The sequence below is a fragment of the Lelliottia sp. EB106-05-01-XG201 genome (assembly GCF_058791735.1).
In genome coordinates, this window is sequence record NZ_JBYTDV010000001.1 from 1 (window position 1) to 922,746 (window position 922,746).

Genomic DNA, 922,746 nt, shown 5'->3' on the forward strand with positions numbered 1-922,746 from the left:
GTGTCACTTTCGCTTTGGCAGCAATGTCTTGCCCGATTGCAGGATGAGTTACCAGCCACAGAATTCAGTATGTGGATCCGCCCGTTGCAGGCGGAACTGAGCGATAACACGCTGGCTTTGTATGCGCCAAACCGTTTCGTGCTCGATTGGGTAAGGGATAAATACCTAAATAATATCAATGGATTGCTCAATGATTTCTGCGGCACTGATGCCCCGCAGCTGCGTTTTGAAGTCGGTACCAAACCGGTTACGCAAACCGTCAGAGAGACGGTAAACGTCGCGGCTCCGGCCCAGATCCACGTCCCGACACCGCGTATTATTCAGCCCGCTCGTTCTGGCTGGGACAACGTTCCCGCTCCGGCTGAACCGACCTACCGCTCCAACGTTAACGTGAAGCACACCTTCGATAACTTCGTTGAGGGTAAATCGAACCAGCTGGCCCGTGCGGCGGCCCGTCAGGTTGCGGACAACCCGGGCGGCGCCTATAACCCGCTGTTCCTGTATGGCGGCACTGGTCTGGGTAAAACTCACCTGCTGCACGCGGTGGGTAACGGCATTGTGGCGCGCAAGCCCAATGCGAAAGTGGTGTATATGCACTCCGAGCGCTTCGTTCAGGACATGGTAAAAGCCCTGCAAAACAACGCGATCGAAGAGTTTAAACGCTACTACCGATCCGTTGATGCGCTGCTGATCGATGACATCCAGTTCTTTGCCAATAAAGAACGATCCCAGGAAGAGTTTTTCCACACCTTCAACGCCCTGCTCGAAGGTAATCAACAGATCATTTTGACCTCGGATCGTTACCCGAAAGAGATCAACGGTGTTGAGGATCGTCTGAAATCCCGCTTCGGCTGGGGCCTGACCGTGGCGATCGAGCCACCTGAGCTGGAAACCCGCGTCGCGATCCTGATGAAGAAAGCCGATGAGAACGACATTCGCCTGCCAGGTGAAGTGGCGTTCTTTATTGCCAAGCGTCTACGCTCAAACGTGCGTGAGCTCGAAGGCGCACTGAACCGCGTGATCGCCAACGCCAACTTTACTGGCCGGGCGATTACCATCGATTTTGTGCGTGAAGCGCTGCGCGATCTGCTGGCGTTGCAGGAAAAACTGGTCACGATCGACAATATTCAGAAGACCGTGGCCGAGTACTACAAAATCAAAGTGGCAGATTTGTTGTCTAAACGTCGTTCCCGCTCGGTGGCGAGACCGCGTCAGATGGCGATGGCGCTGGCGAAGGAATTAACCAACCACAGTCTGCCGGAAATCGGTGATGCGTTTGGTGGCCGTGACCATACGACCGTGCTGCACGCTTGTCGCAAGATTGAGCAGTTACGCGAAGAAAGCCACGACATAAAAGAAGATTTCTCCAATTTAATCAGAACATTATCATCGTGATGCTATGAAATTTACCGTTGAACGTGAACATTTATTAAAACCGCTGCAACAGGTGAGTGGCCCGTTAGGTGGCCGCCCGACACTGCCTATTCTTGGAAACCTGCTGCTTCAGGTCGCTGACGGTACGCTGTCGCTGACCGGGACAGACCTCGAAATGGAAATGGTCGCGCGCGTGTCGCTTTCTCAACCGCATGATGCGGGTGCCACCACCGTTCCGGCGCGTAAGTTCTTTGATATCTGCCGTGGACTGCCGGAAGGCGCGGAAATTGCTGTCCAGCTGGAAGGCGACCGTATTCTGGTGCGCTCTGGCCGCAGCCGTTTCTCGCTCTCAACGCTGCCTGCTGCCGACTTCCCGAACCTGGACGACTGGCAGAGTGAAGTTGAATTCACCCTGCCTCAGGCGACGATGAAACGCCTGATTGAAGCGACCCAGTTCTCGATGGCGCATCAGGACGTTCGCTACTACTTAAACGGCATGCTGTTCGAAACCGAAGGTGAAGAGCTGCGTACCGTGGCGACAGACGGCCACCGTCTGGCAGTCTGTTCCATGCCAATTGGCGTGACGCTGCCAAACCATTCGGTGATCGTCCCGCGTAAAGGCGTGATTGAGCTGATGCGTATGCTCGACGGCGGTGATACTCCGCTGCGCGTGCAGATCGGCAGCAACAACATCCGCGCTCACGTCGGCGATTTTATCTTCACCTCGAAGCTGGTTGACGGTCGTTTCCCGGATTATCGCCGCGTATTGCCAAAGAACCCGGACAAAACGCTGGAAGCGGGCTGCGATATCCTTAAGCAGGCCTTTGCCCGTGCGGCGATCCTCTCTAACGAGAAGTTCCGCGGCGTGCGCCTGTACGTGAGTGAAAACCAGATCAAAATCACCGCCAACAACCCGGAGCAGGAAGAGGCAGAAGAAATTCTGGACGTCACCTACGCCGGGACCGAAATGGAAATCGGCTTCAACGTCAGCTACGTGCTGGATGTGCTTAACGCACTGAAATGCGAAAACGTACGCATTCTGCTGACCGATTCTGTTTCCAGCGTACAGATTGAAGATGCCGCGTCACAGTCGGCTGCTTATGTTGTCATGCCAATGAGACTGTAATGTCGCTCACCCGCTTGCTGATCCGCGACTTTCGCAACATCGAAAGCGCGGATCTCGCTCTATCCCCCGGCTTTAATTTCCTGGTTGGCGCTAATGGAAGCGGCAAAACCAGCGTGCTGGAAGCCATCTACACGCTCGGCCACGGCCGCGCGTTTCGCAGCCTGCAGATTGGTCGCGTTATTCGTCACGAGCAGGATGCATTTGTGCTGCACGGGCGACTGCAGGGCAGCGAGCGTGAAACCTCGATTGGCCTGACGAAAGACAAGCTGGGCGACAGCAAAGTGCGGATCGACGGCACCGACGGCCACAAAGTGGCCGAACTGGCGCTGCTGATGCCCATGCAGCTGATCACGCCGGAAGGGTTTACGCTCCTCAACGGCGGCCCTAAATACCGCAGAGCTTTCCTCGACTGGGGATGCTTTCACAACGAAGCGGGTTTCTTTACCGCCTGGAGCAACCTGAAACGGCTGCTCAAACAGCGCAACGCCGCGCTGCGTCAGGTGACTCGCTATGCCCAGCTGCGCCCGTGGGATATGGAATTGATTCCGCTTGCGGAACAAATCAGCCGCTGGCGTGCCGAATACAGCGCTGGTATCGCCGCAGACATGGCTGATACCTGCAAACAGTTTTTGCCTGAGTTCTCTCTGACTTTCTCCTTCCAGCGCGGCTGGGAGAAAGAGACGGAGTATGCCGAAGTGCTGGAGAGAAACTTCGAGCGCGACCGCATGCTGACCTACACCGCACACGGCCCGCACAAAGCGGATTTCCGCATTCGTGCCGACGGCGCGCCGGTGGAAGACACCCTGTCGCGCGGGCAGCTCAAGCTTTTGATGTGCGCACTGCGCCTGGCGCAGGGCGAGTTTTTAACTCGCGAGAGTGGGCGACGTTGCCTGTATCTATTAGATGATTTTGCCTCGGAACTCGACGACGCGCGGCGCGCGCTGCTTGCCAGCCGCTTAAAAGCCACGCAGTCGCAGGTTTTCGTCAGCGCCATTAGCGCTGAACACGTTATGGACATGTCGGACAAAAATTCGAAGATGTTCACCGTGGAAAAGGGTAAAATAACGGATTAACCCAAGATTAAATGAGCGAGAAACGTTGATGTCGAATTCTTATGACTCCTCCAGTATCAAAGTCCTGAAAGGGCTGGATGCGGTGCGTAAGCGCCCAGGTATGTATATCGGCGATACCGATGACGGCACCGGTCTGCACCACATGGTATTCGAGGTTGTGGATAACGCTATCGACGAAGCGCTCGCGGGTCACTGTAAAGATATTATCGTCACCATCCACGGCGATAACTCCGTTTCCGTACAGGATGATGGCCGTGGTATCCCGACCGGCATTCACCCGGAAGAGGGCGTATCCGCCGCGGAAGTGATCATGACCGTCCTGCACGCAGGCGGCAAATTCGATGACAACTCCTATAAAGTCTCCGGCGGCCTGCACGGCGTGGGCGTTTCCGTTGTGAACGCCCTGTCGCAGAAGCTGGAACTGGTCATCTACCGCGAAGGCAAAATTCATCACCAGGTTTACACCCACGGCGTGCCGCAGGCCCCGCTGGCTGTGACTGGCGAAACGGAAAAAACCGGGACCACCGTGCGTTTCTGGCCGAGCCACGAAACCTTCTCCAACGTGACCGATTTCGAATATGAGATCCTGGCAAAACGTCTGCGCGAGCTGTCGTTCCTGAACTCCGGTGTCTCTATCCGTCTGCGCGACAAGCGCGACGGTAAAGAAGATCATTTCCACTACGAAGGCGGCATCAAGGCGTTTGTTGAGTACCTCAACAAAAACAAAACCCCGATCCACCCGAACATCTTCTACTTCTCCACCGAAAAAGACGGTATCGGCGTGGAAGTGGCGCTGCAGTGGAACGATGGTTTCCAGGAAAACATCTACTGCTTCACCAACAACATTCCACAGCGCGACGGCGGTACCCACCTGGTCGGCTTCCGTACGGCGATGACCCGTACCCTGAACGCCTACATGGATAAAGAAGGCTACAGCAAAAAAGCAAAAGTCAGCGCCACCGGTGACGATGCCCGTGAAGGCCTGATTGCTGTAGTTTCCGTGAAAGTGCCGGACCCGAAATTCTCCTCTCAGACCAAAGACAAACTGGTCTCTTCCGAGGTGAAATCCGCGGTTGAGCAGCAGATGAACGAACTGCTGAGCGAATACCTGCTGGAAAACCCGTCAGACGCGAAAATTGTCGTCGGCAAAATTATCGATGCGGCGCGTGCCCGTGAAGCGGCGCGTAAAGCCCGTGAAATGACCCGCCGTAAAGGTGCGCTGGATCTGGCCGGTCTGCCGGGCAAACTGGCGGACTGCCAGGAACGCGACCCGGCTCGCTCCGAACTGTACCTGGTGGAAGGGGACTCCGCGGGCGGTTCTGCGAAGCAGGGCCGTAACCGTAAGAACCAGGCGATTCTGCCGCTGAAAGGTAAAATCCTCAACGTTGAGAAGGCGCGCTTCGACAAGATGCTCTCCTCTCAGGAAGTGGCGACGCTGATCACCGCGCTCGGCTGCGGCATCGGTCGCGACGAGTACAACCCGGACAAACTGCGCTATCACAGCATCATCATCATGACCGATGCGGACGTCGATGGTTCTCACATCCGTACCCTGCTGCTGACCTTCTTCTACCGTCAGATGCCAGAGATCGTTGAGCGCGGCCACATCTACATTGCGCAGCCACCGCTGTACAAAGTGAAGAAAGGCAAGCAAGAACAGTACATTAAAGACGACGAAGCGATGGATCAGTATCAGATCTCCATCGCACTGGATGGCGCGACCCTGCATGCGAATGCCCACGCTCCGGCGCTGGCGGGTGAGCCACTGGAAAAACTGGTCTCTGAGTACAACGCGACGCAGAAAATGATCGGTCGTATGGAGCGTCGCTTCCCGCGCACGCTGCTGAAAGAGCTGGTCTATCAGCCGACGCTGGCTGAAGCCGATCTCAGCGACGAACAGGCCGTGACCCGCTGGGTGAACGCCCTGGTGACCGAGCTGAACGAAAGCGAGCAGCACGGCAGCATGTGGCAGTTTGACGTTCGCGAGAACGCCGAGCAGCATCTGTTTGAGCCAATCATTCGCGTACGTACTCACGGCGTAGACACCGACTATCCGCTGGATCATGAGTTTGTGACCGGTGGTGAATACCGTCGTCTGTGCACCCTGGGTGAGAAACTGCGCGGCTTGATCGAAGAAGACGCGTTTATCGAACGTGGCGAACGTCGTCAGCCGGTGGCCAGCTTCGAGCAGGCGCTGGACTGGCTGGTGAAAGAGTCCCGTCGTGGCCTCTCCATTCAGCGTTATAAAGGTCTGGGTGAAATGAACCCGGATCAGCTGTGGGAAACCACCATGGATCCGGAAAGCCGTCGCATGCTGCGCGTGACCGTGAAAGATGCGATTGCCGCTGACCAGCTGTTCACGACCCTGATGGGCGACGCCGTTGAACCGCGCCGCGCCTTCATCGAAGAGAACGCCCTGAAAGCAGCGAATATCGACATTTAATTCAGGCCGTCGGTTTTGCAGGCCCGGTGAGCGTCGCGCCACCGGGCTTTTCTTTGCCCGCAAAAGAGGAATCTCCTCTTTAAATTCCATCCCCCTTTATCCACGACTCTTTTACTGTTTTCTGAGCGGAATCGCGTTAGCATGAGGACAGACTCATTTAAATCGGGGATCTCATGGCCATCAAACTCATTGCAATCGATATGGACGGCACGCTGCTGCTGCCAGACCACACCATCTCTCCTGCCGTTAAAAACGCGATTGCCGCCGCCCGCGCGAAAGGCGTGAACGTGGTGCTGACCACGGGTCGTCCGTATGCCGGTGTGCACAGCTATCTGAAAGAGCTGCACATGGAACAGCCGGGCGATTATTGCATCACCTACAACGGTGCGCTGGTGCAGAACGCCAGCGACGGTAGCACCGTCGCGCAAACGGCGCTGAGCTATGACGATTACCTGTATCTGGAAAAACTGTCCCGCGAAGTGGGCTCTCACTTCCACGCTCTCGATCGCAACACGCTCTACACGGCGAACCGTGACATCAGCTACTACACGGTGCATGAATCCTTCGTGGCGACCATTCCGCTGGTGTTCTGCGAGCCGGAAAACATGGACCCTGCCACACAGTTCCTGAAAGTGATGATGATCGACGAGCCCGCGATTCTGGACCAGGCCATCGCCCGCATCCCGGCGGACGTGAAAGAGAAATACACCGTGCTGAAAAGTGCGCCGTACTTCCTCGAAATCCTCGACAAACGCGTCAATAAAGGCACCGGCGTGAAATCCCTGGCCGATACGCTGGGTATTAAGCCGGAAGAGATCATGACCTTAGGCGATCAGGAAAACGACATCGCGATGATCGAATACGCTGGCATGGGCGTGGCGATGGAAAACGCGATCCCGTCCGTGAAAGAGGTGGCTAACTTCGTCACCAAATCGAACCTTGAAGATGGCGTGGCCTACGCCATCGAGAAGTTTGTGCTGAATTAGTCACGACTCATCCATCAGCCCCGGTTATCTACCGGGGCTTTTTTTTGCCTGTCGATCGCTGCATTGTTCTTTTTGTGATCTGGATTGTAGTACAACACAATATGATTGTACTACGATGCACTCATGGAATTGATGAAAGGTCTCACGTTTGTACTGCAAAAGTGAGGCGAAACTCAGCGGTCGCGGTAAAGTAGTGATGGATAAAACGAAATCAGGACTCTCCATGACTCTCAATAAAACCGACCGCATCGTCATTACGCTGGGCAATCAGATTGTCAGCGGAAAATACGTACCGGGTTCGCCGCTGCCCGCCGAGGCAGAGCTGTGCGAGGAGTTTGAAACCTCGCGGAACATCATCCGCGAAGTGTTTCGCTCGCTGATGGCGAAACGGCTGATCGAAATGAAGCGTTATCGCGGGGCCTTCGTCGCGCCGCGTAACCAGTGGAACTACCTCGATACCGACGTTCTGCAGTGGGTGCTGGAGAACGACTACGACCCACGTCTTATCGGGGCGATGAGCGAGGTGCGTAACCTGGTGGAACCGGCCATTGCCCGCTGGGCAGCGGAACGGGCGACATCGGGTGACCTGGCGCAGATTGAAGCGGCGCTCAACGACATGATCGCCAACAACCAGGACCGGGATGCCTTTAACGAAGCGGATATCCGCTATCACGAGGCGGTGCTGGAGTCGGTACATAACCCGGTTTTACAGCAGCTTAGCGTGGCCATCAGCTCGCTACAGCGCGCAGTATTTGAACGGACCTGGATGGGTGATGAGGCCAACATGCCCCAGACACTCCAGGAACATAAAGCGCTGTTCGATGCGATACGGCATCAGGACAGCAATGCGGCAGAGCAGGCGGCACTTCACATGATCGCCAGCTCGACACGAAGGTTAAAGGAAATCACATGACATCTCGCTACATCGCCATCGACTGGGGATCGACCAATCTGCGCGCCTGGCTGTATGAAGGCGACAGATGCCTGGAGAGCAGGCAGTCCGAAGCAGGCGTCACGCGCCTGAACGGCAAATCCCCGCAGGCGGTGTTAGCAGAAGTCACAGAAAACTGGCGCGAAGGCACCACCCCGGTGGTGATGGCAGGAATGGTCGGCAGTAACGTTGGCTGGAAGGTTGCCCCTTATTTGCCGGTTCCTGCTCATTTCGACGCCATTGGTCAGCAGTTAACGTCCGTTGGCGACAATATCTGGATCATTCCAGGGCTGTGCGTCTCCCGTGACGATAACCACAACGTGATGCGCGGCGAAGAGACACAGCTGCTCGGCGCGCGCACCCTTTCTCCTTCTTCTGTCTATGTCATGCCCGGAACGCACTGCAAATGGGTGCAGGCCGACGCGCAGCAAATCCACGATTTTCGTACCGTGATGACGGGTGAGTTGCATCACCTGCTGCTGCGTCATTCGCTGGTGGGCGCGGGTCTGCCAGAACAGGAATCGTCTCCTGAGGCCTTTGCTGCCGGGCTGACGCGCGGTCTCGCCTCGCCTGCCGTTCTGCCACAACTTTTTGAAGTTCGCGCTTCACACGTGCTGGGAAATCTCCCGCGTGAACAGGTCAGCGAATTTCTCTCCGGTCTGTTGATTGGCGCTGAAGTCGCCACCCTGGGCGAACAGTTCGCCGGACAGCAGGCCATCACCCTTGTCGCGGGTTCAGCATTAGCCGCTCGCTACCAGCAGGCGTTCCGCGCCTTTGGTCGTGAAGCGGCAGTGGTTGAAGGCGACGTGGCATTTCAGGCAGGAATAAGGAGCATCGCTCATGCAGTGGCAAACTAATCTCCCTCTCATCGCGATTTTGCGCGGCATCACGCCGGACGAAGCGCTGGCGCACGTCGGCGCCGTCATCGACGCCGGATTTGACGCGGTGGAAATCCCGCTCAATTCGCCGGAGTGGGAAAAAAGCATCCCGGCGGTCGTCGATGCGTATGGCGATAAAGCGCTGATTGGCGCAGGTACTGTGTTGAAACCCGAGCAGGTCGATCAGCTCGCCAAAATGGGCTGTAAGCTTATCGTCACGCCCAACATTCAGCCCGACGTGATCCGCCGCGCGGTGAGCTACGGCATGACCGTCTGCCCTGGCTGCGCGACAGCGACAGAAGCCTTTACCGCGCTGGACGCAGGCGCTCAGGCGCTGAAAATTTTCCCGTCGTCGGCCTTCGGTCCGGATTACATCAAAGCGCTGAAAGCGGTGCTTCCGGCTGACGTCCCGGTCTTTGCCGTCGGCGGTGTGACGCCAGAAAACATGGCGCAGTGGATTAACGCCGGCTGCGCAGGAGCAGGTCTGGGCAGCGATCTGTATCGTGCCGGGCAGTCCGTTGAACGTACCGCAGCGCAGGCCGCCGCGTTCGTTAAAGCGTACCGGGAGGCGACGAAATGAAAATTACGAAGGTCACCACCTACCGTTTACCCCCGCGCTGGATGTTTTTGAAAATTGAAACCGACGAAGGCATCGTTGGCTGGGGCGAGCCGGTGATTGAAGGCCGCGCGCGCACCGTGGAAGCGGCGGTACATGAACTGAGCGAACTCCTGATTGGTCAGGACCCGGCACGTATCAACGATCTGTGGCAGGTAATGTACCGCGGCAGTTTCTACCGCGGTGGCCCGATTCTGATGAGCGCTATCGCCGGTATCGACCAGGCGCTGTGGGATATCAAAGGCAAAGTGCTGAACGCGCCGGTGTGGCAGTTGATGGGCGGCCTGGTGCGCGACAAAATCAAAGCCTACAGCTGGGTCGGCGGTGACCGTCCGTCTGAGGTTATCGAGGGGATTAAAACCCTGCGCAAAATCGGCTTTGATACCTTCAAGCTCAACGGCTGCGAAGAGATGGGCGTGATTGATAACTCCCGCGCGGTGGATAACGCCGTCAATACCGTGGCGCAAATCCGCGAAGCCTTCGGCAATGAGATTGAGTTTGGCCTCGATTTCCACGGTCGCGTCAGCGCGCCGATGGCGAAAGTGCTGATCAAAGAGCTGGAGCCGTACCGCCCGCTGTTCATCGAAGAGCCGGTGCTGGCGGAGCAGGCGGAGTACTATCCGAAGCTGGCAGCACAAACCCATATTCCGATCGCGGCGGGTGAACGTATGTTCTCGCGCTTCGAGTTCAAACGGGTGCTGGAAGCGGGCGGTCTGGCGATTCTGCAGCCGGATCTGTCCCACGCCGGGGGCATCACCGAGTGCTACAAAATTGCGGGGATGGCCGAAGCCTACGACGTGGCGCTGGCCCCGCACTGTCCGCTCGGGCCGATCGCGCTCGCCGCCTGTCTGCATATCGACTTTGTTTCCCGCAACGCGGTGTTGCAGGAGCAGAGCATGGGCATCCACTACAACAAAGGCGCAGAGCTGCTCGACTTCGTTAAAAACAAAGAAGACTTCAACATGGAAGGCGGGTTCTTCAAACCGTTAACCAAACCGGGCCTGGGCGTGGAGATTGACGAAGCCAAAGTCATCGAAATGAGCAAGCAGGCGCCGGACTGGCGCAACCCGCTGTGGCGATACGAGGACGGTTCCGTCGCCGAGTGGTAAATGCTCGTCATATTTCGCGCTGCGCGTGCGTTGGCTGCGATTGCGCACCCCAGTCACTTACTTATGTAAGCTCCTGGGGATTTGCAATCTTGCCGCCTTCTCGCAACACGAACTATTTAGAGCATTAAAAAGCTAAAACAATATTTTTCACACACCCTCTGTAACTTACAGGGCATGGTGACGTGTATCGCTATGCCCAAAATCTGGAGACAGATTAATGGATATTTCTGTGACTACCGCAAAAACAGGCCGTCGTCGTTACCTGACGCTGCTGATGATTTTTATTACCGTAGTGATTTGCTACGTCGACCGCGCCAACCTGGCCGTGGCCTCCGCGCATATTCAGAAAGAGTTTGGCATTTCGAAAACGGAGATGGGCTACATCTTCTCGGCGTTTGCCTGGATGTACACTATTTGCCAGATCCCCGGCGGACGCGTGCTGGACCGCCTGGGCTCCCGCACCACCTATTTCATTGCCATTTTCGGCTGGTCCGTCGCGACGCTGTTACAGGGTTTTGCCACCGGTCTGCTGTCGTTGATTGGTCTGCGCGCCATTACCGGCGTCTTCGAAGCGCCCGCTTTCCCGACCAATAACCGCATGGTCACGAGCTGGTTCCCGGAGCAAGAACGCGCCTCGGCTGTGGGTTTCTACACCTCCGGGCAATTCGTCGGCCTGGCGTTCCTGACGCCGCTGCTGATCTGGATCCAGGAGATGTTGAGCTGGCACTGGGTGTTTATCATCACCGGTGGGATCGGCATTATCTGGGCGCTGATCTGGCATAAAGTTTACCAGGCTCCGCGCAAAACCAAGGGCATTACTCAGGCCGAGCTGGATTACATTGAACAGGGCGGCGGTCTGGTGGACGGCGATGCGCAGATCGAAAACAAGGTCCGCGCGCCGCTGACCAAAGCCGACTGGAAACTGGTGTTCCATCGCAAGCTGGTGGGCGTTTACCTGGGTCAGTTCGCGATTGCCTCCACCCTGTGGTTCTTCCTGACCTGGTTCCCGAACTACCTGACTCAGGAAAAAGGCATCACCGCGCTGAAAGCCGGTTTCATGACCACGGTGCCGTTCCTGGCGGCGTTCGTCGGCGTGCTGTTGTCGGGCTGGATTGCCGACAGGTTAGTGCGCAAAGGCTACTCGATTGGTTTCTCACGCAAACTGCCGATCATCTTTGGCCTGCTGATCTCCACCTGCATCATGGGCGCGAACTACACCAATGACCCGGTGTGGATCACGGTGCTGATGGCGGTCGCCTTCTTCGGCAACGGTTTTGCGTCGATCACCTGGTCGCTGGTCTCTTCGCTGGCACCGATGCGCCTGATTGGCCTCACCGGCGGCGTGTTTAACTTTGCCGGTGGTCTGGGCGGGATCACGGTGCCGCTGGTGATTGGCTATCTGGCGCAGGCGCACGGCTTTGCGCCCGCCCTGACCTACATCTCCGTCATCACCCTGATTGGTGCGCTCTCCTACATCCTGCTGGTGGGCGATGTTAAACGAGTAGGCTAAATCTTCGCGATGCTTTACCCTGATGCGATAACCGCGCATCAGGGTCTCTTCATGAAACAAATCACCTTCGCTCCCCGCAATCATCAGCTTACGAACATCAACACCTGGACGCCTGACAGCGAATGGCTGGCGTTTGACGTGCGCCCCTCCGGTGCCTCCTTTACGGGCGAAACTATCGAGCGGGTTAACGTGAATACGGGCGAGACCGAGGTGATCTATCGCGCTGAAAAGGGCGCGCATGTCGGCGTGGTGACCGTTCATCCTCACGAGAATCAATACGTTTTTATCCACGGCCCGGAAAACCCGGATGCGAGCTGGCAGTATGATTTTCACCACCGTCGCGGCGTGATAGCGCAAAACGGCCAGGTGAAAAATCTCGATGCGATGGATATCACCGCGCCCTTTACCCCCGGCGCGCTGCGCGGCGGAAGCCACGTTCACGTTTTTAGCCCCAACGGGCAATTCGTCAGCTTTACCTATAACGACCATGTCCTGCACGAGCGCGACGTGGCGCTGGATCTGCGTAACGTCGGCGTCGCCGCGCCGTTTGGCTCGGTCGCCCCGCAGGGCAATCATCCGCGCGAATATGCGGGAACATTCTGGAGCGTGCTGATCAGCCGCACGACCCCGACCCCACACCCAGGCAGCGATGAGATCAATCGCGCCTACGAAGAGGGCTGGGTGGGAAACAACCGGATAGCTTTCATCGGCGACACGCTGTCTGAGCGCGGCGAAAAAGTGCCGGAGCTGTTTATCGTTGATCTGCCTGAAGATGAGGCAGGCTGGAAGCGAGCAGGCGACGCGCCGCTGGAAGGCACAGCGGAAAACATGCCCGCACCGCCCGCAGGCGTGATGCAGCGTCGTTTAACCTTCACCCATGCAAATCGTTATCCGGGGCTGGTCAACGTGCCCCGCCACTGGGTGCGCAGCAACCCTCAGGGGAGCGAGATCGCGTTTCTGATGCGCGATGATAACGGGATTGTGCAGCTGTGGCTGATTGCCCCAGAGGGCGGCGAACCGCGCCAGCTGACACATAACCAGAGCGATATTCAGTCGGCGTTTAACTGGCATCCGTCGGGCGACGCGCTCGGTTTTGTGCTGGATAATCGCATTGCCTGCTGCGATGCGCGCAGCGGAGAAGTGAGGTTTCTGACGTCCGATCACGGCAATCCGCCGTCGGGCGATGCCGTGGTGTTCTCGCCGGATGGCCGTTATGTGGCGTGGATGGAGGAGACAGTCGGTTTCCGTCAGCTTTGGATGACTGAAACCGGAGAGTAATCAGGGGGCAGACATCTCGGCGGGCGGGATAACGGCGTTGGTCATCTTCGTCTGCTGCTCGCTTTTTTCGACGCGTGACCGCACTGAGCTATCGGTGCGGAACAGATCCCACGGCACCAGCAGCGTGTCCATCACCGCCGTAAACGGCAGATCCAGAATCACCAGGGATTTGGTGCCCCAGTTCGTCTCGTCATCCGAGATCATGTTCGCGCTGGCGCGCGTGCCCGGATATGTTCCTTCTTTACCGCCGGTGTGAGACATCACGCTCGAACACCCGCAAAGTAAAACCACTACGCTGCATGTTGTCAGCTTTATCAGAACATTTTTCATCATCAGTCAATCAATGTTAATGGCACGACATAACGGCAATATCGAGTTATAGCGAGCCATGTACGAAAAGAATAGCTGGAAAGCGCTGCTCTGTGGCAGGCATCGCAATTTCACTCTTTGTGCTGTAGTCCCAGTCTATGCGAGTCCTCGCAAAGTGCAAAAAAATCTCGCATTTAACCTCTTGAAAAGACCGAAACCAAACCCATTTTAGAGAGGTAGCCAAAGAACGAACACGCCTGATGGGTGTTTGGTGGCACAACGGCCTGTCCATGGTGGAAGGCAAATATTACTCGCTGATTTCAGGAGCTTTGATCTATGCGTAATTTCGATTTTTCCCCGCTGTACCGTTCTGCAATTGGTTTCGATCGCCTGTTCAACCATTTAGAAAATAACTCAAGCCAGAGTAACGGCTACCCTCCATACAACGTTGAGCTGGTTGACGAAAACCACTACCGCATCGCGATTGCCGTCGCCGGTTTTGCCGAGAGCGAACTGGAAATCACCGCGCAGGACAACCTGCTGGTGGTGAAAGGGGCGCATACCGCCGAGCAGAAAGAGCGTACCTATCTCTACCAGGGCATTGCTGAGCGCAACTTTGAGCGCAAATTCCAGCTCGCCGAGAACATCCACGTTCACGGTGCGAACCTGGTCAACGGCCTGCTGTTTATCGATCTGGAACGTGTGATTCCGGAAGAGAAAAAACCGCGCCGTATCGAGATCAACTAATTAAGCGGGTCGCCTGTGCGGCCCACCCAAAGTGGCTTGCCGAAACGGGAGCCGGTGCGAATCCGTCAGGATTTGCAGGAACAACTGCGCACTAAAAACAGTGCTTAACTCGCTTCTCAGAAGGAGATTAACGATGCGTAACTACGATTTATCCCCCCTGCTGCGTCAGTGGATTGGTTTTGACAAACTGGCTAACGCCCTGCAAAGCACGGCTGAACAACAGAGTTTTCCGCCGTACAACATCGAAAAGAGCGATGACAACCACTACCGCATCACGCTGGCGCTGGCCGGGTTCCGTCAGGACGATCTCGACATCCAGCTCGAAGGCACGCGTCTGACCGTAAAAGGGACGCCGGAAAAACCGCAAACCGAGACCCAGTGGCTGCATCAGGGCCTGGTGACTCAGCCGTTTAGCCTGAGCTTTACCCTGGCCGACCATATGGAAGTTTCCGGTGCGACCTTTACCAACGGGCTGTTGCACATCGACCTGACGCGCAACGTACCGGAAGCGCTGGCCCCGCAGAAAATCGCGATCAGCGAGCGTCCGGCGTTGAATAGCTAATACGCTTACGCTGTGTTGCTCTTCTCCCTCTCCCTGTGGGTGAGGGCACCAGACCGCACAAAGCCCGACCTCTCCAAAGCCCCGCTTCGGCGGGGCTTTTTTGTGCGCCATCACCCATACATTCCCCGCAACCTCTGCGAGAATCCCCTTAATCACTAAGGATATGCGCAGGGAAAAGGTCATGAGTGATATCGCGTTAACGGTTAGCGTGTTGGCCCTGGTTGCGGTGGTTGGGCTGTGGATTGGCAACATTAAAATCCGCGGTGTCGGATTTGGCATTGGCGGGGTGCTGTTCGGCGGGATTTTTGTCGGCCATTTCGCCGATCAGCTTGGGCTGACCCTCAGTGCGGAAATGCTGCACTTCATCCAGGAATTCGGCCTGATCCTCTTCGTCTACACCATCGGTATTCAGGTCGGCCCTGGGTTTTTCGCCTCGCTTCGCGTCTCCGGCCTGCGCCTGAATCTCTTTGCCCTCGGCATTGTGGTGATGGGCGGTCTCGTCACTGCCATTCTGCACAAACTGTTTGAAATTCCGCTTCCGGTGGTGCTGGGGATCTTCTCCGGCGCGGTCACCAACACCCCTGCATTGGGGGCCGGGCAGCAAATCCTGCGCGATCTGGGCATTGCGCCCGACGTCGTCGATCAAATGGGGATGAGCTATGCGATGGCCTACCCGTTCGGGATTTGCGGCATTCTGCTGACCATGTGGCTGGTGCGCGTGCTGTTTCGTATCAACGTCGATGACGAGGCGAAAAAGCATGAATCGACGATGACCAATGGCCACATGCTGATCAAAACCATCAACATCCGCGTCGAAAACCCCAATCTTAACCAGATGGCGATTCAGGACGTGCCGATCCTGAACAGCGTCAACATCATCTGCTCGCGCCTGAAACGCGACGAAATGCTGATGGTGCCCTCGCCGGGCACCGTGATTCAGCTCGGCGACCTACTGCATCTGGTCGGTCAGCCCGGCGATCTGCACAGCGCCCAGCTGGTGATCGGTCAGGAGGTGGATACATCGCTCTCCACGCGCGGCACCGACATGCGCGTCGAACGCGTGGTGGTCACCAACGAGCAGGTATTGGGCAAGAAAATCCGCGATCTACAGGTGAAAGAGCGCTACGACGTGGTGATCTCGCGCCTTAATCGCGCGGGCGTTGAGCTGGTCGCCAGCCCGGATGCCAGCCTGCAGTTCGGCGATATCCTCAATCTGGTGGGCCGCCCGTCGTCCATCGATGCCGTCGCCGATATGGTCGGCAACGCGCAGCAAAAATTGCAGCAGGTGCAGATGCTGCCAGTGTTTATCGGCATTGGGCTCGGCGTGCTGCTCGGCTCTATTCCCCTGTACGTGCCCGGTTTCCCGGTGGCGCTGAAGCTCGGTCTGGCGGGCGGGCCGCTGATCATGGCGCTGATTCTGGGGCGGATCGGCTGTATCGGTAAGCTGTACTGGTTCATGCCGCCGAGCGCGAACCTGGCCCTGCGCGAGCTGGGGATCGTGCTGTTCCTGTCGGTGGTGGGGCTGAAATCCGGCGGGGACTTTATCCACACCCTGACCCAGGGCGAGGGGATAAGCTGGATTGGCTACGGAATAGTCATCACGGCGGTGCCGCTGCTGACGGTCGGGATACTGGCGCGGATGTTCGCGAAGATGAACTACCTGACCCTGTGCGGGATGCTGGCCGGGTCGATGACCGATCCACCCGCGCTGGCCTTCGCCAATAACCTGCACGCCACCAGCGGCGCGGCGGCGCTTTCGTACGCCACCGTTTATCCGCTGGTGATGTTCCTGCGCATCATCACCCCGCAGCTACTGGCCGTGCTGTTCTGGGGGATAGGCTAACAGCTCGTCCGGGTGGATGCGCCGCAGATGGTAGTCCACCTGATAATCGCTGGTATTACGGAACATCACCGAATAATTGAGGAACTCGCCGCTGTCGCTGTAGGAAAGGGAGGTAATGCGCAGCAGCGGCGTCTGTTCCGGTAAGTTCATCAGGTTTGCCATCTGGCGGTCCGCCAGCACCGGCGTCAGGCTCTCGTAATTTCCGCTGATGGTGATCCCGCACTCCTTCTCGATGTAATCAAACTTCGACCCCTCAAGATGGGCCAGCGACAGGTTGCGAAACAGCTTCACGGGCATAAAGCTGTCCTCCAGCATCAGCGGTTTTCCCTCGACGTAACGCACCCGGCGCGAAAAGTAGATCCGCTCATCTATCTGGATGCGCAGCTGGCTGGCGATAGCGGGCGGAGCGGGCATCACTTCAAACTGCAATACCTTGCTCTGCACCTCTTTGCCCTGCTGGCGCAGCACTTCAACCAGCCCGGTCAGATTGGTGGTTTCGTGGTGAACGTCCTTGCGCGCGACAAAGGTGCCGCTTCCGTGACGGCGCACCACCAGCCCCCAGCCGACCAGCAGATCAATAGCCTTGCGGATCGTCATGCGCGCCACGCCGAACTCCTGCGCCAGCGCCTTTTCGCCGGGCAGCGGGCTGCCGACGTTGTAATCGGACGAATTGAGCCGCAACCGGAGTCTGTCGGCTATGGATTTGTAGATCACCTGTAGACCTCTCTGCGCTGATTCATGCGGGCATCGCGTCTTAACATGTCCATATTTTGAACTGAAAGTAGACCTGAGTGAGCAAATTAAAACCATGAATGCGATCACGGAACGCAGCGGGACGCGGTGTTAGCCGCTGAGTAAATTCTTATCCTCAGTTCAGGCCAGCACAAAACCAATAAGGCCAAACCCCCTACAGGTTGTTACATGAGGATTTAAAGATGCTCAGTCAAATACAACGTTTTGGCGGCGCCATGTTTACCCCGGTGCTGTTGTTCCCTTTCGCAGGCATGGTGGTCGGAATTGCAATCATGCTGCGCAATCCGCTTTTTGTGGGCGAGGCTTTAACGGCACCCGATCATCTGTTTGCGCAAATCGTCCACATCATTGAAGAGGGCGGCTGGGCGGTCTTTCGTAATATGCCGCTGATTTTCGCCGTCGGTTTACCGATTGGCCTCGCCAAACAGGCGCAGGGCCGGGCCTGTCTGGCGGTACTGATTAGCTTCCTGACCTGGAACTACTTTATTAACGCGATGGGCATGACCTGGGGTCAGTTCTTTGGCGTGAACTTCATGGCTGAACCGACGGCGGGCAGCGGGCTGGCGATGATTGCCGGGATCAAAACCCTCGACACCAGCATCATCGGCGCGATTGTGATCTCCGGGCTGGTGACCGCTATCCACAACCGCTATTTCGACAAACAGCTGCCGGTCTTCCTCGGGATCTTCCAGGGCACTTCGTTCGTAGTGATCATCGCCTTCTTCGTGATGATTCCCTGCGCCTGGCTGACTTTGCTCGGCTGGCCAAAAGTGCAGATGGGCATCGAGTCGTTGCAGGCGTTTTTACGCTCCGCCGGGGCGCTGGGCGTGTGGGTTTACACCTTCCTCGAACGCATTCTGATCCCAACCGGGCTGCACCACTTCGTCTACGGTCCGTTTATTTTCGGCCCGGCGGCGGTCGAGGGCGGTATCCAGGTTTACTGGGCGCAGCATCTGCAGGAGTTCAGCCAGAGCACGCTGCCGCTGAAAACCCTGTTCCCGGAAGGCGGTTTTGCCCTGCACGGTAACTCGAAAGTGTTCGGCTCCGTCGGGATTGCGCTGGCGCTGTGGTACACCGCGTCGCCGGAAAACCGCGTCAAAGTGGCGGGCCTGCTGATCCCAGCCACCCTCACCGCGATGCTGGTGGGGATCACCGAGCCGCTGGAATTCACCTTCCTGTTTATCTCCCCGCTGCTGTTTGCCGTTCACGCGGTGCTGGCGGCGACCATGGCGACCGTGATGTACATGTTTGGCGTGGTCGGCAATATGGGTGGCGGTCTGCTCGACCAGTTCCTGCCGCAAAACTGGATCCCGATGTTCCACAACCATGCCTCGATGATGTTCACCCAGATTGGCATCGGCGTGTGCTTCACCGGGCTCTACTTCCTGGTCTTTAAGACCCTCATCGAACGCTTCAACCTGAAAACACCGGGCCGCGAAGAGAGCGAAATCAAACTCTACAGCAAAGCGGATTACCAGGCCGCGCGCGGGCAAACCACCGTCGCCGCCAACACCAGCTCGGGCCAGGCGGCAGGTTATCTGCAGGCGCTCGGCGGGGCAGGCAATATCGAAAGCATCAACAACTGCGCCACCCGACTGCGTATCGCCCTGATCGACATGAGCAAAACGCAAAGTGACGACGTTTTCAAAGCCCTTGGCGCCCACGGTGTGGTGCGTCGCGGCAACGGGATTCAGGTGATTGTCGGGCTGCACGTGCCACAGGTGCGCGACCAGCTTGAATCCCTGATGAACACTCCTTCTTCGACCCCATCATCTACCCTGACAGAGGCTGTATCATGAAAAAATTCTCAGTTGTTATCGCAGGCGGCGGCAGTACTTTCACTCCGGGTATCGTCCTGATGTTACTGGCGAATCGCGATCGCTTCCCGCTGCGCGCCCTCAAGTTCTATGACAACGACGGCGCACGTCAGGAGACCATCGCCGAGGCGTGCAAAATTATCCTTCAGGAGCAGGCTCCGGACATCGAATTCAGCTACACCACCGACCCTAAAGCGGCCTTTACCGACGTGGACTTTGTGATGGCCCACATTCGCGTCGGCAAATACCCGATGCGCGAAAAAGATGAAAAAATCCCACTGCGTCACGGCGTGCTGGGCCAGGAAACCTGCGGGCCGGGCGGGATCTCCTACGGCATGCGCTCCATTGGCGGCGTGCTGGAGCTGGTGGATTACATGGAGAAATACTCCCCGAACGCGTGGATGCTCAACTACTCCAACCCGGCGGCAATCGTCGCTGAAGCGACGCGTCGTCTGCGTCCACAAGCCAAAATCCTCAACATCTGCGATATGCCCATCGGCATCGAAGGGCGAATGGCGCAGATTGTCGGCCTGAAAGACCGCAAAGAGATGCGCGTGCGCTACTACGGCCTGAACCACTTCGGCTGGTGGACGTCGATTGAAGACCTGAACGGGAACGATCTGATGCCGAAACTGCGCGAATACGTCGCGAAACACGGCTATGTTCCGCCCTCTGACGATGCGCAGACGGAAGCGAGCTGGAACGACACTTTCGCGAAAGCAAAAGATGTGCAGGCGCTCGACCCGGACACCATGCCGAACACCTACCTGAAATATTACTTCTTCCCGGATTACGTGGTGGCGCACTCCAACCCGGAACGCACCCGCGCCAACGAAGTGATGGATCACCGCGAGAAGCACGTCTTTAGCTCCTGCCGCGCGATCATCGAAGCGGGGAAATCCTCCGCCGGTGAGCTGGAAATCGACGAACATGCGTCGTATATCGTCGATCTGGCCACCGCCATCGCCTTCAACACCCAGGAGCGGATGCTGCTGATTGTGCCGAACAACGGCGCCATCCATAACTTCGATTCCGATGCGATGGTCGAAATTCCGTGCCTGGTCGGCAAAAACGGCCCTGAGCCGCTGACCGTGGGCGACATCCCGCACTTCCAGAAAGGGCTGATGGGCCAGCAGGTGGCGGTCGAAAAACTGGTGGTCGACGCCTGGGAAGAGCGCTCCTACACCAAACTCTGGCAGGCGATTACGCTCTCTAAAACCGTGCCGAGCGCTTCGGTTGCCAAAGCCATCCTCGACGATCTGATTGAGGCCAACAAAGCGTACTGGCCTGAATTGCACTAATCCCGCCGACCGGCATCCCAGATGCCGGTCAATTTACGCTATGCTGAAGCCTGCTTGCGCGACGACAAGGAGCCTTCATGAAAATTTCCCAGCTGGGCGAAGCACCGGACTATCGGTTTTCTCTCGCCAATGAACGCACATTCCTGGCATGGATCCGCACCGCGCTGGGGTTTCTTGCCGCGGGCGTCGGGCTGGACCAGCTCGCCCCGGATTTTGCCACTCCCCTGATTCGCGAAGTGCTGGCGCTGCTGCTCTGTCTGTTCGCCGGTGTGCTGGCGATCTACGGCTACCTTCGCTGGCTGCGCAATGAAAAGGCGATGCGCCTCAAGCAGGATCTGCCCTACACGCGCGGGCTACTGGCAATCAGTGTGATTTTACTGACGGTGGCGGGCGTGGTGATGGCGCTGGTGTTCTATGGCGGATAGCCGCAAAGCGCGGCGGGAAGTCGATCCCGGCCTGCAGCCTGAACGCACGTCGCTCGCCTGGCTGCGCACGCTGCTCGGTTACGGCGCGTTGATTGCGCTGGCGATTAAACACAACTGGCACCGCACCGGTCTGCCGTTCTGGATATCGCTGGTGGTGCTGGCGCTGGTGGCGACAATTCTCTGGCGCTACACCCGCAGCCGCAATCTGATGGACGTGAATCGCGATGATTTTGTGCAGCCGAAAGCGGTGCGTGACAAATTCTTGATCTCTCTCGCAGTACTCTCCCTCGCATTGCTGTTTGCTGTTACGCACTTACAGCAAATTCTGAATTTTTAGGGTCGTCAATGACAGGATGCCACGAGAGTACCCGCGTGGTTGTGGTGGATAACTGCAACGTACGTGAACCAGGGAAGGTGTATCAATCGTTACGTCAGAGCGGAAGCAAAAACCTCCATTTTTTACCCCAGACGCTGGGCGAAAAGCCCGTCACGCCAGAGGTCTGGGGCCAGTTCTTAACGCAGATCTTTGCCATGTGGGTTCGGGAGGATATCGGGGAGATTTCGGTGCGCCTGTTCGACGAAACGCTCAACGGCTGGTGCGGCACCGCGCTGTGCGAGAAGAAGGACCTGATGAAATGCCAGACCTGCCCTGGCCGCCGCTTATGCACGGCGGCCAATGACGACGAACTCTGTCAGGGCTATCTGGCGTTCTATGATTACAGCGCACCCTTTATGAAAGTGATGCGCGATTTGAAAAAGCACAACCGCTCGACGCAGGAGCTGATGGCGCTGTTACGACAGAAGTGACGGGCGGCCCTTCGCCAGGTATTTCGCCATCTCCGCTTCCGGGACCATACCGCCGCCGGTCGCCCAGACAAGGTGCGTCGCGTTCGGCTGAACAGGCACCCGCACCGGCCCGGCCATGCCCGCCAGCGCCGATGGCTCGAGGCGAATCCCCTCCTCCTGCGCCAGCCAGCCTAGCATGTCGTACATGCTCTGATCGGACAGGGTGTAGAAGCCATCCAGCAGGCGCTCCATCGCACGCCCTACAAACCCGGATGCGCGCCCGACCGCCAGACCGTCTGCGGCCGTCACGTTATCAATCCCCAGATCCTGCACCGCAATCTCATCGTGCAAACCGGTATACACCCCCAGCAGCATGCACGGTGAATGGGTCGGCTCGGCGAAGAAGCAGTGAACATGGTCGCCAAAGGCCAGCTTGAGACCAAACGCCACGCCGCCAGGGCCACCGCCCACGCCGCACGGGAGATAGACATACAGCGGATGATCCGCATCCACCACGCGCCCCTGCCCGGCAAACTGCGCTTTCAGGCGCTCACCTGCGACGGCATAACCTAAAAAGAGCGTGCGGGAGTTTTCGTCGTCGATAAAGAAACAGTTCGGATCGCTCTCAGCGGCCTTGCGCCCTTGCTCCACCGCCACGCCGTAATCCTGCTCGTACTCCACCACTTCCACGCCGTGGCTGCGCAGTTTGGCCTTTTTCCACTCGCGGGCGTCGGCCGACATATGTACTGTCACCTTAAAGCCGACGCGGGCGCTCATAATGCCAATCGACATCCCGAGGTTACCCGTCGAGCCGACGGCGATGCTGTACTGACTGAAAAAGTCTTTGAAGCGAGGCTCCAGCAGGATGCTGTAATCGTCCGTGAGCGACAGCAGCCCCGCTTCCAGCGCCAGCTTTTCGGCGTGGGTCAGCACTTCATAAATCCCGCCGCGCGCTTTAATGGAGCCGGAGATCGGCAGATGACTGTCTTTTTTCAGCAGCAATGTGCCGTTAATCGGCGTCGCAAATTCCTTCGCCAGTCGGCTCTGCATGGCAGGAATAGCCACCACGTCGGATTCGATAATGCCGTTTTTGGCGGCAGTTTCCGGGAAGGCTTTTGCCAGGTAAGGCGCAAAACGCGCCAGGCGTGCGTGGGCATCCTTCACATCCGCCTGGGACAGCCCGACGTACGGCAACCCTTCGGCAAGCGAGGTGGTGCGCGGGTTAAACCAGGTGGTCTCTTTCAGCGCCATCAGATCCTCTACCAGAGGAAATTGGGCGGTTAAGGTGGTGATGTTTGCGTTTTCCATAGTACGTCTCTTCGCGCTTAGATAATGAAAGAAAGCAGGAACGTGCAGCCAAGTGCAAGTACCGAGGCGATAAATGTCGCCGTTGTATAGTATTTGAAGGTCTCATTCAGGGTCGCGCCGCAGTATTGCTTCACCAGCCAGAAGAGAGAATCCGTCACGATCGTGCAGCCAATGGCGCCAGAACCGATGGCAATGGCGATGATCTCCGGGCTAACGTTGGGATAGAGCGGCAGCATCGGGGCGACAATCGCCGTCGCGCCCATCATCGCCACGGTGGCAGAGCCGACCGCCGCATGCAGAATCAACGCCACCAGCCAGGCCAGCAGAATCGGGTGCATGTGCATGTTGGATAAAATCAGCGCCAGCGTGTCGGCCAGGCCGCTGGTTTTGAGGATCGCGTTAAACGCCCCGCCTGCGCCGATGATCAGCAGGATGTTCGCGATCGAGCCAAAGCCGGTTTCCGTGTGCTTGAGCAGGGCGCTCATGCCGATGTGCTGGCGAATACCGAGCAGGTAGTAGGCCACAAAGACGGCGATAAACATGGCGGTGATCGGGTTGCCGATAAATTCCAGCAGGGTGTAGAGCGAACCGGTTTTTTCCATGTTCAGCTCGGCGATGGTTTTCACCAGCATCAGGCCAATCGGCAGCAGCACCGTGAACAGCGTGGCACCGAGCGTCGGCAGGGTGTGTTCTTCGCGCACTTTCAGGTCAGAAAACTCCGCCGGAACCGGCTTGAACGGCAGGCGATCGCCGAGCAGTTTCAGGAACAGCGGGCCACCCACCAGGGACGCCATCAGCCCGACCATCAGACCGTAAACAATCACCGTCCCCACGTCCGCGCCCAGTTTGTTGGTCACAAACAGCGCCGCCGGGTGCGGTGGCACCACGCAGTGAACCGCCATCAGCGCGGTACAGAGTGGGATCGCCAGTTTCAGCAGCGAGGTCTGGGTCTTTTTGGCAATCGAGAACGCGAGCGGGATCAGCAACACCACGCCCACTTCGACAAACAGCGTGATACCGCAGATCAGCCCAACCAGCACCATAATCACGTCGGCAGAGAGCCAGCGGCAGCGCTGGAGCGTCAGGCCGATGCGCTCCGCCGCGCCGGACACTTCCATCATTTTGCCGAGAATGGTGCCCAGGCCAATCACCGCTGCGAGGAATCCCAGCGTGCCGCCGATGCCGCTCTCAATGGCATTCACCATATCCAGCGGGCTCATGCCCATCATCGTGCCGACGAAAAAGCTCGCCAGCAGCAGCGCCAGAAACGGGTGAAACTTCAGTTTTACGATGGTTAATACAATCAACACGATGCTTGCCAGCAGCGTCGCCACAACCCACATCTGAGATCCCATATCTCACCTCACCCTTAAGTTATCTGCGGCTATTGGACGAAAAAACGGCACTGGCTGACAAACGATATAAATTGCCGTTCAGGTGAGACAGATTGGATCAAGTGAGTGACGCCGTTCTAAAAAGCGCACTTATTACGGGGTTGGTTCACATAAATTCATCCAGAACCGGTATTCTGGGCGCAGTAAAATGAGTCTGAAGAGAGAAAAAAGTCGCCATGAACGATGAGAACGAGGTCGGAAATCGCCTGCTGAACGGCTGGCAGCTGTCGAAAATGTACACCTTTGAGGTGGCGGCCCGGCACGAGTCCTTCGCGCTGGCGGCGGAAGAGTTGTCCCTCAGCCCGAGCGCGGTCAGCCATCGCATTAACCTGCTGGAAGAGGAGCTGGGCATTCAGCTGTTCGTCCGTTCGCACCGCAGGGTGGAGCTGACGCCGGAGGGAAAACGGGTCTTCTGGACGCTGAAATCGTCGCTCGATACCCTGAATCAGGAGATCCTCGACATCAAAAATCAGGCGCTCTCCGGCACGCTGACCGTCTATTCTCGCCCGTCTATCGCCCAGTGCTGGCTGGTGCCGATGCTCGGGGATTTCACCCGCCGCTATCCGTCGATCTCCCTGACCATTCTGACGGGCAACGATTACCCGAACATGCAGCGAACGGGTATCGATCTGGCGCTCTATTTCGACGATACGCCGCCCACGCAGCTTTCTCACCATTTCCTGATGGACGAGGCCATCCTGCCGGTCTGCACCCCGGAATACGCGCGCGAGCACGAGCTGATGAAAAACCCCGACAATCTGCGCCACTGCACTCTTTTGCACGACCGCCAGGCGTGGAGCAATGATTCCGGAACTGACGAGTGGTTTAGCTGGGCGCAACACTTTGGCGTGAATTTGCCGCCATCATCGGGGATTGGCTTCGATCGTTCCGATTTAGCGGTTATCGCGGCAATGAACCACGTCGGCGTCGCCATGGGGCGGCAGCGGCTGGTGCAAAAACGGCTGGATCGCGGGGAACTGATTGCGCCGTTCGGCGAGAAAGCGCTGAAATGCCATCAGCACTACTACATCTCGACCCTCTCCGGCAGGCAGTGGCCGAAAATTGATGCCTTTATCGACTGGCTGAAAAGTCAGGTGGGATGAAGAATTATTACGCTTAGCCTCTACACCAAACGGCAAAAAGCGTGCTAAATACAGCCTATTGCTTTCGATTCTTCGCAAGGTTAACCGTGTTAAAGCCTCTGATCGCCGCTGCGCTGATTTTCTCCTCTGGCTGGGTGTCTGCCGCTGAGCCTCCGCTGACGGCTGCGCGCTATGCGCAGCAGCTCGGCGTGGGTATCGACGTGGACTGGGCGCGCACCGAGCGCGGCATTCGTGAGTTCGACCCGCTGGAAGTGCGTGATTTTAAGGCCAAGGGCTTTACCCACGTGCGCATTCGCGTGGCGGGAGAACCAACGGAAGCGCGGCTGATCCACCTGCGCAAGCTGGTGGAGGCCTGCGATCAGTACGGCGTCATTCCGGTGATTGCCTACCAGGCGGATGAGTACAAAAACGACCCGAAAGCGGACAACGAAAAAGAGGTGGTGAACTGGTGGATTGCCGTCGCGCATTACTTCGAGAAAAGTTCGCCGCTGCTCGGGTTTGACCTGATCTACGAACCGGCGGACAAGCTGAATCACAATATCGCGTCCCTCAACCGCGTCTACGATAAAACGATCAAAGCGATTCACGCCATCGATGCCGATCGCATGATTTTCGTCGCTCCGCGCCTGCGCGCGGCACCGGAAGATCTCGCCAGCCTCCGGCTGCCCGCTCATAGCCAAAACTATGTGCTGGCCGAGTGGCATATCTTCCCGTGGGGACCGCTCAAGAACAACGGTAAATACCCCTGGACGTCAGGCACCGCCGCCGAGAAATCGGCGATTCGCAGCCGGATTAACACCGCCCTGCGCTGGCAGCAAAAAACCGGGCATGTGAGCTGGGTGGGCGGCTGGGGCGTGGGCGAATCCAGCCGCGTGACGCCGACGGCGCCGCAGATGGCGTTCGCGAACTTCATGGCCTGTGAACTGCAAAAAGCCAAAATCCCGTACGCGATTAACGCGGATTTCCAGTTTTACGACGGGGAGGAGGGGGCGTGGCGACCGGGGCCGGAACCGTTATTGCAGGCAATGCTCGCCCCGGTGTGCGAAAAGCCCGACGAGAAGCCGGGCCATCATGTGATTAAATCGTAAGTCTTTATATATTCCTAAAGTTTCATTTGTCGCTTTTCAGACCATTTTTTTGGCCGTCGTTCCCTGTAGTCTCCGCTCATCGCTAATTTCAAAAGGAATTGACCATGAGCGGAAAACCTGCCGCCCGCCAGGGTGATATGACCGCCATCGGCGGCCCGATTGTGCAGGGCAGCCTTGGGGTGATGATTGGAGCACCGACCGGCGTTGCCTGTTCGGTGTGTCCCGGCGGAGTGGTGTCCGGCAGCCCGGTAAACCCGCTGCTCGGGGCCAAAGTCCTGCCCGGTGAAACGGACCTCGCCCTGTACGGTCCGCTGCCCTTTGTTCTGTCCCGCACCTACAGCAGCTACCGTACGAAAACGCCCGCGCCGGAGGGCCTTTTCGGTCCCGGCTGGAAAGCGCCTTCCGATATCCGCCTGCAAATCCGCAATGACGAACTGATACTCAACGACAACGGCGGGCGCAGCATTCACTTTGACCTGCTTCTGCCGGGTGAGGTGGCGTTCAGCTGCACCGAGTCCTTCTGGCTGGCACGCGGCGGCGTGCTGAACCTGAATGCCGTCCATCCCCTGCATCGTCTCTGGCAGGCCCTGCCGGAGGATGTCCGCCTCAGCCCCAACATTTACCTGGCCACCAACAGCCTGCAGGGCCCGTGGTGGCTGCTCGGGTGGGCGGAGCGCGTGCCGTCTGTGGATGAACTCCTTCCCGCGCCGCTGCCGCCGTACCGGGTGCTGACCGGGCTGGTGGATAATTTTGGTCGCACGCTGACGTTTCACCGCGCCCCTTCAGGTGAGTTTGCCGGGAGCATCACCGGAGTGACCGACGGCGCAGGCCGCCGCTTCCGGCTGGGGCTGACCAGCACAGCCAGCGGTGTCCGTCTTTCTGAAGTCTGGCTGGCACACGACCCTGAGTACCCGGACAACCTGCCCGCTGCACCTCTGGCGCGTTACGACTATTCGCCCCGCGGCGAGCTTTCCGCGGTGTATGACCGCAGCGGCACGCAGGTTCGTCAGTTTACATATGACGACAGGCATCCGGGCCGGATGGTGGCCCATCAGTATGCGGGCAGGCCGCAGACGACCTATCGCTACGACGCCACCGGGCGCGTCACGGAGCAGCACAACCCGGACGGTCTGAGCTTCCGCTACCAGTATGAAAAACACCACACGGTGATTACCGACAGCCTGAACCGTCGCGAGGTGCTGCACACCGAAGGCGAAGGCGGCCTGAAGCGGGTGGTGAAAAAGGAATTCACCGACGGCAGCATCACACAGAGTGAATTCGACAACGCGGGCCGCCTGGTGGCGCAGACCGACGCGGCAGGCCGCAGGACTGAATACCGGCTCAGTCCCGGCTCGGGCCTGCTGGCAGCAACGGTCACGCCGGACGGCAGGCTCACGGAATTTTACTACAACAGCCAGCGTCAGCTGACCGCCACGGTGTATCCGGACGGGCTGGAAAGCCGGCAGGAGTACGACGACCTGGGCAGGCTGACCGCCGACACCTCACGCCAGGGCGACGTGACGCGTTATACCTATGATGACCCGCACAGCGAGTACCCGACCGCGTCCGAAGACCCCACCGGCAGCAAGAAGCAGATGACCTGGAGCCGCTACGGCCAGCTGCTTTCTTATACTGACTGTTCGGGATATGAAACCCGCTATGAATATGACCGCTTCGGCCAGTTGACCGTTGTTCACCGTGAGGAAGGCTTAAGCCAGTACCGGGCATACGATGCGCGCGGCAGGCTGGCGGTGATAACCGATGCTGCCGGACAGCAGACCCGCTATGAATACAACGTCGCAGGCGACCTGACGGCGGTGATATCCCCTGATGGTCAGCGCAGCGAAACCGGCTTCGACAACCGGGGAAATATCGTCCTCGCAGCGCAGGGCACCCTCACCCGGCGGATGGCGTACGACGCCGCCGGTCGCGTGACCACCCTGACCAATGAGAACGGCAGCCACACTGAATTCGCTTACGATGCGCTGGACCGCCTGACGCAGGAGACCGGTTTTGACGGACGCATCAGACGCTACCGGTACAACGCCAGCGGACAGTTGATTCAAAGCGAAGACGAAAGCCTGACTATCGTCTGGCAGTACGACGACGCCGGACGCCTGCTCAGCCGAACGGTGAACGGCGAACCCGCAGAAAAGTGGCAGTATGACGCGCGCGGCTGGCTGACGGATATCAGCCATCTGAGCGAAGGACACCGCGTCACGGTTTCATATGACTACAGCCCCGAAGGTCATCTCACGGCTGAGCGCCAGACGGTCCACTGCCCCGAAACAGATACCCTGCTGTGGCAGCATGTCACCCGGCATGACTATCGTTCGGGCATGGTGAACCGGATGACCCCGGACCAGTTGCCGCCGGTGGAGTGGCTGACGTATGGCTCCGGTTATCTGGCGGGCATGAAACTCGGCGCCACACCGCTCATCGAGTACACCCGCGACCGCCTGCACCGGGAAACGCAGCGCCGGTTCGGCGGCTATGAGCTGGCGACGATGTACACGCCCGGCGGTCAGCTACAGAGCCACCATCTGAACATTCCGCAGCTCAGCCGGGACTACACCTGGAATGCGGACGGACAGCTCACCCACATCCACGGCCCGCACGACCAGCGCGACTACGGGTATGAGAACGGACGCCTGATCAGCACACACATACAGTCCGCACACCACGACCTGACACAACAGACCCCGACCGACCCGGCGGGGAACCGCACAGCGGCACAGGAAGCCCTGCCGGACGTGTGGCGGGATAACCGCATCACTCAGGACGCAGAGCATTTTTATCATTACGACGTCCACGGGAGCCTGACAGAAAAAGACGAGCGCCGTATCCATCAGGACGGGAGCATCACTCATCACTACGGGTACGATAACCAGCACCGGCTGACACACTACCAAAAGAGGCAGAACGGTCACCTGCTGACCGAGAGCCGCTACGCGTATGACCCGCTCGGGCGCCGTATCTGCAAACAGGTCTGGCACGGCCAGATATACGACGGTATCTGGTATCTCCCGACCGACCCCGCTGAATCCGTGTGGTACGGCTGGGACGGCGACCGGCTGACCACCACCCAGAACGACACCACTCGCATCCAGACGGTGTATCATCCGGGGACCTTCACGCCGTTAATCCGCATCGAAACGGCCACCGGTGAGCTGACAAAAGCCATTCGTCGCACTCTGGCAGAGAAACTCCAACAGGACGCGGGAGTGGATTTTGTACCGGAGCTGGTCGCAATGCTGGATAATCTGGAATGCGAACTGCAGACCGGCCAACTCAGCGACCACAGCCGCCAGTGGCTGACCCGGTGCGGCCTGACGCCGGAGCAGATGAAAAATCAGATGGAGCCGGAATACACCCCGGCCCGGAAAACCCATCTGTACCACTGCGACCACCGGGGGTTGCCGCTGGCCTTAATTAACGAAGACGGCAGCCTCGCATGGAGCGGGGAATTTGATGAATGGGGGAATCTGCTGCACGAAGAGAACCCGGACAATCTGCAGCAGCTCATTCGTCTGCCGGGCCAGCAATACGATACGGAAACGGAGCTGTATTATAACCGCCATCGTTATTATGACCCGCAGCAGGGAAGATATATTACTCAGGATCCAACTGGGTTACGGGGTGGATGGAATGGGTACATCTATCCATCAGACCCACTTTATGGGATTGATCCACTAGGGCTAATTGAATTTGGTGGTGAATTTGGCAAATGGGCTGGTTCTACAGTTAATAGTGCATCAGAAGGTAATATGTCATATGAATCTGCAACGGCTGCCATAGAGGTTGCAAACGGACCTTACTATAAGCCATTTTCCGGCTCACTCTCAGTCGATGTAGGTATTTCCTTAGATGCATTTAGTGGGGGAAGTGTGGCAGCGGGAATTGCAATTGGAACAAATGATAAGGCATCGGGGAACAAAGATGTTTGTGCTTATTATACACTTTGTGATCATAGTGGAACGGGATATGCCGCAGGATTAGCTCTATCAGGAACGATTTCAGGTGCGGGAGCATCTCCTGGTGAAACTAAGTCAGAAGGTCTTTTATATTCAGGCGGTATATTAGGTAAATTATCTGGAACAGGAACGAAAGATACGTCTGGAAATTATTCCGGAACTGTCAGTTTTGGTCCTGGGGTTGGAGTCTTTGGTGGAGAGCTTACCTGCTCTCAATCATCCAGGTGCTTATCGGAGTTATTAGGGTGATCTTATGATGAGTAAAAAATACATCGCAATTGCAGTGCTGTTCATTTTAACTATTTTCTTTAGTGTATTTATATTTCAATCATTCATTCAAAAGGATGAAGTAATAAGACGTGAAGCTATGGCGGAAAATTTAATTTTTCAGACGATGTATAATCACGGAGATTATGCCGACATGTATGGAAAAGGAACTCCAGATTTTCAAAAAATAACAGATGAAAATGACTTTATCAATTTAATGAAAAAGAAAAAATATATTTTAGGTAACTTTGTGAGGTTTGATTTAATATCCAGCAATGTTATCAACTCTAATGTTGTGATAACGACTTATCGCTCAACATATGAACATTATTCTTTGATAGAAGAATTCAAGTTAATAAGAAAGAATGATAAAGAGAAATTACGATTGGGAACGTATTTTATGGACGATGGCGGAAAACGTGGAGAAGTTATTAAGCTATAAAGTCCATCAGTCAACTGGATTCTGGGGTAGATTAGTAAAATGTTGGTATCAGGTGTTTTTACGTGGCGCTTTAATAATATTTTTATTGGTATTGTTGTCGGTATGGATTCTCGTTTCACGCCATTGTGCGAAAAGCCCGACGAGAAGCCGGGCCATCATGTGATTAAATCGTCTGCTCGTGATGCGGCTCACGCGACGCCAGCGGCAGCCAGCATAGCAAAATCAGCAGCCCCATCAGGGTCATCAGCAGGCCAAGGCTAGACTGACCGGTTTGCGGCATCATGGCGGAGAGCCAGGCCAGCGCGCCGGAACCGATGTTCTGCAAACCCCCGACCAAAGCGCCCGCGGTACCGGCGAGGAACGGGAACGGCTCCATCGCGCCGCTGGTCGCCAGCGGGAAGAGCATACCCGCGCCGAAGAAGAACAGGGCGGCCGGGATCAGCAGCGTCCAGACGGTCATCACGCCCAGTAAGCCCGGGACCCACATCATCACGCCAGCCAGCAGGCAGCTCATCACCGACTGCCACATCAGGGTGGAAAAACGTTTATTCGGGCGACCGGCAAACCACGCCCCGAAGAACGCCGCCGGGATCGGCAGGATAAACAGAATACTCACCACCATACTGCTCAGCCCCAGGCCCGCGCCGAGTAACACGCCAGAACAGGCTTCAAACACCGCGATCCCCGCCAGACCGCCAATCAACATCAGCAGATAACAGGTGAAGGCCCCGTTGCCGAACAGCGTTTTGTAGTTGGCGATAAGCTTCGTGCGCGGCGCACCCGTCGGGCGCGTTTCCGGCATCCAGCGCGCCATGCTGAAGGTGACGATAATGCACAGGATCAGCAGGAAGGCGTAACAGGCGCGCCAGGACCAGATGCTGTCCAGCACGCCGCCAATCAGCGGGGCCAGCAGCGGGCTGACCAGAATGCCCATATTCAGCAGGCTGTTGGCGTGACGCAGCTGTGTCCCCTGGTACATATCGCGCGGCAGCGTTCGCGCCATCACCCCGCCGACGCCGGTCCCCATGCCCTGTAAGGCGCTGGCGGCAATCAGGATCGTCAGGCTGTGAGTGGTCATCGCAATCACCGTGGCGATCATGAAAATCGTCATGCCGACGAGGATCACCGGGCGGCGTCCAACGCGGTCAGAGAGCGGACCGTAGAACAGCTGCGAGACGCCGTAGGTCAGCAGATAGGCGGCCATCACGCTTTGCACCGCGCCTTCGCGCACGCTGAGCTCCTTCGCCATGTCTGCAATCGCCGGAATATAAATGGTCTGCGCCATCTGACCGACGGCCACCAGTAACACCAGCATCAACAGTAAATTAACGTTCCTTTGCTTTTTCATGTCGCTGAATACTTTTGCAAAAAGAGAGAAATAAAGAATAAGTGACTGCGCATTCCCATAAATGCGCGAGGAATCTACCACAATGAGATGACAAATTAAGCATCTCTGAGGTGAATGGTTGAGCGAAAGCAGGCAGGATTTGTAAACGATCTCGGCAACTTATGTTGCCACTGTGCAGGTGTTAAAGAGGGGCGGTTGCCCGCCCCTCTCTGGTGCGACTTGAACCTGAATTACCGCAGGTATTTCAGGACGGCATCAAGCAGTTGCAGTACCGCAACAATGAGTTTCAGGATAAGAATGACCATATCCACGACGCCCATACGCGCCTCCTTCTGGCAGAAGGAGCACGATGCTGGCGTACCTCTCCGCCGCCTGTTGCCAGCACCTTTGTTGACGTAACACAGTGTGCTCATTGGGGGGTTAAGGCACTGACGGCACCACCCGTTTCAGCCAGGACTTCGTTGCGCCGGTGTACTGCTTGCGGCCCCCGTAACTCACTGCGAACAAAATCAGTATAGATAAATACTGGATGTATGAACAGTATTTTATCGACAAAATCGGTGGGCTGATCCATACTCAGATTCATCAAAAAAGAAGCCTAAAATTGCGCGTTCGTGGCCGATCGCGTATACTTCTTGCGTTGACGTAACACAGTGTGTTCGCGGAAACCAACCGCAAACCCTGAAAAAAAACCTCGCTCCGGCGGGGTTTTTTGTTTTCATCATTCGACAAACGAAACGTGATCCCTGACGCAAATTCAGGTGGATGAAAATATTTCCATTGTCAGGCTCTGAATCCTGTGTTTGTATAAATTCTATCAATGATTCTAAACACAGGTCCTCAATGACAACTTCCATGATGGCGTCGACCCTACTAAAAACTGCGCAACCTGCCGCAGTGGTCGTCGTACGTGTGGTGGTGGTCGTCGGCAATGCGCCGTAGGGACTGGATCAACACACGAATCCAAAACCCCGCCGGCGCAAACCGGCGGGGTTTTTAGTTTAAACCTCCCGGAAAGTCGGCTCAGAACAAAAGGACTGGAGCATGGCAAGTTCGGGCACAACATCTGGCAAGACGCGTTTTACCGGCGCGCAGTTAATCGTTCACTTACTGGAACGTCAGGGCATCAGCATCGTTTCGGGCATTCCGGGCGGTACGGTTCTGCCGCTCTATGACGCCTTAAGTCAAAGCACGCAGATCCGCCACGTGCTGGCACGTCACGAGCAGGGGGCCGGATTTATCGCCCAGGGCATGGCGCGAACTCAGGGCAAACCTGCGGTCTGTATGGCCTGTAGCGGACCGGGTGCCACTAACCTGGTGACCGCCATCGCCGACGCGCGCCTCGACTCCATCCCGCTGATCTGCATTACCGGCCAGGTTCCCTCGTCGATGATCGGCACCGATGCGTTTCAGGAAGTCGACACCTACGGCATCTCTATCCCCATCACCAAGCACAACTATTTAGTTCGCGATATCGCCGAGTTACCTCAGGTGATCGCCGATGCGTTCCGCATTGCGCAATCCGGTCGCCCGGGCCCGGTGTGGATAGACATTCCTAAGGACGTGCAAACCGCTGAAATCGACATCGAGACCTTCCCGGAGCCGGGTGACCGCGCACCCGCGCCGGAATTCAGCGCCCAGAGCGTGCAAGATGCCGCCGCGATGATCAACGCAGCGATTCGCCCGGTGCTCTATCTGGGCGGCGGGGCGATTAACGCCTCTGAACAGGTGCGTGAATTCGCCGAAAAAGCCAATTTGCCGACCACCATGACCCTGATGGCGCTGGGTTTGCTGCCGAAAGCGCACCCGCTCTCATTAGGTATGCTGGGGATGCACGGCGCGCGCAGCACCAACTTTATCCTGCAAGAGTCTGATTTACTGATCGTTCTCGGCGCACGTTTTGATGACCGGGCGATTGGCAAAACCGAGCAGTTCTGCCCGAACGCGAAGATCATCCACGTCGATATCGACCGCGCCGAGCTGGGCAAAATCAAACAGCCGCACGTGGCGATTCAGGGCGACGTGGGCGAAGTGCTCGCCCAGTTGATCCCGCAAACCCACGCCACCGACAACGCCGAATGGCGCGATCTGGTCGCCCAGCTGCAGCAGGAGTTCCCAAGTGCGATTCCAACCGAAGGCGATCCGCTCAGCCACTACGGCCTGATTAACGCCGTCGCCTCCTGCGTGCACGACAGCGCGATTATTACCACCGACGTCGGCCAGCATCAGATGTGGACTGCCCAGGCCTACCCGCTGAACCGTCCGCGCCAGTGGCTGACCTCCGGCGGCCTGGGGACGATGGGCTTCGGCCTGCCTGCTGCCGTGGGTGCAGCGCTGGCGAATCCGGACCGCAAGGTCATTTGCTTCTCCGGTGACGGCAGCCTGATGATGAATATTCAGGAGATGGCGACGGCGGCGGAAAACCAGCTCGACGTGAAAATCATCCTGATGAACAACGAAGCGCTGGGCCTGGTGCATCAGCAGCAGAGCTTGTTTTACAAGCAGGGCGTGTTTGCGGCGACCTATCCGGGGACGATCAATTTCATGCAGATTGCCGCCGGTTTTGGCCTGCACACCTGCGATTTGAATGCCGCTGAGGACGCGCAGGCCGCCCTGCAGGAGGCGATTTCCCGTCCGGGCCCGGCGCTGATCCACGTGCGCATCGACCCCGAACAAAAAGTGTATCCGATGGTCCCGCCGGGTGCGGCCAATACTGAGATGGTGGGAGAATAAGCCATGCAGAAACAATACGATAACGTCATTCTCGAACTCACCGTCCGCAACCACCCAGGCGTCATGACCCACGTCTGCGGCCTGTTCGCCCGCCGCGCGTTTAACGTCGAAGGCATTCTGTGTCTGCCGATTCAGGGCAGCGATCAGAGCCGCATCTGGCTACTGGTGAACGACGACCAGCGCCTGAAGCAGATGATGGCGCAAATCGACAAGCTGGAAGACGTCACTAAAGTGGTGCGCAACCAGTCCGATCCGACCATGTTTAATAAAATTGCGGTGTTTTTTGAGTAAATCGCTCAAGGCTTGAACGGCAGCGCGCTTATCGTTAAGGTAGGCGGCTTTGCCGTAAAGCACTGCGCTGGACATTGCCGTTGTAGGCCTGATAAGCGCAGCGCCATCAGGCGCTTTCAGGCACCAGGACACCCACATGACCACCATCGCCCTTATCGACGACCATCTTATCGTTCGCTCCGGTTTTGCCCAGTTGCTGAGCCTGGAGTCCGATTTTCAGGTGGTAGCTGAATTCGGTTCAGGCCGCGAGGCGCTGGCCGGACTGCCGGGGCGTGGGGTGCAGGTGTGCATTTGCGATATCTCGATGCCGGACCTTTCCGGGCTTGAGCTGCTCAGCCAACTGCCGAAAGGGATGGCGACGATCATGCTCTCGGTGCACGACAGCCCGGCGCTGGTCGAACAGGCGCTCAACGCCGGAGCGCGCGGGTTTCTCTCCAAACGCTGTAGCCCCGACGAACTCATTTCCGCCGTGCGCACCGTCGCCACGGGCGGGTGCTATCTCACGCCCGACATCGCTATCAAGCTCGCCGCCGGACGCCAGGACCCGCTGACCAAACGCGAGCGGCAGGTGGCGGAAAAACTGGCGCAGGGGATGGCGGTGAAAGAGATCGCCGTCGAGCTGGGCCTGTCGCCGAAAACCGTTCACGTTCATCGCGCCAATCTGATGGAAAAACTCGGCGTCAGCAATGACGTCGAGCTGGCCCGCCGCATGTTTGACGGCTGGCAATGAGCCCGTATTTCTCGCGGCTGGTCTCCGTCGTCGCCAGCTTTTTTATCTTCTCCGCCGCCTGGTTTTGCCTGTGGAGCATCAGCCTGCATCTGGTCGAGCGCCCGGAGCTGGCGGTGCTGCTGTTCCCGTTTGGCCTGCGTCTGGGGCTGATGCTGCAATGTCCGCGCGGCTACTGGCCAGTTTTGCTCGGCGCCGAGTGGATCATGCTGGTGTGGCTGGCGCAGGAAGTGGCGCTGGCGCATCTCCCTTTATTGATGATCGGAGGCGTGCTGACGCTGCTCCCGGTGGCGCTGATCTCCCGCTATCGCCATCAGCGCGACTGGCGCACGCTGCTGCGTCAGGGCGCAGCGCTGATCGCCGCCGCGCTGCTGCAATCCCTGCCGTGGATCGGTAAACCCGACACTCTCACGGCCCTGCTGCTGACCCTCACCGGCGGGCTGACGCTGGCCCCGACCTGCCTCGTGATCTGGCACTATCTCACCAGCACCGTCTGGCAGCCGCTCGGCCCGGCGCTGGTCTCCCAGCCGGTGAACTGGCGCGCGCGGCATCTCATCTGGTATCTGCTGCTGTTTGTGGTCAGCCTGTGGTTACAGCTGGGGCTGCCTGCGGAACTCTCCCGTTTTACACCGTTCTGCCTGGCGCTGCCGATTATCGCCCTGGCCTGGCACTACGGCTGGCAAGGGGCGCTGATCGCCACCCTGATGAACGCCATCGCGTTGATTGCCAGCCAGACGTGGCACGATCATCCCGTCGACCTACTCCTCTCGCTGCTGGCGCAGAGCCTGACCGGGCTGCTGCTGGGGGCGGGGATCCAGCGTCTGCGCGAGCTGAACCAGTCCCTGCAAAACGAGCTGGCGCGCAACCGACGGCTGGCGGAGCGTTTACTGGAAACCGAAGAGAGCGTGCGCCAGGAAGTGGCGCGCGAGCTGCACGACGATATCGGCCAGACCATCACCGCCATTCGCACTCAGGCGGGGATTGTCCAGCGCCTGGCCCCGGAAAATATCGGCGTCCGCCAGGGCGGGGCGCATATTGAGCAGCTCTCCCTCGGCGTTTACGATTCCGTGCGTCGTTTGCTGGGCCGACTGCGCCCGCGCCAGCTGGACGATCTCTCCCTTGAGCAGGCGGTGCGTTCCCTGATGCGCGAGATGGAGCTGGAAGATCGCGGCATCGTCAGCCACATCGACTGGGCGATCGACGAATCGGGGCTGAGCGAAAGCCAGCGCGTGACGCTGTTCCGCGTCTGCCAGGAGGGGCTGAACAATATCGTCAAACACGCCAGCGCCAGCGCGGTCACGCTCCAGGGCTGGCAGCAGGACGACCGCCTGATGCTGGTTCTCGAAGATGACGGCTGCGGCCTGCCGCCCGGCTCCGGCCAGCAGGGTTTTGGCCTGGCGGGCATGCGCGAGCGCGTCACGGCGCTCGGTGGAACGCTGACGATCTCCTGCACTCACGGCACCCGCGTCAGCGTGAATTTGCCGCTGCGTTACTCGTAAGGACCGATGATGTTTACCTTTCTGAAAACGCCCGCCAGCGCCACGCCGATCGGCGACAAACGCGAGATCGACGCGCGCTACCGCTACTGGCGACGCCACATCCTGACCACCATCTGGCTGGGCTATGCCCTGTTCTACTTCACCCGTAAAAGTTTCAACGCCGCCGCGCCGGAAATCCTCGCCAGCGGCGTAATGACGCGTACCGACATCGGCCTGCTGGCGACGCTGTTTTACATCACCTACGGCCTGTCGAAATTCTTCTCCGGGATCGTCAGCGACCGCTCCAACGCCCGGTATTTCATGGGGCTGGGGCTGATCGCCACCGGGGTGGTGAATATCCTGTTCGGTTTTTCCACCTCGCTTTGGGCCTTCGCCCTGCTGTGGGCGCTGAACGCCTTTTTCCAGGGCTGGGGCGCGCCCGTTTGCGCGCGTCTGCTCACCGCCTGGTACTCCCGCAACGAGCGCGGCGGCTGGTGGGCGATCTGGAACACCGCCCATAACGTCGGCGGAGCGCTGATCCCCATCATGGTGGGCGCGGCTGCGCTGCACTACGGCTGGCGCGCAGGGATGATGATTGCCGGAACGCTGGCGATTTTCGCCGGGCTGTTTCTGTGCTGGCGTCTGCGCGACCGGCCTGAAACCGTCGGTCTGCCGCCGGTTGGCGACTGGCGACACGATGAGATGGAGATCGCCCAGCAGCAGGAAGGCGCAGGCCTGACGCGCAAGGAGATCCTCACCAAATACGTGCTCCTGAACCCGTACATCTGGCTACTTTCTCTGTGTTACGTGCTGGTCTACGTGGTGCGCGCGGCGATCAACGACTGGGGCAATCTGTATATGTCCGAGACGCTGGGCGTCGACCTGGTGACCGCCAACTCGGCGGTGACGATGTTTGAGCTGGGCGGATTTATCGGCGCGCTGGTGGCGGGCTGGGGATCGGACAAACTGTTTAACGGCAACCGCGGCCCGATGAACCTGATTTTTGCCGCCGGGATTTTGCTCTCCGTCGGCTCCCTGTGGCTGATGCCGTTCGCCAGCTACGTGATGCAGGCGGCGTGCTTCTTCACCACCGGATTCTTCGTCTTCGGTCCGCAGATGCTGATTGGCATGGCGGCGGCGGAGTGTTCGCACAAAGAGGCGGCGGGCGCGGCGACCGGGTTTGTCGGCCTGTTTGCCTATCTCGGTGCGTCCCTTTCCGGCTGGCCGCTGGCGCGGGTGATCGACACCTGGCACTGGAGCGGCTTTTTCGCGGTGATCGCCATCGCGGCGGGGATTTCCGCTCTGCTGTTGCTGCCGTTTCTGAACGCCCAGGCCCCGCGCGAGGCTAGCGAAGCGTGATACGCCTCACCTTTTTGCCCCGAGTGGGGCAAAACTAGGAAATTTTCCCGGTTTCGCCTGGACGCTGTCTCAGGCCAACGCGACTGCTGATTTTTACAATGCCTGCCATTCGTAGGTATTCCTATCAGGAGTTTTTGATGCTGGCCTTTCTCAACCAGGTGCGCAAGCCGACCCTGGATCTGCCGCTCGAGATGCGGCGCAAAATGTGGTTCAAGCCGTTCATGCAGTCCTACCTGGTGGTCTTCATCGGCTACCTGACCATGTACCTGATCCGCAAAAACTTTAACATCGCCCAGAACGACATGATCTCCACCTACGGGCTGAGCATGACGCAGCTGGGGATGATTGGCCTCGGTTTCTCCATCACCTACGGTGTCGGCAAAACCCTGGTCTCCTATTACGCCGACGGTAAAAACACCAAGCAGTTCCTGCCGTTTATGCTGATCCTCTCCGCCATCTGTATGCTCGGCTTTAGCGCCAGCATGGGCGCGGGCTCCGTCAGCCTGTTTATGATGATCGCTTTCTACGCCCTGAGCGGTTTCTTCCAGAGTACCGGCGGGTCGTGCAGCTACTCGACGATCACCAAATGGACACCGCGTCGCAAGCGCGGAACCTACCTCGGCATGTGGAACATCTCCCACAACCTCGGCGGGGCGGGTGCGGCAGGCGTGGCGCTGTTCGGCGCCAACTTCCTGTTCGACGGTCACGTGATCGGCATGTTTATCTTCCCGTCGATTATCGCCCTGATTGTTGGCTTCATCGGCCTGCGCTACGGCAGCGACTCCCCGGAATCCTACGGTCTGGGCAAAGCGGAAGAGCTGTTTGGCGAAGAGCTGAGCGAAGAGGATAAAGAGGCCGAAGACGAGTCGATGACCAAATGGCAGATCTTTGTTGAGTACGTGCTGAAAAACAAAGTCATCTGGCTGCTGTGCTTCTCCAACATCTTCCTGTACGTGGTGCGTATCGGTATCGACCAGTGGTCCACCGTGTATGCCTTCCAGGAGCTGAAACTCTCCAAAGAGGTGGCGATTCAGGGCTTTACCCTGTTTGAAGTCGGTGCGCTGGTGGGCACGCTGCTGTGGGGCTGGCTCTCGGATCTGGCGAACGGGCGTCGTGCGCTGGTGGCCTGCGTGGCGCTGGCGCTGATCATCGCGACGTTAGGGGTGTATCAGCACGCCAGCAACCAGTACGTCTACCTCGCGTCCCTGTTCGCGCTCGGTTTCCTGGTGTTTGGCCCGCAGCTGCTGATCGGTGTTGCGGCGGTTGGATTTGTGCCGAAAAAAGCGATCGGCGCTGCCGATGGGATTAAGGGCACCTTCGCGTATCTGATCGGTGACAGCTTCGCCAAACTGGGTCTCGGGATGATCGCCGACGGCACGCCAGTCTTCGGCCTGACCGGCTGGGCGGGCACCTTCGCCGCGCTCGACGCTGCCGCTATTGCCTGCATCTGCCTGATGGCGATGGTCGCAGTGATGGAAGAGCGCAAAATTCGCCGCGAAAAACGGATTCAACGACTTAAAGTTGCTTGATGTTTTCCCCGAAAGACCGCCGGTGTAAATCGGTCGGTCTTTCATTCTTATTTTCAGATTTTTGCCTGCCTATCAGTTGTTTACATATCTCATCCTTCATGAAAGCATTCCCGCTTTATCCCTATGTTAATAAGGGTTAGTTATGGATAACTGGCTGGCACTGTTTGACGGACAGACCCGCTACCGGCTTGAGATCAACGACAGCCGGGTCAGTGCGGATGTCCTGAAATTTCGCGGTCGCGAGGCGCTGAACGAGCCATTCAGGTGGCGGATTGAGTTCACCTCGTCGCAGGATGATGTGGCGGCAGAAGATGTCCTGATGAAATACGCCACGCTGCGCATGCTGAGCGGGCGGGTGGTGCAGGGTATTATCACCGGATTTGAGTGGCTGGGCTCGACCGCCGACCAGACCCACTACAGCGTGACGATATCATCCCGCCTGGCGCTGCTCGCCCACACCCGCCGCTGTGCGGTGTATCAGAATCTGTCAGTTCCGGAGCTGGTGGAGCAGGTGCTGCGGGCGCACGGTCTGGAAGGTTCGGATTTCGAGTTCCGCCTGGAGCGCAGCTATCCGCCGCGGGAACTCATCACTCAGTGGCGGGAAAGCGACCTGCAGTTTATCCAGCGCCTGCTGTCTGAAGTCGGTATCTGGTTCCGCTCCGGCGTCAACGAGGTTACTGGCCTGGACACACTGACCTTTGCCGACAGCCAGCTGAACTACCAGTTTGACGTGCATCTGCCGTATCAGGAGCCGTCTGGCCTGTATGACGGTGCGGCCGAATCGGTCTGGGGCCTGCGCACCTGGCACAACACGGTGACCGGGCTGGTGCGGACACGGGATTACAACTACCGCACGGCGACCACCCCGAAAGATTCAACCGTCACCGTCCGAAACAACGCGAGCACCACCGGGGAGCATTACCGCTACGCCGCACCATTCCTCGACGCAGGTGATGACGGCACCTCCGAGCCTGACACCGAAAGCGGGGCGTTTTACGCCCGTATCCACCATGAGCGCGAGCTGAATAAATCAGCCCGGCTGCACCTGTTCAGCAACGCCTCACACCTGACGCCGGGGATGGTGCTGGAAGCCGACGGCAGCAGCCTGAACGACCTGAAAGAGGGCGTGGTGATAACCCTCACCACCTTCAGTGCCACCCGCGACAGCCGCCTGCATGTGTCGGTGTGGGGGATGCCGTACAGCGAACAGTTCTGCTTCCGCTCGCAGGAAGTGCCGCGCCCAAAAATGCCGGGCACCCAGCCTGCGCGGATTGAAAGCCGCGAGAAGGGCGACATCTACGCTCATCTGGATAACCATGGCCGCTACCGCGTGAAGCTGGATTTCAGCCGCGAGGATGCCGAGCCGGGTTATCACTACCTGTGGGTTCGCCAGGCGAAACCGTACGCCGGTGACAAATACGGCTGGCATACGCCGCTTATCGACGGCACGGAAGGGGGCATCGCCTATGACGACGGCGACATCGACCGGCCCTACATCGCCCACGCGTTTCACGACTCAGAACATGCTGACATCGTCACCCGTGACAACCGCAGCCAGAACATCCTGCGCACCGCAGCACAAAACGAACTGCGGATGGAAGACCAGCGCGGCGAGGAGCATATCGCGCTGACCACACCGTTCGGCGGCACGCAGCTGAATGAGGGCCATATCGTCGATGCGCAGAACAAACCGCGAGGCAGTGGCTTCGAACTGCGCACGGACGAGTACGGCGTCATCCGCGTGGCAAAGGGGCTGTTCATCACCGCCGATGGCCAGCAGAAGGCCGCAGGTGAAGTGCTGGATATGGCTACGGCGCTGAAAGAAATCGAGGTCTGCCAGCAGCAGCTGAAAGCCCTGGCCGCCGCGGCAGAACAGGCGCAGGCGCTGGAGGCGGATATCGTGAGCCAGCTGGCGATGTTCAGCCAGCGCCTGAAACCGCTGAACGAGATGATCCACTTCCACGGCCCGCAGGGTGTGGCGTTCACCAGCGGAGAACATCTGCAGATGACTGCCAGCCAGAACGTGGCGATGAACGCCGGGGGGGATTTCAGCAGCGGGGCGCTGGGTAATACGGCCATTCTGGCAGGGGAAAGCGTTGGCCTGTTTGCCCGCAGTGGCTCACTGACCCTGAACGCCAGCGAAGGTCCGGTGCAGATTCAGGCGCAGAACGGCGAAATGCACATCAGCGCGGAGCAGAAACTGAGCCTGATATCGGCGAGCGACATGCTGTTTGCGGGCAAGAAGAAGGTCACGCTGATAGGCGGCGGGAGTTATCTCATCATTCAGGAAGGGAAAATCGAGTACGGGACGGATACGACTTATACGCGGAAGATTAAGCGGTCGGTGACGACGAGTAGCAATGTGCAAGAAGCTAATTTGCCTGAGATGTCGCCAGTTCTGCCAGCACTTTCTTGTGGACCTAATTTGGCCTGTTTCAGAGTCATAGATGCATTAACTGGCACGGAAGATATGGAATTTGCTTATCAGATCCAGACTCCGACAGGTGCTATACAGGGGAGGACTGGTTCGGCCCGGACGCACGCAGTGAATTCCGATACTGAAGAAAATGTGACTCTGGATTATGTTTTCCAGATTAAAGCGGGGACAAGATAATGGCCGTATCATCAACAACAACTACCGCAGAAAAAGAGCAGCAGGAGAAGAAGGTTGAAGCTGATTTTTTTCATATTGATATGATTCCAAAGGCGATGGAAAACATGGGGTGGGAAATGGCACCCAGATTGATGAGTCACTGGTTTAGCATTACACCTGCGTATTCATTCGATGAGGATACTAAGAATTTAGCTCTTGATTGTGATGCTTCAACATTAGAGCTGTCCAGGGTAAATACTAATATAATTACCATGTCATGGGCTATGAAGTTTCAGCAGGTCGCGAGTGGGGTTGAGAGATTAAAGGCTAGTTGGAATACTTTAAGATCAAAGAATGTATTAAAAAAACGACTTTTAAAGATGGGGTTCAAAACTGGTCAGTTTGGGACAATCGGCATGTCAGATGATGTGAAAGTATTAGATTCAACTGCTCAAGTTAATTTTATGAGGATCGGAGATAAAACTGATGTTATCAATGACTGGTATGGATCAGTGGGTAATGGCAATCTAAAAGTATGCATAAGAGGCAGCGTGATTACCTTAGAGGAGAAGTTTACTGTAACTATCGATGCATTAGGTTTTTACTTAAAAGACACATATGATTTTCTTGATGATAATAAATTAGGAATAGACATACCTGAATTATTAGGGGTGTGGGGAAAGTCAAAGATACTTAATAAACCAGAAACTATTGCTTATATGTCAAGTTACACTGCAGGTTTTTTTGGTAAATTAGCAAGAGAGTATATGGGATATGTTCCTGTCTTTAATGGAGATTTTAAAGAGTGGCAGAGGAAACATGATTCTGGCGGGGATTTCATTGTTTTCTCTGATGTGATGTGGCTTGAGCCATTAGCTAAAGATAGAGTTATTGAATTATGATTAATAAAATCTGGCGCAGAGTAGTGATTTGTTTCTTGGCTATATTCTTTTGGCTTGTGCTTTCACCGGTTTCATTTCTCGGTGATTTTAATTATGTTAATCAAAAAATCAGTCCGGACGGTAAATATAAAGTCGTCGCTTATTATGTTTTACCAACGACTCCTTATGCTGCCTACCAGGCATTTGTGCGTGGCGATGTTTTTGTAGTTCTCTATGATATTAATGGGAAATATTTAGGACAAAGTTCTCCCTTCCACTTTTCGGAAATTGAGGGAGTTTTTGGTGACGCTGTTTTTTTTCCTGGAGAGATCTCTGGTGACCATTCTTTCTCGATTAATGGTGTGAATGATTATGTGGATGGTTATACGATTCCTGTAGATCAGAAAAAGTGGTGGAGTCGTTTTCTTTCAGTTTTCTACTAGTTATTGAAATTTAATCAGCGGCGAGTACATGCCGCTGTCAGCCCCACGCGTTTCCCGATATCATGAGCGGCTTACATTAAGGAGAGCGCATGGTCTGGATAATTCTGGCCACCCTGGTTGTGGTGTTTGTTGTCGGGTTTCGCATTCTGACGTCCGATTCGCGCCGCGCGATCAAGCGACTGAGCGAACGCTTAGGGATTACGCCGGTGCCGCTGGAGTCGATGATTGACCAGTTTGGCAAAACCGCAGGCAATGAGTTTATCCGCTATCTGGAGCGACCGGACGAGGCTCATCTGCAAAACGCCGCGCAGGTGCTGCTGATCTGGCAGGTCTGCATCGTCGATGGCAGCGAAGAGAACCTGCACGCCTGGCACCGGATTTTGCGCAAAGCGCGCCTGGCAGCACCTATCACCGACGCGCAGATCCGCCTGACGCTGGGCTTTATGCGTGAGATGGAGCCGGACCCGCAGGAGTTCAACGCCTTCCAGCTGCGCTATAACCAGCTGTTCCTGCCGGAAGGTGGCGTGTTCTTCCTGCACTAATTCACCACATTGCGATTTTCTGCCGGTAAGCGCAGCGCCACCGGGCACAAAAACCCACAAAAGTTGTCAAAACGTTAAATCCGTCACAGTTATGATGATAAACTGCGCGACTTTCCCGCACGTTTTTATCCTCAGGTGACGCCATGACAGAACAGATCCACTCCACGCCCACGACTCGCACCAGTGAGGTGCTGCGACCAAACTGGTCGGCGGTTTTCGCCGTGGCGTTTTGCGTCGCCTGCCTGATTACCGTGGAATTTTTGCCGGTGAGCCTGCTGACGCCGATGGCCCAGGACCTCGGGATTTCCGAAGGCGTGGCGGGCCAGTCCGTCACCGTCACGGCGTTTGTTGCCATGTTCTCCAGCCTGTTTATCACCCAGGTCATCGGGACCATCGACCGCCGCAAGGTGGTGATCCTGTTCGCGGTGCTGCTTACCCTCTCCTGCGTGCTGGTCTCCTTTGCCGATAACTTTACTCTGTTGCTGCTGGGCCGTGCCTGTCTGGGGTTGGGGCTGGGCGGGTTCTGGGCGATGTCGGCCTCGCTCACCATGCGCCTGGTGCCTGCGCGCAAAGTGCCAAAAGCGCTCTCAGTGATTTTCGGTGCGGTGTCGATTGCGCTGGTGATCGCCGCCCCGCTGGGCAGTTTTTTGGGCGGGATTATCGGCTGGCGTAACGTCTTCAACGGCGCAGCGATCATGGGCATTCTGTGCATTTTCTGGGTGTGGAAAGCGCTGCCGTCCCTGCCGGGCGAAGCGGCGCATCACAAACAGAATATGTTCAGCCTGCTGAAACGCCCCGGTGTGATGGCGGGGATGACCGCCATCTTTATGGCGTTTGCGGGTCAGTTTGCCTTCTTCACCTACATCCGCCCGGTATTTATGACCATGGCCGGGTTTGACGTCGATGGCCTGACGCTGGTGCTGCTGAGCTTCGGTATTGCGAGTTTTGTCGGCACGTCGCTCTCGGCACAGTTCCTTAAACGCTCGCTCAAGATTGCTCTGGCGGGTGCCCCGCTGGTGCTGGCGGTCAGCGCCGTAGTGCTGATTTTGTGGGGCAGCGATAAGTGGGTGGCGTCGACGATTGCGATTATCTGGGGCTTTGCGTTTGCGTTGGTCCCGGTAGGTTGGTCAACGTGGATCACCCGCTCTCTGGCCGATCAGGCGGAAAAAGCGGGTTCCATTCAGGTGGCGGTGATTCAGCTGGCGAACACCTGCGGGGCGGCGATCGGCGGCTACGCGCTGGACAATCTGGGGCTGCTGTCGCCGCTGGTCTTATCCGGCACGCTGATGCTGCTGACCGCGCTGCTGGTGGCAGGGAAAGTAAAGGCTCAGTGAGCCTGAACGCGTCTGCGTGAATCCATCGAAATCAGCACCACCGATGACACAATCAGCAGCGTCCCCAGCCAGTCCGGCAGGGTAAAGGCCACGCCCAGCAGCAGCACAGACAGCAGGGCGCTGCTCAGCGGTTCGGCGCAGCTCAGGATGCTCGCCTTCGGCCCACCAATCATCTGCGCGCCCTTCAGATACAAACTGAAGGTCAGCGCCGTGCCGATCACCACCAGATAGAAGAAGGCCAGCAGCAGGCTGCCGTCAATCACGAAGGTGGTGCCGCGCCCGGCGTAGAACGGCGTCAGCATCAGTCCTGCAATCAACATACTCCAGCCGACAATCGGCAGCGTGCCGTAGCGGGCGATCAGCGTCGACGGATAGGTGGTGTAAAACGCGGCGGCGAAGGCCGAGGCGATACCGAAGAATAAAGCCTCCGGAGAGATGGACAGCGACGTCGGATCGCCGTGGGTCACCAGTAAAAACGTGCCGATAAGCGACGTCAAAATCGCCGCGAGGACAAAAATCCCAGGCCGTTTTTTTCGCGCCAGCGCGAACCAGGCCACGATAATGGTCGGGGAGAGAAACTGCAGGACCGTCGCGGTGGCGGCGTTGGATTTTTCAATCGTCAGCAGGAAGGTGAGCTGCACCGTGAGTGCGCCAACCAGTGAGAAAATCAGCAGGCTGATGGCGTCTTTGCGATGCCTGATGACCGAGAAAATCTTGTCGCCGTGGACGAAAGAGAGCGTCAGTAAAATCACGCCGGTAAACAGCAGACGAATCATGGTCAGATAAGGTGAGGAAATCTGACTCTTCTCCATGATGTACTGCGCGCAAACCCCTGAACTGCCCCATAACACGGCGGCGATCAGGACATTCAGCATCCCTCTTTTTGTGGAACCCATGTTCTCCCCTGCATGCTCGTTTTTTTTCTAGCATATCATGGGAGTATTGCCCGGCGGCGCTGCGCTTGCACGGACCTACGAAAATAGTAGGCCGGGTAAGCGCAGCGCCACCCGGCAAATGACAGCTCGGTTTTAGAACCACGCCTCCCACATCGCCCCAACGTTAAAGTCGTCGAACGTCTGGTCGTCTGTGCCGTTCACGCGCGCAGTGCGTTCGTTATCCACCTTGCCGCCGGTCACGTAGAAGCGCAGCATCGGACGGAATTCCGGGCCCATGGCGATAGACATGTTCTGCGACAGGGTCAGCTTCCAGCCTTTGTTATCGCCGCCGTTGTCGTAATCAACATGCTGCCAGCCCGCTTCCAGCCAGGTCGAGTGAACGTCGTTCCACCAGTGCATCGGGCGCACAATCGCGTTGTAGTTTTTGCGGTTGTCGGTGCCGTCGCGACTGTTGTCATAGTCGTGGAAGGCGAGGATGTACTCCACCTGCGTCTGCTGGGTGAATTTATGCAGCCCTTCGAAGCTGGCGTAAACCGTGGTCAGGTCTTCGGTTTTGTTGAACACGCTGTTGTCTGAGTTATCCGAGTAGCGGGCGATCACTTTGTTGACGCCGCTGTCGTTGGTGTGGCTCAGGACCACGCCGCCTTGCCAGGCTTTCAGGCGATCGTCGCTCTCGATGGCTTTCGAATCGAAGCCGTAGTTGGCGTAGATTTCCAGATCCAGCGGGCCGACTTTCATGCCGTGGATTTTGGAGGTGGCCGCGTAGTTGCCCTTATCGCCGGTGCCAGAGCCGCCGGTACAGGAGATACGCGACGGGTTAGAGCCGTCGTTTTCCACTTCAGGGTTACAGGACTCCACCGCCGCGACGGTCGCCACATCAAACTCCACGCCGCCGATGTCGAAGTTCTTCACCCCGGCACCCTGGCCGTCGTGGTTCATCCAGAAGTAGTCGTTGATGCCCTGCTGCGGACGCTGGTGGAAGTCACGCCCGGCCCAGAAATAGGCGTTCGGGTTGGAGGCCACAATGTTGGTCACCCCGGCGTAGGCCTTTTTCAGGTTAACTTCGTCGCCCCAGTGGTCGATCATCACGTTGATGTCCCAGATCGCGCCGTTGTCGCCCTTGAAGGCTTTGGAGAGCTGGAATTCGCCGCCGTTGCCTTCGTTACCCAGACGACCAATCGCCGAGCCGCCGTTATAGGAGCCATCGACCGCGACATATTTCTGATCGCCCGCCTGGAAGTGCGCGCCGTAGCGGGCATAGCCGGTAAATTTCACGCCAAACGGAATCGCCAGGTCCGGGGACTGCGCGGCGCTTTGCGGTTCGGTCACCACGTCCACTTTTTTCGCCACCGCGGCGTCCATTTTTGCCTGACGATCGGCCAGGGCTTTATCCACCGCTTTAGCCACAATGGCGTCAATTTGCTCCTGCGTAAAATCTTGTGCGAGGACAGAAATTGGGCAAAGCGCGGCGATAACCGCCATTGTTAATGGAAGTTTTTTAATAATATTCATTGTCATCTCTATTAATTTAAATTTTATTCAGACAATAACCAGCCCGTTCCGATTTGACAGAATATGTCGCTATCATCAGAAGAAGTTGATTTATATTTTAGTAATACAGAGGATTTAATTTAACGTAACGGTATCTCCCTTTATTATCTCTGGTAGAGATGAATAATCTCTTCGGACAATTCACGGGCTAACAGTGAATTCATTAAATGATCCTGGGCGTGCACCATAATTAAGGTCATCGGCTGGCGGGCTTCGCCCGCGTCCTGTTCGATGAGTTTGGTCTGCATATGGTGCGCCTGGCGCGCGTAGCCATCGGCTTCGCGCAGCAGGCTTTTGGCTTCGTCGAGGTTGCCCTGCCGGGCCGCGTGCAGGGCTTCAAAGCACAGGCTACGCGACTGACCGGCGTTGACGATAATTTCCATTACGGCATCTTCTAATGCGATCATCATTCATTACTCTTTATCAAAGCTGTTATTTAACGAGGTGGCGGCGAACCACTCCCCGCTTTTCTTAATGGTGCGTTGCTGCGTGGTTAAATCCAGCTGGATAAATCCGTAGCGGTTTTTATACGCATTACACCATGACCAGTTATCAATAAATGTCCACATATGGTAGCCAAGGCAATTTGCGCCTTCGCTAATGCCTTTGTGGACCCATTTGAGGTGCTCGGAAATAAAGTCGATACGGTATTGATCGTTTATTTGTCCGTTTTCAATAAAACGCTGCTCGTTTTCGACGCCCATGCCGTTTTCAGAAATAAAACAGCGCGGGTTGCCGTAATTTTCGCGCAGATTAACCAGAATATCGTAAATACCCGGCTCGTAAATTTCCCACCCGCGGTACGGGTTCATTTTGCGCCCTGGCATCTCGTAATTATCGAAGAACCACTCCGGCATAAACGGCGCCTGAGGATTCACCGCGCTGTCGCGACACTTCACGCGGCGCGGCTGATAGTAGTTGATGCCGAGCAGGTCGATAGTCCCTTCGGCAATCAGCGCGCTGTCTTCGGGCTGACAGGCAGGCAGCTGATCGTAGGCTTTCAGGAGTGCCACCAGATCCGCCGGATACTCCCCGCGCAGAACCGGGTCGAGGAAGCTGCGGTTGAACATCAGATCCGCATAATGCGCGGCTTTCCGATCCTGTGGACTTTGCGAGCGCGGATAGGACGGCGTCAGATTCAGCACGATGCCGATCTCCCCCGCGTGATGCCCGGCGCGGAAGGCGCGAACCGCCTGGGCATGGGCCAGCACCGTGTGATACGCCACGGTCGCCGCACGGCGGAAATCCACCACGTTCGGATAGTGGAAGTCGTACAGATACCCGCCTTCCACCGGGACAATCGGCTCGTTAAAGGTAAACCAGTGCAGGACGCGATCGCCGAACAGCTCAAAGCAGATCTGCGCATAGCGGGCGTAGGCCGCCACTACGTCACGGTTTTCCCAGCCGCCCATCTCCTGCATCGCCATCGGCATATCGAAGTGGAACAGGGTGATAAACGGCGTGATGCCCTGCTCGAGGAGTTCGTCGAAGACCTGATTGTAGAACTCCACCGCCTGCGGATTCACTTCACCGATACCGTCAGGGATCAGGCGCGCCCAGCTAATCGAGGTGCGAAAGCTGTTGTGGTTCAGTTGCTTAAGCAGCTGAATGTCCGCTTTCCAGTTCTGGTAAAAGGTCGAGGTGTCCTGCGGCCCCACACCCTGATGGAAACGGTTTGGCTGATGGGCGAACCAGTGATCCCAGGTGGTCACTCCTTTGCCGCCGCCCAGGCTTTCCCCTTCGGTTTGCAGCGCCGAGCTGGCACTACCCCACCAAAAGTGTTCGGGAAATGAATACTTCATCATGCGTCCTCTTTGACTTTAATTAACGTGCTGTTTCAGCGTTACCGACGGTCGCCTGGGCTTTTTGCTCTTCGGTTTTCATCAAAGAGCGCTCGTAGGCGCGCAGGAACGGGAGATACATCAGGGCAGACATCACCATACAAATCACGCACATCACCACCGGGCTGAACGCCCAGTTGGCCGCCCACGACGCGCCAATCGGGGCCGGTGTGGTCCACGGCGTCAGGGAAACCACCTGCGCCAGCCAGCCGAGTTTGGTCGCGGCGTACGCCAGGCAGGCGTTCACCAGCGGCACGAACACAAACGGGATAAACAGCATCGGGTTCATGATGATCGGCGCGCCGAACAGAATCGGTTCGTTGATGTTAAAGAAGCTCGGCACCACGCCCATTTTGCCGATGGTGCGCAGATGCGCCACGCGGCTACGCAGCAGCAGGAAGGCCAGGGGTAAGGTTGAGCCAACGCCGCCGATCAGCAGGTAGTGATCCCAGAAACCCTGCAGATAGACGTGCGGAAGCGCTGCGCCCGCCGCGAGAGCCGCCTGGTTTGCCGACAGGTTCGCCATCCAGAACGGGTTCATAATGCCGGTGACAATCAGCGAGCCGTGGATGCCCGCGAACCAGAAGATCTGGCACAGCAGCACGGAGAGCAGAATCGCAGGCAGGGAATCCGAGGCCGAGACCAGCGGTTCCAGCAGATGCATAATCGCCTGCGGAATGATCATTCCGGTTTGCGCTTCGATAAACAGGTTCAGCGGATGCAGCGTACCGATCACCACCATCACCGGAATCAGGATCTCAAAGGAGCGCGCCACGCCGGTTGGGACCTCTTTCGGCAGGCGAATGGTGACTTTGTTCTCTTTCAGCCACGCGTAAACGCGGGTGGAGTAGATGGCGGTGATCAGCGCGGTGAAAATCCCCTGGCCGGAGAGATACTGGGTGGAGATTTTGCCATCGGCGTAAGGTGCCGCCACCAGCAGAAACGCCATAAACGCCAGCAGGCCGGACATCACCGGATCAAGATTGAACTGGCGGCCCAGGCTCGCGCCGATACCCACCGAGATAAAGAAGGTCATCACGCCCATGCTGAGGTTAAACGGCAGCATCAGCTGTTCGCGGTAGGTCTGGGAGAAATCGAGCCAGCCGCGGGCAAAACTGTTGGTGGTATCCGCCGAGAACGGCGGGAAGATGAACACCAGCATAAACGAGCCGATGATCATAAACGGCAGCGCCGCGGTAAACCCGTCACGGATCGCAATCACGTACTTTTGCTGTCCGAGCTTCGCCGCCAGCGGGGTAATGGACTGCTCAATAACGGCAACCATTGATTGATATAACGAACTCATGAGAACACCTTCTTAGTGTGCCGCGTCGATGAGCGACAGAGCATAGTCCAGTACCTTATCACCACGCTGCATTCCGTAATCCATCATGTCGATGGCCTGAACCGGAATGCCCTGCGTGGCAGCCTTGTCTGCCAGTGTCTTTAACATGTATTTCACCTGCGGTCCGAGAAGCACGACCTGGTACTGCGGAAACTGCGTATCAAATTCGGAAACACCGTACGCATCAATCGTCACCGGCACACCGCGTTCTTCTGCCACTTCAACCATTTTCCTCACCAGCAGGCTGGTGGACATCCCGGCAGAGCAGCACAGCATAATCTTGAACATCGACAACCATCCTCAAAGTGTAAAAAGTTATTGCGGAGGTGATTGGATATCATATGGAAACCGGTTTCCATTTATAAAAGACAGAAGTGTGACACCCATCAAGATCCAGTAGTTACGCGGCTTATTATCACGATGTGGGTCACGAAATTTGGCGATTTGGACATCAAATGGAGCGGAAATGGAAAATCGGTTTCCATGGAAAAGGGAAAACGGATATACTGCGGATTGGCTATAATGTGAGCCGAAGCGGTAATGGGAATTACAGGGCTGCGTGGGTCCTGTCAGGGGAATATGATGTCTACAATCAACGATGTATCACGTCTGGCCGGGGTGTCCAAAGCCACTGTATCACGGGTGTTGAGCGGGTCGCGCGGCGTGAAGGAAGCCAGCCGTGAGGCCGTACTGAAGGCGGTGGATGAGCTGAACTACCGGCCCAACGTTATTGCGCAGTCGCTGCTGAGCCAGTCCACCGGCTGTATCGGCGTCATTTGCGCGCAGGATAATATCAACCAGACCACCGGGTATTTGTACGCGCTGGAAAAACAGCTCAGCCAGCATCAAAAGCATCTGCTGCTGCGTTTCGCCAACACCAAAAGCGAAGTGCTTAACGCGCTCGATGAACTCTCCTGCGGCCTGTGCGACGACATCCTGATTATCGGGGCGCGCTTCCCGCTGCATATCGATCAGGAGAACGTCATCCTGGTGGACTGCATGGAGTCCGACAACGCCAACAGCATCCAGTTTGACCACGCCTTTGCCGCCGAAACCGCCTGTAACTATCTCACCAGTCAGGGCCGTCGGCAGATTGCCTTGATCCAGCCGCAGGGCAGCGGATTCGCCGATCAGGTGCTGCTCGGCTACAAACACGCGCTGGAGAAAAACTTCCTGCCGTTTAACCGCAATCTGGTGTTTATGGACGCCACCTCGTCCTCCGTGGCATTGCAGGAGCTGCTGAATAACGCGACCACGTTGAATTTCAATGCGTTGCTGGTGGCGGATGAGCAGGAAGCGCAGCGCGTGATCCCGCAGCTGCAGGCGTTCAACAAATCGGTGCCGGAAGACATCATGGTCTTTAGTCTCGCCGGTTCGCTGCATCTTCCGGGGATCCCGACCATTCCGGCCATCGAATATTCCATGGATGCGATGGCGGCGCGGATTGTGGCGTGGCTGAATGAAAAAACGCAGATGCTCGGGTCTTACGTCCTGCGCGGGGATTTGATTATCCCGGATATGCGCAAACGCTAATCAAACAAGCGTGAAGCCCGCTTCACGCTTAGTAATCCTCCATGCAGTCCACTTTGCCGACCGCTTCCCAGTAGTTGTCCAGGTTGTCGCGCTCCATCGCCAGCACGGCGTTCTTCACCAGCAGTTTGTTGGCTTCCGATGACATGATCATCGCCTGCCACTCCTTGTCCGTCTGTTTGCCCTGAGGCGAGCACACTTTCTTGATATCTTTCATCACGGCCTGCCTGATTTTCTCCGTTTTAACCGGATCTTCCGTCTCCTTTGCGTGGACGAAGGCGGCGAAAAGCAAACAGATAATCAGACAAAACAGGTGAGCAGCTTTCATAGAAACCCCCGGAAAAAAACGCGCATGGTCTTCTGAAATATATCGTTACATTCATCAAAGCGATTCAAGCCGAAAGTATGATTCTGGACAGACGCAGGTATGAGACGTTTTAAGCGTAGCTGGAGTTTTTGCCGGGCATCAGCGCCCGGCAAAAAGATTTATGGCATGCCGCCGCCGAGGGATTGCCACAGCGTGACGCGGTTGGTGAAGTCGGTCTGTTGCAGGGCGATCAGCGATTCCTGCGCCGACCACAGCGACCGCTGCGCGGTCAGCACCGTCAGATAATCTCCCGCGCCGGCCTGATAGCTGCGCGTCGCTACCTCCAGCGTTTTCTGCTCGGCGGCGACATACTCCCGCTGGGCATCGAGCTGTTCGCTCAGGGTTTCCCGCCGCGCCAGCGCATCGGCCACGTCCTTGAACGCGCTCTGAATGGTTTTCTCGTAGGTGGCGATCAGCCCCTTTTTCTCCGCTTCGGCGTAGCGCAGCTGCGCCAGATTGTTGCCCCCGCTGAACAGCGGCAGGGTGATCGACGGCGCAAACGACCACACTTTCAGCCCATGGCTGAACAGGGACGACAGGGAGTCGCTTCCGACTCCGGCGCTGGCGGTCAGGGAAATGCTCGGGAAGAAATTGGCGCGCGCCGCGCCGATACTGGCATTCGCGCTCAGCAGATTGTGCTCGGCTTCCTGGATATCCGGACGACGCAGCAGCGCGCTGGAACTCACCCCCGCCGGGATCAGGGTGATGGCGTTATCGTTCAGGCTCTCCAGCGTGCCGGGCAGGAGGTTGTCCGGCACCGTACCGCCCGCCAGCAGATTCAGGGCGTTTTTGTCCTGCATGACTAACGTCTGATAGCTCGCCACGCTGGCGCGGGCCTGCTGATACACTGCCATCGCGGCGCTGACATCCGTCGCCGCGGCCACGCCCACTTCCTGCTGACGCTTGACGATTTTCAGCGAGTTCGCGGCGCTCTCCATGGTCGATTTCGCCAGCGCCAGATTGCTGTTATCCGCCGCCAGCGTCAGCCATGCGCTGGTCAGCTCGCCGATCATCGTCAGGCGCGTATTCTGGGCGGTGAATTCGCTGGCAAGCCAGGTTTCCCGCGCGGCGCGGGACAGGCTCTGGTTGCGGCCAAACAGATCCAGCTCAAAGCTCGACACCGCGCCGTTGGCCTCGTCGCTGGTGGTCACCCCGCTCGCCAGCGTGCGGCTGCGGGTGTGGCTCAGTTCAGCATCCACCGTCGGGAACAGGGACGAGCGCGTTTCGCCATACAGGGCGCGGGCGGCGTCGATGTCCGCAATTGCTTTTTGCACGTCGCGGTTGCTGGTGAGCGCCATCGTCACCACCCCTTTCAGCCGGGCGTCGTTCATCACATTCTGCCACTGGCTCACGACCGCGCTGGCCTCGCCGTGGCTGCCCGGCAGCGTCGCCGGGACGGGTGAATCGGGGCGCTGGTAGCTGGGGTCCAGCGACACACAGCCTGCGCTCATCAGGGCTAACACCAAAACAGATACACGAAACATGATTACCTCCGGTTTGCGTGCTGACCGGAGAACAGACGCTTCACCAGTACAAAGAATAAGGGGACAAAGAAAATCGCCAGCAGCGTGGCCGCCAGGGTGCCGCCGATGATGCCGGTGCCGATCGCCACGCGGCTGTTGGCGCCTGCCCCGGTGGCGACCGCCAGCGGCGTCACACCGGCGATAAAGGCCAGCGAGGTCATGATGATCGGGCGCAGACGGGTCTGGGCGGCGCGCAGGGCAGCCCGCGTCAGGGAGTAGCCTTCAGCCACTTTGGCCTCGGCAAATTCAACGATCAGAATGGCGTTTTTCGACGACAGGCCGATGGTGGTCAGGAGTGCCACCTGGAAATAGACGTCGTTGTTCAGACCGCGCATCGTCGCGGCCAGCGCCGCGCCGAGCACCCCGAGCGGGATCACCATGATCACCGAAATTGGCACCGACCAGCTCTCGTACAGCGCTGCCAGACACAGGAACACCACCAGAATCGACAGGGCGTACAGGCTCATCGCCTGGCCGCTGGCCAGTTTTTCCTGCAGGGACAGGCCGCTCCACGCCCAGGTGGTGCCAGCCGGAAGTTTGTTCGCCAGCTGTTCCATGGTGGTCATCGCGCTGCCCGAGCTGGAGCCGCTGGCGTTCTCGCCCTGAATCTCATACGCCGCCGAACCGTTGTAGCGCACCAGGCTCTCCGGGCCGTATTCCCAGCGGGTGGTGGCGAAGGCGGAGAACGGCGTCATGCTGTCGTCGCTCCCGCGCACAAACCATTTGTTGAGATCCGACGGCGCGGCGCGGTAATCGCTATCGCCCTGGATGTAGACCTTTTTGACGCGGCCGCGATCGATAAAGTCGTTCACGTAGGTCCCGCCCCAGGCGCTGGAGAGGGTGCTGGTGACGTCGCTCAGGGCGAGGCCCAGAGAGACAGCTTTGTTGTTGTCGATATCGACCTGCAGCTGCGGCATCTGCGGTAGATCGTTGGCGCGTACCGCCTGCAGGGAAGCATCTTTATTCGCTTCGCCAATCAGCTGGTTACGCATCGCCAGCAGGGTATCGCGGTCCGTACTGCCGGTCGCCATCAGCTCGAAGGTAAAGCCGTTGCTCTGGCCGAGACCGTCGACGGACGGCGGGGTCATGGCGAACACGGTGGCATCACGAATGCCGCCCAGCTCCTGGCTGGCGCGCAGGGCGATCGCCTGAGCGGTATTTTCGCTCCCCTTACGCTCGGACCAGTTTTTCAGCGACACAAACGCCATTCCGGCGTTCTGGCCGCTGCCGCTGAAGCTGAATCCTTCGACGGTGAAGATGACGTTGGTGTTGTCTTTCTCTTTGCTGAGGAACCAGTCGGTGACCTGACGGCTCACCTCGGCGGTGCGCACGGCGGTGGCACCCGCGGGCAGGGTGTACTGCACCATGATTTCGCCCTGATCTTCCGTCGGCAGGAAGCTGCCCGGTAGTTTCCACATGGTCAGGGCCATCGCGCCGCACAGGACCGCGAAAATCGCCATCATGCTGCCGGAGCGGCGTAACACCTGCAGGACTTTGTGCTGATAGCCCTTTTCCGTTTTGCTGTAAAAGCGGTTAAAGGCACCGAAAAAGCCTTTCTTGTGCGGCGGCGTGTGGGTAAGAACCGTCCCGCACAGGGCCGGAGTGAGGGTCAGGGCGACGACCACCGAGAGGATCATCGCCGAGATGATGGTCACGGAGAACTGGCGGTAAATCACCCCCGTCGAGCCGCCGAAAAACGCCATCGGCAGGAACACCGCCGAGAGCACCAGAGCAATCGCCACCAGCGCGCCGGAGATTTCACCCATCGATTTCTCGGTCGCTTCGCGGGCGGGCAAGCCCTCGTCGCGCATGATGCGCTCAACGTTTTCCACCACCACGATGGCGTCATCGACCAGCAGGCCGATGGCCAGTACCATCGCGAACAGCGTCAGGGTGTTGATGGAATAGCCGAACAGGGCCAGCACGCCAAAGGTGCCGAGCAGCACCACCGGCACCGCCAGGGCGGGGATCAGCGTGGCGCGGACATTTTGCAGGAACAAATACATCACCACCACCACCAGGATGATGGCTTCGAACAAGGTCTGAATCACATCCTCGACGGAGATTTTGATGAATTCGGTGCTGTCTTTCGGGTAGGCGACGTCATAGCCTTCCGGCATCGCGCGTTTGAACTCGGCGATTTTCTCTTTCACCGCGGTGGCGGTGCTCAGGGCGTTAGCCCCAGGCGAAAGCATCACCGCCACACCTGCCGCCGGATGGCCGTTCAGCTTGGCTGTCGCCGTGTAATCTTCGCTGCCCATCTCGACGCGGGCGACGTCGCCGATGCGCACCACCGAGCCGTTGGACTGGCTTTTGATGATGATGTTTTTGAACTGGTCGACAGTTTGCAGGCGCGACTGGGCGCGGACGGTGGCCGTCAGCTGCTGTGCATTTGAGGATGGCAGCGCACCGATTTTCCCGGCAGAGACCTGCACGTTCTGCGCTTCAATCGCGCTCTGCACGTCGGAAGGCATCAGCGCGTACGAAGCCAGCTTCGCCGGATCGAGCCAGATGCGCATCGCGTACTCCGCGCCGAACACCTGCAAACTGCCCACGCCTTCCACGCGCGCCAGCGGGTCCTGGACGTTACTCACCAGCCAGTCGGCAATATCCGAGCTGCTGGCTTTGTCGGTTTTGTCGTACACGCCCATGATCAGCAGGAAGTTGCTCTGGGATTTCACCACCGTGATGCCCGACTGCTGCACTTCACTCGGCAGGCGCGATTCGGCCTGCTGCACTTTGTTCTGCACCTGTACCTGAGCGGTATCCGGGTCGGTGCCCTGTTCAAAGGTGACGTTGATGCTCACGGAGCCGTCGGAGCTGCTGGTGGAGGTGAAATAGAGCAGGTTATCCAGGCCGGTCAGCTGCTGTTCGATCACCTGAGTGACGCTGTTTTCCAGCGTCTGGGCGGAAGCGCCCGTATAGGTGGCGGAGATTTTGACCGACGGCGGTGCCACGTCCGGGTACTGCGCCACCGGCAGGGTGCGGATCGCCAGCATCCCGGCGAGCATAATCAGAATGGCGATCACCCACGCAAACACCGGGCGACGCACGAAGAAACGGGAAAACATCAGGCGTCTCCTCCGTCGGTTTTGACCGCTTCGGCTTTCACTTCCTGGCCGGTGGTCACTTTTCCGGAGCCCTCGACGATCAGCTTATCGCCCGCGTTCAGCCCGCTCAGCACCAGCCATTTGTCGCCGTAGGTGTCGCCGGTTTGCAGCGTACGTTGCTCGACTTTGTTGCTGGCGTTCACCACCAGCGCGGTGGCGTTACCTTTGGCGTCGCGGGTAATGCCCTGCTGCGGCGCCAGAATCGCGTCGTCCATGATGCCCTCATCCACTTTGGCGCGAACGAACATGCCGGGCAGAAGTTGTTGTTTCGGATTGGGGAACACCGCGCGCAGGGTGACGGAGCCGGTAGATTCATCCACGGCGACTTCCGTCAGCGCCAGTCGGCCCTTTTCGCTGTAGGTGCTCCCGTCTTCGAGGATTAGCGACACGCTCAGGGTATCGCTGTTGGTGGACAGGGTTTGCTTGCGTAATCGCAGCAGATCGGCGCTGGAACGGGTGAGATCGACATACATGGTGTCCAGACCGCGTATGGTCGCCAGCGCCGTATCCTGCTGAGCGGTGACCAGCGCACCCGGCGTGACGGACGATATCCCGATGCGGCCGCTAATCGGCGCAGTGACGGTGGTCCAGTTCAGGCTGATACGCGCGCTCTCCAGGGCGGCTTTTTTGGATTCGACGCTGGCTTTGTCCTGCGCACAGGTGGCCTGCGCATCTTCCGCATCCTGACGCGACACGCCGTCGTCCTTCACAAGTTGGGCATAGCGCCGGGCCTTCTGGCAGTCGGCCTGCACCAGCGACTGAGCCTGTTTCAGCGCGGCGGCGGCTTCGTCGTAACTGGCCTTAAAGCTGGACGGTTCGATCTGATACAGCGCCTGTCCGGCTTTGACCGTATCGCCTTCATTGAACAGCCGTTTTTGAATGATGCCGCCGACCTGCGGACGCACTTCCGCACTCAGCGCAGCGCTGGTGCGCCCGGTTAACTCACTGACCACCGGAACGGGTTGGCTCATGAGCGTGACGATCCCCACTTCCGGGAGTGGGCCTTCTGGCGCGGATATTTGTGCATTATCGCAACCGGTCAGGAGAAATAATGCCGCGATGGAGGTTGTTCTGATTTTCATACTTTTTCCAGGGTGAACGATGCCTGTCCCGCTAATCGCTTAACGAGATGAAATTTATTTAAGGCAAAGGCATGCCGCATCTCCGCGACTCGCGGAAATGAAAAAACGGGAAAGCGTTATTTCCCGATGTTTAATTCAGATTTAATTAATTCACTATGAGAAGCATATTGAGTATTTCCCGATAAATTTTCTCTAATTCAGATGCTGACACTTTTTGTGGGGTCAACCGACGGTAGATGGAGCCTTCCATCATCACGGCGGTAATTTCTACGCAGCAGCGGATGCGCTCTTCGCTCAGGTGCGGGCACTGTTTTTTCAGGTGCTCGCAGGCGTTGGCGAACATGCGTGCGTCGGCTTCGACCAGCATCGCCGCCACCAGCGGATTGCGGGTCGCTTCGGCGGACATCTCCAGCATCAGGGCATCGTCGTCTTCGCTCAGGGTCTGGCGCCAGGCGAGGATCTGCGGCATGCGGTCGGTCTGGGTTTTGTCTTCCATCTCCGCGATGCGGTAGTCGATGATGCGGCGGATCATCTCTTCGATGATGGCATCTTTGTTGCTGAAATAACGGTAGATCTGCCCGACGCTGAGCTTCGCCTCGCTGGCGATCTGCGACATGCTGGCCCCGTGAAATCCGCTGGCGCGAAAGCAGCGCCGCGCCGCAGTGATGATCTCGTCCTGCCGCTGTTTCTGCCGTTCTTCTAGCTTTGTGCTCATCGTTTTCCCGCCGCGCTGAGAGTGAGAATGATCGTTCTCATTTTTGGTTATTATACGTTTCAGGAAGGTATTGGAAAGCGCTTTTTTTATTTACATATTGAAAGGATATTTCCACAACGAAATAAAGGAGAGAATAAGGAGTTTTTATGAAGATAAAGCTGTGAGAGAGTCAAATTGCGCTGAAAATAAGGAGAGCACGGCTCTTTTCCAATAGGGAAGGCGCTGTGTTTAGCGGGCCTACTATAAGTTGCGAGGCGCTTTCCGAATTTGCATCGCGATGCTTGTCACTCTGCCCCCCGATGGCTCATTCTTTGGCCTGGTCAATAAACCCGCAGAGGTGGCAATGGAACGCACAGTAAAAATCTTCAAAAAGGGCCGTCGTCAGGCCGTCAGACTGCCGGCTGATTTTGAATTTGATACGGATAGTGTCTATATCCGCAGAGATGAACATGGGAATGTCGTATTGTCGGCGAAAACTACCCAGCCAAAAACCTGGGATAACTTTTTACGTCTTCTGCAGAAGACAACAGTACCTGATTCATTTTTGAGTAAAGAAGAGCGGAATCAGGGAATCGCGGACAGAGATCCGTTCGCGGGAGTGTAGAGATGAGACATATGCTGGATACCAATATGGTGAGCTATATGTTCAGGCAACATCCCGGTGTGTTAAACAAAATGTCCTGCATTGCCCCTGACGATACGTGCATTTCAAGCATTACGGAGGCAGAGCTGTTGTATGGCATCGCCAGGAAACAAAGTATTGAATTGAAGGAATCGATATTGTCTTTCCTTGAGACCGTCACCGTATGTGACTGGGATCGTGAAGCCGCGGAAAGCTATGGCACGCTGCGCGCATCAATGGAAAAAGAGGGAAAAGTCATGGGGGCGCTCGATCAACTTCTCGCTGCCCACGCGGTGAGTCGCGGTGCCACTTTTGTCACCAACGATCGCGCCTTCGGCATGGTTCAGGGATTGAACGTAGAAGACTGGACCACGTCTCTGTAACGCCTGACGCCCGGTGGCGCTGCGCTTACCGGGCCTACAAAGTCGTCCGTACACATATAACTTTTCCTTCTGGTTGATTCTTTTTCGGTTTTTAGCGTACCGCTTCGTTGTCGATATAGTCGTTTAAACGTTTATCAAAAGGATCTGTCTCGTGAAACTCTCTTTACCTCGATTTGGTGCATTAGTTCTAACGGGCCTGCTGCTGGCGGGCTGTGACCAGGGTGGCAGCGATGCCAAACACATTAAAGTCGGCGTGATTAACGGCGCCGAGCAGGACGTGGCGGAAGTCGCCAAAAAAGTGGCGAAAGAGAAGTACGGGCTTGATGTTGAACTGGTTGGTTTTAGCGGCTCGCTGCTGCCCAACGATGCGACCAACCATGGTGAACTGGATGCGAACGTGTTCCAGCATCGCCCGTTCCTCGCCGAAGACAACAAAGCGCACGGCTATAAATTAGTGGCCGTCGCCAATACCTTTGTCTTCCCGATGGCCGGTTATTCCCGCAAGGTCAAAGCCGTTTCCGAGCTGAAGGATGGCGCGACCATTGCCATACCTAACGATCCGACTAACCTCGGGCGCGCGCTGTTGCTGCTGCAAAAAGAGAAGCTGATTACGCTGAAACCGGACGTCGGCCTGCTGCCAACGGCGCTCGACATCACCGCCAACCCGAAAAAACTGAACATCATGGAGCTGGAAGGCGCGCAGCTGCCGCGCGTGCTGGATGACCCAAAAGTGGACGTAGCGATCATCAGCACCACCTACCTGCAACAAACCGGGCTGTCGCCGGTGCATGACGGGGTGTTTATCGAAGACAAAAACTCGCCTTACGTGAATATCGTGGTAACGCGCGAAGACAACAAAGACGCTGAAAACGTGAAGGAATTTATTCAGTCGTACCAGTCGCCGGAAGTGGCGAAAGCGGCGGAAAAAATCTTTAACGGCGGGGCGGTGCCGGGCTGGTGATACGTGTGGCGGGGCAACCCGCCTTTCACGTTTGATCCGGTGTCCTTGATGTCGCCTGGGCTGTTTGGTGTAAGCCCGGCATAATGGCGAAAAATATTTCGTGCTGAAAATCATTAACAAAATAATATATTTGTTTGATGAATTAACGATTCTATTATTAATAGCCATTAATTGTACGGCAGTCACATATTCAGTAAAAACTGAGTGCTTATCTAAAATTCTATTTACTCGAAATAACGCTCGCCTTATAGTTCTGAAATAATTTGTAATACATCAATCCAGGAACAAAATGAACAGGGTGTTCAGGTTATTTAACGCCATTTCTCTCGTCAATTATCGCATGGCTGTTCTTATTGCAGGCGTGAGCACCTTTACTCTTCAGGCAGCCCCGCTTTCTCCTGCGGACCGCGACACAATCCAACAGCAGCAACAGCAGCTGTTATTACAGAACCAACAGCAACGTGAAGAATTAGAGCGCTCGATCCCTCTGCCAAAACCCACGGCACCAGCGCCTGTCGCAACAGGAACCGGGCCCTGTTTTCGCATCCAGAATATCACCCTGACGGGGGCGACGCTGATCTCCCCTAAAGCTCAGCAGAAGCTGCTGACACCCTGGGAAAATCAGTGTCTGGATATGGCGAAAATCACTGAATTAACAGCACAAATTTCTGACTGGTATATCAGCCGAGGATATATCACCAGCCGCGCTTTTCTCACCGAACAGGATCTCTCTGGTGGTCAGCTCAATATTGCGGTGCTGGAAGGAAAGCTTGCAGATATTCGCCTTGAAGGCGAAACACCCTTAATGCTCAAAATGGCGTTTCCAGGTCTTAAGGGGCGCGTACTTAATTTACGGGATATCGAACAAGGGATGGAGCAAATTAACCGTTTGCGTACCACGCCCGTGCAAATTGAAATTATTCCGGCGTCAGAGCCGGGATATTCAGTGGTTAATCTTACTGCGCAACCCGAATTTCCGTTAAGTGCGACCATCAGTCTGGATAATAGCGGGCAAAAGAGTACCGGTGAGGATCAGCTCAATGGCGGTCTGACCGGGAATAATCTCCTCGGGCTGGCCGATAAGTGGTTTGTGAGCGGCGGGCGCAGCAGCGATTTTGCCACCGCGTATGACGCGCAAAGTTTCCAGGCGGGCGTCAGCGTGCCATTCGGCTATGGCCTGCTGGACTACAGCTATGCGTGGAGCAACTACCGGACCACACTCGATAACATGGGCTACCAGTGGGTCTCGACGGGCGACACCAAAACGCACCGCCTCAATGGCTCCTGGGTGGTATATCGCAACGGCGACGTCAAAACCGGCCTGACGCTGGGCGCGGTACAGCGCTCGAGCCGTAACTGGCTCAACGATGCGCCGCTGCAAAGCAGCACCCGCAACCTCTCCAGCCTGATTGTCGGTATCACCCATACGCAAAAAATGGCGGGTGGCGTGGCGACCTTCAACCCCACCTACAGCCACGGGATGCCGTGGTTCAACGCCGAGACGGATGAAGACAAATCCGGCGATATGCCGCGCGCAGAATTCCGTAAATGGAGCCTCAACGCCAGTTTTCAGCGTCCGCTAACCAGCAATCTCTGGTGGCTGACCAGCGCCTACGGCCAGTGGTCACCCGATCGGTTATACGGCTCTGAGCGCCTGACCCTGGGCGGCGAAAGCTCGGTGCGCGGCTTCAAAGAGCAGTATTTGTCCGGCGATAACGGCGGGTATCTGCGCAACGAACTCGGCTACACGCTGTTTACCCTCCCGGTAATTGGCCAGGTCAGCGCCACGGCGGCGTTCGACGGCGGCTGGCTGGAAAAAGACCGTGAAGATCGCTACGCGTCCGGCACCCTGTGGGGCGCCTCCATTGGCCTCAGCAGCGCCGGGCGCTGGTACAGCAGCCAGGTTTCCGTGGGGACGCCGGTGCACTATCCCGACTGGCTCGGCCCGGACCACATCAGCGTCAACTGGCGCATTGCTTTCGTGCTTTAAGAGAATTGATGACTATGGATACTCGTCACCCCCCTGTTCGTCTCTCACAGCGTCTGATTAGCTGGATGGTTTGCAGCCTGATGGTCTGGCAGCCCGTCGCCCCCGCGTTTGCGGCGGTGATGACGCCTGGCGGAAAGACCACGATGGATCAGGCCGGGAACGGGGTGCCGGTGGTGAATATCGCCCCGCCGAATGGGGCGGGGATTTCACATAACCAGTTCAACAGCTACAACGTTGGCAAAGAAGGGGTGATCCTCAATAACGCCACCGACCGTCTGACCCAGACGCAGCTCGGCGGCCTGATCCAGAACAACCCGAACCTGGTGGCGGGCAAAGAAGCGAAAGGCATTATCAACGAAGTGACGGGCGGCAGTCGTTCTCAGCTCCAGGGCTATACGGAAGTCGGCGGAAAAGCGGCGAGCGTGATGGTCGCCAACCCCTACGGCATCACCTGTAACGGCTGCGGATTTATCAACACCCCGAATGTGACCTTAACCACCGGCAAACCGCAGTTCGACGCGAACGGGAACCTGCTGGCGCTGGATGTCAGCAAAGGGGCGATCACCATTGAAGGCCAGGGGCTGGATGCCAGTCAAAGCGATGCCCTGTCGATCATCGCCCGCGCTACCGAGGTCAATGCGGCGATCCACGCCCGGGATCTGACGGTGACGGCGGGGGCAAACCGCGTCGGCGCAGATGGCAGCGTAAAAGTCATCGCCGGTGAAGGGGTCGCGCCTGTCATCGCGGTGGATACCAGCGCCCTGGGCGGTATGTACGCCAACCGCATTCGCCTGGTGTCGAGCGATAAAGGCGTGGGGGTGAACCTCGGTAATCTGAATGCCCGTCAGGGCGATATTCAGCTGGATGCCAACGGTAAACTGACGGTCACGAACAGCCTCGCCAGCGGAGCGATTACCGCCAAAGGCGCAGGCGTGACGCTCAACGGTAGCCATCAGTCGGGCGGGGCGCTCAACGTCGCCAGCTCGCAGGATATCGCGCTGAATAACAGCACCCTGGTGAGCGGCGGCGAAATGCGCCTGACCAATGATGGCAAACTGCAGATGAGCGGCGGGAGCGCCACCAGTAAAGCGGCGCTGACGGTGAACAGCGGTCAGGATTTGACGCTCAACAACGCGACGCTCGGCAGCGACACGCAGACCACGCTCACCAGCGGCGGCACGCTGGCCGCAACGGGCAGCGCGGTGTCGGCAGGTAAAAATCTTGCGCTTAAGGGACAACAGCTCACGCTGGATAATCGCAGCCGCGCCGATGCGGCGAGCAATATCGATCTCAGCGGTGAGCGCATCACCAGCCAGGGGCAACTTAACGCGGGTGGCGATCTGACGAGCGCCAGCCAGCAGCTGGACAACAGCGGCCTGATGGCGGCGAAGGGGCGCGCCAGCGTACAGGCCGAGGGCCTGACGAACAGCGGCACCTTGCAGGGCAACGGCGTCACCCTTGCCGGGAAAAACATCACCAACAGCGGCACGGTGCAAAGCGGCGGCCAGCTGCAGGTCAGCGCCGGGACGCTCAACCAGCAGGGCACCCTCACTGCCAAAGGCGATGCGGAACTGAACGCCAGCGAGTCTCTTCGCAATAGCGGAAGCGTGGTGGCGGACGGTGCGCTGCGTGCCAAAGCGGGCGCGCTGGTGCAAAACGGCGTGTTCTCCGGGGCAAAAGCGCTGACGGCGGATGCCGACACCCTCACCAGCGGCAAAGATTCACGAACCACCAGCCAGGGCAACATCCAGCTCACCGCCGCCCAGCTCGCCGATCTCAACGGCCAGACGGACGCCGCGGGCGCACTGTCCGTCAGCGGCAAAAATCTCACCACCCGCGCTGACGCGCATCTTCAGAGCGGTCAGGATCTGACCCTGCAAGCAAATAGCGCGGATCTTGGCGGCGTGCAGGCGGCAAAAGGCGCGTTGCGCGCTTCGGCACAGAACCTCGATCACAGCGGCACATCCACGGCGAAAACCCTCTCTTTTGGCGCCACCGACGGCATCACCCAGCGCGGTGAACTCACGGCGAATGCTATCGCCCTCAACGGGCAGCGCATCAACCAGAGCGGCAAAGCGAAAGCGGACAGCATCACCCTCACAGCACCGGACGCGATAGCGAACAGCGGCACGCTGGTGGCCGACGTCCTGACTCTCGATGGCAAACAGATAAGTAACAGCGGTCTGTTGCAGGGAAACACCCTGCTAACCCTGCGGGCGACCACGCTGGATAACCTGACAGGCGGCGCGATTTATAGCGCCCGTAACCTGACGCTCAATCTGCCGGAACTGAACAACAGCGGTCTCATCACCACGGACGCCGATCTGGGGTGGCAGGGCAATGCGCTGACCAATAGCGGCGAAATCAACGGCGTAAATCTGCGTCTTGATGGCAACTCGCTGACTAACCAGACGGCCGGTCGTCTGCTGGCCGACGATGCGTTGAACGTTAAAGGTTCGACGCTACTAAACGACGGTCAGATAGCGGCAAAAAACCTGCAACTGACGGGCAATACCCTGCAAAACCAGGGCGTGATGCAGGGGTATGACATTCTTACTCTCAACGCCGACGAGGTCACGAACGGCGGCGCCATACGCAGCGACGGCACGCTGACCCTTCGCGGCGCGACGCTGACTAACAGCGGGGAGCTGAGCGCGACGAACCTGCTGCTCAACCTGTCTCGCCAGATGCAAAACAACAGCAGCGGACAAATTATCGCCCGCAACGGACTAACGCTCGCGACGCCGGAGCTGCTGAACAGCGGGCTGCTGGCCGGAGCGAATGTGCAACTCAACGCGGGGACCATCGCCAACAGCGGTACGTTGCAGGGGACAACTGCGCTAACGGCGACGGGAACACAGCTCAACAACCAGCAGAACGGCAAAGTGCTCTCCGGCGGGGACGTGCGGCTGCAAAACGACAAACTCACCAACGCCGGTTTGCTGCAGGGCAAAACCCTCAACCTGGCGACCGGCGAGTGGATCAACAGCGGCAACGCGCTGGGCGAAGCGGGCATCACCGCGACGATCGCCAAATCCTTGACCAACGACGGCAACGTGCTGAGCCAGCAAAAGCTGGATCTGAACGCGGCGAACATCAACAACCGCGGGCAGCTGCTGGCGAAAGTGCTGACCCTGCGCGGCGACCTGCAAAACAGCGGTCTGTTGCAGGGGAGCAGCGCGCTGACCTGGACCGGTGGCGGACTCAACAACCAGGCGCAGGGGCAAATCACCGGCGGCGAAACGCTGACGCTCAGCGGCAAATCCTTAAGCAACCAGGGGCAGATTCAGGCGCGCGACGCCTCTGTCACCGCAGACGCCATCAGCAACAGCGGGTCGGTGCAGGCGCTGGATCGTCTTACCCTCAACGCTGGCGGACGCCTGGATAATCAGGGCACGCTCCTCAGCCAAAATCTGTTTGAACTGACGGCGGCGCAGCTCTTTAACGACGGGCAGCTGGCGGCGAAAACGCTGACGCTCACTACGCCGCAGCTGACGAACAACGGCATTCTGCAAGGCAACGACGGCCTGACGCTGACCACCCGCTCGCTGACCAACGGCCAGAACGGACAGCTGGTGAGCGGCGGCGCGCTCTCGCTGGATCTTGATAAGCTCGAAAACCACGGCCTGATGCAGGTCAATCAGCGCCTGACGGTGAAGGGCAACGATCTGCTCAACAGCGGTGATATTCATGCGGATGCGCTGGAGATGACCCTTCACAACACCCTGAATAATCAGGGCGGACTGGTCGCCAAAAATGACGCCGCACTGAACGCCGTCACCCTGACCAATACCGGGACGCTGGCAGGCAAAACCCTAACGCTGGGGGCCACCGAGATCCGCAACAGCGGCCTGATACAGGGCAACGATCGGGCGGATGCGACGGCCGGTCGGATCAGCAACGACGCGGCGGGTAAATGGCTCTCTGGCGGCGCGCTTACCCTGAACGGTGGAACGCTTAGCAACGCGGGGGCCCTTCAGGGGGAAAACCTGGGCCTGACGGGCTCGTCGCTGGATAACAGCGGGACGGTCAACGGCCTGAAAGGGCTCACCGGAAACCTCAGCGGCAAAATAACCAATACCGGCCTGCTACAGAGCGGCGGCGCGGTGAAGTTCACCGCCGATAGTCTGCTAAACCCAGGCCGCGTGATGGGCAAAACCCTGACGCTAAACGCCCGCGAACTCAATAACAGCGGGCTGTGGCAGGGCACCGATGCTCTCGCGCTGACGGGTGATTCGCTCGTCACCGGCGCGGCGTCAAAAACGCTAACCGGCGGGGCGCTGACGCTGGATGCCGGGCAGCTAACCACCCAGGGCACGCTTCAGGGCAACGGCGTAACGGTAACGGCGGACGGCTGGACGCACGGCGGATCGCTCCTCAGCCAGGGGGCGTTAACCGCCAGTGTTGGCGGCACGCTCACCTCAACCGGCGCGCTGATGAGCCAGGGCGACACGGCAATCACCGCGCAGACGCTGGATAACCGGGGTCAACTGCTGGGCGAAGGGGATATGCGGCTCGGCGGGAGTACGCTTAAAAACAGCGGGGCGGTGCAGGGGAAAACCCTCGCTCTGCGCCAGACCAGTATCAACAACCAGGGAACGCTGACGGGGCTGCAAAGCCTGACGCTGAAGGCCCAACAGCAGCTGATGGCGCGCGTGGCGATGGCTGCGCCGCAGCTGGAGCTGATCAACGGCGCGTCGGGGGCGCTGCTCACGCAGGGCACGCTGAACATTACCTCCGGGACGGTCACCAATAACGGGTCCTGGCAGGGGCAAAACATCCTGCTGGATGCCCAGTCGCTGACCAACAACGGCGCGGTGCAGAGCGCCGACGCGCTGCAAATGACGCTGGCAAATAATCTGACCAACGGCGCAGGCAGCAAAATCACTGCGCTGGGCAGCGCGACGCTGCAGGCAATGTCGCTCAACAATCAGGGCCAGTGGGCGGCGAAAAACCTGACGCTCAAAGGGACAACTCTCAGCAACAGCGGGGCGATCAGCGGCGTGAACGGACTGACGCTGGCCCAGACCGGGGCCATCACCCAGCAGCAGAACGGGACGATGCTGACCGGCGGGGCGCTAAATCTCAACGCCGCCTCCCTCGCTAACGACGGAAAAATCCAGGGCGCAACGCTCGGCGTGACCAGCGGCGCATTGACCAATAGCGGGCGATTGCAGGGGGATAACGGCGCGACGTTTAGCCTCAGCGGAGCGCTGACCAACAACGCAGGCGGGGAGATCGTCAGCCGTCAGGGGCTGACCGTAACGACGCCATCCCTGTTTAACTACGGCCTGATGCAGGGCGGCGGTGAGACGAACGTCACCGCCAACACTCAGGCACGCAACGACGGCAAACTCCTTTCTGGCGCGCGTCTGACGCTGACGACGCCGCAGTTCACCGGCGCGGGCTGGCTTCAGGCGACGAACCTGATCCTCAACGCGGCGACGGCAACTAACGGCGGCACCTGGCTTGCGGATCAGGCCACGCTGACGGGCAATACGTTGGTAAACCAGGGCACCACCCAGGCGGGAACGCTGGCGGTGAATTATGGCCAGTTGGCCAACAGCGGGACGCTGCTCGGCAACAGCCAACTGACGATTGACGCCGATCAGGTTACCCAGAGCGCGGCGGGTAAGTTGCTCAGCGGAGGCGATCTGTGGCTGGAGAGTAAAGGGCTGGATGCAGTCGGCCAGCTGGTTTCGCTGGGCAATCTGACCTTAAAACTCACGAATGCGTTTACCGGGAAAACGGCAATCGCGGCGGGGAAAACCCTCAGTATCAGCAGCAACGGTGCAATCGAAAACCGCAGCGTGATGCAGGGCCAGGCGGTCAATCTGACCGCGGGCGGCGCGCTGACCAATAACGGGCAACTGACAACCGGCAGCGGTGCGAGTGCGCTCTCCGGCAGCACCGTGGCGCTCAACGGTGCCGGGACGATCCAGGGTGGCGGCGATATCGCCATCGCCAGCCGGGGCAATATCACCGTGGACGGTTTCACCGGCACCCGCGGCTCCCTGACGCTCAGCGCGCCAGGATCGATCGTCAACACCGCCCTGCTGTACGCCGCGAACAATCTGGCGCTGTACGCCAACAGCATCACCAACCAGCGCGGCGACATTCTTGCCGGAAATAATCTGTGGATGCAGAAAGACGCGGCGGGGAATGCGAACAGTGAAGTGGTGAATACGTCGGGGACGATTGAGACGCAGAATGGTGATATCGGGATTAAGACGGTTCATCTGCTTAATACGCGGGAGGGGCTGACGGTCAACAGCTGGACTGAAACGTCTCAACTGGCTGAAAATGTTGGCGATGCGACCATGGAATTTTTGGTCAGAAGCCTTCCTTCCACGTCTTACAAAATCACGAATAGTATTAGCACTGGCTATCGTAACTGCACTTGTGCAATCGAATACGACATCTACAACTCTTACTATTCCCCAACTGAAGAGGCGCTAGAGCTAAAATTTGCTGGTTCCGTGGCCCATATGGATGCCAGCGCAACGGGCGGTGCGGGACGCATTGCGTCAGGGCGCGACTTGGCGATCAGTGCAGGCAACCTGGACAACAAATCCAGCTTGATACTGGCTGACCGTAACGTTTCTCTCTCGGGTAGTCAGTTAAACAACGAGAGCTATCAGTCAGGTACCACGGGCAGCTATTACGTATATAAATTTACTAACTCTACCGGTGGGACATCCTCAGAATGGGGTTATCAGAGCCCACGCGGTGACTCGACCTTTATCTATACTTTAACCGGCACGACGACGGAGACGGCTCAGGGAGGAACCTTGCGCTCCGTCATCCAGGCCGGTGGCAACGTCAACGCCAACTTCACTGACAACATCAGCAATACCAACACCACCGCGAACGCGGGTGGCGTCAGCAACACAATCTCTGCGCCGACGCTGAACACCCTCAGTAACCAATCCATCGGCAGCGGTACACAAAAGCAGAACCTGGCGAACACCGGCGTGGTCGCGGTCAACTCCCCGCAGTGGAACGATCAACTCCAGGGCGCGTTGCAGCAAATCAACGGCGGCGGCGCGCTGGACAGCAGCGGCGCAAGCAGCACCTCGCTCAGCAACATCTCCACCAGCCAAAAAGGCAACGCCAGCCTCGGTCAGCTCAGCGAGCTGGCAAAAGCGGGCATCACCACGGCGGACCTCAACACCGCCAAAGGCGGTGCAACCGGGCAGTATCAGGGCAAAACCGTCGATACCAGCGCCTACCCGCTGCCATCAGGCAACAACGGCTATTTTGTGGTTTCCGATAATCCAAAAAGCCCGTACCTGATTAACGTCAACCCGAAACTCAACGGCCTCGGGCAGCTCGATCCCGCCCTTTTTGCCGATCTCAACAAAATGCTCGGCACGCAGCCGTCGACCAGCGCTCCACAGGAGACGCGCGCCGCCTTCACCGATGAAAAACAGGTGCTCGGGTCGTCGTACATGCTGGGCCGTCTCAACCTCAACCCGGATTACGACTACCGCTTCCTCGGCGATGCGGCGTTTGATACGCGCTACGTCAGCAATACGGTGCTCAACCAGACGGGCAGCCGCTACCTGAACGGCGTCGGCTCCGATCTCGATCAGATGCGCTACCTGATGGACAGCGCCGCCGCCGCGCAGCAGTCGCTGGGCCTGCAGTTCGGCGTCTCTCTGACCGCCGATCAGATCGCCTCCCTCGACCACAGCATCCTGTGGTGGGAAAAAGCGACCATCAACGGCGAAACGGTGATGGTGCCGAAAGTCTATCTCTCGCCGAAGGACGTCACCGTCAACAACGGCAGCGTGATCGCGGGCAACAACGTCAGCCTGACCGGCGGCAACATTACCAACAGCGGCAGCACGCTGGTGGCGAGCAACAACCTGACGCTCGACAGCCAGAACAGCATCAGCAACCTCAACAACGGCCTGATCAAAGCGGGCGGCGATCTCAACCTGAGCGCCATCGGCGATATCAACAATATCAGCTCCACCATCAGCGGCAAAACGGTGCAGCTGGCGAGCCTCGACGGCAGCATCAACAACCTGACGCTGGCGGATCAGATTGATATCAATGCCAAAGGCAAATACAGCAACGTCAGTATTAAAGACACCGTCCTCGGCACCACGGCCTCGATCACGGCGCAGGATTCCCTGTCGCTCGAAGCGGGTAAAAACATCACCGTGACGGGTGCGAACCTCGCGTCGGGCGGCGATATGCTGCTGAATGCCTGGGGCGATATCGCGGTCAACGCCAATCAGATCAACGACGCCTACAGCTCCAGCCAGGCTAAAACCAGCCGTTCGTCCGTGACGTACCAGGGCAGCACGGTGAATGCGGGCGGCAACCTCAGCATCAACGCCGGGAACAACATCGACCTGAGCGCCAGCGACCTGAAAGCCGGCGGCAGCGCCGGGCTGAGCGCGGGTAACGATCTGAATCTTAACGCGGAGCAGACCAGCACCAGCAGCGGGAAGGGTAAGAGCGAGTCCCACAGCACCGGCGTCGATCGCACGACGATTTCCACGGGTGAAAACCTGGTGCTGAAAGCCGGGCAGGATATTAATTCGCAGGCGGCAGCGCTGGCGGCGGAGAAAGATGTCGGCATACAGGCCGGGCGCGACGTGAACCTGCTGGCGGAAGAAACCACCGACGGCGACAGCTACCATTCGAAAAAGAAAACCGTCATCAATGAATCGGTGCGCCAGGACAGCACCGAGATCGCCAGCGGCGGCAACACCGTGGTCATCGCTGGTCGTGATGTCAATTCGGAAGCCACCAGCGTGCTGGCCACACAGGATGTCGGCATTGCCGCCGGGCGGGACATCAATCTTTCTACGGCAACGGAAAGTGATTATGCCTATCAGGAATCCCTGAAAACGAGCAGCGGATTCCTCAGCAAAACAACCACTCACAAAGTCCACGAAGAGAGTAGCACCACCGAAAAAGGCACACTGCTGAGTGGCGATAACGTCACCCTGCAGGCAGGGAATGACCTGACTATTCGTGGCTCGGCGGTGGCGGCTGATGGCGATATCGCCCTGAATGCGGGCAACAATGTCACCGTTGAAGCGGCAGAAAACACGGCCAGCTACTACGACAAGAAAAGCACGAAAAAAAGCGGCGTCTTCGGCGGTGGCGGCCTCGGGATCACCATCGGTTCTCAGTCCAGCAAATCCGAGCGCAAAGGGGCGGAAGTCACGGAAAGCGACTCCCGCAGCGTGATTGGCACGACGGGTGGCAATGTCGTTATCAACGCCGGGAAACAGGTTACCCTCAGCGCAACCGACGTGGTGGCAGGTCGCGAAGCGGGCGATACCGACCGTAAAACCGGGCACATCGACATTACCGGAAGCGACATCGCCATTCTGCCGGGGCGTGACCGTATTACTCAGGACACGAAGCAATCAAGTCACAGCAGCGGCCTGACCGTCTCGGTTGCTGACCCGATCATCAATGGTATTCGCAATATCCGTGACATCGCTAATTCAGACAGCGACAGCATCACCAAAGCCAAACAGCTGAGTAACGAGATAGGGGCTACGGGTGCGGATATGGGGATGGGCACCTCGCTGCCGATGACCTATGGCAAATCATCATCAAACAGTGAAAGCCATTACGAAGGTGTCTTTAACTCCGGCAGTTCACTTAACGCGGCGGGGAACGTTCAGCTCAACGCCACCGGGAAAAACGGTCATGGCGATATCCTGATTAGCGGCAGCCAGGTCAGCGCCGGTGAAGCGGTGATTATGGATGCGAAACGTGATGTGGCGATTGTCACGTCAACCGACTCTGAACACCTGAGCAGTAAAGCCAGCAGCAAGGGCTGGAGCGTGACTGATGGCATCGCTGGACCGGGTGCTGCGTCCCGTGCTGTCAATGGCTCACCGGACAATGGCAACAGCATTTTGCCTTATGCCATGGACAACTCGAACAGTAAAACTGAGCGCAACAGTACCCGGGAAAACGCCTCCCTGATCACGGGGTCGGATATTTACATCAACAGCCATGAAGGCAATGTCAATATCGCCGGAAGCTCGCTGAATGCCATCAACGATCTGCTGATTGCTGCCGACAAGGGCAACATCAACATCACCACCGGTAATAACGCCACTCAGCAGAGCCAGTCGGGTAGCCACTCGATGGTGGGTAATCTGGGCGGGGATGGTTACAGCGGCATGGTCGGGTGGCGTAAGGATGAATACAGTTCAAATACCGAGAGTAATCAGCAAAGCACCCTGCGCAGCGACATCACCAGCCAGAAAGGCAATGTCTCCCTGCAGGCCGGGAATGATGTCTCCGTTCACGGAGCCGACATCAGCGCCGGGAAATCACTGGTCGTCAGCGGCAACAACGTGCTGTTCGACGTCAGTGAAGACAGCCTGAAAAGCCACAGTGAATCCTCATCAACGCAGTATGGCCTGCTGGGTCAGGTCTCCGGCTGGGCAGCCAGTGCGGCGCAGAACATTGAGCGGACTGCGCGCTCCGCGCAGGATGATCGTGATCCGCGTCTGACCGGGATCTATGCCACCCAGGCCGGGCTGGATGCGGCCACTCAGACCATGCAGGGCAACATGGACCCGTCCGCCTTTAAGGTGAGTGTGACCGCCACGGCGGGCACAACCTCTCAGGAGCAGGACCAGTCCAGCCGCCAGCAACAGGGCAGCACCCTGCACGCCGGGGACTCCGTCATCATCAAAGCGCGCAATGATATAGCCGGGAATGGCGTTGATATATCAGGTAAAAACGTCACGCTGAATGCCGGACGCGACATTGTGCTGAATGCGTCAACGGACACCGACACCCTGAAAAACCGCGCCAGCGGGAATTCGATAAGCGCAGGCGTTGGCTTCTCGATGGGCGGGAGTCAGAACGGCTTTACCGGTGAGTTTGGCTCCAGCCAGAACCAGAGCCGCGCCGACGGCGACAGTAAGACGACTCAAAACAGCAACGTTCATGCTGACAATATTCTGAACATTATCAGTGGCCGTGATACCACCCTGACCGGGGCGGAACTCAGCGGCGATAAAGTCATCGCCGATATTGGACGGGATCTGACTATTGCCAGCGTGCAGGACAGCGCGAACTACGACAGCAAATCCAGCTCGTCAGGCGTGAATCTGAGCGTCTGCATACCACCGGTGTGTGTCGGCAACGTGGTCCAGGGCAGCGCGAGCATGGACTCGCAAAAACTGAACAATAATTATGATTCAGTGAAGGACCAGAGCGGAATTTACGCCGGGAAAGGCGGGTTTGATATCACCGTTGGTAACCACACCCAGCTTGACGGGGCGGTTATCGCCTCGACGGCCACGGCGGATAAAAACCATCTTGATACGGGCACGCTGGGCTGGAACGACATTCACAATCAGTCTGAGTGGAGCGGGAAGCAGACCGGATTTACGGTCTCAGGCGGCACGGCGTTCAACAGTGAAACCGGGAAGTATGAGCCGGTCTCACAGGGAATGCCGTCCACGGGGCTGGCGTATGCGTCCGGCAGCGACAGCGGGACCACGCACAGCGCCATCGCCGACGGCACCATCACCATCCGCGACAGGGATAATCAGAAGCAGGATGTGGCTGACCTGAGCCGGGATACGGCGAATGCGAACCACAGTGTGAAAGACGGCTTTGATGCGGATAAGGTCAAGGACAAGCTGGAAATCCAGTCCGCAGCAACCGCGCTGGGGATCCAGGCCGCCGACGCTTACAAAACGGCCATGGAGCAGCAGGCCGCGGGTAAAAATGCGGAGCTGAAAGCCGAGCTGAGCAGGGAAAATCCTCAGGCCACCCCGGCAGAACTGGATGCTGCGCTGAAAAGCGACAGCCGTTACATCGATGCCGCGAAAGAGTACGGCCCGGGGAGTGATTTCTGGCGGGCGACATCGGGTGCGACGGGGCTGATAGCGGGTATACTGGGCGGCAATGTTGAGGCCGGCGTCGCAGCGGGAGCCGCGCCGTATGTGGCGAAGCTGGTGAAGGATGCGACAGCGAAAACGGGAGCCGGAGAGGCGGCGAGAATAGCGCTGCATGGTATAGTTTCGGCAGCGCTGGCGGAAGTTCAGGGTGGCAACACTCTGGGTGCCGCGGCAGGCGGGATGGCGTCAGCAGCCCTGGTGGGTGAAAGCCTGTCGAAGGCGTTTTATGGAAAAGACGTCAAAGACCTGGATGCCGACCAGCGCACGTTTATCAGCAACCTTGCGACGGCAGTGGGAGCCGCGGCAGGCGGTAGCGTGGGCGGAGATACGTTCTCGGCGTCGAGCGGTGCGAATGCGGCGCGGGTGGAGGTGGAGAATAATGCGCTGAGTGGATGTACACCGATGACCTGTACCATCGGGGTCGATGTCATGCATGGAGGTGGCAGCGCTATTGGTAACTCTGGTGGTGGTGCTGCAGGCGGCGCTGCTGGTGCGGGTATTGGTGCCATCATTGCTGGAATGTTTGGTGGTGATGAGAAACAGGACCAACCAAATGCAGGCAAGGATCTGTCTGATGCCGACAAAGCTGAGCTGGGTGGTACGGGGTCAGGGACTCCGGGAGGTTGGGGGCCGGAGGATGAGGAAAATGCGCGGAATAATGATCATCAAAGCATAACGGTTGAAGATTTAACGTCGTCATCCTCAAAAGGGCAAGAAACTACAGGACGTTCAAAATTGTTCGAGCGTACTGGTGGAAGTGATGCTGCTAATAAAGAATTTGATGCTCTAGCACCAAGCGACATAAAAGATATCCCTAGCGGAAGAGTTGGGAAATTACCTGATGGCAGGACTGTAATTGTGCGTGAGCGCAGCACAGATGGCAGACCAACATTAGAAATCCAATCAGGTAAGAACAGGATCAAATTTAGATATGATGAGTAACATATGACTGAAAAATTAATGAAATTTGACTGTGAGTATTCATTGCAAAAAAGCCAGCTAGAGCGCGTTGGATATGTATCAGGCTCGCTTGAGCTAGTTTTTGTTTCGGTAGGGGCGAGTAAATTTAAAGTTGTGTTTGATTGGATTCACTCATTCAGGCTGACTGATGAAGGTGATCTATTAAAAATGCAGGAAGAACAGAATGGAGAAATGTTGGTAGGTATTTATACCGTTGATGATTCTGCATTTTTAAAATGGTTTACAGAACAAAGTGTTGGTATACATGACAGCGAGTCGATAGCTCATTACATAATTGTTACTTCAGACGATGTTATTGATGTGTTGTCTTCAGTCAGCCCTTTGATGTCAGAGTGTTAGTTATGATCCCGGCCAAGTCGCCGGGATCTTTTTATCTGTAACGATCCGCCTTTACATACAGCGCCATCCCCGCATTTGTACACCGGCATATCGGTGGTGTCGTTCAGCGCTCCCGGAAACGTCTCCAGCCACTGCACCATCTTCTTGCGGTTGACCGGGCAACGCTTAACTCCTCGGTACAGCCCCACAGTTCGCGAATGGAGGTTGAGAATAATGCGCTGGCAATACCAGTGCCACCGCCGCCAGTCGCGGGAACGAATACAGGCGATGCAGTCCAGGATGCGCACCAGACAATGGCTTCGGCCCTGGACAAGAAACTGAATGAAATAGGCGAATCTTTAAACGCAGCTGCGCATTGTTCCTTCGGCCGTGCATGTACGTCAGGGGACGACGAGAAATAAAACCAGCCGAATATTGGTAAGGATATGTCCGATGCCGATAAAGCCGAATACGGTGGAGCGGGTTCAGGAACGCCTGGAGGTTGGGGGCCAGAATATGAGGAAAACGGTCGCAATAGCGAGACCCAACTCAGTGGAAAAGACAAAGATACTCAAATATGGACGAAAACTAAAAAGGACGACCCTGTCTTAAATACTTATGGTCATTGGGATAAGCACAAGACAGAATTTCCAGAGTTTCAAAACTCCAGGCAATATGTTGATGCTACTCATGACTTCGTGACAAACCCACCGGAAGGTATTTTGACCAAAATGCGCTCGAATGGTGATACGTTGTATTACAATCCTCAAAAAAACACTTTTGCGCCCAAAAACATTAATGGTGTTCAGGCCTGGAAAGGGAATTGAGTATTGGAACAAGCAATGACAGAAAGCAAATTTTATCCTTGCCCATGCTGCGGCAATAAGACGATAGGTGAGCTTGGGAATTATGAGATTTGCCCTATCTGCGATTGGGAAGACGATCCAGTTCAGTCGTCAGATCCGGACTTTCCAGGCGGAGCAAACACGTTGAGTCTTCTGGAAGCTCGAAAGGAATTTTTAATCAAATCCAAATAAAGTGTAAATCCCGCCGTCTTACCCGGTTGGTTTTGTTTACCCCATTCACATAGACTCAAACGCTACGTCAGTCGTAACGCCTGCAAGAACATCACTTACCTGGCAGTACTTCTGTGACGATAAACACTGATGGAGGAACAATGGGCTTTTATGTGAAAAAATTAGTATCCATTTGTGGTGATGAGTTATCAACTAAACATGCGAACCATAATTGTTCTGTGTTAACTAGCTCATCCGTATGTGAACAACTGAAGGAATTATTAGCTGTAAAAAATGGATTTTATGGTTTTGAGTCTGCTTTGCATGTTTTCCCCTATGAATCAACAGATGAAGAAATAGGTTTGCTGGACTGGAATGAAAAATCGCTTTGGATAGCTTATTACAATGATATGGCTCTTGACGCATTTTATTTTGCGGAGGATGTGTTTGGAAGTCAGTTTTGCGTACGAAACGATGGGATTTATAGCTTTGATCCAGAAACCGCAGATTTTAGTAAAATAGCGGAAACTATCAATGACTGGTGTCATTTGATATTGAACGATTATAATATATTAACTGGTTATTCTTTGGCGCATTCATGGCAAAAATTACATGGGGCTATTCCGCCAGGTCATCGATTGGTTCCTAAAATTCCATTTGTCACTGGAGGTGAATATGATATTGAGAACCTGTATTTGGAATGTACTTATAAATCTCTGATAGCAAGAGCAAATCTTGCATTGCAAATAAGAGATATTCCGGATGGGAATAGTATTAAGATGATTACTCAAGAGTAGTTATTATTGTTCAGGGGTATGTGAATATCTGTAGGCCGGTACGTGGGTGTCAACATTTTTTCGGCAGTGATAGCGGTGCTTAAAAAAATAGCTGAAAGATTAATTAATATATCAAAACTACAACAGGATAAACCCGCCCTTATCCAGAGGGTTTTCTTCCCCATTCACACCGCCTCAAGCACCACCTTCGCTGCCACCCCCGTCAAAAACCGCCTCACCTGCTCCTGCTCTTTCTCCGGCAAACGGCTGATCTTGTTCAGGTCTTTCATAAAAGATGTCTCTTCCGGGCGGGTGGTGATCACCAGACACCCCGGCATCACCCGCACATCCAGCGGTGTGCCGGTGGTAAACCCGGCTTCTTCCATCCAGTGGCCGTTCAGGCGCAGGCTGGCGCTGCGGGTGTAGCGCCGGGTTCTCTCGGTCTTGCGATCGTAGTGGCGGGTGCTGACATAACTCACCGTCATACGTCGTACGCTTTTAGAAATCCCTTTTGCTTTCTTTTCAACAGCACGAACGCCATTTTTGCGTACCGCTTCGCGGTTTCTGGAAATATTGGCCAAAGTTTCAGAATCTGTTTTGGCAATAATCACTTCTGGCTTAATATCGCTGTCAGCCATATTCAACTCCTTGATAGTTGTTTGTGGTTAGCGGTATACAGGTGGTGACACACCTTTATACCGCGATCTCTTTTTTAGCTGCCCCCATTATACCGAACTGAATAAAAATACAGTGCCTTGTTTACGGGAAAAATTAAAAAATGCGAGGCGGATTCAGGAAAACAAATAACCATAAACAAAAAAAGACGACAGTGAGGTTTGTCGTCTAAAAGTGTGGCATATAAGGACCTTCGGGCCAGGGTCTCTCGTTTTGAACTATGTTTTAAAGTCTCAGGTAATCGCCAGCCGCAGCCCCAGATCCTGCGGATACGGATCGAAATAGTTTTGCGTCAGAAGATAGTTGTCAGGATGCTCGGCCAGATAATGCTTGAGCAGCGTGAGCGGGGCGAGGATCGGCAGCTGCCCGGCGCGGTAGTTGAGGATCACTTCGCGCAGCTCCAGGCGCTGGCGGGCGTTGAGCTGTTCGCGGAAATAGCCCTGAATGTGCATCAGCACGTTGGTGTGGTTTTTACGTGAAGCGGGCTGCTTCATGATCGCCATCAGCTTGTCGCGGTAGGCCACAAAAAACGCCTCCAGACCCTGCCACTCGTGCATCGACGCCACGAACGGGCCGATCTCGCGGTACGCCGCCTGGTTATGGGCCAGCAGCTGCAGTTTGTAGCGGCTGTGATACGCCAGCAGCGCGCGGCGCGTCAGGCCTTTGGCGCGGATCGCGTTCAGCTCGTGCAGGGCGAAAATCCGCGCGATGAAGTTCTCGCGCAGGACCGGGTCGTGCAGCCGACCGTCTTCCTCCACCGGCAGCCACGGGTATTTTGCCTGCATCGCGGCGGTGAACGCCCCGCTGCCCTCTTTCTGGCCGGGGTTGCCCGCTTCATCGTAGATCCGCACGCGCTCCATGCCGCAGCTCGGGGATTTGGCGCAGACGATAAAGCCGTCGTAACCGGCGATACCCGGCAAATAGTCCGCGGCGAAATCGGTCATTTTGTCGGTCACGTCTTCGTGCGGCGCGAAGGTAAAGCGCACGCGCATGTCGCCGTCGGGCGCTTTCACCAGACGCAGCGCCGGGCGCGGAACGGGCAGGCCAATCGCCATCTCCGGGCAGACGGGTTTGAACGTCACCCACTGCGCCAGGGCATCCATCAGGAAATTCATGCGTTTATGCCCGCCGTCAAACCGCACGGCTGAGCCCGTCAGACATCCGCTAATACCGAGCGTGGGTTTGGTGTTCATGGTGTTGCCCCCTTACTGTCTTTCCGGGTGAAGAAAAGCGTGACGGTGCCGACGTTGAAACCAAACTTCGTCATCGCGGTTTTATTGAAAAGATGCGTGTCGTCCTGCAAATACATCCAGTCGTCGAAGTGCAACAGCCAGGTTTTGCCGTCGGCTTTGACGTTCATGCTGTAGCGCCAGTTGAAGGCGTTTCCCGCCGCCTGGCCTGTCGCCACCCCCTCGATATCCCCCGCACGACCTTCATAGCGATCGGCGCTGACGCGCCGGATGTGCCACACGCGCTGCTGTTTCTCGCCGTCGTCATACACAAACTGCTCGCTCAGGGTCAGGGTATCGGCCTGCACTTCGCCGTTCAGCGCCACGTGGAAGCGACGGATCTGCTTCCCGCTGCGGTCCTGCACCATGCCGAATGCTTCGGTCTGGCCCTGAAAATAACGGAAGATATCGAGTTTGGGCGTTTTGCCCTGATACTCGCTGATATCCGTGCTGCAGCCCGCCAGCAGCATCAGCGCCGCCAGACTGACCGCCAGAAAACGTTTCATGGTTGCCTCCCGACCAGCAGGTGGAAAAAGAGGATCAGCACCAGCCATCCCATCGCCATCCAGCTCAGGACGATGAAGGCCGGGGCCTGAAAGACGATCGCATCCAGACGCTCGCCAAGAAAATAGGCCACCGGGCCGCCTGCGGTACCCATCAGCACCAGCAGCCAGCGCGGCAGGGCGGTGGTGGTGCTGAGCTGGGTCCAGACGCAGGCGAACATCAGCCACAGGGCCATCATCCACAGCGGCAAAATCCCTTCGCCGTTAAAACGCAGCAGGCCGGTCAGCGACCAGAGCGTATCCAGAGAACTCCCCGCGACCGCCAGCAGAATGGCGTACAGTCGCTGGATTGGTTTGAGCATCAGGCAGGCAAGCAGCGCCAGCGCGAGCCACACCATCACCCCGCGCTCGCGGAAGATCACCACCATCGTCCAGTAAAAATCGAACGCGATGGCGAGGACGAAGACCTGCACGTGACGGTTCATACGCGCTCTGCCGTCAGCTGCACCACGCTGATGGTGCGGGCGTTGAACCCCGCTTCGCAGTAGCCCAGGTAGTAGAGCCACATGCGGCGGAAGCGTTCGTCGAAGCCGAGTTTTTCAATATCCTGCCAGGCGTGGAGGAAGCGGGTGCGCCAGTGCGTCAGGGTGCGCGCGTAGTCCGGGCCCATGTCGAACAGGTTGCGCACCACGAAATCCGTGTGGCGCGTCATGAGATCGCTCATCGCCGTGATGCTCGGCAAAAAGCCGCCGGGGAAGATGTAGCGCTGAATAAAATCGACGCTTTTGCTGTAGCTGCGGTAGCGCTGGTCCTGAATGGTGATCGCCTGAATCGCCATTTTGCCGCCGGGGCGCAGGCGCGCCTGGCAGGTGCGGAAGAACTCCGGCAAGAAGGTTTTGCCGACGGCTTCGATCATCTCCACCGACACCAGCTTGTCGAACTCCCCGGTTAAGTCGCGGTAGTCACAGAGCAAAACCTGCACCTTGTCCTGTAAACCTGCGCGGGCAATCCTCGCCTGCGCCCAGCAAAACTGCTCGTACGATAAGGTGGTGGTGGTCACCCGACAGCCGTACTGGCGGGCGGCGAACTCGGCCATCGCGCCCCAGCCGGTGCCGATCTCCAGCAGGTGATCGTCCGGCGTCAGGGCCAGCTGATCGCAGAGCCGCGCCATTTTGGCCTGCTGCGCGGCGGTCAGATCCTGATCCGGCGAGGTAAACAGGGCGCTGGAGTAGAGGAGTTCTTCGTCGAGAAACTGGGCGTAAAACGTGTTGCCCAGATCGTAATGGGCGGCGATATTTTCCCGCGCCTGCTGCCGATGGTTGCGGCGCGCCCAGTGGCGGAGCCGTTCGACGGGCTTGCCCAGCAGGCGGAATCCGCTCTCCAGCCGCCCCAGGATTTTGCCGTTGAGGGCCAGGATCTGCAGCAGCGTGGTGAGCTGATGCGTCTCCCACTCGCCGTCCATCCAGGCTTCGGCGGCGGCAAGACTTCCGCCGGTCAGCAATCGCCGGTAAAGCGTCGGAGAAAGCACCTCCACCTCGGCGTGCAGGGCCGCGCTGGCGTCACCAAAATGGAACGTCTGGTTGCCCTCGCGCACGGTCAGCGAACCCTGCTGCAAGTCTCCCAGCAGGCGGAACAGCAGCCAGCGCGCCATGCGCGCGTTGCGCGGATAATCTGGCTCAAGCGCATAAACGGGATCGGTCATGAGCGTTCACTCCTGCTGGCGGGATGGGGATGGACGGGCACGCGTTTGAGCCACAAAAGCAGCGCCTGCCAGTAAATCGCGAGGACGGTTTTGAGCGTCATCAGCGGGATGCGCCACAGCAGCGAACGCAGCGCCGGGCGGGTCAGGGGCTGACGGGTCAGCATCAGCGTGGCATCAAACACTTTGGTTTCCTGATGCGTTTCAATGTGCATGTGCAGGGTTTTTGCCGGGCAGTTGAAACGCCAGTGGTAGACCATATCCATCGGATTAAACGGCGAAACGTGGAAGGCTTTCGCCATCGGGCGCGCTTCCTGGCCGTTCACCGCGTAGTAATGCCGCTCGTTCCACGGCGTGTTGCGCACTTCGGCGAGCACCCAGCGCAGCACGTCCTGGCGGTCAAAACAGTAGTAAAAATTGACCGGATTGAAATGGATGCCGAAATAGCGCAGCTGGGTCAGGAGCATCACCCGCCCGTCGGGGCGTTCGCCGGTCAGCGTCTCCAGCCTGGCGAGAGCCTGCGCTTTGAGCGGCTCGCCCAGCGGATAGTCGCGGTCGTAAAACGACGCGGCGGCAAAGCGGTTGCGGCGGATACCCAGCGACGGCAGGATCGCCAGCTCGTCGAGATCGAGCCACGCCATAAACAGGCTGTAGCGGAAATGGTGTGGCCGGGGCAGCAGGCGGCGATGACGCAGCACGCCCTGATAGAGGCAACTGTTCATGTTCCGGCCCTCGCGATCCCCGTTACCACGTCGAGCGCGCTGCGCACGCCATCTTCGTGAAAACCGTTGTACCAGTAAGCGCCGCAGAACCAGCTTCGCTGCTGGCCGTTGATCTCGGCGCGACGCGACTGGGCGCGCCAGCTTTTGGGGTTGAACTGCGGATGTTCATACACAAAGCGCTGCCAGACATCGCGCTCGTCGATGGGCGCATCCGGATTGAGGGTGACGCAGAACAGCGGCGCGCCCGCGGGCAGGCCCTGCAAAATATTCATGCTGTAGGTGACGCAGGCGCTGTTGTGCTCCTGGTCGCTCAGGCGATAGTTCCAGCTCGCCCAGGCGCGCTCGCGCACCGGCAACCAGCGCCGGTCGCTGTGTAGCACCACTTCGTTACGCTGCCAGCCGATGTCGCCGAGGATCTGCTTTTCCGCAAGGCTTGGGTTATTCAGCAGCGCCAGCGCCTGCCCGGAGTGACAGGCGAAAATGACCTGATCGAAGCTGTGCGTTCCGTCGGCAAGCTCAATATCCACGCGGTGGGGATGGCGGATCACCTTCTGCACCGGCGCATTCGTGCGCAGCGTCAGGCGATCGCCCAGCTGCGTGACGAGGGCGCGGACATATTCGCGCGATCCGCCGGGCACCACGTACCACTGGGGACGATGGGTGATGTCCAGCAGCCCGTGATTCTCAAAAAAGCGTAAAAACAGCGCCAGCGGAAAACGGCGCATCTCCTGCAACGACGAGGACCAGATCGCTGCGCCCATCGGCAGGATGTAATGCCGGGCAAAGAACGGGCTAAAACGGTGCTGATCGAGGAAGGTTTGCAGGGTGTGGTTGTTGCTGGAGCCCTCGCGCAGCGCCTGTTTCGCCAGTTTGTTAAAACGCACGATCGATCTGAGCAGCCGCCAGAACGTCGGGTTCAGCAGATTGCGGCGCTGGGCAAACAGGGTCGAGAGCGTGTGGCCGTTGTATTCCAGGCCGCTTACCGGGTTATGCACGGAAAAGCTCATCTGCGTTTTCTGTCCGCTGAGACCTAACTCGCTCAGCAGGCCCATAAAGCGCGGATAGGTGCGGTCGTTGTAGACGATGAACCCGGTGTCGATGGAATACTCCCCCGACGGCGTGGTGACATCGACCGTGGCGGTATGGCCGCCGACGGTAGGGGCCGCCTCGAACAGCGTCACCTGATGGTGCCCGGCCAGCCGCCAGGCGCAGGTCAGCCCGGCGATGCCGCTGCCGATGATGGCGATGTTCATGAGCGCACCATCCGGCGCAGCAGCGCGTTCTGCATAAACTGCGGAAGAGACGCCAGCAGACGCAAAACCAGACTGAATCCGGTGGGGAAGGCGATGTGCGCCCGGCCTTTCGCCACGCCGCGGCGGATGGCGGCCACGGCTTGCCCGACGCTCACTTTCGCGGGCATCGGGAAATCATTTTTGCGCGTCAGGGGCGTGTCGACAAAGCCTGGGGAGACAACCGTCACGGCCACGCCTTTCGGCTCCCAGTCCAGACGCAGGCAGTTGGCGAACCACGTCAGCGCCGCTTTGGACGCGCCGTACGCCTCGGCGCGCGGGAAGTGCAGCCAGTGCGCCATCGAACTGACCAGTACCACGCGGCTGCCGGGGGCGAGCGTGTTCTGCAGCGCAGCCAGACAATTTATCGGCCCGGTAAAATTGGCGCTCATTACCCGCGCGATCAGATCGACGTCGATCACCCCTCGATCGAGATATTCGCAGGTTCCGGCGCACAGCACGGCGAGATCCACGCGGCAATCGGCCAGCGCCTCGCGACAGGCCTGCGCGTCGGTCATGTCAAACTGGCGCAGAGAGATCAGCGGGCTGTACTGGCGCAGGGCCTCAAGGCGGGCAGCATCCCTGCCGCAGGCGATGACGCGGCAGCCGTCATCCGCCCAGGACTTCGCCAGTCCCTCGCCAATCCCTGAGCTGGCGCCGGTGATGAGGACAGTCATCATGGGCGCACCCTCCTTTTCACACCGCGCACCGCCCAACCAAGGACGGGCAGGTTTTCGTAAATCATCTCTCCGGCATCGTAATAATCCCGCTGGCGTTTCACCGTGCCGTCCTGGATTTCCACCACGGAACAGCCCGGCAGCGCCAGCGTCTCGCCGTCCGTCAAACGCGGATGCGACCAGTGCATGGTCCAGGTGAGGGCGAAACGGTCGCCGTCGATGAACGGCTTATCGATGGAGAAATGACACTGGTCCACATTGGCCAGCAGATGGGTGAAGTAGCGCTGAATAGCGAACAGCCCCTGATGCTCACCGAAGGGATCAATCAGCACCGCTTCAGGGTGATAGAGCGCAGGCAGCGCCGTTGGCGGCTGGTTTTCCAGCCCGGCGTAGTAACTCATAAACCGATCGATGACGGCGCTCATTGATTCACCCTTGCAGTGGACGATCCTGATATAAAACCCATAACTAAAACTTGCACAAACGCGTGTGTTTGTCCAAGTTTGATTCGAGTTATTTTTTATTTGTGAATAATTTCAGATGGATAGTGTGGGTGTTTTTGTGCGGAAAAATGCGCTCCCGATAGCGGGGCGGGAGCGCAAGAAGGGTCAGCTACCCTTGTAGGTGGAGTAGCCGTACTGGCTCAGCAGGAGCGGGATATGCAGTTTTTCGTTGGTTTTGGTGACGGTGAACAGCACCGGGACCTCAGGGAAAAACGAGGAGAGTTTCTGGCTCTGGAAGTAATCGCCGGTTTTAAAGGTCACTTTATACACGCCGGGCTGCATATCCTGATCCTCTGGATAGAGCGATTTAATGCGCCCGTCGTGGTCAGTTTTGCCGCTCGCCAGCATCGCCCAGTTGCCCTGCTGCTGTTTTTCCAGTGTGACCGTCACACCAGGAGGCGGCGTGCCCGTCTGCTGGTTGAGAATATGTACGCTCAGGGTGCCCATCGGCGCGCTAAAAGCGACGGGGGCGAAGGCGATGGAGGATAAAAGCAGCAGGCCGGAGAATTTATTCATGTTGTTTTCCTGTTTTTGATGAATACAGGAAAACGTTAGCATTCTGGCGGCAGGAAAATATTCAATCTTTTGTGATAACTGGCGCGGGAAATATCGTCTACAGGGTAATGACGTCCAGAGAAATAACCTGTTCCTGCCACTGCTCAATCTGTTTTTTGCGCGCGGCGGTTAATTTGCCGGTGGTGACCAGCAGCCATTTGCGATCCGGGAAAATCTCCGGGGCCAGGGTGGCAGGCGGGATCGGCAGGACGTCGATGCGATGCCCTTGCCCCGTGCGTTTCAGCGCTTCGAGCCAGATTTCACACGGGTCGTTGAGGTGCCAGCCGGTGATCAGGCAGTTATCGCCCGGCGCGCGTTTATCCCCTTCGAGGCAGAACGAGGTGTAGGCGATGATGATGCCGTCGAGAATTTCCCGCAGGGTCATGATCGCCGGGATATTCGCCGAGACCTGGCTGCGCAGCGGGCGCAGGACTTCCGTCACCAGTTCCGGGCGGGGAGATTCGCGGCCTGAGTCGTAAATCAGCTGGCGCAGGGACTCGATTTTCCCCTCTTTCAGGCGCTGCAGCATGCTCTCCTGCAGGGTGACCCAGTTATTGGTGCGCCGCGCGCCGGGCCGCGCCAGCAGCGGCTTCACCTGGCTGACCGGTACGCCCTTTTTCACCCAGTCGAGGATCTTCAGCGCTTCCTGCACGTCGTCGTCGCTGTAAAGACGGTGCCCGCCATCGGTGCGAAGGGGTTTCAGCAGACCATAGCGACGCTGCCACGCGCGCAGCGTGGTGGCGGTGATGCCGCAAAGTCGGGCGAATTCGCCGATGGAGTAAGACATGGAGTGCGCCTGCTGAACAAGATGACTCTCAATATACTACGAATTCCGGTTGTTACGAGCACATGTGATTGAACGGCCCCGGCGGGCAGGGGCGCAGGATGGCGTGGACACGCTCCTCTTTGAGCGTATACATGCCGCCGGAGAACGGGTCGACGATGAACCAGCCCGGCACGCCGAAGAAGATAATATTGCCAAAGGTGTACCAGCGGCTGAGGCGGTATTCGAGCGGCATCATGGTCGAGTAGTAGCCTTCCTGTTTCAGCGTCAGTGTGTATTCCCGCTTGCCGAAATAACTCCCGTCGGATTTTTTCAGCACCACGGATTGCGGCGTCTGTCCGGTGGCGATCATCTCACCATCGCGCCCGATAACCGCGAAATACGCCTCTGTCGGGGTGCTGTCGATATACAGCGTCTCTTCGTTACTCCCGACAATGCTGGCGCAGCCCGTCAGCATCAGCGGCAGCACTAACCATAGTAATTTTTTCATTGTGGGCGCTCCTCCGTGTATAGCGATTCAGAGCGACACAGGTGAGCCGATCATTAAGGCATATCGTGCATTTTTCGTAGGGCAATGCCGCACCGTTTGCATAGACTTCCGTTTAGGGTCGAACGGGGGGATAACGAGATGAACTGGCACTCTTTTCGCGGTGATGCACCGGCAACGATGACAATTTACAGCGCCTCGTTCCCCGATATTAGCGACCAATGGCCGATGAAAGACGACGTTACGCGGGAGATCAACGCCCTCAATCAGGCCATGAAAGCCAACCCTGAACTGCTGCCCCCGCTGCTGGAAGAGGGCGAAAACGGCCTGCCGAGGCTGATCCCGCAGCATCTTCACTCCGACCAGGCGTACCGCACGCGGCCGGCAATGGCGGCCTGGCGCGCACGGCTGGTGCCCTCCGCGCTGGCGCTGTTTGTGGTGCAAAACCCGCTGGAAGAGCGCCTGCCCGAAGGCACGCGGATGGACAGCGCAAGCCGCCAGTGGTTTATCCACGCCAACGACGCCATCGGCGTGCGCTCCCGCGCGCAGGTGCTGGGTGCGCTGGTGGACAAGTACATTCACAATGAGATCGAAAGCGACTGGATAAGCCTCGCGAGCGGCGCGGCGATCCCGGTTCTCGAGGCGCTGCGCACGGCCAAACTGGACGGGCAAAAGGTGCATCTTTCGCTGGTGGACGACGACCCCGTCGCCCTGCGTTGGGCCGAAACCATGGCGGCGCAGGAGGGGCTGAACGTCGGGGAACAGCTGACGCTGCTCAAGCGCCATCTGGTGCATACCCTGATCCGCAGCGACGATTTAGTGCTGGAGCTGGGCGAACATCAGGCCGAACTGGTCGATGCGCTGGGGATTTTCGAATATTTCAACGACACCGACGCGGTGATTTTCCTCCAGCGCGCCGTACGGCTGGTGAAGCCCGGCGGGGCGGTGATTGTGTCGAATATGCTCACCACCAGCCCGCAGATCGACTTCATTTTGCGCTGCATCGGCTGGGCGCACATCTTCCCGCGCTCGCTGCAGCAGTTGCAGGATATTCATATTGCGGCGGGGATCCCGGCGGAGAAGGTGACGGTGATAGTGCCGAAGGATGGGGTGTATGCGGTGATGGAGATTAGGGTTTGATTGGTTTAGTTTCGCTAGATCGGTTCCCTCTCCCTGTGGGAGAGGGTTAGGGTTAGGGTGAGGGGGGGGGACTTGGCTCTGTTGGTGAGGGGAACATGTAAGTGCTGTGGTTATTCCGTTCACTTTGCGAACCGCGATTCTCTGTCACCACGATACCCGTGAACGTGCCAGGGTGGCTCAATCGCCACCACCCTGGCAACCCGGGCTCCCGGCGGTAAATCGCCGCTTCGCGGTGCCCTCGTCTTATTCCTTCCGGCTGACGGGGACGGGCGCAGGTAACGTCCCTGTAAAGCAGCGCCCTCGACGCACATCCCTGTGCGTCGCCCCTACCTCCAGTCAACGACTCAGCGATTTACAGCCGGACCAGGGCATCGCTGTGGGTTTTGAGTTTTTTGCGGCGGTGAAATTGCTGTGCTCGATCGGTCCCCTCTCCCTGAGGGAGAGGGGGAACATGCGGCGTTGATGCACGAAAAAATCTAAATATGAAACGCCACACGTTTTCCAGTCGGAAGCTCAACATCCAGACTCAGCTTTCCACCCATCGCTTCGATGTAGCGTTTGAGCGTAGCAATTTTCAGTTCATTACCGCGTTGTTCAAGCTGTGTGACAGCGGGTTGGCTGATTCCCATTATTTCTGCGACAGCCTTCTGAGATAATTTCAATTCTTCGCGCATCATTTGCAGACCAGTTTCCAGAATCATCTCGTCGGCCATTTCTTTGATTCGTTTTTGGCTTTCCGGTGCACGAGAAGCAATCACTTCATTTAAGGTTTTCAATTTGTTGCCTCCAGGGTTGCCAGGTGAGTCGAGAATTCCTCATCTGCGATGCGGATCAATCGTGCATAAAACATTTTGTCGCCGCGCATATCGCCAGCACAAAGCACAATCGCCTGGCGGACGGGATCGAACGCAAAGAAGGCTCGAATCGGACGGCCTGCATATTGGATACGTAACTCCTTCATATTCTTATGTCGAGACCCCTTTACTGTATCGACTCAAGGGCGGGTAAGATGTGGTCCGTAATTTTGCAGATTGAGCAGATCCGCAAATACCTTTTCCTGTAACCCTTCATCTTGCTCATGTCGCCATTGCTCAAATACGTGTCCCAGAAGTACCGTCCACATACGATCGTCCATGATAAGCTGTAGCTTATAATTAAAAGGATATAAGCTGTGGTTTATATTTGCAATGGCTTCCTTTGACGGCCATTGCATCTCCAATGAAAAGTATGACAAATATTGGCAACCAGCTTGATAAGGCAATGGGGATACTGCGAGCAGCCTTCAGAGATATTTCATTCGGTGAGCCCTTTCAGTCTGTTCAGGCGGTGAGATCGCTGAAGAAATTGCTCGATCGGTCCCCTCTCCCTTGAGGGAGAGGGCTAGGGTGAGGGGGAACATGCGGCGATTAAGCTGCATATTTGCCCTGATTCTTTAAGTCGATTTCACGTTAAAGCGTGCTGTGATTGCCGGGTGGCGCTTCGCTTACCCAGCCTACAAAACCGACGGTGCCTCGCTGTAACAAATTTGCATGTTCAGTCCCCTCTCCCTTTTGGGGAGAGGGTTAGGGTGAGGGGAAAACCCCGCACCAAACCTAATGCACCCCAACCAACGCCCCCTCAATCCCTTTCAACTTCGCCTGCGCCTGTTTTAATTCGTCCAGCAATCGCTGCTCCTGCTCGCTGTAAGCCACCAGAACAATGCACCCGTCCATGACTTTGACCGTCACCTGTTGCCCAGTTTCAAACCCTGCGGCGCGTAGCCATTTGCCGGAAAGCATGATGTTCGGCGTGGTTTTGTCTTGAACATTTGGACGATATCCCACAATTATCGTGCGCTCAGTTCCGGTGGTGGTGGTGTCTGGGGTAGAATGCGAATCAGCCATAATCAACTCCTTGATAGTTGGTGAGGTTAGACGCTTCGTTTGTGTTCCCGCACATCGAAGCGTTGTTTAAAAGGAGGTTTAGGTGGCCTCCTAATTTGATTTAGAGTAAATGGATAGGTGGCCCCATGTCAATCATAGCGCGCGAAAAAAAACCAAAAGGCGGCGGACAATCTCCGCAGTTTAAAATGCGTATTGATCCGGCATTGAAAGAACAGTTGGATGCTGTGGCTGCTGAAGAAGGGGTGAGCCTCGCCAGCTGGTTGAAGGAGCTGGCGAGGGAGGAGTTGAGGAAACGAGGTCTGGAACCTAAAGCTTGAATAATTAGAGACCGCTATTATTGAAATCAGAAGACTCTTCTTGCGAGGAGACTCCACTATCATATGATTTTTTTTCAGGAATATTAGTTATATGCATTGGTAAAGAGTTTTCGCCAGAAAATATCTTTTCAAGTCCTTTAAGAATGTTAGCTTGCGTGGTTTCCAAATTGCCATGTGCTATGGGTCTGTAACAATCTCGTTGTAACTGGACTTTATCGAAATCATAATTCATTGCTTGAGAAAGTGCATATAATAAATCAGTGAATAAATCATCAGACTTTGATGCCCATATATTAATGTCAGGGAAGTCGTGTATTTTATTTAGATGACTGTTATAGATTTTCCAGGCGTGTGTAATTGCTTGCTCTTTTTTTGTTTGATATCGAATTTTTAAACAAGGGATTTTTCTACCATAAAATTCAATATCTATCATATTCAGAGCTTGAACATGTTCACGATGTAATTTTTGGGCTCTGGTTGCCATTAAGGTTCTGAATATATTTAAACGACTCTGTTTTCTTTCCCTAAATTGTTCAATAATTTTTTGCGCTTGAACAGCAAGAACTGGACCTATTATTACGGCTGCAGTCATAACGAAATCTTTGTATTCCATGCCAAAAATTGTATTCATAGTTTTTACCTAATAATTGGATTATCGCAACGTTATAGGCCATGAAAGAATTAATGAATTTTGAAAAGAAAACATGGAAATTTATAATTATTTTGGCGGAAGATCACAGGAGTCGAACCTGCCCGGGAACGCTGGCGTCCCCAACTGGATTTGAAATCCAGCCACCTCACCGGAGATGACGATCTTCCGCGCCTCGATTGCTACATGGAGGCGGTGCGCATTATAGCTACTTTCAGGCATTTACCCCATCCTTTCGCATCTTTTTTTCACCCCTGCTTTGACCTGCATCCCCCTCCCGACTTAAAACCTAAGAAAATCCTGAGGTTAGATTTTTTCTGCAACTTCTACGGCGATCACAAAAGAGAAGAATCGTAAGCAGCTAACCAGAAAACAGAATATCCGCTCCACCAGGGATGGTTTACAACATCTGCAACCGGTCTCAGCGCCCCTACAGCGTCCAAGGATAAAAATAATGAGCGAAATATTGTCTGTGAAGGAAAAGATAGGCTACGGCATGGGAGATGCCGCCAGCCATATCATCTTTGATAACGTCATGTTGTATATGATGTTTTTCTATACCGATATTTTCGGTATCCCCGCCGGATTTGTCGGCACCATGTTCCTGCTGGCGCGTGCGCTGGATGCGATTTCCGACCCGTGCATGGGCCTGCTTGCGGACCGTACCCGCAGCCGCTGGGGGAAATTCCGTCCGTGGATTCTGTTCGGCGCCATCCCATTTGGCATCGTCTGCGTGCTGGCGTACACCACGCCGGACCTCAGCCTGAACGGCAAAATGATTTATGCCGCCATCACTTACACGTTGCTGACCCTGCTCTATACCGTGGTCAACATCCCTTACTGCGCTCTCGGTGGCGTGATTACCAACGATCCGACGCAGCGCATCTCCCTCCAGTCCTGGCGCTTTGTGCTGGCGACGGCGGGCGGCATGCTCTCCACGGTGCTAATGATGCCGCTGGTGAAACTGATTGGCGGCGAAGACAAAGCCTTTGGTTTCCAGGGTGGGATTGCCGTGCTGTCGGTGGTTGCGTTCCTGATGCTGGCGTTCTGCTTCTTCACCACCAAAGAGCGCATCCAGGTGCCGCCGAGCACCACCTCCATGCGTGAAGATCTGCGCGACATCTGGCACAACGACCAGTGGCGCATCGTCGGCGTGCTCACCATTCTCAACATCCTCGCCGTCTGCGTGCGCGGCGGCGCGATGATGTACTACTGCACCTGGATCATGGGCTCGCCGGAAGTGTTCGTCGCGTTCCTCACCACCTACTGCGTCGGCAACCTGATCGGCTCTGCGCTGGCTAAACCGCTCACCGACTGGAAATGCAAAGTCAGCATCTTCTGGTGGACCAACGCCCTGCTGGCGGTGGCGAGCGTGGCGATGTTCTTCGTGCCGATGCATGCCACGATGATGATGTTCAGCTTTATCTTCGTGATCGGCGTGCTGCACCAACTGGTGACGCCAATCCAGTGGGTGATGATGTCCGATACCGTCGATTACGGCGAATGGACAAACGGCAAACGCCTGACCGGTATCAGCTTTGCGGGCACGCTGTTCGTGCTGAAACTCGGCCTGGCGCTGGGCGGCGCGCTGATCGGCTGGATGCTGGCAGGCGGGGGCTACGATGCCGCAGCCAAAACCCAGAACAGCACCACCATCAGCATCATTATCGGCCTGTTCACCCTGGCCCCGGCGGCTTGCTACGTGCTGAGCGCCATCGTCGCCAAACGCTACTACACGCTGAAAACCCCATTCCTGACCAAAATCATGGGCGAGCTGGCGCAGGGCGCGCGCCGCAACCAGCAGGAGTTTGAAACCCTGCCGGTCAGCAAAGAATTGCAGAACTAAGAGGATCAAAGCATGAAAATCAGTGACGGAAACTGGCTCATTCAGCCGGGTCTGAACGTGACCTACCCGGTGCAGGTGTTCGACGTGGAGCAGCAGGGTAACGACCTGGTGGTGTACGTCGCCCCTCGTGACGTGCGCGAACGCACCTGGCAGCTCGACACATTGATGTTTACGGTCCGACTGTTCTCGCCGCAGGAAGGCATCGTCGGTGTGCGCATCGAGCACTTCCAGGGCGCGCTGGACAAGGGGCCGCACTATCCGCTGAACGTTCTGAAAGACGTCAACGTCCAGATTGAAAACACGGCGGAATTTGCCGAGCTGAAAAGCGGCAATATCAGCGTGCGCGTCACCAAAGGGGAGTTCTGGGCGCTGGATTTCCTGCGCGACGGGCAGCGCATTACCGGCAGCCAGCTGAAAAACAACGGCTACGTGCAGGACGGGAATACGGACAGCAACTACATGTTCGAGCGCCTGGATCTGGGCGTCGGCGAAGCGGTGTATGGCCTCGGCGAGCGCTTTACCGCCCTGGTCCGCAACGGCCAGACGGTCGAAACCTGGAACCGCGACGGCGGCACCAGCACCGAACAGTCCTATAAAAATATTCCGTTCTACCTGACCAACCGCGGGTACGGCGTGCTGGTGAACCATCCGGAAAACGTGTCGTTTGAAGTGGGCTCGGAGAAAGTCTCCAAAGTGCAGTTCAGCGTGGCGGGTGAGTATCTGGAGTATTTCGTGATCGACGGCCCGACGCCGAAAGAGGTTCTGAATCGCTATACGCAGTTTACCGGCCGCCCGGCGCTGCCGCCTGCGTGGTCGTTCGGCCTGTGGCTCACCACCTCTTTCACGACTAACTATGACGAAGCGACGGTTAACAGCTTTATCGACGGCATGGCCGAGCGCGATCTGCCGTTGCACGTCTTCCACTTCGACTGCTTCTGGATGAAAGCCTTCCAGTGGTGCGATTTCGAGTGGGATCCGGTGACCTTCCCGGACCCGGAAGGGATGATTCGTCGCCTGAAGGACAAAGGGCTGAAAGTCTGCGTGTGGATTAACCCGTACATCGGCCAGAAATCGCCGGTGTTTAATGAGCTGAAAGAGAAGGGTTATCTCCTGAAACGCGCGGACGGTTCCGTGTGGCAGTGGGACAAATGGCAGCCGGGGCTGGCGATCTATGACTTCACTAACCCGGAAGCCTGCCAGTGGTACGCCGACAAGCTGAAAGGCCTGGTGGATATTGGCGTCGACTGCTTCAAGACCGATTTCGGCGAGCGCATTCCGACGGATGTGGTGTGGCACGACGGGTCCGATCCGCAGAAGATGCACAACCACTACGCCTATATCTATAACGAGCTGGTGTGGGACGTGCTGAAAGAGACGGTTGGCGAAGAGGAGGCGGTGCTGTTTGCGCGCTCGGCGTCCGTGGGTGCGCAGAAGTTCCCGGTGCACTGGGGCGGCGATTGTTACGCGAACTACGAATCAATGGCCGAAAGCCTGCGCGGCGGGCTGTCGATTGGGCTGTCGGGCTTTGGCTTCTGGAGCCACGATATCGGCGGGTTCGAGAACACCGCGCCTGCCCATGTGTATAAACGCTGGTGCGCGTTCGGGCTGTTCTCCAGCCATAGCCGCCTGCACGGCAGCAAATCCTACCGTGTGCCGTGGGCGTACGATGACGAGTCCTGCGATGTGGTGCGCCACTTCACCCAGCTGAAATGCCGGATGATGCCGTATCTGTATCGCCAGGCGGCGCTGGCCCGCGAGGTGGGTACGCCGATGCTGCGTGCGATGATGCTTGAGTTCCCGGACGATCCGGCGTGCGATTATCTGGACCGGCAGTACATGCTCGGCGACGCGATGATGGTGGCTCCGGTGTTTAGCGAGGCGGGCGACGTGCAGTTCTATCTACCAGAAGGGCGCTGGACGCACCTGTGGCATAACGACGAAGTGCAGGGCAGCCGCTGGCATAAGCAGCAGCACGACTTCCAGAGTCTGCCGGTGTATGTGCGTGAAAACACTCTGCTGGCGCTCGGCAACAACAGCCAGAAACCGGATTACGCGTGGCATGAGGGGACGGCATTCCAGCTGTTTAACCTGGCCGACGGGTGTACGGCGGTGAGCGAAGTGCCAGCGGCGGACGGTTCGGTGGTGTTTACGCTGACGGTGTCACGCCTGGGCGATACGGTGACGGTCAAAGGCGAAGGTGTTGCGCAGGACTGGTCGATCTGTTTGCGTAACGTGCAGCAGATCGCGGGCGTCAAAGGCGGGTCACATTCGGGCAGCGAATGGGGCGTGGTGGTGAAAGCGCAGGGGAGTGAGGTGGTGATTCGGCTGTAAGATTTTCCCCTCACCCTAACCCTCTCCCCAAAGGGGCGAGGGGATTGTACGGTGCACGAGGGGATTTTTCTGCGGTTTGTTGCCCGGTGGCGCTGCGCTTACCGGGCCTACGGTTCGGAGTTTGATTTTGTAGGCCGGGTAAGGCAAAGCCGCCACCCGGCTTTTTGTTGGCACCCGAGGCTGAATTCGCTCGGTGGCGCTGTGCTTACCGGGCCTACGGTGCCGTTGAAACCACGCCACCCACCATCGTCTGCTCGACCTGCTGCTTATCCATATTCACCGCCTTCAATTTCCCGTTCACCGTCGGTTTTAGCGGGGCTTTATCCTGCACGCTCCCGCTGGCGGTCAGCTGGATGTTGCCATCGCCACTCACCGGCAGCGCAGGCCAGCCCCACTGTTGCAGCACGTTCAGCGGCACGCCGCGACCGTTCAGGCTGATCGTGGTCTGACGCTGCGGCAGCTGGGAAACCGTCCCCGTCGCTTCCAGAATGCCTTTCTCGGTAAAGGCGCTCAGCTCCGTGATATTTACCGTCGAGGCATTCGCGGCGAGCGCCATCGACGGACGGCGCACGTCCACGCGGTTAAAGGTGGCGGCGGCGCCGTTCAGCGTCGCATTGCCGCCCCACACGCCCCACTGGCGATCTTTCGCCAGCTGGAGGTTGGCGCCATAACCATCGAGGGAAGTAACCTGCCACGGGAATGCCGGATCGATATCAATCACCAGGTTGCGGCTCAAGCCGAACTTTTTCAGGGTGACGCCGTTGAGCCACTCCGGTAGCGGATCCATCCACAGGGTTTTCCAGTTCTGCGGCAGCGTATATTCGAGTCCGGCGACGGCGACATCGTCCAGCACCAGGGCTTTGCCGTTGCGCAGCCAGTTGCCGGAGGTGCGTACCATGCCGCCTTCCCAGCGGGATGTGAACTGGCGCAGCGCCACGCCCTGCGGGGAGAATTCAGCGTTCAGAATCGGGTCAAAAAGATGCAGCGAACCGTAGATAAACTCGCTGGCGTTCATCGACAGACGCCCGTCCTGGCTCTGCCAGTCGCCTTTGCTCAGAGTCAGGTTGCGCAGGCTCAGGTCGAGATCGGTCACCGCCCAGTCCGGGCCTTGCAGACGCGCGTCGGTCACTTCCAGGCGACCAATCTGTAACGACGGCAGCGTGGTAATCGGAGCGAAGAAATCCGCTAATGATTTATCACTTTGCAGACGAATGTCGTTCAGGCGCATGGTGTCGATCACCCATCCGCCGTCGGCATTGCGCCGCGCGGTGCCGGTCAGTGAGCCGCGCGCCATGTCCGCGCCGATGGTACTCAGCACCACTTCATTACCGTTCAGCTCGCCCTGAATCAGCACGTTGCTGGTGGGCACGCCGTTAAGGGTCAGCGATCCGGCGCTCATCTGGATCTGCGCCTTATTGCCCAGCACCTTGCCCGCCTTCGGTTCCCAAGGGCTGACGCCGCCCGTCACTTTTTGCGCGCTCAGGTCCCATTCGGTATTCGGGCTGTTAAACGCCATATTGTTCAGCTGCAGTCGGTCGGCCTGGAAGGGGAGCGGAGCCGTCTGCGGGGAGAGATTTAACGTACCGTCGTGCAGGGTGATGGTGTCCATGTGCAGCGGATCGGTGATTTGTCGGCTGCTCAGGCCAATATCGACCTTCTTCGCGACCAGCGTGGCGGGTTTGCCATCCCGGCCAAAAGTGACGTTCTCAAGGATGATGTGCGACGGGGAGGAAAAGCGGTGATCCATCAGGTCGAAGTTGAGTTCGTAATCGGTATTCACCGTGATCCAGCTGCTAACCTGCGACGCGCCCCAGCGGGTCTGCACGAGGATATACAGTGCCAGGATTGCGATCAGCACCGCAATCAAAATCCAGATCAGCAGCTTTCCAATAAATTTCATGGTCTTCCATCCCGTCAAACGCACATAGAGGAGTTATGCACGATTTATGCGCAATCCTCAAGGCAGGAATGGTGTAATTCGGTTTCACGGCAGGCGCGAGGCCTGCCGTGACGGGGATCAGTTCTTTTCAGGCGGGAAGACGAGGTTCAGTACAATCGCAGTGATACCGCCCGCGGCGATGCCGGAGGAGAGCAGGTTTTTCACCCAGTCAGGGGCGAACTGCAGGATCAGCGGCTGCTGAGACACGCCCAGGCCGACGGCCAGCGACAGCGCGATAATCATGATGGCGCGACGGTTCAGCGGCTCGCGCGACACGATGCGCACGCCAGATGCCGCAATCGTCCCGAACATCACCAGCGTTGCGCCGCCCAGAACCGGTTCCGGAATGTGCTGCACAAAGCCACTCACCGCCGGGAACAGGCCGAGCACGATCAGCATCAGTGCGACGACGAAGCCTACGTAGCGGCTGGCGACGCCGGTCAGCTGGATCACGCCGTTGTTCTGGCCGAAGCAGGAGTTCGGGAAGGTATTGAACACGGCGGAGACAAAGGAGTTCAGACCGTTCGCCAGCACGCCGCCTTTCAGACGCTTCATGTACAGCGGGCCAGAGACCGGCTGCTCGGAGACGTCAGACGTCGCGGTGATGTCGCCGATGGTCTCCAGGGAGGTGATCATAAACACCAGCATCAGCGGCAGGAGCAGGTTCCAGTCGATGCCTAAGCCGTAGTACAACGGCGTCGGGACCATGATCAGCGGGCTGTTGGTCGGCGCGGTGTTTTCCGGCAGCATGCCGAGCGCCCACGCCATCAGATACCCGGCGGCCATGGCAATCACCAGCGAGGCGACGCGCAGATACGGGTTACGCTGGCGGTTGAGCAGGATAATAATCGCCAGCACCACGCCCGCCAGCAGCAGGTTTTTCGGTGCGCCGAAGGTGTGGTCGCTCATCGCCGCATACCCGCCGCCGATGGACGTCAGGCCGACCTGAATCAGCGACAGGCCGATAATCATCACCACCACGCCGGAGACCAGCGGAGTAATGACGCGGCGCGCCAGGTGTAGTACGCGGGAGATGACCATTTCCGTACAGCTGGCCAGCATCAATGTGCCGAACAGGGCGGCCATCATCGTTGGTACATCTGCGCCGCCGGTTTTCAGCGCGGTGCCGCCCATGATCAGCGGTGCAACAAAGTTAAAGCTGGTGCCCTGAATCGACAGCAAACCTGAACCCACCGGGCCCCAGGCTTTAATCTGGATAATGGAGGCCACGCCGGAGGCGAACAGGGACATGCTGATGATGTGCTGTGTATCCTGAGCCGGTAAACCGAGCGCCTGGCAGATCAGCAGGGCAGGTGTAATAACCGCCACGAACATCGCGAGTAAGTGCTGACACGCGGCGAACAGCGTTTGCGCCAGCGGTGGGCGATCTTCAAGACGGTAGATTAATTCACTATTATGCTGAGTCGGCGCAATCGGTTGCGCATCAGGAGACTCTACGGCGTTAACGGACATCGGCGGCAATCCCACGGTGGAAAAGCGGGCATTTTAGCTGACCGGATGGTAAAAGCAAACGATTGCATTTATAAATTATACAAACTGTTTCTGGCAGTGTTTATCAGGCGTTGGAATAACGCTCGGTTTCCGGCATCCAGCGCTCAATCAATGCGGCTGCCTGCGCGGAATGGCGCTCATGAATGTAACGCGCAAGGCGCTGAACTTCGGGGATCATCGCCTGGTCACGCAGCAGATCCGCGACTTTGAATTCGGCGTTGCCGGTCTGGCGCGTGCCTAACAGTTCGCCGGGACCGCGGATCTCGAGATCTTTTTGCGCAATCACAAAGCCATCGTTGCTGTCGCGCAAGACTTGCAGCCGCATTTGCGCCGTTTTGGAGAGCGGGGATTTGAAGAGCAATACGCAGTGGGACGCCACCGCACCACGTCCGACGCGGCCACGCAGCTGGTGGAGTTGCGCAAGACCCAGGCGCTCCGGGTTTTCGATAATCATCAGGCTGGCATTAGGCACATCTACGCCCACTTCGATCACCGTGGTGGCGATCAGCAAATGCAGCTCGCCCTGCTTGAATGCCTGCATCACGGCCTGTTTCTCAGCAGGCTTCATGCGGCCATGCACCAGCCCGACGTTCAGCTCGGGTAGCGCCAGCTTGAGTTCTTCCCACGTGGCCTCTGCCGCCTGGGCTTCCAGCAGGTCGGACTCTTCAATCAAGGTACACACCCAGTACGCCTGACGGCCTTCGTGCGTACAGGCGTTGCGCACGCGCTCGATAATCTCACTGCGACGGGTATCCGGAATCGCCACGGTGGTGACCGGCGTACGGCCTGGCGGCAGTTCGTCGATGGTCGAGGTATCCAGATCGGCATAGGCGGTCATCGCCAGGGTGCGCGGAATCGGAGTCGCGGTCATGATCAGCTGATGCGGATGGAAGCCCTGCTGCAGCCCTTTCTCCCACAGCGCCAGGCGCTGATGCACGCCAAAGCGATGCTGTTCGTCGATGATCACCAGCGCAAGGCCGTTAAACTGCACCTGTTCCTGGAAAATGGCGTGGGTGCCGACAATCATCTGCACCTGACCGCTGGCAATCGCTTCCTGCTGCGCAAGACGCGCTTTTCCTTTTTGCTTCCCGACCAGCCAGCCGACCTCGACACCCAGTGGCGCAAACCAGCTGCGGAAGTTGTTGGCGTGCTGCTCGGCGAGCAGTTCCGTCGGCGCCATCAGCGCCACCTGCTTGCCGTTTGCGATGGCGCGCAGTGCCGCGAGGGCAGCAACCAGGGTTTTACCGGAACCGACATCACCCTGCACCAGGCGCATCATCGGCACGTCGAGCGCCATATCGCGTTCGATCTCGGCGGTGACTCGCGCCTGGGCGTTAGTCGGCTTAAACGGTAGCGAGGCCAGCAGCTTATCTTTTAAATCATCACGGGCGGGAAGAGGCTGGGCATGAAAACGCTGGGCACCCGCGCGAAGCGCCAGCATGCTCAGGTTATGGGCCAGTAATTCTTCAAGGATAAGCCGCCGCTGGGCTGGATGTTGGCCGCTCTCTAAATCGCTCAGCTGTAAAGATGGCGGTGGGCGGTGCAATGTGCGGATCGCTTCCGGCAGGCTCATCATGCCCTGCGCCAGCTCAGGCGGCAGCAGTTCGGCGATGGCACAGGTATCGAGCAGCTCAAGCGCCTGATCGGTCAGCTTGCGCAGCGTAGCCTGCTTGATGCCTTCCGTCGTGGGGTAAACCGGCGTCAGCGTCTCCTGGAGTTCAGGCGTACTCAGATCGCCCTGCACGCGGTATTCCGGGTGGATCATCTCCGCGCCGTACTTACCGCGCTTCGCTTCGCCGTAGGCCAGCACGCGTCGACCGGCGGCGAGGCTGTTTTTCATCGCTGCGTTGAAGTTGAAAAAACGCATGGTGAGAATGCCGGAGCCGTCGCTGATCTGACAGGTCATCATCCGGCGACCGCCGAATGTGATGCTGCTGTTCAGCACCTCGCCTTCCACGGTGGCGTAGATGCCGGGCAGCAAATCGCCGATGGCGTAAAGCTGTGTGCGGTCTTCATAGCGCAGAGGGAGGTGCAGAAGTAAATCTTGCACGGTGTGCAGGCCGATCTTCGCCAGCTTGCTGCTTTGCGCTGCGCCCACGCCCGTTAAGGAGCTGAGCGGAACGGCATCAAGCAGATGGCCTTTCATGGATTAGCCTGCAAACTGCATGGTGGACCACCACGCGGCATCGGCTTCGATTTCGCCCTGCGCGTTGACGTGGGGATAAGGGAGTTGCTTCTGTTTTGCCACGCGAGCCAGTACCGGATAACCGCCTTCAAACAGCAGGCGCTGCTGCTCGTCTTCCGGGAGCATGCTGTTTTCACGCTCGTACATCCCTGCGTTTTGGCGCTGGCGCTGGGCTTCATACAGAATCAGCGCCGAGGCGACGGAGACGTTCAACGACTGCACCATGCCGATCATCGGGATGATGATGTCCTGATCCGCCAGCTCTAACGCTTCTTGAGTGATCCCGGTTTTCTCCTGACCCATCAGAATGCAGGTGGGGCGGGTGTAATCAATCTCGCGGAAATCGACGGCTTTATCGGAAAGGTGGGTGGCAAGGATTTGCATGCCGCTGCCTTTCAGCTCTGCAACGGCATCGGCAATCGTAGGATGGGTTTTGACCGTCACCCAGCTGTTGCTCCCGGCCGCGCTGGAGGCCATGGTGCGCATGTTTTTACTCGGCCAGACGGCGTGAACTTCATGCACGCCAACGGCATCCGCGGTGCGGACGATGGCGGAGACGTTATGAGGTTTATGGACCTGCTCCATACACACCGTCAGATCGGGCTGACGTCTGGCGAGCATCTCACAGATACGTTCATAACGTTCAGATCTCATGTCACTAATTTCGGTTACGGGTGACTTTAATGACGTCCGGCATCACGCGAATTTTGCGCATAATATTCGCCAGATGCACACGATCGCGCGCGGTCAGGCGAATGAACGCGCTATAGACGCGGCCATCTTTTTCTTCCGTATTCAGGCTCTGAATGTTGGAAGTGGCCGTGTTAATCGCCGCCGTCAGGTTCGCCAGTGCGCCCTGGTGGTTGAACATATCAACCTTAATTTCGGTGATAAATTCCTGCTCGGTCTCTTTATCCCACTCAACGGCCATGAACTTCTCGGGCTCTTTCTGATAGCCACGGATGTTACGGCAGGACTCGTGGTGGATAACCAGACCTTTACCTGGGCTGACGTGGGCGATGATCGGATCGCCTGGAATCGGTCGGCAGCATTTGGCGAAGGTGATCAGCACGCCATCTGCACCTTTAATTGGCAGATGACCGTGGCCCTGCGTCGTCGGCTGCGCAACGGAGGCTTCGCCTTGCTGCAGGTTCTTCGCGACCACGACGCTCATGGCGTTGCCGAGGCCGATTTCTGCCAGCAGATCGTCAAGCGAGGCGAGCTTCATGCGCTCCAGCTCTCGCTGAATGTTCTCTGGCGGAATTTCGGCCAGCTTGCGGCTGCCACCCAACGCGTGGTTGAGCAGGCGACGGCCAAGGCTGACGGAATCGTCACGTTTCAGGTTTTTCAGCAGCTGGCGGATCTTCGCGCGCGCTTTGGAGCTGACGACGAAGTTAAGCCATGCGGCATTCGGGCGAGCGCCCGGCGCGGTAATGATTTCGACCGTCTGACCGCTGGTGAGCGGCTGCGACAGTGGATAAGGCTGCCTGTCGACGCGTGCGCCTACGCAGGCATGACCGATGTCGGTGTGCACCGCATAAGCGAAGTCGACCGGCGTGGCGCCAGCAGGCAGCTCGACAATGCGCCCTTCTGGCGTGAAAACGTAAATCTCATCCGGGAAGAGATCGGATTTAACGCTCTCGATAAATTCAAACGAACTCCCGGCGCTCTGCTGGAGTTCAAGCAGGCTTTGCATCCAGCGCTGGGCGCGGATTTGCGCGGTCGTGCTGGTTTCACCGTGCTCTTTATAAGCCCAGTGCGCTGCAACACCCATCTCTGCCATCTGGTCCATGTCTTCGGTGCGGATTTGCACCTCAACAGGCACGCCGTGTGGCCCGATCATCGAGGTGTGCAAAGATTGATAGCCGTTCGCTTTTGGAATGGCGATGTAGTCTTTGACGCGCCCCGGACGCGGTTTGTACAGGCTGTGCATTTGGCCGAGCACGCGGTAGCAGGTGTCAGAATCATGAACGATGACGCGGAACGCGTAGATATCCATGATCGAGTGGAAACGCTGCTCTTTGAGCACCATTTTGCAGTAGATAGAGTAGAGATGTTTTTCGCGGCCGCTTACGCGACACGGAATTCCCGCTTCCTGCAAACGCCCGTCGATTTCAGAGAGGATTTTTTGAATCATCTCTTTACGGTTGCCGCGCGCGGCTTTGACCACCTCTTTAATCACACGATAGCGGTTCGGGTACAACGCTTCAAAACCCAGCTCTTCCAGCTCGGTTTTAATGTGATGGATACCTAAACGGTGTGCCAGCGGGCTATAAATTTCGAGGGTTTCACGCGCGATGCGGCGACGTTTATCCGGGCGTAATGAGCCCAGCGTGCGCATATTATGAGTACGGTCAGCGAGTTTGATGAGAATGACGCGGATATCCTGCACCATCGCCATAATCATCTTGCGGAAGTTTTCGGCTTGCGCCTCTTTCTTATCGCGGAATTTCAGCTTATCAAGCTTAGAGACCCCTTCCACCAGTTCGGCAACGCTTTTGCCAAACAGCTGTTCCATATCCTGGTAGGTGGCGGGGGTATCTTCGATCACGTCATGCAGCAGCGCGGCCATCAGCGTTTCATAGTCGAGTTTCATCTCGGCCAGAATACAGGCCACCGCTACCGGGTGCGTGATATAGGGTTCACCGCTTGAACGTGTCTGGCCCTCGTGAGCGTCACGTGCAACGAGATACGCCTGCTGAAGACGCTTAATCTGGTCTTCAGGCAGGTAGGTTTGAATCAGTTGATTCAGGCTTTCAAACAGATACAAGGGCGACCCGCAGGTTTAATTAACGACGGCCTTCAGCAATGGCGGTTACGGCCTGCAGTTCTGCGGCTTCCTGCTCTTGCTGCTCCTGGCGCTCACGTACGTCGAGGATCTGGTTGTTGATCAGACCTTCTTCGATTTCGCGCAATGCGATAACGGTGGTTTTATCGTTTTCTTCTGGTACCAGTGGATCTTTGCCACCGGACTGCATCTGACGAGCGCGACGCGCGGCGACCAGTACCAGGTCAAAACGGTTACCAATTTTCTCTACAGCGTCCTGAACAGTTACGCGTGCCATACTTAAAATGCTCCACAGATGAAGAAAGGACTGGGCATGATACTGAATGTGCGTTCAGTCTGCCAACAGTTTGGTGATTAATGCGTCATGTCGCTGCTTCTGGCGGCTCATGCGCAGACGTTCTGCACGAATGATGGTTTTCAGATCGCCCAGGGCAGTATCAAAATCATCATTCACAATAAGGTAATCATATTCGGCGTAATGGCTCATTTCTGCAACTGCCTGCGCCATACGTTTTGCGATCACTTCTTCGCTGTCCTGGCCGCGGCCACGCAGGCGGCGGTCCAGTTCGTCCTTCGACGGCGGCAGAATAAAGATGCTGCGCGCTTGTGGCATTTTCGCGCGAATCTGCTGCGCGCCCTGCCAGTCGATATCCAGGAACACATTGACGCCGGTTGCCAGAACCTGCTCGATGGTTTCACGGGATGTTCCGTAGTAGTTACCGAAAACTTCAGCGTGTTCAAGGAACGCGTCTCGGCCAATCATCGTTCTGAATTCATCGTGATCAACAAAGAAATAGTGTTCACCGTGTACTTCACCCGGACGCGGAGCGCGCGTGGTGTGAGAAACCGACACTTGCGTATCGTACAACGGTTGGGTTTTTAATAACGCCTGAATCAGGCTGGATTTACCCGCGCCACTAGGGGCAGAAACAATATAAAGCGTGCCTTGAGCCATGAGAGTCTTTTGTATGTGTTAGCGAAGAAGTCTTACATACGGGCTTATTATACACGTCGCCGCTCTGTGACGTAGTCTTTGTCACACTTTTTCCACTGCATTGTTGATTTTTGCGTACCGTTTTCCGGTTTTCCCCGCCCTTTGCTGCAATCAAAACAAAACGCTGAAGCCGCCTCGTAAATCGTGACTTTGCAGATAGTCAGGTCAAAACGGGAGGGGTATACCTTGCGCAAAACAGGGAGGCGTGACGATGTGGAAATGGGCTGGAGTGGTGTTAATGCTGTGGAACGGCTACGGAATGGCGGTTTGCCCCGCCTGGTCGCATGCCAGAGCGGAAAAGGAAATTGCGGAACTCAGCGCGCAGGTCGCCCGCTGGAATCAAGCCTACTGGCAGGAAGGAAAAAGCGAGGTCAGCGACGAGGTTTACGATCAGCTCAATGGCAGGCTCACGCAATGGCGGCGCTGCTTTAGCGATGAGCCGCTATCGGATGATGTTCCCTCGGTCAGCGGGACGGTCAAACACCCTGTTGCGCATACGGGCGTGCACAAGGTGGAGGGGAAGGAGGAGCTACGTCAGTGGATGCATGCCCATCATGACCTGTGGGTGCAACCCAAAGTGGATGGTGTCGCAGTCACGCTGGTCTATCGGAAGGGAAACTTAGTGCAGGCCATCAGCCGTGGCGATGGGATAAAAGGTGAAGACTGGACGGCGCGAGTACAAAAAATCCCGTCGATACCTTTAACCCTACAAGGGCCATTGTCGGAGAGCGTTCTACAAGGCGAGCTGTTTTTGCGAAGCGAAGGGCATATCCAGCAGCAGATGGGGGGCATGAACGCCAGGGCCAAAGTGGCGGGAATGATGATGCGCCAGAATGATAGCTCGGTGCTCGATAATCTTGGCGTGTTTATCTGGGCCTGGCCGGATGGCCCAGCCGATATGTCGCAACGTCTTGCGGAACTGTCCAGGGCGGGTTTTCCGCTGACTGGGCGTTATACGCGCGCTGTTCAAACCGCAGATGAGGTAGAGCAAAACAGAACCGACTGGCTGACATCACCTCTGCCGTTTGCCACTGACGGCATTGTGATTCGCTCCGCGATTGAATCTGCGGGCGAGCGCTGGTTGCCCGGGGAGGGAGACTGGGTGGTTGCGTGGAAATACTCGCCCGTCTCTCAGCTTGCTGAAGTTAAAGCCATCCAGTTTGCCATTGGGCGTACGGGAAAAATAGCCGTGGTTGCCACTCTTGAGCCTGTGCAGTTGGGCGACAAACGTGTGCAGCGAGTGAGCCTGGGTTCCGTTGGGCGCTGGCGAACGCTGGACATTGCGCCAGGCGATCAAATTCTGGTGAGTCTTGCCGGGCAAGGCATACCGCGTTTCGATAAAGTCGTATGGCGTGACGCCGAGCGAATTAAACCTGTGCCGCCCGAGCCGCATTTCAGCCCGCTGACCTGTTTCTATGCTTCGCCCGATTGCCTGGAGCAGTTTTTTGCCCGTCTGGTCTGGTTGAGTTCGAAACGCATTCTCAATATTGAAGGGACAGGGGATTCAGGCTGGCGATTGCTGCATCAGGCTCATCATTTTGAGCATATCTTCTCATGGCTGGCGTTGAGCAAAGAGCAGCTTCAAAATACGCCGGGTTTGAATGTGGGTCGGGGTTTGCAGCTGTGGCATCGCTTTGAGTTCGCGCGGCAGCAGCCTTTTATTCGGTGGATTGGCGCGCTGGGTGTGCCATTACCGCAGGCGGCAGCGAAAGCGCTGAATGCCTCTTCGTGGCAGCAATTACGCGATACTGATGCGGGAAGCTGGGGCCAGCTTCCCGGCGTCGGCCCGGAAAAAGCGCGAAAGCTGGTCGAGTTTTTCCATGATCCTACGATCGAGACCCTGGCGTCCTGGCTGGGTAAGCAGGGCGTCCAGGGGTTTTAGAGTACTTGTTTTAGAACTCAATGCGAGTCGTGCGTGTAATGAAACACGGGCAGCCCCAGCTTCAGGCGCAGCGCCAGCATACGTGCGGTAAAACCGAACAGCAGCGTGGCGATGACGACGACATCGTGGCTCGACACATAATGCTGCAGGGCGATATACAGCACCGCAGAGGCGAACGAAATACCGGCGTAGAGCTCTTTCTGGAATACCAGCGGAATGCGTTTACAAAACATATCGCGCAACACGCCGCCAAATACGCCGGTCACGACCGCGGCGATGGTGGCGATGATCGGGCCTTCACCCATATCCAGCGCGATTTGCGCACCGATAATGGAAAACACGATCAGCCCCAATGCGTCCAGGACCAGAAACAGGCGGCGCAGGTGCGGCATGACAGGGGCGGCAATTGTCGTCAGCACCGCGGCAACGGCCACGATGACGACATATTCTGGATGTTTGACCCAGCCAAGTGGGTAGTGTCCCAGCAGGATATCGCGAACCGATCCCCCGCCCAGTGCCGTGGCGGTGGCGATAATGATGACACCGAAGGTGTCCATACGACGACGCCCGGCAGCCAGCGCGCCCGTCATCGCTTCGGCGGTGATACCGACCAGATAGAGAATATGTAAAAGCATTATCGCCTCCAGAGAAACTGGCGGCAGAGTAGCCTTTTGTGGTGTGGATCACGATTGAGATTTTCTAAGGCGAAGCGATTTGGCTTAGTTAAACTAATAAGGAAATAGGTTTTTTAGCAGAGTGGTGAAAGGTTTTCTTGTGTGGTAATCGATTTTAAGCGTGAGAAAAAGTAATGGGTAGCTCGCGTTGAGCTACCCTGATGATTACTCGATATTCTGAATCTGAATATCGATTTCATTGTTATTTTCTTTAATAATCAGCGTGTTGATAACAACTAAAGATCTTTAAATCGATATTTACTCCCCGAATCACCCCCCGTATAGTTTACTTAAATATTGAGTTATAGACGGAGAGGATGAGTGAAAAACTGGACAACTGAACATACCAAAGAAATCAAGAAATGGTTAGATATCGACACATATCGTAAGTTCGAAGATCTCACCCTTCTACAGTTATACCACGAGCTGTGGGCCAGAACACTGTTCTTCAAAAGCTACAGGGAGGATTTTGAGGCAAAAGCCCTAATGGGATACTTCGAAAAAATTTTCAGCGGAAATCCATTCTTGATTGAGGAAAAGCAACTTGGCTATATGGCACCGGACAACCGATTGTTTCAACCGCCTCATTTCTTTCTAACTACACTTGAACGACTTGCTGAACTGAGCATCATCTCAATGCAACGGGGCACTTTTGTGTGGCATGGCGATGATAAGTATTCAATCAACGGTGAGCTACAGGAAGAAACTCTCTACGAAAGTTTACCCGACCAATTCCAAAGAACAGTCATGTTAGAAGTTGATCTCTCAAGTGGTACAGACGACGAAATTGCGGAATCACTCAAAGCGGCTTTACCTCAGTGGCGTAAATATATGGAAATAAAGGAAAATCCGCTGGATTCCGTTCGCTTTGGATATGGAACCATTAAGAAGCTTATCAACTATCGAATCATACCTATGCTCGACATTTTAGTGTGGACAAAGATTAAACAGATTCGTATATCGGATGATCGCCTGTCCAGGCTGCTTTATACCGATGATGATGATGAAAGTCAGATCAGACTTCACTATCATGTCAAAGATACCGACAGACCACTTGCCCTCAAAGCAACCTCACTAGACTTCATCAGGCAGTTTTATTACTTCATAAACAAGAATAGTCATTTAAAAAACATGAGAGTTTCAGACACCATGAAACTCTCTGATTCTGAAAAGAGTTAATTTCTATCATTTAGGTGTTATGAAGTTCGCTACTTTTGTTGCTGATTCATTTATATAGTAATTCCCATCGCAACTGAAATGAGGAATAAAATATGAATCAGCAGAATACTCGCCTTATTCGTTTACCAGAAGTTATCGACAGAACTGGATATGGTAAGGCTTGGATTTATCATCTTATCAATCAAAACCTATTTCCAGCCCCGATTAAAATTGGTGCTCGTGCAGTTGCTTTTATTGAAAGTGAAATTGAAAACTGGATCTTAGAAAAAATTGGGAATTCACGAAATTAAAACTGTGAGATTTAGTTATAGTGGTAATGTAAACTTTGAAGCCTAATTTAGGGTAAAATTTACAATATACTTTACAATAGTTGTAATAGATAATATTTATAAGTGTTTGCGAGAAATGACTCTGGATAATTGATATTTTATTCAGACTAATATTTATTTCTGTAAACATTAGTGCTTTTTCTCTATGCAAATCATAGCATTAATAATAAAGCCATCATAAAAATATTTGTAAAATTATAATTAATAAAATATATATCCAGAGCAATCTATTAAATGTAAAATTTAAAAGGAGGGGGTATGTGCATTTATAGTGTAAGGAAAACAATTTTCGAAAACGGGGAAAGATATTGTGTCTTAATTAATAAAAAAACATTAAAGCCATTATTTCACCCTAATATGTATCTAACAGCCAATTTTCGAAATAAAGGGCTTTCTATTAATACAATTGAATCTAATGCTAAGGTGTTAGGTTTGTTGCAGTCTTTTTTCGATGAAAAGAACATGAATATAATGGAAAGGATTTCAGGAAGAAAATTTCTTACTTCTTATGAAATTGATGACTTAACTCAATACTTGACAAAACGCCATAAGGTAAGAAAGGTTGTTAATATCAATAGTAATATTTTAAAGGATTATACTAAATATAGCAGACTAAGCACTGTTGCTAATTATTTAGAGTGGCTCTGTGAGTATTTGATAAGGTGCGATTACGAACGCCGTGAGGATATATCGAGGTTTATAAATAGTATTAGGGAAAGAAGACCAAGGAAACAAATAGATTTTGATTTCTATACTAAAGTTCAAAAGTCATTAAGCGATTCACAGATAGTCCAGATTTTTAAGTGCTTACAACCGGAATCCGAATTAAATCCTTTTAGAAAATCTGTTCAATCACGAAATGAATTAATTATTACTATGTTGTATTGCCTCGGCATTCGTGCTGGAGAATTACTCAATTTAAGAATCAGTGATATAGATTTTGAGAAGAAGATTATAAAAATAGTCCGAAGGCATGACGATATATTCGATGATCGATTAAATCAACCATTAGTTAAAACTCTCAATAGGGACTTGTATTTTTCCGATTGGTTAGAAAGTAAAATATATAACTATATGACTGGTGAAAGACAGAAATATTCTAAAAAAAACAAACACGATTTTTTGTTCATATGTCAAGGTAGTTTATCGAAGAGTGGTTTCCCTTTAACCATATCTGCATACGAGAAAATGATTATGAAAATAAAACGAATAGACCCAGCATTGAATGATTTTTCAGGGCATCGTCTTAGACATACTTGGAATTATGTATTTTCTAAAGAGTCATCAAATCTTCGAAAAGAAGGAGTAAGTTTTGAACCTGAAGAGATTAGATCTTATTTAATGGGTTGGTCTCCAAACTCAGGGACAGTAAAGTTCTATAACCGTAAATTTAATATAGAGCAGTCTAATTTATTGATGAGGAAGGTGCAAATGAAAATAGAGTGTTTTTTAGGTGGAGGTCAAAATGAATAAAGCGAGATTAACACAGTATAATAATGATTATATATTGAGTAGTTCTGGATATGAAGTCAATACTTTTGATGATAACTGGAAAATAAGCAAAAACTGTAATCTGAATATTGCTGAAACTCTAAAATATTTAAATGAAGGGTTATATGATGGTTTTATAAAAACAATGACTTATTTTGTAAGTGAGTTAAGTGATGGTTATGCGGAGCATGTTTTCCATACTTTTAACAAAATGATTAATAAACAGGTAGTAGATTATATCGATGAATCATTAATATTAAACTTTATGGCTAGGTTGGGTAAAAATCGTTTATATCAATTCAGTAAATTAAAAGTAATGCTAAACAAATGGCACTCATTAAATTTTCCTGGAATAGATTCAAAAGTCATTAAACTATTTAATGAGATAAAAATAAAAAAATATGGCTATGGTGATGTTGTAAAAATGAGGGACCCAAATAAAGGACCTTTTAATATTGACGAGTTGAAGTGTATTTCAAATGCTACGGAAGAGGCTTATAAGACAGGGAAAATAAGTATCCATACTTACGCCATGCTAAAACTTTTATTGCATAGTGGGAGAAGGATTTCGCAATTAACAGCCTTGAAAAGGAAAGATCTATTTAATGAAAATAGTATTTATTATTTGAATGTACCAAGAAAAAAACAGAGAGGTATAAATAAAGGAAGCTATAGAAAAGTTGAAATAAATGAATCGTTATGGGACACATTGCATAGAATATTAGATATTAATACCGAGATTATTTCTGATTTTCTTGGATGTGAGTTAAATTATAAAAACATTGATAAAACCCCTATTTTCTTATCAACATATAGCTTACGAAATTTAGACAGGGATATTGGTATTGAACACTATTTAGAAAATGAAGATCTTCATATAACTACAGGATCAATGAATCGTGCAATAGCATCATTGTCTAAGAAAATGAAATTAATCTCTCCAAGAACGGGGAAGATTATACGAATTAGCTCAGTCAGATTTCGATACACATTTGCCACAATGTTGGCTAAGTCCGGTGAAAGTTTAGCATCAATTGCTATGTCTTTGGACCATTCAGGAACAGGAAGTGTAGGCTGCTATGTTCAGAACCTTCCTGATAATGTAATAGACATAGATAAAGCGATATCTAAATATCTTGAGCCTATATCTGACATTTTTTTGGGTAAACAAGTTTATGAAGGCGACATTTTACTTAATATCTTTGTTAGCGACATTCAAGGATGTAGAACAGAAAAAAATGTATTAATTAAAGGTTGTAATGAATGCAAACATTTTAACAGATGGTGATATTATGGAAAATTTAATTTTTGAATGTTCGAAGTCAAAAGCAGAGGATAACGTCAGTGATTTCATAAGTTTTTGTAAAAGTAAGCTTAACGTCTATGGCTCTGACTTCGATTGGAATAGTAATGTATGGAAGGGGTTTTATACATTTAGAAAACTCGATGCCAAGAAAGGGATTTTAAATCCGCAAGATGTTTTGGATTGTGAGTTTTTAGATTTTGCGAAATCATTTATTATTTACCATCAGGCTCTTGGTAATAAAGTAAAACTTAAGGAAGAAATGAGAGCTTTAAAGCTTATCGAGAAATCGCTTCTACAGTTGACAGGAAAAGCTAAAATAATTAACTGCACGATTATGGTATTTGATAATGCAATTAGGATCTCAAAATCTAAGTATAGTCTTTCAGTTGTGAATACAATTGGGAAAACATTAGAACGTATATCCAAATTTCTTATAAAGAATAATTTTGTTAAATCTTACTCCATGAAATGGGTTAGTCCTATTAGGGCTAAGAAATCAGCAGATAGAAAATCTATAGAGGAAATTATTGGAAAAGATGGAAAACTTTCTGATTTAAAGGCAATGGAGGCTTTAGCAAGCATCTTTGCTAAAGAGGATCATTTGCTTAGTTCAAAAGACATTTTTACTACATCCATATTTGCTTTATTGATGTGTGCCCCATGCAGAATAAACGAAATTTTATCTCTTTCAGAAGATTGTGAAATATTTGAGAGTGATAGTGAAGGAGTCGCTCGTTATGGATTAAGGATTTATACATCTAAAGGAGCTGGGGCAGATATAAAATGGATATCTACTGCTATGGTTCCAGTTGCGAAGAAAGCTATAGCAAGATTAAGACGCATTTCCGAGCAGGCAAGAGGATTAGCTCAATGGCATGAAAATTTAAAAGAAGAAGTATTTATGACAGCGACATGTCCTAATATCAATCCAAATAAGCCTCTAACTGTCATAGAGGTGTGCCAAGCATTAGGATATGATATAACCGAAAGAGAAAAATGCAAAGATAAGTTAAGACGATTAGTTTTAAATTATGGGATAAATAACTTAATACGATATGATTTTAATTTTACATTAAAGTCATTATGGAATGAAATTCGTAGTTTCAAGCCGAAAGAATTTCCATATTTGGATCAATATTCAAAAACCAAATATAGCAATGCGTTGTGCTTGATAAATGAACATCAATTACATTCAATGAAAGACACTAATGAATGGAAATTGTATCGACCTACATATAGCTTTTTTATGACTGACATTAATAAAAACTCTGCTGTAAACAAACTTTATAAGAATATTTTTGAACGTCATGGGTTTTATGATGAACATGGAATACCCTTTTCCATGCATTCACATCAACCAAGGCATTTGTTGAATACATTTGCTAAGTTTGGCGGTATGAGTGAACTAAACATTGCAAGATGGTCCGGTAGGAGAAACATCTATCAAAACAAGTATTATGACCACACATCAAAAGAGCACATGCAATCTTTCGTTAAAGCATTGGGTATTGATGATACAAAACCTCACTCATGTCCAAATTTAGATAGGGATATTAACAAGGAATCTAAAGTCATTAATCTTGAGAACCTAATTCATGGTGCGTATCTATTCTCTACTATTGGTTATTGTCAGCATAATTATGCTATTACTCCATGTTCAAGATACCCTGGTTTAAATTTGGAAGATATAAATTCTTCTTTGAAAGAAAAAATTGAAAAACTTATCTCAATAAATTATAAAGATAAAGAAGATGGCGTTTATGGTGCTGAAAGATGGCTTGATCATAATTTGATTCACTTAAAAGGAATAAATAATAATTAGAGAGGTTTTTATGGCGAAACATTTAACGAGAAGAGAGATTAATTATATTGTAGGTTGTATAACAAATTGGGACGATAGTAAAAATAAATTGACTTGGGAAAATCTCTGTACCCTTATATCTAAAAAGTTAGGAAGGAGGCCTACTCGTCAAGCTCTAAACGCACACAAAGAAATAGTTGACTCGTTAAGATTTAAGAAAAAAGTATTAAAAAGAGAAGCTACAGGCTTACAAAAGCCAGATAATCTAATCTCCGCACAGAAAAGAATAGCCACTCTCGAAATAAAAGTTAAAGAATTAGAGATGGCTAATAAAGTTTTGCATGAAGAAAATGTTAAACTAAATTATTGTTGTTATCTAAAAGGAATAACAGAAAACGAGCTAAATTCATACTTTCCTGAAATCGATAGATGCAATTGATAGGTTTTAACTATTGACATGATTAATAATTATGATATTTATTTAATTGTCAGGATGAGAAAAATAAATTGCAAGGATGCATATTATGGAAAAATTAAATACTATGGAGCGTTTTCTAATTCTTTTTGAACGTTTCGTGAAGAAACTCGAAGAGTCTGGACTATCAGAATCAGATATAATTGATAAATCTTACCTTTTTTGTGTTGGATTTTATATAAAGTATAAAAATGACATAGATAATATAGAGTTAGCTAATAGAGATGTCGTTTTATCTTTTATGCTTACCTCTTATTACTGCTTCATAAATAATATAGAAAATAGAGTAGTCGATTCTGATAAAATAAGAAGAATGTGCAGTCTTCTTATTCACTTTATTTTGAATAACAAAACAAATAGTGAAAATGTTTTCATTAACGAAAAAAGAAAGTATGATAGATCTCTGTTGGCTATGAGTTTGAGGAAAAGGGACATCGAGTATAATAAAAGTCATGGGCATAAATAGTATCTTTAGCTTTTGAATTTTCAACCTGAAAGCTATGTCGTATCTTCCCCACCGAAAAAAGTGGCTTGACTATCATCGATAGATGAACAAGAAGTTCTCTCCAAAGCGGAATTCCTTCACATTTCTCAATTACATACCCTTAGATGAACAAAAAAGCACCCATGAGGGTGCTTTTGCTGCTACTATACACTTGGACCACAGGTCCTTAAAATAACAATTATAAAGAAGGAGGTGGATTATGAATAATAATCTCACAAACCTGCTAAGGATAGCGATTTTTATCAGCATCCTTTTGTATAGCCAACCGGTTTACTAAGGGGTTGCTGATATATGGCTACCAGTGCTAGCTGGTAGCCATATTATTCAACTTATGACGTACCATTTTCCTGTTGTCAAAATTAATTACTATAAAATGAGAAAAGCCTGTATTCAGCTTACAGGCTTAGTCATTTATTAAAAGTGTTCTATGCAGCATTCAAATTCTGGTCGAAGATCTCCATCCATTGATTAAGTTGAGATTTAAGATCATTAATGCCCTTACGAGAGTTAAAAGAATCATTGCGAGGATAAAACCGGATATGCCACTCTGGTTTACGAACGTCTTTCACACGGATAAAGAAACCTGTATCAGCGATGTTTTGACCTAATGTTTTACCGTTCTCTCTGATACTACTCAAACCAGCACCTGCAACCTCACCTCCATATTTAATGTTGTAGCGCCATTCTTTGATATCATTAAAAGAATAGGTTTTTGCTCCTGCGCTATTTTTAAGAAATACTTCTTGTTTATTTTTGTCTAACCGAATCTCGCAGTCATTGAATTTATGAATATAGATACCATCATTATTTTCATTCAGATAATTGAATGTAGCATCATTGTTTTTCCTAACGACATATTTGCCATAAGCTGTTGCACATAGCATCGCACTGATAAAAAACAGGGGCACCCAATAAACTGACATGACCTTACTTCCTCCGAAATAAGCGACAAGTACAGGGAGTGCAATCGCCAGCATTACACGCTTCATCATGAAGAATTTCATACGGTTTTTCCTGTATGATAGAACGATATTAAAAATAGGCTAGTAAAATCAGTCTATTAGCCGATAATTCCTTCAAAGTACATTTTGTACAAAGCTGTAAAGTTATCAAATCATTTGTACCGATCGATATTTTGCAGTTTGATAGTTTATAGCTATCATGAGTGATTAATCGATCGATTATAACGATCAATTATTTTGTCATAAAATCAGCAGCATAGGAGTTTTTAGGATGGCTTGTGCTAAATTTTCAGTCTAAAAGTGTTTGTTTTCACAGATTTTTCAACAGAAGGAACAGATGGTAGGTCTATAGAAAGTGGTGAAGCAGAAAAAATCTTGGGAGGCTGTTTAAACGCCCTTAACAACGGATTACGTAGTTTTTTGACGGTGTTAACTATTTTGTCTACCCAGGGAATGGTTTCTATCCATCGCATCGCTACGTCAACATAGCTTTTACCACGAGTTTTATCATCAACCACAAATGAGACAGCCTCAGGTGAGGCAAGCTGTATGTCTTCCATATCTATTCCAACGAAAAAACTAGATGTCTCGGTTTTTCTGTTAACTATGGTCGGGGAATCAATGATGATGAACGGCTCTAAGTTTTTCCATGAATACTTTTTACCAAGCTGCGAAGCTTTGAATGAAACGTTGTTATACTCAAACGAAAAACCATTCATCCTTCCTGTTGACGCTCTGTTAGGAACAGCTTTTATCTTCTGAGCTGCAAGCTGCTGCACAAACTCTTCTTCGGAAATCTTGCTGGTTATGAGTGTGTCTATAGCTTCCTGTATGACTGTTTTAGAGCATAGCTCACCAGTTCTTTTTTCCTGCATCGTTTCATTACGAGTTTTTTTGCGCTTCGGTTTAGGAGAGGGCGAGGTTGATGATGCTTTAGCCTCTGGCCCTTTGGTTCTTGTCAGATTGTAATCTCTTTCAAGTTGCTGAATTACTCTCGTACTTGCCAGGTTCTCGTTCCTGCCGAGGTATAGCTTGCCTGCATCAAGAGAAACTCTGCTTGCTATTATGTGGATGTGTTGACCGTCTTTGTCATCGTGCAACACATAGCATCTGAGATGCGTTTCAGAGAACCCCATGCGTTTCATATAGTCATCTGCTATTCCAGACCATTGAGCATCAGTCAATGTCTCGTTCTTTGGCAAACGAAGTGAATTGTGCCACACTGGTTTTGCAACATCTGAGCGAAGCGTTTTTGTAGCATCAAACTCAGCTATTAGCTCTTTAGCGAAGCTCCCTATCATATTGCCACCTATAACAACTGGAGCAACTTTATGATGAGAAGCGGATCGTAATGCATACAGCACTACGCCAGCAAAGCTCTTACCTCGCTTTATCTTCTGCATCCCCTTCATTCATTTTTCTCTCTCCATAGATCTGCACTGACAAGATTCATACGAAGCTCATATATCTGGCGCTTCACTGCGAATAGTTCTGTTTGCGTCAGAGAGCTACCCTGGCTTTTGTTATCCAGATGAGCGACAAGCTTGTTCAGCTTCTGTGAAATTTCGCTCAGAGATTTCCAGGCTTCTATATTTATTGGTGGAACCATTACGGGAAGCTTATCAAGAGAAGCTAATCTGAGCCATTCACCCTTGCTTTTATCACCACGTTTCGTGTTGAGAAGCTGTAGTTCTTCATGGTTGAATCGGGCGCTGACACAATGGATTCGCAATGATTTTGCTGGGACTTTGTTGTTCTTCTTACAGAATGGTAATGCTATAGTTTCTTTCATAGAAGCTCCTTTTCGTATATTAGGTTTTGTATTACTTTTATTGTGAGCAATTCCGTTGCGGCACTCTGTACATTTATATTTCAAAAATGTGATATGTCAATATTTTGAATTTGACCCGGCTCTTCTTTTTCAACCGAAGGGCGAAAAACAAGGGAACTCAAAGAAGCGTAGCTTCGATGAGTTAGCCCTTGCTTATGGATTAAACTGTGGGAGACTTGACATAAATAGATATTACAAGTATTAAATGATTAAATTTAATATGAGATGATCCTTATGATAGAAAAAGAGCAATTAAAGTGGCAAGTTATATCAGCTATATATGATATGAAATTTAATATTGATAACTTAGATGATTATTTTGAAAAGAATGTTGATAAAATATCTGAGTTTATAGTTACGTATGGAGAGGAAAGCTTCCATCAGTATATATTGGGTCTTGAATATGATGCATCAATGAAAGTCATTTCATTAATATGGGAAAAATACAATAACCGTGGTGCTTTTCAATTGTATATATCAAATTCTCTACTACTTATTTGAACGTATTGAAATATCCTGAACAATAGTCCATACTCTTTTAACTTACAAAGGAGGGACTATGACAAATAAAGCATACAAATCAGGAGATAGTCAAAAAAATCTGATTCCTATAGAGGTTTGGCTGCTTGATCACAATCTTAGTATACCATGTTGTATTATTTGCGATCAGCGTTTAACTACGAAATCTAAAGCTGCTCAGAAAAGGGCGCATTTTGCCCATAAGCCTGGTTCTAGTTGTCCATCGATAAACAAAAATAATATTCCATTCTCAAATTTGATAAATATTCCAAAAGATCCATCCTTGAGGGTTGCCGCAAAGAACTGGACTAAAGAAAACTTATGGAATATTTATTTTAAGATTAGAAAAGAATTTCCCCAACTCAATTTTAATTGGTATGATATGCAAAATTGTTTAAAGAATGCTAACCAATTAGATATTTGGTCGTATAAGGGAATGCAATTTGACTACATATCTTATGTGCTACTTGTATGTTGTTCACTATTTCAATCTTACAAAACTACTAAAAATGGTCCTAGCCGAAAATCCGACATGTTTTTTGTATTTGAGCCAATACCTTCTTTAAATAATAGCCCTAATGCTCCTTGGAACTCTTTTGGATTGCAAAAGAGATATATTTACGTTGTAGATATTACTTTACAACAAGTAGACAAAATAGAGATGGTTTTATCGACTCCTGAGCCAGTTCAATACGCATTAGCAAAGAAACTGCTATAAAATAACAAGTTCCAATTCGGTTGTTTTTGTGGTATTATAAAGGGTGCATCTTTAGAAGATATAATTTAGGAATATCATGAAGAAAAACTTAGAACTGGATCTTGCCACAAGTTTCCAAGCTGTCAATAAGCAGACTGAAGATAAAATGTGCTTTAAGTCTGGCGCTATGCACATGGCGGGCTTGCTAAAGGGCGACTCCGCTTCTTGCCTGAAAAAACTTCCAGACAACGTATTCAACGTTGCCGTTACTTCTCCACCTTATTTCTGGGTAAGAGATTATGGTTATGAAGGACAATTAGGGCACGAAGCATCCGTTGAAGCTTACATTGAACAATTGATGACGGTATTCGATGAAGTAAAGCGAACTTTACATCCAGAAGGCGTATTTTTCCTTAATATTGGTGATACATATTATTCTGGCAATGGGCAGCCGCATGGTCGCGATCCTAAGTGTGCCTCCAGAGATTTTTTACGGCAGAAGGTTAGACCTGTAGACCAAAGTGGTTGGGATATACCTAAAAAAAGTTTAATCGGTATCCCGTGGAAAGTTGCGTTTGCTATGCAGAACCGTGGATGGACTTTGCGAAGTTCTATCATTTGGAACCGTTGTAATGCATTTGTCGAGCCTACGGCAAGAGATCGTCCTTACAGACAATATGAGTTCGTTTTCATGTTTTCCAAAAGCCGTTTTTATAGCTTCGATCGTTCTATGCTTGTTGAAGAAGATGTATGGAATATCCCTATCGAAAGAAGTCGTCGAGCTAATCACAACGCCTCATTTCCCTCTGAATTAGTAAGAAGATGTATTGAGATCGGTAGTCCTGTGGGTGGGCATGTGCTAGATCCATTCGTAGGTAGTGGTACTACCATTTTTACTTCTTTAGCTAATGATCGCAATGTTGTTGGTATCGATATGAGTCCCGACTACATTGATTTTATTGACACATCCCTTGAGGCAGATGGTCATCAAAGGATTGAGTTTAATAAAATTATTCAAAGAGTCTCACAGCCATCACCTTTATGGAATTCTTGGACTGGTAATAAAGCCAATTTTAGAAAGCCTGGAAATAAAAAATAAGGGATTACCATGAAATACTTCAAAATTTCATCAATTATCGAGGCGATAGAGCATCTCCAACAGTTCAATGGAAATTGGCTTTTGCCTGCTTTCGTATTTGCTTCTAATGAAGTGAATACAACAGAAGTTGTTGATATGTCTAAGAAGTTAGGTACGGATCACTTTTTGGACAGGTATTTTAATGGTAATTTATTGGATATTCCCCCAACTAAAAGAGGTAATAATCTCCTTCGCCCCCGTTTTAAAGACGTTGTTGGTTGGAAAACTGGCCCCTATAGTGGGGATTTTGTTATTCGGCAAGATACTAAGATGTGGGGTAATCTTTTTTCATCTCGTGGATATAGAGAGATGAGATTGCAGGGGTTAATTGAAGGAGAAAAATCTCTTGTTAAACTAACGGATCAGTTCCAACCAAGGTTTGAGAATGAAGTCCCAGATAGTTTCAGGTTTGAATATTTCCTCATATGGTTATTTGCATTTAAAGGATTCCCAGACAATATAGATTCGTGGGAGTTGTTATTCAATCTTCTTTTAAATCAAGAGCTTGGTATAGATAATTTTCCTCCGGCTTTCCATGAAAGATTTAGAGTTTTTGGTGATATACCTTGGCCTGAATTAGATAATGAAAAACAATCATCGAATATATTATTAGAAAATTTAGCTCCGAAATTCAAAGAGACTTTAGTAAGTGATTCTATCGCTGAAGATGAAATAGTAGAACCTGAGATAGGTGATGATGACAGTATATACTCTGAAATTATGGCATCCATCCGTAATCAGGAGAGTTTGAATTTTTTATTTGTAGGGCCCCCTGGTACTGGCAAAACTCACTATGCTCGAAAAATAGCCAATAAAATCGCCAGTGAGGAAAATATAATATATCTTCAATTTCACCCAGCTATAAGTTATGACGACTTCGTTGAAGGGTTTAGACCAAAATATTCTGAAGTGAATCAGAATATTACCTATGAACTGGCACCAAGACTTTTTTTAGAGTTTTGTGAGAAGGCTAAGTTGAGTGATGATAAACCTCATGTCATCGTTATAGATGAATTAAATCGAGGTGATGTCCAAAGAATATTTGGTGAGGCTTTAACGTATATAGAAAGAGATTATAGGAATAAAATTTTCACCTTGCCATTCTCTGGCAAAGAAGTTTTTATACCTGAAAATATAATTATATTAGCTACAGCTAATCCCTATGACCGTTCCATTACTGAGCTTGATGATGCTCTTTTGAGACGGTTTTGGGTTATAAATTTTGAACCGGATCAACTCACTCTTGAAAAAAAATTACAAGATGAAGGGATAGAAGATTCGTTAATAAGAAAAATTATTTTTGTATTTAATTTGATAAATAATGCTTTCCCAAATGGTTTTGGTCATGCTGGATTTATGAAAGTTAAGTCTCAAGAAGATTTAATGTCTATATGGAAAGCTAAAATATCTCTTCCCTTAAAAAGAGCATTATTGCATGATCGAAGCAAGTATGAAGAGACTAAACAGAAAATAATTGAACTATTAACTGATGACAATTTCGAGTGAAAATAATTAGAGATATAATATGAATTACTCTAAAACATTGGTAATAGATTTGTTTGAAAGGGAGACTAGACGTTTCCCTAAAGAAATGCTTTACGATCAATTCGGTAATTCACTTATTTTTGAAAGTGCCAGGAAGTTATCCGTAATAGATTTAAGAGATACAATTAATGGCATTGAATTAAGGGTTCTTGGCATTGTAGGGCTATTGCCTTTAACAAGCGAAATAATCATAAATATCAAACCAAAGTTCCCTATTGTCAATCTTTGGGAAATGGTCAGAATTTCAGATGTATCTTGCGATTCATTATTACCATTTCTGCGAAGCTATGAAGTTAATGATAGTGATGTTCCTTTAAAAGTGCTTTTAAAGAGTTTTTGTTTTTTCTTAAGACCTATCTTAGATAGCTCTTTTACAAGAAAATATAAATTAGAAGAAGAAGATGGTGTTTATAGGCCTAGTTTAAACTTCGGGCGAACTTTTAAAAAACATATTTTAAAAGGCAATCATTATACTGTAGCCTCAGATGTATTCATTTTCTCAAGAGATATTGTTTTAAACCAAACAATTAAGAAAAGTTGTTTGGCGTTTCTTCAAAAATCACGATTGCTTAATAACGTTGAAGAGGAGAAAAATATTCTTCTAGAAGCGCTGAGTATATTGGAAGTGCTTGAGCCGCGTCAAATGAATCCAGACTATCATACGTTGCTGAATCAGGCTGACTCTGTTAATAAAAAACATTATGATGGTCTTCTTACTACTTATGCAATTCTTTTAGGTTATAAAAAAATAGGTTTCTCTTTCAATCCAGACGGAACTAGTATGCCTTCTTTTCTCTTTAATATGGATGTTGTTTTTGAAAACTTTATAAGGAATTGCATTTCGAGTTATTTTATGAAGTTTGGAGTTCGTGTTTTTGATGGAAACCAAAAAAAACATCAAGGCATTCTCTTTTCTGATAATAAAAGGTTTCCAGTTAAACCTGATTTGATTTTTAAAAAAGAGAAGGTTCCTATCATGCTTGGTGAGGTAAAATATAAGCCTAAAATTGATGAGTCTGACCGTTATCAATTAATTAGTCATGCGACAGCACTCAAAACATCCGTGGCATTATGGATATCTCCTTCAATGGATGAAAATACTGACCTCGAATTTATTGGTACAATAAATAGTGGTATTAAATTTTACCATTGTAAGTTTAGTCTCAAAGGTGATATTAAAAAATCGATAGAACAAATGAATCAGAGTATTAAAAAATCACTTCTAAAGTTGGAATAATGAAGTGTTCAAATGGTTTTTTGATAAACTTTCTGAAAGCCTTTGCAAGGCTTCTTTTCTTTCATCAAAATAATCATATCTGTCATAAATACCTTCTACACCCTTCAACTTGTGGTTCAGGCATCTTTCTGCGACATGTGGGGGGACAGACAGTGATGCAAGTAAACTTCTGCAAGTCCTTCGTAAGTCATGGACAGTGAAGTATTCAATATTTCCCATTACATTAGGTGGTTGTTTCTTCTTACCTGTTTCTACCCCGAATAGCTTCGCTATGGCTCTGTTGAGCGTGTCTTTTCCCATATGTAGATTCTTACTGGATCTGCGGTTAGGAAAGACATAATCAGAACCAAAAGCTCTGACCTTTAGCTCTTTTAACATTTCAATTGCCAGTGGTGGTAGCGGAATCACAATGCCCACTCCTGACTTACTCCTTTCTTTTGGTAAAGACCACTTTTTCTCATCAAGATCAAATTCTGACCAAGGCGCTTCCGTAAGTTCACTTTTTCGAACTGCCAGCAGTAGAAGTAGGGCACATGCAAGGTAGTTATCACGAGAGAAGCTGTCAGATTGTTCTCTGAAAACTTTAAACACCTGACCAATTTCTTCCAGACTCAATGCTCTTTCTCTGCTTTTTTCGATTCCACCTGCATCATTGACCTTAAACGCAGAAGCTGGATTGTTTAACAATAATCCAAGCTTGATTGCATGGTCGAAGAGTTGCTTCATGTAGAGTAGGGCATCATTTGAAATAGTTGGTCTTCCGCTATCTGTAATTTTTTGCAGAATTGACCTGACATCAATGGGGGTTATCTTCGTCAAAGAAAGTTGACCAATAGTAGGGGCGATATCTTTCCTGTATACCCTTTCTGGGATTTGTGGATGCTTCAACCGCTTAACCAGGTCTTTGTGCCAGTCTTCAAACAATCCATCTACAGTCGTGAGTTGCTTAGGGCGATTGAGTTTCCGTTCAGCAATAGGATCATCTCCGGTGGCAACTTTTCTTCGAGTATCCTCAGCGAGGCTACGTACCTCAGACAGAGATAGATGGGATACCTTGCCAAGTGTGAGTTCTCGTCTCTTAGAGCCGATTGTGTATCGAAGCATCCAATACGCCTCACCTTTTTGTGGGACTTTCAGGTACAAGCCTCGCCCATCTCCAAACTTCCCCGGTTCTCCTGCTTTGATGAGAGCCTGAACCGTCCTGACCGTGAGTGAGGTCATATACCTATCCTGATGAAAATCGTTGTGGGGGGTATATGGTTATAAACTGCCAGAAGAGACTAGTAAAGCAAAAACACTCCCCCATTTACTCCCCACTAGGTGGTGGTTTTTAATGGATTTTAGTGGTCTTTAATAGACTATCATTTAAATAAAAAAGCCCATTTAACATGGGCTTATGGATGTGAGTAGACTTTGAAAGAATTTACTCGATATTTTGGATCTGCTCGCGCATCTGCTCAATCAGCACTTTCAGCTCAATTGCAGAAGTGGTGACTTCGGCATTGATTGACTTGGAGGCTAGCGTGTTCGATTCGCGGTTGAACTCCTGCATCATAAAATCGAGGCGACGACCAACGGCTTCTTTTTTCTTCAGAATGTTGTAGGTCTCTTTGACGTGCGCTTCCAGACGATCCAGCTCTTCGGCCACGTCGACGCGCTGCGCCATCAGGACCAGCTCCTGCTCCAGACGGGTATTTTCCAGTTGAACTTCGGCGTCTTCGAGTCTGGCAAGCAGGCGTTCGCGCTGCCACTGCAGGACTTCTGGCATGTGGGCGCGTACTTTCAGGACTTCTGCGCTGACGCCTTCGAGACGCTGCTCGATCATCGCTTTCAGCGCCTGGCCTTCGGTTTCACGGGCGATGATAAAATCGTCCAGCGCGCCATCGAGCGCACCCAGAATCTCGGTGGTGATCGCATCCAGATCTTGTTCACCGGCCGCCATTACGCCAGGCCAGCGAAGAATATCAACCGGGTTGATTTCACCCTCGTCGCTCTGCATCTTGACCCAGTTCGCGGCGTTCACCAGCTGTTTAGCCAGTTTTTCGTTGAGGATCAGCTCCCCCTGGGCGCTCGCATCGGGTTCAAAACGCAGGTTACATTCCACTTTACCGCGCGTCAGGCGAGCACGGATACGTTCGCGAACGACCGGCTCAAGGCTGCGAAACTGCTCCGGCATACGGAAATACGTTTCCAGATAGCGCTGGTTTACCGAGCGCATTTCCCAGGTAGCGCTACCCCAGCTACCCTTGATTTCACGCCGGGCGTAGGCGGTCATACTGCGAATCATAGACATGTCCGTTTTTAGAGGAGAGATGGGGGGATTATAGCTTTCGGGGCTTTGTCAGGATAGGAATAAGCGCGTTTAATCCGTATAATGCGCAGCCACATTCGTTTCAAGCCGGAGATATCATCATGCGTCCAGCAGGCCGTAGCGCCAATCAGGTGCGCCCTGTCATCCTGACCCGTAACTATACAATACACGCTGAAGGCTCCGTGCTTGTTGAATTCGGTAACACCAAAGTGCTGTGCACCGCCTCTATCGACGAAGGCGTACCGCGTTTTCTGAAAGGCCAGGGCCAGGGTTGGATCACCGCCGAATACGGCATGCTCCCTCGCGCCACCCACACCCGTAACGCTCGCGAAGCAGCGAAAGGCAAGCAGGGCGGCCGCACGATGGAAATCCAGCGCCTGATTGCTCGCGCACTGCGCGCGGCGGTCGATCTGAAAGCCCTGGGCGAATTCACTGTTACCCTCGACTGCGACGTGATTCAGGCAGATGGCGGCACGCGTACGGCGTCCATCACCGGCGCTTGCGTTGCTCTTGCCGATGCGTTGAACAAGCTGGTTGCCGCGGGTAAGCTCAAAACCAACCCGATGAAAGGGATGGTTGCCGCGGTCTCCGTTGGGATTGTCAAAGGCGAAGCCCTTTGCGATCTGGAATACGTTGAAGACTCCGCAGCAGAAACCGACATGAACGTGGTGATGACCGAAGACGGTCGCATCATTGAGGTGCAGGGCACGGCAGAAGGCGAGCCGTTCACCCATGAAGAGCTTCTTACCTTGCTGGCGTTAGCCCGAGGGGGAATCGAATCCATTGTCGCGACGCAGAAAGCGGCGTTAGAAAATTGATTTTAAGGGCGACGTTGTCGCCCTTTTTTTTGTCCGTAGAAAAGTAAGATGAGGAGCAAATCCATGAAACCCTATCAGCGCCAGTTTATTGAGTTTGCGCTTAACAAGCAGGTTCTTAAGTTCGGCGAATTTACGCTGAAATCCGGGCGTAAGAGTCCCTATTTCTTCAATGCCGGCCTGTTTAATACCGGGCGCGATCTGGCTCTTTTAGGCCGCTTCTACGCCGAAGCGTTGGTGGATTCCGGGATTGATTTCGACCTGCTGTTTGGCCCGGCCTACAAAGGCATTCCGATTGCCACCACCACCGCGGTGGCGTTGGCGGAACACCATGATCGCGACGTGCCGTACTGCTTTAACCGTAAAGAAGCCAAAACCCACGGCGAAGGCGGTAATCTGGTCGGTAGCGCGCTGCAGGGCCGGATCATGCTGGTGGACGATGTGATCACCGCCGGAACCGCGATCCGCGAATCCATGGAGATCATTCAGGCTAATGGCGCGACGCTCGCAGGCGTGCTGATCTCTCTCGATCGTCAGGAGCGTGGCCGCGGTGAGATTTCGGCGATTCAGGAAGTGGAGCGCGATTACAGCTGCAAAGTGACGTCGATTATCACCCTGAAAGACCTGATTGCGTATCTGGAAGAGAAGCCTGAGATGGCGGATCACCTGGCGTCAGTGCAGGCGTATCGGGAAGAGTTTGGCGTCTGAGTGAATTGCCCGGTGGCGTGGCGCTGTGACCGGGCCTGCGTGTCACCCATGCCGGATAAGGCGTAGCCGCCATCCGGCAAGAGGTTTACTGCAGCTGTGCGGCCACTAACGGCCAGCGGGTATCGAAATCGTCCGTCGGGCGATATTTAAACTCGCTGCGCACAAAACGGGAGAGCATCCCTTCGCAGAAAGCCAAAAGCTGCCCGGCCAGCAAGGTTTCGTCAGTGACATAGCCTTCGCCTTCACGCATTTTCTTCTCACGCAAAACCTGACGCAGCTGCGCTTCAATACGCTCGAAAAGCTGATTGATGCGCCCCTGAAGTTTGTCCTGCTCAAACATCAGCGCGTGGCCGGTCAAAATGCGGGTCAGACCCGGATTGCGTTCACCAAACCCCAGAATTAGCAGCACGATCAGACGTAAGCGCGACGTGGTGTCTTTTTCGTCTTTTAAAATCAGGTTGATACGGGTGATCAGGCTGTCTTCGATAAATTCGATCAGGCTGTCAAACATCCGCGTTTTGCTGGGGAAATGACGGTACAGCGCCGCTTCTGACACGCCCACGGAGGCCGCCAGTTTTGCGGTGGTGATGCGTTGACTGCCATCGCTGGATTCAAGCATCAGAGCCAGAGATTGAAGTATTTCCTCGCGACGATTCCTTTTCGCGGTTTGTTTTTCTGCCATGTTACAAAATACCCCTGAAAATAAGCGCTTTTACGGCGAGCATCCACACAGCGACCGCAAACTGTCGTTTGCGGTGTGTTATCGCGTTATGACGCTGTGAGATGCATATCGTTGGGCTTATTTGCGCCCTGAGTGGCCGAAGCCGCCTTCGCCGCGATCGGTGGCGTCAAAATCTTCCACCAGATTAAATTCAGCCTGAACCACCGGCACAAAGACCATCTGCGCGATACGTTCGCCCGGCTCAATGGTGAAGCTGTCCTGGCCACGGTTCCAGACGGAGACCATCAGCTGACCCTGGTAGTCAGAATCGATAAGCCCAACCAGATTGCCCAGCACGATACCATGCTTGTGGCCCAGGCCAGAGCGAGGCAGGATCACTGCCGCAAGCGATGAGTCGGCAATGTGAATCGCCAGACCTGTCGGGATAAGCGTGGTCGCGCCCGGCGCCAGCTCTACGGCGTCGTCGAGACAGGCACGCAGGTCAAGACCGGCAGAACCGGAGGTGGCATAGGTCGGCAGCGGGAATTGCTGACCAACACGCGGGTCCAGAATCTTAACGTCGATTTTTTTCATCATAACGGGTAACGATCTCGTCCAGTAATTGTTGGCCCAGGAGTTCCTTGCGCTCAAGCGGTAAGACTTTATCTCCATCCTGCCAGAAAAGGTGCAGTGCATTGCTGTCGCTGTTAAATCCTTGCGTCGCCAGCGATACATCGTTCGCGCAAATCAAATCGAGATTTTTGCGGGTACGTTTTTGCCGGGCGTATTCTTCCACATTATTCGTTTCTGCGGCAAATCCAACGACGTAAGGTCGATGGGTTTTTAATGCGGCAACGCCGGCGACGATGTCGGGGTTTTTCACCATTTTTATCGTTAATTCATCGCCTTGCTTTTTGATTTTCGCCTCAGCAATCGTTTCTGCACGGTAATCCGCGACGGCCGCGCAGCCGATAAATATTTGCTGTTTCTGAGCGTGAGCCTGAACTGCGGCTTCCATTTCCAGCGCCGTCGTCACGTCGATGCGCTGCACAGAGGCGGGCGTTGGTAGCGAAACCGGCCCGCTCACCAGCGTAACCGTGGCACCGCGTTTTGCCGCGGCGGCGGCAATGGCGAAGCCCATCTTGCCGGAGCTGTGGTTGGTGATGTAACGCACCGGGTCGAGTGGTTCGCGCGTCGGGCCTGCCGTAATCATGATGTTGAGATGTTGCAGGTCGTTGACAGGGGCGAAATGGGTGGCGGCCATATCGACGATGGCAAGGGGATCCAGCATGCGTCCTGGGCCGATATCACCGCAGGCCTGGCTGCCGCTGTCAGGGCCCCAAATCAGCAGGCCGCGAGAGGCAAGAACCTCCAGGTTATGCTGGGTGGCGGCGTTGCGGTACATCTGCTGATTCATGGCCGGCACCACGGCGACCGGGGCGGGCGTGGCGAGACAAATGGTCGATACCAGGTCGTTTGCCATACCGGCGGCAACGCGTGCGATTAAATCAGCCGTTGCGGGGGCGAGGATCACCAGATCGGCCCATTTGCCGAGCTCAATGTGGCCCATCGCCGCTTCGGCTGCCGGGTCCAGCAGACTGTCAGAGACCGGATATCCCGACACTGCCTGCAAACTCAGGGGCGTGATAAAGGCCTTACCGCCTTCGGTTATTGCGACCCGCACATCGGCCCCGCGCTCGCGCAAACGGCGCACCAGATCTGGCGTTTTATAGGCAGCAATGCCGCCGCTCACGCCAAGAACGATTTTTTTACCGGCCAGGCTCATCATGATTCTTTCCTGTTGGGTTTCACCAGAGAGCGGGCATTTTATCACAATCCCAAAAGTGACGTGATTTTGTCCGTGCTGCACTTTGCGAGGCGCTACGCAAGAACGAAAAGTGCCTGTCGAGCGGCGGCAATTCCTGTGTCAGCATGAGAGAAAAACAGGGAGAAGAGATATGGATGTCACCTTACCGCTCTTACCGCGCGAGAAAATGCTCCATTTTGGGATCACTTCGTTGACCGACAGCGAGCTGCTGGCACTTTTTTTACGCACCGGTACGCCTGGGAAAAGTGTGTTCACGCTGGCGGAGGAGCTACTGGCGCATTTCGGCTCACTTTATGGTCTGCTCAACGCGGAGCTGGTGGAATTTAAGCATGTCGAAGGGATTGGCGTGGCGAAATATGCCCAGCTCAAGGGGATTGCGGAGCTGTCGAGGCGCTATCATAGTGTACGTATGCTGGAGGATAACCCTCTGATAAGCCCTGAAATGACGCGGGATTTCTTACAGAGTCAGCTCTCCGATGCCGAGCGCGAGATCTTTATGGTGATCTTTCTGGATAACCAGAACCGGGTGTTAAAACACTGCCCGCTGTTCTCGGGTACATTGGGCCACGTGGAGGTTCATCCGCGAGAAATTGTCCGCGAAGCGATAAAAGTGAATGCAGCCGCCGTGATCCTCGCGCATAATCACCCCTCGGGTTGCGCTAAACCAAGTCAAGCTGACAAAGAGATCACTGAACGTATCATCAAATGCTGTCAATTCATGGACATTCGTGTGCTTGACCATTTAGTTATCGGTCGTGGAGAGTATGTTTCTTTTGCCGAACATGGTTGGATTTAGACCATTTCGCGCGATCCATCGGGATCTTTGTCTGTTCGGGACTTGAGCACATCGTCGAGTCAGCGTATACTACGCCACCTTTGAGAATCTCGGGTTTGGCATTTGGGCCTGGCAATCGAGAGTTCGCTTAGAACCGCGATGACCGGGCTGTAAAGCCTGACGAGGCGCCGATACCCCATACGAAGCTCGAGCTAATTTGATTTTTGGAGAATAGACATGTCCCGAGTCTGCCAAGTTACTGGCAAGCGTCCGGTGACCGGTAACAACCGTTCCCACGCACTGAACGCGACTAAACGCCGTTTCCTGCCGAACCTGCACTCTCACCGTTTCTGGGTTGAGAGCGAGAAGCGTTTTGTCACCCTGCGTGTATCTGCTAAAGGTATGCGTGTTATTGATAAGAAAGGCATCGATACAGTTCTGTCCGAACTGCGTGCCCGTGGCGAAAAGTACTAAGTACTTAACGAGGAAATAAATCATGGCTAAAGGTATTCGTGAGAAAATCAAGCTGGTTTCTTCTGCTGGTACAGGTCACTTCTACACCACCACGAAGAACAAGCGTACTAAGCCGGAAAAACTGGAACTGAAAAAGTTCGATCCAGTTGTCCGTCAGCACGTGCTGTACAAAGAAGCTAAAATCAAATAATTTTAGTTTTCTTTGAAGAAAAACCCCGCAATCGCGGGGTTTTTTGCATTCTGTGTATCTCAAAGGAGGAAACATGCCTGAATTACCTGAGGTAGAGACCAGCCGTCGTGGAATTGAACCCCATCTGGTGGGGGCGACCATTCTGCATGCCGTCGTTCGTAATGGCCGTCTGCGCTGGCCTGTTTCCGATGAGATCCACGCCCTCAGCGACAAGCCTGTGCTCAGCGTGCAGCGTCGCGCCAAGTATCTGCTGCTGGAGCTGCCCGATGGCTGGATCATTATCCACCTGGGAATGTCCGGGAGCCTGCGCATCCTCACTGAAGAGCTGCCTGCCGAAAAACACGACCACGTCGATCTGGTGATGAGTAACGGCAAGGTGCTGCGCTACACCGATCCTCGCCGCTTCGGTGCCTGGCTGTGGACCAAAGAGCTGGAAGGGCATAACGTGCTGGCCCATCTCGGTCCTGAACCGCTCAGCGCGGACTTTAACGCCGAATACCTAAAGGCGAAGTGTGCGAAGAAGAAAACGCCGATCAAACCCTGGCTGATGGATAACAAGCTGGTGGTGGGCGTCGGGAACATTTATGCCAGTGAATCCCTGTTCGCTGCCGGGATCCATCCCGATCGGCTGGCCTCTTCGCTTTCAGACAAAGAGTGTGAGCTGCTGGTGAAAGTGATTAAAGCTGTTCTCCTGCGCTCGATTGAGCAGGGTGGAACTACGCTGAAGGATTTCCTGCAAAGCGACGGGAAACCGGGCTATTTTGCCCAGGAGCTGCAGGTGTATGGCCGAAAAGGGGAGCCGTGCAGAGTGTGCGGGACGCCGATTGTGGCGTCCAAACATGCGCAGCGAGCGACGTTTTACTGCCGCCAGTGCCAGAAGTAAGTTACTTGAGCTTGTCCATCAGCGCCTGATGGACGTTCGCCGGCAGGAAGTGCGTCACATCGCCCCCGTGGCGCGCCACCTCTTTCACCAGCGATGATGAGATAAACGACCACTCTTTCGACGGCATCAGAAACACGCTTTCCAGCTCCGGCATCAGATGGCGGTTCATGTGCGCCAGCTGCATCTCATATTCAAAATCAGCCACGGCGCGCAGCCCACGAATCAGAATGTTGGCTTTTTGCGCGCGGGCAAAATTCGCCATCAGATCGCTAAACCCCACCACTTCCACATTCGGCAGATGTGCGATCGCAGCGGTCGCCAGTGCGACGCGTTCATCCAGATCGAACATCGGCTTTTTACTCGGACTGGCGGCAATCGCCAGAACCACCCGGTCAAACATACTGGCCGCGCGGGTGATGATATCAAGATGACCGTTAGTGATCGGATCGAAGGTACCCGGATAAATCGCTTTTGTGCTCATGGCTCACGCTTTCTCTGAGTAGCCGCGGTTCAGTGCCCACAGCTCGGTATATTTGTTGAAAGTATACTGGGCATTCACCACCGCCAGTAACCAGCCCTGTTTGCCATCCAGAATGCCTGCGCGTAGTACCAGCGTTTTCATAAACGCGCCAAGCGTGTGAGCGAAGATACCGGCAATCGAGGCTTTCTTGCCGCGCTGGTGGCGCTCCTGCGCCCATGCCGTCGCATAGCTGAGCTGTTTGCGCTGGAAGCTGGCAAAGTCCCGGCAGGTAAGATGACGCAAATCGCCTTGCAGGTTTATCACCTCGGCGTTCGCGCAATCCAGGGATTCGTGCACCAGATTGCTGTTGTACTGATAGCGCTCGCGTTCATACAGGCGCATGACGCGGTCGGGATACCAGCCGCTATGGCGCATAAAGCGTCCGAGGAAATAGTTGCGGCGGGCGATGCTATAAACTGCGCCAGGTTTTGGCGAGGCCAGCATTGACTGAAGGGATTGCTGCAATTCCGGCGTCACCCGCTCGTCGGTGTCGATCATCAGCACGTAGTCGCCGGTGGCAAAAGATTGTGCGCGCTGGCGCTGGATGCCGTAGCCCTGCCAGTCCGTGTCGATGAAGACCTTTGCACCCGCGGCGCGGGCGACCTCAAGGGTGTTGTCGCTGCTGCCTGAATCGAGGAGGACAATTTCGTCGGCCCAGGCGACAGAGGCCAGGCAGTCCGGAAGCAGGTCAGCGGCGTTTTTGGCGATCATCACGACCGACAGACGCTTGGACATTAATGGCTCCGCTGAGGCAGATAAGGTTGCAGAAGTTGCAGCAGACGGGTCAGCGCGCCCTGGTTCTGATGCAGCACTTCGACGGCATGACGACCGTACCACAGGCGGTAATCTTCGTCGGTGAGCAGGGTCGAGACCTCTTTCACCACCGAGTCCGCGTCGGTTACGGTAATTAAGCCATCGGCTTGCTGCAATTTAGCGCAGATATCTTTGAAGTTAAATGTGTGCGGGCCCATCAGCACCGGTATGGCGTGTGCGGCCGGCTCCAGCGGGTTGTGACCGCCGCGCTCGACAAGGCTTCCGCCGACGAAGGCCAGATCGGCAATTCCGTACAGCAGCATCAGTTCGCCCATCGTATCGCCAATCACCACCTGGGTGCTGCCGGATGGGATCTCACCGCTGCTGCGCAGGGTGAAGCTAAATCCGCCTTTCTGCACCATTTCACGCGCGTCTTTAAAGCGCTCCGGATGGCGAGGAACGAGGATCAGCAGTAAATCGGGGAATTTCTCCAGCAGCTTGCGATGCGCCTGCAGGATAATCTCTTCCTCGCCGTCGTGGGTGCTGGTAGCAATCCATACCTGGCGGCGCGGAGCCCACTGGCGGCGTAACGTGACGGCGCGGGCGGCGAGTTCTGGCGTGACGGAAATATCAAATTTGAGGCTGCCGGTGACGGCGAGCTGATTGCGTTTCAATCCCAGGGAGATAAAGCGCGCGCCGTCTTCTTCGTTTTGGGCAGCGATCAGCGTGATTTTTGCCAGCAGGCGGCGCATAAAGCTGCCCAGCTTGCCGTAGCCTTTGGCCGAGCGTTCCGACAGGCGGGCGTTGGCGACGACCAGCGGAATTTTACGGGCATGCAGGGCGGAAATCATATTCGGCCACAGTTCGGTTTCCATCACGATCACCAGCTTCGGACGCACGGTGTTGAGGAAACGGTTCATGGCGCAGGGTAAATCGTACGGCAGATAGACGTGATGGACATCTTTACCGAAGGCCGACATGGCGCGTTCGGAGCCGGTCGGCGTCATTGTGGTGACGGTAATCGGCAGCGAAGGATAGCGGTGGCGCAGGGCGCGGACCAACGGGATCGCGGCCAGCGTCTCGCCGACAGAAACGGAATGCAGCAAAATACCGTCCGGGGCGACCTTATTGCGGCAATAGCCATAACGTTCAGCCCAGCGTTTTCGGTACGCAGGCGCTTTACGGCTACGAAGCAGCAGTCGCAGCCACACCAGTGGCTGAATAATATAGAGCAGGGCGGTATACAACAATTCCAAGCGATTATCCGTTTTTGAGTTTCGGCGGGCAAATTCTAAGCATTTAGGCCACGTAAAGCTATCTCTTATGCCAGATACCTTTTGAGGCGGAAGTAGCGACGGCCCAGTCTCCAGCGCAGTCGGAAGGTTTTAGCGTTTTTCCAGATAAGATTCCAGATGCCGGTCTTGAAAAACTCGCTGATTATCATCGATTTTTTCTGCTCATCTTTCATATTATCGAAGGTATGGATAATGCCGAGCCCTTCTTTCGCAATTTGCCAGTAACAGGCCGGGATGTTTTTAACTTTATCCGGATAGCGCTGGTTAATGGCATCCAGCATTTGCAATATCTTCATGTAATGACGAGCGGAACGGATCAGCGTGTCGTCATTGTCGGGCATGTGAGATACCGACGCAGAGTGGATGTAGTAATCGTAAAAACGCTCACTGGTGTACTGGACGCGATCGGCTGCGAGCAGAACTTCCGTGGTCCATGGAATATCCTGATGGCGCAGGCCCGGTTCGAAGCGAAAGCCGTTCTGACGAATAAAATCGTGACGATAGATGTTCAGCCAGGTGACGTGCAGAAACTTGCGCGAATCGAGCGCTTTTTTAAGCCACGCAGGACCGGTCATGACCTCTGTTGACGGCAGTGCATCTTCCGGGAAGATAGGGCGCGACGGCTTTTTATCGTTTTCCCAGACGTAATTCCCGTTACAGGTGGCGACATCCAGATTTTGCGTCACGGCCATATCAAGCAGACGCTGATACATGCCAGGTTTGAAGACATCATCAATGTCCGGGAAAGAGAGGTATTGCCCCGTGGCAACGGCCAGCCCGGAATTACGTGCGATAGAGACGCCCTGATTTTCCTGCTCAATGATCTGCATTTGCGGCAATTGTTCGCGCCACTTTTCAACGATGTGCATTGAGCCATCGGTGGAGCCATCGTTAACAATGATGACTTCCATGCTGTCGATGTTTTGGCTTACGAGGCAGGTGAAGAACTGGTCCAGAAAGGCTTCGCCGTTATAAACGGCCACGACCACGCTTAACAATGGCGCTGAATTTTGCATAAAAAAACCTGATAATTACTGTTTGTCTACCAGCGCAATGTATTGCTGGCATATCGCGTTGATACCAAACGAAGAGATCGTCGCAGTGTTAACGATCGGCGGATTGGCATAAATATCCGCCAGCGTTTTCGCCAGCGATTCGTCATTTAACTCTGAAAGACCGCGAGATAAAGGCCCCGTCAGGATTTCAGCGGGTCCACCTGGGCAGTTGGTACTGACGGGTGGCGTCTGGCAAATAATGGATTCGACAAGCACATTTCCAAAACCTTCGCAGTCTGAGCTTAACACGAGAAGGCGCGCGCCTTTGATCCATGGATAGGGGTTCGCCTCGAAGGGACGGATAATAATCTTGTGTTCGATCCCAAGCTCTGCTGCCAGTTGTTTCAGCTGTTGGATCCGGGTATCCGAGCCATTGCCCATCATCACCAGTGACGCATCGATGTGGCTCAGCGCGTATGCACGCAGCAGGCGATCATGCCTTTTGTGCTCATGAAAACGCCCGACGTGGATGATGTAATCCTTGCCCTGCATATTGAAAGGCGCATCGGCCAGACGCTGTATTTCAGCAATATCAAAGGGATTATGGATGACCGTTTTGCGACGAAGCTGGATGTTCAGTGTGTCAGAAAGATCCCGCAGCACGGCGGCAGAGACAGCGACCACGTTACGGTTTTCGTAGGTATGGCGAATTTTGAGATGTTTAAACCAGCGTGACAGTCCGCTGCGATGACGGAGATACGAAAACGAGAACATACCATGTACGCAGAACCAGACTTTATCGCGGCTAAGCGCGCGACTATGCGACACAATGCGGTCGGTTTTGTGTAAATGGGAGAACACGACGTCAAATTTCCCACGTTGCTCGGCCTGCCTGACTGCGGTGTCTAAAAGCTGAGCCCGACGCGGGATCTCAGTCAGCTTCCGCCACGGTTTAGTGCAGGTATCCTGTATGACCTGAAAATCGATGCCCTCTGGAATAGCGTAATCGCACACTTTTCGCAGGGAGAAAAGTGAGACCTGATGTCCCATTTCTATCAATCCGCTGGAGAGTGTGAGTACCGTTTTTTCGGCCCCTCCACCGGGTAAACCATCAATAATCATAAGGATGCGCATTATTAATCCAGTAATTTTTGATAAAGCGAAACAAGCTGATTTGACAGTTTTTCCGGGGTGGCATCTTTGACGCGTTCACGCGCAGCCATCCCCATATTATTATTCTTTTCCAGAGAAGGGATGGCCACAATCGCCTCCTTCAACCTGCTGATATCAAGAGCATCACAGTAAAAACCATTCTGGCCTTGCGTAATAAATTCCGCTCCGCCACAGCTGTCTGATGTAATGACAGGCAGACCGCAGGCCATCGCTTCAAGAATCACGTTTGGAAAGGGATCATACAGCGTCGGCAGCAGCAAACCATCGGATAGCTGGTAAAAAGGCAGCGTCTCCTTTTGCATTCCTAAAAAACGGATTTGCCCTTCGCAGCCTAACGAGCGTGCGAGGTCGCGGTAACGATGCTCTGCTTTATCCTGCCCTACGACAATCAGCCACGCATCAGTTCCTGCAATGGCGCGAATGGCGCTGGCTAACCCTTTTCGTTCAAACCCGGAACCCACAAAACAGAAAACAACGGCATCCAATGGCAGCCCTAACTTCTGGCGAAGTGCAGCGCGTTGCTGCTCTTCTGCCGGAACGAAGCGGCTGGCATCAATCGAATTATAAATCACATGTATCTTTTTTGCGTCAATATCAAAGTCTTCGACGATCTCACGTTTGATCATTTCCGCATTGCAGATGACGGCTTTAAGCTCCGGAGCCTGGTACATTTCACGTTCGGCGTTCATGACATAGCGGTGATAGCGGTCGTGCATCAGCATCTTCGCACGCCAGCCGGAGAGGATACGTGTGCGCTGAAGCAGCCAGCGGCGATGGACGCCATCCCCCGCGCGGTAGATATCGCAGCCAGGAATTCGCTCGTGGCTCTGCACAATATCAAACTGTTCCTGCTGCCACAGCGCGCGCGCAGCGTTGGCAAAACCGCGTTCACGGCTGATGCGGCCCCATTTGCGCGGATCGCAAATATGAATATGCCAGTCGTCCTGCTTCTCACCCTGCCATTCACGCGTAATGACGTTGAGCTCAAGATTTTGGTTGCTCAGTGCGGTCAGCGCTCTGGAAACAAAGCGTTCTGCCCCGCCGTCGGGGCGATATTTCTGACGCACAATGGCCAGACGATGGTGAGCCATTACAGGTATCTCCTTGCGGCAGCGACCACATCCTCAACGGGTATTGCGTCGAGATAGCGTTCCTGGGTTCGGGTATCAATGGCATCAGGATCGGGAAGCGGACCATAATCGCCCGCCCAAATCACTTCCCCTTTGACCTGCCAGGGGGACCAGAACATTAATTTCGAGGGACCGAAGAGGGCAATACAAGGGGTCTGAAGCGCTGCAGCCATGTGCATTGGCACGGAATCTACGCCGATGAACAGGCGCGCATGATCAATCACTGATGCCAGCTGGCGCAAGGTCAGCTGGCCTGCCAGCGAGACAACGCCCGTTTGCGGTGAGTCGGCGAGAATGCGATCGATCATTGCCAGTTCTTTTTTGTCCGGGCCGGCCGTGAGCACCACCGTGTGCCCATCCTGCTGAAGCGCCGCGATAGTTTGCGCCATTTTTGCTTCGTCCCAGCATTTATAGAACCAGCGCGAAGTGGGTTGAATGACGATGTAGTTATCCCCGACGCCGTTTTGCACCAGTTTTTGCTGAGCCAGATGCCAGTCGTCCACGCTGTAGCTCATGGTGACGGCAGACTGGGGAGTCACGGGCAGGGGTGAAAGGATAGAGAGATTCTGTTCGACGGTGTGCTGCGTTATGTGATTTTCCACAGAGACCAGTTCGCTATGGCATATACGCCAGAAGGCATTGTTACGTTTGTTAAACGCGAACCCGAGGCGAACCGGCGCACCGGTAAAGAGCGTGACGATGGCGCTGCGCCACTGGTCGGCAAGATTAATCACCAGGTGATAGTGCTGCCCCCTCAATGCGCGGAGCAGTTGCCACTCTTTTTGCAGATGTTTGAGTGTTCCTAATTGCTTCCATTTGCGATCGATGCCGTAGATTGTGCCGATAGCAGGATGCGCGCCGAGCATCTCGCGAGTCTCCTCATAGAGAAGAACGTCAATCTGGGCATCAGGCCATTTTTGACGTAAAGAACCAATGACCGGCGTGGTCAACAGCATGTCGCCATGATGACGAAGTTTAATGAGTAAAATGCGTAATTTCGGCGTATTGAGAATGTTATTCATCATCATCTTATCGGAGGCAATCTGTTCACAATTCTAATAGACTTACTATTGACTTGCACTCTTTCTACATAATGTCCGTAATTTACTGTCAAGTGTTTACTCCTCCTTGCGGGAGTGCGTAACATAGCGACAACTTCACGTCTTACGGGCTCATTATGAAAAAACCAGCGTTTATCATTACGATCGATACAGAAGGCGATAATCTCTGGCAAAACCATCGTGAAATCAAAACCGAAAACGCCCACTATCTGGCACGTTTTCAGGCCCTTTGCGAGCGTTTTGGTTTTAAACCCGTCTGGTTAACCAACTATGAGATGGCGGTTGATCCCGTGTTTATTGCGTTCGCGAAAGAGGTGATCGCGCGGGGGCAGGGCGAAGTGGGCATGCATCTCCACGCCTGGAACAGCCCACCTGAACACGATCTGACCGGCGATGACTGGCGCTGGCAGCCCTATTTGATTGAGTATTCTGAAGAGGTAATGCGGGAAAAAGTGCTATTCATGACCCGCCTACTGGAAGAGACGTTCCAGACCAAAATGCTGAGCCATCGTGCAGGGCGTTGGGCGTTTGACAGCCGTTACGCGAAATTGCTTATTGAACTGGGTTATCAGGTGGATTGCTCAGTGACTCCACGTGTCAACTGGCGCAATGCCAAAGGTGCGCCGCAAGGTAATGGCGGAACGGACTATCAGCATTTCCCCGATCGCGCCTATTTCATCGACACAGATGATATTTCCCGGCCTGGCGATAGCCCACTCCTCGAAGTCCCGATGAGCATTCAGTACAAACATCCTGGCTGGCTCAATGCGGTAAAACAGAGCTATGACCGACTGCGCGGCAAGTACCGGTCCCCATCGGTCAACTGGCTGCGACCGTCCGGCGGCAATGCATCGGAGATGATTCAGGTGGCGCAGCAGACGCTATCTCAGGGCAATGACTATGTGGAATTTATGCTTCATTCGTCAGAATTTATGCCAGGCGGGAGCCCGACGTTCAAAGACGAAGCTGCAATTGAAGGACTGTATCAGGATCTGGAGCAGCTATTTGTCTGGCTGTCGGATAAAACGGTGGGGATGACGCTGGCGGAATTTTACCAGCATAAAAAAAGCGCCGAGTGATCGGCGCGTTAAGATTATTTTTGAATCGCGGTTTTCACCGGAGTACTGAATACGATGGCCAGTGGGATCCAGAATAGCACCCAATATTCTCGAGGATTGCTGATCACAAACATTCCCTGAGTGGCGTAGAACATCACTGCGAAAATAAGGATGGCAATTTCAACCTTATGGTTCGCCGCCAGATGACGAAGACACTGCCTGAAGGCATATCCGATCATCGCCAGTAAAAACACCAGGCCCACGACACCCCCCTTCAGGAAGGCAGCAAAATAAAGGCTATGCGTTGTGGTAATCGGTTGGCCATATCCGTTGACGAACGAAAGTTGTTTATTAAAGCCCCAACCGAAAATGACTTTTTCTTTCGCCACTTCAAACGCGTTTTGCCAGATGCCTAAACGCACCGAACCGGCTTGAGATCCCGCTTCAATGCGTCTTATCAGGACATCCAGGAACCCGCTGTAATAGAGACCGACGCCGATAATCGCGATAAGAACGATCGACCATAAAACATACTTCGCGTTCCATTTTGGCTTGCATAATAGAACGACAACTGACGCAACGATCAGTGATAACAGCGGGCCGCGGCTTTGAGTGAGCAGTAACCCAATAATCAGCACTGGAACCGGGAGGTAATAAAGTACGTTATGTGTTTCACGTACCATGATAGCACTGAGTAATATTCCCAGCGCCATATAACCCCCAAGGTCAATTACATTATCCGGGGCATAGGGGAATGCATCCCCTAAACGGTTCCAGAGCATCCTGGATTTGTCGACATACAACAGCGTCAGGATGGTCAGTGTCACGATACCGAAATAGGCCGCGCCAATTATATATTTTTTCTTATTTTCAATTTCACACTGGCGATATAAACACAGGAAGATGAAAATGTAAAATGAATGACTTAACGCTGAACTCAGATGTGATGTTTCATTCCATAAGTTCGAGAAAGAGAAATAGAGCATGAACGCCACAGCTATTCCCAGTGCAGGCAAAAACTCTTTATCTCTCAAAAAACGCTCTCGCACATCTTTAGCGATAGTCATGGTGATGATGAAAAGCGCCAGCGAAATATGGAAGAGTACGTTAACGCGAGAAACGCCGCAAAAGACCAGGCTCAGGAACATAAATAACGCAAAAGGATAAAGCGTAATCCGTTGTAACTTACTTGAAAACATCAGTAAAATCCTTTCTGGGGAAAACAGAAGAAGGTATAGCGCTTTGAGTCGATAAATTAACGACATCAATATGTTCTTTTGAAAATAGTTCACTGGCTAAGGCCATTGCCGGGATGACGATATCCTGCACTTTTTTATCCAGGAATGAAGGTGCCATGGTTTCCGTATTTTCGTAAAATCGCGGCTGAGAGAAGTTTTTCATATCCAGGCCGGCGATATAGATTTTTGAGAAACCCATAAAATAGATAACCTGCAGCGCCCAGTACACCACTGTTCCGGCATCCACGACACCCTGGCGGATATCACGACTAAAGGCCGTATTAGGGTTCACAGGAGAGAAAATGAGCGGCTTCTTATTATCAGCACCTGCACGAAGTTCATTAATTTTTATCGACGGCTTATAGGTTTCGTAGCAAATGTCCTCGATAATCGCAATCTTACATTGAATATTCTCATATGAAAATTGCTTAATGAGCTTCACGATACCCATCACGGTAGTGAAAAGCGTGATATTTTTACATTCAACCACGCTTTTCATCAACGCTGTTTGTTGGTCAATAAACGTCATATCGACGACAAAATAAAAGCGAAAGTTGAGCTCTTCATTCAAATGCCAGGCACCATTGACACCCGCGGTGATGACCGATGAGGGTAGTGTGCTGAAATCAATCTCTTTAATGGATGGCCCTGTGGCTGAAATCAAGATTTCACCCGAGTACTTTTTATTCAGGGAACTTAATGATACCAGCTCAATCTTCCGATCCCGCCATGTAAGGTCGGTAATTTCATTGTGCTCATTACGTTTGATCTTCACAAATGGCCAAAGGTTTTCATTATGCCGCATATTTCTTTTATGCGTGTAACGATAGATTTGCTTGGTCAACGTGCCCATGTTAAGCCTTAAGGGATTTGTTATTATTTTTAACCGAGATAAGGAAGGTTGAGATGTTATTTAAATTATCATCTGAAACATGAAATAATTCTTCCTTTGGCTGACTGAAGTAATAACGTGTCTCGAAAACGTAGGAACTGATGTTTTCATCTTGCCCAACCAGCAGCACGTTCCCAAGCGGACGCTGCTCATAGTGACAGCATGGGCCAAACAGCATGACAACAGGAACGTCTACCGCGTCCGCGATATAAATATTGCCCGAATCAGAGGCGATGTAACAATCCATCTTTGAAATTGCCCAGGGTAATTCTTCAAGTGAAATCTTGCCGATCAAATTCACAAAGTTTGGAATCTCCCCGTAGATACGGGTGATATCGTCCATCCATGGCTGTTCGTTTGGCGCGCCGAAAACATAAAAAACGCAGGGCAATGGAGCCAGATGGTCGACAATGCGCTTCCAGATCGCAGGGGGGACCGTCTTGGCTTTGTTGCCCGCTGAAATACTGATGCCGATACGAATGACGTCAGGCTTATCGAGAATCTCGGGCCAGGAGGTCGGCCTGAACAGAGGACGAGTCGCGTGCTTTGGCGAGTCTTGCCAGGAGAGAGAACGATCGGCAAGCTGAAGATAGTTGGTCACCGACAGCGTTTTTTTGCCGTGATCAACAATGCCATCGGCCGTGTCGTAGAAAATCCCGTGATACCATCTGCGCGTATAGGTGCTTAAAAATTGTTTATTTTTGGCATTACACGCGGCTGCGAAAAACAGATTTACGCTGTTAGGTTGCAGCAGATAAACATTGTCGTAGCGATTCATGATCAAGCAAGCAAAACGCAGCTTACGCCATAAGCTGCGTTTATGTTGTTCGATGAAAAAGATCTCTTCGATAGTGTCGTCATGCTTCGCCAGCGCGTTAACGCTGCGACTGATCAGCACATCGCTTTTTTGCAGATACGCCAGCAAAGGCGTCGCATTGATAAAGTCACCGATTTTGGCTGTCTGGATAACCAGGTTTTTACCTGAATCCTTGCGAAACAGCTTCCGGATGATCTTCACCGGAAAAAGTAAAATCAGCAGAAATACATAACTCATGGGTTAGATATCCCTGTCGGAAAGCTCTTGGCTGCCCTGTAAGAATGAAAAAATCTCATCTGCGGTAATGTCTCCCATCCGCTTCGTCGGGCTAACCCTCTGATGCTGGTTTCTACCATAACCCCCAATCAAACCCGGATCGGTAGGCCCGAAAAGTGTGATGTTAGGGCGATCCAGCGCCGCCGTTAAATGGCTCAGTCCTGTATCGACAGACACGACAGCGGTCGCACCTGCCAGCTCTGCAGCGACTTGCGCCAGCGTAAGTTTTGGCAGTACTTCAACGTGTGAAAAACCAGCCGCTAAACGCTCCGCACGTTGGCGTTCATGTTCTGCGCCCCAGGGGAGTTTAATATGGATACCTGAAGGTTGCATTAGTTCAATGAGTCTTCGCCAGTTTGATTCCGGCCAGTGCTTTTCATCCCGCGTTGTTGCATGCAGGAAGATGAAATAAGGCTGTTCAGGCGGCGTCGAGTTCTCAAGGAAATGCTGCGCAATGGCATAGTCTCCTTGTGCCTCAGGTTTCGCATAGCCAAGACTTTTCGCAAACAGCTCACGAGTGCGTTCCACTGCGTGCTGCTGTTTAGCAATGGCATGACGACGGTTGTAGAACAGGCTCGCCAGGGGTTCGCGGGCGCTGTGCCAGTCCATACCGTGCTTGACGCCGTGCGCCAGGCGCGTGACCAGCGCGGCGCTTTTGACCAGTCCCTGGGCGTCGATTATCGCATCGTAGTGCTGTGCCTGAACCGCCTCGCGAAAGGCTTTGCGCTCGGCTTTGATCGGCGCGGAAAACCAGGCTTTGCGCCAGCGGCGAATCGCAACCGGTATCACGCGGTCTACCGCTTCATGCCAGGTGGGGATTTGCGCGAAGCCCTCTTCCACCACCCAGTCAAAACGAATGCCGGGGATGGCGCGCATTGCATCCGTCAGGGACGGCAGCGTGTGCAGGACATCGCCCATCGAAGAGGTTTTTACGATCAAGACCCGCATTCGTTATCCTTCATCGTTCAACAGTAGATCGTTGAGTTCATCGAGGACACGCTGCGGCGTAATGTCGATCAGACTCTGATGATAGCCTTCCGCCGCATCGCCTTTGCGGACTTTGTGATACCCGGTAATCAAACGAATCACGCGCGCTTTATGGGACAGCGGCGGCGTGAAGTCCGGGCTGCTTGGGCCATAGAGCGCGACCAGCGGACGGTTCAGCGCAGCGGCGACGTGCATCAGGCCGGAATCGTTAGTGACGACCGCTTTACAGGCTGCCAGCAGAATCACCGCCTGCTCCAGCTGGGTTTCACCGGCCAGATTGCGGCACCATGCCTGCTGTTCGTTGCTCAGCGCGGCGAGGATTTCATTGCCCGCTTCATGATCTTTCGCCGAACCGAAGAGTACAACCTGATAGCCTTCGTCGATCAGCTGCTTTGCTAGCTCGGCGTAGTGATAGTGCGGCCAGCGCTTTGCCGGACCGAACTCTGCGCCAGGGCAGAAGCCGATCATCGGGCGCTCAGCCGAAAGACCAAACGCGTTACAGGTCTGCGATTTTTCGCCGTCATGCACCTGCAGCTGCGGCCACAGCAGCGGCTGCGGCAGATCTTTCGCCGAAAGCATCACGCCTTTGTCGTACGCCAGGGCCACGTAACGCTCGACCATTAACGGCCAGGCGGCTTTATCCAGCACGCGCGCATCGTTGAGCAGACCGTAGCGCATCTCGCCACGCCAGCCGGTGCGGTGCGGCACGCCAGCAAAGAACGGCACTAAGGCAGATTTAAAGGAGTTCGGCAGGACATACGCGCGATCGTAGCGTTTCTCGCGCAGACTATGCCCGAGCTTGCGGCGTTCGCCAATTTCCAGCGCCCCGTGGCCAAGCGGCATTGGGATCGCTTCGTTGACTTCCGGCATGCGCGACAACAGCGGACGGCACCACGCGGGTGCCATCACGTCGATTATCGCCTGGGGATAGCGCGCCCTGAGCGTGCGATAGAGACTTTGCGACATCATCATGTCGCCCACCCATGACGGGCCAATCACCAGTATTTTCATCTTAATGTCTTACGCGTCGCGGTTCAGCCAGGCCATATATTCCGTCACGCCTTCGGCAACGGTCTTAAACGGCTTGTCGTAGCCCGCAGCACGCAGGTTAGTCAGATCTGCCTGGGTGAATGCCTGGTAGCGACCTTTCAGTTTTTCCGGGAACGGAATGTACTCAAGGCTGCCTTTTTGATGGTAAGCCAGCGCTGCATCGGCCACGGCCTGGAAGGATTCCGCGCGACCGGTGCCGAGGTTGAAGATGCCGGAGACACCGTTTTCCCAGAACCACAGGTTCACAGCCGCCACATCGCCCACGTAGACGAAATCGCGTTTGAAGCCATCGCTGCCTTCGAACAGTTTCGGGCTTTCGCCGTTGTTCAGTTGGGTGTTCAGGTGGAATGCTACGCTCGCCATACTGCCTTTGTGGCCTTCGCGCGGTCCGTAGACGTTGAAGTAGCGGAAGCCGACGATCTGGGAATTCGCTTCTGGCAGAATCTGACGCACGTATTCGTCGAACAGGAATTTGGAGTAACCGTATACGTTCAGCGGCTGCTCGTATTCGCGCGATTCAATAAAGTCAGAGGTACGGCCGCCGTAGGTCGCCGCAGAAGAGGCGTACAGGAACGGAATGTCACGCTCCAGGCAGTAGTGCAGAACCTCTTTAGAGTACTGATAGTTGTTATCCATCATGTACTTGCCGTCCCACTCGGTGGTGGAAGAGCAGGCGCCTTCGTGGAAGATGGCTTCGATCTCGCCGAACTCTTCACCTGCCATAATCTGGATAAGGAAATCTTCTTTATCCATGTAGTCAGCAATGTTCAGATCGACCAGGTTCACAAACTTGGTGCCGTCTTTCAGGTTGTCGACAACCAGAATGTCGGTGATGCCTTTGTCATTCAGGGCCTTGATAATATTGCTGCCGATAAAGCCCGCGCCGCCGGTAACGATGATCATAACAGTAACCTTTGTAGTGTGGCGTCCGGGGACGATCCCGAACACGAATACTCATATCATATCATTAGTATGGCGACCCTTCAGCCATTCACCGATATGCAGCAGGGGTACACGTGATTTATGCTGCAAAAACGATAACTGATGATGCGTCATCTCGTATCGACGTATAGGTTTGGGTAATATGTGCCAAAATTTGCCGAGTCTGGAGAATTGCAATGCGTGGTGATTTTTACAAACAGTTAAACAACGACCTGGAGACCGCACGCGCGGAAGGGTTGTTCAAAGAAGAACGTATTATCACATCTGCGCAGCAGGCGGACATCACCGTCGCTGATGGCAACAAAGTGATCAACTTTTGCGCGAACAACTACTTAGGTCTTGCGAATCACCCTGAGCTGATTGCCGCTGCCAAAAACGGCATGGACACCCACGGTTTTGGTATGGCCTCCGTGCGTTTCATCTGCGGCACCCAGGATAGCCACAAACAGCTTGAGAGCAAGCTGGCGGCGTTTCTCGGAATGGAAGATGCGATTCTCTACTCTTCCTGCTTCGACGCCAACGGCGGTCTGTTCGAGACCCTGCTGGGCGCGGAAGACGCAATTATCTCTGATGCCCTGAACCATGCCTCGATCATCGACGGCGTGCGTCTGTGTAAAGCGAAGCGTTTCCGCTACGCCAACAACGATATGCAGGAGCTGGAAGCGCGTCTGAAAGAGGCGCGCGAAGCGGGTGCTCGTCACGTGCTGATCGCCACCGACGGCGTGTTCTCTATGGACGGCGTGATCGCCAACCTGAAAGGCGTGTGCGACCTGGCTGACAAATACGATGCGCTGGTGATGGTCGATGACTCACACGCCGTCGGTTTTGTCGGTGAGAACGGTCGCGGTTCCCACGAATATTGCGACGTGATGGGCCGCGTGGACATCATCACCGGTACGCTTGGCAAAGCGCTCGGCGGCGCATCCGGTGGCTATACCGCGGCGCGCAAGGAAGTGGTCGAATGGCTGCGTCAGCGCTCCCGTCCGTATCTGTTCTCTAACTCTCTGGCCCCGGCGATTGTCTCTGCCTCCATCAAAGTGCTGGAGATGGTGGAGTCGGGTGCTGAGCTGCGCGATCGCCTGTGGTCCAACGCCCGTCTGTTCCGTGAAAAAATGACCGCAGCAGGCTTTACGCTGGCCGGGGCCGATCACGCGATTATCCCGGTGATGCTGGGCGACGCGGTGGTGGCGCAAAACTTTGCCCGCGAGCTGCAAAAAGAGGGGATTTACGTCACCGGGTTCTTCTTCCCGGTGGTGCCAAAAGGTCAGGCGCGTATTCGCACCCAGATGTCTGCGGCGCATTCGCCTGAACAAATTGAGCGTGCGGTGGCAGCCTTTACCCGCATCGGCAAACAACTGGGCGTGATTGCCTGAGGACGTGTGATGAAAGCGTTATCCAAACTGAAAGCGGAAGAAGGGATTTGGATGACCGACGTGCCGGAGCCGGAAGTCGGTCATAACGATCTGCTGATCAAAATTCGTAAAACCGCGATTTGCGGCACGGACGTTCACATCTACAACTGGGATCAGTGGTCGCAAAAAACCATTCCGGTTCCGATGGTTGTCGGCCATGAATACGTCGGCGAAGTGGTCGGTATCGGCCAGGAAGTGAAGGGCTTTAAGATCGGCGATCGTGTCTCTGGTGAAGGGCATATCACCTGCGGTCACTGCCGCAACTGTCGCGGCGGTCGCACGCACCTGTGTCGCAACACCGTGGGCGTGGGCGTGAACCGTCCGGGCTGTTTCGCCGAGTATCTGGTGATCCCGGCGTTCAACGCCTTTAAAATCCCGGACAATATCTCTGACGATCTGGCGTCTATCTTCGACCCGTTCGGTAACGCGGTGCACACGGCGCTGTCGTTCGACCTGGTCGGCGAAGACGTGCTGGTCTCCGGCGCGGGCCCAATCGGCATCATGGCTGCGGCGGTGGCAAAACACGTGGGGGCGCGCAACGTCGTGATCACCGACGTGAACGAATACCGTCTGTCTCTGGCGCGTAAAATGGGCGTGACCCGTGCGGTGGATGTCTCGAAAGAGAACCTGAGCGACGTGATGAACGAACTCGGTATGACCGAAGGTTTTGACGTGGGCCTGGAAATGTCCGGCGCGCCGCCTGCGTTCCGTACCATGCTCGACACCATGAACCACGGTGGCCGCATCGCCATGCTGGGTATTCCGCCGTCGGATATGTCCATCGACTGGAACAAAGTCATCTTTAAGGGCTTGTTCATCAAAGGCATTTATGGCCGTGAGATGTTTGAAACCTGGTACAAAATGGCAGCGCTGATCCAGTCCGGTCTGGACCTGACGCCGATCATCACCCACCATTTCGGCATTGATGATTTCCAGAAAGGCTTCGACGCGATGCGCTCGGGCCAGTCAGGGAAAGTGATCCTGAGCTGGGATTAACAGTCAAAGCGCCTGCGGGCGCTTTTTTTCGTTTCTTTCACACTTCTGGCATCCGCAATCGGATTATTTCGATTTTTACTTCGCTTTTTTACCCACACGCTTATAAAGTCTGTTTAAGTTTCGTTTACTTTTACAGCGCCTATGTTCAAGCTTACCGTTTGTTTATTGACCTGTAACTCCGCACGTCTGCTGCGTGAAGTGCTTCCGCCGCTTCTCGCGGTGGCGGATGAATTCGTCGTGGTGGATTCCGGAAGCACGGATGCCACACTCAATATCTGCCGGGAATACGGCCTCTCTCCTCACTATCACCCGTATGCGATGCATGGCGCGCAGATGAATCATGCGATTGATCTGGCGAGCAACGACTGGGTGCTGTGTATGGACAGCGATGAGATCCTCGACGCTGAAACGGTCGATTTTATTCTGGCGCTCAAAGCGAGCGAAGAGCCTGCGGCAAACCAGGCCTGGCGTATTGCGCGCTACTGGCATGTGCTGGGTGAAGAAGTCCGGACCCTCTATCCCATTTCATCCCCGGATTTCCCGGTGCGTCTGTTTAATCGCACTCACGCCCGGTTTAATCACCGCCCGGTGGATGACAAAGTGGAGGGCGCGCTTCAGGCGATCAAAATGCCAGGGCGTGTTCGCCACGACACCTTCTACAATCTTCATGAAGTCTTTAATAAGCTGAACAGCTACACGTCACGGCTGGTGAAATACCAGAACGTGCGGCCTTCGATTGGGCGCGGAATCATCAGCGGTATCGGCGCGTTCTTCAAATGGTATCTTTTCAGCGGTGCCTGGCGACAGGGGAAAGTGGGGGTGGTGACGGGACTGTATGCCACGTCCTATAGCTTCCTGAAGTATTTCAAAGCCTGGTATCAGCATCAGGATAAAAAAGAGTCCGCGGCAAAAAAATCAGCGGACTCTCATCTCACTGAATAAACCCTGATTTCCTGAGAGACTTCGACGCGATGCGCTCGAGCTAGTCTGGGAAAGTAATCCTGAGCAGGGATTCATTTTATACTGGCAATAGCCAACACAGTGCTAATACTATTTAGGCTATTTAACCTGATAGGTTATATTTTATTCAGCGAATTTTCTTTCAAACTAATTTACCGACATACCTTCTCTCTGAATTATATCTCCTTATTTATATGTTTAGTCGATGCTGGCGCATTGAACATTTGATCATTAATGATAACCTCATGAAAAATCATAATATAAACTCAGGTGATTATGTCGATTCTGTTTTCTAATAAGGCTGTTGAAAGTAGTTCAAGATTAACAACCAGCAATTTATTGATTGCCTCAGTGCTTATAATATTTTGTGTTAATGTTTTAAATGCAAAGAGTCACACCGCGGTTAACAGAACCTTGATATTTTTATTGATTATGCTGACATTAAAGTGCATTGATAATAAAACTATCAGAAATATATTGGCAGTTGTTGCATTAATTCCTGTCGCCGTAGATGTCAGCCTTCAATTATACGCGTGGAAAAATTTCAATTCAGCATTTAGCTATGGTTTTGCAATGAGCGTGCTTCATACCACGCCTGAAGAGGCAAGCTCGATGCTAGGTCTTTACTGGCGCGACTGCCTCGTTTTTATGGCGCTTAGCACCCTGTTTATTTACACTGCTAATTCAGGTTTGTATCCTATTAAATGGAGTCTTCGCCGCTGGCCAGTTGTTATATTAAGTCTTACGTTGTTTGGGTTTTTTGCACAAGCCTACTTACATCAAATCAGAAGAAGCAATGTAGAAAGTCTGGCGCAACGCTTTATTCAAGTTACCCCTGTTAGTACTGCGAAAGTATTTATGCAAGGTATAGATGATATTTCGGTTGTCGCAAACATTGGTAACAACATCCCTAATTATAAACTCAATCTATCCCTAACGGGTATCGACAACTATATGCTTATTATTGGTGAATCAGAACGCACGGCTAATATGAGTATCTATGGTTATCAGAGAAACACGACTCCTGAGCTCATTGAGCAGCAGCAACAAAAAAAGCTTCTTATATTTACCCATGCCATATCCCCTGCGCCTGTCACAATCATGGCTGTGCCATTAGCCATAACTGCCGATTCAGTCAATGCTCGGGACTCACGGAACTATGGGGATAATATAATCAATATTGCGAATAAAGCCGGGTACGAAACTTATTGGTTTAGCCGTCAGGGTAAAGGTGGTGCACATAACAATATTATTACCGGGATTGCAATGAATGCAACAAAGTCAAAATGGGTAGATCAGGGTAATGACGAAGAGTTGTTACCGCTCCTGGACGAAGCGCTGAGTAAACCAGGGAAAAAATTTATTGTATTACATCTATACGGTAGTCATGAACCGGCATGCCAACGTTTTCCTGTGAGTAATACAGTATTTTCAGGTGGAAGCGAAGCAGATGATTGCTATGATAATTCTGTGCGTTATACCGATACCTTAATGGGTAAAGTATTTCGTACTCTGGAAAATACGCGATCTTCTGTTATGTATTTTTCCGATCACGGCCTGATACGAGATCCCCATCGAGCGGTGGTATATTCGCATGGTAATGTAAACCCGCCGAAAGAGGCTTTGCATGTCCCTGTATTCATTTGGTATAGCCATCCTGATAATACAGAAGATAAAATGATCGGTACTTATAATACAGTCTGGTCAACGGATGATATTAATACGCTTACCGAGCTATGGCTAGGAATACATCGGCAAGGAATGCCGGTAAAAACAGTGTATTCCTGGTTATCCGGATATGATAAAACAGTCTCGATTATGGACACTACGGGCAAGCTCTATGAGTGGAGTAATATTCATTAATGTAGATAAGCTGTATTTAGTGTGTTTTTAATTATCAGAACAGAGGAGTGGTCATCAGATTAAAAAATTAATGTTATGTCGACAATCTACGTTAGGATCCCTGGTGGCACATCTAAGTTAAACTGAAATAATAAGCCACTCACTCATTGAAAGTGGCTTATTACCTTTACGCTTTCTTACCCCAGCCCTGCCACTGGTGCTGGAAGTAAGTCACCAGCGAGCTTTGGCTGACGCTCTCACCAATCACCGTGAAGAATCGGGTTGCGTAGACCGGCTCAGGCGGTTGTTTCGGTCTGCAAATCTGCACGCCGCGGAACGGATTTTTCGGCTCCGTGCGCGGGTTGCTGCCTGGCGGCGTGGAGTTGTCTGGTCGTGAGGTGTCCACCTGCGGCTCGTTCAGGAGATCGCTCGGGCGCACCAGCGTGATGTCCGGAGGCAGTGTCGGCAGCATCTGCTGCAATACGCGGACCGTTGACGGATGCGGGTGCCCAATGGCGATCGCCGAACCGGTACGCTGAGCAAGTTTCACAGCGCGGTTAAACTGGAAACGGATATCGGCTTCATTCTGCGTGTCATCGAGGAACACTTTGCGCTTAATCACCTTCACGCCAGTGCCCTGTGCGGCGCGCATCGACTGGCTGTTGCCGATGGTCATACTGTCGAGGAAGTAGAGATTGTAGCGCTCCAGCGCCTGCATCACTTTCTGCATCCCGAACAGGCTGGAGGTCATCGCGCTGCCCATATGGTTGTTCAGCCCGACCGCAAACGGCACTTTGCCATAGGCGTCGCGGATGATGCGCTCGATCTCGTCGCTGCTCATGTCCGGGCGCAGGGTGTCTTTTTCCAGAGGCTGTTTGCTCAGGGGAGCCATCGGCAGGTGGATGAGGACTTCATGCCCGCTGTTGTGGGCTTTGGTCGCCATTTCACGCGCGTGTGGAGCGTTAGGTAAGACGGCGACGGAGATGGCCGACGGCATCGCCAGCACCTGATTTTCGTTGTGCGGACGATAGCCAAAGTCATCAATGACGATCGCTAATTTGCCTGCGTAAACCGGTGAAGCCAGCGCCAGTGCACTGACGACGGAGAGAACAAGACGACGAAATTGAAGCAAAACTTATCTTCCCAACCACGGCTGTGGATTGACCGCCTGACCCTGGCGACGAATTTCGAAATAGAGTGACGGGCGGCCCTGACCGCCACTACTGCCCACAAGGGCGATAGGTTGTCCTGCGCGGACCTGTGTACCGACGCTGACCAGCGCGCTTTGGTTGTAGCCGTAAAGACTCATGTCGCCTTTCCCGTGCTCAACCACCACCACCAAGCCATAACCCTGCAGCCAGTCGGCGAGGATCACGCGGCCATCGGCGATCGCTTTGACTTCGCTGCCTTCCGACGCGCCAATCACGATACCCTTCCAACGTAGCTCACCCTGCAACTGTTCGCCATAGCGATGCAAGATTGAGCCGCGAACCGGCCAGAAGGCTTGTCCGCGTGGCGCACCCAAACCGCCGGTACGTGAGATGAGCGAACGCTCGCTTTCTGTCGGTTTATAGGTTGAGCCTTTACGGGAGGCTTCCTGCTGACGGTCTTTCACGGCCTGCGCGTCGCGCGCCTCTTTTTCGGCACGCGCTTTGGCGGCCGCTTCGGCGCGGGCAATAGAGTTGCGTAGTTTGGATTCGTTGGCGCGCATTTCGCCCAGCTGTGTCTGGCCTTCCTGAATGGAAGACTCCAGCCCGGAGAGGGTTTTCTTACGTTCGTTCCGCGCCTGTTCCAGCTTCGCCTGCTGGGCCTGCTGATCGTAAAGCAGAGTTTGCTGCTGGCTCTGTTTCTCTTCCAGCTCGGCTTTCTGCGAAGTGACCTCTTCCCGCGTCTGTTTGAGCTGCGCGATGGTCTCCTGGCGAGCCTGGTTCAGATAGCCAAAATAGGCCTGCAGGCGCTGTCCGCGCTGGCTCTGTTCACCGCTGAGGATCAGCTGAATGCCCGTATGCTCACCCTGACGAAACGCAGCGTCGAGCTGTGCCGCAAGATTGCGTTCCTGGCTGGCTCGCTGGAGCTCCAGTTTGGCAATCGACGCGTTCATTTCATCGATTTGCTTATTCAGCACGGCGAGGGTGTTCTGGGTTTCGCGCAGTTTGCGCGCGGCGGCGGAGATCGCCTCTTCCTGCTGCTTTAACTGTGCGAGCAGAGAGGAGCGTTGTTGTTGCTGTTGGCGTACCGCGCGCTCTTTGGCGGCGATATCGGCCTGAATCGATTTGAGCTGATCGCGATCGTCAGCGTGGGCGGATGCGGCGCACAGCAATACGCCAGCGCTGAGTGCGCTGGCGTAAAGCAGAGGCCTGACTGATAACCGTAACGGTTTCACGACCCATGTGATTGAAAAAATCGCCTTTCCCCTCATGGGGAGGGATTATTCCACGATGAACAGCGGCTTGCCAGTCATCTCTTGCGGGATTTCCATGCCCATCAGCGTCAACATGGTCGGCGCGATGTCGGAAAGCTTGCCGCCTTCCACTGCTTTCAGAGATTTCTCACCCACGTAGATCAGCGGAACCGGCAGGTTGGTGTGCGCTGTGTGCGCCTGGCCGGTAGACGGATCGCGCATCTGTTCTGCGTTGCCGTGGTCAGCCGTAATCAGCAGCTGGCCGCCGACTTCTTCTACCGCTTTGGTCACTTCATCAACGCAGTGATCCAGGGCTTCAACCGCCTTCACCGCCGCTTCCATCACGCCCGTATGACCGACCATGTCGCCGTTCGGGTAGTTACAGATGATGGTGTCGTACTTGCCGCTCTTGATCGCCGCGACCAGTTTTTCAGTCAGCTCAGCGGAGCTCATTTCCGGCTGCAGATCGTAGGTCGCCACTTTCGGGGAGTTGATCAGAATGCGATCTTCGCCTTTGAACGGCTCTTCTACGCCACCGTTGAAGAAGAAGGTCACGTGCGCATATTTCTCGGTTTCGGAGATACGCAGCTGAGTTTTATCGTTCTTCGCCATCCATTCGCCGAAGGTGTTGGCGAGCGATGCTGGTGGATACGCGCAAGGCACTTTGATGTCTGCGGCGTATTCGGTCAGCATGATGAAGTCGAGGTTCACAACTTTCTTACGGGCGAAACCGTCGAAATCGCTGTTCACAAAAGCGCGGGTAATTTCACGAGCACGGTCAGCGCGGAAGTTCATGAAGATCAGCGCATCGCCATCTTCCATCGCGGCGTCGGCCTGGCCTTCAGCGCGGATCACGGTCGCTTTCACGAATTCGTCGTTTTCGTCGCGCGCGTAAGCGGCTTCCAGGCCTTCAACAGCGGTATCAAACTGGAATTCGCCTTTCGCCTGAGTCATCAGGTCGTAAGCTTGTTCAACGCGATCCCAACGGTTGTCGCGGTCCATGGCGAAGTAGCGGCCAATGATGGACGCCACGCGGCCTTTGCCCAGTTCAGCAAATTTATCTTCGAAAGTTTGCAGGGAAGATTTCGCGCTGCGCGGCGGAGTGTCGCGACCGTCGAGGAAAGCGTGCAGATAGATTTTTTCTGCGCCGCGCTCGGCTGCCATCTCAACCATCGCCAGGATGTGATCTTCGTGGCTGTGAACGCCACCGGCAGAGAGCAGACCCATGATGTGAACGGCTTTACCGGCTTTCACCGCTTTATCCACCGCGCCAGTCAGCGTTGGGTTGGTGAAGAAAGTCCGTTCTTTAATTTCAACGTCCAGACGGGTCAGGTCCTGATAAACGATACGACCCGCGCCCAGGTTGACGTGTCCAACTTCGGAGTTGCCCATCTGACGGTCTGGCAGGCCCACTTCCAGGCCTGAAGCGTCAATCAGGGTATGCGGACGTTTTGCCCACAGCGCATCCATGACCGGGGTTTTAGCGTTGAAAATGGCGTTATCCTGGCTGTCTTCGCGATAGCCATAACCATCCAGAATCACCAGTACCATAGGTTTTTTAGAGACCGACATTGCGACATCCTCATGCTCAAGAGACAAAAAATTTGCCTGATTTTACTACAGCTGAATCGATAAAGTAGCCACAGAAGATCAAAGAAAGCGCTGGCACAGGCAGCGGCTATCCTCATTTTGACGCTTTTTTTTCGTGGCATGCCGCAGAAAATGGATTAGCTTATTCTCGCTGGCTGTATTTGCCACAACGCACAGGTATACTCCTGTCCTGGTTTTTTTAATCACTACGTCGGGAGTTGTTACCCCCCATGCAAGAAATTATGCAATTTGTTAGCCGCCACCCAGTACTGAGTATCGCGTGGATTGGTTTACTGGCCGCTGTGCTGTTCACTACGTTTAAAGGTCTTACGTCTAAAGTTAAGGTCATTACGCGTGGCGAAGCAACGCGCCTCATCAACAAAGAAGACGCGGTCGTTGTGGATCTGCGCCAACGTGATGATTTCCGTAAAGGTCACATTGCCGGTTCTATTAACCTGCTGCCGACAGAAATCAAAGCCAACAATCTTGGCGAGCTGGAAAAGCATAAAGACAAACCGATTATCGTCGTCGACGGTACCGGGATGCAGGCTCAGGACCCAGCAAGCGCACTCACCAAAGCCGGCTTCGATAAAGTCTTCGTGCTGAAAGACGGCGTCTCTGGCTGGAGCGGTGAAAACCTGCCTTTAGTTCGCGGTAAATAAGAGGAACGACGTGATGGCCAATATTGAAATCTACACCAAAGCGACCTGCCCGTTTTGCCATCGTGCAAAAGCGCTGCTGAACAGCAAAGGGGTAACTTTCCAGGAACTGCCCATTGATGGTGATGCGGCAAAACGTGAAGAGATGATCAAACGTAGTGGCCGCACGACGGTTCCGCAGATTTTTATTGATGCGCAGCACATTGGCGGCTGTGATGACTTGTATGCGCTGGATGCAAGCGGCGGGCTCGATCCCCTGCTGTGATAGCGTTTTAGGACAATTAAAAAGGGTATTTCCATGTCAGAACAAAACAACAACGAAATGAGTTTCCAGATCCAGCGCATCTACACCAAAGATGTCTCTTTTGAAGCTCCAAATGCGCCGCACGTTTTCCAGAAAGATTGGCAGCCAGAGGTTAAACTTGATCTGGATACCGCATCTACTCAACTGGCAGATGACGTGTATGAAGTTGTGCTGCGTGTGACCGTTACCGCTGCGCTGGGCGAAGAGACTGCATTCCTGTGCGAAGTACAGCAGGGCGGTATCTTCTCCGTGGGCGGTATCGAAGGTAATCAGCTGGCGCATTGCCTGGGTGCATACTGCCCGAACATCCTGTTCCCGTATGCTCGCGAATGCATCACCAGCCTGGTCTCCCGCGGTACATTCCCGCAGCTGAACCTTGCGCCAGTGAACTTCGATGCGCTGTTCATGAACTATCTGCAGCAGCAAGCTGGCGAAGGTACTGACCAACATCAGGATGCCTGATGAGTACAGTTAATGCGTCAATGACTGTGATCGGTGCCGGCTCGTACGGCACCGCTCTTGCCATCACTCTGGCGAGAAATGGTCACGAAGTGGTTCTCTGGGGCCACGATCCCAAACATATCGCGACGTTGCAACACGACCGCTGCAACGTGGCGTTTCTCCCTGACGTGCCTTTCCCTGATTCGCTGCATCTCGAAAGCGATCTCGCGACCGCACTGGCCGCCAGCCGCAACATTCTGGTGGTGGTGCCGAGCCATGTCTTTGGCCAGGTGCTGCATCAGATTAAAGCGCTGATGCGCCCCGATGCGCGCATTGTGTGGGCCACGAAAGGTCTCGAAGCGGAAACCGGGCGTCTCTTGCAGGATGTCGCGCGAGAAATCCTTGGGGATGACATTCCGCTTGCGGTGATTTCCGGGCCGACGTTCGCCAAAGAGCTGGCCGCAGGCCTGCCGACGGCGATCTCCCTGGCCTCCATCGATCAAACCTTCTCTGACGATCTTCAGCACTTGCTGCACTGCGGTAAGAGCTTCCGTGTCTACAGCAACCCTGATTTCATCGGCGTGCAGCTGGGCGGCGCGGTGAAAAACGTCATCGCGATTGGTGCCGGGATGTCCGACGGTATCGGTTTTGGCGCGAACGCGCGTACGGCGCTGATCACTCGCGGATTGACCGAAATGTCTCGTCTCGGGACCGCGCTGGGTGCCGATCCTGCCACCTTTATGGGCATGGCCGGTTTAGGCGATCTGGTGCTGACCTGTACCGACAACCAGTCTCGTAACCGCCGTTTCGGCATGATGCTCGGACAGGGCATGGATGTGATCGGTGCGCAGGAGAAGATTGGCCAGGTGGTTGAAGGCTACCGCAATACCAAAGAAGTTCGGGAATTGGCGCACCGATTTGGTGTCGAAATGCCAATAACCGAGGAAATTTATCAGGTATTGTATTGCGGAAAAAATGCGCGCGAGGCAGCATTAACCCTGTTAGGTCGCTCACGCAAGGACGAGCGCAGCAGTAACTAATCGCAGGGAATCTTAGTCACCTGAATGACCCGGCTGGCGCAGAACTGGCCGGTCATTATGATACCGCCTGGAGTAAGCAATGCCGTGTGAAGAACTGGATATCGTCTGGAACAATATTAAAGCCGAAGCCCGGGCTTTGGCCGACTGCGAGCCGATGCTTGCCAGTTTCTACCACGCGACGCTACTCAAGCATGAAAACCTCGGCAGCGCCCTGAGCTATATGCTCGCCAACAAACTGGCTTCCTCCATCATGCCCGCCATTGCCATTCGCGAAGTGGTGGAAGAGGCGTATGCCGCCGATCCTGAAATGATTGCCTCCGCTGCCTGTGATATTCAGGCGGTGCGTACGCGTGACCCGGCAGTCGATAAATATTCCACGCCGCTGCTGTATCTGAAAGGCTTCCACGCTTTGCAGGCCTACCGCATCGGCCACTGGCTGTGGAACGAGGGCCGCCGCGCGCTGGCCATCTTCCTGCAAAACCAGGTTTCCGTGACCTTCCAGGTCGATATCCACCCGGCGGCGAAAATTGGCCGTGGGATCATGCTCGACCACGCCACGGGCATTGTGGTTGGGGAGACGGCGGTCATTGAAGATGACGTCTCTATCCTGCAATCCGTGACCCTTGGCGGTACAGGTAAAACCAGCGGCGATCGTCACCCGAAAATCCGTGAAGGGGTGATGATTGGCGCGGGGGCGAAGATTCTCGGTAATATCGAAGTGGGGCGTGGCGCGAAGATTGGCGCGGGTTCCGTCGTGTTGCAGCCCGTTCCGCCGCATACCACCGCTGCTGGCGTACCGGCGCGTATCGTTGGCAAGCCAGAGAGCGATAAACCAGCGATGGATATGGATCAGCATTTCAACGGTATTCACCATACCTTTGAGTATGGTGACGGGATTTAACACCCCGCCCGGTGGCGCAAGCCCGTAGGTCGGGTAAGCGAAGCGCCACCCGACACTATCAGCTCCGCAATACCGCGCCGGCATACCCCAGCTGGCGCCAGGCCTCATACACCACCACCGACACCGCGTTCGACAGGTTCATGCTCCGGCTGTCTGGCATCATCGGAATACGGATTTTTTGCTCGGCGGGCAGGGCGTCAAGAATGGTGGCAGGCAGGCCGCGCGTCTCAGGGCCAAACATCAGATAATCCCCTTCCTGATAGCTCACCGCGCTGTGCGCTGGCGTACCTTTGGTCGTCAGGGCAAACATGCGCTGCGGCTTTTCTGCTTCCATAAACGCGGCATAATCATGATGACGCATCACGGCGGTGAATTCGTGATAATCCAGCCCGGCGCGGCGCAGACGTTTGTCATCCCACGCGAAACCCATTGGCTCGATGATGTGCAGACGAAAACCGGTGTTAGCGCACAGGCGGATGATATTCCCGGTATTCGGCGGGATTTCTGGTTCGAATAATACGATGTTAAGCATGCAGCCCCCTTAAAATGCGGGGGCAGGATAGCAGATATTTCCCTAACCCTCACCCGGTGCACCGTTTAGTCCCCTCGCCCCTTTGGGGAGAGGGTTAGGGTGAGGGGATCAGACCGCACCCAACCTAAGCCGCGTCCCCTCGCGCCAGCGGAGCCAGCGCCGCAGGTAATTGACTCAGCTCCTGCACCAGCGAATCCTTGCTGATCTCCCCGATAGTTTTCGCCCCGGTCAGGGTCATCGCCACTTTCATCTCTTTCTCAATCAGGTTCAGGAGATTCGCCACGCCCGCCTGGCCGTGGGTTGCGAGGGCATACAGATAAGCACGCCCCAGCAGCACGCTGTCAGCGCCGAGGGCAATCATACGCACCACGTCCAGCCCGTTGCGGATGCCGCTGTCGGCCAGAATCGCGATATCGCCCTTCACCGCGTCGGCAATGGCTGGCAGCGCGCGCGCGGAAGAGAGCACGCCGTCCAGCTGGCGGCCGCCGTGGTTCGACACCACAATCCCGTCTGCGCCAAAACGCACCGCGTCGCGCGCATCTTCCGGATCGAGAATCCCTTTGATCACCATCGGGCCGTCCCAGAACTCGCGGATCCACTCCAGATCTTTCCACGAAATCGACGGATCGAAGTTATTCGCCAGCCAGCCGATGTAATCTTCCAGCCCCGTCGGTTTGCCGAGATAGGCCGAAATATTACCCAGATCGTGCGGGCGACCGTTCACGCCGACATCCCACGCCCACTGCGGGTGCGTCACCGCCTGCCAGTAGCGGCGCATGGCCGCGTTCGCGCCGCTCATGCCCGAGTGCGCATCGCGATAGCGCGCGCCTGGCGTGGGCATATCCACCGTAAACACCAGCGTTGAACAGCCCGCCGCTTTGGCGCGCTCCAGCGCGTTACGCATAAAGCCGCGATCGCGCAGGACGTACAGCTGGAACCACATCGGGCGCTTGATGGTCGGGGCCACCTCTTCGATTGGGCAGACGGACACCGTCGAGAGCGTAAACGGGATGCCTTTGGCATCAGCTGCCGCAGCGGCTTGTACTTCACCACGACGCGCGTACATGCCGCACAAGCCAACGGGCGCAAGGGCCACGGGCATTGAGAGCGTCTCGTTGAACAGCTTCGTCTCCAGACTCAGGTCGGACATATTCCTCAGCACGCGCTGGCGCAACGCCACCTCGGACAGGTCTTCCACGTTGCGGCGCAGGGTGTATTCGGAGTACGCCCCGCCGTCGATGTAGTGGAACAGGAATGGGGGCAGGATGCGCTGCGCCGCGGCGCGATAGTCACTGGCTGCGGAAATAATCATGCTTTGTTCTCCCTGGAAATATCATGATCGCCGGGCAGGCGGGTAATGCGCGCCTGTCGGGCCTGATCTTCATCGAATCGTTTGATGGTGGTGTGGACGAAGCCGAGGTGCGCCATCATCGCTTTGCGCGCGGCGTCGGCATCGCCTTTAAGAATGGCGTCGAGCACAGCCTGGTGCTGCTCCGTGAGCTGCGCAAAGACCGGCGGGACGAGATACATGCGCTGGCGGCTCTGTTTGACGGAGGATTGCAGCAGATCGAAAAATCCGCGCATGGTTTGCAGGAGCACTACGTTATGCGAGGCCTCGGCAATGGCGAGGTGAAAACGCACATCCGCCTGCGAGGCGATATCCGGATTATCGCTCTGCGTCGCTTCAAAACAGGCTTTGAGCTTCTCTTTGTCGGCATCCGTGGCGCGCATCGCCGCGTGCCAGGCGGTGCTGGCTTCGATGGCGTGGCGGGCTTCGAGGATATCGAAACTGTAGTCCGGATCGTTCTCCATCAGCGTTTTGAGGGGCTGAACGATGTTTTGCTCGGACCAGTCGTCGTGCTGCCAGCGGACAAAGGTCCCGCCGCCGCGACGGCTCAGCAGCACGCCCTCGCTGACCAGCGTCGCCAGCGCCTCGCGCAGTGAGTTGCGCGACACACCAAGCTGCGCCGCCAGCTGGCGCTCTGCGGGCAATTTCATGCCCGCTTCCAGCTGTTGTTCTTCAATCAGCGCCCGCACGCGAGAGGCGATCTCGTCGGACAGGCGTCTGGGCATCACTATCATGGAATCATCCAGGTTAAGACATAGGCCTGAAGCGTGGTGATCACGCCCACCATGCAGGTGAAAATCAGGCTGTGTTTGACGGTAAAGCGGAACAGGTCCGACTCTTTCCCCACCAGTCCCACCGCCGCACAGGCAATGGCGATGGACTGCGGGGAGATCATCTTGCCCGTCACGCCGCCGGTGGTGTTTGCCGCGACTAACAACACATCCGAGACGCCAATCTGCTGCGCGGCGGTCGCCTGTAGCGCGGCAAAGAGGGCGTTAGACGAGGTATCGGAACCTGTCAGGAACACCCCCAGCCAGCCGAGGAACGGCGAGAAGAAGGTGAACGCGTGGCCGGTGTGGGCCAGGGCTAACGCCAGCGTCGAGGAGAGGCCGGAGTAGTTCGAGATGAACGCGAAGGCCAGCACCATCCCGATGGAGTAAATCGGCAGGGCCAGTTCTTTCAGCGTGCTGGCAAAAGTCTGGATAGCGGCGGCAGGTTTCATGCGCAGCCACACCACAGAAAGAATAGCCGCAAACAGGATCGCCGTGCCGGTTGCCGAGAACCAGTCGAACTTATAGACCGCGGCATACGGCGTCGCTTCGTGAACGACCGGCGGCATGCGGGCCACCATTTTGTCGAGGAACGGCACGGAGATATTAATCACCATGTCGTACAGCGCGCCGCCCGGAGCGAACAGCGCTTTAAACGGCGGGACGCTCCAGAGCGTCACGGTGGCGGTCAGGAACAGGAACGGCGACCACGCGCGAACAATCTGGCCGACGCTGTAATGGGTGCGCGCCAGCGTCTGGTCGACCTGCGCCGCGCCCATATCGCCGAAGCGGAAGACCCGCACCGGCTGCCAGCGCTTGAGGAACAGCGTCAGGCAGACCAGCGACACCAGAGAAGAGATGATGTCCGGCAGTTCCGGGCCAATGAAGTTGGAGCTGAGATACTGGGCGATAGCAAAAGAGCCACCCGCGACAACCACCGCAGGCCAGGTCTCTTTCACGCCGCGCCAGCCGTCCATAATCGCCATGATCCAGAACAGCACGATGATGGTCAGGAACGGCAGCTGACGGCCCACCATCTGGCCGATCTCAAAGCTGTCCAGACCGGTCACCTGTCCGGCCACCAGAATCGGAATCCCCATCGCACCGAATGCCACCGGCGCGGTGTTAACGATCAGGCACAGGCCCGCGGCATACAGCGGATTAAAGCCGAGCCCGACCAGCAGCGCAGCGGTGATCGCCACCGGCGCACCAAACCCCGCCGCCCCTTCGAGGAACGCTCCGAAGCAGAAACCGACAATCAGCATCTGCAGACGCTGATCGGGGGTAATGGAAAGTATCGATGAACGAATGATGTCGAACTGCCCGGTTTTCACCGAGATTTTATAGACGAAGACCGCCGCAATGATGATCCAGGCGATTGGCCAAAGGCCGTAGAAGAAACCGTAAACCACCGACGCCAGCGCGTGGTCGACCGGCATTTTGTAGAAGAACAGCGCCACCAGCAGCGCAATCGCCACGGTGTACGTCGCGGCGAGATAACCCTTCAGCTTGAGTTTAATCAGCGCGAAGAAGAACAGGATCGGCAGCGATGCGATCAAGCTCGACAGCCAGATGTTTCCGGCCGGATCGTAGTTTTGTTGCCAGAGGCTCATTGCAGGTCTCCTGAGGACCGCACAGTCCGCTTCGCGGTGAGTCTGCGCTCATCTCGGCGTCACAGTCTGTGTAAAAGTGGTCCTGCCAATATTGTGATGTAGGGGTAATGACAACAAATGGTTAATCAAATGTTATGGGTGGGCAATGATTTTGTGAGTGGAATTGATGGAAGTGTGAACCAGGGGAAGGTTGGTCAGGGGATTGGTTGGGCCAATTTTAAGCGGGGGATAAAAGTAGGCCGGGTAAGCGCAGCGCTACCCGGCAGCAGATCAGAACGCCGTCTTCGAAAACCCGGTCATTTCTTTCAGGCCCATTTCACGGCCCAGCTCGGTCATCGGGTGGACCACCACCAGACCGCGGACGCTTTTTTTCAGCTTGCCCATGTCGGCCTGTTCTTTTTTGGTGATCGCACGGCGGTGCGGCATGTCCATCAGCTTCTGCGCTTCTTTGCTCAGCTTGTGGCCTTTGACCGCGCGCAGACGGTCGATTTCCGCTTCCAGCGTCGCTTTCTCTTTTTCCAGCTCGGCGTATTTGTCAGCGGACTCAACCAGCGACATATCAGCCTGCTGGTGGCGGATCAGATCCAGGCGGTCGCTCAGGCGTTTAATTTCATTCTTTTCGACTTCTTTCATCACATATAGCTCTAAAAACGGGGGAATTAAGGGAAGGATACACCAATGTGCGCAGGCTTACTTCTGAAACGCTTTTTTTAAGCTGATTCGTGAAATCAGCTCAGTCAGGGAAAGGACCATCGTGGAGCGGACAACCTGTTGATAACGAAGCTTTTGCATCGCGTATAATTCAGGATCGCTGTTGTCAAAATGCGGGGCCGGGGGAAGGGCGCTCACGCAGTGCAGCTCGCCAAACGGGCCGAGAATTTCATCGTCGGTAAAGGTGTACTCATTCCCGTCGTGATTCAGCTCTTCGCGCAGGGCCATCAGCAGTTCAGCGTCTTCATACTCGTGCCTGCTCAGCACGCCGAGACCATAAATCAACTTCAGGCGCACCGACAGATCGCCCAGCGGTCCGTCGCCGTCCAGTAACGGTTCTACAGCATATTTTACCGCGTAGTCGTCTTTGCGGAACACCTGAAGTACCAGAATGTTCACCGCCTCGGTGAGTAACTCGACGGCGGCAATCAGGAAACTTCGTACGGTTTTGCCAGCATTCAGACGCTCAAGCACACGGTTTTCAAAGGCCTGGGTTTGTTCCATTATTGCCTGCATATCTGACAATCTGTCGTTCGGGCGCAGGATAACCTGCGCCTGATCCTGAATCATTTGGTTGCGTTATATGCGTTAACCGCCTCCACAACCACGTCACTATTGGCCTCAAGGCCCGAAATCTCGGCCAGCGCGGCCTGTGGGCCTTTGGCGTCAATCAGCTGAGCCAGCTCCAGCGCCTGCGGGTCCTGCTCGCTGCGATAGTGCATCGCGCCCGCAATCCCTTTCACCAGATTGGCGTGCGGCAGACCGTATTCCAGCGTGCCGAGCAGCGGTTTGATCAGGCGATCGCCCGCGCTCAGTTTACGCAGCGGCTGACGACCCACGCGCTCAACGTCATCTTTCAGATACGGGTTTTCAAAACGACCGAGGATTTTTTGAATATATGCCGCATGTTTCTCAGCATCAAAACCGTAGCGTTTGATCAGGACCGCGCCGCTCTCATCCATGGCACCTTTTACCACCGCGCGGATTTTCTCATCGAGAATCGCATCACGAATGGTCTGATGACCGGCCAATTTTCCGAGGTACGCGGTTATAGCATGCCCGGTGTTCAGCGTGAAGAGTTTGCGTTCGACAAATGCCATCAGGTTATCGGTTAATTCCATACCTGGGATGTTCGGCAGCTGGCCCTTGAACTGGGTTTTGTCGACAATCCACTCGCTGAAGGTTTCAACGGTCACTTCCAGCGGATCGTGGGTCGCGGACTCTGACGGCGGAACGATGCGGTCCACGGCGGAATCGACGAAGCCTACGTGCTCTTCGACCCAGGCTTTATCTTCGTCCGCCACAGCGGCCATCACGTGGCCTTTCAGCTGCGTGGTACCGCGCACCATGTTTTCACAGGCGATGATGTTCAGCGGGGTGGTAACGCCCTGGGCTTTACGTTTTGCCAGGCCTTTCGCCACGGCTGGCGCGATGCGCTCAAGTACAACCGGGCCGACGGCGGTGGTCACCAGGTCAACGCTTGCGATCAGATCAACGACGTCGTCGCCAATGCTGCTCACCGCATTTACGCCGGAGACCGTTTCAACCAGCTCGTTTTCTCCCACGACGTGAACCTGATAGCTATGACGGGCATTCAGGGCGTCGAGCACCACTTGATTCACATCGGCGAATGTCAGCGTAATGCCCGCGTCTGCCAGCAGTTTGCCGATAAAACCACGACCAATATTACCTGCGCCAAAATGTAATGCTTTCATAGTATTAACCTTCATCAATGTTTTGACCCGAGAGGGCTGGGGTGAGGCATTTCCCTCACCCTAACCCTCTCCCAAAGGGAGAGGGGATAGACCGCACCCCATTTTACTCCCTCTCCCGGGGGAGAGGGCAGGGGTGAGGGCGAACGTTACTTGTTCAGCAGCGCCAGGACTTCTTCCACGCTGGTGGTCTGCGCCAGGCGCTCGATGACGGATTCGTCATCCAGGGCGTTGGTCAGGCTGGTAATCACCTGGATGTGCTCGTTGTTGCGAGCGGCGATACCAATCACCAGACGGGCGATGTCGTCTTCTTCTTCACCGAAGCGTACGCCTGCCGGGTACTGACAGAACACCACGCCGGTTTTCAGCACGCGGTCTTTCGCTTCAACCGTACCATGCGGAACCGCGATGGATTCGCCAAGGTAGGTTGGAGTCAGTTTCTCACGTTCCAGCATTGCATCCACATATTCTGGCTCGACGTAACCGCCTTTCACCAGCTGCTCACCGGCAAAGCGAATCGCTTCTTCTTTGTGGCTCGCAGTACGACCGAGGAAGATGTTCTCAGCGCCCAGACGGAACAGGTGGCTGTCGTTTGGATCAAAGCTGTCTTTCAGGCTATCACGGACTTTCACTTCGTTGTCGGTGTGACGCTGTGCCGCCACCAGACGCTCAGTCAGGCTGGTGTACAGGCCGCTGTCGAGGAAGTTAGTCAGAGAAATATGCTGCGCCTGTGGCACCTGACGCATCGCACGCTCTGTCAGATCGCGGTGCGTGATAACCAGGTCGACATCTGGCGGCAGGCTGTTGATGGCGCTGTTGGTCACGGAGATGTGGGTCAGGCCCGCATCCTGGACTTTCTTACGCAGCACGCCAGCACCCATGGCGCTTGAACCCATACCGGCATCACAGGCGACGATGATTTTGCGCACGTGGCTCAGGTCGTTAGACACTTCGCCAGCAGACAGCGGAGTCGCTGCACCTTTGGATTCAGATTTCATATCCTGCATGCGACGGGTCGCTGCTTCGATATCGTCGTCTTCTTTCACTTTGCTGGTTTTCAGCAGGATGGCTGAGACCGCGAAGGAGACCGCCATGGCCGCACAAATTGCCGCGATGTTTGCGAAGTACGCGCCTTTCGGCGTCATCGCCAGAACCGCCAGGATGGAACCTGGAGACGCCGGAGATACCAGGCCGCCGTTCAGCATAGTCAGTGTGAACACACCGGTCATACCGCCGAGGATAACGGCCAGGATCAGACGTGGGTTCATCAGAACGTATGGGAAGTAAATTTCGTGGATACCACCCAGGAAGTGGATGATAGCCGCGCCGCCCGCAGACTGTTTAGCGCTGCCGCGACCGAAGAACATGTACGCCAGCAGAACACCCATACCCGGACCTGGGTTCGCTTCAATCAGGAAGAAGATGGATTTGCCCAGCTCATGGGACTGCTGAATACCCAGCGGTGAGAAGATACCGTGGTTGATGGCGTTGTTGAGGAACAGGATTTTCGCTGGTTCAACAAAGATAGACGCCAGCGGCAGCATGTCGTGCACGACCATGAAGTTAACGCCAGCGGCCAGCACTTTCGACAGCACTTCAACCGCAGGGCCAATGCCGAGGAACGCCAGAATCGCCAGAATCATACCAATGATGCCAGCGGAGAAGTTGTTCACCAGCATTTCGAAGCCGGATTTGATCTTGCCATCAACCCAGACGTCAAATTTCTTAATTGCCCAGCCGCCTAAAGGACCGGCAATCATCGCGCCGAGGAACATCGGCATATCCGCACCGACGATCACGCCCATGGTGGTAATCGCACCGACCACGCCGCCGCGATCGCCGCCAACCAGACGACCACCGGTATAACCGATGAGCAGTGGCAGCAGATAGGTAATCATTGGGCCAACGAGTTTCGCCAGCGTTTCGTTCGGCAACCACCCTGTCGGAATAAATAACGCAGTGATGATACCCCACGCGATAAACGCGCCGATATTTGGCATCACCATGTTGCTCAGGAAGCGACCAAAGCTTTGCACTTTGATCTTGATATCGGATGACATAAAACACCCCTTCTTCTGTTTACGCTTAGGCTTGCGGCCCGAGGTTTATCGTTAATGTGCGGCGGCAGAGGTAGCCGAGCCCTGTTCTGATGCTGTGAAATCTGGCACTGAATCGTTCAACTGTCCAGACAGCGGAATTTTGTGTGATCTCAATCACGTAAATGTAGGGGGTGGGGCTAAAAATGAAGTGATCCGTGTCACAAAAGTGGTGTGTAAAAAAAATACAGAGGGGCTAAATCAGCCTTGATTGACGCTTTTCTGTGAGTGAAATCACATTTTGTGTTGGCGTGTTTGTTGGATGTTTGTGATCATCTTCACAATAAATTTGAAGGCAGAATTCTCCAGGTGTGATCGTCGCCTACATCTGTTTTGTCAATTCAGCCAGGCTGTAACTAAGCAACTCACCCTTTCACGTCATCGTCATCCCTTAGTGTTATGGAGAAAAGGCGTAATGCGGATTAATCTGCTAATGTAAACTTAAGTCGATTCTTAGTCAGGATATATTTTGTCACGCTATTAAACTTGCGCGGAGTTATTTTAAAAATAATACTCCACGGCTCTAAATTATATGTGCAAAAGATTTGCGCAGTATGAAAGTTAATTTGGTTGCTTACCATTTAATATTTTTAAAGAGTTGAAGCTATTTTAGTGAGGCAAATATGTTCCTTAACTATTTCGCGCTGGGCGTATTAGTTTTCGTGTTCCTTGTCATTTTCTACGGGATCATCGCAATTCATGACATCCCCTATTTGATGGCTAAAAAACGTAATCACCCCCATGCCGATGCCATTCATACGGCAGGCTGGGTCAGTCTGTTCACCCTCCATGTCATCTGGCCGTTCCTGTGGATTTGGGCCACGTTGTATCAGCCCGAGCGCGGATGGGGTATGCAGAACCATGGTGCGCAGTCCCCGCAACAACCCGATATCGATGCCCTCTCCAGACGCGTTGCCGAGCTGGAAAACCGGCTGGCCGCGGAGCACGTTCCCGCAGATAAAAATACGCCGGAGAGCTAATCATGGATCTGTTGATCATTCTGACTTACGTCGCCTTTGCGTGGGCGATCTTTAAAATATTCCGTATTCCGGTGAATCAGTGGACGCTCGCCACAGCTGCATTAGGTGGTGTATTTATCGTCGCCGGACTCATTTTATTAATGAACTATAACCACCCTTATACTTTTACGGCGCAAAAGGCGGTTATTTCTATTCCGATCACGCCGCAGGTGACAGGTGTGGTGAGTGAAGTCACCGATAAAAATAACCAGCTGATTAAAAAAGGCGATGTGTTATTTAAACTCGATCCGGTGCGTTATCAGGCCCGAGTCGACCGATTACAGGCCGACCTGGTGACGGCAACGCACAATATCGACGTGCTGAAAGCCCAGCTTTCGGAAGCCCAGGCCAATACGACCCGCGTCTCGGCGGAGCGCGACCGTCTGTATAAGGATTATCAGCGTTACCTGAAAGGCAGCCAGGCTCGGGTGAATCCGTTCTCTGAAAGCGACATCGACAACGCGCGGCAGAATTATCTGGCGCAGGATGCGATGGTCAAAGCGTCTATTGCCGATCAGAGCCAAATTCAAAGCCAGTTAGACAGCATGGTCAACGGCGAGCAGTCGCAGATTGTCAGCCTGCGGGCCCAGCTCACCGAGGCGAAATATAACCTCGATCAGACGATTGTGCGTGCGCCGAGCGACGGGTACGTCACCCAGGTGCTGATTCGCCCCGGAACCTACGCGGCCGCGCTGCCGCTGCGTCCGGTGATGGTCTTTATTCCTGAGCAGAAACGCCAGATTGTGGCGCAGTTCCGCCAGAACTCGCTCCTGCGCCTGAAACCGGGTGACGATGCGGAAGTGGTGTTTAATGCGCTGCCGGGACAGGTGTTCCACGGCAAGCTGAGCAGTATTTTGCCGGTGGTGCCGGGTGGTTCCTACCAGGCGCAAGGCTCGCTGCAATCTCTGACGGTCGTGCCGGGGACAGACGGGGTGCTCGCCACCATCGATCTGGACCCGAACGCCGACGTGGATGCGCTGCCGGACGGGATCTACGCGCAGGTGGCGGTCTATTCCGACCACTTCTCTCATGTGTCGGTGATGAGAAAGGTGCTGCTGCGCATGACCAGCTGGATGCATTACCTTTATCTCGACCATTAAAGCCTGCCCGTCGAGTAGGTCGGGTAAGCGAAGCGCCGCCCGGCGCTAACAGATCTGCACATTTTTCATTGCCTGATCCATACTTACCCTTTTGTTGGCGTAAAGGATCAGGCAATGAAACTCATCGGCAGCTACACCAGCCCCTTCGTGCGTAAAATTTCGATTCTCCTGCTGGAAAAAGGGATCACCTTCGAGTTCGTGAACGAACAGCCCTATCAGGCAGAAACCGGCGTCGCGCAGTACAACCCGCTGGGCAAAGTCCCGGCACTGGTGACCGATGATGGCGAAACCTGGTTTGATTCTCCCATTATTGCGGAATACATCGAGCTGCTCGGCATTGCCCCGGCGATGGTGCCCCGCGAGCCGAAAGCGGCGCTGGTGGTGAAACAGATCGAAGCGCTGGCCGACGGAATCATGGATGCCGGGCTGGTGTCTGTCCGCGAACAGGCGCGTCCTGCGGCGCAACAGTCTGAGGCGGAACTGGTGCGCCAGCGGGAGAAAATCAGCCGCAGCCTCGACATGTGCGAGCAGCTGCTTCAGGACGGAAAAATCAGCACCAATACGGTGAATCTGGCGACCATCGCCATCGCCTGCGCGATCGGCTATCTCAACTTCCGCCGCGTCTCACCCGGCTGGTGCGTCGACCGTCCGCTGCTGGTCAAACTGGCCGATACCCTCTTCCAGCGGGAAAGTTTTGCCCGCACTGAACCGCCAAAGGCTTGATACGGGTTATAACACTTCACTGTGGTACGCGGTACAATCCCCCCGCACGTTGACTCCCTCTCCCGTCGGGAGGGGGGAAGGCCTTCCAACCGCCAGGCATGTTAATGACTACTCATCGTTCCCTCTACAGCCAAATCCCCGCGACCGATCGCCTGCTGCGCGATCCCAAATTCACTGCTTTGCTTGCACAGTCCGGACACACCCGCATGGTGGCGTTCCTGAATCAGATGCAGGACGAAGCTCGTCTGCATATCCAGACGCAAAACGCGCTGCCGCAGTGGTGTGAAGACTGGGCGCAAGAAGCGCAGAAACGGCTGACCGCGCAAACGCAGAGCGCGTTGCGCCCGGTGATTAACCTGACGGGAACGGTGCTGCACACCAATTTAGGCCGCGCGCAGCAGGCGGAAGAGGCGATTACGGCGGTCACCCAGGCGATGCGTTCCCCGGTGACGCTGGAGTACGATCTGGACGGTGCCGGGCGCGGACACCGCGATCGCGCTCTGGCCGATCTGCTCTGTCAGATCACCGGCGCGGAAGATGCCTGCATCGTGAATAACAACGCGGCGGCGGTCCTGCTGATGCTGGCGGCGACGGCGAGCGGCAAAGAGGTGGTGGTCTCACGCGGTGAACTGGTGGAGATCGGCGGCGCATTCCGCATTCCGGACGTGATGCGTCAGGCGGGATGCGAACTGCACGAAGTCGGAACCACCAACCGCACTCACGCCAAAGATTATCGCGCGGCGGTCAACGAAAACACCGCCCTGCTGATGAAGGTCCATACCAGCAACTACCAGATCGAAGGCTTCACTAAAACGGTGGAAGAGGCGGAGCTGGCAGAGATTGGCCGCGAGCTGAACGTGCCGGTGATTGCCGATCTGGGCAGCGGCTCGCTGGTGGACCTCAGCCAGTACGGTCTGCCGAAAGAGCCGATGCCGCAGGAGATGATCGCCGCGGGCGTGAGCCTGGTGAGTTTCTCCGGCGACAAACTGCTCGGCGGTCCGCAGGCCGGGATTGTGGTGGGCAAACGCGAGCTGATTGCGAAGCTCCAGCAGCACCCGCTGAAACGCGCCCTGCGCGCGGATAAAATGACCCTCGCCGCGCTGGAAGCGACGCTGCGTCTCTACCTCCATCCGGAAAAACTGGCCGAACGCCTGCCGACGCTGCGTCTGCTGGCGCGCGATGCGGCCTCCATTCGTGCGCAGGCTGAATTATTGCTCCCGAGAGTCGCCGCGCACTACGTCGATTTCGACGTGCGGGTCGAATCCTGTCAGTCGCAGATCGGCAGCGGGTCGCTGCCCGTTGATCGCCTGCCCAGCGCTGCGCTGACTCTGACGCCGCGCGACGGGCGCGGAAGCCAGCTCGAAAGTTTATCTGCGCGCTGGCGTGCGCTGCCTACGCCTGCCATCGGGCGCATTTATGATGGTCGTCTGTGGCTGGATCTGCGCTGCCTTGAAGATGAAGAACGGTTTCTGGAGATGTTGTTGAAATGATTATTGCCACTGCCGGTCACGTAGACCACGGAAAAACCACCCTTTTACAGGCCATTACCGGCGTGAATGCCGATCGTCTGCCGGAAGAGAAAAAGCGCGGCATGACCATCGATCTGGGCTATGCCTACTGGCCGCAGCCGGACGGTCGCGTGCTCGGGTTTATCGATGTGCCGGGGCATGAAAAGTTTCTCGCCAATATGCTGGCCGGGGTGGGCGGGATCGATCACGCCCTGCTGGTGGTGGCCTGTGATGACGGTGTAATGGCGCAAACGCGTGAGCACCTGGCGATTTTACAGCTGACGGGCAAACCGCAGCTGACTGTCGCGCTGACCAAAGCCGATCGCGTCGAAGAGCATCGCATTGACGAGGTGCGCGAAGAGAGCCGCACCACGCTGCTGGAGTTTGGTTTTGCCGAGGCGCCGGTGTTTGTCACCGTCGCGACAGAAGGCCGTGGAATCGATGCTTTACGCGACCACTTGCTGCAACTTCCTGCCCGCCAGCACGCGAGCGATCACCGCTTCCGCCTGGCCATTGACCGTGCTTTCACCGTGAAAGGGGCCGGGCTGGTGGTGACCGGAACGGCGCTGAGCGGGGAAGTGAAGGTGGGTGATAGCCTGTGGCTCACGGGCGCGAACAAGCCGATGCGCGTGCGCGGCCTGCACGCCCAGAATCAGCCTTCAGAACAGGCGTACGCCGGGCAGCGTATTGCCCTGAACATCGCGGGCGATGCGGAAAAAGATCATCTCAATCGCGGCGACTGGCTGCTGGCCGACGCGCCGCCGGAGCCGTCCGAGCGCGTGATTGTCTCTCTGCACACCCACACGCCGCTGACCCAGTGGCAGCCGCTGCATATTCATCACGCCGCGAGCCACGTGACCGGGCGCGTCTCGCTGCTGGAAAACGACCTGGCGGAACTGGTGCTGGATACCCCTCTGTGGCTGGCGGATAACGACCGGCTGGTGCTGCGCGATATCTCGGCGCGCGCCACGCTGGCGGGGGCTCGGGTAGTGACGCTCAATCCGCCGCGTCGCGGGAAACGTAAACCGGAATATCTGCAATGGCTGGCGGCACTGGCGCAGGCGGAAGAGGATCAGGCCGCGCTGGCGGTGCACCTCGATCGCGGCGCGGTGAACCTGGTGGATTTCGCCTGGGCGCGCCAACTGAGCGGTGATGGTTTGCGTCAGCTCACGCAGCAGCCGGGCTTTATCCAGGCCGGGTACAGCCTGCTGAATGCCCCGGTGGCCGCCCGCTGGCAGCGCAAAGTGCTCACCACGCTCGCCACCTATCACGAACAGCATCAGGACGAGCCAGGCCCAGGCCGCGAACGCCTGCGCCGCATGGCGCTGCCGATGGAAGACGATGCGCTGGTCCTGCTGCTGATTGAAAAGATGCGCGAAAGCGGGGTGATCCACAGTCATCACGGCTGGCTGCATCTTCCCGATCACAAAGCCGGGTTTACCTCCGAGCAGGAAACGATCTGGCAAAAAGTGGCCCCGCTGTTTGGCGACGAGCCCTGGTGGGTTCGCGATCTGGCTCGTGAAACGGCGACGGATGAAGTGGTGATGCGTCAGGTATTACGCCACGCCGCGCAGCAGGGGCTGATAACCGCGATCGTTAAAGATCGTTATTACCGTAACGATCGCATCGTGACTTTCGCGAGTTTGATCCGCGAACTGGATCAGGAGAAGGGATCGACCTGCGCCGCCGATTTCCGCGATCGCCTGAACGTCGGTCGCAAACTGGCGATTCAAATTCTGGAGTATTTCAATCGCATCGGCTTCACGCGCCGCCGCGGCAATGACCATCTGCTGCGCGATTCCCTCCTGTTCCCGAAGACCGAACAATAAGCGCGATCGAATCCGTGATACGCGTCGTAAAGCCGTAAGCAGCTGGCGAGAAAATCGCCAGCTGTGACTACCCTTGTTAGACACCAACAGCAAGGAGACGGTCATGACGAACAATCCTCCCTCAACGCGTATGCAGCCTGGCGAGTATGGTTATCCCCTCAAGCTAAAACCCCGGTACGACAACTTCATCGGCGGCGGCTGGGTCGCGCCGGTCGATGGCGAATATTACTCAAACCTGACGCCGGTCACCGGGCAGCCGCTGTGTGAAATCGCCAGCTCTGGCAAAAAAGATATCGATCTGGCGCTGGATGCGGCGCACAAAGCGAAAGAGAAGTGGGCGCACACCTCCGTGCAGGACCGCGCGGCGATCCTGTTCAAAATCGCCGACCGCATGGAGCAAAATCTGGAGCTGCTGGCGGCGGCCGAGACCTGGGACAACGGCAAACCGATCCGTGAAACCACGGCGGCGGATGTCCCGCTGGCAATCGACCATTTCCGCTATTTTGCCTCCTGTATTCGCGCCCAGGAGGGCGGGATCAGTGAAGTCGACAGCGACACCGTCGCGTATCACTTCCAGGAGCCGCTGGGCGTGGTCGGGCAAATTATTCCGTGGAACTTCCCGCTGCTGATGGCGAGCTGGAAAATGGCGCCTGCGCTGGCGGCAGGCAACTGTGTGGTGCTCAAACCGGCGCGTTTAACGCCGCTGTCGGTGCTTCTGCTGATGGAAATCATCGGCGATCTGGTTCCGCCGGGCGTGATCAACGTGGTGAACGGCGCGGGCGGTGAGATCGGCGAATACCTGGCGACCTCAAAACGTATCGCCAAAGTGGCCTTTACCGGCTCGACGGAAGTCGGGCAGCAGATCATGCAGTACGCCACGCAGAACATCATTCCGGTGACCCTTGAGCTGGGCGGCAAATCACCGAACATCTTCTTTGCCGACGTGATGGACGAAGAGGACGCCTTCTTTGATAAAGCGATGGAGGGCTTTGCCCTGTTTGCCTTTAACCAGGGCGAAGTCTGCACCTGCCCAAGCCGCGCGCTGGTGCAGGAATCGATTTATGAACGCTTTATGGAACGCGCGATTCGTCGCGTAGAGTCGATCCGCAGCGGTAACCCGCTGGATAGCGTGACGCAGATGGGGGCGCAGGTTTCGCATGGGCAGCTGGACACCATCCTGAACTATATCGATATCGGTAAAAAAGAGGGCGCGGATGTCCTGACCGGAGGTCGGCGTAAAGTGCTGGAGGGCGATCTGAAAGACGGGTATTACCTTGAGCCGACGATTCTGTTTGGCAAAAACAGTATGCGCGTCTTCCAGGAGGAGATATTTGGCCCGGTACTGGCGGTGACGACCTTTAAAACGCCGGAAGAGGCGCTGGAGCTGGCCAACGATACGCAATACGGGCTGGGAGCCGGCGTCTGGAGTCGTAACGGGAATCTGGCGTACAAAATGGGGCGCGGCATTCAGGCCGGGCGCGTCTGGACCAACTGTTATCACGCCTATCCGGCCCACGCGGCGTTCGGCGGATATAAACAGTCGGGCATCGGGCGTGAAACCCATAAGATGATGCTGGATCACTATCAACAGACGAAATGTCTGCTGGTGAGTTATTCAGATAAACCGCTGGGACTGTTTTAATTATTCCGAGCAGGTCGCCCCCGGGACGGCCTGCTTAATACGCTCGCGAAGACTGTTCAGCACTCCGTCCAGAATGTATTGCACGCGCCATGGCTGATATTCCCGCTTGCGGAAAATAGCCGTCAGATCCAGCCACCACTCCTCCTGATGCGAGAAGCAGGGCATTAAAATCCCCTGTTCAATCTCGCTTTTCAGGCTCTCTTTTGGCGCAAAAACAATACCAAGATGATTACGCGCCAGCTCCAGCGCCGTTTGCGTATTATCACAAATATAGTTTCCGGTGACTTTATAATCCCGAACTTCTTCGCTGCCGTGAACGCGAAAACGCCAGATGTTGGCATCGTCAACCAGAATGGAATCCAATAAAATACAGGAGTGTTTAATTAAATCGTCCGGGCTGTTAATTGGACGTTTTTGTATATATTCAGGGGTGGCAAAGGCGGTGACGGAATATTTTGTCAGCTGATAAGCCACCAGGCTTTCATCTTTCGGCTGAGCATAGGTAATTAAAATATCGCAGTCGTCGGGGAAAGAGACCCCTTCAGACAATTCGTTGCGATTCGGATTATAGGTTTTCAGGCAAATGCGGATATCGCCGATCTCTTCGAGCTGGTGGATCACATGGCGGGCGAGGTAGGTGATAATGCCGGTGGGGGCGTAAATCGTCACCCGTCCACTTTTTTCATGCTTGTAGTCGGCAATAAAATTAATGAGTTGGATATTTTTATCCAGTGAAGCATTTATATAAGGCAGCAATACCTCACCAAACTGCGTCAGCGCCAGCTGGCGCGTCGTGCGTTCAAAGACTTTCAATCCGACGCGGGTTTCGAAATCCGAAAGATATTTACTGACGTTCGCCTGTGCCATCCCTAACAAAGCGGCGGCGTCCCCAATGCTGCCCGTTGCAGCAATGACGGAGATAATTTTTAACTCACGCGGCTTAATCTGTAAATTATTCATCACGAACGCCCATCTATATGATTTTATATATAATATTATATAAACTACTTCGTTGCATCGGCAAATTTGTAACCATTATTATTCGCCTCGTTTGTTAGGCATTTAATGGATACAGGGAATGATTATCAAAAAGAATTTGCTCATCACCGCAACGTTATTTTTCGCCTCATCCGCTATGGCGGGTGAATTTTCATTGGGTGCGGGCGCTGTTTTCAATGAATCGCCTTACAAAGGCTATAACGAAAATACGACGGCGGTTCCGCTGATTAGTTACGAAGGCGATAACTTCTACGTGCGTCAGACCACGGCCGGTTGGGCCTTCTGGAAAGACAGTAAGAATGAACTGAGCCTGACGGCGTCCTGGATGCCGCTGCACTTCGATCCCGACGACAACGATGATCACGCGATGAAGCAGCTCGACGAGCGCAAAGCGTCGGTGTTTGTGGGCGGCGCGTACTATCGCCACGAAAGCTGGGGTAGCCTGAAGTTCGGCGTCGCGGGCGATGCGATGGACGAAAGCGGCGGCGTGGTCGGTGAAATTACCTACTTCCATCCGATCCGCATGGAGCGTTTGACGCTGATTCCAGCCGTGGGCGTGTTCTACTACGATGAAAGCTTCAATGACTACTACTACGGTGTTTCCGGAAAAGAGTCTCGTCACAGCGGCCTGAACGAATACAACGCGGGTGACAGCTGGAACCCGTACGTTGCGCTGACCGCAAAGTATCAACTGACGCAGAACCTGTTCCTGAACGCCAGCGCGGCTTACACCGTCTTGCCGGATGACGTCAAAAACAGTCCGATGATTGATCGCGATGACAGCTTCGTGCTGATGACCGGCGTGAGCTGGCGCTTCTAAGTCTCAACAAGCGGTCCTCAGGGATGAGGGCTGCTTCACTCCCTTCCCCGGTGGTGCTGTGCCTGCCCGACCTGCGATTGTCAGGCCGGGTAGGTCTAGCGTCGTCGGGCTTTACGATCCTGCCTGCAAATTCAGATGTAACCCTCTCTCTTGCACATTCTCTTTGCGTAGCGCCTTCCTTTCAGAGGCTGCTTGGGTGATCTTACTCAGGTATACGGATTCGCTGTCTCTTTTAAGTTAAATTTACCTATTCACCTTTGTCTTTTTGTCTCTTTTAAGTGACAATAAAAACATGTGCGGTGAGTAAGGGAAACGAGATGTACAAGTCTCAGTTCTACACGGACGCAAACGGCGAAAAGCCCTTCAATGATTGGCTGACAAAGCTAAAAAACAAAGACCGGATAGCAGCAGCAAAGATTGATACAAGGATAGACCGGGCCGAAGCGGGTAACTTCGGGGACCACAAGTTTGAAAGAGATGGAGTTTGGGAGTTACGAATTAATTACGGCCCAGGCTACCGTGTTTACTACTCGTTAGAAGACGGTGAAATCATTCTCTTACACATCGGCGGAACGAAGAAAACACAGGACGCCGATATAGACAAAGCAGTTGAATACCTCAAAGATTTTAAAGCGAGGGCGACAAAATGACAGTAGCTCACAAAAAGGAGGCTGCCCGCGAGGCGGCCGCAATCGCACCGGCTGTAGACCGTGACAAGCTCATGATTGAAGAATTACGAGCCGATCCTGATTACGCTGATCTCTACCTAAAAACCGCACTCGAAGATATAAACGAGGAAGGCGGATTAGGTGGCTTCCTCATAGCTTTACGACGTGTATTAGAAGCTCGCGGTGGAATTACAAAAGCGGCTAAAGAGACAGGGCTGGCTCGGCAAAGTATCTATAGGGCGTTATCAGAAAACGGAAACCCAACGGTCACGACACTAGCACAGCTCGCCGCCGTAGCGGGTCTACAGTTAACATTAAGCAAAGCACCACACTGAGATTTAGCCCGCTTTATGCCCTTAGGAATCCCCAGCATCATGTAGCGGGGAAAACAGAACGGGCATGGATATAGCGATCTACTGATTATGCCAACAATCCAATGAGATCACTTCCATGCCCTATCCTGCGACATTCTCCGCGGGCTTTACACCTCATCCACCCATATCCGCATTTCGCCTTCTCCACGGTTGGCCCAGCTAAACCACGGAATAAATGTCAGCGTCTGATTGTGTGATGCAGTCGGTGCGCGGTCATATTGCCAGAGCGGTTGCGATTCGGACTCAGTGGCGCGGTGTGCAATGCCTTCAGCCTGAATCAGCATCTTGTGGGCGAATAACCCTTTCCCTTCGAAAACACGGAAGGCGCTATCGGCGGGCAGCGACAGATTGTGTAATCCCGTACCGTTATCCGCTTCTTCCAGGCAATAGACCAGCGGGCCGCGCTGCACCGCCACTTTGCCCGCCTGCTGGCGCACCTGAGGGTTGCCGTACAGACGGCGGACCGGCATCGGGAGCGTCAGGGTGATGGAATCTCCCTCCTGCCAGCGGCGGGTGAGGTAACAGTATCCCTGACGCACATCGCCGGTCACGATTTCACCATTCAGTGCCACCCGTGGCGTGTCGCACCAGTCCGGCAGTCGCAGCGCGAGAGTGTGCTCGACCGGAACCGGCGAGGTGATGTCGATGTTCACCTGATCCTGCCACGGATAGTGACCGCTAATACGCAGCTGCAGCTCGTTATCGCCCACCGGAATCACCGCGCTGTTGCCGACGTAGAGGTTGATAAAGAGCGCATCCGGGCGCGCGGTGTAGATGTAGTGACCCAGCGAGGTCAGCACGCGGGCGATATTCGGCGGGCAGCAGGCGCAGCCGAACCAGCGCTGCCGAATGGGTTTCACGTGATCGTAGATATGATTGAAGGCCAGCGTTTTGGGATGCACCTCCAGCGGATTCACGTAGAAAAAGTGTTTGCCGTCCAGCGCCATCCCGCCCAGCACGGTGTTGTATAACGCCCGCTCCATGACGTCGGCGTACTGGCTATCCGCCTCCATCTCCAGCATCCGGCGGGCGAACATCATCAGACCAATCGACGCGCAGCTTTCGGCATAGACCGTATCGTTCGGCAGATCGTAGTCGCTGCTGAAAGCTTCACCGCTGCTCTGGGAGCCGATCCCGCCCGTAATATAGAGCTGACGCTGCACCATGTTATTCCACAGGCGCAGGCAGTCCTGACGTTTGCTTTCATCCCCGCTCAGTCGCGCGAAGTGCGCCACGCCGGTCATCAAATAGACGAAGCGCACGGCGTGCCCGATAGCCGTTTGCTGCTCGGCGAGAGGCTGATGCGCCTGGCTGTAGGCTTTGTCTTTGACCATCCACGCCGGGCCGTACGTATTCCAGTGCGACGTTCTGCCGCGTTTTTCATATTCGATATCGTAAAAGTGCGGCTGCGCGCCGCGCTCCTCAACGAAATATTTCACCAGGGCCAGATAGCGTGGCTCCTGGGTGACGTCGTACAGGCGCATTAACGCCAGCTCGATTTCGGGATGACCAGGGTAGCCGTGCAGCTGGTTTTCACCGGGACCAAACACGCTGTCGATGTGGTCCGCCAGTTTGCACACCACCTCTAACAGCGTGCGTTTGCCGGTGCCCTGGAAGTACGCCACGCCCGCTTCAATCATATGCCCGGCGCAGTAGAGTTCGTGGCACTCCGCGAGGTTGGTCCAGCGTTCGCCCGTTGCCTTCACGGTGAAATAGGTGTTGAGATAGCCATCGTCGCATTGGGCTGCGGCCACCAGGTCAATCACCTCGTCTGCGGTTTTCTCAAGCGCCGGATCGGGTTTCTGGCACAGGGACCATGCCACGGCCTCAAGCCACTTGGCGACATCGCTGTCCTGGAAAACCATGCCGTAAAACTCCCCTTGCTCCAGCCCGGCAGCAATACGGAAATTGGTTATAGCGTGGCTCGGCTCTGCTTCCGGGATGCGGTCGTTTAGCGCATCCCATTGATAGGGAATGACCACATCACGTACCAGCTGTTGATACTGGCCGAGGAAGGGATCGTTGATTTTGAGCTTATGCAGGTCGGGTTCCATGATGGACATGTTGTTCTCCTCAGGACTGAACGTGACGCTGGCGCAGGTCGGTGGAAATGCGCGACATCATCGGGTTATTGAGTCTGCACCAGCGAATCGAGATCGCCAGCAGCAGGTGGAAAAGGGCTGGCAGCAGCGTTTCCATGGTGGTAATACCGGAGAGCGACGCCGGGGTCTGATTGCCCACGCCGGGCTGATAGGCGACGAAGATAAACACCAGGCTGATGATCCCCGCGCTGGAGGCCCATGCCAGCTTGATGAAAAAGAGGTTAAAGGCGAAGTTCATCCCTGATGAACGCACGCCGGTTTTCCACTCGCCGTAGTCGTCGGCAAAAGCCATCAGAGAAAAGTGCAGGGGAAGCGTAAAACCGAGGATCACCCCGTTGCCCAGAATTACAGCCAGCCACAGGGTTTGGTACGCCGGGCCGGTTGGCAGGAACCACATCCCTAACGCCAGTGCGGCAAGCACCAGGTTGGTGGTGGAGTACAGTTTCACCGTATCAATACGACGGGTGAGCGGGCTGACAATCACCGCACCGAGAATGGCGGCAAAGGTCACCATGGTGAAGAACAGCGAAGTGTAGGCGGTGCTGCCCTGCAGTACGTAGGTGATGAAATACATGTACCCGCCGCCGCGGATGTTAAAGACGTTAATCAGCAGGAAAGACATCACCAGCATCAATAAGAGCTGATCGTTATTACGCAGCCCAGCCAGATGCTCGCGCAGGGTAAAGCGGCCCATCAGTGCCAGCGGGACGCGCTCGCGCACCCAGAAGAAACAGCACAGGAACATCACCACAGCGATAGCGCACAGCACGCCGACACCCAGCTGATACCCCTGCGCCACATTGCCCTGACCCAGCGCCTCAACCAGCCACGGCAGGCCGACGGAGACCAGAAATCCCGCCACGCCGCACAGCACAAAGCGCCAGGACTGACAGGAAATCACCTCGCTGTGGCGGGTGGTCATGGTGTTGATCAGCGCGCAGTAGGGCACGTTGATCGCGGTGTAGCCGACGGACAACAGCAGATAGGTGCCGAACGCCCAGGCGATTTTGACCCCCATACTCGCTTCCGGCACAGTGAAGGTCAGGACGCCGATAATCCCGATGGGGAAAGCGATCCACAGCTGCCAGGGACGAAAGCGCCCCCAGCGGCTCTGGGTCCGGTCGGCAATCACCCCCATTATCGGGTCGGAGATAGCATCAAATACCCGCAAGGCAATAAACAGCGTGCCGACCAGCGCGGGCGTTAAACCAAAGACATCGGTATAGAAAAAGGTGAGAAAGTTCATGATCAGGCAGGTCATTACCGTCCCGCCAGCATCACCCAGGCCGTAGCCAATTTTCTCGCGCACGGACAGGCGATCGTCGGCGGCCTGTTGTACGACATCGGTTTGCGTAATCGGAGTGGAGGTCATTCGATAACTCCTCGTGAATAGGATTTTATTATGTTCTGCAAGGTACCCGATTAATTCTGCACTGAAAGTCGATGCCAACAAGGGAAGGGAAAAGTATAAAAAGGTGACGATTCCGACCTGATGATGAAAATGTGATTTCGATCGAGCGAATAAGAAATTATTCATTAATAATCAATATGAAAGAGGCTTAATCAGACGTTTTAAAGCGGGAAAATGAATACTCATGCTCGAATTATCCATAGCGCTTCCGGTTAAGGTACAAAACGGCGGACTGTTCATTTCACGCGGCGTCGGGCGTCACCCTGCGCGCAAGCTGACCTCATGGGAAATTATCTTTGTTGAAAAAGGGACACTAACGATCCAGGAGGAAAACAGAGTTTTTACCGTGAACGCGGGAGAGAGTTTGTTGCTATGGCCGAATCGTCGCCACGTGGGAACGGAGGATTTCCCGGCCGATCTGCGGTTTTACTGGCTGCATTTTGATATCGAAGGCCAGCCGTCGGAATTAGAGGGTTTTACCAGGCTCGCCATCGAGCAATATTGCCGCGTCCATGACGCATCCTGTGTGGTCTCTCTTTTCCGCCAGTTTCTGACGGAGCAGGAGAAATTCCAGCGCAGCGCCGCACTGGAATTCTTGCTCTTGCTGATACTCCAGCAAATTTCCCTGTCGCCTGGAAGTGAGGAGAATAAGGACGAGTCGGGCACGACGATTGCGTGGAAGGCGAAACAAATTATTCGCACGCAATTTCACCTCAGCCTCTCGACGTCGCAGCTGGCAAAAGATCTGCACTGTAATGCGGATTATCTCGGGCGCGTTTTTCGGCGCACCTTTCATTTAACCCTGACCGAGGCGATCCATCGCCAGCGCGTCCGATCTGCGGAGAAGCTGTTGCTTGATGATTCGGCTTCTCTCACGGAAGTTGCCGCCCGCTGCGGCTTCAACGATGTCGGCTATTTCCGTCAGATATTTCGTAAGCATACCGGGCTCACCCCCGCCGTCTGGAAACGGCGGTACTGTAAGGAACATATTAATTCCGGCTGATCACTGGCCGTAATAGGCGTTCGCCCCGTGCTTGCGCAGATAATGTTTGTCCAGCAGCTCCTGCTGCATGGTCGGCAATTGCGGTGCAAGCTGGTGGGAGAACAGGCCCATATAGGCGCACTCTTCCAACACCACGGCGTTGTGGACGGCGTCGGCGGCATCTTTTCCCCAGGCAAAAGGACCGTGGGAATGGACCAGCACGGCGGGGATCTGCATCGGATTTAAGTCGCGCTCCTCGAAGGTTTTGATGATCACCTCCCCGGTTTGATACTCATACTCTCCGGCGATTTCGGCGTGGGTCATCAGCCGCGTGCAGGGAATGTCGCCATAGAAGTAGTCCGCATGGGTGGTGCCCCAAGCCGGGAGATCCAGCCCGGCCTGCGACCAGATGGTCGCGTGGCGTGAGTGGGTGTGGACGATGCCGCCCATCTCTGGATAGCGGCGATACAGGGCCAGGTGCGTTGGCGTATCTGAGGAGGGTTTTTTGCTGCCTTCCACCACCTTACCGGTGGCGATCTCCACGACCACCATGTCCTCAGCGGTCATCACCTCATACTCAACGCCAGAGGGTTTGATGACCATCAGGCCACTATCGCGATCCACGGCGCTGACGTTGCCCCAGGTAAAGGTCACCAGCCCGTGGGCGGGCAGCGCCAGGTTGGCCGCCAGGACTTCCGCTTTCAGTTGCTCTAGCATGTCATGCCTCCTTCCTGCATACGGGCTTCGATCCAGCGCCGTGCTTCGATAATTTCCAGTACCGGCTCTTTGGCTTTTTCGGTCCACATTTCAATGAGAAATGCGCCACGATAGTTGAGCTGATTCAGGGTGTTAAACACGCCGACGAAATCGACACAGCCTTCGCCGAACGGCACATCGCGAAACTGTCCTGGGCTTTGCTCGGTAACGGGCTGCGTGTCTTTCAGGTGGATGGCGGCGATCCGGTCGATACCGAGCGTCAGTTCGGCGGTGACATCGTTGCCCCACGCGCTGAGGTTGCCGACGTCGGGATAGACGCTAAACCACGGCGACTTGAGCATGTCATCCCACTTTTTCCATTTGCTGATGGAGTTCATGAACGCGGTATCCATGATCTCCACGGCCAGCATCACCTGCGCGGCAGCGGCTTGTTCTACCGCCCACGCCAGCCCTTCCGCGAAGCGCTGTTGGGTGCCTGCATCGTGCTCCTCGTAATAGACGTCGTAACCCGCCAGCTGGATGGTGCGAATCCCCAGATCGCGCGCCAGTTTGATAGCCCTGGTCATGATCTCGCGGGCGCGTTCACGCACGGACTCGTCGCGGCTGCCGAACGGGAAACGACGGTGCGCCGACAGGCACATGGACGGAATCGCGACGCCGGTTTCCAGCATCGCTTCGACCAGCGAGGCGCGCTGGGTGGTGCTCCACTCCAGCCTGGATAAGCGCTCGTCGGTTTCATCCACCGACATTTCGACGAAATCAAAGCCGCAGCTTTTGGCTAGCACCAGGCGCTCCGGCCAGGAGAGATCTTTTGCCAGCGCTTTTTCATAAATCCCTAACGGATGCTGACGCATGGTTATTCTCCCCAGATGTCGCGGATTTGCGTGTGGAACTCATTTGCCACCTGCGATGGGTTGGCGGCCCCAGCCAGCGCCCGTCCGGCGATGAAGGCTTTAACGTTAATCTCGCGGAACAGCGGTAAATCCGCCGGGGTGATGCCGCCGGTGATGGAGAGTTGCAGACCGATATCTGACAGAGCTTTCATCCTGGCGAGATCGTCTTCGCCCCACTGTTGGCCGCTGGCCTGGGCGTCACGCCCGCGATGGTAAATCGCCTGTTTCACCCCGACGCGATGCCACGCGCGCGCGTCGTCCAGGGTCCAGTTACCGAATAGCTCCATCTGGATTTCGCACCCGCGCGCGGCAGCCACCGCGTGGCCTTTTTCTACCGTCGCCAATGGTGCGGCGCAGATTATCGTCATCCAGTTCGCGCCCGCGTCAAAGGCCTGTTGCGCCAGCGTTTCGCCTGCGTCGGCCACTTTCCAGTCGGCGACGATGATTTTGTCCGGGCACTGCTGGCGCAACGCGCGGACCGCCGAAAGACCCTCGGTGAGGCACAGAATGGTGCCCGCTTCGACGATATCGACATGATCGTGCAGCAGCGCGACATCGCGCTGGGCGGCCTGAAGGCTGGTGTGGTCGAGCGCCAGCTGTAGTAATGGTCGGCTCATAGGTCGTACTCCTTAATTCGGGCGTGAAAGCCCTGCAATGCTGAAATCAGTAGCTGGTAGTGGTGATATTTGTGCTGGTAGGCGGCGTGGGCCTGCATGTCCGGCTCGATGACGCGGATGTCGTGCTTGAGGCTTTGCTGCGCGGCGTAGAAATCGGGATAGACCCCGGTGCCGACGAGGGCGGCGAGCGCCGCGCCGGAGCAGCCGGTTTCCTCGACTTGAGGCAGTTCGATTGCCAGACCGCTGACGTCCGCCAGCATCTGCATCCACACCTCGGAATGGGTCGGGCCGCCGGTGACGCGCAGGGCCTGAACATCGGTAAAGCGCTCGAGCATGCGGTTAAGATGGGTCATATGACAGAACACCACCCCTTCATAAACCGCCTGCAGCAGGTGGGCGCGGGTGTGTAGCGCCTGCATGCCGTAGAAACCGCTGGTCATCTCCAGCCCGGCGTTGCTGCCGTAGAGAAACGGCAGGAAGAAGACATCGCTGGCCGCTTTCGGCAGGCTGGAAACCGCCTGATTGATCTCGTCAAAAGAGATCTCGCCCCACTGCGCCGTGAGCCACTCGAGGTTGCCGGATGAGGTCGGGCTGGCTTCGTGAACGATGTACTGCTGCGGGTGAACGTATCGGCCATAGACGTACGGGAAAGATTCGTTATCGCGGATGCCGTGCGCAATCCCGCTGGTGACGGCCCAGGTGCCCATCACGGCGTTGAGCGTGTGCTCGTCGTGCAGTCCGGCGCAGATCGCGGTGGAAACCACATCAAACAGACCACCCACGACGGGCGTACCCGCCGCAAGACCGGTCAGGGTGGCTGCCTGAGCGGTGATTTCCCCGCAAATTTCTGCTGAGCCGACGATGGGCGGCAAGGCGCTGTCGATTTCGCTGATGCCCAGCCAGCGCGTCAGCTGCGGGTCATAGTCGCCCGTGTTCATGTTGTAGAGATTGGACTCGGAAATGTTGCTCTCTTCGCAGCCCTTATTGCCCGTCAGGCACCAGCGCAGATAGTCATGGGCCATCATCACGCAGCCGATCTGCTGGTAGCGCTGGTGGTCATGCTCTTTGACCCAGCGCAGCAGCGAAGCGGGATGCCCGGTCCACAGGGTTTGCCGGGTGTGCGGGTAGAGTTTCTCGGGGATCGCGTCCTGCTGCCAGCGCTGGACGATCTCTAAAGCGCGGCGGTCGGAAGAGAGGATGGCGTTGCCCAGGGGGCGATCCTGTTTATCGAGCAGGAACAGGCCTTTGCCCTGGGCGGAAATGCCGATGCCTTTGATTTGGGAGCCACTAATGCCCGTGCGATTGAGCAGGGCCGCAACCGTTTCGTGGCAGCGCTGCCAGAGCAGGTGCATGTCGCGCTCGGCATAGCCCGGACGCGGGCTGAGCGTCGCGACCGGGCAACGTTCGATGCTGTGTTCTTTTCCCTGGCTGTTGTACAGACCGGCTTTCAGATAAGTACCGCCACAATCGATACCCAGCCAGAAGGGCTCTTTTTCACTCATCTTTGCGATTCTCGGTTCGGTGGTTGCTGTTGCCGGGTGGCGCTTCGCTTACCCGGCCTACGTTCTTGGTTGCTGTTGCCGGGTGGCGCTGCGCTTACCCGGCCTACGTTTTTTCACCCTCTCCCTGTGGGAGAGGGCCGGGGTGAGGGCATCAGGCCGCACGCTTGTGCGGATTCACCGTCGGATTGGGCTGTGCTCCGGCGTCACATTTCGCAGGCAGCAGCAGCGCCAGCAGCGAGGCCAGGGCCAGAGAGATCGCCAGGCAATACACGCCCGCATCTTTGCTGTACAAGGTGATCAACACGCCCACCGCGTAAGGACCACAGAACCCGCCGAGATTACCGAGCGCGTTAATCACACCGCGCGCGCCGCCTGCCATCTCTGCGCTGAACAGACGCGCAGGGATGGTCCAGAACACACCCGCTGCCGACTGCAGGAAGAAGCCGCAGCCGACCAGCGCGGTGTACGCCAGCCAGATGTTTTCTTTCAGCGCCACGGAGAGGAACATGCACAGGGCAAAACCGATTAGCGGCAGGGAGACGAACAGCTTGCGCTTGCCGGTGCGGTCAGAGAGGGCCGAGAACAGGAACATCCCGGCAATCGCGCCGACGTACGGCAGAATGGCGAGCATCCCGACCTGGCCCATCGTTGAATGGGTCAGCTCCTTCAGAATGGTCGGCAGCCACAAGGTGTAGCCGTAAATGCCGGTCTGGTAGAAGAAGTTCAGGGCGATCAGCTGCCACATGGTTTTGTCCGACAGCACCGCGCCCAGGGACGCATTTTTCACCTCTTTGCCCGCAATGGCGCGCTGCTCGGCGGCCAGCGTCTCGACCAGATAGTTTTTCTCGGCCTCGGAAATCCACTTCGCCTCCTGCGGTCGGTCATAGATGGTCTGCATCCAGAGCACCAGCACCACCAGGGAGAGAAGCCCTTCAATGATGAACAGCCAGCGCCAGTCGAGGGCGGTGATGATCCAGCCGGAAAGGGGCGCGGTGATAATCCCGGCAATCGGCACGAACATGATCACAATCGCGTTGGCGCGACCGCGCTCGGCGTCCGGGAACCAGTTGCTGATCATGGTTAGCACCACCGGCAGCATCCCGCCTTCCGCCACGCCGAGTAAAAAGCGCAGGACCAGCAGTTGATACTGATTAGTGACAATGCCCGTCAGAACGGAAATCACCGCCCAGGCGACCAGCGACCAGCCAATGAATTTTTTACCGCTGCCGTGCACGGCGATTTTGCCGCCGGGAACTTGCAGGAACAGATAACCAATAAAGAATATCCCACCTGCTAAACCCGCCATGGTGGCGGTGATCCCCAGTTCCTCATCCATACCGCCCGGCATCGCGAAGGCGATATTGACGCGGTCCATATAAGAGATAATGCAGGCGATAAGAATAGGGGGAATTATTCTCAACCAGCGTTGGCGCGGAATATCCGCCTGTAGAGCATGAGAAGAATTAGTCATAATTAATGTCTCATTAAGGTAATCGGCTCGGGAATAAGATTATTATTTTTATTGTGCTGCTTTTTTCATAACGCTAATACCGTCGCGCAAAATGGCGATGCGATGGCTGACGTCAGCATTAGCATTTATTTCCAGTAGTTTGATACCGGAGAATTTCAATGTTGCGGCGCTCGGCGCAGTAAATAATTCATTTACGCTTTCAGGTGTCATTAAGCTTTCAGGGCAGAACGGTGAAAACGGTGCGTGAAGATCCTGCCATTCACCGTATTCGCCGGTCGCCGTGGTGCCGGAGAACATCAGCGCACCGAGATTACCCGCCTGCAGTGCCGCCTGAACATGTTTCACCGGAAGCGTCGTATCGCGCCCTTCAATGGCCGAGCGGGCCCAGTTAATGCACACGCTGATATCGGTGCCCTGCAGCACGTCCAGAACGTTTTCCAGCGGCAAAAAGCCTTTGCGCGGCTGGCTGCCGGTCATGGCGTCACAGTGTTCGAGCACCAGATCGCACGGCCAGTCCCAGGCGGCAATTTCGCAGATTGAGCGTGAAAAAGCGTCGGTGGCTTGCGCGACGCAAGCGTTGCCCGCCTGCGGTGCGGCCTGCATTTCCAGGGCGGTGACTTTGCCTGGGAAGCGCGTGTTGACCGCGACGATTTTCGCTAACAGATGGCGATAAAACGCCACGCTCTCGCGGCGCTGATCTTCGTCAGCAGACGCCAGGCCAAACCCGCCGTGGGTGCCACGCCGACGCATGGTTTCCATCACCGCCGTGACCACAATTTGCCAGTCGTCCGGCGTGTGGCGGAACAGCCACTCATCCCCGAGCGGATGCAGATTTTCCAGACAGGGTTGTTCAATGCCGCGAACGTCGGGCGTATCGGCTAATTGACGCCAGAATTCACGCTCGTCCTGTTCCCCTTGCTGATGAAACGAAGGTGCGCAGGGATACGCACCAATAATAAAACCGGTGTGAGTCATTTCGCTTTCCTGTTTAATTTTAAAAAATTAAATCAATTCGCTGACAGCCACTTTGACGACAATTTTACGAATGGCCGACTCCTTGTGTTTATGGCATTGCGGTCGATGAACATCCTGCGGGAAAAATATGGCGTAATTACCTGGGACCATTTCAATCAGCGATTCGTTTTCCATCTGGTGATAAAAAATAATGTCGCGCTGTTCCAGCAATGATTCGCTTATTTCGTTATTTCCGGTGTCAATCGCAAAACCTATTTTCTCTTCGCCCCACGCCAGAAATTGAATATCCAGATAGCGGCGATGTACTTCCGGGCGGTTTTGGTGATGCTCCCGGGTGGTGAGATCGAGGATCTGCGCGTAGATATTGCGTCCGTCTATTTCCACGACACCCGGTTCCAGCGTCGTGAAATCGGTGGTGCGTAAAAATTCGAGCGCCCGTTCAATCGCCTGCGGAAGTCGGCAGGGGTTGGGCTGTGAAATATGTCCGAATATCATGCGTCACTCCTTACAGCGACTGGATCTTCGCCCACACGCTGTCATCAATGGTGATGCCATTGCGACGGTTCTCTTCCAGCAGACGGGTGAATTCATGCCCCGGCAGGCGCACGGCGACGTCGTCGTCTGAACGTTCGGCGGTAGTGATGAAATCCATGATGCGCTGCAGTTTGGCATCGCGGGTGGGGCCGTCGATCAGCTTGTCCACTTCGATGGCGATGAAGATCTGCGACACGCCGTATTCATCGCTGTTGTCCTGCGTCACTTCCGCCACGGACGATCCGTTGGAGAGCAGGGTGGCGATCATGTCGAGCACGATAGAGAGGCCGGAACCTTTCCAGTAACCCATCGGCAAAATACGGCGGTTTTTCTCGATAACACCTGGCTCTTTGGTCAGATTGCCTTCGTCGTCAAAGCCGCCATCCACCGGCAGTTCGCGCCCGGCAAGGCGGTTCACTTCGAGCATGCCGTAGGAGAACATCGACATCGACATATCGACCATGGTGATCGGCGTGGAAGGAATGGCGACGATCAGCGGGTTGGTGCCGATGCGGCACTCTTTTGCGCCCCACGGTGGCATTACGGCGATGGAGTTGGTCCAGCAAATTCCGATATAGCCTTTCTCGGCGGCCTGCCAGCCGTAGCTCCCGCCGCGCATCCAGTGGTTGGCGTTGCGCAGCGCCACTAACCCAATCCCGTGATCCGAGGCCAGCTCGGTGGCGCGATCCATCATCTTTTTAGCGGTCAGGTTGCCGATGGAGCGCTGGGCGTCCCACTGCTCGATGGCACCCAGGGTGGTGACGCGCTTCGGCTGGGCGTCAGGAATGATGTCCCCGTTATCCAGTTGCTGAATGAAACGTGGGAAGCGGTTCACGCCGTGCGAATAGACGCCGGATTCGGTGGTGCGCGCAAACATCTCTGCGCAGGCGTCGGCGGTATCGGCCTGAACGCCGCGGTTAAGCAGTACCCGATTGAAGGCGGCTTTCAACTCGTCAAAGGTCACTTTCATCCCTGTTCTCCTGTTCGTATGAGGGGCGCATGTGAGTGCTTTTTTATCTCTAAATTCCACAATGCGAAATCTGATTTCAAATATAGCGATCAAATTTTGTTAGATCAACGACATTCATGCTTTTCAAAAACTAGTAAAATCAATGCATTGTGTTTTTTGTGCTGAGATCGTGAACTGAACCACACTTTGCGCTACCATCAGGACGCGATTAACGGAGAGCTATTTGATGAGCATGAAAGAGAGCGAAATGACGCCAGAAAAAGAGAGGCCAGCAGGTAGCCAGAGCTTGTTTCGCGGCCTGATGCTGATTGAGATCCTCAGTAACTACCCGAACGGGTGTCCGCTGGCGCATTTATCGGAACTTGCCGGGCTAAACAAAAGCACCGTGCATCGGTTGTTGCAGGGTTTGCAGTCGTGCGGGTACGTCACCCCTGCGCCAGCGGCGGGCAGCTATCGCCTGACCACCAAATTTATCGCCGTTGGGCAAAAAGCGCTGTCGTCGCTCAACATCATCCACGTGGCGGCTCCGCATCTCGAAAATCTGAATATCGTGACCGGCGAAACGGTGAACTTCTCCAGCCGGGAAGATGACCATGCGATTCTGATTTACAAGCTGGAGCCGACGACGGGAATGCTGCGCACGCGCGCCTATATCGGCCAGCACATGCCGCTCTTCTGTTCTGCGATGGGTAAGATTTACATGGCGTTTGGCCATCAGGATTACGTGGCGAGCTACTGGCAGAGTCATCAGGAGCAGATTCAGCCCCTGACCCGCAATACCATCACTGAACTGAGCGCCATGTACGATGAACTGGCGGAGATTCGCACCCACAGCATGGCGATGGACAGAGAAGAGAACGAGCTGGGCGTGTCTTGCATCGCGGTGCCGGTGTTTGATATTCACGGGCGCGTGCCTTATGCCATCTCCATTTCCCTGTCGACCTCGCGCATGAAGCAGGTGGGGGAGAAGAATCTGCTCAAACCGCTGCGTGAAACGGCGGAAGCGATCTCACAAGAACTTGGTTTTACCGTTCGCGGCTAAGTTGTGAAAAAAAGGCCAGATGTCGACATCTGGCCTTTTTTGTTGTCCTGCGTGTGAGCCGTTAGCGGCTGCCTTCGCTCCACGCCAGCTCAATCTCTTCGGCCAGGATTTTCACCCCGGCTTCGATTTTCTCTGGGTCCGGCACGTAGTTCATGCGCATGCACTGATGCGTATGCGGCCACGGCTTGTCGAGGCCCGGGAAGAAGTAATCCCCTGGCACCATCAACACACCGCGTTTTTTCAGGCGCTGATAGAGCAGCTCGGTAGTGATCGGCAGGTCTTTAAACCATAGCCACAGGAAAATCGCCCCTTCCGGTTTATGAATCAGACAGCGATCTTCGGGCAAGTAGCGGCGAATGGTCGCGATCGTCTCCTGGACGCGCTGATAGTAAAACGGCTTAATCACGTCATTAGACAGGCGCAGCAGATCGTTGCGTTTAATCATTTCGCACATCATCGCCGGGCCCATTCCACCTGGCGCCAGGCTGATAATGCCGTTCATGTTGGTGATAGCGCTGATGATTTTTTCATTGGCAATGATGATGCCGCAGCGGCTGCCCGGCAGGCCGAGCTTCGAGAGGCTCATGCACAGGACGATATTGGGGTTCCACAGCGGGCGGGCTTCGCTAAAGATAATGCCTGGGAACGGCACGCCGTAGGCGTTATCGATCACCAGCGGTATGCCGTGCTGGTTGGCGAGCACGTCTAACTTCATCAGCTCTTCGTCGGTGATGACGTTGCCCGTCGGGTTGGTCGGGCGCGACACGCAAATCATGCCCGTCTCTTCGCCGATATGCAGGTGCTCAAAATCGACGTGATACTTGAACTGGCCCTCTGGCAGCAGCTCGATGTTCGGCCGCGCCGAGACAAACAGATCCTCTTCCAGCCCGGAGTCGGCGTAACCGATGTATTCCGGCGTCAGCGGGAACAGCACTTTTTTGGTGGTGCCGTCGGCGCGACGTCCTGCAAAGAGATTAAACAAGTAGAAAAATGCGCTCTGGCTGCCGTTTGTCAGTGCAATATTCTGTGGTTCGATATCCCAACCCAGCTCGTCGCGCAGCATATCAGCCAGCAAGGTCAGCAGTTCGGTTTTGCCCTGCGGACCGTCGTAATTGCACAGCGCATCAGTGGCTTTGCCGTTTTGCAGCATCTCTGCCAGCAGGTTGTGGAAGTAGTCGTTCATGGCCGGGATTTGCGCCGGATTCCCGCCGCCGAGCATGATAGCGCCCGGTGTGCGCAGCCCGTCGTTGAGATCCTCCATCAGGCGGGTAATGCCTGAATGGCGGGTGAATTTGTCGCCGAAAAGTGAAAACGTCATAGCAGGTGTTCTGGCATTCTTATAATGAAAGTGGGTAACCATAACGCTAGCATCGTGCGGGTGCAAATCGAGGGAAGAGGTCGGGATCGTGGTTTTGTTTCGCTGATTTGTGTTTGCGTGGTGAATTGTTCTGATAAAAAACGTCCCCCTCCGTTGGAAGGGGACGGCGATGGCGCTACTGATTCCCGGCCCAGATCACCATCACGCTATCGTCCTGGTGCTGGCGCACGAAACCGTAGCCCTGCTTGAGGGAGAGCGTGGTTTGCGTGCCTTCGCCGATGGCCGGATGGCGCGCCCGGAACTGCCCGAGAATTTGCCAGTGCTTAACGGTCGCCGACTGATTGCCCGCGACATCCTGCCAGTTCATGTCCGAGCGCGTTCCCTGCAGCGGATCGGAGCCGGTCGGGCCGAATGGACGTTCGGACTCGTCACCATAGTAAATCTGCACTGAGCCAGGTGAGAGCAACAGCAGTTCTGCCGCGCGCTGGCCGCCCTCGCGGAACAGGCGCGTGTCGTGGGAGGAGAGATAGCTCAGGACGTTGAATCCCTGCAGTTTTTCCGCCATCTGCTGCCAGGTCATGTCCATTTCGGCCAGGCAATCGGCGGCTTTGGCGGCCTGCTCCTGATAGTCAAAGTTGATCATCGCGTCGAAACCATGGCGGTAATACTCGCTTTGCATCACGCCGTGCCCCCAGGATTCACCCGTCATCCAGAACGGAGTGTCATCGAGTTTTTTATCCGGGTTGGCCTCTTTCCACGTTTTCAGCGCCTGGGTGGATTGTTCCTTCAGCGCCTGCCAGGCGGGGAGTTCAACATGTTTGGCGGTATCGACGCGGAAACCGTCAATGCCGTAATCGCGCACCCATTGGCTGAGCCAGTGGGTGAGATAATCGCGCGGTGTGTATCCGGCGATCTCTTTAGCTTGGGTGTCCGGCTTATGGCGGTAGAAATTCGGCAAACCGGACGGGGTGGTGGACTCGGTTTTGAGATCCGGTAAAAAGGCCAGCGACATGGTCAGATCGTCGAAGCCGGGGTTGTCGTAGTCGCCGATATCGGTGCGGATCCAGTTTTTGCCCCACCACTTTTCCCACCCGGCTTTATCGCTGAAATTGATGTAGTCGTTAAAGCTGTGCCAGCTCTGCCCGGCGGCGGGTTTCCAGTCGGTCCAGCGTTCGCCCAGCGTCTTTTTCAGTTCGTCACCCTGCAAGTACAGCGCGCCGAACTGGAACGCCTGCATATCAGCAAGCGTAGCGTAGCCGGTGTGGTTCATCACCACGTCAAAGAGAATGCGGATGCCGCGCTGGTGCGCCTCGTCGACCAGATGGCGCAGATCGTCTTCGCTGCCCATATTGGCGTCGAGTTTTGTCCAGTCCTGCGTGTAGTAGCCGTGATAGGCGTAGTGCGGGAAATCGCCTTTGGTACCGCCCCCGACCCAGCCGTGGATTTGCTCCAGCGGGGAGCTTATCCACAGCGCGTTGACGCCAAGCTGCTGCAGATAATCGAGCTTGCTGGCGAGCCCTTTGAGATCGCCTCCGTGGAAGGTGCCAATCTCCTGCATGCCGTCTTTGTGGCGGCCATAGCTGTTGTCGTTAGAAGGGTCGCCATTGACGAAGCGGTCCGTCAGTACAAAGTAGACGGTGGCGTTTTGCCAGCTGAATGGCGCGGCTTTGTCGGTTTCTGCCCGCTCAAGCAGGAGCAGACCGTTGCTGTTCGCGGCGGGCTGCAGGGTGATTTTTCCTTGCTGCACCGTGGCCGTCTGCTGGCTGTAGAAATCTCGGACGACGGAGCCTTCCGGGAAGGTGTTTTTAACATCGAGGGTGAGCGGTTTGCCGTCCCATTTCGGGCACTGGCGAGTGACATCCGCGACGGGTTTTTCCGCAGCGCTTTGCACCGTCAGCATGAGCGTCGGCGTGCCTGAGCGCGTATCAATGCGCATCTGATAATCGCCCTCGCGGAACAAACGCCACTGGGGCGGCGTTCCTTCGCAAGGTTTTAGCGACATCATCTCATTGAGTTTAATCGGGTTTGTCGGCTGCCAGCACGCGTTGTCAAAACTCAACGTCAGCGGGCGAGTACCCTTCGCAAACTTCGCGTGGCTGGTGAACACCCCAGCAGCTTCGGCATTGAACGTGGAGAATCCAGGAGATGACCAGTCTGCATTTGCCATCGCGGGTAAAAGCAAAAGGACTAAAGCTGAGCGTTTCATTCCATTTTCCTGTCGCGGCCATTTTAACCAGTGTGCCATCAGGTTTATGGCGAGGACTCCTCCCCCTGCGTTTTCTGGCAGGATGAGCCGAAAGGGTGAGTGATCTCGCGCAAAATTAGGCGGTTATCTGCGATATCGCACACAAATTTGTAGAAATGATGGTTAAGTGAGCAAGTTTCAGGTGACATAGTTTCGGAATTGGACTATTTCTTTGGATGCTCTGGAAGACTATTTTTGATATGATTTGAGATTCCGCTCTCAATTTTGTGAAAAAAATAAGGTGTTGGAATGTATATATCCGACCAGGAGACCTAATGATATCGACTCCCATACGACGATTTGGGGCTACGATACTCATGTTGCTCACCGTGATGTTTTCAGGTGAGGTGCTTGCGAAGACGCACACGGATACAACGAGTAAAAAAGCCCACGTCATAAAGACGACGACCAGCAGTAAGAGTAAGGTTAGCAGTAAACAAGAGTATTCTCGCAATAGTGTAAAGAGCAGTTCACTTCCTGATTTGCGAAAATACCCTTCCGGGACACCAAGGAAAAAAGCGTTTCTCCGGACGGTAATGCCTTATATTACAAGCCAAAATTCTGCGATTACTGCAGACCGTAACTGGCTGGTTTCGAAACAGTACGAAAGCCGCTGGTCACCAAGCGAACGCGCACGTCTGAAAGACATCGCGACACGCTACAAGGTGAGCTGGAACGGTAATACCCGCCGCGTGCCGTGGAACTCACTGCTTGAGCGTGTGGATATTATTCCAGGCAGCATGGTGGCAACCATGGCAGCAGCCGAGAGTGGTTGGGGCACGTCAAAACTGGCGCGTAACAACAATAATCTCTTCGGCATGAAGTGCGCCAAAGGCCGCTGTAACAACGTGCCTGGCAAAGTGAAAGGCTATTCGCAGTTCGAATCAGTGAAAGATTCCGTGAATGCCTACGTGGTGAACCTGAACACGCACCCGGCCTACTCTTCGTTCCGTAAGTCACGCGCTCAGTTGCGTAAAGCGGACCAGGAAGTGACCGCGAGCACCATGATTCACAAGCTGAAAGGTTATTCAACGCAGGGTCAGAGCTACAACAACTACCTGTTTGCGATGTACCAGGACAACCAGCGCTTAATCGCCGCTCATATGTAAGTCATCCAAAAAAACGCCTTCCATCGGAAGGCGTTTTTCTTTGTCTCATACCAGCACTATACCAGCACTTCGCTGTACCGCTCGCGGTACTCCTTCGGCGTGGTGTCATACTCCTTCTTAAACACCGAATAGAAATATTGCAGAGACGGGTAGCCGCACATCTGCGAGATTTCATTGATCGACAGCGACGTTGAGATCAGCAGGCTGCGGGCTTTCTCCAGCTTCTCGGCGTGAATCACCGCGTGGATTGTCTCCCCAACCTCTTCTTTAAAGCGCTTCTCCAGATTCGAGCGAGAAATACCGACGGCATCCAGCACCTGATCCACCTTGATGCCTTTGCAGGCGTGATTGCGGATGTAGTGCATCGCCTGAATCACCGCCGGATCGTTCAGGGAGCGATAGTCTGTTGAGCGGCGTTCCACCACGCGAACGGGCGGAACCAGCAGGCGCTGAAGAGGCAGGGTTTCGTTATCCAGCAGGCGATGAAGTAACTTCGCCGCCTGATAGCCCATCTGACGCGTCCCCTGTGCCACCGACGACAGGGCCACGCGCGACAGATAGCGCGTGAGCTCTTCGTTATCGATACCAATCACACACAGCTTTTCGGGAACCGGAATGTGCAAATGGTCGCAGACCTGGAGAACGTGACGCGCGCGCGCATCCGTGACGGCGATAATGCCCGTCTGCGGCGGCAGGGTTTGCAGCCAGTCGGCGAGCCGATTTTGCGCGTGCTGCCAGTTCTCAGGCGCAGTCTCCAGCCCCTGATACACCACGCCGCGATACTTTTCCTGCGCCACAATCTGGCAAAACGCATACTCGCGCTCCATCGCCCAGCCTTTGCCGCTGGAAGAGGGCAGGCCGTAAAAGGCGAAGCGGTGTACGCCTTTCTCTTTTAAATGCAGAAAGGCGCTCTCGACCAGCGCGTGGTTGTCGGTTGCGATGTAATGGACCGGTGGATACTTCTCGGGTGAGTGATACGAGCCGCCGACGCCCACAATCGGGACGTCGACGTCGGTCAGCAACTGCTCAATCACGGGATCGTCGTAATCGGCGATCACGCCATCGCCCAGCCAGTCTTTGATGTTTTCAATGCGGGTACGGAAGTCTTCTTCGATGAAAATATCCCACTCCGATTGCGACGCCTGCAAATATTCACCCACGCCCTCGACGACCTGACGGTCATAGGCTTTGTTGGCGTTGAATAACAACGTAATGCGGTGACGCTTCTCAAACATGGCTTATCTTTCCCAAATCAGTGACAACGCGGCGTTATGCCCGTCGTTTGGTCGCAGAGTCCATCCAGACTGCCAGCAACAAAATGGCGCCTTTAACGATATACTGCCAGAAGGTCGGAACGTCCATCATACTCATTCCGTTATCCAGCGACGCCATAATAAACGCACCCATCACCGCGCCCGCAACACTCCCGATGCCGCCTGCGAGGCTGGTTCCACCAATGACACAGGCGGCGATAGCATCCAGCTCGGCGATGTTCCCGGCGGAGGGCGAACCTGCACCGAGGCGCGAGCTTAAAATCAGCCCGGCGATGGCCACCATCAGACCATTAATGGCGAAAACCGCAAGCTTGGTGCGCTCCACATTGATACCCGACAGACGCGCGGCCTCGATATTGCCGCCGATGGCGTAGATACGCCGACCAAAGGCGGTGCGGGTCGCCATAAACATCCCCGCCAGCAACAGCAGCGTCAGGATGAGCACCGGCGTGGGTACGCCGCGATAATCATTCAGCAGCCAGATGGCCCCCAGCACGATAACGGCAGTCAGGGCCTGACGCCCGACGGCCGAGGTTGAAGCCGTAGCGGTGAGCCCCAGCGCCTGACGGCGCATTCTGGCGCGCCACTGCCAGGCGATAAAGGCCATCAGACCGATAGCACCAAACGTGAAGCCCACGCCGTCGGAGAGATAACTCTGACCAATTTGCGACATCGACGCGCTGGTCGGCGACACGGTGGTGCCGTTGGTAATGCCAATCAGGATGCCGCGAAAGGCGAGCATCCCCGCGAGGGTGACGATGAACGAAGGGACTTTGCGATAGGCGACCCACCAGCCGTTCCAGGTCCCGAGCAGCAGGCCGAGCGCCAGCGTGACCGCTACGGTGAGGGGCAATGGCCAGCCGAGCCAGACGTCAAAAATCGCCGCGACGCCACCCAGTAGCCCCATCATCGAGCCGACCGACAGATCGATTTCTGCCGAGATAATCACGAACACCATCCCGACCGCCAGAATGCCGGTAATGGCGGTCTGGCGCAGCAGGTTGGAGATGTTTCGTGCGCTTAAATAGGAGCCGTCGGTCATCCAGGTGAAAAACAGCATGATGACGATAATGGCCGCGATCATGACGAAAACCTGCAGGTTTAGCGCTTTAAATCCCGGGAACAGACCTGGCGCAGACGCAGGGGCTTTGATTTCAGACGGGTTGCTTTTCGACATGACGTTCGCTCCTCAGGGCGGCTTCCATCACCTGTTCCTGGGTCAGGTTTTGGTTTTTCAGATTGGCTTTCAGTTTGCCTTCGTGCATCACCAGGACGCGATCGCTCAGGCCGAGCACTTCGGGGAGTTCGGACGAGATCACAATCATCGCGATGCCCTGCTGCACAAGCTGGTTAATGAGTTTGTAGATTTCATATTTTGCGCCGATGTCGATCCCGCGCGTCGGTTCATCCAGAATCAGGATGCGCGGATTAAGCAGCAGACAGCGGGCCAGAATCGCTTTCTGCTGATTACCGCCGCTCAGCCGCCCGATGGCTAACTCGGGCGACGAGGTTTTGACTTTCAGGCGCGCTAAAGACTGGAGAATGCACTGCTGTTCAGCGGCATCGTCCAGGCTGCTCAGCGCACCCGAAAACTGGTTGAGTGCCGCCAGGGTAATGTTTTTCCCCACCGCCATGACCGGCACAATGCCGTCTCTTTTACGGTCTTCCGGGACCATCGCGATACCCTGAGCGATCGCCTGCTGGCAGCTGTTGATCTGCACGGGCTGACCGTCGAGGTAAATCTTGCCCTCCCAGCGGCCCGGCCAGACGCCAAACAGGCACTGGACGGCTTCGGTTCGTCCGGCACCGACTAAACCTGCAATACCGAGGATCTCCCCGCGCCGCAGGGAGAAGGAGACATTGTTGACGCGTTTGATATGGCGGTTAACCGGATGCCACGCAGTCAGATTCTCGACTCTTAAGATTTCATCCCCGGTGGTGTGCGGTTCGTTGGGGTAGAGCGCTGTGAGTTCGCGGCCCACCATCATGGTGATGATGTCGTCTTCGCTCATCCCGTCGGCTTCCCGCGTGCCGATGTGTTGCCCGTCGCGGATGACGCAGATGGTGTCCGAAATGGCTTTCACCTCGTTGAGTTTGTGAGAGATATAAATACAGGCGATGCCGTGGTGCTGCAGGTCGCGGATGATATCCAGCAGCACCGCGGTTTCTTGCTCCGTCAGGGAGGCGGTCGGTTCGTCGAGGATCAGCAAGCGCACCTGTTTGTTCAGCGCTTTGGCGATTTCAACCAGCTGCTGCTGCCCCAGCCCCAGGTCGCCGACGCGGGTGTCTGGTGAGATATGCAGGCTGACCTGAGCCAGAAGTTTTTCACAGCGCAGGGTCATGCTGTCGTAGTCCAGCACGCCGAAATTTGAGATCTCCGCGCCGAGGAAAATATTCTCCAGCACGGTGAGATGCTTCACCAGCGCCAGCTCCTGGTGAATGATGGCGATACCTTTGCGCTCCGTGTCGCGAATGTGCGTGGCCTGCAGGGTTTCACCGGCAAAGACGATTTCCCCGTCGTAACTGCCGTGAGGATAGATGCCGCACAGCACTTTCATCAGCGTGGATTTGCCGGAGCCATTTTCGCCGCACAGAGAGACAATCTCGCCGGGGTTTAAGCGCAGGCTCACGTTGTCGACAGCTTTCACTGCGCCAAAGGCTTTGGTGATACTTTTCATTTCAAGTAAGTAAGGCATAACTGCTCCACATGATCTGAGGGGGCCCCCGCACAGCAGGGGCGATGCGGGGTTACAGTTCGCTCTTCTTGTGGAAACCGTCTTTTACAACCGTGGCGTCAATGTTCTCTTTGTTGACTTCGATTGGCGTCAGCAGCCGGGCAGGGACATCTTTCAGGCCGTTATTCAGTTTGGAATCGGCCTTAGGCTGCTGATCGTTGCCCAGCTCGACGGCAATTTCAGCGGCGGTAGTGGCGAGCTCGGTGATGGGTTTGTAGACCGTCATGGTTTGCGTACCGGCAATAATGCGTTTCACGCCTGCCAGGTCCGCATCTTGTCCGGAAATTGCCACTTTACCGGCCAGGCCCTGGGCACTCAGCGCCTGAATCGCACCGCCCGCGGTGGCATCGTTTGAGGCGACGACGGCGTCGATTTTGTTATTATTCGCGGTTAACGCGTTTTCCATAATTTTCAGCGCGTTTTCTGGCAGCCAGCCGTCAGCCCACTGATCGCCCACCACTTTAATTTTTCCGTCGTCGATATAAGGCTTAAGGACTTTCATCTGCCCTTCGCGGAATAATTTGGCGTTGTTATCCACAGGTGAGCCGCCCATCAGGAAATAATTCCCCTGCGGCACTTTGTTGACCAGGCTTTGCGCCTGTAATTCACCGACTTTTTCGTTGTCGAAGGAAATATAAAAATCGATATCGGCGTTATTTATCATTCGGTCATAGGCTAAAACTTTAATTCCCTCTTGTTTCGCTTCTTTGACGACATTACTTAACACCTGACCGTTGTAAGGAATAATGACCAGAACATCAACGCCGCGGTTAATCATATTTTCGATTTGCGACATTTGCGTCTCTTCATTGCCATTAGCGGACTGAACAAACACTTTTGCGCCGAGAGATTCCGCTTTATTCACAAAAATATCGCGGTCTTTTTGCCAGCGCTCCAGGCGCAGGTCGTCGATGGCCATTCCGATTTTGACTTCTTTTGCATGCCCCGCAAAGCTTGTGAGCAGTAGCGAAGCACAGAGAGTAAGGCACAGGTTTCTTATCGTCATCATTATTTTACCTTTTTTGAAGGGTGGTAAGGCTTGGACAAAAGAATCATTCACTGCCAGATACGCAGCAAATTCTTAACGGGGAAAGGGAAACTCGCAATTACAGATTTTTATCTTCTCATTACGATATTTGGTTTATTTGCGAATTTATGACCGCGATCTGATTTTAAAATGCGCAACTTATTAATTACACATGATTCTGGAATAAGCGCCGAAAAATCCTTTGCCTGCGTATTATTTTTGCGAGCCAGCGCACGTTTGTGCATTCTCTCAATAGCAGTGTGAAATAACGTAATTGAGCAACCCGCAATGTGTATTCACTATTACTCCATTATCGATGACTCGCCGCACCTCTTGATTATGGAGTTCAATATGCAAGCTTATTTCGACCAACTCGATCGCGTTCGCTATGAAGGCCCGAAATCCACCAATCCTCTAGCATTTCGTCACTACAATCCGGACGAGCTGGTGCTGGGTAAGCGCATGGAAGATCACCTGCGTTTCGCCGCCTGCTACTGGCATACCTTCTGCTGGAACGGCGCGGATATGTTCGGCGTGGGGTCGTTTGACCGTCCGTGGCAGCAGCCAGGCGAAGCGCTGGAACTGGCGAAGCGCAAAGCAGATGTGGCCTTCGAGTTCTTCCACAAACTGAACGTTCCGTATTACTGCTTCCACGATGTGGACGTCTCTCCGGAAGGCGCGACGCTCAAAGAGTACCTGAACAACTTTGCCCAGATGGTGGATTACCTGGGTGAAAAACAGCAGCAAAGCGGCGTGAAGCTGCTGTGGGGCACGGCAAACTGCTTCACCAACCCTCGCTACGGCGCGGGTGCGGCGACCAACCCGGACCCAGAAGTATTCAGCTGGGCCGCCACTCAGGTCGTGACCGCAATGAACGCCACTCATAAGCTGGGCGGCGAAAACTACGTCCTGTGGGGCGGTCGTGAAGGTTACGAGACGCTGCTCAATACCGATTTGCGCCAGGAGCGCGAACAGATTGGCCGCTTTATGCAGATGGTGGTGGATCACAAACACAAAATCGGTTTCCGCGGCACCCTGCTGATTGAACCTAAACCGCAGGAGCCCACCAAACACCAGTACGATTATGACGTCGCGACGGTGTACGGTTTCCTCAAGCAATTTGGTCTGGAAAAAGAGATCAAAGTGAATATCGAAGCCAACCACGCGACCCTGGCGGGGCACTCTTTCCACCATGAAATCGCGTCGGCTATCGCGCTGGGTATCTTCGGCTCCGTCGATGCCAACCGGGGTGACCCGCAGCTTGGCTGGGACACCGACCAGTTCCCGATCAGCGTGGAAGAAAATGCGCTGGTGATGTATGAAATCATCAAAGCGGGCGGTTTCACGACGGGCGGCCTGAACTTTGACGCCAAAGTGCGTCGTCAGAGCACCGATAAATACGATCTGTTCTACGGCCATATTGGCGCGATGGATACCATGGCGCTGGCGCTGAAAGTGGCGGCCCGCATGATAGAAGACGGCGAGCTGGATAAACGTGTGGCGAAGCGCTATTCCGGCTGGAACAGTGAACTCGGCCAGCAAATTTTGAAAGGGCAGTTATCCCTTGCCGAGATCGCGAAGTACGCTGAACAGCACAGCCTGGCGCCGAGCCATCAGAGCGGTCATCAGGAACTGCTGGAAAACCTGGTGAATCATTACCTGTTTGATAAGTGATCGATAATGCCGGGCGGCGCTGCGCTTGCCCGGCCTACAATCATCGTAGGCCCGGTAAGCCTCGCGCCACCGGGCATTTTCAGTTAAGGAATCCACACTATGTATATCGGGATTGATCTTGGCACATCGGGTGTGAAAGCCATCCTGTTAAACGAGCAGGGCGACGTGCTGGCCTCACAGACTGAAAAGCTGCACGTCTCGCGCCCACATCCCCTATGGTCAGAGCAAGATCCCGAAACGTGGTGGCAGGCGACGGATCGCGCGATCAAAGCCCTGGGCCAGCAGCACAGTTTGCGTGAGGTCAAAGCGCTGGGGATTGCCGGTCAAATGCACGGCGCAACCCTGCTGGACGGCGAGCACCGCGTGCTGCGCCCGGCGATTTTGTGGAACGATGGTCGCTGTGCAGAAGAGTGCGCGCTCCTCGAAGCGCGGGTGCCGACCTCACGGCAAATCACCGGTAACCTGATGATGCCGGGCTTTACCGCGCCTAAGCTGCTGTGGGTGCAGCGCCACGAGCCGGACATTTTTAAGCAGGTGGCAAAGGTCTTGCTGCCAAAAGATTATCTGCGTTTTCGCATGACCGGCGATTTCGCCAGCGACATGTCGGACGCGGCGGGGACGATGTGGCTCGATGTTGCTCAACGCGACTGGAGCGAGGCGATGCTGGATGCCTGCCAGTTGACCCGAGATCACATGCCTGCGCTCTTCGAGGGCAGTGAGATCACCGGCGTGCTCAATCCGTCGATTGCCGACAGCTGGAATATGCCTGCCGTGCCGGTGGTGGCGGGCGGGGGCGATAACGCAGCGGGTGCCGTGGGTGTCGGGATGATCGATGCCGGACAGGCGATGCTGTCGCTTGGCACTTCAGGCGTCTATTTCGCGGTCAGCGACGGGTATCGCAGCAATCCAGAGAGCGCGGTACACAGTTTCTGCCATGCGCTGCCGGGGAAATGGCACTTGATGTCGGTGATGTTAAGCGCCGCGTCGTGCCTCGACTGGGCGGCAAACCTGACCGGACTCAAGGATGTTCCGGCGCTCATTTCGGCGGCGCAGCAGGCCAACGAAGAGGCGGGGGCCGTGTGGTTCTTGCCCTATCTTTCCGGCGAACGCACACCGCACAATAACCCGGAAGCGAAAGGCGTGTTCTTCGGCTTAACCCATCAGCATGGCCCGGCCGAACTGGCGCGCGCGGTGCTGGAAGGCGTCGGCTATGCGCTGGCGGACGGGATGGACGTGGTTCACGACTGCGGACTCAAACCGACCAGTATTACCCTGATTGGCGGAGGCGCAAGAAGCAGCTACTGGCGGCAGATGCTGGCGGATATCAGCGGATTGCAGCTCGACTACCGCACCGGCGGCGATGTGGGGCCTGCTCTGGGGGCGGCGCGTCTGGCGCAGATTGCCGTCAACCCTGACAAACCCCTGACGCAGCTTCTGCCGCAGCTCACGCTGGAGCAGGAGCACAAGCCGGACGCGGCGCGCCATGCGCGCTACGCCGAACGACGCGAAGTGTTCCGCAAAATCTACCAACAGCTCCTGCCGCTAATGTCGTAAAGGTAGGTTGTCCCGAAGCGGCGTGAGGATGTCCTTTTTTGGTCTTCTCGTGATGCTCGCTCCTCGTCAGTATAGAGATACACCCACTGGCGAGGAGCATTACCATGTCGCGCACCGCACTTATTAACATCGATACTCAGCAGTCTTTTCATCATCGCGATTTCTGGCAGGAAGAGGGGTTTGAGGCTTTTCAGCAGGCTATTCTTGGGCTGATTGAGGGCTGTGAATCCCGCGAAATCCCGGTTGTGGATATCTTCCATGTCGACGATAAGGGGCCCTTCTCGCTGGAAAGCGGTTTTGTTACGCCGATGTCCTTTTTACGTCATCAGCCTGCGGTGGTTTTCCACAAGCATGTGCATAACGCCTTTACGGATACGGGCCTTGACCACTGGCTGCGCGAGCGTGATATTAACCATCTGGTCATCTGCGGCCTGCGTACGGAACAGTGCTGCGAAACCACCGCGCGGGTGGCGTCAGATCTCGGCTATGCAGTGACTTTTGTCAGCGAAGCCACCCTGACTTTCCCGATGACCTGGAAGGGCGTCACGCTCAATACCGACGACCTGCGCCACCGCACGGAAACGGTGTTGGCCGGGCGTTTTGCTGAAATCAAAACTGTGGCGGAGACGCTGGAGTCGCTCTGATGAGTATCGACGTCTGGTTTGTGATGTTGCCGGGAGTGCTTGCGCTGGATATGTCCGGCCCGGCAGAAACCTTTGTGCTGGCGGGCGATGCGTTTCGCCTGCACTACATCGGCCCGCAGCCGGACGTTCCCACCTCGATTGGTCTGACGATGGGGGGCATTTCGCCTTTACCCGACGCGCTTCCCGACGGCAGTTTGCTGGTTTTACCGGGCGTGAGCGACTCACGTCATCAGTTTTCGACCCCTCAGGCATTAAGCGTTCAGCACTGGCTGATGCGCCTGCAGCCTGCGATTCACCGCCAGGCTATCACCGTGATGTGCGTCTGTTCCGGTGCGCTGCTGGCGGCCAAATCGGGTTTACTCACTGGCAAACAGTGCACGACCCATCATGATGTGATCGCCCGTCTTCGCGACGCCGCGCCAGGGGCGGTGATCAAAGAGAATCGTATTTTTGTACAAGACGGGAATATCTGGACCAGCGCGGGAATAACTTCTGGAATCGATCTCGCGCTGCACCTGATGAACCGTCTGTGCGGGCCGGAAAAGGCGCTGACGGTCGCGCGGGAAATGGTGGTGTGGTTTCGGCGCTCGGGTGACGATCCGCAGCTTTCACCCTGGCTGCGCTATCGCAACCATCTGCATCCGGCGATCCACCGCGCGCAGGATGCGCTCACCGCCGAGCCGCAAAAAGGCTGGCAACTGGCGGACATTGCTGCCATGGCGCATGTCAGTCCCCGGCATTTAACGCGCTTGTTTCAGGAGCATCTGGGGATCAGCGTGCGCGACTATCTGGAACAGCTGCGGCTGGCGATTGCCCAGCAGTGGCTGCTGCAGGGGCGCGGCGTGGAGCAGGCGTCCATCGCCGCCGGGTTTTCATGCCCACGCCAGTTTCACCGGGCCAAACAGCGCGCAATTAGCTGACAAACCGGCGGGTATCCACGCGCTGTAGCAGCATCGACAGCAACAGGCTAATCAGCAGCGTCGCCGTGAAAATCCAGACAATATCCAGCAGCGGCCAGCTTTTTAGCTCGACACCGCGGGTGCGCAGGGCGTGGATCACCAGCGCGTGAAAACCGTAAATGCCCAGCGAGTGGCGCGAGATGAGCCCCAGGACGGGAAGCGGGCGCGCGTTCAGGGTGTTTTTCACCAGCGTCAGCAGAGAGACGGCGCAGATAAAGACCATAGGACCGCAGTAGACATACCAGGTATCAGCAAAATTCCCGCGCCAGCGCAGCTCGTGTAAGGTCCCGCGAGAGATAACCACCACCGCCGCGATAAACAGAGCGGCGCACAGCCACGTCAGCCAGGTTTTGCGCGTATCCAGCATCCCAATTGCCCGGCCCAGCATCCCGTAAATCACATAGTAAAAGGTATCGCCGCTGATATAGAGGTTGATCGGCAGCCATTCGAAACCGCCAATTTTCTGAGAAACGGTATTCGGGTTGGCGAGCAGGCCAATCACCACCATCAGCGCCAGCAGCATCTTTCCGCCGACGTTTTTGACCTGAATGAGTGGCGAAACGAGATAAATCACGATGATGGCGAAGAAAAACCACAGGTGATAAAACACCGGTTTTTGCAGCAAATACCGTAACGACAGCTCGCCGTTAATCGAGGTAAACAGCGTGATGTAGAGCAGCGCCACGGCGCTATAAAACAGCAGGCACAGGCCGATACGCAGGAAATGGCGCGGCTGGGCGCTGCGCTCGCCGAAAAACAGATAACCGGAAATCATGAAAAACAGCGGGACGCTGACGCGCGACGCCGAGTTGAGGATATTGGCAATATCCCAGTTCATCGGGCTGATGCTGTGAGCATTGGTCACATACCAGGTCGTGGTGTGGATCATCACAACCATCAAACAGGCTATCCCTCGCAAATTATCAATCCAGCTAATTTTTGACTGCATCAGTTCCTCTGTTCTGGCGGTAAATACGGTCTGACTGTCATTGTGTGCTAGCCTCTCACTGGATAATTCTGAGTTTATCTGGGTGGGCTTGAACGAAAGTCGCGAGATTCGCAGAATGCCGGGCCATAATCTATAAAGTTTTAATATTAAAAATAACAGCCAGAAAACACGGCGGTAATAAAAATGATGATCACGCGCGCTGCGTCACTGATTCTGCTCGTTTTGCTTGCAGGGTGCAGCTCACAGGAAGACGCTCCGGTACAACGGGCGCAAAAAAGCAAAGTCAGCCCGGAACGTTCGTTAAATATGGAGCAGCTGTGTAAGGATCAGGCCGCCCATCGCTATAACACCGGTTCGCAGAAAATCGATGTGACCGGCTTTGAGCAATTTCAGGGCAGCTATGAGATGCGCGGGTATACGGCGCGTAAAGAGGGCTTTGTCTGCTCTTTTGACGCGGACGGGCAGTTTTTGCATCTCTCCATGCGCTAAGAGCCTTATTTCCCCAATTTTGCCTAAACAAACCCGTTTCGTACTGTATATCTTGCAGTCAGCGGGTATACTGATTCCTTCCATTTAAAACCACACGTATCCAGCACGAAATACTATGCAAAAGTTTGATACCAAGACCTTCCAGGGCCTGATCCTGACATTACAGGATTACTGGGCTCGTCAGGGCTGCACCATTGTTCAACCTTTGGACATGGAAGTTGGCGCCGGCACTTCACACCCGATGACTAGCCTGCGTGCGCTGGGGCCTGAACCTATGGCTACCGCGTATGTGCAACCGTCCCGTCGTCCGACGGATGGCCGCTATGGCGAAAACCCGAACCGCTTACAGCACTATTATCAGTTCCAGGTGGTGATTAAGCCTTCCCCGGACAATATCCAGGAGCTGTACCTTGGTTCCCTGAAAGAGCTGGGCGTGGACCCGACCATTCATGACATCCGCTTCGTGGAAGATAACTGGGAAAACCCAACGCTGGGTGCCTGGGGTCTGGGCTGGGAAGTGTGGCTGAACGGCATGGAAGTGACGCAGTTTACTTACTTCCAGCAGGTTGGCGGTCTTGAGTGTAAGCCGATCACCGGCGAAATCACCTACGGTCTGGAACGTCTGGCTATGTACATTCAGGGCGTAGACAGCGTTTACGACCTGGTCTGGAGCGACGGCCCGCTGGGTAAAACCACCTACGGCGACGTGTTCCATCAGAACGAAGTGGAGCAATCCACCTATAACTTCGAATACGCGGACGTGGACTTCCTGTTCACCTGCTTCGAGCAGTATGAGAAAGAAGCGCAGCAGCTGCTGGCGCTGGAATCTCCGCTACCGCTGCCAGCCTACGAGCGTATTCTGAAGGCCGCCCATAGCTTCAACCTGCTCGACGCCCGTAAAGCGATCTCCGTGACTGAACGTCAGCGCTATATTTTGCGCATTCGCACGCTGACCAAAGCCGTTGCAGAAGCTTACTACGCGTCCCGTGAAGCCCTTGGCTTCCCGATGTGCAACCGAAATAAATAAGAGGCGGCCATGTCTGAGAATACTTTCCTGGTGGAAATCGGCACCGAAGAGCTGCCACCAAAAGCCCTGCGCAGCCTGGCGGAATCCTTTGCTGCGAACTTTACGGCTGAGCTGGATAACGCTGGCCTGGCACACGGCAACGTCGAGTGGTTTGCCGCTCCGCGCCGTCTGGCGCTGAAAGTTGCGAACCTCGCGGCCTCTCAGCCCGATCGTGAAGTGGAAAAACGCGGCCCGGCGATTGCCCAGGCGTTTGACGCCGAAGGTAAACCGAGCAAAGCCGCTGAAGGCTGGGCACGTGGCTGCGGGATCACCGTTGACCAGGCCGAGCGTCTGGCGACCGACAAAGGTGAGTGGCTGCTGTATCGCGCCCATGTGAAAGGCGAAAGCGCAGAAGCGCTGCTGCCAAACATGATCGCCACGTCACTGGCAAAACTGCCGATTCCAAAACTGATGCGCTGGGGCGCAAGCGACGTGCACTTCGTGCGTCCGGTTCACACCGTGACCCTGCTGCTGGGCGATAAGCTGATCCCTGCGACTATCCTGGGTATTCAGTCCGATCGCGTGATTCGCGGCCATCGCTTCATGGGCGAGCCAGAATTCACCATCGACAATGCCGATCAGTACCCGCAGATCCTGCTGGAGCGCGGCAAAGTCATTGCCGATTACGAGCAGCGTAAAGCCAAAATCAAAGCGGACGCGGAAGAAGCGGCGCGCAAAATCGGTGGCAACGCCGATCTGAGCGAAAGTCTGCTGGAAGAAGTGACCTCGCTGGTGGAATGGCCGGTGGTGCTGACCGCCAAATTCGAAGAGAAATTCCTCGCCGTTCCGGCGGAAGCTCTGGTGTACACCATGAAGGGTGACCAGAAGTACTTCCCGGTATACGCAGCGGACGGCAAACTCCTGCCGAACTTTATCTTCGTGGCGAACATTGAATCGAAAGATCCGATCCAGATTATCTCCGGTAACGAGAAAGTGGTTCGTCCACGTCTGGCGGATGCGGAATTCTTCTTTAATAGCGACCGTAAAAAACGTCTGGAAGATCACCTCCCGCGCCTGCAAACCGTTCTGTTCCAGCAACAGCTCGGCACGCTGCGTGACAAAACCGATCGTATCGCAGAGCTGTCCGGCTGGATTGCTCGTGAGATTGGTGCGGATGTGAATCACGCGACCCGCGCAGGCCTGCTCTCTAAGTGCGACCTGATGACCAACATGGTGTTCGAGTTTACCGACACCCAGGGCGTGATGGGCATGCACTATGCGCGCCACGATGGCGAAGCGGAAGATGTTGCCGTTGCGCTGAACGAGCAGTATCAGCCGCGCTTCGCGGGTGACGATCTGCCGTCCAACCCGGTGGCTTGTGCTGTGGCGATTGCCGATAAAATGGATACCCTCGCGGGGATCTTCGGTATTGGCCAGCATCCAAAAGGCGACAAAGACCCGTTTGCACTGCGTCGTGCGGCGCTGGGCGTGCTGCGTATCATCGTTGAGAAGAACCTGAATCTGGATCTGCAGACGCTGACCGAAGAAGCGGTGCGTCTGTACGGCGACAAGCTGACCAACGCCAACGTGGTGGATGACGTTATCGACTTTATGCTGGGCCGTTTCCGCGCCTGGTATCAGGACGAAGGCTACACCGTCGACACTATTCAGGCGGTGCTGGCGCGTCGTCCGACTCGTCCGGCCGATTTCGATGCGCGTATGAAGGCGGTTTCCCACTTCCGTACTCTGGAAGCGGCGTCCGCGCTGGCTGCGGCCAATAAGCGTGTTTCCAATATTCTGGCGAAGTCCGACGAGCAGCTGACCGAGCGTGTAAACGCCGCGACGCTGAAAGAGCCAGAAGAGATCGCTCTGGCGATGCAGGTCGTGGTGCTGCGCGACAAGCTGGAGCCGTACTTCGCGGAAGGTCGCTATCAGGAAGCGCTGGTGGAACTGGCTGAGCTGCGTGAAGTGATCGACGCCTTCTTCGAGAAAGTGATGGTGAACGTAGAAGATAAAGAGCTGCGTATTAACCGTCTCTCTATGCTCGAAAAACTGCGTGAGCTGTTCCTGCGCGTGGCGGACATTTCGCTCCTGCAGTAATCTGCTTTACCCGGTTGGGCCTACAGGTTCTGAAACCCGCTTCGGCGGGTTTTTTATGGCGAAAAAATAACCTTGAAATCCTGGCCTGAGTGCCGTTATCCTTTATCCCGTTAACTTTTCCTTCCTGGAGCGCATCCCGAAAATGAACAAACACGACTGATGAATTTCGATCCTTGCTAAACGCGAACGCGTCGGCAGGGGATGTTTTGATTTCATTCAGGAGTGCTTATGGCTCATTTTGCGCAATCCCCTTCTTTTATTTTGCATCAGGTCACCTGTCAGTTTGCGACGGGCGATACCCTTTTTGGTCCACTGAATTTCTCTCTTGAGCCGTCGCGCTGTGCGCTGGTTGGGCGTAACGGCAGCGGTAAAACGCGCCTTTTACGTCTGCTGGCCGGGCTGGACTCTCCGGCGAGCGGGCATATTGAGCGTCTGGGGACACACGCGTATGTCGCTCAGCAGCATGATATTTCGGCGCACACGACGCTGGTGGAACTACTGGGCTACGATCAGATTTTCGCGGCCCGTCGACGCATCGACAGCGGCGATTACCAGCCGGAGGATCTGGAACGTCTCGACGGCTACTGGGACTTAGCGGAACGACTCACCGCGGCGTTTCTCTCGGCCCATCTTCCACCTTTTGATCCCGATAAACCCGCCTCCGAGCTCAGCGGCGGCGAACGCGTGCGTGCTTTGCTGTGCGGAGCCTTTACCTCCGGGGCTGACTATCTGCTGCTGGATGAACCGACAAACCACCTCGATCGACCGGGGCGGGAGTGGTTTTACGCCCAGCTGGCGCGCTGGTCTGGCGGGGTGATGGTCGCGTCGCACGATCGTGAGTTACTGGCGCAGGTGCCTCGCATTCTGGAACTCAGCGGTGCCGGGCTGCGCGTGTATGGCGGTAATTATGCGGACTACCAGCGCCAGCGGGATACCGAACAGCAGGCGGCGCGCGCGGCGCTGGAACATGCCGCCACCGAGCGCAAACGCACCCGCGCGCGTATGAATAAAGAGCATGACGCCAGCCAGCGGCGATCCGCGCAAACCCTGCGCACCGTCGATACCCTGAATATCGCCTCGTTTGAGCGGATCAAATACAAGATGGCGGCGAAAGAGCGGCCCGGTACTTGGCGTAAGCAGCATCACGAGCAGAATGATGCTCTGAACGCCGCCGTCAGCCTGGCGCGGGATCGCGTGGAGGAAGACTGTCCGGTGATGTTTACCCTGCCGGGGAGCCGCATCGCCGAGGGCAAGCAGGCGGTGGTGCTGGAGGATCTGGTTCTGCCGTATGTGAATACGCCGCCTGTTCACTGGCGAATGGACGGGCCGATGCGCGTGGCGCTGCGCGGGCCGAACGGCTGCGGAAAATCGACGCTGTTAAAGATAATCCTCGGTGAGCAGGAACCTGTTTCCGGCTCGTGTAGCGTATCGGTGACAACCGCGTATCTCGATCAGCATTTGTCGCAGCTCGATCTTACGCAGTCGGTAATGACGCATCTCAATCTGCACGATACGCCGCTGGAAGAGGGCGTGCTGCGCAGCCGTCTGGCGCAGCTTCAGCTGGGTGCGGATAAAGTTTCCCTGCCGTTAGGGGAGCTGAGCGGCGGTGAACGCCTGAAAGCGGCGCTGGCCTGTGTGTTGTGGCGGGAAGAGGCTGCGCAATTGCTGCTGCTGGATGAGCCGACCAACCATCTGGATTTGGCGTCTGTGCAGGCGATTGAAGCGGCGCTGGCCGATTTCCCCGGCGCGCTGCTGGTGGTGTCGCACGATCAGGTTTTCCTCGATGGACTCAGGCTGACCCATGAACTGGTGTGGACGGAGAAAGGGTGGCGCAGTGAACGGCTCTAAAATACAAACCCCCGCAGTAGCGGGGGCGGTAACATGAACGTACTCACTTATGGCGTACTGACTGTTGAAGCAACCTGAATCATGCGCATCAGTTTAAGCTCGGTCGTGGAGGGTTTTACACGTTTTGATTCCCACTCATGCACCATGGCCACACTGACGCCCATCTCTCGGGCGAAATCATCAATTTTTAACCCTGTCCCTTTGCGTAATCGCTCAAATTCAGTAAAGGGATTCGTCTTTTGGGACGGGGTGACTGTCTGCGATAAATCTTTAAAAACAATTTGTTCCAGGCTGGTTAACAGCTCAAACATAGGATCTTTAGATTCCATTAAGAACTCCTCTTAAATCACACAGCGGGATCGTGAACATCAGAGAGCCAATTAAGAATAGCCTCAAAAGAGTGCATAAGATCGTCACGTCTGTGACTAATCGTGCGGTAACGATCGACTTATTCGTTTCAGCAGAAGAGTGACTGACCCTAATTGCCTGATTAATCGAAACAGGAGTTGGTTGATATTTTTTTGTAAATCGTAAGAAAAAAAACGGCAATAGCCGTTTTGCATGAAAATAGTATCTTGCCAGCCTGACCTGGACTATCCTTGTCAGCGTCGGGCACGCGTGTGCCGGTGTGCGTTTTTTGGGTGAAAGGAGTATTAAAATGGCGACAGGAAAGTCCTGCTCTCGCTGGTTTGCGCCTATTGCGGCGTTATTGATGGTAGTTAGCCTGAGTGGGTGTTTCGATAAAGAAGGCGATCAGCGTAAAGCGTTTATCGATTTTCTACAAAATACCGTGATGCGCAGTGGCGAGCATCTGCCGACGCTGACTGCGGATCAGAAAAAACAGTTTGGTCCCTTCGTTTCCGATTACGCCATCCTTTATGGTTATTCACAGCAGGTGAATCAGGCGATGGATTCTGGTCTTCGTCCGGTTGTGGACAGCGTAAATGCGATTCGCGTTCCGCAGGACTATATGACTCAGCGCGAGCCGCTGCGCCAGTCTAACGGTGCGCTCGGCGTGCTGAGCCAACAGCTGCAGAATGCCAAAATGCAGGCCGATGCGGCGCGTTCTGCGCTGAAGCAGGGTGAAGATCTCAAGCCCGTGTTTGATCAGGTGTACGAGAAAGTCGTCACTAAACCATCAGATGCGATGCAGCCGCTGATCCCAGCCGCGCAGATCTTTAGCCAGCAGCTGGTGCAGGTGGGCGATTTTATTTCCCAGCAGGGGACACAGGTGAGCTTTGTGTCGAACGGCATTCAGTTCCCGACCTCACAGCAAGCCAGCCAGTACAACACGCTGATTGGGCCGCTCGCCTCTCAGCACCAGGCCTTTACGCAGGCCTGGAGCGCGGCAGTCACCGCGACGGAATAAAAGAAAAACCCCGCCTGGTGCGGGGTTTTTTACAGGCTGATAAAAATAATGCTTGTCATTCGTCTACCACATCGGTATAACTATTCCTGTCGGTTTGTTACACAGACCTAAAGCAGTTTAGTTAAGTAGTCCAGATGAGTTATCCAAAGATACCTTCGTAGTGACCCTTCCTTCATCGCTTAAAAATCTGTAACACATTCCATCATCGCGCCGGAAGGCAAAACGTATTTTAAAAAGGTAATTTCTATGTCTGGTAAAATGACTGGTCTGGTAAAATGGTTCAACGCTGATAAAGGCTTCGGCTTCATCACTCCTGACGATGGCTCTAAAGATGTATTCGTACACTTCTCTGCTATCCAGAACGAAGGCTACAAATCTTTGGACGAAGGTCAGAAAGTTTCCTTCACCATCGAAAGCGGCGCTAAAGGCCCAGCAGCTGGTAACGTTGTAAGCCTGTAAGCTTCCAACTCAGCAGCACAAGAATTTAAAAACCCGCCTCTGGCGGGTTTTTTTCGTTTCAGGGTTTGTGATTATTTGACCTGCGGGTTCACGCAGTTCTTCTCGACCTTCCCGTTCAGCGCATCGATCAGATTATCCACCGCCGTGGACGCCATATTGTAGCGCGTCTCATGCGTCGCCGAACCGATGTGCGGCAGGGCAACCACGTTGGGCAGCGTCAGCAGCGGCGATTCGACCGGCAGCGGCTCTTGCTCGAACACGTCCAGACCGGCCGCATGGATCTCCCCGTTTTGTAATGCTTCAATCAATGCCTTCTCATCCACCACCGGCCCACGGCCTGCGTTGATGAAAATCGCTGATTTTTTCATTTTCGCGAACTCGGCTTTGCCGATCAGATGATGAGTCTCATCCGTCAGCGGCAGGATCAGGCAGACATAATCCGCTTCCTGTAGCAGCGTATCCAGATCGCAGTAACGGCCATTGAAACGCTCTTCGGCTTCTTTGTGCTGACGACGCGCGTTGTACAGAATCGGCATGTTAAAACCGAAATGCGCGCGCTGGGCCAGCGCCAGGCCGATACGTCCCATGCCGACAATCCCCAGCGTTTTGCCATGAACGTCCACACCAAACCAGTCGGGTCCGATGCTTTTGGTCCATTCGCCCGCTTTCACGCGTTCGGCGACCTCCACCACCCGGCGCGCGGTGCTGAGCACCAGCGCCATCAGCGTATCTGCCACCGTCTCCGTGAGCGCGGTCGGCGTGTGCATCAGCAGAACCTTGCGGGCGTTGAGTGCGTCGACGTCGAAGTTGTCGTACCCGACCGAAATGGTCGAAGTGGCACGAAGCTTCGGCATTTTTTCCAGCAATGCGCTGTCCACTTTTTCGCTCGAGCCGAGCAGCCCTTCCGCGCTGGCAAAGGCGTCTGCGTGCTGCGCCACGGTCGCCGGGCTCAGGTTCTTCACCTGGGTGACGGTGAAGTGTTCCTCAAGGCGTTTCTGTAGATCGTCGGGCAATGCTTTGTACAAAATGACGGACGGCTTCATGCTAATCTCCGTTGATTTTAAAGGGTTCAGGCGTGACGTGCGCCGGCAGGGATCTGTTGATTATTAGCAGGCTTAACAATCAAAGTAAGCCACACCGAAGCGAAAAGTGCCACCCCCATAAATATGTACGAGGCCGCCGGGCTGCCGGTTGCACCGTTCAGGTAGCCGACAAACCAGGAGCCAAAGAAGGAGCCTAGCGCGCCCATACTGTTGATCAGCGCCATCGCGCCACCGGCCACATTACGCGGCAGCATTTCCGGGATGATGGCAAAGAACGGGCCGTACGGCGCGTACATCGCAGCCCCGGCAATCACCAGCAGCGTGTAAGAGACCCAGAAATGGTTGGCGCCAACGGCCCAGGAGCCGATAAAAGCGAAACCGGCAATCAGCAGCAGCGGCCAGACGAACAGCTTACGGTTTTGCAGCTTATCCGACGCCCACGACACCACAATCATCGCGATGGTCGCCGCCAGATACGGCACCGACGACAGCCAGCCCACTTCCACCATACCCAGGTTTTCACCGCCGCTGCGGATAATCGACGGCAGCCACAGCACGAAACCGTACACCCCGATGCTCCACGCGAAATATTGCATGCAAAGCAGGACGACGTTGCGCGAGCGGAACGCCTCGCCGTAGTTACGCACCGCTTTCAGCCCCTGCTGTTCTTTATCCAGCTCGGCCTGCAGCGCGGCTTTTTCACTCTCAGACAGCCAGGTCGCCTGCGTCGGTTTGTCTTTTACCAGCACCCACCAGCAGAATGCCCAGATGATCGCCGGGAAGCCTTCGATGATGAACATATGACGCCAGCCGAACGACTGAATCAGATAGCCCGATACTACCGACATCCACAGCACCGTCACCGGGTTACCGAGGATCAGGAATGTATTGGCGCGCGAACGTTCGGATTTGGTAAACCAGTTGCTGATGTAGATCAGCATCGCGGGCATCACGGCGGCTTCAACGACGCCGAGAATAAAGCGAATGGCCGCCAGGGCCGGAATGTTATTGACCATCCCGGTGAGTGACGCGCAGGCTCCCCACAAAATCAGGCAGACAAAAATCAGTTTGCGCACGCTGCGGCGTTCGGCGTAAATCGCGCCGGGGATCTGGAAGAAGAAATACCCGAGGAAGAAGAGGGCGCCTAACAGGGAAGAGACGCCTTTGGTGATCCCCAGATCTTCGGTGATCCCCGCGGCGGAAGCGAAACTGAAGTTCGCGCGATCAAGGTACGCCAGGCTGTACGTGATAAACACGATAGGCATGATGTACCACCAGCGTTTGACTGCATTGGTCGATGTGTTCATGGGCTTGCCTCTGTGGTTGAGGTTTATACCGCCGTTGTCTGTAGGGTACACGGTGGCTAATTGTTGTTACTCGGATAATTGTGTTCTTGTGGGCAATCCTTCGCTGTCGCCTTGCACCTGAATGGCCAGCGAGCCGATTTTGTTCCCGCGTGCGACGGCCTGTTGCAGCGTTTTCCCTTCCAGCAGGGCGCTAATTACTCCTACTGCGAAACCATCTCCTGCGCCGACGGTATCGACGACGTTGTCGACCCTCACCGCCGTGACGGCACCTTTCTCGCCGTCGGCTGTTTTAAACCAGGCGCCGTCGGCCCCGGTTTTCAGCACTACGGTGTCCACGCCGCGCTCGAGATAAAAATCAGCGATCCCTTCCGGGGTTTGCTGCCCGGTGAGGATCATGCCCTCTTTCAGGCCAGGCAGAACCCAGTTGGCCTGGAACGCCAGATGGTTAAGTTTTTCAACCATTTCGGCTTCGCTTTTCCACAGCACCGGGCGCAGGTTTGGATCGAACGAGATCGTTTTGCCCTGAGCTTTCATGGCACTGGCCGCGTGATCGAGCAGGGCATAGGAACTGGCCGATAGCGCCGCTGCGACGCCGCTCAGGTGCAGGTGTCGCGCGGAGGCAAAGTAAGCGGGATGATAATCCTGCGTTGAGAGATGGCTGGCAGCGGACCCTTTGCGGAAGTATTCCACAATGGGATCGGTTCCATTTTCGACTTTAGATTTGAGCTGAAAACCGGTGGCGAAGCGGGCATCGAGCGTCACGCCCGCGCCGTCGATACCCTCTTTTTTCAGGGAATCCAGCACAAAGTGGCCGAAACTGTCGTCGCCCACGCGGCTGACCCAGCCGACTTTGAGCCCAAGGCGTGCCAGACCGGTTGCCACGTTCAGCTCGGCGCCTGCCACGCGTTTGATAAATTGTTCGACCGAGCGCAGTTCGCCCGTTTCCGTAGCCACAAACATGGCCATCGCTTCGCCGATGGTGATGACGTCCAGAGAATCAGACATGACGTGTCTCCTCACGCAGCAGATTGACGTAATGGCGGGTGACCGCCGCTAAATCGGGCCCTTCCAGCGGAAACTCAATCCCGCGCGGGGCGTCTGCCGGAAGCTGGTCCAGCAGATCCATCCAGCGCGCATCGGCGCGATCCGGTGCGATAGCGCGGTAGTGCTGATGATGCGGCACCGCGGCTTTAACGTGGATATAGCTCACCGCCGGGGCCAGGTGGCGCGCGGCTTCTTCCGGTGATTCACCGACCCAGAGCCAGTTTCCGGTATCAAACGTGAGCGTGACCGGCAGTTCCATCACCCGGCAGGCTGCCTTGAAACGCTGCATCGGCGCGAGCTGGCCGCAGTCGGTCTGATCGTTTTCCACTACCAGCGCCATGCCGCTCTCATCGAGCAACTCTCGCAGTGCTTCAAGGGGCTGCTTATCGCGGAAATGGCCCAGCGAGACTTTCAGCCACAGGGCATTGAGGGTACTGGCTTCTTGCAGATAGCGCGGCAGATCCGGGTTGAGCGTGCCGTCTGGCATCAAAAGAGGCGCGGGGGCGGAGTAACAGGCGAACAAACCGAGCAGTTCGATGGATTGCGCGAGTGTGGGGAGAGACTGTAACTCTTCTTCGCTGAACAGTTCCCGGCGGATCTCGACGCCATCGGCACCGCCCGAGGCTATAACCGGCAGCATGGCCCGCTGGCCGCCTGCCTGACGGACCTGATCCGCGCCATACGCGGCGGTGACGACGATGATTTTCCTGCCCATTAGCTGACTCCCATTCATAGCTGATAGGTATTACGCTAGATGGAACCGGTTCCAAAGAAAAGGTCAGGATGTTGAATTTATGATCGTCATCACGAAGGGGTTAACGCGAGGTGGAGCCGCGTACGATCAACTCGCCGGAGAAAACTTGCTCGCGTACGGTGTCGGTCATGCCTTCAATGCGGCGTACCACCTGCTCGACGGCGGCATAGCCGATCTGCCAGGTAGGCTGTTTGAGGGTGGTTATACCGACGCCCGCCAGTTCGGCCCATTCGAGTTCATCGAAGCCGAGCAGGCCGATATCGCTGCCCCAGTTCAGGCCAATGCGTTTGAGGGCGCGGGCCACCTGCAGCGTGAGCGCGCCGTTGGCGGAGATCACTGCTTTGCGCATCCCGCGATGGCGGGTGTGGAACTGACGCAAGGTGTTATCCATCTGGTCGGCTTCGTGCAGGGGGATTTCGGCATTTTCGGCAATCACGCCGGGATAACGCGCCAGCGTAGCGCGAAATGCGCTCAGACGGTCGCGACGAGTGTTGACCATCCCCAGCGGTTCGCTCATGAACAGAATGGCTTCGAAACCTTGTTCAATAAGATGTTCTGTGGCGGTGGTGGCGGCCTGCGTGTTGTCCAGCCCAACCACATCACAGGCGAATTCCGGGATTTTGCGATCGATGAGCACCATTGGCAGGGACGACTGTTGCAGGCGGTTAAGCCCCTCTTCGCGCATCCCGACGGCGTTGACCACAATGCCTTCCACCTGGTAGCTGCGCAGCAGATCGAGATAGTGCAGCTCCTGGTCGACTTCGTTGTTGGTGTTACACACCAGCGGGGTGAAGCCTTTTTCGCGGCACGCGGCTTCGATGCCGCTCAGGACGTTGACGGAGTAGGGGTTGGTGATATCGGCGATGATCAGGCCGATCAGGCGGGTGCGACCATGCTTCAGGCCGCGGGCCATCAGGCTGGGACGATAGTCGAGTTCGGCGATGGCCTGCTCAATACGAGCCAGCAGCGCGTCGGAAAGCAGGTGTTTCTCGCCGTTGAGATAGCGCGAAATACTGGTTTTACCGGTTTTGGCGGCTTTCGCCACGTCGCTGATGGTGGGCCGTGCTGATTTGCTCATCGCTGATTCCCTTAGGATTAGTGAGAACACCTTAGCGGGAAAATCAGCGATGGCAAGCGCTTCATGCCGGATGGCGCTGCGCTTATCCGGCCTACGCTCGGGGATTTTGTAGGCCGGATAAGCGTAGCGCCATCCGGCAATGTACTTATTGAATAGGGCTTAACGTTATTTCAACTCGGCGGTTTTGCGCTTTGCCTTCTGCCGTGCTGTTGCTGGCGATTGGGTTCGCTGGGCCCATGCCGTTGGTGCGGATACGGGTAGCCGCAACGCCCTGGGTGATCAGCGAGCTGGCGACGGAATCCGCGCGCTGTTGCGACAGACGCATGTTCAGATCCTGGCTGCCGGTGCTGTCGGTGTAGCCCGTCACGTTCACTGCGGTTTTATTGTACTCTTTGAGGACCATCGCCACGCCGGTCAGGGTGTTGGCACCCGCCGGTTTCAGCGTCGCGCTGCTGCTGTCGAAAGTCACGTTGTTCGGCATGTTCAGGATGATATTGTCGCCACTGCGCGTCACGCTCACGCCCGTTCCCTGCATTTTGTCGCGCAGTTTCGCTTCCTGCACGTCCATGTAATATCCCACGCCGCCGCCCAGGGCTGCGCCCGCTGCGGCACCAATCAGTGCGCCTTTACCGCGATCTTTCTTCGAGGAAGAGAGTGCGCCAACGCCTGCGCCGACTAATGAGCCAATACCCGCGCCGATGCCGGATTTGCCTGCTTCACGTTCGCCGGTGTAAGGGTTGGTTGTGCAGCCAGAAACCGCCAGCGCGCCGCTGACCAGAGCCGCAATGACAAGTACGCGTTTATTCATCTTATTTCCTTAATCCTTTTTATTCTTTGCCACGAAGCGCGTGGCGGTTGATTATGACGCCCAGAGACGCAGAAAATTCCAGGGCTAACTCTGAAATTTGTGTCCAAATCTTAAATAGCCTCAAAGAAGGCCGTCATACCTGCAACAGACAAACCCAGGAGCGCACGCTTGACCACTTCAATAAAAACGATTCTGACCGCCGCCCACTGGGGCCCGATGCTGGTTGAAACCGACGGCGAGAATGTCCTCTCCTCGCGCGGGGCGCTGCCGACGCAGCATCCGAATTCGTTACAAACCGTGGTGCGCGATCAGGTGCACAGCAAAACGCGCGTACGCTGGCCAATGGTGCGTAAGGGCTTTCTGGCGTCGCCCGATAATCCACAGGGGACGCGCGGGCAGGATGAATTCGTTCGGGTGAGCTGGGACGATGCGCTGCAGCTTATCCACACCCAGCACAAACGTATCCGTGAGACCCACGGCCCTGCGTCGATTTTCGCGGGCTCTTACGGCTGGCGTTCGAACGGCGTGCTGCACAAAGCGGCGACGCTCCTGCAGCGCTACATGAGTCTGGCGGGCGGCTATACCGGGCATCTCGGTGACTATTCGACGGGCGCGGCACAGGCGATCATGCCCTACGTTGTCGGCGGAAATGAAGTGTATCAGCAGCAAACCAGCTGGCCGCTGGTGCTGGAGCATACGGACGTGGTGGTGCTGTGGAGTGCTAATCCGCTCAACACCCTCAAGATTGCGTGGAACGCCTCGGATGAGCAGGGTATCGGCTATTTTGATGCGCTGCGCAAGAGTGGCAAACGCCTGATTTGTATTGACCCGATGCGCTCCGAAACCGTCGATTTCTTCGGCGACAGCGTCGAATGGCTGGCCCCGCATATGGGAACCGACGTGGCGATGATGCTGGGTATCGCCCATACGCTGGTGGAAAACGGCTGGCATGACGAAGAGTTCCTCAGTCGTTGCACCACGGGCTATGACTCATTCGCCGACTACCTGACGGGCAAAATCGACGGGATCGCCAAAACCGCCGAGTGGGCGGCCGAAATTTGCGGCATAGAGGCGGGGAAACTCCGCGAACTGGCGGCACTGTTCCACGCAAACACCACCATGCTGATGTCCGGCTGGGGGATGCAGCGCCAGCAGTTCGGCGAGCAGAAACACTGGATGCTGGTGACGCTGGCGGCGATGCTGGGCCAGATCGGTACGCCGGGCGGCGGTTTTGGTTTGTCGTATCACTTTGCCAACGGCGGGAATCCGACGCGCCGCGCCGCGGTGCTGGCCTCGATGCAGGGCTCCGTCAAAGACGGCACAGATGCCGTGGATAAAATCCCGGTAGCGCGTATCGTCGAAGCGCTGGAAAACCCCGGCGGCTTTTATCAGCACAACGGCCAGGATCGCCATTTCCCGGATATCCGTTTTGTCTGGTGGGCGGGCGGTGCGAACTTTACCCATCATCAGGATACTAACCGCCTGATCCGCGCCTGGCAGAAGCCGGAGCTGGTGGTGATCTCCGAATGCTTCTGGACGGCGGCGGCCAAACATGCCGATATCGTCCTGCCAGCGACCACCTCGTTTGAGCGTAACGATCTCACCATGACCGGCGACTACAGCAATCAGCACATGGTGCCGATGAAACGTGTGGTTGCGCCGCGCGATGAAGCGCGGGATGATTTCGAAGTGTTTGCGGAACTGAGCGAGCGCTGGGAAGCGGGCGGACTAGAGCGTTTCACCGAAGGAAAATCCGATCTCGACTGGCTGGAGACGTTTTACCAGATCGCCGGAGAGCGCGGCGCGCCTCAGGGCGTGACCTTGCCGCCGTTCGCCCGGTTCTGGGAAGCGAACGAGATTATCGAAATGCCGGAGAGCGAGCAGAACGCGCAGTTTGTCCGTTTCGCCGATTTCCGCCGCGACCCACAAAACCATCCGCTGAAAACGGAAAGCGGCAAAATTGTGATCACCTCGCAGCGCATTGCCAGCTTTAACTATGCCGACTGTCCACCACATCCGATGTGGCTGGAGCCGGACGAGTGGCACGGCAACGCGCAGCCGAAACAGCTACAGGTGCTCTCGGCCCATCCGGCGCATCGTCTGCACAGCCAGCTCAACTATTCATCGCTGCGGGAATCTTATGCCGTGGCGGGACGTGAGCCGATCACTTTACATGCGGAAGATGCGAAGGCGCGCGGTATTGTTGACGGTGACGTGGTGCGCGTCTGGAACGCACGCGGACAGGTGCTGGCGGGCGCGGTGGTGAGCGAAGGGATTAAGCCCGGCGTGATCTGCATCCACCAGGGCGCCTGGCCGGATTTGGATCTGACGGAAGGCGGGATCTGCAAAAACGGCGCGGTGAACGTGCTCACCAAAGATCTCCCCAGCTCGAAGCTGGGGAACGGCTGCGCGGGAAACACGGCGCTGGCCTGGGTCGAGAAATATCAGGGGCCCGAGCTGACGCTTACGGCGTTTGATCCGCCTGCCAGCTCATGATCCACGTCGGGTGTTGAGTCTCTTCCTGCCAGGCGCTGTCTTCAATGCGAAAACCCTGAGCATGGTAGAAATTCACCGCCCGACTGTTCTTCTGGTAAACCTCAAGGCTGAGATACGGGTAGTGCTGCTGCACATGGTGGATCAGTGCGTGGCCGATCCCCTTGCCCATATGCGCGGTGGCGACAAACAGCGCGCCGATAAACTGCGACTGCATCACGCTGATAAACCCGCGCACTTCGTCTTCCTCTTCCCACACCCAGGTTTCGGCGGAAGGAAGATAGGCGTCGCGCACCAGCGTCTCGCTCTCTATCCAGTATTGCGGGTCGATAAACGGGTGCGCGTCGGTGGTGCTTTCAAGCCATAAACTGAGCAGCGGCGCGGTGTTTTCACTTTGCCATTTGCGGATCATGTTGGCCTCCAGGGTGGCAGAAACAGCCCGTGATGTGATCGTTCACCAGGCCGCAGGCTTGCATGAAAGAGTAGCAAATCGTGGTGCCAACAAATTTGAAGCCGCGCTTTTTCAGTGCTTTAGACAGGGCATCGGAGGCGGGTGTCGACGTCGGGATTTCACCCATTGTCGCGGCCTGTGTCACCTGCGGCGTGTTGTCGACAAACGACCAGACAAATTCACAGAACGGCTCGCCGTTTTCGGCCATCGCCAGATACGCTTTGGCGTTGCCAATGATGGCCTGAATTTTACTGCGATGACGAATGATTCCCGCATCGAGTACCAGCCGTTCGACATCTTCTTCGGTCATGGCCGCCACCGCAACGGGATCAAAATGGTGGAAGGCTTTGCGGTAGTTTTCCCGCTTCTTCAGTACCGTGATCCACGATAAACCCGCCTGCTGCCCCTCCAGACAGATCATCTCAAAGAGCTTTTGACCGTCGGTCTCCGGCACGCCCCATTCTTTATCGTGATAGTCGATATAGAGCTGATCCTGGCTAACCCATCCGCAACGTTGCATTGGTTTTCATCCTTAATGATTTTAACCCGTAAAAAAATCAACCTGGCTGGCTTGACGTGTGTCTTAAAAAGACAATATTTAATTAAGGGCTTTGCCCTCATACCTCTCTCTAACAATGACAAATATCGCCGAATTCGGCTCTTTCTGGAGTCGCTTTGATGATGATAAAAATAATCAGTGGTCGCCATGCCTTTACTGGCCTGGCGGGAATACCTGTCTGTTTGTTTTTTTGTAGCACAGCATACGCCTGGCAACAGGAATATATCGTTTCGGACGCGCAAAATAATACGACCGAACGCTATACATGGGACGCCGATCACCAACCGCGTTATGAGGATATTCTCGCGGAGCGGATCCGTTCTTCCCAGAATGGTCCGGGTGTGGCGTTGAATTCGCCGGAAAATTATCCTGCCGAATCCGCCAGTACCATGAGTTTGAGCGTCAATATTCCGGTGACGAACAATGTGACCACCGGGCCCGTCGCCGAGTGGCATTACGACGCTTCGTCGCCAATGGTTTACAACGAGTTTGGGGATAACGGCAGTAAGGCGCTAACCGATCCGCTCTGGCATGCCAGCGTGAGCACCCTTGGCTGGCGGGTGGATACGCGCGTGGGCGGTCTCCGGCCCTGGGCGCAGATCAGCTATAACCAGCAATTTGGCGATAATCAGTGGAAGTCCCAGTCCGGGATGAGTCGTCTGCCTGCCTCGATGCAGTACGATAACTGGATGGATGTCACCGTAGGGGCCGACGTGCTGCTTTACCCGCATATGGCGGCCTATGCTTCGTTATCCCAGGCCGATAGCACCATGACCGGGGCTGATTATCTTTATACGCTGGGCGTGAGCGCGAGATTTTAATTTTGTTACTGAAATCAACCTGACGATAACATCTTAAATACAATAACGGCCGGGCTTGTAGCGATAGCAGGCACTAACAAAAGGCGTTTCGCGCTTCCCGGCAAGGTCATTCATTCCAGATTCCAGGCATTTCATTCCGTCTCTCCTGCATTTCATGCCGTTTTCCCCCTGCTAATTTGAGGTTTTGTTTATCGTTGTCTGCAGCGAATTCCCTTAATTTCTCTTGCAGGACAACTGCCATGAACACATCAACTTACAACCGCACTCGTTGGCTGACCCTTTTTGGCACCATCGTGACGCAATTTGCGTTGGGATCGGTGTATACCTGGAGCCTGTTTAACAGCGCGCTCTCCGACAAACTCGGCGCACCGGTGAGTCAGGTCGCGTTCTCCTTCGGCCTGCTGAGCCTCGGGCTGGCGTTGTCCTCCTCCGTCGCCGGGAAATTGCAGGAGCGTTTTGGCGTGAAACGCGTCACCATGGCCTCTGGCATTCTGTTAGGTGTCGGTTTCTTCCTGACAGCGCACTCCAGCAACCTGATGATGCTCTGGCTGAGTGCCGGTGTGCTGGTCGGTCTGGCGGACGGCGCGGGTTACCTGTTGACTCTGTCGAACTGCGTGAAGTGGTTCCCGGAGCGTAAAGGCTTGATCTCTGCCTTCTCTATTGGCTCTTATGGCCTGGGCAGCCTCGGGTTTAAATTTATCGACTCCCATCTGCTGACCTCCGTGGGCCTGGAAAAGACCTTCATGATCTGGGGCGCTATCGTGCTGGTGATGATTCTGTTCGGCGCGACGCTGATGAAAGATGCCCCGCAGCAGGAAGTCAAAACCGTTAACGGCGTGGTGGAAAATGACTTCACCCTGGCCCAGTCCATGCGTCAGCCGCAGTACTGGATGCTGGCGGTGATGTTCCTGACGGCGTGCATGAGCGGTCTGTATGTGATTGGCGTGGCGAAAGATATTGCGCAAGGGATGGTGAAACTGGATGCGCTGACAGCGGCGAATGCGGTGACGGTGATTTCCATCGCTAACCTCTCCGGTCGTCTGGTGCTGGGGATTCTCTCCGACAAAATCGCCCGTATCCGTGTGATTACGCTTGGGCAAGTGGTTTCTCTGGTTGGTATGGCGGCACTGCTGTTTGCCCCGCTGAACGAGATGACCTTCTTCGCGGCGATTGCCTGTGTAGCCTTTAACTTTGGCGGCACCATCACCGTCTTCCCGTCGCTGGTGAGCGAATTCTTTGGCCTGAATAATCTGGCGAAGAATTATGGGGTGATTTATTTAGGTTTTGGTATCGGCAGCATCTGCGGGTCGCTGATTGCCTCGCTGTTCGGCGGCTTCTATGTCACCTTCTGCGTGATCTTCGCGCTGCTGATTATCTCACTGGCGCTCTCCACCACTATTCGCCAGCCGCAGCGGGAAGTCTTTAACGAAGCACATGCCTGATGAATGATTGAAAAGGCTGGAGTTTCCGGCCTTTTTTTCACTGCCTTAACGTCCGTTTTTTGACCCACTCTGTTATCGAACTTGATTTTTTGTAAATATCTACTGCAATCACACTCTCTGTTGCCACTTTTCCCCTTCTCTGTGGTCTACTTACCACGCTTTAGACGTTTCTGATAACGATCCCCTGAGCGAATATCTACTCTGTTCACTTTTGCAGTCAAAAGTGAATGTCGTGACTGTCCCTTTTTCCGGGTAGCTTGCATGAAATATATTAAATCGATGACTCAACAAAAGCTGAGCTTTTTGCTGGCGTTGTACATCGGCCTGTTTATGAATGGCGCTGTTTTTTTCCGTCGGTTTGACGGATACGCGCAGGATTTTACCGTCTGGAAAGGAATCGCCGCGGTTGTTGAATTGGCCGGTACTGTTCTGGCTACTTTTTTCTTATTACGTCTGCTCTCTCTGTTTGGCCGCCGTCTCTGGCGCGTCCTGGCTTCGCTGGTGGTGCTCTGTTCGGCGGGTGCCAGTTATTACATGACATTTATGAACGTGGTTATTGGCTACGGCATTATTGCCTCAGTCATGACGACGGATATCGACCTTTCAAAAGAGGTGGTAGGACTGCACTTTGTCCTGTGGCTGGTGGGCGTGAGCGCGCTGCCGCTGCTGCTGATCTGGAGTAACCGCTGCCGCTATACCCTGCTGCGTCAGATGCGCACGCCGGGGCAGCGTATCAGAAGCGTGGCGATTGTGCTGCTGGCCGGGCTGATGGTCTGGGGCCCGATTCGTCTACTTGAAGTGAAGCAGAGGAACGACGAACGCACCTCTGGCGTGGATATGCCAAGCTACGGTGGCGTAGTCGCCAACTCCTATCTGCCTTCTAACTGGATTTCCGCGCTGGGCTTATATGCCTGGGCGCAGGTGGATGAGTCCTCGGATAATAAATCCCTGCGGAATCCGGCGAAGGAGTTCACCTACGAAGCCCCGAAAGATATCGACGACACTTATGTGGTCTTTATCATCGGTGAAACGACGCGCTGGGATCACATGGGGATTCTGGGCTACGACCGTGACACCACACCGAAACTGGCGCAGGAGAAAAACCTGGTCGCCTATAGAGGTTATTCCTGTGATACAGCGACCAAGCTGTCGCTGCGGTGTATGTTTGTGCGCGAGGGTGGGGCGGATGATAACCCGCAGCGTACCCTGAAAGAGCAGAACGTCTTCTCGGTGCTACATCAGCTTGGGTTTAGTGCCGACTTGTATGCGATGCAGAGCGAGATGTGGTTCTACAGCAACACCATGGCGAAGAACATCGCCTATCGTGAGCAGATCGGTGCCGAGCCGCGCAACCGCGGGAAGAGCGTCGACGATATGTTGCTGATCGACGAGATGAAGGGTTCTCTGAGCAACAATCAGGATGGTAAGCACATGATCATCCTGCATACCAAAGGCTCGCACTTCAACTACACCCAGCGTTATCCGCGCAGCTTTGCCAAATGGACGCCGGAGTGCGTGGGCGTTGACAAAGATTGCACTAAAGAGCAGCTGATTAACTCGTACGATAACTCGGTGATGTATGTGGATCACTTTATCGAGAGCGTGATTGACCAGGTGCGCGACAAGAAGGCGATTGTTTTCTATGCCGCCGACCACGGTGAATCGATCAACGATTTCGAGCACCTGCACGGTACGCCGCGCAAAATGGCGCCACCGGAGCAGTTCCGCGTGCCGATGATGGTCTGGATGTCGGATAAGTATCTGGAGAACCCGGATAAAGAGAAGATGTTCCAGCAGCTGAAAAAAGAAGCCGCGATGAAGGTGCCTCGCCGCCACGTTGAGCTGTACGACACCATTATGGGTTGTCTCGGCTATACCTCACCCAACGGTGGGATTAACGAGAATAACAACTGGTGTCACATCCCTGAGGGTGCGTCAAAAGCCGCTAAGTAACCGAGCTGGCGAGTTTCTCGCCAGTCGAATGGCTTTTTGCAGATAAGGGATTGACGGGGGCGCACCCCAGCAGTAAGATGCGCTCCGCATTCGGCGAGTAGCGCAGCTTGGTAGCGCAACTGGTTTGGGACCAGTGGGTCGGAGGTTCGAATCCTCTCTCGCCGACCACATTCGAAAAACCTGCTTTTAAAGCAGGTTTTTTTTCGTCTGGAGTTTGTGAGGATGAGAATCTCCGGGGTAGGAGGTTCGACCCGAGCGAAGCGAGGGAACGTTGCTTTAGCAACGGCCCGCAGGGCGAGCCACGTAGTGGCGAGTCATCCTCTCTCGCCGACCACATTCGAAAAACCTGCTTTTAAAGCAGGTTTTTTTTCGTCTGGAGTTTGTGAGGATGAGAATCTCCGGGGTAGGAGGTTCGACCCGAGCGAAGCGAGGGAACGTTGCTTTAGCAACGGCCCGCAGGGCGAGCCACGTAGTGGCGAGTCATCCTCTCTCGCCGACCACATTTAAAAAAGGGCTAACCGCAAGGTTAGCCCTTTTTGCATTATGGGCTTATCCACGCCGACCGGCCAAAACGCTCCTTATCCCCGCATTCCCCTGCCTGTTAACGATTTTGTGACATAATCCATTGTATTTTTTTATATATGGATTGATCTTTTTTCGCGTTGCTTATGGATAAGCTCAGCATTTTCCGCTGTGCGTTTTAACGTTCGTGGCATTTACTGCGCAGATAATCGCCATTCTGTAAGAAAATTTACGCGATCTGAATAAATGTTAATCACTGATTGTTGCGAAATATGAAGAGAGTTGTGCTGCAAGATGAGGAGTAGCATAAATTTCCCTGCTGAAAATAGACGCCTAAAGTTTTTTTAATCTTTGTTTGCCGTTTCTCACCCTCAACGTAAATCCCCGTCACCTGTATTGACGTTTTCACATTCTGTTGACAGATTGTAGGGCACGAGGGGCATTTCAGGGAGGATCTGCGCTGCAACTCCGACGCTCTTCTGAAAGGAATCTCCAACCCTTATCACGCCTTCGGGCATCACCGACCGGACCGGGTAAAAAATAAATAAAGGTCAGGCGGCGTAACACAACAAAGCAAAACATCACATTGGAGCAGAATAATGAGTATTTCCTTGAAGAAGTCAGGGATGCTGAAGCTTGGTCTGAGCCTGGTCGCTCTCACCGTCGCGGCAAGCGTACAGGCAAAAACCCTGGTTTACTGTTCTGAAGGCTCGCCGGAAGGTTTTAACCCACAGCTGTTCACCTCTGGTACCACATACGACGCAAGCTCCGTACCTATCTATAACCGTCTGGTTGAATTCAAAACCGGTACCACGGAAGTCATTCCGGGTCTGGCTGAGAAGTGGGAAGTCAGCGAAGACGGCAAAACCTATACCTTCCATCTTCGCCAGGGCGTGAAGTGGCAGGACAACAAAGATTTCAAACCGACGCGTGAGCTGACTGCGGATGACGTTGTCTTCTCCTTCGACCGTCAGAAGAACGCACAGAACCCGTACCACAAAGTCTCTGGCGGCAGCTATGAGTACTTCGAAGGGATGGGTCTGCCGGATCTGATCACCGAAGTGAAAAAAGTGGACGACAAAACCGTTCAGTTCGTACTGAGCCGTCCAGAAGCGCCATTCCTGGCTGACCTGGCTATGGACTTCGCCTCTATTCTGTCGAAAGAGTACGCGGACAACATGCTGAAAGCGGGCACCCCGGAAAAAGTGGATCTGAACCCAATCGGTACCGGTCCATTCCAGCTGCAGCAGTACCAGAAAGACTCCCGTATTCTGTACAAAGCGTTCGAAGGTTACTGGGGCACCAAGCCGCAGATCGACCGTCTGGTCTTCTCCATCACGCCTGACGCATCCGTGCGTTACGCCAAACTGCAGAAAAACGAGTGCCAGGTCATGCCGTACCCGAACCCGGCTGACATCGCTCGCATGAAGCAGGACAAAAACATCAACCTGCTGGAGCAGGCGGGCCTGAACGTGGGTTACCTCTCCTTCAACACCGAGAAGAAACCGTTTGATGACGTGAAAGTGCGTCAGGCGCTGACTTACGCGGTGAACAAAGAAGCGATCATCAAAGCCGTTTACCAGGGCGCGGGTGTGGCTGCTAAGAACCTGATCCCACCAACCATGTGGGGCTACAACGACGACGTTAAAGACTACTCCTACGATCCTGAGAAAGCGAAAGCGCTGCTGAAAGAAGCAGGCCAGGATAAAGGCTTTACCGTTGAGCTGTGGGCGATGCCGGTACAGCGTCCATACAACCCGAACGCGCGCCGTATGGCGGAAATGGTTCAGGCTGACTGGGCTAAAGTCGGCGTTCAGGCCAAGATCGTCACTTACGAGTGGGGCGAGTACCTGAAGCGTGCTAAAGCAGGTGAGCACCAGGCTGTGATGATGGGCTGGACCGGGGACAATGGGGATCCGGACAACTTCTTCGCCACCCTGTTCAGCTGCGCAGCGGCGAAAGACGGTTCTAACTACTCTCGCTGGTGCTATAAGCCGTTTGAAGACCTGATCCAACCGGCACGTGCGACCGACGATCACAACAAGCGTATTGAACTGTACAAACAGGCTCAGGTAGTGATGCATGACCAGGCTCCGGCGCTGATCGTGGCTCACTCCACCGTTTACGAGCCAGTGCGTAAAGAAGTCAAAGGCTATGTGGTTGATCCGTTGGGCAAACACCACTTCGAAAACGTCTCAATCGAATAATTAAAAATGTAAGGGGTACGTGAGTACCCTAGTGCCCGGCGGCGCTGCGCTTGCGCGGGCCTACGAGAGTAGGCCGGGTAAGCGCAGCGTCACCCGGCAGTTGTGAGCAATACAGACGCACGGTTCCAGGCTGTGAGTCTCTAGAGAGAGTACGGGATATGTTGCAGTTCATCCTCCGACGTCTGGGACTTGTCATCCCCACGTTTATCGGTATCACCCTTCTCACTTTTGCCTTCGTCCATATGATCCCCGGCGACCCGGTAATGATTATGGCGGGTGAGCGTGGTATCTCCCCTGAACGCCACGCGCAGCTGCTGGCCGAACTCGGCCTCGATAAGCCGATGTGGCAGCAGTACCTCCACTATATCTGGGGCGTATTGCACGGTGATTTAGGGATTTCGCTGAAAAGCCGTCTTCCGGTGTGGGACGAGTTTGTGCCGCGTTTTAAAGCGACGCTGGAACTCGGTATCTGCGCCATGATTTTCGCCGTTGCAGTCGGTATTCCCGTCGGTGTACTGGCTGCGGTTAAGCGCGGCTCTATCTTCGATCACACCGCCGTTGGCCTGGCGCTGACCGGTTACTCCATGCCTATCTTCTGGTGGGGCATGATGCTGATCATGCTGGTCTCGGTGCAGCTCAACCTGACGCCGGTCTCCGGCCGCGTGAGCGACATGGTATTCCTCGATGACTCCAACCCGCTCACCGGCTTTATGCTGATTGATACGGCGATCTGGGGCGAAGAGGGCAACTTCATTGATGCGCTGGCGCACATGATCCTGCCTGCGATGGTGCTTGGGACGATTCCACTAGCGGTGATCGTGCGTATGACCCGTTCGTCGATGCTGGAAGTGCTGGGCGAGGATTATATCCGTACCGCTCGCGCCAAAGGGCTGACCCGTATGCGCGTCATTATCGTCCATGCCTTGCGTAACGCGATGCTGCCGGTGGTGACCGTTATCGGTCTGCAGGTGGGAACCTTGCTGGCCGGGGCGATCCTGACCGAAACCATCTTCTCCTGGCCGGGCCTGGGACGTTGGCTGATCGACGCGCTGCAGCGCCGTGATTATCCGGTTGTGCAGGGCGGTGTGTTGCTGGTGGCGACGATGATTATCCTCGTCAACCTGCTGGTCGATCTGCTGTACGGCGTGGTGAACCCGCGTATTCGTCATAAGAAGTAAGGGGCCATCATGTCACAAGTTACTCAAAATAAAGCTGTTGCTGCCCCGGTGCCAATGACGCCGCTGCAGGAGTTCTGGCACTACTTCAAACGCAACAAAGGTGCGGTGGTCGGGCTGGTGTATGTCACCATCATGATCATTATTGCCGTGTTTGCGAACTTCCTCGCACCTTTCAACCCGGCGGATCAGTTCCGTGACGTGCTGCTGGCTCCGCCAGCCTGGCAGGATGGCGGCACCATCACCCATCTGCTCGGCACGGACGACGTGGGCCGCGATGTGCTGTCGCGCCTGATGTACGGTGCGCGTCTGTCGCTGCTGGTGGGCTGTCTGGTGGTGGTGCTGTCGCTGATTCTGGGGGTTATCCTCGGACTGGTGGCGGGCTACTTCGGCGGTCTGGTCGATAACATCATTATGCGTATCGTCGACATCATGCTGGCGCTGCCGAGCCTGCTGCTGGCGCTGGTGCTGGTGGCGGTGTTTGGGCCGTCGATCGGTAACGCCGCGCTGGCCCTGACGTTCGTTGCACTCCCGCACTACGTGCGATTGACGCGCGCGGCGGTGCTGGTGGAAGTGAACCGCGATTACGTCACCGCTTCACGCGTGGCGGGCGCGGGCGCGCTGCGCCAGATGTTCGTCAATATTCTCCCGAACTGCCTTGCGCCGCTGATTGTTCAGGCGTCGCTCGGTTTCTCTAACGCCATTCTCGATATGGCTGCTCTTGGCTTCCTGGGCATGGGTGCGCAGCCGCCAACACCGGAGTGGGGCACGATGCTCGCCGATGTGTTGCAGTTCGCGCAAAGCGCGTGGTGGGTCGTGACCTTCCCGGGTCTGGCGATCCTCCTGACGGTGCTGGCATTTAACCTGATGGGTGATGGTCTGCGTGATGCACTTGATCCCAAACTGAAGCAGTAAGAGGCACGAGATGGCGTTATTAAATGTAGATAAATTATCGGTGCACTTCGGTGACGTGGGCTCCGAGTTTCGTGCCGTAGACCGTATCAGCTACAGCGTGAATCAGGGTGAAGTGGTCGGTATCGTGGGCGAGTCTGGCTCCGGTAAATCCGTCAGTTCACTGGCGATTATGGGTTTGATTGATTATCCGGGCCGCGTGATGGCGGAAAGCCTGGAGTTTAACGGCCAGGACCTGAAGCGTATCTCCGAGAAGCAGCGCCGCCAGCTGGTGGGCGCTGAAGTGGCGATGATCTTCCAGGACCCGATGACCAGTCTTAACCCGTGCTACACCGTCGGTTTCCAGATTATGGAAGCGATCAAGGTGCATCAGGGCGGCAACAAGAAAACCCGTCGTCAGCGCGCGATCGACCTGCTCACGCAGGTGGGGATCCCTGACCCGGCGTCGCGTCTGGACGTGTATCCGCACCAGCTGTCCGGTGGGATGAGCCAGCGAGTGATGATCGCCATGGCGATTGCCTGTCGGCCAAAACTGCTGATTGCAGATGAACCGACGACGGCGCTGGACGTGACCATTCAGGCGCAGATCATCGAACTGCTGCTCGAGTTGCAGCAGAAAGAGAATATGGCGCTGGTATTGATTACTCACGATCTGGCGCTGGTGGCCGAAGCCGCGCACAAAATCATCGTGATGTATGCCGGACAAGTGGTGGAGGCCGGGAGTTCGCACGATATCTTCCGTGCGCCGCGTCATCCCTATACTCAGGCGCTGCTGCGTGCGCTGCCGGAGTTTGCTCAGGATAAAGCGCGTCTGGCATCGCTGCCTGGCGTGGTCCCGGGTAAATATGACCGCCCGGCGGGCTGTCTGCTGAATCCGCGCTGCCCGTATGCTACCGATAAGTGCCGTGCTGAAGAGCCAGAGCTGAATACCCTCCATGATGGCCGTCAGTCGAAATGTCACTACCCACTTGATGATGCCGGGAGGCCAACACTATGAGTACGCAAGAGGCCACCAAACACCAACATCTGTTGCAGGCCATCGATCTGAAAAAACACTACCCGGTGAAGAAGGGGATTTTTGCCCCGGAACGCCTGGTAAAAGCGCTGGACGGGGTGTCGTTTACCCTTGAGCGCGGCAAAACGCTGGCCGTGGTGGGGGAATCTGGCTGTGGGAAATCCACGCTGGGTCGTCTGCTGACGATGATTGAAACCCCAACCGGCGGCGAGCTGTACTATCAGGGCCAGGATCTGCTCAAGCACGATCCGCAGGCGCAAAAGCTGCGTCGGCAGAAAATCCAGATTGTGTTCCAGAACCCGTACGGTTCTCTGAACCCGCGCAAAAAAGTGGGGCAGATTCTGGAAGAGCCGCTGCACATTAACAGCGATCTCAACAAAGAGCAGCGTCGTGAAAAAGCGCTGGCGATGATGGCGAAAGTGGGGCTCAAAACCGAGCACTACGACCGTTATCCGCACATGTTCTCTGGCGGCCAGCGTCAGCGTATCGCCATTGCCCGTGGCCTGATGCTCGACCCGGACGTGGTGATTGCCGATGAACCGGTCTCAGCGCTCGACGTCTCCGTGCGTGCGCAGGTTCTCAACCTGATGATGGATTTGCAGCAGGAGCTGGGGCTGTCGTATGTGTTTATCTCCCACGACCTGTCGGTGGTGGAGCACATCGCCGATGAAGTGATGGTGATGTACCTGGGCCGCTGCGTGGAGAAGGGGACCAAAGACCAGATCTTTAATAATCCTCGTCATCCGTATACCCAGGCGCTGCTCTCTGCCACACCGCGCCTGAACCCGGACGATCGCCGCGAACGCATTAAGCTGACGGGCGAGTTGCCGAGTCCGCTGAACCCGCCTCCGGGCTGTGCGTTCAACGCGCGTTGTCGTCGCCGCTTCGGTCCTTGTACTCAGCTGCAGCCGCAGTTGAAAGACTATGGCGGTCAACTGGTAGCCTGCTTTGCTGTCGACCAGGATGAGAACGGTGAGAAACCGCACGCATAACGCGTAAACAAAAAAACCGGCGATTATCGCCGGTTTTTTTATGTCTGCTGATTCGCTATTTGCGCAGGCGAATCTGGTCGACGGCGTGATTTTCACTTTTGGTGAGGATCAGGCTCGCACGTTCGCGCGTCGGCAGGATGTTCTCTTTCAGGTTCACGTAGTTGATCTCATTCCATAGCGACGTCGCCACGTTAACCGCTTCCTCTTCTGAAAGCTGGGCGTAGTTATGGAAGTAAGAGTCCGGGTCGGTAAAGGCCCCTTCGCGGAACTTCAGGAAGCGATTGATATACCAGTTTTGCAGCAGGTCTTCCGGCGCGTCGACGTATATAGAGAAGTCGACGAAGTCAGAGACAAACACATGATGCGGGTCATGCGGATAATCCATGCCGCTTTGCAGCACGTTTAACCCTTCGAGGATCAGGATATCCGGCTGGGCCACCGTTTTGTCACCATCCGGGATGCGATCGTAGATCAGATGGGAGTATACCGGAGCCGTGACGTTCGGCGCGCCAGATTTCAGGTCCGACACGAATTTCACCAGACGGTGCATATCATAAGAAAGCGGGAAGCCTTTCTTCTTCATCAGGCCGCGCTCTTTTAACACCTCATTCGGATGCAGGAAGCCGTCTGTCGTAATCAACTCAACGCTACGATGCTCCGGCCAGCGGCTCAGCAGCGCCTGCAGAACACGCGCGGTGGTGCTTTTCCCGACCGCCACGCTGCCCGCGATGCTGATGATATAAGGAATACGTTGGCCGTTGGTGCCGAGGAACTGCTCCAGCACTGCCTGACGACGCAGGTTGGAGCTGATATAGAAGTTAAGCAAGCGGGAGAGCGGCAGATAGATCTCGGCAACCTCTTCCAGCGACAGGTCTTCGTTGATCCCTTTTAACCGCGCGATTTCCCCTTCCGTTAAGGTCATGGGGACGGAGTCACGTAAAGCGGCCCACTGGCTGCGGTTAAAGTGTAGATAGGGTGTCATTAACGATTGCTCTTTTTTGCTCATAAGCGTGTTCTGTGAACCCTTTATCTGCGCAGCAACGCCTTCTTGTCGGCAGCGGTTCATCACTTAGTAGTTAAATTTGGACAATGGGCAGGAGGTTAACACCAGATGGCGGGAATAATAAGAAAAAATATAGACAAGTGATGCATTACGCGCAGGGCATCACGCTACGCTATAGGTGGGTTATTTGCGGGGCTTATGCTGAATATTTGAACGCCAATGGGCGAAATATCAGCGTTTTTCCCTTCTGGCGCACAAAATATGAGCGAAAGAACATTTTATGCAATTTTTTAGTTGCATGACTGCGCATGCCCCCATAGAATGCGCGCTACTTGATGCCGACTTAGCTCAGTAGGTAGAGCAACTGACTTGTAATCAGTAGGTCACCAGTTCGATTCCGGTAGTCGGCACCATCAAGTCCGGTGGGGTTCCCGAGCGGCCAAAGGGAGCAGACTGTAAATCTGCCGTCACAGACTTCGAAGGTTCGAATCCTTCCCCCACCACCACTTTCTGGCAGCGTTATCGCCGCCTGAGCTGGCTAAAACATCAATCAGCTCAAAACATAAAAAGAGAGAAATCTCTTTTTTGTTACAGAAAGAACTGGGTAGCCGAGTTTCAGGATGCGGGCATCGTATAATGGCTATTACCTCAGCCTTCCAAGCTGATGATGCGGGTTCGATTCCCGCTGCCCGCTCCAAGACGTGCTGATATGGCTCAGTTGGTAGAGCGCACCCTTGGTAAGGGTGAGGTCCCCAGTTCGACTCTGGGTATCAGCACCACTTCACTTCTCCTCCCTGTTTCTCTCTGTTTACCTTAAAAAGCATTCAACTGTTCAGGCATATTGCCTGGTTGATGTGGTGATATCACCGATTTATCCGTGTCTTAGAGGGACAATCGATGTCTAAAGAAAAGTTTGAACGTACAAAACCGCACGTTAACGTCGGTACTATCGGCCACGTTGACCATGGTAAAACAACGCTGACCGCTGCAATCACTACCGTTCTGGCTAAAACCTACGGTGGTTCTGCTCGTGCATTCGACCAGATCGATAACGCACCAGAAGAAAAAGCTCGTGGTATCACCATCAACACTTCCCACGTTGAATATGACACCCCGACTCGCCACTACGCACACGTAGACTGCCCGGGCCACGCCGACTATGTTAAAAACATGATCACCGGTGCTGCTCAGATGGATGGCGCAATCCTGGTTGTTGCTGCGACTGACGGCCCTATGCCTCAGACTCGTGAGCACATCCTTCTGGGTCGTCAGGTTGGCGTTCCTTACATCATCGTGTTCCTGAACAAATGCGACATGGTTGATGACGAAGAGCTGCTGGAACTGGTAGAAATGGAAGTTCGTGAACTTCTGTCCCAGTACGACTTCCCAGGTGATGATACTCCAATCATCCGTGGTTCTGCTCTGAAAGCGCTGGAAGGCGAAGCAGAGTGGGAAGCTAAAATCGTTGAGCTGGCTGGCTTCCTGGATTCTTACATCCCAGAACCAGAGCGTGCGATTGACAAGCCGTTCCTGCTGCCTATCGAAGACGTATTCTCCATCTCCGGCCGTGGTACTGTAGTTACCGGTCGTGTAGAGCGCGGTATCGTTAAAGTTGGCGAAGAAGTTGAAATCGTTGGTATCAAAGAGACTGCTAAGTCTACCTGTACTGGCGTTGAAATGTTCCGCAAACTGCTGGACGAAGGCCGTGCTGGTGAGAACGTTGGTGTTCTGCTGCGTGGTATCAAACGTGAAGAAATCGAACGTGGTCAGGTACTGGCTAAGCCAGGCTCTATCAAGCCGCACACCAAATTCGAATCTGAAGTTTACATCCTGTCCAAAGATGAAGGCGGCCGTCATACTCCGTTCTTCAAAGGCTACCGTCCACAGTTCTACTTCCGTACAACTGACGTGACCGGTACCATCGAACTGCCAGAAGGCGTTGAGATGGTAATGCCAGGCGACAACATCAAAATGGTTGTTACCCTGATCCACCCAATCGCGATGGATGACGGTCTGCGTTTCGCAATCCGTGAAGGCGGCCGTACTGTTGGTGCAGGCGTTGTTGCTAAAGTTCTCAGCTAATCGCTGATAACATTTGACGCAATGCGCAATAAAAGGGCATCATTTGATGCCCTTTTTGCACGCTTTCGAACCAGAACCTGGCTCATCAGTGATTTTATTTGTCATAATCATTGCTGAGACAGGCTCTGTAGAGGGCGTTTAGTCCGAGAAGCGTTTGTTTTTTCGGGTTGGATCGCCTCGCTAATGCGGGGTGAAATTGTTTGTAGAATACTTCTGACAGGTTGGTTTATGAGTGCGAATACCGAAGCTCAAGGGAGCGGTCGCGGCCTGGAAGCGATGAAGTGGGTAGTTGTTGCCGTGCTGCTGATTGTGGCTATTGTAGGTAACTACCTTTATCGTGACATGATGCTGCCGTTGCGTGCGCTGGCCGTAGTAATTCTTATTGCTGCAGCGGGTGGTGTCGCGCTGTTGACGACAAAAGGTAAAGCGACCGTTGCTTTTGCCCGCGAAGCGCGAACCGAAGTTCGCAAGGTCATTTGGCCGACTCGCCAGGAAACATTGCACACCACGCTGATTGTGGCAGCGGTGACAGCTGTCATGTCACTGATCCTGTGGGGACTGGATGGTATTCTGGTTCGCCTGGTTTCCTTTATCACTGGCCTGAGGTTCTAAGATGTCTGAAGCCCCTAAAAAGCGCTGGTACGTCGTTCAGGCGTTCTCCGGTTTTGAAGGCCGCGTAGCCACTTCGCTGCGTGAGCATATCAAATTACACAATATGGAAGAGTTGTTTGGTGAAGTCATGGTTCCGACCGAAGAAGTGGTCGAAATTCGTGGCGGCCAGCGTCGCAAAAGCGAGCGCAAATTCTTCCCGGGTTACGTGCTGGTTCAGATGGTGATGAACGATGCAAGCTGGCACCTGGTGCGCAGCGTCCCGCGCGTAATGGGCTTTATCGGCGGCACGTCCGATCGTCCGGCGCCAATCAGCGACAAAGAAGTTGATGCGATTATGAACCGCCTGCAGCAGGTAGGTGATAAGCCGCGTCCTAAAACGCTGTTTGAACCGGGTGAAATGGTTCGTGTTAGCGACGGTCCGTTTGCTGACTTTAACGGTGTGGTGGAAGAAGTGGACTACGAGAAGTCCCGCCTGAAAGTTTCTGTTTCTATCTTTGGTCGTGCGACCCCGGTAGAACTGGACTTTGCCCAGGTAGAAAAAGCCTAAGCAGCCGATCAAAAAAGCGGCGATTTAATCGTTGCACAGGGCGCGAGATTGGAATACAATTTCGCGCCTTTTGTTTTTATGGGTCTCGGCCCGTAAGACGATATTTATCACGGGGAGCCTCCTTGAGGCGCTATAACCCATTTAGAGGATTTTAGAATGGCTAAGAAAGTACAAGCCTACGTTAAGCTGCAGGTTGCAGCTGGTATGGCAAACCCAAGTCCACCGGTTGGTCCAGCTCTGGGTCAGCAGGGTGTTAACATCATGGAATTCTGTAAAGCGTTCAACGCAAAAACTGAATCCCTGGAAAAAGGTTTGCCAATTCCGGTTGTTATTACCGTATACGCTGACCGTTCATTCACTTTCGTTACCAAGACCCCGCCGGCAGCAGTTCTGCTGAAAAAAGCGGCTGGTATCAAGTCTGGTTCCGGTAAGCCGAACAAAGACAAAGTGGGTAAAATTTCCCGCGCTCAGCTGCAGGAAATCGCGCAGACCAAAGCTGCCGACATGACTGGTTCCGACATTGAAGCGATGACTCGCTCCATTGAAGGTACTGCACGTTCCATGGGCCTGGTAGTGGAGGACTAAGAAATGGCTAAACTGACCAAGCGCATGTCCGTAATCCGTGACAAAGTTGATGCGACCAAACAATACGAGATCACCGAAGCTATCGCTCTGCTGAAAGAACTGGCTACCGCTAAGTTCGTTGAAAGCGTTGACGTTGCTGTAAACCTCGGTATCGACGCTCGTAAATCCGATCAGAACGTTCGTGGTGCAACTGTACTGCCACACGGTACTGGCCGTTCCGTACGCGTAGCTGTATTTGCTCAGGGTGCAAACGCTGAAGCCGCTAAAGCTGCCGGCGCTGAACTGGTAGGTATGGAAGATCTGGCTGATCAGATCAAAAAAGGCGAAATGAACTTTGACGTTGTTATTGCTTCCCCGGATGCAATGCGCGTTGTTGGCCAGCTGGGCCAGGTTCTGGGTCCACGCGGCCTGATGCCAAACCCTAAAGTCGGTACTGTAACGCCTAACGTTGCTGAAGCGGTTAAGAACGCTAAAGCAGGTCAGGTTCGTTATCGTAACGACAAAAACGGCATCATCCACACTACCATCGGTAAAGTGGACTTCGACGCTGACAAATTGAAAGAAAACCTGGAATCTCTGCTGGTTGCGCTGAAAAAAGCGAAACCAACTCAGGCGAAAGGCGTGTACATCAAGAAAATTAGCATCTCCACCACTATGGGTGCAGGTGTTGCAGTTGACCAGGCTGGCCTGAGCGCTGCTGCAAACTAATACCTTTACGTGGGCGGTGGATTTGTCTACAATCTTACCCCCACGTTTGCTAACGAAAGTTAGCAGGTAAAAAGATTTGTTCGTTGGAGCCTGGCCTAATCCAGGCCTCCGTCGAAGACCGCAGGTGTCTCGAAAGAGGCTTAATGCCCTGCGTAGACGGTGACAGAACGCTAAGATTATTTCTGATACTCTGGCTTGTTTCTGCTCACCGTATTAAGACGCTCTTTCCGTTGGGAAGAGTGAAGTGAGTTCCGGAACATGAGTTCCGGCAAACATCCAGGAGCAAAGCTAATGGCTTTAAATCTTCAAGACAAACAAGCGATTGTTGCTGAAGTCAGCGAAGTAGCCAAAGGCGCGCTGTCTGCAGTAGTTGCGGATTCCCGCGGCGTAACTGTAGACAAAATGACTGAACTGCGTAAAGCAGGTCGCGAAGCCGGCGTATACATGCGTGTTGTTCGTAACACCCTGCTGCGCCGTGTTGTTGAAGGTACTCAGTTCGAGTGCCTGAAAGACGCGTTCGTTGGTCCGACCCTGATTGCATATTCTATGGAACACCCGGGCGCAGCTGCTCGTCTGTTCAAAGATTTCGCGAAAGCGAATGCAAAATTTGAGGTCAAAGCCGCAGCCTTTGAAGGTGAGTTGATCCCGGCATCGCAAATCGATCGCCTGGCAACCCTGCCGACCTACGAAGAAGCAATTGCACGCCTGATGGCAACCATGAAAGAAGCTTCGGCTGGCAAACTGGTTCGCACTCTGGCTGCTGTTCGCGATGCAAAAGAAGCTGCTTAATAGCCGTTTTCTTTATCAAGCATTCGCTTACGTATAAACTTATTCTGATTTTCAGGAACAATTTAAATGTCTATCACTAAAGATCAAATCATTGAAGCAGTTGCAGCTATGTCCGTAATGGACGTTGTAGAACTGATTTCTGCAATGGAAGAAAAATTCGGTGTTTCCGCTGCTGCTGCTGTAGCTGTAGCTGCTGGCCCGGCTGAAGCTGCTGAAGAAAAAACTGAATTCGACGTAATTCTGAAAGCTGCTGGCGCTAACAAAGTTGCTGTAATCAAAGCAGTACGTAGCGCAACTGGCCTGGGTCTGAAAGAAGCTAAAGACCTGGTAGAATCTGCTCCAGCCGCTCTGAAAGAAGGCGTGAGCAAAGATGACGCAGAAGCACTGAAAAAATCTCTGGAAGAAGCTGGCGCAGAAGTTGAAGTTAAATAAGCCAACCTTTCCGGTTGCAGCCTGAGAAATTAGGCTGATGGCTGGTGACTTTTTAGTCACCAGCCTTTTTGCGCTGTAAGGCGCCAGTAGCATTTCACACTGTTTGACTGCTGGTTGTCCTGACAATGCTTGTTTCTATCGACGCCTTAATATACTGCGACAGGGTGCTCGCTCTGTGTAAATCGCAACGAAATGGTTTAAGCGTGATAGCAACAGGTATTGCGGAAAGTATTCAATTTTCCGATCAACAAAACGGTGTTGCACAAACTGTCCCTTCGTCGGACAGATGGGTCGACTTGTCAGCGAGCTGAGGAACCCTAATGGTTTACTCCTATACCGAGAAAAAACGTATTCGTAAGGATTTTGGTAAACGTCCACAAGTTCTGGATATACCTTATCTCCTTTCTATCCAGCTTGACTCGTTCCAGAAGTTTATCGAGCAAGATCCTGAAGGGCAGTATGGTCTGGAAGCAGCCTTCCGTTCCGTATTCCCAATCAAAAGCTATAGCGGTAATTCTGAGCTGCAGTACGTCAGCTACCGCCTTGGCGAACCGGTATTTGACGTTCAGGAATGTCAGATCCGTGGTGTGACCTATTCCGCACCGCTGCGCGTCAAACTGCGTCTGGTTGTCTATGAGCGCGAAGCGCCAGAAGGCACCGTTAAAGACATTAAAGAACAAGAAGTCTACATGGGTGAAATTCCACTCATGACGGACAACGGTACTTTTGTCATCAACGGTACAGAGCGTGTTATCGTTTCCCAGCTGCATCGTAGCCCGGGCGTCTTCTTCGACAGCGATAAAGGTAAAACACACTCTTCCGGTAAAGTACTGTATAACGCGCGTATCATTCCTTACCGTGGTTCATGGCTGGACTTCGAGTTCGATCCGAAAGACAACCTGTTTGTCCGTATCGACCGTCGTCGTAAACTGCCAGCGACCATCATTCTGCGTGCGCTGCAATACACCACTGAGCAGATCCTTGACCTGTTCTTCGAGAAAGTGATCTTTGAGATCCGCGACAACAAGCTGCAAATGGAGCTGCTGCCGGAACGTCTGCGTGGTGAGACCGCGTCGTTCGACATCGAATCCGACGGCAAAGTGTACGTGGAAAAAGGTCGCCGTATCACTGCGCGCCATATCCGCCAGCTGGAAAAAGATGAAATCAAACACATCGAAGTTCCGGTTGAATACATCGCGGGCAAAGTGGCAGCAAAAGATTACGTTGATGCATCTACTGGCGAACTGATCTGCCCGGCTAACATGGAGCTGAGCCTGGATCTGTTGGCTAAGCTGAGCCAGTCTGGCCACAAACGCATCGAAACGCTGTTCACCAACGATCTGGACCACGGTCCGTACATCTCTGAGACTGTACGTGTCGACCCAACGACCGATCGTCTGAGCGCACTGGTAGAAATCTACCGCATGATGCGTCCTGGTGAGCCACCAACTCGTGAAGCGGCTGAAAGCCTGTTCGAGAACCTGTTCTTCTCCGAAGACCGCTACGATCTGTCCGCGGTTGGTCGTATGAAGTTCAACCGTTCTCTGCTGCGTGACGCGATCGAAGGTTCCGGTATCCTGAGCAAAGAAGACATCATCGAAGTGATGAAAAAGCTCATTGATATCCGTAACGGCAAAGGCGAAGTGGATGATATCGACCACCTCGGCAACCGTCGTATCCGTTCCGTAGGCGAAATGGCGGAAAACCAGTTCCGCGTTGGCCTGGTACGTGTTGAGCGTGCGGTGAAAGAGCGTCTGTCTCTGGGCGATCTGGATACCCTGATGCCTCAGGATATGATCAACGCCAAGCCAATTTCTGCCGCAGTGAAAGAGTTCTTTGGTTCCAGCCAGCTGTCTCAGTTCATGGACCAGAACAACCCACTGTCCGAGATTACGCACAAACGTCGTATCTCTGCACTCGGCCCAGGCGGTCTGACCCGTGAACGTGCAGGCTTTGAAGTTCGAGACGTACACCCGACTCACTACGGTCGCGTATGTCCAATCGAAACGCCTGAAGGTCCAAACATCGGTCTGATCAACTCCCTGTCCGTGTACGCACAGACTAACGAATACGGTTTCCTTGAGACTCCGTACCGTAAAGTGACTGACGGTGTTGTCACCGACGAAATTCATTACCTGTCTGCTATCGAAGAAGGTAACTACGTCATCGCTCAGGCGAACACCAACCTGGACGAAGAAGGTCGTTTCGTTGACGATCTCGTGACCTGCCGTAGCAAAGGCGAATCCAGCCTGTTCAGCAATGATCAGGTGGACTACATGGACGTTTCCACTCAGCAGATCGTCTCTGTTGGTGCGTCCCTGATTCCATTCCTGGAACACGATGACGCCAACCGTGCATTGATGGGTGCGAACATGCAACGTCAGGCGGTTCCGACTCTGCGCGCTGATAAGCCGCTGGTTGGTACCGGTATGGAACGTGCTGTTGCCGTTGACTCCGGTGTAACCGCGGTTGCTAAACGTGGCGGTACTGTTCAGTACGTTGATGCTTCCCGTATCGTTATCAAAGTTAACGAAGACGAGATGTATCCGGGCGAAGCAGGCATCGACATCTATAACCTGACGAAGTACACCCGTTCTAACCAGAACACCTGCATCAACCAGATGCCGTGTGTCTCCCTGGGTGAGCCGGTTGAGCGCGGCGACGTGCTGGCAGATGGTCCGTCTACCGATCTCGGTGAACTGGCTCTCGGTCAGAACATGCGCGTAGCGTTCATGCCGTGGAACGGTTACAACTTCGAAGACTCCATCCTCGTTTCCGAGCGTGTGGTTCAGGAAGATCGTTTCACCACGATTCACATTCAGGAACTGGCATGTGTGTCCCGTGACACTAAGCTGGGGCCAGAAGAGATCACCGCTGACATCCCGAACGTGGGTGAAGCTGCGCTCTCTAAACTTGATGAATCCGGTATCGTTTACATCGGTGCAGAAGTGACCGGCGGCGATATTCTGGTTGGTAAGGTTACGCCGAAAGGTGAAACCCAGCTGACGCCAGAAGAGAAACTGCTGCGTGCGATCTTCGGTGAGAAAGCGTCTGACGTTAAAGACTCTTCTCTGCGTGTACCAAACGGTGTTTCCGGTACGGTTATCGACGTTCAGGTCTTTACTCGCGATGGCGTAGAAAAAGACAAACGTGCGCTCGAAATCGAAGAGATGCAGCTGAAGCAGGCGAAGAAAGACCTGTCTGAAGAATTGCAGATCCTCGAAGCTGGCCTGTTTAGTCGTATCTACGCAGCGCTGGTGTCTGGTGGCATTGAAGCTGAGAAGCTCGACAAGCTGCCGCGCGACCGCTGGCTGGAACTGGGCCTGGCCGACGAAGAGAAACAAAGTCAGCTGGAACAGCTGGCCGAGCAGTACGACGAACTGAAACACGAGTTCGAGAAAAAACTCGAAGCGAAACGCCGCAAAATCACTCAGGGCGACGATCTGGCACCAGGCGTGCTGAAGATTGTTAAGGTTTATCTGGCCGTTAAACGTCAGATTCAACCTGGTGATAAAATGGCAGGTCGTCACGGTAACAAAGGTGTTATCTCCAAGATCAACCCGATCGAAGATATGCCTCACGATGCTAACGGTACGCCGGTAGATATCGTGCTGAACCCACTGGGTGTACCGTCTCGTATGAACATTGGTCAGATCCTCGAAACTCACCTGGGTATGGCTGCGAAAGGTATCGGCGAGAAAATCAACGCCATGCTGAAGCAGCAGGAAGAAGTCGCGAAACTGCGCGAATTCATCCAGCGTGCGTACGATCTGGGCACTGATGTTCGTCAGAAAGTTGACCTGAACACCTTCAGCGATGACGAAGTTCTGCGTCTGGCTGAGAACCTGAAAAAAGGTATGCCGATCGCAACACCGGTCTTCGATGGTGCGAAAGAGTCTGAAATCAAGGAACTGTTACAGCTGGGTGGCCTGCCGACTTCCGGTCAGATCACACTGTTCGACGGTCGTACCGGTGAGCAATTCGAGCGCCAGGTTACCGTTGGCTACATGTACATGCTGAAACTGAACCACCTGGTTGATGACAAGATGCATGCGCGTTCTACCGGTTCTTACAGCCTGGTTACCCAGCAGCCGCTGGGTGGTAAGGCACAGTTCGGTGGTCAGCGCTTCGGTGAGATGGAAGTGTGGGCGCTTGAAGCATATGGCGCGGCATACACCCTGCAGGAAATGCTTACCGTTAAGTCTGATGACGTGAACGGCCGTACGAAGATGTATAAAAACATCGTCGACGGTAACCATCAGATGGAACCGGGCATGCCGGAATCCTTCAACGTACTGTTGAAAGAGATCCGTTCCCTGGGTATCAACATCGAGCTGGAAGACGAGTAACTCTCGCTCAAACAGGTCACTGGTGCCGGATTAATAACCCGGCACCAGATTGTGCTAACTCCGACGGGAGCAAATCCGTGAAAGACTTATTAAAGTTTCTGAAAGCGCAAACTAAAACCGAAGAGTTTGATGCGATCAAAATTGCTCTGGCCTCGCCAGACATGATCCGTTCATGGTCTTTCGGTGAAGTTAAGAAGCCGGAAACCATCAACTACCGTACGTTCAAACCTGAGCGTGACGGCCTTTTCTGTGCGCGTATTTTCGGGCCAGTAAAAGATTACGAGTGCCTGTGCGGTAAGTACAAGCGCCTGAAACACCGTGGTGTGATCTGTGAGAAGTGCGGCGTTGAAGTGACCCAGACCAAAGTGCGCCGTGAGCGCATGGGCCACATCGAGCTGGCGTCTCCGACTGCTCACATCTGGTTCCTGAAATCTCTGCCGTCCCGTATCGGCCTGCTGCTGGATATGCCGCTGCGCGATATCGAACGTGTTCTGTACTTCGAATCTTATGTGGTTATCGAAGGCGGGATGACGAATCTGGAACGTAACCAGATTCTGACCGAAGAACAGTATCTGGACGCGCTGGAAGAGTTCGGTGACGAATTCGACGCAAAAATGGGTGCGGAAGCTATCCAGGCCCTGCTGAAAAGCATGGATCTGGAGCAAGAGTGCGAGCAGCTGCGTGAAGAGCTGAACGAAACCAACTCCGAAACCAAACGTAAGAAGCTGACCAAGCGTATCAAACTGCTGGAAGCGTTCGTTCAGTCTGGTAACAAACCAGAGTGGATGATCCTGACCGTTCTGCCGGTTCTGCCGCCAGATCTGCGTCCGCTGGTTCCGCTGGATGGTGGTCGTTTCGCAACGTCCGACCTGAACGATCTGTATCGTCGCGTGATCAACCGTAACAACCGTCTGAAACGACTGTTGGATCTGGCTGCGCCTGACATCATCGTACGTAACGAAAAACGTATGCTGCAGGAAGCGGTCGACGCCCTGCTGGATAACGGTCGTCGCGGTCGTGCGATCACCGGTTCTAACAAACGTCCTCTGAAATCTTTGGCCGATATGATCAAAGGTAAACAGGGTCGTTTCCGTCAGAACCTGCTCGGTAAGCGTGTTGACTACTCCGGTCGTTCTGTAATCACCGTAGGTCCATACCTGCGTCTGCATCAGTGCGGTCTGCCGAAGAAAATGGCACTGGAACTGTTCAAACCGTTCATCTACGGCAAGCTGGAACTGCGTGGCCTCGCCACGACCATCAAAGCCGCTAAGAAAATGGTTGAGCGCGAAGAAGCTGTCGTTTGGGATATCCTGGACGAAGTGATCCGCGAACACCCGGTACTGCTGAACCGTGCACCAACTCTGCACCGTTTGGGTATCCAGGCGTTTGAACCTGTTCTGATCGAAGGTAAAGCAATTCAGCTGCACCCGCTGGTTTGTGCGGCATATAACGCCGACTTCGATGGTGACCAGATGGCTGTTCACGTACCGCTGACGCTGGAAGCCCAGCTCGAAGCGCGTGCGCTGATGATGTCTACCAACAACATCCTGTCACCTGCGAACGGCGAGCCAATCATCGTTCCTTCTCAGGACGTTGTACTGGGTCTGTACTACATGACCCGTGACTGTGTTAACGCCAAAGGCGAAGGCATGGTGCTGACTGGCCCTAAAGAAGCTGAGCGTATTTACCGCGCTGGCCTGGCCTCTCTGCATGCGCGCGTTAAAGTGCGTATCACTGAATACGAAAAAGATGCTAACGGCGAATTCGTTGCGAAAACCAGCATTATCGACACCACCGTAGGTCGTGCGATTCTGTGGATGATCGTGCCGAAAGGTCTGCCTTTCTCCATCGTCAACCAGGCGCTGGGCAAGAAAGCGATCTCCAAAATGCTGAACACCTGTTACCGCATTTTAGGTCTGAAACCGACCGTTATCTTCGCTGACCAGACGATGTACACCGGCTTTGCATATGCAGCGCGTTCAGGTGCATCTGTTGGTATCGATGACATGGTGATCCCACAGAAGAAATACGAGATCATCAGCGAAGCAGAAGCCGAAGTGGCCGAAATCCAGGAGCAGTTCCAGTCTGGTCTGGTTACCGCGGGCGAACGCTACAACAAGGTTATCGATATTTGGGCTGCGGCGAACGATCGCGTTTCCAAAGCGATGATGGACAACCTGCAAACTGAAACCGTCATTAACCGTGAAGGTAAAGAAGAGCAGCAGGTTTCCTTCAACAGCATCTACATGATGGCCGACTCCGGTGCGCGTGGTTCCGCAGCACAGATTCGTCAGCTGGCAGGTATGCGTGGTCTGATGGCGAAACCAGATGGTTCCATCATCGAGACGCCAATCACCGCGAACTTCCGTGAAGGTCTGAACGTACTCCAGTACTTCATCTCCACGCACGGTGCTCGTAAAGGTCTGGCGGATACCGCATTGAAAACAGCTAACTCCGGTTATCTGACGCGTCGTCTGGTTGACGTTGCGCAGGATCTGGTGGTGACCGAAGACGATTGTGGCACCCTCGAAGGTATCACCATGACCCCGGTTATCGAGGGTGGTGATGTTAAAGAGCCACTGCGCGATCGCGTTCTGGGTCGTGTGACTGCTGAAGACATTCTGAAGCCAGGTACCGCAGACATTCTTGTTCCACGCAACACTCTGCTGCACGAACAGTGGTGTGACCTGCTGGAAGAGAACTCTGTTGACTCCGTGAAAGTGCGCTCCGTCGTATCTTGTGACACCGACTTTGGTGTGTGTGCCCACTGCTATGGTCGTGACCTGGCGCGTGGCCACATCATCAACAAAGGTGAAGCAATCGGCGTTATCGCGGCACAGTCCATCGGTGAGCCGGGTACACAGCTGACGATGCGTACGTTCCACATCGGTGGTGCGGCATCTCGTGCGGCTGCTGAATCCAGCATTCAGGTGAAAAACAAGGGTAGCATCAAGCTGTCTAACGCCAAGTCGGTTATTAACTCCGCTGGCAAGCTGGTTGTGACCTCTCGTAACACCGAGCTGAAGCTGATCGACGAATTCGGTCGTACCAAAGAAAGCTACAAAGTCCCTTACGGTGCTGTGATGGCGAAAGGCGATGGCGAGCAGGTTGCTGGCGGCGAGACCGTAGCAAACTGGGACCCACACACCATGCCGGTTATCACCGAAGTGGCAGGTTTCATTCGCTTCACCGATATGATCGATGGCCAGACGATTACTCGTCAGACCGACGAACTGACCGGTCTCTCCTCTCTGGTGGTTCTGGATTCTGCAGAACGTACCGCGGGTGGTAAAGATCTGCGTCCGGCACTGAAAATCGTTGATGCCAACGGTAACGACGTTCTGATCCCAGGTACCGATATGCCTGCTCAGTACTTCCTGCCAGGTAAAGCGATTGTACAGCTGGAAGATGGTATTCAGATCAGTGCGGGTGACGCCCTGGCGCGTATTCCTCAGGAATCCAGCGGTACCAAAGACATTACCGGTGGTCTGCCACGCGTTGCTGACCTGTTCGAAGCACGTCGTCCGAAAGAGCCAGCTATCCTTGCGGAAATCAGCGGCATCATTTCCTTCGGTAAAGAAACCAAAGGGAAACGTCGTCTGGTTATCACTCCGTTAGACGGTAGCGAGCCATACGAAGAGATGATTCCTAAGTGGCGTCAGCTCAACGTGTTCGAAGGCGAACGTGTAGAACGTGGTGACGTGGTTTCCGATGGTCCAGAAGCGCCGCACGACATTCTGCGTCTTCGTGGTGTTCACGCGGTTACGCGTTACATCACCAACGAAGTACAGGACGTTTACCGTCTGCAAGGCGTTAAGATTAACGATAAACACATCGAAGTTATCGTTCGTCAGATGCTGCGTAAAGCAACCATCGATAGCGCTGGCAGCTCGGACTTCCTGGAAGGCGAGCAGGTGGAATACTCCCGCGTCAAGATTGCGAACCGCGATCTGGAAGCGAACGGCAAAGTGGCGGCGCTGTACTCCCGCGACCTGCTGGGTATCACCAAAGCGTCTCTGGCAACCGAGTCATTCATCTCTGCAGCATCCTTCCAGGAGACCACGCGTGTCCTGACCGAAGCGGCTGTTGCAGGTAAACGTGATGAACTGCGCGGTCTGAAAGAGAACGTCATCGTGGGTCGTCTGATCCCGGCTGGTACCGGTTATGCTTATCACCAGGATCGTATGCGTCGTCGTGCTGCGGGCGAACTGCCAGCTGCACCTCAGGTCACTGCGGAAGATGCTTCTGCAAGCCTGGCAGAACTGCTGAACGCAGGTCTGGGCGGCTCTGACAACGATTAATCGTTGATGCCCGGCGGTGAAAATTGCCGGGTAACGGAGCGTAGGTCGGGTAAGCGTAGCGCCACCCGACAACAAAAAACCCGCCTCGGCGGGTTTTTTTACGTCTGTATTTATTTAGTTCAGCAGCGGTAAGCGACGATAAAGTTCGATCATATCGCCCGCCAGATCCTGAATCACCATCGCGTTCATCAGGTGGTCCTGGGAGTGGACGGTAATCAGATTCACAGGGAGTTTGCCTGTGCCTTCATCAAGGCCAATCAGCTGCGTCTGAATGGTGTGTGCATGCTTCACGTATTCACGCGACTCTTCCATCGCCTGCTCGGCACCCGCGAAATCACCTTTACGTGCCAGTTGCAGCGCGGTTAAAGCAGCGCTGCGCGCCGCGCCCGCGTTTACCAGCAACTCCATGATGGTCGTTTCTAAATCTTCCATGTCTTACTCCAGCAGTTTGAGGGCTTTTTCAAGAACGACATCGCCTTTCATCATGCCGTAATCCATCATATCGATCACCGCGACTTTTTTGCCCAGCGGTTCGGCCTGAGCCTGAAGTTTTGCCAGTTCGTATTTAACCTGTGGCCCCAGTAATACGATGTCGGCGGTAGCAATATTGTCTTTAAATTCAGCAACCGGCACGGCTTTGATGGTTACTTCAACGCCTTTTTTATCTGCGGCGTCTTTCATGCGTTGAACCAGCATGCTGGTAGACATACCCGCCGCACAGCATAAAACGATGTTCTTCATAGTCAGCCTCGATGTACATGTGTTTCTTGATAATTATCCCGTGCAGGCCGCTTCAACAACCGCTTTACCACGATTGTGTGTGAGGCATCACAAAGAAATCTGCTTTTTCTGAAACCGGTTACAATTTTTACCGACGAAGGGATGCGCCCGCCAAAAGCGGGCTTCTGGAAAGCGGCGTTATGCGTGAGTGGATGTCAGAAGAATACGGTTTTTGCCCTGCTGTTTGGCTTTGTAGAGCGCCTCATCCACGCTGCCAATTAATTGCTCCAGCGGCTCGAAGTGCCACTCGCCCAGCCCGGCGCTGAAGGTGACATGCAACGCCTCTTCCCGCCAGGTACGTTCCGCTACCTGAAGTCGCCACTCTTCCAGCAGGCCAAAGGCGGTTTCGAGATGCTCTGCCGGGAAGACAACGGCAAACTCCTCACCGCCGTAGCGATAGACGGAAATATGCTGAGGCTGCATCACCTGGATGCCTTCCCGGGCGACGTTGCGCAGCACAATGTCGCCGCTCAGATGACCCCAGGTGTCGTTGATGGATTTGAAATTATCGATATCCACCAGTGCCAGCGCAAAGGGCTGATGCTCTTTCATCAGCGCTGCGATATCGCTGTCGAAGGCGCGGCGATTCTTACAGCCGGTGAGGGCATCCACGGTCGCCTGGCGCACATAATCTCGCTCGCGCTCTTTGTTCTTCAGAATGGCTTTACTGAGCATCGCCTCCAGCCGCGGCGCCTGATTTACCTCGCCGGTTTTAATGGCGTTGATGATGTTCATCAGCACCGTACGCGATGCGTGGCGCAGATAGAGGCCAAACAGGATAATTACGATGGCGGCCAGCGCAAATCCCCAACTGACAATGTTGGTCTCGTGGCGTGTGATGTCGGTTAACGTGGTATTCGACACGCGATAAATGACCAGCCAGTCCGGGTTCGTAAAGGCGTAATAGTAATACCAGTAACCTGTTTTACGATCGTAGGTATGTCCTTCCCCGCTGGTCATCTTAGCCATCAGCTCTTCACTGACATAGGGTTTAAACAGGGCGCTGGTATCGGGATGAAGCACCACTTTTCCATCACGCTCCACGACGAAGAATTCACCCTGTACCGGAGAGACCATCTGGCGCAGGGTATAGCCCATGGCGGTCAGATCCAGATGAAATGCGAGAGTGCCTTTCAGTCTGCCTTCCGGCGTTATCACGGGCCGGTAAATTGTGATGGTGGGATGATGAGTAAAGTAATCCGTATAGGGGCTGGTATAGCGACTTAAGGTGCTGGCCTGAGCCTGCCCGACGAACCACGGGCGGATGCGGGGATCAAACAGTTTGCTGCTGTCACTGGCTAAGACTTCGGGGGCGCGCAGGTAATTTCCCTGCGAGTCAGCCAGGGAAATCGCCGACACGTTCGGCATCAGGTTCTGTAACTGCATCAGGACCTGCAATCCTTTCTCGCGATCGACATTCACCATGTTGCCGAGCTGGTCGTTGCGGGAGAAGAAGGTGACCGCCCGCCCGAGAATATGGTCGTTTTCACGCAGGATAGATTCTGTGTAGTTCACCGCCAGATTGTGGGTGAAATTACCGTTAATCTTATGATAATCCTCTACAAAATCCTTTCTCTGCGTCAGGGTGATAAACACGGCGATCAGAACGAAACCGATCAGGATCCCTGCAAAACTCACCAGGATTGGCGTTGTGAAAGAGAGCTTTCTGCTATGAACAGGCATGAGTCGTCAGGAGTCCAGAAGAGGTAATAGTCCAAATGGGTGCTGGTTTATTATACGTCTCAGCGTAGCAGGCCGAATGATTTATCTTAATAACTGACCCGAAACTTCCTGGTTTGTGAAGGCAGGGCGAATCGAGGAAGAAGCTTTTCGCCCTGGTCAGCATCCGCTGCTGACCCTGGCAGATTAAAAAAACGGGCGAAAGTCAGCAATCGCCCGATGATAACGCTCCGAGCCGCCTCGAGAGCTTTTCGCGCCGTTGTAGGCCGTTTCAGCGTAACTGCGAGGCGCGTCCCAGCCAGCTGTCCCAGTCTTTCCACACCGGTTGTAATCCCTGCATGCTGAGCGCCTGGGCCACCTCTTCAGGTCGACGGCCATCGTGCGGAGCAAACTGCTCCAGCTCGGGATGATTGTCCGCATACCCGCCAGGCTGAGTTTTGGAAAAGGCGCTGACGTTGTTGATGGCCAACGGAATCACCCGATCGCGAAACTCCGGGGACTCCCGGGTCGACAATGACAGCTCAACTTCCGGTGCCAGCAGGCGAAACGCGCAGATGACCTGTACCAACTGGCGTTCGTCCATGATCGACGCCGGTTCGATACCGCCCGCGCAGGGCCTAAGTCGCGGGAAAGAGATCGAGTAGCGGCTCTGCCAGTAGTGCTGCTGGAGCCACAGCAGATGCTCCGCCACCATAAAGCAATCCACGCGCCAGCTGTCGGACAGCCCAATCAGCGCGCCGAGACCGATTTTATCGATCCCCGCGCGCCCCAGCCGGTCCGGGGTTTCCAGGCGGAAGAGGAAATCCTGCTTTTTCCCCTTCAGGTGATGCTGGGCGTACATGGCTTCGTGATAAGTCTCCTGATAGACCATCACGCCGTCCAGCCCGAGGGTTTTCAGCTCCGCGTACTCGTCTTCCGACAAGGGCTGCACTTCCATCTGCAACGATGAAAACCGACGACGAATGGCGGGAAGATGCTCACGGAAATAATCCATCCCCACTTTTCCCTGATGCTCCCCGGTGACCAGCAGGAGGTGCTCAAAACCCATCTCGCGGATGGCGACGCATTCGCGGGCGATCTCCTCCGCGTCGAGGGTTTTGCGTTTGATGCGATTGCTCATGGAAAAACCGCAGTAGGTGCAATCATTGGCGCACAGGTTGGAGAGATAGAGCGGCACGTAAAAGCTCACCGTGTTGCCAAAACGCTGGCGCGTGAGCCGCTGTGCGCGCTGCGCCATCGGCTCCAGACAGGCGCTGGCGGCAGGGGAGAGCAGAGCCATCATGTCCTCGCGGGTCAGATGCCGCGCGTTCAGGGCGCGCTCGACGTCAGCCGCCGTTTTGCTGTTGATCCGCAGACGGATGTCGTCCCAGTTCAGCTCCCGCCAGCGGTCAGCGAAGGTGCTCATGAGTACGCCTCCAGAAAGCCGGTCAGCGGGCTGGTGGCCTGCGCCTGAAAATGGCGCGAGCCTGGCCCGGAGTGACGCGCCAGCACGCCCGCCTCGACGGCCAGACGGAACGCGCGCGCCATCATCACCGGATCGTCAGCCACCGCAATGGCTGTATTGACCAGTACGGCGTCGGCACCCATCTCCAGCGCCTGTGCCGCGTGGCTCGGCACGCCGATGCCCGCATCGACGACCACGGGAACGGTGGCCTGTTCGATGATGATCTCCAGCATCGCGCGAGTCTCCAGCCCCTGATTGGAGCCAATGGGCGCGCCGAGGGGCATGACCGCCGCGCAGCCGACGTCCTCAAGGCGCTTGCAGAGCACGGGGTCCGCGCCGCAGTAGGGCAGAACGGTGAACCCCTGTTTAACCAGAATTTCGGCGGCCTTCAGGGTTTCGATAGGATCGGGCAGCAGCCAGCGCGCGTCCGGGTGAATTTCCAGTTTCAGCCAGCGGGTGCCCAGCGCTTCGCGTGCCAGCTGGGCGGCAAACACCGCCTCTTCTGCCGTTTTCGCCCCGGAGGTGTTGGGCAGCAGCGTCACGCCTGCCGCCAGCAGCGGGGCCAGAATCGCATCGCTGTGGTTGCGCAGGTCCACGCGCTTCATCGCCAGCGTCACCAGCTGGCTGCCGCTTTCGCGAATGGCATCCACCATCAGCTGTGGCGACGCGAATTTTCCGGTGCCGGTGAAGAGATGTGAATCAAAGGTTTTATCGGCAATACGTAACATGTCAGCCTCCCGCGATGACCTGAAAAAGCAGGATCTGATCGCCATCGCGCACCTGCTGACGTTCCCACCGCTCGCGCGGCAGGATCTGTTGGTTAAGGGCCAGCGCCACGCCGGGTTTCAACTGGCGTAGCTGGTCGAGAAGCGTGGCGATGGTCAGCCCCTCGGCGCACTGCATCGGTTCATCGTTAAACAGAATCCGCATGATGCCCTCCGCAGACGCTGCACCCGCTGGCACGCTGGAGCGCCAGATGTCGCCAGTTACCCGAGCGGCCATCGAACATGCGCAGCGTATTGCGCGGCGTCTCCATTCCGCTGAGCAGCTTGATGGCTTCCAGCGCCTGCAGAGTCCCCATCACCCCGACCACCGGCCCGAGGATGCCGGCCGTGCGGCAGTTGCGCTGCGGCTCTGCGTCATCGGGCCACAGGCAGCGGTAGCAGCCCTGCGTCCACGGCGGCGTCAGGACCATCATTTGCCCGCCGAATCCAACGGCGCTGGCGGTGATGAGCGGGGTATTGAGCGCCACGCAGGCGGCGTTGATCGCCTGGCGTGTCGCCATATTGTCGGTGCAATCCAGCACCACGTCCGCGCGGGCAACTTCCTGACGCAGGGTTTCCCCGTCCAGTCGCTGTTGCACGGCGATGAGCGCAATTTCAGGGTTGAGGGCGTTCAGCCGTTGAGTGGTGATCTGCGCTTTTGACGCGTTCACATCCTCGGTGGTGAACAGGATCTGCCGCTGCAGATTGCTGATGTGGATGTCGTCATCGTCGGCTAATACCAGCGTTCCGATGCCCGCTCCGGCCAGATACAGCGCAGCAGGCGCGCCGAGCCCGCCCAGCCCGACAATCAATACCCGGCTGTCGAGCAGCTTTTGTTGACCGTCGACGGCGATATCCTCCAGCAGGATCTGGCGGCTGTAGCGCATGAAGTCGCTGTCATTCATCGCCCGCTCCCGCCAGTTGCAAGAGCTGTGCAGTCGCCGCCTGCCAGTCCACCGCCTGAGTAATGGCGCTGACTACCGCGATACTCCCGACGCCGGTCTCCAGCACCGCCGGGGCGCGATCAAGGCTGATGCCGCCGATGGCCACGGTCGGATAATCGGCCAGACGTTCGATGTGACGTGCCAGCTGCGCCAGCCCCTGCGGGGCCGAGGGCATCTGTTTGGTTTGCGTCGGGAAGACGTGGCCGAGGGCGATATAGGACGGCCGTGCGGCGAGCGCCACATCGATCTCCATATCGTCGTGAGTCGACACGCCGAGGCGCAAACCGGCCTTCCGGATCGCGTTCAGATCGGCGGTTTCGAGATCCTCCTGTCCCAGATGCACGCCGTAGGCCTGATGCTTAATCGCCAGCTGCCAGTAGTCGTTGATGAACACCCGGGCGTCATACCGACGCCCCAGTGCGATGGCGGCAGACACATCACTTTCGACCTCGTCATCACGCTGGTCTTTAATGCGTAGTTGAATCGTTTTCACGCCAGTCTCAAGCAGGCGCTCAATCCACTCCACGCTGTCGACCACCGGATAAAGCCCTAAACGCCGGGGCACGGTTGGAAAATTGGGCTGAACCATTACGCCTCCTCTTTTTTGAGGTAGATTTCGCCGCCTTTGGCGCGGAAGTTTTCCGACATATCGGCCATGCCGACTTCAATCACCTGCTTCGCGGCATAGTCACGCACTTCCTGGCTGATTTTCATCGAGCAGAATTTCGGTCCGCACATGGAGCAGAAGTGCGCCACTTTGCCGGACTCCTGCGGCAGGGTTTCATCGTGATAGGCGCGGGCGGTGAACGGGTCGAGGGCCAGGTTGAACTGGTCTTCCCAGCGGAACTCGAAGCGCGCTTTGGACATGGCGTTGTCGCGGATCTGCGCCCCAGGGTGGCCTTTGGCTAAATCGGCGGCGTGGGCGGCGATTTTGTAGGTGATCAGCCCCTGCTTCACGTCCTCTTTGTTCGGCAGGCCGAGGTGCTCTTTCGGGGTGACGTAGCAGAGCATGGCGCAGCCAAACCAGCCGATCATCGCCGCGCCGATGCCGGAGGTGAAATGGTCATAGCCCGGTGCAATATCGGTGGTCAGCGGCCCCAGGGTGTAGAACGGCGCCTCGTGGCAGTGCTCCAGTTCTTCGGTCATGTTGCGGCGGATCATCTGCATCGGCACGTGGCCCGGGCCTTCGATCATCACCTGCACGTCATATTCCCAGGCGATTTTGGTCAATTCGCCGAGGGTGTGCAGCTCGGCAAACTGTGCTTCGTCGTTGGCGTCGCGAATGGAGCCCGGGCGCAGACCGTCGCCCAGAGACAAGGAAACATCGTACGCGGCGCAGATTTCACAAATCTCGCGGAAGTGTTCGTAGAGAAAGTTCTCCTGATGATGCGACAGGCACCATTTCGCCATAATCGAGCCGCCGCGCGACACAATCCCGGTCAGACGTTTGGCGGTCATCGGCACGTAGCGCAGCAACACCCCGGCGTGAATGGTGAAGTAGTCCACCCCCTGTTCCGCCTGCTCCAGCAGGGTATCGCGGAAGGCTTCCCAGGTGAGATCTTCGGCGATCCCGTTCACCTTCTCCAGCGCCTGGTAGATCGGAACGGTGCCGATCGGCACCGGGCTGTTACGCAGGATCCACTCGCGGGTTTCGTGGATGTAGCGCCCGGTGGAGAGGTCCATCACCGTGTCCGCACCCCAGCGGGTCGACCACACCAGTTTTTCGACCTCTTCTTCGATGGAAGAGGTGACCGCGGAGTTGCCGATATTGGCGTTCACTTTCACCAGGAAGTTGCGGCCGATAATCATCGGCTCCGATTCCGGGTGGTTAATGTTGGCGGGGATGATCGCTCTTCCGGCGGCGACTTCGTCACGCACGAATTCCGGGGTGATGTTCTCGGGCAGGCGAGCGCCAAACCCTTCGCCCGGATGCTGGTGGCGCAACACTTCACTGCGGATGCGCTCGCGGCCCATGTTTTCGCGAATGGCGATGAACTCCATCTCAGGCGTGACGACACCTGAGCGTGCGTAATGGAGCTGGGTCACGCATTTGCCCGCTTTGGCGCGTTTCGGTGTGAGCAGGCCGGTAAAGCGCAGTTCGTCCAGACCATCGTCGGCCAGGCGTTCTTTGGTGTACGCGGAGCTACGGTCGGTCAGAGATTCGCTGTCCTGGCGTGCTTCAATCCACGGTTGGCGCAGTTTTGCCAGACCCTGCTGCACGTTGATGGCTACATCCGTATCGCCGTAAGGACCAGAGGTGTCATAAACCGGTACCGCTTCGTTGTCTTCGAACTGGGGATTATCTTTGCTGCCGCCGATGAGCGTCGGGCTGAGCTGGATTTCACGCATCGGCACGCGGATATCGTCCTGCGAACCGGTGATGTAGATGCGCCGAGAATTCGGGAAAGCGGTGCCTTCCAGGGTGTCGATGAAGTGTTGGGCTTGTGCGCGCTGCTCGCGGCGGGTCAGTTTAGTGGCAGACATAGCTCATTCCAAAAAAGTAAGGAGTGGCTTGTCAGACGACGGATGAACTAAGAGAAGTGATCACCCAGGGAAGGGCGATACAACAGCTTTTTGACTCTTGTTCCCTTCGCAGGTATTAACCTGATCAGGTTCCGCGGATCCCGAATTAACGGTCTCAGCCCGTACATTTCTGTACTGGGCACTCCGACAAGAAAACACGCCTGCAGTGCAGACGCGATATTTGTAAATTACTCGTTAACGCTTAAGAACTCAAGCCGGTCGCGCGATGTTGTCTTCGTTGCTGGCCTTCAGATCGCTGTCCAGCACCAGGGCGATGAGCTTGTCTTCCAGCGTGAAGCGGACTTCCATCGCCTCGCCGAGATCGGAAAGGGCCTGCTGGAACTCCAGATAATTGTCCTGGTCGATGGCGTTTTCGAGCGTTGAGTCGTAATAGTCCATGATCTGCTGGGTATTGGCCTCCAGCAGCGGATAGAGTTTGGTCGCCGCTAAATACGGCGTCGTCCCTTCCATTTCGCGAATAATACGTTCATATAGATTAAAATGACCGTCAGACAGGTAGTCGACCAGGCTTTGACAAAAATCATCCAGCGCTTTTTCATTCAACCGCATATACGATTCTTTGCCAGGCTTAATGCCAACCAGATTGTAGTAGGCAACAAGCAAATGTTTGCGCACGTGCAGCCAGCGATCGACCAGGTGATGACTTCCTCCAACGCGCTCTGTCAGGCTTTGTAGCTGGTTTAGCATGTTTGACTCCACAAGGTTAAGATGAAAAAGCTGGCCACCCGAAAATGTAAGAATATTGTTATCAACATGCCTGTGAAGCAAAGGTAGTGCAATAGATATGGATCGTATAATTGAAAAATTAGATCGCGGCTGGTGGATCGTCAGCCACGAACAAAAATTATGGTTGCCCGGCGGAGAATTGCCCTACGGCGAGGCTGAAAATTTCGATCTTGCGGGGCAGCAGGCGCTGAAGATCGGCGAGTGGCAGGGCGATCCCGTGTGGTTAATCCAGCAGCATCGCCATCACGAGATGGGATCGGTTCGCCAGGTGCTGGATCTCGATGTCGGCCTGTTCCAGCTGGCCGGGCGCGGCGTACAGCTGGCCGAGTTTTTCCGATCGCACAAATATTGCGGCTACTGCGGGCACACCATGCACCGGAGTAAAACCGAGTGGGCTATGCTCTGCAACCACTGTCGCGAGCGCTACTATCCGCAAATCGCCCCGTGCATTATCGTCGCCATTCGTCGTGATGACTCCATTCTGCTGGCGCAACATACTCGCCATCGCAACGGCGTGCATACGGTGCTGGCCGGGTTTGTCGAAGTGGGCGAGACGCTTGAGCAGGCCGTGGCCCGCGAAGTGATGGAAGAGAGCAGCATCAAGGTGAAAAACCTGCGTTACGTCACCTCCCAGCCGTGGCCGTTCCCTATGTCCTTGATGACCGCGTTTATGGCGGATTATGACAGCGGCGAGATTGTGATCGACCAAAAAGAGCTGCTGGAAGCCAACTGGTATCGCTACGACGATTTACCGCTCCTCCCGCCGCCGGGCACCGTGGCGCGCCGACTGATAGAAGATACGGTGGCAATGTGTCGGGCCGACTATGAATGAATCACATGTTACACTGGCGGCATGACGCTTAAGGAACTGCAAAAATGACCGAACTGAAGAACGATCGTTATCTGCGTGCGCTGCTGCGCCAACCCGTTGATATCACCCCGGTGTGGATGATGCGCCAGGCGGGCCGCTATTTGCCGGAATACAAAGCCACGCGCGCCGAAGCGGGCGATTTTATGTCTCTGTGCAAAAACGCCGAGCTGGCCTGCGAAGTCACGCTGCAGCCGCTGCGCCGTTTCCCGCTCGACGCGGCGATCCTTTTTTCAGACATCCTGACCATCCCGGACGCGATGGGGCTGGGTCTCTATTTCGAAACCGGCGAAGGCCCGCGCTTTACCTCGCCGATTAAGAGCAAAGCTGACGTCGATAAGCTGCCGATCCCCGATCCTGAGCAGGAGCTGGGCTACGTGATGAACGCGGTGCGCACCATCCGCCGCGAACTGAAAGGCGACGTGCCGCTGATTGGCTTCTCCGGCAGCCCGTGGACGCTGGCGACCTACATGGTGGAAGGCGGCAGCAGCAAAGCCTTCACGGTGATCAAAAAGATGATGTATGCCGAGCCGCTGGCGCTGCATGCCCTGCTCGACAAACTGGCGAAGAGCGTCACCCTGTACCTGAACGCTCAGATCAAAGCGGGCGCGCAGTCGGTGATGATTTTCGATACCTGGGGCGGCGTGCTGACCGGGCGCGATTATCAGCAGTTCTCCCTGTACTACATGCATAAAATTGTCGATGGCCTGCTGCGTGAAAACGAAGGCCGTCGCGTGCCGGTGACGCTGTTTACCAAAGGCGGCGGGCAGTGGCTCGAAGCGCTGGCCGCGACCGGCTGCGATGCGCTGGGTCTCGACTGGACGACCGACATTGGCGATGCGCGTCGTCGCGTGGGTGACAAAGTGGCGCTGCAGGGCAATATGGACCCGTCCATGCTCTACGCACAGCCTGCACGTATCGAAGAAGAAGTGGCGACGATCCTGGCCGGTTTCGGCAAGGGCGAAGGGCACGTCTTTAACCTCGGTCACGGCATCCACCAGGACGTTCCGCCAGAACACGCGGGTGCGTTTGTGGAGGCAGTACACCGGCTTTCTGCGCCGTATCACCAGTAGGAGTGAGTATGGATCTCGCGTCATTACGCGCTCAGCAAATCGAACTGGCCTCGTCGGTTTCCCGCGAGGACCGTTTTGACAAAAATCCTCCGGCGTTGATCGCCGGAGCCGATGTCGGGTTTGAGCAGGGCGGGGAAGTGACGCGAGCCGCAATGGTGCTCTTAACCTGGCCCGGGCTGGAGCTGGTGGAGTACAAAGTGGCGCGTATCGCCACCACCATGCCTTACATTCCGGGCTTTCTCTCCTTTCGTGAATATCCCGCGCTGCTGGCAGCGTGGGAGCAACTCTCGCAAAAACCCGATCTGCTGTTCGTCGACGGTCATGGGATTTCCCACCCGCGCCGCCTCGGTGTCGCCAGCCATTTTGGCCTGCTGGTGGATGTGCCGACGATCGGCGTGGCGAAGAAACGCCTGTGTGGCAAGTTTGAGCCGCTCTCCGCCGAGCCCGGCGCACTGGCACCGCTGATGGATAAGGGCGAGCAGCTGGCGTGGGTCTGGCGCAGCAAGGCACGGTGTAATCCGCTGTTTATCGCGACGGGGCATCGCGTGAGCACCGACAGCGCGCTGGCATGGGTGCAGCGCTGTATGAAAGGCTACCGTTTACCGGAGCCGACGCGCTGGGCTGATGCAGTCGCATCGGCGCGTCCGGCATTTGTTCGTTGGCAGGAAATTCAGCGTTGATTCAGGTAAACTGCGGCTAATTTCCGATTCGAGACATCATCATGTTACAAAACCCGATTCATCTGCGCCTTGAGAAGCTGGAAAGCTGGCAGCACGTCACCTTTATGGCCTGTCTGTGCGAGCGCATGTATCCCAACTATGCCACCTTCTGCAAGCAGACTGGATTTGGTGAAGGCCAGATTTATCGCCGTATTCTCGACCTGATTTGGGAAACGCTGACGGTCAAAGACGCCAAAGTGAATTTCGATTCTCAGCTCGAAAAGCTGGAAGAGGCGATCCCTTCTGCGGACGACTACGATCTATACGGTGTTTACCCGGCCATTGACGCCTGCGTGGCGCTGAGCGAATTGCTTCACTCCCGTCTGAGCGGTGAAACCCTGGAGCATGCCATCGAAGTCAGCAAGGCTTCGATCACTACCGTGGCGATGTTGGAAATGACCCAGAAAGGTCGCGAAATGACCGATGAAGAGCTGCGTGCTAACCCTGCCGTTGAGCAGGAGTGGGATATTCAGTGGGAAATATTCCGACTTTTAGCCGACTGCGAAGAACGCGATATTGAGCTGATAAAAGGGCTGCGCGCGGACTTACGCGAGGCGGGTGAGAGTAATATTGGTATAATTTTTAACCAATGAGACAATAAAACGTGATTTAACGCCTGTTTTGTCGCACCTCGACTCTTCCCTTCTGCCCCCCGTCTGGTCTACATTTGGGGGGCGAAAAAAAGTGGCTATCGGTGCGTGTATGCAGGAGAGTGCTTTTTTGGCATTTTCGTCGCACTCGATGCTTAGCAAGCGATAAACACATTGAAAGGATAACTTATGAACAAGACTCAACTGATTGATGTAATTGCGGACAAGGCTGATCTGTCTAAAGTGCAGGCTAAAGCTGCTCTGGAATCCACCCTGGCTGCTATTACTGAGTCTCTGAAAGAAGGCGATGCTGTACAACTGGTTGGTTTCGGTACCTTCAAAGTGAACCACCGCGCTGAGCGTACTGGCCGCAACCCGCAGACCGGTAAAGAAATCAAAATCGCCGCTGCAAACGTACCGGCATTTGTTTCTGGTAAAGCACTGAAAGACGCTGTTAAGTAAGACGGCGTGGCAGTGAACAGTTTTGACAAGGGGGCGGTTTCGCCCCTTTTGTTTTCCTGGCGCCGTCCGCTAGCGCTGGCTGGCCTGCTGTTGCTCTCTGCCTGTAGCCATGACTCCTCTCTGCCGCCATTTACCGCCAGCGGATACGCTGACGACCAGGGCGCGGTGCGGGTCTGGCGTAAAGATTCCGGTGACGACGTTCACCTGCTCTCCGCATTCAGCCCGTGGCACAACGGCAACACCTCTACCGCCGAGTACCGCTGGCAAGGCGACACCCTGTCGCTGATTGAACTCAATATCTACAGTAAAACCCCCGAACACGTCCGCGTGCGCTTTGATGACCACGGCGAGCTGAGTTTTATGCAGCGCGAAATCAGCGGCCAAAAACAGCAGCTCTCCAGCGATCAAATCGCCCTGTACCGATACCGCGCCACTCAGGTACGCCAGACCAGCGATGCGCTGCGTCAGGGACGTGTGGTGCTGCGCCAGGGACGCTGGCATTCCGATGGCACCGTGACCACCTGCGAAGGGCAAACCGTGAAGCCGGATCTTGAAGCCTGGGCGACAGAACATATCGAACGCCGTCAGCGTCACTCGTCAATGGAAGTGAGTATTGCCTGGCTTGAAGCGCCGGAAGGATCGCAGCTGCTGCTGGTGGCGAACGAAGATTTCTGCACGTGGCAGCCGACGGAAAAGAATTTCTGATTTTGTGGGGAGGTGCCGGATGGCGCTGACGCTTATCCGGCCTACGAATGATCCCCTCTCCCTGTCAAAGAGGGGAAATAAACGATCTTCTTACTCGCCTTGCTCACGGGCAATCGCACGATAGCCGATATCACTGCGGCTAAAGCTGCCGTCCCAGTGAATATCCTTCATCAGTGCGTAAGCGCGTTTCTGCGCTTCGGCAACGGTGTGACCCAGTGCGGTGGCGCACAGGACGCGGCCCCCGTTAGTTAATACGCGATCGTCGTCAGCCAGTTTCGTTCCCGCATGGAACACCTTCCCGCCGTCGACTTCTTCCAGCGGTAAACCGTGGATCTCATCGCCATTGTTATAGTTGCCCGGATAACCACCGGCGGCGATCACCACGCCCAGAGACGCGCGCTCATCCCACTCGGAGGTTTTCTCGTCCAGCTTGCCTTCGCAGGCGGCCAGACACAGTTCGACCAGGTCGGATTTCATGCGCAGCATGATCGGCTGAGTTTCCGGGTCGCCGAAGCGGCAGTTGAACTCGATGACCTTCGGGTTGCCCTGCTTGTCGATCATCAGCCCCGCATACAGGAAGCCGGTATAGGTGTTACCTTCTGCCGCCATCCCTTTCACTGTAGGCCAGATGATGCGATCCATCGTGCGCTGGTGGACTTCGTCAGTCACCACTGGCGCAGGGGAGTAAGCGCCCATTCCGCCGGTGTTTGGACCGGTATCGCCGTTGCCTACACGCTTATGATCCTGGCTGGTGGCCATCGGCAGAACATGTTCGCCATCGACCATCACGATAAAGCTCGCCTCTTCGCCGTCGAGGAACTCTTCGATGACGATGCGATGTCCCGCGTCGCCAAAGGCGTTACCTGCCAGCATATCCTGGACGGCGGCTTCGGCCTCTTCGAGGGTCATTGCCACGATCACGCCTTTACCGGCGGCCAGACCGTCGGCCTTGATGACAATCGGCGCGCCTTTCTCACGCAGATACGCCAGGGCAGGTTCTACTTCGGTGAAGTTCTGATATTCGCCGGTCGGAATTTTGTGGCGCGCGAGGAAATCTTTAGTGAAGGCTTTGGAGCCTTCCAGCTGCGCCGCGCCTTCCGTTGGGCCGAAGATTTTCAGACCGGCGGCGCGGAATGCATCCACCACGCCAATGACCAGCGGCGCCTCCGGGCCGACGATGGTCAGATCGATTTTCTCGTTCTGGGCAAAGCTCAGCAGCGCCGGGATATCGGTCACGCCGATCGCGACGTTCTGCAGAGCGGGCTCCAGTGCGGTACCGGCATTGCCCGGCGCCACGAAAACGGTTTGCACCAGCGGCGATTGTGCCGCTTTCCATGCCAGGGCGTGCTCGCGGCCGCCGTTACCAATCACTAATACTTTCATTCTTTGCTCCGGGATTAATGGCGGAAGTGACGCATGTCGGTGAAGATCATCGCGATGCCGTGTTCGTCGGCTGCCGCAATCACTTCGTCATCGCGGATAGAACCGCCCGGCTGAATCACACAGGTGACGCCAACCGCCGCTGCGGCATCAATACCGTCGCGGAACGGGAAGAAGGCGTCAGAGGCCATCGCGGAACCTTTCACTTCCAGCCCTTCATCGCCTGCTTTGATCCCGGCGATTTTCGCGGAGTAGACGCGGCTCATCTGGCCCGCACCTATGCCGATGGTCATGTTCTCTTTGGAATAGACGATCGCGTTGGATTTAACGAATTTCGCCACTTTCCAGCAGAACAGCGCGTCACGCAATTCCTGCTCGGTCGGCTGGCGTTTGCTGACCACGCGCAGATCGCCTGCGGTGACCATCCCCAGGTCGCGGTCCTGAACCAGCAGGCCGCCGTTAACACGTTTGAAATCGAGACCCGAAACGCGCTCAGCCCACTGACCGCATACCAGCACGCGGACGTTCTGCTTGGCGGCGGTGATCTTCAGCGCTTCTTCTGTGGCGGAAGGGGCAATAATCACTTCGACAAACTGGCGGGAGATAATCGCCTGCGCCGTTTCGGCATCCAGTTCACGGTTGAACGCAATGATGCCGCCGAACGCGGAGGTCGGGTCGGTTTTGTACGCGCGGTTGTAAGCTTCCAGAATAGAGCTGCTCACCGCAACGCCGCATGGGTTCGCGTGTTTGACGATCACACAGGCTGGCTCGCTGAACTCTTTCACGCACTCCAGCGCCGCGTCGGTATCGGCAATGTTGTTATAGGAGAGCGCCTTGCCCTGGACCTGCTGAGCGGTGGCAACGGAAGCTTCTTTGATCTCTTCTTCTATATAGAAGGCGGCGTTCTGATGGCTGTTCTCGCCGTAACGCATATCCTGCTTCTTGATGAAGTTCAGGTTCAGGGTGCGCGGGAAGCGGCCGGAAGGCTCTTTGCTTTCACCGTGATAGGCGGGGACGAGGCTGCCGAAGTAGTTGGCGATCATGCTGTCGTAAGCGGCAGTGTGTTCGAAGGCTTTAATCGCGAGGTCGAAACGGGTTTCAAGCAGAAGGGAGCCGTCGTTGGCATCCATTTCTTTAATGATAGTGTCGTAGTCGCTGCTCTTGACCACGATAGCCACATCTTTATGGTTCTTCGCGGCGGAGCGCACCATGGTCGGGCCGCCGATGTCGATGTTCTCAACCGCATCTTCCAGAGAGCAGTTTTCGCGGGCCACGGTCTGAGCGAACGGATAGAGGTTAACTACCACCATATCGATCGGCGCGATGTCGTGCTGTTCCATGATGCCGTCATCCTGACCGCGACGGCCAAGAATGCCGCCGTGCACTTTTGGATGCAGGGTCTTTACACGTCCATCCATCATTTCCGGGAAACCGGTGTAATCGGACACTTCGGTTACCGGCAGACCTTTATCTGCTAACAGGCGTGCGGTACCGCCGGTGGACAGCAGCTCTACACCGCGTGCAGAAAGTGCCTGAGCGAATTCGACGATACCGGCTTTATCAGAAACACTGAGCAGAGCGCGGCGGACTGGACGACGTTGTTGCATGGTAAATCCCCTGGATTTCACGATTACAGAGAGCGTTAGATGAATTTTCCTGTGAAAAACTCATCTAACACACCTGACGGGGCATCCTTGCATGGCGCGTGCATTTTAACGAAAACGTTTGCGCATCGCTCGTTAATTTTCAAATTTTCGTCGTGTTGTGGATAAGTCTGTGTGCAAAAGGGTATAAGGCGGGGTTTTGCTGTGGAATGCAGCAGTCAGTCATTTTTCTGTCATTTAGCGGTTGCGGCCTGACGAGAACTCCCTATAATGCGCCTCCATCGACACGGCAGATGTGAATCACTTCACACTAACCACCGGGTCGGTTGAAGAGAAAAAATCCTGAAATTCAGGGTTGACTCTGAAAGAGGAAAGCGTAATATACGCCACCTCGCAACGGTGAGCGAAAGCCGCGTTGCACTGCTCTTTAACAATTTATCAGACAATCTGTGTGGGCACTCAAAGTGACATGGATTCTAAACGTCGAAAGACGCTAAATGAATACCAAAGTCTCTGAGTGAACATACGTAATTCATTACGAAGTTTAATTCACGAGCATCAAACTTAAATTGAAGAGTTTGATCATGGCTCAGATTGAACGCTGGCGGCAGGCCTAACACATGCAAGTCGAGCGGTAGCACAGAGAGCTTGCTCTCGGGTGACGAGCGGCGGACGGGTGAGTAATGTCTGGGAAACTGCCTGATGGAGGGGGATAACTACTGGAAACGGTAGCTAATACCGCATAACGTCGCAAGACCAAAGAGGGGGACCTTCGGGCCTCTTGCCATCAGATGTGCCCAGATGGGATTAGCTAGTAGGTGGGGTAATGGCTCACCTAGGCGACGATCCCTAGCTGGTCTGAGAGGATGACCAGCCACACTGGAACTGAGACACGGTCCAGACTCCTACGGGAGGCAGCAGTGGGGAATATTGCACAATGGGCGCAAGCCTGATGCAGCCATGCCGCGTGTATGAAGAAGGCCTTCGGGTTGTAAAGTACTTTCAGCGAGGAGGAAGGCATTGTGGTTAATAACCACAGTGATTGACGTTACTCGCAGAAGAAGCACCGGCTAACTCCGTGCCAGCAGCCGCGGTAATACGGAGGGTGCAAGCGTTAATCGGAATTACTGGGCGTAAAGCGCACGCAGGCGGTCTGTCAAGTCGGATGTGAAATCCCCGGGCTCAACCTGGGAACTGCATTCGAAACTGGCAGGCTAGAGTCTTGTAGAGGGGGGTAGAATTCCAGGTGTAGCGGTGAAATGCGTAGAGATCTGGAGGAATACCGGTGGCGAAGGCGGCCCCCTGGACAAAGACTGACGCTCAGGTGCGAAAGCGTGGGGAGCAAACAGGATTAGATACCCTGGTAGTCCACGCCGTAAACGATGTCGACTTGGAGGTTGTTCCCTTGAGGAGTGGCTTCCGGAGCTAACGCGTTAAGTCGACCGCCTGGGGAGTACGGCCGCAAGGTTAAAACTCAAATGAATTGACGGGGGCCCGCACAAGCGGTGGAGCATGTGGTTTAATTCGATGCAACGCGAAGAACCTTACCTACTCTTGACATCCAGAGAACTTAGCAGAGATGCTTTGGTGCCTTCGGGAACTCTGAGACAGGTGCTGCATGGCTGTCGTCAGCTCGTGTTGTGAAATGTTGGGTTAAGTCCCGCAACGAGCGCAACCCTTATCCTTTGTTGCCAGCGGTTCGGCCGGGAACTCAAAGGAGACTGCCAGTGATAAACTGGAGGAAGGTGGGGATGACGTCAAGTCATCATGGCCCTTACGAGTAGGGCTACACACGTGCTACAATGGCGCATACAAAGAGAAGCGACCTCGCGAGAGCAAGCGGACCTCATAAAGTGCGTCGTAGTCCGGATTGGAGTCTGCAACTCGACTCCATGAAGTCGGAATCGCTAGTAATCGTAGATCAGAATGCTACGGTGAATACGTTCCCGGGCCTTGTACACACCGCCCGTCACACCATGGGAGTGGGTTGCAAAAGAAGTAGGTAGCTTAACCTTCGGGAGGGCGCTTACCACTTTGTGATTCATGACTGGGGTGAAGTCGTAACAAGGTAACCGTAGGGGAACCTGCGGTTGGATCACCTCCTTACCTGAAAGAACCTGCCTTTGTAGTGTCCACACAGATTGTCTGATGAAAAGTAAATAGCAAGGCGTCTTGCGATTGAGACTTACACGTCCCCTTCGTCTAGAGGCCCAGGACACCGCCCTTTCACGGCGGTAACAGGGGTTCGAATCCCCTAGGGGACGCCACTTGCTGGTTTGTGAGTGAAAGTCACCTGCCTTAATATCTCAAAACTGACTCTCGAGTCATGTTTGAGATATTTGCTCTTTAAAAATCTGGATCAAGCTGAAAATTGAAACGACACGCTGCGTCTGTTCTCCGTAATAAGAACAGAATGACGGTGTGTTCGAGTCTCTCAAATTTTCGCAACACGAGATGTTTTACGAAACATCTTCGGGTTGTGAGGTTAAGCGACTAAGCGTACACGGTGGATGCCCTGGCAGTCAGAGGCGATGAAGGGCGTGCTAATCTGCGATAAGCGTCGGCGAGGTGATATGAACCTTTGACCCGGCGATACCCGAATGGGGAAACCCAGTGTGTTTCGACACACTATCATGTCATGAATACATAGTGGCATGAGGCGAACCGGGGGAACTGAAACATCTAAGTACCCCGAGGAAAAGAAATCAACCGAGATTCCCCCAGTAGCGGCGAGCGAACGGGGAGGAGCCCAGAGTCTGAATCAGCGCGTGTGTTAGTGGAACGGTCTGGAAAGTCCGACGGTACAGGGTGATAGTCCCGTACACAAAAATGCACACGCTGTGAACTCGAAGAGTAGGGCGGGACACGTGGTATCCTGTCTGAATATGGGGGGACCATCCTCCAAGGCTAAATACTCCTGACTGACCGATAGTGAACCAGTACCGTGAGGGAAAGGCGAAAAGAACCCCGGCGAGGGGAGTGAAAAAGAACCTGAAACCGTGTACGTACAAGCAGTGGGAGCCTCTTTATGGGGTGACTGCGTACCTTTTGTATAATGGGTCAGCGACTTATATTCTGTAGCAAGGTTAACCGTATAGGGGAGCCGAAGGGAAACCGAGTCTTAACTGGGCGTTAAGTTGCAGGGTATAGACCCGAAACCCGGTGATCTAGCCATGGGCAGGTTGAAGGTTGGGTAACACTAACTGGAGGACCGAACCGACTAATGTTGAAAAATTAGCGGATGACTTGTGGCTGGGGGTGAAAGGCCAATCAAACCGGGAGATAGCTGGTTCTCCCCGAAAGCTATTTAGGTAGCGCCTCGTGAACTCATCTTCGGGGGTAGAGCACTGTTTCGGCTAGGGGGCCATCCCGGCTTACCAACCCGATGCAAACTACGAATACCGAAGAATGTTATCACGGGAGACACACGGCGGGTGCTAACGTCCGTCGTGAAGAGGGAAACAACCCAGACCGCCAGCTAAGGTCCCAAAGTCATGGTTAAGTGGGAAACGATGTGGGAAGGCACAGACAGCCAGGATGTTGGCTTAGAAGCAGCCATCATTTAAAGAAAGCGTAATAGCTCACTGGTCGAGTCGGCCTGCGCGGAAGATGTAACGGGGCTAAACCATGCACCGAAGCTGCGGCAGCGACGCTTATGCGTTGTTGGGTAGGGGAGCGTTCTGTAAGCCGTTGAAGGTGTCCTGTGAGGGATGCTGGAGGTATCAGAAGTGCGAATGCTGACATAAGTAACGATAAAGCGGGTGAAAAGCCCGCTCGCCGGAAGACCAAGGGTTCCTGTCCAACGTTAATCGGGGCAGGGTGAGTCGACCCCTAAGGCGAGGCCGAAAGGCGTAGTCGATGGGAAACAGGTTAATATTCCTGTACTCGGTGTTACTGCGAAGGGGGGACGGAGAAGGCTATGTTAGCCGGGCGACGGTTGTCCCGGTTTAAGCATGTAGGCGGAAGGTTTAGGTAAATCCGGACCTTTTTTAACGCTGAGGTGTGATGACGAGGCACTACGGTGCTGAAGTAACAAATGCCCTGCTTCCAGGAAAAGCCTCTAAGCATCAGGTAACATCAAATCGTACCCCAAACCGACACAGGTGGTCAGGTAGAGAATACCAAGGCGCTTGAGAGAACTCGGGTGAAGGAACTAGGCAAAATGGTGCCGTAACTTCGGGAGAAGGCACGCTGGTGTGTAGGTGAAGTCCCTGCGGACGGAGCTGAAACCAGTCGAAGATACCAGCTGGCTGCAACTGTTTATTAAAAACACAGCACTGTGCAAACACGAAAGTGGACGTATACGGTGTGACGCCTGCCCGGTGCCGGAAGGTTAATTGATGGGGTTAGCTGTAAGGCGAAGCTCTTGATCGAAGCCCCGGTAAACGGCGGCCGTAACTATAACGGTCCTAAGGTAGCGAAATTCCTTGTCGGGTAAGTTCCGACCTGCACGAATGGCGTAATGATGGCCAGGCTGTCTCCACCCGAGACTCAGTGAAATTGAACTCGCTGTGAAGATGCAGTGTACCCGCGGCAAGACGGAAAGACCCCGTGAACCTTTACTATAGCTTGACACTGAACACTGGTCCTTGATGTGTAGGATAGGTGGGAGGCTTTGAAGCGTGGACGCCAGTCTGCGTGGAGCCGACCTTGAAATACCACCCTTTAATGGCTGGTGTTCTAACGTAGACCCGTAATCCGGGTTGCGGACAGTGTCTGGTGGGTAGTTTGACTGGGGCGGTCTCCTCCTAAAGAGTAACGGAGGAGCACGAAGGTTAGCTAATCCTGGTCGGACATCAGGAGGTTAGTGCAATGGCATAAGCTAGCTTGACTGCGAGAGTGACGGCTCGAGCAGGTGCGAAAGCAGGTCATAGTGATCCGGTGGTTCTGAATGGAAGGGCCATCGCTCAACGGATAAAAGGTACTCCGGGGATAACAGGCTGATACCGCCCAAGAGTTCATATCGACGGCGGTGTTTGGCACCTCGATGTCGGCTCATCACATCCTGGGGCTGAAGTAGGTCCCAAGGGTACGGCTGTTCGCCGTTTAAAGTGGTACGCGAGCTGGGTTTAGAACGTCGTGAGACAGTTCGGTCCCTATCTGCCGTGGGCGCTGGAGAATTGAGGGGGGCTGCTCCTAGTACGAGAGGACCGGAGTGGACGCATCACTGGTGTTCGGGTTGTCATGCCAATGGCATTGCCCGGTAGCTAAATGCGGAAAAGATAAGTGCTGAAAGCATCTAAGCACGAAACTTGCCCCGAGATGAGTTCTCCCTGACTCCTTGAGAGTCCTGAAGGAACGTTGAAGACTACGACGTTGATAGGCTGGGTGTGTAAGTGCAGCGATGTATTGAGCTAACCAGTACTAATGAACCGTGAGGCTTAACCTTACAACGCCGAAGATGTTTTGGCGAAAGCAGAGACGAGATTTTCAGCCTGATAACAGATTAATCAACCGGCCAAAGCGGGTTGATAAACAGAATTTGCCTGGCGGCTTTAGCGCGGTGGTCCCACCTGACCCCATGCCGAACTCAGAAGTGAAACGCCGTAGCGCCGATGGTAGTGTGGGGTCTCCCCATGTGAGAGTAGGGAACTGCCAGGCATCAAACAAGTGAAGAGGCCATCCGCAAGGATGGCCTTTTTGCGTTTTTGTCCTTTCTAAAAATCCTCCGTGAAACTTTCTCACCTTCCTCTTACAGACTCGACATTCGCCCGATTCCTGGTTATTGTCAGCTATCTGGATGTCTAAACGTTTATACGTATGCTGTGAGGATATAAGGTTATGCCGATTAGGGTGCAGGACGAGCTACCAGCCGTTAATTTCTTGCGTGAAGAGAACGTCTTCGTGATGAAGGCCTCGCGCGCGACAGGTCAGGAAATTCGCCCTCTGAAGGTTCTTATCCTCAACCTAATGCCCAAAAAGATCGAGACGGAAAACCAGTTTCTGCGTTTGCTCTCCAACTCGCCGCTGCAGGTAGATATCCAGCTGCTGCGCATCGATGCCCGTGAATCACGTAACACGCCTTCAGAGCATCTGAACAACTTCTACTGCAACTTCGAAGATATCCGTAACGACAATTACGATGGCCTGATCGTCACCGGCGCGCCGCTGGGTCTTGTCGAATTCAACGATGTCGCCTACTGGCCGCAGATCAAACAGGTCCTCGAGTGGGCGAAAGATCACGTCACCTCAACGCTGTTTGTCTGTTGGGCGGTACAAGCGGCTCTGAATATTCTCTACGGCATTCCCAAACAAACCCGAGCGGATAAGCTATCAGGCGTCTACGAACATCATATTCTTCATCCGCATGCGCTGCTGACGCGCGGTTTTGATGACTCTTTCCTCGCGCCTCACTCGCGCTATGCGGACTTCCCGGCCGCGTTGATTCGTGATTACACCGATCTCGAGATCCTGGCCGAAACGGAAGATGGCGATGCCTATCTGTTCGCCAGCAAAGACAAACGTATCGCCTTTGTCACCGGTCATCCTGAATACGACGCCCACACCCTGGCGAGCGAATTTTTCCGCGATCTGGAAGCGGGATTAACCCCGGAAATTCCGTACAACTATTTCCCTAAAAACGATCCGCAAAACACACCCAGAGCCTCCTGGCGCAGCCACGGGAATTTGCTCTTTACTAACTGGCTCAACTATTACGTCTACCAAATCACGCCATACGATCTGCGCCACATGAATCCAACGCTGGAGTAATCTCCTGCCCAGAACGATCCTAAAGCGTTTCAGCATTCCAGATCAGGCACCTTCGGGTGCCTTTTTTATTTCCGAAACCATACTCATCATCTGATCTATTTTTAATCTGAATATAATCAATAAGATATTTTCATTTTATAATTAAAATGGAAATAGTTTTTGATTTTGGAAAAATAATGGATAGTCTTAATTCTGCTGAGCGAAAACTACGCAACGATCTTTCGCTCGCGATGGGGGACTCTTTTTTGGATCTTTGGTGAGGAGCAGAGAAATGAATCAACAGGCAACGACCGCCGATGAACTGGCGTTTAACCAACCGCATGGTGAGCTGGAACAGCAGGTTCTGACGCCAGATGCCGTCGAGTTTCTGACAGAGCTGGTGACGCGCTTCGCACCAAAGCGCAATAAACTGCTGGCCGCCCGTATCCAGCAGCAGCAGGACATCGACAACGGTAAGCTGCCAGACTTCATTTCGGAAACCGCTTCCATTCGAGATTCTGCCTGGAAAATTCGCGGTATTCCGCAGGATTTGCAGGATCGCCGCGTCGAAATCACCGGCCCGGTTGAGCGAAAAATGGTGATTAACGCCATGAATGCCAACGTAAAAGTCTTTATGGCCGACTTTGAAGATTCGCTGGCGCCGGACTGGCGTAAAGTGATCGAGGGGCAGATCAACCTGCGCGATGCGGTCAATGGCACTATCAGCTACACCAACGAAGCCGGAAAAATCTATCAGCTTAAACCCAATCCGGCGGTCCTGATTTGCCGCGTGCGTGGCCTGCATCTGCCGGAAAAACACGTCACATGGCGCAACGAAGCCATTCCCGGCAGCCTGTTTGATTTCGCCCTCTACTTCTTCCATAACCACAAAAGCCTGCTGGCAAAAGGCAGTGGCCCCTATTTTTACCTGCCAAAAACGCAGTCCTGGCAGGAAGCGGCCTGGTGGAGTGAAGTCTTTAGCTATACGGAAGATCGGTTCAATCTGCCGCGAGGCACCATCAAAGCCACCCTGCTGATCGAAACGCTGCCGGCCGTGTTCCAGATGGACGAAATCCTGCACGCCTTGCGCGATCACATCGTCGGCCTGAACTGCGGGCGCTGGGATTACATCTTCAGCTACATCAAAACCCTGAAAAATCACCCGGACCGCGTACTGCCCGACCGTCAGGCAGTCACCATGGATAAGCCATTCCTCAGCGCCTACTCGCGACTGCTGATCAAGACCTGCCATAAGCGCGGCGCGTTCGCGATGGGCGGCATGGCGGCCTTTATCCCGAGCAAAGACACCGAGCGCAACAATCAGGTGCTGACTAAAGTCAAAGCGGACAAAGAGCTAGAAGCCCGCAATGGTCATGACGGCACTTGGGTTGCCCATCCAGGCCTGGCAGACACCGCCATGGACGTCTTTAACAGCGTGCTGGGCGATAACAAAAACCAGCTGTTCGTCACCCGCGACGACGATGCCTCGATTACGGCTGAACAGCTGCTGATGCCCTGCGAGGGGGAACGCACCGAAGCCGGTATGCGCGCCAATATTCGCGTGGCCGTTCAGTACATCGAAGCCTGGATCTCGGGCAACGGCTGCGTCCCGATTTACGGCCTGATGGAAGATGCCGCCACGGCGGAGATCTCCCGTACCTCTATCTGGCAGTGGATCCACCACCAGAAAGCGCTCAATAACGGCAAACCGGTGACCAAATCCCTGTTCCGCCAGATGCTCGCCGAAGAGATGCTGGTGATTCAGGACGAGCTGGGCGAACACCGCTTCAGCAGTGGCCGTTTCGACGATGCCGCCCGCCTGATGGAGCAAATCACCACCTCAGAAGAACTTATCGACTTCCTGACGCTGCCCGGCTACCGCCTGCTGGCCTGAACCCACCACATAACAATATGGAGCATCTGCACATGAAAACCCGTACCCAACAAATCGAAGAATTACAAAAAGAGTGGACTCAACCGCGCTGGGAAGGCATCAACCGCCCGTATAGCGCAGAGGAAGTGGTGAAACTGCGCGGTTCGGTCAACCCGGAATGCACGCTGGCGCAGCTCGGTGCCACAAAAATGTGGCGTCTGCTGCACGGCGAATCGAAAAAAGGGTACATCAACAGCCTCGGCGCACTGACCGGCGGTCAGGCGTTGCAGCAGGCGAAAGCAGGTATCGAAGCGGTTTATCTCTCCGGCTGGCAGGTCGCGGCTGACGCCAACCTGGCGTCGAGTATGTATCCGGATCAGTCGCTCTATCCGGCGAACTCGGTGCCGTCGGTGGTCGATCGGATCAACAACACCTTCCGCCGTGCGGATCAGATCCAGTGGGCGTCCGGAATCGAACCGAACGATCCGCGCTTCGTCGACTATTTCCTGCCGATCGTGGCCGATGCCGAAGCAGGTTTTGGCGGCGTGCTGAATGCGTTTGAGCTGATGAAATCCATGATCGAAGCCGGTGCAGCGGCGGTTCACTTTGAAGATCAGCTGGCGTCCGTGAAGAAATGCGGTCACATGGGCGGCAAAGTGCTGGTCCCAACGCAGGAAGCGATTCAGAAGCTGGTCGCCGCACGTCTGGCGGCGGATGTGCTGGGCGTGCCGACGCTGGTTATCGCCCGTACTGATGCGGATGCAGCAGATCTGATTACCTCCGACTGCGACCCGTACGACAGCGAATTCATCACCGGCGAGCGCACCAGCGAAGGGTTCTACCGCACTCATGCGGGGATTGAGCAGGCTATCAGCCGTGGTTTGGCCTATGCGCCGTACGCCGACCTGGTGTGGTGTGAAACCTCGACGCCGGACCTGGCGCTGGCAAAACGCTTTGCCGATGCGATCCACGCTAAATACCCAGGCAAATTGCTGGCCTACAACTGCTCGCCGTCGTTCAACTGGCAGAAGAATCTGGACGATAAAACCATCGCCAGCTTCCAGCAGCAGCTGTCAGAGATGGGCTACAAATACCAGTTCATCACTCTCGCGGGCATTCACAGCATGTGGTTCAACATGTTCGACCTGGCCCACGCCTACGCGCAGGGCGAGGGCATGAAACACTATGTGGAAAAAGTGCAGCAGCCGGAATTTGCGGCGAGCAAAGAGGGCTACACCTTCGCCTCACACCAGCAGGAAGTGGGCACGGGCTACTTCGACAAAGTCACCACCATCATTCAGGGTGGCGCGTCTTCTGTGACCGCGCTGACGGGGTCGACGGAAGAGTCACAATTCTGATGTTTTTACCCCTCACCCTAACCCTCTCCCCAAAGGGGAGAGGGGACTGTTTGGTGCGGGCTTGCTTTTCCCCCTCTCCCCTCTGGGGAGAGGGCAGGGGTGAGGGGAAGTCATGTCGCGTGGCCTGGAGTTACTGATTGCACAAACCATCCTGCAGGGCTTTGACGCGCAGTATGGCCGTTTTCTGGAAGTGACTTCTGGCGCGCAGCAGCGCTTTGAACACGCCGACTGGCACGCCGTTCAACAGGCGATGAAGCAGCGTATCCACCTTTATGACCATCACGTCGGTCTGGTGGTGGAACAACTGCGCTGCATCACCGACGGCAAAAGCCCCGATGCGGATTTCCTGCTCCGTGTGAAAGAACACTACACCCATCTGTTGCCGGATTACCCGCGCTTCGAGATTGCGGAGAGCTTTTTCAACTCCGTCTATTGCCGGTTATTTGACCACCGCTCGCTATCTCCTGAGCGGTTATTTATTTTCAGCTCTCAGCCTGAGCGTCGCTTCCGTACGATCCCGCGCCCGCTGGCGAAGGATTTCTTTCCGGAGCACGGCTGGGAAAGCCTGTTAAGCAAAATGCTCTCAGATTTACCCCTGCGTCTGCCGTGGCAAAACAAGGCGCGCGATGTGGGTTACATCGTCGCTCATCTGACGGAAACCTTCGGCGCAGAAATGCTCCAGCGCAGCCATTTGCAGGTAGCTAACGAGCTCTTTTTCCGTAACAAAGCCGCCTGGCTGGTCGGGAAACTGATTTCACCCACGGCAACGATCCCCTTTCTGCTGCCGATCCATCGCACGGATGATGGCGAGCTCTTTGTCGACGCCTGCCTGACGACCAGCGCCGAGGCGAGCATTGTCTTTGGCTTCGCCCGCTCCTATTTCATGGTCTATGCCCCGCATCCCGCCGCGCTGGTTGAGTGGCTGCGCGAGTTGCTGCCGATCAAAACCACCGCCGAACTGTACATGGCGATTGGCTGCCAGAAACACGCGAAAACGGAAAGCTATCGCGAATACCTGCACTATATCACCCGCACCGACGAGCAGTTCATCGAAGCTCCCGGTATTCGCGGGATGGTGATGCTGGTGTTTACGCTGCCGGGTTTTGATCGCGTTTTTAAGGTCATCAAAGATAAATTCGCCCCGCAGAAAGAGATGACGGCAGCCCACGTCCGCGCCTGCTATCAGCTGGTTAAAGAGCACGACCGCGTCGGGCGCATGGCCGATACCCAGGAGTTCGAAAATTTTGTGCTGGATAAGCAGCAGATCGACCCGGCACTCATGGCGCTGCTGATGCAGGAAGCGCCGGGCAAAATCACCGATCTGGGCGATAAGATTGCCATCAGCCATCTCTACATTGAACGCCGTATGGTTCCGCTCAACATCTGGCTGGAGCAGGTGGAAGGCCAGGCGCTGCGCGATGCGATTGAAGAGTACGGGAACGCTATCCGCCAGCTGGCAGCGGCCAATATTTTCCCCGGCGATATGCTGTTTAAAAACTTTGGCGTGACCCGGCACGGCCGCGTGGTGTTCTACGATTATGATGAGATTTGCTACATGACCGAGGTGAATTTCCGCGATATTCCGGCCGCGCGCTACCCGGAAGATGAGCTCGCCAGCGAGCCCTGGTACAGCGTCTCGCCGGGCGATGTCTTCCCGGAGGAGTTTCGCCACTGGCTGTGCGCCGACCCGCGCATCGGGCCCTTATTTGAAGAGATGCATGAGGATCTCTTCCGCGCCGACTACTGGCGCAGCCTGCAAACCCGCATTAAAAATGGTTACGTGGAAGATGTGTACGCCTACCGCAGGCGGCAGCGTTTTAGCATTCGATACGCGATGTAATGCCGGGTGGCGGCTACGCCTTACCCGGCCTACGTACAGGTTTTGTAGGCCCGGTAAGCGCAGCGCCACCGGGCAAAATATCTTAACGAATCCCACCATACGCCAGCGTCACTTCCTTCGCCGCTTTGATCACCAGCGCGCCCAGCTCGGTCACGCGGTCGTCGGTCACACGTGAAATCGGTCCGGAAATGGAAATCGCCGCGAAGGGTTCGCGGTGCTCATCAAAAATGCACGCCGCGATGCAGCGCAGACCCAGAGCGTGCTCTTCATCATCAAACGAATAGCCGCGCTTGCGCGTCTGGGCCAAATCATCTTTCAGGTGCAAGGGGGAAACCAGCGTCGCATGGGTATAGGCGTGCAGCCCTTTACGGTGCAGCAGGCCGGTGACCTGCTCCTCGCTCAGCTGCGACAGGAACGCTTTTCCCGCGCCCGACGCATGCATCGGCAGTTTGCCGCCAATCGGCGCGGACATACGCATCAGCTGTGTACACTGCACCTGATCAATGATAATCGCCTGATGGTCGCTCTGATCCAGCACCGCCAGGTTGACCGTCTCGCCGGAATCTTCCATCAGTGTGCGCAGGATGGGGTGAACAATCGCCAGCAGGTTACGGCTCTGCAAAAAGCTGCTGCCGACGATAAATGCGTGCGCACCCACAGACCAGTGGCCCAGCTCGCCCACCTGGCGGACAAACCCAAGCTGCTGCATGGTGCTCAACAGACGATGCGTCGTGGAGTTCGGCAGGCCAGCCTGCTGCGCCAGTTCGGTCAGGGCCACGCTGCTGTGGGATTCCGCAATCCATTCCAGCAGCTTTAATCCGCGCGTCAGCGACTGAACTTGTCCGCCAGGCGGCGCGGTAGTGGCAGCAGGTTTTCTGCCGCGTTTTGCGGGAACGGTAGCGACCATGACGGATTCCTTTTTCTGTATCGTGGAAATCATTTTCGTTTTATTTGGTGAATTTGCAACCGTTATCCTGACTGATCGGAGGAGTGATAGTGAACATGTCTCATGTTAACGCTGCGTGACTTCTCCCCCCTGCGAGATTATGCCAGTATGGACCGCAGCCTTTTGGCCTTGTTGAGCGTTGTCGGGAGCGAGTGTGAGCAGCAAAGTAGATCAACTGCGTGCGCAGTTAAATGAACGAATTCTGGTGCTGGACGGCGGCATGGGCACCATGATCCAGAGCTATCGTCTCAGTGAAGACGATTTCCGCGGCGAGCGTTTCGCCGACTGGCCCTGTGACCTTAAAGGCAACAATGACCTGTTGGTGCTGAGTAAACCGGATGTCATCGCGGCGATTCATAACGCCTATTTCGAGGCGGGCGCGGATATCGTTGAAACCAATACCTTCAACTCGACAACCATCGCCATGGCGGATTACCAGATGGAATCCCTGTCGGCGGAAATCAACTTCGAGGCCGCCCGACTGGCGCGCGCCTGCGCCGATGCCTGGACCGCCCGCACGCCGGAAAAACCGCGCTACGTGGCCGGAGTGCTTGGCCCGACTAACCGTACCGCCTCGATTTCACCTGACGTCAACGACCCAGCCTACCGCAACGTCACCTTCGACCAACTGGTGGCTGCCTATCGTGAATCGACCAAAGCGCTGGTGGAAGGCGGTTCCGATCTGATCATGATCGAGACGGTATTCGACACCCTCAACGCCAAGGCCGCGATCTTCGCGGTGAAGGAAGAGATGGAAGCGCTGGGCGTCGACTTGCCGATCATGATCTCCGGCACCATCACGGATGCCTCCGGACGTACCCTTTCGGGCCAGACGACGGAAGCCTTTTACAACTCCCTGCGTCACGCCGATGCGCTCACCTTCGGTCTGAACTGCGCCCTCGGCCCGGATGAACTGCGCCAGTATGTGCAGGAACTTTCGCGCATCGCCGAGTGCTATGTTACCGCACACCCGAACGCCGGTTTGCCGAACGCCTTTGGCGAATACGATCTCGATGCGACGACCATGGCCGCGCAAATCCGCGAGTGGGCCGAGTCGGGCTTTCTGAACATCGTCGGCGGCTGCTGCGGTACCACGCCGGAACACATCGCCGCCATGAGCAACGCGGTGGAAGGCTTACCGCCGCGCCAGTTACCCAAACTTCCCGTCGCCTGCCGTCTGGCCGGTCTTGAGCCCCTGACCATTGCCGATGACAGCCTGTTTGTGAACGTCGGTGAACGTACCAACGTCACCGGTTCCGCTAAGTTCAAGCGCCTGATCAAAGAAGAGAAATACAGCGAAGCGCTGGACGTCGCCCGCCAGCAGGTGGAAAGCGGCGCGCAGATCATCGACATCAACATGGATGAAGGGATGCTCGACGCCGAAGCGGCGATGGTGCGGTTCCTGAATCTCATTGCCGGTGAGCCGGATATCGCCCGCGTGCCGATCATGATCGACTCCTCCAAATGGGAGGTCATCGAAAAAGGGCTGAAGTGCATTCAGGGCAAAGGCATCGTCAACTCGATCTCAATGAAAGAGGGTATCGAGCCGTTCATCCACCACGCCAAACTGGTGCGCCGTTATGGCGCCGCCGTGGTGGTGATGGCATTCGACGAAGTCGGCCAGGCCGACACCCGCGAACGCAAAATCGAGATTTGCCGTCGGGCGTACATGATCCTGACCGAAGAGGTCGGTTTCCCGCCAGAAGACATCATTTTCGACCCCAATATCTTCGCCGTCGCGACCGGGATCGAAGAGCACAACAACTACGCGCAGGACTTTATCGGCGCGTGCGAAGACATCAAACGCGAACTGCCGCACGCCTTGATTTCCGGCGGCGTCTCCAACGTTTCGTTCTCGTTCCGCGGTAACGACCCGGTGCGTGAAGCGATCCACGCCGTGTTCCTTTACTACGCCATCCGCAACGGCATGGACATGGGGATCGTCAACGCCGGACAGCTGGCGATTTACGACGACCTGCCCGCCGAACTGCGCGACGCCGTGGAAGACGTGATCCTCAACCGCCGCGACGACTCGACCGAACGCATGCTGGATCTGGCGGAGAAATATCGCGGCAGTAAAAGCGATGAAAGCGTAAAAGTTCAGCAGGCCGAATGGCGCGCCTGGGATGTGAAAAAGCGTCTGGAATACTCGCTGGTCAAAGGCATCACCGAGTTTATCGAGCTGGATACGGAAGAGGCTCGCCAGCTCTCGACGCGGCCGATTGAGGTGATCGAAGGCCCGCTGATGGACGGCATGAACGTGGTCGGCGACCTGTTCGGCGAGGGCAAAATGTTCCTGCCGCAGGTGGTGAAATCCGCGCGCGTGATGAAGCAGGCGGTGGCCTATCTCGAGCCGTACATTGAGGCCAGCAAAGAGAAAGGCCAGACCAACGGCAAGATGGTGATCGCGACCGTCAAAGGCGACGTGCACGACATCGGCAAAAATATCGTCGGCGTGGTGCTGCAGTGCAATAACTACGAAATCATCGATTTGGGCGTGATGGTTCCGGCGGACAAAATTCTCAAAACCGCGCGCGAAGTGAACGCGGATCTGATCGGCCTCTCCGGGCTGATCACCCCGTCGCTGGACGAAATGGTCAACGTGGCGAAAGAGATGGAGCGCCAGGGCTTTACCATTCCGCTGCTGATTGGCGGCGCGACGACCTCGAAAGCGCATACAGCGGTAAAAATCGAGCAAAACTACAGCGGGCCGACGGTCTACGTGCAGAACGCGTCACGTACCGTGGGCGTGGTGTCAGCCCTGCTTTCTGCGACGCAGCGCGACGATTTTGTCGCCAGAACCCGCAAAGAGTACGACACCGTTCGCATCCAGCACGCCCGCAAAAAACCGCGCACACCGCCGGTGACACTGGCTGCGGCGCGCGAAAACGATCTGGCCTTCGACTGGGCGAGCTACACGCCGCCGGTGGCGCACCGTCTGGGCGTGCAGGAGGTGACCGCAAACATCGAAACCCTGCGTAATTACATCGACTGGACGCCGTTCTTTATGACCTGGTCGCTGGCGGGGAAATATCCGCGCATTCTTGAGGATGAAGTGGTCGGCGAAGAGGCGCAGCGCCTGTTCAAAGATGCCAACGATTTGCTCGACCAGATGAGTGCCGAGAAGAGCCTCAATCCGCGCGGCGTTGTCGGCCTGTTCCCGGCGAACCGCGTCGGGGATGACATCGAAATTTATCGCGATGAAACCCGCACCAACGTGCTGGCGGTGAGCCGTCATCTGCGCCAGCAGACCGAGAAAGTCGGTTTTGCCAACTACTGCCTGGCCGATTTCGTCGCGCCAAAACTCAGCGGCAAAGCGGACTACATCGGCGCGTTCGCCGTGACCGGTGGGCTGGAAGAGGATGCGCTCGCTGACGCGTATGAAGCGCAGCACGATGATTACAACAAAATCATGCTGAAAGCTCTCGCCGATCGTCTGGCGGAAGCCTTCGCGGAATACCTGCATGAGCGGGTGCGTAAAGTTCACTGGGGTTACGCGGCGAATGAGAACCTCAGCAACGAGGAGCTGATCCGCGAAAACTATCAGGGCATCCGTCCGGCACCAGGCTATCCGGCTTGCCCGGAACACACGGAAAAGGGCACCATCTGGCAGCTTTTAGATGTGGAAACCCACACCGGGATGAAACTGACGGAATCCTACGCCATGTGGCCGGGCGCGTCCGTTTCGGGCTGGTATTTCAGCCATCCTGACAGCAAATATTACGCCGTGGCGCAAATCCAGCGCGATCAGGTGGAAGACTATGCGCTGCGTAAGGGGATGAGCGTCTCCGAAGTGGAACGCTGGCTGGCTCCGAATCTGGGCTACGACGCGGATTAATTTCACTTTTCCTTACAACTAACAGGGCGCTCAACGGGCGCCCTGTCTCTTTCTGTCGCAATAACTCTTATACTTAAAAAACTCAGCCCGGTGGCGCTTCGCTTACCGGGCCTACAAAAGACCGTAGGCCGGGCAAACGCAGTGCCGCCCGGCAAAGAAGCCAAAGGATAACCGACAACAATAAGGAGAACCCACTTCCGTGCTGACATTGTTACACCTGCTATCGGCCGTCGCCCTGCTGGTCTGGGGCACGCACATTGTCCGTACCGGCGTGATGCGCGTCTTTGGCGCACGCTTACGCACCGTCCTCAGCCGCAGCGTTGAGAAGAAGCCGCTCGCCTTCTGCGCGGGGATCGGCGTCACCGCCCTCGTGCAAAGCAGTAACGCCACCACCATGCTCGTCACCTCGTTCGTGGCGCAGGACCTGGTGGCGCTCACTCCGGCGCTGGTGATTGTGCTCGGCGCAGACGTCGGGACCGCGCTGATGGCGCGAATCCTGACCTTCGATCTCTCCTGGCTCTCGCCGCTGCTGATTTTCATCGGCGTGATCTTCTTCCTCGGCCGCAAGCAGACCCGCGAAGGGCAACTGGGCCGCGTCGGGATTGGCCTCGGGCTGATCCTGCTGGCGCTGGAGCTGATAGTCCAGGCGGTCACGCCGATCACTCAGGCCAACGGCGTGCAGGTGATTTTCGCCTCGCTCACGGGCGACATCATGCTCGATGCGCTGATCGGCGCGGTGTTTGCCATCATCAGTTACTCCAGCCTGGCGGCAGTGCTGCTCACCGCGACGCTGACCACCGCCGGGGCGATCTCCTTCCCGGTCGCGCTGTGCCTGGTGATCGGCGCGAACCTCGGCTCTGGCCTGCTGGCGATGCTCAACAACAGCGGCGCGAATGCCGCCGCCCGCCGCGTGGCGCTCGGGAGTTTGCTCTTCAAGCTGGTGGGCAGCCTGATCATCCTGCCGTTTGTCCATCCTCTGGCGAATCTGATGGATAACCTGCCGCTGCCGAAAGCCGAGCTGGTGATCTATTTCCATGTCTTCTACAACCTGGTGCGCTGCCTGGCGATGGTGCCGTTTGCCGGGCCGATGGCGCGGTTCTGTAAGCGGATGATCCGCGATAAACCCGAACTGGACGCCCGTCTGAAACCGAAGCATCTCGACACCTCGGCGCTGGATACCCCGGCGCTGGCACTGGCCAATGCCGCCCGCGAAACCCTGCGAATGGGCGACGCGATGGAGACCATGCTGGATGGCCTGAAGAAGGTGATGCACGGCGAGCCGCGCGAAGAGAAAGAGCTGCGCAAACTGGCCGACGATATCAACGTGCTCTACACCGCCATCAAACTCTACCTGGCGCGCATGCCGCAGGATGAGCTGGCGGAAGAGGAGTCTCGCCGCTGGGCAGAGATTATCGAGATGTCCCTCAACCTGGAGCAGGCCTCCGATATCGTCGAGCGTATGGGGAGTGAAATCGCCGATAAATCCCTTGCCGCCCGTCGGGCATTCTCCCTTGAGGGGGTGACTGAGCTGGATGCGTTGCACGATCAGCTTCTCAGCAACCTGCAGCTGGCGATGTCGGTCTTCTTCTCTGGCGACGTGCCGAGCGCCCGCCGTCTGCGCCGCAACAAGCACCGTTTCCGCATTCTCAACCGCCGTTACTCTCACGCCCACGTTGATCGTCTGCATCAGCAGAACGTGCAAAGTATCGAAACCAGCTCCCTGCACCTGGGGCTGCTCGGCGATATGAAGCGTCTCAACTCCCTGTTCTGCTCGGTGGCCTACAGCGTGATGGAACAGCCGGATGAAGATGATGAGAGGGATGAGTATTAGTTCTGAAAGCGCCTCGCAGTTTCCTGCTGTCGGGCGTGACGCAATCCCACTTCACATTTAACGTTGCAACGCAGGTGATTGGTAAATCTGCGCTGCAACGTTTTGTCATTAGTGATGTATAAAATTTTATACAGGGATGTGTTATGTTATTAGAAAAACCAACGATGCGTCCTGTCGCATGGATGGGAAGCGCGCTTGATGATTTGCTCGGTTTCCCGGAGGAAATCCGTAAAGACGCCGGGTATCAGCTGCATCGGTTACAGGCGGGCCTGGAGGCTGCTGACTGGAAACCGATGTCAGAGATAGGCAGAGGCGTCGCTGAGATCAGGCTTCATGGAGCGACGGGTGCCTGGCGGATCATTTATCTGGCCCGTTTTGACGATGCTGTGTACGTGCTGCATTGCTTTGTGAAAAAAACGCAGCGAACTTCCGGACAGGATATACGAATTGCAAAAGCCCGTTTTCAGGCGGCGCTCGATGAAATGAGGAATCGAAATGAAGAATAACGTTGATTGCAATATTCGTCATGTCACTGGAGCGGATGCCAACATTTTTGCCGATCTGGGGTTTGAGGAAAGTGAAGCGAAATGCCTGCAGCAGGATGCCGAAAAGGAGGTCGAACAGCTTTTGCTGATCAAGCGCCAACTGATGCAAGAGATCTCCAGCTGGATTTCAGATAATAAAATGCGGCAGGCAGATGCAGCGGCGAGACTTAACGTCTCTCGCCCGCGTGTATCCGATGTGGTGAATCTCAAAACCAGCAAGTTTACCCTCGACACGCTTGTGATGATGCTGAGCAAACTGGGAAAACCTGTCTCAGTTACCGTCGGCTAATCTTTTTACCAGCCCAAACCTAAGGTATATTTCGCCCATTAAGGAGAAATTATGCTGCCCACCCAATCAACCCGATTAAACAAATACATTAGCGAGAGCGGAATCTGCTCCCGTCGCGAGGCTGACCGTTACATCGAGCAAGGCAACGTCTTCCTCAATGGCAAACGCGCCACCATTGGCGATCAGGTGGTGCCCGGCGACGTGGTGAAAGTGAATGGCCAGCTGATTGAACCCCGGGACGAGGAAGATCTGGTGTTTATCGCGTTGAACAAACCGGTGGGGATTGTCAGCACCACGGAAGATGGCGAGCGGGATAACATCGTTGATTTCGTCAACCACAGCAGCCGCATCTTCCCGATTGGGCGTCTGGACAAAGATTCGCAGGGGCTGATTTTCCTCACCAACCATGGCGATCTGGTGAACAAAATCCTGCGTGCCGGTAACGATCATGAGAAAGAGTATCTGGTCACGGTCAACAAGCCGGTGACGGATGATTTCATTCGCGGGATGGGCGCGGGCGTGCCGATTCTCGGGACCGTCACTAAGAAGTGCAAAGTCAAAAAAGAGGCGCCGTTCACGTTCCGCATTACCCTGGTGCAGGGCTTAAACCGTCAAATCCGCCGTATGTGCGAGCATTTTGGTTTTGAGGTCACGAAGCTTGAGCGTACGCGCATCATGAACGTCAGCGTCGCCGGTATTCCGCAGGGTGAGTGGCGCGATCTGACCGGGGATGAACTGATTGAGCTGTTTAAGCTGATTGAAGGGTCATCTTCTGAGGCCAAGCCGAAAGCCAAAGCGAAACCGAAAACCCAGGGGATAAAACGGCCTGTGGTCAGCGCGCCGAAATCTGCAGAAAAAGAGCGCAACAAACCTGCCGGAAAACGCTTCGTACAGCCAGGCCGTAAAAAGAAAGGGCGCTAAATTAGCGCCTTCCACGGGGTGAAGTATTGGCAGTCCACGAGAACGTGGATTCCTTATCTGGTTTATAAGCCTGCGCTTTTTTGAGTTTGCGGGCTTTCTTCGCTTCGACTTCACGCTCGGCCATCAGCTTGTCGATGTACTCTTTTTTCACCTGATTGGTTTCAGCGTTTGTCAGAGTACGACCATGTGCAATCCGTGCGCGATCGAGCAGGGTTTTCAGCTCGCGCTGCTCGCTTTCCGTCATGTCTTTCTGGGTCAATCTCGGTGTGGACATACCTGAAGCCTCTTGAGAGTAGAGGCTTCAGTGTAAAGCAAGCCGCGGTTTGCGCGAAGTGAATTAGTTTTCTTTCACCACTTCTTTTTTCGGCTGCGCTTCAATCGGTTTTCCTGACCAGTAGCCCGCCAGCAGCGAGCCAGACAGGTTATGCCAGACCGAGAACAGTGCGCCAGGCAGCGCCGCGAGCGGAGAGAAGTAGATTTTGCCGAGCGCCGCCGCGAGGCCGGAGTTCTGCATCCCCACTTCGATCGCCAGCGTACGACAGGTCGATTCATCAAAGCCAAACAGCTTCCCGCCCCAGTAACCGCCCAGCAGCCCGATGGTGTTATGCAGAATCACCGCGATGATCACCACAAAACCGACCGACGCAATATGCGATGCCGACCCGGCAACCACGGCGCTGATGATCGCCAGGATGCAGACCATTGAAAACGCGGGCAGGTAGGGTTCCACGGCTTTCACGACGCGCGGGAACAGGTGATGAATGACCAGACCGAGCGCAATTGGAATCACCACGATTTGCAGGATCGACAGCAGCATGCCCATCACATCCACCTGAATATGCGCATCCACGTACAGACGCGTCAGCAGCGGCGTGGCAATCACCCCCACCAGCGTTGAGACCGACGAGATGGTCACCGACAGCGCCACGTCGCCCTTCGCCAGATAGATCATCACATTCGACGCCGTCCCGCTGGCGACGCTGCCCACCAGCACCATTCCGGCAGATAAATCCGGCGGCATTTTGAAGGCCATCGCCAGCAGCCAGGCGGCGAGCGGCATCACCAGATAGTGCAGGAAAATCCCCGCCGCGACCGGCGCCGGGCGCGAAAGCACGCGCTTAAAATCGTCGATTTTCAGATGCACGCCCATGCCGAGCATGATCAGCATCAGCAGCGTCGTGACCCACGGGCCGACGGGGGTAAAGGTCGATGGCGTGTAATAGGCGAGAACAGAGAGCAGCAGCGCCCAGAGCGGGAACAGCCGCGTGATTGCGGATAACATAGTGAATTCCTTGCAGTATTGTCGTTGTGTTATTTAGTTATAAAAAAGCCGGGTTCGAGCCCGGCTATTGGTATTGTTTATCGTGCTAAGGAATTTTATTCAAACAAATTATGGTGAAGTTTCTGCACGACCTGCTCGGCTTCGTGTCCCGGGACCAGGAAACAGAGGTTGTAGCTGGAGGCGCCGTAGCAAATCATGCGGATGTTGAACGGATCCAGCACGCCAAAGACCTCTTTGCCCACGCCGCAGGCGCGTGACAGCTGGTTGCCGATAATCGCCACCAGGGCCAGGTTCTCTTCGACTTCAACGCGGCACAGGGCAGACAGCTCCATCAGCAGGGATTGCGTCAGCAGGGTATCGCCCGTCGACGTCGAGCCGGTGGTGTCCAGCGTCAGCGCAATGCTCACTTCAGAGGTGGTAATCAGATCCACCGAGATATTGTGGCGCGCCAGAATCCCGAACACTTCCGCGAGGAAACCGCGGGAGTGCAGCATGTTCAGGCTGTGCAGGGTGACCAGCGTTTGCTTACGACGCAGGGCCAGAGCGCGGAACAGCGGTGGATTTTCGGTGCTTTTGCACACCAGCGTCCCGCCTGCTTTAGGATCTTTGCTCGAGCCGACAAAGACCGGAATATCGCTGCGAACCGCAGGGAGCAGAGTCGCCGGATGCAGCACTTTCGCGCCGAAGGTCGCCATTTCGGCAGCCTCTTCAAAGGCAATCACATCAATGCGTTTTGCGGCAGGCACTACGCGCGGATCGGTAGTGTAGATGCCAGGGACGTCGGTCCAGATATCCACACGGGTGGCATACAGCGCTTCGCCCAGCAGGGCCGCGGTGTAGTCGCTGCCGCCCCGGCCGAGGGTGGTGGTGCGGCCTTTGGCTTCGCTACCGATAAAGCCCTGGGTGATGACAATCCCTTCGGCCAGGCGCGGGGCAAGCTGTTGTTTCGACAGCTCGGAAAGGGTCGCCACGTCCGGTTCGGCGCGGCCAAAGCGGTCGCTGGTGCGCATGATTTTACGCACGTCAAACCACTGCGCCAGCACGTCGCGCTCACGCAGGATCTCAACAAACAGCAGGGTGGACATCAGCTCGCCGTGGCTCACCAGTTCGTCGGTCAGCGCGGTGGACGTCGCCAGAGACGCGGCTTCCGCCAGGGTGGTGATATTTTCCAGCAGGCGTTCAACTTCCTCGCGAATCACCTGAGGGTTCTTCATCCGCTCGAGGATATCGAACTGAATTTTGCGCAGCGCGTCGAGCTTCACAAAGCGCTCGGTCGCTTCCAGTCCTTCTGACAGGGCCACCAGCAGATTGGTCACGCCAGCCGAGGCAGAAAGCACCACCAGGCGGGTTGTCGGATCGGCCAGCACCACGTCGGCGCTGCGGTTCATGGCGTCGTAATCGGCCACACTGGTACCGCCAAATTTGGCGACAACAAAACTCGTCATAACATCCTCGTGTCAGGGAAAGAATAAAGCGACCTTGGCACAAGAACGAAACGATGACAGGTGCAGGCGCAAATACCGCCCTATAAATAAAATGCGGGGGGAGTCCTGTCAACGCTGGGATTATGCGGATTTTTCATGGGGGGGTACCCCTCAGTAACAGGACTAATAACAAGCCATTATTTTATCCCTCGTTTTACGGCGATCTGAAGGACATTCCACCGCGATAGGGCTGGCTGTAGCGACTATACTTTTGGGACTTTTCACGCCCGTTTGATGCAGACCAGGGCAATGGCATAAAAACCATCACAATTTCTGCGCGCAGGCGCTACAATCGACCGCAGTCACAATTCTCAAATCACAAGAGTATTGCTAATGAAAAACATCAATCCAACGCAGACTTCTGCCTGGCAGGCACTACAAAAACACTTCGACGAAATGAAAGACGTCACCATCGCGGACCTGTTCGCGAAAGACGGCGACCGTTTCAGCAAATTCTCCGCCACCTTCGACGATCAGATGCTGGTGGACTTCTCCAAAAACCGCATCACCGAAGAGACGCTGGCAAAACTGCAGGATCTGGCGAAAGAGACCGATCTGGCAGGGGCCATCAAGTCCATGTTCTCCGGCGAGAAGATCAACCGCACCGAAGACCGCGCTGTCCTGCATGTCGCGCTGCGTAACCGTAGCAATACTCCGATTATCGTCGACGGCAAAGATGTGATGCCGGAAGTGAACGCGGTGCTTGAGAAGATGAAAACCTTCTCCGAAGCCATTATCTCCGGCAGCTGGAAAGGCTACACCGGTAAAGCGATCACCGACGTTGTGAACATCGGTATCGGCGGCTCAGACCTCGGCCCGTTCATGGTGACCGAAGCGCTGCGTCCGTACAAAAATCATCTGAACATGCACTTTGTCTCTAACGTCGATGGCACCCACATCGCCGAAGTGCTGAAAAAAGTGAACCCGGAAACCACCCTGTTCCTGGTCGCCTCTAAAACCTTCACCACGCAAGAGACCATGACCAACGCCCACAGCGCGCGCGACTGGTTCCTGGCAACGGCGGGCGATAACCAACACGTCGCCAAACACTTCGCGGCGCTCTCCACTAACGGCAAAGCCGTGGGCGAGTTCGGCATCGACACCGCGAACATGTTCGAGTTCTGGGACTGGGTCGGCGGTCGTTACTCCCTGTGGTCAGCGATTGGTCTGTCGATCATCCTGTCCGTAGGTTACGACAACTTCGTTGAGCTGCTCTCCGGCGCGCACGCGATGGACAAGCACTTCTCCACCACTCCGGCTGAGAAAAACCTGCCGGTGCTGCTGGCGCTGATCGGTATCTGGTACAACAACTTCTTCGGCGCAGAAACCGAAGCGATCCTGCCGTACGACCAGTACATGCACCGTTTCGCGGCCTACTTCCAGCAGGGCAACATGGAATCCAACGGCAAATACGTTGACCGTAACGGCAACGCCGTGGATTACCAGACCGGGCCAATCATCTGGGGCGAGCCGGGCACTAACGGTCAGCACGCGTTCTATCAGCTGATTCACCAGGGCACCAAAATGGTCCCATGTGATTTCATCGCGCCGGCGCAGACTCACAACGCGCTGTCCGACCATCACCAGAAGCTGCTGTCTAACTTCTTCGCGCAGACCGAAGCCCTGGCGTTTGGTAAAGCCCGCGACGTGGTTGAGCAGGAATATCGTGACCAGGGTAAAGATCCGGCCACGCTGGACCACGTGGTGCCGTTCAAAGTCTTCGAAGGCAACCGCCCAACCAACTCCATCCTGCTGCGCGAAATCACGCCGTTCAGCCTGGGTGCGTTGATTGCCCTGTACGAGCACAAAATCTTCACTCAGGGCGCGATCCTGAATATCTTCACCTTCGATCAGTGGGGCGTGGAGCTGGGTAAACAGCTGGCGAACCGCATTCTGCCAGAGCTGGGTGATGACAAAGCTATTAACAGCCATGACAGTTCAACGAATGGTCTGATTAATCGCTATAAATCCTGGCGTGGATAATTAATATTCCCTGAACAATGCCGGCGAAATGCCGGCATTTTTTTATCGGATAATTCCGGTTGTCCGTTACCTGGCGCAAATTTCTATTCTGAGGTTAATCCGAAAAGGCCGATTATCCTGCTAATGACTAAGGGTTATTTTAGGAAAATACGGAGCCTTGCTGATATTTTATTATATTATAACTTGTTGAATTTATACGTCTTGATTAATATTTTCCCTCCGCTGATATTTCCTTTCATCCATTTATCCTAAAACCGTCCCGCTATTTCCCCGCACGGCAATCCGTCTGCTTTAGTTGTGTATACTCGAATCCGCCTGAATTTCTTTTCGGGCAAATCTCCATTCATTCATTGAAGGGAAATTGTTATGAAGAAAGTACTGTATGGCATTTTTGCCATATCTGCGCTTGCGGCGACGTCTGTCTATGCGGCTCCGGTTCAGGTCGGGGAAGCAGCAGGCTCGGCAGCGACGTCTGCGTCTGCGGGGAGTTCTACCGCGACCGCGACCAGCACCGTAGGCTCGGCCGTGGGTGTCGCTCTGGCGGCAACCGGTGGCGGTGATGGCTCCAATACCGGAACCACGACCACCACGACAACAAGCACTCAGTAATCACGGGTGTATTACCATAACCACACTTCGGTGTGGTTATTTCACCCCTTCGGAGAAGAGTCGTGAAGCGACCTGCAATCATTCTGCTTTGCCTGCTGTTGCAGGCGTGCTCAGCCACCACCAAAGGGCTGGGACACTCACTGTGGGACAGCCTGTTCGGCACGCCGGGCGTGCATCTGACGGATGACGATATCCAGAATATGCCCTACGCCAGCCAGTACATGCAGTTAAACGAGGGTCCGCAGCTGTTTGTGGTGCTCGCTTTCGCCGAAAACGGGCAGCAGAAATGGGTGACGCAGGATCAGGCCACCATCGTGACGCAGCACGGGCGTATCGTGAAAACCCTGCTCGGCGGCGACAACCTGCTGGAGGTGAACAACCTCGCGCAAGACCCGCTGATCAAACCGAATCAAATCGTCGACGGCGCAAGCTGGACGCGCACCATGGGCTGGACGGAGCACAAGCAGGTGCGCTACGCCACCGCGCGATCCGTTTTCCGCTGGGAGGGTACCGACACCGTCACCGTGGGCAGCGACCAGACTCAGGTTCGTATCCTCGACGAAGAGGTCACGACCGACCAGGCAAGCTGGCATAACCGTTTTTGGGTGGATGACGAAGGGCAAATTCGTCAGTCCCTGCAATACCTTGGCGCGAACTTCTTCCCGGTGAAAGCCACCCTTATCAAGGCGGCGAAACCATGAAAATTATCACTTCAGCCGCACTCCTTCTGACGCTTACAGCGCCGATTGCCTGGTCGGCGGGGACCGTGAAGGTCTACACCCCAGGGAGTCACGAGCCGAAAACCCTCTCCAACGCCGAACACCTGATCGATCTGGTCGGGCAGCCGCGTCTGGCGGAGAGCTGGTGGCCGGGGGCAGTGATTAGCGAGCGTCAGGCAAGCGTCGTGGCCGAACAGAAACACAAGGCGCTGCTGGCCCAGTTGACGGGTCTGGCAGAGCAGGAAACGGGCGAGACGGCAGCGGCGATCAACGCCGTGCGCCAGCAGCTTCAGGCGATACAGGTCACGGGACGTCAGCTGGTGAATCTCGACCCGGACAAAGTACGCGTGGCCGAGAAGGGCAATCCGCGGCTTCAAGGGGAGTACTGCCTGTGGATCACGCCGCAGCCGACCACCGTTACTGTGATGGGGCTGGTCAGCCGTCCGGGCAAAAAGCCATTTACGCCGGGGCGCGATTTGGCAAGTTACCTGGACGACCAAAGCCTGCTGGACGGCGCCGATCGCAGCTATGCGTGGGTGGTCTATCCCGATGGCCGCACGCAAAAGGCCCCGGTGGCGTACTGGAATAAACGCCATATCGAGCCGATGCCGGGCAGCGTGATTTTTGTCGGCTTTGCCGATCACTTCTGGACGAAGGCGTATGACGGGCTGAACTCCGACATCCTTCACTCCCTGACGCATCGGATACCGGATTAATGAAAAGAACTTATCTCTACAGCATGCTGGCGCTTTGCGTCAGCGCCGCCTGCCACGCCGAAACTTTTCCCGCGCCCGTCGGTCCGTCGCAGTCAGACTTCGGCGGCGTCGGGCTGATGCAAACCCCCACGGCACGCATGGCGCGCGAGGGGGAAATCAGCCTCAACTATCGCGATAACGATCAGTACCGCTACTACTCCGCCTCGGTACAGCTCTTCCCGTGGCTCGAAACCACTCTGCGCTATACCGATGTGCGCACCAAACAGTACAGCAGCGTTGAGGCGTTTTCGGGCGATCAGACCTACAAAGACAAAGCCTTCGACGTCAAACTGCGCTTATGGGAAGAGAGCTACTGGATGCCGCAGGTCTCCGTCGGGGCGCGCGATATCGGCGGGACGGGCCTGTTTGATGCGGAATACATCGTCGCCAATAAAGCCTGGGGGCCGTTCGACTTTTCCCTCGGGATGGGCTGGGGCTATCTCGGCACCAGCGGCAACGTGAAAAACCCGTTCTGCTCCTACAGCGACAAATATTGCTACCGCGATAACAGCTACCAAAAAGCCGGTTCGGTCAACGGCGACCAGATGTTCCACGGCCCGGCCTCGCTGTTTGGCGGCGTGGAATACCAGACGCCGTGGCAACCGCTGCGCCTGAAGCTGGAGTACGAAGGCAACAACTACACGCAAGATTTTGCGGGTAAGCTCGAACAGAAGAGCAAGTTTAACGTCGGCGCCATTTACCGCGTCACCGATTGGGCCGACGTTAACCTCAGCTACGAGCGCGGGAACACCTTTATGTTTGGTGTCACCCTGCGCACCAACTTTAACGATATGCGTCCGTCTTATAACGACAATTCACGCCCGGCGTATCGACCGCAGCCGCAGGATGCGATCCTGCAGCACTCGGTGGTGGCGAATCAGCTGACGTTACTGAAATACAACGCGGGCCTCGCCGATCCGAAGATCCAGACCAAAGGTGACACGCTGTATGTCACGGGCGAACAGGTGAAATACCGCGATTCCCACGAAGGGATCGAACGGGCGAATAGGATCGTGATGAACGATCTGCCGGATGGGATCCGCACGATCCGCGTGACGGAAAACCGTCTAAATATGCCGCAGGTGACCACGGAAACGGATGTCGCCAGCCTGAAGCGTCATCTCGAAGGCGAACCGCTGGGACTCGAGACGGAGCTGGTGCAAAAACGCATCGAACCGGTGGTGCCGGAAACGACCGAGCAGGGCTGGTACATCGACAAATCGCGCTTCGATTTCCATATCGATCCGATCCTGAACCAGTCCGTCGGCGGCCCGGAAAACTTCTACATGTATCAGCTGGGCGTGATGGCAACGGCGGATCTGTGGATGACGGATCACCTTCTGACCACCGGCAGCGTATTTGGCAACCTCGCCAATAACTACGACAAATTCAACTACACCAACCCGCCGAGCGATTCGAAGCTGCCGCGCGTGCGTACCCGCGTGCGTGAATATGTGCAAAACGATGTGTACGTGAATAACCTGCAGGCCAACTATTTCCAGTACCTCGGCAATGGCTTCTACGGCCAGGTTTACGGCGGCTATCTGGAAACCATGTACGGCGGCGCGGGGGCGGAAGTGTTGTATCGTCCGGTCGACAGCAACTGGGCGTTCGGCCTGGATGCGAACTATGTGAAACAGCGTGACTGGCGCAGCGCGCAGGACATGATGAAGTTCACCGATTACAGCGTGAAAACCGGCCATCTGACCGCCTACTGGACGCCGTCGTTTGCCCAGGACGTGCTGGTGAAAGCCAGCGTCGGGCAGTATCTGGCGGGCGATAAGGGCGGTACGCTGGAGATCGCTAAACGCTTTGACAGCGGCGTGGTGGTGGGGGGCTACGCGACCATCACCAACGTGTCGCCGGACGAGTACGGGGAAGGGGATTTCACCAAAGGGGTGTACGTCTCGATTCCGCTGGATCTCTTCTCGTCAGGTCCGACCCGCAGCCGCGCGGCGATCGGCTGGACGCCGCTGACGCGCGACGGCGGGCAGCAGCTTGGACGTAAATTCCAACTGTACGACATGACCAGCGACCGGTCGGTTAACTTCCGTTAAGGCTGTTTCGCCGGATGGCGCTGCGCTTATCCGGCCTACGATCACTGTTTTGCCGGATGACGCTGCGCTTATCCGGCCTACGGGAATGTAGGCCCGGTAAGCGAAGCGCCACCGGGCGATTGTGCTCGGTTGCACAAAACATAAACAAAAAATATAGATCTCCGTCACATTTTTGCGTTATACAGGTACTTCGCTCCAGAGAATGAGGTGCTGTATGACATCCCTGACTCGCCCGCGCGTTGAGTTTATCTCAATGGTCCTCCAGACCGTGCTGAGCCTCGGTCTGTTGAGCCTTGGCCTGATACTGGTCGTCTTTCTCGGCAAAGAGACGGTACATCTGGCGGATGTGCTGTTCGCCCCTGAACAAACCAGCAAATACGAGCTGGTTGAAGGACTGGTGGTCTACTTTCTCTACTTCGAATTTATCGCCCTGATTGTGAAGTACTTTCAGTCTGGCTTTCACTTCCCGCTGCGTTACTTTGTCTATATCGGGATCACCGCGATAGTGCGGCTGATCATCGTCGATCATAAGTCTCCTCTCGACGTGCTGATCTACTCGGCGGCGATCCTGCTGTTGGTCATTACCCTCTGGCTGTGCAACTCTAAGCGGCTGAAACGCGAATAAAAAAATGGCGCTCCGGGGAGCGCCAAACAACAGTCACAAGTTAGGGTCAATACATTACGTCAAAGTTGAGGGTTGCAGTGGCATAACACGATGAAACTTAACCTTTTACACCGCCCGCCGTGAGGCCGTTGACCAGCCAGCGCTGAGCCAGCAGGAACACCACGGTGATCGGGATAGCAGAGAGTACAGCGGCTGCGGCAAAGTCGCCCCACAGGTAGTTTTGCGGGTTGAGATATTGCTGCATACCCACGGCCAGCGTGTAGCTATTCACATCACGCAGCAGCAGCGATGCGACCGGGACTTCGGTAATAGCCGCGATGAACGACAGAATAAAGACCACCGCCAGAATCGGCACCGACAGCGGCAACAGCACCAGGCGGAAAGCCTGCCACGGCGTAGCCCCATCCAGCGCCGCTGCTTCTTCCAGCGACCCGTCGATGGTTTCGAAATAGCCCTTAATCGTCCATACGTGCAGCGCGATCCCGCCCATGTAGGCGAAAATCACCCCGCCGTGGGTGTTCAGACCGATAAACGGCACGTACTGGCCGAGACGGTCAAACAACGCGTACAACGCCACCAGGGACAGTACCGCCGGGAACATCTGGAAAATCAGCATGCTTTTCAGCAGCGTCGCTTTACCCGGGAAACGCATACGGGCAAAGGCGTAAGCGCAGGTGGTGGAGAGCGCCACAATCCCGATGGCGGTAATGCCAGCCACTTTGATCGAGTTCCACAGCCACAGCAGCACCGGGAACGGCGGCGGCGTCACGCGACCGTCGGCGTGCTCGACGCTAAAGCCCAGCGCCAGCTTCCAGTGCTCCCAGGAGATCTGGTCCGGGATCAGGCTACCCGTCGCGAAGTTCCCTTCGCGCAGAGAGATGGCGATCACCATCAGCAGTGGGAACATGATAGCGGCGATAAAAATCAACAGCCCTAAGTGCGTCACCAGGAGGCGCAGTTTCTGAGATTTGGGTTGTACCATAGCCATAGTGAGTGCCCTCCTTAGTCAAATTTCATTCGTGTGGCTTTCAGGTTCACAATCGCCAGCGCGCCGACCAGCAGGAAGATCAGGGTGGCAATTGCGGCCGCCAGCCCGAAGTCCTGACCGCCGCCGCCTTCGAAGGCGATGCGATAGGTGTAGCTCACTAACAGGTCCGTATAACCGGCGGGCGTGGTGGTGCCGAGGCGGTCCGGGCTGCCGTTGGTCAGCAGCTGAATCAGTACGAAGTTGTTAAAGTTAAAGGCGAAGCTGGCAATCATCAGCGGCGTCAGCGGCTTGATCAGCAGCGGAAGCGTAATCTTAAAGAAGTTCTGGAACGGACCTGCACCGTCCATCGCCGAGGCTTCGTACAGATCGTCCGGAATCGCTTTCAGCAGGCCCATGCACAGGATCATCATGTACGGATACCCGAGCCAGGTGTTGACGATGATAATCATGCTGCGGGCGGTGGTCGGGTCGCTGAACCAGGCCGGTTTGATGCCAAACAGCGCGCCGAGCATCATGTTGATTTCACCGAAGCTCTGGTTGAACAACCCTTTGAAAATCAGAATCGAGATAAACGACGGCACGGCGTACGGCAGGATCAACAGCACGCGGTAAACGGCTTTGCCCTTGAGGGATTCCCACTGCACCACGCACGCCAGCACCATCCCGACCGCGACGGTTAAAATCACCGTCAGCACCGAGAAGACCACCGTCCAGACGAAGATCGCGAAGAACGGCTTCTGAATCCCTTCGTCGGTGAAAACGCGGGTGAAGTTGTCCCAGCCGATAGTGACCGTGTAGCCTGGGCTGAGTTTGTCATCGCCCCAGTTGCCGTCGGCATTGATAGACTGGTAGAAACCGATCTCGTTGTTCGGACGGTATTTCACACCGCTCTGATTGTTGGTCAGCGTGCCGTCATCGGCTTTGGTGTAGAGCGGCCGCGTGCCGGAGAACTGGCGCAGGGAGCTCATGATCACTTTGCTTTCGTCCGGCAGGATCGCCGTCAGCTGGGTCAGCGCCTGGCGGTTCTGGGTGATGATACGCAGATTCGCGCGCTCGCCTTCCGGCAGGGCGCTGGCTTCTTTCAGAGTCAGCTTCTGCTCGCCGCCAAATTTGAAGGCGTCGGAGAGATAATTTTTACCGGTCCCTTCATCGGTCAGGGCCAGTTTCCACTCGTCACCCGCCGGGTATAAACCAAAGTTAAAGGTTTTACCGGCCTGATAAGAACGGTCCATCAACACCTGTTCGGCGCGTTCCTGCGCGAGCTGGTTGGTACTGCTGTAGTTGGTAAAGGCGATTGCGATAGTACAGATCAGCGGGAACAGGACGAACAGCCCCATCCCGGCCACGCCCGGATAGACATAGCGCCAGGCATAGGCTTTACGATTGGCGAAAATATAGAGGCCAACTGAGCTCAAAATCAGCGTCATGATGGCGAACAGGTACTCCCCCTGCACATACATTAAAACAACAAGGTATCCCACCAGTAAGCCCAGCAGACCTATCACTGACCATTTCAGCGTGTCGCTTTGCCACCAGTGTTTCTTTTTAATGATATCCATGGGGAATCTTCCTCAACAGCGGTGAAAACTTATTGTCAGGTGGCGCTACGCTGACCTGACCTACGGTTTGAGCCGTAGTAGTAGGGCGGGATCGCTGCGCGTCACCCGCCATATTGCTTACTTCGTAATACGACCTTGCGCGTCTTTCAGTGCCGCATCGACAGTCTGACGACCGCTTGCTGCGTTGATCACCGCCGTACGAGTGGCATACCAGAACGCCGCCATTTGCGGGATGTTCGGCATGATTTCGCCTTTCTGGGCGTTATCCATGGTGGCCGCAATGCGTGGGTCTTTCGCCAGCGTATCCTGGAAGGATTTCAGCGCGACGGCACCCAGCGGTTTGTCCTTGTTCACTTCATCCAGACCCTGATCGGTCAGGAGGTAGTTTTCGAGGAACTCTTTCGCCAGCTCTTTGTTCGGGCTGGCGGCGTTGATACCTGCGCTCAGCACGCCAACGAACGGTTTAGACGGCTTGCCTTTGAAGGTTGGCAGCAGGGTCACGCCGTAGTTGATTTTGCTCTTATCGATGTTAGACCAGGCCCACGGACCGTTGATGGTCATCGCGGTTTCGCCTTTGTTGAACGCCGCTTCCGCAATCGAGTAATCGGTATCCGCGTTCATGTGTTTGTTCTTGATGAGATCCACCAGGAAGCCCAGGCCCGCTTTCGCGCCCGCGCTGTCCACGCCCACATCTTTCACGTCGTATTTGCCGTTTTCAAACTTGAAGGCATACCCGCCATCGGCAGCGATCAGCGGCCAGGTGAAGTACGGTTCTTGCAGGTTGAACATCAGCGCGCTCTTACCTTTCGCCTTCAGCTCTTTATCCAGAGCCGGGATCTCTTCCCAGGATTTTGGCGGGTTCGGTACGAGGTCTTTGTTGTAAATAAGAGACAGGGCTTCAACGGCCACCGGATAGGCGATCAGCTTACCGTTGTAACGCACGGCGTCCCAGGTGAACGGGAACAGTTTGTCCTGGAACGCTTTATCCGGGGAGACTTCCGCCAGCAGGCCAGACTGCGCGTAGCCGCCGAAACGGTCATGCGCCCAGAAGATGATGTCCGGGCCATCGCCCGTTGCCGCGACCTGAGGGAATTTCTCTTCCAGTTTGTCAGGGTGTTCAACGGTGACTTTGATGCCGGTGTCTTTTTCGAATTTCTTACCCACTTCGGCCAGGCCGTTATAGCCTTTGTCGCCGTTAATCCAGATAACCAGCTTACCTTCTTCAATTTTGGCGAGAGCCGGTGCGGAAATCATCATTGCTGCCAGGGCGGACAATGCGAAAACGCGTGCGCCAGTCTTGATCTTCATATCTGCCATCCTTTTTGGTGATGTGCTCGTGGATATTGAGGTGGTTCAACGTCACTCAGTTTCCTTATATGACATCCTCTTTCCATCCTCCTTGGGTCTACGCCCCACCCCCGCGTTGTGTGATCTGCGTTGCATAAATTTAAGTTATGAGTCATGGCGCACATAAAAGCCCACTGAATATTGCAGCCTGCATCACGAAATTCCCCAGAGCCCGCCCGGCGCGGTGGCAGAACCGGTTATCTCATCCTCCCGCCTCCTCCCCCATCAAAAAGGCAGGGGGTGGAGGATTTGCAGAAGTTATCGATACCCCATAGTGAACTTATGTTGAATGTTTCTGTCGGTGACAGGTTGTAACGAGGGAGAAGGGCATGGCGAGCGTACAGCTGCGGAATGTAACGAAAGCCTGGGGCGACGTAGTGGTGTCTAAAGACATCAATCTCGACATCCACGAAGGTGAATTCGTGGTGTTTGTGGGCCCATCAGGCTGCGGTAAGTCAACACTGCTGCGTATGATTGCTGGACTTGAAACCATCACCAGTGGCGATCTGTTTATTGGTGAAACCCGCATGAACGATATCCCGCCCGCCGAACGCGGCGTCGGCATGGTCTTCCAGTCTTATGCGCTCTATCCCCATCTCTCTGTTGCCGAAAACATGTCCTTTGGCCTGAAACTGGCCGGGGCGAAAAAAGATGTGATTAATCAGCGCGTCACTCAGGTGGCGGAAGTGCTGCAGCTGGCACACCTGCTGGAGCGTAAACCGAAAGCGCTCTCCGGTGGACAGCGTCAGCGCGTGGCGATTGGCCGTACGCTGGTGGCGGAACCGCGCGTGTTCCTGCTCGATGAACCCCTCTCTAACCTGGACGCTGCCCTGCGCGTTCAGATGCGTATTGAAATCTCCCGTCTGCACAAACGCCTTGGCCGCACGATGGTCTACGTCACCCACGATCAGGTCGAAGCGATGACGCTGGCCGACAAAATCGTGGTGCTGGACGCCGGTCGCGTCGCGCAGGTGGGGAAACCGCTGGAGCTGTATCACTACCCGGCTGACCGCTTCGTTGCGGGCTTTATTGGCTCGCCGAAGATGAACTTCCTGCCGGTGAAAGTGACCGCAACGGCTATCGAACAGGTACAGGTGGAACTGCCGAACCGTCAGCAGATTTGGCTGCCAGTGGACAGCGCTAACGTACAGGTCGGGGCAAACATGTCCCTGGGTATTCGTCCTGAACATTTACTGCCAAGTCAGATCGCCGATGTGACGCTGGAAGGTGAAGTGCAGGTCGTCGAACAACTTGGTCACGAAACACAGATTCATATCCAGATCCCCGCCATCCGTCAGAACCTGGTTTACCGCCAGAACGACGTGGTGTTGGTAGAAGAGGGTGCCACATTCGCTATCGGTTTGCCGCCAGAGCGTTGCCATCTGTTCCGAGAGGATGGCACTGCATGTCGTCGGCTGCATAAAGAGCCAGGCGTTTAAGCATTCCAAATATAAAAGAAAAGCAATGATCTCAGGAGATAGAATAATGATTACTCTGCGCAAACTTCCACTGGCAATCGCCGTGACAGCAGGCATTTTGTCTGCTCACGCGGGTGCCGTCGATTTTAAAGGTTACGCCCGTTCGGGTATCGGCTGGACCGGTAGCGGCGGCGCGCAACAGTGCTTCCAGGCAACGGGTGCACAAAGTAAATACCGTCTTGGTAACGAATGTGAAACTTACGCTGAGCTGAAACTGGGCCAGGAAGTGTGGAAAGAAGGCGATAAGAGCTTCTACTTCGACACCAACGTCGCGTACTCCGTTGCACAGCAGAACGACTGGGAAGCCACTGACCCAGCCTTCCGTGAAGCCAACGTGCAGGGTAAAAACCTGATTGAATGGCTGCCAGGTTCCACCATGTGGGCCGGTAAGCGCTTCTATCAGCGTCATGACGTTCATATGATCGACTTCTACTACTGGGATATCTCCGGCCCGGGTGCAGGTCTGGAAAACGTGGATCTCGGCTTTGGTAAACTCTCCATGGCGGTGACCCGTTCGACTGAAGCGGGCGGTTCTTCTACCTTCGCCAGCAACAACGTGCGTGATTTCACCACTGAGACCGCGAACGACGTCTTCGACGTGCGTTTAGCGCAGATGGAAATCAACCCAGGCGGCACGCTGGAACTGGGCGTTGACTACGGTCACACCAACGTAAACGACGATTACTACCTGCAGCCAAATGCCTCTAAAGATGGCTGGATGTTCACCGCAGAACATACCCAGAGCATGCTGAAAGGCTTTAACAAATTTGTAGTTCAGTACGCCACCGACTCCATGACCTCGCAGGGTAAAGGCCTGTCTCAGGGCGCGGGCATTGGTCTGGGTAATGACGACACCGATGGCAAACTGTATGCCTACGGCATCAACAACAACGGCCACCTGCTGCGTATCCTCGACCACGGCGCAATCTCCCTGGGCGACAGCTGGGACCTGATGTACGTCGGTATGTACCAGGACATCGACTGGGATAACGGCAACGGCACCAAATGGTACACCGTGGGTGTGCGCCCAATGTACAAATGGACGCCAATCATGAGTACCTTGCTGGAAGTGGGCTACGACAACGTCAAATCCCAGAACACCGGCGACAAAAACAACCAGTACAAAATCACCCTGGCGCAACAGTGGCAGGCGGGCGACAGCATCTGGTCCCGTCCGGCAATCCGCGTCTTCGCAACCTACGCGAAGTGGGATGAGAAGTGGGGTTATGACACTTCCGGTAGCCCAATTTCCACTAACTCTAAGTACAACTCTAACTTCGGTATGCAGACTGCTGGCCTGGGCCGCGGTGATACCGACGAGTGGAGCTTCGGTGCTCAGATGGAAATCTGGTGGTAATCCGCCCTTAATCTCACGTAATGGCTAAACAAAGGAGGGGCGCAAGCCCCTCTGATTTAAGCGTCGCGCGCTATTGCCTGGCCACCGCAACGCTTGATATCTGAGGTGATAAAATGAAAATGAACAAAAGTCTCGTTGCCCTCTGCCTGACCGCTGGCCTGCTGGCAAGCGTACCGGCAGTCAGTTTTGCCGATGTCAATTTCGTCCCGCAGAACACCACGGCGGCCCCGGCCATCCCGGCTTCTGCGCTGCAACAGCTGGTCTGGACGCCTGTCGACCAGTCTAAAACCCAAAGCACCGATCTTTCTGCCAGCGGCCAGCAGCTGAATGTTCCCGGCATTTCCGGTCCGGTCGCGGCCTGGAGTATCCCGGCGAACATTGGTGAGCTGAACCTGACGCTGACCAGCATCGTCGACAAACAAACGAACGTCTTCGCACCGAACGTGCTGATTCTGGATCAGAACATGACGCCATCGGCGTTCTTCCCGAGCAGCTACTTCACCTATCAGGAACCGGGCGTGATGAGCGCCGATCGCCTGGAAGGGGTGATGCGCCTGACGCCTGCGCTGGGTCAGCAGAAAATTTATGTGCTGGTCTTCACTACGCCGCAGGATCTCACCCAGACCACGACGCTGGTGGACCCGGCCAAAGCCTACGCCAAAGGCACGGGTAATGCGGTACCGGATATTCCGGACCCGAAAGCGCGTCACACCACGGACGGCACCCTGAAACTGAAAGTGAGCACTTCCTCTGCCTCCAGCGTGCTGGTCGGCCCACTGTTTGGCTCATCCGGCCCTGGCCCTGTGACCGTGGGTAACACCGCCGCTCCGGCTCCGGCCTATGCCGCACCGGTCGCCGCTGCACCTGCTGCTGCCCCGGCACCGGCGCCTGCTCCGGCGAAGAAAGCCGAACCGATGCTGAATGACACCGAAAGTTACTTCAATCGCGCCATCAAAGAGGCAGTTGATCGCGGCGATGTAGACAAAGCGCTGAAGCTGCTTGATGAAGCTGAGCGTTTAGGTTCGACCACTGCCCGTTCCACCTTTATCAGCAGTGTAAAAGGCAAGGGGTGACCGTCTCCCCACAGTGCTGATTTTGTCAGTAGTTTAGTGCGCCTGAGTGGGCGCACTTTTTTTTGTGCGGCAAAAAGCTGTTGCACCCCTGTTGCGATAATGATCGCTAAACCGCGTTTGGCCGCCCCCAATCTGCTTTTCTGCGATACAATAGCCAGACGTTATGTATCGGAGAGTCTGGCATGTCACACCCTGCGCTAACGCAACTGCGTGCGCTGCGCTATTTTGAACACATCCCCGCGCTTGACCCGGAACAGCTGGACTGGCTGCTGCTGGAAGATTCCATGACGAAACGCTTTGAGCAGCAGGGGAAAAAAGTCACGGTCACGCTGATTCAGGAAGGCTTTGTCGCGCCTGAAGACGTCGCCAGTGAACTGCCGCTGCTGCCGAAAGAGGAGCGCTACTGGCTGCGCGAGATTTTACTCTGCGCCGACGGTGAACCCTGGCTTGCCGGGCGGACGGTGGTCCCGGAATCGACCCTGTGCGGCCCGGAGCTGGCGCTGCAACAGTTGGGCAAAACCCCGCTGGGACGTTATCTTTTCACGTCGTCTGAGCTCACCCGTGATTTTATTGAGATTGGTCGCGATGCAGACCTGTGGGGACGCCGTTCCCGCCTGCGCTTAAGCGGCAAGCCGCTCATGCTGACAGAACTCTTTTTGCCTGCATCGCCGTTGTACTAAGAGGATTTGAAAATGGAGTGGAGTCTGACGCAGGACAAGCTGCTGGCTTTTCACCGCTTGATGCGCACCGATAAACCCATCGGCACTTTTTTGCTGCTGTGGCCAACGCTATGGGCGCTGTGGGTTGCCACCCCAGGTTTGCCGCCGCTGTGGATCCTGGCGGTGTTTGTGGCCGGCGTCTGGCTGATGCGTGCTGCGGGCTGTGTGGTGAACGATTATGCCGACCGCAAATTTGACGGTCACGTGAAACGCACCGCTAACCGCCCGATGCCGAGCGGCCAGGTCTCGGAGAAAGAGGCCCGCACGCTGTTTGTGGTGCTGGTATTACTCGCTTTCCTGCTGGTCTTAACGCTTAACACCATGACGATTTTGCTCTCGGTGGCGGCACTGGCGCTGGCGTGGGTTTATCCGTTTATGAAGCGCTATACCCATCTGCCGCAGGTGGTGCTGGGCGCGGCCTTCGGCTGGTCGATCCCGATGGCGTTCGCCGCCGTCAGCGAATCCGTCCCCTTAAGCTGCTGGCTAATGTTCCTCGCCAACATCCTGTGGGCCGTGGCGTATGACACACAGTACGCCATGGTGGACCGCGATGACGATCTGAAAATTGGCATCAAATCGACGGCGATTCTGTTTGGTCGTCACGATAAGCTGATCATCGGAATTTTGCAGGTCGCCGTGTTAGGGCTGATGGTACTGATTGGCTATCTGAACGCCCTGAACTGGGAGTTTTACTGGTCGGTGCTGGTGGCGGGAATGCTGTTTGTGTATCAGCAGAAGCTGATTGCCAACCGCGAGCGTGAAGCCTGTTTCAAAGCATTTTTGAATAATAACTACGTTGGCCTGGTGCTGTTTTTGGGGCTGGCGATGAGTTACTTTGCCTGAAAAAAAGCCCGGTGGCGCTACGCTTACCGGGCCTACATGTTGTGCTAAATCGTAGGCCGGGTAAGGCGAAGCCGCCACCCGGCTTTTTTATTACTCGTCCTGCGTCGCACTCTCAATCGTCAAACGCACATCAGACGTAATCAACTCCGCCAGCATCTGGTAAACCCGCATCGTCTCTTCAGGTTCCGCATCGCCGGTATCGCTGATATAGCCTTCATCACGCAACGTCAGCACCAGAGAGCTGAACACCGCTTTATCGAAGAACTCTGGCGCGTTAATGCCGTGCAGCACGGACAGACGCTGAGCCAGGGTGCGGCTCTCTTTTTCCAGGGTTCCACGGTTGATGGACGGGTTCGCGCTCAGCAGCCAGAAGGTGATGGCGTAGCGCTGCAACGTCTCGCGCGCACCGGCGGCCAGCAGCTGCAGGGTACGGGAGCGCGACGGATTGATATGCAGCTCATCGTCTTTCACCGCGATCAGACCCTGACGTAGCAGCTCGGCGGTCAGTTTATCCAGCTCGATCGCCAGCTCTTCGTTGCTCCAGCTCAGGAACAGCTCGGCTTTCAGCATCGGATAGAGCGTCTCAACGTGACGCAGCAGTTCCTGACGGGAAATACGGCGGTGCTGAGTGATGATCGCCGCCATCAGGGACGGCAGCATCAGCATATGAGCGATGTTGTTGCGATAGTAGGTCATCAGCACCGCCTGCTCGCGCGGCAGAATGATGATGTCACCGATCGTATCTTTCTCGACTTCGAACTTGTTCATCTGCAGCGCGTGGTCGATCAGCTGACCGGCGGTCGCAGATGGAACGGTAGAGTCGGCGGAATACGGGACATTACGCATAATGTCCAGGTAGCAATCGAGCTGCTCGGTCAGCTGTTCGCGCGTCAGTGAACGCTGACGAGACGCCAGCAGCGCCGTGACGCACAGGTTCATGGCGTTAGCTGCACCGGCGTTGTTAATACGCACCATCAGATCGGCGGCGATGTTATTCACCGTCGGCGTCAGCCAGGCTGGGCGAATCGCTTCGATTGGGTCGATAGACTCGCGCCACTCGGGAACGTGCTGATTCAGGTAGGTCATGAGCGGCAGCGGCTCGCCAAAGTTGACGTAGCCCTGACCGAGATTACGCAGCTTGCTCAGGCCTTTCAGCATCTGAGGCAGGCTCTCTTTCTCTTTGGTCGCGCCGCGCAGCTCTTTGGCGTATGTGCCCACTTCCATCACGTGCTCGTAACCGATGTAGATCGGCACCAGCGTAATAGGGCGCGTACCGCCGCGCAGCATCGCCTGAATGGTCATCGACAGGGTGCCGGTTTTCGGGTCAAGCAGACGGCCCGTACGAGAACGGCCACCTTCGACGAAATACTCAACGGAATAGCCGCGGCTGAACAGCTCGCCCAGATATTCGCGGAACACCGTGGAGTAGAGCTTGTTGCCCTTGAAGGTACGACGAATAAAGAACGCACCCAGACGGCGGAAAATCGGGCCGGCTGGCCAGAAGTTCAGGTTGATACCGGCGGCGATGTGCGGTGGCACCAGTCCCTGATGATAAAGGACGTAGGACAGCAGCAGATAGTCCATGTGGCTGCGGTGGCAAGGCACATAGACAATCTCGTGGCCGTCGTGGGCCAGCTGGCGCACGCGCTCGGCGTTGTGGACGTTAATCCCCTGATAGAGACGGTTCCAGGTGAAGCTCAGGATACGGTCGGAGAGGCGGATCATCTCGTAGGAGAAGTTGGCCGCAATCTCTTCCATCAGGGCAATCGCGTTCTGCTGGGCTTTCTCGTGAGAGATTTTCTTGCTGCGCGCTTCGTCTTCGACGGCGCGAGCAATGGCTTTCGAGGCCAGCAGTTTGTTGAACAGATCCTGACGCGCAGGCAGACGCGGGCCAACGGCCGCCAGACGCTGACGGGCGAAGTGCATACGCGCCACGCGAGCCAGTTTCTGGGCAATAATCTTGTCCGTGCCGTGTTCATCCGCCATGCGGCGCAGCGAAACGGAAGGGGAGAAACGCACAAAGCTGTCGCGCCCCAGCCATGAGACGGCAAAGAATTTCTGAATACCATTCAGCATGCGCAGCGGCGGGTTCTCTTCGCCTTTCTGACGTCCAGGACGACGACCAAACATCACCGACACCGGCACCATCTGGACATCCAGGCTGGGGTTGCTGCGGTGCAGATCGAGATAGTCATGGAATAGCTTAATCGACTCTTCTTTCGGCGTGTAATAGGTGAACACGCGCGGCCCGCCGTGAATAAACACGTAGCGCGGCAGCAGCGTTCCGTCGACCTCAAGGGGTTCGAGCGGATCGGGTAAGTCGTGCGCCAGACACTGGGCGCGCAGCGTCAGTAAGTCTGCCTTCGAGTTATAAGGCAAAACGTACATAATTGGGCGCGAGGTATCGAGCCCTAATTCCAGCGCGGGTTCCGCCGGGATAGACTTACTTTTTACCAGGACGCTTAATGGTAAATTAAGTAATTTGTAGTAAATTCGTGGCCAGCCGGACATAAACGATGTAAAGCCTCTGGTTAATAATGCAAATGCGGCGCAAGGATAACAGAAAGCGCGCAAAATTTCTGTTGTTACCGGTCATACTTCAGGCTGCATGGCAATGCGCTACAGCTATAGTTACTGACGCTAAATCTAAGAAAAGGTTCTTTTAATGGCCAATAATACCACTGGGTTAACCCGAATCATCAAAGCTGCCGGATATTCATGGAAAGGTTTCCGCGCCGCATGGATCAATGAAGCTGCGTTTCGCCAGGAGGGGGTTGCCGCCGTCGTCGCGGTGATCATCGCCTGTTTCCTCGATGTTGATCCTATTACCCGCGTGCTTCTCATTGGTTCAGTCCTTCTGGTGATGATAGTGGAAATTCTGAACAGTGCTATCGAAGCGGTGGTGGATCGCATCGGGTCTGATTTCCACGAACTCTCGGGCCGCGCAAAAGATATGGGCTCTGCCGCCGTGCTGCTGGCGATTATCATCGCTGCCATCACCTGGATCACGCTTCTTTGGTCACATTTTCGATAAGCCTTCAGGAATCGAATAAGTCTCTGGTTTTTTGTGCAGTTTTTGATTCCAAAATCACCTTTGACTGTATATACTCACAGCATAACTGTATATACACCCAGGGGGCGGAATGAAAGCGTTAACGGCCAGACAGCAAGAGGTGTTCGATCTTATTCGGGATCACATCAGCCAGACGGGAATGCCACCAACGCGTGCGGAAATCGCGCAGCGTCTGGGCTTCCGTTCTCCAAATGCCGCTGAAGAGCACCTCAAAGCGCTGGCGCGTAAAGGCGTCCTTGAGATTGTTTCGGGTGCGTCACGCGGCATTCGCCTGCTGGTGGAAGAAGAAGAGGGTCTGCCACTGGTGGGCCGTGTCGCAGCGGGTGAGCCTCTGCTGGCACAGCAACACATTGAAGGGCATTACCAGGTCGATCCGGCGATGTTCAAACCGAGTGCTGATTTCCTGCTGCGCGTCAGCGGGATGTCCATGAAAGACATCGGCATTCTGGACGGCGATTTGCTGGCGGTTCACAAAACCCAGGATGTGCGTAACGGCCAGGTTGTGGTTGCGCGCATCGACGACGAAGTGACCGTGAAGCGCCTGAAAAAACAGGGCAACACGGTACAGCTGCTGCCAGAAAACAGCGAGTTCTCCCCGATTGTGGTCGATCTCCGCGAACAGGCTTTCTCCATCGAAGGTCTGGCTGTGGGCGTGATCCGCAACGGCGAATGGCTGTAATGTCTCTCTGACAGGCTGCGGTCTTTCCGCAGCCTGACTGTCTCTTATCTTTCCCGGTACTTTCTCATGTCTCTGCTGACTCCCTCAGACAAGGCATTGTGGCGTCTTGCGCTGCCGATGATTTTCTCCAATATCACCGTTCCCCTGCTAGGGCTGGTCGATACGGCGGTGATTGGCCATCTGGATTCCCCTGTTTATCTCGGCGGCGTGGCCATCGGCGCGACGGCGACCAGTTTCCTCTTTATGCTGCTGCTCTTTTTACGCATGAGCACCACCGGGCTGACGGCCCAGGCATTTGGCGCCAAAGATCCGGTTCGTCTGGCTCGTGCGCTGGTCCAGCCGCTAATTCTTGCGCTCGGCGCAGGGCTGCTGATTGTGCTGCTGCGTACGCCGCTGATCGATTTGGCGCTGCACGTGGTCGGCGGCAGTGAAGCCGTGCTCGAACAGGCGCGACGTTTCCTTGAAATCCGCTGGCTCAGCGCCCCGGCGTCGCTGGCAAACCTCGTTTTGCTCGGCTGGCTGCTCGGCGTACAGTACGCCCGCGCGCCGGTGATCCTGCTGGTGGTGGGAAACCTGCTCAATATCGTGCTCGATCTGTGGCTGGTGATGGGCCTGCACATGAACGTGCAGGGGGCCGCGCTGGCGACCGTCGTCGCGGAATACGGCACCTTCTTCATCGGCCTGTGGATGGTGAAACGCGTGCTGGTGATGCGTGGCATCACACTCGCGATGCTGAAAACCGCCTGGCACGGCAATATCCGCAAACTGCTGGCGCTTAACCGCGACATCATGCTGCGTTCGCTGCTGCTGCAACTCTGCTTTGGCGCGCTAACGGTATTTGGTGCGCGGCTCGGGCCGGAGATCGTGGCGGTGAACGCGGTCCTCATGACCTTGCTGACCTTCACCGCCTACGCGCTGGACGGGTTTGCCTATGCGGTTGAAGCCCATTCAGGGCAGGCGTATGGTGCGCGCGAGACGGGGCAGTTGCAGGAGGTGTGGCGGGCGGCCTGTCGGCAGTCGGGACTGGTGGCACTATGCTTCGCGCTCGTCTACGCTTTGTTCGGAACGAATATTGTGGCGCTCTTAACCTCGCTGCCTGAGCTGCGCGAGCTAGCAAATCACTACATTCTCTGGCAGGTCGTTTTACCGGTGGTGGGGGTGTGGTGCTACTTGCTCGACGGCATGTTTATCGGTGCGACGCGCGGGGCTGAGATGCGAAACAGCATGGCGGTCGCGGCGGCCGGTTTTGCCCTGACACTTTTCACGCTGCCCTGGCTTGGCAATCACGGTTTGTGGCTGGCCCTGGCGGTGTTCCTCGCTCTGCGCGGCCTCTCTCTGGCGGTGATCTGGCGGCGTCACTGGCGCAATAATACCTGGTTTGCGTAGTGGCTTCGTTTGACGAAACGGTTAAAGATTCTGAATCTCTCAACGTCTGCCAAATCCTTATCTACAATTAATATCACGTCCAGCAGAAATGAACGTAACGGACGACACGAATTTTACGTGATAACCGAACGATGAGGATATGATTATGAATAAAGACGAAATCGGCGGTAACTGGAAACAGTTCAAAGGTAAAGCGAAAGAACAGTGGGGTAAACTGACCGATGATGACGTGACCGTCATTGAAGGTAAACGCGAACAGCTGGTCGGTAAGATTCAGGAACGCTACGGCTACGCGAAAGATCAGGCGGAAAAAGAGGTTGTTGACTGGGAAAAACGCAACGACTACCGCTGGTAACAGAGTTCTACCCGTTGTACACGGAAGTACAATCCCTGAGGGCGGCCTAACAGCCGCCCGCTTTGTTTTTAGCGCGGTTTTTTCTTCACTAAAATGGAGTGATCGTGCTGGCACTCGCCCTGATGGCGACAGGCTTCCACTTCGACACACGCCGAGCACAACCCGTGCGCTTCAATCACGTTATGGCGCAGGGCAAAGCCCATTTTTGCCGCCAGCGAATGCATAATGTCTTCCACGCCTTCCGCCCCTTCTTCTTTGACCGCACCGCAGCGATCGCAGATAAACATGGCCGAAGTGTGCGTTGGCTGATCGAACAGATGGCACAGCACGTAGCTGTTTGTCGACTCGACCTTATGAACAAACCCTTGTTCCAGCAGGAAATCCAGCGCACGATAGACCGTTGGCGGTTTCGCCTGGGGCTCGCTTTCGCGCAGCAGGTCGAGCAGATCGTAGGCGCTGATGGCACCGCGCTGCAGGCTCATCAGACGTAACACTTCAAGGCGCTGCGGGGTCAGGCGCACATTGCGTTCAGCGCAGAGCTTTTCAGCTTGCGCCAGCAGATCTTGCATCGTGGTCTTGTCCATGTCGCACCTCGGAGTATGGAGTCTGGAAAACCCTCACTTTACCATGTTCTGCTGAAAACGCCGAGATCCGCCACGGTGTGCTATACCTGACGCATCGAAACAAGGGAATAAACAGAATGAAAAGACCTGACTGCATCCGACACTGGCGCGACGTCGAAGGTGCCGACGATTCGACTTACCCGGACAGTGACGAACTCTTTGCTATCGGCGCGCCGCTGGCCCGAAAACTGGGGCTGGGGCGGATCGGTATTCACCATGAACGCCTGCCGCCGGGCCGTCGCACTTCCTATCCCCACGCCGAAAGCGACGAAGAGGAGTTTATCTTCGTGATTGAAGGGCATCCGCAGGCATGGATTAACGGTTATTTATGGAAACTTGAGCCGGGCGACAGCGTCGGTTTTCCGGCCGGAACCGGGGTCTGCCACACCTTTATCAACAACACCGAGGAAGAGGTTCGGCTGCTGGTCGTGGGCGAGGCGAACAAAAAACACAACCGCATCTATTACCCGCTCAATCCGGTGTATGCCGCCACCCGAGAGGACCGCTGGGTGGACCATCCCCCGCAGTTTTTTGGCCCGCATGACGGAAAACCTGGGCGAAAATAATTTCCTCTTCTATAAATATTGAGGGCCGTCACAAATTACAACAGGCCAGCCGGAAGATTTAACTTAAGGAAATAGCGTGTCTTTTTGATGTTATTCACAGCAATAGTTCGTCCCTGTTTAAGAGATAACAGGGTTGTTAAATAACAGACTATAAAACGAGCATACTGTGAAAAAACATTTAAAATTTTCGGTGGTTAGCATCGCTGTCTCCCTGTTTGTGGCAAACGAGGCGTCCGCCGCTAATACCTGGGCAGAAGCGCGTAGTGACGCGATGGGTGGTACGGGCGTTGCTTCGGGCAATTACGGTAGTGGAGCCTTCATTAACCCGGCGCTGCTGGCAAAGTCTAAGCCGGATGACGACATTACCGTGATTCTGCCTTCGGTCGGCGCGCAGATCACCGACAAAGACAATCTGCAGGATCAGATCGACGATATCAGCGATAAAGTCGATCACTACGACAATGTGATCAACAGCCTGACACCGGCTGAGATCATCGCCAATCCCTTAGGATCCGTGAACCAATTCCAGAGCGCGGCGAAAGATCTTGCTGACGAGCTGGACGATCTGAAAGGCAAAACTGCCCGCGCTAACGCCGGTGCCGGAATTGCGGTCAGCATTCCCAACCATGTCCTGGCGGTTGCCTTCGTGGCAAAAGGCTACGCCCACGCGCGCGTCAGCTCTTCCATTGACCAGCAGGATATTGATTATCTGCGCAGCATCCAGAACAGCAAACTGGTGGCCGGAAGCGTCGCGCTCGATGCGGCCCTGAATGGTTCGGATCAAATCACCAAAAACCTCAACTCCACCGCGTCTGGCCGGGCAGCAATTGTTTCCGATTACGGCGTGGCGGTGGCGCGTCAGTTTGATATCGCCGATGTGCCGGTCTCTGTCGGTATCACGCCAAAACTGCAAAAAACCTGGCTCTATAACTACACCACCTCCATCTACACTTACGACAGCGATGACTGGAACAACAGCCGCTATCGCACGGACGATACCGGTTTCAACGTCGATGCTGGTGTGACCGCTGATTTTGGCCAGCACTGGACGGTGGGCCTGAGCGGACAAAACCTGATGTCGCGTGATATCGACACCAAAGATGTGCGCATTCGTAATGGCCGCACGGGTGAGGAAGTGAACTACAAAGATACCTACCAGATCCGTCCGCTGGTGACCGCTGGCGTGGCCTGGCATAACGATCTGGTGACGCTCACCGCCGATGGCGATCTGACCGAAACCAAAGGCTTCAAAAGCGAAGAAAACTCCCAGTATGTCGGCGTCGGTGCGGAAGTCACGCCCCTCAGCTGGCTGGCGGTGCGTGCCGGTTATCGTGCGGACGTGAAAGACAACGACAGCAACGTCTTCACCGGCGGTCTTGGCTTTGCGCCGTTCAACGCAGTCCATGTGGATCTGATGGGCCTGTACGGGGAAGACAAAACCTGGGGCGCGGGCGCGCAGCTGAGCGTCACCTTCTAAGACGACCGGAGGCCATGCGCCTCCGGCTTTTCTTTGTGCTATAGTAGCGCCCCTTTTCCACCAAATGCTTAAAACTTCGCCATGTCGTCAGAATCACAGTCAAATTTCCCTGCACACCGTTTTTCCATCGCGCCGATGCTCGACTGGACCGACAGACACTGCCGCTATTTCCTGCGCCAGCTCTCTCGCCACACGCTGCTGTACACCGAAATGGTGACCACCGGGGCGATTATTCATGGGAAGGGCGACTATCTGGCCTATAGCGACGAAGAGCATCCGGTTGCCTTGCAGCTCGGCGGGAGCGACCCGGCGGCGCTGGCGCACTGCGCGAAACTGGCGCAAGAGCGCGGCTACGACGAGATCAACCTCAACGTCGGCTGTCCGTCCGACCGCGTGCAGAACGGCATGTTTGGCGCCTGCCTGATGGGCAATGCCCAACTGGTGGCCGATTGCGTCAAAGCGATGCGCGACGTGGTGTCGATTCCGGTGACGGTCAAAACCCGTATCGGGATTGACGACCAGGACAGCTACGAATTCCTGTGCGATTTCATCAATACGGTGGCCGGAAAAGGTGAGTGCGAGACGTTTATCATCCACGCGCGTAAAGCCTGGCTGTCCGGTCTCAGCCCGAAAGAGAACCGTGAAATTCCACCGCTGGACTACCCGCGCGTGTATCAGCTCAAGCGTGATTTCCCGCATCTGACCATGTCGATCAACGGCGGCATCAAATCTCTCGACGAAGCCAAAGCCCATTTAGAACACATGGACGGCGTGATGGTGGGTCGCGAGGCGTATCAAAATCCGGGCATTCTGGCCTCGGTGGATCGTGAGATCTTCGGCGTGGACGGCACCGATAAAGATCCGGTTGCCGTGGTGCGCGCCATGTATCCGTACATCGAGCGCGAGCTGAGCAACGGCACCTATCTGGGCCATGTGACGCGCCATATGCTCGGTTTATTCCAGGGCATTCCGGGGGCGCGTCAGTGGCGTCGCTACCTGAGTGAAAATGCCCATAAAGCCGGGGCAGATATCGAAGTCCTGGAGCAGGCCCTGCGTCTGGTCGCTGACAAGCGATAATTTTCACCAAAAGTTCGTCAAATTCACCACGCCCTGCGAATGTTCGCGGGGCGTTTTGTTTTGGATTCAATAAGTTAATTTTGGCACGTTTCTTGTAATACCCACTGTATATCTGAGGTATTCATGTGGGAGAGAGCCATGCTGGAACTGCTGTTTGTGATTGGATTTTTTGTCATGCTGATGGCGACCGGAATTTCGCTGCTTGGCATTCTGGCTGCACTGGTGGTGGCGACGGTGGTGATGTTTATCGGCGGGCTGTTTGCGCTGATGATTAAACTGCTGCCGTGGCTGTTGTTAGCGGTCGCTGTGGTGTGGGTGATTCGGGCGATAAAAGCGCCAAAAGTCCCACAGTATCAGCGCAATAACCGCTTTCGTTACTAAGGTATTGAGGCGCTCGTCACATACCTGTAACTTTTCCAGCAGCGAGGCTTAGAACAGAATAGGATTTACTTATCGAATCTGTCACTATGGCTGCCGTTAAAGAATTCATCGAGCTGTACCCTACATACAGCCGAACTAAAAAAAGAATGGGCTTCCTACAGGAAGCCCTAATTCTTTTTATGGGATCAGCAAACTCGACCCCTGCGTCCCGCGACTCTCCAGCACTTCATGCGCGCGCTGCGCATCGCTCAGCGGATATTTCTGTGCTTCTGCCACATCCACTTTAATCACGCCGCTGGCGATCAGCGAAAACAGCTCGTTGCTGGCTTCCGTCAGTTCATCACGGGTGGTGATGTAGCCTTGCAGGGAAGGGCGCGTGACATACAGCGAGCCTTTCTGATTGAGAATGCCCAAATTCACGCCGGTGACTGCGCCGGAGGCGTTACCAAAGCTCACCATCAAACCGCGACGCTGCAGGCAGTCGAGCGACGCTTCCCAGGTGTCTTTTCCGACGGAGTCATAGACCACGCGCAGCTTTTTGCCGTTGGTGATCTCTTTCACGCGCTCGGCGATGCTCTCTTCGCGATAGTTAATCACCTGCCACGCACCGGCCTGCAGGGCACGCTGCGCTTTTTGCGCGCTGCCGACGGTGCCGATCAGTTTGGCGCCGAGCGCTTTGGCCCACTGGCAGGCGATAAGCCCGACACCGCCCGCCGCGGCGTGGAACAGGAACTGCTCATCGGGTTTGATTTCGTAGGTTTTACGCAGGAGATAATAGACGGTCAGCCCTTTCAGGAATGACGCCGCTGCCTGCTCAAAGGATATGGCGTTCGGCAGAATAGCGGCCTTATCGGCGGGCACGTTGTGAATCGAGCTGTACGCGCCGAGCGGCGACTGGGCATACACCACGCGATCGCCTTCTTTAATATGCTTCACGCCGCTGCCGATTTTCACCACGACACCTGCGGCTTCGGTTCCCAGGCCGCTCGGCATGGTCGGCGGCGGATAGAGACCGCCGCGGATATAGGTATCGATATAGTTGATACCAATCGCTTTGTTTTCGACCTGGATTTCGTTCTCCCCAGGTGCGGCGGGGGTAAACTCCACCGCCTTCAGGACTTCAGGACCACCATGCTTGTGAAATTCGATACGAGTTGCCACGTTGAACTCCTTTGTCGATTCATTTGCAGACGGTTATACTTCCCCGTCTCTCAATTTATGGTAATCCATTCACTATGGCAGGAAATAAACCCTTCAACAAACAGACTGAGCCTCGCGAGCGCGATTTGCAGGTCGCCGGACTCAAAGTCCCGCCGCACTCGATTGAAGCGGAACAGTCGGTGTTGGGCGGTTTGATGCTGGACAACGAGCGCTGGGACGATGTCGCCGAGCGCGTGGTATCCGATGATTTTTATACCCGTCCACACCGCCATATCTTTACCGAAATGGCGCGCCTGCAGGAAGCCGGTAGCCCGATTGACCTGATTACGCTGGCAGAGTCTCTGGAGCGCCAGGGGCAGCTCGATTCTGTCGGTGGTTTTGCCTATCTGGCAGAATTATCCAAAAACACGCCAAGTGCGGCGAACATCAGCGCCTACGCAGACATCGTGCGCGAACGCGCCGTTGTTCGTGAGATGATCGCTGTGGCGAATGAGATCGCCGAAGCGGGCTTTGACCCGCAGGGCCGCACCAGCGAAGACCTGCTGGATCTCGCCGAATCCCGCGTGTTTAAAATCGCCGAAAGCCGGGCGAACAAAGACGAAGGGCCGCGAAACATCGCCGAAGTCCTGGATTCCACCGTCGCGCGTATCGAACAGCTTTTCCAGCAGCCGCACGACGGCGTCACCGGTGTGAACACTGGTTATGACGATCTCAACAAAAAGACCGCCGGTTTGCAGCCGTCGGATCTGATTATCGTCGCGGCGCGTCCGTCGATGGGTAAAACGACCTTTGCGATGAACCTCGTCGAAAACGCGGCGATGTTGCAGGATAAACCGGTTTTGATCTTCAGTCTGGAGATGCCCTCCGACCAGATTATGATGCGTTCTCTCGCGTCTCTGTCGCGCGTGGATCAGACCCGCATTCGTACCGGCCAGCTTGACGACGAAGACTGGGCGCGCATCTCCGGCACCATGGGCATTCTGCTGGAAAAACGTAACATCTACATCGATGACTCCTCCGGCCTGACGCCGACGGAAGTCCGCTCCCGCGCGCGGCGTATCGCCCGTGAACACGGCGGCATCGGCCTTATCATGATCGACTACCTGCAGCTGATGCGCGTGCCGTCGCTCTCCGATAACCGTACGCTGGAAATCGCCGAAATCTCCCGCTCTCTCAAAGCGTTAGCGAAAGAGTTACAGGTCCCCGTGGTGGCCCTATCGCAGCTTAACCGCTCCCTGGAACAACGCGCCGATAAGCGCCCGGTCAACTCCGACCTGCGTGAATCCGGCTCCATCGAGCAGGATGCCGACTTGATCATGTTCATCTATCGTGACGAGGTTTATCACGAGAACAGCGACATGAAAGGCATCGCGGAAATCATTATTGGTAAGCAGCGTAACGGCCCGATCGGGACGGTGCGTCTGACGTTTAACGGTCAGTGGTCGCGTTTTGATAACTATGCGGGACCTCAATACGACGACGAATAATTCCTCGTCATCCTTCGCGCCACAGCGGCGTTGGCTGCGCCCGCTCACCCCGGTCGCTTAGTTGACTAAGCTCCCGGGGATTCACGGGCTTGCCGCCTTGCTGTGACGCAAATGATTTAGAGGAATACTCTTTCTTAACGGCAAGGATTTCAAATTCAAATGCAAGCGGCAACTGTAGTCATTAACCGCCGCGCTCTGCGACACAACCTGCAACGTCTGCGTGAACTGGCGCCCGCCAGCAAGCTCGTTGCAGTCGTGAAAGCGAACGCTTACGGACACGGTCTTCTTGAGACCGCGCGAACGCTCCCTGATGCCGATGCCTTTGGCGTCGCCCGTCTCGAAGAAGCCCTGCGCCTGCGCGCGGGCGGTATCACCCAGCCGATTCTGTTACTCGAAGGCTTTTTCGAAGCCGCCGATCTGACGACCATTGCCGACCAGCATCTGCACACCGCGGTGCATAACGAAGAGCAGTTAGCCGCACTGGAAACCGCCACGCTGAGCGAGCCGGTCACCGTGTGGATGAAACTCGACACCGGTATGCACCGTCTGGGCGTGCGTCCGGAGCAGGCCGAGGCCTTTTATCAGCGCCTGAGCCAGTGCAAAAACGTACGTCAGCCGGTGAACATCGTCAGCCACTTTGCGCGTGCCGATGAGCCAGAGTGCGGCGCAACGGAGCAGCAGCTCGATATCTTCAACACCTTCTGCGAAGGCAAACCGGGGATGCGCTCCATTGCGGCGTCCGGCGGCATTTTGCTCTGGCCGCAGTCGCACTTCGACTGGGCGCGTCCGGGCATTATTCTCTACGGCGTATCGCCGCTGGAGAACAAACCCTGGGGCCCGGACTTTGGCTTCCAGCCGGTGATGTCCCTGGTCTCCAGCCTGATTGCCGTGCGCGAGCACAAAGCGGGTGAACCGGTCGGCTACGGCGGCACCTGGGTGAGCGAGTGCGATACGCGTCTGGGCGTGGTGGCGATGGGCTACGGCGACGGCTATCCGCGCGCGGCACCGTCCGGTACACCGGTGCTGGTCAACGGTCGTGAAGTGAAGATTGTCGGCCGCGTGGCGATGGATATGGTTTGCGTCGATCTCGGACCGGATGCCGATGATAAAGCCGGTGACCCGGTGGTGATGTGGGGCGAAGGTCTGCCCGTCGAGCGCATTGCTGAAATCACGAAAGTGAGTGCTTACGAACTTATCACACGCCTGACGTCGCGGGTGGCGATGAAATACGTCGATTAATACTTCGCGCCCGGCAAAGATGTCTCTGCCGGGCGCGAACGGTTATTTAATCACATTGTAAAGGGTATTATCGGTCAGGTAGTCGGACGCTAAACCGGCTTGCGGCGAGAAGGTGTCACCTCGGACAGAAGAGAAGGGCGCGCCGGTGCTGGCGCGAGAAACATAGCGTTCGCCCTGATCTTTTTCAGTAAACCAGAGATACGAATAATTGTGCATCTGGTTATACAGCAGACTGTTGGCTGCGATCGCCTGATGCAGTTCCCTCAGTTTCGCATCCGTTAAGTTCAGCGCTTTATCATGAGTCACTCCCCATCTTTTCAGACAGACTTCCGCAAAATGGCGCACGATGATGCCAGGCTCAGAGAGGACTTTTTCACCCTTATCACCGTTGACCGATGCATTCCCTACCAGCGTCGCGTGTCGGCCTGCCATCGGGAAAATATGCACCGCGGTTGAGCTGTGCGTCTGTGGAATAACGCAGCTAAATCCTTTTGAACGCTCATCTTTGGCATAAAAAGCCACATACTCTCTGACGTTATTACCTAACGTCACTTTATCTGTCTGGAAATTCCCCATGCCCGGAACCGGGTCGACCGCAAAAATATTGACCGGAATAGTGGTTAATAACGGATCGGCAAGCATGGCGTTGGCAAGCATATGGCAGCTGATGCCTCCCCGGCTCCAGCCAACCAGATTGACCTGAGTGGGGAGAATTTGCCCTTTGCGGTAGGTCTTAATAATTTGTTGCTGCAATTGTTGTTGCGTGATTTTACGGTCGCCATAGTCATATTTACGCCACCAGAATGAACCCTCGACTTCAACATCCTGAATAGGCACACCTGCTTTCTTAAGCTGATCATAATTTTCTTTGGTCAGCTTTTCCCGCTGCCAGCTGACATTACCTTTGATGATATGCAACGCATGCTGGATATTTTCTTCCCAGCCGCTGCCCATGATCTGGCCACGCAACTGGCTATATTCTCCGCTTTTTACCCACATTTCATCTGACTGAAGATTGCCACTGCCGGGGCCATCAATAATTGCCCATTCCGCAAACTCTTTTCCCTGATTTCGCGGTGCCAGTGAGGAAATCAGCTCCCCATTCCAGTAATTAGCATGCGAATCATCAAACTTATTAGAGCTGGTACCGCAGAAATAGATCGTTAATATTGTCATAAATTCCTCGTCGCAATAATAAAATATATAGGGACTGCACATGTGCAATCGGAGAGTAATCCCGGAATAAATAGTTTTAAATATGCCGTAAGACCTATGCGATTCTTCCCATGCCGTTTTTCAGTTGATAAGTAAACTGGCGCTTTGCTATTTATTTAGCAGAGCTTAAGTATTATGGTGAAATATGACGTTCACCCTATGCCAAATGATGTTTCGAAAGTCCGTCATTAACACCCATACTAAAACTCGGAATAGGTCGATTGAATAATTCAAAAGAATATAAATCAGACGAGGTTAAGTTGTGATGAATATATTGATGATCGATGAGTTGCCGATCTACATTCACGGTATGAAAACTGAACTCAGCAGAGTGATGCCGGAATGTACCGTTTTCGCTACAAACAGCTTTGATGATGCACTAACTATCCTTGAGTCCGCACCCATTACGATTGTACTGATTGACGGGGAAATGAATTGCACCCCCTTTATAAAAGAATTAACGATACGGCGGTCATCGTTGCCCGTCGTGGTGATGTTGCGAAAAGCTGTCGACAGTATTTTTAATTTTTATATTAGACAGAATGTCAAAGGCATTCTGACGAAGGAACTCTCTGCGGAGAAGATCAGCCAGATACTGAATATGGTATTGTCAGGCGTGGTTTGTTTCCCGGAACAAGCTGTTCTCCACCGCAACCATCAACCGGAATCACCGGCAATCTATACCCTGAGTCGACGTCAGCAGGAGGTCCTTAAGCTGCTGGCAAATGGCGGTACGAATAAACAAATCAGCAGGCAGCTTAATATCAGCGCTGGAACGGTAAAGGTTCACCTGGAGTCCATCTTTCACCGCCTTCAGGTTAATAATCGCACCCAGGCGGCGATGCTCTATTTCAAATACATCGCTGACTCAGTCAAAATGGGCTAATTTTTTACAATAGAGTAAAGTTGTTCTGAAGGGTTGAAAAGTAAAGCGCAACTGTAGATTTAGTGTTGCGCTTTACTTTTTTAATTTTTCAAAAAGAAATAACAAAGAATAACAATCAAGGTTCCCGTATCCTGAAGCAACCAGAAGGGAAGGCTGTCGCTGAGAATATCAGCGCCGGTTAAAATGAAATCAATATTCAAACCACTTTCAGCAAAGAGGCCAAACGCCAGGGCGGCCAGACCTATTTTGCTTACTACCGGTAAAGTGTGAACGCTTCTGCTATAGGCGCCAAACAGGATAATAAAGGAGGTCGTAAAATCTATCAGGATCGTAAACAGGAGTATCCATCCATCAGCACTTTTAAACATGTTAATCCTCCCGGGTCTTGTCATTATTAAGATCGATCGGAGGCAGTGATTCATTTCTCACCTTACTTTTAATCACGCTGGCAACATCGAAAATATCTCGTTGCTCATGATGGCGGAAAAAGTTAGCCAGCCAGACAATCAGTCCATTACTGAGCGCGCCTAAGATGTAACCAAGTCCTAAAGTAATGTCGGCCTGATTAAGATCGATTTTCAACCAGCGCGCCGTTAAGCCGCCTAACGCTACTGCCGCACCCATACTGATTCCACCGAATATAACGCCAGCGATGAATCGACTGTGTTGATGTAATCTTTGAGGTTGCCAGAAAAATGAAATACTGACTCCACCAAATAAACCGGAAAAGGCTAATAATGCTTCGCTAATAAGTGTGGGGAGATAAACATCAGTCATATAATATTCCTCATCAATAAATAAAATCCCGTACCAGACATCGATAAAGTAGGGGATTTTATGAGGTATGATGTGTGTGAGTTTATTGGCAGGGTTCCAGTTCGACCAAATGCTGATAATGATCCGTGGTAATAAAGCGCTGCTGCCCGGCATTGCTGTAGACCAGATGTTTGTTGCTGCGGTATCCCCGGTTAAAATCAATATCCGCACTGAACCAGGATTTCCCGGACGGAAGCATTTTACTGGTGTAGGCATCGCCGCCGATCCCTTTTCCGTTAGTGGGTTTTAAGCCCCACAGCGTGTCAGAGTCTTTCCCTGACCATCCCAGACGTCGGGCTTCATCCGAGGTGATATATCGGTCAGGCAGGCGCCCGTTGCTGTTCAGAAATCGCAGAGTGCTTGCCAGATTAGCAACATCGTTTACGGGGGCGGCACCCTGAGTCGCTAAAAAGCTGTTGGTCTCTTTAATTTCCTCTTCACAGGTTTTGGGTTCTGCGTTGACCGTGAATGCTGCTGCCAGCGTGATCATTAGCGCCATCGTTTGATATAAAACAAAAGGTTTCATGGTGTTCTCCTTTAATTAGCTCAGAAATAATTTCATTTCCGCTTCGCGACGACGAGTCAGACCAGCAAGCACCTTGCCACCTGCTTTATTCCAGCTTTTGAATTGCAATGCCGCACCCTCGATGTCGCCCATATTGACTTTTTTCAGCAGAGTGGATTTCTTTAAATTGCCAACGCCGAGGTTAAAAGCAAAAGAGACGAGTGCATCGAACTGGTTTTGCGTGACCGACCGGGTGAGTAATTTTTTTACGCCCTCTTCAGTACGCTTCAGGTCTTTACGCAGGATTTGCTTTGCTTCACCGGTGTTTATTTTCGTGAGCTTATCCATCTCCTCCTTGAGGATTAAATGCCCGTAGCCGATGGTCCATAAACCAACCGCATCGCGGTAACGTTCCAGTTTCAGGCCTTCAAACTGACAAATAAGCTGCACGCCTTTATCGCCAGTATTTTCTGGTTGTTTTTGCATTACGGTGTCTCCTCTACTTTTGGACGGGGAACCACTTTATTGGTGTATTCATCGATCAAACGCATGACACTTTCCGGCGGTTCCAGCGCGATAAACTGCATTTCCACGTCGACATGTCGGCTGTCGCGGCCACCTTTGGAATCGCTGGCTGGCGACAGGCTGACATGAAAACGTCCAAACTCGTTTTCACCCGATTGTCGGGAGGGGGCCTGCATTCCTTCAGTACGGATCGTCAGATTGACCTTCATTTTTTCCAGCATCAGCCCGCGCGGAGTGGAAAGCGCGACCAATGGCAAATCGAAATAATGCTTGTCATCCAGCTCCAGCTGTACGGTGCGCGGGATCAGCGAGCCGTCTTGTCCAGGTTCAAAAAACGGGTCCAGTGCCTTCATATATTGCTGAGCAATCAACTCATTCGCGGCCGTCGCTGCGTATTGCATCCCACGCGTAATATCTTCGAGCGTGACAGGCACACCTGGAATATCTGATGGAGGCGTGGGGGCAGGATTCTCCTGCGCAGGAGGTTGTGTCCCTTCCGTCACTTTATCCGTATTACTTCCTGGCTCTGGGTCATTTCCGCCCCGCAGCCACTTTTTAAAAGACATAGTTCGCTCCTGAAGTGAGGCCACCTGAGGCGGCCCCATACGTTATGGAAAGCAATATTGATGCAGCGCGATGGCTTATTGCGCAGCGACTGGCTTGGTTTTCGCGTTAGTTAAGTAGTCAATAACGCGCTGCAGTGCTTCAGGCGGCTCCTGACGTTTCACCTGGGTATGAATGGAATATTTAGCGCGCGTATCGGTGGAGCGGGTCTGCTCCGATTTGTGCGACACTTTGCCGGTCATTTTGGCTTTAAATACGCCCCAGCCGACGGAAGCTTCGACGGAGGCTTCTGCTTCTGTGCTACTTGAACTGGCTTCGCTTTGGCTCACTTCCAGTTCAAAATCGATCGTCCCTTCTTCGATACAGATAATCGGGTGGGCGATCGCCGCCAGCAGCGGAATGCTCATTTTGCGGGTGACGGTGCCTTTGTTGACCCCTTGCTCATCCACGACGGTTTCGTCGAAATCGAACTCAATGGCGACGGCTTTTCCGTCCTTGATACAGACGGAGAGCAGAAAGTCGGTATAGGACTTACTGGCCTGAACCTGAGCTTTGATCATTGCCTGCAGCGGTCCGCCAATCATGTGTTCCAGCGGCAGGGCATTAATGACTGAACCGATAAATTGTGAATCCATAATGTGAACTCCTTGAATCAGTGATTGCGCGGTTGCGCAGGAGTTAAATTACGGCAGTGGAAGGAGGCGCAATATTTGCCAAATATCCCGATTTCTCACAACAAAGAACCTATGTCATTCGGGGGAGAGTTTTGTGGCGCAGATGATGCGATAAAAACCTCGATTTTGCGCGGCGTTCCGGTTTATTGTTGAAATCCCTGCCTGACAGAAATCCGGAGATACATCGCGTGTTCCAGAAAGTTGACGCCTACGCCGGCGACCCCATCCTCTCCTTAATGGAGCGTTTCAAAGAAGATTCACGCAGCGACAAAGTGAACCTCAGCATCGGTCTTTACTACAACGAAGACGGCATTATTCCTCAGCTGCAGGCGGTGGCCGAAGCCGAAGCGCGCCTGAACGCGGTGCCGCATGGCGCGTCGCTCTATCTGCCGATGGAAGGGCTGAATACCTACCGTAACACCATCGCCCCGCTGCTGTTTGGCGCCGATCACCCGGTGTTAACGCAAAAACGCGTGGCGACGATCCAGACGCTGGGCGGGTCCGGTGCGCTGAAAGTGGGCGCGGACTTCCTGAAAAAATATTTCCCCGATTCTGGTGTGTGGGTCAGCGATCCGACCTGGGAAAACCACGTTGCGATTTTTGAAGGCGCAGGCTTTGCCGTCAGCACCTATCCGTGGTTCGACAACGACACCAAAGGCGTGCGCGTCGAGGCATTGCTGGAAAAACTGAATACTCTGCCGGAGCGCAGCATCGTGCTGTTGCATCCGTGCTGCCATAACCCGACCGGCTCGGACCTGACCAACAGCCAGTGGGATGCGGTCATTGAAGTTCTGAAAGCGCGCAATCTGATCCCGTTCCTCGACATCGCCTATCAGGGCTTTGGCGCGGGCATGGAAGACGACGCCTACGCGATCCGCGCGATTGCCAGCGCCGGGCTGCCAGCTCTGGTGAGCAACTCCTTCTCGAAAATTTTCTCTCTGTACGGCGAGCGCGTCGGCGGGTTGTCGATTGTTTGTGAAGACGCAGATGCAGCCGGGCGCGTACTGGGCCAGCTGAAAGCGACGGTTCGCCGTATCTACTCCAGCCCGCCAGCGTTCGGTGCGCAGGTGGTGGCGACGGTTCTGGGCGACGACGCATTGAAAGCGACCTGGCTTGCTGAAGTGGAAGGGATGCGTAAGCGTATTCTGGCAATGCGTCAGGAGCTGGTGAATGCCCTGAAAAGCGCATTACCGGAGCATAACTTCGATTATCTGCTCAAGCAGCGCGGGATGTTTAGCTACACCGGGTTGAGCGCGCAGCAGGTCGATCGTCTTCGCGAAGAGTTCGGCGTTTACCTCATCGCCAGCGGCCGCATGTGCGTCGCGGGCCTGAACGCACACAACGTCCAGCGCGTCGCGCAGGCGTTTGCGGCTGTGGTGTAAGCACTTACTTACATTGTTGGCTTCCGTGCGGTTTAGCGCCCGGTGGCGCTGCGCTTACCGGGCCTACAAAACCTGAATGTAGGCCGGGTAAGGCGCAGCCGCCACCCGGCTTTTTATCGGCACCGGAGCCAGAATTGCCCGGTGGCGCTGCGCTTACCGGGCCTACAAAACCCGAACGTAGGCAGGGTAAGGCGAAGCCGCCACCCGGCTTTTTATCGGCATCTGTGCCGGAATTGCCCGGTGGCGCTACGCTTACCGGGCCTACAAAACCTGAACGTAGGCCGGGTAAGGCGCAGCCGCCACCCGGCTTTTTATCGGCATCGGCGCCGGAATTGTCCGGTGGCGCTGCGCTTACCGGGCCTACAAAACCTAAACGTAGGCCGGGTAAGGCGAAGCCGCCACCCGGCTTTTTTCATCCTCACGCTTTGTGATATCCCTCCCTTTACCAGGGATAATCTCAAAAATTTCCTTCCCTTCACCTGGCTCAGGGGTTAAGGTCTGGTAGATTTTTGACCATTCGCTCAATTTAAAACGATAACAAACTGAATATTCAGGGGAATACATGCGCAAGATCACACTGGCGCTCAGCGCCGCCTGCTTATTGTTCTCGCTTAATAGTGCAGTCGGTGCACGAGCTTCCGCGCCAACGCCGGTCTACACCGGAACCACCGCCGCCATTCTGGCTGAACAAGCCCCCATTCACTGGGTCTCCGTGGCGCAAATCGAAAACAGCCTGATGGGCCGCGCGCCAATGGCTGTCGGTTTTGATATCGACGATACCGTCCTCTTTTCCAGCCCTGGCTTCTGGCGCGGCAAAAAAACCTGGTCGCCGGATAGCGAGGAGTACCTGAAAAACCCGGAATTCTGGGAAAAAATGAACAACGGCTGGGATGAGTTCAGTATCCCGAAAGAAGTGGGTCGCGCGTTGATTGCGATGCACGTCAAACGCGGCGACAGCATCTATTTCGTCACCGGTCGCAGCCAGACCAAAACCGAAACCGTCAGCAAAACCCTGCAGGGCGATTTTTCGATTCCGGCGGCCAACATGAATCCGGTGATCTTTGCCGGGGACAAGCACGGGCAAAACACCAAAACCCAGTGGCTGGAGCAGAAAAATATCAAAGTATTCTACGGCGATTCGGATAACGATATCTCTGCCGCCCGCGAAGTCGGTGCTCGTGGCATCCGCGTTCTGCGCGCCTCCAACTCGACCTATCGTCCGCTGCCGATGGCCGGATCCTTCGGTGAAGAGGTGATTGTTAATTCGGAATACTGACGTACGATGATTTTTTGAACAAATCAGGCCTGGCCGGGTTTACCTTTTGTCGTCTTGCTGCACACTTAAAGGGGCAGATCCTCAGGTCGCACTCAACCCATTTACAGGGGAGCAAAGATGACAATTTCGGAGATACTTCAATACTGCATGAATAAACCGGGCGCGGGGCAAAGTGTCCACAGCGACTGGAAAGCCACGCAGATCAAGGTGGCAGACGTGCTGTTTGCGATGGTAAAAGAGGTCGAAGGGCGTCCGGCGGCATCGTTAAAAACCAGTCCGGAACTGGCGGATTTACTGCGTCAGCAGCACAGCGATGTGCGACCGAGCAAGCATCTGAATAAAGCGCACTGGAGCACCGTCTATCTCGACGGCTCGCTGCCGGATTCGCAGATTTACTATTTAGTCGATGCCTCTTACAAGCAGGCTTTTGAGCTGCTGCCGGAAAATACCCGACAGCAGCTTTCCGTTTAAGACTCGAGCAACGGTTTCAGGAAGCGCGCGGTGTGCGAAGCTTCGCACTCTGCCACCGTCTCTGGCGTACCCGAGACGAGGATTTCACCGCCGCCGCTGCCGCCTTCCGGACCGAGATCCACAATCCAGTCTGCGGTTTTGATGACGTCCAGGTTGTGCTCAATGACCACAATGGTGTTGCCCTGATCGCGCAGCTGATGCAGCACTTCAAGCAACTGCTGGATATCCGCAAAGTGCAGACCGGTGGTTGGCTCATCCAGAATATACAGCGTCTGACCGGTGCCGCGTTTCGACAGCTCACGCGCCAGCTTCACGCGCTGCGCTTCACCGCCGGAGAGCGTCGTCGCTGACTGGCCGAGACGAATGTAGGTCAGCCCCACATCCATCAGCGTTTGCAGCTTACGCGCCAGCGCAGGCACCGCATCGAAGAACTCACGGGCTTCTTCAATGGTCATATCCAGTACTTCGTGGATAGTCTTGCCTTTGTACTTAATCTCCAGCGTTTCGCGGTTATAGCGTTTGCCTTTGCACTGATCGCACGGCACGTAGATATCCGGCAGGAAGTGCATCTCGACTTTGATCACGCCATCGCCCTGACAGGCTTCGCAGCGGCCGCCGCGAACGTTAAAGCTGAAACGTCCTGGCGTATAGCCGCGCGAGCGTGATTCAGGAACACCGGCGAACAGTTCACGTACGGGCGTAAACACGCCAGTATAGGTCGCCGGGTTCGAGCGCGGTGTACGGCCAATCGGGCTCTGGTCGATATCGATCACTTTATCGAAATGCTCCAGACCCTGAATGTCGCGATACGGCGCAGGCTCAGCCAGCGTCGCACCGTTCAGCTGGGTCTGGGCAATCGGGAACAAGGTATCGTTAATCAGCGTCGATTTACCGGAACCTGACACGCCGGTGACGCAGGTGAACAGCCCGACAGGCAGCGTCAGCGTGACGTCCTTCAGGTTGTTGCCGCGAGCGCCGGTCAGCTTCAGCACTTTCTCTGGATTGGCTGCAACACGCTGTTTCGGCACGTCAATTTTGCGCTTACCGCTCATGAACTGGCCGGTCAGGGACTCCGGAACGGCCATGATGTCGGCCAGTGTCCCTTCCGCGACGACCTGTCCGCCATGGACACCCGCGCCAGGGCCGATGTCGATGACGTGGTCAGCGGCGCGGATCGCATCTTCGTCGTGCTCAACCACAATCACCGTGTTGCCGAGGTTACGCAGGTGGATCAGCGTGCCGAGCAGACGCTCGTTATCGCGCTGGTGCAGGCCGATGGACGGCTCATCCAGCACGTACATCACGCCGACCAAACCGGCACCAATCTGGCTCGCCAGACGGATACGCTGCGCTTCGCCGCCGGAGAGCGTTTCTGCGGAGCGAGAAAGTGACAGATAGTTCAGACCGACGTTCACGAGGAATTTCAGGCGATCGCCGATCTCTTTCAGCACTTTTTCGGCAATCTGCGCGCGCTGGCCGGAGAGCTTCAGGTTGGTGAAGAAGTCCATCGCGTGACCGATGCTCATGTCTGAGATGGTCGGCAGCGCGGTGTTCTCAACGAACACATGGCGAGCCTCGCGACGCAGACGCGTCCCTTCACAGGTGGTACATGAGCGGTTGCTGATGAACTTCGCCAGCTCCTCGCGCACCGCGCTGGATTCGGTCTCTTTGTAGCGGCGCTCCATATTGTGCAGCACGCCTTCGAACGGATGGCGGCGCACGGAAGTATCGCCGCGATCGTTCATGTATTTGAACTCGATGTTCTCTTTGCCGGAACCCGACAGCACCACTTTATGCACATTTGGGCTCAAGCTCGCCCACGGCGCTTCGACGTCGAACTTATAGTGTTCGGCCAGCGATTTCAGCATCTGGAAGTAGTAGAAATTGCGGCGATCCCAGCCGCGAATCGCGCCACCGGCCAGGGAGAGCTCCGGATTCTGGATGATGCGATCCGGATCGAAATATTGCTGCACACCCAGGCCATCACAGGTTGGGCACGCGCCCGCCGGGTTGTTGAACGAGAACAGCCGCGGTTCCAGCTCGCGCATGCTGTACCCACAAATCGGGCAGGCAAAGTTCGCGGAGAAGAGCAGCTCTTCGGCTTTCGCATCGTCCATGTCCGCCACGATGGCAGAACCGCCGGAGAGCTCCAGCGCCGTTTCGAACGACTCGGCCAGACGCTGCGTCATATCGTCGCGCACTTTAAAGCGGTCAATCACCACTTCAATGGTGTGTTTCTTTTGCAGCTCCAGCTTCGGCGGATCGGACAGGTCACACACTTCCCCGTCGATACGGGCGCGGATGTAGCCCTGGCTTGCCAGGTTTTCCAGCGTTTTCGTGTGCTCGCCTTTACGGTCTTTGATGATCGGGGCCAGCAGCATCAGGCGTTTGCCCTCTGGCTGCGCCAGCACGTTATCCACCATTTGACTGACGGTTTGCGCGGCCAGCGGCACGTCATGATCCGGGCAGCGCGGCTCGCCCACGCGGGCAAACAGCAGACGCAGATAGTCATGAATTTCGGTAATGGTACCGACCGTGGAACGCGGGTTATGCGACGTAGATTTCTGTTCGATGGAGATCGCCGGCGACAACCCTTCGATATGGTCGACGTCCGGTTTTTCCATCAGCGACAGAAACTGACGCGCATAGGCGGAGAGCGATTCAACGTAACGACGCTGTCCTTCGGCATACAAGGTGTCGAAAGCCAGTGATGACTTGCCAGAACCCGATAGCCCGGTCACGACAATCAGCTTGTCGCGAGGGATTATGAGGTTGATATTCTTGAGATTATGGGTGCGGGCGCCCCGTACTTCGATCTTATCCATTCACCTTTCCCGGTAGAGACTCGGATGCCTGGTTTGTTTGAAGGACAAACGGCAGAAACGGCTAATTATGACACAATCTGACCTGTTTGAATATACAGTATTGGAATGCAGCTTCTGATTTAATGTGCAACAATGTTTAGTGAGTGCGAGTTCTGTGGAATCACTGTCGCAGCTATCAAAATGTGACGTGGAAATGGTACACTCGCGCGCTTACACTATTAAGAAACGTATTCAGGAGACACGATCATGGCCAGCAGAGGCGTAAACAAGGTGATTCTCGTCGGTAATCTGGGCCAGGACCCGGAAGTACGCTACATGCCGAGTGGTGGCGCAGTTGCCAACATTACGCTGGCTACTTCCGAATCCTGGCGTGATAAAGCGACCGGTGAGATGAAAGAGCAGACTGAATGGCACCGCGTTGTGCTGTTCGGCAAACTGGCAGAAGTGGCCGGTGAATATCTGCGTAAAGGTTCTCAGGTGTATATCGAAGGTCAGCTTCGTACCCGTAAATGGACCGACCAGGCCGGTGCAGAGAAGTACACCACCGAAGTGGTAGTGAACGTTGGCGGCACCATGCAGATGCTGGGTGGCCGTCAGGGTGGTGGTGCAGGTGCGCCAGCAGGCGGCGGTCAGCAGCAGCAGGGTAGCTGGGGCCAGCCTCAGCAGCCTCAGGGCGGCAACCAGTTCAGCGGCGGCGCGCAGTCTCGTCCGCAGCAGCAGTCCGCTCCGGCACCGTCTAACGAACCACCAATGGATTTCGACGACGATATCCCGTTCTGATGTGGTTTTGCCCATGGGCCTACAACACCGCATTGTGTGTGGTTTTGTAGGCCGGGTAAGGCGAAGCCGCCACCCGGCAACCAACAACGCAAAAGCCCCTCTCGGGGCTTTTTGTTTTATCCCGCCGCGTAATTTCGCAAAAACGCCGCGAAATCCCCAAACGCGAGCGGTTTTGAAAAGTAATACCCCTGCAAACAGTCGATCTGATTCGCCTTCAGATACGCCACCTGATAGTCATACTCCACGCCCTCTGCGGTAGTGAGAATGTTCATCCTTTTCGCCATATCAATCACGCAGTCGATCAGCGGCGTCGCCACATCCCGAGAGATTTGCCGGACAAACATGCGGTCGATTTTGATGCTGTCGGGGCGGAGGTTGGAAATAAACGCCAGGTTGGAAAACCCGGTGCCAAAATCATCCAGGGCGATTTTGATCCCGCACGTTTTGATGTGTGTAATCTTGTGCGCCATCGCCTCGCTGATATCAATGTTTTCGCGCTCGGTAATTTCAAACACCAGCGTCACGCCGAGGGCGGCAAACACCGGCGCCCAGTTATCGACAAACGCCTCGAATCCGTCGTCCGCCAGATGGCTGTAGCTGATATTGAGATTCAGATTAAAACCCGGTTTAAGGGCGACGATACCCTGCTGTAAATCATCTACCACCTGCTCAAGCAGACTCTGCGTCAGATCGATAATCAGCGCCGTGCGTTCCGCCACCGGAATAAACACGTCCGGTGGTACAAACCCCAGCTCGTCATGATGCCAGCGAGCGAGGATCTCCGCCCCGGAGACGACATTGCTGTGCGCGCAAATCAGCGGCTGATAGTGCGGGTGGATCTGACGCTGTCGAATCGCGTGCGCCAGCTGGGTATAGAGCGAGTGACGACGGGTGGCCAGCAGCCAGACGACGGTCGCCATAATGAACGACATTGCGAAGATAAAACCGATGGAGAGCCAGGATTTCGCCATGGCTTTCACCGCCTCATCCAGCCGTGGCTCTTCCCATGCCAGGGTATAAAGCGGGGAATGGGCGGGAAAGAGCGTGTAACGGCTAAAGTGCGGCGAGCTGAGCGGAAGGTCTGACAGGCCCGCCGCGGTGAGGGTTTTGCCAGACACCTCCAGCGCCAGCTTTCTCCCCGCCGAACTGCTGCGCATCACTTCCAGCAGAAAGCGGATATCGGAGGCGACGTATACATCCCCCTGCGGCAGAGCCGTTTTAAAGGCGATCACCTTGATATCCTTTGCGCTCACCGAAGGCGACATCCAGATCTGTTTCCCGCTGCGAAGAATATCCCGGACGTCGACATGTTTATTTGCCAGCAACGACGAACAATCAATATGGTTATCTTTCACGACGTTAATCGAGTAAATGTGCATATACCGGCCGGGGATCATATTGAGCTGTTTTTCCACCGTGAAATCGCACACTTTCCCGACCAGACCGGCGGCCTGCTGCGTGGCGGAATGAGCATCGCTTAAAAAACCGTCCAGAATATGCTGAAAATAGTTCGCCTCGTCCTCGATATTTTTTTTGTTATTGTTCTGCATGGCGATCAGCGCCAGAGACGCCGTCACCATTAACGTCAGCAGAAAGGTCAGACACGAGGCGATAACCCTGTTCTTTTTTGTTCTGAGAATATATTGCTGATACATGGGGTTATTTTTCTTATACGCGTGGCAGGGCGAGGCAGTCTGTTAATGCTCGGGCTGCATATATTCCTGGTGGAAATGCTCTTTGCTGAGAGGGCGAGAGAAGAGAAAACCTTGTCCATATTTCACCCCGTGGCGCAGCATGGTGGAGACATGGGTATAGTTTTCAACGCCTTCGATAATCACGTCGATATCGAGCTCATTGATGTAATCCAGCAGCAAAAACGTGTGATCGATATTCGCCGCCGCCAGGCAACTTCTGTCGAGCTTAATATAGTCCGTCGACCAGACGGCGAGCCGGGCTTTTAGCGTATTCAGGCCATCAATCCCATCCCAGGCAAGATGAATTCCGGCCTCACTGAGCTGCGCAAGATTTTGCCTGACCGCATCGTCAGGGCAATCAACGCTGTCGGTAATTTCGAAAATGAAATGTCGTGGCGAGAGGTGATTTTGTTGCATCAGGTGAATGGCGCGCGCCGCGAAACCGACGTCGTTCAGCTGCACCTGCGAAATATTGAGAGTAAACAGCTGATATTCACGCAGTGCCTGCGGTTGGCGGGCGATAAATTTAAACGCCTGCGCCATGACGTAGTCGCCCATCGGCAATATTCCGCCCGTCTCTTCCAGTTGGCTGATAAAGAGATTCGGCGGCACGATATTGCGGCGATGGGTGCCGCGCACCAGCACTTCGCCGCCAATGCAGACGAAGCGCGAGAGATCGAAAATAGGTTGAATGACAAAATCGATGCCAGCATCGAGCCTGTTTTTTTCGACACACTGGACGACAAAATGTGTACTTTTTTCCATGCCAGCCTCATAGCCATAACGTTACCCGTTTAAAACGACACAAAGAGCGTCAGACTTAAACGGGTGAGGCAAGATGGGAGCGGTCTGGCCTTAGCCTGCGAGGATTTTGTTTTTACCGGTTTTTTTCGCCTGATACAGCAGCTGATCGGCCTGAGCGACCACGTCAGACAGCGACGCCCCGCCCATTTTGCACAGCCCGGCGCTGAAAGAAACCCGCAGATCGGCTTCGCGAAAACTCCGCGTGTGCACTGAAATTCGCCACTTTTCGAGATAACTTTGCGCCTTTTCCACCGAAACATCGCGGAACAGCACGGCGATCTCCTCGCCGCCGTAGCGATAGAGCGTGATATTTTCCAGACCCCGCAAGCGTAACCCCAGCTCAGCGAGGGTTTTCAGCACCACATCTCCGACCGTATGGCCCCAGGTATCGTTGATTTTCTTGAAATTATCGACGTCAATCATGGCGATATGGGTATTGGCCAGGCCGTTATAGCGTTCTGCATCGTTATCAAACGCGCGGCGATTTGCCAGACCCGTCAGCCCGTCCGTCAGAGCATCCTGGGCGATCTTTTCCTGCCGCTGCTGAGCGCTGTGGATCTCCTCAAACAGCAGCTCCTCAACGGCGGTCTGCTTGATCGTGCCATTTCTGATGCCATTGGTGATGCGCATGTAGATGGTATTCAGCGCCGCGCGCAGCACCCACCAGCAAAATAAAAGAATGACCTGGGTGAGCACCATTCCATAGAGGACCTTGATGCTGCCGTGGCGTACCAGCTGTTTCATCTCGCTTTCGGCAACTTCCTGGACAACAAACCACTCCTGCGGCCCGATGGTGCGATAAAAATAGTAATACCCATTCAGAAAGAATTCGCCGCGAAAGGCATTCGCGTTGCGGGCGATGGCCTGGAGGGTGCTGTCCGCAATGTTATAACCGGGGCTTATGACCATCTGGCCCTCTTTGGTCATCACAAAGGTTCGGCTTTTCATCGGCGGGTAAGTGGCATTGAGGATCGCTTCGCTTTTTTCGGCGTCGAGATTGAGTGCCAGTACGCCGTCGTTCGAGCCGTCGACGCCGTCGATGACAGGGAGTGAAATCGTCAGTACGCGCTCTTTGTGGGTGAAAATATCGTTGGTCACGCTGTAATGGGCAGTGTCGGTGTCCTCAACGGCGATGCTGAACCACGGCTCTTTGCGCGGATCCCAGGTCTCTTTACTCTCGATATAGGGCAGGCGAGTGTAGTGACCATCATTATTGGCATGAATGATTGAAACGGCATCCGGCATGATACGCAGACGTTCGATCAGCCAGTTCCTCAGCGCTAAATCGTCATGTTCTGATGTACTGAATTTATGCTGATCCGCAGCGGTACGCGCCATTTCGCGCACAATATCTTCATAGCCGCTGAGGTATTTATTAAAAAACAGCGTGACGTTATTGATATAAAGCCGATTTTGTCTTTTACAGGATTCTTTAATATCAGCCCATTGTGCCAGTGTGATCAGGAAACAAACGATAACCAGAGTAATAGACAGGGCTGAAAAACAGATATTCAGCGGCTTTCGGAAATTCAAGCTCGTGATCACTGATGGCTCCAGGTTTTGACCAAATTAGCTGACATGGGACGCACACAAAAATTTATCGTAATAAACAATAAATTAACATTATTAGAGGGTACTCAGAGGATCGTACCTGCACCATTTTTAATTGTCAAAGTCGATCGAATATCTGTTATCGATCGATAAAAACAATCACTATAATGAGGTAGAAATATAATTACGGGCTATGGTTTGGAGGAAGAAATAGGGAGTAATGGGAAATAATATTACCCGAAAGGCGGAAATAAAATTTCCCGTGCAAAATAATAATAGCGAGATTATTCGTTCTTCAGATCATATTCAATCAGCTTCCAGTTAACCGGATAACCATTCTGCCAGGGCATGGTGTCACCCTTTTTCACATTCACCACGTTGGTGACCGCCGGATTATCAATTTGCCAATAGCCGCTTTGCGGACAGGCATTTCCGCTAGAACGTTTTATACCTAATGGGCTGCGCGAAGAGTTTGTTTGTGAACTGTAGGCTGAAACTGTAGCCATGGTGAGATTGCTACTATCAATTTTCATCATTAAGCGTCCATAATTTATACATCCCCTCTTTTAATGCGACAAAAAACAAACAGAACTTAACACTTCATTTTCATTATCTATTCATATAGTTATCGTGAATGGGTTTATATTGCAAAGCTCAGATCCATTCGCCACAATAGCCCTATTATTGGATGAAAGTTGAACAAATATGATCCCTCGCGTTTGCCGTTTTCTGTTTTGCCTCACCTTCTTACTGAGCGGTAGCGCCATGGCAGTGAACTGCCAGCGAGCCGTAACGCCGCTGGAAAATACCATCTGTAATAACGACAACCTGCACTGGCTCGACAGCACCTTGTCCGTGGTTTATCAGCAGGCGGTTCACCAGGAAGGGGTGGCAGGAAACGACAAAGAGTATCGCGACTGGGAAAAGCTGCTGGAAAAATGCACCACCGATACCTGCATTGAACGCGCGTACTACGCGGGGATCAGCGCACTTTCCGATACCAATCGCGATTTCAAGTGGGAAGGAAAATGGTGGAACATGCTGGCGCCCAATATGAGCGGCGGGGTGATTCAGTTTAGCCGTAGCGCCCAGTGGAGCGAGACTCTGGATATTCGCGCGTGGGCGGGTCTGAACAAAGATGAGTTCACCGCCGAGGCGCGCAAACTCTACGGGATGCTGGTGGTGGAGCGGGTGGTGGACACCACCAACTGCAAACTGCTGCTGATCCCCAAAAACGACGGTTCACTGCAGGTCTACAGCAACTCGGACTGGGGCTGTCGCATGTCGATGCCCGCCGGGGTGTTCCTCGACGGCGCGTACCAAATGGCGGAAAGCGATCCGCGACCAAAAGCGACGCTGCTGACGCTGGGCATTTTTCCGGATGCGGCCCTCGACGACAAATTCCGTGCGCTGGTGGGCGACGATTACCAGAACTTCGTGAACAGCGCGAACGTTTATATTTATCAGGATGATATCGACAACATCGGGGCCCGCGTGATCTCCATGTGGGTGCAGGGCTCCGCTAACAAACGCACGGCCATCGTGATGTACACGCCGAAAGGGGAGATCTGGGCCGGGCGGATTTCACCCGCCAAAGAGGGTGGGTTGATGTTTAGCTATTACAGTACCGACGGCAGCGATCAGCGCAAAATGCCCCGCACGCTGGCGGGGTGGAAGTTGCGGTTTTTGGATGAGTAAGGTGAGCGGCTGGTTCGCCCAATTGGCTAAGCCCTTTATGGGAACGGTGGAATTGTTCCGTTCACTTTCGTTCCTCTGCTTCCGGTCTATCACTCTGCGGTGAACGTGCCAGGGTGGCTCAATCGCCACCACCCTGGCAACCCCGGCTCCCGGCAAAGAAAATCGCCGCTTCGCGGTGCCCTCAGCTTATTCCTTACGGCTATCGGGTCGGGCGCGATCCTGCATCCATGCAGGTCGCACCCTCTCGGCGCTTCCCTGCGCCTCGACCCGGCCTCCAGGAAACGCTTCGGCGATTTTCAGCCGGACTCACGATCCCTCAACCTTCTTAGCCGTCTGAATGTGGCACCGGTGTGGGTCCCCGCAGAAATCGGCGAACCGGAGGCCAGATGACAAGGGCTGGACGCCATGGATGGCGGCCAGAGGCGAAACGAGACAGGATGTCGAGTCGAGCCGACCGCAGGCAGATGGCCGGGAGGTGAGCGTAGTGCGAAGCACCGATTTCATGGCGGGGCGCGGGGATTGACAAGGGGGCCGCGCAGCCCCCTTGTCACGTTCACAGGTTATGAAGTGATTATATTCTGCTGAACATGAGGTGAACGGAACAATTCCACTAAGCTCACAAAAGGATTAACCGGCATGATTGCCAAACATGATCTCACGACAACGTCCCCACAATCGTCAAATCACTATCATCCGGCACCTCATTATACGACAACACATTCAAATTGCTGGCAAACAAACGCCCATAACGTGAAATCAACGGTCGCAGCTGCGGCGTCACCAGCAGCAGCGGCGGCATCCCTTTGGCTTTCATCTGCTCCTGAATGATCGGCATCGTGTTCTGCAATTGCGTCAGAATGTTCGGGTCCACCGGGAAGCTATCCAGCGCCACTTTTCCGCCCTGCTGCGACTGATTCAGCGCCCCCAGCAGCATATTCTCCAGCGCGTTATCAATCGTGTAGGCCGACAGCTTCTGCCGATCGCCATTGATGTTGTGAATAATCGCGCGACGCAGGGCATAACGCACGTCGGAGGTCAGCAGGATCGGGTCTTTGGTCACCGCCGAACTCTCCAGTAGCGTCGAGGCGATGGTCACGATATCTTTCAGCGACACCTGCTCCAGCAGCAGCTGGCGGTAAATTCGCAGCAGCAGGCTAAAGTTGAGGGCATTCGACAGATCCTCGGCCAGCTTCGGTGCCTGTTGCGCCAGGCGGGAGTGCAGGTGAGTAATATCGTCGTAGTTAAACAGCTCCGGCAGATGCTCGCGCGCCACTTTGTTGACGTGCGTCGCCACCACGCTGGCGCAGTCCACTACCTGATAACCCAGGTTCAGCGCTTTGGCTTTCTGCTCCGGATCGATCCAGACGATCGCCATCCCATACGCCGGATCCGTATCCAGCACGCCGTCGATCTCGCCGTACAGTTCAGACCCCGGAATCGCCATCAGTTTTTCGGCATACACTTCCGCCAGCGCCGTGCGGATGCCGTTGATATAAATCGCGTATTGCGCGGGCTTCAGGCGGAAGTTTTCGCGGATGCGAATCTCCGGGAGCAGCACGCCGCACTGCTCGGACACCACCTGGCGCACCCCGCGAATACGCTGCGACAGCGGGCTGCCCTTGGCGGAGTCAATCAGCGTCACCAGCTTGTACCCCAGATTCAGGCCAATCGGCTCCACCAGCGGAATACTTTCCCAGTTAATCGCGGGCGCGGCGTCCTGGCCCAGCGCGTCGGTGATCGCCTCGTAATCGGTCTCTTCCTCGGCGGGTTTTACCACTTTGCTCTGCCGCCAGGCGGCAAACAGCAGTAAACCCGTGAAGCACAGAAACGCGATGTGCGGCATCCCCGGAACAATCGCCAGAATAAACATGACGAACGCGGCGGTGTAGAGCACATGCGGTTTGGCGAGCAGCTGAGTTTTGATCTCGTCGCTGACGTCATCGCCGTCGCTCACGCGCGTCACGATAATCGCCGCGGCGGTCGCCAGCAGCAGGGAAGGGATCTGCGCTGCCAGGCCGTCACCGATGGTCAGCAGGACGTACTGCTGGAAGGCGTGGCTGGCATCGAGATCGTATTTGAAGATACCGATACAGATCCCGCCGATGACGTTAATCACCAGCACCATGATCCCGGCGATGGCATCCCCGCGGACAAACTTCGATGCCCCGTCCATCGCGCCGTAGAAGTCGGCCTCTTTCGACACCTCTTTACGCCGGTCGCGCGCCTGTTTCTGATTAATCAGCCCCGCATTCAGGTCGGCGTCGATCGCCATCTGTTTGCCGGGCAGGGCGTCGAGGGTAAAGCGCGCCGAGACTTCGGAAATACGCTCGGCCCCTTTGGTGACCACCACAAAGTTGATGATCATCAGGATGATGAAGACCACGAAACCGACGACGAAATCGCCGCCGATCACCACCTGTCCAAACGCTTCGATGACCTTACCGGCGGCGCCTTCCCCCTCGTGACCGTGGAGCAACACCACGCGCGTGGAGGCGACGTTCAGGGTCAGTCGCATCAGGGTGGTGATCAGCAGGAGCGTCGGGAACACCGCAAAATCGAGCGGGCGCTGCATGTTCACCGCCACCAGCAGGACCGTCACGGCCAGCACGATGTTGAAGGTGAACAAAATATCCAGCATCAGCGGGGACAACGGCAGCATCACCATCGCCAGCACGCTGAGCAGCAATATCGGCACGCCGATGCGGCCCTGACGGAGAATGGCAAGCATCTGCTGCGACTTACTGTTCGCCATGGGTTTTTAATACCTCTTTTGGAATGTTGATCTGCCTGTTCAGGCTCGGTTTGGCCTCAAGCTGGCCGGTGCGCCAGGATTTGAGCTGCATGACGTAGGTCAGCACGTGCGCAATGGCGCGAAAAAGCTGGGCCGGGATCTGCTGGTTCACGCGCGTGGAGTGGTACACCGCGCGCGCCAGCGGCGGAAACTCCACCACTTCAATCTGATGCTGGCTCGCCACTTCGCGGATGTAGAGCGCGATATCATCAACGCCTTTCGCCACGATGTAAGGCGCTTCGGCTTTGTTAGGATCGTATTTCAGCGCCACCGCGAAGTGGGTCGGGTTGGTGATGATCACGTCCGCTTCCGGCACGGTGCGGTTGATCTGGCCCATCGCCATCTGGCGCTGGAGCTGGCGGATGCGCCCTTTGATCTGCGGGTTGCCGTCGTTATTCTTGTACTCTTCTTTCACCTCTTGCTTGGTCATGCGCATCTTTTTGGTGAACATGAATTTGGTCAGCGGCACGTCGAGCAGGGCAAAAATCACAATCACTGAAATAAAGTAGATCAGCACATGGTGAAAAATGCCGAAACCGGCGTGGATCGCCTGGTTGAGGTTGAGCTTCTGCAGATGCAGCAGCGGGTTCAGCGAGCTGTGCACCATCGAGTACAGCACCGCCAGAATCACCCCGCACTTGAGCATCATCTTGCCGACTTCAACGAAATGGCTGGCGGCGAACATGCGCTTGATGCCGCTGATGGGGCTGATTTTTTTAAAGTCCGGCTTCAGCTTCGACATCGTGAAAATCCAGCCGCCGGGGATCAGACTCGCCACGATACAGGCCAGCGGAATCGGCGCGAGGGTGGCGATAAAGCGCAGGATCACCGAGACGTTGAGCATCAGAAACTGGCTCAGCGCGCCGCTGTCATCCAGCCGCCCGGCCATCATGCCGACCGAGGTAAAGGACTCGCTAATCAGCTGCTGGTAATAGGGAAAAAAGCTGCTCAGGGTAATAAACGAAGTCAGCAGCCCCACCGCCATGGTCAGATCTTTCGAGCGCGGCAGATCGCCCTTTTCCCGCGCTTTGCGCAGTTTCTGGGGTGTGGGTTTTTCGCTCTTATCTCCGCCCTGGGCCATCAGTGGCTCCTTACGGCTTCGAGCCTGGCCAGAATTTCATTGGTCAGGTTGAGATAGTGGTCGGGAATATTGGTCATCATCATCGAAATACAGAGCAGGCCAAACAGCATGCTGATAGGAAAGCCCAGCGAGAACAGGTTCAGGGTGGGGGAAATACGGTTCAGCAGGCCAAACCCGCCCTGCACAATCAGCATCACGAAGGTGGTGGGAATGGCGATTAAGGTCGCTGCGGACATGATCCAGCCCAAACTCTGGACGATTAATAATAATGTCGGCTTATTAATCGCCTGGCCGATGGGCCACCAGACAAAACCTTTAAACAGGATCGTCACCACCAGCAGATGCCCGTCCATAATGAAAAACAGCAGGCCGCAGAAGGTGTAAATAATCTGCGAAATCACGGTGGTCGAACTGCCGTTGACCGGATCGTTCATCATCGCCATCCCGAGGCCCATATTCATCGACAGAATATGTCCGGCGGTCTGGAGGGCGACAAACACCAGATGCATCGCCATGCCAAACAGCATGCCCCACAGCATCTGCTCGCCAATGAGCAAAATGGTGCGCACCGACAGCAGCCCGGTGAGCAGCACTTTTTCCGGCAGCATCGGGGTGATGATCACCGACAGTGCCAGCGTGAGGGCCGCTTTGATGCGTTTACTAAAGGCGCGGTTATCCAGCACCGGGCAGAAGTGGATGAACGCCAGGATGCGCACAAACGGCAGAACCAGCGCCATCAGCGGGTTAATCAGGGTGTGGATATCAATGCCCATGGCCGTCAGCCTACCAGCGCCGCCGCCTGGTGAAAGATGTTGACGGTAAAATCGACCAGCTGGGTCAGCATCCATTTGCCGCCCACGATCAACACCGCCAGCGTCACCAGCAGACGCGGCAGAAAGCTCAGGGTCTGTTCGTTAATTTGCGTGGTCGCCTGGAAAATACTGACGCACAGGCCGACGATCAGGCTCGGAATAATGGCCACCGCCGAGATAATCAGCACCAGTTTGATGCCGCTCGCCATGATGTCACCGGCAATATCCATCGTCACCATGGCTATATCCCTTGCACGCTGGAGGTGAGCGTCCCGACGATCAGCGTCCAGCCGTCGCAGAGTACAAACAGCATCAGCTTAAACGGCAGCGAGACAATCAGCGGTGACAGCATCATCATCCCCATCGCCATCAGAATACTGGCAACAATCAGGTCGATGACGAGGAACGGGATGTAGATCATAAAGCCAATCTGGAAGGCGGTTTTCAGCTCGCTTAACAGGTACGCGGGGGTGACCACCGTCAGATCCTGCTCGCGCGGATCGCCCGTGACTTTGGCGATGTCCATCATCTGCGCCATCGCTTTATTGCTGGTCTGCGCCAGCATGTAGTGCTTGAGCGGTGTTTCCGCTTTGCCGAGCGCCTGTTTCATGGTGATTTCATCATTCTGAAACGGCACGATGGCCTCGTCGTAAATCGTGGTCCAGACCGGGCGCATCACCAGCAGCGTCAGGGCCAGCGCGATGCCGGTGAGGATTTTATTCGGCGGGCTTTGCTGCAACCCGAGCGCCTGGCGCAGGATCGCCAGCACGATGATAAAGCGCGTAAAGCAGGTCATCATCAGCAGCATCACCGGCAGCAGACCCAGAAGGGTCATCATGATCAGGATTTCAATTTTGACGTTGTAATCCTGGCCGCCGTCGGTGGTGGCCGAACTAAAAAGGGTGATATCGCCGTTGGCCGCAAACAGCTGCGGCGAGAAGAGCAGCCCGGCAATCAGCAGCGCGGGTGCCACGGCGCGAAGCAGCGGTTTCATCGCGTCAGTTCACCCAGTTCTTTGCTGTTGAATTCCAGAATGCGCAGGCCGTATTTGTCGTTCAACACCACCGCTTCGGCTTTGCCAAACAGAATGCCGTTCACTTTGATGTCCAGCGCTTCACCGGCCATTTTGTCCAGCTCAATCACCGAATCGTGGTTGACGGTCATCAGCTCTGCCAGTGAAATCTCCACCGACGCCACTTCCAGCGTCAGGGTGACGGGAATGCGGCTAAAGAGCGCCATTTTGCGCAGGTCGTCGATGTCGTTCACGCTCGCAGGCTCTTCCTGAATATCGAGGCGGATATTGCCCTCAACGGTCTCTTCGCGCGGCATGTCGCCGAGGTTGAGATCGCTGAAATCCAGGGACTGGCTCAATTCTTGTTGCAGATCACTCATAAGGCTTCTCGATGGTTCTGTCGTTAAATCCACACAGGAATAACTTGCTGTGGTCTTCGGCAATGTTGGCGTCAAAAATCTGCTCTTTCCCGATATACACAGGAACGGGATCGTTGATGCTCATAGGGATAATGTCGCCCGGCTTAATTTTGGCGAGCTGGGCGACGGTCAAATTCAGGCTGGCGACCTTGCCGCTGAGTTTGAGCGGCAGGCTGTAAAACAGGCGCTCGATCTGCGAACGGTCCGGCGTGGCTTTCTTGCCTGCGGCGCTGTCCGTTGACGGGTCGCGTATGGTCATCAGCATGTGATCGACATGCTGGTTATCAAATAACAGGGTAAAGCTGCCGTGCTCATAACCTTCGAGACTAAAGGTCACGCACCACGCCCATTGATTAATAATGGTGGTGTTGTCGCTCTTTATTTCCAGGTCCTGACCGAAAGTCTCTTTATCAATCAGCAGACGCGTGAGATCGAGCCCAATTTTGGTTTTCAGGCGATCTTCTGTTTTCGTCACCGGCTGGCTGGTGTCCGGCAAAATATTGCCGCTCTCTTTTCCCAGACCATAATAGTCGTGAAGAATATGCAGTAATAATGAGCGCTCAATGCTAAAGGCAATTGAACCCAACGGCGTGGAAAAGAGCTGCGTATTTTTATGCGTCTGGTCGATAGCAAAAGTCATCGACTCCAGCGCGACATTCACCCGCAGTTTTTTAAGAAAATAGATGCTCAGTCGCGAATCAAAGATATCGAAGCTGTCATTCATCAACTTAGGTAATTTATGCCAGGGGCGACCAAGCTTGCTCACATCGAGCTTCACCATGTCGGGAATCGCCTGACGTTGGTAGATTCTGATTCGCTGAGGAGCTGCTTGCATAGTTCTTCCGCATAAAAGAGTGATGCACGTTCAGGTTTATCAATTAAACAAAAACGCAAATCGTATCTAAAAAAATTTAAGTTTATTAAAACCGTGTCGCTATACGTTATCAGGAGGAAAAACCCGCCAGCGATAAATCCAGACGCGCACTGTTTTATTAGGGACAAGAATTAGACTCTTTTTAGGCGATCGGCACAAGATTGTCGGGGTTATTAATTCCTTATTTAGCAGGCGCAGATTAAGATTAATAACTTTTGTAACTGTATGATATTCATAGATTAATATTTTAATACCCATTAAAAACAAGACTTCTCACCCCCCGTCGTTATAATGCGATTCAGTCATAAATTCCGATGCTCTCATGTATCCGGTGACTTTCGTAACCCATATCGAACTTATGCATTTATAAATATCCACGCCGCGTGGCGGAATATCTGTGCAGCAGTTTCAGGTTAATGAATTGATTAAATTGTTGGTGAGTTGTTATGAGTATTGTTATTGAACATGAAGCCCGTAATGAAAATGGATTTGTTGCCAGCGCGCCAGAAAGCGTCAATGTATTTTCATTAGCGCGTCGCGTGGCTAAATATAATGTATCGGTACTTATTACTGGCGAGACCGGAACAGGTAAAGAGTGTATCTCCCGCTATATTCATGAGAATGCATTAGGTGCAGATGCGCCTTATGTTGGTGTGAACTGTGCGGCGATTCCGGAAAGCATGCTCGAAGCGATTTTATTCGGCTACGAAAAAGGTGCCTTTACCGGCGCGGTCACCGGCGTGGCCGGAAAATTTGAACAGGCCAACGGCGGAACCTTATTGCTCGATGAAATCGGCGATATGCCCTTAGCCCTGCAGGCGAAATTATTACGCGTCTTACAGGAGCAAGAAGTTGAGCGTCTGGGCAGCCACAAACGTATTCCGCTGGATATTCGTCTGGTCGCTTCCACCAATAAAGATTTACAGCAGGAAATTGCCGAAGGGCGTTTTCGTCAGGATCTGTTTTACCGTATTTCGGTGGTACCGATTCATATCACCCCGCTGCGCGAACGTCGTCAGGACATTATTCCTCTGGCCCTGCGTTTTATTGCTAAATATAAAGCTTTCCACAAAGGCAATATTCGCCTGAGCGACGAAGCGCGCCACGCGCTGCTGGCCTACGAATGGCCGGGCAACGTCCGCGAGCTGGAGAACGTCATTCAGCGCGGCATGATTCTGAGCAACGGCGAAGAGATCACCGCGGTCGATTTCGGCCTGCCGGTGATGATCCCTACGGTCGACATGCCCGACCTCGACGTCATGCCCGCCTACCGCGAGCAGCAGAGCGCGGCCAGCGCGATGAGCAACGTCAAACTCCACGGCCGGATGGCGGAGTTCCAGTACATCCTCGAACTGCTGAAACGCCACAACGGCAACAAATCCAAAACGGCGGCTTTTTTGGGAATCACCCCGCGCGCGCTGCGCTATCGCCTGGCGTCGATGCGCGAAGAAGGCATTGATGCCGGTTGCTACTCGTAACGGCAGAAGAGACATCACCCATGGACAAAATTTCCGCTATCGGACTCCAGGCAAGCCAACAGGCAATGCTTAGCAAAATGCACAACACCGCCGCGATGGCCGCGTCTGGCGTGAATCAGGGGCAGATGATCGCCCCCGGCGCGTCGTTCCCGGAAGTGGCGGGCGCAGGCAATCTCTCCTTCTCACAGGTGCTCAACAACGCCATTGATAACGTCGATGCGGTGCAGCACTCCGCTGGGGCGAAGCAAAAAGCGATTGAAATGGGACAGAGCGACGATCTGGCTGGTGCGATGATCGAATCGCAGAAGGCGAGCGTGGCCTTCTCCGCCATGATGCAGGTTCGCAACAAACTCACCACTGCGCTCGACGAAGTGATGAATACTCCGCTCTAAGGTCTCCTCCGTGCTGAATAAGTTAAAAGAAAAATTCTCCTCTATCCCGTTCCCTGCCGGGCGGCTGAAACCCCAGTGGCTGATCACCGCAGGCGGTGTGCTGCTGGTGGGGGCGATCGTCTTCTCCCTGTGGCGCAGCAATCAGGGCTATGTTGCCCTGTACGGCAGCCAGGAAAATATTCCTGTGGCGCAGGTGGTGGAAGTGCTGGGCGCCGAGGCGATTGCCTATCGCATCAACCCCGACAACGGCCAGATTTTGATCCCGGAGAACAAACTCCCGCGCGCGCGTATGGCGCTGGCGGCGAAAGGCATTACGGCGGTGACGCCGGACGGCTATGAGCTGATGGACAAAGAGGAGATGCTCGGCAGCAGCCAGTTTATCCAGAACGTCCGCTACAAGCGCAGCCTCGAAGGTGAACTGGCGCGCAGCATTATGGCCCTCGACCCGGTCGAAAGCGCCCGCGTGCATCTCGGCCTGAGCGAATCCAGCTCGTTTGTCATGACCAATAAACCGCAGAGCAGCGCCTCGGTGATGCTGCAACTGCGCTACGGCAAACATCTGGATGAGCAGCAGGTTGCCGCCATCGTCCAGCTGGTCGCCGGAAGCGTGCCCGGCCTGCAGGCCAACAGCGTGCGCGTGGTCGATCAGGCGGGGAATCTGCTGTCGGAAAACGGCCAGCAGGGCACCACCAATATGGCCAGCATCCGCCAGGGGCGCGATGTCATCGAGCGAATCAAACACGAAACCACCAGCAACATCGCCGGGCTGCTGACGCCGTTGTTTGGCAGCGAAAACTACCGCATTAGCGTCACGCCGTCCGTGGACATGAGCAGCGTGGAAGAGACGCAGGAGCGCCTCGGGAAAGAGCCGCTGGTGAGCGACGAGAACATCTCTCGCGAAAACACCACCAACGAGCTGGCGATGGGGATTCCAGGTTCACTGAGCAACCGCCCGGTGACGCCACCGGCCGCCGCCACGCCGCCTGCCGCGCAGCAGCAAACCACCCAAACCCAGACCAGCGATCCGCGCTCGCTCACCAACCGCACCCAGGAGCAGCGCAAGTTCGCCTTCGATCGCGATATCCGCCATATCCGTCATCCTGGCTACAAGCTCGAGAAGTTACGCGTGGCGGTGGCCCTGAACCAGGCGGCACCGTCGCTGGCCTCCATGACGCCAGAGCAGCTCGCCACCCTGACGCGCCTGGTGGAAGACGCCGCCGGTATTGAAAAAGATCGCGGTGACTCCCTGACGCTAGACCGCCTGACCTTCGTCGATATGACGGTCGACGGCCTGCCGGTCCTGAAATGGTGGCAAGACCCGTCCATTCAATACTGGGGACAAACGGGCGGCATCGGTCTTCTGGCCCTGCTCACCCTGCTGTTCGGCGTGCGTCCGCTGGCGCAGCGCCTGGGTCGCCGCGAACCGCTTGAGGCTGAGGCCATCGAAGCGAAAACGCACGACGACGCACCGGAAAAAGATCTGGTCACTACCGAAAACGGCCTGACCGGCTTACCAGGACCTGCGTTTAATCAGGATAGCGAATTGCCGCCACTCAGCTCTGGCCTTGAAACCAAGGTGGAATACCTGCAGATGCTGGCGGAAAACGAAACCGAACGTATGGCTGAAGTACTGAAACAATGGATCAACAGCAATGAGCGAACAGCTAATAAACAAGAGCAGTAAAAGCAGCGTCAAAAGTGGACGCAGCCGCCTCGAGCAGGCCGCCATTCTGTTGCTCAGCGTGGGCGAAGAGGCCGCCGCAAAGCTGATGCAGAAGATGAACCGCGATGAGGTGATCCTGCTTAGCGATACGATGGCCCGTCTGCACGGCGTGAAGGTCGACCACGCGCGCTATGCGATGAACAACTTCTTTGACGATTACCGCGAGCAGAGCGGGATCAACGGTGCGTCGCGTAGCTATCTGCGCAGCATTCTGGAGAAAGCGCTCGGCGGCGAAATCGCCAGCAGCGTGATCAACGGCATCTACGGGGATGAGATCCGCCACCGTATGGCGCGCCTGCAGTGGGTCGATGTCCCGCAGCTGGCGGCGCTGATCGAGCAGGAGCACCTGCAGCTCCAGGCGGTGTTTCTCGCCTTCCTGCCGCCGGACGTGGCGGCCAGCGTGCTCAGCGCGCTGTCGCAGGAGCGCCAGGATGAAATCGTCTGGCGCATCGCGCGCCTCGACGACGTCAATCGCGACGTGATTGACGAGCTGGACCGCCTGATCGAACGCGGCGTGGCGGTGCTGTCGGAACACGGCTCGAAAGTGGTCGGCATCAAACACGCGGCCAACATCGTGAACCGTATTCCGTCCAACCAGCAGCAGCTGCTGGATCAGCTGCGCGAGCGTGATGCGGGCGTAGTCGATGAGCTGGAAGAGGAGATGTATGAGTTCTTCATCCTCAGCCGCCAGACGCCAGCCACGCTGCAGCGCCTGATGGAAGAGATCGCCATCGAAGAGTGGGCGGTGGCCCTGAAAGGCACCGAGCCGGTCCTGCGCCAGACCATTTTCAACGTCATGCCGAAGCGTCAGGTGACGCTGCTGCAATCCACCACTACGCGTCTGGGGCCAGTTCCGGTCAGCCGCGTCGACCATGTGCGTAAAGAGATCATGGCCACCGTTCGCCAGCTGGCGGAAGAGGGTGAGATTCAGGTGCAGCTGTTTGCCGAACAGACCATGGAGTAACCATGTTTAAAAAGCACAGCTTACCGCTCAGCGCGCTGACCCCGACCCGTCAGGCGGTAATCAAACCGCGTTTGCATAAATTCCCGCCGCTGCGCAAACGCCGCCCGGCGCACAGCGTGGCGGAGGACATCCCCGCGGCAGTAGACGGCGCAGCGATCCAGGAGCAGCTCCAGCAGGGATTTCAGGACGGCCTGAACCGCGGTTTTGCCCAGGGTCTGGAAGAGGGCAAAGAAGAGGGCTATCAGGAAGGGCTGCGCCTCGGTTTTGACGAGGGCGTGCGCAAAGGGCGATCCGAAGGCAAAACCCAGGCGCGCCAGCAGTTTCTCGATGCGGCGCATCCCCTGGATGAGATCATTCAGTCGATGGAAACCTTTATGGCGGGCTACGAACAGCGCCGTCGCGAAGAGCTATTGCAACTGGTGGAGAAAGTGACCCGCCAGGTGATCCGCTGTGAACTGACTCTGCATCCGACGCAGATTTTGACCCTGGTGGAGGAAGCGCTTAGCGCGTTGCCCCAGCAACCCGAGCAGATCAACGTCATGCTCAACAGCGAAGAACATCGCCGCATCAGCGAAGCCGAGCCCGAGAAAGTGACCCAGTGGGGGCTGATGGCGGACCCCGACCTCGCCCCCGGTGAATGCCGCGTGGTGACTAACACCACCGAGATGGACGTCGGCTGCCAGCACCGCCTGGACCAGTGCATGGACGTGCTAAAAGAGACGCTCCTGCCGGAATCCCGCGATGAGTGATACCGATTTCGCGCAGGTCCTGCGCTCCATCGACAACATCAACCTCGCCCGCGTGGCCGGACGTCTGGTGCGCGTGGCGGGGATTTTGCTGGAATGCGTCGGGTGTCGTCTCGCCGTCGGCCAACTGTGCCAGGTTGAAAGCGCGGATGGCGAGTTTATCGAAGCCCAGGTGGTGGGTTTCGATCGCGACGTGACCTTTTTGATGCCCTTCAAACAGCCGTCCGGCCTGATGGCGGGCGCGCGCGTCTATCCGATGGACAAACAGCAGGGCGTGTTGATTGGCGATCAGTGGCTCGGGCGCGTGGTCAACGGCCTCGGGGAACCTATCGACGATAAAGGCAAACTCTCCGGCGACACGGTGCTCCCGCAGCAACTCCCGCAGGTTCACCCCCTGCGCCGCCAGCCGGTGGCTGCGCCGCTCGACGTCGGCGTGCGGGCGATCAACGGCCTGCTGACCATCGGCAAAGGCCAGCGCGTGGGGCTGATGGCGGGGAGCGGCGTCGGCAAAAGCGTGCTGCTCGGGATGATCACCCGTTACACCCAGGCCGAAGTGGTGGTGGTGGGGCTGATCGGCGAGCGCGGTCGCGAAGTAAAAGAATTTATCGAACATTCGCTGGGCGAAGAGGGGCGGCGTAAATCGGTGATTGTCGCCGCGCCTGCGGATGAATCGCCGCTGATGCGCATCAAGGCCACCGAGCTGTGCCACACCATCGCCAGCTACTACCGCGACAAGGGCAAAGACGTTCTGCTGCTGGTGGATTCCCTGACCCGCTACGCCATGGCCCAGCGTGAAATCGCCCTCTCGCTCGGCGAACCGCCTGCCACCAAAGGCTATCCGCCGTCGGCGTTCGGCATGATCCCGCGACTGGTGGAAAGCGCGGGCAACAGCGAAAGCCACGGCTCGATGACCGCGATTTATACGGTGCTGGCCGAAGGCGATGACCAGCAGGACCCGATCGTCGACTGCGCCCGTGCGGTGCTCGACGGGCACATCGTCCTGTCGCGCCATCTGGCGGAAGCGGGCCACTATCCGGCCATCGACATCGGGCAGTCTATCAGCCGCTGCATGAGCCAGGTGACGGAGCGCGAGCACCAGCTTTCGGCGCGGACCCTAAAACAGCTGTACGCCGAATACCAGAGCATCAAGCCGCTGATCCCGCTCGGCGGCTACGTCGCCGGTGCCGATCCGATGGCCGATAAAGCGGTCAACCTCGCTCCGGCGATCACCCGCTTTCTACAGCAGGAAGTGCAGGATGCGGCCCTGCTTGACAAAACCATCTCCGATCTCAACGTACTGGCGAAAGCAGGATAATCGACGATGAGCAAACTGATTCACACCCTCGAACAACTTCATCTGCTGCGCCACCGCGCGGTGAAAGACCTGAGCAGCAAACTCGCCACCCAGCAGCAGCTGTGCCAGCGCCTGGAGAAGAACATCCACGCCCTGTCGAACCTCGTTAACCACAGCGCGCCGGAGATCCAGGGCAACGCGACCATGCTCAACAACCAGTCGTTCTACAAGCGCAATATCCAGCGCGTGATCGACTGGCAGCGACAGGAGCAGGCGCTCGCGACCGTCGAAGCGCAGAAGTTGCAGGGCAATTTGCTGGCGGAATCACGCCGGGAGAAGAGCCTCGAACTGGTGCTCGACGGGCGTCGTCAGGATCTGCGTCAGGAGCAGGAGCGCCGCGAGCAAAAGGTCACTGACGCGGTTTCCGCGCAGTGCTGGTTAAGACAACAGCAGGCACAGCGACAGCGATAAAATGGCTACGAATTTGATGCAGACGCTGCTCAAACGCCAGCAGCAGAAAAAAAACACAGAGCACCCTTTCGTCAGCGTGATCTGCCCGACCTGGGATCGCCGGGCGTTTTTGCCCTATCTGCTCTATCTCTTTCAGTATCAGGACTATCCGGCGGATAAACGCGAGCTGGTGATCCTCGACGACTCGGCGGAGAGCAACGAAGATCTGATCGCGATGATGGTCGATGCGCGCGTGGACAACGTGCGCTACATCCACAGCCCGGAGCGCCTCGATCTCGGCAAAAAACGCAACATGCTTAACGAGCTGGCGAAAGGGGAGTACATCGTCTGCTTCGACGATGACGATTACTATCCGCCGAACAAAATCAGCGCCCAGGTGGGCGAGATGCAGCGCAACAACGCGCTCTTCTCCGGCAGCGACACGATTTATATCTGGTACAGCCATCTCGACAAAATCTATCGCACCCACGCGTTTGGCGCGCACCACGCCCTGAACGGGACGTTTGCCTATCACCGCAACTTCCTGAAAAACCACCGCTACGAAGACACGGCGGTGCTGGCGGAAGAGCAGGCGTTCCTGAACAACTTCACGTCGCCGGTGCTTCAGATTGACCCCAAACAGGCGATTCTGTGCATCTCGCACAGCAGCAATACCTATGACAAAGATTTTGTGCTCGGATCGAGCCAGCCGACGGATCTGACGCTGGACGATTTCGTCGCGGACCGCAATCTGCTGAGCCACTATCGCCGCCTGAGCCACGCGCCGCTGAGCACCTCCGTGCAGTGGTCGGCGCTCGATAAGGTGGCGGTGATGTACGACCAGCCCGAGCAACTGGAAAACCAGCGCCAGGCGCTGGCCGCGCTTGGCCTGGACGACAGTCAGCTTGTGCCTTTTGCTCGCGGTATGCAGAGCGAACTGGAGACGCACTGTGAGGTACTGGACACCGCGATGCGTGAAGGCTGGCGCAGCGTGCTGCTGCTGGATGCGTCGGTGAAATACGTGCGCAAAGAGATGTCGATCAAAACGGTCAACCAGCTGCTTTCCCGCCTCGAACATATCGACTGGCAGGGGCTGCTGCTGGGCGCACGTTATCAGCGCATTTCACCCCTGAACGCCTTGCCCGGCGTGGCCCGCATTACCCGCGCCGACTGCGCTTGCGCCTATGCCGTGAACGGCAAATACATTCCCGAGCTGCTGGCCCACTACCGGGAGGCCATCGCGCAACAGTACAGCCTTGATGCCTGCTGGCCTGCGCCAATGCAGGCTCACTGCTGGCTTGGCCTGCAGCCGAGCTTCGCTTTTTTACCCGAGATATCCGACCGCGAAAGCGGAAAGAGTGTCGATTGCACCCACTGGTTTTTTCGCAAAAACTTTCAATGAAAAAGGGCCGCGACGCCCGCGGCCGGAGTACCTTATGGAATTGATTGAGCACTACCAACCCGAGTACGTCATTCGCTTCGCCGAGCGCGTGCGACCGTGCGACTGTCCTGCCTGCCAGAACCGCGCGGACGACTGGCCCGCCACGCAGCTAAAACTGAAAAATCAGCAGCGCGACAGCCTCGACGCCGGCTGCGAAACTGCGGCCCGCGAAATCCTGCTCAACCCGCAAGCCTTTGTTCTGCATACCTCCACCACCCGCCCGGACAGCGAGCTGGGGCTGAGCGCGTGGGACGAAACCCTGAATCAGCAGTGTATCAACCTGGCGGTTCACCCGGCGCTGACCCTCGAAAGCAGCCTGTACGCGACCGGCGTGCTGCTGAGTAAAGCCCAGCGTTATCTCGATAACGATCAATGCGACCCGCAGCTGCTGCTGGAGATGGGCGAACAGCTCGCGGATCTGGCCGAGCGTGGAATTCTGGACGAACAGCTGCAGCTCCTGCCGCCGATTGAGGTCAACCGCGTGGAGGCCCTGGAGCAGATGGGCGCGATGCGCCTGACCCTGAACCTGCCCGCGATGCAGAAAATGAGCATGATGCTGAAGCTCAGCGAACTGGCGGTGATGCAGCCCGCGCGCCTGCAGGATCGTTTACGCGAACTGGAAGCGGTGACCGCGCGCAACGCGCTCCTGACAGATCAGCCGCATATCCTGCGCAACGCCCTGATCTATAAACTCTACGGCGAATGCCTGCCCGGCCCGAACGCCGATAACTACGGCGATGTGCTGATGTCCCTTACCCGGATGATGTTCCAGCTGAAAATGCTGTGCGCCATGTGGCTGGAAGACAACGCCCAGTTGACCCACGACGACGTGGTGGCCCTGTTCAGCGCGTGGTTCAGCTGGCAGCGCGGGAATGTGTGGAAAGGGGCGAATTCTGCGGACTATACGTTGCTGTGTGGGTTGTCGTTGATTTGATTTCGGACTTGTTCTAGTCCCATTATGGGACTAGAATTGTTCCATGAAAATCATCTCAGTCAAGATATTAAGGGACTTCTGGGCGGAGAACCCTGGCGCTGAACAACCGCTAAGGGCCTGGGTAGACGAGGCAACAAAAGCTGACTGGAAAACCCCGGCAGAGATCAAAGAACAATACCGCAGCGCCAGCATTCTTAAGGACAGGCGAGTGGTTTTCAACATTAAGGGAAATAATTACCGACTTATAGTGGCAATTGCGTATCAGCGTGGATGGATTTTCGTCAAATTTATCGGAACTCACAAGGAATACGACGCCATAGATGCGGATACAGTTGAACTGGAGTGAATGATGAACATTAAACCCATCAGAACTGAACAAGATTATGAGGCCGCCCTCAGGGCGGTCGAACCTATGTTCGAGAATGAGCCGGCGATGGATACGCCAGAAGGCGACTACTTTGAAGTGATGTGTTTGCTTATCGAAGAATACGAAAAAAAACATTATCCGATTGAGCCGCCTTCAGCGATAGAAGCCATCAAATTCCGTATGGACCAACTAGGGCTGAGCGTTAAAGATCTCGAGCCTGCCATTGGTAAATCTAATCGTGTTTACGAAATTTTGAATGGCACGCGAACACTGACTTTACCGATGATCCGTCGGCTTCATGCGCAATTTGGGATCCCTCTTGAGAGCCTGATTAGTGCATGACTTAACCGCCCTTTGGGCGGTTTTTTTTCATAGAGCACACCCTGCCCCAGATTGCGTATGAATGATGACGGGGTCATGTTGTCTGGCTTTCAGATAGTGATATCAACACTCTTTTTACGACATACAATTCTTGGTAAGTTATGTTCCAATTTCATCATCAAAAATAATTAAATGGATAATGGCATAATCAACGGTGTACATCATTATCTATAAAAAACGCGTCTAAATAATATTATTCGACTCTTTCATTGAACAATAACACTCGTGAATAAATTACATCAACGCATTGCTTAAACTAATTAATGTAATTCACCTCCATGCAATTACATTCGAAAATTAGATACTCCTTCCAGTAATAGCTATTTTAAAAATAAAGTACCGACCGTATTATTTCCCCCGCACCTGCTATAACAGGTGTCGGGATTAGCCTCCTGAAACCCTCACTGACGACACACCAGTTTTTGTGTCGTTCGCACGGCTACGCTAATATGGCGGGCCGGGCGGGGGCGTCGCAAGACGCGCCGGTGTCAGTGAGGCCGGTAAGGCTAACCCCGCTCGGAACCGCCACCCGTGAGATTAGCCTCTCTCCCGGCGGTCATTAAAATCTCTCACTGGAGTTTTCCTTATGACCACCTTCTTTACCCCAGCCCACGATCTCCTCATCCTCCCTTTCAGCGCTGCGACGGATTTCACCGATCTCGCCGACTGCTGCGATCGCTTTGCCGAAACTCTGATGGAATGCCACGAACCCGTGGAGAAAATGGCGCTGTTAGGTCGTATCGGGGCCTGTCTGGCCCTGCTGCGCCCGACGCTCAGCGAACCGATCCCGGCGCACCTGATCGAACGTTTTACCGTCGACACGCTGCCTGAAACAACCCCGTATTTTGAGCCGGATGCCGAAGCCCTGTGTGATTACTGCCAGTCGCTAACGCTGGTGCTGTGCGGACAATCGCTGTTGCCGGAAACCGAGAAGACGCTGAAAGCGCTGCTGTGTGAGCTGATGTGGATGTTTGCCGGCGATCTCAAAGCGCCCCGCTGGGCCAGAGAGCAACTGCCGCACTAGTGAAGACGCCCCGCCTGCGGGCTGGGGTAGTAGCTCTTTAATTTAAGTAGACATCAAAACCATAAATTTGTGGGTTTGATGTCTACTTAATATCGCATTATAGTTATGTGGACACCAAAGCCATAAAAAGAGGGTGTAAACGTCCACTTATGAACCGAGCCAATGCACTAAAAAAACTCACCGAATGGGACAAACGAGGGCGCTACGTCTTTACGCTCGCCGATCTGAGCAAGATGTTTGCCGAAGACAGTCCGAAAACGCTCCAGGCAGGATTAAATCGTCTGGTGAAAGAAGGTATTTTGACTCGACCTGTGCGCGGCGTTTATCTGTTCAACCTTGCTCATAGTGGCGACAGTTACGCCATCGAACATATCGCCCGAGCGCTAAGACGTGGTGAGTATAACTATGTCAGCCTGGAATCAGCTCTAAGCGAATATGGCGTCATTTCGCAGATCCCCATCGACAGGCTCACTGTGATGACGACCGGTAGAAAAGGCACGTATCACACCCCCTTTGGTACCATTGAGTTTACCCATACCAAACGCTCTCAGCAGGATATTCTGGCGGGAATGGTGCAGGTCAATCGTCCGTTAAGGATCGCTACGCCTGAATGTGCACTGCGGGATTTAAAACGAGTCGGTCGTAATGTTCATCTGGTTAACGAAAAGGCGTTATTAAATGACAAATAAAGCGAATTTTGTCCAACTCACCGAGCTTGCCATGCAGGGGACCGGGCGTGCCCATATGCGTCCGGTGATTGAGAAAGAGCTTCTGCATTACGATATCCTTTTCTGTCTTGATGCCAATGGGCTGCTGGATCAGCTGACTTTTCAGGGAGGGACTTCGCTGCGTCTCTGTTACGGCGCACCGCGTTTTAGTGAAGATTTAGATTTTTCCGGTGGTGTCGATTTCAACAGTAAAAAGCTACAAGCGATGAAAACCTGTCTGGAGCGCTATATTGGCGATCGCTATGGTTTTGAGGTTTCGGTTAAAGAGCCCGCGGAGCTCAAAGATGAGCCTGAATATGCAGGTCTGAAGGTGGATAAATGGCAGGTTTCTATTACGACCGCGCCTGAACGCAGAGATCTGCCCAGACAACGAATCAAAATCGAAGTGGCGAATATTCCTTCTTATTCGCGAGAACCCAAAGCGTTGCTGGCGAACTATGAATTTCTGCCCGATGGATACTCCGACACGCTGGTATTTGCCGAATCGCTGGATGAAATAATGGCTGATAAGTTAGTTTCGCTTGTGAATACGCAACGTTATGTCCGCAACCGAGATATCTGGGATTTGCGTTGGCTGAAACAGCAAGGCGCCATCGTGCGTATGGACTGGATAAAAAACAAAGTCTCAGATTACTCCGTTGAGGATTATTCGGGAAAAGTCGCCACGATGCTCGCACGCTTACCCGATATTATAAAAGGCGATGCCTTCCGAAACGAAATGGCGCGTTTTATCCCGCAGGACGTGCAGGAGCGTACACTGCATAAAGAGAAATTTTTTATTTTCCTGACGGCTGAAATCACTGGATTGCTGCAACAAGTGCAACTGGAGTTTCACTGAGGAAAATGCCCGGCCTGGGCTTACTCGGTTTTTGTAGGCCCGTGCAAACGAAGTGCCGCCGGGCGATGTTGACTGGCGGCTCAAATCTCTCGTTAAGAAATCGCGTCCAAAGGTTTAAAGAATAAAGGGCGATAATCGACGACAGTGTTTTCAATATCGCTTTTATCCGGGATCTGAAAACCGGCGCACGGATAAAGCCCCAGCCAGCAATCCTTCATCATCAGGTGCCACCAGTTCACGTCCAGTACGGCATGCTGTGGGGGGGCTTCTTGCTCCAGCATGGCCAGGCTCTGGCGATAATTCTCGCGCAGGGTCGCAAAGTAGTGGCGCTTCACCCGGTACGCGCAGGAACACCATGCCCGGTTTACCCGTATCAGATAATCAATGCTTTTCAGCGGTGTCACGAGCTGATAATTGGCCGCCAGCAGGGCGACGTCCCAGTTAATGGCATCGAGTGTTTTCAGGAAGGCATTGAGTCGGGCAACGCTTTGCCCGTCGCGGATAAACTCAAAGTCATCTTCCAGAATCAGCACGTCTTCCCAGCCTTCCGCTATTGCCATCTCCAGCACGGCAATATGCGATTTGACGCACCCCACCGCACCAGGCGTGGCTTTAATTCCCTCGATGCGGATCACTTTTTCTTTGGGGGCGTTCAGCTCGCGTAGCTGTCGTTTCATATGAACATTACGGTCGCGGCGGTGGGCCAGATTGATGTACACAATCCGGGAAAAGGCGGCCCAGTGAATCGTTTCTTTCATGATCAGTGCCTGATAAATGCGCGTGCAATATCTGCGGGAATGGGCGCGCTTGCCCGCACTTCTACCCCGGTAAACAGATAGCGATGGAGATATTTTTTGAGCTGCTCGTGGCTAAAATTCTGATAAAACGCTCGCCCCAACACCTCTACTGGCTTGTGATACAGCTTCGCTTCCAGGCCGACGGTTGAGTTTATGGTGACCACTCGGGAAGAGGCTTTGATCAGATCGAGGGTGTTTTCCTGGGTAACTTTGAATTTGTAGCGTTGCTGCAGTTTGGCAATATTGACCAGCTCCGATGGCTCCGTTTCCGCCGGGTGAATTTTGACCACCAGATCGCGTTTTTCCTGACGCGCGAGTCGACTGGCGTGTCGGATGGCCTCTTCGTTGCGCAGATCGGCATTGAGCCACAGCTGCGTATCGTACGAGACCTGCAGCGGCAGAAAGATAAAACTACGTTGACGTCCAAGAACCCTGTCCTGAGAAATCTCAGCGATCAGCTTTTCACAAGGATTGTTGCGCGCCTGCAGCGGCGGCTGGCGTTTTTCAGCTTCGTACCCGATCATCCATTGGGTGTGGAAATCCTCCGGCACGTCGGGCAGCGCATCCAGGCATTTCGGGTTAAGCGCCAGCGCAGAGCGGGCGTTGGAACCCTGCGGATCGATAAACACTTTGTTGGGAAAATTCGACAGTTCGATGTAGCGCGTTGTGATGCTGCGCTGCTGGCAAAAGAGCGTGGCGGGCAGTTCAGCCAGGCCATTTCCTGAGCACAGGATCATTTTCCTCAGGCCGTTCAGCTCTGGTTTGTTCATCAGATGGAGCAGGATATACAGATAAATGTTCCAGCAGCGTTGATACTCCAGCTTCTGAATCAAAAATTCGCGTGAGCCACGGATATCGCTATCAATGCGGCTAAAAAGCGAGGGCTTCTGTTGCTGAAAAGCGTCCGGTGTGGGGAGATTCATTTCCCCGGCGATGCGGCACAGAGTGATGTCGCTGAGATTTTCGCTGAGCCACTCCGAGATCGGCTCCCAGGGGGAAATCGCGACAATCGCTTGCTGCTCGTCGGCGGGCAGGGCGTTGATCACGCGGGAATAAAATTGCGCGTTCTCGATGGTTTCCATGTAAAAGCCAATCATCTCACACCTGCCGATAAAGCCAGTTCTCCGGCTCGCCCACATTAAACAGGTTTTGCAGAACGTCCTGCTGCATCGCCAGCACCATGCCGTTGCTGTCGTTCAGGGTTTTGCATTCGGCGGCGATCTGCTCCAGCGAATCCCAGAGCGTGTTGAGCTGTGACTGATTGGCGGCGGGCAGGCGGGTGAAGAGCGTACGCAGGCCGTGCGCGCCGGCGGGAATCCCGAGCTGGGTCAGGAGCTGATAGCGCTGTCGGCTGTTTTCCAGAAGCTGCTCATACACTGTGAAAATGCTGGCGTTCAGCGCCTCCAGTTCCTGCGCGTTGCGCGCGATCAGCAGCTGACGCTGATCCTTCAGCAGGGATTTCAGCTGGCCGTAACGGTTACGGTCGTCAACCATCCCCTGGATCAGCGTTTTGACGCTCTGTGCGGCGTTACTCATGTTTACCTCTGATAGTATTGCTCTATCGCGCTGGTCAGGGCATCGAGATCGACGCTGATTTTCCCGCTGGCGATAGCCTCTTTCATGCTGGCGACGCGCGCCATATCGACTTCTGGCATGGTTGCCAGCTGCGTCTGCGCATCACCCAGAACCGGGTCAATGGCGGTGGTGCGTGCGACTTTCATCTCCTCAGCACCTGCGGTGCGAGTCTGTGCTGTCGCACTGGACTGATTGATCGCGCTCGTCATGGCGTACTGTGGGGATGTCACTTTCATCGCTTACTCCATCTTCTTGTTTGTGCAGGTTGCGTCAGCTATCTGGCGGGCGGAAAAAACCTTTCCGATCTCCTTACCCCTGTAAAGCGACGCGCTGAGGGCGAAACTTAAACCCGGCGTAAAGTTTTTTAATTTTTCGCGCTGAGGTTTGTTCGGACCACGCCCATGTCGCTGACGATGGCGGTCACTTCCCGCTCGCTGCTCTCATTTTTCACTTTGATCATCTCGCCTTTGCGCCCTTTTTTGGTGGCGATCCCCATGGTGCGGGCCTCGACGCCGTCCTGATCGGCAATCATCAGCACCCGCTGACCGCGCTCGACCATCACCGGCGAATCCAGCTGACTCATGCTCAACGGCTGAAGTTCACGCACGCGGCGCTTGAGCGTCAGGCCCACCACGTCGTCGGGATGGGTGATGTAGCCGCTGCGCAAGTTGCTGATATTGAACTTCTTCAGGGTGATATCGGAGGGAGCGAGCACATGCCCGCGCTCAAGGGTGTTTTTGGCCATCAGCACGGAAAGATAGATATCCGGTTTGACCGTCACCGCCACTTCCCAGCCGTTCGCGCTGTCACAGCGCACATCAAAACGCAGCCTGCGCAGATCGAGGCGCTCGCCCGAGGGCATGCTGACTGTCAGCGGCGCGCCACACGGGGCGTATTGCGAGATCTCAGAAGGAATAAACAGATTGAGCTTCGCCTGGTAATCCTCCCAGCGATTGCGCTGCGCTTCCAGGCGAATGGCGTCGGAAGCCGCCTGCTGGACGCGGGTATGCACCTGCTTGCGGGCGCTGGCAGGCGTCGGGGGGGCGGCGGCGGAAGTCGCGGCAAAGCACAGTAATGCTGCGGCCAGAGTGAGGCGGAAAAAGGCCTTCCCGTTATGCGATGCAGATGGTGATAAAATGCTATGAATCATGATGTTATAAACCTGGCACGATAGTTGCTTTAAAGATTGCAGCAACACGGACTATCGGCACTGTCCACCATCACGAAGGAGTGAGTTGTGAGTATTAGTTTTGATAAGGCATTGGGCGTTCATCCGCAAGCTGTAGCACTTCGACTTTCCAGGGCGGAACTGCTTTCAGCAAACCTGGCTAACGTCGATACACCCAATTTCCAGGCTAAAGATATTGATTTTGCCGCGGAGATGCAACGTTCGCAGCGGGATTTCTTTCCCGGCTCGGCGGCGCAGAAGATGTATCGCGTGCCCTATCAGCCCTCCTCGGACGGCAACACCGTCGCGCTGGATGTGGAACAAACAGAGTTTGCCAAAAACGTTCAGGACTACCAGATGAGCCTGGCGTTTTTAAACATGAAATTCACTGGCCTGAAGAAGGCCATTGAAGGCAAGTAATTGAATCAGGTAACGATTAATGGCTTTTACCGATATCTACCGAGTCTCAGGCTCGGCCATGACGGCACAAACCGTCCGCCTGAACACCGTCGCCAGTAACCTCGCCAACGCCGATACCGCGGCGACGGCAGAGGCGGGCGTCTACAAAGCGCGTCGTCCGGTCTTCGCGGCGGTGTACCAGAACGACGAGTTGCTGAACAACAACGGCTTGTCCGGCGCCCGCGTGCAGGTGATGGACGTGGTGGAATCCGGCAATGCGGTGCAGCGGTATGAACCGCATCACCCGATGGCGAACCCGGACGGTTACGTCTGGTATCCCGACATCAACGTGGTGGAAGAGATGGCGGACATGATGTCCGCGTCGCGCAACTTCGAAACCAACGTCGATGTTCTTAACAATGTAAAAAGCATGCAGCAGAGCCTGCTGCGTCTGGGCGAGGCGTAATAGATGAGCGTGAATGGCGTTTCCACTCAATCCGGCACCACCACTTACGACAGCGGTGTATCCGCCAATGACAACAGCGCGGCGGGGATGAACAACCTGTTTATGCAGCTGCTGGTGGCACAAATCCAGAACCAGGACCCGTTGAACCCGACCGATGGCACCGAATACGTCGGCCAGCTCGCGCAGCTGACCCAGGTGCAGTCGATGGAGACCATGTCGAAATTAATGGCTAACAACGCGGTGTTGATGGACAACCTGCAGACCCTGTCAACGGGCAACCTGGTGGGCCAGAAGGTGATGGTTCAGACCGACACCATCAACACCGACGGCAGCACCAACATTGAAGGCCGTCTGACGCTGGATCATGCCGCCAACACCGTCACGGTGATCGTCAAAGACGAAAGCGGCACCGAGACCAAAATCGAGCTGGGCAAACAGGAAGCCGGTTCCGTGGACTTCACTATCGACCCGCAGGAACTGGGGCTGAAAGAGGGCAAGTACACCATGATGGTGATGACCGACAACGAACCGGCCAAAGTGCCGATCGAAGTCGGCGGCGTGGTGAGCAACGTGCGTATCCCGCTCGACGGCACCGCGACCGTGCTCAACATCACCGGCATCGGCGAAGTGGCATACAACAACATCACCCAGTTTGGTCAATCCAGCGATAAAACCCCTAAGGGATTAACGAGTTAATCAGGAATTACTATGAGCTTTGATATTGCAGTTTCTGGCCTGAATGCCATCAACCAACAGCTTGGGGCGATCTCCAACAACATCGCCAACTCCGGCACCGTGGGCTTTAAATCCGGCCGCGCTGAGTTTGCTTCTTTATATGCCGAAGGCCAGCCGCTGGGCGTGGGCGTCACCGGCGTGGCGCAGAGTATCTCCAAAAGCGGAACCATTTTTGCCTCTGCCAACAGCCTGGATCTGGCGATCAACGGCGACGGCTTCTTTATGATGCGCGACAGCACTGGCACCACCGCCTACACCCGCGCGGGCTATATGCAAACCGACAACAACGGCAACCTGATCAACAACCTGGGCATGTACCTGCAGGGTTATCCGGTCGATGCTAACGGTGTGGTACAGACCGGCACCATCGGCAATCTGACCATCAGCAGCGGCTCGATTCCGGCGAAAGCGACCAGCACTCTCGACTTTACCGCCAACCTGAACGCCAACGAAAAACTGCCGGAAAACGCCACCTTCGATCCGAAGGACGAAAAATCCTACAACCACACCTACGCCACGCAGGTGTTCGACTCCCTGGGCCGCGAACACACCATGAAGCAGTACTTCGTGAAAACCTCCGACAACGAGTGGGAAGTGCACTACTACATGGACGATCAGGATCTCGGCACCACCGAGAAAATGACCTTCACCGAGCAGGGCGTGTTGCAGGCGCCGACCGGGCCGGTGACCGTTAATGCGGATATTCCTGGCGCGGAAGGCATCGAACTGACCCTGAGCTACAGCGGCACCACCCAGTTCGGCTCCGATTTCTCGGTCAGTAAAAACAGCGGCAACGGCTACGCCTCGGGCGAACGTACCGGGCAGATGATCGACAAAGACGGCAGCGTCTACGCCACCTTCTCCAACGGCGAGCGCCTGCTGCAGGGCCAGCTGGTGCTGGCGAGCTTCTCCAACCCGAACGGCCTCTCGTCCCAGGATGGCACCACCTGGTCGCAAACCGCCAGCTCCGGCACGCCGCTGACGGGCGCGCCGGGCACCGGCCTGCTGGGGGCGATCAGCTCCAACACTCTGGAAGGTTCTAACGTCGATCTCACCGCCGAACTGGTCGGGCTGATGACGGCGCAGCGTAACTACCAGGCCAACACCAAAGTGATCAGCACCAACGACAGCATGATGAATTCGCTGTTCCAGGCCCTGTAATGGACCACTTAATTTATACCGCCGTAAGCGGGGCGTCCCGCAGCCTCGCCCAGCAGCAGATCCACGCGAATAACCTGGCGAACGTCAACACCCAGGGGTTTCGTCACGATCTGGACAGCGCGATGTCGCAGCAGATCCAGGGGGAGGGTTATGCCTCCCGTTTTCTGGTGCAACAGCAGCAGGGCGGCGTCGATTTGACGCCGGGCGCGACGCGTGAAACCGGGCGCGATCTCGACGTCGCCGTCAAAGGCAGCGGCCTGATTGCGCTGGTCAGCGGCAACCGCGAGGTCTACACCCGCAACGGCCAGATGGAAGTCGGCCCGGAAGGCGATCTGACCATCGACGGTCTGCCGGTCTCCGGCGACAACGGCCCGATCGTGCTCCCACCGTTTTCGTCCGTCAGCATCGCCGACGACGGGGTGATCACCATCGTGGCGGACGACGGTGATATTGCCGCGCCGATGGACGTCGACCGCATCAAGCTGGTGGATATCGCCGCTGACCAGTTGAGCAAAAACAGTGCCGGTTTCCTGGTGACCAACGCCAACGTCAATCCGCGTACCGAAGAGGTGGAAGTGGTTTCCGGCCACCTGGAAACCTCGAACGTCTCGGCGATTAACGAAATGGTCTCCAGCATCGCGCTCAACCGTCAGTTCGAAGCGCAAATCAAAATGATGAAGGCGGCAGAAGATCTGGCGACAGCGGGCAATCGCCTGCTGCGTAACGCCTGATTTTTTCCCGCTTAGCGAAAAGGAAAACCCATGAATCCCGCTTTATGGATCAGTAAAACCGGTCTTGCCGCGCAAGACGCGAAGATGAGCGCCATCTCCAACAACCTGGCGAACGTCAACACCACCGGGTTTAAGCGCGATCGCGTGATGTTCGCCGATCTGTTCTATCAGAATCAGCGCACGCCGGGCGGTCAGCTTGACCAGAACAACACCTCGCCGACGGGCATTCAGTTCGGTACCGGCGTCAAAATCGTCGGCACCCAGAAAGAGTTCACCACCGGCAACATCCAGAACACCGGACAGACGCTGGACGTCGCCATCACCGGCCAGGGCTTTTTCCAGGTCGAAACCAGCGACGGCGATATCGCCTACACCCGCGCCGGTAACTTCCAGAAAAACCCGGACGGCCTGCTGACCAACGCCCAGGGCCTGCCGCTGGTGCCGCAGATTGAACTGCCGGACAACGTCAAAGATCTGCAGATCGGCAAAGACGGCACCGTCACCGCGACGGTCGCGGGCGAAGCTGACCCGGTGGAACTGGGACAGATCACCCTGGTTAACTTCGTCAATCCGGCCGGACTGGAAGCCCTCGGCGGCAACCTGTATCGCGAAACCGCCGCCAGCGGCGAAGCGGTGGAAGGCGTGGCGGGCGAAGAGGCGTTCGGGCAGCTCGAACAGGGCTCGCTGGAAGGCTCCAACGTTCAGGTCGTGGAAGAGATGGTGGATATGATCACCGTTCAGCGCGCCTACGAGATGAACGCCAAAATGGTCTCGGCGGCGGATGACATGCTCAAATTTGTCACGCAGTCGATGTAACGCGTGAAGTGAAAAAGAAATGAAAAAGCAGTTAGTTATTGGATTTGTTGCGCTGCTGCTGGCCGGGTGTGAAAGCCCGGCGCTGTTAGTGCAAAAAGATGACGCGGCCTACGCGCCGCCAGAAGATTTCTCCATGCCGACCACCAAAGTGCAGGGCGGCGGGCTGTATAACGGCAACTACAACTGGTCCCTGACGCAGGACCGCCGCGCCTATCGCGTGGGCGACATCCTGACGGTGAAACTGGACGAATCCACCCAGGCCAGCAAACAGGCGCGGACCAACTTCGGCAAGAAAAACGACGTCTCGATTGGCGTGCCGGAAGCCTTTGGTCACTCCGTGGATAAGCTGTCCGGCTCCATTGACGGCAGCCGCAACTTCAACGGCAACGCCACCTCGCAGCAGCAAAACAGCCTGCGCGGGGCCATCACCGTGGCGGTCTACAAAGTGCTGCCTAACGGCGTGCTCGCGGTGCGTGGTGAAAAATGGCTGACCCTCAATCAGGGCGATGAATACATGCGCGTCACCGGACTGGTGCGTGCGGAAGACGTGGAGCGCGATAACTCGGTCTCCTCCCAGCGGATCGCCAACGCGCGCATCTCCTACGCCGGACGCGGGGCGCTCAGCGACTCCAACTCCGCAGGCTGGCTGACGCGCTTCTTCAACCATCCGCTGTTCCCAATTTAATGGAGTCTGCGATGCGTAAAGCAATGCTCTTTCTGATGCTGCTCTGGACGACGGCGGCCAGCGCAGAGCGCCTGGGAAATGTGGTCGATATTCAGGGCGTGCGCGGCAACCAGCTGGTGGGTTACAGCCTGGTGGTCGGCCTCGACGGCACCGGCGATAAAAACCAGGTGAAATTCACCAGCCAGTCGGTGACTAACATGCTGCGCCAGTTTGGCGTCCAGTTGCCGACCAAAATCGATCCGAAAGTGAAAAACGTCGCCGCCGTGGCGATCAGCGCCACGCTTCCGCCGGGCTATGCGCGCGGGCAGAGTATCGACATCACCGTTTCGTCGATTGGCGATGCCAAAAGCCTGCGCGGCGGCACCTTGCTCCTGACGCAGCTGCGCGGGGCCGACGGCGAAGTCTACGCCCTGGCGCAGGGCAACGTGGTGGTAGGTGGTGTCAAAGCCGAAGGCAACAGCGGATCGAGCGTGACCATCAACACGCCAACCGTGGGTCGCGTGCCGAATGGCGGATCCGTCGAGCGCGAAGTACCGTCTGATTTTCAGCAGAACAACCAGGTGATCCTCAACCTCAAACGCCCAAGCTTTAAAACCGCCAACAGCGTGGCCGTGGCGCTGAACAGCGCGTTTGGCTCCGGGACGGCGACCGCGCAGAGCGCCACCAACGTGACGGTCAACGCGCCGCTGTCGGCGGGCGAACGCGTGGCCTTTATGTCGATGCTGGAAGACGTGCAAATTAATGCGGGCAAACAGCCGCCGCGCGTGGTGTTCAACGCCCGTACCGGCACCGTGGTGATCGGCGACGGCGTGGTGGTGCGCGCTGCGGCGGTGTCTCACGGCAACCTGACCGTGACCATTCGTGAATCCTCGAACGTCAGCCAGCCGGGCGCGTTCAGCCAGGGTCAGACGGTGGTCACGCCGCAAAGTGACGTCGATGTGAATCGCGGCAGCGGCCAGATGGTGACCATCGCGGCGGGCACCAGCCTGCGCAGCATTGTGAATACCATCAACAGCCTCGGCGCGTCGCCGGACGACACCATGGCGATCCTGCAGGCCCTGCACGAAGCGGGCGCGCTCGATGCCGAACTGGTTGTGATTTAAGGAACAGAAGATGCTACAGGCGATCAAACCCCAGACCAGCGTTCTGCCCGGCGATTTTACCGGCCAGGTGAAACCACAGAATCTCGAGCAGGCGGCGGAGCAGTTCGAAGGCATTTTTCTGCGCTCGATGCTCCAGCAAATGCGTAAAGCCTCCGAAGCGCTGGTGGACAACAATCCGTTCGACAGCAAACAGCAGCGGATGATGCGCGATTTTTACGACGACAAGCTGGCATCCCAGCTGGCGTCCCAGCGCAGCACGGGCATTGCCCAGATGATCATCACCCAGCTCGGCCCGCAGGAGAGTGCGCCGCTTAAGAATTCGCAGGGAATGGTCGCTTTACAGGAACATCCGAAGACATTAACGCCCCCCGTCGTTCCGGTAATACGCCGCGGGCAGGAGTAATCCATGAACATGATCAACATTGCCTTTAGCGGCCTGCAGGCAGCGCAGTTTGGGATGAGCGTGACCTCCATGAACATCTCCAACGTGCTGACGCCGGGCTACAGCCGTCAGGGCATTATCCAGAGCTCCGTCACCACCCTGGGGCCGGGCGGCATGTCCGCCGGGGCGGGCGTGCAGGTGGACAGCATCCGCCGCATTTCCGATCAGTACCTGACGGGCCAGGTTTGGCAGAGCAACAGCAAAGCCAACTACTACGGGATCAACAACCAGTATCTCAGCTCGCTGGAGAAGGTGATTGGCACCGACTCCACCAGTCTGGGTAACGGTCTGGATGATTTCTTCTCGGCCTTGAGCGCGTTAACCGCCGGGCCGGAAAGCGAAGCCAACCGCCAGCAGCTGTTGAACCAGGCGCAGTCTCTGGCGACCCGTTTCAACAACATGAACGACTTCATCGACAGCCAGAAAACCTCGGTCAGTAATCAGCGCAACACCATGGTCGATCAGATGAACACCCTGACCGCCGGGATCGCCGACTACAACAAGAAAATCATGGAGATGGACTCGACGGGCGGGAACAGCAACGTCCTGCGCGATCAGCGTGACGAGCTGGTGAAACAGCTCAGCACCTACAGCGACGTGAAAGTCACGGAAGACAGCAACGGCAGCTACTCCGTGTCGATGAAAAACGGTCAGCCGCTGGTGAGCGGCAAAGTGGCCGGGCAGCTCAGCGCTACCACCGACGCCAAGGGTAACTCCGTATTAAACCTGAAATTTTCCGGCAGCGATTTCTCGCTCAACCCGTCGACCGGCGGCCAGCTCGGCGCGCTGTACGACTACGAAACCGGCGATCTGGCGGATATGCAGGCCTCCGTGCAGGGGATGGCGGAGACCGTCGCCACGCTGTTTAACGATCAGCTGGCACAGGGCTTCGACAAGAACGGCAATCCGGGCAAACCGCTGTTTACCTTCGATCTGACCAATCCGGCGGGCATGTTGCAGGTCAACGATCTCAAACCTGACGAACTGGCGCTCTCCGGAAATAAGGACGAGCAGGGTAACGGCGACAACCTGAAGGCGCTGATCGACCTGAAAAACAAAAAGGTCGATATCGGCGGGATGGGCAACATGAGCCTGAACGAAGGGGCGGCGGCGATCATCTCCAACATCGGTATCGCCAGCAAACAGTCGAAGAGCGAGCTGGAGGCAGCGCAGGCGGTGTTTGACCAGGCGCAGCTGCAGCGCAACAACCTCAGCGCGGTCAATCAGGACGAAGAGGCGATTAACCTGCAGGTTTATATGCAGGCGTATCAGTCCAACGTCAAAGTGATTGCCACCGGCAACCAGATTTTTACCGACCTGTTAGGCCTGTTCTAAGGGTTGTGAAGGAACGAAATTATGCGAATCAGTAGTCTTTATAATTCCGACGCCATGATGGCGCAGCTTGGCGTCAACGGCACCCGTATGAGCAAGCTGATGGAGCAGATGGCGACCCAGAAGCGAATCAACGTCCCGTCGGACGACCCGGTGGCCGCGACCCGTCTGGTGCAGCTCAACCGCGAGCAGTCGGCCATTCAGCAGTATCAGAGCAACATCTCGCGCCTCAGCGGATCGCTGTCGAGCCAGGAAGCGCACGTTACCGCGATGAGCAACCAGCTCCTGTCGCTCAATGACAAACTGCTGGCGGCGGCCAACGGCGACACGCACAGCAGCGAAGATATGGTGGGTTTTGGCAACGAGCTGTCGTCGATGCTCGATTCGCTGGTGGCGTCGATCAACGCCCAGAACGAAAACGGTAGCTATCTCTTCTCCGGCACCAAAACGGACGCCAAACCGGTGGTCTGGGATGAGGCGCAGGGGAAATACATTTACCAGGGCAACGATGGTACCCGGGAAACCACGGTCGCCAACGGCGTGAACGTCACCGAAAACACCAACGTCGTGCAGGCGTTTGGTAACGGCACCGATCTGGAGATGCTGAACAAGCTGAAAGCCCTGAGTGAGAAAATGCAGGACCCGAGCATTCCGGTCAGCGACTATCAGGATGATATGAACGAGATGCTATCCCTTTCGTCTGATACCCGCGACAAAGTGGCGGCGCAGCTGACCGATCTGGGTGGACGCCAGAACCGACTGACTATGCTCGGCGATGCCCATACGGACGTCAGCACCGCCAACGATCAGGTGGTGCGCGACCTGTCGGATACCGACTGGGCGACGACCAGCATCAACCTTCAGCTGTACACCAACTCGGTACAGGTCACTAACAAAGCGTACAGCATGATCAGTCAGCTCTCGCTCTTCAGCATGTTGTAATGGTTATGCAGGTAGGATTAAAAACCACCACCGCCTCCAGCACCGCCTCCAGCACCGCGTCCGCCGTCCGGACGTCGCCGGGGGCACCGGCGCAAATTGCACGAACGGAGCGCGTGGCGAATACCCCGCGCGCGACGGCGCCATTCCCCGAGGCGGCGCTGCTTTCGCGCCGTCCGATGCGCTATAACGTCCAGCTTAATCAGCAGCTGACGGCGGTTCAGCAGGCGGACAATTATCTGTCAGAAGCCGAGACCCAGCTGCTGGTGCTGCGTCATCAAAAAGGTTCAGCTCCGTCGGGCCTGAACACGCTGCTGCATCAGCGCGGACAGCTGTCGGGTGGGACGATCGATCGCAACTTCAACATCACGCTCCAGCAAAAAAGCCAGGTGAACTTCACCCTGCCGGGCGTTGAAAAACTGTTGGATCAGCCCCAGGGAGAGACGCTGGTATTTCAGCTCGGCGGCGGCCAGCGCGAACTGACAGCCGTGGCGCTGCCTGCAAACTCTTCGCCGCGTCAGGTGCTGGCGCATCTCAATGTGGGGCTTGGCCGCTTAGGCATTAACGCGACACTGGCCCCCGAGGGGAAGGTCGCTTTCCAGGTCGACGAAGCCCGCTGGTCGCGCGTCAGCCAGCATCTCAGCGTGCGCGGCGAAGGACAACATTTCGCGGCGGATGCGTTCACCCTGTTGGCTCCGCAGGCGGAAACCAGCCGCGAAGATGAGATTGGTTTGTTAGTCAGTCGCTGGGAGCGTGGCGACGGGAAGAAGTTGCAGCAGACGCTGGACCAGATTACTCGCGAGCGCAGCAAATTACATTTCCATCAGGACCGCGTCGCGACGCGCATTCAGGATATGTCGACGGTTTACACGCCGGGCGAAGCGCTCGAAACGGCGCGCGCGCTGGGAGATGCATTAGCCGGGAGCGGCAAGCAGTTTGGATTGCTGACGCAAGCGCTGGCAGCGCAGGGGAATGTGCATCAGGTGACGGTGAAGAATTTGTTGGGCTAAACATACGCTCGATCGATCCCCTCTCCCCTTTGGGGAGAGGGTCAGGGTGAGGGGAAAATACTACTCAGTTTTTATTTTCTCTCTCCACCTGCTTCAAATTATTCTTTCCATTTTTTTGACCTCAACAACGATATCCCATCAATTAAAAAGACTACACTGCCGTCCTGCATAAATACTTACTGAATACATTTTGTTAAGTAATGATAAGGACATTATTAAGTGAGCAACGTTATCTATTTAACGCTGTCGGGAGAGCGTCAGGGGGAAATATCGTCCGGCTGTGGCACGGAAAAATCGATCGGCAACCGCTTTCAGTACCGACATGAAAACGAAATCCTTGTTTATCAGCTCTCATCCAGCAGCGTCAGCACCACAGGTGGTGCGCATCACCAGGGACTGCGCTTCACCAAGCCGCTCGATAAAAGCTCACCGCTCCTGATGGCGGCGATTAATGAAAATGAAAAGCTGCGGTTGAGCTTTGATTATTATCGGACTAACCGGTTTGGCCGTCAGGAAAAGTATTTTCATATCGAACTACGCGGCGCGTCGATTCAGGCTATATCGAGCTCAGTGACGAAGGATATGTTGGATACTGAAAGTATCAGCGTGAGTTATGATTATATTCGCAGTAAACATCTCATTGCGAATACCGAATTCAGCGATCTGGTGTTGCCGGAAAAGTATAATGAATTGTTTTCTCCCGATGAGGAAAAACAGCCTGAAAAACGGGATATTACCCTGACGCTCGGAGTATTTTTTGACGGGACCGGTAATAACGCCGTCAACACGCAAAACATGCTTGCCGCCTGTACCGCCGCGCACTTTGACCTCTCCGACCCGGACGCCGAGAGCATTCTGGCGCGTACAGCGCAGGAACAAATGGGCGTCTCCGGCACCGGAGCGACCAGCTATACCGGCGGGTACACCAATATTCACTGGTTAAATACCTTGTACAAAACGGATCTGCCCGTTGACTCAGGAATGGCGCAGGCGGCCATTTACGTTGAGGGGATCGGTACCGAGGCGGGTAAGCCGGACAGCATGATTGGGCTCAGTTTAGGCGTGGCAGATACCGGGGTGATTGCGAAGACGGATCTGGCGGTGAAGCAGATAGCAGAAGCCATAAAAGACGCATTGCGTAAGTTACAGCAGAAAATGCACGGATGCGTTATTACGGTCACATCTTTCCAGTTCGATATTTTCGGTTTCAGCCGCGGCGCGGCGGCGGCACGCCACTTCGCTAATCGAGTTCAGGCGGAGGACCGCCCTGTTATTAATGCCATTCGTCAGGGTATGAATGATTTTAAATACTCTGGTGCTCCGGCAGGAAAAACCCGGTTTATCGGTATTTTTGATACCGTCGCTGCCATCGGCACACCGCAAAACGGTCTCAATCCTCACACGGCAAACACCGGTGACGTCAATATCGTGCTGCGGCCTGGTGTGGCAGAAAAAGTATTTCATATCACGGCGCAGCATGAATGCCGCTTTAACTTCGCCCTGAACAGCGTGCAGCCCGCCTGGCCGGAGCTGGCTCTGCCCGGAGCGCACTCTGATATCGGCGGCGGTTATCTGCCCATGATGCGGGAAAACCTCTATCTGACGCGTCCGGAAGTGGAAACCGTGCCGCAGGATACCCCGCTGATGCACACGCGAGCTTACCGGCATGCTATGGAGCAGTTACCGATACTGGAATCTGGTACGGTCGTGGCACCGATCATTCACACCCATGACGTTACGGCTGACGCCTGGGAGGACACAAGGATGCCAGCCGATCCAAGAGAGGGAATGCAAAAGCGCGCGTTTGCGGCTCTGGTCATGAAAAATCGGATCGTGAAGAACGACTGGTCGAAGGTGGTGCTGCGGGTGATGATCGACGCGGCGCAGGAGGCGGGGGCTGTGTTTGACCCGATCACGAAAGAATACAGTGAACTATTTTTCCCTGCAATTCTCGCTCCTCTGAGTGAGAAAGCAATTGCATCAGCAACAGCGATACGTTCAGGCACAACTGCTAATCCCTTTACTCCGGCTGAGATCGATATTATTGCCCGGGACTATATCCACTGCTCAGCAAACTGGAACAGTATTGTTCTCGACAGAAAAGGGAAGGCGTATGGCGGGGCTTCGGTTTCAGAGACGATGGGTTTTGTTAACCGGCCGGATAAAAACTGGTACAGGACAATCTATAACATGGATGGTAATCAGAAATGAAAAACATTAAACGGCTGCTCGTCACCCTACTACTGACTATATCTGGTTGCCACCAAAGCGGTGCGACAACACCCGGAGAGACTGGCGAAATGCCTTATGGGTTGTGGGGGTTCGCTTTTTTTACACCTAAGGCGCTTCCTTCTCGAGTGACCTACGTTGGCATCATTGACAATAAAAACGTCCTCTATTCCTTCAGAAATCTTGATAACACAGAAAAGGATGACTCAAGTGTATATCGCTGGGATAAGCGATACATGCGCTTTGCACAGTTTAACAAAGCCCGCCATCCGCCTGTGGCAGTCTTGTTTTGTTGGGACTCAATTATCGATAAAAAAACCTATGAAACGCGGATAATTTTTCCAGAGTCAGTTCGGGCACAAATGATGGTATCGACAGGGTTGGATATGTTCGGAGAGAAGGCGTGGTACAGCACAATCTTATTTGGGCTCGCTCCAGAGGGTAAGGTCAGAGTCTGGCTGCAAAATAGCGGTGGTGGTGACAATTTGCCCGTAGAGCCAAAAAAAATCACCACGCTGTCAGGTGAAAAGCTGGATGGTTGCAAGGGAATGACCCTCGCAAATTTCGATTACAGCATCCCTGATGGATACTCTCAAGAGACGAAAGACTTCATCAAAGGCAAAACCTACCCCTACGGCGAGTGGTGATAACACCGCTACTTCTTCAACGGATACAAAAATATCGCCCCGCTTTGCCCGACAACCAGCTGTTGATTGCCGACATACAGCGGCTGCATCCAGATATTAATGTGCAGCAGCATATCCACCAGGCCGTCGATCATCAGCCCTTTCTGCGCCGTGCTGTAGTAGATCGGCGTGTAGGAGAAAAACAGACGGCTGTTCTGTTCGTTAATGCCGGTGAACTTCCCTTTCAGCACGAAACGGTTGTCGTTCGGGCTGGTGATGGTGGTTAAAATCGAGCCGTTGACCGTCTGCATATGCGAGTCGTAAATCTCTTTTCGGCTCGACATCAAATCGTAAAAGCCCAGCTGCAAAAAACCTTCCACATTGCTCTGCGGAATGGACGGGGTTTGCATCACCCGCAATCCTGCTACCGCGCTCGCCACCAGAAGAAAGCAAAACAGGGCCACTTTCCAGTTAAGAGCAGGTTTCCATCTCACTGATTTTTCTCCTCGTTTCTCGCAGTATCAGGTTGTTCAGTTGCGTCGGGTCGATGCGCCAGTGGTAAATCGCCATCGCCAGCTGTTTATTGTCGCAGCGGCTTTTCAGCGCGAAGGTGTAGTTCAGCGTTTGATCGACGCTCTGGTAATAGACCGTCATGGTCACGGACTGCGTCTTGATCTGCTGATTAATGGCGTAGAGCGTGTCTTTGATTTTGCTGTAAAAATCTTCTTTGCTCATTTCCAGACGGTTGGACTCGGACAGCTCATAAATACGAATATTGCTGTAAACCGCGACCTCTTGCTCCGACGCGACAATCTTCGGGCCATGACTCCCGGCGTACTGCCAGCCGGCCACGGCGCCGATGAGGATCGTCACCAGCAATATCGCCAGCGTGATCAGCGGATGCTGAAATCGGGGCCGGGCGGGTTCGACGAGGGAACCCTCGACCGGAACCGGCAGATCCGCCGGAGCAGGCTCGGCCACCATCGCGTTTTCTGGCGCGGTTTCCGCCTCTTCCGCAGCGCTATTCTCAGCGGTCGGGCTCAGCGTCGGCAGCACAAAGCCGTCGATCTCCGTTTCCGGCAGATCAATCTCTTCACTCTCTTTTTCAACGAAACGGCACCAGGCCTGTTCGAGTAAATACCCCTTTTTAGGGATCGTTTTAATAATTCTTTGCTGTTTGCCGTCGTCTTCTAACGCCGAGCGTAACGCGTGAATCGCATTCGGCAGGCTATTATTACCAATAACCCGACGTTCCCAGACCAGCGTCGTCAATTCTTCGCGGGTGAGAATTTTTCCTGCATTTTCAAGAAGTACGTCTAATAGTTTTAATTGATATTCACCGAGACGTTTTCTTTCACCTGTCACTAAACTAATGAGCGAACCAGAGGGCAAATCTACGAGCCAGTTATTGACGGTATAATATTTTTTTCTCATGGCAATTGGTGGTGAACAGCCACTCCTGAATCAATTAATCATCCGCGCAGCGTGCAGAAAAATCACACAATGCTTAATGTAAATTAATCATTAATTCCGTTTAAAATTCGTTTGAGAATTGCCGCGTGCCTGCGGAGATTATGCAAAAAACGAGCGGTATTACGACGTAATCAGGGATTTCGCTCGGCGGAAGGGTGAAGTGTCACCCATCATTTTCCGCTGTTTCCGGGATGAGATTAGGAAGTTTCTCTTCCGTGACACATTTTTACGCGATAAAAGTGTGATGTGCAACAAATTATTAAGTTAATTCTCTGCGCAGGCATTAATGAGAATCGTTAAACGTTAATAGTGATCTGTAGTTGTTTTTTATATTAACAACTTGTTCCCTTATGTGAATTCTATGTTTTATTACTTTCAGCTGGATAAAATATCGTTACATTTTGACAAGAAAAAACATTAATTATTTTTAAGTTGAATTTAAGTTAAGGAAAGCGTGTGTCGCCTTTATTTTTAATTTGCTTTGGCAATGTATGCTTTTATTCGTAAGACCAGGCTTTTTCTTATAGACGTCTTTTTAAATTTTTTTTCATCACCGATTTAATTCTCCGTTTCGCTGTGTCGTTTTACTTGAGTACCAGAGAGAAGAGCCTGACAGACAGGTTCACAAGGAGATTACTAACATGGCACTTTCTATTTTCACTAACGCGTCTTCCATGGCTTCTACTAACGCACTGAATAAATCCAACAGCATGCTGTCTACTGCGATGGAACGTCTGGGCACCGGTAAACGTATCAACTCCGCAGCGGACGATGCGGCTGGCCTGCAAATCGCTACCCGCCTGCAGGGTCAGAGCAACGGTATGGCTGTTGCACAGCGCAACATCTCTGACGCGACGGCTCTGCTGCAGACCGCAGAAGGTGCTTTCGATGAAGTGAGCAACATCATGTACCGCATGAAAGACCTCGCATCCCAGGCCGCGAACGACACTAACGGTACTGAAGACCGCGCTGCGCTGCAGTCTGAAATGGACGAGCTGAACGCTGAACTGAAGAACATTATGGGCAACACCAAATACGCAGGTGAAAACCTGTTTGGTGCATCAGGTAAGTTCAGCAAAGAGATGAACTTCCAGATCGGTGCTTCAGAGGGCGAAAACCTGAAAGTGAATGTGAAAACTGAGCTGGATAACGTGACCGGTTCCGGCGGTATGGGCGCACTGACTGCTTCTGGCGCGTTGACCACGGTATCTGGTGCACAGGCGATGATGACAAGCGTTGAAGGTGCCATCGCTGAAGTCGGTACCCTGCGTTCTAAACTGGGTGCCAACATCAACCGTCTGGGCCACACCGCGGCTAACCTGGCGAACATGAAAGACAACACCGACCTGGCCCTGGGCAACATCCGTGATGCCGACTTCGCCTCTGAAGCCTCCAGCATGACCCGTAACCAGATGCTGGCCCAAACCAGCATGTCCATGCTGAAGCAGTCCAACAGCATGTCCGGTATGGTGATGTCCCTGCTGGGCTAATCCCGACCTTTTTCAATGAAAACACCGCTGTAAGGCGGTGTTTTTGTTTGCGGCCTTTCCCCTTCCTTCCTTTTCCCATTCGGGGAAAGTTGCCTTCCCTGTAAATTGTAACTCACTGAATTAACGGCATTTAAAAACTGGCACGATGGTTGCATTAACTGAGCATGGTTTAGCAACAGGTGCGAACGGAGACAACTACTATGGCAGATTTCAGCAGCATTGATCCGACCACGCTGGCCCAGTCGCTAGCGTCCTACGACATCATGTCGATCCAAAATCAGCTGAAGACCAAAACAGCCACGATGACGTCGCAGAAAAAAGCGCTGGACGCGCTTCGCACCGCTTTGACCGATTTTCGCAGCGCCATTAAAGGGCTGAACAACGTTAATGACGGGATGTTGAAAAACGTCGCCACCGTTAACCGCGAAGGGATTGCGACCGTCACGGCCAACTCCAATGCGCAGAAAGGCACGTACAACATCGAAGTCGATCAGCTGGCGTCCGCGCATCAGATCGGCTTCGGCGATCTGACGGATGATTCCATCAAAAACGCCACCGGCACGATGGACATCACCCTTGGCGAAGGGGCGGATGCGAAAACCATCACCGTCGATATGGACAGCGTTAACAGCCTGAGCGATCTCACCAAAGCCATTAACGGCAATGAAGATAACCCAGGCGTCACGGCGTCGCTGATTCGTACCGACGGCAAAGTGACCCTGATGCTGAGCAGCGACGAAAGCGGCGAAGCAAACAAAGTCACCGTCGGCGGCACCTCGGGTTTTGATTCGGCGAATGCCAAACAGATCTCGAAAGCGGCGGACGCCAAATTCCGCATGGGTGAAATGGAGTTCACCAGCAGCAGCAACACGCTGGACAAGCTGATCGACGGGGTGTCCATCGAGCTGACGTCGAAGACCGAGGCCGACAAACCCCTGACCATCACCATCGGTACCGACACCGCCGGAACGAAAGAGCAGCTGCAGACGTTCATCACCTCCTACAACACCCTGCAGGACACGCTGCAAAAGCTGACCAAAAGCGGCAGCGGTGACGGGGAGGAGCGCGGGGCGTTTGCGGGTGATGCCACGATGGCGTCCCTCGATCGCGAGCTGAACGACGTGCTGCGCACCCAGTTTGGCGGCAAACGCATGTCCGATTTCGGTATCACGGCGGACAAAGACGGCAAGCTGGAGATCGACAGCAAAAAGCTCGACGCCGCGCTGACCGCCGACCCGCAGGCGCTGACCGGCCTGTTCAACGGTAAAGAGGGGCTGATCGCCGGGATGGATAAATCCCTCGACCGCTACCTCAACTCGACCACCGGACTGCTGAAAGGGCGTCAGGAAGTGCTCGACCGCCAGCAGAGCGATATCGACAGCAAAACAGAAGCCATGAATTCGCGGTACGACTCTTCGTATAACCGCTATCTGAAGCAATTTACCCAGTTGCAGCAGGCCATGGCGCAGATGAACAACACCATGAGTATGTTTGGTTTAGCTTAAGGGAAAGACAGTTTTTATGTACGGGAACGAACAGCAGGGCTTCGGGCATTACCAGCAATCCGACTTAGCGATTCAGGCGGCGGCAGCGAATCCGCATCAACTGGTTTTGATGCTGTTTAACGGTTTGATGGACGAACTGGTGCGCGCAAAAAGCCACATCGCCGCGCGCCGGTACGACCGCAAGGTGCAGAGCATTAATAAGTGCATCGACATTCTGAACGCACTGACCAGCGCGCTGGACTTTGACAAAGGGGGCGAGCTGGCGCTGAGCCTCGCGAACCTTTACGACTACTGCGTTTATCGCCTGTATGACGCCAGCCATAAGCTCTCCGTCGAGCATGTTGAAGAGGTGGAGGTGATCCTCAGCAACCTGCAGGACGGCTGGGAAAAAATGGGGCAGCAGAATGGATGATTTACAGGTAATGCGTTTTCTGGCGCGTTCCCTGGAGCATGCGGCCAGTCAGCACGACTGGCCGAAAATGCAGGAGGTCGATGCGCAGATCGCCGGGCTGTTGATGTCGCTGAAAGGGCAGACGCTGACGGCGGAAAAACGTGATGCACTGACGGCGCTCAAACTCGTGCATCAGCAGGTGAGTCAGTTTTGCCAGCAGCAGCGCGATGAGCTTGAGCAGAACATGGCGCGCGCACGTCGCAACCGCGAAGGGGCAAGCGCCTACGCGCAGTTTGCCGATGCGGGAGAGATCTGATGAATCTGCTGCTCTCGCAACTGACGCCGACGCCCGCCACCACCGAGTCGGGCGCGATTGCCCCGGCGCTGCCTGGAACGGAAACCCCCGCGTTAACGCTGCCGGGAACGCCTTCCGGTGAGTCGACGCCCGTGGCGTTTAACGATGCGCTGCTCAACATCATCAATACCCTGATGGGCGGGGAGCAGACGCGCGACACCACCATGGTGCTGGCGGGTCTGGACACCGACGAGGATGACGACACGGCGACGGAGACCACCGACAGCAACCTGCCGACGCCGGACGCCACCACGCCTCCGCAGGCGTTGCTGGATACGCTGCTGATGGCAAGCCTGATGCCGGTCAAAACGCTGAATGCTACGTCAGCTACACCGCAAACCGGGGAAGCGCTGAAGATGCAGACGCTGTCGGCGGGGCATTCGCCTCTGAGCAACGCGTTATCGCTCACGCCGCAAACGCCTGCGCCGGTCAGCGTGACGCCGGAACCGGCGGCTGATCTCGCCAAACCGCTGGCGGCTGACGTGGTGAAAACCCTGGCAGAGGTACTGCCCGGTGCAGGGCAACCGGCGGCAGCCGGGCAGACGTTTTCGACGGTAATGGATAAGCAAACGGTCCATCTGCCGCCGGTCAAACTGGACGCGGACGAAACCAAATGGGCGCAACAGCTGCACAGCGCCCTTAACGATCGTCTGCAGATCCAGGTCAAAAACCAGGTGCAGCACGCCACCATCCGCCTCGATCCGCCGGAGATGGGCAAAGTGGATATTTCGCTGCAAATCGAAAATGGCCGCATGCAGGTGCACATCAGCGCCAGCAACAGCGAGACGGTGCGCGCGCTCCAGCAGATCAGCAACGAGCTGCGCCAGAGCCTGACGGAGCAAAACTTCGTCCAGGTGAACGTGCAGGTTTCCGCCCAGTCCGGACAGCAGCAGGGACGCGGACAACAGCTGCCAGCTCAGGCGGACAGGCCTGATGCAGGAGCAGAGATTGCCGCAGAGGACGCTCAATCCCCTGACGGTAAAGACGATTCGGTATTACTTACGGTTTAAATATGACAATTAAAACTTTTTCTTTAGGGCTGGTGATCGCCCTGATTGCCGCCACTTTCGCCGCCGTACTGACCGTCATGGGCACGCACATGCTCAGCCAGGACGAGCATAAACGCTCCATCATCACCGACCTGTTCAGCTCGTCGAAAGAGAGCGTGGTGGAATTTGTTGAAATCAAAAACGTGGTCGTGACCCTAAAAAGCCCCGGCGATTCCGAGCGCTATTTGCTGCTTGAGCTGGCCCTGACCACCGATTCTGCCGCTGATACCAGCCGCGCGGAAGAGATGTCTCCGGCCATTCGCGGTGCGACGGTCAATGCCCTGTCGGCGATGAACTACGACGCCGTGCGTGAAATGAGCGTGGAATCCCTGCGCGACACGTTGATGAATGCCTACACGGCGCGCTTTGAAAGCCTGAATACGCGCATGCCGTTCAAAGACGTGATCATCAGCAAAATGGTTTTCCAGTAATCAACGGTAGTCGACTGACATGATGGATTTTATTGCGGATGACGCGCTGACCCCGGCTGACGAAGCAAAGTACGTCAACGCGTACCTGCCGCTGGTCCACCGGGTGGTGAAGCAGCTCTCCTGGCAAACCAGCAGCGTGATGGACAAAGAAGACATGGAGCAGATCGCCCTGATGGGTCTGCTGACGTCGCTGCGTCGCTACGGTCATCCCGACGAGCAGTTTGGTGCCTACGCCGCCCAGCGCGTGCGCGGCGCGGTGCTGGATGAGCTGCGCGAGCTGGACTGGCGTCCTCGCCGGCTGCGCCAGAAGAGCCACAAGATCAACGATGCGATCCGCGAAATCACCCGCAAGCTGGGGCGCACGCCGACGTTTGAAGATCTTAGCGAGCATCTGTCCATCACCGCCGACGAATACCACGAGTATTTACTGCTGGATTGCGCCAGAACGCTGGAAAGTCTCGACGAATTATTAGGTGAGGATGCGCTACCCGGCACCCTCAACACCCGCTCGCTGGAGGACGAAATGGTCACCAGCGGCACCTTAAAGGCTGCGCTGGCGAGCCTTGATGAGCGCGAACAACTGATTCTGACGCTCTATTACCAGCAGGAAATGAGTCTGAAAGAAATCGCGCTGGTTCTCGATCTGACCGAGGCGCGCGTCTGCCAGCTTAATAAAAAGATCGCTCAAAAGATCCAGTGTTTTTTCCAGAAGTGAAAGGTATATGCAAAAGTTTCTCGGTATTTTCATTATTTTCGCCTGCGTCGTCGGCGGTTTTCTTATGTCCGGTGGACGCCTCGCCTCGTTCTGGCAGCCCGGTGAAATCATCATTATTCTGGGTGCCGGCCTCGGCGCGATGGTGCTCGCCAACCCACGCCCGGTGCTGGCAGAGATGTATCGCCAGTTTCGCGGCATTATGCGCAAAAACGAGTACACGGATGAGTATCAGCGTCAGCTGTTAATGCTGCTGTTTGAACTGCTGGAGCTGGTGCAGGACGGCGGTCTGAAGGTGCTGGACGCGCACATCGAAGTGCCGGAAAGCAGCCCGCTGTTCCAGAAATACCCGCTGATCCTGCAGAACAAAGCGCTGATCACCTTTATCTCGGACAACTTCCGTCTGATGGCGATGGGCAAGATCAACGAACACGAGCTGGAAGGGATTCTGGAGCAGGAGCTGGTGGCGATGGAAGAGAACCTTCTTCAGCCGTCCCGCTCCCTGCAACGTACCGCAGAGGCGATGCCGGGCTTCGGGATCTGCGCCGCGGTTCTCGGGATTATCATCACCATGCAGTCCATCGACGGCTCCATCGCGGTGATCGGCGTGAAAGTGGCGGCGGCGCTGGTCGGGACCTTCCTCGGCGTCTTCTTCTGCTACTGCCTGATGGACCCGGTGGCGAACGCCATGGAGCAGAACACCAAAAAGCAGCTCGCAGTGATCGAATGCGTGCGTACCGTGCTGGTGAATCACGTGGCGGGCAAACCGACGCTGCTGGCGGTGGATGCCGGACGCAAAATGCTGCCGCTCGATTCCAAGCCGACCTTCGCCACCCTCGACGGCTGGGTCAACCAGATGACGGGTGAATCCTGATGCGCGGCACTCGCGGAAAAGAACATACCACCATCATCAAACGCTCCTCGCGCAAAAGCCATGACACCTTTCATGGCGGAGCGTGGAAGGTGGCCTTCGCTGACTTTACCCTGGCGATGATGGCGCTGTTTATGGTGCTGTGGATCATGGGGTCGGTGACGGAGGAGGAGCGCAAAGAGATCGTCTCTCAGCTTAACGGCGAGTCGATTTTTGAGGGCCACTCCCTGACGCCGATCACTCAGCCGAACGGCAGCGGCGGCAAAATTGCGGTCACGGAAAAACGCGATCGCGAGACGAAAAACGCGAAGTCAGAGAAGCCGATGACCGTCCAGGCGGGGCTGAAAGGCGACAGTCTGGAGGACGTGAATAAACGTTCTCAGAAAGAGATCGAAGATCTGGCGCGCATCATCATGAAGATCACCTCGGCCTACGATGCCCAGTCGAACCTGAAAATGGAGATCGTTCCGCAGGGGCTGCGGATCCTGATCACCGACGATCAGAAGCGCGAGATGTTCCAGCGCAGCAGCGCGATCCTGACGCCGTTCTTCACCCGTCTGCTGACGGAGTTCGCCCCGGCGCTCAATAAGATCGACAACAAAATCATTATTACCGGCCACACGGACGCCACACGTTTCCGCGACCAGGATCTCTACAACAACTGGAACCTGTCCGGGGAGCGTGCGATGCAGGCGCGCAAAGTCCTGACCAGAGCTGGCCTGGAGCCGGGCAAAATTTTGCAGGTGAGTGGGATGGCCGACCAGATGCTGATCGACCCCCAGAATCCGCTCAGCTCTTCGAACCGCCGCATTGAAATCATGGTGCTGACCCACTCGGCGAGCGAATCGCTTTACCAGTTCTTTGGTCAGCACGGCGAGAAAGTGATCAAGCCGATTATCGATAAAATCTCAAAGAAATAACGATGTTGACCCTCATTACACTCCAGACCCTACGCCGCGTGGCGCTTGTCGCCGCGCTGATGGTGGCTGGAACCCTACATGTCGAAGCCGCCCCGCGCCGTGAGTCGGTCACAGACGAAGAGAGCGCCGCCAAAACGCGCATGCGCAACCGCGAAGCGCTGCTGAAAAAAGCGCGTACCCGCATCGCCGTGGTGCCGGTGACGCCGGAGCAAAAGCGCAAGCAGAGCGAGGCGAAGCGCCTTGAGCGCGTGCAAAACCGCGAACAGCTGGCGATGCACAAGCGCTGGCAGCCCGGCAAACTCTCGACAGATATGATCTGGGAGCCGCTGCCCGGCGAGAAGATGAGCCCGCGCCTGCAGGCCTCGCTGAAAAAAGTGATTCAGCTGCTGCAACAGCAGATCGGCAAACCTTACGTCTGGGGCGGCCAGACGCCGGAGCAGGGCTTTGATTGCAGCGGCCTGGTGTTCTACGCCTTCACGCCGGTGCTGAGCCGCAACCTGCCGCGCACCGCCAACGGCATGTATCAGGATCGCACCCTGCGCCAGATTAAGCAGGACAAATTACGCCGCGGCGATCTGGTGTTCTTTAACATCAACCAGCGTCCCGGCGCGGATCACGTCGGCGTCTATCTCGGGGACGGCAAATTTATCGAAGCCCCGCGCACCGGCCTGAATATTCGCATTAGCCAGCTTTCTGACAACTTCTGGCAGGACCACTATCTCGGTGCCCGCCGCCTCTTAACTGACGAAGCCGTGCTCTGACCCGGCCCCATTTTTCAGAACGATTGAGAACAAATCCATGACCCAGACGTGTAAAAAATTCGCCATCGACGACGGCTCCACCAATGTAAAAATCAGCTGGATTGAAAACGGCACCCTCAAAACCGTGGTCTCGCCGAACTCCTTCCGCAAAGACTGGAAAAGCGCGGCGCTGCTGCGCGGCCAGGCGGTGCATAACTACACCATCGGCACCACCAAATACACCTACGACGCCACCTCGGATAAAGCGCTCTCCACCACCCACATCGACTACCAGTACGACGATTTGAACCTGCTGGCGGTGCATCACGCCCTGCTGCAGACCGGGATGACGCCGTGCGATGTGGAGGTGATTGTGACCCTGCCGATCACCCAGTTCTACAAGCCGGACGACTGCCAGCGTAATGAAGAGCGCATCGAAGCGAAGCGCCAGAACCTGATGCGCGACATCTCCCTGAACAAAGGCGAGTTGTTCCGCATCGTGGACGTGCAGGTGATGCCGGAAAGCCTACCTGCGGCGCTGTCCCATCTGCTCAACTCGAACGTGAATGAATTTACCAAATCACTGGTGATCGACTGCGGCGGAACCACCCTCGACATGGGCGTGGTGATTGGCGAATTCGATGATGTGTCGGCCATCTACGGCAACAACGAAATCGGCGTGGCGATGGTGACGGACGCGACGCGCAAGCTGCTGGCCGCCGCCGACAGCGACTCCAGCTATCTGGTGGCCAACGAGCTGATCAAGCGCCGTCACGATCTGAATTTCGTGAAAAGCGTGATTAACGACGAATCGCGCATCGACGAGATCCTCGAAAAGATTGAGATCAAAATTCAGGAGCTGGGCGATCAGGTCGCTTACGAAGCGAAAAAATTCGCCAAGAACCCGAACCGCGTTTACCTGGTGGGCGGCGGCGCGCATCTGATCGAAGGGGCGATTCGTGAAGTCTACGCCACGCTCGGCGATCGCGTGGTGAGCATTGAAAACCCGCAGAGCGCCCTGTCGCGCGAGATCTGCCTCTACCACTCTGACGCCGGTGCCCAGGCGGTGGACGAACCCTTAATGGCCGAGGTGGGTGACGATGCGTAAGGGACAGATTCGCCGCGTCAATCTGTCCCTGCACCTGACGCCAGACCAGTCGCGCGCGGATCTGCGCGCGATGCAGCAGCTGCAAGCCTGGCATCAGTCCATGGATAAAGCGGCCAGCATTGACGATACCAATATGGAGATCCGTACTTTCCATCGGAACGTCTATCTGGCGGGCCTGCAGCTGCACCTGATGGACCCGGCAGCGTGTCGCCATGTGGCGGAATCGTTGGGGCGCGAAGAATTGACGCTCGCGGAGCTGCTCGGAGAATTGATGCCGCAGACCGTGGATGATTCATCCAATGAACAGATGGCGCAGTTGCAAAAGATTCACGCGGAAATCGCCGCGTTAAAACCGCTGATGGAACAGCAAAAGCTGGCGTTACAGCAGTTACGTTTGGCCGGAAAAACGGCTGGTTCGCCAGAGCCTGAGCGCGTAGCGAGTGGGGCAGAGGAGCGGGATTTGAGCGAGGTGGATGCCCCGACGGAGAAGATGAAGAAGGTGCGGGCGAAGGGGATATTTTGAGTGGGCTGTTGCCCTCACCCCTCACCCCGGCCCTCTCCCCAAAGGGGCGAGGGGGAAAAGACAGCTCCGTGCGATCCCCTCTCCCCTATGGGGAGAGGGTTAGGGTGAGGGTGAGGGGTGAAGTCACCAGACCGCACAATTAAATCAGGTAATCACCATCGGCCAGTCAGGCGGTGTATGGCTCATCGCCTCAATCATCACCACTTTCATATTGCTCCAGATCGTCGCCACATCCACCATCGTAATGCCGAGCAAACCCATCGCAAACCAGCATGCCGCGCCGAGACCCAGCAGGGTGCTGATCACAGCCAGCCCCGCGAAATCAGCTTTACGTAATTGAATGTTCAACGTGCTGGCTAAAAACATCAAAACCGCACTCAACAACGGCCAGCGCAGTAAAACCATGCTGGTGGTAATGGTCGCCATAAAACCGATCCTCGAATAGCTGACGGACAACAATGAAACAGTGTTTCGCGTTACAAAATATGTGTGAACTATATCACATTTGTTCTTTTATTCGCCAGCCTTGTTGCCGCAAAAATGTGCGGTTTCTAACCAATCGAAGGAAAATAATGGGTATGCAGAATATATCTTTGCAGGCTAATAGTGATTTACAGAGGGTGTTTATAAGGAATTCATTAAGATAGAAAAGTCTCTACAGGCTGGAAGGGTCTGTACAATATTTACAGTATTAAACCTATAGCTTATGCTTGAACGGATAATTAAATATACACAATTAATAATTCAGGCTACTGAATTCATTGCTTTTTATTCTCTGGTGTCACTTATTATTCACACACACATGCAATTCTGTACATAGTTATGCGATACCTGGAATAAATTGTCTCAATGAGATTATTCGAATCCTGAGTTATTCGTTGCGCCTGGTTTCTATGAATCAATGACCTGCGAATAAATCTGATGAAAGAGACATGCCGCGAAATTGTTAACGACAGCATGCAGGCTTTGCATGCTTTAGCAAAACTGATGCCGCTGTTAACGTCCCAATGCTCCCTGACGGAGATGCTGGAGACGATCAATCGCTCGCTGGGGTCGGCGCTGGCGTGGGTCAGCGTGGATGACGACCGGGGCCTGCCGCGCGTGGTCTGTGCGGGGGACGTGACTTGCCACTCGTTTGAAGTCACCGATTTTCTCGCCAGCACTCTGATGCAGCGTCATCACCGTTCGTGGCGCGCGATTTACTGGAAAGAGAATATTGGCCGCTCGATATTTACCGCTCAGCATCCGGGTTATTCGCAATTACAAAGCGGCGTGCTGTGCAAACTCTCTTCCCGTGACGGAAGCTGCAACGGCTATTTCTTCCTGGGATTTTCGCAACGATTATGTGCCTTACCGACGCTGAAAAATGTGGTGGTGGTGCTGGTTGAAAAATTAAAAGATTATTTCGCCGAAATGATCTCCCGCGAAAGAACGGCGAAAGAGATGCAGCTGGTGGTGACGCAATATAAAACGTTATTTGAACGTGCCCCGGTATTAATGAACTCCTTCGACAGGCGTAATCGCTGTGTGCTGTGGAACGTCGAGTGCGAAAAAGTATTTGGCTGGAGTATGGCTGAAATTAATTTACACCCCGATCCGCTGGCGCTGTTTTATCCCGATCCGGAAGTCCGACGGCGGGTGCGTGATTCCGTGAATGTCTCGCCCCTCAAGGACATGTACGAGTGGCGGCCCATCAGAAAAGATGGCACGCAGCTTACGATCCTGTGGTCAAATATTCTGCTGCCTGATGGCTCTATTTTGAATATAGGGCTGGATATTACCGAGCGTAAAAAGGCGGAGGAGCAACTGGCGCTGAAAGCCACCACCGACGATCTGACCGGATGCTTTAATCGGTCGGCTATTTTGCAGCAGCTTCAGGCCGTGATGGAACGCAATCAAAGCTATTTTTGCGTGTTAATGTTTGACCTGGATTATTTCAAGCAGATTAACGATGAGTGGGGCCATCAGGTGGGAGATGCCGCTCTGGTGCATTTTTGCGATCGTCTGCGTGAACTGAGTCCGACGCATGCGGCGCTGGGCCGGGTTGGCGGCGAGGAGTTTTTACTTCTATTATCAGAGACAGATTGTGATGCGGCGATGGCGCTCTCATCAAATTTACGCGCCATCCTGCTGGAAAGGCCGATGCTGGTTGGAGACAAATCGCTGATACTCTCCTTTAGTGCCGGGGTGGTGGAAGTGGGCTGCGGGCATCGCGATACCTCTTCACTCCTGACGCGCGCCGACAAAGCGTTATATGACGCCAAACGAAGTGGAAGAGGGAAAACGGTGATCGCAATTGATTATTTATAAATCAATGCGCCCTTGCTGTGTTATCTTAAAACTCATCATTACGTTTTGATATTTATTATCCTTAATAAAAATCGAACCCATTCTTTAAGTTTGGCTTACGGGCAAATATTATCGTCATAACCAAATATTGGGTTTCTGATGATAAAAGTCAGTTGCTAACTTCGCATGATTCATGCAACGTAATCACCTGTTTATCAAAGCATCCGGCCTTCATTACTACAGGCACACATCATGCAGGGATATAGGGCGGAAATGAATCGTAGCGCACGGCGCAAGGTGCTGAGGGTCGTCGGGATCATCATGGTAGTTTCACTACCGGTGATGCTTGCGCTATGGTTTGCACAGCTCAGAGCCGTCACCGAAACAAGTAGTCAGCTACGTTCTTTTGCACAACTTGCTTTAGATAAAACTGAACTGGTTATTGGGCAAGTTGATTTAGCTCGCGACGCTGCCGAAAAATATCAGGGCGAAGTTTGTTCACCTGCCCATCGGCAATATATGTTGAACGTGGTGCGTGGCCGTCTGTATGTGTCCGATTTAATTTATGCCGAAGGTCAGCAGTTTCTTTGCTCCACGGTGATGATGCCTGATAAGCCTTATCTGATACCTACTGCAAATTACAAACGTAAACCCGACGTCTCTATCTATTATTTCCGCGATACGCCATTTTATGCCGGTTTTAAAATGACATATATGCAGCGCGGGAATTATGTCGTGGTGGTCAATCCGCTCTCCTACAGCGAAGTGATGTCGACGGATCATTCTCTGGCCTGGGGCGTATTTGATACGGTCACCAATGCCTTCTTTTCCGCCAGTCCACAGGCCGATATTTCGTTATTACATACGCTTGTCGGAAATGTGAACGAGCCATTCCAGAAAAATGACCGTTTTTACACCATCGTCAATTCGACGAAACGACCTATTGCCGCCATTGTTTCCACCTCGAACACCCGCTTTTATGAAATTCTTTATCACCAGGCCACATTGACCCTGCCGCTGGGAATGATTTGCAGCATTATTATTTTGCTGGTCTGGTCGCGCACGCACCGCGAATTTAATTCGCCAGGGCGCTTATTGCACCGCGCGCTCAATAAGCGCCAGCTCTGCGTTCACTATCAGCCGATCATTGATATTAAAAATAATCGCTGCGTGGGTGCCGAAGCGCTGCTGCGCTGGCCGGGGTTTAACGGCCCGGTGATGAGCCCGGCGGAGTTTATTCCGCTGGCGGAAAAAGAGGGAATGATCGAGCGTATTACCGATTATGTCGTCGAGGAAGTGTTTAACGATCTCGGGGAATTTTTGGGCAACAATCCGCACTTGTATATTTCGATTAACCTGTCGGCGTCGGATTTCCACTCGTCGCGTCTGATTGCCCTTATCTCGGATAAAGCGCAGCAGTACGCGGTGCGGGCGCAGCAGATTAAAATTGAAGTGACGGAGCGCGGGTTCATCGATGTGCCGAAAACTACGCCAGTGATCCAGGCGTTCCGCCAGGCGGGTTATGAGGTGGCGATCGATGATTTCGGCACCGGTTATTCGAACCTGCATAACCTCTATTCGCTCAACGTCGATATCCTGAAAATCGATAAGTCGTTTATCGATACCCTGACCACCAACAGCACCAGCCACCTGATTGCCGAGCACATCATTGAGATGGCCCAGAGCCTGCGGTTGAAAACCATTGCGGAAGGGGTGGAGACGGCGGAGCAGGTGACCTGGCTGCTGAAACGCGGCGTGCAATATTGTCAGGGCTGGCACTTTGCGAAGGCAATGCCGCCGCAGGAATTTATGACCTGGCAGCAACAGCCTGTCGGCGTGCTGATCCCGCGCACGAGTTAATTCAGCTGGTGGCGGTAATCGCTCGGGGTGCGGTCGAACTCACGACGAAATACCCGAGAAAAGGTCTGCTGCGAGACATACCCCAAATCCATGGCGATATCAAAAATCGGACGCTTGGTGGTGCGCAGAGCCTGTGCGGCCAGCAATAACCGACGCTGACGGATGTAATCCCCGAGCGTCTGATGCATCACGGTGCGGAACATCCGCTGCAGATACCACTTCGAATAGCCCGACTTTTTAGCGACAGCGTCAATATTTAACGGTTGGTCGATATGCTCATCAATCCATTCAATCAATGTCTGAATAATTTGCTGATGCGACATAAGGTTGCCCCTCTTTAGATACAACTTTCTCTGTTGATTCGTCGTTTTCTCTGCGGGGGAGTATAATTCCTCAAGTTAACTTGAGGTAAAGAGGTTTTATGGAAAAGAGATTACCCAGAATTAAGGCGCTGCTGACGCCGGGGGAAGTCGCGAAGCGTAGCGGGGTGGCGGTCTCGGCGCTGCATTTCTATGAAAGCAAAGGCTTAATTAAAAGCATCCGCAACGGCGGGAATCAACGTCGCTACACCCGTGATGTGCTGCGTTACGTGGCGATTATCAAGATTGCGCAACGGATTGGGATTCCGCTGGCGACCATCGGCGATGCGTTTGGCGTGTTGCCGGAAGGGCATACGCTGAGCGCGAAGGAGTGGAAGGAACTTTCGTCGCAGTGGCGCGTGGAGCTGGATCGGCGAATTCATACGCTGGTGGCGTTGCGCGATGAGCTGGACGGGTGCATCGGCTGCGGATGTTTGTCGCGCAGCGATTGTCCGCTACGAAATCCGGGGGATACGCTCGGGGCGCAGGGGACGGGGGCGCGGTTGTTGGAGGAGGATTAGGTGCTGTGCGGTCTGGTTGCCGGATGCGCTGCGCTTATCCGGCCTACAAAACCACAAAATCCGCACGGAACGTGTAGGCCGGGTAAGGCGCAGCCGCCACCCGGCAAAACCACCGCACCAACCCCAAAAAAAACTAAAGCGCCAAACGAAGGCGCTTTAGTTTATTCCCGGTCTTTGTCTTTCTCTCTATCCCGCTGGTTCACGGGAGGGTTTCCCCCGACATCAACACCCCTCATGTCGAGCACGTTGGGGAGGTTCCGGTTTGTGTTGACACTTTAATTGTATGCAAAACCCCGCTGTTCGCCAGTCGCGGTGGGCAGAATCTCGGCAAAAGTTTTTCGCCATGTTGTGCAATTTTCTATAGTTAGTTTGTATGAATCACAGGAGAACATCATGCTGACCCTCCACCACCTGAACCAGTCCCGCTCCCAGCGCGTCCTTTGGGCCCTTGAAGAGTTGTCCGTGCCGTACCAGATCGTTCGCTACCAGCGCGAAAAAACGATGATGGCCCCGCCGTCGCTGAAAAAAGTGCATCCGCTGGGCAAATCGCCGGTGGTCGAGGACAACGGGCTGATCCTCGCCGAGTCCGGCGCGATCCTGGAATACCTGCAGGAAACCTACGACACCCCGTCGCAGCTCAAACCTGAGAGCGCGGCCAACAAAATCCAGTACCGCTTCTGGCTGCACTACGCCGAAGGATCCCTGATGCCGCTCCTGCTGATGAAGCTGGTGTTTGCCAGTCTCGGCAAGCCGCCGATTCCCTTTGGCATGCGCTCGCTCGGCAAAGTGCTGGGCGGCGGCGTGCAAAAAGCCTGGCTCAATCCGCAGCTGGAAACCCACGCGCGCTATATCGAATCCCATCTCAGCGAAAACACCTGGTTCGCCGGTGAACAGCTCAGCATGGCCGACATGCAGATGACCTATCCGATCTTCGCCCTGCTGGCGCGCGGCGGGATCGACAACCTTCCCCACACTCAGGCTTGGAAAAAACGGGTCGAAATGCGCCCGGCCTGGCAGCGCGCGATTCAACAGGGTGGTCCGTTCGATATCCCCGGCGAGTGACAGATTGTTATCAAATTGCGCATTCACGATAACGTTTGCGCATCCTCTGGTTATTTCTTCAGCGTCATAAGGGAATTTTAGCGATAAACGATAAAGTTCAGTTGAAAAGGGCGTGTATTACGCTAGATAATCGTTTGCCTTCAATTCAACACCCGTTTTGTAAGCGCGGAGCTAAACGTTTGCTTTTTTTGTGACGGCCCCTTTTCGTCGCAAACGCAGCACAAGGATTTGACGTTTCGCTGGCAGTGGAGTTGTCCACCACGCTTACAGACGAATGATAAAAATTTCTCAGGGGATGTTTGCTATGTCTACGCCTTCAGCGCGTACCGGCGGTTCACTCGACGCCTTATTTAAAATTTCTGCTCGCGGCAGCACCGTGCGCCAGGAAGTGGTTGCAGGTCTGACAACGTTTCTGGCGATGGTTTACTCCGTCATCGTGGTGCCGGGCATGTTGGGCAAAGCGGGCTTCCCGCCTGCGGCAGTCTTCGTTGCCACCTGTCTGGTGGCGGGCGTCGGCTCCATCGTCATGGGCCTGTGGGCGAACCTGCCGCTGGCGATTGGCTGTGCGATCTCACTGACTGCGTTTACCGCGTTCAGCCTGGTGCTGGGCCAGCACATCAGCGTGCCGGTTGCGCTGGGTGCGGTGTTCCTGATGGGTGTGCTGTTCACCATCATCTCTGCTACCGGCATTCGTAGCTGGATCTTGCGCAACTTGCCGCAGGGCGTGGCGCACGGCACCGGCATCGGTATCGGCCTGTTCCTGCTGCTGATTGCGGCGAACGGCGTGGGTCTGGTGATCAAGAACCCACTGGACGGTCTGCCGGTTGCGCTGGGCCACTTCGCCAGCTTCCCGGTGATCATGTCCCTGATTGGTCTGGCGGTGATTATCGGCCTGGAAAAACTGAAAGTGCCGGGCGGCATTCTGCTGACCATCATCGGCGTTTCGGTGGTGGGTTTGATTTTCGATCCGACCGTTCACTTCTCCGGCATCTTCGCCATGCCGTCCCTGAGCGACGACCAGGGCAACTCCCTGATTGGTAGCCTGGACATCGTTGGCGCGCTGAACCCGATTGTTCTGCCAAGCGTTCTGGCGCTGGTGATGACCGCGGTGTTTGATGCCACCGGCACTATCCGCGCGGTCGCGGGCCAGGCGAACCTGCTGGACAAAGACGGGCAGATTATCGACGGCGGCAAAGCGCTGACCACCGACTCCCTGAGCAGCGTCTTCTCCGGCCTGGTCGGTGCGGCTCCGGCTGCGGTGTACATCGAGTCCGCAGCGGGTACGGCGGCAGGCGGCAAAACCGGTCTGACGGCGATCACCGTCGGCGTGCTGTTCCTGCTGATCCTGTTCCTCTCTCCGCTCTCGTATCTGGTTCCGGCTTACGCGACTGCACCTGCGCTGATGTACGTCGGCCTGCTGATGCTGAGCAACGTGGCGAAAATTGATTTTGCGGATTTCGTCGATGCGATGTCCGGCCTGATTACCGCCGTGTTTATCGTCCTGACCTGTAACATCGTGACCGGCATCATGATCGGCTTCGCCTCGCTGGTGATTGGTCGTCTGGTCTCCGGTGAGTGGCGCAAGCTGAACATCGGCACCGTAGTGATTGCGGTGGCGCTGGTGGCGTTCTATGCGGGTGGCTGGGCAATCTAAGTTGTCTTTTCCTGCGAAAACGGGTGGCTCAGGCCGCCCGTTTTTATTTTCGGACCCCACTTCGTTGTCTTTTGCGTTACTCTGGGAAATGTAAAATAGAGGCACGACGCTTCATGTTTTAGACAATAAGAAACACGCAAACAGGGAACGCATGGAAATCTTCTTCACAATACTCATCATGACCCTTGTGGTCTCACTTTCCGGGGTAGTCACCCGCGTACTGCCCTTCCAGTTACCCCTCCCGCTGATGCAAATTGCCATAGGCGCGCTGCTGGCGTGGCCGACGTTTGGCCTGCACGTCGAGTTCGATCCCGAGCTGTTCCTCGTGCTGTTCATTCCGCCGCTGCTGTTTGCCGACGGCTGGAAAACGCCGACGCGTGAGTTTCTTGAACACGGGCGAGAGATATTTGGCCTGGCGCTGGCGCTGGTCGTCGTCACGGTGGTCGGGATAGGGTTCCTGATCTACTGGGTGGTGCCGGGCATTCCGCTGATACCCGCCTTTGCGCTGGCCGCCGTGCTGTCGCCAACGGATGCGGTGGCCCTTTCCGGTATCGTCGGTGAAGGCCGCATACCGAAGAAAATCATGGGCATCCTGCAGGGCGAGGCGCTGATGAACGACGCCTCCGGCCTGGTAGCCCTGAAATTTGCCGTCGCCGTGGCGATGGGGACGATGATTTTTACCATCGGCGGTGCGACCGTTGAATTCTTCAAAGTGGCCATCGGCGGTATCCTGGCCGGGTTTGTGGTGAGCTGGCTCTATGGCCGCTCCCTCGGGTTCCTCAGCCGCTGGGGCGGGGACGAACCCGCCACGCAGATCGTCCTGCTGTTCCTGCTGCCGTTTGCCTCTTACCTGATTGCCGAACACATCGGCGTATCGGGCATCCTGGCAGCCGTTGCGGCGGGGATGACCATCACCCGTGCGGGCGTGATGCGCCGCGCGCCGCTGGCGATGCGTCTGCGCGCCAACAGCACCTGGGCGATGCTGGAGTTTGTCTTTAACGGCATGGTGTTCCTGCTGTTGGGCCTGCAGCTGCCGGGCATTCTGGAGTCTTCCCTGGTGGCGGCCGAGGCTGACCCGAACGTCGAAACCTGGATGCTGTTTACCGATATCGTGCTGATTTACCTGGCGCTGATGCTGGTGCGTTTCGGCTGGCTGTGGACGATGAAAAAATTCAGCCTGCGTTTTCTGCACAAGAAGCCGATGGAGTTTGGCTCCTGGTCCACGCGCGAGCTGTTGATCGCCTCGTTTGCGGGTGTGCGCGGGGCGATTACCCTTGCCGGTGTGCTCTCGATTCCGCTGCTGCTCCCGGACGGCAACGTCTTCCCGGCGCGCTACGAGCTGGTGTTCCTCGCCGCTGGCGTGATCCTGTTCTCGCTGTTTATCGGCGTGGTGATGCTGCCGATCCTGCTGCAACATCTGGAAGTGGCCGATCATTCGCAGCAGCATAAAGAGGAGCGTATCGCGCGCGCCGCAACGGCTGAAGTGGCGATTGTTGCCATCGAGAAGATGGAAGAGCGCCTGGCGTCGGATGCTGAAGAGAACATCGATAATCAGCTGCTGAAAGAGGTGAGTTCGCGGGTCATTGGTAACCTGCGCCGCCGCGCCGATGGGCGTAACGACGTAGAGAGTTCGATGCAGGAAGAGGATCTGGAGCGCCGCTTCCGTCTGGCGGCACTGCGTTCAGAGCGCGCCGAGCTGTACCACCTGCGCGCGACGCGCCAAATCAGCAATGAGACGCTGCAGAAGCTGCTGCACGATCTGGATTTGCTGGAAGCTTTGTTGATAGAGCAGTAGTCGTTTTTGCCCGGTGGCGCTTCGCTTACCGGGCCTACACAACCGTAGGCCGGGTAAGGCGCAGCCGCCACCCGGCACTATTCCTGCCCGACCCAAAACCCCTCACAACACGTCAACCACGCCTGCGCGCTGTGCGACAAATAGACCCCGTCGCGCCAAATCATCCCTAACTGCCAGTGCAGATCGCTCTCGAGCGGGATCCAGCGCAGGGTGTTTTTATCCAGCCGCTCGCAAATCGGCTGCGGCAAAATCGCAATCCCGACGCCCGCCTGCACCATGGCGGCGAGAAAATCCCACTGGCCGCTGCGCACGGCGATGCGCGGTTTGACGTCGTGCTGGTGGAAAAGCTGCATCAGCTGGCGGCTGAGGGCGAAATCTTCGTTGTAAATCAGCAGCGGATGTTCCGCCAGCAACTCCGGTTTTACGGTGTCAATGTGCATCCAGTCGCCGGAGCGCGGGACCAGCACGCACAGCGGATGGCTGAATAGCGGCAGCGTCGCCAGGCCGCTGTCCTCTTCGACGGGCAGGGCGGTCATCGCCAGATCCAGCTCGCCGTTCATCACCGCCTGCTGCACGGTCAGCCCGCCGAACTCGGAAATCTTTAGCTCCACGCCAGGATAGCGCTGGCGATAGAGGCTGATTGGCCCGGCCATCATCATCCCGACCATCGGCGGAATGCCTAAGCGCAGCAGGCCTTTATTCAGATGGTTAATATCGCCAAGCTCCGCCTCCAGCTGGCGGAATTCGGCCAGAATCGCCAGGCCGCGCTCGAACACCACGCGCCCGGTGTCGGTCAGCAACAGCTTGCGCCCGTCGCGGATCAGCAGGGTACAGTTCAGTTCATCTTCGAGATTTTTCAGCATCTTGCTGATGGTGGGCTGGGTGACGAATAACTTCTCCGCTGCGCGGGTAAAACTCTGCTGGCGAACCACTTCGACAAAATAGCGCAGCGTTCTTATGTCCATGATTATTCCTCGAAACTATACCTTTGATGATTTTAATTCATTTCAGTCCACTTCGTGTGGTCACTATACTGGCGCTTCATCTCATTTCTGAGGAATTCCCCCATGGCCGTGGCGTTAAGTCGTGTTACGCCTGCTGTTGTGCAACGGCTCCAGGTACCGGTTCAGGTACTGCTCTATGCCGCACTGTTTGTTTTCGCTGAATATCTTGTCGCCTGGCTGCACCTGCCGCTGCCCGCCAATCTGGTGGGTATGGTGCTGATGCTCGCGCTGATTCTGTGCCGTGTCATCCCGTTGAGCTGGATCCGCGCCGGTTCCCGCTGGCTGCTGGCGGAGATGCTGCTGTTCTTCGTTCCGGCGGTGGTGGCGGTGGTGAACTACGCGCAGCTGCTGATGGTCGACGGCTGGCGGATTTTCGCGGTGATTGCCCTGAGCACGCTGATGGTGCTGGGTGCGACGGCGTGGGTCGTCGATAAAGTCTATCGCTTTGAAATCAGCAGGCAGAAACATGACTAACTTTCAGGTCAGCGTTTTGTGCCTGGTGGTCACGCTGGTGATCTACTTCGCCAATAAACGCCTCTACCGCCGCTTTCACGCCCTGCCGCTGATGCCGCTGGTCTTCACCCCGATTTTACTGGTGCTGATGCTGGTCTTCGGCCACATCTCCTGGCAAAACTACATTGGCGAATCCCACTGGCTGCTGTGGCTGCTCGGCCCGGCGACCATCGCGTTTGCCGTGCCGGTTTACGACAACCTGGCAGTGATTCGTCGCCACTGGATGTCGCTCACGGCGGGCGTGGTGACGGCCACGGTGGTGGCGGTGACCAGCTCCGTCTGGCTGGCGCGTCTGTTCACTTTGTCCGATGAGATCCAGCGCAGTCTGGCGGTGCGCTCCGTCACCACGCCCTTTGCGCTGGCGGCGGCGAAACCCCTCGGCGGTCAGCCGGATTTGGTGGCGCTGTTTGTCGTGGTGACCGGTGTGTTCGGCATGGCGGTGGGCGATATGCTGTTTTTGCGGCTGTCGATTCGCGAAGGGATGGCGAAAGGGGCTGGATTTGGCGCGGCGTCGCACGGTGCGGGGACCGCACGGTCGTATGAAATCGGTCAGCAGGAAGGTGTGGTCGCGAGCCTGGTGATGATGCTCTCCGGCGTGACCATGGTGCTGGTTGCGCCGCTGGTGGCGTGGGTGATGTTCTGAAAAAGAATCCCCGGCCAGAGCGGCCGGGGAGAATTAACGATTAATGCGCGCGGCCCTGATCGATCCCAAGACCGGTTTGTGAACGGATAAACTGGGCGCGGAATTTGTCGCGTTCCAGGTTACCTTCCGCCGAGTTATCGGTGGCCGAGAAGAACCAGATGCCAATGAACGCCACGGCAATCGAGAACAGCGCCGGGTATTCGTACGGGAAGATGGCTTTTTCGTGGCCGAGGATCTGCACCCAAATCGTCGGGCCGAGGATCATCAGAACCACCGCCGTCAGCAGGCCCAGCCAGCCGCCAATCATCGCGCCACGGGTGGTCAGTTTTGACCAGTACATGGAGAGGAGAATGATCGGGAAGTTACAGCTGGCCGCAATCGAGAACGCCAGGCCGACCATGAAGGCGATGTTCTGTTTCTCGAACAGAATCCCCAGCAGGATCGCCACTACGCCCAGAATCAGCACGGTGATTTTGGAGACTTTCAGCTCCTGACGCTCGGTTGCCCCTTTACGCCAGACGTTGGCGTACAGGTCATGCGAAACCGCCGACGCACCCGCCAGGGTCAGACCCGCTACCACCGCCAGAATCGTGGCGAAGGCTACCGCAGAGATAAAGCCGAGGAACAGATTGCCGCCCACGGCATCAGCCAGATGCACCGCCGCCATGTTATTCCCGCCAATCAACTGTCCCGCTGCATCTTTAAACGCCGGGTTCGCGCCGACCAGCATGATCGCGCCGAAGCCGATGATAAAGGTCAGGATGTAGAAGTAGCCCATAAAACCAGTGGCGTAGAAGACGCTTTTACGTGCTTCGCGGGCGTCTGATACGGTGAAGAAGCGCATCAGGATGTGCGGCAAACCGGCGGTACCAAACATCAGACCGAGACCGAGAGACAGGGCGGATATCGGGTCTTTCACCAGCCCGCCAGGGCTCATGATCGCTTCGCCTTTCGGGTGAACCGCCATCGCTTCGGTGAACAGGTTGTTGAAGCTAAACCCGACGTGTTTCATCACCATAAAGGCCATGAAACTTGCGCCGAACAGCAGGAGTACGGCTTTGATGATCTGTACCCAGGTCGTGGCGAGCATGCCGCCGAACAGAACGTACATCACCATCAGCACCCCGACCAGCACCACGGCGACGTGGTAGTTCAGGCCGAACAGCAGCTCGATGAGTTTACCCGCGCCCACCATCTGCGCAATCAGATACAGCGCCACCACCACCAGCGAACCGCAGGCGGAGAGGGTGCGGATCGGGCCTTGCTTGAGGCGATACGACGCCACGTCAGCAAAGGTATAGCGCCCGAGGTTACGCAGGCGTTCGGCGATCAGGAACAGAATGATAGGCCAGCCGACGAGGAAGCCGAGGGAGTAAATCAGGCCGTCGTAGCCGGAGGTATAAACCAGCGCGGAGATCCCGAGGAACGACGCGGCAGACATAAAATCGCCCGCAATCGCCAGCCCGTTCTGGAAGCCGGTAATGTTGCCGCCCGCGGTGTAGTAATCATTACGCGAGCGCACGCGTTTCGACGCCCAGTAGGTGATGTACAGAGTCAGCAGCACGAAAATCAGGAACATAATAATCGCCTGCCAGTTGGTTGGCTGGCGTTGTACCTCGCCGGTAAGGGCATCGGCCGCATTGGCCGCAAAAGGCAGTGTGGCGGCTAGCGCCGTCAGAACTCGCTTCATGATGCTTTTACCTCACGCAGTACCGCTTTATTAAGACGATCAAATTCACCGTTGGCGCGCCAGACGTAGACGCCGGTCAGCACGAAGGAGATGACAATTACCCCGATGCCGATAGGGATGCCGCGCGTGACGCTGGTTCCGGCGTGTAGCGGGGTGCCCAGCCAGTGCGGCGCAAAGGCGATCAGCAGAATAAAGCCGACGTAGATAATCAGCATGATGATGGAAAGGATGAAGGCAAACCGTTGCCGTTTTTCGACGAGCTCCCTGAAATGCGCACTATGTTCTATCCGTTGATAAATATCAGTATTCATCACAGAACTCTCCAGAGTATTGGTGTAGAGGAGGGGCTTTTATTATTCCCTCTCCCTTGAGGGAGAGGGTTAGGGTGAGGGGGGAAAGGTGCGGTCTGATGCCCTCACCCCGGCCCTCTCCCACAGGGAGAGGGAGAAAAAAGTGAGTTAAGAAGGCATTGCGATGGCCTGCTTCTCTTCGAGCAGTTTGTCCACCACGCCAGGATCGGCGAGCGTTGAGGTATCGCCGAGGTTACTGGTGTCGCCCGCGGCGATTTTGCGCAGAATACGGCGCATGATCTTGCCGGAGCGGGTTTTTGGCAGCGAGTCGGTCCAGTGCAGCACGTCCGGCGTGGCGAGCGGGCCGATCTCTTTTCGTACCCAGTTACGCACTTCGGTGTACAGCTCTGGCGTCGGCTCCTCGCCGTGGTTCAGGGTGACGTAGGCGTAAATCGCCTGGCCTTTGATGTTGTGCGGAATGCCCACCACCGCCGCTTCGGCGATTTTCGGATGGGACACCAGCGCCGATTCAATCTCCGCCGTCCCCAGACGGTGGCCGGAGACGTTCAGCACATCGTCCACACGACCGGTGATCCAGTAGTAACCGTCTTCATCACGACGCGCGCCGTCGCCGCTGAAGTACATGTTTTTGAAGGTCGAGAAGTAGGTCTGCTCGAATCTGTCGTGATCGCCAAACAGGGTTCGCGCCTGGCCTGGCCAGGAGTCGGTGATCACCAGGTTGCCCTCGGTCGCGCCGTCGAGCGGGTTACCTTCGTTATCCACCAGCGCAGGCTGCACGCCGAAGAACGGACGGGTCGCGGAACCGGCTTTCAGCTGCGTCGCACCCGGCAGCGGGGTAATCATGAAGCCGCCGGTTTCGGTCTGCCACCAGGTGTCCATCACCGGGCATTTTTCGTTGCCGATCTTCTTCCAGTACCACTCCCAGGCTTCCGGGTTAATCGGCTCGCCAACCGAGCCGAGAATGCGCAGGGAGGAGCGGTCGGTGCCTTCGATGGCTTTGTCGCCTTCGGCCATCAGAGCGCGGATCGCGGTCGGTGCGGTATAGAGAATATTGACCTTATGCTTATCGACCACCTGACACATGCGGGCAGGCGTCGGCCAGTTCGGCACGCCTTCAAACATCAGCGTGGTCGCGCCGCAGGCCAGCGGGCCGTACAGCAGATAGCTGTGGCCGGTGACCCAGCCGACGTCGGCGGTACACCAGTAAATATCGCCCTGGTGATAGTCGAAGACGTATTTAAAGGTTGAGGCCGCGTAAACCAGATACCCGCCAGTGGTGTGCAGCACGCCCTTAGGCTTGCCGGTGGAGCCGGAGGTATAAAGGATAAACAGCGGATCTTCGGCGTTCATCGCTTCGGGCTGATGCTGGTCGCTGGCTTTCTCAATCAGATCGCTCCACCACAGGTCGCGACCCTCTTTCCACTCGACGTTGCCGCCGGTGCGTTTGAGAACGATGACGTTGGTGATGGTTTTGACGTTCGGGTTTTTCAGCGCTTCATCGACGTTTTTCTTCAGCGGGATGCCGCGACCGGCACGCACGCCTTCGTCAGCGGTGATCACCAGTTTTGAACTGGAGTCGATAATGCGCCCGGCGACCGCTTCCGGCGAGAAACCGCCGAAAATCACCGAATGCACGGCGCCGATGCGCGCGCAGGCGAGCATCGCCACCGCCGCTTCCGGCACCATTGGCATATAAATCGCCACCACATCGCCTTTTTTGATGCCTTGAGCTAACAATACGTTGGCAAAGCGGCAAACGTCGCGGTGCAGCTCTTTATAGGTAATGTGTTTGCTCTGCGAGGCGTCGTCGCCTTCCCAGATAATCGCGGTCTGGTCGCCGCGCTCGGCAAGATGGCGGTCCAGGCAGTTTGCGGCCAGGTTCAGGGTGCCGTCTTCATACCATTTAATGGAGATATTGCCTGGCGCAAAAGAGGTGTTTTTCACCTTCTGATACGGCGTGATCCAGTCAAGAATTTTACCCTGCTCACCCCAGAAGGCGTCAGGCTCGGAGATGGATTGTTGATACTTTTGCTGGTACTGCTCCGGATTGATCAGGCAACGGTCCGCAATGTTTGCGGGAATGTCATGTTTGTGTATTTGGCTCATGGCTTTTGTTCTCCTTTTAGGATGTTAATAATATGTCGCAAAAACGTTAATTGTAGGGGTTTTGGTCGCTTTGTTTGTTATTTGGGCGACAGATCACGCAATAAATGAACAGGTGAAAAAAGCAGCAAATGAAACTTTGAAGGGAAATAATTTACAATCTGGATTATTCACAATTGGCTGGAAAAAAGCGTTTTTATAACAAAAGGTTATTTATAAGAATTATTACAAATTAGCGTCATAAGACCTTTTGGCAGTGGAAAGCCTCGTTCTTTAAGGGTTGCGCAGCAGGCCATGCAAATGATACTGATACGGCGCGTTAAAAACCCTATAAACCAACGCAACACAATTCATACCCTTTCAGTATGTGCCATTCCTGCCAGTCATGAGGGGAAGGGCGCTTCATTGAGGAAGTCTTTTTTTATGAAAAATTTGAAAATCAGCCTCGCCTGGCAAATCTTGCTGGCGATGGTGCTGGGCATCTTGCTGGGTAGTTATCTGCATTATCACAGTGACGACCGCGAATGGCTGGTGGCGAACATGTTGTCCCCGGCGGGCGATATCTTTATCCACCTGATCAAAATGATTGTTGTCCCGATTGTGATCTCCACGCTGATTGTGGGTATTGCGGGCGTGGGCGATGCCAAGCAGTTAGGGCGTATCGGCGCGAAAACCATCATCTATTTCGAAGTGATCACTACGGTTGCTATCATTCTGGGTATTACGCTGGCGAACGTGTTCCAGCCGGGTGCCGGGATTGATATGTCGCAGCTGGCAACGGTGGATATTTCGAAATACCAAAGCACAACCGCAGACGTGCAAAGCCACGCGCATGGCCTGATGGGAACTATCCTGTCGCTGGTGCCGACCAATATCGTGGCGTCGATGGCGAAGGGCGAAATGCTGCCGATCATCTTCTTCTCGGTGCTGTTTGGTCTGGGTCTTTCCTCTCTGCCGGCGACGCACCGTGAACCGCTGGTGACGGTGTTCCGTTCTATCTCCGAAACCATGTTCAAAGTGACGCACATGGTGATGCGCTACGCGCCGGTCGGTGTGTTTGCGCTGATTGCCGTGACGGTGGCGAACTTCGGCTTTGCTTCCCTGTGGCCGCTGGCGAAGCTGGTGATCCTGGTTCACTTCGCGATTCTGTTCTTTGCGCTGGTGGTGCTGGGCCTGGTGGCGCGCATCTGCGGGCTGAGCATCTGGATCCTGATTCGTATCCTGAAAGACGAGCTGATTCTGGCCTACTCCACGGCCAGCTCCGAGAGCGTGCTGCCGCGTATTATTGAGAAGATGGAAGCCTACGGCGCACCGGCGTCGATCACCAGCTTCGTGGTGCCGACGGGGTATTCCTTTAACCTTGATGGTTCAACGCTGTACCAGAGTATCGCGGCGATTTTCATTGCGCAGCTGTACGGAATCGACCTGTCTCTGTGGCAGGAAATCGTGCTGGTGCTGACCCTGATGGTGACCTCGAAAGGGATCGCGGGCGTTCCGGGCGTCTCCTTCGTGGTGCTGCTGGCGACGCTCGGTAGCGTCGGTATTCCTCTGGAAGGGCTGGCGTTTATCGCCGGTGTGGACCGTATTCTCGACATGGCGCGTACCGCGCTGAACGTGGTGGGGAATGCGCTGGCGGTGCTGGTGATCGCCAAGTGGGAACATCAGTTCGACCGCAAAAAAGCGCTGGCGTACGAACGCGACGTGTTGGGTCGTTTTGATAAGACCGCCGATCAGTAAGGCCAAAAAAAAGCCGGGTGGCGGCTTCGCCTTACCCGGCCTACTGTGAGTTTTGTAGGCCTGATAAGCGCAGCGCCATCAGGCTTTTTACTCCCCGCTCAACGCATCAAACTCTTCGCATCCGGTATCAAACCCTTCGGTACAGCTCAGGTTAAACCAGTACAGCGCCTTCTGTTTGTTCGGAGCAATAAACCCTTTTTCACCCTGCTGGAAAACCATACCCGCCCAATATTCCGCATAACCGGTGCGCGACAGGGCCGAGCTGCGCTTGAGCCACATCTGCGCCTGGGCATCATCCTGTGCCATCTCCACGCCGTTGGCGTAAATCAGCCCCAGCAGCATCTGCGCATCGACGGCGGAATCACTGTCGATATCCTCTGTGGCGGTTTGCAGCAGTTTGATCGCCTGCGGATAATCGGTTTTCCCGGCCTGGGTATTCACCAGCAGACGCGCCAGCATGATCGCCCCGCGTTTGCTGCCCGCAATGGTCGCCTGCTGCGCCAGAGTTTTCGCCTCGGCATAGTCGGCATGTTTAAAGTGGATTTGCGAGAGCAGTGCCATCGCATCGATGTCTCCGCCTTTGGCCGCTTTCTCGGCCCACTGTTCCGCCTGAGTATCATCGCCCGCGCTGAAGTAAGTGTCGGCCAGATAGTACTGGGCCCGCGCATCGCCCGCCTCGGCCTGTTGCTTATACTGGCTGCCGGGTTCGTCTGCACTGACAAACCAGCTCAATAGGAGTAACAGCAATACACTGCAGCGTTTCATCATCTGTGTTCGTCGGTGTCGGGAAAGAGTCGCAGTATAAAGGTCGTGCAGAAAGAATTAAATGGGGGCGCAGAATGTACACTCGCTGAGCAGTTCAGTAAGCGCACGGGTGAGCGCCTGGTTTTTCATCACCACCTCATGCAGCTCGGTATGAGTGGCAATATGCGTTTTTTTCATTACCGTGCGCTTGCGGGCGCTGAAGCATTTACGATTTGTTTCGGGTTCGATCTCACCGCCCGACGTTGCGGTGTTTCCCAGAGAATGAATAAGGTTCTTCTCTGCTGAGGTAAAAATATTCTCAGGCGAAGGTGAGTGTTTAATCAGGCAACGCTTGTTATTAAATAATGCCTGATATTCGAATACCTGCGCTTTACGTGAGATCGCGGTGATATTCACTTTTTCGCTTAATAAACTCAGCAGCATGGGATCAATAAAGTGAAGATGACTGACATGATTAAATACAAAGGCCAGTGTAGTGTTTTCTGCAGCCGTGAGTGATGCATCCAGCGCACGATAATCGCTGATATTCATGACATCAACAAGAACAAGACATTTCTCAGACGGTGAATCTGACCTTATTTTAGAGCATGACGCGGAGACGCTCTGCGCAAAAAAATGATCATTGCTTAGTACGATTATTTTCATTTATCGGGGTGCTTTATTTATTGATATCCCGGTGAGGGAATTACTGGAAGGTCATATTGAGCGTGGCTACGCTATTTGCCGTACCTTCACCGACCGTCGGTTTCGTCTGGATATACCTTGCGACAAAGGTGAAATCTTGATCCCCGCCTGCCGCAGTGGCGAGATTGATTGTGTCGTTCAGCTTCAGCGGGGTACCGTCTGTGAGGATCTGCACGCCAATCCCGGTGGCAACCCCCGGAGCACCGTCATCGGTCAGTGCCAGCACGCTGGTGTCACTGACATCTTTATTTTTTGTGCCTTGCAGGGAGAGACTAATTTTGTTACCCGAAGTGCAAGTCAGACTCACGTTAAAGGATTTATCGCCAGCGGTACTGCCTTCCCCCGTAAAGGAGGATCCTGCGACATCGGCTAAATTGACGGAGGAGGAGTGCGTCGTCAGTCCGCATGGGCTCATATCAATGTAGATCATGCTTGAACCGCTCCATATTGGGTTCAGGGTGTACTCTTCTGCGTTACCCTCCATGTGGTAGCTGGTCTTCACGACCGGGAGTTGCCTGACTTGTCCGCCAGTAAGGATTCTATTTGTTTTAACCAGTTCAATGGCTGAACTAATAAACGTCAGTGGATTGGTGCTACTCGACAACGTACAGCTGAATACTCTTGAGGCGTTTTCGATAGTATCGCCATATTTTATGTCACAAAGATTAGAGTCATCCTGGAAATGAAAGCGAACGCCAATTCCAGGGGCATCGGTAGGATAAACATCCGTAAATCCGTTTACGGGGGTGGCGTCTACCGTAACTTTGAAAGAGATCCTGTACACACCTGAAGTCACAAACGGGCAGGCGAATGAATATTGAGACCCATTGCCCACCACCGCAGAGCTGGAACTTCCGGCTGGCGCATCATTGGCCATTTGGACATCGGAATGCGCAACATAATAGCCTCCCTGAGATTCGCAAGCTGGCTCAGCAGCCTGAACCCTAAGCGGATGCAAAATAAACAATATCAGCCCTAAAGCGAGATAAACGAATTTCCAGTAAGTCTTAAACATATGCGATCTCTTATTTACATTGCTGGTTAACAAGCATGATGCCACTTTGCGGTTCGCTGTCCGGCAGCGAATAGTCGACCTGGCATTGTTCATCTGAATTTTGTCCCCACTGCACTTTAAGCGTGCCGTGCTGGCTTAAACCGGTCAGATAGACCTGACCCGCATCGCCGACAATAAAGCCCTGAGCATCAGGTGCTGTCGGGTCTGTCACGGTGGCGCCGAAAGGAACAGGCGCGCCTCCCATTTTCAACAGCGTCATCAACACACGATTGCCCACGCGGGCCTCAAAATCAGCGCGAACGACTGCGCCGCGAGTGGGGACCAGGGTTTTACTGGTTAAGGCGATATCCACATTCTCGGGCAGGGTTTCCGGGTTCAGGCTGACATCATTTTTACGATATGGACTCAGGTAAGTCTGTACGGTATAGCCGCGATAATCGGTTTTCACGCCGGTCTGGTTGTTGACGCCCACACCGCTGGCGCCCGGTGCTTTGATCAGCGCAATGGTTTCGCCTAATGGTTGGCTCAATGTGATGCCATTGGCATGGGCGACCACGCCTCCGGCGATACCGTAATTCAGACGCGTACTGTCACGGCTATAGCTGTAACCGGCGTTTGCCTGGCCATAAGTGCCCCGATAGCTCGAACTCAAGCTGCCGCTATCACCCTGGCCGTCAGAGGCATAACCTTCCTGCACTCCCCAGCTCAGATTATTGTCAGGCAGCGCAGTGCCGTTCAGGCTAACGGTGTGACTTGTGCCGCTCTGTTTGCTGGTATTCATCCCGTAGCTGGCGTAGGTATTACCCAGGAAACGATCAAGTGGCACGCTGATGTTCAGCGAGAAGAGGTGATCGTGATCGTCGGTGCTATCGCTGTTGTCGCTGGCTGACGTATTCAGGTTATAGCTGTAGTTGAAGCTGTAGCTGATGTTATGCCAGCTGTTGTTGTATCCGAGGCTGACCGATTTCGTGGTCTGGTTGCTATTCCAGTAATCTTCCGCAACTACGCTGGCTGACAGCGAACCCGCGTTTTTCCACAGGTTCTGGTTTATCGTCAGCTCTTTCCGGCTGCGACTTTGCGACGTTGATGCGGTGTCGCCGCCATAGGTGTCGAAAACATCCTGCATGCTGTAATAGCCATCCGTCGAGTAGCGATACCCGGCGATGGAGAAGCTGGTACCGGTTTGCGAAATACTTTTGCTGTAGCGAATGCGCCATGATTGCCCGCTCTCTTTTTCGCGATGAAAAGGCGTTGACCAGGCTTTGGTATCATCAATCGATACCGCACCGATATTACCGACGTTCACACCTACGCCTAATGCTGCGGAGCGATAGGTTTTCGCGTTCTGAACACCGCCGTAGAGCGTAATGCCCCAGGGCAAACCGTACATCGCGGTTCCCTGTACAAACGGCGTTTCCAGAGTGCTGGCGTCGTAGGAGCGATATTTGCCACCGGTAAAACTGTATTTAAAATGTCCCTCACGCTGCAGCACGGGCAGGGAGGCGAAGGGGACGATGATGTGCTGTTCGCTACCGTCACTCTCTTTAATCGTCACATCTAAATCACCGCTACCGCCGGTCGGGAACATATCGGTGATTTCGAATGCACCTGGGGCGACATAGCTTTGATAGATCTCATAGCCATTCTGGCGAATGATGACCTGGGCGTTAGTGCGGGCAATGCCGCGCACAACGGGCGCATAACCGCGCAGGCTGTCCGGCAGCATGTCGTCATCCGAGGCGATTTGCGCACCGTGAAACGGAATGCTGTCGAAGACATCTGAAGGTGATGAACTATCTCCGAGGGTTAACTGGCTTTTCAGCTTGACGATATTGCGTTGCGCATAGGTGTAAACGGAGCTCAAGTCTTCTGAGCCGTTGCTGTTGCGACTCCAGGTGGAGTAATTACGCAACCGCCACGGTCCGACATTCAGGCCCGGACGCAGGTTCGCATATTGACTATTGCTGTTCTGGCCATTGCCGCTGCGAGCCGAACTGTTATCGCCGGAAAAGCTATAGTTCATTAAGAACGCGGTAATACCGTTATCCCACTGATCTGGAGGTACATAGCCGCGAGCGCGAGGCGTCATGGCCGCCTGCGGAATACTGATCTCCAGCTGCATGGTGCTAAACGTCAGCGTGGCAGAAGCCTGAGGAATAGCGGATAAATCGGCACAGTTTGAGCCGTTCGACAGCGCCGGAAATAATTCTGTTCTGACGCCGTATTTTTTTAAGTCGCTGATATTCAGGCAGGGCTGCAGAACGGATTGACCGCCAGGATTATTGGTCAGACTAAATTCGATATCGCGGGTGTCTATTTTTTCTTTGTTAAGATAAATATCAACGTGATACGTCCCCGGTGCCTGAGTGCCGCCATCAAAAGTACTGAGATCGGTTTTGCTCTGCTGGTTATCTTCGGTCTCTAATAATGCAGGATTAAAATACATCTCTCCATTTTTAGGTTCAGCATGGGCATAAACTGTTAATGCCTGAGAAATTAGCGTTGCCAGAAAGGCATGTTTTAAAATTGAATTATATTTCATCACATACCTCCTTCTGGCAATAAAATAGTGTTGCTAAGCTTTCGCTTAACAAGGGGAATAAGTCAGGAAAAAAAGTATTATTTCATTGATGCGGTATGTTCCGGGCCTGTCGCACCAGAGTCATTGATCAATTTCCAGCTCACGTTTCCTGATGATGGCCCGCCGACAGCCTTGAACTGTGCTGTGGCATGGGGTGCAACGAGAGTGGCATCCGGGAGTTCTTTGCCGTTTACGCTAATCGAGAAGAAGTTCATATAATAATCTGTCGGGTTAGTGACCTGAACCGCATTGCCGGCGTAGTGCCAGGTCAGCGAATGAGTTTCTGACTCAGGGCCGCTCTTTAATGTCTCTGGACGATAAATCAATTTAATCCGGGTCTTGATAGCAACCTGCAGCGTATTTTGCGCTTTGGCGACATAAGGAATGGACTTAATATCTAACCAAAACAGAGACTCCTGATTTTGCGGAAGACTGCCCGCCTGGACGATGCGCAGAATATTTTTCTGCTCAGCATCCAGACGGAACAGGGGTGGTGTAATAACAAACGGTGCTTTTTTAGCACCTCCCTCCGTGGCTTCAACCCATGACTGGATTAAATAAGGCGTTTTATCCGGGTTTTCTACGCGGAGTGAGCTTTCTTTTTTCTCTCCGTCATAAATGACCCGTGTTGCACCCACTACCACACCAGCATGAGCAGCATGAATTGAAAATAAAAGACAAGCGAAGGCAGGTAATGAAGTGATTTTCATTTATTTAATCTCGGGTTTAGTTATTTGATGGCAGATATTAGTTGTAGTTAACAGTGAAACTGATCGCAGAGTCTGCTGAGCCCGCCACGACCGTATTACTATTGGAAATATAGCGAGCACTGAAATTCAGCTTATTATCAGTATCTGCCTCAAGGGTATAGCTCTTGGAGGCGGTCGCCAGTGGCACAATGGTGTTATCGTCATCCAGGATCTGAATACCGACACCTGTAGCCGAAGGGGCTTCAGTCGTTCCTTCGGTCAGGGCGAGGATATTGTCATCACCCCCGAGCGCGGTACCATCAAATTTAATCGCTGCCGACGTTACCGCCGCTGGGCAATCTTTTAGCGTCAGGGTAAAAGCGGTCGGCGCGGATGTCGCTCCTGATTTGTCGAAAGTGCTTTTGCTGATTTTTCCCAAATCAACGGTCATCGTATTACCGGAGCCAATATCAACGGTACAGGCGGCATCAAGAATTTCACCGGTAAAGTTTATTTTTCCGTCTTCAGCGTAAGCAGAAAGAGAGCCCAGGACACTACTGGAAAGCAGCAGGATTAGTTTTAACTGGCGTTTCATATTTACCTCTATGGTACGTGGATTAAATGTATTGATTACAGGGTTGAATTCGGAATATTAACGAATGATATGTCCGGCATTAGGTTGGTGAATCTATTTTCCGTGAAGGTATGATTAAATTAAAGGAATATTCCCTCTGAATTCGTAATTACGGCTGTTCGTTGTTTTTAAAGGAGGTTTTCTTGCTTCTGCGCGGCAGCAGATTATTGATACGTAAACGTCGCCGTCACATAAGCACTGATTTTTCCGGCAGTTGCTTTACCTGTGGCACTGTATGCACGCGCCAGCAAGTTAAATGTATAGGTGCGGTCGACATCAATGGCACCGGTCAGAGATTTACCGTTGCCAAGAGGTTCCCCGTGAACGCCCTGTAATTCGACGGCGACATTTTTAGCCGTTCCGTCATTAGCATACATATTTTCTGGATTGTCGGTATCTGCTTTGCCGCTGAACGTGACAGTGCTTTTGGTGATGGCGGCCGGACAGTCGACAACTTTTAAATGAAAGGCGACCCAGGGTGTTGATGACTCAGCTTTGCTTAAATCGCCAATCATAATATTATCACCCAACGAGACAGCAACATTAAGACTGTCAGTGTCGACTTTACAGGGAGCCGCTGTAATTCTGCCATTAATATTGATTATATCCATATCACCTGCCCAGGATAATATTGAGTAAATAAATAAAAGCGAACCCAAAACAGCGGTATTTAATTTTCTCATACTATTGTATCTATATTCTCAGCTTAGGGCCGGATGGTGAGTTGTCAGAAACAGTGATGTTTCAGATATCAAAAATATCATGCATGAATCAATGCGGTTGTTCTCATCAATTCCGGTGGTAATAATGCGCCTGCAGGTGGTGGGCCTTCAAGAATATTTCTCTCTGAATTCAGAATTTGATTAAAACCGGAAGGATAAACCCTCCTTTGCCTCATGCGGCAAAGGAAATCTGGGTAGGGTAAAAAAAATGAGGCCCTGGACGGATCCCACTGTGTGCCAGCGCAGCGGGAGAGATGCATAATCATTGGCTATAATTCTGTTCAAACCATTTTCGTGATGGATGTATTGAACATAACGATATGAAAAGAAACGAACTGAATTCGTTGTCCGAGTACAGATTTACCAAGCCCGTCGACGACATTGAGCGATTGATTGCGGCACTGTCCTGTGAGGCGACATGGATAACATTTCGTCACGGCCAGCGTTTAGATCTCATCACCCAGCAAGAGCCGAAATGTTATCTGATCAGTGAAGGTTCGGTCCATGTGAACCGCGTCAGAGATGGTCTGGTGCTGGGAACCGTTTACGGCCCGGCGATTCTGGGGATGAGTAACTTTGCATCGTCGCTGGACCCGTCCTACATCACCACCGTTAAGGACGTTCGCATTGGGGTGGTCCCACTCTCGGATATTTTTGACATTCTGGATAAGCAGCAGCTGTGGAAGAGTTTTTCCATCACTCTGCTGTACATTATTGGCCATTACCAGCACTACAACATGCAGATGATCGCCCCGACCTTCTATGAAAAAGTCAGGTATCAACTGATTGATCTGGCGAGTAAAAATGCGGATGTCAGAGCAGAGATCAATGTGACGGAGTTTATTCATGAACGAACATTGCTGTCGCGCAGCCACATTCTGGCGATCCTGTCGGAATTAAAAAAGGGCGGGTACATCAACATTAAAAAGGGCAATCTGGTGGAAATCACCGAATTGCCCCTGAAGTACTGATCGTAAAACGCCCCCTTTCGGGGGCGCTTCACGGCCATCAGCCCATCGCGCTTTCACGCAGCCTGGCTTTCAGCTTCGTATATTCATCAATCACGTACTGCTCAGCTTTTTGCTGGTCAGCAATCGCCTCGACGCGCACGGCGCAATACTTATATTCCGGCGTTTTGGTTATCGGACTCAAGTTCTCCGTCACCAGCTCGTTACAGGCGCCAATCCACCACTGGTAGGTCATGTACACCGCCCCTTTGTTTGGGCGATCGCTGACCTGCGCGCGGGTGATGATGCGGCCTTTGCGGGAGTTCACCCACACCAGCGCTTCATCCTCAATGCCCAGTCGTTCGGCGTCGGCGGTGTTAAGCTGCGCGTAGCCCGGCTCATCGGCCAGTGCGGCCAGCGCCGCACAGTTCCCGGTCATCGAGCGACAGGAGTAGTGGCCCACTTCACGCACCGTTGAGAGCACCATCGGATACTCGTCGGTGAGTTTGTCGATAGGCGCGACCCAGTCGCAGGTGAAGAACTGTGCCAGCCCGTTCGGGGTGTCGAACTTCTCGGCGAAGAGATACGACGTGCCCTGGTCGGCCTCTGACTCATCGCGGCATGGCCACTGGATATAGCCCAGCTCACCCATTTTTTCATAGGTTGCCCCGGTGAAATCCGGACACAGATTGCGCAACTCGTCCCAGATCTCCTGGGTGTTGTTGTAGTGCATCGGATAACCCATGCGGGTGGCGATTTCGCTGATGATTTGCCAGTCCGTTTTCAGATCCCACTTCGGCTCGACCGCTTTAAAGAAGCGCTGGAAGCCGCGGTCCGCTGCGGTGTAGACGCCTTCGTGCTCGCCCCACGACGTTGACGGTAAAATCACATCCGCCGCCGCCGCGGTTTTGGTCATGAAGATGTCCTGCACAATTACCAGCTCGAGATCTTCAAAGCCTTTGCGCACCGCCGACAGCTCGGCGTCGGTTTGCAGCGGATCTTCGCCCATGATGTAGGCCGCACGCACTTCACCGTGCGCCGCGCGGTGCGGCAGCTCGCTGATGCGATATCCGGTGTGTTCCGGCAGACTTTCAACGCCCCAGGCCTTCGCGAATTTCGCGCGGTTTTCCGGGAACTTGACGTACTGATAGCCCGGATAGGTATCCGGCAGTGCGCCCATATCGCAGGCACCCTGAACGTTGTTCTGCCCACGCACCGGGTTGACGCCGACGTGCGGTTTGCCGAGGTTGCCCGTCAGCATCGCGAGGCTGGTCAGGGAGCGCACGGTTTCCACGCCCTGATAGAACTGGGTCACGCCCATGCCCCACAGGATGCAGGCGGTTTTCGCCGCCGCATACATCCGCGCCGCCTGACGAATTTCCTGCGCCGTGACGCCGGTAATCGCTTCCACCGACTCAGGCGTGTAGCCCTCGACAATTTTGCGATACTCGTCGAAGCCTTCCGTACGCGCGGCAACAAACGCCTGGTCGTACAGTTTTTCTTCAATGATAACGTGGCCAAGCGCATTCAACAGCGCGATGTTCGAGCCGTTGCGCAGCGCGATATGCATATCCGCAATGCGCGCAGTTTCGATTTTACGCGGATCGCAGACGATGATTTTCGCCCCGTTTCGCTTCGCGTTAATCACGTGATTCGCCACGATAGGGTGGGAATCCGCTGGGTTGTAGCCGAAAACAAACACCAGATCGGTGTTATCGATTTCGTTGATAGCGTTACTCATTGCGCCGTTACCGACCGACTGGTGCAGACCTGCAACCGATGGGCCGTGTCAGACGCGAGCGCAGCAGTCGACGTTATTGGTACCAATAACGGCGCGCGCGAATTTTTGCATCACATAGTTAGTTTCATTACCCGTTCCGCGCGATGAGCCGGTGGTCTGGATCGCGTCTGGGCCGTATTTGGCTTTGATATCGCTCAGGCGGCTGGCGACGTAGTCCAGCGCCTCGTTCCAGGAGACGGATTCCAGCTTGCCGCCGCGTTGACGGCGAATCATGGGGGTTTTCAGACGGGGGGTGAGGATCTGGGTATCGTTAATAAAATCCCAGCCATAGTAGCCTTTCAGGCACAGCGTGCCCTGATTGGTCTTACCCTGTGCAGCCTCCGCCCGGACGATTTTGCCGTTATCGACCACCAGGTTGATCTTGCAACCCGAGGCACAATAGGGGCAAACCGTGATGACTTTTTTCATCGGTCTCGCTCCAGTTAAACAATGCTTTCCCACGCCATTATGCAGCTTCTATGCCATGTTTTTATTGTGGGTATCCCCTGACTTTACGGCCGATGTTTGGTTAAAACCCTGACGAGACGCAGGCAATCGTCAAAATTGACGTGTCGAAGGGGCAGCGGATGTGACATGGGTTGAAATTCCGTCACGCCGAAAGGAATTTGGCTGGAGCCGATTGCAGAATAGGTCAGACTTAACATAATCCCCTGACGGAACCCTGCGATGAAACCGGCGATTCTGGTGGTTGATGACGATACGGCGGTCTGCGAACTGCTGAAGGATGTGCTCAACGAGCATGTCTTTACGGTGCACGTCTGCCACACCGGGCGGGATGCGCTGGCGCTGGCCCAGCGTGAGCCGGGCATTGCGCTGGTGCTGCTGGATATGATGCTGCCGGATATCAACGGCTTGCAGGTTTTACAGCAGCTGCAAAAACAGCGCCCCGAGCTGCCGGTGATTATGCTTACCGGGCTGGGGAGTGAATCGGACGTGGTGGTCGGTCTGGAGATGGGCGCGGATGATTACATCGGCAAACCCTTTAATCCGCGCGTCGTCGTTGCCCGCGTCAAAGCGGTCTTGCGTCGAACCGGCGTGCTGGCAGCGGAACCGACGGCTCCGCGCGCGTCGGGTTTAGGCTTTAACGGCTGGACGCTCGACACCACTCGCTGTGAGCTGAGCTCCCCGCAGCAGGCCACCGTTCCGCTCACTCAGGGCGAGTACGGTTTATTGCTGGCGCTGGCCCAGAACGCCCGGCGGGTATTGAGCCGGGAACAGCTGCTGGAGCTGACCCACAGCGAAAGCGCCGAGGTGTTTGATCGTACTATCGACGTGCTGATCATGCGCCTGCGGCGAAAAATCGAAATTAACCCTCATCAGCCTCTGCTGATCAAAACCATTCGCGGCCTCGGGTATGTCTTTGCCGCAGACGTTTCTCATAACGATAAAGCGGCTTAAAGGTTCGCCTCCAGCTCGACCAGCGTTTTCGCCCCATCAATGGCATTGGCCGCCAGCAGGCTGGCCCGCGCGCAGGCGTGCGCCAGGGCGATGCTCTCCGGCAGGGACCACGCCTCATGGCAGCCGTATAAAAATCCGGCGCAAAACGCATCACCCGCGCCGACGCTGCCGATAATCTCATCCTGTTCCAGCTGACGGGACGGCACCCACTGGCCTTGCTCGCCCGGCACCTGGCCCCACGCGCCTTCCGGGCAGTGGATCACCACGCGCTGACGCACGCCCGCCGCCAGCAGCTGCGATGCGGCTTCGGCGATATGCAAAATGTTCGGCGCATCGCTGCTGTCGCGCATCTCCAGCCCGCTAAATTCCCCGGCCTCCAGCTCGTTAATCACCAGAAAATCCACGTAGCGCAGGGCAGGGAGCACCAGCGGCTGATAGCGCGGGTCGCGTTTGCGCGACACCAAATCCAGCGAGGTTTCATACCCCAGATCGCGCATCTGGGAGAGCAGGCGCGCGCTTCGGGTGCCAAACTCGTCGTCCGGCAGATCCAGGCTGTCGAGCAGCAGCAGATACCCGAGATGGAAAATCTTCATCGACGGATCGAGGCGATCAAAGGCCGGGAGATCCAGCAGGCGGTTGGCCGCCGGAGAGTGGAAAAAGGTGCGCTGTCCGCTGGGATCGGTCATCACCTGCGACATGGAGGTCGGCGCAAAGGTGGTACGCTGCACCCGCTGGCGGTTGACGTGGTACTGGTCGAGCATCGCCAGAATGTAGTCCCCGTCGCTGTCGTCGCCAATCAGCCCGACCGCCTGCAGCGGCAGGCCGACGTGCATTTTCGCCAGCGTCAGTAACACATTCAGCGGCGCGCCGCCGGTGGCCCGCTCGCTGTGAATAATCTCCGCCAGCCAGCCGCGCTCCGGCCACTGCACAATCTGATGAACATGATCGACAAGCATGTTTCCTGCGGCGATAACGCCCCGGCGTTCCATCAGGCTTTCCCCGCGCTGCCGAAAATACGCATCTGTTCAGACACCGTGTCGGTAATCGCCTCTTCGATGCCTAACAGCAGCTCGGCGAATTCGTCGTAGATCGGCTGACGATGAGTCATGCGCTGCTCGACGGAGGCCAGCGCCGCCTGCGACATCCCGGTGTAAAAATTGATTTTGTGAATGCCGAGCTCAATGGCGCGACGGAAATCGGCGTCGCTGATCCCGGACCCGCCGTGCAGCACCAGCGGCAGGCCGGTTTGCTGGCGGATGGCGTCAAGGCGCGCAAAATCGAGCTTCGGCTCACCTTTGTACTTCCCGTGGGCATTGCCGATGGCGACGGCCAGGGCGTCAATGCCGGTCTGATCGACGAACTCGCGCGCCAGAGCCGGGTCAGTGAAAAAGGCTTCGTCGGCATGACCGTACAGCGCGCCGCCCTCGTCACCGCCGACCGCGCCCAGCTCCGCTTCCACCGACACGCCGACGGCGTGACACATCTTCACCACTTCCCGGGTCTGGCGAATATTCTCTTCATAGCTGAGGGTGGAGCCATCAAACATCACGGAGCTGAAGCCCAGGCGCAGCGCCCGCACCACCGCCTCAAAATGCAGGCCGTGGTCGAGATTGAGGACCACCGGAATATCGTGTCGCGCGGCCTCGAAACGGACCGCTTCGACTAATGAATCGAGAGACAAATATTTAAAATGCACTTCGGCGATGTTGATGATAAACGGCGAGCGCTCCTGCTTTGCCGCGGCGAACAGGGCGCGCAAAAAGTGGGAGTCGAGAACGTTAAACGCGCCGAGGGCGTAGCGATGTTCGCGGGCGTGTTCCAGCCCGGCGGCGAGAGAAATTAGCGGCATCATTCACTCCTTAAGTTCGAAACAGGCTGTACTCGTTGCAGAGCACCAGCACCGCCGGTTCGTCTTCTTCAATGTTGTTGTAGCGCGAGAGCGGCTGCAAAAAATGGTTGTCGTGTTCGTCGTCATTCACCGACGACACTTCGCCTACCAGCACATCGCCAAATCCGCGCTCCCCCCAGAAACTGTGGTACAGGCCGGGCGTGAGACAGATGCTCTCCCCGGGTGTCAGGCGCAGCTGGCTGCCGGGCGCGTGGGTCTGCATGCAGCCGTCGACCACCACCGTGACGTCGGTGTTTTCCGTCTCTTCATGCCCGCCCGCGTTCCACAGCTCGATAATCAGGTTCCCGCCGCCGCGATTGATGATGTCTTCGCGTTTACGCCAGTGGAAATGCATCGGCGTGACCTGCCCGTCGCGGACGTGCATGATTTTTTCCGCGTAGGTTTTTTCGTAAGGCGTGCCGTTCGGCGAGCCGTTGCGCAGGGTGAACAGGGTGAGTCCCTGCGCGGGAAAGTTGTTGCCGCCGAAAGCGGTCACGTCCCAGCCGAGTTTAAGGTCGAAGACTTCGCGCCAGGCGCAGGCGTCGAGCTGTCGCCACTGGGTCGGCGGAAAGCTGGCGAACGGCGGCAGGTGGACGTCATGCATCGAAAAGAACTGCCGCGTATGGCCGAGGATTTCGTTGATGTCGGAGCGTTTCATGGGAACTCCTTTTTAGGTGCGCGCTGGGCCCCTCACCCCGGCCCTCTCCCCAGGGGAGAGGGAGAAAAAAGTCCCCTCTCCCTGTGGGAGAGGGTTAGGGTGAGGGCATCAAACCGCACAAATATTACTTAACCGTCCACCCCTTATACGTCCCGACGCTCTTCTTATCGATCATCGTCACCGGGATCAGCACAGGCTCTTTCGGCGCAGGTTTGCCCTGCAGAATGTCATAGCCAATTTCCACCGCTTTGGCCGCCATCACCTGCGGATCCTGCGCAGGCGTTGCCACAAACAGGGAGTTCTCGCGCTTCAGCGCCTCTTCGCCGTCCGGGCTGCCGTCCACGCCGACGATGAAGAACTCGCTGCGCTGGGCCTGTTTCGCTGCCAGATCGGCACCGATCGCCGTTGGATCGTTAATCGCGAACACGCCGTCGATCTTCGGATTGGCCGCCAGCAGGGCGGTCATGACTTCCAGCCCGCCTTCGCGACTGCCTTTGGCGTTCTGGTTATCCGACAGCACTTTGATATCCGGGTGGCGCTTGAACTCGGTCTGACAGCCTTCGACACGGTTTTGCACCGCGGAGACCGGCGGCCCGTTGATGATCACCACGTTGCCTTTGCCTTTCAGGCGGTCGGTGATGTATTTACAGGCCATTTCGCCCGCCTGGGTGTTATCGGAGGTGATGGTCGCATCGGCCCCTTCGGCCGCCACGTCAACCGCCACCACGACAATGCCCGCCTCTTTCGCGCGCTTCACCGCCGGGCCGATCCCTTTCGAGTCGGCGGCGTTGAGAATTATCATATCGACCTTCGCGGCGATAAAATTATCAATCTGAGAAACCTGCTGGCCCAGATCGTAGCCGCTGGAGACCAGCGTCACCTTGACGTTATCCCCCGCCAGTTTGCGGGCTTCCAGCTCCGCCCCTTTGGTGATCTGCACGAAGAACGGGTTGGCGAGATCGCCCACCGTCACGCCGATGGATTTCAGATCTTTCGCCTGCGCAAACGGGGCTGCGGCAAGCAGTGCGCCAGCACAGAGCGCGGTAACCAGTGGCTTCAATCTCATGCTGTTTTCCTCATTATCGTAGGGTGTTGTTGTTATGCACTTTGATGGTGTCGGGTACGGTATTTGTCGATCAGCACCGCAATGATGATCACCGCCCCTTTGATCACCAGTTGCCAGAAGTAGGACACGCCCATTAACGTCATGCCGTTGTTCAGGGTGGCGATGATCAGCGCGCCCACCAGCGTGCCGGTGATCGTGCCGATCCCGCCGACGAAACTGGTCCCGCCGAGGATCACCGCCGCGATGGCATCCAGCTCATAGCCGGTGCCTAAGTTGCCGTTAGCGCTGTACAGCCTGGATGCGCTCATCACCCCGCCGAGGCCCGACAGCAGGCCGCTCATGCCGTAGACAAACAGCAGCACCAGCCAGACTTTGATCCCGGTGAGACGCGCCGCCTGCATGTTGCCGCCCACCGCGTAGATATGAACGCCGAGCGTGGTACGGCGCAGAATGAACCAACACACCACAATCACCGCCAGGGCGATCACCACCAGCCACGGGATCGGGCCGAGATAGTTATTGCCGATCCATTCAAAATTGATATTCGAGTTAATGACCGTGGTGCCGTCGGCCAGCAGATAGGCCGCGCCGCGCAGGGCCGTATAGGTGCCGAGGGTGACAATGAACGGCGGCAGTCCGGCAAAGGCCACCAGCGCGCCATTGAACAATCCCAGCACCATGCCGAGCATCAGCGCCGCCGGGATCGACAGCATCGCCAGTTCGGGAATAAGGGAGACCACCATCGCCGCCACCGCCGTGGTGCCGAGAATCGACCCCACCGACAGGTCGATCCCGCCGGTTAAAATGATGAAGGTCATCCCGGCAGCCAGCACGATGTTGATCGACGCCTGACGGGTGATGTTGAGCAGATTGCTTTCGGTGAAGAAGTTCGGCGCGATAAAGCCAAAGACCGCCACGATCAGGATCAGAATCGGCAAAATCCCGACCGTTTGCATCAGATCGCTCATCAGCATTTTTTTGGCGGAGGCGGATTTCGCCACCTGCTGCGGGTTAGTTGAATGTGTCATGAGTTCACCGCCTGATGAGTGTCGTTGACGCCGGTTGCCAGCGTCATAATATTTTCCTGAGTGATGCTTTCGCCGAGCAGCTCCCCGGCAATACTCCCTTCGCGCATCACGTAGACCCGGTCGCTCATGCCGACCACCTCCGGCAGTTCGCTGGAGATCATCAGGATCGCCACGCCCTTGCGCGCCATCTGGTTCATGATCCGGTAGATCTCGCTTTTCGCTCCGACATCGACGCCGCGCGTCGGCTCATCGAGGATCAGAATGCGCGGGCCAATCGCCACCCAGCGGGAGATCAGCAGCTTTTGCTGATTGCCGCCGGACAGCCCACCCGCGCGCACCTGGGAGTGCGGGACGCGGATGTTGAGCAGGGCAATGGCGTCATCGGAGATCGACTGGGCTTTTTTGCGGTCCAACATGCCCCAGGTGGAATCGCGCTCCAGCGTCGCCATGGTGATGTTCTCCTGCGCCGCCAGCTCCAGAAACAGCCCCTGTTCTTTGCGATTCTCGGTTAAAAACCCGATGCCGTGGTCGATGGCGGCGCGCGGGGAGTGGATCACCACCGGCTCGCCGTCGACTTCAATCATGCCGCCCGTCGCTTTGCGCACGCCGAAGATCAGCTGCGCCAGCTCCGAACGTCCGGCCCCGACCAGCCCGGCGAGACCGACGATCTCCCCGGAGCGCACCTGCAGGCTGCACGGCTGCACTTTTTTGCCGTCCGTCAGGTGATGAACGTTAAGGCGTGCGCTGCCGAGGGGGATATCGCGCTCTTTGTTAAACAGGTCGCTTAAGGGGCGGCCAACCATCATCCTGACCAGCTCGGAGGCGTTGAGTTTGTCGCGGGTCAGACTCCCGACGTATTGCCCGTCGCGCAGGACGCTGACGCGGTCGGAGAGCTCGTACACCTCCGCCATGCGGTGGCTGATGTAGATAATCGCCATCCCCTCATCGCGCAGACGCAGAATCAGTTCAAACAGGCGGTGAGTTTCGCGCGAGGAGAGGGCGGCGGTGGGTTCGTCCATCACCAGCACGCGGCTGTTGCGGTGCAGCGCGCGGGCGATTTCCACCTGCTGCTGCTCGGCGATGGTCAGTTTCATCACTAAATCCGTGGCTTTGAAATGGGCGCCGAGGCGGTCAATTACCGTCTGGGCCTGCGCGGCCATCTCTTTGCGCTGCACCAGCCCGGCGCGCGACAGCTCACTGCCGAGGAAAATATTTTCCGCCACCGTGAGGTTCGGCGCGAGCTGCATCTCCTGATAAATCAGGGTAATGCCTGCGGCCAGGGCGTCTTTCGGGCCTTTGATGTGATACGGCTGGCCGTCGATCAGGATCTCACCGCTGGTGGCGGTGTACGCTCCCGCGAGGATCTTCATCAGGGTGCTTTTGCCCGCGCCGTTTTCGCCCATTAACGCGTGGATCTCGCCGGGCCAGACCGTCAGATCCACACCCTTGAGCGCGTGGAAGTTGCCAAAGGTTTTGGCAATGTTGCGCATCTCTAATACCGGGGTCCTGCTCATGGCGGATCTCCTGTGAAGGTCGATATCAGCAGTCCATCACAGGTTCGTAAATGCAAAATGTCAGAAGCCGTTCATATTTGTCATAGTTATGAATAGTTAATGGGCGTCACAGTTTTGTGCTTTTCCCCTCACCCTAACCCTCTCCCCAAAGGGGAGAGGGGACTGTTCGGTGCGGTCTTTTCTCACTGAGGAGAGGGACTGCTCGGTGCAGTCTTTTCCCCCTCGCCCCTTTGGGGAGAGGGTCGGGGTGAGGGGCCATCAAACCGCACCACACCACACCGGAGCCCACATGCCATCACGCCGCCCCCCCTTTTTCGCCAGCGCCCGTGGCCGCCTGCTGATATTCAATCTGCTGGTGGTGGCGGTGACGCTGATGGTCAGCGGCGTGGCGGTACTCGGCTTTCGTCATGCCAGCCAGATTCAGGAGCAGATCCAGCAGCAGACCCTGAACGACATGACCGGCAGCATGAATCTGGCGCGCGATACCGCCAACGTCGCTACGGCGGCGGTGCGTCTTTCGCAGGTGGTGGGGGCGCTGGAGTACAAAAGCGAGGCCGACAGGCTGAAGCAGACCCAGACGGCGCTGCGCCATTCGCTGGAACAGCTCGCCGACGCGCCGCTGGCGCAGGAAGAACCGGCGCTGGTGGCACGAATCATTCGCCGGAGTAATGAATTACAGCAGAGCGTCACCGGGATGCTGGAGCGCGGCCAGCGGCGACATCTCGAGCGCAACGCGCTGCTCAGTTCGCTCTATCAAAGCCAAAGTTTTTTGCGCCATTTGCAGGACATCAACCGTCGCTTCGGCGATAACGTGCCGGACGCGCGACAGCTGGCGGAAATGGACCGGCTGATTATGGCGGCGATTGAAACCCCGTCTCCGCGCGCCACCATTCAGCAGCTGAATACGGTCACGACCACGCTGCCGCAGACCGCCCGCCAGCCGGTGATCGACTTTGTCCTGCCGGATTTCAATGCCGAGCTGAGCAAGCTCGCTCCCCTCTCCAGGCAGCTTGAAGAGAGCGATCTCGCCATCAGCTGGTACATGTTCCACATCAAAGCGCTGGTGGCGATTTTAAACAGCGATATCAATCAGTACGTGGCGCAGGTGGCGCAGGCGTCCGAGCTGCGTACCGCCCAGAGCCACAAAGAGCTGCGCTCCATCAGCGTTTTTATCAGCGTCTTCGCGGTACTGGCGCTGATTATTACCGGCTGTGCGTGCTGGTACATCTACCGCAACTTAGGCTCCAACCTGACGGCGATTTCCCGGGCGATGTCGCGTCTGGCCCACGGCGAACCGGATGTGTCGGTGCCCGCGCTCCAGCGTCGGGACGAGCTGGGCGAGCTGGCGCGCGCGTTCAACGTCTTTGCCCGCAACACCGCATCGCTGGAGCACACCACCCGGCTGCTAAAAGAGAAAACCACCCAGATGGAGATCGACCGGCTCGAGCGTGTGGGGCTGGAGGAGGCGCTGCTGCACAGTCAAAAAATGAAGGCCGTCGGGCAGTTGACGGGCGGGTTGGCGCATGATTTTAACAACCTGCTTGCGGTAATTATTGGCAGCCTGGAGCTGGTCGATCCCGAGTCGCCCGATGCGCCGCGCATCACCCGCGCGCTGAAAGCCGCCGAACGCGGCGCGCTCCTGACCCAGCGTCTGCTGGCTTTCTCGCGCAAACAGTCCCTGCATCCGCACGCGGTGGAGATGAAACCCCTGCTGGAAAACCTCGGTGAGCTAATGCATCACTCGCTGCCCGCCACTCTGACGCTGGATATCGAAGCGCAACACCCGGCGTGGCCCGCGTGGATTGACGTCAGCCAGCTGGAAAACGCGATTATTAACCTGGTGATGAACGCCCGCGACGCGATGGAGGGGCAGAGCGGCGTGATCCGCATTCGGACCTGGAACCAGCGCGTGACCCGCAGCGACGGGCGCAGGCAGGACATGGTCGCGCTGGAGGTGATCGACCATGGCTGCGGGATGTCGCAGGAGGTCAAATCTCAGGTGTTCGAACCCTTCTTCACCACTAAGCAGACGGGCAGCGGCAGCGGGTTGGGCTTGTCGATGGTGTATGGGTTTGCGCGCCAGTCCGGCGGGCGGGTTGAAATCGAAAGCGCGCCGGGGCAGGGCACCACCGTACGCCTCCAGCTCCCGCGCTCCGCGCAGGCGGTGGTCTCAGGCGATGAAATGCCCGCTACAGCAGAAACCGAACAGAGCGATCGGCTGGTGCTGGTCCTCGAAGATGAAACCGATGTGCGCCAGACCCTGTGCGAACAGCTGCATCAGCTCGGCTACCTGACGCTGGAGGCCGAAACCGGCGAACAGGCGCTGGCGATGCTGGAGGCGTCATCTGATATCGAACTCTTTATCAGCGACCTGATGCTGCCCGGCACAATGAGCGGCGCGGAGGTGATCCACCACGTCCGCACCCATTTCCCGCATCTGCCGGTGCTGCTGGTCAGCGGCCAGGATTTACGCCCGACCCACAACCCGCAGCTGCCCGACGTGGAGCTACTGCGAAAACCCTTCACCCAAGCGCAACTGGCGCAGGCGCTGCGGAAGGTGTCGGGGTAAAGCGGCTGCGGGCCAGGGTGGCTGCGCCCTGTGCGCCGTTAAAGGCAGAGGAGGAGGCCGCGATAAAGCGGACCGCTTGATACGGCAATGGTCGACGCAGATGCTGCTTAATTTTTTCGATCAGCGACTCCTGCGGGAATCCAGGCATATCCATCACTCCGCCGCCAAGAATGACCGCATCGGGATCGAACAGATTCACGCTGGTGGCGATGGCGCGCGCGGCATGGTCGAGAAGCGCCTGGACAAAAGGTTCGTCTGCGCAGTGGGTAAAAATATCCCCCAGCGCGTATTCCCGCGGCTGCTGCTGATACCAGTTCGCCAGGGCAATCCCGGAGCAGACGGTCTCCAGACATCCCGAATTCCCGCATCCGCAGCGCAGTGACCTGTCGCCCTGCGGAATATGACCCAGCTCGCCCGCCACGCCGTGTGCGCCGGTCCATGGCGCACCGTTCAGCCAGATAGCAAAGCCCATGCCGGTCCCCAGATAGGCGGCCAGAACCTGCTGATTCACAAGATCGTTTTGCGCCACGTCGAAGGAGAGCTGTAAATTGACGTCGCGGGAAAATTCCACCGGACAGCCGAGCGCATCTTCCAGTTTGCCTGCCAGATCGTGCAGCTCTGTCGTCTGCAGCGGCAGATTGGGGGTCGAGATGATGGTGCGTTTGTCTTTGCCGACCAGCGCCGGAAAGCCCATCACCAGCCCGCAGCAGCGGGCCTGAAAGTGGTCGACCTGCGCCTGGATCATCGCGGCCACGCCGCACACCACGCCGTGACGGATGACTTCCGCGGTGCGCTGTTTTTCGCAGTGCAGCACCTCGTCATCCTCTGACTGCAGGCAAAAACGGATATGCGTTGCCCCCATATCCACGCCTGCCACCACGTTACGCCGATTTTGCATGAGGCATTACCTCGTTTCGGGCCGCCAGAATGTGCTCGCTCATCAGCTGCCAGGCGTCGCCAATATTATCCGCATGATTGAACAGCCCGGAGGTGCCGACAATAAACACATCCGCGCCCGCCGCCATCAGCTCTCGATAGGTTCTCTGGTTGCAGGACCCGTCGATTTCAATCTCAAAACTGAGGCCTTCACGCTCGCGCCAGCTTTTCAGCTCGGCGATTTTATCGAGCATCTCCGGGATAAAGGGTTGTCCGGCAAAGCCCGGGTCGACGGTCATCACCGTGATTTTGTCCGCCTTATGAATATAGTATTTCATGGCGTCCACCGGGGTTTCCGGGTTGAGGATCAACCCGACCTTCATGCCGTGGCGGCGGATCTCTTCGATCAGACGGAACGCCTGGCCGTTGATCGTCTCAGGATGCAGGGTGATGTAATCTGCCCCGGCACGCGCCAAATCACCGATGTAATCCTGCGGGCGCGTCACCATCAGGTGGCAGTCCAGCGGTTTGCTGGCGAGCTTTTTCACCTGGCCGACAAAAAACGGCGACAGCGTCAGGTTCGGGACAAAATGGCCGTCCATGATGTCGATATGGAAATAGTCGGCGTGCTGGTCAATAAAGGCGATTTGTTCCTGGAACCTGGCGAGGTCCATGCACATCAGAGAAGGAGAAATTTTCATGTCAGATTCCTTACTTGCTAATTAACCGGTCAAGCGCGACGGCAGCGATGATCAACCCGCCCATCACCACCAGCTGGTAATAGGTTTGTACTTGCAGAATATTGAGCCCGTTGTTGATGGTGCCGATGATCAGGCCGCCAATCACCACCGAGAAAATGCGCCCTTTGCCACCAAAGAAGCTGGTGCCGCCAATGATGGCGCTGGCGATGGCGTAGGTTTCAAATCCCATCCCGGCGAGCGGCTCCGCAGCGCCCAGACGGGCGGTGGAGACCACGCCCGCCAGCCCCGCGCAGACGCCGGAGATAATGAACACCACCAGAATGTGAAACTTGACGTCAATGCCGGAGTAGAAGGCGGAATTCTTGTTCCCGCCCAGCGCATAGATGTTGCGCCCGAGCCGCATTCGGGTGGTCAGGAACCAGAGGATCAGCGCCACAATGAGCGAGAAAATCACCGGAACCGGAATGCCCACCACGTTCGCAGCAAAGAAGTTTACGAACTCAAAGGAGAAGCCGTAGACCGAGTTGGCGTCGGAAATCACCAGCGTGATGCCGCGGAAAATGGCGTTGGTGCCGAGGGTGATAATGAACGGGTGCAGCCCGGTCCAGTTGACCAGACAGCCGTTAATCGCCCCCAGCGCGCCGCCGACCAGCACACCGCCAATCAGGGCTGCCGTAAAGGGATCCACGCCTGCCAGCATCAGTTTGGCTGTCACCATGCCCGACAGGGCCAGGATTGCGCCGACCGACAGGTCGATACCGGCCACCAGAATGGCAAAGAATTCACCCATCCCGATCAGCACCGTCACCGAGCTTTGCACGAAGATCTGCGTGATGTTGTTGGTATTTAAAAAATACTCCGGCGACATCGTGCCGAAGATGGCGACAATAATCGCCAGGATAAAGAAGGTGCCGTATTTGTCCCAGAACAGGGCGAAATTGAACGGTTTTTTCTCTCCCGGCTCGCCTTTCACTCTTGTGGTAATGCCCATGCCATAATCTCCTCTTCGCTCATGTTGTCGCGATTGGTCAGGATTTGCGTCAGTCGTCCTTCGCAGAACACGGCGATGCGGTCGCAGACGGCGATAATTTCGGGAAGCTCGGATGACACCATCAGGATGACCTTGCCTTCGTCAGCCAACTGGCGCATCACTTTGTAGATTTCGGCCTTTGCACCCACGTCGATGCCGCGGGTGGGCTCGTCAAAAATGATCACTTCCGGGTGGCAGCACAGCCATTTGGATATCAGGACCTTCTGCTGATTGCCGCCGGAGAGCTCGGTGATGTTTTGCTCGACGGAGTGGCATTTCAGCGCCAGCAGCTGACGCTGAGTCTCGGCAATCTTGCGCTCTTCGCTTTCGCGAAAAAGCCCCATCGCGCCTTTGTAACCGCCGCGCTTCAGGCTGTGGCTGATCGCCATGTTTTGCGCGATAGAGAAGTTGGGGAAAAAGCCATTTTCGCGGCGACTTTCGGTGATGTAGGCCATCCCTTTTTTCAGCGCGTCGAGCGGGGAGCGCGGGGAGATCTCTTTTCCGTTGAGGCGGATTTCACCGCATGAGCGCTTGTCGATCCCGAACAGACAGTCCATCAGCTCCGTGCGCCCGGAGCCCACCAGCCCGGCAAAGCCGAGGATTTCGCCCCGGCTTACGCTGAAGGAGATATCGCGCACTTTTTTCTTGTCGCGGCTGGTGATGTTCTTCACCTCAAACACGGTGTCGCGCTCGACGTTGCCGGTGCTCTCTTTCATGGCGTTAAAGCGGTTTTGCAGCTCACGGCCCACCATCAGCCGCACGATATCGTCGTTGGTCACTTCACTGACCAGGCCGCTGCAGACGCTGCTGCCGTCTTTCATCACCGTGTAGCGATCGCAAATTCGGCGAATTTCGGCGAGCTTGTGAGAGATGTAGACAATCGCGGTACCTTCTTTGCGCAGCTGGTTCATGATCAGAAACAGGTAATCGACCTCTTTATTGGTGAGCGAGGAGGTCGGTTCATCCATGATGATCACTTTGGCGTCGAGCATCAGGGTTTTAGCAATTTCCAGCATCTGTTTATGGCTGATGGATAAATTCGCCACTTTCTCATCTAAATCGACTTTTAAACCGATGCGCAATAACATCATTGCGCCGCGAAGTCGCATCTCTTTCCAGTCGATTACCGTAATACCACAGACTTTTTTCGTCAGATGACGGCCAATATATAAATTCTCCAGCACCGTTAATTCATCAATAACGCTGAGTTCCTGATAAATAATGCCGATGCCTAATTGTGCCGCCTGTTTATGGTCGAGTTTGTCATACTGTGAGCCTTTAATCGTGATCGTGCCTTTGGTCGGCGCATGTATTCCCGACAGCACTTTCATTAACGTTGATTTACCGGCACCGTTTTCCCCTAATAACGCATGAATTTCGTAAGGGAATATCGTTAAATCAACGGACTTTAATGCGTGAACCGGACCAAAAGATTTGCCGATCCCCGCCATGGAAATAGTGGGCGTGTGCATTACGGGCCTCAATCATTTGTAGGTGGTGGCATCGGTGTGCGTATTTCCCCTCACCCTAACCCTCTCCCCAAAGGGGAGAGGGTTAGGGTGAGTCCTGTAGGCCTGATAAGCGCAGCGCCATCAGGCATTTTTACGGATTACTTCGTCACCAGAATCGAATCCACCAGCTTAAATTCCGGGGCTTTTTCCAGCGGGATCACCTTGCCGGTTTTCGCGGCGTCGACCATCAGTTTCAGCCCCGTCGCGCCAATATCCGCCGGATTCTGCGCCACGGTGGCGGTCATCAGGCCGCCATCCACCATCTTGCGGGCTTCCGGAATACCATCCGTGCCGACGACCAGGATTTTGCCGGTCTTGCCCGCGTTAGCCACGGCCTGAGCCACGCCCATCGCCATGGTATCGTTGGCGCAATAGAAGGCTTTCAGATTCGGGTTGCGCTGCAGGACGTTGGTGGCAACATCCAGGGCTTTGATGCGGTCCCAGTCGGCAGGCTGGCTGGCAACCAGTTTGATCTGGCTGGCTTTTTTGAACGCCTCTGTTGCGCCGTTGCGGCGTGCTTCACCGGAGGCGTTACCCGCTTTACCTTCAATAATCGCCACGTCACCGCCTTCGGCGCCGAGTTTTTCGATGATGAAATCAGCCCCTTTTGCCCCTACCGCCACGTTATCGGTGGTGACGAACGCTTCCACGTTACCGCCCGCTTTTTTCAGGTTATCCATATCGATTTTTTCATCGAGGTTCACCAGATAGATGCCTTTCTGCCATGCGCGAGAGACCGGCATCACGAGGTTAACGGAAGAGAGCGGTGCAAAAGCGATGCCTTTATATTTCTTATTACTCAGGTCTTCGAAGAGCTGCAGCTGAGACTGAAAATCGCCTTCAGAAGGGGAGGCAAAAATATCGACGGTGACGCCCAGCGTTTTCGCTTCGTCTTCAATCCCTTTTTTCATGTCCACCCAAAACGGATTAGACAACGTTTTTAATACCACGGCATATTCTGCCGCGGCAAACGCGCTGGTGGACAACATTAAGCCCATAGCGGCGCCGCTGAAATATTTCAGATATTTATTCATAGCAGTGTTCTCAATGTAGGGTACGTTATGTTAATCCCACCGCAGTGGGATTAACTTGTTTTATGATTATTTCAGCGCGCCTGGGGAAAAGAAATCCACAATAGCGCCGGTTTTTTGCATATTCAGTGTGGCTTGTTCAATATTTTGTTGAGCAACGGAAACAAATAAAGCATCTAATAATGTTAATTGTAATATACGCGCGGAGGCGTTTCGCCCTAATAAAGGGGTCTCTGGTGCTGGCGAGCAAATAATATAATCAGCCAGTTTAGCAATCGGTGAATGATAGCTATGGGTAATACAGATAATTTTCGCGCCGTTCTTTTTAGCCAGTTCCACGGCGGCTTTCACATCGCTGGTGCGCCCGGAGTGGGAGACCACCAGCACCACGTCCCCCTCTTTTAGCAGCGAGGCGGACATCATCATGATGTGCGCGTCCTGGTACGACTGGCAACGCACCCCGATGCGCAGAAACTTATGCTGGATATCCGCGCAGATGGCGTTCGAGCCGCCGACGCCGTACAGATCGCGCTGGTTAGCCTGAGCAAAAAAGCGTGCGGCGCGGTGGATTTCATCCACGTTCACAATCGACTGGCCTTCCATGATGGTGCGCAGCGTGATGTTGAAGACTTTGTTCACCACGTCCTGTGGCGCTTCATCAAAGGAGAGTTCAGCGGGCAACACCTGCTCGGACTGGGAAAAATAGTCCACCAGCGCGCTGCGAAGATTACGAAAACCACTGAATCCCAGCAGCTTAGCCACTTTCACTATCATTGCTTCGGAAACGGCGAGCGCTTCTGCCACATCTTTAATGGCCGGGGCATCGCTCAAATTGCCCGGCTTCAACAGCCAGTCAACAATGCGGCTTTCGTTGTCGGTCATCCCTTCCTGCTTCATGCGCAAAAACGGTGCCAGGCCGATGCCGTTGGGAAGCTCTTTTTCAAATTCTGGCTGACTCATCGCTCTCTTTGTCCTTAAAAATGAAGACGACACTATATCACCACATTCCTTTGCGGAAATATGCCGCTAACTTCACAATATTTATAAATTCATAAAGTTTTATGCGGTGTGAAGTATTGGTTGTGGATGCGTGTTTAACATCATGATATTTATGTAATTAAAATTCAGGCGTGATTCTTTACTGAGCCTGCGGGTGCTATATGTGAGGGATGGTGCGCTTGTAATGGCTAAAGTGGCGGTGTAGAACTGAGCGGGAATTCGATGGTTTTGTGGTTTTATTGCACAACTGACCGGTCTTAAATCACAAACTCCATCGGGTTCGTAAAGTTAACCCACTACGAGGCATCTCATGAACAGGATTGCGTTTGGCTGTGATCACGTTGGTTTCATTCTGAAAGAGGACATTCTGGCCCATCTTCGCGCCCGCGGAGTGGAGGTGATCGACAAAGGCACCGGCTCAATGGAGCGAACGGATTATCCCCGCTATGCCAGCGCTGTGGCGCAGGCGATTGTCGACGGAGAAGTGGAGGGCGGCATCCTGATTTGTGGAACCGGGGTGGGGATTTCGATTACGGCGAACAAGTTTCCGGGCATTCGCGCGGTGGTGTGCAGCGAGCCTTATTCGGCGCAGCTTTCGCGCCAACACAATGATACCAACGTGCTGGCCTTTGGCTCACGGGTTGTCGGGCTGGAACTGGCAAAAATGATTGTCGATGCGTGGCTCGACGCGAGCTTCGAAGGCGGACGTCATCAGACGCGCGTAGAAGCCATTGCGGCGCTGGAGCAGCGTTCGTTTTGAGATTCCTCCGCTACTCGCCCACACTGGCGTTGATTAACGTAAAGCCAGCCCACCTGCTGCGAGACTGGCTTTATGAAACACACGACTACCGCTCTGTTATTTGGCCTGCTGTCATTCACCAGCCATCTGGCCCACGCTGATCTTATTGACGACGCTATTGGGAATATCCAGCAGGCGATCGGGGAAGCGTACAACCCGTCGAGCAGTCGTCAGAATGATGACGACCGGTATGAGGAGAGCCGCCGAACTGACAGTCGTCAGTATGATGACCGCCGCCGACAGCTTGAGGATCGTCGCCGTCAGTTAGATGACCGGCAGCGTCAGCTGGATCAGGACCGGCGTCAGCTGGAGGACGATGAGCGCAGGCTGGAGGAGGATTACGATCGGTGATACTGGTGCGGTCTATCGCCCGGCGGCGCTTCGCTTGCGCGGGCCTACAAGGGCACGAACCCTAGGCCGGGTAAGGCTCAGCCGCCACCCGGCAATACCTCAATCAAACACCAATCGCATCCCGTCATACCCCGCCTCAAACCCCTCGGGCAGCGGGTTATCCATCATCCATACGTCAAACTGATGGCTGATGTGCGTCAAAATGACCTGCGGGCAGCCAATCACCGCGTTGAGCGCCACCACGGTGTTCAAATCGCAATGGTTGCGCGGCGTTTCGTCGCGCGGCTCGTGGCTGCAATCGATCACCATCGCCTGCGGATGATTATTGAGTAAAAATTTCACCGTTTTGTCTGGCAGCCCGGCGGTATCAGACAGCCACGCCACGCGGCTGTGGGCGCTCTCCAGCAGATAGCCAAAGGTCAGCTTTGAGTGATTAAGCGGCAGCGGGGTGACGCGCAAACCCTGTAACTCAAACATCACGAACGGCTCCACCGTATGGCTGAAATCGAGCAGGCCGGGGTGTTTGAACAGATCGTCGCAGCCCGTTTCGTCCGGCGGACCGTAGACCGGAATCGTTGCTCCGACGCCCCAGCGCAGGGGGAACAGACCCTGGACATGATCCATATGATAGTGGGTGAGCAAAAACTGCTGAAAACTGCCCGCGGGCCAGTCGTCCATCAGATGCGGAATGCCCGCGTCGAGCAGGGTGACCGCGTCGTTGAATTTCACAACTGCGCTGCACGGGCGGCGGCGATAGCCCTCCTGCAGGCGCGCCCGGCGACAGGCCGCGCAGTCGCAGCCGAAGACGGGCACCAGCTGAGCACCGCCGGTGCCGGTGAGTTGGATGGTCAGGGCCATGGTTTCCCCCATTGAATAAATTGCCGGGTCAGCAGGGTTTTGTAGGCCGGGTAAGCGAAGCGCCACCCGGCGTTGTTTTACAGCAACTTCGTAAACCGAAAATGGCTCTGAGCATACCCTTCGCGCAGATAAAACCGGTGCGCATCCACGCGCTTTACGCTGGTCGACAACTCCGTCATCTCGGCACCGACGCTTCGCGCCTTTGCTTCGGCCCAGGCCAGCAGCTGGCTGCCGACTTTCAGGCCACGGGCCTGGGGCAACACTACCAGCTCCTGGATCTCGCCGATCCACCTGGCGTGATGCAGGTGAAACTGCAAATGCAGGCCGATCATCCCGATGATCTGCCCGTCCAGCTCCGCAAGATGGTAGTGCATGTTGCGATCCTGCAGATTCAACAGATAACCGGCGTGAAAGGCTTGCTGGTCGAACTCCGCCTGTTTGAGTTCGCAGATCAGACCGTAAACGGCCTGTGCATCGTCCGGGGTGGCGGTACGCAGCTGGCAGTCAGGCATGTTGTTTCTCCTTCTGACGGATAAGCGATAACAAATTATCGACTGACTGTAGCAAACTTCCGTCGTTATTGAGCAGATGACAGTCCGACGGCGTATAGCGCGCGGCGCGCTCCAGGCGCTGGTCGATCTCGCGTGCGCTTTCCCGCCCTCGCTGCTGCAGGCGTTCACGCAGCACCTCCTGCGACACCTGCAAACAGACCGGCATCAACGCCTGTTCGTAGCGCGCGCGGGCCTGTTGCAGGTGGGCCCGTGAGCCGTTAACCAGCACATCGAAACCGGCATGCAGCCACAGGTCGATCTCAATCCCCACGCCGTAGTAAAAGCCGTTCGCGTGCCAGCTCAGCGCCAGTAAGTTCTGGCCTGCGCGAGTAAAAAACTCCGGCTCGCTCAGGGCGATATGGTTCTCGCTGCCCGCATTCGCCGCCCGCGTGATGTAGCGATGCGCCACGAGTAATTGTGCATGTTCCTGCTGGCGCAGCGCCGACAGCAGGCTGTCTTTTCCGGAGCCGGACGGCCCCATCAGCCAGATCAGTTTTCCCATCAGAACACCCGTTTTCCCTGACGCCAGACGTGGTCGATGTGGATGTGCTCGCCCTTGCGGTGTGCCAGAACGAGATCCGCCCGTTTGCCTTCGCCAATCACCCCGCGATCGCCCAGATTGAGCGCGTCAGCCGGGTTTTTGGTCACCAGACGAATGGCCTGCGGCAGGGTGAAACTGTTGCCCGCATCGTCCGCCACGCGGAAGGCCGCATCCAGCAGGCTTGCCGGATAGTAATCAGAGGAGAGAATATCCAGAAGATTAAGCGCCGCCAGCTGGCTGGCCGCCACGTTGCCGGAGTGCGAGCCGCCGCGCACGATGTTCGGGGCGCCCATCAGGACGTTCATCCCGTGCTGGCGGGAGGCTTCTGCCGCCGCGAAGGTGGTGGGAAATTCGGCGATCACGCTGCCAAGCTGATGAGATTCATGCACGTGATCGTGAGTGGCGTCGTCGTGGCTGGCGAGGGCAATATGGCGATCCCGGCACATCGCCGCAATGGCCAGGCGATTCGGCTGCGACCATTGGGCTGCCAGCGCCAGCTGTTCCTCTTCGTAGCGCGCCATTTCGTCGTCATTCAGGGAGTATTTGCCCTGATAATATTCGCGATACTTCTCGATGTTGGCGAACTGGCGCTGGCCCGGCGAGTGGTCCATGAGGGAAACCAGGGAGACCGGCTCGCGGCCCACCAGTTTTTCAAACAGCGGCAGGGTGGTGTGGTGCGGCAGTTCGCAGCGCAGATGCAGGCGATGCTCGGCGCGGTTCAGGCCGCGCTTTTGCGTCTCTTCCACCGCGTTAATCATCTTCTCGAGATTCTCCAGGCGGTCGCCGCCGTCGCGCACGTCGCCAATCGCCACCGCGTCCAGCACCGTGGTGATGCCGCTGGCGACCATCAGCGCGTCATGACTGCTCATCGCAGAGTGGGCCGGCCAGTCGACCTTCGGGCGCGGGGTGAAGAATTTATCCAGGTTATCCGTGTGCAGCTCGATAAGCCCCGGCAGCAGCCAGCCGCCTTCGCCGTCCATCGCTTGTGGGGAACGGCTCTGGGTTTCGGCGAAGGTGCGAATCACACCGTCATGAATTTCGATCGATCCGTCGATGACTTCGTTTTCCAGCACCAGTTTGACGTTATTGATGATCATGACGGAACTCCCATCGCATGAAGACGATCGGCTACGCGATCGCGGACCGTGGCGTCGTGGAAGATCCCCACGATCGCCGCGCCGCGCGCTTTGGCCTGTTCGATCAGCTCGACGACGGCGGCGCTGTTTTTGGCATCCAGCGAGGCGGTCGGTTCGTCGAGCAGTAAAATTGGGTAATCGACGATGAACCCGCGGGCGATGTTCACGCGCTGTTGTTCGCCGCCGGAAAAGGTCGAGGGGGCCAGATGCCACAGGTGTTCCGGGACGTTGAGGCGCGTCAGCAGGCGGGCGGCTTTTGCCGCGCACGCTTCGCGGGAGACGCCGAGATCCAGCAGGGGCTGCATGACGACGTCCAGCGCGGAGATCCTCGGGATCACCCGCAGGAACTGGCTGACCCAGCCGATCGTCGCGCGGCGCACTTCCAGCACTTTGCGCGCCGGGGCTTGTACCAGATCGACCCATTCGTCGCCGTGACAGATGTGAATGTGGCCCTGGTCGGGCAGATAGTTGGCGTACAGGGAGCGCAGCAGGGTTGATTTTCCGCTGCCCGAGTGGCCGTGCAGCACCACGCATTCGCCCTTGTTGACCTCGAGAGAGGCGTTTTGCAGCACCGGCAGGCGCACGCCGTTTTGCTGGTGGAGCACAAAAGTTTTACTCACGTTTTCTACGCGGATCATGTTGGCTTCCTGGTTCTTTTTTGCCGGATGGCGGCTTCGCCTTATCCGGCCTACGGGTTTGGTGCGATCTTTTTTGCCGGATGGCGGCTTCGCCTTATCCGGCCTACGGGTTTGGTGCGATCATTTTTGCCGGGTGCGGTTTTCGTAGGTCGGGTAAGGCGAAGCCGCCACCCGACGCAAACCCACTCAATTCTGCAAAACGGACGACACCAGCAGCTGGGTGTACGGATGGTGCGGATCGTCGAGCACGCGGTCGGTTAATCCACTTTCCACCACCTGACCCTCTTTCATCACCATCAGACGGTCCGCCAGCAGACGGGCGACGCCCAAATCGTGGGTCACAATCACCACCGCCAGATCCAGCTCCACCACCAGGCCGCGCAGCAGGTCGAGCAGTCGCGCCTGGACAGACACGTCCAGCCCGCCCGTCGGCTCATCCATAAACACCAGCTTCGGATGGGTGACGAGGTTGCGGGCGATCTGCAGACGCTGCTGCATCCCGCCGGAGAAGGTGGTGGGCAGGTCGTCGATGCGTGACGCCGGGATCTCCACGTCCTCCAGCCACTGCTGGGCGGTCGCGCGAATATTCCCGTAGTGGCGCGCGCCGGTGGCCATCAGCCGTTCGCCGATGTTCCCGCCCGCCGAAACCTGGCGGCGCAGGCCGTCCATCGGATGCTGATGCACCACGCCCCATTCCGTGCGCAGCAGGCGGCGGCGCTCGGCTTCGCTCATGCCGTAGAGGGATTGATCCTGATACAGAATCTCGCCGTTCTGCGGCGTCAGGCGCGCGGAGATGGATTTGAGCAGAGTGGTTTTGCCGGAGCCGGACTCGCCGACGATCCCCAGCACTTCGCCAGGCCACAGCTCGAACGACACGTCGCTAAAGCCTTTGCCGGGCGCATACAAATGGGTCAGGTTGTTCACCGAAAGCAGCGGTTTCATTGGCCGTTCGCCTCGCTCTGTTGGCGGCAGAAATCGGTGTCGGAGCAGACAAACATGCGTTTGCCCGTATCGTCGAGCACCACTTCGTCGAGATAGCTGTGTTGGGACCCGCAGATGGCGCACGGCTCGTCCCACTCCTGCACCCTGAACGGGTGATCGTCGAAATCGAGGCTTTCGACGCGGGTGTAGGGCGGCACGGCGTAGATGCGTTTTTCACGTCCGGCCCCGAACAATTGCAGGGCGGGCATCATGTCCATCTTCGGGTTATCGAATTTCGGGATCGGCGACGGGTCCATTACGTAGCGTCCGTTCACTTTCACCGGATAGGCGTAGGTGGTGGCGATATGGCCGAAGCGGGCGATATCTTCGTAGAGTTTCACCTGCATCACGCCGTACTCTTCCAGGGCGTGCATGGTGCGGGTTTCCGTTTCGCGCGGCTCGATAAAGCGCAGCGGCTCGGGGATCGGCACCTGGAAAATCAAAATCTGATCTTCGGTGAGCGGCGTCTCCGGGATGCGGTGACGGGTCTGAATCAGGGTGGCATCTTCCGTGCGCTCGGTGGTGTTCACCCCGGTGACGCGTTTGAAGAAGTTACGAATCGACACGGCGTTGGTGGTGTCGTCCGCCCCCTGGTCGATGACTTTCAGCACGTCCGCTTCGCCAATCACGCTGGCGGTGAGCTGGATCCCGCCGGTGCCCCAGCCGTAAGGCATCGGCATTTCGCGGCCGCCAAACGGCACCTGATAGCCGGGAATGGCCACCGCTTTCAGGATGGCGCGGCGGATCATGCGTTTGGTTTGTTCGTCCAGATAGGCAAAGTTATACCCGCTGAGGTTAGCCATTTTTGCGCTCCCGTTGCAGACGTTTCAGCAGTTCGAGTTCTGCCTGGAAATCAACGTAATGCGGCAGTTTGAGGTGCGAGACAAAGCCCGCGGCTTCGACGTTATCCGCATGGGCCAGCACAAACTCTTCGTCCTGCGCCGGGCCAGAAACCGTCTCGTCGTAGTCCGGGGCCTGTAGCGCGCGGTCGACCAGCGCCATCGCCATCGCCTTGCGCTCGCCCATGCCAAACACCAGGCCGTAGCCGCGGGTGAAGTGCGGGGCGTCGTTTTCGGGGGCCACGAAGCCGTTCACCATTTCGCATTCGGTCATCAGCAGTTCGCCGACGTTGACTGCAAATCCTAGCTCTTCCGGCACGATATCGATCTCAACAAAACCGCTGCGGATTTCCGCGGCAAACGGGTGGTTGCGCCCGTAGCCGCGCTGGGTGGAGTAGGCCAGCGCCAGGAGATAGCCTTCGTCGCCGCGCATCAGCTGTTGCAGGCGTGAGGAGCGTGAGCAGGGGTAGACCGGTGGGGTGCGGGTGACGTCGTCGGGCACGCTGCCCGTGTCCTCTTCGGCCTTCGCCAGCCCCTGATTCGCCAGCAGGCTAAAGACGTGGGGCGCGTTTTCCTGCGGCGCGTCGCTGGTGTTAAGGGACGGGGATTCGCCGTTCGCCAGCAGGGTGAAATCCAGCAGGCGATGGGTGTAGTCATAGGTCGGGCCGAGCAGCTGCCCGCCGGGAATATCTTTGTAGACCGCCGAAATTCGGCGCTCCAGGCGCATCTTCGCGCTCTCCAGCGGTTCGCTGACCGCCAGTTTGGCCAGCGTCGTGCGGTAGGCGCGCAGGAGGAAGATCGCTTCGACGTTGTCACCGCTGGCCTGTTTCAGCGCCAGGGCGGCCAGTTCGCGGTCGGCGATCCCGCCTTCGGTCATGACGCGATCGACGGCCAGATTCAGCTGCTGTTCAATTTGCTCGACGCTCAGCTCGGGAAGCTGTTCATCGCCGCGTCTTCTGTGCTCTTGCAGCGCATGGGCGGCGGCTATCGCCTTTTCGCCCCCTTTGACGGCAACGTACATCAGCACACCTCGACATGTGTGGTTCGTGGGATAGCCAGCAGACGTTCGCCGCAGGTGAGGATCAGGTCGATACCCAGCGGGAACGGATGCGGACGTTCGGTCAGCTCGTGAATGATGCACTCCGGCAGCTGCGGGGCGACCATGCGCTCGTCGGCGATCCCGGCTCCGGTCAGGCGCAGCATGCGGCCACCGCTCAGGCTTGGAACCTGCAGAATTAGCGTGGCGCTGGTTTCCGGGGCGACGGCGCTGCCGGATGAGAGCGCATTAAGCTGCTCGTGACTAATCTGCTCATCGGCGACGGCAAAGATGGCCTGCTGCGGCTGATCGACCAGCGGTGCGCTGGTGTGAAAACGCAGATTCTGGCTGGCAATGTCGTTCGCCATGGTTCCCGACAGCCAGACCGGCGTATCGGCGTCGGCCAGGGTCAGCAGCACGCTGGTGGTGGCGAGGTTCAGCGGCTGCCAGCCGTGGGTGAGTTGATGCAGCGAGACAATCACGCCCGGCTCGCTCATGGCTTTCAGCAGACGACGAAAACTGTGCTGGGCGTCCTGCACGGCAAGGGTGAAAGCAGGTTGAAGCGTCATGCGTTATCTCCGCGAACGAGCGTAAAGAAGTCGACCCGGCTGGTGTTCACTTCGGCCTGACGGGCGGCGATGCGCGCGGCACGGTCGGCTTCCAGCGGGGCAATTAAGGTTTCCATTAACGACTGAAAATGAGTCGGTTCCTGCAGCAGCGCGTCGACGACGGCGCACTGTTCGGCGTGCGGTTTGTCGCGCCCGAGCTGGTAGCTGTAGCCGAGCGTGCCGCTTTTAAGGCGGATCACCGCGCGGGTGAGGGTGGCGTCCCCGGCAAAAAAGCGCTCGCCGGTGCCGCCCATCCGCGCCTGGATCTGGACCAGGCCAATCTCTGGCGCCCGGATGGTTTCGTATTCCGGATGGATGTTCAGCACGTGCAGGCGCTCACGCAGTGCGGCGGGCTGGCTGTGGGCGAGGACGCTCATCCAGCGCTGGCGGGTGGGAGTATCGAAATGCATTCAGTGCTCCATGGTGAATTCAATCATGTCGGCGCGGGTCAGGCTGACGGAGTATTCCGTCGCGTTGACGTCGCCTTCACGGTGGTTGAGGGTGCGCACGCAGAGCAGCGGCGCCATGTTCGGGATCTCCAGCACTTTGCTCTCTTTAGCCTGCGCGCGGCGGGCGCTGATCCGCGTCTGGGTGCGTCTGAGGGCGATGCCGGTGGCGTCAAACAGGAAGTCATGCAGAGAGCCGCTGGAGAAATGTTGCAGCGTCGGCCAGAGGGCGAGGTCGGCGAAGTAGTGGTCTATCTGACAGACCGCCACGCCGTTGACGCGGCGTAACGTGCGCAGATGCACCACGTTGTCGCCCTCCTGAATCCCCAGCGCATCGGCGATGTGGCTCGACGCGGGGCGCAGCACCGAGAGCAGTTTTTCGCTGGTCGGGTGGCTGCCCTGATCGAGCAGATTCTGGCTAAAACGCGCCTGCGAGTTGAGCGGGTAGTCGAACGGGCGCATCAGGACCAGCACGCCGATGCCCTGGCGGCGCTGGACCCAGCCGCGTTCGACCAGCTGGTCGATGGCGCGACGCAGGGTGTGGCGGTTCACTTCGTAACGGTCGGCGAGCTGCTGTTCCGCGGGGAGGTAGTCGCCGCAGCGGTAGTGGGTGCGCAGCTCGACTTCGAGTTTCGCGGCGATCTCTTGCCAGCGGGTGGGGTAACTGGTCGGATGTCTGGATAAGTGCATAGAAATCAAAGCCCCGCTTCTCAGATGAAGTGCTTACGCAAACGTTGAGAGAGGAAATCCAGCAGGCTGACGGTGATGATGATGAGGACCATCAGGGCGCAGGTTTGCTGGAACTGGAAGCCGCGAATCGCTTCCCACAGGGTGACGCCGATGCCGCCTGCGCCGACCATGCCGACCACCGTCGCCGAGCGAACGTTGGATTCGAAACGGTAGAGGGAGTAGGAGATTAAAAGCGGCATCACCTGCGGCAGGACGCCGTAGAGAATCTCTTCGATTTTATTGGCACCCGTGGCGCGGATACCTTCCACCGGGCCGGGCTCGATGGCTTCGACCGCTTCGGACAGCAGCTTGGAGAGCACGCCGGTGGTGTGGATGAACAGGGCCATCACGCCTGCGAAGGGACCGAGGCCGACGGCGACCACGAACAGCATCGCGAAGACCATCTCGTTAATGGCGCGGCAGGCGTCCATCAGGCGGCGCATCGGCTGGTAGATCCACCAGGGGACGATGTTTTCGGCGCTCATCAGGCCAAACGGGATGGAGAGGATGACCGCCAGCGCGGTGCCCCAGACGGCGATTTGCATGGTGACCGCCATTTCGCTGAGGTAGTCACGCCACTGGCTGAAGTCCGGCGGGAAGAAGTCGGCGGCGAAGGTCGCCATGTTGCCGGAATCTTTGACCAGCATCAGCGGGTCCATTTCCGCACCTTTCCAGGAGACGACGAGCACCGCCAGCAGGATGGCCCAGCTGATCAGCGAGAACCAGCTGCGTTTCGGGGGTGGGACGGTGATGGTTTGCATGAATTCTCCGTTGGTTGTTGATCCCCTCTCCCTTGAGGGAGAGGGTTAGGGTGAGGGGGAAATGTGCGCGCTGATGCCCTCACCCCGGCCCTCTCCCACAGGGAGAGGGAGAACAAATTACTGCACCGCTTTATTCACCGACGTCATCGCGGTAAGTGCGGCGGTCAGACGATCGAGATCTTCCAGCTGCGCCTGAATCACTGACACTTTGCTGGTCTTCTCTTCGGCATTCAGACCCTTGTTGTCCTTCACGCCCTGCATCTCTTTAAACAGCGCCAGTTGGCGGATCGGCACCAGCTGCAGGTCGCTTGAGGCGCGGAACGGCGCCCAGCCGAGACGTTCGAGAACGGTTTTCTCTTCGGCGGTTTTGCCGTAGTTCATAAAGAAGTCGTAGATCTTGTCTTTGGTGCTTTCGGAGAGGTTTTTACGCCACACAATCGGGTCGCCCGGGATCAGCGGGGATTTCCAGATCACCTTCAGCTCTTTCAGCTTGTCCGGGGCGGAGGTTTTCAGCTTGTCGAGGTTTTCGGTGTTGTTGGTGGCAACGTCGACCTGTTTATTGGCGACGGCCAGGGCGTTGGTTTCGTGGCCAGCGTTGACCGTGCGTTTGAACTCGCTGGTGGAGACGTTATTTTTCGCGAAGACGTAGTAGCCAGGGACGAGGTAACCGGAGGTGGAGTTCGGATCGCCGTTGCCGAAGGTCAGATCTTTGCGTTTGGCGAGCATGTCGTTGAGGTTATTGATTGGGCTGTCTTTGTTAACGATCAGCACGCTCCAGTAACCCGGAGAACCGTCGGCGGCAACGGTCTGGGCGAAGACCTGGCCGTTGGCGCGATCGACCGCTTCCATCGCGGAGAGGTTGCCGTACCAGGCGATGTCGACTTTGTTAAAGCGCATCCCCTGGATGATGCCCGCGTAATCCGGGGCGAAGAAGGCGTTCACTTTGATGCCCAGTTTGGTTTCCATATCTTTCAGGAAGGGTTCCCACTGGGGTTTCAGGTTTTGCTGTGACTCTGTCGAAATAATGCCGAAGTTCAGGGCTTTTTCCTGTTCCTGCTCCTGCGCATAGGCCGGGCTTAACAGGGTGCTGATGCTGAACATGCTGGTAAAGGCCAGCGCGGCAACGGCTTTGTAGCTCATGTCTATTCCTCAAGCGGGGTCGATTAAGCAGCCTGCGCGTTCTCTTCGACGCGGTTAATGCTGCGGTACAGGTGGTCAAATCGTTCGTTATCAAAGTGTTGGCTTGCGCCGTCGTAGAACACATGGCCCTGACGCAGGGCGACGATGCGCTCGCAGTAGCGCAGGGCGTAATCCACCTGATGCAGCGTGACTACGACGGTGATGCCGTCGTTCTGGTTAATGTCGCGCAGGGTTTCCATCACGATGCGGGCCGATTCCGGGTCCAGCGAGGCGATGGGTTCATCAGCGAGGATCACTTTGGCTTTTTGCATTAATGCCCGGGCGATGGCCACGCGCTGCTGCTGTCCGCCCGAGAGGGTGGAGACGCGCTGGTGGGCGAAATGGGCCATCCCGACGCGGGTCAGCGCCTGGAGCGCCTGCTGTTTTTGCGACGGCGAGAACCAGCGCAGGCAGGTGCGCCAGAACGGGGTGCTGCCGAGCGCGCCGATCAGGACGTTCTCCAGCACCGTCAGGCGGTTCACCAGGTTGAATTGCTGGAAGATACAGCCCGTTTGCGCGCGGCTTTTACGGATATCGCCCGCCAGACGGCCCGCGCGCTGCACGGTATTACCCAGCAGCTCGACGTGACTTTCTGGCGTTTTATCGCCTGTGATTAAGCCGCTGAGATGGCGCAGCAGAGTGGATTTTCCGGAACCGGAAGGCCCGAGCAGTGCCACCATTTCGCCCTGCTGGACGGTCAGATCAACGGCATGCAGAGCCTTGTTGTGGTGAAAGGTCTTGCTCAGTTTCACGACGCGGATGACAGTTTGCATGTTCAGGCCTCACGATAAATGTGGCCTCATGCTGGCGGATTAATGTGACATTTAGGTTAAGTATTGGTTGCGGGAGTTTGAAGAGTTGAGGTGAATGGGATGACAGGCGGAGGGGACGCCTCCGCCAGAGGATTACCGCTGTTTGACGACGTTGATCATCCAGGGCACGCCATATTTATCGGTCACTTTGCCGAAACCGTGCGCCCAGAAGGTCTCCTGCCAGGCCATTTCGACATTGCCCCCTTCGGCGAGCTTATCGAACCAGCCTTTGCCTTCGGCCACGTCCTGGGTGTCGAGCACCAGCGTGAAGCCTGCGTACTGGGCTTTACCGCCGGGCACGCCGTCGCTCATCATGATTTCGCTCCCGGCGATATGAACGTTGGAGTGGGCAATCGCGGTGTCGGGGAATTGCATACCGGAAGGGCAGCCTTCTTCGCTGTTTCCGTCTTTGGGCATTTCGCCGTAGGTGATTTTGTAGGTGACTTCTGCGCCGAGGGCGTGTTGGTAAAAGGCGGTGGCCTCAGCACAGTTTCCGGCGAAGGAGATGTAGGGACTTAACGGCATAATCATTACCTCAGGTAAGAGAAGCCCGTTAAGTGTAGTACGAAATTTGTACAATAATACGTAGGCCCGGTAAGCGTAGCGCCACCGGGCGCTTTGCCGGATGCGCTGCGCTTATCCGGCCTACAAAAGAACAAAGTCTTATTTATCAGTTCTTTTTAACGAACTCGGATTTGAGTTTCATCGGGCCAAAGCCGTCAATTTTGCAGTCAATATTATGATCGCCTTCGACCAGACGGATATTCTTCACTTTGGTGCCGATTTTCAGCATCGAAGAGGCACCTTTGACCTTCAGGTCTTTTACCACGGTGACGCTATCGCCGTCGGCCAGCAGATTACCGTTGGCATCTTTCACAATCAGCGCATCGCTATCTTGTGATGGTTCGGCATCATTCCATTCATGGGCGCATTCAGGGCAGATGAACATCCCATTATCTTCGTAGGTGTATTCGGAATTACATTTTGGGCAGTGTGGCAGTGACATATTGGAGTCCTCAAAAAGTGCTAACGGGGCTGGAAAGCGCCAGCCAAAACACGGCAGTTTGCCGAAAAAGGCGTCAAGTATAGCGTAAGTCCCCACATTTGTCGGTGACATTCTTTTTTTGTAAATAGTGAAATTGCGTTTTCTGGAGTGACACTTTCTGTCAGTCACTTAAGCGATGCTAACTGCGTACTTAAGATTTAAACAACGCGACGAAATATATCGAATATTTTATTGCGCAAATTGCCAGGTACTGTCATTTCGGATAAGGTGAGGTGAGCAGTTGTTATTTATCAACGGCACCCGATTTTGCTAATCCTCCTTTGGCAAGCGGGAATTACCTCTCTTTTTGGGTGGGTAAATTACTTTGATATATCCTATAGCTACATAAAAAATGGTCTACGCTCATTATCTTTCGGCTACTTTTGCCGAGAGGAGTGTACGAGCGCTTTACGCTGCAACCGGAATATATTTTGGTTTCTCATCAGGCGCTTATATTCATTGAACATATTTTCCACGCGTGATCAAAAAAGCCGAAATTTCATTATTAAAACTATCCGGCTAAATAAAAGTAATAAATTTGCGTTAAGGAAAGGCTTTTATCATGCACACACAAACAATTTTTGAATTAAGCCAGGAAGCAGAGCGGCTTCTGCAACTTGCTTTGCAGAATCTGGATGCGTTGAAATCAATGCCGATTGCGGTGCTGGATAGCACCACCGCTGCCATGACCGGGGAGACAAATAATGTCCTGCCTCTGCATTTCAGCACCCGCGGCGTGGAAACGCAGCTTTCCATGCTCAATAACGAATTACGCAAAATTACCCGTCTGGAGATGGTGCTGGCGATCGTCGGGACCATGAAGGCCGGGAAATCGACCACCATCAATGCCATCGTCGGGACAGAGGTGCTGCCAAACCGTAACCGCCCGATGACCGCGCTGCCGACGCTGATCCGCCATACGCCGGGACAGACCGAGCCGGTGCTGCATTTCGCCCACGTGTCGCCGATCGATACGCTGATCAAGCAGTTGCAGGAGAAATTGTGCAACCACGATCGCGGAAAGCTCACTCAGCGCCTTGAGATCGACAAAGACATGAACGCCCTGCTCGGGCGTATCGAGCAGGGTGAAGCATTTGAAAAACACTACCTGGGCGCACAGCCTATTTTCCAGTGCCTGAAAAATCTTAACGATCTGGTGCGTTTGTCCAAGGCGCTGGGCGTTGATTTCCCGTTCTCGGAATACGCGGCGATTGAGCATATCCCGGTGATTGAAGTGGAGTTTGTCCATCTGGCGGGTCTGGATTCCCATCTCGGTCAGTTGACGCTGCTCGACACCCCAGGACCGAACGAGGCCGGGCAGCCGCATCTGCAGAAAATGCTCAGTGAGCAGCTGGCGCGCTCGTCGGCGGTGCTGGCGGTGATGGACTACACCCAACTGAAATCGATCTCCGATGAAGAGGTGCGGCAGGCGATTTCGGCGATCGGGAAATCCGTGCCGCTGTACGCCCTGGTGAATAAGTTCGATCAGAAAGATCGCAACAGCGATGACGAAGAGCAGGTGCGGGCGATGATCTCCGGCACGCTGATGAAAGGCAATATTTCGCCGGGGCAGATCTATCCGGTGTCGTCCATGTGGGCCTATCTGGCGAACCGCGCGCGCTACGAAATCACGACCCATGGCCGTTTGCCGAACCCACAGGAGCAGCGCTGGGTGCAGGATTTTGCCGAGGCGGCGTTAGGGCGTCGCTGGCGCACGGCGGATCTGGACGATGTGGAGCACATTCGCCACGCCGCCGATCTGCTGTGGGAAGATTCGCTGTTCGAGCAGCCGATCCGCAAACTGATCTACGCCGCTTACGCCAATGCGTCGCTCTACGCCCTGCGATCCGCCTCGCATAAGCTGCTGAACTACGCGCAAAACGCTCGCGAATACCTCGATTTCCGCTATCAGGGGCTGACGGTGGCCTTCGAAGAGCTGGAGGTGAATATTGCCCGGCTCGAAGAGGATATGGCGCTGCTGCAGACGCGCCAGGATGTGGTCAGCGACGAAGTGGGGCATGAGGTTGAGCAGGCGCTCGATGCGGCTAACGCCTTTATTTCCCAGCAGAAAAACCAGATTCAGCAGGCGATTAGCCACATCTTCAATCGCGAAAATATTCTCGATTTAGCGGGCATTGAGCACATGAGCCTGCGAAACAGCTCCCCGGACGAGATGGGGCAACTGGTGCTGGACGACGAAGGGCAGGCGCAGATTGTGCTGAGCAAAATCCGCTCTTCCTGCGAGCTGATCATGCTGGATGCGCAGGGTAAAATCAGCCGCGAGCTGGCGCTGCGCTTCGATCAGCTCGAATCCACGCTGGCGCGTTCTCTGAATGAAGCGATGCGTCCGATTGAAAAACGCATCAAAGAGGAGCTGAGCCACGCCGGTTTCCGCGCGCGGATCAGCTTCCCGGCGTTCCAGGCGAGCCAGCTGAACTTCAATACGCGCGGCCTGTTTTCGGATGCCATTGCGTCGGAGAACCGTCCGGCGGGTGAAGTGTCGGGTTCCGGCAGCGTGCGGGAGACGGTGTCGCGCTGGCTGAATAATCCGGGCTGGGGTTTTGAAGATTACGTCGTGACGCGCACCCGGTATGTCATTGACGTCGCGCAGCTTCATGAGCGGTTTAAACAACATATTGATCAATTTTGTGAACAAATCGGTAAAGCTTTGGTGGCGCAGGTCGATGTCTCTGTTACGGCGGGCATGGCGACGTTTTTCGCAGAATTCTCTTTATGTCTGACCGGGTTACAGGAAAGCTTGCGTGATAGCCTCGCAGTGCGCCAGCAAAACGAGCACTCCACAAGGGCGCTCAGCCAGCTGTTGCAGCAAAGTATTACTACTGCGACGTGGATTCAGGAAGATACCCGACTGTTACGCGATGATATTCAAACCTTATTCGCGGCTGAGCAACTATGACAACACAACTACTGGACGGTCCCGGGCGGACGCTGGAGTGTATTCATCCGAAGTTTATGGTCGATCTGGTACAAGGGGTGGACGCGGTGCGTCTTCCCCCGCTCGTACCTCAGCAGCAGCAATTTCGTGAGCGTTTAACTCAGGAGATCATGACCCAGACGAAGCTTCGTCCCTGGGCGATGACGGGAATGTTCAGCGAAAATGCTGCCCTGCGGCTGGGGCTGGCGGAAAAACTGGCGGGGATGTTTGATCCCGGCCATCTGGCGTTAACGCGGATGACGGATAAGTTGACCTCACTGCGACAGCAAACCTCACGCCAGGGGCAACAGCCTCCGGGCCTGATGCAGCAGTACGACGATCTCTCCTCCCATTTTTCCCAGCGTGCAGCTTATAAAGAAAAAGCGTTATCCCAGCGCGGGCTAACGGTGCAGGCGGGCGAACACAGCGAGCAAATTTTTACCCACTGGCGGGCCGGGCAGTACGACGGCTGGTCGCTGGCGGGGCGCTGTTATATCGCGCTGGAAGAGCTGCGCTGGGGAGCATTTGGCGATGCTTGCCGCCTGGCGAACGACGATGTTGCCGCGATGCTGAAGGATAATTTACGCAGCCTGGCGGCAAATTATCTGGCGCAGGGAATTAACGCCTCTCCGGCGACCCGCCACTTCTATCAGCAATGGCTCGCTACGCCGATGTCGTCGGGGTTGATGGATCATAAAGATATGCTGGGCTGGCTGGGCGACTGGTGTCATCCGGAGCGCCATCCGGTGAGCTGGTCCGTGACGCAGAGCTGGCAGACCGTGGCGCTGGGGATGCCGAGACTCTGTTCGGCGAAACGGCTGGCGGATGCGATGGTGGGCGAGGTGTTTGGCGAGGCGTAAACCAAAACCCTCTCCGCGGAGAGGGCATGTCACAATCTTAGTGAGGTAAGGATTCAACCGGCTGTGGCTCAGTTTCCGTCTGCGAAAGCGTGCCGTAGCGTTTGGAATACAGCGCCGTAATGATCGGCACCACAATCGCGGTCACAATCACCGCTGCGGCGACCAGCGCGGTGGCTGAGGCAGCGACCGGTTCGAAGGCCGGGTTAATCTGCGCGATAATCACCGGGTTCGCCACGGCTGCTCCGGCAGCGGATGATGCGGCGACACCAGCGGTCCCATTCCCTCCCCCAATCACGCGGTCCGCGATAATCAGTGGAATACCGGTGATGACGATAACCGCGATGCCGAGGGCGATGCCCAGCAGGCCGGTGTCCATAATCACGCCCAGGTTAATGGTATTGCCCAGCGCGAAGCCGAAGAATGGAATCAGCACCGGTGTGGCTTTGCTGAAGAAATCGCGCAGGTCGGTGTCGAGGTTACCCAGGGCGAAACCGATCAGGAACGGCAGGATCGCGCCCACAAAATGGTGTGGTTCGAAGGTGGCCAGACCGGCAGAGCCGAGGATCAGCATGGTCATCAGCGGGCCGGATTCCAGCGACATCAGTACGAATGCGCCCGACTCTTCTTTGGTGCCGTACTGGTTCATCAGGCTGGCGTACAGACCGCCGTTGGTCATATCCATCGCGGAAACAATCGCCAGAACGGATAATCCGGCGAAGAATCCGGTCTGAATTCCGTTCTCAGGAATAAACATGGCGCAGACCATCGCGGCCACCCAGGCAACGGCAATTTTGGTGATGACCAGCGTGCCGGATTTGCGCAGAACGGTGCCCGTTGCCCGTAAATTAATTGACGCGCCAATACAGAAAAACCACACCGCGAGAATCGGCACGGTGCCGGTAATCATTCCTTTTGTGAACCCACCGAAATAAGCACCGGTATTCGGTGCCAGCGTATTTAGAATTGCGCCAAGTACCAGAGGGACCAGCATCATCCCGCCAGGGATGCGTTCAATCGTGGCTTTGATCTTCATGATAAATCCTCACATCTTATCTCGCGTTTCTGGCGGACAAGTCAGGTAAAAACAATGATGACATTCAGTAAGTTAAATGCCTGGTGTTTCGTCTGGTTATGCACAGGCCGCAATCCGTTTACACGTTTAAACGGTGGGTGAGTAGCATCCTCGGCGGCGTGTTCGGGCTTATCATGCGATCATTGGAATTGCGATTCAATCAAAATGAAACATGGTTTTAGTTATCTCGATCACATATTTAAGTAAACTGCGAAACGGAGCGCTTGTAATTAAAAAAGCTGTGAATTGGATGTGAATGAATGTGAGTGATTTTCTGCCGTTGCAGGAAAAATAATAACCTGCGTAATAATTATCTTAAGTCTGATAAATCATCATTATGAAGAGAGGGGGTTTTACGTTTTCTGACAACTTCTGACGTCATACGTAAATTTTTGTGAAGTTGATCACTAATTTAAACGCTGGTAGGGTAAAGAGGTCATTAACTGCCCAGACAGGCGTCAACAGGTTCGGTTGTATCGACGAGAAACGTCAATGTAAGTAAACCTGCTACGCTTGAAGAAGAAGATTCGCATGAGGCGAATCTCAGGTTCACAGACCGCAAGAATATCTGTGGTATGGACAGGGCTGAGTCTACGAGGATAGCAATGCTTAAAAGGAAAAAAGTAAAACCCATTACATTGGGTGACGTCACCATCATTGATGACGGTAAACTGCGCAAGGCCATTACCGCTGCTTCGCTGGGTAACGCGATGGAGTGGTTTGACTTTGGTGTTTATGGCTTCGTTGCCTACGCATTAGGTAAAGTGTTCTTCCCCGGTGCCGATCCCAGCCTGCAGATGATTGCAGCGCTAGGTACCTTCTCCGTACCCTTCCTGATCCGCCCGCTCGGTGGGCTGTTCTTCGGGATGCTGGGCGATAAATACGGTCGCCAGAAAATTCTCGCCATTACCATCGTGATTATGTCGATAAGTACCTTCTGTATCGGCCTGATCCCGTCCTACGCCACCATTGGCATCTGGGCACCTATCCTGCTGCTGCTGTGTAAAATGGCGCAGGGCTTCTCGGTCGGCGGTGAGTACACGGGCGCATCGATTTTCGTCGCGGAATACTCCCCGGACCGTAAACGTGGCTTTATGGGAAGTTGGCTGGACTTTGGCTCGATTGCCGGGTTTGTGCTGGGTGCGGGCGTGGTGGTGTTGATCTCCACCGTCGTCGGTGAAGCGAACTTCCTCGAGTGGGGCTGGCGTATTCCGTTCTTCCTGGCGCTGCCGCTGGGTATTATCGGCCTGTATCTGCGTCACGCATTAGAAGAGACCCCGGCGTTCCAGCAGCACGTTGAGAAGCTGGAGCAGGGCGACCGCGAAGGCTTGCAGGAAGGACCGAAAGTGTCGTTCCGTGAGATTGCCACCAAGCACTGGCGTAGCCTGCTGACCTGTATCGGTCTGGTGATTTCAACCAACGTGACGTACTACATGTTGCTCACCTATATGCCAAGCTACCTGTCACACAACCTGCACTATTCAGAAGATCACGGCGTACTGATTATCATCGCCATCATGGTCGGTATGCTGTTTGTGCAGCCGATTATGGGTCTGATGAGTGACCGCTTCGGTCGTCGTCCGTTCATTATTCTGGGCAGCGTCGCGCTGTTCGCTCTGGCGATCCCGGCCTTTATCCTGATTAACAGTAATGTACTGGGCCTGATTTTTGCCGGTCTGCTGATGCTGGCGGTGATCCTCAACTGCTTTATCGGGGTGATGGCGTCCACGCTTCCGGCGATGTTCCCGACGCACATTCGTTACAGTGCGCTGGCGGCGGCATTTAATATCTCGGTCCTGATTGCCGGTCTGACGCCAACGCTGGCGGCCTCGCTGGTCGAAAGCACTCAGAACCTGATGATGCCTGCTTATTATCTGATGGTTATCGCGGTGATCGGTCTGGTGACCGGCCTGACGATGAAAGAGACCGCCAACCGTCCTCTGAAAGGGGCGACGCCAGCGGCATCGGATATTCAGGAAGCGAAAGAGATCCTGCGCGAGCACTACGATAATGTTGAACAGAAGATTGAAGACATTGATGTAGAGATAGAAGAGCTGCAGAAGAAACGTTCTCGCCTGGTGGATCAGCATCCACGGATTAACGAGTAACACACGAAAAACCCGCCGCTGGCGGGTTTTTTCATTAACAGCCTGCGGCAATGAAATCGCCGTTGGCGCTGATCGGAATGACCGTTAAGAACAGCACGGTCGCGAACAGGATCAACACAATCCCTCCGGCGATTTTTGCCACCGGCACCAGCCAGCTCAGGTTTGACCCGCCGCCGAAGAAAGCGACCGTGCGTTCACGGGCATAACGTACTGCCAGTGATAGTCCCATGATCGACAGCGCTGTCCCGAGTGACATGGTCATCACCGCTGCAATCCCCCAGGTCACAATCCCCAGCGCATTCGAAAACATCAGGATCATGATCGCCCCGCTGCACGGGCGCGCGCCGATGGCCAGGATCACGCCCAGTCGTGTTTTCCAGTCGCCAGCGGTTAAATCTGCGCCGACACCGTGATGACCGCAGCCGCAGTCTTCATTATGTTGATGAAGAGGCTTCAGAGCGTGAACCGTCATTCTGCGCGGACGCAGGCTTTTCAGCGCCTGATAAATCACGAACGCGCCGAATGCGCCGATCAGGACGGCGCTGACCTTCTCCACGTACCAGCGGCTGGCGCTGAGATCGCCCGACGCGAGATTAAATCCCACGGCTAATATAAAGACGAAGAGAATGGCGCTCACGCCCTGCATCAGGCTGCCGAGAAAGGGCACCACGCGCGCGGCGAGTTGGCTTTCTTTATTAGTAGAGAGATAAGTGGTGACGATGAATTTACCGTGACCCGGCCCAATCGCGTGAAGCACACCATAGAAGAACGCGCCCGTCAGTAGCCACAGCCCGCCTATGTACTGATGGTTGTTGAGCTGCAGAAGGTACATCACCAGATAGCGGTGCAGGGTGATTTGCGTGGCGAGGCACCACTGGATAAAAGCGTTCCAGTGGGCGTGTAGCGTAAAGGCTGCCAGCAGAATCGCCAGCGCCATCAGCCCGGCAGTGGGGAGACGCCAGTCACGCGCGAGACGTTGTGTAGTCATGGTATGGCCTGCGGGATGGAATTTTTGGCAAGTATAGCGTTTCTGACGGCGACAGGAATTGAAGATGAAGGTGCTGTGCGGTGGGAATTTCGCCGCGATTGTGGATAAGTCTGTGTGCAAACAGGTATAAGGCGGGGTTTTGCTGTGGAATGCAGCAGTCAGTCATTTTTCTGTCATTTAGCGGTTGCGGCCTGACGAGAACTCCCTATAATGCGCCTCCATCGACACGGCAGATGTGAATCACTTCACACTAACCACCGGGTCGGTTGAAGAGAAAAAATCCTGAAATTCAGGGTTGACTCTGAAAGAGGAAAGCGTAATATACGCCACCTCGCAACGGTGAGCGAAAGCCGCGTTGCACTGCTCTTTAACAATTTATCAGACAATCTGTGTGGGCACTCAAAGTGACATGGATTCTAAACGTCGAAAGACGCTAAATGAATACCAAAGTCTCTGAGTGAACATACGTAATTCATTACGAAGTTTAATTCACGAGCATCAAACTTAAATTGAAGAGTTTGATCATGGCTCAGATTGAACGCTGGCGGCAGGCCTAACACATGCAAGTCGAGCGGTAGCACAGAGAGCTTGCTCTCGGGTGACGAGCGGCGGACGGGTGAGTAATGTCTGGGAAACTGCCTGATGGAGGGGGATAACTACTGGAAACGGTAGCTAATACCGCATAACGTCGCAAGACCAAAGAGGGGGACCTTCGGGCCTCTTGCCATCAGATGTGCCCAGATGGGATTAGCTAGTAGGTGGGGTAATGGCTCACCTAGGCGACGATCCCTAGCTGGTCTGAGAGGATGACCAGCCACACTGGAACTGAGACACGGTCCAGACTCCTACGGGAGGCAGCAGTGGGGAATATTGCACAATGGGCGAAAGCCTGATGCAGCCATGCCGCGTGTATGAAGAAGGCCTTCGGGTTGTAAAGTACTTTCAGCGAGGAGGAAGGCATTGTGGTTAATAACCACAGTGATTGACGTTACTCGCAGAAGAAGCACCGGCTAACTCCGTGCCAGCAGCCGCGGTAATACGGAGGGTGCAAGCGTTAATCGGAATTACTGGGCGTAAAGCGCACGCAGGCGGTCTGTCAAGTCGGATGTGAAATCCCCGGGCTCAACCTGGGAACTGCATTCGAAACTGGCAGGCTAGAGTCTTGTAGAGGGGGGTAGAATTCCAGGTGTAGCGGTGAAATGCGTAGAGATCTGGAGGAATACCGGTGGCGAAGGCGGCCCCCTGGACAAAGACTGACGCTCAGGTGCGAAAGCGTGGGGAGCAAACAGGATTAGATACCCTGGTAGTCCACGCCGTAAACGATGTCGACTTGGAGGTTGTTCCCTTGAGGAGTGGCTTCCGGAGCTAACGCGTTAAGTCGACCGCCTGGGGAGTACGGCCGCAAGGTTAAAACTCAAATGAATTGACGGGGGCCCGCACAAGCGGTGGAGCATGTGGTTTAATTCGATGCAACGCGAAGAACCTTACCTACTCTTGACATCCACGGAATTTAGCAGAGATGCTTTAGTGCCTTCGGGAACCGTGAGACAGGTGCTGCATGGCTGTCGTCAGCTCGTGTTGTGAAATGTTGGGTTAAGTCCCGCAACGAGCGCAACCCTTATCCTTTGTTGCCAGCGGTTCGGCCGGGAACTCAAAGGAGACTGCCAGTGATAAACTGGAGGAAGGTGGGGATGACGTCAAGTCATCATGGCCCTTACGAGTAGGGCTACACACGTGCTACAATGGCGCATACAAAGAGAAGCGACCTCGCGAGAGCAAGCGGACCTCATAAAGTGCGTCGTAGTCCGGATTGGAGTCTGCAACTCGACTCCATGAAGTCGGAATCGCTAGTAATCGTAGATCAGAATGCTACGGTGAATACGTTCCCGGGCCTTGTACACACCGCCCGTCACACCATGGGAGTGGGTTGCAAAAGAAGTAGGTAGCTTAACCTTCGGGAGGGCGCTTACCACTTTGTGATTCATGACTGGGGTGAAGTCGTAACAAGGTAACCGTAGGGGAACCTGCGGTTGGATCACCTCCTTACCTGAAAGAACCTGCCTTTGTAGTGTCCACACAGATTGTCTGATAAATGATGAACTTCTGAATGTACTTCCGAGTGCATTAAGAAGTTTTGCTCTTTAAAAATCTGGATCAAGCTGAAAATTGAAACGACACGCTGCGTCTGTTCTCCGTAATAAGAACAGAATGACGGTGTGTTCGAGTCTCTCAAATTTTCGCAACACGAGATGTTTTACGAAACATCTTCGGGTTGTGAGGTTAAGCGACTAAGCGTACACGGTGGATGCCCTGGCAGTCAGAGGCGATGAAGGGCGTGCTAATCTGCGATAAGCGTCGGCGAGGTGATATGAACCTTTGACCCGGCGATACCCGAATGGGGAAACCCAGTGTGTTTCGACACACTATCATGTCATGAATACATAGTGGCATGAGGCGAACCGGGGGAACTGAAACATCTAAGTACCCCGAGGAAAAGAAATCAACCGAGATTCCCCCAGTAGCGGCGAGCGAACGGGGAGGAGCCCAGAGTCTGAATCAGCGCGTGTGTTAGTGGAACGGTCTGGAAAGTCCGACGGTACAGGGTGATAGTCCCGTACACAAAAATGCACACGCTGTGAACTCGAAGAGTAGGGCGGGACACGTGGTATCCTGTCTGAATATGGGGGGACCATCCTCCAAGGCTAAATACTCCTGACTGACCGATAGTGAACCAGTACCGTGAGGGAAAGGCGAAAAGAACCCCGGCGAGGGGAGTGAAAAAGAACCTGAAACCGTGTACGTACAAGCAGTGGGAGCCTCTTTATGGGGTGACTGCGTACCTTTTGTATAATGGGTCAGCGACTTATATTCTGTAGCAAGGTTAACCGTATAGGGGAGCCGAAGGGAAACCGAGTCTTAACTGGGCGTTAAGTTGCAGGGTATAGACCCGAAACCCGGTGATCTAGCCATGGGCAGGTTGAAGGTTGGGTAACACTAACTGGAGGACCGAACCGACTAATGTTGAAAAATTAGCGGATGACTTGTGGCTGGGGGTGAAAGGCCAATCAAACCGGGAGATAGCTGGTTCTCCCCGAAAGCTATTTAGGTAGCGCCTCGTGAACTCATCTTCGGGGGTAGAGCACTGTTTCGGCTAGGGGGCCATCCCGGCTTACCAACCCGATGCAAACTACGAATACCGAAGAATGTTATCACGGGAGACACACGGCGGGTGCTAACGTCCGTCGTGAAGAGGGAAACAACCCAGACCGCCAGCTAAGGTCCCAAAGTCATGGTTAAGTGGGAAACGATGTGGGAAGGCACAGACAGCCAGGATGTTGGCTTAGAAGCAGCCATCATTTAAAGAAAGCGTAATAGCTCACTGGTCGAGTCGGCCTGCGCGGAAGATGTAACGGGGCTAAACCATGCACCGAAGCTGCGGCAGCGACGCTTATGCGTTGTTGGGTAGGGGAGCGTTCTGTAAGCCGTTGAAGGTGTCCTGTGAGGGATGCTGGAGGTATCAGAAGTGCGAATGCTGACATAAGTAACGATAAAGCGGGTGAAAAGCCCGCTCGCCGGAAGACCAAGGGTTCCTGTCCAACGTTAATCGGGGCAGGGTGAGTCGACCCCTAAGGCGAGGCCGAAAGGCGTAGTCGATGGGAAACAGGTTAATATTCCTGTACTCGGTGTTACTGCGAAGGGGGGACGGAGAAGGCTATGTTAGCCGGGCGACGGTTGTCCCGGTTTAAGCATGTAGGCGGAAGGTTTAGGTAAATCCGGACCTTTTTTAACGCTGAGGTGTGATGACGAGGCACTACGGTGCTGAAGTAACAAATGCCCTGCTTCCAGGAAAAGCCTCTAAGCATCAGGTAACATCAAATCGTACCCCAAACCGACACAGGTGGTCAGGTAGAGAATACCAAGGCGCTTGAGAGAACTCGGGTGAAGGAACTAGGCAAAATGGTGCCGTAACTTCGGGAGAAGGCACGCTGGTGTGTAGGTGAAGTCCCTGCGGACGGAGCTGAAACCAGTCGAAGATACCAGCTGGCTGCAACTGTTTATTAAAAACACAGCACTGTGCAAACACGAAAGTGGACGTATACGGTGTGACGCCTGCCCGGTGCCGGAAGGTTAATTGATGGGGTTAGCTGTAAGGCGAAGCTCTTGATCGAAGCCCCGGTAAACGGCGGCCGTAACTATAACGGTCCTAAGGTAGCGAAATTCCTTGTCGGGTAAGTTCCGACCTGCACGAATGGCGTAATGATGGCCAGGCTGTCTCCACCCGAGACTCAGTGAAATTGAACTCGCTGTGAAGATGCAGTGTACCCGCGGCAAGACGGAAAGACCCCGTGAACCTTTACTATAGCTTGACACTGAACACTGGTCCTTGATGTGTAGGATAGGTGGGAGGCTTTGAAGCGTGGACGCCAGTCTGCGTGGAGCCGACCTTGAAATACCACCCTTTAATGGCTGGTGTTCTAACGTAGACCCGTAATCCGGGTTGCGGACAGTGTCTGGTGGGTAGTTTGACTGGGGCGGTCTCCTCCTAAAGAGTAACGGAGGAGCACGAAGGTTAGCTAATCCTGGTCGGACATCAGGAGGTTAGTGCAATGGCATAAGCTAGCTTGACTGCGAGAGTGACGGCTCGAGCAGGTGCGAAAGCAGGTCATAGTGATCCGGTGGTTCTGAATGGAAGGGCCATCGCTCAACGGATAAAAGGTACTCCGGGGATAACAGGCTGATACCGCCCAAGAGTTCATATCGACGGCGGTGTTTGGCACCTCGATGTCGGCTCATCACATCCTGGGGCTGAAGTAGGTCCCAAGGGTACGGCTGTTCGCCGTTTAAAGTGGTACGCGAGCTGGGTTTAGAACGTCGTGAGACAGTTCGGTCCCTATCTGCCGTGGGCGCTGGAGAATTGAGGGGGGCTGCTCCTAGTACGAGAGGACCGGAGTGGACGCATCACTGGTGTTCGGGTTGTCATGCCAATGGCATTGCCCGGTAGCTAAATGCGGAAAAGATAAGTGCTGAAAGCATCTAAGCACGAAACTTGCCCCGAGATGAGTTCTCCCTGACTCCTTGAGAGTCCTGAAGGAACGTTGAAGACTACGACGTTGATAGGCTGGGTGTGTAAGTGCAGCGATGTATTGAGCTAACCAGTACTAATGAACCGTGAGGCTTAACCTTACAACGCCGAAGATGTTTTGGCGAAAGCAGAGACGAGATTTTCAGCCTGATAACAGATTAATCAACCGGCCAAAGCGGGTTGATAAACAGAATTTGCCTGGCGGCTTTAGCGCGGTGGTCCCACCTGACCCCATGCCGAACTCAGAAGTGAAACGCCGTAGCGCCGATGGTAGTGTGGGGTCTCCCCATGTGAGAGTAGGGAACTGCCAGGCATCAATTAAGTGAAGAGGCCATCCGAAAGGATGGCCTTTTTGCGTTTTTGTCCTTTCTAAAATAAGCCATCAAACAACAAAAACTCCGGTTCCAGCCCAGCCATACGGCCTTAAATCAAAACTAAAACCTTATCAATATCATTGATCACGTCATTTCTGGCGCAGCTACATGTGTGTGGAATTCGAGCGGAGTGATGATAGAAGAGATGTTCAAACTGAAGAATTGAGTTGAGCGACGCGGCCAAAATCTACCGGATCCCCAAAGCAAAAACCCAGCCATAGGCTGGGTTCTTTAAATAGTGGTGCCGGACTCGGGATCATGAATGCGATTAAGGCATTGGTTTCCAAATGCTTTTGTTGGTGTTTATCGCAAGCAGAGCCCCCACAAAAGCCCCCGTAAAAGTATCGCTTTGGTTTTGTGATGGTTATCACGATATAAACGCGGTTAAGAAGAGAGGGTATTATGTGTCCAAGTCTGTATATGATACCGGAATGGATTGGTTTAAATTTCTACCAAGGTTACTATCGGAATGGCCAGATAAAGTAATTTTTAAACCAGCTGGCTCTTCGTCCAGAAAGCAGACCCTGCTTCCTCACCGTACCAGAAGTGATAATGTTTCAAATCTGCGAATTTCCCTCTATCGTCAATAATCTCCTGAAAGGTGGTTAATCTTTCTTCTGATTTTCGGGCTATCGATTCTTTGTCATAGAGTTGACTGATAAACCCGCTGGAATTGAAGGTTCTGAACTGTTCTACAGAGCTACGGACGATAACATCGGGTGACTCCGCGCCGTTTTGTTTGATCTGATACTGACGTAGATGGCTTCATCTTGGCAGGCTGATTGGGCAATCGTGACGGTTAGTGAAAGTTTTAATGGCTAAATTTCCGTTCTGTATGAGGGGACCCCCTTAGCTGTAAAAAGTTTGCAGAAGGCGCCACCTCTATTCCCTTGGATTAAATAGGAAATCATGCGTCTTCCTTCATCGTTATGTATTGCGTAAAATGTTTTCTACGCGTTTCTGGCGGGTTTTCGGGTGGTTTGTTACCCTTTTTACCGGCTATCCGCCAGAAACGTTATCACCCGTTTTGGCTGTGCGTACAACTAGGAAATTATGATAAATGCTCTGAACCAATGTCGGCAATGAGCGATATATAGTCATTCGCACCCTGAGAATTACACTTTTAAGTGATTCAGGGTATGCGCTTACTGGTTACGAATATTGAGCGAGAATCACGTGATGATCGCCGCTTTTCTTTCGAGCCAGTAGGTGCTCCACGTTCGCTAACGAATACTCAGGGCATGCAGATAAACTGCTGGCTATATTTCTTTCGAAGAGCGTGGAATGCATACCAATCCCCGATGAAAGGAGTTGGTGATGACTGCGACTAATCAATTTGCTGTACATGTTGGTCTGGACTGGGTAGATAAAAAACACGATGTCTGTATTCAGTTTAAAAACGGTGAACGCGTATTCCATGTGATTGAACATACAGCAGAAGCGCTTGATGCCTGGCTTACCGAGTTACACCAGAAGGTAAAAGGCAGGATCGCTATAGCTCTTGAGCTGAAGAAGGGACCCGTGGTGTATGCTCTTCAGAAATATCCGTTTATCACCATTTTTCCCGTCCACGCTTTGTCCCTCGCTCGTTACCGGCAAGCCTTCTCGCCCAGCGGTGCTAAAGATGACCCGCAGGATGCCGAGCTGGCATTAGAGTTAATGCTGCGCTATCCCCAAAAGATAAAAGCCATTGAACCCGACAATGCGGATATCCGGTTACTCCAGCAACTGGTTGAGCAGCGTCGTCAACTGGTTGACGATAAACGCCGTTTTGTGAACCGGATAATCAACACGCTTAAACAGTATTATCCTCAGCCCCTGGAGTGGTTCTCACATCGGGGTAGCTTACTGTTGTGTGAACTGATCATACGGTGGCCCAGTCTGCAACAACTGAAACGAGCCAGGCGCGACACGATCCGCAACTTTCTCAATGCCAAAGGTGACCGCGCAATGGCTCTTACCGAGCAGCGTGTGGTGAGTATTGATAACGCGATCCCATTGAACACAGATCCGAGCGTTATAGAGGCTAATGCTTTGATGACTACAGCACTGGCTACACAAATTAAAGTCGTGAGTGAAATCATCAAAACCTATGACGAACGAATCGAAACGCTGTTTGACACATTGCCAGATGCGGGGCTGTTCAAATCACTTCCGGGCATGGGGCCGTGTATGGGCCCACTATGAGACGACAATAACTCAGTCCGGTTGGCGCTGATTATTCTGGCCGATTTTGTAATCTGAGCACCATGTTCATGATCCCACAGGAAATGGCGTGACGCTCAATACTCATCAGGTCAGTTATTACATGACTCAGCGTAAAAAAGGTGTAACCCAGCATATCTCGGCCATGAAGGCCGGTATCTCTGTTCGCTCGGGCCGCAGGATCGAAAAAGATCAGTGGTCTAAAACCGGTAATCGTCACTGGCGGACACGTAAAGATCCGCTTGAGGCCGTCTGGGACAACGAGCTTGTTCCCCTGTTGAAGGAAAGGCCCGCCCTGATGCCCACGACCCTGCTGGAAATGCTGCAGGATAAATATCCTGGCCAGTACCCCAGCAGCCTCCGCAGGACTATGCAGCGGCGGGTCCGCGAGTGGAAACTGCAGTATGGTGCTGAACAGGAAGTGATGTTCCGGCAACTGATCCTACCCGCGAATAGTGGACACACGACTAAGTGAGTAAACTCTCAACCAGAGGTGACTCATGACCAAACCAGCATCAACCAGTAAGAAGCCCCGCAAGCAGCACACGCCTGATTTTCGCAACGAAGCCCTGAAGCTTGCGGAACATATCGGTGTTACTGCCGCTGCCCGGGAACTCAGTCTGTACGAATCCCAGCTCTACGCCTGGCGCAGTAAGATTAACAATGCCCGCAGCTCTTCCGAGCGTGAGCAGGAAATGTCCGTTGAAATTGCCCGTCTTAAGCGCCAACTGGCGGAACAGGCAGAGGAGCTGGCCATTCTCCAAAAGGCCGCGACATACTTCGCGAAGCGCCTGAAATGAAGTATGTCTTCATCGAAAATCATCGGGCTGAGTTCAGCGTCAAAGCCATGTGCCGGGTACTGCGGGTCGCCCGCAGCGGCTGGTATACGTGGCGTCTGCGTCGTCAGCAGATAACACCACGTCAGCAGTTCCGACTCGTCTCGCTGATGAACTGCCTGAGTACAACGTCAAAACCATTGCCGCCAGCCTGCGACGTCAGGGGCTTCGTGCAAAGGCAGCCCGTAAGTTCAGCCCGGTCAGCTACAGAGAACATGGCCTGGCGGTGTCTGAAAATCTGCTGAAACAGGATTTTTACGCGAGTGGTCCGAATCAGAAGTGGGCAGGAGACATCACGTATCTTCGCACCGACGAGGGCTGGCTGTACCTCGCGGTGGTGATTGACCTGTGGTCGCGGGCTGTCATCGGTTGGTCAATGTCGTCGCGGATGACAGCGCAGCTGGCCTGCGATGCATTGCAGATGGCACTCTGGCGACGTAAGCGACCGGGAAATGTCATTGTCCATACAGATCGCGGCGGGCAATACTGTTCGGCGGACTATCAGACGCTGCTGAAGCGACATAATCTGCACGGTAGCATGAGTGCCAAAGGATGTTGTTACGACAATGCCTGCGCGGAAAGCTTCTTCCACTCGCTGAAGGTGGAATGTATCCACGGTGAACGCTTTATCAGCCGGGAATTAATGCGAACAGCGGTATTTAATTATATCGAGTGTGATTACAATCGGTGGCGCCGACACAGTGCGTGTGGTGGCCTCAGTCCGGAACAGTTTGAAAACCAGAACCTCGCTTAGGGCCGTGTCCTCATTACGTGGGTAGGATCACTATTCCTTTTAAGAACAGCTTTGCTGAATCCGGTTCTTTCATTAATGCCCTAAAAACTTCTGCTTGCGGAACTTCTTCACTGACCTGATTAAATAGACTTAAGCTGGTCAGCAATGCTGTTCAGCTTAAGAAATGATTGAGTGATGAAACTGCCAAAAATACGACGAGTAGTCACAAGAAACAAACCAAGGCATCAATACATTTATCGGTATTGGTGATAAGCGTCCTACAGGACGAAAGTTAAGGTAACCCTGTTTACGCTTAGAGAAAATGAAATTAACTACATCGATGAAAACAGCAAAAGCATCGGAGCAACAAAAGTAAACGTTGTTAGAGCAGGTTTAAAGGCACTAGAGATGTTAGAAGCGAACGAACGTATACGTTTACTTAGCGAGATTAGCCTAAGTCCAGGCCGATGGAACGGATAAAAAAAGCCCTACTGGGCTTTTTTTATGACCTTGGCACCGACTACGATTGGTGACGCAGAATAAACAAATTCAACTGACTCTTTTATACAATGCTTATTGTATGCCTCTAAAAGTTCTTTGTCATTAACGCGAATAAATGTATTAATTTTACCAGCCATTTCTTTTTTGAAAAAATCAAGTGTTTCCTCTGTATAAGGTTTATTCATTTCTTCACAGATTCTCATCACCGACATTACAGTGTCTTCACTGTCAATTTGGGTGTGCTTTAATAAAACAAAACAATTTTTTGATACATTGAACTGATAAGTTAAATCCGGATACACAATTGAACCAATGTCAGGAACTAACGGAGAGAGAGCAGAATCAGTATAATAAGAAATTATTATTGTAGTATATAGTTCTTTCGCCTTAAAATATTCTTCAATCATTCCATCAATGGATGAATGAGATATACCTTCGTCGTAGTAAACAAACAAAATGATAAGTTTAAGCCAGCTATCATATTCGGCTGGACTGACGCCATATTTAGAACAGATGTGATCCCTTTGGCGTTTATCATTATTGACTAGAGAATTAAAAATAGATTCAAATTCCTTACCGTCACCCTGTATGATAAAATCCTTACAGAAAGAAAATGATTCCAAGGATTTTTTTATGTTATGAGGGTTACGTATGAAATTAAGAAATTTCAATTTTTGTAAATATTTGATATCTTCAATTAGATCCGAGCCATCTATACTTTTAGATGTTATGTTATTTGATTCAATTTTGTACATAATCGAACTGTGAAAAGAAGAAATTATTTTGTTATACTTATCCTCCCAAACACCGAAGAATTTTTCTAGATTTAATCTTTTTCCCGATTCAAATAATTCTAAAGTATAGAGATCATCTTTAGCTGAGGTGTTTTTAATGAGAGGCCGATTAGTAACTTGCAACTCAAAAGACGATTTATCAAGGATTTCATACTTGCAAATTCTCGCTAAAGAAGGATTATCATGATTTGAGGATGCGTTCCATCTTTGTTCAACTTGTGATATGAAATGATGGTTTCTCGTAGTATTAATTAAATCACTCATTATAAATGCCCTGTAAATAAATCTACTAAGTACAACTCTGAAATCCGTTAAAACTTTCACAAAATTAACATTCAAATCCGGACATATTTTATGTAGCATCGAAATTTTGGCATTAATAAATCCCATAAAAGTTCTGTATTCGGATTTCCGAGCGGTGCCACTGGTAGCTCATTCCATTTGCGCGACATGAGTTCTTTCAGCAATTGTCAATGAAATATATTCCGGGAGTGTGTTTACTAGATGTTTTTGCACAATATATTCCTTATTTTAAGCACTTTTGATTATTTAATAATATATCTGTATCAACAATGGTGCCTGATACAGGCAATTTGAACCCTGATACAGGTCTCAGATGACTCCCGCAGCCGCGATGTGGCAATATTGCATAACACCCGGCTTACACTGTTGCAGCGCATTAATCAACAGTGCCTTCAGAACCTCAATGGGATCTCTAGTGCTGATCGATCCTCTACATTCTCCCTGTGGTTCAAAACTTCGTCTTCTGTCAACTGAACGGGATGGCTTAGCTGACGCTATGCCTGCTGGCTGCGATGATAGAGCTCAGTCACCCAGGGAGAATGTCTCCCCTCTTTATAAATCATGTGCAACTCAGTGCGGGGACGGGTAACGCCTACATAAAACAGCCGTCGTGCCTCACGCAGGGCGTTATCTGAGGCGAAATCGCGTTTACCGGGGAAATCATAGTCATTGACCCCAAATATAATGGCCACATCAAACTCTCGGCCTTTTGCACTGTGAAGGGTGCTCAGGGTGACACGTCCGGTGCCTTCCACTTTACCGGCAAATACGGTAAGAGCCATATCCAGCCCTGAAGCAGGATCGGTTCGTTTCAGTAACTCAGTCACTACGTGCCATTCCGGCTGCGGATTATGCGAGATGCCCCGCCAGCTGGAAATAAGTTCTTTATCGAATCTCATAAGCCACTCATGGGCAGTTTCAGCTTCGTCAATGCCACTTCGTAAAAATGTGATGAGCTGTAGGGTCATAATTTGCTCTTCATGGCGGCTTGCGCGACGAGCATAAACCACAGAAAGTGCTTGGCCCATCAGCTGATAGAATGCAGGGGACGCCTCTTTCCATCCTCCTGTTACCCACTGGCTGCAGGCTTCAATTAAGCAGGCAAGTCGGGAAGTGCGTTTTATTAACGCATTCCCGTCAGTGCGGATCAGGGGGATATTTTCGGCCTTAAGCGCATCCGCAACTTTATCGCCGAGCCATGCTGCCCGGTAAAGCACTCCGATGCGCTCTGGCTGAAATCCCCGGGCAGTCAGGGAAGGAATTAAAACCTGAGCGATATAACTTGCCTGGGCCTCATATTCACCTCTGACTCCGTGAAAACCAATTTCCCCTTCAACACTTCCGTCTGGACCACGGTAATCTCGCTCTTCTCCCAGCGCCCCCATTGATGCCCTGATGATTTTGGCGCCGGAACGGTAGTTGAAACGAAGGCGAAAGGTTTCCACCTCTTCCCGGGCAACGAGACTGTCCAGCAGGCGCGGGTTTGCACCATTGAATCCATAAATAGACTGATCGGCATCACCGACCGCAAACAGCCGTATTCCACCGTCAAAGCACAACAGCAGCACAAGCTCATGAAGGGCATGACCCAGATCCTGATATTCGTCCACGAATAAGACGGGATAGCGCGCCCGGATTGCATTACGGATCCAGGCATGCTCCCTGAGCATACGGAAGGCGATGAGTGGCATATCATCAAAATCAATGAGGCCAGAACCCCGAAGCTGGGCTTCATACGTTTCGATGAAGTCTGCCAGCTCCGGATTGGTATTCCGCCAGGAGGGCAACTGCCTGTTCACGTCACGCCGCCGCTTCTCTTCTGCAAATTTCCATCTAGCATGAGGATCCCCGTTTGCGCCGAACCTTGCCTGATGAGCTTCCTCAACTGCGATACGGCACTCATTTCGGGTCGCGACCCGAAAATCAATGGGTAGTAAGTCTGGAATACAACGTGAGTAAGGAATTAAAACCTGAGTCAAAGCAAAGCTGTGCACGGTACCAATAAAGTTTCGATCTCTGCCGTCAATGCCAAAGCAGGCCAGGCGTTCTTCAAGTTCAGATGCACACTCATTATTGTAGGTAATACAGGCCACACCGCGAGGGTCAGCAACGTCATCCATGAGGGCACGCGCCATGGCGGTTGTCAGGGTTTTAGTTTTTCCACTACCCGGTCCGGCAATAACAACACAATGTCCTTGCGCGGTGGCAGCGTTATATTGCTCTTTGTTGGGCAGAAGCTCTCTGAGCGCCGTTGACAGCGCGTGGCGGTCAGACATTGGACACCACATACTGAATCGCTGCAGCAATGTAGTCAGGTGGTGCAAGCCCGGGCGCTTTCTTCTTCAACTTTCCTGCCAGCCGACCCTTACCGATGTCAGATATCATCGCAAGGAGTTGCTGAGGATCAGGAATTTGACCGGCACGCCATGAAGCAATTCTTGAGGAGCGAAGTGATCCATAACCCTGTTCATCGAGAATATTAAGCAATACGTCTTTCAGCCCTGGGGTATTTGCTACAGAAACCTCAAAGGTTTGTGAACTGAGAAATATGCCTGCTCGTTTCCATACGTCTCTACACTCTTCAAAACCTTTGTCCACAAACCATGCTCTATCAGCTGCACTCAGCTTGTATTTATCTGAACAAACTTCACAGAAAGCATCCCAGATACTAATTGCTCGAGCCTTACCCAAAGGTGGCTTGCTTCCGTCAAGTGGGTCCCAGTCAGTGATAACAGCCATGCGTATCCCTAAACTACCTGCAAGCTTAACGTAAGGTTCAAAATTAACTCCTGCAACGCTACATACCGTGATACCAAGCTCATCAAGATTGATCCCCATGGCTTCTGCGAAGCCCGGTATTAAAACCTCCTCAGCATCGCCTTCCACAAATATAACTCCCTTTGCGAAAAGTAGTTCTGCTCTGGTTGCTGTGAGGTACCGTTCAATGTCATCAAGTTCATCACTGGTTACAGGGAGCTCAGCCAGGGAAAAAGCCTTAGTGCGTCCCTCCTGATCCCTGCGAAGACTTACAACTGTTCGAAGTGGGACAATGCTTGCCAGTGCGGGTGAATGGCTCGTCACAATCAGTGACTGTGATTCATCGGCATTATTGAAGAGTTTATCAAACACAGCGCGCTGAAGCTGAGGATGCAGGTGAGCTTCAGGTTCTTCAATACACAGTAGTGAGAAATTTCTTTCATTTTTTTCACGTCGCCACGCAAACTCAGCAAGCTTAAGTGATATCAGGGCCACGTTTGCAGAACCAAGGCTCGCTTCCGTTATGCCTCTCTTTCCGTTATCAATGAATATTGATATAGAGCGCATCAATCTGAGCGGGTCCGTGGGTGCAAAACGGAGGCGAGCATCTAAATCGTGAGCAGGGCCTGCCATGTCAAGAATGCCAACACGAAGTGATTCCTCAAGGCTCTTAATGGTAGGGAAGGTTGCCATTGTGTCCGTTGTTGATTCAAGCGCACTGGCAACCCTACCCAGATCTTCGCGACTCAGGGAAGAAAAGGCATCTTCAAGTAAAGGCCGAAGAGGAGAGTTACGCCACGAAGCCAGTTGGGCCTCTGCATCTCGCAAGGCATCAAGCATATCCATGGCTATTCGCCTACGGACGCGACTTGGGATGGAGCGCGATTCCTGACCTCCACCATACACGAGAAACTCACAATCCTCACTGGACCTGAGTGTTCCGGCAATATCATCCTTTTTGCGAAAAACGTAGCTGAGGCGTGCCACGGTGGGATTTTCTGCGGTACGAAAATCGGTCAGCAACGCAGAGAGGGAAGCGTCACTGTCGAAATCAGCGAAATCAATATGCACCTCAATTTGTGGGGAAGTGGATACATCGCAGCCATCCCAGAAATCGGACAGCTTGAGCTGTCTAGCAGAATCAGGTAGCGTGGGGTCAATCACCAGGCGAATAGCGAACAGCAGGTTGCTTTTGCCAACGCGATTTTCTCCCAGCAATACAATGTTTCCGCGCAGCGGAATATCAATCGTCTCAAGGTTCCGGAAGTTCCTTATCCTTAAATTAGACAGATACATAATTATCCTTCTTTATCGTCGAATTTTTCGATTGAAATTCTCAGCTCTGGAGAATCCAGAGTAGCCTCCAGGCCCATTAGCAACGCGTAGCGGCACTGATACAGATAGCCAGTAGCCGATGCGCTGGCCTCATACGCGTTACTCATCCTGTAACTACATTAATAAGGGATAATAATTTCTAACTGAAATGCCTATGCTTTTCCACTGTCAATGAGTGTTTTTCTTAAAAAAATGGAGTGGGAAATTGGTTAAAGATTTATTCGTTAGATCTGCTGATACTTCTTACCGGCATCTGTATCCCTAAGACTCTAAGCTGCGAGGTGAGTTGTCAGCCGCCGAACGATACGCTCAGGGGTGAAACTCCGGTAATACACAGCGACCGGGGTGGCCATTATCGATGGCCGGGCTGGCTGGATCGTATCAACACATCCGGACTTATAAGGTCCATGTCGCGAAAAGGGTGCTCATCGGATAACGCGGCCTGTGAAGGCTTCTTCGGGCGGGTCAAAAATGAAATGTTCTACGGTAGAAACTGGGCGGGCATAACGCTGGAAAAATTTATCTGCTTCCTGGACAGGTATATACGCTGGTATAACGAGAAGCGCATCAAACTATCATTAGGTGCAATGAGTCCGGTGAAGTACCGGCAGCATCTTGGGATCACATCATAGCAGTCCAGGAAAACATCCGCAGCCCCGAGACGGACATCTCAATTTAGCCACTACACAGCCAGTGCGGATAATAATGTATATTATGTTAAATGCAATAATAAAAGTAATATATATCAACATATTACTGTCGATTCTTCCACTCTATCCCACTGGTTTTTTATTAGGGTAGCTTAAGAAACATTGTCCGCTCCTGGGTCTGCGATTCAGTAAAACCGTGATGGACATAAAAGCGTTTGGCTTCATCAGTCAGTGCATGGACCATAATGGCACGGACCCCAATATTTTCGGCTGCTCTATAACACCGGAGTACGGCATCATGTAGCAAGTCAGCTCCCAGTTCCTTTCTACGGAAAGAAAGGTGTGCAAGAATAATCACAGGGATCGGATCAGTCATGTTACGCCGAAGGCAATCTGTGGCTTCTGTATAGATGACGTTCCTGATGGCCAGCGAATAAAAACCTGCAACTTAATACCAGTTTAATGGAGACTTTACCTGAAGATAAAGTCATCTGTTTGCAATTGAGCAATAAATGATTTATTTATCACAGAAAAATAAATCATTTATTTTTTTTAGTAAATTCTTCGCACTTTTCTCTTTGTTTAGGTATTCGTTTCTCAATAATTTCAGAAGTTTCATCCACAATTTTCACCGGGAATCCATAACTATCAATTCCGCCAAAATCAAGAATTCTATAGCCTTTTAGCTTACCCTCTATAGGGATTTTGAAGGATAGCTTACTGTTTGCTTGAACCATTCCAAAATAGTATGTATTTAATAGTTGGGGTTTGCACCTCTCATCAATAACCACATAGTTAATATATCCGCGATAGATATCAGACACGCCTTTATTTTCTAAAGTACCTCCTATTTCAAACTTACCATTAGCTCCTATCCCCATGTGGAAAAGAAGATGCATTTCAGCCTGAGAACAAAAAATAGAGTTTGAAAAAAAAATCGAAAAAATGAAAATTAGATACTTAAACATAACCACTCCAAAACGGTATCCGATCCATTAGTTACAATTTTAGCTAGAAAAAAAATAAACAGCAAGGTCAGAACATTAAAAATATATGTTTTATTGAACGCATACTGTTAAATTTCTGTATCGCTTTAGCAAATATGGTCATTGCACATAAAAATTTTATTTCTAAGTGCGGGCAAACCCAAGATTTCAATGACTTACCCTCCATTGATAATTATTTTCTAAAGCGTTATAATGTAAGGAATGTAATAATAATCTAACTCATATACTTTTATAGTACACAACTTATATCATTAATATTTTCCTCAAAATGATATCAAAACATCTATCAACCGAAAACCAAAGAACTTAAGCAATTTAATAGTATTCCTGCGCACAAAATATCTACGCAGATAATATGGATTAATAATAAATCTTGTTATACATAACATATAAAATTAGCAATGAATCAACGCTTATTTTTATGTTTCCTCCATAGACATTTACGCTTGCAATATGCGTAAATTAAACTATATTAGTAGATAAACAATTAAGAGTGTGACATTCGGCATGAACAGAGAACAAACACATATTTTACACTTACTGGAGTGGATTGAAAAAAATCTAGAAAATGATTTATCAGCTGAATCTGTTTCTGCCAAGTCAGGCTATACTAAATGGCACTTACAGAAATTATTTAAGCTTTGCACTGGGTATACAATGGCTGTTTATATTAGAAACAGGAGGTTATGTAAAGCTGCATTTGAACTAAAATTCACTACAAATAACATCTCTGCAATTTCTCAAAAATTACAATTTGACTCACAGCAGTCATTTACAAGAGCCTTTACTTATAAGTATAGGCTTTCACCTGATCGATACAGAAAAAAAACGGCCCTTACACTAGGTCAATATTTTAATAAGCACAGTATCTATAGTGAGTTGAATGGCGTCACGTGTGAATATGTAAGTTTTGATCACCTAGTTTTATATGGTTTTACTGGTGAGTATTACTGTCCGATAGAGAATATTAAAGACCCTCATCGGGCACATCGAAAGGAAAGACGAAAAAAATTTATAATTGATAATAGATTACATGGAGTCGAGGTTTTCACGCTAACAAAATTCAGGCCTTTTGATAAGGCCACTATAGTTTGCGACTATCATATAGGCGTCAAAGATAAATCACTCCTACAAACCAATGAGAACTTACCTGTATTAACTGGAGACTATCTTAAGTTTCAATACTATGGAGACGAAGATGGGATCTATGATTTTGTAATGTCCATTTATTTTAAAAAGTTCCTTGGCTTCAACCTTGTAAGGAGAGATGATTTTGATATAGAAATATTTAAATATATTAATGACACAACTATTGAATATAATTTCTTAATCCCAATAATATTTGATGGTTTTAGCATCATAGATTTATTGGAAAATAGCTAGCCCGGTTATTATAAGTTGAATTAACTTCCTATGGTTTTCATCTTTTACATACCCCTCTATAACATGAAATTACAGAGGGGTAAGGATTAGTATTTTATATCACGCGCTTCATCACGGCCATCCTGTTTACCTTGTCGTTTATCCTGTCGACAATCTTGGTTGTCTTTTTCATCAGAAAATACACACTCACGCTTGCCCTGACGACCATCTTCCCGAGTATCTTGGCGAACATCTCTCGCGTCCTGCCGTTCCTGAGCTTGCTCTGTTGCATAGGCACTAGATGAGAGCATTGCTGTCGCAAAAACTAACTTAATTAATACTGTACTTTTCATAGCTATTATTTCTCGCTAAATATTCATAGTTTCAATTCAGTTTTTAGTTAAGTAAAAGAACTTAAATTGAATCGGTTGATATGCTTTTTAAGCATACATCTTTTTTTCAAAAAAAAACAAATAAAAGGCAACGTCGCATTTATTTATAATTCCTTATCATTAAACATTTCTGCCATCTATTGTATAGATGTAAGCCCATGAATGATTTAGCATGATCGACTAATTGTTTCTTTAGTTAGGTCATGCTGTTGTTCATACGGTGAAAATATCCAATTTAATATAATCCACAATATATATAACCATTATCGGATTACAGTATCAGTTATACTGATAAAAAAAACCGCTCTAAATGAGCGGCGGCAAATGTATGAAGAGATAATTTTTTTAATATGCCACCAATTATAGCCGAAACATTAACAATAGCAATTGTAATGTTTGCTTTTCAACTGTGGATAATTGAATTATATAATGGGAGATGTTTAATCTTCATATAAAAAGCAAGATCATGATCCTTATTATCCTCAGCATTCCGATATCGCCTTGGTGAAACACCAAAATTATTAGAGAAAATCTTACAAAAATGACTATAGTAACTAAAGCAATATTTCTCCGATATTGAAATAAGTGTATCTTTATTATACTTCAAATCCAAGGATGCTTTGTAGAGTCTTCTCATTCTTATATATTGTACAATGGTACAACCTGTATTCCGTTTGAAAATTTGATGCAAATGAGAACTGCTATACCCTGATTTTTCAGAGATATCTGACATGTTTATTTTGTTTTCCAGATTGTTATCAACCCATTGTATTAAAGAAATAATAAATTGCTTATCTTTCATTTGCTTATCTATGGATATATATGTATCGAGCGAAAACTCAATTCTTAATGAATTAGAAAATCAGGTGCCAGCAACTATTAACCATCAGACTGCCCCCTCCGATATATAGAGGGGGCAGGAGATATTATTGCTTACAGGCTACAAATGATTCATTCGTGTCGACATTAATTCCTCTGATACCTGAATCCATATCAACATTGAAATGACCACCGTTTCCATCTACAGTCGACGACCTGTATCCTTGCGAATTAGGAACAGTCGGAGCAGGCCAACCTACTGTCTTGTCAGCTGGTGCAATCTGTCCTCCTAATTCCTCCAGTTCTTCAACTGAAGCAAGAGTACACATTGCCATAGCCGCACTGTATACATACCGAGCATACGTTTCATTATTCACTGTCCGAGTACCACTCTCGTTAGTCGCTTCCTCTGCTAATAGTGGACGAGTAAATGTAATGCCTCCAGCAGTTACTGTTTCCTCCATATGTCCCCAGTAATTTGCAAATGAAGAGTCAGGACTCGTCAACACTGTGAAAATAACATTCTCTGATTTAACAACATCCCCAACTTTCACAGTTAGTTCCGTTTCAAGGCCGCGAGTGTCGTTATCCGTGATATTTACAATGACTTCACCCGATGAATTGGTATTTCCAACAAATGTATCCTGACCATTTACTTTAGCTGTAATTGATTCATTTACATTTTGTCTGTTTTTTGCACTCGCAAATGAGATCACCACTGGTAAGTCTTCAGTTGGTACTCCACTATCGTTAGTTGCTAGCACTGTTAACCGGATTGTTTCCCCTTTTTTAACCTTGTTTTTATCAACCGATACATCCAGTTCAATCTGTTGCACTTCTTCCTCTGCAACTACTGTTGAAGTATTACCTGTCATATTTAGACTGTTCTTGGCGCGAACTGACAACTCCATCACCATCCCTGCATCAAGTGCTTTGACCGTATACGGTTCGACTTTTCCGGACTCTGTAATAACTGTGCCGCTGGCAACAACAGAACTAGTCTCGTCTTTATATCCCCACGCAAACAGAGACTGATCTGTTGGATCACCTTTGTTTGGATTAAAGGTATAACTACCCTGGAGCTCATGCCCCACAGTCAATGTTCCTGTCATGCTTAAGTTTTCAACCTTCGGTGCAGCATTCGGGTCAATAACTAAGCCACCAGGTAATCCCCCTTCAGTCTCATTGCCTGTGACCATACTGCTGTCTATGGTTTCCAAATTACCAATGTTACCAACGCCGTTCTTCGCCTGCACGGAGAGCTCCATCACCTCACCAGCATCACCACTGGATAATCTGCGCGGATCCACCATTCCAGAAGTTGAGACAACATTGTTTGAGGACAGAACAAGACTGGCGGTCTCTCCTTTATATCCCCACTGGAATAATGATTTATCTCTCGTATCACCGTTGTTGGCATCGAAGGTGTAGGTCCCATTCAAATCCTGACCGGCCTCCAGGGTGCCGCTGATCGCCAGGCTGCTGATAAGCGGGCCGGCGGCTGGGTCGATGACATGGCCGCCGCCGTCCCCCCCGTCCGTGCCGTTCCCCTCATCGCCCGGGGCTGAAGTGACCGTCTCGGTGTTGCCGGTCACGCTCGCGCCGTTCTTCGCCTGCACGGAGAGCTCCATCACCTCGCCGGCATCTGCCGCCGCCAGGGTATACGCCGGCACGGTGCCGCCTGTCGTCACGGCCGTACCGCTGCCCGCCACGCTGCCCGCGGTTGCGTCCTGATGCCCCCACAGGTACAGGGAGCGGTCCGTCGGCTCACCGTTGTTGGCATCGAAGGCGTAGGTCCCATTCAAATCCTGACCGGCCTCCAGGGTGCCGCTGATCGCCAGGCTGCTGATAAGCGGGCCGGCGGCTGGGTCGATGACATGGCCGCCGCCGTCCCCCCCGTCCGTGCCGTTCCCCTCATCGCCCGGGGCTGAAGTGACCGTCTCGGTGTTGCCGGTCACGCTCGCGCCGTTCTTCGCCTGCACGGAGAGCTCCATCACCTCGCCGGCATCTGCCGCCGCCAGGGTATACGCCGGCACGGTGCCGCCTGTCGTCACGGCCGTACCGCTGCCCGCCACGCTACCCGCGGTTGCGTCCTGATGCCCCCACAGGTACAGGGAGCGGTCCGTCGGCTCACCGTTGTTGGCATCGAAGGCGTAGGTCCCATTCAGTGGCTTGCCCGTTTCCAGGGTGCCGCTGATCGCCAGGCTGCTGATAAGCGGGCCGGCGGCTGGGTTGATGACATGGCCGCCGCCGTCTCCCCCGTCCGTGCCGTTCCCCTCATCGCCCGGGGCTGAAGTGACCGTCTCGGTGTTGCCGGTCACGCTCGCGCCGTTCTTCGCCTGCACGGAGAGCTCCATCATCTCGCCGATATCTGTGATTTTTAGTCGATACGCCGGCACGGTGCCGCCTGTCGTCACGGCCGTACCGCTGCCCGCCACGCTGCCCGCGGTTGCGTCCTGATGCCCCCACAGGTACAGGGAGCGGTCCGTCGGCTCACCGTTGTTGGCATCGAAGGCGTAGGTCCCATTCAAATCCTGACCGGCCTCCAGGGTGCCGCTGATCGCCAGGCTGCTGATAAGCGGGCCGGCGGCTGGGTCGATGACATGGCCGCCGCCGTCCCCCCCGTCCGTGCCGTTCCCCTCATCGCCCGGGGCCGAAGTGACCGTCTCGGTGTTGCCGGTCACGCTCGCGCCGTTCTTCGCCTGCACGGAGAGCTCCATCACCTCGCCGGCATCTGCCGCCGCCAGGGTATACGCCGGCACGGTGCCGCCTGTCGTCACGGCCGTACCGCTGCCCGCCACGCTGCCCGCGGTTGCGTCCTGATGCCCCCACAGGTACAGGGAGCGGTCCGTCGGCTCACCGTTGTTGGCATCGAAGGCGTAGGTCCCATTCAAATCCTGACCGGCCTCCAGGGTGCCGCTGATCGCCAGGCTGCTGATAAGCGGGCCGGCGGCTGGGTTGATGACATGGCCGCCGCCGTCTCCCCCGTCCGTGCCGTTCCCCTCATCGCCCGGGGCCGAAGTGACCGTCTCGGTGTTGCCGGTCACGCTCGCGCCGTTCTTCGCCTGCACGGAGAGCTCCATCATCTCGCCGATATCTGTGATTTTTAGTCGATACGCCGGCACGGTGCCGCCTGTCGTCACGGCCGTACCGCTGCCCGCCACGCTGCCCGCGGTTGCGTCCTGATGCCCCCACAGGTACAGGGAGCGGTCCGTCGGCTCACCGTTGTTGGCATCGAAGGCGTAGGTCCCATTCAAATCCTGACCGGCCTCCAGGGTGCCGCTGATCGCCAGGCTGCTGATAAGCGGGCCGGCGGCTGGGTCGATGACATGGCCGCCGCCGTCTCCCCCGTCCGTGCCGTTCCCCTCATCGCCCGGGGCTGAAGTGACCGTCTCGGTGTTGCCGGTCACGCTCGCGCCGTTCTTCGCCTGCACGGAGAGCTCCATCACCTCGCCGGCATCTGCCGCCGCCAGGGTATACGCCGGCACGGTGCCGCCTGTCGTCACGGCCGTACCGCTGCCCGCCACGCTGCCCGCGGTTGCGTCCTGATGCCCCCACAGGTACAGGGAGCGGTCCGTCGGCTCACCGTTGTTGGCATCGAAGGCGTAGGTCCCATTCAGTGGCTTGCCCGTTTCCAGGGTGCCGCTGATCGCCAGGCTGCTGATAAGCGGGCCGGCGGCTGGGTTGATGACATGGCCGCCGCCGTCTCCCCCGTCCGTGCCGTTCCCCTCATCGCCCGGGGCTGAAGTGACCGTCTCGGTGTTGCCGGTCACGCTCGCGCCGTTCTTCGCCTGCACGGAGAGCTCCATCATCTCGCCGATATCTGTGATTTTTAGTCGATACGCCGGCACGGTGCCGCCTGTCGTCACGGCCGTACCGCTGCCCGCCACGCTGCCCGCGGTTGCGTCCTGATGCCCCCACAGGTACAGGGAGCGGTCCGTCGGCTCACCGTTGTTGGCATCGAAGGCGTAGGTCCCATTCAAATCCTGACCGGCCTCCAGGGTGCCGCTGATCGCCAGGCTGCTGATAAGCGGGCCGGCGGCTGGGTCGATGACATGGCCGCCGCCGTCCCCCCCGTCCGTGCCGTTCCCCTCATCGCCCGGGGCTGAAGTGACCGTCTCGGTGTTGCCGGTCACGCTCGCGCCGTTCTTCGCCTGCACGGAGAGCTCCATCACCTCGCCGGCATCTGCCGCCGCCAGGGTATACGCCGGCACGGTGCCGCCTGTCGTCACGGCCGTACCGCTGCCCGCCACGCTACCCGCGGTTGCGTCCTGATGCCCCCACAGGTACAGGGAGCGGTCCGTCGGCTCACCGTTGTTGGCATCGAAGGCGTAGGTCCCATTCAGTGGCTTGCCCGTTTCCAGGGTGCCGCTGATCGCCAGGCTGCTGATAAGCGGGCCGGCGGCTGGGTTGATGACATGGCCGCCGCCGTCTCCCCCGTCCGTGCCGTTCCCCTCATCGCCCGGGGCTGAAGTGACCGTCTCGGTGTTGCCGGTCACGCTCGCGCCGTTCTTCGCCTGCACGGAGAGCTCCATCATCTCGCCGATATCTGTGATTTTTAGTCGATACGCCGGCACGGTGCCGCCTGTCGTCACGGCCGTACCGCTGCCCGCCACGCTGCCCGCGGTTGCGTCCTGATGCCCCCACAGGTACAGGGAGCGGTCCGTCGGCTCACCGTTGTTGGCATCGAAGGCGTAGGTCCCATTCAAATCCTGACCGGCCTCCAGGGTGCCGCTGATCGCCAGGCTGCTGATAAGCGGGCCGGCGGCTGGGTCGATGACATGGCCGCCGCCGTCCCCCCCGTCCGTGCCGTTCCCCTCATCGCCCGGGGCTGAAGTGACCGTCTCGGTGTTGCCGGTCACGCTCGCGCCGTTCTTCGCCTGCACGGAGAGCTCCATCACCTCGCCGGCATCTGCCGCCGCCAGGGTATACGCCGGCACGGTGCCGCCTGTCGTCACGGCCGTACCGCTGCCCGCCACGCTGCCCGCGGTTGCGTCCTGATGCCCCCACAGGTACAGGGAGCGGTCCGTCGGCTCACCGTTGTTGGCATCGAAGGCGTAGGTCCCATTCAGTGGCTTGCCCGTTTCCAGGGTGCCGCTGATCGCCAGGCTGCTGATAAGCGGGCCGGCGGCTGGGTTGATGACATGGCCGCCGCCGTCTCCCCCGTCCGTGCCGTTCCCCTCATCGCCCGGGGCTGAAGTGACCGTCTCGGTGTTGCCGGTCACGCTCGCGCCGTTCTTCGCCTGCACGGAGAGCTCCATCACCTCGCCGGCATCTGCCGCCGCCAGGGTATACGCCGGCACGGTGCCGCCTGTCGTCACGGCCGTACCGCTGCCCGCCACGCTGCCCGCGGTTGCGTCCTGATGCCCCCACAGGTACAGGGAGCGGTCCGTCGGCTCACCGTTGTTGGCATCGAAGGCGTAGGTCCCATTCAAATCCTGACCGGCCTCCAGGGTGCCGCTGATCGCCAGGCTGCTGATAAGCGGGCCGGCGGCTGGGTCGATGACATGGCCGCCGCCGTCCCCTCCGTCCGTGCCGTTCCCCTCATCGCCGGGGGCTGAAGTGACCGTCTCGGTGTTGCCGGTCACGCTCGCGCCGTTCTTCGCCTGCACGGAGAGCTCCATCACCTCGCCGGTATCTGCCGCCGCCAGGGTATACGCCGGCACGGTGCCGCCTGTCGTCACGGCCGTACCGCTGCCCGCCACGCTGCCCGCGGTTGCGTCCTGATGCCCCCACAGGTACAGGGAGCGGTCCGTCAAATCTCCACCATTGGCATCAAAGGCGTAGGTCCCATTCAGTGGCTTGCCCGTTTCCAGGGTGCCGCTGATCGCCAGGCTGCTGATAAGCGGGCCGGCGGCTGGGTCGATGACATGGCCGCCGCCGTCCCCCCCGTCCGTGCCGTTCCCCTCATCGCCCGGGGCTGAAGTGACCGTCTCGGTGTTGCCGGTCACGCTCGCGCCGTTCTTCGCCTGCACGGAGAGCTCCATCACCTCGCCGGTATCTGCCGCCGCCAGGGTATATGCCGGCACGGTGCCGCCTGTCGTCACGGCCGTACCGCTGCCCGCCACGCTGCCCGCGGTTGCGTCCTGATGCCCCCACAGGTACAGGGAGCGGTCCGTCGGCTCACCGTTACCCGCCTCGAACTTATACTGGCCGGACAATGCTGCCCCTAACTCAAGTTTGCCAGTAATAGTCACTCCACTGATAACCGGAAGACCGCCGACAGTAACCTTAGCGGGAGCAAGCGTTATGCCATCCGCAACCGGTATCAATGTAATATTTTCCTCTATGGTGCCGGATGTCACACTGACTTCATAATTACCAGGAGATATATTTTTAAATGCAGAAACAACAGCCTCTTGTCTGGTATCTTTAGTACGTTTTGAATTTTTGGTTAAAGTTCCATGCTCAATATTTAAGGCCAGTTTTCCAATGTCTAAAGAAATCGGAAGACCCTGTTCATCACGAATACTTAATGTCAGCGTTTGTACAGAATTAGCGTCTGCTGGGAGGTATGTCTGGGAAGGAGTGAATTGACTTTTACCCTTACTGATCTGAGACTGTAGTACAGACACTTGGGTTTCAGACGGAGAAGAGGCGTTCCCTTTTTTGTCATACGCAACACCTGAAATAACATATGAGTTTTCACCAGAATCATTATATTTTGGCAAACTCACTGAGTATTTCTCTCCGCCGTCATGTATAATTTTTCCGCCTCTTGCAAATAGTGTATCTGCAGTCCACTGAATCCTATCCAGACCGTGATTTGCTGTCACTGATACCCCCAAGGATTTCTGCTCGCCTCCCTTTCCAGTGACCAGAGGAATTGTTTTCAGTCTGATGACTTCCTTTTTTCTGTACTCAAGAATGATATTATTATTACGATCAACAAGGTCATATCTGCTACCTAAAAGTGTTTTCTGGGTTGCAACTGCAGATGAGTTAATTTGCTCACGGAATGGGACACCGAAACTGTAATTTAAGTTAGCTGCAAGTTGAGTCTCATTCTGACCATCTTTTCCAGACTTATAATCCATATTAACTGAGACAAGCGGAACTGGCGTGTAAATAACACCAGCTGTAATTGCATACGGATCTTTTTGCAGATCATCTTCACTGTTTCCAAAGAGAGCTACTTTGTCACCATAATACTGCTCAAATGAAAGTTTCCCCCCTAACTGCGGATATGCAGGGATATAACCTTCTGCACGGATATCCCATCCATCCGCGGCACGCTCTTCGTAGTCTTCAAGGTCAGGAGAATCCTTCCAGCCGGAGAGTCCTACATACGCATTAGCTCCTAATTTAAGATAATCACGCCAATACTCGGCCCCGATACCTAAACGGTTATGATCTCTGCTTAAATCATGATCATAAAAAAGGCTGCCACCTAGCATATAACCGTCAACATAATGACGATATCCAAATCCTAAGTTAGCCTGAGTACGATCATCTGCGTCACGAATACCGACCTGCGTGAAAAAAATTGAGTTTGAATCTTCACTAAGTGGATAAAGAACATCAAGGCTAGAGCCTTTAAGAGAAAAATTTTCATCAGTGGACAGATTAACTTTTGCCGTCCCTTTTTTTCCGAGCCAGTTCTGTATCTCCTGACTAGCTTGATCTGTCGCTAAGCCTCTTCCGAGATTTGCCACATCATCGCCATCAGGATTACTTTGGAAAAAGCTTCCAGCTTTTGTTGCCCAAGCAGCTGCTACAGTCTTATTCTGCTCCTCAGATATTTGTTTTTGATTGTTTGTACTTGACTTGCTCATAGGAACATCAATCACAGAACCTTCTGTGATGTTTTCAAACCCACTAGAAAAGGTTCTAAGTTGGTTTAGAGTTTTTAACTCATCAACGGTAATGCTGTGTTTAGCTGCAACTGTCTGAGCCGTCTCACCTTTCCCGAGAACATACTCCCCGGTAACGCGCTGATCGCTAGCAATTGCATAAACAGGAATTGCAAGCGCAGATAGCGACATATTTAGTTGTATAACTATATTTAGCAATGATATTTTTTTAAGGCCGGAGCTAGTAAAAAAATTACATTTCATATTGGAATGCTCGGTTTCTATTGTACGGATTACGTGGATTCAAAATGAGAATCACGCATGAGAAGAAAGTAAAATTTTATATTTAGATTGTCTTATATCAAACAAACAAATTGATCTTGCACACAACAAAGACCAAAAACATCAAAATACAACAAATTAATAACAATCGTATGTTTGTGACATATATAAATACATTTTTTCGATTTAAAACAATAAATTAAGCCATACCTGACAATTATTTAAGTAGAAAAAACAAGATTTATTTGTATAAAAAAGCCCTTTTAATCAATCAGTTATATCTTGGCGAGTTATTCCGTAAATATCAGCGATGGATGAATTTCAAATTGGGGATCAAAAGAAACATCTCCTAAGTGATAAAAATGGATTACAACCAAATGTTAATTAACTGTTAAGTATTGAGGATTTTGGTCATTGCAGCATAAGGGGGTACTAATCAAGGTTGAAGCAATAAGAAAAACAATATATGGTGAAGTGCATATTTAATCCTACTAAAAGTAGGAAAAACAATGCATATATCGATGCGCAAGAAATTTTCAAGTTATACATACAGGACAATAAATATAGTGATTAAAGAAAAGAAAGATAAATTTATTTGAGTGGGGGATATTAACTTAGTGAATCAAATAATAAATGGAGCAACAGAAGAAAATGGCATTGTTATTATCGATATTTTTTTCATTGACATACTATTCATGTAACACATATTGTGATGTTTACGTTGATAACGCAATCAAATATTATGAAATCATGGCGTCATATGATAATGATCGACATCGAGTTGTTGGGATAAAAATTCAATTTAGCAAGGCTGATTATAACTGAAAAAAAGTTGAGAAGTATTAAATCTGCAGATCCATAAAGTATGATTTAATTTCTTAATTGAGAAATACAAAAAAACAGACAACATTATTATTTTTCAGTCTTTCGTGGTTATTATTATATCAGCCGACAAACACCAATAGTTCCCAGTAGTCATATACAGCATCAGTATCATTCTCTAAGCAAGCCTGTACCTAAGACAGCTGTCTCAACAACAGTTGCTCCTCTCCCATCGTATGAACATTATTGTCTCTAGTACATTTATTATTTCGACAAATGGGAACAGAACAGCGACCTCAGGCTATATTATATGTGGAGTCGGCAGTGCTAAATTTGATACAGCTAATTAGCCGCAACATTACATCAGTATAATCTCATGGTGTTCTAATTTTTCGGAATGAAATCCTACACACATTCTGAAATTATGATTTGCAGTAATCCTTCGGTAATCTTCTAGCGTCAGGTTATTTAGGGATTCATCAAAGCGTTGTTTTGTTTTCCGTAAGCTAAATCTAAGGGTTCATTAAGCGTGCTGAATAGCTAAAATTTAAGATTTCTGTACGATATGTATGATTAAAACGCTCGATAAAGGTATTCTGTGTTTGCCTACTTGTCTTGATAAATTCCCGAAATAAACTATGTTCATCGTCCGTCTGTGCCAGCGCCTGTGAGCTCAGTACTGGCCATTGATCCATCCGTGCCGCAGTTTGCCACAATCCAGTCCAGTACACGGAGGACACGTTTAGCGGTATATTAAGGTCGGTTTCTGTCGCCATAAAATCATGCGTAAAATCGATAGGCGAGTTCTGGTTAAGCGTATCAGGCGTCGCTACTGGAGTCGGGTTGCGCAGCGGCAGACGTTGTTTCCCTTACAAGGAAAATGTAGTCTCAGCAGACTATAAATCAGAATAGCTCGCTTATGGTTCGAGTTTTCCGCCTACCTGCTTATCATCTGGAACATTTACTTTAATCTGTATAGAGGATAAAACTCGGCAAACTCAGTCAGCCCAAGAATCATCGGTTCATCGCCCCAGATATCAAGTTGGTAGAAATAAACCGTCCTGCTCAGCTATAACATCCTGTATGTCTGGCTCAGATAGCTGATGAGTTCACGCCTTATCGCTAGTATGAAAGCTTTATTTCGATGCATTCTTTTAGCGCGCAATTTTTCAGACTCAGATCGGATCATATTTGATTTATACTACGATTTTAGTCTCATAGCTCTTTCATCTTTTGCTTTCAGAAGCTTCCCTCCCGCCAATTTTCTCTTCCTAGTTGTAGGAAAAATCCTCAGATACTCCCGCTTCACTACAGACATCCTTGACAGTACGCGCGGCTTTAACGGGCTTCAGAACGGCGATTATCTGGCTTCCGGTAAATCGAACTTTATGCATGTTGATCTCCGAGAAAAAATAATCAGTATGTCGGAATAACTTAAAAATGAATGATGCGGTTACGCGGGATATTTTCACATGGACCAAGTAACACAATAAAGTAAAACTTCAGACCCTATGTGAGATACTCATCAATATTCATAAAACGAATCATCAAAGTTGATTAATTGTTACATTTTGCTGAATTTGGTTTTTGTGAAGGGTTGAAATTGTAAAAAACATCACTATCAATTATTTTTACCACTCGGAAAACTAAATTAGGAAAGTCTATGGACCATATCAATAACGGTGGGTTCGAAAATGGAAACACACCATGGATCAACAGCACAACTGGTGGATACATTAAAACAGAAGGTGAGGAGGTATCTGTAACAAATAATTTTTCTCGTATTTCACCCACTACAGCAATTATGCAAACTTTTTCATTTGAAGTTAATAAAAAAACCACCATAATGATCTCTACTCGCGGATTAGTTACCGGAAAAATGGGGATTTATAATAATGACTTTACCGTTGCTTATTGGGAGGTGGAAGTCAATACTAATACTTCACTTGATTGGTTTACAAAATCATATGATGTCATGCCAATCTCAGAATGGATAGGTCCTTTCAATTTTAGAGTTTCAGCAAATTACAACGAGCATTCAGATTATTATTTGGATGTGGATAATATTTCAATAATTAGTTAGTTGCACTTTAAATTATTAACACTAATTATCTAAAAACATAGGGCATTATTATGAAGTTACCAATTGTTTGTTTTTTAATCATTTCAGGATTTTCAACCATCGCACTAGCGTCTTCGACAGAAACAGTATGCACGGCAACAGGTGTTCCTGTAGATACTTGCTATTGCTTTGATGAAAATACATGTATCAACATTGGGGATATTGGAACACATCCTTGAAGCTAGGTATTATTCATTTATAACAATACACCTCCTTAAGGTTATCAATATTTAACCCCATAATAGTGATAACCTCTTAAATATTAATTTATTATAAAACACATTAATTCTTTATAAGAATCAACCTTAATGACTCCATTCTTAAATAAAGAAAATACGACATAACTAACAATACAAGGACTAATTATGCTAGATAAGTATTTCGATAAACCTACCCAAACTCAACGACAAAGGATTCTTGCTGTTCAGATGGCTCTTGATATAATAAAAACTCCATTATCATCAACACCAGAAGTTAAAGTTAAAGATTTGGAAAGGATTTTATCATTGTTTTCCGATAATTTATTTTCTTTAGCTGATAGTATTCAAGATGCGATAGAAAACATTCGAGACTGAATTTTTCGCATAGCGAAATGTCAAGACGCTTAAACTTATCATTTGAACATGTTAAGCTATTTAAAGAACCGGTATATTATTTAAATAAAACACCCGTAGCATAAAACTCTCTAGGCTGAAGTTAATAAAACGCCTCCGATTAAATCCATATGTTCGCCTTTGAAAAAAGGCGTACCAATTCAATAATTACTTATCGCTTGCTCCACCAAGCAAAACAAATTAATATTCAATTGAATTATAGATTTTTTTTCTAATACCAACTTTAGAAAACATTTATCACCAATACTCTCTATACATTAGGGAACCTGGTCAAATGAACATCTGAAAATTATAATTAATCATGGATATAAATTAATGTTAATTACTTTGTGAGAATGACTGAATGAATGTACGTTCAGTCTCATCAATTACTAAATACATTTAGAATAAATGATGTTTATCGTGTAATCGTACAGGCCTTTTTATATTATTAGATTCATTATATTTGTTAACTGCTGTGGCAAAACGTATAAATCAAGTGAGCGCTCAATCCCAAGTTTATTACATATCCTTCTTCTGGTTGCATAAATTGATTTGCATGACACTCCAGATACCACTGATGACCCCTTAACACTAAGCCCGGACAAAAAACAGTAAAAAAAATACATCTCAGTGTTTGAAAGAAATTCTTTCCTCGATAGATTTTTTCGTTGAGATACTCCCCCCCCCCGCCTGATGTCAATGATTGTTTTCAAAGAATTTAAAATTGGTTCATTAATAACGAGAATAGTTCTATTCAATCTTTTCGTGAGAGCCATCGTAAAATTTTTCATTTTTGAGTTGCACATAAAAATATATTTGTCATTGATATTATATTTAACACCCTTCATATTGTTTGTTATATCTATAAAAAACATATCATCTGTATTAAATGTAAAAGAATCCAAGATATTCAGTATTCCTAATTTTAGATAATAATTATCAGTGATTATTGTTGCCATAAACCCTCCATGAAATTAAGTTTCAATTTTAAATACATACAACATGAATAAGCAACGCAAAACATTTCAAGAATAATTAAATGACCATAATTTATAAAATACAACATTTATCTAACATAATTTTTTCTGGTTAACACTCGCACACGTTAACCAGATGTTTATTAAAACACCAGGTAGCAATACACAGTATTCATCACATAATTATTTCGCATATTCCATTAAAAAAACCAAATACAACTCAGTTAGCAGAATGATTAATTATCCAACATCTCATTGATTAATATATTATGATATTAATAATCTTTTCATCATGGCACTAATTCAATTCTGGTTTATTCTAAAAAAGAATTAACCATGATAATGTGTCCTCAGAAAATGCGCTGCACCTATAAAAAGTCACGAATTAACTAAGAGCATACTATCTTTTCCCTGAGTACGTTCGTGCCGAACATCTGTCTGAACAGGCATTCCCGATGCAATTTTCAATACATGGCTCAATAGATACGGTTGTATTCCCACCTTATGACTTGCAGTATATCCGGCAGATTGAAGATGAAAATCTCATGAGCAACAGGTTAGTTCCCGATCCACTTGAGTACCAGCGAAAGGTAAATCAGCTTTCCGCTGCGGGTCAACTTCAATCAGAACGGAGTATTTATACACTTCAGAGTCTCTGATAATACAGGTTTTCATACTAAGCCAGTGGCATATGATCACTCGAGCCATGCCCACGCTTACTGCTTATGAGCACCTTAAGCCATCTTAAATGACTTTGAGGTGTCTGATAAACTCATTGCGATTCAGTTTTTCCTATTTTTCGACTAAGGAACTTTCGCAAAAATGAAGTGGTCCGAAAAATCGGATCCATCAGAAACATCCTTACGCCTATTTCCGCTTTCTGTAAGTTCCGGATCTGCTTTCCTGATCCCGAAAATTTTTGTGAAATGAACCAGAGTTGCACCCTATACTCCAGGCGTGACGGGGATCTGGCGGCATATCCGACGCGGGGCGACGGCGCTGTCCGCGCCCGGGGAATGGCCGCTTTTCTTATTCCCTCGTCGTGTTTGACTTCCGGAAAGTCTTCATATGCAGGAAAGTCGGATCATCCGGAAGCGGGCATCCGGTAATTTAACAGAGTGGTTATATGGCTGCTTATTATCATTCTGAAAATGATGACGGCAGAGGAAAATCATTTGGGTGACAGACACAGACCTGTGCACAGTCAGATCTGCCGAGAGTCATAATTACTCTCAGTGACTATTTGTCATAAAAGGAAATGCAGCATGCCCTTTATCGGCACGTTGTCTGGTGTCGCCGCAACCAATGCGACACTAGCCTGGTTCGGTGGTGGTGCGCTCGCCGCGGGCGGAGCTGGAATGAGCGGCGGTATGCTGGTACTGGGGGGATAGTTGCGGCGCCGATTATCTATTTCGCAGCAAAAGGGGCTTGGACCAAAGCCCGCGCTTTTCAGGACCAAGAAGTGCTCGTTGAGCAAGAGCATGAAAAACTACGCGCACTAAAACCAGAACTCGAGAAGCAATATAACGACGTACTAACGTACACCATTCAATTAAATAGCCATTGCCACACATGGTTGGAACAAATGGATAACGAGCTAGCGATCCTTTACCCCTGGGGGAAATTCAGCATTTTTTACCGGGATTTGCTGCACATTATCGGTATTAAGTGGAAAAAACCTGAACATCTGGCGTCCATTGAAACCATGAATCAGCAGACTATTCAGTTTTTGCGTTTTTTCCAAAACGAGAACACGTGACCCGAACATCTACAATTAATACAGTGCGGGCTTAGCAATGTCCGCTCCTGGCACGCAGCGGACATGACCTGTTCCACGTTGATTAATACACCGTTATGTTAGTAATGGCCTCCAGCAGTGGTAAAAGCTCCTTATCTATTTTAAATGCCAGGGCACGGATAGCTGGCTGATGCGATTTCCCTTTTCTCTCCGGCCCTGGTAATCAAAAAACCAGCCCTAAAGCTGGTTCTCCTGCTCCGTGTTCGAACGGCCTGACCATGGAAGATAGCGTATCGTCAGGCACAGTAGCTGATTTAAGGCATCAGATAGGGTGGGTGATGATCTCCCGCTGTAAATCCGAGGTGATAGTAACGGTGTTTTGCCGCAGCGAGATAACCACGTTACGCATCAGGTCCTCTTCCGCGTGCAGGTCGATCACGTGCACGCTGATGAATGTCGGTGCCCGTGAGCGGGTTTTCAGGTAGCTCAGTGACGTCAGGGGCGGGTTTGCCGGACCCAGCAACTGGTGGAGCTCTGCCTTCGGGTCACTGCAGGCGCAATGGATCTGGATTTTTTTCCCCATCAGGGTGCGGAACGGCACCGTGACTGTCCGGCCCATCGGGCTGACGAAGCACTCACTGAAATAAAACAGGGGATCGCTTTCGTCATAATCACGCAGGGGCCGGTAGCTTCCGGTGGTTATCAGCCGTTCGCCGTCAATGTGCAGAATGTTATCCAGCTGACGGCGGTGGGGGTTGGTCACGCGGGTGATATCCACCACCATGTGTTCATACACAATCACCTTCCGGCGATAAACGATGTCCCGGTAGGCGTAGGTGTTCCACTCCACGCGGGTCAGGCAGGGTACCTCGGCCGGGGGCTCACGCCAGTCTACCTCGACCGTCACCTCGGCGTACTTTTCCGTCTCTGTAAAGCTCAGTGTCTGTGGACTGGCGGGCGGCTGGTTGGACTCTTCTGCGCACAGGACGTTATGGGTGAGCGTGTTTTTGTAGTAGCTGTAGTGCATCGGTGCCCCGTATCCGGTGGTGCCCATGTCAGGAAGAATGGCCACGTTCTGGTCGTAAATAATGAGCCCGGGCTTATCGTAGTGATCGTGCTCGCCCCCGTAGGGGGTGTGCTTGACGACCACAGCCCGGCCCTGATGGGGATTGCGGAAAATGGTGATGCCGTTATCCGGGTCGTGATAATTGCCCGTCTCCCGGACCGGCTCCGTGATGCGCAGCCGCGGATCGCCGTACAGGAAGGCACCCAGGCTGGTCCGGGGCTCCTTGTCATAGATGATGGAGAGCATGCGCGCATAGTTGTCTTCCCCGTAGCAGGCGTAGGCAAACTCGTAAAGGTCAGGATAGGTCACCGTATCTTTCATCGGGATGCAGTCATTGAATGCGGGCTCGGTGTCGTCCGGCATCAGCAGCTTAATGGGCAGGTCGAGCATTTTCCTGTAGTACGGCTGGCTCATCAGGCTGTAGTCCTGGTGGGCATAGCGGACCATGCGCTCAAATTCGAAGAAGCCCTGCAGGGCATAATGGTGATAGTGCAGGGACCCTTCAAACCACAGGCCGCCTTTGAGGACCCCACACCTGAGCTGGTCGTGCAGACCCCAGACGGCATTGACGCCGGTCTGCAGGTAGCGGGGGTCATCCAGCACCGCGCCGGTCATGGCCAGCGCACTGTTGATCCGCACTTCATGGTTATGCAGCTGATTCCAGCGCTTACTGATGAGAAATTCGGCGCAGGCCCGGAGTAAATCACGCTCGATGGTGGTCCGCTCTGCCGGGGCCAGTGCGTCATAGATGAGATCGTAGCCCTTCACAAACCCGGACAGACACAGGGCTTCACAGAGCGTCTGGGCATTCATTTTCCCGGGGCCGTTATAGGGGATCCCGCCGTGCTCGGCATAGCCGGGGTAGTAGCGCGCGTACGCCATGAGGATATCCCGTACTATCGTGAAATAGACCTCCTCCCCGGTCAGCATCCAGGCGATACCCAGTTCATAACAGGCCCGGGCGTTCAGGTCGTTGAGTTTTCGCCACCAGGCTCCCCGGTACGGTTCCCCCGTCAGAACTTCGTTATCGACCGGGCAGTGGTAGGCTTCCGGTGAGAGCCGGTCCCACATAAGCGGGACGCCATGTTTCGGGCAGTAGTAGAAGAGCTCCCAGCTGGCACATCCTGTTTCGGGGACCAGAACGGGGTGGTTAAGCACGACCTCATTGTCTTTGCGTATTTTGTTAAGGATGCGTGGATCGTCGAGGCAGGCCTGCCTCAGGCGCTGGATATCGGACGGACTGAACTGTTTCATGATGCTTTCTCCTGGTGGGGTCAGAGACCCGTGTTAAGGACAGTGTCATGGAGGGGATCGGAACGGGGAATGCTGAGCAGGGTCCAGAGCAGGGCGGCCCCGATAAGATCAAGGAAGCCCAGCACGTCGAAGACCAGGCTGTAGCCGATACTGGCCACGGCGGCCCCGATCAGCAGCGTCCCGATAAATCCCCCCACGCCGCCGACCAGCCCGGCAAAGCCGGTGACGGTGCCGACCTCGTCCTCGCTGAAGAATTCAGCCGACATGCTGATCACCGTGATGGAGGCACACTGGTGGGCGAACCCGGCGACGCAGAAGAGGGTGATAGCCATCCCGGTGGTGGTGACAAAGTTGAGCAGCGGGATAAGCATCATCAGGCAGGCGGCCAGGGTGAAGGTGATGCGTTTGGCGTTGATGAGGGTGATCCCGCGCCGGTTAAGCCACTGTGCAAACAGGCCCGCAAAGAGGCAACCTGCGTCGGCGGTGAGGAACGGCAGCCAGGCGAAGAGGGCAATTTGTTTCAGATCCAGATGGCGGACGGTGACCAGATAGAGGGGCATCCAGAAGCCCAGCGCGGCCCAGGTGGGGTCCGCAAACAGGCGGGGCAGGGAGATAGCCCAGAGGTTCCGCCGGGGCAACAGCGATTTCAGCGAGACGCGGCGCGTGACTTTCGTGCGCTTTGCTTCGCGGCCAATCAGGCCGAGCTCCTCTTCCGTGATGAGGGCATGCTTTTCCGGGGCGCGGTAGGCAATCAGCCAGAGCACGGACCAGACAATCCCGAAGACGCTCGCCACGACAAAGGCGATGCGCCAGTTGTAATGGATGATGGACCAGGCGACCACGGGCGGAGCGAGCATGGCCCCGGCTGAAGTGCCGATGCTGTAGATCCCACAGGCCAGGCCGCGCTCCCGGGGGGGGAACCACTGGGCGGAGACTTTCATCCCGGCAGGATTGAAGGTGGACTCGGTGAGGCCAATGCCCATCCGGAGTATCATCATGGGGAGCCAGGAGCTGAAGAAACCGGTCAGCGCGTTAAAGACGGACCAGAGGATGGCCATCATGGCGAAGACCCAGCGTACGCCGAACCGGTCCATGATATAGCCGGCACAGACCCCGCCCACCGGGTAAGCAAGGTTAAAGGCGGCGGTGATCCAGGCGTACTGCTGTTCGGTAAAGCCGATGTCCTTCAGCATGGTCGGGGCAGCGATACCGAGGGTATTACGGGACAGGTAGTTAGTGATGGTGCCCATCATAACCAGGACAATAATGTACCATCGTAGATTCTTAATTTTCATTTCCAGGGCATCCTTTTCTGTCTGTTAATGCGTGAGTTTTGATGTCCTGCCTGAATAACGCGTGAGCGAAGCCGTTGCCCGTATACGAAATAAAGGCCAGAGACGAAGTCGGGTAGTACTGTCAGTCAGGTTTTCAGATACCTCCTCGTGCGGTGGTCTTGCTTAGTTTCAGGCAACAGTTATCCCCACCCGGTAAGGGTGTGATGAGTCGTTCACTGTTATTCTTTCGGCCCGGTGCGTTATCCCCCGTTGTCGGCTATCCGCGTCCGGCCCCCTCATCAGCCGTGCGTCAGGTAAACAGTCCGGTGGCGCAGAGCCAGCCGATGATGACGGCCAGCGGTCCCGTCAGCTGGCGGGAGAGTAAAAAAGCAGGTACTCCGGCGGCGATAGTGGCCCGGCTGGCTCCCTGAATAGCCAGCCCCACGGGAATGAAATCGCATCCGACCTGCACGTTGATGGCGAACAGGGCGGGTAGAGCCAGGGCGGGAGGCAGGGTCCCGGTCCCGATTTGCGTCCCGATAATCACTCCAGCCATCTGCGAGAAGGCTGCCCCCGGCCCGAGCAGCGGGGACAGGAACGGGAAGCTGCAGATGACCGAGAGCAGCAGGAGTCCCCAGACCGAGCCCACGAGCGGGGTCAGCAGGTGTTCCATAGCGGCCCCCAGGGTTGAGTTTTCGGCGAGGGCCATCAGCAGGGCGATCAGGGCCATAAAGGGCAGGATGTCGCGCAGTGATACCTGAATGGCCTCCCGGGCTGCATCGCGTAACAGGGGGAGTACTTCCCCCACCCACAGGGCCAGACGAACCTCCCCGGCGGCAAGACACTTAATCCCGCGTGGCGCGGGTGGCGAATGGCGGATTACTGGCCCGGACTCCCGTATGGGCGATGAGACCGGATCGGGCACGGTGTGTATGTCCGCCCGGGCGATTTCGGAGAGGGTCACTCCGGAGACATAGGTGGCATCGGTGATGAAGCCTGCGAGATGGCCGTTGTAGCGGCCCGGCCGGACGTTGATTACCGGAATGCGCTTCTGAGGGTAAAGGCCGCAGAGCAGGGAGCCCGGGTCGTCGAGCACCACGCAGAGCAGCCGTTCGTCGGGGGGCAGGGTGGAATAGCCGTTGACCAGCCCGGACCCGGTCAGGGCCGCCAGCTCAATGGCGACGGGATGAAAATCCCCGCCTGTGAGACACAGGATGATCCGGCCGCTGCGCAGCGGAAGCCAGAAGCCTGTGCCGCTGCCCCCGGGGCCGGGGGTGATGTGGATCAGCTCCATGGATAGCCCTCCTTGATGATGAATGCGCCCCACAGATCGGCAAGCTCTGAAGTCGGACTGCCCGGATGCAGGACCCCGTCGTGGAGAGGCACATGTGCATGTTCGAAGAACATGACCAGGAGGCCGTTCCCGAATAGAGACCCCCGCGCCCGTGAGCGGCAGTCTTCCACATGGGTTCCCTGCTTGAGGATGAGGGTGTGGTAGCGTTGCATCAGCGTTTCCCTCGTGAGGTGATCCGCAGAAAGATCCACTCTGTGACCATTCCCCGGATAAGGCAGATCAGCACGCCAGTCAGGAGATAGCGCAGGGCCAACTGGGTCACGGGCAGGCCATGGTTCCGAAGTCCGGCCGTAATGCTTAGCCAGGCGACCAGTTCAGGGGTCACTACCCCCGGGAAGGCGGTGGACAGGGGATGGGCAAGGGTGGTGAGTGCATCCTCGAAGCCGGGCTTACTTTTCTCCGGCAACACGAACCCGAGGGCCAGCGCCCCTGGAGCCCGGAGCAGCAGCCAGCCAATGACTGGCAACAGCCCGTAGGTGAGCACCCTGGAATGGCCACAAAGCCGGGCGAGGGCCTCCGTTTGCGAGGTACCTACGAGGCGCAGGGTCACGGTGAGCAGGATCCGCATGAACAGAAATACGGGCAGTATGGTGACGGCCAGCGTGAGAAAATGGCCGCTGGCGCTCTGGATAAAGGTAAGGATGCCATCGTTCAGGCTGAGCAGTTCCATGTCCAGTCCTCTGTCTGGAGAAAAAAAAACGTGGCCCTGGCAAACCTACCAGGAGGAGCCAGCATGTCTGATACAACAGTCAGAGACCCCGGACACAGTGGCGGTACAGACTCAAGCACCTGCTTAGTTTTTTTCAGGGCGAGCGCAGGCGTGGCATTTCAGCCCTGTTTATGCGATTCTCAGAAGTTAAGTTTGCAGAAATACAATGTCTGCAATGAGATGAATGATTACAAGATAACAAAGTTAACTTTAAATGTGAATCTTAACTTTTGTCTCGTGAAAATGTCATTAATTGATTAATAATCAACGGCTTATTCTTCTGGGTAACTGAAATGGATATTAAGAAAGAAGAAAATCGAGAAGAAGATCACAAATTCCAGTTTGGAAGAAGATTAGCTCAAGCTATGTTGCTTACAAAGCATTCTAATGCGGCCTTAGCTAAGGCTATTGGTGTTAGTGAGCCAATGATTAAAAAATACGTGGATGGGAAAAATTTACCTAAGGCTGATGTGCTCCAAAAGATTTCACTAGTATTAGGTATTGATGTTTCTCTATTGCTTGATGCCCAGGATTCAGATGGTAATAGAGAGGATAAAGACCTTGAGTTCCTTAACCAAACATTCAAATATCTCACTGTCTTACAAAGAAAAATAATCCTTAGGCAACTTTCTGAAACCGTAACAAATCTCCTTAAGCTAGAAGAAAACTACCTTACCAAGAAATGACTAAGTCAGAATTCGGCCGGAGGCATACTGATGCTATGTCTGCGACAGTGACACGGTTAGCTCACTTGTTGTCAAAACAGGTATACCTAACTCGCCTATCAGGAGTTATCTGAAGGGAGACTCTTTTCCTGGGATTTTACAGCTTAAAAAATTAGCTCCTGGTATGGGCATCAAAGCGGGAGGGCTATTGGGCGACGAGGATGGTCAACCCGCATTGCGATCGGATGCTGGTGCGCTTGAAAAAGATCTCGAGTTACTTAACAGTGTGTTCAGATATATGACGCCAGGACAGAGAGCCAGAATCTTAAAGCGTGTGCTTAACAGTACTGGATAAGGATTTTGACGGAAGTCGGTAAGGGGAGTAGTACAGTTGTTATCGGGGAAATCATGAGCTTGATTATCCGGTAAGTGACTGACGTCCAGTTAAAGTACCCCAAAAAACAGAGAGCTTATTTAGGCTCAATGAGCCTTCTTTGCCATCCGCCCCATGACATCGCCCAGTCATTACGCCCCACGGTGTTGGGCGATGTCATGGGGCGATAGCCAGGTCGCGCTGCGGCAAAGTGCCGTAAAGCTGTGCTTCCCGGCACAACACCCCGAACGCCTGTCACTGCGGGCTGGACGCCCTTATTTCCAGTCTCACAGGGGTAATGTCGCGTCTGGACGCCGCGCCAAAACCCCCAGGGTCAAAAGCGGCACACCGTCACGCGCTACGCGCGACCAACCCCTTTAAGACGCGCGTTTCGCCTGTTTTTTCTCGCAGGCTCCAAAAAACGGGAACGCTGCTTTAAAGGGGTTGGTCGCGCAACGCTACCGGCTTCTGGCCGGAGACTTAGCGGCGACGGTGTGCGGGGCAAGCCCCCCAAATAAACCGACGCGTGGGCGCGTCTTTTTGCTCGCTGGGGCGGCAAAATTTATTCGGCTCCCCCCGGCCTGCTCGGTTCCCCCCGGGGTGAACGCTCGCAGGTGGGTTCGGGCGACGCAAATTAGCCATTTCTTCGAAATGGAATTTACTCACCTCACGCCACTTTTTAATTTCTGCTGTTCGCATCCATTAAAAAGCCATACAAGCGCAGCCTGTCATATCGATTGTCCCTGAAACACGGGTAACGACGATGGTGAGTAATCCCGCTGTTTTATCAGGGCCCAGTGCTCGCTCTGCTGCACTCCACCTCAGCCCTTTGTTTGTTCAGTAGCAGCTTATTCCCTGGTGCACTAGTCTGGCTCAGGCAACCTTAATCGACTTCTCGAAGCGATAAGCCGGGATAAATTGATGCTGGCAGGCATCAAGATAATCCGACCACCATTGCATCATCTGAGTTCGTTCGTCGAGGTGTTCTGCTTTATGAATATAGGCGGCACGAACGTGATTACGCTCCTGATGGCTCATCTGCCGCTCCACAGCATCTTTTGACCAGCGACCTGATTCAATCAACGCGCTACACGCTATCGTACGGAAGCCATGTCCGCAGATGTCCACCTGTGTGTCGTAACCCATCGTGCGCAGTGCCTTGTTGATGGTGTTCTCACTCATTGGCTTACGGGCATCGTGATCGCCGGGGAAGAGTAAATCCCCGTTGCCGGATAACAGTTTTAGCTGCTTCAGTACCGTTACCGCCTGTTTTGACAGCGGCACCAGATGCGGCGTTTTCATTTTTGCACCGCGTTCTGAGTAACGCACACCGGTGATGGGTTCCCGATTTGCAGGAAGTGTCCACATCGCATTATCCAGGTCGATCTCCGGCCAGCGGGCAAAACGTAATTCACTGGAGCGAATAAAAATCAGCAAATTAAGCTGTACCGCCAGCTTTGTTAGCCGTCTGCCTGAATAGCTTTCTATTCTTTCCAGTAGTTCCGGTAATTTTTCCAGCGGCAGGGCAGGGTAATGGTTTTTTGGTGGCGGGGTGATAGCGCCGCAGAGGTCATTGGCCGGGTTGCTTGTAATCAATCCTTCCTGTACGGCATAACGCATGATGACCGTGGTACGTTGCTGTATTCGTGCTGCGGTTTCCAGGCAACCTTTTTTCTCTGCTATCCGTAGCGGAATAAGCAGATCGGCAGTTTTCAGGTCAGTCACAAGGGCATTGCCGATGAGCGGGAAAATGTGCAACTCCAGTGACCTCAGGACTCTGGTGGCGTGTGCCTCACTCCAGCGAATGTTCGCGGCTACCCACTGACGGGAGACGGTCTCGAAGGTAATGCCGTTTTTTCTCGTCTGCTTGTCCTGCTGTTTCTTTACACCGGGATCGGCACCTGTGCTCAGTATTGTGCGGGCTTCCTGGCGCAGTTTACGGGCCGTTGCCAGCGAGACAGTCGGGTAAGCACCAAACGCCAGCTTTTTCTCTTTTCCGCCAAAGCGGTACTTAAGGTGCCAGAGTTTGGAACCGTTGGGTTTAATCAGCAGGTATAAACCTTGCGTGTCGCTGAGTTTGTAAGGTTTGTCGAGAGGTTTGGCGTGGCGGGTGGCGGTATCAGTCAGAGGCATTGTGGGGGCTCCGTAGTTTATCAAACCGGCAGGCCCCCAATTAAGCCCCCAAAAACTACGGATGTCAAAAAATCTGGCAGTACCTTGCGGCACTCCAGATTGTCATCAACCTACTGATTTTTCTATGTTCCCGGACGTATAGGAACGTCCAAAAACAAAAATAGTGGTGCCCGGACTCGGAATCGAACCAAGGACACGGGGATTTTCAATCCCCTGCTCTACCGACTGAGCTATCCGGGCAACGGAGCGCATTAAACCTTAATCCCGCATGTGCGTCAACCCTAATTCGGGAAAAGCTGTTCAACTGCTTAACTTTACGGCAATCTGTCGGTTTGCGCAGCGAAATTGCACAAATCTTCCAGACAATGAGGGGCCGAAATCGCAATGCTGACAGATTACAGGAGGAGTGTATGACGAACGACTGGCTTGAGCTCCGTCAGCATGCAGATACGGGCATTGAAACCATTAAAGCGCACTTTGAAGGCCACGCCTTCGACCCACACTGGCACGACAGCTATCTGGTCGGCATCACGCTTTCTGGCACCCAGCAGTTCCACTGCCGCCGCGAGCGACACCGTAGCCAGCCGGGAGATGCCTTTCTGCTCGAACCCGGTGAGATCCACGATGGCGACGCACCCGTCGAGGGCGGTTTTACCTACCTGACCTTTTACCTGGACGAGCAGTGGCTGAACAACACGCTGCATGGCCTGTACGAATCCACCCCCGGCAGTTATTCACTCCATTTTGCCCAGACCCTGACGCGCGAGCCGCAGCTGGTTCGCACCATCGGTGAGACGTTTAGCGCCCTGCATCAGGATGAGATGAAAATCGTCCAGCAAAGTACGATGGATAACTTGCTGGCGCAAATCACCTCCCATTGCCACTGGCGAAAACGGCTGCCTTCGCAGCTGCAAAGCGCGGCGGTGGCACATCGGGCGCGCGATTACCTGTACGCGCATCTCGGTGAAAACCTCGGGCTGTCAGATCTGGCGCGCGAGACGGGAACCGATCGCTTTACGCTGACCCGCTGCTTCAAACGTGAGTTTCACCTGGCGCCGCACGCCTGGCTTATCCAGCTTCGACTCGCGAAAGCCCGTCAGATGCTGGCACGTGGCGATTTACCCATCGATGTCGCTGCGTCACTCGGTTTCGCCGACCAGAGCCATCTTGGGCGCTGGTTCCAGCGGGCCTATCGCATCACCCCAGCCCATTACCGAAAGTTGTGCACAAACCTTCCAGACGTTTCCAGAAAATAACGTCACAGTCAGGTCTCCAATAAGAAGGAGCTACCTGTGACTGTAATGCCGTTTCTGCTTTTTGCCTTTGTCGCTTCGATAACGCCAGGCCCGACCAACATCCTCGTTCTGACCAACAGCCAGCACTATGGCGTGAAGGCAACCCTTCCGGCTCTTGTGAGCGGCTGTGTGGCGGCCAGCGCCATCGTGTTGATATCCGGTGCAGGGGCGGGAGAAGTCTTGCGCCAGTACCCGCTGATTCGTCAGGTAATGAGCTGGGCGGGTGTGCTGTGGTTAAGCTGGATGAGCTGGCAGCTATTCAATGCCCCAGCGGCAAATCTGACCAACGGCTCACACCACCGCTTTACGGCACGGGCGGCTGCACTACTGCAGGTGGTTAATCCAAAGACATGGATGATGGCGCTGGCGGTCGTCAGCCTGTTTGCTCCAGCGGGGGAACATACGTTGCGGGATATCGCGCTGATGGCGCTGTGGTTCTTAATGATATCGATTATGTGTCTGATGTGCTGGGCGTGGCTGGGGAAGGCGGTGAACCGTGTGTTTCGCACCACCGTGGCGATGGTGCGCTTTCAACGCGCGATGGCCCTGTGCCTGCTGGTATCCGCGTGGGCAGGCATGCTGGCTTAAGTCAGCGCGCCACCCATGCGGCACTGAGCAAAACGCAGAATATCTTCCGCCAGACGGTGCGCCGTCTCAACGTCAGTCACACTCCGGTTGACCAGCATGCGGCTCAGGCATCCTTCCAGCACCAGTTCCATCTGTTTGGCCACCATCGCCGGATCGTCCACTTCGAGCGTCGTCAGCAGCTCGTGCGTGAAGTCGTGGGCCGCGCTTTTCTGCTGATCCGCCAGCTGATGGATCGGATGACCCGGATCTGGGTAGAACGTGCAGGCGGCAATAAACAGGCAGCCCGGATAGCGGTTGTTGCGAACGCAATCCGCCAGGGCGGTGTAGCGCGCCAGTAATTTCTGTTCAGGCGACAGCTCTTCGTTCAGCATCAGCTGCCTGCGCCAGATATCCACCTGCTGGCTGAGATAGCGCAGGGCGTCATAGAGCAGCGCCTCTTTATCGGGCCAGAAGCGGCGCAATTCATCCAGAGGATAATCGATGCGTTCGGCGACCATCTCAAGCGTGGTGCTGGCGATCCCTTGTACTTCAAGTAATTGCAGGGCTTGTCCCAGTACGTCTTCACGTTGCACGGTTTTCTCCTCCCAATGCTAACGGTTTCTTCCGTTATCAGTGTCGTTTACGGTTGGCGATCGCGCAAATGTGCGCTGAATGCGGCTGCATCCATAAATCCGGTCACGCGCCCGGCGGGCTGCTCTTCGCCCCGTTCATTAAAGAACAGAATTGTCGGCAGACCAAGCACGTTGAGTTCCTTCAGCAAGGCCTTGTCCTGCGCGCTATTGGCCGTCACATTGGCCTGCAGCAGAACGGTCTCTTTCAGCGCATTTTGTACCTGCGGATCGCTAAAGGTGTATTTTTCAAACTCTTTACAGGCCACGCACCAGTCGGCGTAGAGGTCGAGCATCACCGGTTTGCCCTTGGCCTGCGCCAATGCGGTACGCAATTCATCGACGTTGCTGATTTGCGTAAAGTTAAGATGCGCCTGTGTTTGTGTCGTTGCGGAGCCAAACGCCCAGTCCTGAAGCGGGCGCACGCTCACCAGCGCGGCGGCCAGCAGGATAATTTGCACGATGCGCATCCACGATTTTTTTGCCTGCAAACTGGTGATAAACGCCCAGCTGAAGAACGCGACGCCCAGAATCGCCCACAGACGTATTCCCCAGACATCGCCAATAATGCGCTCCAGCAGGAATACCGGCAGCGCCAGAATCACAAAGCCGAACGCGGTTTTCACCGTCTCCATCCACGGCCCGCTTTTCGGCAGCAGTCGGTTGCCGAACACGGTGACCAGAATCAACGGCAGGCCCATGCCCAGCGCGTAGAGATAGAGTGTCCCACCACCGAACCACATATTCCCGCTCTGAGCGATGTAGAGCAGGATGGCGCTCAGCGGCGCGGTGGTGCAGGGTGAGCAAATCAGCCCGGCGATCGCCCCCATGACAAACACCCCGCCAGCCGAACCGCCCTGCTGACGATTGCTCATCAGCGTTAAGCGCGTTTGCAGGGACGACGGCAATTGCAGGGTGAACAGCCCGAACATCGACAGCGCCAGCAGGGTAAAGACCACCGACAGACCGATGAGCACATACGGATGCTGAAGTGCGGCCTGGAACTGCAGCCCCGCCGCGGCCACCACAAGGCCGAGCGCGGTATAAGTGAGCGCCATTCCCTGAACATAGATAAAGGCCAGCAGCAGCGCGCGGGCGGTAGATAAACGCTGTTTACCGCCGAGTACGATACCGGAGATCAGGGGATACATTGGCAATACGCATGGCGTGAAGGCGATGCCGATCCCGATCAATAACGCCCAGAGGGCAGAGAAGGGGAGTTCCGCGCTCTTTTCACTCGGCTCCTGAGAAGGGGGAACAGGGGTTGCCGCCACGACTTCACTCAGCGGCACCACTTTAGTTTCCGGCGGATAGCAGAAACCGGCATCTGCGCAGCCCTGATACGTCACCGTCAGCGTCGCGCCCTGGCTTGCCTGATTCACCGTGACCGGCACCGTCAGTCGGTGGCGGTAGATCTCGCTTTTACCGTAGAACTCGTCTTCGTGCCATTCGCCCGCAGGCAGCTGTGGCTCGCCGAGCGTCGCATTCGCAGGAGTGATACTGACCTGCTTGCGGTACAGGTAGTACCCGTCCTTCACCTGCCATCTCAGATTCAGATCGTGCTGGTTCTGCTGGAAGTCGAAAACAAATGCCCGATCGGCGGGAATGAAATTAGAGCGGCCGGGCGCGTCGAACAGCCCGGCAAAAACTGATGTGCTGCACAGCAGCAGGATCAGCGTAAGGAAGCGTTGAGCCATGAGAGATAATCGTTATCGCCGTGAGCCACTGGCAGCACCAGCAGTTCGGGGGTCTGGTAAGGATGATGAGACTTGAGGCAATCGAGAAGCGCCTGCTGATGCGCGACGTTGGTTTTCAGCAGCATTTGTACTTCGTACTCCTGTTCCAGCTTGCCTTCCCAGTAGTACATCGAGGTGGCACCAGGCAGGATGGTCACGCAGGCCGCGAGCTGTTCGGCCAGCACTTTTGCGGCAAGCTCCTGGGCCGTGGCTTCATCGGGTGCGGTACAGAGTACAACGACTGCGTCAGGTGTATTCACTACTCGACCTCCTCATCGCGAAAAAATCACTATATCACGCTGGGCCGAAGGGCATTAATGAATCGGGCCGCTGAGCGGCCCGACTTTAACTATTTTTACACCACCGGCAGCTTAAAGAATCACGCTGCCAATCAGGAAGCCGAAGCAGACGGCAAACACCACGCCCATCGTGCCCGGAATAAAGAATGGATGGTTAAAGACGAAACGCCCAATGCGCGTCGTGCCGGTATCGTCCATCTGCACCGCCGCGACCAGCGTCGGGTAGGTTGGCAGAATGAACAGACCAGAAACGGCAGCGAATGAGGCGACCGCCGTCAGCGGAGACACGTTCAGTGCGAGTGCCATCGGCATCAGCGCTTTGGCCGTTGCCGCCTGAGAGTACAGCAGCGCAGAGGCAACGAAGAAAATCACCGCCAGCAGCCACGGGTGGCCCTGAATCACGGTACCCGCCGTCTCTTTAATCCAGTCGATGTTGTGGGAGACGAAGGTATCGCCGAGCCACGCCACACCGAGGATACAGATACAGGCGCTCATCCCCGCTTTAAAGGTGCTGGAACTCAGAATGCTGTCCGTTTCCACGCCGCACATCACCGTGGTCAGCGTCGCGACGCTCAGCATAATAATCAGGATCGCGTTAGTGGTGTTCATCAGTGGCGTCGCCACCAGGCCAAGGCTTGGGCTGTTGACGATGGCATAAATCACCACACAGACCACGCCGAGCAGGAACAGCAGCACCGAAAGTTTGGCGCGCGGTTTGATTTCAACTTTGTTTTCACCGCGCAGTTCGATCAGACCCTCTTCCAGACGTTTCAGGTATACCGGATCGTCAGAGAGTTTTGAGTTGAACAGCATAGTGACCAGGAACGACATCAGCAGCACAGCCAGCAGCGTCGACGGGATCACCACCGAGAGCAGATGGATGTAGCTCACGCCGTGGCCTTCCATCACTGAGGACATATAAACCACCGCGGCAGAAATTGGCGAGGCGGTAATCGCAATCTGAGCGGAAACGACGGCGGTCGACAGCGGACGGCACGGTTTGATACCCTGCTCTTTCGCCACTTCGGCAATCACCGGCAGGGTCGCCAGAGAGATGTTCCCGGTCCCGGCAAAAATGGTCAGGAAGTAGGTGACGACGGGCGCAAGGATGGTGATGTACTTCGGATTTTTACGCAGCAGTTTTTCAGTCTGATGCACCAGATAATCCAGCCCGCCCGCGATCTGCATCGCAGAGATGGCCGCAATCACCGCCATGATGATGGAGATAACGTCAAACGGGATTTTCCCCGGTGCGACACCAATCGCGGCCAGCACCAGCACGCCGAGCCCGCCAGCATAGCCGATACCAATCCCCCCGAGTCTGGCGCCGATAAAAATCGCCGCTAAAACGATAATCAGCTCAATGACAATCATAATCGCTTCCTTGAATGTTAGATGTTGGATACGTAAATGTTATTTTTGTGATGTCCTATATAAGCAAAAAGGCATGTCACAAGTGACATGCCTTTCGGAAGTTTAACCGGAACTGTTATTGTTCGCTTTCATCGGTATAACGTTTCGCTTTGTAGGCCGGGTGCATCAGGTTTTGCGCCGAGAAGATATCATCCAGCTCAGCTTCTGTCAGCAGTCCTCGCTCCAGTACAACTTCGCGCACGCTCTTACCGGTTTCGGCACAAATCTTCCCGACGATATCGCCGTTGTGGTGGCCGATGAACGGGTTGAGGTAGGTGACGATGCCGATAGAGTTATAGACGAAGCTCTCGCACACTTCTTTGTTCGCCGTAATGCCGTTAATGCATTTTTCCAGCAGGTTGTAGCAGGCGTTGGTCAGAATGTGGATAGACTCAAACATCGCCTGGCCAATCACCGGCTCCATTACGTTCAGCTGCAGCTGACCCGCTTCGGAGGCCATGGTCACGGTAATGTCGTTCCCGATGACTTTGAAGCACACCTGGTTCACCACTTCTGGCACCACCGGGTTCACTTTGGCTGGCATGATGGACGAACCGGCCTGCAGCTCTGGCAGGTTGATTTCGTTCAGGCCAGCGCGTGGACCGGAGGAGAGCAGGCGCAGGTCATTACAAATTTTGGAGAGTTTCACCGCCAGACGTTTCAGCGCGCTGTGCACCATCACGTAAGCGCCGCAGTCGGAGGTCGCTTCGATCAGGTCTTCCGCCGGTACTACCGCCAGGTTAGAGACTTCCGCCAGTTTTTGCACCGCCAGCTGCTGATAGCCGTCTGGGGTGTTCAGACGTGTTCCGATGGCGGTCGCGCCAAGGTTCACTTCCAGCAGCAGCTCAGAAGTGCGCAGGATGTTGCGGGTCTCTTCGTTCAGCAGCACGTTAAACGCGTGGAACTCCTGGCCGAGGGTCATTGGCACTGCATCCTGCAGCTGGGTACGACCCATTTTCAGAATGTCCTGGAACTCAACGGCTTTACGCTGGAAGCCATCGCCCAGCTGGTTAATTGCGTCGATCAGTTTCACCACGGAGGCGTACACGGCGATACGGAAACCGGTCGGGTAGGCGTCGTTGGTGGACTGGCACTTGTTAACGTGGTCGTTTGGATTGAGGTACTGGTACTCACCTTTCTGGTGGCCCATCAGTTCAAGACCGATATTCGCCAGCACCTCGTTGGTATTCATGTTGACAGAGGTCCCCGCGCCGCCCTGATAGACGTCAACCGGGAACTGGTCCATGCATTTGCCGTTGTTCAGCACTTCATCGCAGGCGGCGATGATGGCATTTGCAGCGCTTTTCGGAATGGTTTGCAGCTCTTTGTTCGCCAGGGCTGCGGCTTTCTTCACCATCACCATGCCACGGACAAACTCAGGGATGTCGCTGATTTTGTTGTTGCTGATGTAAAAGTTTTCAATCGCTCTCAGAGTGTGAATACCGTAGTAGGCATCCGCTGGAACTTCCCTGGTACCCAACAAATCTTCTTCGATACGAATGTTGTTTAACATGTGAACCTTCTTTTAAAGCGGCCGATGGATTGTACTAAACACACAGTAGATATGTGGTTTTCAATATTTGCTGACCGACGATTATTCCCTCAATCAGCCAGATACTCGAGATCATATGCTGATGATAGCGAATTGCCGTAATCTGGATCACTTATTATCGCCCTCATCTCATGATAATTATTAATCTGTGAAATGAATCACCGCTTGAATATTTCCAGAAAAAATATCCGTGCAAACCGATTGAAATTTGGCTAACCGTCTCCATCTCAGAAAGACGCGAATCGCAAACACATTCAGACAGAGGCCAGAGGCGTCTGCCACACAGGAGAAACCAGTGCGCTGGATACCTTTTATTGCCATCTTTCTCTATGTTTACATTGAGATTTCGATTTTTATCCAGGTCGCCCACGTGCTGGGTGTCCTGCTGACGCTGATCCTGGTGATATTCACATCAGTGATAGGTATGTCGCTGGTGCGTAACCAGGGTTTCAAAAATTTCCTGTTAATGCAGCAGAAGATGGCGGCGGGCGAAAGTCCGGCGGCCGAGATGATCAAAAGCGTCTCCCTGATTCTTGCGGGTCTGCTGCTGATTCTGCCGGGCTTCTTCACCGACTTCATCGGCCTGTTACTGCTGTTGCCGCCGGTGCAAAAACTGCTGACCCTGCGACTGCTGCCGCATCTGCGCTTTAACCGTATGCCTGGCGGCGGGTTCAGCACCGGTCCGGGAAATGGGGAAACCTTTGACGGGGAGTACCAGCGTAAGGACGACCAGCACGACCGTATTGATCATAAAGACGATCGCTGAGTTTTTTGCCCGGTGGCGCTGCGCCTACCGGGCCTACAAAACCCAAACCGTAGGCCGGATAAGGCGCAGCCGCCATCCGGCAACTAAACCGCACCGCGCTTAGGCAAGAACCCCCACAGCCCCGCCAGCATCACGACGGCATACAAACTCTTCCAGCCAATTATCACCAGCAGCAGTAAACACAGCACTCCGCCGATCACCGCCAGAACTTTAAAGCGGCCTTTCAGCAACCGACACCCCGCCAGCATGCACAGCAGATAAATCATGATGAAAATGCCGTTGGCGTAGACGATCAGCGCGTCCAGATTGATGTTCAGCCAGTAGATCCCCAATGTGCTCAGCACGCAGCAGCCCAGCACCGCGTTCAGGGCGTTCAGCGGCAGCTGACGTTTTGACAGGCGCGACAGTCGGCTGTCCGGTTTGTATTGCGCCTGAGACCACACCAGACGGGCGAAGCTCTGAATATAGATGTTCAGGCTGGCGAAGCAGGCGAGATAGCCAATCACGCAGGCAATCCATAACGCTTTGACGCCAAACAGCTGCACCACAATGCCTGGCAGCGATGCCGCCGCGGCCGCTTCAGCGCTGTACGCGTTGAAGTGCAGCACCAGCACCGTACAGGCCCAGTAGACCGTGCCCGCCAGCAGCAGGCCAATCATCAGCGCGCGCGGGAAATCGCGCTCCGGCTGTTTGAACTCTGACGCCAGATGGGCAAACGCCTCCAGGCCAACAAAACACCAGAACATCACCGAGAGCGCTGCGAAAAGTTGAGAATGATCGACGTCGGCGATGGCCGGGAAGGGAATTTCGCCGACGTGGATATCGCCGGCCCACCAGATGGCGGCAATCAACGCGACGATCAGCACCGCCACCAGCGTTTGCAGATTGGCGCTCGAGCTGGCCCCGCGCGAGCCCACCCACCAGACGATCGCCAGCGTACCCAGCTCGGCAAACAGCAGCTGTTCGTCGTGCCAGCCAAACAGCGCCTGAGCAAAACCGGTGGCGATGTGCAGGGCGGCAGGGAGACCGACAGGAATCACCGACAGGAACAGCCAGCCGGTCACCCGCTCCAGCCGTGGGCCAAACGCCATGCCGACAAAATGCGCCACGCCGCCCGCGCTCGGGAAATGTCGTCCGAGCGTCGCAAAGACGATTGCAATCGGGAAGACCAGCACAATCAGCACCGGCCACGCCCACAGGCTGTTATTCCCCGCCACCAGTGCCGCCAGCGCAGGCACCGCAAACACACCCGTTCCTAACAAGGAGGTGGAGAGCAAACCCACGCCCTGCGCCAGCCCTAGCTCCTGTTTGAGTCCACTCATTGACTTCGTCCTGACATCATCAAAAGAGAGGCGATGGTAACACTTTCACAAATTTTTTTTCGGCTGCCCCTTGAAGGGGCAAAATCCGACCCCCATCTCTCAGGGCACCAGTCGGTAAACCTTTTACGGCCCGGCGTCTTCCATAACTGATAATGACTTTCTCGAAGGAGAGATATCAATGAGTATTCGTCCGTTACATGATCGTGTGATCGTCAAGCGTAAAGAAGTTGAAACCAAATCTGCAGGCGGCATCGTTCTGACCGGTTCTGCAGCAGCCAAATCAACTCGTGGCGAAATCATCGCTGTCGGTAAGGGCCGCATCCTGGAAAACGGTACAGTGCAGCCGCTGGACGTTAAAGTGGGCGACATCGTGATCTTTAACGATGGCTACGGCGTGAAATCCGAGAAGATCGACAATGAAGAAGTGTTGATCATGTCCGAAAGCGACATCCTGGCAATTGTTGAAGCGTAATCCGCGAAACGATACTGAACGAATTTGAGGAAATAAGAACATGGCAGCTAAAGACGTAAAATTCGGTAACGACGCTCGTGTGAAAATGCTGCGCGGCGTGAACGTACTGGCAGATGCAGTAAAAGTGACCCTGGGCCCGAAAGGCCGTAACGTGGTGCTGGATAAATCCTTCGGCGCACCAACCATCACTAAAGATGGCGTTTCCGTTGCACGTGAAATCGAACTGGAAGACAAATTCGAAAACATGGGCGCGCAGATGGTGAAAGAAGTTGCCTCTAAAGCGAACGACGCTGCAGGCGACGGTACCACCACCGCGACCGTGCTGGCTCAGGCGATCATCGCTGAAGGTCTGAAAGCTGTTGCTGCGGGCATGAACCCAATGGACCTGAAGCGCGGTATCGACAAAGCGGTTATCGCGGCTGTTGAAGAGCTGAAAGCGCTGTCCGTTCCTTGCTCCGACTCTAAAGCGATTGCGCAGGTAGGTACTATCTCCGCTAACTCCGACGAAACCGTGGGTAAACTGATCGCAGAAGCGATGGACAAAGTCGGTAAAGAAGGCGTGATCACCGTTGAAGACGGTACCGGCCTGGAAGACGAACTGGACGTGGTTGAAGGTATGCAGTTCGACCGCGGCTACCTGTCCCCATACTTCATCAACAAGCCAGAAACTGGCGCTGTTGAGCTGGAAAGCCCGTTCATCCTGCTGGCTGACAAGAAAATCTCCAACATCCGTGAAATGCTGCCTGTGCTGGAAGCCGTAGCGAAAGCTGGCAAACCACTGGTTATCATCGCCGAAGACGTTGAAGGCGAAGCCCTGGCAACTCTGGTAGTGAACACCATGCGTGGCATCGTGAAAGTGGCTGCGGTTAAAGCACCTGGCTTCGGCGACCGTCGTAAAGCTATGCTGCAGGACATCGCAACCCTGACCGGCGGTACCGTGATTTCTGAAGAAATCGGTATGGAGCTGGAAAAAGCGACCCTGGAAGATCTGGGTCAGGCGAAACGCGTTGTGATCAACAAAGACACCACCACCATCATCGATGGCGTGGGTGACGAAGGCGCAATCCAAGGCCGCGTAGCTCAGATCCGTAAGCAGATCGAAGAAGCGACCTCTGACTACGACCGCGAAAAACTGCAGGAGCGCGTAGCGAAACTGGCAGGCGGCGTGGCAGTGATCAAAGTCGGTGCGGCTACCGAAGTTGAAATGAAAGAGAAGAAAGCCCGCGTTGATGATGCCCTGCACGCAACCCGTGCTGCGGTAGAAGAAGGCGTGGTTGCTGGTGGTGGTGTCGCGCTGGTTCGCGTTGCCGCTAAACTGGCTGGCCTGACTGCTCAGAACGAAGATCAGAACGTGGGTATCAAAGTTGCGCTGCGCGCAATGGAAGCGCCACTGCGTCAGATCGTCTCCAACGCCGGTGAAGAGCCGTCTGTTGTGGCGAACAACGTGAAAGCAGGCGAAGGTAACTACGGTTACAACGCAGCGACTGAAGAATACGGCAACATGATCGACTTCGGTATTCTGGACCCAACGAAAGTGACCCGTTCTGCTCTGCAGTACGCGGCATCCGTAGCCGGTCTGATGATCACCACCGAATGCATGGTGACCGATATGCCTAAAGGCGATGCTCCTGACTTAGGCGCAGGCGGCATGGGTGGTATGGGTGGTATGGGCGGCATGATGTAATTTGCCCCTACGCCCTGCAACCAGAATGATTTGGGCGTTTACGTCCCAGAATTGAAAAACCCCCGGACAGAAATGCCTGGGGGTTTTTCTTTTGGTCATCTTTTTAGTATAAGGTTTACACACGGACAACTCTTGTCCAGCTTATTGAAAACGGGGAATAACATGCGCGTTAAAGTCTGTGCAGGGATCGTAGGGGCAGCGTTGCTGCTGGCGGGATGTAGCTCCAGTAACGAGCTCTCCTCGGCGGGACAGGGCGTTCGCTTTGTGGAAGATAAGCCGGGCAGCGAGTGCCAGCTGTTAGGTACGGCAACCGGTGAGCAGAGCAACTGGATGTCGGGTCAGCACGGTGACGAAGGCGGCTCAATGCGCGGTGCGGCAAACGCGCTTCGTAACCAGGCCGCGGCAATGGGTGGCAACGTGATTTATGGCGTGAGCAGCCCAACGCAAGGCATTCTGTCGAGTTTCGTGCCGACGGCAAGCTCCATGAACGGCCAGGTTTATAAGTGCCCGAATTGAGATAGGTGCGGGCTGATGCCCTCACCCCGACCCTCTCCCACGGGAGAGGGCGCAAACACTAAAAACGGCAACGGGTGTTGCCGTTTTGCTTTTACCTCTGCCACCTGCCTATTTAGTTCTGCCGCAGTTGCAAATCCAGCGGCGTTTTGCTCGGCTCACCACCAATCTCGCGCGCCAGCTTCGGCACCATATATCCCGACACCAGCGTCAGCAGCTCCCGCATAATCTGCCGGGCTTCCTCATCGCTCACCATGAAATGCGCCGCACCCTGAACGCGGTCCAGCACGTGCAGGTAATAGGGCATCACCGAGGCATCAAACAGCGCATTGCTCAGCTCGGCGAGCGCCCGCGCGTTATCGTTCACACCGCGCAGCAGCACGCTCTGGTTCAGCAGCGTCACACCCGCTTTGCGCAGACGCGCCATTGCCGAGCGGAATGCGTCGTCGATTTCGTTGGCGTGGTTAATATGATTCACCAGCAGAATTTGCAGTCGCGACTCTTCGAAGCGCGCAACCAGGGTGTCGGTAATACGTGCGGGGATCACAATCGGCAGGCGGCTGTGAATGCGTAACCGCTTGATATGCGGGATCGCCTCGAGCTGTGCCATCAGCCAGTCCAGCTCGTGATCTTTCGCCATCAGCGGATCGCCGCCGGAGAAGATGATCTCATCCAGCTCAGGATGGGCCGCAATATAGTCCAGCGCCACCTGCCAGTTGCGCTTATTGCCCTGATTATCGGCGTACGGGAAGTGACGACGGAAGCAATAGCGGCAATTTACCGCACATCCACCCTTCACCAGCAGCAGGGCACGGTTCTGATATTTATGCAGCAAACCCGGCACCACGCTGTTCTGTTCTTCCAGCGGATCGGTGCTAAAACCGGGCGCGGTCACGAACTCATCCTGCGAGGTAAGTACCTGTTTCAGCAGTGGATCGTCGGGGTTGCCTTTCTCCATCCTCGCGACAAACGCACGAGGGACACGCAGGGCAAAGAGACGCTTTGCCTCACGGCCAGCGAGCAAATTTTCATCAGTGTCTATATTCAATAGACCCAGCAGTTCATCAGGACTGGTGATTACATCGGCAAGTTGCGATAACCAATCTTCTCTGGACGGGGTATTTAGGGTTACAATATGCGCCATTTTGTGGCTTAGCTACCAGTTAACAATTTTCAGAGGGCCTTATGGCGACTTACTATAGCAACGATTTTCGTGCTGGTCTTAAAATCATGATGGACGGCGAACCGTATGCGGTTGAAGCCAGCGAATTCGTTAAACCAGGTAAAGGCCAGGCATTCGCGCGCGTTAAGCTGCGTCGCCTGCTGACCGGTACCCGCGTTGAGAAAACCTTCAAATCTACCGACTCCGCTGAAGGCGCTGACGTTGTCGATATGAACCTGACCTTCCTGTACAACGACGGCGAGTTCTATCACTTCATGAACAACGAAACTTTCGAGCAGCTGGCTGCTGATGAGAAAGCCGTTGGTGATAACGCGAAATGGCTGCTGGACCAGGCTGAATGCATCGTGACCCTGTGGAACGGTCAGCCTATCTCCGTGACTCCGCCTAACTTCGTTGAGCTGGAAATCATTGAAACCGATCCAGGCCTGAAAGGTGACACCGCAGGTACCGGCGGTAAACCAGCCACTCTGTCTACTGGCGCTGTGGTTAAAGTGCCACTGTTCGTTCAGATCGGCGAAGTGATCAAAGTGGATACTCGCTCTGGCGAATACGTATCCCGCGTGAAGTAATTCATGTTTACCCTAAATAATTCGAGTTGCAGGAAGGCGGCAAGCCTGAGAATCCCCAGGAGCTTACTTAAGTAAGTGACTGGGGTGAGCAGGCGCAGCCAACGCACATGCAACTTGAAGTATGACGGGTAATGAGTGAGGCGCAGCGCCTGCTGCGCCTGATTGATTCAGGCAGGGATGATGAAACGTACCGTTAAAATTCTGCTGATGCTGGCACTCTCCAGCGCCCTCCTTTCCGGGTGCAACACCGCGCGCGGAGTAGGTGAAGATATCAAAGCTGTTGGCCACGCGATCTCCCACGCAGCCAGTTAATCACGTCTAATACTCCGAAAAATTCTTCCTTTTCCGTCAACCGGCGGGATCTTGTCTATCCTTAAGTGGCTATACACAAATAACATTGGCTATAAAAGGAAGATATTATGGTTAAGAAAACAATTGCAGCGATCTTTTCTGTACTGGTGCTTTCTTCAGTATTAACCGCCTGCAACACCACGCGTGGCGTGGGTGAAGATATCTCTAGCGGCGGTAGTGTTATTTCTGGTGCAGCAACGAAAGCACAGAATTAATGATGTGATATCAGGACGGTACGGAACGGGGCTGCCGCCGTACCGTCAGCTTTACACTTCCTGAAGCGTCAAAAACGGTGAGAAGCGCGTGTCCATGTGCAGTTTCATACGGATATTGCGTTTGTAGGTATACACCGTCTTGCTGTTAATACTGAGCTTCCCGGCAATATTCTGATTGCTGGCACCTTCCATCCACAGTGCTAAAACTTTCTCTTCCTGACGGGTCAGCAGTGGCGTTGCAATTTGCGGGATCTCGTAGCTGGCACAGGTACTTAATGCGTCATTAATCACTCTCGCCAGGGTGTCCAGTGACGTGCTTTTGCACAGCGAAGCCCACAGCGGGAACTGCTTAATGTAGCCCGACATATCCAGCTTGATGTCGGATTGCAGCAGAATAAAAGGCCGCGTCTCGCTGGCAATAAGCAGGGACGACAGCTGCTGGATATCACTCATATCCTGCATAAAACTGTTTAAATCAGCGATCACCAGCGTGGGCTTCCATTGCAGGATATGCTCCCTGGCAAGAAACAGATTATTCAGCCCAGTGACCATAAAAGTGCCGGGGAATAACCCTGAATGATTGAGCCATGCTTCAAACCCGGAGCGGGTGAAGTGACAACGGTCAATCAAGAGAATTTTAAACATGTTTTTTTCGCATCAGGCAAAGGGCTCGGCTTGCTGCCATCAGAAAGCACACCATCATAGGGAAGTCCGATGAGTACTAAATGGCTGAACTCCGCTGCATACTGAGGCTATTTCAGGCTTTAACCAGATTTTGCCAATTGTATTGAATTAAGATCGCTTTCTGAGCAAAATAGGCCTCTCATCTCTGCCTTGCGGGACGACCTGCAAGCGCTTCGATCACCGGGGACGGCCCCAGACTGTTATTTGAGTTAAGGAGCCTTATATGTCCTGGATTATTCTTTTGATCGCCGGTTTGCTGGAAGTGGTATGGGCCATCGGCCTGAAATACACCCACGGTTTCACCCGCCTGACCCCGAGTATCATTACCATCACCGCCATGATTGTCAGTATTGCGCTGCTGTCGTGGGCGATGCGCACGCTGCCGGTCGGCACGGCCTATGCCGTCTGGACGGGGATCGGTGCCGTGGGCGCGGCGATTACCGGTATTTTGCTGCTGGGAGAGTCCGCGAGTCTGGCGCGTATTGCCAGCCTCGCGTTAATCGTGGCGGGAATTATTGGGTTGAAGCTCAGCACCCATTAATGCGGCTGTTCGACCCAGATTAATTTCGACACATCAAACCCTTGTCGGGTCGCGACATCGAGCATTTGCTGCTTCATTTCGTCTGAAATGGTCGGCGTGCGCGAGAGGATCCACAGATAGTCGCGATCCGGCCCGCATACCAGCGCATGGCGATATTCCCGGTCCAGCGCAATCACGTTATAGCCACCGTAGAACGGGCCAAAGAACGATACTTTCAGCGCGGCCCGGCTCGGGTCGCCGGTAAAGTACGCTTTGCCGATCGACTGCTGCCACATCCCACGCTCTGGGTTGTATCCCTTGTTAATCACCTGAATGCCGCCGTCATCCATGGTGCTGTAAGTTGCGGTGACGCGCTGTAACCCGCGTTCAAAGCGATGATCCAGGCGGGCGATTTCATACCAGGTGCCGAGATAACGCTGTGCATCAAAGTTATTCACGACGGTGACGCCATTCGGCGGGGTAGGGGAACTACAAGCCACCACTAAAAACGCGGCTGTCACCGCGGCGATAACAGGCAAAATGCGCATAGAAGTTTCCTTGCTGTTTTTTTGTTAAGTGTAGATGACAGCAAGGAAAATGCGGGACAAAAGGTTACTGGAGCGCGTCCAGGATTCGATACGCGGCCTCTACACGAGCCGGGTTGGGATAGCTTTTATTCGCCAGCATCACGATGCCGAGATTCTTTTCCGGAATAAAGGCGACGTAGCTGCCAAATCCGCCGGTGGATCCGGTTTTATGCACCCAAGAGGCTTTCACGGCAGGGGCGGGTGGATTGATTGCCACTGCGGTTGTCGGGGCGAGCGCGATTTTATTATCGCTGCCGTCGACGACAGTTTTGGCTTTCACCGGCCAGTTCAGCATTTCCCAGCCTAAGCCCTGATACATCTCGCCGATGCGCCAGTAGCGCGACTGCGCCAGCGCAATGCCCTGCTGCAGCTTTTCGTCTTTCACGGCTGACGGGTTGATGTTGGCCTGCACCCAGCTCGCCATATCTTCGATGGTGGTTTTAACGCCGTAAGCTTCGGCATCCAGCATCCCCGGCGAAACGTGAACGGCTTTGCCGTCGCGATAGCCCCAGGCGTAGTTTTTCTCTTCCGCAGCCGGAACGTTCAGCCAGGTGTGACTCAGTTTCAGCGGCTGGAGTACGCGCGTGGTCATCGCCTGCTCGAAGCTCATGCCCGACGGCTTAACGGCGAGTGCGCCAAACAACCCAATGCTGGCGTTCGCGTAAAGACGTTTTTCGCCCGGAGCCCACTGCGGCTGCCAGTGTTGATAGAAGTTGAGCAGGGCCGACTGGTCGGTGACTTCATCAGGTACCTGCAGGGGCAAACCACCCGCCGTGTACGTCGCCAGATGCAGCAGATTAATGTGCTGCCACTGTTTGCCCGTCAGTTCAGGCCAGTATTGAGTGACGGGATCGCTAAGATGGATTTCGCCGCGCGCGAGGATGTCACCGCCCAGTACGCCGGTGAAGGTTTTACTCACGGAGCCCAGTTCGAACAGCGTTTGCTGAGTGACGGGTTTGTTTCCGTCGATATCGGCTTTACCCCAGGTGAAATAGTGAGGTTTGCCCTGATAAATGACCGCGACGGCCATACCGGGGATAGCCTGTTCCTGCATGAGCGGGGCGATGGTGCGGTTAACGATGTCGGCGAGCTGTTTATCTGTCGCCGGTGCCGCCAGCGCTGAGAATGACGCGCTGAGCAGCAAGGCGCAGCAAAGTGATTTTTTCATCTGAGCATCTTCCATAAAAAAGCCCGCCGGAAGGGCGGGCCGGATGAAGACGCACAATATCAAATTGTGACGATAGCAACCAGGGTCACAACCGTCAGAATGGTCGCCAGGCCGTAGAACACCCATTTGCCGTTTGGCACGTGGATTTTCAGATCATGCATGGCGTGGTGGATGCGGTGCAGCCCCAGCCAGAGTGGCAGAACAATCATCAGGAAGATAAACACGCGGCCAATAAAGCTGCTGGCGAATGCCAGCACGCGGTCATAGCCCAGCGCATCGCCCGGGAAAAGCCCCAGCGGCAGCAGAATCGCGACCAGCAGGATAATGACCGGTGCGACGATGGCGCTCCACATGCCGCCTGCGCCGAACAAGCCCCAGAATACCGGCTCGTCAGAACGTTTTGGGTTGGGATTAATCACTCAGGCCTCCTTACCAGAACAGTGCCACAAACAGAACGACCACAGTCACGACTGCAGTCACCGCCCAAAGCCCTTTAATCACAGGCTCCGGCCCCATTTTCTCGCCCTTCACGATAATGTTCGCGGCCTTCGGTGCCAGCTCAAACCAGGTTTTGGTATGCAGCAGCGCGGCGGCGAGCACGATCAGGTTCAGGATCACCACGATCGGGTTTTGCAGGAAACCTACAAAACTGGCCCAGGTTTCCGGACCGTGCTTCAGCGCGAAAAGACCGTACATCAGCTCAAGGCTGAACCACACCGCCGGAACCGCCGTGCCTTCACGCAGCATATAGAAGCGATAAAACGGCAGTTTCTTCCACCAGGTGGCCGGCATTGGCCGCACGTAGGCTTTGCGTTTAGTCGTCATCATGCACTCCTTAGCGTGGTTTCAGGGTAGCGATAAGAAAGTCTTTCGAGCTTTCCACTTTACCCTGCTGAATAGCGGCGGCCGGGTCGACATGCTTCGGACACACTTCCGAGCAATAGCCCACGAAGGTACAACTCCACACGCCGTTCTGGCTGTTGAGCTGCGCCATACGTTCTTTCTTCCCGTGATCGCGGCTGTCTTCGTTGTAGCGATGCGCCAGCGTAATGGCCGCCGGGCCGATAAACTCCGGGTTCAGGCCAAACTGTGGGCACGCGGCGTAGCACAGACCGCAGTTGATGCACCCGGAGAACTGATGGTATTTCGCCATCTGCGCCGGGGTCTGGGTGTTTGGACCCTGATCCGGTGTGCGCGGGTTGCCGATGATGTACGGCTTAATCGCTTCCAGACTTTCGATAAAGTGGGTCATATCGACCACCAGATCGCGCTCGATCGGGAAGTTACCCAGCGCTTCGACCTTCATGCCTTTGGTGTACTCGCGCAGGAAGGTTTTACAGGCCAGCTTCGGCACTTTGTTGACCATCATGCCGCAGGAGCCGCAGATAGCCATGCGGCAGGACCAGCGATAGCTCAGGTCCGGTGCCAGGTTATCTTTGATGTACCCGAGCGCATCCAGCAGGGAGGTTTGCTCATCAAAAGGCACATCGTAGAAAGCGCTGTGCGGTGCGGCGTCCACTTCCGGGTTGTAGCGCACCACTTCAATTTTCAACGTCTGCATCTCAGCCATTCGCCTTCTCCTTCTTATCGGCGGCTTCCGCTTCTGCCCCATAAACACGTTTTGCTGGTGGCAGCGTGGTGATCTTCACGTCGCTGTAGTCCAGACGGGTGGTACCGTCTGCGTCGCGGTAAGCGAGGGTATGCTTGAGGAAATTCACGTCGTCGCGTTCGGTACAGCCTTCGTCCAGACGCTGATGCGCGCCGCGCGACTCTTTACGCGCCAGGGCGGAGTGCGCCATACATTCGGCAACGTTCAGACCGTGACCCAGCTCAATGGTGTAGAGCAGGTCGGTGTTGAACACGCTGGAAGTATCGGTAATGCGCACACGCTTGAAGCGCTCCTGCAGCTCCGCCAGCTTATCGACGGTTTTCTGCATCAGCTCCGGCGTACGGTAGATGCCGCAGCCTTCTTCCATGGAGAGACCCATTTCGTCGCGGATTTTCGACCAGTTTTCCGTGCCTTCCTGGTTTACCAGCGCTTTCAGACGTTTTTCGACATCCACCACCTGTGCGTCGAGCGCGGCGCAGTTGGCTTCACCAGCCGTTGCAGCGCGCTCCATCGCGCGTTCACCCGCCATGCGGCCAAACACCACCAGCTCCGCCAGCGAGTTGGAGCCGAGACGGTTCGCCCCGTGCAGACCGACGGAAGAGCACTCCCCGACGGCAAACAGCCCTTTAATGCGGGTTTCACACTGCTGATCGGTTTCGATGCCGCCCATGGTGTAGTGCGCGGTTGGACGCACCGGAATCGGCTCTTTTACCGGATCGACGCCAACGTAGGCTTTCGCCAGTTCGCAGATGAACGGCAGACGTTCCAGCAATTTCTTCTCGCCCAGATGACGCAGGTCGAGATAGACCACATCGCCGCGCGGCGTAGAAATCGTGTTGCCTTTGCGCCACTCGTGCCAGAACGCCTGGGAGACTTTGTCGCGCGGACCGAGTTCCATATATTTGTTTTTCGGCTCGCCGAGCGGGGTTTCCGGGCCCATGCCGTAATCCTGCAGATAACGATAGCCATCTTTGTTGACCAGAATACCGCCTTCACCACGGCAGCCTTCCGTCATCAGAATGCCGGAGCCCGGCAGGCCGGTTGGGTGATACTGTACGAACTCCATGTCGCGCAGCGGAATGCCGTGGCTGAGCGCCATACCCATGCCATCGCCGGTGACGATCCCGCCGTTGGTGTTATAGCGATACACGCGGCCTGCGCCGCCCGTCGCCATCACCACCGCATTGGCGCGGATCTGCATCAGCGTGCCTTCCATCATGTTCATCGCCACCAGGCCACGCGCATGGCCGTCGTCGACCAGAATGTCGAGGACGAAGTGTTCATCAAACCGTTGAATTTGCGGGAACTGAAGGGAGGTCTGGAACAGGGTGTGGAGCATATGGAAGCCGGTTTTATCGGCGGCAAACCAGGTGCGTTCGATCTTCATCCCGCCGAAGCGGCGCACGTTGACGCTGCCATCCGGGCGGCGACTCCACGGGCAGCCCCACTGCTCCAGCTGGGTCATTTCCGTCGGGCAATGGTGGACAAAGTAGTCAACGACATCCTGTTCGCAAAGCCAGTCGCCCCCGGCAACCGTGTCGTGGAAATGGTATTCGAAGCTGTCATGATCCTGCGCAACGGCGGCGGACCCTCCTTCTGCGGCAACCGTGTGGCTGCGCATCGGGTAGACTTTTGAAATCAGTGCGATTTTAGCGGTTGGATTCGCTTGGGCTGCAGCAATCGCAGCCCGTAATCCTGCGCCGCCAGCACCTATAACGACAAGATCGGCTTGAAAAGTTTGCACGACATTCCTCCAGATTTTTGTTTTTCCGCAACGTGAAGACCTAACAGGATTCACTTGCCTCAGGGGCGGTTGCGAACGCGTTTCCACTGCTCCTTTATGGGTAAAACAGTATAACCGTATGGATGTGGGGGAAATTTGACGCGTTCGATTTTTTTGCTGTTAAGTCCGGCGATTTATCACTGCGTTTGATGAATTGCGTCACGGAATTTTTCAGATTGCTGAATCGAGAAAATTTACTGTGCAAAATTTGTCTCTCTGTGCGCTAACGAGTAGACTTCGTGCCCTTGTCTGAATCCGGAGAAAATTCCCATGAGCGAAACGGCCACCTGGCAGCCGAGCGCAACCATCCCTAACCTGTTAAAACGTGCAGCAATTATGGCAGAAATCCGCCGTTTCTTTGCTGACCGTGGTGTACTTGAGGTGGAAACGCCGTGCATGAGTCAGGCTACGGTGACCGATATTCATCTGGTCCCGTTTGAAACCCGTTTTGTCGGCCCAGGCCACTCTCAGGGGATGAATCTGTACCTGATGACCAGCCCGGAATATCACATGAAGCGCCTGCTGGCGGCGGGCTGCGGCCCGGTGTATCAGCTGTGCCGCAGTTTCCGCAATGAAGAGATGGGTCGTCACCACAACCCGGAATTCACCATGCTGGAGTGGTATCGCCCGCACTACGACATGTACCGCCTGATGAACGAGGTGGACGATCTGCTGCAACAGGTGCTGGAGTGCGCCGGAGCCGAAACGCTCTCCTACCAGCAGGCTTTCCAGCGTCATCTGGAAATCGACCCGCTGTCAGCGGACAAAACCCTGCTGCGTGAAGTGGCCGCGAAGCTGGATCTGAGCAATGTTGCGGATACCGAAGAAGATCGCGATACCCTGCTGCAGCTGCTGTTCACCTTTGGCGTTGAGCCGCAGATTGGTAAAGACCGCCCGACTTTTGTCTACCACTTCCCGGCCAGCCAGGCGTCTCTGGCGCAGATCAGCACCGAAGACCATCGCGTCGCCGAGCGCTTTGAGGTGTATTACAAAGGTATTGAGCTGGCGAATGGTTTCCACGAACTGACCGATGCCCGCGAACAGCAGCAGCGTTTCGAGCAGGACAACCGCAAGCGTACAGCGCGCGGCCTGCCGCAACAGCCGATTGATACCAACCTGCTGGAAGCGTTAAAAGCCGGTCTGCCGGACTGCTCCGGCGTGGCCCTGGGCGTGGATCGTCTGGTGATGCTGGCGCTCGGTGCCGAGCAGCTTGGGGATGTGATTGCGTTTACGGTGGATCGGGCTTAGGTAAAAGCAAAAATCCTCTCTCAGAGAGGATTTTTTAGTGTGTTCTCCCTCTCCCGGTGGGAGAGGGTTGGGGTGAGGGCATCAGGCCGCACTGAATTAATCCGTACTCACCTTACAAACTCCCCGCCGGCCGTTTCCGCGCCGCTGACGTCAGCGTTCTTCCCGTTTTACGCCCGTCCAGTGTTTCCAGACGCATCTGGAACGGTGGGAATGGCATATCAATTCCGTGCTCGCGGAACCCGGCCAGAATCAGCTGGTGGATCTCATGGCGCAGCGGCATACGATGTCCCATCTCGGCGGCGTAGATACGCAGCTCGAAAATCTGAATCCCCTGCTGCAAATCGACCAGGAACACTTCCGGTGCCGGGTTGTCGATCACCAGCGAACAGCGCTCGGCGGCGGTATAGAGAATTTGCGTCACCTCTTCGCTGTTGGCATCGGATGGAGCCGGAACGGTCAGAACCACACGCGTTACGGAGTCGGACAGCGACCAGTTGATAAACTGCTCGGTGATGAACGCCTTGTTCGGCACGATGATCTCTTTGCGGTCCCAGTCGCTGATGGTGGTCGCACGCGTATTGATCTTGGTGATGCTCCCGGTCAGATCGCGGATCGTGACCGTATCGCCGATGCGGATCGGTTTTTCGAACAGAATGATCAGGCCCGAAATGAAGTTGGCGAAGATCTCCTGCAAACCAAAGCCCAGACCCACACCGAGTGCCGCGACCAGCCACTGCAGTTTCGACCACTCAATCCCAATCATCGAGAAGCCCACTAGCCCGCCAAACAGCAGGATCAGGTACTTGGTGATGGTGGTGATGGCGTAGCCGGTGCCGGGGGTGAGATCCAGGTGCTGCAACAGCGCCAGCTCCAGCAGAGCAGGGAAGTTACGCACCAGCTGGGTGGTAATGATCAGCACCAGAATCGCGATTAACACTGCACCCAGGGTAATCGGCTCCAGGCTTTCGACGCCCTGTACCGTGGACGTCGCGTCCCACAGGGAGATGTTTTCAAGGAAGCCAAACGCCGAGTGTATTTCGGACCACAGCACGATCACCGACAGCAGCGCGATCAGCATCAGAATGGATCGCACCAGTCGCAGGGACTGGGTACTGATGGCATCCAGATCCAGTTCGACCTCATCCACTTCCGTCGTCCCTTCGGTGCTGCTGGTGCTGTGCGGATCGTCTTCGCCACGCGCGCGCTGCGCGAGGATCTCGGCGCGACGATGTTTGGCGCGGTCAAACGCCAGTCGGCGGCGCTGAATCAGCATCCAGCGGCGGATAACGTGATACACCACCAACAGCAGGAACCAGATCGCCACCGAGGTTTCGAGACGCGCGAGCAGGGCCTGGGCGGTCGCCAGATACCCGACTGCGGCGGCCAGAATCGCGACCAGCGGTGCGCTGAGGAGCAAGTTCCACAGCATGCGGTTCACCATGTTTTCGCCGCTGCCGCTTTTATCGACATACAGCGGAATACCGGCGCGTTTCAGGCTCAGGGTCACCATCGCCAGCGCGCCGCAGATCAGCATGAAGCACAGACGTCCGAGGGAGCCGGAAAACTCACGGTCGTTGAGATTATCGAACATGATCAGCGCCATAATCAGCGGCACGATCAGTCCGATGCTCATCAGGTAATAGCGCATCGCCCGCGTTACGCGCTGGCGCGGCCAGGCGAAGTGGGCGATAAACAGCCCGTTCGGGCGGGCAAAGGTGGCGCAAATCATTACCACCCACAGCAGCGGCACCGTAGCCGTCACGCCATCGCCAATCGCTACTGCGAGCGGATACGGCCAGGCTTCGCGAAGGCCATAGCCCAGCGTCATCCACAGCACCGGCAGCGGAGACGCCACCAGAATCGACCAGAATACGGTGCGCAGCGTGAGCCAGAAGTGGTCCTGCGTCACCTTCCCGACGCGTGCGCTGGAACGTTCCAGGAAACGGGTGAAGTGCCTGCGCGAGTAAATGCTAAAACCAACCAGAATCAACGCCCCGAGCAGCGGGAAAATCGTCTCTTTGCTGGTCAGGATCATCACGCCCGCTTTGCCCACCTGGCCAAAGGTATCCAGTGAGATCAGGCGACGCAGATCCTGCACAATGTCGATCGGCCAGGAGATGCTCATCGGCCGCACGTCAGAGGTCCAGAACAGATAGCGGTGGGTGGCTTCGTTCACCTCTTTCAGCGCATCTTCCAGCTGACTATTGGACACTTTCAGCTTGGTCAGTTCCAGAATCAGCGTATCGCCGCCCTGCAGCAGAGAGTTCAGCAGTTCGCGCTGGGTGCGTAGCTGAGCTTCGAGAATACGGTTCTCTTCGCTGGTCAACGGCTCGCCATCCGCCTGATGCTGCTGACGGACTTGCGACTGCTTGTTGAGAAGGTCTTCGTAGCGCAGGCGCTGGACGCGCAGTTGCGCCATTTCGGTGTCGAGCTGTTGCGGCTTAGGCATCTCCGGCAGACGCGCCACCTGAGCGCGTAAGGCTTCGCCCAGCAGATTCGACGAGCCCAGCCACTGGGACTGCTCGCGCAAGGTGTTCAGAGCCTGACGCACCTGTAAGGTCTGATTGGTCGCCTGGCGCTGCTGCGAGGCGACCAGATCCATACGCTGGGCCTGCTGGTTCAGCGCGGCGGACAACTCGCGGTTGATCTTGAACTGAGCCACAATCCCGGCCGGGAGGTGCTCGCTGTTTTCCGCCAGCAGTTCGGTGCTCTCCAGCGCACGCTCGGCCTCGCGCTGACGCTGACTGTTGAGCTGATTGCGCAGGGCCTGCAGATAGGTATCGAGCTGCTGCCCCTGTTTCTGCGCCAGTTCGGAACGCATACGCGCCAGTTCCTGACGGTTATTGGCGGAGAGCTGGGCCAGCTCAAGCTCATCGACCTGGGCTTTGAGTTTGGCGGATTCGGCCTGCAGGCTCAGATTTTGCGGATTGTTGCCGGGCTGTGTGCCGATGCGGCGCTCAACTTCGCTGAGCTGGCGGCGGGCATCGGTTTGCTGTTGCGGCAGCTGGCTGAGGGAGTCCGCAATTTCACGCGCGCGCTCTTGCTCCTGCTGCGCCTGACGGCTCTTCTCCAGCAGCTGACTGCTGACCTGCAGGATTTCCTGATTCAGGGCGTCGGTGCTCATGCCCGAAGGAACGTCGCGCGGCTCGTCGCGCATGTTGTTCAGCTGTGAGCGGAGCGTCTGGGAGAGTTTGGGGAAGTTGTCGATAACCTGCTGATATTGCTCTGCGCGCTCGAGGGAACCTTTGCGTTCCTCAAGCGCGTTCAGCGCGGCCTGGAGCTGCTCAACGGCTTCCGGCTGGGCGGGTTTTGCCGCCTTCGCCTGCTCCAGTTCCTGGGATATCTGTTTGGCATCAGGGGCTGTCGCTGCGTACGCCCCTGTACTGAGGCACCAGGCCATCAGAAAAATGATAATCGGGCGCACTTCAGTAACCCCTTTGGTTAGCCTTGGTCTTTCTTATCGTCAACCAGCGGGCTGGCGTCGTGTTCGGCCTGGATCTCTTCGGCTGGCAGCGGTGCTGGCTCAGCGTCTGGCGTCACGAAGGTTTCGGTAGAAACGGCCAGCGGCTGACCGATTTTCGTCACGGAGAGGCTGGAAAGCGTTTCAACCAGATCCACTTTACCCGGGGCGAACAGGTTGATCACCGTGGAACCCAGTATGAAGCGACCCATCTCCTGACCTTTCAGCAGGGCAACGGAGCCTTCGCTTTCGCCAGCCGGCCAGGTCCAGCGTTTGATGACGCCTTCGCGCGGCGGGGTGATGGTGCCAGCCCATACGGTTTCGATGCTGCCTACAATGGTAGCACCGACCAGAATCTGCGCCATTGGGCCAAATTCAGTATCAAACAGGCAGATGACGCGCTCGTTACGGGCGAACAGGTTCGGCACGTTTTGCGCCGTCAGATGGTTCACGGAGAACAGATCGCCCGGCACGTAGATCATCTCACGCAGGATACCGTTGCACGGCATGTGAACGCGGTGATAGTCGCGCGGCGACAGGTAGGTGGTGACAAACGAGCCGTTGCGGAACAGATCCGCCATCAGGTAGTTACCCGCCAGCAGGGCTTCCACGCTGTAGTCGTGGCCTTTGGCCTGCAGGATTTTGTCTTCTTCGATTTTGCCGAGCTGGCTAATCACGCCGTCAGCAGGCATCACCAGCACGTTGGGATCGGTATTCAGCGGGCGAACGTCATCGCGCAGTGGGCGGACGAAGAAATCGTTAAAGGTGCGATAGCTGGCGGTGTCCGGCTTCTGCGCCTCTTTCATGTCGACCTTGTAGTATTTAACGAACAGATCGATAACCAGCTTTGTCAGCCAGCCCGCTCGTTTGCTCGCGCCCCAGCCCGCCAGGCGGGTGAGCCATAGTTTAGGCAGAATGTATTGAAGCGAAAGTTTAAATGAGTTTAACAAGGTAGCCTCCAGGCCATTGTTTTGTCGTTCCTGATCCGGCTTCACAGAGCCGGAACCTGAAAAAAGGGGACGATTTTAGCGACGCTTAGCTTAGTTGTCAGTTATCAGAATCAGAAAAGTTTTTACGCGTTTTTACCTGATCCATGCTTTCGAGGATGCGGTGATAGTTGTAGAAACGGGTTTCGGCAATTTTCCCGTTTTCCACCGCTTCACGAATGGCGCAGCCAGGGTCGTTGTCGTGTTTACAGTCGCGGTATTTGCAAGCGCCTAAATATTCATGGAATTCGACAAATCCATTGAAGATTTGTTCCGGCTCAAGGTGCCAGAGACCAAATTCGCGCACCCCTGGGGAGTCAATGACGTCGCCGCCGTGCGGGAAGTGGTACAGCCGCGAGGCCGTGGTGGTGTGCTGGCCAAGCCCTGAGTTGTCCGACACATCGTTGGTCAGGATCTCCTCCTGCAGCCCCAGCAGATTGTTTAACAGGCTGGATTTACCGACGCCAGACTGGCCAGCGAAAATGCTGATGCGGTCGGTGAGCGCCTCTTCCAGCGGTTTCAGGCCATCTTTCTTATGGCTGGAGACCATCAGCACGCGATAGCCAATCGCCCGGTAGATGTCCATCTGCTCGTTCACAAACGCCATGCCATCTTCATCCAGCAGGTCGATTTTGTTCAGGACGATCAGCGGCTCGACTTCCAGCGTTTCGCAGGCGACGAGATAGCGGTCGATAATGTTGAGCGAAAGCTCGGGTAAGATCGCCGAGACAATCACGATCTGATTGATATTCGCGGCGATCGGTTTGACGCCGTCGTAGAAGTCGGGGCGTGTCAGAACGGATGTGCGTTCATGAACCGCTTCGACGATCCCTTTTACGTTGACACCCTCGGACGCCGCTTTGCCCGGACGCCATACCACGCGATCACCGGTAACCAGTGAACGGATGGTGCGACGAATGTTGCAGCGGTGAACGCTACCGTCGGCGGCTTCCACATCGGCATGCATGCCGAAACGGCTGATGACCATGCCTTCGGTCGTTTCGCCAAACAGGTTGTCGTCATAATCGGGTTTCTCCGAAGTGGTCTTAAGACGGCGCTGATGGTTGGCACTCACACGGCGCTGTTGCCCTTTGGAGAGTTTATTTTTACTCAATCGTGCTGACTCCTGGTCGCCCGTATCGGGCAAAACCTCTATGATACACACTAATTAATACTAGTTAACCTGCTACAGCCGGTTATGCGAGAAGGGTGGAAAATAACATGAGCGCAGACGAAAACAACCTGATTTGGATCGATCTTGAAATGACCGGGCTGGATCCCGAGCGCGATCGCATCATTGAGATCGCCACGCTGGTGACCGATGCCAACCTGAACATTCTGGCGGAAGGGCCGATGATTGCCGTGCATCAGTCTGATGAACAGCTGGCGCTGATGGACGACTGGAACGTGCGCACCCATACCGGCAGTGGGCTGGTGGAGCGCGTGAAAGCCAGCACCCAGGGTGACCGCGACGCTGAGCTGGCGACGATCGCGTTCCTGAAACAGTGGGTGCCTGAGGGGAAATCGCCGATCTGCGGTAACAGTATCGGCCAGGACCGCCGTTTCCTGTTCAAGTATATGCCGGAGCTGGAAGCCTATTTCCACTACCGTTATCTGGACGTGAGCACGCTGAAAGAGCTGGCGCGTCGCTGGAAACCAGAAATTCTGGATGGCTTTAAGAAACAGGGCACCCATCAGGCGATGGACGATATTCGTGAGTCGGTGGCAGAACTGGCGTATTACCGCGAAAACTTTATTAAGTTGTAAGTTTGCAGCCCGGCGCGCTTGCGTAGCCGGGTTTTTGCCGTTAAATTGTGCAGCTTGCCGATTAATTAGTCACTTGAACAAGATTTCTAAAAAATCGCTTTCAGGGGGGTTGCAGCTAAAAGGATTTCTCGTATAATGCGCCTCCCGTAACGACAGAGAATTACACGTTACGACAGCGTCAGATTTTTGCGGGAATAGCTCAGTTGGTAGAGCACGACCTTGCCAAGGTCGGGGTCGCGAGTTCGAGTCTCGTTTCCCGCTCCAAAATTTGAAAGTATCGCAAGATACGCGCAGCACCAGGACCACCCAAGCGGGAATAGCTCAGTTGGTAGAGCACGACCTTGCCAAGGTCGGGGTCGCGAGTTCGAGTCTCGTTTCCCGCTCCAAAATTTGAAAAGTGTCGTCAGACACGCACCACCCAAGCGGGAATAGCTCAGTTGGTAGAGCACGACCTTGCCAAGGTCGGGGTCGCGAGTTCGAGTCTCGTTTCCCGCTCCAAATTCTTCTTCATACCCAGTTTATCCACAGCGAAGTCTTTCGTTGGGGACATTTTCCATTGCTTCTGACAAACTCTTGTAAACAGAGTTATCCACAGATCCTGCTATTATTCCTGAACCGCCAAAACCTTCGCACGGTGAACGGTATATCCGTAACTTATTGAAGTTGATATATAAAATTTGATTTCAAAATGTTATTGAGATCACTTGACCTGTCTGCAAAGCCTGATGGTGCCTGACTTCGTGATTTTATTCACAGGCTGTGAATAGTTCAGGCGTCGCGCGGAAGCCCTTTTTCGACCACCCGAACCAGACGCTGTTTCTTCGGCAATTGCACCTCAACGACACAGGCGTTTCGCTTCTCGATTTGCTGCGCAATCGCCCACTCTATGTGTTCGTCGAGAAGTGGGTGCTCACCTCGGCGCACTTCGAGCGCCTGAATATTGGCTTCGTCCCAGGGGGCATTTCCCAGGGCCACGGCGATATTTCTCAGCCAGCGCAGATGTCCGATACGACGGATCGCCGAACCTTCGGTGATTCGCAGAAACTTGGTTTCATCCCAGGCAAACAGCTCCGTCAGTTTCGGGGCGTGTAGGGCTTTGCGCGGGCTGAAATCGTCTTCGTCCGTGAGCTGCGAATAGCGATTCCACGGGCAGATGAGCTGGCAATCGTCACAGCCGTAAATCCGGTTGCCGATCAGCGGGCGGAACTCTTCCGGGATCGCCCCTTCGAGCTCAATCGTGAGATACGAGATACAGCGGCGTGCATCCACGGTGTAAGGCTCGACAATCGCCCCTGTCGGGCAGATAGTCATGCAGGCCACGCAGCGCCCGCAGCCCTCTTCAACCGGGCCGTCGATCGGCAGCGGCAAATCAATCAGCAATTCACCGAGAAAAAAGAACGAACCTGCATCGCGGCTTAAGATAAGTGAGTGCTTACCTGTCCATCCAAGTCCGGCTTTTTCGGCAATGGGGCGCTCAAGGATAGGCGCGGAGTCGACAAAGGGTCTAAAATTCAGCGAGCCACAGTGCTGCTGAATAGTTTCCCCGAGTTTTTTTAAGCGGTTACGCAGAAGCTTATGATAATCACGCCCGAGGGCATAACGGCTGACGTAACCCAATGACGGATCTTTCAGTGTGCGGGCAAACGCCGCGTTGGCGGGAAGGTAGTTCATGCGAACGCTAATGACGCGCAGCGTCCCCGGCAAAAGCTCGTGGGGCCGGGCGCGCATCATGCCGTGACGCGCCATCCACTCCATTTCGCCGTGGTATTGTTTGTCCAGCCAGGCCTGCAGTTTTGGCTCGCTCGCGGAAAGGTCCGTATCGGTGATACCGACTTTCTGAAAGCCAAGCTCAGCGCCCCACTGTTTAATGTTTTGCGCTAACTGATTGAGATCGAGGGGCTGTGACATGACGGACCATACAGTGAAGAAAATCCCCGCAAGTATACCACATTCCATCTGGCCTGCGGACGCCCTGCGTCGCGCCGAAAAAGAGGCCGCTGACAGCCTCGGCATTACCCTCTACGAACTGATGTGCCGCGCAGGCGATGCGGCGTTTAGCGTCGCGCGTGAGGCGTATCCGCGCGCCACGCATTGGTTGATTCTCTGCGGCCATGGCAACAACGGCGGCGACGGTTATGTCGTCGCTCGCCTGGCAGCAGCCGCTGGCATAAACGTGACGTTGCTGGCGCTGGAGAGCGACAAACCATTGCCGGAAGAGGCGAGCGAGGCCCGCGACGCCTGGCTGAACGCCGGAGGCGTGATCCACTCGGCGGATATCGTCTGGCCGGAGGGAGTTGACCTCATTATGGATGGGCTGCTCGGTACTGGCCTCAAACAGGCTCCCCGCGACAAGGTGGCAACACTGATTGACCATGCGAATGCCCATCCCGCGCCGGTTATCGCGCTGGATATCCCTTCGGGACTGGTCGCGCAAACGGGGGCGACGCCGGGCGCGGTGATTCACGCCGCGGCCACCGTGACCTTTATCGCCCTCAAACCCGGATTACTGACCGGTAAAGCGCGTGATGTCGTGGGTAAACTTCACCATCATGCGTTAGGTCTGGATAGCTGGCTGGCAGCTCAGGAAACGGTTATTACTCGTTTTGACGGCTCGCAGCTTGCCCGGTGGCTGCCGCCGCGCCGTCCGACGTCCCATAAAGGCGATCACGGGAAACTGGTGATTATCGGTGGCGATCGCGGCACGGCGGGGGCTGTTCGCATGACCGGGGAGGCCGCTCTGCGCGCGGGGGCGGGCCTTGTGCGAGTGCTCACTCGCATTGAGAATATCCCGCCAATCATCACCGCCCGGCCAGAGCTGATGGTGCATGAGCTGACGCCGCAATCCCTCGAAGAGAGCCTGGCGTGGGCGGACGTCGTGGCGATAGGGCCAGGACTGGGTCAGCAGGAGTGGGGCAAAAAAGCGCTGCAGAAAGTCGAGAACTGCCGCAAACCCATGCTGTGGGACGCCGACGCGCTGAACCTTCTGGCAATCAATCCTGATAAACGTCACAATCGCATCCTGACGCCACACCCCGGCGAGGCCGCGCGGCTGCTTAACTGCAGCGTCGCAGAAATTGAAAGCGATCGCTTACTTTCTGCGCAGCGTCTGGTAAAACGTTATGGAGGTGTTGCGGTTCTGAAAGGGGCAGGCACGATTGTGGCCTGCGAATCTGGCGCGTTGGGCATTATCGACGCGGGCAATGCGGGAATGGCGAGTGGCGGAATGGGCGATGTGCTCTCCGGCATTATCAGCGCCTTGCTGGCACAGAAACTTACCCCTTATGATGCTGCCATTGCAGGCTGTGTGGCGCACGGCGCGGCAGCCGACAGGCTGGCTGCGCAGTACGGTACGCGCGGCATGCTGGCCACCGATCTTTTTGACACGCTGCGGCGTGTTGTTAACCCGGATGTGATTGACGTAGAAAATGACTAATCGAGTGATCGCTTTACCCGACGAGCAGGCAACTTTGGATCTTGGCAAACGCCTGGCGCAGGCCTGCGAAGGGGCAACCGTCATCTATTTGTACGGTGATTTGGGCGCGGGTAAAACCACCTTCAGCCGCGGCTTTTTGCAGGCGCTGGGCCATAAAGGGAATGTGAAAAGCCCGACCTATACCCTGGTTGAGCCTTACGAACTCGACAATTTGAGGGTGTATCACTTCGATCTCTACCGTCTTGCGGACCCAGAGGAGCTGGAATTTATGGGTATCCGTGACTATTTCGCCAACGATGCCATTTGCCTGGTGGAGTGGCCGCAACAAGGTGCGGGTGTGTTGCCTGACCCGGATGTCGAAATTCACTTAGATTACCAGGCGCAAGGGCGTGAGGCACGCATCAGTGCAGTTTCCTCATCAGGCTGTTCCTTGCTGGCTCGTTTAGCCAGCTGAATGAAGGGATAACGGGATGATTAATCGCGTTAAAGGTTGGCTGCTGGCCGCAACGGTGCTGCTGTGCGCGCAGGCCGGTGCGGCAAGTTTATCGGATATTCAGGTGTCCAACGGTGATTCGCAGGCGCGCATCACCTTCAGTTTCATGGGCGATCCCGATTACGCCTTTACCCAGGTCGATAAACGTAGCGTCGCGCTGGATATCAAACAGACCGGCGTGATTCAGGGCTTGCCGCTGCAGTTTAGCGGTAACAACCTGGTCAAAAGTATTCGCTCCGGCAATGCGCAAGATCCTCAGTCTTTGCGACTGGTGGTCGATCTGACGCAGAACGGCAAAACCCGCGCGGTGAAGCAGCAAAACGGCGCGAACTACACCGTGGTCTTTACCATTAACGCCGATGTACCGCCGCCTCCACCTCCGCCGCCTGCGCCTGTCGTGGCACAGCGCGTGGAGCAGCCGGTGGTTGCACCGCGTCCGTCTGAACCGGCGCGAAATCCGTTCAAAGCGCAAAACGATCGCATCACCAGCGTCACCAGCAGCAATACCGTGACCCGTCCGGCGGCGCGTGCGCGGGCGGTGTCGTCCGATGAGAAAGTGATTATTGCCATCGATGCCGGCCACGGCGGCCAGGATCCTGGCGCGATTGGGCCGGGCGGTACGCAGGAGAAAAGCGTCACTATCTCCATTGCCCGTAAGCTGCGCGCTTTGCTGAATGACGACCCGATGTTTAAAGGGGTGATGACCCGCGACGGCGACTACTTTATCTCGGTGATGGGCCGTTCCGACGTCGCGCGGAAACAGAACGCCAACTTCCTGGTGTCGATCCACGCGGATGCCGCGCCAAACCGCAGCGCGACCGGTGCGTCGGTGTGGGTGCTGTCGAACCGCCGTGCGAACAGCGAAATGGCGAACTGGCTCGAAGAGCACGAGAAGCAGTCGGAACTGCTCGGCGGCGCGGGTGACGTGCTGGCGAACAGTCAGTCCGACCCGTATCTCAGCCAGGCGGTGCTGGATTTACAGTTCGGTCATTCTCAGCGCGTCGGGTATGATGTGGCGACGAATGTGATTAGCCAGCTTCAGCGCGTCGGTGCGATCCACAAGCGCCGTCCTGAGCATGCGAGTTTAGGCGTGTTACGCTCCCCGGATATCCCGTCGATCCTGGTCGAAACCGGCTTTATCACCAATAACAATGAAGAGCGTCTGCTGGGCAGCGACAGCTATCAGCAGCAGATTGCCGATGCGATTTATAACGGTCTGCGCAATTACTTTGCCGCGCATCCGCTGCAGTCAGCGCCGCAAGGGGGCGCGGGTCAAACCGCCAGCGCCGCTCTGCCTGGCGAGATGAGCGCGACCAACTAAGGAGAATTCATGCCGATTCAGGTTCTGCCGCCGCAGCTTGCGAACCAAATCGCCGCCGGCGAGGTGGTGGAGCGTCCTGCTTCGGTTGTGAAAGAGCTGGTGGAAAACAGCCTCGATGCGGGCGCAACCCGCATTGATATTGATATCGAACGCGGCGGCGCAAAGCTGATTCGTATTCGGGACAACGGCTGCGGCATCAAAAAAGACGAGCTGGCCTTAGCGCTGGCTCGTCACGCCACCAGTAAAATTACCTCCCTCGACGATCTGGAAGCGATCATCAGCCTCGGTTTTCGCGGCGAAGCGCTGGCCAGTATCAGCTCCGTTTCTCGTCTGACGCTCACCTCTCGCACTGCCGAACAGCAGGAAGCCTGGCAGGCCTATGCGGAAGGGCGTGACATGGACGTGACCGTCAAACCTGCCGCCCATCCCGTGGGCACCACGCTGGAAGTGCTGGATCTGTTCTACAACACCCCGGCGCGACGCAAGTTTATGCGCACTGAAAAAACCGAGTTCGGCCATATCGACGAGATCATTCGCCGTATCGCGCTGGCGCGTTTCGATGTGACGATCAATCTGAGCCATAACGGCAAAGTGATGCGTCAGTATCGTGCGGTGGCGGAAGGGGGTCAGAAAGAGCGCCGCTTAGGCGCGATCTGCGGAACCGGGTTCCTGGAACAGGCGTTGGCGATCGAGTGGCAGCATGGCGATCTCGCGATGCGCGGCTGGGTGGCCGATCCGAAAGCCATGAACGCCACGCTGGCGGAGATCCAGTACTGCTACGTCAACGGCCGCATGATGCGCGATCGGCTGATCAACCATGCGATCCGTCAGGCCTGTGAAGACAAGCTTGGTGCGGATCAGCAGCCTGCTTTTGTTCTCTATCTGGAAATCGATCCGCACCAGGTAGACGTTAACGTCCATCCGGCCAAACATGAAGTGCGTTTCCATCAGTCGCGACTGGTCCACGATTTTATCTATCAGGGCGTGCTGAGCGTGTTACAGCAGCAGGCTGAACCTTCGCTGCCGCTGGTGGAAGAGACGGTTGCGTCGCGCCCGATCCCGGAAAATCGCGTGGCGGCGGGCCGTAATCAGTTTGCCGAACCGGCTGTCGCGCGTGAGCCTGAGACGCCGCGCTATTCATCTGGCGGTCAGGCACCACGCCCGAGCGGGGCGAATTATCCCCATGCGCCGGGGTATCAAAAACAGCAGGGTGCGCTCTACAGCAAATTGCTGGATACTCCGGCCGTGGAGCGTAAAGAGCCTGTGGCGCCATCGGCCCCGGCGCTGGAAGGGCACAGCCAGAGTTTTGGCCGGGTGCTGACGATCGTTGCCCCGGATATGGCGCTGCTTGAGCGCGACGGGAAGCTGGCGCTGCTGGCGCTACCGGTTGCGGAACGCTGGCTCAAACAGGCGCAGCTGACGCCTGGCGCAAACGCGGCCTGCGCCCAACCGCTGTTGATCCCGGTGCGGCTCAAAATTTCCGCGGACGAAAGCGGTGTATTAACGCGCGTTGAGTCCCTGTTGGCGGAAATGGGCATACAATTTGTGTTAGAGGCCCATCATGTGACGATTCGCGCGGTGCCTTTACCCTTACGCCAACAAAATTTACAAAACTTGATTCCTGAACTGATAGGCTACCTGGCGCAGCAAACGACCGTTGATGCCACCAATACCGCCCAGTGGATTGCCCGCCATTTAGCGAGCGACCACCATCCGTGGAGTATGGCGCAAGCCATTACCGTATTGGCAGAAGTTGAACGTCTTTGCCCTCATTTGGTCAAAGCACCGCCGGGTGGTTTATTACAACGTGTTGATTTAGATTCGGCGATGAATGCCCTGAAAAATGAGTGATGTGAGTAAGGCGAGCCTGCCAAAGGCGATATTTTTAATGGGCCCAACGGCCTCGGGCAAAACCGCGTTAGCCATTGAGCTACGTAAAGTTTTGCCAGTAGAGTTGATTAGCGTCGATTCCGCCCTTATTTATCAAGGGATGGATATCGGCACGGCGAAGCCAGACGCAGACGAACTGCGCGCGGCACCGCACCGACTGCTGGACATTCTCGACCCGGCGCAGGCTTACTCCGCAGCGGATTTTCGCCGCGATGCGCTGGCGCAAATGGCCGAGATCACCGCAGCGGGCCGGATTCCGCTGTTAGTCGGCGGAACCATGCTCTACTTCAAGGCGCTGCTGGAGGGGTTATCACCCTTGCCGTCCGCGAACCCTGAAGTGAGAGCCAGAATTGAGCAGCAGGCGGCAGAGCAGGGATGGGGCGCGTTGCACAAACAACTGGAAGAGGTTGATCCGGTTGCCGCAGCACGGATTCATCCAAATGATCCGCAAAGGCTTTCCCGGGCACTGGAAGTTTTTTTCATTTCGGGTAAAACTTTAACGGAACTGACGCAAACGTCAGGAGAAGCTCTGCCGTATCAGGTGCATCAGTTCGCCATCGCCCCGGCGAGCCGTGAACTGCTCCATCAGCGAATTGAGCAGCGTTTTCATCAGATGTTAGCTTCAGGTTTTGAAGCAGAAGTGCGGGCGCTTTTTGCTCGCGGAGATTTGCATACGGACATGCCTTCCATTCGTTGTGTCGGATACCGCCAGATGTGGTCTTACATTGAAGGCGAGATCTCATACGATGAAATGGTTTATCGAGGTGTTTGCGCCACCAGACAGTTAGCGAAACGCCAGATAACCTGGTTGCGCGGTTGGGACGGAATCCACTGGTTAGACAGTGAGAAGCCAGACCAGGCGTACAACGAAGTTTTACAGGTTGTGGGTGCTATCGCAGACTGAATGTGTACAATTAACTCGTATCGTGCGCAATTTTTCAGAATCGCAAGGTTCTAAGTACATAACAAGCATATAAGGAAAAGATAGAATGGCTAAGGGGCAATCTTTACAAGATCCGTTTCTGAACGCATTGCGTCGTGAACGTGTTCCAGTTTCTATTTATTTGGTGAATGGTATTAAGCTGCAAGGTCAGATTGAATCTTTCGATCAGTTCGTGATCCTGTTGAAAAACACGGTCAGCCAGATGGTTTATAAGCACGCTATCTCTACTGTTGTTCCGTCCCGTCCAGTATCTCATCACAGCAACAACGCTGGCGGCGGCACCGGTAGTAACTACCATCACGGCAGCAACGCACAGGGTTCTTCTGCACCTGCGCAGGACAGCGAAGAAACCGAATAAGGTAACGGGCTGTTTTTCCACACGGGGAGCCAGGTTTCTGCGTTCCCCGCTGATTTATTTTGAGGATAATACGCTTGTTTGACCGTTATGATGCCGGTGAGCATGCGGTACTGGTACACATCTATTTTACGCAAGACAAAGATATGGAAGACCTCCAGGAGTTTGAAGCTCTGGTCTCTTCCGCCGGTGTCGAAGCATTACAGGTGATTACCGGTAGCCGTAAAGCGCCGCACCCAAAGTTTTTTGTTGGTGAAGGTAAAGCAGTCGAAATTGCGGAAGCCGTAAAAGCAACCGGCGCGTCCGTCGTGCTGTTTGACCATGCGCTATCTCCGGCTCAAGAGCGTAACCTGGAAGCCCTGTGCGAATGTCGTGTTATCGACCGTACGGGACTGATTTTAGATATTTTTGCTCAGCGTGCACGTACCCACGAGGGGAAACTGCAGGTTGAGCTGGCGCAATTGCGCCATCTGGCCACGCGTCTTGTGCGCGGCTGGACCCACCTTGAAAGGCAAAAAGGCGGGATTGGTTTGCGCGGTCCGGGTGAAACCCAGCTCGAAACCGACCGTCGACTGCTGCGTGGTCGTATTACCCAGATCCTCTCACGTCTGGCGCGAGTCGAAAAACAGCGTGAGCAAGGACGTCGTTCGCGAACCAAAGCTGACATCCCGACGGTGTCGCTGGTGGGGTATACCAACGCCGGTAAATCCACCCTGTTTAACCAGATAACCGAGGCCAAGGTATATGCCGCAGACCAGCTGTTTGCGACCCTTGACCCGACGCTGCGTCGCATTGACGTGGCGGATGTGGGTGAAACGGTGCTGGCGGATACCGTAGGGTTTATTCGCCATTTGCCGCACGATCTGGTGGCCGCGTTTAAAGCCACCTTGCAGGAGACGCGTCAGGCGACGCTGCTGCTGCATATCATCGACGCTGCGGATGTTCGCGTGCAGGAAAACATCGACGCGGTGAATACCGTGCTCGAAGAGATCGACGCGCACGAGATCCCGACGCTGCTGGTGATGAACAAAATCGATATGCTGGACGACTTCGAGCCACGTATCGACCGAGATGAAGAGAACAAACCGATTCGGGTCTGGCTTTCTGCCCAGACCGGTGTCGGTGTGCCACTACTTTTCCAGGCTTTGACAGAACGTCTTTCTGGCGAGGTGGCTCAGCACACGCTGCGTCTGCCGCCACAGGAAGGCAGGCTGCGCAGCCGGTTTTATCAGCTTCAGGCGATAGAAAAAGAGTGGATGGAGGATGACGGCAGCGTGGGGATGCAGGTGCGTATGCCGATCGTTGACTGGCGTCGCCTCTGTAAACAAGAACCTACGCTGGTGGACTACGTCGTCTGACCAGATAAAGGTGCACGAGCCTGAAAATTCGCCCTTGCATAACAAATATGGAGCATATACATGGCGTGGAATCAGCCCGGTAATAACGGACAAGACCGCGACCCGTGGGGAAGCAGCAATAATCAAGGCGGCAACTCTGGGGGAAATGGCAACAAAGGTGGTCGCGAGCAGGGGCCTCCTGATCTGGACGATATCTTTCGCAAGCTGAGCAAAAAGCTTGGTGGTTTCGGTACAGGTAAAGGCTCTGGCTCGGGTGGAAGTTCCACTCAGGGTCCGCGCCCGCACATGGGTGGCCGCGTAGTGAGCATCGTTGCTGCTGCCGTGGTCATCATTTGGGCTGCCAGCGGGTTCTACACCATTAAAGAAGCTGAACGCGGTGTGGTCACTCGTTTCGGTAAATTCAGCCATCTGGTTGAGCCGGGTCTGAACTGGAAGCCAACCTTCGTTGATAACGTGACCGCGGTAAACGTGGAATCGGTACGCGAACTGGCGGCGTCCGGCGTGATGCTGACTTCTGACGAGAACGTGGTGCGTGTTGAGATGAACGTGCAGTACCGCGTGACCGATCCGCAGCACTATCTGTTCAGCGTCACCAGCGCCGATGACAGTCTGCGTCAGGCCACCGACAGCGCCCTGCGTGGCGTGATCGGTAAATACACCATGGACCGTATTCTGACCGAAGGTCGTACCGTTATTCGTAGCGATACCCAGCGCGAGCTGGAAGAGACCATCCGTCCGTACAACATGGGTATCACCCTGCTGGACGTCAACTTCCAGGCTGCTCGTCCGCCGGAAGAGGTGAAAGCTGCCTTTGATGATGCCATTGCCGCGCGTGAAAACGAACAGCAATACATCCGTGAAGCGGAAGCCTACACCAACGAAGTGCAGCCGCGTGCGAACGGTCAGGCGCAGCGTATCCTCGAAGAGGCGCGTGCGTATAAGACTCAGACCATCCTGGAAGCCCAGGGTGAAGTGGCTCGCTTTGCGAAGCTCCTGCCAGAATATAAAGCTGCCCCGGAAATTACCCGTGAGCGTCTGTATATCGAGACCATGGAGAAAGTGCTGAGCCACACCCGTAAAGTGCTGGTGAACGACAGCAAAGGCGGCAATCTGATGGTGCTGCCACTGGACCAGATGCTGAAAGGCGGTAGTGCGCCTGCGGCAAAACAGGATACCAGCGGAGCCAATAATCTGTTGCGTCTGCCTCCGGCAGCCAGCAGCAATTCCAGCGCCAATACCACGTCTTCTTCAAGCGATGGTGACATCATGGACCAACGCCGTGCCAACGCACAGCGTAACGACAGCCAGCGTCAGGGGGAATAACGATGCGTAAGTCAGTTATTGCGATTATCATCATTGCGCTGGTCGTACTTTATACCTCCATCTTTGTGGTGAAAGAGGGCGAGCGCGGGATCACCATGCGCTTCGGTAAAGTTCTGCGTGACGATGAAAACAAACCGCTGGTCTTCGAGCCGGGTCTGCACTTTAAGCTCCCGGTGATTGAATCAGTGAAAATGCTCGACGCCCGTATCCAGACCATGGATAACCAGGCCGACCGCTTCGTCACTAAAGAGAAAAAAGACCTGATCGTCGATTCTTACATCAAATGGCGTATCAGCGATTTCAGCCGTTACTATCTGGCAACGGGCGGCGGTGACGTCTCTCAGGCAGAAGTGCTGCTGAAACGTAAGTTCTCTGACCGTCTGCGTTCTGAAATTGGTCGTCTGGATGTGAAAGACATCGTGACCGATTCCCGTGGTCGTCTGACTCTGGAAGTCCGTGACGCGCTGAACTCCGGTACCGCGGGTACCGAAGACGAAGTGGCGACACCGGCGGCCGATGACGCGATTGCCAAAGCGGCTGAGCGCGTTCAGGCAGAAACCAACGGCAAAGTGGCGGTGATGAACCCGAACAGTATGGCCGCGTTAGGTATCGAAGTGGTCGATGTGCGTATCAAGCAGATCAACCTGCCTACCGAAGTGTCTGAAGCGATCTATAGCCGTATGCGCGCTGAGCGTGAAGCGGTTGCCCGTCGCCACCGTTCACAGGGTCAGGAAGAGGCTGAAAAGCTGCGCGCAACAGCGGATTACGAAGTGACGAAAACGCTGGCAGAATCCGAACGTCAGGGCCGCATTATGCGCGGTGAGGGCGATGCGGAAGCCGCGAAACTGTTTGCTGACGCATTCAGCCAGGACCCGGATTTCTATGCCTTTATCCGTAGCCTGCGTGCGTACGAAAACAGCTTCCAGAGCAATCAGGATGTGATGGTGCTCAGCCCTGACAGCGATTTCTTCCGTTATATGAAGACGCCAGGCAACGCCACGCGATAAACTCATTCTCGTTTGAGTTATCAAACCACCGCTCTCAACGGAGCGGTGGTTTTCTTTTATAGGGAGCTAAAATGAATTCCACTATCTTGCTGGCGCTTGCTCTGGTTTTGGTCCTCGAAGGGCTGGGCCCGATGCTTTATCCGCGCGCGTGGCGTCGAATGATCGCCACCATGACACAATTGCCGGATAATATTTTACGTCGTTTTGGCGGGGGTCTTGTGGTTGCAGGAGTGGTGATCTACTACATGTTGAGGAAAACGATTGGCTGATCAAAAAGTGGTCGGATTTGCCTTATATTGAGGGCAAAAAGTGCTGTAACTCTGAAAAAGCGGTGGTAGAATCCATTTTTAAGCAATCGGTGATTTTGAAAAATGGGTAACAACGTTGTCGTACTGGGCACCCAATGGGGTGACGAAGGTAAAGGGAAGATTGTCGATCTTCTGACTGAACGTGCTAAATATGTTGTACGCTATCAGGGTGGTCACAACGCAGGCCATACTCTCGTAATCAACGGTGAAAAAACCGTCCTCCATCTTATTCCATCAGGCATTCTTCGTGAAAATGTGACCAGCATCATCGGTAACGGTGTTGTGCTGTCTCCTGCTGCGCTGATGAAAGAGATGAAAGGCCTGGAAGACCGTGGTATCCCGGTTCGTGAGCGTCTGCTGCTCTCCGAAGCCTGCCCGCTGATCCTCGACTATCACGTCGCACTGGATGTGGCGCGCGAAAAAGCACGTGGCGCGAAAGCTATCGGCACCACCGGCCGTGGTATCGGCCCTGCTTACGAAGATAAAGTTGCCCGTCGCGGTCTGCGCGTTGGCGACCTGTTCGACAAAGCCACCTTCGCTGAAAAACTGAAAGAAGTGATGGAATATCACAACTTCCAGCTGGTGAACTTCTACAAAGCTGACGCCGTTGACTACCAGAAAGTGCTGGATGATGTCATGGCGGTGGCTGACATCCTGACCGGTATGGTTGTGGATGTGTCCGATCTGCTGGACCAGGCGCGCAAGCGTGGCGATTTCGTCATGTTTGAAGGCGCGCAGGGTACGCTGCTGGATATCGACCACGGTACCTATCCGTACGTGACCTCCTCTAACACCACCGCCGGTGGCGTGGCGACGGGCTCTGGCCTGGGTCCGCGTTATGTGGATTACGTTCTGGGTATCATCAAAGCTTACTCCACTCGCGTGGGTGCAGGTCCATTCCCGACTGAGCTGTTTGATGACATCGGCGAGTTCCTGTGCAAGCAAGGTAACGAGTTTGGCGCGACCACCGGTCGTCGTCGTCGTACCGGCTGGCTGGATGCGGTTGCCGTGCGTCGCGCAGTGCAGATCAACTCCCTGTCTGGCTTCTGCCTGACCAAGCTGGACGTGCTGGACGGCCTGAAAGAAGTGAAAATCTGCGTCGGCTACCGTATGCCAGATGGCCGCGAAGTGACCACCACTCCGCTGGCAGCTGACGACTGGGAAGGTATCGAGCCGATCTACGAAACCATGCCAGGCTGGTCCGAAACCACCTTTGGTGTGAAAGAGCGTAGCGGTCTGCCGAAAGCGGCGCTGGATTACATCAAGCGTATCGAAGAACTGACCGAAGTGCCGATCGACATTATCTCTACCGGCCCTGACCGTACTGAAACCATGATTCTGCGCGACCCGTTCGACGCATAATCTGAGTGGTTAACGGCCTGCGGGAAGCCCCGCAGGCCGGATAAACGAAGTGCTATTTGGCATTCGCCTCCTGTTCCTCGCTTTTTCCCCCTTTCAGTCAAATAAATTAGCCGCTAAGTATCTGGCTGGTTTATCATCAATAGTGAATATCTCTGCGGTCTGACCGCGTTTTTCCCTTTTCCTGAGGTTGATGTGCAGTTAACGAGTTTCACCGATTACGGCTTACGTGCGCTGATTTACATGGCGTCGTTGCCACAAGGACAGATGACCAGTATCTCTGAGGTGACAGAGGTCTACGGCGTGTCCCGTAATCATATGGTCAAAATAATCAATCAACTTAGCCGTGCGGGATACGTAACTGCCGTCCGCGGGAAAAACGGGGGGATTCGTCTCGGTAAACCCGCACAGAGTATTCGTGTTGGGGATGTGGTACGTGAACTGGAGCCGCTGACTCTGGTGAATTGCAGCAGCGAGTTCTGCCACATCACTCCCGCTTGCCGCCTGAAAAAGGCGCTTTCTAAGGCTGTGCAAAGTTTTCTCAAGGAACTGGATAACTACACGCTGGCCGATTTGGTTGAAGAGAATCAACCGCTTTATAAATTATTGCTGGTGGAATGAAGAAAATTTCCACCGGAGCTGACAACGGAGGAACCGACATGTCACATGATCCTTTCCAGGAACGCGAAGCCGAAAAGTACGCGAATCCTATCCCAAGCCGCGAGTTCATCATCGAACACTTAACAAAACGCGAAAAACCCGCTAACCGTGAAGAACTTGCCGTTGAATTAAACATTGAAGGCGAAGAGCAAATTGAAGCCCTTCGTCGCCGCCTGCGCGCCATGGAGCGCGACGGCCAACTGGTCTTTACCCGCCGTCAGTGCTATGCCCTGCCGGAACGTCTCGACCTGCTGAAAGGCATCGTCATCGGCCATCGCGATGGCTTTGGCTTCCTGCGCGTTGAAGGCCGCAAGGACGACCTGTACCTCTCATCTGAACAGATGAAGATGTGCATCCACGGCGATCAGATCCTGGCGCAGCCGTTAGGCGCTGACCGCAAGGGCCGCCGTGAGGCGCGCGTGGTGCGTGTCCTGGTGCCGAAAACCAGCCAGATCGTCGGGCGTTACTTCACCGACGCGGGCGTGGGCTTTGTAGTGCCGGACGACAGCCGTCTGAGCTTCGACATTCTGATCCCGCCGGAAGAGGTGATGGGCGCGCGCATGGGCTTCGTGGTGGTGGTTGAACTCACCCAGCGTCCAACGCGCCGTACCAAAGCGATCGGTAAGATCGTGGAAGTGCTGGGCGATAACATGGGCACCAGCATGGCCGTGGATATGGCGCTGCGTACTCATGAGATCCCTTACGTCTGGCCTGATGCCGTTGAAAACCAGGTCAAAGATCTGAAAGAACAGGTGCCGGAAGAGGCCAAAATCGGCCGCGTGGATCTGCGCGATCTGCCGCTGGTGACCATTGATGGCGAAGACGCCCGCGACTTTGATGACGCCGTCTTCTGCGAGAAAAAACGCGGCGGCGGCTGGCGTCTGTGGGTGGCGATTGCGGACGTGAGCTATTATGTGCGCCCTAACACCCCGCTGGACAGCGAAGCGCGCAGCCGTGGCACGTCCGTGTACTTCCCGTCGCAGGTGGTCCCGATGCTGCCGGAAGTGCTCTCCAACGGTTTGTGTTCCCTGAACCCACAGGTCGATCGTCTGTGTATGGTCTGCGAAATGACCATCTCCACCAAAGGGCGTTTAACCGGCTACAAATTCTATGAAGCGGTGATGAGCTCACACGCGCGCCTGACCTACACCAAAGTCTGGCACATGCTGCAGGGCGACCAGGAGCTGCGCGAGCAATACGCGCCGCTGGTCAAACACATCGAAGAGCTGCACAACCTCTACAAAGTGCTGGATCAGGCGCGCGAAGAGCGCGGCGGGATCTCCTTTGAGAGCGAAGAGGCGAAGTTCATCTTCAACGCCGAGCGTCGCATCGAGCGTATCGAGCAGACGCAGCGTAACGATGCCCACAAACTGATCGAAGAGTGCATGATTCTGGCGAACATCTCGGCGGCCCGTTTCGTTGAGAAAGCCAAAGAGCCTGCGCTGTTCCGTATTCACGATAAACCGACCACCGAAGCGATCACCGCGTTCCGTTCGGTGCTGGCGGAGCTGGGTCTGGAACTGCCGGGCGGCAGCAAACCAGAGCCGCGCGACTACGCCGAGCTGCTGGAATCCATCGGCGATCGCCCTGACGCAGAGATGCTGCAAACCATGCTGCTGCGTTCGATGAAACAGGCGATTTACGATCCGGAAAACCGCGGTCACTTCGGCCTGGCGCTGCAGTCTTACGCGCACTTTACCTCGCCGATTCGTCGTTACCCGGATCTGTCGTTGCACCGCGCCATTAAGTATCTGCTGGCGCAGGAGCAGGGGCATAAAGGCAACACCACCGAAACCGGCGGCTACCACTACTCCATGGAAGAGATGCTCCAGCTCGGTCAGCACTGTTCGATGGCGGAACGTCGTGCCGACGAAGCCACGCGCGATGTGGCGGACTGGCTGAAGTGTGACTTCATGCTGGATCAGGTGGGCAACGTCTTTAAAGGCGTCATCGCCAGCGTCACCGGCTTTGGCTTCTTCGTGCGTCTCGACGAGCTGTTCATCGACGGTCTGGTTCACGTCTCCTCTCTGGACAACGACTACTACCGCTACGATCAGGTCGGTCAGCGTCTGACGGGTGAATCCGGCGGCCAGACTTACCGTCTGGGCGATCGCGTTGAAGTCAAAGTTGAAGCCGTTAACATGGACGAGCGTAAGATTGATTTCAGCCTGATCTCCAGCGAACGTGCGCCGCGTAACGTCGGGAAAACCGAGCGTGAAAAGGCCAGAAAAGGGCCGAACGGCAAAACCAGCGGTAAGCGTCGCCAGACCGGTAAAAAGGTGAACTTCGAGCCGGATGCCGCTTTCCGTGGTGATAAAGCTAAAGCTGCGCCAAAACCGCCGAAAGCGAAGAAAGAGAAAGGCGCGAAAAAGCCGTCGGCCAAGACCCAGAAAATAGCGGCCGCGACCAAAGCGAAGCGTGCGGCGAAGAAAAAAGTGGCGGAGTGATTTCCCCCTCACCCTGACCCTCTCCCCATAGGGGAGAGGGGAAAAAGCAATTAACGAGAACCATCAATGAGTGAAATGATTTACGGCATCCATGCGGTGCAGGCCCTGCTGGAGCGCGCTCCGGAGCGTTTTCAGGAAGTTTATATTCTGAAAGGGCGTGAAGATAAACGTCTGCTGCCGCTGATCCATGCTCTGGAAGCCCAGGGCGTGGTGATTCAGCTGGCGAGCCGCCAGTTCCTCGATGAGAAAAGCGAGGGAGCCGTTCACCAGGGCATTATCGCCCGTGCGAAACCGGGTCGTCAGTACCAGGAAAACGATCTGCCGGATCTGATTGCCCAGCTGGATAACCCATTCTTCCTGATCCTCGACGGCGTGACCGATCCGCACAACCTCGGCGCATGCCTGCGTAGCGCCGATGCGGCGGGGGTTCATGCGGTGATTGTGCCGCGTGACCGTTCTGCACAGCTGAACGCCACGGCCAAGAAAGTGGCCTGCGGCGCGGCGGAAAACGTACCGCTGATCCGCGTGACCAACCTGGCGCGCACCATGCGTCAGCTGCAGGAAGAGAACATCTGGATCGTCGGCACCGCTGGCGAAGCCGACCATACCCTGTATCAGAGCAAAATGACCGGCCGTATGGCGCTGGTGATGGGGGCTGAAGGGGAAGGGATGCGCCGTCTGACGCGCGAGCATTGCGACGAGCTGATCAGCATTCCGATGGCGGGCAGCGTTTCGTCTCTGAACGTGTCTGTGGCAACAGGTATTTGCCTGTTCGAAGCGGTGCGTCAGCGCGGGTGATGGTGTTTTTGCCGGGTGGCGGCTGCGCTTACCCGGCCTACAAAAGTACGATCCTGTAGGCCCGGTAAGCGTAGCGCCACCGGGCGCAAAGGCTACTCCTCCAGCGACCGAAGATGGTCGTCTTTCTTGAGCGTCATCAGCGCGACAATGCTTACCACCGCCGTCGCCATCACGTAATACGCCGGAATATCCAGATTCCCCGTCTGCTTAATCAATCCGGTAATAATCAAACCCGCACAGCCCGAGAAGATCGCGTTCGACAGCGAATAGGCCAGCCCCAGCCCGGTATAACGCACGCGCGTCGGGAACATCTCCGACAGCATCGCCGGGCCCGGCCCCGCCAGCATTCCGACCAGACCGCCCGCAATCAACACCACCATCGCTTTCACCGCCAGCGTGCTGGACTCCAGCTGCAAAATCTTCAGCAGCGGCAGGGCGAGGATCAGCAGCAGTGCTGTGGCAATCACCATCACCGTGCGTCGTCCGATGCGGTCGCTCAGTATCCCCGACGGAATAATCGTCAGCGCGAACCCGATATTCGAAATCACCGCAATCAGCAGCGCCTGGTTAAAGCCCGTGTGCAGCGCGGATTGCAGGTAAGTCGGCATAATCACCAGATAGGTATACCCGGCGGCAGACCATACCATCACGCGGCCAATTCCCATCACGATCGCTTTCAGCGTTGCGGCAGTCTGCGCCCGGGCGACGACCGGTTTCTCTTTCTGCTGCACAAAGCTCGGTGTCTCTTCCATGCTGACGCGCAGCCACAGGGCAACCACGCCCATCGGCAGAGCGAGGAAGAACGGAATGCGCCAGCCCCATTCATGCAGCGCTTCTGGCGTCATCACCGCCGAGAGCAGGGCGACGAGACCCGCGCCTGCCAGCAGACCGAGCGCCACGGTAAAGGATTGCCATGCGCCGTACAGCCCGCGTTTGCCGCGCGGCGCGAACTCGGTCATTAGCGACACCGCTCCGCCATATTCGCCACCGGCAAACAGCCCCTGCAGGATGCGCAGCCCGGTGATGATCAGCGGCGCGGCAATACCAATGCTGGCGTAGACCGGCACCATGCCGATAGCGGCAGTGGCAAGTGTCATCAGCACCAGGACGATAATCAGCGTCGGCTTGCGACCGATGCGGTCGCCAATACGCCCGAAGACCACCGCGCCGAGCGGGCGGAAGAAGAAGGCGATCGCGAACGAGGCGTAGGTGAGGATCAGGCTGGTCATCCCCGCTTCGCCTTCAAGCTGGAAGAAGTTCTTCGCAATGACGGTCGCCATAAAGCCATACACCGCGAATTCATACCATTCGATGAAGTTGCCAATCGAGCCTGCAATTAAAGCGCGCTTGTGCGCATCCGGCGCACGTTGGGAAGAGTGCATAATGATTCTCTCTCGGAAGATGAGAATAAATTATTCAACAGATTGGTCCGCGTGAAATAGTTTATTCTTATGTTGTGTGACCTGATTCACGAATGATTTCAGGTAGATCGCCACCGTGTGACCCGACTCCCATGCAGCCGCCCCGTGCTCTGTCCATACTTACCTTCATTGCCATTGAAGGAGGGACACACATGCACTGGCAGACACACACGGTTTTTAACCAGCCTGTACCGCTGTCGAACAGCAATCTGTTTCTGTCCGATTGCGCCCTGCGCGACGCAGTGGCGCGGGAAGGTGCTGAGTGGGACAGCGAATTTCTCGCCAGCATCGGCCAGCAGTTAGGCACCGCGGAGTCGCTCGAACTGGGCCGCCTCGCCAACGCTAATCCGCCGGAGCTGTTGCGTTACGATCCACGCGGGGAGCGGCTGGACGATGTGCGCTTTCACCCGGCGTGGCACCTGCTGATGCAGGGGCTGTGCGCCAACCGGGTCCACAATCTGGCCTGGGAAGATGAGGCCCGCAAAGGGTCGTTTGTCGCGCGTGCCGCGCGGTTTGTGCTCCACGCGCAGGTCGAGGCCGGAACGCTTTGCCCGATTACCATGACCTTTGCCGCCACGCCGCTGCTCCAGCAGTCGCTGCCCAAACCTTTCCACGACTGGCTCACGCCGCTCATGAGTGACCGTTACGATCCCCATCTTGCCTCCGGCGCGCAGAAACGCGGGCTGTTGATCGGCATGGGCATGACCGAAAAACAGGGCGGCTCAGACGTGTTGAGCAACACCACGCGGGCAGAAAAGTGCAGCGACGGCAGCTATCGGCTGATAGGGCATAAGTGGTTTTTCTCGGTGCCGCAGAGTGATGCTCATCTTGTGCTGGCCCAGGCGCACGGCGGGTTATCGTGCTTTTTCGTGCCGCGCATTCTGCCCGACGGACAGCGCAATGAAGTCCGGCTGGAGCGTCTGAAAGACAAGCTCGGCAATCGCTCGAACGCCAGCAGTGAAGTCGAGTTGATGAACGCCTCGGGCTGGCTGCTGGGCGAAGAGGGTGAGGGCGTGCGCCAAATCCTGAAGATGGGTGGGCTAACGCGCTTTGACTGTGCGCTGGGCAGCCACGGGCTGATGCGCCGCGCGCTGTCGGTCGCCCTGTATCACGCCCATCAGCGGCAGACGTTTGGCAAAAATCTTGTCGATCAGCCCCTGATGCGCGACGTCCTGAGCCGGATGGCGCTCCAGCTTGAAGGGCAAACGGCGCTGCTGTTCCGCCTGGCGCGCGCCTGGGATCGTCGGGAAGATTCGCAAGAATCCGCATGGGCGCGGCTCTTCACGCCCGCGGCGAAATACAGCATCTGCAAAGGGGGCATCCCGTTTGTCGCCGAGGCGATGGAAGTGCTGGGCGGCGTCGGGTATTGCGAAGAGAGCGAGCTGCCGCGCATTTATCGGGAAATGCCGGTGAACAGCATCTGGGAAGGCTCGGGCAATATCATGTGTCTCGATGTGCTGCGAGTGCTGGCGAAACAGTCGGGGGTTCTGGATGTACTGCACGATGACTTCGCGCAGGTAAAAGGCCAGGACCGCCATTTCGATCGCGGCTGGCGACAGTTGCAGCAAAAATTGCGGAAACCGCAGGAGGCGCAGGGCCGGGAGATCACCCAGCAACTTTATCTTCTGGGAGCCGGAGCGCAAATGCTGCGACACGCCTCTCCGCCTGTGGCACAAGCCTGGTGTCGCATGATGCTGGATCCTCGCGGGAGTACGCTCCTGAGCGAGCAGGTGCAAAATGACCTGCTGCTCCGCGCCACGGGGAGAGTGGGTTAAGGCATCAGACGGACGGGTTTATCGGCGCGATCAGGCGTAAAGAATCGCCTGCACCCGCCACTGATCGACCTGTCTGTCTTCCTGCATCTGGATAATGCGATACCAGGACGCGCCCTGCTCATCCGCTTTAAAGGCAATCACACGTTCAACGTCCTGCGGGCTCCCTGAAATATTATTCACGGAGATCAGGCCAATTTCATTTAAGCCTGTGACGCAATCAGCACTGGCAAACTCTGCCGACTGCGCGGTGGTGCTCATCAGCCCAGCTGAGAGCAGCAGTGAGGTCAAAGCAAGAGATCGTTTCATTGTCAGCTCCATTTCACATGTCTCCGGTATCCGCCGGGCAATCCTTCGCAAATAAACTCACTTCCATTGTCACAGGCATGGAGTTTATTGTGGACAGGAAAACGTCTATGGACGCAAAGCAGTGTAAATGTCGTTTAAATGCTGACAGTTAGTTATTTGCGATACAGAATGGCTTGCGAATACCACTGTCCGGTAATGATGGTTTCATCCACCATAATGATGACGTAGTAATCTGCTTTTGCGGCGACAGCTTTCGCTCTGATGTCATCCTCGGCATCCGCCGGTGAGCCACGAACTAACGTGCTGACCGTACCCATTCGCTGTAATCCTTCGGTCTGATTACGACGAATTTCCTGAGGATGGCTGGTGGCCGGCGGAGCGGGCTGAGGTGTTCCTTCCAGCACGCTACAGCCTGTGACCAGCAGCACCAGCAATAAAGCAGCGAACCTGCGCATAACCATATCTCGTTTCCTGATAGCCATAGTGTAGATGTCTGCGAATTTCCTTTTGGGGGAATGTTCCCAAACTGTTATCTGTGACGTCATTTTCGAATGAAAATAGCGTGAAAGCGTAATCCAGTTCTCAACATTATGAATCACCCATTAGAAAGAGGATCGACCATGATTGAACTTAAAACGCAGCGGCTTGGTGACCACGAGATTTTACACGCATTCCCGGCCGGAATGCGTGAGCAACCGTTGCCCGTTGTTATTTTTTATCATGGTTTTACCTCATCAAAACTGGTTTACAGCTACTTTGCCGTCGCCCTGGCACAGGCGGGATTTCGCGTGGTGATGCCTGATGCGCCCGATCACGGCTCGCGCTTTTCGGGTGATGAACAGGCGCGATTGGGCCAGTTCTGGCAAATCTTACAGGGCAGCCTGGGCGAGTTTTCCGCGCTACGCGATGCGCTCTATCAGGCGGGGCTGGTGGACGATGAACGTCTGGCCGTAGCCGGCGCGTCGATGGGGGGCATGAGCGCGCTGGGGATAATGGCACGCCACCCGGAAGTGAAGTGCGTGGCGAGCTTAATGGGCTCGGGCTATTTTTCGACGCTTTCCCAAACGCTGTTTCCGCCGCAGGCGCGGGATAACGACGCCGTCCAGGCTTCGCTCGCTGGCTGGGACGTGACTCACGCGCTGCCGCATCTGGCGGACCGCCCGCTGCTGCTCTGGCACGGCGAGGCCGATGATATCGTGCCTGCCGCCGAGACGTTCCGTTTACAGCAGGCGCTGGTGCGTGAGGGGTTAGATAGCCGTCTCACCTGCCTGTGGGAAGCGGGCGTGCGGCACCGCATCACGCCCACGGCGCTGGATGCCACCACTGCGTTTTTCCGCCAGCACCTCTAAACGCGCAGGATTTTGACGCCCAGATCCTCAAGTTTTTGCAGGATCTGCGGATTGGCACTTTTACCGGTGATCACCATGTCGATCTGCTCGGCGCGGCTGAACAGCATTCCGGCGCGCTCGCCCACTTTGCTGCTGTCGACCAGCACCACCAGTTTCCCGACGACGTTGAGCATATTCTGCTCCGCCATCGCCGTGAGCATATCGGTTTTGTACAGGCCGTCCGCAGTGAGCCCTTTGCCGCTGGTAAACATCCAGTGCCCGGCGTACAGGCTGTTTTCGCTGTCCTGTGGGCTGAGGGTGATGGACTGGCTCTTGTTGTACTGGCCGCCCATGATCACCACGCTTTCGTGCTCCTGGTCGATCAGATAGTTCGCCAGCGGCAGATAGTTAGTGATGATTTGCACCGGTTTCCCGCACATCTCACGTCCCAGCAGAAAGGCCGTCGAGCCGCAGTTGATCACCACGCTTTCACCGGGATTCACCAGCTGCGATGCGGCGCGGGCAATACGCACTTTCTCATCGTGATTCTGCGCCTGATGAATATTCATTGGCGTCCAGCGTGGGCGCTGCTGGCTGATGGCCTCTGCGCCATTGCGCACTTTCTTGAGCTTACCGCTCTCATCGAGCTTATTGATATCGCGACGCGCTGTGGCGGGGGATATTTCAAGACGATCAATCACTTGTTCGACGGTGACAAAACCTTTTTGTGCCAGGAGTTCCAGTAAGATTTGATGCCGTTGCGCTTCCGTCATGAGCTATTCCGAAAAAAATTGATTTTAAAAGATGATATTTGAAATAGCCTGAAAATACTAAGCAAAAAGAGAATCGCCAGGCGCACTGGCCTGGCGATCGCCGCTCCGTGATTACAGGAACGATTTAAATGGCAGATCGGGTTCAATGGTGAAGCAATCATCGAAGCCGCGCGGGTAGTGATATTCGAAATTATCTTTATCCAGCGGCCAGGTAAATTTGCCGCCCACCTGCCAGATAAACGGCTTGAAGCCATATTTCAGGCGGTCTTTTTTCATCTCCCACAGAACGCGGATCTCCTGCGGATCGGCCTGGAAGTTTGACCAGATATCGTGGTGGAACGGGATCACCACTTTGGTGTTGAGCGCTTCCGCCATGCGCAGCATATCGGCGCTGGTCATTTTGTCGGTGATACCGCGCGGGTTTTCGCCATAGGAGCCCAGCGCCACATCGATCTGATGCTCGTTCCCGTGTTTCGCATAGTAGTTGGAGTAGTGAGAATCGCCGCTGTGATAGAGCGAACCGCCCGGCGTTTTGAACAGGTAGTTAACCGCGCGCTGGTCCATACCATCCGGCAGAACGCCCGCCGCCTTCTGGTCGGCAGGGAGGGTGATCAACGCGGTGCGGTCAAACGCATCAAGAGCATGGATCTCCACGTCTTTGATTTTCACTACGTCGCCCGGCTTCATCACAATGCAGCGCTCTTTCGGCACGCCCCAGCCAATCCACAGATCCACACAGGTTTGCGGCCCGATGAACGGCACATCGTCGGCGCAGTTTTGCATGACGGCGGCGGCCACGTTGACGTCGATATGATCGTTATGATCGTGAGTCGAGAGCACCGCATCGATCTGACGAATGGCGAACGGATCCAGCACAAACGGCGTGGTACGCAGGTTCGGCTGGAGTTTTTTCACGCCTGCCATGCGCTGCATCTGGTGGCCGTCTTTCATCAGCGGATTGCCGTGGCTCTGCTTGCCGGTACCGCACCAGAAATCGACGCAGATGTTGGCGCTACCTTCTGATTTCAGCCAAATCCCGGTGCAGCCCAGCCACCACATCGCAAAAGTACCCGGTGCGACCTGCTCTTGCTCGATCTCTTCATTCAGCCAGCTGCCCCATTCCGGGAAGGTGCTCAGGATCCATGATTCACGGGTGATGGATTTCACTTTACTCATCGTTTGACTCCCTCATTAATCATAATTAATCACAAAATGACGTGTTGTGATTTATGTTGTCACCATTAAATCAGCATTGCAACGACGATTTTGCAAATTAAGTGATGTAACAAGTCGTACTAACAGACGGGGGAAATCCATTTTTTCGTTTGAAATCATTGTTAATTACTTAAATTAAAAGAATAAATTAAGGCTGGTAAGTGTGAAATGAAAATCATTATGAAGCGGAGGGAAATAATTTGCGTGGCTCGTCACAAATAATCAAATGCAATCTTGTGGTGATTATTTGTGATTACTAGAGTGAGGGCACTTCTCTTACGCAGTTTGTCCTTCGTACCCTCACTTTCTGGAGTGTGTTATGGAAATCCTCTACAGCGTCTTTACCGTCTTCTTCAATCAGGTAATGACCAATGCGCCGCTGTTGCTGGGTATTGTGACGTGTCTCGGCTATATCCTGTTACGCAAAAGCGCGAGCGTGATTGTTAAGGGCACCATCAAAACCATTATCGGTTTTATGCTGCTGCAGGCAGGTTCCGGTATTTTAACCAGCACGTTTAAGCCTGTTGTCGCCAAAATGTCGGAAGTTTACGGCATTAACGGCGCTATCTCCGACACCTACGCCTCCATGATGGCGACCATTGATCGCATGGGCGAAGCCTATAGCTGGGTGGGATACGCGGTCCTGCTGGCGCTGGCCCTGAACATTACCTACGTTCTGCTGCGTCGCATCACCGGTATTCGTACCATCATGTTGACCGGGCACATCATGTTCCAGCAGGCGGGGCTGATCGCGGTCTTCTTCTTTATCTTCGGCTACCCGATGTGGACCACCATCATCTGCACGGCAGTGCTGGTGTCGCTCTACTGGGGCATCACCTCCAACATGATGTACAAACCGACGCAGGAAGTGACCGACGGCTGCGGGTTTTCCATCGGTCACCAGCAGCAGTTCGCCTCATGGATTGCCTATAAAGTCGCGCCTTTCCTCGGCAAAAAAGAGGAGAGCGTGGAAGACCTTAAGCTCCCCGGCTGGCTGAACATTTTCCACGACAATATCGTCTCCACGGCGATTGTGATGACCATTTTCTTCGGCGCGATTCTGCTCTCCTTCGGCATTGACGTGGTGCAGGCGATGGCCGGGAAAACTCACTGGACGATCTACATTCTGCAGACCGGCTTCCAGTTCGCGGTGGCGATTTTCATCATCACCCAGGGCGTGCGTATGTTTGTGGCTGAGCTTTCCGAGGCCTTCAACGGCATCTCTCAGCGACTGATTCCTGGCGCCGTTCTGGCGATTGACTGTGCGGCCATCTATAGCTTTGCGCCGAACGCCGTCGTGTGGGGCTTTATGTGGGGCACCATCGGCCAGCTGATTGCGGTTGGTATTCTGGTCGGCTGTGGCTCCTCCATTCTGATCATTCCAGGCTTTATTCCGATGTTCTTCTCCAACGCCACTATCGGCGTGTTCGCTAACCACTTCGGCGGCTGGCGCGCGGCGCTCAAGATTTGCCTGGTGTTGGGGATGATCGAAATCTTTGGCTGCGTGTGGGCAGTCAAGCTGACCGGCATGAGCGCCTGGATGGGCATGGCGGACTGGTCGATTCTGGCACCGCCGATGATGCAGGGCTTCGCCTCTGTCGGCATCGTCTTTATGGCCGTCATTATCCTGATTGCACTGGTTTATATGGTCTTCGCAGGGCGCACATTACGCGCTGAAGAAGACGCTGAGAAACAGCTGGCAGAGCACTCTGCCTAACAAGGAGTTTTGATTATGACCGTACGTATTCTGGCAGTGTGTGGTAACGGGCAGGGCAGCTCCATGATCATGAAAATGAAAGTGGACCAGTTTCTCACCGGGCAGGGCGTTGATCATTCGGTGAATAGCTGCGCCGTGGGTGAGTACAAAAGCGAGCTGAGCGGGGCGGATATCATCATTGCCTCCACGCATATCGCCGGCGAAATCACCGTGACGGGCAATAAATACGTGGTGGGCGTGCGCAATATGCTCTCCGCCGCGGATTTCGGTCCGAAGCTGATGGACGTCATCAAAGAGCACTTCCCCGGTGACATCAAATAAGGACGCGAGATGAAATTACGTGATTCGCTGGCGGAGAACCGTTCCATCCAGCTTCAGGCCGAGGCCGGCACCTGGCAGGAGGCCGTCAAACTGGGCGTCGATTTACTGGTTAAGGCAGATGTGGTTGAGCCGCGCTATTACCAGGCCATTCTCGATGGCGTGGCGCAGCACGGACCGTATTTCGTCATTGCCCCAGGCCTTGCGATGCCGCACGGCCGCCCGGAAGAGGGCGTCAAAAAAACCGGCTTCGCGCTGGTCACGCTGAAAACACCGCTGGTCTTTAACCATGAAGACAACGACCCAGTCGATATCCTGATCACCATGGCGGCAGTCGATGCCACCACCCATCAGGAAGTGGGCATCATGCAGATCGTGAATCTGTTTGATGATGAAGCCAATTTCGACCGTTTACGCGCCTGCCGTACCGAGCAGGACGTGCTGGATTTAATCGATCACGCCAATGCGGCGGCAGTTTAAGAGGGAATTGAATATGTCATTACCGATGTTGCAGGTCGCGCTGGATAACCAAACGATGGCCCATGCGTATGAAACCACGCGCCTGATTGCGGAAGAAGTGGACATCATCGAAGTCGGCACCATTCTTTGCGTCGGAGAGGGCGTTCGCGCCGTACGCGATCTAAAAGCCCTGTACCCGCACAAAATCGTGCTGGCAGATGCCAAAATTGCCGATGCCGGAAAAATCCTTTCGCGGATGTGCTTTGAAGCCAACGCCGACTGGGTGACGGTGATCTGCTGTGCGGATATCAACACCACCAAAGGCGCGCTGGAAGTGGCGAAAGAGTTCAACGGCGACGTGCAGATTGAACTGACCGGCTACTGGACCTGGGAACAGGCGCAGGAGTGGCATGACGCGGGCATTCAGCAGGTGGTTTATCACCGCAGCCGTGACGCGCAGGCGGCGGGTGTGGCCTGGGGTGATGCCGATATCAGCGCGATTAAGCGTCTTTCGGATATGGGCTTTAAAGTCACCGTGACGGGCGGCCTGGCGCTGGAAGATTTACCGCTGTTTAAAGGCATTCCGATTCATGTTTTCATCGCCGGGCGCAGCATTCGTGATGCCGCTTCTCCGGTCGAAGCTGCGCGTCAGTTCAAACGTTCCATCGCCCAGCTGTGGGGCTAAGGAGCGGGTATGTTATCGAAACAGGTCCCGCTGGGTATCTATGAAAAGGCGCTCCCTGCGGGGGAGTGCTGGCTTGAGCGCCTGCTGCTGGCGCAAAAGCTGGGATTCGATTTTGTTGAAATGTCCGTGGACGAGACGGATTTACGCCTTTCTCGTCTCGACTGGAGCCGTGAACAACGTCTGGCGTTGGTCAATGCGGTAGCGGAAACCGGCGTGAGGGTGCCGTCGATGTGTCTGAGTGCGCATCGTCGTTTTCCCCTCGGCAGCGAGGACGACGAGGTTCGCAACCAGGGCCTGGAGATCATGCGCAAAGCCATCACCTTCGCGCAGGATGTCGGTATTCGCGTGATCCAGCTGGCGGGCTATGACGTTTACTATCAGGAAGCCAATGACGAAACGCGCCGTCGTTTTCGTGAGGGGCTGAAGGAGAGCGTCGAGATGGCCAGCCGTGCGCAGGTGACGCTGGCGATGGAGATCATGGATTACCCGCTGATGAACTCCATCAGCAAGGCGCTGGGCTACGCGCATTATCTCAATAATCCGTGGTTCCAGATCTACCCTGACATCGGCAATCTTTCCGCATGGGACAACGACGTGCAGATGGAACTGCAGGCCGGGCGCGGGCATATCGTGGCGGTTCACGTCAAAGACACGCGTCCAGGCGTTTTCAAAAACGTCCCCTTCGGCACCGGAGTGGTGGATTTCGAACAGTGCTTCCGGACGCTCAAACAGAGCGGCTACTGCGGACCGTATCTGATTGAGATGTGGAGTGAAACGTCAGACGACCCGATTGCCGAAGTGGCGAAAGCCCGCGACTGGGTTCGCGAGCGGATGGCACGGGCGGGACTGCTGGAGGCTTCTCATGCAGCAGCTTAAACAGCAGGTGTTTGACGCCAATATGGATCTGCCGCGCTACGGTCTGGTGACCTTTACCTGGGGCAACGTGAGCGCGATCGATCGTGAACGCGGGAGGGTGGCAATCAAACCCAGCGGCGTGGCGTACGACGTCATGCGGCCAGAGGATATGGTGGTGGTGGATCTCGACGGCAACGTCATCGACGGGAAATGGAATCCCTCTTCGGATACCGCTACCCATCTGGCGCTCTATCGCCGCTTTCCGTCCCTCGGCGGCGTGGTGCATACCCACTCGACCCATGCAACGGCCTGGGCGCAGGCCGGGCTGGCGATTCCGGCGCTGGGCACCACGCACGCGGACTATTTCTTTGGTGACATCCCCTGTACCCGGGTGTTAACCGAAGAGGAAGTGCAGGGCGAATATGAGCTCAACACCGGGAAAGTGATTATCGAGACGATCGGTGAGCGTGAACCGCTGCATACGCCGGGGATTGTCGTCTGGCAGCACGGTCCGTTCGCGTGGGGCAAAAGTGCGCACGACGCGGTGCACAATGCGGTGGTGATGGAAGAGGTGGCGAAAATGGCGTGGATTGCGCGCGGGATCAACCCGCAGCTTCAGCCCATCGACAGCTATCTGATGAACAAACATTACCAGCGCAAACACGGTCCGAACGCCTACTACGGGCAGAAATAAAAAAAAGCCCCCGGGCAGGGGGCAAGTCAAACTATGGCTATATTCTCGTTGTTGGCTTTCCTGGTGCTAGCGTCAAAGTCTTATCGATAGATATCTGCGCTGGCATGCATATTGCCGTTGCTACCGGGCTCGCGGGTCAATATTACGTGGTAATACTGTGCGCCCTGTGCATCGGTCTCTTCATTCAGCGCCTGATCTGCTTCACTTTCGGTGGCGAAATTATGGTTTATGTAAATAACACCTAAGCTCTGCACATCATCCATATTTCTGGCCTGTCGACCGTCGATCTTGATGGCTGCCATCGCGTTTGCACTGAGCAAAAGCGCAGCCAGAATGGCTATTACGATTTTTTTCATGATATGCGCTCCACGACTGCGTGCTGTGTGACGGTTTTTCCTCTCCTTTTCACCGGGGATAGGGTCTGATTAAAGTGTAATCGCTAATAGTGTGGCGAATGGCGACCATTTCTGATGCTGTTGTTCAAAAAAGTCGCGCTTTTCGATGTGTCTAATTTTAAATCATCTACTTAGACCCGCTTCACGGTTTGTGCGAATTATTTGTGCAATCAGCTTGAGTTTTTGGGGGTTCGCAATTAGAATGACGCGTCAATTTTTCGGCCGCCCTTTAACACGTTCCTTGCCTCCATGGGCCGCGGCTGACCCAGACAGGAGGCTGAATAATCCGTAAGGAGCAATTCGATGCGTCATTACGAAATCGTTTTTATGGTCCATCCTGACCAGAGCGAACAGGTTCCGGGTATGATCGAACGTTACACTGGTGCAATCACTGCAGCAGAAGGTACGATCCACCGTCTGGAAGACTGGGGCCGCCGTCAGCTGGCTTACCCGATCAACAAACTGCACAAAGCTCACTACGTTCTGCTGAACGTTGAAGCTCCGCAGGAAGCGATCGATGAGCTGGAAACTAACTTCCGCTTCAACGACGCCGTTATCCGCAGCATGGTAATGCGTACTAAGAACGCAGTTACCGAAGCATCTCCGATGGTTAAAGCGAAAGACGAGCGCCGTGAGCGTCGCGATGATTTCGCAAACGAAACCGCAGATGATTCTGATGCTGGGGATTCTGAAGAGTAATTTCTGATGACCAACCGTCTGGTGTTGTCCGGTACCGTGTGCAGGACCCCCCTTCGTAAGGTCAGCCCATCAGGAATTCCTCATTGCCAGTTCGTGCTTGAGCATCGTTCTGTGCAGGAGGAAGCCGGGTTTCACCGGCAGGCGTGGTGCCAAATGCCCGTTATTATTAGCGGACACGAAAACCAGGCCATTACTCACAGTATAACGGTCGGCTGTGCAGTCACCGTTCAGGGGTTCATCTCTTGCCACAAGGCAAAGAACGGCCTGAGCAAAATGGTTCTGCATGCCGAGCAGATTGATTTGATAGATTCTGGAGACTAGCCATATGGCACGTTATTTCCGTCGTCGCAAGTTCTGCCGTTTCACCGCGGAAGGCGTTCAAGAGATCGACTATAAAGATATCGCAACGCTGAAAAACTACATCACCGAAAGCGGTAAGATTGTCCCAAGCCGTATCACCGGTACTCGTGCAAAATATCAGCGTCAGCTGGCTCGCGCTATCAAACGCGCTCGCTACCTGTCCCTGCTGCCGTACACTGATCGTCATCAGTAATCGGGCACGGTCCATTAATACGACTTTAAGAGGATAAGGTAATGCAAGTTATTCTGCTTGATAAAGTAGCAAACCTGGGCAGCCTGGGTGATCAGGTTAACGTTAAAGCGGGTTACGCACGTAACTTCCTGGTTCCACAGGGTAAAGCTGTTCCAGCTACTAAGAAAAACGTAGAGTTTTTCGAAGCACGTCGTGCTGAACTGGAAGCCAAACTGGCTGACGTTCTGGCGGCTGCTAATGCTCGTGCTGAAGCAATCAATGCACTGGGCACCGTTACCATCGCGTCTAAATCTGGCGACGAAGGTAAACTGTTCGGTTCTATCGGTACTCGCGACATCGCTGACGCTGTAACTGCAGCTGGCGTTGAAGTGGCTAAGAGCGAAGTTCGCATGCCGAACGGCGTTCTGCGTACCACTGGTGAGCACGAAGTGGACTTCCAGGTTCACAGCGAAGTGTTCGCTAAACTGGTTGTTAACGTTGTAGCTGAGTAATTTTTTACTCTGTTAGCGTTTGAAGCGCCGGCCTTGTGCCGGCGTTTTGTTTTTTAAGCCCCACCAAAATCACACGCCTCACCTTGTATGGTAGCTATTCCCGTCGCATTCCCTGATAATAAATGAAACGCCATTTTATCTCTGAGATTTGCTATGGACGCCCCTCAACCCGTATCCCTGTTTGCCCGTAAGAAAATCGCCTACGCCAGCGCCACGCTCTGCTGCCTGCTGTGGGGAAGCTCTTATCCGGCGATCAAAAGCGGCTACGAACTTTTCCAGATTGCCACCGACGATATTCCGTCGAAAGTGGTCTTCGCTGGCTACCGTTTTCTCTTCGCCGGTCTGATATTGCTGATGTTTGCCCTCGCGCAGCGCAAGCCGATTGCCCGGCTCACGCCACGGCAGTTTGGACAGCTGACGCTGCTGGGCCTGACCCAGACGTCAATCCAGTACGTTTTCTTCTATGTGGGTCTCGCGTACACCACAGGCGTGAAAGGCTCGATCATGAATGCGACCGGGACCTTCTTCAGCGTGCTGCTGGCGCACTTTATCTATCAGAACGACAAGCTCAGCTATAACAAAACCATCGGCTGTATTCTCGGCTTTGCGGGCGTGATGCTGGTGAACTTCAACAGCGGATTGATGGATTTCCACTTTGTCTGGAAGGGCGACGGTTTTGTGGTGCTGGCGGCGTTTATCCTCTCTGCCGCTACGCTGTACGGAAAACGGATTTCGCAAACCGTCGACCCGACGGTGATGACCGGCTGGCAACTTGCTATTGGCGGGCTGGCGATGGTGGTGGGGGGCTACTTGACGGGCGGAACGCTGGAAGTGCACAGCAAGGCGGCGGTGGCGGTGCTCGGCTACCTGACGCTGCTGTCGTCCGTGGCCTTTGCCCTCTGGAGTATGCTGCTCAAAGTGAACCGCGTCAGCATGATCGCGCCGTTCAACTTTGTTATTCCCGTTGCCGGTACCGTGCTGTCGGCCATTTTCCTTGGGGAAAACATTCTGGACATCAAATACGCTATCGCGCTGGTGCTGGTCTGCTCGGGGATCTGGTGGGTGAATAAGGCGAAAAAAACCGTCTGATGTGAACACCCGGTCAGCGCGACCGGGCATCTCGATTATTTCACGCGCATAAAGTTGCCGTTTTGCTCACGCATAAACAGCACCTGCTGCCCGTTTCCGGTATCAATCGTCAGGCCCGTCACGACGCCGCTGGCGTTCTGGCGAATCTGCACCATCTGGCCATTCTGCAAGTTACTGAGGGGTTTTCCTTCGCCTTCTACCTGCGCCATCGCATAGACATCGGTCGGCGGCAGATTATGGTCGCGGAACAGCTGCGCCATGGTTTTACCCGGTTCGACGCGGTAAGCGCGCCACTGCTGATCAATCCCTGGCGGCTGTTGCGCCTGCGACCGAACGGGCGCGGCGGCCTGTTCCTGCGGCTGCTCTTCCTGAACCGGTTCCGGGGAGACCGGCGCGACTTGATCAGGATCGTTTGACGGCGTGACCAGCTGCGTCTGCATCGGCTGTTGATCCGGCTGCGGCCGGGACTGCGACTGAATGTCCAGCTGCGCGTTGCGGCTCACGGGCTGCGCATCGCTGCTGTCATCGCCAGAAGGAAGCAGGAATCCGATCACCACCACCAGCGCGGCAATAATAATGCCCCGGCGGTGCAGCGGTGGCAGCGGATCCATGATGCGAAAATTGTCCGGCGCATGCCAGATTTTCTCCAGGGTAGGTTTCAGTTCAAATCGCCCGGGCATGGCTCTCCTCCTGCTCCGCATCATTATAATCCTGTCCTGAGAAGTATAGTCTGCTAACTGCCTGAATGGCGTAGTAAACCCGACTCGTGTGACTCATGTTTAGGAAAACACCTGGTCGCCCCTATTGTTTCTGTTTCGCCGCAGTTTGTCATCTTAACTTAAGACAAAGTTTTACCCATAAGGGCGTGGCTGATATGCTGCCCGCTACTTTAAATGTGATGGAAGGAAAACCCATGACCACCCCGACTTTTGACACTATCGAAGCGCAGGCAAGCTACGGTATCGGTTTGCAGGTAGGACAGCAGCTGAGCGAATCCGGCCTGGAAGGACTGTTACCTGAAGCACTGGTGGCGGGTATCGCTGACGCGCTGGAAGGCAAACACCCGGCTGTACCGGTAGACGTTGTGCACCGCGCACTGCGTGAAGTTCACGAGCGTGCAGATGCCGTTCGTCGCGAGCGTTTCGAAGAAATGGCCGCTGAAGGCGTGAAATACCTGGAAGAAAACCGTGAGAAAGAGGGCGTGAACAGCACCGAATCCGGCCTGCAGTTCCGCGTGATCACTCAGGGCGAAGGCGCAATCCCGGCTCGCACTAACCACGTGCGCGTGCACTACACCGGCAAACTGATCGACGGCACCGTGTTCGACAGCTCCGTGGCGCGCGGCGAACCGGCTGAATTCCCGGTCAACGGCGTGATCCCAGGCTGGATCGAAGCGCTGACCCTGATGCCGGTCGGTTCCAAATGGGAACTGACTATCCCGCAGAACCTGGCTTACGGCGAGCGTGGCGCTGGCGCGTCCATCCCGCCATTCAGCACCCTGGTGTTTGAAGTCGAGCTGCTGGAAATCCTGTAATCGGCATACGCATTTCCTCTCCCGCTGCGGGAGAGGAAGTAGTGAGAAAACCTATAGTTACGCCGATATCAATATTTAATCTTGCAAACAGCCGAGTTGCGTGTATTTTTGTGAGCTGTTTCGCGTTGTATGAGTGATATGACACTCACTTTAAACATATTATTAACATAATATCTATTTCATAGTATTCATCCCGCCGATTCTTACCTACTATCGATGAGTCCTTTTACGGGGACCGTCATGTATTGACGTATTTAAAGGCCAGAAGAGCCTTAACAACACAGACAGGCACAAACAGGAAAAAATCACATGGTAGATCAGGTAAAAGTCGTTGCCGACGAAGAGGCATCGTCTGAACAGTCGCTACGGCGCAATCTCACAAACCGTCATATTCAGCTTATCGCCATCGGCGGTGCCATCGGCACGGGGCTGTTCATGGGGTCGGGCAAAACCATCAGCCTTGCCGGGCCGTCGATCATCTTCGTCTATATGATCATCGGTTTTATGCTGTTCTTCGTGATGCGGGCAATGGGTGAATTGCTGCTCTCGAATCTCGAATACAAATCCTTCAGCGACTTCGCCTCCGACCTGCTCGGCCCGTGGGCGGGATACTTTACCGGCTGGACCTACTGGTTCTGCTGGGTCGTCACCGGTATGGCTGACGTCGTCGCCATCACCGCCTACGCGCAGTTCTGGTTCCCCGGCCTTTCCGACTGGGTGGCGTCCCTTGCGGTGATTGTCCTGCTGCTGAGCCTCAACCTCGCCACCGTGAAAATGTTCGGTGAGATGGAGTTCTGGTTCGCGATGATTAAAATCGTCGCTATCGTCGGGCTGATTGTCGTGGGCCTGGTGATGGTGCTGACGCACTTCCAGTCACCGACCGGCGTGCAGGCTTCCTTTACGCACCTGTGGAATGACGGCGGCTGGTTCCCGAAAGGGCTGAGCGGCTTCTTCGCGGGCTTCCAGATTGCGGTCTTCGCATTCGTGGGCATCGAGCTGGTGGGCACCACCGCGGCGGAAACTAAAGATCCGGAGAAATCCCTGCCGCGCGCGATTAACTCGATTCCAATTCGTATCATCATGTTCTACGTTTTCGCGCTGATCGTGATTATGTCCGTGACGCCGTGGAGCTCGGTTGTCCCAACCAAGAGCCCGTTCGTCGAACTGTTCGTACTGGTGGGGCTGCCAGCGGCAGCGAGCCTGATTAACTTCGTGGTGCTGACCTCGGCGGCCTCGTCTGCCAACAGTGGCGTGTTCTCGACCAGCCGTATGTTGTTCGGTCTGGCGCAGGAAGGCGTGGCGCCGAGCGCATTCGCGAAGCTCTCCAAGCGCGCCGTACCGGCGAAAGGGCTGACCTTCTCCTGCATCTGCCTTCTGGGCGGTGTGGTGATGCTGTACGTGAACCCAAGCGTGATTGGCGCGTTCACCATGATCACCACGGTGTCGGCGATCCTGTTCATGTTTGTCTGGACGATTATCCTCTGCTCGTACCTGGTGTACCGCAAACAGCGTCCACAGCTGCATGAAAAATCGATCTACAAAATGCCGCTCGGTAAGCTGATGTGCTGGGTTTGCATGGCGTTCTTTGTGTTCGTGCTGGTTCTGCTGACGCTGGAAGATGATACCCGTCAGGCGCTGATTGTGACGCCGCTGTGGTTTATCGCGCTGGGGTTAGGCTGGCTGTTTATCGGTAAGAAACGTATGGCAGGCGTGCGTTAAGTCTGTTGCCGGATGGCGCTAGCGCTTATCCGGCCTACAAAGGCGACAAATGCACGAAATTCTGATGCCGGATGGCGCTTCGCTTATCCGGCCTACGAAGGCGACAAATACACGAAATTCTGTTGCCGTATGGCGATTCGGTTATCCGGCCTGCGAAGGCGACAAATGCACGAAATGTAGGCCCGGTAAGGCGAAGCCGCCACCGGGCTTTTTTTTATTCCCCGGCTAATGCGCGCGGGAACAGGACGTTATTTTCCAGACTGATGTGTTCCATCAGATCGTCAATCAATACGTTGATGCCGTTGTACATCGCTTTCCATGTCGTGCAGGCATCCGCCGGTGGCGTCACGTTATTGGTAGTGTGCTTGATCACTTCCAGCAGTTCACCCGCGTCGTCATGCTCACTCTCCATCACGCTGATCGGCCCCATCGCCTGGCTGCCCATCCCCTGTTTGATCATCGGGAACAGGATCTGCTCCTCTTTCATCATATGGCTGGAGAGCTCTTCGTGCAGCATGGTCAGGTATTTCGCCAGCCCGCGCGGGACCGAGGCTTTATCGGCATGCACGCGCTCAACTTTGGTCGCCTGCAAAATCAATTCCGGCAGCTGTTCGCGGTGGCGATCGTGGTAACGCACGATGATGTGGTCAATGATCTCCGCCAGCGCCGCGCTGCGCCAGTCTTTCTCGATGGGCTGCTCAGCGAGTCGCGCCAGCTCGGCTTCAATTACGTCAATATCCAGCTCTTTTCGCAGAGCCGCACGCGCCAGCGTTTGTTTCCCGCCGCAGCAGTAATCCATATCGTATTGGCGAAACAGCGCAGATGCGCGGGGAATGGAGAGCGCCAGCTCGCCTAAAGGTTGGTCGCGAAAGGCCATAGCAGTTTCCTCATCATCAAGAATATAAGATGCATATTAAATGCATCTTTAAAGCAGGGCTATAACTCTTTGGTGGCAGCGGCAATAATGAGAGATACGTCACAATTATTTTGAAGTATTAACTTGCTGAATGGATTTAAAAAATTCCGGGATCGGGCTTCTCGCGCCCGACATCACGTTAAACAACCCCGCGCCCCTGCCGATAGATACAGGTCAGACAAAATCCTGCATATAACTAAAGGCATCGCATGTTTAAACGTATAAAAGTCATCACCCTCTTGATCTCGGTGTTGCTCGGGCTGGGCGCCGTCCAGCTGATCTCCGCCGGGGTATTCATCAATGCCCTGAATAACGACAAAGACAATTTCACCGTTTCTCAGCTCTCCAGCCAGAACGTGGCGGAATTTACCGACGCCTGGATCAGCCTCAACCAGGCGCGTGTGACCCTTAACCGCGGGATGCTCCGCTTACAGAGCAGCGTCGCCAGCCAGATCAACGGCGGACAGCTAAACGAGCTGGTCGGCACCGCGAAAAACCTGCTGGCCGACGCGCAGAGCCATTACGACAAATACTACGCCCTGCCGGAAACGCCGGGGATGGACGAAAAGCTCTCCAGCCAGCTGGAAGAGCAATATCGCCTCTACTCCGCGACCCTGACGCAGATGAACACCTTGCTGGCGCAGGGCAATCTGGAAGATATGTTCAAGCAAAACGCTGAGCAGAAGCAGACCTCGATGCAAAAAGTGTATCGCGAGTGGCGCGAAGCGCAGGCCAAACTGACCAACAAAGGCATTCAGGACAACGAAAGCGACTACACCCGCATCCTGTGGATCCTCTCCGCCATTATGCTGGTGGTCGTGGCGGTGATTGTCACCAGCTGGATTGCGATGCGCCGCGTGCTGTTGCTTCCGCTGCATGACGTCATCAGCCATATCCGCGCGATTGCGGCGGGCGATCTGACGCAGCCGATCGACGCCCAGGGCAAAAATGAAATGGCGGTACTGGCGCGTAACGTGCAGGAGATGCAAACCGCGCTGGCGAACACCGTTGGCGTGGTGCGCGAAGGGGCTGACACCATCTATACCGGCGCGGGCGAAATTTCTGCCGGCAGCAACGATCTCTCCTCCCGTACCGAGCAGCAGGCCGCATCGCTGGAAGAGACCGCCGCGAGCATGGAACAGCTGACCGCCACCGTGAAGCAAAACGCCGACAACGCCCGTCAGGCTTCTCGCCTGGCGCTGGACGCTTCGACTACCGCCAAAAAAGGCGGCAGCGTGGTGGAAGGCGTGGTGCGCACGATGGATGAGATCGCCACCAGCTCCAGCAAAATTGCCCAGATCACCAACGTCATTGACGGCATTGCCTTCCAGACCAACATTCTGGCGCTGAACGCGGCGGTAGAAGCCGCGCGCGCAGGCGAGCAGGGCCGTGGTTTTGCGGTGGTGGCAGGTGAAGTTCGTACTCTGGCGCAACGCAGCGCTCAGGCGGCGAAAGAGATCAAAGGGCTGATTGATGATTCGGGCGATCGCGTCAACGCCGGTTCGGCGCTGGTGAATCAGGCCGGGGAGACCATGGCGGAGATCGTGAATGCCGTAACCCGCGTGACCGACATCATGGGCGAAATCGCCTCGGCGTCCGATGAGCAGAGCCGCGGTATTGACCAGGTGGGTCAGGCGGTGGCGGAGATGGATCGCGTGACCCAGCAGAACGCCTCGCTGGTGGAAGAATCGGCAGCCGCAGCGGCAGCGCTGGAAGATCAGGCCGCGCGTCTGAACGAAGCTGTGGCGGTGTTTAAAATCACCCGCGGTCAGGCGGTGAAAGCGGCACCGGTGAAAACCCATTCGCCGAAAGCCAGGCCTGTGGCGACGGTGAACGAAGCTCACTGGGAAACCTTCTGACAGACGCCGGATGGCGCTTGCGCTTATCCGGCCTACCAAAACCAAATCCAAATCGTAGGCCCGGTAAGCGCAGCGCCACCGGGCTTTTTTTTACATTTCGGCCACCGGAACCACTGTCGGTTTTTCCGGTTTCGCTCTGACCGCGATCACCACCCCCACCACCAGCAGCGCAATCCCGCACCCCGTTAACAGCGGCGGCACGCTCTGGCGCATCAGGAAGGTATAAAGCAGCCCGGCCAGGGTTTCGAAGACAATCAACGGCCCGAGGATCACCGTCGGCAGTTTCTGGCTGGCGATATTCCAGCACAGGGCACCGACCCACGAGCACAGCACCGCAATCGCCACCATCAGGCCGACAAACAGCCACGGACGCGGGCCAAACGGCAGCGCAAATTCCGGCTGTTGCACTCCCAGCCACCAGCAAGACGCCGCATACCCCAGCAGCGAAACCGGCAGCGTCACCAGCGCCTGGGCGGTTGCCCACATCATCGGATGCTTATCCGGATTCTCCCGCAGCCAGCGGGCGTTGCGCAGGGCATACCACGCCCAGCAGACCACCGACACCGACGCCAGCAAAATCCCGGAACCGTACCGCCAGCCGTCAAACTCGCCCACATTCGCGTGGCGCAGCTCGGCGATATTCACCAGCGTCAGCCCGATGGCGATACAGACCAGCGCAGGTACCATTTTTGCCCACGCCAGTTTGCCGTCGCGCTGGCTGTACAGCAGATTGGCGAACACCGGGATCACTACCGGCAGCGTGCCGATAATCATGGTGGAAACCGGCGCGCCGGTGCGCTGAATGGCGCTCGCCAGGCAGACGTAATAGATAATATTGCCCATCATGGTCAGGCCCAGGGCAGTGGCCCAGTCGCGGCGAGTCAGCTGGCGCAGACGCGCCCGGCCCAGCCACGCCAGCGGCAGGGCGATCAGCCCCAGCGCCAGATAGCGCCCCATCGACTGCAGCACCGCCGGGTATTCCGGCACAATCAACGGCCCGACAAAAATCAGCCCCCACATCAAACCCGCCAGCAGGGCATACAACACGCCGCTAATCATTTTGCCATCCACGTCAGAGAAACCTGCGTGCAGTGTAGGAGGACGCACGTCGGGAATATTGTATGAGATTGCGCATTAGCGCCGGACGACCTGCTTCTGATAGCGAACCGGTGTGATGCCGTAGCGATGGGTAAAGGCGCGGGTGAGGTGCGACTGGTCGGTGAGACCTGTGGCGGCAGCCACTTCAGCGGCTGGCATGCCGAGGGTAAGAAAAGCTTTGGCGCGCCACAGGCGGATCGCCATCAGCATCTGGTGCGGCGTGACGTGAAAGTGGGCTTTAAACTGGCGCTGGAAATGGTACGGGCTGAGGGAGACCACGCGGGCCAGCTCGTCCAGCGTGACCGGATGCATATAGCTATCGTGCAGATACTCGCGCGCCCGCTCAAAGCGATGCGCCCCTTCCTGAATCACCGGCGCATGGCGCGCCAGCGGCTGGAAGGTATCGATCAGATCCAGCAGCAAACCCTTCTGCGCCAGCGGATCGTCCGTGTGCCAGAGTCCATAAATCAGCTGACAGATCTGCTGCGAGCGCTGCGGGTCATGGCGCGTAACGTCGCTAAACCACCAGTGGCGGATGCCGGTCACTTCTTCGAGCAGGTCGGGGTCGAGATAGACCATCCGGTAGCGCCAGCCGTCGTCGGTCGCCGCTTCGCCGGTGTGCAGCTCGTCAGGATTCATGGTGACAACGGAATGGATGGGGGCGACATACTGGGTGCCGCGATAACGAAAGCGCTCGGCACCGGCTTCAATCGCGCCGATCCCGAAGGCTTCGTGGGTGTGAGGTTCAAAGGCGTAGCGTGAGATATGCGCATGATACAGTTCGACGCCCGGCACCTGCGCCAGATGGCGAAAGCGCGCGCTGTCTCTCTCATCGATGAACTGTTCGGGTACGCCTTGCACGGTGAGCCTCCGGGTGGGTTATCTTTTCATTATCAGAGATGGCCCACGGGGACGCCACAAAAATTAACCAATGTTTAACGCTTACAGAATGCCTTTGACGCTCTCTGCCAGCGTCGTGGTCGGGCGACCGATGAGCTTGCTAAGGGTATGGCTGTCGTCGAACAGACCGCCCTTAGAGGCGCCCGTATCGGAGTCTGCCAGCATATCCGCCAGCCCGGCCGGTAAGCCCACGCCTTTCAGCGCGGCGGCGAAATCGGCTTCGCTCAGGTTCTGGTAGGTCACCGGTATGCCGCTCTGTTTACTCAGTTCGGCGGCCAGGTCGCTCAGCGTCCAGGCATTGTCACCTGCCAGTTCGTACACTTTGCCCGCGTTGCCTTCTCCGGCGACAACGATAGCCGCTGCCGCCGCGTAATCTTCGCGCGTGGCCGAGGCGATTTTACCGTCACCCGCCGCGCCGATAAATACGCCGTGCTCCAGAGCGGGTGGTGCGCTGGCGAGATAGTTTTCCGTATACCAGCCGTTACGCAGCAGAGCGTAAGGAATGCCGGACTCGGCCAGCGCTTTTTCAGTCTGAACGTGTTCAACGTGCAGGCCGAGCGGGGATTGATCCGCATGCAACAGGCTGGTGTAGGCGATGAATTTCACGCCCGCGGCTTTGGCGGCATTGATGACGTTCTGGTGCTGAGTCGCGCGCTGGCCGACTTCGCTGGAGGAGATCAGCAGCAGTTTTTCTACGCCGCTCAGGGCTGCGGTGAACGCCGCCCGATCCGTGTAATCCGCCTGACGCACAACGATACCTTGTTGGCTCAGGGCCTCGGCTTTCGCCGGGTTACGCACAATCGCCACGATCTGGCTGGCAGGTACGGTTTTCAGCAGGTTGTCGATAACGTGTTGGCCAAGCTGGCCGGTAGCGCCGGTAATTGCGATCATCGGGTATGTCCTCGGTGTTTGTCTGGTGTGGAAGCACATTAGCATTGCCACTAACTTTTAGTAAGTACGTACAAAAAGGTAAGCTTCAAATGCGTCATGAAGACGTTTCTTTACAGCACCGCGCCTTTTTTGCCGCTAAGATAAGCGCCTGAATTTGATTGAGGCGTCTATGATCCCGCGTCAGCGTAAAGCTTTTCTTCTTGTTGCTCTGGCATGTCTGGTGGTGCTTGTCTGCACGACCCAGCGCATGGCGGGGCTGCACGCGCTGGTGATGAACGCCTCTCCTGTGACTCAGCAAAGTGTCGACGGCGATGCCCCGGTCACCCCCTGCGAGCTGAGTGCCAAATCCCTGCTGGCAACGCCGCCGATCATGTTTGAGGGCGCGCTGTTTGCCATCACCCTGGTGCTGGCGATTCTGGCCGCCGTACCGCATCGTCCGGTGCGCCGCTGGCCGCCTCGCGTCATCTCTCCGCCCCGATTGCGGGTGCATCTGCGACTCTGCGTCTTCCGTGAATGATTGATTGCCTGCGAATTCAGGTTAATCAATTATTTATGGAGAAAATAAATGCACGCATTTTTAAGGCAGCTTCTGATCTGCCTGCTTTGGCTATGGCTGCCCGTCAGTCAGGCCGCCGACAGCGGCTGGCTGCGCGCCGCGGATAACGATCACGCCAGCGTTCGCCTGCGGGCCGACGCTCAGCAAAAGGGCGACACGCGCCTGCTGCTGGACTTCTCCCTGGAGAAAGGCTGGAAAACCTACTGGCGATCGCCGGGGGAAGGCGGCATTGCGCCCGCCATCAAATGGCAAACCCCGCTGGAGATGGACTGGCGCTGGCCGGTGCCGCAGCGTTTCGAGGTGGCCGGGATTTCGACTCAAGGTTACGACGGCAAGGTCTCTTTCCCCATTACTCTGCGCGGCACAATGCCCGAGAAACTGGCGGGCGTGCTGACGCTCTCCACCTGCAGCAACGTCTGCATCCTGACGGACTACCCCTTCGCGCTGGATCTCAGTGCGCCCGCCGACCCGCAGTTCAGCTACGACTTCAGCCGCGCGCTGGGCACGCTGCCGCTTTCTGAGGGGCTGACTTCCCGGCTCACCGCCGGTTTCGGCGCAGAAAAGCTGACTGTCACCGCTACCCGCGAGGCGGGCTGGCAAAACCCCGAGCTCTTTATCGACACCCTCGCGGACACGGATTTTGGCAAACCGGTTTACCGGGTTGACGGCCAGACCCTGACCGCAACGCTGCCCGTCAGCGACGGCTGGGGCGATGCCGCACCGGATCTCAGAGGCAAAACCCTGTCGCTGGTGTTAGCCGACAGCGGCCAGGCGCAGGAGAGCCGGGTGACGGTGGGGGAGACTCAATCCAGCGCCGCCCCGTTATCCCTTGGCTGGATCCTGCTGATGGCGCTGGCTGGAGGGCTGATCCTCAACGTCATGCCGTGCGTACTCCCGGTGCTGGCGATGAAGCTGGGCAGCATCGTGCAGGCCTCAACGACCCATCGCCGCGTCGTGCGCCAGCAGTTTATGGCTTCGGCCGCCGGGATTGTGACCTCGTTCCTTGCGCTCGCGCTGATGATGACCGCCCTGCGCCTCAGCAATCAGGCGCTGGGCTGGGGCATCCAGTTCCAGAATCCGTGGTTTATCGCGGCAATGGTGCTGGTGATGGTGGGCTTCAGCGCCAGCCTGCTGGGGCTGTTTGAGATCCGCCTCTCATCCGGTTTTTCAACATTTCTCGCCACGCGCGGCGGGAATGGTCTGGTGGGCCATTTCTGTCAGGGGGCTTTTGCGACGTTGCTGGCGACACCCTGTACCGCGCCGTTCCTCGGCACAGCGGTGTCGGTGGCGCTGGTCGCCCCCTTATCGCTGCTGTGGGGGATCTTCCTGGTGATGGGGATTGGCATGAGCCTGCCGTGGCTGCTGATCGCCGCCTGGCCGGGGCTGGCGCTGCGCCTGCCGCGTCCGGGGCGCTGGATGAACGTCGTGCGGATAATCCTTGGGCTGATGATGCTCGTGTCAGGCCTGTGGCTTGCCAGCCTGCTCGCCGTTCACATCGGGCAACTGCCGACGCAGGCGTTTAGCGCGCTCCTTTTGATCGCGCTGCTGCTCGCCACGCTGTGGCGCTGGGGTTGGCGGGTGGCGCTCTGGAGCACGTTGGCCGCGATCGTGGCGCTCGCCATGATTCTTGTGCTGTTGCGCTCCGGCCATACGGGGCTTACGAAAGATCGCATTGCCTGGCAGCCGCTCAGCGAAGAGGCCCTCACCGCTGCGCTGGCGGACAACAAAAGGGTATTTGTGGATGTCACCGCCGACTGGTGCGTGACCTGTAAAGCCAACAAATACAATGTCCTGCTGCGCGACGAAGTGCAAGATGCCCTCAGCGCGCCGGACGTGGTAGCCCTGCGCGGTGACTGGAGCCGTCCGTCAGAGACCATCGGCCAGTTCCTCCGCGCGCGCCAGAGTGCCGCCGTCCCCTTCAACCAAATTTACGGCCCCGGACTCGAGCAAGGCCGCGTCTTGCCGCCGCTGCTGGACCGCGATGATGTGCTCCAGACCCTGACCGATGCCAAAGGAAAATAATGATGCGTATTTTAGCCACACTTCTGCTGTTCTGTTTTTCGACTCTGAGTTTTGCCGGCGAACCCGATCTGGAGAATTTGCTCTGGAACGACCCCGATACCCCCGCGATGGGGGCGGAAAAACCGCGCCTGACGCTGGTTTCCTTTACCGATTACAACTGCCCGTACTGCAAGCAGTTCGATCCGGAGCTGGAGAAAATCGTGCAGAAATTTCCGGACGTCAAACTGGTGGTGAAACTCCTGCCGTTTCGCAGCGAAAGCTCTGCCAACTCCGCGCGTATCGCCCTGACCGCGTGGCGACAGCAGCCGCAGCAGTACTGGGATCTGCACCACCGGCTGATGTCGAAGAAGGGCTATCACGATGACGACTCTATCCTGGCCGCGCAGCGGAAGACGGGGACTGCGGCCATCAAAGCGGATGAGAAGAGCGGTGAAACCCTACAGATGAATTTGATTCTTGCTCAGGTGCTGGGCGTGCAGGGCACGCCGGCGACTCTCGTCGGCAAAACCATGGTGCCGGGTGCAATTCCCTACGACGACCTGGAGGCGCTGGTGAAAGAAGAGCTGGCGAAGCAAGATGCGCAGTAACCTCGCGCGCTGGCTGCGCGAAGGCATCGTCTGGCTGCTGATTGCGGCAGCCGCGGTTGTGATTGTGGATCAGTTCCGCAAGCCTGAGCTCCCCGCGACATTCATCAGCACCCCGCTGCAGACGCTGGACGGCGAATCGGTGGATCTGGCGAAGCTGAGCCAGGATCGACCATTGCTGGTGTACGTCTGGGCGACCTGGTGTGGCGTGTGCCGCTACACCACGCCGTCGGTGGCGAACATGGCGGAGGAGGGCGGAAACGTCCTCACCGTCGCGCTGCGCTCCGGTGAGGATGCGGCGCTGAGCCAGTGGCTGGCGAAAAAGCGATACGCGATGCCGACGGTTAACGATCCAAAGGGTGAGCTTGCGAAAAGCTGGCAGGTGCAGGTCACGCCGACGGTGCTGATTATCTCGCACGGGGAGGTGAAATCTTTGACTACCGGTTACACCAGCGGTTGGGGCATGAAGCTGCGGCTCTGGTGGGCGGGGTGATGATATGGCACACTATCGCCACTTATCGCTAACTTTTAGTAAGTACCCTCAGAAAGGTGAGTATGAAAACGTCAATCCCGACTCTCAGCGAGCAAATGCGCGACGGCAATCTGTTTGCCGAACAGTGTCCGTCCAGGGATGTACTTAAGCACGTTACCAGCCGTTGGGGCGTGCTGATCCTGGTGGCGCTGCGCCAGGGGACGCATCGTTTTAGCGACCTGCGCCGCAAGATGGGTGGCGTCAGCGAGAAGATGCTGGCCCAGTCGCTGCAGGCGCTGGAGCAGGACGGATTTGTCGATCGCGTGTCGTATCCGGTGGTGCCCCCGCACGTGGAGTACAGCCTGACGCCGCTGGGCGTTGAGGTGAGCGAGAAGGTTGCCGATCTGGCGGACTGGATCGAGGTGAATACGCCGCAGGTGTTGGCCCATCGGGACGACCGTGCGGCGTGATGGATTGCCGGGTGGCGCTGACGCTTACCCGGCCTACAGTTTCGGCGCGATTTGCGGGTTTTGTAGGCCGGGTAAGGCGTAGCCGCCACCCGGCACAACAACGCTACTTGCTCAAATCCACCTGATAAATCGCAAACCCAATATCGTCGTTACCGACGTTTTTCATCGGATACTGCGCCTTATCTTTGATAAACGCCGCCGCCTTGTCTGACGGTGACGTCTCAAAGCGAATATCCAGTTTGGTATCGCTCTGAATCGGGGCCAGACGCCAGTTATTGTCGGCCGCCGGATGGATCGCGCCATCTTTCTTCGACTGCTCGCCAATCCACGCCGCCAGCACCGAGCGGTTTTCGTCCGGTGACGCAAAGGCGATATGGCTATCGCCGGTTCCGGCGAATTTCCCACCGTAGGCGCGATAGTTATTGGTCGCCACCAGGAACACCGCGTTCGGGTCGATCGGCTTGCCGTTGAAGGTCAGATTCTTAATGCGTTCCGCCTGCGGGTTCACCGTCTGGCACTCGCCGTCATATTTCGCGGGCTGCGAAACATCAATCTGGTAATCCACGCCGTCGATCACGTCGAAGTTATAGGTGCGGAAACCGTCCCAGTTGATCAGCGACTGCGGCTTGCTGCTGTGAACGTCGATCTGGTTAAACTGCCCAGCGGAGCACTCCAGCCACTCCTTCACCTCTTTGCCCGTGGCTTTCACCACCACCAGGGTGTTCGGATACAGATAGAGATCCGCCGCGTTGCGGAATGTGAGCTGGCCTTTTTCCACTTCCACGTAGCTGGCCGGGTCGTTCTTGCGTCCGCCGACTTTGAACGGCGCAGCAGCCGACAGCACCGGCAGTTTTGCGAGGTCCGGATCGCCCTGAATAAAGCGCTCAACGTAGGCTTTCTGCGCCATATTCACGACCTGGACAGTGGGATCGTCCTGTACCAGCGCCAGATAGCTGTACATATTGTCGGAGGATTTCCCGACCGGTTTGCTGACGAATTCGCGGGTGGCGTCGTGATCGTGTTTCAGCACGTTCAGAATGTTTTTATCTTCCGCCGCCAGCGATTTTTTGGCCGCCGCGTCGTAAATCGGGCGCGCTTCGGCCTTCGACTGCGTCACCTGCCATTTTCCGCCGTCGTTGTTCAGCACCAAATCCACCACGCCCAGATGATCGCCCCACATGCCCGGCATCACCGACGGCACGCCGTTCAGCGTCCCTTTCTCGATATCCGCGCCCTTAATGCTGGCGAAATCTTTGCCCGGGAAGACCGCGTGCGCATGGCCAAACAGGATGGCGTCAACGCCCGGCACTTCGCTGAGGTAATAGACGGAGTTCTCGGCCATCGCCTGATACGGATCGGCAGAAAGGCCCGAGTGCGCCACGACCACAACCAGATCGGCCCCTTTCTCACGCATCTCCGGCACATACTTGCGCGCGGTTTCGGTGATGTCGTTGACGGTCACTTTGCCCGAGAGATTGGCTTTATCCCAGGTCATGATCTGCGGCGGGACAAACCCGATATAGCCGATTTTTAGCGTCTGTTTTTTACCGTCCTGATCGACGACCTCGGTCTCTTTGATCAGATACGGCGTAAACAGCGGCTTATTGGTCTTAACGTCGATGATATTGGCGTTAACGTACGGGAATTTTGCGCCAGAGAGCGCCATATGGAGATAATCCAGCCCGTAGTTAAACTCGTGGTTACCGAGGTTGCCGACGGCGTAATCCAGGGTATTCAACGCTTTATAAACCGGGTGAATATCGCCTTTTTTCAGCCCCTTCGCGGCCATGTAGTCCCCGAGCGGACTACCCTGAATTAAGTCGCCGTTATCGACCAGCACGCTGTTTTTCACTTCGCCGCGCGCGGCGTTGATCAAACTTGCGGTGCGTACCAGTCCGAATTTTTCTGTCGGGGTATCTTTGTAGTAATCGAAGTCCATCATGTTGCTGTGCAGGTCGGTCGTTTCCAGAATGCGGAGATCAACCGTCGCTGCCTGCACGCTCGCGGCAATCAGCGTCGCCAGGAGCGTTGCGCTAAACTTAATCATCAGAGGAGTCCTTTTTTCGATCCAAGCCACAAAAGAATATGTATGTACATTTTGTTGCTTACAGAAGTGTGAATCCTGCCAGAAAAAAGCGCCGTGAAACCAGAATTGCTTCACAGATAGCGGAATTGTTTACAATACGATATAACTAAAACAAAGAGTTATGACCACTGCGATAACAAAGAGGTGGAGAATGTTAGAGAAAATTTGTCAGCTCGCACGGGATGCGGGTGAGGCCATTATGCAGGTCTACGATGGCGCGAAGCCGATGGATGTCGTCAGCAAGGCCGACGACTCCCCGGTGACGGCGGCGGATCTCGCGGCCCACGCTGTGATCCTGAAAGGGCTACAGGCCCTGACGCCGGATATCCCCGTGCTGTCTGAAGAAGATCCCCAGAGCTGGGATGTGCGCCAGCACTGGCAGCGCTACTGGCTGGTGGATCCGCTGGATGGGACCAAAGAGTTCATCAAGCGCAACGGCGAGTTTACCGTCAATATCGCGTTGATTGAAAAAGGCAAAGCGGTGCTGGGCGTGGTCTACGCCCCGGTGCTGAAGGTGTTGTACAGCGCCGCAGAAGGCAAGGCGTGGAAAGAGGAGTGCGGGACGCGCAAGCAGATCCAGGTGCGTGACGCGCGACCTCCTCTGGTGGTGATTAGCCGCTCCCACAGCGACGGCGAAATGCAGGAGTACCTGCATCAAATCGGCGAACACCAGACCACGTCGATAGGATCATCGTTGAAATTCTGTCTGGTGGCGGAAGGGCACGCACAGCTCTATCCGCGCTTTGGGCCTACCAACGTCTGGGATACGGCGGCAGGCCACGCGGTGGCATCCGCCGCGGGCGCACACGTTCACGACTGGCAGGGTAAGCCGCTGGACTATACCCCGCGCGAGTCGTTCTTAAATCCGGGCTTTCGGGTCTCGATTTACTGACCGAGCAATTTATGCAGCAGGGCGACAACCTGCTGCACCTCTTCCTGCGTCAGTGCGCCGTCTTTCGCCCACTCAACGCGGCCCGCTTTGTCCAGCACGATAATCGCTGAACTCTCCTCTTCCAGCCCCCAGGCTTTGCGCGTCACGCCGTTGCTGTCGACAATAAACTGCGACCACGGATAGAGCTTTTTATTGCTCTCCAGGCTGCTGCGCACAAACATGCCCGAGCCTGGGATCGCATCGTCGGTGTTCACAATGGTGGTGGTCTGGTAGCGGTCGTGAGGGAATTTTGCGGACTTGATCGCTTCAACCAGAGTGGCATTTTTCTCTTTTGCCGAGGTGCGACCGGCAATATGTTGCACCACTCGCACTTTCCCCGCGAGCTGCGCGCTATTCCAGGGTTTATAGCTAAACTTATCATTGTCGAGAATCAATTCTCCCCGATCGGCGATACCGATCGGTGGCACACGCTGTCCATTTTCAATGTTATGCGCGAAGGCCATCATCGGCAGTAACAGGCAGGCTGCGGCCAGGATGTTACGAAGGGTCATGGTGTTTCCTTATAGTTGCAGGTGATCCGACCACTTGGTCTTACGGTTTAATCATAAGTGCGATCAATCGGCTTTTCCCGCAATCCGAATGCCAGTTTGCGGGTGAACGCACATAACCGTAAAAAAACGAAGGCTTATACTGTTTTGTGAAACGCTATGCAAAGAATGTTCTGAATAATTGTAATCAAACGGTAAATAAACTTATGCATACTGGGTATCAACGTTTTTCTGGTCTATAGTCATTGAGCAATAAATTTGCGCTCAGGACAGTCGGCCCGATTGTGGCGCCGCAAGAGCGTATGATTCGCAGGAGATACAAGAATGAAAATTTTCCAACGCTACAACCCGCTTCAGGTGGCGAAGTACGTGAAGATCCTGTTCCGAGGACGTTTGTACATCAAGGATGTTGGCGCTTTCGAATTTGATAAGGGCAAAATTCTTATCCCGAAAGTTAAGGACAAACAGCACTATTCTGTGATGTCCGAAGTCAACCGACAGGTTATGCGTCTGCAAACTGAGATGGCTTAACCGCGTGCTATGCAGTAGTTAAAGCAGTATAAAAAAAACGGCTCCCGAGGGAGCCGTTGATATTTGTGGGGCGCTTACGCCGACACTTTCTCTTCCGCGTCCGGCAGCTTCGGCACCAGGACCGTCGGTTTGTTATCAATGCGCGTCACCAGCAGCTGGTCGATGCGGTAGTTGTCGATATCCACCACCTCGAATTTGTAGCCGGAGAACTTCACCGAGTCGGTACGTTTCGGGATTTTACGCAGCATAAACATCATGAAGCCGCCAATGGTCTCGTAGTTGCCTGACTGCGGGAATTCGTCGATATCCAGCACGCGCATCACGTCTTCAATCGGCGTGCCGCCGTCTACCAGCCATGAGTTCTCATCGCGCGCCACGATCTGCTCTTCCAGACCCTGACCGACCAGGTCGCCCATCAGCGTGGTCATCACGTCGTTCAGGGTAATGATCCCCACCACCAGCGCGTATTCGTTCATGATCACCGCGAAGTCTTCCCCGGCGGTTTTGAAACTTTCCAGCGCTTCGGAGAGCGTCAGGGTGTCCGGCACAATCAGGGTATTGCGGATCTGCACGCCGCTGTTCAGCGCCAGGCTTTGATTCGCCAGCACGCGGTTCAGCAGGTCTTTCGAGTCGACGTAGCCGATGATGTGGTCGATGTCTTCGTTACACACCAGGAACTTAGAGTGCGGATGCTCGGCCACTTTGTTTTTCAGGCTCTGCTCGTCTTCGTGCAGATCAAACCAAATCACGTTTTCACGCCCGGTCATGGAGGACGGTACGGTACGGGATTCCAGTTCAAACACGTTCTCGATCAGCTCATGTTCCTGCTTACGCAGCACACCCGCCAGCGCACCGGCTTCAAACACCGCGTAGATATCATCGGAAGTGATGTCATCTTTACGCACCATCGGCAGCTTAAACAGACGGAAAATGGTATTCGCCAGGCCGTTGAAGAACCAGACCAGCGGACGGAACACGTACAGGCAGAAGCGCATCGGGTTGATGATGCGCAAAGCCACAACTTCTGGCGCAATCATACCGATGCGTTTCGGGGTTAAATCCGCGAACAGGATGAACAGGCCGGTCACCAGCGAGAAGGAGAGAATAAAGCTCAGCTGCTCGGAGAGTTCAGGCGCGAAGTACTTAGAAAACAGGCTGTAAAAAGCCGGAGAAAAGGCCGCATCGCCCACGATACCGCCGAGAATGGCGACCGCGTTCAGACCGATTTGCACCACGGTAAAGAACATACCGGGATTTTCCTGCATTTTCAGGACGCGTTGCGCATTGAGATTGCCATCGTCGGCAAGCAGTTTAAGTTTGATCTTGCGGGAGGCGGCCAGCGAAATCTCAGATATCGAGAAAAATGCACTGACGGCAATAAGACAAAGTATTACTAAAATACTGTTTAACATAGTTTATCCGGCTTCTCGCCAGATCCTCGGAAGGGAAGTTGATTTCATTCGTGTGAAGACACATTGAACATCGGCTCGTAGCGTTGAGCCGATTATTTCAGCGGGTAGTATAGCGTAAACGAGTGTAAATCCGCCAGAGGTCACATTTTGACTTTTATGTACCGATAAGTGTTGTGTTTGGGAGTTGATGGGAATTATTCTCATTAAAAGGGTTTTCATGCAATCTTTACTGGATCTTTATCTAATCTTTATACTGCAAAATGTGCGTTTTTTGACAGAGTCGCTTCCACTGAACGCTCTTTTATGTGGCAGCGTCGATTACTAGGTAAACTTCTCTGAGTTAGGCTACGGACACAGGACAAGAATGTGGCTGAGTACTGTATCTTACAATTCGATTGTGCCAGTAAAAGAATGGAGGTGTAGGAATCGACTATTATTTTTAATTATGCATAAAGCTTATTAGGTAGTTATTATTGATTGGGCAAAGAGTAGTGAAGTGCATAGTGAAAAAAAACATGCAGTTTTTGAGCGAGAAAATTTATGGGATTATGGGAGGGCTTATTTTTTTGCTTTGTGTGGAAGTTATATTTCGGAAGGAAGAAGAAAGGATATATGCCTAGTGTATAGCCATATATCCTTTCGATATCTTATGCCTCAGTCATCGACTTTTTTAGTATCTTAATACGAACTCTTGCGTATTTTATTAATTCTGTTAAATAATTGTCACCTAAATTCATTTCTATAATACTGAGCAATCCCGCATAACGTTCTTCAGATTCTTTATCATTGTTCAGTCTCCATATGAATGAACTATAACGAAACATCTTTATTAGACTATCGTTGTCGTTTCTGTCAACGAAAACAGCCCACAGGATGCGGTGTGTTTTCTTAAGCTGGATGTCAATCCTCTGAGTATAAAAATATGAGTAAGCCTTGCATAAGGTCATAACATCCGCATCGGTGATTTCAGAAATCAAATTATGATCAAGGAAATAGAGATTTCTATGAACTATTACATTGTAAACTGAGTAGCTATCTGTAAGGTTGCGTAGAGCTGAATCATACAGTTTAGGATTCTCTATGTTATCTTCTTGAAGTTTCGCGATTGCTAAAAGAGCCTGGCTCTTTATAACATTAAAACCTAATCTTTCAGCTTTACGTTGAACCTTTCTTAAATTAGTGATCTTATTCTGGAGCGGTGACTTCTCAGCCAAAATAAGCTCGGCATGAGTATATTGAGGTGAATCGCTTTTGCTTATTTTTTTTACTTCTAATGCATATTTAATTGTATCATTGTCAAATTCCTCAGTTGAATATGCTAAAGCAATCTGTAACTTACAAGTAGCAAGTTCATGCTTTTCGAATAAACTTGGTTGTTCTAAAGCTAATAGCATTTCATCTACTGAAGCTTTTCTATGGCCAAGCATTCTCAAACCCTTGGCAAGTGAAAAATGAAGTCTCCCAAGAGGAATTAATTCTGATGACTCTTTAATTAAAGCTTTGACTTCCGTTGCTGCAAAAACTAAATCTCTGTATCTGTCATTGGTTTCAAGGAATTTGAAGAATGCTAATGCAAGGTTAAATGTGGCTTTTATTTCTCTGCGAGCATCGTTTTCAACCGCATTTCTAAGATATGCACAGATTAATATATGAGCGTTTCCAGGGCCAGATTTATTGAAATCATGTAAATATCGTAAGGATGATTGATTAAATTTGATATCTCCACTGATCCAATTATCACCAAATGTAATATCGAGGTATTTTTTTACAATGTCAAAATATTCTTTTTGGTCAATGTCTTGCCTGATGTAAATACCAACTAATGGATGTATAACGTGGATAGGTTCTTTCTCAGTAAAACCTCTATCACTCAGTACGGTGACCTTTTCTGATGTGTTAATTAGCCCAGCATTACACAATGTTAAGAAATCATCTGTTGTGAAAGGTGATTTTGAATTAAATCGTCTTAACCTAGAAAATGTTTCACCATATTGTAAAATTGACAAAATTTTCAATAATGAATAATGTTTAGTATCATTTTTGTTATTAACAAAACCTAATAGAGATTCTTTTAATCTAGCGGGAATTGGATCATCTTCATTAAATTCTTCGAAATCTATTCGTTCGTTATGTTCATCTTCTATTAGCGTTGCAATGCCACTAACTTTTAGCTGCACTAAGATGTTATTCAATCTTGATGGTAAACCAGCTGATAAACGAACAATTGAATCAAAGCAAGCTTGAGTTAAGTAATCATTATCGCCTTCAGGATGCTCTTGGATATAGGTCTTAATATCTGGCTCAGTTAATGCTTTTAAAGAGATCATCGGTATGTTTAAATGTACTAATGAGTTATCGCCACTAATTATTATCATTAGGTTTGGAATGTAATCCAACAAAACGTCAATTAGTTTTAATAATTCAATTTGCCACGATATTTCATCTAGGGATGATACCTCTTCAAGTAATAGCGTAATGTTTTCTTCTTCTGCGGCAAGCATAACAAAATTTTGAAGCCCTTGACCAAAGCGCTCTTTAAAACTGTTATCAACATCATCAATAGAAAGGCAGTTAACTAAATTAATATTATAAATTTGTTTCTTATACAAAGGGCTTGTTGGAGTTTCAGTTACCGAATAAATGAATCCATTCCGTTCAGTTCCCCATTCAGATGATAATGATACTACTTTATGTACCTTTATTTCTTCTGAGAATTGTGTTTGCTCAACTAACCTGATGTTTTTATGTGCTGGATACCTTTTTAACGACATCGGTTCGTATGGAAATACTGTGTTTGATTGGGTATCATCTCCAATGATAAAACTTTTTATTTCACTCTTTACTGTTTCAAATGAGATTTTTGTATTATAAGATCCTGAATCTGTTTCTTTTAAATCTATTGCTTTTTTTTCTTCAGTAAACGATTGCAATTCAGATAGAAAATCATTGCATTCAATTCCGAAGTAAGATCTAAAACGACCTCTCTGTGTTATGTTTTTGACATTTGATAATAGCTTTTCATATTTTTTTTGAACTATCAATTCGTCGTTTTCATAGAAAGTCCATATCACATCAACGTTGGCATTTGAATCATATGCAATATCACTTAAAGACTCTAAAAAAACATCATCCCAACCACCATAAGCTATAACTAATACAGTCGTGTTTTTTAATACCTGGGATAAAGATGATTTTAATAAAGGTCTTTTTGTTGTTAACTGTTTTGGTGTGTGTAATGTATCAGAGCCTTCCCAGAATCCATGTAAATGTACAACATTTACACTGTTTGGTAATTTGTCAAATGAATGATTCCAGCTTCCATCTGTCTGGAAAATTGTTTTAATTGGATGCATTCCATGTTTCTTAATCCCTTCTTCTATTAAAGGATCAAAGTTTGTAGTTATTATATTGGAGATGTTTAAGGCTCCCGTTGATATAGTTTTGCATAGAGCATTAAGGCCTCTTGGTATATACCAAGTTTCTGTTTTTTTATCGTATGCTTTTAATACTGCTCTACTTATTATTTCATTGACTACATCTTGGCTTAAATAATTTTTTATAAAATCAAAACCATCTTGATACCTTTCATTTGAATTTTCGGAGGTTACTACATCAATAAAATCTTCATATAACTCCTCCTTTCTAATAGTATCTTCAATCATACCAACAATTTCTGATACCGATGACACTCCCGGTGAATTAGGGCTATCTGAGGTTGAGACTGGAGACCCTAGCAAAATTGTTATCGGTTTTTTGCTTTTCGTAATAGCACTTAACAGGGCCTTAGTCGATGTAAAACGGTTTGCCATAGTAATTCCTGTTATGTATTAGAGGTTGTTCCTTATCTAATGATTCTATGGGATCTTTTTATGAGTTTCTATAGAGATACCCAATAGATGTATCAATTTAACTTACTTGTGAAATCTCATTTGCTCAGACATGCGTCAAAAAATTAAAGCTGAACTTCTTTATTTTTGATTACTAATCAGGATGTTATATGAATTGTTATGTTAAAGTAGTTGTGTGCGAACCATCACGCTCCGTTCAATCATAGGTAATAAGGGTATAAAGTTTTCATAAGCAACTCCAGTATACCGAAACATACAAACTTGACCGTATCTACAGCTTCTCTTAAGGTCAAAATACATAAATTATTATCAAACCCTTACGAGTACTGACTTAAAGCCCCAGTAAAGTGAATTCAAAATGGCTGTTTAACATAGTTTATCCAGCTTCTCGCCAGATCCTCGGAAGGGAAGTTGATTTCATTCGTGTGAAGACACATTGAACATCGGCTCGTAGCGTTGAGCCGATTATTTCAGCGGGTAGTATAGCGTAAACGAGTGTAAATCCGCCAGAGGTCACATTTTGACTAAAAAAAGGCCGGGCAGACCGCGCCGCCCGGCCCTGGGGTCAGGAGAGACTGACGTTATCCACCGGTCGCCGTGCGGCGTTGCCGCCCCAGACTTCGTCATATTCATAGCCGGTGAGCTGCTTGATGATCACGCGGGTGCGGTCGTCGCAGTCGCGATAATCGCCGCCCAGTTTGCGACGGGCGATCTCTTTGAGCAGCAGCTTGTGGGTCTCGCGCGTCAGCTTGAACTTGTAGGTGGTGATAAAACTCACCGCCAGCAGCGCGGAGGTGGCGAACAGCATCAGACCGATGATGGCGTACAGCGCCGATTCAGGCTGCGCGCCGCTGCCTTTCACGAATCCGGACTCCTGCAACACCACGCCGATCAGCATGATCGCCAGAGCAACGGTACTTTTGCGCGTCAGGACCATGACGCCGGCAAAAATCCCCTCCCGGCGCTGCTGGGTGACTATCTCGTCGATATCAGGAATGAAGCTGTAGATATTCCACGGGATGTAATACAGCCCGGAACGCGCCGCGCCCAGCAGAATAAAGACCGCCGAAAACAGCAGGGCAGGAACCTGAGTGTCGGTGTAATAGACGGCGAACAAGAATGCCAGCACGAAGAAGATACAGCCGTAAGAGATGCGCAGCGCCGCCGACGGGGAAATATTCAGCCGGTTTAACAGCAGCATAAATCCGTAGGTGCCGGGCACCGAGGCAAACGCCGCAACGCTTAACCAGCCGGATACCGCCGCTGCGTCCTGGCTCAGGCAATAGACCACGTAATAAGTAAAAACTGAACCGAACACATCCATCGCAGTAAAAGAGAAAATATAGATGATGATGTGTAAGCGGAAGGCGCGAATATGGAACGCGGAGAAGAGATCCAGCACCAGATATTTCAGGTGATTGAGTAAACCGCTACTGCGGTGGGTCTCTATTTTAAAATCAGACTCCTGATGGACATCTTTTGCCTCCCACGTCGTGCGCCAGGTAATAAAGACCGCGAGACAGAAGACGCAGGAGAAAATGAATCCGGTAAGAGTGTAGGTGAAAGGATTATCTTTTCCGGTGAAATGCATAATCACGCCCGGCACCGATACTGCGAGAAAACCGCCGAGCTGGGAGCAGATCATGCGCACCCCGGACAAGCGGCTACGCTCTTCGTACCGGTTGGTCATCTCTGCGGCCAGGGTCTCCCAGGGCACCAGCACCATCGCCGACAATAATTCAATCGACAGATAAGTCCCGAGATAATACCAGTAGCCCATGTCCGTCACCCACAGCAGGGCATATAAGAACATCAGCGGGGAACTGAGTAATAAAAAGAAGCGACGCCGACCGAATTTCCGCCCAAGCCAGGTATCGCCAAAATTGTCGGTGATATAGCCCATGATCGGGCTTAATACGGCATCAATGACGCGAGCAATGGCAAAGATAGAACCGGCTTCGAGGACGCTCAGTCCGCAATAGGTGGTATAAAAAAATAACAGCCAGGTGCCAATAATGGCGAAAGCGCCTCCGCCAAACAGATCGGTTATGCCGTAGCCAAGGGCCACATCATAACCAACCCTGCGTTCAGTTGGTTTGACCATAATATTGATACTCAGAGTAGGGTTATTATGAACCAGATTATTTCTGGCCGTTTTTTATTCACTGCTGATTTATCTCAATCCATTGCCGCATCTGGGATGATCGATATATTGCCTCCACGAGGGTGAGTGATTTCCCGGCTTCGCGAATATCGGTGTAATCCGCTTTATCAGGATCCGTGAGCGCGGCGTAAAAATCACCGATGGCGTGCTGATGGCCCAGCCCCCAGTAACTTTTTGCCGCTCCGTTGGGTGAGGCGTCGCTGACCAGTTTGATCCGCTCGCCGTTTTTGATTCGCCACAGGGCGTTATCAAACAGCTGCAGCGTGGCGTTTTCGCAGTGGATTTCAAGCCACAGCGGTGAATCGGTGGTGTGGCAGTTGCTGGCGTAAAACAGCCCGCGCGCACCGTTGGTGAAGTGCAGCGTCGCCATCGCGCTGTCTTCGGCTTCCGTCACGTCGGCCAGCTCGCCGCTGTCGACGACTCCTTTCAGGCGCGTCACACCGCCCGCAAACCACTGCATCAGATCGAGCGTATGAATTGCCTGGTTGATCAGCAAACTCCCGCCCTCGGTGGCAAAACGCCCGCGCCACGGGCTTTGGGTGTAATAGGCCCCCGATCGCGACCAGGTGAGCACGGCTTTAATACTCAGCATCCTGCCGTGGTCTCCCTCCGCCAGCTCGCGACGAATGCGCTGGCTGGTGGGGTTGAGCCGGTTCTGATAGCACACGCCAAGCAAGCCCGGCGCGTTTTGCGCGGCCATTGCGATCTCGGCGATTTCGCCCCCGTTCATCCCCACCGGTTTCTCGCAGAACACCTGTTTGCCCGCCGCGAGGGCCGCCAGAATCATGCGTTTATGCTCGAAATGCGGCGTGCAGATGTGCACCACGTCGATCTCACCGTCGAGCAGCATTTCGCGATAGTCCTGATAAAAGCGGCACTGATACGCCATCGCCAGCTTCAGACCCCGTTCACTGTCGATATCGACCAGCGCGCGCAGGGTTACGCCGGGCATCTGGCGCAGGGCGTTGACGTGGCAGGTGTGGATCGCGCCGCCGCCGATAATCGCCGCATTGAGCATTTTCATCGCGCCTCCCGTTAATCCGCCGCGTTCGCCAGCATCTGCGCTTTCACGCACAGCTCGGCCGCTTTGAACGCGTGCGCCTGAGTCATCGCGTTTTCGCTGCGATTCAGGCAGTCAAGGATCAGCTCGCCAAAGAACGGGAAGCCGACCTGGCCCGCCACCGGATAGCGGAACTCGCCCTCTTTGTTGACGAGATAGACCACGTCCTGCTTGCCGCGAGTGAGATCGACGTATTTGCGGATCTCGATATAGCCTTCGGTGCCGAGCAGCGTCAGACGCCCGTCGCCCCAGGTGGAAAGCCCGTCGGGCGTGAACCAGTCGCAGCGGAAGTAGCCGCTGGCGCCGTTTTCGCCTTTCAGCATCGCATCGCCGAAATCTTCAAAGTTTGGATACTGCGGATGGCTAAAATTCCGCGCTTGGGCGGCCACCACCGTGGCCTCGCGGTTCCCGGTGTAAAACAGGAACTGCTCAATCTGATGGCTGCCGATATCGCACAGAATGCCGCCGAAATAGCGCCGCTCGTAGAACCACTCCGGGCGGCCTTGCCCTTCGCGATGCGGTCCGGTGCCAAGGGTCTGTACCACGCGGCCAATCGCCCCCTGTTGCACCAGCTGTCCGGCAAAGACCGCGCTCTCGACGTGGAGGCGCTCGCTGTAATAGACCGCGTATTTGCGACCGGTTTTCGCCACCATCGCTTTGGCATCATTCAGTTGATCCAGCGTGGTGAGCGGCGCTTTGTCGGTGAAATAGTCTTTGCCCGCCGCCATCGCTTTCAGCCCTAACGCGCAGCGCTCGGACGGCACCGCCGCCCCGGCGACCAGCTGCACCTCGCGGTCGGCAAGAATCTCTTCCAGCGAGGCGGCGACCTTCACCTGCGGATACTGCTGCACAAATTTGTCCACTTTCGCCGGGTCGGGATCGTAGACCCATTTCAGCGTCGCCCCGGCCTCGATCAGCCCGTTGCACATCCCGTAGATATGGCCGTGATCGAGGGCCGCCGCCGCGAAGACAAATTCGCCGGGCTTAACCACCGGCTGCGGTTTGCCCACGGGCGCGTAATTCATGCCGTCATTTTTGTTCATGGTCAGATCCCCTGGTCCAGATTTTTGCCTAATGGAATGGCACCGACTTCGCTGAAGTTCGCGACGCTGGCAGATTTTTGGTAGAAGCGCGGGGCGAGCACGTTGGTGCCGCCGGTGCGATAGAACGGGTCGTCGCGGGAGATGGGCAGCCGCACCACGCTGCCGGTGATGGACGATTTATAGATGGCGGTGATGAGTTCCAGCGAGCGTTTGCCCTGCACGCCATCCACCAGCGGGGCGGTTTGGCGCTCGACGGCGCACAGCATGTCGTTGATCTGCCCGGTGTGCAGCGTCCACTCCAGTTTGGGCGTCTCCTGAAACACGGCGTTCAGCTGCGCTTCGCGCGCGGTATCGTGGGTGGCCTGCGGGAAACCGTTGTCGGCGCTGACGCTGGCGAACACCTCCCACGGGGCGGAGATCCGCGCTTTCTCGCCCTGAATCACGATCTTCTGATCTTCCCCGTGATGCACCACCGAGGCGGTGAGCTGCGTCAGTGCGCCGCTCGGGTATTTGAAAATGGCGGCGCTCAGATCCTCGACTTCGGCGTTGTCATGGGCGACGTTGGTCATCATCGCCACCACTTCTGAGGGAAAGCCCAGCATCCACTGGATGGCGTCGATGTGATGCACCGCGTGATTGAGGGTGCAGCCACCGCCCTCTTTTTCCCAGGTGCCGCGCCACCAGAGATCGTAATAGCAGTGGCCGCGCCACCAGAACGAGTCCACCTGCGCGTGGCAGACTTTCCCCGCCAGTTCAGAATCCAGCGCCGCCTTCAAGCGCCAGAAGGCGTCGGTAAAGCGGTTCTGGGCGATGATCGACAGAGTTTTCCCGCTGGCCTGCTGCGCGGCAATCATCGCGTCGCACTCCTCCAGCGACGCGGCCATCGGTTTTTCACACAGGACGTGACACCCGGCGTTCAGGGCGTCGATGCTGATGTCTGCATGCACGTAGGGCGGTGTGCAGACGTCGACGATATCCATTTCCGCTTCGGCGGCCAGCATCTGCTGGTGGCTTTCGTAAACGCGGGCGTGCTCCAGACCGTAGCGCGCCTTTTTCTCCTGCGCTTTTTCCGGGTAGATATCCACCAGCGCCACGATGCGGCAGCGCTGCCCGAACGCTAAATAGCTCTGAATATGGTTATGCGAGATGTTCCCTGTTCCCACGATGGCGATTTTTAACATCGTTATTTCTCCGGTTTTACCAGGTGCCAGAGGCATCCAGAGTGCGGCTGGTGGCCTCTTTGTCCACAGAGGTGGTGGTGCGCTGCTGGAGCAGGCGCAGATACTGTTTTTCGTCGAGGGGGAGCGTCACCCAGTCGTCCGTCCAGGTCGAGAGGTGCATGGCGTTGGAGAGCGTCAGGCCGTTGATCCCTTCAAGCCCCGGGGCAATCAGCGGCTCGCCGCGCAGCACGGCGGCGCAGAAGTTGGCGGTAATGACGTGATGGTCGCTGCACTCGGGGGCGACGGGGATCGACACTTCCCAGCACTCCGGCTCGCCAAAGCCGTTTTGCCAGCGGGCGTTGAACTCGGTTTCAGATTCCCGCAGCCGCCAGTAGCGCAGCTTGCCCTCTTCGACGACCACTTTGCCGCGATCGCCCGCGATCTCCAGCCGGTTGGTCCCCGGCGTTTCGGCGACGGTGGTGATAAACACCCCGGTCGCGCCGTTGGCGTATTCCGCGTAGGCGGTGACGTCGTCTTCCACTTCAATCTGGCGATGTTTGCCAAACTGGCAGAAGGCGCGCAGACGCACGGGCATCCCGACCAGCCACTGCCAGAGATCGAGCTGATGCGGGTCCTGATTAAGCAACACGCCGCCGCCTTCACCCTTCCAGGTGGCGCGCCAGCCGCCGGAGTTGTAGTAACTTTGCGAGCGATACCAGTTGGTGATAATCCAGTTGGAGCGGCGGATTTCGCCCAGCTCGCCGCTCTCAATCAGATCTTTCACTTTCTGATACAGCGGGTTAGGGCGCTGGTTGTACATGATGCCGAACACCAGGTCACACTCGCGCGCGCAGGTGTTCATCTCCTGCACCTGGGCGGTGTAGACGCCCGCCGGTTTCTCGCACAGGGTATGAATGCCGTGGCGCATCGCCATGATGGAAAGCCGGGGATGATCGTAGTGGGGCGTGGCGACAATCACCGCGTCGATCAGCCCGCTGGTGAGCATCTCTTCGGCATCGCTAAACAGCGCCACCGGTTCGCCGACGAGTGCCCGGATCGCCCGATGTTTTGCCGGATCGTTATCGCAGACCGCCGTCAGGCAGGCCTCTTTCACCACGCCCGCCAGCAAATAGCGCGTATGAACCGTGCCAATATTGCCGATGCCAATAATGCCAAACCGTACCTTTTCCATGTCACACCTTAATTGGGTTAAAAAGAGTGATGAGGGGAAAATAGGAAAGGCCAACCGCAGCGACAATGTGTTTTTGTGAGAATACTCGCAAGGTGCATAAGTAAAAGCCTACGCTCTGAAAATTTGGTTTTAAAATCAACAGGCTGTTTCTGCAAATATTTGCAAAAACTGAATGCGAGCGAGGTCACACTATGCCGGGCAAGCTAAAAATGGATGAAATCGCGGCGCTGACGGGCTATTCCGTCAGTACCGTCTCCAGGGTGTTAAGCGGCAAATCCTATACCAGCGACAAGGCCCGCGAGGCCATCGTGCGCTCTGCGCGGGAACTCGGCGTGCTGGCGTCCATGGCGAGCGGGCGGCTGTTGATTAATGGCATTGCGGTGTTTGCGCCCGAAAGAACCTTTCAGGGGCGGGGCGATATTTTTTATCTTGAGGTGACGAAAGGCATCGCCGAGGCCAGCGCCCCGCATGATGTCTGGATCAGTTATTGCGGATTAGAAGAGCAGCGCGCGGACGTAAAATTATTTCTCGAAAAAGCCGGGCATAAGAATATTAACGCGATCATTATTATTGGCACCGACGATTCCACCATATTTAAACTCGCCACCACCCTCAATAAACCCTGCGTGTTAATTAATTCTATCGATCGGGAAAATACCCTCGATTCCGTTTCGCCCGACCATCGGGCCATTGGATTTACCGCCATGCGCCATCTGTTTGAACAGGGGCATCGCCGCATTCTGACCATGACCTGCCTGCGTCGGGAGACACTCTACGCCCGCCTCGATGGCATCAAAGAAGCCTATCGCCATTTTCACGTTCCTTTTGATCCGCAGAACGATCTGCTGGTGACCGAGTGGTTTACGGCGGAGGAGGCCGAGCGTGCCCTCGACGACTGGCTTACTGCGCACGACAAATCCCAATGGCCGCAGGTGATTTTCCCCAACAGCACCAGCATGACCGAAGGCGTACTCAGGGCGCTGGAGCGTCGCGGTCTGCGCGTTCCGGAAGATATCTCGATTATCACCACGGATTTCACCTGGAATCTGCAAAATCGTCTGGACGCGCCGGTGACCGGCGTGACGGTGCCGTGCCGCGAGCTGGGCATTGAGGCGGTTCATCTCCTGCAAACGCGGCTGAACCGGCCGCAGGCGTCGGTGTTTAACCTGCTGCTGCAGGGCAAAGTGATGGATTTTGGATCGGTGAGCAATGCGACGCGCCACGCGGCTCGCGTGGCGCTGGATCAGTAATCAGGCCAGCTGTGGCGGCAGGCAAACGCCGATCCCGCCGATGCCGCAGTAACCGTACGGATTTTTGTGCAGATACTGCTGGTGGTCGTCTTCCGCGTAATAGAACGGCGTGGCATTGGCAATTTCGGTGGTGACCTGGCGGTTATCGCCCGCTGTTACCATCGCCTGCTGGAAACGGGCCAGACTGGCGCGCGCGGCGGTGTCCTGCTCCGGCGTCAGCGGGTAAATGGCGGAACGGTATTGCGTGCCGTGATCGTTACCCTGCTGCATGCCCTGGGCCGGGTCGTGGTTTTCCCAGAAAACCTGCAATAATTGTTCGTAGCTGATGACCGCCGGATCGTAGACGACGCGTACGGCTTCCGCATGACCGGTCTCACCCGAGCACACTTCGCGATAGGTTGGGTTAGGCGTGTAACCGCCGGTATAACCCGCCGCCGTGCTGTAGACGCCCGGCAACTGCCAGAAGAGGCGCTCGACGCCCCAGAAGCAGCCCATCGCGAACAGCGCGATCTCCATCCCGTCCGGGACGTTGGTCATCGAATGATCGTTTACGGCGTGTAAAGTGGCGACCGGCATTGGCGTATTACGTCCCGGCAGTGCATCTGCTTGAGAAACAAGATGCTTTTTGTCGAATAAACTCACGGTTGGGCCTCCGGGGCAGCGATGTTTCAGTTAAGGTTGTCATGGAGCGTTTAATTGAACACAATAAATACGCTGAATGAGTCTAGATTTAAACATAAGAAATATTAGGCCTGTCGGCCATTTTTCAACCCACAGATTGGGTTTTGGGCTTTTATGCCGTGAAACGCCGCGGAGCGGCACTTCAATTGCTTCCAGGGGTGGAAACAAGGATATTCAGGAGAGAACGTGCCAAAGATCCGCCAGTTATGTTTGGTCAGTTTATTGCTGACAAGCGGAGTCGCCAGCGCGGCGAATGTCCGTTTGCAGGTTGAGGGGTTATCCGGGACGCTGGAAAAAAACGTGCGTGCACAGCTTTCAACCATTGAGAGTGACGAAGTCACGCCGGACCGGCGCTTTCGCGCGCGCGTGGATGATGCCATCCGCGAAGGGCTAAAAGCGCTGGGCTACTACGAACCCACCATTGATTTCGATTTACGTCCGCCACCGGCCAAGGGCCGTCAGGTGTTGATTGCCCGCGTCTCCAAGGGCGAACCGGTGCTGATCGGCGGCACCAACGTGGTGCTGCGCGGCGGGGCGCGTACTGACCGGGATTATCTGGATCTGCTGGGCACGCGCCCGAAGGTCGGCACCGTGCTGAATCACGGCGACTACGACCACTTCAAAAAAGAGCTCACCAGCGTCGCGCTGCGTAAGGGCTACTTCGACAGCCAGTTCAACAAAAGCCAGCTCGGGATTGCTCTCGACCGCCGCCAGGCGTTCTGGGATATCGATTACGACAGCGGCGAGCGCTACCGCTTTGGGGCTGTCACCTTCGAAGGCTCGCAGATTCGTGAAGAGTACCTGCAAAACCTGATTCCCTTCAAAGAGGGGGATTACTACCAGTCGCGAGATCTGGCCGAGCTGAACCGCCGTCTGTCGGCGACCGGCTGGTTTAACTCCGTCGTCGTGGCGCCAGAATTCGAAAAGTCGCGTAAAACGAAAGTCTTGCCGCTGCATGGCGTGGTTTCCCCGCGCACCGAAAACACCATCGAAACCGGTGTGGGTTACTCAACGGACGTCGGCCCGCGCGTGAAAGCGACGTGGAAAAAGCCGTGGATGAACTCCTACGGCCACAGCCTGACCACTAGCGCCAGTATCTCCGCGCCGGAACAGCAGCTCGATTTCAGCTACAAAATGCCGCTGCTGAAGAACCCGCTGGAGCAGTATTACCTGGTGCAGGGCGGCTTTAAGCGCACCGACTTGAACGATACGGAATCGGACTCTACAACGCTTGCGCTGTCGCGCTTCTGGGACCTCTCCAGCGGCTGGCAGCGGGCGATTAACCTGCGCTGGAGCCTCGACCACTTTACCCAGGCTAACGTCACCAACACCACCATGCTGCTCTATCCGGGCGTGATGATCAGCCGCACCCGTTCGCGCGGTGGCCTGATGCCAACCTGGGGCGACTCCCAGCGCTATTCTATCGATTACTCCAACACCGCCTGGGGCTCGGACGTCGATTTCTCGGTGGTGCAGGCGCAAAACGTCTGGATTCGGACTCTTTACGACAAACACCGCTTTGTGACGCGCGGCAACCTCGGCTGGATCGAAACCGGCGATTTCGAACGCGTGCCGCCGGACCTGCGATTCTTCGCGGGCGGCGACCGCAGTATTCGCGGCTACAAATACAAATCGATCTCCCCGAAAAACGACAAAGGCCAGCTGATGGGGGCCTCCAAACTGGCAACCGGCTCGCTGGAGTACCAGTACAACGTCAGCGGGAAATGGTGGGGCGCGGTGTTCGTCGACGGCGGCGAAGCGGTGAGTGATATCCGCAAAAGTGATTTCAAAACCGGCGCGGGCGTGGGCGTGCGCTGGCAGTCACCGGTCGGGCCGATCAAGCTCGATTTCGCCGTTCCTGTCGGCGACAAAGACGAACACGGTTTACAGTTTTACATCGGTCTGGGGCCTGAATTATGAGTTTATGGAAGAAGATAAGCCTCGGTGTGCTGATTTTTATCGTGCTGCTGCTCGGCACAGTGGCATTCCTGGTGGGCACCACCACCGGTCTGCATCTGCTGTTTAACGCGGCGAACCGCTGGGTGCCTGGGCTTGAGATCGGCCAGGTGACGGGCGGCTGGCGCGATCTGCGCCTTAAGAATATCCGCTACCAGCAGCCGGGCGTGGCGGTGAACGCGGGCGAGTTTCATCTGGCGGTGAAACTCGGCTGTCTGCGTGACAGCAGCCTGTGCGTCAACGATCTGTCGCTAAAAGACGTGAACGTGGCGATTGATTCAAAGAAAATGCCGAAATCCGCGCCGGTGGAGGAAGAGGAGAGCGGTCCGCTGAACCTCTCGACGCCATACCCGATCGCGCTGTACCGCGTGGCGCTCAACAACGTCAACATCAAGATCGACGACACCACCGTCTCGGTGATGGATTTCACCTCCGGCCTGCGCTGGCAGGAGAAAAACCTGACCCTGACGCCAACCTCACTGCAGGGGCTGCTGATTGCCCTGCCGAAAGTGGCGAAAGTGGCGCAGGAAGAGATCGTCGAACCGAAAATTCAGAACCCGCAGCCGGAAGAAAAACCGCTCGGCGAAACCCTGAAAGATCTCTTCTCGAAGCCGGTTCTGCCGGAGATGACCGACGTTCATCTGCCGCTTAACCTCAATATCGAAGAGTTCAAAGGCGAACAGCTGCGCCTGACGGGCGACACAGATTTGACCGTGTTCAACATGCTGTTGAAGGTGAGCAGCATCGACGGCACCATGAAGCTCGACGCGCTGGATATAGATACCAACCAGGGGAGCGTTAACGCGACCGGACAGGCGCTGCTGCGCGACAACTGGCCGGTGGATATCACCCTCAACAGCGCCCTGAATATCGACCCGCTGAAAGGCGAGAAGGTGAAGCTGAAAGTGGGCGGTGCGCTGCGCGAGCAGCTGGAGTTTGGCGTTAATCTCTCCGGCCCGGTGGATATGGTGCTGCGCGGGCAGACTCAGCTTGCGCAGGCCGGTTTGCCGCTGAATCTGGAGCTGGTGAGCGAACAGCTTTACTGGCCGTTTACCGGCGAAAAACAGTTCCAGGCCGATAAGCTCAAGCTCAAGCTGAGCGGTAAAATGACCGATTACACCCTGTCGTTCCGCACCTCGGTGAAGGGCGAAGGGTTGCCGCCTGCGGACATCACTCTGGATGCAAAGGGCAACGAGCAGCAGATTAACCTCGATAAACTCACCGTGGCGGCGCTGGAAGGCAAAACCGAACTGACCGCGCTGCTCGACTGGCAGAAAGCGATCAGCTGGCGCGGCGAGCTGAACCTGAAAGGCATCAACACGGCGAAAGAGGTGCCTGACTGGCCGTCGAAGCTCGACGGAACCATCAAAACGCGCGGCAGTCTGTACGGCGAAAGCTGGCAGATGGAGGTGCCGGAGATCAAACTCACCGGCAACGTGAAGCAGAATAAAGTGAACGTCGAAGGCGCCCTGCGCGGGAACAGCTATCTGCAGTGGATCATCCCGCATCTGCACGTCGCTCTGGGCCGAAACACTGCCGATATCAAAGGCGAGCTGGGCGTGAAGGATCTCAATCTGGATGCCACCATCGACGCGCCGAATCTCGACAACGCCCTGCCGGGCCTCGGCGGTACCGCGAAAGGCCTGGTGAAAGTGCGCGGAACGGTGGACGCACCGCAGCTGCTGGCTGATATCACCGCCAACAATCTGCGCTGGCAGGAGCTGTCCGTTGCGCGCGTGCTGGTGAAAGGCGACGTCAAATCTACCGATCAGATCGCGGGCAACCTGAACCTGCGCGTCGAGCGCATTTCCCAGCCGGACGTGAATATCAGCCTCGTGACGCTGGATGCCAAAGGCAGCGAGAAGCAGCACGATCTCCAGTTGCGGGTGCAGGGCGAGCCGGTCTCCGGTCAGCTGCATCTGACGGGCAGTTTCGATCGCAAAGAGGAGCGCTGGAAAGGGGTTCTGGATAACACCCGCTTCACCACGCCGGTCGGGCCGCTGACGCTCTCCCGCTCCATCGCGCTGGATTACCGCAACGCCGAGCAGAAAATCAGTATCGGGCCACACTGCTGGACCAACCCGAACGCCGAGCTGTGCGTGCCGCAGACCATTGATGCGGGCGCGGAAGGGCGTGCGGTGGTGAATCTCAATCGCTTCGATCTGGCGATGCTCAAGCCGTTTATGCCGGAGACCACCGAGGCCAGCGGCGTTTTCAGCGGGAAAGCCGATGTCTCCTGGGACACCACCAAAGAGGGCCTGCCGCAGGGCAACGTGACCCTCTCCGGGCGTAACGTGAAAGTGACCCAGACGGTGAACGACGCGCCGCTGCCGGTGGCCTTCGAGACCCTGAACCTGACGGCGGATCTGCATAACAACCGCGCGGAACTGGGCTGGCTGATTCGTCTGACCAACAACGGTCAGTTCGACGGCCAGGTGCAGATCACCGATCCGCAGGGGCGACGCAACCTGGGCGGCAACGTCAATATCCGCAATATGAACCTGGCGATGGTCAACCCGATCTTCTCCCGCGGCGAAAAAGCGGCGGGGATGCTCAGCGCCAATCTGCGTCTGGGCGGGAATGCCCAAAGCCCGCAGCTGTTTGGTCAGATGCAGCTCAACGGCGTGGATATCGACGGCAACTTTATGCCGTTTGATATGCAGCCGAGCCAGATTTCAATGAACTTCAACGGCATGAGCTCGACGCTGGCGGGCGTGGTGCGCACCCAGCAGGGGCAGATCAACCTCAGCGGTGACGCGGACTGGAGCCAGATCGACAACTGGCGCGCGCGCGTGGCGGCGAAAGGCAGCCGGGTGCGTATCACCGTGCCGCCGATGGTGCGCCTCGACGTCTCGCCGGATGTGGTGTTCGAAGCCACGCCGAGCCTGTTTACCCTTGATGGTCGCGTCGATGTGCCGTGGGCGCGCATCGTGGTTCACGACGTGCCGGAAAGCGCCGTCGGGGTCTCCAGCGATGAGGTGATGCTTAATAATGATCTGAAGCCAGTTGAGACCAAAAGTGCCGGCATTCCGATTAACAGTAATCTGATAATTCACGTCGGCAATAACGTGCGTCTCGATGCGTTTGGCCTGAAAGCGCGCCTGACGGGCGACCTGAAAGTGGCGCAGGACCAGCAGGGGCTAGGCCTGAACGGGCAGATCAATATTCCGGAAGGTCGCTTCCACGCTTACGGTCAGGATCTGATTGTGCGTAAAGGTGAACTGCTGTTCTCCGGCCCGCCGGACCAGCCGCTGTTGAACATTGAAGCGATTCGTAACCCTGAATCGACGGAAAACGACGTGATCGCCGGGGTGCGCGTCACCGGTTCTGCCGATGAGCCGCGGGCGGAAATCTTCTCCGATCCGGCGATGTCGCAGCAGGAAGCGCTCTCTTATCTGTTGCGCGGACAGGGTCTGGACAGCCAGCAGAGCGATAGTGCGGCGATGACCTCAATGTTAATCGGCCTGGGGGTTGCACAAAGTGGGCAGGTTGTGGGTAAAATCGGCGAGACGTTTGGCGTAAGCAATCTGGCGCTGGACACCCAAGGAGTCGGTGACTCTTCGCAGGTGGTGGTCAGCGGCTATGTACTGCCGGGTCTACAGGTGAAATATGGCGTGGGGATCTTTGACTCACTGGCAACACTCACGCTACGCTATCGGCTGATGCCTAAGCTATATCTGGAAGCGGTGTCTGGCGTAGACCAGGCGCTCGATTTGCTCTATCAGTTTGAGTTTTAGCAATGCGAATATTTGTATACGGCAGTTTACGAACCAGGCAAGGCAACAGTCACTGGATGACGAATGCCCAGTTGCTGGGAAATTACAATATCGAGAACTACCAGTTGTACAGTCTGGGCCACTATCCAGGCGCGGTTCCGGGGAACGGAACGGTACAGGGTGAAGTTTATCGTATTGATAACGCTACACTTGCCGAACTTGATGCCTTGCGCACCAGGGGCGGTGAATATGCACGCCAGTTGATCCAGACTCCGTATGGCAGTGCATGGATGTACGTGTACCAGCGTCCGATCGATGGATTGAAACTGATTGAAAGCGGTAACTGGTTAGACAGAGACCAGTACTGAGATGAACAACGCCATCTTCGGGTGGCGTTGTTTTTTGCGAGATGCTTCGCGTTCTGTTCTGCAATTTCCCCGCACTCCACTTTTTTCTCCGATGCGTTTTCCGAAACACCGAATTGCTGCACTTTTTTGCTGGCACTCACAAAAGCGTGGGCGTAAAACGGTTCTCGCACTTTCATAAGTTATACTTTGTATAACTATGGAGGTAGTCATGCGTATAACCATCAAAAAATGGGGAAACAGTGCAGGTATGGTCATTCCAGGCACAGTGATGAAAGCGCTCGGTTTACAACCGGGTCAGAGTATGGAGGCTCAGGTGATGAATAATCAGTTAGTGCTCACTCCGGTGGCAAAGCGTTACACACTTCAGGAACTGCTGGCGCAGTGCGATACGACAGCACCAGAAATCAGCGAACAGGACATCTGGGGAACATCCGGCCCCGTGGGTGATGAAGTATGGTAACGCGCCCGATCTTTGAGCGTGGAGATATTGTGCTCGTCGGGCTTGATCCCGTAAGAGGCCATGAGCAACAAGGGGAGAGTCGGCCGGCGCTTGTTCTGTCAGTCGGTGATTTTAATCAGTTAGGCATGACGTTAATTGCCCCTGTCACTCAGGGGGGCAACTTCGCTCGTTATGCGGGTTTCAGCGTGCCGCTGAGCTGTAAAGAGGGGGACATTCAGGGCGTGGTTCTGGTTAACCAGATCAGGATGCTGGATCTCAATGCCCGACAGGCTAAACGGCTGGGTGTGGCCGCAGATGAAGTGGTTGAAGATGTGCTGCTGCGTTTGCAAACGCTTATCGACTGAGGCTGACTCTGCCGGGTGGCGCCGGCTTACATGACGGTATCGCAGCTTTAGTAGGCCGGGTAAGCGCAAGCGCCACCCGGCAATAAACGGCGCAGGATTAAAACTCAATCCTCGCCCCAAGATTATACCGGCGCCCTTCGAGCTGCCCGTAATCGCCCCATGAGGTGGTGCGTTTCGGGTCCGCATCGAACAGGTTATAGATCCCCGCCAGCAGCTGCGTATTCTTGTTCAGCTTATAGCGCGCGCCGATATCGACCAGCGTGTAAGCCTCATATTTTGTGCCGCTGTTGCTGTCCCGGTTGCTGCTGCGGTAGTTCGCATTGCTCCACAGATCCAGAGACTGCGTCGCCGCCCAGTTCAGTGACACATTCGCCATGTGACGCGGGTAGTCGTTCAGCGCGTAGCCCTTATCCACACCGGATTTCTGCTCGCTGTGGTTGTACGTGTAGTTCGCGTTGGCTTTCAGATCCTGGGTGACCTGCCAGTCGCCGTTCAGCTCGATACCGTAAACGTCGGCTTTGCTGACGTTAAAGTATTTATCGACGGAATCGGCTTTGTAGCCGTTCACTTCGCACTGGTTGGTGGCGGTGGTTTCGCAGATCGTCTGCTCAGAGATTTTGTCCTTGAACTGGGTGTAGAAGACGGTGCCGTCCAGCGACACAGATTCGCCGGTCCAGTAGAGGCCCGTTTCTGCGTTGACGCTTTTCTCCGGTTTCAGATCGTCGTTACCCACGGTCAGGAACGGATACGGCGGCGTCGACCCGTGCGGGGTGACGAACTGATCCGAGGTGGCGCGCAGCTCCGGTTTTTTATAGCCCGCGGAGATCCCGCCCTTCAGCGCCCAGGCATCGGTAATCGCCCAGTTGCCGTACAGTTTTGGCGTCACGTGCGCGCCGAAATAGCTGTCGTAATCGCCTCGAGCGGAGCTGGTCAGGGTAAAATCGTTGATCGTCCAGGCGTCTTCTGCAAACAGCGCCCAGCCATTACGCGTCACTTTGGTGACGGGCTCGACGCCCGGCAGCGTTTTGCCTGACTCATAGAAATGGTCGTTCAGCTCTTCGCGCGTGAAGTTCGCCCCGACGGTGAGCTTGTGGTTATCCAGAGTGAAGGTGGTTTGCGAGTTGGCAACGTAGTTTTCAGTCTGCACGTACTCAGGCGAGGTGTTGTCCAGCAGATACTTCGAACGCCCTTTCTCGTAATTGATGTAGTTGGTTGTCGCAATGGTGTCCTCCGCGTACCAGCCCGTATGGGTGAGGGTCACGGCGTCGCGATCGAACTTCCACATCCACGGCGTACCGCGTTTTTTGGTGCGATTTTTTTCCTGCTCGCCCACGACCACGTTCAGGTCGAAGAGGTTATTGTCGCTGGCTTTCAGGCCCAGCGTAGCATCGACGGATTTTCGGTTGTGCTTGCCGAAGTAGTTCTGGCGCTCGTCATCGCGGCGATCCAGCCCGTCAGCGGCAATGCTCAGGCCCAGCTTGTCCTGAATCAGCGGCCCCATCGCGAACAGGTTCAGCTGACTGGTGTTGCCCAGATCTTTATGCTCCTGCAGCCAGGTGTTGGCGGCGATAGCGCCCGTCCAGTCGGCCACGCCGTAAGGTTTTTTGGTGATCACGTTGACCACGCCGCCGAGGGCGTCAGAGCCGTACAGGGAAGACATCGGGCCGCGAATCACCTCGATGCGCTCGATAGCTTCCATCGGCGGTAAAAAGCCCGCTTCGGCACCGATGTCCTGGCCGTACGGGCGCGATTCGCTGGTGTTTTGCTTCACGCTGTTGACCATAAACGCCGTGTAGCTCGAGTCCATCCCGCGCATCATGATGCTGCCGTTGGCCATATCGCTGCCGCCGTTAGAGACGGAGACGCCGGGGATATTTTTAATCGCATCGCCGATGGTCTGGTCGGGCTGAATATCCAGCGTTTTGCGATCGACCGTGGAAATCGTGGCGGGCGCTTCTTTTTTCTGTTGTGAAAAGCCGGTGGCGGTGACCACCATCTCATCATCTGCCTGTGCGGGCAAAACCAGCGTGCCGGTTAACGCCACCATGCCTGTGAACATCATTAATTGACGCGTTTTCATAGCCATAAACCCAAAAAGGAAAAATAAAAAACACCCGCGGTCTTACGCCGCAGGGTGTGGTTGGTGAGGGAATCAGAGCTTATCGAGGGCGATTCTGATGACGTAATCCGGTTTCTCTTTCGCCACTTTCTCGTCCTGTTTGACGCTGGCGTAGAGCACGTTCCCGTCGGTGGAGAGGGCGAGACTGTTCGGCATCGCGGTGGTCGCAATGCTGTTTTTCACCTTGTACGTCTGGCTGTCGATAATGCTGATGAGTTTGCCGTTGCGGTGCGTGACGTAAATCTCGTTACGTTTTTCGTTGTAAAGCACCGCCAGCGAGTTGGTGACGTCGATGTGATGGAGCACTTTGCCGGTGCGGATATCCACCACCAGAACCTTCGGGAGATCCGGGTCAGTCAGGAAGGCGCGGTTGTTTTTGCTGTCCAGCGCGATATTCAGGAAGAAGTGTTTTTTCTCTGGTTCGACGTTGAAACGGCTGAGGATCTTGTCGCTCTGGGTATCGACGACGATCAGCCCGTTTTTACCGTTGACCACGTACAGACGATTTTTCTCCGCGTCCACCGCCAGCCCGGTCGGGTATTCGCCCATATCGGTCAGGGTGTTAACCAGCTGACGCTTTTCGGTGTCGATCACCCAGACGATGCCTTTTTCCACCACGGCGGTGACGTACAGGCGGTGATGCTGTTTATCGAGCACCATTTCGCGGGTGTGGGCGATATCTTTCGGATTGCTGGTGTCGGCGAGCTGAATCACGGCCAGCTCTTTGCCGGTCCGGGTGTCGATCACGGTGACGGAGCCTTCCAGCGTGTTGCCCACGTAGAGAAGATGATTTTCTTCGTCAAGGGCAGTGGCAAACGCCCGGCGCGTGGTTTCAATCACGCCGGTCCCCGTCAGATCTTCCAGGTTCAGCTTGTAGATTTTGCCTTTGGTTTGGTCTTTATCAAACGAGGGAGCGCTGGCGGCAAACAGCACTTTTGCCTGTCCGTCGTAGGCCAGCTCGTAAACACCGTGGCCCACGGGCTGGGTGACAAAGTCTTTCTCTGGCAATGCAGCCGAGAAGCCAGACACGCTGGTCAGCATGAGTGCCGCTGCCATTGCCGCGCGAATCGAGGTGCTGAGGGTCTTCACATTGTGTAGGGTCATTGACGTTTATTCACATTTATTTACGAACTGCAAATGATAATGATATCCACTCTCATTATCAAATGACGAATGTGAACAATGACTACCTTTTCTGGTGGGGCAATAACCGGTCAGATATTAAGGGGATATGAAATGGCGGGCACAAAAAAGCCCCGACGTGCGGGGCTTAACGCATAGGGTGGAAGAATTACTTCTTCGCAGCGCGCTCGAAGGAGGCAACGATTTCAGCTTTCGCTGCTTCTGCGTTGTCCCAGCCGTCAACTTTAACCCATTTGCCTTTCTCGAGATCTTTGTAGTGCTCGAAGAAGTGGGTGATCTGCGCTTTCAGCAGTTCTGGCAGGTCGTTCACATCTTTGATGTGATCGTACTCTTTGCTCAGTTTGGTGTGCGGAACGGCAACCAGTTTCGCATCTTCACCGGCTTCGTCGGTCATTTTCAGCACGCCAACTGGACGGCAGCGAACCACAGAACCTGGGGCCAGTGGGTACGGAGTCGGGACCAGAACGTCTACCGGGTCACCGTCCAGAGACAGGGTGTGGTTGATGTAACCGTAGTTGCACGGATAGAACATCGCGGTGGACATGAAACGGTCAACGAACAGCGCACCGGTGTCTTTGTCGATTTCGTATTTGATAGGATCTGCGTTGGCCGGGATTTCGATAACAACGTAGATGTCTTCCGGCAGTTCTTTACCCGCAGGGACGTTGAGTAAGCTCATGTGAGTGTCCTATGTGTATGCTAAACAAGTGGCGAGTATTATAGCCAACTCACGCCGAAAGTCTCCGCCTGTTTTCATTCTCATCCCCATCCCCGCGCCATTTTCAGAACCTTTCCATGACAGGAAAATCCATAAACTCAGCCGCATATTTCATGAGCGAATGAAAGCGATTACAAACTTGTGATTAACGTTTTATTCACTTTTCCGAAGTGTGATGTAACGCAATCCGTTACATATTCCATTGGCTATAGTTTTTTCGCAGAACATCTTTTGACCAACAATAACCTGGGCTACGAGGACATCATTATGTGGAAGCGCTTACTTCTTGTCACAGCAGTTTCGGCAGCCATGTCGTCTATGGCGATGGCCGCCCCCTTAACCGTCGGTTTTTCGCAGGTCGGATCAGAATCCGGCTGGCGCGCGGCTGAAACCAACGTCGCGAAAAGCGAGGCCCAAAAGCGTGGTATCACGCTGAAAATCGCCGATGGTCAGCAAAAACAGGAAAACCAGATCAAAGCGGTGCGTTCGTTTATCGCCCAGGGCGTTGATGCCATTTTCATCGCGCCGGTGGTGGCGACAGGCTGGGAACCGGTGCTGAAAGAAGCGAAAGACGCTGAAATTCCGGTGTTCCTGCTCGACCGTTCCATTGATGTGAAAGACAAATCTCTCTATATGACCACCGTCACCGCCAACAACGTGCTCGAAGGGCAGCTGATTGGTGACTGGCTGATTAAGCAGGTCGATGGCAAGCCGTGTAACGTCGTGGAGCTGCAGGGCACCGTTGGCGCGAGCGTGGCAATCGACCGCAAGAAAGGCTTTGCGGAAGCCATCGCTAAAGCGCCAAACATCAAAATCATCCGTTCTCAGTCCGGCGACTTTACCCGCAGTAAAGGTAAAGAGGTGATGGAGAGCTTCATCAAGGCGGAAAACAACGGCAAGAATATCTGCATGGTTTACGCCCATAACGATGACATGGTGATCGGCGCGATTCAGGCGATCAAAGAAGCGGGCCTGAAACCGGGCAAAGATATCCTGACCGGCTCCATCGACGGCGTGCCGGATATCTATAAAGCGATGATTGACGGCGAAGCGAACGCCAGCGTCGAGCTGACGCCAAACATGGCCGGCCCGGCGTTTGATGCCCTTGAGAAATTCAAAAAAGACGGCACCAAACCTGAGCAGCTGACCATCACCAAATCTACCCTCTACCTGCCAGATACGGCGAAAGAAGAGTTAGAGAAGAAGAAAAACATGGGCTACTAAGGCCGCTCAGTCAGGAAAAATGCCGGGTGGCGCTGCGCTTACCCGGCCTACAGGAATCGCATTTGTAGGCCGGATAAGCGTAGCGCCATCCGGCGTGATGCAGGAGGAACCATGACTCAAGAACTACACCAGGAAATCCTCCGAACCGAAGGATTAAGCAAATTCTTCCCCGGCGTGAAAGCGCTGGATAACGTCGATTTCAGCCTGCGTCGCGGTGAAATCATGGCGCTGCTCGGGGAAAACGGCGCCGGGAAATCGACGCTGATCAAAGCCTTGACCGGGGTGTACCACGCCGATCGCGGCACCATTTTTCTGGAAGGCAACGCCATCTCACCGAAAAATACCGCCCACGCTCAACAGCTGGGTATCGGGACGGTTTACCAGGAAGTGAACCTGCTGCCAAACATGTCGGTGGCGGATAATCTGTTTATTGGCCGTGAGCCGCGCCGCTTCGGCCTGCTGCGCCGAAAAGAGATGGAAGCGCGCGCCACCAGGCTGATGGAATCCTACGGTTTCTCCCTCGACGTGCGCGAGCCGCTGAACCGCTTTTCGGTGGCGATGCAGCAGATTGTCGCCATTTGCCGGGCGATCGATCTCTCCGCCAAAGTGCTGATCCTCGACGAACCCACCGCCAGCCTCGATACCCAGGAAGTGGAAATGCTTTTTACCCTGATGCGCCAGCTGCGCGATCAGGGCGTCAGCCTGATCTTCGTCACCCACTTCCTCGATCAGGTTTATCAGGTCAGCGATCGCATTACCGTCCTGCGCAACGGCAGTTTTGTCGGCTGCCGCGAAACCCGCGAGCTGCCGCAGATCGAGCTGGTCAAAATGATGCTGGGCCGCGAGCTGGACACCCATGCGCTGCAGCGTGCGGGCCGCACGCTCCTGAGCGATAAACCCGTCGCCGCGTTCAAAGATTTTGGTAAAAAAGGCACCATCACGCCGTTCAACCTGGAAGTACGCCCCGGCGAAATCGTCGGTCTGGCGGGCTTATTAGGATCCGGACGCACCGAAACCGCCGAGGTGATCTTTGGCATTAAGCCTGCCGACAGCGGCAGTGCGATGATCAAAGGCAAACCACAAACCCTGCGATCGCCGCACCAGGCCTCCTGCCTGGGGATCGGTTTTTGTCCGGAAGACCGGAAAACCGACGGGATCATTGCCGCCGCCTCGGTGCGCGAAAATATCGTCCTGGCATTGCAGGCCCAGCGCGGATGGCTGCGGCCGATTCCAAAGCGCGAGCAGATCGCCATCGCCGAGCGCTTTATTCGCCAGCTCGGCATTCGCACCCCCAGCACCGAGCAGCCGATCGAGTTTCTCTCCGGCGGCAACCAGCAAAAAGTGTTGCTCTCCCGCTGGCTGCTGACCAAACCGCAGTTCCTGATCCTCGACGAGCCAACGCGCGGCATCGACGTCGGCGCGCACGCGGAAATTATTCGCCTGATCGAAACGCTCTGCGCCGACGGTCTGGCGCTGCTGGTCATCTCCTCCGAACTTGAAGAGCTGGTGGGGTATGCCGATCGCGTGATCATCATGCGCGATCGTAAGCAGGTGGCAGAGATCCCGCTGGATGAACTCTCGGTTCCGGCGATCATGAATGCCATCGCGGCATAAGGAGTACATCGTGATGCCCCGTTCTCTTCCGAAGCAAGGCGAATCCAGGCGACGCTTCAGCTGGCCCACCGGCACGCCGCAAATCGTGGCGCTGCTGCTGGTGCTGGTGGTCGATAGCCTCGTCGCACCGCACTTTTTCCAGATTATTTTGCAGGATGGCCGCCTGTTCGGTAGCCCCATCGATATCTTAAACCGCGCCGCACCGGTGGCGCTGCTGGCGATCGGCATGACGCTGGTCATTGCCACCGGCGGGATCGACCTCTCCGTCGGCGCGACCATGGCTATCGCGGGGGCGACTGCCGCCTCGATGACGGTCGCCGGGCACAGCCTGCCGGTTGTGATTTTAGCGGCGCTGGGCACCGGCGTGCTGGCGGGGCTGTGGAACGGGATCCTGGTGTCGCTTCTGAAAATCCAGCCGTTCGTCGCCACCTTGATTCTGATGGTCGCCGGGCGCGGGGTGGCGCAGCTGATCACCGCCGGGCAGATCGTCACCTTCGACTCCCCGCAGCTGGCGTGGTTCGGCAGCGGCAGGCTGCTGCTGTTCCCGACGCCGGTGATTATCGCCCTGGTGACGCTGATTGTGTTCTGGCTGTTCACCCGTAAAACGGCGCTGGGGATGTTTATCGAAGCGGTGGGGATCAACATTCGCGCCGCGAAAAATGCCGGCGTCAGCACCCGCATGGTGGTGATGCTGACCTACGTGCTGAGCGGGGTCTGCGCGGCGATTGCCGGGATCATCGTTGCCGCCGATATTCGCGGGGCCGATGCCAACAACGCCGGATTGTGGCTGGAGCTGGACGCGATTCTGGCGGTGGTGATCGGCGGCGGATCGCTGATGGGCGGGCGCTTTAACCTGCTGCTGTCGGTGATTGGCGCGCTGATTATCCAGGGCATGAACACCGGCATTCTGCTTTCGGGCTTCCAGCCGGAGCTCAATCAGGTGGTCAAAGCGGTGGTTGTGCTCTGCGTGCTGATTGTTCAGTCGTCGCGCTTTATTAGCATCATCAAGGGGATACGCGGCCATGATAAAACGTAACTTACCGCTCATGATCACCCTGGGCGTCTTCGTGCTGGGCTATCTCTACTGCCTGACGCAATTCCCCGGTTTCGCCTCGACGCGTGTGATCTGCAACATCCTGACGGATAACGCGTTTCTCGGGATCATCGCCGTCGGCATGACCTTCGTGATCCTCTCCGGCGGGATCGATCTCTCCGTCGGGTCGGTGATCGCTTTCACCGGCGTGTTCCTCGCCAAAGCGATCGGGTTCTGGGGGATCTCGCCGCTGCTGGCCTTCCCGCTGGTGCTGGTGATGGGCTGCGCGTTTGGCGCCTTTATGGGGCTGCTGATCGACGCCCTGAAGATCCCGGCGTTTATCATTACCCTCGCCGGGATGTTTTTCCTGCGCGGCGTGAGTTATCTGGTGTCGGAAGAGTCGATCCCGATTAACCACCCGATCTACGACACCCTCTCCAGCCTGGCGTGGAAAATCCCCGGCGGCGGGCGTCTGAGCGCAATGGGGCTGCTGATGCTCGGCGTGGTGGTGATCGGCATGTTCCTCGCGCACCGCACCCGTTTTGGCAACCAGGTCTACGCCATCGGCGGCAGCGCGACCTCGGCGAACCTGATGGGGATCTCCACCCGTAGCACCACCATCCGCATCTATATGCTCTCTACCGGGCTGGCAACGCTGGCGGGGATTGTCTTCTCGATCTACACCCAGGCGGGCTACGCGCTGGCGGGCGTGGGCGTTGAACTGGACGCGATTGCGTCGGTGGTGATTGGCGGCACGCTGCTGAGCGGCGGCGTCGGAACGGTGCTCGGGACGCTGTTTGGCGTGGCGATCCAGGGCCTGATCCAGACCTACATCAATTTTGACGGAACGCTGAGTTCATGGTGGACCAAAATCGCGATTGGGATTCTGCTATTCATCTTTATCGCCTTGCAGCGCGGTCTGACGGTGCTGTGGGAAAACCGCCTCAGCTCGCCTGTGACGCGCGTTAGCACCACAACGCTCAACAGATAACACCCTGAATTTGCTTAAAGTGTAAACTTTTTCCGGTAGCGGTCGATAACCTTTATTTCTGTCCAGAAATATCTCGCTACCGGAAATAACATCATGCTGAAAACGCTATCGATTCGTACCGGCTTGCTTTCGTTACTGGCCGTTATGACCCTTCTGCTGCTGATTGTCAGCGGCATTGGCATCTATGCCCTCACACAGAGTTCCTCTTCTTTACAGCGCATCAATCACCTGCAGGGTGAGCAGATGGTGCAGCTCAACGCGGGTTACACGCTGATTTTGCGCGCCCGTAATGAGGCAGGTCAGGCCGTGCGTCTGATGGAGATCGGCATGCTGGATGATGCTGCCAAATCCGTGCAGAACATTAATCGCGAAGTCGCGCAGGCGCAAAAAACGCTGAAAGGCGTAATCGACGGCGGGATTGAGAATCCTCAGGGGCAGCAGCTGCTGGATAAAGTGGCGGCGAGTTTCGCCACCTATAACACCGACGGGATCACCCCGATGGTCGCTGCGCTGAACCAACAGAGCGCCGATGCCTATTACGATCTGCTGGAGAACAAGCTGATCCCGGTCGCACGCCAGTTTGATAACGATATGCAGGCGTTCCAGTCGTGGAGCGAACAGCGCGGGAAATCAGAAGTGAAAGCGGTGCAGTCGAGCAAAAATCGGGTGATGATGCTGATCGTGATCGCCGCGCTGCTGACCGCCGGGATCATCGTGCTGGCGTGGCTTTCACTGCGCCATATGCTGCTCAAGCCACTGCTGGCATCTATCGCCCAGCTTGAGCGCGTAGCAGCAGGCGATCTGACCCACAGCCTGAACGAACCGACCAGCCAGGAGTTCAACCGGCTGAATGCGGCCATCGAAGAGATGCGCCAGTCGCTGATGGGCTCGGTGATGCGCGTGCGCGATGCCAGCTCGCAGATTGACACGGGCAGCCGCGAACTGACGGCGGGCAACATCAATCTGGCCCAGCGCACGGAATCCACGGCCACCTCCCTTGAGCAGACCGCGGCCAGCATGGAAGAGATCACCGCCACGGTGAAACAGAACGCCGACAACGCCGAACAGGCGCACCAGATGGCGAAAAGCGTCTCGGATACGGCGGATCACGGCAGCGAAATGGTGTGCTATGTGATTGAAAAAATGCGCGATATCTCGGGCAGCTCGGCGCGTATCGCCGACATCCTGAGCGTGATTGACGGTATCGCCTTCCAGACCAACATCCTGGCGCTCAACGCCTCGGTAGAAGCCGCGCGTGCGGGCGAGCAGGGACGGGGCTTTGCGGTGGTCGCCGGCGAAGTTCGCAACCTTGCCAGCCGAAGCGCCGATGCGGCGAAAGAGATCCGCACGCTTATCAGCGATTCACAGACTCACGTCAACGAAGGCAGCGAGCTGGCGCAACAGGCCGGAGAGACGATGGATGAGATCGCCACGGAAGTGCTGCGCATGACCAAACTGATGCGTGAGATCGCCAACGCCTCTCTGGAACAGAGTCGAGGTATTGAGCAGGTGAATATTGCGGTCAATCAGATGGACGAGACCGCGCAGCAAAATGCCGCGCTGGTACAACAGTCTTCCGCGGCAACGCGATCGCTGGAAGAGCAATCACGCGAACTGATTGAAGCGATGTCGTCATTTAAATTGTCGGCACAAACGGCCTGATAATAATCAACCCTGGCGTGCAATGCGCCGGGGTTTATACTTCCGTAGTATTCACTGCACCAATATTTTGATGAATATCCGCCATTAAATTTTCCAGCGAATTGGTTAACTGTAATGCTTTTGGCGTCGGCTCAAGATATAAGCCTTTACGAATAAATAACGGCTCGTCAAAGAGTTGATTAAAACGTTTTAACGCCAGGCTCACCGCAGGGCGGGACATCTCCAGACGGATGGAGGCTTTCGCCATGCTGCCGCAACGGACGATCTCAATAAAGACAGGGATAAGATTTAAATCAATACCGGTGTTCGCACGAGAAAAATTTTGCATCCTGACAGTCACTCCTCTGAATAATTACGCAACTGTTCAGAATAATGCGCGACAGGGCGGGAAGATTAAAGCGCCATTTTTATATTCATTTATACGGTAAAATATATAAATAAGAACGGGGAGTGGAACTCCCCGTAAGAAAAGCATTATGCGTCAGGGTATTCGCGGATAAGACGCTCGACGTCTTCGACCATATGATCGTTGCCGACGAAGAACGAACGGCGCTGGTGCAGACTCTCCGGGATGATGTCCAGGATGCGATCTTTACCATCGCTCGCCTTGCCGCCGGCCTGTTCCGCCAGGAACGCCATCGGGTTGCATTCATACAGCAGACGCAGTTTCCCTTCCGGGTGGCTGGCGGTGCTTGGGTAGAGATAAATGCCGCCTTTCAGCAGGTTACGGTGAAAATCCGCCACCAGAGAACCGATGTAGCGCGAGGTATACGGGCGCTGGGTCAACTTATCTTCTTCCTGGCAGAATTTGATGTACTTCTTCACGCCATTCGGGAATTTGATGTAATTGCCTTCGTTAATGGAGTAGGTGCTGCCGCTGGCCGGGTAACGCATACGCTCCTGGCACAGGCAGAACACGCCCAGCGACGGGTCGTAGGTAAAGGCGTGTACGCCGCAGCCGGTGGTGTACACCAGCATGGTGGAGGAGCCGTAAACCACATACCCGGCCGCCACCTGCTTGTTGCCCGGCTGGAGGAAATCTTCTTCCGTGACCGGCGTGCCGACGGGCGTGACGCGGCGATAGATGGAGAAGATCGTGCCAACAGAAACGTTAACGTCGATGTTCGATGAGCCGTCCAGCGGATCCATCAGCACCACGTATTTGGCGTGCTCGCAGCCTTCGAAAACCACGATTTCATCTTCTTCTTCGGACGCGATGCCCGCGACGATATCGCGTGCGCGCAGTGCGGCTTTCAGTTTTTCATTGGCGAACAGATCGAGTTTTTGCTGCACCTCGCCCTGCACGTTTTCGGCACCGCTGGCACCCAGGATATCGACCAGACCGGCCTTGTTGATATCGCGGTGGATGATCTTCGCGCCGAGCTTTATTGCCGACAGCAAAGCAGTGAGCTCACCGGTAGCATGAGAGAACTCGTGCTGCTTTTCGACAATAAATTCACCTAACGTTTTCATAACACTTTCCCTGCATCGTATGTGAGTAAAGCGATCGTATGTTGCGTATAAAGCCAGAAGTCCAACAATCTTAACAAACATTCAAATATTAGCGCAGAGGTGAATCGCGCCAGCAAAATACGGATTTACCTGAAATGCGTTTCTCTGGCGCTGACATGTGAGTAAAATGTGCGCCACACAGAAGAGGGATAGTGACGTATGCGCATTCATATATTGGGGATTTGTGGCACTTTCATGGGCGGACTGGCGATGCTGGCGCGCTCTTTAGGCCATGAGGTGACAGGTTCGGACGCCAATGTGTATCCGCCGATGAGCACATTGCTCGAGAAGCAGGGCATCGACCTGATTTCGGGATATGACGCCAGCCAACTGGACGACGAGCCCGATCTGGTGATTATCGGCAACGCCATGACCCGTGGTAATCCGTGTGTGGAAGCGGTGCTGGAACGCAACATTCCGTTCATGTCTGGCCCGCAGTGGCTGCACGATTTCGTGCTGCGCGATCGCTGGGTGCTGGCCGTTGCCGGTACGCACGGCAAAACCACCACCGCCGGTATGGCAACCTGGATCCTGGAAGCCTGCGGCTACAAACCGGGCTTTGTGATCGGCGGCGTACCGGGGAATTTTGACGTCTCCGCGCGTCTGGGCGACAGCCCGTTCTTTGTGATTGAAGCGGACGAATACGACTGCGCGTTCTTCGATAAGCGTTCCAAGTTCGTGCATTACTGCCCGCGTACGCTGATCCTCAACAACCTTGAGTTCGATCACGCCGACATCTTTGACGATCTGAAAGCCATTCAAAAACAGTTCCACCACCTGGTGCGCATCGTGCCGGGCCAGGGCCGCATCATCTACCCGGAAAACGACATCAACCTGAAACAGACGATGGCGATGGGCTGCTGGAGTGAGCAGGAGCTGGTGGGCGAGCAGGGCCACTGGCAGGCGAAGAAACTGACCACCGACGCGTCCGAATGGGAAGTGTTGCTGGACGGCGAGAAAGTCGGCGAAGTGAAGTGGGCGCTGGTCGGCGAACACAACATGCATAACGGTCTGATGGCGATTGCCGCCGCGCGTCACGTGGGCGTAGTGCCTGCCGATGCGGCGAATGCGCTGAACTCGTTCATCAACGCCCGTCGTCGCCTTGAACTGCGCGGCGAAGCCAACGGCGTGACCGTCTACGACGATTTCGCCCATCACCCGACGGCGATCCTCGCGACGCTCGCTGCCCTGCGCGGCAAAGTGGGCGGTACGGCGCGGATCCTGGCGGTGCTGGAACCGCGTTCGAACACCATGAAAATGGGGCTTAGCAAGGACGATCTCGCACCGTCGTTAGGCCGCGCGGATGAAGTCTTCCTGTTGCAACCGCAGCATATTCCGTGGCAGGTGGCGGAAGTGGCCGAAGCCTGCGTGCAGCCTGCGCACTGGCATGCGGACGTGGATACGCTGGCGGATATGATCGTGAAAACGGCCCAGCCGGGCGATCACATTCTGGTGATGAGTAACGGTGGTTTTGGTGGGATTCATCAGAAACTGCTGGACGGTCTGGCGAAGAAAGCACAAGCGGTAGAGTAGCTGTTGTGCCCGGTGGCGCTTTGCTTACCGGGCCTACGGGATCGTAGGCCGGATAAGCGCAGCGCCATCCGGCAAAAACTTAACCTTCGTTCTCAGCCAGCTCGCGCAGATACTGGAAAATCAGGCGCGCAGATTTCGGCGGCTTATTCCCTTCTTTCTCTTTCTTCGCGTTGCGGATAAGCGAACGTAACTGCTGACGGTCGGCGTCCGGCCACAGGTTCAACACTTCTGCGACGGCGTCGTCGCCATTATCCACGAGACGGTCGCGGATCTGCTCCAGCTTATGGAACAGCGCAACCTGCTGGTTGTGGCGGTTCTTCAGCTTGTCCAGCGCCTGGCGAATCGGTTCTACGTCACGCTGGCGCAGCATTTTACCGATCAGCTGCAGCTGACGGCGACGGCCTTCTTTTTTGATACGTTGGGCCAGTTCAATGGCTCCGCGCAGATCCGGGTCGAGCGGGAGTTTATCCAGCGCGTTTTTACCCAGCTCTACCATTTCCGCACCAAGTTGTTTTAACTCTTCGGCGTCGCGTTTAATTTCACTTTTACTGACCCAGATGATTTCATCATCTTCGTCTTCGATGTCATCACCGGGAACGTCGTCGAGCCAGTCTTCGGGCTGCTTAGTCATGTCAGGCTCCTTAAAAAAGAGGCTAATGTTACCAGTTAAGACGCGCACTGAAAAACGGTTCTCTGTTAGACTTCAGATAACTCCCTCTTACAGTATGGCATTTGCGATGAAAGTAACCTCACAAGTTGAAGCGCAGCGTAAGATTCTTGAAGAAGCGGTATCCACAGCACTGATGCTGGCCTCAGGCCAATCCGATGGCGCAGAAGTGGCGGTCAGCAAGACCACGGGCATTAGCGTCAGCACCCGCTTTGGCGAAGTGGAAAACGTTGAATTTAACAGTGACGGCGCGCTGGGGATTACGGTTTATCACCAGAATCGCAAAGGCAGCGCCTCGTCGACGGATTTGAGCCCGGATGCGATCGCGCGCACCGTGCAGGCCGCGCTGGATATCGCGCGCTACACTTCGCCAGACCCGTACGCAGGCGTGGCGGACAAAGAGCTGCTGGCGTTTGATGCGCCGGATCTCGACCTGTTCCACCCGGCGGAAGTGTCTCCGGACGAAGCCATTGAGTACGCGGCTCGCGCAGAGCAAGCCTCTCTGAAAGCGGATAAACGCATCACCAATACCGAAGGCGGCAGCTTCAACAGCCACTACGGGATCAAAGTGTTCGGCAACAGCCACGGCATGCTGCAGGGCTACTGCTCAACGCGTCACTCTCTCTCCAGCTGCGTGATCGCCGAAGAGAACGGCGACATGGAGCGCGATTACGCCTACACCATTGGCCGCGCGATGGGCGATTTGCAGTCCCCGGAGTGGGTCGGCGAAGAGTGTGCGAAACGCACCCTGTCCCGTTTATCACCGCGCAAACTCTCTACCATGAAAGCGCCGGTGATCTTCGCCAATGAAGTGGCGACGGGTCTGTTTGGTCACCTGGTGGGCGCGATTGCGGGTGGGGCGGTTTACCGTAAATCCACCTTCCTGCTCGACGCGCTGGGCACACAAATCCTGCCGGAATGGCTGACCATCGAAGAACATCCACACCTGCTGAAAGGCCTGGCGTCCACGCCGTTCGACAGCGAAGGCGTGCGCACGGAACGTCGTGACATCATCAAAGACGGCGTGCTGACCCAGTGGCTGCTGACCAACTACTCCGCGCGCAAGCTGGGGCTGAAAAGCACCGGTCACGCGGGCGGGATCCACAACTGGCGCATTGAAGGCCAGGGTCTCAGCTTTGAGCAGATGCTCAAACAGATGGGCACCGGCCTGGTGGTCACCGAGCTGATGGGCCAGGGCGTGAGCGGCATCACCGGGGATTACTCGCGCGGTGCGGCGGGCTTCTGGGTCGAAAACGGCGAAATTCAGTACCCGGTGAGCGAAATCACCATCGCCGGTAACTTAAAAGATATGTGGCGCAATATTGTGACCGTCGGTAACGATATTGAAACGCGCAGCAATATACAGTGTGGTTCAGTGCTGTTGCCGGAGATGAAGATCGCCGGCCAATAATCTTTCATAATAAAAAAGGAAGTGAGCAATGTATAAAAGCCTGTTAGCCGTCGTCGTCGCTTCAACCCTGGTCATGAGTTCGGCAGCCTTTTCCGCCGATCTTGAAGACAACATGGACACCCTCAGCACCAATCTGAAAGTGGTGCAAAAAACGGATAATGCTACAGAAATGAAAGACGCATTAACCAAAATGCGCGCCGCCGCCCTCGACGCGCAGAAAGCGACGCCGCCGAAGCTGGAAAACGCCGCACCGGACAGCGCGGAGATGAAAGATTTCCGCCACGGTTTTGACGTGCTGGTCGGCCAGATTGACGGTGCTCTGAAGCTTGCCAACGAAGGCAAAGTGAAAGAGGCGCAGGCCGCCGCTGACGGGTTTGTCACCACGCGTAACGAGTACCACAAAAAGTACCGTTAATTGGGTGCCTGAGCTGTACGCCCTTTCTCGTGATGCGGAGGCATACTCCCTGCCTCCGCATGTCAGCTCCTTACTTTCCGGAGCGGCAGTCCATCCGCGCAGTTAACTCCAAAGAACCCTGATGAAAACGAATTTCACACAGGGTTTTCCGGTTTACCAGAGATAAGATGATTATTGTCAAAGCAATAATCATCAGGGCCCTAATAATGGGTTTCTGCTGCTTCATGGGTGCCTCCTTGCTTTAAAAGCGGGTAAGGCACTAACTACACGTGTTGGGACGTGTCGTTTAAGGCCCCGACCCTGGTTTTAAGTCAGTTAGGGGCTTTCCACTTTCCGTCCCATGCATGAGACGGTCAGTCTCAAGCACCCACCCGCACTCTACCGAATCCCGATAAGAAAACCTTATCCACGTCACATTTCTACGAGCCTGCTCGTAAACTTTTTCGCTCTCATCCGTACCCTTTGACCACCAAATCGCGTGACATTCATCACGCAAATCCAGCTGATAATCCATATTCACCGCAATTATGTGGCACAGATCACTGGTGCCGCTCTCCTTTCCACTTCGAAGTGGAAAACAACTCGCTACAAACAATTCACCTCCAGCGTTAGTTTTATCCCAGAGCCATTAACGGGGTAAGACGAGTGATTAACGGAGCGGTAATGAACGACGTTGGGGAACAGGCAGCGCAAACGGCACAGCTCGCCGACACCATGCTGGAGCAAGTTTTCACGCTGCTTCGCCAGCACAACATCATTCCCAATGACGTCCAGGTGCAAATGCTGACTTCACACGTTCGCGCGATGGCGCACCGGTCTGTGACCGGCGAACCGCTGCCGGACGTTGAAGCCGACCTGTTTGACGAAATTTCTGCAGATTCAATGCGACTTGCCCGCGAAGTGGTGGCGCAGTTCGGCAATCTTCCTGATGAAGAAGCTTGGCTGCTCTCCGTTCACTTCGAAGTCGCGAAAGACAACCTTTAAGGAGCACTACCATGGAACAAATTACTGTTGTGATTGGCGATCGTCTGGGCAAAGGCCAGAAAGTGGCTATCGGCGTTGAGAAAGCAGGCGGACGTGCGGTTGTGGTTCCGGGCGTGGCGGCGGACATGAAGCTGGGCGACGTGATGAAAGCGGAAAACGCCACCTTCGGCATCTCTTTCTGCGGCAGCGGCGGCGCAGGCGCTATCACCGCTCAGACCAAATACGGCTACAAAGCCAAATACGGCATGCGTTCGGTGGAAGAGGGCGTCACCGCCATCAACGAAGGCTGCAACGTGCTGGGCTTTGGCTTTATGGATAAAGAAGAGCTGGGCGAGCGTCTGGTCCAGGCGTGGCAGAAGAAGCACGGCGCCTGAGCATGAAAGAGCAATTCACCACCACGGTGAGAGTGAAAGGCAAAGGCGAGATGAAATCCCGCGCCTTTGCCGACGCGCTAAACCACGTTCAGGCCGCGGTGATGAAAGCATCGCCGCATATCTTACTGCGTATTGAGCCACAGGATGTGCAGGTTGTTCAGGCGCAAGAAGCGGTGCGTAAAGAAGCCTTTCTGTACTTCTTTTTGCGCCGGGAAAGACGCACCTACAGCGTGGAGCTGGATGTGACCGTCAACGTGACCGCCATCAATCTCGACAAGGTGGACTTTGTCACGCAACGCTGATTCTTACTAATAGGGCAGACTAATGTTCCTGATAATTTTAATAAAATCGCTCATCATCGGCGGCCTGGTTGGCGTCGGCGTGGGCGCCGGAGCGGCACGCATGTTTCATGCGCCTACCACACAAGGTATGGGCGCGTTTCGTACGTTGGGGGAACTGAACTCCTGTGAAGGAGACCCGGCGTCTCACTTCTCCTTTGGTCTGGGGTTCTTCTTTAACGCCTGGGCATCGTCAGTGGCTGCGGGGGCATTCACTCAGGACGTTGACCATCGCATCATCCCGAACTGGGGTGCGGCGGCGCTGATGCTGAAAAACCGCAACGTCGGCGAAACCCTGCACGACCCGCGCAAAATGGCGATTGCCTGCGGCATCATCGGCATGTTCGTCGTCACCTTCCTTAACCTCACCGCGTCGTCCGTTCCGGCAGCCCTTCAGGTCACCGCCGTGAAAGTTCTGGTCCCGGCAGCCAACCTGCTGGTGAACACCGTGATGCCGGTGATCTTCTGGCTGGCGGCGATTGATGCGGGCAAAAAATCGGGCTTCTGGGCAACCGTGTTTGGTGGCGCAGCGCAGCTGATCATGGGTAACGCCGTACCGGGTCTGGTGCTGGGGATTCTGATCGGTAAAGGCGTCGAAGAGAGCGGCTGGAACCACGTCACCAAAGTGATGATGGTCGCCATCGTTCTGCTGTTCGTCCTGAGCGGCTTCTTCCGCGGCTTCGACATGAAGATGATCGAATCCTTCCATCTGACCGTGCCGAACTGGCTCGAACTGATCCACAGCTCGCTCAGCGGCAAATAACAGGAGCCTCGACATGGAACAGAATAAAGGTTTTTGGTATGCCGACTGGTCGTTCCCGATCTTCGTTGGCCTGCTCTCCTCCGGCGTCTTCGCCGGGACGCACATGTACTACCTGTACGGCATCGGCGCGTTTAACGAAGTGGCCTTCGTGGCGATGCTGAAAGCAGGCATCGACACCGGCGTGTACGGCGCGGTGGCGGCGTTCGGCGCGAGCTTCCTGTTCGCCCGTATCATCGAAGGCTCCCTGGTGGGGATCCTGGATATCGGCGGTGCGATTCAGACCGGCGTCGGCCTCGGCGTTCCGGCGCTGCTGCTGGGCGCGGGGATTATGTTCCCGGTGACCAACTTTATCGCCTCGCTGGCGACCGGCCTGGTGATTGGTCTGGCGATTGGGTACGTCATCATTCTGGCGCGTAAGTTCACCATCAATCAGAGCAACTCCACCTACGGGGCTGACGTGATGATGGGCGCGGGTAACGCCTCGGGCCGCTTCCTCGGGCCGTTGATTATCCTCAGCGCCATGACCGCCTCCATTCCGATTGGTATCGGCTCCCTGGTCGGCGCGCTGCTGTTCTACCTCTGGCAGAAGCCGATTACCGGCGGCGCGATCCTCGGCGCCATGATTTTAGGCTCGCTGTTCCCGGTAGCCCTTTAACACCCACGGGCGCTCAGGCGCCCGTCCTTTCAGGAGATACGCATGTTTGATTTACTCCTGCGCCGTGCGCGCCTGACCGACGATACCCTGACCGATATCGCCATCCAGGACGGCAAAATCGCAGCGCTGGGCGAGATTTCCACTCCCGCACATAAAACCGTCGAGCTGAACGGCGAAGTCTTCGTCAGCGCTGGCTGGATTGATTCCCACGTTCACTGCTACCCGAACTCCCCGATCTACCACGATGAGCCGGACAGCGTCGGCATCGCCACGGGCGTGACCTCGGTGGTGGATGCAGGCAGCACCGGCGCGGATGACGTGGACGACTTCTACGAAATCACCCGCAAAGCGTCTACAGACGTTTTTGCCCTGCTGAATATCTCCCACGTGGGGCTGATCGCCCAGAACGAACTGGCGAACATGGCCAATATCGACGCCGACGCGGTGAAGCAGGCCGTTGCACGCCACCCGGATTTTATCGTTGGCCTGAAAGCGCGCATGAGCAGCAGCGTGGTCGGCGAAAACGGCATCACGCCGCTGGAGCGTGCGAAAACCATTCAGAAAGAGAACGGCGATCTGCCGCTGATGGTGCACATCGGTAACAACCCGCCGAATCTCGATGAGATTGCCGATCTGCTCAGCTCTGGCGACATCATCACTCACTGCTACAACGGCAAACCGAACCGCATTTTGACGCCGGAAGGCGAGCTGCGCGCTTCCGTCACCCGTGCGCTGAAGCGCGGCGTGCGTCTGGACGTCGGCCACGGGACCGCGAGCTTTAGCTTTGAAGTGGCGAAACGCGCCATCGCGATGGGCATTCTGCCGCACACCATCAGCTCGGACATCTACTGCCGAAACCGCATCAACGGCCCGGTGGGCAGTCTGGCCAGCGTGATGTCGAAATTCCTCGCCATTGGCATGTCGCTCCCGCAGGTGATCGAGTGTGTCACCGCCAACGCCGCCGATGGCCTGCGCCTGGCCCATAAAGGCCGCCTTCAGCCGGGTCTGGACGCCGACCTGACACTCTTCACCGTCAAACGCCAGCCGACGCTGCTGGTGGATGCGGAAAACGACAGCCTGCAGGCTGAACATATTCTGGTGCCGCTTGCTGCGATCCGCGCGGGCAAGGGCTATATGACCGAACAAGGGAGTACGGAAAATGCCTTCGATTTATGAGAAGTACAATTTAAAACAGGTCATTAACACGTCTGGCCGCATGACCGCGCTTGGCGTATCCACGCCGCGCCCGGAAGTGGTGCAGGCGGCGATGGACGGTATGAATCAGTACTTCGAGATGAAAGATCTGGTGAATAAAACCGGGGAGTACATCGCGAAGCTGCTGGACGTGGAAGGGGCGACGGTGGTCTCCTGCGCGTCGGCGGGGATTGCCCAGTCCGTTGCGGCGGTGCTGGTGAAAGACAGCGACTGGCTGCTGGAAAACCTGCACGTCACCCCGATCGAGAACAACGAAATCGTACTGCCAAAAGGCCACAACGTTAACTTCGGCGCGCCGGTCGGCACCATGGTGGCGCTCGGCGGCGGTAAACTGGTGGAAGCCGGGTACGCCAACGAATGCTCCGCCGATCAGCTGGCGGCAGCGATCACCCCGCGCACGGCGGCGATCCTCTACATCAAATCGCACCACTGCGTGCAGAAAAGCATGCTCAGCGTTGAGCAGGTGGCGGTGGTGGCGCGTAAACACGATCTTCCGCTGATCGTCGATGCGGCGGCGGAAGAAGATCTTCACACCTACTATCGCTCCGGCGCGGATCTGGTGATCTACAGCGGCGCGAAGGCGATCGAAGGGCCAACCAGCGGGCTGGTGATCGGCAAAACGCAGTACGTGGAATGGGTAAAACGCCAGACGGCGGGCATTGGCCGGGCGATGAAAGTAGGCAAAGAGGGGATTCTCGGCCTGACCTGCGCCATCGAACACTATCTGACGGCGACCAAAGAGAGCGGTGCAGAGATGGTGGCGAAGATGACGCCATTTATCGATTCCCTGAATACCCTCAACGGCGTCACGGCCCGCGTGGTCTGGGACAGCGCCGGTCGCGATATCGCGCGCACCGAAATTAAATTTGACGAAGCCACCACCGGCGTCGGCACCGGTGAGCTGGTTAGCCAGCTCAAGCAGGGTGAATACGCGATCTATTTCCGTGGCTATAAGGCCAACGAAGGGATTATCGAAGCGGACGTGCGCAGCGTCAGCGCCGATCAACTGAACATTGTTTATCGCCGCATCCGCGAAGTCTTAAGCCAGGAGAAATCAGCATGAAACTGACCCCTAATTTTTACCGTGACCGCGTGTGCCTGAACGTACTGGCCGGTTCCAAAGCCAACGCCAGCGCGATCTATGAAGCCGCAGAAGGTCATGTCCTGGTGGGCGTGCTCTCCAAAAACTATCCTGATGTGGCGAGCGCCGTGGCGGATATGCGCGAATACGCCGCGCTTATCGACAACGCGCTCTCCGTCGGGCTGGGCGCGGGCGATCCGAACCAGTCGGCGATGGTGAGCGAGATTTCTCGCCAGGTCCAGCCGCAGCACGTTAACCAGGTGTTCACTGGCGTCGCGACCAGCCGCGCGCTGCTCGGGCAGAACGCGTCCGTGGTCAACGGTCTGGTCTCGCCAACGGGCACCGTCGGGATGGTCAAAATCTCCACCGGCCCGCAGAGCAGCAAAGCGCCGGACGGCATTGTTCCGGTGGAAACGGCGATTGCCCTGCTGAAAGATTTCGGCGGCAGCTCAATCAAGTACTTCCCGATGGGCGGCCTGGAGTGTCGTGACGAATACAAAGCGGTCGCCGAAGCCTGCGCCCGCCACGATTTCTGGCTGGAGCCGACCGGCGGTATCGATCTGGAGAACTTCGAGGAGATCCTGCAGATCGCCCTCGATGCGGGTGTGAGCAAAATCATTCCGCATATTTATAGCTCGATTATCGACAAAGCCAGCGGCGACACCCGTCCTGAGGACGTGCGTAAGTTGCTGGAGATGACGAAGAAGTTGGTTAAGTAGTTTTTCCCCTCACCCTAACCCTCTCCCACAGGGAGAGGGGACTAAAACCGCCCTCACCCTGTGAGAGTGGGGACTCTTATCTCCCTCTCCCTGCGGGAGAGGGCCGGGGTGAGGGCATCAAACCGCACCATAGCCAAAGCCAGGAGCCACCATGCACCCCCATCACCTGCTCGTCGCTTCACTCTCCCTGCTCGCTACCGCCGCCGTTGCTCAGCCTCAGTACGCCTGGGTCGGCACCTACAACCCGAACGGCGAGGGGCTCTACCGTTTTACGGTCGATCCGCAAACCGGCGCCCTCGGTGAGAAAAAGCTCGTCAGCCCACTGCCCAACGCCGCGCAGCTCACCGTCTCACACGACGGCAAAACCCTGTATCTGGCAAGCGAAGCCGAGAAAGGCGCAATCCAGGCGCTGCGCATCGGTGCTGACGGTGAGCTGACCGAGCTGAATCAGGTGGCGTCTGGCGGAGCGGGACCGGTGTATGTGTCCCTCACGCCAGAGGGGCGTCATCTGCTGGTGGCGAACTACGTCAGCGGCTCGATTGCGGTACTGCCGGTGAAGGCGGACGGCAGCCTGGGCGAGGCGACGGATACCCATCAGGATCAGGGCGAGCCCGGCGCAGCGAAACCGGAAGCAGCAGTGGAGGGGAGTTTCGCTGCGAGCGATCACAACGGCCCGCACGCCCATATGATCGCCGCCGATCCGAGTGGGAAATTCGTCTTCTCGACGGATCTCGGCCTGGATCGCATCTACCAGTATCGCTTTGACGATCAAAGCGGAAAACTCACGCCAAACGATCCGCCGTTTATCAGCGCCTCGTCGAAAGGCGCGGGGCCGCGGCATTTCGTCTTTACCCCGAACGGCGAGGGCCTGTGGCTGATCAACGAAGAGTCCTCAACCCTGACCTGGTACGCGCTGGATAAGACTTCCGGCACGCTGAAAGCGGGTAAAACGATCTCGTCGCTGCCGAAGGAGTACAAAGGCACCAGTTTTGCCGCCGGGCTGGCGCTGAGCGCCGACGGTCAACAACTGTATGTCGCGAACCGTTTGCATAACAGCATCGCGCACTTTAGGGTAACGGCGGACGGCACGCTGGTGTATCAGGACGATGTCTGGACGCGCGGGGATTATCCGCGCTCCCTGACCCTGGATCAGCAGGGACGCTGGCTGTACGTTATGAATCAGCGCAGCGATAACATCACCCGTTTTCGCGTTGCGCCCGATGGCACACTAAGCTTTGAACCGGACTACACGCCGGTCGGCAGTCCATCACAGATGGTCATTTCAACCGGGCCATGAGCCGTAAGAGGACAAAGACGTGCGATTTCCGAACCAACGTTTAGCGCAACTGTTTGATCTGTTGCAAAACGAGACGCTGCCGCAGGATGAACTGGCGCAGCGGTTATCGGTATCCACGCGTACCGTACGGGCGGATATTACTGCCCTGAACGCGCTGCTGGCAGGCCACGGCGCGCGGTTTATTCTCAGCCGCGGCAACGGCTATCAGTTGAAAATTGACGATGCCGCGCGCTATCAGTCGCTGCAGGACTCCCGTCCGCGCGCGCTGCGTATTCCGCGCACCGGGCAGGAGCGTGTCCATTATCTGGTGGTGCGGTTTCTCACCTCTGCCTTTTCCCTGAAGCTGGAAGATTTGGCTGATGAATGGTTCGTCAGCCGCGCCACCCTGCAAAACGACATGGTGGAAGTGCGGGAGTGGTTCCAGCGCTACAGCCTGACGCTGGAAACTCGCCCGCGTCACGGCATGAAACTGTTCGGCAGCGAGATGTCGATTCGCGCCTGCCTGACGGACTTGCTGTGGGAACTGGCGCAGCAGGACAGCCTTAATCCGCTGGTGACGGAGGTCGCCCTGAATGCGGGCGTGCCGGAGCAGCTGGTGGGGGTACTGCACGACACGCTGACGCGCCATCACATTCGTCTCACGGATGAAGGCGAGCTGTTTGTGCGGCTCTACTGCGCGGTCTCTGTGAGGCGCATCAGCGAAGGCTATCCGCTGCCAGAATTTAACGCCGAGGATGTGGAAGAGAACGTGCGCGATGCCGCGCGGGATATCGCCGCCGCCATCGCCCGGCTGGCGGACAAAGCGCTTTCGCCGTCGGAGGAGAACTGGCTCTGCGTGCACATCGCCGCGCGCCAGATTCAGGAGATCGCCCCGAGCGCGATCAACGCCGACGATGACGAAGCGCTGGTGAACTACATCCTGCGATACATCAACACCCACTATAACTACAACCTGCTGAACGACGCCCAGCTGCACGCGGATTTGCTGACGCATATCAAAACCATGATCACCCGCGTGCGTTACCAAATCATGATCCCCAACCCGCTGCTGGATAACATCAAACAGCACTACCCGATGGCGTGGGACATGACCCTGGCGGCGGTCTCCGGCTGGGGGAAATACACTCCTTACGTCATCAGCGAAAACGAGATTGGTTTTCTGGTGCTGCATATCGGCGTCGGGCTGGAGCGGCACTATAACGTAGGCTATCAGCGCCAGCCGCGCGTGCTGCTGGTGTGCGACGCCGGGAACGCGATGGCGCGCATGATTGAAGCGGTGCTGCAGCGCAAATACCCGCAGGTGGAAGTGACGCGCACCGTCACGCTACGTGAGTACGAACTGGCGGAGAGTATTAGCGAGGATTTCGTCATTTCCACCGCGCGCATCAGCGAAAAAGCCAAACCGGTGGTGCAGATCGCCCCGTTCCCGACCGACTATCAGCTGGAGCAGATCGGCAAGCTGGTGCTGGTGGATCGCACCCGTCCGTGGATGCTGGAAAAGTACTTCGACGCGGATCATTTCCGCGTGATCGATTCAAGCATGGATCAGCAAACCCTGTTCCAGGAACTGTGCGGACAGCTGCGTCAGGAAGGGTTTGTCGACGCCGAGTTTCTTGATTCGGTGGTGGAACGTGAAGCCATCGTCAGCACCATGCTCGGCGACGGCATCGCGCTGCCGCACTCCCTTGGTCTGCTGGCGCAAAAAACCGTGGTCTACACCGTGCTGGCACCCCAGGGCATCAAGTGGGGCGACGAAACGGCGCACGTCATTTTCCTGCTGGCGATCAGTAAAAGCGAGTACGAAGAGGCGATGGCGATCTACGATATTTTCGTCACTTTCCTGCGCGAACGGGCCATGACGCGGCTGTGCAACTGCCGCGATTTTACGGAATTCAAAACGGTGGCGATGGAGAGTTTGAGTCGGTTTTAACGCAGATGATGCACAACCTGGTTGCTGCTGCCGCGCCAGATCAGAGCCGGGTCTTTCAAATCCTGCACAAATTTGCCGTCGACCAGGACGTTAATCAGGTCGACGATTTCCCTCTGCGCATCGTTCAGCTCATCCAGCTTGTAGCCGGTCCATACCCAGATATCTTTCCCCGCGCACTCTTTGTGAATGCGCTTCACCAGTTTCAGAATATGCGGCACGTTCTGCGGATGCAGCGGGTCGCCGCCGGACAGGGAGATCCCCTGGCGCGGGATACGCGTGTCGTTCAGATCGCGGATGATGCGATTTTCCATTTCGTCGTCAAACGGCAGGCCCGAGTTCAGCCGCCAGGTGCTTTTGTTGTAGCAGCCAGGGCATTCGTGAACGCACCCTGAAACGAACAGGGTGCAGCGGGTGCCTGGGCCATTGACGATGTCGACGGGGTAATACTGGTGGTAGTTCATTTTCGCTTCTCAATTGACGCCATGACTGCGTTGGCTGCTCTCACTCACCCGGATCACTTACTCTTGTAAGCTCACCGGGATTCATTCGTTTGCCGCCTTGTCCTGACGCCAATTGCTTTGCGAAAAAATGTGAGAGCGAATGTAGGTAGGGGCGCCGGACGGTCCCCTCTCCCCTATGGGGAGAGGGTTAGGGTGAGGGGAAAAATTCCGCGACGGATTACCCGATCTGCCCATTCCCCAGATGCTTCACGCGGCGCTTCACTTCTTCCTGCTTACCGGCGTTAAACGGACGGGCATCAGGGCTGCCGAGATATCCGCACACGCGGCGAGTCACGGAGACGCGGGCCGCGTCGTGGTTACCGCATTTCGGACAGGTAAAGCCCTTGCTGGTGCATTCAAACTCACCGGTAAAGCCGCATTCGTAGCACTCGTCGATCGGCGTGTTGGTCCCGTAATACGGCACGTGTTGATAGCTGTAATCCCACACGTCTTCCAGCGCTTTCAGGTTGTGCTGAATGTTCGGGTACTCGCCGTAACAGATGAAGCCGCCGTTCGCCACTGGCGGATAGGCCGCTTCAAAGTCGATCTTGTCGTACGGGTTCACCTTTTTCTCCACGTCGAGGTGGAAGCTGTTGGTGTAGTAGCCTTTGTCGGTCACGCCATTCACCACGCCAAACTCGGCGGTGTCGAGACGGCAGAAGCGGTCGCAGAGGTTTTCGCTCGGCGTGCTGTAGAGGCTAAAGCCATAGCCGGTTTCGTCTTTCCACAGATCCACCGCATCGCGCAGACGCTGGACGATAGCGATACCTTTCTCGCGCAGGGCTTCGCTGTCATACATGTGCTGATTGCCAAACAGGGCGTTGATGGTTTCGTGGATGCCGATATACCCCAGGGAGATCGACGCCCGACCGTTCTTGAAGATTTCAGACACGTCGTCGTCCGCTTTCAGACGCACGCCGCAGGCCCCTTCCATATAAAGAATCGGTGCCACGCGGGCTTTGACCCCTTCCAGACGGGCGATGCGGGTCATGAGTGCTTTTCGCGCCAGCTGCAGACGTTCGTCGAGCAGCGTCCAGAATGCCGCTTCGTCACCCTTCGCTTCCAGCGCGATGCGCGGCAGGTTAAGGCTGATCACGCCGATGTTGTTACGGCCTTCATGGATCTGCTCGCCGTGTTCATTTTCATACACGCCGAGGAAGCTGCGGCAGCCCATCGGGGTTTTGAACGAACCGGTGACTTTCACCACCTGGTCGTAGTTCAGGATGTCCGGATACATGCGCTTGCTCGCGCATTCCAGCGCCAGCTGTTTGATGTCGTAGTTCGCATCGCCAAACTTGTGGTTCAGGCCATCGCGAATGGCGAAGACCAGTTTCGGGAACACCGCGGTTTTGCGGTTTTTGCCGAGGCCCGAAATGCGGTTGCGCAGAATCGACTGCTGAATCAGACGCGATTCCCAGCTGGTCCCCAGACCAAAACCAAAGGTCACAAACGGCGTCTGGCCGTTGGCGGTGTGCAGGGTGTTCACTTCGTATTCGAGGGACTGGAACGCATCGTAGCACTCTTTCTCGGTGCGGGAGTGCGCGTAGCCGTCGGCATCGGGAATGTTCCACTCCTGCGCCACTTTACGATGTTTGTTAAAGCTCTCGGTGACGAACGGGGCCAGCACTTCGTCGATGCGGTTGATAGTGGTGCCGCCATAGATGTGGCTGGCGACCTGGGCGATGATCTGCGCCGTCACCGCCGTGGCGGTGGAGATGGATTTTGGCGGCTCAATCTCGGCATTACCCATTTTAAAGCCGTGGGTCAGCATGCCTTTCAGGTCGATCAGCATACAGTTGAACATCGGGAAGAACGGCGAGTAGTCAAGATCGTGGTAGTGGATCTCACCGCGTTCGTGCGCCTGCACCACGTCGCGCGGCAGCAGGTGCTGACGGGCATAGTGCTTGGCGACGATACCGGCCAGCAGGTCGCGCTGGGTCGGGATCACTTTGCTGTCTTTGTTGGCGTTTTCATTGAGCAGCGCCGAGTTGGTCTGCTCGACCAGGCCACGGATCTCCTGATTCAGGCGACCGCGCTTTTCACGCTGGATGTCACGGTCGTGGCGATACTCAATGTAGGCGCGCGCCAGCTGCTTGTACGGACCGGACATCAGCTGGTTTTCCACCGCAGTCTGGATCTCGTTGATATCCACCTGGCTGCGTTCATTCATCTGGCTACAGACAATTTCTGCGACGGTGGCGCAGTAATCTGCGTCATCGACTCCCGCTGCTTTAGCTGCACGCAGAATGGCTTCTTTGATGCGCTCTGACTTAAACGGCACTTTACAGCCATCTCGTTTCATCACATGCGGTGTCATGATCACTCCATTAAAAACAGGTTATCCACAGAGGCGGGGAAGGTTGCACAGGGCGCAAGTCCCGATGTCTCAATCACTTCCCTCGTTCCCGACGCTTGTTATCCACAATTCCGGAAGGCTGAGTCGCCGTTGTCTTGTTGGAATAGTAGACGATAAATACAATATGTTGGGTCGGCGTGCATTTTAAGTTCTATATGTAGTGATTTGCATCAAACATGTTTGCGATTTTTTTGATTCAGAACAAAGTAAAAAGACGAGAGTACAAACGGCGGGCACTACAGCGATTGTAAATAAGGGAAGGAAAAATCTGATTAATTATTCAACAAAAACAGTAAGGTATTGTCGGGAAAACGTAGCGCAGCCAGACACCTTTGCCCGGCGGCACTTCGTTTGCGCGGGCCTACAACACCATAAATATTGTGGGTTTGTAGGCCGGGTAAGCGAAGCGCCACCCGGCAGGAAGCATTACTCCTGTACCCACCACACCGCCTCAAACGGCCGCAGCGTCATCGCCGTCGGTTTCGCGGCCACTTCGGCGTAGTTGCTGATCACCACGCGCCAGTCGCCTGCAACATCATCCGGCTGCCATTCCTGGCATTCGCGACTCAGGTTAGCCACCACCATCAACGTCTGCCCCTGCCACTGACGGCGGTAGCACCACAGGGAAGGGTGCATCGGGAGCAGATCCTGATAGTCGCCCCAGGTCAGTAGCGGGAGTGATTTACGCAGGGCGATCAGCGACTGGTAGGTATAAAACACCGAATCAGGGTCTTGCAGCGCCGCGTCCACGTTGATGGTTTCGACGTTATCACACAGATCGATCCACGGCTCTCCGGTGGTAAACCCGCCGTTCGGCGTGGCATCCCACTGCATCGGCGTGCGGCCGTTGTCGCGGGATTTACTCGCCAGAATCGCCAGAAGTTCGTCCGCATCGCGGCCTGTTACCCGCAGTTCGGCGAACATGTTATGGCTTTCCACATCGCGATAATCAGTAATGCGCGCGAAGTGCGGGTTGGTCATACCGATCTCTTCGCCCTGATAAATGTACGGCGTGCCCTGCATGCCGTGCAGCACCATCGCCAGCATTTTGGCGGATGCGCTTCGGTACTCGCCCTCGTCGCCAAAGCGTGAAACGATGCGCGGCTGATCGTGGTTACACCAGAACAGCGCGTTCCAGGCAACGCCATGCATCCCCTGCTGCCAGTGGCTGAACAGCGTTTTCAGCGCCACGTAATCGGGTTTTGCCAGCGTCCACTTTTCGCCGTTCGGATAATCGACTTTCAGATGATGGAAGTTAAAGGTCATCGACAGCTCGCGCCCGTCGAGGGCGGCGTACTGCTGGCAGTTTTCCAGCGACGTGGAGGACATCTCGCCCACGGTCATCAGGTTACGCGGGGTGAAGACGTTCCGGCTCATCTCCTGGAGATATTCATGGGCGCGCGGACCGTCGGTGTAGAAACGGCGGCCATCGCCCAGCGCATCGTTCGGGAAATCCTGGTCCTTGGAGATCAGGTTAATCACGTCGAGACGCAGGCCGTCCACGCCGCGATCGGCCCAGAACTCGCACACTTTTTTCAGCTCGCTGCGCACCTCCGGGTTTTCCCAGTTCAGATCCGCCTGCTCCGGGGCGAAGAGGTGCAGATAATACTGCTCGCTCTCGGCGTGCCAGCGCCAGGCGTTGCCGCCAAACTTGGAGCGCCAGTTGTTCGGAAGCTGGTCCGGCGTGCCGTCGCGCCAGATGTAGAACTCACGGTACGGGCTTTCTTTATTCAGGGACTCGCGGAACCACGCGTGCTGCGTGGAGGTGTGGTTGAGCACCATGTCGAGCACCAGACGGATGCCGCGTGCGTGGGCCTGGGCCACCAGCTCGTCAAAATCATCCAGGGTTCCGTAGGCCGGATCGATGGCGGTGTAGTTCGCCACGTCGTAACCATTGTCCACCTGCGGGGAGATGTAGAACGGCGTCAGCCAGATGGCGTCCACGCCGAGGGTTTTCAGGTAGTCCAGACGCTGGGTCACGCCGCGCAAATCACCGGTGCCACGCCCGGTCGTGTCCTGAAAACTCTTTGGGTAAATCTGATAGATGACGCCGTTTTGCCACCAGTGCGGAAGGGTATTCATAATGCGTTCCTGCAAATGCGAAGGGGCGCAACTGCGCCCCGAAAGAAGAAGTTAAACAATCTGCAGCGTGCCCTGACGGAACTTACGCTGATAGATAACGGTGGTCAGCGCCATCGGGACGATAATCGCCACCGCCATCGCCAGAGCAAAGACCTGCCAGTAGGTCGGCTGAATCGAGAGGATACCCGGCAGGCCACCCACGCCGATGCCGTTCGCCATCACGCCGTTGAGCCCACACAGCAGCCCCGCGAGGCCCGAGCCGATCATCGCGCACAGCATCGGGAAGCGGTACTTCAGGTTGATGCCGTACATCGCCGGTTCGGTCACGCCGAGGTAGGCGGAGATGGCGGCCGGAACCGAGATTTCACGCTCGTTGTGCTTGCGGCTGACCAGGATAATGCCGGTGACAGCAGACGCCTGCGCAATGTTCGACAGGGCGATAATCGGCCAGACCGGCGTGCCGCCGAGGCTCTGAATCATCTGCATGTCGATGGCGAGTGTGGTCTGATGCACACCGGTAATCACCAGCGGCGCATAGAGGAAGCCAAACAGCGCCGCGCCAATCGGGGCGAAGCTGCCGGTCATCAGGTGGCGCACCGCGAAGGCCACGCCGTCGCCAATCATGCGGCCAAACGGACCGATAAAGGCGTGGGCGAGGAACACCGCCAGAATCAACGAACAGACCGGAACGACCACCAGATAGAGGTAATCCGGCACAATGCGTTTCAGGCGGGTCTCAATAAAGCCCAGCGCCAGACCGGCCAGCAGAGCGGGGATCACCTGCGCCTGATAACCCACTTTGGCGATGGTAAACAGGCCGAAGTTCCACACTTCCGGCACCTGCTGCCCAAGTAAGTAAGCGTTCATTAACTGCGGAGAGACCAGCGTCACGCCGAGCACGATACCGAGGATCGGCGTCCCGCCCATTTTGCGCACCGCCGACCAGCAGATCCCGACCGGCAGATAGAAGAAGATCGCCTCGCCAATCAGCCACAGGAAGTCATAGATGCTTTGCAGCGCGGGATACATCTGCGCCAGGGTTTTGCCGTCGCTCATCGGCACATCGCCGATCACGTTGCGGAAGCCGAGAATCAAACCCCCGCTGATCAGCGCCGGCAGCAGCGGGAAGAAGATCTCCGCGAAGTGGGAGATCAGCTGCTCGTGCCATTTCATATTCTGGCGCGCCGCTTTCTTTGCCTGCTCTTTATCCGCCGTCGAATGCCCGGTGGTCGCCAGCAGAGCCTGATAGTAATCGCCCACTTCGGTACCAATCACCACCTGGAATTGCCCGGCGTTGGTAAAGCAGCCTTTGACCATCGACAGCTCCTCGATGGCTTTCGGATTGGCTTTGGCCGGATCGTTCAGCACAAAACGCAGACGGGTAATACAGTGGCTGACGGTGGCGATGTTTTCGCGGCCCCCAACCAGCACGATCAGCTGGTCGATATCAGATTGTTTAACTTTGCTCATCATGAAGCCTCATGACAGATGTGGAGGGTAATGACCTGGACGCAAGCCTACTCTTTGAGCGACACGGTGAAAATGGGAACGTTCCCGAAATCAGGCGAGGATCACAATAATCCGTTTTACGAGGGTTAAGAGAGGTGGGCTGGAATGACGATCTGACGCGGCTCGCTGCGCCCGTTAATCTGCTCGATCAGCTGCATCGCCGCCTGACGGCCCGCTTCGGCGTAGCCCGGATCGACGGTGACAATCTCCGGATGGAGGAACTTCATCAGCGGCGTGCTGCCGACGCTCGCGAGCTGGACGCTGTCGATGCGCTGCTCCTGCAGATACTTGCTGGCTCCCAGCGCGAGGGTATCGGTGGCGCAGATCAGCGCGGTGGTTTGTGGGGTCAGCACGCTCGCCACCTGATCGTAGCCCTGTTTCATCGCCAGGCCGGGCAGGGAGGCAACCGCCGGAAGCGCGTGCTGCTTACAAAACGCGAGATAGGCTTCGTGGCGGCGCTTGCCGGTGGTGACGTCGCTGTGCGGCACGCCGAGGAAGCTGATGTGGCGATGGCCCTGCTCGTACAGGCGCTGCATCAGGGTGAGGATCGCCCCTTCGTCGTCGTAACAGACCGAAGCAAAGCCGTTGGCGTCGCGCGCCAGCAGCACCAGTGAGGACTGCCAGGGTTTCAGCATTTCGTCTTTAATGCCGGTAAAACCAAACAGCACCACGCCGTCGATATTGCGCCGTTGCAGCATGCCCAGATGCTCTTCCACCAACGATGGAGAGAACTGGCTCTCCATCATGATCGGATCGTAACCCTGCTCGTAAAACGCGGGGAGCATGGTTTGCACCGCCAGATTTTCCGACAGGGAATCGAGACGCGAAACAATGATGGCGACCACTTTGTCGCTCTGTCCGCGCATGGCGCGCGCGGAGCGGGAAGGGGAAAAACCGTGCTGATTCATGACCGCCTCGACGCGTTCGCGCGTGCGTTCGCTGACGCCACTCTCGTTGTTCAGTACGCGCGACACGGTGGATTTCCCCACGCCGCTTAAACGGGCGATGTCTTTAATGGTCAGGCGGTTCTGCATCCTTTATTCCCTGTAACGGCGGCAAGTCGTCAATTGAGACTACTGCTTACGATTTAATTCGCAATGAGCAAAGTCTGGTATATGTACGGTTTAAATCTGCGGGCGTATCATACCGCCCGAATCGCTACTAAAGGTATGGTTAAAACACGATACTGCGCCGCGATTAACCCTTTTTTACTTACCGGAGGCCGTATGGATCCCGATCCCACACCTCTCCAGAAATGGAGTTTAAGTACTTTCCGGTAAGCCAGTCGTCTTCTAACTGTCTCGCCGGTGATGTGAGGCAGTGACATCTCCATGTTCCTGCTATAAAAATTTAAGTGCCATTCAGGTACCGCCTTGCTGCGCCTGAAGGTAACACTGCGTCCGCTTTTGCGGATGCGGGGGACTTTTTATGCTGAAAAATATCACCCAGCAGCTGCTTGCTCAGCTTCACCGCCACCTGCCGCGCCGTCTCGTTCAGCGCGATCCGCTGCCTAACGCTAAAAATCTGGCCGGGGCCGCCATTCCGCCCACGCTGACGGAACATTGCCTCAAAGCCGCCGCGATGGACGAAAACGAAGTCTGGCGCGCCTTCGGCGGTCACCCGGAAGGGCTGAACGCGGCGGAAGTGGAAAAAACACGCGCCGAGCACGGCGACAACCAAATCCCGGCGCAAAAACCGGCTCCGTGGTTTGTCCATCTCTGGCTCTGCTATCGCAACCCGTTCAACCTGCTGTTGACCGTTCTGGCGATTATCTCTTACGCCACTGAAGATCTGTTCGCCGCAGGCGTGATTGCCCTGATGGTGGCGATCTCGACGATGCTCAACTTCATTCAGGAAGCGCGCTCCACCCGTGCGGCGGACGCCCTGAAAGCGATGGTCAGCAACACCGCCACCGTCCAGCGCGTCATCAATGAGAAGGGCGAAAGCGCCTGGCTCGAGCTGCCTATCGATCAGTTGGTGGTCGGCGACATTATCAAGCTGGCGGCGGGGGACATGATCCCGGCGGACCTGCGCGTGGTGCAGGCCCGCGATCTGTTCGTTGCCCAGGCGTCCCTGACCGGTGAATCCCTGCCGGTCGAGAAAGTGGCGCGCAGCCGCGACCCGCAGCAAACCAACCCGCTCGAAAGCGATACCCTGTGCTTCATGGGTACCACCGTGGTGAGCGGCACCGCGCAGGCGATCGTCATTGCCACGGGCGGCAATACCTGGTTCGGACAGCTGGCCGGGCGCGTCAGCGAGCAGGAGAGCGAGCCGAATGCGTTCCAGAAAGGCATCGGTCGCGTCAGCATGCTGCTGATCCGCTTCATGATGGTGATGACGCCTGTCGTGCTGCTCATCAACGGCTACACCAAAGGCGACTGGTGGGAAGCGGCGCTGTTTGCCCTCTCCGTAGCGGTCGGCCTGACGCCGGAAATGCTGCCGATGATTGTCACCTCCACGCTGGCGCGCGGGGCGGTGAAACTCTCCAAACAGAAAGTGATTGTGAAACACCTCGACGCCATTCAGAACTTTGGCGCGATGGATATTCTCTGCACCGATAAAACCGGCACCCTGACGCAGGATAAAATTGTGCTGGAGAATCATACGGATGTCTCTGGCAAAGTCAGCGAACGCGTGCTGCAAACCGCGTGGCTGAACAGCCACTACCAGACCGGGCTGAAAAACCTGCTGGACGTCGCGGTGCTGGAAGGGGTGGACGAGGATTCTGCGCGCACGCTCTCAACGCGCTGGCAAAAAGTGGATGAGATCCCGTTCGACTTCGAGCGTCGCCGCATGTCGGTGGTGGTGAGCGAGCAGGCGGATGTTCATCAGCTGATCTGCAAAGGAGCGCTGCAGGAGATCCTCAATGTCTCCACCCAGGTGCGTCATAACGGTGAAATCGTGCCGCTCGACGACACCATGCTGCGCCGCATCAAACGCGTCACTGATAACCTGAACCGTCAGGGGCTGCGCGTGGTGGCGGTCGCCAGCAAATTCCTGCCGGGCCGCGAAGGGGACTACCATCGTGTCGATGAGTCGGATCTGATCCTCGAAGGGTACATCGCCTTCCTCGATCCGCCGAAAGAGACCACGGCACCGGCGCTGAAAGCGCTGAAAGCCTCCGGCATCACCGTGAAAATCCTCACCGGCGACAGCGAGCTGGTGGCAGCGAAAGTGTGCCACGAAGTGGAGCTGGATGCGGGTGAGGTGGTGACGGGCAGCGACATCGAAACGCTCTCCGACGACGAACTGGCTGCGCTTGCCAAAACCACCACCCTGTTTGCGCGCCTGACGCCGATGCATAAAGAGCGCATCGTGACCCTGTTGCGCCGCGAAGGGCACGTGGTCGGCTTTATGGGCGACGGCATCAACGATGCCCCGGCGCTGCGCGCGGCGGATATTGGGATTTCCGTTGACGGCGCGGTCGATATTGCCCGTGAAGCGGCCGATATCATCCTGCTGGAAAAGAGCCTGATGGTGCTGGAAGAGGGCGTGATCGAAGGGCGTCGCACCTTCGCCAACATGCTGAAATACATCAAAATGACCGCCAGCTCTAACTTCGGTAACGTCTTCAGCGTGCTGGTGGCAAGCGCCTTCCTGCCGTTCCTGCCGATGCTGCCGCTGCACCTGCTGATTCAGAACCTGATGTACGATGTCTCCCAGGTGGCGATCCCGTTTGATAACGTTGATGACGAACAAATTCAAAAACCGCAGCGCTGGAACCCGTCGGATCTCGGTCGTTTCATGCTGTTCTTTGGCCCAATCAGCTCGATCTTCGACATTTTGACCTTCTGCCTGATGTGGTTTGTGTTCCACGCCAACACGCCGGAAAACCAGACCCTGTTCCAGTCCGGCTGGTTCGTGGTCGGCCTGCTGTCGCAGACGCTGATTGTGCATATGATCCGTACGCGCCGCATTCCGTTCATCCAGAGCCGCGCCGCGTGGCCGCTGATCATCATGACCGGCGTGGTGATGGTGCTGGGTATCGCGCTGCCGTTCTCACCGCTGGCGAGCTACCTCAGCCTGCAGGCGCTGCCGCTGAGCTACTTCCCATGGCTGGTGGCGATTCTGGCGGGCTACATGGTCCTGACCCAGATGGTGAAAGGGTTCTATAGCCGTCGGTATGGTTGGCAGTAAGGTTTTTCCCCTCACCCTAACCCTCTCCCAAAGGGAGAGGGGACTTTGACTCCCTCTCCCCGTGGGAGAGGGCCGGGGTGAGGGCATCAGGCCGCACAACACTGAGCCGCCACCCGGCAAAATAGCCTTCCTCCCAAATTCCCCAACCTGTGATCCCCGTCATGCGCTGTGCTTGACGACAATTTGTACGCATGTTAACAAAATGTTTTGTCTGTTTTTGGCCCGTCAAATTCTGATAAGGAACATTATGTTACGTCTTAGCCTCATCACCGCCGGGCTGTTGCTCGGCACCTCTGCGCTGGCCGCTCCGGCAGGCGATCTGCCGTTAATGCCCTGGCCCGCACACGTTGAACGTCCTGCGAAACAGGGCGCACTGATCCTCAGCGATAACCTCTCCGTCAGCATCAGCGGGGACGATCTGGGCGATGCTGCGAACCGTCTGCGCCAGCGCATTGCGCTGCAAACCGGCTGGACGCTCCAGCCTCAGGCCGACAAACCCGAAAAGCCGACCATTACGATTTCTATCGCCAAAAAAGTGAAGCCGCAGCCGCTGCCGGACAGCGATGAAAGCTACAAACTCACCGTGGATGCGAACGGCGTGAACCTCACCGCCAATACCCGCTTCGGCGCGCTGCGCGGGATGGAAACCCTGCTCCAGCTGATTCAAAACGGTGCCGAAAATACCTCGATTCCGTGGGTGTCGATCGACGACGCCCCGCGCTTCCCGTGGCGTGGCCTGCTGCTCGATTCGGCGCGCCACTTCGTCCCGCTGGAAGATATCAAACGTCAGATTGACGGCATGGCGGCGGCGAAGCTGAACGTTCTGCACTGGCATCTGACGGACGATCAGGGCTGGCGGTTTACCTCGAAGCGCTACCCTAAACTGACCCAGCTCGCCAGCGACGGGCTGTTCTACACGCCAGAGCAGATGCGCGACGTGGTGCGCTACGCCACCGCGCGTGGTATTCGCGTGGTGCCGGAGATCGACATGCCGGGTCACGCGTCGGCGATTGCCGTGGCCTATCCGGAGCTGATGAGCGCGCCGGGACCCTATGAGATGGAGCGCCACTGGGGCGTATTAAAACCGGTTCTTGATCCGACCAAAGACGCGACCTACACCTTCGCCGACGCGATGGTCAGCGAACTGGCGGCGATCTTCCCCGATCCGTACCTGCATATCGGCGGCGATGAAGTCGACGATACCCAGTGGAAAAACAACACCGCCATTCAGCAGTTTATGCGCGACAACAAACTCGCCGACAGCCACGCGCTGCAGGCGTATTTCAACCGCAAACTGGAAACCCTTCTTGAGAAACACCACCGGCAGATGGTCGGCTGGGACGAGATCTATCATCCGGACCTGCCGAAAAGCATTCTGATCCAGTCCTGGCAGGGGCAGGACGCCCTCGGCGAGGTGGCGAAACACGGCTATAAAGGCATTCTCTCCACCGGTTTTTACCTCGATCAGCCCCAGTCCACCGCCTATCACTACCGCAATGAGATTGTGCCGCAGGGCTTAAACGGCATGGATATCATCGCCGATTCCGACAGCGCCCAGAGCTGGACTTTCTCCATGCCGCGCCTGAAAGGCAAACCGGTCGAGGGCAGTTTCACCCTGGTGAAAGGCGTTTCCGGCTGGCGCGGATTTATCGATTTCAGCGGCAAATCCCGCCGCGCGGTGGACAACATCGAATGGCGCGACGACAACCAGGTGAGCTTCACCGTCGACACCTGGATGGGCGAAACGCGCCCGGTGGTGAATGTATCGGACGACAAACTCACCGGCTATTTCCTGGTCGGCAACGCCCGCTACCCGATCTCCGGCGCGCGTCTCAATGAGGTGCCGGAAGGTATTCAGCCGACGGTGCCAGATGCCGATCAGCAGGCCAACCTGCTCGGCGGCGAAGCAGCGCTGTGGGCGGAAAACGTGATTGCCCCGGTTCTGGATATCAAACTCTGGCCGCGCGCGTTTGCGGTGGCGGAGCGCCTGTGGTCAGCGCAGGACGTGAAGGATATCGACAACATGTACACCCGTTTGCAGGCGATGGACAGCTGGACGACGGTGTCCGTCGGGCTGGAACAGCACAGCCAGCAGCTGGCGCAGTTCACCCGTCTGGCGAATAACGCCGACACCGTGCCGCTGCAGATCCTCGCTCAGGCCGTGGAGCCCGCGCAGTATTACACCCGTCAGCACCTGAAATTCCAGGCCGGGAATTACCATCAGTTTGAGCCGCTAAACCGCTACGCCGACGCACTGACCGCCGAGAGCGCCACCGTCCGTCAGATGGATAAGTGGGTCGAGCGGCTGGTAAGCGATGCGGAAGATACGGAAAGCGCGGAAGCTCTGCGCCACGTCTTCACCCGCTGGCAGAACAACACCAGCGACGCGCTGGCGCTGAGTGAGAGCAACTATCAGCTGAAAGCCATCAAACCGGTGATTCAGGAGGTGGACAAACTGGCGTCGATTGGCCTGCGTCTGACGGATCTGGTGGCGCGTCAGGGGACGCTGGATGATAAGGATATCGCCTCGATTCAGAGCGAGCTGGATAACGCGGCGAAGATTCAGGATGAGGTGGTGATTGCGGCGGTTTATCCGCTGGAGAAGTTGCTTAGGGCGACGCGGAATCAGTAGGTTTATTCGGGATTCGTTGTGGATGGGAGGTGGTTCCGTTCACCTTATGTTCGGCAGAATATAATCACTCTTTTACCTGTGAACGTGACAAGGGGGCTGCGCGGCCCCCTTGTCAATCCCCGCGCCCCGCCATGAAATTGGTGCTTCGCACTGCGCTCACCTCCCGGCCTGCTGCCTGCGGCCGGCTCGACTCGACATCCTGTCTCATTTCGCCTCTGGTCGCCATCCCTGGCGCCCAGACCTTGTCATCCGGCCTCCGGTTCGCCGATTTCTGCGGGGAGCCACACCGGTGCCATATTCAGGCGGAGGTTATGAGAATGAGCGAAGCAGACTCAGTATTACACCTAAATATCTTAGTTAATTATTGAAGTTTATTTTTTAAAGAAATATAGATGTCTAATAATTTCCTTACATTCTTTTCGTCAATAGCAAGCCTGGAGTAGTCAACAATGAAATCTTTTCTGGCATCGTTATTTATGAGTAAAAATTTATTATTATCTTTATTACTATACTCAACAGTATATTGCTTATGGAACAGCATGACATCGTCGTGAATAGTAAGCGTTTTTACCTCGTTAGTGCTTTTAGGTTTCCAATCAAGGAAATCGGTGAATATTTTAATCCATTCATTGATGTTTTCTTTTGTGACGTATCCAAAGTGGCTAGAAACGCTGCCGCCATTGTAAATAACAATAAGTGCATATTCTCCATCATCATCTAGACGTAAAATACCTTGTTCTCCATATATATGTTTTGGTTCGTTTACGTTTTTTATATTTACGCCAGTGCTGTACTGTGTCCATGTATAATAAAAAGATGGTTTTCCTGGAGATGAACACCCTGCTGTCAATAATATAAATAAAACAATGAAAATATGTTTCATATAAGGTTAAATCCGTTCTAAGGTTATGACCTAATGCCCTGTATCCGATATCCCGGCCTTTTGGCCGGGAATTACTCACTAATCTTACACTCCCCGCCTCACCACTGGAATACTCCCCGTATCATTCAACGCCCCAGGAAACGTCTTCAACCACTCCGCCACGCGCTGTTGATTGATTCCCGCCACGCTCATCCCTTCCAGGCAGCCCCACAGCTCGCGGGTGTTTTGCGGGGTGATGATGATGCAGTCTGGCATGACGCGGATTTTTACTGGCATCCCGTTGATAAAACCGGCTTTTGGCAGCCACTCTCCGGCAAGCGGGAGGAAGCGATGACCCATACGGGAATAAAGTTCGCAGCAGGCGGCGCTGGACTTAGGCGTGTCGGCTCTCGCATGAGCCGTTGCCTCATCCAGGGCTTTGCCGTGCAGACGACGGGCGTCTTTTTTGCGAGTCACCTCGGGGAAATGATCATTACCCTCTGATCTCTCAGGATCTGTTTGGGCAATAGTGGGATCTGGCATAAACTCGTTTACAGCCATAATAAACTCCTTGATAGTTTTTTGTGGTTAGCGGTGTAAGGGTGCTGTAACACCTTTGCATCGCGCTTCTCAATTTCCCGCTCTGATTAAACTCCTCATCGCGTAAGCCCAATTCTACTCTTCTGGATAAAAAAACAGTGCTTTCAAAATGGAGTACATTCGCGAAATGCGAACGCTCTTCAGAGAAAATTAAAGCCGGAATGAAACGTTACATTTGGCACCGGTGTGGGTCCCCGCAGAAATCGGCGAACCGGAGGCCGGATGACAAGGGCTGGACGCCAGGGATGGCGGCCAGAGGCGAAACGAGACAGGACAAAATTGCCCGGAGCAATTTTGAACAGCGCTTGCGCTGGCCCCGAAGGGGCGAGTCCCATGGATGGGACGAGTAATCACGAGTCGAGCCGACCGCGGGCAGCAGGCCAGGAGGTGAGCGCAGTGCGCAGCACCGATTTCTTGACGGGGCGCGGGGATTGAAAAGGGGGCCGCGCAGCCCCCTTTTCACGTTCACAGGTTATGAAGCATTTATATTCTGCCAAACATAAGGTGAACGGAACAACCTCAGAGGCTAAACAGAACAGCCCCAATCAGCGACGAACCGCAATCGCCTCAATCTCAATCTTCACATCTTTCGGCAGACGCGCCACTTCCACGCAAGAACGCGCCGGGAAGGTCGCCTCGTGCTCGTTGAAGAACGCTTCGTAAGTGGCGTTAACGGTTGCGAAATCATTCAGATCTTTCACGAAAACAGTCGTTTTCACGATATCGCCCACTTTCAGGCCCGCGGATTCAACGATCGCTTTCACGTTTTCCAGCGACTGACGCGCCTGAGCCGCCACATCGTCTGGCACTTCGCCGGTTTTCGGGTTCACCGGAATCTGGCCGGAAGTGATAATCATGCTGCCGAGATCTACGCCCTGAACGTAAGGACCGATAGCCGCTGGTGCATTTTCCGTCGCAAGTACTTTGCTCATGTTTTCTCCAGGATAACAGCGTTAAAAAGTTCCCGGCCATTATACACATCATCCTTCACGCCGCCTCTTCGTTGGCTGCGTCCTCATACCCCGGTCACATAGTTTCCTATGCTCCCGGGGATATTCGGACTTGCCGCCTCGATGCGACGCGAATGATTTCGTGTAACCGGAGTCCGGGATCCCATTACCAACCTCAATTAGTTGGCCAGCACCACATAATGAGAAAACTCTTTTTCGCAGTATTTGCATTTGAGTGCGATGTCATTCGCCCGTTTTTTCACTGCAAAACTGGACGAAACCGGCTCAGCATGACTGATGCAGTTGCTGTTCGGGCAAACCAGTACGTGCTCAATGCGTTCCGGTAAGTTCGGGCGCGATTTGCCCACCACTTCGTAATCGTCGATGCGGTTCACCGTCGCGTCCGGTGCGTACAGGGACAGCTGGTTCACCTGCTCGTCGGTCAGGAAAGTGTTCTCGATTTTGATCAGGTCTTTGCGGCCCATCTCGCCGGACGGCAGGTTCAGGCCGATGGTGATGCGCTGGTCGGTTTCGGTCAGCTTGAACAGCGTCAGGAGCTTAAAGCCCACCATCGCCGGGATATGGTCAATCACGGTGCCACGTTTGATGGCTTCAACCTGGAGTTTATTATCATGTGTCATTGTCATTTCCCCTTACAGAGCGAATTCGCGATTCAGAACCAGTGCCAGTAACGCCTGGCGAGCGAAGATGCCGTTCCCGGCCTGCTGGAAGTACCAGGCGTGCGGCGTCTTGTCCACGTCGGTGGCGATTTCGTCGATGCGCGGCAGCGGGTGCAGCACTTTCATGTTCGTACGCGCACCTTCAAGGTCACTGGCGCGCAGGATGAACTGGGCTTTGACGTTGGCGTACTCGGACGGGTCCAGACGCTCCTTCTGCACGCGGGTCATGTACAGAATATCCACTTCACCCATCACCTCTTCGATGCTGGCGTGCTGGCTCCACTGGATGCCTTTTTCGTCGAGCATATCGAGAATGTACTGCGGCATCGCCAGCGCGGCCGGGGCGATAAAGTAGAAACGGTTGCCGTTAAATTTCGCCAGCGCCTGGGCCAGTGAGTGGACGGTGCGACCATATTTTAGGTCTCCAACCATCGCGATGTGCAGGTTTTCCAGACGACCCTGGGTCTCCTGAATGGTGAACAGATCCAGCAGGGTTTGCGTCGGATGCTGGTTCGCGCCGTCCCCGGCGTTCAGCACCGGAATGCCGCCGGAGAACTCGGTCGCCAGACGCGCCGCGCCTTCCTGCGGGTGGCGCATCACAATCGCGTCCACGTAGGTGCTGATGACGGAGATGGTGTCCGCCAGCGTCTCGCCTTTTTTGCCGAGCGACGTATTGCTGCCATCGGAGAAACCGACCACGCTCGCGCCGAGGCGGTGCATCGAGGTCTCGAACGACAGACGGGTGCGGGTGGAGGCTTCAAAGAAGCAGCTGGCGATCACTTTGTGCTTGAGCAGCTCGGGCTGTGGGTTGGCCTTCAGTTTTGCCGCGGTATCCAGAACCAGTTCCAGCTCTTCGCGGCTGAGGTCATTGATGGAAATGATGTGTTTTTGATAAAGCGGATTCATGTTTATCTCCTGACGCCGGGCAAAAAAAAGCCCCTCAAATGAGGGGCTCTGGGAATAGGGTTATCAACGGGAAGAAAAACGGCAGGCCAGCGTCTGTTTTCAGACGCGGTATGACTGTATGTCGTACACGCTTGACCATGACTTCCTCCCGGCAAATTGTCGGGCATTATACTCAGCTCGATTTTCTGATCAAGCGATTAATGCACACTTTACTCAGTGCAAACGGTTCTATTTGAATATTAATGCGTTCTGAGTAAATAATTAATTTGCTTGTGCACCAGCGCCGTGCGCTTCACCACGCGGGGCGCGACCCAGACAATACTGCTTCCGGCCACCACACCTAAAATTTCCGGTAACTGGTGATAATCCAGAATTCGCGCCACGGCGCGGCCATATCCGGCGACGGTATGGATAAGGATAAACTCGCTGTTGTGCTCCACGCTGACCACCATTTCGGAGATCGAACGGGCCGCGTCCGGGGCAGGGCGTAACTGCGGATTCATCGAATAAATCTTTTGCCCTTTGGCATTTCGAATTTTTATGACACCCAGCAATTTCAGCAGACGGGAGACGCTCGACTGGCTGATGCTATCAAACCCCCGCTCCTGCAGGTCTCGGCGGATCTCTTCCTGGGAAAGGTAGCTGTTCTCGCTAATCAGGCTCTGGCATACCGCGAGCTGAAGTTGTTCTTTTGGGGAGTATTCTCCATATTCCATCATCTGGTTCCCATCTCTGTTGCCAACAAAAAATGCCCGGTGGCGCTACGCTTACCGGGCCTACAAAAAGATTACCGTAGGCCGGATAAGCGCAGCGCCATCCGGCAAATCAGATAAGCGCACCCAGGCTTAACGTCGCCATAATCAGCACCGTCAAAATCCCCAGCAGCGGGGCGACCCACTTGAGATAACGCACGTACGGCACGCGCGCGATCGCCAGTCCCCCCATCACCACGGCGGACGTCGGAGTGACCAGATTGACAATCCCGGAAGCTGACTGGTACGCCGTCACGACCAGGTCGCGGTTGACGTTAGCGAAATCGGCGAGCGGTGCCATGATCGGCATCGTCAGAACGGCAAGGCCCGAGGAAGAAGGCACCAGAAACGACAGCACCACTTCCAGCCAGTACATGACGTTAATAAACGCCACCGTTGACAATCCCGTGACCATATCTTCCGCACTGTGCAAAATCGTGTGCGTAATCATGCCCTTATCCATGATGACTACGATACCGCGCGCAATCCCAATAATCAGCGCGACGCCCAGCAAATCCCGCGCCCCGTTGATAAATGTTGAGGTCAGCTCTTCTTCGCTCATGCGGGCAATCAGCCCGACGATGATCGCGCTGGCGAGGAACACCGCAGAAATCTCCGCCATCCACCAGCCCAGCACCGCCACGCCGTAGATCATCACCGCGAAGGCGAGGGCGAAAATCACCAGGATCACTTTGCGCACCGGGGTGAATTCCAGCGACTGCTCGCCTTTATCGCCGAGGAAATGCGCGCGGTTTTCAGCCTCTTTGTCGGCGACGATCGACAGGGACGGATCCTGGCGCACCTTGCGGGCATAGCGCATCACCCACCACACGCAGATCACCCAGCCGATTGCCAGCAGCGCCACGCGGAGCATAATTCCGTTGGTGAACGGGATCCCGGCGGCGTTGGCGGCGATCACCGTGGCGAACGGGTTAATGGTGGAGCCGAGCGTGCCGATCCCCGCGCCGAGTAAAACGGTCGATGCTGCCACCACCGGATCGAAGCGAGCGGCCAGCATCACCGGGACGAGCAGCGTGTAGAACGGCAGCGACTCCTCCGCCATGCCGTAAATCGTCCCGCCCGCGGCGAATAGCGCCATCAGGATCGGGATCATCCACTCTTCGCGGCCCCGCAGTCGGGTGGTGACGCGCTCGATCCCGGCGTCAATCGCCCCGGTTTTGGTGACGATCCCGAGAAACCCGCCGATGATCAGAATAAACAGCGCGACGTCGATCGCGCCTGCCTGGCCCGATTCAGGATCGTACAGCCCGGCGATCGGGGCCATCAGCACCGAGACGATCCCCTGCGGATGCGCGGCGACGTGCGCGTAAGTTCCGGCAATGGGCACTTCTTTGCCGAGCGTGGCGTTCATCGCCATCTGGTACTGCCCGGCCGGAACAATCCAGCTCAGGGCGGCGACCACGGCGATCAGGAAAAAGAGAATGGTGTAAGCGGAAGGAAATTTGAACTTGCCCATGATGTTCTCCTTGCCCCGGCGCAGCCTGTGGCCGCGCCGGGCGGTGATTAGTCGCCGAGTGTCGCCACCATGACCGCTTTGATGGTGTGCATGCGGTTCTCTGCTTCGTCGAAGACGATAGAGTTCGGGGATTCGAAGACCTCTTCCGTCACTTCCAGCCCTTTCAGGCCGTACGCCATCTCGATTTCGCGGCCCACTTTGGTGTGTTCGTTGTGGAAGGCCGGCAGGCAGTGCATGAATTTCACGTTCGGATTGCCGGTGGCTTTCATCACCTGGGCGTTGATCTGGTACGGCGTCATCAGGCTCACGCGCTCTGCCCAGGCTTCTTTCGGCTCGCCCATCGACACCCACACGTCGGTGTAGAGGAAATCGGTGCCCTGGACGCCTTCGTTCACGTCGTCAGTGAGGGTGATGCGCGCCCCGGTCTCTTTGGCGATGGCACGGCATTGCTCAACCAGCCCGGCTTCCGGCCAGAAGGATTTCGGGGCGACCAGGCGGATGTCCATCCCCATCTTCGCCGCGCCGACCATCAGGGAGTTGCCCATGTTGTTTCGCGCGTCGCCCAGATAAGCGAAGCTCAGCTCCGGCAGGGTCTTGCCCGGCGCGTGCTCGAGCATGGTCATCAGATCGGCGAGGATTTGCGTCGGGTGGAATTCGTTGGTCAGGCCGTTCCACACCGGCACGCCCGCGAACTCGCCGAGTTCTTCAACGATCTCCTGGCCGTAGCCGCGATACTCGATGCCGTCATACATGCGGCCCAGCACGCGGGCGGTGTCTTTCATCGACTCTTTATGGCCAATCTGCGATCCGCTTGGGCCGAGATAGGTGACCTGCGCGCCCTGGTCGAACGCACCCACTTCAAAGGCGCAGCGCGTGCGGGTGGAGGTTTTTTCGAAGATCAGCGCGATGTTTTTGCCGACTAACGTCTGTTTTTCGCGCCCGGCTTTTTTGGCGGCTTTCAGGTCGATGGCGAGATCGATCAGGTACTGGATTTCTGCCGGGGTGTAGTCCAGCAGTTTGAGGAAGTTGCGGTTTTTCAGGTTGATGGTCATGTGGTGATCCTTTTTAAATTTGAGCTGTCTGGTGCCCTCACCCCGGCCCTCTCCCACAGGGAGAGGGGGTATGAGTTCCCTCTCCCCTTGGGAGAGGGTTAGGGTGAGGGGAAAATACGAATCAATTGCTAATCAATTGCGAATCAACGTCCCCTTATCCCCCGCCAGAATCGCGGCGCCATCGGCCAGCGCGCCGATCCCGGCGATGCCGTTGCACGCCTCGACAAATTCACGGCAGGCGCTCACTTTCGGCCCCATCGATCCGGCGTCGAACTGCATGGTTTTGAGCACCTCCGGTGAGACCTGCGCCAGCGGGCGTTGGGTTGGTGTGCCCCAGTCGAGGTACACCGCGTCAGCGTCCGTGAGGATCAGCAGCGCGTCGGCTTCTATCTGGCGGGCCAGCAGGGCAGCGGAGAGATCTTTGTCGATCACCGCCTCAATGCCGTGGTAGCCATTGGCGTTTTCCACCACCGGGACGCCGCCGCCGCCGTTGCAAATCACCAGGTGATCGCGGGCGATAAGGGCGGTGATGGCGTCGCTCTCGACGATGCGTTTCGGCTGCGGCGAGGGCACCACGCGGCGGAAGTAGCTGCCGTCGGCTTTAAACACCCAGCCTTTTTCCGCCTGCAGGTTTTTGGCCTGCTCTTCGCTGTACACCGGGCCGATGTATTTGGTCGGGTTGCGAAACGCCGGGTCGGCGGCGTCGACTTCGACCTGGGTCAGCAGGACGCTCACTTCGCGCTGCGGCAGGTTGTTTTTCAGCGCTTGCTGGAGCATGTAGCCGATCATTCCCTGGCTTTCGGCACCGAGAATGTCGAGCGGGTAGGGCGTGACCTTGTCGTAGGCGCTGTTTTGCAGCGCCAGCAGCCCGACCTGCGGGCCGTTACCGTGAACCAGCACCACGCGCCACTGGGCGGTGAGTCCGGCGATCGTGCGGGCAGCCAGCTCGATGTTCTGGCGCTGAATATCCGCTTCGAGCGGCTCGCCGCGTTTGAGCAACGCATTGCCGCCCAGCGCCACGACCAGAGTGGGTTTTCTTTCCATGATGGCTCCTTTAAATTCCGTCTCGTTCCAGCGGGCAGCTCATGCAGCGCGCGCCGCCGCGACCGCGTCCGAGTTCATCGCCCGGAATCGGCAGCACGGTGATCCCGGCTTTGTCGTATTTCTCGTTGGTCCAGATATTGCGCTCGTAGCCGATCACCACGCCGGGGCGGATGGTCAGCACGTTGTTGGCGTCGTTCCACTGCTCGCGCTCGGCTTCGAAGGCGTCGCCGCCGGTGGTTATCAGGCGTACCTGATTAATCCCTAAGGCTTTTTCGATGGCGTGGAGCAGGTCCGTTTCCTGAGTGCGCAGCAGGCCGCCGCGTCCGTCCGGGGTGAGCGTCCAGCACTGGGCGTCTTTGCGCACCACTTCCGGGTAGACGGAGAAGGTGTCGACGTCGATGTGGGTCATGACTGTGTCGAGGTGCATGCAGGAGCGGTGTTTCGGCAGCTCGACGGCGATGACCCGTTCCGCCTGGCGATGCTGGAACAGGCTTTGCGCGAGGAATTCCACGCCCTGCGGGGTGGTGCGTTCGGACATGCCAATTAATACTGCGCCGCGACCAATGACTAATACGTCGCCGCCTTCCAGGGTGGCGTGGTCGTAATTAATATTCTCGTCGCCGAAGTATTTAATAAAATCGCCGTCGGCAAAGGCCGGATGCCAGCGATATATTGCCCGCAGGTTATTGGTTTCACGCTGACGCGCCGGTTTGGCCATCGGGTTAATCGACACGCCGTTATAAATCCAGCATGAAGTATCGCGAGTAAATAAATGGTTCGGCAGCGGCTTCATAATAAAATCATTCGCCGTGTGGGTATCGACTACCATATTTTTAATAAAGGCCGGAATTTCCCCGTAGGTTAAACCGCCGCTCAGACGGCGCGCCAGTTCGCGGTGTGGCATATCCGCCAGCCAGCCGCGGACGTCGTTGGCGAAGGTTGGCCCGAGGCGATAATCGGAGATTTGGGTTTCTAATAGCCAGGCTTTAGCCTCAGCAATATCAAGTGTTTGGGTAATCAAATCGGTTAACAGCAGGACTTCCACACCCTGTTCGCGAAGGGTGTTTGCGAAGATGTCATGCTCTTCACCCGCCCGCTCAACCGATAACACATCATCGAATAACAGCTCCTGGCAGTTAGACGGCGTTAAGCGTTTCAGACTTAAATTCGGGCGATGCAGCATAACGCTACGCAATTGACCAATTTCAGAACCGACGTAATGCTTTTCCATAATTATTCCTTTAACTGTTTTTTCAGAATAAAAAGGGCTGTGCTATGAACGGGTATTAATTCATAGCCCTTTAAGCTCAATTGATTTCACGGCCAATAGTAAGCGCTTGAGAATTGGTTTTTGTGATATTGCTCACGCGAGATCCGATATTAACGAGTTTGTTTTCTATTGCATGACTCGCATCAGATAATGCTTAATTAGCTATTATTCGCGAGTGAATGGCTAAGCATAAATCGCTGGGGTTATTTGGGGTTGTTATTATTTTGTAGATAGAAACAACCGGACACAAATAGTCAATGCATTGATTTTTATGAACTAATTATTCTTGTCAGCATGAATATGCAATTAAAGGCGTTATCTATTTTTGCCTTAAGGCAAATTAATAAATAACTATCCAGAATAAATGAAATTTACCGAGTGAATAAAGTGTGACCCGGCAGCGTGTTTTTTGCATACATTATTTAAATCAGTGGGTTACTGGTTTACAGAAGATCACCCGGACTGGTGTTATGCATAATCGCTGCATAGTTGCCTGGCTGGCTTTAACAGGCGGATAACACATTTTCCGATAAACATGCGCTGCCGCAAAGATGATGTAGAAAGGGCTGGTATGGCAGTGGAAATTCTCGTATAAAAGTCGAAATTGAAACATTGTTTTATATTGAGGGTTTAGACATGATCGTTGGCAATATCCATCATCTCCAGTCCTGGCTGCCGGAAGAGCTGCGTCAGGCTATCGAACACGTCAAAGCGCACGTTACTGAAGCGACCCCGCTCGGTAAGCACGACATCGACGGCAACAACCTCTTTTACCTGGTCTCGGAAGACATGACCCAGCCGTTCGCCGAGCGCCGCGCGGAGTACCACGACCGCTATCTGGACATTCAGATTGTGATGAAAGGCCAGGAAGGGATGACGTTTAGCACCCTGCCGCACGGCACGCCGGACACCGACTGGCTGGCGGACAAAGACATCGCGTTCCTGCCGGAAGGTGAGCAGGAAAAAACGGTGGTGTTGAGTGAAGGGGATTTTGTGGTGTTCTATCCGGGGGAAGTGCATAAGCCGCTGTGCGCGGTGGGCAGCCCGGCGCAGGTGCGCAAGGTGGTGGTGAAGATGTTGGTGGGCTAGTTTTACCCCTCACCCTAACCCTCTCCCACAGGGAGAGGGGACTGTTCGGCGCTGCTTTTATTCCCTCTCCCCGTGGGAGAGGGTCAGGGTGAGGGCACCAAACCGCAGAGGACTACGGCTCCCCAAGCGTCGCCACCATCACCGCCTTAATCGTATGCATCCGGTTTTCTGCCTGGTCAAACACGATGCTCGCCGCCGACTCAAACACCTTATCCGTCACTTCCATCCCGCCGTGCAGATCGAACTCCTTCGCCATCTGCTTGCCGAGCGTGGTTTGATCGTCGTGAAACGCGGGCAGACAGTGCAGGAACTTGACGTTCGGATTGCCCGTCAGAGCCATCATTTCACAGTTCACCTGATAGCCGCGCAGCAGCTCGATCCGCTCCGCCCACTTCTCTTTCGGCTCGCCCATCGATACCCAGACGTCCGTATAGATGAAGTCCGCGCCTTTCACGCCAGCGATAATATTTTCCGTCAGAGTGATTTTGCCGCCGTTCTTCAATGCCAGCGCGCTGCACTCCGCGACCAGGCTCTCTTCTGGCCAGCAGGCTTTCGGAGCCACCAGACGCAGATCCAGACCGACCAGCGCTGCCGCTTCCAGCATCGAGTTGCCCATGTTGTTGCGCGCATCGCCCGCGTACACCAGCGTCATCTGGTTAAAGGTTTTGCCCGGCAGGTGCTCCTGCATGGTCAGCAGATCCGCCAGCAGCTGGGTCGGGTGGAACTCGTTGGTCAGCCCGTTCCACACCGGCACGCCAGCGTATTCCGCCAGGGTTTCGACCACTTCCTGCCCGTGACCGCGATACTGAATCCCGTCGTACATCCGCCCGAGTACGCGAGCGGTATCCTTAATTGACTCTTTATGCCCAATTTGACTGCCGCTCGGGCCGAGATAAGTGACGCTTGCGCCCTGGTCAAATGCGGCAACTTCGAAAGAGCATCGTGTACGGGTTGAGTCTTTTTCGAAGATGAGCGCGATGTTTTTGCCAGTAAGCTTTTGTACTTCTTTGTTATTTTTTTTATCGGCTTTCAGCTGAGCGGCAAGCGACAGCAGAGAATGAAGCTGTGCAGGAGTAAAATCGAGCAATTTCAGGAAGTGCTTTTTATACAGTTCAGACATGTTATCCTCACATGGCTAAGGCCACTTATTGAATTAAAATTCACTTTATATGTATGAATATTCATTTGCAACCCTGTTTCACAAATCTTTCTTACATTAGGTGGAGGCAAACACGTCCGTGTGTGAAAATAGAAGTATCTGCCGAACTTAAAGAGGAACGAGCCATGGCAAACCCAGAACTGCTGGAAGAGCAACGCGAAGAGACGCGCCTGATCATTGAAGAGCTGCTGGAAGACGGCAGCGATCCGGACGCGCTGTACACCATCGAGCACCATTTCTCTGCAGATGACTTTGAATCGCTGGAGAAACTGGCGGTAGAAGCGTTCAAAATGGGTTACGAAGTGACCGAGCCGGAAGAGCTGGAAGTGGAAGAGGGCGAAACCGTCATCTGCTGCGATATCCTGAGCGAAGGCGCGCTGAAAGCAGAACTGATCGACGCGCAGGTTGAGCAACTGATGGATCTGGCCGAGAAGTTTGAAGTGGAATACGACGGCTGGGGAACTTACTACGAAGATCCAAACGGCGAAGACGGCGATGACGAAGACGATGAAGATTTCGTCGACGAAGATGACGACGGCGTGCGCCACTAAGTGTTATCTGCGGCAGCTTCGGCTGCCGCTTTGTAAGGTTTCATAATGGACTATCCGCAGATTCTCAGCCCCGTTCTTAACTTCCTCCACTGCCCGACCCCGCAAGCCTGGATTGATAAAGCCCGCGACCCGGCGAACCTGCCGCTGCTGCTCACCGACCACATGGTGTGCGAACTCAAGGCCGCCCAGACCGCGCTACTGCTAGTGCGTAAATATGTCGCCGACAAAAGCGGGGCCGACGCGCTGCTCGAGTGGCTCAAACCCTACGAAGCTTTCACCTTCCGCGACGGCCCGGAACCGGATTTCATCGCCCTGCACAAGCAGATCGGCAAAAGCGTGATGCCCAAAAGCGACGACCCCTGGGGCCAGGCGTTGATCGACAGCATGGTGCTGCTGATTAAAGAGGAACTGCACCACTTCTGGCAGGTGCGCGAGGCGATGCTGGCGCGCAACATTCCGTACGTCAAAATCACCGCCAGCCGCTACGCCAAAGGGATGCTGAAGGAAGTGCGCACTCACGAACCGCTGACGCTGATCGACAAACTGATCTGCGGGGCGTACATCGAAGCGCGCTCCTGCGAGCGTTTCGCCGCGCTGGCGCCGTTCCTCGACGACGACCTGCAGAAGTTCTATCTCTCGCTGCTGCGCTCGGAAGCGCGCCACTATCAGGACTATCTGGCGCTCGCTCAACAGGTCAGCGACAAGGATATCTCTTCACGCGTACAGCAATTTGGCGAAATAGAAGCCACACTTATCTCGACACCGGACAGTGAGTTCCGTTTTCACAGCGGCGTGCCGGTGTAATCCGACAGATCAAAAGGATGCGAGACGATGAAGAGAGCCTGGAAACCGATTGTGATTGTTGCCGTACTGGCCGCCGCCGTGGCGTGCTGGGTCTACTACGATAAGCAACGCCTGCAACACACCCCCGAACAGCAGCTCGACACCACGCTCAACAGCATGCCTGCCTGGCAGGTGCTGAAGGAGCAAGACCCCGCATTCCAGCAGCGCATCCGCAGCCAGATCCTCGCGATGCAGAAAGAGGGCGATTCCGAGCAGCAGATTATCGATGTGATTCAGCCGCAGATCCTGCACCTGCAGATGTCGCGCCTGCAGACCGCGCCGGACGCGAGTGTGGTGGATTATATGAAGGCCAACATGGAACAGACCGCCGCCATCCAGAAGGTGAGCGATGACGCCTGTTTTCGTTTCCTCTACCCGGACGTGAAGGGCGGCATCAACCCGCTGCGGGTGCTGGATAAACCGATGATGCAGCGCCGTATGCAGGCCGACGCCGACATGATGCGCGCCGCCTACGGCAAAAACCGCCACACCGTGACGGCGCAGGAGCGCGACACCGCCGTCGCCGACGTGCGCCCGATCATGAAGGAGCTGGCCGCGAAGTACGGCGAGGATATTCAGCTGTTGCAGGCTCCGGACAAGGCGGTGGGCAAAGAGAAGCTGTCGTGCGATATGGTGCAGGAGATGTGGGCCAAAGTACTGCAACTGCCTGAAAGCCATGCCGCCGGTGTGATCCGTCTGGCGGTTTCCGAGCTGGAGTAGGCCTTACGCTGGTTTTTTCAACACTTAGCGCAGGATCCACGCGCTGCCGCTTGCAAGGCAGCGCGTGACAGGTATAATCCACAACGTTTCCGCATACCCCTTCAGTGCCGAAGTGGCGAAATCGGTAGACGCAGTTGATTCAAAATCAACCGTAGAAATACGTGCCGGTTCGAGTCCGGCCTTCGGCACCATCTACATTTTTTCCTTGAAAAACAAGTGATTAAGTAAATTATTTTACCTTTTTTGCCTGTCTAATCTTCACTGATTCTTTCCCGTATAAAAGCCACTGTGATTGTTAATGGCTTTGGTATGTTAGCACGCAGTGGCAAGTAGTTACCAGGCTCAACCTTGTACTGCATACGCCAGTATGCCCCCCTTTGAAGCCGGAAGACGCGCCGCCGTCTCTAAACCTATGCCAAGCACTTTTAACCGTTCCACACTTAGTTCGGAGTTCCGTTCAAGCCTGTCGTGATGACTCACCACGAATAAACAAGCAAATTCGCGGTATGGTATTCGTTACGAGAGCGGTTAACTGACAAGACTCCTGTGATACGCCTAAGGCGCTTAAATTGATGCGCCCAACATGGCACAAAAGGCGGTCTATCGTTTAATTTTGCTCCATACATCAACTGGCATTGCCAGCTGTATGGGGCTTGGTCTGCTGGTTCCGATGAACGGATTAAATTGCTAAGATGCAGACCATAAGCCATAAGCCATAAGGCGGAGATAAGTATGAAATCTGTAGAACTATTTGCCGGTGCTGGTGGCTTGGCTATGGGTTGCGAAATTGCTGGTTTTGAGCATCTTGCAGTCGTTGAATGGGATAAATGGGCCTGTGATACCGTTAGAGAGAACAAAAAGAATGGCTTTCCGCTGTTGTCTGATTGGGATCTTTTTGAGGGCGATGTAAGAGAATTTGATTGGTCGAAAATCCCTAAAGGGATTGACCTTCTTGCGGGAGGGCCACCTTGCCAGCCATTTTCAATCGGTGGTAAGCACAAGGCTAATTCTGATTCGCGGGACATGTTTCCAGCGACAGCAGAAGCGATCAGGAAAATTCGCCCTAAGGCTTTCATCGTCGAGAATGTGAAAGGCTTAACACGGGCAACTTTTGCGAGCTATTTCCAGTACATCCAGTTACAGCTTGAGTTTCCAGAAGTAGCCCCGCGAAATGGCGAAGACTGGAGCGAGCATTTAAAACGCTTGCAGGAAGAAAAAACCAGTGGAAAGAACAAAGGGAGAGGGCTGACGTATAACGTTCTGGCTACGTTAGTCAATGCAGCAGACTACGGCATCCCACAAAAACGTGAGCGTGTCTTCATTGTTGGCTTCCGCGATGATCTTGAAATTGAGTGGTCGTTCCCTAAACCGACACACAGTTATGATGCACTCGTTTATGATCAGTGGGTTACTGGCGATTACTGGAAACGACACGGTTTAGAAATGCCAACTGTTCCAAGCCAGATGGTTAACCGTATCGCAAAATTGCGTAAAAATCCTCCCGATACACTTCCGTGGAAAACAGTTAGAGATGCAATCGCGGATTTGCCAGATCCTGAAACAAAGGCGGCAAAGATGATCCGTAATCATGCGTTCCAGGCGGGGGCACGAGCTTATCCCGGTCATACCGGAAGCCCCTTAGATCTGCCAGCTAAAACGCTCAAAGCAGGTGCTCATGGCGTTCCTGGGGGCGAGAACATGCTTGTTCGTGATGATGGCTCAGTACGCTATTTTACTGTGCGAGAAAGTGCCAGAATTCAAACATTTCCCGATAGTTATCGTTTTCACGGGAGTTGGACTGAAACTATGAGGCAGTTAGGTAACGCTGTGCCGGTTCATTTGGCGTATTGCGTTGCCAGCAGTGTAGCGGAAAAGCTGCTGACCTCTGAAATTGGGAACATCCTTAAGCAGGGTGGCAATTATAAAAGGGCTTCTGCATGACAGGAAAGGTCATACCATTCAATCCACTTGATAAACAAAATTTAGGTGCCAGCGTTGCGGAAGCCTTATTGAGCAAAGATGCTCATCCTCTGGAGGAGTTAACCTCATTTCAAGGAGCAGGGATTTACGCAATTTATTACACTGGCGATCATCCTGCTTATGGGCAACTGGCAGAACTGAATCGTGACGGGCAATTTCGATTGCCTATCTACGTGGGTAAGGCCGTCCCAGCAGGGGCGAGAATGGGGCTTACCAACCCTGATAAGGTTGGTAACGTTCTGTTCAGGCGCTTGAAAGAACATGCAGAAAGTGTTCGCGCAGCGGAAAATCTTTCGATTGAAGATTTTTATTGTCGATTTTTGGTTGTTGATGACATCTGGATCCCATTGGGAGAATCGCTGGTTATCTCTCGCTTTAAACCGATTTGGAATTCGTCTATTGATGGTTTCGGTAATCATGACCCAGGTAAGCATCGCTACACTGGTTTACGTCCTCGCTGGGACTTTATGCACCCGGGGAGAGGATGGGCTCAAAATTTACGTGAGCGTGATGAAACTGTGGATGAACTCATTCGTGATTCAATACAGTATCTTCAGAATTTACCGCCTTGCTTGGCTCAGAAATTTATCGAAGCTGAAGGCGATTAATCAGCAAATGATCATCGGGGGCATCTGCCTCCGAATGTGATTAAGCCTTGGTTGACAAAGTGGTTGTTTAAAACGTTAAGCGTCAATTTTCTGGCCCTATACCTTCTGACGTGCATAATTCTCAAATATCAGGGAGTTGCAAGAACGACTTAAGTCGGTAGAAGGTTGCTTTGCTGATCTCTAACCTATCCTGGACCGCTGCTGGTGGTAATCCTCGTGCTAATAACTCACGTACTTGTTCAACGGTTGCTTTGATCGGTCTGCCGCAATGCTTACCTTCCGACTGAGCTCGTTTGATTCCTGCGGCTCTACGCTCTGCGATTAGGTCTTTTTCCAGGCTGGCAAGTCCTGCCATCATAGTGAGCATGGCTTTACCCACTGGTGTTGAAAGATCAAACCCCTCTCGCAAGCTGACAACCTTCACACCCTTCATTTGCAACATTTCAACAGTAGATAGTACATCGATAGTGTTACGTCCCAAGCGGTCTATAGCAATCACGATCAGCGTATCGCCTTCTCGCACATAATTGAGTAGTTCACCAAACCCTGGACGCTCTCCTGCCTTGATTGCACCACTCACCGCTTCATCGCTGAACCAGCGAGTAACGCTATAACCAGCATCGGTTATCTGCTGCTTCTGGTTTTCAACGTTCTGGTCGCTGGTGGAAACTCGCACGTATCCGATCACAGTAGTCATGATGTTCTCTCAGTCTCAAAAGATGGTGTCAAAATAATAACTGTCTCAAAATAAAAGATCAATCTTTTGAGACAAGGCGAAACCGCATTTTGTGGTTGCGTCGATGTGGTCTTAAAAGGAGATGGTTATGAGACTGGATAATCGAGGGATAAGAATTTCGATTTAAAGCGGAGGATTGTGGGGGCGTAAAATCTAAATGGGCGGTTGGCTCGTGTAGCCGTTGAGCTTAGATGGTTGCATCTTAAAAAAACGGGGTATGGCGTGATTGCTCACGCCTTCGTTTACATCTCAGAACACAGGCTCAGCGTGTAGAGTGCCGTTTGACCATCGTTGTTAGTCGGGCGCATAACGAAAACAGGATCGCTACCATTGTCGATGTAAGTGACAGCTATTCCACCATCTGGGGTGGAGTACATCTTCGCAATACTTTTCTCTCCAATGAAACCCAGCCGCCAGGTTTTACCACCCATGCTTACCTTCATGCTTTTGTCCCGCACATCGATGCGAGTTTCGACAGAAGATTTTTGGCTACCTGAATCGATCTGCCCTTCCTGAATGGCCTTACAGGTGAATGTGGTTGCACTTGAGGCGAAGGGGAGGACGAGCAGCGCCGCGAGAATCAATTTTTTCATGGTCTTCCTTTTGGATACGAGTTAAGAGTTCGTCGGGAGACATTATAAAATCGTCAATTGATAAAAACGATCAATTTCTATTGTATCGATCGATAAAATTGATCAACATTGAAACTATAAATCCTATGCTCAGTCGTCATGGGTGAGGTTTTTATAAGAGAATTCAACGGGATGATGTTATGAGAAGAGCAATGATGGTGATGTGTGGGCTACTGTTTTCACAGTTGGTAGCAGCAGGGCAGATCACAATGATCGATCCTCAGCAGGATACGACGGAGAATGGCAAGACGCTTTGCACCTACGAGAACAGCCAGTATGTTTTTACCTACGTCACTAAAGGGCAGTGCCCCTATGCAAAGACTTTCGACACTCAGGATTCAGAGTAGAGGCTGGATAAAATAGGAAGTGTTGTTTAAATTCATGAAAAGACAGGTGTGCTTAGCACAAGCCTTCAACGGATCGATTGTTAATTATTCTGATAACGGCACGGCGCAAGGCTTTATGCAAGGTTATCGATAGTTTCAATTGTTACTATCTTGGTAGGTTTGGTAACTTTACTCTGTATCAACGGTGCTTCTTTATAAGCCAATTACCGTCGGGTTAGATGTCAGTTTAATGGGAATTATCTCAGGGTTATTGTATGAATGATTCGGAGTGAGCAGGGCGACGTACTATCGTAGGGTCAAGGGCTTAATCAGTAATCGACGCGAAGCGCCGGAACCATACTGTTATGCGCTGGCCTTGGTACCAGGCTAACGCCGCGCATGAAAGATAGCCATTACAGGAGAGATCATTTTTGACAAGTTACCTTCATCAAAGATGCTTCTCCTGTGCGGATGCTTGTTATGCTCGCTACGCTCCCAAACATAAACCCAACTAACTTTAAGGTTAGTTAATTGGGTTTCTCTCTCTTGGGCTACTACCGCCCAAACTTTGCTTAATGCCATCCAGCGACTACGCCGCCAATAACAACACTCCGCAATGATCTAATGGCATTCCTGCTTAATGTCATACATCGATCTCTATCAACCACCTAATAACCAACCAACCTAATTAATTAGGCTGTCTGTTTATCTGGTGCAAGGTAGTTATGACATTACCACTACGTGCAAACATCCCTCACCAATCATCACTGATTGTCTCGTGCTGATGCACTTCGGTGCAGAGATAAAGTTATCTCTATTATAATAGGCGATTTACTAAGTGTATGATTTACAAATAAAACTCAGGGGTAAATTCGCCATTTTTTACTTTTTTACCTAAGAAATGGCGAGATGATGTTTGTGAATGGCGGCGCTGCTGGCGCTCTGGTGATCGGCAATGTCAGATTGCAGAGTGGGGAACAGCTTGTTCCAGGCATCGTCTAATCTATTTCTATGATCGTCATTGTCCGACAAAGCGGGGAGCATTTTACTACAGAAATCTTCCAGCATGTTCTGGACAAAATCCAGGGAGATAGTTTTCGGCTCTGCCACGGTGATCTGACACATTCCCAAAATCTCATCAACAGATTTCGTCTGTATCAGGTAGATGGTGTCTTTTGGCGTCTCTGCTATCACCATGTAACTGATCCATCCCGCCCTCTGAAACTGCTTGAAGATGGTAAGTAATCTCTTAGCACTGATCCGTAACTCTCTCGCCACTTCTGGGAGATTGAACAGTGTCCCGGATTCAGATCTGCATTCATCATCTAAATGTGGAGGTAACTCGTATTCCCATTCGTAGGTTTGTAGCCAGGAATAGAAGTCTTTATGATCTTTGGTGAACGTGAGCACTACGGGCAATGTTCCACGCTCTGGCGGGTGTGTCACTTCAACGATGTGGTTAAAGCGATGGCGCAAGCGGTCATGATAATAGCTTTCGTTGTTGTAATCCTGGCGTTCCTGCTGGCGTTTCTCGATGGTGGCTTTGCTTGGGGTTCCTCTTGGCATGTGTGATCCTCCTATCTGTTTTATGTTCAGTTATTCCTCATGTTGGTTAGTTATCTGTGCATTTTTTCACCAGATAAAGCGGGTGATGCTTAAACATCTGTATAGAAAAGAATCACAAGGTGTGTTTGTTCCGTGGCTTTCTTCTCCGGTGGCAAGTTCTACCATAAAAATAGATTGGCTTCCACTGTTGATTGCGTGCATAAAGAGCACTAATCGCAAAGCAAAAATATAACGCTTTGAAAATGATCAATAAAAATTAATCGAATCTCCATTTTGGTATTGACAAACGTTATTAAAATAGTGTACTATGGTAAGTATGAAGGGGAGAAAACCTTCTGAAACTTTCGGCCCTGGGCGGGGTAACTGCCTGGGGCTTTTTGCATCCAAAATCCGAAGGAGGCCATTATTGAAGTATTACAGCAGTGACCAGGTGTTTAATGACCTGGTGAGTGGCGAAGTGAAACGCCACGTTATTTACGCATCAATGCAAGCAGCAAAATCGAGAGGATACACAGACCGAATGGAAATGTTTCAATCTGCAATTATCCGTTATGACCAACACCGAAAGGAGAACACCAACTAAGGAGGAACATTGATTCAAGCATACGAGGATGGTTATTTTTTCAGAGATACACTTCAGCACCACGATCACCGACCACTTTCCGAATTTTCCAGACAATCCCAACAACTCGTTTCTTTAGATAATGTTCTGTACGTTGTCGAAGTGGATAGTGGTGAAATTCTTCATTACGACTCGACAGAGTATTTGCTGGATGGTGGCATTGTTCAGGATCTGCATTTGAGCTACTCGACAGCAGACACCGCCAAATCTAAACAGGCTCACCGTGACTACTCCAATAAACTTGGCGACAAGCCAGGAAATGCAGCCTACAACGGGATCAAAGAGTTTGCAGACGTATTGAGCAAGCCAGATTTCAGCAAAGTGTTTTCACTGTGTAACGAAGTAGACAGACGAAATCTAATCTTTATTAAACGTAAGGCACTTTGCGAAGTGCTGGAAACAACACCGGATCATCTTAGTAGAGTGTTGAAAGGTTTAGAGCGAAAGAATTACATCAAAGTTGATAAAGCTGAACACCAGAAAGGCACATTGAAAATCTGGGTTAATCCGTCATTCATCTGGAAAGGTGACTTAGCCAACCGTTATTTAGCTGGACACATGCAAGGCTTTCCCATCCTGGAACGAAAACGCCCCGTAAAACGCTCTGACGTGCTCGACACGCTCACGGCGGCGGCAATGGCTGCTTATGATGACTGGTATGCTGAACACGGTTATAAGGCCAATCAGCCTTATTCTAATGAATGGTATGCAGAGATCACGATGTACGACAACGCCCACGGCGAAGGTGTACGCCTTGCAGCAGAAAATCAGACATTGAGCAGGTTGTTGAACCCGGCAACGTCAGAGGGTGACTTCATTCGTGAGTTATTCACTCCTGCACAGTACAAGGCTTATCTACAAATGTTTGCAAAACTGACAAGGAGAATACACTGATCCAATGTCTGGTAATAAAGGTATCCGTACAATACTTCTTTGAACTAAGTTAATCAATTCTCATGCATACCACTCTTTCGGGGGATTATGTATTACCGTTACCAAGAATGATAAGTATTTATACTGTACAAAATTATTTTTAAAAAAGGATGAAGCATGATTATTGCTCTTTACTGGTATTTGTTCTTTAGTTTTGCTCTGTATCTTATCTCCAAATTAAATTCTAATTGATAATTAGCCCTGCGTTTGAATAGCTCAGGGCTTGAATTTTTAAAAAGTAACATCAGTTTGCTTTTAGCTCATCTTTAGCTAATGAGTCATAGAGTATTTTAGTGAGGGGTGATTCTAAATAGTCATCGCTGAGCAATTTAATAAAGTGTCTTTGTGATTTTTTTGTCTTAACTATCAATTGCTTGCCATCTTCGCTAACTATCATGACAGTTGAGAGGAATGAGTGTTCTTTTACATACTCAATGATCACAGGAACATCAATTTTACCTAATACTGGAGAATGTTTAGCAATTTTGGCCAGCTTTCTTGAGAAAGACATTTCAGCTGAGCTTTTTTCGAGATGAGATAGGTCTTCAATAAGATTTGATTCTTTTAATGCTGTTAAAGCAATAACCGATTGAGATTGAATAATCTCATGGAATTTCATAGTTCTTTCAAGCGTAGTTAGATTTTTTATAATGAAGTTGTTATCTAAAAGTATTAAGTCATAGTTGAAATCCAATCTGAAAACTTGTTCAGGAAGTTCTTTAAGGAAACCATCCGGGTCTGGAATTAAGTTGAAAACTTTACGACTTTGCTCAAAAACTGTTATTGGTGTTTTGTTTTTATAGATCGACAAACACTTATTATTACCACGTATCTGAATAATTATTCCTTTGATGTTCCTGAATTTATCTTCATAATTATAGTAATCCTGTGAGTTAGGTGGGATTTCTATAGCTGATGTTATAAAATCAAACTCTAAGGGTTTTTGCTCATAGTCGAATAAAAACAAAGCATTTTTGCGATCGTCAAAATTTGAGAGTTGGGGAGTGGTTAGATCTTCGTTTTCAATAATGTCTTGTGTAAGGCTTAATTTAAAACCTTCAATGATTTTAGGGAATGCATCGTTATCTATTTTTGAAAGTTTTAAGGAGTAGTTCTCTTCATTCTTTACAATGAAGATTACTCTAATTCCTGAGTAGTTTTCAAAAATACTGTTTATTTCTACCTTCAAATTATCTGGGTTCATCTTTTTTCCTTGCTATGAAAACGTAGTCATCAAAAAAACTGTAAAATACTTGATCGTCAACAGTTAGCACATCCATCGAGATTGCAATGACGTTTTTTACTTCACCACTTCCTGCATGAGAAATGTTAACTCTATACAGTTTATAACCGAAAAGTGCCAAAGTAGGATTCGCATAATACTTATCCGTTTTAATGAAAATTAAACCAATCACTACTATTAAGAGAAAGTAAGCGAGGTTTTTCTGAGGGTCATCAAAACTGAATCCCATAAAAGGTACTATGTATGTGGCTAAGAAAGTCAAACTTTCATAGCTCTCACTTTGACAAGCAGTGATAGTTACACAGTCAGCGTTGTTGACCTTTGTCAACTTTTTAAATCGTCTATAGAAATAAACCGCTATCATTATGAAAAATAAGCAGATTATTGGGATGATGTTGCTGGAGGCTAATTGATAAAATCCTATAAAATGGCAGGAGGGGCCATAACAAAATGGGATTTTTGCGCTCAAAATGATAATAAAAACAAACAGCAACATTAAAGACAGTATGTAAAGTCCCATCTTGTTGAATGTGCTTTTTCGTTTCATGTTATCCCCCAGTGATGAAATCATAATCAAAACTTGATTATGTGAACATCAAAAGCATACCCCATAACACTGGTTTTTTGTACAGTAATTGGCAAGGTAATGCGTATAATCTGACTTACAAAAGTACGCCTTGTAGATTTTCTGGTCCAAATTGCCATCATGTACTTTTAATTCATGTAGAGTAGCCAATGACGTATCAGCAATTACATGATTTTATTGTCTATTTTTATGTTTTTTTGTAAAAAACCAGAAGATTGAAAAGGGCCACTGAGGCCCCTTGGTGTTATTTACGGTTTTTGTTGGATTGAGCCAGCACGGAAGCAGCAAGCTGCTTGGTTAAAGTACTGGAACGTGGATTATCCAGCGCCGCAGATGCTTTATGTTCCATTGCACCACTTGTCTGATTTGAGGAACCTTTTTGAGAGAGAGCTGAACCAGCAAGGCTCTTCTGAATTGCAGATGCGTTGGGGTTGTTTAGGGTTTGTGCTGCGACTGATGCGACTTTACTTGATGTTTGCTTTGAATTGTTAGCCATTCTCAACACCTATTCAAGAAGTGAATTATTGAACATCTTGTATTTAAATTAAGAATGAATACAAGATGTAGTGTTAATGATAATCCTCACCGTTTCGCTGTGCAACGATGAAAAATCTCTTTACTGGATAAAACTACAGTTTTAAAAATGTGCGGTATTTCTGCTTTCAAATTGGCTTAATGTGCATACATTTAGATGATACCACTGCGTTTTCTGATCGTTATTCGTTCACTATTTATCAGTTTTCTCACGTTGGGGCTCCTTCTCTATCTCTGGGTAACGTAATAGCTCGATGTATGGCTGTAGTTCAATCGGAGATGCTGCATTCTTGCTGTACGTCTTGAAACTTTCTGTAGAGCCGCGCTCATGACCCAAGAGAAGTGCGATCCGGTCTTCTGGGACTGGTTTTAACTTACCTCGTCCAACCCCCCCACGATCCAGAATCTGCGCCACTGCATGGCGTAGACTGTGAAAAACTTTCAACTCTGATCCTACTTCCCCCAATGCCTTACGTTTAGCCCTCGTAAAACGCTGTGAATGCCACGTAGAGCGCTTTCCATCTGCACGGTCAGTCATCGACGCACGATAGAATAAAAAGCCGTTATGGGGCTTCTCACGCAGCGACAAAACCAACGGAGTGATCAGGCTATGCACCGGAATAATACGGGCTGCTGATTTGGTCTTCCCCTCCGTCACTTCGAAACATAACACCCCTTCAATCTCTCGGATGTTGGCTGCACGTAATGAACAAATTTCATTCAGGCGCATACCGCTATACATCCCGATCAGCGTTACATTTTGCATCTCTTCATCATTCGCCATCACAGCGAACACCTTCGCCAATTCTCCAGGCTCAAATACTTCATAACTCACCTTGCTACTTTTGGCCTCCAGCGCATGACCGCGCCAGATGTTTTCTTGCGGTGCATCGTGGTAGCGATTACGGGCCAGATCCCAGATTTGAGCCAGTGCGCTGACATAGTTTTGTATGGTCTGTGGTGCTTTCTCCGTCTTGAGCTGATCAAGCCAGCCTGTAACGGTGGTTCGGTTAACGTCACGAAGCTGAACATCACGCTTTTTCAGATGTTCTAAGAGCACTTCAACAGCCTTGTTTGTCTTCGATAGCGTAGTGAGTTTGCGCTTCTCGCTGAACTGCAATAGATAAAGATCACGCATTTTCAGAAGGGATGGCACTCCTTGGGATTGGGTATTGCTCATGACATGCTGAACAGGTGTTTCATGAACTCGGGCGCTAACTCTGCGTAGCTCTGCAATTGCCTGCTCAATCTTACTCCCTTCTCTTGGTTTGACCTGTTCCCGTAAACGTATCCATTCAACAGCGATAGCATCTCTGAACAATCGTGCCTGACGTATGTCACTTGTGCCAGTGCTCTTGACGAAGTAGCGCTTGTTGCCAAAAAGCGAGCGCATGTAAGCTGGAACGGTAATCCTTACCAGATAGTTTCCGCATGGATCTAAAACTAAGTAACGATCTCTCTTGAAACTCATGTTCACCCCGGCTATTTTGTAAGGGCTTTTACATGGGGAAGTTTCCTGTGTAGATTGTTGGAGCGGCGAATTCTTAGCAGTTGATTCAATAGCTTAGAACAGCTTGCTGGACAAGCGAACACCGTAGAAATACGTGCCGGTTCGAGTCCGGCCTTCGCACCATAGATATGCAAATTAAAGCTACCTACGGGTGGCTTTTTTTATATATAGAATTCAGATTTCGCAGGAATATATTCCTAATTAGATCCAAATTGTTGCAATGCATTTTCATAAAATATTAGTTACATGATAATAAAACAATGTTTAATGTATTGTTTATGAGGACAGACAAATGGCGTGTAAATATAAAAATTAATGGAAGTGTTGCAATGGTGGGGTTGTTTCAATGAATTGGTTATAATAAGGCGCATATATTAAAAATAAAGCGCCTCAATATTTCTAAATTATAGGATTGCATCAAAATCACGTTTTATACTAATAAGAGTAGTGATTTTATGAGCCAACTGGTCATTGTTGAATTGGCCTGAGTTATATTTCTCCATAACTTCATCCATTTTTCTTGTAATCATATCATTAACATCTTTGCATTGTTTTGCAAAGATTCTTTTTTTTCGAATGTACACTCTATTCACTCGGTTAAGTAACATTTTATTGATCATGTAATTACCTGGTCCATTGTCATCTGTAGATTCAATTTCACCAGTATCCATTATATTCATATAGTCATAGAAATCATGTTTGAATCTATCAATATATCCTTTTTTATCAATAAAAGTTGCACCATCAACGGTATCTAAACATCCTTTCCAATCATTGCTCTTTAAAACGTTACACTTTTGGCATGATAAGTATAAATTGTTAGGGTGATTAGTAAGGCTTCCATTAAACTTATTTACAAAAACCTGTTGTGGCCGAAAATGATCCAAAGAAAAAGGGTCTCCACCACACTCTTTTTCAGATGCATCACAATATACACATCGATGGAAGCAGTCATCTGCTATTTTTGGATAGTTATCTTGATAATTAGCATAAAAATTACCTCTATTGCTATGATATTGATTTTCTTCTCTTCTTACTAATCTCGGGAAAAAAAGATTATTATTCATTATCTAGTCTCTCAATCATATTTTTTATTTCTATCAATCTTTGGGTTTTATCTTGCAGTTCCTGAGTATCGGCAGTAGTAATAATGCTTTCATCAGATAATATTTTGCTTCTATTTGAATTCAATAGATTAAATTCGTCTTTTTCTTCTGGAGATAAAGGTTCTGCTAATGATTTACTTAAGAGGTAGTCAAATCTCGTTTCATTATCGCTTTTTATTTGTAAGTTGGTATTAATATGTCTAAGAAAACGTTGTGCAAGAATATTTTGACTGACGTTCCATTCGCCTTTATCAATCAAAAATTCTATGTCACCTAAGTTATTTACCACTTTGGTGACATCACTAGTTAGAATATATATTGGGATTCTCCTGTCTGTCATTCTTATTTTTTCAATAAGGGCTGCGCCTGTATATTCTGCATCACCAGTGAGGGTTAAATCTTCATCAATAATATACATGATTTTATGATCTATTTTATCTAATTCTTTAAGCATTAAATCAATAGATTCACTTGGGGGTAATGTTAACACCTCCGCAATTCCAGCAAACATACGTTTTAATCTTCTTTTGTAGGTATCCCTAACTTCTTCTTGATCATCAATAAATATAATTTTTTCAATCATTTTAAATATCCTGGTTTACTTCAATGTAAATTCCTGCACCACCTAGTGGCGAATTTTTTTTGGCAAACACATTACCACTCATATGTTCATGCACTTGATTATGCACTATGGCAAGTCCCATCCCTGTTCCGATAACATTTCCAGTGCGGTCTCGTTTTGCGCTTTTCATTGGCAAAAAGATTGTCTCTTCATGGCCTTCCTCTAACCCACATCCAGAATCTTCAAAAGAAATACGTAATTTTGTTCCTCCAACACGCTCAAAAGTTATTCGAATGAATCTCTCATTCTTACCTTTAAAAGCAAGAGCCCATAAGGTATTAGTGATTATATTAATAGCTATACTTTCCCAGTCAATCTCGAATGAACGGACATTGAAATCTTCTTTACGAATTTTATAATAAATAAAATCGTATTCAATTCCCATTCTCGAAAGAGTGCTGCCCATTACGTTTAAAATATACTCAAACACATGCGGTACATTTATTTTTTTTCTTCTCCTTTTGTCCGGTGTTATATTATTGATAGCAAGTTTAGAAAAGTTATTCACATATGTGACACTTCCTTTAACTGTGGCACAAATTTTTTGCATTTCAGCGTAATCAATTGGAATCCCAAATTTCTTTGCATCTAATATTGTCTCAAGTATCTCATCAGTATTATCAAGGGCTAGGGCAGCCTGAGTTCTTATCTCATGACCAAAGCATACTGTAAGAATTCCAATTGAAGCGAGATTAGAAAGGGTATTTTTTTCTTCAATAAGTTTTAGTCGTTCTTTTTCAAGAGAATCATAATAATCTTGGAGAGCTTTTTCATGATTTAATTTGGCCTTCTCAAGCTCTTTAACTCGCTGGTATAATAATACTGCGCTAGGAACTATTCTTTTTTTGCGTGATTTTTTCTTCACATGGGCAATTTTCTTAACATTTTCTAATGCTTCGGACAAATCATGAGAAGATTTACTTAATATTAACTCTAGCTCCTTTGATAAGTCAGTTTCTCCATCTCCTGAAGCTGACTTATGTGCTAGTTCTTCAAACATTTCAATTGATTTTAGTGCAAAAGTCCTCATTTGGAAAAACGCATCATTTTCGACAATCCCCTCGCGGTTTGCCTGATCGTCAAGTATAGCGTTTCCCTGTCTTGAGATGCTTAACGCACCAATTATTTGTCCTGGCCCTACTCTCCATCCCCCTTGATTTATACCACCAGGGCTTTGTGCCTTCCTATAACCAAGATCTAGCCAATCGCCTTTGCCACTGGGCTCTCCATAAGGACGAACGCGGAAATCATCCCTATAAATTCTAACTCCTCGATTTAATTCCATAAACTTTGACCAATCTCTAGCAGTTAAGTTGACTTTTGCCAAAGATTCTTTTTTTCGAGCTAAGTAGTAAAAATCAAATTTAATAGGACCAAATAAAGGTTTTTCCCCTTGGTTAATAATCCATCTTTCCCATGGGATTGGTTCATGTTCAATAATCTCACCACTTTCATTATTGGTGAATGTTGTTTTAACTCGATTATATTTATCTATAACGGCACTTATTTTCCAACTTGCACCTGCAAGTATGTCTTGAGAATCTATAGTTCTAACAATTTTATTGTTCTTTGTATGTATTTGTAATTGTATTGAAAAGTCATTAATAGCTCTATAAGGAGAAATTAATAGACGTAGCTCATTACTCAAAGCGTCGATAAACTCTTCAGTCCAAATATCTCTTAACCCAATTAAGACAATGTAAGTCCCTTGTTCTTCTCTATTACTAAAAATTTCACCATATTTATCATCGATAGGAAGATCTAATTCATATATGCTGTGGTGAATTTCACTTAATGATTTTTCTGTGTTCTCATAATTCCGCCAATCAACATCCAGCTGAATGACACTTGTTGAGTTTTTTTTCTTTGTAAATAAAATCATTCGTTTACAAAGTCTATCTATCCCTAAACGACCTAGTCCTTTTGCCCCTGTCAGTAGCCGTTTTTTGTTACTTGAAAATTCAGCAATAGACTTGTTATCTGTTCCAATTCGAAGCCAGTGCGACATTAACGTCGCGCTATCCATTCCTTGTCCATCATCTTTTATAACTAGGGTTGACACAGCGTTTTGTGAACGTAAGTAAAAGTCAATACTGATATTTTCAGCATCTGCATCATAAGAGTTTTTTATTAACTCTGATACTGCTACTGTTGAGCTTGAAATACTTTCCCTGCCAAGTTGTAAAGTAACTCTAGCTGAAAAATCAAAAGGTTTTTGGGCTATCAGTCTACGGGCCATAACATTATCCTTAATTTAGTGGGATATCTTTAACGGCACTTACTGTCAAATGTCTAAGGCGGATTCTCTCATTAAGAAATGAGTTTGTAGCATCAGATTTTAGAATGTCTAATAATATAAGGCAATCACTTAGTTTTAAACTTTTAGGTGTTACAACCATCATATGGTTTTCAACAGCTACATTTTCTTTGAGGTTTACAACTGTTGCTGAAGCTCTGAACCGATCGGTAGGGCTGGATGTTCTTTTAATTAAAACAAACGGGGGTTTTAAAACGGTGCCTTCAAACTGGCGCCGTTCATTGGAGTTCGTAACGATTTCCCACGCAGGAGTGTTTTTGGGGTGAAAATAGGCATATTCAGGGCCCTTTAGTGGATCTCTATAAGCCACAAGTGGGCCAATACGAACATCGTACAAACTTGATAATGATAAAGATGATGGTTTTTCAGCAATCCACTTTATTCCATCTACAGTATTTTCGTTTAAAATCCCTGATAACACAAAAACATCTACATCTGTCTTCGAGTTAAATCTTCCCCATACAGAGCAAATTCCTTTAATATTTTTAGCTATGAATGTTCTAAAGTCAACATATCGACTACCTGAACGAAGGACATCAGGTAGTATTGCACTAATATTGCAATTTGTAGGTAGTGTCCTAACAAATATGTCTAGAAAAACTCCAGCTGAGTTCACCTTTCCAGTTTTCCAATAATTTTTTTTAGGTGAAGGGCAAACTGTAAATGGTGGGTTAATAATCGCATGTGTAACGCTACTTAATTCTTCTTTAGTCAATGTTAAAGCATCTTTTACTTTAATATTATCGAGAAGCGAAATTGCAGTTTCTATGCAGCAATCGTTTATCGCTCCGCGAGATAATATATCTGTAATTATTCGTAATTTGCTTGCTTCAACAAAAAAAGGATATATGTCATAGCCCCAAAGAATTTTACCCCATACTTTGAGGGTTTCTGATAAAGTATTCTTTATATCTAACTGTCGTGAACATGCAATAAGTAAATTTCCAGCACCGCAAGTTGGGTCAAGAATGATGGAATTTTGTGAAATTGGCTCACAAAAAGAGGTAAGCGTTTGCTGTGCAAGCGCTTCTCCAGTAAAGAAACTACCAGCAACTCTCATATCTTCAATTGAGAAATGATCACGCATCGTAGCATCTAACCTATCTAAATCAATAGGTTGGCGATCATCTGTGAGATTCGATGATAAAATTACTTCTCTTAAGTATGCGTTATGTGTTTTGAGGTTATCCATGGTTCACAATACTAGATTGACTTTAGTATGAATATAGCATTTCTTCAAAAAACATCTCAAATGGTTTTTGAACGAATTACAGTATCTATGTCAGCTTTTGATCCTTCTCTTTAGAGTTATCTGTCTCTCTAACTAATTCATCAAGTTGTCAATGTTATTGTATTAATTATTCTTTTAGGCTTTAAATATATGTTTACGATGCCATTCCATATAGAAGATAGTTTGATGTGGTAGCTGAGTTATTTTCTCTGGCAAACCCAGTCTGTCGCAAGTGCCAAAATCAAGCTGATTGCTAATTAATATTTCGCCTCCGTTAGCAAATGAAATCCATCCCGAATCGAATAATGCATCAATATGGGCTGTAAGCATAATGCCGTTATACGGATCCAAACGTTCTTGGGCAGTTAGACAATCGGACCACCGCTTTATATGGCTAGCTTTCAATAATGGCTCGAAGCTAATTCCAGTAACTGGGCAAGCGGGATAAATCTTTAAGCAACTATTACGAAAGGTACCTTGCCCAATTCTTGCCTGAATTAAAGCGGTTTTTGTAGTTTCATTGAGAGATATATCTTCTGCAATCATATTGATGTCGTGTTTAATCAAGTCAAAGTGATCCGTTAAATCATTTTCATATGGTAATAAAAGCGGTTTCTCAAATCCAAGCTCATTACTAAGTGCATTCTGAAGTGGTAAGGGTAGATATTTATCGATAATCTGTCGTGCCAAAATATCTATTAAAGAGTTATGATTTTTTAGTTGATAAAACGATAATGTATCAAAACCGCCAGATACATCGTTCTCAATTGCTTCGGCCAAAGAAGGCTCTTTCTTGCTTGCTAATAAATGAGGATTACTGCATTCCAGACTCCAAAAACCATCACTCCGCAGTCTCCAGAAAGGCATGATGGTTTCATATACCTTACGTTTGGGACCATAGCGCTTAAGCAAAGATTGCAGTGAAAGATGGATTTCCGTTTGGAAATTAAACAACTGACCATGTCCCTGCTTATAGCGAGAAAGAACATACAGAATAAGTAAAGGCTTATTCAACGCTGGTGCATTGTCGTACCAGGCCGTTTTCATTTCAGCAATTTTTTGACTCAGAGATTTTGCAATAGTCATGGTTCTGTTACAGGAATCATTAGTTTCTGCGATGATGCTCGCAAAACCCCTCCCAATCAACCACCCACCTCTCACAACCAACAAAAAAGGCGCCCATCGGCGCCTTCCCCACTCAATTGATTTTTCAGCCTTTCGAACTCTTCGCCGATATCACCCCGACAAACTCCACCACTTGCTTCTGTTTACGCGCTGAAAGCTTACTCACCTCGCGCACCAGCTTCTCCATCTCCGTCTCTTCCGGTCCTGGTTCGCGTGCGGTCAGGATCATGCAGCCTTTCATCACCTTCACGTCCACTTTGGTGCCGGTGCTGAATCCGGCTTCATCCAGCCAGTAGCCCTTCATGATAAAGGCTGGCATACGGGCGTGATCGTGAAAACGGCTCGCATAACTCACGGTGAAGGTGCGGTTATCGGCGGGGAACACTTCTGGTTCAATTGAATCTGCAATACAATCGACGTTAGTCATGGTTACTATTCTCCGTAAATAGTGATTGTGATGAGCGGTGCGGACGTGTTGGCGCATGTCCGCACCGCGTTATGAATACCTGTATATTTAATCAGGAAAATATTTAAAGTCCAGCTGAATACAAAACGTAATAAGCGTTATTCGGAGTGATTTGAATATATAAAAATAATGAATTCATTATTCACAATATATATTGCCGAAATAAGTTTTTAATTAATTACGCTCACTCGATCTCCGCACCCTCAACCTTCCCGCCAGCGTCACATGCGTCGCCGCATCTTCCTGATTGCACAGATACTCCACGGCCAACCGCCCCAGCTCGCTATAAGGCAGCTGAATACTGGTCAGCGCCGGGGTCAGCTGTTCGGAAATCTTCTGATCGTCGTAACCTGCCAGCAGCATGTCCTGCGGGATCTGCACGTTGTTCACCGCCAGCGCCTGATAGCAGCCGATCGCCAGCCAGTCGCTGGCGCAGAAGATCGCGTCCGGGCGTTCCGGCAACGCCAGCAGGGACTCGGTCGCGGTGAAGGACTCGCTGAACTGCCAGTTGGTCGGGCGAACCAGACTCTCGTCGAACGCCAGTCCGGCCTGTTCGAGTGCGGCCTGGTAGCCCGCCTTACGCTGGCGGGTGGCCTCCATCCAGCTCTCGCCGGTGATGTGCGCGATGCGCGTGGCCCCCTGAGCAATCAGATGGCGCGTCACCTGGAAGGCGTTGGCGAAGTCGTCGGGAATGAACGACGGCAGCAGCGGGGAGCCGGGGTCGCGCTGGTTGAGCAGCACCAGCGGGAGCTGCGTACAGTCCTGGAAATCGGTCATGTCCACCAGGGTGGTGACGGGGGAGGCGAGGATAATCCCCACGCAGTTGCGCTTCTCGAGCTGGCGGATGATGTTCAGGGCCAGCTCCACGTCGTCGCCGTAGTCGTACACGGTCAGCAGCGTCTCGTTGCGCCAGGCCGCATCCCGCGCCTGGCTGATGGCGTCAATAAAGGGGTCGTAACTTTGCAGGGAGCTGACCAGCAGCGCGACCTCTTCCTGGTTGCGCGGCGCGTGGATGGCGGGCAGGCGATTGTAGCCGAGCTCGGCGGCCACGCCGATTACCCGCTGGCGCGTCTCGTCGCTGAGCTTGATGTTGCGGGACTGATTGAGCACCAGCGAAACCGTCGCCTGCGACACCCCCGCCGCACGCGCAATATCGTTCATCGTGATTTTGTTTTTCCGCTTCATCCGCTCGCTCCCTCTTGAGAAACAGCATCATACCTTAACCGTCTTCCAAAGCGCGGTCGATCACGTTTCTTATGCGCTCAAGCCTGAACTTTGTGATTGCTGTCGCTTTTCTGAATGCGCCAGTTTGCTCATTTATAGTTCAACTAATATTTATTAGCTAAATATTATCAGCAAGTGAGGCGACGATGAAACAGCAGTGGAGCAAAGAACAGGCGCAGGCGTGGTATCAGCAGAAAGGGTGGCTGTGCGGGTTTAACTATCTGCCGTCGACGGCGGTGAACTGGACGGATATCTGGCAGCAGGAGACGTTCGATCCCGAAACCATTGACCGGGAACTCGGCTGGGCGGCGGACGCGGGCTACAACACCCTGCGCATCAACCTGCCGTTTATCGTCTGGGAGCACGATCGCGACGGATTGCTGGCGCGTATTGACCACTTTCTGACACTTGCTGACCGCCACGGGTTCAGCACCATGCTGACGCTGATGGACGACTGCGGATTCTCGGGCGACGAGCCGTATCTCGGCCCGCAGAAGCCGCCGGTTCCGGGGAAACACAACAGCCAGGCGGCGGCGAGCCCAGGGCGCGACAAAGTGTGCGATCGCGACTGCTGGCCGCAGATTGAGCGTTATATCCGCGACGTTATCCGCCAGTTCCGCGACGACAGGCGCGTCCTGGTGTGGGATCTCTATAACGAGCCGGGCAACCGCGGGATTTTTGCGACGGGCACCGTGGAAGTGCAGTACGACGAAAAACTGGAAAGCTACGCGCATGAGCTGATGAAACGGGCGTTCGAGTGGGCGCGGAAAGAAGATCCGGAGCAGCCGCTGACGGTCTGTGCGTGGCGCGTGTCGCCAGATGCGGAAGTGGAAGGGGAGACATTCTTCCAGCACCCGCTCGATCAAACCGCGCTGGAGCTGTCGGACGTGGTGAGCTACCACGCCTACCTCAACACCGGGCGCATGACCGCGATTATCCAGCAGTTACAGCAGCTTGGCCGCCCGATGTTCTGCACCGAATGGCTGGCGCGCCACGTCGGGAGCACCATCGAAGAGCAGCTCCCGCTGATGTACACCGCGAAAGTCGCGCCGTATCAGTGGGGCCTGGTGCGCGGCAAAACCCAGACCTGGCTGCCGTGGCCGGTGATCATGACCGGCTCCACAGATTACTGCCGCCTGTGGTTCCACGACGTCTTCGAGGAAAACGGCATCCCGTTCTCGCGCAGCGAAATCGCCCTGATGCGCAAGCTGCGCAAAATCGCCCCGCAGCCGCAGGCATAACAATAACGATCCGGCGGTACGCCGCCGGACAGCAAGGTACGCACTATGGCAACGACAATGAAAATACCGTCTCGCGAGTTGTGGTCCTATTTTGGCTATGGTTTAGGTCAGTGTTTTAGTTTTGGTTTAGTGGGTTCATTTATTAACTATTTTTACACCGACGTGCTGGGGATCTCGGCCCTGGCGGCGAGCTCGATCTTCCTGATTGCCCGCGTCTGGGATGCTGTTCACGATCCGCTGTTCGCCAGCATTATGGACACCATTAACAGCCGATTCGGCAAGTTCCGGCATTTTTTACTTATCGCTCCGCTGCTGATTACCGGCGTCACGCTGCTGTCGTTCTATAAAATCGAAGCAGACATGACCACCAAAATCCTCTACGCCGGGGTGACCTATATTCTGTGGGGGACGCTGTACGCGATCTCCGATATCCCGTTCTGGTCGATGTCGTCGGTGATGACCAACGACTCGGGCCAGCGCACCCGCGCGGTGACGGCGGCGATGCTCGGCGTCAATGCCGGGATCGCCTGCGCGAATATCTTCTTCCCGAAACTGGCGGCGTTTTTTGCCCAGTACAGCAACGACAAAGGCTATTTCATGGCCGCGCTGGTGATGATGCTCTTTGGCCTGCCGCTGATGTTAAACGGCTTTATGCAGATTAAAGAGCGCGTCCCGCCGAGCGCGGAGAAGGTGACGATGCGAGACACCTTCCACAATCTGCGTCAGAACAAACCCCTGTTCGTCATCCTGCTGTCGTTCTTTTTCTGCGTGTTCCATAACGTCGCCAACGGGATTTACATCTACTTCTTTATCTACAACCTCGGCGACGGCAGCCTGCAGATGGCGATCGGCATTATGGGGATCGTGGCGGCGGTGGTGTGTCTGATTGCGCCGATGCTGACGCGCAGGATGCAGAAGCGAAAACTGTTTATGATCCTCTGCGGGCTGGATATCGCGGTGCGTGCGGTGATGTGGTTCGCCGGGTATCAGCACACCGCGCTGCTGTTCCTGCTGCTTGGCCTCAGCACGCTATTCGTGATGATGAGCAATATCCTCACCTCGTCGATGATCGCCGACACCATCGAGTACGCTGAGTACCACACCCATAAACGCTGTGCGGCGATCACCTTCTCCGGACAGACCTTCACCGGCAAGATGTCGGTGGCGGTGGGCGGGGGCTTGATCGGCGTGTTCCTGACGATGATCGGCTACGTGCCGCAGGCGCAAACCCAGAGCGATGGCGTGCTGACCGGGCTGTTCTTCGGCATCTGCCTGCTTCCGGCGATTGGCTCGCTGATCCGCCTCGGCTGCATGTCGCGCTTCACCTTTACCGAAGAAAAACATGCGGAGATTTGTCGTCTGCTGGCGGAGCGCCGCCACGCTTCCGCGCAGGATGTGGAAGGCGACGAGCGTCTGGATCGCCCGGTCTCGGTGAATTAGCTTTTGTGGACGCCTGCCCGGCAGGCGTCCACCAGTCCCTCAGAACACCGGCACGCCCAGCCCCTGTTTCACCTCTTTGAGCGTCGTCTGCGTGAGCTCGTGCGCCCGTTCGCTGCCGTTTTTCAGCATCGCCATCAGCTGACTTTTGTCCTGAATGTAGGTCGCCCGCCGCTCGCGCATCGGCGCGATCAGCTCCTGCAGACACACTTCCAGCTCGTTTTTGCAGGTTCTGTCACCCAGTCCGCCCTGCTGGTACTGCGCTTTCATCGCCGCGACTTTAGCTTTGTCCGCGTGGAACGCATCCAGATAGGTAAACACCACGTTGCCCTCGACCTGCCCCGGGTCGCTCACTTTCAGATGGTTCGGGTCGGTATACATCGCGCTGACGGCGCGGTGGATGGTCTCTTCCCTTGCCGAAAGGTGCAGGGTGTTGCCGAGGGATTTCGACATTTTGGCGTTGCCGTCGACGCCCGGCAGGCGGCTGGTGTCGCTCAGCATCGCTTTGCAGTGGCGCAGCACCGGGGCGGGCAGCAGGCTATTCATCTTGTGCACGATTTCGTTGGTCTGCTCGATCATCGGCAGCTGGTCATCGCCGACGGGCACCACTTCCGCTTTGAAGGCGGTGATATCCGCCGCCTGGCTGATGGGGTATACGAGGAACCCTGCGGGCAGCGAGCGGGCAAAACCTTTCTGGGCGATTTCATTTTTCACCGTCGGGTTGCGCTCCACGCGCGCCACGGTGACGATGTTCATATACAGCATCGTCAGCTCGGCGAGCGCGGGCAGGGCGGACTGCAGGCAGATGGTCGTGAGATCGGGGTCGATGCCCGCGGCGAGATAGTCGGCCAACACTTCGGGGATGTTATCGCGGATTTTTTGCGGGTTGCTGCCGTTATCCGTCAGGCCCTGCAGGTCGGCGACCAGCACAAACTGTTGATAATCCTGCTGGAGCGCGACGCGCTGGCGCAGCGAGCCGACATAGTGCCCAAGATGCAGAGGGCCAGTCGGACGGTCGCCGGTCAAAATAATAGTTTTGGTGTTCATGTAAGACTCCTTAAGGTTTAAAAGCCGAAAGACGTCTTAGAAATGCAATAGCCGCCTTTCGGCGGCTATCTGAAAAAGAGGGAAAACAATTCCGGGCCGCCTTTAAGAAGGCAGCCACCACTGGGTGTGATGGAAAGCGGGGAGGTGTTTTCTGTTCATTGAATTACCGTATCATGTTCTGAGCGAAACACAACAGGGGATCCTATGCTGCAATCACTGAACCACCTCACGTTGGCCGTCAGCAACCTGCAAACCAGCGTGAATTTCTGGCGCGATCTGCTGGGGTTGTCACTCCATGCGCAGTGGGACGCGGGCGCATATCTCACCTGCGGCGACCTCTGGCTGTGCCTGTCGTTCGACGAAACCCGCAACTACGTTCCGCCTGAGAAGAGCGACTACACCCACTATGCGTTCAGCGTTGCACCCGAAGATTTTGACGCTTTCTCGCACAAGCTGGAGCAGGCGGGGGTTACCGTCTGGAAAACTAATAAAAGCGAAGGCGCGTCGTTCTATTTTCTCGACCCGGACGGACATAAGCTGGAGCTGCACGTGGGCGATATCGCCGCGCGGCTGGCGGCGTGTCGGGAAAAACCCTATGCGGGGATGCGGTTTTATTCTTAGAACGACTCCCCGACCAGCTCAATCCGGTTCCCGTCCGGGTCGGCGATCACCGCCTCGTAAAATCCGTCCCCCGTCATGCGCGGCGCGCTCAGAAGCGTGCCGTTCTGCTGCGCCTGTTCCGCCATGCGATCCACATTGGCTTTGCTGCCAACGTTGAGAGCGATATGTGCCCAGCCGACAAATTCAGGATGCACGGGCGCGTCCGCCAGTTCCGGGACCGTCATCAGCTCAATCGTCGGGCCGTCGGTGAGCGTAATAAAGTGCGACTCAAAGCCAGGGCGGTTTTTACTGATGTATTTCTCGTTGCTGCGACCCCCGAAAACCGTTTCCCAGAACTGAACCTGAGCGGGCAGGTTGCGGGTCCAGAGTGCCACATGTGCAATGTTCATATTAAGCCTCGTTGTTTGCTGCGCGTAGTTGAGTGATGTTCCTGGAACCGGGCGGGCAGCTCTTCGCGGTGCACTTTCTGCTGCGATCGCTCCGTGTGGCTGACGGGCTGGAACCAGAATCCGTCGTAAGGCTGGTTAGCCACAAGCGGGTGAGACGGTTTACTGCGTTTCATCATCAGGCTCCCTTCCAGGTTGCATTGATTGACAGGCTGAGCGTCATGCAACATTATGCGCATTGATGCTCGATTTGGATTTTAACAGGACTCTTTATGCTCGATTATGCTGCTTTTCCGGAACAACGACAAGACCTGATCCGCAAGATCCTTCAGGAGAACGGCAGGGTGGTCTGTACGGAATTAGCGACGCAAATGAAAGTCTCTGAGCACACGATTCGCCGTGATTTACATGAGCTTAGCAAAGAAGGCCTGTGCAAAAAGGTCTACGGCGGCGCGGTGCTTCAGCTGCCAGATGCGGGAAATTTCCTCGCTCGCGAGCAAAAAAATCCTGCAAAAAAAGACATGATCGCGCAGAAAGCGGCAACCTTTATCAAACCCGGCAGCTGCATTTTTATGGATACCGGCACCACCAACCTGGCGCTGGCGAAGGCATTGCCAGCGGATTTAAAGGTGACGATCGTGACCAACTCACCGGCGATCGCGGCGGAGCTGCTGCGCCATCCTCTGTGCGAAGTGATCATGACCGGCGGGCAGATCCAGCGCGCCTCGGGCGGTGCGGTCGGGGCGACGGCGGCCAGTCAGATCCAGGGGATTATTTTCGATCAGGCCTTTATTGGCGGCTGTGCGATGGACCCCGAAATGGGGCTGACCGGCTTTGATTTTGCCGACTGCGAGTTCAAGAAAGCGGTTATTGCCCAAAGCAATCAAACCATCGTGGCGCTGACCACCGACAAAATCCCCGGCGTGGCGCGCTTCGTGGTCGCCAGGACCCGTGATATCGACGTGCTGGTGGTGGAAGCGAGCATGAACCCGGATGTTCTCAGCGCGTTCGCGACCCAGGATGTTCGCATTGTGTGCGCCTGACGACTTTGCCTGGCAAAACAGGCTACACTCTGACTTTGAGCGCTAAAAGCCGAGGATAACAACAATGCACTTCACACAGAAAGATCGCGATAACACAGAAAAATCAGAAGGGAAAAACGGCGCGGGCGCACTTGCGCAGAAATTGCTCGAGTCCCGCTCGATCATCATCTCCGGCGAAATTGACCAGGCGCTGGCCGAGAAAGTGATCACTCAGTTGATCCTGCTGCAAAGCGTGAGCAACGATCCGATCAAGCTGTACATCAACAGTCAGGGCGGCCACGTGGAAGCGGGCGATACCATCCACGACTTTATCAAGTTCATCCGCCCGGACGTGCACGTGATCGGCACCGGCTGGGTGGCGAGCGCCGGGATCACCATCTTCCTGGCGGCGAAAAAAGAGCACCGCTATGCGCTGCCAAATACCCGCTTCATGATCCATCAGCCGCTGGGCGGCGTGCGTGGTCAGGCCACGGATATTGAGATCGAAGCGCGCGAGATCATCCGCATGCTGGATCGCGTGAACAAGCTGATTGCGGACGCCACCGGCCAGCCGCTGGAAAAAGTGAAAAAAGACACCGACCGTAACTTCTGGATGTCTCCTGGCGAGGCGCTGGATTACGGCATCGTCGGCAAGATCATCACTCAGTATGACGAGCTGAAACTCGATTAAGTGTTCCAGAAAGCGCCCGGTTACGGGCGCTATCGTTCATGTAAAACGATCGCCGTCCAGCTGGGCCTGGTGATTTCCGGAAACTCCGGATACGGCTCCAGCCGCGTACAAGCCCCCGCCCAGATATAGGTATCTTCTCCCACCCGATACCAGTGCGCATTGCCCTCCACCGCATCACCCACCACCGCCCCCTGAATCGTCACGCGACTCCCGGCAGGCAGTTCATTCGCGACGGGCGAAAATACCGACGGATTATCTCTGCGAGTGAAAACACCCATCGTGGTTTTCACGTTTCCAGAAACCGGGAGTTCAGTGAAGTCGCTCATATCGCCTCGTGACAGTGCGCGCTTATTAATTAACGATATAAGCCGCTAAGGATCGGGCGATAACCATAAAGGCTGAAACTGTCACGGTGTGTCATGCGAACGGTTGAAGGGGGAGACATTTGGCGGGCAATGGCTCCCGATGAAAAGTCATGGTGACTTCCCCGTCATCTCCTGTACTGACTGTGACTCCCATGAAATCTGCAATCGTCAGCCTGGCGCCGTATGTCATGAGTTCATCCTCTCCGATTCCAACGCAGTAAGCCCCGGCAGAAACGGCTGACGTCACCCCGCTTCGGGAATCTTCAAACACGAGGGTGTTCTCGGGAGATACTGCAAAACGCTCGGCAGCAAGCAGATAGGGGTCGGGGAAGGGTTTACCGCGCGCAACATCATCGCGTTCGACAATGACTGAAATACACTCCTGAATGTTAAGCATCGCGGTCACGCGATCGATCTTTTCTCTCCAGCCGCTGGTGACAATCCCCACCTGTACGCCTGCTGCATGGAGCGAACGGATAAGCTGCCCGACGCCGGGAATGGGATCATATTCCGCCGTATTTTCCACATGAATAATATGTGCCTGAACGCACTGTTGATCGGAAACAGGCAACTCGCTGAAGAGCGCATGAATGGTGTGAGGGCCGGGCTGACCATGAATATGTTTAACGATCTCCTCCTGTGAAATCGTCTTACCATACATTTCAGCCGCTTCTCGCCAGGCGCGCTCAATAACGGCATTTGAATCAATAAGCACGCCGTCCATATCAAATAATATCGCTTTAATTCGGGTTCCAGAGTAAGCCATATTTGTCTCCCTGCAATCGGCTAAAAGTCACAACGAGGCGTTATCATGGCGTGGCGACAGGGGCGTGTATAATTCCCTTTTATTCAGGATTTGATAAATGAAAGGAATCGATATCAAGTTACTGCGTGCGTTTATCACTCTGGCTGACGTCGGAAGTTATCATCGTGCAGCGCAAAATCTGTATATGACGCAACCCGCTCTTTCAAAGCAGATCCAGGCACTGGAAGTGCTGACCGGCGGGTCGTTGTTCCAGCGAGGTCGTCACGGGGCTTCGTTGACCGATGCCGGAATACGGCTCTATCCGAAAGCGGTGGCACTTTTACACTCCCATTCCTTGTTCCTGAGGGATGCTCAGGAAATATGTCAGCAAACCCCTAAAAAATTAACCCTCGGTTTTGGTATTTCGTCATTTCATACTGTTCCTGCCTGGATTAACCAATTTCGTCAGCAGTTTCCGGACTGTGAAGTCATCATTAACCCCATCCCTTCGAGCTTGCAGACAAAAATGTTGCTGGAGGGGAGTCTTGATATTGGGTTTATTCGCCTCCCGGCTGCCGAATTATTGACGACAAAGATTATTCATACCGAACAGTTGATTCTGGCTGTCCCATCCGACAGTCATATCCAGTCTGACAATATTCAGCATGGTTTTTTGTCTTATCCATTACTTCAGTTAGACCCCGCCACCCATCCTTGTCTGGCCGCGCAAACGACGCAGTTACTTAAACATTTTCCTTCTTGCACGGCGCCCATTTCAGCGACCGCTGACATGGCTACGCTGTTAGCGCTGATTACCGGCGGAAACGGTATCGCCATTCTTCCCGAAAGCGTCAGGCATTTTTTACCCGCTGGAGTGCGACTCGTCGCGCTGTCGCAAAACCCAATTCACTGGGATATCGGCGCGGTGTGGAATGCGAAGATCGTTAACCCGCGACGCGATGATTTTTTGCAGATTGTTGATGCGTCAGCCAGCGTTAAGGCGTGCTAATTGTCGCTATGGCGGCTGAATCATCCGCAATTGACCCACGACAAAGCAACCGCCCGGCCCGTCTCTCATAATCGCACCTGTTTCCCTTCTCACTGGTGCTTTCCCATGGCGTATCAACTGAATCTCAACTGGCCGGAATTTCTCGAAAAATACTGGCAAAAACAACCCGTTGTGCTGAAAAATGCCTTCCCGAATTTTGTCGATCCGATCACGCCTGATGAGCTGGCGGGCCTGGCGATGGAGCCGGAAGTCGACAGCCGTCTGGTCAGCCATTTCAACGGTGAGTGGCAGGCGAGCAACGGTCCTTTCGAACATTTTGACGGTCTGGGCGAAAACGGCTGGTCACTGCTGGCGCAGGCGGTGAATCACTGGCATATGCCGTCCGCTGAGCTGGTGCGCCCATTCCGCGTGCTGCCGGACTGGCGTCTGGACGATCTGATGATCTCCTACTCGGTGCCCGGCGGCGGCGTTGGCCCGCATATCGATCAGTACGATGTATTTATTATTCAGGGCATGGGGAGCCGCCGCTGGCGCGTGGGCGATAAGCTGCCGATGCGTCAGTTCTGCCCGCATCCGGCGCTGCTGCACGTTGATCCGTTCACGCCGATCATCGACGAAGATCTGGAGCCGGGCGATATCCTCTATATTCCGCCTGGATTCCCGCACGACGGCTTCACGCACGAAACCGCGCTGAACTACTCCGTTGGTTTCCGTGGGCCAAACGGCCGGGACCTGATCAGCAGCTTTGCTGACTACGCGCTGGAAAACGATCTGGGTGGCGAGCACTACAGCGATCCGGATCTGACCTGCCGCGAACATCCGGGCCGCGTGGAGCAGTACGAGCTCGATCGTCTGCGCAGCATGATGATCGAGATGATCAGCCAGCCGGAAGATTTCAAAAAATGGTTCGGCAGCTTTGTCAGCACCCCGCGTCACGAGCTGGATATCGCCGCGGCTGAACCGGCCTACGAACCGGAAGAAGTGCTCGATGCCCTGCAGGGCGGCGAAACCCTGTCTCGTCTGAGCGGTCTGCGCGTGCTGAACGTCGGCGGCAGCTTCTTCATCAACAGCGAACAGCTGGAAACAGTGGATGCGAAAGCCGCTGACGTGCTGTGCCGCTACACCGAGTTTGGCCAGGACGAACTGGGCGACGCGCTGCAAAACCCGGCGTTTGTCGCTGAGCTGACGGATCTGATCAACCAGGGCTACTGGTACTTCGAAGAGTAATCCGCTCGATGAACATGGCGGCGGCGTAGCCTTTGCGCCGCCGCAATGTTATGGTTCCTGCGTCATCCGCCCACGCAAACGCCATCATGAACCTTGCCGCACAGCCTGATCTCTCAACCAAACGCCTGTTCTGCGTGGAAGATTTTATTGGCTTCGGCGAGCGCTACGGCATCGATTATCGCTTTCCGCATCTGGCAGACAACGCCCGTCACGACAGCCCGGTTCTGCACGGGGATGTCGAAGAGATGACTCTCTCCTCCGGTATTTCCCTGACGCACTCCGACGTGCGCGTGCTCCAGCCCTATGAAACCACCTCTCGCCACAGCAGCCCGCTTTATATGCTGGTGGTGCTGGAAGGGTGCGTCACGCTGACGTTGAACGGCGAGGAGTATCAGGTATTGCCGGGGATGGCGTTCAGCTCGCAACTGAGCGAACAGCAGGCGATGAGCGCCCGCCACGACGCAGATTGCACCCTGAAAACCCTCTCTTTTGGCGTCTATCCGAACCATGCTGATTGTGAGAGCTTACTGGAAACACTGCTCCTGGAATGGCAGCGCCTGCATGCGCCGACGTTCGTCTGGCCGGTGCCTGGGTTTGTGCTGATCGGCATTCAGCATGCGCAGCAGAAAGGGCTGAGCGCCGTATCGCGCAAGCTGTTGCTCGAAGGGCTGATGTATCAGCTGCTCGGACACGGTCTGAATCAGTGCCAGCCGCAGGCGGCTCGCGGTGCTCTGCCGCCATGCGGGGAGTTTGCGCGTCTGGAACGTATCCGGCGCATGCTGGAACAGTCGCCAGAACAGGAATACAGCCTCGCGCAGCTGGCGACACAGGCGGCGATGAGCCCGGGCAGCCTGCGGACCAAGTTCCGCCACGCCTACGGCAAAACGGTGTTTGATTATCTGCGCGACTGCCGTCTCGAGCTGGCGCGCCGCTATCTGCTGGAAGGGCACAGCGTGCAGCAGGCCGCGTGGATGTCCGGGTATCAGCACGCGACCAACTTCTCCACCGCGTTTCGCCGTCGATACGGCATCTCCCCCGGCGATCTGCGCCGACACGGCTAACGCACTTTTCCCCATCGCGCGAATGTCTCGCGCACAGTTTGTCATTGCGCATACGTCACCTGGCGTTACGCATAGCTGTTTGCGATCTCAAAAAGGTAATAATTCTTATTAACAATTAGAAATACCTTTGGAGACTTTCATGTTCGCTCAATCACGGCTGGCACTGCTGGTGGGATGCGTTACCGGCAGCGTCGCGTTCCCTTTGCTGGCGCAGGATACGCCGAAAAACGACACCGTCGTTGTCACCTCGCAAATGCAGAGTGGCGCGACCAAGCTTGAAACGCCGGATATCGAAACCCCGCAGTCCGTGTCGATCGTGACGCGCGAGCAGTTCGAAGAGCAGGGCGCGACCAGCGTGCGTCAGGCGGTGAGCTATACGCCGGGCGTCTACAGCAACCAGATCGGTGCATCGAATCGCTTTGACTACATTGTGCTGCGTGGCTTCTCCGACGGCAGCCTGGACAACGTCTATCTCGACGGCCTGAAGATGATGGGGGATACCAACTCCCACAGCTCGCTGGTGGTCGATCCCTGGTTCCTGGAAAATATTGAAGTGGTGCGCGGCCCGGCATCGGTGCTGTATGGTCGTTCATCGCCGGGCGGGATTGTGGCGCTCACCTCGCGCAAACCTTCCTTCGATGCGGGCGGTGAAATCAAACTCTTCGCCGGGAATAACGACCAGCGCGGGGCGATGTTCGACGTCACCGGGCCACTGGACGACAACGACCGCGTGGCCGCCCGTCTGAGCGGGATGACTCGCTACGCCGATTCCCAGTTCGGCCCGCTGAAAGAAGAGCGTTACGCGCTGATGCCGAGCCTCACCTGGCGCATCACCGACAACACGCGCCTCGACCTGATGGCCTATCTGCATCGCGATCCGGAAGGCGGGAGCCACTCCGGCCTGCCGTATGAAGGCACTGTTGTTCCTCACGACGGCCATAAAATTTCCAATACCTTCTTTGAAGGCGAGGACGATTACGACAAATACGACCGTCGCGAGAACATGGTCGGGTACAACATCGAGCACATGTTTGATAGCGGCTGGTCGGTGCGCCAGAAGCTGCGCTACCTGCATACCAAAGTCGAGCTGAATCAGGTGTATGCCGCGGGCTGGCTGAACGAAACGGATCTGAATCGCGGCTATTCCGGCTCTGACGAGAAGATGAACGCTATCACTCTCGATAACCAGGTCGACGGCAGTTTCGACACCTGGGCGGTGAACCACCGGGTGCTGATCGGTCTGGATTATCAGGATCGCAGCAACAACACCACCGGCTATTACGGCGATTTCCCGCCGATCAACGCCTTCCATCCGGTGTACGGCGCGAAGCCGAACTCCATCACTATGTACAGCAAAGAGAAGCACAAGCTGCGCCAGACCAGCTACTACCTGCAGGATCAGATGTCGCTTGACCGCTGGCGTCTGACTCTGGGCGGCCGTTACGACCAGGTGAGCGTGTCTAACATCGACAAGCTCAACAGCAGCCGCAGCGATCTGGATAAGAACAACTTCAGCAGCCGTGCGGCGCTGCTGTATCTGTTCGACAACGGCATCGCGCCGTACATCAGCTACTCCACCGCGTTCACGCCGACCAGTTTTGCCGATGAGAACGGCCAGATCCTCGATCCCATGAAGGGCAAGCAGTGGGAAGCGGGCGTGAAGGTTGAGCCGGAAGGGATGAACAGCCAGTTCAGCGCGTCGGTGTTCCGTATCAATCAGAAAAACATCGCCACCAAAGAGGAGCCGACGGATCCGTATCGTTCCATCGGTGAGATCGAATCGGAAGGTGTGGAGCTGGAAGCGATCGGCCAGCTGACCGACAGCCTGCGCGTGCAGGCGGCGTATACCTATACGGATATTCGCTACAAGAAGAGCAGCCCGGAAGAAGAGGGCAAACGCGCGGTCTACGCCCCGCGTAACATGGCCAGCACCTGGCTGAGCTACGACGTCAAAACCGGTCCGCTTGACGGTCTGACGCTCGGTTCCGGCGTGCGCTACGTGAACGGCGTGACCAGCGATCGTCAGAACACGCACACGCTGCCGTCTTATACGCTGGTGGATTTGGCGGTGGGATACGATCTGTCGAAGCTGGGTGTGAAAGGGTTGAGCGCGCAGTTGAACGTCAATAACCTGACGGACGAAAGCTACGTGGCGGCGTGTAACTCGCTCTCTTATTGTTACTTTGGGGCGGAGCGCAGCATCGTGGGGAGCGTGTCCTGGAAGTTCTGATGTGAGTTTGTGCGGCCTGACGCCCGGTGGCGCTGCGCTTACCGGGCCTACAAAAGACCACGCCTTTCTGCATTTGTAGGCCGGGTAAGGCGCAGCCGCCACCCGGCAAACCTACTCCTCCATGGCGATATAAATCGCCTCGCCCATTTTCTTCAACGCCTCGCGGTTTTTCTCGGTGGGCGGCAGGGCGACGTTGATCCGCAGGCAGTTACGGTATTTCCCCGAGGCGGAAAAAAGCGACCCCGCCGCCGCCTGAATTTTCAACGCACACAGCTGTTTACTGACGCACACCATATCCACCTGTTCCGGCAACTCCACCCACAGCAAAAAACTCCCTTTTGGTCGCGTCACGCAAATCTCACACGGGAAATACTGGCGCACCCAGCAGGTGTACCGCTCCATATTCTGCTGATAAATCTGGCGCATACGCCGCAGATGCCGGTGATAATGTCCGTCGCGGATAAACGCCGCGACCGCCATCTGCGTGGCCGGAACGTTAAACCCACCCGCCGCGTATTTCATGTGCATCACCCGGTCGTAATAGCGGCCCGGCACAATCCAGCCGACGCGCAGCCCAGGCGCGACGGTTTTGGTAAACGAACTGCACAGCAACACCCGCCCGTCGATATCAAACGAGTGGATGGTGCGCGGACGCGGATAGTCCGCCGCCAGCTCGCCGTAAATATCATCCTCGACGATCACAATATCGTGCCGCTGCGCCAGGGCCAGCACCTGCCGTTTGCGCGCTTCCGGCATGATAAAACCGAGCGGGTTGTTGCAGTTCGGCACCAGAATCACGGCCTTGATCGGCCACTGCTCCAGCGCCAGTTCGAGGGCTTCAATGCTGATCCCGGTTTCAGGATCGGTCGGGATCTCGATCGCTTTAATATCAAACCCGCGCAGCATCTGCATCGTGCCGTGAAACGACGGCGACTCCACCGCCACGATATCCCCCGGTTTGCACACAGACAGCAGCGCCATCGACAGCGCGCCGTGACAGCCGTTGGTGATGACAATCTCCTCCGCCGCGACGGTCGAACCGCCGTCGAGCATCAGCCGCGCAATCTGCTCGCGCAGCTCTTTGCGCCCCTCCAGCACGTCGTAGCTCAGCATCTCCGCCGGGTTGTGCTGCGCAATGCGGCTCATCTCGCGCCACAGGGGTTTCAGGCTCGGCTGGGTCAGATCCGGCGAGCCGCCGCCAAAGGAGATCATCTCCCGATCGCCGCGTGCATCGAGCAGCATCATCACTTCATCCCACTGGGTCACGTCGACCGGGCGCTGTACCGGGCGGGTCATCGCCGGAACCGGCGGCAGGGCTTTCTTCTGAGAGACAAAATAGCCGGAGCGCGGCTGGGGGGTGATCAGCTGAAGATTTTCGAGGATCTGATAGGCCTGCTGAATGGTGCTGATACTGACGCCGTGCTCTTGGCTCAGCGCGCGTACCGACGGCAAACGCTCGCCGCTGCGATACAGCCCTTGTTCAATGCGCTGCGCCAGCAGATTGGCCAGATGTTGGTAACGCGTCATGCTGTATCCTCGGTTATCACCATACAGATTGTTAAACCAGTACAGATCGCGGCGGGAATCGCCATGCAGATTCATTTTTAGCGGATCTGTATGTTAAAGAAAAGTTGTTTTTGAATCTGTATTGTAAAGCCCAATTCCGACGATGATAGAGCCTCAAACAGCGTGAGGAGAAGATCATGGAATTCAACGAAAACCGCCCGTTCAGGCCTTTTATCGGCTTCGTTTATGTCTGGCAGGCGTTTGTGAAATGGCGTCGTCGCGAGCAGACGCGGCGCTTACTGCAGGGCATGAGCGATGAACAGCTGCGGGATGTCGGGTTAACGCGCAATGATGCATGCAATATCTGAACAACAGGCATTTATCTGCACGGCGGCAGATAAATGCCTGAGCATTACTCGACTTTCGTGATGCTGGTGTTTTCCGCGATGCGGCGCAGATATTCGTTATTTTTAAACGCCACCATGATCAGCTCGAACATCACGCGACAGCCGATCAGGCCGAAGAACATGCCAAAGAAACCGGCAATCAGGTGTTCGGTGAACATGGTGTAGATGCCGCTAACCAGAATACACAGCATGGCGATCCAGTAGAAAAAGACCAGCACACGCGGCGTTAACAGATAATCAAACCCTAAAATTGACTTCATTTTCTTGTCCTTAGAAAAATGTCGGAATCCGACGAAATAAGCTCGCGGAGTATACCCAGAGTTGTTCCGCCCCGTACACCTACGAAAAAAGTCTCGTTGTAGACTTGCTATTCCAGCAGGCGCAGCGTCTCGGCCAGCGGGCGTCGCAGCAGTTCCAGCGCCTCTTCGAAGCTCCGCACATTGTTGTACCCCATCACCAGCCCGTAGCGTTTGCCGGAGCCGCGATACCACTCGGAGAGCGCATTGACCTGCAGTTGCTGTGCCTGCCAGCAGCGGGCGATTTCGCGGTCGCAGCTGCCTTTGGTCAGGAACGCCACGATGTGCATTCCGCCGTCGTTTTGCTCGGTGAAAAATCGCTCGCCGTAAACTTCCCGCAGGGCGGCAATCATCCAGTCGCGGCGCTGCTGATACAGCGCGCGCATCTTTTTGAGATGACGGAAAAAGTGGCCGTCGTTAATAAAGGCGGTGAGGATTTTTTGCGTCAGCACCGGCTGGCCGCTGGCGACGATATCCGCGCAATCGGTAAAGGCCTCGACGGTGCTGGCGGGCATCACCAGATAGCCCATGCGCAGGGACGGCATCACGGTTTTGCTGAAGGTGCCCATAAAGATCACCCGATCGTGACGATCGAGGCTTTTTAACGAGGGCAGCACTTTGCGGGTGTAATGAAATTCGCCGTCGTAGTCGTCCTCGATGATCCACGCGTTATTCTGCGTCGCCCAGTCGAGCAGCTGCTGTTTGCGTGGCAGCGAAAGGGTGACTGCCAGCGGGCTCTGGTGCGACGGCGTGACGATGGCGAAACGGGCGTCGCGGTGGTGGCGCAGCAGATAGTCCGTATCCATACCGGAACGATCCACCGGGACGGTATGCAGGCGCGGGACGATCCGTTTCAGCAGCTGCTGGCCCATAAAATAGCCCGGATCTTCAAACACCACTTTGTCGCTGCGACTCGCCAGCGTGTCGAGGATTAGCCGCAGGCTGCCGCTGTACCCGCTGGTGATCAGCACCTGTTCCGCCGTGCAGGATAAGCCGCGCGAGATATTCAGATAGCTGGCAATGGCCTGACGCAGGGGAGCCCAGCCCATCACCGGCGGGTTTAGCATCTCCTCCTGGCGCATGGAGCGCGTCGCCTGACCCGCCAGCAGCAGCCACTTTTTATAGGGAAAACTGTCCAGCGCCGGAATGCCCGCGCGCAGAAAACCGGCGCGTTCGCGCTGGGTGATCAGGGATTCCGGCAGCGTGCCGGTGGCCTGTTCGGCGGGGGCGGATGGCTTCGCCGGGAGATTCAGATCCGGATTCACCCGCGTGCCGCGCGCGCCCTGGCTGACCAGATACCCTTCTCCGATCAGGATCGCATAGGCGGTTTCGACGGTTTTGCGTGCCACTTTCAGCTCTTCGGCCAGCACGCGAATGGCAGGCACTTTGTCGCCGGGCTTCAGCACGCCGCGCGTAATGTTGTCGCGATAGCGGGTATAAATGTCGTGATAGCCCGATTTCATGTCCTACCTCGTTTCAGCAGTTTTGTATCTTTTTACTATGTCATGATCGGCGTAGATTTGCCCCATCGCATTTGATATGCCGCACAATAAGAGGAAAGACAATGAGCACTCGCGTTAACCACCATAAAGCCACACCTGCCCTGGCCAAAGCCCTGTCCGATCTGAGCATGGCAGTCGGCAAAACCTCCATCGAACCGGCCCTGAAGCACCTGATCGACATCCGCGTCTCCCAGCTGAACGGCTGTACATTCTGTCTGGATATGCACTCTAAAGAGGCGAAAATCGCCGGTGAGCGCGAGCTGCGCCTGTATCACCTGACGGTCTGGCGCGAATCTCCGCTGTTCAGCGCCCGCGAGAAAGCCGCGCTGGCCTTCACCGAAGCTCTGACGCACATCACCGTGGAAGGGATCAGCGACGAGCTGTACCGCAGCGTGTCCGAGCACTTCTCCGACACCGAGATTTCCGAGCTGAACTTCGCCATCGTGGCGATCAACGCCTGGAACCGCCTGGGGATCACCTCGCGCATGGAACCTGGCGCGATGGACGTGGCTTACGGGTTGAACAAGGCTAACCTGGAATAATCCCACGCTCGCGAATCAGCGCCACCAGCGCCCGCAGCCCCGGCGGAACGTGCCGGTGGCCGGGATAGTAGAGACGCAGTCCGGCAAAGGGCTGCGTCCAGTCATTGAGAACGCTCACCAGTTCTCCTGATGCCAGCGCATGCTGGATATAAAGTTCCGGTAAAAACCCAATCCCTAATCCCGCTTTGACCGCCCGTATCGAGGCAAACAAATCTGATGTCGCAAAACGCGGTGGGACCGCCAGCTCATAGCGCTCGCCGCGTCGCTCCAGCTCCCAGCGATAAATTCCCCCGTGTGCCATTCGCATGCCAATCCCCTGATGATGCAGCAAGTCATCCGGCGTTTGCGGGACGCCGTGGCGGGCAAAATAGTCCGGCGTGGCGGTGACGAGCTGGCGGATATCGGCGGTGAGCGGGATGGCGATCATGTCCTGCGGGACGGACTCTTCCAGACGGATCCCCGCATCAAAACCCTCGGCGACAATGTCGATCAGGCGCGCTTCGCTCGCCGTTTCCACGCGCATTTTCGGGTAGCGGATCATGTAGTCGATCAGCAGATCGTCGAGAAACAGCGGGCCGATGTTGTTCGGCACGTTCAGGCGCAGGGTTCCGGCGGGTTCGTCCGTTTCGCTGTGGATCTCTTCGCTGGCCTGGCGGATCTCCTGCAATGCCGGGCCGATCCGCGCCACGTAGCGTTGCCCGGCGTCCGTCAGTGCGACGCTGCGCGTGGTGCGATTAAACAGCCGCGTCTGCAGGCGGCTTTCCAGCCCGGCGATGGCGTTGCTCACTGCCGTGGCGGACATGCTCAGCTCCTGTGCCGCACCGCGAAAACTGCCGCGCCGCACCACGGCCATCACTACTTCCAGCTCTGTCAGCCCTGAACGATGCATAGATTATCCTGAAAATCGAAATAACCTTTGCAGGATAGCGTGGATTATCGAAACGTTAAAGGCATGCCAGACTAAGGTCATCAAGCCTGAGGAGGTGTTATGCGTCATATTGAACAGATTTTTATTAACGGCGAATTTGTCACGCCGCACGGCACAGAGCGTTTTGATCTCTACAACCCGGCCACTGCGCAGGTCTTCGGCCAGGTTCGTCTTGCCGATGAGCACGACGCCGGGCGCGCCATCGCCGCGGCCAAAGCGGCGTTTCCTGCGTGGGCGAAAACCACGCGTGAGGAACGCATTGCTGCCCTTAAACGAATGCATACGGCGGTGGTGGCGCGTCATGATGAGTTGCTGGAGGCGATTATTGAGGAGTACGGCGCGCCTGCGTCGCGCTCGGCGTGGATGGCGAGCTATCCGGCAGACGTGATTGCCCAGACCATCGACGCGCTGGAAAGTTTTGCGTTCACCACCCAGGCCGGAGCTGCCACTGTACAGATGACGCCGCTCGGCGTGGCGGGGCTGATTACCCCGTGGAACAGCGACGCCGGGTTTATCTGCGGCAAACTCGCGGCGGCGCTGGCTGCCGGCTGTACGGCGGTGATCAAGCCGAGCGAGATGAGCGCGTGGCAGACGCAGATCATCACCGAAGCCCTGAGCGAAGCCGGGCTGCCCGCTGGCGTATTTAACATCGTTACCGGGCGCGGCGAGACGGTGGGGGAGACGATCAGCCGTCATCCGGACGTGGCAAAAATCTCCTTCACCGGCTCTACTCATACCGGGAAAGCGATCCTGCGCAATGCGGCGGAGAGTTTTAAGCGCGTGACGCTGGAGTTGGGTGGCAAATCGCCGACGATCGTTCTGGAAGACGCCGATTTAGCCAAGGCGGTGCCGCTGGCGATTCAGGCCGGACTGATGAACAGCGGGCAGGCGTGCGTCGCCGGAACGCGCATTCTGGTGCCGCACTCGCGTAAAGCGGAATGTGAAGCGGCGCTGGCCGAGGCGATAGCGGCGGTGAAATCTGGCGATCCGCGCCATCCGGCGACAGAAGTGGGGCCGATGGTCAGCGAAAAACAGTGGCTGCGTGTGCAGGGTTACATCCGCAAAGGCACGGAAGAGGGCGCACGGCTGTTGACGGGCGGCGAAGGGCGGCCGGACGGAACAGAGCACGGCTGGTTTGTCCGCCCGACATTGTTTACGGACGTCGATAATCAGATGACCATCGCCCGCGAAGAGATTTTTGGCCCGGTGCTGTCGATCATCACCTATCGCGATGAGGAAGAGGCGATCGCCATTGCTAACGATACCGATTATGGGCTGAGCGCCCTGGTGCTGGGCGGCAAACGGGCGGCTGTCGTCGCGCAGCAGATCGAATCAGGTCGCGTGCTGGTGAACACCCTCGCCCACGAACCGAAAGCGCCGTTCGGCGGATTTAAACACTCCGGTGTGGGCCGCGAGATGGGCGCGTGGGGGATTGGCGCGTTTATGGAGCCCAGGACGATTATTGGCTAACACCCTGCCCGGTGGCGCTGCGCTTACCGGGCCTACAAAACCCGAAAGGTAGGCCGGATAAGCGCAGCGCCATCCGGCAATACCGACATTTCGCTCCTCACCGAAGCATCCCTCCTGATTCCCCTGCATGCTCTTCGAATATCACAACGGAGAGCTAACAATGATCGCAGTTCTTTTTGAAGCCCGGGCCGAACCGGCGCATCAGGCGCGCTATCTGGAGCTGGCGGCGGAGCTAAAACCGCTGCTGGCGGATATCGACGGTTTTATCGATATCGAGCGTTTTCAGAGCCTGACCACCGAGGGCAAAATTCTGTCACTGTCCTGGTGGCGGGATGAAGAGGCCATACGCGCCTGGAAGCAGAACGTTTTCCACAAGGTGGCGCAGGCCGAGGGGCGGGCGTCGATTTTCGCCCATTACCGCATCCGCGTGGTGCAGCTGGTCCGGGAATATGGCTCGGGTGATAAGCCGGAGCAGGGCTCATGCTAAGCTGGTGGCAACGGTCAATCATACGTGGGCAGCCTGTGCAGAAGAAAAGTTTACCGACTGAAAACAACGACGCGCTGGAGTGTGCCGTCGCGGCGATTGCGGCGGCGATGGCCGATCCGTCGAGGGTTAAAATGCTTTGCGCCCTGATGGACGGTCGCGCCTGGACCGCAACGGAACTGAGCGCGGCGGCGGACGTGGCGCCGTCCACCGCCAGCGGGCATCTGGCGCGTCTGGTGGAGGGAAAGCTGATCGTCTGTCTGTCTCAGGGGCGTCATCGCTATTATCGTCTTGCCGGGCATGATGTCGCCGAGCTGGTGGAGCAGATCATGGGGCTGTCCTGGAATCGCATCATGCCGCCCGAAACCACAGCACCGAAAACCATGCGTGAAGCGCGGACCTGCTACGACCATCTGGCGGGCACGATTGCGGTGCAGATCTACGATTTTATGCTGGCAGAAAACTGGCTGGAGCCGGACGGTTCCGCGCTGACCGTGCTCGGGCGCGAACAGTTCCTGAAACTTGGTATTGCACTCAATACTCACTCCCGCCGCAAAGCGTGTTGCGCCTGTCTGGACTGGAGCGAGCGCCGGTTTCATCTGGGTGGTGAGGCGGGTGCGGCGCTGCTGATTTTTCTGGAAACGAAAGGCTGGATCCAGCGGGTGGCGGGGTATCGGGAGGTGGTGGTGACACCTGTCGGGAAAAGTGCCATTCATCAGCATTTTAGCCGCTAGCCTGCCCGGTGGCGCTGCGCTTACCGGGCCTACAAAACCCAAAACGTAGGCCGGATGAGCGCAGCGCCATCCGGCAAACAAATTCGCAATTCCTGCTCTTTCCCCGCTCGTTTCTTGATACTTACCCTGATAACTATTATCTTGCTTGCGTGTGATGAGAGGAGTTCCCGTGAGCGAAGAAGATCTGTTTTGCCGCAGGCCGATGGGGATGCGGATGGCGATGATCGTGCGTCAGTGGCGCGCGGTGATTGATGACGCCATTCTCGACACTGGCCTGACGCAGTCGAGCTGGACGGTGATGATGCAGCTCAAATCACTGGGGGATAACGTCTCGGTCAGCGAACTGGCGGAAGTGCAGGGTATTGAACTGCCGCCGCTGATGCGCACCCTGACTCAGCTGGAAAAACAGGGCTATCTGCTGCGCGCCGTGTCACCTTACGACAAGCGCATCCGGCTGCTCACTCTCACGCCTGAGGGCAACGCAATCCTGGACACGCTCACCCGCGTGATCGAGAACTTTCAGGAACGCGTGTCGCACAATATCGCGCCGGAACATCTGGAGATTTTCAGCGCAACATTAAATCAAATCGCCTGCAATTTGCGGTCAATCCGCGAAGAAGATAACAAGACCCAATAATAATGACTCCTGAACAAAAGTTTGCCCGCTGGGTAAGGGTGAGTATTGCCTCTTTCCTGCTGATGTTTGTCTATTTTATCGTCGCGGATATCTGGATCCCGCTGACGCCGGACTCCACCGTGATGCGCGTGGTGACGCCGGTGTCGGCGCGCGTCTCCGGCAATGTCGCGGCGGTGTACGTCCACAACAACAGCCAGGTGAAGAAGGGCGATGTGCTGTTTGAACTCGACCCGACGCCGTTTCGCAATAAAGTCGACGCCGCCCAGATCGCGCTGGAACAGGCCCGGCTCTCTAATCAGCAGCTGGACGCGCAGATCGTCGCCGCGCAGGCCAGTCTGAAAACGGCGCAGCTCACTGCCCGCAACGACAAAGTGACCTTTGACCGCTACCAGCGCCTGAGCACTTTGCAGAATGTCTCGCAGGCGGATCTGGATAAAGTCCGCACCACCTGGCAGAGTAGCGAACAGTCGGTGGCGAATCTGAACGCCAGCATCCATAACCTGCGTATCCAACGCGGCGAGCAGGATGAACATCGCAACGTGACGCTGAAAAAATACCGCAACGCGCTGGAAGAGGCGGAGCTAAATCTGAGCTGGACGAAGGTCTACGCCCTGGCTGATGGCACCGTGAGTAACGTCCAGCTCAGCCCCGGTTTTTACGCCTCGTCGGGCTCTGCCGCGCTGGCGCTGGTGAATAACCAGACCGATATCGTCGCCGATTTCCGTGAGAAAAGCCTGCGCCATACCCATCAGGGCACCGACGCCGCGGTGGTGTTTGACGCCTTCCCGGGCCGCGTTTTCCGCGCCCATGTGACCAGCAGTGATGCGGGTATTTTGGCCGGGCAGGAAGCGGTCAACGGTGAGCTCTCTGCGCCTGAAACCTCCAACCGCTGGGTGCGCGACGCGCAGCGGATGCGCATTCACATCGCGCTGGATGAAGATCTGCCGAAACATTTACCGACCGGCGCACGCGCCACGGTGCAGCTGTACAACAGCGAAGGGCCGTTCGCGCGCTTCTTCTCCGGGCTGCAAATCCACCTCGTCAGTTTGCTGCATTATGTCTATTAATACGCTTGCGCGGGTCTTCACCCCGCACGGCAACATCGTCTACACGGCCAATGACTTTCGCCAGACCCTGCGCATCGTCTTTGCCGGGATGATTGCCCTGAGCATTTCGACGTTTTACAACACCAGCTACGGCGTGTTTTACGTCGTCTACCCGATCATGCTCCTGTCGCTGGTGCCGGTGTTTAACCGTCATGTGGCGAAGCAGTTCGTGTTCAGCGCGTCGCTGAACTGCATCGAAATGGTGATTATCATCGGCTATCTCTCGCAATGGCCGCTGATCATGACGCTGGTGGTTTTCGCCCTCTACGTGATGCGTTTTCGCTTTATGAGCCAGGGGCCGCTGTTCCTGTTTGGCTCGATGGGCGTGGTATGCCAGAGCGTAATGCTCAATTTTATGAGCTACCCGACGACCAACTGGCACACGCTGCTGTTCTCGAACGTCGAGGCCAGCATCATGGCGGTCTGTTTAAGTGCGTTGATGAACTACCTGCTGCCGGACGTCGAACCGCGCAAGCCGCCGCCGCTGATTGAGAAAAACGCCGCCCGCGTGCGCCACGAGTCCTTACTTTCAGGCACCGTGGCGACAATGATTTTTGTCGTCTTCCAGATAAGCGATCTCAGCGATTCCCTCTCGGCGCTGATGGCGGGCGTGCTGATCCTCTTCCCGATGCACTATCGCGGCGCGGTGATGAGCTCCCTGTGGCGCGTGGTCGGGGTGATCCTCGGCTGTCTGTACATTCTGGTGATGCAGCTGGTGCTCTACGATCACAGCAGCCACATGCTGCTGATGATGCCGCTGATTGGCCTCGGGCTGGCGTTTGGCGCGCGGTTGCACGTGATGGAGAAGGTCGGTGCGGGCGTGGGTTTTGCCAGTATCACCACCATCGGCATCATGTTTGGCCAGAATATGCATCCCGACGGCGACCTGGTGTTCAGCGATCTGTATCGCATCGTCTCTGTGACGGTGGCGCTGGTCTCCACCCTGACCCTGGTGTTCCTGGTGCATCTGTTCCTGAACCTTTTTGAGCCCACGCGCTACGTCATTCGCGAGCCCTGACACACCCTTTTTCTGCGTTCTGTGCTATCACTGTCGGCCGGTCAATGGGGCGACAAAAGGAGCAGAGAGATGTGGGAGACGAGGGCGCTGGAGCTCAATAATCAGGCGTACTGGAACTGGGAGAAGGCCTGCGAGCTGGTGGAATACGCCGTCGCGCATGATTTTAATACGGTGATTGTCGGGCAGGTGGATCTGTTCGACATGCTGGTTTCGCCAAAGGGTTACACCCCGCATCAGTACAACGATCGCCTCTCCAGCCAGCAGCGCGCCCGCTGCGTCTATCTCAATCGCCTCGGAAAATTGTGTCAGCAAAAAGGGCTGCGTTTTTATCTCCAGGCCAAAGAGTTCAACTTCCCGACAGACCTGCTGTTGGCGCACCCACATCTGTTCGAGCCGGGCCACGGCGTGCGCTTTGACGTCGATTTCTGGTGTGCGTATCTGAGCGAGAAAGTGTCGCTGATTTGCCAGCGCATTCCGGCACTGAGCGGCCTGCTTATCGCGATTTCCAATACCGACGGGCTACTGCCCATCTCTCGCCCGAACTGGGAGCTGCAGGCGGACGACAACGCCCGGATCCCTGAGCGCGACGAGCGCAGTTTTGCCCTCTACAGCCGCTGCTTTACCACCCTTTCCCGCGCGATGCAGAAAGAGAATAAACATCTGGTGCTACGCGTGTTTCCGGCGGGCAATCACGATCTCGGTAACGTTCTGGAGGCGATCCGCCCGTTGCCCGAGAGCGTCAGCGTCTCCATCAAGATGACGCCCGAGCGCTTCTGGCCGTCGTTCCCTAACAACCCGGCGCTGCTGGCGGTGCGCGAGCGCGAAGTGTGGGCGGATATCGATCTGGTGGGCGAAGAGGTGGGCTGGGGCATTTTCCCGTTCCCGCGCATCGACGAGCTGCAGGGCCGCCTGCTGTGGTGTCGCAGCAATCCGGCGATCCGCGGCGCGGTGTGCAAAACCAGCTGGGAAGGGGTCGATAACCACTGGATCATGGGCACCCTGAGCGAGTGCAACCTGGTGGCGTGCAGCCGGATGCTGGCGAACGATGGCGCACATCTGTCGCGCGATCAGCTCCTGACCTACTGGCTCGACGAAAGCTACGGCTGGCGGCCCGAACCGCCGGTGTTCGAAGAATTTACCGCTCTGCTGGAGCAGGCCGGGCAGGTGCTTTACAGCGCGATTTACGTCCGCGACCATGTGTTTCATCGCCACAGCCAGGTGCCGGAAAGCTACGGCCAGGCGGTATGGAGCCTGTACGGGCAGCTCAACCGCAACCACTGGCTGCCGGGCTCGGAGCGCGATATCTCCTTTAACGCCAGCGACGTGGAGACCTCCGCCGCCTGCCTGTCGCGCATCGCCAAAGAGAAAGATGACGCCCGTGACGCCTCCCTGAGCTTACGTGAACAGGCGCTGCGTTTTGCTGAAACCGCCGCGTTCCCGTATGCGCTGAAAAACCGCTGGCTGGAGGAGTGGCAAGGTTTTGCGCTCTACTGCCATCTGTTCCTGCACGCGCAAAAAGCCTTCTTCACCCTGCGCTTTGCCCGAGAGGTGGAAAACAGCTGGAGCATGCGCGAGATCTGCCAGATTAATATTCAGGAGCTGTATCGCAGCGCGTCCGAGATGGAAGACTATTGCACCAAACACGCCGATGCCTCGCCGGGATTGCACGTCCTGTTTGACGCCTCACGCGTGCGGGCGCTGGCGGACAGTCTGGGGGACGAGCTGAAAGCGCTGAAGGGGTGACGCGAGTCACATCTTTTGGCGGTGCCAGGGCGTGTTCCTGTGATCGTCATCACCTTCAATTTCTTACTTTCGCCTAAGGCGTGATCGCCATCACGCCCCTCTTCTCCCTCTGGCCCGCTTTGTGAGGGGCCAGGCATATCCCATAAATCCGCCCGATCCGCTCCTCGTTGAAACCCCCACATCCCCTGAAAATAGCCGCCACGAACACAGAAGCAATGAGGGCGATATGTCACGACCATTCACGCAGGGAGAGGCGCTGGGGCGTTTACAGGTTTCAGCGGCTAAAGCGGAGCGTTTTGCGGAGTTTTACACCGGTGAAGGGGCCGATCCCGCGAGCCGCGAATCCTTTTGCCGTCAGGTGTTTCGCCGCAGCCACGCCGGGCGCGCGATCGATCCGGCGCTGGCGCTGCCCTGCGATGAGGTCGCGGTCGCCGATGAACATGGCTGGTTCGATTTTTCCGGTCATCGCGCGTTGCCGTTTCATGTTCAGCGCTGGCTGAGGGTCGATCTGATTGCGCCGCGCGAGGGTGAATATGCGTTTCGACTGGGCACCTGCGGCGGCGTGCGGGTTTGGTCTTCCGAGAGACTGATGGCCTGCTTTACGCCGTTTACCCGCAACGTGATGCAGTTTCAGGACGTCCGGCTCACCCTGCGTCAGGGAGAAAACCGAGTCCTGATCCATCTCGACGAGGTGTTCGAGCGCGACACCTTATGCGGCCTGAAAATGGTGTACATTGACGAACTACCGCTGGGGATGGTTGCCTGCGAAGGGCCTCAGCAGCAACGCATCCCCGCGCCGCCCGAGCCCGATCCCGAGCGTCTGCTGACGTTAATGGCGCAGAAGGAGTATGGTCCGGAGGCGGATGCGCTGCTCTTGTATGTGCTTAAACGGGTGAGCGCGCGCGAAGAGGGGTCGGTCTATTGCCTGCTCGCGCTGCTGCGGCTCTGGCAACACCATCGCACCAGGTACTTCCCGGAACCCCTGTGGCGCAGAGTCAAATCGACCATTCTGGGGTATCGCTACGGGCCCGACGAACGCGGCTGCGATGTGATGGATTTTTCGAACCACGCCAGCGCCTTTCATGCCGCTCAGTCTCTTGCGGGACAACTCTTCCCCGACGCGCGGTTTATCGCCTCTTCACGTTACGGTCATCAACAATACGCGCTGGCAGCAATGCGCATCAAAGGAGTCCAGGCATGAACAAAGAACCCCTGATGGGCACGCTGGATCGCGTGGTGCGCGGCTTTTGCCGCTTAAAAAATCTCGATGAAGTGGGCGTTGAAGAGGGTTTTGCGATCCACTTCGAAGAGTGGGAATGGGAGATCGGTGTCGGGCTGTACGGCTTCTGGCGCTATGCCGCGCATCAGCAGGATGCGGCGCTGCAAGGGTCGATCCTCGCGTGGTACGAACAGCAGATCGCTAAAGGGCTGCCGGAGAGGCAGATCAACACCACCGCACCGATGATCGTGCTGGCGCTGGTGGCGGGGGAGCATCAGCGTGGGGATCTGCTGACGACGGTGAATGACTGGGCCGACGCCCTGCTGCGCGATCTGCCGAAAACCGAAGAGGGTGGGTTTCAGCACGTGGTGAAAGAGCAGCCTAACACCGGGCAGCTCTGGGACGACACGCTGTTTATGACCTGCCTGTTCCTCGGCGTGGCGGGAATCGTGCTCAAGCGCCGCGATCTGATCGACGAGGCCGGGTATCAGTTTCTGCTGCACACGCGCTATCTCAGCGATCCGGTCAGCGGGCTGTGGTATCACGGCTGGACGTTTGTCGATAAGCACCATTTTGCCGGGGCGTTTTGGGCGCGCGGCAACGCGTGGATCACCGTGGCCATTCCGGAATTTATTGAGCTAATGGGAGAACATCTCGACACCGGCGTGCGCCGGTATTTGTCGCAGGTGGTGGCGCGTCAGGTGCGTTCTCTGTGTGACCTGCAGGCGGATAACGGAATGTGGCATACGGTGCTCGACGATCCGCTCTCGCCGCAGGAATCCTCCGCCACGGCGGGGATCGCCTACGGCATGCTGCGCGGCGTGCGGATGGGGATTCTGGATGAGTCCGTCAGCGTTCACGCCATGCGGGCGTTTGAGGCGGTTATGGCGCGGATTGACGAGGGCGGCATTGTGCTTGAAGCCTCGCGCGGCACCATGCTGGGCTGGGATATTCAGTATTACTGCGATATCGCGATGGCCCCGGTGCCTTACGCCCAGGCGCTGACGATGCTGTTGTTGCTTGAGGTGGAGCAGGGGAGCTGGCAGGCGTAATCGCCCGGCGGCGCTGCGCTTGCACGGGCCTACGAAAACCGTCAGCCGAAAAAATATCGTAGGCCGGGTAAGGCGCAGCCGCCACCCGGCAAAAGACCGCACCAAACCCGTAGGCCGGGTAAGGCGCAGCCGCCACCCGGCAAAAAAGCGACTACGGCAGCAGCTCAGGTATCTGCGACAGCAAAAACAAAATCAACCCAATCGTCCCGCCGACCAGCGTGCCGTTGACGCGGATAAACTGCAGGTCTTTGCCGATATTCAGCTCGATCTGGCGCGACATATCTTTCGCATCCCAGCCCTTCACCGTATCGCTAATATGGCGCGTCAGGAACGCGGCGAAATCCGGTGCCACGCGGTGCGCCGCCTGCTCCAGGTGCTCGTTCAGCGAAGCGCGCAGGCTGGCGTCGGCCACCAGGGTTTCACCAAACCACTGGCCCGCCCTGGCGATGCGCTGCTTCACCCGCGAGTCGTCGCTCTGCATATCCGCTTTCAGCCACGCGCGCAGGTCGGCCCACATCTCGCCGAGATAGCGGTTAAACGCTTCATCATTCTTCAGATAATCTTTGATGTTTTCAGCTTTCGCCGCCATCTCCGGATCGTTTTTCAGGTTGTCGATCAGCTTCAGCGTGGCGCGATCGAACGCCTGACGGATCTGGTGCGTGCGGTCGTGGCTGATATCGTCGAGGATCGCATTCACCGCATCGGACACCAGCTCGGCGCTTTGATCCCCCAGCCATTCGGTCGGCAGCACCATCGCCTTACGCGGATGTTCGGTTTTGAGCCAGTGAACGATCTGCGTGGCGATAAACTCCCGCGTGGTGTCGCGCTGAATCAGGTCGATCAGACGACGAATCACCGCGTCGAGCAGCACCTGATGGCGATTGTTTTTGGTCATGCTCTCCAGCATCGCGGCGCTGGTCTCAGTGAAATCGACTTTATCGATGGCCTTATGCACCGCGCGTTTCAGTAAGCGCTGAATGCGCCCGTCGTCCGTCAGTTCCAGGAACCCGCCCATCACCTGAATCAGATGCTGCCCGACGCGCTGGGCGTTATCCGGCTGGCTGAACCAGGTGCCGATCATCTGCGCCGGTTCGTAGCGGCGGATCAACGCCACTAACGACTGGGTATCAAGAAACTTCTCCTGAACGAACAGGCCGAGATTATCGGCGATCCGGTCTTTGTTACGCGGGATGATCGCCGTATGGCGCGAGATAAACGGGATCGGCACCCGACGGAACAGGGCGACAACGGCGAACCAGTCCGCCAGCGCGCCGACCATCGCCGCCTCGGCAATAGCCTTCACGCCGCGCACCCAGAAAGTCTGCGGCAGGAACAGAGTGGTCACGAAGGCCGCTGCGGCTATCAGCAGCAGTGACAGCGCCAACAGCTTGGCGCGTTTAAGTTCAGCTAATTTTTCCATAGGGTTAAGGATAGAGCGGAACGCGGGAGGAGTGCAAAAAAGAGCGATCAGTCGCGCAGGGCGTGCAGAAAACGGGTGAACAGATCCGGGAGCGGTTCGTCGTACCACAGAGCGTAAAGATCGGCGGGGATGGTTTCGGCAAGTTTCAGGAACACCACGCCCGGCCAGTGGATCAGCGCGCAGGATTCGGGTAGCAGCGACACCCCGTTGCCGGTGCTGACCAGCGCCAGCGCGGTTTGCGGCTCAAATACCTGGTGCGTCACCAGCGGCGACACACCCAGGGAAAGACAGTTGTCGTACACCTGACGGGCGAAATCGCTGTGGGTAAAGGAGAGGGAGATAAAGGCGCGGTCGGCCAGATCTTTCAGGGAGACGGTGGCGTGACGGCACAGGGGATCGCTCTCATGTACCGCGACGCACACCGCTTCACGGGCAATCAGCTGGCAGCGGATTTTGGCTTCGACGTGCGGAATGACATTGCGGTTGATGGCGATATCAATGGTGCGGGCGCGCAGGGCCTCGGTTTGTTCCTGCTGGCCGAGCTCGTGCAGCGTCCAGTTAACGTCCGGATTGGCCTCGCGGAAGGCTTTCATGCGCGTCAGCAGCGGGCCCCACATCGCGCTGCCGATAATGCCAATGTTGATGTGCTGTTTCTCGCTGCGGCCAATCTGGCGCACGTAGTTCAGGGACTGTTCGGTGGCGCTGAGCAACCGATCCACTTCCGCTTTCAGCACTTTTCCGGCGTGCGTCAGCACCACTTTGCGGCTGGTGCGCTCAAACAACTCCACGCCGAGCAACTCTTCCAGCTCTTTGATCTGCATGCTCAGCGGCGGCTGGGAGATGTTGAGTTTTGCGGCGGCGCGGCCAAAATGCAGTTCATCGGCGAGGGTCTGGAAATAGCGCAGCATCCGGAAACGAATGCGGCTGTTGGCCTGTGAATCGAGCATGCCGGGCACCGAGAAAAAGGAGGGTGGCGATATCATGCAACCCTCCCTGGAGCCTGTCAAACCGCGACCGCCTTGCCCTGATGCAGGCGTTCGGCTCGGCTGCAGGCGATGGCCGCCAGCAATGTCACCATCAGCAGCGCGTAGGCGCAGGTCGAAGCATTCACCGCCCCGTGCAGGCCGTAACGGCTATTGACCAGCGACGAGACCGTCGCGAACAGCAGCGTGCCGACGGTGCCGCAGGTGAGCAGGGCGGAGATCAGCGTCGGCGAACTGCGGCTCACCTGCAATGACCCGTAGCTCATCAGGCCGGAGAACAGACCGGAGTTAAAGAAGCCGAACGCGCCGCAGGCGATCAGGATCAGCGTGGTGTTGGCGCTGTTGCTGATAAGTGCGATGGCGATCAGACCAACGGCGGTGCAGATCAGCAGGAAGGTGCGCAGTTTCATCCACTTAACGGTGAACTGGTTGAGGAACAGCCCGGTCGCCTTCGCCACCCAGTAGACGGTGGTGTACAGCGCCGCCTGTTCTGGCAGCATCTGGAAACGCCACTGCAGATAGCCCGGCGTCCACATGGTGAAGATCGGCTCCGCCAGCAGGAACAGGAACAGCGCGCCGCACAGCAGCCACACGGAACGACCCCAGGGCTCATTGCTGGAAGCTTCCTGATGTTCAGGCTCTGCCGCCACGGTGGATGGGTAACGGCTGCGCAGGGTGAGGATCAGCATCAGCACGCCCAGCCCGCCCATGATGCCGTACATGGCAATCCAGCTCGCGCCCATTTTGAACAGCCACGCCAGCAGGAAGGAGAGGGTGGCGCCCGCCAGGCTGAAGAAGAAATCGGTGAAAATCAGGCTCGATGAGCGGCTCTTTTCGTCCGGATTAATGCGCACTACCAGGTAGCTGCCGATGGTCATAAAAATCCCGCCGCAGGCGCCGATGATGGCGACCGCCACGCTGAACATGGTGAGCGTCGGGGTGGCGAACAGCAGGGCGCTGATGAGGATCGTCAGCGCGGCGGCGATCACCAGCGGCTTTTGCAGACCCCATTTTTTCATCAGGATCCCGCCGAGCATGATCGGCACGAACATGCCGATGTTCATCAGGGTAAACACCTGGCCGATAAAGCTCGGATCCTTATTGAACGCGGCGCACAGCGGGCCGAGGACAATCCCCAGCGTCGAGACCAGCGCGCCGACGAAGTAATAGCTCAGATAGGAAATCGCATTCAGACTGCCGCGAGAGTAGTTTTCTGACATCTGCATTTCTCCTGGCGGGCGCGTGGCCCGCCGCTGGACGGGAAGTTAGCGGCAGTTCTTCACGAACTGGCTAATCAGGCGAATAAAATCGTCGGTGACCATCGCCGCGCATTTCAGGGTTTGTTCGTGGGAGAGTTCCACGTCGCTCAGGCCTTCCGCCATGTTGGTGATGGCCGAGACCGCCAGCACTTTCAGGCCGCAGTGGCGCGCGACGATCACTTCCGGCACCACTGACATGCCGACCACGTCTCCGCCCATGTTCTGCATCATGCGGATTTCCGCTGCCGTTTCGAAGTTCGGGCCAGGGTAGGAGACGAACACGCCTTCGTGCAGGTTGATGTTGAGGTCGCCCGCGGTGTGGTGCAGTTTTTCACGCAGCTCCTGGTCGTAGGCGTTGGCGAGGCTAAAGAAGCGCGGGCCAAAACGGTCGTCGTTCGGCCCAACCAGCGGCGTGGACGGCATGGTGTTGATGTGATCATTCAGCGCCACCAGGCTGCCCGCCGGGATGTTCGGGTTTAGCGAGCCGGCGGCGTTGGTGCAGAACATAAATTCGCAGCCGAGTAGCTTAAAGGTGCGCACCGCGTGGGTCATGATGCCCATCCCGACGCCCTCGTAGAAATGCCCGCGCCCCTTCATACAGATGAGGTCCACGCCGTGCAGAGAGCCCATCAACACTTCGCCCGCATGCCCAATCACGGTGCTGACCGGAAAGCCCGGCAGTTTTTCGTAAGAGATGACGGTTTTGTTGTCGAGCTTATCCGCCAGCACGCCAAGGCCAGAGCCGAGGATAAACGCGATGCGCGGTTTAAAGCCGGGTTTGGCTTTACGCAGGATTTCAACGGCTTCGTATGGGGTATCGTTAATGATGGAATGAGACATGGGAACTCCTGAATGCTTGTGGTGTATATCTGCATTTTGTGGAGAGAGTGATTGGTAATCCAATTGGATAAAGGGTGGTATTGATAGCTTTTAGTGAATGGATAGGGTGTGGGTGTACGGATATTCAAGGGGTTAGGAATAACGCCTGGTGGTTTGTGTTGGGAATGACATGAGGGAAGTGTGATGGGGTTTGAGTTTTGCAGCCTCGGCATTTTGCCGGGCGGCACTGTGTTTGCCCGGCCTACAAAGGCTTATCGCTGCACGGATTGTAGCCCCGGTAAGCGCAGCGCCACCGGGGGGATGGGCGGTTTTTGCAAAGTATGTCCTAAGAAACATCCGCATATACCCAACTTTACCCCCGCTCCCAGCCATCTTGACTACCCTTAATACCCTAAGCGGTAATTAAGGAGACCTATATGGCTTACCAGACAGTGAATCCTGCTAACAACAAGCTCATCAAAGAGTACAAATCCCACACCGATGCGGAGGTCGAGGCGGCGCTGAAAACGGCGGATGCGCTTTACCATTCAGAGTGGGCGAAAGGGGCTATCGAACAGCGTCTGCCGGTGCTGCACAAGCTGGCGGATCTGATCGACAGCCGGAGCGAAGAGCTGGCGAAAATCGCCAGTCAGGAGATGGGGAAACTCATCGAGCAAAGCCGCGGGGAGGTGAAGCTCTGCGCGCAGATCGCCCGCTATTACGCGGATAACGCGAAGCAATTTCTCGCGCCCGTGAAGTACAAGTCGGAGCTCGGCGACGCCTGGGTGGAGCACCATCCGATTGGCGTGGTGATGGCCGTTGAGCCGTGGAATTTCCCGTTCTATCAGCTGATGCGCGTCCTGGCACCGAACCTGGCGGCGGGGAACCCGGTGGTGGCGAAACACGCCAGCATCGTGCCGCACTGTGCGGAGGCGTTCGCCCATCTGGTGCGGGAAGCCGGTGCGCCGGACGGGGCCTGGACCAATCTCTTTATCTCTTCGGATCAGGTCGCGAAGATCATTGCCGACCCGCGCGTGCAGGGCGCAGCTCTGACTGGGTCTGAGAAGGCCGGGAGCGTCGTGGCGGCGCAGGCGGCGAAGCACATTAAAAAATCGACCCTCGAGCTGGGCGGTAACGATGTGTTTATCGTCCTCGACGATGCGGATCTCAAGAAAGCGGTCAAGATCGGCGTCAATGCCCGACTCAACAACGCCGGGCAGGTCTGTACCGCCGCGAAGCGATTTATCGTCCATGAGAAAGTCGCGGATCAGTTCCTGACCGCTTTCACCGAGGCGTTCCGCGAGGTGAAGATCGGCGATCCGCTGGATGAGAAAACCACGCTGGGGCCGCTGTCGTCGAAAGACGCGCTGGAGACCCTGACCAAACAGGTCAACGAGGCGGTGAAAAATGGCGCGAAAGTGCATGTCGGCGGCAAGCCGGTTGAGCGCGAAGGGAACTTCTTCGAGCCGACGATCCTGACCCATATCTCCCGCGACAACCCCGCGTATTTCGAAGAGTTCTTCGGGCCGGTGGCGCAGTTCTATGTTGTCAAAAGCGACGATGAAGCGGTGAGCCTGGCGAACGACTCGAACTACGGCCTCGGCGGGGCGGTGTTCAGCCAGGACATTGATCGCGCGAAGAAAATGGCGTCGCAGATCGAAACCGGGATGGTCTACATCAACTGGCTGACCGACACCGCGGCGGAACTGCCGTTCGGCGGTGTGAAGCGCTCGGGCTACGGCCGCGAACTGTCGGATCTCGGTATCAAAGAGTTTGTGAACCAGAAGCTGGTGGTGGTTCGCCGGTAAGCTGATTTATCAGCAGTAAAATGGGTGGCTTTCGAGCCGCCCTTTTTTTTGCAATCGACAAAGCATTGTGATTCGTATTAAGTCACATAACGGATATATTTGTATCATGAATTAGTTACCAGACTCACAGTTCGCAGTGAAACAAACTGGCTGTTCTGGATAAGGTTTAGCCTCTTGCTAGTATCAAATCGAGAATCATACACCTGCAAGAGGATACAATGAAAAATACAAATCGTATGATCGTGAACTGTGTTGTGGCTTCCCTGACGCTGAGCTGGAGCATCGCTGCTCTGGCAAATACCGCCCCGACAGAGGTCAAGATCGTTCGCGATAACTACGGCATGCCGCATATTTACGCCGACGATACGTATCGTCTTTTTTACGGCTACGGTTACGTGGTGGCGCAGGATCGCCTGTTCCAGATGGAGATGGCGCGGCGCAGCACCCAGGGCACGGTGTCCGAGGTGCTCGGAAAATCCTTTGTGAGTTTTGATAAAGATATCCGCCAGAACTACTGGCCGGCCTCCATTCACGCGCAGATCGCCGCGCTGTCTACTGATGACAAAGCGATCCTGCAGGGCTATGCCGACGGGATGAATGCCTGGATTGATAAAGTGAACGCCGACCCTGGCAAGCTACTGCCCGCGCAGTTTGCCGAGTTTGGTTTTAAGCCCGGACACTGGCAGCCCTTTGATGTGGCGATGGTTTTTGTCGGTACCATGGCAAACCGCTTTTCTGACAGCACCAGCGAAATCGACAACCTGGCGCTGCTGACGGCGCTGAAAGATAAATATGGCGCGCAGAAAGGGATAGGGGTGTTTAACCAGCTGAAATGGCTGGTGAATCCGGCGGCACCGACTACGATCGCCGCCGGGGAAAGTCACTACCCGCTGAGCTTTGATCTCAAAAATACCCAAACCGCCGCGCTGCTCCCGCGCTACGATCTCCCCGCGCCGATGTTCGATCGCCCAGCCAAAGGCAACGACGGCGCGCTGCTGGCCCTCACCGCCGGGCAGAATCGGAAAGCGATCGCTGAACAGTTTGCCCGCAGCGGTGCCAACGGCCTGGCCGGGTATCCGACGACCAGCAACATGTGGGTGATTGGCAAGAAAAAGGCGCAGGACGCGAAAGCCATCATGGTCAACGGCCCGCAGTTTGGCTGGTACGCCCCGGCGTATACCTATGGCATCGGGCTGCATGGCGCAGGCTATGACGTCACCGGCAACACGCCGTTCGCCTATCCGGGGCTGGTGTTTGGCCACAACGGGCATATCTCATGGGGCGCGACGGCTGGGTTCGGCGACGATGTGGATATCTTTGCGGAGCAAATCTCGGATCAAAAACCAGGCGAGTATCTGCATAACGGCGAGTGGGTCAAAATGCTCAGTCGGCAGGAGACGATCGCCGTGAAAGACGGCCAGCCGGAGACCTTTACCGTCTGGCGAACTGTGCACGGGAACGTGATCAAAACCGATCCGGCGACCCACACCGCCTATGCCAAAGCGCGCGCCTGGGATGGGAAGGAGGTCGCGTCGCTGCTGGCGTGGACGCATCAGATGAAGGCCAAAGACTGGCCGAGCTGGACGGCGCAGGCGGCGAAGCAGGCCCTGACGATCAACTGGTACTACGCGGATGTCGACGGCAACATCGGCTACGTTCACGGTGGCGCGTACCCGAAACGCCAGCCTGGGCACGATCCGCGTCTGCCGGTGCCGGGCACCGGAAAGTGGGACTGGCAGGGGCTGCTGTCGTTTGATCTGAATCCGAAAGTCTATAACCCGCAGTCGGGGTATATCGCCAACTGGAACAACTCGCCGCAGAAAGATTATCCGGCGTCGGATCTGTTCGCCTTCTTGTGGGGCGGGGCGGATCGCGTCACGGAGATCACGCAGCTCATCGACAAACAGCCGACGCTGACCCACGAGCAGGCCTGGGATCTGATCCAGAAAACCAGCCGTCAGGATCTGAATCTGCGTCTGTTCCTGCCGACCCTGCAAAAAGCGACGGCGAGCTTGCCAGAGAGCGATCCTCGGGTGCAACTGGTGAGATCACTGGCGAGCTGGGACGGGCAAAACGTAATGAGTGAGGACGGGAAAACGTACCAGCAACCGGGGTCCGCCATTCTGAACGCCTGGCTGACCAGCATGCTGAAACGCACGGTGGTGGCTGCTGTTCCGGCACCGTTTAACACCTGGTATAGCGCCAGCGGATATGAAACGACGCAGGACGGGCCGACCGGCTCGCTGAATATCAGCGTTGGGGCCAAGATCCTGTTTGAAGCGCTGGAGGGGGAAAAATCGGCGATCCCGCAGGAAGTCGATCTGTTTGCAGGGCAGTCGCAGCAGGCGGTGGTCCTCGACGCTTTGCAGGATGCCTGGCAGACGCTCTCGACGCGCTACGGCACGAATATCAACACCTGGAATACGCCTGCGATGGCGCTGACCTTCCGCGCGAATAACTTCTTCGGCGTACCGCAGGCGGCGGCGAAAGAGGCGCGTCATCAGGCCGAGTATCAGAACCGGGGGACGGAAAATGACATGATTGTCTTCTCGCCGACATCCGGTAAAAGCCCGGTGCTGGCCTGGGATGTGGTCGCGCCCGGTCAAAGCGGATTTGTGGCACCGGACGGAACGCCGGATAAGCACTATGACGATCAGCTGAAAATGTACGAAAACTTTGGCCGGAAGCCGCTGTGGTTAACGCCGCAGGAGGTGAGTGCGAATCAGGAATCGCAGGAGATTTTGCAGGTCACCGTAAGTGACCCGCATTATGTCAGGTGAGGCTGATATGGCCCGAGTGCGTTTGCTGTCGGGTGGCGCTGCGCTTACCCGACCTACACAACGACAAAGCCATTGATATATCTGGATATTGTAGGCCGGGTAAGCGTAGCGCCACCCGGCAATCAATAACCTTAGAAGCTCACGCCGCCGCCGAAGTATGCGCCGTCAATCAGGGTGTGGTTTGGACGACCGTCTTTGCCGTCAACGCTCACGTGGCGGTAGCCGACTTTCAGCGTCACAGGTTTGACTGGAGTCCAGCTTACGCCGCCGTTGGCTTCAACGTAGTTTTTCACGCTGTTGTTCAGGCCGTTAGGGGCCACGTAACCTTCGCCGAAGACGTTGATGCTGTCAGTCAGGGCAACGTTCACACCGCCGCCGACCGGGAATGCGACGCCGTTATCGCCTTTTTTCGGGCCGAGGTAGATGGCTTTCGCACCGGCATTCAGCATCGCCGGGCCCACTTCCAGGTTGTAACCTGCGCCAACACCACCGGTCTGGGTGCCGTCGTCGGTATTTTTCAGCCAGTTACTTTCGGCATAAACACCGGAGGTGGATTTACCCATTTCGATATTTAAATTGGTGAAGTTCTTACCCTGCTCAATAGAAGCGCCCATTGCCAGAGCGGAGCCAGAAGTTACGGTCAGAACAGAAAGCAGAATGAAGTTAATCTTTTTCATGGTGTATTTCCTCGTCATCAAATTAATCTGAGGACACCTTAACAAGCGATGTTTACGACTGCAAATGTGACGTTACTCGCAGTTTTATGCTGGTTTTGTTAATTTTTGATGCGGCTGTTGTTGAGAGAAGGTTGGTTTGCCCTCGCGTCAATCATTAATCATTTCACGTTTAGACTTCGTTTTGTTTATCAGCTAAACGAAACCTGAATATCGCGGAAATAATGATGAGGAGTGAATTAATAAGGATTTTCATTATTTCAAAAAAGTTCTGAAAATGACGAAAAATTACATTTCTCGAATCGTTATTACGCAGGTTTTGCAGGAACCGCCCGGATAAAAGGGCGGTTTGGTGCGGGGATCAGCGTTTCAGTTCGGCAAAGGCCGCGCGGATCTCTTCTTCCGGGAGCTGAATCCCGATAAAGACCATGGTGCTGTGCGGCGTTTCGTCGCCCCACGGACGGTCCCAGTCGGCGCTGTACAGGCGTTGCACGCCCTGGAACAGCAGGCGGTTCGGCTCGCCGTCAATCCACAGCATCCCTTTGTAGCGCAGCAGTTTGTCGGCAAACGACAGCAGCAGGTTTTCCATTACGCGGGAGACATCGCTGATATCCACCGGGTAATTCAGCTCGACGACGATCGAGGTCACGTCGTTTTGTTTGTCGCCGATGAAATGGAAGCGCGGCTTCGAGGTGATGTTCTCTTCCAGCATAAAGCCGTTGGTGTTGAACAGCTGCGCGAGATCGATATCACCGTGGATGACCGTGTAGATCGGCGCGCGGGCGTTGATGCGCGTCAGGCGCTCACGCAGTTTTTCGCAGTCCCCGGCCACATCGGTTTTGGTCAGCAGGATGCGGTCCGCGTAGCCAATCTGCGACTGGGCGATGGTGAACTGGTTCATTTGCTCGTCGGCGTGGACCGCATCGACCAGGGCAATCACGCCGTCCAGCAGATAGCGCTGGCAGAGAATGTCGTGGGAGAAAAAGGTCTGGATGATCGGACCGGGGTCGGCCATGCCGGTGCATTCGATCACCAGACGGTCAAATTCGATGTCGCCGCGATCGCGGCTGTCGAGCAGATCCAGCAGGGCATCTTCCAGCTCGCTGGAGCGGGTGCAGCAGATGCAGCCGTTGGTCAGGGTTTTGATCTGGGTGGCACGATCGCCAATCAGCTGATCGTCGACGGAGACTTCGCCGAATTCGTTTTCAATGACGGCGATTTTAAAGCCGTGCTGTTCGTTGAGGATGTGGCGCAGCAGGGTGGTTTTGCCCGCGCCGAGAAAGCCGGTTAACAGGGTGACTGCAATAGGGGTCATGTTCTCTCCTTTAGCAACAGCGTACGCCGCTTTTGCCATCGCCGCCGTAGCGCGCTTGCTGGCGCTCGCGGAAGAATTCTTTGTAGGTCATGTACGGTTTATCCGGATGGTTGGTCTGCATATGTTCAACGTAGTTGTCATAGTCCGGAATACCAATCAGCATTTTCGCCGCCTGACCGAGGTATTTTTTTGCTTCGCCTAAGTTACCAAACATTGTGCCATCCAGATAGAAAAAGCCCGGTGGCGCGCAGCGATCCGGGTCTACAGGTTCTGTGTAGGGCGGGTAAGCGTAGCGCCACCCGCCAGGGTTTTAGTGGTGCGAAGAGGTCTTCACGCCGCCTTCCGGAACCGGAACGTACGGGGTTTCTTTATCCGTACGGCCTTCGGCGTTACGCACATTCATCCAGGTTTTGATGCCGTAGAAGATGATGCTGTAGACCACGACCAGGAACAGAATACTCAAACCGGCGTTGGTGTAGTTGTTCACCACGATATGGTTCATGTTGGCAATCTGCTGTGCGGTCAGGTCGCCGCCGCCCGCGGCGATTTTCGCCTTGTACTGGTTAGCCATAAACAGGAAGCCTTCCAGCTGCGGGTTGGTGCTGAACAGTTTCAGGCCCAGCGCCCAGGTGGTGCACAGCAGCAGCCACAGCGCAGGAACCACCGTCACCCAGATGTATTTGGTGCGTTTCATCTTCACCAGCACCACGGTACCGAGCACCAGCGCGACGGCTGCGAGCATCTGGTTAGAGATACCGAACAGCGGCCACAGGCTCTTCACGCCGCCGAGTGGGTCGACGACGCCCTGATACAGCAGGTAGCCCCACAGACCGACACAGCCTGCGGTGCCCAGCACGCCCGCCACCAGAGAGTCGGTTTTCTTCAGGAACGGCACGAAGTTACCGAGCAAATCTTGCAGCATGAAGCGGCCTGCACGGGTACCGGCGTCCAGCGCGGTCAGGATGAACAGCGCTTCGAACAGAATACCGAAGTGGTACCAGAAGCCCATGTCCGCCCACGGCAGCACTTTGTGGAACACGTGTGCGATACCGACGGCCAGGGTTGGTGCGCCACCCGCACGGTTCAGAATCGACGGCTCGCCGATGTCTTTCGCGGTCTGCATGATCTGCTCAGGCGAGATCACGAAGCCCCAGGAGCTGACGGTCGCCGCCGCATGAGCGCTGGCGTCTTTCAGCTGGGCCATGATCAGCGCCGCGTTGTCGCCACCCATCTCATGCAGGTTTGGCATGGTGATGCCAAGGCCCGCCGGCGGGGTGTTCATCGCGAAGTACAGACCTGGCTCGATGATGGACGCGGCCACCAGGGCCATGATCGCCACGAAGGATTCCATCAGCATTGCGCCGTAACCGATAAAGCGGGCGTCGGTTTCGTTCGCCATCAGCTTCGGCGTGGTGCCGGAGGCGATCAGGGCGTGGAAGCCAGAGACGGCGCCACAGGCGATGGTGATAAACAGGAACGGGAACAGCGCGCCTTTCCACAGTGGACCGGTACCGTCAATGTACTGGGTCACGGCTGGCATTTTCAGTTCCGGGTTGATGATCACGATACCGATCGCCAGACCGACAATCACACCGATTTTCAGGAACGTCGCCAGGTAGTCACGCGGGGCCAGAATCAGCCACACTGGCAGCAGCGCAGAGATAAACGCGTAGCCAATCAGGGCGAAGGTAATGGTGGTGTCTTTAAAGGTCAGCGCCGGGCCCCAGTACGGGTCGTGCGCAATGATGCCGCCGAAGTAGATGGAAGCGACCAACAGCACGATACCAATCACCGACACTTCACCGACGCGGCCCGGACGGATAAAGCGCATGTAGATACCCATGAACAGCGCAATCGGTACGGTCGAGCAGACGGTGAACACACCCCACGGGCTTTCGGCCAGGGCTTTCACCACGATCAGCGCCAGCACAGCAAGGATGATGATCATGATCAGGAAGCAGCCGAACAGGGCAATGGTGCCCGGCACGCGGCCCATCTCTTCTTTGATCATCTCACCCAGAGAAGCACCGTTACGGCGGGTCGAGATGAACAGCACCATGAAGTCCTGCACCGCACCCGCCAGCACCACGCCCGCGAGCAGCCACAGGGTGCCAGGCAGATAGCCCATCTGCGCGGCAAGCACCGGCCCAACCAGCGGACCAGCACCGGCGATCGCGGCAAAGTGGTGACCAAACAGCACGTAGCGGTTGGTAGGCACGTAGTTCAGGCCGTCATTGTTAATGACCGCCGGAGTGGAACGCGTCGGGTCGAGTTTCATGACCTTCTGCGCGATGTAAAGACTGTAGTAGCGGTACGCTACCAGATAGACGGAAACCGACGCGACCACGATCCACAGGGCGCTGACGTGTTCGCCCCGGCGTAATGCGACAACCGCCAGACAGAAAGCACCGAGGATCCCGAGGAGCGCCCAGGGTACGTGCTTAAGTAGTTTTTTCGTATCCATAGTTAGACCTGGTTTTTTTAACTGGAAAAAGGGCCTGAGTTCATTTTGAGGAGGTATTGATTAATGCTGTGGCGATCTTGCCAGATCGTCGCGCGTGTAAAGGACGGTAAATGGGTGAGTGGTTGATTGCTGTGGGTAAGCGGTCAAAGGCTGGGGCGAGTGGTTCAGGCTCGCCGCCAGCGGGCTGGTTTATGTGATTGAGATCACACTGATTATTCGAGCACCTCGGCAGGCGCGGTGGTCATGTAGCCTTCGAGGGTCTCAAAGAGTTTGTCCCGCAGCCACTGTGGCTCCAGCACCTGAATGTTCGGCAGCCAGTAGAAGATCAGCGGCAGGATCTGATTCTCGTGCGCCGCCTGGCAGCGGATCGTCACACCGTCGTCGCTTTCCGCAATTACCTCCTGGTCCGGGAGCAGGTCCCGGCGGGTGAAGTAGTGCGAAATAATATTGTTGGTAAATATTTTCACTTCGAAAGTATCTTCGCTCACCCAGGGGTCGAGATTCTTCTCAAGTAATTCTGCCGTATCGGCATCCGGCGTGAAGGTCTCTTTTTGAATATCCAGCCAGTTTATCTGACTTAATGAAAACGATTTCAGCCTGCCATTTTCCGTAGCTTGTAAATACCATATATTTTTTTTGTTAATTAATTTGTACGGATTAATCAGGCGCGTTTTGTCTTTATAAACCATCTGGCAGACGTGCCGCTCTTTTATCGATTTCTCAATCGCCGTCAGATGGCGACGAATATCATTCTGAACCGTGTGTTCGGCGTCGTTGCTGAGGATCAGAATATGGTTCTCTTCGACGCGCGCCTCCAGACTCTGCCAGAAGGCGGTGCCGCGGTCAGGAAAATAGTTATCCGCATTCAATAGGTTAGCGACGGCGTTGTGCAGCCCCTGGCCGCTGGCGTTTTGCTGGGCGTGAATCAGACGATACAGGCCATTTCCCGTGTGCTGAACAATGGGGGCGAGAGCATTGAGATCGCGATATACCGTGCGTTCGGTAATTTTAAATTTATGCATCAAGTCGCGACGGTTAACCACACCGTTTAAATGCAGCTCCATAAGAATATCGACGAGTCGTTCAGCCGAGCGGCTGCGGGCTGGAGTTGTCATATTATATTCCCGTTTAGTGCGGTGAAAATCTCTGCAGAATAAGGATCTCACTGACAGAATATGTCAGTGGAACAGAGATAAAATTTATCTTATGGAATATATAACGGCGCGATTTAGGATAAACATTAATAGTTTTTTGCGAAATCCTCCGTAAATGTTCAAATCATCAACACGATTTTCGTAAAGTTTTCTCTAACCAGGCCGAAAATTCTGTTATCTGTCTGATGGAAAGAGAAAACATGTTAAATCGTATCAAGATTGTCACCAGCTTGTTGCTGGTTTTGGCTATTTTCGGCCTGTTACAACTGACATCCGGTGGACTTTTCTTCAATGCCCTGAAGCATGACAAAGAAAACTTCACTGTCCTACAAACTATTCGCCAGCAACAATCCACGCTTAACGGCAGCTGGGTCGCGTTGCTGCAAACCCGTAATACCCTGAACCGCGCGGGTATCCGTTACATGATGGATCAGAGCAACATCGGCAGCGGCGCCACCGTTGCGGAACTGATGCAGATTGCGTCCGCTTCCCTGAAGCAGGCGGAGAAAAACTGGGCTGATTACGAAGCACTGCCGCGCGATCCGCGTCAGAGCGACGCTGCCGCTCTGGAGATCAAGCGCAACTACGATATCTATCACGGTGCGCTGGCCGAGCTTATCCAGCTGCTGGGCGCGGGCAAAATCAACGACTTCTTCGATCAGCCGACCCAGAGCTATCAGGATGGTTTTGAGAAGCAGTACGTGAATTACCTGCAGCAGAACGATCATCTGTATCAGACTGCCGTGGACGACAGCAACAGCTCGTACACTCAGGCGATCTGGGTGCTGATCAGCGTGCTGATCGCGGTGCTGGTGGTGATCGTCGGCGTCTGGCTGGGTATCAAGCAGTCCCTGATCTCCCCGCTGAATCGTCTGATCGACAGCATTCGTCATATCGCCAGCGGCGATCTGGTGAAGCGTATTGACGTCGAAGGCACCAATGAGATGGGCCAGCTGGCGGACACTCTGCGTCACATGCAGAGCGAGCTGGTGAGCACCGTTGGCGATGTGCGTAACGGCGCGAATGCGATCTACAGCGGCGCGAGCGAAATCTCTGTCGGCAACAACGATCTCTCTTCCCGTACCGAGCAGCAGGCGGCTTCTCTGGAAGAGACGGCTGCCAGCATGGAAGAGCTGACCGCGACCGTGAAGCAGAACGCCGAAAACGCCCGCCAGGCGAGCAATCTGGCGCTGAGCGCGTCCGAGACCGCGCAGAAGGGCGGGAAAGTGGTGGATAACGTGGTGCAAACCATGCGTGACATCGCGGGCAGTTCGCAGAAAATCGCTGACATCATCAGCGTGATCGACGGGATTGCCTTCCAGACTAACATCCTGGCGCTGAACGCCGCCGTCGAAGCAGCACGCGCGGGCGAGCAGGGCCGTGGTTTTGCGGTGGTGGCAGGTGAAGTGCGTAACCTGGCGCAGCGTAGCGCCCAGGCGGCACGCGAAATCAAGAGCCTGATCGAAGACTCCGTGGGCCGCGTCGAGCTGGGGTCAACCCTGGTCGAAAGCGCTGGCGAAACCATGGGCGAAATCGTGAATGCGGTGACCCGCGTGACCGACATTATGGGCGAAATCGCCTCTGCGTCTGATGAGCAGAGCCGCGGTATCGACCAGGTGGGTCTGGCGGTTGCAGAGATGGACCGCGTGACGCAGCAGAACGCCTCGCTGGTGGAAGAGTCCGCTGCGGCAGCCGCCGCGCTGGAAGAGCAGGCGAGCCGTCTGACGCAGGCGGTGGCGGTGTTCCGCATTCAGCAGGAGCAGCAGAAATCACGCGATAACGGCGGGTTGAAAACGCCGGTGGTGACGGCGAAGGGGCGTAAAGCCGCTGCCGCGACGACCGCGTCCAGTGAGAACTGGGAAACCTTCTGATGTAAAAAAAGCGCCCTGTTCAGGAAGGGCGCTTGAGTCGTCTGTTATGTTGCCGGGTGGCGGAAATGCGTGGTCCTTTGTAGGCCCGGTAAGCGCAGCGCCACCGGGCGTTTTTAGGCCGCACAATCGTTTGTTGCCGGGTGGCGGCTTCGCCTTACCCGGCCTACAAGTTTATACGCCGGTCTGAACCACCTTCATTTCAACCATCCCAATCCCCAGCTTGCGCGGTGAATGCCCGAGAATATTGCCCTCGTTCGTCGACTGCGGGTCTGGCGGCACAATCACGACCGTATTGCTGCGCGACGGGTTCTCGAAATGCAGCGTCGTAGTCGTAACATCGTTGCCGAGGGTGATGGTCTGCTCTTTGTCGCCGATGCGCACCGGGATCGGTTTGTTGGCGTTCGGGCCAAAGGCTTTGGCGGTGATCACCAGATCGAACTTCTCCGGCAGCGGCTGGGCGTATTCGATTTTCACCTCGTCGCCAAGCTGCGCGTTAGACCAGCGTCCCCAGGATTCCGGGCGTGAAATACCGCTAAACTGCTTCACCTCTTCCGGCGCACCCGCCACGTTAAACACGAAGCTGTCCGCCTTGTAGCGAATATCGTTATCCACCACTTTCAGCAGATCCACGTTGCGCTGATAGCGGTCGGTATTGATCACCGTATCCTTGAACGCGGTTTTGCCTTTCCACTGATCTTTATCGACGCGCTGGACGGTTTGTTCGCCGCCGAGCTGACCCTGGGAGACGCACCAGTCTGTGGAAAGCGACAGCGGCTGAGACCACAGCTGGCCCATCTTGTAGCAGCGGTCAACCCAGACGAAGTTATCGCGCGGGGCGAAGTCGGCCAGCTGGAAGCGCAGCGGCGCGGAGTATTCACTCTCCGGCAGCGGTTCGACGCGGTTATCCGATACGCGCAGGAGCAGCGGCAGGCGGAAATGGCTGCCCGAGAAGGCAATCATGTTTTTCTGCTGGTCGATGGTGAAATCTTTCATCTCTTTCGGGAAGTTCCACAGGCGGATCACGTCCGGTTTCCACGCCAGAATCTTCTCTTTCATGTTGAGGAACACTTCGGAGAGGGACTGGCCGGAGAGCGTGCTGCGTCCCAGCCCGATGAAGTTATCGCCGCCCAGAATATCCAGCACCGTCGCGCCGTTATCCATGGTGTTGCGTTTGGTGGCGATGACCTCCTGCTGAGGCTGGTCGCCGCGCATCACGAAGAACAGGTTGCTGCGATCCTGTTTGTTCAGCTCGTCCCAGGCGGTGTTTTTCATCGCCAGATGGTCGGAAGAAACCACGATCACCGTGTTTTTGAAATACGGCGAGGCTTTGATTTTATTGATAAACGCGGCGATATGTTCCTGGCTACAGGTCACGGCGCTGAACGACTGATTGGTCTTGCCGTTGATGTCATACTTTTTGCGCTCGCAGGTGCGCGAGATAAAGCCGTCCGGGTGATGCGTATCGACGGTTAAGGCGAAGAGCGAGAAGCGTTTGCCGGATTTGGACAGCTCCTCGAATTTCTTCCAGGTTTCGTCCAGCACCGTGTCGTCGTAAAAGCCCCAGTCATTGCGGTAGGACGGGTCCGGAACCGTGGTTTTCAGCTCTTCTGCGCCATAGAGATGGTCGAAGCCGTGGGATTTCAGGAACACGTCTTTCCCGGCAAAACGCAGGTTGGCCCCCTGCATAAAGTAGTTTTCGTAGCCGGAGTTTTTCAGGATGTCGCCGAGGCAGATATTCTGCGGGAAGAAGCTCGACATCGACGCCGAGGCGTTACCCTCGAACGGCGCGAACAGCGGGATGCCGCACTGGGAGGCGACCATCCCGGCGATGGTGTAATCGGTGCCCGGCAGCTGCGACGTGTGGCTGAAATCCAGCCCTTCGTCTTTCAGCGGGCCGAGATCCGGCGTCAGATTCGGGAAGGCATCGTTATCGAAATAGGTGCGCTCCAGACTTTCGCCGTAGATATAAACCAGGTTCAGTTTCGGGTTAACGATGGTTTTCGACGGTTCTTTGTAATATGCCGTGAAATCTGGATCGCCGTCGCGGGACTGGGATTTCACCAGCTCGGTGATCTGATGGAACGCTGGGCTGGCATCAACGGAGCCGAGCGCCAGCACCAGAGCCAGCAGGCTGTAACCCATATGATGCGGAAGATGACGGCGACGGCGCAACACCCAGCCGAGGGTGCCAAACACCGCAACCAGCGCCAGCACCAGTCCGGTACCAGGAAGTATGTACTTACTAACTCCTGCGCCCGTCAGGCTGTTGGTGAGCGTATAGAGCACGGCGTCGTTGATACCGTCACCGGTAAAGTAATCGCTGGCGTACAGGGTAATGTTCAAAACAATAAAAATCCCCAACACCAGTAACGTGGCAATAAACCACCAGGTGTTGCGACCCGCTTTCCAGGCATAGATGCCAATGGAAGCCAGGAACAGGGCAAGGGAAATAAACTCTGACAACAGCTTATCCTCAATAGCGCCAGTCACTTAGCTGGCTAACTGATTATTTTTTGGTTAATACAATTTAATGGCGAAGTCACATAGCTGCAATTCTAGTGTCACTAAAATGTGCTGTTGTTAGGATTTGGTTTAGAAAGTAGAAATTTTGATCGCCGTCGCATCGCGTTATACGGGTGCTGAGACGTAAGAAGATGAGCAAAAAACGAGTCTGACGCCGCGTTGCCAGATTAACCTAACAAACGCGGCCTGTTGTGGCAGAAAAAGGGATGGATCAGGAGAGGAAATTAACGCCTTGTTTCAGCACCAGATCGCAGGCTTTGGTTTTCACCTGCTTCGCCAGCGCGGAGTCGCCGAGGGTGCTCAGGTTCAGCTGCTGGCCGTCTTTGGCATTCAGCAGGCCCTGGATCCCGTCCATGTAGTTGGTGTCTTGTTTCTGCTCTTGCGTATCCAGGCCCAGCTTATCGAGAACTTGGTTTTTGATGTTCTGGGTGTCAGTGACCGAGGCCAGCTTCTGTTTCGCGCAATAGCCCAGAATACCCGCCGCGTTGTTCATGGTGCCCGCGCTCAGGCTCTGATTGCTGCCGCCTAACAGGCTGGTGAGAGACGATGCGGACAGACCGCCGTTCTGGGAACTACCGCTGCTTTTGCTCAGCTCGTTGGCTGCGCTGGACAAAGAGTCTTGCCATGACGCCGCGTGGGCGGCACCGGTGAGCAGAACGACGCTGAATGCTGTGCTGAGAAGAATATGCTTTTTCATAAAATGAACTCAAAAGTGGCCCGTTTTGGGCTGGAAGTGGCTTCAGTATATACCCGCGCAAGGCGCGCCATTCCTGGAAATATCCTAATACTCTTTGCCGGTGACGCGATCGCGGTAGCTGTCCCAGGTGAAGTTCACCCACAGGCTGTTGCCGAGGCGCATACGGTCCATCACGCGCTCGCCCAGCAGCCTGGTCATATCTTCTGCTTTATGGTTGGTGAGCATACCGGTCGGGCGCTTCGACGAGGAGCGACGGTCAACGATCTGGTTGATGATCACTTTTTCGTAGCGGGATTCGGTCTGGACGCCGATTTCGTCGATCACCAGCAGATCGACATGGCTCAGATCGTTCAGCAGCTGCTCTTCCGTGGTTTCGCGATTGCTGAAAGTATCTTTCATCGCCGACATGATGTCCGCGACGGTAATGATTAATACCGATTTCCCGCGCAGCAGCAGTTCGTTGCAGATCGCCGCTGCGAGGTGGTTTTTGCCGGTGCCCGGTTTGCCGCTGAAGATAAAGCTGGCGATGCTGCCGTCAAACTCTTCGACATACTGGCGCGCTTTGGCGAGGGCCATCATCTGGCCGTCGTTTTCGACGCGATAATTATCGAAGGAGCAGTTCTGGTGCAGCGGACGAATGCCCGAGCGGTTAAAAGTGCGCTGCATTTTCATGGCGCGGTTTTCGCGCGTCAGGGCTTCGGAGCGCATTTTTCCCTGCTCTTTTTGCCAGGCCAGCAGCTCCTCGCCCGAGGTGAAGGCGGGCTTCACGTTGGCAGGCATCATTTTTTGCAGACGTTTCATCAGGTCGCCGACGTTTTTCATATCATCCTCTGAATCCTGGTGGGATCTGATTATCGGGTTCGGAAATCGTGTTGATATCCCGCTTAGGCTGGCCGCCGTTGCTGGCGCGGTTGATCTGCATGCTGCGGGCGAGTTTTTGCTGCCACTGCACATGATGGAATACTTTGCCTTCGGCCTGCCAGTAAGCGATAAACGCCGCCAGCTCTTCCGGCGTCGCGGGCTGCGTCAGGGCGATGCCCCACAGGGCGGCCTGACGCTGGAAATCCGCGTCCGGCTGCCAGCCAGCGTACATCGCAAATTTGCCCATCGGGACGGCAACCGGCGCGCTGGTCGGCTCTTCAAAGAATTGGGTGTCTAAGGTGACGTCGCTGGCCGGGCGCGACAGACGCGCCTCAATATCCAGAAGCTGGGCCAGGCGTTCAGGCGTGATCGCGTAAAACGCAGGCGCGTTGTCGGCAAACACGGCAAGGGTGCCGCCATCGGCTTTGGCTAAGACGCCACGAGGATCGCGCACAAAGGCATCGATACCGGCGACGCTGGTGGTCAGGAGTCTGGATGACATAACAACTTTCTCTACTGGAATACGACGTCGTGATATGGGGTCATAGTAGCACAGAGAGAAGGGGGGACGGAGGGGGATTTCCCCGGTGGCGCTGCGCTTACCGGGGCTACCTGAGCAGGCCTGATAAGCGCAGCGCCATCCGGCAATAATTACGCGATGATGTTGAGGGTCACATCAATATTGCCGCGGGTGGCGTTGGAGTACGGGCAAACGATGTGCGCCGCGTCGACCAGTTTTTTGGCTTCCGCTTCGTCCATGCCTGGCACGTGGATGTTCAGTTTGGCTTCGATGCCAAAACCGGTCGGCAATGGACCGATACCCACTTCGCCTTCGATAAACGCGTCTTTTGGCAGGGCGATTTTGTCACGGGCAGAGACAAACTTCATCGCGCCCAGGAAGCAGGCAGAGTAACCCGCTGCGAACAGCTGCTCTGGGTTAGTGACGTCGCCGCCCATGCCGCCCATCTCTTTCGGTACGCCCAGTTTGACGTCCAGGACGCCATCGGAAGAGGTCGCACGGCCATCACGGCCTCCGGTGGCTTTGGCTTTGGCGGTATAAACAACTTTTTCTAAAGACATGGCAGGTTCCTCATCTTACGGTTATGCGTGCTATTAAATAGTGCACGATATATATGGGTAAACAGAATCTAATTAACTATAGCCTCAGGCGCGATGGAGCTGCTGACGCAGTTGCTCGAGCTGCTGCTTGAGCGCGAGCATGGAATCCGCATCGCACTGCGCGGCACAGCCGACGGCCTCAGGGATATTTTTTGCCTGCTGCTGGAGCGCGCGACCGTCGTCTGTCAGCGTGACAGCGACCTGGCGCTCATCCTGGCGCGAGCGCTGACGGACAAGCAAACCGGCACTTTCCATGCGTTTCAGCAGCGGGGTGAGCGTGGCGGAATCCAGGAACAGACGCTCGCCAATCTCCGACACCGTGATGTCATCCTGCTCCCACAAAATCAGCATCACCAGATACTGCGGGTAGGTCAGGTTAAGCGGTGCCAGCAGTTGCCGGTACAGCTTATTGAGCGCCAGGTTTGCCGAGTAGAGGGCAAAACAGAGCTGGTTATCCAGCATCAGCGCAGCGGTGGTGTCGTTCGTATTCGCGTTCATGAAGTGAATATAGGTAGTGCGCGATTTAATTGCAAGCGATTTTAAGGACAGGTGTAGCGAAGGGCCACCTGCACCGCCATTTTGCGATAGTGCTGGCGCTGGGCTTGCTCATCGGCACCGTCTTCAAACAGCAGGGTGAAAGTGTAGCTGTTGGCGACGTAATGAAAACTGAAGCTGCTGATCAGGCGGTGCAGATCGCGCGCATCAACGGTCTGGTTAAACAGCTGCTTCTCTTTACCGCGCTGCAGAATCGCTTCCAGCAGTTCGAGCGCGCTGCGGTTAACCTGACGCAGGTAGCTGGATTGCTGCATAAAGCGGCCGCGCTGCATGTTCTCCATGCAGATGATGCGAATGTAATCCGGGTGATCGGCGTGATAGTCGAAGGTCGCTTCCACCAGATGGACCAGCGCTTCGACGGGCGGAAGCCCTGACAGGCTAAGCTGCTTTTCGCTGGCGCGGATCTGGGTGTAGACGTACTCCAGCGTCTGGAGATAGAGGTTCTCTTTGTTTTTATAGTGATAAACCACCATGCGTTTGGTGGTGCCAGCTTTCTCGGCAATCTGCTCCATGCGCGCGCCGTTCAGACCGTATTCGGCAAACAGGGTAATCGCGCTCTGAAAAATTTTGTCCTTCAGGCTGGAATCATCATGGTGGTCGGGGAATTCGCTGCCAGGGTTAGCCACTGCCACTCCTTACATCGCCAAACAGAATGCAGGGATTATCGCCATGGCAGCGGGATAACACAAATTCAAACGCGCGGACGCTTTCTGTAGAGCCACAAACCGGGGATCGACAGGCCGATGGAGAGCGCGCCGACGATGGACGAGGCTTTGAGGAAATTGCTTAACAGCAGGATCATCTGCGGTTCGCTGTAGCCGAAGTGGCTGATCTTCACCGCCGAGATCATCGCCGTATAGGCGGAGATTCCGGGGAACATCGGGATCACCGCCGCCACGGTAAAGACTTTCGGATGGGCCAGATACCAGCGCGACCACTGAATGCCGATACTGCCGACGAGCATTGACGCCATGAATGTTGACCACTCGATGTTAAACCCGGCGGTCATCATCACCATCCGTGAGCCGTGGCCGATCGCGCCGAGCAGCGCACACCAGGGCAGGGCGCGATGCGGCACGTTGAAGACCATCGCAAAACCGACGGCGGGAATGGCGGCCAGCGCCATGTCTTGCGCCAGTGCCAGTAAAAACTCGATTATGCCCATCCGCGCAGCCCCCAGAGTGTCATCGCCATCACCACGCCGATACAGGTGGCGAGGGTGAGTAAACTGGCAATCGCCCAGCGCGCCAGGCCTGTGTTGATGTGCCCTTTGAACATGTCGGCAACGGCGTTTATCAGCGGGAAGCCGGGGACCAGCAGCAGGACGCTGGCCGCCATGGCGATGGTCGGTGTGTTGACGAAAACGGGCAGGCGTAGCAGTAGGCCGGAAACCGTCGTGGCGACAAACGCGGCGATGCAAAAATTGATCTGCGGATGCATGTGGCGCTGCGTCAGCAACTGGCGCACATACATGGCGACGGCGCTGGCGAAAAAGGTCACCACGGCACCGTCCCATCCGCCGTTATTTAGTTTGCAAAAACAGGCGCAGGAGAGCCCGACCATGACCACTACCAGCCAGCGCGGATAGCGCAGCGGCTTGATTTGGTTAAATCGTTTCTCCACGGAGGCCTGGTCCAGAAGCTTATGTTCGGCCATGATCACGATGTGCTGCACTTCCGTCACCACGTGCATATTGATGCCGCGATCCTGATTTTTACGGGTGGACGTCAGGCACTGCCCATCTTTAATGGTGGTCAGCACGATAGCGTTTGAGGAGATCGAACTCTCGACGCTGTCCATCCCCAGCGCCAGGCCCAGACGTGTGGACAGCTCTTCAACGAGGGCGCTTTCCGCACCGTGTTGCAATAAAAAAAGGCCGCACTGGATGCATAGTCGCGTGGCGGCGCGTTGTGACGACTGATCTGCCTGCATTTGTTGCCCTGAAAATGAGAACTGCCAGATTGCCCCTGAATGTTTACTTTTAGCACAAACCGCGGCCCGTCTGGCTCTGGGTCAGATCAACATTTGTGCAATCAGTTGGGGCGAGGGGATCCCACGGCGTTTTTATTTATTTTATGAATGCCAATCTATTAAATATATAATTTATTAATTTAGTTTATTCTCATTAATATTTTACGCATTGAGTATTATGTTATGCTGTTTTTTGTACTATATTATTCGCTGCTTTAGTGTTTTCTGGATTATAATTGTTCCTGTTAATATAACCTGTACTAATTAATTCAGCGTCGGGATGACACCTGCTTTAGCGCTATGTATTCGTATTAAATGCCATAAAATTAAATCAAGAATGGATTCGGAGGGTCTATGTCACCTGTAAAAGGAAAGTTTGGGATCGTTATAAGTAAAATTCCGGTAATGCAAACCGGTCTCGTTGGCGTGATGACTAATCATTTTCCTGAATATGATGTGGTCTCTAGCCGCTCTCAGGATGAGCTGACATTACAGCAGCTAAATCGCGCCTCTGTGGTGGTTGCGGATATTTCAGGGGATTACGTCGACCCACGCGGCGCACTTGAACACTATTATTTATTATTGAGCCAATATCGGGATATCCACTGGATATTTTTGGTCTCGCGCGCCCTGTACCCCCTTGCCGTTGAGTTCCTGGTGCGCCCTGAAAGCACTCTCCTTTCCGATATGGAGCCGATTGAAGGCGTCGTCAATGCCATCCGGGCGGGCAGTGAATATTCAGACCGGATAAGCCAGGCATTGTTATCACCTGACCCGCGAAACGGTGGCGAAGAGTATAAAGCCTCGATAATGCTGACTCTCTCGGAGCGTAAAGTGTTACGTCTTCTGGGTAAAGGCTGGGGAATTAACCAAATCGCGACGTTATTGAAAAAAAGCAATAAAACCGTCAGTGCTCAAAAGAATAGCGCAATGCGTCGGTTATCACTGCACGGTAATGCGGAAATGTACGCCTGGATCAACAGCACGCAGGGAATGAGAGAGCTGAATTTAATCTCAGCCTATGGAGAGCAAAAGGAATGGAAACAAATGCCTCAGGAAGAGATATTGCTGTCGTAGACCAATGCTCAATGAGCGCCGCAGGGCTTGAACACCTTTTTGCCCTCGCGCCATTAAGCCAATATCAACTTCATCTGTTTAAAGATTTCGCTAGTTTTAAAACGGCTTTTTCACAAACCCCTTTTTTCTCAGTGATCTATTCGCTCTCAGATGCGCGAGAAGAACGAAGAAACTGTCTGATTTCTCTGCGTGAACTGGCTTATTCACACAGTGAGATACAGCGTATTATCCTGGCGGCAGACGACGCTGAGGCAAGGCTGATTGGTCAGCTGTCGCCTTCTCGTCTGCACGGGATTATCAGTAAATCGGCATCGCTGGCGGAGCTGCAAAATCAGCTTGCCACCCTGCTCAGTGAAACGGGTAGTGTCAATAACAACGAGTTCGTCCACTGGCACGGGAGCCATTGCAGAATGCTCAGCCCAACAGAGCGGGCCATTTTGCGGTATCTGGCGGCGGGCTTTTCGATACCTGAAATCGCGGAGCAGCTTGCGCGTAATATCAAAACCGTTCGCGCTCACAAATATAATGCGATGATCAAACTTGGGGTGAATTCTGACGTCGGTCTTCTGGATGCGGCGGACATTCTGGGGCATCTGCCGATGCGCGAGCCGCAGCTACGGGCTGCGTCATAGCCTGTATCTGCGCCAGAGGGATCTGGCGCAACGATCAAATGCAGACATCTACCCATTTCGCCGACGTCAGCTCTGCCATTCTCTCTGGCGCGATGCGTACGGCGCTGTGGATGGAGCCCGCGGCAGGCAGCACTTCCTCATATTGTTTTAGTGATATGTCGCAGTAAACGGCCAGAGGATTCTCCAGGCCAAAGGGGCAGACTCCGCCGACAGGGTGTCCGGTGAGTGTCACCACTTCATCACTGCATAACATCCGCGCTTTCGCGCCAAACACGCTTTTCAGTTTTTTGTTGTCCAGGCGTGCATCGCCTTTGGCGACAACCAGTACCACTTCATTTTTGACCTTCAGTGATAAGGTTTTCGCTATCTGTCCCGGCTCGACGTGATGAGCGGCCGCGGCCAGCGCAACCGTTGCGGTGCTTTGGCTAAGCTCGATGACATCAATATCCGGGGCATTGTCAGCAAAAAATTGTCGTACAGACTGCAAACTCATTGTTATCTCCTGACAAATATCCTGCGTAATCTGTCATAAGAAATTATGCTCTGTAAATATCTCTTAGGTAACAAATATCCTGTTCACCCGATTTCTGGATCGCCTTCACATTCACGGAAACCGGTTACAGTAACCGGTTGCAGAGTGCACGGGAGAGATTAATACTGACGATGTAACTTCCCCTGTATCCCATAATAAGAGTCGATTATGAAACCAATCAGTCCGAGCTGTACCGCTGGTAAACGAACTGGCAAGGTGGTGACACTGATATGTGGAACACCGTGTGGCGCGTTTGCGTCCAAACTGAACGTCTGACAGGAGAGCCACAATGTCTGCCAACCATGCTGCGTTTAATCTTATTTTCCGATTCGTTGAAAACTATGTCAGTCCCGTCGCCGGGCGCATCTCATCCCAGCGTCACGTGATGGCAATTCGCGACGGATTTATTTCCGCGATGCCATTTATGATTGTCGGATCATTCTTGCTTGTGTTTGCTTATCCGCCTTTCTCGCCGGACACCACCTGGGGCTTTGCCCGCGCGTGGCTGGATATGGCGAAACAGTTTGAAGGTCAGATCCTCACACCTTTCGATATGACCATGGGCATCATGTCGATTTACATCTGTGCGGCGATTGCCTACAACCTGGGCAAGCATTACGTTAAGTCGCATCAGCTCGACCCGTTCATGTGCGCGATGCTGTCGCTGATGGCGTTTTTGCTGGTGGCTGCACCGAAAACTAAAAGGGCGATGCCGGTTGATAGCCTGGGCGGAACGGGGATCTTTACCGCGATTCTGGTGGCGGTCTACTGCGTGGAAATGATGCGTTTCCTGAAGGCGCATAACATTGGTATTCGTCTCCCGGACCAGGTTCCACCGATGATCAAAAACTCCTTTGATCTGCTGATTCCGGTGCTGGTCGTGGTGCTGACGCTCTATCCGCTGAGCCTGTTTATTCAGTCCCAGTTCGACATGCTGATCCCTCAGGCGATCATGTCCATCTTCAAACCGCTGGTCTCTGCGGCTGATTCTCTGCCTGCTATCCTGCTGGCGGTGCTGATCGGCCACCTGCTGTGGTTTGCCGGGATCCACGGCGCGGCGATTGTCTCAGGCATGCTGCAGATGTTCTGGCTGACCAACCTGGGGATGAACCAGACTGCACTGGCGCAGGGCGCGCCGCTGCCGCATATATTTATGGAAGCGTTCTGGACCTTCTTCATCGTCATCGGTGGCTCTGGCGCCACGATGGGGCTGGTGATCTGCTATCTGCGCAGCCGTTCCGCGCACCTGCGCTCCATTGGCCGTTTGAGCGTGGTGCCAAGCTTCTTCAACATTAACGAACCGGTGATCTTCGGTACGCCGATCGTCATGAACCCGGTGTTCTTCATTCCGTTCCTGCTGGCACCGATGGTCAACGCCGTGCTCGCATGGGCTGCCATGAAGCTGGATCTGATTGGACGCGTGATTTCAGTGGTGCCGTGGACCGCTCCGGCTCCGGTTGGGGCTGCGTGGGCGCTGGGCTGGGACTTCCGTGCGGCGGTGCTGGTGATTCTGCTGGCGCTGGTCTCAGCTATCATCTACTACCCGTTCTTCAAAGTGTACGAGAAGCAGCTTCTGGAGCAGGAAGCTGAAGAAGCACAGCGTGCGGAAGAGGATAGTCAGCAGGTGGCCTAGGTAAAAGCAAAACGGCAACGCAAGTTGCCGTTTTTAGTGTTTGCCCCCTCTCCCTGTGGGAGAGGGGACTCCAGTTATTTCAGCGTGCAATCCCCACACTGCTGCACATCTGGCAGGCGATAGCGCTGACAGCAGGTGCGACGCACCAGCAGCCCGTCGCGCGGCACAACGGTGCGGAACAGCGGGTTATCCTGACCATTTGAGAGCTGTTTGGCAAAGAAGCAGGACTGGCGCAGAGCATCGACGGTCTCATCACCCAGCACCGCTTTCATCTCCGTCAGATACCAGTGAATCAAATACCCGGTATTACTCCAGATAAGCTTGCCATTAATCTCTCCGGTCTCCTCCAGCGCATTCACCACCGGAATGAGTGCCTGCGTCACCAGCGTTTCCATCCGCTCCTGCGCGGACAGCACCGTGGCATTCCTGTCTTCATGCACGTCAATCCAGAAACAGGCGGCACGGCCGGTCTCATGAAATTCGACAAAGAAATGTTCCGGGGAAAGATCCAGCGCCGCGTCCTGGGTTAGCAGGGCGATCATCAGCGGCGGCACCATCAGGCCGATATACCACTGCGCCCACAGGGAGAGTAGCGGTTTGTTTTCCCGCGCGAGGTTGGGCTGGTTACGATAAATATGGTCGGAATAGACTGCTAACAAGGACTGCATTTCCGCCGGGCGACGCCACTGGTCGAGCGTCATCGCCTGGTGCGGATGCGCTTCATCCAGCTTGATGAAATCCAGCAGGTAGGCGCGATGCTCGGCGATGGTTTCCCGTACGGAATCCGCAAGCGTCGTACGCCCGGCTGAGAGCGGGGCTCGCCAGAGGATAGGATCAACGATTTGCGCGGAACGTGTGGCCATAGGGAATCAGGATAGGAATCTAAATGATAATGATTGCCAATCCTAGCTATAGAGTAAACCGATCGCAAGCCTTTTGTCAGCAAAGCGAGATGCGGGGCTTATCCTGCCTGCAGCTCAGGGCTAAAGAGGATATTGTTGCGTCCCATGTGCTTGGCTTCGTACAGCGCTTTATCGGCTTTTTCGAGCGCCCCTTCGATATCTTCTGACTCATAAATCGCGATGCCGATGCTGATGGTGACGTTTGTCGCCACGCTCTCATTAAACATATGGGGGATTTTCAGGTCGTAGACCTTCTGGCGAATGCGCTCTGCGGTCTGGCGCGCCTGATCGAGCGTGACGCTGGTCAGCAGCACCATAAACTCTTCTCCGCCAAAGCGGGCGACGATATCCCTTGAACGTACCGCGTCGCGGATCCCGGCGGAAACCCGAATCAGCGCCTGGTCGCCCATCATATGGCCATAGTGATCGTTGTAGGCTTTGAAATGGTCGATATCGAGCAGCAGGACGAAGTGCTCGCCATGTTCCAGCGTCGGGAGGTTCTCCAGCCGGTTCTGCAGGCCGCGGCGGTTATACAGACCGGTGAGTGGGTCCATCATACTCAGATCGTTCAGCGTTTCTCGCTCCTCAAGCAGCCGGTAGAGCAGGTCCTGGGCAAAGCGGTCGTTACGCTTTTGAATGACGTGATGGATCGCAATCCCAATCATCGGCAGGGCGAGAGAGTAGACGATGCGCGGCCAGTGTTCAGGAGGGCTAAACCACAGACAAACGAGAAACGTCGGCAGAGAATGAATGGTAAACGCCTTGATATCACTGGCGAATGCCAGCGAGCCAATAAACAACACGCTCAGCAACGCCACCAGAAGAAAGGTGAACGGATCCTGCGTGATATGCATAAATTTCCAGGCAATATGCCAGGCCCAGATGCCACCAAAGATGAGTGAAATCAGCGGAATATTGATCTGTCGGGTTTTGTTTTTCCAGTGCCAGATGAGTAGCGACAGGCTGAGCGTGAAAATGAGCGCGACGGGCAGGGTGAGCGTATGCACGGTGTACAGCGGATTCAGCACAGTGAAAAGCGCTGACACGGTGTTCAGGAACAAAAATAAACGTAAAGATAACTGATATTTCTTGTGACGTAATGAACGCCAGGATTGTGCTGTCATGTCGGTATTTTTTTAGTAATGCTGAATTAAATCAAACTAATGGCTGCCGATGTGAGTCAAAAACTGCGAAATTATCAGGGGCTAAATTATCAGAAAATTATTATAAATAGTTAACAGGTGTGCAATTTATCACCTTACACATTTCCTGTCATTACGGGAAAGGTAAAGGTTGACGGATTGTGTTGGCCAATGCTGACAAATGAGAAAACCTATCATATGATATTGGTTATCATTATCGCATTGAGAGAGAAAAACATGTTGAGCAAGGCGCTGGGAAGTGGATGGGGTGTGCTGCTGCCGGGGATCGTTATTGCCGGGCTGACATTCGCCGATCTCTCATTGGACGTCTGGAAAGCGATTATTGTCTCGGGACTTTTGGTCACATCAGGAATGATTTGGCACAAACAGCTACGGCATTTCGTCTTGCTGCCATCATGCGTTGCGTTAATCAGTGGAATGCTGGTGATAATGATGAGTTTGAAATAACAGGGAGAAGCAGAGAGAAATCAGGGAGGAGATAAGATAAGTGGTGCGAAGAGGGGGACTTGAACCCCCACGTCCGTAAGAACACTAACACCTGAAGCTAGCGCGTCTACCAATTCCGCCACCTTCGCACTGTTATCTTATTCTTTTTGATATTGCCTCGTTGGTGCGAGGGGGGGGACTTGAACCCCCACGTCCGTTAAGACACTAACACCTGAAGCTAGCGCGTCTACCAATTCCGCCACCGTCGCCCGGTGAGAACAATATCAAACATGGTTTGTGGTGCGAGGGGAGGGACTTGAACCCTCACGTCCGTAAAGACACTAACACCTGAAGCTAGCGCGTCTACCAATTCCGCCACCGTCGCATACCATCAATACTTAAAAAGTATCGCAACCACGGAGGCGCATTCTAGATGTTTTCAGCTTTCCGTCAACAGATAATTGCCCAGGATGTTTTGATTGCTGCAAAAATGGGCATTTGTATCGCCCGGACCATGATTCACAGCCGGGCGGACGGGAAATTACTTCTTCGCCTGACGGGTCATCACCGTGCGGTAGACTTTAAAACGACCGGTCTGGGCCAGCACTTCGTGGAAGCCAAAAATCTCATCCAGCAGTTTTGGATAAGGCAGGAAGGCGTTGGCCACGATGCGCAGCTCACCGCCGCTGTTGAGGTGGCGAACTGCGCCACGGATCAGCGTCTGTGCCGCTTCGAGGCTGGTTTCCATGCCGTCGTGGAACGGCGGGTTGGAGATAATGATATCGAAACGGCCCGTCACTTCAGAGAAGACGTTGCTGGCAAAGACTTCGCCTTCGAATTCATTGGCCGCCAGGGTCGCACGACTCGCTTCCACGGCTGGCGCGCTCACGTCGCACAGGGTCAGCCGCACTTTTGGTGAGTGGCTGGCGAGCACGGCAGACAACACGCCTGCGCCACAGCCGACATCCAGCACTTTCCCTTTGGTGTGCGGAGTGAAAGTGGAGAGCAACAGCTGGCTGCCCAGATCCAGACCGTCGCGGCTAAAGACGCCAGGCAACGTCTTAATAGTTAATCCTTCGAGCTGATATTCGCCCCAGGCTTTTTCGGCGTCAAATTCCGGCTGTTTTTCCAGACGACCGTGATACAAACCACAGCGGCGCGCGCTGTCGATTTTGTTCAGCCCCGCGTATTCCGCCAGCATCTGCTCTGCGCTACGCACGCCGCTGCGGTTTTCGCCGACGACGAAAACATCACTGCCCACCGGCATCATTGACAGCAGGTTCATCAGCTGGAACTGGGCTTCAGGTTTGTTCTTCGGCCAGTAGTAGATCAGCGTATCGCAATCGGCGATATCGCTCTGATCTGCGACCAGGCTGAAACGTGCGCGATCTTCCATCTGACGGCTCAAGACCTGCCAGTGGTGGAATTGCTGGGTATGCGCGCGGCTGGCGGCGCATTCGAAACGGGCAGGCAGATCGTCCTGCATATCTCCGGCAAACAGAATACGGCTTTCTTCGAAATCATCACTGTGACGCAGCAAGACTTCACTTGCCGGGGTAAATGCAGACATGAATTGTTCCTCAATAAACTCAGCCGGGGATTATAGTAGTTTGTTGGCGGATATACGACGAATTTGCTATATTTGCGCGCCTGACAGACAGGAGTTTTCCCTATGACATCCCGACGTGACTGGCAGTTACAGCAGCTGGGTATTACCCAGTGGTCTCTGCGTCGCCCGACGGCGTTGCAGGGCGAAATCGCCATCTCCATTCCGGCACACGTTCGTCTGGTCATGGTGGCCGAAGAACTTCCTGCACTCACGGACACGCTGGTCAGCGACGTTCTGCGCACCTTAAAAGTGAGCGTAGATCAGGTGTTACAGCTGACGCCCGATCGCGTGGCGATGCTGCCGCCACAGAGCCGCTGCAACAGCTGGCGGCTGGGCGTAACGGAGGAGACTCCCCTTGAGGGCGGTCAACTTCGCACGGCTGCACTGGAAGAATTGAAAGCAAACCCAAAGGCGCGAAGCGCGCTATGGCAACAAATCTGCGAATATGAACACGATTTCTTCCCTCACGACGACTGATCTTGCATCAGCGTTCGCGATTGAAACGCGCGCCCACGCTTTTCCGTGGAGCGAAAAAACATTTGCCAGCAATCAGGGTGAGCGCTATTTAAATTTCCGTCTGGATGTCGAGGGTGAAATGGCCGCGTTTGCCATTACCCAGGTCGTGCTGGACGAAGCGACGCTGTTTAACATCGCCGTCGATCCCGCGTATCAACGCCGGGGATTAGGCAGAGAACTGCTGGAATTTTTGATTCGCGAACTGGAGACGCGTGACGTCTTCACCCTGTGGCTGGAGGTTCGCGCCTCCAATACCGCCGCCATCGCACTCTACGAAAGCTTAGGTTTTAACGAGGCGACAATTCGCCGTAACTACTACCCGACTGCCGAGGGACGCGAAGACGCCATCATCATGGCGCTACCGCTTGGATAACGAATAAGGTTGTAACGATGAAATGGGACTGGATTTTCTTTGACGCCGACGAAACGCTGTTTACATTCGATTCGTTTGGCGGCCTACAGCGGATGTTTTTAGACTATAGCGTCACCTTTACCGCAGAAGATTTTCAGGACTATCAGGCGGTGAATAAGCCGCTTTGGGTGGATTACCAGAACGGTGCCATCTCGGCGTTACAGCTCCAGCATCAGCGTTTTCAGGGCTGGTCAGAGCGACTGAACGTCTCTCCCGGCGCGCTGAATGAGGCGTTTCTCAACGCGATGGCCGAGATTTGCGCGCCATTGCCAGGGGCGATTTCCCTGCTGAACGCGCTCAAAGGCAACGTGAAGCTTGGCATCATCACCAACGGCTTTACCGCCCTGCAGCAGATCCGCCTGGAACGCACGGGCCTGCGCGATCATTTCGATGCGCTGGTGATCTCCGAGCAGGTGGGCGTGCCAAAACCCGATCCGCGTATTTTTGACTATGCGCTGGAAAAAGCCGGTCATCCCGCTCGCGAGCGCGTGCTGATGGTCGGAGACACCGCCGAGTCCGATATTCTGGGCGGGATGAAGTCCGGTCTGGCGACCTGCTGGCTGAACGCGCACGATCGCGCGCTGCCTGAAGGTATCGAACCGACCTGGACCGTATCGTCATTGAACGAACTGGAGCAACTCCTGTGTAAACAATGATTGCCTGCCCCCCATTGATGGGTAAAATAGCCGCAATTTCGTATTCCATGATGCGTGGCCTCTGGCCGCGCTTATATAAGAAGATTTGATTATGACGTTGTCTCCTTATCTGCAAGAGGTGGCGAAGCGCCGTACTTTTGCCATTATTTCTCACCCGGATGCCGGTAAAACGACCATCACCGAAAAGGTGCTGTTATTCGGACAGGCGATTCAGACCGCCGGTACCGTAAAAGGCCGTGGCTCCAGCCAGCATGCGAAATCCGACTGGATGGAGATGGAAAAGCAGCGTGGTATCTCCATCACCACCTCCGTGATGCAGTTCCCGTATCACGACTGCCTGGTGAACCTGCTCGACACCCCGGGCCACGAAGACTTCTCCGAAGATACCTACCGTACCCTGACGGCGGTTGACTGCTGTCTGATGGTCATCGACGCCGCGAAGGGCGTAGAAGACAGGACCCGTAAGCTGATGGAAGTCACCCGTCTGCGCGATACGCCGATCCTGACCTTCATGAACAAACTCGACCGCGACATCCGCGATCCGATGGAGGTGATGGACGAAGTGGAGCGCGAGCTGAAAATCGCCTGTGCGCCAATCACCTGGCCGATCGGCTGCGGTAAGCTGTTCAAGGGCGTTTACCACCTCTATAAAGATGAAGTGTATCTGTACCAGACCGGTAAAGGTCACACCATCCAGGAAGTGCGTATCGTGAAAGGTCTGGATAACCCGGATCTGGACGTTGCCGTCGGCGAAGAGCTGGCCACCCAGTTGCGCGATGAGCTGGAGCTGGTGAAAGGCGCCTCTCACGAATTCGACAAAGAGCTGTTCCTGGCCGGGGAAATCACGCCGGTGTTCTTCGGTACGGCACTCGGCAACTTTGGTGTGGACCATATGCTCGACGGTCTGGTCGAGTGGGCGCCGCAGCCGATGCCGCGTAAAACCGACACCCGTCTGGTGGAAGCCGCAGAAGATAAATTCACCGGTTTCGTCTTTAAGATTCAGGCCAACATGGACCCGAAACACCGCGACCGCGTGGCCTTCCTGCGTGTGGTTTCCGGTAAGTACGAGAAAGGCATGAAGCTGCGCCAGGTGCGTATCGGGAAAGATGTGGTCATTTCTGACGCGCTGACCTTCATGGCGGGTGACCGTTCGCACGTTGAAGAAGCGTATCCGGGCGACATCATCGGTCTGCACAACCACGGTACCATCCAGATCGGCGATACCTTTACTCAGGGTGAAATGATGAAGTTCACGGGTATCCCGAACTTCGCGCCGGAACTGTTCCGTCGTATTCGCCTGAAAGATCCGCTCAAGCAGAAACAGCTGCTGAAAGGTCTGGTCCAGCTCTCCGAAGAGGGCGCGGTGCAGGTCTTCCGCCCAATCGCCAACAACGATCTGATCGTCGGCGCGGTGGGTGTGCTGCAGTTTGACGTGGTGGTTGCGCGTCTGAAAAGCGAATACAACGTTGAAGCGATTTACGAATCCGTCAACGTGGCAACCGCGCGCTGGGTCGAGTGTTCTGACGTGAAGAAATTCGAAGAGTTCAAACGTAAGAACGAAATCCAGCTGGCGCTGGATGGCGGCGATAACCTGACCTACATCGCCCCAACCATGGTCAACCTGAACCTGACGCAGGAACGTTATCCTGACGTGCAGTTCCGTAAAACCCGCGAGCACTAATCCCCTCTCAGAGCACGGCGTCTGCCGTGCTCTTCTTAAACTCCTGCTTTATTAATCCCTTGCGGAATGTTCTTAATTCAACGCGTTTTCAGCGTAATTGCTCGTTTTTTCCCCGATTCTGAAAGCGGCTTTGTCAATGTGATCTATATTTAACTCAGTGTTTAACACCGGGCGCGGATGATAGTTCTGTTCAATGCGTGTTCATGAGTCTCTCATCCCGACCCTGTGTTTATTCGCAAAATTAAAAACTAGTATGAAGGGATGTTTGACGCTCAACTTCCGAGCAAACTACAGGAATACATCGATGAATATGACAAGCCTGAAGATTTCTAAAACTCTGTTAGCCGTTACGCTGAGTGGCCTTCTGGTCAGTGGTTCTGCACTTGCTGAAAACAGCGTGCAATCCACCGCGGATAGCGCAGGGCAAAAAATCGATAGCTCTATGAATAAAGTCGGTAATTTCATGGATGACAGCTCTATCACAGCAAAAGTGAAAGCGGCTCTGGTGGATGATGAAAACATCAAGAGCACCGACATTTCCGTAAAAACTGATAAGAAAGTGGTCACCCTGAGCGGCTTCGTTGAGAGCCAGGCGCAGGCAGAGCAGGCCGTCACCGTAGCGAAAGGCGTTGAAGGCGTCGCTTCCGTCAGTGACAAACTGCATGTGCGTGATGCCAAAGACGCGTCCGTGAAAGGTTATGCGGGTGACACAGCAACCACCAGTGAAATCAAAGCTAAACTATTAGCTGATGACATTGTGCCGTCACGTAAAGTGAAGGTGGAAACCACTGATGGTGTGGTTCAGCTGTCCGGTACGGTTGATTCCCAGGCGCAGGTTGAACGCGCTGAAACTATCGCTAAAGCCGTCGATGGCGTTAAAAGCGTCAAAAACGATCTGAAAGCGAAATAAGAACGACTTTTGGACAAAACGCTTGTGAGCACCTGAGCGCTCACATATAGCGGCTGACATTAACTATGGTTAAGGAGAGTTTTATGTTTCGTTGGGGCATTATATTTCTGGTTATCGCGTTAATTGCCGCCGCTCTGGGCTTTGGTGGTCTGGCGGGTACAGCGGCCGGTGCGGCGAAAATTGTCTTCGTCGTCGGTATCATCCTGTTCCTGGTCAGCCTGTTTACCGGACGCCGTCGTCCCTAGCTAAGCGTAATCAGCCTGTCGGAAAGCAACGCCGACAACACCACACTCAAAGCCAGTCCTCGCGACTGGCTTTTTCTGGTTTGAGTCATGGGGCAAGTTTGCGCTACTGTGTAATCATATAAAAACGAAAAACAGGTGCAGCAGTGGGCCAGAGAATTCCCGTTACGCTCGGCAATATTGCGCCGTTGGCGTTAAAACCTTTTCGCGTCGGACGACTCGCACTGGTGTGCGAAGGCGGTGGGCAGCGCGGCATCTTCACCGCAGGGGTGCTGGATGAGTTCATGCGCGCGCAGTTTAACCCTTTCGATCTGTTTTTCGGCACCTCCGCCGGGGCGCAAAACCTCTCCGCCTACGTCTGTAATCAGCCCGGCTATGCACGCAAAGTCATTATGCGCTACACCACCTCACGCGATTTCTTCAATCCTCTGCGCTTTGTGCGCGGCGGAAATCTTATCGATCTCGACTGGCTGTTAGACTCCACCGCCAGCCAGATGCCGCTGGCGATGGACACCGCGTCTCGCCTGTTCGATACGGGCAAAGAGTTCTGGATGTGCGCCAGCCGGGGCGATGACTACACGCCGGGCTACTTCTCGCCGCAAAAAGAGAACTGGCTGGATATTCTGCGCGCCTCCAGCGCGATCCCCGGTTTCTACCGCACCGCCGCGGCGCTCGATGGGATCAACTACCTGGACGGCGGGATCAGCGATGCGGTACCGGTTCAGGAAGCCGCGCGGCGCGGAGCACAAACCATCGTGGTGATCCGCACCGTGCCATCGCAGATGTACTACACCCCGCAGTGGTTTAAGCGGATGGAAAAATGGCTGGGGGACAGCAGTCTCCAGCCGCTGGTGAACATCGCCAATTTGCATGAAACCAGCTACAGCGCGATGCAGCGCTTTATCGAAAAGCCGCCGGGCAAGCTGAAAATCTTTGAGATCTACCCGCCAAAACCCCTTAACAGTATGGCGCTGGGCAGCCGCATACCTGCGCTGCGCGATGACTACAAAACCGGGCGTTTATGCGCGCGCTATTTTCTCGCGACCGTCGGCAAATTGCTGGCCGAGCGCCCGCCGATCCACCGGCATAAACGGATCATCACGCCACCGGCGATTGTGGCGAACCACGCCCTGACAATGCCGCTGGTGAATGCCCCGCAGGCCAACGATACGACCTTTGACAATGAGGATCTGGCGTGACTTTCCGCTTTGTCGACACCCACTGCCACTTCGATTTCCCGCCGTTTACCGGCCATGAAGCGCATAGTATTCAGCAGGCGGCCAGGGCAGGTGTGCAGGCGATTATCGTGCCCGCCATCGAGGCGGCGAATTTCGACAGGGTGCTCGATCTGGCCCGAACGCACACCGCGCTCTACGCCGCGCTGGGCCTGCATCCGATAGTGATTGAAAAGCATCAGGATGCACATCTGGATCAGCTTGAAGATTGCATTCTGACTGCCGGAGAAAAGCTGGTGGCGATAGGCGAGATCGGGCTCGATCTTTATCGCGAGGATCCGCATTTCGATCGCCAGCAGGCGCTGCTGGACGCGCAGCTTAAACTGGCGAAACGCCACGATCTGCCGGTGATCCTCCACTCGAGGCGCACCCACGACAAACTGGCGATGCATCTCAAGCGCGCCGATCTGCCGCGAACGGGCGTGGTGCACGGTTTTTCCGGCAGCCTGCAGCAGGCACAGCGATTCATTGAACTGGGCTACAAAATCGGCGTCGGCGGGACGATTACCTATCCGCGCGCCAGCAAAACACGCGACGTGATGGCGCAATTACCCCTTTCATCCCTGCTGCTGGAAACCGACGCGCCGGACATGCCGCTGAACGGTTTTCAGGGCCAGCCCAACCGCCCGGAGCAGGCTGCACGCGTCTTTACAACCTTGTGTGAATTGCGAGAGGAACCCGCCGAAGCGATCGCCGATGCGCTGCTGCAAAACACCCACGATCTGTTTGGCATTACCCTATAGATAGAGCGCCGGGCGGATCACGGTGATCCGGCGTTTTTCCAGCGCGAGGGCCAGAGGTTCGACATCCTCCACTGTTGCGCTGCGCCAGCTGGCCGCTTCGCCATAAACCCCGTGGGCGTGAAAGGCGTTGATGCGTACCGGTATATCCCCCAGAGCGTGAATAAAGGCGCTCAACGGCCCCAGATGTTCGAAATAATCGCAACGATCGGGGATCACCAGCAGGCGCAGTTCCGTCAGGCGCCGATGGTGCGCCAGCCAGCGAATGCTGTGTTTGATCTGCGGGTTTTCGCGCCCGGTCAGGAAACGGTGATGTTCGTTATTCCACGCTTTCAGATCCAGCATTGCGCCATCCAACACCGGCAGCAGTTTTTGCCAGCCGGTTTCACTCAGCAGACCGTTACTGTCCACCAGACAGGTGAGATGCTTGAGCTTTTCATCCGCCTTGACGGCACTGAACAGCGCCACCAGAAACGGCAGCTGGGTGGTGGCTTCCCCACCGCTGACGGTGATCCCTTCGATAAACGGCGCGACCTTGCGGATCTGCCCGAGGATCTCCTCCACGCTAAAGCGGTGCGCCATCGGCGTGGACTGCTGCGGGCAAACGTGCAGGCAGGTATCGCACTTCTGGCAGTCGCTCTCCTGCCACCACACCCGCCCGGCCTGAAGGGTCAGGGCATCGTTCGGACAGTGGACCACGCAGTCGCCGCAGTCATTGCAGCGCCCGATGGTCCATGGGTTGTGGCAGGTTTTGCAGCGCAGATTACACCCCTGCAGGAACAGCGCCAGGCGGCTGCCCGGCCCGTCCACGCAGGAGAAGGGGATAACCTGACTAACTAAAGCGCATCTGCTGTTCATGGCTAATCACGCGCGGCTGACGTTCAAGGATACGGGTATTGCGTGCGGCCTCTTCGCCCAGCCACGTGGTGTTGGTGCGAGAGCCCTCGGCGCGGTATTTCTCAAGATCCGACAGACGCACCATATACCCGGTGACGCGCACCAGATCGTTCCCGGCGACGTTGGCGGTGAACTCGCGCATCCCGGCTTTAAACGCCCCGAGACAGAGCTGAACCACCGCCTGCGGGTTACGCTTGATGGTTTCGTCCAGGGTCAGGATATCGCTGATGCCCGAATGATAATGTTTGTGATGCGGCGCGACGGCCAACAGATGGCTGATCGGGTCCGGCTCGTCGCCGTACGGCAGACGCGCTCCCGGCGTGGTGCCGGAATCTGAGCTGATTCCGGACTGGGCATGCAGCATCGCACGCTGCTTCCAGCCGTGTTTCACCGACGTGTTTTTAACAAACGCTGCCAGCTGTTCGCTGATGCGATACCCCAGCGCATTGGCCCGATCGTCTTTGCCGTAACGCCCATCCAGCCCGGCTTTCTCGCACAGGGTATTCACCGCTTCGGCCAGGCCGTACATGCCAAACATCGGCACAAAACGATCCGCTTCAATCAGCCCCTCTTTCACCAGGAAGCTATTCTCAAAGAAGCCGGATTCCTGATAAAGGAAATCACAGCGCGCATCAATGATGGCGATCTGCTGCTGGCAGTAGTGCGGTAGCGTGCGGGTAAAGAAATCTTCCACCGATTCGCTGCTCTCGGCGATGGCCTTGAGATTGAGGCGAACCAGGGTGCTGCCACCGCCCGCCAGCGGCAGGGAGTTGTAACAACTCACCACGCCATAACGACCTTTTGTGAAAATTTTATCATTCACCGGACCGTTAGAAATATGCGGTTTACTGCACTCGCAAATATTTTTTGCGACGCTTAACAGCAAATCGTCCGGCGTGATTTCCGGGTCGTAGATGAAAGTGAGATTCGGTGCAACCTGCTTCAGCTCTGCATCTGCGCGTAAAATAGCGCGCGTGACGGGGGTATCGGCAGGGCCGATGTTGGCGTGCATGAAGGCGTCGGGCAGAGTGCGATCGAGGTAACGCCAGAAACGTTTTATTCGGCTATCGATTTCGTCTTGTGTTAGAATTCTAACATAGGGTTGCAGCAGTGCGTCGAGATGGCCGAGAAACACCGGCATCGATGTGACGGATGGAACATGGTGGTAGAGGATAGTCAGTAGTGACAGAGCGTCATCGAGATCTTTCGCCCCTTCCAGCTCTAACCACTCTGAGCCGTTTGCCAGGAATTTGGCGTAGTCCGGCAGAACGTAGCGCGGTTTGTAAGGCGCATGACCTTCAAACATGTCGCAGATAAAGCCCTCGTCCAGTGCGGCGCGCGCCGTGGCTGAAAGCGTGGGATAGGGCAGATTGTTTTCCGCTTCCAGCGCCAGAAAATGGCGTTTCTGCTCAGGCGTCAGTACCGGGCTTATCACAATTTGCTGGCAACGTTGTTGCATGGCATCGAGACCGGAGGTGGACATGTTCGCTTCCTTTTATTCTGCGGATGATGGGCAGATTGTAGAAACTCATCGTGCGAAGGCATTTGATCCGACGCGGGTGATTGCTGTTTTAGCCAGCAGTTTGAAGAGTAAAGTTTGAAGTTGATCTCATTACAGTAATGCAAATTTGTACGCAGTTTTCATTAACTGTGATGAATGTCGAAGTGTGAATGCGGGTGAATGTTAGAATACTCACAGACCCGCACGGTGAAAATTTATACGGCGAAGCCGTTGGAGAATGTTATGACCGATTTAACCGCAAGCAGCCTGCGCGCGTTGAAACTGATGGACCTGACCACCCTGAACGATGACGACACCAATGAAAAAGTGATCGCATTGTGCCATCAGGCGAAAACGCCGGTAGGCAATACCGCTGCTATCTGTATCTACCCACGTTTCATCCCGATTGCCCGTAAAACGCTGAACGCGCAGGGCACGCCTGACGTGCGTATCGCGACGGTGACCAACTTCCCGCACGGTAACGACGACATCGACATCGCGCTGGCTGAAACCCGCGCGGCAATCGCTTACGGCGCAGATGAAGTGGACGTGGTCTTTCCGTACCGCGCGCTCATCGCCGGTAACGAGCAGGTCGGTTTTGACCTGGTGAAAGCCTGTAAAGATGCCTGTGCAGCGGCTAACGTGCTGCTGAAAGTGATCATCGAAACCGGCGAGCTGAAAGAAGAAGCCCTGATTCGTAAAGCGTCTGAAATCTCTATCAAAGCTGGTGCGGATTTCATCAAAACCTCTACCGGGAAAGTGCCGGTCAATGCGACGCCAGAAAGCGCGCGCATCATGATGGAAGTGATCCGCGACATGGGCGTTTCCAAAACCGTTGGTTTCAAACCGGCGGGCGGCGTGCGTACTGCCGAGGACGCGCAGCAGTTCCTGGCGATCGCTGACGAACTGTTTGGCGCCGACTGGGCAGATTCCCGTCACTACCGCTTCGGCGCATCCAGCCTGCTGGCAAGCCTGCTGAAAGCGCTGGGTCACGGCGATGGCAAGAGCGCAAGCAGCTACTAAGTCTTTTATTGCCGGATTTGTAGCGGCGTAGGCCGGATAAGGCGCAGCCGCTATCCGGCATCAATACGACAGCCGGGTGGCGCGTTGCTCACCCGGCCTACAACGGCCTTCTACTCTTTTCCCCTGGGGGTTACCGTGTTTCTCGCACAAGAAATAATTCGTAAAAAACGTGATGGTCATGCATTAAGCGACGAAGAAATCCGCTTCTTTATCAACGGTATTCGCGACAACACCATCTCTGAAGGGCAGATTGCCGCCCTGGCGATGACCATTTTCTTCCACGATATGGCGATGCCGGAACGTGTATCGCTGACCATGGCGATGCGGGATTCAGGGACCGTCCTGGACTGGAAAAGCCTTAACCTCAACGGCCCGATTGTGGACAAACACTCCACCGGCGGCGTGGGCGATGTGACTTCTCTGATGCTCGGCCCAATGGTCGCAGCCTGCGGCGGTTACATCCCGATGATCTCTGGCCGCGGTCTGGGCCATACGGGCGGTACGCTCGACAAACTGGAAGCCATTCCGGGCTTCGATATCTTCCCGGATGACCAGCGCTTCCGCGACATTATTAAAGACGTTGGTGTGGCGATTATCGGCCAGACCAGCTCTCTTGCTCCGGCGGATAAACGTTTTTACGCCACCCGCGACATCACCGCGACCGTCGATTCTATTCCGCTGATCACCGCCTCGATCCTCGCTAAAAAGCTGGCCGAAGGTCTGGATGCACTGGTGATGGACGTGAAAGTGGGTAGCGGCGCGTTTATGCCGACCTATGAACTCTCTGCGGCACTGGCCGAAGCGATCGTTGGCGTCTCCAACGGCGCAGGCGTGCGCACCACCGCGCTGCTGACCGACATGAACCAGGTCCTGGCCTCCAGCGCCGGTAACGCCGTCGAAGTGCGCGAAGCCGTGCAGTTCCTGACCGGCGAATACCGCAACCCACGTCTGCTCGACGTCACCATGGCCCTGTGCGTGGAGATGCTGATCTCCGGCAAGCTTGCCAAAGACGACGCCGACGCGCGCGCGAAACTGCAGGCGGTGCTGGATAACGGTAAAGCGGCGGAGATCTTTGGTCGCATGGTTGCGGCGCAAAAAGGCCCAACCGATTTCGTCGAAAACTACGCGAAATACCTGCCGACCGCGACGCTGAGCAAAGCGGTGTACGCCGATGCGGAAGGGTTTGTTTCCGCGATGGACACCCGCGCGCTGGGTATGGCTGTCGTCTCGATGGGCGGCGGACGTCGTCAGGCATCGGACACCATTGATTACAGCGTCGGCTTTACCGATATGGCGCGTCTGGGCGACAGCGTTGACGGACAGCGTCCGCTGGCGGTGATCCACGCCAAAGACGAAGCCAGCTGGCAGGAAGCGGCGAAAGCGGTGAAAGCGGCCATTAAACTTGACGACACAGCTCCCGAAACCACACCAACCGTCTATCGTCGTATCACCGAATAGCGGTATACTGATCTGATCGGTTTTTTATGAATTTTTGAAGCACATAAGTACGGAGAACATATGAAACGTGCATTTATTATGGTGCTGGACTCATTCGGCATCGGCGCTACAGAAGATGCAGACCGCTTTGGTGATGTCGGTTCCGACACCATGGGCCATATCGCAGAAGCTTGTGCGAAAGGCGAAGCGAACAATGGCCGCCAGGGCCCACTGACTCTGCCAAACCTGACCCGTCTGGGTCTGGTGAAAGCGCATGAAGGTTCGACAGGTAAAGTGGCTGCCGGCATGGACGGCAACGCAGAAGTGATCGGCGCATACGGCTGGGCGCACGAGCTCTCTTCCGGTAAAGACACCCCGTCTGGTCACTGGGAAATCGCCGGTGTTCCGGTTCTGTTCGACTGGGGCTACTTCTCCGATCACGAAAACAGCTTCCCGCAGAAACTGCTGGATAAGCTGGTTGAGCGCGGCAATTTGCCGGGTTACCTCGGTAACTGCCACTCTTCCGGTACCGTGATTCTGGATCAGCTCGGCGAAGAGCACATGAAAACCGGCAAGCCGATTTTCTACACCTCCGCTGACTCCGTGTTCCAGATTGCCTGCCACGAAGAGACGTTCGGTCTGGACCGTCTGTACGAGCTGTGCGAAATCGCGCGCGAAGAGCTGACCGAAGGCGGCTACAACATTGGCCGCGTCATCGCACGTCCGTTTATCGGCGACAAGCCGGGCAACTTCCAGCGTACCGGCAACCGTCACGATCTGGCCGTTGAACCGCCAGCCCCGACCGTGCTGCAGAAACTGGTTGATGAGAAAGCGGGCGAAGTGGTTTCCGTCGGTAAAATCGCGGATATCTACGCCAACTGCGGCATCACCAAAAAAGTGAAAGCTACCGGTCTGGACGCGCTGTTCGACGCGACCATCAAAGAGATGAAAGAAGCGGGCGACAAGACTATCGTCTTCACCAACTTCGTGGACTTCGACTCCTCCTGGGGCCACCGTCGCGACGTCGCCGGTTACGCTGCCGGTCTGGAACTGTTCGACCGCCGTCTGCCGGAGCTGCTGGAGCTGGTCGGGGAAGATGACATCATCATCCTGACCGCTGACCACGGCTGCGACCCAACCTGGACCGGTACCGACCACACCCGTGAGCACATCCCTGTGCTGGTGTACGGCCCGAAAGTGAAACCAGGATCGCTCGGCCACCGCGAAACCTTCGCGGATATCGGCCAGACCATTGCGAGCTACTTCGGTACCTCGCCAATGGACTACGGCAAAAACATGCTGTGATGCGCATGCCCGGCGGCGCTACGCTTGCCGGGCCTATGATTTTGTAGGTCGGGTCAGGCGCAGCCGCCACCCGACAAAACAACACTTTTAAAAGGATCTGAAGATGGCTACCCCACACATTAATGCAGAAATGGGCGATTTCGCGGACGTAGTATTAATGCCTGGCGACCCGCTGCGCGCGAAGCACATTGCTGAAACCTTCCTCGAAGACGTGCGTGAAGTGAACAACGTGCGCGGCATGCTGGGCTTCACCGGGACTTACAAAGGCCGCAAAATCTCCGTAATGGGCCACGGTATGGGTATCCCGTCCTGCTCCATCTACACCAAAGAGCTGATCACCGATTTCGGCGTGAAGAAAATCATCCGCGTGGGCTCTTGCGGTGCCGTGCGTATGGACGTGAAACTGCGTGACGTGGTCATCGGTATGGGTGCTTGCACCGATTCCAAAGTAAACCGTATGCGTTTCAAGGATCATGACTTCGCGGCAATCGCTGACTTCGGCATGGTACGTAACGCGGTAGACGCAGCCAAAGCGCTGGGCGTTGACGCGCGCGTCGGTAACATCTTCTCTGCTGACCTGTTCTACTCTCCGGACGGCGGCGAAATGTTCGACGTGATGGAAAAATACGGCATCCTGGGCGTGGAAATGGAAGCGGCTGGCATCTACGGCGTCGCGGCTGAGTTTGGTGCGAAAGCGCTGACCATCTGCACCGTGTCTGACCACATCCGTACTCACGAGCAGACCACTGCCGCTGAGCGTCAGACCACCTTCAACGACATGATCAAAATCGCGCTGGAATCTGTTCTGCTGGGCGATAAAGAGTAAGTTTGTTTTGTGCCGGGTGGCGGCTTCGCCTTACCCGGCCTACATTCTTTTCTCCCTCTCCCTGTGGGAGAGATACCGTCTTGTCGGTTATCCGGCAAGCGGTATTTCAGCATTAAATTCTCGTCCGGATTTCACCACGCCATAAGCCAGCTGGAGCAGTTTTCTCATCCCGGCACATACGCGTTCCTTCCCTGTTTTTCCTCTCGCTGCCAGCCTGTCCATCAGATTTTTAACCACCTCATTGCACCTTCCCGCCACCACTGCCGGCATATACAGCGCACTGCGCAGCTCTGCGTGACCTACTTTTGACAGCCTGCTCTTTCCTTTCCACATCCCCGACTCACAGCGCCGTGGATTCAGCCCGGCGTAAGCCACCAGTGCCTTACTGTCACTGAACCGTCTCAGATTACCCGCGAACGCCAGCAGGCTCACGCTCAGCATTTCACCGATCCCGGGGATGCTCTTCAGCAGTTCCCTGTCCCGCTTCAGGTCAGGGTTATCATCGATGTGCTGGCTGATTTTCTTTCGTGTTTCGTCAATCAGTTCATCCAGCATGGCGACGTGTTCATGCAGTGAGGGAACAATGACCTCGTCGGCTGCTTCAAGGCGGTTCATCTCCATCTGCCGCATCTCTTCCAGATTACGCAGGTGGCGTACCAGCGCCGTCAGCTGACGCTCACTCAGTGGTGCAGGATACCAGGGGGCGGGTTGATGCAGGGCGCAGTAGCGGGCTATCAGTGCCGCATCACTTTTGTCTGTTTTGTTGCGGGTCAGCTCCGTATTGCCAAACGCGTGTATGCGGGCAGGATTTTCGAGGCTGACACAGCAGCCGTTATCGGCCAGCAGGGTGGCAAGTTCAGTGCTGTAGCAGCCCGTCGCTTCCATGCAGACATGGCAGTCGCCAAAACGTGCCAGCCAACTGAGGAACTCGCGGCATCCGGCAGAGGTGTTGGGGAATTTTTTGGTTTTGTATTTCTGATTAGGCAGCAGGACGGCGACATCAAATTTGAGTTTGGCGATATCAACGCCGACAGGAATAAGCTCCATCATGGCACTCCGTAACCTTATGAATAATATCGCCGGACCATCCTTATATGTGGGTGCTCAGGGCACAGGATACCGTTCGGTCTTGAGGCGACAGGGAAACAGGTTACCGGGGCATAATCTCTCCCACGGGCTCAGTGGCACCAGGGCCGGGTGATGCTCACCGGTAACCTCCCGATGATCAGTCGGGGATCTTCTCCGCAGAAGCGGAGAAGATCAAGACATAAGGGCCGGGGTGAGGGCACCAGACCGCACCCAACCTCAACCGCCCGAATGATTCTTCCGGTACTGCAACGGCGTCTCGCCGATCCCCTTCTTAAACGCGCTGATAAAATACGTCACATCCGAAAACCCAACCCGCGCACCGATATCCCGTACGCTCTCGTCGCTGTGCAGCAGGCACTCACAGGCTTTTCGCAGTCGCAGCGTATTCAGGTAATCGTGAATTTTCTCGCCCGTCTCGGCGTGGAATTTACGCGAAACATAGCTGCGGGATTTACCCAGCTCAAGCGCCAGCGCGTCGAGGCTAAATTTGACCTGATAGTTCTCATCCAGCCAGAACATCACCTGGCTGGCGATCCCGTGACTGCTCCCCGGCGCGCCGTCACTGTCGTCCGGCAGCATGGCAAACAGCCCAACCAGCAGGCTGGCGATACTTTCGCTGTTCATCGGCGGCTGATAGCAGTTGAGCAGATGATTAATATGGATCTGACTTTGCGCCACGTCGGCCACCCACGCGGGTCCGCCGCGTCGCGACAGTTTTTGTAGCCGCTGCTGCGCCTGTGGAAAATCGCGCAGCACTTTCAGCAGCGCCCGGTGATCGAGATGGATAATGGTGCGGCGATAAATCGCCTCGGCTTGCTCATCCACCATCACTTTATGCAGGGTAAACGGCGGGAAGAAAAACATCCGCCCGGGACGCATGGTGTAGTGACGGTTATCGACGATCGCCACGCCAAATCCCTCTTCGACGTACAGAATTTCCAGACACTGATGCCAGTGGTGATAGCGCACGGTATTGGCGAACAGGCGGCTGAACGACACGATGGTGTCGTTGAGGGTGATCAGCTCCAGATGGTCGGATTTTGGCGAATCAAGCATAGTGCAATAAAACTCAACTTTTCCCCGTCTCCTTCTCGTTATAAACCACCTTTTTAAATTTTCTCAACTTCGGGTTTATTCATCTCTCTTCCCTGTGACACGGCTAACATTTCTGAGGGTTATGGATTCACTATTCTTTGCCGCAGATGATTACGAGGACGAGCGTATGTGGACGGCAAATAAAGAAACATCAAATCCATTGTCTTCCCGTCAGGATGTGGTGGCGGAGCTAAATTCCCTGTTGGGCGCGCTGGATAAGCAGTTTGCACCGGGCAGTTCACGCATTTCGCTGGGTGATACCTGCGCGCACTACGCGACGGATATTGCGCAGATGGAGGGGCTGTCGCGCGCCCTGTGGGGCCTGTTCCCGCTGCTGGCGTCTGGCGACAGCACGCCATACAGCGAGAAATACATCACCGCCATCAAACGGGGCACCGACCCGCAAAGCGCGGGCTACTGGGGCGAAACCGCGCCCTACGATCAGCGTCTGGTGGAGATGGCGGCCTACGGCCTCGGGCTGGCGCTGCTGCAAAACCGGCTCACGGATCTGTTCAGCGAGCGCGAGGTGCAGAACCTGCATACGTGGCTAAATCAGATAACCGATGCCCAGATGCCGGACAGCAACTGGAACTATTTTGCCATTATGGTCCAGCTCGGTTTTAAACGCGCCGGACTGCCGTTTGACCAGTCCGCCATCGATCGCCGCTTTGCGCTGATGGAGGCCTACTACCTCGGCGACGGCTGGTATTCCGACGGCGTAGGCCGCCCGAAAGACTATTACATCTCAATGGCGTTCCACTTCTACGGCCTGATCTACGCCACCCTGAGCGGTGACGAGGCGAGGGCGGCGGTGCTGAAAGCGCGCGCGCGCCAGTTTGCTGACGATTTCATTTACCTGTCCGCCGCCGACGGGGCGTCGATCCCGTTCGGGCGCAGCCTGACCTACCGTTTTGCGATGGTGGCCTTCTGGAGCGCGGTGGCATTTTCTGAGCTGGATGTGTTCACGCCTGGCATTGTGAAAGGCGTGATTCTGCGCCATCTGCGCTGGTGGCAGCAGCAGCCGATCCTCGATCGCGACGGTATTCTGACCCTCGGTTTTGCCTACCCCAATCTGGCGATGTGCGAGGACTACAACTCCCCTGGATCGCCGTACTGGGCGCTGAAAACTTACCTGATCCTGGCGCTGAAAGAGGATCACCCGTTCTGGCAGGCAGAGGAACAGCCGTTGCCGAAACGCGCGGAAAAACACCTGATCCCCAACGCGCAGCAGATCCTGATCCACGCCGATGATTCGCAGCACGTCACCCTGCTCACCGCCGGGCAGCTGGAGCTGAATAACTACGTCAACACCGAGGCGAAATACACCAAATTTGCCTACTCCAGCCGCTTTGGTTTCACCATTGAGCGCGGGCGCTACGGCATCAAACACGCCGCTTGCGATTCGATGCTGCTGCTCAGTGATGGTGATAACTACTTCCGCGGTCGTCGCGACTGCGAAGAGGTGCGCGTCGATGAGAATTTCATTTTCTCCCGCTGGTCGCCGTGGCACGACGTGCATATCGATACCTGGCTGGTGCCGTTCGGCGAGTGGCATTTGCGCCTGCATCGCATTGATAGTGCGCGCAAGTTGCAAACGGTGGAGGGCGGCTTCGCGGTGATCAAAACAGAACATCGCCTGCAGGGGCGCGGGTCTGTGCTGAATGCGGAAAATGGCAGCAGCGTGATTGTCGATCTCTCACCCGCGATGGCCCGCCAGCCCGACAGCATTGTTACGCCCCCGAACAGCAGCGTGATGTTTGCCCAGTGCGCGTCGATTCCTGTGCTCGCGGCTGAAATCCCGGTCGGGGAGAGCTGGCTCTGCTGCGCCGTCACTGCCTGTGGAGAACAGAAAAACTACGCGGTCACGCCGCGGCTACAAATCAACAATAACCAGGTCGTGATCCACGAGCCGGGAAGCGAACGTCAGTTGTCGTTCTTTATATAAACACTCTGGACCCTACAAGTTGGCGAGGATTCTATGAAAATCAGCTCAACGAATAAAACCGAATATTACAAAATCAGTACCTTTATTTTTCTCTATTTCTTTACCTGGTCGGCCAGTATTGGCCTGCTGGCGATCTGGCTCGGCCAAAAAGCGAATCTGAGCGGTTCGGTGATTGGCACCGTATTTGCGGTGAACGGCGTGTTCTCCGTTATTCTGAAACCGATTTATGGCTATATTCTCGATAAAATCGGCATGAGCAAATATCTGCTCTATTTTGTCGTCGCGATGTCGGCATTGATGGCTCCGTTCTTTATTTATGTCTATCAGCCGTTACTCATGTCCAACACGATGCTGGGGATTATTATCGGCGCGCTCTATTTAAGCTTCGCCTGGTATGCGGGCGTGGCGGCGTGCGAATCCTATTCCGACCGCTTTAGCCGCCTGAACGGCATGGAGTTTGGCCAGATCCGGATGTGGGGATCGCTCGGCTGGGCGGTGGCGTCGTCGTTCTCCGGGCTGCTGTTTAACCTCTCTCCGGCCTACAACTTCATCATGGGCAGCGTGGCGTCGGTCATCATGCTGATTGTCCTGCTGAACCTGAAAGTGAACACTAACTCCGTCCATGCGGGCGAGGTGCTGACCAAAGAGAAAATCGCGCCGTCAGACGTCTACGCGCTGCTGCGTAACCGCAAGTTCTGGGCCTTCTGCCTGTATGTCGCGGGCGTGGCGTGGATGATGTTTATTGCTGAGCAGCAGTTCTCGCGCTACTTCGTCACCTTCTTCGACGATGTGCATCAGGGCAACGCGGTGTTTGGTTATCTGGGCACCGTGCAGTCGGGGATGGAATTCCTGATGTATATGGTGATCCCGCTGTTCGTGAACTTTATCGGCGCCAAACGCGGGTTATTAATCGTCGGATTAGTGGTCGGCGCGCGCCTGATTATTTCCGGGATGTGCGATTCGCACCTGTTAATTTCGATTCTCAAACCGCTATACGGTCTGGAAATCTGTCTCCTGCTGGTATCGGTATTTAAATATATCGCCGAGCATTTCGATAAACGCGTGAACGCCACCATGTATTTATTAGGCTATCAGGCGATGCTGTATGTCGGCAACGTGGTGGTCTCTTCACCGGCCGGATATATGTATGACCGCATCGGCTTCGAGCAGACCTATATCATCATGGGCGCGACGGCGCTGACCTTTACGCTTATTTCTGCCTTTACCTTATCCGCCTGCCAGAGCAAATGGCGCGGCGCGCAGGCAATTAACGTCGCAGAACAACACCCATCACGCTAATTTTTGCTGTCAAAGAAGGAACCGAAATATGTTAAATCGTATCGCAGAGGAACGCCTGTCCGCTATTCCTGCACCCGTTGATGCGCGCGTGTTCAGGGATGAATTAAGCTCGGCGCGGGATCATGTCCTCGAACTGATTAGCCGTCATTTAACGGAGTTCGGTGAAAAATTCCCGGCGGAAACCTGTGAGGAGGGTTTTTATCCCCTGACGGACAACGTCGAGTGGACCACCAGCTTCTGGACCGGGCAGCTGTGGCTGGCGTGGGAAATGAGCGGCGACGAGAAATTCCGCGCGATGGCCGAGAAAAATGTGCGCTCGTTCGGCCTGCGCATCGCCGGGCGCCACGACACCAATACCCACGATTTAGGCTTTCTGTATACCCTGTCGTGCGTGGCGGCCTGGCGTCTGACCGGCAACCGCGAAGCGCGCGGTTTCTCGCTGCTGGCCGCCGAGGCGCTGCTTGAGCGCTTCCATGAGAAGGCGAAAATCATTCAGGCGTGGGGCGATCTTTCTGACCCCGAACAGGCCGGGCGGATGATCATCGACTGCAACATGAACCTGCCGCTGCTCTACTGGGCGACGGAGCAGACCGGCGATCCGCGCTTTGCTGGGGCTGCAAAAGCGCACGTGATGCAGGCGGCGACATACCTGATCCGCGAGGATGCCTCGACGTTCCATACCTACTATATGGACGTGAAAACCGGCGCGCCGCGCTACGGCAATACGCAGCAGGGCTATGCGGACGACTCTTGCTGGTCGCGCGGCCAGGCGTGGGGGATTTACGGCTTCCTGCTGAGCTACATCTACACCGGCGATGAGACGATGATCGCCCTGTCGAAACGGCTGGCGAACTACTTCCTCAATCGACTGCCGGAGGATTACGTCTGCCACTGGGATCTGGCGCTGGTGGGCACCGATGCGCTGCGCGATTCATCGTCGGCGGCGATTGCCGTGTGCGGCTTGCTGGAGCTGGTGAAGCATCTCCCGGTGACCGATCCGGATCGCGAGCGTTATCTGGAGTGGGCGAAAGGGATGATGTCATCGTTGACCCGTCACTATCTGATGGGCAAAGAGGAGAAGGGCAACGGGCTGCTGAAGCACTCGGTTTACCACCTGGCGAGCAACAAAGGGGTGGATGAGTGTGCGAGCTGGGGGGATTATTTCTACGTTGAGGCGCTGGTGCGGTTTACCCAGAGCTGGAAGTTGTACTGGTAATAAAAAAGCCCGGTGGCGCTGCGCTTACCGGGCCTACGAGTTAGGTTTTAAGGTTTTGTAGGCCGGGTAAACGCAGTGCCACCCGGCAACGTCCACAGAACTTAAACCCCTTGCTCCAGAATACGAATATGCGTTTCCAGAACGTTCCCTTTCACCGCTTCACTCCACGCTTTCATGTGCGCGGTTTGCAGATGCGCTTCCAGGTGTGCCACGGTTTCCCACAGTTCAACCATGATGATCGAATCGGGCGCGGTGGTCTGGAAGCTCACGCCGGCGGCGGTGTCGACCATCGGCGCATAGCCGTGGCAGCCTTCTTCTTTCAGCACGGTCGGGATAATCTTCGCAAATTCATCCAGCACCGCCTGACGGTGATGTTGACCTGGACGCGTACGGATTTCAGCAATAACAGTAAGCATGATTAACTCCTTCTAATTCCAGGCTACCAGTTAAGCAAAAATCTCAGCCAGATGCTTGCGATATTCTGCGATATAGCGCGGCACGTCCGGCATTTTAATCACGTCGTTGACGATAAAGGTCGGGAGTGGCTCCAGCGCCAGGAACTGGTTAGCTTTGTGGAACGGCAGGTAAGCACCGTCTACGCCGACGCCGTGGAAGAACTGATCTTCATCGGTGAACGCATCCAGCGGAGCATTCCAGGTCAGAGAGAGCATGTATTTTTTACCGTGCAGCAGACCGCCAGAACCGTACTTTTTGGACGCGTCGGAGCGGGTGCGGCCATCGCTGGCGTACAGAGAACCGTGACCTTCGGTGAAGACATCATCCATGTACTTTTTCACGGTCCACGGCGCGCCCATCCACCAGCCCGGCATCTGCCAGACAATCACGTCGGCCCACAGGAAGTTCTGCACTTCGGCCTGAATGTCGTAATCGCTGTCGGCGCGCACGACCTTAACATCATGCCCGGCGTCGCGCAGGAAACCATCCGCGACCTCGGTCAGGGTGTCATTCAGTTGGCCGTTGGAGTGGGCGAATTTTTTCGCACCGTTGATAATCAGAATGTTGCTCATTATTTGTCCTCAGACTGGCGAGTTTGGCAGTCATGTTACCCGTAATAACGGTGCAGAAAAATGAGCAAAATGTGCAAAGTCTTTTGCTCATAGGGCAATAATCCGACTACCAGCTCACCGTCGCCTCAAACCCGCCTTCGCGCGCATTGGCAAGGGTGACCCGCATCCCGTGTAGGGTGGCGATACGTTTGACGATGGATAATCCCAGCCCGCTACCGGTCTGTTCCTGGCCCGGCGGACGATAAAAACGCTCGCCGATGCGCGCTAAATCGGCAGCAGAAATTCCCGGTCCGTTGTCGCGCACGATAAAACGGGTGGCTTCCAGGGTGACATCTACCACGCTTCCGCGCGGGCTGTAGCGCACGGCATTATCCAGAAGATTGCGCACCAGCAGGCTCAGCAGCAGCGGCTGTCCGGAGCGCACCACCTCAGGCGCGTGGATGTTCAGACGCAGTTCGATGCCCGCCTGCTGCGCCGGATGGTAGCTGTCCATCACCGCCGATTGCAGCAGATCCGCCAGCGCGATCGGCTGGACATCATCGAGATTTTCCAGCGAATCAAGCCGTGACAGGGTGAGGAGCTGATCCACCAGCCGCGAGGCGCGGTCGATCCCCGCGTGCAGCTGTTTGAGCGCTTTTTCCTGCGCCTGTGGGTCGTCGAGTGACAGCTGCGCCACTTCGGTCTGCACCTTCAGAGCGGCCAGCGGGCTGCGCAGTTCGTGGGCGGCATCCGAGGTAAAGCGCCGCTCTCGGGTCATCATCTCCTGGGTGCGGGAAAACAGATGATTCAGGGCGTCGAGCAGCGGGCGCACTTCCGTCGGTAGCCCGTCGGTCGCAAGCTGATCGGTTGCATCGGGTGACCGCTGGCGCAATGTCCGGGCAAGATTTTTCAGCGGACGCAGTTCGCGGGCGAGTAACACAATCAGCAACAGCAGCATCAGCGGGAGCGCCACCAGCCACGGGGTGAGCTGTGAGGTGACAATATCCAGCGCCATCTCCTGGCGATACTCCCACTCCTGGCCGACCACAATCCGGTATTTGCCGTTCGGCGCGCTCAGCCACAGGAATCGCCATTCGTCGTTATCATCCTTCAGCCGCCCGTCCGTAAAACCGTCGCGGCGATAGTGATAAGGAATATCCCGGCCATTCTCGCCGTCGTTGAGCAGCATTTTCCCGTCGGCGGAGTAGATGGCAAACGCCAGCGCGTCATCATCCAGATGGCCGTGTTTGGCTTTTTTCGGCACGTCGCTCATGCGCACCGGCGCGTTGAGCTCGTCGAGATCCATGGTCATCAGCCGTTTGGCAAACAGCATCTGCTGGGTATCGAACAGCTTATCGAGCTTGTGGGTGGTCTGCTGCCAGGCGACGACGCTGGCCGCCAGCCATGCGCCGAGGGACAGCACCAGAAAAAGCAGCGTCAGGCGCAGCTTCAGGCTCAGGCGTTGAGTCAGTTTCATGCGTCACCCAGGGTATAACCGATGCCGTGCACGGTGCGGATAAAATGGCTGCCGAGCTTGCGCCGTAAATGGTGGACGTGGACTTCGACGGCGTTGCTGGAGACGTCGTCGTCCCAGGTATAAAGCTTCTCTTCGATCAGTTTGCGCGGCAGAACCCGGCCCGCGTTGCGCATCAATAGCTCCAGCAGGGCGAACTCTTTTGGTTTGAGGACCAGCGTTTCGCCGTTGAGGGTCGCGACCAGACTGACCGGGTCGAGCGTGACCGGGCCGTGGCGCAGTTCGCTGCGGGTTTTGCCGTGGCTGCGTCGCACCAGCGCTTCGAGGCGCGCCGCCACTTCGATCAGAGCAAAGGGTTTGCACAGATAGTCGTCCGCGCCGAGCCGCAAACCTTCGACGCGCTGATCGAGAGCATCGCGCGCGGTGAGGATCAGCACCGGCTCATTGCGCCCGTTTTCGCGCCATTCGCGCAGAATGTCGAGGCCGTCCATGCCCGGCAGCGTCAGGTCGAGCACCACCGCATCAAAAGGCGCGGTGTAAATTGCCGCTTTACCGGTGGCTCCGTCGGTGAACCAGTCCACGCTAAAGCCCATTTTCGTTAAGCCCGCCTTGATGCCGTCACCAATCAGCCGGTCGTCTTCTACCAGTAAAATGCGAATGTTCCCTCCTTGATGCCGCGAGATAAGTGCAGTAAACCCTCTGTGACATCATGCTGTACAGCAATAAAATTTATATTTTCCCCTTAAGAAGTCGTTAAGGTTTACCCTGTTTAATGGCATTCGACACCACATTAAAGGGAGAGAAAACGATGAAAAAATTCGCAGCCATTACGGCAATCATGATGATGACCACGGCCCCGGTATTTGCAGCAGAGGGCGGATTCAACGGCCCGTCCGCCACACCGGCACAAACCCAGACCCAGCAGGGCGGTTTTGTCGATAACGACGCCAACCTGACCACCGCGGCCAAAGTGAAAGATCAGAAGGACGACAGCTGGGTCAAACTGCGCGGGAACATCACCGAGCGCCTGTCCGATGACCGCTATCTGTTCCGCGATACCACCGGCACGGTGAATGTGGAAATTGACCACAAACGCTGGAACGGACAGACCATCAGCCCGCAGGACAAAGTCGAGATCCAGGGTAAGGTCGATAAAGAGTGGAACGAGTTTGAAATCGACGTGAAACAAGTCATCAAACTGAGCAAATAATGATGAAAAGGGCCGATTCCGCGGCCCTTTTTCTTTGTGACTCAACTCGTCAGATAGGGTAGTATCTGCGGCAATATTGCCTGAAACCCACAGGTTTCTGAGTTGAGGAATGACATTTAATGAGCGATATGGCAGAGCGCCTCGCGCTACATGAATTCACTGAAAACGCCTATCTGAACTATTCCATGTACGTCATCATGGACAGGGCACTGCCGTTTATCGGCGATGGCCTGAAACCGGTTCAGCGTCGCATCGTTTACGCGATGTCTGAGCTGGGCCTGAGCGCCAGCGCCAAATTCAAAAAATCCGCCCGTACCGTGGGTGATGTGCTCGGTAAATACCATCCGCACGGCGACAGCGCCTGCTACGAAGCGATGGTATTAATGGCGCAGCCGTTCTCTTACCGTTATCCGCTGGTCGACGGCCAGGGAAACTGGGGAGCACCGGACGATCCGAAATCCTTCGCGGCGATGCGTTATACCGAATCCCGCCTCTCTAAATACGCAGAACTGCTGCTCGGCGAACTCGGCCAGGGCACGGTGGACTGGGTGCCAAACTTCGACGGCACCATGCAGGAGCCGAAAATGCTGCCTGCCCGTCTGCCGAATATTCTGCTGAACGGCACCACCGGTATCGCCGTGGGCATGGCGACGGATATTCCGCCGCACAACCTGCGCGAAGTGGCAAAAGCCGCGATTACCCTGATTGAACAGCCGAAAACCACGCTGGATGAGCTGCTGGATATCGTGCAGGGGCCGGACTATCCGACCGAAGCGGAGATCATCACCTCCCGCGCCGAAATCCGCAAAATCTACCAGAACGGTCGCGGCTCCGTGCGTATGCGCGCGGTGTGGAATAAAGAAGACGGTGCCGTGGTCATTACCGCGCTGCCGCACCAGGTGTCCGGCGCGAAAGTGCTGGAGCAGATCGCCGCCCAGATGCGCAACAAAAAGCTGCCGATGGTTGACGACCTGCGCGACGAGTCGGACCACGAAAACCCGACGCGTCTGGTGATTGTCCCGCGCTCGAACCGCGTGGATATGGACCAGGTGATGAACCACCTGTTCGCCACCACCGATCTGGAAAAAAGCTACCGCATCAACCTGAACATGATCGGTCTGGACGGTCGCCCGTCGGTGAAAAACCTGCTGGAGATCCTGACCGAATGGCTGGCGTTCCGTCGCGATACGGTGCGCCGCCGTCTGAACTATCGTCTGGAAAAAGTCCTCAAGCGCCTGCATATCCTCGAAGGTTTGCTGGTGGCGTTCCTCAATATCGACGAAGTCATCGAGATTATCCGCTCCGAGGACGAACCGAAGCCGGCTCTGATGTCGCGTTTTGGCATCAGCGAAACCCAGGCTGAAGCGATCCTTGAACTGAAATTGCGCCACCTCGCCAAACTGGAAGAGGTGAAAATTCGCGGCGAGCAGGACGAGCAGGCGAAAGAGCGCGATCAGCTGCAGGCGATTCTGGCGTCCGAGCGCAAGATGAGCAACCTGCTGAAGAAAGAGCTGCAGGCGGATGCAGAAGCGTTCGGCGACGACCGCCGCTCACCGCTGCACGAGCGCGAAGAAGCGAAAGCGATGAACGAGCACGACATGCAGCCGTCTGAACCGGTGACGATCGTGCTGTCCCAAAGCGGCTGGGTGCGCAGCGCCAAAGGCCACGATATCGACGCGCCGGGCCTGAGCTACAAATCCGGCGATAGCTTCAAATCGGCGGTGAAGGGCAAGAGCAACCAGCCGGTGGTGTTCCTCGATTCCACCGGACGCAGCTACGCCATCGACCCGATCACGCTGCCGTCGGCGCGCGGACAGGGCGAGCCGATCACCGGCAAGCTGACGCTGCCGCCGGGTGCGACCGTGGATCACATGCTGATGGAAGGCGAAGAGCAGAAACTGCTGATGGCCTCCGACGCCGGTTACGGTTTCATCTGTACCTTCAACGATCTGATTGCCCGCAACCGCGCGGGTAAAGCGATGATCAGCCTCCCGGACAACGCGCACGTGATGCCGCCGATGGTGATTGAGAACGACAGCGATATGCTGCTGGCGATCACCCATGCCGGACGCATGCTGATGTTCCCGGTCAGCGACCTGCCGCAGCTGTCGAAAGGCAAGGGCAACAAGATCATCAACATTCCGTCGGCGGAAGCGGCGAAAGGCGAAGACGGGCTGGCGCATCTCTTTATTCTGCCGCCGCAAAGCACGCTGACCATTCATGTCGGCAAACGTAAGATCAAACTGCGTCCGGAAGAGTTGCAGAAAGTGGTGGGTGAGCGCGGTCGTCGCGGCTCGCTGATGCGCGGTCTGCAGCGTATTGACCGCGTGGAGATCGACTCACCACTGCGCGCGAAATCGGGCGATAGCGAAGAGTAATCTCGCCTCTCCCCCTCCGTTCCGGAGGGGGTTCTCGCTAAAAATTTTCCGTCTTTATATAAAGTCCTTACCTGACTGACATTGGAGTATATAATTGTCAGCGGTCAGGGCTTCTGAGGTCGCTATGCTATTCATTGTTCGTTCAATTCTCACCGTTATCTACTGCATTCTGGTCTGCGTGTTCGGCTGCATTTACTGCCTGTTCAGCCCGCGTAACCCGAAGCATGTTTCCACTTTTGGTCGTATGTTTGGCCGACTGGCCCCGATGTATGGCCTGAAGGTCGAAACCCGCCTGCCGGAAGGCGCGGAAAACTTCGGCAACGCTATCTATATCGCCAATCATCAGAACAACTACGATATGGTCACCGCCGCGAACATCGTGCTGCCGCCGACGGTCACCGTCGGTAAAAAAAGCCTGCTGTGGGTGCCGTTCTTCGGCCTGCTGTACTGGCTCACCGGCAACCTGCTGATCGACCGTAATAACCGCGCTAAAGCGCACAGCACCATCGCCGAAGTGGTGAATCACTTTAAGAAACGCAAAATCTCTATCTGGATGTTCCCGGAAGGGACGCGCAGCCGTGGTCGCGGTCTGCTGCCGTTTAAAACTGGCGCGTTTCACGCCGCAATTGCAGCAGGCGTTCCGATTATTCCTGTGTGTGTTTCCAATACTTCGAATAAGATTAATCTTAACCGCCTGAAAAACGGGCTGGTGATTGTGGAAATGTTGCCGCCGGTCGACACCAGCAAATACGGTAAAGACCAGGTTCGTGAACTGGCTGCCCATTGCCGCGAGCTGATGGCGCGTCAAATCGAAGTGCTCGACAAAGAAGTCGCAGAGAGAGAAGCCTCCGGCAAGATCTAAGCCGGAGTTACAGGGAAATGAATTCCCGGGTTTTATCGTCGTTTCACATGGAGCAAATATGTCACTCAGTCGGCGTCAGTTTATTCAGGCTTCGGGAATCGCCCTTTGTGCTGGCGCGGTTCCGCTGACAGCCAACGCCGCCGGGCAGCAACAGCCGCTGCCCATTCCGCCGTTACTGGAGTCCCGTCGCGGGCAACCGCTGTTCCTGACCATGCAGCGCAGCCACTGGAGCTTTACTCAGGGCACGCGCGCGTCGATCTGGGGCGTGAATGGCCGCTATCTTGGGCCGACGATCCGCGTCTGGAGCGGGGATGACGTGAAGCTGATCTACAGCAACCGCCTGGCGGAAAACGTCGCCATGACCATCAGCGGTTTGCAGGTGCCTGGCCCGCTAATGGGCGGCGCGGCGCGTATGATGACCCCGAGCGCCGACTGGGCGCCGGTGCTGCCGATTCGCCAGAGTGCCGCGACCTTGTGGTATCACGCCAATACGCCAAACCGCACCGCGCAGCAGGTCTATAACGGTCTGGCGGGGATGTGGCTGGTGGAAGACGAAGTGAGTAAATCGCTGCCGATTCCGAACCATTATGGCGTCGACGATTTCCCGGTCATTATTCAGGACAAACGCCTCGATAACTTTGGCTCGCCGGAGTACAGCGAGCCGGGCAGCGGCGGTTTTGTCGGTGATACGCTGATGGTCAACGGCGCGCAAAGCCCGTACGTCGAAGTGTCCCGCGGCTGGGTGCGTCTGCGTCTGCTGAATGCCTCCAACTCGCGTCGCTATCAGCTGCAGATGAGCGATGGCCGCGCGCTGCATGTGATTTCCGGCGATCAGGGCTTTTTACCTGCGCCCGTTTCCGTCAAACAGCTGGCGCTGGCCCCGGGCGAACGGCGTGAAATCCTCGTGGATATGACCAACGGGGATGAAGTGTCGATTACCTGCGGCGAGGCGGCGAGCATCGTCGACCGTATTCGCGGCTTCTTCGAACCGTCCAGTATTCTGGTCTCAACGCTGGTGTTAACCCTGCGCCCGACCGGTCTGTTGCCGCTGGTGACGGACAGCCTGCCGATGCGTTTACTGCCGGACGAGATCATGAGCGGAACGCCGGTGCGCAGTCGCGATATCAGTCTCGGCGACGATCCGGGCATCAACGGCGCGCTGTGGGATGTGAACCGCATTGATATCACCGCCCAGCAGGGCTCCTGGGAGCGCTGGACCGTGCGCGCGGAAATGCCGCAGGCGTTCCACATCGAAGGGGTGAGCTTCCTGATCCGCAACGTTAACGGCGCGATGCCGTTCCCGGAAGACAGGGGCTGGAAAGATACGGTCTGGGTCGACGGGCAGGTGGAACTGCTGGTCTACTACGGTCAGCCTTCGTGGCCGCACTTCCCGTTCCTGTTCCACAGCCAGACGCTGGAGATGGCGGATCGCGGTTCAGTGGGGCAGCTGCTGGTGAATCCGCTGGTGTAATTTGCATCTATACGCCGGGTGGCGGCTTCGCCTTACCCGGCCTACAAACCCTGGAACCCAGGCCCGGTAAGCGCAGCGCCACCGGGCATCAGCGGCACCTGCCCGCACAATACCCCTTCATTTCACGTATAAATCCAGCGTATAATCCCCGCCCTTTGTTTATTTTTTCTTCGGAAGCATTATGAGCGCAATATCCCTGATCCAGCCGGATCGAGACCTCTTCTCCTGGCCCCAGTACTGGGCGGCCTGCTTTGGACCGGCGCCATTCCTGCCGATGTCCCGCGAAGAGATGGACCAACTGGGCTGGGACAGCTGCGACATTATTCTGGTGACAGGCGATGCCTACGTCGATCACCCGAGCTTCGGCATGGCGATCTGTGGCCGTATGCTGGAGGCGCAGGGCTTCCGCGTGGGGATCATCTCCCAGCCGGACTGGAACAGCAAAGAGGCGTTCATGAGCCTCGGCAAACCGAACCTGTTCTTCGGCGTCACCGCCGGGAACATGGACTCGATGATCAACCGTTACACCGCCGATCGCAAACTGCGTCACGACGATGCTTACACCGCCGATAACGTCGCGGGCAAGCGTCCGGATCGCGCCACTTTGGTTTACACCCAGCGTTGCAAAGAAGCATGGAAAGACGTGCCGGTCATCCTGGGTGGCATCGAAGCGAGCCTGCGCCGTACCGCGCATTACGATTACTGGTCTGATACCGTGCGCCGTTCGGTGCTGGTGGATTCCAAAGCCGACATGCTGATCTTCGGCAACGGCGAGCGCCCGCTGGTGGAAGTGGCGCACCGTCTGGCGCAGGGCGAACCGGTGGGCAATATCCGCGACGTGCGTAATACCGCGATCATGGTGAAAGAGGCGCTGCCGGGCTGGAGCGGAGTGGATTCCCGCATCATCGATATGCCGGGCAAAATCGACCCGATCCCACATCCGTACGGCGAAGATCTGCCGTGCGCTGACAACAAACCGGTCGAACCGAAGAAGGCCGAAGCCAAAGCCGTTGTCGTGCAGCCGCCGCGCCCAAAACCCTGGGAAAAAACCTACGTGCTGCTGCCTTCCTTCGAGAAAGTGAAAGCGGACAAAGTGCTGTACGCCCACGCGTCACGCATTCTGCACCACGAAACCAACCCTGGCTGCGCGCGTGCCCTGATGCAAAAGCACGGCGAGCGCTATATCTGGGTCAACCCACCGGCGATCCCGCTCTCTACCGAAGAGATGGACAGCGTTTTTGCCCTGCCGTACAAACGCATTCCGCACCCAGCGTATGGCAACAGCCGCATTCCGGCGTACGAGATGATCCGCTTCTCGATCAACATCATGCGCGGCTGCTTCGGCGGGTGTTCATTCTGTTCGATCACCGAGCACGAAGGGCGCATTATCCAGAGCCGCTCGGAAGATTCGATAGTTAACGAGATCGAAGCCATTCGCGACTCGGTTCCGGGCTTTACCGGCGTGATCTCCGATCTCGGTGGCCCAACGGCCAACATGTATATGCTACGCTGCAAATCCCCGCGCGCGGAGCAAACCTGCCGCCGTCTGTCGTGTGTCTATCCTGACATCTGTCAGCACATGGACACCAACCACGAGCCGACGATCAACCTCTACCGCCGCGCTCGCGATCTGAAAGGCATCAAGAAGATCCTGATCGCCTCCGGCGTGCGTTACGACATCGCCGTGGAAGATCCGCGTTACATCAAAGAGCTGGCGACCCACCACGTCGGTGGTTATCTGAAGATTGCCCCTGAGCACACGGAAGAGGGCCCGCTGTCGAAGATGATGAAGCCGGGCATGGGCAGTTACGACCGATTCAAAGAGCTGTTTGATACCTACTCCAAACAAGCGGGTAAAGAGCAGTACCTGATCCCGTACTTCATCTCCGCGCACCCCGGTACGCGCGATGAGGACATGGTGAATCTGGCCCTGTGGCTGAAGCAGCGCCGTTTCCGCCTCGACCAGGTGCAGAACTTCTATCCGTCGCCGCTCGCGAACTCGACGACCATGTATTACACCGGCAAGAACCCGCTGAGTAAGATTGGTTATAAGAGTGAAGATGTGGTGGTGCCGAAGGGCGACAAACAGCGCCGTCTGCATAAGGCCCTGCTGCGCTATCACGATCCGGCGAACTGGCCGCTGATCCGTCAGGCGCTGGAAGATATGGGTAAAAAGCATCTGATTGGTTCGCGCCGCGAGTGCCTGGTGCCTGCGCCAACGCTGGATGAGATGCGCGAAGCGCGTCGTCAGAACCGCCATACGCGCCCGGCATTGACCAAGCATACGCCGGTGGCGCATCAGCGTCAGACGCCGGCGGCGAACAAAAAACGTGGGAAAGTGGCGGGGCGTTAAGCCTGTGTTGCCCGGCGGCGTTGCGCTTACCGGGCCTACGATTTTGTAGATTTTGTAGGCCGGGTAAGGCGAAGCCGCCACCCGGCTTTTTTGACTGCGTTAACCTCCGAACTGATCCGGATCCGGTCCCAACCGCTTGCCCTGATCCAGCTTCGCTATCTCGCTCAACTCCTCTTTATCCAGACGGAAATCCCAGACGTCGAAGTTCTCGGCAATGCGCGACGGAGTAACCGATTTCGGGATCACCACCAGGCCGCTGTCCAGATGCCAGCGAATGACAATCTGCGCGGCAGTTTTGCCGTACTTCTCAGCAAGATCCCGAATGATTTTCTGATCGAACACGCCTTCGCCGCCCTGAGCCAGCGGGCTCCAGGATTCGGTCTGAATTTTGTGGGTGGCGTTCCAGGAGTGCAGCTGACGCTGCTGCATCAGCGGGTGCAGCTCGATCTGATTAATTACCGGCGCGACGCCCGTTTCATCAATCAGACGCTGCAGATGATGGATCTGGAAATTACAGACGCCGATGCTCTTCACCAGCCCCTCTTGTTGCAGGTCGATCAGCCCTTTCCAGGCCTCAACGTAATGATCGATGGCCGGAACGGGCCAGTGCATCAGATAGAGATCCACGAAATCGAGCTGGAGTTTTTCCAGGCTTTCCAGCAGGGCTTCGCGCGGGCGTTTCTGGTCGTCGTTCCACAGTTTGGTGGTGATGAATAACTCATCGCGAGAGATGTCAGCGCTGGACAAGGCTTTGCCCACGCCGTCTTCATTTTTGTATGCGGCGGCGGTATCGATAGACCGATAGCCGACTTCCAGTGCTTTGTGAATGGCGGAAACGACCTCGTCATTGCCGGCTTTCCAGACGCCGAGCCCCAGCTGGGGCATGACGTTGCCGTCCTGAAGCTTGATTAGGGTTTGGTTTGCCATTTTTCCTCCTCCATTTGCTCATCACCGGGGGTGTCCCCGGTGATGTGGTGTGCATTAAGTCTGGACGAAATGTCAAAAAACGAAAGGCGGGATGACAAAAACGCTTAGCGGGCCGCTTCGTAAATGCGACGGCTGACGTCCAGCGTAATGTCGTGTTTTTCGCCCAGTTGCGTCATTCCGTGCTCTTCGAGTTTAGCCAGCAGGGCAGGAATGGAGCTGCCGTCAAGTCCGTAACCAGACAAGCGAGTTGGCACGCCCAGCGATTCGAAGAAGTTGCGGGTCGCCGCGATAGCCGCGTCGATACGCTCGTCGTCAGAACCGGAAGTGATATTCCAGACGCGCTCGCCGTATTGCAGCAGTTTTTCACGTTTGGTATCGCGTTTTTCATTCCACAACGCAGGCAGAACCACCGCCAGCGTCTGGGCGTGATCCAGACCGTGCATCGCCGTCAGCTCGTGGCCCAGCATGTGGGTGGCCCAGTCCTGCGGCACGCCAGCGCCAATCAGACCGTTCAGCGCCTGAGTCGCGGCCCACATCACGTTGGCACGCACGTCGTAGTTTTCCGGCTCTTGCAGCGCTTTCGGGCCGTCTTCGACCAGGGTCAGCAGAATGCCTTCCGCGAAACGATCCTGAATTTTGCCGTTCACCGGGTAAGTCACGTACTGCTCAACGGTGTGAACAAAAGCATCCACCACGCCGTTCGCCACCTGACGCGGCGGCAGGGTGTAGGTGTAAACCGGGTCGAGAACCGCAAACACCGGCTGAACGTGCTCGTTCATGAACGCCTGTTTGTCACCGGTGGTTTTGCGCGAGATGACCGCGCCTTTGTTGGATTCAGAACCGGTCGCTGGCAAGGTCAGCACGGAACCCATTGGGATCGCGCTGGTGATTTTGCTCCCGCCGGTTTGCAGGATTTCCCACGGATCCACGCCGTCAGCATAGTGTGCAGCTGCGGCGATAAATTTCGTGCCGTCGAGAACCGAACCGCCGCCGACCGCCAGCAGGAAAGTGATCTTCTCATCGCGGGCGATTTTGACCGCGTTCATCAGCGTTTCGTAAGACGGGTTTGGCTCGATGCCGCCGAACTCACGCACGTCCACGCCTTTCAGCGCGCTGTAAACCTGGTCCAGAACGCCAGTTTTCTTGACGCTGCCGCCGCCGTAGGTGATCAGTACACGGGCGCCAGCTGGGATCTGGTCGCGCAGATCGGCGATGGCGTCTTTACCAAACAGAATGCGGGTTGGGGTGTGCAGGTTAAAATTATTCATTGCTCGTGCCCTTTAGGTGGGTGAAAAACGTGGCGGCGTCGATGGCTGCCTGATGGTGCCCATTGTGGACATCGGACGCCCGCCTCTCAATGCACATTCCTGCCGTTGTCTTGCCCATTTCTACAGAGGGCTGGAGAAAAGGGAAAAAGATGCGCAAACTGGCATCAGTGGAAACCCTGGCCGGAGCGAACCAAAATGAACCGCGATGAGATTTGCCTGCAATTGACAGGTCAAATTAATAGACTGAAAGATAAAGAAAATAACCTCACTGAGCTGCTGCCGGATATCCGTCTGTTGTACGGTACACAGCCCGGGACGCGCACGCCGGTGATGTATCAGCCTGGCATCGTATTTCTCTTTTCGGGTCATAAAATTGGCTATATCAACGAACGCGTGTTCCGCTACGACACCAATGAATATTTGCTCCTGACAGTACCTTTACCCTTTGAATGTGAAACTTTCGCGACAGAGGCGGTTCCGCTGGCCGGTATTCGCGTGAATGTGGATATTCTTCAGCTTCAGGAGCTGCTGATGGATATCGGCGAAGACGAACTGTTCCAGCCCGCGATGGCGGCAAGCGGAATCAACTCGGCCACGCTCTCGGACGAGATCCTCTGCGCCATTGAGCGCCTGCTGGATGTGATGGAACGCCCGCTCGACGCGCGCATTCTCGGTAAGCAGATTATCCGCGAGATCCTCTATCACGTGCTGATGGGGCCGGGCGGCGGGGCGCTGCTGGCGCTGGTGAGTCGTCAGACCCATTTCAGCCTGATCAGCCGGGTGCTGAAACGTATTGAAAGTCAGTACACGGAAAACCTGAGCGTCGATGAGCTGGCGTCAGAAGCCAACATGAGCGTTTCGGCGTTTCACCATAACTTCAAATCGGTCACCAGCACCTCGCCGCTGCAGTATCTGAAAAGCTATCGCCTGCACAAAGCGCGGATGCTGATGATCCACGACGGTATGAAAGCTAGCGCCGCGGCGATGCGCGTTGGCTACGAAAGCGCGTCGCAGTTCAGCCGTGAGTTTAAACGCTATTTTGGCGTGACGCCGGGGGAAGATGCCGCACGTATCAGGATGATGCAGGGCGTTTAAAAAGGATGGTAGGCCGGGCAAGCGCAGCGCCGCCCGGCGAGGCAGCAAAATCAGGCGCTGCAGTATTTCTTCTTAATCACGACCACCAGCGTCCCGATCAGACCCGCGACCAGCAGGAACATCGGCAGGATCATCAGGAAGGTCATCACCTGATCTTCGTGGCGTTTCACAAACGGGATCATGCTGATGGCATAACCCAGGGAGGTCACCACGCCGACCCACAGCACAGCGCTCAGCCAGTTAAAGAACTGGAAGCGACGGTTCGACAGGCCAGAAATCCCGGCCATGGTCGGCAGCAGGGTGCGAATAAATGCCAGAAAACGCCCGGCCAGCAGTGCCAGCAGACCGTGGCGGTCGAACATGCAGGTGGCTCTTTCATGGTATTTGACCGGCAGCTGTGCCAGCCAGCCTTTCACCACGCGGGTATTCCCGAGCCAGCGGCCCTGCAAATAGCTCAGCCAGCAGCCGAGGCTGGCGGCGGAGGTTAAAATCACGACCGTCGGGGCGAAGTCCATAACGCCTTTACCGATTAACGCACCCGCTAATAACAGCAGGCTGTCGCCAGGGAGAAACGAGGCAGGCAGCAGACCGTTTTCCAGAAATAGCGTGGCAAACATAACGAAATAAACAACACCCACAACGTGCGGGTCCGCCAGCGCGGCAAAATCGTGTTGCCAGAGCGCAGCGATAATATCTTGAATGACAGCCATGGACTTTCCTGTGGAACAACGGATATGCGGCTATTGTACTCCTGATTTACCCGGCTTGGGTTGATCGCGGACGCAACAAACGCAGACTTTTCTGCTGTCAGTGTCTGTAAAACCGTCCGGGAGTACGTTTACAGCCTGCACTCTACACGATACGTGCAAAACCTGCCGACAAATCCGCGAGCAGATCATCAACATTTTCTAAACCGATATGCAGGCGGATTAGCGTGCCGGTAAAGTCGATTTCCCCGCCGGGACGCAGCTCGGCCAGTTGCTCGGGCTGATTCGGCAGAATCAGTGATTCGAAGCCGCCCCAGGAGTAGGCCATGCTGAAGAGCGAGAAGTTATCCAGGTAGGCCGCCAGCTCGTCGTTGTTCAGGCGCTTTTTAAGCACAAATGAGAACAACCCGCTGCTGCCCGTAAAATCACGTTTCCAGAACTCGTGGCCTTTGCTGCCCGGCAGCGCCGGGTGATTGACGCGTTCCACCTGCGGATGTTGCGCCAGCCATTCGGCAATTTTCAGGCTGCTTTCGTGATGCTGACGCAGACGCACGCCCAGGGTTCGAATGCCGCGGCTGGTCATGTACGCCGTATCGGCATCGACCATCTGCCCCATCAGGTAAGCATTCTCTCGCAGCTGATCCCAGCAGCGGGCGTTCGACACCGCCGTGCCGATCATGCCGTCCGAGTGGCCGATGAGATATTTGGTTGCCGCCTGAATCGAGATGTCGATATCAAACTCGAGGGCTTTAAACAGTACGCCCGCCGCCCAGGTGTTATCGATGATGATAATCGCCTCAGGCGCGACGCGGCGCACCGCGCGGACGATCGCCGGGACGTCGTGCACTTCCATGGTGATCGAGCCGGGAGATTCCAGAAACACGATGCGTGTATTAGGTTGAATAAGTTCGGCAATGCCTTCGCCGATCAGCGGATCGAACCAGCCGGTGGTGACGCCCAGACGGGTGAGGATTTTGGTGCAGAAATCCTGGCTCGGTTCGTAGGCGGTGTTGGTCATCAGGATATGATCGCCCTGCTCAACAAACGCCAGAATGGTGTTCGCCACCGCCGCCGCGCCGCACGGGAACAGGGCGCAGCCGACGCCGCCTTCCAGCTCGCACATCGCTTCCTGCAATGAGAAATGGGTCAGCGTACCGCGACGCCCGTAAAACAGTTCGCCTTTCGCCCGGTTGCGGGTGGCGTGTTTCTTGGCCTCAACCGTATCGAAGACCAGCGAGGAGGCGCGCTGAATCACGCTATTGACCGAGCCCTGAGTGTACTTTTTACTGCGTCCGGCCTGAACGAGCGTGGTATCAAGATGCTTCTCTGTCATGTTCGCTAAACCTGTTTTTATCCGTCTGGACGTCCAGACTACCACGATTGCGAGAATCTGCACCCGGATGCTTAGCGAATAAGCACAATATTTTATGAAAAATACGCATAAGAAATTTTTACTGCGTAAGCGCAAGGAAAATGAGCGAAATTTACGGCACTATGCAAATACTAATGAGAACTACTATCAATTCGACGTGGTTTTGATATTATTATGCTCAGAATTTGTGATTTGCGTCCTGGAGATACAGAGTGGGTAATAATTTGATGCAGACGGACCTCTCCGTTTGGGGCATGTACCAACATGCTGACATCGTGGTTAAGATTGTGATGATCGGCCTGATTCTGGCGTCCGTGATCACCTGGGCAATTTTCTTCAGCAAGAGCGTCGAGCTGATTTCGCAAAAGCGCCGCCTCAAGCGCGAACAGCAGCAGCTGGCGGAAGCCCGCTCTCTGAATCAGGCGTCTGACATCACGTCAGCGTTCCACGCGAAAAGCCTGACCACCCAATTAGTCAACGAAGCTCAGAACGAGCTGGAACTCTCCGCAGGCAGTGAAGATAACGAAGGCATTAAAGAGCGTACGGGCTTCCGCCTGGAGCGTCGCGTTGCCGCCGTCGGTCGTCACATGGGCCGCGGGAATGGTTATCTGGCGACTATCGGTGCGATCTCCCCGTTCGTCGGTCTGTTTGGTACCGTATGGGGCATCATGAACAGCTTCATCGGGATTGCGCAGACGCAAACCACTAACCTCGCGGTTGTCGCCCCGGGTATCGCAGAAGCCCTGCTGGCAACGGCTATCGGCCTGATTGCCGCTATCCCGGCGGTGGTTATCTATAATATCTTCGCGCGTATGATTGGCAGCTTCAAAGCCACGCTCGGTGATGTTGCCGCCCAGGTTCTGCTGCTGCAAAGCCGCGATCTCGACCTCAGCGCCAGCTCCGTTAAGCCGGTCCACTCTGCTTCGAAACTGCGTGTAGGTTGATAAGCCATGGCAATGCGTCTTAACGAAAATCTGGACGATAACGGCGAAATGCATGAAATCAACGTGACGCCGTTTATCGACGTTATGCTGGTTCTGCTGATTATCTTCATGGTGGCCGCGCCTCTGGCGACGGTGGACGTGAAGGTCAATCTGCCGGCCTCTTCCAGCCAGCCGCAGCCGCGTCCGGAAAAACCGATTTACCTGTCGGTGAAAGCCGATAAGTCGATGTTCCTGGGCAACGACCCGGTCACCGATGAATCTGTCGTTCCGGCGCTCGACGCGCTGACACAGGGCAAGAAAGACACCACCGTCTTCTTCCGCGCGGATAAAACCGTCGACTACGAAACCATGATGAAAGTGATGGATACGCTGCACCAGGCGGGCTATCTCAAAATCGGGCTGGTCGGCGAAGAGAAAACTGTCCAAAAATAAGTTCGTTGTGCCGGGTGGCGGCTTCGCCTTACCCGGCCTACGTGCTGGAAAGTAGGCCCGGTAAGCGAAGCGCCACCGGGCAGATTGAAAGCACTATCCCAAATGCTCCCCGCCGCACACGCCGTGCACTTCTGCTGTTACGTAACTCGACTCCTGACTCGCCAGATAGACATACACTCCAGCCAGCTCCGCAGGCTGCCCTGCGCGCTTCATCGGCGTCTTCTGACCAAACTGCGGGATTTTCTCCTGCGTCTGTCCGCCAGAAATCTGTAGCGCCGTCCAGATAGGACCCGGTGCGACCACGTTCACCCGAATCCCTTTCTCTGCCACCTGTTTAGCCAGCCCTCGGCTGTAGTTCAGGATCGCCGCCTTAGTGGAGGCGTAATCGAGCAGATGCGCGCTCGGCTGATAGGCCTGAATCGACGAGGTGGTCACGATGCTGGAACCGGCAGGCAGTAGCGGAATCGCCTCCTGGGTGATCCAGAAAAGCGCCAGAACGTTCACCGCGTAGGTTTGCTTGAACTGTTCGGTGGTCAGGTCGGCAATCTTCTCGACGGCGACCTGTTTCCCCGCGACCAGCGCCAGCGTATCCAGTCCGCCCAGGGCTTCACGCGCTTTATGCACCAGCGAACGGGCAAAGGATTCATCGCTCAAATCGCCTGGGATCAGCACCGCTTTGCGGCCCGCCTCTTCGATCAGCTGTTTGACCTCCTGCGCGTCCTCTTCTTCCGCAGGCAGGTAGTTAATCGCCACGTCAGCGCCTTCACGCGCGTAAGCAATGGCGGCGGCACGCCCGATACCGGAGTCCCCGCCTGTCACCAGTGCCTTACGATCCTGGAGCCTGCCGCTGCCCTTGTAGCTCTTCTCGCCGCAATCGGGCACGGGCGTCATCTTCGCCTGAACGCCTGGTGCTGGCTGCTTTTGCTTAGGGTATTCGCCGGTGTGGTACTGGGTGGTTGGGTCCTGGAGCTGTGTCGGATGTTTTGACATAAGGCCTCTCCTGCTGGGTGAGTTAGGCCATTAAGTGTAGAAGAGCGAGCGGAGGGGATGACCGTATTCAGGGGAATCTGACTGGCGAGACGAGGCTATTCAGGGTCGACGAGCGCGGGGGAGGCGGCATCCGCTTTCGCGGCCAGCGCCTCTTCGTCGAGGGCGACGGCGGTGACGTTCGAGGTGTGATACCCGCCGTCAGCCAGCTTGCGCGTCAAACGCAGCGTGGAGACTTCTCTGGACAACAGGTGCTGATAATTGCTCTCAAGACGCCCCATGATTTTTTCTTTCAGCTCGGGCTTGAGGGACATCACCGCATTGATCATCGCGCCATAAATCTCTTCTTTCACCTGCAGAGAATAGATTTCACGGCGATTTTCCCATTTCAGACGCACCAGCGCGGCCGGGATCGATACCATGTCTTGCGCAATGCGGGTCATCTCGTCGTTTTTATGCGTTATTAATGCGTCGAGATTTTGCTTTAAGATAAACTCATCGCTTTTATGGTTATCTAAAGTCAAATAAACGTTATTATCTTCAACTTCTTTCAACTTAATCATCCTCTAGTTTATAAAAGATGGGGTTGTTTTTTTCGCGAGTAATAAGATTAAGCCAAATTTCGTTGCCCGCTTCATTTATTTCTTCGGTTTTTTCAGCCATTATTTGACTTAATGTCTGGGCATCTATTTCACCCTCGGCCTGCAGGTCGTTAAGCAGGTGGGCAAAGGCTTCAATCTTCACGACGCGGAATAGTCGGTCTTTAATATGGCGGTCGTGCTCTTCCAGCAGCATATTACGTGATTTACCGGTACGGGTAACACCAATTAATATGTCAGCCTCAAAATCTGACAGCTTTCTTTTTCCCTGAGTGAAATTAGCATTGCTTTCTGCTTCCGCCGATTTAGGGACCACAGAGGCGATGTGGTACCTGACCGGCACAAGATTGTCGGGCAGCATTTTAATATCCTTTAATTTCAACAGGGTAGGTTCAAATAGGGCGTGAGATTCGTTGACAATAACATGAGGCAAATTTAAAATCAAAAAAAATGGAGCCAACCCATGAACAGCATTTTTTATTCTGTCATTACCTTACTATTGCTTACCGCTGGTGTTCTTTTATTGATGCGAGAGTTCAATAAAACGAAAGACTTACGGAAAACTGGCGAGTCATCTCAGCCGGTTTTGATGACCAAAGAAGAGGGCGAGGACCATTTCTCGCTGCTGATGAATGCGATTACGCCGGTCTGGTACTGGCGAGTGAATCACGAATATATCGACTTTCTTCACGCGACAATTAAGCGAATGAAGATGACCGAAATAAACGACAGGCCCGGTTTGTTTGAAGCGCAGCGTCGCTGTAGCGATCTGAACTCGGCGGTCTATAAATATTACGATAATATCAAAAAGCGCTGCCTGAACGGCGAGAAGGTCTCTTATTCCGATCTCGACGTGCTGAATCTGCGCCAGTGTTTTCGTGAATTTAGCCTGGAAGCCTATCCGGAGCTGGTGGTGCTGGTCTGGCCGGAGTATGAGCGTCCGGTGGTGGATCCGGCGACGGTTTAGGGAATGTGCCCGTTTTTCCCCCTCACCCTAACCCTCTCCCAAAGGGAGAGGGGATTTCGACTCCCTCTCCCTATGGGAGAGGGCAGGGGTGAGGGCACCAGACCGCATTACTTATCCGACGACGCCTGCCACAAATTCAATTCGCCGTCCGCGACATGCTGATCAATCCTTTTCAGCTCATCGTCGCTAAAGTGCAGATTCTCCAGCGCCTGAACGTTCTCTTCGAGCTGCTCCGGGCGGCTGGCCCCAATCAACACCGACGTCACCCGATCATCCTTCAGCAGCCAGCTCAGGGCCATCTGCGCCATCGTCTGACCGCGGTCCTGCGCCATCTCATTGAGCAACCGCAGACTGTTCATGTTGGCGTCCGTCAGCATCTTCTCCGTCAGCCCGCGCACCTTTTTCCCCTCGCGCTGCATCCGCGAACCGTCCGGAATGCCGTTCAGGTATTTTCCGGTCAACAGGCCCTGCGCGAGGGGCGTAAAGGCAATACAGCCGGTGCCGTTTTCCACCAGCGTATCCAGCAGGCCGCTCTTATCCACCCAACGGTTTAACAGGTTGTAAGACGGCTGATGGATCAGCAGCGGAATTTTCCACTCGCGCAGCAGCTCGGTCATCTTCTGCGTGCGTTCCGGGGAGTAAGACGAAATCCCGACGTACAGCGCTTTACCACTTTGCACGGCGTGGGCCAGCGCGGCGGCGGTCTCTTCCATCGGCGTGTTCTCATCCACGCGATGGGAATAGAAAATATCGACATATTCCACGCCCATGCGCTTCAGGCTCTGGTCGAGGCTAGCGAGCAGATACTTGCGCGAACCGCCGGAGCCGTACGGACCGGGCCACATGTCGTACCCGGCTTTGGTGGAGATAATCAGCTCATCGCGATACGCGGCAAAATCCTCGCGCAGCAGGCGGCCAAAGTTCTCTTCCGCGCTGCCCGGAGGCGGCCCGTAGTTATTGGCGAGGTCGAAATGGGTGATGCCGCAATCAAAGGCTTTACGCAGCAGCGCGCGCTGAGTGTCCAGCGGCTGTACGTGGCCGAAACTGTGCCACAGCCCGAGCGACAGGGCGGGCAGGCGCAGGCCGCTTTTACCGCAAAAGCGGTACTGCATATTTTCGTAGCGGTCAGGGGAAGGGGTCCAGGTCATGATGTCTCCTTTCTATGATGAATTTTCGAAACAACGTTTTCATTCTATGATTATAAAATCACAATTCGAGGAGATATGCGATGACCCGCCTGACCGCTAAAGATTTTCCGCAAGAATTGCTCGATTATTATGACTATTATGCCCACGGCAAAATATCCAAACGCGAGTTTCTGAACCTCGCAGCGCGCTATGCAGCGGGCGGTGTCACGGCGCTGGCGTTATTCAATATGCTCAAACCCAATTATGCGCTAGCCGAGCAGGTGAAATTTACCGATCCCGATATTCTGCCGGAATACATTCATTACCCGTCGCCGAACGGCAATGGTGACGTGCGCGGTTATCTGGTGAAACCTGCGAAGACCACCGGAAAAGTGCCTGCCGTGGTGGTGGTCCATGAAAACCGGGGGCTGAATCCCTATATTGAGGATGTCGCCCGACGCGTCGCCAAAGCGGGATATATTGCCCTGGCACCGGACGGATTAACCTCCGTCGGCGGTTATCCCGGCAATGATGAAGAGGGCAAAGTGCTGCAACAGAAAGTCGATCCGACAAAACTGATGAACGATTTCTTTGCCGCCGTCGAGTTTATGAAAAAACATCCCGATGCGACCGGCAAAGTCGGGATCACCGGTTTTTGCTACGGTGGTGGCGTCTCTAATGCCGCGGCGGTGGCCTACCCGGAGCTGGACTGCGCCGTACCCTTCTATGGTCGCCAGCCCGCCGCGGCGGATGTTCCACGTATTAAAGCGCCGCTGCTGCTGCATTACGCAGAGCTTGATAAGAATATCAACGAAGGCTGGCCCGCCTATGAAGCGGCACTCAAAGCCAATAATAAAGTCTATGAAGCCTGGATTTACCCCGGCGTGAATCACGGTTTCCATAACGATTCGACTCCGCGCTACGACGAAGCCGCAGCCGAACTGGCATGGAAACGAACGCTGGGATGGTTTGAGAAATATTTGAAGTAATATGAATTTAATGTTTCAAAAAGGAGCCGGAAAATCCCGGTTCTTTTTTATTATATTTGCGCGCTAATTATAAGGGTATTGGGTGATATTATTTTTTTAAAAATTAAGATGCGTAAGTTTTTATAAAAATACTCCTTAAAGTGTATGCGTTGCCGATAACGAAGATAAGACTCGTCTTAGACGAGTTTTCCCTAACGGCAAGGATACTCTTATGCAAATGCTTCGTAATTTTACTATCCGGTTCGTCATGCTGACGATTCTGGGTATTTTTTGTTTGATGTGGGCAGGGGTTGGGCTTTACAGCACCTGGTCACTTTCCAGGGTTTCAGACGGGAACGACATCGATCGCCAGATCGTGAAACAAATGACGATTTTGAGTCAGGGTAACGATCAATATTTCCGCTTCGTCACGCGCCTCAGCCGCGCAATGGAAGCCAAAGCGGCAGGCGGTAATCCTGATTTAGCCTCCGCACAGCAGGCGCTGGATAATATGAGCAAGAAGCTCAACGAGATGAAGGCCATCTCCCCAGGACCGATGGACGAAAACGTCTCAGCGGAAGTAATTAGCAGCTGGCAGGCGCTGCTGGATCAAGGGATTGCCCTGCAAATGCAGCAGGCGCAGCAGGGGACGATCGAGGGATATCGTCAGCAGGCGAATAACGTCACGCCACCCCTGAGTCGCGCGTTTGGCGCGGCGGCGGATAAATTTAACACCTCCGCGGCCAGCACTCTCGACAGTACCCGTGACGTGGTGGACAGCCTGACCCGCATGACCCGCGTGGTGATCATCGTCGCGACGATTATCGGTCTGCTGATCCTGCTCTTCACCGACCGTTATCTGGTCGCCATGCTGGTGAAACCGCTGGATCGTATCCGCGAGCACTTCCGCCAGATCGCCCAGGGCGACCTCAGCCAGCCCATTGCCCCGTTTGGACGCAACTGCGTGGGCCGACTGGTGCCACTGTTAACCGCGATGCAGGATAGCCTGCGCGAAGCGGTCAGTTCGATTCGCTCCGGCAGCGAGAATATCTGGCGCGGGGCGACGGAAATTTCCAGCGGCAATAACGATCTCTCTTCCCGTACGGAAGAACAGGCCGCAGCGCTGGAACAGACGGCCGCCAGCATGGAACAACTTACCGCCACGGTAAAACTGAACGCCGAAAACGCGCGTCAGGCCAGCCAGTTGGCCGATGTCGCCTCCACCACCGCGAGCCGCGGCGGTTCGCTGGTGGATGACGTCGTCACCACCATGAGCGGGATCTCCACCAGCTCGAAGAAAATCGCCGAGATCACCACGGTGATCAACAGCATCGCCTTCCAGACCAATATTCTGGCGCTTAACGCGGCGGTTGAAGCGGCGCGTGCCGGGGAGCAGGGCCGTGGATTTGCCGTCGTGGCGGGGGAAGTGCGTAACCTGGCGAGCCGAAGCGCCAACGCAGCGAAGGAGATCGAAGGGCTGATCGCCGATTCCGTTTCCCGCGTCGAACAGGGTTCTAAAATCGTCAGCGACACCGGCACCACCATGGAAGCGATCCTGCGCGCCGTGACCGAAGTGACGACCATCATGAAGCAAATCGCCTCGGCGTCGGAAGAGCAGAGCAAAGGGATTTCGCAGGTTGGCGTGGCGATTACGCAGATGGACGGCGTGACGCAGCAGAACGCCTCGCTGGTGGAGCAGGTCTCCGCCGCCGCCTCGGCCCTGGAACGTCAGACGGAAGAGCTGCAGCGCTCAGTGCAGAAATTCCGCCTGTCAGCGCAGGAGCCGCAAAACGGTGCGCCTGCTGTTTCGCCGAAAGCGCCAGCGCTGGCGAAAGCATCGGGTGTGCCCGATGAGTGGGTTTCGTTCTGATCGATCTTTAAAGCTTCTTTGTGGCGGTAGTGGAATTGTTCCGTTCACTCATAGTTGGCTGCTACCTGCTGACCTCTCAGCGGTGAACGTGTTAAGGGGGCCGCCGCCCCCTTAACAATCCCGGCTCCCGGCAAAGAAAATCGCCGCTTCGCGGTGCCCTCAGCTTATTCCTTACGGCTTTCGGGTCGGGCGCGATCCTGCATCCATGCAGGTCGCACCCTCTCGGCGCATCCCTGCGCCTCGACCCGGCCTCCAGGAAACGCTTCGGCGATTTTCAGCCGGACTCCCGATCCCTCCAGCTTCACAACCGTCTGAATGTGGCGCCGGTGTTGGTCCCCTTGTCACGTTCACAGGTTATAGAGTGATTATATTCTGCTCAGCATAAGGTGAACGGAATAACCTCTAATGCTAGAGGGGTCAGAAGAGCCTCGCGCAGCCCCAATTTCCACTAGCCATCGCTCAAAATATCGCTATATAATTTGATATATAACGATTGAGGGTAGAGCGATGGAAAACCATTTTGGCAAAGGGTTGATGGCGGGGATGCGCGCGGCGCAGGCGGATACCGCACACAACGTGGCGCATTTCTGTTCCGACTATAAGCGCGGGTTTGTGCTGGGCTTTTCGCACCGGATGTTTGAGAAAACCGGCGACCGCCAGCTTAGCGCGTGGGAGGCGGGAATTCTGACGCGCCGCTACGGGCTGGACCGCGACATGGTGATGGATTTCTTTAAAGAGAATCAGTCCAGCACCACGCTGCGCTACTTTATGGCGGGTTATCGTCTGGAGGGGTGAGCGTCGGTAATCATCTGCGTGACCTGGGACAGGGAGCCGATTTTGACTTCGCTCGAACGCTGGAACTTACTCTTATCAATCAATAACAAAGACTGGCTGGCGCGGCGTAACAGCTGCGACTTAAAGGCCGCGTTTTGCTCGGCGGGGTCCCATATATCACCCTGTTCATCCACCCCTTCGCAGGAAAAGATAAACAGGTCGATCTCAAGCCCTTTCAGCAGCGTCACCAGCGCAGGGTTAACGTAGCAGCGATATTTCCGATCCAGCATCCCGCCCGTGCAGATCAAATTAATGCGCTCACGTTTCGCCATTTCATGGCAGATGGGCATGCTGTTGGTGACCACCGTCAGGTCGATGTCCGGAAGCTGGCGGGCGAGATGAAAACAGGTCGAGCTGGCGTCGAGGGCGAGGGTCATGCCAGGGCTGACCCAGTCCAGCGCGCGATGGGCGATATCCACTTTATCGGCATAATGGCTTTTGAGCCGCGCGCCGAACGGCTCGCCGCCGTCGCGGTTATCCGGGTGGATGGCGCGCGCACGTCCGTGGTGACGCACGATTTTCCCCTGCTGCTGCAACCCTTTCAAATCGCGACGGATGGTCTCCTTACTCACGGCCAGCTGGTCGGCCAGCGCCTCGGTCGTCAGACCGTCGCAGCCGCTCAGCAGCTGGATGATCGTCTGCTGACGATTGGCCTTCACGCGTCGGTTCCGGTGCGCGAAATGGAAATCAGCGTCGTGCCGATCGCCACGCCATTCTTGCCGGCGTGTTTGATCTGATACATCGATTGGTCCGCGCGGCGCAGGGCGTTGACGAAATCATCCTGGGTTTGCACCTCATCAATCCCAATCGACGCCCCCACCTGCGCCTGGCCGTTATCCAGCTCGAAGGGGGTGAGCGCCGCGCGCAAACAGCTATGCGCGGTGCTGTTCACCCACAGACTGGAGAGCGGGAAGGGCAGCAGCAGGACAAACTCATCCCCGCCCAGTCGACCGACAATCGAGCCCTGAGGACAGGTTTCGCGCAGGCGTTGGCTCAGCTGGATCAGCAGCTCATCGCCGCTGCGATGGCCGAAGGTGTCGTTCACCGTTTTGAAATCATCGAGATCGATAAAGGCCACGCACAGCGGGCCCTGAGCTTTGAGTGCGCCGAAGTGTTTGACGAGGGCATGGCGGTTGGCGAGGCCGGTAAGCGGATCGTGATTTGCCAGCAGCGCGAGCTGTTCCTCGTACTGCTTCTCTTTGGTCATATCGATGTGGGTGCCGGTCACTTTGATCGGGTTACCGACCTCGTCCCACTCGCTGACGCGCCCGCGATCCAGCACCCAGCTGACGGTGCCGTTTTTATGCTGCATCCGGTGCAGCGCTTCGTAGAAGGCGGTTTTGCCGTGCAGATGGTCATAGAAGGCATCCAGCACCATCTGTTTATCGTCGGGGTGAAGGTGTTCCCGCCAGACGTCGAACTGCGCGCTCAGCTCTTTCGGCTGGTAGCCGAGCATCGACCCCCAGCGGCGATTGTAGATAATCAACTTCCCTGTCGGCACATCAAGCTGCCACAGACACAGGCCCGTGCCGTCCAGCGCAGCGCTGAGCTTGCTCCGGGCGTCGCGTGCCAGCCTGGCAAGCCGGGCGTTATGCTTTTTCAGATTCTGGATCTGTTGTCTTAGCGCCTGTTCTGACATAGGAAATTTCTTAGGAAAATAAGAATTATTCTTGCCAGTTTAGCGTCGGTTGTAAATATGCTGTTGAAAAAAGAGGGTGATTTGCGATAAGTGCATCTTTTTTCAAAGATGTGGAACAATCGCCAGCGCGACGGCGTCCGATTAAACACGAATTTTTGAACGTTTAGTCCACTTTTGGAATTGAATTACATATGAATATAGGTGCCTGAGAATTATCTTGTAGAGGATTCACTATTTTTATTTGATGCAATGGATGCTATGGATTCCCTACCTCTTATTATTCTTTATGAACCACGCGTACTTATACGCCATGGCCTCTGTCTACAGCTTCAGGAGCTGGGGCATCAGGTGATTGCCTGCCTGTCTCCCGATCAACTGACCGAAGAGATTTGTAGCCAGTCAGATGCCCCCAAAGTGCTGCTGGTCGGGGCAGCAGGGCTGGAAGGCGTGCTGGGAAAAATCCTTCGGACGTTACACTTTACGAAAACGCTGTCGCTAAAAACGGTGGTCTATCTTCCGCAAAAAGAGGAACTGCTGACGCGTTTATTTATCGCCTCTGGGGCGAGTTATTGTCTGACAGAAGATGAGCTGGGCAGCAGATTGCCGCTCATGATTAACGATGTTTCTCTCCGAACCGTGCGCGGAAAACATTTTTCCCTCTCGGAACTGAATGTCCTGCTGGATTATTCCAGCGGTCTGCAAACGCAGGAGATCGCAACCCGTCGGCACTGCAATTATAAAACGGTATTTACCTTTAAACGCAATGCGCGACTGCGCTTAGATATTGATACCAAAGCGGGCTGGATGAATTTGCTCTCGGCAATGGCTCAACTCTCTTCTTACTGTAAATAAGGATATTTATGTTTATCTGTCAGATTCATTACCAAATCCGGAATGAATTATATCTTGCCGGGATCCGCAACAGCCTGGATAAACTGGCCAGCCACAATCCTCACTGGGGCTACCAGCTGACAGCGAAGGATACCTCCCCGCAGGACGAGGCGCATTTTTCGATTTTTGATATGACCGAGTGCCTGACAAAAGAGGCCTTCCTCAGCCATGACATCGCCGATCAACCGCGCTCGCTGGTTCTGCTGAAGGCAGCGCAAAAAGAGTTGATGTCCGCGCTGGTGCTGGGCTCCCGCTGCTCGATTCTTTGCGTGGATGAAGTACATTTCAACATGCGTGAACTGATCGATACCGTCATGAAGAAAAAGCGCTACCTCAGCGTGCTGACCACCCGGCATCAGACCATCACGTTGCCAACATCACCGGTGGCGCTGACGCGGGCGGAAAGCATGATTCTGGATTATCTCTGGCAGGGGCGTTCCGGCGTGGATATTTCGAAGGTGCTGTTCCGCAGTGAAAAAACCATCAGCACGCACAAGAGAAGTATTATGCGTAAGCTCAATGTGACCACCGATCTGGAACTGCGAAAATGCATCCAGCACTATGAAAATAAGAAAATGGATGTGGTGAATTAATTATCGCGGTGGGGATATCAATAAAAAGGCCGGGCAATCCAAAAGATGCCCGGCCTTTTTTCTGCGACTTAGTGAGTGGCTTCGCCCACCAGACCGCCCGCACCGGCACCCACGGCCGCGCCTTTCAGCACGCTTTTGCCGGTGATCGCTGCTGCACCTGCGCCAACCACCGCGCCCACGGCACCGCCTTTGCGTGCCGCTTTGCCTTTATCGCCGCTTTTGAACATCGCCCCGGTGCCTGCGCCCACCACGGCACCGCCGACGGTGGATTTCACGCTTTTGCCCGTTGCCGCGCCGATAGCCGCACCCGCAACGGCACCTGCGGCGGTTTTATCGATCGCAAGCGTTGAGGCGGAAACGAGGAGGGTACCAATGAGTAGCGTTGCCTTCATGCAGTTCATCATGTTTATTTCCTTATGCTCTAAAATCCACTTCGCTCACCCAGGTGGAGAGCAAACGCCAGGATACTGCCAGTAAAACGGGGCCAATAAATAGGCCAATCATGCCCCAGGCCAACATCCCCCCGATCACCCCGATCATGATCAGCAGCACCGACGTGTCTGCACCACGGTTGATCAGCAGAGGTTTAATGAAGTTATCCAGCGCGCCCGCGACGACCGTCCAGGCCAGCAGCAGCGACGCCATTCCGTGCATTCCGCTCCAGAATAACCACGCCACAGCGGGCAACATGACGATCACCGGTCCGAGCTGCATCAGGCACAGGACGAAGATCATGCCAGTCAGCAGGGCGGCCGCCGGGATCTGGCAGATCAGCAAGCCGATACCCGCAAAGGCCGACTGAATCACCGCCGTCAGCACAATGCCCATCGCCACGACCTGAATCGTTTTACCGGCCAGAACCACGGCTGTTTCACCGCGTCCCTGGGCAATACGTCTGGCGAAATGCCGCAAGCCGCGCGCAATACGCTCGCCGTGCAGATAAAACACCAGGCACGAGACCAGCATCAGCACGCCGTTCACCAGCAATGAGCCAATATGCGTCAGCTCGTTGATCAGCAGGGTCGCGCATTTCATCAGCCAGGGTTTCAAGGTGCCAAACAGCACGGTGCTGTCGCTGTGAATCAGCCCCAGCCATTTGTCATGCAGATGCGGGCCGATTTTGGGGATCCGATTGAGAAACTCACAGGTCGGCAGATGAGCCATATCCAGCTGCATCAGCCAGTGCAGGGCATCCTGCGCCATAACGGTAAAAGCCGTGGCGCTCAAAATGACCGGAAGCAGGAAGATAGCGCTCAAAAACAGCATCATCAGCAGGATCGCTACCCCTCTGCGGCGCACGATTTTGCGCTGCAGCAGAGTAAACAGCGGCCAGGTAGCAATGGTAATCAATCCGGCCCAGATGACGCTGAGAATAAAGGGTTTCACGATCCAGACGCAGCAGCAGAGCATCGTTAAAATCAACAACACGCTGAACAGGATCTGCGGCACATCGCGCGGCGGGCGAGAAGCGATCATGAGTGCGACAGCTCCTTCGCGTTCGCGGGCTGCCTCAGGTCATTCAGATGGATATCCATTTGCGGGTAAGGCATGGCGATCTGATTGGCATCCAGCGCGTTCTTAATGTTTTCCATCAGGTCGTAATAAACGTCCCAATAGTTTTTATTTTCTGTCCACACGCGCACCACAAAATTCAGCGACGACGGCGCGAATTCGTTTAAACGAATGACCTGCCCTTTGTCATGCAAGATCCGCGGGTCAAGGGTAATGACGGTTTTAATGACGCTTTTCAGATGTTCAATGGAGGTGGTGTAAGCCACGCCTAACGTAATATCGACCCGGCGATGCGGCTGGCGCGAAAAGTTAGTGATTTCGCTGGCGATGATTTTCCCGTTCGGGACCACCACCATTTTATTATCGGAAGTGCGAAGCGTGGTGGAGAAAATATGCACCTCTTCGATGGTGCCTGCCACCGCGCCCACGCTGGCATATTCCCCGGCGCGGATCGGGCGCAGCGTAACCAGTAAAACACCCGCTGCGAAGTTGGACAGCGATCCCTGTAACGCCAGACCTACCGCCAGCCCGGCGGCACCAATCACCGCGATGATCGATGAGGTTTCCACCCCAAGGCGACCCAGCGCAGCCACCACGGCGAAGGCCAGCATCGCATAGCGCAACAGGGCGCTACAGAATTGCGTGACGGTTTTATCGACCTGACGGCTCAGCAATAACCGTTTGAATCCCGCGCTGGCGATACGCGCGATAAAGACACCGGCACACAATAAAAAAACGGCACCAATAAGATTGAAAACACCCTGAACGATGGTGGATTCATTATTGATAATCCAGTGGATCAACTGCCTGATTCCGGGGAACGCCTCGAACTTCATTTCGTATTCCTTGGCCAAGTAAATCCGTCAGTCTAATGGCGGTGAGGAGAAGTCCGGGAGCGCTATTTTGTCTCTTTTTGGAGTAAAAAAATATGGATAACTCATTGTTATCGAAACTGTTTCATGTATACCTACAAAGAGTGCGGCGAATCGATCTCTCAATCGTTATATAATCCATTTCATAACGAAAGTGAGAGGGCATTATGAACACACGTTTTTGGCAGGCAGTCACCTTAAGTTTACTGTTTTTACTCCCGTTATCGTCCGAGGCGTCCCGCCAGATAACCGACCAGATTGGCCGCACGATCACCATCCCTGACAAAGTCGATCGCGTCGTGGTGCTGCAGCATCAGACGCTGAACTTACTGGTGCAAATGAACGCCAGCGACAAAATCGTTGGCGTGATGGCGAACTGGAAACAGCAGCTTGGTGACGGCTACGCCCGCCTGGCACCCGAGCTGAACCAGAAAGCGACGCTTGGCGATCTCACCCATGTCGATCCGGAAAAACTGATCGCCCTGCATCCGCAGGTGGTGTTTGTCACCAACTACGCGCCGCAGGAGATGATCGACAAAATCAGCAGCCTGGGCATTCCGGTGGTCGCTATTTCCCTGCGCCACGATGCGCCAGGGGAAAAAGCAAAACTGAACCCGACGATGGCCGACGAAGAGAAAGCCTACGATCTGGGGCTGCGCGAGGGGATCACCTTGATCGGCGAGATCGTTAACAAACCGCAGGAAGCCAAAGATCTGATCGCCGCCACCGACAAGGGGCGCAAGATGGTCAGCGATCGTCTGAAAGATATGCCGGCAGAACACCGTATTCGCGCCTATATGGCTAACCCGGAACTCACCACCTACGGTTCCGGAAAATATACCGGTCTGATGATGGCCCATGCGGGAGCTATCAACGTGGCGGCGGCGACTATTCAGGGCTTCAAAACCGTGGCGATGGAGCAGGTTATCGCCTGGAACCCGCAGGTGATTTTCGTGCAGGATCGCTATCCGTCCGTGGTCGACGAAATTAAACATTCACCCCAGTGGCAGGTGATCGACGCTGTGAAAAACCACCGCGTCTACCTGATGCCGGACTACGCCAAAGCCTGGGGCTACCCGATGCCAGAAGCGATGGGTATCGGCGAGCTGTGGATGGCGAAAAAACTCTATCCGGAGAAGTTTAAAGACGTCGATATGCATCAGGTCGCCGATGAGTGGTACCAGCGTTTCTATCGCACCCACTACCAGGGTATCGACTGATGCGCGTCCTGGCGGCGGGCAGCCTGCGCGGCGTGTGGCCGCAGCTGATGGCGCATTTCCCGCGTCCGGTCGACACTCAGTTTGGCCCGGCCGGGCTGCTGCGGGAGCGGATTGAAGCGGGCGAGCCGTGCGATCTGTTTGCCTCGGCCAATGTCGCGCATCCGCAGGCATTGCTTCAGAACGGGCGAGCACGTTCCGTGGCGGTGTTCGCCAGCAACACGCTTTGTCTGACTGTGCGCAGTGACGCCCTGCGAGAGGGCGACGACTGGCTTTCGCTGCTCACGCGTCCCGATTTACGCCTGGCGACCTCCACGGCCGGGTGCGACCCTTCTGGCGACTACACGCAGGAGTTGTTTACGCGCATGGGGGACGCGGGCGTTGCCGTGCGCGAGCGGGCGCAGGCCCTGGTCGGCGGACGGGAATCTGCGCCGGTTCCGCCGGGAAAACTGGCGGTGGAGTGGATCATTCAGAGCGGTCAGGCGGATCTGTTTATCGGCTACGCGAGTTACGCGCCAAAACTGCGTCTGATTCCGGAGTTAAAGGTCCTGAACATTCCGGCACCTTTTAACCCGCGTGCGGAATATGCCTGTGCAGTGATGACGCCACAGGCGGAGAATCTGGCGGAGTTTTTACAGTCGGAAAAGGCCAAAGCGATATTGCAGCAGGCGGGGTTCGGCGTGTAAATCAGCCGGGTGACCCGGCATCCATATCAGGTTTTGTAGGCCCGGTAAGCGCAGCGCCACCGGGCACGTTATCAGCGCATTAAGCCTGACGTTTATCTTCGGTATTGGTCTCGAAATCGCTCGCCGCATGGCGCTCATGCAGCTGTTCGCTCGGCTCGCCAAAGGTACGGTTAACGATACGCCCGCGTTTCACCGCCGGACGCTCGGCTACCTCTTTCGCCCAGCGCTGGACGTTCTTATAGCTGCCCGCATCCAGGAACTCGGCGGCGTTGTAGACGTTGCCGAGCACCACGTTGCCGAACCACGGCCAGATGGCGATATCGGCGATGCTGTACTCATCCCCCGCAACAAAACGACCACGGCCTAACTGCTTATCCAGCACGTCGAGCAGGCGTTTGGACTCCATGGTGAAACGATCAATCGCATACTCAATCTTCACCGGCGCGTAGTTGAAGAAGTGCCCGAAACCGCCGCCGAGGAACGGAGCCGAGCCCTGCAGCCAGAACAGCCAGTTCAGGGTTTCGGTGCGTCCCGCCGGATCTTTTGGCAGCAGGTGGCCGAATTTCTCTGCCAGATACAGCAGGATATTGCCGGATTCAAATACGCGCAGCGGCGGGTTCACAGAGTGGTCACGAAGTGCCGGAATTTTCGAGTTCGGGTTCACGTCGACAAAGCCGCTGGAGAACTGATCGCCTTCGCCGATGCGGATTAGCCAGGCATCATACTCCGCGCCCGTCACGCCGAGTGCCAGCAGCTCTTCCAGCATGATGGTGACTTTCTGGCCGTTTGGCGTGCCCAGGGAATATAGCTGGAGCGGATGCGCGCCAACCGGCAGTTCTTTCTCATGCGTGGCGCCAGAAACCGGGCGATTGATATTAGCGAACGCGCCGCCGTTGTTGTTCTGTTTCCATTCCCACACTTTCGGTGGCTGGTAAGTGTTGTCGGACATGTTGATCTGCCTTTTGAGTGATGTGTTGAGGCAGTGTAGCAGGAGATTCGTGAAGGGTTTAACGAACTGAGCGCATAAGGATATGCGCTATTCCCGAATGCGCTTATATATATCAAATTCGTTATAAGCTTAATCGAAAATCGCATTTTCATTGTTAATGCGCAATATGACAAAGCTGCATATGATGCTCTCGAATAAATATAAGTTGGCAATATAAAATACTATTGAGGCAAGGAGTTAGTGAGATATGCGCAAGCTACTGTTATCTGCTGTTCTGGTGTCTATGGCATTGGCCGCCGCGGGCTGTGACGATGCTAAAAAAAATGAAACGGCGAACGCGCCAGCAGCAAAAAGCGACGCGCCAAAAGAGGGCGGCTCGCTGATTATCGGTATCACCTCCGGCGACCCGCTGGCCGTGAACCCACTTTACGCCAGCGACCGCACCACGCTGACCATCATGCAGGCGCTCTACGCTCCCTTCTACAGTTTTAACGACGGCAAAATCGAATGGGGCCTGGCCGAAAGCCTCACGCCGTCCGCCGATAATCTCAGCTACACCCTGACCTTAAAACCGAATCTGAAATGGCAGGACGGCCAGCCGCTGACCGCCGAAGACGTGGTGTTCACCTTCAATAAACTCCTCGAAGCCAAACAGCACAGCTTCTTCCGCAGCATGTTTACCTACGGCGGTAAGCCAGTAGAAGTCAGTAAGGTCGACGATCGCACCGTTAAGTTCACCTTACCGCAGGTCAGCGCGGCCTTTGCCGGAACCCTGGTGCAGATCTACCCGATTCCGGAACATGTGTTCGCGAAAGAGGACGATCTGGAAAAGAGCACTAAAAACGATGCGCCGGTCGGTTCCGGCCCGTTCAAATTTAAAGAGTATCGCGCCGGGCAATACTACTCTCTGACCCGTTTCGACGATTACTGGAACGGCAAAGCGAAGCTCGACTCCGTGACCTATCGTTTTGCCAAGGACAGCAACTCGGCGAACCTCGCCCTGCAAAACGGCGAAATCAATCTCAAGATGGTCGATCCGCAGGACGTCAGCCGCCTGAAAAATACCGGGAAATTTGATTTTGTGGTCTACCCGGAAGGCCGTCTGGCGTACATGACCTTCAACCAGAACGTCCCGGTAATGAAAAGCAAAGAGCTGCGCCAGGCGATTGCGTATGCCATCAACAAAGACGAGCTGACGCAAACCGCGTTCACCTCGCTGGACTACGCCAAACCGGCCACCTCGTTCCTGACGCCGGACACGCTCTATCAGACTAATGACGTTGAGCAGTACAAGTTCGATCAGCAGAAAGCGAAAGATCTGTTGAAAGCGTCCGGTGCGCCTGCCGACCTCAAGCTGCGTCTGGCCTACGTGAACACCAACAAAACCCAGGAGAGCATGGCGCTCTACATTCAGCAGCAGCTGAAGGGCATCGGCGTGAACGTCGAACTGATGCCGCTGGATTCCAACGCCATGTCCCAGCGCAGTCTGGACATGAACAACACCGCATGGGAGCTGAACCTCGGCGGCTACATCATGGGCGCGGAGCCGGACGGCTATAAATCCCTGTTCATGAGCAACGAAGCCTACAACTACGCGCACTACAAAAATCCGCAGTTTGACGCCCTGTGGGACAAAGGCGCGGTGGAGACCGACGCGGGTAAACGCGCGGATATCTACAAGCAAATTCAGCAGACCGTGGCGAACGACATGACCTACTACCCGATCGCCTACACCAACGCGACGGTCGCGGTGGATAAACGTTTCGGCGGCACTCAGGAAGCGGAGCCAAAACCGGTTTATATGTTCCAGGATCTTTCTAAAATCTATCAAAAATAAGCGGTTGCCCCGGTTTTGCGACCGGGGCTTTTTGTAAGGGCAAGTCGTGAACACATTACTGACGCGTCGGTTGCTGCAGCTGCTGCCGATGCTTTTCTTTATTTCGCTGGTGGCGTTTTTGCTGGTCAAACTCGCGCCCGGCGATCCGGTAGCGGCGTACATCACGCCGAGGATGGCTCCGGAGGATATCGAGCGTATCCGCCAGAGCATGGGGCTGGATAAGCCATTAGTGACGCAATATGTGCTGTGGCTTAAAAACGTATTGCAGGGCGATCTGGGCTATTCGTTGATTTACCATCGCCCGGTGCTGGAGATGATCGGCGAGCGTATTCCGGCCACCCTCGGGCTGATGGGCGCGTCGCTGCTGATGGCGATTGTGCTGGCGATCCCACTCGGCCTGCTGGCTGGCGCATTCAAACACCGCTGGCTGGATCACATCCTGAACTTATTCGCCTATATCGGCATTTCGGTGCCGATTTTCTGGTTCGGCATTTTGCTGATCACCGTCTTCGCCGTGCAGCTCAACTGGTTCCCCAGCATGGGGATGCGCACCATCGGCATGGACGACAACTGGCTCGACGTGGTGCGCCACGGCGTGCTGCCGTGCATCGCGCTGACCTTCTATAATCTCTCGAGCTACGTGCGCTACATCCGTTCGAACACCATTTCGCAGCTATCCGCCGACTATGTGCAGACCCAGCTGGCGTACGGGGCCACGCGCACCAGTATCCTGTTCCGCCATGTGCTGAAAAACGTGCTGCTGCCGGTGATCACCCTGTTTGGCCTGTCGTTTGGCGAGCTGGTGGTCGGAGCCTACGTGACCGAAAGCGTCTTCTCCTGGCCAGGCATGGGCCTGCTTGGGATCCAGTCGATCACCTCCCTGGATTACCCGCTGATCATGGCGATCATCATGCTCTCGTCGATGATGCTGATCGTCGGCAACCTGATCGCCGATCTGCTCTATCGCTTCGCCGATCCCCGCATTCGTACACTGAGGTAACCCCGGATGAGCAGACGCTGGCAACAAGTTCGTCACCAGCTGCGCCGCAATCGTCCGGCGCAGTTCTCCTTATTTGTCCTGTTTATTTTTATCGTTGCGGCCCTCTGCGCGGGGCTGAGTCCTTACGATCCGGATCAGATGTCGCTCGGGGCGCGTACCCTGCCGCCTGACGCCGCGCACTGGTTTGGTACCGACGAGTACGGGCGCGACTACTTCACCCGCGCCCTGTACGGCGGGCAGATCTCCCTGATGGTCGGTTTCCTGGCAATGCTCTTTTCGACGCTTATTGGCACCCTGGTGGGCACCATCAGCGGCTATTTTGGCAGCTGGCTGGATAATCTGATGATGCGCGTCGTCGATATTCTGATGGCGATCCCGGCGTTTTTCCTGCTGCTGGTGGTCAATGCGTATCTCAAGCCAGGCGTGGATAACATCATCTTCATTATCAGCCTGCTGACGTGGATGAGCATGTCGCGGCTGGTGCGCGCGGAAACCCTTTCGGTGAAAGAGCGCGAGTATGTTCTGTATGCCCGCGCGTCGGGCGAGCATCCGCTGCGCATTATTCTGCGTCACATTATTCCCGGCGTGCTGCCGACGATTATCGTGGCGGCGACGCTGAATATCGCTTCCGCTATTCTGATGGAATCGACCCTCAGCTTCCTCGGGCTCGGCGTGCAGGCGCCTGCCGCGTCCTGGGGGAGTATGCTCAACAACGCTCAGTCGTACATTGGCGAAGCCTCGTGGCTGGCGATGTTCCCCGGTATTTTGATTTTGCTGACGGTGTTCAGTTTTAACGTGCTGGGCGATGTGTTCCGCACCGCCTTTGAGCCGGGAGCGAACCGCGATGAATAACTTATTAGAACTCGATAACCTGCACACCGCGTTTCGCACCCGCGACGGCGAGGTGCAGGCGGTGCGCGGCGTGAGCTTTCATGTGCAGGCGGGAGAACTTGTCGGCATCGTCGGCGAATCCGGCTGCGGGAAAAGCGTCACCTGCAAATCGATCATTCAACTGCTCGGCAGCAACGGACATATCTCCGGCGGCAGCATCCGTTTTCAAAATGAAGATCTGGCGCGCAAAACCCCTGAGCAAATGCGCAAGATCCGCGGAAACGAGATTGCGATGATCTTCCAGGACCCGATGACTGCCCTGAACCCGGTGGTGACCATCGGCAGGCAGATGACGGAGATCCTGGTGCGCAACAAAGGGCTGTCCAAAAAGTCGGCCAGAGCCGCGGCCATCGCCATGCTCGACCAGGTGGGGATTGCCGAAGCCGAGCGTCGCTTCGAGCAGTACCCGCACGAGTTTAGCGGCGGGATGCGCCAGCGTGTGATGATTGCCATCGCGCTCTCCTGCAACCCGAAACTGCTGATCGCCGACGAACCCACCACCGCGCTGGATGTGACCATTCAGGCGCAAATTCTGCGCCTGCTGAAAAGTCTGCAGCAGCAGACTCAGACCGCCATTTTGCTGATCACCCACGATCTCGGCGTGGTGGCGCAGGTGTGCAGCCGCGTGGTGGTGATGTACGGCGGGCAGGTGATGGAGGAGGGTAGCGTGGAGGATATCTTTTATCGCCCGGCGCACCCGTACACTCAGGGTTTGCTGGCGTCGCTCCCGCGACCGGACGAGGCCAATCAGCGACTGTCACCCATCGAAGGCACGCCGCCTGGCTTGCTTAATCCACCGCCGGGCTGCCCGTTTGACGAGCGCTGTCCGAAACGGATGCCGCAGTGTGAGCGCCAGCCCGCATTCTATTCCGTCGGGGAGGGCCACCGTGCGGCCTGCTGGTTATGGGCCGATAAGGAGGTTCAGGCATGAGCGAGCAAAACAGTCCTTTAGTGAGCGTACGTGAACTGCGAAAACACTATCGGGTTCAGGGTGGGCTGCTGCGCAAAGGCGTGGCGGTGAAAGCGGTCGACGGCGTGAGTTTCGATATTCAGCGCGGCGAGACCTTTGGTCTGGTGGGCGAATCCGGCTGCGGAAAATCAACGCTTGGGCGGGCGATGCTGCGCCTGTTTGATATCACTTCCGGCGAGATCCACTTTGACGGGCAGGAGATCGCCCAGGCCAGCGAGAAACAGCTCAAGCCTCTGCGCAAACGCATGCAGGCTATTTTCCAGGACCCGTACTCGTCCCTCAATCCGGGCATGACGGTACAGCAGCTGGTGGCCGAGCCGATGCAGATCCACGGCTACAGCCGCGAGGAGCAGCGGGAACGTACTGAAACTCTGCTCTATAAAGTCGGGCTCAAACAGGAACATCTCCAGCGCTTCCCGCACGAGTTCAGCGGCGGTCAGCGTCAGCGCATCAGCATTGCGCGCGCCCTGTCGGTGCGCCCGGAGTTTGTGCTGTGCGATGAGCCGCTCTCGGCGCTGGACGTGTCGGTCCAGGCGCAGGTGGTGAACATTTTGCAGGACCTGCAGCAGGAGCTGGGGCTGACCTATCTGTTTATCGCCCACGATCTGTCGATGGTGCGTCATATCTCCAGCCGTATCGGAGTGATGTACCTCGGCAAGCTGGTGGAAGTGGCCCCGGCGGGTGAGCTCTATTCCCATCCGGCGCATCCCTATACCCGCGCGCTGCTGGCCGCCGTTCCGCTGCCCGACCCGCGCATCCGCCACCTGGAGCAAGCCACCCTGCGCGGAGAGATCCCCGGCCCCACATCAGTGCTTCCCGGCTGTAAGTTTTGCAGCCGCTGCCCGCACGTGATGCCCGTTTGCCGGTCACAGGAGCCCGCAATGCAGGAGATCTCCCCCGGACATTTCGCAGCGTGTTGGCTGTTTAAATTGTAACGAACCGCAGTAAACCCGTAGGCCGGGTAAGGCGCAGCCGCCACCCGGCACAAAGACCGCACAGAACAAGTAGGCCGGGTAAGGCGCAGCCGCCACCCGGCAAAAGCGGCGTTGCGGCCTGAACGCCGGGCGGCGCTAACGCTTGCCCGGCCTACAATGGCCAGGGCCTACTCTGTACCACGGCGCTTTCTCAGGTGTATGATAATTCCACTTCTGTCAACGCGCAGACGACAACCGTCATCCTCTTGCCGCCTGCCTTTTTAGGTTGGATTCATGCGAAATAATGGAAAGTTAAGCAGTGACGCTCCGTTTGGGACGTTGTTAGGTTATGCGCCGGGTGGCGTGGCAATTTACTCCTCGAATTACAGTAGCCTTGATCCGCGCCAGTACCCCGAAGACGCGGAGTTTCGTAGCTATATCGGCAACGAATACATGGGCCACAAATGGCAGTGCGTCGAGTTCGCGCGCCGCTTCCTGTTCCTCAACTACGGCATGGTCTTTACCGACGTCGGCATGGCGTGGGAGATCTTCTCCCTGCGCTTCCTGCGCGCCGTGGTCAACGACACCATTTTACCGCTGCAGGCCTTTGCCAACGGTTCACAACGCGCGCCAAAAGCCGGATCGCTGCTGATCTGGCAAAAGGGCGGTGAGTTTCATGAGACCGGCCACGTGGCGGTCATCACGCAGCTGATGGGCGATAAAGTCCGCATCGCCGAGCAGAACGTGATCCATTCGCCGCTGCCGGTCGGCCAGCAGTGGACGCGCGAGCTGCGCCTGTCGGTCGAAAACGGCTGCTACACCCTGCACGATACCTTCACGGATACCACCATTCTGGGCTGGATGATCCAGACTGACGACACCGAACACAGCCTGCCGCAGCCGGAAATTGGTGGCGAACAGCTGAAAATCAGCGGCGCGCGTCTGCCCAACAAACGCCAGTTCGACGGCAAATGGCTCAACGAAAACGATGCTCTCCAGCAGGCCTATGTTCGCGCTAACGGCCATGTGATCAACAAAGATCCCTGCCAGTATTTCACCATCACCGAAAGCGCCGAGCAGGAGCTGATCAAGGCCACCAACGAGCTGCATCTGATGTATCTTCACGCCACGGATAAGGTGCTGAAAGACGACAACTTGCTCGCGCTTTTCGACATCCCGAAAATCCTCTGGCCGCGCCTGCGCCTCTCCTGGCAGTGGCGTCGTCACCATATGATCACCGGTCGTATGGATTTTTGTATGGATGAGCGCGGGCTGAAAGTGTACGAATACAACGCCGATTCCGCCTCCTGCCATACGGAAGGGGGCCTGATCCTCGAAGAGTGGGTGAAAAACGGCTATCGCGGAACCGGGCACAACCCGGCGGAAGGCCTGCTCGAAGAGCTGACCGGTGCGTGGAAGCACAGCAACGCACGCCCGTTCGTACACATTATGCAAGACAATGATATCGAAGAGGATTACCACGCGCTCTTTATCCAGCGCTCCCTGATGCAGGCCGGTTTTGAGACCAAAATCCTGCACGGGCTTGAGGCGCTGAGCTGGGATAAAGCAGGACAGCTGGTGGATGACGAAGGTCGCCCGGTGAACTGCGTGTGGAAAACCTGGGCGTGGGAAACGGCCATCGAGCAGGTGCGTGAAGTCAGCGAAACTGAATACGCCGCGGTGCCGATCCGCACCGGGCATCCGCAGAACGAAGTGCGTTTAATTGACGTCCTGCTGCGCCCGGAAGTGCTGGTCTTTGAACCGCTCTGGACGGTGATCCCCGGCAACAAAGCGATTCTGCCGGTGCTGTGGCAGCTGTTCCCGAACCACCGCTATCTGCTGGATACCGACTTTGAAGTCAACGAACTGCTGACCCAAACCGGCTACGCGGTCAAACCTATTGCCGGTCGCTGCGGCAGCAATATCGATCTGATCAGCGCCGAAGAAGAGCTGCTGGATAAATCCAGCGGCAAATTTGTCGATCGCAAAAACATCTATCAGCAGCTGTGGTGTCTGCCGAAAGTGGACGGGAAGTACATTCAGGTCTGCACCTTTACCGTCGGCGGCAACTACGGCGGCACCTGTCTGCGCGGGGATGATTCGCTGGTGATTAAGAAAGAGAGCGACATCGAGCCGCTGATTGTGGTGAAGGACAACTAGCGCGTTCACCGCGTTGAGGCTGCAACTGAACATCCGCAAGTGACCCTTGCGGATGTTTTTTTATGGGCGGGCGAAACTTTTGTTCGCGGGCTAACGAACTATTATTCAGATAGCCCACTTTTCCCCGATGGAGTTGACCATGAAAACTTTGAAAACCTTGTCCGCCGCCGCCGTACTGACGCTTTCACTCTTTTCCATGAACACCCAGGCCGCGCTCGAAGCCGGAGCCAAAGCGCCAGACTTTACCCTGCAGGGCGCGCTGGGTGGTAAACCGCTGACCTTTACATTGCAGCAGGCGCTGCAAAAAGGGCCGGTGGTGCTCTATTTCTTCCCGGCGGCGTTTACCAAAGGCTGCACGCTGGAGGCCCACGCGTTTGCAGAAGCGACGGATGATTTCAAAAAACTGGGCGCGACGGTGGTGGGGGTGACCGCCGGGAATGTCGATCAGGTGGATGAGTTTTCGAAGCTCGAGTGCCGCGATAAGTTCACTGTCGCCGCCGATCCCGGTGCCAAAGTGGCGACCGAGTATGAAACCCTGATGAAGGTGAACGGCAAAACGCTCTCGGATCGCACCTCGTTTGTGATCGCGCCGGACGGCAAAATCCTGCTCAGCTACACGGACCGCAACCCGGATGCGCACATTCAGAAAACGATGGATGCCGTGAAGCTTTATGCGAAATCGCACTCGTAATTAACGCCGACTTTCGCCTTCGAGGTTCGCTATGTTAACCGCCATTTTTGCCGCCTTTCTGGGCGGCGTGATCCTGAATTTCATGCCCTGCGTCTTTCCGGTGATCTCCCTGAAAGCGCTGGGGATCATGCGCCATCAGGGCGACACCGCCAGCGCACGGACTGAAGGATTCGGGTTTTTGCTCGGCGTCATCTTTACCATGATGGCGCTGGCGGCACTGCTGCTGGCATTGCGCGCCGGGGGAACGGCTGTCGGATGGGGCTTCCAGCTGCAGTCTCCGCTGGTGATCGCCGTGCTGGCGCTGATTATTCTCGGGGCCGCGCTCAACCTGCTTGGGGTGTTTGAAGTCGGGCTGTCGCTCCAGCGAGCCGGGGAGATCTCCGTTGGACGCGGGGCGTTTGTCCGTTCGGCCCTGACGGGCGCGCTGGCCATTATCGTTGCCACGCCGTGCTCCGCGCCGTTCATGGCGGGGGCGGTAGGCTACGCGCTGGTTCAGCCGCCTGCGGTTTCGCTGGCGATTTTCTTTGCTCTGGCGCTCGGTTTTGCTGCCCCCTTTACCCTCGTCTCGCTGTTCCCGGCGATAGCTCGTCGACTGCCGCGCCCCGGCGCGTGGATGGACGTGCTGAAACGCGGACTGGCCTTCCCGATGCTGGGCGCTTTTGCCTGGCTGGTGTGGGTCCTGGCGCAACAGGCCGGGACTACGGCGCTGGCGGTGATGCTGGCGAGCGCTGTGGTGGTGAGTTTTGCCGCCTGGCTGTATGGCATCGCCCAACGCCGACGCTATCTCGGGCAGTCTTATCGAGTGCTGCTGGCGTTCACGGTGGCGTTTTTTGTCGTGGCGATTGCGCCGTTGCCTAAGGCAATCAACACCGGATCGGCACAGCCCGCTAACCTGGTGGCGGAAAACGTCGCGCCGGTGAAGTGGTCGCCGCAGAGCGTGGAAGCGATGCGCGGTCACGGCAAAGCCATCTTTGTGAACTTCACCGCGTCATGGTGCATCACCTGTCAGGTGAACGATCGCACCTCGCTCTCGACGCAGGCGGTGAAAGAGGGGATGGCGCGCACCGGCGCGGTCTATATGGTGGCGGATTCCACCAAATTTAACGCCGATATTGATGACGCGATGAACGCCTTCGGGCAGGGCGGATTGCCGCTGTACGTGGTCTATCCGGCGGACGGAAGCGCGCCGAAGGTGCTCCCGCAGGTGCTGACGCCGTCGATTGTGGTCAACGCCCTGAATCAGGCGGCTGACAAAAAAGCATGAGGTAACCGTCATGGCGGAATATGGATAACGGGTTTGCCCCGCGCGAGGCCTGGCCTGAGCTGATGACTAAAGCGCAGGCCGGGGATCGTCACGCCTATACCCAGCTGTTGCGGGCAATTGTCCCTGCGATTCGCACCCTCGTGCGCCGCCAGATCTCCGACCCGGTGCTGGTGGAGGATGTCATTCAGGATGTGCTGCTGACGGTGCATCGGGTGCGCCATACCTACGATCCGGGCTGTCCCTTTTTGCCATGGCTGATGGCGATTACCCAGGCCCGCACGGTCGATGCCATGCGCCATCGCGGGCGGACATTGCGCCGCGAGACGGATACGGAAGCGGCGCTGGTGGACGTCGCAGCCACGGAGAGTGCGGAACATCAGGACGTTCAGGAGGAGTTGACGCTGATCCTCGACAGACTGCCCGCGCGCCAGCGGGAAATCGTGGAGCATATTCACCTGCAGGAAATGACCCTTGCGCAGGCCGCAAGCCGACATAATTTGACGATCCCGGCGGTGAAATCCCTGCTGCACAGGGCCATCACCTCTCTTCGCCGGATGGGAGCGAACCATGACCGATCATGAGCTGTTAATTGAAAAACTGAGCCAGCAGGCGCTGCCCGTCAAACGCCCCTGGCCCGACGGCTGGCGTGCACTGGCGTGGACGCTGATGGCGCTCCCGAGCGGGTGGCTGAGCAGTTTGCTGTTACAGCGCGTGGCGACGGACTGGGCGCAGTCCGGGGCGTTTTTGGCCCTGCTTCAGCTGGGACTGACGTTTGTGATGGGCGTTCTGGCGATCCGTAACGCGTTTTTACTCAGCATTCCGGGCCGTCGCCCGCTGAGCTGGAAAGGGTTTATGCCGCTGCTGGTTCTGTGGCTGGGCTGCGTGCTGGCGAATCTCGGGCAGACATCCCTGACGCATCATCTGGATGAGGTGAATTGCTACGTCTTTATGATGACCGTCAGCGCGCCGATGATGCTGCTGGCGATCGGTTATTTGCGGCGCACCCGCAGCCTGCATCCTCTGCAAAGTCTCGCCACTGCAGGCGCGGGCGTGGCCTGCATGGCGCTAACTTTGCTGTCGTTCTGCCATCCGGTCGAAGTGCATCCGCTGGATTTTGCGCTGCATCTGGCGGCGATCTTCACCATTGTGGCCGCCACAGTGGGGCTGGGGTGGAGGTGGGTGGCGATTCCACTGCCTTGATGATTCTATCTGACATTAGAGGGTGTTCCGTTCACCTTATGTTCAGCAGAATATAAAACCTGTATCACCTGTGAACGTGACAAGGGGGCTACGCGGCCCCTTGTCAATCCCCGCGCACCGCCATGAAATCGGTGCTTCGCACTGCGCTCACCTCCCGGCCTGCTGCCTGCGGTCGGCTCGACTCGTGATTACTCGTCCCATCCATGGGACTCGCCCCTTAGGGGCCAGCGCAAGCGCTGTTCAAAATTGCTCCCGGCAATTTTGTCCTGTCTCGTTTCGCCTCTGGCCGCCATCCCTGACGTCCAGCCCTTGTCATCCGGCCTCCGGTTCGCCGATTTCTGCGGGGACCCACACCGGTGCCACATTCAGACAGCTGTGAAGGTTGAGGGAGCGGGAGTCCGGCTGAAAATCGCTGAGGCGTTGACTGGAGGCAGGGGCGACGCACAGGGATGTGCGTCGAGGGCGCGACTTACAGGGATGTTACCTGCGCCCGTCCCCGTCAGCCGGAAGGAATAAGCTGAAGGCACCGCGAAGCGGCGATTTTCTTTGCCGGGAGCCGGGATTGTTAAGGGGGCGGCGGCCCCCTTAACACGTTCCCCGCAGAGAAATGGACAGGAAGCAGAAAAACCAAAGTGAACGGAACGATTCCACTGCTTTTTCAAAGGGCTTTTGAACGCGTTCAGCGGTCAGCAGCCCTCACATTAATCAGAACATCTTCCGCAGTCGCAGACTGAAGGTGTGTGCCTGATAGCGATCGCCCGCCTGCAGATCGTAGCGCGCATCCAGGCTCAGGTCGTTCGCGTCGTACAACGTGCTGCCGACTGCAACGCCCGCCATATCCTCCACTGGCGACGCGCCTTTGGTGATAAAGCTGGTTTCACCCACGGCATCGGCGGCATAGGTCGCATGGCTGCTCACCTGGCGGTTATCGTACTGATGGATCCAGGAGACCTGCGCGAACGGCGTTAGGTTGCCGATACCCGTCGCAAAGGTTCTCTCGACGCGGGCCCCGATGTCGCTCACGACCGACTGGGAATGCGTGCTGCTCACGTCCAACGCCATGCCGTTGCCGCCGGTTTCCTTATAGTCATCAACGTGTTGATAACCATAGGTCAGGCTGGCGAGCGGCGTGATCACCACGTCGGCTGGCAGTTTGACCGGATAGCCGAACTCCGTTTGCAGGGTGACTGATTGACCGTTGAACTTGCCCTGAGCAGCGCCGGAGAAGCCGGTGAAGTCTGCGCGGCGAACGGAGCTGTAGTTCTGGCGGTTCACACCCGCTGAGAGATTCAGATACCAGGGGGAGCCCGTATAACCGGCGTAACCGATGATGCCGTAGTTGTCTGCGGTGGAGGTGTTACCGCTCAGGTTGCCTTTTCCGTGAACGGAGGTGTTGCTGTAGTTCACGGCAGCGCCCAGACGCCAGTCGTCGCCGAGCGAGCGGTCAGCGCCCATGATCAGGCCGCCAAATTTCGCCGTATAGCCGCTGATCTCAGCCGTGCTGTCCTGACGCGCATAGCCGCCAAACGGCTGGCCCCAGACGATCCAGTTGCTGGCGTAGTCATCCCCGGTCGCCACGCCGCTGGTGCCGGAGGTGTGCGGATTGCGCACCGCATCAATGTGCGCACCGACCACGGCCTGTGCGGTGGAGGTGGCTACCGCAGCCGCTGAGCTGGTGTTGAGATTCTGACCCGGAGAGAGTTTCTCGCCCGCGCGGTTGGCTTCGTCTTTGCCTTTAATCGCCAGCGAGGCGTTATACAGATCCAGCAGCTGTGGAGAAGAGATACCGGTGTAGCTCGCCAGACCGCCCAGTGCCGCGGTGGCACCTGGGATAGTCGCCAGCCCAGGTTTCGGCGTTGGCTGAGTCGGCGGCGTAACGACAGGTGGAGTGACAACGGGCGGTGTCACAACCGGAGGCGTCACCACAGGTGGAGTGACAACGGGCGGTGTCACAACCGGAGGCGTCACCACAGGAGGAGTGACAACAGGCGGTGTCACAACCGGAGGCGTTACCACAGGTGGAGTGACAACAGGCGGTGTCACAACCGGAGGCGTTACCACAGGTGGAGTCACCACTGGCGGCGTGACAACCGGAGGCGTCACAACCGGTGGAACCACCACTGGCTCCGCGCCGACGGTCAACACCAGCGCCTTATTCGCGCCGTCCTCGTAGACTGAGCCATTCACCGCGCCGTGATAGCCAATCGCCTGATAGTTCAGCTTATCCGCGTTGTACTCCGTCCCCGAGCCTGTGGCAGTAATCACCACATAACGCTGGCCTTCAGCGAACTGATAGGTAGCACCGGTGCGCAGCAGATTAACGCTGGAACCCGCGTCAACCGTGGCGTTGCCGCTGACGTTCAGGCGGCCATATCCGGTGTCGGCGGTTAAAAAACCGTTTTGCGTGGCCAGATCGGAGATGCCAGAGATAAGCGTAGCGGCGGCTTTCTGGTGATAATCCCCGACAATCGAAATGTCGCCGTTCACCTGCAGCGCTGCACCATTGTTCTGTACTGTCACAGCATTCACGTTATCGTTCAGCAGCAGGGAACCCGTACCAAAAATCACCTCTGAGCTCTGGCTGGTGATCTGACCAATGCCATTCTGACCGGTGAGCGTTCCCGTGGTATTTGTGCCGCCATTAATGGTTAACGGCGTTGAACTTTGGGAGAAAATGTCCCCCTTAACCGTACCGCTGTTGGTGAGCGTGACGTCCGCGCTGGAATTGGTATAGGTAAATACATACAGGGCGGTGCTTCCCCCGCTCAGCGTACCGTTGTTAGTAATAAGCGTGGCGGGATTTTGATCGCTGTAGCTTGTGAGATAAATTCCGTACAAACCGCCGGTGATTTCACCGTTGTTAACGATCTCTGCGATGGAATTGCCGCTGGAGCTGTTAGCATTGATGCCGTTATTAATCCCGGCGATGCGGCTGTTATTTTCGATAGTGCCGATGCTGCCGTGGTTGGTAATGCCGTCCGCGCTGCCGCTAATTAAACCATCGTTAATAACAGAATTGATCGTTCCCCAGTTCACAACACCTGCACTGCCGAAATAATTGAGGGTGCCGGTTTGAAGCGTTCCGGTATTGTGCAGCGTGCCAATGAGACCCTGGTTGTAAATGGCCCCATTTTGTCCCGGCATCGGCATCATATTATTATTGGCGGCGGTAATAACGCCATCATTGGTTAAATAATCAATGGTGCCCGCGTTATTAATCCCGCGATAGCCCGTGATCGTTCCTGTGCTGGTATTGAACAGATTAAGGATGTGGCCGTTATTCCCCACTGCGCCAGTATTGTTCGAACCGAGAAATATATTATTCGGCATATTCTGGATGGTGCCGTGGTTAATAAAACTATCCACGACCCCGGTGGGGGTGACTGTCACAATGCTGCCCGTACGGAAGGGATCGAGGTTTTCAATGATTCCGGTGTTGCTGAATTCAGTTATCGGTGCATCAATGATAACGTCCGATGAAGCGATAGAGTGTGTCGTCAGCAGCCCCTGCGCCGCCGTTGAAGCCACCAGCAAAGAGATCAGCTGGCTTAGATATTTTTTTCTCATGGTGTGCCGTCACAAAGTTGCGATTGTTGTAAAAATTGCAGATAAATAAACTTCGGATTAATCCGATATTGTTCGGGCGCAGAATATACAATTTGTTGCAAAAAACAATAAGCTTTGCTTAATTATTTCTGGGTGGAATTATCCCATAGAAATAGTGTTGTTTTTAATTTTACTTAAGTGATTCGCGGATATGTGGGTTAAAGAGAATATATTCTTCGCAGTCTTATTGATTAGCTTATCTTTTTTATTTACAGGCTGTGCTGAAGTACAACCACGCAATACGGCGAGCCAAATTGCGCAACAGGCAGGTCTTACCAGAGAGAATGTGCAGACAAACGCCTTTCTGGTTGCCAGCTGGAGCCGAATGACCCCGCCGGTGAGGTCATTACACGTCTACATCGAAGGGGATGGGTTTGCCTGGCAAAGCCGCACGCGGCCTTCGGACGATCCAACGCCCCATAACCCGGTCGGCCTGACGCTGGCCGCTGCCGATGCGCACGCCAGCGTGCTGTATCTCGCCCGACCCTGCCAGTTTACCGGGCCGCCGTTGCCCGCTGAGTGCAGCGTTCGCTGGTGGACGGAGGATCGTTTTTCACCCGTCGTACTGGAGTCAATGAACGAGGCGCTCGATCGGTTTGTGGCGCGCTACCCAGGCGTTCAGCTTGATTTAACGGGATATTCGGGCGGCGGAAATATCGCGGCGCTGCTGGCGGAAAGGCGAACGGACGTGCGCTCGCTACGCACGGTGGCGGGGAATCTGGATGTCGCTTATGTGAATGCGCTGCATCAGGTGAGCGCGATGCCCGGCGCGATCAATGCCATCGATCGCGCTCAGGCGCTGCGTCATATCCCGCAGCTTCATCTCAGCGGCGAGGCCGACAAAACCGTTCCCCCGGACGTCGCCCGCCGTTTTGTACAGGCGGTTGGCGGAAACTGTACTCGCACGGCCGTGATAAGCGGGATGAGCCATGGCTCTGACTGGGCCGCTATCTGGCCGCAATGGCTGGCACAGGGCGTGCCAGCCTGTTAGCAGAACATCTTAAAGATCTTCTTCATCCTGCATTATGGCGCTGCGGCCACCGTCCATCACGATAGTGGTCCCCGCAATAAAGCCCGCCTTATCGCTGGCGAGGAACAGGCATAATTCGCCGACTTCATCCGGGCGACCGATACGCCCGACGGGGTGTTTTTTGATGGTGCGATCGCGGGCGATTTGCGCGTCGGGGTGGGAATCAAACCACGCCTGGTTGCCGAGAGTATCAATAAAGCCGGGGGCGATGCCGACGGTGCGGATCTCCGGGCCCCATTCAATCGTCAGGCTCTGCACCAGTGAAAGCAGGGCGCGTTTGCTGATGTTATACGGCGCGCAGCCCGGCATGGTGGAAAACGCATGGTTTGAGGTGATGATGATGATCGTCCCCTGGCTTTTGCGCAGCGCCGGGCGGGCGCATTTCGCCAGATACCAGTGCGAGCGCAAATTCAGACTGAAGTTGTGCTCCCAGTCGCTCTCTTCGCAGTCGATGCCTTTGAAGACATTTTTCCCCGCATTCGACACCACAACATCGATTCTGCCGAACAGTTTTTCTGCGCTGTCGACAAACTGCTGAATCGCCTCCGTGCGGGTGACATCCACGGAAAAATAGAAATAGCGATCCGGATAGTCGCTCAGCATTTGCTGCGCGGCGGGTGCTTTTTCCAGAGCGGAGAAGGCGCAGCCAATAACGATATCGCCGTTATCTAAAAAAGTCTGCGCAATGGCCTGGCCAATACCCTGGCTGGTGCCGGTGACAATGACAATACGGGGTGTTTTTTTCGTGGTCATGTTGAACCTCATTGCAGGCTGCGGGCTGGCCGCAGCCCTATGATCATAGCTGGAATTGGTGAATAAACTGGTGAATGAGCTGCTCGTCTTCCGGCGTGAGTTTCCATCCCGGACGACGACAGTAATCGCTGGCGATAATGCCCCGGCGCGTGAGGATGGTTTTTTCCACCTGGATGATGTATTCGCAGTGGCTCATCCAGCGCTGGATGTACGGCAGCAGGCTCTGGTGCAGCGCTTCGGCCTGCTGGATTTCGTTGTTCAGCCAGTGGCGATAGATACGCACATAGACTTCCGTGAACGAGCAGCCCGGCATCACGCCTTTGCCGCCTGCAGCCAGCATTTGCAGCATGTACAGCCCGGCATAACCGTTCAGCACGCTGGCCTGCGGGGCTTTCGCCAGAAACTCGCGGGTGTAGTCGACCGGCGGATTGCACTCGATTTTAAACACCGCATGGGGATACCGGGCCGCGATCGCCGCCATCTGCTCAGGGGTGATCGGCAGGCCGGTTTCGCCCGGTGCGTACTGGACCATCACCGGAATATCCACCGCTTCGAGGACGGCAAAAATATGTTCCTGAATTGCCTGCGGGCTCGGGCTCAGGAAGAACGGAGGGAGCAGCATCAGGGCATCGACGCCGAGTTTCGCGTAGTCGCGGGCGCGTTTTACCGCCTGTTCCGTGCTGTGGTCCGTGACCGACATCGCCCGATACAGCGGGCTCCCGGCGAGGGTGGAGACAAACAGCTGCGCCAGACGGTCCCGTTCGTGATCGTTGAGCTTAGGAAATTCGCTGGCGATACCAAACAGCGTGGTGCCCTGAGCGCCGCTGGTGGCGAGGTGCTCCAGCAGGCGGACCATGCTTTTCTCATCCACGTCGCCGTGGGCGGTGAAGGGCATGGCGACAATTGGGTTAACGCCAGCAATGTGCTGCGCGGTGTAGTGGGTCATCAGTCGTCCTCCCGGTCTGCCAGCACCGCGCCTTGTGCAGCAGGCAACGCCCAGCGGCGATAGAGGCGCAGGAAGCCGCGCGGCACCTCTTTGTTGACCGGCTTCCAGCTTTCGCGGCGGGTGGCGAGTACCTCTTCTGCCACGTGCAGCGTCAGGGTGCGGGTCGGAATATCAATCGAGATCTCGTCGCCGTTTTCCACTAAGCCCAGCTCGCCGCCGTCCACCGCTTCCGGTGAAATATGACCGACAAACAGGCCGCGGTTGGAGCCGGAGAAACGTCCGTCGGTGATCAGCGCGCAGCTGTCCGACAGCCCCATGCCTTCGAGGGATTTCATCGGCTTGTACATTTCCGGCATGCCTGGCCCGCCTTTCGGCCCTTCGTAGCGCAGCACCAGCACGCTGCCCGGCTGAATTTCTCCGGACATAATGGCTTCGACGGACTCCTGTTCGCTGTTGAACACCACCGCCGGGCCGCGGAACACCATCAGGTTTTCCGGTACTGCCGCCGGTTTCACCACACAGCCAAGTGGCGACAGGTTGCCGTGCAGCACCGCCACGCCCGCCTCGTTACGCACCGGAATAGCCAGGGTGTGGACAACCTCCGGACGGCTGCTGCGTTTGGCCTGCGCCAGCAGTTCGCCTTTGGTTTTCCCGGCCACCGTCAGGGCGTTGAGATCCATCAGGGAGCTGATCTCTTTCTCCACCGCCTGCACGCCGCCCGCTTCCCAGAAGTCGATCATGTCGTGTTCCGAAGCCGGATAGAGCGAGGCGACCAGCGGCACGTGGTGGCTCATTTCGTCGAAGGCGGAGAGCGGCAGATGGCCGAGTTCGGCTTCGTAATGGATCGCCTGCAAATGAAGGATCGCGTTGGTGGAACCGCCGGTCGCCAGCAGGTAAACCATCGCGTTGCGGATCGATTCCGGGGTGATGATTCGGCGAGCGTTGACGCCGTTCTGCACCAGTTTCACCGCCTGGCGGCCCGTCTCGGTTGCGCAGTCGCGGCGCGCCTGAGACACCGCAGGCAGCGTGCTGCTGCCCGGCAGGCTCATGCCGAGCACTTCGCCGATGCAGCACATGGTATTCGCCGTGCCGTACATGGTGCAGGAGCCAGGGCCAGGCTCGGCGATGTTCTCGATATGGGCGAACTCTTCTTCGCTGATCTCACCGCGTTTTTTCCAGCCAATCGCTTCGGTAACGATGTTGCCGTCCCAGTGTTTGCCTTTGTATTCCGCGGGGTACATCGGGCCGCCGTTGACCATAATGGCCGGAATATCGAGGCGCGCCGCCGCCATCAGCATCGCCGGAACGATTTTGTCGCACGACCCGAGAAGCACCATCCCGTCGAAGCGGTGGGCGCGCATCATCACTTCGATGGAGGCGGTAATCACCTCGCGCGCGGCGAGAATATAGCGCATACCGAGATGGCCCTCGGCGATACCGTCGCACGGGGCGATGGTGCCGAATACCATGCCGACGCCGCCCGCCTCTTCAATGCCTTCCAGCACTTTCGCCGTCAGTTCATTCAGATTGGCGTGGCCCGCCGTGGCATTGGTATAGCTGTTCACCACGGCAATCACCGGGCGGCGCAGTTGTTCGTCCGTATGGCCCATCGATTTGTACAGCGCACGTTTCAGCGCGCCGTCATCACCTTCAAGGATTGGGTTGAAATGCGTGCCACAGCTGGCACATCCTCCACATCCACTCATATGCTTTATCTCTTTCTACGTTAACGACTGATGTGATGCGCAGATTCAGACTGCACATCGCTCTGTTCGGGTTCAGGGATCACTTTTTTCGGGTTTGCCAGACGGGCGGGCAACGTCAGGATTAGCGGAGCGCACAGCAGCAGAAATCCGGCAAGAATGTACAAACCGGTGTCGGTGCGCCCGGTGGCATCTTTCAGCCAGCCCAGCACCGTCGGGCCGAAGAAACCAGCGAGGTTGCCCACGGAGTTGACGAAGGCGATACCTGCCGCCGCGGCGGTACCGGAAAGCAGCGCGCCGGGCAGGCTGATGTAAGTAGGGATTAACGCCAGGGTGCCGGACATCGCCAGGCAGATCCACGCCATCATCCAGAAGGTCGATCCGCTGCAATACGCGCTGAGTGCAAGGCCGACGCAGCCGATCATCGCCGGAATGGCAATGTGCCAGCGGCGCTCCTGTTTCAGATCCGAGTGACGGCTGTTCCACACCATAAAGCACGCGCCAAAGACGTACGGCAGGGCGGCGAGCAGGCCGATGTGGAAATCATCGCTCACGCCGGAGCTTTTGATGATCGACGGCAGCCAGAAGTTGATCCCGTAATAGCCAATGTTGAAGCTGAAAAAGACCAGCGCCAGCAGCCAGACGTAGCCGTTGCTGAGCATCCCTTTCAGGGTGCTGTCGACCTTGCCCTGGTTAGCGCGTTCGCGGTTGGCGGCATCTTTCGCCAGATCGTCCACCACCACCTGTTTTTCTGCCTCGGTCAGCCATCTGGCGGACTTCACGTCGTTATCCAGATAGCGCAGCACCACGAAGGCCAGCAGGAATGACGGGATCGCTTCGACCAGGAATAGCCACTGCCAGTTATGCAGCCCGTCGACGCCTTCGAACAGTTTGAGGATCAGGCCGGAAAGCGGGCTGCCGATAATGGTCGAGAGCGGCGTCACCAGGATAAATAGCCCCAGGGTGCGAGCGGAGCGCCAGGACGGGAACCACAGGGTGAGATAGAACACGATGCCAGGGAAAAAGCCCGCTTCCGCCACGCCGAGTAAAAAGCGCACCACGTAAAACTGCGTGGGGGTGGTGATGAAAATCATCGCCGCCGACAGCACTGCCCAGGTCGCCATGATGCGGGCGATCCAGAAGCGTGGCCCGAAGCGCTGCATCAGCAGGTTGCTCGGCATCTCAAACAGGAAGTAGCCGATGAAGAAAATGCCCGCGCCCAGGCCGTAGACCGTGTCGCTGAAGTTCAGCGCATCCTGCATGTGCAGCTTGGCGAACCCGACGTTGACGCGATCCAGGTAGGCGAAGAAATAGCAGAGGATCAAAAAGGGGATCAGACGGCGCGTGATCTTCGCGTAAACCTGCGATTCGGCGGCCTTTCCTGACGACTCTTTTGCAAGACTCTTGTTCATGACGACTCTCCAGGATGCGGCGGCCTTGCGACGTGGCAGGCCGCCTGCGTTTTTATTTGGCCGTGATGCTGTGGCCAGCCGGGGCGTGGTGTTTTGTCTGTCCGATATTGCGCAGCGCTTCGCCGTTCATCAGGTTGCGCTCGATGTTTTCCAGCGAAATGTTTTTGGTTTCAGGCACAAACAGGATGGTCAGCACGATGCACGCCACGTTCAGCACGCCGTACAGCCAGAAGGTGTTTGGGCTGCCGATGGTGTCGATCAGCGTCAGGAAGGTTGCGCCGATGATCATGTTGGCGATCCAGTTGGCCATCGTGGAGCAGGTGACGCCAAAATCGCGTCCTGCCAGCGGCTGGATCTCCGAGCACAGCACCCAGATCAGCGGGCCCGCGCTCATCGCAAAACCGGTAATAAAGATCAGCAGCACGATCACGGCGGTGTACTGCTCGGTCGGATTGGTGATGCCGCTGTGGAACATGTAGCCGAGAATGCCCATGCACACCGCCATCCCGGCGAAGCCCAGCTTGAGGATCGGTTTACGTCCCCATCTGTCGACCAGACCGATGGCGATAAAGGTTGCCAGCACGTTGGTCAGGCCGGCGATCACCGTGCCCCACATCTGCTCGCGGGTGGTGGAGAAACCGGCGATTTCGAAGATTTTTGGCGCGTAGTACATGATCACCGTCATGCCGGTAAACTGCTGCATAAACTGCAGCAGCACGCCCATGTAGGTGGAGCGACGGAAGTGCGGGTTGTGGCGGAACAGCTGCCAGCCGCGCTGTTTCATCTTCACGCTTTCACGGATCTGATCCAGCTCGTACTGGGCTTCTTTATCGGAATTACGCAGCAGCTTCAGCACCTTACCGGCCAGAGCGTGGCGATCTTTCATCGCCAGCCAGCGCGGGCTTTCCGGCAGGGTGAGCACGCCGAGGAACAGCACGATGGCCGGGAAGGTGATCACCCCGAGCATCCAGCGCCAGTGGCCGCCAGCGCTCAGGGCGGTGTCGGACAGGAAGGCGGCGAGAATGCCGATGGTGATCATCAGCTGATAGAGGGAAATCATGCTGCCGCGAATGCGTTCCGGCGCGATTTCAGACAGGTAAAGTGGGGCCGTAAAGGACGCCACACCCACCGCCAGACCGAGCACAAAGCGGAACACGGAGAGCACGGCCATGCTGTCAGCAAAGGCGCAGCCCACGGAGCCGATCACGAAGAGGATGGCACCGAGCAGCAGGCTTTTACGGCGACCAAGGCTTGAGGACATCGGCCCGCTGCACAGGGCGCCGAGTGCGGCACCGAACATCATCACGCTGACCACAATTTCCTGGTGATGGCTGCTGAGGCCAAATTCATTGGCAATAAAGGGTAAAGCCCCGGCAATCACCCCCATATCGAGGCCAAACAGCAGGCCAGCGAGGGCGGCAAGAAAGCAAACAAGCAGCGTTTGCCGGTTAGTTTTTGTAGGGTTCAATGCTGTGTTCATAATGACACCTTGATTGTTTTCGTTTTTTTAAAGCTGAAAAAGACCGGCTGGCAGTCCGGTTAACGTGGTGGAGATGCTTAACAGCGCACCCTCCGTTTCATTCGGTCGCTCAAGCCCGTCGCGGGCTGAGGTGATGTACAGCTCATTAAGATCCGGGCCGCCGAAGGTACAGCTGCTCGGCTGCATGACGGGGAGCGCCAGGCTGTCCAGCTCCTCAAGGTTCGTCTCGCAGAGTTGATACCGCACCAGGCGCGACTGTCCCCAGCGGGCGTTGATTAGCTGACCGGTTGCGGTAAGCGCAGATCCGTCCGGAATGCCGTCCACGCTGTGTGCCGTCAGTTCGAAAATCTCTGACTGAGCTATCTGTGCGCAGTAAAAACGGTGCAGCAGGGAGTCGGCGAACCAGATTTTGTCGCCATGCCACTGCAGGGTGTTGGGCACCAGCTGGTTGCCGAGCAGGCGCTGCGGGGCGTTATCGCCAGAAGCAAAGCGATACCAGCTGCCGATGGCCTTTTCGGCCGCCGGATCCATAGTGCTGAACCACAGCGCCCCGTCCGGGGCAATGGCGGCTTCGTTCGGGCGCGTACCTATGGCGTCAGCCGGGTAATCGCAAAGTGGGGTGAAATGCGACTGGGCGTAGTCGTACAACCCGATCCCACTCTGGCTGACGGTCAAAAATGTCTCTTCCTGCGTCGTCAGCAGCACTGCGCTGGTAAAAGGCGGCATGGCGTGGATCTGGGTTCTTGCATTCTCTCCCGGCCAGTAGCGCAGCAGGCGCTGAGCAAGGATATCCACCCACAGCAGCGACTGGCTGCGGGCGCACCAGACCGGGGTTTCACCAAGCTGCGCGCGATAATGGCCGATGGTTTTGAGAGGACCGGTGACGACGCGTTTCATGGGGATTACTCCGCGCACTCACGCCAGGCTTTCTGATAAGCCTGGGCGCGCTCACGCAGTAAATTCATACTCATACCAGCCTGATACAGCCCGCCGCCGAGACCAAAACCGTTCGCGCCAGCCTGGATATAGCTGCGCATCTGTGCTGCGTCCGGCTGAATACCGCCCACCGGCAGACATGCCACGTCATGAGGCACCACGGCGCGGAAGGCTTTGGTGATCGCTGGGGTGACGTGTTCGGCGGGGAACAGTTTTAGCGCACTGGCACCGCTGGCGATGGCGCTAAACGCCTCGCTCGGTGTCATCACGCCCGGCATGCTGATCAACCCGCGTTTCACCGAGTGGCGAATGACCTCGGGATCGCAGTTTGGCGAGATGATCAGCTGACCACCGCAGTCGGCAACCTGATCGACCTGCTCAACGGTGAGGACCGTACCCGCGCCAACAAAACCCTCACTGCCGACGGTTTTGCGCATCAGTCGGATGGATTCAAGCGGCTCAGGGCTATTCAATGGGACTTCCAGCCAGTGAAAACCGCAGCTCAGTAAAATGTCTGCAGCCTCGCAGGCCTGTGCCGGTGTGATACCGCGCAGGATGGCGACCAGCGGCAGCGGCTCCTGTTTCCAGCGGGTCGAAAACGTCTTCGGATCCATTATGCGATTCCTTGAATCAGGGAGAAGAGGTGGCTCAGGCCACGGATAAAGCAGTCATCACCGTTGACTGGCGTGAGTTGCAGATCCATCAGTGAGGCGGCCAGCTGATAACGCGCGGTGAGCGCAGGGCTGCCGACAACCCATGCCTGCTGTCCGGCAGGTATCGCCAGTAGCTCATGACCAATCGTCAGCCCCGAGAGATAGCTGTGGACATGCGATGTCGCGATTTCCCCTGCCAGACGGCGCGTGCGGGCAGAGAAAATGAGGTGCGTAAAGGGCGCGCCGCGAAGGGCGGTTTGAACACCGTGCAGATACGCGGCGTCGTCTTCCTGCTGCTCTGGCAAATCTTTACCGAGGAGAGAGCGCTGGCTCAGAAGCGAGAAGATCTCGCCGGTCATAAACGTTGAGAAGACAGATATTTTTCCCTCAACGAGCTGAGCATGTTTGCTGTGCGTGCCGGGCAGCAGGGCAAAATGGTGAGTCGCGGGGTGTAACTGGCACAGACCGAGAAGCTGCACTTCTTCGCCGCGCATCACGTCCGGCTGGCCGAAATGGCTGGTGCCGCTGACGCCGGGAATGATCCACGCCGGACTGCCCCAGGATGTGGTGAAGGCGTGAGTGCGTGCGAGCAGATCGCGGGCTCCGCAGGGTTGCGGCGCATACGGAACTTCATGCCAGCCCTGCTGCGATCCCACCATGCCTGCCATCACGACAGGTAATTTTCCATATTGCTCAAGCCACGGCTGGAGCATGGCGTAAAGCGTGGGACCAAACTGCGCGTTTTCCACCGATAACAACCCGCAAGGGTGGTTAATCTGATCTATCCGCTGCGCCTGGTTCATCAGGAACGCGCGGAAGTTGGTGGTGCCCCAGTCGATGGCAATCCAGTATCTGCTCATATCAGGTAATACAACCTATGTAATCTTGTAATACAAGAATGCTAGAGCAAAAAATCCCCACGATCTGTGAGGAAGATCGAAATTATTTTAAGGAATGATCAGGAGATGAAGTTGAAGAGTTCCGGCAGATCTTTCCAGATATGCTTTCTGGCGGCGTTGATCAGAATGGTGCGCATCTGTTGACGAGCGCCGTCTGGTTGTTTTAAGCGAATGTTTTCAAACAACAAAAAATGATCGTCAACGGCAGCGTGGGAATCACGAACGTCTTTTTCCAGCGTCTGGCGGAATGACAGCACCATCGCCGCAGAGAGGGCATTACCAAGTGCGAGGAGGAAAGGGTTGTGGGTCGCGCGGAGCAGCGCCTGATGGAAAGCGAGATCGCCTTCTTCAAATAACGCCCGTTCCGCTTCGGTTTGCCCGCGGCGCATCAGGCTCAGCGCATCTTCCAGCGCGGCAAGATCGTGGCCCGTGGCGTTCAGCGCGGCGAGGGTCGCTACGTCAGGTTCAAAAATGAGTCGCGCCACCATCAGCTGTTCGACCAGCTCTGGCCCAACTTCCCCTTCCGCCAGCCAGTTCAGGACATCGGCATCCAGCAGGTTCCACATCTCACGGTTATTCACCGTGGTGCGTTTCTTGGGCTGAATCGTGATGAGCCCCTTGGCGGCCAGGAACTGCAGCGCATTACGCACGGATGTGCGCGAAACCCCGTATTCGCCCGCCAGTTCATTTTCGCCGGGCAACGAGCGCCCCGGATGGAGGTCGCCGTGAAGAATACGACAGGCAATATGCTGCGTGACGGATTCGGCAAGGGTGGTTTGCGGTAGGCTCATGGTATCCAGAGATCAATAAATTATGAGGGTATAGTAAGGGATATTGGGAGGGGGGGGAAATGGAGAGTGTGGTGGGGGAGGGATATGCGTTTTTGTTGTTGTCTATCTAAGGTTATAGCCGACAGGTAGGTTGACCTGATGGATGCCGACTCATGGTTGTAGTCAGGTGGCTAGAAATTTATCAATAAAATATGAACCTGACCTTTTTACCCCGCCTGAGTCTGGCGATTTTTTGCGGGCATAAGAGAAGTACAGGCGCTGAAGGATGTACTTTATCAGTTTAGACCGTTGCTGCCAGGGATGTCATTTCAGGATCCAGAGCTTCAATAGCTTCGCGTTCCGTTAAATTTTCCGAAATTACATTCGAATTTATTTGCGATGAGTAATTAATTACTTCACTGATAAATCGGTCTTTGGCAAGGCTCCATTCCATGTATTTGCTTGCGACACAATTCATTATTTGTATAAGTTCATTTTGTTTTACAGCCAGATTCATGGTGATTTCTCTCGTTTTTATTTTTTAGAGGCCGCAGTATCCAGACATTTCAACCTTCATTTGACGATTGTTTTTTTCTATAATGATGGCGACTTTAGTGTCATATCCTTCTTCATCCATTGCTGTGTTTTTCAATGGATTTTGTAGTGTGGTAATAACAATGTTTCCCCCCTGAAAAACGGCGGTATTATTATTTGAAGATGTCTGTTTTAATATGGTTAAATTACCATCCAATTTCATAATGGCTGAGTATGTACACTCATTCCCACCTACAGGGCAAATTGCACCTTCGACATAGTTATAGAAATTCTCTTTCTTATTATCAGCAAGGCGCAATGTACAAGTGGAGTGTTTCAAATCCGGAATCTCCTCATCAGCAATCTCACCAACGTCGAAACTATTATTGTTAAGGCCATCTAACGGCATGCTGCCAGGTTCAGTTGCAATACAACCAACAACGCCAGATAGCATCAGGGTTAAAATAAATAGAATGTTTTTAAGCATTTTCATAAACGGCTCGAAGGTCAAAATTTGGGAAGATTATTCCCCTGCACGTGTTGAAAGATCTCCTTCCTAAACGCTCTTTCCTTGAGCAAGTTTACGAAGATGATGGTTTGAAATACTTTGTTTATTCCTGCTCATCATATGTTTTTCTTCAGACATGCTACCGCCGAAGTCTCCGGCATCCGCCATCTCCCATAAAACGTCATCCCTAAAAATGCTCTTTTTCGACTGCGCAATACAAAAACAGCATCCAGCCCCTAAGGGCTGGATGCTGTTGATTTAACTTATGCTTCCAGTGGTGCACGCCAGTCATCGGCACCAGAGGTACCTGACTTCACGTGCTCCCACTCGATTTTACGGTAGGCGAGAGAGACCTGAATTAACTGGGTAAACTCACGCTTTTCCGCGTCCTGACAGTGCGGCATGTTGCAGTCGATATCCACGATGGTGGAGTCTGTCAGGCGGGTGGTAAAGAAGTGTTCTTGCTTGCCCTCAATGGAGGTGCGCCACCAGTGAAGTTCAGTGGTTGGTAACATCTCGCCGGAAGCCAGTGCGTTATACAGCAGCGGTACGGCTTTGTTCAGCGCCACGGTAAAGATGAAAGGCTTGTGAGCGCGCTGGCCAGATGGCTGACCAGACTGCGGATCCGTAGGGACTGTCACGTTATGCTGAAATTCCTGTACCAGCATTTCATCTTCGTGACCCTGCACGTAGATGTTGCCGACCGATGGTGCGGTAAATGCACCTTCGGTAATTTTTCCCTGGGTCTGACCCGTGATTGAGATGTAACACGGTGTAGGCATTTTCAAACTCCTTGTTAATGTTTCAATGACTGCTGATGATCACCTGTCGTTTATCTTCGACAGGTAAATAGCGAAACGACTCATTCCTGAAGGTTTCATTTTCTGCATACCGGTTACTGGCTATGAGAAAAAGTAGTCGCCGTTAAATAATTTTCAGTCACTTTTAAATGCCCATCATGAATATATGAGTTAACGGTATATATAATCCGTAGTTATAGTTTGTCATGATAAACCCAATGGGCGAGACTGAATCATAGAAAATATCGTGTCAATCTCTTTGTGTATTTTGCCGCTGATGATGCTTGAGGGATTCCTTAAATTGATAGCTGCGACATGAATATATAGGTCTGCAATTATCAAATATAATTATGAAGCTCTTTCATCTGCATGTTATTCAATGGGTTGTGCGATTGTCTTTGGGTTATCCACGGCTTTTAAATCGTTTATAACACGCATTTTATATCTGACAAATAGCCATTACTTATCCGAAATCGAAGTATTTTTGCCATGTTGTATTCGCGTAGGATGTGAGTTGATAAGGCGTTTTTATTTCTTTAACCGCCACTGCGGCGGCATTTCCGGTGTTTTTCGTGGTGCGGAACATGCTGCATTGATGGCCTGGTCAATTACCTGAAGGACTATTTGTATGAGCAGCCAAAAAAATGACGGCAGCATTGCTCCACGGGAGCGCGTCAATATTAAATTCACCCCTAAGACAGGCTCCCAGACTGCGGAGGTTGAGTTACCACTTAATCTGCTGGTCACCGGTAATCTGACGGGCATTGTGGATGATACGCCCCTGGATGAGCGCCAGCCTGTTGCCATCAATCGTAATAATTTCAACGCAGTGCTGGAGCAGGCGGATATTGGCCGCAATTTCGCCGTTCCTTCCACACTCAATGAAAGTCCGGATGCGAACATGAGCATCAACCTGAAAGTGAAATCGCTGGCCGATCTCGCGCCGGACAATATTGCTGCCCAGGTACCGGAGATGCGAAAGATGCTGGAGTTACGTGAAGCACTGGTCGCGTTGCGTGGGCCGATGGGCAATATCCCTGCCTTCCGCGCGCAACTTAAAGCGTTGCTCGATAACGAAACAAGCCGCGAGCAGTTGATTGCGGAATTAGGCATCGCAGGTCGGAAATAACTTTGTACAAGGATTTCACCATGTCAGATATCACATTACCTGAAGCGTCAGCTTCTGCCGCACAGGTCGCAGCGCCCACATTACTTGATGACATCATGGCGCAAACCCGTTTTAAACCCGAGTCAGAAAGCTACGATATCGCTCGTCAGGGGGTCACAGCCTTTATCACTGCTCTGCTGCAAAATGACGAAGAGGTTGAGTCTGTCGATATTCTGGCGGTCAACGGCATGATTGCAGATATAGACGCGCGTATGGGCCGTCAAATGGACCTGATCCTGCATGCGCCGGAATTTCAGGAGCTGGAGTCATTCCTGCGCTCACTCAAACTTCTGGTAGATCATGCCGATCCCCGTGAAAACATCAAAATTCACCTGCTGCATGTGACGAAAGAAGAGCTTCTGGATGATTTCTCGTTTGCTCCTGAAATCACTCAATCCGGCTTCTATCGCCACGTTTACTCCAGCGGTTTTGGGCAGTTTGGCGGTGAACCTGTCGCCGCAGTTATTGGCAATTACAGTTTCGATAATACGACGGCTGATATGAAGCTGCTTCAGCATGTCAGTGCCGTGAGTGCGATGGCCCACTGCCCATTCCTCTCCTCAGTTTCTCCGGCATTTTTCGGGCTGGACTCATTTACCGAGTTGCCTGGCATTAAAGACGTTGCCGCCATTTTTGAAGGTCCTGCTTACACCAAATGGCGCTCGCTGCGCGAATCGGAAGATGCCCGAAATCTTGGCCTTACAGCGCCGCGTTTTTTACTGCGCCACCCCTATGTGCCGCATGAGAACCCAATAAAAAGTTTTAACTATCATGAGGATGTCAGTAAGAGCCACGATCACTATCTGTGGGGAAATACTGCGTTTCTTCTGGCTGCCAATATGGCAGAAAGCTTCATGTCGACCCGCTGGTGCCCGAATATCGTCGGCCCACAAAGCGGTGGGGCGGTGAAGGATTTACCAGTGCATCTGTATGAGGCGATGGGACAACTTCAGGCAAAAGTGCCGACCGAAATTCTCATCACCGATCGCCGGGAGTACGAGCTGGCGGAGCAGGGATTCATCACGCTCACCATGCGTAAAGGCTCTGATAATGCAGCCTTTTTCTCCGCAAACTCAGTGCAGAAACCAAAAGTCTTCCCGAACACAGTGGAAGGGAAGGAGGCAGAGACCAATTACAAGTTAGGGACTCAACTGCCTTATCTATTTGTTATCAATCGGTTAGCGCATTACATCAAAGTCCTTCAACGCGAACAGCTTGGTTCATGGAAAGAGCGTGGCGATCTGGAGCGCGAGCTGAATACCTGGATCCGTCAGTATGTGGCTGATCAGGAGAACCCACCTTCTGAGGTCCGCAGCCGCAAACCGCTTCGTCAGGCGAAAATTGAAGTGTCGGATGTCGAAGGCGAGCCGGGCTGGTACCAGGTCGCACTGAGCGTACGTCCGCATTTCAAATATATGGGCGCGTCGTTTGAGTTGTCTTTAGTCGGACGTTTAGACAGGGAATAAGCACCATGATAACGGAGCGGGAGTCCGGAAGCAGTTTGTTTGAGCGCATTCGCGAGGCGGCGATGCCACCTTCGCGGCAGCGCCCGAAGGCGGCACTGTTGCGCTCTGTGCGGGAGACCCTGCGCAACGTGCTCAATACCCGTTCCGGCAGTTGTTATGGTTCGCCAGAGTTGGGGATTGACGATTTTAACGATCAATCCCCTGACTCCATGAACATAAGAGACTGGATGGTTCAGGCTATCAGGGAGTGTATTTTGGGTTATGAACCTCGGATTTCGGATGTGTCCGTTGCTGCCGTTGCAGAAGACGCCAGTATGCCGCTGGAGCTGCGTTTTCATATTGTGGCAACGATAGATTTTAGCAACAGCCAGGATGTTCTGGAATTTGACATCCTGCTGGATAACCACCGTCACTGGCGCGTCGAGTAATCCTATGGCCTTCGAAGAGCGTTACTACCGCGAAGAGCTGGATTATCTGCGCCAGCTTGGCAAATTGCTGGCACATGAGAAACCTTATCTGGCCCGTTTCCTGGCGGAGAAAGAGGGCGATCCGGATGTGGAGCGGCTACTGGAAGCCTTTGCCTTTCTCTCCGGTGGCCTGCGGCAAAAGCTGGAGGATGAGTTTCCTGAATTTACGCATGGCATCATCAATATGCTGTGGCCTAACTACCTGCGTCCGGTTCCGGCGATGACCGTTATTGAGTATCAGCCGCGTAAAGAGCTTAAATCACTTGTTCAGGTTTGCCGCGATGAGCTGGTCAAGACGAAAACGGGTAACCGAACTCAGGAGTCTGGCCAGGGAGCGTTAACCGGGGAGAGTACCCGAGATGCGCTGCCAGTCTGCCATTTCACGCTGGCGCGTGACACCTGGCTGCAACCGCTTTTTGTTCGGGAAGTGAGAAACACCAGTAGCCTCAAATCGGGGGGCATTGAGATTGCTCTCTTTACCGAGGGCAACGTTTCCCCCCATGCGCTGGATCTTAATAAGCTCACCTTTTGGTTGGGTAACGAGGATGACTATACCCGCCATCAGCTCTACCTGTGGTTCAATGAACATCTGATGGATGCCGAACTGGTTGCCGGTGACCGCCGTCTAGCGCTGCCGGAACTCAGGCTTGAGGCCGCAGGTTTCGATCAAAAAGATGCGCTGCTGCCGTGGCCGAAAAACGTCCATAACGGTTATCGCGTGCTGCAGGAATATTTCTGTTACCCGGAGAGTTTTTTCTTCTTCCATCTGCGGGATGCTGCACCATTGCCGGAGGATTTTCCTGTCAGCGCCTTTACGCTGCGCCTGCATTTTAATCTGCCACTGCCCGCAGACATCAAACTGCGCAAGAATTCTCTGCGGCCTTACTGTACGCCAGCGGTGAATCTGTTCCCTCAACATTCCGAACCGGTCAGACCGGATGGCACTGCGCCGCAATACCCGCTGTCTGCCAGTCAGCAATATCCGGAATCTTGCGATATTTTCCAGTTAAAAACAGTCTCCAGCAAAGTGAATGAGACTGGGCAGGGCAAGAAATTCCGTCTCTGGCCTGAGTTCGAAGGGTTTCAGCACCAGATTGAGTACAGCCGTCAGCGGGAGGTGATCTACTGGCACCACCGGACAAAAACCTCGCTATTCCATTCTGGTCTGGATCATTCCATTTCCTTCGTCCATGCCGATGGCTGCATGCCAGACCGTTCCCAACTGGATGGCGAGGTGTTCACCGCCTCAATGGTGTGCACCAACCGTATGTTGCCCGCCTCTCTGCACGCCGGGGATATCTGCGAGGCGGTCAATAAAAATCCGGCGGTCGCCTCCTTTAGCAACGTTATGCGTCCGACCCGTCCGCTGTATCCGATGACGGACGGCAATATGCACTGGTCGCTCATCTCCTGCATGAACCTGAACTATCTCTCCCTGCTCGACAGGGAAGCGTTGATTCAGGTGTTGCACACTTTTGATCTGCCCGGGATACACCATCCGCAGCAGGCCAGGCTTTCCTCGCAAAAGCTGGATGCCATCGAAAAGATGGAATCCTCCCCGGTTGATCGCCTGTTTAAAGGCGTACCGGTACGCGGTCTGTCCACTACGCTGTGGATCAATCCCGCCCCCTTTGTCTGTGAAGGTGAGATCTATCTGCTGGGAACCGTCCTGTCATACTTTTTCGCCCTGTATGCCAGCATCAATTCGTTTCACTGCCTCAGAATTATTAACACGGAAAGTCAGGAGTCCTGGGAATGGCAACATACCGGCCAGCACGCCCTGATGTAAGGGAAAAGGCACCACTCCCGGATGTGCGCGGGACAAATTTTTTTGTGCTGATGGACTCGTTGTACCGCCGCTATGGCGGCGCCGATCGGGAGCCATCCTTACGCACTGACCCTGAACAGGAAGTGGCGTTGTTCAAATCTGATGCCAGCATTGCCTTTCCAGGCTGCGACCTGAGCGGGCTTGTGCGCAGTGATGCGGGACAGTTTATTCTGACCACCCAATTTCTCGGGTTCTCCGGCAGTCAGTCGCCGTTGCCCGGTTACTACCTGGACAGGATGGCGCAAGAATCTGCCCAGAATGAAGAGGGGCTGAAAGAGTTCCTCGATCTCTTTAGCCACCGCTGGACGCAGTTTGCCTACCATGCCTGGCGTAAATACCGCTATCACATCTGTTTTCGCAATGGCGGTACCGATGCCTTTTCGCAGCGGATGTATGCCCTGGTTGGACTGGGGAACGCCAGTGTGAGGGGCAGACTCGCCATCAACCACAGCAAGATGCTGGCCTATGCCGGGATACTTGCGACGCCAGGGCGATCGCCCGATGTGGTATGCAATCTGGTTTCCCACTGTTTCGATCTGCCTGAGGTCAGCATTGAGAGCTGGCAACTGCGCAAAGTGCCGATTGACCCCGCTCAGCAGAACCGGCTTGGCGTACGAAACCCAAAAAACAAAACCTTCGGATATGTGCCGGGGCGCTCAGTGGTGGGCGTGAATTTTACCCTCGGTGCCCGAGTGCCCGATCGTAGCGGGAAATTTTTGCTGCGGATCAGCAATCTTTCCATGGCGCGTTATCTCTCATTCTTACCGGACGGTGAGCACCACCAGGCGCTGACCATGTTCGTTTCCTTCTTGCTTCGCGATCAGTTTGCCTGGGATCTCCGGTTGGATCTGGCTCCAGAGCAGGCGAAAGGAATGCGGCTGGGAGACGTTTCCCGATCCTGTATCGGGCGTACGGCATTTATCGGAGAACCGAAAATGCCGCCATCCGTCACCCTCCACATCAGGGATTAATTTTAATGGAATCGCATATGACTGAGGAAAAAACACCGTCTTCCGCACTGTCACTGACGTTGCAGGTGATGAACGGCAACGAACTGGAAAGTGGTCGCGCCGCAAAATGCCTGTTTTCCGTAGCAGGCGGCGATATCGGCCATGCCGCGGCGTGCCACTGGGCAGTACAGGATCGGGCAGGGTCTGTGGCCGGTCGTGCATGCGAGATTGTTTTGCATGACGGCACTTTTTGCCTGCGTAGCCTGATGCCAAGGCTGATGATCAACCTGGCCCCGGTGTCCGTGGACGCCGGACTGGTACGCCTGCGTCAGGGGGATGAGATTGGGCTAGGGGCGCTGGCGCTGAAGGTCTTTATCCATGAGGGAAAACTGGTCAGTTACAGCGAGCAAATGGCCGCCCCTGAAACCATCGTCACCAATCGCGATCGTCTGGCGGATGCGCTGTTGACCACCGACGGGCAGCCTGCTTATCCAGGAATGCCTCACAGACACCAGCTCGCGGATACCGTAGTTAATGGTTTTTCCACCGATCCGCTCCAGGCATTACAAACCGAAAGCCTGACGACGGCGGGTGGCCTGCTCTCTGGCGCCGCTGTCGTCCCGCAATCTTCTCCTGCCAGCAATAGTGGAATCGATAATCAGTATATGGATCTGCCGCCAATGTATGCCGACCCTCATGACAGCCGTAGCGAAGAGGTTTCTCCGGCAGAAATGGCGCATCGCCATCTTGCCGTCACCCCCTTGCTGCGCGGTTTGGGAAGCTCGCTTGTGGTACGCAATTCTCAGGAAGCCGATGATTTTCTGGAGGAGAGCGGGCGGACGCTGCAGGCGGCGATAAAAGGGCTGCTTGATCTGCAGCATCAGCGTAACAGCCTGTCAGACAAGCATTTACGTCCACTTGAAGATAACCCGCTGCGTCTGAATATGGACTACGCCACTGCGCTGGATGTGATGTTCGCCGAAGGTAAAAGTCCAGTCCATCTTGCCGCGCCTGCGGCAGTCAAAGAGAGCCTGCGCAATATCCGCCACCACGAAGAAGCCAACCGGGCAGCGATTGTCGAGTCGCTTCGCGTTCTGCTGGATGCTTTCTCGCCCCAGAGCCTGATGCGCCGTTTTGTGCAGTACCGCCGCAGCCACGAGCTGCGCCAGCCGCTCGATGATGCCGGGGCATGGCAGATGTACAGCCACTATTACGACGAACTGGCGTCGAGCCGTCAGCAGGGCTTTGAAATGCTGTTTAACGAAGTCTATGCCCAGGTTTATGACCGGGTGCTGCGAGAGAAGCAACGGGAGTCGGAAGCATGAATATAAGGGCGTTTCTGGCCTGCGTTCTGATGAGCGCGCTATTAACCGGCTGCGAAACGGCGAAGAAACTCGGTCAGGTGATCAGTAACCCAGATATTCAGGTCGGGAAACAGGCTGAACAACCGTCTGAAGTGACCGTCACCTTGTTGACGGAGCCGGACACCAACACCAATGCGGATGGCGAAGCCGCTCCCGTAGATGTGCAGATGGTTTATATGAGCGACGACTCCAAATTACAGGCCGCCGATTATGACCAGATCGCCAGCACGCCGCTGCCGGATGTGCTGAGGAAAAACTATATCGATCACCAGGATTTCAGCCTGCTGCCGGACACCATCAAAACCTTGCCGCCGGTAAAACTGGACGAAAAAACGCAGTTTATAGGCATCGTGGCGTACTTCTCTGACGACCAGTCCACCCAGTGGAAACAGATCGAACCGGTGGAAGGAACAGGTCACAGCTACCGTGTGCTGGTGCATGTACGACAAAGCAGCATTGAAATGAAAAAAGAGGACGACTGACGATGGCGACGATGAAAAGCAAGGTGATCTGGCAAGAGGGGCTATTCGCTCTGCCGCAGCACTTCCAGCAACAGCAGCGCAACCAGGAATATTTGCTGAACCAACGTATCAATGCGCAGGGGGATTTTGTCTGGGGATTTACCACGCTGTCAGTCAATACCGAACTGCTGGCCCAGGGGAAACTGATGCTCGATCACGCGTCGGGCTGTATGCCTGATGGCACCGTGTTCAGCATCCCGGAGCAAGATCAGCTTCCCGTTCCGTACCAGCCTGTCGATCTGGCAAAGCCTGGCAACCATGATATCTATCTCGCGCTGCCGGTTATCAGCGATATCACCTGCGAAATTGAAGGCCGTCGCAGCGCCGGGCAGGGGACAGAGCGTTACCGCCTGACACGCAGTGATATTCGTGATTTGCACTCCGATGAGGGCGATGTTCAGCAGCTCGTTTTGGGCCAACTGGCACCCAAAATTGTCAGCGGCGCGGACGATCTGAGTGCGATGGTCACGCTTCCCCTGTGCCGCATTCGCAGCCAGCTGCCAAATGGCGCGCTGGTGCTGGACGATCATTTTATCCCCACCTGTCAGGCCATCCGGGTCAGCCCGGTGCTTAACGGGTTTGCAGGCGACGTTCAGGGGCTCATCAGTAACCGTGCCATCGAACTGGCAAAACGCATTGGCTCACCGGAGCAGAGCGGTATTGCCGACGTGGCGGAATTTATGATGCTGCAGATGCTGAACCGCAGTCAGATGCATTTCACTCATCGCACTCACCTGCATACCTTGCACCCGGAATCCTTTTATCTGGATTTGGTCCGTCTGCTGGGTGAATTGATGACGTTTACCGAAAACAGTCGTCTGCCCTGTCCTGTGGAAGTTTACAACCATCGGGACCTCACCCAGTCCTTCAAAACGGTGATTCCCGAACTGCGCCGGGCACTCAATACGGTGCTGATGCCGAGGGCGCAGAACCTGCCGCTGATCTTTTCGGATGGCGTGTATATCGCCACGGTCAACGATCCTACGCTGCTGCAATCCGGCTCCTTTGTGCTGGCCGTCCGGGCGCGGATGCCGCAGAACCAAATTATTCTCCAGTTCACTCAGCAGTCGAAAATTGCCGCAACGGACAAGATCCGCAACGTGGTTAGCGTCCAGGTTCCTGGCGTACCGCTCACCCGACGTACCGCCGCACCGCGTCAGCTTCCTTACCATGACGGCTACGTCTATTTCGATCTGGATAAAGGGGCTGGAGCCTGGCAGGACGTGGTGAAAGCCGGGGCGATGGCGTTGCATATTTCCGGCACCTTCCCGGAGCTGGATCTGCAGCTTTGGGCGATAAGGGGATAAAGCATGAGCGACCAGTCGGTTTTTTATCCCAATCAGACGTCAATCAATGCGCCGGATAATTTCTCTTATGAAACAGAGGGAGAAACCTCCCGCCGCGAGTACAAACTTGCTCTGCGTGGCGGCAGTCTGAATCCGATGATCGATGCCGCAACGCCGCTGTTAGGCATGGTCATGCGCGTGGCGGGAATGAACAGCCAGTCGATGCCTGAACACCTGTTTTCCAGAGTGGTTACAGATGTGCAGGCCGTGGAGCAACTGCTTCAGGAGCAGGGCTACGAGCCTGGCGTGATTGTCTCGTTCCGCTATGTCCTCTGTACTTTTATCGATGAGGCGGCGCTCGGCAACGGATGGTCGAACAAGAACGAGTGGATCAAACAGTCTTTACTGGTCCATTTCCACAATGAAGCCTGGGGCGGTGAGAAAGTTTTCATTCTTCTCGAACGCCTGATGCGTGAGCCAAAACGCTACCAGGATTTACTCGAATTTTTGTACCTCTGTTTCTCCCTCGGCTTTCGCGGGCGCTACAAGGTTTCGGCCCCGAATCAGAACGAATTTGAGCAGATCTACCGTCGTCTGTACCACGTACTGCACCCGTTGCGCGGTGATACGCCTTTTCCACTGCTGCATCAGGACAAAAAAACGAAAGGCGGGCGCTATCACTTAATAAAGCGCCTGACCATCAAGCATGTCTTTTTCGGCGGCGTGATCGTGTTAGCGCTGTTTTATCTCTTTTATCTGCTGCGCCTGGACAGCCAGACGCAGGACATTCTGCATCAGTTGAATAAATTACTGCGATAAGGACGTTTATGATCCAGATTGATCTTCCCGTGCTGGTCAAGCGGCTGAACCTGTTTTCCCGGCAGGCGCTGGAAGCCGCTGCTGCGGAGTGTATGGCCCAACAGGCAGCGGAAATCACCGTGGCGCATGTGCTCCTGCACATGCTGGCTTCGGTACGCAGCGATCTGCGGGTCATTGCAGAGCAGGCCGACCTTGATATGGGCAAACTGCGTCAGGTACTGACGGTAGAAAACTATGCCACGTCGCGCTCTGCTGATAGTTATCCGGCGTTCTCCCCCATGCTGGCGGAGTGGCTGAAAGAGGCGTGGCTGCTGGCCTCAACGGAAATGCAGATGACGGAGCTGCGCGGCGGTGTGATGTTGCTGGCCCTGCTGCATTCACCGCTGCGTTACCTGCCGCCCGCCGCCGCGCGTCTTCTGACCGGGATTAACCGCGACCGCCTGCAGCAGGATTTTGCGCAGTGGACGCGGGATTCGGCAGAAACCGTAAAAGAGGATGCAGAGGGAAAAAGTGTCCCAGCCGCGGCTGACTATGGCGACAGCCTGCTGGCTCGCTATGCAAAAAACATGACTGAAGATGCCCGGCAGGGACGTCTTGACCCGGTGCTGTGCCGCGATCGCGAAATCGATCTGATGATCGACATTCTCTGCCGCCGCCGCAAAAACAATCCGGTGGTCGTGGGGGAGGCGGGGGTCGGCAAAAGCGCTTTAATCGAAGGGCTGGCGCTGCGTATCGTGGCCGATCGGGTTCCGGACAAGCTGAAAAATACCCACATCATGACCCTGGATTTAGGTGAATTGCAGGCCGGAGCCTCGGTCAAGGGCGAGTTTGAAAAACGGTTTAAAGGAGTGATGGCGGAAGTCATTTCATCGCCCGTGCCGATCATTCTGTTTATCGACGAAGCCCACACGCTGATAGGTGCCGGCAATCAGCAGGGGGGGCTGGATATTTCGAACTTGCTCAAGCCAGCGCTGGCCCGAGGCGAGCTTAAAACCATCGCCGCGACCACCTGGAGCGAGTACAAAAAGTACTTTGAGAAAGACGCCGCACTGTCGCGCCGGTTCCAACTGGTGAAGGTTAGCGAACCCAACGCGGCGGAAGCCACCATTATTCTGCGCGGTCTGTCTGCGGTGTATGAGCAGTCCCACGGTGTGTTGATTGACGATGAAGCACTACAGGCAGCAGCAGTCCTGAGCGAGCGTTATCTCTCCGGGCGTCAGTTGCCGGATAAAGCTATCGACGTGCTGGATACCGCCTGCGCGCGGGTAGCGATTAATCTCTCCTCACCCCCGAAAAAGATTTCAGCGCTGACGACCCAATGTCATCAGTGTGATGCGGAAATCCGCCAGCTTGAGCGCGAGATACGCATCGGGTTGCGCACGGATACGGCGCGACTGGATGAGATTCACGCTCAGTACGACACGGTACAACAGGAGCTGCGGACGCTGGGAGAGACCTGGCACCAGCAGCAGGCGCTAGTGCAGGAGATTATCGCGCTGCGCCAGCAGCTGCTGAGTGAAGGGCAAGAAACCGATTCTCCCGCAGAGCGCCTGCAGCAGCTGACGGCGGAACTGGACGCATTGCATCGCGACCAGCTGTTGGTTTCTCCGCACGTCGATAAAAAACAGATTGCGGCGGTGATCGCCGAGTGGACCGGTGTGCCGCTCAATCGCCTGTCGCAGAATGAGCTGTCAGTGATTACCGATTTGCCCCTGTGGCTGGGGGAAACCATCAAAGGTCAGGAGCTGGCGATTGCCAGTCTGCATAAGCACCTGCTCACCGCTCGCGCTGATTTGCGCCGACCAGGGAGACCGCAGGGAGCTTTCCTGCTGGCAGGCCCGAGCGGCGTCGGCAAAACCGAAACCGTACTACAGCTGACGGAGCTGCTCTACGGGGGGCGTCAGTATCTCACCACCATCAATATGTCCGAGTTCCAGGAAAAACACACCGTATCAAGGCTGATTGGCTCACCTCCGGGCTATGTCGGCTACGGTGAAGGCGGTGTTTTAACCGAGGCTATCCGTCAGAAACCTTACTCGGTTGTGTTGCTTGATGAAGTGGAAAAAGCGCATCCGGACGTGCTGAATCTGTTCTACCAGGCCTTTGACAAGGGAGAGATGGCGGACGGCGAGGGGCGGCTGATTGACTGCAAAAATATTGTCTTCTTCCTCACCTCCAATCTGGGCTATCAGGTCATTGTCGAACACGCGGATAATCCGGCATTGATGCAGGAAATGCTCTACCCGATCCTGGCTGATTTCTTTAAACCAGCGCTGCTGGCGCGCATGGAAGTGGTGCCGTATCTGCCGCTGTCACATGAGACCCTTGCCACCATCATCGCCGGGAAACTGGCGCGACTTGATGCAGTGCTGCGCAGCCGCTTCGGTGCTGAGGTCATTATTGAACCTGACGTCACCGATGAAATTATGCGACGCGTCACCCGCGCTGAGAATGGGGCCAGGATGCTGGAATCGGTCATTGACGGTGAGATGCTGCCGCCGCTCTCGCTGCTGCTGTTGCAGAAAATGGCGTCGAACACAGAGGTGGCCCGAATCCGCTTGTCCGCCGCAGAGGGCGCGTTTACGACCTGTGTGGAAGATGCAGCCGAACAAGAAGACGGTGCCGTTTCATGAGCAGGATGCGTTTTTTCTGGCATACCGGTCTGCTGATGTCCGGTTTATCTGCGGGTGTTGCACTCGCAGACACTCCCCCAGCTTCCGATACCCTGCAGGCGATGCAATCCTGCCGCCTGAAATCTGCCGCGCTGGAGCGTCTCGACTGCTACGACCATCTGCTGGCGCCTGCATCATCAGGAGGTTTTGACGGAGCGCTGGTTAAAGCTCGCTATCAGGGCGAAGCCTGGACTCTGGCCATGGAACAGGAAAAGCGCCGTGAGGGGAATACCACAGCCCTGATGGTGGTGCAGACGCCTGGCGATCATCCGACTGTCGTGATCACCACACCGGCTATTGGCAGTGTCCCGCCGCGCCCGGTGCTGATGTTCAGTTGTATGGACAACATCACCCGGATGCAGGTGGCGCTGACGCATCCGCTGGACGCTCATGATATCGCTGTCACGCTGAATGCCGATGACAGAACCTTCAACAGTCGCTGGTTTGTCCGCGAGAACGGTGTGCTGCTGGAATCCAGCCGTGGCCTGTCGGGTATTGGCGAAATTAAGCAACTGTTCGGGGCCAAAACGCTAACGGTAGATACCGGATCAGACAGCGTCGCCGGAAAGCTGACCTTTGATATTAACGGGCTGGCACGGGCCATCGATCCGCTCCGTGATGCCTGCCATTGGGCGGGGGATTTTTGATGCCTCTGGATTTACGTAACCCGGATACCTGGATTTCGCATCTGCTGGAAACACTGCCGGAAGAAAAAAGCGTTTCATCCCTGAAAGACGACAGCCCGGACTGGGAGTATATCGACGGCGAAATCGTCAAACTGGGCTCCCTGGCCCACGGCCAGCTGGATATCGCGGAAATACAGCGCCGCGGGCTGATCCTTCTGGCATCCGAGAGCAAAGATTTTCGTCTGCTGGCGCATCTGCTCAGGACTTTGCAGCATGCGGGTGACCCGCAGCTGGCGCTGCGTCTGCTGTCGCTTTATGTAGAACATTACTGGACGGTGGCTGCTCCGCAGAACGTGGCGCATAAAAAGCGCTTTGCCGGGCAGGTCATTAAACGTTTTGAAGCGGGGATCGCCGGGTTTGCGCAGAGCGCGGATACTGCGCAGCGCGAGGCCTTACTGGGGGAACTGGCAAAACTGGCCCAGTGCTGGCAGGCGCACAACCTCCCGGAACTGGCGCAAGCCACCGACGACCTGTTTACGTTGTATCAGCGGGAATTCCGTGACGCGGCGTCGACACCTTCGGCGGATGTCGTTCCTTCGCACGACATCGCGCAACCCCTCCCTGCAGTAAAAAACTCTGCCATCACTCTGGCTCCGAAGGTGATCGTCGATAGCCATGATGATATTGCCTGGCGCGATTCACAGCTGAATGTCGCCGCGATCCTCTGCGAGCGCGAACCCGATTCCCCTCTGGGTTTTTGTCTGCGTCGTCATGCCCTCTGGCAGACCATCACCGCTACGCCGCAGGCTGAAAGTGACGGGCGTACTCCGCTGGCCGCCGTGTCGGCGGACAGGGTGGCCGAATATCAAACCCGGCTTACCAGCGCAGACCTGGCGCTCTGGGAGCAGGTCGAAAACAGTCTGTTGCTGGCACCGTACTGGATCGACGGTCATTACCTTTCAGCGCAGATCGCGCGGCATCTGGGCTATAGCGCTGTGGCAGAGGCTATTCGCGATGAAGTCATCCGCTTCCACGCGCGTCTGCCTCTGCTTTCCAGCCTGCTTTTCAACGACCGAACGCCGTTTATCAGCGACCAGACAAAACAGTGGCTGGCCTCCACGCCTGTCAGTGGTGTTGCGCAGACCGGCGAAGAGTTGCAGGCGGCCCAGGCATGCTTTGCCGGGCAGGGGCTGGAAGCGGCGCTGCGTTATCTGGATTCGTTGCCTGAAGGCACGCCCCGCGAGCGTTTCTACCGCCAGTATTCTGGCGCACAGCTTATGGAAGAGGCCGGAATGGAAAAACTGGCTCAGCAACAGTACCGGATGCTTTTCACTACGGGCTCACGAATGATGCTTGCGGACTGGGAACCCTCCCTCTTGGCGCAGCTTGAACATAAATTCATGGCAGAACAGTAAGATAGAACAGGAGCTTTTGTGAGATTACCGACACCCCGACTCTTCAGCGGACTCAAATCTGTCCTCAGGCCGGCTATGCCCCGTTTTAAGGTTTCCGCTTTCTGGTTGCTGGTACTGGCGTGGATTTTTCTGCTGGTATGGATCTGGTGGAAAGGACCGACGTGGACGCTTTACGAAGAGCACTGGCTACAGCCGCTGACCCGTCGCTGGCTGGCTACGGCCGTATGGGGAATTATTGCCCTCGCATGGCTCACCGTCAGAGTGATGAAGCGTCTGCAACAGCTAGAGCGGCAGCAGAAGCTGCAACGTGAGGAGACGCAGGATCCTCTCAGCATCGAACTCAATGCGCAGCAGCGTTACCTTGACCGCTGGCTGCTGCGTCTGCAACGGCATCTCGACAGCCGTCGTTACCTGTGGCAACTGCCCTGGTATATGGTGATCGGCCCGGAAGGCAGTGGGAAAACCGCGCTGCTGCGTGAAGGATTTCCGTCGGATATTATTTATACCCCGGAAACGGTGCGCGGTGCCGAACACCGGCTGTATCTCACTCCGCACGTCGGAAAACAGGCGGTGATTTTTGATATCAGCGGCTCACTCTGCGAACAGCCTGAGGGGGACATTCTGCACCGTCGCCTGTGGGAGCATCTGCTGGAGTGGCTGGTGCAGAAACGCGCCCGCCAGCCGCTGAACGGTCTCATCCTGACTCTGGATTTCCCCGATCTTTTGACGGCTGATAAACGCCGCCGCGAGTACCTGCTACAGATGCTGCGCAGCCGTTTACAGGACGTGCGCCAGCATCTTCACTGCCAGTTACCCGTCTACGTGGTGCTGACCCGGCTCGATTTATTGCACGGATTTTCCGCATTATTTCAGTCGCTGGATAAGCAGGGACGTGACGCCATCCTTGGCGTCACCTTCACCCGTCGTGCCCACGAGAATGATGACTGGCGCGGCGAGCTGAACAATTTCTGGCAGACATGGAGCGAGCAACTGAACCATGCTCTGCCTGACCTGATGCTGGCGCAGAACCAGACTCGCAGTGCTCTGTTCAGTTTCGCCCGTCAGATGCAGGGCAGCAGGGAGCCGCTGGTGGCTCTGCTTAACGGCCTGCTGGATGGCGAAAACATGGACGTCATGCTGCGCGGCGTCTATCTCACGTCATCGCTGCAGCGCGGCCAGATGGATGACATTTTTATGCAGTCTGCAGCCCGCCAGTATGGGCTTGGCAGCAGCCCGCTGACGGCCTGGCCACTGGTGGATATGGCTCCCTATTTTACGCGTAACCTGTTTCCTCAGGTGCTGCTCGCAGAACCCAATCTGGCGGGCGAGAGCTATTCCTGGCTGACTAACGCCCGCCGTCACCTGACGGTGTTCTCGGTTGCGTCGGGGATGGTCGTCGTGCTGCTGACCGTCGGATGGCACCATTATTACAATGACAACTATGCGTCGGGCATTCAGGTGTTGAAGCAGGCGAACGCCTTTATGGCCGTTCAGGCACCGAAAGGCATGGATGAGTACGGCAATCTGCAGTTGCCGCTGCTGAATCCGGTCCGCGAAGCCACTCTGGCCTACGGCGACTGGGGCGATCGCAGTCGTCTGGCCGACCTGGGGTTATACCAGGGCAGACGCATCGGGCCGTACGTAGAACAAACCTACCTGCAACTGCTGGAGCAGCGTTATCTCCCGTCCTTGCTCAACGGACTGGTCAAGGATATGAACGCGGCACCGCCAGAAAGCGAGGAAAAACTCGCTATTTTGCGCGTGATTCGCATGCTCGAAGATAAAAGCGGACGCAACAATGAAGTCGTGAAGCAATACATGGCGAAGCGCTGGAGTGAAAAATTCCACGGCCAGCGTGATATCCAGGCCCAGCTGATGTCCCATCTCGATTACGCGCTGGCGCACACCGACTGGCACGCCGAGCGCGAGGAGTGAGACGGCGATGCCATCAGCCGCTGGATGCCTTACGACAGCCCGGTGGCTGCCGCTCAGAAAGAACTCAGCAAATTACCGGTCTACCAGCGTGTTTATCAGAGCCTCAAAACGCGGGCCCTGGGAGTGCTGCCTGCCGACCTGAACTTACGCGACCAGGTCGGGCCGAGCTTTGAACGGGTATTTACCTCTGCGGAGGATGACAAACTGGTGGTCCCTCAGTTCCTCACCCGCTACGGCCTGAAAAATTATTTTGTAAAACAGCGGGATGAACTGGTGGAACTCACCGCAATGGACAGCTGGGTGCTGAATCTGACCCGCAGCGTGAAGTACAGCGATGCCGATCGCACGGAAATCCAGCGTCAGCTCACCGAGCAATATCTCAGCGACTACACCGCCACATGGCGAGTGGGGATGGACAATCTCAACGTCCGCGATTATGAGTCCATCGCGCAGTTGACCGGCGCGCTGGAGCAGGTGATTAGCGGCGACCAGCCGCTCCAGCGGGCGTTAACCGCTCTGCGTGACAACACTCAGCCCATCGTTCTGTCGGAAAAACTTTCAGACTCGGCGCGCGAAGAGGCCCTGGCTGAACCGGACTATCGCCTGCTGACCCGGCTCGGGCATGAATTTGCACCGGAAAACAGCGCACTGGCCGTGCAGAAAGATAAAGAAAACACGATGCAGGCGGTTTATCAGCAGTTAACCGAGTTACATCGCTATCTGCTGGCGATACAGAACGCACCGGTACCGGGGAAATCAGCCCTGAAAGCAGTACAGATTAGGCTTGATCAGAACAGCAGCGATCCAATTTTTGCCACGCGTCAGATGGCGAAAACTCTACCTGCACCGCTCAACCGCTGGGTGGGTAAGCTCGCCGACCAGGCCTGGCATGTGGTGATGGTGGAAGCCGTTCACTATATGGAAGTGGACTGGCGTGACACCGTGGTGAAACCCTTTAACGAGCAACTGGCGAATGCCTATCCGTTTAGCCCTGACGCCAGGCAGGATGCATCCCTTGATGCGTTCGAACGCTTCTTTAAACCGGATGGAGTGCTGGATACGTTTTATCAGCAGAACCTTCGCCTGTTTATGGAAAACGATCTTAGCCTGGAGGACGGCGACAATGCGGTCATCATTCGCGAGGACATCCGCCAACAGCTGGATACCGCGCAGAAAATCCGCGATATTTTCTTCAGCAAACAGAATGGGTTAGGGGCACAGTTTGCGGTGGAAACCGTATCGCTTTCGGGCAATAAACGCCGGAGCGTGTTGAATCTCGATGGCCAGTTAGTCGACTACAGCCAGGGACGCAACTACACCGCGCACCTGGTATGGCCAAACAATATGCGCGAAGGCAATGAAAGCAAGCTGACGCTGATTGGCACCAGCGGAAACTCGCCGCGCAGTATCAGCTTCAGCGGGCCGTGGGCACAGTTCAGGCTACTGGGCGCAGGGCAGTTAACCGGCGTTCAGGACGGCACATTCAGCGTACGTTTCAACGTCGACGGCGGGGCGATGGTTTACCGGGTGCATACCGATACGGAAGACAACCCGTTTGCCGGTGGGCTTTTCAGCCAGTTCCGGCTGCCGGACACGCTGTACTGAGGAGGCAGGGATGAGTAGCAATCACGCACTGACACAGACCATCATGACCGGCAGCGATCCGCGGGATCTGCCGGAGTTCAGCGCCATTCGGGAGGAGATTAACAAGGCCAACCATCCGTCGCAGCCGGAGCTGAACTGGAAGCTGGTGGAGTCGCTGGCGTTGACGATCTTTAAAACCAACGGGGTAGATCTGCATACCGCAACTTACTTCACCCTGGCCCGGACCCGCTCGCAGGGCCTGGCAGGTTTCTGCGAAGGCGTCGAGCTGCTGGCGGCGATGATCAGCCATGAGTGGGAGACCTTCTGGCCGCAAAGCGGCCCGGCGCGCACTGAGATGCTGGACTGGCTCAACATCCGCACCGGCACGATTCTGCGTCAGCAAATCGCCTTTTCGGAGTCTGACCTGTCGCTGCTATACCGCACCGAACGTGCATTGCAGCTTATTTGCGACAAACTTCAGCAGGTGGAACTCAAACGGCAACCGCGCGTGGAAAACCTACTGTATTTTGTGCAGAACACGCGCAAAAAGTTCGAGCCACAGCCCAGGCACAGTGCAGATACAGCGGCACAAAACCCCGTCAGAACGCTGGTTTATGCCCCAGAGAGTGCGCCATCCACGGCAGAGGTCATTCCCCCGCTGCCCGACCTACCTGAAATGAAGGTGCAGGTGCGCGGACTGACAGACGGCAAGCGCGTGAAAGAGGGCAATACCTTCAAAGGCTTTATTGCGGGTATAGCCAGTAGCGTCGCGATTGCTGCTGCACTCTGGTGGTGGCAGGTTTACCCCACACAGCAGGTGCTCGCACAGGTCAATGACAGCGTGCAGGGGGCGGCGACGGTCTGGCTGGCCTCGCCAGAGCTGGGAAGTTATCAACGAAGACTTGAGCAACAACTCAGTTCCTCCTCGCTACAGCCGCTGGAGATCGGGATGCAGATAATGCGCACCGCAGATAGCCGATGGCCGGAAAGTCAGCAGCAGCAGCAGGCGACTGCCAGGTGGAATGAGACGTTAAAAACCCGCGCGCAAAACAGCCCGCAGCTCAGGGGCTGGTTGCAGACGCGGCAGGATCTACGCGCTTTTGCCGATCTAGTTATGAGACGTGAAAAAGAGGGGCTGACGCTTTCGTATATCAAAAACGTGGTCTGGCAGGCAGAGCGAGGGCTAGGTCAGGAAACCCCACTGGAATCCCTGTTAACGCAATATCAGGACGCGCAGGCGCAGGGCCAGAATACCGACACGCTGGAAAAACAAATCAACGATCGGCTGGATGGAATATTAAGCCGCTGGCTGCTGCTGAAAACCCATTCCCTGCCGGAAGCGGCAACGACTAATACAGGTGCCGGGGAATAACCCTGGCCGGAGGAGTTTATTATGGCAAATCTTGTTTATCTCACATTGAACGGTGACCTGCAGGGACTGATTTCGGCAGGCTGTTCATCGCAGGACTCTATTGGTAATAAAGCGCAGATTGCGCACACGGATCAGATTATGGTGCTGGCGCTGAATCACGGCCTGATTAGAGCGCAGAATGTTAACCATCTGGCACTAACCATTCAGAAGCCCGTCGATAAATCGTCACCTTTGTTGACTAAATCGATTACTGAAAATGAGTGTCTGACCTGTGATTTTGAATACTACCGTACCAATCGCTTTGGTATTAATGAATTATTTTACAAAGTGAAACTGATTAAGGCCCGCATTTCGAGTATACATAGTGAGGTACCGCACACCATCACCAACAGTCAGGGACAGCCAGAGGAATCAATATCGTTCACGTATGAAAGCATTACCCAGGAACACTGCATCGCAGGAACCAGTGTTTACAGTTTGTGGGAAGAGCGAATTTTCTAGTGTGGATGCATTATTGAAAATAGAAAGGAGGGTGTATGAGATGGAGAATTCACCATGCGGTCGGGATGAATCAGCCAAATTTTCCAAGCGATGTTAGAAAAATTCAGATTTTACTGAACAGAGCTACCCGCGAAGATAATATTGAAACGCTAAAGGAAGATGGAATATGGGGGCCAAAAACCTGTGCCCGGTTAGTTATGTTCCAAAGAAAGCATGTTCATTTTTTACTCCCGGATGCCATAGTTAATCGGCATGGCCCGACCTTTGACGCACTACGGGGGACGCACCTTGAGGCTTCACAACTTCATAAGCATGATGCGATTATACCGGATAGTAATACTATTAATCAGTTAGCTCAGCGGGCATCATTACCGCTATCGACGAAGCAAACGGAATGGATTAACAGATCGTTACCTGCCGCTGTTATGGTTAAACGTAATTGGGGAGTACCGATTGCTGTAACAATTTCACAGGGGGCTTTTGAGTCAGACTGGGGACATCGTGCTCCTGGAAATATGTATTTTGGTGTAAAGGGAAAGTCACCTAATGGTAACTCGATAGATGTTACAACTCACGAAGTTTCGGGAGGAGTATCGTCTAAAATTAAAGATAGTTTTCGCTCGTATGATACACTGGAGCAATCTGCAGATGATTATGGACGGTTTCTTACGGTCAATAAAAGATATGCGGCAGCATTTAGCTTCCCCAATGATCCTGAAAAATTTATTCATGAAATAGCCAAAGCTGGATATGCAACAAACCCTAACTATGAGAAAAGGATAGTAAGTATTATGCGCACGACTGGAATAAAAGATTACGATAATCCAGTTGCCTTTGTTTCTATGTGTTACATAAATCCAATGTATTACTTCAGTTTAGTAGGGTAACCATGAAAAAATTGATCGCTACTACATTACTCGGTTGTGCCATATTGAGCACAAATGTTTTTTCGGCACAATTACCACCTGTTGCACAGAAGGTAAAAAATATAGCTGAGAAAAATAAGTTACTTTACTCCCCAGAATGTACCGATTATTTATATATGCCTGACAGTGAACCAGGAATAGATTCTGTTATTGTGGTTGAAAAGCATGAAGGTCGTTGCCCCGGGGATCCGGGCACGCAGCCAAGATTATTCACTGTCAATATAGATCAAAAAACACATGAAATGACATCGGATATTAATGATCCTGCAGAGCCTGAGTTTTCGGCATTTCCTGCGAAGTGAGAGAGTTTTGGGTTAAGAGAGTATCTATTAATTGACGGGCCGATAAATCCTAAGCCCGTCAGCTAAAAGCAGATTTACTGATAGCGATTTGCCAGATCTTTTACCATAGAAGCATAGGTGTTTTGCTTAAGCCGGGCAATTTGTTGGTCGATAGTATCAGCATTGATTTTTTTGTCTGACAGAGGGACCGTGACCTTGTATTCATAATTCGCCGGTGACCAACTGGCCCATTCGCCCGTTGCCACGTCCACAAGGGTGAATCGCACCAGGTAACGCAGTGAGGCAGTGTTCGTTACCTTTTCATTTTTATAGTCTGACCAGACAGTGGTTTTGGTGGCGGGATCATATTTACCCGACTGCAGTAAATCCTGATATACGATGATGGCTTTCTGATGGCCTTTTGCTGCCACATAGCGTAGAGCCTGCATCCAGTTCATATTCTCTGCGATGACAGTTTCATTGTTTTCATCTTTTTCTTTGTTACACGAAATCACTTTCTGTCGGTCAGGTATACCTGAGAACGTTGCTACAGAATAATACTGACTCATCTCCTGCTGCATAAGCGTCTCGGGTGCGCGACTACCGGATTGTACTAAAATGATTTTTGAATTTAGTGGCACATGGAATTCATCTTCTTCGAGTGCTGCCTGAATATCTTCTTCAGTCACTGCCAGTGTGGTTTCGTTGCCAAAAATATCTTTATCCGTTAATTGGACAGAACCGTTTTTACTGACGTTACTCTCCGTACCTGACGCACCTGTTTTTTTAGCATCAATAGGGGAGTGTACTGCGCATCCCGTGAGTAAAAGTGCTGACATATATAGCAATGCTATTGACCTGAAATTCATAATTCGCTCCCTGAATGATAGTTAAATTATTCCGCTGATATTTTATATGTTGTGTTTATTATATACCTGCATCTGGCGTTGGCAAAATGGAATAAATATATTCATTTGCTCAATGCATTTAATAGGAGTGTGTTTGGGTGGTGTCTATTTTAATCGCACTTCGTTTTCAGCCTTACATAAAACGGCTCTGGTTTAATCGAGGAGAGTGGGGCTAAGGATAAGGGCCTGGACAGATCTGAAGAACCTCAGAACCCCAGAAAGCAAAAAACCAGCCCTAAGGCTGGTTTCTTTAAATAGTGGTGCCCGGACTCGGAATCGAACCAAGGACACGGGGATTTTCAATCCCCTGCTCTACCGACTGAGCTATCCGGGCAACGGGGCGCATTAAACCCGATTGGGCTTCCGTCGTCAACGAAATTTGTCGATTTCGCAACGGAGTGCACACTCTCTCACCACTTTGATGACAACTTAGGCGAAAAAGTGCGTCCACAGGGCGGAGAGCGGCATCGCGAGCACCAGTGCGGGCAGCATATTCACCACCGCAAACATTTTAATTCCGCAGATTCGAAGTCCTGTTGCCAGCAGCAACAGGCCGCCCACGGCGGTGAAGTCTGCCATCATTGCCGGAGTGGTGAGCGGCAATATCAGCGTGGCGCAGGTGGCGAGCGCCAGCTGAATCATTAGCATCGGCACGCAAATCGCCGCGACGGCAATGCCTAGCGTGGTGGCGAAAATGGTGGCGGTGAAGAAATCGAGAAACGCCTTAGCAATCAGAATGCTGGGGTCGCCGGTCATCCCTTCCTGCATCGAGCCAAATATCCCCGTCCCGCTGGCGCAAAACAGAATGATGATGGCCACATAGTTCTGAATAAAGGTCTCATGCGTTCCGCTTGCGGCTTTTCCGGGGCGAGAGATAAGGTTTTTGGCCCTACTGACTGCGCCGTTAATCCCTTTCTCCAGGTAACAAAACTCACCGATCAGTGCGCCGAGCAGTGTGGCAAGCACCATCACTGGCAGGTTGGCGCATTTGATGACCAGCAAAATGCCGATGCCGAGTGACGCCAGCCCAAAGATCGAGGGCATGGAAGTGCGAATACGTTCAGGTAATCTCTGGCTTAACACCGCGCCGAGCACGCCACCGAGTAGTACGGCACCGGCATTGATAAAGGGTCCAATAACCAAAATACACTCCCGCTATTTAATCATTGATATTGCATTATTATTACATGAGGAAGGCGGAGAACGGGTAGCTTTCGCTGCCTGAAATGCATAAAGTTTCTGTCTTGCACCTCAAAATAAAAGGTGACATTATTGCGCGAATTTTCTCCTCCTGTCTGGATCTCTTCTCCCCTTGAAACGGGTCTCTACGCCTATGAAATCACTAAAAATTGCCGTCAGCCATGAGCTGATTTCCACTCTGTCCACGCACCGTGAAGTGGTGGCGCTGGACAGTACCGATTTTACGGATGTGGCGGCAGTCGTCATTACCCTGGCCGAGAGCCGCAGCGGCATTCTCGCGTTACTGAAACGCACAGGGTTCCAGCTCCCGGTGTTTATCTTCTCGCAGGAGACAGATGTTGCGCCAGAAGGCGTCATGGCAGTCATCAGCGGTAAAGCGCAAGAGTTCCTGGAACTGGAAGCGGCGGCCTGTCGCTATGAAGAGAACTTACTGCCACCTTTTTTTGACACCCTGAGCCAGTATGTGGCGATGAACAACAGCACTTTTGCCTGCCCTGGCCATCAGCACGGTGCCTTCTTCAAAAAGCACCCGGCAGGGCGTCAGTTCTTCGACTTTTTTGGCGAAAACGTTTTTCGTGCTGACATGTGTAACGCAGACGTCAAACTCGGGGATCTGCTGATCCACGAGGGGTCCGCTAAAGATGCGCAAAAGTTCGCGGCAAAAGTATTCAATGCGGATAAGACCTACTTTGTGCTTAACGGAACGTCCGCGGCCAACAAGGTCGTGACCAATGCACTGCTGACGCGCGGCGATCTGGTACTGTTTGACCGCAATAACCACAAATCCAACCACCACGGGGCGTTGATTCAGGCGGGGGCCACGCCGGTCTATCTGGAGGCGGCGCGAAATCCGTTTGGCTTTATCGGCGGTATCGACGAACACTGTTTTAACGATGCATATCTGCGCGAGATGATCCGCGAAGTGGCGCCGGAAAAAGCCGCTGATGCTCGACCGTTCCGCCTCGCGGTGATCCAGCTCGGAACCTACGACGGCACGATCTATAACGCCCGTCAGGTGATCGACAAGATCGGCCACCTGTGCGATTACATCCTGTTTGACTCCGCGTGGGTCGGGTACGAGCAGTTTATCCCGATGATGGCCGATAGCTCGCCGCTGTTACTGGAACTTAACGAGAACGATCCGGGAATTTTTGTGACCCAATCGGTGCATAAGCAGCAGGCCGGGTTCTCGCAAACGTCGCAGATCCATAAAAAGGATAACCACATTCGCGGTCAGGCGCGGTTCTGCCCGCATAAGCGTCTGAATAATGCCTTCATGCTCCACGCCTCCACCAGCCCGTTTTATCCGCTGTTTGCCGCGCTGGATATCAACGCCAAAATCCATGAAGGCGAGAGCGGGCGCAGGCTGTGGGCGGAGTGCGTCGAGCTCGGTATTGAGGCGCGCAAAGCGATCATCGCCAACTGCAAGATGATCAAACCCTTCATTCCGCCGGTGGTGGCGGGGCGGCCGTGGCAGGATCACCCGACGCATGCGATTGCCAGCGAGCGTCGTTTCTTCAGCTTTGAGCCTGGCGCGAAGTGGCATGGCTTTGAGGGTTACGCTGACGAGCAGTATTTTGTCGATCCCTGCAAGCTGCTGCTGACCACGCCGGGCATTGACGCGGAAACGGGCGATTACACGGATTTTGGCATTCCTGCGACGATCCTCGCCCATTACCTGCGTGAGAACGGCATTGTACCTGAGAAGTGCGATCTGAACTCCATTCTGTTCCTGCTGACGCCCGCAGAAAGCGCCGAGAAAATGGCACAGCTGGTGGCGATGCTCGGGCAGTTTGAGCAGCACATCGAAGACGACACGCCGCTCGCCGAGGTGCTGCCAACCATCTTCAATAAGTACCCGGTGCGCTATCGTGACTATACGATTCGCGACCTGTGCCAGGAGATGCACGATCTGTACGTCAGCTTTAACGTGAAAGATCTGCAAAAAGCGATGTTCCGCAAAGCGAGTTTGCCTGCGGTGGTGATGAATCCGCAGGATGCGAATCAGGCCTATATTCGCGGCGACGTAGAGCTGGTGCGTATCAGCGAAGCCGAAGGGCGGATCGCGGCCGAAGGCGCGCTGCCATATCCACCGGGCGTGCTGTGCGTGGTGCCGGGAGAAGTCTGGGGCGGTGCGGTGCAGCGCTATTTCCTGGCGCTGGAAGAGGGCGTAAACCTGCTGCCGGGCTTCTCGCCTGAGTTGCAGGGCGTGTACAGCGAGAAAGATGCGGACGGGATTAAGCGGTTGTATGGGTATGTTTTGAGGTAGTTCCCCCCTCACCCTAACCCTCTCCCCATAGGGGAGAGGGGATAACAACCGGCTTTTTTCACTCCGCACTCCGCCGATACATCCGCCGCGGATGACCAATCTTCCCGTACAGCATCTCCACGCTTAAAAACCCCGCATCCACGCAGTGTTCCAGATAGCGCCGGGTCGTGGTTTTGCTTAGCCCTGTTTCGTTCACCACCTCATCCACGGAAAAACAGTGCGTCGCCTTGTCGTTGAACAGGGTTTGCACCCGTGCCAGCGTGTTCTCTTCGATCCCTTTGCTCCCGCTGTCCAGGCGGTAGTTTTTCGCCTGCAGTTGATACAGGGAATCAACGTTCTGCTGATCGACAATCTTCCATACCCGCTGCTGCTCGGCGAACTGCACGAAGCGCTCCAGCGACTGGCTGAGCCGTTTCCAGGAAACAGGTTTCAGAATGTAGTCGAATGCGCCGTTGCGGATCGCCAGGCTACAGGTGTCCATGTCGCTGGCAGCGGTGATAAAGATCACCGAGCAGTTGGCATGCACCAGCAACGGGTTGCTGATCAGGGTGATGCCTTTGCCGTCCGGCAAATAGTTATCGAGCAAAATCAGCTGCGGTTGCAGGCTGGAAAGCAGGGTCTGAGCCTCGGCGAGAGAAGAGGCGATCCCCACCAGCCGCAGGCGCGGATGTTTGCTAATCAGTTCCGCGTGAAGTTGTGCCAGTTCGTTCTCATCTTCAACGATCAATACGTCGATATGTTCATGTTGCATAGTCAGTCTCTTCCAGTTCCTGAACGGGGCGCGGCGGAGTTCCCGTGGCGGGAATAAACAGCGAGAAAATCGCGCCCCGAGGCGAGTTATCGGCAACCTCTACGGAGCCGCCAGCCTGGGTGACATAGCTTTCGATCAGGTACAGGCCGATACCGTGATCGCCACGCGTTTTGGTGGTGATGCCGCGCTCAAAGATCCGCTCGCGGATCTCGGGCTTAATGCCGACGCCATGATCTGCCACTTCAATAATCAGCTCCCGATCGTTGAGCTTGATCAGCACTTCCACCGGCTCATGGGGATGCGGTGCGCGCTGGGTGGCTTCGATAGCGTTATCCAGTAAATTCCCAATGATGGAAATCAGTTCCGCTTCGAGCAGCGGAGCAAAAGGCTTGTCCATCCGACAGGCGGGATCGAAGTTCAGTTCAACGCCTTTCTCACGCGCTCGTGCCGCTTTCCCCAGCAACAGGCCGCACAGCGTCGGCGAGCTAAAGCGCGAGGAGATAAAGTCCAGCAGCTCCTGGGCATGTTCCGATTGCGCCTGAATAAAGCCAATTGCCTCTTCGTAGCGCCCCATATGCAGCAATCCTGACAGCGTCGTCATACGATTCAACTGCTCGTGGCGCATGATGCGCAGGTTATCGACGTAACGTTTGACCTGGCTGAGCTGGGCGCTCAGAGAGTCGATCTCGTTGCGATCGCGGAAGGTGATCACCCAGCCTTGCAGGGAATCCTCGAGCATGATCCGCACGCGGCTTCCGATCACCGTCAGATCGTTAAAGCGGCAGATCTCATCGTGCGTATCTTTCGCCAGCATGGTCTGCGGCGCGAAGAATGGCACCGGGGTGATGACCTGGCTAATCGGCTGCCCGCGCAGTTCCCGTGCGGGTTGCGGCAAACCAAGTAAATTACGCGCCGCCTGGTTGATCACTTCGATCCGGTAGTTATCATCGATGGCGATCACCCCTTCGTAGATCGACTCCATCATCGCTTTTTGCTGGCGTACCAGCAGGCCAATCTCGCGCGGTTCGAGGGAGAAGATCTGCTTTTTGATACTGCGGGTGAAAAACCACGAGAAGACAAACAGGGCGATCAGCAGCAGCACCGCGGCAATCAAAATGTTCACCACTTTGCTGACGGTAATGGTGTCGAGATAGCTGGTGAGATACCCGACAGAGACAATCCCTACCACTTCTCCCGCATCGTTGAAAATCGGCGCTTTGCTGCGCAACGAAATCCCCAACCCCCCCTTACGGATGGTGGTGGTGCTTTTCCCGTGCAGCACCTCCTCGTTATCCCCGCCGACCAGCGTTTTACCGATACGATCTGCAAACGCAGAATGGAACAGGTGCAGACCTTTATTGTCACCAATGACAATAAAGCTGGCATCGCTGCGCACCGCTATTTTGAACATAAATTCACGAATGGCTTTGATATCCTTTTTTTCCACCTCTTTGCGCAAGGTGGGAATAATCGCAATCTCCTCCGCCTGTATTTTGGCGCGCGTGCTCATCTCCTGATAAAGCTGCCTGCCGACGTCGACATAATAATATCCACCCAGTAATGCAAAGAGCACTGAGAAAAAGACGACCAGCGAAATAAAGAGCTTAATCTGAAACGACACTTTCATGACTATCACGGACGGTATCAACAGGGAGTGCCAATATATCATCTTTTTCCCGCTAACCACGGGCTTTGCCTGAAACTTGTGATCATTTCCACAGCGCTGATCGCAAAATAAAAATAGAAAATTCAGGCGGGTCCTAATGCTAATTTAACAATGTTATTTGTTTGTACAATCTGGAAAAGAAACCATAAAAACCACGGCAATAAATACGGCGTTAATCACATTAAATAAAAGAAACCATTAAAACCATAGAGGCCATTAAAACTTCGGTTTTAATATGCCTTTCCTCACATTAAGTAAGCCTTTGCGACTCTACGCTTAACGGACAAATAACCAAGAGGCTTAATTATGAGCACTACTGACGATTCTTTCTCTGTTACCCACGACCCGATTGATATTCAGCGGCCGTCGCTTAAAGAGCGCTGGTGGCACATTATGGATACCTGGAAAGTCGGGATCATTCCTTTGCCGCTGTTTGTGTTAGCCGGTGCGTTGATCGCCATTGATTGCCTGGGCGGTAAGTTGCCGAGCGACATCGTGGTGATGGTCGCCACCCTCGCGTTCTTCGGTTTCGCCTGCGGTGAGTTCGGCAAGCGTCTGCCGATTGTCGGCAAACTCGGTGCGGCGGCAATCTGCGCCACCTTTATCCCGTCGGCGATGGTCTATTACGGCCTGCTGCCGGACGTGGTGGTCGAGTCCACCACCAAGTTCTACAAATCCACCAATATTCTCTATCTCTACATCTGCTGCATCATTGTCGGCAGCATCATGAGCATGAACCGCACGGTGCTGATTCAGGGCTTCCTGCGCATTTTCTTCCCGATGCTGTGCGGCGAAATCGTCGGCATGATCGTTGGGATGGGCGTCGGCATGGCGCTCGGTCTTGAGCCGTTCCAGATCTTCTTCTTTATTATTCTGCCGATCATGGCGGGCGGGGTGGGCGAAGGGGCGATTCCGCTCTCCATCGGTTACGCCACGCTGCTGCACATGGATCAGGGCGTGGCGCTCGGTCGCGTTCTGCCGATGGTGATGCTCGGTGGCTTAACCGCAATCATTATCTCCGGCTGCCTGAACCAGCTTGGCAAACGCTATCCGCACCTGACCGGCGAAGGCCAGCTGATGCCAAACCGCGCTAATGCTGACGCCAACGTGTCACAACCGGCCTTCTCCGGCAAAGCGGATGTGACCACCATTGCCTCCGGTGCACTGCTGGCGGTGCTGCTCTACATGCTAGGGATGCTGGGTCACAAGCTGATTGGCTTGCCAGCACCGGTTGGCATGCTGTTTGTGGCGGTGCTTGTGAAACTCTGCAACGGTGCGTCTCCACGCCTGCTGGAAGGTTCTCAGGTGGTGTACAAATTCTTCCAGACCTCCGTGACCTACCCGATTCTGTTTGCCGTTGGCGTGGCAATTACGCCGTGGCAGGAACTGGTCAATGCCTTCACCGTCAGCAATCTGCTGGTGATTGTCAGCACCGTCTCCGCGCTGGTGGCGACCGGGTTCTTCGTCGGTAAAAAGATTGGTATGCACCCGATTGATGTCGCCATCGTCTCCTGCTGCCAGAGCGGACAGGGCGGTACTGGCGACGTGGCGATTTTGACCGCAGGCAACCGTATGAGCCTGATGCCGTTCGCCCAAATTGCTACCCGAATTGGCGGCGCGATTAACGTCTCCGTCTCGCTGCTGGTTCTGGGCAACTTCCTCGTCTAAGTCTTCAGGAAAGAATAATGAAACTCGCAAGTTTTCTGTATCAGGGTAAACGCAGCTACGGCATCGTGCAGGCCGACGGCGTGGTGGATTTAGGTCGCCGTCTGGGCGATCGCTACAGCGACCTCAAAGCGCTGTTGCAGGGTAACGGCCTGGCGGACGCCACGCGTTATCTCAACGACGCCGTGGATATTCCGATGAGCGCTATCACCTTTTTGCCGGTGATTGAGCAGCCGGAAAAAATCCTCTGTGTGGGCATGAACTACGCCGACAAACGCAAAGAGTTTGACCAGCACAACCCGGCCCCGACGCTCTTCGTTCGCTTTGCGGATTCACAGACCGGTCACAATTCGCCGGTGCTCAAACCGCGCCACTCCTGTGAATTTGACTACGAAGGCGAGCTGGCGGTGATCATCGGCAAAGGCGGCGAGAACATCCGTCGTGAAGACGCCCTGCGTCACGTCGGCGGCTACAGCTGCTACATGGACGGTTCCGCCCGCGACTGGCAGCACACCTGGTTCACCGCCGGAAAAAACTGGCGGCAGACCGGCGCGTTCGGCCCGTGGATGGCCACCGCCGATGAGATCCCGGACCCGCACAGTCTGGCGATCCGCACCTGGCTCAATGGCCGCATGGTGCAGGAAGACAACACCAGCAGCATGATCCACAAGGTCGCGGAGCTGATCGAATACATCAGTACCTTTACCCGCCTCAGCCCAGGCGACGTGATCATCACCGGATCGCCGGGCGGCGTGGGTAAAAAACGCAACCCGCCGCTGTTCATGAAAGAGGGCGATCGTATTGAGGTGGAGATCGAAAACATCGGTCATCTGAGCAATGTGATCATGGAAGCACCCGCGCAAACCCTGGCGGCAGCGCACTGATTAAGGCGGCAGTATGCACTCGCAACTCCCTATCGACTTTCGCCATACGATTGTCGCGCAACACCCGGAACGCTTAAGCCAGATTCGCTATCTGCTGGCGGACAGCGGCCTGGGGCTGGACAACGACATCACGCTGTTTGTGGAGGCCTGGTCCGGCACGCAGTTAGTGGGATGCGCAGGGCTCGCTGCCAATGTCATCAAGTGCGTGGCGGTCGATGAAAAGCTGAGGGGCGCGAATCTCAGCGCCCGTCTGCTGGCCGAAGTGGAAAACGCTGCGCTGGCGCGCGGCCATTTTCACCTCTTTCTCTGCACCCGCCCGTGCAACAAAGAGCGCTTCGCCCGCAGCGGTTTCTGGCCGATTGCCCAGAGCGGCAACAACGCGGTGCTGCTGGAAAACACGCCGCAGGGTATCGAGCGTTACTGTCGCTCGCTGCAACGTAGCCGCAAGTGCGGGGAAAAAATCGGCGCGATAGTGATGAACGCCAATCCGTTCACCCTCGGCCATCGACATCTGGTGGAGCAGGCGGCGAACCAGTGCGACTGGCTGCACCTGTTCGTGGTGCGCGAGGATGCGTCGTTCTTCCCGTTTTGCGACCGTCTGGAGATGGTCCGCGCGGGCGTGGCGCATCTGCCGAATGTCTCGGTGCACGAAGGCTCGCAGTACATCATCTCCCGCGCCACCTTCCCGGCCTATTTCCTCAAAGAGACCGGGAAGGTGCAGCAGGCGTGGAGCGAAATCGACGTACTAATCTTCCGCGACTTTATCGCCCCCGCGCTTGGGATCACCCATCGTTTTATCGGCTCGGAGCCGTTTTGCGACATCACCCGCCAGTACAACCAGACGCTGCATCAGCTCCTCGCAGCGGAAATCGAGGTGGTGGAAATGCCGCGCATCAAGGCGACAGGAAACGCTATTTCGGCGTCAGAAGTGCGCCGTTTACTCAAGACTCAGCAGTTTTCCCGCATTCGGGAAATTGTCCCGGAGTCCACTTTCGCGCATCTCGAAGCGCACTACAGCGCGAGCGCGGAAGTCGCATAACTATCAGGAATTTATCATGAATATTGTAAGGGAGGCGCTGGCCGGAACACAGGAGTCCAGCGACCTGATGGTGAAAATCGCCCCCGCCCACGGCGAGCTGGAGATTGTCATCCACAGTGAAGTGATCAAGCAGTTTGGCGAGCAAATCCGCCAGGTGGTCGACGAAACCCTGCGCGCCATGGACGTGCGCCAGGGGCTGATTATCGTTGAAGACAAAGGGGCGCTGGACTGTGTGATCCGCGCCCGCCTGCAAAGTGCGCTGATCCGCGCTTCAGAAACGCAGCAGATCGACTGGAGCAAAATGTCATGAATAAACTCCGTCGCAGTATGCTGTTTTTACCGGGTGCCAACGCCGCCATGCTCTCTACCGCGTTTATCTATCGCCCTGACTCCATCATGTTTGACCTCGAAGACGCCGTGGCCCTGCGCGAGAAAGACACCGCACGCCTGCTGGTCTTCCACGCGCTGCAGCACCCGATGTATCAGGATATCGAAACCGTGGTACGCATTAATCCGCTGAGCACGCCGTTTGGTCTGCTGGATCTCGAAGCGGCGGTGCGCGCGGGCGTGGACGTGATCCGTCTGCCGAAAACCGACACTCCGGAAGATATCTTCGAGCTGGAAGGTCATTTGGAGCGCATTGAGCGCGAGTGTGGTCGCGAAGTCGGTTCAACGCGCGTGATGGCGGCGATTGAATCGGCGATTGGCGTGATTAACGCCGTGGCGATTGCCCGCAGCTCCCCGCGCCTTATCGGCATCGCCCTGGCGGCGTTTGACTATGTGATGGACATGCAAACCGAACGCGGCGACGGCACCGAGCTGTTCTATGCCCGCTGCGCCGTGCTGCACGCGGCACGCGCCGCCGGGATCGACGCCTTCGACGTGGTGTGGTCAGACGTCAACGACGAAGCCGGGTTCCTGCGCGAAGTTAACCTGATCCGCAAAATGGGCTTCAACGGCAAATCGCTGATCAACCCGCGCCAGATCGACCTGCTACACAACGCCTACGCGCCGACTCAGCAGGAAGTGGATCACGCGAAGTTAGTGATCGAAGCGGCAGAAGAGGGCGAACGCAACGGCCTGGGCGTGGTGTCGCTCAACGGCAAAATGGTCGATGCGCCGATTATTGACCACGCGCAGAGGGTGCTGGAACGCGCCGCTGCCTCCGGCGTGCGTCGCTAAGGATGACACAATGAATCAGACAGAATTGCTCCACCTGAATTTCCCCCCTCTGCGGGAACTGAAACCCTTTGATACGGCCCACAGCGCCACGCCGTGGCTGGCCGACGTCGACGCCAAACATCACCGCAAGCTGTGTGAAAGTCTGGAAGAGGCAGTGAAGCGCAGCGGCCTGCAGGACGGGATGACCATTTCGTTTCATCATGCGTTTCGCGAAGGCGACCGGGTGATTAATAACGTTGTCGCGCTGCTGGCTAAAATGGGCTTTAAAAATCTGACCCTCGCGTCCAGCTCGCTGATGACCTGCAACGACGCGCTGATCGAACATATCCAGAGCGGCGTGATCACCCGGATCTACACCTCCGGGATGCGCGGCAAACTGGCGGATGCCATCTCTCACGGGCTGATGGACGAGCCGGTGCAGATCCATTCTCACGGCGGACGCGTGAAGCTTCTGCAGGATGGCGAGCTGAACATCGACGTCGCGTTCCTCGGCGTGCCGTGCAGCGATGAGTTTGGTAACGCCAACGGCACTCAGGGCAAATCTTGCTGCGGCTCGCTGGGCTATGCGATGGTCGATGCCCATTTTGCCCGCAAAGTGGTGCTGCTCACGGAAGAGCTGGTGCCGTTCCCGAACATGCCCGCCAGCCTGGTGCAGGATCGCGTGGACTATGTCGTGCAGGTCGAGAGCGTAGGCGATCCGGCGAAGATCAGCGTCGGCGCGGCGCGCGTCACCAGCAATCCCCGCGAGCTGATGATTGCCCGCTATGCGGCAGATGTGATTGAACACTCCGGCTATTTCAAAAACGGTTTCTCGATGCAAACCGGCTCCGGTGCGGCGGCCACCGCCTGCACCCGCTTTATGGGCGAAAAAATGGAGCGCAGCGGCGTGAAGGCGCGCTTCGCGCTGGGCGGGATCACCGGCAGCCTGGTCGATCTGCATGAGAAAGGGCTGATTGAAAAACTGCTCGATACTCAATGTTTTGACGGACAGGCGGCGGCCTCGCTGGCGCGCAATGCGAATCACGTGGAGATCTCCACCAATGTCTACGCCAATCCGGGCAGCAAGGCGGCGAGCTGCGATCAGCTTGACGTGGTGATCCTCAGCGCGCTGGAAATTGACGTCGATTTCAACGTTAACGTCATTACCGGCTCCGACGGAGTGATGCGCGGGGCATCGGGCGGGCACTGCGATGTGGCGGCCGCCGCGAACCTGACGATTGTCGTCGCACCGCTGCTGCGCAGCCGTATCCCGACGGTGGTGAAACGTGTGACCACGTGCTTAACGCCAGGGGAAAGTATCGACGTGCTGGTGACCGATCACGGTATCGCCGTCAACCCTGCGCGCCCGGAGATCCGCGAGCGACTGGAAGCGGCGGGGCTAAAGGTTGTTGATATCGAGGCTCTATATGCGCGGGCAATTTCGCTCACCGGCGAGCCAAAACCAATTGAATTTACCGACAAAATCGTCGGCGTGATCCGCTACCGTGACGGCAGCGTGATCGACACCGTCCGACAGGTTAAGGAGTCATAATCATGACAACTGCGACACCCGTGCAAACGGGTGTCAGCCTTACGCAGATGCTGGCGGCGAAAGAGAACCGCGCGGCGCGTCAGGCTGACTGGCTTACGCACTATCAACAACCGGTAATTTCCCTGACTCTGGTGACGCCCGGTGCAATCAAAGACAGCCTGCGCTATCGCAATACCATGGGTGTGGCGTTGCAGATGTGCGATCAGCTGCTGTGGGAACATCGCTGGCAGGTGCTCGATCGTCAGGTTTTGTGGCTGCCGACGGGGCCGGAAGCCATGTGGTGCGTAGCCCATCAGGCACCGGAAATCAAAGCCCACTGCGCTGAGCTGGAACAGACGCATCCGCTGGGGCGGCTCTGGGATATGGACGTGATTTGCCCGAGCGCCGGGCACGTCGGGCGGCGTTCGCTGGGTGAGAACATGCGCCGCTGCCTGATCTGTGACGAACCCGCTCACGCCTGTTCCCGCTCGCGTCAGCATCCGGTCGAGCAGGTTGTCGCCCGCGTGGAGAAGATGATTGATGACTGGTTCGCTCGCGACTAAACCGCGCATCATAGCTGTGCCACAGCTCGCCGAAGAGGCGTTGTGGCTGGAGCTGGAGCTCACACCGAAGCCGGGGCTGGTGGACAAGCTCAATAGCGGTTCGCATCGCGATATGGATCACGGACTGTTTGTCCGCAGCATCACAGCCATCGCACCGTGGTTCTCGCGCTTTGCGGAGCTGGGAGCGGAACATGCCGCGAAACCGGCCTCAGAACAATTGCGCCTGATTCGTCCGATGGGGATGGCCTGCGAGCAGGCGATGTACGCCGCAACGGGAGGGATCAATACCCACAAAGGCGGGATTTTTGCGCTGGGGTTGCTCTGTTTTGCTGCCGGGCGGGTGCCGAATGTGAATGCTGACACACTCTGTTGTGAGGTGAGTAACATGTGCCGCGGGCTGGTGGATCGCGAGCTGGTGGGTCGTTCGGGCAGGGCAACCGCCGGTGAGCGTCAATATCAGGATTATGGTTTAACGGGGGCGCGCGGCGAAGCGGAGAGCGGGTTTGCGACGGTAAGAAAGGTGCTGGCGCAGTGGAATCGTCAGTCGCTGCATGATTTGCTGTTGCGCTTAATGGCGGTGAATCAGGACAGTAATCTGGTGTCGCGCGGCGGCATGGAAGGGCTGCGCTATGTGCAGCGATACGCTCAGAACCTCGTGGCTCATGGCTGGGATCGGGCGGCGCTGGCGGAGATGGATAATGCGCTGATTGCGCGAAACTTAAGCCCGGGAGGCAGTGCGGATTTGCTATCGGTGGGGATGGTGCTGGCGGAATGTTGCCCGGCGGCGCTGCGCTTGCCGGGCCTACAAAAGCTCGAGCTGTAGGCCGGGTAAGGCGAAGCCGCCACCCGGCACAAGAGCATCACATCTTAATGTGCGATTGGCTGTGCGCCATTCGGAACACGGACGTGTTTGTATTTGAACAGGGCGATGAAGGCGAAGAACAGCACCAGCGAGTAACCGGCGAAGATCAGCCACACTGGCTGCCAGTCGGTGATCCCGTTGGTGGTATACATCTCAACGACTTTACCGCTCACGATGCCGCCGAGAATACAGCCGAAACCGTTGGTCATCATCAGGAACATACCCTGAGCACTGGCGCGGATTTCAGGCTTAACTTCTTTTTCGACAAACACCGAACCGGAGATGTTGAAGAAGTCGAAGGCGCAGCCGTAAACAATCATCGACAGAACCAGCAGCACGGTGCCGAACGGCGTTGGGTCGCCGTAGGCGAACAGACCGAAGCGCAGCATCCACGCGAAGATACTGATCAGCATCACGTTCTTGATGCCGTAGCGGCTCAGGAAGAACGGGATGGTCAGGATGAACAGGGTTTCAGAGATCTGCGAAATAGACATCATCACCGACGCGTGCTCAACGATAAAGCTCCCGGAGAACAGCGGGTTGTTATCGAAGCTGTGCAGGAAGGTGTTCCCGAACATGTTGGTGATTTGCAGCTCAGCGCCCAGCAGCATGGAGAAGATAAAGAAGATCGCCATGCGTTTGTTTTTGAACAGCGCGAACGCATCCAGACCGAGCATGGAGCTCCAGCTCTGTTTCTGCTGCTGATTAGACACCGGAATGTGCGGCAGGGTCAGCGTGAACAGGGCCAGCAGTACGGACAGGCCAGCACCGATATAGAGCTGCATGTGGCTCAGCTCAAAGCCTGCAAAGCTCACGCCCCACATCGCCATGATAAAGCCGATGGTGCCCCAGATACGGATTGGCGGGAAGTCCGTCACGATGTCCATGCCCGCAGATTTAATGCGGTAGTAGGAGATGGTGTTGATTAGCCCAAGCGTTGGCATATAGGCCAGCGAGTTCAGGAGGATCACCATAAACATCGCCCCCGGCGTGGTCACCCCGGCTGCCATAAACAGCGTTCCTGCCCCCACCAGGTGACAAAGCGCGTAGAGCCATTTTGCGCTAATCCATTTGTCCGCCACGATCCCCAGAAGCGTTGGCATAAAGACCGCTGCAATACCCAGCGAGCTATATACGGCACCGATAGACGCACCGTCGAACTTGAGCGTCACAAACATGTAGGAGCCGAGCGTGGTTAGCCAGCTGCCCCACAGACAGAACTGCAGAAACGACAAGATTTTAAGCTGCAGCTTAAGGTTCATGTTACTTTCCTCACAATTGAGCGGGAGATATGTTGTTATGGGAACATTCAGGGTTGTTATTTGATGCAATTCTATCAGCAGGCGAGGTTATGTTTTGTTACCTCCCGCAAAAAAATGCAATCCTCATTAATTTGCAGTTTAGATTGTGATGCAAATAACATTTTCGTATGGATGGGGTGTGGCTGGTGCGGTCTGTTGCCCTCACCCCGGCCCTCTCCCGCAGGGAGAGGGAGAAAAACCGTCCTCAGCGGGGGAGGGAGAACACCGGACCGTCCCCTCTCCCTTGGGAGAGGGTTAGGGTGAGGGGAAAAACCTACCTACGACGATAATTCTTCTGCGCCGTATTCACCTTATAAAGATAACGACGAGATTCGGCAGACGGGTGGCGGGTGGTCAGGGTCGAGTAAACATCCCCTGGCGTCATGCTGTTGATGATGTTTGCGGCCTGGATTTTATCGTTCGAGAACACGCGCAGTACGCTGCCCGCGCCGCCGTTGTACGCGGTGATCACCGCATAACGACGCGACGTTGGGTTATCAATGCCACCCAGATAGACATTGCTCAGCATCGCCAGGTAGGCGGTGCCGGTATCAATGTTGCTGGCCGGATCGAACAGGAAGCTGCGGCTCGGCGTGCCGGATTTACCCTGCGAACGGAACACGTCTTTCCCGGCGCTGTGCTGGACAACCTGCATCAGCCCTAACGCGTCGGAACGGCTCACCGCGTACGGGTTAAACGACGATTCGGTCTGCATGATCGCCAGGATCAGCGACTCATCCACGCCGTATTTGCGCGACGCCTGACGCACCATGCCCACGTACTTATGCGCACGCTTGTCGAGGTGGTTCGGCACCAGATTGATGGTCACGCTGTAGATAATTTTCAGGCCGTTGCTGCGGCTTTTCAGACGCGTTTTCAGCAGATAGTCGGCGAAGGCGGTGGCGCGTCCTTCCCAACGGATCGCCTGACCGGTCTGGTCAACAACCTGTCCGTAGAGGAACGGCTCTTTGGAGATGGTGATATCGTCGGCGTCGGAATAGAGGTCGATTGTGCCGGGATCGTCACCCATCAGCAGGGTTTTGACGATCGCCTGGCGTAAGCGCGCCGCAGGCTCCGTTCCCGCGATGGTTTCGATCGTGATCGTACCCTCATCAAAGTTGATGTGGCTGCGAGTCTGGTAGGCGTCGGTATATTTAACGTAGTCCTTCGGTCCCGCGATCAGAACTTCGTTAAATCCCCAAATATTCTCGATGTTGTGGGCAAACTGCCCCATCAGAATGTCAAAACCGTTCGTGTCCTTTACCCAGGCTTCGTTATAGCTATCGCCTTTTTTACTGGAACAAGACACAAGCAACGGCGCAACAAGGGCTAGCGCTAATAATTTTTTCATCATTCCGGGATTGCGTGTTGTGTTTGCTTTGTCGCGACCGTTGCCGGGTGGCGCTGCGCTGACCCGGCCTACCGTCCGTAGGCCCGTGCAAGCGAAGCGCCGCCGGGCATCAGCCCGCGCGGTTATTTTTCCGGCGGCGTGTAGCCTTCAATGTGCACATCTTTGCCTTCAAACAGGAAGTTCACCATCTCCTGCTCCAGCAGCTTGCGGTGTTCCGGGTTCATCATGGTGAGTTTTTTCTCGTTGATGAGCATGGTCTGCTTCTGCTGCCACTGCGCCCATGCCTCTTTGGAGATTTCGTTATAGATGCGCTTGCCCAGTTCGCCCGGATAGAGCTGGAAATCCTGCCCTTCGGCGTCGCGCTGCAGATAGGTACAAAAAATTGTTCTGGCCATTCTTATTCCTCGTTGTCTTGTCGAAGCTAAACCACTGCTCCGGCACGTAATTGCTGTAACAGGCGCTCCACGGGAGCTGCCAGCCCGACGGATGGCGGTTGCGCTAAGTTATACCAGAGAGCCACGCCTTCATCCATGCAAGAGGCGAAGGAGGACACGGGAAGCCACATTGGCACAATATCCAGATGGAAATGGCTAAAGGTGTGGCGAAACGCCGTCAGCTGCTGGAGTTTATCGGCGTTGATATGCCGCTGTGCAAGCCACTGCCGCAGACCCTCTTCGCTGTCAAACTGGGGAAAACAGTACAGTCCGCCCCATAAACCGCTCGGCGGACGCTGGGCAAGAAACACCTCATCGCCGTGCTGCATTAACAGCATAAAGCCGGTGCGTTCAGGGATCGTCTGCTTCGGTTTTTTGCCCGGATACTGCGCCCAGGAATGATTCGCGTAGGCCACGCAGAGATTGTTCACCGGGCAAAGTTCGCATTTCGGTTTGGAACGGGTGCAGACGATCGCCCCCAAATCCATCATCGCTTGATTGAAGCGCTCCACGCCTTTTGCTGGCGTCACCGCTTCGCTGATCTCCCACAGGCGTTTCTCGACCTCTTTCTTACCCGGCCAGCCGCCTACTGCGTAGCTGCGCGCCAGCACGCGTTTCACGTTGCCGTCGAGGATCGGGAAATGTTTGCCTAAAGAGAGAGAAAGCACCGCGCCCGCCGTGGAACGACCGACGCCTGGCAGGGCGGCCACTTCATCAAAGGTTTCCGGGAACTTACCTTTGTGCAGGGTCGCCACCTGCTGCGCAGCTTTGTGCAGATTGCGCGCACGGGCGTAGTAACCCAGGCCGGTCCACAGGTGCAACACTTCATCGAGCGGCGCGTTGGCGAGATCGGTGATCGTCGGAAATCGCGCCATAAAACGCTCGAAGTAGGGGATCACCGTTGTGACCTGCGTTTGTTGCAACATCACCTCAGAGAGCCATACTTTGTACGGCGTTTTTTCAATTTGCCAGGGCAGGGTTTTACGCCCGTATTTGTCATACCAGTCCAGCACCTGGGCTGAAAATTGAGAGGCTTGCATGAGTATCGATTCGCATAATCAGGGACGCAGATTGCAGCACAGCGCCTTGCGACTGTAAACCGGATCTTTCCCATGCTTGCATACAGGGCTTAACTTTGGATAATGCCCGTTTCCCGAACAATCTCACAAGCAGACTACTCTTTTATGAAAAACGACGTCATTTCACCGGAATTTGATGAAAACGGCCGCCCGCTGCGCCGTATTCGCAGCTTTGTCCGCCGTCAGGGGCGCCTGACAAAAGGGCAGCAACATGCGCTGGATAACTACTGGCCGGTGATGGGCGTTGAGTTCAGCGAACAGCCAGTCGACTTCGCCGAGCTGTTTGGCCGCGATGCGCCTATTACGCTGGAGATCGGTTTCGGTATGGGTTCTTCACTGGTGACGATGGCGAAAGCGCGTCCGGAGCAGAATTTCCTCGGCATCGAAGTGCACTCACCGGGCGTGGGCGCATGCCTTGCCATCGCGCACGAAGAGGGCGTCGAGAACCTGCGCGTCATGTGCCACGATGCGGTCGAAGTGCTGCACAAAATGATTCCTGACAATTCTTTGAACATGGTTCAGCTCTTTTTCCCTGACCCGTGGCACAAAGCACGTCATAATAAACGCCGTATCGTTCAGGCAGAATTTGCTGAGCTTGTGAAAAGTAAGCTAAAACTGGGCGGTGTCTTCCATATGGCCACCGACTGGGAACCTTACGCGGAACACATGCTGGAAGTGATGTCGTCGCTCGACGGGTATAAAAACCAGTCACAGAGCAACGACTACGTACCGCGACCGGATTCACGTCCGGTAACGAAATTTGAACAGCGTGGCCATCGTCTTGGTCACGGTGTATGGGACTTAATGTTCGAGAGGGTTAAATAATGGCAAACCGTAGCCGTCGTCTGCGTAAAAAGATGCACATCGAGGAATTCCAGGAAGTTGGTTTTTCCGTCGCATGGCGTTTCCCGGAAGGGACGAGCGTAGAAACCATTGATAAGGAAGTTGACGCCTTTATCGATGAAGTGATCGAGCCGAACAAACTGGCGTTTGATGGCAGCGGCTATCTCTCCTGGGAAGGCCTGATCTGCAAGCAAGAGATCGGTAAGTGCACCGAAGAACAGCAGGCACTCGTGCGCAAATGGCTGGAAGACCGCAAATTCGAAGAGGTCCGCGTTAGCGAACTTTTCGACATTTGGTGGGACTAACTAGCAAAGGGCCGGCAAATGCCGGCCCGTTTTGTCTTGAGGGATAATTATGATGCGCAAAACGCTGCTGGCTGTGGCATTGATGACCACCGCGTTAACTGCCCATGCGGAATACAAATGTGAAGTCACACCGCGCGACGATGTGATTCTCAGCCCGCAAACCGTTCAGGTAAAAGGTGAGAACGGTAATCTGGTGATCACGCCAGATGGCAACGTGATGTACAACGGCAAACAATATACCCTGAGCGCGGCCCAACGCGAGCAGGCGAAAGATTATCAGGCGGATCTCCGCTCGGCGCTGCCGTGGATCGACGAAGGCGCACTGACGCGCGTCGAGAAAGGCCGCGTGGCGCTGGATAAGATCATCGCTAAAGAGGTGGGTGAGAGCAGTAATATGCGCACCCGCCTGACCAAGCTGGACGCCCAGCTTAAAGAGCAGATGAACCGCATCATCGAGCACCGTACGGATGGTCTGACGTTCCACTATAAGGCTATCGATCAGGTCCGTGCCGACGGCCAGAACCTGGTGAATCAGGCGATGGGCGGCATCCTGCAGGACAGCATCAACGAGATGGGTGCGAAAGCCGTGCTGAAAGGCGGCGGTAATCCACTGCAGGGCGTATTAGGCAGCCTGGGTGGATTGCAGACTTCGATTCAGAACGAATGGAAGAATCAGGAAGCGGATTTCCAGAAGTTTGGCAAAGATGTGTGCCAGCGCGTCGTGACGCTGGAAGACAGCCGGAAGGCGCTGGTGGGGACGCTTAAGTAGGGTGCGGTTTGTTGCCCTCACCCTAACCCTCTCCCACGGGAGAGGGGATCTGTCAGGTGCGGTTTTAGCTCCCTCTCCCTTTGGGAGAGGGCTGGGGTGAGGGGACCAGACGATTCAAATCGTCCAAAATAGCCCCCAACACCCCTTCCTCATTCGTCCTGAATTCATTATTCCAGAAACGAATCACTCGCCAGCCGCTGGCGTTCAAAAACGCAGTCCTGCGTAAGTCATACTCATAATCATCCTGATGCTGGCCGCCATCAAGCTCGACAATCAACCTTGCCTCAAAGCAGGAAAAATCCACAATGTATGACCCTATGGGCATCTGGCGGCGAAACTTGAACCCGTAAAAACGACGCCCCCGGAGTAAATACCAGAGGTGAAGTTCTTCGGGAGTCATACCTTTGCGGAGTTGTTTAGATTTTTCCATCCCCACACTCTGCCAGCCTTTCCCTCGGCCAGCAGAACGGGATGTAAAATCCTGAAGCCGTCTTCAGGACTCTTCGGCGAGGAACAGCTCAAGGAGGGAATTGAGGAACAACTTCCCATGTTCGGTGATCTGCCAGAATGCGTCGCACTCCGTCAGATACCCTTTCGCCAGCGCTTCATCAATCTGCGGGCGAATCACCGATTCCGGCAAGCCGGTGTAGAGCGCAAACTCGGCGCGCGGCGCGGCTTCCAGCAGACGGAAGCGGTTCATGAAGAACTCGAAAGGTTTATCTTCCACTTCCACGTCGTGCTGACGCTCCAGATAACGCCCTTCCATGTACCCTCGCGGATGACGGGTTTTGGCGGTACGCAGAATGCGCCCGTCGGGGAAGGTCACTTTGCCGTGGGCGCCGCAGCCAATCCCTAAATAATCACCAAAACGCCAGTAGTTCAGGTTGTGCTGACACTGATAGCCCGGCTTCGCGTAGGCGGAGGTTTCGTACTGCTGATAACCCGCCGCTGTCAGCAGTTGATGACCTTGTTCGAAAATATCCCACAGGGCATCGTCATCGGGCAGGACCGGCGGACGCGAACCAAACAGCGTGTTCGGCTCAATCGTCAGCTGATACCAGGAAAGATGCGGCGGGTTCAGCTCGATGGCCTGGCGCAGATCGTCCAGCGCCTCTTCCAGCGACTGGTCAGGCAGCCCGTGCATCAAATCGAGGTTAAAACTGCGCAGCCCCAGGCCGGTTGCCAGGTGCGCCGCGCGCTTCGCCTCTTCAGGACCGTGGATACGCCCCAGTCGCTTGAGTTTAGGTTCGCTAAAACTCTGGACGCCAATCGAAATACGGTTCACCCCGGCGCGCTGATACTCGACAAAACGGTCGGCCTCAACGGTGCCTGGGTTGGCTTCCATTGTAATTTCCGCATCGGCTGCCAGATTCAGGCGCGCTCGCACGCCGTCCAGCAGTGTCTGCATCGCCGGGCCAGAGAGCAGGCTCGGCGTACCGCCACCAATAAAAATGGTCTTAACTTCACGTCCCTGTGCGTAAGGTACGTCGGCATCCAGATCGGTTAACAGATGCTGAACGTAGTCGTCATGCGGCACTTCGCCTTTCAGCGCGTGCGAATTGAAATCGCAGTACGGGCATTTCTGCACGCACCACGGGATGTGAATATAAAGACTCAGAGGTGGCAAATTAGCCATTACGTAATGCTTCCAGTAACAGTTTCAACGCGCGCCCACGATGGGAAATCGCGCTTTTTTCTTCGCGGGTCAGTTCCGCGGCGGTTTTGCCCTCAGAAGGGACAAAGAAAATCGGATCGTAGCCAAAGCCGCCGTTACCCGCCGATTCGCGAGCAATCACGCCCGGCCAGCTGCCGTGGCAGACGATCGGCGTCGGGTCTTCTGCATGACGCATATAGACCAGCACGCAGTGGAACTGCGCCTGACGCTGTGCGTCCGGTACGTCTTTCAGGGTTTCCAGCAGCTTTTCCAGATTCTGCTGATCGGTTGCATCCACGCCGGAGTAGCGCGCAGAGTAAATACCCGGTGCGCCGCCCAGGGCATCTACCGCCAGGCCTGAATCATCCGCAATCGCCGGAAGACCGGTCACCTGTGCCGCATGACGCGCTTTCAGGATCGCATTTTCGATAAACGTCAGGCCGGTCTCTTCCGCCGAATCCACGCCCAGCTCGGTCTGCGCGACCACATCCAGACCAAAATCATTTAATAGCGAGGCCAGCTCGCGCACTTTACCGGCGTTACCGGTGGCGAGAACAACTTTCTGCATAATTTAATCCTGTTGTGACAGTGCCGCGACTTCCGTCGGGATGTTTTGCGGGTTGAGGATTTTCACCTGTTTATGACGTCCCAGTTCACCCTTTTCAATGATGACCTGGCTTTTGGCAACGCGAAACTGTTTTGCCAGATATTTGGTCAAATGCGCGTTCGCCTGGCCGTCCACGGGAGGGGCGGTAATGGCGACTTTTAATTCGTCGCCATGTAATCCAACAATGCTGTCGCGGCTGGCTTTCGGCTGAATATACAGCCGTAAAACCAGCCCGTCGACGCAGGGGCTGACGGCACTCATAGCGCCATCCACAGCCCCGGCAGCAGCATGTTGCCCGTTGACTGTAAGAGTTCAGCGATGCCCATGTTCAGGACATACAGCAGCAGAACCAGAATCATCGGCGAAAAATCGATTCCACCCATGGCTGGCAGCAGATTGCGGATCGGGCGCAGGAGCGGCTCGGTCAGCTGAATCATGGCGTACTCGACCGGACTACGGCCGCGGCTGACCCAGCTCATTACCGCCATCACCAGCAGGACCCAGAAAATCAGCAGGCCGATGGTTTTCAGCAGGATTAATACGGCGGCGATCCAGATGATCGGCTGGAAGGTGACCACCATAAACAGCACGATGGCTTTGATGATACTGAGCACAAACGCCACCAGCAGGGAGGCGCTGTCGATTGGCCCCATCGGCGGGATCACGCGGCGCAGCGGCCCAATCACAGGCTGCGTGATTTTCACGACAAACTGCGAGAAGGGGTTATAAAAATCACAGCGGGCCCACTGCATCCAGACGCGCAACAGCAGCGCCATCGTATACAGCTCAATGACCGTTGAGAGCAGGAAAGTCAACGTCTTCATGGCGTTCCTCAGGTTTCCTTATTTTGGGGTGTAATCGCGCGCACCGAAAATAGCTGTGCCGATGCGCACCATAGTGCTGCCTGCCGCGATGGCGGCTTCCATATCGTCCGACATGCCCAGTGAAAGCGTGTCTACGGTGGTGTAGCGCGCTTTAAGCGCCTCAAATGCTACAGCCATTTGCTGTGCTACGGCAAACTGCCTGTCGTAACTCGTTTCCGGAGCCGGAATCGCCATCAGTCCACGCAACGTCAGACCTGGCAGTTCCGCCACCTGTTCGGCCAGCGCATCCAGCTCAGCCAGAGTGATACCTGACTTACTGTTCTCATCACTAATATTGATTTGAATCAGGATGTTAAGCGGAGCCATCCGGGCAGGGCGTTGATCGCTCAACCGCGTCGCGATACGCAGGCGATCGACCGTATGACACCAGTCGAAATGCTCTGCGACCAGCCGACTTTTGTTCGACTGCAGCGGGCCGATAAAGTGCCATTGTAGGCTCGCCTTCCCGGCTTGCTGGAAATAGCGAATTTTGTCCACACCCTCCTGAACGTAGTTTTCACCAAAAGCACGCTGCCCGGCGTCGATGGCTTCTGCGATGGCGCTCGCAGGCTTGGTTTTACTCACTGCAAGCAACGAAACTTCTTCTGAAGCACGGCCGCAACGCGTTGCAGCGGCTGAGATTTTGTCCCTGACCTGTGCCAGGTTATGCGCAATGTCGTTCATGAGTCCGAGGATGGTTGTATGGATATGGAAGAAATTGTGGCCCTTAGTGTAAAGCATAATGTCTCGGATCTACACCTGTGCAGCGATTCACCGCCGCGCTGGCGTAGATTAGGCAAACTCGAACCCGCGCCGTTTCCCCCGCCCGATGTCGCGCTGCTGTTAAAGTCCTGGCTGAATGACGAACAGCAGGGTACCTGGTGGGCGAACGGGCACGTGGATTTTGCGGTGACGTTGCTCGGTGGTCAGCGATTGCGCGCCAGCGCGTTCGTGCATATTCATGGCGTCTCGCTCACGCTGAGGCTGCTGCCGGTGGAGTGCCCGCAGCTCTCGACGCTCGGCGTACCGCGCGTCATTCCCGATCTGCTCTCCAGTGACAATGGCCTGATTCTGGTCACGGGAGCGACCGGCAGCGGCAAATCCACCACGCTGGCGGCGATGGTGGATTATCTTAACCACCACTGCGACGGGCATATTCTGACGCTGGAAGATCCGGTGGAGTATGTTTATCAAAGCCACCGCTGTCTGATCCAGCAGCGTGAGATCGGCCTGCACTGCCCGACATTTGCGCAGGCGCTACGGGCGGCGCTGCGCGAAGATCCGGATGTCATTCTTCTGGGCGAACTGCGCGACAGCGAAACGATCCGCCTGGCGCTCACGGCGGCGGAGACCGGGCATCTGGTGCTGGCGACGCTGCATACGCGCGGAGCATCGCAGGCCATTGAGCGGCTGGTGGACACTTTTCCGGCCGAAGAGAAAGATCCGGTGCGTAATCAGCTGGCAGGAAGTTTACGTGCAGTACTGGCGCAAAAGCTGATGCGGGACGTTCAGGGTGGGCGGGTGGCGCTGTTCGAGATGCTGGTCAACACACCGGCTTCGGCGAACTTAATTCGCGAGGGGAAAACCTGGCAGTTGCCCGGCGTGATTCAGACCGGGCAGCAGGCGGGGATGCAGAACTTCGACCAGAGTCTCGCCGAGCGCAAAGCGCAGGGAAGGCTTTAGCGACGTTAAAACCCTTGCTCGAAGAAGCTTTCGAGGATGATCACCGCCGAAGCAGAATCGACGCTGCCTTTGTTCAGGGCGCGGAAGCCGCCGTGCTCAAACAGACCGGCGCGGGCTTCAACGGTGCTCAGGCGTTCATCGTGGAGCTTAACAACGACGCCAAAGCGGCCATGGATCTTATTGGCGAATTTACGCGCGCGGGCGGTGAGCGGCTGCTCGGTGCCGTCCATGTTGAGCGGCAGTCCGACGATTACGGCTTCGGGTTGCCACTCTTTCAGCAGGCGCTCGATGATGTTCCAGTCGGGCGTGCCGTCCTGGGCTTTTATCGCCGTTAGCGGACGCGCGGTGCCGGTAATGCGCTGGCCGATCGCCACGCCAATACTTCGGGTGCCGAAATCAAAGCCAAGAAGGGTTCCGCTCATTATGCGTGCCCCGCTACGCCAGGCATGGTCTGGATGTCGATACCAATGAGTTTCGCCGCTTCACGCCAGCGATCGGCGATCGGGGTTTTAAACAGAATGTTCAGGTCGGCAGGGGCGGTGAGCCACGCGTTGTCGAGGATCTCCTGCTCCAGCTGGCCTTTCTCCCAGGAGGAGTAGCCCAGCGCGACCAGCACTTCGGAAGGCTGATTGTGCGTGCCCAGGGTTTCCAGCACGTCGCGTGAGGTGGTGATAACCGTATTATCGGAAACACGAATGCTAGAGGAGAAACCCGGAGGAGTATGCAGAATAAAGCCACGATCTTCTGCCAGCGGGCCGCCGAGCATCACCGGCTTATCAAGGCGGATCTCCGGGGCGCGATCTTCAGGGGTGATCTTGAGTTTTTCAAGAATGCCCTCGATTTGCAGATTTTCCAGCGGTTTGTTGATGATAATCCCCATCGCGCCGTCTTCGCTGTATTCGCAGATATAAACGACCGAGCGACGGAAAATCGGGTCCTGGAGAGCAGGCATGGCAATAAGAAAGTGATGCTGTAAATTCATTGTCAGAGGTTCTGATTCCTGGTTTAAAAAGCGACAAGGCCCAGTATGCGGAGAAACCTGGGCCTTGTATATACTTCGCCGTTAAGCGAGTTACTGCTTCAGACGTTTTTCGATCGCGTCCATCAGCATGCCGGTAATGGAGACCGGGAACTCGGCTTCGATTTCGCGGATACAGGTTGGGCTTGTGACATTCACTTCCGTCAGGCGGTCGCCGATGATATCCAGGCCTACGAAAATCAGCCCTTTGGCTTTCAGCATCGGCCCGACGCGGCGGGCGATTTCCCAGTCGCTGTCGGTCAGGGGACGCGGTTCGCCACGGCCACCGGCGGCCAGGTTACCACGGGTTTCGCCGCCCTGCGGAATACGCGCCAGGCAGTAAGGCACCGGCTCGCCGTCAACCACCAGCACGCGTTTGTCGCCATCCACGATGGCTGGAATGTAGTTCTGCGCCATGCAGTAGCGCGTGCCGTGCTCGGTCAGGGTTTCTGCGATCACGCCAAGGTTCGGGTCACCCTCTTTCACGCGGAAGATCGACGCGCCGCCCATGCCGTCCAGCGGCTTGAGGATGATATCGCCGTGCTTCTGCCAGAAGGCTTTCAGCTGCGCTTTGTTGCGGGTGACCAGCGTTTCTGGCGTCAGGTCGGAGAACCAGGCGGTATACAGCTTCTCGTTACAGTCGCGCAGGCTCTGCGGTTTGTTGACGATCAGCGTGCCTTTCTCTTCTGCGCGCTCAAGGATATAGGTGCAGTAAATGAATTCGGTGTCGAACGGAGGATCTTTACGCATCAGGATCACGTCGAGTTCTGCGAGGGGGATATCCTGCTCAGAACCGAACTCGTACCATTTATCGTAATTTTGCTCGACGTTAACGATGCGCGTGCGGGCGCGGGCTTCACCATTGTTCAGGTAAAGATAGGCCATCTCCATGTAATGGAGCTGGTAGCCGCGACGCTGTGCTTCCAGCAGCATTGCGAAGCTGGAATCTTTCTTGATGTTAATGCTTGCGATGGGGTCCATCACGATGCCGAGCTTGATCATTGTTCTTCTCCGTTAATGCTTCAACCCAGATCGCCAAAACGCACCTGCAGTGCGGTGATGGCTGTGAGTGCAGTCGTCTCAGTACGTAGAACGCGAGGTCCCAACAGAATATCAGTAAATTGATAACGTGCGGTCATGGCAATTTCGTCCGCCGACAGCCCGCCTTCCGGGCCAATCAGCAGTCGTACGCGCTCGACCGGCAGCGGCAGCGTGTTGATGCTGGCGCTGGCGCGCGGGTGCAGGTTGAGCTTCAGGCCGCTCTCTTCTTCGGCGCACCACGCCTCTAAATCCATCGGCGGGCGGATCTCCGGAATGCGGTTGCGACCGCACTGTTCGCACGCGGCGATGGCGATCTTCTGCCACTGCTGAATCTTTTTGTTCAGACGTTCAGCATCCAGTTTAACGCCACAGCGCTCAGAAAAAAGTGGCGTAATGAGGCTTACACCCAGTTCGATCGATTTCTGGATGGTGAATTCCATCTTTTCACCGCGCGACATCACCTGGCCCAGATGGATATGCAGCGGGGATTCCCGGTCATCCACTTCGCCGCGCAGGACGTTAACCTGCACGCTCTTTTTATCGGCGCGGGTGATTTCGGCGTCGAAAACCTGGTTGCTGCCGTCGAAAAGCTGCACGGCCTGGCCCGCGCCCATGCGCAGTACGCGGCCAACATGGTTGGCGGCTTCGTCGGAAAGAGCAATTTCACTGCCAGCGGCAATCAGTTCCGGGTGATAAATGCGGGGGATGCGCATAGTCAGAAATTCCATATGAGTACGGTATGAATCAATTGCCGCTAGTGTAGGTTAGCTCTTTTGCGCCTGGCAAGCGCGCTGCACGTACGGGTTGTGATTCCCCTGGACTTTGGCGATGCGGTTATCGCGCTCGCACTCCCAGTCGGTGACCGGATACTGTTTATCCCAGGCGTTGAACAGCTGGGTTTGCTGACGGGAGAGATTCAGCTCGTAGCGATCGCGCATATAGAAGTAGGTGCGGGCGATGCTGCCGCGCGCGCGGGCCGGCGGCTCGGCGACTTTCTCTTTGAAATCGACCTTCATTCCGCACTGGCCGTACTGGCCCTCGCCGCCGTTCCACTGGCTGTACATGAAGTTGGCGCGGTCGCCATTCACTTCGCCCACGGCCGGTTGCAGGTTGTGCATATCACTTTCGATCTGGCGATAGACCGGATCTTTGGCGCAGTTTTTACGCCCGCCGTCCTGCCAGCACTGGCGCTGGTGACCAAATTGCCATGCCGGAACCACGTGTTCCCATTCGATTCGGTTGGCGCGGTTTTCGTTTTTACGCACTTTGTAACCGCACGACTCGAGGTCAACGACCCCTTTTTTACCCTGCCAGTTAATTTTGCAGCCGCAGTAGAAATCACCCGGTGCATCGGCGTTCACCTTGACGCCTGCGGCTTTGGCCTGAGAAAAATTGTTGATACCGTCGGCCAGCGCAGGACCTGCGAGCACTGTCGCCAGAAGGGCAACAGCGAAAGAATAATTACGGGACATCTCAAACTCCGTGTCAAAACGAGCCCGCAACGTAGCGAAAGATGTTCCAGTATGCAATCAGTCTGATCAGGAAAGTTCCTGATTGTTCAATTGATTATTCTGCGACCAGCGGTTCACCGCATTTGACGCAGCGGTAGGTGGCTTCGCCGCGCACCACGCGATTGTGACGCCGGACAGTCAGCTGATGCTGCTGGCACTGGCAGCGATAGGGGAAGGTGTTACGCCGGACTGATTCCAGCTCGAACTGGTGCGTGCGCCGGGCAGGAACGCCGAGCACGGCTTCCATCATCCATTTCCACTCTTTGCCATGCGGCGCCACGCGACCAAAGTGTTTCCACACCAGCAAGTGCGCCAGCTCGTGCGGGACCACTTCGTCGATAAACGCCTGCTGGTTTTCCATCATCAGCACCGGATTCAGGCGGATCTCATAGGATTCAAGCCAGGCGGTGCCCGCCGAGGTGCCACGCTGCTGATAGACCAGTTTGGGTTCAGGATAGTTGCGCCCAAGCTTCAGGTTGGCTTGCGCGAGTTTATCCCGCAAAGCGTGCATGACGGCTTGCTGGAGGGCGATGGGAAGGCGTGGGGTTTTCATAGGGGCAGAGGATAAAACGGGAGACAGGGCGGGTGCAAGAGGAGGTTTCGCCCGGCAAGCTTGCGCCGCCGGGCAGGGTTCTTAGTTGCTGGCGCCAATCTCGCGCAGCGGACGACCTTTCATCAGGTTACGTTCGATATGTTCCAGAGAAACGTGTTTGGTTTCAGGAACCAGCCACAGGGTCAGAACAATAAAGAACAGGTTCAGACCGCCGTACACCCAGAAGGTGTTGGCGTTGCCGAGCGTATTGAGCATGGTCAGGAAGGTTGCACCGACGATCATGTTGGCGATCCAGTTGGTCGCGGTTGAGCAGGTGATACCGAAATCACGCCCTTTCAGCGGCTGAATTTCGGAACACAGGACCCAAATCAGCGGACCGGCACTCATCGCAAAACCGACGATAAACATCAGCAGCATCCCCACGGCAAAGTACTGCGCGGTCGCGGAGTGAATGCCCACATGCATCATGGTCCCCAGCACGCCCATGCCGACTGCCATCACCAGGAAGCCTAAGGTCAGCGTCGGTTTACGGCCCCAGCGGTCCACCAGGCCGATGGCGATAAAGGTCGCCAGCACGTTGGTCAGACCGACGATCACCGTCCCCCACATCTGTTCGGTGGTGTTGGTGTAGCCCGCCAGTTCAAAGATTTTTGGCGCGTAATACATGATGACGTTCATCCCGGTGAACTGTTGCATCACCTGCAGCAGCACGCCGAGGAACACTGCGCGACGGAAGTTGCTGTTCTCTTTAAACAGCGCCCAGCCGGTCTGTTTGACCTTCAGGCTTTCGCGGATTTCATCGAGTTCGTGTTTGGCTTCTGCACTGGTATCACGCAGGCGCATCAGCACGCGTTCCGCGTCGTGGAAGCGGCGTTTGGCGGCATACCAGCGCGGGCTATCCGGCAGGAAGAAGACGCCGATCAGCAGCAGAATCGCCGGGATGATTATCACACCCAGCATCCAGCGCCATGCGCCGCTGTAGCTGAACGCGGTATCAGACAGGTACGCGCCGAGGATACCGATGGTGATCATCAGCTGGTACATGGAGATCATGCTGCCGCGAATTTTCTCCGGCGCAATTTCCGACAGGTAGAGCGGGGCGGTATAGGACGCTACGCCGACCGCCAGGCCGAGCAGTACGCGAGAGATAATCAGCACTTCGACGTTAGGCGCGGCGGCAGAGCAGAGCGAACCGGCGACAAACAGAATCGCGCCGATCATCAGGCTCTTTTTACGCCCGAGGCGATAGGAGAGCCAGCCGCTGCCGACAGCACCGACGGCAGCACCGAACATCATGGAGCTCACCACCCATTCCTGGGTGTGCGGGCTAATCTGGAATTCATCGGTGATGAAGGGTAAAGCACCGGCAATGACGCCGATATCCAGGCCGAAAAGAAGTCCTGCCAGGGCTGCGAGGAAGCAGACAAAGAATGTCATCGCCTTGTTGGACGTACGCCCCTGTTTTTTATTGTCAGGCATTATGCCCTCCAGTTGGGTTATCAATTTTATCAATGTAAAGGGTAGGTGAGTACGACGTAAAAATATGTGACATATCTCACGTTGGTGTAATCGGTTACACTCGATGCAAACTGTCAGTATTATTAAAGCTATGAAAATATAGTGTTAATTCTGTTGATGTGCATCCCGTTTGGGACAGTTTCAGACTTAACTGAAATGAAATGTAACAGCAGATGAAGGCGGAACATGCAAAGAGATTAATCTGAAATGAAGGGTTGTAGAGGGTGGTGTAAGCGGTTTCATTTGGTGGTTTTTGTCGGGTGGCGGCTACGCCTTACCCGACCTACAAAACCGTAACTCGTAGGTCGGGTAAGGCGTAGCCGCCACCCGACAATGCAGCACGCACAAATGCAAAAGGCCAGCACAAGGCTGGCCTTTTCAAATGCTATCGGGCGATTACTTCAGACCGGCAGCTTCACGCAGCAGGGCGGCTTTGTCGGTTTTTTCCCATGGGAAATGTTCGCGACCAAAGTGACCGTAGGCAGCGGTTTCTTTGTAGATTGGGTGCAGCAGATCCAGCATCTGGATCAGGCCGTATGGACGCAGGTCGAAGAACTCGCGCACCAGCAGGGTCAGCTGTTCGGTAGAGATCTTCTCGGTACCGAAGGTTTCAACCATGATGGAGGTCGGTTCTGCCACGCCGATAGCGTAGGAAACCTGAATCTCACAGCGATCGGCCAGGCCCGCAGCAACGATGTTTTTCGCCACATAACGTGCCGCGTATGCCGCAGAACGGTCAACTTTAGACGGATCTTTACCGGAGAACGCGCCGCCACCGTGACGAGCCATGCCGCCGTAGGTATCAACGATGATCTTACGACCGGTCAGGCCGCAGTCGCCCATTGGGCCACCGATAACAAAACGGCCAGTCGGGTTAATGTGGTATTTGGTCGAGGCATTCAGCCATTCTGCAGGCAGAACCGGCTTGATGATCTCTTCCATCACCGCTTCCTGCAGCGTTTTAAGCGCAACGTCTTCGGAGTGCTGAGTCGACAGAACAACCGCGTCGATGCCGACGATTTTGCCGTCGTCATACTGGAAAGTGATCTGGCTTTTTGCATCCGGGCGCAGCCACGGCAGCGTGCCGTTTTTACGCACTTCAGCCTGACGCTGCACCAGACGGTGGGCGTAAGTGATTGGCGCAGGCATCAGCACGTCAGTTTCGTTGGTTGCATAGCCAAACATCAGGCCCTGGTCGCCAGCACCCTGCTCGAGCGGGTCGGTACGGTCAACGCCCTGGTTGATGTCCGGGGACTGTTTGCCAATCGCGCTCAAAACGGCGCAAGAGTTGGCATCAAAGCCCATATCAGAATGCACGTAGCCGATTTCACGCACGGTGTTACGGGTGATCTCTTCGATATCAACCCATGCACTGGTGGTGATCTCACCACCAACCAGAACCATGCCCGTTTTGACATAGGTTTCGCACGCCACGCGCGCTTTAGGATCCTGTTCCAGGATCGCATCCAGCACTGCATCGGAGATTTGGTCAGCGATTTTATCAGGATGCCCTTCTGATACAGACTCGGACGTAAACAGGTGTTTTGCCATGTTATATTTCACCTAAGGAGTATTTGGTAAGCTCAAACTGCTGTGCGCAATGGCCGTAGAAGACGATTCTACCAAGACCTGCAGGTAAATAACACCGGCAGTCTGAGTGTTAATCAGTATAGATGGATTAACATCTGGACGGCTATTTTAGGTCACTTCTTCGCCCGATTTCCAGTTTTTTTTGACCCCGCTCTCATTGTGCTGAAATCGCAGGTGGAAATTTTTCCTGACGGTGCTGGCAAGGTGCGCATTTATGTTTTGCATTTTGGGAGTTATGTGGGTATAAAACGCGGCGCGCGGCTCATACAAAAAAGCGCTCGATGATTTCATCGTGTCGCCACTTCCAGCCGGGTTGAGCAGTGAATACTTAGCTTTGGCTTGAGGTTCGTCTTCTGAAGGCGGCCGTGGAGGTGATACCCGATAATGAACCATCGTTTTCCGCTAACTCAGTTACGCCGTTCTGGCGTACGTCTGTTTCCCGCCACTCGCATTTCTATTCTGCAAACCTGCCGATGTTATACCCATTTCGGTGCTTCTCAGGATTCCAGGGCCGGCCATCCGCTTTGTGAAAACTGAACAAGGGCGCTCTTGTTAATTCAGGAGTTATCTCGTGGTTTCTCCGAACCTTGTCATACAGAGTTCGGTTACGTGTTTTACAATGATATGAATAAGAAACCGGTCGCACGGTCTGGATTTCAGCACACTCTGCTGGAAGACGGGGCCGTTTATGGGTTGTTATCGCGGTGTGACACTGCGATAGTAGTCAACTGTTTTACACTTAATACAAAGAGTTGAGGTTCGCTATGTCTGACGACATGTCTTCGGTTTCGCCTTCGTCAGCGGGCGAACAGGGTGTACTACGTTCTATGCAGGAGGTTGCGATGAGCTCCGAAGAGGCCAGCAAGATGCTGCGCACATACAATATTGCCTGGTGGGGTAATAACTACTACGACGTCAACGAACTGGGCCATATCAGCGTTTGCCCGGATCCTGACGTACCGGAAGCTCGTGTGGATCTCGCCAAACTGGTGAAAGCGCGCGAAGCGCAAGGCCAACGTCTGCCTGCACTGTTCTGCTTCCCGCAGATCCTGCAACACCGTTTGCGTTCCATTAACGCCGCATTCAAACGTGCGCGTGAGTCCTATGGTTACAAGGGCGACTACTTCCTGGTCTATCCGATTAAGGTGAACCAGCATCGTCGCGTCATTGAATCCCTGATCCACTCCGGTGAACCACTGGGTCTGGAAGCCGGTTCTAAAGCGGAACTGATGGCGGTACTGGCGCACGCCGGTATGACGCGCTCGGTGATCGTCTGTAACGGCTATAAAGACCGCGAATACATTCGTCTGGCGCTGATTGGCGAGAAGATGGGCCACAAGGTCTATCTGGTTATCGAGAAGATGACTGAAATTGCCATCGTGCTGGAAGAAGCCGAGCGTCTGAACGTGGTGCCGCGCCTCGGCGTGCGTGCGCGTCTGGCGTCTCAGGGCTCCGGTAAATGGCAGTCCTCGGGCGGCGAAAAATCCAAATTCGGTCTGGCGGCAGGGCAGGTTCTGCAGCTGGTGGAAATGCTGCGCGAGCGCGGTCGTCTGGACAGCATCCAGCTGCTGCACTTTCACCTCGGTTCGCAGATGGCCAACATTCGCGATATCGCCACGGGCGTACGTGAATCCGCGCGTTTCTACGTTGAGCTGCATAAGCTTGGCGTGAACATCGAATGCTTCGATGTGGGCGGCGGTCTGGGCGTGGACTATGAAGGGACGCGCTCGCAGTCTGACTGCTCTGTGAACTACGGCCTGAACGAATACGCCAACAACATTATCTGGGCGATCGGCGATGCCTGCGAAGAGAACGGTTTGCCGCATCCAACGGTGATCACCGAGTCTGGTCGCGCGGTGACTGCGCACCACACGGTGCTGGTCTCCAACATCATCGGCGTGGAGCGCAGCGAAAATACCGAAGCGACCCCGCCGCAGGACGATGCGCCGCGTGCCCTGCAAAACATGTGGGAAACCTGGCAGGAGATGCATGAGCCGGGCAACCGTCGCTCCCTCCGCGAATGGCTGCACGACAGCCAGATGGATCTGCACGACATTCACGTCGGCTATTCATCCGGCACTTTCAGCCTGCAGGAACGCGCCTGGGCCGAGCAGCTGTATCTGAACATGTGTCACGAAGTGCAGAAACAGCTCGACCCGAGCAACCGTGCGCACCGTCCGATTATCGACGAACTGCAGGAACGTATGGCGGATAAGATTTACGTCAACTTCTCCCTGTTCCAGTCGATGCCGGATGCCTGGGGTATCGATCAGCTGTTCCCGGTTCTGCCGCTGGAAGGGCTGAATCACGCGCCGGAACGCCGCGCGGTGCTGCTGGATATCACCTGCGATTCCGACGGCGCTATCGATCACTACGTGGACGGCGACGGGATCGCCACCACCATGCCGATGCCGGAGTACGATCCAGAGAACCCGCCAATGCTGGGCTTCTTTATGGTCGGCGCGTATCAGGAAATTTTGGGCAACATGCATAACCTGTTCGGGGATACCGAAGCGGTTGACGTGTTTGTCTTCCCTGACGGCAACGTCGAAGTGGAGCTTTCCGACGAGGGCGACACCGTGGCGGATATGCTGGAATACGTGCAGCTGGATCCGAAAAAACTGCTGACTCAGTTCCGCGATCAGGTGAAAAACACCGACCTGGACGCCGCGCTACAGCAGCAGTTCCTGGAAGAGTTTGAAGCGGGTCTGTACGGGTACACCTATCTGGAAGACGAGTAACCGCTCGTGCCCGGTGGCGCTGCGCTTACCGGGCCTACGGGATACTTGAACCTGTACGAATTAACGGCGATAATTCGCCCCAATATGCAGTTTCCGAATCAATCCCTTCCTCGTCGGGTTTAACGACGCGGAGGGGATTTTTTTTCATCTATTTTCTTGTATCGACTCTACACGAGGTCAGGACATGAGCACTTTAGGTCATCAGTACGACAACTCTCTGGTATCTAACGCGTTTGGTTTTTTACGTCTTCCGATGAACTTCCAGCCGTACGACAGCGACGCTGACTGGGTCATTACCGGCGTTCCGTTTGATATGGCGACTTCCGGTCGTGCCGGTGGCCGTCACGGTCCGGCGGCGATCCGTCAGGTTTCCACCAACCTGGCCTGGGAGCACAACCGCTTCCCGTGGAACTTCGATATGCGCGAACGCCTGAACGTCGTCGACTGCGGCGACCTGGTGTATGCCTTCGGTGACGCGCGTGAGATGAGCGAAAAACTGCAGGCCCACGCCGAGAAACTGCTGGCTGCCGGCAAGCGTATGCTCTCTTTCGGCGGTGACCACTTCGTTACGCTGCCGCTGCTGCGCGCGCACGCCAAGCATTTCGGCAAAATGGCACTGGTCCATTTCGATGCCCACACCGACACCTACGCGAACGGCTGCGAGTTTGACCATGGCACCATGTTCTACACTGCGCCGAACGAAGGCCTGATCGATCCGAACCACTCTGTGCAGATCGGGATTCGTACTGAGTTCGACAAAGACAACGGCTTCACCGTGCTGGACGCCTGCCAGGTGAACGATCGCGGCGTGGACGATATCATCGCTCAGGTGAAGCAGATTGTGGGTGACATGCCGGTGTATCTCACCTTTGACATCGACTGTCTGGACCCTGCGTTTGCACCGGGTACCGGTACGCCGGTGATCGGCGGTCTGACGTCTGACCGTGCAATCAAACTGGTTCGCGGTCTGAAAGATCTGAATATCGTGGGGATGGACGTCGTAGAAGTGGCGCCTGCTTACGATCAGTCTGAGATCACCGCTCTGGCGGCGGCAACGCTGGCGCTGGAAATGCTGTACATCCAGGCGGCGAAGAAGGGCGAGTAATCAAGAAATCGCCCGGTGGCGCTGCGCTTACCGGGCCTACCAAAGCACGAATCGTAGGCCGGGTAAGGCGTAGCCGCCACCCGGCTTTTTTTATTTAATGCCGTCTGCCGCCATGCGATCGCGAATGTGCTGCGCGCGTTCGGCTGAAGCCGGGTGATCGTCAAACATCGAGCTTTGACGGCCTTCTTCCAGTTTGGCCAGTTTCTCAAAGCTGGTGGCTAACCCTGACGGATTGATCCCGCGTTTGCGCAACAGATCGTAAGAGTAGTCATCCGCTTCGGATTCCTGACGCTGGGAGAACTGGGAATTGACCAGTTTTTCACCCACGTCGCCCAGTTGGGACTGAGACAGGCTACCGACGATCCCGCCCGCAGAGGCCGCCGCTGCACGCACGGCGTTGGTGCCGAGCGCCACCTGCATCCCTTTCTTCACGTGACCGAGCGCGACGTGGCCCATTTCATGGCCGATCACCGCTTCGACTTCGTTGTCCGTCATCATATCCATCAGGCCGCTGTAGACGCGGATACAGCCGTTCGCCATCGCAAACGCGTTCACGTCTTTCGCCATGTAGACTTTGTAGTTCACCGGCTGACCGTTGATGTTATCGCCCAGCGCGGCGGCAATCTTGTTCAGACGCTGTGCGTACGTACTACTGGCGGGCGCGATGGTCGCTTTGGCGTCCATGTCTTTGCACGCCTGATCGCTCAAGGCTTTGACCTGCGCATCGCTCAGGGAATAGGCCTGGAAAGCCTCTGCACCAGAACTCATCAGACCGTTTGAATCCATATTTTGACAGCCGCTCAGCAGCAGCGTCGTACCCAGGGCCAGCACTATTGCACGCATTTTCATGATGTTGCTTCCGTACTCGTTAACTGAAAAAAGTCTGAAAAATGCTCCGGCAGCGAAGCCGCAGTCGAGCTAAGTATAAGGAATATCTGGAGGCCCGGGCGAGTAGATTGCGCAACATGCGAGCATGATCCAGAGATTTCTTAAAGGGCAAAAGAATGCTCCATGTACATGCTTTGTCGCTTGGGTTACATTGTTGGCACTTTTTTCTGGCATAGCCCAAAACGCGCTGTCGTCAAGGGCACGGCCTTTAACAGTCCGATCTGGAGTTAAAATGTCCTCACGTAAAGAGCTTGCTAATGCTATTCGTGCGCTGAGCATGGACGCAGTACAGAAAGCCAAATCCGGTCACCCGGGTGCCCCTATGGGTATGGCTGACATTGCCGAAGTCCTGTGGCGTGATTTCCTGAACCATAACCCTCAGAACCCGTCCTGGGCTGACCGTGACCGTTTCGTACTGTCCAACGGCCACGGCTCTATGCTGATCTATAGCCTGTTGCACCTCACAGGTTATGCGCTGCCAATCGAAGAGCTGAAGAACTTCCGTCAGCTGCACTCCAAAACCCCAGGTCACCCGGAAGTGGGTTACACCGCTGGCGTTGAGACCACTACTGGTCCGCTGGGTCAGGGTATTGCGAATGCGGTGGGTATGGCGATTGCTGAGAAAACCCTGGCGGCGCAGTTCAACCGTCCGGGCCACGACATCGTTGACCACTTCACCTACGCCTTCATGGGCGACGGCTGCATGATGGAAGGCATTTCTCACGAAGTGTGCTCCCTGGCCGGTACCCTGAAACTGGGCAAACTGGTAGCGTTCTACGATGACAACGGCATCTCCATCGATGGTCACGTTGAAGGCTGGTTCACTGACGACACCGCTAAACGTTTCGAAGCCTACGGCTGGCACGTGGTGCGTGGCGTTGACGGCCACGACGCAGCGGCGATCAAACGCGCAGTAGAAGAAGCGCGCGCGGTCACTGACAAACCGTCCCTGCTGATGTGCAAAACCATCATCGGTTTCGGTTCGCCAAACAAAGCCGGTACCCACGACTCCCACGGTGCACCGCTGGGCGACGCAGAAATCGCGCTGACCCGCGAACAGCTGGGCTGGAAATATGCGCCATTCGAAATCCCGTCTGAGATCTACGCTCAGTGGGATGCGAAAGAAGCAGGCCAGGCGAAAGAGTCCGTCTGGAACGAGAAGTTCGCGGCTTACGCCAAAGCCTTCCCTCAGGAAGCGGCTGAATTCACCCGTCGTATGAAAGGTGACATGCCGGAAGATTTCGCGGCGAAAGCGAACGAAATCATCGCTAAACTGCAGGCTAACCCTGCGAAAATCGCCAGCCGTAAAGCGTCTCAGAATGCGATCGAAGCTTTCGGTCCGCTGCTGCCAGAATTCCTCGGCGGCTCTGCTGACCTGGCACCGTCTAACCTGACCATCTGGTCTGGCTCTAAAGCGATCAACGAAGATACCGCCGGTAACTACATCCATTACGGTGTGCGTGAATTCGGTATGACCGCGATTGCCAACGGTATCTCCCTGCACGGCGGTTTCCTGCCGTACACCTCCACCTTCCTGATGTTCGTGGAATATGCGCGTAACGCCGTGCGTATGGCTGCGCTGATGAAACAGCGTCAGGTAATGGTCTACACCCACGACTCTATCGGTCTGGGCGAAGATGGTCCGACTCACCAGCCGGTTGAGCAGGTCGCGTCTCTGCGTGTGACCCCGAACATGTCCACATGGCGTCCATGTGACCAGGTTGAGTCCGCGGTAGCGTGGAAATATGGCGTTGAGCGTCAGGACGGTCCTACCGCGCTGATCCTCTCCCGTCAGAACCTGGCACAGCAGGATCGTACCGAAGAGCAGCTGGCTAACATCGCTCGCGGTGGTTACGTGCTGAAAGATTGCGCAGGTTCGCAGCCGCAGCTGATCATCATCGCGACCGGTTCTGAAGTTGAACTGGCGGTTGCTGCGTGGGACAAACTGTCTGCCGAAGGCGTGAAAGCGCGCGTGGTTTCCATGCCGTCTACCGACGCGTTCGACAAGCAGGATGCGGCTTACCGTGAATCCGTACTGCCAAAAGCTGTTTCTGCGCGCGTTGCCGTAGAAGCGGGTATCGCTGACTACTGGTTCAAATACGTGGGCCTGAACGGCGCTATCGTCGGTATGACCACCTTCGGCGAGTCTGCACCTGCAGAACTGCTGTTCGAAGAGTTCGGCTTCACCGTTGAGAACGTAGTCGCGAAAGCGAAAGAACTGCTGTAATCGCAGTCATGCCCGGCGGCATTTCGTTAGCCGGGCCGACGGAACAAGGCCAGGTGCATAGAAATATCACCTGGTTTTTTTATGAGCGCGGTCACTTAATTTTAATCTGGCAAGAGTTTAAAAGTGATTGGCATCACAAATTGATATAATGACTTTTTGTGGTATTTGTAATTCAGATCTCATTTATAGGGTTGCATTTTTTATTTAGGTAAATAACACATTGTTATCTATCAAGTTTCAAAATTAAGATTTCGAGCAGTACCCCCATTCCCGCCTGTTTGCTTTCACCCTTTTGCGCGAGTATTTTATTTTTAGACCCTACAGTACCTAAAAATAAGAGAGTGCTCATGCGACTAATCAATTATTTCCCTGAAGCATCTATCACGGTAAAAAAGGCGGCACGAGACTGGCAGGAGGCGATTGATTTATCCATGGCTCCGCTGCTGAAACAAAATTATGTTAATGCGCAGTATATTAACGCTATTAAAGAATCCACGTTGAGTAATGGCCCTTATTATATTCTGGCTCCGGGCGTGGCAATGCCCCATGCCAGGCCAGAATATGGCGCATTAAAAACAGGTATGTCCCTTACCTTATTACAGGAAGGTGTCTTTTTTAGTGAAGCCAATGAGCCGGTAAAACTCTTAATTGGTTTATCTGCTGCAGATGCGGATTCACATATTGGTGCCATTCAGGCGCTCAGCGAACTGTTATCGGAAGATGATCAGTTAGCCGCGCTGTTAGAATGTCATACCGAAAAACAGCTCGCGGATATTATCGCTCACGCATAATCCTACTTTCCTTCACAGGATAACATCATGGAAAATAAGTCTGCTCGCGCAAAAGTCCAGGCTTTTGGGGGCTTTTTGACCGCAATGGTCATCCCCAATATCGGTGCCTTTATTGCCTGGGGGTTAATTACGGCGTTATTTATTCCCACTGGCTGGCTGCCGAATGAGCATTTCGCCAAAATTGTCGGCCCTATGATCACCTATTTGCTGCCGGTGATGATTGGTTCGACCGGGGGTCATCTGATTGGCGGCAAACGCGGTGCGGTGATGGGCGGTATCGGCACCATTGGCGTGATCATCGGTGCTGATATTCCTATGTTTTTGGGATCGATGATCATGGGGCCGCTGGGTGGCTTGATCATCAAACACATCGACCGGGTGCTGGAAAAACGTATTCCCGCCGGGTTTGAGATGGTGATCAATAACTTCTCGCTCGGTATCGCCGGTATGTTGCTGTGCCTGCTGGGCTTTGAAGTGATTGGCCCGGCCGTGCTGATTGCCAACAACTTCGTGAAAGAGTGCATTGAGGCGCTGGTCCACGCGGGTTATTTGCCGCTGCTCTCGGTCATCAATGAACCGGCCAAAATTCTGTTCCTCAACAACGCCATCGATCAGGGCGTGTATTATCCGCTGGGCATGCAGCAGGCCTCTGTGGACGGGAAATCGATCTTCTTTATGGTGGCGTCAAACCCAGGGCCGGGCTTGGGGTTGCTGCTGGCGTTTAGCCTTTTTGGCAAAGGGATGAGCAAACGCTCCGCGCCGGGCGCGATGATTATCCACTTCTTAGGCGGGATTCATGAACTCTACTTCCCGTATGTGCTGATGAAGCCGCTCACCCTGATCGGGATGATTGCGGGTGGGATGTGCGGAACCTGGACCTTCAATCTGCTGGGCGGCGGGCTGGTGGCCGGTCCGAGTCCGGGGTCAATCTTTGCCTATCTCGCCTTGACGCCGAAGGGATCGTTTTTAGCCACCATTGCCGGTGTGACGGTCGGAACCCTCGTAACCTTTGCTGTCACAGCGTTAATTTTGAAAATGGAAAAAACGGTCGAAACGGAAAGTGAAGATCAGTTTGCCGAGTCCGCCAAAGCGGTAAAAAACATGAAGCAGGAGGGCGCGTTTTCCCTGCGCCATGTTCAGCGCATCGCGTTTGTGTGTGATGCGGGTATGGGCTCCAGCGCGATGGGGGCGACGACGTTTCGTAAGCGCCTTGAGAAAAGCGGCCTTGCCATCGACGTTAAACATTATGCCATCGAGAATGTTCCGGATGATGCCGATATTGTGGTGACACATTCCAGCCTGGAAGGACGTGTCAAACGCGTCTGTGAAAAACCGCTGGTGCTGATTAATAATTATATCGGCGACCCGCAGCTCGACATTTTATTTAAAAAACTGACCGCTGAAATCTAACGCCTGTTGTAGAGGTTTACTATGAAAACGAAAGTTGCTGCAATATACGGCAAGGGCGATGTACGTCTGCGTGAATTCGAATTGCCCGCAATAACCGATAATGAATTACTGGTGAGTGTGATTTCCGACAGCGTCTGCCTGTCCACCTGGAAAGCAGCATTATTAGGCAGCGAACACAAACGCGTGCCGGATGATTTAGAAAACCATCCGGTGATAACCGGGCATGAATGTGCGGGTGTGATTGTTGAAGTGGGAAAAAACCTCACGGGACAATATAAAAAAGGGCAGCGATTTGTATTGCAGCCAGCCATGGGATTACCGACAGGTTATTCCGCCGGCTACAGCTATGAATATTTTGGCGGCAATGCGACTTATATGATTATTCCGGAAGTGGCCGTTAATATGGGCTGTGTTTTGCCCTATCACGGTTCTTATTTTGCCGCCGCGTCGCTGGCAGAACCGACGTGCTGCATAATTGGCGCATACAACGCCAATTATCACACCACCCAGTATGTGTATGAACATCGCATGGGAATAAAGCCCGGCGGAAATCTGGCGCTGCTGGCGTGCGCCGGGCCGATGGGCATTGGCGCGATTGATTACGCCATCAACGGCGGGATCCAGCCTTCGCGCATCGTCGTGGTGGATATTGATGAAGCCCGACTGGCGCAGGCGAGCAAACTGTTGCCCGTTGAGCTGGCGGCAGCCAGGGGGATTGAGCTTATCTATGTGAACACCGCAAAGATGAAGGACCCGACAGCCGAGCTGCGCGCCCTCACGGATGATGCCGGTTTCGACGACGTCTTTGTCTACGCCGCGGTTCCGGCGGTGGTGGAGATGGCCGATGAGCTGCTGGCGGAAGATGGCTGCCTGAACTTTTTCGCCGGACCGACGGATAAAAATTTCAAGGTGCCCTTTAACTTCTACAACGTGCACTACAACAGCACCCACGTTGTCGGCACCTCTGGCGGCTCCACGGACGACATGAAAGAGGCGATTGCGCTCAGTGCCTGCGGAAAACTGCAGCCTTCGTTCATGGTCACCCACATCGGCGGGTTGGATGCGGTGCCAGAAACGGTGCTGAACCTGCCCAACATTCCCGGCGGCAAGAAGCTCATCTACAACGGCGTCACCATGCCCCTCACGGCGATTGCTGATTTTGCCGAAAAAGGGAAAACCGATCCGCTGTTTAAACAGCTCGCGCTGCTGGTCGCCGAGACGCACGGCATCTGGAACGAGCAGGCCGAGAAATATCTGCTGGCTCACTTCGGCGTAGATACCGGGGAGGCGGTGGCATGATGTCACTTGCATGGCCGCTGTTTCGTACCACGGAACAGGCCGCGCTGGCGGCCTGGCCGCAAATCGGGTGCGGCGATAAAAACAAAATCGACGGGCTCGCCGTTTCCGCGATGCGCCAGGCGCTCAATCAAATGTCTATTCGCGGGCGCATTGTCATCGGCGAAGGCGAAATCGACCGCGCGCCGATGCTGTGGATTGGTGAAGAGGTCGGGCTGGGGGCCGGGCCTCACGTGGATATCGCCGTGGACCCGATCGAAGGCACGCGCATGGTGGCGATGGGGCAGAGCAACGCCCTGGCCGTCATGGCCTTTGCTCCTCAGGGCAGTTTGCTTCACGCCCCCGATATGTACATGAAAAAGCTGGTGGTTAACCGGCAGGCGAAGGGGGCGATTAATCTTGCCCTCCCGCTGGCGGACAACCTGCATAACGTCGCGCTGGCGCTGGGTAAGCCTCTGGACCGTCTGCGCATGGTGACGCTGGATAAGCCGCGATCGCGCGAGGCGATTAATGAGGCGACACGGCTTGGCGTGAAAGTCTTTGCTCTGCCGGATGGCGACGTGGCCGCCAGCGTGCTGACCTGTCTGCAGGACAATCAGTATGACGTCATGTACACCGTCGGCGGCGCGCCGGAAGGGGTGATCTCAGCCTGCGCCGTCAAAGCATTAGGTGGGGATATGCAGGCGGAGCTGATCGATTTTTGTCAGGCGAAAGGCGAGTCGGCGGAAAACCGTCGGGTGGCGGAGGAGGAACGCACCCGCTGTAAGGCGATGGGCGTTGAGATCAACCGCGTCTATTCCCTTGGCGAACTGGTGAAAGGGGAGGACGTCATCTTCTCGGCCACCGGCGTGACAGGGGGCGATCTCGTCAGCGGTATCCAACAGGTCACGAACGGCGTGCGCACGCAAACTTTACTGATCGGTGGCGCAGATCGAACGTGTAATATAATAGACTCTCTGCATTCATGGTGATTTATCGAGAAACGAATGACGACGCTGACAGAAGATGATGTGCTTGAGCAACTGGACGCTCAGGATAATTTACTTTCGTTTATGACGACGGCAAATGACATTTTGCTGCGAAGTATAAAGCACTTCCTGCCGTCGCTGTTCGTGAATAATGATGAAGAAATCCTCGAATATGCAGTGAAGCCGTTACTCGCCCAAAGCGGGCCGCTGGATGATATTGATGTTGCTTTGCGTCTGATTTACGCGCTGGGGAAAATGGATAAATGGCTGTATGCGGATATCACCCATTTTTCCCAGTTTTATCAGTATCTCAGAGAGCAGGATGAGATCCCGGGTTTTGCGGATGATATTACCTGGGATTTTATCAGCAACGTTAACACCATCACCCGCAACGCAACGTTATTCAATGCGCTCAACGCAATGAAATTTGCTGACTTTGCCGCCTGGTCTGAAGTTCGATTTACCGCCATGGTGAAGACGGCATTAACGCTGGCGATAACGACGATAATAAAGGAATTAACCCCGTGAAAATCGGCCTGATGGTGAATGGATTGCAGATTGATGCGTATTATTCAGACCATGAGATTCAAAACGTTCATATCCCGCTGCTGCAACAGATTGCGAAGCGCCACGCTTTAACCCCTCATCGTCGAACCCTTGTTTTCCTGAGCGCACCGCCGGGAACGGGGAAGTCGACCCTGACCACGTTCTGGGAAACCCTCTCCCGTCAGGATCCGGATTTACCGGAAATCCAGACGCTCCCTATGGATGGTTTTCACCACTACAACGCCTGGCTGGATGCGCACAACCTGCGGCCCTTTAAAGGTGCTCCCGAGACCTTTGACGTCGATAAGCTGGCGGCAAATTTGCGCCAGATCCGCGACGGGGACGGCGACTGGCCCCAGTACAGTCGGCAAAAACACGACCCGGTGGAGTCGGCCATCAGGGTGACGGCCCCCGTGGTGATTGTGGAAGGCAACTGGCTGCTGCTGGATGAGGATAAGTGGCGCGCTTTGGGTGAGTTCTGTGATTTATCCCTGTTTATCAGCGCGCCTGCTGCTGCCCTGCGCGAACGTCTGGTCCAGCGCAAGCGGGCAGGGGGTTTATCTCAGGAAGATGCCGAGGCATTTTACCTGCGCACAGACGGTCCAAACGTCGAACGTGTTCTTTGCCATAGTCGTCCGGCGGATCTGACGTTGCAGATGACGGCAGAGGGCGAATATGTTTTCGCCTGAGTGGAATAATTCCAGCGTAAATGGGCGAAGAAATGTGACGCAAGTCAGATAAATGGCGAATCTCTCGGGGTGAACGTTCCTTTTATTCCCCGTTTCGCTTATTCTTGCTGAAGCGTTTCAGTCGATTAAATGTTCGACAATTGACCAATCAGTCGCAGTTTGTGACAGGCAAGGATTCCCCTCTGAGCGTAGCTGGATTACTCTTTCAGCCACTTCAATTCAGGGATAGCCTTGCAGGAGACCTATGACCGTACGCGTAGCGATTAATGGCTTTGGTCGCATCGGACGTAACGTGGTTCGTGCTTTATATGAATCCGGGCGTCGGGCGGAAATCACCGTAGTGGCTGTCAATGAACTGGCAGACGCGGCGGGTATGGCGCATTTGTTGAAATACGATACCAGCCATGGGCGCTTTGCCTGGGACGTTCGCCAGGAAAGAGAGCAACTGTTCGTCGGCGATGATGTGATTCGCGTCCTGCATGAGCGCAGCATTGAAGCGCTGCCGTGGCGTGAGTTGGGTGTGGATGTGGTGCTGGACTGCACCGGCGTGTACGGCAATCGCGAACACGGCGAGGCGCATCTGGCAGCAGGCGCGAAGAAAGTGCTGTTTTCCCATCCCGGTGGTCACGATCTCGACGCAACCGTCGTCTACGGCGTGAACCATCTCGAGCTGCAAGCCGAACACCGTATTGTCTCCAATGCCTCCTGCACCACAAACTGCATTATTCCGGTCATCAAACTGTTGGACGACGCGTATGGCATTGAGTCGGGTACAGTCACCACGATCCACTCCGCCATGCACGACCAGCAGGTAATCGACGCGTATCACCCGGACCTTCGTCGCACACGTGCGGCGAGTCAGTCCATCATTCCGGTGGATACGAAACTGGCGGCGGGGATCACCCGTATTTTCCCCCAGTTTAACGATCGTTTTGAAGCCATTGCGGTTCGCGTGCCGACCATAAATGTCACCGCGATTGACCTCAGTGTTACCGTGAAGAAACCGGTAAAAGCTAATGAAGTCAACCTGTTGCTGCAAAAAGCAGCACAGGGAGCATTTCATGGTATAGTTGACTATACGGAATTACCGTTGGTCTCAGTAGATTTTAACCACGATCCGCACAGTGCCATTGTTGATGGCACACAGACGCGGGTCAGCGGTGCTCACCTCATCAAAACGCTGGTGTGGTGCGATAATGAATGGGGCTTTGCTAACAGGATGCTCGACACCACGTTAGCCATGGCCGCACAAGGTTTCAGGTAGGGCGCAAAGTGCGCATGCAAAACTTTAAGAATCAACGAGAGGATTCACCATGTCTGTAATTAAGATGACCGATCTGGATCTGGCAGGTAAACGCGTTTTCATCCGTGCCGATCTGAACGTACCTGTTAAAGATGGCAAAGTGACCAGCGATGCGCGTATTCGTGCTTCTCTGCCAACCATCGAACTGGCACTGAAACAGGGTGCGAAAGTGATGGTAACCTCTCACCTGGGTCGTCCGACCGAAGGCGAGTACAACGAAGAATTCTCTCTGCTGCCAGTTGTTAACTACCTGAAAGACAAACTGTCTAACCCGGTACGTCTGGTGAAAGATTACCTGGACGGCGTAGAAGTGGCTGCAGGTGAACTGGTTGTTCTGGAAAACGTTCGCTTCAACAAAGGCGAGAAGAAAGACGACGAAGCGCTGTCTAAGAAATACGCTGCTCTGTGCGACGTATTCGTGATGGATGCATTCGGTACCGCTCACCGTGCGCAGGCTTCTACCCATGGTATCGGTAAATTCGCAGACGTCGCTTGCGCAGGTCCACTGCTGGCTGACGAACTGGAAGCACTGGGTAAAGCACTGAAAGAACCAGCACGTCCAATGGTCGCTATCGTTGGTGGTTCTAAAGTGTCTACCAAACTGACCGTTCTGGATTCCCTGTCTAAAATCGCTGACCAGCTGATCGTTGGCGGTGGTATCGCGAACACCTTCGTTGCCGCTCAAGGCCACAACGTCGGTAAATCCCTGTACGAAGCGGACCTGGTTGACGAAGCAAAACGTCTGCTGACCACCTGCGATATCCCGGTCCCAACGGACGTTCGCGTGGCAACCGAGTTCTCTGAAACCGCGACCGCGACCCTGAAATCTGTTAACGACATCAAAGATGAAGAACAGATCCTGGACCTGGGTGACGTGTCTGCACAGAAACTGGCTGACATCCTGAAAAACGCGAAAACCATTCTGTGGAATGGCCCGGTTGGCGTGTTCGAATTCCCTAACTTCCGTAAAGGGACTGAAATCGTGGCTAACGCAATCGCAGACAGCGAAGCGTTCTCCATCGCAGGCGGCGGCGATACTCTGGCGGCTATCGACCTGTTCGGTATTTCCGACAAAATCTCCTACATCTCCACTGGTGGCGGCGCATTCCTCGAATTCGTGGAAGGCAAAGTTCTGCCAGCAGTAGCAATGCTCGAAGAGCGCGCTAAGAAGTAAGCCATTCATGGGCAGGGAAACCTGCCCAAATTTCAGCGTGCTTTTTAGAGCTCGCACCTTTTCTAACGGCCGAAGATACAGGACTACGTAACATGTCTAAAATTTTTGATTTCGTAAAACCTGGCGTGATCACTGGTGATGACGTTCAGAAAGTGTTCCAGGTAGCTAAAGAAAACAACTTTGCTCTGCCGGCAGTTAACTGCGTGGGTACCGACTCCATTAACGCCGTACTGGAAACCGCTGCAAAAGTGAAAGCGCCGGTTATCGTACAGTTCTCTAACGGTGGCGCAGCATTCATCGCCGGTAAAGGCGTGAAAACTGACGTTCCTCAGGGCGCAGCGATCCTGGGCGCTATCTCTGGTGCGCACCACGTACACCAGATGGCTGAGCACTACGGTGTTCCAGTTATCCTGCACACTGACCACTGCGCGAAGAAACTGCTGCCGTGGATCGACGGTCTGCTGGACGCGGGTGAAAAACACTTCGCAGCGACCGGTAAGCCACTGTTCTCTTCTCACATGATCGACCTGTCTGAAGAGTCACTGCACGAAAACATCGAAATCTGCTCCAAATACCTGGCGCGTATGTCCAAAATGGACATGACCCTGGAAATCGAACTGGGTTGCACCGGCGGTGAAGAAGACGGCGTGGACAATAGCCACATGGACGCTTCTGCACTGTACACTCAGCCAGAAGACGTTGATTACGCGTACACCGAGCTGAGCAAAATCAGCCCACGTTTCACCATCGCGGCATCTTTCGGTAACGTACACGGCGTTTACAAGCCAGGTAACGTGGTTCTGACCCCGACTATCCTGCGCGATTCTCAGGAATACGTTTCTAAGAAACACAACCTGCCGCACAATAGCCTGAACTTCGTCTTCCACGGCGGTTCCGGTTCTTCTGCTCAGGAAATCAAAGATTCCGTAAGCTACGGTGTAGTCAAAATGAACATCGATACCGATACCCAATGGGCAACCTGGGACGGCATCCTGCAGTACTACAAAACCAACGAAGCTTACCTGCAAGGCCAGCTGGGCAACCCGAAAGGCGAAGACCAGCCGAACAAGAAATACTACGATCCGCGCGTATGGCTGCGTTCTGCCCAGACCTCTATGATCACCCGTCTGGAGCAGGCATTCAAAGAGCTGAACGCGGTTGACGTTCTGTAATTTGAGTTGCTGAAAAGTGTTAAAGAGGCCCGCACTGCGGGCCTTTTTTTATGCCTTTTCAACGGGCTGCATCGGCGAAATTTGTGATCTGTTTGGCATAATCCGCGCTTTTTGTTTACCCTTTACTAACCTGCCTGTCTCCCAAGTGAGATGGATTTTTTTTGTCTGGATTAGAAAAGGAAGAATAAATGGATGATCTCGGTGTAGTCGATGGCATTAACAATGCGGGCACCTGGCTGGTGCGCAACCAGGCGCTGCTGCTGAGTTATGCGGTAAACATCGTGGCAGCAATTGCGATTATTATCGTCGGGATGATCGTGGCACGCGTGGTGTCCAATGCGATCAACCGCGTGATGCGCGCGCGTCAGATTGACGCCACGGTAGCAGATTTCCTCTCGGCGCTGGTGCGCTACGGCATTATTGCCTTTACGCTGATTGCTGCGCTGGGGCGCGTCGGGGTGCAGACGGCTTCCGTCATCGCGGTCCTCGGTGCTGCCGGTCTGGCTATCGGTCTGGCCCTGCAGGGTTCCCTCTCAAACCTGGCGGCAGGCGTGCTGCTGGTAACCTTCCGTCCGTTCCGCTCCGGTGAGTATGTCGATTTAGGCGGCATCGCCGGGACCGTACTGCAGGTGCAGATTTTCTCTACCACCCTGCGCACCGTTGATGGCCGTATCGTGGTGGTACCAAACGGGAAAATTATCGCCGGGAACATCATTAACTTCTCCCGCGAGCCGGTGCGTCGTAACGAGCTGTTGATCAGCGTGGCGTACGATTCTGATATCGATCAGGTGAAAGCGCTGCTTACCCGCATCATTGAGTCGGATGAGCGCATCATCAAAGACCGCGAAATGACCGTGCGCCTGAACGAACTGGGTGCGTCGTCGATCAATTTCGTGGTGCGTATCTGGAGCAAAAGCGGCGACCTGCAGAACGTGTACTGGGACGTGCTGGAGCGCATCAAACGTGAGTTTGATGCTAACGGTATTAGCTTCCCGTATCCGCAGATGGACGTGAACTTCAAGCGCGTGAAAGAAGGCGCGAGCGAGTAAATCCGCCTGGAAAGACCATGCCCGCAGGGGGATCCCGGCGGGCTTTTTTTATCTTATGACGTCGTTAACAATAGCGCTGACACCCTTCATCAGCAGGCCCGCATCCGTTATTCCTTTGTCTTCCTGCTCAGTCACCCATTCAGCCTGAACCTGCTGATATCCGGTGGCGGTTTGCCAGGCTTCCAGCTCCTGGTTCGTCAGGTAGTGAATGGATGCGCCCTCTTTTTTCATCCGGTTTACCATCTCAAGCAGATTCGCGTCTTGCGCTGCCCCGAGACGTCTTTGCGTCGCGGCGGCTGCCCGTCTGATGGCACCGCGATCCTTCACGTCGAGACCATCCCAGACCGTTTTATTCATCACCAGCAGATACACATGGCCGAGCCACAGGGAAGGGGAAAGCTGAATATGAGGGGCTGCACGCTCGGCATGAATATCGTATCCGCTGTCGAGGTTAACCATCAGGCCGTCAAGCTGCCCGTCCGCCAGCGCGTTGGTGATGTTGTCATTCCACGGCATACTCACCGGCACGCCACCCGCGTTGCGTAAAAAGGACTGGTGCCAAAAGCTGGCGGTGCGCCATTTGCTGCCGTTTAGCTGATTCAGTTTGACGTTGGGTTGGGTGGTGAAAAAACCGACCGGATAGCCGAGGAAAAATTGCAAGTTCACGAGGTTATTTTTTTCCAGCTCGTTCCCGAACTGGCGATACTCGCTGAAGATGCGCCGAAAAGTCGCCACCTGGGCATTGCCGCTGGCCGGCCCGAGGGGAAAGCTCTTAAATATCTGGTGTCGCGGGAGCAGGTCCGGCGTGTATTCGGGAACCACAATCCCGATATCTGCGACATCACCCCGGCTGAGGGTCTTCAGGGCGTCATAGCTGGTGGAAAGCTCGCCGTTCCAGTGCGCCTCGATTTTCAGGCGTCCGATCGATTCGGTCTCAATCGCTCTAAAAAAGGTCTCTTTGATGAGCCGGGTGCGCATGTTTCCGTACGGTTCATGATCCGTATAGCGCAACGTTGTGGTCGCGCTGGCGGTGGCGGCCCACACACTGGCAACGACCCATCCGGCACAGAAGAGTAAAGCCTTCGCGTTATGCTTCATATCCATTCCTTTGGTACGGTTGCTGGTACCTTCAGCATACGCTAAATCCTCACTGAAAACGTTTGTCGAAATCCCAATCCGCTATTATTAGCCACGCTTATTAGGGATTAAAATTATCAATTTCCTCTAATGACGATCTCGCAGTATAGTCTGCCGTAACGACAATCCTGTGAGATTATTTTCCATGTTATCTTATTATTTTCAAGGCCTTGTGCTTGGTGCGGCCATGATCCTTCCTCTCGGTCCTCAGAATGCGTTTGTCATGAATCAGGGGATCCGCCGGCAATATCATTTAATGATTGCGATGCTCTGTGCCGTCAGCGATTTAGTGCTGATTTGCGCCGGAATTTTTGGCGGCAGCGCTTTGCTGATGCAATCCCCGTGGCTGCTGGCGCTGGTGACCTGGGGCGGCGTGGCGTTCCTGCTGTGGTACGGCTTTGGCGCGCTGAAAACCGCCATGAGCAGTAATCTCGAGCTGGCCAGCGCCGAGGTGATGAAGCAGGGGCGCTGGAAGATTATCGCCACCATGCTGGCGGTGACCTGGCTCAACCCGCACGTCTATCTGGATACCTTCGTGGTACTGGGCAGCCTGGGCGGTCAGTTGGATGTGGAACCCAAGCGCTGGTTCGCGTTGGGGACGGTGAGTGCCTCCTTCCTGTGGTTCTTTGGCCTTGCGATACTGGCCGCGTGGCTTGCTCCGCGTTTACGCACCGCCAAAGCACAGCGCATCATTAATATTCTGGTCGGCGTGGTGATGTGGGTTATCGCCTTCCAACTGGCGAAAGAGGGGATTAATCACGTGCAGGTATTGTTCAACTAAGCGTTGTCTTATGGACAACTGAAACAGACGCGCTAAGCTTGCTGGCATGCGCCCTTAAGTGGGCACTTCGCAACATGGAGGAATAACAGTGAAGTTTAAAGTGATGGCCCTGGCGGCATTAGTAGGTTTAGGCGCGGTGTCGGTACAGGCAAACGAATTGCCAAATGGACCGCACATTGTCACTTCCGGTACCGCAAGCGTGGACGCGGTTCCTGATGTTGCAACGCTTGCGATTGAAGTGAACGTCGCGGCAAAAGATGCGGCGTCCGCCAAGAAACAGGCTGACGATCGCGTTGCGCAATATCTCTCTTTCCTTGAGCAGAATGGCGTCGCGAAAAAAGACATTAACTCGGCGAATCTGCGCACCCAGCCCGATTACGACTATCAGAATGGCAAAAGCATTCTGAAAGGCTACCGCGCGGTACGTACTGTTGAAGTGACCTTGCGTCAGCTGGACAAGCTGAACTCGCTGCTGGATGGCGCGCTGAAAGCGGGGCTGAACGAAATTCGTTCCGTGTCGCTGGGCGTTGCGCAACCAGAGAAATACAAAGACGAAGCGCGTAAAGCGGCAATTGATGACGCTGTGCGTCAGGCAGAGCAGCTGGCGTCTGGCTTCAAATCGAAGCTTGGCCCGGTGTATAGCGTGCGTTACCACGTCTCGAACTATCAGCCGAGCCCGATGGTTCGCATGATGAAGGCGGATGCCGCCCCGGCTTCCGCGCAGGAAACTTACGAGCAGCCGACCATTCAGTTCGACGATCAGGTCGATGTGGTGTTCCAGCTTGAACCTGCACAGGGTCAGCAGACGGCACCAGCCGCTGCACCAGCACAACAATAATAAAAAAGCCGGGGTAACCCGGCTTTTTTTAATCCTGCCTCAACACCTTATGCCCATAAGCCAGCAGTGCATCCGTAACGTTGCGCATCATGCGACTTTCCGGCGCAAAGCGGTGCCAGTACAACATCCGACGCTGATACAGCCCTGGCGTTAAGTCGATCAACTCACCGCTCTTCAACTCTTTCTCAATCTGCAGATGCGGGATCATACAGCAGGTGGTTCCCTGACGCGCCAGCTGCACGAAGGCTTCCGACGAGTTCACGATATGACAGGGCACGCTGCCTGGCGGCAGGTCGAAGTTTTGCTGTAAAAACGCCTGGTGCATATCGTCGAGATGGTCGAACGCCACGGCGGGCGCTTTCAGCAGCGCGGCGCGGGTGACGCCGTTCGGGAAGTAGCGATCCGCAAACTCTCTGGAGCCGACAAACAGGTAGTCCAGCGCGCCGAGTTGATCGACCAGGCAACTTGGCAGCGCCTGCGGCTGAATACTGACGGCCCCGACCACTTCGCCGCGACGCAGACGTTCCTGAGTACGGGTTTCATCTTCCACCTGCAAATTGAGGCGGATCGGTGAGTCGGCCAGCACGGTGGAGAGGGCAGGCAACAGCCAGGTTGCCAGACTGTCGGCGTTGACCGCCAGCGACAGCAGCAGCGGCGTGGAGCCGGTCTGTTCATCGCCCAGCCACTCCTCTTCCAGCAGCTCAACCTGACGCAGCAGGGCGAGAAGCTTCTGCCCTTGCTCCGTCGGACGTGGTGGAACCGTACGCACCAGCAGCGGTTGTCCGAACATATTCTCAAGCTGTTTGATTCGCTGTGATACGGCGGATTGAGTGATGCACAGCTTTTGCGCCGCGCGCTCAAAACCTCGTTCACGAATGACGGCATCAAGCGCCTGTAGTGTTCTGTAGTCCGGACGTTTCATTGCGGGGCAGTACTCCTGAATTTTGCTGATTCTGCACTATGACACAAATTTACCTTTGTGACAGACCAATTCCGACCACATCGGATCTGTCAGAGCTTTGCTCGTTAATGTGACACCGGTCACAGGGACATTCCCCGCCCGCATGTTCTATAATGCGCCCTGAGTTTTCACACCACAGGCAGAACGATCATGACGCAGGATGAACTGAAAAAAGCAGTAGGATGGGCCGCTCTCCAGTATGTACAACCCGGCACTATTGTTGGCGTAGGGACGGGCTCGACCGCCGCACATTTTATTGATGCGCTCGGCACGATGAAAGGGCAGATCGAGGGCGCGGTATCCAGCTCCGATGCTTCCACGGAAAAGCTGAAAAGTCTCGGCATTACGGTCTTCGATCTGAACGAAGTGGATCGTCTGGGGATTTACGTGGATGGTGCCGACGAGATCAACGGCCACATGCAGATGATCAAAGGCGGCGGCGCGGCGCTGACCCGTGAAAAGATCATCGCCTCCGTGGCGGACAAGTTCATCTGCATCGCGGACGCTTCCAAGCAGGTGGATATCCTCGGCAACTTCCCGCTGCCGGTGGAAGTGATCCCGATGGCGCGCAGCGCAGTTGCTCGTCAGCTGGTTAAGCTGGGCGGCCGTCCGGAATATCGTCAGGGCGTGGTGACGGACAACGGTAACGTGATCCTCGATGTGCACAATCTGGAGATCATGGACGCGGTGGCGATGGAAAATGCGATTAACGCGATTCCAGGCGTAGTGACCGTAGGGTTATTCGCCAACCGTGGCGCGGACGTGGCGCTGATCGGCACCGCCGATGGCGTGAAAACCATCGTAAAATGATCTGACGGGGGGAGCTCTCCCCCCGCTAAATATTTTTCAAAAGCCAAATTCGGTGACTTGTGTCACGTTTTTTCGCCTGTTCTGACGATCCTGCCGCTTTCCCGATTAACCACAGCATTTTCCTCTGACATTTCGCTCTGGATGACTTTTCTTCAGAGTGCCGACGCAAACGTTCATATTGCTGCAATAGTTTTTTTTGATATGTTGGCTGGAGCGGATTTAAATCCAGCACAACATCAGTTCAGACAAAACAGGGTCGGGTAAATGGCAAAGGTATCACTGGAAAAAGACAAGATTAAGTTTCTGCTCGTCGAAGGGGTGCATCAGAAAGCACTGGATAACCTTCGTGCAGCAGGTTACACCAACATCGAATTCCACAAAGGCGCGCTCGATACTGAGCAGCTGAAAGAATCCATCCGTGATGCCCATTTCATCGGCCTGCGATCCCGTACCCATCTGACTGAAGAGGTTATTGCCTGCGCTGAGAAGCTGGTGGCGATTGGCTGTTTCTGTATCGGTACCAACCAGGTGGATCTGAATGCAGCGGCCAAACGCGGCGTGCCGGTCTTTAACGCTCCTTTCTCCAACACCCGTTCCGTGGCGGAGTTAGTGATTGGCGAGTTGCTGCTCCTGCTGCGCGGCATTCCTGAAGCCAACGCTAAAGCCCACCGTGGCGTGTGGAACAAACTGGCCTCTGGCTCGTTTGAAGCGCGTGGTAAAAAGCTGGGGATCATCGGCTACGGCCATATCGGTACGCAGCTCGGTATTCTGGCGGAATCTCTCGGGATGAACGTCTTCTTCTACGATATCGAAAACAAACTCCCGCTGGGTAATGCAACTCAGGTGCAGCATCTTTCCGATCTGCTCAACATGAGCGACGTGGTGAGCCTGCATGTGCCGGAAAACGCCTCCACCAAAAACATGATGGGCGCGGAAGAGCTGGCGCTGATGAAGCCGGGTTCTCTGCTGATCAACGCCGCGCGCGGTACAGTGGTGGATATTCCTGCCCTGTGCGAGGCCCTGCGCAGTAAGCATCTGGCGGGCGCGGCTATCGACGTCTTCCCGACGGAACCGGCGACCAACACCGATCCGTTCACCTCTCCGCTGTGTGAATTCGACAACGTGATCCTGACGCCGCACATTGGCGGTTCGACTCAGGAAGCGCAAGAAAACATCGGTCTGGAAGTCGCGGGCAAACTGAGCAAGTATTCCGATAACGGCTCTACGCTGTCGGCGGTGAACTTCCCGGAAGTGTCTCTGCCATTACATGGCGGGCGCCGTTTGCTGCACATTCACGAGAACCGTCCTGGCGTGCTGACCGCGATTAACCAGATCTTCGCCGAGCAGAGCGTCAACATTGCGGCGCAGTACCTGCAAACTAACTCGCAGATGGGCTATGTGGTGATTGATATCGAAGCAGATGATGAAGTGGCGGAGAAAGCGCTGCTGAGCATGAAGGCGATTCCAGGCACGATTCGCGCGCGTCTGTTGTATTAATCTGCGGTTTGTTGTGTCGGGTGGCGCTTTCGCTTACCCGACCTACGGGTTCAATAGGTTCAACGTGGTTTTGTAGGCCGGGTAAGGCGTAGCCGCCACCCGGCTTTGTTATTTCACCACTCCCACAATTTCGATGGCGTCACCACCGCAGGCAGCGGAACATCCCATTTCTCCACCGGCAGCGCCTTCACACCCTGACAATCATGGGCATAACCCACCGGCTGCAAACCATACTGCTGCCAGTTTTGCAGCGTGCGATCGTAAAATCCGCCGCCCATGCCCAGACGCTGACCGCTCTCATCGAAAGCCACCAGTGGCGTAATCAGCACATTCAAATTCTGCAACGGCAGCACATCGCGCACGTCGAGTTTCGGTTCGGTGATTTTCAAACGGTTCACCACCAGTTCGCTTTGCGGATGGTAGTGCAAGAAAAGCAGATTGCCCGGACTGAACGGATGCAGCACCGGCAGATAAACCCTTTTCCCGGCGCGCCAGAGTTGTTCGATCAGCGGTTGAGTATCAAGCTCGCCGTCAAACGACAGAAACAGGGCGACTGTATGCGCCATCACAACGGGCGGATACGCCATCATGCGCGCGGCAGCTTGCTGGGCAAAATGAGCTTGTTGTTCGGGCGAAAGCGCTCGACGGTGTTTGCGGATTAACTGACGGATAGCTTGTCGGGAAGCAGGGACTTCAGGAAATTGAGTCATGATGCTTGAAGGTAGTAAAGAAGGGGAATCTCCGAGATGCCGCCGCAGGCTGTAACCCTTGAACCCTTGGTTCAAGGTGAATGTGTCGTCATAGTCTTAAGGCTTCTCGGACGAACCGAGCATGCTCACCGACCATGGAGCGCCACATTCTTGTGGTATGAAATATCGGCTCAGGGGACTGGCCCGCTTGCGAACATCTCAGAGAAATTTTGTCTTCACAGTCACTCTACCATAGTCAACTGCGAAGTGTTATTCAAACTTTTGCACTGGCCTTTCGGGAGTGCGACCCTGATCAAGCAACGCTTGTTCAATGGTCTGCTGGAGCATTTTAATGCGTTGCTCCATGCTCGCCGCGTAATCGCGGGTCTTCGCTTTTTCCTGAGTTAATTCATAGCTGATGTTCAACGCGGCGATGAAAACCAGCTGCTCAGTATTTGTGACTCTAGTGCGTTCTTTTAGATCTTGCAACCGCTGATTCAAGTCGTCCGCAGCCTGACTCAAAGCATCCCTTTGTTCAGGCGGACAATTCACTCGCAGCGAACGGCCAAAAATCTGGAGATCGACGGGTTGTGCAGACATGCCACCTTCCTGCTGATTGACTGCGCGACCTTCGCACTCGGCCCGGGGGCTGCGAAGGGGCGACACTATAGCTACCCTGATATGAAGATACAAGCCCTTTTCTGGTATCTCCAGGGTCCAAAGTGGTAGCATATCATGAATATTCCTCCAACGATGACGAATGCGCATGTCTATACAGAACGAAATGCCTGGTTACAACGAAGTAAGCCAGTTACTTAACCAGCAGGGCGTGGGTTTGACCCCTGCTGAAATGCACGGTCTGATCAGTGGCATGCTGTGCGGCGGAAACAGCGACAGCTCATGGCAGCCGCTGCTTCACGACCTGACGAACGAAGGTCTGGCCTTTGGTCACGAGCTGGCGGAAGCGCTGCGTAAAATGCACTCCGCGACCAGCGACTCTCTGGAGGACGACGGCTTCCTTTTTCAGCTTTATCTGCCTGATGGCGACGACGTCAGTGTTTTCGACCGCGCCGATGCCCTGGCGGGCTGGGTAAACCACTATCTGCTGGGCCTGGGCGTCACGCAGCCGAAGCTCGACAAAGTCACCGGCGAAGCGGGTGAAGCGATCGACGATCTGCGTAACATCGCGCAGCTGGGCTACGACGAAGACGAAGACCAGGAAGAGCTGGAAATGTCCGTCGAAGAGATTATCGAGTACGTTCGTGTAGCGGCGCTGCTGTGCCACGACACCTTTACGCGCTCACAGCCGACCGCACCGGAAGTACGCAAACCGACCTTACATTAAAAAAAGAACGCACAGGAGGGTGTCATGACTCAGCAGGAGTATCTTCGCCGCCGTCAGGCGCTGTTAGCCAACATGCAGCCGGGCAGCGCGGCGCTGATTTTTGCCGCACCGGAAGCCACGCGCAGCAATGACAGCGAATATCCCTATCGCCAGAGCAGCGATTTCTGGTACTTCACCGGCTTTAACGAGCCCGAAGCGGTGCTGGTGCTGATCAAAAGCGATGATACCCACAACCACAGCGTTCTCTTTAACCGCGTTCGCGATCTCACCGCCGAAATCTGGTTTGGTCGCCGCTTAGGGCAAGACGCCGCGCCGGAGAAACTCGGCGTCGAACGCGCGCTGGCCTTTAGCGAAATCAACGAACAGCTCTATCAGCTGCTGAACGGTCTGGACGTGATCTACCACGCTCAGGGCGAATACGCCTACGCCGATGAGCTGGTGTATGCCGCGCTGGATAAACTGCGCAAAGGCTCGCGTCAGAATCTCTCCGCGCCTGCGTCGATCACCGACTGGCGTCCGATCGTGCATGAAATGCGCCTGTTTAAATCGCCGGAAGAGCTGGATGTGATGCGCCGCGCGGGCGAAATCAGCGCCCTGGCCCACACCCGTGCGATGGAAAAATGCCGTCCGGGGATGTTCGAGTATCAGCTCGAAGGCGAAATTCTGCATGAGTTCAACCGCCACGGCGCGCGCTTCCCGTCCTACAACACCATTGTCGGCGGCGGCGAAAACGGCTGCATCCTGCACTACACCGAAAACGAAAGCGAACTGCGCGACGGCGATCTGGTGCTGATCGACGCGGGGTGTGAGTATCGCGGTTACGCCGGTGACATCACCCGCACTTTCCCGGTGAACGGCAAATTCACGCCAGCTCAGCGCGCGGTTTACGACATCGTTCTTGAGTCTCTGGAAACCGCGCTGACCTTGTTCCGCCCGGGCACCTCCATTCAGGAAGTGACCGGCTCGGTGATCCGCATCATGGTCAACGGCCTGGTGAAACTCGGCGTGCTGAAGGGCGATGTGGAAGAGCTGATTGCCGACAACGCCCATCGCGCGTTCTTTATGCACGGTCTCAGCCACTGGCTGGGACTGGATGTGCATGATGTCGGCGTGTATGGCACAGATCGTTCCCGCACGCTTGAGCCGGGCATGGTGTTAACCGTCGAGCCGGGCCTGTACATCGCGCCGGACGCGGATGTCCCTGCCGAGTATCGCGGGATCGGGATTCGTATCGAAGACGACATTGTGATCACCGAAAACGGCAACGAAAACCTGACGGCGTCTGTCGTCAAAAAAGCCGATGAGATTGAAGCCCTGATGGCGGCGGCACGCGCATGAGTGTGGTAATCGTTGGCGGCGGCATGGCGGGCGCGACGCTCGCCCTGGCGATTTCACAGCTGACGCGCGGCCAGCTCCCGGTTCATCTGGTTGAGGCCGTCGCGCCACAGACAACGGAACATCCAGGCTTTGACTCCCGCGCGATTGCGCTGGCGCAGGGCACCTGTCAGCACCTGTCGCGGCTGGGTATCTGGCAGGCGATTGCTGAGTGCGCCACGTCTATTAACACCGTTCACGTCAGCGATCGCGGCCATGCCGGGTTTGTCACCCTCGATGCGCAGGATTACCACATTGATGCTCTCGGGCAGGTGGTCGAACTGCACGACGTCGGTCAGCGCCTGTTCCGCTTACTGCAGGACGCGCCCGGCGTGACGCTCCACTGCCCGGCGCGCGTCGCCAGTTTCACCCGCAGTGCGGAGGGCGTGAGCGTGACGCTGGATAAGGGCGATGTGCTGGAGGGCAAACTGCTGGTCGCCGCGGACGGTTCTCGTTCCGCGCTGGCGACCCAGTGCGGTATCGCCTGGCAGCAGCAGCCTTACGGTCAGGCGGCGGTAATTGCCAACGTCTCGACCGCGGTTGCCCATCAGGGCCGCGCCTTTGAACGTTTTACCGAACACGGTCCGCTGGCGATGTTGCCGATGTCTCATGGTCGCAGTTCGCTGGTCTGGTGCCACGCCGTAGACGCGATGGATGACGTCATGGCCTGGTCAGATACGCGTTTTTGCGACGAGCTGCAAAAAGCCTTCGGCTGGCGTTTAGGACGCATCACCCACGCCGGAAAACGCGCGGCGTATCCGCTGGCGCTGACCACCGCGTCGCAGTCGGTTTCTCATCGCGTGGCGTTAGTCGGGAATGCGGCGCAGACGCTGCATCCGATTGCCGGGCAAGGATTTAATTTAGGTTTGCGCGATGTCATGAGCCTGGCCGAGACGCTGGCGCAGGCCTGGCAGGACAGCGAAGATTGCGGCGCGTATTCCGTGCTTTGTCAGTATCAGAAACGTCGTCAGGCAGATAAAGAGGCCACCATCGGCGTGACCGATGGGCTGGTGCATCTTTTCGCGAATCGCTGGGCACCACTGGTGGCCGGGCGCAACGCGGGGCTGATGGCGATGGAACTATTCATTCCGGCACGCGACGTGCTGGCGCAGCGAACTCTCGGTTGGGTCGCTCGTTAAGGAGTTACTAAGTGCAGAATGTTGATGTTGCCATTGTTGGCGGCGGAATGGTGGGGCTGGCGCTGGCCTGCGGTTTACAGGGCAGCGGCCTGCGTGTGGCGGTGCTTGAGAATAAACCGCCACAGCCCGTTGCGCAGGACTCAGCGCCAGAGCTGCGCGTGTCGGCCATTAACGCCGCCAGCGAAAAGCTGTTAACGCATCTCGGCGTCTGGTCTGATATCAAGTCGTTTCGCGCCAGCTGCTATCACGGCATGGAAGTGTGGGACAAAGACAGCTTCGGTCATATTGCTTTTGATGACGAAAGCATGGGCTACAGCCATCTGGGCCACATCGTTGAAAATGCGGTGATCCACCACGCCCTGTGGCGCAAAGCGCAGAGCTGTTCCGACGTCACCCTGATGGCTCCCGCCCAGGTGCAACAGATTGCCTGGGGCGAAAACGAAGCTTTCCTGACGCTGCAAAACGGCGACATGCTGACCGCCCGGCTGGTGGTGGGCGCCGATGGTGCCAACTCCTGGCTGCGTAACAAAGCCGATATTCCGCTCACCTTCTGGGATTACCGTCATCATGCGCTGGTGGCGACGATCCGCACCGCAGAGCCGCACGGCGGCGTGGCGCGTCAGATTTTCCACAACGACGGTATTCTGGCGTTTCTGCCGTTAAGCGATCCGCATCTGTGCTCCATCGTCTGGTCGCTGGTGCCGGAGAAAGCGCAGCAGATGGAGGCCGCCACGCCGGACGCGTTTAATCAGGCGCTGTGCATGGCTTTTGATAATCGTCTTGGGCTGTGCACGCTTGAAAGTGAGCGCCAGCTCTTCCCGTTGACCGGCCGCTACGCGCGTCAGTTTGCCTCGCACCGAATGGCGCTGGTCGGCGATGCGGCGCACACCATTCATCCGCTGGCCGGGCAGGGCGTGAATCTGGGCTTTATGGATGCCGCGGAGCTGATTGACGAGCTACGTCGTCTGCATCGCGAAGGCAAAGATATTGGTCAGCACCTCTACCTGCGCCGCTACGAGCGCAGCCGCAAACACAGCGCAGCGATGATGCTGGCGGGGATGCAGGGCTTCCGCGAGCTCTTTGCCGGTAACAATCCGGCGAAAAAACTGCTGCGCGACGTCGGCCTCAAACTGGCGGACACGCTTCCCGGCGTTAAACCGCAACTTCTGCGTCAGGCGATGGGCTTAAACGATCTCCCCGAGTGGCTGCGTTAAGCACAAAACGTTAAATTAGACCCCCATCACACTTTCCTCTCCCGGCCTTTGTGCCGGGATGTTTCCCTCGTTTGAAATATTCTAATTCCACTCCTCTTTTCGCATTAGATTATCTAATGTCGCGTTTTTTTCATGACGGAAAATAGGCGCGTTTTTCCGCAGGAAATATCAGCCTGTGCTCAATTTTGTGAAATTTAAGTTAATTTTATGCGGGTTAAATCGCATTTTGCCAGTGAATAACTCTGTAGGCTTTTCAGCGTTTTTTGGTCATATGCTAATGTGATGACCCGTTTTACCTTATGGTTAATCGCCGGTTTCGGTGGTAACTTCAGGGAAAAGAGAACGTTTGCGTCGACGTCCTGGAGTGATGCCGACGCCGGGTTTCGTGGTGAGAAATTTCGCGCGAAACGCAAGATTGCCCTGCTCTGATCATTCAACGAGGACAAGATGGCTCAACAGACTCCTTTGTACGAACAACACACTTTATGCGGCGCGCGCATGGTCGATTTCCATGGCTGGATGATGCCGCTGCACTACGGCTCGCAGATCGATGAGCACCACGCGGTGCGCACCGATGCCGGGATGTTCGATGTCTCCCATATGACCATCGTCGATTTGCGCGGCAGTCGCACCCGGGAGTTTCTGCGTTATCTGTTGGCGAACGACGTCGCCAAACTCAAGACGCCAGGCAAAGCGCTCTATACCGGGATGCTAAACGCCTCCGGCGGCGTGATTGATGACCTGATCGTCTATTACTTCACTGAAGATTTCTTCCGCCTCGTTGTTAACTCCGCCACCCGCGAAAAAGACCTCTCCTGGATTTCCGAACACGCCGCCAAATTCGCCATCGATATCACCGTTCGCGACGATCTTTCCCTGATCGCCGTGCAGGGGCCGAACGCGCAGGCCAAAGCCGCTTCCCTGTTCAGCGATGAGCAGCGTAAAGCCGTGGAAGGCATGAAGCCGTTCTTCGGCGTGCAGGCAGGCGATCTGTTCATTGCGACCACCGGTTACACCGGGGAAGCGGGCTACGAAATTGCGATGCCGAACGAGAAAGCGGCCGATTTCTGGCGTGCGCTGGTCGAAGCCGGTGTTAAACCTGCCGGTCTGGGCGCGCGCGATACGCTGCGTCTCGAAGCCGGGATGAACCTCTACGGTCAGGAGATGGACGAAGGGATCTCTCCGCTGGCGGCCAATATGGGCTGGACCATCGCATGGGAACCGGCTGACCGTGATTTCATTGGTCGCGAAGCCCTGGAATCGCAGCGCGAGAAAGGCACCGAGCAGCTGGTCGGCCTGGTGATGAAAGAGAAAGGCGTGCTGCGTAACGAACTGCCAGTGCGTTTCACCGATGCCAGCGGCAATCTTCACGAAGGCGTTCTCACCAGCGGGACCTTCTCACCGACGCTGGGCTACAGCATTGCGCTGGCGCGCGTCCCGGCCGGGATTGGCGAGACTGCCGTGGTGCAGATCCGCAACCGCGAAATGCCGGTCAGCGTGACTAAACCGATTTTTGTTCGCGCCGGTAAGCCGGTCGCCTAATCATTTTTATCAGGAGAATTCCAATGAGCAATGTGCCAGCAGAACTGAAATACAGCAAAGAACACGAATGGCTGCGCAAAGAAGCCGACGGCACTTACACGGTAGGCATCACCGAGCACGCGCAAGAGCTGCTGGGTGACATGGTCTTCGTAGACCTGCCGGACGTCGGTGCGACCGTTAGCGCGGGCGACGACTGCGCCGTGGCGGAGTCGGTGAAAGCCGCGTCTGACATCTACGCGCCAGTGGGCGGCGAAATCGTGGCCGTCAACGACGCCCTGAGCGACTCCCCGGAGCTGGTCAACAGCGAGCCGTACACCGGCGGCTGGATCTTCAAAATCAAAGCCAACGACGAAGCAGAAGTTGAAGCTCTGCTGGATGCGACTGCGTACGCCGCACTGTTAGAAGACGAGTAAAGTTGTGCCGGATGGCACTGCGTTTATCCGGCCTACAGAGCAGCGTAGGCCCGGTAAGCGCCAGCGCCACCGGGCAAAAAAGTTCGAGACAAATACGATTCACTGCACGTTTCAGGAACCATCGCTCATGACACAGACTTTAAGCCAGCTTGAAAACCGTGGCGCTTTCATTGAACGTCACATTGGGCCGGATGCTCAGCAACAGCAGGAGATGCTGAAGACAGTTGGCGCGGATTCGTTAAACGCACTGATCGGCCAGATCGTGCCCAAAGACATTCAGCTCGCCACGCCGCCGCAGGTGGGTGATGCGACCACTGAATACGCCGCGCTGGCAGAGCTGAAGGCAATTGCCGGCCTCAACAAGCGCTTTAAGTCTTACATTGGCATGGGCTACACCCCTGTGCAGTTACCGCCGGTGATCCTGCGCAACATGCTGGAAAATCCAGGCTGGTACACCGCCTATACCCCTTATCAGCCAGAAGTCTCTCAGGGACGTCTGGAAGCGCTGCTGAACTTCCAGCAGGTGACGCTGGATCTGACCGGTCTTGATATCGCCTCCGCCTCGCTGCTTGATGAAGCGACCGCCGCCGCCGAAGCGATGGCGATGGCAAAACGCGTCAGCAAACTGAAAAACGCGAACCGCTTCTTCGTCGCTGCTGATATCCATCCGCAGACGCTGGACGTGGTCCGTACTCGCGCGGAAACCTTCGGCTTTGACGTGATTGTCGACGACGCTGAAAAAGTGCTGGATCATCAGGATGTGTTCGGCGTGCTGTTGCAGCAGGTCGGCACCACCGGTGAAGTCCACGACTACACCCGCCTTATCGCAGAGCTGAAATCCCGCAAAATTGTGGTCAGCGTCGCCGCTGATTTCATGGCGCTGGTGCTGCTCACCGCCCCGGGCAAACAGGGCGCAGACATTGTCTTCGGCTCTGCACAACGCTTTGGCGTACCGATGGGCTACGGCGGTCCGCACGCGGCCTTCTTCGCGGCGAAAGACGAATTCAAACGCTCCATGCCTGGCCGTATTATCGGCGTGTCGAAAGATGCCGCCGGTAACACCGCGCTGCGCATGGCGATGCAGACTCGCGAGCAGCATATCCGCCGCGAGAAAGCGAACTCCAACATCTGTACTTCTCAGGTGCTGCTGGCCAACATCGCCAGCCTGTATGCCGTGTTCCACGGCCCGGTCGGCCTGAAACGTATCGCCTCCCGCATTCACCGCTTTGCCGATATTCTGGCGGCCGGTCTGCAGCAGAAAGGGCTGAAGCTGCGTCATGCCCACTACTTCGACACCCTGTGTGTGGAAGTGGCCGATAAAGCGGGCGTGCTGGCACGCGCCGAAGCTGCCGAAATTAACCTGCGCAGCGATATCCTGAACGCGGTCGGCATCACCCTGAATGAAACCACCTCCCGCGAAGATATTCAGGCGCTGTTCACCGTCCTGCTGGGCGATGACCACGGTCTGGACGTGGATGCGCTGGATAAAGACGTGGCGCACGACAGCCGCTCCATTCAGGAAAGCATGCTGCGCGACGACGCGATCCTGACCCATCCGGTGTTTAACCGCTATCACAGCGAAACCGAGATGATGCGTTACATGCACTCTCTGGAGCGCAAAGATCTGGCGCTGAACCAGGCGATGATCCCGCTCGGCTCCTGCACCATGAAGCTCAACGCCGCCGCGGAAATGATCCCGATTACCTGGCCTGAGTTCTCTGAACTTCACCCGTTCTGCCCGGCAGATCAGGCGGAAGGCTACCATCAGATGATCGGTCAGCTCTCCGACTGGCTGGTGAAACTGACCGGTTACGACGCGCTCTGCATGCAGCCGAACTCTGGCGCGCAGGGGGAATATGCGGGCCTGCTGGCGATTCGTCAGTATCACGAAAGCCGCAACGAAGGGCATCGCGATATCTGCCTGATCCCAAGTTCTGCCCACGGCACCAACCCGGCGTCTGCGCAGATGGCGGGGATGGAAGTGGTGGTCGTGGCCTGCGATAAGAACGGTAACATTGACCTCGCCGATCTGCGTGCGAAAGCCGAGCAGGCGGGCGAGAAACTCTCCTGCATCATGGTGACCTACCCGTCCACACACGGCGTCTATGAAGAGACAATCCGCGAAGTGTGCGAAGTGGTGCATCAGTTCGGCGGTCAGGTTTACCTCGACGGCGCGAACATGAACGCCCAGGTAGGCATTACCTCTCCGGGCTTTATCGGCGCGGACGTCTCGCACCTGAACCTGCACAAAACCTTCTGCATTCCGCACGGCGGTGGCGGCCCGGGTATGGGGCCAATCGGCGTGAAAGCGCATCTGGCTCCGTTTGTTCCGGGCCACAGCGTGGTGCAGATCGAAGGCATGCTGACCCGTCAGGGCGCAGTGTCTGCGGCACCGTTCGGCAGCGCCTCTATTCTGCCAATCAGCTGGATGTACATCCGCATGATGGGTGCGGAAGGGCTGAAACAGGCGAGCCAGGTGGCGATCCTGAATGCGAACTACATCGCGACTCGCCTGAAAGACGCCTATCCGGTGCTCTACACCGGCCGTGATGGCCGCGTGGCGCACGAATGTATTCTCGATATTCGTCCGCTGAAAGACGAAACCGGGATCAGCGAGCTGGATATCGCCAAACGCCTGATCGACTACGGATTCCACGCGCCAACCATGTCCTTCCCGGTGGCGGGTACGCTGATGGTCGAACCGACCGAATCGGAAAGCAAAGTCGAGCTGGACCGCTTTATCGATGCGATGCTGGCGATCCGCGGTGAAATCGACCGCGTGAAACAGGGCGAATGGCCGCTGGAAGATAACCCGCTGGTGAACGCCCCGCACACCCAGAACGAGCTGGTGGCGGAGTGGGACCACGGCTATACCCGCGAGCTGGCGGTCTTCCCGGCAGGCGTGGCGAACAAGTACTGGCCGACCGTGAAGCGTCTCGATGACGTCTACGGCGACCGTAATTTGTTCTGTTCTTGCGTGCCAATGAGCGAATATCAGTAATACTTAAGCTCTGAACTGTAGGCCGGGTAAGGCGTAGCCGCTACCCGGCCTTTTTATTGGGAGAAAGTAAATGGCAATCGCACTGGTCACCGGCGCCAGCCGGGGCATTGGCAAAGCAACGGCGCTGCAGCTGGCGCGTGAAGGTTATACGGTGGCGGTGAACTATCACCACAACATCAAGGCCGCAACGGATGTGATCAATCAGATCGTGGAGGCGGGCGGCAAAGCCTTCGCCGTGCGTGCCGATATCAGCGAAGAATCTCAGGTGCTGGCGATGTTTGACAGCATCGACCGCGAAGGCGAGCCGCTGACGGCACTGGTCAACAACGCCGGGATTTTGTTTGAGCAGAGCACCATCGAGAATCTCTCTGCCGAGCGCATCAACCGCGTGCTGGCCACCAACGTCACAGGCTATTTCCTCTGCTGTCGCGAGGCGGTAAAACGTATGTCCTTCAAACACAACGGCAAGGGCGGGGCGATTGTGAACGTCTCGTCGGCGGCGTCGCGTCTGGGCGCGCCGGGGGAATACGTTGACTATGCGGCGTCGAAAGGGGCGGTGGATTCCCTGACCACTGGCCTGGCGCTGGAAGTCGCGGCGTACGGTATACGGGTCAACGGCGTGCGTCCTGGGCTGATTTACACCGACATTCATGCGTCTGGCGGTGAGCCAGGGCGAGTGGACCGGGTGAAATCGATGTTGCCGATGCAGCGCGGCGGACAGCCGGAAGAGGTCGCGCAGGCGATCGTCTGGTTGCTGAGTGAGAAAGCCTCGTATGTGACGGGCAGTTTTATTGAGTTAGCAGGCGGGAAGTAGTGTTAATGCCCGGTGGCGCTGCGCCACCGGGCATGATGTTTAAATATTCTCGCCGTTGCTGGCAATCACTTCTTTGTACCACTCAAAGCTCTTCTTACGGGAGCGAGACATATCGCCCGTGCCGTCGTCGTGCTTGTTCACGTAAATAAAGCCGTAGCGTTTGCTGTACTGGCCGGTAGTAAACGAGACGCAGTCGATGCAGCCCCACGGGGTGTAACCCATCAGATCCACACCATCGTAGGTGACCGCTTTCATCATCTCTTCCACGTGGGCACGCAGATAATCGATACGGTAATCATCGTTGATGCTGCCGTCTTCTTCGACTTTATCGTAAGCGCCAAAGCCGTTTTCCACGATAAACAGCGGCTTCTGGTAGCGCTCATACAGTTCGCACAGAGCATAGCGCAGGCCAACCGGGTCAATCTGCCAGCCCCAGTCGGAGGCTTTCACGTGCGGGTTCGGCACGCTGCCTTCAAAGCCAGAAATCGCGTCACCGGTGCCGCCTTCGGCTTTGACGGCGTTGGTCATGTAGTAGCTGAAACCTAAGTAATCGCAGGTGCCTTCACGCAGAATCTGCTCGTCGCCCGCTTCCATGTTGATAGTAAAGCCACGGCGCTCCCACTCGTTCAGGACGTAGCTTGGGTAGTAGCCGCGCAGCTGAACATCGGTAAAGACATAACGCTCACGCATGGATTCCTGGGCAAACATCACGTCTTCTGGCTTACAGGAGAACGGATAGAGCGCGACCATCGCCAGCATGCAGCCGACTTTCATTTCCGGGTTGATGCGACGCGCGGCCTTCACCGCCAGGGCGCTGGCGACGAACTGGTGGTGTAGCACCTGGTACATGGTCTCTTCCGGATTTTCATGCTCGGTATAGACCACGCCGGAGCAGCAATACCCGAACAGCGGGGCGCGCCAGTTACGCTGGTTGTTGATTTCGTTGAAGGTCATCCAGTATTTGACCTTGCTCTTGTAACGCTCGAAGACCACTTCTGAGAAACGGACAAAGAAGTCCACCACTTTACGGTTGGTCCAGCCGCCGTACTCCTGCACCAGGTGCAGCGGCATTTCGAAGTGGGAGAGGGTGATCACCGGCTCGATGTTGTACTTCAGCAGCTCATCGAACATGTCGTCGTAGAATTTCAGCCCTTCTTCATTCGGCTGAGTTTCGTCGCCTTTCGGGAAGATGCGCGTCCAGGCGATAGAGGTGCGGAAACATTTGAAGCCCATCTCGGCGAACAGCTTGATGTCTTCTTTGTAATGGCCGTGGAAGTCGATGGCTTCGTGGTTGGGATAGTATTTGCCCGGCACCACTTCCTGGGTGATTTCACGCGGAACGCCGTGCGCGCCGCCGGTCAGGACGTCACAAATGCTTGGGCCTTTGCCGCCTTTATTCCAGCCGCCTTCAACCTGGTGCGCCGCCACCGCGCCGCCCCATAAAAAATCTTTCGGTAAGGTAAGTTTTTTCATGTTTGCTAATCTCGTCTTAGGATCTATTGTTTTCGAGTCTAGCAAAGCAGAATTAAATGTCACGATATAACAATTAGCCGGTAATGTAATATGTTACATCAAAAAAACAGGGCGTTTTATTCCGCCAGTTTCTTCGCCAGTTTCCGGCCGATGGATTCGAGAATATAAATAACCGGAATCTGTGTCGTAATATCATAGACGCCCGCGATACGGGTTTGCGGCACATGCCAGGAGAGATTAAAGTCCGCCAGTTTCGCCAGGCGGGAGTGCTCGTGGCTGGTGATAGAGAGCACCTTGCAGTGATGCAGGCTGAACTGGCTGGCGAAGCGCAGGATCTCTTCCGTCTCGCCCGAAACGGAGAGCACGATCGCCAGCGCATTTTTCGCCATATCGTTGGTCACCGGGAAATAAGGATCGTCGATATGGTTACTGAATTTTCCAATATTTGAGAAGAATCGCGCGCCATATTTTGCCAGCGATCCGGAGGTACCCGCGCCGACAAAAATAATACGCTCAGACGATAATATAATATCAACCGCCAGCTCTAATAACGTATCAAACTCTTCATTGTTGACGCTTTTGAAAAAGCTAATAATTTCACTGGTACCGAAATTCGCCTGCTGGGGTTCGTTTTGTTCCAGATATAATTTAAAGCGCACCCGGAATTCGGAATAGCCATCGCAGTTCAGCTTGCGACAGAAGCGCAGCACTGTGGTGGTGGATACCCCCGCCGCATCCGCCAGTTCGCGGATGGTCATATAGGTCACTTTGTCACGGTTTTTAATGACATAGTTGTAGACCATCATCTCGAGATTGTTGAGACTGGCAATGGCGGAATGGGAGAACATGCTCACAGGGGCTAAACTCACTCATCAGACTTCATCTACAGGGAATAATAACATGCAGCCTAACGACATCACTTTTTTTCAGCGCTTTCAGGACGACATTCTGGCCGGGCGTAAAACTATTACCATCCGTGATGAATCCGAAGCGTATTTTAAAACCGGCGATATTTTGCGCGTCGGGCGCTTTGAGGACGATGCGTATTTTTGCACCATCGAAGTGGTGGGAACCTCGACGGTGACCCTGGACACCCTGACGGAAAAGCACGCCCAGCAGGAGAATATGACCCTTGCAGCGCTCAAAGAGGTGATTGCGGAGATCTACCCGAATCAGTCGCAATTTTATGTGATTGATTTTAAATGCCTTATTTCGGACTAACATCTGTTAGTTGAAAATTGAATTCAAAATTATGATTTATAAGGACTAATCCTGAAGTGAGATTTATTTTAGCTAACAGGTGTTCACTGGAATCATTCTCAGTTAGCATAGTCAGGTGATACATCATGATCTTACGTTCTCCCGGAGTCCTCCTATGGTTAGCAAACCATTTACTGCGCAGGGATATTCACTGGCCGAGGAAGTAGCCAACAGTATCAGCCACGGTATCGGCCTTGTTTTTGGCATCGTGGGCCTGGTGTTGCTGCTGGTTCAGGCGATAGACACCAACGCGAATGCGATGGCGATTACCAGTTACAGCCTGTACGGCGGGAGTATGATCCTGCTGTTCCTCGCCTCCACCCTGTACCACGCCATTCCGCATCAGCGGGCAAAACGATGGCTGAAGAAATTCGACCACTGCGCTATCTATCTGCTGATTGCCGGGACTTACACGCCGTTTTTACTGGTGGGATTAAACTCCCCCCTGTCGCGCGGGCTGATGATTGTCATCTGGAGCCTGGCGCTGCTCGGGATCTTGTTCAAGCTCACCATCGCGCATCGCTTTAAGGTGCTGTCGCTTGTGACCTATCTGACGATGGGCTGGCTGTCGCTGATTGTGGTCTATCAGCTGGCGGTGAAACTGGCGGCGGGCGGCGTGACGCTGCTGGCGGTGGGCGGGATTGTCTATTCCCTTGGCGTGATTTTTTACGTCTGCAAACGCATTCCGTATAACCATGCCATCTGGCACGGCTTTGTATTAGGCGGCAGCGTGTGCCATTTCCTGGCGATTTATTTGTACGTTGGGCAGGTTTGATAGCGGGTGCGGCCTGATGCCCTCACCCCAACCCTCTCCCACGGGGAGAGGGCGCAAAAACTAAAAACGGTAACCCAAGGGTTACCGTTTTGCTTTTACCTTCCGCCACCCGGCGATTCCCACCGACTAAAACTACTCTTCTAACGAATACGGCAACGGCTCAATGCTCAACGTGCTGGCATCGTCACGCACGCGGAACACGCTGTCCGGCTCCATATCGTTGTTCATCACTACCTGCACCAGCAGACGACCGTCGTCCAGCTGAACGGCAGCTAAAACGGTGCCGGTACGACGCCAGTTGTCGCCCATCTTCAGTTCGAGATCTTCACCGGCTTCCGGTACGCGGCTGGCATGGCCTGCCAGATACCACAGGGCGCGTTTGTTGGCCCCACGGAATTTCGCCCGCGCCACCATCTCCTGACCGGTGTAGCAGCCTTTCTTAAAGCTGATGCCGCCCAGCGCCTGCAGGTTTGTCGCCTGCGGGATAAACTGCGCGCTGTTGGCCGCATCGATAACCGCTAATCCGGCTTCAATGTTGAGAGCCAACCACTGCTGACTGTTGTTCAACTGCGCTTCGCCGCGCAGGGCTTCGGTCACGCGTTCAGCGGTCGCCGCATCGGTTACCAGCAGGAAACGCTCGGCAGGATGTTCAAACCATAGAATCGAAGTCGCGCCTTCGCTGACCAGCTGTTTCTCGGCATCCGGCAGTTCGCTGAAAAGATTGTTCAGCGCGGCTCGCGCCTGGAAACCGGCCACACCCAGCAGAACGTGTTCGTCATCCGCGGCGATAGTGACCTTAGAAAACACGGCGTACTTCTTCAGTTCAGTCAACTGAGCGTCGCGCAGGCTGCGGCGTTCAATCAGGGCGAACCCGTCCTGACGGCGGAACAGACGCAGATTGCTCCACATCTTCCCTTTAGGATCGCAATGCGCCGCCAGCAGATGCTGGTGCTCAGTCATCTGGCCCACGTCGGCGGTCACCTGGCCCTGCAGATACTTCTCGGCATCCGCGCCGGTGAGGGTCGCCAGCGCCCAGTCATCAAGAGAGATCAGCGTCAGCGGCAGACGCGCGGAGGCGACGGGCTGGCGAGGAGGAAATGGAGTAAAAGCCATAATGATGTCCTGAATTGCATAACGCTTCGGTAATGCCTAATGGTAAAAGAGACTGTAGTCATTGCAAGCGCTTTCAGCAGCCCAATTGTGCCTTATCGCCGTTCTGCGTAGCACCACGCAGAACAGAGTAATCCGCTTACATTGCAGGTTTTTTTCTGGAAGCGTGCTTCCAGTTAGCGATATTCCAGTAATGAAACAGCAAAAAACACGTTACACTAGAAATCGTCCCTCTTAGAGGTAGAAGAAACGTTAAGCAGGAAATCGACATGGACATTAACAACAAGGCCCGTATTCACTGGGCGTGCCGTCGCGGCATGCGTGAACTTGATATTTCCGTCATGCCCTTCTTCGAGTATGAGTACGACAGCTTAAGCGATGATGATAAACGCCTGTTTATCCGCCTGCTGGAGAGTGACGATCCTGATTTATTCAACTGGCTGATGAATCATGGCAAACCCGCCGACACCGAGTTGCAGCGGATGGTGCAATTAATTCAAACACGGAATCGGGAACGTGGTCCTGTGGCAATCTGATCTGCGCGTCTCCTGGCGCTCACAGTGGATGTCCCTTTTACTCCACGGCGTTGTCGCAGCCTTTATTCTGCTGATGCCGTGGCCGCTCAGCTATACGCCGCTCTGGATGCTGTTACTGTCGCTGGTGGTGTTCGATAGCGTCCGCAGCCAGCGGCGTATCAATTCCCGTCAGGGTGAGATCAAACTGCTGATGGATTCGCGCCTGCGCTGGCAGGGCAAAGAGTGGGAGATCGTCGGCACGCCCTGGATGTTGAACTCCGGGATGATGTTCCGTCTGCGCAAAGAGGAAGGGGCGCGTTGCCAGCATCTGTGGCTGTCAGCAGACAGTATGGATGCCAGCGAGTGGCGAGATTTGCGTCGGATGGTTTTGCAGCAGCAGCCGACGCCGTAATGCCAGGGAACTAGCTAAACTTCTCGGCCATTTCGCCCAGAATTTGCTCGCACCAGTTTTGCAGACGCTCATCGCTTAAGTCGTACTGGTTGGTTTCATCCAGCGCCAGTCCGACAAACAGCTGGCCATCCGCGATGATCGGTTTTTGGCTTGTAAACTCGTAGCCTTCCGTTGGCCAGTAGCCGATAAAAGTCACGCCTTTCGGGGCGAGTTTATCGTGCAGCATACCGAGCGCGTCGAGGAACCATTCGCCATAGCCCAGCTGGTCGCCCATGCCGTACAGCGCAATGATTTTGCCTTCAAGATTAAGCGAGTCCAGCTGATCCCAGATGGCTTCCCAGTCTTCCTGTAATTCACCAAAATCCCAGGTCGGAATGCCAAGAATCAGAACGTCGTACTGCTCCATCTCGGTGGGCGCGTCGTCTTTCAGATTGTGCAGAGTCACCAGTTCCGGGCCAATAATGTCGCGAATTTTCTCCGCGGCCATCTCGGTGTAGCAGGTGCTGGAACCATAAAACAGACCAATATTCATCGCGTAAACTTCTCAATACTTGCTTTGACTTTAGGCGTAGTGTACCAGAAACCTGTACCATTACGTCATAATGGCCGATGGCAGAATCACAGGAGCAGACGTGGAAAAGGATCTTGCCCTCATCGAACAATTTCTCGATGCGCTCTGGCTGGAAAAGAATCTGGCGGAGAATACGCTCAGCGCTTATCGCCGCGATTTGACCATGCTGGTGGAGTGGCTGGCGCATCGCAACTTGTCTCTTGAGCAGGCACAAAGCGACGATCTGCAGGCGCTGCTGGCTGAACGCATGGACGGCGGCTACAAAGCCACCAGCTCCGCGCGGTTGCTGAGTGCGATGCGGCGGCTATTCCAGCATATGTATCGCGAAAAGCTGCGAGCCGACGACCCGAGCGCGCTGCTGGCGTCGCCTAAGCTGCCGCAGCGTTTGCCGAAAGATCTTAGCGAAGCGCAGGTCGATCGCCTGTTGCAGTCCCCGGCGGTTGACCTGCCGCTGGAGTTACGCGATAAAGCCATGCTTGAGGTGTTGTATGCCACCGGGCTGCGCGTCTCGGAGCTGGTCGGTTTGACGATGAGCGATATAAGCCTGCGCCAGGGCGTGGTGCGGGTGATTGGTAAAGGGAACAAAGAGCGGCTGGTGCCCCTCGGCGAAGAGGCGGTCTACTGGGTGGAAAACTACCTGGAGCACGGGCGTCCGTGGCTGCTGAACGGTGTGTCGATTGATGTGCTGTTCCCGAGCCAGCGCGCGCAGCAGATGACGCGTCAAACCTTCTGGTATCGCATTAAACATTACGCCACACTGGCGGGCATCGACAGTGAAAAACTTTCGCCGCACGTTCTGCGTCACGCCTTTGCGACGCATTTGCTAAACCATGGCGCGGATTTACGCGTGGTGCAGATGCTGCTCGGGCACAGCGATCTTTCCACGACGCAGATCTACACGCATGTAGCAACAGAACGCCTGCGGCAGCTACACCAACAGCACCACCCACGAGCGTGAGTGCCGACCCATAGTGATAGGATTGAAAATGAAAAAATCTTTAGTGCTGTTCTCCCTGCTGGCCGCCTCTTTTACCGGTTTTGCCCATGCTGATGACGCAGCGATCAAACAGTCACTGGCGAAACTCGGCGTGACCAGCAGCGAAATCCAGCCTGCGCCGGTGGCCGGAATGAAAACCGTACTGACCAGCAGCGGCGTGCTATACGTGACCGAAGACGGCAAGCACTTCATCCAGGGTCCACTGTACGACGTCAGCGGCGCGCAGCCGGTGAACGTCACCAACCAGCTGCTGATGAAAAATCTGAACGCGCTGGAAAAAGAGATGATCGTCTACAAAGCCGCGCAGGAAAAACACGTGATTACCGTGTTCACCGATATCACCTGCGGCTACTGCCACAAGCTGCATGAAGAGATGAAAGACTACAACGCGCTGGGCATCACCGTGCGTTATCTGGCGTTCCCGCGCGCAGGCGTGCAGAGCCAGCCAGAGCAGGACATGAAAGCCATCTGGTGTGCGAAAGACCGTAACAAAGCCTTTGATGACGCGATGAACGGCAAGGGTGTTACCCCAGCCTCCTGTGATATCGACATCGCCAACCACTACGCGCTGGGCGTGCAGTTTGGCGTGACCGGAACCCCGGCCATCGTGCTGAGCAACGGCTACGTCGTGCCGGGTTACCAGGGGCCGAAAGAGATGAAAGAGTTCCTCGACGCGCACCAGAAACAGACTGGCGGTAAATAATTCGCGTGAAAGCCCAAACAAAATTGCGCCGCCGTGAGGTGGATGAAAGTATTGAGTTACCCGCCGATCTCTCACCGCTCCTGCGCCGTTTATACGCCGGGCGCGGCGTTCGCGCGGCCACGGAACTGGAGCGCAGTGTCAAAGGGATGCTGCCCTGGCAGCAGCTCAGCGGCATCGAAAAAGCGACAGAGATCCTTTATGACGCCCTGCGCGAAGGGACGCGGATTGTCGTGGTTGGCGATTTCGATGCCGATGGCGCGACCAGCACCGCTCTGAGCGTCCTCAGCCTGCGCGCGCTGGGCTGCGATAACGTCACCTATCTGGTGCCGAACCGTTTTGAAGACGGTTACGGCCTCAGCCCGGAAGTGGTCGATCAGGCTCACGCTCGCGGGGCGCAGATGATCCTGACCGTTGATAACGGGATCTCCTCCCATGCCGGCGTCGATCGCGCGCACGATCTGGGGATCCCGGTCGTGGTCACCGATCACCACCTGCCGGGGGAAACCCTCCCGGCTGCCGAAGCTATCATTAACCCAAACCTGCGCGACTGCGACTTCCCGTCGAAATCGCTGGCGGGCGTGGGCGTGGCGTTTTACCTGATGCTGGCCCTGCGCGCATTGCTGCGGGATAAAGGCTGGTTTGAGGCGCGCGGCATTGCGATCCCTAATCTGGCCGAGTATCTCGATTTAGTCGCCCTCGGCACGGTGGCGGACGTGGTGCCGCTCGATACCAACAACCGTATTCTGACCTGGCAGGGGCTGGGCCGCATCCGGGCGGGGAAATGTCGTCCGGGGATTAAAGCCCTGCTCGAAATTTCCAATCGCGATCCGCTGAAGCTGGCGGCAAGCGATCTCGGGTTTGCCCTCGGGCCGCGTCTGAATGCGGCGGGGCGACTGGATGATATGTCCGTTGGCGTGGCGCTGCTGCTCTGCGACAACATCGGCGAAGCCCGCGTATTAGCCAATGAACTCGACGCGCTGAACCAGACGCGCAAAGAGATCGAGCAGGGGATGCAGGCCGAAGCCCTGACCCTGTGCGAAAAACTCGAGCGCAGCACCGACACGCTGCCCGGTGGACTCGCGATGTATCACCCGGAGTGGCACCAGGGCGTGGTCGGAATTTTGGCCTCGCGCATCAAAGAGCGTTTCCACCGTCCGGTGATCGCCTTTGCGCCTGCTGGCGACGGCACGCTGAAAGGCTCGGGCCGTTCCATTCAGGGGCTGCACATGCGCGATGCGCTGGAGCGCCTGGATACGCTCCATCCTGGGCTGATGATCAAATTCGGCGGCCATGCAATGGCGGCAGGGTTATCCCTGGAAGAGGCGAAGTTCGACGAATTCCAGCGGCTCTTCGGCGAGCTGGTCACCGACTGGCTGGACCCGGCTTTGCTGCAGGGCGAAGTGGTCTCTGACGGTGCGCTGTCCGGCGCGGAGATGACCATGGAAGTGGCGCAGATGCTGCGCGACGCCGGTCCGTGGGGGCAGATGTTCCCTGAGCCGCTGTTCGACGGGCGTTTTCGCCTGCTGCAACAGCGTCTGGTGGGCGAACGCCATCTCAAAGTGATGGTCGAGCCGGTGAACGGTGGCCCGCTGCTGGATGGCATCGCCTTTAACGTCGATACCGCCGTCTGGCCCGATAACGGCGTGCGCGAAGTCGAACTGGCTTACAAACTCGATATTAACGAGTTTCGCGGTAATCGCAGTTTGCAGATTATCATCGATCATATCTGGCCAATTTAGCGGCACTATTCTCTATAAAAAAGAGCGTGGATTCGGTACAATCCCGCTCTTATCACCGCATTTTGACTAGTCCAATAAAGAAAACAGACCATGTTTGAAATTAATCCGGTAAAAAACCGCATTCAAGACCTCACGGAACGTTCTAGCGTTCTTCGGGGGTATCTTTGACTACGATGCCAAGAAAGAGCGTCTTGAAGAAGTAAACGCCGAGCTGGAACAGCCCGACGTCTGGAACCAACCTGAACGCGCACAGGCGCTGGGTAAAGAGCGTTCCTCCCTCGAAGCCATCGTTGAAACGCTGGATCAAATGACACAGGGGCTGGAAGATGTTTCCGGTCTGCTGGAACTCGCCGTCGAAGCCGACGACGAAGAGACCTTTAACGAAACCATCGCTGAACTCGACGTGCTGGAAGAGAAACTGGCGCAGCTCGAATTCCGCCGTATGTTCTCTGGCGAGTACGACAGCGCTGACTGCTATCTCGATATCCAGGCCGGTTCTGGCGGGACAGAAGCACAGGACTGGGCGAGCATGCTGGCGCGTATGTACCTGCGTTGGGCAGAAGCGCGCGGCTTCAAAACTGAAATCATCGAAGAGTCCGAAGGTGAAGTGGCGGGTCTTAAATCCATCACCATCAAGATCATTGGTGATTACGCCTACGGCTGGCTGCGTACCGAAACGGGCGTTCACCGCCTGGTGCGTAAGAGCCCGTTCGACTCCGGCGGCCGTCGTCACACCTCCTTTAGCTCTGCGTTTGTCTATCCGGAAGTGGATGAAGATATCGATATCGAAATCAATCCGGCGGATCTGCGTATCGACGTTTACCGCGCATCCGGTGCGGGTGGTCAGCACGTTAACCGTACGGAATCGGCGGTGCGTATTACCCACCTTCCGACCAACACGGTGACGCAGTGCCAGAACGACCGTTCGCAGCATAAGAACAAAGACCAGGCCATGAAGCAGATGAAAGCGAAGCTTTATGAACTGGAAATGCAGAAGAAGAATGCTGAGAAACAGGTGATGGAAGATAACAAATCTGACATCGGCTGGGGCAGCCAGATTCGTTCTTACGTCCTTGATGACTCCCGTATCAAAGACTTGCGTACCGGGGTTGAAACCCGTAACACGCAGGCGGTGCTGGACGGCAGCCTGGACCAATTTATCGAAGCAAGTTTGAAAGCAGGGTTATGAGGAACCAACATGTCTGAACAACAAGCACAGGGCACTGACGCGGTAGTCGATCTTAATAACGAACTGAAAACCCGTCGCGAAAAGCTGGCTGCACTGCGTGAGCAGGGTATCCCATTCCCGAACGATTTCCGTCGCGATCATACCTCAGACCAGCTGCACGCAGACTTCGACGCGAAAGAAAACGAAGAGCTGGAAGCGCTGAACGTTGAAGTGTCCGTTGCAGGCCGCATGATGACCCGTCGCGTGATGGGTAAAGCGTCTTTCGTGACGTTACAGGACGTCGGTGGCCGTATTCAGCTGTACGTTTCCCGTGACGATCTGCCAGAAGGCATCTACAACGAGCAGTTCAAGAAGTGGGACCTGGGCGATATCCTGGGCGCGAAAGGCAAGCTGTTCAAGACCAAGACCGGCGAGCTGTCCATCCACTGCACCGAACTGCGTCTGCTGACGAAAGCACTGCGTCCGCTGCCGGATAAATTCCACGGCCTGCAGGATCAGGAAGCGCGCTATCGTCAGCGCTACCTGGATCTCATCTCTAACGATGAATCCCGCAAAACGTTCAAAATCCGTTCCCAGATTATGGCGGGTATCCGTCAGTTCATGGTTGGCCGTGATTTTATGGAAGTCGAAACGCCAATGATGCAGGTGATCCCAGGCGGCGCGTCAGCCCGTCCGTTTATCACCCATCACAACGCGCTGGATCTGGACATGTACCTGCGTATCGCGCCGGAACTGTACCTGAAGCGTCTGGTGGTTGGCGGTTTTGAGCGCGTGTTCGAAATCAACCGTAACTTCCGTAACGAAGGCATCTCCGTACGACATAACCCAGAGTTCACCATGATGGAACTCTATATGGCGTATGCAGATTACAAAGACCTGATCGAACTGACCGAGTCTCTGTTCCGTACCCTGGCGCAGGATATTCTCGGCACCACTGAAGTGCCTTACGGCGAAGAGGTGTTCGACTTTGGTAAGCCATTCGTCAAACTGACCATGCGCGAAGCAATCAAGAAGTACCGTCCAGAGACCAACATGGCTGACCTGGATAACTTCGATTCGGCGAAAGCCATCGCGACCAGCATTGGCATCAAAGTTGAGAAGAGCTGGGGTCTGGGCCGTATCGTGACCGAGATCTTCGAAGAAGTGGCCGAGGCGCACCTGATTCAGCCAACCTTCATCACCGAATACCCGGCAGAAGTGTCTCCGCTGGCGCGTCGTAATGACGAAAACCCGGAAATCACCGACCGCTTTGAATTCTTCATCGGTGGTCGCGAAATCGGTAACGGCTTTAGCGAGCTGAACGATGCGCAGGATCAGGCGCAGCGCTTCCAGGATCAGGTTAACGCGAAAGAAGCGGGTGACGATGAAGCAATGTTCTTCGACGAAGACTACGTCACCGCACTGGAACACGGCCTGCCACCGACCGCAGGTCTGGGCATTGGTATCGACCGTATGGTGATGCTGTTCACCAACAGCCACACCATCCGCGACGTGATCCTGTTCCCGGCGATGCGTCCGGTTAAATAAGTCACTGAGTGGCAAAAAGCCCCGGCGTTTATCGCGTCGGGGCTTTTTTTATGGCTGCAAGTCGGCGGCGAACTGCCTGAGCTTCTCGTGGGCGATAGCCACCTGCGACACCATCCACGGGCTGAACGCCCAGGGCGTTGCGTTGATTGCGCACAGCAGGGATTCCAGTTCAACCCACTGTACCGCCATCACTTCATGAGGATTGAGCGTGAGCGTGCCGACGAGCTTTGCCGCAAACACCGGGCAGATTTCGTTTTCGACGATCCCGGAAGGGTCTGTTTCGCAGTAGCGGAAATCGACTGCGACGGGCGTCAGGTGGGCGATTTCGGCACCAATTTCGTAGCGGCAGCGGCGAATCAGCGCGTGCTCGGTACTTTCGCCGGTTTGTGGGTGCCCACAGACGGAATTCGTCCAGACGCCGGGCCAGGCTTTTTTGCTCAGTGCGCGGCGGGTGACGAGGCATTCTCCCTGGTCGTTAAACAACCATGTAGAGAACGCCAGATGCAGTGGGGTATGCGATGTGTGGGCGGCGTACTTTTCCTGCGTGCCGATGACCTCTCCCTGGTCATTAACCAAAATGACGTGTTCTTGTATGCTCATTCCGACTCCAGTACCCGAACGACGGGATGCTGACATTATATCGCACTCTTTCGCGGACGGGTTGGCTCCCGGTGGCGGAAAGCATCTTGCAGCAAAGATTGGCAACAGAATTCAGGCTGCTATCATAGGACGCCATTTACGCTGACCGAGGAGCCGCTTTGTTTGCAGGAAGCCTGACAAGAAATCCCCTGATTGCCCTGATCTGCCTGATGCTGACGTTAATGTTGGCAGGGTGCTCGGGCAGTAAATCAGGCTCTGACGGAAGCTACAGCGGCTCGGTCTATACCGTTCAGCGCGGGGATACGCTCTCCAAAATTTCCCGCATGACCGGCACCAGCGTGCGCGATCTGGCCAGCATGAACGGCATCTCGCCGCCGTACACCATTGAGATCGGGCAAAAGCTCAAGGTTAACGGCAGCAGCTCGTCAGGCAAAAAATCCTCATCCAAAGGCAAAACGGCCAAAGTGACGCCATCGTACGCCGTGCCGCAATCCTCCTGGCCACCTGTAGGACAGCGCTGCTGGGTGTGGCCTGCCAGCGGGAAAGTGATCGCGCCGTATTCCACCTCCGAGGGCGGCAATAAAGGGATTGATATCGCGAATGCGCGCGGGACACCGGTGTATGCGTCGGGTGCAGGGAAGGTGGTCTACGTCGGCGATCAGCTGCGCGGCTATGGCAACCTGATCATGATTAAGCACGGGGAAGATTACATCACCGCGTATGCGCATAACGACACGCTGCTGGTGAATAACGGGCAAAATGTGAAGGCCGGACAGAAGATTGCGACGATGGGGAGTACGGGGGCGAGCTCTGTTGCGCTGCATTTCCAGATCCGTTACCGGGCAACGGCAATCGATCCACAGCGTTATCTTCCGAAGCAAGGCAGCAAAACGAAGTGCTAAATGGTTAATTAATCACCGGTTAGCAGCGATGAGGCTTGTGCAGACAGGCGTAAGGTCTATAATGCTTTACGCACCTCAAAGCGGGCGTAGTTCAATGGTAGAACGAGAGCTTCCCAAGCTCTATACGAGGGTTCGATTCCCTTCGCCCGCTCCATCTTTACCTCTGGTAACATCTGACTTCCTTGTCTCTTTCCTGTGAAACAATCTGATTTAGTGGACTGCGACGCTCAGTAACTTGATGAGATCCAGACAGAAATAACAAATGCTGTCGTAGTTCTCGGTTATGTAGGGAATGCAGGGGTAGCTGTCGGGTTGTTCATCCTCAAGCAGGGCAGCGATTTCATCTGGCGCAAACATGCTCAGGTCATAGCGTGACAGATACCAGTTTTTATATTCGGAATAATTATTTAAGATCACCACCTCACCGCATCGATCAAATGTCAGCGAATCATTGATGGTAAAATTCCGCATATAAACCTCCTCTTTTATCTCGTATTATCTATTCTCATTAAGTGCCCATAGTATTACATCAAAACCTGTTTTTTATAACTCTTTTATCGTCCAGGAAAAGAGCGATATAAATAATTTAATATCAAACCATGATATTTACTTTTTTTTAATGGTGTAAACTACAGGGGCGCTCATGTCTTATGATTTTCTTACTGCTTTAAATTCATTAAGTTAGCAATATTTTGTCCAAAAATGGACTCATTTGTAACTGCATGTCTTTTATAGGAGGATATGCTGCTTCTGAATGGCTCAGAGACTTTGGTAAAGTAACTTCAGCGGGAAGTAAATCTCCCATTTATATTACCAGCCAAATAAATTTATATCTGGAGTCGTATTTCAATGAATTCTAAATTCAATAAAGCGGTATTCGTCTGTGCTTTATCCCTGGCAACCTCTTTAGCTGCTCATGCTGACAATAAAATTACCTTTACCGGAAAAGTCATTGATTCCGCCTGTACCATTAGCGTGAATGGCGGCGTGGCGACTCTGGATCTGGGCGAAACCTCTGCTGCAGATATCGCGGCAAAAGGGCAAACCGGCGCACCTAAGAGCTTTAATATCTCTCTGGGTTCATGCCCGGTAGCAGCCGCAGGCGTACCGACTAAAGCCTATATTAAATTCAGCGGCACCACTGACGGCGACGATACCTATTTTAAAAACGATCTGTCGGGTGCCAACGCGGCGACCAACGTCGCTATTTTGATTAAAGACGCCAAAAACACCGCCATCATTAATAACGACGGCAACACCGCGATTACGTTACCACCTACCGGTGGCGCGGTAGACCTTGATTACACCGCAAGCCTGGTCGCCAGCGCAGCAGCCCCAACCAAAGGGGATGTTTCTTCCGCTGTGACCTACACCGTTAGCTACGAATAATGCCGTTGAGTGCCAGAGCCCTCTGGCACTCCTTCAACTTTGTGAATTCCCGAATGAAAATAGTGAATACCTCTGTTGCAATACTGCTTGCGACACTCTCTGTCACGCACGCGATGGCCAGCGTCACCGTGGGTGGAACGCGCGTTGTATTTGACGGGACGAAGAAAGAAACCTCTTTGTCCGTCGAAAATAAAGATAAAGTCGCGAACCTGGTGCAGTCCTGGATCACCCCCGCAGACGCCGCCACGCCCGCGAAAGATGCGCTGATTATTACGCCGCCTTTATTCCGCCTCGATGCCGGGGATAAAAATGTCCTGCGCATTGCGCGCTCGGGTTTACCGATGCCGGAAGACCACGAAAGCATGTACTGGCTGAACGTGAAAGGTATTGCTGCCGCGAACGAAAACGCCGCCAGCAACAGCATTCAGATCGCCGTTAACTCACGGATTAAATTAATTTATCGCCCGGCGAAACTGGCGGGAACCTATCCCGAACAGCAGACGCAAAAATTGAGCTGGCACATGGCGGGTAATAAGGTGGTGGTGAATAACCCCACGCCCTATTACATGAATTTTGCCACCGTGAAGATCAACGGAAAAAGTGTGGAGAGCGCGACCTGGGTGGGTCCAAATTCTGATGCCAGCTTTGTTTTACCTGTTGGTATCGGGGACGGGAAATTAACCTGGAGAATTTATAACGACTTTGGAATGGCCGGGGATGAGCATCAATCATCGATTTAATTTCTACACGATCCACAGTCGCACGCGTTTTTTTCATTCCGTACCATGGATGGTACCGCTGGTTCTGATTTATAGCGGATACGCCTTGTCCCGGGAATATTTTAACCCCGCCTTGCTGGAGATGACCGATTCCGTGTTAGCCACGGCGGATTTATCGGCATTCGAAAATGGCAAACAGGCACCCGGGAAATATCGCGTTGATGTGTTCGTCAATAATCAACAGGTAGATTCCCTGGAGATTGTATTTGATCATAGTCATGACCCTAATGCTGCCGACGCGCTTATGCCGTGCTTGTCTCTTGAACAGCTTAAAAGCTGGGGAGTCAATACCGACAACTATCCGGAACTGTCGATAGAAGGAAGTCAGTGCGTCAATCTTCTTGCCATTCGTGATGCTGCCGCTGAGTTTAAATTTAACGTCCAGAGATTAAATTTAAGCATTCCGCAATCTGCATTACTTAATCGCGCGCGCGACTATATTCCGCCTGAAAAATGGGACGAAGGCATTAATGCCTTTTTATTGAATTATAACCTGAACGGGTCAACGACGATGCCACGCATAGCCGGACAACAAACGGTTAATAGTCAGTACGGGAACTTTCGTCCCGGCCTGAATATTGGGCCGTGGCGAATTCGTAATTACTCGACGTGGAATCATGACAATCAGGGCCAGAACCAGTGGGACTCCGTTTACAACTACGTTTCCCGCGATATTAAGGCGCTGCAAAGCCAGCTGACGGTGGGGGACAGCAATACCCAGAGCGATGTCTTCGACAGCATCGCATTTCGCGGCGCGCAGCTGGCGTCTGACGAGAACATGACGCCGGACAGCCTGAAGGGCTACGCGCCGGTGATCCATGGTATTGCCCGCACCAACGCTGAAGTGACCGTTTCTCAGAATGGCCACAGTATCTATAAAACCAACGTCGCGCCGGGGGCATTTGTCATAGATGACATGTATCCGACCGGCGGCGGTGGGGATATGGAAGTGACCGTCAAAGAGTCCGACGGCAGCGTTCAGACTATGGTGGTTCCCTACGCGTCGTTGCCGGTGTTGCACCGCGAAGGCAGCTTCGAGTACAGCGTGACCGGGGGCAAAACCCGAACCGACGGCAGCAAAGAGGCGAACTTTAGCCAGGTGACCGCGGTATATGGCCTGCCGCATGGTTTCACGGTCTATGGCGGGCTGCAGGAGGCCAATGTCGGGTATTCTGCGGCCTCAATGGGGCTTGGCATCAACCTCGGCGATATCGGCGCTATCTCGACGGATATCACTCAGGCCTGGGCCAGAGTGCGCAGCACCGAGGCGTCGACCGGCGCGCAGACGCTGACAGACCAGAACGGCCAGTCGCTGCGCCTGCGATACAGCAAAAACTTTTTGGATACCGGCACCAATCTGACCGTGGCGGGTTATCGCTATTCCACCAAAGGGTATTATTCTCTGAGCGATACCCTGGATTCTTATAATAGTGAATCGATGAGCGATCGTCGCCGCAACCGTACTGAACTGTCATTGTCGCAGGATATTGTCTATGGATCCGTCTCGGTCAGTTATATTAATGAAAACTATTGGGATAACAGCAGAACCTCGTCCCTGAGTCTCAGTTACAACAATAACTGGAATGGGATCAGCTACGGGTTTAACTATATTTATAATTTAAACCAGCAATCCAGCCAGGAAGGTCAAAGCCTTAATGATAAAAACGACCAGCAGCTGTCGTTTAATATCAGCGTGCCGCTGGATAAATATCTGCCGGGAGCAAGCGTCAGCTACAGCATGAACAGCGCTAAAGGTGGGCCAACCACCTATAACGTGAATGCCTCTGGCACCTCGCTGGATGACCGCTCCCTGAACTGGAGCGTCCAGGAGGGCTATTCCGATGCGGAGCATCAAACCAATGGCAACGCCTTCGCAGGTTATAAAGGCCGCTATGCTCAGGTGAATGGCGGATATTCTTATGACAATAATTCCCAGCGCGTGAACTACGGTATTCAGGGCGGGGTGTTAGTCCACAAACAGGGCGTGACCCTTTCCCAGCCCTTTAACGATACCGTGGTGCTGGTGAATACGCATGGCGCGGCGGATGTACCTGTCTCCAGCCAGACGGGCGTCAAGACCGACAAACAGGGCTTTGCCGTCGTGACTTACGCCAACCCGTACCATAAAAATGTCGTTTCTCTGGATACAGAAAATCTTGAAAGTGATGACGTTGAATTACAAGAGACCAGTAAGAGCGTAATCCCAACGCGCGGCGCGGTGGTTGAGGCGGGATATAACACCAGCCTGGGCAATCGTGTATTACTCACGTTGTTAAAAGAGAACAATCAGCCGGTGCCTTTTGGCGCAACGGTGAGCCAGCCGGATAATAGTCAGGGCATTAACGATCCCCACAACGGGATTGTCGGGGACGGCGGGCTGGTCTATTTAACCGGCATGGCAGAACAAGGCACAGTATTGGCGCGCTGGGGAGAGGGAAACCAAAATCAGTGTGTAGTTAATTACACCTTGCCGAAACAGAAAACAGTATCCGGAGTCACTATCCTGCATGAAAAATGTCATTAATAATCCTGGGTGGACGTCTATTTTTAGCCTTGTCTGGTTCGCCATTTTAATGTCTGGCTCGTTATTTGCCTATGGCTCTACGGATACCATCCAGATACAGGTAACAGGAAAGATAATCGCGGCATCCTGCCAGGTCGATATTCCTCAGAATGTGGATCTTGGCCAGATATCGCGTCAGGATCTTTCCGTGGCGGGCGGGAATAGCGGCACCATGGTCGTGCTGCTAAAACTTTCCCAGTGCTCACCGCAGGTCTCCCAGGCCACGGTGAGTTTTACCGGTTCACCTTATACCGCCGACCCGGCTTTTTCGAGCGCGATATATGCCAATGAAGCCTCTGGCGGTGCGACGGATATCGGCTTGCAGCTTTTTAATCTGGATGGAAAGGCGCTGGTCAATCTGGCAAATGGTGTGGAATATTCATTCCCGGTGCAGACGGATACCCATGCAGGAATATTTTCCATGGGTGCCAGAATGTATTCTCCTCACGGTACTCCGACGGCCGGTGATTTTAAATCCGCGGTAACGGTAAATTTTACGTATCAGTAACGCATAACTGTAGTGTTTAACAAAACTGTATTTCTGACGGCTTAAGTTAAATCTGCTTCCCCTCTTATGAAGAATCGTTTATTTATGAACATAAAATTATTTCTGGTGCTGACGTTGGCGCTGTTTTTCTCAACGGTCGGCCACGCCGCCTGCAAGCGCGGGGGCGGCCTCTTCGATGATAAAGATATTTCAACATCGTACGCGAGTCTTCCGCAGAGTATTGTCATCACGAATGATAATTACACTGCCGGTACGGTGATTGCGACTACAGGTTGGTCTCAGGGATCCAACGATCAGCTGACTATCCAGGGATGCGGCAGATCCTATGTCGTCGGCTTTTTTTATCTCGGCTCGCCTCAGGTGGATGCCGCGGCGGGAACACAAATTATGCCAACCAATATCAATGGCCTGGGTGTGCGTGTCACGACGATGAACCAGGCGGGGCCTAATGACGGTGCGACGGTGGTGGATAACAACTGGCACTCCGGCAGCGGCACAAAAGATGATCACACGTTGCGTAACTCTCAGTATTTGGTTGAACTTGTCGCCACCGGTGGGCCTATCACCCCTGGAACGCTGCAGGTCACCGGCACGCTGGCACAGGTTGAATTCCGTGAAAGCGCCAGTCACAGTGCAGATGGTGATATTGCGTCGAATATCGTGTTACAGAATACGCAGGTGGTGTTAAAAGCCATTGGCTGTAATACTGATACGTCGCAAATTAGCTTTAATTTTAATACCTTAAACGTAACGGAATTTGACGGACAAACAAAGGCGGGCTCTGCGCCGGACCAGGGGGTGGATCTCTCGTGTGAGATGGGCACGAATGTGTCCCTTTCAGTCACCGCCGTGGAGGCCTCAGGTGACAATGCCAACCATACGGTGATGGCGTTGAGCGGCGCCGGTAATAGCGATGTGGCGTCCGGCATTGGCGTGCAGTTGGGACTGAAAACCCGCATCTATGATAGCGGAAGCGACGGTTTGCCTTTAAATAAAAACGTTGCCGTTGTCAGTTCAACCCGAAGCGGAAGCGAATATGTCAGTGGTGGTACGCTGACACATGAAGAGCTCATCTTTAGCGCCGTCTATTATAAAACGGCTGCAACCGTGACTGCCGGAAATGCGAATGCAACAGCGACGCTGACACTGACCTATAATTGATCATGCCACTGTACTGGTTTTGTTCTTAAAACAAAATTTGATCCATATTCGTTTTATGGGGGAATTCAATTATAATAAGTATGCGTAACGCTCCTTAATTTACGCACTCTCTCTTAAAAACTTATATAAATGAGTTGACTATGTGCGATAAATCTAATGTTTCTTCTAAATTTGAGTTAATTAAAAAACCTGTACATGATTACCAGGTGGTCATGGAAGCTTTGGCGCCGTTTGCGACTTTCTTTGACTGTACGAAAAATAAAAAATTAATGCTCGTTCAGTCCGGGAAACCCGTCTGCTATCTGGTATTTGAAGGGCGTGGGTTAATTTGCCGAAACCGGGATAATCTGGTGCTCACGACCTCGCGAGCGCCGATGATTGTGGGGCTCACCAGTATTCTGTTTCCACTGAATGAAGAATATTACTGGCGTCCTGAAACCGATTGTATCGCAATGAAGTTGGACGCCAGCGCTGCGCGACAGATCATTAGTGACAATAATTTGTGGCAGCATTTAGCCACCCTGATAGGGTATATCGCTTACCGTTTAAATGATCACAATGTCAAACTGACCGCCCGTTCTGGGCTCAGTATTATCTGCAAACAGATTTATGCGTTAATGGATGAGCCCATTGAAGTACGCAGGAAGGTGGGGCTGACGAACTATATTCTTGACCGAACCTTATTGTCGCGTAGCTACGTCATGAAAATTGTCGCAGAGCTGAAGGCCCAGGGGAAAATAGTGCTGGATGACAAAGTACTGATAAAAGTCGAGGGTCTGGAAGATAACGAATAAGGTAAGGTATTAAGAGGTCAAACGTCATTATGTTTAGTATACAAAATAAAGGGTCTCTGATTCGGTTATTCGGTCAGAGACCCTTTTTTATGGGTGCTACACAAAAGGAGGTGGCTGATTAAGCCACCTCCCTAAGCATCACCCGCAGAATGGCGGCCAGAATCGCCATTCTGTCAGACGGTCTTAGCCACCAATCTGATCGGTGTAACCGTCAACGAAAGTGGTGATATCGTCTTTGCCATACAGGAAGCCGCCCACGCCACCGACAACGGTGCCGACCACGCTACCGACCACCGCGCCAACGCCCTGAGCGATCACGCCAAAGCCCAGACCATCGGATTTGGTGTTGATGCCACCTAATGCCAGACCGGTACAAAAACCTGCACCTGCGCCATATACAGCGCCTTCAATCGCATCGCCAAGAGAAGATGCCCACGCACCGTTTACCATTTCGACTTCAGCTTGATTCAATTCACGCATTTCTTTAATGTCCTTATAATATCCATTGCCAGTAAATACCTGTCATTCGTGTATTTGAATGACAGGAGCAATTATCGATAAATCAAAAATATTGTATAGGCAAATTCACAGGTATTTATTATTTCGGGGCGCATAGCTGAATATTTCATTGCGTTTAATTTAGCGCGTAAGTTATTAATATAAAGTTAATTTACCCACAGCCGATAAAAGCGAAAGTCGCTGGAGATACCAGGCGATCCGAATATTCGCTTCGTCGATTTCGGTCGTCGATAATTGCTGCTGGGTATTCAGAAGTTCAATAATCGATCCCACGCCGGTTAAATAACGCCCGTTGGCAATATCATAAGCCCTGCGCGCCGTTTTCAGGCGCTGGGAAATCAACCGCAGGTTGTGGTTAGTGGTATTCAGTTTTTGCCAGGCGTTCCAGGTTTTCAGCCCGACATCATTCACTACACGCTGATAATCCTCTTGGGATAACGCCTGCTGAACGTGGGCGTCCTGCAGCTGATTATAGCGGCGAAAACCCGAGAACAGCGGAACCGAGACGTTCAGGCCGACAAACATCGAGTCGGTTCGGTTGAGCGGCTCGTAACGGTTCTGGTCCAGAGACGACACTTCCCGGTTAACACCGGCCTGTAGCGAGATGGACGGCAGAAAATCCCGCTGCGCCTGATTCAGCTGTTCGTCCGCGGCTTCGATGTTTTTCCTGGCGGCGAGGATCATCGGGTGCTGTTTTACCGCTTCGTCCAGCAGCGGCTTCAGGGCCATCATCTGCGTGTCCGACGGCACCTCGAGGTTATCTTCCGGGTGGATCTGGCTGTCGACGGGGAAGTTTAACGCGCTGGCGAGCTGACCAATGGACTGCTGGTAATCCCCCTCACTCTGCACCCGGTCCTGGGTGGCAGAGAGCAACACGTTTTCCGCCTGCAATGCATCCGCCAGCACGCCCACGCCGGAGCGGTATTTGTTCTGCGTGGTGTCCCAGGTTTTGCGCGCAATCATCTCGTTCTGCTTCGCGGCAGAGAGGATGGTGCGCTTCGCCAGTACCTGGTAATAAGTCTGCGCAAAAGAGATGACAAAATCCTGCAGGCCCGACAGCGCCTGGTAGCGATTGCTCAGCCACAGATCCTGCTTTTGGCTAATCAGCGCTTCGCGTTTGCCGAAATCAAACAGCAGCCAGTTCAGCTCCACCCCGGAGTTCATCGTCCGGTCGGTCTGCTTTTGGCTGCCCGAATGCTGGAAAGCGTAGCTGTCGCTTTCGCTGGCGGAGCTGAAAATGGCGTTGATGTCCGGCATCCAGCTCGCCTGACTCATTTTGTAATCATACAGATAGTGGCGCATGTTCAGCGCCAGGCTGCGCATGCCGGGGTCCTGACACAGGGCCAGCGTCAGGGCCTGGGCAAAATGCTTCACGCTGGTCGTCGAGGTGATGTTGCAGGCCTCTTCGATATCATTCTCCTCGTTCAGCAGCCACTCCGGGGCTTTGACGGGAGAGGGCATGGCGATCTCTTTGGCGACCGGCGCTGCGCGATCGGTACTTTCCAGCTGGAGCTTATCCAGCAGCGCCAGGGTTTCCGGCGAGGTGGTCTGGGCATTCGTCGCGGTGGGTCTTTGCTCGCCGCTGTCCAGAAGCTGCTGCAGGTTATCCTCTGCGATGGCGAACGCGCTGATGACGCCAGCCAGCATCAGCGCCACGAGTGAAAACAGGCGCATCATGGGCGTTCTCCCTGCGTCGGGTTGAAAATGTCTGCCGGGGTTTTGTCGCCCGCCACGCGGCCACCCTCCATGACGATGACCCGGTCGGCCATCATCAGCGTCTGCGGTCGGTGCGCAATCATCAGCCGGGTAATGCGCAGCTGGCGCAGGGCGTCGTTGACCTTTTTCTCCAGGAACAGGTCGAGATGGCTGGTCGCTTCATCGAGCAGTAAAAACGCGGGCCTGCGATATAAGGCGCGGGCTAAAAACAGGCGCTGTTTTTGCCCGCCGGAAAGCGCGGCGCCCATGTCGCCCACCAGGGTGTTGTACTTCATCGGCATCGCCATGATGTCATGATGAATGGCCGCCATTTCCGCGCACTGGACGGCAAAGGCCATGTCGTCATTGGCATCGCCAAAGGTGATGTTGTCGATGATGGTGCCCGCAAACAGAACGTCGTCCTGCAGCACCGCGGCGCTGATACTGCGCAGGGATTCCACGCCAAACTTGGGCAGCGGCACGCCGTCGATCAGGATCTCGCCCTGCGTAGGCTGAAGGCAGCCGAGGGCAAGCTGTCCGAGCGTGGTTTTCCCGCAGCCCGATGTCCCCATGATCGCCACGCACTCTCCGGCTGCCACCGTGAATGAGACCTCATCCAGCACCAGCGGCTCCTGCGGGGCGTACTGGAAGGAGAGGGCGCTAAAGGTCAGCGACGGGGCGCTACGATCCATCGGCAGCCCGACGTGGCTGATTTCGCTCTCTTCCGGGTCGCTGAGCACGATATCCGCCAGCCGCTCTGTCTGAATCGAGAGCATGCGCAGGGCAAAGGCGTTGTCGATCAGATTGCGCACGCGCTCGAGAAACTGGCCCTTGTAGGAGATAAACGCCATCAGCAAACCGACGGTGAAGACCTGGTCGATCACCATCGACGCGCCAATGCCCAGCACCAGCAGATTATCGAGTGAGAAAAGAATGCTGTTCAGCTGCTGATAGTAAATCTGCAGTTTCTGGGTTCTTACGCCCGCGTTGAGCTGATTGACCAGCAGGGTTAACCATTCGTCAGAACGCAGGGTCGTTTTCTGATACAGCTTGAGCGTTTTGACGCCCCGCAGGGTTTCCAGAAAGTGCGAGTTCTGCTTCGCGGCGTGGATAATTTGCTCCTGAGACGCATTGCGCAGCGGCCGATACCAGATCAGACGACCCAGCAAATAGGCACCGATCACCAGCAAGGGGATTAGCGTCAGCATGGGGCTGTAAAGCAGCATCATCACCAGAGTGATAATACTGAGCAGGCCGTCGAGCACGGCGACCAGGAACGAGGAGGAGAGGGTTCCCTGGATGGCTTCCACCGCGCCAAAGCGCGAGACCAGATCCCCCAGATGCCGCCGCTCGAAAAAGGCGACCGGGAGTCTCAACAGATGGTGAAACACGCTGCCCTGCCACTGCACGCGGATTGAGGTGGTGATGTAGATCATCACCCACGCGCGGATCATCGACATCACCTGTTTGATCAGCAGCGTCAGGGCGTATCCCAGCATCAGGACCAGCAGCAGATGGCGATCGCTTGAGACGATCGCATCATCAATCGTCCACTGGGAAAAGAGTGGCAGCAGCAGGGTAATAAACTCAATGGCAAGCCCCAGCGCGATGACGTAAGCCGCGCTGGATTTCAGCCCGACGATGCGGCCAATCAGCTGACCAAACTTCACTTTCAGCGGCGGCGCGGTGTGGGTGAAATTTTTGTCCGGCCACAGCTCCAGCGCCACGCCGGTAAAAGAGGCCGACACGTCCGCCAGGGAGACCACGCGAGGGCCGATAGCCGGATCGTGGATCACGCAGTGTTTGCTTCCCACCTCTTTCAGGACAACAAAATGCACCATGTCCCAGTGCAATACGCAGGGCAGCCGGAGCTGGCTCAGCTCGGCCATATCCAGGCGCAGCGAGCGGCTGGCAAGCTGGTGGTCGCGCGCCACATTCACCAGCTGATTGAGCGTTAACCCTTTTTGCGAGACGCCATGCTCGCGGCGCATCTGGCGCAGATCCAGCACGTTGTTATGCCACGCCGACACCATGCACAGGCACGCGAGGCCACATTCTGCGGCCTCGGTTTGCAGCACCATGGGCAGTGCTTTGCTGCGAAAGCCAAAGTTGATGGCCTGTAATTTACTGAGCATTCCCTTTCCCCTGACTCACTAACTCTGACGGTGCCATTTTGAGCAACGGTTCAAATATCCATTCATATAAGCGTCGGTTTTCACGCACCACGTCGGCTTCGAGCTGCATGCCGGCCTGCAGCTCCATTTTCTGACCGTAGACATTGACGTAATGCGCGTCCGGCTGGACCACGATGCGATAGAGCGGGGCGCCCGCCTCTTTGTTTTCAAAGAGATCCATTTCGTTTTGCGTCAGCGCGACTTTTGAGACGCTCACCACCACGCCATGATATTGACCGAATTTCTGCCACGGCCAGGCGGGGTAGCGCAGCCAGACGTCGCTGTGCGGGCGAATAAACCCGACGGCGTAGCTCGGCGCGTAGAGATACGCCAGCAGCCGGGAGTCCTGCGGGATAATGCTTAACAGCGGGGCGTGGCCATCAAAATATTGCCCGGCGGTCGCGGTCAGCGCGGTGACTGTGCCTGGCTTGGTGGCGCGAATAATAATCTCCCTTTTGGACTCGCTCTCCGTCAGCTCTTGCTCGGTGGAGGCGATTTTGCTGGCGATGTCATTGCGCTGTTTCTGATAGTTGCTCTCCAGCTGGAGCTGCTCGTTGGTGCGCTGAATTAATTCACGGCGGCTATTAATCAGCGCGCTGCGGCTGGTCTCAAGCGCGCCGTTCTGGCGCAGGCTCTCCTCTTTGACGCGCTGAAATTGCTCCAGCGAAACATACTCTTTCCCCCACAGCTCCTGATATTGCGCGACCCGTTTATTGAGGAGCTGCGAAAGCATCAGCTGATTATTGCTCTCTTGCTCCTGGAGTTTGACCTGCTCGGTCAACTGCTGGATCTGGCGCTCGGAGGCCGTTTTATCGGTGATCCAGCTGCCCTCCACTTCACGCAGGGTGTTATTGAACAGTTTCAGCCGGGTGCGGATTTGCTCGCTGATGGTCTCCTGGGTGGCATCTTTTCCCTCAAGGGAGCGGTCGCTTGAAAGGACGAAAAGAGGCTCCCCCAGCGTGACTTTGTCCCCTTCTTTAACGAAGACGTTTTTGACGGATCCCGCCTGCGGGCTATAGATGCGGATAATCCCTTTATCCGGCATTAATACCCCGGAAACCTGCTGCTTTCGGGTATAAGAAAAAAAGTAGATAAATAAAATCAGCACAAAGACAATGCCCAGCGCAATATGCGCGCTCAGGCGTAACGATGGCGGAGAGGCAATAATCACCTCTCCCAGCCAGTGACGTCTTCTGGATTCAGTCACTTCCTGGCGAAATAATCCCATAGTTCCTTCTTTATAAAACAGTGAATCCGTAGGTTGATTCTCAACCCGCTGCAATTACGCGGCAGGTTTGCTTAATTTGTCCATACTGGAGACGGCGGAGAGTTTATCCACTTTGAGTTTGTACATAATGTTATAGCGATGAACGCACACGGTTTTGTAACTCACGCCCAGAAAGTCAGCGATAGACTTATTGGAAACGCCCTGCGAAACAAAATGCAGAACTTCTCTTTCCCGCTGGGTCAGAAGTGAAAGCTGTGAATTCAGATTGACGTCTTTAAGCGGAGATTTTGGCAGACACTGGAATCCTTTCATCACCGCCGTAATGATCAGCACGATAATATCCATATCGAAGGTGCAATCAATCATGCCGTCCGCGTGGCTGCTGATGATTTGTCGCAGGCTATAATCCACTTCGCCATTCACTAAAATAATCGCTTTCAGATGGGTACGAGAATGTAAATCTTTCCTGAAGGTCGTATCAAACAGCAACGACGAATCAAATATAATCGTCTCGCATGCGTTGTCATGAAGAATGTCGGCGACGTTCTCTTTTGGCAACGGCATACAAATGGCTTCGTAGTCAAAATTTTTCGACAAAATCTCCTTAATAGTGAAGGTTATAAAATTATTCGACGAGTACACAAAGATCTTCTTTTTAGACAGTTCCATTATCCATTCTCGCTATAAAAATATGGTGAATTACATTAGGGGGACAACATAGCTAAAGGATCTTCTATATCTTTTATCGCGCCGGAGGCGGCGGATTGATTTTTTACCGCACTGACGGGCGGAGTCGTGGGAACAGAACGTCCGCTGCTTTCCATTGCAGCGGAGGTATCAACCTGATCTGTTACCGCAGGTAAAGAAGGCGGGGCGCTATCCACGATGTTTTGCGGAATCGTCGAGTCTGTCTCTTGATTGTCAACGATATCAGGCTGATCGTTCAGCGCAGACTCAATATCCTGATCTTTGTCTATTGCCACATGAATGCCAAAGGCCTGGTTTATTTTCCCAAGCTTTGCGACTGCCCTGAGCATCGTGATCTGGTAACTCGCCATGCTGTTTATCTGGCTGTCGATGGTCTGGTAATACTCCTGAGCGGCATTTAACAGATCCAGAACCGAGCGGCGGTTAACGCGATACTGATCGTTATACAGAGACATCACCTGTTTCGACTGGGTTTCTCGCACCTTGTAGATAGCCGCTTCTTGTTTATAGCCCAACGCCTGCTGAAAACTTTCTGATACGTTGGTGGCGTTATCTTCCATCGATTTCTGCACGTTCCAGCGCGCAGATTCCACCTGTTTTGCTGCGTTTTCCGCCTGGAAGAAGGTATTCCCGCCGTCGAACACGTTGCTGGTGACGTTGAACATCACCTGAGTATCATTCGCGCCGTAAATGGATGTCTTGCCCTGCGACAGGGAGACCGAGAGCTGAGGCAGCCAGCTTTTGCGCACGTACTGATACTGCGAGCTGACAGCCGCCTGCTCCATCTGCAGCGCCCGGATCTGTGGCGAAACCCTGATCAGCTCCCGCAGGTCTTTGCTGATTTCCCGGTCGAGAAAGGTCAGATCCGTGTCTTCCAGCACGCCGGACGGCGCGCCGACCAGAATCTGGTACTCGTTTTCCGCTGCCTGCAGCTGAGCCTGAATGCTCTCGGCGCTCGCCTCCAGGCCGCGGATCCTCACCTCGACCTGACGCACGTCGCCCTGGTTATCCACGCCGCCTTCGGCGCGCGCCACGGCAAGCTCAAGGATCCTTTTATGCTCGACCATTTCGGCGATATTGTTTTGCAGCAGGTGCTGGCCCTTCAGGATATTGAAATAACTCTCCGCCACCTTTGAGGAGACGGTTTCAGCATCGTCAATCGCTTTCCAGATTTGCGAGCCTTTGTTGTATTTCGCGTTATCCACCCGGTCGCCGGTGCGGCCAAAATCGAATAAATTTTGCTGGACCGTCAGCGCATACTGATTATCCCCGGTATCAGATGTTTCTCCCGTCGCCTGTTGCCCCGCGGAGACGCTGATATTTGGCAGCCATCCGCTGCGGGCCTGATTGACAGAACTTTCGCTGGCGGAGATCTGGCTTAAGGAATATTGCAAAGAAGGCGAACGGGAAATCCCTTGCTGCAATGCCTGCACCAGCGATTCGGCAGTAGCCGGTTGCGAGGCAATGCCAGAGAACAGGCCACATAATGATACAATCCATTTTTTCATTAGCGTTCTCTTAAAGCTTCTTTAGCTTTGTTTAAGGGTTTTACCAGATAATCGAAGACGGTTTTTTGCCCCGTCGAAATATCGGCCGTGGCGATCATGCCGGGCGATATTTCATGGGCCTTTCCGTCTTTGCTAAACAGGGATGACTGCGCAGTGCGAACGTCAATCTGATAATAAAACTGGTCCCGATGGGTTTCGTCGGCCAGCGTGTCCGGGGAAATACGATCCACGACGGCTTTCATGGTCCCGTAAATCGAGGACTCATAGGCGCTGATTTTCACCACCGCTTTCTGACCCGGATGAATAAACGCGATATCGCGCGGGTTTATTTTCACCTCAATCAGTAACTGATCTTCGGACGGCACCACCTCAAGTAATTTCCCGCCCGGCTCCAGCACGCCGCCCACGGTGGTGATTTGTACATCTTTCACCACGCCTTTTACCGGTGAATAAATAGTCGTTCCCGATAGCTGGTCGCCGCGCTGTAATAGCTGATAATAAAGCGAGTCGAGTTCGGTTTTTTGTTTTACCAGCTCGGCTTTGCTTTGTTCATACCAGCTGTTGCGCGTCTCATTAATTTTATTTACCAGATCGGAAACTTCACGACGCAGGCGTAATTCTTCTACCTCTGAAACGGCGCCTTTTGCCACCAGAGGTAATGTCATATTCAGCTCGTTTTGCGCCAGCTGGCGGCTTCTTTCCATGCCCGTAATGGATTCGAGCAGCGCTTTGTGGCGCATTGTATACAGAGACGACTCGTGGGTAATAATATCTTTGTTGGCCGCCAGAATATCCTCATCAGATAATTGGTGAGCGTCTTTTTCGGCAACATTATATTTCCTGAGAATATCCACATAGTCGGGCGTGACCGCCTGACCGTCAATGCCGGATATTTCGGCCTGTAATCGGGCGACCGCCACGGCGAGGGCTTTGACCCGCGAGCCAATTTCATTAAAACCGGCCTGAAAGCGCGTGGAGTCCAGCACGGCGATGCGCTGCCCGGCGTTGACGTGGTCGCCCTCACGCACCAGCAGGGCGCGGATCACGCCCCCGTCGCGGGACTGGATCACCTGCGAGCGGCTCCAGGTTATGACTTTACCTTGTCCGGTGGTCACCTCATCGAGCAGCGCGAATTTGCTCCAGATGAGCAGCGCGGTGATGGTCAGCACGATAATGGCAATCACCATGATGCTGCCCTTAATCTGGGCGTAATAGCTGTCCCTGATCGGGGTCTGAGAAGAGAAGCTCATCAGGCAATCCTTTTGTTCGAATTCAGCTGCTGGAGCACCCGTTCTTTGGGGCCATCCGCAACGATTTTTCCGCGGTCCATGACGATAATCCGATCCACCAGTTTTAACGGCGCGTGGCGATGGGTCACCACCACCAGAGTTTTGGCCTGACAATGTTTTTGCAGGGCATTCACCACGTGCATTTCGGTGACTTCGTCCATCGACGCCGTGGGTTCGTCCAGCAGTAATACATTGCCGTTCTGAATGAGTGTTCTGGCCAGCAGCAGCGCCTGACGCTGACCGCCGGACAACCCTTTTCCCCCTTCGGAGATAGGCAGGTCCAGCCCGCGATTGTTGCGTAACACCCCGGCCGCGCCTGAGAGCGTCAGGCTCTTGACGATCTCCTCCGCGCTGGCATGCGGATTTCCCAGCAGCACGTTATCCCGCACCGTTCCGCGAAACAGCTGGGCATCCTGCTGCAGGTAGCTCATGCCGTTGCGCAGATCGTTGACGGAGAGGTTGCTCATCGACACGCCGTCGAGGGCGATTTCTCCTTCGGCGTTATCCGCCATGCCTGACAACACGCGCAGCAGCGTCGATTTTCCCGCGCCGATGCTGCCGATAATGGCAATCTTCTCCCCGGCTTTGATGGAGAGTTTTTCGATATCCACCGACCATTGGGTGTCGGGCTGGAAGCGAAAACGCGTGTTCGCGAGTTCATAATTGCCGTGGATGGTCGGCAGGTGGGTGGATTCCGTGAAGGCGCGCTGTTCGAGAGGGCGCTCGAGAAAATCATTCAGCCCGCGCAGGGAGATACGCGCCTGCTGCCAGCGGGTCAGCACCCCGGCAATTTGTCCCAGCGGCCCCACGGTGCGCGAAGAGAGGATCGAGCAGGCGATGAGCGTACCGGTGGTGATGGTATTGTCGATCACCAGATACACCCCGAGGGCAATCACGCAGGAGTAGACGCTTTGCTGCACGAACTGGCACCAGTTGCTGAGCCGGTGTCCCCAGCGGCGCTGTTCGAGGGAGATTTGCGAGGCGGTGCTGACGCAGTGCTCCCAGAGGCCGATAAAGCGATCTTCGGACTGGGTGAGTTTGATATCTTCCAGACCCTGAATGGTCTCCACCAGCATGGCGTTACGCTGGGCGCTCTCTTCGTGGCCTTTCCCGGACAGGCGGGCCAGCGGCCACTGAATGATAATGCCGGGCACCACAATCAGCGGGATCGCCAGCAGTGTCGGCAGTACCAGCCAGCCGCCGATCATCCAGATCAGACCGAGGAACAGGGTGATAAACGGCATATCGACAATCGCCAGCACCGTGGTCGAGGTGAGCAGTTCCCGCACGTGTTCGATTTCACGGATCTGGGCAATAAACCCGCCGGTCGATTCCGGCGTGGCGCTGT

The 922,746-nt window shown here is 55.2% G+C and carries 837 protein-coding genes, 17 tRNA genes, 6 rRNA genes, 3 other RNA genes, 11 pseudogenes, 1 riboswitch and 1 other annotated feature (1 of these 876 only partly in view); of the genes and pseudogenes, 471 read left to right on the top strand and 403 right to left on the bottom strand.

Annotated elements, in window-relative coordinates; all coding sequences use genetic code 11:
- The 11 genes and pseudogenes from dnaA to AC3WS9_RS00055 form a co-directional block, all read left to right on the top strand.
- Positions 1-1,395, top strand: a 1,395-nt coding sequence (gene dnaA / locus AC3WS9_RS00005) for a chromosomal replication initiator protein DnaA (protein ID WP_492486021.1), incomplete at its 5' end; no start/stop codon positions are given.
- A gap of 4 nt (positions 1,396-1,399) precedes the next feature.
- The gene (dnaN, locus tag AC3WS9_RS00010; RefSeq protein ID WP_282494059.1) at positions 1,400-2,500 is read left to right on the top strand and encodes a DNA polymerase III subunit beta; all 1,101 of its coding nucleotides are present in this window, start codon (positions 1,400-1,402) and stop codon (positions 2,498-2,500) included.
- Entirely contained in the window at positions 2,500-3,573 is a 1,074-nt protein-coding gene (gene recF, locus AC3WS9_RS00015; protein WP_282494058.1) for a DNA replication/repair protein RecF, read from the top strand. The genes dnaN and recF overlap by 1 nt, the downstream gene beginning before the upstream one ends.
- Positions 3,574-3,601: 28 nt before the next feature.
- Entirely contained in the window at positions 3,602-6,016 is a 2,415-nt protein-coding gene (gyrB, locus tag AC3WS9_RS00020) for a DNA topoisomerase (ATP-hydrolyzing) subunit B (RefSeq protein WP_282494057.1), read from the top strand.
- Positions 6,017-6,189: 173 nt separating this feature from the next.
- Complete coding sequence (gene yidA / locus AC3WS9_RS00025; RefSeq protein WP_282494056.1) at positions 6,190-7,002, top strand: sugar-phosphatase; 813 nt, start codon at positions 6,190-6,192, stop codon at positions 7,000-7,002.
- A 223-nt stretch (positions 7,003-7,225) separates the two neighbouring features.
- Entirely contained in the window at positions 7,226-7,915 is a 690-nt protein-coding gene (gene dgoR / locus AC3WS9_RS00030; RefSeq protein WP_095284130.1) for a D-galactonate utilization transcriptional regulator DgoR, read from the top strand.
- Positions 7,912-8,790, top strand: a complete 879-nt coding sequence (locus AC3WS9_RS00035; protein WP_492486025.1) for a 2-dehydro-3-deoxygalactonokinase — start codon at positions 7,912-7,914, stop codon at positions 8,788-8,790. Before dgoR ends, AC3WS9_RS00035 begins: the two co-directional genes overlap by 4 nt.
- Positions 8,774-9,391, top strand: a complete 618-nt coding sequence (locus AC3WS9_RS00040) for a 2-dehydro-3-deoxy-6-phosphogalactonate aldolase (RefSeq protein WP_492486027.1) — start codon at positions 8,774-8,776, stop codon at positions 9,389-9,391. Before AC3WS9_RS00035 ends, AC3WS9_RS00040 begins: the two co-directional genes overlap by 17 nt.
- Positions 9,388-10,536: a galactonate dehydratase gene (gene dgoD, locus AC3WS9_RS00045; RefSeq protein ID WP_492486029.1), complete on the top strand. Its 1,149-nt coding sequence runs from the start codon at positions 9,388-9,390 to the stop codon at positions 10,534-10,536. The genes AC3WS9_RS00040 and dgoD overlap by 4 nt, the downstream gene beginning before the upstream one ends.
- Positions 10,537-10,710: 174 nt before the next feature.
- A pseudogene (locus AC3WS9_RS00050) lies at positions 10,711-12,046 on the top strand (MFS transporter).
- Between the two features lie 51 nt (positions 12,047-12,097).
- On the top strand, positions 12,098-13,324 hold the full coding sequence (locus tag AC3WS9_RS00055) for a YidR family protein (RefSeq protein ID WP_492486031.1): 1,227 nt from the start codon (positions 12,098-12,100) through the stop codon (positions 13,322-13,324).
- Here AC3WS9_RS00055 and AC3WS9_RS00060 read toward each other — a convergent pair whose 3' ends face one another.
- A complete protein-coding gene (locus AC3WS9_RS00060) occupies positions 13,325-13,657 on the bottom strand; it encodes a YceK/YidQ family lipoprotein (protein ID WP_282494051.1) in 333 nt (110 codons plus the stop codon).
- 246 nt (positions 13,658-13,903) lie between these two features.
- Positions 13,904-13,976, top strand: a sequence feature (ROSE (Repression Of Heat Shock gene Expression) occurs in the 5'-region of heat shock genes and acts as an RNA thermometer to modulate expression.).
- On the opposite strand from AC3WS9_RS00060, the gene ibpA reads away from it, so the two are divergent.
- The 3 genes from ibpA to AC3WS9_RS00075 all read left to right on the top strand — a co-directional run bounded on the left by ibpA (position 13,970) and on the right by AC3WS9_RS00075 (position 16,785).
- Complete coding sequence (gene ibpA, locus AC3WS9_RS00065; RefSeq protein ID WP_282494050.1) at positions 13,970-14,380, top strand: small heat shock chaperone IbpA; 411 nt, start codon at positions 13,970-13,972, stop codon at positions 14,378-14,380. (Overlaps the previous feature by 7 nt.)
- Positions 14,381-14,513: 133 nt before the next feature.
- Positions 14,514-14,942 carry a small heat shock chaperone IbpB gene (gene ibpB, locus AC3WS9_RS00070; protein ID WP_282494049.1) on the top strand — a complete coding sequence of 143 codons (429 nt, stop codon included), beginning with the start codon at positions 14,514-14,516 and terminating at the stop codon, positions 14,940-14,942.
- A gap of 181 nt (positions 14,943-15,123) precedes the next feature.
- Positions 15,124-16,785: a putative transporter gene (locus AC3WS9_RS00075; RefSeq protein WP_282494048.1), complete on the top strand. Its 1,662-nt coding sequence runs from the start codon at positions 15,124-15,126 to the stop codon at positions 16,783-16,785.
- On the opposite strand, the gene AC3WS9_RS00080 is transcribed toward AC3WS9_RS00075, so the two are convergent.
- A complete protein-coding gene (locus tag AC3WS9_RS00080; RefSeq protein WP_282494047.1) occupies positions 16,753-17,499 on the bottom strand; it encodes a GntR family transcriptional regulator in 747 nt (248 codons plus the stop codon). The two genes, AC3WS9_RS00075 and AC3WS9_RS00080, sit on opposite strands and share 33 nt — an antisense overlap.
- 221 nt (positions 17,500-17,720) lie before the next feature.
- Here AC3WS9_RS00080 and AC3WS9_RS00085 point away from each other — a divergent pair, with 221 nt between their 5' ends.
- The 5 genes from AC3WS9_RS00085 (at position 17,721) to AC3WS9_RS00105 (ending at position 21,888) form a co-directional block, all read left to right on the top strand.
- Positions 17,721-19,337 carry an alpha-glucoside-specific PTS transporter subunit IIBC gene (locus AC3WS9_RS00085; protein ID WP_285155044.1) on the top strand — a complete coding sequence of 539 codons (1,617 nt, stop codon included), beginning with the start codon at positions 17,721-17,723 and terminating at the stop codon, positions 19,335-19,337.
- The gene (locus tag AC3WS9_RS00090) at positions 19,334-20,656 is read left to right on the top strand and encodes a 6-phospho-alpha-glucosidase (protein ID WP_492486036.1); all 1,323 of its coding nucleotides are present in this window, start codon (positions 19,334-19,336) and stop codon (positions 20,654-20,656) included. The genes AC3WS9_RS00085 and AC3WS9_RS00090 overlap by 4 nt, the downstream gene beginning before the upstream one ends.
- A 77-nt stretch (positions 20,657-20,733) precedes the next feature.
- Positions 20,734-21,081 (top strand): YidH family protein, encoded by a 348-nt coding sequence (locus AC3WS9_RS00095; RefSeq protein ID WP_282494044.1) that lies wholly within the window; start codon positions 20,734-20,736, stop codon positions 21,079-21,081.
- Entirely contained in the window at positions 21,071-21,418 is a 348-nt protein-coding gene (locus tag AC3WS9_RS00100) for a DUF202 domain-containing protein (RefSeq protein ID WP_285146274.1), read from the top strand. The genes AC3WS9_RS00095 and AC3WS9_RS00100 overlap by 11 nt, the downstream gene beginning before the upstream one ends.
- Before the next feature lie 8 nt (positions 21,419-21,426).
- Positions 21,427-21,888, top strand: a complete 462-nt coding sequence (locus AC3WS9_RS00105; protein ID WP_492486039.1) for a regulator — start codon at positions 21,427-21,429, stop codon at positions 21,886-21,888.
- On the opposite strand, the gene dsdA is transcribed toward AC3WS9_RS00105, so the two are convergent.
- Together dsdA and dsdX are read right to left on the bottom strand one after the other, a co-directional pair.
- The gene (gene dsdA / locus AC3WS9_RS00110; protein WP_492486041.1) at positions 21,874-23,175 is read right to left on the bottom strand and encodes a D-serine ammonia-lyase; all 1,302 of its coding nucleotides are present in this window, start codon (positions 23,173-23,175) and stop codon (positions 21,874-21,876) included. The two genes, AC3WS9_RS00105 and dsdA, sit on opposite strands and share 15 nt — an antisense overlap.
- A gap of 17 nt (positions 23,176-23,192) precedes the next feature.
- Entirely contained in the window at positions 23,193-24,530 is a 1,338-nt protein-coding gene (dsdX, locus tag AC3WS9_RS00115) for a D-serine transporter DsdX (protein WP_492486043.1), read from the bottom strand.
- Between the two features lie 215 nt (positions 24,531-24,745).
- Between dsdX and dsdC the strand changes: the two genes are divergently transcribed.
- The 4 genes from dsdC (at position 24,746) to AC3WS9_RS00135 (ending at position 31,443) form a co-directional block, all read left to right on the top strand.
- Entirely contained in the window at positions 24,746-25,672 is a 927-nt protein-coding gene (gene dsdC, locus AC3WS9_RS00120) for a DNA-binding transcriptional regulator DsdC (protein ID WP_492486045.1), read from the top strand.
- 86 nt (positions 25,673-25,758) lie between these two features.
- Positions 25,759-26,760 carry a cellulase family glycosylhydrolase gene (locus AC3WS9_RS00125; RefSeq protein WP_492486047.1) on the top strand — a complete coding sequence of 334 codons (1,002 nt, stop codon included), beginning with the start codon at positions 25,759-25,761 and terminating at the stop codon, positions 26,758-26,760.
- 104 nt (positions 26,761-26,864) lie between these two features.
- On the top strand, positions 26,865-30,983 hold the full coding sequence (locus tag AC3WS9_RS00130) for an RHS repeat-associated core domain-containing protein (RefSeq protein WP_492486049.1): 4,119 nt from the start codon (positions 26,865-26,867) through the stop codon (positions 30,981-30,983).
- 4 nt (positions 30,984-30,987) lie between these two features.
- Positions 30,988-31,443 carry a sugar tyrosine-protein kinase gene (locus AC3WS9_RS00135; protein ID WP_492486051.1) on the top strand — a complete coding sequence of 152 codons (456 nt, stop codon included), beginning with the start codon at positions 30,988-30,990 and terminating at the stop codon, positions 31,441-31,443.
- 163 nt (positions 31,444-31,606) lie between these two features.
- On the opposite strand, the gene emrD is transcribed toward AC3WS9_RS00135, so the two are convergent.
- Together emrD and tisB are read right to left on the bottom strand one after the other, a co-directional pair.
- Positions 31,607-32,791, bottom strand: a complete 1,185-nt coding sequence (emrD, locus tag AC3WS9_RS00140; protein WP_492486053.1) for a multidrug efflux MFS transporter EmrD — start codon at positions 32,789-32,791, stop codon at positions 31,607-31,609.
- A gap of 230 nt (positions 32,792-33,021) precedes the next feature.
- Positions 33,022-33,111 carry a type I toxin-antitoxin system toxin TisB gene (gene tisB, locus AC3WS9_RS00145; RefSeq protein ID WP_282494036.1) on the bottom strand — a complete coding sequence of 30 codons (90 nt, stop codon included), beginning with the start codon at positions 33,109-33,111 and terminating at the stop codon, positions 33,022-33,024.
- A gap of 523 nt (positions 33,112-33,634) precedes the next feature.
- Between tisB and ivbL the strand changes: the two genes are divergently transcribed.
- From ivbL to nepI, 12 genes are all read left to right on the top strand, one after another.
- Positions 33,635-33,733, top strand: a complete 99-nt coding sequence (ivbL, locus tag AC3WS9_RS00150) for an ilvB operon leader peptide IvbL (RefSeq protein WP_100778255.1) — start codon at positions 33,635-33,637, stop codon at positions 33,731-33,733.
- A 102-nt stretch (positions 33,734-33,835) separates the two neighbouring features.
- Positions 33,836-35,524: an acetolactate synthase large subunit gene (gene ilvB / locus AC3WS9_RS00155; RefSeq protein WP_492486056.1), complete on the top strand. Its 1,689-nt coding sequence runs from the start codon at positions 33,836-33,838 to the stop codon at positions 35,522-35,524.
- 3 nt (positions 35,525-35,527) lie between these two features.
- Positions 35,528-35,815 carry an acetolactate synthase small subunit gene (gene ilvN, locus AC3WS9_RS00160; RefSeq protein ID WP_492486058.1) on the top strand — a complete coding sequence of 96 codons (288 nt, stop codon included), beginning with the start codon at positions 35,528-35,530 and terminating at the stop codon, positions 35,813-35,815.
- Between the two features lie 136 nt (positions 35,816-35,951).
- Complete coding sequence (gene uhpA, locus AC3WS9_RS00165) at positions 35,952-36,545, top strand: response regulator transcription factor UhpA (RefSeq protein WP_285146259.1); 594 nt, start codon at positions 35,952-35,954, stop codon at positions 36,543-36,545.
- Positions 36,542-38,041, top strand: a complete 1,500-nt coding sequence (uhpB, locus tag AC3WS9_RS00170) for a signal transduction histidine-protein kinase/phosphatase UhpB (RefSeq protein ID WP_285146258.1) — start codon at positions 36,542-36,544, stop codon at positions 38,039-38,041. Before uhpA ends, uhpB begins: the two co-directional genes overlap by 4 nt.
- A gap of 9 nt (positions 38,042-38,050) precedes the next feature.
- Positions 38,051-39,379: an MFS transporter gene (locus tag AC3WS9_RS00175; protein ID WP_492490288.1), complete on the top strand. Its 1,329-nt coding sequence runs from the start codon at positions 38,051-38,053 to the stop codon at positions 39,377-39,379.
- 137 nt (positions 39,380-39,516) lie between these two features.
- A complete protein-coding gene (gene uhpT / locus AC3WS9_RS00180; protein ID WP_492486060.1) occupies positions 39,517-40,908 on the top strand; it encodes a hexose-6-phosphate:phosphate antiporter UhpT in 1,392 nt (463 codons plus the stop codon).
- A 142-nt stretch (positions 40,909-41,050) separates the two neighbouring features.
- Positions 41,051-43,522, top strand: a complete 2,472-nt coding sequence (locus tag AC3WS9_RS00185; protein WP_492486062.1) for a type VI secretion system Vgr family protein — start codon at positions 41,051-41,053, stop codon at positions 43,520-43,522.
- On the top strand, positions 43,522-44,403 hold the full coding sequence (locus AC3WS9_RS00190) for a DUF6402 family protein (protein ID WP_492486064.1): 882 nt from the start codon (positions 43,522-43,524) through the stop codon (positions 44,401-44,403). Before AC3WS9_RS00185 ends, AC3WS9_RS00190 begins: the two co-directional genes overlap by 1 nt.
- Positions 44,400-44,825, top strand: coding sequence for a DUF6201 family protein (locus tag AC3WS9_RS00195; protein WP_492486066.1), 426 nt, complete (start codon positions 44,400-44,402; stop codon positions 44,823-44,825). The genes AC3WS9_RS00190 and AC3WS9_RS00195 overlap by 4 nt, the downstream gene beginning before the upstream one ends.
- Before the next feature lie 89 nt (positions 44,826-44,914).
- On the top strand, positions 44,915-45,367 hold the full coding sequence (locus tag AC3WS9_RS00200) for a DUF1198 domain-containing protein (RefSeq protein WP_492486068.1): 453 nt from the start codon (positions 44,915-44,917) through the stop codon (positions 45,365-45,367).
- A gap of 143 nt (positions 45,368-45,510) precedes the next feature.
- Positions 45,511-46,701 carry a purine ribonucleoside efflux pump NepI gene (gene nepI / locus AC3WS9_RS00205; protein ID WP_492486070.1) on the top strand — a complete coding sequence of 397 codons (1,191 nt, stop codon included), beginning with the start codon at positions 45,511-45,513 and terminating at the stop codon, positions 46,699-46,701.
- Here the strand turns inward: nepI and AC3WS9_RS00210 are convergent.
- The 6 genes from AC3WS9_RS00210 to AC3WS9_RS00235 form a co-directional block, all read right to left on the bottom strand.
- Complete coding sequence (locus tag AC3WS9_RS00210; protein WP_285155689.1) at positions 46,695-47,597, bottom strand: EamA family transporter; 903 nt, start codon at positions 47,595-47,597, stop codon at positions 46,695-46,697. The two genes, nepI and AC3WS9_RS00210, sit on opposite strands and share 7 nt — an antisense overlap.
- Before the next feature lie 132 nt (positions 47,598-47,729).
- Positions 47,730-49,109: a carbohydrate porin gene (locus AC3WS9_RS00215; RefSeq protein ID WP_492486072.1), complete on the bottom strand. Its 1,380-nt coding sequence runs from the start codon at positions 49,107-49,109 to the stop codon at positions 47,730-47,732.
- Between the two features lie 143 nt (positions 49,110-49,252).
- Positions 49,253-49,555: a PTS lactose/cellobiose transporter subunit IIA gene (locus tag AC3WS9_RS00220; RefSeq protein ID WP_142503674.1), complete on the bottom strand. Its 303-nt coding sequence runs from the start codon at positions 49,553-49,555 to the stop codon at positions 49,253-49,255.
- A 6-nt stretch (positions 49,556-49,561) separates the two neighbouring features.
- Entirely contained in the window at positions 49,562-50,950 is a 1,389-nt protein-coding gene (locus AC3WS9_RS00225; RefSeq protein WP_492490289.1) for a glycoside hydrolase family 1 protein, read from the bottom strand.
- 22 nt (positions 50,951-50,972) lie between these two features.
- A complete protein-coding gene (locus tag AC3WS9_RS00230) occupies positions 50,973-52,295 on the bottom strand; it encodes a PTS sugar transporter subunit IIC (RefSeq protein WP_282492104.1) in 1,323 nt (440 codons plus the stop codon).
- A gap of 12 nt (positions 52,296-52,307) precedes the next feature.
- Positions 52,308-52,622 carry a PTS sugar transporter subunit IIB gene (locus AC3WS9_RS00235; protein ID WP_282492103.1) on the bottom strand — a complete coding sequence of 105 codons (315 nt, stop codon included), beginning with the start codon at positions 52,620-52,622 and terminating at the stop codon, positions 52,308-52,310.
- Positions 52,623-52,916: 294 nt separating this feature from the next.
- On the opposite strand from AC3WS9_RS00235, the gene AC3WS9_RS00240 reads away from it, so the two are divergent.
- The gene (locus AC3WS9_RS00240) at positions 52,917-53,867 is read left to right on the top strand and encodes a LacI family DNA-binding transcriptional regulator (RefSeq protein WP_107702567.1); all 951 of its coding nucleotides are present in this window, start codon (positions 52,917-52,919) and stop codon (positions 53,865-53,867) included.
- Positions 53,868-53,895: 28 nt separating this feature from the next.
- On the opposite strand, the gene AC3WS9_RS00245 is transcribed toward AC3WS9_RS00240, so the two are convergent.
- From AC3WS9_RS00245 to AC3WS9_RS00265, 5 genes are all read right to left on the bottom strand, one after another.
- Entirely contained in the window at positions 53,896-54,192 is a 297-nt protein-coding gene (locus tag AC3WS9_RS00245; RefSeq protein ID WP_282492102.1) for a YicS family protein, read from the bottom strand.
- Positions 54,193-54,350: 158 nt separating this feature from the next.
- Complete coding sequence (locus AC3WS9_RS00250; protein ID WP_492486077.1) at positions 54,351-55,715, bottom strand: efflux transporter outer membrane subunit; 1,365 nt, start codon at positions 55,713-55,715, stop codon at positions 54,351-54,353.
- Positions 55,716-55,717: 2 nt separating this feature from the next.
- Positions 55,718-58,825 carry an efflux RND transporter permease subunit gene (locus tag AC3WS9_RS00255; protein ID WP_492486079.1) on the bottom strand — a complete coding sequence of 1,036 codons (3,108 nt, stop codon included), beginning with the start codon at positions 58,823-58,825 and terminating at the stop codon, positions 55,718-55,720.
- Positions 58,825-59,946: an efflux RND transporter periplasmic adaptor subunit gene (locus AC3WS9_RS00260; protein WP_492486080.1), complete on the bottom strand. Its 1,122-nt coding sequence runs from the start codon at positions 59,944-59,946 to the stop codon at positions 58,825-58,827. The genes AC3WS9_RS00255 and AC3WS9_RS00260 overlap by 1 nt, the downstream gene beginning before the upstream one ends.
- Positions 59,947-60,091: 145 nt before the next feature.
- Positions 60,092-60,661, bottom strand: a complete 570-nt coding sequence (locus AC3WS9_RS00265; RefSeq protein WP_282492098.1) for a TetR/AcrR family transcriptional regulator — start codon at positions 60,659-60,661, stop codon at positions 60,092-60,094.
- Between the two features lie 343 nt (positions 60,662-61,004).
- On the opposite strand from AC3WS9_RS00265, the gene AC3WS9_RS00270 reads away from it, so the two are divergent.
- From AC3WS9_RS00270 to AC3WS9_RS00295, 6 genes are all read left to right on the top strand, one after another.
- Positions 61,005-61,265, top strand: coding sequence for an antitoxin (locus tag AC3WS9_RS00270; RefSeq protein ID WP_492490290.1), 261 nt, complete (start codon positions 61,005-61,007; stop codon positions 61,263-61,265).
- Between the two features lie 2 nt (positions 61,266-61,267).
- Positions 61,268-61,666 (top strand): type II toxin-antitoxin system VapC family toxin, encoded by a 399-nt coding sequence (locus AC3WS9_RS00275; RefSeq protein WP_492486083.1) that lies wholly within the window; start codon positions 61,268-61,270, stop codon positions 61,664-61,666.
- Between the two features lie 151 nt (positions 61,667-61,817).
- On the top strand, positions 61,818-62,627 hold the full coding sequence (nlpA, locus tag AC3WS9_RS00280) for a lipoprotein NlpA (RefSeq protein WP_103950242.1): 810 nt from the start codon (positions 61,818-61,820) through the stop codon (positions 62,625-62,627).
- A gap of 340 nt (positions 62,628-62,967) precedes the next feature.
- A complete protein-coding gene (locus AC3WS9_RS00285; protein ID WP_285158626.1) occupies positions 62,968-64,617 on the top strand; it encodes a ShlB/FhaC/HecB family hemolysin secretion/activation protein in 1,650 nt (549 codons plus the stop codon).
- Positions 64,618-64,631: 14 nt separating this feature from the next.
- A complete protein-coding gene (locus tag AC3WS9_RS00290) occupies positions 64,632-77,465 on the top strand; it encodes a hemagglutinin repeat-containing protein (protein ID WP_492486086.1) in 12,834 nt (4,277 codons plus the stop codon).
- A 3-nt stretch (positions 77,466-77,468) separates the two neighbouring features.
- Positions 77,469-77,843: a hypothetical protein gene (locus AC3WS9_RS00295; protein WP_492486088.1), complete on the top strand. Its 375-nt coding sequence runs from the start codon at positions 77,469-77,471 to the stop codon at positions 77,841-77,843.
- Here the strand turns inward: AC3WS9_RS00295 and AC3WS9_RS00300 are convergent.
- Positions 77,840-78,039: pseudogene (locus AC3WS9_RS00300) on the bottom strand (hypothetical protein); the annotation flags it as partial. The gene AC3WS9_RS00295 and the pseudogene AC3WS9_RS00300 sit on opposite strands and share 4 nt — an antisense overlap.
- Positions 78,040-78,268: 229 nt before the next feature.
- On the opposite strand from AC3WS9_RS00300, the gene AC3WS9_RS00305 reads away from it, so the two are divergent.
- From AC3WS9_RS00305 to AC3WS9_RS00315, 3 genes are all read left to right on the top strand, one after another.
- Positions 78,269-78,649 carry a hypothetical protein gene (locus tag AC3WS9_RS00305; protein WP_492486090.1) on the top strand — a complete coding sequence of 127 codons (381 nt, stop codon included), beginning with the start codon at positions 78,269-78,271 and terminating at the stop codon, positions 78,647-78,649.
- Positions 78,650-78,664: 15 nt separating this feature from the next.
- Positions 78,665-78,859 (top strand): CPCC family cysteine-rich protein, encoded by a 195-nt coding sequence (locus AC3WS9_RS00310; RefSeq protein WP_492490291.1) that lies wholly within the window; start codon positions 78,665-78,667, stop codon positions 78,857-78,859.
- 140 nt (positions 78,860-78,999) lie between these two features.
- Positions 79,000-79,635, top strand: coding sequence for an SMI1/KNR4 family protein (locus AC3WS9_RS00315; RefSeq protein ID WP_492486092.1), 636 nt, complete (start codon positions 79,000-79,002; stop codon positions 79,633-79,635).
- A 164-nt stretch (positions 79,636-79,799) separates the two neighbouring features.
- Here the strand turns inward: AC3WS9_RS00315 and AC3WS9_RS00320 are convergent, their stop codons facing one another.
- From AC3WS9_RS00320 to AC3WS9_RS00375, 12 genes are all read right to left on the bottom strand, one after another.
- Positions 79,800-80,252, bottom strand: coding sequence for a SymE family type I addiction module toxin (locus AC3WS9_RS00320; protein ID WP_492486094.1), 453 nt, complete (start codon positions 80,250-80,252; stop codon positions 79,800-79,802).
- A gap of 270 nt (positions 80,253-80,522) precedes the next feature.
- Positions 80,523-81,482, bottom strand: coding sequence for a YbgA family protein (locus tag AC3WS9_RS00325; protein WP_492486096.1), 960 nt, complete (start codon positions 81,480-81,482; stop codon positions 80,523-80,525).
- Entirely contained in the window at positions 81,479-82,024 is a 546-nt protein-coding gene (locus tag AC3WS9_RS00330; RefSeq protein WP_282492084.1) for a DUF3833 domain-containing protein, read from the bottom strand. The genes AC3WS9_RS00325 and AC3WS9_RS00330 overlap by 4 nt, the downstream gene beginning before the upstream one ends.
- Positions 82,021-82,506: a DUF2878 domain-containing protein gene (locus tag AC3WS9_RS00335; protein WP_492486097.1), complete on the bottom strand. Its 486-nt coding sequence runs from the start codon at positions 82,504-82,506 to the stop codon at positions 82,021-82,023. The genes AC3WS9_RS00330 and AC3WS9_RS00335 overlap by 4 nt, the downstream gene beginning before the upstream one ends.
- Positions 82,503-83,723 (bottom strand): class I SAM-dependent methyltransferase, encoded by a 1,221-nt coding sequence (locus AC3WS9_RS00340; RefSeq protein ID WP_492486099.1) that lies wholly within the window; start codon positions 83,721-83,723, stop codon positions 82,503-82,505. The genes AC3WS9_RS00335 and AC3WS9_RS00340 overlap by 4 nt, the downstream gene beginning before the upstream one ends.
- Positions 83,720-84,442: a DUF1365 domain-containing protein gene (locus AC3WS9_RS00345; RefSeq protein ID WP_285157343.1), complete on the bottom strand. Its 723-nt coding sequence runs from the start codon at positions 84,440-84,442 to the stop codon at positions 83,720-83,722. The genes AC3WS9_RS00340 and AC3WS9_RS00345 overlap by 4 nt, the downstream gene beginning before the upstream one ends.
- Positions 84,439-85,695, bottom strand: coding sequence for an NAD(P)/FAD-dependent oxidoreductase (locus tag AC3WS9_RS00350; protein ID WP_492486100.1), 1,257 nt, complete (start codon positions 85,693-85,695; stop codon positions 84,439-84,441). The genes AC3WS9_RS00345 and AC3WS9_RS00350 overlap by 4 nt, the downstream gene beginning before the upstream one ends.
- Entirely contained in the window at positions 85,692-86,411 is a 720-nt protein-coding gene (locus AC3WS9_RS00355) for an SDR family NAD(P)-dependent oxidoreductase (RefSeq protein WP_492486102.1), read from the bottom strand. The genes AC3WS9_RS00350 and AC3WS9_RS00355 overlap by 4 nt, the downstream gene beginning before the upstream one ends.
- A complete protein-coding gene (locus AC3WS9_RS00360; RefSeq protein WP_492486104.1) occupies positions 86,408-86,833 on the bottom strand; it encodes a nuclear transport factor 2 family protein in 426 nt (141 codons plus the stop codon). The genes AC3WS9_RS00355 and AC3WS9_RS00360 overlap by 4 nt, the downstream gene beginning before the upstream one ends.
- 183 nt (positions 86,834-87,016) lie before the next feature.
- On the bottom strand, positions 87,017-87,427 hold the full coding sequence (gene uraH, locus AC3WS9_RS00365; protein ID WP_282492077.1) for a hydroxyisourate hydrolase: 411 nt from the start codon (positions 87,425-87,427) through the stop codon (positions 87,017-87,019).
- Positions 87,428-87,524: 97 nt separating this feature from the next.
- Entirely contained in the window at positions 87,525-88,253 is a 729-nt protein-coding gene (locus AC3WS9_RS00370; protein ID WP_285146238.1) for a MerR family transcriptional regulator, read from the bottom strand.
- Positions 88,254-88,305: 52 nt separating this feature from the next.
- The gene (locus tag AC3WS9_RS00375) at positions 88,306-88,740 is read right to left on the bottom strand and encodes a hypothetical protein (protein ID WP_492486106.1); all 435 of its coding nucleotides are present in this window, start codon (positions 88,738-88,740) and stop codon (positions 88,306-88,308) included.
- Positions 88,741-88,878: 138 nt separating this feature from the next.
- Here AC3WS9_RS00375 and AC3WS9_RS00380 point away from each other — a divergent pair, with 138 nt between their 5' ends.
- Positions 88,879-89,877 carry a class I SAM-dependent methyltransferase gene (locus AC3WS9_RS00380; RefSeq protein WP_285146236.1) on the top strand — a complete coding sequence of 333 codons (999 nt, stop codon included), beginning with the start codon at positions 88,879-88,881 and terminating at the stop codon, positions 89,875-89,877.
- 476 nt (positions 89,878-90,353) lie between these two features.
- On the opposite strand, the gene AC3WS9_RS00385 is transcribed toward AC3WS9_RS00380, so the two are convergent.
- The 3 genes and pseudogenes from AC3WS9_RS00385 to AC3WS9_RS00395 form a co-directional block, all read right to left on the bottom strand.
- Positions 90,354-90,653 carry a helix-turn-helix domain-containing protein gene (locus AC3WS9_RS00385; RefSeq protein ID WP_285157339.1) on the bottom strand — a complete coding sequence of 100 codons (300 nt, stop codon included), beginning with the start codon at positions 90,651-90,653 and terminating at the stop codon, positions 90,354-90,356.
- Positions 90,650-91,000 (bottom strand): annotated as a pseudogene (locus AC3WS9_RS00390) (type II toxin-antitoxin system RelE/ParE family toxin). The gene AC3WS9_RS00385 and the pseudogene AC3WS9_RS00390 overlap by 4 nt, the downstream one beginning before the upstream one ends.
- Before the next feature lie 469 nt (positions 91,001-91,469).
- Complete coding sequence (locus AC3WS9_RS00395) at positions 91,470-91,760, bottom strand: SymE family type I addiction module toxin (protein WP_492486109.1); 291 nt, start codon at positions 91,758-91,760, stop codon at positions 91,470-91,472.
- 125 nt (positions 91,761-91,885) lie between these two features.
- Between AC3WS9_RS00395 and AC3WS9_RS00400 the strand changes: the two genes are divergently transcribed.
- On the top strand, positions 91,886-92,077 hold the full coding sequence (locus tag AC3WS9_RS00400) for a toxin-antitoxin system HicB family antitoxin (protein WP_492486111.1): 192 nt from the start codon (positions 91,886-91,888) through the stop codon (positions 92,075-92,077).
- Between the two features lie 4 nt (positions 92,078-92,081).
- On the opposite strand, the gene AC3WS9_RS00405 is transcribed toward AC3WS9_RS00400, so the two are convergent.
- The gene (locus AC3WS9_RS00405) at positions 92,082-92,708 is read right to left on the bottom strand and encodes a DUF6680 family protein (RefSeq protein ID WP_492486113.1); all 627 of its coding nucleotides are present in this window, start codon (positions 92,706-92,708) and stop codon (positions 92,082-92,084) included.
- Positions 92,709-92,801: 93 nt separating this feature from the next.
- Positions 92,802-92,896: transfer RNA gene (locus AC3WS9_RS00410), tRNA-Sec, on the bottom strand.
- A gap of 281 nt (positions 92,897-93,177) precedes the next feature.
- Between AC3WS9_RS00410 and AC3WS9_RS00415 the strand changes: the two genes are divergently transcribed.
- Together AC3WS9_RS00415 and yicI are read left to right on the top strand one after the other, a co-directional pair.
- Positions 93,178-94,572 (top strand): glycoside-pentoside-hexuronide family transporter, encoded by a 1,395-nt coding sequence (locus AC3WS9_RS00415; RefSeq protein WP_282492117.1) that lies wholly within the window; start codon positions 93,178-93,180, stop codon positions 94,570-94,572.
- 12 nt (positions 94,573-94,584) lie between these two features.
- Positions 94,585-96,903: an alpha-xylosidase gene (yicI, locus tag AC3WS9_RS00420; RefSeq protein WP_492486115.1), complete on the top strand. Its 2,319-nt coding sequence runs from the start codon at positions 94,585-94,587 to the stop codon at positions 96,901-96,903.
- Between the two features lie 214 nt (positions 96,904-97,117).
- Here yicI and AC3WS9_RS00425 read toward each other — a convergent pair whose 3' ends face one another.
- The 7 genes from AC3WS9_RS00425 to gmk all read right to left on the bottom strand — a co-directional run bounded on the left by AC3WS9_RS00425 (position 97,118) and on the right by gmk (position 106,282).
- Positions 97,118-98,803: an AsmA family protein gene (locus AC3WS9_RS00425; RefSeq protein WP_492486117.1), complete on the bottom strand. Its 1,686-nt coding sequence runs from the start codon at positions 98,801-98,803 to the stop codon at positions 97,118-97,120.
- Between the two features lie 117 nt (positions 98,804-98,920).
- Positions 98,921-100,315 (bottom strand): nucleobase:cation symporter-2 family protein, encoded by a 1,395-nt coding sequence (locus AC3WS9_RS00430; RefSeq protein WP_282492067.1) that lies wholly within the window; start codon positions 100,313-100,315, stop codon positions 98,921-98,923.
- 103 nt (positions 100,316-100,418) lie between these two features.
- Positions 100,419-102,500: an ATP-dependent DNA helicase RecG gene (gene recG, locus AC3WS9_RS00435; protein ID WP_282492066.1), complete on the bottom strand. Its 2,082-nt coding sequence runs from the start codon at positions 102,498-102,500 to the stop codon at positions 100,419-100,421.
- Positions 102,501-102,503: 3 nt separating this feature from the next.
- Positions 102,504-103,193 (bottom strand): tRNA (guanosine(18)-2'-O)-methyltransferase TrmH, encoded by a 690-nt coding sequence (gene trmH, locus AC3WS9_RS00440; RefSeq protein WP_282492065.1) that lies wholly within the window; start codon positions 103,191-103,193, stop codon positions 102,504-102,506.
- Positions 103,194-103,197: 4 nt separating this feature from the next.
- Positions 103,198-105,309, bottom strand: a complete 2,112-nt coding sequence (gene spoT, locus AC3WS9_RS00445; RefSeq protein ID WP_282492064.1) for a bifunctional GTP diphosphokinase/guanosine-3',5'-bis pyrophosphate 3'-pyrophosphohydrolase — start codon at positions 105,307-105,309, stop codon at positions 103,198-103,200.
- A gap of 19 nt (positions 105,310-105,328) precedes the next feature.
- Complete coding sequence (gene rpoZ / locus AC3WS9_RS00450) at positions 105,329-105,604, bottom strand: DNA-directed RNA polymerase subunit omega (protein ID WP_032615688.1); 276 nt, start codon at positions 105,602-105,604, stop codon at positions 105,329-105,331.
- Between the two features lie 54 nt (positions 105,605-105,658).
- Entirely contained in the window at positions 105,659-106,282 is a 624-nt protein-coding gene (gene gmk / locus AC3WS9_RS00455) for a guanylate kinase (protein WP_282492063.1), read from the bottom strand.
- A 250-nt stretch (positions 106,283-106,532) separates the two neighbouring features.
- Here gmk and ligB point away from each other — a divergent pair, with 250 nt between their 5' ends.
- Positions 106,533-108,203, top strand: a complete 1,671-nt coding sequence (gene ligB, locus AC3WS9_RS00460; protein ID WP_492486121.1) for an NAD-dependent DNA ligase LigB — start codon at positions 106,533-106,535, stop codon at positions 108,201-108,203.
- 17 nt (positions 108,204-108,220) lie between these two features.
- Here the strand turns inward: ligB and AC3WS9_RS00465 are convergent, their stop codons facing one another.
- On the bottom strand, positions 108,221-108,838 hold the full coding sequence (locus AC3WS9_RS00465) for a trimeric intracellular cation channel family protein (RefSeq protein WP_282492061.1): 618 nt from the start codon (positions 108,836-108,838) through the stop codon (positions 108,221-108,223).
- A 360-nt stretch (positions 108,839-109,198) separates the two neighbouring features.
- Here AC3WS9_RS00465 and AC3WS9_RS00470 point away from each other — a divergent pair, with 360 nt between their 5' ends.
- The 7 genes from AC3WS9_RS00470 to AC3WS9_RS00500 all read left to right on the top strand — a co-directional run bounded on the left by AC3WS9_RS00470 (position 109,199) and on the right by AC3WS9_RS00500 (position 115,924).
- The gene (locus AC3WS9_RS00470; RefSeq protein WP_161617329.1) at positions 109,199-110,056 is read left to right on the top strand and encodes a DUF6387 family protein; all 858 of its coding nucleotides are present in this window, start codon (positions 109,199-109,201) and stop codon (positions 110,054-110,056) included.
- A gap of 92 nt (positions 110,057-110,148) precedes the next feature.
- Positions 110,149-110,346, top strand: a complete 198-nt coding sequence (locus tag AC3WS9_RS00475; RefSeq protein ID WP_021463370.1) for a helix-turn-helix transcriptional regulator — start codon at positions 110,149-110,151, stop codon at positions 110,344-110,346.
- A 297-nt stretch (positions 110,347-110,643) separates the two neighbouring features.
- Positions 110,644-111,858 (top strand): tyrosine-type recombinase/integrase, encoded by a 1,215-nt coding sequence (locus AC3WS9_RS00480; protein ID WP_492486124.1) that lies wholly within the window; start codon positions 110,644-110,646, stop codon positions 111,856-111,858.
- Entirely contained in the window at positions 111,851-113,164 is a 1,314-nt protein-coding gene (locus AC3WS9_RS00485) for a tyrosine-type recombinase/integrase (protein WP_492486126.1), read from the top strand. Before AC3WS9_RS00480 ends, AC3WS9_RS00485 begins: the two co-directional genes overlap by 8 nt.
- Positions 113,136-115,004, top strand: a complete 1,869-nt coding sequence (locus AC3WS9_RS00490) for a DNA-binding protein (RefSeq protein WP_492486128.1) — start codon at positions 113,136-113,138, stop codon at positions 115,002-115,004. Before AC3WS9_RS00485 ends, AC3WS9_RS00490 begins: the two co-directional genes overlap by 29 nt.
- Positions 115,005-115,014: 10 nt before the next feature.
- Complete coding sequence (locus AC3WS9_RS00495; protein WP_039585675.1) at positions 115,015-115,422, top strand: hypothetical protein; 408 nt, start codon at positions 115,015-115,017, stop codon at positions 115,420-115,422.
- Positions 115,423-115,507: 85 nt separating this feature from the next.
- Positions 115,508-115,924, top strand: coding sequence for a hypothetical protein (locus AC3WS9_RS00500; RefSeq protein ID WP_492486130.1), 417 nt, complete (start codon positions 115,508-115,510; stop codon positions 115,922-115,924).
- 464 nt (positions 115,925-116,388) lie between these two features.
- Here AC3WS9_RS00500 and AC3WS9_RS00505 read toward each other — a convergent pair whose 3' ends face one another.
- From AC3WS9_RS00505 to AC3WS9_RS00515, 3 genes are all read right to left on the bottom strand, one after another.
- Positions 116,389-116,967 carry a DUF4755 domain-containing protein gene (locus AC3WS9_RS00505; RefSeq protein ID WP_436912440.1) on the bottom strand — a complete coding sequence of 193 codons (579 nt, stop codon included), beginning with the start codon at positions 116,965-116,967 and terminating at the stop codon, positions 116,389-116,391.
- 239 nt (positions 116,968-117,206) lie between these two features.
- Positions 117,207-118,337, bottom strand: a complete 1,131-nt coding sequence (locus AC3WS9_RS00510; protein WP_492486133.1) for a relaxase/mobilization nuclease domain-containing protein — start codon at positions 118,335-118,337, stop codon at positions 117,207-117,209.
- Positions 118,334-118,717 (bottom strand): hypothetical protein, encoded by a 384-nt coding sequence (locus tag AC3WS9_RS00515; RefSeq protein WP_492486135.1) that lies wholly within the window; start codon positions 118,715-118,717, stop codon positions 118,334-118,336. Before AC3WS9_RS00515 ends, AC3WS9_RS00510 begins: the two co-directional genes overlap by 4 nt.
- A 273-nt stretch (positions 118,718-118,990) precedes the next feature.
- On the opposite strand from AC3WS9_RS00515, the gene AC3WS9_RS00520 reads away from it, so the two are divergent.
- The 5 genes from AC3WS9_RS00520 (at position 118,991) to AC3WS9_RS00540 (ending at position 123,892) form a co-directional block, all read left to right on the top strand.
- Entirely contained in the window at positions 118,991-119,257 is a 267-nt protein-coding gene (locus tag AC3WS9_RS00520) for a hypothetical protein (RefSeq protein WP_063925773.1), read from the top strand.
- Between the two features lie 58 nt (positions 119,258-119,315).
- A complete protein-coding gene (locus AC3WS9_RS00525; RefSeq protein ID WP_492486137.1) occupies positions 119,316-119,993 on the top strand; it encodes a hypothetical protein in 678 nt (225 codons plus the stop codon).
- A gap of 76 nt (positions 119,994-120,069) precedes the next feature.
- Positions 120,070-121,071, top strand: a complete 1,002-nt coding sequence (locus AC3WS9_RS00530; protein ID WP_063925772.1) for a DNA-methyltransferase — start codon at positions 120,070-120,072, stop codon at positions 121,069-121,071.
- A 9-nt stretch (positions 121,072-121,080) separates the two neighbouring features.
- Positions 121,081-122,616 carry an McrB family protein gene (locus AC3WS9_RS00535; protein ID WP_342186018.1) on the top strand — a complete coding sequence of 512 codons (1,536 nt, stop codon included), beginning with the start codon at positions 121,081-121,083 and terminating at the stop codon, positions 122,614-122,616.
- A gap of 19 nt (positions 122,617-122,635) precedes the next feature.
- Positions 122,636-123,892 carry a 5-methylcytosine restriction system specificity protein McrC gene (locus AC3WS9_RS00540; protein ID WP_492486139.1) on the top strand — a complete coding sequence of 419 codons (1,257 nt, stop codon included), beginning with the start codon at positions 122,636-122,638 and terminating at the stop codon, positions 123,890-123,892.
- Here AC3WS9_RS00540 and AC3WS9_RS00545 read toward each other — a convergent pair.
- Together AC3WS9_RS00545 and AC3WS9_RS00550 are read right to left on the bottom strand one after the other, a co-directional pair.
- Positions 123,878-125,113 carry a tyrosine-type recombinase/integrase gene (locus AC3WS9_RS00545; RefSeq protein ID WP_492486141.1) on the bottom strand — a complete coding sequence of 412 codons (1,236 nt, stop codon included), beginning with the start codon at positions 125,111-125,113 and terminating at the stop codon, positions 123,878-123,880. The two genes, AC3WS9_RS00540 and AC3WS9_RS00545, sit on opposite strands and share 15 nt — an antisense overlap.
- 202 nt (positions 125,114-125,315) lie before the next feature.
- The gene (locus tag AC3WS9_RS00550) at positions 125,316-126,179 is read right to left on the bottom strand and encodes a YicC/YloC family endoribonuclease (RefSeq protein WP_282492060.1); all 864 of its coding nucleotides are present in this window, start codon (positions 126,177-126,179) and stop codon (positions 125,316-125,318) included.
- A 125-nt stretch (positions 126,180-126,304) separates the two neighbouring features.
- On the opposite strand from AC3WS9_RS00550, the gene rph reads away from it, so the two are divergent.
- A complete protein-coding gene (rph, locus tag AC3WS9_RS00555; protein ID WP_285146221.1) occupies positions 126,305-127,021 on the top strand; it encodes a ribonuclease PH in 717 nt (238 codons plus the stop codon).
- 63 nt (positions 127,022-127,084) lie between these two features.
- The gene (gene pyrE / locus AC3WS9_RS00560) at positions 127,085-127,726 is read left to right on the top strand and encodes an orotate phosphoribosyltransferase (RefSeq protein ID WP_282492058.1); all 642 of its coding nucleotides are present in this window, start codon (positions 127,085-127,087) and stop codon (positions 127,724-127,726) included.
- Positions 127,727-127,811: 85 nt separating this feature from the next.
- Here the strand turns inward: pyrE and slmA are convergent, their stop codons facing one another.
- From slmA to coaBC, 3 genes are all read right to left on the bottom strand, one after another.
- A complete protein-coding gene (gene slmA, locus AC3WS9_RS00565) occupies positions 127,812-128,408 on the bottom strand; it encodes a nucleoid occlusion factor SlmA (protein ID WP_095280150.1) in 597 nt (198 codons plus the stop codon).
- A gap of 117 nt (positions 128,409-128,525) precedes the next feature.
- Positions 128,526-128,984: a dUTP diphosphatase gene (gene dut, locus AC3WS9_RS00570; protein WP_282492056.1), complete on the bottom strand. Its 459-nt coding sequence runs from the start codon at positions 128,982-128,984 to the stop codon at positions 128,526-128,528.
- A complete protein-coding gene (gene coaBC, locus AC3WS9_RS00575) occupies positions 128,962-130,173 on the bottom strand; it encodes a bifunctional phosphopantothenoylcysteine decarboxylase/phosphopantothenate--cysteine ligase CoaBC (protein ID WP_285158531.1) in 1,212 nt (403 codons plus the stop codon). The genes dut and coaBC overlap by 23 nt, the downstream gene beginning before the upstream one ends.
- A gap of 172 nt (positions 130,174-130,345) precedes the next feature.
- Here coaBC and radC point away from each other — a divergent pair, with 172 nt between their 5' ends.
- The 4 genes from radC to mutM all read left to right on the top strand — a co-directional run bounded on the left by radC (position 130,346) and on the right by mutM (position 132,537).
- A complete protein-coding gene (radC, locus tag AC3WS9_RS00580) occupies positions 130,346-131,011 on the top strand; it encodes a RadC family protein (RefSeq protein WP_282492055.1) in 666 nt (221 codons plus the stop codon).
- Between the two features lie 216 nt (positions 131,012-131,227).
- Positions 131,228-131,464: a 50S ribosomal protein L28 gene (rpmB, locus tag AC3WS9_RS00585; protein ID WP_002436699.1), complete on the top strand. Its 237-nt coding sequence runs from the start codon at positions 131,228-131,230 to the stop codon at positions 131,462-131,464.
- 22 nt (positions 131,465-131,486) lie between these two features.
- The gene (rpmG, locus tag AC3WS9_RS00590; protein WP_003024094.1) at positions 131,487-131,654 is read left to right on the top strand and encodes a 50S ribosomal protein L33; all 168 of its coding nucleotides are present in this window, start codon (positions 131,487-131,489) and stop codon (positions 131,652-131,654) included.
- Positions 131,655-131,727: 73 nt separating this feature from the next.
- A complete protein-coding gene (mutM, locus tag AC3WS9_RS00595) occupies positions 131,728-132,537 on the top strand; it encodes a bifunctional DNA-formamidopyrimidine glycosylase/DNA-(apurinic or apyrimidinic site) lyase (protein ID WP_285146219.1) in 810 nt (269 codons plus the stop codon).
- 1 nt (position 132,538) lies between these two features.
- Here the strand turns inward: mutM and coaD are convergent, their stop codons facing one another.
- From coaD to rfaQ, 7 genes are all read right to left on the bottom strand, one after another.
- Positions 132,539-133,018 carry a pantetheine-phosphate adenylyltransferase gene (gene coaD / locus AC3WS9_RS00600; protein ID WP_282492053.1) on the bottom strand — a complete coding sequence of 160 codons (480 nt, stop codon included), beginning with the start codon at positions 133,016-133,018 and terminating at the stop codon, positions 132,539-132,541.
- Between the two features lie 3 nt (positions 133,019-133,021).
- Positions 133,022-133,792 (bottom strand): glycosyltransferase family 2 protein, encoded by a 771-nt coding sequence (locus AC3WS9_RS00605; RefSeq protein ID WP_492486148.1) that lies wholly within the window; start codon positions 133,790-133,792, stop codon positions 133,022-133,024.
- Positions 133,792-135,066: a lipid IV(A) 3-deoxy-D-manno-octulosonic acid transferase gene (gene waaA / locus AC3WS9_RS00610; RefSeq protein WP_282492051.1), complete on the bottom strand. Its 1,275-nt coding sequence runs from the start codon at positions 135,064-135,066 to the stop codon at positions 133,792-133,794. Before waaA ends, AC3WS9_RS00605 begins: the two co-directional genes overlap by 1 nt.
- Before the next feature lie 65 nt (positions 135,067-135,131).
- On the bottom strand, positions 135,132-136,121 hold the full coding sequence (locus tag AC3WS9_RS00615; protein ID WP_492486151.1) for a glycosyltransferase: 990 nt from the start codon (positions 136,119-136,121) through the stop codon (positions 135,132-135,134).
- Positions 136,122-136,136: 15 nt separating this feature from the next.
- Complete coding sequence (locus AC3WS9_RS00620) at positions 136,137-137,234, bottom strand: glycosyltransferase (protein ID WP_492486153.1); 1,098 nt, start codon at positions 137,232-137,234, stop codon at positions 136,137-136,139.
- 2 nt (positions 137,235-137,236) lie between these two features.
- Positions 137,237-138,364 carry a glycosyltransferase family 4 protein gene (locus AC3WS9_RS00625; protein WP_492486155.1) on the bottom strand — a complete coding sequence of 376 codons (1,128 nt, stop codon included), beginning with the start codon at positions 138,362-138,364 and terminating at the stop codon, positions 137,237-137,239.
- A complete protein-coding gene (gene rfaQ / locus AC3WS9_RS00630) occupies positions 138,364-139,431 on the bottom strand; it encodes a putative lipopolysaccharide heptosyltransferase III (protein ID WP_492486157.1) in 1,068 nt (355 codons plus the stop codon). Before rfaQ ends, AC3WS9_RS00625 begins: the two co-directional genes overlap by 1 nt.
- 149 nt (positions 139,432-139,580) lie before the next feature.
- On the opposite strand from rfaQ, the gene AC3WS9_RS00635 reads away from it, so the two are divergent.
- Positions 139,581-140,543 (top strand): polysaccharide deacetylase family protein, encoded by a 963-nt coding sequence (locus AC3WS9_RS00635; protein WP_492486159.1) that lies wholly within the window; start codon positions 139,581-139,583, stop codon positions 140,541-140,543.
- Positions 140,544-140,557: 14 nt separating this feature from the next.
- On the opposite strand, the gene AC3WS9_RS00640 is transcribed toward AC3WS9_RS00635, so the two are convergent.
- Genes AC3WS9_RS00640 through rfaD form a run of 6 tightly spaced genes read right to left on the bottom strand, consistent with a single transcriptional unit; the run spans position 140,558 to position 146,685 of the window.
- Positions 140,558-141,721: an O-antigen ligase family protein gene (locus AC3WS9_RS00640; RefSeq protein WP_492486161.1), complete on the bottom strand. Its 1,164-nt coding sequence runs from the start codon at positions 141,719-141,721 to the stop codon at positions 140,558-140,560.
- Positions 141,708-142,613, bottom strand: coding sequence for a WaaZ-like lipopolysaccharide core biosynthesis protein (locus AC3WS9_RS00645; RefSeq protein ID WP_492486163.1), 906 nt, complete (start codon positions 142,611-142,613; stop codon positions 141,708-141,710). The genes AC3WS9_RS00640 and AC3WS9_RS00645 overlap by 14 nt, the downstream gene beginning before the upstream one ends.
- Before the next feature lies 1 nt (position 142,614).
- Positions 142,615-143,706 (bottom strand): glycosyltransferase family 9 protein, encoded by a 1,092-nt coding sequence (locus AC3WS9_RS00650; protein ID WP_492486165.1) that lies wholly within the window; start codon positions 143,704-143,706, stop codon positions 142,615-142,617.
- 3 nt (positions 143,707-143,709) lie between these two features.
- The gene (gene rfaC / locus AC3WS9_RS00655) at positions 143,710-144,693 is read right to left on the bottom strand and encodes a lipopolysaccharide heptosyltransferase RfaC (protein WP_492486167.1); all 984 of its coding nucleotides are present in this window, start codon (positions 144,691-144,693) and stop codon (positions 143,710-143,712) included.
- Between the two features lie 3 nt (positions 144,694-144,696).
- Entirely contained in the window at positions 144,697-145,743 is a 1,047-nt protein-coding gene (rfaF, locus tag AC3WS9_RS00660; protein WP_492486169.1) for an ADP-heptose--LPS heptosyltransferase RfaF, read from the bottom strand.
- Between the two features lie 9 nt (positions 145,744-145,752).
- Positions 145,753-146,685, bottom strand: a complete 933-nt coding sequence (gene rfaD / locus AC3WS9_RS00665; RefSeq protein WP_285146205.1) for an ADP-glyceromanno-heptose 6-epimerase — start codon at positions 146,683-146,685, stop codon at positions 145,753-145,755.
- A gap of 215 nt (positions 146,686-146,900) precedes the next feature.
- Between rfaD and kbl the strand changes: the two genes are divergently transcribed.
- The 4 genes from kbl (at position 146,901) to AC3WS9_RS00685 (ending at position 151,955) form a co-directional block, all read left to right on the top strand.
- Complete coding sequence (kbl, locus tag AC3WS9_RS00670; protein WP_492486171.1) at positions 146,901-148,097, top strand: glycine C-acetyltransferase; 1,197 nt, start codon at positions 146,901-146,903, stop codon at positions 148,095-148,097.
- Between the two features lie 9 nt (positions 148,098-148,106).
- The gene (gene tdh / locus AC3WS9_RS00675) at positions 148,107-149,132 is read left to right on the top strand and encodes an L-threonine 3-dehydrogenase (protein ID WP_282492038.1); all 1,026 of its coding nucleotides are present in this window, start codon (positions 148,107-148,109) and stop codon (positions 149,130-149,132) included.
- A gap of 141 nt (positions 149,133-149,273) precedes the next feature.
- The gene (locus AC3WS9_RS00680; RefSeq protein ID WP_492486174.1) at positions 149,274-150,074 is read left to right on the top strand and encodes a glycosyltransferase family 2 protein; all 801 of its coding nucleotides are present in this window, start codon (positions 149,274-149,276) and stop codon (positions 150,072-150,074) included.
- Positions 150,075-150,368: 294 nt separating this feature from the next.
- Positions 150,369-151,955, top strand: a complete 1,587-nt coding sequence (locus AC3WS9_RS00685) for a phosphoethanolamine transferase (RefSeq protein WP_492486176.1) — start codon at positions 150,369-150,371, stop codon at positions 151,953-151,955.
- A gap of 166 nt (positions 151,956-152,121) precedes the next feature.
- Here the strand turns inward: AC3WS9_RS00685 and AC3WS9_RS00690 are convergent, their stop codons facing one another.
- From AC3WS9_RS00690 to gpmM, 3 genes are read right to left on the bottom strand one after another with little or no spacing between them, the layout of a single operon-like run.
- On the bottom strand, positions 152,122-153,066 hold the full coding sequence (locus tag AC3WS9_RS00690; RefSeq protein WP_492486178.1) for a divergent polysaccharide deacetylase family protein: 945 nt from the start codon (positions 153,064-153,066) through the stop codon (positions 152,122-152,124).
- Between the two features lie 3 nt (positions 153,067-153,069).
- Positions 153,070-154,329: a murein hydrolase activator EnvC gene (gene envC / locus AC3WS9_RS00695; RefSeq protein ID WP_492490292.1), complete on the bottom strand. Its 1,260-nt coding sequence runs from the start codon at positions 154,327-154,329 to the stop codon at positions 153,070-153,072.
- Between the two features lie 33 nt (positions 154,330-154,362).
- The gene (gene gpmM, locus AC3WS9_RS00700; RefSeq protein ID WP_282492033.1) at positions 154,363-155,907 is read right to left on the bottom strand and encodes a 2,3-bisphosphoglycerate-independent phosphoglycerate mutase; all 1,545 of its coding nucleotides are present in this window, start codon (positions 155,905-155,907) and stop codon (positions 154,363-154,365) included.
- 248 nt (positions 155,908-156,155) lie between these two features.
- Here gpmM and AC3WS9_RS00705 point away from each other — a divergent pair, with 248 nt between their 5' ends.
- The 5 genes from AC3WS9_RS00705 to cysE all read left to right on the top strand — a co-directional run bounded on the left by AC3WS9_RS00705 (position 156,156) and on the right by cysE (position 159,270).
- Positions 156,156-156,587: a rhodanese-like domain-containing protein gene (locus AC3WS9_RS00705; RefSeq protein ID WP_095280187.1), complete on the top strand. Its 432-nt coding sequence runs from the start codon at positions 156,156-156,158 to the stop codon at positions 156,585-156,587.
- Between the two features lie 13 nt (positions 156,588-156,600).
- Positions 156,601-156,849, top strand: coding sequence for a glutaredoxin 3 (gene grxC / locus AC3WS9_RS00710; RefSeq protein ID WP_095280188.1), 249 nt, complete (start codon positions 156,601-156,603; stop codon positions 156,847-156,849).
- A gap of 33 nt (positions 156,850-156,882) precedes the next feature.
- A complete protein-coding gene (gene secB / locus AC3WS9_RS00715) occupies positions 156,883-157,350 on the top strand; it encodes a protein-export chaperone SecB (RefSeq protein WP_095280190.1) in 468 nt (155 codons plus the stop codon).
- Positions 157,350-158,369 carry an NAD(P)H-dependent glycerol-3-phosphate dehydrogenase gene (gene gpsA / locus AC3WS9_RS00720; RefSeq protein ID WP_492486180.1) on the top strand — a complete coding sequence of 340 codons (1,020 nt, stop codon included), beginning with the start codon at positions 157,350-157,352 and terminating at the stop codon, positions 158,367-158,369. Before secB ends, gpsA begins: the two co-directional genes overlap by 1 nt.
- Positions 158,370-158,448: 79 nt before the next feature.
- Positions 158,449-159,270, top strand: coding sequence for a serine O-acetyltransferase (gene cysE, locus AC3WS9_RS00725; RefSeq protein WP_059180464.1), 822 nt, complete (start codon positions 158,449-158,451; stop codon positions 159,268-159,270).
- 58 nt (positions 159,271-159,328) lie between these two features.
- On the opposite strand, the gene trmL is transcribed toward cysE, so the two are convergent.
- From trmL to AC3WS9_RS00765, 8 genes are all read right to left on the bottom strand, one after another.
- Positions 159,329-159,802 carry a tRNA (uridine(34)/cytosine(34)/5-carboxymethylaminomethyluridine(34)-2'-O)-methyltransferase TrmL gene (gene trmL / locus AC3WS9_RS00730; RefSeq protein ID WP_282492032.1) on the bottom strand — a complete coding sequence of 158 codons (474 nt, stop codon included), beginning with the start codon at positions 159,800-159,802 and terminating at the stop codon, positions 159,329-159,331.
- A gap of 124 nt (positions 159,803-159,926) precedes the next feature.
- Positions 159,927-161,114 (bottom strand): FMN-dependent L-lactate dehydrogenase LldD, encoded by a 1,188-nt coding sequence (lldD, locus tag AC3WS9_RS00735; protein ID WP_285146196.1) that lies wholly within the window; start codon positions 161,112-161,114, stop codon positions 159,927-159,929.
- Positions 161,111-161,884, bottom strand: coding sequence for a transcriptional regulator LldR (gene lldR / locus AC3WS9_RS00740; protein ID WP_282492030.1), 774 nt, complete (start codon positions 161,882-161,884; stop codon positions 161,111-161,113). Before lldR ends, lldD begins: the two co-directional genes overlap by 4 nt.
- Positions 161,881-163,533, bottom strand: a complete 1,653-nt coding sequence (gene lldP, locus AC3WS9_RS00745) for an L-lactate permease (protein WP_492486183.1) — start codon at positions 163,531-163,533, stop codon at positions 161,881-161,883. Before lldP ends, lldR begins: the two co-directional genes overlap by 4 nt.
- A gap of 270 nt (positions 163,534-163,803) precedes the next feature.
- Positions 163,804-164,166 carry a YibL family ribosome-associated protein gene (locus AC3WS9_RS00750; protein ID WP_282492028.1) on the bottom strand — a complete coding sequence of 121 codons (363 nt, stop codon included), beginning with the start codon at positions 164,164-164,166 and terminating at the stop codon, positions 163,804-163,806.
- Positions 164,167-164,223: 57 nt separating this feature from the next.
- Positions 164,224-164,814 (bottom strand): mannitol operon repressor MtlR, encoded by a 591-nt coding sequence (gene mtlR, locus AC3WS9_RS00755; RefSeq protein ID WP_282492027.1) that lies wholly within the window; start codon positions 164,812-164,814, stop codon positions 164,224-164,226.
- Positions 164,811-165,959, bottom strand: a complete 1,149-nt coding sequence (gene mtlD / locus AC3WS9_RS00760) for a mannitol-1-phosphate 5-dehydrogenase (protein WP_452233250.1) — start codon at positions 165,957-165,959, stop codon at positions 164,811-164,813. Before mtlD ends, mtlR begins: the two co-directional genes overlap by 4 nt.
- A 146-nt stretch (positions 165,960-166,105) precedes the next feature.
- On the bottom strand, positions 166,106-168,016 hold the full coding sequence (locus AC3WS9_RS00765; RefSeq protein WP_282492025.1) for a PTS mannitol transporter subunit IICBA: 1,911 nt from the start codon (positions 168,014-168,016) through the stop codon (positions 166,106-166,108).
- Between the two features lie 659 nt (positions 168,017-168,675).
- Between AC3WS9_RS00765 and AC3WS9_RS00770 the strand changes: the two genes are divergently transcribed.
- The 6 genes from AC3WS9_RS00770 (at position 168,676) to aldB (ending at position 175,873) form a co-directional block, all read left to right on the top strand.
- A complete protein-coding gene (locus AC3WS9_RS00770; RefSeq protein ID WP_282492024.1) occupies positions 168,676-169,032 on the top strand; it encodes a DUF3302 domain-containing protein in 357 nt (118 codons plus the stop codon).
- Positions 169,033-169,034: 2 nt separating this feature from the next.
- The gene (locus AC3WS9_RS00775) at positions 169,035-170,171 is read left to right on the top strand and encodes an HlyD family secretion protein (RefSeq protein WP_282492023.1); all 1,137 of its coding nucleotides are present in this window, start codon (positions 169,035-169,037) and stop codon (positions 170,169-170,171) included.
- Positions 170,172-170,285: 114 nt separating this feature from the next.
- Positions 170,286-170,894 (top strand): glutathione S-transferase, encoded by a 609-nt coding sequence (locus tag AC3WS9_RS00780; protein WP_492486187.1) that lies wholly within the window; start codon positions 170,286-170,288, stop codon positions 170,892-170,894.
- Positions 170,895-170,998: 104 nt separating this feature from the next.
- On the top strand, positions 170,999-172,384 hold the full coding sequence (selA, locus tag AC3WS9_RS00785) for an L-seryl-tRNA(Sec) selenium transferase (RefSeq protein WP_492486190.1): 1,386 nt from the start codon (positions 170,999-171,001) through the stop codon (positions 172,382-172,384).
- Entirely contained in the window at positions 172,381-174,231 is a 1,851-nt protein-coding gene (gene selB, locus AC3WS9_RS00790; protein WP_492486192.1) for a selenocysteine-specific translation elongation factor, read from the top strand. The genes selA and selB overlap by 4 nt, the downstream gene beginning before the upstream one ends.
- 103 nt (positions 174,232-174,334) lie before the next feature.
- Positions 174,335-175,873, top strand: a complete 1,539-nt coding sequence (gene aldB / locus AC3WS9_RS00795) for an aldehyde dehydrogenase AldB (RefSeq protein ID WP_282492019.1) — start codon at positions 174,335-174,337, stop codon at positions 175,871-175,873.
- Here the strand turns inward: aldB and AC3WS9_RS00800 are convergent, their stop codons facing one another.
- A complete protein-coding gene (locus AC3WS9_RS00800; RefSeq protein WP_282492018.1) occupies positions 175,874-176,833 on the bottom strand; it encodes a LysR family transcriptional regulator in 960 nt (319 codons plus the stop codon).
- 118 nt (positions 176,834-176,951) lie between these two features.
- On the opposite strand from AC3WS9_RS00800, the gene AC3WS9_RS00805 reads away from it, so the two are divergent.
- From AC3WS9_RS00805 to AC3WS9_RS00815, 3 genes are all read left to right on the top strand, one after another.
- Entirely contained in the window at positions 176,952-177,692 is a 741-nt protein-coding gene (locus AC3WS9_RS00805; RefSeq protein ID WP_492486195.1) for a MipA/OmpV family protein, read from the top strand.
- 317 nt (positions 177,693-178,009) lie between these two features.
- On the top strand, positions 178,010-178,342 hold the full coding sequence (locus tag AC3WS9_RS00810; protein WP_492486197.1) for a type II toxin-antitoxin system RelE/ParE family toxin: 333 nt from the start codon (positions 178,010-178,012) through the stop codon (positions 178,340-178,342).
- Between the two features lie 71 nt (positions 178,343-178,413).
- A complete protein-coding gene (locus AC3WS9_RS00815; protein ID WP_390888419.1) occupies positions 178,414-178,695 on the top strand; it encodes a helix-turn-helix domain-containing transcriptional regulator in 282 nt (93 codons plus the stop codon).
- Positions 178,696-178,841: 146 nt separating this feature from the next.
- Here AC3WS9_RS00815 and AC3WS9_RS00820 read toward each other — a convergent pair whose 3' ends face one another.
- Together AC3WS9_RS00820 and AC3WS9_RS00825 are read right to left on the bottom strand one after the other, a co-directional pair.
- Positions 178,842-180,797 (bottom strand): glycoside hydrolase family 127 protein, encoded by a 1,956-nt coding sequence (locus tag AC3WS9_RS00820; protein WP_492486199.1) that lies wholly within the window; start codon positions 180,795-180,797, stop codon positions 178,842-178,844.
- Between the two features lie 10 nt (positions 180,798-180,807).
- On the bottom strand, positions 180,808-182,208 hold the full coding sequence (locus AC3WS9_RS00825) for an MFS transporter (RefSeq protein WP_285155732.1): 1,401 nt from the start codon (positions 182,206-182,208) through the stop codon (positions 180,808-180,810).
- A gap of 223 nt (positions 182,209-182,431) precedes the next feature.
- Here AC3WS9_RS00825 and AC3WS9_RS00830 point away from each other — a divergent pair, with 223 nt between their 5' ends.
- Complete coding sequence (locus tag AC3WS9_RS00830) at positions 182,432-183,250, top strand: AraC family transcriptional regulator (protein ID WP_492486201.1); 819 nt, start codon at positions 182,432-182,434, stop codon at positions 183,248-183,250.
- Here AC3WS9_RS00830 and araD read toward each other — a convergent pair whose 3' ends face one another.
- The 8 genes from araD to yiaK all read right to left on the bottom strand — a co-directional run bounded on the left by araD (position 183,251) and on the right by yiaK (position 190,908).
- Complete coding sequence (gene araD, locus AC3WS9_RS00835) at positions 183,251-183,946, bottom strand: L-ribulose-5-phosphate 4-epimerase (protein ID WP_285145667.1); 696 nt, start codon at positions 183,944-183,946, stop codon at positions 183,251-183,253.
- On the bottom strand, positions 183,940-184,800 hold the full coding sequence (locus tag AC3WS9_RS00840) for an L-ribulose-5-phosphate 3-epimerase (RefSeq protein WP_282492011.1): 861 nt from the start codon (positions 184,798-184,800) through the stop codon (positions 183,940-183,942). Before AC3WS9_RS00840 ends, araD begins: the two co-directional genes overlap by 7 nt.
- 2 nt (positions 184,801-184,802) lie before the next feature.
- Positions 184,803-185,456, bottom strand: a complete 654-nt coding sequence (gene ulaD, locus AC3WS9_RS00845; RefSeq protein WP_285145669.1) for a 3-keto-L-gulonate-6-phosphate decarboxylase UlaD — start codon at positions 185,454-185,456, stop codon at positions 184,803-184,805.
- A complete protein-coding gene (locus tag AC3WS9_RS00850; RefSeq protein WP_285158514.1) occupies positions 185,453-186,958 on the bottom strand; it encodes an FGGY-family carbohydrate kinase in 1,506 nt (501 codons plus the stop codon). The genes ulaD (AC3WS9_RS00845) and AC3WS9_RS00850 overlap by 4 nt, the downstream gene beginning before the upstream one ends.
- Before the next feature lie 151 nt (positions 186,959-187,109).
- Positions 187,110-188,429 carry an MFS transporter gene (locus tag AC3WS9_RS00855; protein WP_492486205.1) on the bottom strand — a complete coding sequence of 440 codons (1,320 nt, stop codon included), beginning with the start codon at positions 188,427-188,429 and terminating at the stop codon, positions 187,110-187,112.
- 48 nt (positions 188,430-188,477) lie between these two features.
- Entirely contained in the window at positions 188,478-189,404 is a 927-nt protein-coding gene (locus tag AC3WS9_RS00860; protein WP_492486207.1) for a DUF4862 family protein, read from the bottom strand.
- A 27-nt stretch (positions 189,405-189,431) separates the two neighbouring features.
- Positions 189,432-189,899, bottom strand: a complete 468-nt coding sequence (locus AC3WS9_RS00865; RefSeq protein WP_285155737.1) for a YhcH/YjgK/YiaL family protein — start codon at positions 189,897-189,899, stop codon at positions 189,432-189,434.
- A gap of 10 nt (positions 189,900-189,909) precedes the next feature.
- Entirely contained in the window at positions 189,910-190,908 is a 999-nt protein-coding gene (gene yiaK, locus AC3WS9_RS00870) for a 3-dehydro-L-gulonate 2-dehydrogenase (protein WP_285145673.1), read from the bottom strand.
- 226 nt (positions 190,909-191,134) lie between these two features.
- Between yiaK and yiaJ the strand changes: the two genes are divergently transcribed.
- Positions 191,135-191,950 carry an IclR family transcriptional regulator YiaJ gene (yiaJ, locus tag AC3WS9_RS00875; protein WP_285158517.1) on the top strand — a complete coding sequence of 272 codons (816 nt, stop codon included), beginning with the start codon at positions 191,135-191,137 and terminating at the stop codon, positions 191,948-191,950.
- A gap of 61 nt (positions 191,951-192,011) precedes the next feature.
- On the opposite strand, the gene avtA is transcribed toward yiaJ, so the two are convergent.
- Both avtA and AC3WS9_RS00885 read right to left on the bottom strand, forming a co-directional pair.
- The gene (gene avtA / locus AC3WS9_RS00880; RefSeq protein ID WP_492486210.1) at positions 192,012-193,268 is read right to left on the bottom strand and encodes a valine--pyruvate transaminase; all 1,257 of its coding nucleotides are present in this window, start codon (positions 193,266-193,268) and stop codon (positions 192,012-192,014) included.
- A gap of 175 nt (positions 193,269-193,443) precedes the next feature.
- The gene (locus tag AC3WS9_RS00885; RefSeq protein WP_492486212.1) at positions 193,444-195,474 is read right to left on the bottom strand and encodes an alpha-amylase; all 2,031 of its coding nucleotides are present in this window, start codon (positions 195,472-195,474) and stop codon (positions 193,444-193,446) included.
- 314 nt (positions 195,475-195,788) lie between these two features.
- Between AC3WS9_RS00885 and AC3WS9_RS00890 the strand changes: the two genes are divergently transcribed.
- Positions 195,789-196,622 carry a protein bax gene (locus tag AC3WS9_RS00890; RefSeq protein WP_282493037.1) on the top strand — a complete coding sequence of 278 codons (834 nt, stop codon included), beginning with the start codon at positions 195,789-195,791 and terminating at the stop codon, positions 196,620-196,622.
- 56 nt (positions 196,623-196,678) lie between these two features.
- Here AC3WS9_RS00890 and xylR read toward each other — a convergent pair whose 3' ends face one another.
- From xylR to xylF, 4 genes are read right to left on the bottom strand one after another with little or no spacing between them, the layout of a single operon-like run.
- Complete coding sequence (gene xylR, locus AC3WS9_RS00895) at positions 196,679-197,857, bottom strand: D-xylose utilization transcriptional activator XylR (RefSeq protein WP_282493036.1); 1,179 nt, start codon at positions 197,855-197,857, stop codon at positions 196,679-196,681.
- 34 nt (positions 197,858-197,891) lie between these two features.
- A complete protein-coding gene (gene xylH, locus AC3WS9_RS00900) occupies positions 197,892-199,073 on the bottom strand; it encodes a xylose ABC transporter permease XylH (protein ID WP_492486215.1) in 1,182 nt (393 codons plus the stop codon).
- Positions 199,051-200,592, bottom strand: coding sequence for a xylose ABC transporter ATP-binding protein (locus AC3WS9_RS00905; protein WP_492486217.1), 1,542 nt, complete (start codon positions 200,590-200,592; stop codon positions 199,051-199,053). The genes xylH and AC3WS9_RS00905 overlap by 23 nt, the downstream gene beginning before the upstream one ends.
- 52 nt (positions 200,593-200,644) lie before the next feature.
- The gene (gene xylF, locus AC3WS9_RS00910) at positions 200,645-201,637 is read right to left on the bottom strand and encodes a D-xylose ABC transporter substrate-binding protein (protein WP_282493046.1); all 993 of its coding nucleotides are present in this window, start codon (positions 201,635-201,637) and stop codon (positions 200,645-200,647) included.
- Positions 201,638-202,009: 372 nt separating this feature from the next.
- Here xylF and xylA point away from each other — a divergent pair, with 372 nt between their 5' ends.
- The 4 genes from xylA (at position 202,010) to AC3WS9_RS00930 (ending at position 206,450) form a co-directional block, all read left to right on the top strand.
- Positions 202,010-203,332 (top strand): xylose isomerase, encoded by a 1,323-nt coding sequence (gene xylA / locus AC3WS9_RS00915; RefSeq protein WP_095280247.1) that lies wholly within the window; start codon positions 202,010-202,012, stop codon positions 203,330-203,332.
- A 99-nt stretch (positions 203,333-203,431) separates the two neighbouring features.
- Entirely contained in the window at positions 203,432-204,886 is a 1,455-nt protein-coding gene (xylB, locus tag AC3WS9_RS00920; protein ID WP_492486219.1) for a xylulokinase, read from the top strand.
- A 104-nt stretch (positions 204,887-204,990) separates the two neighbouring features.
- On the top strand, positions 204,991-205,530 hold the full coding sequence (locus AC3WS9_RS00925) for an isochorismatase family protein (protein ID WP_282493032.1): 540 nt from the start codon (positions 204,991-204,993) through the stop codon (positions 205,528-205,530).
- Positions 205,530-206,450 carry a GlxA family transcriptional regulator gene (locus tag AC3WS9_RS00930; RefSeq protein ID WP_492486222.1) on the top strand — a complete coding sequence of 307 codons (921 nt, stop codon included), beginning with the start codon at positions 205,530-205,532 and terminating at the stop codon, positions 206,448-206,450. The genes AC3WS9_RS00925 and AC3WS9_RS00930 overlap by 1 nt, the downstream gene beginning before the upstream one ends.
- On the opposite strand, the gene AC3WS9_RS00935 is transcribed toward AC3WS9_RS00930, so the two are convergent.
- Complete coding sequence (locus tag AC3WS9_RS00935; RefSeq protein WP_282493030.1) at positions 206,443-207,438, bottom strand: acyltransferase; 996 nt, start codon at positions 207,436-207,438, stop codon at positions 206,443-206,445. The two genes, AC3WS9_RS00930 and AC3WS9_RS00935, sit on opposite strands and share 8 nt — an antisense overlap.
- Before the next feature lie 183 nt (positions 207,439-207,621).
- On the opposite strand from AC3WS9_RS00935, the gene AC3WS9_RS00940 reads away from it, so the two are divergent.
- The 4 genes from AC3WS9_RS00940 to AC3WS9_RS00955 all read left to right on the top strand — a co-directional run bounded on the left by AC3WS9_RS00940 (position 207,622) and on the right by AC3WS9_RS00955 (position 212,881).
- On the top strand, positions 207,622-207,927 hold the full coding sequence (locus tag AC3WS9_RS00940) for a YsaB family lipoprotein (protein ID WP_282493029.1): 306 nt from the start codon (positions 207,622-207,624) through the stop codon (positions 207,925-207,927).
- Between the two features lie 115 nt (positions 207,928-208,042).
- Positions 208,043-208,954 (top strand): glycine--tRNA ligase subunit alpha, encoded by a 912-nt coding sequence (gene glyQ, locus AC3WS9_RS00945; protein WP_095280253.1) that lies wholly within the window; start codon positions 208,043-208,045, stop codon positions 208,952-208,954.
- 9 nt (positions 208,955-208,963) lie between these two features.
- Positions 208,964-211,033: a glycine--tRNA ligase subunit beta gene (gene glyS / locus AC3WS9_RS00950; protein ID WP_492486225.1), complete on the top strand. Its 2,070-nt coding sequence runs from the start codon at positions 208,964-208,966 to the stop codon at positions 211,031-211,033.
- Between the two features lie 228 nt (positions 211,034-211,261).
- Entirely contained in the window at positions 211,262-212,881 is a 1,620-nt protein-coding gene (locus AC3WS9_RS00955; protein WP_492486227.1) for an ABC-F family ATP-binding cassette domain-containing protein, read from the top strand.
- Positions 212,882-212,928: 47 nt separating this feature from the next.
- On the opposite strand, the gene AC3WS9_RS00960 is transcribed toward AC3WS9_RS00955, so the two are convergent.
- Positions 212,929-213,210 (bottom strand): HTH-type transcriptional regulator, encoded by a 282-nt coding sequence (locus tag AC3WS9_RS00960; RefSeq protein ID WP_282493026.1) that lies wholly within the window; start codon positions 213,208-213,210, stop codon positions 212,929-212,931.
- A 329-nt stretch (positions 213,211-213,539) separates the two neighbouring features.
- On the opposite strand from AC3WS9_RS00960, the gene AC3WS9_RS00965 reads away from it, so the two are divergent.
- Both AC3WS9_RS00965 and cspE read left to right on the top strand, forming a co-directional pair.
- Positions 213,540-214,250 carry a DUF3053 domain-containing protein gene (locus tag AC3WS9_RS00965; protein WP_282493025.1) on the top strand — a complete coding sequence of 237 codons (711 nt, stop codon included), beginning with the start codon at positions 213,540-213,542 and terminating at the stop codon, positions 214,248-214,250.
- A gap of 246 nt (positions 214,251-214,496) precedes the next feature.
- Positions 214,497-214,709 (top strand): transcription antiterminator/RNA stability regulator CspE, encoded by a 213-nt coding sequence (gene cspE, locus AC3WS9_RS00970; RefSeq protein WP_006177792.1) that lies wholly within the window; start codon positions 214,497-214,499, stop codon positions 214,707-214,709.
- A 71-nt stretch (positions 214,710-214,780) separates the two neighbouring features.
- Here cspE and ghrB read toward each other — a convergent pair whose 3' ends face one another.
- The 6 genes from ghrB to AC3WS9_RS01000 form a co-directional block, all read right to left on the bottom strand.
- The gene (ghrB, locus tag AC3WS9_RS00975) at positions 214,781-215,752 is read right to left on the bottom strand and encodes a glyoxylate/hydroxypyruvate reductase GhrB (RefSeq protein ID WP_492486231.1); all 972 of its coding nucleotides are present in this window, start codon (positions 215,750-215,752) and stop codon (positions 214,781-214,783) included.
- A gap of 26 nt (positions 215,753-215,778) precedes the next feature.
- Positions 215,779-217,059: an MFS transporter gene (locus tag AC3WS9_RS00980; protein WP_285145684.1), complete on the bottom strand. Its 1,281-nt coding sequence runs from the start codon at positions 217,057-217,059 to the stop codon at positions 215,779-215,781.
- A 66-nt stretch (positions 217,060-217,125) separates the two neighbouring features.
- Entirely contained in the window at positions 217,126-218,064 is a 939-nt protein-coding gene (locus AC3WS9_RS00985) for a sugar kinase (protein ID WP_492486233.1), read from the bottom strand.
- On the bottom strand, positions 218,057-218,818 hold the full coding sequence (locus AC3WS9_RS00990) for a sugar phosphate isomerase/epimerase family protein (RefSeq protein ID WP_285158526.1): 762 nt from the start codon (positions 218,816-218,818) through the stop codon (positions 218,057-218,059). The genes AC3WS9_RS00985 and AC3WS9_RS00990 overlap by 8 nt, the downstream gene beginning before the upstream one ends.
- 100 nt (positions 218,819-218,918) lie before the next feature.
- Entirely contained in the window at positions 218,919-219,935 is a 1,017-nt protein-coding gene (locus tag AC3WS9_RS00995; protein ID WP_282493020.1) for a LacI family DNA-binding transcriptional regulator, read from the bottom strand.
- 145 nt (positions 219,936-220,080) lie between these two features.
- A complete protein-coding gene (locus AC3WS9_RS01000) occupies positions 220,081-220,743 on the bottom strand; it encodes an OmpA family lipoprotein (RefSeq protein ID WP_492486236.1) in 663 nt (220 codons plus the stop codon).
- Between the two features lie 216 nt (positions 220,744-220,959).
- Here AC3WS9_RS01000 and AC3WS9_RS01005 point away from each other — a divergent pair, with 216 nt between their 5' ends.
- On the top strand, positions 220,960-223,239 hold the full coding sequence (locus tag AC3WS9_RS01005; protein ID WP_492490293.1) for a molybdopterin guanine dinucleotide-containing S/N-oxide reductase: 2,280 nt from the start codon (positions 220,960-220,962) through the stop codon (positions 223,237-223,239).
- On the opposite strand, the gene AC3WS9_RS01010 is transcribed toward AC3WS9_RS01005, so the two are convergent.
- Positions 223,208-223,648, bottom strand: a complete 441-nt coding sequence (locus AC3WS9_RS01010) for an N-acetyltransferase (RefSeq protein ID WP_282493019.1) — start codon at positions 223,646-223,648, stop codon at positions 223,208-223,210. The two genes, AC3WS9_RS01005 and AC3WS9_RS01010, sit on opposite strands and share 32 nt — an antisense overlap.
- Positions 223,626-224,207 (bottom strand): DNA-3-methyladenine glycosylase I, encoded by a 582-nt coding sequence (gene tag / locus AC3WS9_RS01015; RefSeq protein ID WP_492486238.1) that lies wholly within the window; start codon positions 224,205-224,207, stop codon positions 223,626-223,628. Before tag ends, AC3WS9_RS01010 begins: the two co-directional genes overlap by 23 nt.
- Positions 224,208-224,365: 158 nt before the next feature.
- Between tag and AC3WS9_RS01020 the strand changes: the two genes are divergently transcribed.
- From AC3WS9_RS01020 to dppF, 11 genes are all read left to right on the top strand, one after another.
- The gene (locus AC3WS9_RS01020; RefSeq protein WP_282493017.1) at positions 224,366-225,067 is read left to right on the top strand and encodes an autotransporter domain-containing protein; all 702 of its coding nucleotides are present in this window, start codon (positions 224,366-224,368) and stop codon (positions 225,065-225,067) included.
- A gap of 239 nt (positions 225,068-225,306) precedes the next feature.
- The gene (locus AC3WS9_RS01025) at positions 225,307-226,509 is read left to right on the top strand and encodes an L-lactate MFS transporter (RefSeq protein ID WP_282493016.1); all 1,203 of its coding nucleotides are present in this window, start codon (positions 225,307-225,309) and stop codon (positions 226,507-226,509) included.
- Positions 226,510-226,770: 261 nt separating this feature from the next.
- Entirely contained in the window at positions 226,771-228,462 is a 1,692-nt protein-coding gene (eptB, locus tag AC3WS9_RS01030; RefSeq protein WP_492486241.1) for a kdo(2)-lipid A phosphoethanolamine 7''-transferase, read from the top strand.
- Between the two features lie 91 nt (positions 228,463-228,553).
- A tRNA-Pro gene (locus AC3WS9_RS01035) sits at positions 228,554-228,630 on the top strand.
- A gap of 33 nt (positions 228,631-228,663) precedes the next feature.
- A non-coding RNA gene (locus tag AC3WS9_RS01040) (RtT sRNA) lies at positions 228,664-228,796 on the top strand.
- 33 nt (positions 228,797-228,829) lie between these two features.
- Positions 228,830-228,962, top strand: a non-coding RNA gene (locus AC3WS9_RS01045) — RtT sRNA.
- Between the two features lie 621 nt (positions 228,963-229,583).
- The gene (gene dppA / locus AC3WS9_RS01050; RefSeq protein ID WP_282493014.1) at positions 229,584-231,191 is read left to right on the top strand and encodes a dipeptide ABC transporter periplasmic-binding protein DppA; all 1,608 of its coding nucleotides are present in this window, start codon (positions 229,584-229,586) and stop codon (positions 231,189-231,191) included.
- Positions 231,192-231,349: 158 nt separating this feature from the next.
- Positions 231,350-232,369: a dipeptide ABC transporter permease DppB gene (dppB, locus tag AC3WS9_RS01055; RefSeq protein WP_100778115.1), complete on the top strand. Its 1,020-nt coding sequence runs from the start codon at positions 231,350-231,352 to the stop codon at positions 232,367-232,369.
- 9 nt (positions 232,370-232,378) lie between these two features.
- Entirely contained in the window at positions 232,379-233,281 is a 903-nt protein-coding gene (dppC, locus tag AC3WS9_RS01060; RefSeq protein WP_282493013.1) for a dipeptide ABC transporter permease DppC, read from the top strand.
- 10 nt (positions 233,282-233,291) lie between these two features.
- Positions 233,292-234,275, top strand: a complete 984-nt coding sequence (gene dppD / locus AC3WS9_RS01065; protein ID WP_492486244.1) for a dipeptide ABC transporter ATP-binding protein — start codon at positions 233,292-233,294, stop codon at positions 234,273-234,275.
- Positions 234,272-235,285 carry a dipeptide ABC transporter ATP-binding subunit DppF gene (gene dppF, locus AC3WS9_RS01070; RefSeq protein WP_492486246.1) on the top strand — a complete coding sequence of 338 codons (1,014 nt, stop codon included), beginning with the start codon at positions 234,272-234,274 and terminating at the stop codon, positions 235,283-235,285. The genes dppD and dppF overlap by 4 nt, the downstream gene beginning before the upstream one ends.
- Positions 235,286-235,340: 55 nt before the next feature.
- Here the strand turns inward: dppF and coaA are convergent, their stop codons facing one another.
- A complete protein-coding gene (coaA, locus tag AC3WS9_RS01075) occupies positions 235,341-236,291 on the bottom strand; it encodes a type I pantothenate kinase (protein ID WP_095280277.1) in 951 nt (316 codons plus the stop codon).
- A gap of 334 nt (positions 236,292-236,625) precedes the next feature.
- Between coaA and AC3WS9_RS01080 the strand changes: the two genes are divergently transcribed.
- From AC3WS9_RS01080 to rpoC, 13 genes are all read left to right on the top strand, one after another.
- Positions 236,626-236,701, top strand: a tRNA-Thr gene (locus AC3WS9_RS01080).
- 8 nt (positions 236,702-236,709) lie between these two features.
- A tRNA-Tyr gene (locus AC3WS9_RS01085) sits at positions 236,710-236,794 on the top strand.
- A 116-nt stretch (positions 236,795-236,910) separates the two neighbouring features.
- Positions 236,911-236,985 (top strand) — tRNA-Gly (locus tag AC3WS9_RS01090).
- 6 nt (positions 236,986-236,991) lie between these two features.
- A tRNA-Thr gene (locus tag AC3WS9_RS01095) sits at positions 236,992-237,067 on the top strand.
- Between the two features lie 118 nt (positions 237,068-237,185).
- A complete protein-coding gene (gene tuf / locus AC3WS9_RS01100; RefSeq protein WP_285148659.1) occupies positions 237,186-238,370 on the top strand; it encodes an elongation factor Tu in 1,185 nt (394 codons plus the stop codon).
- Positions 238,371-238,598: 228 nt separating this feature from the next.
- Positions 238,599-238,982 (top strand): preprotein translocase subunit SecE, encoded by a 384-nt coding sequence (gene secE, locus AC3WS9_RS01105; RefSeq protein WP_003862342.1) that lies wholly within the window; start codon positions 238,599-238,601, stop codon positions 238,980-238,982.
- Between the two features lies 1 nt (position 238,983).
- Complete coding sequence (gene nusG / locus AC3WS9_RS01110) at positions 238,984-239,529, top strand: transcription termination/antitermination protein NusG (protein ID WP_002438628.1); 546 nt, start codon at positions 238,984-238,986, stop codon at positions 239,527-239,529.
- 156 nt (positions 239,530-239,685) lie between these two features.
- Positions 239,686-240,114, top strand: a complete 429-nt coding sequence (rplK, locus tag AC3WS9_RS01115; protein ID WP_004097640.1) for a 50S ribosomal protein L11 — start codon at positions 239,686-239,688, stop codon at positions 240,112-240,114.
- A 3-nt stretch (positions 240,115-240,117) separates the two neighbouring features.
- Complete coding sequence (gene rplA / locus AC3WS9_RS01120) at positions 240,118-240,822, top strand: 50S ribosomal protein L1 (RefSeq protein WP_282493098.1); 705 nt, start codon at positions 240,118-240,120, stop codon at positions 240,820-240,822.
- A 291-nt stretch (positions 240,823-241,113) separates the two neighbouring features.
- The gene (gene rplJ / locus AC3WS9_RS01125) at positions 241,114-241,611 is read left to right on the top strand and encodes a 50S ribosomal protein L10 (protein ID WP_007704673.1); all 498 of its coding nucleotides are present in this window, start codon (positions 241,114-241,116) and stop codon (positions 241,609-241,611) included.
- Positions 241,612-241,677: 66 nt separating this feature from the next.
- Positions 241,678-242,043, top strand: a complete 366-nt coding sequence (gene rplL, locus AC3WS9_RS01130; RefSeq protein WP_095280280.1) for a 50S ribosomal protein L7/L12 — start codon at positions 241,678-241,680, stop codon at positions 242,041-242,043.
- A 320-nt stretch (positions 242,044-242,363) separates the two neighbouring features.
- Positions 242,364-246,392 carry a DNA-directed RNA polymerase subunit beta gene (gene rpoB / locus AC3WS9_RS01135; RefSeq protein ID WP_285145695.1) on the top strand — a complete coding sequence of 1,343 codons (4,029 nt, stop codon included), beginning with the start codon at positions 242,364-242,366 and terminating at the stop codon, positions 246,390-246,392.
- Between the two features lie 77 nt (positions 246,393-246,469).
- A complete protein-coding gene (rpoC, locus tag AC3WS9_RS01140) occupies positions 246,470-250,693 on the top strand; it encodes a DNA-directed RNA polymerase subunit beta' (RefSeq protein ID WP_282493096.1) in 4,224 nt (1,407 codons plus the stop codon).
- A gap of 114 nt (positions 250,694-250,807) precedes the next feature.
- Here rpoC and AC3WS9_RS01145 read toward each other — a convergent pair whose 3' ends face one another.
- The 10 genes from AC3WS9_RS01145 to rsd all read right to left on the bottom strand — a co-directional run bounded on the left by AC3WS9_RS01145 (position 250,808) and on the right by rsd (position 259,536).
- The gene (locus AC3WS9_RS01145) at positions 250,808-251,125 is read right to left on the bottom strand and encodes a PTS lactose/cellobiose transporter subunit IIA (RefSeq protein ID WP_282493095.1); all 318 of its coding nucleotides are present in this window, start codon (positions 251,123-251,125) and stop codon (positions 250,808-250,810) included.
- A 3-nt stretch (positions 251,126-251,128) separates the two neighbouring features.
- A complete protein-coding gene (locus tag AC3WS9_RS01150; RefSeq protein ID WP_095280284.1) occupies positions 251,129-251,434 on the bottom strand; it encodes a PTS sugar transporter subunit IIB in 306 nt (101 codons plus the stop codon).
- A 177-nt stretch (positions 251,435-251,611) separates the two neighbouring features.
- Positions 251,612-253,156, bottom strand: coding sequence for a diguanylate cyclase domain-containing protein (locus tag AC3WS9_RS01155; RefSeq protein WP_492486254.1), 1,545 nt, complete (start codon positions 253,154-253,156; stop codon positions 251,612-251,614).
- A gap of 268 nt (positions 253,157-253,424) precedes the next feature.
- Positions 253,425-254,558 (bottom strand): 2-iminoacetate synthase ThiH, encoded by a 1,134-nt coding sequence (thiH, locus tag AC3WS9_RS01160; RefSeq protein ID WP_492486256.1) that lies wholly within the window; start codon positions 254,556-254,558, stop codon positions 253,425-253,427.
- Entirely contained in the window at positions 254,555-255,325 is a 771-nt protein-coding gene (gene thiG, locus AC3WS9_RS01165; RefSeq protein WP_285150950.1) for a thiazole synthase, read from the bottom strand. The genes thiH and thiG overlap by 4 nt, the downstream gene beginning before the upstream one ends.
- A gap of 1 nt (position 255,326) precedes the next feature.
- On the bottom strand, positions 255,327-255,527 hold the full coding sequence (thiS, locus tag AC3WS9_RS01170; protein WP_285145693.1) for a sulfur carrier protein ThiS: 201 nt from the start codon (positions 255,525-255,527) through the stop codon (positions 255,327-255,329).
- On the bottom strand, positions 255,511-256,266 hold the full coding sequence (gene thiF, locus AC3WS9_RS01175; RefSeq protein WP_285150948.1) for a thiazole biosynthesis adenylyltransferase ThiF: 756 nt from the start codon (positions 256,264-256,266) through the stop codon (positions 255,511-255,513). The genes thiS and thiF overlap by 17 nt, the downstream gene beginning before the upstream one ends.
- On the bottom strand, positions 256,259-256,894 hold the full coding sequence (gene thiE / locus AC3WS9_RS01180) for a thiamine phosphate synthase (RefSeq protein WP_285150947.1): 636 nt from the start codon (positions 256,892-256,894) through the stop codon (positions 256,259-256,261). The genes thiF and thiE overlap by 8 nt, the downstream gene beginning before the upstream one ends.
- Positions 256,894-258,789: a phosphomethylpyrimidine synthase ThiC gene (thiC, locus tag AC3WS9_RS01185; RefSeq protein ID WP_285150946.1), complete on the bottom strand. Its 1,896-nt coding sequence runs from the start codon at positions 258,787-258,789 to the stop codon at positions 256,894-256,896. The genes thiE and thiC overlap by 1 nt, the downstream gene beginning before the upstream one ends.
- Before the next feature lie 84 nt (positions 258,790-258,873).
- Positions 258,874-258,985, bottom strand: a riboswitch (TPP riboswitch).
- Positions 258,986-259,038: 53 nt separating this feature from the next.
- On the bottom strand, positions 259,039-259,536 hold the full coding sequence (rsd, locus tag AC3WS9_RS01190; protein WP_285150945.1) for a sigma D regulator: 498 nt from the start codon (positions 259,534-259,536) through the stop codon (positions 259,039-259,041).
- A gap of 97 nt (positions 259,537-259,633) precedes the next feature.
- On the opposite strand from rsd, the gene nudC reads away from it, so the two are divergent.
- From nudC to AC3WS9_RS01220, 6 genes are all read left to right on the top strand, one after another.
- Entirely contained in the window at positions 259,634-260,407 is a 774-nt protein-coding gene (gene nudC / locus AC3WS9_RS01195; RefSeq protein ID WP_202675141.1) for an NAD(+) diphosphatase, read from the top strand.
- Positions 260,408-260,451: 44 nt separating this feature from the next.
- Positions 260,452-261,516, top strand: coding sequence for a uroporphyrinogen decarboxylase (hemE, locus tag AC3WS9_RS01200; protein WP_282493085.1), 1,065 nt, complete (start codon positions 260,452-260,454; stop codon positions 261,514-261,516).
- An 8-nt stretch (positions 261,517-261,524) separates the two neighbouring features.
- Positions 261,525-262,196, top strand: a complete 672-nt coding sequence (gene nfi, locus AC3WS9_RS01205) for a deoxyribonuclease V (protein ID WP_285154096.1) — start codon at positions 261,525-261,527, stop codon at positions 262,194-262,196.
- 41 nt (positions 262,197-262,237) lie between these two features.
- Positions 262,238-262,828, top strand: a complete 591-nt coding sequence (locus tag AC3WS9_RS01210) for a YjaG family protein (RefSeq protein WP_492486260.1) — start codon at positions 262,238-262,240, stop codon at positions 262,826-262,828.
- Positions 262,829-263,014: 186 nt separating this feature from the next.
- Complete coding sequence (gene hupA / locus AC3WS9_RS01215; RefSeq protein WP_002445246.1) at positions 263,015-263,287, top strand: nucleoid-associated protein HU-alpha; 273 nt, start codon at positions 263,015-263,017, stop codon at positions 263,285-263,287.
- Between the two features lie 12 nt (positions 263,288-263,299).
- Entirely contained in the window at positions 263,300-263,992 is a 693-nt protein-coding gene (locus AC3WS9_RS01220; protein ID WP_492486262.1) for a DUF1481 domain-containing protein, read from the top strand.
- 90 nt (positions 263,993-264,082) lie between these two features.
- Here the strand turns inward: AC3WS9_RS01220 and purD are convergent, their stop codons facing one another.
- Entirely contained in the window at positions 264,083-265,375 is a 1,293-nt protein-coding gene (purD, locus tag AC3WS9_RS01225; protein WP_282493081.1) for a phosphoribosylamine--glycine ligase, read from the bottom strand.
- A 14-nt stretch (positions 265,376-265,389) separates the two neighbouring features.
- The gene (gene purH / locus AC3WS9_RS01230; RefSeq protein WP_282493080.1) at positions 265,390-266,979 is read right to left on the bottom strand and encodes a bifunctional phosphoribosylaminoimidazolecarboxamide formyltransferase/IMP cyclohydrolase; all 1,590 of its coding nucleotides are present in this window, start codon (positions 266,977-266,979) and stop codon (positions 265,390-265,392) included.
- Between the two features lie 563 nt (positions 266,980-267,542).
- Here purH and AC3WS9_RS01235 point away from each other — a divergent pair.
- From AC3WS9_RS01235 to aceK, 8 genes are all read left to right on the top strand, one after another.
- Positions 267,543-269,082 (top strand): 16S ribosomal RNA (locus AC3WS9_RS01235).
- A gap of 85 nt (positions 269,083-269,167) precedes the next feature.
- A tRNA-Glu gene (locus AC3WS9_RS01240) sits at positions 269,168-269,243 on the top strand.
- 216 nt (positions 269,244-269,459) lie between these two features.
- A 23S ribosomal RNA gene (locus AC3WS9_RS01245) occupies positions 269,460-272,365 on the top strand.
- Positions 272,366-272,461: 96 nt separating this feature from the next.
- Positions 272,462-272,577 (top strand): 5S ribosomal RNA (rrf, locus tag AC3WS9_RS01250).
- Together the 16S, 23S and 5S rRNA genes with 1 tRNA gene alongside form the textbook arrangement of a ribosomal RNA operon.
- A gap of 180 nt (positions 272,578-272,757) precedes the next feature.
- Positions 272,758-273,687, top strand: a complete 930-nt coding sequence (gene metA / locus AC3WS9_RS01255) for a homoserine O-acetyltransferase MetA (RefSeq protein ID WP_103947519.1) — start codon at positions 272,758-272,760, stop codon at positions 273,685-273,687.
- A 271-nt stretch (positions 273,688-273,958) separates the two neighbouring features.
- Positions 273,959-275,560, top strand: a complete 1,602-nt coding sequence (gene aceB / locus AC3WS9_RS01260; RefSeq protein WP_492486265.1) for a malate synthase A — start codon at positions 273,959-273,961, stop codon at positions 275,558-275,560.
- Positions 275,561-275,592: 32 nt separating this feature from the next.
- Entirely contained in the window at positions 275,593-276,897 is a 1,305-nt protein-coding gene (aceA, locus tag AC3WS9_RS01265) for an isocitrate lyase (RefSeq protein ID WP_492486267.1), read from the top strand.
- A 112-nt stretch (positions 276,898-277,009) separates the two neighbouring features.
- Positions 277,010-278,737 carry a bifunctional isocitrate dehydrogenase kinase/phosphatase gene (gene aceK / locus AC3WS9_RS01270; RefSeq protein ID WP_492486269.1) on the top strand — a complete coding sequence of 576 codons (1,728 nt, stop codon included), beginning with the start codon at positions 277,010-277,012 and terminating at the stop codon, positions 278,735-278,737.
- An 82-nt stretch (positions 278,738-278,819) separates the two neighbouring features.
- Here aceK and iclR read toward each other — a convergent pair whose 3' ends face one another.
- Positions 278,820-279,644: a glyoxylate bypass operon transcriptional repressor IclR gene (gene iclR, locus AC3WS9_RS01275; RefSeq protein WP_285145892.1), complete on the bottom strand. Its 825-nt coding sequence runs from the start codon at positions 279,642-279,644 to the stop codon at positions 278,820-278,822.
- Between the two features lie 193 nt (positions 279,645-279,837).
- On the opposite strand from iclR, the gene metH reads away from it, so the two are divergent.
- The 5 genes from metH (at position 279,838) to rluF (ending at position 287,107) form a co-directional block, all read left to right on the top strand.
- Complete coding sequence (gene metH, locus AC3WS9_RS01280) at positions 279,838-283,521, top strand: methionine synthase (protein WP_492486271.1); 3,684 nt, start codon at positions 279,838-279,840, stop codon at positions 283,519-283,521.
- 199 nt (positions 283,522-283,720) lie between these two features.
- Entirely contained in the window at positions 283,721-285,352 is a 1,632-nt protein-coding gene (locus tag AC3WS9_RS01285; RefSeq protein WP_492486273.1) for a Na/Pi cotransporter family protein, read from the top strand.
- Positions 285,353-285,495: 143 nt separating this feature from the next.
- A complete protein-coding gene (locus AC3WS9_RS01290; RefSeq protein ID WP_282494852.1) occupies positions 285,496-285,858 on the top strand; it encodes a type II toxin-antitoxin system RelE/ParE family toxin in 363 nt (120 codons plus the stop codon).
- Entirely contained in the window at positions 285,848-286,186 is a 339-nt protein-coding gene (locus AC3WS9_RS01295; protein ID WP_282494851.1) for a helix-turn-helix domain-containing protein, read from the top strand. Before AC3WS9_RS01290 ends, AC3WS9_RS01295 begins: the two co-directional genes overlap by 11 nt.
- 51 nt (positions 286,187-286,237) lie before the next feature.
- The gene (rluF, locus tag AC3WS9_RS01300; RefSeq protein WP_282494850.1) at positions 286,238-287,107 is read left to right on the top strand and encodes a 23S rRNA pseudouridine(2604) synthase RluF; all 870 of its coding nucleotides are present in this window, start codon (positions 286,238-286,240) and stop codon (positions 287,105-287,107) included.
- A 1-nt stretch (position 287,108) separates the two neighbouring features.
- On the opposite strand, the gene AC3WS9_RS01305 is transcribed toward rluF, so the two are convergent.
- The 3 genes from AC3WS9_RS01305 to lysC form a co-directional block, all read right to left on the bottom strand.
- Positions 287,109-287,381: a YjbD family protein gene (locus AC3WS9_RS01305; protein WP_282494849.1), complete on the bottom strand. Its 273-nt coding sequence runs from the start codon at positions 287,379-287,381 to the stop codon at positions 287,109-287,111.
- A gap of 63 nt (positions 287,382-287,444) precedes the next feature.
- A complete protein-coding gene (panS, locus tag AC3WS9_RS01310; protein WP_282494848.1) occupies positions 287,445-288,389 on the bottom strand; it encodes a ketopantoate/pantoate/pantothenate transporter PanS in 945 nt (314 codons plus the stop codon).
- Between the two features lie 95 nt (positions 288,390-288,484).
- The gene (gene lysC / locus AC3WS9_RS01315) at positions 288,485-289,834 is read right to left on the bottom strand and encodes a lysine-sensitive aspartokinase 3 (RefSeq protein ID WP_282494847.1); all 1,350 of its coding nucleotides are present in this window, start codon (positions 289,832-289,834) and stop codon (positions 288,485-288,487) included.
- A gap of 372 nt (positions 289,835-290,206) precedes the next feature.
- On the opposite strand from lysC, the gene pgi reads away from it, so the two are divergent.
- The 6 genes from pgi to psiE all read left to right on the top strand — a co-directional run bounded on the left by pgi (position 290,207) and on the right by psiE (position 296,621).
- The gene (gene pgi / locus AC3WS9_RS01320; protein ID WP_285155090.1) at positions 290,207-291,856 is read left to right on the top strand and encodes a glucose-6-phosphate isomerase; all 1,650 of its coding nucleotides are present in this window, start codon (positions 290,207-290,209) and stop codon (positions 291,854-291,856) included.
- Between the two features lie 366 nt (positions 291,857-292,222).
- A complete protein-coding gene (yjbE, locus tag AC3WS9_RS01325; RefSeq protein ID WP_095280315.1) occupies positions 292,223-292,465 on the top strand; it encodes an exopolysaccharide production protein YjbE in 243 nt (80 codons plus the stop codon).
- Positions 292,466-292,527: 62 nt separating this feature from the next.
- Positions 292,528-293,166: a YjbF family lipoprotein gene (locus AC3WS9_RS01330; protein ID WP_492486279.1), complete on the top strand. Its 639-nt coding sequence runs from the start codon at positions 292,528-292,530 to the stop codon at positions 293,164-293,166.
- The gene (locus tag AC3WS9_RS01335; protein WP_492486281.1) at positions 293,163-293,900 is read left to right on the top strand and encodes a capsule biosynthesis GfcC family protein; all 738 of its coding nucleotides are present in this window, start codon (positions 293,163-293,165) and stop codon (positions 293,898-293,900) included. The genes AC3WS9_RS01330 and AC3WS9_RS01335 overlap by 4 nt, the downstream gene beginning before the upstream one ends.
- Positions 293,900-295,996 (top strand): YjbH domain-containing protein, encoded by a 2,097-nt coding sequence (locus AC3WS9_RS01340; RefSeq protein ID WP_492486283.1) that lies wholly within the window; start codon positions 293,900-293,902, stop codon positions 295,994-295,996. Before AC3WS9_RS01335 ends, AC3WS9_RS01340 begins: the two co-directional genes overlap by 1 nt.
- A gap of 214 nt (positions 295,997-296,210) precedes the next feature.
- Entirely contained in the window at positions 296,211-296,621 is a 411-nt protein-coding gene (gene psiE / locus AC3WS9_RS01345; RefSeq protein WP_095280319.1) for a phosphate-starvation-inducible protein PsiE, read from the top strand.
- Between the two features lie 97 nt (positions 296,622-296,718).
- On the opposite strand, the gene malG is transcribed toward psiE, so the two are convergent.
- From malG to malE, 3 genes are all read right to left on the bottom strand, one after another.
- On the bottom strand, positions 296,719-297,609 hold the full coding sequence (malG, locus tag AC3WS9_RS01350) for a maltose ABC transporter permease MalG (RefSeq protein WP_282494842.1): 891 nt from the start codon (positions 297,607-297,609) through the stop codon (positions 296,719-296,721).
- A gap of 14 nt (positions 297,610-297,623) precedes the next feature.
- The gene (malF, locus tag AC3WS9_RS01355; RefSeq protein ID WP_492486285.1) at positions 297,624-299,168 is read right to left on the bottom strand and encodes a maltose ABC transporter permease MalF; all 1,545 of its coding nucleotides are present in this window, start codon (positions 299,166-299,168) and stop codon (positions 297,624-297,626) included.
- A 117-nt stretch (positions 299,169-299,285) separates the two neighbouring features.
- A complete protein-coding gene (gene malE, locus AC3WS9_RS01360; RefSeq protein WP_146052600.1) occupies positions 299,286-300,476 on the bottom strand; it encodes a maltose/maltodextrin ABC transporter substrate-binding protein MalE in 1,191 nt (396 codons plus the stop codon).
- Positions 300,477-300,844: 368 nt separating this feature from the next.
- On the opposite strand from malE, the gene malK reads away from it, so the two are divergent.
- The 5 genes from malK (at position 300,845) to ubiA (ending at position 305,985) form a co-directional block, all read left to right on the top strand.
- Positions 300,845-301,954, top strand: a complete 1,110-nt coding sequence (gene malK / locus AC3WS9_RS01365) for a maltose/maltodextrin ABC transporter ATP-binding protein MalK (protein WP_100778069.1) — start codon at positions 300,845-300,847, stop codon at positions 301,952-301,954.
- 43 nt (positions 301,955-301,997) lie between these two features.
- Positions 301,998-303,350, top strand: a complete 1,353-nt coding sequence (locus AC3WS9_RS01370; RefSeq protein WP_282494863.1) for a maltoporin — start codon at positions 301,998-302,000, stop codon at positions 303,348-303,350.
- A gap of 113 nt (positions 303,351-303,463) precedes the next feature.
- Positions 303,464-304,423, top strand: a complete 960-nt coding sequence (gene malM, locus AC3WS9_RS01375; RefSeq protein ID WP_285150607.1) for a maltose operon protein MalM — start codon at positions 303,464-303,466, stop codon at positions 304,421-304,423.
- Between the two features lie 182 nt (positions 304,424-304,605).
- Positions 304,606-305,103, top strand: a complete 498-nt coding sequence (gene ubiC, locus AC3WS9_RS01380; RefSeq protein WP_282494838.1) for a chorismate lyase — start codon at positions 304,606-304,608, stop codon at positions 305,101-305,103.
- Positions 305,104-305,115: 12 nt separating this feature from the next.
- Positions 305,116-305,985, top strand: a complete 870-nt coding sequence (gene ubiA / locus AC3WS9_RS01385) for a 4-hydroxybenzoate octaprenyltransferase (protein WP_282494837.1) — start codon at positions 305,116-305,118, stop codon at positions 305,983-305,985.
- A 90-nt stretch (positions 305,986-306,075) separates the two neighbouring features.
- On the opposite strand, the gene plsB is transcribed toward ubiA, so the two are convergent.
- Positions 306,076-308,496 (bottom strand): glycerol-3-phosphate 1-O-acyltransferase PlsB, encoded by a 2,421-nt coding sequence (gene plsB, locus AC3WS9_RS01390; protein WP_285150605.1) that lies wholly within the window; start codon positions 308,494-308,496, stop codon positions 306,076-306,078.
- Positions 308,497-308,650: 154 nt separating this feature from the next.
- Between plsB and AC3WS9_RS01395 the strand changes: the two genes are divergently transcribed.
- From AC3WS9_RS01395 to AC3WS9_RS01410, 4 genes are all read left to right on the top strand, one after another.
- Positions 308,651-309,019 (top strand): diacylglycerol kinase, encoded by a 369-nt coding sequence (locus AC3WS9_RS01395; RefSeq protein ID WP_282494835.1) that lies wholly within the window; start codon positions 308,651-308,653, stop codon positions 309,017-309,019.
- Between the two features lie 109 nt (positions 309,020-309,128).
- Entirely contained in the window at positions 309,129-309,737 is a 609-nt protein-coding gene (lexA, locus tag AC3WS9_RS01400; RefSeq protein WP_100778063.1) for a transcriptional repressor LexA, read from the top strand.
- 66 nt (positions 309,738-309,803) lie between these two features.
- Positions 309,804-311,123: an MATE family efflux transporter DinF gene (gene dinF / locus AC3WS9_RS01405; RefSeq protein WP_492486290.1), complete on the top strand. Its 1,320-nt coding sequence runs from the start codon at positions 309,804-309,806 to the stop codon at positions 311,121-311,123.
- 145 nt (positions 311,124-311,268) lie between these two features.
- Positions 311,269-311,478 carry a CsbD family protein gene (locus tag AC3WS9_RS01410; protein ID WP_095280331.1) on the top strand — a complete coding sequence of 70 codons (210 nt, stop codon included), beginning with the start codon at positions 311,269-311,271 and terminating at the stop codon, positions 311,476-311,478.
- A gap of 68 nt (positions 311,479-311,546) precedes the next feature.
- Here the strand turns inward: AC3WS9_RS01410 and zur are convergent, their stop codons facing one another.
- The gene (zur, locus tag AC3WS9_RS01415) at positions 311,547-312,062 is read right to left on the bottom strand and encodes a zinc uptake transcriptional repressor Zur (protein WP_282494833.1); all 516 of its coding nucleotides are present in this window, start codon (positions 312,060-312,062) and stop codon (positions 311,547-311,549) included.
- Positions 312,063-312,178: 116 nt separating this feature from the next.
- Here zur and AC3WS9_RS01420 point away from each other — a divergent pair, with 116 nt between their 5' ends.
- The 4 genes from AC3WS9_RS01420 to pspG all read left to right on the top strand — a co-directional run bounded on the left by AC3WS9_RS01420 (position 312,179) and on the right by pspG (position 315,602).
- The gene (locus AC3WS9_RS01420) at positions 312,179-312,667 is read left to right on the top strand and encodes a cupin domain-containing protein (protein ID WP_282494832.1); all 489 of its coding nucleotides are present in this window, start codon (positions 312,179-312,181) and stop codon (positions 312,665-312,667) included.
- A gap of 166 nt (positions 312,668-312,833) precedes the next feature.
- Complete coding sequence (locus AC3WS9_RS01425) at positions 312,834-314,144, top strand: conjugal transfer protein TraF (RefSeq protein ID WP_492486293.1); 1,311 nt, start codon at positions 312,834-312,836, stop codon at positions 314,142-314,144.
- 81 nt (positions 314,145-314,225) lie between these two features.
- Positions 314,226-315,221, top strand: a complete 996-nt coding sequence (gene dusA / locus AC3WS9_RS01430) for a tRNA dihydrouridine(20/20a) synthase DusA (RefSeq protein ID WP_285155081.1) — start codon at positions 314,226-314,228, stop codon at positions 315,219-315,221.
- A 138-nt stretch (positions 315,222-315,359) separates the two neighbouring features.
- Positions 315,360-315,602 (top strand): envelope stress response protein PspG, encoded by a 243-nt coding sequence (gene pspG / locus AC3WS9_RS01435; protein WP_282494829.1) that lies wholly within the window; start codon positions 315,360-315,362, stop codon positions 315,600-315,602.
- Between the two features lie 177 nt (positions 315,603-315,779).
- Here the strand turns inward: pspG and AC3WS9_RS01440 are convergent, their stop codons facing one another.
- Positions 315,780-316,763: a quinone oxidoreductase gene (locus tag AC3WS9_RS01440; protein WP_492486295.1), complete on the bottom strand. Its 984-nt coding sequence runs from the start codon at positions 316,761-316,763 to the stop codon at positions 315,780-315,782.
- 74 nt (positions 316,764-316,837) lie between these two features.
- Here AC3WS9_RS01440 and dnaB point away from each other — a divergent pair, with 74 nt between their 5' ends.
- Together dnaB and alr are read left to right on the top strand one after the other, a co-directional pair.
- Positions 316,838-318,250, top strand: a complete 1,413-nt coding sequence (gene dnaB, locus AC3WS9_RS01445) for a replicative DNA helicase (RefSeq protein WP_154126839.1) — start codon at positions 316,838-316,840, stop codon at positions 318,248-318,250.
- A 159-nt stretch (positions 318,251-318,409) separates the two neighbouring features.
- On the top strand, positions 318,410-319,489 hold the full coding sequence (gene alr / locus AC3WS9_RS01450) for an alanine racemase (protein WP_492486297.1): 1,080 nt from the start codon (positions 318,410-318,412) through the stop codon (positions 319,487-319,489).
- A 42-nt stretch (positions 319,490-319,531) separates the two neighbouring features.
- Here the strand turns inward: alr and AC3WS9_RS01455 are convergent, their stop codons facing one another.
- On the bottom strand, positions 319,532-320,665 hold the full coding sequence (locus tag AC3WS9_RS01455) for a hypothetical protein (RefSeq protein WP_492486299.1): 1,134 nt from the start codon (positions 320,663-320,665) through the stop codon (positions 319,532-319,534).
- 304 nt (positions 320,666-320,969) lie between these two features.
- Here AC3WS9_RS01455 and AC3WS9_RS01460 point away from each other — a divergent pair, with 304 nt between their 5' ends.
- Positions 320,970-321,590 (top strand): response regulator transcription factor, encoded by a 621-nt coding sequence (locus AC3WS9_RS01460; RefSeq protein WP_492486301.1) that lies wholly within the window; start codon positions 320,970-320,972, stop codon positions 321,588-321,590.
- 80 nt (positions 321,591-321,670) lie between these two features.
- Here AC3WS9_RS01460 and AC3WS9_RS01465 read toward each other — a convergent pair whose 3' ends face one another.
- From AC3WS9_RS01465 to AC3WS9_RS01490, 6 genes are all read right to left on the bottom strand, one after another.
- On the bottom strand, positions 321,671-321,958 hold the full coding sequence (locus tag AC3WS9_RS01465) for a hypothetical protein (protein ID WP_492486303.1): 288 nt from the start codon (positions 321,956-321,958) through the stop codon (positions 321,671-321,673).
- Between the two features lies 1 nt (position 321,959).
- Positions 321,960-322,367 (bottom strand): hypothetical protein, encoded by a 408-nt coding sequence (locus AC3WS9_RS01470; RefSeq protein ID WP_282494823.1) that lies wholly within the window; start codon positions 322,365-322,367, stop codon positions 321,960-321,962.
- A gap of 82 nt (positions 322,368-322,449) precedes the next feature.
- A complete protein-coding gene (locus AC3WS9_RS01475; RefSeq protein ID WP_492486305.1) occupies positions 322,450-322,932 on the bottom strand; it encodes a ribonuclease in 483 nt (160 codons plus the stop codon).
- A 15-nt stretch (positions 322,933-322,947) separates the two neighbouring features.
- Positions 322,948-323,397 carry a lysozyme gene (locus AC3WS9_RS01480; protein WP_282494821.1) on the bottom strand — a complete coding sequence of 150 codons (450 nt, stop codon included), beginning with the start codon at positions 323,395-323,397 and terminating at the stop codon, positions 322,948-322,950.
- The gene (locus AC3WS9_RS01485) at positions 323,397-324,002 is read right to left on the bottom strand and encodes a DUF2589 domain-containing protein (RefSeq protein WP_282494820.1); all 606 of its coding nucleotides are present in this window, start codon (positions 324,000-324,002) and stop codon (positions 323,397-323,399) included. The genes AC3WS9_RS01480 and AC3WS9_RS01485 overlap by 1 nt, the downstream gene beginning before the upstream one ends.
- Positions 324,003-324,077: 75 nt before the next feature.
- Positions 324,078-324,635 (bottom strand): DUF2589 domain-containing protein, encoded by a 558-nt coding sequence (locus tag AC3WS9_RS01490; protein WP_282494819.1) that lies wholly within the window; start codon positions 324,633-324,635, stop codon positions 324,078-324,080.
- Positions 324,636-324,862: 227 nt separating this feature from the next.
- Between AC3WS9_RS01490 and tyrB the strand changes: the two genes are divergently transcribed.
- The 3 genes from tyrB to AC3WS9_RS01505 all read left to right on the top strand — a co-directional run bounded on the left by tyrB (position 324,863) and on the right by AC3WS9_RS01505 (position 327,803).
- The gene (gene tyrB, locus AC3WS9_RS01495; RefSeq protein WP_492486308.1) at positions 324,863-326,056 is read left to right on the top strand and encodes an aromatic amino acid transaminase; all 1,194 of its coding nucleotides are present in this window, start codon (positions 324,863-324,865) and stop codon (positions 326,054-326,056) included.
- Between the two features lie 562 nt (positions 326,057-326,618).
- Positions 326,619-327,332 (top strand): acid phosphatase AphA, encoded by a 714-nt coding sequence (gene aphA / locus AC3WS9_RS01500; RefSeq protein WP_282494817.1) that lies wholly within the window; start codon positions 326,619-326,621, stop codon positions 327,330-327,332.
- A 117-nt stretch (positions 327,333-327,449) separates the two neighbouring features.
- Positions 327,450-327,803, top strand: coding sequence for an MmcQ/YjbR family DNA-binding protein (locus AC3WS9_RS01505; protein ID WP_095280343.1), 354 nt, complete (start codon positions 327,450-327,452; stop codon positions 327,801-327,803).
- On the opposite strand, the gene uvrA is transcribed toward AC3WS9_RS01505, so the two are convergent.
- Positions 327,800-330,628 (bottom strand): excinuclease ABC subunit UvrA, encoded by a 2,829-nt coding sequence (gene uvrA / locus AC3WS9_RS01510; RefSeq protein ID WP_282494816.1) that lies wholly within the window; start codon positions 330,626-330,628, stop codon positions 327,800-327,802. The genes AC3WS9_RS01505 and uvrA overlap by 4 nt on opposite strands.
- 246 nt (positions 330,629-330,874) lie before the next feature.
- Here uvrA and ssb1 point away from each other — a divergent pair, with 246 nt between their 5' ends.
- Positions 330,875-331,408: a single-stranded DNA-binding protein SSB1 gene (gene ssb1, locus AC3WS9_RS01515; RefSeq protein WP_285145916.1), complete on the top strand. Its 534-nt coding sequence runs from the start codon at positions 330,875-330,877 to the stop codon at positions 331,406-331,408.
- 116 nt (positions 331,409-331,524) lie between these two features.
- Here ssb1 and AC3WS9_RS01520 read toward each other — a convergent pair whose 3' ends face one another.
- From AC3WS9_RS01520 to AC3WS9_RS01535, 4 genes are all read right to left on the bottom strand, one after another.
- Entirely contained in the window at positions 331,525-333,063 is a 1,539-nt protein-coding gene (locus tag AC3WS9_RS01520) for an EAL domain-containing protein (RefSeq protein ID WP_492486311.1), read from the bottom strand.
- Positions 333,064-333,105: 42 nt separating this feature from the next.
- Positions 333,106-333,867 carry an EAL domain-containing protein gene (locus AC3WS9_RS01525; RefSeq protein WP_492486313.1) on the bottom strand — a complete coding sequence of 254 codons (762 nt, stop codon included), beginning with the start codon at positions 333,865-333,867 and terminating at the stop codon, positions 333,106-333,108.
- A gap of 90 nt (positions 333,868-333,957) precedes the next feature.
- Positions 333,958-335,244 (bottom strand): sensor domain-containing diguanylate cyclase, encoded by a 1,287-nt coding sequence (locus AC3WS9_RS01530; RefSeq protein WP_492486314.1) that lies wholly within the window; start codon positions 335,242-335,244, stop codon positions 333,958-333,960.
- 497 nt (positions 335,245-335,741) lie between these two features.
- On the bottom strand, positions 335,742-335,993 hold the full coding sequence (locus AC3WS9_RS01535; RefSeq protein WP_282494811.1) for a hypothetical protein: 252 nt from the start codon (positions 335,991-335,993) through the stop codon (positions 335,742-335,744).
- A gap of 229 nt (positions 335,994-336,222) precedes the next feature.
- Between AC3WS9_RS01535 and AC3WS9_RS01540 the strand changes: the two genes are divergently transcribed.
- The gene (locus tag AC3WS9_RS01540; protein WP_285150594.1) at positions 336,223-337,155 is read left to right on the top strand and encodes a lysozyme inhibitor LprI family protein; all 933 of its coding nucleotides are present in this window, start codon (positions 336,223-336,225) and stop codon (positions 337,153-337,155) included.
- 655 nt (positions 337,156-337,810) lie between these two features.
- Here AC3WS9_RS01540 and AC3WS9_RS01545 read toward each other — a convergent pair.
- Genes AC3WS9_RS01545 through AC3WS9_RS01575 form a run of 7 tightly spaced genes read right to left on the bottom strand, consistent with a single transcriptional unit; the run spans position 337,811 to position 344,105 of the window.
- Entirely contained in the window at positions 337,811-339,907 is a 2,097-nt protein-coding gene (locus AC3WS9_RS01545) for a flagellar biosynthesis protein FlhA (protein WP_282494809.1), read from the bottom strand.
- A complete protein-coding gene (flhB, locus tag AC3WS9_RS01550; RefSeq protein WP_390888441.1) occupies positions 339,894-341,030 on the bottom strand; it encodes a flagellar biosynthesis protein FlhB in 1,137 nt (378 codons plus the stop codon). Before flhB ends, AC3WS9_RS01545 begins: the two co-directional genes overlap by 14 nt.
- On the bottom strand, positions 341,027-341,800 hold the full coding sequence (fliR, locus tag AC3WS9_RS01555) for a flagellar biosynthetic protein FliR (RefSeq protein ID WP_492486316.1): 774 nt from the start codon (positions 341,798-341,800) through the stop codon (positions 341,027-341,029). The genes flhB and fliR overlap by 4 nt, the downstream gene beginning before the upstream one ends.
- A gap of 5 nt (positions 341,801-341,805) precedes the next feature.
- Positions 341,806-342,078 (bottom strand): flagellar biosynthesis protein FliQ, encoded by a 273-nt coding sequence (fliQ, locus tag AC3WS9_RS01560; protein WP_282494806.1) that lies wholly within the window; start codon positions 342,076-342,078, stop codon positions 341,806-341,808.
- A 2-nt stretch (positions 342,079-342,080) separates the two neighbouring features.
- The gene (fliP, locus tag AC3WS9_RS01565) at positions 342,081-342,833 is read right to left on the bottom strand and encodes a flagellar type III secretion system pore protein FliP (RefSeq protein WP_282494805.1); all 753 of its coding nucleotides are present in this window, start codon (positions 342,831-342,833) and stop codon (positions 342,081-342,083) included.
- On the bottom strand, positions 342,830-343,231 hold the full coding sequence (locus AC3WS9_RS01570; protein WP_282494804.1) for a FliM/FliN family flagellar motor switch protein: 402 nt from the start codon (positions 343,229-343,231) through the stop codon (positions 342,830-342,832). Before AC3WS9_RS01570 ends, fliP begins: the two co-directional genes overlap by 4 nt.
- A complete protein-coding gene (locus tag AC3WS9_RS01575) occupies positions 343,224-344,105 on the bottom strand; it encodes a FliM/FliN family flagellar motor switch protein (RefSeq protein WP_492486320.1) in 882 nt (293 codons plus the stop codon). The genes AC3WS9_RS01570 and AC3WS9_RS01575 overlap by 8 nt, the downstream gene beginning before the upstream one ends.
- Positions 344,106-344,590: 485 nt before the next feature.
- Here AC3WS9_RS01575 and AC3WS9_RS01580 point away from each other — a divergent pair, with 485 nt between their 5' ends.
- The 14 genes from AC3WS9_RS01580 to AC3WS9_RS01645 all read left to right on the top strand — a co-directional run bounded on the left by AC3WS9_RS01580 (position 344,591) and on the right by AC3WS9_RS01645 (position 356,904).
- Complete coding sequence (locus AC3WS9_RS01580; RefSeq protein ID WP_282494802.1) at positions 344,591-345,622, top strand: sigma-54 interaction domain-containing protein; 1,032 nt, start codon at positions 344,591-344,593, stop codon at positions 345,620-345,622.
- A gap of 20 nt (positions 345,623-345,642) precedes the next feature.
- Entirely contained in the window at positions 345,643-346,014 is a 372-nt protein-coding gene (gene fliE, locus AC3WS9_RS01585; protein WP_285145921.1) for a flagellar hook-basal body complex protein FliE, read from the top strand.
- A 10-nt stretch (positions 346,015-346,024) separates the two neighbouring features.
- The gene (gene fliF / locus AC3WS9_RS01590) at positions 346,025-347,698 is read left to right on the top strand and encodes a flagellar basal-body MS-ring/collar protein FliF (RefSeq protein WP_492486323.1); all 1,674 of its coding nucleotides are present in this window, start codon (positions 346,025-346,027) and stop codon (positions 347,696-347,698) included.
- Complete coding sequence (locus tag AC3WS9_RS01595; protein WP_282494799.1) at positions 347,667-348,701, top strand: flagellar motor switch protein FliG; 1,035 nt, start codon at positions 347,667-347,669, stop codon at positions 348,699-348,701. Before fliF ends, AC3WS9_RS01595 begins: the two co-directional genes overlap by 32 nt.
- A 2-nt stretch (positions 348,702-348,703) precedes the next feature.
- Complete coding sequence (fliH, locus tag AC3WS9_RS01600) at positions 348,704-349,450, top strand: flagellar assembly protein FliH (RefSeq protein ID WP_282494798.1); 747 nt, start codon at positions 348,704-348,706, stop codon at positions 349,448-349,450.
- Positions 349,443-350,762 carry a flagellar protein export ATPase FliI gene (gene fliI, locus AC3WS9_RS01605; RefSeq protein ID WP_285150591.1) on the top strand — a complete coding sequence of 440 codons (1,320 nt, stop codon included), beginning with the start codon at positions 349,443-349,445 and terminating at the stop codon, positions 350,760-350,762. The genes fliH and fliI overlap by 8 nt, the downstream gene beginning before the upstream one ends.
- 6 nt (positions 350,763-350,768) lie before the next feature.
- Positions 350,769-351,212, top strand: a complete 444-nt coding sequence (gene fliJ / locus AC3WS9_RS01610) for a flagellar export protein FliJ (RefSeq protein WP_492486326.1) — start codon at positions 350,769-350,771, stop codon at positions 351,210-351,212.
- 1 nt (position 351,213) lies between these two features.
- Positions 351,214-352,593: a glycosyltransferase family 2 protein gene (locus tag AC3WS9_RS01615; protein ID WP_492486328.1), complete on the top strand. Its 1,380-nt coding sequence runs from the start codon at positions 351,214-351,216 to the stop codon at positions 352,591-352,593.
- Between the two features lie 34 nt (positions 352,594-352,627).
- Positions 352,628-353,566 carry a hypothetical protein gene (locus tag AC3WS9_RS01620; protein WP_492486330.1) on the top strand — a complete coding sequence of 313 codons (939 nt, stop codon included), beginning with the start codon at positions 352,628-352,630 and terminating at the stop codon, positions 353,564-353,566.
- Between the two features lie 43 nt (positions 353,567-353,609).
- Positions 353,610-353,912 (top strand): type II toxin-antitoxin system HigB family toxin, encoded by a 303-nt coding sequence (locus AC3WS9_RS01625; RefSeq protein WP_285155496.1) that lies wholly within the window; start codon positions 353,610-353,612, stop codon positions 353,910-353,912.
- 3 nt (positions 353,913-353,915) lie between these two features.
- Positions 353,916-354,275, top strand: a complete 360-nt coding sequence (locus tag AC3WS9_RS01630) for a helix-turn-helix domain-containing protein (RefSeq protein ID WP_285155505.1) — start codon at positions 353,916-353,918, stop codon at positions 354,273-354,275.
- A 625-nt stretch (positions 354,276-354,900) separates the two neighbouring features.
- Positions 354,901-355,338, top strand: a complete 438-nt coding sequence (locus AC3WS9_RS01635) for a hypothetical protein (protein WP_492486333.1) — start codon at positions 354,901-354,903, stop codon at positions 355,336-355,338.
- 149 nt (positions 355,339-355,487) lie between these two features.
- A complete protein-coding gene (gene abiEi / locus AC3WS9_RS01640) occupies positions 355,488-356,027 on the top strand; it encodes a type IV toxin-antitoxin system AbiEi family antitoxin (protein WP_492486335.1) in 540 nt (179 codons plus the stop codon).
- Complete coding sequence (locus AC3WS9_RS01645; protein ID WP_492486337.1) at positions 356,017-356,904, top strand: nucleotidyl transferase AbiEii/AbiGii toxin family protein; 888 nt, start codon at positions 356,017-356,019, stop codon at positions 356,902-356,904. Before abiEi ends, AC3WS9_RS01645 begins: the two co-directional genes overlap by 11 nt.
- 92 nt (positions 356,905-356,996) lie before the next feature.
- Here AC3WS9_RS01645 and AC3WS9_RS01650 read toward each other — a convergent pair whose 3' ends face one another.
- The 5 genes from AC3WS9_RS01650 to flgA form a co-directional block, all read right to left on the bottom strand.
- Positions 356,997-357,662: a glycosyltransferase family 25 protein gene (locus AC3WS9_RS01650; protein ID WP_492486339.1), complete on the bottom strand. Its 666-nt coding sequence runs from the start codon at positions 357,660-357,662 to the stop codon at positions 356,997-356,999.
- Between the two features lie 2 nt (positions 357,663-357,664).
- On the bottom strand, positions 357,665-358,798 hold the full coding sequence (locus tag AC3WS9_RS01655) for a capsular polysaccharide export protein, LipB/KpsS family (RefSeq protein WP_492486340.1): 1,134 nt from the start codon (positions 358,796-358,798) through the stop codon (positions 357,665-357,667).
- A gap of 1 nt (position 358,799) precedes the next feature.
- On the bottom strand, positions 358,800-359,237 hold the full coding sequence (locus tag AC3WS9_RS01660; protein WP_282494789.1) for a flagella synthesis protein FlgN: 438 nt from the start codon (positions 359,235-359,237) through the stop codon (positions 358,800-358,802).
- 2 nt (positions 359,238-359,239) lie between these two features.
- Positions 359,240-359,512, bottom strand: coding sequence for a flagellar biosynthesis anti-sigma factor FlgM (gene flgM / locus AC3WS9_RS01665; protein ID WP_282494788.1), 273 nt, complete (start codon positions 359,510-359,512; stop codon positions 359,240-359,242).
- Between the two features lie 128 nt (positions 359,513-359,640).
- The gene (flgA, locus tag AC3WS9_RS01670; protein ID WP_492486343.1) at positions 359,641-360,426 is read right to left on the bottom strand and encodes a flagellar basal body P-ring formation chaperone FlgA; all 786 of its coding nucleotides are present in this window, start codon (positions 360,424-360,426) and stop codon (positions 359,641-359,643) included.
- Between the two features lie 87 nt (positions 360,427-360,513).
- Here flgA and flgB point away from each other — a divergent pair, with 87 nt between their 5' ends.
- The 14 genes from flgB (at position 360,514) to AC3WS9_RS01740 (ending at position 373,139) form a co-directional block, all read left to right on the top strand.
- Complete coding sequence (flgB, locus tag AC3WS9_RS01675; protein ID WP_282494786.1) at positions 360,514-360,864, top strand: flagellar basal body rod protein FlgB; 351 nt, start codon at positions 360,514-360,516, stop codon at positions 360,862-360,864.
- Between the two features lie 19 nt (positions 360,865-360,883).
- Complete coding sequence (gene flgC / locus AC3WS9_RS01680; protein ID WP_285145934.1) at positions 360,884-361,309, top strand: flagellar basal body rod protein FlgC; 426 nt, start codon at positions 360,884-360,886, stop codon at positions 361,307-361,309.
- Between the two features lie 3 nt (positions 361,310-361,312).
- Positions 361,313-362,005, top strand: coding sequence for a flagellar hook assembly protein FlgD (gene flgD / locus AC3WS9_RS01685; RefSeq protein ID WP_492486345.1), 693 nt, complete (start codon positions 361,313-361,315; stop codon positions 362,003-362,005).
- 12 nt (positions 362,006-362,017) lie between these two features.
- Positions 362,018-363,205: a flagellar hook protein FlgE gene (flgE, locus tag AC3WS9_RS01690; RefSeq protein WP_285157518.1), complete on the top strand. Its 1,188-nt coding sequence runs from the start codon at positions 362,018-362,020 to the stop codon at positions 363,203-363,205.
- Positions 363,205-363,936: a flagellar basal body rod protein FlgF gene (locus AC3WS9_RS01695; RefSeq protein WP_285145937.1), complete on the top strand. Its 732-nt coding sequence runs from the start codon at positions 363,205-363,207 to the stop codon at positions 363,934-363,936. Before flgE ends, AC3WS9_RS01695 begins: the two co-directional genes overlap by 1 nt.
- Positions 363,937-363,966: 30 nt before the next feature.
- Complete coding sequence (flgG, locus tag AC3WS9_RS01700) at positions 363,967-364,752, top strand: flagellar basal-body rod protein FlgG (protein WP_282494781.1); 786 nt, start codon at positions 363,967-363,969, stop codon at positions 364,750-364,752.
- 19 nt (positions 364,753-364,771) lie between these two features.
- Entirely contained in the window at positions 364,772-365,437 is a 666-nt protein-coding gene (gene flgH / locus AC3WS9_RS01705) for a flagellar basal body L-ring protein FlgH (RefSeq protein WP_282494780.1), read from the top strand.
- A gap of 11 nt (positions 365,438-365,448) precedes the next feature.
- Positions 365,449-366,540: a flagellar basal body P-ring protein FlgI gene (locus tag AC3WS9_RS01710; protein WP_285145939.1), complete on the top strand. Its 1,092-nt coding sequence runs from the start codon at positions 365,449-365,451 to the stop codon at positions 366,538-366,540.
- Between the two features lie 10 nt (positions 366,541-366,550).
- Positions 366,551-366,943, top strand: coding sequence for a rod-binding protein (locus tag AC3WS9_RS01715; protein WP_129036130.1), 393 nt, complete (start codon positions 366,551-366,553; stop codon positions 366,941-366,943).
- Positions 366,944-366,946: 3 nt separating this feature from the next.
- Positions 366,947-368,317 carry a flagellar hook-associated protein FlgK gene (flgK, locus tag AC3WS9_RS01720; RefSeq protein WP_492486349.1) on the top strand — a complete coding sequence of 457 codons (1,371 nt, stop codon included), beginning with the start codon at positions 366,947-366,949 and terminating at the stop codon, positions 368,315-368,317.
- A gap of 21 nt (positions 368,318-368,338) precedes the next feature.
- Positions 368,339-369,256: a flagellar hook-associated protein FlgL gene (gene flgL / locus AC3WS9_RS01725; RefSeq protein WP_492486351.1), complete on the top strand. Its 918-nt coding sequence runs from the start codon at positions 368,339-368,341 to the stop codon at positions 369,254-369,256.
- Complete coding sequence (locus tag AC3WS9_RS01730) at positions 369,256-370,263, top strand: hypothetical protein (RefSeq protein WP_492486353.1); 1,008 nt, start codon at positions 369,256-369,258, stop codon at positions 370,261-370,263. Before flgL ends, AC3WS9_RS01730 begins: the two co-directional genes overlap by 1 nt.
- A 219-nt stretch (positions 370,264-370,482) precedes the next feature.
- A complete protein-coding gene (locus AC3WS9_RS01735; protein WP_492486355.1) occupies positions 370,483-372,474 on the top strand; it encodes an Hcp family type VI secretion system effector in 1,992 nt (663 codons plus the stop codon).
- Entirely contained in the window at positions 372,471-373,139 is a 669-nt protein-coding gene (locus AC3WS9_RS01740) for a DUF2931 family protein (RefSeq protein WP_492486357.1), read from the top strand. The genes AC3WS9_RS01735 and AC3WS9_RS01740 overlap by 4 nt, the downstream gene beginning before the upstream one ends.
- An 8-nt stretch (positions 373,140-373,147) precedes the next feature.
- Here AC3WS9_RS01740 and AC3WS9_RS01745 read toward each other — a convergent pair whose 3' ends face one another.
- The gene (locus AC3WS9_RS01745) at positions 373,148-373,612 is read right to left on the bottom strand and encodes a hypothetical protein (protein WP_282494766.1); all 465 of its coding nucleotides are present in this window, start codon (positions 373,610-373,612) and stop codon (positions 373,148-373,150) included.
- Positions 373,590-374,552: a winged helix-turn-helix domain-containing protein gene (locus AC3WS9_RS01750; RefSeq protein ID WP_492486359.1), complete on the bottom strand. Its 963-nt coding sequence runs from the start codon at positions 374,550-374,552 to the stop codon at positions 373,590-373,592. Before AC3WS9_RS01750 ends, AC3WS9_RS01745 begins: the two co-directional genes overlap by 23 nt.
- Before the next feature lie 680 nt (positions 374,553-375,232).
- Here AC3WS9_RS01750 and AC3WS9_RS01755 point away from each other — a divergent pair.
- The 12 genes from AC3WS9_RS01755 (at position 375,233) to AC3WS9_RS01810 (ending at position 384,686) form a co-directional block, all read left to right on the top strand.
- Positions 375,233-376,081 carry a flagellin N-terminal helical domain-containing protein gene (locus AC3WS9_RS01755; protein ID WP_285145592.1) on the top strand — a complete coding sequence of 283 codons (849 nt, stop codon included), beginning with the start codon at positions 375,233-375,235 and terminating at the stop codon, positions 376,079-376,081.
- 200 nt (positions 376,082-376,281) lie between these two features.
- Complete coding sequence (gene fliD / locus AC3WS9_RS01760) at positions 376,282-377,586, top strand: flagellar filament capping protein FliD (protein ID WP_282494763.1); 1,305 nt, start codon at positions 376,282-376,284, stop codon at positions 377,584-377,586.
- 16 nt (positions 377,587-377,602) lie between these two features.
- The gene (gene fliS / locus AC3WS9_RS01765) at positions 377,603-377,998 is read left to right on the top strand and encodes a flagellar export chaperone FliS (RefSeq protein ID WP_095280392.1); all 396 of its coding nucleotides are present in this window, start codon (positions 377,603-377,605) and stop codon (positions 377,996-377,998) included.
- Complete coding sequence (fliT, locus tag AC3WS9_RS01770) at positions 377,991-378,293, top strand: flagellar protein FliT (RefSeq protein ID WP_282494762.1); 303 nt, start codon at positions 377,991-377,993, stop codon at positions 378,291-378,293. The genes fliS and fliT overlap by 8 nt, the downstream gene beginning before the upstream one ends.
- Positions 378,293-379,342 (top strand): flagellar hook-length control protein FliK, encoded by a 1,050-nt coding sequence (locus AC3WS9_RS01775; protein ID WP_492486363.1) that lies wholly within the window; start codon positions 378,293-378,295, stop codon positions 379,340-379,342. The genes fliT and AC3WS9_RS01775 overlap by 1 nt, the downstream gene beginning before the upstream one ends.
- A gap of 2 nt (positions 379,343-379,344) precedes the next feature.
- Positions 379,345-379,812, top strand: a complete 468-nt coding sequence (locus AC3WS9_RS01780; protein ID WP_282494760.1) for a flagellar basal body-associated FliL family protein — start codon at positions 379,345-379,347, stop codon at positions 379,810-379,812.
- Between the two features lie 22 nt (positions 379,813-379,834).
- Complete coding sequence (locus tag AC3WS9_RS01785; RefSeq protein WP_282494861.1) at positions 379,835-380,527, top strand: FliA/WhiG family RNA polymerase sigma factor; 693 nt, start codon at positions 379,835-379,837, stop codon at positions 380,525-380,527.
- Between the two features lie 7 nt (positions 380,528-380,534).
- Positions 380,535-381,398, top strand: a complete 864-nt coding sequence (gene motA, locus AC3WS9_RS01790) for a flagellar motor stator protein MotA (RefSeq protein WP_100777999.1) — start codon at positions 380,535-380,537, stop codon at positions 381,396-381,398.
- Positions 381,398-382,315, top strand: coding sequence for a putative lateral flagellar export/assembly protein LafU (lafU, locus tag AC3WS9_RS01795; RefSeq protein WP_282494759.1), 918 nt, complete (start codon positions 381,398-381,400; stop codon positions 382,313-382,315). The genes motA and lafU overlap by 1 nt, the downstream gene beginning before the upstream one ends.
- A 2-nt stretch (positions 382,316-382,317) precedes the next feature.
- A complete protein-coding gene (locus tag AC3WS9_RS01800) occupies positions 382,318-383,076 on the top strand; it encodes a C40 family peptidase (RefSeq protein ID WP_282494758.1) in 759 nt (252 codons plus the stop codon).
- Between the two features lie 37 nt (positions 383,077-383,113).
- Positions 383,114-384,163, top strand: coding sequence for a plasmid segregation protein ParM domain-containing protein (parM, locus tag AC3WS9_RS01805; protein WP_285145596.1), 1,050 nt, complete (start codon positions 383,114-383,116; stop codon positions 384,161-384,163).
- Positions 384,156-384,686, top strand: coding sequence for a hypothetical protein (locus tag AC3WS9_RS01810; RefSeq protein WP_492486367.1), 531 nt, complete (start codon positions 384,156-384,158; stop codon positions 384,684-384,686). Before parM ends, AC3WS9_RS01810 begins: the two co-directional genes overlap by 8 nt.
- Positions 384,687-384,830: 144 nt before the next feature.
- Here AC3WS9_RS01810 and AC3WS9_RS01815 read toward each other — a convergent pair whose 3' ends face one another.
- A complete protein-coding gene (locus AC3WS9_RS01815) occupies positions 384,831-385,112 on the bottom strand; it encodes a YjcB family protein (RefSeq protein WP_282494755.1) in 282 nt (93 codons plus the stop codon).
- A 495-nt stretch (positions 385,113-385,607) separates the two neighbouring features.
- Here AC3WS9_RS01815 and AC3WS9_RS01820 point away from each other — a divergent pair, with 495 nt between their 5' ends.
- Both AC3WS9_RS01820 and AC3WS9_RS01825 read left to right on the top strand, forming a co-directional pair.
- Entirely contained in the window at positions 385,608-386,996 is a 1,389-nt protein-coding gene (locus AC3WS9_RS01820) for a sensor domain-containing diguanylate cyclase (RefSeq protein ID WP_282494754.1), read from the top strand.
- Between the two features lie 252 nt (positions 386,997-387,248).
- The gene (locus AC3WS9_RS01825) at positions 387,249-388,835 is read left to right on the top strand and encodes an EAL domain-containing protein (RefSeq protein WP_282494753.1); all 1,587 of its coding nucleotides are present in this window, start codon (positions 387,249-387,251) and stop codon (positions 388,833-388,835) included.
- On the opposite strand, the gene soxS is transcribed toward AC3WS9_RS01825, so the two are convergent.
- Positions 388,832-389,158 (bottom strand): superoxide response transcriptional regulator SoxS, encoded by a 327-nt coding sequence (soxS, locus tag AC3WS9_RS01830; RefSeq protein ID WP_100777992.1) that lies wholly within the window; start codon positions 389,156-389,158, stop codon positions 388,832-388,834. The two genes, AC3WS9_RS01825 and soxS, sit on opposite strands and share 4 nt — an antisense overlap.
- A 98-nt stretch (positions 389,159-389,256) precedes the next feature.
- Between soxS and soxR the strand changes: the two genes are divergently transcribed.
- The 4 genes from soxR (at position 389,257) to AC3WS9_RS01850 (ending at position 394,226) form a co-directional block, all read left to right on the top strand.
- Positions 389,257-389,715 carry a redox-sensitive transcriptional activator SoxR gene (gene soxR, locus AC3WS9_RS01835; protein ID WP_282494752.1) on the top strand — a complete coding sequence of 153 codons (459 nt, stop codon included), beginning with the start codon at positions 389,257-389,259 and terminating at the stop codon, positions 389,713-389,715.
- A gap of 393 nt (positions 389,716-390,108) precedes the next feature.
- Positions 390,109-390,777, top strand: coding sequence for a glutathione S-transferase family protein (locus AC3WS9_RS01840; protein WP_492486371.1), 669 nt, complete (start codon positions 390,109-390,111; stop codon positions 390,775-390,777).
- A 304-nt stretch (positions 390,778-391,081) separates the two neighbouring features.
- Entirely contained in the window at positions 391,082-392,431 is a 1,350-nt protein-coding gene (gene ghxP / locus AC3WS9_RS01845; RefSeq protein WP_282494750.1) for a guanine/hypoxanthine transporter GhxP, read from the top strand.
- A 151-nt stretch (positions 392,432-392,582) separates the two neighbouring features.
- Entirely contained in the window at positions 392,583-394,226 is a 1,644-nt protein-coding gene (locus AC3WS9_RS01850) for a Na+/H+ antiporter (protein WP_282494749.1), read from the top strand.
- A gap of 77 nt (positions 394,227-394,303) precedes the next feature.
- On the opposite strand, the gene AC3WS9_RS01855 is transcribed toward AC3WS9_RS01850, so the two are convergent.
- Entirely contained in the window at positions 394,304-395,191 is an 888-nt protein-coding gene (locus tag AC3WS9_RS01855; protein ID WP_282494748.1) for a LysR family transcriptional regulator, read from the bottom strand.
- A 102-nt stretch (positions 395,192-395,293) separates the two neighbouring features.
- Here AC3WS9_RS01855 and AC3WS9_RS01860 point away from each other — a divergent pair, with 102 nt between their 5' ends.
- Together AC3WS9_RS01860 and AC3WS9_RS01865 are read left to right on the top strand one after the other, a co-directional pair.
- On the top strand, positions 395,294-395,704 hold the full coding sequence (locus AC3WS9_RS01860; protein ID WP_285155482.1) for a CidA/LrgA family protein: 411 nt from the start codon (positions 395,294-395,296) through the stop codon (positions 395,702-395,704).
- Positions 395,697-396,386: an LrgB family protein gene (locus AC3WS9_RS01865; RefSeq protein ID WP_282494746.1), complete on the top strand. Its 690-nt coding sequence runs from the start codon at positions 395,697-395,699 to the stop codon at positions 396,384-396,386. Before AC3WS9_RS01860 ends, AC3WS9_RS01865 begins: the two co-directional genes overlap by 8 nt.
- A gap of 40 nt (positions 396,387-396,426) precedes the next feature.
- On the opposite strand, the gene actP is transcribed toward AC3WS9_RS01865, so the two are convergent.
- The 3 genes from actP to acs all read right to left on the bottom strand — a co-directional run bounded on the left by actP (position 396,427) and on the right by acs (position 400,493).
- A complete protein-coding gene (gene actP, locus AC3WS9_RS01870) occupies positions 396,427-398,076 on the bottom strand; it encodes a cation/acetate symporter ActP (RefSeq protein WP_282494745.1) in 1,650 nt (549 codons plus the stop codon).
- Positions 398,073-398,387 (bottom strand): DUF485 domain-containing protein, encoded by a 315-nt coding sequence (locus AC3WS9_RS01875; RefSeq protein ID WP_095280408.1) that lies wholly within the window; start codon positions 398,385-398,387, stop codon positions 398,073-398,075. The genes actP and AC3WS9_RS01875 overlap by 4 nt, the downstream gene beginning before the upstream one ends.
- Before the next feature lie 147 nt (positions 398,388-398,534).
- On the bottom strand, positions 398,535-400,493 hold the full coding sequence (gene acs, locus AC3WS9_RS01880; protein ID WP_285145603.1) for an acetate--CoA ligase: 1,959 nt from the start codon (positions 400,491-400,493) through the stop codon (positions 398,535-398,537).
- A 420-nt stretch (positions 400,494-400,913) separates the two neighbouring features.
- Between acs and gltP the strand changes: the two genes are divergently transcribed.
- Complete coding sequence (gene gltP, locus AC3WS9_RS01885) at positions 400,914-402,227, top strand: glutamate/aspartate:proton symporter GltP (protein ID WP_282494743.1); 1,314 nt, start codon at positions 400,914-400,916, stop codon at positions 402,225-402,227.
- Between the two features lie 87 nt (positions 402,228-402,314).
- Here gltP and AC3WS9_RS01890 read toward each other — a convergent pair whose 3' ends face one another.
- From AC3WS9_RS01890 to AC3WS9_RS01920, 7 genes are all read right to left on the bottom strand, one after another.
- Positions 402,315-402,992 (bottom strand): tetratricopeptide repeat protein, encoded by a 678-nt coding sequence (locus tag AC3WS9_RS01890; RefSeq protein WP_282494860.1) that lies wholly within the window; start codon positions 402,990-402,992, stop codon positions 402,315-402,317.
- Positions 402,993-403,049: 57 nt separating this feature from the next.
- Entirely contained in the window at positions 403,050-403,523 is a 474-nt protein-coding gene (locus AC3WS9_RS01895; RefSeq protein WP_492486375.1) for a hypothetical protein, read from the bottom strand.
- Between the two features lie 154 nt (positions 403,524-403,677).
- Positions 403,678-404,691 (bottom strand): fimbrial protein, encoded by a 1,014-nt coding sequence (locus AC3WS9_RS01900; protein ID WP_492486377.1) that lies wholly within the window; start codon positions 404,689-404,691, stop codon positions 403,678-403,680.
- A 10-nt stretch (positions 404,692-404,701) separates the two neighbouring features.
- Positions 404,702-407,233 (bottom strand): fimbria/pilus outer membrane usher protein, encoded by a 2,532-nt coding sequence (locus AC3WS9_RS01905; protein WP_492486379.1) that lies wholly within the window; start codon positions 407,231-407,233, stop codon positions 404,702-404,704.
- A gap of 77 nt (positions 407,234-407,310) precedes the next feature.
- On the bottom strand, positions 407,311-407,982 hold the full coding sequence (locus AC3WS9_RS01910; protein WP_282494739.1) for a fimbrial biogenesis chaperone: 672 nt from the start codon (positions 407,980-407,982) through the stop codon (positions 407,311-407,313).
- Positions 407,983-408,019: 37 nt separating this feature from the next.
- The gene (locus tag AC3WS9_RS01915) at positions 408,020-408,556 is read right to left on the bottom strand and encodes a fimbrial protein (protein WP_492486382.1); all 537 of its coding nucleotides are present in this window, start codon (positions 408,554-408,556) and stop codon (positions 408,020-408,022) included.
- A gap of 203 nt (positions 408,557-408,759) precedes the next feature.
- Complete coding sequence (locus tag AC3WS9_RS01920) at positions 408,760-409,278, bottom strand: fimbrial protein (RefSeq protein WP_492486384.1); 519 nt, start codon at positions 409,276-409,278, stop codon at positions 408,760-408,762.
- A 359-nt stretch (positions 409,279-409,637) separates the two neighbouring features.
- Here AC3WS9_RS01920 and AC3WS9_RS01925 point away from each other — a divergent pair, with 359 nt between their 5' ends.
- Positions 409,638-410,288: a helix-turn-helix domain-containing protein gene (locus AC3WS9_RS01925; protein WP_492486386.1), complete on the top strand. Its 651-nt coding sequence runs from the start codon at positions 409,638-409,640 to the stop codon at positions 410,286-410,288.
- A gap of 37 nt (positions 410,289-410,325) precedes the next feature.
- Here the strand turns inward: AC3WS9_RS01925 and fdhF are convergent, their stop codons facing one another.
- Positions 410,326-412,473, bottom strand: coding sequence for a formate dehydrogenase subunit alpha (gene fdhF / locus AC3WS9_RS01930; RefSeq protein ID WP_492486388.1), 2,148 nt, complete (start codon positions 412,471-412,473; stop codon positions 410,326-410,328).
- Between the two features lie 258 nt (positions 412,474-412,731).
- Between fdhF and AC3WS9_RS01935 the strand changes: the two genes are divergently transcribed.
- On the top strand, positions 412,732-413,463 hold the full coding sequence (locus AC3WS9_RS01935) for a response regulator (RefSeq protein WP_492486390.1): 732 nt from the start codon (positions 412,732-412,734) through the stop codon (positions 413,461-413,463).
- Here the strand turns inward: AC3WS9_RS01935 and AC3WS9_RS01940 are convergent.
- The 6 genes from AC3WS9_RS01940 to AC3WS9_RS01965 all read right to left on the bottom strand — a co-directional run bounded on the left by AC3WS9_RS01940 (position 413,460) and on the right by AC3WS9_RS01965 (position 419,617).
- Positions 413,460-414,452: a carbohydrate kinase family protein gene (locus AC3WS9_RS01940; protein WP_492486392.1), complete on the bottom strand. Its 993-nt coding sequence runs from the start codon at positions 414,450-414,452 to the stop codon at positions 413,460-413,462. The genes AC3WS9_RS01935 and AC3WS9_RS01940 overlap by 4 nt on opposite strands.
- Positions 414,452-415,312, bottom strand: coding sequence for a ketose 1,6-bisphosphate aldolase (locus tag AC3WS9_RS01945; RefSeq protein ID WP_282494732.1), 861 nt, complete (start codon positions 415,310-415,312; stop codon positions 414,452-414,454). The genes AC3WS9_RS01940 and AC3WS9_RS01945 overlap by 1 nt, the downstream gene beginning before the upstream one ends.
- A gap of 10 nt (positions 415,313-415,322) precedes the next feature.
- Positions 415,323-416,009, bottom strand: a complete 687-nt coding sequence (locus AC3WS9_RS01950; protein WP_285155471.1) for a D-lyxose/D-mannose isomerase — start codon at positions 416,007-416,009, stop codon at positions 415,323-415,325.
- 124 nt (positions 416,010-416,133) lie between these two features.
- On the bottom strand, positions 416,134-417,075 hold the full coding sequence (locus AC3WS9_RS01955) for an ABC transporter substrate-binding protein (RefSeq protein ID WP_100777973.1): 942 nt from the start codon (positions 417,073-417,075) through the stop codon (positions 416,134-416,136).
- Positions 417,076-417,107: 32 nt separating this feature from the next.
- The gene (locus AC3WS9_RS01960) at positions 417,108-418,103 is read right to left on the bottom strand and encodes an ABC transporter permease subunit (protein ID WP_282494730.1); all 996 of its coding nucleotides are present in this window, start codon (positions 418,101-418,103) and stop codon (positions 417,108-417,110) included.
- A complete protein-coding gene (locus AC3WS9_RS01965) occupies positions 418,100-419,617 on the bottom strand; it encodes a sugar ABC transporter ATP-binding protein (RefSeq protein WP_285145611.1) in 1,518 nt (505 codons plus the stop codon). The genes AC3WS9_RS01960 and AC3WS9_RS01965 overlap by 4 nt, the downstream gene beginning before the upstream one ends.
- Before the next feature lie 289 nt (positions 419,618-419,906).
- Here AC3WS9_RS01965 and AC3WS9_RS01970 point away from each other — a divergent pair, with 289 nt between their 5' ends.
- Positions 419,907-422,186, top strand: coding sequence for an ATP-binding protein (locus AC3WS9_RS01970; RefSeq protein WP_492486396.1), 2,280 nt, complete (start codon positions 419,907-419,909; stop codon positions 422,184-422,186).
- Here the strand turns inward: AC3WS9_RS01970 and alsK are convergent.
- The 6 genes from alsK to AC3WS9_RS02000 form a co-directional block, all read right to left on the bottom strand.
- Entirely contained in the window at positions 422,140-423,084 is a 945-nt protein-coding gene (gene alsK / locus AC3WS9_RS01975) for an allose kinase (protein WP_492486398.1), read from the bottom strand. The genes AC3WS9_RS01970 and alsK overlap by 47 nt on opposite strands.
- Positions 423,068-423,763 carry a D-allulose 6-phosphate 3-epimerase gene (alsE, locus tag AC3WS9_RS01980; protein ID WP_492486400.1) on the bottom strand — a complete coding sequence of 232 codons (696 nt, stop codon included), beginning with the start codon at positions 423,761-423,763 and terminating at the stop codon, positions 423,068-423,070. The genes alsK and alsE overlap by 17 nt, the downstream gene beginning before the upstream one ends.
- A 10-nt stretch (positions 423,764-423,773) precedes the next feature.
- A complete protein-coding gene (gene alsC, locus AC3WS9_RS01985) occupies positions 423,774-424,754 on the bottom strand; it encodes a D-allose ABC transporter permease (RefSeq protein WP_285145615.1) in 981 nt (326 codons plus the stop codon).
- Entirely contained in the window at positions 424,733-426,265 is a 1,533-nt protein-coding gene (gene alsA / locus AC3WS9_RS01990; protein ID WP_492486402.1) for a D-allose ABC transporter ATP-binding protein AlsA, read from the bottom strand. The genes alsC and alsA overlap by 22 nt, the downstream gene beginning before the upstream one ends.
- Before the next feature lie 137 nt (positions 426,266-426,402).
- Positions 426,403-427,338, bottom strand: a complete 936-nt coding sequence (gene alsB / locus AC3WS9_RS01995; protein WP_285145617.1) for a D-allose transporter substrate-binding protein — start codon at positions 427,336-427,338, stop codon at positions 426,403-426,405.
- Between the two features lie 66 nt (positions 427,339-427,404).
- Complete coding sequence (locus tag AC3WS9_RS02000) at positions 427,405-428,295, bottom strand: MurR/RpiR family transcriptional regulator (RefSeq protein WP_282494721.1); 891 nt, start codon at positions 428,293-428,295, stop codon at positions 427,405-427,407.
- Positions 428,296-428,644: 349 nt separating this feature from the next.
- On the opposite strand from AC3WS9_RS02000, the gene rpiB reads away from it, so the two are divergent.
- Complete coding sequence (gene rpiB / locus AC3WS9_RS02005) at positions 428,645-429,094, top strand: bifunctional allose-6-phosphate isomerase/ribose-5-phosphate isomerase RpiB (RefSeq protein WP_492486405.1); 450 nt, start codon at positions 428,645-428,647, stop codon at positions 429,092-429,094.
- A 72-nt stretch (positions 429,095-429,166) separates the two neighbouring features.
- On the top strand, positions 429,167-429,484 hold the full coding sequence (yjdP, locus tag AC3WS9_RS02010; protein WP_492486407.1) for a DDRRRQL repeat protein YjdP: 318 nt from the start codon (positions 429,167-429,169) through the stop codon (positions 429,482-429,484).
- Positions 429,485-429,583: 99 nt separating this feature from the next.
- Here the strand turns inward: yjdP and phnP are convergent, their stop codons facing one another.
- From phnP to AC3WS9_RS02090, 16 genes are all read right to left on the bottom strand, one after another.
- Positions 429,584-430,342 (bottom strand): phosphonate metabolism protein PhnP, encoded by a 759-nt coding sequence (gene phnP / locus AC3WS9_RS02015; RefSeq protein ID WP_285155461.1) that lies wholly within the window; start codon positions 430,340-430,342, stop codon positions 429,584-429,586.
- A 77-nt stretch (positions 430,343-430,419) separates the two neighbouring features.
- Complete coding sequence (gene phnO, locus AC3WS9_RS02020; RefSeq protein WP_492486409.1) at positions 430,420-430,854, bottom strand: aminoalkylphosphonate N-acetyltransferase; 435 nt, start codon at positions 430,852-430,854, stop codon at positions 430,420-430,422.
- Positions 430,847-431,398 (bottom strand): ribose 1,5-bisphosphokinase, encoded by a 552-nt coding sequence (phnN, locus tag AC3WS9_RS02025; RefSeq protein ID WP_095280425.1) that lies wholly within the window; start codon positions 431,396-431,398, stop codon positions 430,847-430,849. The genes phnO and phnN overlap by 8 nt, the downstream gene beginning before the upstream one ends.
- Positions 431,395-432,531, bottom strand: coding sequence for an alpha-D-ribose 1-methylphosphonate 5-triphosphate diphosphatase (phnM, locus tag AC3WS9_RS02030; RefSeq protein WP_492486411.1), 1,137 nt, complete (start codon positions 432,529-432,531; stop codon positions 431,395-431,397). Before phnM ends, phnN begins: the two co-directional genes overlap by 4 nt.
- A complete protein-coding gene (gene phnL, locus AC3WS9_RS02035; RefSeq protein ID WP_492486413.1) occupies positions 432,528-433,208 on the bottom strand; it encodes a phosphonate C-P lyase system protein PhnL in 681 nt (226 codons plus the stop codon). Before phnL ends, phnM begins: the two co-directional genes overlap by 4 nt.
- A gap of 186 nt (positions 433,209-433,394) precedes the next feature.
- Positions 433,395-434,150 (bottom strand): phosphonate C-P lyase system protein PhnK, encoded by a 756-nt coding sequence (gene phnK, locus AC3WS9_RS02040; protein ID WP_095280428.1) that lies wholly within the window; start codon positions 434,148-434,150, stop codon positions 433,395-433,397.
- A complete protein-coding gene (gene phnJ / locus AC3WS9_RS02045) occupies positions 434,147-434,992 on the bottom strand; it encodes an alpha-D-ribose 1-methylphosphonate 5-phosphate C-P-lyase PhnJ (RefSeq protein ID WP_285145624.1) in 846 nt (281 codons plus the stop codon). Before phnJ ends, phnK begins: the two co-directional genes overlap by 4 nt.
- Entirely contained in the window at positions 434,985-436,049 is a 1,065-nt protein-coding gene (locus tag AC3WS9_RS02050) for a carbon-phosphorus lyase complex subunit (protein WP_492486416.1), read from the bottom strand. Before AC3WS9_RS02050 ends, phnJ begins: the two co-directional genes overlap by 8 nt.
- Positions 436,049-436,633: a phosphonate C-P lyase system protein PhnH gene (gene phnH, locus AC3WS9_RS02055; protein ID WP_282494712.1), complete on the bottom strand. Its 585-nt coding sequence runs from the start codon at positions 436,631-436,633 to the stop codon at positions 436,049-436,051. The genes AC3WS9_RS02050 and phnH overlap by 1 nt, the downstream gene beginning before the upstream one ends.
- A complete protein-coding gene (gene phnG, locus AC3WS9_RS02060) occupies positions 436,630-437,082 on the bottom strand; it encodes a phosphonate C-P lyase system protein PhnG (protein ID WP_285155455.1) in 453 nt (150 codons plus the stop codon). Before phnG ends, phnH begins: the two co-directional genes overlap by 4 nt.
- Positions 437,083-437,808 carry a phosphonate metabolism transcriptional regulator PhnF gene (gene phnF, locus AC3WS9_RS02065; protein ID WP_492486418.1) on the bottom strand — a complete coding sequence of 242 codons (726 nt, stop codon included), beginning with the start codon at positions 437,806-437,808 and terminating at the stop codon, positions 437,083-437,085. It abuts the gene before it with no gap.
- Between the two features lie 20 nt (positions 437,809-437,828).
- A complete protein-coding gene (phnE, locus tag AC3WS9_RS02070) occupies positions 437,829-438,608 on the bottom strand; it encodes a phosphonate ABC transporter, permease protein PhnE (protein WP_285150132.1) in 780 nt (259 codons plus the stop codon).
- Between the two features lie 117 nt (positions 438,609-438,725).
- Entirely contained in the window at positions 438,726-439,748 is a 1,023-nt protein-coding gene (gene phnD / locus AC3WS9_RS02075; RefSeq protein ID WP_492486421.1) for a phosphonate ABC transporter substrate-binding protein, read from the bottom strand.
- A gap of 23 nt (positions 439,749-439,771) precedes the next feature.
- A complete protein-coding gene (gene phnC / locus AC3WS9_RS02080; RefSeq protein ID WP_492486423.1) occupies positions 439,772-440,560 on the bottom strand; it encodes a phosphonate ABC transporter ATP-binding protein in 789 nt (262 codons plus the stop codon).
- A gap of 132 nt (positions 440,561-440,692) precedes the next feature.
- On the bottom strand, positions 440,693-441,124 hold the full coding sequence (gene yjdN, locus AC3WS9_RS02085; RefSeq protein WP_492486425.1) for a VOC family metalloprotein YjdN: 432 nt from the start codon (positions 441,122-441,124) through the stop codon (positions 440,693-440,695).
- A gap of 145 nt (positions 441,125-441,269) precedes the next feature.
- A complete protein-coding gene (locus tag AC3WS9_RS02090) occupies positions 441,270-441,605 on the bottom strand; it encodes a zinc ribbon domain-containing protein YjdM (RefSeq protein WP_095280439.1) in 336 nt (111 codons plus the stop codon).
- A 601-nt stretch (positions 441,606-442,206) separates the two neighbouring features.
- Here AC3WS9_RS02090 and crfC point away from each other — a divergent pair.
- Together crfC and AC3WS9_RS02100 are read left to right on the top strand one after the other, a co-directional pair.
- A complete protein-coding gene (gene crfC, locus AC3WS9_RS02095; protein ID WP_282494706.1) occupies positions 442,207-444,561 on the top strand; it encodes a clamp-binding protein CrfC in 2,355 nt (784 codons plus the stop codon).
- A complete protein-coding gene (locus AC3WS9_RS02100; protein WP_492486428.1) occupies positions 444,558-445,439 on the top strand; it encodes a diguanylate cyclase regulator RdcB family protein in 882 nt (293 codons plus the stop codon). Before crfC ends, AC3WS9_RS02100 begins: the two co-directional genes overlap by 4 nt.
- Before the next feature lie 37 nt (positions 445,440-445,476).
- Here AC3WS9_RS02100 and kdgT read toward each other — a convergent pair whose 3' ends face one another.
- On the bottom strand, positions 445,477-446,472 hold the full coding sequence (gene kdgT, locus AC3WS9_RS02105; RefSeq protein WP_282494704.1) for a 2-keto-3-deoxygluconate transporter: 996 nt from the start codon (positions 446,470-446,472) through the stop codon (positions 445,477-445,479).
- A gap of 644 nt (positions 446,473-447,116) precedes the next feature.
- Between kdgT and proP the strand changes: the two genes are divergently transcribed.
- Positions 447,117-448,619 carry a glycine betaine/L-proline transporter ProP gene (proP, locus tag AC3WS9_RS02110; protein ID WP_282494703.1) on the top strand — a complete coding sequence of 501 codons (1,503 nt, stop codon included), beginning with the start codon at positions 447,117-447,119 and terminating at the stop codon, positions 448,617-448,619.
- Positions 448,620-448,653: 34 nt separating this feature from the next.
- Here the strand turns inward: proP and AC3WS9_RS02115 are convergent, their stop codons facing one another.
- Positions 448,654-449,607 carry a nickel/cobalt transporter gene (locus AC3WS9_RS02115; protein WP_492486431.1) on the bottom strand — a complete coding sequence of 318 codons (954 nt, stop codon included), beginning with the start codon at positions 449,605-449,607 and terminating at the stop codon, positions 448,654-448,656.
- Between the two features lie 506 nt (positions 449,608-450,113).
- Between AC3WS9_RS02115 and AC3WS9_RS02120 the strand changes: the two genes are divergently transcribed.
- From AC3WS9_RS02120 to AC3WS9_RS02145, 6 genes and pseudogenes are all read left to right on the top strand, one after another.
- A 16S ribosomal RNA gene (locus AC3WS9_RS02120) occupies positions 450,114-451,653 on the top strand.
- Between the two features lie 232 nt (positions 451,654-451,885).
- Positions 451,886-454,791 (top strand): 23S ribosomal RNA (locus AC3WS9_RS02125).
- 96 nt (positions 454,792-454,887) lie between these two features.
- Positions 454,888-455,003, top strand: a 5S ribosomal RNA gene (rrf, locus tag AC3WS9_RS02130).
- Between the two features lie 1,378 nt (positions 455,004-456,381).
- Positions 456,382-457,245, top strand: a pseudogene (locus AC3WS9_RS02135) (IS110 family transposase); the annotation flags it as partial.
- Between the two features lie 94 nt (positions 457,246-457,339).
- A pseudogene (locus AC3WS9_RS02140) lies at positions 457,340-457,729 on the top strand (IS21 family transposase); the annotation flags it as partial.
- A 40-nt stretch (positions 457,730-457,769) separates the two neighbouring features.
- Positions 457,770-458,859, top strand: a pseudogene (locus tag AC3WS9_RS02145) (IS3 family transposase).
- 467 nt (positions 458,860-459,326) lie between these two features.
- On the opposite strand, the gene AC3WS9_RS02150 reads toward AC3WS9_RS02145, so the two are convergent.
- The 3 genes from AC3WS9_RS02150 to AC3WS9_RS02160 form a co-directional block, all read right to left on the bottom strand.
- The gene (locus AC3WS9_RS02150; RefSeq protein WP_492486433.1) at positions 459,327-460,397 is read right to left on the bottom strand and encodes a DUF4238 domain-containing protein; all 1,071 of its coding nucleotides are present in this window, start codon (positions 460,395-460,397) and stop codon (positions 459,327-459,329) included.
- A gap of 533 nt (positions 460,398-460,930) precedes the next feature.
- On the bottom strand, positions 460,931-462,712 hold the full coding sequence (locus tag AC3WS9_RS02155) for an ATP-dependent helicase (protein WP_492486435.1): 1,782 nt from the start codon (positions 462,710-462,712) through the stop codon (positions 460,931-460,933).
- Positions 462,705-464,489 (bottom strand): AAA family ATPase, encoded by a 1,785-nt coding sequence (locus AC3WS9_RS02160; RefSeq protein ID WP_492486437.1) that lies wholly within the window; start codon positions 464,487-464,489, stop codon positions 462,705-462,707. Before AC3WS9_RS02160 ends, AC3WS9_RS02155 begins: the two co-directional genes overlap by 8 nt.
- A gap of 356 nt (positions 464,490-464,845) precedes the next feature.
- Here AC3WS9_RS02160 and AC3WS9_RS02165 point away from each other — a divergent pair.
- A pseudogene (locus AC3WS9_RS02165) lies at positions 464,846-465,160 on the top strand (IS3 family transposase); the annotation flags it as partial.
- Between the two features lie 160 nt (positions 465,161-465,320).
- Here AC3WS9_RS02165 and AC3WS9_RS02170 read toward each other — a convergent pair.
- Positions 465,321-465,626, bottom strand: a pseudogene (locus AC3WS9_RS02170) (GNAT family N-acetyltransferase); the annotation flags it as partial.
- Between the two features lie 91 nt (positions 465,627-465,717).
- Positions 465,718-466,146, bottom strand: a complete 429-nt coding sequence (locus AC3WS9_RS02175) for a membrane-associated Zn-dependent protease 1 (protein ID WP_492486439.1) — start codon at positions 466,144-466,146, stop codon at positions 465,718-465,720.
- Positions 466,147-466,692: 546 nt separating this feature from the next.
- Between AC3WS9_RS02175 and AC3WS9_RS02180 the strand changes: the two genes are divergently transcribed.
- Positions 466,693-467,568, top strand: a complete 876-nt coding sequence (locus AC3WS9_RS02180; protein WP_492486441.1) for a helix-turn-helix domain-containing protein — start codon at positions 466,693-466,695, stop codon at positions 467,566-467,568.
- 86 nt (positions 467,569-467,654) lie between these two features.
- On the opposite strand, the gene AC3WS9_RS02185 is transcribed toward AC3WS9_RS02180, so the two are convergent.
- From AC3WS9_RS02185 to AC3WS9_RS02200, 4 genes and pseudogenes are all read right to left on the bottom strand, one after another.
- Positions 467,655-467,900 (bottom strand): hypothetical protein, encoded by a 246-nt coding sequence (locus AC3WS9_RS02185; protein ID WP_492486443.1) that lies wholly within the window; start codon positions 467,898-467,900, stop codon positions 467,655-467,657.
- A gap of 442 nt (positions 467,901-468,342) precedes the next feature.
- Complete coding sequence (locus AC3WS9_RS02190) at positions 468,343-468,741, bottom strand: helix-turn-helix transcriptional regulator (RefSeq protein ID WP_492486445.1); 399 nt, start codon at positions 468,739-468,741, stop codon at positions 468,343-468,345.
- A gap of 124 nt (positions 468,742-468,865) precedes the next feature.
- Positions 468,866-476,743: an inverse autotransporter beta domain-containing protein gene (locus AC3WS9_RS02195; RefSeq protein ID WP_492486447.1), complete on the bottom strand. Its 7,878-nt coding sequence runs from the start codon at positions 476,741-476,743 to the stop codon at positions 468,866-468,868.
- A gap of 1,270 nt (positions 476,744-478,013) precedes the next feature.
- A pseudogene (locus AC3WS9_RS02200) lies at positions 478,014-479,049 on the bottom strand (transposase).
- 269 nt (positions 479,050-479,318) lie between these two features.
- On the opposite strand from AC3WS9_RS02200, the gene AC3WS9_RS02205 reads away from it, so the two are divergent.
- Positions 479,319-479,738 carry a hypothetical protein gene (locus AC3WS9_RS02205; RefSeq protein WP_492486449.1) on the top strand — a complete coding sequence of 140 codons (420 nt, stop codon included), beginning with the start codon at positions 479,319-479,321 and terminating at the stop codon, positions 479,736-479,738.
- A gap of 404 nt (positions 479,739-480,142) precedes the next feature.
- Positions 480,143-480,352: a hypothetical protein gene (locus AC3WS9_RS02210; RefSeq protein ID WP_492486451.1), complete on the top strand. Its 210-nt coding sequence runs from the start codon at positions 480,143-480,145 to the stop codon at positions 480,350-480,352.
- A 461-nt stretch (positions 480,353-480,813) separates the two neighbouring features.
- On the opposite strand, the gene AC3WS9_RS02215 is transcribed toward AC3WS9_RS02210, so the two are convergent.
- Positions 480,814-481,332, bottom strand: coding sequence for a hypothetical protein (locus tag AC3WS9_RS02215; RefSeq protein ID WP_492486453.1), 519 nt, complete (start codon positions 481,330-481,332; stop codon positions 480,814-480,816).
- Between the two features lie 1,276 nt (positions 481,333-482,608).
- Between AC3WS9_RS02215 and AC3WS9_RS02220 the strand changes: the two genes are divergently transcribed.
- Entirely contained in the window at positions 482,609-483,109 is a 501-nt protein-coding gene (locus AC3WS9_RS02220) for a hypothetical protein (protein ID WP_492486455.1), read from the top strand.
- A 301-nt stretch (positions 483,110-483,410) separates the two neighbouring features.
- On the opposite strand, the gene AC3WS9_RS02225 is transcribed toward AC3WS9_RS02220, so the two are convergent.
- The 5 genes from AC3WS9_RS02225 to AC3WS9_RS02245 form a co-directional block, all read right to left on the bottom strand.
- A complete protein-coding gene (locus AC3WS9_RS02225) occupies positions 483,411-485,408 on the bottom strand; it encodes a heparinase II/III domain-containing protein (protein ID WP_492486457.1) in 1,998 nt (665 codons plus the stop codon).
- 20 nt (positions 485,409-485,428) lie between these two features.
- On the bottom strand, positions 485,429-486,703 hold the full coding sequence (locus AC3WS9_RS02230) for an MFS transporter (RefSeq protein WP_492486459.1): 1,275 nt from the start codon (positions 486,701-486,703) through the stop codon (positions 485,429-485,431).
- Between the two features lie 289 nt (positions 486,704-486,992).
- Positions 486,993-487,976, bottom strand: a complete 984-nt coding sequence (locus AC3WS9_RS02235) for a PTS glucitol/sorbitol transporter subunit IIB (RefSeq protein ID WP_492486461.1) — start codon at positions 487,974-487,976, stop codon at positions 486,993-486,995.
- Complete coding sequence (locus AC3WS9_RS02240) at positions 487,967-488,188, bottom strand: hypothetical protein (RefSeq protein WP_492486463.1); 222 nt, start codon at positions 488,186-488,188, stop codon at positions 487,967-487,969. Before AC3WS9_RS02240 ends, AC3WS9_RS02235 begins: the two co-directional genes overlap by 10 nt.
- Entirely contained in the window at positions 488,188-488,706 is a 519-nt protein-coding gene (locus tag AC3WS9_RS02245; RefSeq protein ID WP_492486465.1) for a PTS glucitol/sorbitol transporter subunit IIC, read from the bottom strand. The genes AC3WS9_RS02240 and AC3WS9_RS02245 overlap by 1 nt, the downstream gene beginning before the upstream one ends.
- A gap of 332 nt (positions 488,707-489,038) precedes the next feature.
- On the opposite strand from AC3WS9_RS02245, the gene AC3WS9_RS02250 reads away from it, so the two are divergent.
- The gene (locus AC3WS9_RS02250; RefSeq protein ID WP_234103760.1) at positions 489,039-489,431 is read left to right on the top strand and encodes a helix-turn-helix domain-containing protein; all 393 of its coding nucleotides are present in this window, start codon (positions 489,039-489,041) and stop codon (positions 489,429-489,431) included.
- A gap of 1,225 nt (positions 489,432-490,656) precedes the next feature.
- On the opposite strand, the gene AC3WS9_RS02255 is transcribed toward AC3WS9_RS02250, so the two are convergent.
- Entirely contained in the window at positions 490,657-491,916 is a 1,260-nt protein-coding gene (locus tag AC3WS9_RS02255) for a tyrosine-type recombinase/integrase (protein ID WP_492486468.1), read from the bottom strand.
- A gap of 164 nt (positions 491,917-492,080) precedes the next feature.
- A tRNA-Phe gene (locus AC3WS9_RS02260) sits at positions 492,081-492,156 on the bottom strand.
- Between the two features lie 170 nt (positions 492,157-492,326).
- Between AC3WS9_RS02260 and AC3WS9_RS02265 the strand changes: the two genes are divergently transcribed.
- Both AC3WS9_RS02265 and AC3WS9_RS02270 read left to right on the top strand, forming a co-directional pair.
- Complete coding sequence (locus AC3WS9_RS02265; RefSeq protein WP_492486470.1) at positions 492,327-493,172, top strand: AraC family ligand binding domain-containing protein; 846 nt, start codon at positions 492,327-492,329, stop codon at positions 493,170-493,172.
- 36 nt (positions 493,173-493,208) lie between these two features.
- Positions 493,209-493,799: a LysE family translocator gene (locus AC3WS9_RS02270; RefSeq protein WP_282491534.1), complete on the top strand. Its 591-nt coding sequence runs from the start codon at positions 493,209-493,211 to the stop codon at positions 493,797-493,799.
- On the opposite strand, the gene AC3WS9_RS02275 is transcribed toward AC3WS9_RS02270, so the two are convergent.
- The 5 genes from AC3WS9_RS02275 to aspA form a co-directional block, all read right to left on the bottom strand.
- On the bottom strand, positions 493,796-494,371 hold the full coding sequence (locus AC3WS9_RS02275) for a transcriptional regulator (RefSeq protein WP_282491533.1): 576 nt from the start codon (positions 494,369-494,371) through the stop codon (positions 493,796-493,798). The genes AC3WS9_RS02270 and AC3WS9_RS02275 overlap by 4 nt on opposite strands.
- Before the next feature lie 47 nt (positions 494,372-494,418).
- Positions 494,419-496,104, bottom strand: a complete 1,686-nt coding sequence (locus tag AC3WS9_RS02280) for a protein-disulfide reductase DsbD (protein WP_492486473.1) — start codon at positions 496,102-496,104, stop codon at positions 494,419-494,421.
- Positions 496,080-496,403 carry a divalent cation tolerance protein CutA gene (cutA, locus tag AC3WS9_RS02285; RefSeq protein WP_282491531.1) on the bottom strand — a complete coding sequence of 108 codons (324 nt, stop codon included), beginning with the start codon at positions 496,401-496,403 and terminating at the stop codon, positions 496,080-496,082. Before cutA ends, AC3WS9_RS02280 begins: the two co-directional genes overlap by 25 nt.
- Positions 496,404-496,514: 111 nt before the next feature.
- On the bottom strand, positions 496,515-497,816 hold the full coding sequence (locus AC3WS9_RS02290) for an anaerobic C4-dicarboxylate transporter (protein WP_282491530.1): 1,302 nt from the start codon (positions 497,814-497,816) through the stop codon (positions 496,515-496,517).
- A 115-nt stretch (positions 497,817-497,931) separates the two neighbouring features.
- Complete coding sequence (aspA, locus tag AC3WS9_RS02295; RefSeq protein WP_103948109.1) at positions 497,932-499,368, bottom strand: aspartate ammonia-lyase; 1,437 nt, start codon at positions 499,366-499,368, stop codon at positions 497,932-497,934.
- 334 nt (positions 499,369-499,702) lie between these two features.
- Here aspA and AC3WS9_RS02300 point away from each other — a divergent pair, with 334 nt between their 5' ends.
- Positions 499,703-500,173, top strand: a complete 471-nt coding sequence (locus tag AC3WS9_RS02300) for an FxsA family protein (protein WP_282491529.1) — start codon at positions 499,703-499,705, stop codon at positions 500,171-500,173.
- 83 nt (positions 500,174-500,256) lie between these two features.
- Here AC3WS9_RS02300 and yjeH read toward each other — a convergent pair whose 3' ends face one another.
- Complete coding sequence (yjeH, locus tag AC3WS9_RS02305; RefSeq protein WP_492486477.1) at positions 500,257-501,495, bottom strand: L-methionine/branched-chain amino acid transporter; 1,239 nt, start codon at positions 501,493-501,495, stop codon at positions 500,257-500,259.
- A 178-nt stretch (positions 501,496-501,673) separates the two neighbouring features.
- Between yjeH and AC3WS9_RS02310 the strand changes: the two genes are divergently transcribed.
- The 3 genes from AC3WS9_RS02310 (at position 501,674) to AC3WS9_RS02320 (ending at position 504,167) form a co-directional block, all read left to right on the top strand.
- Positions 501,674-501,967, top strand: a complete 294-nt coding sequence (locus AC3WS9_RS02310) for a co-chaperone GroES (RefSeq protein WP_003855929.1) — start codon at positions 501,674-501,676, stop codon at positions 501,965-501,967.
- A gap of 40 nt (positions 501,968-502,007) precedes the next feature.
- Positions 502,008-503,651 (top strand): chaperonin GroEL, encoded by a 1,644-nt coding sequence (gene groL / locus AC3WS9_RS02315; protein WP_492486481.1) that lies wholly within the window; start codon positions 502,008-502,010, stop codon positions 503,649-503,651.
- 162 nt (positions 503,652-503,813) lie between these two features.
- Positions 503,814-504,167, top strand: a complete 354-nt coding sequence (locus tag AC3WS9_RS02320) for a DUF4156 domain-containing protein (RefSeq protein ID WP_282491525.1) — start codon at positions 503,814-503,816, stop codon at positions 504,165-504,167.
- 112 nt (positions 504,168-504,279) lie between these two features.
- Here the strand turns inward: AC3WS9_RS02320 and epmB are convergent, their stop codons facing one another.
- Entirely contained in the window at positions 504,280-505,308 is a 1,029-nt protein-coding gene (gene epmB, locus AC3WS9_RS02325) for an EF-P beta-lysylation protein EpmB (RefSeq protein ID WP_492486484.1), read from the bottom strand.
- A 41-nt stretch (positions 505,309-505,349) separates the two neighbouring features.
- Between epmB and efp the strand changes: the two genes are divergently transcribed.
- From efp to ecnB, 3 genes are all read left to right on the top strand, one after another.
- Complete coding sequence (gene efp / locus AC3WS9_RS02330; RefSeq protein WP_095280459.1) at positions 505,350-505,916, top strand: elongation factor P; 567 nt, start codon at positions 505,350-505,352, stop codon at positions 505,914-505,916.
- Between the two features lie 180 nt (positions 505,917-506,096).
- The gene (locus tag AC3WS9_RS02335) at positions 506,097-506,228 is read left to right on the top strand and encodes an entericidin A/B family lipoprotein (RefSeq protein WP_282491522.1); all 132 of its coding nucleotides are present in this window, start codon (positions 506,097-506,099) and stop codon (positions 506,226-506,228) included.
- A gap of 107 nt (positions 506,229-506,335) precedes the next feature.
- A complete protein-coding gene (gene ecnB / locus AC3WS9_RS02340) occupies positions 506,336-506,482 on the top strand; it encodes a lipoprotein toxin entericidin B (protein ID WP_492486487.1) in 147 nt (48 codons plus the stop codon).
- Positions 506,483-506,533: 51 nt separating this feature from the next.
- Here ecnB and AC3WS9_RS02345 read toward each other — a convergent pair whose 3' ends face one another.
- Positions 506,534-507,127 carry a LuxR C-terminal-related transcriptional regulator gene (locus AC3WS9_RS02345; protein WP_285145710.1) on the bottom strand — a complete coding sequence of 198 codons (594 nt, stop codon included), beginning with the start codon at positions 507,125-507,127 and terminating at the stop codon, positions 506,534-506,536.
- A gap of 262 nt (positions 507,128-507,389) precedes the next feature.
- Between AC3WS9_RS02345 and sugE the strand changes: the two genes are divergently transcribed.
- Entirely contained in the window at positions 507,390-507,707 is a 318-nt protein-coding gene (gene sugE / locus AC3WS9_RS02350; RefSeq protein ID WP_282491519.1) for a quaternary ammonium compound efflux SMR transporter SugE, read from the top strand.
- Here sugE and AC3WS9_RS02355 read toward each other — a convergent pair.
- The 6 genes from AC3WS9_RS02355 to frdA form a co-directional block, all read right to left on the bottom strand.
- The gene (locus tag AC3WS9_RS02355) at positions 507,704-508,234 is read right to left on the bottom strand and encodes a lipocalin family protein (RefSeq protein ID WP_282491518.1); all 531 of its coding nucleotides are present in this window, start codon (positions 508,232-508,234) and stop codon (positions 507,704-507,706) included. The two genes, sugE and AC3WS9_RS02355, sit on opposite strands and share 4 nt — an antisense overlap.
- A 64-nt stretch (positions 508,235-508,298) precedes the next feature.
- Positions 508,299-509,441: a CMY2/MIR/ACT/EC family class C beta-lactamase gene (gene ampC / locus AC3WS9_RS02360; RefSeq protein WP_492486490.1), complete on the bottom strand. Its 1,143-nt coding sequence runs from the start codon at positions 509,439-509,441 to the stop codon at positions 508,299-508,301.
- A gap of 59 nt (positions 509,442-509,500) precedes the next feature.
- Positions 509,501-509,860 carry a fumarate reductase subunit FrdD gene (gene frdD / locus AC3WS9_RS02365; RefSeq protein ID WP_095280465.1) on the bottom strand — a complete coding sequence of 120 codons (360 nt, stop codon included), beginning with the start codon at positions 509,858-509,860 and terminating at the stop codon, positions 509,501-509,503.
- Positions 509,861-509,870: 10 nt separating this feature from the next.
- Positions 509,871-510,266: a fumarate reductase subunit FrdC gene (gene frdC / locus AC3WS9_RS02370; protein ID WP_100777909.1), complete on the bottom strand. Its 396-nt coding sequence runs from the start codon at positions 510,264-510,266 to the stop codon at positions 509,871-509,873.
- A gap of 10 nt (positions 510,267-510,276) precedes the next feature.
- Entirely contained in the window at positions 510,277-511,011 is a 735-nt protein-coding gene (locus tag AC3WS9_RS02375) for a succinate dehydrogenase/fumarate reductase iron-sulfur subunit (RefSeq protein WP_095280467.1), read from the bottom strand.
- Entirely contained in the window at positions 511,004-512,794 is a 1,791-nt protein-coding gene (gene frdA / locus AC3WS9_RS02380) for a fumarate reductase (quinol) flavoprotein subunit (RefSeq protein ID WP_492486492.1), read from the bottom strand. Before frdA ends, AC3WS9_RS02375 begins: the two co-directional genes overlap by 8 nt.
- Positions 512,795-513,103: 309 nt before the next feature.
- Between frdA and epmA the strand changes: the two genes are divergently transcribed.
- A complete protein-coding gene (epmA, locus tag AC3WS9_RS02385; protein ID WP_285145713.1) occupies positions 513,104-514,081 on the top strand; it encodes an elongation factor P--(R)-beta-lysine ligase in 978 nt (325 codons plus the stop codon).
- A gap of 112 nt (positions 514,082-514,193) precedes the next feature.
- On the opposite strand, the gene mscM is transcribed toward epmA, so the two are convergent.
- The 3 genes from mscM to rsgA form a co-directional block, all read right to left on the bottom strand.
- A complete protein-coding gene (gene mscM / locus AC3WS9_RS02390) occupies positions 514,194-517,505 on the bottom strand; it encodes a miniconductance mechanosensitive channel MscM (RefSeq protein ID WP_282491511.1) in 3,312 nt (1,103 codons plus the stop codon).
- A 17-nt stretch (positions 517,506-517,522) separates the two neighbouring features.
- Complete coding sequence (gene asd / locus AC3WS9_RS02395; RefSeq protein WP_492486495.1) at positions 517,523-518,491, bottom strand: archaetidylserine decarboxylase; 969 nt, start codon at positions 518,489-518,491, stop codon at positions 517,523-517,525.
- Positions 518,492-518,588: 97 nt separating this feature from the next.
- Entirely contained in the window at positions 518,589-519,641 is a 1,053-nt protein-coding gene (gene rsgA, locus AC3WS9_RS02400; RefSeq protein WP_282491509.1) for a small ribosomal subunit biogenesis GTPase RsgA, read from the bottom strand.
- A gap of 107 nt (positions 519,642-519,748) precedes the next feature.
- On the opposite strand from rsgA, the gene orn reads away from it, so the two are divergent.
- From orn to AC3WS9_RS02420, 4 genes are all read left to right on the top strand, one after another.
- Positions 519,749-520,294 carry an oligoribonuclease gene (orn, locus tag AC3WS9_RS02405; protein WP_492486497.1) on the top strand — a complete coding sequence of 182 codons (546 nt, stop codon included), beginning with the start codon at positions 519,749-519,751 and terminating at the stop codon, positions 520,292-520,294.
- A 188-nt stretch (positions 520,295-520,482) separates the two neighbouring features.
- Positions 520,483-520,558: transfer RNA gene (locus AC3WS9_RS02410), tRNA-Gly, on the top strand.
- 46 nt (positions 520,559-520,604) lie between these two features.
- Positions 520,605-520,680: transfer RNA gene (locus tag AC3WS9_RS02415), tRNA-Gly, on the top strand.
- 36 nt (positions 520,681-520,716) lie between these two features.
- Positions 520,717-520,792: transfer RNA gene (locus AC3WS9_RS02420), tRNA-Gly, on the top strand.
- A 270-nt stretch (positions 520,793-521,062) separates the two neighbouring features.
- On the opposite strand, the gene queG is transcribed toward AC3WS9_RS02420, so the two are convergent.
- Positions 521,063-522,202 (bottom strand): tRNA epoxyqueuosine(34) reductase QueG, encoded by a 1,140-nt coding sequence (queG, locus tag AC3WS9_RS02425; RefSeq protein ID WP_492486499.1) that lies wholly within the window; start codon positions 522,200-522,202, stop codon positions 521,063-521,065.
- Here queG and nnr point away from each other — a divergent pair.
- The 14 genes from nnr to rlmB all read left to right on the top strand — a co-directional run bounded on the left by nnr (position 522,201) and on the right by rlmB (position 537,989).
- Positions 522,201-523,727 carry a bifunctional ADP-dependent NAD(P)H-hydrate dehydratase/NAD(P)H-hydrate epimerase gene (nnr, locus tag AC3WS9_RS02430; protein WP_492486501.1) on the top strand — a complete coding sequence of 509 codons (1,527 nt, stop codon included), beginning with the start codon at positions 522,201-522,203 and terminating at the stop codon, positions 523,725-523,727. The genes queG and nnr overlap by 2 nt on opposite strands.
- Positions 523,720-524,181, top strand: coding sequence for a tRNA (adenosine(37)-N6)-threonylcarbamoyltransferase complex ATPase subunit type 1 TsaE (gene tsaE / locus AC3WS9_RS02435; protein WP_282493304.1), 462 nt, complete (start codon positions 523,720-523,722; stop codon positions 524,179-524,181). Before nnr ends, tsaE begins: the two co-directional genes overlap by 8 nt.
- A 16-nt stretch (positions 524,182-524,197) precedes the next feature.
- Positions 524,198-525,541, top strand: coding sequence for an N-acetylmuramoyl-L-alanine amidase AmiB (amiB, locus tag AC3WS9_RS02440; protein ID WP_285145717.1), 1,344 nt, complete (start codon positions 524,198-524,200; stop codon positions 525,539-525,541).
- A 9-nt stretch (positions 525,542-525,550) separates the two neighbouring features.
- Complete coding sequence (gene mutL / locus AC3WS9_RS02445; protein WP_492486503.1) at positions 525,551-527,392, top strand: DNA mismatch repair endonuclease MutL; 1,842 nt, start codon at positions 525,551-525,553, stop codon at positions 527,390-527,392.
- A complete protein-coding gene (gene miaA / locus AC3WS9_RS02450; RefSeq protein WP_282493307.1) occupies positions 527,385-528,335 on the top strand; it encodes a tRNA (adenosine(37)-N6)-dimethylallyltransferase MiaA in 951 nt (316 codons plus the stop codon). The genes mutL and miaA overlap by 8 nt, the downstream gene beginning before the upstream one ends.
- 85 nt (positions 528,336-528,420) lie before the next feature.
- On the top strand, positions 528,421-528,732 hold the full coding sequence (hfq, locus tag AC3WS9_RS02455) for an RNA chaperone Hfq (RefSeq protein ID WP_006810391.1): 312 nt from the start codon (positions 528,421-528,423) through the stop codon (positions 528,730-528,732).
- A 74-nt stretch (positions 528,733-528,806) separates the two neighbouring features.
- Positions 528,807-530,087 carry a ribosome rescue GTPase HflX gene (gene hflX, locus AC3WS9_RS02460; protein WP_100777896.1) on the top strand — a complete coding sequence of 427 codons (1,281 nt, stop codon included), beginning with the start codon at positions 528,807-528,809 and terminating at the stop codon, positions 530,085-530,087.
- A gap of 60 nt (positions 530,088-530,147) precedes the next feature.
- Positions 530,148-531,410 carry an FtsH protease activity modulator HflK gene (hflK, locus tag AC3WS9_RS02465; RefSeq protein ID WP_282493308.1) on the top strand — a complete coding sequence of 421 codons (1,263 nt, stop codon included), beginning with the start codon at positions 530,148-530,150 and terminating at the stop codon, positions 531,408-531,410.
- 2 nt (positions 531,411-531,412) lie between these two features.
- Positions 531,413-532,417, top strand: a complete 1,005-nt coding sequence (gene hflC, locus AC3WS9_RS02470) for a protease modulator HflC (RefSeq protein ID WP_492486507.1) — start codon at positions 531,413-531,415, stop codon at positions 532,415-532,417.
- Between the two features lie 71 nt (positions 532,418-532,488).
- Positions 532,489-532,686: a DUF2065 domain-containing protein gene (locus AC3WS9_RS02475; protein ID WP_095280484.1), complete on the top strand. Its 198-nt coding sequence runs from the start codon at positions 532,489-532,491 to the stop codon at positions 532,684-532,686.
- A gap of 102 nt (positions 532,687-532,788) precedes the next feature.
- A complete protein-coding gene (locus AC3WS9_RS02480) occupies positions 532,789-534,087 on the top strand; it encodes an adenylosuccinate synthase (protein WP_282493310.1) in 1,299 nt (432 codons plus the stop codon).
- 192 nt (positions 534,088-534,279) lie between these two features.
- Positions 534,280-534,705 carry a nitric oxide-sensing transcriptional repressor NsrR gene (gene nsrR, locus AC3WS9_RS02485; protein WP_282493311.1) on the top strand — a complete coding sequence of 142 codons (426 nt, stop codon included), beginning with the start codon at positions 534,280-534,282 and terminating at the stop codon, positions 534,703-534,705.
- A gap of 38 nt (positions 534,706-534,743) precedes the next feature.
- Positions 534,744-537,191, top strand: coding sequence for a ribonuclease R (rnr, locus tag AC3WS9_RS02490; protein WP_492486509.1), 2,448 nt, complete (start codon positions 534,744-534,746; stop codon positions 537,189-537,191).
- A 66-nt stretch (positions 537,192-537,257) separates the two neighbouring features.
- Positions 537,258-537,989, top strand: coding sequence for a 23S rRNA (guanosine(2251)-2'-O)-methyltransferase RlmB (gene rlmB / locus AC3WS9_RS02495; protein WP_095280487.1), 732 nt, complete (start codon positions 537,258-537,260; stop codon positions 537,987-537,989).
- 92 nt (positions 537,990-538,081) lie between these two features.
- On the opposite strand, the gene AC3WS9_RS02500 is transcribed toward rlmB, so the two are convergent.
- Positions 538,082-539,371, bottom strand: coding sequence for an MFS transporter (locus tag AC3WS9_RS02500; RefSeq protein WP_492486511.1), 1,290 nt, complete (start codon positions 539,369-539,371; stop codon positions 538,082-538,084).
- Between the two features lie 191 nt (positions 539,372-539,562).
- Here AC3WS9_RS02500 and AC3WS9_RS02505 point away from each other — a divergent pair, with 191 nt between their 5' ends.
- Positions 539,563-541,185 (top strand): isovaleryl-CoA dehydrogenase, encoded by a 1,623-nt coding sequence (locus tag AC3WS9_RS02505; protein WP_492486513.1) that lies wholly within the window; start codon positions 539,563-539,565, stop codon positions 541,183-541,185.
- A 30-nt stretch (positions 541,186-541,215) separates the two neighbouring features.
- Here AC3WS9_RS02505 and yjfN read toward each other — a convergent pair whose 3' ends face one another.
- Entirely contained in the window at positions 541,216-541,491 is a 276-nt protein-coding gene (gene yjfN / locus AC3WS9_RS02510; protein WP_282493315.1) for a DUF1471 family protease activator YjfN, read from the bottom strand.
- 152 nt (positions 541,492-541,643) lie between these two features.
- Positions 541,644-541,973 (bottom strand): biofilm peroxide resistance protein BsmA, encoded by a 330-nt coding sequence (bsmA, locus tag AC3WS9_RS02515; RefSeq protein WP_285145721.1) that lies wholly within the window; start codon positions 541,971-541,973, stop codon positions 541,644-541,646.
- Positions 541,974-542,111: 138 nt separating this feature from the next.
- Between bsmA and yjfP the strand changes: the two genes are divergently transcribed.
- Positions 542,112-542,840, top strand: coding sequence for an esterase (gene yjfP / locus AC3WS9_RS02520; protein ID WP_492486515.1), 729 nt, complete (start codon positions 542,112-542,114; stop codon positions 542,838-542,840).
- On the opposite strand, the gene ulaR is transcribed toward yjfP, so the two are convergent.
- Together ulaR and ulaG are read right to left on the bottom strand one after the other, a co-directional pair.
- Positions 542,837-543,592, bottom strand: a complete 756-nt coding sequence (ulaR, locus tag AC3WS9_RS02525) for an HTH-type transcriptional regulator UlaR (protein ID WP_103947877.1) — start codon at positions 543,590-543,592, stop codon at positions 542,837-542,839. The genes yjfP and ulaR overlap by 4 nt on opposite strands.
- Positions 543,593-543,703: 111 nt before the next feature.
- A complete protein-coding gene (gene ulaG, locus AC3WS9_RS02530) occupies positions 543,704-544,768 on the bottom strand; it encodes an L-ascorbate 6-phosphate lactonase (RefSeq protein ID WP_285153581.1) in 1,065 nt (354 codons plus the stop codon).
- A gap of 358 nt (positions 544,769-545,126) precedes the next feature.
- On the opposite strand from ulaG, the gene ulaA reads away from it, so the two are divergent.
- Genes ulaA through AC3WS9_RS02560 form a run of 6 tightly spaced genes read left to right on the top strand, consistent with a single transcriptional unit; the run spans position 545,127 to position 549,535 of the window.
- Complete coding sequence (gene ulaA, locus AC3WS9_RS02535) at positions 545,127-546,524, top strand: PTS ascorbate transporter subunit IIC (protein WP_492486518.1); 1,398 nt, start codon at positions 545,127-545,129, stop codon at positions 546,522-546,524.
- A gap of 15 nt (positions 546,525-546,539) precedes the next feature.
- Complete coding sequence (gene ulaB / locus AC3WS9_RS02540) at positions 546,540-546,845, top strand: PTS ascorbate transporter subunit IIB (protein WP_282493320.1); 306 nt, start codon at positions 546,540-546,542, stop codon at positions 546,843-546,845.
- Between the two features lie 9 nt (positions 546,846-546,854).
- The gene (gene ulaC, locus AC3WS9_RS02545; RefSeq protein ID WP_492486520.1) at positions 546,855-547,322 is read left to right on the top strand and encodes a PTS ascorbate transporter subunit IIA; all 468 of its coding nucleotides are present in this window, start codon (positions 546,855-546,857) and stop codon (positions 547,320-547,322) included.
- Positions 547,323-547,335: 13 nt separating this feature from the next.
- Positions 547,336-547,986 (top strand): 3-keto-L-gulonate-6-phosphate decarboxylase UlaD, encoded by a 651-nt coding sequence (gene ulaD / locus AC3WS9_RS02550; RefSeq protein WP_282493322.1) that lies wholly within the window; start codon positions 547,336-547,338, stop codon positions 547,984-547,986.
- 9 nt (positions 547,987-547,995) lie between these two features.
- Complete coding sequence (locus AC3WS9_RS02555) at positions 547,996-548,862, top strand: L-ribulose-5-phosphate 3-epimerase (RefSeq protein WP_285153583.1); 867 nt, start codon at positions 547,996-547,998, stop codon at positions 548,860-548,862.
- On the top strand, positions 548,849-549,535 hold the full coding sequence (locus AC3WS9_RS02560; protein ID WP_492486523.1) for an L-ribulose-5-phosphate 4-epimerase: 687 nt from the start codon (positions 548,849-548,851) through the stop codon (positions 549,533-549,535). Before AC3WS9_RS02555 ends, AC3WS9_RS02560 begins: the two co-directional genes overlap by 14 nt.
- A gap of 80 nt (positions 549,536-549,615) precedes the next feature.
- Here AC3WS9_RS02560 and yjfY read toward each other — a convergent pair whose 3' ends face one another.
- Complete coding sequence (gene yjfY, locus AC3WS9_RS02565) at positions 549,616-549,891, bottom strand: DUF1471 family protein YjfY (RefSeq protein ID WP_285145727.1); 276 nt, start codon at positions 549,889-549,891, stop codon at positions 549,616-549,618.
- A 342-nt stretch (positions 549,892-550,233) separates the two neighbouring features.
- Between yjfY and rpsF the strand changes: the two genes are divergently transcribed.
- The 5 genes from rpsF to AC3WS9_RS02590 all read left to right on the top strand — a co-directional run bounded on the left by rpsF (position 550,234) and on the right by AC3WS9_RS02590 (position 552,762).
- Positions 550,234-550,629: a 30S ribosomal protein S6 gene (rpsF, locus tag AC3WS9_RS02570; RefSeq protein WP_011915632.1), complete on the top strand. Its 396-nt coding sequence runs from the start codon at positions 550,234-550,236 to the stop codon at positions 550,627-550,629.
- 6 nt (positions 550,630-550,635) lie between these two features.
- A complete protein-coding gene (gene priB, locus AC3WS9_RS02575; protein WP_100777875.1) occupies positions 550,636-550,950 on the top strand; it encodes a primosomal replication protein N in 315 nt (104 codons plus the stop codon).
- 4 nt (positions 550,951-550,954) lie between these two features.
- Positions 550,955-551,182 (top strand): 30S ribosomal protein S18, encoded by a 228-nt coding sequence (gene rpsR, locus AC3WS9_RS02580; RefSeq protein ID WP_000135199.1) that lies wholly within the window; start codon positions 550,955-550,957, stop codon positions 551,180-551,182.
- A 41-nt stretch (positions 551,183-551,223) separates the two neighbouring features.
- Complete coding sequence (gene rplI, locus AC3WS9_RS02585) at positions 551,224-551,673, top strand: 50S ribosomal protein L9 (RefSeq protein ID WP_059179941.1); 450 nt, start codon at positions 551,224-551,226, stop codon at positions 551,671-551,673.
- Positions 551,674-551,826: 153 nt separating this feature from the next.
- On the top strand, positions 551,827-552,762 hold the full coding sequence (locus AC3WS9_RS02590) for a DMT family transporter (protein ID WP_492486539.1): 936 nt from the start codon (positions 551,827-551,829) through the stop codon (positions 552,760-552,762).
- Positions 552,763-552,797: 35 nt separating this feature from the next.
- Here the strand turns inward: AC3WS9_RS02590 and AC3WS9_RS02595 are convergent, their stop codons facing one another.
- On the bottom strand, positions 552,798-553,442 hold the full coding sequence (locus tag AC3WS9_RS02595; protein WP_324723454.1) for an OapA family protein: 645 nt from the start codon (positions 553,440-553,442) through the stop codon (positions 552,798-552,800).
- A gap of 233 nt (positions 553,443-553,675) precedes the next feature.
- Here AC3WS9_RS02595 and bamJ point away from each other — a divergent pair, with 233 nt between their 5' ends.
- Both bamJ and cycA read left to right on the top strand, forming a co-directional pair.
- Positions 553,676-554,296, top strand: coding sequence for a BamJ family beta-barrel-assembly machinery protein (gene bamJ / locus AC3WS9_RS02600; protein WP_174348693.1), 621 nt, complete (start codon positions 553,676-553,678; stop codon positions 554,294-554,296).
- Between the two features lie 309 nt (positions 554,297-554,605).
- Positions 554,606-556,015: a D-serine/D-alanine/glycine transporter gene (cycA, locus tag AC3WS9_RS02605; RefSeq protein ID WP_285145730.1), complete on the top strand. Its 1,410-nt coding sequence runs from the start codon at positions 554,606-554,608 to the stop codon at positions 556,013-556,015.
- A 214-nt stretch (positions 556,016-556,229) separates the two neighbouring features.
- Here cycA and ytfE read toward each other — a convergent pair whose 3' ends face one another.
- Positions 556,230-556,892 carry an iron-sulfur cluster repair protein YtfE gene (ytfE, locus tag AC3WS9_RS02610; RefSeq protein ID WP_282493331.1) on the bottom strand — a complete coding sequence of 221 codons (663 nt, stop codon included), beginning with the start codon at positions 556,890-556,892 and terminating at the stop codon, positions 556,230-556,232.
- A gap of 248 nt (positions 556,893-557,140) precedes the next feature.
- Here ytfE and AC3WS9_RS02615 point away from each other — a divergent pair, with 248 nt between their 5' ends.
- The gene (locus AC3WS9_RS02615; protein ID WP_492486542.1) at positions 557,141-558,790 is read left to right on the top strand and encodes a methyl-accepting chemotaxis protein; all 1,650 of its coding nucleotides are present in this window, start codon (positions 557,141-557,143) and stop codon (positions 558,788-558,790) included.
- 90 nt (positions 558,791-558,880) lie between these two features.
- On the opposite strand, the gene AC3WS9_RS02620 is transcribed toward AC3WS9_RS02615, so the two are convergent.
- The 3 genes from AC3WS9_RS02620 to AC3WS9_RS02630 form a co-directional block, all read right to left on the bottom strand.
- Positions 558,881-559,849 (bottom strand): DMT family transporter, encoded by a 969-nt coding sequence (locus tag AC3WS9_RS02620; protein WP_282493477.1) that lies wholly within the window; start codon positions 559,847-559,849, stop codon positions 558,881-558,883.
- A 75-nt stretch (positions 559,850-559,924) separates the two neighbouring features.
- Entirely contained in the window at positions 559,925-560,749 is an 825-nt protein-coding gene (locus AC3WS9_RS02625) for an AraC family ligand binding domain-containing protein (protein WP_492486544.1), read from the bottom strand.
- An 81-nt stretch (positions 560,750-560,830) separates the two neighbouring features.
- Positions 560,831-561,679, bottom strand: coding sequence for an SDR family oxidoreductase (locus AC3WS9_RS02630; RefSeq protein ID WP_492486546.1), 849 nt, complete (start codon positions 561,677-561,679; stop codon positions 560,831-560,833).
- 169 nt (positions 561,680-561,848) lie between these two features.
- Between AC3WS9_RS02630 and AC3WS9_RS02635 the strand changes: the two genes are divergently transcribed.
- The 5 genes from AC3WS9_RS02635 (at position 561,849) to AC3WS9_RS02655 (ending at position 565,783) form a co-directional block, all read left to right on the top strand.
- Positions 561,849-562,196, top strand: coding sequence for a copper resistance protein (locus AC3WS9_RS02635; RefSeq protein WP_492486548.1), 348 nt, complete (start codon positions 561,849-561,851; stop codon positions 562,194-562,196).
- Between the two features lie 48 nt (positions 562,197-562,244).
- Positions 562,245-564,257 carry a protein-disulfide reductase DsbD family protein gene (locus tag AC3WS9_RS02640; protein WP_492486550.1) on the top strand — a complete coding sequence of 671 codons (2,013 nt, stop codon included), beginning with the start codon at positions 562,245-562,247 and terminating at the stop codon, positions 564,255-564,257.
- 2 nt (positions 564,258-564,259) lie between these two features.
- Positions 564,260-564,844 (top strand): DsbA family protein, encoded by a 585-nt coding sequence (locus AC3WS9_RS02645; RefSeq protein WP_492490294.1) that lies wholly within the window; start codon positions 564,260-564,262, stop codon positions 564,842-564,844.
- Positions 564,834-565,334, top strand: coding sequence for a protein disulfide oxidoreductase (locus tag AC3WS9_RS02650; protein WP_492486552.1), 501 nt, complete (start codon positions 564,834-564,836; stop codon positions 565,332-565,334). The genes AC3WS9_RS02645 and AC3WS9_RS02650 overlap by 11 nt, the downstream gene beginning before the upstream one ends.
- 62 nt (positions 565,335-565,396) lie before the next feature.
- Positions 565,397-565,783, top strand: coding sequence for a winged helix-turn-helix transcriptional regulator (locus AC3WS9_RS02655; RefSeq protein WP_282493338.1), 387 nt, complete (start codon positions 565,397-565,399; stop codon positions 565,781-565,783).
- 103 nt (positions 565,784-565,886) lie between these two features.
- Here the strand turns inward: AC3WS9_RS02655 and AC3WS9_RS02660 are convergent, their stop codons facing one another.
- Positions 565,887-567,830 (bottom strand): bifunctional 2',3'-cyclic-nucleotide 2'-phosphodiesterase/3'-nucleotidase, encoded by a 1,944-nt coding sequence (locus AC3WS9_RS02660; RefSeq protein WP_285145738.1) that lies wholly within the window; start codon positions 567,828-567,830, stop codon positions 565,887-565,889.
- Positions 567,831-568,020: 190 nt separating this feature from the next.
- Here AC3WS9_RS02660 and cysQ point away from each other — a divergent pair, with 190 nt between their 5' ends.
- Positions 568,021-568,761: a 3'(2'),5'-bisphosphate nucleotidase CysQ gene (gene cysQ, locus AC3WS9_RS02665; RefSeq protein ID WP_492486555.1), complete on the top strand. Its 741-nt coding sequence runs from the start codon at positions 568,021-568,023 to the stop codon at positions 568,759-568,761.
- On the opposite strand, the gene AC3WS9_RS02670 is transcribed toward cysQ, so the two are convergent.
- The gene (locus AC3WS9_RS02670) at positions 568,755-569,312 is read right to left on the bottom strand and encodes a YtfJ family protein (protein WP_282493341.1); all 558 of its coding nucleotides are present in this window, start codon (positions 569,310-569,312) and stop codon (positions 568,755-568,757) included. The two genes, cysQ and AC3WS9_RS02670, sit on opposite strands and share 7 nt — an antisense overlap.
- 321 nt (positions 569,313-569,633) lie before the next feature.
- Between AC3WS9_RS02670 and AC3WS9_RS02675 the strand changes: the two genes are divergently transcribed.
- A complete protein-coding gene (locus tag AC3WS9_RS02675) occupies positions 569,634-569,840 on the top strand; it encodes a DUF1107 domain-containing protein (RefSeq protein WP_012015808.1) in 207 nt (68 codons plus the stop codon).
- A gap of 74 nt (positions 569,841-569,914) precedes the next feature.
- Here AC3WS9_RS02675 and paeA read toward each other — a convergent pair whose 3' ends face one another.
- From paeA to AC3WS9_RS02710, 7 genes are all read right to left on the bottom strand, one after another.
- Entirely contained in the window at positions 569,915-571,252 is a 1,338-nt protein-coding gene (gene paeA / locus AC3WS9_RS02680; RefSeq protein WP_282493342.1) for a polyamine export protein PaeA, read from the bottom strand.
- 647 nt (positions 571,253-571,899) lie between these two features.
- A complete protein-coding gene (locus tag AC3WS9_RS02685; protein WP_492486558.1) occupies positions 571,900-575,061 on the bottom strand; it encodes an SIR2 family protein in 3,162 nt (1,053 codons plus the stop codon).
- A gap of 604 nt (positions 575,062-575,665) precedes the next feature.
- A complete protein-coding gene (locus tag AC3WS9_RS02690) occupies positions 575,666-577,204 on the bottom strand; it encodes an MFS transporter (protein ID WP_492486560.1) in 1,539 nt (512 codons plus the stop codon).
- Between the two features lie 58 nt (positions 577,205-577,262).
- Positions 577,263-578,288, bottom strand: coding sequence for a Gfo/Idh/MocA family protein (locus AC3WS9_RS02695; RefSeq protein WP_492486562.1), 1,026 nt, complete (start codon positions 578,286-578,288; stop codon positions 577,263-577,265).
- A gap of 11 nt (positions 578,289-578,299) precedes the next feature.
- Positions 578,300-579,367, bottom strand: a complete 1,068-nt coding sequence (locus tag AC3WS9_RS02700; protein ID WP_492486564.1) for a Gfo/Idh/MocA family protein — start codon at positions 579,365-579,367, stop codon at positions 578,300-578,302.
- A 2-nt stretch (positions 579,368-579,369) separates the two neighbouring features.
- A complete protein-coding gene (locus tag AC3WS9_RS02705; protein ID WP_492486566.1) occupies positions 579,370-580,548 on the bottom strand; it encodes a Gfo/Idh/MocA family protein in 1,179 nt (392 codons plus the stop codon).
- 16 nt (positions 580,549-580,564) lie between these two features.
- Positions 580,565-581,719, bottom strand: coding sequence for a Gfo/Idh/MocA family protein (locus AC3WS9_RS02710; RefSeq protein ID WP_492486568.1), 1,155 nt, complete (start codon positions 581,717-581,719; stop codon positions 580,565-580,567).
- Positions 581,720-581,910: 191 nt separating this feature from the next.
- Here AC3WS9_RS02710 and AC3WS9_RS02715 point away from each other — a divergent pair, with 191 nt between their 5' ends.
- On the top strand, positions 581,911-582,969 hold the full coding sequence (locus tag AC3WS9_RS02715) for a LacI family DNA-binding transcriptional regulator (protein ID WP_492486569.1): 1,059 nt from the start codon (positions 581,911-581,913) through the stop codon (positions 582,967-582,969).
- Here AC3WS9_RS02715 and msrA read toward each other — a convergent pair whose 3' ends face one another.
- Positions 582,970-583,611 carry a peptide-methionine (S)-S-oxide reductase MsrA gene (gene msrA, locus AC3WS9_RS02720; protein WP_492486571.1) on the bottom strand — a complete coding sequence of 214 codons (642 nt, stop codon included), beginning with the start codon at positions 583,609-583,611 and terminating at the stop codon, positions 582,970-582,972. It abuts the gene before it with no gap.
- Between the two features lie 225 nt (positions 583,612-583,836).
- On the opposite strand from msrA, the gene tamA reads away from it, so the two are divergent.
- The 5 genes from tamA (at position 583,837) to AC3WS9_RS02745 (ending at position 590,494) form a co-directional block, all read left to right on the top strand.
- The gene (gene tamA / locus AC3WS9_RS02725) at positions 583,837-585,570 is read left to right on the top strand and encodes an autotransporter assembly complex protein TamA (RefSeq protein ID WP_282493350.1); all 1,734 of its coding nucleotides are present in this window, start codon (positions 583,837-583,839) and stop codon (positions 585,568-585,570) included.
- Positions 585,567-589,343: an autotransporter assembly complex protein TamB gene (gene tamB, locus AC3WS9_RS02730; RefSeq protein WP_492486573.1), complete on the top strand. Its 3,777-nt coding sequence runs from the start codon at positions 585,567-585,569 to the stop codon at positions 589,341-589,343. The genes tamA and tamB overlap by 4 nt, the downstream gene beginning before the upstream one ends.
- A 2-nt stretch (positions 589,344-589,345) precedes the next feature.
- Positions 589,346-589,690, top strand: coding sequence for a gamma-glutamylcyclotransferase family protein (locus AC3WS9_RS02735; protein WP_492486575.1), 345 nt, complete (start codon positions 589,346-589,348; stop codon positions 589,688-589,690).
- A 208-nt stretch (positions 589,691-589,898) separates the two neighbouring features.
- Entirely contained in the window at positions 589,899-590,150 is a 252-nt protein-coding gene (locus tag AC3WS9_RS02740; protein WP_285157654.1) for an AbrB/MazE/SpoVT family DNA-binding domain-containing protein, read from the top strand.
- Positions 590,144-590,494 (top strand): type II toxin-antitoxin system ChpB family toxin, encoded by a 351-nt coding sequence (locus AC3WS9_RS02745; protein WP_492486577.1) that lies wholly within the window; start codon positions 590,144-590,146, stop codon positions 590,492-590,494. The genes AC3WS9_RS02740 and AC3WS9_RS02745 overlap by 7 nt, the downstream gene beginning before the upstream one ends.
- 97 nt (positions 590,495-590,591) lie before the next feature.
- On the opposite strand, the gene AC3WS9_RS02750 is transcribed toward AC3WS9_RS02745, so the two are convergent.
- The 3 genes from AC3WS9_RS02750 to ppa form a co-directional block, all read right to left on the bottom strand.
- Entirely contained in the window at positions 590,592-592,574 is a 1,983-nt protein-coding gene (locus AC3WS9_RS02750) for a TonB-dependent receptor domain-containing protein (RefSeq protein WP_285145748.1), read from the bottom strand.
- A gap of 72 nt (positions 592,575-592,646) precedes the next feature.
- Positions 592,647-593,717 (bottom strand): 7-bladed beta-propeller protein YncE, encoded by a 1,071-nt coding sequence (gene yncE, locus AC3WS9_RS02755; RefSeq protein WP_285153609.1) that lies wholly within the window; start codon positions 593,715-593,717, stop codon positions 592,647-592,649.
- Between the two features lie 187 nt (positions 593,718-593,904).
- Complete coding sequence (ppa, locus tag AC3WS9_RS02760; RefSeq protein ID WP_064324598.1) at positions 593,905-594,435, bottom strand: inorganic diphosphatase; 531 nt, start codon at positions 594,433-594,435, stop codon at positions 593,905-593,907.
- Positions 594,436-594,741: 306 nt separating this feature from the next.
- Here ppa and ytfQ point away from each other — a divergent pair, with 306 nt between their 5' ends.
- The 5 genes from ytfQ to AC3WS9_RS02785 all read left to right on the top strand — a co-directional run bounded on the left by ytfQ (position 594,742) and on the right by AC3WS9_RS02785 (position 600,998).
- Complete coding sequence (ytfQ, locus tag AC3WS9_RS02765) at positions 594,742-595,698, top strand: galactofuranose ABC transporter substrate-binding protein YtfQ (protein ID WP_095284160.1); 957 nt, start codon at positions 594,742-594,744, stop codon at positions 595,696-595,698.
- Positions 595,699-595,809: 111 nt separating this feature from the next.
- Entirely contained in the window at positions 595,810-597,312 is a 1,503-nt protein-coding gene (gene ytfR / locus AC3WS9_RS02770) for a galactofuranose ABC transporter, ATP-binding protein YtfR (RefSeq protein ID WP_492486581.1), read from the top strand.
- A gap of 10 nt (positions 597,313-597,322) precedes the next feature.
- Entirely contained in the window at positions 597,323-598,348 is a 1,026-nt protein-coding gene (gene ytfT / locus AC3WS9_RS02775) for a galactofuranose ABC transporter, ATP-binding protein YtfT (RefSeq protein WP_324723472.1), read from the top strand.
- A complete protein-coding gene (gene yjfF / locus AC3WS9_RS02780) occupies positions 598,335-599,336 on the top strand; it encodes a galactofuranose ABC transporter, permease protein YjfF (RefSeq protein ID WP_282493358.1) in 1,002 nt (333 codons plus the stop codon). Before ytfT ends, yjfF begins: the two co-directional genes overlap by 14 nt.
- A gap of 93 nt (positions 599,337-599,429) precedes the next feature.
- The gene (locus AC3WS9_RS02785) at positions 599,430-600,998 is read left to right on the top strand and encodes a methyl-accepting chemotaxis protein (protein WP_492486583.1); all 1,569 of its coding nucleotides are present in this window, start codon (positions 599,430-599,432) and stop codon (positions 600,996-600,998) included.
- A gap of 34 nt (positions 600,999-601,032) precedes the next feature.
- Here the strand turns inward: AC3WS9_RS02785 and AC3WS9_RS02790 are convergent, their stop codons facing one another.
- Both AC3WS9_RS02790 and fbp read right to left on the bottom strand, forming a co-directional pair.
- Positions 601,033-601,326, bottom strand: a complete 294-nt coding sequence (locus tag AC3WS9_RS02790; RefSeq protein ID WP_282493360.1) for a helix-turn-helix domain-containing protein — start codon at positions 601,324-601,326, stop codon at positions 601,033-601,035.
- Positions 601,327-601,472: 146 nt separating this feature from the next.
- Entirely contained in the window at positions 601,473-602,471 is a 999-nt protein-coding gene (gene fbp / locus AC3WS9_RS02795; RefSeq protein WP_282493361.1) for a class 1 fructose-bisphosphatase, read from the bottom strand.
- A gap of 198 nt (positions 602,472-602,669) precedes the next feature.
- Here fbp and mpl point away from each other — a divergent pair, with 198 nt between their 5' ends.
- A complete protein-coding gene (gene mpl, locus AC3WS9_RS02800; protein WP_285150361.1) occupies positions 602,670-604,043 on the top strand; it encodes a UDP-N-acetylmuramate:L-alanyl-gamma-D-glutamyl-meso-diaminopimelate ligase in 1,374 nt (457 codons plus the stop codon).
- Between the two features lie 79 nt (positions 604,044-604,122).
- Here mpl and yjgA read toward each other — a convergent pair whose 3' ends face one another.
- Entirely contained in the window at positions 604,123-604,674 is a 552-nt protein-coding gene (yjgA, locus tag AC3WS9_RS02805) for a ribosome biogenesis factor YjgA (RefSeq protein WP_095280536.1), read from the bottom strand.
- Positions 604,675-604,768: 94 nt separating this feature from the next.
- On the opposite strand from yjgA, the gene pmbA reads away from it, so the two are divergent.
- Positions 604,769-606,121, top strand: coding sequence for a metalloprotease PmbA (gene pmbA, locus AC3WS9_RS02810; protein ID WP_282493364.1), 1,353 nt, complete (start codon positions 604,769-604,771; stop codon positions 606,119-606,121).
- A gap of 28 nt (positions 606,122-606,149) precedes the next feature.
- Positions 606,150-606,536 carry a cytochrome b562 gene (gene cybC / locus AC3WS9_RS02815; RefSeq protein ID WP_100777838.1) on the top strand — a complete coding sequence of 129 codons (387 nt, stop codon included), beginning with the start codon at positions 606,150-606,152 and terminating at the stop codon, positions 606,534-606,536.
- A 70-nt stretch (positions 606,537-606,606) separates the two neighbouring features.
- On the opposite strand, the gene AC3WS9_RS02820 is transcribed toward cybC, so the two are convergent.
- Positions 606,607-606,762 carry a Hok/Gef family protein gene (locus tag AC3WS9_RS02820; RefSeq protein WP_282493365.1) on the bottom strand — a complete coding sequence of 52 codons (156 nt, stop codon included), beginning with the start codon at positions 606,760-606,762 and terminating at the stop codon, positions 606,607-606,609.
- A gap of 419 nt (positions 606,763-607,181) precedes the next feature.
- On the opposite strand from AC3WS9_RS02820, the gene AC3WS9_RS02825 reads away from it, so the two are divergent.
- The 10 genes from AC3WS9_RS02825 to AC3WS9_RS02870 all read left to right on the top strand — a co-directional run bounded on the left by AC3WS9_RS02825 (position 607,182) and on the right by AC3WS9_RS02870 (position 615,892).
- A complete protein-coding gene (locus AC3WS9_RS02825; protein WP_282493366.1) occupies positions 607,182-607,520 on the top strand; it encodes a glycine dehydrogenase in 339 nt (112 codons plus the stop codon).
- An 11-nt stretch (positions 607,521-607,531) separates the two neighbouring features.
- Positions 607,532-607,894, top strand: coding sequence for an SFCGS family glycine-rich protein (locus tag AC3WS9_RS02830; RefSeq protein WP_100777835.1), 363 nt, complete (start codon positions 607,532-607,534; stop codon positions 607,892-607,894).
- Between the two features lie 2 nt (positions 607,895-607,896).
- Positions 607,897-608,196 (top strand): DUF4312 family protein, encoded by a 300-nt coding sequence (locus tag AC3WS9_RS02835; protein WP_100777834.1) that lies wholly within the window; start codon positions 607,897-607,899, stop codon positions 608,194-608,196.
- A 22-nt stretch (positions 608,197-608,218) separates the two neighbouring features.
- Complete coding sequence (locus AC3WS9_RS02840; protein ID WP_103947894.1) at positions 608,219-608,995, top strand: DUF4311 domain-containing protein; 777 nt, start codon at positions 608,219-608,221, stop codon at positions 608,993-608,995.
- A 13-nt stretch (positions 608,996-609,008) separates the two neighbouring features.
- Complete coding sequence (locus tag AC3WS9_RS02845) at positions 609,009-609,650, top strand: DUF4310 family protein (RefSeq protein WP_095280544.1); 642 nt, start codon at positions 609,009-609,011, stop codon at positions 609,648-609,650.
- Between the two features lie 42 nt (positions 609,651-609,692).
- Positions 609,693-610,826, top strand: coding sequence for an amidohydrolase/deacetylase family metallohydrolase (locus tag AC3WS9_RS02850; protein WP_492486587.1), 1,134 nt, complete (start codon positions 609,693-609,695; stop codon positions 610,824-610,826).
- Positions 610,810-611,928, top strand: coding sequence for a DgaE family pyridoxal phosphate-dependent ammonia lyase (locus AC3WS9_RS02855; protein WP_492486589.1), 1,119 nt, complete (start codon positions 610,810-610,812; stop codon positions 611,926-611,928). The genes AC3WS9_RS02850 and AC3WS9_RS02855 overlap by 17 nt, the downstream gene beginning before the upstream one ends.
- Positions 611,925-612,665: a 2-dehydro-3-deoxy-phosphogluconate aldolase gene (gene dagF, locus AC3WS9_RS02860; RefSeq protein ID WP_492486591.1), complete on the top strand. Its 741-nt coding sequence runs from the start codon at positions 611,925-611,927 to the stop codon at positions 612,663-612,665. Before AC3WS9_RS02855 ends, dagF begins: the two co-directional genes overlap by 4 nt.
- Before the next feature lie 151 nt (positions 612,666-612,816).
- Entirely contained in the window at positions 612,817-613,962 is a 1,146-nt protein-coding gene (locus AC3WS9_RS02865) for a lactonase family protein (protein ID WP_492486593.1), read from the top strand.
- 19 nt (positions 613,963-613,981) lie between these two features.
- The gene (locus tag AC3WS9_RS02870; RefSeq protein WP_492486595.1) at positions 613,982-615,892 is read left to right on the top strand and encodes a BglG family transcription antiterminator; all 1,911 of its coding nucleotides are present in this window, start codon (positions 613,982-613,984) and stop codon (positions 615,890-615,892) included.
- On the opposite strand, the gene nrdG is transcribed toward AC3WS9_RS02870, so the two are convergent.
- The 5 genes from nrdG to treR form a co-directional block, all read right to left on the bottom strand.
- Positions 615,889-616,353 (bottom strand): anaerobic ribonucleoside-triphosphate reductase-activating protein, encoded by a 465-nt coding sequence (nrdG, locus tag AC3WS9_RS02875; protein WP_492486597.1) that lies wholly within the window; start codon positions 616,351-616,353, stop codon positions 615,889-615,891. The genes AC3WS9_RS02870 and nrdG overlap by 4 nt on opposite strands.
- Positions 616,354-616,570: 217 nt before the next feature.
- Entirely contained in the window at positions 616,571-618,709 is a 2,139-nt protein-coding gene (nrdD, locus tag AC3WS9_RS02880) for an anaerobic ribonucleoside-triphosphate reductase (RefSeq protein WP_285150369.1), read from the bottom strand.
- A gap of 465 nt (positions 618,710-619,174) precedes the next feature.
- Complete coding sequence (treC, locus tag AC3WS9_RS02885; protein WP_492486599.1) at positions 619,175-620,830, bottom strand: alpha,alpha-phosphotrehalase; 1,656 nt, start codon at positions 620,828-620,830, stop codon at positions 619,175-619,177.
- 51 nt (positions 620,831-620,881) lie between these two features.
- Positions 620,882-622,300, bottom strand: coding sequence for a PTS trehalose transporter subunit IIBC (treB, locus tag AC3WS9_RS02890; protein WP_282493479.1), 1,419 nt, complete (start codon positions 622,298-622,300; stop codon positions 620,882-620,884).
- A 125-nt stretch (positions 622,301-622,425) separates the two neighbouring features.
- On the bottom strand, positions 622,426-623,373 hold the full coding sequence (gene treR / locus AC3WS9_RS02895) for a trehalose operon repressor TreR (protein ID WP_492486601.1): 948 nt from the start codon (positions 623,371-623,373) through the stop codon (positions 622,426-622,428).
- A 192-nt stretch (positions 623,374-623,565) separates the two neighbouring features.
- On the opposite strand from treR, the gene mgtL reads away from it, so the two are divergent.
- From mgtL to AC3WS9_RS02910, 3 genes are all read left to right on the top strand, one after another.
- Entirely contained in the window at positions 623,566-623,619 is a 54-nt protein-coding gene (gene mgtL, locus AC3WS9_RS02900) for a mgtA regulatory leader peptide MgtL (protein WP_492490295.1), read from the top strand.
- 148 nt (positions 623,620-623,767) lie between these two features.
- Positions 623,768-626,476: a magnesium-translocating P-type ATPase gene (mgtA, locus tag AC3WS9_RS02905; protein WP_492486603.1), complete on the top strand. Its 2,709-nt coding sequence runs from the start codon at positions 623,768-623,770 to the stop codon at positions 626,474-626,476.
- A gap of 247 nt (positions 626,477-626,723) precedes the next feature.
- On the top strand, positions 626,724-629,108 hold the full coding sequence (locus tag AC3WS9_RS02910) for a beta-N-acetylhexosaminidase (RefSeq protein WP_492486605.1): 2,385 nt from the start codon (positions 626,724-626,726) through the stop codon (positions 629,106-629,108).
- 361 nt (positions 629,109-629,469) lie between these two features.
- On the opposite strand, the gene AC3WS9_RS02915 is transcribed toward AC3WS9_RS02910, so the two are convergent.
- From AC3WS9_RS02915 to arcA, 11 genes are all read right to left on the bottom strand, one after another.
- A complete protein-coding gene (locus AC3WS9_RS02915) occupies positions 629,470-629,991 on the bottom strand; it encodes a hypothetical protein (RefSeq protein WP_492486607.1) in 522 nt (173 codons plus the stop codon).
- Between the two features lie 84 nt (positions 629,992-630,075).
- The gene (locus AC3WS9_RS02920) at positions 630,076-630,531 is read right to left on the bottom strand and encodes a SymE family type I addiction module toxin (protein WP_492486609.1); all 456 of its coding nucleotides are present in this window, start codon (positions 630,529-630,531) and stop codon (positions 630,076-630,078) included.
- 584 nt (positions 630,532-631,115) lie between these two features.
- Entirely contained in the window at positions 631,116-631,502 is a 387-nt protein-coding gene (gene ridA / locus AC3WS9_RS02925) for a 2-iminobutanoate/2-iminopropanoate deaminase (RefSeq protein ID WP_202674092.1), read from the bottom strand.
- A 197-nt stretch (positions 631,503-631,699) separates the two neighbouring features.
- Entirely contained in the window at positions 631,700-632,161 is a 462-nt protein-coding gene (gene pyrI / locus AC3WS9_RS02930) for an aspartate carbamoyltransferase regulatory subunit (protein WP_095280560.1), read from the bottom strand.
- A gap of 12 nt (positions 632,162-632,173) precedes the next feature.
- The gene (gene pyrB, locus AC3WS9_RS02935) at positions 632,174-633,106 is read right to left on the bottom strand and encodes an aspartate carbamoyltransferase (protein WP_095280561.1); all 933 of its coding nucleotides are present in this window, start codon (positions 633,104-633,106) and stop codon (positions 632,174-632,176) included.
- Positions 633,107-633,140: 34 nt separating this feature from the next.
- Positions 633,141-633,245 (bottom strand): pyrBI operon leader peptide, encoded by a 105-nt coding sequence (locus tag AC3WS9_RS02940; RefSeq protein WP_095280562.1) that lies wholly within the window; start codon positions 633,243-633,245, stop codon positions 633,141-633,143.
- Positions 633,246-633,345: 100 nt separating this feature from the next.
- Positions 633,346-633,825, bottom strand: a complete 480-nt coding sequence (locus AC3WS9_RS02945; protein WP_095280563.1) for an arginine repressor — start codon at positions 633,823-633,825, stop codon at positions 633,346-633,348.
- Between the two features lie 106 nt (positions 633,826-633,931).
- A complete protein-coding gene (locus tag AC3WS9_RS02950) occupies positions 633,932-635,335 on the bottom strand; it encodes a YfcC family protein (RefSeq protein ID WP_095280564.1) in 1,404 nt (467 codons plus the stop codon).
- Positions 635,336-635,382: 47 nt separating this feature from the next.
- Positions 635,383-636,387, bottom strand: coding sequence for an ornithine carbamoyltransferase (gene argF, locus AC3WS9_RS02955; RefSeq protein ID WP_282493384.1), 1,005 nt, complete (start codon positions 636,385-636,387; stop codon positions 635,383-635,385).
- A 132-nt stretch (positions 636,388-636,519) separates the two neighbouring features.
- Complete coding sequence (gene arcC / locus AC3WS9_RS02960; protein WP_492486613.1) at positions 636,520-637,431, bottom strand: carbamate kinase; 912 nt, start codon at positions 637,429-637,431, stop codon at positions 636,520-636,522.
- A 10-nt stretch (positions 637,432-637,441) separates the two neighbouring features.
- Positions 637,442-638,662 carry an arginine deiminase gene (arcA, locus tag AC3WS9_RS02965; RefSeq protein ID WP_282493386.1) on the bottom strand — a complete coding sequence of 407 codons (1,221 nt, stop codon included), beginning with the start codon at positions 638,660-638,662 and terminating at the stop codon, positions 637,442-637,444.
- A 675-nt stretch (positions 638,663-639,337) separates the two neighbouring features.
- Here arcA and AC3WS9_RS02970 point away from each other — a divergent pair.
- Complete coding sequence (locus AC3WS9_RS02970; RefSeq protein WP_492486615.1) at positions 639,338-639,790, top strand: YhcH/YjgK/YiaL family protein; 453 nt, start codon at positions 639,338-639,340, stop codon at positions 639,788-639,790.
- A gap of 112 nt (positions 639,791-639,902) precedes the next feature.
- Here the strand turns inward: AC3WS9_RS02970 and argF (AC3WS9_RS02975) are convergent, their stop codons facing one another.
- Together argF (AC3WS9_RS02975) and argL are read right to left on the bottom strand one after the other, a co-directional pair.
- Positions 639,903-640,910, bottom strand: a complete 1,008-nt coding sequence (gene argF, locus AC3WS9_RS02975; protein WP_492486617.1) for an ornithine carbamoyltransferase — start codon at positions 640,908-640,910, stop codon at positions 639,903-639,905.
- Positions 640,880-641,185 carry a putative translational regulatory protein ArgL gene (argL, locus tag AC3WS9_RS02980; protein WP_390889401.1) on the bottom strand — a complete coding sequence of 102 codons (306 nt, stop codon included), beginning with the start codon at positions 641,183-641,185 and terminating at the stop codon, positions 640,880-640,882. The genes argF (AC3WS9_RS02975) and argL overlap by 31 nt, the downstream gene beginning before the upstream one ends.
- Here argL and rraB point away from each other — a divergent pair.
- The 6 genes from rraB to AC3WS9_RS03010 all read left to right on the top strand — a co-directional run bounded on the left by rraB (position 641,075) and on the right by AC3WS9_RS03010 (position 645,651).
- Positions 641,075-641,500: a ribonuclease E inhibitor RraB gene (gene rraB / locus AC3WS9_RS02985; RefSeq protein WP_100777805.1), complete on the top strand. Its 426-nt coding sequence runs from the start codon at positions 641,075-641,077 to the stop codon at positions 641,498-641,500. The genes argL and rraB overlap by 111 nt on opposite strands.
- Positions 641,501-641,545: 45 nt before the next feature.
- Complete coding sequence (gene miaE, locus AC3WS9_RS02990; RefSeq protein ID WP_492486620.1) at positions 641,546-642,304, top strand: tRNA isopentenyl-2-thiomethyl-A-37 hydroxylase MiaE; 759 nt, start codon at positions 641,546-641,548, stop codon at positions 642,302-642,304.
- Positions 642,305-642,331: 27 nt separating this feature from the next.
- Entirely contained in the window at positions 642,332-643,063 is a 732-nt protein-coding gene (locus tag AC3WS9_RS02995; protein ID WP_103948342.1) for a topoisomerase II, read from the top strand.
- A 106-nt stretch (positions 643,064-643,169) separates the two neighbouring features.
- Positions 643,170-643,254: transfer RNA gene (locus tag AC3WS9_RS03000), tRNA-Leu, on the top strand.
- A gap of 541 nt (positions 643,255-643,795) precedes the next feature.
- Positions 643,796-645,004: a DNA cytosine methyltransferase gene (locus tag AC3WS9_RS03005; protein ID WP_492486622.1), complete on the top strand. Its 1,209-nt coding sequence runs from the start codon at positions 643,796-643,798 to the stop codon at positions 645,002-645,004.
- Positions 645,001-645,651 carry an Eco29kI family restriction endonuclease gene (locus tag AC3WS9_RS03010; protein WP_046275802.1) on the top strand — a complete coding sequence of 217 codons (651 nt, stop codon included), beginning with the start codon at positions 645,001-645,003 and terminating at the stop codon, positions 645,649-645,651. The genes AC3WS9_RS03005 and AC3WS9_RS03010 overlap by 4 nt, the downstream gene beginning before the upstream one ends.
- 121 nt (positions 645,652-645,772) lie before the next feature.
- Here the strand turns inward: AC3WS9_RS03010 and AC3WS9_RS03015 are convergent, their stop codons facing one another.
- Both AC3WS9_RS03015 and AC3WS9_RS03020 read right to left on the bottom strand, forming a co-directional pair.
- Positions 645,773-646,348, bottom strand: coding sequence for a recombinase family protein (locus tag AC3WS9_RS03015; RefSeq protein WP_429209486.1), 576 nt, complete (start codon positions 646,346-646,348; stop codon positions 645,773-645,775).
- 281 nt (positions 646,349-646,629) lie between these two features.
- Positions 646,630-646,980: a hypothetical protein gene (locus AC3WS9_RS03020; RefSeq protein ID WP_492486625.1), complete on the bottom strand. Its 351-nt coding sequence runs from the start codon at positions 646,978-646,980 to the stop codon at positions 646,630-646,632.
- Between the two features lie 179 nt (positions 646,981-647,159).
- Here AC3WS9_RS03020 and AC3WS9_RS03025 point away from each other — a divergent pair, with 179 nt between their 5' ends.
- Complete coding sequence (locus AC3WS9_RS03025) at positions 647,160-647,366, top strand: hypothetical protein (RefSeq protein WP_023310214.1); 207 nt, start codon at positions 647,160-647,162, stop codon at positions 647,364-647,366.
- Positions 647,367-648,239: 873 nt separating this feature from the next.
- Here the strand turns inward: AC3WS9_RS03025 and AC3WS9_RS03030 are convergent.
- Positions 648,240-648,911, bottom strand: a complete 672-nt coding sequence (locus AC3WS9_RS03030; RefSeq protein WP_492486628.1) for a hypothetical protein — start codon at positions 648,909-648,911, stop codon at positions 648,240-648,242.
- Positions 648,912-649,503: 592 nt separating this feature from the next.
- On the opposite strand from AC3WS9_RS03030, the gene AC3WS9_RS03035 reads away from it, so the two are divergent.
- A complete protein-coding gene (locus tag AC3WS9_RS03035; protein ID WP_492486630.1) occupies positions 649,504-650,427 on the top strand; it encodes a hypothetical protein in 924 nt (307 codons plus the stop codon).
- Between the two features lie 283 nt (positions 650,428-650,710).
- Here AC3WS9_RS03035 and kwaB read toward each other — a convergent pair whose 3' ends face one another.
- From kwaB to AC3WS9_RS03090, 11 genes are all read right to left on the bottom strand, one after another.
- Entirely contained in the window at positions 650,711-651,670 is a 960-nt protein-coding gene (gene kwaB / locus AC3WS9_RS03040; RefSeq protein WP_266028158.1) for an anti-phage protein KwaB, read from the bottom strand.
- On the bottom strand, positions 651,657-652,256 hold the full coding sequence (gene kwaA / locus AC3WS9_RS03045; protein ID WP_492486632.1) for an anti-phage protein KwaA: 600 nt from the start codon (positions 652,254-652,256) through the stop codon (positions 651,657-651,659). The genes kwaB and kwaA overlap by 14 nt, the downstream gene beginning before the upstream one ends.
- A 283-nt stretch (positions 652,257-652,539) precedes the next feature.
- On the bottom strand, positions 652,540-652,791 hold the full coding sequence (locus AC3WS9_RS03050; RefSeq protein WP_003845544.1) for a hypothetical protein: 252 nt from the start codon (positions 652,789-652,791) through the stop codon (positions 652,540-652,542).
- A gap of 231 nt (positions 652,792-653,022) precedes the next feature.
- Positions 653,023-654,300: a site-specific integrase gene (locus AC3WS9_RS03055; RefSeq protein ID WP_492486635.1), complete on the bottom strand. Its 1,278-nt coding sequence runs from the start codon at positions 654,298-654,300 to the stop codon at positions 653,023-653,025.
- Between the two features lie 443 nt (positions 654,301-654,743).
- Positions 654,744-655,406 carry an HNH endonuclease gene (locus AC3WS9_RS03060; protein WP_492486637.1) on the bottom strand — a complete coding sequence of 221 codons (663 nt, stop codon included), beginning with the start codon at positions 655,404-655,406 and terminating at the stop codon, positions 654,744-654,746.
- On the bottom strand, positions 655,399-656,028 hold the full coding sequence (locus AC3WS9_RS03065; protein WP_492486639.1) for a hypothetical protein: 630 nt from the start codon (positions 656,026-656,028) through the stop codon (positions 655,399-655,401). Before AC3WS9_RS03065 ends, AC3WS9_RS03060 begins: the two co-directional genes overlap by 8 nt.
- A 1-nt stretch (position 656,029) precedes the next feature.
- Complete coding sequence (locus AC3WS9_RS03070; RefSeq protein WP_492486641.1) at positions 656,030-658,306, bottom strand: ATP-binding protein; 2,277 nt, start codon at positions 658,304-658,306, stop codon at positions 656,030-656,032.
- Between the two features lie 10 nt (positions 658,307-658,316).
- Positions 658,317-659,576, bottom strand: coding sequence for a DNA methyltransferase family protein (locus AC3WS9_RS03075; RefSeq protein WP_492486643.1), 1,260 nt, complete (start codon positions 659,574-659,576; stop codon positions 658,317-658,319).
- Positions 659,577-659,750: 174 nt separating this feature from the next.
- Positions 659,751-660,701 carry an HNH endonuclease gene (locus AC3WS9_RS03080; RefSeq protein ID WP_492486645.1) on the bottom strand — a complete coding sequence of 317 codons (951 nt, stop codon included), beginning with the start codon at positions 660,699-660,701 and terminating at the stop codon, positions 659,751-659,753.
- Between the two features lie 124 nt (positions 660,702-660,825).
- The gene (gene symE, locus AC3WS9_RS03085; protein ID WP_492486647.1) at positions 660,826-661,167 is read right to left on the bottom strand and encodes an endoribonuclease SymE; all 342 of its coding nucleotides are present in this window, start codon (positions 661,165-661,167) and stop codon (positions 660,826-660,828) included.
- A gap of 213 nt (positions 661,168-661,380) precedes the next feature.
- Positions 661,381-662,391 (bottom strand): LacI family DNA-binding transcriptional regulator, encoded by a 1,011-nt coding sequence (locus AC3WS9_RS03090; RefSeq protein ID WP_492486649.1) that lies wholly within the window; start codon positions 662,389-662,391, stop codon positions 661,381-661,383.
- A gap of 185 nt (positions 662,392-662,576) precedes the next feature.
- On the opposite strand from AC3WS9_RS03090, the gene AC3WS9_RS03095 reads away from it, so the two are divergent.
- Both AC3WS9_RS03095 and AC3WS9_RS03100 read left to right on the top strand, forming a co-directional pair.
- The gene (locus AC3WS9_RS03095; protein WP_492486651.1) at positions 662,577-663,671 is read left to right on the top strand and encodes a cellulase family glycosylhydrolase; all 1,095 of its coding nucleotides are present in this window, start codon (positions 662,577-662,579) and stop codon (positions 663,669-663,671) included.
- Positions 663,672-663,716: 45 nt separating this feature from the next.
- Positions 663,717-665,111, top strand: coding sequence for an MFS transporter (locus AC3WS9_RS03100; protein ID WP_285153679.1), 1,395 nt, complete (start codon positions 663,717-663,719; stop codon positions 665,109-665,111).
- Positions 665,112-665,150: 39 nt separating this feature from the next.
- On the opposite strand, the gene trpS is transcribed toward AC3WS9_RS03100, so the two are convergent.
- Entirely contained in the window at positions 665,151-666,155 is a 1,005-nt protein-coding gene (trpS, locus tag AC3WS9_RS03105; protein ID WP_492486653.1) for a tryptophan--tRNA ligase, read from the bottom strand.
- A 204-nt stretch (positions 666,156-666,359) separates the two neighbouring features.
- On the opposite strand from trpS, the gene AC3WS9_RS03110 reads away from it, so the two are divergent.
- Complete coding sequence (locus AC3WS9_RS03110; protein WP_492486655.1) at positions 666,360-666,776, top strand: FosA family fosfomycin resistance glutathione transferase; 417 nt, start codon at positions 666,360-666,362, stop codon at positions 666,774-666,776.
- Here the strand turns inward: AC3WS9_RS03110 and AC3WS9_RS03115 are convergent.
- Both AC3WS9_RS03115 and AC3WS9_RS03120 read right to left on the bottom strand, forming a co-directional pair.
- Entirely contained in the window at positions 666,773-667,165 is a 393-nt protein-coding gene (locus AC3WS9_RS03115) for a VOC family protein (protein ID WP_492486657.1), read from the bottom strand. The two genes, AC3WS9_RS03110 and AC3WS9_RS03115, sit on opposite strands and share 4 nt — an antisense overlap.
- Positions 667,162-667,341 carry a hypothetical protein gene (locus AC3WS9_RS03120; RefSeq protein ID WP_285157138.1) on the bottom strand — a complete coding sequence of 60 codons (180 nt, stop codon included), beginning with the start codon at positions 667,339-667,341 and terminating at the stop codon, positions 667,162-667,164. Before AC3WS9_RS03120 ends, AC3WS9_RS03115 begins: the two co-directional genes overlap by 4 nt.
- A gap of 93 nt (positions 667,342-667,434) precedes the next feature.
- Here AC3WS9_RS03120 and AC3WS9_RS03125 point away from each other — a divergent pair, with 93 nt between their 5' ends.
- Together AC3WS9_RS03125 and AC3WS9_RS03130 are read left to right on the top strand one after the other, a co-directional pair.
- A complete protein-coding gene (locus AC3WS9_RS03125; protein WP_492486659.1) occupies positions 667,435-668,205 on the top strand; it encodes a DeoR/GlpR family DNA-binding transcription regulator in 771 nt (256 codons plus the stop codon).
- A gap of 64 nt (positions 668,206-668,269) precedes the next feature.
- Entirely contained in the window at positions 668,270-668,875 is a 606-nt protein-coding gene (locus AC3WS9_RS03130) for an ATP-dependent Clp protease proteolytic subunit (protein WP_492486661.1), read from the top strand.
- A 29-nt stretch (positions 668,876-668,904) separates the two neighbouring features.
- Here AC3WS9_RS03130 and AC3WS9_RS03135 read toward each other — a convergent pair whose 3' ends face one another.
- The gene (locus AC3WS9_RS03135; RefSeq protein ID WP_285145150.1) at positions 668,905-669,201 is read right to left on the bottom strand and encodes an SH3 domain-containing protein; all 297 of its coding nucleotides are present in this window, start codon (positions 669,199-669,201) and stop codon (positions 668,905-668,907) included.
- 91 nt (positions 669,202-669,292) lie between these two features.
- On the bottom strand, positions 669,293-670,006 hold the full coding sequence (locus AC3WS9_RS03140) for an HAD family hydrolase (protein WP_492486663.1): 714 nt from the start codon (positions 670,004-670,006) through the stop codon (positions 669,293-669,295).
- Between the two features lie 97 nt (positions 670,007-670,103).
- On the opposite strand from AC3WS9_RS03140, the gene AC3WS9_RS03145 reads away from it, so the two are divergent.
- The 4 genes from AC3WS9_RS03145 (at position 670,104) to foxA (ending at position 675,512) form a co-directional block, all read left to right on the top strand.
- Positions 670,104-670,994, top strand: a complete 891-nt coding sequence (locus AC3WS9_RS03145) for a LysR family transcriptional regulator (RefSeq protein ID WP_492486665.1) — start codon at positions 670,104-670,106, stop codon at positions 670,992-670,994.
- 105 nt (positions 670,995-671,099) lie between these two features.
- Positions 671,100-672,221 (top strand): ribosomal protein uL16 3-hydroxylase, encoded by a 1,122-nt coding sequence (locus AC3WS9_RS03150; RefSeq protein ID WP_285145151.1) that lies wholly within the window; start codon positions 671,100-671,102, stop codon positions 672,219-672,221.
- Positions 672,222-672,307: 86 nt separating this feature from the next.
- Positions 672,308-673,282: a helix-turn-helix domain-containing protein gene (locus AC3WS9_RS03155; RefSeq protein ID WP_492486668.1), complete on the top strand. Its 975-nt coding sequence runs from the start codon at positions 672,308-672,310 to the stop codon at positions 673,280-673,282.
- 121 nt (positions 673,283-673,403) lie between these two features.
- A complete protein-coding gene (foxA, locus tag AC3WS9_RS03160) occupies positions 673,404-675,512 on the top strand; it encodes a ferrioxamine B receptor FoxA (protein WP_492490296.1) in 2,109 nt (702 codons plus the stop codon).
- Positions 675,513-675,623: 111 nt separating this feature from the next.
- On the opposite strand, the gene AC3WS9_RS03165 is transcribed toward foxA, so the two are convergent.
- The gene (locus AC3WS9_RS03165; protein ID WP_492486670.1) at positions 675,624-677,039 is read right to left on the bottom strand and encodes an aminotransferase-like domain-containing protein; all 1,416 of its coding nucleotides are present in this window, start codon (positions 677,037-677,039) and stop codon (positions 675,624-675,626) included.
- 176 nt (positions 677,040-677,215) lie between these two features.
- Here AC3WS9_RS03165 and AC3WS9_RS03170 point away from each other — a divergent pair, with 176 nt between their 5' ends.
- Positions 677,216-677,386, top strand: coding sequence for a DUF1127 domain-containing protein (locus AC3WS9_RS03170; protein WP_492486672.1), 171 nt, complete (start codon positions 677,216-677,218; stop codon positions 677,384-677,386).
- Positions 677,387-677,430: 44 nt separating this feature from the next.
- Here the strand turns inward: AC3WS9_RS03170 and AC3WS9_RS03175 are convergent, their stop codons facing one another.
- Both AC3WS9_RS03175 and pdxR read right to left on the bottom strand, forming a co-directional pair.
- The gene (locus AC3WS9_RS03175) at positions 677,431-677,685 is read right to left on the bottom strand and encodes a DUF4282 domain-containing protein (protein ID WP_282493417.1); all 255 of its coding nucleotides are present in this window, start codon (positions 677,683-677,685) and stop codon (positions 677,431-677,433) included.
- 107 nt (positions 677,686-677,792) lie between these two features.
- Positions 677,793-679,184, bottom strand: a complete 1,392-nt coding sequence (gene pdxR / locus AC3WS9_RS03180) for a MocR-like pyridoxine biosynthesis transcription factor PdxR (protein ID WP_492486674.1) — start codon at positions 679,182-679,184, stop codon at positions 677,793-677,795.
- Positions 679,185-679,285: 101 nt separating this feature from the next.
- Between pdxR and AC3WS9_RS03185 the strand changes: the two genes are divergently transcribed.
- Positions 679,286-679,765 (top strand): carboxymuconolactone decarboxylase family protein, encoded by a 480-nt coding sequence (locus tag AC3WS9_RS03185; protein WP_285153694.1) that lies wholly within the window; start codon positions 679,286-679,288, stop codon positions 679,763-679,765.
- Here the strand turns inward: AC3WS9_RS03185 and AC3WS9_RS03190 are convergent.
- Positions 679,752-680,654 carry a LysR family transcriptional regulator gene (locus AC3WS9_RS03190; protein ID WP_492486677.1) on the bottom strand — a complete coding sequence of 301 codons (903 nt, stop codon included), beginning with the start codon at positions 680,652-680,654 and terminating at the stop codon, positions 679,752-679,754. The two genes, AC3WS9_RS03185 and AC3WS9_RS03190, sit on opposite strands and share 14 nt — an antisense overlap.
- Positions 680,655-680,753: 99 nt before the next feature.
- On the opposite strand from AC3WS9_RS03190, the gene AC3WS9_RS03195 reads away from it, so the two are divergent.
- The 9 genes from AC3WS9_RS03195 to bglB all read left to right on the top strand — a co-directional run bounded on the left by AC3WS9_RS03195 (position 680,754) and on the right by bglB (position 690,156).
- On the top strand, positions 680,754-682,163 hold the full coding sequence (locus tag AC3WS9_RS03195) for an aldehyde dehydrogenase family protein (RefSeq protein WP_492486679.1): 1,410 nt from the start codon (positions 680,754-680,756) through the stop codon (positions 682,161-682,163).
- 160 nt (positions 682,164-682,323) lie between these two features.
- Positions 682,324-682,650 (top strand): antibiotic biosynthesis monooxygenase family protein, encoded by a 327-nt coding sequence (locus AC3WS9_RS03200; protein ID WP_492486681.1) that lies wholly within the window; start codon positions 682,324-682,326, stop codon positions 682,648-682,650.
- A gap of 35 nt (positions 682,651-682,685) precedes the next feature.
- A complete protein-coding gene (locus tag AC3WS9_RS03205; RefSeq protein WP_285145157.1) occupies positions 682,686-683,381 on the top strand; it encodes an ArsR/SmtB family transcription factor in 696 nt (231 codons plus the stop codon).
- Positions 683,382-683,550: 169 nt separating this feature from the next.
- Positions 683,551-684,018, top strand: a complete 468-nt coding sequence (locus AC3WS9_RS03210) for a MarR family winged helix-turn-helix transcriptional regulator (RefSeq protein ID WP_282493425.1) — start codon at positions 683,551-683,553, stop codon at positions 684,016-684,018.
- Positions 684,018-685,085: an HlyD family secretion protein gene (locus AC3WS9_RS03215; protein WP_285153829.1), complete on the top strand. Its 1,068-nt coding sequence runs from the start codon at positions 684,018-684,020 to the stop codon at positions 685,083-685,085. Before AC3WS9_RS03210 ends, AC3WS9_RS03215 begins: the two co-directional genes overlap by 1 nt.
- Positions 685,075-686,142 (top strand): DUF2955 domain-containing protein, encoded by a 1,068-nt coding sequence (locus AC3WS9_RS03220; RefSeq protein WP_285145788.1) that lies wholly within the window; start codon positions 685,075-685,077, stop codon positions 686,140-686,142. Before AC3WS9_RS03215 ends, AC3WS9_RS03220 begins: the two co-directional genes overlap by 11 nt.
- A 69-nt stretch (positions 686,143-686,211) precedes the next feature.
- Positions 686,212-687,885 carry a hypothetical protein gene (locus tag AC3WS9_RS03225; RefSeq protein ID WP_492486684.1) on the top strand — a complete coding sequence of 558 codons (1,674 nt, stop codon included), beginning with the start codon at positions 686,212-686,214 and terminating at the stop codon, positions 687,883-687,885.
- 226 nt (positions 687,886-688,111) lie between these two features.
- Entirely contained in the window at positions 688,112-689,086 is a 975-nt protein-coding gene (locus AC3WS9_RS03230) for a hypothetical protein (protein WP_492486686.1), read from the top strand.
- Positions 689,083-690,156, top strand: a complete 1,074-nt coding sequence (gene bglB / locus AC3WS9_RS03235) for a beta-galactosidase BglB (protein ID WP_492486688.1) — start codon at positions 689,083-689,085, stop codon at positions 690,154-690,156. The genes AC3WS9_RS03230 and bglB overlap by 4 nt, the downstream gene beginning before the upstream one ends.
- 151 nt (positions 690,157-690,307) lie before the next feature.
- Here the strand turns inward: bglB and AC3WS9_RS03240 are convergent, their stop codons facing one another.
- From AC3WS9_RS03240 to xapA, 4 genes are read right to left on the bottom strand one after another with little or no spacing between them, the layout of a single operon-like run.
- Entirely contained in the window at positions 690,308-691,576 is a 1,269-nt protein-coding gene (locus AC3WS9_RS03240) for a DUF445 domain-containing protein (protein WP_492486690.1), read from the bottom strand.
- 47 nt (positions 691,577-691,623) lie between these two features.
- Positions 691,624-692,559, bottom strand: coding sequence for a LysR family transcriptional regulator (locus tag AC3WS9_RS03245; RefSeq protein WP_324723049.1), 936 nt, complete (start codon positions 692,557-692,559; stop codon positions 691,624-691,626).
- A 20-nt stretch (positions 692,560-692,579) separates the two neighbouring features.
- Positions 692,580-693,779, bottom strand: coding sequence for an MFS transporter TsgA (gene tsgA, locus AC3WS9_RS03250; protein WP_492486692.1), 1,200 nt, complete (start codon positions 693,777-693,779; stop codon positions 692,580-692,582).
- A 45-nt stretch (positions 693,780-693,824) separates the two neighbouring features.
- Complete coding sequence (xapA, locus tag AC3WS9_RS03255; RefSeq protein ID WP_492486694.1) at positions 693,825-694,658, bottom strand: xanthosine phosphorylase; 834 nt, start codon at positions 694,656-694,658, stop codon at positions 693,825-693,827.
- Between the two features lie 416 nt (positions 694,659-695,074).
- Here xapA and AC3WS9_RS03260 point away from each other — a divergent pair, with 416 nt between their 5' ends.
- Both AC3WS9_RS03260 and AC3WS9_RS03265 read left to right on the top strand, forming a co-directional pair.
- Positions 695,075-696,445 (top strand): NAD-dependent succinate-semialdehyde dehydrogenase, encoded by a 1,371-nt coding sequence (locus AC3WS9_RS03260; RefSeq protein ID WP_492486696.1) that lies wholly within the window; start codon positions 695,075-695,077, stop codon positions 696,443-696,445.
- 218 nt (positions 696,446-696,663) lie between these two features.
- Positions 696,664-699,225, top strand: a complete 2,562-nt coding sequence (locus tag AC3WS9_RS03265) for a penicillin G acylase (protein ID WP_492486698.1) — start codon at positions 696,664-696,666, stop codon at positions 699,223-699,225.
- A 131-nt stretch (positions 699,226-699,356) separates the two neighbouring features.
- Here the strand turns inward: AC3WS9_RS03265 and AC3WS9_RS03270 are convergent, their stop codons facing one another.
- From AC3WS9_RS03270 to AC3WS9_RS03290, 5 genes are all read right to left on the bottom strand, one after another.
- Positions 699,357-699,902: a YfaZ family outer membrane protein gene (locus AC3WS9_RS03270; RefSeq protein ID WP_282493438.1), complete on the bottom strand. Its 546-nt coding sequence runs from the start codon at positions 699,900-699,902 to the stop codon at positions 699,357-699,359.
- A 358-nt stretch (positions 699,903-700,260) separates the two neighbouring features.
- On the bottom strand, positions 700,261-701,214 hold the full coding sequence (gene yjiA, locus AC3WS9_RS03275) for a GTPase (RefSeq protein ID WP_492486700.1): 954 nt from the start codon (positions 701,212-701,214) through the stop codon (positions 700,261-700,263).
- A gap of 10 nt (positions 701,215-701,224) precedes the next feature.
- Positions 701,225-701,428 (bottom strand): YbdD/YjiX family protein, encoded by a 204-nt coding sequence (locus tag AC3WS9_RS03280; RefSeq protein WP_282493440.1) that lies wholly within the window; start codon positions 701,426-701,428, stop codon positions 701,225-701,227.
- A 96-nt stretch (positions 701,429-701,524) separates the two neighbouring features.
- Positions 701,525-703,678, bottom strand: a complete 2,154-nt coding sequence (locus AC3WS9_RS03285) for a carbon starvation CstA family protein (protein ID WP_095280643.1) — start codon at positions 703,676-703,678, stop codon at positions 701,525-701,527.
- A 212-nt stretch (positions 703,679-703,890) separates the two neighbouring features.
- Positions 703,891-704,793, bottom strand: a complete 903-nt coding sequence (locus tag AC3WS9_RS03290) for a helix-turn-helix transcriptional regulator (RefSeq protein ID WP_285145584.1) — start codon at positions 704,791-704,793, stop codon at positions 703,891-703,893.
- A 239-nt stretch (positions 704,794-705,032) separates the two neighbouring features.
- On the opposite strand from AC3WS9_RS03290, the gene tsr reads away from it, so the two are divergent.
- Positions 705,033-706,703: a methyl-accepting chemotaxis protein gene (gene tsr, locus AC3WS9_RS03295; protein WP_285145583.1), complete on the top strand. Its 1,671-nt coding sequence runs from the start codon at positions 705,033-705,035 to the stop codon at positions 706,701-706,703.
- A 171-nt stretch (positions 706,704-706,874) separates the two neighbouring features.
- Here the strand turns inward: tsr and opgB are convergent, their stop codons facing one another.
- From opgB to AC3WS9_RS03340, 9 genes are all read right to left on the bottom strand, one after another.
- A complete protein-coding gene (gene opgB / locus AC3WS9_RS03300) occupies positions 706,875-709,166 on the bottom strand; it encodes a phosphatidylglycerol--membrane-oligosaccharide glycerophosphotransferase (protein WP_492486703.1) in 2,292 nt (763 codons plus the stop codon).
- A gap of 271 nt (positions 709,167-709,437) precedes the next feature.
- Positions 709,438-709,923, bottom strand: coding sequence for a YjjA family protein (locus AC3WS9_RS03305; RefSeq protein WP_095280647.1), 486 nt, complete (start codon positions 709,921-709,923; stop codon positions 709,438-709,440).
- An 84-nt stretch (positions 709,924-710,007) separates the two neighbouring features.
- Positions 710,008-710,745: a replicative helicase loader DnaC gene (gene dnaC / locus AC3WS9_RS03310; protein ID WP_282493445.1), complete on the bottom strand. Its 738-nt coding sequence runs from the start codon at positions 710,743-710,745 to the stop codon at positions 710,008-710,010.
- A 1-nt stretch (position 710,746) separates the two neighbouring features.
- A complete protein-coding gene (gene dnaT, locus AC3WS9_RS03315; protein ID WP_282493446.1) occupies positions 710,747-711,286 on the bottom strand; it encodes a primosomal protein DnaT in 540 nt (179 codons plus the stop codon).
- Between the two features lie 149 nt (positions 711,287-711,435).
- Positions 711,436-711,864, bottom strand: coding sequence for an organic hydroperoxide resistance protein (locus AC3WS9_RS03320; protein WP_492486706.1), 429 nt, complete (start codon positions 711,862-711,864; stop codon positions 711,436-711,438).
- A gap of 84 nt (positions 711,865-711,948) precedes the next feature.
- Positions 711,949-712,401: a MarR family winged helix-turn-helix transcriptional regulator gene (locus AC3WS9_RS03325; RefSeq protein WP_492486708.1), complete on the bottom strand. Its 453-nt coding sequence runs from the start codon at positions 712,399-712,401 to the stop codon at positions 711,949-711,951.
- Positions 712,402-712,442: 41 nt separating this feature from the next.
- Positions 712,443-713,084 carry a TetR/AcrR family transcriptional regulator gene (locus AC3WS9_RS03330; RefSeq protein ID WP_282493448.1) on the bottom strand — a complete coding sequence of 214 codons (642 nt, stop codon included), beginning with the start codon at positions 713,082-713,084 and terminating at the stop codon, positions 712,443-712,445.
- Positions 713,085-713,149: 65 nt separating this feature from the next.
- Positions 713,150-713,623, bottom strand: coding sequence for a threonine/serine exporter (locus tag AC3WS9_RS03335; RefSeq protein WP_282493449.1), 474 nt, complete (start codon positions 713,621-713,623; stop codon positions 713,150-713,152).
- A complete protein-coding gene (locus tag AC3WS9_RS03340) occupies positions 713,614-714,390 on the bottom strand; it encodes a threonine/serine exporter family protein (RefSeq protein ID WP_492486711.1) in 777 nt (258 codons plus the stop codon). Before AC3WS9_RS03340 ends, AC3WS9_RS03335 begins: the two co-directional genes overlap by 10 nt.
- A 393-nt stretch (positions 714,391-714,783) precedes the next feature.
- Between AC3WS9_RS03340 and AC3WS9_RS03345 the strand changes: the two genes are divergently transcribed.
- Positions 714,784-715,506, top strand: coding sequence for a helix-turn-helix transcriptional regulator (locus tag AC3WS9_RS03345; protein WP_282493451.1), 723 nt, complete (start codon positions 714,784-714,786; stop codon positions 715,504-715,506).
- An 11-nt stretch (positions 715,507-715,517) separates the two neighbouring features.
- Positions 715,518-716,138: a DNA-binding transcriptional activator BglJ gene (gene bglJ, locus AC3WS9_RS03350; protein ID WP_492490297.1), complete on the top strand. Its 621-nt coding sequence runs from the start codon at positions 715,518-715,520 to the stop codon at positions 716,136-716,138.
- A 34-nt stretch (positions 716,139-716,172) separates the two neighbouring features.
- Here bglJ and AC3WS9_RS03355 read toward each other — a convergent pair whose 3' ends face one another.
- On the bottom strand, positions 716,173-716,631 hold the full coding sequence (locus tag AC3WS9_RS03355; protein ID WP_282493452.1) for a YbaK/EbsC family protein: 459 nt from the start codon (positions 716,629-716,631) through the stop codon (positions 716,173-716,175).
- A gap of 328 nt (positions 716,632-716,959) precedes the next feature.
- On the opposite strand from AC3WS9_RS03355, the gene AC3WS9_RS03360 reads away from it, so the two are divergent.
- Complete coding sequence (locus AC3WS9_RS03360) at positions 716,960-718,303, top strand: PTS sugar transporter subunit IIC (protein WP_492486714.1); 1,344 nt, start codon at positions 716,960-716,962, stop codon at positions 718,301-718,303.
- Positions 718,304-718,377: 74 nt separating this feature from the next.
- Here AC3WS9_RS03360 and fhuF read toward each other — a convergent pair whose 3' ends face one another.
- Entirely contained in the window at positions 718,378-719,166 is a 789-nt protein-coding gene (gene fhuF, locus AC3WS9_RS03365) for a siderophore-iron reductase FhuF (protein ID WP_282493453.1), read from the bottom strand.
- Positions 719,167-719,264: 98 nt separating this feature from the next.
- Positions 719,265-720,329: a GGDEF domain-containing protein gene (locus AC3WS9_RS03370; RefSeq protein ID WP_492486716.1), complete on the bottom strand. Its 1,065-nt coding sequence runs from the start codon at positions 720,327-720,329 to the stop codon at positions 719,265-719,267.
- Positions 720,330-720,545: 216 nt separating this feature from the next.
- Here AC3WS9_RS03370 and AC3WS9_RS03375 point away from each other — a divergent pair, with 216 nt between their 5' ends.
- Complete coding sequence (locus AC3WS9_RS03375) at positions 720,546-720,815, top strand: DUF1435 domain-containing protein (RefSeq protein WP_100780767.1); 270 nt, start codon at positions 720,546-720,548, stop codon at positions 720,813-720,815.
- A gap of 41 nt (positions 720,816-720,856) precedes the next feature.
- Here AC3WS9_RS03375 and AC3WS9_RS03380 read toward each other — a convergent pair.
- The 4 genes from AC3WS9_RS03380 to rsmC all read right to left on the bottom strand — a co-directional run bounded on the left by AC3WS9_RS03380 (position 720,857) and on the right by rsmC (position 722,364).
- A tRNA-Leu gene (locus AC3WS9_RS03380) sits at positions 720,857-720,943 on the bottom strand.
- 33 nt (positions 720,944-720,976) lie between these two features.
- Positions 720,977-721,063 (bottom strand) — tRNA-Leu (locus AC3WS9_RS03385).
- 29 nt (positions 721,064-721,092) lie between these two features.
- Positions 721,093-721,179 (bottom strand) — tRNA-Leu (locus tag AC3WS9_RS03390).
- 156 nt (positions 721,180-721,335) lie between these two features.
- Complete coding sequence (gene rsmC / locus AC3WS9_RS03395) at positions 721,336-722,364, bottom strand: 16S rRNA (guanine(1207)-N(2))-methyltransferase RsmC (protein ID WP_492486717.1); 1,029 nt, start codon at positions 722,362-722,364, stop codon at positions 721,336-721,338.
- A 102-nt stretch (positions 722,365-722,466) separates the two neighbouring features.
- On the opposite strand from rsmC, the gene AC3WS9_RS03400 reads away from it, so the two are divergent.
- The 8 genes from AC3WS9_RS03400 (at position 722,467) to AC3WS9_RS03435 (ending at position 728,798) form a co-directional block, all read left to right on the top strand.
- Positions 722,467-722,880 carry a DNA polymerase III subunit psi gene (locus AC3WS9_RS03400; RefSeq protein ID WP_492486719.1) on the top strand — a complete coding sequence of 138 codons (414 nt, stop codon included), beginning with the start codon at positions 722,467-722,469 and terminating at the stop codon, positions 722,878-722,880.
- Positions 722,849-723,292, top strand: a complete 444-nt coding sequence (gene rimI, locus AC3WS9_RS03405; protein WP_282493457.1) for a ribosomal protein S18-alanine N-acetyltransferase — start codon at positions 722,849-722,851, stop codon at positions 723,290-723,292. Before AC3WS9_RS03400 ends, rimI begins: the two co-directional genes overlap by 32 nt.
- A gap of 17 nt (positions 723,293-723,309) precedes the next feature.
- On the top strand, positions 723,310-723,987 hold the full coding sequence (gene yjjG, locus AC3WS9_RS03410; protein WP_282493458.1) for a pyrimidine 5'-nucleotidase: 678 nt from the start codon (positions 723,310-723,312) through the stop codon (positions 723,985-723,987).
- A gap of 91 nt (positions 723,988-724,078) precedes the next feature.
- Positions 724,079-725,668, top strand: coding sequence for a peptide chain release factor 3 (prfC, locus tag AC3WS9_RS03415; protein WP_282493459.1), 1,590 nt, complete (start codon positions 724,079-724,081; stop codon positions 725,666-725,668).
- 304 nt (positions 725,669-725,972) lie between these two features.
- Entirely contained in the window at positions 725,973-726,578 is a 606-nt protein-coding gene (gene osmY, locus AC3WS9_RS03420; RefSeq protein WP_282493460.1) for a molecular chaperone OsmY, read from the top strand.
- Positions 726,579-726,661: 83 nt separating this feature from the next.
- Complete coding sequence (locus tag AC3WS9_RS03425; RefSeq protein ID WP_002887716.1) at positions 726,662-726,823, top strand: DUF1328 domain-containing protein; 162 nt, start codon at positions 726,662-726,664, stop codon at positions 726,821-726,823.
- Between the two features lie 143 nt (positions 726,824-726,966).
- Positions 726,967-728,019, top strand: coding sequence for a patatin-like phospholipase family protein (locus AC3WS9_RS03430; RefSeq protein WP_492486726.1), 1,053 nt, complete (start codon positions 726,967-726,969; stop codon positions 728,017-728,019).
- Positions 728,016-728,798 (top strand): TatD family hydrolase, encoded by a 783-nt coding sequence (locus AC3WS9_RS03435; protein WP_492486728.1) that lies wholly within the window; start codon positions 728,016-728,018, stop codon positions 728,796-728,798. The genes AC3WS9_RS03430 and AC3WS9_RS03435 overlap by 4 nt, the downstream gene beginning before the upstream one ends.
- Here AC3WS9_RS03435 and AC3WS9_RS03440 read toward each other — a convergent pair.
- Together AC3WS9_RS03440 and AC3WS9_RS03445 are read right to left on the bottom strand one after the other, a co-directional pair.
- Entirely contained in the window at positions 728,793-729,653 is an 861-nt protein-coding gene (locus AC3WS9_RS03440) for a YjjW family glycine radical enzyme activase (protein ID WP_492486730.1), read from the bottom strand. The two genes, AC3WS9_RS03435 and AC3WS9_RS03440, sit on opposite strands and share 6 nt — an antisense overlap.
- Entirely contained in the window at positions 729,628-731,175 is a 1,548-nt protein-coding gene (locus AC3WS9_RS03445; RefSeq protein WP_492486732.1) for a YjjI family glycine radical enzyme, read from the bottom strand. Before AC3WS9_RS03445 ends, AC3WS9_RS03440 begins: the two co-directional genes overlap by 26 nt.
- A gap of 261 nt (positions 731,176-731,436) precedes the next feature.
- On the opposite strand from AC3WS9_RS03445, the gene deoC reads away from it, so the two are divergent.
- The 4 genes from deoC to deoD all read left to right on the top strand — a co-directional run bounded on the left by deoC (position 731,437) and on the right by deoD (position 735,784).
- Positions 731,437-732,216: a deoxyribose-phosphate aldolase gene (gene deoC / locus AC3WS9_RS03450; protein WP_285153718.1), complete on the top strand. Its 780-nt coding sequence runs from the start codon at positions 731,437-731,439 to the stop codon at positions 732,214-732,216.
- 135 nt (positions 732,217-732,351) lie between these two features.
- Positions 732,352-733,674 carry a thymidine phosphorylase gene (gene deoA, locus AC3WS9_RS03455; protein WP_285157679.1) on the top strand — a complete coding sequence of 441 codons (1,323 nt, stop codon included), beginning with the start codon at positions 732,352-732,354 and terminating at the stop codon, positions 733,672-733,674.
- A gap of 60 nt (positions 733,675-733,734) precedes the next feature.
- Positions 733,735-734,958, top strand: a complete 1,224-nt coding sequence (gene deoB / locus AC3WS9_RS03460) for a phosphopentomutase (RefSeq protein ID WP_282493467.1) — start codon at positions 733,735-733,737, stop codon at positions 734,956-734,958.
- A 103-nt stretch (positions 734,959-735,061) separates the two neighbouring features.
- The gene (gene deoD, locus AC3WS9_RS03465; RefSeq protein ID WP_095280675.1) at positions 735,062-735,784 is read left to right on the top strand and encodes a purine-nucleoside phosphorylase; all 723 of its coding nucleotides are present in this window, start codon (positions 735,062-735,064) and stop codon (positions 735,782-735,784) included.
- A gap of 87 nt (positions 735,785-735,871) precedes the next feature.
- Here the strand turns inward: deoD and AC3WS9_RS03470 are convergent, their stop codons facing one another.
- Positions 735,872-736,834 (bottom strand): IS110 family RNA-guided transposase, encoded by a 963-nt coding sequence (locus AC3WS9_RS03470; protein ID WP_492486735.1) that lies wholly within the window; start codon positions 736,832-736,834, stop codon positions 735,872-735,874.
- Positions 736,835-737,089: 255 nt separating this feature from the next.
- Positions 737,090-737,929, bottom strand: coding sequence for a helix-turn-helix transcriptional regulator (locus AC3WS9_RS03475; protein WP_492486737.1), 840 nt, complete (start codon positions 737,927-737,929; stop codon positions 737,090-737,092).
- Positions 737,930-738,095: 166 nt separating this feature from the next.
- Between AC3WS9_RS03475 and AC3WS9_RS03480 the strand changes: the two genes are divergently transcribed.
- From AC3WS9_RS03480 to AC3WS9_RS03490, 3 genes are read left to right on the top strand one after another with little or no spacing between them, the layout of a single operon-like run.
- Entirely contained in the window at positions 738,096-739,913 is a 1,818-nt protein-coding gene (locus AC3WS9_RS03480; RefSeq protein ID WP_492486739.1) for a DUF2264 domain-containing protein, read from the top strand.
- 33 nt (positions 739,914-739,946) lie between these two features.
- Positions 739,947-741,212 carry an oligosaccharide MFS transporter gene (locus AC3WS9_RS03485; RefSeq protein WP_282494300.1) on the top strand — a complete coding sequence of 422 codons (1,266 nt, stop codon included), beginning with the start codon at positions 739,947-739,949 and terminating at the stop codon, positions 741,210-741,212.
- Positions 741,213-741,240: 28 nt separating this feature from the next.
- Positions 741,241-742,428, top strand: a complete 1,188-nt coding sequence (locus AC3WS9_RS03490; protein ID WP_492486741.1) for a glycoside hydrolase family 88 protein — start codon at positions 741,241-741,243, stop codon at positions 742,426-742,428.
- Between the two features lie 101 nt (positions 742,429-742,529).
- Here AC3WS9_RS03490 and AC3WS9_RS03495 read toward each other — a convergent pair whose 3' ends face one another.
- The 4 genes from AC3WS9_RS03495 to qseB all read right to left on the bottom strand — a co-directional run bounded on the left by AC3WS9_RS03495 (position 742,530) and on the right by qseB (position 745,568).
- Positions 742,530-742,844 (bottom strand): putative quinol monooxygenase, encoded by a 315-nt coding sequence (locus tag AC3WS9_RS03495; RefSeq protein WP_285148391.1) that lies wholly within the window; start codon positions 742,842-742,844, stop codon positions 742,530-742,532.
- A 30-nt stretch (positions 742,845-742,874) separates the two neighbouring features.
- The gene (locus tag AC3WS9_RS03500) at positions 742,875-743,456 is read right to left on the bottom strand and encodes an NAD(P)H-dependent oxidoreductase (protein ID WP_103948117.1); all 582 of its coding nucleotides are present in this window, start codon (positions 743,454-743,456) and stop codon (positions 742,875-742,877) included.
- 106 nt (positions 743,457-743,562) lie between these two features.
- A complete protein-coding gene (qseC, locus tag AC3WS9_RS03505; RefSeq protein WP_492486744.1) occupies positions 743,563-744,912 on the bottom strand; it encodes a quorum sensing histidine kinase QseC in 1,350 nt (449 codons plus the stop codon).
- Entirely contained in the window at positions 744,909-745,568 is a 660-nt protein-coding gene (qseB, locus tag AC3WS9_RS03510) for a quorum sensing response regulator transcription factor QseB (protein WP_492490298.1), read from the bottom strand. Before qseB ends, qseC begins: the two co-directional genes overlap by 4 nt.
- A 149-nt stretch (positions 745,569-745,717) precedes the next feature.
- Here qseB and AC3WS9_RS03515 point away from each other — a divergent pair, with 149 nt between their 5' ends.
- The 5 genes from AC3WS9_RS03515 (at position 745,718) to AC3WS9_RS03535 (ending at position 753,183) form a co-directional block, all read left to right on the top strand.
- Positions 745,718-746,119: a YgiW/YdeI family stress tolerance OB fold protein gene (locus AC3WS9_RS03515; protein ID WP_282494305.1), complete on the top strand. Its 402-nt coding sequence runs from the start codon at positions 745,718-745,720 to the stop codon at positions 746,117-746,119.
- A gap of 119 nt (positions 746,120-746,238) precedes the next feature.
- Positions 746,239-748,497: a DNA topoisomerase IV subunit A gene (gene parC / locus AC3WS9_RS03520; protein ID WP_492486746.1), complete on the top strand. Its 2,259-nt coding sequence runs from the start codon at positions 746,239-746,241 to the stop codon at positions 748,495-748,497.
- 124 nt (positions 748,498-748,621) lie between these two features.
- Positions 748,622-749,359 (top strand): 1-acylglycerol-3-phosphate O-acyltransferase, encoded by a 738-nt coding sequence (plsC, locus tag AC3WS9_RS03525; RefSeq protein WP_282494307.1) that lies wholly within the window; start codon positions 748,622-748,624, stop codon positions 749,357-749,359.
- Positions 749,360-749,417: 58 nt separating this feature from the next.
- Positions 749,418-750,830 (top strand): cell division protein FtsP, encoded by a 1,413-nt coding sequence (gene ftsP / locus AC3WS9_RS03530; RefSeq protein ID WP_282494308.1) that lies wholly within the window; start codon positions 749,418-749,420, stop codon positions 750,828-750,830.
- 181 nt (positions 750,831-751,011) lie between these two features.
- A complete protein-coding gene (locus AC3WS9_RS03535) occupies positions 751,012-753,183 on the top strand; it encodes a YgiQ family radical SAM protein (protein ID WP_282494309.1) in 2,172 nt (723 codons plus the stop codon).
- A gap of 99 nt (positions 753,184-753,282) precedes the next feature.
- On the opposite strand, the gene dkgA is transcribed toward AC3WS9_RS03535, so the two are convergent.
- Positions 753,283-754,110, bottom strand: coding sequence for a 2,5-didehydrogluconate reductase DkgA (dkgA, locus tag AC3WS9_RS03540; RefSeq protein ID WP_282494310.1), 828 nt, complete (start codon positions 754,108-754,110; stop codon positions 753,283-753,285).
- Between the two features lie 104 nt (positions 754,111-754,214).
- Positions 754,215-755,378 carry an alcohol dehydrogenase gene (yqhD, locus tag AC3WS9_RS03545; RefSeq protein ID WP_492486749.1) on the bottom strand — a complete coding sequence of 388 codons (1,164 nt, stop codon included), beginning with the start codon at positions 755,376-755,378 and terminating at the stop codon, positions 754,215-754,217.
- A gap of 195 nt (positions 755,379-755,573) precedes the next feature.
- On the opposite strand from yqhD, the gene AC3WS9_RS03550 reads away from it, so the two are divergent.
- Entirely contained in the window at positions 755,574-756,473 is a 900-nt protein-coding gene (locus tag AC3WS9_RS03550; protein ID WP_282494312.1) for an AraC family transcriptional regulator, read from the top strand.
- 50 nt (positions 756,474-756,523) lie between these two features.
- On the opposite strand, the gene yghB is transcribed toward AC3WS9_RS03550, so the two are convergent.
- Both yghB and metC read right to left on the bottom strand, forming a co-directional pair.
- The gene (gene yghB, locus AC3WS9_RS03555) at positions 756,524-757,183 is read right to left on the bottom strand and encodes a DedA family general envelope maintenance protein YghB (RefSeq protein ID WP_282494313.1); all 660 of its coding nucleotides are present in this window, start codon (positions 757,181-757,183) and stop codon (positions 756,524-756,526) included.
- Between the two features lie 142 nt (positions 757,184-757,325).
- On the bottom strand, positions 757,326-758,513 hold the full coding sequence (gene metC / locus AC3WS9_RS03560) for a cystathionine beta-lyase (RefSeq protein ID WP_285158774.1): 1,188 nt from the start codon (positions 758,511-758,513) through the stop codon (positions 757,326-757,328).
- A 251-nt stretch (positions 758,514-758,764) separates the two neighbouring features.
- On the opposite strand from metC, the gene exbB reads away from it, so the two are divergent.
- Positions 758,765-759,496 (top strand): tol-pal system-associated acyl-CoA thioesterase, encoded by a 732-nt coding sequence (gene exbB, locus AC3WS9_RS03565; RefSeq protein WP_282494315.1) that lies wholly within the window; start codon positions 758,765-758,767, stop codon positions 759,494-759,496.
- 6 nt (positions 759,497-759,502) lie between these two features.
- Positions 759,503-759,928: a TonB system transport protein ExbD gene (exbD, locus tag AC3WS9_RS03570; RefSeq protein ID WP_282494316.1), complete on the top strand. Its 426-nt coding sequence runs from the start codon at positions 759,503-759,505 to the stop codon at positions 759,926-759,928.
- A 93-nt stretch (positions 759,929-760,021) separates the two neighbouring features.
- Here the strand turns inward: exbD and AC3WS9_RS03575 are convergent, their stop codons facing one another.
- From AC3WS9_RS03575 to AC3WS9_RS03585, 3 genes are all read right to left on the bottom strand, one after another.
- On the bottom strand, positions 760,022-760,918 hold the full coding sequence (locus AC3WS9_RS03575; RefSeq protein ID WP_492486753.1) for an SDR family oxidoreductase: 897 nt from the start codon (positions 760,916-760,918) through the stop codon (positions 760,022-760,024).
- A 95-nt stretch (positions 760,919-761,013) separates the two neighbouring features.
- Complete coding sequence (locus AC3WS9_RS03580; RefSeq protein WP_492486755.1) at positions 761,014-761,478, bottom strand: cytoplasmic protein; 465 nt, start codon at positions 761,476-761,478, stop codon at positions 761,014-761,016.
- Positions 761,471-761,875, bottom strand: a complete 405-nt coding sequence (locus tag AC3WS9_RS03585) for a hypothetical protein (protein WP_095283367.1) — start codon at positions 761,873-761,875, stop codon at positions 761,471-761,473. The genes AC3WS9_RS03580 and AC3WS9_RS03585 overlap by 8 nt, the downstream gene beginning before the upstream one ends.
- A 102-nt stretch (positions 761,876-761,977) precedes the next feature.
- Between AC3WS9_RS03585 and AC3WS9_RS03590 the strand changes: the two genes are divergently transcribed.
- Entirely contained in the window at positions 761,978-762,481 is a 504-nt protein-coding gene (locus tag AC3WS9_RS03590) for an ESA_00282 family adhesion-associated protein (RefSeq protein ID WP_492486757.1), read from the top strand.
- A 107-nt stretch (positions 762,482-762,588) separates the two neighbouring features.
- On the opposite strand, the gene AC3WS9_RS03595 is transcribed toward AC3WS9_RS03590, so the two are convergent.
- Positions 762,589-763,629 carry an aldo/keto reductase gene (locus AC3WS9_RS03595; RefSeq protein WP_492486759.1) on the bottom strand — a complete coding sequence of 347 codons (1,041 nt, stop codon included), beginning with the start codon at positions 763,627-763,629 and terminating at the stop codon, positions 762,589-762,591.
- 80 nt (positions 763,630-763,709) lie between these two features.
- On the opposite strand from AC3WS9_RS03595, the gene yghX reads away from it, so the two are divergent.
- The 3 genes from yghX to AC3WS9_RS03610 all read left to right on the top strand — a co-directional run bounded on the left by yghX (position 763,710) and on the right by AC3WS9_RS03610 (position 767,241).
- Positions 763,710-764,597, top strand: a complete 888-nt coding sequence (gene yghX, locus AC3WS9_RS03600) for a YghX family hydrolase (RefSeq protein WP_282494321.1) — start codon at positions 763,710-763,712, stop codon at positions 764,595-764,597.
- Positions 764,598-764,808: 211 nt separating this feature from the next.
- Positions 764,809-766,446, top strand: a complete 1,638-nt coding sequence (locus AC3WS9_RS03605) for a methyl-accepting chemotaxis protein (RefSeq protein ID WP_282494322.1) — start codon at positions 764,809-764,811, stop codon at positions 766,444-766,446.
- Between the two features lie 507 nt (positions 766,447-766,953).
- Entirely contained in the window at positions 766,954-767,241 is a 288-nt protein-coding gene (locus AC3WS9_RS03610) for a DUF2623 family protein (protein WP_282494323.1), read from the top strand.
- Here the strand turns inward: AC3WS9_RS03610 and fucR are convergent.
- Positions 767,223-767,939: an L-fucose operon activator gene (gene fucR, locus AC3WS9_RS03615; protein ID WP_492486761.1), complete on the bottom strand. Its 717-nt coding sequence runs from the start codon at positions 767,937-767,939 to the stop codon at positions 767,223-767,225. The two genes, AC3WS9_RS03610 and fucR, sit on opposite strands and share 19 nt — an antisense overlap.
- On the bottom strand, positions 767,936-768,919 hold the full coding sequence (locus tag AC3WS9_RS03620) for a diguanylate cyclase domain-containing protein (RefSeq protein ID WP_492486763.1): 984 nt from the start codon (positions 768,917-768,919) through the stop codon (positions 767,936-767,938). The genes fucR and AC3WS9_RS03620 overlap by 4 nt, the downstream gene beginning before the upstream one ends.
- 201 nt (positions 768,920-769,120) lie before the next feature.
- On the opposite strand from AC3WS9_RS03620, the gene AC3WS9_RS03625 reads away from it, so the two are divergent.
- Both AC3WS9_RS03625 and AC3WS9_RS03630 read left to right on the top strand, forming a co-directional pair.
- Entirely contained in the window at positions 769,121-769,771 is a 651-nt protein-coding gene (locus AC3WS9_RS03625) for a hypothetical protein (RefSeq protein WP_492486765.1), read from the top strand.
- An 8-nt stretch (positions 769,772-769,779) separates the two neighbouring features.
- The gene (locus AC3WS9_RS03630; RefSeq protein WP_282494327.1) at positions 769,780-770,403 is read left to right on the top strand and encodes a helix-turn-helix domain-containing protein; all 624 of its coding nucleotides are present in this window, start codon (positions 769,780-769,782) and stop codon (positions 770,401-770,403) included.
- Between the two features lie 68 nt (positions 770,404-770,471).
- On the opposite strand, the gene AC3WS9_RS03635 is transcribed toward AC3WS9_RS03630, so the two are convergent.
- Genes AC3WS9_RS03635 through mscS form a run of 3 tightly spaced genes read right to left on the bottom strand, consistent with a single transcriptional unit; the run spans position 770,472 to position 772,751 of the window.
- Entirely contained in the window at positions 770,472-770,804 is a 333-nt protein-coding gene (locus AC3WS9_RS03635) for a glycine zipper domain-containing protein (RefSeq protein WP_282494500.1), read from the bottom strand.
- Between the two features lie 13 nt (positions 770,805-770,817).
- A complete protein-coding gene (ydiK, locus tag AC3WS9_RS03640) occupies positions 770,818-771,879 on the bottom strand; it encodes an AI-2E family transporter YdiK (protein ID WP_492486767.1) in 1,062 nt (353 codons plus the stop codon).
- The gene (mscS, locus tag AC3WS9_RS03645) at positions 771,876-772,751 is read right to left on the bottom strand and encodes a small-conductance mechanosensitive channel MscS (protein ID WP_492486769.1); all 876 of its coding nucleotides are present in this window, start codon (positions 772,749-772,751) and stop codon (positions 771,876-771,878) included. The genes ydiK and mscS overlap by 4 nt, the downstream gene beginning before the upstream one ends.
- A gap of 203 nt (positions 772,752-772,954) precedes the next feature.
- Here mscS and AC3WS9_RS03650 point away from each other — a divergent pair, with 203 nt between their 5' ends.
- Positions 772,955-774,007, top strand: a complete 1,053-nt coding sequence (locus tag AC3WS9_RS03650) for an ABC transporter substrate-binding protein (protein ID WP_492486771.1) — start codon at positions 772,955-772,957, stop codon at positions 774,005-774,007.
- Complete coding sequence (locus AC3WS9_RS03655; RefSeq protein WP_492486773.1) at positions 774,007-774,690, top strand: molybdate ABC transporter substrate-binding protein; 684 nt, start codon at positions 774,007-774,009, stop codon at positions 774,688-774,690. Before AC3WS9_RS03650 ends, AC3WS9_RS03655 begins: the two co-directional genes overlap by 1 nt.
- A gap of 79 nt (positions 774,691-774,769) precedes the next feature.
- Here the strand turns inward: AC3WS9_RS03655 and yghU are convergent, their stop codons facing one another.
- Positions 774,770-775,639, bottom strand: coding sequence for a glutathione-dependent disulfide-bond oxidoreductase (gene yghU, locus AC3WS9_RS03660; RefSeq protein ID WP_492486775.1), 870 nt, complete (start codon positions 775,637-775,639; stop codon positions 774,770-774,772).
- A 247-nt stretch (positions 775,640-775,886) separates the two neighbouring features.
- On the opposite strand from yghU, the gene AC3WS9_RS03665 reads away from it, so the two are divergent.
- From AC3WS9_RS03665 to AC3WS9_RS03710, 10 genes are all read left to right on the top strand, one after another.
- Positions 775,887-777,476, top strand: coding sequence for an ABC transporter substrate-binding protein (locus tag AC3WS9_RS03665; RefSeq protein ID WP_492486777.1), 1,590 nt, complete (start codon positions 775,887-775,889; stop codon positions 777,474-777,476).
- 46 nt (positions 777,477-777,522) lie between these two features.
- On the top strand, positions 777,523-778,476 hold the full coding sequence (locus AC3WS9_RS03670) for an ABC transporter permease (protein WP_095283355.1): 954 nt from the start codon (positions 777,523-777,525) through the stop codon (positions 778,474-778,476).
- Between the two features lie 6 nt (positions 778,477-778,482).
- Complete coding sequence (locus tag AC3WS9_RS03675; protein WP_492486779.1) at positions 778,483-779,328, top strand: ABC transporter permease; 846 nt, start codon at positions 778,483-778,485, stop codon at positions 779,326-779,328.
- Complete coding sequence (locus AC3WS9_RS03680) at positions 779,321-780,298, top strand: ABC transporter ATP-binding protein (protein ID WP_492486781.1); 978 nt, start codon at positions 779,321-779,323, stop codon at positions 780,296-780,298. The genes AC3WS9_RS03675 and AC3WS9_RS03680 overlap by 8 nt, the downstream gene beginning before the upstream one ends.
- Positions 780,295-781,272: an ABC transporter ATP-binding protein gene (locus AC3WS9_RS03685; RefSeq protein ID WP_285143956.1), complete on the top strand. Its 978-nt coding sequence runs from the start codon at positions 780,295-780,297 to the stop codon at positions 781,270-781,272. The genes AC3WS9_RS03680 and AC3WS9_RS03685 overlap by 4 nt, the downstream gene beginning before the upstream one ends.
- A gap of 273 nt (positions 781,273-781,545) precedes the next feature.
- Complete coding sequence (gss, locus tag AC3WS9_RS03690) at positions 781,546-783,411, top strand: bifunctional glutathionylspermidine amidase/synthase (protein WP_492486783.1); 1,866 nt, start codon at positions 781,546-781,548, stop codon at positions 783,409-783,411.
- A 139-nt stretch (positions 783,412-783,550) separates the two neighbouring features.
- Positions 783,551-784,102 (top strand): peroxiredoxin, encoded by a 552-nt coding sequence (locus AC3WS9_RS03695; RefSeq protein WP_492486785.1) that lies wholly within the window; start codon positions 783,551-783,553, stop codon positions 784,100-784,102.
- A 31-nt stretch (positions 784,103-784,133) separates the two neighbouring features.
- Positions 784,134-785,366 carry a protein-disulfide reductase DsbD family protein gene (locus tag AC3WS9_RS03700; RefSeq protein WP_492486787.1) on the top strand — a complete coding sequence of 411 codons (1,233 nt, stop codon included), beginning with the start codon at positions 784,134-784,136 and terminating at the stop codon, positions 785,364-785,366.
- 20 nt (positions 785,367-785,386) lie between these two features.
- Complete coding sequence (locus tag AC3WS9_RS03705) at positions 785,387-785,947, top strand: sigma-70 family RNA polymerase sigma factor (RefSeq protein ID WP_492486789.1); 561 nt, start codon at positions 785,387-785,389, stop codon at positions 785,945-785,947.
- Positions 785,934-786,566 carry a DUF1109 domain-containing protein gene (locus tag AC3WS9_RS03710; RefSeq protein WP_492486791.1) on the top strand — a complete coding sequence of 211 codons (633 nt, stop codon included), beginning with the start codon at positions 785,934-785,936 and terminating at the stop codon, positions 786,564-786,566. The genes AC3WS9_RS03705 and AC3WS9_RS03710 overlap by 14 nt, the downstream gene beginning before the upstream one ends.
- 705 nt (positions 786,567-787,271) lie before the next feature.
- Here the strand turns inward: AC3WS9_RS03710 and AC3WS9_RS03715 are convergent.
- Positions 787,272-790,133 (bottom strand): autotransporter family protein, encoded by a 2,862-nt coding sequence (locus tag AC3WS9_RS03715; protein ID WP_492486793.1) that lies wholly within the window; start codon positions 790,131-790,133, stop codon positions 787,272-787,274.
- A gap of 190 nt (positions 790,134-790,323) precedes the next feature.
- On the opposite strand from AC3WS9_RS03715, the gene AC3WS9_RS03720 reads away from it, so the two are divergent.
- Positions 790,324-791,163, top strand: coding sequence for an alpha/beta fold hydrolase (locus AC3WS9_RS03720; RefSeq protein WP_492486795.1), 840 nt, complete (start codon positions 790,324-790,326; stop codon positions 791,161-791,163).
- 9 nt (positions 791,164-791,172) lie between these two features.
- Here AC3WS9_RS03720 and AC3WS9_RS03725 read toward each other — a convergent pair whose 3' ends face one another.
- From AC3WS9_RS03725 to AC3WS9_RS03780, 12 genes and pseudogenes are all read right to left on the bottom strand, one after another.
- The gene (locus tag AC3WS9_RS03725; RefSeq protein WP_492486797.1) at positions 791,173-791,955 is read right to left on the bottom strand and encodes an SDR family NAD(P)-dependent oxidoreductase; all 783 of its coding nucleotides are present in this window, start codon (positions 791,953-791,955) and stop codon (positions 791,173-791,175) included.
- A 43-nt stretch (positions 791,956-791,998) separates the two neighbouring features.
- Entirely contained in the window at positions 791,999-792,901 is a 903-nt protein-coding gene (locus AC3WS9_RS03730; protein WP_492486799.1) for a dihydrodipicolinate synthase family protein, read from the bottom strand.
- Positions 792,901-794,607, bottom strand: a complete 1,707-nt coding sequence (gene ilvD, locus AC3WS9_RS03735; RefSeq protein WP_492486801.1) for a dihydroxy-acid dehydratase — start codon at positions 794,605-794,607, stop codon at positions 792,901-792,903. The genes AC3WS9_RS03730 and ilvD overlap by 1 nt, the downstream gene beginning before the upstream one ends.
- A gap of 20 nt (positions 794,608-794,627) precedes the next feature.
- Entirely contained in the window at positions 794,628-796,016 is a 1,389-nt protein-coding gene (locus AC3WS9_RS03740; RefSeq protein ID WP_285143939.1) for an MFS transporter, read from the bottom strand.
- Between the two features lie 52 nt (positions 796,017-796,068).
- Positions 796,069-797,508: pseudogene (locus tag AC3WS9_RS03745) on the bottom strand (sugar porter family MFS transporter); the annotation flags it as partial.
- A 15-nt stretch (positions 797,509-797,523) separates the two neighbouring features.
- Positions 797,524-798,393, bottom strand: coding sequence for an SMP-30/gluconolactonase/LRE family protein (locus AC3WS9_RS03750; RefSeq protein WP_492486803.1), 870 nt, complete (start codon positions 798,391-798,393; stop codon positions 797,524-797,526).
- 5 nt (positions 798,394-798,398) lie between these two features.
- Entirely contained in the window at positions 798,399-799,046 is a 648-nt protein-coding gene (locus tag AC3WS9_RS03755) for a 2-dehydro-3-deoxy-6-phosphogalactonate aldolase (RefSeq protein ID WP_324722975.1), read from the bottom strand.
- Positions 799,046-799,945: a 2-dehydro-3-deoxygalactonokinase gene (locus AC3WS9_RS03760; RefSeq protein ID WP_492486805.1), complete on the bottom strand. Its 900-nt coding sequence runs from the start codon at positions 799,943-799,945 to the stop codon at positions 799,046-799,048. Before AC3WS9_RS03760 ends, AC3WS9_RS03755 begins: the two co-directional genes overlap by 1 nt.
- A gap of 98 nt (positions 799,946-800,043) precedes the next feature.
- Positions 800,044-800,775: a FadR/GntR family transcriptional regulator gene (locus AC3WS9_RS03765; RefSeq protein ID WP_492486807.1), complete on the bottom strand. Its 732-nt coding sequence runs from the start codon at positions 800,773-800,775 to the stop codon at positions 800,044-800,046.
- Between the two features lie 280 nt (positions 800,776-801,055).
- Complete coding sequence (locus AC3WS9_RS03770) at positions 801,056-801,271, bottom strand: hypothetical protein (RefSeq protein ID WP_492486809.1); 216 nt, start codon at positions 801,269-801,271, stop codon at positions 801,056-801,058.
- A gap of 24 nt (positions 801,272-801,295) precedes the next feature.
- Positions 801,296-801,781 carry an adhesin gene (locus AC3WS9_RS03775; protein ID WP_492486810.1) on the bottom strand — a complete coding sequence of 162 codons (486 nt, stop codon included), beginning with the start codon at positions 801,779-801,781 and terminating at the stop codon, positions 801,296-801,298.
- Positions 801,782-802,059: 278 nt separating this feature from the next.
- Entirely contained in the window at positions 802,060-802,578 is a 519-nt protein-coding gene (locus tag AC3WS9_RS03780; RefSeq protein WP_282494356.1) for an Hcp family type VI secretion system effector, read from the bottom strand.
- Positions 802,579-803,224: 646 nt separating this feature from the next.
- Between AC3WS9_RS03780 and tssB the strand changes: the two genes are divergently transcribed.
- From tssB to AC3WS9_RS03865, 17 genes and pseudogenes are all read left to right on the top strand, one after another.
- The gene (gene tssB / locus AC3WS9_RS03785) at positions 803,225-803,725 is read left to right on the top strand and encodes a type VI secretion system contractile sheath small subunit (RefSeq protein WP_282494357.1); all 501 of its coding nucleotides are present in this window, start codon (positions 803,225-803,227) and stop codon (positions 803,723-803,725) included.
- A gap of 20 nt (positions 803,726-803,745) precedes the next feature.
- Positions 803,746-805,230, top strand: a complete 1,485-nt coding sequence (gene tssC, locus AC3WS9_RS03790) for a type VI secretion system contractile sheath large subunit (RefSeq protein ID WP_282494358.1) — start codon at positions 803,746-803,748, stop codon at positions 805,228-805,230.
- A gap of 8 nt (positions 805,231-805,238) precedes the next feature.
- Positions 805,239-805,658 carry a type VI secretion system baseplate subunit TssE gene (tssE, locus tag AC3WS9_RS03795; RefSeq protein ID WP_282494501.1) on the top strand — a complete coding sequence of 140 codons (420 nt, stop codon included), beginning with the start codon at positions 805,239-805,241 and terminating at the stop codon, positions 805,656-805,658.
- A 4-nt stretch (positions 805,659-805,662) separates the two neighbouring features.
- Positions 805,663-807,486 carry a type VI secretion system baseplate subunit TssF gene (tssF, locus tag AC3WS9_RS03800; protein WP_492486812.1) on the top strand — a complete coding sequence of 608 codons (1,824 nt, stop codon included), beginning with the start codon at positions 805,663-805,665 and terminating at the stop codon, positions 807,484-807,486.
- Positions 807,453-808,496 (top strand): type VI secretion system baseplate subunit TssG, encoded by a 1,044-nt coding sequence (gene tssG / locus AC3WS9_RS03805; RefSeq protein ID WP_492486813.1) that lies wholly within the window; start codon positions 807,453-807,455, stop codon positions 808,494-808,496. Before tssF ends, tssG begins: the two co-directional genes overlap by 34 nt.
- Positions 808,497-808,513: 17 nt before the next feature.
- Positions 808,514-809,800, top strand: a complete 1,287-nt coding sequence (tagH, locus tag AC3WS9_RS03810) for a type VI secretion system-associated FHA domain protein TagH (protein ID WP_492486815.1) — start codon at positions 808,514-808,516, stop codon at positions 809,798-809,800.
- Complete coding sequence (gene tssJ / locus AC3WS9_RS03815; RefSeq protein ID WP_492486817.1) at positions 809,797-810,321, top strand: type VI secretion system lipoprotein TssJ; 525 nt, start codon at positions 809,797-809,799, stop codon at positions 810,319-810,321. Before tagH ends, tssJ begins: the two co-directional genes overlap by 4 nt.
- 2 nt (positions 810,322-810,323) lie before the next feature.
- Positions 810,324-811,667: a type VI secretion system baseplate subunit TssK gene (gene tssK / locus AC3WS9_RS03820; protein ID WP_492486818.1), complete on the top strand. Its 1,344-nt coding sequence runs from the start codon at positions 810,324-810,326 to the stop codon at positions 811,665-811,667.
- Between the two features lie 3 nt (positions 811,668-811,670).
- A complete protein-coding gene (gene icmH, locus AC3WS9_RS03825) occupies positions 811,671-812,465 on the top strand; it encodes a type IVB secretion system protein IcmH/DotU (protein WP_492486820.1) in 795 nt (264 codons plus the stop codon).
- A gap of 8 nt (positions 812,466-812,473) precedes the next feature.
- Complete coding sequence (gene tssH, locus AC3WS9_RS03830; RefSeq protein WP_492486822.1) at positions 812,474-815,098, top strand: type VI secretion system ATPase TssH; 2,625 nt, start codon at positions 812,474-812,476, stop codon at positions 815,096-815,098.
- The gene (vasI, locus tag AC3WS9_RS03835) at positions 815,095-815,784 is read left to right on the top strand and encodes a type VI secretion system-associated protein VasI (RefSeq protein ID WP_285143916.1); all 690 of its coding nucleotides are present in this window, start codon (positions 815,095-815,097) and stop codon (positions 815,782-815,784) included. The genes tssH and vasI overlap by 4 nt, the downstream gene beginning before the upstream one ends.
- Entirely contained in the window at positions 815,784-817,178 is a 1,395-nt protein-coding gene (gene tssA / locus AC3WS9_RS03840; protein ID WP_492486824.1) for a type VI secretion system protein TssA, read from the top strand. Before vasI ends, tssA begins: the two co-directional genes overlap by 1 nt.
- A gap of 75 nt (positions 817,179-817,253) precedes the next feature.
- Positions 817,254-820,718: pseudogene (gene tssM, locus AC3WS9_RS03845) on the top strand (type VI secretion system membrane subunit TssM).
- Between the two features lie 10 nt (positions 820,719-820,728).
- On the top strand, positions 820,729-822,069 hold the full coding sequence (locus tag AC3WS9_RS03850) for a type VI secretion system ImpA family N-terminal domain-containing protein (protein ID WP_492486826.1): 1,341 nt from the start codon (positions 820,729-820,731) through the stop codon (positions 822,067-822,069).
- Between the two features lie 21 nt (positions 822,070-822,090).
- Complete coding sequence (locus tag AC3WS9_RS03855) at positions 822,091-822,570, top strand: Hcp family type VI secretion system effector (RefSeq protein WP_285148343.1); 480 nt, start codon at positions 822,091-822,093, stop codon at positions 822,568-822,570.
- Between the two features lie 35 nt (positions 822,571-822,605).
- The gene (locus tag AC3WS9_RS03860; RefSeq protein WP_492486829.1) at positions 822,606-823,457 is read left to right on the top strand and encodes a glucosaminidase domain-containing protein; all 852 of its coding nucleotides are present in this window, start codon (positions 822,606-822,608) and stop codon (positions 823,455-823,457) included.
- Positions 823,458-823,459: 2 nt separating this feature from the next.
- Positions 823,460-823,798 (top strand): hypothetical protein, encoded by a 339-nt coding sequence (locus AC3WS9_RS03865; RefSeq protein ID WP_285153951.1) that lies wholly within the window; start codon positions 823,460-823,462, stop codon positions 823,796-823,798.
- Positions 823,799-823,872: 74 nt separating this feature from the next.
- Here the strand turns inward: AC3WS9_RS03865 and AC3WS9_RS03870 are convergent, their stop codons facing one another.
- From AC3WS9_RS03870 to AC3WS9_RS03880, 3 genes are all read right to left on the bottom strand, one after another.
- A complete protein-coding gene (locus AC3WS9_RS03870) occupies positions 823,873-824,646 on the bottom strand; it encodes a lipoprotein YafT (RefSeq protein WP_492486831.1) in 774 nt (257 codons plus the stop codon).
- Between the two features lie 297 nt (positions 824,647-824,943).
- A tRNA-Phe gene (locus AC3WS9_RS03875) sits at positions 824,944-825,019 on the bottom strand.
- 95 nt (positions 825,020-825,114) lie between these two features.
- Positions 825,115-825,828 (bottom strand): DUF554 domain-containing protein, encoded by a 714-nt coding sequence (locus AC3WS9_RS03880; RefSeq protein ID WP_492486833.1) that lies wholly within the window; start codon positions 825,826-825,828, stop codon positions 825,115-825,117.
- Positions 825,829-826,018: 190 nt separating this feature from the next.
- On the opposite strand from AC3WS9_RS03880, the gene AC3WS9_RS03885 reads away from it, so the two are divergent.
- Positions 826,019-828,154, top strand: coding sequence for an ornithine decarboxylase (locus AC3WS9_RS03885; RefSeq protein WP_492486835.1), 2,136 nt, complete (start codon positions 826,019-826,021; stop codon positions 828,152-828,154).
- Positions 828,155-828,212: 58 nt separating this feature from the next.
- On the opposite strand, the gene AC3WS9_RS03890 is transcribed toward AC3WS9_RS03885, so the two are convergent.
- Together AC3WS9_RS03890 and AC3WS9_RS03895 are read right to left on the bottom strand one after the other, a co-directional pair.
- Positions 828,213-828,905, bottom strand: a complete 693-nt coding sequence (locus AC3WS9_RS03890; protein ID WP_282494375.1) for a response regulator — start codon at positions 828,903-828,905, stop codon at positions 828,213-828,215.
- Entirely contained in the window at positions 828,895-830,532 is a 1,638-nt protein-coding gene (locus AC3WS9_RS03895; RefSeq protein WP_285153956.1) for an ATP-binding protein, read from the bottom strand. Before AC3WS9_RS03895 ends, AC3WS9_RS03890 begins: the two co-directional genes overlap by 11 nt.
- Positions 830,533-830,877: 345 nt before the next feature.
- On the opposite strand from AC3WS9_RS03895, the gene AC3WS9_RS03900 reads away from it, so the two are divergent.
- Genes AC3WS9_RS03900 through citG form a run of 8 tightly spaced genes read left to right on the top strand, consistent with a single transcriptional unit; the run spans position 830,878 to position 838,237 of the window.
- Positions 830,878-832,239 carry a 2-hydroxycarboxylate transporter family protein gene (locus tag AC3WS9_RS03900; RefSeq protein ID WP_282494377.1) on the top strand — a complete coding sequence of 454 codons (1,362 nt, stop codon included), beginning with the start codon at positions 830,878-830,880 and terminating at the stop codon, positions 832,237-832,239.
- Between the two features lie 17 nt (positions 832,240-832,256).
- Entirely contained in the window at positions 832,257-833,120 is an 864-nt protein-coding gene (locus AC3WS9_RS03905; protein ID WP_282494378.1) for a fumarylacetoacetate hydrolase family protein, read from the top strand.
- Between the two features lie 13 nt (positions 833,121-833,133).
- On the top strand, positions 833,134-834,159 hold the full coding sequence (gene citC, locus AC3WS9_RS03910) for a [citrate (pro-3S)-lyase] ligase (protein WP_285143828.1): 1,026 nt from the start codon (positions 833,134-833,136) through the stop codon (positions 834,157-834,159).
- Between the two features lie 16 nt (positions 834,160-834,175).
- Complete coding sequence (gene citD, locus AC3WS9_RS03915) at positions 834,176-834,469, top strand: citrate lyase acyl carrier protein (RefSeq protein WP_285143827.1); 294 nt, start codon at positions 834,176-834,178, stop codon at positions 834,467-834,469.
- On the top strand, positions 834,466-835,341 hold the full coding sequence (gene citE / locus AC3WS9_RS03920) for a citrate (pro-3S)-lyase subunit beta (RefSeq protein ID WP_103948147.1): 876 nt from the start codon (positions 834,466-834,468) through the stop codon (positions 835,339-835,341). Before citD ends, citE begins: the two co-directional genes overlap by 4 nt.
- A gap of 10 nt (positions 835,342-835,351) precedes the next feature.
- Positions 835,352-836,872, top strand: a complete 1,521-nt coding sequence (gene citF / locus AC3WS9_RS03925; RefSeq protein ID WP_492486840.1) for a citrate lyase subunit alpha — start codon at positions 835,352-835,354, stop codon at positions 836,870-836,872.
- A 2-nt stretch (positions 836,873-836,874) separates the two neighbouring features.
- On the top strand, positions 836,875-837,414 hold the full coding sequence (citX, locus tag AC3WS9_RS03930; RefSeq protein ID WP_492486842.1) for a citrate lyase holo-[acyl-carrier protein] synthase: 540 nt from the start codon (positions 836,875-836,877) through the stop codon (positions 837,412-837,414).
- Positions 837,392-838,237, top strand: coding sequence for a triphosphoribosyl-dephospho-CoA synthase CitG (gene citG, locus AC3WS9_RS03935; protein ID WP_492486844.1), 846 nt, complete (start codon positions 837,392-837,394; stop codon positions 838,235-838,237). The genes citX and citG overlap by 23 nt, the downstream gene beginning before the upstream one ends.
- Positions 838,238-838,281: 44 nt before the next feature.
- Here the strand turns inward: citG and AC3WS9_RS03940 are convergent, their stop codons facing one another.
- From AC3WS9_RS03940 to mutY, 4 genes are all read right to left on the bottom strand, one after another.
- Positions 838,282-839,538 (bottom strand): nucleoside permease, encoded by a 1,257-nt coding sequence (locus tag AC3WS9_RS03940; protein WP_282494385.1) that lies wholly within the window; start codon positions 839,536-839,538, stop codon positions 838,282-838,284.
- Positions 839,539-839,851: 313 nt separating this feature from the next.
- Positions 839,852-840,928: a membrane-bound lytic murein transglycosylase MltC gene (gene mltC, locus AC3WS9_RS03945; RefSeq protein ID WP_492486846.1), complete on the bottom strand. Its 1,077-nt coding sequence runs from the start codon at positions 840,926-840,928 to the stop codon at positions 839,852-839,854.
- Positions 840,929-841,050: 122 nt separating this feature from the next.
- Complete coding sequence (locus tag AC3WS9_RS03950; protein ID WP_100778991.1) at positions 841,051-841,323, bottom strand: oxidative damage protection protein; 273 nt, start codon at positions 841,321-841,323, stop codon at positions 841,051-841,053.
- A gap of 26 nt (positions 841,324-841,349) precedes the next feature.
- The gene (mutY, locus tag AC3WS9_RS03955) at positions 841,350-842,402 is read right to left on the bottom strand and encodes an A/G-specific adenine glycosylase (protein WP_492486848.1); all 1,053 of its coding nucleotides are present in this window, start codon (positions 842,400-842,402) and stop codon (positions 841,350-841,352) included.
- A 144-nt stretch (positions 842,403-842,546) separates the two neighbouring features.
- Here mutY and trmB point away from each other — a divergent pair, with 144 nt between their 5' ends.
- Genes trmB through AC3WS9_RS03970 form a run of 3 tightly spaced genes read left to right on the top strand, consistent with a single transcriptional unit; the run spans position 842,547 to position 844,358 of the window.
- Positions 842,547-843,266, top strand: coding sequence for a tRNA (guanosine(46)-N7)-methyltransferase TrmB (trmB, locus tag AC3WS9_RS03960; RefSeq protein WP_492486850.1), 720 nt, complete (start codon positions 842,547-842,549; stop codon positions 843,264-843,266).
- Positions 843,263-843,589, top strand: a complete 327-nt coding sequence (locus AC3WS9_RS03965) for a YggL family protein (RefSeq protein WP_095283305.1) — start codon at positions 843,263-843,265, stop codon at positions 843,587-843,589. Before trmB ends, AC3WS9_RS03965 begins: the two co-directional genes overlap by 4 nt.
- Before the next feature lie 49 nt (positions 843,590-843,638).
- Positions 843,639-844,358, top strand: coding sequence for a YggN family protein (locus AC3WS9_RS03970; RefSeq protein ID WP_103946645.1), 720 nt, complete (start codon positions 843,639-843,641; stop codon positions 844,356-844,358).
- 64 nt (positions 844,359-844,422) lie between these two features.
- Here the strand turns inward: AC3WS9_RS03970 and AC3WS9_RS03975 are convergent, their stop codons facing one another.
- From AC3WS9_RS03975 to AC3WS9_RS04000, 6 genes are all read right to left on the bottom strand, one after another.
- Positions 844,423-844,788 carry an endonuclease domain-containing protein gene (locus AC3WS9_RS03975; RefSeq protein ID WP_492486852.1) on the bottom strand — a complete coding sequence of 122 codons (366 nt, stop codon included), beginning with the start codon at positions 844,786-844,788 and terminating at the stop codon, positions 844,423-844,425.
- A 63-nt stretch (positions 844,789-844,851) separates the two neighbouring features.
- On the bottom strand, positions 844,852-845,994 hold the full coding sequence (gene hemW / locus AC3WS9_RS03980; RefSeq protein ID WP_103946643.1) for a radical SAM family heme chaperone HemW: 1,143 nt from the start codon (positions 845,992-845,994) through the stop codon (positions 844,852-844,854).
- A complete protein-coding gene (locus AC3WS9_RS03985) occupies positions 845,987-846,580 on the bottom strand; it encodes an XTP/dITP diphosphatase (RefSeq protein WP_095283300.1) in 594 nt (197 codons plus the stop codon). Before AC3WS9_RS03985 ends, hemW begins: the two co-directional genes overlap by 8 nt.
- A gap of 3 nt (positions 846,581-846,583) precedes the next feature.
- Entirely contained in the window at positions 846,584-846,880 is a 297-nt protein-coding gene (gene yggU / locus AC3WS9_RS03990; protein WP_282494391.1) for a DUF167 family protein YggU, read from the bottom strand.
- The gene (locus AC3WS9_RS03995) at positions 846,877-847,443 is read right to left on the bottom strand and encodes a YggT family protein (RefSeq protein WP_095283298.1); all 567 of its coding nucleotides are present in this window, start codon (positions 847,441-847,443) and stop codon (positions 846,877-846,879) included. Before AC3WS9_RS03995 ends, yggU begins: the two co-directional genes overlap by 4 nt.
- Before the next feature lie 18 nt (positions 847,444-847,461).
- Positions 847,462-848,166, bottom strand: a complete 705-nt coding sequence (locus AC3WS9_RS04000; protein WP_492486855.1) for a YggS family pyridoxal phosphate-dependent enzyme — start codon at positions 848,164-848,166, stop codon at positions 847,462-847,464.
- Positions 848,167-848,184: 18 nt separating this feature from the next.
- On the opposite strand from AC3WS9_RS04000, the gene AC3WS9_RS04005 reads away from it, so the two are divergent.
- Complete coding sequence (locus AC3WS9_RS04005; protein WP_492486857.1) at positions 848,185-849,165, top strand: type IV pilus twitching motility protein PilT; 981 nt, start codon at positions 848,185-848,187, stop codon at positions 849,163-849,165.
- Positions 849,166-849,170: 5 nt separating this feature from the next.
- Here AC3WS9_RS04005 and ruvX read toward each other — a convergent pair whose 3' ends face one another.
- From ruvX to yqgC, 9 genes are all read right to left on the bottom strand, one after another.
- Positions 849,171-849,587 carry a Holliday junction resolvase RuvX gene (gene ruvX / locus AC3WS9_RS04010; protein ID WP_285143815.1) on the bottom strand — a complete coding sequence of 139 codons (417 nt, stop codon included), beginning with the start codon at positions 849,585-849,587 and terminating at the stop codon, positions 849,171-849,173.
- Entirely contained in the window at positions 849,587-850,147 is a 561-nt protein-coding gene (locus AC3WS9_RS04015; RefSeq protein WP_103946638.1) for a YqgE/AlgH family protein, read from the bottom strand. The genes ruvX and AC3WS9_RS04015 overlap by 1 nt, the downstream gene beginning before the upstream one ends.
- 90 nt (positions 850,148-850,237) lie before the next feature.
- Positions 850,238-851,185: a glutathione synthase gene (gene gshB / locus AC3WS9_RS04020; RefSeq protein ID WP_492486860.1), complete on the bottom strand. Its 948-nt coding sequence runs from the start codon at positions 851,183-851,185 to the stop codon at positions 850,238-850,240.
- A gap of 20 nt (positions 851,186-851,205) precedes the next feature.
- On the bottom strand, positions 851,206-851,937 hold the full coding sequence (gene rsmE, locus AC3WS9_RS04025; RefSeq protein ID WP_282494396.1) for a 16S rRNA (uracil(1498)-N(3))-methyltransferase: 732 nt from the start codon (positions 851,935-851,937) through the stop codon (positions 851,206-851,208).
- 51 nt (positions 851,938-851,988) lie between these two features.
- Positions 851,989-852,696 carry a deoxyribonuclease I gene (endA, locus tag AC3WS9_RS04030; RefSeq protein ID WP_282494397.1) on the bottom strand — a complete coding sequence of 236 codons (708 nt, stop codon included), beginning with the start codon at positions 852,694-852,696 and terminating at the stop codon, positions 851,989-851,991.
- 94 nt (positions 852,697-852,790) lie between these two features.
- A complete protein-coding gene (locus AC3WS9_RS04035) occupies positions 852,791-853,288 on the bottom strand; it encodes a SprT family zinc-dependent metalloprotease (RefSeq protein WP_285143813.1) in 498 nt (165 codons plus the stop codon).
- Between the two features lie 81 nt (positions 853,289-853,369).
- Complete coding sequence (locus AC3WS9_RS04040) at positions 853,370-854,767, bottom strand: sugar porter family MFS transporter (protein ID WP_282494399.1); 1,398 nt, start codon at positions 854,765-854,767, stop codon at positions 853,370-853,372.
- Positions 854,768-855,202: 435 nt separating this feature from the next.
- Positions 855,203-856,357 carry a methionine adenosyltransferase gene (metK, locus tag AC3WS9_RS04045; RefSeq protein ID WP_095283288.1) on the bottom strand — a complete coding sequence of 385 codons (1,155 nt, stop codon included), beginning with the start codon at positions 856,355-856,357 and terminating at the stop codon, positions 855,203-855,205.
- Between the two features lie 147 nt (positions 856,358-856,504).
- Complete coding sequence (gene yqgC, locus AC3WS9_RS04050; RefSeq protein ID WP_492486864.1) at positions 856,505-856,789, bottom strand: protein YqgC; 285 nt, start codon at positions 856,787-856,789, stop codon at positions 856,505-856,507.
- Between yqgC and AC3WS9_RS04055 the strand changes: the two genes are divergently transcribed.
- The 4 genes from AC3WS9_RS04055 to speB all read left to right on the top strand — a co-directional run bounded on the left by AC3WS9_RS04055 (position 856,781) and on the right by speB (position 860,242).
- Positions 856,781-856,933, top strand: coding sequence for a hypothetical protein (locus AC3WS9_RS04055; protein WP_452233245.1), 153 nt, complete (start codon positions 856,781-856,783; stop codon positions 856,931-856,933). The two genes, yqgC and AC3WS9_RS04055, sit on opposite strands and share 9 nt — an antisense overlap.
- 87 nt (positions 856,934-857,020) lie before the next feature.
- Positions 857,021-857,152: an acid stress response protein YqgB gene (gene yqgB, locus AC3WS9_RS04060; protein ID WP_285143996.1), complete on the top strand. Its 132-nt coding sequence runs from the start codon at positions 857,021-857,023 to the stop codon at positions 857,150-857,152.
- Positions 857,153-857,160: 8 nt separating this feature from the next.
- A complete protein-coding gene (speA, locus tag AC3WS9_RS04065; protein WP_282494402.1) occupies positions 857,161-859,137 on the top strand; it encodes a biosynthetic arginine decarboxylase in 1,977 nt (658 codons plus the stop codon).
- A gap of 184 nt (positions 859,138-859,321) precedes the next feature.
- Entirely contained in the window at positions 859,322-860,242 is a 921-nt protein-coding gene (speB, locus tag AC3WS9_RS04070; protein ID WP_002434404.1) for an agmatinase, read from the top strand.
- A gap of 90 nt (positions 860,243-860,332) precedes the next feature.
- Here speB and loiP read toward each other — a convergent pair whose 3' ends face one another.
- The gene (gene loiP / locus AC3WS9_RS04075) at positions 860,333-861,091 is read right to left on the bottom strand and encodes a metalloprotease LoiP (protein WP_095283285.1); all 759 of its coding nucleotides are present in this window, start codon (positions 861,089-861,091) and stop codon (positions 860,333-860,335) included.
- Between the two features lie 271 nt (positions 861,092-861,362).
- Here loiP and tkt point away from each other — a divergent pair, with 271 nt between their 5' ends.
- From tkt to AC3WS9_RS04130, 11 genes are all read left to right on the top strand, one after another.
- The gene (gene tkt, locus AC3WS9_RS04080; RefSeq protein ID WP_095283284.1) at positions 861,363-863,357 is read left to right on the top strand and encodes a transketolase; all 1,995 of its coding nucleotides are present in this window, start codon (positions 861,363-861,365) and stop codon (positions 863,355-863,357) included.
- A 347-nt stretch (positions 863,358-863,704) separates the two neighbouring features.
- Positions 863,705-864,148 carry a PTS mannitol transporter subunit IIA gene (gene cmtB, locus AC3WS9_RS04085; protein WP_492486867.1) on the top strand — a complete coding sequence of 148 codons (444 nt, stop codon included), beginning with the start codon at positions 863,705-863,707 and terminating at the stop codon, positions 864,146-864,148.
- 27 nt (positions 864,149-864,175) lie between these two features.
- Positions 864,176-865,558, top strand: a complete 1,383-nt coding sequence (locus AC3WS9_RS04090; protein ID WP_282494404.1) for a PTS mannitol transporter subunit IIBC — start codon at positions 864,176-864,178, stop codon at positions 865,556-865,558.
- A gap of 21 nt (positions 865,559-865,579) precedes the next feature.
- Positions 865,580-866,857: a zinc-binding dehydrogenase gene (locus AC3WS9_RS04095; RefSeq protein WP_492486869.1), complete on the top strand. Its 1,278-nt coding sequence runs from the start codon at positions 865,580-865,582 to the stop codon at positions 866,855-866,857.
- A complete protein-coding gene (gene glpX / locus AC3WS9_RS04100; RefSeq protein WP_492486871.1) occupies positions 866,854-867,825 on the top strand; it encodes a class II fructose-bisphosphatase in 972 nt (323 codons plus the stop codon). Before AC3WS9_RS04095 ends, glpX begins: the two co-directional genes overlap by 4 nt.
- Positions 867,826-867,840: 15 nt before the next feature.
- On the top strand, positions 867,841-868,350 hold the full coding sequence (locus AC3WS9_RS04105) for an MltR family transcriptional regulator (RefSeq protein WP_285153973.1): 510 nt from the start codon (positions 867,841-867,843) through the stop codon (positions 868,348-868,350).
- The gene (locus tag AC3WS9_RS04110) at positions 868,347-869,057 is read left to right on the top strand and encodes a nucleoside/nucleotide kinase family protein (protein ID WP_492486873.1); all 711 of its coding nucleotides are present in this window, start codon (positions 868,347-868,349) and stop codon (positions 869,055-869,057) included. The genes AC3WS9_RS04105 and AC3WS9_RS04110 overlap by 4 nt, the downstream gene beginning before the upstream one ends.
- Positions 869,058-869,301: 244 nt before the next feature.
- Complete coding sequence (epd, locus tag AC3WS9_RS04115) at positions 869,302-870,321, top strand: erythrose-4-phosphate dehydrogenase (RefSeq protein ID WP_285143807.1); 1,020 nt, start codon at positions 869,302-869,304, stop codon at positions 870,319-870,321.
- Between the two features lie 49 nt (positions 870,322-870,370).
- A complete protein-coding gene (gene pgk, locus AC3WS9_RS04120) occupies positions 870,371-871,534 on the top strand; it encodes a phosphoglycerate kinase (RefSeq protein WP_282494410.1) in 1,164 nt (387 codons plus the stop codon).
- Between the two features lie 92 nt (positions 871,535-871,626).
- Positions 871,627-872,706 (top strand): class II fructose-bisphosphate aldolase, encoded by a 1,080-nt coding sequence (gene fbaA, locus AC3WS9_RS04125; protein ID WP_095283281.1) that lies wholly within the window; start codon positions 871,627-871,629, stop codon positions 872,704-872,706.
- 188 nt (positions 872,707-872,894) lie between these two features.
- The gene (locus AC3WS9_RS04130) at positions 872,895-873,755 is read left to right on the top strand and encodes a small-conductance mechanosensitive channel MscS (protein WP_282494411.1); all 861 of its coding nucleotides are present in this window, start codon (positions 872,895-872,897) and stop codon (positions 873,753-873,755) included.
- Positions 873,756-873,803: 48 nt separating this feature from the next.
- Here AC3WS9_RS04130 and dctP read toward each other — a convergent pair whose 3' ends face one another.
- Positions 873,804-874,853, bottom strand: coding sequence for a TRAP transporter substrate-binding protein DctP (gene dctP, locus AC3WS9_RS04135; protein ID WP_492486877.1), 1,050 nt, complete (start codon positions 874,851-874,853; stop codon positions 873,804-873,806).
- 184 nt (positions 874,854-875,037) lie between these two features.
- On the opposite strand from dctP, the gene argO reads away from it, so the two are divergent.
- Positions 875,038-875,673, top strand: coding sequence for an arginine exporter ArgO (gene argO, locus AC3WS9_RS04140; RefSeq protein WP_285150938.1), 636 nt, complete (start codon positions 875,038-875,040; stop codon positions 875,671-875,673).
- Positions 875,674-875,761: 88 nt separating this feature from the next.
- On the top strand, positions 875,762-876,511 hold the full coding sequence (locus tag AC3WS9_RS04145; RefSeq protein WP_324722950.1) for an oxidative stress defense protein: 750 nt from the start codon (positions 875,762-875,764) through the stop codon (positions 876,509-876,511).
- Positions 876,512-876,539: 28 nt separating this feature from the next.
- On the opposite strand, the gene argP is transcribed toward AC3WS9_RS04145, so the two are convergent.
- Complete coding sequence (gene argP / locus AC3WS9_RS04150) at positions 876,540-877,433, bottom strand: DNA-binding transcriptional regulator ArgP (protein WP_282494415.1); 894 nt, start codon at positions 877,431-877,433, stop codon at positions 876,540-876,542.
- 189 nt (positions 877,434-877,622) lie between these two features.
- Between argP and rpiA the strand changes: the two genes are divergently transcribed.
- Both rpiA and serA read left to right on the top strand, forming a co-directional pair.
- Entirely contained in the window at positions 877,623-878,282 is a 660-nt protein-coding gene (rpiA, locus tag AC3WS9_RS04155) for a ribose-5-phosphate isomerase RpiA (RefSeq protein ID WP_285150937.1), read from the top strand.
- A 264-nt stretch (positions 878,283-878,546) separates the two neighbouring features.
- Positions 878,547-879,779, top strand: coding sequence for a phosphoglycerate dehydrogenase (gene serA / locus AC3WS9_RS04160; protein WP_285143801.1), 1,233 nt, complete (start codon positions 878,547-878,549; stop codon positions 879,777-879,779).
- A gap of 113 nt (positions 879,780-879,892) precedes the next feature.
- On the opposite strand, the gene AC3WS9_RS04165 is transcribed toward serA, so the two are convergent.
- The 3 genes from AC3WS9_RS04165 to zapA all read right to left on the bottom strand — a co-directional run bounded on the left by AC3WS9_RS04165 (position 879,893) and on the right by zapA (position 881,068).
- Positions 879,893-880,489 carry a 5-formyltetrahydrofolate cyclo-ligase gene (locus tag AC3WS9_RS04165; RefSeq protein ID WP_492486880.1) on the bottom strand — a complete coding sequence of 199 codons (597 nt, stop codon included), beginning with the start codon at positions 880,487-880,489 and terminating at the stop codon, positions 879,893-879,895.
- Between the two features lie 24 nt (positions 880,490-880,513).
- A non-coding RNA gene (gene ssrS / locus AC3WS9_RS04170) (6S RNA) lies at positions 880,514-880,697 on the bottom strand.
- A gap of 41 nt (positions 880,698-880,738) precedes the next feature.
- A complete protein-coding gene (zapA, locus tag AC3WS9_RS04175; protein WP_282494419.1) occupies positions 880,739-881,068 on the bottom strand; it encodes a cell division protein ZapA in 330 nt (109 codons plus the stop codon).
- 166 nt (positions 881,069-881,234) lie between these two features.
- Here zapA and AC3WS9_RS04180 point away from each other — a divergent pair, with 166 nt between their 5' ends.
- The 8 genes from AC3WS9_RS04180 to AC3WS9_RS04215 all read left to right on the top strand — a co-directional run bounded on the left by AC3WS9_RS04180 (position 881,235) and on the right by AC3WS9_RS04215 (position 891,310).
- On the top strand, positions 881,235-881,813 hold the full coding sequence (locus AC3WS9_RS04180) for a YecA/YgfB family protein (RefSeq protein ID WP_123428885.1): 579 nt from the start codon (positions 881,235-881,237) through the stop codon (positions 881,811-881,813).
- A 24-nt stretch (positions 881,814-881,837) separates the two neighbouring features.
- On the top strand, positions 881,838-883,151 hold the full coding sequence (gene pepP, locus AC3WS9_RS04185; RefSeq protein ID WP_492486883.1) for a Xaa-Pro aminopeptidase: 1,314 nt from the start codon (positions 881,838-881,840) through the stop codon (positions 883,149-883,151).
- Entirely contained in the window at positions 883,148-884,326 is a 1,179-nt protein-coding gene (gene ubiH / locus AC3WS9_RS04190; RefSeq protein WP_492486885.1) for a 2-octaprenyl-6-methoxyphenyl hydroxylase, read from the top strand. The genes pepP and ubiH overlap by 4 nt, the downstream gene beginning before the upstream one ends.
- Before the next feature lie 11 nt (positions 884,327-884,337).
- Positions 884,338-885,540, top strand: a complete 1,203-nt coding sequence (gene ubiI, locus AC3WS9_RS04195; RefSeq protein WP_492486887.1) for an FAD-dependent 2-octaprenylphenol hydroxylase — start codon at positions 884,338-884,340, stop codon at positions 885,538-885,540.
- A gap of 447 nt (positions 885,541-885,987) precedes the next feature.
- The gene (gene gcvT / locus AC3WS9_RS04200; RefSeq protein ID WP_492486889.1) at positions 885,988-887,082 is read left to right on the top strand and encodes a glycine cleavage system aminomethyltransferase GcvT; all 1,095 of its coding nucleotides are present in this window, start codon (positions 885,988-885,990) and stop codon (positions 887,080-887,082) included.
- A 23-nt stretch (positions 887,083-887,105) separates the two neighbouring features.
- Positions 887,106-887,495 (top strand): glycine cleavage system protein GcvH, encoded by a 390-nt coding sequence (gcvH, locus tag AC3WS9_RS04205; protein WP_100779029.1) that lies wholly within the window; start codon positions 887,106-887,108, stop codon positions 887,493-887,495.
- A gap of 127 nt (positions 887,496-887,622) precedes the next feature.
- Positions 887,623-890,496, top strand: a complete 2,874-nt coding sequence (gene gcvP / locus AC3WS9_RS04210) for an aminomethyl-transferring glycine dehydrogenase (RefSeq protein ID WP_492486891.1) — start codon at positions 887,623-887,625, stop codon at positions 890,494-890,496.
- 70 nt (positions 890,497-890,566) lie between these two features.
- Positions 890,567-891,310: an SDR family oxidoreductase gene (locus AC3WS9_RS04215; protein ID WP_492486893.1), complete on the top strand. Its 744-nt coding sequence runs from the start codon at positions 890,567-890,569 to the stop codon at positions 891,308-891,310.
- Between the two features lie 39 nt (positions 891,311-891,349).
- On the opposite strand, the gene bglA is transcribed toward AC3WS9_RS04215, so the two are convergent.
- Both bglA and AC3WS9_RS04225 read right to left on the bottom strand, forming a co-directional pair.
- Positions 891,350-892,783 (bottom strand): 6-phospho-beta-glucosidase BglA, encoded by a 1,434-nt coding sequence (bglA, locus tag AC3WS9_RS04220; protein ID WP_285150926.1) that lies wholly within the window; start codon positions 892,781-892,783, stop codon positions 891,350-891,352.
- A 116-nt stretch (positions 892,784-892,899) separates the two neighbouring features.
- Positions 892,900-893,631 carry a MurR/RpiR family transcriptional regulator gene (locus tag AC3WS9_RS04225; RefSeq protein WP_492490299.1) on the bottom strand — a complete coding sequence of 244 codons (732 nt, stop codon included), beginning with the start codon at positions 893,629-893,631 and terminating at the stop codon, positions 892,900-892,902.
- A 52-nt stretch (positions 893,632-893,683) separates the two neighbouring features.
- Between AC3WS9_RS04225 and yqfB the strand changes: the two genes are divergently transcribed.
- Both yqfB and trhA read left to right on the top strand, forming a co-directional pair.
- On the top strand, positions 893,684-894,004 hold the full coding sequence (yqfB, locus tag AC3WS9_RS04230) for a N(4)-acetylcytidine aminohydrolase (protein WP_492486895.1): 321 nt from the start codon (positions 893,684-893,686) through the stop codon (positions 894,002-894,004).
- 154 nt (positions 894,005-894,158) lie between these two features.
- A complete protein-coding gene (trhA, locus tag AC3WS9_RS04235; RefSeq protein WP_103946619.1) occupies positions 894,159-894,818 on the top strand; it encodes a PAQR family membrane homeostasis protein TrhA in 660 nt (219 codons plus the stop codon).
- Positions 894,819-894,950: 132 nt separating this feature from the next.
- Here trhA and ygfZ read toward each other — a convergent pair whose 3' ends face one another.
- Positions 894,951-895,931, bottom strand: coding sequence for a tRNA-modifying protein YgfZ (gene ygfZ, locus AC3WS9_RS04240; protein ID WP_282494428.1), 981 nt, complete (start codon positions 895,929-895,931; stop codon positions 894,951-894,953).
- Between the two features lie 266 nt (positions 895,932-896,197).
- Between ygfZ and sdhE the strand changes: the two genes are divergently transcribed.
- Both sdhE and AC3WS9_RS04250 read left to right on the top strand, forming a co-directional pair.
- Entirely contained in the window at positions 896,198-896,464 is a 267-nt protein-coding gene (gene sdhE / locus AC3WS9_RS04245) for an FAD assembly factor SdhE (protein ID WP_095283258.1), read from the top strand.
- Complete coding sequence (locus AC3WS9_RS04250) at positions 896,445-896,855, top strand: protein YgfX (protein WP_282494429.1); 411 nt, start codon at positions 896,445-896,447, stop codon at positions 896,853-896,855. The genes sdhE and AC3WS9_RS04250 overlap by 20 nt, the downstream gene beginning before the upstream one ends.
- Positions 896,856-896,865: 10 nt before the next feature.
- Here the strand turns inward: AC3WS9_RS04250 and fldB are convergent, their stop codons facing one another.
- Positions 896,866-897,387 carry a flavodoxin FldB gene (fldB, locus tag AC3WS9_RS04255; RefSeq protein ID WP_492486898.1) on the bottom strand — a complete coding sequence of 174 codons (522 nt, stop codon included), beginning with the start codon at positions 897,385-897,387 and terminating at the stop codon, positions 896,866-896,868.
- Between the two features lie 100 nt (positions 897,388-897,487).
- On the opposite strand from fldB, the gene xerD reads away from it, so the two are divergent.
- The 5 genes from xerD (at position 897,488) to lysS (ending at position 903,581) form a co-directional block, all read left to right on the top strand.
- Positions 897,488-898,384 (top strand): site-specific tyrosine recombinase XerD, encoded by an 897-nt coding sequence (xerD, locus tag AC3WS9_RS04260; RefSeq protein ID WP_492486900.1) that lies wholly within the window; start codon positions 897,488-897,490, stop codon positions 898,382-898,384.
- Between the two features lie 28 nt (positions 898,385-898,412).
- Complete coding sequence (gene dsbC / locus AC3WS9_RS04265) at positions 898,413-899,126, top strand: bifunctional protein-disulfide isomerase/oxidoreductase DsbC (protein ID WP_282494432.1); 714 nt, start codon at positions 898,413-898,415, stop codon at positions 899,124-899,126.
- 5 nt (positions 899,127-899,131) lie between these two features.
- Positions 899,132-900,865, top strand: coding sequence for a single-stranded-DNA-specific exonuclease RecJ (gene recJ / locus AC3WS9_RS04270; protein ID WP_285143790.1), 1,734 nt, complete (start codon positions 899,132-899,134; stop codon positions 900,863-900,865).
- Between the two features lie 90 nt (positions 900,866-900,955).
- A protein-coding gene (gene prfB / locus AC3WS9_RS04275; RefSeq protein ID WP_282494434.1) for a peptide chain release factor 2 occupies positions 900,956-902,054 on the top strand; the annotation gives its coding sequence in 2 pieces (ribosomal slippage) (positions 900,956-901,030 and positions 901,032-902,054; 1,098 coding nt in all).
- Positions 902,055-902,063: 9 nt separating this feature from the next.
- Positions 902,064-903,581 (top strand): lysine--tRNA ligase, encoded by a 1,518-nt coding sequence (gene lysS / locus AC3WS9_RS04280; RefSeq protein ID WP_282494435.1) that lies wholly within the window; start codon positions 902,064-902,066, stop codon positions 903,579-903,581.
- A 48-nt stretch (positions 903,582-903,629) separates the two neighbouring features.
- Here lysS and idi read toward each other — a convergent pair whose 3' ends face one another.
- Positions 903,630-904,181, bottom strand: coding sequence for an isopentenyl-diphosphate Delta-isomerase (gene idi / locus AC3WS9_RS04285; RefSeq protein ID WP_492486902.1), 552 nt, complete (start codon positions 904,179-904,181; stop codon positions 903,630-903,632).
- Between the two features lie 158 nt (positions 904,182-904,339).
- Here idi and actS point away from each other — a divergent pair, with 158 nt between their 5' ends.
- Together actS and AC3WS9_RS04295 are read left to right on the top strand one after the other, a co-directional pair.
- Positions 904,340-905,083, top strand: coding sequence for an amidase activator ActS (gene actS / locus AC3WS9_RS04290; RefSeq protein WP_282494437.1), 744 nt, complete (start codon positions 904,340-904,342; stop codon positions 905,081-905,083).
- An 80-nt stretch (positions 905,084-905,163) separates the two neighbouring features.
- Positions 905,164-905,237: transfer RNA gene (locus AC3WS9_RS04295), tRNA-Gly, on the top strand.
- Between the two features lie 56 nt (positions 905,238-905,293).
- Here the strand turns inward: AC3WS9_RS04295 and AC3WS9_RS04300 are convergent.
- Entirely contained in the window at positions 905,294-905,554 is a 261-nt protein-coding gene (locus AC3WS9_RS04300) for a hypothetical protein (RefSeq protein WP_282494438.1), read from the bottom strand.
- Between the two features lie 378 nt (positions 905,555-905,932).
- Here AC3WS9_RS04300 and AC3WS9_RS04305 point away from each other — a divergent pair, with 378 nt between their 5' ends.
- The 6 genes from AC3WS9_RS04305 to AC3WS9_RS04330 all read left to right on the top strand — a co-directional run bounded on the left by AC3WS9_RS04305 (position 905,933) and on the right by AC3WS9_RS04330 (position 912,277).
- Positions 905,933-906,472: a fimbrial protein gene (locus AC3WS9_RS04305; protein WP_285143786.1), complete on the top strand. Its 540-nt coding sequence runs from the start codon at positions 905,933-905,935 to the stop codon at positions 906,470-906,472.
- 53 nt (positions 906,473-906,525) lie between these two features.
- A complete protein-coding gene (locus AC3WS9_RS04310) occupies positions 906,526-907,212 on the top strand; it encodes a fimbrial assembly chaperone (protein ID WP_285143785.1) in 687 nt (228 codons plus the stop codon).
- Positions 907,213-907,261: 49 nt separating this feature from the next.
- Entirely contained in the window at positions 907,262-909,775 is a 2,514-nt protein-coding gene (locus AC3WS9_RS04315) for a fimbria/pilus outer membrane usher protein (protein ID WP_492486905.1), read from the top strand.
- Positions 909,759-910,322, top strand: coding sequence for a fimbrial protein (locus tag AC3WS9_RS04320; protein ID WP_492486907.1), 564 nt, complete (start codon positions 909,759-909,761; stop codon positions 910,320-910,322). The genes AC3WS9_RS04315 and AC3WS9_RS04320 overlap by 17 nt, the downstream gene beginning before the upstream one ends.
- 84 nt (positions 910,323-910,406) lie before the next feature.
- The gene (locus AC3WS9_RS04325) at positions 910,407-911,483 is read left to right on the top strand and encodes a type 1 fimbrial protein (RefSeq protein WP_492486909.1); all 1,077 of its coding nucleotides are present in this window, start codon (positions 910,407-910,409) and stop codon (positions 911,481-911,483) included.
- Between the two features lie 140 nt (positions 911,484-911,623).
- On the top strand, positions 911,624-912,277 hold the full coding sequence (locus tag AC3WS9_RS04330; RefSeq protein WP_492486911.1) for a helix-turn-helix domain-containing protein: 654 nt from the start codon (positions 911,624-911,626) through the stop codon (positions 912,275-912,277).
- 183 nt (positions 912,278-912,460) lie between these two features.
- On the opposite strand, the gene AC3WS9_RS04335 is transcribed toward AC3WS9_RS04330, so the two are convergent.
- The 8 genes from AC3WS9_RS04335 to AC3WS9_RS04370 form a co-directional block, all read right to left on the bottom strand.
- Positions 912,461-912,757, bottom strand: a complete 297-nt coding sequence (locus tag AC3WS9_RS04335; RefSeq protein WP_282494444.1) for a DUF5862 family protein — start codon at positions 912,755-912,757, stop codon at positions 912,461-912,463.
- Positions 912,758-912,931: 174 nt separating this feature from the next.
- Positions 912,932-914,473: a TolC family protein gene (locus tag AC3WS9_RS04340; protein ID WP_492486913.1), complete on the bottom strand. Its 1,542-nt coding sequence runs from the start codon at positions 914,471-914,473 to the stop codon at positions 912,932-912,934.
- Positions 914,470-916,626: a peptidase domain-containing ABC transporter gene (locus tag AC3WS9_RS04345; RefSeq protein WP_492486915.1), complete on the bottom strand. Its 2,157-nt coding sequence runs from the start codon at positions 916,624-916,626 to the stop codon at positions 914,470-914,472. The genes AC3WS9_RS04340 and AC3WS9_RS04345 overlap by 4 nt, the downstream gene beginning before the upstream one ends.
- Positions 916,616-917,893, bottom strand: a complete 1,278-nt coding sequence (locus tag AC3WS9_RS04350; RefSeq protein WP_492486917.1) for a biotin/lipoyl-containing protein — start codon at positions 917,891-917,893, stop codon at positions 916,616-916,618. Before AC3WS9_RS04350 ends, AC3WS9_RS04345 begins: the two co-directional genes overlap by 11 nt.
- Before the next feature lie 54 nt (positions 917,894-917,947).
- Positions 917,948-918,490, bottom strand: coding sequence for a response regulator transcription factor (locus AC3WS9_RS04355; RefSeq protein ID WP_492486919.1), 543 nt, complete (start codon positions 918,488-918,490; stop codon positions 917,948-917,950).
- Positions 918,491-918,597: 107 nt separating this feature from the next.
- A complete protein-coding gene (locus tag AC3WS9_RS04360; RefSeq protein WP_492486921.1) occupies positions 918,598-920,109 on the bottom strand; it encodes a TolC family protein in 1,512 nt (503 codons plus the stop codon).
- Entirely contained in the window at positions 920,109-921,359 is a 1,251-nt protein-coding gene (locus AC3WS9_RS04365) for a beta-barrel domain-containing protein (protein WP_282494450.1), read from the bottom strand. The genes AC3WS9_RS04360 and AC3WS9_RS04365 overlap by 1 nt, the downstream gene beginning before the upstream one ends.
- On the bottom strand, positions 921,359-922,746 hold the 3' portion of the coding sequence (locus AC3WS9_RS04370; protein ID WP_492486923.1) for a type I secretion system permease/ATPase. Its footprint extends 712 nt past the window's final position; the window shows 1,388 of its 2,100 coding nt (coding positions 713-2,100); its start codon lies beyond the right edge, outside the window; the stop codon is at positions 921,359-921,361. Before AC3WS9_RS04370 ends, AC3WS9_RS04365 begins: the two co-directional genes overlap by 1 nt.

Coding starts and splice junctions, on each gene's coding strand:
- dnaN (WP_282494059.1), top strand. CDS start 1,400: ATGAAATTTACCGTTGAACGTGAACATTTATTAAAACCGCTGCAACAG.
- recF (WP_282494058.1), top strand. CDS start 2,500: ATGTCGCTCACCCGCTTGCTGATCCGCGACTTTCGCAACATCGAAAGC.
- gyrB (WP_282494057.1), top strand. CDS start 3,602: ATGTCGAATTCTTATGACTCCTCCAGTATCAAAGTCCTGAAAGGGCTG.
- yidA (WP_282494056.1), top strand. CDS start 6,190: ATGGCCATCAAACTCATTGCAATCGATATGGACGGCACGCTGCTGCTG.
- dgoR (WP_095284130.1), top strand. CDS start 7,226: ATGACTCTCAATAAAACCGACCGCATCGTCATTACGCTGGGCAATCAG.
- AC3WS9_RS00035 (WP_492486025.1), top strand. CDS start 7,912: ATGACATCTCGCTACATCGCCATCGACTGGGGATCGACCAATCTGCGC.
- AC3WS9_RS00040 (WP_492486027.1), top strand. CDS start 8,774: ATGCAGTGGCAAACTAATCTCCCTCTCATCGCGATTTTGCGCGGCATC.
- dgoD (WP_492486029.1), top strand. CDS start 9,388: ATGAAAATTACGAAGGTCACCACCTACCGTTTACCCCCGCGCTGGATG.
- AC3WS9_RS00055 (WP_492486031.1), top strand. CDS start 12,098: ATGAAACAAATCACCTTCGCTCCCCGCAATCATCAGCTTACGAACATC.
- AC3WS9_RS00060 (WP_282494051.1), bottom strand. CDS start 13,657: ATGATGAAAAATGTTCTGATAAAGCTGACAACATGCAGCGTAGTGGTT.
- ibpA (WP_282494050.1), top strand. CDS start 13,970: ATGCGTAATTTCGATTTTTCCCCGCTGTACCGTTCTGCAATTGGTTTC.
- ibpB (WP_282494049.1), top strand. CDS start 14,514: ATGCGTAACTACGATTTATCCCCCCTGCTGCGTCAGTGGATTGGTTTT.
- AC3WS9_RS00075 (WP_282494048.1), top strand. CDS start 15,124: ATGAGTGATATCGCGTTAACGGTTAGCGTGTTGGCCCTGGTTGCGGTG.
- AC3WS9_RS00085 (WP_285155044.1), top strand. CDS start 17,721: ATGCTCAGTCAAATACAACGTTTTGGCGGCGCCATGTTTACCCCGGTG.
- AC3WS9_RS00090 (WP_492486036.1), top strand. CDS start 19,334: ATGAAAAAATTCTCAGTTGTTATCGCAGGCGGCGGCAGTACTTTCACT.
- AC3WS9_RS00095 (WP_282494044.1), top strand. CDS start 20,734: ATGAAAATTTCCCAGCTGGGCGAAGCACCGGACTATCGGTTTTCTCTC.
- AC3WS9_RS00100 (WP_285146274.1), top strand. CDS start 21,071: ATGGCGGATAGCCGCAAAGCGCGGCGGGAAGTCGATCCCGGCCTGCAG.
- AC3WS9_RS00105 (WP_492486039.1), top strand. CDS start 21,427: ATGACAGGATGCCACGAGAGTACCCGCGTGGTTGTGGTGGATAACTGC.
- dsdA (WP_492486041.1), bottom strand. CDS start 23,175: ATGGAAAACGCAAACATCACCACCTTAACCGCCCAATTTCCTCTGGTA.
- dsdX (WP_492486043.1), bottom strand. CDS start 24,530: ATGGGATCTCAGATGTGGGTTGTGGCGACGCTGCTGGCAAGCATCGTG.
- dsdC (WP_492486045.1), top strand. CDS start 24,746: ATGAACGATGAGAACGAGGTCGGAAATCGCCTGCTGAACGGCTGGCAG.
- AC3WS9_RS00130 (WP_492486049.1), top strand. CDS start 26,865: ATGAGCGGAAAACCTGCCGCCCGCCAGGGTGATATGACCGCCATCGGC.
- AC3WS9_RS00135 (WP_492486051.1), top strand. CDS start 30,988: ATGATGAGTAAAAAATACATCGCAATTGCAGTGCTGTTCATTTTAACT.
- emrD (WP_492486053.1), bottom strand. CDS start 32,791: ATGAAAAAGCAAAGGAACGTTAATTTACTGTTGATGCTGGTGTTACTG.
- tisB (WP_282494036.1), bottom strand. CDS start 33,111: ATGGGCGTCGTGGATATGGTCATTCTTATCCTGAAACTCATTGTTGCG.
- ivbL (WP_100778255.1), top strand. CDS start 33,635: ATGACAACTTCCATGATGGCGTCGACCCTACTAAAAACTGCGCAACCT.
- ilvB (WP_492486056.1), top strand. CDS start 33,836: ATGGCAAGTTCGGGCACAACATCTGGCAAGACGCGTTTTACCGGCGCG.
- ilvN (WP_492486058.1), top strand. CDS start 35,528: ATGCAGAAACAATACGATAACGTCATTCTCGAACTCACCGTCCGCAAC.
- uhpA (WP_285146259.1), top strand. CDS start 35,952: ATGACCACCATCGCCCTTATCGACGACCATCTTATCGTTCGCTCCGGT.
- uhpB (WP_285146258.1), top strand. CDS start 36,542: ATGAGCCCGTATTTCTCGCGGCTGGTCTCCGTCGTCGCCAGCTTTTTT.
- AC3WS9_RS00175 (WP_492490288.1), top strand. CDS start 38,051: ATGTTTACCTTTCTGAAAACGCCCGCCAGCGCCACGCCGATCGGCGAC.
- uhpT (WP_492486060.1), top strand. CDS start 39,517: ATGCTGGCCTTTCTCAACCAGGTGCGCAAGCCGACCCTGGATCTGCCG.
- AC3WS9_RS00185 (WP_492486062.1), top strand. CDS start 41,051: ATGGATAACTGGCTGGCACTGTTTGACGGACAGACCCGCTACCGGCTT.
- AC3WS9_RS00190 (WP_492486064.1), top strand. CDS start 43,522: ATGGCCGTATCATCAACAACAACTACCGCAGAAAAAGAGCAGCAGGAG.
- AC3WS9_RS00195 (WP_492486066.1), top strand. CDS start 44,400: ATGATTAATAAAATCTGGCGCAGAGTAGTGATTTGTTTCTTGGCTATA.
- AC3WS9_RS00200 (WP_492486068.1), top strand. CDS start 44,915: ATGGTCTGGATAATTCTGGCCACCCTGGTTGTGGTGTTTGTTGTCGGG.
- nepI (WP_492486070.1), top strand. CDS start 45,511: ATGACAGAACAGATCCACTCCACGCCCACGACTCGCACCAGTGAGGTG.
- AC3WS9_RS00210 (WP_285155689.1), bottom strand. CDS start 47,597: ATGGGTTCCACAAAAAGAGGGATGCTGAATGTCCTGATCGCCGCCGTG.
- AC3WS9_RS00215 (WP_492486072.1), bottom strand. CDS start 49,109: ATGAATATTATTAAAAAACTTCCATTAACAATGGCGGTTATCGCCGCG.
- AC3WS9_RS00220 (WP_142503674.1), bottom strand. CDS start 49,555: ATGATCGCATTAGAAGATGCCGTAATGGAAATTATCGTCAACGCCGGT.
- AC3WS9_RS00225 (WP_492490289.1), bottom strand. CDS start 50,950: ATGAAGTATTCATTTCCCGAACACTTTTGGTGGGGTAGTGCCAGCTCG.
- AC3WS9_RS00230 (WP_282492104.1), bottom strand. CDS start 52,295: ATGAGTTCGTTATATCAATCAATGGTTGCCGTTATTGAGCAGTCCATT.
- AC3WS9_RS00235 (WP_282492103.1), bottom strand. CDS start 52,622: ATGTTCAAGATTATGCTGTGCTGCTCTGCCGGGATGTCCACCAGCCTG.
- AC3WS9_RS00240 (WP_107702567.1), top strand. CDS start 52,917: ATGTCTACAATCAACGATGTATCACGTCTGGCCGGGGTGTCCAAAGCC.
- AC3WS9_RS00245 (WP_282492102.1), bottom strand. CDS start 54,192: ATGAAAGCTGCTCACCTGTTTTGTCTGATTATCTGTTTGCTTTTCGCC.
- AC3WS9_RS00250 (WP_492486077.1), bottom strand. CDS start 55,715: ATGTTTCGTGTATCTGTTTTGGTGTTAGCCCTGATGAGCGCAGGCTGT.
- AC3WS9_RS00255 (WP_492486079.1), bottom strand. CDS start 58,825: ATGTTTTCCCGTTTCTTCGTGCGTCGCCCGGTGTTTGCGTGGGTGATC.
- AC3WS9_RS00260 (WP_492486080.1), bottom strand. CDS start 59,946: ATGAAAATCAGAACAACCTCCATCGCGGCATTATTTCTCCTGACCGGT.
- AC3WS9_RS00265 (WP_282492098.1), bottom strand. CDS start 60,661: ATGAGCACAAAGCTAGAAGAACGGCAGAAACAGCGGCAGGACGAGATC.
- AC3WS9_RS00270 (WP_492490290.1), top strand. CDS start 61,005: ATGGAACGCACAGTAAAAATCTTCAAAAAGGGCCGTCGTCAGGCCGTC.
- AC3WS9_RS00275 (WP_492486083.1), top strand. CDS start 61,268: ATGAGACATATGCTGGATACCAATATGGTGAGCTATATGTTCAGGCAA.
- AC3WS9_RS00285 (WP_285158626.1), top strand. CDS start 62,968: ATGGCTGTTCTTATTGCAGGCGTGAGCACCTTTACTCTTCAGGCAGCC.
- AC3WS9_RS00290 (WP_492486086.1), top strand. CDS start 64,632: ATGGATACTCGTCACCCCCCTGTTCGTCTCTCACAGCGTCTGATTAGC.
- AC3WS9_RS00295 (WP_492486088.1), top strand. CDS start 77,469: ATGACTGAAAAATTAATGAAATTTGACTGTGAGTATTCATTGCAAAAA.
- AC3WS9_RS00305 (WP_492486090.1), top strand. CDS start 78,269: ATGTCCGATGCCGATAAAGCCGAATACGGTGGAGCGGGTTCAGGAACG.
- AC3WS9_RS00310 (WP_492490291.1), top strand. CDS start 78,665: ATGACAGAAAGCAAATTTTATCCTTGCCCATGCTGCGGCAATAAGACG.
- AC3WS9_RS00315 (WP_492486092.1), top strand. CDS start 79,000: ATGGGCTTTTATGTGAAAAAATTAGTATCCATTTGTGGTGATGAGTTA.
- AC3WS9_RS00320 (WP_492486094.1), bottom strand. CDS start 80,252: ATGGCTGACAGCGATATTAAGCCAGAAGTGATTATTGCCAAAACAGAT.
- AC3WS9_RS00325 (WP_492486096.1), bottom strand. CDS start 81,482: ATGAACACCAAACCCACGCTCGGTATTAGCGGATGTCTGACGGGCTCA.
- AC3WS9_RS00330 (WP_282492084.1), bottom strand. CDS start 82,024: ATGAAACGTTTTCTGGCGGTCAGTCTGGCGGCGCTGATGCTGCTGGCG.
- AC3WS9_RS00335 (WP_492486097.1), bottom strand. CDS start 82,506: ATGAACCGTCACGTGCAGGTCTTCGTCCTCGCCATCGCGTTCGATTTT.
- AC3WS9_RS00340 (WP_492486099.1), bottom strand. CDS start 83,723: ATGACCGATCCCGTTTATGCGCTTGAGCCAGATTATCCGCGCAACGCG.
- AC3WS9_RS00345 (WP_285157343.1), bottom strand. CDS start 84,442: ATGAACAGTTGCCTCTATCAGGGCGTGCTGCGTCATCGCCGCCTGCTG.
- AC3WS9_RS00350 (WP_492486100.1), bottom strand. CDS start 85,695: ATGAACATCGCCATCATCGGCAGCGGCATCGCCGGGCTGACCTGCGCC.
- AC3WS9_RS00355 (WP_492486102.1), bottom strand. CDS start 86,411: ATGATGACTGTCCTCATCACCGGCGCCAGCTCAGGGATTGGCGAGGGA.
- AC3WS9_RS00360 (WP_492486104.1), bottom strand. CDS start 86,833: ATGAGCGCCGTCATCGATCGGTTTATGAGTTACTACGCCGGGCTGGAA.
- uraH (WP_282492077.1), bottom strand. CDS start 87,427: ATGAATAAATTCTCCGGCCTGCTGCTTTTATCCTCCATCGCCTTCGCC.
- AC3WS9_RS00370 (WP_285146238.1), bottom strand. CDS start 88,253: ATGTCTTACTCCATCGGCGAATTCGCCCGACTTTGCGGCATCACCGCC.
- AC3WS9_RS00375 (WP_492486106.1), bottom strand. CDS start 88,740: ATGAAAAAATTACTATGGTTAGTGCTGCCGCTGATGCTGACGGGCTGC.
- AC3WS9_RS00380 (WP_285146236.1), top strand. CDS start 88,879: ATGAACTGGCACTCTTTTCGCGGTGATGCACCGGCAACGATGACAATT.
- AC3WS9_RS00395 (WP_492486109.1), bottom strand. CDS start 91,760: ATGGCTGATTCGCATTCTACCCCAGACACCACCACCACCGGAACTGAG.
- AC3WS9_RS00400 (WP_492486111.1), top strand. CDS start 91,886: ATGTCAATCATAGCGCGCGAAAAAAAACCAAAAGGCGGCGGACAATCT.
- AC3WS9_RS00405 (WP_492486113.1), bottom strand. CDS start 92,708: ATGAATACAATTTTTGGCATGGAATACAAAGATTTCGTTATGACTGCA.
- yicI (WP_492486115.1), top strand. CDS start 94,585: ATGAAAATCAGTGACGGAAACTGGCTCATTCAGCCGGGTCTGAACGTG.
- AC3WS9_RS00425 (WP_492486117.1), bottom strand. CDS start 98,803: ATGAAATTTATTGGAAAGCTGCTGATCTGGATTTTGATTGCGGTGCTG.
- AC3WS9_RS00430 (WP_282492067.1), bottom strand. CDS start 100,315: ATGTCCGTTAACGCCGTAGAGTCTCCTGATGCGCAACCGATTGCGCCG.
- recG (WP_282492066.1), bottom strand. CDS start 102,500: ATGAAAGGCCATCTGCTTGATGCCGTTCCGCTCAGCTCCTTAACGGGC.
- trmH (WP_282492065.1), bottom strand. CDS start 103,193: ATGAGATCTGAACGTTATGAACGTATCTGTGAGATGCTCGCCAGACGT.
- rpoZ (WP_032615688.1), bottom strand. CDS start 105,604: ATGGCACGCGTAACTGTTCAGGACGCTGTAGAGAAAATTGGTAACCGT.
- gmk (WP_282492063.1), bottom strand. CDS start 106,282: ATGGCTCAAGGCACGCTTTATATTGTTTCTGCCCCTAGTGGCGCGGGT.
- ligB (WP_492486121.1), top strand. CDS start 106,533: ATGTGGAAATGGGCTGGAGTGGTGTTAATGCTGTGGAACGGCTACGGA.
- AC3WS9_RS00465 (WP_282492061.1), bottom strand. CDS start 108,838: ATGCTTTTACATATTCTCTATCTGGTCGGTATCACCGCCGAAGCGATG.
- AC3WS9_RS00475 (WP_021463370.1), top strand. CDS start 110,149: ATGAATCAGCAGAATACTCGCCTTATTCGTTTACCAGAAGTTATCGAC.
- AC3WS9_RS00480 (WP_492486124.1), top strand. CDS start 110,644: ATGTGCATTTATAGTGTAAGGAAAACAATTTTCGAAAACGGGGAAAGA.
- AC3WS9_RS00485 (WP_492486126.1), top strand. CDS start 111,851: ATGAATAAAGCGAGATTAACACAGTATAATAATGATTATATATTGAGT.
- AC3WS9_RS00490 (WP_492486128.1), top strand. CDS start 113,136: ATGAATGCAAACATTTTAACAGATGGTGATATTATGGAAAATTTAATT.
- AC3WS9_RS00495 (WP_039585675.1), top strand. CDS start 115,015: ATGGCGAAACATTTAACGAGAAGAGAGATTAATTATATTGTAGGTTGT.
- AC3WS9_RS00500 (WP_492486130.1), top strand. CDS start 115,508: ATGGAAAAATTAAATACTATGGAGCGTTTTCTAATTCTTTTTGAACGT.
- AC3WS9_RS00505 (WP_436912440.1), bottom strand. CDS start 116,967: ATGAAATTCTTCATGATGAAGCGTGTAATGCTGGCGATTGCACTCCCT.
- AC3WS9_RS00510 (WP_492486133.1), bottom strand. CDS start 118,337: ATGAAGGGGATGCAGAAGATAAAGCGAGGTAAGAGCTTTGCTGGCGTA.
- AC3WS9_RS00515 (WP_492486135.1), bottom strand. CDS start 118,717: ATGAAAGAAACTATAGCATTACCATTCTGTAAGAAGAACAACAAAGTC.
- AC3WS9_RS00520 (WP_063925773.1), top strand. CDS start 118,991: ATGATAGAAAAAGAGCAATTAAAGTGGCAAGTTATATCAGCTATATAT.
- AC3WS9_RS00525 (WP_492486137.1), top strand. CDS start 119,316: ATGACAAATAAAGCATACAAATCAGGAGATAGTCAAAAAAATCTGATT.
- AC3WS9_RS00530 (WP_063925772.1), top strand. CDS start 120,070: ATGAAGAAAAACTTAGAACTGGATCTTGCCACAAGTTTCCAAGCTGTC.
- AC3WS9_RS00535 (WP_342186018.1), top strand. CDS start 121,081: ATGAAATACTTCAAAATTTCATCAATTATCGAGGCGATAGAGCATCTC.
- AC3WS9_RS00540 (WP_492486139.1), top strand. CDS start 122,636: ATGAATTACTCTAAAACATTGGTAATAGATTTGTTTGAAAGGGAGACT.
- AC3WS9_RS00545 (WP_492486141.1), bottom strand. CDS start 125,113: ATGACCTCACTCACGGTCAGGACGGTTCAGGCTCTCATCAAAGCAGGA.
- AC3WS9_RS00550 (WP_282492060.1), bottom strand. CDS start 126,179: ATGATTCGCAGTATGACCGCCTACGCCCGGCGTGAAATCAAGGGTAGC.
- rph (WP_285146221.1), top strand. CDS start 126,305: ATGCGTCCAGCAGGCCGTAGCGCCAATCAGGTGCGCCCTGTCATCCTG.
- pyrE (WP_282492058.1), top strand. CDS start 127,085: ATGAAACCCTATCAGCGCCAGTTTATTGAGTTTGCGCTTAACAAGCAG.
- slmA (WP_095280150.1), bottom strand. CDS start 128,408: ATGGCAGAAAAACAAACCGCGAAAAGGAATCGTCGCGAGGAAATACTT.
- dut (WP_282492056.1), bottom strand. CDS start 128,984: ATGATGAAAAAAATCGACGTTAAGATTCTGGACCCGCGTGTTGGTCAG.
- coaBC (WP_285158531.1), bottom strand. CDS start 130,173: ATGAGCCTGGCCGGTAAAAAAATCGTTCTTGGCGTGAGCGGCGGCATT.
- radC (WP_282492055.1), top strand. CDS start 130,346: ATGGATGTCACCTTACCGCTCTTACCGCGCGAGAAAATGCTCCATTTT.
- rpmB (WP_002436699.1), top strand. CDS start 131,228: ATGTCCCGAGTCTGCCAAGTTACTGGCAAGCGTCCGGTGACCGGTAAC.
- rpmG (WP_003024094.1), top strand. CDS start 131,487: ATGGCTAAAGGTATTCGTGAGAAAATCAAGCTGGTTTCTTCTGCTGGT.
- mutM (WP_285146219.1), top strand. CDS start 131,728: ATGCCTGAATTACCTGAGGTAGAGACCAGCCGTCGTGGAATTGAACCC.
- coaD (WP_282492053.1), bottom strand. CDS start 133,018: ATGAGCACAAAAGCGATTTATCCGGGTACCTTCGATCCGATCACTAAC.
- AC3WS9_RS00605 (WP_492486148.1), bottom strand. CDS start 133,792: ATGTCCAAGCGTCTGTCGGTCGTGATGATCGCCAAAAACGCCGCTGAC.
- AC3WS9_RS00615 (WP_492486151.1), bottom strand. CDS start 136,121: ATGCAAAATTCAGCGCCATTGTTAAGCGTGGTCGTGGCCGTTTATAAC.
- AC3WS9_RS00620 (WP_492486153.1), bottom strand. CDS start 137,234: ATGCGCATCCTTATGATTATTGATGGTTTACCCGGTGGAGGGGCCGAA.
- AC3WS9_RS00625 (WP_492486155.1), bottom strand. CDS start 138,364: ATGGCTCACCATCGTCTGGCCATTGTGCGTCAGAAATATCGCCCCGAC.
- rfaQ (WP_492486157.1), bottom strand. CDS start 139,431: ATGATGATGAATAACATTCTCAATACGCCGAAATTACGCATTTTACTC.
- AC3WS9_RS00635 (WP_492486159.1), top strand. CDS start 139,581: ATGAAAAAACCAGCGTTTATCATTACGATCGATACAGAAGGCGATAAT.
- AC3WS9_RS00640 (WP_492486161.1), bottom strand. CDS start 141,721: ATGTTTTCAAGTAAGTTACAACGGATTACGCTTTATCCTTTTGCGTTA.
- AC3WS9_RS00645 (WP_492486163.1), bottom strand. CDS start 142,613: ATGGGCACGTTGACCAAGCAAATCTATCGTTACACGCATAAAAGAAAT.
- AC3WS9_RS00650 (WP_492486165.1), bottom strand. CDS start 143,706: ATGAGTTATGTATTTCTGCTGATTTTACTTTTTCCGGTGAAGATCATC.
- rfaC (WP_492486167.1), bottom strand. CDS start 144,693: ATGCGGGTCTTGATCGTAAAAACCTCTTCGATGGGCGATGTCCTGCAC.
- rfaF (WP_492486169.1), bottom strand. CDS start 145,743: ATGAAAATACTGGTGATTGGCCCGTCATGGGTGGGCGACATGATGATG.
- rfaD (WP_285146205.1), bottom strand. CDS start 146,685: ATGATCATCGTTACCGGCGGCGCGGGCTTTATCGGCAGCAATATTATC.
- kbl (WP_492486171.1), top strand. CDS start 146,901: ATGCGTGGTGATTTTTACAAACAGTTAAACAACGACCTGGAGACCGCA.
- tdh (WP_282492038.1), top strand. CDS start 148,107: ATGAAAGCGTTATCCAAACTGAAAGCGGAAGAAGGGATTTGGATGACC.
- AC3WS9_RS00680 (WP_492486174.1), top strand. CDS start 149,274: ATGTTCAAGCTTACCGTTTGTTTATTGACCTGTAACTCCGCACGTCTG.
- AC3WS9_RS00685 (WP_492486176.1), top strand. CDS start 150,369: ATGTCGATTCTGTTTTCTAATAAGGCTGTTGAAAGTAGTTCAAGATTA.
- gpmM (WP_282492033.1), bottom strand. CDS start 155,907: ATGTCGGTCTCTAAAAAACCTATGGTACTGGTGATTCTGGATGGTTAT.
- AC3WS9_RS00705 (WP_095280187.1), top strand. CDS start 156,156: ATGCAAGAAATTATGCAATTTGTTAGCCGCCACCCAGTACTGAGTATC.
- grxC (WP_095280188.1), top strand. CDS start 156,601: ATGGCCAATATTGAAATCTACACCAAAGCGACCTGCCCGTTTTGCCAT.
- secB (WP_095280190.1), top strand. CDS start 156,883: ATGTCAGAACAAAACAACAACGAAATGAGTTTCCAGATCCAGCGCATC.
- gpsA (WP_492486180.1), top strand. CDS start 157,350: ATGAGTACAGTTAATGCGTCAATGACTGTGATCGGTGCCGGCTCGTAC.
- cysE (WP_059180464.1), top strand. CDS start 158,449: ATGCCGTGTGAAGAACTGGATATCGTCTGGAACAATATTAAAGCCGAA.
- trmL (WP_282492032.1), bottom strand. CDS start 159,802: ATGCTTAACATCGTATTATTCGAACCAGAAATCCCGCCGAATACCGGG.
- lldD (WP_285146196.1), bottom strand. CDS start 161,114: ATGATTATTTCCGCAGCCAGTGACTATCGCGCCGCGGCGCAGCGCATC.
- lldR (WP_282492030.1), bottom strand. CDS start 161,884: ATGATAGTGATGCCCAGACGCCTGTCCGACGAGATCGCCTCTCGCGTG.
- lldP (WP_492486183.1), bottom strand. CDS start 163,533: ATGAGCCTCTGGCAACAAAACTACGATCCGGCCGGAAACATCTGGCTG.
- AC3WS9_RS00750 (WP_282492028.1), bottom strand. CDS start 164,166: ATGAAAGAAGTCGAAAAGAATGAAATTAAACGCCTGAGCGACCGCCTG.
- mtlR (WP_282492027.1), bottom strand. CDS start 164,814: ATGATTCAGGATCAGGCGCAGGTTATCCTGCGCCCGAACGACAGATTG.
- mtlD (WP_452233250.1), bottom strand. CDS start 165,959: ATGAAAGCATTACATTTTGGCGCAGGTAATATTGGTCGTGGTTTTATC.
- AC3WS9_RS00765 (WP_282492025.1), bottom strand. CDS start 168,016: ATGTCATCCGATATCAAGATCAAAGTGCAAAGCTTTGGTCGCTTCCTG.
- AC3WS9_RS00770 (WP_282492024.1), top strand. CDS start 168,676: ATGTTCCTTAACTATTTCGCGCTGGGCGTATTAGTTTTCGTGTTCCTT.
- AC3WS9_RS00775 (WP_282492023.1), top strand. CDS start 169,035: ATGGATCTGTTGATCATTCTGACTTACGTCGCCTTTGCGTGGGCGATC.
- AC3WS9_RS00780 (WP_492486187.1), top strand. CDS start 170,286: ATGAAACTCATCGGCAGCTACACCAGCCCCTTCGTGCGTAAAATTTCG.
- selA (WP_492486190.1), top strand. CDS start 170,999: ATGACTACTCATCGTTCCCTCTACAGCCAAATCCCCGCGACCGATCGC.
- selB (WP_492486192.1), top strand. CDS start 172,381: ATGATTATTGCCACTGCCGGTCACGTAGACCACGGAAAAACCACCCTT.
- aldB (WP_282492019.1), top strand. CDS start 174,335: ATGACGAACAATCCTCCCTCAACGCGTATGCAGCCTGGCGAGTATGGT.
- AC3WS9_RS00800 (WP_282492018.1), bottom strand. CDS start 176,833: ATGAATAATTTACAGATTAAGCCGCGTGAGTTAAAAATTATCTCCGTC.
- AC3WS9_RS00805 (WP_492486195.1), top strand. CDS start 176,952: ATGATTATCAAAAAGAATTTGCTCATCACCGCAACGTTATTTTTCGCC.
- AC3WS9_RS00810 (WP_492486197.1), top strand. CDS start 178,010: ATGTACAAGTCTCAGTTCTACACGGACGCAAACGGCGAAAAGCCCTTC.
- AC3WS9_RS00815 (WP_390888419.1), top strand. CDS start 178,414: ATGATTGAAGAATTACGAGCCGATCCTGATTACGCTGATCTCTACCTA.
- AC3WS9_RS00820 (WP_492486199.1), bottom strand. CDS start 180,797: ATGTCCATCATGGAACCCGACCTGCATAAGCTCAAAATCAACGATCCC.
- AC3WS9_RS00825 (WP_285155732.1), bottom strand. CDS start 182,208: ATGACCTCCACTCCGATTACGCAAACCGATGTCGTACAACAGGCCGCC.
- AC3WS9_RS00830 (WP_492486201.1), top strand. CDS start 182,432: ATGCTCGAATTATCCATAGCGCTTCCGGTTAAGGTACAAAACGGCGGA.
- araD (WP_285145667.1), bottom strand. CDS start 183,946: ATGCTAGAGCAACTGAAAGCGGAAGTCCTGGCGGCCAACCTGGCGCTG.
- AC3WS9_RS00840 (WP_282492011.1), bottom strand. CDS start 184,800: ATGCGTCAGCATCCGTTAGGGATTTATGAAAAAGCGCTGGCAAAAGAT.
- ulaD (WP_285145669.1), bottom strand. CDS start 185,456: ATGAGCCGACCATTACTACAGCTGGCGCTCGACCACACCAGCCTTCAG.
- AC3WS9_RS00850 (WP_285158514.1), bottom strand. CDS start 186,958: ATGAGTGAAAAAGAGCCCTTCTGGCTGGGTATCGATTGTGGCGGTACT.
- AC3WS9_RS00855 (WP_492486205.1), bottom strand. CDS start 188,429: ATGACTAATTCTTCTCATGCTCTACAGGCGGATATTCCGCGCCAACGC.
- AC3WS9_RS00860 (WP_492486207.1), bottom strand. CDS start 189,404: ATGACTCACACCGGTTTTATTATTGGTGCGTATCCCTGCGCACCTTCG.
- AC3WS9_RS00865 (WP_285155737.1), bottom strand. CDS start 189,899: ATGATATTCGGACATATTTCACAGCCCAACCCCTGCCGACTTCCGCAG.
- yiaK (WP_285145673.1), bottom strand. CDS start 190,908: ATGAAAGTGACCTTTGACGAGTTGAAAGCCGCCTTCAATCGGGTACTG.
- yiaJ (WP_285158517.1), top strand. CDS start 191,135: ATGAGCATGAAAGAGAGCGAAATGACGCCAGAAAAAGAGAGGCCAGCA.
- avtA (WP_492486210.1), bottom strand. CDS start 193,268: ATGACGTTTTCACTTTTCGGCGACAAATTCACCCGCCATTCAGGCATT.
- AC3WS9_RS00885 (WP_492486212.1), bottom strand. CDS start 195,474: ATGAAACGCTCAGCTTTAGTCCTTTTGCTTTTACCCGCGATGGCAAAT.
- AC3WS9_RS00890 (WP_282493037.1), top strand. CDS start 195,789: ATGATATCGACTCCCATACGACGATTTGGGGCTACGATACTCATGTTG.
- xylR (WP_282493036.1), bottom strand. CDS start 197,857: ATGTTTGAGAAGCGTCACCGCATTACGTTGTTATTCAACGCCAACAAA.
- xylH (WP_492486215.1), bottom strand. CDS start 199,073: ATGTCGAAAAGCAACCCGTCTGAAATCAAAGCCCCTGCGTCTGCGCCA.
- AC3WS9_RS00905 (WP_492486217.1), bottom strand. CDS start 200,592: ATGCCTTACTTACTTGAAATGAAAAGTATCACCAAAGCCTTTGGCGCA.
- xylF (WP_282493046.1), bottom strand. CDS start 201,637: ATGACGATAAGAAACCTGTGCCTTACTCTCTGTGCTTCGCTACTGCTC.
- xylA (WP_095280247.1), top strand. CDS start 202,010: ATGCAAGCTTATTTCGACCAACTCGATCGCGTTCGCTATGAAGGCCCG.
- xylB (WP_492486219.1), top strand. CDS start 203,432: ATGTATATCGGGATTGATCTTGGCACATCGGGTGTGAAAGCCATCCTG.
- AC3WS9_RS00925 (WP_282493032.1), top strand. CDS start 204,991: ATGTCGCGCACCGCACTTATTAACATCGATACTCAGCAGTCTTTTCAT.
- AC3WS9_RS00930 (WP_492486222.1), top strand. CDS start 205,530: ATGAGTATCGACGTCTGGTTTGTGATGTTGCCGGGAGTGCTTGCGCTG.
- AC3WS9_RS00935 (WP_282493030.1), bottom strand. CDS start 207,438: ATGCAGTCAAAAATTAGCTGGATTGATAATTTGCGAGGGATAGCCTGT.
- AC3WS9_RS00940 (WP_282493029.1), top strand. CDS start 207,622: ATGATGATCACGCGCGCTGCGTCACTGATTCTGCTCGTTTTGCTTGCA.
- glyQ (WP_095280253.1), top strand. CDS start 208,043: ATGCAAAAGTTTGATACCAAGACCTTCCAGGGCCTGATCCTGACATTA.
- glyS (WP_492486225.1), top strand. CDS start 208,964: ATGTCTGAGAATACTTTCCTGGTGGAAATCGGCACCGAAGAGCTGCCA.
- AC3WS9_RS00955 (WP_492486227.1), top strand. CDS start 211,262: ATGGCTCATTTTGCGCAATCCCCTTCTTTTATTTTGCATCAGGTCACC.
- AC3WS9_RS00960 (WP_282493026.1), bottom strand. CDS start 213,210: ATGGAATCTAAAGATCCTATGTTTGAGCTGTTAACCAGCCTGGAACAA.
- AC3WS9_RS00965 (WP_282493025.1), top strand. CDS start 213,540: ATGGCGACAGGAAAGTCCTGCTCTCGCTGGTTTGCGCCTATTGCGGCG.
- cspE (WP_006177792.1), top strand. CDS start 214,497: ATGTCTGGTAAAATGACTGGTCTGGTAAAATGGTTCAACGCTGATAAA.
- ghrB (WP_492486231.1), bottom strand. CDS start 215,752: ATGAAGCCGTCCGTCATTTTGTACAAAGCATTGCCCGACGATCTACAG.
- AC3WS9_RS00980 (WP_285145684.1), bottom strand. CDS start 217,059: ATGAACACATCGACCAATGCAGTCAAACGCTGGTGGTACATCATGCCT.
- AC3WS9_RS00985 (WP_492486233.1), bottom strand. CDS start 218,064: ATGTCTGATTCTCTGGACGTCATCACCATCGGCGAAGCGATGGCCATG.
- AC3WS9_RS00990 (WP_285158526.1), bottom strand. CDS start 218,818: ATGGGCAGGAAAATCATCGTCGTCACCGCCGCGTATGGCGCGGATCAG.
- AC3WS9_RS00995 (WP_282493020.1), bottom strand. CDS start 219,935: ATGAGCAAATCAGCACGGCCCACCATCAGCGACGTGGCGAAAGCCGCC.
- AC3WS9_RS01000 (WP_492486236.1), bottom strand. CDS start 220,743: ATGAATAAACGCGTACTTGTCATTGCGGCTCTGGTCAGCGGCGCGCTG.
- AC3WS9_RS01005 (WP_492490293.1), top strand. CDS start 220,960: ATGCTGGTTGAAACCGACGGCGAGAATGTCCTCTCCTCGCGCGGGGCG.
- AC3WS9_RS01010 (WP_282493019.1), bottom strand. CDS start 223,648: ATGATCCGCAAATGGCAAAGTGAAAACACCGCGCCGCTGCTCAGTTTA.
- tag (WP_492486238.1), bottom strand. CDS start 224,207: ATGCAACGTTGCGGATGGGTTAGCCAGGATCAGCTCTATATCGACTAT.
- AC3WS9_RS01020 (WP_282493017.1), top strand. CDS start 224,366: ATGATGATAAAAATAATCAGTGGTCGCCATGCCTTTACTGGCCTGGCG.
- AC3WS9_RS01025 (WP_282493016.1), top strand. CDS start 225,307: ATGAACACATCAACTTACAACCGCACTCGTTGGCTGACCCTTTTTGGC.
- eptB (WP_492486241.1), top strand. CDS start 226,771: ATGAAATATATTAAATCGATGACTCAACAAAAGCTGAGCTTTTTGCTG.
- dppA (WP_282493014.1), top strand. CDS start 229,584: ATGAGTATTTCCTTGAAGAAGTCAGGGATGCTGAAGCTTGGTCTGAGC.
- dppB (WP_100778115.1), top strand. CDS start 231,350: ATGTTGCAGTTCATCCTCCGACGTCTGGGACTTGTCATCCCCACGTTT.
- dppC (WP_282493013.1), top strand. CDS start 232,379: ATGTCACAAGTTACTCAAAATAAAGCTGTTGCTGCCCCGGTGCCAATG.
- dppD (WP_492486244.1), top strand. CDS start 233,292: ATGGCGTTATTAAATGTAGATAAATTATCGGTGCACTTCGGTGACGTG.
- dppF (WP_492486246.1), top strand. CDS start 234,272: ATGAGTACGCAAGAGGCCACCAAACACCAACATCTGTTGCAGGCCATC.
- coaA (WP_095280277.1), bottom strand. CDS start 236,291: ATGAGCAAAAAAGAGCAATCGTTAATGACACCCTATCTACACTTTAAC.
- tuf (WP_285148659.1), top strand. CDS start 237,186: ATGTCTAAAGAAAAGTTTGAACGTACAAAACCGCACGTTAACGTCGGT.
- secE (WP_003862342.1), top strand. CDS start 238,599: ATGAGTGCGAATACCGAAGCTCAAGGGAGCGGTCGCGGCCTGGAAGCG.
- nusG (WP_002438628.1), top strand. CDS start 238,984: ATGTCTGAAGCCCCTAAAAAGCGCTGGTACGTCGTTCAGGCGTTCTCC.
- rplK (WP_004097640.1), top strand. CDS start 239,686: ATGGCTAAGAAAGTACAAGCCTACGTTAAGCTGCAGGTTGCAGCTGGT.
- rplA (WP_282493098.1), top strand. CDS start 240,118: ATGGCTAAACTGACCAAGCGCATGTCCGTAATCCGTGACAAAGTTGAT.
- rplJ (WP_007704673.1), top strand. CDS start 241,114: ATGGCTTTAAATCTTCAAGACAAACAAGCGATTGTTGCTGAAGTCAGC.
- rplL (WP_095280280.1), top strand. CDS start 241,678: ATGTCTATCACTAAAGATCAAATCATTGAAGCAGTTGCAGCTATGTCC.
- rpoB (WP_285145695.1), top strand. CDS start 242,364: ATGGTTTACTCCTATACCGAGAAAAAACGTATTCGTAAGGATTTTGGT.
- AC3WS9_RS01145 (WP_282493095.1), bottom strand. CDS start 251,125: ATGGAAGATTTAGAAACGACCATCATGGAGTTGCTGGTAAACGCGGGC.
- AC3WS9_RS01150 (WP_095280284.1), bottom strand. CDS start 251,434: ATGAAGAACATCGTTTTATGCTGTGCGGCGGGTATGTCTACCAGCATG.
- AC3WS9_RS01155 (WP_492486254.1), bottom strand. CDS start 253,156: ATGCCTGTTCATAGCAGAAAGCTCTCTTTCACAACGCCAATCCTGGTG.
- thiH (WP_492486256.1), bottom strand. CDS start 254,558: ATGAGCACCTTCGCTGACCGCTGGCGGGAGCTGAACTGGGACGACATC.
- thiG (WP_285150950.1), bottom strand. CDS start 255,325: ATGTTACGTATTGCCGATAAAACCTTTGATTCACATCTCTTCACCGGC.
- thiS (WP_285145693.1), bottom strand. CDS start 255,527: ATGCGGATTCTGTTTAACGATGAACCGATGCAGTGCGCCGAGGGGCTG.
- thiF (WP_285150948.1), bottom strand. CDS start 256,266: ATGAATGACAGCGACTTCATGCGCTACAGCCGCCAGATCCTGCTGGAG.
- thiE (WP_285150947.1), bottom strand. CDS start 256,894: ATGGTTCAGCCCAATTTTCCAACCGTGCCCCGGCGTTTAGGGCTTTAT.
- thiC (WP_285150946.1), bottom strand. CDS start 258,789: ATGTCTGCCACTAAACTGACCCGCCGCGAGCAGCGCGCACAAGCCCAA.
- rsd (WP_285150945.1), bottom strand. CDS start 259,536: ATGCTAAACCAGCTACAAAGCCTGACAGAGCGCGTTGGAGGAAGTCAT.
- nudC (WP_202675141.1), top strand. CDS start 259,634: ATGGATCGTATAATTGAAAAATTAGATCGCGGCTGGTGGATCGTCAGC.
- hemE (WP_282493085.1), top strand. CDS start 260,452: ATGACCGAACTGAAGAACGATCGTTATCTGCGTGCGCTGCTGCGCCAA.
- nfi (WP_285154096.1), top strand. CDS start 261,525: ATGGATCTCGCGTCATTACGCGCTCAGCAAATCGAACTGGCCTCGTCG.
- AC3WS9_RS01210 (WP_492486260.1), top strand. CDS start 262,238: ATGTTACAAAACCCGATTCATCTGCGCCTTGAGAAGCTGGAAAGCTGG.
- hupA (WP_002445246.1), top strand. CDS start 263,015: ATGAACAAGACTCAACTGATTGATGTAATTGCGGACAAGGCTGATCTG.
- purD (WP_282493081.1), bottom strand. CDS start 265,375: ATGAAAGTATTAGTGATTGGTAACGGCGGCCGCGAGCACGCCCTGGCA.
- purH (WP_282493080.1), bottom strand. CDS start 266,979: ATGCAACAACGTCGTCCAGTCCGCCGCGCTCTGCTCAGTGTTTCTGAT.
- metA (WP_103947519.1), top strand. CDS start 272,758: ATGCCGATTAGGGTGCAGGACGAGCTACCAGCCGTTAATTTCTTGCGT.
- aceB (WP_492486265.1), top strand. CDS start 273,959: ATGAATCAACAGGCAACGACCGCCGATGAACTGGCGTTTAACCAACCG.
- aceA (WP_492486267.1), top strand. CDS start 275,593: ATGAAAACCCGTACCCAACAAATCGAAGAATTACAAAAAGAGTGGACT.
- aceK (WP_492486269.1), top strand. CDS start 277,010: ATGTCGCGTGGCCTGGAGTTACTGATTGCACAAACCATCCTGCAGGGC.
- iclR (WP_285145892.1), bottom strand. CDS start 279,644: ATGGTCGCTACCGTTCCCGCAAAACGCGGCAGAAAACCTGCTGCCACT.
- AC3WS9_RS01290 (WP_282494852.1), top strand. CDS start 285,496: ATGTTATTAGAAAAACCAACGATGCGTCCTGTCGCATGGATGGGAAGC.
- AC3WS9_RS01295 (WP_282494851.1), top strand. CDS start 285,848: ATGAAGAATAACGTTGATTGCAATATTCGTCATGTCACTGGAGCGGAT.
- rluF (WP_282494850.1), top strand. CDS start 286,238: ATGCTGCCCACCCAATCAACCCGATTAAACAAATACATTAGCGAGAGC.
- AC3WS9_RS01305 (WP_282494849.1), bottom strand. CDS start 287,381: ATGTCCACACCGAGATTGACCCAGAAAGACATGACGGAAAGCGAGCAG.
- panS (WP_282494848.1), bottom strand. CDS start 288,389: ATGTTATCCGCAATCACGCGGCTGTTCCCGCTCTGGGCGCTGCTGCTC.
- lysC (WP_282494847.1), bottom strand. CDS start 289,834: ATGACGAGTTTTGTTGTCGCCAAATTTGGCGGTACCAGTGTGGCCGAT.
- pgi (WP_285155090.1), top strand. CDS start 290,207: ATGAAAAACATCAATCCAACGCAGACTTCTGCCTGGCAGGCACTACAA.
- yjbE (WP_095280315.1), top strand. CDS start 292,223: ATGAAGAAAGTACTGTATGGCATTTTTGCCATATCTGCGCTTGCGGCG.
- AC3WS9_RS01335 (WP_492486281.1), top strand. CDS start 293,163: ATGAAAATTATCACTTCAGCCGCACTCCTTCTGACGCTTACAGCGCCG.
- AC3WS9_RS01340 (WP_492486283.1), top strand. CDS start 293,900: ATGAAAAGAACTTATCTCTACAGCATGCTGGCGCTTTGCGTCAGCGCC.
- psiE (WP_095280319.1), top strand. CDS start 296,211: ATGACATCCCTGACTCGCCCGCGCGTTGAGTTTATCTCAATGGTCCTC.
- malG (WP_282494842.1), bottom strand. CDS start 297,609: ATGGCTATGGTACAACCCAAATCTCAGAAACTGCGCCTCCTGGTGACG.
- malF (WP_492486285.1), bottom strand. CDS start 299,168: ATGGATATCATTAAAAAGAAACACTGGTGGCAAAGCGACACGCTGAAA.
- malE (WP_146052600.1), bottom strand. CDS start 300,476: ATGAAGATCAAGACTGGCGCACGCGTTTTCGCATTGTCCGCCCTGGCA.
- malK (WP_100778069.1), top strand. CDS start 300,845: ATGGCGAGCGTACAGCTGCGGAATGTAACGAAAGCCTGGGGCGACGTA.
- malM (WP_285150607.1), top strand. CDS start 303,464: ATGAAAATGAACAAAAGTCTCGTTGCCCTCTGCCTGACCGCTGGCCTG.
- ubiC (WP_282494838.1), top strand. CDS start 304,606: ATGTCACACCCTGCGCTAACGCAACTGCGTGCGCTGCGCTATTTTGAA.
- ubiA (WP_282494837.1), top strand. CDS start 305,116: ATGGAGTGGAGTCTGACGCAGGACAAGCTGCTGGCTTTTCACCGCTTG.
- plsB (WP_285150605.1), bottom strand. CDS start 308,496: ATGTCCGGCTGGCCACGAATTTACTACAAATTACTTAATTTACCATTA.
- AC3WS9_RS01395 (WP_282494835.1), top strand. CDS start 308,651: ATGGCCAATAATACCACTGGGTTAACCCGAATCATCAAAGCTGCCGGA.
- lexA (WP_100778063.1), top strand. CDS start 309,129: ATGAAAGCGTTAACGGCCAGACAGCAAGAGGTGTTCGATCTTATTCGG.
- dinF (WP_492486290.1), top strand. CDS start 309,804: ATGTCTCTGCTGACTCCCTCAGACAAGGCATTGTGGCGTCTTGCGCTG.
- AC3WS9_RS01410 (WP_095280331.1), top strand. CDS start 311,269: ATGAATAAAGACGAAATCGGCGGTAACTGGAAACAGTTCAAAGGTAAA.
- zur (WP_282494833.1), bottom strand. CDS start 312,062: ATGGACAAGACCACGATGCAAGATCTGCTGGCGCAAGCTGAAAAGCTC.
- AC3WS9_RS01420 (WP_282494832.1), top strand. CDS start 312,179: ATGAAAAGACCTGACTGCATCCGACACTGGCGCGACGTCGAAGGTGCC.
- dusA (WP_285155081.1), top strand. CDS start 314,226: ATGTCGTCAGAATCACAGTCAAATTTCCCTGCACACCGTTTTTCCATC.
- pspG (WP_282494829.1), top strand. CDS start 315,360: ATGCTGGAACTGCTGTTTGTGATTGGATTTTTTGTCATGCTGATGGCG.
- dnaB (WP_154126839.1), top strand. CDS start 316,838: ATGGCAGGAAATAAACCCTTCAACAAACAGACTGAGCCTCGCGAGCGC.
- alr (WP_492486297.1), top strand. CDS start 318,410: ATGCAAGCGGCAACTGTAGTCATTAACCGCCGCGCTCTGCGACACAAC.
- AC3WS9_RS01455 (WP_492486299.1), bottom strand. CDS start 320,665: ATGACAATATTAACGATCTATTTCTGCGGTACCAGCTCTAATAAGTTT.
- AC3WS9_RS01460 (WP_492486301.1), top strand. CDS start 320,970: ATGAATATATTGATGATCGATGAGTTGCCGATCTACATTCACGGTATG.
- AC3WS9_RS01465 (WP_492486303.1), bottom strand. CDS start 321,958: ATGTTTAAAAGTGCTGATGGATGGATACTCCTGTTTACGATCCTGATA.
- AC3WS9_RS01470 (WP_282494823.1), bottom strand. CDS start 322,367: ATGACTGATGTTTATCTCCCCACACTTATTAGCGAAGCATTATTAGCC.
- AC3WS9_RS01475 (WP_492486305.1), bottom strand. CDS start 322,932: ATGAAACCTTTTGTTTTATATCAAACGATGGCGCTAATGATCACGCTG.
- AC3WS9_RS01480 (WP_282494821.1), bottom strand. CDS start 323,397: ATGCAAAAACAACCAGAAAATACTGGCGATAAAGGCGTGCAGCTTATT.
- AC3WS9_RS01485 (WP_282494820.1), bottom strand. CDS start 324,002: ATGTCTTTTAAAAAGTGGCTGCGGGGCGGAAATGACCCAGAGCCAGGA.
- AC3WS9_RS01490 (WP_282494819.1), bottom strand. CDS start 324,635: ATGGATTCACAATTTATCGGTTCAGTCATTAATGCCCTGCCGCTGGAA.
- aphA (WP_282494817.1), top strand. CDS start 326,619: ATGCGCAAGATCACACTGGCGCTCAGCGCCGCCTGCTTATTGTTCTCG.
- AC3WS9_RS01505 (WP_095280343.1), top strand. CDS start 327,450: ATGACAATTTCGGAGATACTTCAATACTGCATGAATAAACCGGGCGCG.
- uvrA (WP_282494816.1), bottom strand. CDS start 330,628: ATGGATAAGATCGAAGTACGGGGCGCCCGCACCCATAATCTCAAGAAT.
- ssb1 (WP_285145916.1), top strand. CDS start 330,875: ATGGCCAGCAGAGGCGTAAACAAGGTGATTCTCGTCGGTAATCTGGGC.
- AC3WS9_RS01520 (WP_492486311.1), bottom strand. CDS start 333,063: ATGTATCAGCAATATATTCTCAGAACAAAAAAGAACAGGGTTATCGCC.
- AC3WS9_RS01525 (WP_492486313.1), bottom strand. CDS start 333,867: ATGGAAAAAAGTACACATTTTGTCGTCCAGTGTGTCGAAAAAAACAGG.
- AC3WS9_RS01530 (WP_492486314.1), bottom strand. CDS start 335,244: ATGGCGCGTACCGCTGCGGATCAGCATAAATTCAGTACATCAGAACAT.
- AC3WS9_RS01535 (WP_282494811.1), bottom strand. CDS start 335,993: ATGATGAAAATTGATAGTAGCAATCTCACCATGGCTACAGTTTCAGCC.
- AC3WS9_RS01540 (WP_285150594.1), top strand. CDS start 336,223: ATGGCAGTGAACTGCCAGCGAGCCGTAACGCCGCTGGAAAATACCATC.
- AC3WS9_RS01545 (WP_282494809.1), bottom strand. CDS start 339,907: ATGGCGAACAGTAAGTCGCAGCAGATGCTTGCCATTCTCCGTCAGGGC.
- fliR (WP_492486316.1), bottom strand. CDS start 341,800: ATGGGCATTGATATCCACACCCTGATTAACCCGCTGATGGCGCTGGTT.
- fliQ (WP_282494806.1), bottom strand. CDS start 342,078: ATGGTGACGATGGATATTGCCGGTGACATCATGGCGAGCGGCATCAAA.
- fliP (WP_282494805.1), bottom strand. CDS start 342,833: ATGAAACCGCTGCTTCGCGCCGTGGCACCCGCGCTGCTGATTGCCGGG.
- AC3WS9_RS01570 (WP_282494804.1), bottom strand. CDS start 343,231: ATGAGTGATCTGCAACAAGAATTGAGCCAGTCCCTGGATTTCAGCGAT.
- AC3WS9_RS01575 (WP_492486320.1), bottom strand. CDS start 344,105: ATGCAAGCAGCTCCTCAGCGAATCAGAATCTACCAACGTCAGGCGATT.
- AC3WS9_RS01580 (WP_282494802.1), top strand. CDS start 344,591: ATGAGTATTGTTATTGAACATGAAGCCCGTAATGAAAATGGATTTGTT.
- fliE (WP_285145921.1), top strand. CDS start 345,643: ATGGACAAAATTTCCGCTATCGGACTCCAGGCAAGCCAACAGGCAATG.
- AC3WS9_RS01595 (WP_282494799.1), top strand. CDS start 347,667: ATGAGCGAACAGCTAATAAACAAGAGCAGTAAAAGCAGCGTCAAAAGT.
- fliH (WP_282494798.1), top strand. CDS start 348,704: ATGTTTAAAAAGCACAGCTTACCGCTCAGCGCGCTGACCCCGACCCGT.
- fliI (WP_285150591.1), top strand. CDS start 349,443: ATGAGTGATACCGATTTCGCGCAGGTCCTGCGCTCCATCGACAACATC.
- fliJ (WP_492486326.1), top strand. CDS start 350,769: ATGAGCAAACTGATTCACACCCTCGAACAACTTCATCTGCTGCGCCAC.
- AC3WS9_RS01615 (WP_492486328.1), top strand. CDS start 351,214: ATGGCTACGAATTTGATGCAGACGCTGCTCAAACGCCAGCAGCAGAAA.
- AC3WS9_RS01620 (WP_492486330.1), top strand. CDS start 352,628: ATGGAATTGATTGAGCACTACCAACCCGAGTACGTCATTCGCTTCGCC.
- AC3WS9_RS01625 (WP_285155496.1), top strand. CDS start 353,610: ATGAAAATCATCTCAGTCAAGATATTAAGGGACTTCTGGGCGGAGAAC.
- AC3WS9_RS01630 (WP_285155505.1), top strand. CDS start 353,916: ATGAACATTAAACCCATCAGAACTGAACAAGATTATGAGGCCGCCCTC.
- AC3WS9_RS01635 (WP_492486333.1), top strand. CDS start 354,901: ATGACCACCTTCTTTACCCCAGCCCACGATCTCCTCATCCTCCCTTTC.
- abiEi (WP_492486335.1), top strand. CDS start 355,488: ATGAACCGAGCCAATGCACTAAAAAAACTCACCGAATGGGACAAACGA.
- AC3WS9_RS01645 (WP_492486337.1), top strand. CDS start 356,017: ATGACAAATAAAGCGAATTTTGTCCAACTCACCGAGCTTGCCATGCAG.
- AC3WS9_RS01650 (WP_492486339.1), bottom strand. CDS start 357,662: ATGAAAGAAACGATTCACTGGGCCGCCTTTTCCCGGATTGTGTACATC.
- AC3WS9_RS01655 (WP_492486340.1), bottom strand. CDS start 358,798: ATGATTGGCTTTTACATGGAAACCATCGAGAACGCGCAATTTTATTCC.
- AC3WS9_RS01660 (WP_282494789.1), bottom strand. CDS start 359,237: ATGAGTAACGCCGCACAGAGCGTCAAAACGCTGATCCAGGGGATGGTT.
- flgM (WP_282494788.1), bottom strand. CDS start 359,512: ATGAAAGTGACATCCCCACAGTACGCCATGACGAGCGCGATCAATCAG.
- flgA (WP_492486343.1), bottom strand. CDS start 360,426: ATGATTCATAGCATTTTATCACCATCTGCATCGCATAACGGGAAGGCC.
- flgC (WP_285145934.1), top strand. CDS start 360,884: ATGGCTTTTACCGATATCTACCGAGTCTCAGGCTCGGCCATGACGGCA.
- flgD (WP_492486345.1), top strand. CDS start 361,313: ATGAGCGTGAATGGCGTTTCCACTCAATCCGGCACCACCACTTACGAC.
- flgE (WP_285157518.1), top strand. CDS start 362,018: ATGAGCTTTGATATTGCAGTTTCTGGCCTGAATGCCATCAACCAACAG.
- AC3WS9_RS01695 (WP_285145937.1), top strand. CDS start 363,205: ATGGACCACTTAATTTATACCGCCGTAAGCGGGGCGTCCCGCAGCCTC.
- flgG (WP_282494781.1), top strand. CDS start 363,967: ATGAATCCCGCTTTATGGATCAGTAAAACCGGTCTTGCCGCGCAAGAC.
- flgH (WP_282494780.1), top strand. CDS start 364,772: ATGAAAAAGCAGTTAGTTATTGGATTTGTTGCGCTGCTGCTGGCCGGG.
- AC3WS9_RS01710 (WP_285145939.1), top strand. CDS start 365,449: ATGCGTAAAGCAATGCTCTTTCTGATGCTGCTCTGGACGACGGCGGCC.
- AC3WS9_RS01715 (WP_129036130.1), top strand. CDS start 366,551: ATGCTACAGGCGATCAAACCCCAGACCAGCGTTCTGCCCGGCGATTTT.
- flgK (WP_492486349.1), top strand. CDS start 366,947: ATGAACATGATCAACATTGCCTTTAGCGGCCTGCAGGCAGCGCAGTTT.
- flgL (WP_492486351.1), top strand. CDS start 368,339: ATGCGAATCAGTAGTCTTTATAATTCCGACGCCATGATGGCGCAGCTT.
- AC3WS9_RS01730 (WP_492486353.1), top strand. CDS start 369,256: ATGGTTATGCAGGTAGGATTAAAAACCACCACCGCCTCCAGCACCGCC.
- AC3WS9_RS01740 (WP_492486357.1), top strand. CDS start 372,471: ATGAAAAACATTAAACGGCTGCTCGTCACCCTACTACTGACTATATCT.
- AC3WS9_RS01750 (WP_492486359.1), bottom strand. CDS start 374,552: ATGAGAAAAAAATATTATACCGTCAATAACTGGCTCGTAGATTTGCCC.
- AC3WS9_RS01755 (WP_285145592.1), top strand. CDS start 375,233: ATGGCACTTTCTATTTTCACTAACGCGTCTTCCATGGCTTCTACTAAC.
- fliD (WP_282494763.1), top strand. CDS start 376,282: ATGGCAGATTTCAGCAGCATTGATCCGACCACGCTGGCCCAGTCGCTA.
- fliS (WP_095280392.1), top strand. CDS start 377,603: ATGTACGGGAACGAACAGCAGGGCTTCGGGCATTACCAGCAATCCGAC.
- fliT (WP_282494762.1), top strand. CDS start 377,991: ATGGATGATTTACAGGTAATGCGTTTTCTGGCGCGTTCCCTGGAGCAT.
- AC3WS9_RS01775 (WP_492486363.1), top strand. CDS start 378,293: ATGAATCTGCTGCTCTCGCAACTGACGCCGACGCCCGCCACCACCGAG.
- AC3WS9_RS01780 (WP_282494760.1), top strand. CDS start 379,345: ATGACAATTAAAACTTTTTCTTTAGGGCTGGTGATCGCCCTGATTGCC.
- AC3WS9_RS01785 (WP_282494861.1), top strand. CDS start 379,835: ATGGATTTTATTGCGGATGACGCGCTGACCCCGGCTGACGAAGCAAAG.
- motA (WP_100777999.1), top strand. CDS start 380,535: ATGCAAAAGTTTCTCGGTATTTTCATTATTTTCGCCTGCGTCGTCGGC.
- lafU (WP_282494759.1), top strand. CDS start 381,398: ATGCGCGGCACTCGCGGAAAAGAACATACCACCATCATCAAACGCTCC.
- AC3WS9_RS01800 (WP_282494758.1), top strand. CDS start 382,318: ATGTTGACCCTCATTACACTCCAGACCCTACGCCGCGTGGCGCTTGTC.
- parM (WP_285145596.1), top strand. CDS start 383,114: ATGACCCAGACGTGTAAAAAATTCGCCATCGACGACGGCTCCACCAAT.
- AC3WS9_RS01810 (WP_492486367.1), top strand. CDS start 384,156: ATGCGTAAGGGACAGATTCGCCGCGTCAATCTGTCCCTGCACCTGACG.
- AC3WS9_RS01815 (WP_282494755.1), bottom strand. CDS start 385,112: ATGGCGACCATTACCACCAGCATGGTTTTACTGCGCTGGCCGTTGTTG.
- AC3WS9_RS01820 (WP_282494754.1), top strand. CDS start 385,608: ATGAAAGAGACATGCCGCGAAATTGTTAACGACAGCATGCAGGCTTTG.
- AC3WS9_RS01825 (WP_282494753.1), top strand. CDS start 387,249: ATGAATCGTAGCGCACGGCGCAAGGTGCTGAGGGTCGTCGGGATCATC.
- soxS (WP_100777992.1), bottom strand. CDS start 389,158: ATGTCGCATCAGCAAATTATTCAGACATTGATTGAATGGATTGATGAG.
- soxR (WP_282494752.1), top strand. CDS start 389,257: ATGGAAAAGAGATTACCCAGAATTAAGGCGCTGCTGACGCCGGGGGAA.
- AC3WS9_RS01840 (WP_492486371.1), top strand. CDS start 390,109: ATGCTGACCCTCCACCACCTGAACCAGTCCCGCTCCCAGCGCGTCCTT.
- ghxP (WP_282494750.1), top strand. CDS start 391,082: ATGTCTACGCCTTCAGCGCGTACCGGCGGTTCACTCGACGCCTTATTT.
- AC3WS9_RS01850 (WP_282494749.1), top strand. CDS start 392,583: ATGGAAATCTTCTTCACAATACTCATCATGACCCTTGTGGTCTCACTT.
- AC3WS9_RS01855 (WP_282494748.1), bottom strand. CDS start 395,191: ATGGACATAAGAACGCTGCGCTATTTTGTCGAAGTGGTTCGCCAGCAG.
- AC3WS9_RS01860 (WP_285155482.1), top strand. CDS start 395,294: ATGGCCGTGGCGTTAAGTCGTGTTACGCCTGCTGTTGTGCAACGGCTC.
- AC3WS9_RS01865 (WP_282494746.1), top strand. CDS start 395,697: ATGACTAACTTTCAGGTCAGCGTTTTGTGCCTGGTGGTCACGCTGGTG.
- actP (WP_282494745.1), bottom strand. CDS start 398,076: ATGAAGCGAGTTCTGACGGCGCTAGCCGCCACACTGCCTTTTGCGGCC.
- AC3WS9_RS01875 (WP_095280408.1), bottom strand. CDS start 398,387: ATGAATACTGATATTTATCAACGGATAGAACATAGTGCGCATTTCAGG.
- acs (WP_285145603.1), bottom strand. CDS start 400,493: ATGAGCCAAATACACAAACATGACATTCCCGCAAACATTGCGGACCGT.
- gltP (WP_282494743.1), top strand. CDS start 400,914: ATGAAAAATTTGAAAATCAGCCTCGCCTGGCAAATCTTGCTGGCGATG.
- AC3WS9_RS01890 (WP_282494860.1), bottom strand. CDS start 402,992: ATGAAACGCTGCAGTGTATTGCTGTTACTCCTATTGAGCTGGTTTGTC.
- AC3WS9_RS01895 (WP_492486375.1), bottom strand. CDS start 403,523: ATGAATATCAGCGATTATCGTGCGCTGGATGCATCACTCACGGCTGCA.
- AC3WS9_RS01900 (WP_492486377.1), bottom strand. CDS start 404,691: ATGTTTAAGACTTACTGGAAATTCGTTTATCTCGCTTTAGGGCTGATA.
- AC3WS9_RS01905 (WP_492486379.1), bottom strand. CDS start 407,233: ATGAAATATAATTCAATTTTAAAACATGCCTTTCTGGCAACGCTAATT.
- AC3WS9_RS01910 (WP_282494739.1), bottom strand. CDS start 407,982: ATGAAAATCACTTCATTACCTGCCTTCGCTTGTCTTTTATTTTCAATT.
- AC3WS9_RS01915 (WP_492486382.1), bottom strand. CDS start 408,556: ATGAAACGCCAGTTAAAACTAATCCTGCTGCTTTCCAGTAGTGTCCTG.
- AC3WS9_RS01920 (WP_492486384.1), bottom strand. CDS start 409,278: ATGAGAAAATTAAATACCGCTGTTTTGGGTTCGCTTTTATTTATTTAC.
- AC3WS9_RS01925 (WP_492486386.1), top strand. CDS start 409,638: ATGAAAAGAAACGAACTGAATTCGTTGTCCGAGTACAGATTTACCAAG.
- AC3WS9_RS01935 (WP_492486390.1), top strand. CDS start 412,732: ATGAAACCGGCGATTCTGGTGGTTGATGACGATACGGCGGTCTGCGAA.
- AC3WS9_RS01940 (WP_492486392.1), bottom strand. CDS start 414,452: ATGGAACGCCGGGGCGTTATCGCCGCAGGAAACATGCTTGTCGATCAT.
- AC3WS9_RS01945 (WP_282494732.1), bottom strand. CDS start 415,312: ATGCCGCTAATTTCTCTCGCCGCCGGGCTGGAACACGCCCGCGAACAT.
- AC3WS9_RS01950 (WP_285155471.1), bottom strand. CDS start 416,009: ATGAAACGCTCCGACATCAACGAAATCCTCGGCCATACGCGGCAGTTC.
- AC3WS9_RS01955 (WP_100777973.1), bottom strand. CDS start 417,075: ATGAGATTGAAGCCACTGGTTACCGCGCTCTGTGCTGGCGCACTGCTT.
- AC3WS9_RS01960 (WP_282494730.1), bottom strand. CDS start 418,103: ATGACACATTCAACTAACCCGCAGCAGGTGGCGAAATCCGCCTCCGCC.
- AC3WS9_RS01965 (WP_285145611.1), bottom strand. CDS start 419,617: ATGAGCAGGACCCCGGTATTAGAGATGCGCAACATTGCCAAAACCTTT.
- AC3WS9_RS01970 (WP_492486396.1), top strand. CDS start 419,907: ATGCCATCACGCCGCCCCCCCTTTTTCGCCAGCGCCCGTGGCCGCCTG.
- alsK (WP_492486398.1), bottom strand. CDS start 423,084: ATGCAAAATCGGCGTAACGTGGTGGCAGGCGTGGATATGGGGGCAACG.
- alsE (WP_492486400.1), bottom strand. CDS start 423,763: ATGAAAATTTCTCCTTCTCTGATGTGCATGGACCTCGCCAGGTTCCAG.
- alsC (WP_285145615.1), bottom strand. CDS start 424,754: ATGGGCATTACCACAAGAGTGAAAGGCGAGCCGGGAGAGAAAAAACCG.
- alsA (WP_492486402.1), bottom strand. CDS start 426,265: ATGCACACGCCCACTATTTCCATGGCGGGGATCGGCAAATCTTTTGGT.
- alsB (WP_285145617.1), bottom strand. CDS start 427,338: ATGAATAAATATCTGAAATATTTCAGCGGCGCCGCTATGGGCTTAATG.
- AC3WS9_RS02000 (WP_282494721.1), bottom strand. CDS start 428,295: ATGAGTCAGCCAGAATTTGAAAAAGAGCTTCCCAACGGCATCGGCCTG.
- rpiB (WP_492486405.1), top strand. CDS start 428,645: ATGAACAGGATTGCGTTTGGCTGTGATCACGTTGGTTTCATTCTGAAA.
- yjdP (WP_492486407.1), top strand. CDS start 429,167: ATGAAACACACGACTACCGCTCTGTTATTTGGCCTGCTGTCATTCACC.
- phnP (WP_285155461.1), bottom strand. CDS start 430,342: ATGGCCCTGACCATCCAACTCACCGGCACCGGCGGTGCTCAGCTGGTG.
- phnO (WP_492486409.1), bottom strand. CDS start 430,854: ATGCCTGACTGCCAGCTGCGTACCGCCACCCCGGACGATGCACAGGCC.
- phnM (WP_492486411.1), bottom strand. CDS start 432,531: ATGATCATCAATAACGTCAAACTGGTGCTGGAAAACGAAGTCATCGAC.
- phnL (WP_492486413.1), bottom strand. CDS start 433,208: ATGATCCGCGTAGAAAACGTGAGTAAAACTTTTGTGCTCCACCAGCAA.
- phnK (WP_095280428.1), bottom strand. CDS start 434,150: ATGAAACCGCTGCTTTCGGTGAACAACCTGACCCATTTGTATGCGCCC.
- phnJ (WP_285145624.1), bottom strand. CDS start 434,992: ATGGCTAACCTCAGCGGGTATAACTTTGCCTATCTGGACGAACAAACC.
- AC3WS9_RS02050 (WP_492486416.1), bottom strand. CDS start 436,049: ATGTACGTTGCCGTCAAAGGGGGCGAAAAGGCGATAGCCGCCGCCCAT.
- phnH (WP_282494712.1), bottom strand. CDS start 436,633: ATGACGCTTCAACCTGCTTTCACCCTTGCCGTGCAGGACGCCCAGCAC.
- phnG (WP_285155455.1), bottom strand. CDS start 437,082: ATGCATTTCGATACTCCCACCCGCCAGCGCTGGATGAGCGTCCTCGCC.
- phnF (WP_492486418.1), bottom strand. CDS start 437,808: ATGCACTTATCCAGACATCCGACCAGTTACCCCACCCGCTGGCAAGAG.
- phnE (WP_285150132.1), bottom strand. CDS start 438,608: ATGCAAACCATCACCGTCCCACCCCCGAAACGCAGCTGGTTCTCGCTG.
- phnD (WP_492486421.1), bottom strand. CDS start 439,748: ATGAGCTACAAAGCCGTTGCCGCGCTGGCCTTTACCAGCATGTTCAGC.
- phnC (WP_492486423.1), bottom strand. CDS start 440,560: ATGCAAACTGTCATCCGCGTCGTGAAACTGAGCAAGACCTTTCACCAC.
- yjdN (WP_492486425.1), bottom strand. CDS start 441,124: ATGCCGTTAAGTCCCTACATCTCCTTCGCCGGAAACTGTGCTGAGGCC.
- AC3WS9_RS02090 (WP_095280439.1), bottom strand. CDS start 441,605: ATGTCACTGCCACACTGCCCAAAATGTAATTCCGAATACACCTACGAA.
- crfC (WP_282494706.1), top strand. CDS start 442,207: ATGCACACACAAACAATTTTTGAATTAAGCCAGGAAGCAGAGCGGCTT.
- AC3WS9_RS02100 (WP_492486428.1), top strand. CDS start 444,558: ATGACAACACAACTACTGGACGGTCCCGGGCGGACGCTGGAGTGTATT.
- kdgT (WP_282494704.1), bottom strand. CDS start 446,472: ATGAAGATCAAAGCCACGATTGAACGCATCCCTGGCGGGATGATGCTG.
- proP (WP_282494703.1), top strand. CDS start 447,117: ATGCTTAAAAGGAAAAAAGTAAAACCCATTACATTGGGTGACGTCACC.
- AC3WS9_RS02115 (WP_492486431.1), bottom strand. CDS start 449,607: ATGACTACACAACGTCTCGCGCGTGACTGGCGTCTCCCCACTGCCGGG.
- AC3WS9_RS02150 (WP_492486433.1), bottom strand. CDS start 460,397: ATGAGTGATTTAATTAATACTACGAGAAACCATCATTTCATATCACAA.
- AC3WS9_RS02155 (WP_492486435.1), bottom strand. CDS start 462,712: ATGTCTGACCGCCACGCGCTGTCAACGGCGCTCAGAGAGCTTCTGCCC.
- AC3WS9_RS02160 (WP_492486437.1), bottom strand. CDS start 464,489: ATGTATCTGTCTAATTTAAGGATAAGGAACTTCCGGAACCTTGAGACG.
- AC3WS9_RS02175 (WP_492486439.1), bottom strand. CDS start 466,146: ATGTTTAAGTATCTAATTTTCATTTTTTCGATTTTTTTTTCAAACTCT.
- AC3WS9_RS02180 (WP_492486441.1), top strand. CDS start 466,693: ATGAACAGAGAACAAACACATATTTTACACTTACTGGAGTGGATTGAA.
- AC3WS9_RS02185 (WP_492486443.1), bottom strand. CDS start 467,900: ATGAAAAGTACAGTATTAATTAAGTTAGTTTTTGCGACAGCAATGCTC.
- AC3WS9_RS02190 (WP_492486445.1), bottom strand. CDS start 468,741: ATGAAAGATAAGCAATTTATTATTTCTTTAATACAATGGGTTGATAAC.
- AC3WS9_RS02195 (WP_492486447.1), bottom strand. CDS start 476,743: ATGTCGCTATCTGCGCTTGCAATTCCTGTTTATGCAATTGCTAGCGAT.
- AC3WS9_RS02205 (WP_492486449.1), top strand. CDS start 479,319: ATGGACCATATCAATAACGGTGGGTTCGAAAATGGAAACACACCATGG.
- AC3WS9_RS02210 (WP_492486451.1), top strand. CDS start 480,143: ATGCTAGATAAGTATTTCGATAAACCTACCCAAACTCAACGACAAAGG.
- AC3WS9_RS02215 (WP_492486453.1), bottom strand. CDS start 481,332: ATGGCAACAATAATCACTGATAATTATTATCTAAAATTAGGAATACTG.
- AC3WS9_RS02220 (WP_492486455.1), top strand. CDS start 482,609: ATGCAGCATGCCCTTTATCGGCACGTTGTCTGGTGTCGCCGCAACCAA.
- AC3WS9_RS02225 (WP_492486457.1), bottom strand. CDS start 485,408: ATGAAACAGTTCAGTCCGTCCGATATCCAGCGCCTGAGGCAGGCCTGC.
- AC3WS9_RS02230 (WP_492486459.1), bottom strand. CDS start 486,703: ATGAAAATTAAGAATCTACGATGGTACATTATTGTCCTGGTTATGATG.
- AC3WS9_RS02235 (WP_492486461.1), bottom strand. CDS start 487,976: ATGGAGCTGATCCACATCACCCCCGGCCCCGGGGGCAGCGGCACAGGC.
- AC3WS9_RS02240 (WP_492486463.1), bottom strand. CDS start 488,188: ATGCAACGCTACCACACCCTCATCCTCAAGCAGGGAACCCATGTGGAA.
- AC3WS9_RS02245 (WP_492486465.1), bottom strand. CDS start 488,706: ATGGAACTGCTCAGCCTGAACGATGGCATCCTTACCTTTATCCAGAGC.
- AC3WS9_RS02250 (WP_234103760.1), top strand. CDS start 489,039: ATGGATATTAAGAAAGAAGAAAATCGAGAAGAAGATCACAAATTCCAG.
- AC3WS9_RS02255 (WP_492486468.1), bottom strand. CDS start 491,916: ATGCCTCTGACTGATACCGCCACCCGCCACGCCAAACCTCTCGACAAA.
- AC3WS9_RS02265 (WP_492486470.1), top strand. CDS start 492,327: ATGACGAACGACTGGCTTGAGCTCCGTCAGCATGCAGATACGGGCATT.
- AC3WS9_RS02280 (WP_492486473.1), bottom strand. CDS start 496,104: ATGGCTCAACGCTTCCTTACGCTGATCCTGCTGCTGTGCAGCACATCA.
- AC3WS9_RS02290 (WP_282491530.1), bottom strand. CDS start 497,816: ATGATTGTCATTGAGCTGATTATCGTTTTAGCGGCGATTTTTATCGGC.
- aspA (WP_103948109.1), bottom strand. CDS start 499,368: ATGTTAAACAACATTCGTATCGAAGAAGATTTGTTGGGTACCAGGGAA.
- yjeH (WP_492486477.1), bottom strand. CDS start 501,495: ATGAGTGGACTCAAACAGGAGCTAGGGCTGGCGCAGGGCGTGGGTTTG.
- AC3WS9_RS02310 (WP_003855929.1), top strand. CDS start 501,674: ATGAGTATTCGTCCGTTACATGATCGTGTGATCGTCAAGCGTAAAGAA.
- groL (WP_492486481.1), top strand. CDS start 502,008: ATGGCAGCTAAAGACGTAAAATTCGGTAACGACGCTCGTGTGAAAATG.
- AC3WS9_RS02320 (WP_282491525.1), top strand. CDS start 503,814: ATGCGCGTTAAAGTCTGTGCAGGGATCGTAGGGGCAGCGTTGCTGCTG.
- epmB (WP_492486484.1), bottom strand. CDS start 505,308: ATGGCGCATATTGTAACCCTAAATACCCCGTCCAGAGAAGATTGGTTA.
- efp (WP_095280459.1), top strand. CDS start 505,350: ATGGCGACTTACTATAGCAACGATTTTCGTGCTGGTCTTAAAATCATG.
- AC3WS9_RS02335 (WP_282491522.1), top strand. CDS start 506,097: ATGAAACGTACCGTTAAAATTCTGCTGATGCTGGCACTCTCCAGCGCC.
- ecnB (WP_492486487.1), top strand. CDS start 506,336: ATGGTTAAGAAAACAATTGCAGCGATCTTTTCTGTACTGGTGCTTTCT.
- AC3WS9_RS02345 (WP_285145710.1), bottom strand. CDS start 507,127: ATGTTTAAAATTCTCTTGATTGACCGTTGTCACTTCACCCGCTCCGGG.
- sugE (WP_282491519.1), top strand. CDS start 507,390: ATGTCCTGGATTATTCTTTTGATCGCCGGTTTGCTGGAAGTGGTATGG.
- AC3WS9_RS02355 (WP_282491518.1), bottom strand. CDS start 508,234: ATGCGCATTTTGCCTGTTATCGCCGCGGTGACAGCCGCGTTTTTAGTG.
- ampC (WP_492486490.1), bottom strand. CDS start 509,441: ATGAAAAAATCACTTTGCTGCGCCTTGCTGCTCAGCGCGTCATTCTCA.
- frdC (WP_100777909.1), bottom strand. CDS start 510,266: ATGACGACTAAACGCAAAGCCTACGTGCGGCCAATGCCGGCCACCTGG.
- AC3WS9_RS02375 (WP_095280467.1), bottom strand. CDS start 511,011: ATGGCTGAGATGCAGACGTTGAAAATTGAAGTGGTGCGCTACAACCCG.
- epmA (WP_285145713.1), top strand. CDS start 513,104: ATGAGCGAAACGGCCACCTGGCAGCCGAGCGCAACCATCCCTAACCTG.
- orn (WP_492486497.1), top strand. CDS start 519,749: ATGAGCGCAGACGAAAACAACCTGATTTGGATCGATCTTGAAATGACC.
- nnr (WP_492486501.1), top strand. CDS start 522,201: ATGACGGACCATACAGTGAAGAAAATCCCCGCAAGTATACCACATTCC.
- queG (WP_492486499.1), bottom strand. CDS start 522,202: ATGTCACAGCCCCTCGATCTCAATCAGTTAGCGCAAAACATTAAACAG.
- tsaE (WP_282493304.1), top strand. CDS start 523,720: ATGACTAATCGAGTGATCGCTTTACCCGACGAGCAGGCAACTTTGGAT.
- amiB (WP_285145717.1), top strand. CDS start 524,198: ATGATTAATCGCGTTAAAGGTTGGCTGCTGGCCGCAACGGTGCTGCTG.
- mutL (WP_492486503.1), top strand. CDS start 525,551: ATGCCGATTCAGGTTCTGCCGCCGCAGCTTGCGAACCAAATCGCCGCC.
- miaA (WP_282493307.1), top strand. CDS start 527,385: ATGAGTGATGTGAGTAAGGCGAGCCTGCCAAAGGCGATATTTTTAATG.
- hfq (WP_006810391.1), top strand. CDS start 528,421: ATGGCTAAGGGGCAATCTTTACAAGATCCGTTTCTGAACGCATTGCGT.
- hflK (WP_282493308.1), top strand. CDS start 530,148: ATGGCGTGGAATCAGCCCGGTAATAACGGACAAGACCGCGACCCGTGG.
- hflC (WP_492486507.1), top strand. CDS start 531,413: ATGCGTAAGTCAGTTATTGCGATTATCATCATTGCGCTGGTCGTACTT.
- AC3WS9_RS02475 (WP_095280484.1), top strand. CDS start 532,489: ATGAATTCCACTATCTTGCTGGCGCTTGCTCTGGTTTTGGTCCTCGAA.
- AC3WS9_RS02480 (WP_282493310.1), top strand. CDS start 532,789: ATGGGTAACAACGTTGTCGTACTGGGCACCCAATGGGGTGACGAAGGT.
- rnr (WP_492486509.1), top strand. CDS start 534,744: ATGTCACATGATCCTTTCCAGGAACGCGAAGCCGAAAAGTACGCGAAT.
- rlmB (WP_095280487.1), top strand. CDS start 537,258: ATGAGTGAAATGATTTACGGCATCCATGCGGTGCAGGCCCTGCTGGAG.
- AC3WS9_RS02500 (WP_492486511.1), bottom strand. CDS start 539,371: ATGCACTCTTCCCAACGTGCGCCGGATGCGCACAAGCGCGCTTTAATT.
- AC3WS9_RS02505 (WP_492486513.1), top strand. CDS start 539,563: ATGCACTGGCAGACACACACGGTTTTTAACCAGCCTGTACCGCTGTCG.
- yjfN (WP_282493315.1), bottom strand. CDS start 541,491: ATGAAACGATCTCTTGCTTTGACCTCACTGCTGCTCTCAGCTGGGCTG.
- bsmA (WP_285145721.1), bottom strand. CDS start 541,973: ATGGCTATCAGGAAACGAGATATGGTTATGCGCAGGTTCGCTGCTTTA.
- yjfP (WP_492486515.1), top strand. CDS start 542,112: ATGATTGAACTTAAAACGCAGCGGCTTGGTGACCACGAGATTTTACAC.
- ulaR (WP_103947877.1), bottom strand. CDS start 543,592: ATGACGGAAGCGCAACGGCATCAAATCTTACTGGAACTCCTGGCACAA.
- ulaG (WP_285153581.1), bottom strand. CDS start 544,768: ATGAGTAAAGTGAAATCCATCACCCGTGAATCATGGATCCTGAGCACC.
- ulaA (WP_492486518.1), top strand. CDS start 545,127: ATGGAAATCCTCTACAGCGTCTTTACCGTCTTCTTCAATCAGGTAATG.
- ulaB (WP_282493320.1), top strand. CDS start 546,540: ATGACCGTACGTATTCTGGCAGTGTGTGGTAACGGGCAGGGCAGCTCC.
- ulaC (WP_492486520.1), top strand. CDS start 546,855: ATGAAATTACGTGATTCGCTGGCGGAGAACCGTTCCATCCAGCTTCAG.
- ulaD (WP_282493322.1), top strand. CDS start 547,336: ATGTCATTACCGATGTTGCAGGTCGCGCTGGATAACCAAACGATGGCC.
- AC3WS9_RS02555 (WP_285153583.1), top strand. CDS start 547,996: ATGTTATCGAAACAGGTCCCGCTGGGTATCTATGAAAAGGCGCTCCCT.
- AC3WS9_RS02560 (WP_492486523.1), top strand. CDS start 548,849: ATGCAGCAGCTTAAACAGCAGGTGTTTGACGCCAATATGGATCTGCCG.
- yjfY (WP_285145727.1), bottom strand. CDS start 549,891: ATGAAAAAAATCGTAATAGCCATTCTGGCTGCGCTTTTGCTCAGTGCA.
- rpsF (WP_011915632.1), top strand. CDS start 550,234: ATGCGTCATTACGAAATCGTTTTTATGGTCCATCCTGACCAGAGCGAA.
- priB (WP_100777875.1), top strand. CDS start 550,636: ATGACCAACCGTCTGGTGTTGTCCGGTACCGTGTGCAGGACCCCCCTT.
- rpsR (WP_000135199.1), top strand. CDS start 550,955: ATGGCACGTTATTTCCGTCGTCGCAAGTTCTGCCGTTTCACCGCGGAA.
- rplI (WP_059179941.1), top strand. CDS start 551,224: ATGCAAGTTATTCTGCTTGATAAAGTAGCAAACCTGGGCAGCCTGGGT.
- AC3WS9_RS02590 (WP_492486539.1), top strand. CDS start 551,827: ATGGACGCCCCTCAACCCGTATCCCTGTTTGCCCGTAAGAAAATCGCC.
- AC3WS9_RS02595 (WP_324723454.1), bottom strand. CDS start 553,442: ATGCCCGGGCGATTTGAACTGAAACCTACCCTGGAGAAAATCTGGCAT.
- bamJ (WP_174348693.1), top strand. CDS start 553,676: ATGACCACCCCGACTTTTGACACTATCGAAGCGCAGGCAAGCTACGGT.
- cycA (WP_285145730.1), top strand. CDS start 554,606: ATGGTAGATCAGGTAAAAGTCGTTGCCGACGAAGAGGCATCGTCTGAA.
- ytfE (WP_282493331.1), bottom strand. CDS start 556,892: ATGGCCTTTCGCGACCAACCTTTAGGCGAGCTGGCGCTCTCCATTCCC.
- AC3WS9_RS02615 (WP_492486542.1), top strand. CDS start 557,141: ATGTTTAAACGTATAAAAGTCATCACCCTCTTGATCTCGGTGTTGCTC.
- AC3WS9_RS02620 (WP_282493477.1), bottom strand. CDS start 559,849: ATGATTAGCGGCGTGTTGTATGCCCTGCTGGCGGGTTTGATGTGGGGG.
- AC3WS9_RS02630 (WP_492486546.1), bottom strand. CDS start 561,679: ATGATCGCAATTACCGGCGCTACCGGCCAGCTTGGCCAACACGTTATC.
- AC3WS9_RS02635 (WP_492486548.1), top strand. CDS start 561,849: ATGATCCCGCGTCAGCGTAAAGCTTTTCTTCTTGTTGCTCTGGCATGT.
- AC3WS9_RS02640 (WP_492486550.1), top strand. CDS start 562,245: ATGCACGCATTTTTAAGGCAGCTTCTGATCTGCCTGCTTTGGCTATGG.
- AC3WS9_RS02645 (WP_492490294.1), top strand. CDS start 564,260: ATGCGTATTTTAGCCACACTTCTGCTGTTCTGTTTTTCGACTCTGAGT.
- AC3WS9_RS02650 (WP_492486552.1), top strand. CDS start 564,834: ATGCGCAGTAACCTCGCGCGCTGGCTGCGCGAAGGCATCGTCTGGCTG.
- AC3WS9_RS02655 (WP_282493338.1), top strand. CDS start 565,397: ATGAAAACGTCAATCCCGACTCTCAGCGAGCAAATGCGCGACGGCAAT.
- AC3WS9_RS02660 (WP_285145738.1), bottom strand. CDS start 567,830: ATGATTAAGTTTAGCGCAACGCTCCTGGCGACGCTGATTGCCGCGAGC.
- cysQ (WP_492486555.1), top strand. CDS start 568,021: ATGTTAGAGAAAATTTGTCAGCTCGCACGGGATGCGGGTGAGGCCATT.
- AC3WS9_RS02670 (WP_282493341.1), bottom strand. CDS start 569,312: ATGACCCTTCGTAACATCCTGGCCGCAGCCTGCCTGTTACTGCCGATG.
- AC3WS9_RS02675 (WP_012015808.1), top strand. CDS start 569,634: ATGAAAATTTTCCAACGCTACAACCCGCTTCAGGTGGCGAAGTACGTG.
- paeA (WP_282493342.1), bottom strand. CDS start 571,252: ATGTTAAACAGTATTTTAGTAATACTTTGTCTTATTGCCGTCAGTGCA.
- AC3WS9_RS02685 (WP_492486558.1), bottom strand. CDS start 575,061: ATGGCAAACCGTTTTACATCGACTAAGGCCCTGTTAAGTGCTATTACG.
- AC3WS9_RS02690 (WP_492486560.1), bottom strand. CDS start 577,204: ATGGTCAAACCAACTGAACGCAGGGTTGGTTATGATGTGGCCCTTGGC.
- AC3WS9_RS02695 (WP_492486562.1), bottom strand. CDS start 578,288: ATGAAAATGCTCAATGCGGCGATTATCGGCGGCGGCGCGATCCACACC.
- AC3WS9_RS02700 (WP_492486564.1), bottom strand. CDS start 579,367: ATGAACAAAAATGACGGCATGAATTACGCGCCCGTGGGCAAACCGCAG.
- AC3WS9_RS02705 (WP_492486566.1), bottom strand. CDS start 580,548: ATGTTAAAAATCGCCATCGTGGGAACAGGGAACATCTCGCATAACCAT.
- AC3WS9_RS02710 (WP_492486568.1), bottom strand. CDS start 581,719: ATGGAAAAGGTACGGTTTGGCATTATTGGCATCGGCAATATTGGCACG.
- AC3WS9_RS02715 (WP_492486569.1), top strand. CDS start 581,911: ATGCCGGGCAAGCTAAAAATGGATGAAATCGCGGCGCTGACGGGCTAT.
- tamB (WP_492486573.1), top strand. CDS start 585,567: ATGAGTTTATGGAAGAAGATAAGCCTCGGTGTGCTGATTTTTATCGTG.
- AC3WS9_RS02735 (WP_492486575.1), top strand. CDS start 589,346: ATGCGAATATTTGTATACGGCAGTTTACGAACCAGGCAAGGCAACAGT.
- AC3WS9_RS02740 (WP_285157654.1), top strand. CDS start 589,899: ATGCGTATAACCATCAAAAAATGGGGAAACAGTGCAGGTATGGTCATT.
- AC3WS9_RS02745 (WP_492486577.1), top strand. CDS start 590,144: ATGGTAACGCGCCCGATCTTTGAGCGTGGAGATATTGTGCTCGTCGGG.
- AC3WS9_RS02750 (WP_285145748.1), bottom strand. CDS start 592,574: ATGAAAACGCGTCAATTAATGATGTTCACAGGCATGGTGGCGTTAACC.
- yncE (WP_285153609.1), bottom strand. CDS start 593,717: ATGACCCTACACAATGTGAAGACCCTCAGCACCTCGATTCGCGCGGCA.
- ppa (WP_064324598.1), bottom strand. CDS start 594,435: ATGAGCTTACTCAACGTCCCTGCGGGTAAAGAACTGCCGGAAGACATC.
- ytfQ (WP_095284160.1), top strand. CDS start 594,742: ATGTGGAAGCGCTTACTTCTTGTCACAGCAGTTTCGGCAGCCATGTCG.
- ytfR (WP_492486581.1), top strand. CDS start 595,810: ATGACTCAAGAACTACACCAGGAAATCCTCCGAACCGAAGGATTAAGC.
- yjfF (WP_282493358.1), top strand. CDS start 598,335: ATGATAAAACGTAACTTACCGCTCATGATCACCCTGGGCGTCTTCGTG.
- AC3WS9_RS02785 (WP_492486583.1), top strand. CDS start 599,430: ATGCTGAAAACGCTATCGATTCGTACCGGCTTGCTTTCGTTACTGGCC.
- AC3WS9_RS02790 (WP_282493360.1), bottom strand. CDS start 601,326: ATGCAAAATTTTTCTCGTGCGAACACCGGTATTGATTTAAATCTTATC.
- fbp (WP_282493361.1), bottom strand. CDS start 602,471: ATGAAAACGTTAGGTGAATTTATTGTCGAAAAGCAGCACGAGTTCTCT.
- mpl (WP_285150361.1), top strand. CDS start 602,670: ATGCGCATTCATATATTGGGGATTTGTGGCACTTTCATGGGCGGACTG.
- yjgA (WP_095280536.1), bottom strand. CDS start 604,674: ATGACTAAGCAGCCCGAAGACTGGCTCGACGACGTTCCCGGTGATGAC.
- pmbA (WP_282493364.1), top strand. CDS start 604,769: ATGGCATTTGCGATGAAAGTAACCTCACAAGTTGAAGCGCAGCGTAAG.
- cybC (WP_100777838.1), top strand. CDS start 606,150: ATGTATAAAAGCCTGTTAGCCGTCGTCGTCGCTTCAACCCTGGTCATG.
- AC3WS9_RS02820 (WP_282493365.1), bottom strand. CDS start 606,762: ATGAAGCAGCAGAAACCCATTATTAGGGCCCTGATGATTATTGCTTTG.
- AC3WS9_RS02830 (WP_100777835.1), top strand. CDS start 607,532: ATGGAACAAATTACTGTTGTGATTGGCGATCGTCTGGGCAAAGGCCAG.
- AC3WS9_RS02835 (WP_100777834.1), top strand. CDS start 607,897: ATGAAAGAGCAATTCACCACCACGGTGAGAGTGAAAGGCAAAGGCGAG.
- AC3WS9_RS02840 (WP_103947894.1), top strand. CDS start 608,219: ATGTTCCTGATAATTTTAATAAAATCGCTCATCATCGGCGGCCTGGTT.
- AC3WS9_RS02845 (WP_095280544.1), top strand. CDS start 609,009: ATGGAACAGAATAAAGGTTTTTGGTATGCCGACTGGTCGTTCCCGATC.
- AC3WS9_RS02850 (WP_492486587.1), top strand. CDS start 609,693: ATGTTTGATTTACTCCTGCGCCGTGCGCGCCTGACCGACGATACCCTG.
- AC3WS9_RS02855 (WP_492486589.1), top strand. CDS start 610,810: ATGCCTTCGATTTATGAGAAGTACAATTTAAAACAGGTCATTAACACG.
- dagF (WP_492486591.1), top strand. CDS start 611,925: ATGAAACTGACCCCTAATTTTTACCGTGACCGCGTGTGCCTGAACGTA.
- AC3WS9_RS02865 (WP_492486593.1), top strand. CDS start 612,817: ATGCACCCCCATCACCTGCTCGTCGCTTCACTCTCCCTGCTCGCTACC.
- nrdG (WP_492486597.1), bottom strand. CDS start 616,353: ATGAACTACCACCAGTATTACCCCGTCGACATCGTCAATGGCCCAGGC.
- nrdD (WP_285150369.1), bottom strand. CDS start 618,709: ATGACACCGCATGTGATGAAACGAGATGGCTGTAAAGTGCCGTTTAAG.
- treC (WP_492486599.1), bottom strand. CDS start 620,830: ATGAATACCCTTCCGCACTGGTGGCAAAACGGCGTCATCTATCAGATT.
- treB (WP_282493479.1), bottom strand. CDS start 622,300: ATGAGCAAAGTTAAACAATCTGATATCGACCAGCTGATCGTGCTGGTT.
- treR (WP_492486601.1), bottom strand. CDS start 623,373: ATGCAGAACCGCCTGACCATTAAAGACATCGCCCGTTTAAGCGGCGTG.
- mgtA (WP_492486603.1), top strand. CDS start 623,768: ATGCTGAAAAATATCACCCAGCAGCTGCTTGCTCAGCTTCACCGCCAC.
- AC3WS9_RS02910 (WP_492486605.1), top strand. CDS start 626,724: ATGTTACGTCTTAGCCTCATCACCGCCGGGCTGTTGCTCGGCACCTCT.
- AC3WS9_RS02915 (WP_492486607.1), bottom strand. CDS start 629,991: ATGAAACATATTTTCATTGTTTTATTTATATTATTGACAGCAGGGTGT.
- AC3WS9_RS02920 (WP_492486609.1), bottom strand. CDS start 630,531: ATGGCTGTAAACGAGTTTATGCCAGATCCCACTATTGCCCAAACAGAT.
- ridA (WP_202674092.1), bottom strand. CDS start 631,502: ATGAGCAAAGTACTTGCGACGGAAAATGCACCAGCGGCTATCGGTCCT.
- pyrI (WP_095280560.1), bottom strand. CDS start 632,161: ATGACACATGATAATAAACTCCAGGTTGAAGCCATCAAACGTGGCACC.
- pyrB (WP_095280561.1), bottom strand. CDS start 633,106: ATGAATCCGCTTTATCAAAAACACATCATTTCCATCAATGACCTCAGC.
- AC3WS9_RS02940 (WP_095280562.1), bottom strand. CDS start 633,245: ATGGTCAAGCGTGTACGACATACAGTCATACCGCGTCTGAAAACAGAC.
- AC3WS9_RS02945 (WP_095280563.1), bottom strand. CDS start 633,825: ATGATGGAATATGGAGAATACTCCCCAAAAGAACAACTTCAGCTCGCG.
- AC3WS9_RS02950 (WP_095280564.1), bottom strand. CDS start 635,335: ATGGGCAAGTTCAAATTTCCTTCCGCTTACACCATTCTCTTTTTCCTG.
- argF (WP_282493384.1), bottom strand. CDS start 636,387: ATGACCATCAACCTGAAAAACCGCAACTTCCTCAAACTGCTGGACTAC.
- arcC (WP_492486613.1), bottom strand. CDS start 637,431: ATGGAAAGAAAACCCACTCTGGTCGTGGCGCTGGGCGGCAATGCGTTG.
- arcA (WP_282493386.1), bottom strand. CDS start 638,662: ATGGAAAAGCATTACGTCGGTTCTGAAATTGGTCAATTGCGTAGCGTT.
- AC3WS9_RS02970 (WP_492486615.1), top strand. CDS start 639,338: ATGATCGTTGGCAATATCCATCATCTCCAGTCCTGGCTGCCGGAAGAG.
- argF (WP_492486617.1), bottom strand. CDS start 640,910: ATGTCTGAACTGTATAAAAAGCACTTCCTGAAATTGCTCGATTTTACT.
- rraB (WP_100777805.1), top strand. CDS start 641,075: ATGGCAAACCCAGAACTGCTGGAAGAGCAACGCGAAGAGACGCGCCTG.
- argL (WP_390889401.1), bottom strand. CDS start 641,185: ATGGTGCTCGATGGTGTACAGCGCGTCCGGATCGCTGCCGTCTTCCAG.
- miaE (WP_492486620.1), top strand. CDS start 641,546: ATGGACTATCCGCAGATTCTCAGCCCCGTTCTTAACTTCCTCCACTGC.
- AC3WS9_RS02995 (WP_103948342.1), top strand. CDS start 642,332: ATGAAGAGAGCCTGGAAACCGATTGTGATTGTTGCCGTACTGGCCGCC.
- AC3WS9_RS03005 (WP_492486622.1), top strand. CDS start 643,796: ATGAAATCTGTAGAACTATTTGCCGGTGCTGGTGGCTTGGCTATGGGT.
- AC3WS9_RS03010 (WP_046275802.1), top strand. CDS start 645,001: ATGACAGGAAAGGTCATACCATTCAATCCACTTGATAAACAAAATTTA.
- AC3WS9_RS03015 (WP_429209486.1), bottom strand. CDS start 646,348: ATGACTACTGTGATCGGATACGTGCGAGTTTCCACCAGCGACCAGAAC.
- AC3WS9_RS03020 (WP_492486625.1), bottom strand. CDS start 646,980: ATGAAAAAATTGATTCTCGCGGCGCTGCTCGTCCTCCCCTTCGCCTCA.
- AC3WS9_RS03025 (WP_023310214.1), top strand. CDS start 647,160: ATGAGAAGAGCAATGATGGTGATGTGTGGGCTACTGTTTTCACAGTTG.
- AC3WS9_RS03030 (WP_492486628.1), bottom strand. CDS start 648,911: ATGCCAAGAGGAACCCCAAGCAAAGCCACCATCGAGAAACGCCAGCAG.
- kwaB (WP_266028158.1), bottom strand. CDS start 651,670: ATGAACCCAGATAATTTGAAGGTAGAAATAAACAGTATTTTTGAAAAC.
- kwaA (WP_492486632.1), bottom strand. CDS start 652,256: ATGAAACGAAAAAGCACATTCAACAAGATGGGACTTTACATACTGTCT.
- AC3WS9_RS03050 (WP_003845544.1), bottom strand. CDS start 652,791: ATGGCTAACAATTCAAAGCAAACATCAAGTAAAGTCGCATCAGTCGCA.
- AC3WS9_RS03055 (WP_492486635.1), bottom strand. CDS start 654,300: ATGAGTTTCAAGAGAGATCGTTACTTAGTTTTAGATCCATGCGGAAAC.
- AC3WS9_RS03060 (WP_492486637.1), bottom strand. CDS start 655,406: ATGAATAATAATCTTTTTTTCCCGAGATTAGTAAGAAGAGAAGAAAAT.
- AC3WS9_RS03065 (WP_492486639.1), bottom strand. CDS start 656,028: ATGATTGAAAAAATTATATTTATTGATGATCAAGAAGAAGTTAGGGAT.
- AC3WS9_RS03070 (WP_492486641.1), bottom strand. CDS start 658,306: ATGGCCCGTAGACTGATAGCCCAAAAACCTTTTGATTTTTCAGCTAGA.
- AC3WS9_RS03075 (WP_492486643.1), bottom strand. CDS start 659,576: ATGGATAACCTCAAAACACATAACGCATACTTAAGAGAAGTAATTTTA.
- AC3WS9_RS03080 (WP_492486645.1), bottom strand. CDS start 660,701: ATGACTATTGCAAAATCTCTGAGTCAAAAAATTGCTGAAATGAAAACG.
- symE (WP_492486647.1), bottom strand. CDS start 661,167: ATGACTAACGTCGATTGTATTGCAGATTCAATTGAACCAGAAGTGTTC.
- AC3WS9_RS03090 (WP_492486649.1), bottom strand. CDS start 662,391: ATGAAGCGGAAAAACAAAATCACGATGAACGATATTGCGCGTGCGGCG.
- AC3WS9_RS03095 (WP_492486651.1), top strand. CDS start 662,577: ATGAAACAGCAGTGGAGCAAAGAACAGGCGCAGGCGTGGTATCAGCAG.
- AC3WS9_RS03100 (WP_285153679.1), top strand. CDS start 663,717: ATGGCAACGACAATGAAAATACCGTCTCGCGAGTTGTGGTCCTATTTT.
- trpS (WP_492486653.1), bottom strand. CDS start 666,155: ATGAACACCAAAACTATTATTTTGACCGGCGACCGTCCGACTGGCCCT.
- AC3WS9_RS03110 (WP_492486655.1), top strand. CDS start 666,360: ATGCTGCAATCACTGAACCACCTCACGTTGGCCGTCAGCAACCTGCAA.
- AC3WS9_RS03115 (WP_492486657.1), bottom strand. CDS start 667,165: ATGAACATTGCACATGTGGCACTCTGGACCCGCAACCTGCCCGCTCAG.
- AC3WS9_RS03120 (WP_285157138.1), bottom strand. CDS start 667,341: ATGATGAAACGCAGTAAACCGTCTCACCCGCTTGTGGCTAACCAGCCT.
- AC3WS9_RS03125 (WP_492486659.1), top strand. CDS start 667,435: ATGCTCGATTATGCTGCTTTTCCGGAACAACGACAAGACCTGATCCGC.
- AC3WS9_RS03130 (WP_492486661.1), top strand. CDS start 668,270: ATGCACTTCACACAGAAAGATCGCGATAACACAGAAAAATCAGAAGGG.
- AC3WS9_RS03135 (WP_285145150.1), bottom strand. CDS start 669,201: ATGAGCGACTTCACTGAACTCCCGGTTTCTGGAAACGTGAAAACCACG.
- AC3WS9_RS03140 (WP_492486663.1), bottom strand. CDS start 670,006: ATGGCTTACTCTGGAACCCGAATTAAAGCGATATTATTTGATATGGAC.
- AC3WS9_RS03145 (WP_492486665.1), top strand. CDS start 670,104: ATGAAAGGAATCGATATCAAGTTACTGCGTGCGTTTATCACTCTGGCT.
- AC3WS9_RS03150 (WP_285145151.1), top strand. CDS start 671,100: ATGGCGTATCAACTGAATCTCAACTGGCCGGAATTTCTCGAAAAATAC.
- AC3WS9_RS03155 (WP_492486668.1), top strand. CDS start 672,308: ATGAACCTTGCCGCACAGCCTGATCTCTCAACCAAACGCCTGTTCTGC.
- AC3WS9_RS03165 (WP_492486670.1), bottom strand. CDS start 677,039: ATGACGCGTTACCAACATCTGGCCAATCTGCTGGCGCAGCGCATTGAA.
- AC3WS9_RS03170 (WP_492486672.1), top strand. CDS start 677,216: ATGGAATTCAACGAAAACCGCCCGTTCAGGCCTTTTATCGGCTTCGTT.
- AC3WS9_RS03175 (WP_282493417.1), bottom strand. CDS start 677,685: ATGAAGTCAATTTTAGGGTTTGATTATCTGTTAACGCCGCGTGTGCTG.
- pdxR (WP_492486674.1), bottom strand. CDS start 679,184: ATGAAATCGGGCTATCACGACATTTATACCCGCTATCGCGACAACATT.
- AC3WS9_RS03185 (WP_285153694.1), top strand. CDS start 679,286: ATGAGCACTCGCGTTAACCACCATAAAGCCACACCTGCCCTGGCCAAA.
- AC3WS9_RS03190 (WP_492486677.1), bottom strand. CDS start 680,654: ATGCATCGTTCAGGGCTGACAGAGCTGGAAGTAGTGATGGCCGTGGTG.
- AC3WS9_RS03195 (WP_492486679.1), top strand. CDS start 680,754: ATGCGTCATATTGAACAGATTTTTATTAACGGCGAATTTGTCACGCCG.
- AC3WS9_RS03200 (WP_492486681.1), top strand. CDS start 682,324: ATGATCGCAGTTCTTTTTGAAGCCCGGGCCGAACCGGCGCATCAGGCG.
- AC3WS9_RS03220 (WP_285145788.1), top strand. CDS start 685,075: ATGTCTATTAATACGCTTGCGCGGGTCTTCACCCCGCACGGCAACATC.
- AC3WS9_RS03225 (WP_492486684.1), top strand. CDS start 686,212: ATGTGGGAGACGAGGGCGCTGGAGCTCAATAATCAGGCGTACTGGAAC.
- AC3WS9_RS03230 (WP_492486686.1), top strand. CDS start 688,112: ATGTCACGACCATTCACGCAGGGAGAGGCGCTGGGGCGTTTACAGGTT.
- bglB (WP_492486688.1), top strand. CDS start 689,083: ATGAACAAAGAACCCCTGATGGGCACGCTGGATCGCGTGGTGCGCGGC.
- AC3WS9_RS03240 (WP_492486690.1), bottom strand. CDS start 691,576: ATGGAAAAATTAGCTGAACTTAAACGCGCCAAGCTGTTGGCGCTGTCA.
- AC3WS9_RS03245 (WP_324723049.1), bottom strand. CDS start 692,559: ATGATATCGCCACCCTCCTTTTTCTCGGTGCCCGGCATGCTCGATTCA.
- tsgA (WP_492486692.1), bottom strand. CDS start 693,779: ATGTCAGAAAACTACTCTCGCGGCAGTCTGAATGCGATTTCCTATCTG.
- xapA (WP_492486694.1), bottom strand. CDS start 694,658: ATGTCTCATTCCATCATTAACGATACCCCATACGAAGCCGTTGAAATC.
- AC3WS9_RS03260 (WP_492486696.1), top strand. CDS start 695,075: ATGGCTTACCAGACAGTGAATCCTGCTAACAACAAGCTCATCAAAGAG.
- AC3WS9_RS03265 (WP_492486698.1), top strand. CDS start 696,664: ATGAAAAATACAAATCGTATGATCGTGAACTGTGTTGTGGCTTCCCTG.
- AC3WS9_RS03270 (WP_282493438.1), bottom strand. CDS start 699,902: ATGAAAAAGATTAACTTCATTCTGCTTTCTGTTCTGACCGTAACTTCT.
- yjiA (WP_492486700.1), bottom strand. CDS start 701,214: ATGACCCCTATTGCAGTCACCCTGTTAACCGGCTTTCTCGGCGCGGGC.
- AC3WS9_RS03280 (WP_282493440.1), bottom strand. CDS start 701,428: ATGTTTGGTAACTTAGGCGAAGCAAAAAAATACCTCGGTCAGGCGGCG.
- AC3WS9_RS03285 (WP_095280643.1), bottom strand. CDS start 703,678: ATGGATACGAAAAAACTACTTAAGCACGTACCCTGGGCGCTCCTCGGG.
- AC3WS9_RS03290 (WP_285145584.1), bottom strand. CDS start 704,793: ATGACAACTCCAGCCCGCAGCCGCTCGGCTGAACGACTCGTCGATATT.
- tsr (WP_285145583.1), top strand. CDS start 705,033: ATGTTAAATCGTATCAAGATTGTCACCAGCTTGTTGCTGGTTTTGGCT.
- AC3WS9_RS03305 (WP_095280647.1), bottom strand. CDS start 709,923: ATGAAAAAGCATATTCTTCTCAGCACAGCATTCAGCGTCGTTCTGCTC.
- dnaC (WP_282493445.1), bottom strand. CDS start 710,745: ATGAAAAACGTCGGCGACCTGATGAAACGTCTGCAAAAAATGATGCCT.
- dnaT (WP_282493446.1), bottom strand. CDS start 711,286: ATGTCATCCAGACTCCTGACCACCAGCGTCGCCGGTATCGATGCCTTT.
- AC3WS9_RS03320 (WP_492486706.1), bottom strand. CDS start 711,864: ATGTCTTTAGAAAAAGTTGTTTATACCGCCAAAGCCAAAGCCACCGGA.
- AC3WS9_RS03325 (WP_492486708.1), bottom strand. CDS start 712,401: ATGAACGCGAATACGAACGACACCACCGCTGCGCTGATGCTGGATAAC.
- AC3WS9_RS03335 (WP_282493449.1), bottom strand. CDS start 713,623: ATGGGCATAATCGAGTTTTTACTGGCACTGGCGCAAGACATGGCGCTG.
- AC3WS9_RS03340 (WP_492486711.1), bottom strand. CDS start 714,390: ATGCAGGCAGATCAGTCGTCACAACGCGCCGCCACGCGACTATGCATC.
- AC3WS9_RS03345 (WP_282493451.1), top strand. CDS start 714,784: ATGTCACCTGTAAAAGGAAAGTTTGGGATCGTTATAAGTAAAATTCCG.
- bglJ (WP_492490297.1), top strand. CDS start 715,518: ATGAGCGCCGCAGGGCTTGAACACCTTTTTGCCCTCGCGCCATTAAGC.
- AC3WS9_RS03355 (WP_282493452.1), bottom strand. CDS start 716,631: ATGAGTTTGCAGTCTGTACGACAATTTTTTGCTGACAATGCCCCGGAT.
- AC3WS9_RS03360 (WP_492486714.1), top strand. CDS start 716,960: ATGTCTGCCAACCATGCTGCGTTTAATCTTATTTTCCGATTCGTTGAA.
- fhuF (WP_282493453.1), bottom strand. CDS start 719,166: ATGGCCACACGTTCCGCGCAAATCGTTGATCCTATCCTCTGGCGAGCC.
- AC3WS9_RS03370 (WP_492486716.1), bottom strand. CDS start 720,329: ATGACAGCACAATCCTGGCGTTCATTACGTCACAAGAAATATCAGTTA.
- AC3WS9_RS03375 (WP_100780767.1), top strand. CDS start 720,546: ATGATATTGGTTATCATTATCGCATTGAGAGAGAAAAACATGTTGAGC.
- rsmC (WP_492486717.1), bottom strand. CDS start 722,364: ATGTCTGCATTTACCCCGGCAAGTGAAGTCTTGCTGCGTCACAGTGAT.
- AC3WS9_RS03400 (WP_492486719.1), top strand. CDS start 722,467: ATGACATCCCGACGTGACTGGCAGTTACAGCAGCTGGGTATTACCCAG.
- rimI (WP_282493457.1), top strand. CDS start 722,849: ATGAACACGATTTCTTCCCTCACGACGACTGATCTTGCATCAGCGTTC.
- yjjG (WP_282493458.1), top strand. CDS start 723,310: ATGAAATGGGACTGGATTTTCTTTGACGCCGACGAAACGCTGTTTACA.
- prfC (WP_282493459.1), top strand. CDS start 724,079: ATGACGTTGTCTCCTTATCTGCAAGAGGTGGCGAAGCGCCGTACTTTT.
- osmY (WP_282493460.1), top strand. CDS start 725,973: ATGAATATGACAAGCCTGAAGATTTCTAAAACTCTGTTAGCCGTTACG.
- AC3WS9_RS03425 (WP_002887716.1), top strand. CDS start 726,662: ATGTTTCGTTGGGGCATTATATTTCTGGTTATCGCGTTAATTGCCGCC.
- AC3WS9_RS03440 (WP_492486730.1), bottom strand. CDS start 729,653: ATGAACAGCAGATGCGCTTTAGTTAGTCAGGTTATCCCCTTCTCCTGC.
- AC3WS9_RS03445 (WP_492486732.1), bottom strand. CDS start 731,175: ATGTCCACCTCCGGTCTCGATGCCATGCAACAACGTTGCCAGCAAATT.
- deoC (WP_285153718.1), top strand. CDS start 731,437: ATGACCGATTTAACCGCAAGCAGCCTGCGCGCGTTGAAACTGATGGAC.
- deoB (WP_282493467.1), top strand. CDS start 733,735: ATGAAACGTGCATTTATTATGGTGCTGGACTCATTCGGCATCGGCGCT.
- deoD (WP_095280675.1), top strand. CDS start 735,062: ATGGCTACCCCACACATTAATGCAGAAATGGGCGATTTCGCGGACGTA.
- AC3WS9_RS03470 (WP_492486735.1), bottom strand. CDS start 736,834: ATGATGGAGCTTATTCCTGTCGGCGTTGATATCGCCAAACTCAAATTT.
- AC3WS9_RS03475 (WP_492486737.1), bottom strand. CDS start 737,929: ATGCTTGATTCGCCAAAATCCGACCATCTGGAGCTGATCACCCTCAAC.
- AC3WS9_RS03480 (WP_492486739.1), top strand. CDS start 738,096: ATGTGGACGGCAAATAAAGAAACATCAAATCCATTGTCTTCCCGTCAG.
- AC3WS9_RS03485 (WP_282494300.1), top strand. CDS start 739,947: ATGAAAATCAGCTCAACGAATAAAACCGAATATTACAAAATCAGTACC.
- AC3WS9_RS03490 (WP_492486741.1), top strand. CDS start 741,241: ATGTTAAATCGTATCGCAGAGGAACGCCTGTCCGCTATTCCTGCACCC.
- AC3WS9_RS03495 (WP_285148391.1), bottom strand. CDS start 742,844: ATGCTTACTGTTATTGCTGAAATCCGTACGCGTCCAGGTCAACATCAC.
- AC3WS9_RS03500 (WP_103948117.1), bottom strand. CDS start 743,456: ATGAGCAACATTCTGATTATCAACGGTGCGAAAAAATTCGCCCACTCC.
- qseC (WP_492486744.1), bottom strand. CDS start 744,912: ATGAAACTGACTCAACGCCTGAGCCTGAAGCTGCGCCTGACGCTGCTT.
- AC3WS9_RS03515 (WP_282494305.1), top strand. CDS start 745,718: ATGAAAAAATTCGCAGCCATTACGGCAATCATGATGATGACCACGGCC.
- parC (WP_492486746.1), top strand. CDS start 746,239: ATGAGCGATATGGCAGAGCGCCTCGCGCTACATGAATTCACTGAAAAC.
- plsC (WP_282494307.1), top strand. CDS start 748,622: ATGCTATTCATTGTTCGTTCAATTCTCACCGTTATCTACTGCATTCTG.
- ftsP (WP_282494308.1), top strand. CDS start 749,418: ATGTCACTCAGTCGGCGTCAGTTTATTCAGGCTTCGGGAATCGCCCTT.
- AC3WS9_RS03535 (WP_282494309.1), top strand. CDS start 751,012: ATGAGCGCAATATCCCTGATCCAGCCGGATCGAGACCTCTTCTCCTGG.
- dkgA (WP_282494310.1), bottom strand. CDS start 754,110: ATGGCAAACCAAACCCTAATCAAGCTTCAGGACGGCAACGTCATGCCC.
- yqhD (WP_492486749.1), bottom strand. CDS start 755,378: ATGAATAATTTTAACCTGCACACCCCAACCCGCATTCTGTTTGGTAAA.
- AC3WS9_RS03550 (WP_282494312.1), top strand. CDS start 755,574: ATGAACCGCGATGAGATTTGCCTGCAATTGACAGGTCAAATTAATAGA.
- yghB (WP_282494313.1), bottom strand. CDS start 757,183: ATGGCTGTCATTCAAGATATTATCGCTGCGCTCTGGCAACACGATTTT.
- metC (WP_285158774.1), bottom strand. CDS start 758,513: ATGACAGAGAAGCATCTTGATACCACGCTCGTTCAGGCCGGACGCAGT.
- exbD (WP_282494316.1), top strand. CDS start 759,503: ATGGCAATGCGTCTTAACGAAAATCTGGACGATAACGGCGAAATGCAT.
- AC3WS9_RS03575 (WP_492486753.1), bottom strand. CDS start 760,918: ATGTCAAAACATCCGACACAGCTCCAGGACCCAACCACCCAGTACCAC.
- AC3WS9_RS03580 (WP_492486755.1), bottom strand. CDS start 761,478: ATGATTAAGTTGAAAGAAGTTGAAGATAATAACGTTTATTTGACTTTA.
- AC3WS9_RS03585 (WP_095283367.1), bottom strand. CDS start 761,875: ATGCTGCCCGACAATCTTGTGCCGGTCAGGTACCACATCGCCTCTGTG.
- AC3WS9_RS03590 (WP_492486757.1), top strand. CDS start 761,978: ATGAACAGCATTTTTTATTCTGTCATTACCTTACTATTGCTTACCGCT.
- AC3WS9_RS03595 (WP_492486759.1), bottom strand. CDS start 763,629: ATGACCTGGACCCCTTCCCCTGACCGCTACGAAAATATGCAGTACCGC.
- yghX (WP_282494321.1), top strand. CDS start 763,710: ATGACCCGCCTGACCGCTAAAGATTTTCCGCAAGAATTGCTCGATTAT.
- AC3WS9_RS03605 (WP_282494322.1), top strand. CDS start 764,809: ATGCAAATGCTTCGTAATTTTACTATCCGGTTCGTCATGCTGACGATT.
- AC3WS9_RS03610 (WP_282494323.1), top strand. CDS start 766,954: ATGGAAAACCATTTTGGCAAAGGGTTGATGGCGGGGATGCGCGCGGCG.
- AC3WS9_RS03620 (WP_492486763.1), bottom strand. CDS start 768,919: ATGTCAGAACAGGCGCTAAGACAACAGATCCAGAATCTGAAAAAGCAT.
- AC3WS9_RS03630 (WP_282494327.1), top strand. CDS start 769,780: ATGTTTATCTGTCAGATTCATTACCAAATCCGGAATGAATTATATCTT.
- AC3WS9_RS03635 (WP_282494500.1), bottom strand. CDS start 770,804: ATGAACTGCATGAAGGCAACGCTACTCATTGGTACCCTCCTCGTTTCC.
- ydiK (WP_492486767.1), bottom strand. CDS start 771,879: ATGATCGCTTCTCGCCCGCCGCGCGATGTGCCGCAGATCCTGTTCAGC.
- mscS (WP_492486769.1), bottom strand. CDS start 772,751: ATGAAGTTCGAGGCGTTCCCCGGAATCAGGCAGTTGATCCACTGGATT.
- AC3WS9_RS03650 (WP_492486771.1), top strand. CDS start 772,955: ATGAACACACGTTTTTGGCAGGCAGTCACCTTAAGTTTACTGTTTTTA.
- AC3WS9_RS03655 (WP_492486773.1), top strand. CDS start 774,007: ATGCGCGTCCTGGCGGCGGGCAGCCTGCGCGGCGTGTGGCCGCAGCTG.
- yghU (WP_492486775.1), bottom strand. CDS start 775,639: ATGTCCGACAACACTTACCAGCCACCGAAAGTGTGGGAATGGAAACAG.
- AC3WS9_RS03665 (WP_492486777.1), top strand. CDS start 775,887: ATGCGCAAGCTACTGTTATCTGCTGTTCTGGTGTCTATGGCATTGGCC.
- AC3WS9_RS03675 (WP_492486779.1), top strand. CDS start 778,483: ATGAGCAGACGCTGGCAACAAGTTCGTCACCAGCTGCGCCGCAATCGT.
- AC3WS9_RS03680 (WP_492486781.1), top strand. CDS start 779,321: ATGAATAACTTATTAGAACTCGATAACCTGCACACCGCGTTTCGCACC.
- AC3WS9_RS03685 (WP_285143956.1), top strand. CDS start 780,295: ATGAGCGAGCAAAACAGTCCTTTAGTGAGCGTACGTGAACTGCGAAAA.
- gss (WP_492486783.1), top strand. CDS start 781,546: ATGCGAAATAATGGAAAGTTAAGCAGTGACGCTCCGTTTGGGACGTTG.
- AC3WS9_RS03695 (WP_492486785.1), top strand. CDS start 783,551: ATGAAAACTTTGAAAACCTTGTCCGCCGCCGCCGTACTGACGCTTTCA.
- AC3WS9_RS03700 (WP_492486787.1), top strand. CDS start 784,134: ATGTTAACCGCCATTTTTGCCGCCTTTCTGGGCGGCGTGATCCTGAAT.
- AC3WS9_RS03705 (WP_492486789.1), top strand. CDS start 785,387: ATGGATAACGGGTTTGCCCCGCGCGAGGCCTGGCCTGAGCTGATGACT.
- AC3WS9_RS03710 (WP_492486791.1), top strand. CDS start 785,934: ATGACCGATCATGAGCTGTTAATTGAAAAACTGAGCCAGCAGGCGCTG.
- AC3WS9_RS03715 (WP_492486793.1), bottom strand. CDS start 790,133: ATGAGAAAAAAATATCTAAGCCAGCTGATCTCTTTGCTGGTGGCTTCA.
- AC3WS9_RS03720 (WP_492486795.1), top strand. CDS start 790,324: ATGTGGGTTAAAGAGAATATATTCTTCGCAGTCTTATTGATTAGCTTA.
- AC3WS9_RS03725 (WP_492486797.1), bottom strand. CDS start 791,955: ATGACCACGAAAAAAACACCCCGTATTGTCATTGTCACCGGCACCAGC.
- AC3WS9_RS03730 (WP_492486799.1), bottom strand. CDS start 792,901: ATGACCCACTACACCGCGCAGCACATTGCTGGCGTTAACCCAATTGTC.
- ilvD (WP_492486801.1), bottom strand. CDS start 794,607: ATGAGTGGATGTGGAGGATGTGCCAGCTGTGGCACGCATTTCAACCCA.
- AC3WS9_RS03740 (WP_285143939.1), bottom strand. CDS start 796,016: ATGAACAAGAGTCTTGCAAAAGAGTCGTCAGGAAAGGCCGCCGAATCG.
- AC3WS9_RS03750 (WP_492486803.1), bottom strand. CDS start 798,393: ATGAAACGCGTCGTCACCGGTCCTCTCAAAACCATCGGCCATTATCGC.
- AC3WS9_RS03755 (WP_324722975.1), bottom strand. CDS start 799,046: ATGGATCCGAAGACGTTTTCGACCCGCTGGAAACAGGAGCCGCTGCCG.
- AC3WS9_RS03760 (WP_492486805.1), bottom strand. CDS start 799,945: ATGAGCAGATACTGGATTGCCATCGACTGGGGCACCACCAACTTCCGC.
- AC3WS9_RS03765 (WP_492486807.1), bottom strand. CDS start 800,775: ATGAGCCTACCGCAAACCACCCTTGCCGAATCCGTCACGCAGCATATT.
- AC3WS9_RS03770 (WP_492486809.1), bottom strand. CDS start 801,271: ATGAATCTGGCTGTAAAACAAAATGAACTTATACAAATAATGAATTGT.
- AC3WS9_RS03775 (WP_492486810.1), bottom strand. CDS start 801,781: ATGAAAATGCTTAAAAACATTCTATTTATTTTAACCCTGATGCTATCT.
- AC3WS9_RS03780 (WP_282494356.1), bottom strand. CDS start 802,578: ATGCCTACACCGTGTTACATCTCAATCACGGGTCAGACCCAGGGAAAA.
- tssB (WP_282494357.1), top strand. CDS start 803,225: ATGAGCAGCCAAAAAAATGACGGCAGCATTGCTCCACGGGAGCGCGTC.
- tssC (WP_282494358.1), top strand. CDS start 803,746: ATGTCAGATATCACATTACCTGAAGCGTCAGCTTCTGCCGCACAGGTC.
- tssF (WP_492486812.1), top strand. CDS start 805,663: ATGGCCTTCGAAGAGCGTTACTACCGCGAAGAGCTGGATTATCTGCGC.
- tssG (WP_492486813.1), top strand. CDS start 807,453: ATGGCAACATACCGGCCAGCACGCCCTGATGTAAGGGAAAAGGCACCA.
- tagH (WP_492486815.1), top strand. CDS start 808,514: ATGACTGAGGAAAAAACACCGTCTTCCGCACTGTCACTGACGTTGCAG.
- tssJ (WP_492486817.1), top strand. CDS start 809,797: ATGAATATAAGGGCGTTTCTGGCCTGCGTTCTGATGAGCGCGCTATTA.
- tssK (WP_492486818.1), top strand. CDS start 810,324: ATGGCGACGATGAAAAGCAAGGTGATCTGGCAAGAGGGGCTATTCGCT.
- icmH (WP_492486820.1), top strand. CDS start 811,671: ATGAGCGACCAGTCGGTTTTTTATCCCAATCAGACGTCAATCAATGCG.
- tssH (WP_492486822.1), top strand. CDS start 812,474: ATGATCCAGATTGATCTTCCCGTGCTGGTCAAGCGGCTGAACCTGTTT.
- vasI (WP_285143916.1), top strand. CDS start 815,095: ATGAGCAGGATGCGTTTTTTCTGGCATACCGGTCTGCTGATGTCCGGT.
- tssA (WP_492486824.1), top strand. CDS start 815,784: ATGCCTCTGGATTTACGTAACCCGGATACCTGGATTTCGCATCTGCTG.
- AC3WS9_RS03850 (WP_492486826.1), top strand. CDS start 820,729: ATGAGTAGCAATCACGCACTGACACAGACCATCATGACCGGCAGCGAT.
- AC3WS9_RS03855 (WP_285148343.1), top strand. CDS start 822,091: ATGGCAAATCTTGTTTATCTCACATTGAACGGTGACCTGCAGGGACTG.
- AC3WS9_RS03860 (WP_492486829.1), top strand. CDS start 822,606: ATGAGATGGAGAATTCACCATGCGGTCGGGATGAATCAGCCAAATTTT.
- AC3WS9_RS03865 (WP_285153951.1), top strand. CDS start 823,460: ATGAAAAAATTGATCGCTACTACATTACTCGGTTGTGCCATATTGAGC.
- AC3WS9_RS03870 (WP_492486831.1), bottom strand. CDS start 824,646: ATGAATTTCAGGTCAATAGCATTGCTATATATGTCAGCACTTTTACTC.
- AC3WS9_RS03885 (WP_492486835.1), top strand. CDS start 826,019: ATGAAATCACTAAAAATTGCCGTCAGCCATGAGCTGATTTCCACTCTG.
- AC3WS9_RS03890 (WP_282494375.1), bottom strand. CDS start 828,905: ATGCAACATGAACATATCGACGTATTGATCGTTGAAGATGAGAACGAA.
- AC3WS9_RS03895 (WP_285153956.1), bottom strand. CDS start 830,532: ATGAAAGTGTCGTTTCAGATTAAGCTCTTTATTTCGCTGGTCGTCTTT.
- AC3WS9_RS03900 (WP_282494377.1), top strand. CDS start 830,878: ATGAGCACTACTGACGATTCTTTCTCTGTTACCCACGACCCGATTGAT.
- AC3WS9_RS03905 (WP_282494378.1), top strand. CDS start 832,257: ATGAAACTCGCAAGTTTTCTGTATCAGGGTAAACGCAGCTACGGCATC.
- citC (WP_285143828.1), top strand. CDS start 833,134: ATGCACTCGCAACTCCCTATCGACTTTCGCCATACGATTGTCGCGCAA.
- citD (WP_285143827.1), top strand. CDS start 834,176: ATGAATATTGTAAGGGAGGCGCTGGCCGGAACACAGGAGTCCAGCGAC.
- citE (WP_103948147.1), top strand. CDS start 834,466: ATGAATAAACTCCGTCGCAGTATGCTGTTTTTACCGGGTGCCAACGCC.
- citF (WP_492486840.1), top strand. CDS start 835,352: ATGAATCAGACAGAATTGCTCCACCTGAATTTCCCCCCTCTGCGGGAA.
- citX (WP_492486842.1), top strand. CDS start 836,875: ATGACAACTGCGACACCCGTGCAAACGGGTGTCAGCCTTACGCAGATG.
- citG (WP_492486844.1), top strand. CDS start 837,392: ATGACTGGTTCGCTCGCGACTAAACCGCGCATCATAGCTGTGCCACAG.
- AC3WS9_RS03940 (WP_282494385.1), bottom strand. CDS start 839,538: ATGAACCTTAAGCTGCAGCTTAAAATCTTGTCGTTTCTGCAGTTCTGT.
- mltC (WP_492486846.1), bottom strand. CDS start 840,928: ATGAAAAAATTATTAGCGCTAGCCCTTGTTGCGCCGTTGCTTGTGTCT.
- AC3WS9_RS03950 (WP_100778991.1), bottom strand. CDS start 841,323: ATGGCCAGAACAATTTTTTGTACCTATCTGCAGCGCGACGCCGAAGGG.
- mutY (WP_492486848.1), bottom strand. CDS start 842,402: ATGCAAGCCTCTCAATTTTCAGCCCAGGTGCTGGACTGGTATGACAAA.
- trmB (WP_492486850.1), top strand. CDS start 842,547: ATGAAAAACGACGTCATTTCACCGGAATTTGATGAAAACGGCCGCCCG.
- AC3WS9_RS03970 (WP_103946645.1), top strand. CDS start 843,639: ATGATGCGCAAAACGCTGCTGGCTGTGGCATTGATGACCACCGCGTTA.
- AC3WS9_RS03975 (WP_492486852.1), bottom strand. CDS start 844,788: ATGGAAAAATCTAAACAACTCCGCAAAGGTATGACTCCCGAAGAACTT.
- hemW (WP_103946643.1), bottom strand. CDS start 845,994: ATGGCTAATTTGCCACCTCTGAGTCTTTATATTCACATCCCGTGGTGC.
- AC3WS9_RS03985 (WP_095283300.1), bottom strand. CDS start 846,580: ATGCAGAAAGTTGTTCTCGCCACCGGTAACGCCGGTAAAGTGCGCGAG.
- yggU (WP_282494391.1), bottom strand. CDS start 846,880: ATGAGTGCCGTCAGCCCCTGCGTCGACGGGCTGGTTTTACGGCTGTAT.
- AC3WS9_RS03995 (WP_095283298.1), bottom strand. CDS start 847,443: ATGAAGACGTTGACTTTCCTGCTCTCAACGGTCATTGAGCTGTATACG.
- AC3WS9_RS04000 (WP_492486855.1), bottom strand. CDS start 848,166: ATGAACGACATTGCGCATAACCTGGCACAGGTCAGGGACAAAATCTCA.
- AC3WS9_RS04005 (WP_492486857.1), top strand. CDS start 848,185: ATGGATATGGAAGAAATTGTGGCCCTTAGTGTAAAGCATAATGTCTCG.
- ruvX (WP_285143815.1), bottom strand. CDS start 849,587: ATGAGCGGAACCCTTCTTGGCTTTGATTTCGGCACCCGAAGTATTGGC.
- AC3WS9_RS04015 (WP_103946638.1), bottom strand. CDS start 850,147: ATGAATTTACAGCATCACTTTCTTATTGCCATGCCTGCTCTCCAGGAC.
- gshB (WP_492486860.1), bottom strand. CDS start 851,185: ATGATCAAGCTCGGCATCGTGATGGACCCCATCGCAAGCATTAACATC.
- rsmE (WP_282494396.1), bottom strand. CDS start 851,937: ATGCGCATCCCCCGCATTTATCACCCGGAACTGATTGCCGCTGGCAGT.
- endA (WP_282494397.1), bottom strand. CDS start 852,696: ATGTCCCGTAATTATTCTTTCGCTGTTGCCCTTCTGGCGACAGTGCTC.
- AC3WS9_RS04035 (WP_285143813.1), bottom strand. CDS start 853,288: ATGAAAACCCCACGCCTTCCCATCGCCCTCCAGCAAGCCGTCATGCAC.
- AC3WS9_RS04040 (WP_282494399.1), bottom strand. CDS start 854,767: ATGCCTGACAATAAAAAACAGGGGCGTACGTCCAACAAGGCGATGACA.
- metK (WP_095283288.1), bottom strand. CDS start 856,357: ATGGCAAAACACCTGTTTACGTCCGAGTCTGTATCAGAAGGGCATCCT.
- AC3WS9_RS04055 (WP_452233245.1), top strand. CDS start 856,781: ATGAACCATCGTTTTCCGCTAACTCAGTTACGCCGTTCTGGCGTACGT.
- yqgC (WP_492486864.1), bottom strand. CDS start 856,789: ATGGTTCATTATCGGGTATCACCTCCACGGCCGCCTTCAGAAGACGAA.
- yqgB (WP_285143996.1), top strand. CDS start 857,021: ATGAATAAGAAACCGGTCGCACGGTCTGGATTTCAGCACACTCTGCTG.
- speA (WP_282494402.1), top strand. CDS start 857,161: ATGTCTGACGACATGTCTTCGGTTTCGCCTTCGTCAGCGGGCGAACAG.
- speB (WP_002434404.1), top strand. CDS start 859,322: ATGAGCACTTTAGGTCATCAGTACGACAACTCTCTGGTATCTAACGCG.
- loiP (WP_095283285.1), bottom strand. CDS start 861,091: ATGAAAATGCGTGCAATAGTGCTGGCCCTGGGTACGACGCTGCTGCTG.
- tkt (WP_095283284.1), top strand. CDS start 861,363: ATGTCCTCACGTAAAGAGCTTGCTAATGCTATTCGTGCGCTGAGCATG.
- cmtB (WP_492486867.1), top strand. CDS start 863,705: ATGCGACTAATCAATTATTTCCCTGAAGCATCTATCACGGTAAAAAAG.
- AC3WS9_RS04090 (WP_282494404.1), top strand. CDS start 864,176: ATGGAAAATAAGTCTGCTCGCGCAAAAGTCCAGGCTTTTGGGGGCTTT.
- AC3WS9_RS04095 (WP_492486869.1), top strand. CDS start 865,580: ATGAAAACGAAAGTTGCTGCAATATACGGCAAGGGCGATGTACGTCTG.
- glpX (WP_492486871.1), top strand. CDS start 866,854: ATGATGTCACTTGCATGGCCGCTGTTTCGTACCACGGAACAGGCCGCG.
- AC3WS9_RS04105 (WP_285153973.1), top strand. CDS start 867,841: ATGACGACGCTGACAGAAGATGATGTGCTTGAGCAACTGGACGCTCAG.
- epd (WP_285143807.1), top strand. CDS start 869,302: ATGACCGTACGCGTAGCGATTAATGGCTTTGGTCGCATCGGACGTAAC.
- pgk (WP_282494410.1), top strand. CDS start 870,371: ATGTCTGTAATTAAGATGACCGATCTGGATCTGGCAGGTAAACGCGTT.
- fbaA (WP_095283281.1), top strand. CDS start 871,627: ATGTCTAAAATTTTTGATTTCGTAAAACCTGGCGTGATCACTGGTGAT.
- AC3WS9_RS04130 (WP_282494411.1), top strand. CDS start 872,895: ATGGATGATCTCGGTGTAGTCGATGGCATTAACAATGCGGGCACCTGG.
- dctP (WP_492486877.1), bottom strand. CDS start 874,853: ATGAAGCATAACGCGAAGGCTTTACTCTTCTGTGCCGGATGGGTCGTT.
- argO (WP_285150938.1), top strand. CDS start 875,038: ATGTTATCTTATTATTTTCAAGGCCTTGTGCTTGGTGCGGCCATGATC.
- argP (WP_282494415.1), bottom strand. CDS start 877,433: ATGAAACGTCCGGACTACAGAACACTACAGGCGCTTGATGCCGTCATT.
- rpiA (WP_285150937.1), top strand. CDS start 877,623: ATGACGCAGGATGAACTGAAAAAAGCAGTAGGATGGGCCGCTCTCCAG.
- serA (WP_285143801.1), top strand. CDS start 878,547: ATGGCAAAGGTATCACTGGAAAAAGACAAGATTAAGTTTCTGCTCGTC.
- AC3WS9_RS04165 (WP_492486880.1), bottom strand. CDS start 880,489: ATGACTCAATTTCCTGAAGTCCCTGCTTCCCGACAAGCTATCCGTCAG.
- zapA (WP_282494419.1), bottom strand. CDS start 881,068: ATGTCTGCACAACCCGTCGATCTCCAGATTTTTGGCCGTTCGCTGCGA.
- AC3WS9_RS04180 (WP_123428885.1), top strand. CDS start 881,235: ATGTCTATACAGAACGAAATGCCTGGTTACAACGAAGTAAGCCAGTTA.
- pepP (WP_492486883.1), top strand. CDS start 881,838: ATGACTCAGCAGGAGTATCTTCGCCGCCGTCAGGCGCTGTTAGCCAAC.
- ubiH (WP_492486885.1), top strand. CDS start 883,148: ATGAGTGTGGTAATCGTTGGCGGCGGCATGGCGGGCGCGACGCTCGCC.
- gcvT (WP_492486889.1), top strand. CDS start 885,988: ATGGCTCAACAGACTCCTTTGTACGAACAACACACTTTATGCGGCGCG.
- gcvH (WP_100779029.1), top strand. CDS start 887,106: ATGAGCAATGTGCCAGCAGAACTGAAATACAGCAAAGAACACGAATGG.
- gcvP (WP_492486891.1), top strand. CDS start 887,623: ATGACACAGACTTTAAGCCAGCTTGAAAACCGTGGCGCTTTCATTGAA.
- AC3WS9_RS04215 (WP_492486893.1), top strand. CDS start 890,567: ATGGCAATCGCACTGGTCACCGGCGCCAGCCGGGGCATTGGCAAAGCA.
- bglA (WP_285150926.1), bottom strand. CDS start 892,783: ATGAAAAAACTTACCTTACCGAAAGATTTTTTATGGGGCGGCGCGGTG.
- AC3WS9_RS04225 (WP_492490299.1), bottom strand. CDS start 893,631: ATGTTCTCCCATTCCGCCATTGCCAGTCTCAACAATCTCGAGATGATG.
- yqfB (WP_492486895.1), top strand. CDS start 893,684: ATGCAGCCTAACGACATCACTTTTTTTCAGCGCTTTCAGGACGACATT.
- trhA (WP_103946619.1), top strand. CDS start 894,159: ATGGTTAGCAAACCATTTACTGCGCAGGGATATTCACTGGCCGAGGAA.
- ygfZ (WP_282494428.1), bottom strand. CDS start 895,931: ATGGCTTTTACTCCATTTCCTCCTCGCCAGCCCGTCGCCTCCGCGCGT.
- sdhE (WP_095283258.1), top strand. CDS start 896,198: ATGGACATTAACAACAAGGCCCGTATTCACTGGGCGTGCCGTCGCGGC.
- fldB (WP_492486898.1), bottom strand. CDS start 897,387: ATGAATATTGGTCTGTTTTATGGTTCCAGCACCTGCTACACCGAGATG.
- dsbC (WP_282494432.1), top strand. CDS start 898,413: ATGAAAAAATCTTTAGTGCTGTTCTCCCTGCTGGCCGCCTCTTTTACC.
- lysS (WP_282494435.1), top strand. CDS start 902,064: ATGTCTGAACAACAAGCACAGGGCACTGACGCGGTAGTCGATCTTAAT.
- idi (WP_492486902.1), bottom strand. CDS start 904,181: ATGAGCATACAAGAACACGTCATTTTGGTTAATGACCAGGGAGAGGTC.
- AC3WS9_RS04300 (WP_282494438.1), bottom strand. CDS start 905,554: ATGCGGAATTTTACCATCAATGATTCGCTGACATTTGATCGATGCGGT.
- AC3WS9_RS04305 (WP_285143786.1), top strand. CDS start 905,933: ATGAATTCTAAATTCAATAAAGCGGTATTCGTCTGTGCTTTATCCCTG.
- AC3WS9_RS04310 (WP_285143785.1), top strand. CDS start 906,526: ATGAAAATAGTGAATACCTCTGTTGCAATACTGCTTGCGACACTCTCT.
- AC3WS9_RS04315 (WP_492486905.1), top strand. CDS start 907,262: ATGGTACCGCTGGTTCTGATTTATAGCGGATACGCCTTGTCCCGGGAA.
- AC3WS9_RS04320 (WP_492486907.1), top strand. CDS start 909,759: ATGAAAAATGTCATTAATAATCCTGGGTGGACGTCTATTTTTAGCCTT.
- AC3WS9_RS04325 (WP_492486909.1), top strand. CDS start 910,407: ATGAACATAAAATTATTTCTGGTGCTGACGTTGGCGCTGTTTTTCTCA.
- AC3WS9_RS04330 (WP_492486911.1), top strand. CDS start 911,624: ATGTGCGATAAATCTAATGTTTCTTCTAAATTTGAGTTAATTAAAAAA.
- AC3WS9_RS04335 (WP_282494444.1), bottom strand. CDS start 912,757: ATGCGTGAATTGAATCAAGCTGAAGTCGAAATGGTAAACGGTGCGTGG.
- AC3WS9_RS04340 (WP_492486913.1), bottom strand. CDS start 914,473: ATGATGCGCCTGTTTTCACTCGTGGCGCTGATGCTGGCTGGCGTCATC.
- AC3WS9_RS04345 (WP_492486915.1), bottom strand. CDS start 916,626: ATGCTCAGTAAATTACAGGCCATCAACTTTGGCTTTCGCAGCAAAGCA.
- AC3WS9_RS04350 (WP_492486917.1), bottom strand. CDS start 917,893: ATGGGATTATTTCGCCAGGAAGTGACTGAATCCAGAAGACGTCACTGG.
- AC3WS9_RS04360 (WP_492486921.1), bottom strand. CDS start 920,109: ATGAAAAAATGGATTGTATCATTATGTGGCCTGTTCTCTGGCATTGCC.
- AC3WS9_RS04365 (WP_282494450.1), bottom strand. CDS start 921,359: ATGAGCTTCTCTTCTCAGACCCCGATCAGGGACAGCTATTACGCCCAG.